General features: G+C 67.3%; 795 protein-coding genes, 1 tRNA gene, 25 pseudogenes and 3 riboswitches (1 of these 824 only partly in view). Of the genes and pseudogenes, 386 read left to right on the top strand and 435 right to left on the bottom strand.

The features are described 5' to 3' along the window. Positions 1 to 132: 132 nt before the first annotated feature. The 10 genes and pseudogenes from gmtX to LXE91_RS17815 all read right to left on the bottom strand — a co-directional run bounded on the left by gmtX (position 133) and on the right by LXE91_RS17815 (position 9699). A complete protein-coding gene (gene gmtX / locus LXE91_RS17770) occupies positions 133 to 690 on the bottom strand; it encodes a gamma-mobile-trio protein GmtX (RefSeq protein ID WP_278068150.1) in 558 nt (185 codons plus the stop codon). A 100-nt stretch (positions 691 to 790) separates the two neighbouring features. Then, positions 791 to 3397: a gamma-mobile-trio integrase GmtZ gene (gene gmtZ, locus LXE91_RS17775; RefSeq protein WP_278068151.1), complete on the bottom strand. Its 2607-nt coding sequence runs from the start codon at positions 3395 to 3397 to the stop codon at positions 791 to 793. Positions 3398 to 3425: 28 nt separating this feature from the next. Continuing rightward, entirely contained in the window at positions 3426 to 4808 is a 1383-nt protein-coding gene (gene gmtY / locus LXE91_RS17780; protein ID WP_012431291.1) for a gamma-mobile-trio recombinase GmtY, read from the bottom strand. 84 nt (positions 4809 to 4892) lie between these two features. Then, positions 4893 to 6155 carry an MFS transporter gene (locus LXE91_RS17785; protein ID WP_039346158.1) on the bottom strand — a complete coding sequence of 421 codons (1263 nt, stop codon included), beginning with the start codon at positions 6153 to 6155 and terminating at the stop codon, positions 4893 to 4895. Continuing rightward, complete coding sequence (gene arsH, locus LXE91_RS17790; protein ID WP_012431289.1) at positions 6106 to 6870, bottom strand: arsenical resistance protein ArsH; 765 nt, start codon at positions 6868 to 6870, stop codon at positions 6106 to 6108. The genes LXE91_RS17785 and arsH overlap by 50 nt, the downstream gene beginning before the upstream one ends. A gap of 21 nt (positions 6871 to 6891) precedes the next feature. Next, the gene (arsN2, locus tag LXE91_RS17795) at positions 6892 to 7338 is read right to left on the bottom strand and encodes an arsenic resistance N-acetyltransferase ArsN2 (protein WP_012431288.1); all 447 of its coding nucleotides are present in this window, start codon (positions 7336 to 7338) and stop codon (positions 6892 to 6894) included. Between the two features lie 9 nt (positions 7339 to 7347). Further along, complete coding sequence (gene arsB, locus LXE91_RS17800; RefSeq protein WP_012431287.1) at positions 7348 to 8409, bottom strand: ACR3 family arsenite efflux transporter; 1062 nt, start codon at positions 8407 to 8409, stop codon at positions 7348 to 7350. Beyond that, positions 8396 to 8916, bottom strand: a pseudogene (locus LXE91_RS17805) (arsenate reductase ArsC). Before LXE91_RS17805 ends, arsB begins: the two are co-directional and overlap by 14 nt. Continuing rightward, positions 8913 to 9370: pseudogene (locus tag LXE91_RS17810) on the bottom strand (ArsI/CadI family heavy metal resistance metalloenzyme). Before LXE91_RS17810 ends, LXE91_RS17805 begins: the two co-directional pseudogenes overlap by 4 nt. Next, positions 9367 to 9699: an ArsR/SmtB family transcription factor gene (locus LXE91_RS17815; protein WP_012431285.1), complete on the bottom strand. Its 333-nt coding sequence runs from the start codon at positions 9697 to 9699 to the stop codon at positions 9367 to 9369. The pseudogene LXE91_RS17810 and the gene LXE91_RS17815 overlap by 4 nt, the downstream one beginning before the upstream one ends. A 438-nt stretch (positions 9700 to 10137) precedes the next feature. On the opposite strand from LXE91_RS17815, the gene LXE91_RS17820 reads away from it, so the two are divergent. Further along, on the top strand, positions 10138 to 11544 hold the full coding sequence (locus tag LXE91_RS17820) for an APC family permease (RefSeq protein WP_039367266.1): 1407 nt from the start codon (positions 10138 to 10140) through the stop codon (positions 11542 to 11544). Positions 11545 to 11615: 71 nt separating this feature from the next. After that, on the top strand, positions 11616 to 12725 hold the full coding sequence (locus LXE91_RS17825; protein ID WP_039367269.1) for a DmpA family aminopeptidase: 1110 nt from the start codon (positions 11616 to 11618) through the stop codon (positions 12723 to 12725). Positions 12726 to 12854: 129 nt separating this feature from the next. On the opposite strand, the gene LXE91_RS17830 is transcribed toward LXE91_RS17825, so the two are convergent. Then, a complete protein-coding gene (locus LXE91_RS17830) occupies positions 12855 to 13067 on the bottom strand; it encodes a hypothetical protein (RefSeq protein WP_039367272.1) in 213 nt (70 codons plus the stop codon). Between the two features lie 137 nt (positions 13068 to 13204). Beyond that, complete coding sequence (locus LXE91_RS17835; RefSeq protein WP_039367275.1) at positions 13205 to 15388, bottom strand: FUSC family protein; 2184 nt, start codon at positions 15386 to 15388, stop codon at positions 13205 to 13207. 200 nt (positions 15389 to 15588) lie between these two features. Here LXE91_RS17835 and LXE91_RS17840 point away from each other — a divergent pair, with 200 nt between their 5' ends. Further along, a complete protein-coding gene (locus LXE91_RS17840; RefSeq protein ID WP_039367279.1) occupies positions 15589 to 16536 on the top strand; it encodes a LysR family transcriptional regulator in 948 nt (315 codons plus the stop codon). 156 nt (positions 16537 to 16692) lie between these two features. Here the strand turns inward: LXE91_RS17840 and LXE91_RS17845 are convergent, their stop codons facing one another. Both LXE91_RS17845 and LXE91_RS17850 read right to left on the bottom strand, forming a co-directional pair. Further along, positions 16693 to 16995 (bottom strand): DUF4148 domain-containing protein, encoded by a 303-nt coding sequence (locus LXE91_RS17845; protein ID WP_039367282.1) that lies wholly within the window; start codon positions 16993 to 16995, stop codon positions 16693 to 16695. Between the two features lie 216 nt (positions 16996 to 17211). Beyond that, complete coding sequence (locus tag LXE91_RS17850; protein WP_039367285.1) at positions 17212 to 18354, bottom strand: porin; 1143 nt, start codon at positions 18352 to 18354, stop codon at positions 17212 to 17214. 429 nt (positions 18355 to 18783) lie between these two features. Here LXE91_RS17850 and codA (LXE91_RS17855) point away from each other — a divergent pair, with 429 nt between their 5' ends. From codA (LXE91_RS17855) to LXE91_RS17875, 5 genes are all read left to right on the top strand, one after another. Beyond that, complete coding sequence (codA, locus tag LXE91_RS17855; protein ID WP_039367288.1) at positions 18784 to 20025, top strand: cytosine deaminase; 1242 nt, start codon at positions 18784 to 18786, stop codon at positions 20023 to 20025. 175 nt (positions 20026 to 20200) lie between these two features. Further along, positions 20201 to 21535: a chloride channel protein gene (locus LXE91_RS17860; RefSeq protein ID WP_039367485.1), complete on the top strand. Its 1335-nt coding sequence runs from the start codon at positions 20201 to 20203 to the stop codon at positions 21533 to 21535. 300 nt (positions 21536 to 21835) lie between these two features. Continuing rightward, positions 21836 to 22273 (top strand): STM2901 family protein, encoded by a 438-nt coding sequence (locus LXE91_RS17865; RefSeq protein WP_039367291.1) that lies wholly within the window; start codon positions 21836 to 21838, stop codon positions 22271 to 22273. After that, positions 22266 to 22613, top strand: coding sequence for a DUF1493 family protein (locus LXE91_RS17870; RefSeq protein WP_039367292.1), 348 nt, complete (start codon positions 22266 to 22268; stop codon positions 22611 to 22613). The genes LXE91_RS17865 and LXE91_RS17870 overlap by 8 nt, the downstream gene beginning before the upstream one ends. Positions 22614 to 22971: 358 nt before the next feature. After that, positions 22972 to 24294, top strand: coding sequence for a TIGR00366 family protein (locus LXE91_RS17875; RefSeq protein ID WP_039367294.1), 1323 nt, complete (start codon positions 22972 to 22974; stop codon positions 24292 to 24294). A gap of 65 nt (positions 24295 to 24359) precedes the next feature. Here the strand turns inward: LXE91_RS17875 and LXE91_RS17880 are convergent, their stop codons facing one another. From LXE91_RS17880 to LXE91_RS17895, 4 genes are all read right to left on the bottom strand, one after another. Continuing rightward, the gene (locus LXE91_RS17880) at positions 24360 to 25685 is read right to left on the bottom strand and encodes an MFS transporter (protein ID WP_039367296.1); all 1326 of its coding nucleotides are present in this window, start codon (positions 25683 to 25685) and stop codon (positions 24360 to 24362) included. Positions 25686 to 25907: 222 nt separating this feature from the next. Next, positions 25908 to 26840, bottom strand: coding sequence for a 3,5-dioxohexanoate:acetyl-CoA acetone transferase (gene kce, locus LXE91_RS17885; RefSeq protein WP_039367298.1), 933 nt, complete (start codon positions 26838 to 26840; stop codon positions 25908 to 25910). A 35-nt stretch (positions 26841 to 26875) separates the two neighbouring features. Next, entirely contained in the window at positions 26876 to 27688 is an 813-nt protein-coding gene (locus LXE91_RS17890) for an SDR family oxidoreductase (RefSeq protein ID WP_039367300.1), read from the bottom strand. Positions 27689 to 27760: 72 nt separating this feature from the next. Next, the gene (locus LXE91_RS17895) at positions 27761 to 28471 is read right to left on the bottom strand and encodes a GntR family transcriptional regulator (RefSeq protein ID WP_039367302.1); all 711 of its coding nucleotides are present in this window, start codon (positions 28469 to 28471) and stop codon (positions 27761 to 27763) included. Between the two features lie 276 nt (positions 28472 to 28747). Between LXE91_RS17895 and LXE91_RS17900 the strand changes: the two genes are divergently transcribed. Together LXE91_RS17900 and LXE91_RS17905 are read left to right on the top strand one after the other, a co-directional pair. After that, positions 28748 to 29248 (top strand): type VI secretion system amidase effector protein Tae4, encoded by a 501-nt coding sequence (locus LXE91_RS17900; protein WP_076841367.1) that lies wholly within the window; start codon positions 28748 to 28750, stop codon positions 29246 to 29248. Continuing rightward, on the top strand, positions 29245 to 29697 hold the full coding sequence (locus LXE91_RS17905; protein ID WP_039367306.1) for a type VI secretion system amidase immunity protein Tai4: 453 nt from the start codon (positions 29245 to 29247) through the stop codon (positions 29695 to 29697). Before LXE91_RS17900 ends, LXE91_RS17905 begins: the two co-directional genes overlap by 4 nt. A gap of 54 nt (positions 29698 to 29751) precedes the next feature. On the opposite strand, the gene LXE91_RS17910 is transcribed toward LXE91_RS17905, so the two are convergent. Continuing rightward, a complete protein-coding gene (locus LXE91_RS17910; protein WP_039367309.1) occupies positions 29752 to 30543 on the bottom strand; it encodes an IclR family transcriptional regulator in 792 nt (263 codons plus the stop codon). Between the two features lie 161 nt (positions 30544 to 30704). On the opposite strand from LXE91_RS17910, the gene LXE91_RS17915 reads away from it, so the two are divergent. The 5 genes from LXE91_RS17915 to LXE91_RS17935 all read left to right on the top strand — a co-directional run bounded on the left by LXE91_RS17915 (position 30705) and on the right by LXE91_RS17935 (position 35096). After that, positions 30705 to 31481: an ABC transporter substrate-binding protein gene (locus tag LXE91_RS17915; RefSeq protein WP_039367313.1), complete on the top strand. Its 777-nt coding sequence runs from the start codon at positions 30705 to 30707 to the stop codon at positions 31479 to 31481. 88 nt (positions 31482 to 31569) lie between these two features. Continuing rightward, positions 31570 to 32226, top strand: coding sequence for an amino acid ABC transporter permease (locus LXE91_RS17920; RefSeq protein WP_039367315.1), 657 nt, complete (start codon positions 31570 to 31572; stop codon positions 32224 to 32226). After that, positions 32223 to 32978: an amino acid ABC transporter ATP-binding protein gene (locus LXE91_RS17925; RefSeq protein WP_039367318.1), complete on the top strand. Its 756-nt coding sequence runs from the start codon at positions 32223 to 32225 to the stop codon at positions 32976 to 32978. The genes LXE91_RS17920 and LXE91_RS17925 overlap by 4 nt, the downstream gene beginning before the upstream one ends. After that, the gene (locus tag LXE91_RS17930; RefSeq protein WP_039367321.1) at positions 32975 to 34285 is read left to right on the top strand and encodes an NAD(P)/FAD-dependent oxidoreductase; all 1311 of its coding nucleotides are present in this window, start codon (positions 32975 to 32977) and stop codon (positions 34283 to 34285) included. The genes LXE91_RS17925 and LXE91_RS17930 overlap by 4 nt, the downstream gene beginning before the upstream one ends. A 79-nt stretch (positions 34286 to 34364) precedes the next feature. Beyond that, positions 34365 to 35096, top strand: coding sequence for a class I SAM-dependent methyltransferase (locus LXE91_RS17935; RefSeq protein WP_039367324.1), 732 nt, complete (start codon positions 34365 to 34367; stop codon positions 35094 to 35096). 34 nt (positions 35097 to 35130) lie between these two features. On the opposite strand, the gene LXE91_RS17940 is transcribed toward LXE91_RS17935, so the two are convergent. Continuing rightward, complete coding sequence (locus LXE91_RS17940; RefSeq protein ID WP_039367326.1) at positions 35131 to 36552, bottom strand: cytochrome-c peroxidase; 1422 nt, start codon at positions 36550 to 36552, stop codon at positions 35131 to 35133. 95 nt (positions 36553 to 36647) lie between these two features. After that, complete coding sequence (locus LXE91_RS17945; protein ID WP_039367329.1) at positions 36648 to 38321, bottom strand: phospholipase C; 1674 nt, start codon at positions 38319 to 38321, stop codon at positions 36648 to 36650. Positions 38322 to 38670: 349 nt separating this feature from the next. Here LXE91_RS17945 and LXE91_RS17950 point away from each other — a divergent pair, with 349 nt between their 5' ends. Next, positions 38671 to 39582, top strand: coding sequence for an EamA family transporter (locus LXE91_RS17950; RefSeq protein ID WP_046196513.1), 912 nt, complete (start codon positions 38671 to 38673; stop codon positions 39580 to 39582). A 30-nt stretch (positions 39583 to 39612) separates the two neighbouring features. On the opposite strand, the gene LXE91_RS17955 is transcribed toward LXE91_RS17950, so the two are convergent. Further along, a complete protein-coding gene (locus tag LXE91_RS17955; protein WP_039367332.1) occupies positions 39613 to 40086 on the bottom strand; it encodes an Lrp/AsnC family transcriptional regulator in 474 nt (157 codons plus the stop codon). Positions 40087 to 40405: 319 nt separating this feature from the next. Here LXE91_RS17955 and LXE91_RS17960 point away from each other — a divergent pair, with 319 nt between their 5' ends. From LXE91_RS17960 to LXE91_RS17985, 6 genes are all read left to right on the top strand, one after another. Then, positions 40406 to 41791, top strand: a complete 1386-nt coding sequence (locus tag LXE91_RS17960) for an amino acid permease (protein WP_046196514.1) — start codon at positions 40406 to 40408, stop codon at positions 41789 to 41791. Between the two features lie 46 nt (positions 41792 to 41837). Beyond that, complete coding sequence (locus LXE91_RS17965) at positions 41838 to 43040, top strand: amino acid aminotransferase (RefSeq protein ID WP_039367337.1); 1203 nt, start codon at positions 41838 to 41840, stop codon at positions 43038 to 43040. Between the two features lie 160 nt (positions 43041 to 43200). After that, positions 43201 to 43599 carry a DUF488 domain-containing protein gene (locus tag LXE91_RS17970; protein WP_278068152.1) on the top strand — a complete coding sequence of 133 codons (399 nt, stop codon included), beginning with the start codon at positions 43201 to 43203 and terminating at the stop codon, positions 43597 to 43599. 138 nt (positions 43600 to 43737) lie between these two features. Continuing rightward, a complete protein-coding gene (locus tag LXE91_RS17975) occupies positions 43738 to 44028 on the top strand; it encodes a DUF1488 family protein (RefSeq protein ID WP_039367343.1) in 291 nt (96 codons plus the stop codon). A gap of 16 nt (positions 44029 to 44044) precedes the next feature. Next, on the top strand, positions 44045 to 44284 hold the full coding sequence (locus LXE91_RS17980) for a hypothetical protein (protein ID WP_039367346.1): 240 nt from the start codon (positions 44045 to 44047) through the stop codon (positions 44282 to 44284). 155 nt (positions 44285 to 44439) lie between these two features. After that, positions 44440 to 44790 (top strand): hypothetical protein, encoded by a 351-nt coding sequence (locus tag LXE91_RS17985; RefSeq protein WP_039367349.1) that lies wholly within the window; start codon positions 44440 to 44442, stop codon positions 44788 to 44790. Between the two features lie 39 nt (positions 44791 to 44829). On the opposite strand, the gene LXE91_RS17990 is transcribed toward LXE91_RS17985, so the two are convergent. From LXE91_RS17990 to lhpI, 3 genes are all read right to left on the bottom strand, one after another. After that, positions 44830 to 45609, bottom strand: coding sequence for a helix-turn-helix domain-containing protein (locus LXE91_RS17990; protein ID WP_039367352.1), 780 nt, complete (start codon positions 45607 to 45609; stop codon positions 44830 to 44832). A 16-nt stretch (positions 45610 to 45625) separates the two neighbouring features. Continuing rightward, on the bottom strand, positions 45626 to 46030 hold the full coding sequence (locus LXE91_RS17995; protein ID WP_039367355.1) for a response regulator transcription factor: 405 nt from the start codon (positions 46028 to 46030) through the stop codon (positions 45626 to 45628). A 168-nt stretch (positions 46031 to 46198) separates the two neighbouring features. After that, complete coding sequence (gene lhpI, locus LXE91_RS18000) at positions 46199 to 47134, bottom strand: bifunctional Delta(1)-pyrroline-2-carboxylate/Delta(1)-piperideine-2-carboxylate reductase (RefSeq protein WP_039367358.1); 936 nt, start codon at positions 47132 to 47134, stop codon at positions 46199 to 46201. Positions 47135 to 47397: 263 nt separating this feature from the next. On the opposite strand from lhpI, the gene LXE91_RS18005 reads away from it, so the two are divergent. The 8 genes from LXE91_RS18005 (at position 47398) to LXE91_RS18040 (ending at position 56300) form a co-directional block, all read left to right on the top strand. Then, a complete protein-coding gene (locus LXE91_RS18005; RefSeq protein ID WP_039367361.1) occupies positions 47398 to 48135 on the top strand; it encodes a FadR/GntR family transcriptional regulator in 738 nt (245 codons plus the stop codon). Between the two features lie 121 nt (positions 48136 to 48256). Next, positions 48257 to 49378, top strand: a complete 1122-nt coding sequence (locus LXE91_RS18010; RefSeq protein ID WP_039367364.1) for a branched-chain amino acid ABC transporter substrate-binding protein — start codon at positions 48257 to 48259, stop codon at positions 49376 to 49378. Between the two features lie 64 nt (positions 49379 to 49442). Next, complete coding sequence (lhpH, locus tag LXE91_RS18015) at positions 49443 to 50450, top strand: trans-3-hydroxy-L-proline dehydratase (protein ID WP_039367367.1); 1008 nt, start codon at positions 49443 to 49445, stop codon at positions 50448 to 50450. A gap of 174 nt (positions 50451 to 50624) precedes the next feature. Continuing rightward, positions 50625 to 53213 carry a penicillin-binding protein 1A gene (locus LXE91_RS18020; protein ID WP_039367370.1) on the top strand — a complete coding sequence of 863 codons (2589 nt, stop codon included), beginning with the start codon at positions 50625 to 50627 and terminating at the stop codon, positions 53211 to 53213. Positions 53214 to 53292: 79 nt separating this feature from the next. After that, positions 53293 to 54174 carry a PilZ domain-containing protein gene (locus tag LXE91_RS18025; RefSeq protein ID WP_039367373.1) on the top strand — a complete coding sequence of 294 codons (882 nt, stop codon included), beginning with the start codon at positions 53293 to 53295 and terminating at the stop codon, positions 54172 to 54174. Between the two features lie 223 nt (positions 54175 to 54397). Next, complete coding sequence (locus LXE91_RS18030) at positions 54398 to 54727, top strand: DUF4148 domain-containing protein (protein ID WP_039367376.1); 330 nt, start codon at positions 54398 to 54400, stop codon at positions 54725 to 54727. Positions 54728 to 54739: 12 nt separating this feature from the next. Further along, a complete protein-coding gene (locus tag LXE91_RS18035) occupies positions 54740 to 55675 on the top strand; it encodes a hypothetical protein (protein ID WP_135370716.1) in 936 nt (311 codons plus the stop codon). Positions 55676 to 55895: 220 nt separating this feature from the next. After that, entirely contained in the window at positions 55896 to 56300 is a 405-nt protein-coding gene (locus LXE91_RS18040; RefSeq protein ID WP_039367382.1) for a lysozyme inhibitor LprI family protein, read from the top strand. A gap of 108 nt (positions 56301 to 56408) precedes the next feature. Here LXE91_RS18040 and LXE91_RS18045 read toward each other — a convergent pair whose 3' ends face one another. Together LXE91_RS18045 and LXE91_RS18050 are read right to left on the bottom strand one after the other, a co-directional pair. Further along, the gene (locus LXE91_RS18045) at positions 56409 to 57056 is read right to left on the bottom strand and encodes a response regulator (protein ID WP_039367385.1); all 648 of its coding nucleotides are present in this window, start codon (positions 57054 to 57056) and stop codon (positions 56409 to 56411) included. After that, positions 57053 to 59161 (bottom strand): PAS domain S-box protein, encoded by a 2109-nt coding sequence (locus tag LXE91_RS18050; RefSeq protein ID WP_039367388.1) that lies wholly within the window; start codon positions 59159 to 59161, stop codon positions 57053 to 57055. Before LXE91_RS18050 ends, LXE91_RS18045 begins: the two co-directional genes overlap by 4 nt. A 322-nt stretch (positions 59162 to 59483) precedes the next feature. On the opposite strand from LXE91_RS18050, the gene LXE91_RS18055 reads away from it, so the two are divergent. The 6 genes from LXE91_RS18055 to LXE91_RS18080 all read left to right on the top strand — a co-directional run bounded on the left by LXE91_RS18055 (position 59484) and on the right by LXE91_RS18080 (position 65457). Beyond that, positions 59484 to 59954, top strand: coding sequence for a universal stress protein (locus LXE91_RS18055; RefSeq protein WP_039367391.1), 471 nt, complete (start codon positions 59484 to 59486; stop codon positions 59952 to 59954). Positions 59955 to 60333: 379 nt separating this feature from the next. Next, on the top strand, positions 60334 to 60840 hold the full coding sequence (locus LXE91_RS18060) for a cupin domain-containing protein (RefSeq protein WP_039367393.1): 507 nt from the start codon (positions 60334 to 60336) through the stop codon (positions 60838 to 60840). 185 nt (positions 60841 to 61025) lie between these two features. Further along, positions 61026 to 62051 (top strand): DedA family protein/thiosulfate sulfurtransferase GlpE, encoded by a 1026-nt coding sequence (locus LXE91_RS18065; protein ID WP_039367395.1) that lies wholly within the window; start codon positions 61026 to 61028, stop codon positions 62049 to 62051. A 443-nt stretch (positions 62052 to 62494) separates the two neighbouring features. After that, the gene (locus LXE91_RS18070) at positions 62495 to 63877 is read left to right on the top strand and encodes an amino acid permease (RefSeq protein WP_039367398.1); all 1383 of its coding nucleotides are present in this window, start codon (positions 62495 to 62497) and stop codon (positions 63875 to 63877) included. A gap of 219 nt (positions 63878 to 64096) precedes the next feature. Next, positions 64097 to 65032: a universal stress protein gene (locus tag LXE91_RS18075; RefSeq protein WP_039367401.1), complete on the top strand. Its 936-nt coding sequence runs from the start codon at positions 64097 to 64099 to the stop codon at positions 65030 to 65032. Between the two features lie 275 nt (positions 65033 to 65307). After that, positions 65308 to 65457 (top strand): hypothetical protein, encoded by a 150-nt coding sequence (locus tag LXE91_RS18080; RefSeq protein WP_158077511.1) that lies wholly within the window; start codon positions 65308 to 65310, stop codon positions 65455 to 65457. A 117-nt stretch (positions 65458 to 65574) separates the two neighbouring features. On the opposite strand, the gene LXE91_RS18085 is transcribed toward LXE91_RS18080, so the two are convergent. Then, complete coding sequence (locus LXE91_RS18085) at positions 65575 to 66009, bottom strand: hypothetical protein (RefSeq protein WP_039367403.1); 435 nt, start codon at positions 66007 to 66009, stop codon at positions 65575 to 65577. 554 nt (positions 66010 to 66563) lie between these two features. Between LXE91_RS18085 and LXE91_RS18090 the strand changes: the two genes are divergently transcribed. Both LXE91_RS18090 and LXE91_RS18095 read left to right on the top strand, forming a co-directional pair. Beyond that, complete coding sequence (locus LXE91_RS18090; RefSeq protein WP_039367404.1) at positions 66564 to 66818, top strand: DUF3562 domain-containing protein; 255 nt, start codon at positions 66564 to 66566, stop codon at positions 66816 to 66818. A gap of 343 nt (positions 66819 to 67161) precedes the next feature. Beyond that, positions 67162 to 68961, top strand: coding sequence for a methyl-accepting chemotaxis protein (locus LXE91_RS18095; RefSeq protein WP_039367407.1), 1800 nt, complete (start codon positions 67162 to 67164; stop codon positions 68959 to 68961). Between the two features lie 30 nt (positions 68962 to 68991). On the opposite strand, the pseudogene LXE91_RS18100 reads toward LXE91_RS18095, so the two are convergent. Beyond that, positions 68992 to 70039 (bottom strand): annotated as a pseudogene (locus LXE91_RS18100) (sigma-54 interaction domain-containing protein). Between the two features lie 383 nt (positions 70040 to 70422). On the opposite strand from LXE91_RS18100, the gene LXE91_RS18105 reads away from it, so the two are divergent. Beyond that, entirely contained in the window at positions 70423 to 72405 is a 1983-nt protein-coding gene (locus LXE91_RS18105; protein ID WP_039367491.1) for a hybrid sensor histidine kinase/response regulator, read from the top strand. A gap of 113 nt (positions 72406 to 72518) precedes the next feature. After that, the gene (locus tag LXE91_RS18110) at positions 72519 to 73130 is read left to right on the top strand and encodes a DUF4142 domain-containing protein (RefSeq protein WP_039367411.1); all 612 of its coding nucleotides are present in this window, start codon (positions 72519 to 72521) and stop codon (positions 73128 to 73130) included. Positions 73131 to 73142: 12 nt separating this feature from the next. Here LXE91_RS18110 and LXE91_RS18115 read toward each other — a convergent pair whose 3' ends face one another. From LXE91_RS18115 to LXE91_RS18125, 3 genes are all read right to left on the bottom strand, one after another. Continuing rightward, positions 73143 to 73658, bottom strand: a complete 516-nt coding sequence (locus LXE91_RS18115; RefSeq protein WP_039367414.1) for a PRC-barrel domain-containing protein — start codon at positions 73656 to 73658, stop codon at positions 73143 to 73145. 59 nt (positions 73659 to 73717) lie between these two features. Beyond that, the gene (locus LXE91_RS18120) at positions 73718 to 74149 is read right to left on the bottom strand and encodes a CBS domain-containing protein (protein WP_039367417.1); all 432 of its coding nucleotides are present in this window, start codon (positions 74147 to 74149) and stop codon (positions 73718 to 73720) included. Positions 74150 to 74528: 379 nt separating this feature from the next. After that, positions 74529 to 74777, bottom strand: a complete 249-nt coding sequence (locus LXE91_RS18125) for a hypothetical protein (RefSeq protein ID WP_039367420.1) — start codon at positions 74775 to 74777, stop codon at positions 74529 to 74531. Positions 74778 to 74917: 140 nt separating this feature from the next. Between LXE91_RS18125 and LXE91_RS18130 the strand changes: the two genes are divergently transcribed. The 5 genes from LXE91_RS18130 (at position 74918) to LXE91_RS18150 (ending at position 81019) form a co-directional block, all read left to right on the top strand. Continuing rightward, on the top strand, positions 74918 to 75217 hold the full coding sequence (locus tag LXE91_RS18130) for a hypothetical protein (RefSeq protein ID WP_039367422.1): 300 nt from the start codon (positions 74918 to 74920) through the stop codon (positions 75215 to 75217). A gap of 321 nt (positions 75218 to 75538) precedes the next feature. After that, entirely contained in the window at positions 75539 to 75850 is a 312-nt protein-coding gene (locus LXE91_RS18135; RefSeq protein WP_039367425.1) for an ATP-binding protein, read from the top strand. Positions 75851 to 76053: 203 nt separating this feature from the next. Continuing rightward, on the top strand, positions 76054 to 76932 hold the full coding sequence (locus LXE91_RS18140) for a MipA/OmpV family protein (RefSeq protein WP_039367428.1): 879 nt from the start codon (positions 76054 to 76056) through the stop codon (positions 76930 to 76932). A 95-nt stretch (positions 76933 to 77027) separates the two neighbouring features. Beyond that, positions 77028 to 78722, top strand: a complete 1695-nt coding sequence (locus LXE91_RS18145) for a VRR-NUC domain-containing protein (protein WP_039367431.1) — start codon at positions 77028 to 77030, stop codon at positions 78720 to 78722. Next, entirely contained in the window at positions 78719 to 81019 is a 2301-nt protein-coding gene (locus LXE91_RS18150; protein WP_039367434.1) for an ATP-dependent DNA helicase, read from the top strand. The genes LXE91_RS18145 and LXE91_RS18150 overlap by 4 nt, the downstream gene beginning before the upstream one ends. Positions 81020 to 81067: 48 nt before the next feature. Here the strand turns inward: LXE91_RS18150 and LXE91_RS18155 are convergent, their stop codons facing one another. Beyond that, positions 81068 to 81838 (bottom strand): IclR family transcriptional regulator domain-containing protein, encoded by a 771-nt coding sequence (locus LXE91_RS18155; protein ID WP_039367494.1) that lies wholly within the window; start codon positions 81836 to 81838, stop codon positions 81068 to 81070. 285 nt (positions 81839 to 82123) lie between these two features. Between LXE91_RS18155 and LXE91_RS18160 the strand changes: the two genes are divergently transcribed. Beyond that, positions 82124 to 82735, top strand: a complete 612-nt coding sequence (locus LXE91_RS18160) for a hypothetical protein (RefSeq protein WP_039367437.1) — start codon at positions 82124 to 82126, stop codon at positions 82733 to 82735. 87 nt (positions 82736 to 82822) lie between these two features. On the opposite strand, the gene LXE91_RS18165 is transcribed toward LXE91_RS18160, so the two are convergent. Together LXE91_RS18165 and shiA are read right to left on the bottom strand one after the other, a co-directional pair. Then, positions 82823 to 84124, bottom strand: a complete 1302-nt coding sequence (locus tag LXE91_RS18165) for a UDP-N-acetylglucosamine 1-carboxyvinyltransferase (protein WP_039367440.1) — start codon at positions 84122 to 84124, stop codon at positions 82823 to 82825. Between the two features lie 217 nt (positions 84125 to 84341). Further along, on the bottom strand, positions 84342 to 85646 hold the full coding sequence (shiA, locus tag LXE91_RS18170; protein WP_039367443.1) for a shikimate transporter: 1305 nt from the start codon (positions 85644 to 85646) through the stop codon (positions 84342 to 84344). Between the two features lie 358 nt (positions 85647 to 86004). Between shiA and LXE91_RS18175 the strand changes: the two genes are divergently transcribed. Further along, positions 86005 to 87132, top strand: coding sequence for a 4-hydroxyphenylpyruvate dioxygenase family protein (locus tag LXE91_RS18175; protein ID WP_039367446.1), 1128 nt, complete (start codon positions 86005 to 86007; stop codon positions 87130 to 87132). A 60-nt stretch (positions 87133 to 87192) separates the two neighbouring features. Here the strand turns inward: LXE91_RS18175 and LXE91_RS18180 are convergent, their stop codons facing one another. After that, the gene (locus LXE91_RS18180) at positions 87193 to 88428 is read right to left on the bottom strand and encodes an NADH:flavin oxidoreductase (protein ID WP_039367449.1); all 1236 of its coding nucleotides are present in this window, start codon (positions 88426 to 88428) and stop codon (positions 87193 to 87195) included. A 218-nt stretch (positions 88429 to 88646) separates the two neighbouring features. Here LXE91_RS18180 and LXE91_RS18185 point away from each other — a divergent pair, with 218 nt between their 5' ends. Then, the gene (locus LXE91_RS18185) at positions 88647 to 89864 is read left to right on the top strand and encodes a DUF2252 family protein (protein ID WP_039367452.1); all 1218 of its coding nucleotides are present in this window, start codon (positions 88647 to 88649) and stop codon (positions 89862 to 89864) included. A 26-nt stretch (positions 89865 to 89890) separates the two neighbouring features. Here the strand turns inward: LXE91_RS18185 and LXE91_RS18190 are convergent. From LXE91_RS18190 to LXE91_RS18200, 3 genes and pseudogenes are all read right to left on the bottom strand, one after another. Then, positions 89891 to 90310 (bottom strand): annotated as a pseudogene (locus tag LXE91_RS18190) (HipA domain-containing protein); the annotation flags it as partial. 100 nt (positions 90311 to 90410) lie between these two features. Beyond that, positions 90411 to 91535 (bottom strand): bifunctional 3,4-dihydroxy-2-butanone-4-phosphate synthase/GTP cyclohydrolase II, encoded by a 1125-nt coding sequence (gene ribBA, locus LXE91_RS18195; protein WP_039367458.1) that lies wholly within the window; start codon positions 91533 to 91535, stop codon positions 90411 to 90413. Further along, positions 91532 to 92470, bottom strand: coding sequence for an alpha/beta hydrolase (locus tag LXE91_RS18200; protein ID WP_039367460.1), 939 nt, complete (start codon positions 92468 to 92470; stop codon positions 91532 to 91534). Before LXE91_RS18200 ends, ribBA begins: the two co-directional genes overlap by 4 nt. A gap of 281 nt (positions 92471 to 92751) precedes the next feature. Here LXE91_RS18200 and LXE91_RS18205 point away from each other — a divergent pair, with 281 nt between their 5' ends. Next, the gene (locus LXE91_RS18205; protein WP_039367462.1) at positions 92752 to 93942 is read left to right on the top strand and encodes a helix-turn-helix transcriptional regulator; all 1191 of its coding nucleotides are present in this window, start codon (positions 92752 to 92754) and stop codon (positions 93940 to 93942) included. Between the two features lie 195 nt (positions 93943 to 94137). On the opposite strand, the gene LXE91_RS18210 is transcribed toward LXE91_RS18205, so the two are convergent. Continuing rightward, positions 94138 to 94803, bottom strand: a complete 666-nt coding sequence (locus LXE91_RS18210) for a cation diffusion facilitator family transporter (RefSeq protein ID WP_039367465.1) — start codon at positions 94801 to 94803, stop codon at positions 94138 to 94140. A 253-nt stretch (positions 94804 to 95056) separates the two neighbouring features. Then, positions 95057 to 96241 carry a thiolase family protein gene (locus LXE91_RS18215; protein ID WP_039367467.1) on the bottom strand — a complete coding sequence of 395 codons (1185 nt, stop codon included), beginning with the start codon at positions 96239 to 96241 and terminating at the stop codon, positions 95057 to 95059. Positions 96242 to 96758: 517 nt separating this feature from the next. Here LXE91_RS18215 and LXE91_RS18220 point away from each other — a divergent pair. Next, positions 96759 to 97781, top strand: a complete 1023-nt coding sequence (locus LXE91_RS18220; RefSeq protein WP_039367471.1) for a DNA-binding protein — start codon at positions 96759 to 96761, stop codon at positions 97779 to 97781. Positions 97782 to 97897: 116 nt separating this feature from the next. Here the strand turns inward: LXE91_RS18220 and LXE91_RS18225 are convergent, their stop codons facing one another. Then, positions 97898 to 99469 carry a hypothetical protein gene (locus LXE91_RS18225; RefSeq protein ID WP_039367474.1) on the bottom strand — a complete coding sequence of 524 codons (1572 nt, stop codon included), beginning with the start codon at positions 99467 to 99469 and terminating at the stop codon, positions 97898 to 97900. Between the two features lie 308 nt (positions 99470 to 99777). Here LXE91_RS18225 and LXE91_RS18230 point away from each other — a divergent pair, with 308 nt between their 5' ends. From LXE91_RS18230 to LXE91_RS18265, 8 genes are all read left to right on the top strand, one after another. Then, a complete protein-coding gene (locus LXE91_RS18230) occupies positions 99778 to 100398 on the top strand; it encodes a TetR/AcrR family transcriptional regulator (protein ID WP_039367477.1) in 621 nt (206 codons plus the stop codon). A gap of 234 nt (positions 100399 to 100632) precedes the next feature. Further along, complete coding sequence (locus LXE91_RS18235; RefSeq protein WP_046196517.1) at positions 100633 to 101691, top strand: NADP-dependent oxidoreductase; 1059 nt, start codon at positions 100633 to 100635, stop codon at positions 101689 to 101691. Positions 101692 to 101791: 100 nt separating this feature from the next. After that, positions 101792 to 102091: a putative quinol monooxygenase gene (locus LXE91_RS18240; protein WP_039357777.1), complete on the top strand. Its 300-nt coding sequence runs from the start codon at positions 101792 to 101794 to the stop codon at positions 102089 to 102091. A 134-nt stretch (positions 102092 to 102225) separates the two neighbouring features. Continuing rightward, entirely contained in the window at positions 102226 to 102681 is a 456-nt protein-coding gene (locus LXE91_RS18245; protein WP_039357775.1) for a (2Fe-2S)-binding protein, read from the top strand. A gap of 1 nt (position 102682) precedes the next feature. Continuing rightward, positions 102683 to 104905 (top strand): xanthine dehydrogenase family protein molybdopterin-binding subunit, encoded by a 2223-nt coding sequence (locus LXE91_RS18250; protein ID WP_039357772.1) that lies wholly within the window; start codon positions 102683 to 102685, stop codon positions 104903 to 104905. A 15-nt stretch (positions 104906 to 104920) separates the two neighbouring features. Beyond that, complete coding sequence (locus LXE91_RS18255) at positions 104921 to 106219, top strand: c-type cytochrome (RefSeq protein ID WP_039357770.1); 1299 nt, start codon at positions 104921 to 104923, stop codon at positions 106217 to 106219. A gap of 152 nt (positions 106220 to 106371) precedes the next feature. Further along, positions 106372 to 107817, top strand: a complete 1446-nt coding sequence (locus LXE91_RS18260) for an NAD-dependent succinate-semialdehyde dehydrogenase (RefSeq protein ID WP_039357767.1) — start codon at positions 106372 to 106374, stop codon at positions 107815 to 107817. A gap of 373 nt (positions 107818 to 108190) precedes the next feature. Next, positions 108191 to 109669: a sensor domain-containing diguanylate cyclase gene (locus LXE91_RS18265; RefSeq protein ID WP_039357764.1), complete on the top strand. Its 1479-nt coding sequence runs from the start codon at positions 108191 to 108193 to the stop codon at positions 109667 to 109669. A gap of 54 nt (positions 109670 to 109723) precedes the next feature. On the opposite strand, the pseudogene LXE91_RS18270 reads toward LXE91_RS18265, so the two are convergent. Next, positions 109724 to 109867: pseudogene (locus tag LXE91_RS18270) on the bottom strand (type VI secretion system-associated FHA domain protein TagH); the annotation flags it as partial. A 108-nt stretch (positions 109868 to 109975) separates the two neighbouring features. Next, complete coding sequence (locus LXE91_RS18275) at positions 109976 to 110500, bottom strand: hypothetical protein (protein WP_046196518.1); 525 nt, start codon at positions 110498 to 110500, stop codon at positions 109976 to 109978. Between the two features lie 369 nt (positions 110501 to 110869). Here LXE91_RS18275 and LXE91_RS18280 point away from each other — a divergent pair, with 369 nt between their 5' ends. After that, positions 110870 to 111115, top strand: coding sequence for a hypothetical protein (locus LXE91_RS18280; RefSeq protein ID WP_223274298.1), 246 nt, complete (start codon positions 110870 to 110872; stop codon positions 111113 to 111115). A gap of 126 nt (positions 111116 to 111241) precedes the next feature. On the opposite strand, the gene LXE91_RS18285 is transcribed toward LXE91_RS18280, so the two are convergent. Continuing rightward, complete coding sequence (locus LXE91_RS18285; protein ID WP_039357758.1) at positions 111242 to 111835, bottom strand: plasmid pRiA4b ORF-3 family protein; 594 nt, start codon at positions 111833 to 111835, stop codon at positions 111242 to 111244. Between the two features lie 136 nt (positions 111836 to 111971). Between LXE91_RS18285 and LXE91_RS18290 the strand changes: the two genes are divergently transcribed. After that, positions 111972 to 112817 carry a response regulator transcription factor gene (locus tag LXE91_RS18290; RefSeq protein ID WP_223274299.1) on the top strand — a complete coding sequence of 282 codons (846 nt, stop codon included), beginning with the start codon at positions 111972 to 111974 and terminating at the stop codon, positions 112815 to 112817. Here LXE91_RS18290 and LXE91_RS18295 read toward each other — a convergent pair. From LXE91_RS18295 to LXE91_RS18335, 9 genes are all read right to left on the bottom strand, one after another. Beyond that, positions 112784 to 114826 (bottom strand): sensor histidine kinase, encoded by a 2043-nt coding sequence (locus LXE91_RS18295; protein ID WP_039357752.1) that lies wholly within the window; start codon positions 114824 to 114826, stop codon positions 112784 to 112786. The genes LXE91_RS18290 and LXE91_RS18295 overlap by 34 nt on opposite strands. Before the next feature lie 682 nt (positions 114827 to 115508). Next, a complete protein-coding gene (locus LXE91_RS18300) occupies positions 115509 to 116660 on the bottom strand; it encodes a GGDEF domain-containing protein (RefSeq protein WP_306453766.1) in 1152 nt (383 codons plus the stop codon). Between the two features lie 273 nt (positions 116661 to 116933). Then, positions 116934 to 117134 (bottom strand): hypothetical protein, encoded by a 201-nt coding sequence (locus tag LXE91_RS18305; protein WP_039357749.1) that lies wholly within the window; start codon positions 117132 to 117134, stop codon positions 116934 to 116936. 93 nt (positions 117135 to 117227) lie between these two features. Beyond that, entirely contained in the window at positions 117228 to 118136 is a 909-nt protein-coding gene (locus LXE91_RS18310; protein ID WP_039357746.1) for an ABC transporter ATP-binding protein, read from the bottom strand. A gap of 45 nt (positions 118137 to 118181) precedes the next feature. Further along, positions 118182 to 119156, bottom strand: a complete 975-nt coding sequence (locus LXE91_RS18315; protein ID WP_039357744.1) for an ABC transporter permease — start codon at positions 119154 to 119156, stop codon at positions 118182 to 118184. A gap of 64 nt (positions 119157 to 119220) precedes the next feature. After that, positions 119221 to 121137 carry an allophanate hydrolase gene (gene atzF, locus LXE91_RS18320; RefSeq protein ID WP_039357741.1) on the bottom strand — a complete coding sequence of 639 codons (1917 nt, stop codon included), beginning with the start codon at positions 121135 to 121137 and terminating at the stop codon, positions 119221 to 119223. Beyond that, positions 121134 to 124727: an urea carboxylase gene (gene uca, locus LXE91_RS18325; protein ID WP_039357738.1), complete on the bottom strand. Its 3594-nt coding sequence runs from the start codon at positions 124725 to 124727 to the stop codon at positions 121134 to 121136. Before uca ends, atzF begins: the two co-directional genes overlap by 4 nt. Positions 124728 to 124854: 127 nt before the next feature. Then, positions 124855 to 125511, bottom strand: a complete 657-nt coding sequence (locus tag LXE91_RS18330) for an urea amidolyase associated protein UAAP2 (protein WP_039357735.1) — start codon at positions 125509 to 125511, stop codon at positions 124855 to 124857. Between the two features lie 13 nt (positions 125512 to 125524). Continuing rightward, on the bottom strand, positions 125525 to 126280 hold the full coding sequence (locus tag LXE91_RS18335) for an urea amidolyase associated protein UAAP1 (protein WP_039357732.1): 756 nt from the start codon (positions 126278 to 126280) through the stop codon (positions 125525 to 125527). A 57-nt stretch (positions 126281 to 126337) separates the two neighbouring features. Further along, positions 126338 to 126471: riboswitch (guanidine-I (ykkC/yxkD leader) on the bottom strand. A 432-nt stretch (positions 126472 to 126903) separates the two neighbouring features. Then, positions 126904 to 127025, top strand: a riboswitch (guanidine-I (ykkC/yxkD leader). Positions 127026 to 127162: 137 nt separating this feature from the next. Here LXE91_RS18335 and LXE91_RS18340 point away from each other — a divergent pair. The 3 genes from LXE91_RS18340 (at position 127163) to pal (ending at position 130538) form a co-directional block, all read left to right on the top strand. Next, positions 127163 to 128185, top strand: coding sequence for an ABC transporter substrate-binding protein (locus tag LXE91_RS18340; RefSeq protein ID WP_039357783.1), 1023 nt, complete (start codon positions 127163 to 127165; stop codon positions 128183 to 128185). Positions 128186 to 128429: 244 nt separating this feature from the next. Beyond that, on the top strand, positions 128430 to 129641 hold the full coding sequence (locus LXE91_RS18345) for a porin (RefSeq protein ID WP_039357730.1): 1212 nt from the start codon (positions 128430 to 128432) through the stop codon (positions 129639 to 129641). A gap of 405 nt (positions 129642 to 130046) precedes the next feature. Continuing rightward, complete coding sequence (gene pal / locus LXE91_RS18350; RefSeq protein WP_039357728.1) at positions 130047 to 130538, top strand: peptidoglycan-associated lipoprotein Pal; 492 nt, start codon at positions 130047 to 130049, stop codon at positions 130536 to 130538. A gap of 147 nt (positions 130539 to 130685) precedes the next feature. Here pal and LXE91_RS18355 read toward each other — a convergent pair whose 3' ends face one another. Beyond that, complete coding sequence (locus LXE91_RS18355; protein WP_223274300.1) at positions 130686 to 131036, bottom strand: hypothetical protein; 351 nt, start codon at positions 131034 to 131036, stop codon at positions 130686 to 130688. 323 nt (positions 131037 to 131359) lie between these two features. Here LXE91_RS18355 and LXE91_RS18360 point away from each other — a divergent pair, with 323 nt between their 5' ends. Continuing rightward, complete coding sequence (locus LXE91_RS18360; protein WP_172625568.1) at positions 131360 to 131521, top strand: hypothetical protein; 162 nt, start codon at positions 131360 to 131362, stop codon at positions 131519 to 131521. Positions 131522 to 131609: 88 nt separating this feature from the next. Here the strand turns inward: LXE91_RS18360 and LXE91_RS18365 are convergent, their stop codons facing one another. The 3 genes from LXE91_RS18365 to LXE91_RS18375 are packed head-to-tail and all read right to left on the bottom strand — an operon-like array spanning position 131610 to position 136434. Continuing rightward, positions 131610 to 132869: a cytochrome c gene (locus LXE91_RS18365; protein WP_039357726.1), complete on the bottom strand. Its 1260-nt coding sequence runs from the start codon at positions 132867 to 132869 to the stop codon at positions 131610 to 131612. Continuing rightward, a complete protein-coding gene (locus LXE91_RS18370) occupies positions 132866 to 133561 on the bottom strand; it encodes a (2Fe-2S)-binding protein (protein ID WP_039357723.1) in 696 nt (231 codons plus the stop codon). Before LXE91_RS18370 ends, LXE91_RS18365 begins: the two co-directional genes overlap by 4 nt. Next, positions 133558 to 136434: a xanthine dehydrogenase family protein molybdopterin-binding subunit gene (locus LXE91_RS18375; RefSeq protein ID WP_039357720.1), complete on the bottom strand. Its 2877-nt coding sequence runs from the start codon at positions 136432 to 136434 to the stop codon at positions 133558 to 133560. Before LXE91_RS18375 ends, LXE91_RS18370 begins: the two co-directional genes overlap by 4 nt. A 523-nt stretch (positions 136435 to 136957) precedes the next feature. On the opposite strand from LXE91_RS18375, the gene LXE91_RS18380 reads away from it, so the two are divergent. The 11 genes from LXE91_RS18380 (at position 136958) to LXE91_RS18430 (ending at position 148300) form a co-directional block, all read left to right on the top strand. After that, complete coding sequence (locus tag LXE91_RS18380) at positions 136958 to 138508, top strand: sensor domain-containing diguanylate cyclase (protein ID WP_039357717.1); 1551 nt, start codon at positions 136958 to 136960, stop codon at positions 138506 to 138508. A gap of 241 nt (positions 138509 to 138749) precedes the next feature. Further along, the gene (locus LXE91_RS18385; RefSeq protein WP_039357714.1) at positions 138750 to 139034 is read left to right on the top strand and encodes a hypothetical protein; all 285 of its coding nucleotides are present in this window, start codon (positions 138750 to 138752) and stop codon (positions 139032 to 139034) included. A 251-nt stretch (positions 139035 to 139285) separates the two neighbouring features. After that, positions 139286 to 140329 carry a succinylglutamate desuccinylase/aspartoacylase family protein gene (locus LXE91_RS18390; protein ID WP_039357711.1) on the top strand — a complete coding sequence of 348 codons (1044 nt, stop codon included), beginning with the start codon at positions 139286 to 139288 and terminating at the stop codon, positions 140327 to 140329. 103 nt (positions 140330 to 140432) lie between these two features. After that, positions 140433 to 140729 (top strand): type II toxin-antitoxin system MqsR family toxin, encoded by a 297-nt coding sequence (locus LXE91_RS18395; protein WP_039357707.1) that lies wholly within the window; start codon positions 140433 to 140435, stop codon positions 140727 to 140729. A 2-nt stretch (positions 140730 to 140731) separates the two neighbouring features. Continuing rightward, positions 140732 to 141133, top strand: a complete 402-nt coding sequence (locus LXE91_RS18400) for a type II TA system antitoxin MqsA family protein (RefSeq protein WP_039357704.1) — start codon at positions 140732 to 140734, stop codon at positions 141131 to 141133. 318 nt (positions 141134 to 141451) lie between these two features. Next, on the top strand, positions 141452 to 142012 hold the full coding sequence (locus tag LXE91_RS18405) for a GNAT family N-acetyltransferase (RefSeq protein ID WP_039357701.1): 561 nt from the start codon (positions 141452 to 141454) through the stop codon (positions 142010 to 142012). A 56-nt stretch (positions 142013 to 142068) separates the two neighbouring features. After that, on the top strand, positions 142069 to 143016 hold the full coding sequence (locus LXE91_RS18410) for an ABC transporter substrate-binding protein (RefSeq protein WP_039357698.1): 948 nt from the start codon (positions 142069 to 142071) through the stop codon (positions 143014 to 143016). A gap of 52 nt (positions 143017 to 143068) precedes the next feature. Next, positions 143069 to 144118, top strand: coding sequence for an LLM class flavin-dependent oxidoreductase (locus LXE91_RS18415; RefSeq protein WP_039357696.1), 1050 nt, complete (start codon positions 143069 to 143071; stop codon positions 144116 to 144118). A gap of 7 nt (positions 144119 to 144125) precedes the next feature. Continuing rightward, positions 144126 to 145478: an LLM class flavin-dependent oxidoreductase gene (locus LXE91_RS18420; protein ID WP_039357693.1), complete on the top strand. Its 1353-nt coding sequence runs from the start codon at positions 144126 to 144128 to the stop codon at positions 145476 to 145478. A gap of 64 nt (positions 145479 to 145542) precedes the next feature. Further along, positions 145543 to 147333 (top strand): amino acid ABC transporter permease/ATP-binding protein, encoded by a 1791-nt coding sequence (locus LXE91_RS18425; protein ID WP_076841364.1) that lies wholly within the window; start codon positions 145543 to 145545, stop codon positions 147331 to 147333. A 34-nt stretch (positions 147334 to 147367) separates the two neighbouring features. Then, complete coding sequence (locus tag LXE91_RS18430; protein WP_039367657.1) at positions 147368 to 148300, top strand: ABC transporter substrate-binding protein; 933 nt, start codon at positions 147368 to 147370, stop codon at positions 148298 to 148300. A gap of 105 nt (positions 148301 to 148405) precedes the next feature. Here LXE91_RS18430 and LXE91_RS18435 read toward each other — a convergent pair whose 3' ends face one another. After that, positions 148406 to 149500, bottom strand: a complete 1095-nt coding sequence (locus LXE91_RS18435) for an LLM class flavin-dependent oxidoreductase (protein WP_039367654.1) — start codon at positions 149498 to 149500, stop codon at positions 148406 to 148408. 52 nt (positions 149501 to 149552) lie between these two features. Beyond that, the gene (locus LXE91_RS18440; protein WP_039367651.1) at positions 149553 to 150518 is read right to left on the bottom strand and encodes an ABC transporter substrate-binding protein; all 966 of its coding nucleotides are present in this window, start codon (positions 150516 to 150518) and stop codon (positions 149553 to 149555) included. Positions 150519 to 150818: 300 nt separating this feature from the next. Here LXE91_RS18440 and LXE91_RS18445 point away from each other — a divergent pair, with 300 nt between their 5' ends. The 4 genes from LXE91_RS18445 (at position 150819) to LXE91_RS18460 (ending at position 154067) form a co-directional block, all read left to right on the top strand. Then, positions 150819 to 151736 (top strand): alpha/beta hydrolase family protein, encoded by a 918-nt coding sequence (locus tag LXE91_RS18445; RefSeq protein ID WP_039367665.1) that lies wholly within the window; start codon positions 150819 to 150821, stop codon positions 151734 to 151736. After that, a complete protein-coding gene (locus LXE91_RS18450) occupies positions 151733 to 152164 on the top strand; it encodes a MarR family winged helix-turn-helix transcriptional regulator (protein WP_039367648.1) in 432 nt (143 codons plus the stop codon). The genes LXE91_RS18445 and LXE91_RS18450 overlap by 4 nt, the downstream gene beginning before the upstream one ends. After that, on the top strand, positions 152130 to 152441 hold the full coding sequence (locus tag LXE91_RS18455) for a hypothetical protein (protein ID WP_076841363.1): 312 nt from the start codon (positions 152130 to 152132) through the stop codon (positions 152439 to 152441). The genes LXE91_RS18450 and LXE91_RS18455 overlap by 35 nt, the downstream gene beginning before the upstream one ends. 180 nt (positions 152442 to 152621) lie before the next feature. Further along, the gene (locus LXE91_RS18460) at positions 152622 to 154067 is read left to right on the top strand and encodes a sialidase family protein (protein ID WP_039367645.1); all 1446 of its coding nucleotides are present in this window, start codon (positions 152622 to 152624) and stop codon (positions 154065 to 154067) included. A 69-nt stretch (positions 154068 to 154136) separates the two neighbouring features. Here LXE91_RS18460 and adhP read toward each other — a convergent pair whose 3' ends face one another. Further along, positions 154137 to 155165, bottom strand: coding sequence for an alcohol dehydrogenase AdhP (gene adhP / locus LXE91_RS18465; protein ID WP_039367642.1), 1029 nt, complete (start codon positions 155163 to 155165; stop codon positions 154137 to 154139). Positions 155166 to 155752: 587 nt separating this feature from the next. On the opposite strand from adhP, the gene LXE91_RS18470 reads away from it, so the two are divergent. The 3 genes from LXE91_RS18470 to otsA all read left to right on the top strand — a co-directional run bounded on the left by LXE91_RS18470 (position 155753) and on the right by otsA (position 161978). Next, complete coding sequence (locus tag LXE91_RS18470; protein ID WP_223274301.1) at positions 155753 to 157831, top strand: TonB-dependent receptor; 2079 nt, start codon at positions 155753 to 155755, stop codon at positions 157829 to 157831. A gap of 469 nt (positions 157832 to 158300) precedes the next feature. Then, a complete protein-coding gene (locus LXE91_RS18475; protein WP_082139501.1) occupies positions 158301 to 159920 on the top strand; it encodes a methyl-accepting chemotaxis protein in 1620 nt (539 codons plus the stop codon). A 651-nt stretch (positions 159921 to 160571) separates the two neighbouring features. Next, positions 160572 to 161978, top strand: a complete 1407-nt coding sequence (gene otsA, locus LXE91_RS18480) for an alpha,alpha-trehalose-phosphate synthase (UDP-forming) (RefSeq protein ID WP_039367631.1) — start codon at positions 160572 to 160574, stop codon at positions 161976 to 161978. A gap of 7 nt (positions 161979 to 161985) precedes the next feature. Here otsA and LXE91_RS18485 read toward each other — a convergent pair whose 3' ends face one another. After that, positions 161986 to 162453 carry an OsmC family protein gene (locus LXE91_RS18485; RefSeq protein ID WP_039367628.1) on the bottom strand — a complete coding sequence of 156 codons (468 nt, stop codon included), beginning with the start codon at positions 162451 to 162453 and terminating at the stop codon, positions 161986 to 161988. An 83-nt stretch (positions 162454 to 162536) separates the two neighbouring features. Then, positions 162537 to 164513 carry an ATP-dependent zinc metalloprotease FtsH gene (gene ftsH, locus LXE91_RS18490; RefSeq protein WP_039367625.1) on the bottom strand — a complete coding sequence of 659 codons (1977 nt, stop codon included), beginning with the start codon at positions 164511 to 164513 and terminating at the stop codon, positions 162537 to 162539. A gap of 481 nt (positions 164514 to 164994) precedes the next feature. Between ftsH and LXE91_RS18495 the strand changes: the two genes are divergently transcribed. Then, positions 164995 to 166659: an acid phosphatase gene (locus LXE91_RS18495; RefSeq protein WP_039367619.1), complete on the top strand. Its 1665-nt coding sequence runs from the start codon at positions 164995 to 164997 to the stop codon at positions 166657 to 166659. 101 nt (positions 166660 to 166760) lie between these two features. Here the strand turns inward: LXE91_RS18495 and LXE91_RS18500 are convergent, their stop codons facing one another. Together LXE91_RS18500 and LXE91_RS18505 are read right to left on the bottom strand one after the other, a co-directional pair. Next, entirely contained in the window at positions 166761 to 168257 is a 1497-nt protein-coding gene (locus LXE91_RS18500) for an FAD-dependent oxidoreductase (protein ID WP_039367616.1), read from the bottom strand. Positions 168258 to 168514: 257 nt separating this feature from the next. Next, the gene (locus LXE91_RS18505; RefSeq protein ID WP_046196543.1) at positions 168515 to 168724 is read right to left on the bottom strand and encodes a hypothetical protein; all 210 of its coding nucleotides are present in this window, start codon (positions 168722 to 168724) and stop codon (positions 168515 to 168517) included. 461 nt (positions 168725 to 169185) lie between these two features. Here LXE91_RS18505 and LXE91_RS18510 point away from each other — a divergent pair, with 461 nt between their 5' ends. The 5 genes from LXE91_RS18510 (at position 169186) to LXE91_RS18530 (ending at position 173114) form a co-directional block, all read left to right on the top strand. Beyond that, the gene (locus tag LXE91_RS18510; RefSeq protein ID WP_039367662.1) at positions 169186 to 169602 is read left to right on the top strand and encodes a nuclear transport factor 2 family protein; all 417 of its coding nucleotides are present in this window, start codon (positions 169186 to 169188) and stop codon (positions 169600 to 169602) included. A 3-nt stretch (positions 169603 to 169605) separates the two neighbouring features. Next, a complete protein-coding gene (locus tag LXE91_RS18515; RefSeq protein ID WP_039367611.1) occupies positions 169606 to 170463 on the top strand; it encodes an SDR family NAD(P)-dependent oxidoreductase in 858 nt (285 codons plus the stop codon). 40 nt (positions 170464 to 170503) lie between these two features. Next, a complete protein-coding gene (locus tag LXE91_RS18520) occupies positions 170504 to 171262 on the top strand; it encodes an SDR family oxidoreductase (RefSeq protein ID WP_039367607.1) in 759 nt (252 codons plus the stop codon). Between the two features lie 40 nt (positions 171263 to 171302). Further along, on the top strand, positions 171303 to 172136 hold the full coding sequence (locus LXE91_RS18525) for an SDR family NAD(P)-dependent oxidoreductase (RefSeq protein WP_198113701.1): 834 nt from the start codon (positions 171303 to 171305) through the stop codon (positions 172134 to 172136). Positions 172137 to 172205: 69 nt separating this feature from the next. Beyond that, complete coding sequence (locus tag LXE91_RS18530; RefSeq protein ID WP_039367603.1) at positions 172206 to 173114, top strand: NAD-dependent epimerase/dehydratase family protein; 909 nt, start codon at positions 172206 to 172208, stop codon at positions 173112 to 173114. A gap of 97 nt (positions 173115 to 173211) precedes the next feature. Here LXE91_RS18530 and LXE91_RS18535 read toward each other — a convergent pair whose 3' ends face one another. The 5 genes from LXE91_RS18535 to LXE91_RS18555 form a co-directional block, all read right to left on the bottom strand. Further along, complete coding sequence (locus LXE91_RS18535) at positions 173212 to 175077, bottom strand: phosphoenolpyruvate carboxykinase (GTP) (protein ID WP_039367600.1); 1866 nt, start codon at positions 175075 to 175077, stop codon at positions 173212 to 173214. Between the two features lie 524 nt (positions 175078 to 175601). Continuing rightward, complete coding sequence (locus tag LXE91_RS18540; protein ID WP_039367597.1) at positions 175602 to 176378, bottom strand: glucose 1-dehydrogenase; 777 nt, start codon at positions 176376 to 176378, stop codon at positions 175602 to 175604. Between the two features lie 110 nt (positions 176379 to 176488). Beyond that, positions 176489 to 177244, bottom strand: a complete 756-nt coding sequence (locus tag LXE91_RS18545) for an SDR family NAD(P)-dependent oxidoreductase (protein WP_039367593.1) — start codon at positions 177242 to 177244, stop codon at positions 176489 to 176491. A 9-nt stretch (positions 177245 to 177253) separates the two neighbouring features. Beyond that, positions 177254 to 178120: an SDR family NAD(P)-dependent oxidoreductase gene (locus LXE91_RS18550; RefSeq protein ID WP_039367591.1), complete on the bottom strand. Its 867-nt coding sequence runs from the start codon at positions 178118 to 178120 to the stop codon at positions 177254 to 177256. Positions 178121 to 178175: 55 nt separating this feature from the next. Continuing rightward, positions 178176 to 178676, bottom strand: coding sequence for a nuclear transport factor 2 family protein (locus LXE91_RS18555; protein ID WP_039367660.1), 501 nt, complete (start codon positions 178674 to 178676; stop codon positions 178176 to 178178). Between the two features lie 212 nt (positions 178677 to 178888). Here LXE91_RS18555 and LXE91_RS18560 point away from each other — a divergent pair, with 212 nt between their 5' ends. Next, complete coding sequence (locus tag LXE91_RS18560; protein WP_039367588.1) at positions 178889 to 179401, top strand: nuclear transport factor 2 family protein; 513 nt, start codon at positions 178889 to 178891, stop codon at positions 179399 to 179401. Positions 179402 to 179452: 51 nt separating this feature from the next. Continuing rightward, entirely contained in the window at positions 179453 to 180169 is a 717-nt protein-coding gene (locus tag LXE91_RS18565; RefSeq protein ID WP_039367584.1) for an EthD domain-containing protein, read from the top strand. A 211-nt stretch (positions 180170 to 180380) separates the two neighbouring features. Here LXE91_RS18565 and LXE91_RS18570 read toward each other — a convergent pair whose 3' ends face one another. Next, the gene (locus LXE91_RS18570) at positions 180381 to 180746 is read right to left on the bottom strand and encodes a hypothetical protein (RefSeq protein ID WP_039367582.1); all 366 of its coding nucleotides are present in this window, start codon (positions 180744 to 180746) and stop codon (positions 180381 to 180383) included. 233 nt (positions 180747 to 180979) lie between these two features. Between LXE91_RS18570 and LXE91_RS18575 the strand changes: the two genes are divergently transcribed. Then, positions 180980 to 181399: an NUDIX hydrolase gene (locus tag LXE91_RS18575; protein ID WP_039367579.1), complete on the top strand. Its 420-nt coding sequence runs from the start codon at positions 180980 to 180982 to the stop codon at positions 181397 to 181399. A 189-nt stretch (positions 181400 to 181588) separates the two neighbouring features. On the opposite strand, the gene LXE91_RS18580 is transcribed toward LXE91_RS18575, so the two are convergent. From LXE91_RS18580 to LXE91_RS18590, 3 genes are all read right to left on the bottom strand, one after another. Then, the gene (locus LXE91_RS18580) at positions 181589 to 182590 is read right to left on the bottom strand and encodes an alpha/beta hydrolase (protein ID WP_082139500.1); all 1002 of its coding nucleotides are present in this window, start codon (positions 182588 to 182590) and stop codon (positions 181589 to 181591) included. Next, entirely contained in the window at positions 182544 to 183419 is an 876-nt protein-coding gene (locus tag LXE91_RS18585; RefSeq protein WP_069585980.1) for a hypothetical protein, read from the bottom strand. Before LXE91_RS18585 ends, LXE91_RS18580 begins: the two co-directional genes overlap by 47 nt. Before the next feature lie 122 nt (positions 183420 to 183541). Further along, complete coding sequence (locus LXE91_RS18590; RefSeq protein WP_046196520.1) at positions 183542 to 184162, bottom strand: TetR/AcrR family transcriptional regulator; 621 nt, start codon at positions 184160 to 184162, stop codon at positions 183542 to 183544. 480 nt (positions 184163 to 184642) lie between these two features. On the opposite strand from LXE91_RS18590, the gene LXE91_RS18595 reads away from it, so the two are divergent. The 4 genes from LXE91_RS18595 (at position 184643) to LXE91_RS18610 (ending at position 187251) form a co-directional block, all read left to right on the top strand. Beyond that, positions 184643 to 185146 (top strand): YbaK/prolyl-tRNA synthetase associated domain-containing protein, encoded by a 504-nt coding sequence (locus tag LXE91_RS18595; RefSeq protein ID WP_039367566.1) that lies wholly within the window; start codon positions 184643 to 184645, stop codon positions 185144 to 185146. 62 nt (positions 185147 to 185208) lie between these two features. After that, positions 185209 to 185847 carry a helix-turn-helix transcriptional regulator gene (locus tag LXE91_RS18600; protein WP_039367563.1) on the top strand — a complete coding sequence of 213 codons (639 nt, stop codon included), beginning with the start codon at positions 185209 to 185211 and terminating at the stop codon, positions 185845 to 185847. 63 nt (positions 185848 to 185910) lie between these two features. After that, the gene (locus LXE91_RS18605; RefSeq protein ID WP_039367561.1) at positions 185911 to 186885 is read left to right on the top strand and encodes a threo-3-hydroxy-L-aspartate ammonia-lyase; all 975 of its coding nucleotides are present in this window, start codon (positions 185911 to 185913) and stop codon (positions 186883 to 186885) included. Positions 186886 to 187002: 117 nt separating this feature from the next. Next, positions 187003 to 187251, top strand: a complete 249-nt coding sequence (locus LXE91_RS18610) for a hypothetical protein (RefSeq protein WP_039367558.1) — start codon at positions 187003 to 187005, stop codon at positions 187249 to 187251. A gap of 35 nt (positions 187252 to 187286) precedes the next feature. Here the strand turns inward: LXE91_RS18610 and LXE91_RS18615 are convergent, their stop codons facing one another. From LXE91_RS18615 to LXE91_RS18635, 5 genes and pseudogenes are all read right to left on the bottom strand, one after another. Beyond that, positions 187287 to 188111, bottom strand: coding sequence for an SDR family NAD(P)-dependent oxidoreductase (locus LXE91_RS18615; RefSeq protein WP_039367555.1), 825 nt, complete (start codon positions 188109 to 188111; stop codon positions 187287 to 187289). A 5-nt stretch (positions 188112 to 188116) separates the two neighbouring features. After that, entirely contained in the window at positions 188117 to 188992 is an 876-nt protein-coding gene (locus tag LXE91_RS18620; RefSeq protein ID WP_039367553.1) for an SDR family NAD(P)-dependent oxidoreductase, read from the bottom strand. Positions 188993 to 189023: 31 nt separating this feature from the next. After that, positions 189024 to 190015, bottom strand: a pseudogene (locus LXE91_RS18625) (NADP-dependent oxidoreductase). A 49-nt stretch (positions 190016 to 190064) separates the two neighbouring features. Continuing rightward, positions 190065 to 190697, bottom strand: coding sequence for a Dabb family protein (locus LXE91_RS18630; protein WP_039367546.1), 633 nt, complete (start codon positions 190695 to 190697; stop codon positions 190065 to 190067). Then, complete coding sequence (locus LXE91_RS18635) at positions 190687 to 191031, bottom strand: hypothetical protein (RefSeq protein WP_039367542.1); 345 nt, start codon at positions 191029 to 191031, stop codon at positions 190687 to 190689. The genes LXE91_RS18630 and LXE91_RS18635 overlap by 11 nt, the downstream gene beginning before the upstream one ends. A gap of 166 nt (positions 191032 to 191197) precedes the next feature. Here LXE91_RS18635 and LXE91_RS18640 point away from each other — a divergent pair, with 166 nt between their 5' ends. From LXE91_RS18640 to LXE91_RS18665, 6 genes are all read left to right on the top strand, one after another. Then, the gene (locus tag LXE91_RS18640; protein WP_039367538.1) at positions 191198 to 192256 is read left to right on the top strand and encodes a helix-turn-helix domain-containing protein; all 1059 of its coding nucleotides are present in this window, start codon (positions 191198 to 191200) and stop codon (positions 192254 to 192256) included. A gap of 89 nt (positions 192257 to 192345) precedes the next feature. After that, a riboswitch (cobalamin riboswitch) is annotated at positions 192346 to 192538 on the top strand. A 341-nt stretch (positions 192539 to 192879) separates the two neighbouring features. Then, positions 192880 to 194808 (top strand): TonB-dependent receptor domain-containing protein, encoded by a 1929-nt coding sequence (locus LXE91_RS18645; RefSeq protein ID WP_039367535.1) that lies wholly within the window; start codon positions 192880 to 192882, stop codon positions 194806 to 194808. A 237-nt stretch (positions 194809 to 195045) separates the two neighbouring features. Beyond that, positions 195046 to 195615 (top strand): YdeI/OmpD-associated family protein, encoded by a 570-nt coding sequence (locus LXE91_RS18650; RefSeq protein ID WP_039367532.1) that lies wholly within the window; start codon positions 195046 to 195048, stop codon positions 195613 to 195615. A gap of 115 nt (positions 195616 to 195730) precedes the next feature. Next, the gene (locus tag LXE91_RS18655; protein ID WP_039367527.1) at positions 195731 to 196576 is read left to right on the top strand and encodes a GNAT family N-acetyltransferase; all 846 of its coding nucleotides are present in this window, start codon (positions 195731 to 195733) and stop codon (positions 196574 to 196576) included. After that, positions 196573 to 197244, top strand: coding sequence for a TetR/AcrR family transcriptional regulator (locus tag LXE91_RS18660; RefSeq protein WP_223274302.1), 672 nt, complete (start codon positions 196573 to 196575; stop codon positions 197242 to 197244). The genes LXE91_RS18655 and LXE91_RS18660 overlap by 4 nt, the downstream gene beginning before the upstream one ends. Before the next feature lie 29 nt (positions 197245 to 197273). Further along, the gene (locus tag LXE91_RS18665; protein WP_039367521.1) at positions 197274 to 198299 is read left to right on the top strand and encodes an alpha/beta hydrolase; all 1026 of its coding nucleotides are present in this window, start codon (positions 197274 to 197276) and stop codon (positions 198297 to 198299) included. Positions 198300 to 198329: 30 nt separating this feature from the next. Here the strand turns inward: LXE91_RS18665 and LXE91_RS18670 are convergent, their stop codons facing one another. Next, complete coding sequence (locus LXE91_RS18670) at positions 198330 to 198962, bottom strand: LysE family translocator (protein WP_039367518.1); 633 nt, start codon at positions 198960 to 198962, stop codon at positions 198330 to 198332. A gap of 116 nt (positions 198963 to 199078) precedes the next feature. Between LXE91_RS18670 and LXE91_RS18675 the strand changes: the two genes are divergently transcribed. Beyond that, complete coding sequence (locus LXE91_RS18675; protein WP_039367515.1) at positions 199079 to 199540, top strand: Lrp/AsnC family transcriptional regulator; 462 nt, start codon at positions 199079 to 199081, stop codon at positions 199538 to 199540. 121 nt (positions 199541 to 199661) lie between these two features. Here LXE91_RS18675 and LXE91_RS18680 read toward each other — a convergent pair whose 3' ends face one another. Beyond that, positions 199662 to 201044, bottom strand: coding sequence for a collagen-like triple helix repeat-containing protein (locus LXE91_RS18680; protein WP_039367512.1), 1383 nt, complete (start codon positions 201042 to 201044; stop codon positions 199662 to 199664). Positions 201045 to 201395: 351 nt separating this feature from the next. On the opposite strand from LXE91_RS18680, the gene LXE91_RS18685 reads away from it, so the two are divergent. Beyond that, positions 201396 to 201860, top strand: a complete 465-nt coding sequence (locus LXE91_RS18685) for a cupin domain-containing protein (RefSeq protein ID WP_039367509.1) — start codon at positions 201396 to 201398, stop codon at positions 201858 to 201860. 94 nt (positions 201861 to 201954) lie between these two features. On the opposite strand, the gene LXE91_RS18690 is transcribed toward LXE91_RS18685, so the two are convergent. From LXE91_RS18690 to LXE91_RS18730, 9 genes are all read right to left on the bottom strand, one after another. Further along, positions 201955 to 202746 (bottom strand): DUF2182 domain-containing protein, encoded by a 792-nt coding sequence (locus tag LXE91_RS18690; protein WP_046196521.1) that lies wholly within the window; start codon positions 202744 to 202746, stop codon positions 201955 to 201957. Beyond that, on the bottom strand, positions 202743 to 203387 hold the full coding sequence (locus tag LXE91_RS18695) for a DUF1326 domain-containing protein (RefSeq protein WP_039350752.1): 645 nt from the start codon (positions 203385 to 203387) through the stop codon (positions 202743 to 202745). The genes LXE91_RS18690 and LXE91_RS18695 overlap by 4 nt, the downstream gene beginning before the upstream one ends. A gap of 190 nt (positions 203388 to 203577) precedes the next feature. After that, the gene (locus tag LXE91_RS18700) at positions 203578 to 203877 is read right to left on the bottom strand and encodes a hypothetical protein (RefSeq protein WP_039350755.1); all 300 of its coding nucleotides are present in this window, start codon (positions 203875 to 203877) and stop codon (positions 203578 to 203580) included. Positions 203878 to 204149: 272 nt separating this feature from the next. Beyond that, the gene (locus LXE91_RS18705) at positions 204150 to 204398 is read right to left on the bottom strand and encodes a hypothetical protein (RefSeq protein ID WP_039350758.1); all 249 of its coding nucleotides are present in this window, start codon (positions 204396 to 204398) and stop codon (positions 204150 to 204152) included. 97 nt (positions 204399 to 204495) lie between these two features. Continuing rightward, complete coding sequence (locus LXE91_RS18710) at positions 204496 to 205023, bottom strand: acyltransferase (protein ID WP_039350761.1); 528 nt, start codon at positions 205021 to 205023, stop codon at positions 204496 to 204498. A 3-nt stretch (positions 205024 to 205026) separates the two neighbouring features. Then, positions 205027 to 205971, bottom strand: coding sequence for an electron transfer flavoprotein subunit alpha/FixB family protein (locus LXE91_RS18715; RefSeq protein WP_039350764.1), 945 nt, complete (start codon positions 205969 to 205971; stop codon positions 205027 to 205029). A 16-nt stretch (positions 205972 to 205987) separates the two neighbouring features. Then, complete coding sequence (locus LXE91_RS18720) at positions 205988 to 206737, bottom strand: electron transfer flavoprotein subunit beta/FixA family protein (RefSeq protein ID WP_039350767.1); 750 nt, start codon at positions 206735 to 206737, stop codon at positions 205988 to 205990. 38 nt (positions 206738 to 206775) lie between these two features. Continuing rightward, positions 206776 to 207564 carry an SDR family NAD(P)-dependent oxidoreductase gene (locus tag LXE91_RS18725; protein ID WP_039350771.1) on the bottom strand — a complete coding sequence of 263 codons (789 nt, stop codon included), beginning with the start codon at positions 207562 to 207564 and terminating at the stop codon, positions 206776 to 206778. Positions 207565 to 207630: 66 nt separating this feature from the next. Beyond that, positions 207631 to 208467 carry an alpha/beta fold hydrolase gene (locus LXE91_RS18730; protein WP_039350774.1) on the bottom strand — a complete coding sequence of 279 codons (837 nt, stop codon included), beginning with the start codon at positions 208465 to 208467 and terminating at the stop codon, positions 207631 to 207633. Positions 208468 to 208604: 137 nt separating this feature from the next. Between LXE91_RS18730 and LXE91_RS18735 the strand changes: the two genes are divergently transcribed. From LXE91_RS18735 to dmpG, 6 genes are all read left to right on the top strand, one after another. Further along, positions 208605 to 209384, top strand: a complete 780-nt coding sequence (locus LXE91_RS18735) for an SDR family oxidoreductase (protein WP_039351235.1) — start codon at positions 208605 to 208607, stop codon at positions 209382 to 209384. 157 nt (positions 209385 to 209541) lie between these two features. After that, the gene (locus LXE91_RS18740) at positions 209542 to 211107 is read left to right on the top strand and encodes a DUF1302 domain-containing protein (RefSeq protein ID WP_039350777.1); all 1566 of its coding nucleotides are present in this window, start codon (positions 209542 to 209544) and stop codon (positions 211105 to 211107) included. Between the two features lie 40 nt (positions 211108 to 211147). Further along, positions 211148 to 212530: a DUF1329 domain-containing protein gene (locus LXE91_RS18745; protein ID WP_039350780.1), complete on the top strand. Its 1383-nt coding sequence runs from the start codon at positions 211148 to 211150 to the stop codon at positions 212528 to 212530. Positions 212531 to 212616: 86 nt separating this feature from the next. Beyond that, on the top strand, positions 212617 to 213399 hold the full coding sequence (gene dmpE, locus LXE91_RS18750; RefSeq protein WP_039350783.1) for a 2-oxopent-4-enoate hydratase: 783 nt from the start codon (positions 212617 to 212619) through the stop codon (positions 213397 to 213399). Positions 213400 to 213412: 13 nt separating this feature from the next. Next, positions 213413 to 214312, top strand: a complete 900-nt coding sequence (locus LXE91_RS18755; protein WP_039350786.1) for an acetaldehyde dehydrogenase (acetylating) — start codon at positions 213413 to 213415, stop codon at positions 214310 to 214312. Between the two features lie 16 nt (positions 214313 to 214328). Further along, positions 214329 to 215360, top strand: coding sequence for a 4-hydroxy-2-oxovalerate aldolase (dmpG, locus tag LXE91_RS18760; protein ID WP_039350789.1), 1032 nt, complete (start codon positions 214329 to 214331; stop codon positions 215358 to 215360). Positions 215361 to 215477: 117 nt separating this feature from the next. On the opposite strand, the gene LXE91_RS18765 is transcribed toward dmpG, so the two are convergent. From LXE91_RS18765 to LXE91_RS18775, 3 genes are all read right to left on the bottom strand, one after another. Beyond that, positions 215478 to 215726 carry a hypothetical protein gene (locus LXE91_RS18765; RefSeq protein WP_039350791.1) on the bottom strand — a complete coding sequence of 83 codons (249 nt, stop codon included), beginning with the start codon at positions 215724 to 215726 and terminating at the stop codon, positions 215478 to 215480. Continuing rightward, positions 215723 to 216970: an alkaline phosphatase family protein gene (locus LXE91_RS18770; protein ID WP_039350794.1), complete on the bottom strand. Its 1248-nt coding sequence runs from the start codon at positions 216968 to 216970 to the stop codon at positions 215723 to 215725. Before LXE91_RS18770 ends, LXE91_RS18765 begins: the two co-directional genes overlap by 4 nt. Positions 216971 to 217139: 169 nt before the next feature. Next, on the bottom strand, positions 217140 to 218039 hold the full coding sequence (locus tag LXE91_RS18775; RefSeq protein ID WP_039350797.1) for an AraC family transcriptional regulator: 900 nt from the start codon (positions 218037 to 218039) through the stop codon (positions 217140 to 217142). A gap of 165 nt (positions 218040 to 218204) precedes the next feature. On the opposite strand from LXE91_RS18775, the gene LXE91_RS18780 reads away from it, so the two are divergent. Together LXE91_RS18780 and LXE91_RS18785 are read left to right on the top strand one after the other, a co-directional pair. Then, positions 218205 to 218984 carry an SDR family NAD(P)-dependent oxidoreductase gene (locus tag LXE91_RS18780; RefSeq protein ID WP_039351239.1) on the top strand — a complete coding sequence of 260 codons (780 nt, stop codon included), beginning with the start codon at positions 218205 to 218207 and terminating at the stop codon, positions 218982 to 218984. A gap of 114 nt (positions 218985 to 219098) precedes the next feature. After that, a complete protein-coding gene (locus LXE91_RS18785) occupies positions 219099 to 219896 on the top strand; it encodes an alpha/beta fold hydrolase (protein WP_039350800.1) in 798 nt (265 codons plus the stop codon). 175 nt (positions 219897 to 220071) lie between these two features. On the opposite strand, the gene infA is transcribed toward LXE91_RS18785, so the two are convergent. The 30 genes from infA to LXE91_RS18935 form a co-directional block, all read right to left on the bottom strand. Further along, on the bottom strand, positions 220072 to 220335 hold the full coding sequence (gene infA, locus LXE91_RS18790) for a translation initiation factor IF-1 (RefSeq protein WP_039350804.1): 264 nt from the start codon (positions 220333 to 220335) through the stop codon (positions 220072 to 220074). Positions 220336 to 220805: 470 nt separating this feature from the next. Beyond that, complete coding sequence (locus LXE91_RS18795) at positions 220806 to 221009, bottom strand: cold-shock protein (protein WP_006483056.1); 204 nt, start codon at positions 221007 to 221009, stop codon at positions 220806 to 220808. Between the two features lie 291 nt (positions 221010 to 221300). Further along, positions 221301 to 222380 carry a 3-ketosteroid-9-alpha-monooxygenase, oxygenase component gene (locus LXE91_RS18800; protein ID WP_039350830.1) on the bottom strand — a complete coding sequence of 360 codons (1080 nt, stop codon included), beginning with the start codon at positions 222378 to 222380 and terminating at the stop codon, positions 221301 to 221303. A gap of 67 nt (positions 222381 to 222447) precedes the next feature. Next, positions 222448 to 224910: an efflux RND transporter permease subunit gene (locus LXE91_RS18805; protein ID WP_039350832.1), complete on the bottom strand. Its 2463-nt coding sequence runs from the start codon at positions 224908 to 224910 to the stop codon at positions 222448 to 222450. A gap of 55 nt (positions 224911 to 224965) precedes the next feature. Beyond that, entirely contained in the window at positions 224966 to 225937 is a 972-nt protein-coding gene (locus LXE91_RS18810; RefSeq protein ID WP_039350834.1) for a WD40/YVTN/BNR-like repeat-containing protein, read from the bottom strand. A gap of 150 nt (positions 225938 to 226087) precedes the next feature. Continuing rightward, the gene (locus LXE91_RS18815) at positions 226088 to 227293 is read right to left on the bottom strand and encodes an acetyl-CoA C-acyltransferase (RefSeq protein ID WP_039350837.1); all 1206 of its coding nucleotides are present in this window, start codon (positions 227291 to 227293) and stop codon (positions 226088 to 226090) included. 17 nt (positions 227294 to 227310) lie between these two features. Continuing rightward, entirely contained in the window at positions 227311 to 227796 is a 486-nt protein-coding gene (locus LXE91_RS18820; RefSeq protein WP_039351242.1) for a MaoC family dehydratase, read from the bottom strand. Continuing rightward, positions 227796 to 228596, bottom strand: coding sequence for an SDR family oxidoreductase (locus LXE91_RS18825; RefSeq protein WP_039350841.1), 801 nt, complete (start codon positions 228594 to 228596; stop codon positions 227796 to 227798). Before LXE91_RS18825 ends, LXE91_RS18820 begins: the two co-directional genes overlap by 1 nt. Next, positions 228593 to 229795 carry an acyl-CoA dehydrogenase family protein gene (locus tag LXE91_RS18830; protein ID WP_039350844.1) on the bottom strand — a complete coding sequence of 401 codons (1203 nt, stop codon included), beginning with the start codon at positions 229793 to 229795 and terminating at the stop codon, positions 228593 to 228595. The genes LXE91_RS18825 and LXE91_RS18830 overlap by 4 nt, the downstream gene beginning before the upstream one ends. Further along, positions 229792 to 231030, bottom strand: coding sequence for an acyl-CoA dehydrogenase family protein (locus LXE91_RS18835; protein ID WP_039350848.1), 1239 nt, complete (start codon positions 231028 to 231030; stop codon positions 229792 to 229794). The genes LXE91_RS18830 and LXE91_RS18835 overlap by 4 nt, the downstream gene beginning before the upstream one ends. A gap of 3 nt (positions 231031 to 231033) precedes the next feature. After that, the gene (locus LXE91_RS18840) at positions 231034 to 231912 is read right to left on the bottom strand and encodes an SDR family oxidoreductase (protein ID WP_278068153.1); all 879 of its coding nucleotides are present in this window, start codon (positions 231910 to 231912) and stop codon (positions 231034 to 231036) included. A 34-nt stretch (positions 231913 to 231946) separates the two neighbouring features. Continuing rightward, positions 231947 to 233098 (bottom strand): acetyl-CoA C-acetyltransferase, encoded by a 1152-nt coding sequence (locus tag LXE91_RS18845; RefSeq protein ID WP_039350853.1) that lies wholly within the window; start codon positions 233096 to 233098, stop codon positions 231947 to 231949. Beyond that, on the bottom strand, positions 233098 to 234165 hold the full coding sequence (locus LXE91_RS18850) for an acyl-CoA dehydrogenase family protein (protein ID WP_039350855.1): 1068 nt from the start codon (positions 234163 to 234165) through the stop codon (positions 233098 to 233100). The genes LXE91_RS18845 and LXE91_RS18850 overlap by 1 nt, the downstream gene beginning before the upstream one ends. A 35-nt stretch (positions 234166 to 234200) precedes the next feature. After that, positions 234201 to 235370, bottom strand: a complete 1170-nt coding sequence (locus LXE91_RS18855) for an acyl-CoA dehydrogenase family protein (protein ID WP_039350858.1) — start codon at positions 235368 to 235370, stop codon at positions 234201 to 234203. After that, positions 235367 to 236176, bottom strand: a complete 810-nt coding sequence (locus LXE91_RS18860) for an enoyl-CoA hydratase family protein (protein ID WP_039350861.1) — start codon at positions 236174 to 236176, stop codon at positions 235367 to 235369. Before LXE91_RS18860 ends, LXE91_RS18855 begins: the two co-directional genes overlap by 4 nt. Positions 236177 to 236201: 25 nt before the next feature. Beyond that, positions 236202 to 237290 carry an NAD(P)H-dependent flavin oxidoreductase gene (locus LXE91_RS18865; protein WP_039350864.1) on the bottom strand — a complete coding sequence of 363 codons (1089 nt, stop codon included), beginning with the start codon at positions 237288 to 237290 and terminating at the stop codon, positions 236202 to 236204. After that, positions 237287 to 238219 carry an enoyl-CoA hydratase gene (locus LXE91_RS18870; RefSeq protein ID WP_039350867.1) on the bottom strand — a complete coding sequence of 311 codons (933 nt, stop codon included), beginning with the start codon at positions 238217 to 238219 and terminating at the stop codon, positions 237287 to 237289. The genes LXE91_RS18865 and LXE91_RS18870 overlap by 4 nt, the downstream gene beginning before the upstream one ends. Before the next feature lie 8 nt (positions 238220 to 238227). After that, the gene (locus tag LXE91_RS18875; protein WP_039350869.1) at positions 238228 to 239025 is read right to left on the bottom strand and encodes a CoA-transferase subunit beta; all 798 of its coding nucleotides are present in this window, start codon (positions 239023 to 239025) and stop codon (positions 238228 to 238230) included. Between the two features lie 10 nt (positions 239026 to 239035). Then, positions 239036 to 239929, bottom strand: coding sequence for a CoA transferase subunit A (locus LXE91_RS18880; protein WP_039350872.1), 894 nt, complete (start codon positions 239927 to 239929; stop codon positions 239036 to 239038). A gap of 9 nt (positions 239930 to 239938) precedes the next feature. After that, complete coding sequence (locus LXE91_RS18885) at positions 239939 to 240835, bottom strand: VOC family protein (RefSeq protein WP_039350875.1); 897 nt, start codon at positions 240833 to 240835, stop codon at positions 239939 to 239941. A 199-nt stretch (positions 240836 to 241034) separates the two neighbouring features. Beyond that, on the bottom strand, positions 241035 to 241451 hold the full coding sequence (locus LXE91_RS18890) for a type II toxin-antitoxin system VapC family toxin (RefSeq protein ID WP_223274309.1): 417 nt from the start codon (positions 241449 to 241451) through the stop codon (positions 241035 to 241037). Next, a complete protein-coding gene (locus LXE91_RS18895; RefSeq protein ID WP_039351245.1) occupies positions 241438 to 241674 on the bottom strand; it encodes a FitA-like ribbon-helix-helix domain-containing protein in 237 nt (78 codons plus the stop codon). The genes LXE91_RS18890 and LXE91_RS18895 overlap by 14 nt, the downstream gene beginning before the upstream one ends. Before the next feature lie 373 nt (positions 241675 to 242047). Beyond that, positions 242048 to 242707, bottom strand: a complete 660-nt coding sequence (locus LXE91_RS18900) for a hypothetical protein (protein WP_046196544.1) — start codon at positions 242705 to 242707, stop codon at positions 242048 to 242050. A 792-nt stretch (positions 242708 to 243499) separates the two neighbouring features. Beyond that, positions 243500 to 244273 (bottom strand): SDR family NAD(P)-dependent oxidoreductase, encoded by a 774-nt coding sequence (locus LXE91_RS18905; protein WP_039351252.1) that lies wholly within the window; start codon positions 244271 to 244273, stop codon positions 243500 to 243502. Between the two features lie 38 nt (positions 244274 to 244311). Further along, positions 244312 to 245892 carry a FadD3 family acyl-CoA ligase gene (locus LXE91_RS18910; protein ID WP_039350882.1) on the bottom strand — a complete coding sequence of 527 codons (1581 nt, stop codon included), beginning with the start codon at positions 245890 to 245892 and terminating at the stop codon, positions 244312 to 244314. A gap of 45 nt (positions 245893 to 245937) precedes the next feature. Then, positions 245938 to 246999 carry a ferredoxin--NADP reductase gene (locus LXE91_RS18915; RefSeq protein WP_039350887.1) on the bottom strand — a complete coding sequence of 354 codons (1062 nt, stop codon included), beginning with the start codon at positions 246997 to 246999 and terminating at the stop codon, positions 245938 to 245940. A gap of 15 nt (positions 247000 to 247014) precedes the next feature. After that, a complete protein-coding gene (locus LXE91_RS18920) occupies positions 247015 to 247533 on the bottom strand; it encodes a flavin reductase family protein (protein ID WP_081421049.1) in 519 nt (172 codons plus the stop codon). Further along, positions 247533 to 249290, bottom strand: coding sequence for an FAD-dependent oxidoreductase (locus tag LXE91_RS18925; RefSeq protein WP_039350892.1), 1758 nt, complete (start codon positions 249288 to 249290; stop codon positions 247533 to 247535). Before LXE91_RS18925 ends, LXE91_RS18920 begins: the two co-directional genes overlap by 1 nt. Positions 249291 to 249300: 10 nt before the next feature. Beyond that, positions 249301 to 250494, bottom strand: coding sequence for an acyl-CoA dehydrogenase family protein (locus LXE91_RS18930; RefSeq protein WP_039350896.1), 1194 nt, complete (start codon positions 250492 to 250494; stop codon positions 249301 to 249303). A gap of 168 nt (positions 250495 to 250662) precedes the next feature. Next, positions 250663 to 251802 carry an LLM class flavin-dependent oxidoreductase gene (locus LXE91_RS18935; protein WP_046543630.1) on the bottom strand — a complete coding sequence of 380 codons (1140 nt, stop codon included), beginning with the start codon at positions 251800 to 251802 and terminating at the stop codon, positions 250663 to 250665. A gap of 258 nt (positions 251803 to 252060) precedes the next feature. Between LXE91_RS18935 and LXE91_RS18940 the strand changes: the two genes are divergently transcribed. Next, entirely contained in the window at positions 252061 to 252411 is a 351-nt protein-coding gene (locus tag LXE91_RS18940; RefSeq protein WP_039350904.1) for a VOC family protein, read from the top strand. A 51-nt stretch (positions 252412 to 252462) separates the two neighbouring features. On the opposite strand, the gene LXE91_RS18945 is transcribed toward LXE91_RS18940, so the two are convergent. Continuing rightward, positions 252463 to 253323, bottom strand: coding sequence for a LysR family transcriptional regulator (locus LXE91_RS18945; protein WP_039350907.1), 861 nt, complete (start codon positions 253321 to 253323; stop codon positions 252463 to 252465). 158 nt (positions 253324 to 253481) lie between these two features. Between LXE91_RS18945 and LXE91_RS18950 the strand changes: the two genes are divergently transcribed. Then, positions 253482 to 254870 (top strand): DHA2 family efflux MFS transporter permease subunit, encoded by a 1389-nt coding sequence (locus tag LXE91_RS18950; protein ID WP_039350909.1) that lies wholly within the window; start codon positions 253482 to 253484, stop codon positions 254868 to 254870. A gap of 9 nt (positions 254871 to 254879) precedes the next feature. Here LXE91_RS18950 and LXE91_RS18955 read toward each other — a convergent pair whose 3' ends face one another. Continuing rightward, positions 254880 to 255260: a DUF4377 domain-containing protein gene (locus tag LXE91_RS18955; protein WP_039350912.1), complete on the bottom strand. Its 381-nt coding sequence runs from the start codon at positions 255258 to 255260 to the stop codon at positions 254880 to 254882. Between the two features lie 123 nt (positions 255261 to 255383). Between LXE91_RS18955 and LXE91_RS18960 the strand changes: the two genes are divergently transcribed. Together LXE91_RS18960 and LXE91_RS18965 are read left to right on the top strand one after the other, a co-directional pair. Next, positions 255384 to 255497 (top strand): SDR family oxidoreductase, encoded by a 114-nt coding sequence (locus LXE91_RS18960; protein ID WP_232352769.1) that lies wholly within the window; start codon positions 255384 to 255386, stop codon positions 255495 to 255497. A 61-nt stretch (positions 255498 to 255558) separates the two neighbouring features. Further along, the gene (locus tag LXE91_RS18965) at positions 255559 to 256752 is read left to right on the top strand and encodes a tyrosine-type recombinase/integrase (protein ID WP_039350915.1); all 1194 of its coding nucleotides are present in this window, start codon (positions 255559 to 255561) and stop codon (positions 256750 to 256752) included. Positions 256753 to 256798: 46 nt separating this feature from the next. On the opposite strand, the gene LXE91_RS18970 is transcribed toward LXE91_RS18965, so the two are convergent. The 5 genes and pseudogenes from LXE91_RS18970 to LXE91_RS18990 all read right to left on the bottom strand — a co-directional run bounded on the left by LXE91_RS18970 (position 256799) and on the right by LXE91_RS18990 (position 261134). Further along, positions 256799 to 257197 (bottom strand): lysozyme inhibitor LprI family protein, encoded by a 399-nt coding sequence (locus LXE91_RS18970; RefSeq protein WP_039350917.1) that lies wholly within the window; start codon positions 257195 to 257197, stop codon positions 256799 to 256801. 160 nt (positions 257198 to 257357) lie between these two features. Continuing rightward, positions 257358 to 257576 carry a YXWGXW repeat-containing protein gene (locus LXE91_RS18975; protein WP_039351253.1) on the bottom strand — a complete coding sequence of 73 codons (219 nt, stop codon included), beginning with the start codon at positions 257574 to 257576 and terminating at the stop codon, positions 257358 to 257360. Between the two features lie 62 nt (positions 257577 to 257638). Beyond that, positions 257639 to 258796 (bottom strand): DUF1501 domain-containing protein, encoded by a 1158-nt coding sequence (locus tag LXE91_RS18980; RefSeq protein ID WP_039350919.1) that lies wholly within the window; start codon positions 258794 to 258796, stop codon positions 257639 to 257641. A 2-nt stretch (positions 258797 to 258798) separates the two neighbouring features. Continuing rightward, a pseudogene (locus tag LXE91_RS18985) lies at positions 258799 to 260192 on the bottom strand (DUF1800 domain-containing protein). Between the two features lie 147 nt (positions 260193 to 260339). Beyond that, on the bottom strand, positions 260340 to 261134 hold the full coding sequence (locus LXE91_RS18990) for a hypothetical protein (RefSeq protein ID WP_135370714.1): 795 nt from the start codon (positions 261132 to 261134) through the stop codon (positions 260340 to 260342). Between the two features lie 304 nt (positions 261135 to 261438). Here LXE91_RS18990 and LXE91_RS18995 point away from each other — a divergent pair, with 304 nt between their 5' ends. Next, positions 261439 to 264405 carry a M48 family metallopeptidase gene (locus tag LXE91_RS18995; protein ID WP_052760086.1) on the top strand — a complete coding sequence of 989 codons (2967 nt, stop codon included), beginning with the start codon at positions 261439 to 261441 and terminating at the stop codon, positions 264403 to 264405. Between the two features lie 48 nt (positions 264406 to 264453). Here LXE91_RS18995 and LXE91_RS19000 read toward each other — a convergent pair whose 3' ends face one another. From LXE91_RS19000 to LXE91_RS19015, 4 genes and pseudogenes are all read right to left on the bottom strand, one after another. Then, positions 264454 to 264957, bottom strand: a complete 504-nt coding sequence (locus LXE91_RS19000; RefSeq protein WP_039350926.1) for a periplasmic heavy metal sensor — start codon at positions 264955 to 264957, stop codon at positions 264454 to 264456. Beyond that, positions 264954 to 265369, bottom strand: a pseudogene (locus tag LXE91_RS19005) (hypothetical protein). Before LXE91_RS19005 ends, LXE91_RS19000 begins: the two are co-directional and overlap by 4 nt. Beyond that, positions 265366 to 266130 carry an RNA polymerase sigma factor gene (locus tag LXE91_RS19010; protein ID WP_076841361.1) on the bottom strand — a complete coding sequence of 255 codons (765 nt, stop codon included), beginning with the start codon at positions 266128 to 266130 and terminating at the stop codon, positions 265366 to 265368. Before LXE91_RS19010 ends, LXE91_RS19005 begins: the two are co-directional and overlap by 4 nt. Positions 266131 to 266371: 241 nt before the next feature. Continuing rightward, complete coding sequence (locus tag LXE91_RS19015) at positions 266372 to 266671, bottom strand: YXWGXW repeat-containing protein (protein ID WP_039350935.1); 300 nt, start codon at positions 266669 to 266671, stop codon at positions 266372 to 266374. A 324-nt stretch (positions 266672 to 266995) separates the two neighbouring features. On the opposite strand from LXE91_RS19015, the gene LXE91_RS19020 reads away from it, so the two are divergent. The 3 genes from LXE91_RS19020 (at position 266996) to yddG (ending at position 270217) form a co-directional block, all read left to right on the top strand. Then, positions 266996 to 268681: a purple acid phosphatase family protein gene (locus LXE91_RS19020; RefSeq protein ID WP_039350936.1), complete on the top strand. Its 1686-nt coding sequence runs from the start codon at positions 266996 to 266998 to the stop codon at positions 268679 to 268681. 96 nt (positions 268682 to 268777) lie between these two features. Then, on the top strand, positions 268778 to 269065 hold the full coding sequence (locus LXE91_RS19025) for a hypothetical protein (protein WP_039350939.1): 288 nt from the start codon (positions 268778 to 268780) through the stop codon (positions 269063 to 269065). A gap of 207 nt (positions 269066 to 269272) precedes the next feature. Then, complete coding sequence (gene yddG / locus LXE91_RS19030) at positions 269273 to 270217, top strand: aromatic amino acid DMT transporter YddG (RefSeq protein WP_063779161.1); 945 nt, start codon at positions 269273 to 269275, stop codon at positions 270215 to 270217. Positions 270218 to 270287: 70 nt separating this feature from the next. Here yddG and LXE91_RS19035 read toward each other — a convergent pair whose 3' ends face one another. Then, on the bottom strand, positions 270288 to 270917 hold the full coding sequence (locus LXE91_RS19035; RefSeq protein WP_039351261.1) for a LysE family translocator: 630 nt from the start codon (positions 270915 to 270917) through the stop codon (positions 270288 to 270290). Positions 270918 to 271040: 123 nt separating this feature from the next. Further along, complete coding sequence (locus tag LXE91_RS19040; protein WP_039350946.1) at positions 271041 to 271937, bottom strand: LysR family transcriptional regulator; 897 nt, start codon at positions 271935 to 271937, stop codon at positions 271041 to 271043. Between the two features lie 114 nt (positions 271938 to 272051). Between LXE91_RS19040 and LXE91_RS19045 the strand changes: the two genes are divergently transcribed. Next, positions 272052 to 273161 carry a sulfite exporter TauE/SafE family protein gene (locus tag LXE91_RS19045; protein ID WP_321199836.1) on the top strand — a complete coding sequence of 370 codons (1110 nt, stop codon included), beginning with the start codon at positions 272052 to 272054 and terminating at the stop codon, positions 273159 to 273161. A 318-nt stretch (positions 273162 to 273479) separates the two neighbouring features. Here LXE91_RS19045 and LXE91_RS19050 read toward each other — a convergent pair whose 3' ends face one another. Then, positions 273480 to 274436: a LysR substrate-binding domain-containing protein gene (locus LXE91_RS19050; RefSeq protein WP_039350952.1), complete on the bottom strand. Its 957-nt coding sequence runs from the start codon at positions 274434 to 274436 to the stop codon at positions 273480 to 273482. A gap of 103 nt (positions 274437 to 274539) precedes the next feature. On the opposite strand from LXE91_RS19050, the gene LXE91_RS19055 reads away from it, so the two are divergent. The 3 genes from LXE91_RS19055 to LXE91_RS19065 all read left to right on the top strand — a co-directional run bounded on the left by LXE91_RS19055 (position 274540) and on the right by LXE91_RS19065 (position 276753). After that, complete coding sequence (locus LXE91_RS19055) at positions 274540 to 275865, top strand: D-serine ammonia-lyase (protein WP_039350954.1); 1326 nt, start codon at positions 274540 to 274542, stop codon at positions 275863 to 275865. A 52-nt stretch (positions 275866 to 275917) separates the two neighbouring features. Next, positions 275918 to 276172, top strand: a complete 255-nt coding sequence (locus LXE91_RS19060) for a hypothetical protein (RefSeq protein ID WP_027791787.1) — start codon at positions 275918 to 275920, stop codon at positions 276170 to 276172. Between the two features lie 281 nt (positions 276173 to 276453). Next, positions 276454 to 276753 carry a DUF4148 domain-containing protein gene (locus LXE91_RS19065; RefSeq protein WP_039350959.1) on the top strand — a complete coding sequence of 100 codons (300 nt, stop codon included), beginning with the start codon at positions 276454 to 276456 and terminating at the stop codon, positions 276751 to 276753. A gap of 102 nt (positions 276754 to 276855) precedes the next feature. Here the strand turns inward: LXE91_RS19065 and LXE91_RS19070 are convergent, their stop codons facing one another. Both LXE91_RS19070 and LXE91_RS19075 read right to left on the bottom strand, forming a co-directional pair. Beyond that, positions 276856 to 278646, bottom strand: a complete 1791-nt coding sequence (locus tag LXE91_RS19070) for a GGDEF domain-containing protein (protein WP_039350963.1) — start codon at positions 278644 to 278646, stop codon at positions 276856 to 276858. After that, positions 278643 to 279776 (bottom strand): ABC transporter substrate-binding protein, encoded by a 1134-nt coding sequence (locus tag LXE91_RS19075; RefSeq protein WP_039350967.1) that lies wholly within the window; start codon positions 279774 to 279776, stop codon positions 278643 to 278645. Before LXE91_RS19075 ends, LXE91_RS19070 begins: the two co-directional genes overlap by 4 nt. A gap of 274 nt (positions 279777 to 280050) precedes the next feature. Between LXE91_RS19075 and LXE91_RS19080 the strand changes: the two genes are divergently transcribed. The 4 genes from LXE91_RS19080 to LXE91_RS19095 all read left to right on the top strand — a co-directional run bounded on the left by LXE91_RS19080 (position 280051) and on the right by LXE91_RS19095 (position 284386). Further along, entirely contained in the window at positions 280051 to 281484 is a 1434-nt protein-coding gene (locus LXE91_RS19080; RefSeq protein WP_039350971.1) for an aminotransferase-like domain-containing protein, read from the top strand. Positions 281485 to 281576: 92 nt separating this feature from the next. Then, positions 281577 to 281972, top strand: coding sequence for a hypothetical protein (locus LXE91_RS19085; RefSeq protein ID WP_039350974.1), 396 nt, complete (start codon positions 281577 to 281579; stop codon positions 281970 to 281972). A gap of 27 nt (positions 281973 to 281999) precedes the next feature. After that, positions 282000 to 283958 carry a nitrite/sulfite reductase gene (locus LXE91_RS19090; protein WP_371295956.1) on the top strand — a complete coding sequence of 653 codons (1959 nt, stop codon included), beginning with the start codon at positions 282000 to 282002 and terminating at the stop codon, positions 283956 to 283958. Further along, the gene (locus LXE91_RS19095; RefSeq protein ID WP_039350979.1) at positions 283955 to 284386 is read left to right on the top strand and encodes a DUF934 domain-containing protein; all 432 of its coding nucleotides are present in this window, start codon (positions 283955 to 283957) and stop codon (positions 284384 to 284386) included. Before LXE91_RS19090 ends, LXE91_RS19095 begins: the two co-directional genes overlap by 4 nt. A 78-nt stretch (positions 284387 to 284464) precedes the next feature. On the opposite strand, the gene LXE91_RS19100 is transcribed toward LXE91_RS19095, so the two are convergent. From LXE91_RS19100 to LXE91_RS19115, 4 genes are all read right to left on the bottom strand, one after another. Beyond that, positions 284465 to 285745 (bottom strand): virulence factor family protein, encoded by a 1281-nt coding sequence (locus tag LXE91_RS19100; protein WP_039350982.1) that lies wholly within the window; start codon positions 285743 to 285745, stop codon positions 284465 to 284467. Continuing rightward, positions 285742 to 288336 carry a bifunctional lysylphosphatidylglycerol flippase/synthetase MprF gene (mprF, locus tag LXE91_RS19105; protein ID WP_039350985.1) on the bottom strand — a complete coding sequence of 865 codons (2595 nt, stop codon included), beginning with the start codon at positions 288334 to 288336 and terminating at the stop codon, positions 285742 to 285744. Before mprF ends, LXE91_RS19100 begins: the two co-directional genes overlap by 4 nt. Positions 288337 to 288736: 400 nt before the next feature. After that, positions 288737 to 289171, bottom strand: coding sequence for a hypothetical protein (locus LXE91_RS19110; protein WP_039350988.1), 435 nt, complete (start codon positions 289169 to 289171; stop codon positions 288737 to 288739). An 80-nt stretch (positions 289172 to 289251) separates the two neighbouring features. Further along, the gene (locus LXE91_RS19115) at positions 289252 to 290166 is read right to left on the bottom strand and encodes a LysR family transcriptional regulator (protein WP_039350991.1); all 915 of its coding nucleotides are present in this window, start codon (positions 290164 to 290166) and stop codon (positions 289252 to 289254) included. Positions 290167 to 290272: 106 nt separating this feature from the next. On the opposite strand from LXE91_RS19115, the gene LXE91_RS19120 reads away from it, so the two are divergent. Further along, positions 290273 to 290710, top strand: a complete 438-nt coding sequence (locus LXE91_RS19120; protein WP_039350993.1) for a GlcG/HbpS family heme-binding protein — start codon at positions 290273 to 290275, stop codon at positions 290708 to 290710. Between the two features lie 4 nt (positions 290711 to 290714). Next, the gene (locus tag LXE91_RS19125) at positions 290715 to 291491 is read left to right on the top strand and encodes an SDR family oxidoreductase (protein WP_039350996.1); all 777 of its coding nucleotides are present in this window, start codon (positions 290715 to 290717) and stop codon (positions 291489 to 291491) included. Between the two features lie 45 nt (positions 291492 to 291536). Here LXE91_RS19125 and LXE91_RS19130 read toward each other — a convergent pair whose 3' ends face one another. From LXE91_RS19130 to LXE91_RS19145, 4 genes are read right to left on the bottom strand one after another with little or no spacing between them, the layout of a single operon-like run. After that, the gene (locus tag LXE91_RS19130; protein ID WP_039350999.1) at positions 291537 to 295724 is read right to left on the bottom strand and encodes a bifunctional nitrate reductase/sulfite reductase flavoprotein subunit alpha; all 4188 of its coding nucleotides are present in this window, start codon (positions 295722 to 295724) and stop codon (positions 291537 to 291539) included. Positions 295725 to 295740: 16 nt separating this feature from the next. Continuing rightward, the gene (gene nirD / locus LXE91_RS19135; protein ID WP_039351002.1) at positions 295741 to 296088 is read right to left on the bottom strand and encodes a nitrite reductase small subunit NirD; all 348 of its coding nucleotides are present in this window, start codon (positions 296086 to 296088) and stop codon (positions 295741 to 295743) included. Positions 296089 to 296126: 38 nt separating this feature from the next. Then, positions 296127 to 298724: a nitrite reductase large subunit NirB gene (nirB, locus tag LXE91_RS19140; protein ID WP_039351006.1), complete on the bottom strand. Its 2598-nt coding sequence runs from the start codon at positions 298722 to 298724 to the stop codon at positions 296127 to 296129. Positions 298725 to 298745: 21 nt separating this feature from the next. Beyond that, positions 298746 to 300071 (bottom strand): MFS transporter, encoded by a 1326-nt coding sequence (locus tag LXE91_RS19145; RefSeq protein ID WP_039351009.1) that lies wholly within the window; start codon positions 300069 to 300071, stop codon positions 298746 to 298748. A gap of 665 nt (positions 300072 to 300736) precedes the next feature. On the opposite strand from LXE91_RS19145, the gene cobA reads away from it, so the two are divergent. From cobA to LXE91_RS19180, 7 genes are all read left to right on the top strand, one after another. Continuing rightward, the gene (gene cobA, locus LXE91_RS19150) at positions 300737 to 301507 is read left to right on the top strand and encodes a uroporphyrinogen-III C-methyltransferase (protein ID WP_039351012.1); all 771 of its coding nucleotides are present in this window, start codon (positions 300737 to 300739) and stop codon (positions 301505 to 301507) included. 159 nt (positions 301508 to 301666) lie between these two features. Beyond that, positions 301667 to 302263 carry an ANTAR domain-containing response regulator gene (locus LXE91_RS19155; protein WP_039351015.1) on the top strand — a complete coding sequence of 199 codons (597 nt, stop codon included), beginning with the start codon at positions 301667 to 301669 and terminating at the stop codon, positions 302261 to 302263. Between the two features lie 5 nt (positions 302264 to 302268). Next, positions 302269 to 303321, top strand: a complete 1053-nt coding sequence (locus LXE91_RS19160; protein WP_039351018.1) for a CmpA/NrtA family ABC transporter substrate-binding protein — start codon at positions 302269 to 302271, stop codon at positions 303319 to 303321. A 118-nt stretch (positions 303322 to 303439) separates the two neighbouring features. After that, positions 303440 to 304039: a uracil-DNA glycosylase family protein gene (locus tag LXE91_RS19165; protein WP_039351021.1), complete on the top strand. Its 600-nt coding sequence runs from the start codon at positions 303440 to 303442 to the stop codon at positions 304037 to 304039. Positions 304040 to 304099: 60 nt separating this feature from the next. After that, complete coding sequence (locus tag LXE91_RS19170) at positions 304100 to 304894, top strand: YkgJ family cysteine cluster protein (protein WP_039351024.1); 795 nt, start codon at positions 304100 to 304102, stop codon at positions 304892 to 304894. Positions 304895 to 305013: 119 nt separating this feature from the next. Beyond that, positions 305014 to 305955, top strand: coding sequence for a helix-turn-helix transcriptional regulator (locus LXE91_RS19175; protein ID WP_039351028.1), 942 nt, complete (start codon positions 305014 to 305016; stop codon positions 305953 to 305955). 125 nt (positions 305956 to 306080) lie between these two features. After that, positions 306081 to 306779 carry a fumarylacetoacetate hydrolase family protein gene (locus LXE91_RS19180; RefSeq protein WP_039351031.1) on the top strand — a complete coding sequence of 233 codons (699 nt, stop codon included), beginning with the start codon at positions 306081 to 306083 and terminating at the stop codon, positions 306777 to 306779. A gap of 70 nt (positions 306780 to 306849) precedes the next feature. On the opposite strand, the gene LXE91_RS19185 is transcribed toward LXE91_RS19180, so the two are convergent. The 4 genes and pseudogenes from LXE91_RS19185 to pdxR all read right to left on the bottom strand — a co-directional run bounded on the left by LXE91_RS19185 (position 306850) and on the right by pdxR (position 312469). Continuing rightward, positions 306850 to 307389, bottom strand: a complete 540-nt coding sequence (locus LXE91_RS19185) for a DUF4303 domain-containing protein (protein ID WP_039351264.1) — start codon at positions 307387 to 307389, stop codon at positions 306850 to 306852. A 161-nt stretch (positions 307390 to 307550) separates the two neighbouring features. After that, entirely contained in the window at positions 307551 to 308762 is a 1212-nt protein-coding gene (locus LXE91_RS19190; RefSeq protein ID WP_039351266.1) for an MFS transporter, read from the bottom strand. Positions 308763 to 308991: 229 nt separating this feature from the next. Continuing rightward, positions 308992 to 310583, bottom strand: a pseudogene (locus tag LXE91_RS19195) (trypsin-like peptidase domain-containing protein). Between the two features lie 414 nt (positions 310584 to 310997). Beyond that, positions 310998 to 312469: pseudogene (gene pdxR, locus LXE91_RS19200) on the bottom strand (MocR-like pyridoxine biosynthesis transcription factor PdxR). 216 nt (positions 312470 to 312685) lie between these two features. On the opposite strand from pdxR, the gene LXE91_RS19205 reads away from it, so the two are divergent. Beyond that, positions 312686 to 313888, top strand: a complete 1203-nt coding sequence (locus LXE91_RS19205) for a GNAT family N-acetyltransferase (RefSeq protein WP_039351040.1) — start codon at positions 312686 to 312688, stop codon at positions 313886 to 313888. 24 nt (positions 313889 to 313912) lie between these two features. On the opposite strand, the gene LXE91_RS19210 is transcribed toward LXE91_RS19205, so the two are convergent. Beyond that, positions 313913 to 314353, bottom strand: coding sequence for a DUF3331 domain-containing protein (locus LXE91_RS19210; protein ID WP_039351043.1), 441 nt, complete (start codon positions 314351 to 314353; stop codon positions 313913 to 313915). 214 nt (positions 314354 to 314567) lie between these two features. Here LXE91_RS19210 and LXE91_RS19215 point away from each other — a divergent pair, with 214 nt between their 5' ends. The 5 genes and pseudogenes from LXE91_RS19215 (at position 314568) to LXE91_RS19235 (ending at position 320851) form a co-directional block, all read left to right on the top strand. Beyond that, positions 314568 to 315308, top strand: coding sequence for a GNAT family N-acetyltransferase (locus LXE91_RS19215; RefSeq protein ID WP_039351045.1), 741 nt, complete (start codon positions 314568 to 314570; stop codon positions 315306 to 315308). 347 nt (positions 315309 to 315655) lie between these two features. Beyond that, positions 315656 to 316720, top strand: a complete 1065-nt coding sequence (locus LXE91_RS19220) for a 2,3-butanediol dehydrogenase (RefSeq protein WP_039351048.1) — start codon at positions 315656 to 315658, stop codon at positions 316718 to 316720. Positions 316721 to 317158: 438 nt separating this feature from the next. Next, the gene (locus tag LXE91_RS19225) at positions 317159 to 319096 is read left to right on the top strand and encodes a sensor histidine kinase (protein WP_039351051.1); all 1938 of its coding nucleotides are present in this window, start codon (positions 317159 to 317161) and stop codon (positions 319094 to 319096) included. A 159-nt stretch (positions 319097 to 319255) separates the two neighbouring features. After that, positions 319256 to 319912 (top strand): VC0807 family protein, encoded by a 657-nt coding sequence (locus LXE91_RS19230; protein ID WP_039351053.1) that lies wholly within the window; start codon positions 319256 to 319258, stop codon positions 319910 to 319912. 74 nt (positions 319913 to 319986) lie between these two features. Continuing rightward, positions 319987 to 320851 (top strand): annotated as a pseudogene (locus LXE91_RS19235) (CPBP family intramembrane glutamic endopeptidase). Between the two features lie 20 nt (positions 320852 to 320871). Here the strand turns inward: LXE91_RS19235 and LXE91_RS19240 are convergent. The 5 genes from LXE91_RS19240 to LXE91_RS19260 all read right to left on the bottom strand — a co-directional run bounded on the left by LXE91_RS19240 (position 320872) and on the right by LXE91_RS19260 (position 326663). Next, complete coding sequence (locus LXE91_RS19240) at positions 320872 to 321852, bottom strand: aldo/keto reductase (RefSeq protein ID WP_039351059.1); 981 nt, start codon at positions 321850 to 321852, stop codon at positions 320872 to 320874. A gap of 190 nt (positions 321853 to 322042) precedes the next feature. Next, the gene (locus tag LXE91_RS19245) at positions 322043 to 322714 is read right to left on the bottom strand and encodes a MarC family protein (RefSeq protein WP_039351062.1); all 672 of its coding nucleotides are present in this window, start codon (positions 322712 to 322714) and stop codon (positions 322043 to 322045) included. A gap of 171 nt (positions 322715 to 322885) precedes the next feature. After that, a complete protein-coding gene (locus tag LXE91_RS19250; RefSeq protein ID WP_039351070.1) occupies positions 322886 to 323686 on the bottom strand; it encodes an enoyl-CoA hydratase-related protein in 801 nt (266 codons plus the stop codon). A gap of 38 nt (positions 323687 to 323724) precedes the next feature. Further along, positions 323725 to 325047 (bottom strand): phenylacetate--CoA ligase PaaK, encoded by a 1323-nt coding sequence (gene paaK, locus LXE91_RS19255; protein WP_039351073.1) that lies wholly within the window; start codon positions 325045 to 325047, stop codon positions 323725 to 323727. Between the two features lie 59 nt (positions 325048 to 325106). After that, a complete protein-coding gene (locus tag LXE91_RS19260) occupies positions 325107 to 326663 on the bottom strand; it encodes a 3-hydroxyacyl-CoA dehydrogenase (protein WP_039351076.1) in 1557 nt (518 codons plus the stop codon). A gap of 549 nt (positions 326664 to 327212) precedes the next feature. Here LXE91_RS19260 and LXE91_RS19265 point away from each other — a divergent pair. Beyond that, positions 327213 to 328301, top strand: a complete 1089-nt coding sequence (locus LXE91_RS19265) for a calcium:cation antiporter (protein WP_039351079.1) — start codon at positions 327213 to 327215, stop codon at positions 328299 to 328301. Between the two features lie 94 nt (positions 328302 to 328395). Here LXE91_RS19265 and LXE91_RS19270 read toward each other — a convergent pair whose 3' ends face one another. The 4 genes from LXE91_RS19270 to LXE91_RS19285 all read right to left on the bottom strand — a co-directional run bounded on the left by LXE91_RS19270 (position 328396) and on the right by LXE91_RS19285 (position 332018). Further along, positions 328396 to 329529: a transporter substrate-binding and LysM peptidoglycan-binding domain-containing protein gene (locus tag LXE91_RS19270; RefSeq protein WP_039351081.1), complete on the bottom strand. Its 1134-nt coding sequence runs from the start codon at positions 329527 to 329529 to the stop codon at positions 328396 to 328398. Between the two features lie 20 nt (positions 329530 to 329549). After that, positions 329550 to 330323 carry a hypothetical protein gene (locus tag LXE91_RS19275; protein WP_039351083.1) on the bottom strand — a complete coding sequence of 258 codons (774 nt, stop codon included), beginning with the start codon at positions 330321 to 330323 and terminating at the stop codon, positions 329550 to 329552. Positions 330324 to 330994: 671 nt separating this feature from the next. Then, on the bottom strand, positions 330995 to 331897 hold the full coding sequence (locus LXE91_RS19280; RefSeq protein WP_039351088.1) for a LysR family transcriptional regulator: 903 nt from the start codon (positions 331895 to 331897) through the stop codon (positions 330995 to 330997). Further along, on the bottom strand, positions 331890 to 332018 hold the full coding sequence (locus LXE91_RS19285) for a hypothetical protein (protein WP_256093502.1): 129 nt from the start codon (positions 332016 to 332018) through the stop codon (positions 331890 to 331892). The genes LXE91_RS19280 and LXE91_RS19285 overlap by 8 nt, the downstream gene beginning before the upstream one ends. On the opposite strand from LXE91_RS19285, the gene LXE91_RS19290 reads away from it, so the two are divergent. Further along, a complete protein-coding gene (locus LXE91_RS19290; RefSeq protein WP_039351090.1) occupies positions 332011 to 332949 on the top strand; it encodes a 2-hydroxyacid dehydrogenase in 939 nt (312 codons plus the stop codon). The two genes, LXE91_RS19285 and LXE91_RS19290, sit on opposite strands and share 8 nt — an antisense overlap. A gap of 73 nt (positions 332950 to 333022) precedes the next feature. Then, positions 333023 to 334387 carry an MFS transporter gene (locus LXE91_RS19295; RefSeq protein ID WP_039351093.1) on the top strand — a complete coding sequence of 455 codons (1365 nt, stop codon included), beginning with the start codon at positions 333023 to 333025 and terminating at the stop codon, positions 334385 to 334387. A 49-nt stretch (positions 334388 to 334436) separates the two neighbouring features. Here LXE91_RS19295 and LXE91_RS19300 read toward each other — a convergent pair whose 3' ends face one another. After that, the gene (locus LXE91_RS19300; protein ID WP_039351095.1) at positions 334437 to 335405 is read right to left on the bottom strand and encodes a LysR family transcriptional regulator; all 969 of its coding nucleotides are present in this window, start codon (positions 335403 to 335405) and stop codon (positions 334437 to 334439) included. 363 nt (positions 335406 to 335768) lie between these two features. Between LXE91_RS19300 and LXE91_RS19305 the strand changes: the two genes are divergently transcribed. From LXE91_RS19305 to LXE91_RS19320, 4 genes are all read left to right on the top strand, one after another. Next, positions 335769 to 336944, top strand: coding sequence for an HPP family protein (locus tag LXE91_RS19305; RefSeq protein ID WP_039351098.1), 1176 nt, complete (start codon positions 335769 to 335771; stop codon positions 336942 to 336944). A gap of 131 nt (positions 336945 to 337075) precedes the next feature. Beyond that, positions 337076 to 337489: a MarR family winged helix-turn-helix transcriptional regulator gene (locus tag LXE91_RS19310; protein ID WP_039351101.1), complete on the top strand. Its 414-nt coding sequence runs from the start codon at positions 337076 to 337078 to the stop codon at positions 337487 to 337489. A 19-nt stretch (positions 337490 to 337508) separates the two neighbouring features. After that, positions 337509 to 339296, top strand: a complete 1788-nt coding sequence (locus LXE91_RS19315; protein ID WP_039351105.1) for a chloride channel protein — start codon at positions 337509 to 337511, stop codon at positions 339294 to 339296. A 487-nt stretch (positions 339297 to 339783) separates the two neighbouring features. After that, positions 339784 to 340119 (top strand): hypothetical protein, encoded by a 336-nt coding sequence (locus LXE91_RS19320; RefSeq protein WP_046196524.1) that lies wholly within the window; start codon positions 339784 to 339786, stop codon positions 340117 to 340119. Positions 340120 to 340209: 90 nt separating this feature from the next. Here the strand turns inward: LXE91_RS19320 and ppnP are convergent, their stop codons facing one another. Both ppnP and LXE91_RS19330 read right to left on the bottom strand, forming a co-directional pair. After that, positions 340210 to 340530, bottom strand: a complete 321-nt coding sequence (gene ppnP, locus LXE91_RS19325; RefSeq protein ID WP_006478890.1) for a pyrimidine/purine nucleoside phosphorylase — start codon at positions 340528 to 340530, stop codon at positions 340210 to 340212. A 209-nt stretch (positions 340531 to 340739) separates the two neighbouring features. After that, complete coding sequence (locus LXE91_RS19330; RefSeq protein ID WP_039351118.1) at positions 340740 to 341642, bottom strand: LysR substrate-binding domain-containing protein; 903 nt, start codon at positions 341640 to 341642, stop codon at positions 340740 to 340742. Positions 341643 to 341824: 182 nt separating this feature from the next. Here LXE91_RS19330 and LXE91_RS19335 point away from each other — a divergent pair, with 182 nt between their 5' ends. The 5 genes from LXE91_RS19335 (at position 341825) to tssF (ending at position 347599) form a co-directional block, all read left to right on the top strand. Next, on the top strand, positions 341825 to 343009 hold the full coding sequence (locus LXE91_RS19335) for a M20 aminoacylase family protein (protein WP_039351122.1): 1185 nt from the start codon (positions 341825 to 341827) through the stop codon (positions 343007 to 343009). A gap of 44 nt (positions 343010 to 343053) precedes the next feature. Next, positions 343054 to 344373: an MFS transporter gene (locus LXE91_RS19340; protein ID WP_039351126.1), complete on the top strand. Its 1320-nt coding sequence runs from the start codon at positions 343054 to 343056 to the stop codon at positions 344371 to 344373. A 229-nt stretch (positions 344374 to 344602) separates the two neighbouring features. Continuing rightward, a complete protein-coding gene (locus LXE91_RS19345; protein WP_039351129.1) occupies positions 344603 to 345145 on the top strand; it encodes a cysteine hydrolase family protein in 543 nt (180 codons plus the stop codon). Positions 345146 to 345239: 94 nt separating this feature from the next. Beyond that, entirely contained in the window at positions 345240 to 345617 is a 378-nt protein-coding gene (locus LXE91_RS19350; RefSeq protein ID WP_135370713.1) for a hypothetical protein, read from the top strand. Between the two features lie 185 nt (positions 345618 to 345802). Then, positions 345803 to 347599, top strand: a complete 1797-nt coding sequence (gene tssF / locus LXE91_RS19355; RefSeq protein ID WP_039351135.1) for a type VI secretion system baseplate subunit TssF — start codon at positions 345803 to 345805, stop codon at positions 347597 to 347599. Between the two features lie 2 nt (positions 347600 to 347601). Here tssF and LXE91_RS19360 read toward each other — a convergent pair whose 3' ends face one another. From LXE91_RS19360 to LXE91_RS19400, 9 genes are all read right to left on the bottom strand, one after another. Beyond that, complete coding sequence (locus LXE91_RS19360; RefSeq protein ID WP_039351271.1) at positions 347602 to 347850, bottom strand: PAAR domain-containing protein; 249 nt, start codon at positions 347848 to 347850, stop codon at positions 347602 to 347604. An 858-nt stretch (positions 347851 to 348708) separates the two neighbouring features. Continuing rightward, positions 348709 to 349632: a hypothetical protein gene (locus LXE91_RS19365; RefSeq protein ID WP_135370712.1), complete on the bottom strand. Its 924-nt coding sequence runs from the start codon at positions 349630 to 349632 to the stop codon at positions 348709 to 348711. Next, complete coding sequence (locus tag LXE91_RS19370; protein WP_039351139.1) at positions 349629 to 352586, bottom strand: calcium-binding protein; 2958 nt, start codon at positions 352584 to 352586, stop codon at positions 349629 to 349631. The genes LXE91_RS19365 and LXE91_RS19370 overlap by 4 nt, the downstream gene beginning before the upstream one ends. 61 nt (positions 352587 to 352647) lie before the next feature. Next, on the bottom strand, positions 352648 to 355152 hold the full coding sequence (locus LXE91_RS19375) for a type VI secretion system Vgr family protein (protein WP_039351141.1): 2505 nt from the start codon (positions 355150 to 355152) through the stop codon (positions 352648 to 352650). A gap of 605 nt (positions 355153 to 355757) precedes the next feature. Next, positions 355758 to 356864 (bottom strand): porin, encoded by a 1107-nt coding sequence (locus LXE91_RS19380; RefSeq protein ID WP_039351144.1) that lies wholly within the window; start codon positions 356862 to 356864, stop codon positions 355758 to 355760. 63 nt (positions 356865 to 356927) lie between these two features. Then, the gene (locus LXE91_RS19385; protein ID WP_039351153.1) at positions 356928 to 357347 is read right to left on the bottom strand and encodes a DoxX family protein; all 420 of its coding nucleotides are present in this window, start codon (positions 357345 to 357347) and stop codon (positions 356928 to 356930) included. Positions 357348 to 357532: 185 nt separating this feature from the next. Beyond that, positions 357533 to 358810: a cytochrome c gene (locus tag LXE91_RS19390; RefSeq protein ID WP_039351157.1), complete on the bottom strand. Its 1278-nt coding sequence runs from the start codon at positions 358808 to 358810 to the stop codon at positions 357533 to 357535. A gap of 2 nt (positions 358811 to 358812) precedes the next feature. Then, positions 358813 to 360432: a GMC family oxidoreductase gene (locus LXE91_RS19395; protein ID WP_039351161.1), complete on the bottom strand. Its 1620-nt coding sequence runs from the start codon at positions 360430 to 360432 to the stop codon at positions 358813 to 358815. Then, the gene (locus LXE91_RS19400) at positions 360432 to 360938 is read right to left on the bottom strand and encodes a sugar dehydrogenase complex small subunit (RefSeq protein WP_039351163.1); all 507 of its coding nucleotides are present in this window, start codon (positions 360936 to 360938) and stop codon (positions 360432 to 360434) included. The genes LXE91_RS19395 and LXE91_RS19400 overlap by 1 nt, the downstream gene beginning before the upstream one ends. Before the next feature lie 303 nt (positions 360939 to 361241). On the opposite strand from LXE91_RS19400, the gene LXE91_RS19405 reads away from it, so the two are divergent. The 3 genes from LXE91_RS19405 (at position 361242) to LXE91_RS19415 (ending at position 370455) form a co-directional block, all read left to right on the top strand. Next, on the top strand, positions 361242 to 367289 hold the full coding sequence (locus LXE91_RS19405) for an alpha-2-macroglobulin family protein (RefSeq protein WP_039351167.1): 6048 nt from the start codon (positions 361242 to 361244) through the stop codon (positions 367287 to 367289). Positions 367290 to 367299: 10 nt separating this feature from the next. Beyond that, on the top strand, positions 367300 to 369537 hold the full coding sequence (gene pbpC / locus LXE91_RS19410; protein WP_039351170.1) for a penicillin-binding protein 1C: 2238 nt from the start codon (positions 367300 to 367302) through the stop codon (positions 369535 to 369537). A 228-nt stretch (positions 369538 to 369765) separates the two neighbouring features. Continuing rightward, complete coding sequence (locus tag LXE91_RS19415; RefSeq protein ID WP_039351174.1) at positions 369766 to 370455, top strand: hypothetical protein; 690 nt, start codon at positions 369766 to 369768, stop codon at positions 370453 to 370455. Between the two features lie 39 nt (positions 370456 to 370494). Here the strand turns inward: LXE91_RS19415 and LXE91_RS19420 are convergent, their stop codons facing one another. Next, positions 370495 to 371016 carry a GNAT family N-acetyltransferase gene (locus LXE91_RS19420; protein ID WP_039351177.1) on the bottom strand — a complete coding sequence of 174 codons (522 nt, stop codon included), beginning with the start codon at positions 371014 to 371016 and terminating at the stop codon, positions 370495 to 370497. 20 nt (positions 371017 to 371036) lie between these two features. Beyond that, positions 371037 to 372290: a multidrug effflux MFS transporter gene (locus tag LXE91_RS19425; protein ID WP_039351180.1), complete on the bottom strand. Its 1254-nt coding sequence runs from the start codon at positions 372288 to 372290 to the stop codon at positions 371037 to 371039. A gap of 298 nt (positions 372291 to 372588) precedes the next feature. Here LXE91_RS19425 and LXE91_RS19430 point away from each other — a divergent pair, with 298 nt between their 5' ends. Beyond that, positions 372589 to 373125, top strand: a complete 537-nt coding sequence (locus LXE91_RS19430; protein ID WP_039351183.1) for a hypothetical protein — start codon at positions 372589 to 372591, stop codon at positions 373123 to 373125. 75 nt (positions 373126 to 373200) lie between these two features. Here the strand turns inward: LXE91_RS19430 and LXE91_RS19435 are convergent, their stop codons facing one another. Then, a complete protein-coding gene (locus LXE91_RS19435) occupies positions 373201 to 374097 on the bottom strand; it encodes a glutamate/aspartate ABC transporter substrate-binding protein (protein WP_046196525.1) in 897 nt (298 codons plus the stop codon). A gap of 421 nt (positions 374098 to 374518) precedes the next feature. Here LXE91_RS19435 and LXE91_RS19440 point away from each other — a divergent pair, with 421 nt between their 5' ends. The 3 genes from LXE91_RS19440 (at position 374519) to LXE91_RS19450 (ending at position 380480) form a co-directional block, all read left to right on the top strand. After that, on the top strand, positions 374519 to 376171 hold the full coding sequence (locus tag LXE91_RS19440; protein WP_039351186.1) for a S8 family peptidase: 1653 nt from the start codon (positions 374519 to 374521) through the stop codon (positions 376169 to 376171). Positions 376172 to 376893: 722 nt separating this feature from the next. Beyond that, complete coding sequence (gene mgtA, locus LXE91_RS19445; protein ID WP_076841355.1) at positions 376894 to 379659, top strand: magnesium-translocating P-type ATPase; 2766 nt, start codon at positions 376894 to 376896, stop codon at positions 379657 to 379659. Positions 379660 to 379736: 77 nt separating this feature from the next. Continuing rightward, the gene (locus LXE91_RS19450; protein WP_039351191.1) at positions 379737 to 380480 is read left to right on the top strand and encodes a transporter; all 744 of its coding nucleotides are present in this window, start codon (positions 379737 to 379739) and stop codon (positions 380478 to 380480) included. 70 nt (positions 380481 to 380550) lie between these two features. On the opposite strand, the gene LXE91_RS19455 is transcribed toward LXE91_RS19450, so the two are convergent. From LXE91_RS19455 to LXE91_RS43745, 3 genes are all read right to left on the bottom strand, one after another. Further along, the gene (locus tag LXE91_RS19455; RefSeq protein WP_039351195.1) at positions 380551 to 380835 is read right to left on the bottom strand and encodes a hypothetical protein; all 285 of its coding nucleotides are present in this window, start codon (positions 380833 to 380835) and stop codon (positions 380551 to 380553) included. A gap of 98 nt (positions 380836 to 380933) precedes the next feature. After that, complete coding sequence (locus LXE91_RS19460; RefSeq protein ID WP_039351198.1) at positions 380934 to 381809, bottom strand: LysR family transcriptional regulator; 876 nt, start codon at positions 381807 to 381809, stop codon at positions 380934 to 380936. Between the two features lie 77 nt (positions 381810 to 381886). Further along, entirely contained in the window at positions 381887 to 382288 is a 402-nt protein-coding gene (locus LXE91_RS43745; protein ID WP_174990628.1) for a hypothetical protein, read from the bottom strand. A gap of 114 nt (positions 382289 to 382402) precedes the next feature. Here LXE91_RS43745 and LXE91_RS19470 point away from each other — a divergent pair, with 114 nt between their 5' ends. The 5 genes from LXE91_RS19470 (at position 382403) to LXE91_RS19490 (ending at position 386386) form a co-directional block, all read left to right on the top strand. Next, positions 382403 to 383497 carry a serine hydrolase gene (locus tag LXE91_RS19470; RefSeq protein ID WP_039351204.1) on the top strand — a complete coding sequence of 365 codons (1095 nt, stop codon included), beginning with the start codon at positions 382403 to 382405 and terminating at the stop codon, positions 383495 to 383497. A 44-nt stretch (positions 383498 to 383541) separates the two neighbouring features. Further along, positions 383542 to 383775 (top strand): DUF7661 family protein, encoded by a 234-nt coding sequence (locus LXE91_RS19475; protein ID WP_039351207.1) that lies wholly within the window; start codon positions 383542 to 383544, stop codon positions 383773 to 383775. Between the two features lie 73 nt (positions 383776 to 383848). Further along, positions 383849 to 384304, top strand: coding sequence for a MarR family winged helix-turn-helix transcriptional regulator (locus tag LXE91_RS19480; protein WP_081421041.1), 456 nt, complete (start codon positions 383849 to 383851; stop codon positions 384302 to 384304). A gap of 67 nt (positions 384305 to 384371) precedes the next feature. Beyond that, positions 384372 to 384935 (top strand): isochorismatase family protein, encoded by a 564-nt coding sequence (locus LXE91_RS19485; RefSeq protein WP_039351210.1) that lies wholly within the window; start codon positions 384372 to 384374, stop codon positions 384933 to 384935. Further along, a complete protein-coding gene (locus LXE91_RS19490; RefSeq protein ID WP_039351215.1) occupies positions 384932 to 386386 on the top strand; it encodes a DHA2 family efflux MFS transporter permease subunit in 1455 nt (484 codons plus the stop codon). Before LXE91_RS19485 ends, LXE91_RS19490 begins: the two co-directional genes overlap by 4 nt. A gap of 130 nt (positions 386387 to 386516) precedes the next feature. Here the strand turns inward: LXE91_RS19490 and LXE91_RS19495 are convergent, their stop codons facing one another. Beyond that, positions 386517 to 388235, bottom strand: coding sequence for a SulP family inorganic anion transporter (locus LXE91_RS19495; RefSeq protein ID WP_039351218.1), 1719 nt, complete (start codon positions 388233 to 388235; stop codon positions 386517 to 386519). A 494-nt stretch (positions 388236 to 388729) separates the two neighbouring features. Between LXE91_RS19495 and LXE91_RS19500 the strand changes: the two genes are divergently transcribed. Continuing rightward, positions 388730 to 389980 carry a mechanosensitive ion channel family protein gene (locus LXE91_RS19500; RefSeq protein ID WP_039351224.1) on the top strand — a complete coding sequence of 417 codons (1251 nt, stop codon included), beginning with the start codon at positions 388730 to 388732 and terminating at the stop codon, positions 389978 to 389980. Positions 389981 to 390034: 54 nt separating this feature from the next. Here LXE91_RS19500 and LXE91_RS19505 read toward each other — a convergent pair whose 3' ends face one another. Continuing rightward, a complete protein-coding gene (locus tag LXE91_RS19505) occupies positions 390035 to 391459 on the bottom strand; it encodes an aminotransferase-like domain-containing protein (protein ID WP_039351226.1) in 1425 nt (474 codons plus the stop codon). Between the two features lie 155 nt (positions 391460 to 391614). Between LXE91_RS19505 and LXE91_RS19510 the strand changes: the two genes are divergently transcribed. Continuing rightward, a complete protein-coding gene (locus LXE91_RS19510) occupies positions 391615 to 393939 on the top strand; it encodes an FdhF/YdeP family oxidoreductase (RefSeq protein WP_039351275.1) in 2325 nt (774 codons plus the stop codon). A 12-nt stretch (positions 393940 to 393951) separates the two neighbouring features. Beyond that, positions 393952 to 394872: a bestrophin family protein gene (locus LXE91_RS19515; protein ID WP_039351229.1), complete on the top strand. Its 921-nt coding sequence runs from the start codon at positions 393952 to 393954 to the stop codon at positions 394870 to 394872. Between the two features lie 898 nt (positions 394873 to 395770). On the opposite strand, the gene LXE91_RS19520 is transcribed toward LXE91_RS19515, so the two are convergent. Together LXE91_RS19520 and LXE91_RS19525 are read right to left on the bottom strand one after the other, a co-directional pair. Then, positions 395771 to 396622, bottom strand: a complete 852-nt coding sequence (locus LXE91_RS19520) for a hypothetical protein (RefSeq protein WP_052760085.1) — start codon at positions 396620 to 396622, stop codon at positions 395771 to 395773. Between the two features lie 27 nt (positions 396623 to 396649). Next, positions 396650 to 397150 (bottom strand): asparaginase, encoded by a 501-nt coding sequence (locus tag LXE91_RS19525; protein WP_223821089.1) that lies wholly within the window; start codon positions 397148 to 397150, stop codon positions 396650 to 396652. A 702-nt stretch (positions 397151 to 397852) separates the two neighbouring features. Between LXE91_RS19525 and LXE91_RS19530 the strand changes: the two genes are divergently transcribed. Beyond that, positions 397853 to 399100 (top strand): MFS transporter, encoded by a 1248-nt coding sequence (locus LXE91_RS19530; RefSeq protein WP_157644941.1) that lies wholly within the window; start codon positions 397853 to 397855, stop codon positions 399098 to 399100. A gap of 146 nt (positions 399101 to 399246) precedes the next feature. Here the strand turns inward: LXE91_RS19530 and LXE91_RS19535 are convergent. Next, positions 399247 to 401276: pseudogene (locus tag LXE91_RS19535) on the bottom strand (FUSC family protein). 145 nt (positions 401277 to 401421) lie between these two features. On the opposite strand from LXE91_RS19535, the gene LXE91_RS19540 reads away from it, so the two are divergent. The 6 genes from LXE91_RS19540 to LXE91_RS19565 all read left to right on the top strand — a co-directional run bounded on the left by LXE91_RS19540 (position 401422) and on the right by LXE91_RS19565 (position 408788). Next, positions 401422 to 402324 (top strand): LysR family transcriptional regulator, encoded by a 903-nt coding sequence (locus LXE91_RS19540; RefSeq protein ID WP_039352940.1) that lies wholly within the window; start codon positions 401422 to 401424, stop codon positions 402322 to 402324. A 400-nt stretch (positions 402325 to 402724) separates the two neighbouring features. Further along, on the top strand, positions 402725 to 404284 hold the full coding sequence (locus tag LXE91_RS19545) for a DHA2 family efflux MFS transporter permease subunit (RefSeq protein WP_039352937.1): 1560 nt from the start codon (positions 402725 to 402727) through the stop codon (positions 404282 to 404284). 443 nt (positions 404285 to 404727) lie between these two features. Continuing rightward, on the top strand, positions 404728 to 405069 hold the full coding sequence (locus LXE91_RS19550) for a sugar ABC transporter ATPase (RefSeq protein ID WP_039352934.1): 342 nt from the start codon (positions 404728 to 404730) through the stop codon (positions 405067 to 405069). Positions 405070 to 405205: 136 nt separating this feature from the next. Further along, positions 405206 to 406795: an ABC transporter substrate-binding protein gene (locus LXE91_RS19555; RefSeq protein WP_039352931.1), complete on the top strand. Its 1590-nt coding sequence runs from the start codon at positions 405206 to 405208 to the stop codon at positions 406793 to 406795. A gap of 169 nt (positions 406796 to 406964) precedes the next feature. Then, on the top strand, positions 406965 to 407507 hold the full coding sequence (locus LXE91_RS19560) for a class I SAM-dependent methyltransferase (RefSeq protein WP_039352928.1): 543 nt from the start codon (positions 406965 to 406967) through the stop codon (positions 407505 to 407507). Positions 407508 to 407534: 27 nt separating this feature from the next. Beyond that, positions 407535 to 408788, top strand: coding sequence for a hypothetical protein (locus tag LXE91_RS19565; protein WP_039352925.1), 1254 nt, complete (start codon positions 407535 to 407537; stop codon positions 408786 to 408788). Positions 408789 to 408807: 19 nt separating this feature from the next. Here LXE91_RS19565 and LXE91_RS19570 read toward each other — a convergent pair whose 3' ends face one another. Further along, a complete protein-coding gene (locus LXE91_RS19570) occupies positions 408808 to 410115 on the bottom strand; it encodes an Nramp family divalent metal transporter (RefSeq protein ID WP_039352922.1) in 1308 nt (435 codons plus the stop codon). Between the two features lie 83 nt (positions 410116 to 410198). Beyond that, on the bottom strand, positions 410199 to 411455 hold the full coding sequence (locus LXE91_RS19575) for an oxalate decarboxylase family bicupin (protein WP_039352919.1): 1257 nt from the start codon (positions 411453 to 411455) through the stop codon (positions 410199 to 410201). Positions 411456 to 411840: 385 nt separating this feature from the next. Between LXE91_RS19575 and sapR the strand changes: the two genes are divergently transcribed. The 9 genes from sapR (at position 411841) to LXE91_RS19620 (ending at position 419807) form a co-directional block, all read left to right on the top strand. Next, on the top strand, positions 411841 to 412722 hold the full coding sequence (gene sapR, locus LXE91_RS19580) for a sap1 transcriptional regulator SapR (protein WP_039352917.1): 882 nt from the start codon (positions 411841 to 411843) through the stop codon (positions 412720 to 412722). A 24-nt stretch (positions 412723 to 412746) separates the two neighbouring features. Continuing rightward, positions 412747 to 413310 (top strand): D-alanyl-D-alanine dipeptidase, encoded by a 564-nt coding sequence (gene ddpX, locus LXE91_RS19585; protein ID WP_039352975.1) that lies wholly within the window; start codon positions 412747 to 412749, stop codon positions 413308 to 413310. A 46-nt stretch (positions 413311 to 413356) separates the two neighbouring features. Further along, the gene (locus LXE91_RS19590; RefSeq protein WP_039352914.1) at positions 413357 to 414958 is read left to right on the top strand and encodes an ABC transporter substrate-binding protein; all 1602 of its coding nucleotides are present in this window, start codon (positions 413357 to 413359) and stop codon (positions 414956 to 414958) included. 10 nt (positions 414959 to 414968) lie between these two features. Continuing rightward, a complete protein-coding gene (locus tag LXE91_RS19595; protein WP_039352911.1) occupies positions 414969 to 416039 on the top strand; it encodes an ABC transporter permease in 1071 nt (356 codons plus the stop codon). Between the two features lie 67 nt (positions 416040 to 416106). Then, the gene (nikC, locus tag LXE91_RS19600; protein WP_039352908.1) at positions 416107 to 417021 is read left to right on the top strand and encodes a nickel transporter permease; all 915 of its coding nucleotides are present in this window, start codon (positions 416107 to 416109) and stop codon (positions 417019 to 417021) included. Further along, positions 417011 to 417937 carry an ABC transporter ATP-binding protein gene (locus LXE91_RS19605; protein WP_371295955.1) on the top strand — a complete coding sequence of 309 codons (927 nt, stop codon included), beginning with the start codon at positions 417011 to 417013 and terminating at the stop codon, positions 417935 to 417937. The genes nikC and LXE91_RS19605 overlap by 11 nt, the downstream gene beginning before the upstream one ends. Beyond that, positions 417934 to 418710, top strand: coding sequence for an ABC transporter ATP-binding protein (locus tag LXE91_RS19610; RefSeq protein WP_039352903.1), 777 nt, complete (start codon positions 417934 to 417936; stop codon positions 418708 to 418710). Before LXE91_RS19605 ends, LXE91_RS19610 begins: the two co-directional genes overlap by 4 nt. A 128-nt stretch (positions 418711 to 418838) precedes the next feature. Beyond that, positions 418839 to 419093: a GlsB/YeaQ/YmgE family stress response membrane protein gene (locus LXE91_RS19615; RefSeq protein ID WP_039352901.1), complete on the top strand. Its 255-nt coding sequence runs from the start codon at positions 418839 to 418841 to the stop codon at positions 419091 to 419093. 378 nt (positions 419094 to 419471) lie between these two features. Further along, entirely contained in the window at positions 419472 to 419807 is a 336-nt protein-coding gene (locus LXE91_RS19620) for a type 1 fimbrial protein (RefSeq protein WP_039352899.1), read from the top strand. A 13-nt stretch (positions 419808 to 419820) separates the two neighbouring features. On the opposite strand, the gene LXE91_RS19625 is transcribed toward LXE91_RS19620, so the two are convergent. The 3 genes from LXE91_RS19625 to LXE91_RS19635 all read right to left on the bottom strand — a co-directional run bounded on the left by LXE91_RS19625 (position 419821) and on the right by LXE91_RS19635 (position 422770). Next, positions 419821 to 420693 (bottom strand): LysR substrate-binding domain-containing protein, encoded by an 873-nt coding sequence (locus tag LXE91_RS19625; RefSeq protein ID WP_039352972.1) that lies wholly within the window; start codon positions 420691 to 420693, stop codon positions 419821 to 419823. 106 nt (positions 420694 to 420799) lie between these two features. Beyond that, complete coding sequence (gene bla / locus LXE91_RS19630; RefSeq protein ID WP_039352898.1) at positions 420800 to 421699, bottom strand: class A beta-lactamase; 900 nt, start codon at positions 421697 to 421699, stop codon at positions 420800 to 420802. Between the two features lie 210 nt (positions 421700 to 421909). Next, the gene (locus LXE91_RS19635) at positions 421910 to 422770 is read right to left on the bottom strand and encodes a peptidoglycan DD-metalloendopeptidase family protein (protein ID WP_039352896.1); all 861 of its coding nucleotides are present in this window, start codon (positions 422768 to 422770) and stop codon (positions 421910 to 421912) included. A gap of 509 nt (positions 422771 to 423279) precedes the next feature. On the opposite strand from LXE91_RS19635, the gene LXE91_RS19640 reads away from it, so the two are divergent. From LXE91_RS19640 to LXE91_RS19650, 3 genes are all read left to right on the top strand, one after another. Continuing rightward, a complete protein-coding gene (locus LXE91_RS19640; RefSeq protein ID WP_039352893.1) occupies positions 423280 to 424176 on the top strand; it encodes a LysR family transcriptional regulator in 897 nt (298 codons plus the stop codon). A gap of 46 nt (positions 424177 to 424222) precedes the next feature. Next, on the top strand, positions 424223 to 424609 hold the full coding sequence (locus LXE91_RS19645; protein WP_039352891.1) for an ester cyclase: 387 nt from the start codon (positions 424223 to 424225) through the stop codon (positions 424607 to 424609). A gap of 495 nt (positions 424610 to 425104) precedes the next feature. Then, complete coding sequence (locus LXE91_RS19650; RefSeq protein WP_039352887.1) at positions 425105 to 427279, top strand: hypothetical protein; 2175 nt, start codon at positions 425105 to 425107, stop codon at positions 427277 to 427279. A 105-nt stretch (positions 427280 to 427384) separates the two neighbouring features. Here the strand turns inward: LXE91_RS19650 and LXE91_RS19655 are convergent, their stop codons facing one another. Together LXE91_RS19655 and LXE91_RS19660 are read right to left on the bottom strand one after the other, a co-directional pair. Beyond that, positions 427385 to 428125, bottom strand: coding sequence for a sulfite exporter TauE/SafE family protein (locus tag LXE91_RS19655; protein WP_039352884.1), 741 nt, complete (start codon positions 428123 to 428125; stop codon positions 427385 to 427387). A gap of 277 nt (positions 428126 to 428402) precedes the next feature. Then, positions 428403 to 429419, bottom strand: coding sequence for an aldo/keto reductase (locus LXE91_RS19660; RefSeq protein WP_039352881.1), 1017 nt, complete (start codon positions 429417 to 429419; stop codon positions 428403 to 428405). 140 nt (positions 429420 to 429559) lie between these two features. Here LXE91_RS19660 and LXE91_RS19665 point away from each other — a divergent pair, with 140 nt between their 5' ends. Then, positions 429560 to 430471, top strand: coding sequence for a LysR family transcriptional regulator (locus LXE91_RS19665; protein ID WP_039352877.1), 912 nt, complete (start codon positions 429560 to 429562; stop codon positions 430469 to 430471). 45 nt (positions 430472 to 430516) lie between these two features. Here the strand turns inward: LXE91_RS19665 and LXE91_RS19670 are convergent, their stop codons facing one another. Continuing rightward, entirely contained in the window at positions 430517 to 431671 is a 1155-nt protein-coding gene (locus LXE91_RS19670; RefSeq protein WP_039352874.1) for a porin, read from the bottom strand. 382 nt (positions 431672 to 432053) lie between these two features. On the opposite strand from LXE91_RS19670, the gene LXE91_RS19675 reads away from it, so the two are divergent. Beyond that, positions 432054 to 433151 carry an OpgC domain-containing protein gene (locus LXE91_RS19675; protein WP_039352968.1) on the top strand — a complete coding sequence of 366 codons (1098 nt, stop codon included), beginning with the start codon at positions 432054 to 432056 and terminating at the stop codon, positions 433149 to 433151. A gap of 61 nt (positions 433152 to 433212) precedes the next feature. After that, positions 433213 to 434147 (top strand): annotated as a pseudogene (locus LXE91_RS19680) (alpha/beta hydrolase). Positions 434148 to 434289: 142 nt separating this feature from the next. Here the strand turns inward: LXE91_RS19680 and LXE91_RS19685 are convergent. Continuing rightward, positions 434290 to 435504 carry an FAD-dependent monooxygenase gene (locus LXE91_RS19685; protein ID WP_039352868.1) on the bottom strand — a complete coding sequence of 405 codons (1215 nt, stop codon included), beginning with the start codon at positions 435502 to 435504 and terminating at the stop codon, positions 434290 to 434292. A 164-nt stretch (positions 435505 to 435668) separates the two neighbouring features. On the opposite strand from LXE91_RS19685, the gene LXE91_RS19690 reads away from it, so the two are divergent. Both LXE91_RS19690 and LXE91_RS19695 read left to right on the top strand, forming a co-directional pair. Then, positions 435669 to 436622, top strand: a complete 954-nt coding sequence (locus LXE91_RS19690) for a LysR family transcriptional regulator (RefSeq protein ID WP_039352865.1) — start codon at positions 435669 to 435671, stop codon at positions 436620 to 436622. 123 nt (positions 436623 to 436745) lie between these two features. Beyond that, positions 436746 to 437504 carry an SDR family oxidoreductase gene (locus LXE91_RS19695; protein WP_039352862.1) on the top strand — a complete coding sequence of 253 codons (759 nt, stop codon included), beginning with the start codon at positions 436746 to 436748 and terminating at the stop codon, positions 437502 to 437504. Positions 437505 to 437782: 278 nt separating this feature from the next. Here the strand turns inward: LXE91_RS19695 and LXE91_RS19700 are convergent, their stop codons facing one another. Beyond that, complete coding sequence (locus LXE91_RS19700; RefSeq protein WP_039352965.1) at positions 437783 to 438127, bottom strand: H-NS histone family protein; 345 nt, start codon at positions 438125 to 438127, stop codon at positions 437783 to 437785. Positions 438128 to 438449: 322 nt separating this feature from the next. Between LXE91_RS19700 and LXE91_RS19705 the strand changes: the two genes are divergently transcribed. Next, a complete protein-coding gene (locus tag LXE91_RS19705) occupies positions 438450 to 439076 on the top strand; it encodes a TetR/AcrR family transcriptional regulator (RefSeq protein WP_052760083.1) in 627 nt (208 codons plus the stop codon). 185 nt (positions 439077 to 439261) lie between these two features. On the opposite strand, the gene LXE91_RS19710 is transcribed toward LXE91_RS19705, so the two are convergent. Further along, positions 439262 to 440134 (bottom strand): NmrA family NAD(P)-binding protein, encoded by an 873-nt coding sequence (locus LXE91_RS19710; protein WP_039352959.1) that lies wholly within the window; start codon positions 440132 to 440134, stop codon positions 439262 to 439264. Positions 440135 to 440220: 86 nt separating this feature from the next. Here LXE91_RS19710 and LXE91_RS19715 point away from each other — a divergent pair, with 86 nt between their 5' ends. Next, a complete protein-coding gene (locus LXE91_RS19715; RefSeq protein ID WP_223274304.1) occupies positions 440221 to 441150 on the top strand; it encodes a LysR family transcriptional regulator in 930 nt (309 codons plus the stop codon). Between the two features lie 498 nt (positions 441151 to 441648). Here the strand turns inward: LXE91_RS19715 and LXE91_RS19720 are convergent, their stop codons facing one another. The 6 genes from LXE91_RS19720 to LXE91_RS19745 all read right to left on the bottom strand — a co-directional run bounded on the left by LXE91_RS19720 (position 441649) and on the right by LXE91_RS19745 (position 447168). Further along, positions 441649 to 442266 (bottom strand): M17 family peptidase N-terminal domain-containing protein, encoded by a 618-nt coding sequence (locus LXE91_RS19720; RefSeq protein WP_039352860.1) that lies wholly within the window; start codon positions 442264 to 442266, stop codon positions 441649 to 441651. Positions 442267 to 442439: 173 nt separating this feature from the next. Next, the gene (locus LXE91_RS19725; protein ID WP_223274305.1) at positions 442440 to 442844 is read right to left on the bottom strand and encodes a hypothetical protein; all 405 of its coding nucleotides are present in this window, start codon (positions 442842 to 442844) and stop codon (positions 442440 to 442442) included. Between the two features lie 114 nt (positions 442845 to 442958). Beyond that, positions 442959 to 444500: a GMC family oxidoreductase gene (locus LXE91_RS19730; protein ID WP_039352855.1), complete on the bottom strand. Its 1542-nt coding sequence runs from the start codon at positions 444498 to 444500 to the stop codon at positions 442959 to 442961. 32 nt (positions 444501 to 444532) lie between these two features. Further along, positions 444533 to 444946 carry a DoxX family protein gene (locus LXE91_RS19735; RefSeq protein ID WP_039352853.1) on the bottom strand — a complete coding sequence of 138 codons (414 nt, stop codon included), beginning with the start codon at positions 444944 to 444946 and terminating at the stop codon, positions 444533 to 444535. 62 nt (positions 444947 to 445008) lie between these two features. Continuing rightward, positions 445009 to 445734, bottom strand: a complete 726-nt coding sequence (locus LXE91_RS19740) for a pirin family protein (RefSeq protein ID WP_039352851.1) — start codon at positions 445732 to 445734, stop codon at positions 445009 to 445011. A gap of 519 nt (positions 445735 to 446253) precedes the next feature. Then, positions 446254 to 447168, bottom strand: a complete 915-nt coding sequence (locus LXE91_RS19745; RefSeq protein WP_039352848.1) for a LysR family transcriptional regulator — start codon at positions 447166 to 447168, stop codon at positions 446254 to 446256. A gap of 125 nt (positions 447169 to 447293) precedes the next feature. Between LXE91_RS19745 and LXE91_RS19750 the strand changes: the two genes are divergently transcribed. Together LXE91_RS19750 and LXE91_RS19755 are read left to right on the top strand one after the other, a co-directional pair. After that, positions 447294 to 449570, top strand: coding sequence for an FdhF/YdeP family oxidoreductase (locus LXE91_RS19750; protein ID WP_039352845.1), 2277 nt, complete (start codon positions 447294 to 447296; stop codon positions 449568 to 449570). 321 nt (positions 449571 to 449891) lie between these two features. Then, positions 449892 to 450815 (top strand): LysR family transcriptional regulator, encoded by a 924-nt coding sequence (locus tag LXE91_RS19755; protein WP_039352842.1) that lies wholly within the window; start codon positions 449892 to 449894, stop codon positions 450813 to 450815. Between the two features lie 111 nt (positions 450816 to 450926). On the opposite strand, the gene LXE91_RS19760 is transcribed toward LXE91_RS19755, so the two are convergent. Next, on the bottom strand, positions 450927 to 451859 hold the full coding sequence (locus LXE91_RS19760) for a LysR family transcriptional regulator (protein WP_039352952.1): 933 nt from the start codon (positions 451857 to 451859) through the stop codon (positions 450927 to 450929). Positions 451860 to 451999: 140 nt separating this feature from the next. Between LXE91_RS19760 and LXE91_RS19765 the strand changes: the two genes are divergently transcribed. Together LXE91_RS19765 and LXE91_RS19770 are read left to right on the top strand one after the other, a co-directional pair. Beyond that, positions 452000 to 453007: a zinc-binding alcohol dehydrogenase family protein gene (locus LXE91_RS19765; RefSeq protein WP_039352839.1), complete on the top strand. Its 1008-nt coding sequence runs from the start codon at positions 452000 to 452002 to the stop codon at positions 453005 to 453007. A gap of 71 nt (positions 453008 to 453078) precedes the next feature. Continuing rightward, positions 453079 to 454305, top strand: a complete 1227-nt coding sequence (locus LXE91_RS19770) for an L-dopachrome tautomerase-related protein (protein ID WP_039352836.1) — start codon at positions 453079 to 453081, stop codon at positions 454303 to 454305. Between the two features lie 243 nt (positions 454306 to 454548). Here the strand turns inward: LXE91_RS19770 and LXE91_RS19775 are convergent, their stop codons facing one another. The 6 genes from LXE91_RS19775 to LXE91_RS19800 all read right to left on the bottom strand — a co-directional run bounded on the left by LXE91_RS19775 (position 454549) and on the right by LXE91_RS19800 (position 460192). Then, positions 454549 to 455520 (bottom strand): amidohydrolase family protein, encoded by a 972-nt coding sequence (locus tag LXE91_RS19775; protein ID WP_046196528.1) that lies wholly within the window; start codon positions 455518 to 455520, stop codon positions 454549 to 454551. Positions 455521 to 455692: 172 nt separating this feature from the next. After that, the gene (locus tag LXE91_RS19780) at positions 455693 to 456631 is read right to left on the bottom strand and encodes an alpha/beta hydrolase (protein WP_052760082.1); all 939 of its coding nucleotides are present in this window, start codon (positions 456629 to 456631) and stop codon (positions 455693 to 455695) included. 215 nt (positions 456632 to 456846) lie between these two features. Then, on the bottom strand, positions 456847 to 457449 hold the full coding sequence (gene wrbA, locus LXE91_RS19785) for an NAD(P)H:quinone oxidoreductase (RefSeq protein WP_039352834.1): 603 nt from the start codon (positions 457447 to 457449) through the stop codon (positions 456847 to 456849). A gap of 178 nt (positions 457450 to 457627) precedes the next feature. After that, on the bottom strand, positions 457628 to 458392 hold the full coding sequence (locus LXE91_RS19790) for an SDR family NAD(P)-dependent oxidoreductase (protein WP_039352831.1): 765 nt from the start codon (positions 458390 to 458392) through the stop codon (positions 457628 to 457630). 87 nt (positions 458393 to 458479) lie between these two features. Then, a complete protein-coding gene (locus tag LXE91_RS19795; RefSeq protein ID WP_039352828.1) occupies positions 458480 to 459466 on the bottom strand; it encodes a zinc-binding dehydrogenase in 987 nt (328 codons plus the stop codon). Positions 459467 to 459850: 384 nt separating this feature from the next. Beyond that, positions 459851 to 460192, bottom strand: a complete 342-nt coding sequence (locus tag LXE91_RS19800; protein WP_039352825.1) for a hypothetical protein — start codon at positions 460190 to 460192, stop codon at positions 459851 to 459853. Here LXE91_RS19800 and LXE91_RS19805 point away from each other — a divergent pair. Continuing rightward, positions 460161 to 460841 (top strand): annotated as a pseudogene (locus tag LXE91_RS19805) (transposase); the annotation flags it as partial. The gene LXE91_RS19800 and the pseudogene LXE91_RS19805 overlap by 32 nt on opposite strands. A gap of 68 nt (positions 460842 to 460909) precedes the next feature. Here the strand turns inward: LXE91_RS19805 and LXE91_RS19810 are convergent. Both LXE91_RS19810 and LXE91_RS19815 read right to left on the bottom strand, forming a co-directional pair. Then, positions 460910 to 462004: a potassium channel family protein gene (locus LXE91_RS19810; protein WP_039352822.1), complete on the bottom strand. Its 1095-nt coding sequence runs from the start codon at positions 462002 to 462004 to the stop codon at positions 460910 to 460912. Positions 462005 to 462087: 83 nt separating this feature from the next. Then, positions 462088 to 463422: an NAD(P)/FAD-dependent oxidoreductase gene (locus tag LXE91_RS19815; protein WP_039352820.1), complete on the bottom strand. Its 1335-nt coding sequence runs from the start codon at positions 463420 to 463422 to the stop codon at positions 462088 to 462090. Between the two features lie 224 nt (positions 463423 to 463646). Here LXE91_RS19815 and LXE91_RS19820 point away from each other — a divergent pair, with 224 nt between their 5' ends. Both LXE91_RS19820 and LXE91_RS19825 read left to right on the top strand, forming a co-directional pair. Beyond that, positions 463647 to 464501 (top strand): helix-turn-helix domain-containing protein, encoded by an 855-nt coding sequence (locus LXE91_RS19820; RefSeq protein WP_006485970.1) that lies wholly within the window; start codon positions 463647 to 463649, stop codon positions 464499 to 464501. A 126-nt stretch (positions 464502 to 464627) separates the two neighbouring features. Beyond that, complete coding sequence (locus LXE91_RS19825; RefSeq protein ID WP_039352815.1) at positions 464628 to 466295, top strand: ATP-binding domain-containing protein; 1668 nt, start codon at positions 464628 to 464630, stop codon at positions 466293 to 466295. Positions 466296 to 466350: 55 nt separating this feature from the next. Here the strand turns inward: LXE91_RS19825 and LXE91_RS19830 are convergent, their stop codons facing one another. Continuing rightward, entirely contained in the window at positions 466351 to 467910 is a 1560-nt protein-coding gene (locus LXE91_RS19830) for a methyl-accepting chemotaxis protein (protein ID WP_039352812.1), read from the bottom strand. Positions 467911 to 468140: 230 nt separating this feature from the next. Here LXE91_RS19830 and LXE91_RS19835 point away from each other — a divergent pair, with 230 nt between their 5' ends. After that, complete coding sequence (locus LXE91_RS19835; RefSeq protein ID WP_039352808.1) at positions 468141 to 469655, top strand: MDR family MFS transporter; 1515 nt, start codon at positions 468141 to 468143, stop codon at positions 469653 to 469655. A gap of 64 nt (positions 469656 to 469719) precedes the next feature. Here LXE91_RS19835 and LXE91_RS19840 read toward each other — a convergent pair whose 3' ends face one another. Then, the gene (locus LXE91_RS19840) at positions 469720 to 470718 is read right to left on the bottom strand and encodes a quinone oxidoreductase family protein (RefSeq protein WP_039352806.1); all 999 of its coding nucleotides are present in this window, start codon (positions 470716 to 470718) and stop codon (positions 469720 to 469722) included. A gap of 132 nt (positions 470719 to 470850) precedes the next feature. Between LXE91_RS19840 and LXE91_RS19845 the strand changes: the two genes are divergently transcribed. The 6 genes from LXE91_RS19845 to LXE91_RS19870 all read left to right on the top strand — a co-directional run bounded on the left by LXE91_RS19845 (position 470851) and on the right by LXE91_RS19870 (position 475444). Next, entirely contained in the window at positions 470851 to 471723 is an 873-nt protein-coding gene (locus LXE91_RS19845) for a LysR family transcriptional regulator (protein WP_046196531.1), read from the top strand. Positions 471724 to 471809: 86 nt separating this feature from the next. After that, the gene (locus LXE91_RS19850; protein WP_039352800.1) at positions 471810 to 472352 is read left to right on the top strand and encodes a GNAT family N-acetyltransferase; all 543 of its coding nucleotides are present in this window, start codon (positions 471810 to 471812) and stop codon (positions 472350 to 472352) included. 27 nt (positions 472353 to 472379) lie between these two features. After that, a complete protein-coding gene (locus LXE91_RS19855) occupies positions 472380 to 473219 on the top strand; it encodes a MerR family transcriptional regulator (protein WP_039352797.1) in 840 nt (279 codons plus the stop codon). 126 nt (positions 473220 to 473345) lie between these two features. After that, positions 473346 to 474329, top strand: a complete 984-nt coding sequence (locus LXE91_RS19860) for a sulfonate ABC transporter substrate-binding protein (protein ID WP_039352794.1) — start codon at positions 473346 to 473348, stop codon at positions 474327 to 474329. Positions 474330 to 474739: 410 nt separating this feature from the next. Then, positions 474740 to 474943: a cold-shock protein gene (locus LXE91_RS19865; RefSeq protein ID WP_006485974.1), complete on the top strand. Its 204-nt coding sequence runs from the start codon at positions 474740 to 474742 to the stop codon at positions 474941 to 474943. Positions 474944 to 475219: 276 nt separating this feature from the next. Beyond that, positions 475220 to 475444, top strand: coding sequence for a hypothetical protein (locus LXE91_RS19870; RefSeq protein ID WP_039352774.1), 225 nt, complete (start codon positions 475220 to 475222; stop codon positions 475442 to 475444). Positions 475445 to 475499: 55 nt separating this feature from the next. On the opposite strand, the gene LXE91_RS19875 is transcribed toward LXE91_RS19870, so the two are convergent. Then, positions 475500 to 476933: a CoA transferase gene (locus LXE91_RS19875; protein WP_039352771.1), complete on the bottom strand. Its 1434-nt coding sequence runs from the start codon at positions 476931 to 476933 to the stop codon at positions 475500 to 475502. A gap of 103 nt (positions 476934 to 477036) precedes the next feature. Here LXE91_RS19875 and LXE91_RS19880 point away from each other — a divergent pair, with 103 nt between their 5' ends. Next, positions 477037 to 478326 (top strand): citrate synthase family protein, encoded by a 1290-nt coding sequence (locus tag LXE91_RS19880; protein ID WP_039352768.1) that lies wholly within the window; start codon positions 477037 to 477039, stop codon positions 478324 to 478326. Between the two features lie 232 nt (positions 478327 to 478558). On the opposite strand, the gene speB is transcribed toward LXE91_RS19880, so the two are convergent. Further along, positions 478559 to 479527 (bottom strand): agmatinase, encoded by a 969-nt coding sequence (gene speB, locus LXE91_RS19885; protein WP_039352765.1) that lies wholly within the window; start codon positions 479525 to 479527, stop codon positions 478559 to 478561. A 430-nt stretch (positions 479528 to 479957) separates the two neighbouring features. On the opposite strand from speB, the gene LXE91_RS19890 reads away from it, so the two are divergent. The 5 genes from LXE91_RS19890 (at position 479958) to LXE91_RS19910 (ending at position 485249) form a co-directional block, all read left to right on the top strand. Then, complete coding sequence (locus LXE91_RS19890; RefSeq protein WP_046196532.1) at positions 479958 to 480629, top strand: lysoplasmalogenase; 672 nt, start codon at positions 479958 to 479960, stop codon at positions 480627 to 480629. Between the two features lie 246 nt (positions 480630 to 480875). Then, positions 480876 to 482465, top strand: a complete 1590-nt coding sequence (locus tag LXE91_RS19895) for a flavin-containing monooxygenase (RefSeq protein ID WP_039344151.1) — start codon at positions 480876 to 480878, stop codon at positions 482463 to 482465. Between the two features lie 21 nt (positions 482466 to 482486). Then, positions 482487 to 483419, top strand: a complete 933-nt coding sequence (locus LXE91_RS19900) for an SDR family NAD(P)-dependent oxidoreductase (protein ID WP_039344149.1) — start codon at positions 482487 to 482489, stop codon at positions 483417 to 483419. Next, positions 483416 to 484321 (top strand): metal-dependent hydrolase, encoded by a 906-nt coding sequence (locus LXE91_RS19905; RefSeq protein WP_039344147.1) that lies wholly within the window; start codon positions 483416 to 483418, stop codon positions 484319 to 484321. Before LXE91_RS19900 ends, LXE91_RS19905 begins: the two co-directional genes overlap by 4 nt. A gap of 4 nt (positions 484322 to 484325) precedes the next feature. After that, positions 484326 to 485249: an alpha/beta fold hydrolase gene (locus LXE91_RS19910; RefSeq protein WP_039344145.1), complete on the top strand. Its 924-nt coding sequence runs from the start codon at positions 484326 to 484328 to the stop codon at positions 485247 to 485249. Here LXE91_RS19910 and LXE91_RS19915 read toward each other — a convergent pair. Next, the gene (locus tag LXE91_RS19915; RefSeq protein ID WP_039344144.1) at positions 485198 to 485764 is read right to left on the bottom strand and encodes a putative glycolipid-binding domain-containing protein; all 567 of its coding nucleotides are present in this window, start codon (positions 485762 to 485764) and stop codon (positions 485198 to 485200) included. The two genes, LXE91_RS19910 and LXE91_RS19915, sit on opposite strands and share 52 nt — an antisense overlap. 259 nt (positions 485765 to 486023) lie before the next feature. On the opposite strand from LXE91_RS19915, the gene LXE91_RS19920 reads away from it, so the two are divergent. The 4 genes from LXE91_RS19920 (at position 486024) to LXE91_RS19935 (ending at position 492942) form a co-directional block, all read left to right on the top strand. Continuing rightward, complete coding sequence (locus LXE91_RS19920; RefSeq protein WP_039344142.1) at positions 486024 to 486917, top strand: urea transporter; 894 nt, start codon at positions 486024 to 486026, stop codon at positions 486915 to 486917. Continuing rightward, entirely contained in the window at positions 486892 to 487668 is a 777-nt protein-coding gene (locus tag LXE91_RS19925; RefSeq protein WP_039344140.1) for a class II aldolase/adducin family protein, read from the top strand. Before LXE91_RS19920 ends, LXE91_RS19925 begins: the two co-directional genes overlap by 26 nt. Before the next feature lie 51 nt (positions 487669 to 487719). Continuing rightward, positions 487720 to 487908, top strand: coding sequence for a 4-oxalocrotonate tautomerase (locus tag LXE91_RS19930; protein ID WP_039344138.1), 189 nt, complete (start codon positions 487720 to 487722; stop codon positions 487906 to 487908). A 192-nt stretch (positions 487909 to 488100) separates the two neighbouring features. Continuing rightward, entirely contained in the window at positions 488101 to 492942 is a 4842-nt protein-coding gene (locus tag LXE91_RS19935; RefSeq protein ID WP_039344135.1) for an NAD-glutamate dehydrogenase, read from the top strand. Positions 492943 to 492982: 40 nt separating this feature from the next. On the opposite strand, the gene LXE91_RS19940 is transcribed toward LXE91_RS19935, so the two are convergent. From LXE91_RS19940 to LXE91_RS19955, 4 genes are read right to left on the bottom strand one after another with little or no spacing between them, the layout of a single operon-like run. Continuing rightward, the gene (locus tag LXE91_RS19940; protein WP_039344133.1) at positions 492983 to 493843 is read right to left on the bottom strand and encodes a class I SAM-dependent methyltransferase; all 861 of its coding nucleotides are present in this window, start codon (positions 493841 to 493843) and stop codon (positions 492983 to 492985) included. 7 nt (positions 493844 to 493850) lie between these two features. Continuing rightward, on the bottom strand, positions 493851 to 494201 hold the full coding sequence (locus LXE91_RS19945; RefSeq protein ID WP_039344132.1) for a VOC family protein: 351 nt from the start codon (positions 494199 to 494201) through the stop codon (positions 493851 to 493853). A 1-nt stretch (position 494202) separates the two neighbouring features. Beyond that, a complete protein-coding gene (locus tag LXE91_RS19950; RefSeq protein WP_046543628.1) occupies positions 494203 to 494412 on the bottom strand; it encodes a ribbon-helix-helix domain-containing protein in 210 nt (69 codons plus the stop codon). A gap of 45 nt (positions 494413 to 494457) precedes the next feature. Next, a complete protein-coding gene (locus LXE91_RS19955; RefSeq protein ID WP_007180429.1) occupies positions 494458 to 496149 on the bottom strand; it encodes a site-specific integrase in 1692 nt (563 codons plus the stop codon). Positions 496150 to 496292: 143 nt separating this feature from the next. On the opposite strand from LXE91_RS19955, the gene LXE91_RS19960 reads away from it, so the two are divergent. The 4 genes from LXE91_RS19960 (at position 496293) to LXE91_RS19975 (ending at position 500586) form a co-directional block, all read left to right on the top strand. Further along, a complete protein-coding gene (locus LXE91_RS19960; protein WP_278068154.1) occupies positions 496293 to 499319 on the top strand; it encodes a Tn3 family transposase in 3027 nt (1008 codons plus the stop codon). 22 nt (positions 499320 to 499341) lie between these two features. Beyond that, positions 499342 to 499677 (top strand): hypothetical protein, encoded by a 336-nt coding sequence (locus LXE91_RS19965; RefSeq protein WP_278068155.1) that lies wholly within the window; start codon positions 499342 to 499344, stop codon positions 499675 to 499677. Then, on the top strand, positions 499674 to 499937 hold the full coding sequence (locus tag LXE91_RS19970; RefSeq protein WP_007180432.1) for a hypothetical protein: 264 nt from the start codon (positions 499674 to 499676) through the stop codon (positions 499935 to 499937). The genes LXE91_RS19965 and LXE91_RS19970 overlap by 4 nt, the downstream gene beginning before the upstream one ends. Positions 499938 to 500013: 76 nt before the next feature. Continuing rightward, the gene (locus LXE91_RS19975) at positions 500014 to 500586 is read left to right on the top strand and encodes a hypothetical protein (RefSeq protein ID WP_007180433.1); all 573 of its coding nucleotides are present in this window, start codon (positions 500014 to 500016) and stop codon (positions 500584 to 500586) included. Positions 500587 to 500828: 242 nt separating this feature from the next. On the opposite strand, the gene LXE91_RS19980 is transcribed toward LXE91_RS19975, so the two are convergent. From LXE91_RS19980 to LXE91_RS19990, 3 genes are all read right to left on the bottom strand, one after another. Then, positions 500829 to 501659 (bottom strand): arylamine N-acetyltransferase family protein, encoded by an 831-nt coding sequence (locus LXE91_RS19980; RefSeq protein ID WP_039344128.1) that lies wholly within the window; start codon positions 501657 to 501659, stop codon positions 500829 to 500831. A gap of 120 nt (positions 501660 to 501779) precedes the next feature. Next, positions 501780 to 502466 carry a hypothetical protein gene (locus tag LXE91_RS19985; protein WP_039344199.1) on the bottom strand — a complete coding sequence of 229 codons (687 nt, stop codon included), beginning with the start codon at positions 502464 to 502466 and terminating at the stop codon, positions 501780 to 501782. 349 nt (positions 502467 to 502815) lie between these two features. After that, entirely contained in the window at positions 502816 to 504300 is a 1485-nt protein-coding gene (locus LXE91_RS19990) for an amidase (protein WP_039344126.1), read from the bottom strand. Between the two features lie 368 nt (positions 504301 to 504668). On the opposite strand from LXE91_RS19990, the gene LXE91_RS19995 reads away from it, so the two are divergent. The 4 genes from LXE91_RS19995 (at position 504669) to acnB (ending at position 509848) form a co-directional block, all read left to right on the top strand. Next, positions 504669 to 505103: a universal stress protein gene (locus tag LXE91_RS19995; protein WP_039344125.1), complete on the top strand. Its 435-nt coding sequence runs from the start codon at positions 504669 to 504671 to the stop codon at positions 505101 to 505103. A gap of 617 nt (positions 505104 to 505720) precedes the next feature. Beyond that, positions 505721 to 505969: a hypothetical protein gene (locus tag LXE91_RS20000; RefSeq protein WP_039344123.1), complete on the top strand. Its 249-nt coding sequence runs from the start codon at positions 505721 to 505723 to the stop codon at positions 505967 to 505969. 290 nt (positions 505970 to 506259) lie between these two features. Beyond that, complete coding sequence (locus LXE91_RS20005; protein ID WP_039344119.1) at positions 506260 to 506733, top strand: nuclear transport factor 2 family protein; 474 nt, start codon at positions 506260 to 506262, stop codon at positions 506731 to 506733. Positions 506734 to 507262: 529 nt separating this feature from the next. Next, the gene (gene acnB, locus LXE91_RS20010) at positions 507263 to 509848 is read left to right on the top strand and encodes a bifunctional aconitate hydratase 2/2-methylisocitrate dehydratase (protein WP_039344118.1); all 2586 of its coding nucleotides are present in this window, start codon (positions 507263 to 507265) and stop codon (positions 509846 to 509848) included. 87 nt (positions 509849 to 509935) lie between these two features. On the opposite strand, the gene LXE91_RS20015 is transcribed toward acnB, so the two are convergent. Beyond that, a complete protein-coding gene (locus tag LXE91_RS20015; protein ID WP_039344116.1) occupies positions 509936 to 510349 on the bottom strand; it encodes a PPC domain-containing DNA-binding protein in 414 nt (137 codons plus the stop codon). Between the two features lie 317 nt (positions 510350 to 510666). Between LXE91_RS20015 and LXE91_RS20020 the strand changes: the two genes are divergently transcribed. After that, positions 510667 to 511569: a hypothetical protein gene (locus LXE91_RS20020; RefSeq protein WP_039344114.1), complete on the top strand. Its 903-nt coding sequence runs from the start codon at positions 510667 to 510669 to the stop codon at positions 511567 to 511569. A 169-nt stretch (positions 511570 to 511738) separates the two neighbouring features. After that, positions 511739 to 512665: an ADP-ribosylglycohydrolase family protein gene (locus LXE91_RS20025; protein WP_082139571.1), complete on the top strand. Its 927-nt coding sequence runs from the start codon at positions 511739 to 511741 to the stop codon at positions 512663 to 512665. Positions 512666 to 512789: 124 nt separating this feature from the next. Here LXE91_RS20025 and LXE91_RS20030 read toward each other — a convergent pair whose 3' ends face one another. From LXE91_RS20030 to LXE91_RS20100, 15 genes are all read right to left on the bottom strand, one after another. Next, positions 512790 to 513338: a GNAT family N-acetyltransferase gene (locus LXE91_RS20030; protein ID WP_039344112.1), complete on the bottom strand. Its 549-nt coding sequence runs from the start codon at positions 513336 to 513338 to the stop codon at positions 512790 to 512792. Positions 513339 to 513517: 179 nt separating this feature from the next. Then, positions 513518 to 514918, bottom strand: coding sequence for an MFS transporter (locus LXE91_RS20035; RefSeq protein WP_039344110.1), 1401 nt, complete (start codon positions 514916 to 514918; stop codon positions 513518 to 513520). A 29-nt stretch (positions 514919 to 514947) separates the two neighbouring features. Beyond that, complete coding sequence (locus tag LXE91_RS20040) at positions 514948 to 516192, bottom strand: NAD(P)/FAD-dependent oxidoreductase (protein WP_039344108.1); 1245 nt, start codon at positions 516190 to 516192, stop codon at positions 514948 to 514950. Further along, positions 516189 to 517151, bottom strand: coding sequence for a VOC family protein (locus LXE91_RS20045; RefSeq protein ID WP_039344107.1), 963 nt, complete (start codon positions 517149 to 517151; stop codon positions 516189 to 516191). The genes LXE91_RS20040 and LXE91_RS20045 overlap by 4 nt, the downstream gene beginning before the upstream one ends. Before the next feature lie 18 nt (positions 517152 to 517169). Continuing rightward, positions 517170 to 518660 carry an aldehyde dehydrogenase gene (locus tag LXE91_RS20050; protein ID WP_039344105.1) on the bottom strand — a complete coding sequence of 497 codons (1491 nt, stop codon included), beginning with the start codon at positions 518658 to 518660 and terminating at the stop codon, positions 517170 to 517172. A 72-nt stretch (positions 518661 to 518732) separates the two neighbouring features. Continuing rightward, on the bottom strand, positions 518733 to 519560 hold the full coding sequence (locus LXE91_RS20055; RefSeq protein WP_039344103.1) for an aspartate dehydrogenase: 828 nt from the start codon (positions 519558 to 519560) through the stop codon (positions 518733 to 518735). Continuing rightward, the gene (locus LXE91_RS20060) at positions 519553 to 521220 is read right to left on the bottom strand and encodes a thiamine pyrophosphate-binding protein (protein ID WP_039344101.1); all 1668 of its coding nucleotides are present in this window, start codon (positions 521218 to 521220) and stop codon (positions 519553 to 519555) included. The genes LXE91_RS20055 and LXE91_RS20060 overlap by 8 nt, the downstream gene beginning before the upstream one ends. Continuing rightward, the gene (locus LXE91_RS20065) at positions 521213 to 522010 is read right to left on the bottom strand and encodes an SDR family oxidoreductase (protein WP_039344099.1); all 798 of its coding nucleotides are present in this window, start codon (positions 522008 to 522010) and stop codon (positions 521213 to 521215) included. The genes LXE91_RS20060 and LXE91_RS20065 overlap by 8 nt, the downstream gene beginning before the upstream one ends. Continuing rightward, a complete protein-coding gene (locus tag LXE91_RS20070) occupies positions 522007 to 522864 on the bottom strand; it encodes an IclR family transcriptional regulator (RefSeq protein WP_039344097.1) in 858 nt (285 codons plus the stop codon). The genes LXE91_RS20065 and LXE91_RS20070 overlap by 4 nt, the downstream gene beginning before the upstream one ends. Further along, a complete protein-coding gene (locus LXE91_RS20075) occupies positions 522861 to 523757 on the bottom strand; it encodes an alpha/beta fold hydrolase (protein ID WP_039344096.1) in 897 nt (298 codons plus the stop codon). The genes LXE91_RS20070 and LXE91_RS20075 overlap by 4 nt, the downstream gene beginning before the upstream one ends. An 18-nt stretch (positions 523758 to 523775) precedes the next feature. Further along, on the bottom strand, positions 523776 to 524303 hold the full coding sequence (locus LXE91_RS20080) for a cupin domain-containing protein (protein ID WP_039344094.1): 528 nt from the start codon (positions 524301 to 524303) through the stop codon (positions 523776 to 523778). 37 nt (positions 524304 to 524340) lie between these two features. After that, entirely contained in the window at positions 524341 to 525111 is a 771-nt protein-coding gene (locus LXE91_RS20085; protein ID WP_039344092.1) for an SDR family oxidoreductase, read from the bottom strand. Further along, positions 525104 to 526180, bottom strand: a complete 1077-nt coding sequence (locus LXE91_RS20090; protein ID WP_039344090.1) for an aromatic ring-hydroxylating dioxygenase subunit alpha — start codon at positions 526178 to 526180, stop codon at positions 525104 to 525106. The genes LXE91_RS20085 and LXE91_RS20090 overlap by 8 nt, the downstream gene beginning before the upstream one ends. Positions 526181 to 526232: 52 nt before the next feature. Next, positions 526233 to 526544 carry a recombinase-like helix-turn-helix domain-containing protein gene (locus LXE91_RS20095; RefSeq protein ID WP_039344088.1) on the bottom strand — a complete coding sequence of 104 codons (312 nt, stop codon included), beginning with the start codon at positions 526542 to 526544 and terminating at the stop codon, positions 526233 to 526235. 1 nt (position 526545) lies between these two features. Further along, positions 526546 to 526863, bottom strand: a complete 318-nt coding sequence (locus tag LXE91_RS20100; RefSeq protein ID WP_011354710.1) for a non-heme iron oxygenase ferredoxin subunit — start codon at positions 526861 to 526863, stop codon at positions 526546 to 526548. Between the two features lie 444 nt (positions 526864 to 527307). Between LXE91_RS20100 and LXE91_RS20105 the strand changes: the two genes are divergently transcribed. Further along, positions 527308 to 528387 (top strand): porin, encoded by a 1080-nt coding sequence (locus LXE91_RS20105; protein ID WP_039344086.1) that lies wholly within the window; start codon positions 527308 to 527310, stop codon positions 528385 to 528387. Positions 528388 to 528489: 102 nt separating this feature from the next. Here LXE91_RS20105 and LXE91_RS20110 read toward each other — a convergent pair whose 3' ends face one another. From LXE91_RS20110 to LXE91_RS20190, 17 genes are all read right to left on the bottom strand, one after another. After that, the gene (locus LXE91_RS20110) at positions 528490 to 529383 is read right to left on the bottom strand and encodes an IclR family transcriptional regulator (RefSeq protein WP_039344083.1); all 894 of its coding nucleotides are present in this window, start codon (positions 529381 to 529383) and stop codon (positions 528490 to 528492) included. A gap of 265 nt (positions 529384 to 529648) precedes the next feature. Next, a complete protein-coding gene (gene tecA, locus LXE91_RS20115; protein ID WP_039344081.1) occupies positions 529649 to 530128 on the bottom strand; it encodes a type 6 secretion system effector deamidase TecA in 480 nt (159 codons plus the stop codon). 100 nt (positions 530129 to 530228) lie between these two features. Beyond that, positions 530229 to 530711, bottom strand: coding sequence for a hypothetical protein (locus LXE91_RS20120; protein ID WP_039344079.1), 483 nt, complete (start codon positions 530709 to 530711; stop codon positions 530229 to 530231). 64 nt (positions 530712 to 530775) lie between these two features. Further along, entirely contained in the window at positions 530776 to 532221 is a 1446-nt protein-coding gene (locus LXE91_RS20125; protein ID WP_039344194.1) for a Do family serine endopeptidase, read from the bottom strand. 77 nt (positions 532222 to 532298) lie between these two features. Continuing rightward, entirely contained in the window at positions 532299 to 532682 is a 384-nt protein-coding gene (locus tag LXE91_RS20130) for a hypothetical protein (RefSeq protein ID WP_039344077.1), read from the bottom strand. A gap of 46 nt (positions 532683 to 532728) precedes the next feature. After that, positions 532729 to 533559: a hypothetical protein gene (locus tag LXE91_RS20135; protein ID WP_039344076.1), complete on the bottom strand. Its 831-nt coding sequence runs from the start codon at positions 533557 to 533559 to the stop codon at positions 532729 to 532731. Between the two features lie 8 nt (positions 533560 to 533567). After that, positions 533568 to 534458 (bottom strand): peptidylprolyl isomerase, encoded by an 891-nt coding sequence (locus LXE91_RS20140; RefSeq protein ID WP_039344074.1) that lies wholly within the window; start codon positions 534456 to 534458, stop codon positions 533568 to 533570. 44 nt (positions 534459 to 534502) lie between these two features. Then, entirely contained in the window at positions 534503 to 534793 is a 291-nt protein-coding gene (locus tag LXE91_RS20145; RefSeq protein WP_278068156.1) for a hypothetical protein, read from the bottom strand. Between the two features lie 118 nt (positions 534794 to 534911). Then, positions 534912 to 535505 (bottom strand): YbjN domain-containing protein, encoded by a 594-nt coding sequence (locus tag LXE91_RS20150; protein ID WP_039344070.1) that lies wholly within the window; start codon positions 535503 to 535505, stop codon positions 534912 to 534914. Positions 535506 to 535564: 59 nt separating this feature from the next. Further along, the gene (locus LXE91_RS20155; protein ID WP_039344068.1) at positions 535565 to 536254 is read right to left on the bottom strand and encodes a hypothetical protein; all 690 of its coding nucleotides are present in this window, start codon (positions 536252 to 536254) and stop codon (positions 535565 to 535567) included. 12 nt (positions 536255 to 536266) lie between these two features. Then, the gene (locus LXE91_RS20160; protein ID WP_039344066.1) at positions 536267 to 538078 is read right to left on the bottom strand and encodes a putative porin; all 1812 of its coding nucleotides are present in this window, start codon (positions 538076 to 538078) and stop codon (positions 536267 to 536269) included. A 92-nt stretch (positions 538079 to 538170) separates the two neighbouring features. Continuing rightward, on the bottom strand, positions 538171 to 538875 hold the full coding sequence (locus LXE91_RS20165; protein ID WP_052760192.1) for a TonB family protein: 705 nt from the start codon (positions 538873 to 538875) through the stop codon (positions 538171 to 538173). Between the two features lie 4 nt (positions 538876 to 538879). Further along, the gene (locus tag LXE91_RS20170; protein ID WP_021161942.1) at positions 538880 to 539290 is read right to left on the bottom strand and encodes an ExbD/TolR family protein; all 411 of its coding nucleotides are present in this window, start codon (positions 539288 to 539290) and stop codon (positions 538880 to 538882) included. Between the two features lie 18 nt (positions 539291 to 539308). After that, positions 539309 to 541105 (bottom strand): DUF2341 domain-containing protein, encoded by a 1797-nt coding sequence (locus LXE91_RS20175; RefSeq protein WP_039344191.1) that lies wholly within the window; start codon positions 541103 to 541105, stop codon positions 539309 to 539311. Positions 541106 to 541172: 67 nt separating this feature from the next. Beyond that, positions 541173 to 542825: a ShlB/FhaC/HecB family hemolysin secretion/activation protein gene (locus tag LXE91_RS20180; protein WP_052760193.1), complete on the bottom strand. Its 1653-nt coding sequence runs from the start codon at positions 542823 to 542825 to the stop codon at positions 541173 to 541175. 150 nt (positions 542826 to 542975) lie between these two features. Then, a complete protein-coding gene (gene cysC, locus LXE91_RS20185) occupies positions 542976 to 543626 on the bottom strand; it encodes an adenylyl-sulfate kinase (RefSeq protein WP_039344064.1) in 651 nt (216 codons plus the stop codon). Further along, entirely contained in the window at positions 543623 to 544795 is a 1173-nt protein-coding gene (locus tag LXE91_RS20190) for a TIGR03032 family protein (protein ID WP_039344062.1), read from the bottom strand. The genes cysC and LXE91_RS20190 overlap by 4 nt, the downstream gene beginning before the upstream one ends. Positions 544796 to 545427: 632 nt before the next feature. Between LXE91_RS20190 and LXE91_RS20195 the strand changes: the two genes are divergently transcribed. Together LXE91_RS20195 and gspK are read left to right on the top strand one after the other, a co-directional pair. Continuing rightward, the gene (locus LXE91_RS20195; RefSeq protein WP_039344060.1) at positions 545428 to 545991 is read left to right on the top strand and encodes a hypothetical protein; all 564 of its coding nucleotides are present in this window, start codon (positions 545428 to 545430) and stop codon (positions 545989 to 545991) included. Positions 545992 to 546027: 36 nt separating this feature from the next. Continuing rightward, entirely contained in the window at positions 546028 to 547023 is a 996-nt protein-coding gene (gene gspK, locus LXE91_RS20200; RefSeq protein WP_039344058.1) for a type II secretion system minor pseudopilin GspK, read from the top strand. Positions 547024 to 547044: 21 nt separating this feature from the next. Here gspK and LXE91_RS20205 read toward each other — a convergent pair whose 3' ends face one another. Together LXE91_RS20205 and LXE91_RS20210 are read right to left on the bottom strand one after the other, a co-directional pair. Beyond that, a complete protein-coding gene (locus LXE91_RS20205; RefSeq protein ID WP_278068157.1) occupies positions 547045 to 548157 on the bottom strand; it encodes a hypothetical protein in 1113 nt (370 codons plus the stop codon). Continuing rightward, positions 548154 to 548681, bottom strand: coding sequence for a hypothetical protein (locus LXE91_RS20210; protein ID WP_278068158.1), 528 nt, complete (start codon positions 548679 to 548681; stop codon positions 548154 to 548156). The genes LXE91_RS20205 and LXE91_RS20210 overlap by 4 nt, the downstream gene beginning before the upstream one ends. 182 nt (positions 548682 to 548863) lie before the next feature. Here LXE91_RS20210 and LXE91_RS20215 point away from each other — a divergent pair, with 182 nt between their 5' ends. After that, a complete protein-coding gene (locus tag LXE91_RS20215) occupies positions 548864 to 549688 on the top strand; it encodes a hypothetical protein (RefSeq protein ID WP_039344187.1) in 825 nt (274 codons plus the stop codon). Positions 549689 to 549959: 271 nt separating this feature from the next. Here the strand turns inward: LXE91_RS20215 and LXE91_RS20220 are convergent, their stop codons facing one another. The 6 genes from LXE91_RS20220 to gspG form a co-directional block, all read right to left on the bottom strand. Then, positions 549960 to 550211 carry a FecR/PupR family sigma factor regulator gene (locus LXE91_RS20220; RefSeq protein ID WP_223274306.1) on the bottom strand — a complete coding sequence of 84 codons (252 nt, stop codon included), beginning with the start codon at positions 550209 to 550211 and terminating at the stop codon, positions 549960 to 549962. Positions 550212 to 550468: 257 nt separating this feature from the next. Next, entirely contained in the window at positions 550469 to 551464 is a 996-nt protein-coding gene (locus tag LXE91_RS20225; protein WP_039344054.1) for a FecR family protein, read from the bottom strand. An 11-nt stretch (positions 551465 to 551475) separates the two neighbouring features. Beyond that, entirely contained in the window at positions 551476 to 552024 is a 549-nt protein-coding gene (locus LXE91_RS20230; RefSeq protein ID WP_039344052.1) for an RNA polymerase sigma factor, read from the bottom strand. A gap of 6 nt (positions 552025 to 552030) precedes the next feature. Next, on the bottom strand, positions 552031 to 552777 hold the full coding sequence (locus LXE91_RS20235; protein WP_039344050.1) for a TonB C-terminal domain-containing protein: 747 nt from the start codon (positions 552775 to 552777) through the stop codon (positions 552031 to 552033). A gap of 182 nt (positions 552778 to 552959) precedes the next feature. Beyond that, on the bottom strand, positions 552960 to 553466 hold the full coding sequence (locus LXE91_RS20240) for a GspH/FimT family pseudopilin (protein WP_046196534.1): 507 nt from the start codon (positions 553464 to 553466) through the stop codon (positions 552960 to 552962). A 7-nt stretch (positions 553467 to 553473) separates the two neighbouring features. After that, the gene (gspG, locus tag LXE91_RS20245) at positions 553474 to 553941 is read right to left on the bottom strand and encodes a type II secretion system major pseudopilin GspG (RefSeq protein ID WP_046196550.1); all 468 of its coding nucleotides are present in this window, start codon (positions 553939 to 553941) and stop codon (positions 553474 to 553476) included. Positions 553942 to 554005: 64 nt separating this feature from the next. On the opposite strand from gspG, the gene LXE91_RS20250 reads away from it, so the two are divergent. Beyond that, positions 554006 to 554452, top strand: a complete 447-nt coding sequence (locus LXE91_RS20250) for a general secretion pathway protein GspC (protein WP_039344048.1) — start codon at positions 554006 to 554008, stop codon at positions 554450 to 554452. Positions 554453 to 554460: 8 nt separating this feature from the next. Here LXE91_RS20250 and gspF read toward each other — a convergent pair whose 3' ends face one another. Further along, positions 554461 to 555678, bottom strand: coding sequence for a type II secretion system inner membrane protein GspF (gene gspF, locus LXE91_RS20255; protein WP_039344047.1), 1218 nt, complete (start codon positions 555676 to 555678; stop codon positions 554461 to 554463). A gap of 661 nt (positions 555679 to 556339) precedes the next feature. Here gspF and LXE91_RS20260 point away from each other — a divergent pair. Both LXE91_RS20260 and LXE91_RS20265 read left to right on the top strand, forming a co-directional pair. Then, the gene (locus tag LXE91_RS20260; protein WP_039344045.1) at positions 556340 to 557641 is read left to right on the top strand and encodes a substrate-binding domain-containing protein; all 1302 of its coding nucleotides are present in this window, start codon (positions 556340 to 556342) and stop codon (positions 557639 to 557641) included. A gap of 468 nt (positions 557642 to 558109) precedes the next feature. Next, complete coding sequence (locus LXE91_RS20265; RefSeq protein ID WP_306461303.1) at positions 558110 to 559093, top strand: substrate-binding domain-containing protein; 984 nt, start codon at positions 558110 to 558112, stop codon at positions 559091 to 559093. A gap of 163 nt (positions 559094 to 559256) precedes the next feature. On the opposite strand, the gene LXE91_RS20270 is transcribed toward LXE91_RS20265, so the two are convergent. From LXE91_RS20270 to LXE91_RS20305, 8 genes are all read right to left on the bottom strand, one after another. Further along, positions 559257 to 572027: a filamentous haemagglutinin family protein gene (locus LXE91_RS20270; RefSeq protein ID WP_082139572.1), complete on the bottom strand. Its 12771-nt coding sequence runs from the start codon at positions 572025 to 572027 to the stop codon at positions 559257 to 559259. Between the two features lie 185 nt (positions 572028 to 572212). After that, positions 572213 to 574474, bottom strand: a complete 2262-nt coding sequence (locus LXE91_RS20275) for a tetratricopeptide repeat protein (RefSeq protein ID WP_082139573.1) — start codon at positions 574472 to 574474, stop codon at positions 572213 to 572215. Next, the gene (locus LXE91_RS20280; RefSeq protein ID WP_039344043.1) at positions 574471 to 576714 is read right to left on the bottom strand and encodes a tetratricopeptide repeat protein; all 2244 of its coding nucleotides are present in this window, start codon (positions 576712 to 576714) and stop codon (positions 574471 to 574473) included. The genes LXE91_RS20275 and LXE91_RS20280 overlap by 4 nt, the downstream gene beginning before the upstream one ends. 42 nt (positions 576715 to 576756) lie before the next feature. Next, entirely contained in the window at positions 576757 to 578979 is a 2223-nt protein-coding gene (locus LXE91_RS20285; RefSeq protein ID WP_039344042.1) for a tetratricopeptide repeat protein, read from the bottom strand. Positions 578980 to 579156: 177 nt separating this feature from the next. After that, complete coding sequence (locus LXE91_RS20290; RefSeq protein WP_039344040.1) at positions 579157 to 579825, bottom strand: PulJ/GspJ family protein; 669 nt, start codon at positions 579823 to 579825, stop codon at positions 579157 to 579159. Next, positions 579809 to 580240, bottom strand: a complete 432-nt coding sequence (gspI, locus tag LXE91_RS20295) for a type II secretion system minor pseudopilin GspI (RefSeq protein WP_039344174.1) — start codon at positions 580238 to 580240, stop codon at positions 579809 to 579811. The genes LXE91_RS20290 and gspI overlap by 17 nt, the downstream gene beginning before the upstream one ends. A 306-nt stretch (positions 580241 to 580546) precedes the next feature. Then, complete coding sequence (locus tag LXE91_RS20300; protein ID WP_039344038.1) at positions 580547 to 580753, bottom strand: hypothetical protein; 207 nt, start codon at positions 580751 to 580753, stop codon at positions 580547 to 580549. 340 nt (positions 580754 to 581093) lie between these two features. Further along, positions 581094 to 581699, bottom strand: a complete 606-nt coding sequence (locus LXE91_RS20305; RefSeq protein WP_039344036.1) for an alpha-ketoglutarate-dependent dioxygenase AlkB family protein — start codon at positions 581697 to 581699, stop codon at positions 581094 to 581096. Positions 581700 to 581805: 106 nt separating this feature from the next. Here LXE91_RS20305 and LXE91_RS20310 point away from each other — a divergent pair. After that, positions 581806 to 581989 (top strand): annotated as a pseudogene (locus LXE91_RS20310) (malonic semialdehyde reductase); the annotation flags it as partial. 72 nt (positions 581990 to 582061) lie between these two features. Here LXE91_RS20310 and LXE91_RS20315 read toward each other — a convergent pair. Then, positions 582062 to 583210, bottom strand: a complete 1149-nt coding sequence (locus tag LXE91_RS20315) for a metallophosphoesterase (protein ID WP_039344032.1) — start codon at positions 583208 to 583210, stop codon at positions 582062 to 582064. A gap of 234 nt (positions 583211 to 583444) precedes the next feature. On the opposite strand from LXE91_RS20315, the gene LXE91_RS20320 reads away from it, so the two are divergent. The 6 genes from LXE91_RS20320 (at position 583445) to LXE91_RS20345 (ending at position 590205) form a co-directional block, all read left to right on the top strand. After that, a complete protein-coding gene (locus LXE91_RS20320) occupies positions 583445 to 583819 on the top strand; it encodes a type 2 periplasmic-binding domain-containing protein (RefSeq protein WP_135370710.1) in 375 nt (124 codons plus the stop codon). Positions 583820 to 584061: 242 nt separating this feature from the next. Beyond that, positions 584062 to 584355: a hypothetical protein gene (locus tag LXE91_RS20325; RefSeq protein WP_039344030.1), complete on the top strand. Its 294-nt coding sequence runs from the start codon at positions 584062 to 584064 to the stop codon at positions 584353 to 584355. Next, on the top strand, positions 584352 to 585401 hold the full coding sequence (gene mdtN / locus LXE91_RS20330) for a multidrug transporter subunit MdtN (protein ID WP_039344028.1): 1050 nt from the start codon (positions 584352 to 584354) through the stop codon (positions 585399 to 585401). Before LXE91_RS20325 ends, mdtN begins: the two co-directional genes overlap by 4 nt. Further along, positions 585382 to 587472, top strand: a complete 2091-nt coding sequence (locus LXE91_RS20335; protein WP_278068159.1) for an FUSC family protein — start codon at positions 585382 to 585384, stop codon at positions 587470 to 587472. The genes mdtN and LXE91_RS20335 overlap by 20 nt, the downstream gene beginning before the upstream one ends. Before the next feature lie 175 nt (positions 587473 to 587647). Continuing rightward, positions 587648 to 589192, top strand: a complete 1545-nt coding sequence (locus tag LXE91_RS20340) for a TolC family protein (protein WP_039344024.1) — start codon at positions 587648 to 587650, stop codon at positions 589190 to 589192. Positions 589193 to 589497: 305 nt separating this feature from the next. Beyond that, positions 589498 to 590205: an MgtC/SapB family protein gene (locus tag LXE91_RS20345; RefSeq protein ID WP_011354660.1), complete on the top strand. Its 708-nt coding sequence runs from the start codon at positions 589498 to 589500 to the stop codon at positions 590203 to 590205. Positions 590206 to 590251: 46 nt separating this feature from the next. Here the strand turns inward: LXE91_RS20345 and LXE91_RS20350 are convergent, their stop codons facing one another. Further along, positions 590252 to 590971, bottom strand: a complete 720-nt coding sequence (locus LXE91_RS20350) for an autoinducer binding domain-containing protein (RefSeq protein ID WP_039344021.1) — start codon at positions 590969 to 590971, stop codon at positions 590252 to 590254. Between the two features lie 73 nt (positions 590972 to 591044). Here LXE91_RS20350 and LXE91_RS20355 point away from each other — a divergent pair, with 73 nt between their 5' ends. The 3 genes from LXE91_RS20355 (at position 591045) to LXE91_RS20365 (ending at position 593126) form a co-directional block, all read left to right on the top strand. Further along, positions 591045 to 591488, top strand: coding sequence for a DUF4902 domain-containing protein (locus LXE91_RS20355; RefSeq protein ID WP_039344017.1), 444 nt, complete (start codon positions 591045 to 591047; stop codon positions 591486 to 591488). A gap of 213 nt (positions 591489 to 591701) precedes the next feature. Next, positions 591702 to 592310, top strand: a complete 609-nt coding sequence (locus tag LXE91_RS20360; RefSeq protein WP_039344015.1) for an acyl-homoserine-lactone synthase — start codon at positions 591702 to 591704, stop codon at positions 592308 to 592310. 51 nt (positions 592311 to 592361) lie between these two features. After that, on the top strand, positions 592362 to 593126 hold the full coding sequence (locus tag LXE91_RS20365) for a hypothetical protein (protein ID WP_039344012.1): 765 nt from the start codon (positions 592362 to 592364) through the stop codon (positions 593124 to 593126). 173 nt (positions 593127 to 593299) lie between these two features. Here LXE91_RS20365 and LXE91_RS20370 read toward each other — a convergent pair whose 3' ends face one another. After that, entirely contained in the window at positions 593300 to 593590 is a 291-nt protein-coding gene (locus LXE91_RS20370) for a hypothetical protein (protein WP_039344173.1), read from the bottom strand. 297 nt (positions 593591 to 593887) lie between these two features. Here LXE91_RS20370 and LXE91_RS20375 point away from each other — a divergent pair, with 297 nt between their 5' ends. Next, entirely contained in the window at positions 593888 to 594274 is a 387-nt protein-coding gene (locus LXE91_RS20375) for a VOC family protein (protein ID WP_039344010.1), read from the top strand. 21 nt (positions 594275 to 594295) lie between these two features. Here LXE91_RS20375 and LXE91_RS20380 read toward each other — a convergent pair whose 3' ends face one another. Then, positions 594296 to 594862, bottom strand: a complete 567-nt coding sequence (locus LXE91_RS20380; RefSeq protein WP_039344008.1) for a GNAT family N-acetyltransferase — start codon at positions 594860 to 594862, stop codon at positions 594296 to 594298. Between the two features lie 150 nt (positions 594863 to 595012). Continuing rightward, positions 595013 to 595663 (bottom strand): GTP cyclohydrolase II, encoded by a 651-nt coding sequence (gene ribA / locus LXE91_RS20385; protein ID WP_039344006.1) that lies wholly within the window; start codon positions 595661 to 595663, stop codon positions 595013 to 595015. Between the two features lie 178 nt (positions 595664 to 595841). Between ribA and LXE91_RS20390 the strand changes: the two genes are divergently transcribed. Then, positions 595842 to 596300, top strand: a complete 459-nt coding sequence (locus LXE91_RS20390; protein WP_039344004.1) for a CBS domain-containing protein — start codon at positions 595842 to 595844, stop codon at positions 596298 to 596300. Positions 596301 to 596457: 157 nt separating this feature from the next. On the opposite strand, the gene LXE91_RS20395 is transcribed toward LXE91_RS20390, so the two are convergent. Then, positions 596458 to 596787 carry a DUF4148 domain-containing protein gene (locus LXE91_RS20395; protein ID WP_039344002.1) on the bottom strand — a complete coding sequence of 110 codons (330 nt, stop codon included), beginning with the start codon at positions 596785 to 596787 and terminating at the stop codon, positions 596458 to 596460. Positions 596788 to 597299: 512 nt separating this feature from the next. On the opposite strand from LXE91_RS20395, the gene LXE91_RS20400 reads away from it, so the two are divergent. Further along, complete coding sequence (locus LXE91_RS20400; RefSeq protein ID WP_039343999.1) at positions 597300 to 597698, top strand: GreA/GreB family elongation factor; 399 nt, start codon at positions 597300 to 597302, stop codon at positions 597696 to 597698. A gap of 180 nt (positions 597699 to 597878) precedes the next feature. Here the strand turns inward: LXE91_RS20400 and LXE91_RS20405 are convergent, their stop codons facing one another. Beyond that, entirely contained in the window at positions 597879 to 599000 is a 1122-nt protein-coding gene (locus LXE91_RS20405; protein ID WP_039343997.1) for a porin, read from the bottom strand. 606 nt (positions 599001 to 599606) lie between these two features. Between LXE91_RS20405 and LXE91_RS20410 the strand changes: the two genes are divergently transcribed. After that, positions 599607 to 599981: a YXWGXW repeat-containing protein gene (locus LXE91_RS20410; protein WP_076841343.1), complete on the top strand. Its 375-nt coding sequence runs from the start codon at positions 599607 to 599609 to the stop codon at positions 599979 to 599981. A gap of 491 nt (positions 599982 to 600472) precedes the next feature. Here the strand turns inward: LXE91_RS20410 and LXE91_RS20415 are convergent, their stop codons facing one another. After that, positions 600473 to 600859: a winged helix-turn-helix transcriptional regulator gene (locus LXE91_RS20415; protein ID WP_039343995.1), complete on the bottom strand. Its 387-nt coding sequence runs from the start codon at positions 600857 to 600859 to the stop codon at positions 600473 to 600475. Positions 600860 to 601188: 329 nt separating this feature from the next. On the opposite strand from LXE91_RS20415, the gene LXE91_RS20420 reads away from it, so the two are divergent. The 3 genes from LXE91_RS20420 (at position 601189) to LXE91_RS20430 (ending at position 604756) form a co-directional block, all read left to right on the top strand. Continuing rightward, on the top strand, positions 601189 to 601665 hold the full coding sequence (locus LXE91_RS20420) for a nuclear transport factor 2 family protein (protein ID WP_039343993.1): 477 nt from the start codon (positions 601189 to 601191) through the stop codon (positions 601663 to 601665). Between the two features lie 230 nt (positions 601666 to 601895). Beyond that, entirely contained in the window at positions 601896 to 602711 is an 816-nt protein-coding gene (locus LXE91_RS20425; protein ID WP_220497409.1) for a helix-turn-helix transcriptional regulator, read from the top strand. Between the two features lie 419 nt (positions 602712 to 603130). Then, on the top strand, positions 603131 to 604756 hold the full coding sequence (locus LXE91_RS20430; RefSeq protein WP_039343989.1) for an amidohydrolase: 1626 nt from the start codon (positions 603131 to 603133) through the stop codon (positions 604754 to 604756). 20 nt (positions 604757 to 604776) lie between these two features. Here the strand turns inward: LXE91_RS20430 and LXE91_RS20435 are convergent, their stop codons facing one another. The 5 genes from LXE91_RS20435 to LXE91_RS20455 form a co-directional block, all read right to left on the bottom strand. Next, complete coding sequence (locus LXE91_RS20435; RefSeq protein WP_039343987.1) at positions 604777 to 605388, bottom strand: cysteine hydrolase family protein; 612 nt, start codon at positions 605386 to 605388, stop codon at positions 604777 to 604779. A 173-nt stretch (positions 605389 to 605561) separates the two neighbouring features. Then, positions 605562 to 606812, bottom strand: a complete 1251-nt coding sequence (locus LXE91_RS20440) for an MFS transporter (RefSeq protein WP_039343985.1) — start codon at positions 606810 to 606812, stop codon at positions 605562 to 605564. 204 nt (positions 606813 to 607016) lie between these two features. Continuing rightward, positions 607017 to 607841 carry a hypothetical protein gene (locus LXE91_RS20445; protein WP_039343983.1) on the bottom strand — a complete coding sequence of 275 codons (825 nt, stop codon included), beginning with the start codon at positions 607839 to 607841 and terminating at the stop codon, positions 607017 to 607019. Positions 607842 to 608173: 332 nt separating this feature from the next. Further along, on the bottom strand, positions 608174 to 609688 hold the full coding sequence (locus LXE91_RS20450) for a purine-cytosine permease family protein (RefSeq protein WP_039343981.1): 1515 nt from the start codon (positions 609686 to 609688) through the stop codon (positions 608174 to 608176). Positions 609689 to 609890: 202 nt separating this feature from the next. Continuing rightward, positions 609891 to 610538 carry a glutathione S-transferase family protein gene (locus LXE91_RS20455; RefSeq protein WP_039343979.1) on the bottom strand — a complete coding sequence of 216 codons (648 nt, stop codon included), beginning with the start codon at positions 610536 to 610538 and terminating at the stop codon, positions 609891 to 609893. A gap of 105 nt (positions 610539 to 610643) precedes the next feature. Here LXE91_RS20455 and LXE91_RS20460 point away from each other — a divergent pair, with 105 nt between their 5' ends. Next, positions 610644 to 611768: a transketolase-like TK C-terminal-containing protein gene (locus LXE91_RS20460; protein WP_039343975.1), complete on the top strand. Its 1125-nt coding sequence runs from the start codon at positions 610644 to 610646 to the stop codon at positions 611766 to 611768. An 18-nt stretch (positions 611769 to 611786) separates the two neighbouring features. Here LXE91_RS20460 and LXE91_RS20465 read toward each other — a convergent pair whose 3' ends face one another. Then, positions 611787 to 612242, bottom strand: coding sequence for a MarR family winged helix-turn-helix transcriptional regulator (locus LXE91_RS20465; protein WP_039343974.1), 456 nt, complete (start codon positions 612240 to 612242; stop codon positions 611787 to 611789). A 173-nt stretch (positions 612243 to 612415) separates the two neighbouring features. On the opposite strand from LXE91_RS20465, the gene aceE reads away from it, so the two are divergent. Beyond that, positions 612416 to 615100 (top strand): pyruvate dehydrogenase (acetyl-transferring), homodimeric type, encoded by a 2685-nt coding sequence (aceE, locus tag LXE91_RS20470; protein WP_039343972.1) that lies wholly within the window; start codon positions 612416 to 612418, stop codon positions 615098 to 615100. A gap of 59 nt (positions 615101 to 615159) precedes the next feature. Here the strand turns inward: aceE and LXE91_RS20475 are convergent, their stop codons facing one another. From LXE91_RS20475 to LXE91_RS20485, 3 genes are read right to left on the bottom strand one after another with little or no spacing between them, the layout of a single operon-like run. Continuing rightward, a complete protein-coding gene (locus LXE91_RS20475) occupies positions 615160 to 616689 on the bottom strand; it encodes an efflux transporter outer membrane subunit (protein WP_039343970.1) in 1530 nt (509 codons plus the stop codon). Continuing rightward, positions 616686 to 619859, bottom strand: coding sequence for an efflux RND transporter permease subunit (locus LXE91_RS20480; RefSeq protein WP_039343968.1), 3174 nt, complete (start codon positions 619857 to 619859; stop codon positions 616686 to 616688). The genes LXE91_RS20475 and LXE91_RS20480 overlap by 4 nt, the downstream gene beginning before the upstream one ends. A gap of 13 nt (positions 619860 to 619872) precedes the next feature. Continuing rightward, the gene (locus tag LXE91_RS20485; protein WP_039343966.1) at positions 619873 to 621102 is read right to left on the bottom strand and encodes an efflux RND transporter periplasmic adaptor subunit; all 1230 of its coding nucleotides are present in this window, start codon (positions 621100 to 621102) and stop codon (positions 619873 to 619875) included. 80 nt (positions 621103 to 621182) lie between these two features. Between LXE91_RS20485 and soxR the strand changes: the two genes are divergently transcribed. Both soxR and LXE91_RS20495 read left to right on the top strand, forming a co-directional pair. After that, complete coding sequence (gene soxR / locus LXE91_RS20490) at positions 621183 to 621662, top strand: redox-sensitive transcriptional activator SoxR (RefSeq protein WP_039343964.1); 480 nt, start codon at positions 621183 to 621185, stop codon at positions 621660 to 621662. A gap of 195 nt (positions 621663 to 621857) precedes the next feature. Continuing rightward, a pseudogene (locus LXE91_RS20495) lies at positions 621858 to 621986 on the top strand (helix-turn-helix domain-containing protein); the annotation flags it as partial. An 86-nt stretch (positions 621987 to 622072) separates the two neighbouring features. Here LXE91_RS20495 and LXE91_RS20500 read toward each other — a convergent pair. After that, positions 622073 to 622726, bottom strand: coding sequence for a TetR/AcrR family transcriptional regulator (locus LXE91_RS20500; protein ID WP_039343957.1), 654 nt, complete (start codon positions 622724 to 622726; stop codon positions 622073 to 622075). Between the two features lie 149 nt (positions 622727 to 622875). Between LXE91_RS20500 and LXE91_RS20505 the strand changes: the two genes are divergently transcribed. Together LXE91_RS20505 and LXE91_RS20510 are read left to right on the top strand one after the other, a co-directional pair. Further along, positions 622876 to 624168 (top strand): NAD(P)/FAD-dependent oxidoreductase, encoded by a 1293-nt coding sequence (locus LXE91_RS20505; protein WP_039343955.1) that lies wholly within the window; start codon positions 622876 to 622878, stop codon positions 624166 to 624168. A 44-nt stretch (positions 624169 to 624212) separates the two neighbouring features. Beyond that, positions 624213 to 624611 carry a DUF3331 domain-containing protein gene (locus tag LXE91_RS20510; RefSeq protein WP_039343953.1) on the top strand — a complete coding sequence of 133 codons (399 nt, stop codon included), beginning with the start codon at positions 624213 to 624215 and terminating at the stop codon, positions 624609 to 624611. A gap of 29 nt (positions 624612 to 624640) precedes the next feature. Here the strand turns inward: LXE91_RS20510 and LXE91_RS20515 are convergent, their stop codons facing one another. Then, complete coding sequence (locus tag LXE91_RS20515) at positions 624641 to 625969, bottom strand: dicarboxylate/amino acid:cation symporter (protein WP_046196555.1); 1329 nt, start codon at positions 625967 to 625969, stop codon at positions 624641 to 624643. A 229-nt stretch (positions 625970 to 626198) separates the two neighbouring features. Beyond that, positions 626199 to 627950 (bottom strand): gamma-glutamyltransferase, encoded by a 1752-nt coding sequence (ggt, locus tag LXE91_RS20520; protein ID WP_039343951.1) that lies wholly within the window; start codon positions 627948 to 627950, stop codon positions 626199 to 626201. Positions 627951 to 628314: 364 nt separating this feature from the next. Between ggt and LXE91_RS20525 the strand changes: the two genes are divergently transcribed. Beyond that, complete coding sequence (locus LXE91_RS20525) at positions 628315 to 629193, top strand: MurR/RpiR family transcriptional regulator (RefSeq protein ID WP_039343949.1); 879 nt, start codon at positions 628315 to 628317, stop codon at positions 629191 to 629193. Between the two features lie 27 nt (positions 629194 to 629220). Here the strand turns inward: LXE91_RS20525 and LXE91_RS20530 are convergent, their stop codons facing one another. The 3 genes from LXE91_RS20530 to LXE91_RS20540 all read right to left on the bottom strand — a co-directional run bounded on the left by LXE91_RS20530 (position 629221) and on the right by LXE91_RS20540 (position 634004). After that, positions 629221 to 630567, bottom strand: coding sequence for an ABC transporter ATP-binding protein (locus LXE91_RS20530; RefSeq protein ID WP_039343947.1), 1347 nt, complete (start codon positions 630565 to 630567; stop codon positions 629221 to 629223). 11 nt (positions 630568 to 630578) lie between these two features. Beyond that, complete coding sequence (locus tag LXE91_RS20535; RefSeq protein ID WP_039343945.1) at positions 630579 to 632333, bottom strand: ABC transporter permease; 1755 nt, start codon at positions 632331 to 632333, stop codon at positions 630579 to 630581. 81 nt (positions 632334 to 632414) lie between these two features. Then, a complete protein-coding gene (locus tag LXE91_RS20540) occupies positions 632415 to 634004 on the bottom strand; it encodes an inorganic phosphate transporter (protein WP_039343944.1) in 1590 nt (529 codons plus the stop codon). A gap of 255 nt (positions 634005 to 634259) precedes the next feature. Between LXE91_RS20540 and LXE91_RS20545 the strand changes: the two genes are divergently transcribed. The 3 genes from LXE91_RS20545 to LXE91_RS20555 all read left to right on the top strand — a co-directional run bounded on the left by LXE91_RS20545 (position 634260) and on the right by LXE91_RS20555 (position 636862). Beyond that, positions 634260 to 635204, top strand: coding sequence for a metallophosphoesterase family protein (locus tag LXE91_RS20545; RefSeq protein WP_039343942.1), 945 nt, complete (start codon positions 634260 to 634262; stop codon positions 635202 to 635204). 25 nt (positions 635205 to 635229) lie between these two features. Further along, entirely contained in the window at positions 635230 to 635562 is a 333-nt protein-coding gene (locus LXE91_RS20550; protein ID WP_039343940.1) for a cupredoxin domain-containing protein, read from the top strand. 160 nt (positions 635563 to 635722) lie between these two features. Then, the gene (locus LXE91_RS20555; protein WP_039343938.1) at positions 635723 to 636862 is read left to right on the top strand and encodes a patatin-like phospholipase family protein; all 1140 of its coding nucleotides are present in this window, start codon (positions 635723 to 635725) and stop codon (positions 636860 to 636862) included. Positions 636863 to 636946: 84 nt separating this feature from the next. Here the strand turns inward: LXE91_RS20555 and LXE91_RS20560 are convergent, their stop codons facing one another. The 4 genes from LXE91_RS20560 to LXE91_RS20575 all read right to left on the bottom strand — a co-directional run bounded on the left by LXE91_RS20560 (position 636947) and on the right by LXE91_RS20575 (position 640706). After that, on the bottom strand, positions 636947 to 638146 hold the full coding sequence (locus LXE91_RS20560; RefSeq protein WP_046196556.1) for an alpha/beta fold hydrolase: 1200 nt from the start codon (positions 638144 to 638146) through the stop codon (positions 636947 to 636949). An 85-nt stretch (positions 638147 to 638231) separates the two neighbouring features. Next, a complete protein-coding gene (locus LXE91_RS20565; protein WP_157644943.1) occupies positions 638232 to 639584 on the bottom strand; it encodes an MFS transporter in 1353 nt (450 codons plus the stop codon). Positions 639585 to 639618: 34 nt separating this feature from the next. After that, positions 639619 to 640311 (bottom strand): HAD family hydrolase, encoded by a 693-nt coding sequence (locus LXE91_RS20570; protein ID WP_039343936.1) that lies wholly within the window; start codon positions 640309 to 640311, stop codon positions 639619 to 639621. Positions 640312 to 640394: 83 nt separating this feature from the next. Further along, entirely contained in the window at positions 640395 to 640706 is a 312-nt protein-coding gene (locus LXE91_RS20575; protein ID WP_223274307.1) for a winged helix-turn-helix transcriptional regulator, read from the bottom strand. A gap of 182 nt (positions 640707 to 640888) precedes the next feature. On the opposite strand from LXE91_RS20575, the gene LXE91_RS20580 reads away from it, so the two are divergent. After that, positions 640889 to 641485 carry a carboxymuconolactone decarboxylase family protein gene (locus LXE91_RS20580; RefSeq protein WP_046196558.1) on the top strand — a complete coding sequence of 199 codons (597 nt, stop codon included), beginning with the start codon at positions 640889 to 640891 and terminating at the stop codon, positions 641483 to 641485. Positions 641486 to 641605: 120 nt separating this feature from the next. Here the strand turns inward: LXE91_RS20580 and LXE91_RS20585 are convergent, their stop codons facing one another. The 8 genes and pseudogenes from LXE91_RS20585 to LXE91_RS20620 all read right to left on the bottom strand — a co-directional run bounded on the left by LXE91_RS20585 (position 641606) and on the right by LXE91_RS20620 (position 649503). Further along, positions 641606 to 642676 carry a substrate-binding domain-containing protein gene (locus LXE91_RS20585; protein WP_039343934.1) on the bottom strand — a complete coding sequence of 357 codons (1071 nt, stop codon included), beginning with the start codon at positions 642674 to 642676 and terminating at the stop codon, positions 641606 to 641608. A 167-nt stretch (positions 642677 to 642843) separates the two neighbouring features. Continuing rightward, on the bottom strand, positions 642844 to 643902 hold the full coding sequence (locus LXE91_RS20590) for an ABC transporter permease (protein ID WP_039343932.1): 1059 nt from the start codon (positions 643900 to 643902) through the stop codon (positions 642844 to 642846). Next, a pseudogene (locus LXE91_RS20595) lies at positions 643899 to 645460 on the bottom strand (sugar ABC transporter ATP-binding protein). Before LXE91_RS20595 ends, LXE91_RS20590 begins: the two are co-directional and overlap by 4 nt. Positions 645461 to 645562: 102 nt before the next feature. Further along, a pseudogene (locus LXE91_RS20600) lies at positions 645563 to 646944 on the bottom strand (LLM class flavin-dependent oxidoreductase). A 25-nt stretch (positions 646945 to 646969) separates the two neighbouring features. Next, on the bottom strand, positions 646970 to 647737 hold the full coding sequence (locus LXE91_RS20605; RefSeq protein WP_039343927.1) for an ABC transporter permease: 768 nt from the start codon (positions 647735 to 647737) through the stop codon (positions 646970 to 646972). Further along, the gene (locus tag LXE91_RS20610) at positions 647734 to 648468 is read right to left on the bottom strand and encodes an ABC transporter permease (RefSeq protein ID WP_039343925.1); all 735 of its coding nucleotides are present in this window, start codon (positions 648466 to 648468) and stop codon (positions 647734 to 647736) included. Before LXE91_RS20610 ends, LXE91_RS20605 begins: the two co-directional genes overlap by 4 nt. A 4-nt stretch (positions 648469 to 648472) precedes the next feature. Further along, positions 648473 to 649276: a transporter substrate-binding domain-containing protein gene (locus LXE91_RS20615; RefSeq protein ID WP_052759328.1), complete on the bottom strand. Its 804-nt coding sequence runs from the start codon at positions 649274 to 649276 to the stop codon at positions 648473 to 648475. Then, the gene (locus tag LXE91_RS20620; RefSeq protein ID WP_039343920.1) at positions 649273 to 649503 is read right to left on the bottom strand and encodes a hypothetical protein; all 231 of its coding nucleotides are present in this window, start codon (positions 649501 to 649503) and stop codon (positions 649273 to 649275) included. Before LXE91_RS20620 ends, LXE91_RS20615 begins: the two co-directional genes overlap by 4 nt. A 189-nt stretch (positions 649504 to 649692) precedes the next feature. On the opposite strand from LXE91_RS20620, the gene LXE91_RS20625 reads away from it, so the two are divergent. Next, on the top strand, positions 649693 to 650001 hold the full coding sequence (locus LXE91_RS20625) for an ArsR/SmtB family transcription factor (protein WP_011354559.1): 309 nt from the start codon (positions 649693 to 649695) through the stop codon (positions 649999 to 650001). Between the two features lie 82 nt (positions 650002 to 650083). Beyond that, on the top strand, positions 650084 to 651145 hold the full coding sequence (locus tag LXE91_RS20630; protein WP_039343915.1) for an alkene reductase: 1062 nt from the start codon (positions 650084 to 650086) through the stop codon (positions 651143 to 651145). Positions 651146 to 651163: 18 nt separating this feature from the next. On the opposite strand, the gene LXE91_RS20635 is transcribed toward LXE91_RS20630, so the two are convergent. After that, positions 651164 to 651691, bottom strand: a complete 528-nt coding sequence (locus LXE91_RS20635) for a GNAT family N-acetyltransferase (protein ID WP_039343912.1) — start codon at positions 651689 to 651691, stop codon at positions 651164 to 651166. Positions 651692 to 651779: 88 nt separating this feature from the next. Here LXE91_RS20635 and LXE91_RS20640 point away from each other — a divergent pair, with 88 nt between their 5' ends. Beyond that, positions 651780 to 652391 (top strand): LysE family translocator, encoded by a 612-nt coding sequence (locus LXE91_RS20640; RefSeq protein ID WP_039343911.1) that lies wholly within the window; start codon positions 651780 to 651782, stop codon positions 652389 to 652391. Between the two features lie 57 nt (positions 652392 to 652448). Continuing rightward, positions 652449 to 653405 carry an alpha/beta hydrolase family protein gene (locus LXE91_RS20645; RefSeq protein ID WP_039343909.1) on the top strand — a complete coding sequence of 319 codons (957 nt, stop codon included), beginning with the start codon at positions 652449 to 652451 and terminating at the stop codon, positions 653403 to 653405. On the opposite strand, the gene LXE91_RS20650 is transcribed toward LXE91_RS20645, so the two are convergent. Continuing rightward, positions 653402 to 654322 carry a phosphatidylinositol-specific phospholipase C gene (locus LXE91_RS20650; protein ID WP_152269756.1) on the bottom strand — a complete coding sequence of 307 codons (921 nt, stop codon included), beginning with the start codon at positions 654320 to 654322 and terminating at the stop codon, positions 653402 to 653404. The two genes, LXE91_RS20645 and LXE91_RS20650, sit on opposite strands and share 4 nt — an antisense overlap. A 6-nt stretch (positions 654323 to 654328) precedes the next feature. On the opposite strand from LXE91_RS20650, the gene LXE91_RS20655 reads away from it, so the two are divergent. Continuing rightward, positions 654329 to 655351 carry a LacI family DNA-binding transcriptional regulator gene (locus tag LXE91_RS20655; protein ID WP_039343904.1) on the top strand — a complete coding sequence of 341 codons (1023 nt, stop codon included), beginning with the start codon at positions 654329 to 654331 and terminating at the stop codon, positions 655349 to 655351. A gap of 32 nt (positions 655352 to 655383) precedes the next feature. Here the strand turns inward: LXE91_RS20655 and LXE91_RS20660 are convergent, their stop codons facing one another. The 11 genes from LXE91_RS20660 to ypfJ form a co-directional block, all read right to left on the bottom strand. Further along, positions 655384 to 656271, bottom strand: a complete 888-nt coding sequence (locus tag LXE91_RS20660; protein WP_371295954.1) for a carbohydrate ABC transporter permease — start codon at positions 656269 to 656271, stop codon at positions 655384 to 655386. After that, the gene (locus LXE91_RS20665) at positions 656241 to 657110 is read right to left on the bottom strand and encodes a carbohydrate ABC transporter permease (RefSeq protein ID WP_039343902.1); all 870 of its coding nucleotides are present in this window, start codon (positions 657108 to 657110) and stop codon (positions 656241 to 656243) included. The genes LXE91_RS20660 and LXE91_RS20665 overlap by 31 nt, the downstream gene beginning before the upstream one ends. 34 nt (positions 657111 to 657144) lie before the next feature. After that, the gene (locus LXE91_RS20670) at positions 657145 to 658383 is read right to left on the bottom strand and encodes an ABC transporter substrate-binding protein (RefSeq protein ID WP_039343900.1); all 1239 of its coding nucleotides are present in this window, start codon (positions 658381 to 658383) and stop codon (positions 657145 to 657147) included. Between the two features lie 275 nt (positions 658384 to 658658). Continuing rightward, positions 658659 to 659867: a porin gene (locus LXE91_RS20675; protein WP_039343898.1), complete on the bottom strand. Its 1209-nt coding sequence runs from the start codon at positions 659865 to 659867 to the stop codon at positions 658659 to 658661. A 167-nt stretch (positions 659868 to 660034) separates the two neighbouring features. After that, positions 660035 to 660973 (bottom strand): helix-turn-helix domain-containing protein, encoded by a 939-nt coding sequence (locus LXE91_RS20680; RefSeq protein WP_039344159.1) that lies wholly within the window; start codon positions 660971 to 660973, stop codon positions 660035 to 660037. A 60-nt stretch (positions 660974 to 661033) separates the two neighbouring features. Beyond that, positions 661034 to 661621: a DUF3156 family protein gene (locus tag LXE91_RS20685; RefSeq protein WP_039343896.1), complete on the bottom strand. Its 588-nt coding sequence runs from the start codon at positions 661619 to 661621 to the stop codon at positions 661034 to 661036. After that, positions 661618 to 663120, bottom strand: a complete 1503-nt coding sequence (locus LXE91_RS20690) for an APC family permease (RefSeq protein WP_039343894.1) — start codon at positions 663118 to 663120, stop codon at positions 661618 to 661620. Before LXE91_RS20690 ends, LXE91_RS20685 begins: the two co-directional genes overlap by 4 nt. A 228-nt stretch (positions 663121 to 663348) precedes the next feature. Continuing rightward, positions 663349 to 664689, bottom strand: coding sequence for an aspartate aminotransferase family protein (locus LXE91_RS20695; protein WP_039343892.1), 1341 nt, complete (start codon positions 664687 to 664689; stop codon positions 663349 to 663351). Positions 664690 to 664731: 42 nt separating this feature from the next. Next, complete coding sequence (locus tag LXE91_RS20700) at positions 664732 to 666234, bottom strand: aldehyde dehydrogenase family protein (RefSeq protein WP_039343890.1); 1503 nt, start codon at positions 666232 to 666234, stop codon at positions 664732 to 664734. 280 nt (positions 666235 to 666514) lie between these two features. After that, positions 666515 to 667255, bottom strand: a complete 741-nt coding sequence (locus LXE91_RS20705) for a helix-turn-helix transcriptional regulator (RefSeq protein ID WP_039343888.1) — start codon at positions 667253 to 667255, stop codon at positions 666515 to 666517. 170 nt (positions 667256 to 667425) lie between these two features. Then, positions 667426 to 668307: a KPN_02809 family neutral zinc metallopeptidase gene (ypfJ, locus tag LXE91_RS20710; RefSeq protein ID WP_039343886.1), complete on the bottom strand. Its 882-nt coding sequence runs from the start codon at positions 668305 to 668307 to the stop codon at positions 667426 to 667428. A gap of 399 nt (positions 668308 to 668706) precedes the next feature. Here ypfJ and LXE91_RS20715 point away from each other — a divergent pair, with 399 nt between their 5' ends. The 5 genes from LXE91_RS20715 (at position 668707) to LXE91_RS20735 (ending at position 673671) form a co-directional block, all read left to right on the top strand. Then, positions 668707 to 669498: an SDR family NAD(P)-dependent oxidoreductase gene (locus LXE91_RS20715; protein ID WP_278068160.1), complete on the top strand. Its 792-nt coding sequence runs from the start codon at positions 668707 to 668709 to the stop codon at positions 669496 to 669498. 200 nt (positions 669499 to 669698) lie between these two features. Then, entirely contained in the window at positions 669699 to 670733 is a 1035-nt protein-coding gene (locus LXE91_RS20720) for a LysR family transcriptional regulator (protein WP_039343882.1), read from the top strand. Between the two features lie 100 nt (positions 670734 to 670833). After that, a complete protein-coding gene (locus LXE91_RS20725; RefSeq protein WP_039343880.1) occupies positions 670834 to 671517 on the top strand; it encodes a DUF4286 family protein in 684 nt (227 codons plus the stop codon). 79 nt (positions 671518 to 671596) lie between these two features. After that, positions 671597 to 672916, top strand: coding sequence for an MFS transporter (locus tag LXE91_RS20730; protein WP_039343878.1), 1320 nt, complete (start codon positions 671597 to 671599; stop codon positions 672914 to 672916). A gap of 53 nt (positions 672917 to 672969) precedes the next feature. Then, complete coding sequence (locus LXE91_RS20735; protein WP_039343876.1) at positions 672970 to 673671, top strand: DUF2848 domain-containing protein; 702 nt, start codon at positions 672970 to 672972, stop codon at positions 673669 to 673671. Between the two features lie 352 nt (positions 673672 to 674023). Here the strand turns inward: LXE91_RS20735 and LXE91_RS20740 are convergent, their stop codons facing one another. Next, positions 674024 to 675007 carry an NAD-dependent epimerase/dehydratase family protein gene (locus LXE91_RS20740; RefSeq protein ID WP_039343875.1) on the bottom strand — a complete coding sequence of 328 codons (984 nt, stop codon included), beginning with the start codon at positions 675005 to 675007 and terminating at the stop codon, positions 674024 to 674026. Positions 675008 to 675108: 101 nt separating this feature from the next. Between LXE91_RS20740 and LXE91_RS20745 the strand changes: the two genes are divergently transcribed. Further along, a complete protein-coding gene (locus LXE91_RS20745) occupies positions 675109 to 676011 on the top strand; it encodes a LysR family transcriptional regulator (RefSeq protein WP_039343873.1) in 903 nt (300 codons plus the stop codon). A gap of 51 nt (positions 676012 to 676062) precedes the next feature. On the opposite strand, the gene LXE91_RS20750 is transcribed toward LXE91_RS20745, so the two are convergent. Next, positions 676063 to 676383 (bottom strand): DUF7660 family protein, encoded by a 321-nt coding sequence (locus tag LXE91_RS20750; protein ID WP_039343871.1) that lies wholly within the window; start codon positions 676381 to 676383, stop codon positions 676063 to 676065. A gap of 57 nt (positions 676384 to 676440) precedes the next feature. Continuing rightward, the gene (locus tag LXE91_RS20755) at positions 676441 to 677313 is read right to left on the bottom strand and encodes a LysR family transcriptional regulator (protein WP_039344157.1); all 873 of its coding nucleotides are present in this window, start codon (positions 677311 to 677313) and stop codon (positions 676441 to 676443) included. Between the two features lie 170 nt (positions 677314 to 677483). On the opposite strand from LXE91_RS20755, the gene LXE91_RS20760 reads away from it, so the two are divergent. Then, a complete protein-coding gene (locus LXE91_RS20760) occupies positions 677484 to 678944 on the top strand; it encodes an MFS transporter (protein ID WP_039343869.1) in 1461 nt (486 codons plus the stop codon). A 68-nt stretch (positions 678945 to 679012) separates the two neighbouring features. On the opposite strand, the gene LXE91_RS20765 is transcribed toward LXE91_RS20760, so the two are convergent. Next, positions 679013 to 679210, bottom strand: coding sequence for an oxidoreductase-like domain-containing protein (locus LXE91_RS20765; protein WP_039343866.1), 198 nt, complete (start codon positions 679208 to 679210; stop codon positions 679013 to 679015). Positions 679211 to 679354: 144 nt separating this feature from the next. Between LXE91_RS20765 and LXE91_RS20770 the strand changes: the two genes are divergently transcribed. After that, positions 679355 to 679777 carry a RidA family protein gene (locus tag LXE91_RS20770; RefSeq protein WP_039343864.1) on the top strand — a complete coding sequence of 141 codons (423 nt, stop codon included), beginning with the start codon at positions 679355 to 679357 and terminating at the stop codon, positions 679775 to 679777. Positions 679778 to 679864: 87 nt separating this feature from the next. On the opposite strand, the gene creD is transcribed toward LXE91_RS20770, so the two are convergent. The 5 genes from creD to LXE91_RS20795 form a co-directional block, all read right to left on the bottom strand. Continuing rightward, entirely contained in the window at positions 679865 to 681256 is a 1392-nt protein-coding gene (gene creD, locus LXE91_RS20775) for a cell envelope integrity protein CreD (protein ID WP_039343862.1), read from the bottom strand. Between the two features lie 104 nt (positions 681257 to 681360). Further along, positions 681361 to 682812, bottom strand: a complete 1452-nt coding sequence (creC, locus tag LXE91_RS20780) for a two-component system sensor histidine kinase CreC (RefSeq protein ID WP_039343860.1) — start codon at positions 682810 to 682812, stop codon at positions 681361 to 681363. A gap of 15 nt (positions 682813 to 682827) precedes the next feature. Next, positions 682828 to 683532 carry a two-component system response regulator CreB gene (gene creB, locus LXE91_RS20785; RefSeq protein WP_039343857.1) on the bottom strand — a complete coding sequence of 235 codons (705 nt, stop codon included), beginning with the start codon at positions 683530 to 683532 and terminating at the stop codon, positions 682828 to 682830. A gap of 85 nt (positions 683533 to 683617) precedes the next feature. After that, positions 683618 to 684331, bottom strand: coding sequence for an SDR family NAD(P)-dependent oxidoreductase (locus LXE91_RS20790; protein WP_039343855.1), 714 nt, complete (start codon positions 684329 to 684331; stop codon positions 683618 to 683620). Positions 684332 to 684437: 106 nt separating this feature from the next. Continuing rightward, positions 684438 to 685346 carry a sterol desaturase family protein gene (locus LXE91_RS20795; protein ID WP_039343854.1) on the bottom strand — a complete coding sequence of 303 codons (909 nt, stop codon included), beginning with the start codon at positions 685344 to 685346 and terminating at the stop codon, positions 684438 to 684440. An 852-nt stretch (positions 685347 to 686198) separates the two neighbouring features. Here LXE91_RS20795 and LXE91_RS20800 point away from each other — a divergent pair. The 7 genes from LXE91_RS20800 to LXE91_RS20825 all read left to right on the top strand — a co-directional run bounded on the left by LXE91_RS20800 (position 686199) and on the right by LXE91_RS20825 (position 691937). Further along, entirely contained in the window at positions 686199 to 686936 is a 738-nt protein-coding gene (locus LXE91_RS20800) for a hypothetical protein (protein WP_481622970.1), read from the top strand. Positions 686937 to 687063: 127 nt separating this feature from the next. Continuing rightward, positions 687064 to 687282: a hypothetical protein gene (locus tag LXE91_RS43890; RefSeq protein ID WP_039361017.1), complete on the top strand. Its 219-nt coding sequence runs from the start codon at positions 687064 to 687066 to the stop codon at positions 687280 to 687282. 94 nt (positions 687283 to 687376) lie between these two features. Then, the gene (locus LXE91_RS20805; protein WP_095145910.1) at positions 687377 to 687682 is read left to right on the top strand and encodes an EF-hand domain-containing protein; all 306 of its coding nucleotides are present in this window, start codon (positions 687377 to 687379) and stop codon (positions 687680 to 687682) included. Positions 687683 to 687725: 43 nt separating this feature from the next. Then, complete coding sequence (locus tag LXE91_RS20810) at positions 687726 to 688439, top strand: response regulator (RefSeq protein WP_039361014.1); 714 nt, start codon at positions 687726 to 687728, stop codon at positions 688437 to 688439. Further along, a complete protein-coding gene (locus LXE91_RS20815) occupies positions 688439 to 689785 on the top strand; it encodes an ATP-binding protein (RefSeq protein WP_039361012.1) in 1347 nt (448 codons plus the stop codon). The genes LXE91_RS20810 and LXE91_RS20815 overlap by 1 nt, the downstream gene beginning before the upstream one ends. A gap of 531 nt (positions 689786 to 690316) precedes the next feature. Then, positions 690317 to 691084 (top strand): DUF4410 domain-containing protein, encoded by a 768-nt coding sequence (locus tag LXE91_RS20820; protein WP_039361009.1) that lies wholly within the window; start codon positions 690317 to 690319, stop codon positions 691082 to 691084. A 160-nt stretch (positions 691085 to 691244) separates the two neighbouring features. Then, entirely contained in the window at positions 691245 to 691937 is a 693-nt protein-coding gene (locus tag LXE91_RS20825; RefSeq protein ID WP_039361007.1) for a dihydrodipicolinate reductase, read from the top strand. A gap of 265 nt (positions 691938 to 692202) precedes the next feature. Here the strand turns inward: LXE91_RS20825 and LXE91_RS20830 are convergent, their stop codons facing one another. Next, complete coding sequence (locus tag LXE91_RS20830; protein ID WP_039361005.1) at positions 692203 to 693012, bottom strand: SDR family oxidoreductase; 810 nt, start codon at positions 693010 to 693012, stop codon at positions 692203 to 692205. Beyond that, positions 693009 to 693842 carry a molybdenum cofactor biosynthesis F family protein gene (locus LXE91_RS20835; protein WP_039361004.1) on the bottom strand — a complete coding sequence of 278 codons (834 nt, stop codon included), beginning with the start codon at positions 693840 to 693842 and terminating at the stop codon, positions 693009 to 693011. Before LXE91_RS20835 ends, LXE91_RS20830 begins: the two co-directional genes overlap by 4 nt. 170 nt (positions 693843 to 694012) lie before the next feature. On the opposite strand from LXE91_RS20835, the gene LXE91_RS20840 reads away from it, so the two are divergent. From LXE91_RS20840 to LXE91_RS20850, 3 genes are all read left to right on the top strand, one after another. After that, on the top strand, positions 694013 to 694807 hold the full coding sequence (locus tag LXE91_RS20840) for an AraC family transcriptional regulator (protein ID WP_039361001.1): 795 nt from the start codon (positions 694013 to 694015) through the stop codon (positions 694805 to 694807). Positions 694808 to 695006: 199 nt separating this feature from the next. Then, positions 695007 to 695969, top strand: coding sequence for a DMT family transporter (locus tag LXE91_RS20845; RefSeq protein ID WP_039360998.1), 963 nt, complete (start codon positions 695007 to 695009; stop codon positions 695967 to 695969). A gap of 208 nt (positions 695970 to 696177) precedes the next feature. Then, the gene (locus tag LXE91_RS20850; RefSeq protein WP_039360995.1) at positions 696178 to 696726 is read left to right on the top strand and encodes a permease; all 549 of its coding nucleotides are present in this window, start codon (positions 696178 to 696180) and stop codon (positions 696724 to 696726) included. 99 nt (positions 696727 to 696825) lie between these two features. Here LXE91_RS20850 and LXE91_RS20855 read toward each other — a convergent pair whose 3' ends face one another. Then, positions 696826 to 696960 (bottom strand): entericidin A/B family lipoprotein, encoded by a 135-nt coding sequence (locus tag LXE91_RS20855; RefSeq protein ID WP_006485835.1) that lies wholly within the window; start codon positions 696958 to 696960, stop codon positions 696826 to 696828. A 233-nt stretch (positions 696961 to 697193) separates the two neighbouring features. Here LXE91_RS20855 and LXE91_RS20860 point away from each other — a divergent pair, with 233 nt between their 5' ends. The 9 genes from LXE91_RS20860 to LXE91_RS20900 all read left to right on the top strand — a co-directional run bounded on the left by LXE91_RS20860 (position 697194) and on the right by LXE91_RS20900 (position 705087). After that, positions 697194 to 698489 (top strand): aspartate carbamoyltransferase, encoded by a 1296-nt coding sequence (locus tag LXE91_RS20860; RefSeq protein WP_039360985.1) that lies wholly within the window; start codon positions 697194 to 697196, stop codon positions 698487 to 698489. 282 nt (positions 698490 to 698771) lie between these two features. Then, complete coding sequence (locus tag LXE91_RS20865) at positions 698772 to 701015, top strand: TonB-dependent receptor (RefSeq protein WP_039360982.1); 2244 nt, start codon at positions 698772 to 698774, stop codon at positions 701013 to 701015. Positions 701016 to 701018: 3 nt separating this feature from the next. Further along, positions 701019 to 701798, top strand: coding sequence for a tetratricopeptide repeat protein (locus LXE91_RS20870; protein ID WP_039360979.1), 780 nt, complete (start codon positions 701019 to 701021; stop codon positions 701796 to 701798). Further along, positions 701795 to 702478 (top strand): Fe2+-dependent dioxygenase, encoded by a 684-nt coding sequence (locus LXE91_RS20875; RefSeq protein ID WP_039360976.1) that lies wholly within the window; start codon positions 701795 to 701797, stop codon positions 702476 to 702478. Before LXE91_RS20870 ends, LXE91_RS20875 begins: the two co-directional genes overlap by 4 nt. A 96-nt stretch (positions 702479 to 702574) precedes the next feature. Continuing rightward, positions 702575 to 702814, top strand: a complete 240-nt coding sequence (locus LXE91_RS20880) for a type II toxin-antitoxin system Phd/YefM family antitoxin (RefSeq protein ID WP_011659184.1) — start codon at positions 702575 to 702577, stop codon at positions 702812 to 702814. Continuing rightward, positions 702811 to 703206 (top strand): type II toxin-antitoxin system VapC family toxin, encoded by a 396-nt coding sequence (locus LXE91_RS20885; RefSeq protein WP_039361042.1) that lies wholly within the window; start codon positions 702811 to 702813, stop codon positions 703204 to 703206. The genes LXE91_RS20880 and LXE91_RS20885 overlap by 4 nt, the downstream gene beginning before the upstream one ends. Positions 703207 to 703374: 168 nt before the next feature. Next, positions 703375 to 704055, top strand: a complete 681-nt coding sequence (locus LXE91_RS20890; RefSeq protein ID WP_223274248.1) for a M15 family metallopeptidase — start codon at positions 703375 to 703377, stop codon at positions 704053 to 704055. A 103-nt stretch (positions 704056 to 704158) separates the two neighbouring features. Beyond that, complete coding sequence (locus LXE91_RS20895) at positions 704159 to 704743, top strand: nucleotidyltransferase family protein (protein ID WP_039360968.1); 585 nt, start codon at positions 704159 to 704161, stop codon at positions 704741 to 704743. A 203-nt stretch (positions 704744 to 704946) separates the two neighbouring features. Next, on the top strand, positions 704947 to 705087 hold the full coding sequence (locus LXE91_RS20900) for a hypothetical protein (protein ID WP_021158153.1): 141 nt from the start codon (positions 704947 to 704949) through the stop codon (positions 705085 to 705087). A 67-nt stretch (positions 705088 to 705154) separates the two neighbouring features. Here the strand turns inward: LXE91_RS20900 and LXE91_RS20905 are convergent, their stop codons facing one another. From LXE91_RS20905 to panE, 8 genes are all read right to left on the bottom strand, one after another. Then, on the bottom strand, positions 705155 to 705913 hold the full coding sequence (locus tag LXE91_RS20905) for an SDR family oxidoreductase (protein ID WP_278068161.1): 759 nt from the start codon (positions 705911 to 705913) through the stop codon (positions 705155 to 705157). Continuing rightward, positions 705910 to 707457, bottom strand: coding sequence for an FGGY-family carbohydrate kinase (locus tag LXE91_RS20910; protein WP_039360962.1), 1548 nt, complete (start codon positions 707455 to 707457; stop codon positions 705910 to 705912). The genes LXE91_RS20905 and LXE91_RS20910 overlap by 4 nt, the downstream gene beginning before the upstream one ends. A 29-nt stretch (positions 707458 to 707486) precedes the next feature. Beyond that, entirely contained in the window at positions 707487 to 708575 is a 1089-nt protein-coding gene (locus LXE91_RS20915; protein ID WP_039360959.1) for an alcohol dehydrogenase catalytic domain-containing protein, read from the bottom strand. A gap of 46 nt (positions 708576 to 708621) precedes the next feature. Further along, complete coding sequence (locus LXE91_RS20920) at positions 708622 to 709635, bottom strand: ABC transporter permease (protein WP_039360956.1); 1014 nt, start codon at positions 709633 to 709635, stop codon at positions 708622 to 708624. Then, positions 709622 to 711142 carry a sugar ABC transporter ATP-binding protein gene (locus LXE91_RS20925; protein ID WP_039361038.1) on the bottom strand — a complete coding sequence of 507 codons (1521 nt, stop codon included), beginning with the start codon at positions 711140 to 711142 and terminating at the stop codon, positions 709622 to 709624. Before LXE91_RS20925 ends, LXE91_RS20920 begins: the two co-directional genes overlap by 14 nt. A gap of 62 nt (positions 711143 to 711204) precedes the next feature. Continuing rightward, positions 711205 to 712149 (bottom strand): substrate-binding domain-containing protein, encoded by a 945-nt coding sequence (locus LXE91_RS20930; RefSeq protein WP_039360954.1) that lies wholly within the window; start codon positions 712147 to 712149, stop codon positions 711205 to 711207. A 121-nt stretch (positions 712150 to 712270) separates the two neighbouring features. Then, positions 712271 to 713230, bottom strand: coding sequence for an AraC family transcriptional regulator (locus tag LXE91_RS20935; RefSeq protein WP_039360951.1), 960 nt, complete (start codon positions 713228 to 713230; stop codon positions 712271 to 712273). A 232-nt stretch (positions 713231 to 713462) separates the two neighbouring features. Next, positions 713463 to 714410, bottom strand: coding sequence for a 2-dehydropantoate 2-reductase (gene panE / locus LXE91_RS20940; RefSeq protein WP_278068162.1), 948 nt, complete (start codon positions 714408 to 714410; stop codon positions 713463 to 713465). Between the two features lie 247 nt (positions 714411 to 714657). Here panE and LXE91_RS20945 point away from each other — a divergent pair, with 247 nt between their 5' ends. Further along, a complete protein-coding gene (locus LXE91_RS20945) occupies positions 714658 to 716211 on the top strand; it encodes a methyl-accepting chemotaxis protein (RefSeq protein ID WP_039360945.1) in 1554 nt (517 codons plus the stop codon). Between the two features lie 466 nt (positions 716212 to 716677). Here LXE91_RS20945 and LXE91_RS20950 read toward each other — a convergent pair whose 3' ends face one another. Both LXE91_RS20950 and LXE91_RS20955 read right to left on the bottom strand, forming a co-directional pair. Continuing rightward, positions 716678 to 717100 carry a hypothetical protein gene (locus tag LXE91_RS20950; protein WP_135370707.1) on the bottom strand — a complete coding sequence of 141 codons (423 nt, stop codon included), beginning with the start codon at positions 717098 to 717100 and terminating at the stop codon, positions 716678 to 716680. Continuing rightward, positions 717090 to 717761, bottom strand: a complete 672-nt coding sequence (locus LXE91_RS20955; protein WP_039361033.1) for a LuxR C-terminal-related transcriptional regulator — start codon at positions 717759 to 717761, stop codon at positions 717090 to 717092. The genes LXE91_RS20950 and LXE91_RS20955 overlap by 11 nt, the downstream gene beginning before the upstream one ends. Before the next feature lie 387 nt (positions 717762 to 718148). On the opposite strand from LXE91_RS20955, the gene LXE91_RS20960 reads away from it, so the two are divergent. Further along, positions 718149 to 718643 carry a hypothetical protein gene (locus LXE91_RS20960; protein WP_039360941.1) on the top strand — a complete coding sequence of 165 codons (495 nt, stop codon included), beginning with the start codon at positions 718149 to 718151 and terminating at the stop codon, positions 718641 to 718643. 27 nt (positions 718644 to 718670) lie between these two features. Here the strand turns inward: LXE91_RS20960 and LXE91_RS20965 are convergent, their stop codons facing one another. The 8 genes and pseudogenes from LXE91_RS20965 to LXE91_RS21000 form a co-directional block, all read right to left on the bottom strand. After that, a complete protein-coding gene (locus LXE91_RS20965; RefSeq protein ID WP_039360938.1) occupies positions 718671 to 719177 on the bottom strand; it encodes a hypothetical protein in 507 nt (168 codons plus the stop codon). A 133-nt stretch (positions 719178 to 719310) separates the two neighbouring features. Then, positions 719311 to 720732 (bottom strand): sigma-54 dependent transcriptional regulator, encoded by a 1422-nt coding sequence (locus tag LXE91_RS20970; RefSeq protein ID WP_039360934.1) that lies wholly within the window; start codon positions 720730 to 720732, stop codon positions 719311 to 719313. Between the two features lie 111 nt (positions 720733 to 720843). Next, positions 720844 to 721428, bottom strand: coding sequence for a hypothetical protein (locus tag LXE91_RS20975; RefSeq protein WP_039360931.1), 585 nt, complete (start codon positions 721426 to 721428; stop codon positions 720844 to 720846). A 156-nt stretch (positions 721429 to 721584) separates the two neighbouring features. Beyond that, positions 721585 to 723395: pseudogene (locus LXE91_RS20980) on the bottom strand (chemotaxis protein CheA). A gap of 44 nt (positions 723396 to 723439) precedes the next feature. Beyond that, positions 723440 to 723721: a hypothetical protein gene (locus tag LXE91_RS20985; RefSeq protein WP_039360925.1), complete on the bottom strand. Its 282-nt coding sequence runs from the start codon at positions 723719 to 723721 to the stop codon at positions 723440 to 723442. 75 nt (positions 723722 to 723796) lie between these two features. After that, entirely contained in the window at positions 723797 to 724387 is a 591-nt protein-coding gene (locus LXE91_RS20990; RefSeq protein ID WP_076841341.1) for a hypothetical protein, read from the bottom strand. 112 nt (positions 724388 to 724499) lie between these two features. Then, complete coding sequence (locus LXE91_RS20995; protein WP_039360922.1) at positions 724500 to 724823, bottom strand: hypothetical protein; 324 nt, start codon at positions 724821 to 724823, stop codon at positions 724500 to 724502. 887 nt (positions 724824 to 725710) lie between these two features. Beyond that, positions 725711 to 726322, bottom strand: a complete 612-nt coding sequence (locus LXE91_RS21000) for a hypothetical protein (RefSeq protein WP_135370706.1) — start codon at positions 726320 to 726322, stop codon at positions 725711 to 725713. A gap of 199 nt (positions 726323 to 726521) precedes the next feature. Between LXE91_RS21000 and LXE91_RS21005 the strand changes: the two genes are divergently transcribed. The 5 genes from LXE91_RS21005 to LXE91_RS21025 are packed head-to-tail and all read left to right on the top strand — an operon-like array spanning position 726522 to position 733047. Then, entirely contained in the window at positions 726522 to 726926 is a 405-nt protein-coding gene (locus tag LXE91_RS21005) for a hypothetical protein (RefSeq protein WP_223274249.1), read from the top strand. Next, positions 726919 to 727926, top strand: coding sequence for a UDP-glucuronic acid decarboxylase family protein (locus tag LXE91_RS21010; RefSeq protein WP_039360918.1), 1008 nt, complete (start codon positions 726919 to 726921; stop codon positions 727924 to 727926). Before LXE91_RS21005 ends, LXE91_RS21010 begins: the two co-directional genes overlap by 8 nt. Beyond that, positions 727923 to 728912, top strand: coding sequence for a UDP-glucose 4-epimerase GalE (galE, locus tag LXE91_RS21015; protein WP_039360916.1), 990 nt, complete (start codon positions 727923 to 727925; stop codon positions 728910 to 728912). The genes LXE91_RS21010 and galE overlap by 4 nt, the downstream gene beginning before the upstream one ends. A 35-nt stretch (positions 728913 to 728947) precedes the next feature. Then, positions 728948 to 730351 carry a UDP-glucose dehydrogenase family protein gene (locus LXE91_RS21020; RefSeq protein WP_039360912.1) on the top strand — a complete coding sequence of 468 codons (1404 nt, stop codon included), beginning with the start codon at positions 728948 to 728950 and terminating at the stop codon, positions 730349 to 730351. Positions 730352 to 730377: 26 nt separating this feature from the next. Then, on the top strand, positions 730378 to 733047 hold the full coding sequence (locus LXE91_RS21025; RefSeq protein WP_039360909.1) for a glycosyltransferase: 2670 nt from the start codon (positions 730378 to 730380) through the stop codon (positions 733045 to 733047). Positions 733048 to 733091: 44 nt separating this feature from the next. Here the strand turns inward: LXE91_RS21025 and LXE91_RS21030 are convergent, their stop codons facing one another. After that, complete coding sequence (locus LXE91_RS21030; RefSeq protein ID WP_039360906.1) at positions 733092 to 734015, bottom strand: AraC family transcriptional regulator; 924 nt, start codon at positions 734013 to 734015, stop codon at positions 733092 to 733094. Positions 734016 to 734196: 181 nt separating this feature from the next. Here LXE91_RS21030 and LXE91_RS21035 point away from each other — a divergent pair, with 181 nt between their 5' ends. The 7 genes and pseudogenes from LXE91_RS21035 (at position 734197) to LXE91_RS43895 (ending at position 754311) form a co-directional block, all read left to right on the top strand. Beyond that, positions 734197 to 734658 carry a (2Fe-2S)-binding protein gene (locus LXE91_RS21035; RefSeq protein ID WP_006480868.1) on the top strand — a complete coding sequence of 154 codons (462 nt, stop codon included), beginning with the start codon at positions 734197 to 734199 and terminating at the stop codon, positions 734656 to 734658. Between the two features lie 2 nt (positions 734659 to 734660). After that, positions 734661 to 736871: a xanthine dehydrogenase family protein molybdopterin-binding subunit gene (locus LXE91_RS21040; RefSeq protein ID WP_039360900.1), complete on the top strand. Its 2211-nt coding sequence runs from the start codon at positions 734661 to 734663 to the stop codon at positions 736869 to 736871. A 454-nt stretch (positions 736872 to 737325) separates the two neighbouring features. After that, entirely contained in the window at positions 737326 to 737724 is a 399-nt protein-coding gene (locus LXE91_RS21045) for a winged helix-turn-helix domain-containing protein (RefSeq protein WP_039360897.1), read from the top strand. A gap of 369 nt (positions 737725 to 738093) precedes the next feature. After that, positions 738094 to 739257, top strand: a complete 1164-nt coding sequence (gene sctQ / locus LXE91_RS21050) for a type III secretion system cytoplasmic ring protein SctQ (RefSeq protein ID WP_039360894.1) — start codon at positions 738094 to 738096, stop codon at positions 739255 to 739257. A gap of 3 nt (positions 739258 to 739260) precedes the next feature. After that, positions 739261 to 739935, top strand: coding sequence for a type III secretion system export apparatus subunit SctR (gene sctR / locus LXE91_RS21055; RefSeq protein WP_039360892.1), 675 nt, complete (start codon positions 739261 to 739263; stop codon positions 739933 to 739935). Beyond that, positions 739932 to 740720 (top strand): lytic transglycosylase domain-containing protein, encoded by a 789-nt coding sequence (locus LXE91_RS21060; protein ID WP_278068163.1) that lies wholly within the window; start codon positions 739932 to 739934, stop codon positions 740718 to 740720. Before sctR ends, LXE91_RS21060 begins: the two co-directional genes overlap by 4 nt. Before the next feature lie 205 nt (positions 740721 to 740925). Beyond that, a pseudogene (locus LXE91_RS43895) lies at positions 740926 to 754311 on the top strand (LWXIA domain-containing protein). A 55-nt stretch (positions 754312 to 754366) separates the two neighbouring features. On the opposite strand, the gene asnB reads toward LXE91_RS43895, so the two are convergent. From asnB to LXE91_RS21150, 15 genes are all read right to left on the bottom strand, one after another. Next, the gene (asnB, locus tag LXE91_RS21080; RefSeq protein WP_039360886.1) at positions 754367 to 756334 is read right to left on the bottom strand and encodes an asparagine synthase (glutamine-hydrolyzing); all 1968 of its coding nucleotides are present in this window, start codon (positions 756332 to 756334) and stop codon (positions 754367 to 754369) included. Between the two features lie 264 nt (positions 756335 to 756598). Next, a complete protein-coding gene (locus LXE91_RS21085; protein WP_039360884.1) occupies positions 756599 to 757630 on the bottom strand; it encodes an EscU/YscU/HrcU family type III secretion system export apparatus switch protein in 1032 nt (343 codons plus the stop codon). Between the two features lie 16 nt (positions 757631 to 757646). Beyond that, positions 757647 to 758456 carry a type III secretion system export apparatus subunit SctT gene (gene sctT / locus LXE91_RS21090; RefSeq protein ID WP_039360882.1) on the bottom strand — a complete coding sequence of 270 codons (810 nt, stop codon included), beginning with the start codon at positions 758454 to 758456 and terminating at the stop codon, positions 757647 to 757649. Next, entirely contained in the window at positions 758450 to 759148 is a 699-nt protein-coding gene (locus LXE91_RS21095) for a hypothetical protein (RefSeq protein WP_278068166.1), read from the bottom strand. Before LXE91_RS21095 ends, sctT begins: the two co-directional genes overlap by 7 nt. Beyond that, entirely contained in the window at positions 759141 to 760514 is a 1374-nt protein-coding gene (gene sctN, locus LXE91_RS21100) for a type III secretion system ATPase SctN (protein ID WP_039360877.1), read from the bottom strand. Before sctN ends, LXE91_RS21095 begins: the two co-directional genes overlap by 8 nt. After that, a complete protein-coding gene (gene sctL, locus LXE91_RS21105; RefSeq protein ID WP_039360873.1) occupies positions 760511 to 761140 on the bottom strand; it encodes a type III secretion system stator protein SctL in 630 nt (209 codons plus the stop codon). Before sctL ends, sctN begins: the two co-directional genes overlap by 4 nt. Further along, positions 761122 to 761871: a SctK family type III secretion system sorting platform protein gene (locus tag LXE91_RS21110; RefSeq protein ID WP_039360870.1), complete on the bottom strand. Its 750-nt coding sequence runs from the start codon at positions 761869 to 761871 to the stop codon at positions 761122 to 761124. Before LXE91_RS21110 ends, sctL begins: the two co-directional genes overlap by 19 nt. Next, entirely contained in the window at positions 761868 to 762737 is an 870-nt protein-coding gene (sctJ, locus tag LXE91_RS21115) for a type III secretion system inner membrane ring lipoprotein SctJ (protein WP_039360868.1), read from the bottom strand. Before sctJ ends, LXE91_RS21110 begins: the two co-directional genes overlap by 4 nt. Before the next feature lie 52 nt (positions 762738 to 762789). Then, the gene (locus LXE91_RS21120) at positions 762790 to 763266 is read right to left on the bottom strand and encodes a hypothetical protein (protein WP_039361030.1); all 477 of its coding nucleotides are present in this window, start codon (positions 763264 to 763266) and stop codon (positions 762790 to 762792) included. Positions 763267 to 763417: 151 nt separating this feature from the next. Continuing rightward, positions 763418 to 763630: a hypothetical protein gene (locus LXE91_RS21125; RefSeq protein WP_034180511.1), complete on the bottom strand. Its 213-nt coding sequence runs from the start codon at positions 763628 to 763630 to the stop codon at positions 763418 to 763420. Between the two features lie 140 nt (positions 763631 to 763770). Further along, positions 763771 to 765135: a type III secretion system inner membrane ring subunit SctD gene (gene sctD / locus LXE91_RS21130; RefSeq protein WP_039360866.1), complete on the bottom strand. Its 1365-nt coding sequence runs from the start codon at positions 765133 to 765135 to the stop codon at positions 763771 to 763773. Continuing rightward, positions 765116 to 767155: a type III secretion system outer membrane ring subunit SctC gene (gene sctC / locus LXE91_RS21135; RefSeq protein ID WP_039360865.1), complete on the bottom strand. Its 2040-nt coding sequence runs from the start codon at positions 767153 to 767155 to the stop codon at positions 765116 to 765118. Before sctC ends, sctD begins: the two co-directional genes overlap by 20 nt. Continuing rightward, entirely contained in the window at positions 767155 to 767433 is a 279-nt protein-coding gene (gene sctS, locus LXE91_RS21140) for a type III secretion system export apparatus subunit SctS (protein WP_006480854.1), read from the bottom strand. Before sctS ends, sctC begins: the two co-directional genes overlap by 1 nt. After that, positions 767430 to 769637, bottom strand: coding sequence for a type III secretion system export apparatus subunit SctV (gene sctV / locus LXE91_RS21145; protein ID WP_039360864.1), 2208 nt, complete (start codon positions 769635 to 769637; stop codon positions 767430 to 767432). The genes sctS and sctV overlap by 4 nt, the downstream gene beginning before the upstream one ends. A 234-nt stretch (positions 769638 to 769871) precedes the next feature. Further along, a complete protein-coding gene (locus LXE91_RS21150) occupies positions 769872 to 770720 on the bottom strand; it encodes a helix-turn-helix transcriptional regulator (protein ID WP_039360863.1) in 849 nt (282 codons plus the stop codon). A 283-nt stretch (positions 770721 to 771003) separates the two neighbouring features. On the opposite strand from LXE91_RS21150, the gene LXE91_RS21155 reads away from it, so the two are divergent. Beyond that, positions 771004 to 771909 (top strand): helix-turn-helix transcriptional regulator, encoded by a 906-nt coding sequence (locus LXE91_RS21155; RefSeq protein ID WP_039361024.1) that lies wholly within the window; start codon positions 771004 to 771006, stop codon positions 771907 to 771909. 127 nt (positions 771910 to 772036) lie between these two features. Here LXE91_RS21155 and LXE91_RS21160 read toward each other — a convergent pair whose 3' ends face one another. Both LXE91_RS21160 and LXE91_RS21165 read right to left on the bottom strand, forming a co-directional pair. Further along, the gene (locus LXE91_RS21160) at positions 772037 to 773683 is read right to left on the bottom strand and encodes an NRAMP family divalent metal transporter (protein WP_039360862.1); all 1647 of its coding nucleotides are present in this window, start codon (positions 773681 to 773683) and stop codon (positions 772037 to 772039) included. 119 nt (positions 773684 to 773802) lie between these two features. Next, a complete protein-coding gene (locus LXE91_RS21165) occupies positions 773803 to 773940 on the bottom strand; it encodes a hypothetical protein (protein WP_171026714.1) in 138 nt (45 codons plus the stop codon). A gap of 1068 nt (positions 773941 to 775008) precedes the next feature. On the opposite strand from LXE91_RS21165, the gene LXE91_RS21170 reads away from it, so the two are divergent. Both LXE91_RS21170 and LXE91_RS21175 read left to right on the top strand, forming a co-directional pair. Next, positions 775009 to 775278 (top strand): hypothetical protein, encoded by a 270-nt coding sequence (locus tag LXE91_RS21170; RefSeq protein ID WP_039360861.1) that lies wholly within the window; start codon positions 775009 to 775011, stop codon positions 775276 to 775278. Between the two features lie 117 nt (positions 775279 to 775395). Further along, positions 775396 to 776883, top strand: a complete 1488-nt coding sequence (locus tag LXE91_RS21175) for a carbohydrate porin (RefSeq protein WP_039360860.1) — start codon at positions 775396 to 775398, stop codon at positions 776881 to 776883. Between the two features lie 97 nt (positions 776884 to 776980). On the opposite strand, the gene treA is transcribed toward LXE91_RS21175, so the two are convergent. Then, positions 776981 to 778720 carry an alpha,alpha-trehalase TreA gene (gene treA, locus LXE91_RS21180; RefSeq protein WP_039360854.1) on the bottom strand — a complete coding sequence of 580 codons (1740 nt, stop codon included), beginning with the start codon at positions 778718 to 778720 and terminating at the stop codon, positions 776981 to 776983. A gap of 469 nt (positions 778721 to 779189) precedes the next feature. Here treA and LXE91_RS21185 point away from each other — a divergent pair, with 469 nt between their 5' ends. The 4 genes from LXE91_RS21185 (at position 779190) to LXE91_RS21200 (ending at position 784411) form a co-directional block, all read left to right on the top strand. Then, entirely contained in the window at positions 779190 to 780578 is a 1389-nt protein-coding gene (locus LXE91_RS21185; protein WP_046196566.1) for an MFS transporter, read from the top strand. Positions 780579 to 780968: 390 nt separating this feature from the next. Further along, positions 780969 to 781739, top strand: coding sequence for a polyprenyl diphosphate synthase (gene uppS, locus LXE91_RS21190; protein ID WP_039360849.1), 771 nt, complete (start codon positions 780969 to 780971; stop codon positions 781737 to 781739). A 53-nt stretch (positions 781740 to 781792) separates the two neighbouring features. Then, positions 781793 to 782863 (top strand): terpene synthase family protein, encoded by a 1071-nt coding sequence (locus LXE91_RS21195; RefSeq protein ID WP_039360848.1) that lies wholly within the window; start codon positions 781793 to 781795, stop codon positions 782861 to 782863. 333 nt (positions 782864 to 783196) lie between these two features. Beyond that, a complete protein-coding gene (locus LXE91_RS21200; RefSeq protein WP_039360847.1) occupies positions 783197 to 784411 on the top strand; it encodes a winged helix-turn-helix domain-containing protein in 1215 nt (404 codons plus the stop codon). Between the two features lie 51 nt (positions 784412 to 784462). On the opposite strand, the gene LXE91_RS21205 is transcribed toward LXE91_RS21200, so the two are convergent. Further along, positions 784463 to 784681, bottom strand: a complete 219-nt coding sequence (locus LXE91_RS21205) for a DUF1653 domain-containing protein (RefSeq protein WP_006480837.1) — start codon at positions 784679 to 784681, stop codon at positions 784463 to 784465. 57 nt (positions 784682 to 784738) lie between these two features. Next, positions 784739 to 785182 carry a GNAT family N-acetyltransferase gene (locus LXE91_RS21210; protein ID WP_039360818.1) on the bottom strand — a complete coding sequence of 148 codons (444 nt, stop codon included), beginning with the start codon at positions 785180 to 785182 and terminating at the stop codon, positions 784739 to 784741. Positions 785183 to 785385: 203 nt separating this feature from the next. Here LXE91_RS21210 and LXE91_RS21220 point away from each other — a divergent pair, with 203 nt between their 5' ends. Together LXE91_RS21220 and LXE91_RS21225 are read left to right on the top strand one after the other, a co-directional pair. After that, positions 785386 to 786009, top strand: a complete 624-nt coding sequence (locus LXE91_RS21220) for an HAD hydrolase-like protein (protein ID WP_039360815.1) — start codon at positions 785386 to 785388, stop codon at positions 786007 to 786009. 408 nt (positions 786010 to 786417) lie between these two features. Beyond that, positions 786418 to 786996 (top strand): DUF4142 domain-containing protein, encoded by a 579-nt coding sequence (locus LXE91_RS21225; protein WP_039360813.1) that lies wholly within the window; start codon positions 786418 to 786420, stop codon positions 786994 to 786996. 119 nt (positions 786997 to 787115) lie between these two features. On the opposite strand, the gene LXE91_RS21230 is transcribed toward LXE91_RS21225, so the two are convergent. Together LXE91_RS21230 and LXE91_RS21235 are read right to left on the bottom strand one after the other, a co-directional pair. Beyond that, entirely contained in the window at positions 787116 to 787715 is a 600-nt protein-coding gene (locus LXE91_RS21230) for a GNAT family N-acetyltransferase (protein ID WP_039360811.1), read from the bottom strand. 68 nt (positions 787716 to 787783) lie between these two features. Next, positions 787784 to 788698: a LysR family transcriptional regulator gene (locus LXE91_RS21235; RefSeq protein WP_039360809.1), complete on the bottom strand. Its 915-nt coding sequence runs from the start codon at positions 788696 to 788698 to the stop codon at positions 787784 to 787786. A gap of 109 nt (positions 788699 to 788807) precedes the next feature. On the opposite strand from LXE91_RS21235, the gene lysA reads away from it, so the two are divergent. After that, entirely contained in the window at positions 788808 to 790046 is a 1239-nt protein-coding gene (gene lysA, locus LXE91_RS21240; protein ID WP_039360808.1) for a diaminopimelate decarboxylase, read from the top strand. A gap of 25 nt (positions 790047 to 790071) precedes the next feature. After that, the gene (locus tag LXE91_RS21245) at positions 790072 to 790215 is read left to right on the top strand and encodes a VOC family protein (RefSeq protein ID WP_223274250.1); all 144 of its coding nucleotides are present in this window, start codon (positions 790072 to 790074) and stop codon (positions 790213 to 790215) included. 58 nt (positions 790216 to 790273) lie between these two features. Here the strand turns inward: LXE91_RS21245 and LXE91_RS21250 are convergent, their stop codons facing one another. Continuing rightward, positions 790274 to 791161 (bottom strand): DMT family transporter, encoded by an 888-nt coding sequence (locus LXE91_RS21250; protein ID WP_039360804.1) that lies wholly within the window; start codon positions 791159 to 791161, stop codon positions 790274 to 790276. A gap of 126 nt (positions 791162 to 791287) precedes the next feature. Here LXE91_RS21250 and LXE91_RS21255 point away from each other — a divergent pair, with 126 nt between their 5' ends. Next, positions 791288 to 792745 carry an aminotransferase-like domain-containing protein gene (locus LXE91_RS21255; RefSeq protein ID WP_039360802.1) on the top strand — a complete coding sequence of 486 codons (1458 nt, stop codon included), beginning with the start codon at positions 791288 to 791290 and terminating at the stop codon, positions 792743 to 792745. A 13-nt stretch (positions 792746 to 792758) separates the two neighbouring features. Here LXE91_RS21255 and LXE91_RS21260 read toward each other — a convergent pair whose 3' ends face one another. Then, entirely contained in the window at positions 792759 to 793667 is a 909-nt protein-coding gene (locus LXE91_RS21260) for a LysR family transcriptional regulator (RefSeq protein WP_039361022.1), read from the bottom strand. 154 nt (positions 793668 to 793821) lie between these two features. Between LXE91_RS21260 and LXE91_RS21265 the strand changes: the two genes are divergently transcribed. After that, positions 793822 to 794688: an NmrA family NAD(P)-binding protein gene (locus LXE91_RS21265; RefSeq protein WP_039360800.1), complete on the top strand. Its 867-nt coding sequence runs from the start codon at positions 793822 to 793824 to the stop codon at positions 794686 to 794688. Between the two features lie 36 nt (positions 794689 to 794724). Here LXE91_RS21265 and LXE91_RS21270 read toward each other — a convergent pair whose 3' ends face one another. Together LXE91_RS21270 and LXE91_RS21275 are read right to left on the bottom strand one after the other, a co-directional pair. Next, positions 794725 to 796158, bottom strand: coding sequence for a nicotinate phosphoribosyltransferase (locus LXE91_RS21270; protein ID WP_039360792.1), 1434 nt, complete (start codon positions 796156 to 796158; stop codon positions 794725 to 794727). Positions 796159 to 796231: 73 nt separating this feature from the next. Then, complete coding sequence (locus LXE91_RS21275) at positions 796232 to 797272, bottom strand: bifunctional nicotinamide-nucleotide adenylyltransferase/Nudix hydroxylase (protein WP_039360790.1); 1041 nt, start codon at positions 797270 to 797272, stop codon at positions 796232 to 796234. 189 nt (positions 797273 to 797461) lie between these two features. Between LXE91_RS21275 and LXE91_RS21280 the strand changes: the two genes are divergently transcribed. Further along, positions 797462 to 797914 (top strand): type II toxin-antitoxin system RatA family toxin, encoded by a 453-nt coding sequence (locus LXE91_RS21280; protein ID WP_039360788.1) that lies wholly within the window; start codon positions 797462 to 797464, stop codon positions 797912 to 797914. Positions 797915 to 798041: 127 nt separating this feature from the next. Here LXE91_RS21280 and LXE91_RS21285 read toward each other — a convergent pair whose 3' ends face one another. The 6 genes from LXE91_RS21285 to LXE91_RS21310 are packed head-to-tail and all read right to left on the bottom strand — an operon-like array spanning position 798042 to position 801974. Beyond that, a complete protein-coding gene (locus LXE91_RS21285; protein ID WP_039360786.1) occupies positions 798042 to 798428 on the bottom strand; it encodes a hypothetical protein in 387 nt (128 codons plus the stop codon). A gap of 5 nt (positions 798429 to 798433) precedes the next feature. Continuing rightward, complete coding sequence (speD, locus tag LXE91_RS21290) at positions 798434 to 798838, bottom strand: adenosylmethionine decarboxylase (protein WP_039360784.1); 405 nt, start codon at positions 798836 to 798838, stop codon at positions 798434 to 798436. Next, positions 798835 to 798984: a hypothetical protein gene (locus LXE91_RS21295; RefSeq protein WP_155291822.1), complete on the bottom strand. Its 150-nt coding sequence runs from the start codon at positions 798982 to 798984 to the stop codon at positions 798835 to 798837. The genes speD and LXE91_RS21295 overlap by 4 nt, the downstream gene beginning before the upstream one ends. Beyond that, positions 798981 to 800498, bottom strand: a complete 1518-nt coding sequence (locus LXE91_RS21300; protein ID WP_039360782.1) for a DUF4178 domain-containing protein — start codon at positions 800496 to 800498, stop codon at positions 798981 to 798983. The genes LXE91_RS21295 and LXE91_RS21300 overlap by 4 nt, the downstream gene beginning before the upstream one ends. A 9-nt stretch (positions 800499 to 800507) precedes the next feature. After that, positions 800508 to 801560 (bottom strand): SPFH domain-containing protein, encoded by a 1053-nt coding sequence (locus LXE91_RS21305; RefSeq protein WP_039360780.1) that lies wholly within the window; start codon positions 801558 to 801560, stop codon positions 800508 to 800510. 27 nt (positions 801561 to 801587) lie between these two features. Then, positions 801588 to 801974: a DUF350 domain-containing protein gene (locus tag LXE91_RS21310; RefSeq protein ID WP_039360778.1), complete on the bottom strand. Its 387-nt coding sequence runs from the start codon at positions 801972 to 801974 to the stop codon at positions 801588 to 801590. A gap of 136 nt (positions 801975 to 802110) precedes the next feature. Here LXE91_RS21310 and LXE91_RS21315 point away from each other — a divergent pair, with 136 nt between their 5' ends. From LXE91_RS21315 to LXE91_RS21340, 6 genes are all read left to right on the top strand, one after another. Then, entirely contained in the window at positions 802111 to 803625 is a 1515-nt protein-coding gene (locus LXE91_RS21315) for a polyamine aminopropyltransferase (RefSeq protein ID WP_039360775.1), read from the top strand. After that, positions 803625 to 805244, top strand: coding sequence for an FAD-dependent oxidoreductase (locus LXE91_RS21320; protein WP_039360774.1), 1620 nt, complete (start codon positions 803625 to 803627; stop codon positions 805242 to 805244). Before LXE91_RS21315 ends, LXE91_RS21320 begins: the two co-directional genes overlap by 1 nt. A gap of 119 nt (positions 805245 to 805363) precedes the next feature. Further along, positions 805364 to 806122: an N-acetylmuramoyl-L-alanine amidase family protein gene (locus LXE91_RS21325; protein WP_039360772.1), complete on the top strand. Its 759-nt coding sequence runs from the start codon at positions 805364 to 805366 to the stop codon at positions 806120 to 806122. A 54-nt stretch (positions 806123 to 806176) separates the two neighbouring features. Next, positions 806177 to 806566: a lysozyme inhibitor LprI family protein gene (locus LXE91_RS21330; RefSeq protein WP_039360770.1), complete on the top strand. Its 390-nt coding sequence runs from the start codon at positions 806177 to 806179 to the stop codon at positions 806564 to 806566. A 93-nt stretch (positions 806567 to 806659) separates the two neighbouring features. Next, positions 806660 to 807238: a hypothetical protein gene (locus LXE91_RS21335; RefSeq protein ID WP_039360769.1), complete on the top strand. Its 579-nt coding sequence runs from the start codon at positions 806660 to 806662 to the stop codon at positions 807236 to 807238. 50 nt (positions 807239 to 807288) lie between these two features. Further along, complete coding sequence (locus LXE91_RS21340; RefSeq protein WP_039360767.1) at positions 807289 to 807819, top strand: GNAT family N-acetyltransferase; 531 nt, start codon at positions 807289 to 807291, stop codon at positions 807817 to 807819. A 21-nt stretch (positions 807820 to 807840) separates the two neighbouring features. Here LXE91_RS21340 and LXE91_RS21345 read toward each other — a convergent pair whose 3' ends face one another. The 3 genes from LXE91_RS21345 to LXE91_RS21355 all read right to left on the bottom strand — a co-directional run bounded on the left by LXE91_RS21345 (position 807841) and on the right by LXE91_RS21355 (position 811204). Then, positions 807841 to 809187, bottom strand: coding sequence for a glutamine synthetase family protein (locus tag LXE91_RS21345; protein ID WP_039360765.1), 1347 nt, complete (start codon positions 809185 to 809187; stop codon positions 807841 to 807843). Positions 809188 to 809339: 152 nt separating this feature from the next. Next, positions 809340 to 809897, bottom strand: coding sequence for a helix-turn-helix domain-containing protein (locus tag LXE91_RS21350; RefSeq protein WP_039360762.1), 558 nt, complete (start codon positions 809895 to 809897; stop codon positions 809340 to 809342). 17 nt (positions 809898 to 809914) lie between these two features. After that, complete coding sequence (locus LXE91_RS21355) at positions 809915 to 811204, bottom strand: NAD(P)/FAD-dependent oxidoreductase (protein WP_039360759.1); 1290 nt, start codon at positions 811202 to 811204, stop codon at positions 809915 to 809917. Between the two features lie 283 nt (positions 811205 to 811487). Here LXE91_RS21355 and codB point away from each other — a divergent pair, with 283 nt between their 5' ends. From codB to LXE91_RS21370, 3 genes are read left to right on the top strand one after another with little or no spacing between them, the layout of a single operon-like run. Continuing rightward, entirely contained in the window at positions 811488 to 812783 is a 1296-nt protein-coding gene (gene codB, locus LXE91_RS21360) for a cytosine permease (protein ID WP_321199855.1), read from the top strand. Positions 812784 to 812826: 43 nt separating this feature from the next. Continuing rightward, entirely contained in the window at positions 812827 to 814080 is a 1254-nt protein-coding gene (gene codA / locus LXE91_RS21365) for a cytosine deaminase (RefSeq protein ID WP_039360753.1), read from the top strand. 40 nt (positions 814081 to 814120) lie between these two features. Then, positions 814121 to 814798, top strand: a complete 678-nt coding sequence (locus LXE91_RS21370; protein ID WP_039360750.1) for a TetR/AcrR family transcriptional regulator — start codon at positions 814121 to 814123, stop codon at positions 814796 to 814798. Positions 814799 to 814867: 69 nt separating this feature from the next. Here LXE91_RS21370 and LXE91_RS21375 read toward each other — a convergent pair. Beyond that, positions 814868 to 815292, bottom strand: a pseudogene (locus tag LXE91_RS21375) (hypothetical protein). 201 nt (positions 815293 to 815493) lie between these two features. On the opposite strand from LXE91_RS21375, the pseudogene LXE91_RS21380 reads away from it, so the two are divergent. Then, positions 815494 to 815658 (top strand): annotated as a pseudogene (locus LXE91_RS21380) (DUF488 domain-containing protein); the annotation flags it as partial. A 48-nt stretch (positions 815659 to 815706) separates the two neighbouring features. On the opposite strand, the gene LXE91_RS21385 reads toward LXE91_RS21380, so the two are convergent. Next, on the bottom strand, positions 815707 to 817002 hold the full coding sequence (locus LXE91_RS21385) for a right-handed parallel beta-helix repeat-containing protein (protein WP_039360743.1): 1296 nt from the start codon (positions 817000 to 817002) through the stop codon (positions 815707 to 815709). Positions 817003 to 817625: 623 nt separating this feature from the next. Here LXE91_RS21385 and LXE91_RS21390 point away from each other — a divergent pair. Together LXE91_RS21390 and LXE91_RS21395 are read left to right on the top strand one after the other, a co-directional pair. Further along, positions 817626 to 818363, top strand: coding sequence for a sulfite exporter TauE/SafE family protein (locus tag LXE91_RS21390; protein WP_039360740.1), 738 nt, complete (start codon positions 817626 to 817628; stop codon positions 818361 to 818363). Between the two features lie 298 nt (positions 818364 to 818661). Beyond that, positions 818662 to 820041: an amino acid permease gene (locus LXE91_RS21395; RefSeq protein ID WP_039360738.1), complete on the top strand. Its 1380-nt coding sequence runs from the start codon at positions 818662 to 818664 to the stop codon at positions 820039 to 820041. A gap of 83 nt (positions 820042 to 820124) precedes the next feature. Here the strand turns inward: LXE91_RS21395 and LXE91_RS21400 are convergent, their stop codons facing one another. From LXE91_RS21400 to LXE91_RS21420, 5 genes and pseudogenes are all read right to left on the bottom strand, one after another. Then, positions 820125 to 820703 carry an NnrU family protein gene (locus tag LXE91_RS21400; protein ID WP_039360734.1) on the bottom strand — a complete coding sequence of 193 codons (579 nt, stop codon included), beginning with the start codon at positions 820701 to 820703 and terminating at the stop codon, positions 820125 to 820127. Between the two features lie 308 nt (positions 820704 to 821011). Beyond that, entirely contained in the window at positions 821012 to 821548 is a 537-nt protein-coding gene (locus tag LXE91_RS21405; protein WP_039361019.1) for a TfoX/Sxy family protein, read from the bottom strand. Further along, a complete protein-coding gene (locus LXE91_RS21410) occupies positions 821545 to 822654 on the bottom strand; it encodes a malate/lactate/ureidoglycolate dehydrogenase (RefSeq protein WP_039360731.1) in 1110 nt (369 codons plus the stop codon). Before LXE91_RS21410 ends, LXE91_RS21405 begins: the two co-directional genes overlap by 4 nt. Before the next feature lie 55 nt (positions 822655 to 822709). Then, a complete protein-coding gene (locus LXE91_RS21415; protein WP_039360728.1) occupies positions 822710 to 824164 on the bottom strand; it encodes a M20 family metallopeptidase in 1455 nt (484 codons plus the stop codon). A gap of 80 nt (positions 824165 to 824244) precedes the next feature. Then, positions 824245 to 825314: pseudogene (locus tag LXE91_RS21420) on the bottom strand (NAD(P)H-dependent flavin oxidoreductase). 426 nt (positions 825315 to 825740) lie between these two features. On the opposite strand from LXE91_RS21420, the gene adiC reads away from it, so the two are divergent. Together adiC and LXE91_RS21430 are read left to right on the top strand one after the other, a co-directional pair. Continuing rightward, positions 825741 to 827273, top strand: a complete 1533-nt coding sequence (gene adiC / locus LXE91_RS21425) for an arginine/agmatine antiporter (RefSeq protein WP_039360722.1) — start codon at positions 825741 to 825743, stop codon at positions 827271 to 827273. Positions 827274 to 827276: 3 nt separating this feature from the next. Then, positions 827277 to 829616: an Orn/Lys/Arg family decarboxylase gene (locus tag LXE91_RS21430; protein ID WP_039360720.1), complete on the top strand. Its 2340-nt coding sequence runs from the start codon at positions 827277 to 827279 to the stop codon at positions 829614 to 829616. 164 nt (positions 829617 to 829780) lie between these two features. On the opposite strand, the gene ftrA is transcribed toward LXE91_RS21430, so the two are convergent. Next, positions 829781 to 830755, bottom strand: a complete 975-nt coding sequence (ftrA, locus tag LXE91_RS21435; protein ID WP_039360717.1) for a transcriptional regulator FtrA — start codon at positions 830753 to 830755, stop codon at positions 829781 to 829783. Between the two features lie 110 nt (positions 830756 to 830865). On the opposite strand from ftrA, the gene LXE91_RS21440 reads away from it, so the two are divergent. Both LXE91_RS21440 and LXE91_RS21445 read left to right on the top strand, forming a co-directional pair. After that, entirely contained in the window at positions 830866 to 831285 is a 420-nt protein-coding gene (locus tag LXE91_RS21440; RefSeq protein ID WP_039360714.1) for a rhodanese-like domain-containing protein, read from the top strand. Positions 831286 to 831386: 101 nt separating this feature from the next. Continuing rightward, on the top strand, positions 831387 to 831713 hold the full coding sequence (locus LXE91_RS21445) for a superinfection immunity protein (RefSeq protein WP_011354384.1): 327 nt from the start codon (positions 831387 to 831389) through the stop codon (positions 831711 to 831713). 15 nt (positions 831714 to 831728) lie between these two features. Here the strand turns inward: LXE91_RS21445 and LXE91_RS21450 are convergent, their stop codons facing one another. The 7 genes and pseudogenes from LXE91_RS21450 to LXE91_RS21480 form a co-directional block, all read right to left on the bottom strand. Continuing rightward, entirely contained in the window at positions 831729 to 832904 is a 1176-nt protein-coding gene (locus LXE91_RS21450; RefSeq protein WP_039360711.1) for a cytochrome P450, read from the bottom strand. A gap of 101 nt (positions 832905 to 833005) precedes the next feature. Beyond that, entirely contained in the window at positions 833006 to 833272 is a 267-nt protein-coding gene (locus tag LXE91_RS21455) for a YodC family protein (protein ID WP_011354382.1), read from the bottom strand. A 337-nt stretch (positions 833273 to 833609) separates the two neighbouring features. Beyond that, the gene (locus LXE91_RS21460) at positions 833610 to 834470 is read right to left on the bottom strand and encodes an isocitrate lyase/PEP mutase family protein (RefSeq protein WP_039366556.1); all 861 of its coding nucleotides are present in this window, start codon (positions 834468 to 834470) and stop codon (positions 833610 to 833612) included. Positions 834471 to 834656: 186 nt separating this feature from the next. Beyond that, positions 834657 to 836323, bottom strand: a pseudogene (locus LXE91_RS21465) (ankyrin repeat domain-containing protein). Positions 836324 to 836519: 196 nt separating this feature from the next. Beyond that, positions 836520 to 836948: a GNAT family N-acetyltransferase gene (locus LXE91_RS21470; RefSeq protein WP_039366553.1), complete on the bottom strand. Its 429-nt coding sequence runs from the start codon at positions 836946 to 836948 to the stop codon at positions 836520 to 836522. A 55-nt stretch (positions 836949 to 837003) separates the two neighbouring features. After that, positions 837004 to 837864 carry a MurR/RpiR family transcriptional regulator gene (locus tag LXE91_RS21475; RefSeq protein WP_039366551.1) on the bottom strand — a complete coding sequence of 287 codons (861 nt, stop codon included), beginning with the start codon at positions 837862 to 837864 and terminating at the stop codon, positions 837004 to 837006. A 55-nt stretch (positions 837865 to 837919) separates the two neighbouring features. Further along, positions 837920 to 838273, bottom strand: coding sequence for a YgiW/YdeI family stress tolerance OB fold protein (locus tag LXE91_RS21480; RefSeq protein ID WP_039366549.1), 354 nt, complete (start codon positions 838271 to 838273; stop codon positions 837920 to 837922). 232 nt (positions 838274 to 838505) lie between these two features. Between LXE91_RS21480 and LXE91_RS21485 the strand changes: the two genes are divergently transcribed. Both LXE91_RS21485 and LXE91_RS21490 read left to right on the top strand, forming a co-directional pair. Continuing rightward, positions 838506 to 839168, top strand: a complete 663-nt coding sequence (locus tag LXE91_RS21485; RefSeq protein WP_039366547.1) for a response regulator — start codon at positions 838506 to 838508, stop codon at positions 839166 to 839168. After that, positions 839165 to 840541, top strand: coding sequence for an ATP-binding protein (locus tag LXE91_RS21490; RefSeq protein ID WP_039366545.1), 1377 nt, complete (start codon positions 839165 to 839167; stop codon positions 840539 to 840541). Before LXE91_RS21485 ends, LXE91_RS21490 begins: the two co-directional genes overlap by 4 nt. Before the next feature lie 276 nt (positions 840542 to 840817). On the opposite strand, the gene LXE91_RS21495 is transcribed toward LXE91_RS21490, so the two are convergent. After that, a complete protein-coding gene (locus LXE91_RS21495; RefSeq protein WP_039366543.1) occupies positions 840818 to 841546 on the bottom strand; it encodes an NAD(P)-dependent oxidoreductase in 729 nt (242 codons plus the stop codon). Between the two features lie 192 nt (positions 841547 to 841738). Between LXE91_RS21495 and LXE91_RS21500 the strand changes: the two genes are divergently transcribed. Both LXE91_RS21500 and LXE91_RS21505 read left to right on the top strand, forming a co-directional pair. Next, positions 841739 to 842185 carry a MarR family winged helix-turn-helix transcriptional regulator gene (locus LXE91_RS21500; protein ID WP_039366541.1) on the top strand — a complete coding sequence of 149 codons (447 nt, stop codon included), beginning with the start codon at positions 841739 to 841741 and terminating at the stop codon, positions 842183 to 842185. A gap of 31 nt (positions 842186 to 842216) precedes the next feature. After that, positions 842217 to 842585: an antibiotic biosynthesis monooxygenase family protein gene (locus LXE91_RS21505; RefSeq protein WP_039366539.1), complete on the top strand. Its 369-nt coding sequence runs from the start codon at positions 842217 to 842219 to the stop codon at positions 842583 to 842585. A gap of 1250 nt (positions 842586 to 843835) precedes the next feature. Here the strand turns inward: LXE91_RS21505 and blaPEN-bcc are convergent. Next, a complete protein-coding gene (blaPEN-bcc, locus tag LXE91_RS21510) occupies positions 843836 to 844774 on the bottom strand; it encodes a PEN family class A beta-lactamase, Bcc-type (protein ID WP_039366537.1) in 939 nt (312 codons plus the stop codon). A gap of 128 nt (positions 844775 to 844902) precedes the next feature. On the opposite strand from blaPEN-bcc, the gene penR reads away from it, so the two are divergent. Continuing rightward, positions 844903 to 845793 (top strand): beta-lactamase transcriptional regulator PenR, encoded by an 891-nt coding sequence (penR, locus tag LXE91_RS21515; RefSeq protein ID WP_039366535.1) that lies wholly within the window; start codon positions 844903 to 844905, stop codon positions 845791 to 845793. 497 nt (positions 845794 to 846290) lie between these two features. Here penR and LXE91_RS21520 read toward each other — a convergent pair whose 3' ends face one another. From LXE91_RS21520 to mreB, 4 genes are all read right to left on the bottom strand, one after another. Then, positions 846291 to 846542, bottom strand: coding sequence for a hypothetical protein (locus LXE91_RS21520; protein ID WP_011354368.1), 252 nt, complete (start codon positions 846540 to 846542; stop codon positions 846291 to 846293). 96 nt (positions 846543 to 846638) lie between these two features. Beyond that, entirely contained in the window at positions 846639 to 848861 is a 2223-nt protein-coding gene (locus tag LXE91_RS21525; protein WP_039366530.1) for an amylo-alpha-1,6-glucosidase, read from the bottom strand. Positions 848862 to 849000: 139 nt separating this feature from the next. Beyond that, positions 849001 to 849660, bottom strand: coding sequence for a YdcF family protein (locus tag LXE91_RS21530; protein ID WP_039366527.1), 660 nt, complete (start codon positions 849658 to 849660; stop codon positions 849001 to 849003). 226 nt (positions 849661 to 849886) lie between these two features. Further along, entirely contained in the window at positions 849887 to 850927 is a 1041-nt protein-coding gene (mreB, locus tag LXE91_RS21535) for a rod shape-determining protein (RefSeq protein ID WP_039366525.1), read from the bottom strand. 269 nt (positions 850928 to 851196) lie between these two features. Between mreB and LXE91_RS21540 the strand changes: the two genes are divergently transcribed. Continuing rightward, positions 851197 to 853623: a patatin-like phospholipase family protein gene (locus LXE91_RS21540; protein WP_039366522.1), complete on the top strand. Its 2427-nt coding sequence runs from the start codon at positions 851197 to 851199 to the stop codon at positions 853621 to 853623. Between the two features lie 57 nt (positions 853624 to 853680). On the opposite strand, the gene LXE91_RS21545 is transcribed toward LXE91_RS21540, so the two are convergent. The 3 genes from LXE91_RS21545 to LXE91_RS21555 all read right to left on the bottom strand — a co-directional run bounded on the left by LXE91_RS21545 (position 853681) and on the right by LXE91_RS21555 (position 856520). Further along, on the bottom strand, positions 853681 to 854304 hold the full coding sequence (locus LXE91_RS21545) for an FMN-dependent NADH-azoreductase (protein ID WP_039366519.1): 624 nt from the start codon (positions 854302 to 854304) through the stop codon (positions 853681 to 853683). Between the two features lie 310 nt (positions 854305 to 854614). After that, positions 854615 to 855745: an ATP-binding protein gene (locus LXE91_RS21550; RefSeq protein WP_039366517.1), complete on the bottom strand. Its 1131-nt coding sequence runs from the start codon at positions 855743 to 855745 to the stop codon at positions 854615 to 854617. A gap of 64 nt (positions 855746 to 855809) precedes the next feature. Beyond that, positions 855810 to 856520: a response regulator gene (locus tag LXE91_RS21555; protein WP_039366515.1), complete on the bottom strand. Its 711-nt coding sequence runs from the start codon at positions 856518 to 856520 to the stop codon at positions 855810 to 855812. 219 nt (positions 856521 to 856739) lie between these two features. On the opposite strand from LXE91_RS21555, the gene LXE91_RS21560 reads away from it, so the two are divergent. Together LXE91_RS21560 and LXE91_RS21565 are read left to right on the top strand one after the other, a co-directional pair. Then, complete coding sequence (locus LXE91_RS21560) at positions 856740 to 857654, top strand: glutaminase (RefSeq protein ID WP_039366512.1); 915 nt, start codon at positions 856740 to 856742, stop codon at positions 857652 to 857654. Between the two features lie 137 nt (positions 857655 to 857791). Beyond that, positions 857792 to 858166 carry a cytochrome c gene (locus tag LXE91_RS21565; protein WP_076841335.1) on the top strand — a complete coding sequence of 125 codons (375 nt, stop codon included), beginning with the start codon at positions 857792 to 857794 and terminating at the stop codon, positions 858164 to 858166. Between the two features lie 172 nt (positions 858167 to 858338). Here the strand turns inward: LXE91_RS21565 and LXE91_RS21570 are convergent, their stop codons facing one another. Further along, positions 858339 to 859280, bottom strand: a complete 942-nt coding sequence (locus LXE91_RS21570) for a LysR family transcriptional regulator (protein ID WP_039366509.1) — start codon at positions 859278 to 859280, stop codon at positions 858339 to 858341. Positions 859281 to 859386: 106 nt separating this feature from the next. Here LXE91_RS21570 and LXE91_RS21575 point away from each other — a divergent pair, with 106 nt between their 5' ends. The 5 genes from LXE91_RS21575 (at position 859387) to LXE91_RS21595 (ending at position 863584) form a co-directional block, all read left to right on the top strand. Further along, positions 859387 to 860121, top strand: a complete 735-nt coding sequence (locus LXE91_RS21575; protein WP_039366506.1) for an SDR family NAD(P)-dependent oxidoreductase — start codon at positions 859387 to 859389, stop codon at positions 860119 to 860121. A 13-nt stretch (positions 860122 to 860134) separates the two neighbouring features. Next, a complete protein-coding gene (locus tag LXE91_RS21580) occupies positions 860135 to 860902 on the top strand; it encodes an SDR family NAD(P)-dependent oxidoreductase (protein WP_039366503.1) in 768 nt (255 codons plus the stop codon). Between the two features lie 27 nt (positions 860903 to 860929). Then, entirely contained in the window at positions 860930 to 861526 is a 597-nt protein-coding gene (locus tag LXE91_RS21585) for an NADPH-dependent F420 reductase (protein ID WP_039366500.1), read from the top strand. 226 nt (positions 861527 to 861752) lie between these two features. Next, positions 861753 to 862388 carry a cysteine hydrolase family protein gene (locus LXE91_RS21590; protein WP_039366497.1) on the top strand — a complete coding sequence of 212 codons (636 nt, stop codon included), beginning with the start codon at positions 861753 to 861755 and terminating at the stop codon, positions 862386 to 862388. Between the two features lie 251 nt (positions 862389 to 862639). Beyond that, positions 862640 to 863584, top strand: coding sequence for a fatty acid desaturase family protein (locus LXE91_RS21595; RefSeq protein ID WP_039366494.1), 945 nt, complete (start codon positions 862640 to 862642; stop codon positions 863582 to 863584). Between the two features lie 33 nt (positions 863585 to 863617). Here LXE91_RS21595 and LXE91_RS21600 read toward each other — a convergent pair whose 3' ends face one another. Genes LXE91_RS21600 through LXE91_RS21610 form a run of 3 tightly spaced genes read right to left on the bottom strand, consistent with a single transcriptional unit; the run spans position 863618 to position 867301 of the window. Then, positions 863618 to 864760: an aromatic ring-hydroxylating oxygenase subunit alpha gene (locus LXE91_RS21600; RefSeq protein WP_223274253.1), complete on the bottom strand. Its 1143-nt coding sequence runs from the start codon at positions 864758 to 864760 to the stop codon at positions 863618 to 863620. A gap of 4 nt (positions 864761 to 864764) precedes the next feature. Next, on the bottom strand, positions 864765 to 866363 hold the full coding sequence (locus tag LXE91_RS21605) for a GH3 family acyl-acid amido synthetase (protein WP_039366488.1): 1599 nt from the start codon (positions 866361 to 866363) through the stop codon (positions 864765 to 864767). Continuing rightward, positions 866363 to 867301 carry a fatty acid desaturase gene (locus LXE91_RS21610; RefSeq protein WP_039366486.1) on the bottom strand — a complete coding sequence of 313 codons (939 nt, stop codon included), beginning with the start codon at positions 867299 to 867301 and terminating at the stop codon, positions 866363 to 866365. Before LXE91_RS21610 ends, LXE91_RS21605 begins: the two co-directional genes overlap by 1 nt. A gap of 95 nt (positions 867302 to 867396) precedes the next feature. Between LXE91_RS21610 and LXE91_RS21615 the strand changes: the two genes are divergently transcribed. After that, positions 867397 to 868284 carry a metal-dependent hydrolase gene (locus LXE91_RS21615; protein WP_039366482.1) on the top strand — a complete coding sequence of 296 codons (888 nt, stop codon included), beginning with the start codon at positions 867397 to 867399 and terminating at the stop codon, positions 868282 to 868284. Next, a complete protein-coding gene (locus LXE91_RS21620; protein ID WP_039366479.1) occupies positions 868281 to 869180 on the top strand; it encodes a hypothetical protein in 900 nt (299 codons plus the stop codon). Before LXE91_RS21615 ends, LXE91_RS21620 begins: the two co-directional genes overlap by 4 nt. On the opposite strand, the gene LXE91_RS21625 is transcribed toward LXE91_RS21620, so the two are convergent. Together LXE91_RS21625 and LXE91_RS21630 are read right to left on the bottom strand one after the other, a co-directional pair. Beyond that, positions 869168 to 870283 (bottom strand): hypothetical protein, encoded by a 1116-nt coding sequence (locus tag LXE91_RS21625; protein ID WP_039366476.1) that lies wholly within the window; start codon positions 870281 to 870283, stop codon positions 869168 to 869170. The genes LXE91_RS21620 and LXE91_RS21625 overlap by 13 nt on opposite strands. Before the next feature lie 9 nt (positions 870284 to 870292). Then, a complete protein-coding gene (locus tag LXE91_RS21630; RefSeq protein WP_039366473.1) occupies positions 870293 to 871003 on the bottom strand; it encodes a hypothetical protein in 711 nt (236 codons plus the stop codon). A gap of 61 nt (positions 871004 to 871064) precedes the next feature. On the opposite strand from LXE91_RS21630, the gene LXE91_RS21635 reads away from it, so the two are divergent. Continuing rightward, complete coding sequence (locus tag LXE91_RS21635; RefSeq protein ID WP_046196567.1) at positions 871065 to 872525, top strand: fatty acid desaturase family protein; 1461 nt, start codon at positions 871065 to 871067, stop codon at positions 872523 to 872525. A gap of 46 nt (positions 872526 to 872571) precedes the next feature. Here LXE91_RS21635 and LXE91_RS21640 read toward each other — a convergent pair whose 3' ends face one another. The 3 genes from LXE91_RS21640 to LXE91_RS21650 all read right to left on the bottom strand — a co-directional run bounded on the left by LXE91_RS21640 (position 872572) and on the right by LXE91_RS21650 (position 875576). After that, a complete protein-coding gene (locus LXE91_RS21640) occupies positions 872572 to 873303 on the bottom strand; it encodes a ribonuclease T2 (protein WP_039366470.1) in 732 nt (243 codons plus the stop codon). Positions 873304 to 873498: 195 nt separating this feature from the next. Beyond that, positions 873499 to 874077: a hypothetical protein gene (locus LXE91_RS21645; RefSeq protein ID WP_039366467.1), complete on the bottom strand. Its 579-nt coding sequence runs from the start codon at positions 874075 to 874077 to the stop codon at positions 873499 to 873501. 95 nt (positions 874078 to 874172) lie between these two features. After that, positions 874173 to 875576, bottom strand: a complete 1404-nt coding sequence (locus LXE91_RS21650; RefSeq protein ID WP_039366464.1) for an HdeD family acid-resistance protein — start codon at positions 875574 to 875576, stop codon at positions 874173 to 874175. Positions 875577 to 875919: 343 nt separating this feature from the next. Here LXE91_RS21650 and LXE91_RS21655 point away from each other — a divergent pair, with 343 nt between their 5' ends. The 8 genes from LXE91_RS21655 (at position 875920) to LXE91_RS21690 (ending at position 883885) form a co-directional block, all read left to right on the top strand. Beyond that, positions 875920 to 876558 carry a hypothetical protein gene (locus tag LXE91_RS21655; protein ID WP_039366460.1) on the top strand — a complete coding sequence of 213 codons (639 nt, stop codon included), beginning with the start codon at positions 875920 to 875922 and terminating at the stop codon, positions 876556 to 876558. Positions 876559 to 876592: 34 nt separating this feature from the next. Continuing rightward, on the top strand, positions 876593 to 877159 hold the full coding sequence (locus LXE91_RS21660) for a helix-turn-helix domain-containing protein (protein WP_039366458.1): 567 nt from the start codon (positions 876593 to 876595) through the stop codon (positions 877157 to 877159). A 117-nt stretch (positions 877160 to 877276) separates the two neighbouring features. After that, positions 877277 to 877486 carry a hypothetical protein gene (locus LXE91_RS21665; protein ID WP_039366455.1) on the top strand — a complete coding sequence of 70 codons (210 nt, stop codon included), beginning with the start codon at positions 877277 to 877279 and terminating at the stop codon, positions 877484 to 877486. A 96-nt stretch (positions 877487 to 877582) separates the two neighbouring features. Then, positions 877583 to 878164 (top strand): HD domain-containing protein, encoded by a 582-nt coding sequence (locus tag LXE91_RS21670; RefSeq protein WP_039366451.1) that lies wholly within the window; start codon positions 877583 to 877585, stop codon positions 878162 to 878164. 55 nt (positions 878165 to 878219) lie between these two features. Then, positions 878220 to 878948 (top strand): class I SAM-dependent methyltransferase, encoded by a 729-nt coding sequence (locus LXE91_RS21675; protein ID WP_039366577.1) that lies wholly within the window; start codon positions 878220 to 878222, stop codon positions 878946 to 878948. Between the two features lie 296 nt (positions 878949 to 879244). After that, positions 879245 to 880426: a macrolide transporter subunit MacA gene (gene macA, locus LXE91_RS21680; protein WP_039366448.1), complete on the top strand. Its 1182-nt coding sequence runs from the start codon at positions 879245 to 879247 to the stop codon at positions 880424 to 880426. Positions 880427 to 880428: 2 nt separating this feature from the next. Then, positions 880429 to 882498, top strand: a complete 2070-nt coding sequence (locus LXE91_RS21685) for a MacB family efflux pump subunit (protein ID WP_039366445.1) — start codon at positions 880429 to 880431, stop codon at positions 882496 to 882498. Between the two features lie 13 nt (positions 882499 to 882511). Continuing rightward, positions 882512 to 883885: an efflux transporter outer membrane subunit gene (locus LXE91_RS21690; protein WP_039366440.1), complete on the top strand. Its 1374-nt coding sequence runs from the start codon at positions 882512 to 882514 to the stop codon at positions 883883 to 883885. A 42-nt stretch (positions 883886 to 883927) separates the two neighbouring features. Here the strand turns inward: LXE91_RS21690 and LXE91_RS21695 are convergent, their stop codons facing one another. After that, positions 883928 to 885466: an MFS transporter gene (locus tag LXE91_RS21695; RefSeq protein WP_039366438.1), complete on the bottom strand. Its 1539-nt coding sequence runs from the start codon at positions 885464 to 885466 to the stop codon at positions 883928 to 883930. A gap of 171 nt (positions 885467 to 885637) precedes the next feature. Here LXE91_RS21695 and LXE91_RS21700 point away from each other — a divergent pair, with 171 nt between their 5' ends. Continuing rightward, positions 885638 to 886558: a LysR family transcriptional regulator gene (locus LXE91_RS21700; RefSeq protein ID WP_039366435.1), complete on the top strand. Its 921-nt coding sequence runs from the start codon at positions 885638 to 885640 to the stop codon at positions 886556 to 886558. A 40-nt stretch (positions 886559 to 886598) separates the two neighbouring features. Here LXE91_RS21700 and LXE91_RS21705 read toward each other — a convergent pair whose 3' ends face one another. The 6 genes from LXE91_RS21705 to LXE91_RS21730 form a co-directional block, all read right to left on the bottom strand. Beyond that, positions 886599 to 887738 carry an enoyl-CoA hydratase/isomerase family protein gene (locus LXE91_RS21705; RefSeq protein WP_039366432.1) on the bottom strand — a complete coding sequence of 380 codons (1140 nt, stop codon included), beginning with the start codon at positions 887736 to 887738 and terminating at the stop codon, positions 886599 to 886601. Then, positions 887735 to 888526, bottom strand: coding sequence for an enoyl-CoA hydratase (locus tag LXE91_RS21710; protein ID WP_039366429.1), 792 nt, complete (start codon positions 888524 to 888526; stop codon positions 887735 to 887737). Before LXE91_RS21710 ends, LXE91_RS21705 begins: the two co-directional genes overlap by 4 nt. Beyond that, on the bottom strand, positions 888526 to 889425 hold the full coding sequence (mmsB, locus tag LXE91_RS21715) for a 3-hydroxyisobutyrate dehydrogenase (RefSeq protein ID WP_039366427.1): 900 nt from the start codon (positions 889423 to 889425) through the stop codon (positions 888526 to 888528). The genes LXE91_RS21710 and mmsB overlap by 1 nt, the downstream gene beginning before the upstream one ends. Positions 889426 to 889443: 18 nt before the next feature. Next, positions 889444 to 890958, bottom strand: a complete 1515-nt coding sequence (locus LXE91_RS21720) for a CoA-acylating methylmalonate-semialdehyde dehydrogenase (RefSeq protein WP_039366424.1) — start codon at positions 890956 to 890958, stop codon at positions 889444 to 889446. A gap of 110 nt (positions 890959 to 891068) precedes the next feature. Next, positions 891069 to 892775, bottom strand: coding sequence for an AMP-binding protein (locus LXE91_RS21725; RefSeq protein ID WP_039366422.1), 1707 nt, complete (start codon positions 892773 to 892775; stop codon positions 891069 to 891071). A gap of 205 nt (positions 892776 to 892980) precedes the next feature. Beyond that, complete coding sequence (locus LXE91_RS21730) at positions 892981 to 894114, bottom strand: acyl-CoA dehydrogenase family protein (protein ID WP_023477775.1); 1134 nt, start codon at positions 894112 to 894114, stop codon at positions 892981 to 892983. A 137-nt stretch (positions 894115 to 894251) separates the two neighbouring features. Between LXE91_RS21730 and LXE91_RS21735 the strand changes: the two genes are divergently transcribed. The 5 genes and pseudogenes from LXE91_RS21735 (at position 894252) to LXE91_RS21755 (ending at position 899185) form a co-directional block, all read left to right on the top strand. Beyond that, a complete protein-coding gene (locus tag LXE91_RS21735; RefSeq protein WP_039366419.1) occupies positions 894252 to 895286 on the top strand; it encodes an AraC family transcriptional regulator in 1035 nt (344 codons plus the stop codon). A 121-nt stretch (positions 895287 to 895407) separates the two neighbouring features. Next, positions 895408 to 896977 (top strand): annotated as a pseudogene (locus LXE91_RS21740) (NfeD family protein). Next, positions 896974 to 897747 (top strand): slipin family protein, encoded by a 774-nt coding sequence (locus LXE91_RS21745; RefSeq protein WP_039366413.1) that lies wholly within the window; start codon positions 896974 to 896976, stop codon positions 897745 to 897747. Before LXE91_RS21740 ends, LXE91_RS21745 begins: the two are co-directional and overlap by 4 nt. A gap of 156 nt (positions 897748 to 897903) precedes the next feature. Continuing rightward, a complete protein-coding gene (locus LXE91_RS21750; RefSeq protein WP_052760197.1) occupies positions 897904 to 898845 on the top strand; it encodes an Abi family protein in 942 nt (313 codons plus the stop codon). Between the two features lie 109 nt (positions 898846 to 898954). Beyond that, positions 898955 to 899185: a hypothetical protein gene (locus tag LXE91_RS21755; RefSeq protein WP_135370705.1), complete on the top strand. Its 231-nt coding sequence runs from the start codon at positions 898955 to 898957 to the stop codon at positions 899183 to 899185. A gap of 80 nt (positions 899186 to 899265) precedes the next feature. Here the strand turns inward: LXE91_RS21755 and LXE91_RS21760 are convergent, their stop codons facing one another. Continuing rightward, on the bottom strand, positions 899266 to 900543 hold the full coding sequence (locus LXE91_RS21760; protein ID WP_039366410.1) for an HAD family hydrolase: 1278 nt from the start codon (positions 900541 to 900543) through the stop codon (positions 899266 to 899268). A gap of 507 nt (positions 900544 to 901050) precedes the next feature. Between LXE91_RS21760 and LXE91_RS21765 the strand changes: the two genes are divergently transcribed. The 6 genes from LXE91_RS21765 to LXE91_RS21790 all read left to right on the top strand — a co-directional run bounded on the left by LXE91_RS21765 (position 901051) and on the right by LXE91_RS21790 (position 906415). Beyond that, positions 901051 to 901950, top strand: coding sequence for a M24 family metallopeptidase (locus LXE91_RS21765; protein WP_039366407.1), 900 nt, complete (start codon positions 901051 to 901053; stop codon positions 901948 to 901950). A 45-nt stretch (positions 901951 to 901995) separates the two neighbouring features. Further along, positions 901996 to 903783, top strand: a complete 1788-nt coding sequence (locus LXE91_RS21770) for an SDR family oxidoreductase (protein ID WP_039366404.1) — start codon at positions 901996 to 901998, stop codon at positions 903781 to 903783. A gap of 30 nt (positions 903784 to 903813) precedes the next feature. Further along, positions 903814 to 904719 carry a metal-dependent hydrolase gene (locus LXE91_RS21775; protein WP_039366400.1) on the top strand — a complete coding sequence of 302 codons (906 nt, stop codon included), beginning with the start codon at positions 903814 to 903816 and terminating at the stop codon, positions 904717 to 904719. Positions 904720 to 904797: 78 nt separating this feature from the next. Beyond that, positions 904798 to 905085 carry a hypothetical protein gene (locus LXE91_RS21780; protein ID WP_039366397.1) on the top strand — a complete coding sequence of 96 codons (288 nt, stop codon included), beginning with the start codon at positions 904798 to 904800 and terminating at the stop codon, positions 905083 to 905085. A 251-nt stretch (positions 905086 to 905336) separates the two neighbouring features. Continuing rightward, a complete protein-coding gene (locus tag LXE91_RS21785; protein WP_039366394.1) occupies positions 905337 to 905714 on the top strand; it encodes a DUF2917 domain-containing protein in 378 nt (125 codons plus the stop codon). A 326-nt stretch (positions 905715 to 906040) separates the two neighbouring features. Beyond that, a complete protein-coding gene (locus LXE91_RS21790) occupies positions 906041 to 906415 on the top strand; it encodes a DUF2917 domain-containing protein (RefSeq protein WP_039366392.1) in 375 nt (124 codons plus the stop codon). Positions 906416 to 906575: 160 nt separating this feature from the next. On the opposite strand, the gene LXE91_RS21795 is transcribed toward LXE91_RS21790, so the two are convergent. Then, positions 906576 to 906854, bottom strand: coding sequence for a hypothetical protein (locus tag LXE91_RS21795; protein WP_011354312.1), 279 nt, complete (start codon positions 906852 to 906854; stop codon positions 906576 to 906578). A 788-nt stretch (positions 906855 to 907642) separates the two neighbouring features. On the opposite strand from LXE91_RS21795, the gene LXE91_RS21800 reads away from it, so the two are divergent. Beyond that, positions 907643 to 908944 (top strand): NCS2 family permease, encoded by a 1302-nt coding sequence (locus tag LXE91_RS21800; RefSeq protein WP_039366387.1) that lies wholly within the window; start codon positions 907643 to 907645, stop codon positions 908942 to 908944. Between the two features lie 245 nt (positions 908945 to 909189). On the opposite strand, the gene LXE91_RS21805 is transcribed toward LXE91_RS21800, so the two are convergent. Together LXE91_RS21805 and LXE91_RS21810 are read right to left on the bottom strand one after the other, a co-directional pair. After that, a complete protein-coding gene (locus LXE91_RS21805; RefSeq protein ID WP_039366385.1) occupies positions 909190 to 909480 on the bottom strand; it encodes a DUF1488 family protein in 291 nt (96 codons plus the stop codon). A 239-nt stretch (positions 909481 to 909719) separates the two neighbouring features. Next, positions 909720 to 909995 (bottom strand): DUF2964 domain-containing protein, encoded by a 276-nt coding sequence (locus tag LXE91_RS21810; protein WP_232352775.1) that lies wholly within the window; start codon positions 909993 to 909995, stop codon positions 909720 to 909722. 287 nt (positions 909996 to 910282) lie between these two features. Between LXE91_RS21810 and LXE91_RS21815 the strand changes: the two genes are divergently transcribed. From LXE91_RS21815 to LXE91_RS21850, 8 genes are all read left to right on the top strand, one after another. Continuing rightward, positions 910283 to 912184 carry a sigma-54-dependent Fis family transcriptional regulator gene (locus tag LXE91_RS21815; protein ID WP_039366382.1) on the top strand — a complete coding sequence of 634 codons (1902 nt, stop codon included), beginning with the start codon at positions 910283 to 910285 and terminating at the stop codon, positions 912182 to 912184. Positions 912185 to 912272: 88 nt separating this feature from the next. Continuing rightward, entirely contained in the window at positions 912273 to 912575 is a 303-nt protein-coding gene (locus LXE91_RS21820; protein WP_039366379.1) for a 2Fe-2S iron-sulfur cluster-binding protein, read from the top strand. Positions 912576 to 912633: 58 nt separating this feature from the next. After that, positions 912634 to 913128, top strand: coding sequence for an SRPBCC family protein (locus LXE91_RS21825; protein WP_039366376.1), 495 nt, complete (start codon positions 912634 to 912636; stop codon positions 913126 to 913128). Positions 913129 to 913220: 92 nt separating this feature from the next. Next, positions 913221 to 913598 (top strand): DUF2946 domain-containing protein, encoded by a 378-nt coding sequence (locus LXE91_RS21830; protein WP_039366372.1) that lies wholly within the window; start codon positions 913221 to 913223, stop codon positions 913596 to 913598. 302 nt (positions 913599 to 913900) lie between these two features. Next, complete coding sequence (gene copC, locus LXE91_RS21835; protein WP_039366366.1) at positions 913901 to 914266, top strand: copper homeostasis periplasmic binding protein CopC; 366 nt, start codon at positions 913901 to 913903, stop codon at positions 914264 to 914266. Between the two features lie 80 nt (positions 914267 to 914346). Further along, positions 914347 to 914793, top strand: a complete 447-nt coding sequence (locus LXE91_RS21840; RefSeq protein ID WP_039366363.1) for a copper chaperone PCu(A)C — start codon at positions 914347 to 914349, stop codon at positions 914791 to 914793. A gap of 31 nt (positions 914794 to 914824) precedes the next feature. Then, positions 914825 to 914998 carry a hypothetical protein gene (locus tag LXE91_RS21845; RefSeq protein ID WP_171026713.1) on the top strand — a complete coding sequence of 58 codons (174 nt, stop codon included), beginning with the start codon at positions 914825 to 914827 and terminating at the stop codon, positions 914996 to 914998. A 99-nt stretch (positions 914999 to 915097) separates the two neighbouring features. Next, positions 915098 to 915727 (top strand): LysE family translocator, encoded by a 630-nt coding sequence (locus LXE91_RS21850; protein ID WP_039366360.1) that lies wholly within the window; start codon positions 915098 to 915100, stop codon positions 915725 to 915727. A 15-nt stretch (positions 915728 to 915742) separates the two neighbouring features. On the opposite strand, the gene LXE91_RS21855 is transcribed toward LXE91_RS21850, so the two are convergent. Next, on the bottom strand, positions 915743 to 917068 hold the full coding sequence (locus LXE91_RS21855) for a leucine-rich repeat-containing protein kinase family protein (protein WP_039366570.1): 1326 nt from the start codon (positions 917066 to 917068) through the stop codon (positions 915743 to 915745). Between the two features lie 141 nt (positions 917069 to 917209). Here LXE91_RS21855 and LXE91_RS21860 point away from each other — a divergent pair. Continuing rightward, a tRNA-Leu gene (locus tag LXE91_RS21860) sits at positions 917210 to 917294 on the top strand. Between the two features lie 192 nt (positions 917295 to 917486). Here LXE91_RS21860 and LXE91_RS21865 read toward each other — a convergent pair. The 4 genes in view from LXE91_RS21865 to LXE91_RS21880 are tightly spaced (at most 22 nt apart) and all read right to left on the bottom strand, a layout consistent with a single transcriptional unit that may run on beyond the window. Further along, positions 917487 to 918734 carry a RhtX/FptX family siderophore transporter gene (locus LXE91_RS21865; protein ID WP_039366568.1) on the bottom strand — a complete coding sequence of 416 codons (1248 nt, stop codon included), beginning with the start codon at positions 918732 to 918734 and terminating at the stop codon, positions 917487 to 917489. A gap of 22 nt (positions 918735 to 918756) precedes the next feature. After that, positions 918757 to 920268: a PepSY-associated TM helix domain-containing protein gene (locus LXE91_RS21870; protein ID WP_039366359.1), complete on the bottom strand. Its 1512-nt coding sequence runs from the start codon at positions 920266 to 920268 to the stop codon at positions 918757 to 918759. A 1-nt stretch (position 920269) separates the two neighbouring features. Beyond that, on the bottom strand, positions 920270 to 920533 hold the full coding sequence (locus LXE91_RS21875) for a hypothetical protein (RefSeq protein WP_039366356.1): 264 nt from the start codon (positions 920531 to 920533) through the stop codon (positions 920270 to 920272). After that, a protein-coding gene (locus tag LXE91_RS21880; protein WP_039366354.1) for a TonB-dependent siderophore receptor crosses the window boundary here: on the bottom strand, positions 920533 to 922746 show its 3' portion. The gene runs 18 nt beyond the window's last position; 2214 of the gene's 2232 nt are visible here — the last part of the coding sequence; its start codon lies beyond the right edge, outside the window — the gene reads right to left on this strand; the stop codon is at positions 920533 to 920535. Before LXE91_RS21880 ends, LXE91_RS21875 begins: the two co-directional genes overlap by 1 nt.

The following is a 922746-nucleotide window of genomic DNA, read 5'->3' on the forward strand; positions in this document are numbered from 1 at the left end:
CTTTGGACCTATACCCGTGGAGTACATAGTTTGAGGGCGAAAAGCGTGAAAGCGTTCTGCGGTGGGGTCGCCAAGGACTCTCCGTTTCGATGTATGCATACATCGAAATACATCGTTTCGGTTATCGGCTGTTCAGGCTCCGAGGATCTTTCGTATTGCACGCGCGAAGCCGACATCGAACACTGTCCGACCGTGTTCGTTCACGATCTCGCCATGGCTGCCTTCGTGTAAGCCATGTCTTTCGAGGTAGTCGGCAGAGACCGCCTTCCCCAGCGCTTCACGTTCTGAAGGAGTGAGCTGCGCGTTGTGGCCGTTTGTCGTTGTTGGCAACGCGATGGCGTCTCCTGACGCGCGCACACCGATTGGGCGTCGATCCACGACGACTTGCGCGTTGGATTTCAGAAGGTTGACCTCGGCCCGGAGCTTGTCTCGTTCCCCGATGATTGCTTGCATGATGGAGCGGATCGCGGGGTCGTGAATACGCATGAGGTATTCGTGGCTTGCCAGCGGTTTCGATGGTCGAAGTGTCGGTGGCCCGGCATACGTCGCCCAGGCCGAAATCAGCTCGCGGTAGTCTGCCGATTGCATGTTGTAGAGGACGCGTCCCTTTAGGACGCCTTCCGCCTCGGCCAGGCGACCAATGGTTGAGAGAGAAAATCGCGCGAGCCTGATTCCTGATGCCTGCGACAAATCTCGTGCAGCGCTTTTAGCCTAGCAAGCCGATGGGCACGACCACCCTTGGCGAGCAGCGTGCCGAGAAGCACGTTCGGGTGGTCGAATGTCGCGCTGTTCATGCTTGCGACTCGTCGATTCGTTGAGGCTTGCGCTTGAGCATGCCGGTGGCATTGCATTCCGGCAGAAACGTGGCGAAATCAATGCCAAATCGCTCGCTGAGACTCCGGCCGGCGTCCATCAGGTTGATGACCTGCCGCGTTCCCAGCACTGGATTAGCGGGGTTCATCTGCCGCGCGAGACGGCGCATGAATGCGTTGCCAACGCGGAGTTGTTCTTCTTCGCCCAGCGTCATGAAGACGGGCGCAAGGTGATCGCGATAAAGCACGGCATCGAGCAACTGACTACGACGGAATACTGCCTTGCCTGCATCGAGATCCGGATAGAGCTCGACATCGTCGCAAACTCCAGCGAGCTGAAGCAATTCCGATTCGGTCTCTTCGAACGCGATGTGCACATCGCTCGCGGTGCCCACCGCCACTAGTTGAGTAGAGTCTTCGACGGCCCGGTCGAGCGCAGCCTTGCAGCGCTCAATGAGCCGCCAACAAGCGGTGAGATCCTCCGCGAAGTCGTTAAATCGCTTCATCGATCCTTCCCACACGCGCTCAGCTTGCCGAAAGGCATCGAGATGAAGGAAGACCTCGCCAGCGTCTTCAGCGTCAGCCTTCTGCTTCTTTAGGTCAAGAAGCACGCGTTCATTCGCGAGGCAAGCATTGCGGGCCTCGTCGAAATGGTAGGCGATCGTGTTGAAGTGCGCGGCGAGCGATGGAAGGTAGTGAGGCTCCGTCACGAACCAGCGGCATCGAACGCAGTTGCGATTCCCTCCCGGAACGGGAGCGTGCTTTGCGTTGCCAACGGCAGTCCCCGGCAAAACCATCGGACCTCCGTTGTGGCATCCGCCAATCGAACGATTCTCCATCGAATCGCTGGCGTTTCCTCCAGCGAGGCAAAGGCCGTGGTGCATTGGCATCCAGCCCAACGCGTTTCTTGCCGCTGGATGCTCAGGGATTGCATCTGAAACACTGCTCACACTATTGCAGATCGCACTTCGGACAAGTTCGTCGTGTGCGGTATCGAGCAGAAAGTTCTGAATGCTCGCATTCTTATTTGCATCCAGGCGAGCCTTCGCATCGAGGAGGACGTCGCGAATATGGGTGGCTCCAGGCTTGGTGTAGTACAAGGTCATGACCAACCGGCTATGACCGACAAGCTTCTGCAGCACAGGGAACGGCACCTGTCCTTCCAAGGCCAGTGCAGTGACAAGGGAGACTCGCAAACTGTGAAGTGGGAACAACGTTCTCTTCTTGGACTGGGGCGGCAGCAGCCGAATCGGTGTTCCGTTGTGGTGAGTTTCGGAACGCCCGGCGAGCCGTGATTCGAATGCCTTCAGCAAATAGAACCAGCACGAATTGAGCGCCTGATCCTGAAGCGGAAAGTTACGCATTCGTGCCGTTGGATATTCTGGCAATCGGAAGAGAAAGCACGCGTCAGGATAGCGCGCCAACTGAAAATCAGTCTTGGCAATGATATGTCGACGATCAAGTTCTGCCCATGAGGTCCGACGCGAGATGGGGTTGTACTTCTCTTGCCAGTTGCGCAGCTTCTCGATCCAGTAGAAAACATTCTGGTGAAGCGCCCCGCCGTGCGTCCATGGCAGTAAATAGCCCTTCTCTGGCCCTGACTTAGAGACGTCGGCGGTCTTGTTCGTGTTGATATAGAGGATCGCCAGTGCGTTCTCGTTGTTGTTGCGATCATAGTCGCGCCGGAACACACCCTGCTGTAGCGGCCGAGATTCGCTTCCTTCTGCTATCTCGCTGCTGTTTCGCTCCCAACGTCCTGCCGCATAGCGCCAGGTGTCTGCCTCTCCGGAGTCAAGTACGCGGACCCGGCTAGTTCGTAAGGGCAAGATAAGCTTCACAAGCAGTGCAACCCATCGGACTGGACTCCACATCTGCAACACTTGACCACCGCGATAGTTTCGACTCAGCTTACGTATGCGCCAGACGCAATCCGGATCGTCGCGATCAATCTCGTCTTCAGTCACGTCGAGCCAATCAGGCGCGCTCGCACCCATATGGCCGATCTTGCTCCCGAGCGCACCATGTGCCCATTGCCAATCGCGAAAATGGGGTCCCGCCGCCAGCATCTGCCGAAGTTGGTCGATGTAGCCATAAGGCAGTGGTGAATAAACGCTCTCGCCGCGCTTCGGCAACCCCGCTTTCGACATACGACGTACCGGGTTGTGATAGCCCTGCATTAATACGGCGTTATCGTTTTTACCAATCTGACTGAAATGCCGAAGCAACACAAACTGCAGAAAAGCGTGGATAAGATTGTTCGCGCTGATGCCCCAAGGAGAGTCAGGACACGCCGTTCGGTGAAATTCTGGAACCTGTGTCGTTTGCGCCAGGAATACACTCGGGTCCAGCGGCAGGCTCTGCAGAATGAGGTAGCGCTCGAAGAAAGTCGATAGGGCCTGCAGCCTTTGGTGTAGACCATGCGTTTCCCCACCGAGCCACTCCAAGGCGAAGCCTCTCCAGGCTGCAAGTTCTGGATAGAACTCCACCACCCAGGTCAGGGTTGCATCCGAATCGCGTCGCATGCTGCGCTCGGTCCTTGCCGCCTTGCGACGCCCCTTGGGTTTAGTTGGAGAGGTCTTGTACATGTGTTTGCTCGGTCACGTGGAGATGTGGCTAGTCAGATGAACGGACCAAATCGGACAGAGGCGTCGTAAGAAGTCCATCCAGCCGGTGCGCCGCTTGCTGAAGTGCTTCTCGGGCTTCGCTAAAGCTTGCTTGTGTGTAGATCTCCTGGCTCTCGATCGATGCGTGATGCATGAAGCGGCGAATCATCGGCTTGTCGATTCCCGCGTGCTTCAAACGCTGGCCGTAGGCGTGTCGGTGCCCGTGCGGAGTTGTGCCAAGCGCCTTGCCAACTTCGAGGCCAATGCGTTTGCACGCGGCCGCGTGAGCCTTGTTGTACTGCGTGAGGGTGTATATCGCACCATAGGGTGCGCGCCGCAGGTTCACGAAAGCGAACGGATGATCCCGATCGAAATGCGCAAGCTGCTTCAGATAGCGATGCCAAAGTTCCAGAAACCACTCGCCGTACTCCGGCACGAACCAGTACGCCTGCTTGTAGTACGGACCGTCGTGCATGCCGCCTTTCCAGCCAGCATGCCGACGGTCCATCAAATCTGTACGCGGCACAAGGCCGAAGCGCTGGCCGAGGTATTCTGCTCGGTTCGATTTACGTGGTCGTCCTCGCTCGTCGCACCAGTCAGCAGGCGCGGCCCCGTAGTGCGGATGGTGGATGAGGACCTTGGCTTGACGCGGGTCCTGTGGATCTGGAAATACGTCCTGAACGTAAAGGTGAAAAGGCTCCGACTCTCGAAATCCCGCGCCATGGAGCAGTAGCGTGATCAAGATGCCACGATAGTCGTAACGATCGCCGTTGCGAAAGCCTTTGAAGAGCAACGCTTCAAAGTGACGTTCTGGAAAAGCTGGCGGCTCACCTCGCGCGACCTTCGGGATTCTCCGGTAGCGAAGCCAATATCCTGTGGCGCGCGCGGTGGCATTCGACGCCCACGTATGCCCAAGGAAGGCCTTGCTTCTACGATACTGGTAAGCGGCTTCATCGATCTGTCGATCGAACGTGCTGCCGACGTACCGAGGATTGACGCTGGCTGCTTCAGGACGAACTTCGCCCAACCAATTGAAGAAGTCGCTCAAATGGATGATGATGCGTGCCGCGTCGTGCGGCGAGCGAGGCGGCCAGCAAAGGCCCGTGGCGTCGATTCCTGTTTCGCGATTGAACGTTCCTGTATACAGGCGCTTCGCGAAATTCTGAAACAGTCGATGAGGGTCGCGTTCGGCGGGGTTGAGTTGGATGTACTCAAGAAAGAGCCGCACCGATCGCGTCACCTTGCGCATCCATTCCAGACTGCGATCGTGGCTTCTATGCAGGAAATAATCAATCAGCGGCTCGAGTATCCCCGTCGCGGCGAGCAGGGCGGGGATCTCAGTGTAGACGCCGGTTTCGTCCGTGAGGACCTTTGCTTTGATGCTGACGAACATCGCTCGACAGAAAAAGCAAACACTCTACGCACGCTTTAAGTCACCACGTTGACCGTTGTAAGTCATCGCTGCTCCCGAATCGACTCACCGATAAGAGGGACGTGCCGACGCGCACTTCGCTGCGATAAAAAAGCTGACGGCGGATAGCGCGGAGACAAGCAACACCGTCCATTCGACGGCGACATATCCATCCGTCAATCCCCAGATGCTGGCCGCTGCGATGGGCGCGATGCCCTTCGCAATGTTCGACGGAAACGACAGCATGCCGCTGATCGCGCCGTAGCCCTCCGTCCACAGAAACTGCTGGACGATCGTGCCGCGCAGGATCGTCATCATTCCGTTGGCGGCGCCATAGCAGAGCGCGAAGATCCACAAAAGCGCAGCGGATTTGCCAGCCACAATCAGGACGACCGTCGAGACGGGAAAGAGTGTCACCACGATGAAACCAACTGTCGTGATGGTGACCTTGCGATCGAATGCGAACCAGACCGCGCGGGCGATGACTTGCGCGGGTCCTATCAGCGCCATGGTGATGTCCAGGACCGTGTTGGTGACGCCGCGCTCGACCATCAACGGGACCAGATGAAATGTGAGCGCGGCGAAGGTCGCGTAGTAGGTTGTGAAGCACAGTGCGAGCGCCCAGAAGGTAGGCGTGCGCAGTGCACGTCGCGTTGCCGCAGCATCGACCGCCGTGCGCTCCGCGCTCGGCTGGGCAGCGTTCGGGTCGATTCGTGAGGAGCGGATTGCGAAGACATGAATCGGCAGGCAAATGATTAGATTGCACGCGGCAAGTGCGACGAGCGCGAGACGCCAACCGGCCAGATCCACGAGGAACTGCGTGACCGGAATGAAAACCGTGCTCGCGAATCCCGCAACGAGCGTCACCAGTGTGATCTTGGTCTTGTATCGCAGCGGATAGCGATGCGTGAGCACGGCGAAGAGCGGGTCATAGAAGGTCGCAGCCATCGACAGGCCCAAGCCGATCCACGCTACGAAGAGAATCGTGAGCGACGATGTGGCCGACCACATCAGAAGCATGGCGGCCGCGATCAGCGATCCAATGGCCATGATTCGACGTCCGAGCCCGTGGTCGATCCATTTGCCCACCGGATACGCCACGAAACCCGAGACCAGCAGTCCGAGCGAGAGGGCAGCATTCGTGGACGTGCGGCTCCAGCCCATGGTCTGCTCCATGGGTACGACCAGCAGCGAAAACGAATAGTAGACCGAGCCCCACGACACCAGTTGGGCGAGCGCGAGCGCCCAGGTGGCCAGCGATTCGGCGCGATCCGTCGAGTTACTCGACTTCACTGTCGTCGGTGTCGGCGTTCTGTGCGCTGTGCTCATGGCTCATGGCTGCATTGGCGAGGACGGAAACTGATGCCGGAGCCTTCTCTTTACGCTCACTGTACCGGTCGGTCAGGTAATCTGAGCGGTCGCGCACGAGTAGCGTGAACTTATACAGTTCCTCCATCACATCGACCACACGATCGTAGTACGACGAGGGCTTCATGCGACCGCTCTCATCGAACTCCTGGAACGCCTTGGCTACCGAACTCTGATTGGGAACGGTCACCATGCGCATCCAGCGGCCGAGCACGCGCAAAGCGTTCACCGCGTTGAAGGATTGCGAGCCGCCCGACACCTGCATGACCGCGAGTGTTCGCCCTTGCGTCGGCCGGATGCTTCCGGAGTCGAGCGGCAGCCAGTCGATCTGGTTCTTGAACACGCCGGTCAGCGCGCCATGTCGTTCCGGGCTGCACCAAACTTGGCCTTCGGACCAGATGGACGCTTCGCGCAATTCGAGGACCTTCGGATGGTCGGCGGGCACGCTGTCGGCGAGTGGCAGACCATGTGGATCAAACACTCTGGTCTCGGCGCCTAACTTGCGAAGGATGCGCTCAGCCTCGAGTGTCAGCAAGCGACTATAGGAGGTCGGACGGAGCGAACCGTAGAGCAGCAAGATGCGCGGCGGATGATCCGAGATCGTCCGGGGTTCGAGCTTTGTGAGATCGGGCGTGTCGAGATGAGAAAGACTGACGTTCGGAAGATCGGTGGACATCGTATGGAAGCGGCTAAAGAGCTACGGGGTGATGGGGCGTGAGAGCAAAATCGCTGTGGCCGGGCACAGTTCAACGGCCTGGCGCGTGGCGAGGATCGCGGCAGGCGCGGTCTCGCGGCTCACAAGGTTGAATCCGGTCTTCTCGAAGAAGGCTTGTGCGTCAGTCGTAAGGAGCCACGCAGTTCTGGCGTCCGCGTCGAAGGCCTGACGCAGCAGCACCGCAACGAGATTCCGGCCGATGCCCTTGCTTCGACAGCTTGGCTCGACTGTCACCGAGCGGATCAGCACATCGCGCCCGTATTGTTCGAAGCCGCCGTATCCGACGTGCGAACCGGCAAGCGTCGTGAACCCGAAAAAGCGGCGCTGCGGTTCGTTGAGGTCATCGACCGGGAGGCCGTCACGGACCAGGGCCTTGACCAGACCGACGTCACTTCCGACGGTCTCGTGTGCAATGATTATGGCGCTCACACTCGCTCCTCAGGCCGTCTCGTACCAGCGCTGCGAGCGATTCACGACGCCAACCACCAGCAGCATGACTGGCACTTCGATCAGTACGCCAACGACTGTCGCCAGCGCCGCGCCAGACTGGAACCCGAAAAAGCTGATGGCGGTAGCAACGGCCAGTTCGAAGAAGTTGCTCGCGCCGATCAGACTGGACGGACCCGCCACGCAGTGCGCGACCCCGAGCTTGCGGTTCAGCAGATAGGCCAACCCGGAGTTCAGAAACACCTGAATGAGAATAGGGACTGCGAGCATCGCAATGACCAGCGGCTCCCGGACGATTGCTTGCCCCTGAAACGCGAACAGCAGCAACAGCGTGGCGAGCAGCGCGCAAATCGAATAAGGCCCGAGGCGGGACACCGTGCGATTGAAGTGGGTCTCACCCTTCGCGAGCAGCACGCGACGCAATAACTGCGCGATGACGACTGGAATGATGATGTAGAGACCCACCGACGCGATCAGCGTATTCCAGGGAACGGTGATGGCGGACAGGCCAAGCAACAGTGCCACGATCGGCGCGAATGCGACAATCATGATCGCGTCGTTCAGCGCCACCTGCGACAAGGTGAAATAGGGATCGCCCTTGCAAAGCTGCGACCAGACGAACACCATCGCCGTGCAGGGGGCGGCAGCCAGCAGAATGAGGCCGGCAATGTAGCTGTCGAGTTGCGCTGCGGGCAACCAGGCGGCGAAGACGTGGCGCACGAATATCCAGCCCAGTAGCGCCATGGAGAAAGGTTTGACGAGCCAGTTCACGAACAGCGTAACGCCGATCCCGCGCCAGTGGCCCTTGACCTGCGCCATCGCGCCGAAGTCGATCTTGATGAGCATCGGAATGATCATCACCCAGATCAGCACGCCCACCGGCAGATTGACCTGCGCCAATTCCATGCGACCGATCGCCTGAAAAAGGGACGGCAACCACTGGCCCAGCGCGATGCCCGCGACGATGCACAGCGCAACCCACACCGTCAGGTATCGCTCGAAGAAGCCAATGACCGGACGGCTCGCGCGAGCGACCGAATCAGTGCTGCCCATTGGATTCCTCGGCGGGACGTTCGCCAATCGCGCGCACTTCATTCTGGGCGGCATTGCGATCGAGTACGTGCAACGGCAGGTTCACAAACTGGCTCACCCGCGTCAGAATCTGCCGATAGACCTTGGTGAAGACCGCGCGCTTCTCTTCGTCGCTGCCCACGAATGCGGCAGGGTCTTCAAAACCCCAGTGCGCGGTGATCGGCTTACCGGGCCATATCGGGCACACCTCGCCAGCCGCCTGGTCGCACACGGTGATCACGAAGTCCATTTGCGGCGCGTCGGGTGCACCGAACTCATCCCAGCTCTTACTGCGCAGCCCGGCCGTGTCGTAGTCCAGCGACTCGCAGCGCTCGATCGCAAACGGATTGACCGCGCCTGACGGGTGACTGCCTGCGCTGAACGCGTGGAATCGACCCTTGCCTAGCGTGTTAAAAGCGCCTCGGCCATGATGCTTCGGGCACTGTTGCCCGTGCAAAGGACCAGAATGTTGTAGGTCTTGTCGTTCACGTCTTGCTCCGATTGAGATCTGCGCCGGCGCAGCAGGCATTTGAAGAAACGCGGGCTTCGCGCGAACGATCGCGCGACTCTCCATAAACAGGGGCGTGCTCAAGCGTTTGAAACGTCTCCCATGCGACGCCCTGTGGGTCCACGGTCCAGGTCTTATCCGACTTTGCATAACAGCAGGTCGTCGCCGTCTGATTCGTGACAGGCAATTCAGCGCTCGCGAAACGCGCTCGCATCTCGGCAAGTTCCTCGTCCGATTCGACCTGAATGCAAGGTGATCAATGCCGGGCTTTACGCCACGCTGCGAAATAGCGAAGTTGACCTTCGGATCGCTCAACTCCCATTTGCGGTAGTGCGACTTCGATACCGTCGGTTTCGCGCCTCCAAACATGGCAACGTAGAACCGGGTGCTCGCATCAATATCTTCGACAGCAACGTGGATGTGCATGCGTTTCATGATTTAGCTCCTTGGCACTGCGACACAGCTTGAACGGAACAGTCAGCGCCCGCACAGCAGTTCTCGGTCAGAAACCCGAGCAGTGCGTTCATCGCATCGAAGTTGGCTGAATAGAAGATGAACCGTCCCTTCTGCTCGCTGTTGACGAGGCCCGCATGCGACAGGTCTTTAAGGTGGAACGACAAGCCAGACGGCGAGAGGCCAAGCTGCTGAGCAATCTCACCAGCCGGCATGCCTTCGGGGCCCGCGACAACCAGTGCGCGGAAGATCGCCAGGCGCGATTCATGAGCGAGCGCGCCGAGCGCGCGTACAACGAGGTTCGAGTCCATGGCGGCATCATAGACCTGTCGATTCAAAGATTCAAGTAATCTTGAAACGATGCGGCCACGGTGTTTGATGGTCAATTAGGGACGGTAGATAGCGAGTGGAGGGAAGAAAGTTGAACCCGCCCTCCAACCCTCAAACTCGAAATCTTGGGCTAGAATACCTGTATATTTATACAGTACTCCTGGAGCCAGATCGTGGGTCGGCCTGTCTTAGCCGCACAGCAGTTACGCACGCCCGAGGAACGGGCGCGCTCCCTCGATGCTGCGCTCGACAGAAATATGTATTCGGAGTCGGGGGGAATAACCACCGGAAGGGCGTAACACGAAGGGGGAATAGCGGTCCTGAAATTGGCTTCCTAGACTGCCACGCAATCAATCGGGCCCGAGTATGGGCGTTCAAAAATAAGTGGCAAAGGATTGACCCAAGCACAGGAGAACGAAATGGCGATGATGTCGGAATCGACGGGCACGCTGCAAGCGGCGCCTGCAACGGAAGACGCGCCGCGCGCGCTGTCGCAGACGCTCAGCGTGCGCGATGCGGTGATGATCACCGTATCGGGCGTGACGCCCGCGAGTTCGATCTTCGTGATCGCGCCGTTCGCGATCCAGCAGGCCGGTAGCGGCGCCGTGCTGTCGTTCCTGCTCGGCGGCGTACTCGCGCTGGCGTTCGCGCTCTGCTATGCGGAACTCAGCGCCGCGCACCGCAGCGCGGGCGGCGAATACGTGATGGCCAAGCGCGTGTTCGGCACGCTGCCCGGCTACCTGACCTTCATCACGGTGCTGTCCGTGAGCGTGTTCATCCCGGCGGTGCTCGCGAGCGGCGCCGCGCCGTACCTGAACAACGCGCTCGGCACGCATTTCGGCAACCAGTCGGTCGCGCTGACGATCGTGCTGCTCAGCTATCTGCTCGGCATGCTGAACATCAAGACCAACGCGTGGATCACGGGCGCGTTTCTCGTCGTCGAGATCGGCGTGCTGATGCTGATCGCGGGCCTCGGCTTCGGTTCGCCGCATCGTGGCGCCGACGCGCTGATCGCGCCCGTCGTCGCGAGCAGCAACGCGCTCGTGCCGGCGACCCTCGCCGCGATCGTCCCGGCGATCGGCACGGCGATCTTCTGCTACAACGGATTCGGCTCGGCTGCCTATCTCGCCGAAGACCTGCGCGGCGGCAACCGCAACGTCGCGAAGGCGGTGATCTACTCGCTGCTCGTGATCCTCGTCGTCGAACTGATTCCGCTCACCGCGATCGTGCTCGGCGCGCCGTCGCTCACCGAGCTGACGAAGAGCGCCGACCCGATCGGCTATGTGGTGCGTTCGCTGAGCAATCCGGCCGTGTCGCGCGTGGTCAGCGGCGGGATCTTCCTGTCGGTGTTCAACGCGATCATCGCGATCGTGATCACGATGGGCCGGCTGCTGTACAGCAGCGGCCGGCACGCGCTCTGGTCGCGCACCTGCAACCGCGCCTTCTCGACGATCCATCCGCGCTTCGAATCGCCGTGGCTCGCCACGATCGCGCTCGCGGTGCCGTCGGCCGGGCTCGTGTTCGTGTCGAGCCTCGACGAGCTGACCGCATTCACGGTCGACCTGCTGCTGCTGATCTATCTGGTCGTCGGGCTGGCCGCGCTCGCGAGCCGCTTCGTGCGCCGTGACGTCGAGCATCATTACCGGATGCCGTTGTGGCCCGTGACGCCGCTCGTCGCGGTAGCCGGCGCCGCGTATACGCTCTACACCACGCTCGCAACGGCAACGAAACCCACCGACCTGATCATCATCGCGGGGCTGCTGGTCGCGGCGCTCGTGATGTATGCGGTCTGGGCGCGCCACAGCGAAGCCTTCCGCACGCTGTGAGCGGCGGATCGAAACTTGCCGTATCGAAACACTGACACACCGAACCATTGAGAGACTGGAGGAATTGCATCATGCGCACGAGGGATCTCGGCATCCGCATCGGACTCGGCACGCCGGGCCGCTTCAACGCGATCACGGACGTTCCGGGCGTGCGGGTCGGACATTGCACGCTGAACGTCGAGAACGGCGATGCATCGATCCGCACCGGCGTCACCGTCATCGAGCCGCGCGCGGGCGCAGCGCACGATTCGCCGTGCTTCGCGGGCGTGCACGTGCTGAACGGCAACGGCGACGCAACGGGGCTCGAATGGATCCGCGAGGCCGGCCTGCTGACCACGCCGATCGCCTATACGAACACGCACAGCGTCGGCGCGGTGCGCGATGCGCTCGTCGCGAACGAGCGCGAAGCGGCGGCCGGCCGCGTGTACTGGTGCATGCCGGTCGTGATGGAAACCTACGACGGCTTGCTGAACGACATCTGGGGGCAGCACGTGAGCGCCGCGCACGTGCTGCGCGCGCTGGCCGCCGCGCAGTCGGGGCCGGTCGCCGAAGGCGGCGTGGGCGGCGGCACGGGGATGATCTGCCACGAGTTCAAGGGCGGCATCGGCACCGCGTCGCGCGTGCTCGCGGCCGATGCGGGCGGCTGGACCGTCGGCGCGCTCGTGCAGGCGAACTACGGCGTGCGCGAGATGCTGCGCGTGGCCGGCTACCCGGTCGGCGAAGTGCTGCGGCACGTGCCGTCGCCGTTCCGCGCGCCGGACGCGCAAGGCGAGGCAGGGATGGGGTCGATCGTCGTGACGATCGCGACCGACGCGCCGCTGCTGCCGCACCAGTGCACGCGTCTTGCACAGCGCGCGAGCGTCGGGCTGGCGCGGGCCGGCGGCGGTACGGAGGATTCGAGCGGCGACATCTTCCTGGCGTTCGCAACGGGCAACGACGGCCTGCCGGCGGCGAACTACGGCAGCAAGGGCGCACCGACCACCGGCGTGAAGATGGTCAACAACGACCATATTTCCGCGCTGTTCGTCGCAGCGGCGGAAGCGGTGGAGGAAGCGATCGTGAATGCGCTCGTCGCGGGCGGCGACGTCGAGTCGCGCGGGGCGCGGGTCGAAGGGCTGGGGCAGGCGCGCTTGCTGGATGCGTTGCGCGAGGTGGGCTGGCGGCCGGGGCGCGGCGCCTGAAACGGCATGCGCCGCTTCAATCGAAGCGGCGTGGGGTAGCGTGGCGATGCCGCGATCGGCCGGGCCGCCGCTCGCCCGCGCATGCAACGCGGGCGGCGCGGGCCTGGCCGTGACGACGCGGCGTCATGCTCAGCTGCCGAAGTAGATGTTGCAGAAGCTGACGGGGCCGACACATGCGTTCGGGTCTTCCTGCTTCGATTGCGAACGATCGACGCGGCCTGCGGCCTTCACGGCTTCAGCGCGGTTCGCCGGTTGCTGTGCGGCGTCTGCCGGCGCCGGCTGTGCGTGAGCAACGGCAGCGGTGAGCGACAGGGCAACGAGGGCGAGGTGCAGCGGCTTCATTTTGGTTTCTCCGGGGTGAGTGCCAGTCTCGCTGGCAGTGAGGAAACTATAGGCTCGCACTGCTTAAAGATTAATCACCGCGGCTGTAGAGCTTATTTCCATCCGGAACAAGGATCTCGTTGCGCGCGCACCGATCGTCAATGGCGGTGCCGGTTGAACGGTGCGTCCTTGTCCAGCAGCGCGCTGCGCATGAAGTGCAGGCAGCCGACGATCCGCTGCATCCGGTGCCGCTCGTCGGGCACCGCATACCACGCCTGCAGCGTGTGCTGCGCCGCGCGGATCGCCAGGTTCACCGATTTCAGCGTGCGCGCGTGGTGGCCGGGCGTCGGATCGTCGAAGAAGCGCGGCAGCTCGTGCAGCACCGCGTCGATCGAACCGGTCCAGCGCAGCGTTTGCGGCGGCTTCGATTCGCAGAACGCGTTCAGCTCGTCGCGCAGGTCGATCACCGCATGGCCGACCTCGAGCGTCGACAGCATCCAGCGCAGCGCGTCGCGATGCTGTCGCGTGCGCCGCACGAGCAGTGTGCGCAGTTGCGCCATCAGGTCGTGCGTGCTCGACTGGAAGCGCTGCGCGAGGCGCTCCGTCGGTCCTTCGCACGCCAGCGTGACCTGGCGGCGCAGGTCGTGCGCGATGCGGCCCGTGAGCCACGGCATGTGGGTGGGGAACACGACCGCGAACACGAGCGAGCACGCGAGCATCGCGATGACGATCGCCAGGCCGTTGTTGATCAGCACCTCGGGCGTATACGCGATCGCGTTGTCGGGCCCCGCGAGCAGGCAGAAGAACACCGCGAAGCCGATCCCGTAGCCGGACAAGCCCGGCCGCATCGCGAGAAACGCGCCGAGGCCGAGCACCGGCGCGAGCGCGGCACACAGCAGCGGGAAGCCCTCGATGTTCGGATACACGTAGCACAGGAACACGTAGCCGACCGCGGTCGCGAACGCCGCGCCGACGCTCATCTGTGCGACGAACTTCGGTGCGCGCGGCGACGTGGAGCTGAGCGCGCACGCGATCGCGGTGGCGATCACGGCGAGCGGGCCGCTCGGCCATTCGGACGCAATCCAGAACGCGCTCATCGCGCCGACGGCGACGATCGTGCGCAGGAACGCGAAGCCGACGAAGAACGAATTGGTCTTCACCGCGTAGTGCGTGACCGAGCGCTCGAACGCGTGATCGTCCTGGTCGAGCGACGCATAGGTGTCGGCGTAGCCGAGATATTCGCCGATGAAGCGGTACAGCAGCTCGATCGCGGTATCGAAGTCGAGCAGGCCGCCGGCCGCATGGGCTTCGATGTCGCGCCGCGATGCGCGCGCGGCTTTCGGCAACGCGCTGTGGAAGCGACGCAGCTCGAGCAGTGCGCCGGTGGCCGGTGAGACGCCGCGCTGCCGCTCGTCGCGCAGTGCGGCGAAGCGCTGCGCGAGCGCGTCGATGTGCGGCGCCAGTGCATCGAGGACCGCGTCCGAGCCATTGGCGCGCAGCCGCTTGACGAGCTGGTGCAGCGCATGCAGCCGCGTGCACGCGTTCATGAACTCGCTGTTCAACCGCGCGAGGCGGCGGCTGCGCGCGCGAATGTGCGGATCCTCGAACGACGCGAACGCGCGGTTGGCCTCGAAGCCAACGATGTCGTCGACGAAATCGGCGAAGCGCCGCTCGAAATCGCCGCGCGCGACGTCGCCCGCGAGCGCGCCGGCCGTGAACGCCGCGAACGTCGCATGGCGGGTGCCCAGCGAACGCATCAGCGCCTTCGCGGAGCTGAGCGGCAGGATCAGCGCGCTGACCGCGCCCGAGCACGCGATGCCGAGCGCGACTTCCGCGGCGCGCGTGAGCGCGGACTGGAACAGCGTCTGCGGGGTCATCACGGCCGGCAGGCCGATCAGCGCGGCCGTGTAGCCGGCGAGCACGAAGCCGTACCAGCGGAAGTGGCGGTTGCGCACCGCGAGCGCGATGCAGGTGCCGATCCACAGCGTGATGCCGGCCATGTACAGCTCGGGCTGCTGCGCGAACAGCCCGCCGAGCGCGAGCGCGGCGACGAGGCCGGCCGCCGTGCCGAGCACGCGGTAGAAACTCTTCGCGAACACCATCCCCGACAGCGGCTGCATCAGCACGAACACGGTCGTCATCGCCGTGCGCGGCTGCGACATCTCCAGGCGCATCGCGATGCCCATCGCGAGGAGCGCCGCGAACACGGTTTTCGCGAGGTGCAGCCAGATCAGCCCGTCGCTCGCGGCCCAGTCGCGCGCCGCGTCGCCGAGTGGATCGAGCCAGGTTCTCCATCGTGCCGGTTCGATGGAAGGAGGCTCGATCGCAGGTTGTGGCTTCATGAAAAGAGGGGACCGGTACGGGGCCAGGCACGGTGCGCGGCGCGTCCGAACGGGTCCGTTCGACTGTTGAGGCGCCGATTGTAGGAGGGCGGCGCCCGCGCATTAACGCAGCTGCGGGGAAACGATAGTTGCAGCCGGAGTAACAATCTGTCGCATCCCGTGGAGGAAAATAGCGGCTCCGCTACAGGTTGCTCACAGGAATGGATACGCTACAAAACATGCGGGTGTTTTCGCGCGTCGTCGAGACGGGCAGTTTCACCGCCGCCGCGCAATCGCTGAATTCGACGACGGGCGCGATGTCGCGCGCGGTGTCGGAACTCGAGGCGCGCCTGCGCACCCGTCTGATGAATCGTTCGACGCGCCGTCTCGCGCTCACGTCGGCCGGCGAAAGCTATCTGCGGCGCTGCCGCCAGATCCTCGCCGACGTCGACCGCGCGGAAGAAGAAGCGAGCTGCGCGCACGAACGGCCGGCCGGCGTACTGCGCATGCACAGCTTCGCGAGCGTCGGTCATCACTATGTGTTGCCCGCGCTGACGCGCTATCACGCGCAGTTTCCGGGCGTGTCGATCGAACTGTCGCTGTCGCAGCGCATGCCCGACCTGTTCGACGGCACGAGCGACATGGCCGTCGTGACCGCGTCGTCGCTGCCCGATTCGGAACTCGTGTCGCACCTGCTCGGCTCGACCTTCAGCATCCTCTGCGCGTCGCCCGACTATGTGAAACGCCACGGCGCACCGGTACGCCCGCAGGATCTCTCTGCGCACGCGTGCCTGACGCTGTGCACGCCGGCGTTTCCGACGCACGAATGGGTGCTCGAGGGGCCGGAGGGTGTCGAGCAGATCCACGTTGCGGGGCCGGTGCAGACCAATACGGCCGAATCGCTCGCGCTCGCAATCCGCGACGGCATCGGGATCGGCATGCTGCCGCTGTACTCGGCGATCGACGCGCTGCGCGACGGCACGCTCGTCCGCGTGCTGCCCGCGCATATCCTGCAGAAAATGAACGTGTACGCGCTGTATCCGTCGCGCCGCTTCGTCGATGCGAAGGTGCGGACCTGGGTCGAGATGCTGCGTGCCCAGGTGCCGGGGATGATCGCGCGCGACGTCGAGATGCTGAACGCGATCGATCGCGAACCGCAGGCCGCCTGAGCGGCAGGTTTGCACCGGCGCATGGCCGCACTGCCGGTGTCTTCTCTTCGAGCCAATCGAAGCCAATCGAAGCCAATCGAAGCCAATCGAAGCCAACGCAACCCGCGCCGCGCCTGCACGACATCGTTCATGCGGGCACGGCGCTGCGTCATGCGGTTACAGCGCGGGCTTGGCAGCCGCGCCCGATTCCGTCGTCGGTTCGCCGGCGTGGCCATAGGCGGCCTGCGCAGCCTTCCGTTGCGCGAGACGCTTTTCGTGGAGTCGTTCCTGCGCCGCCATGATGTCGTCCGGATAGTTGTTGACTTCGCCGCGCGCCGGGTTGTAGCCGACCGACTCGAGATCGATCAGCTCCTGCAGCACTTGCGCGCGCGTGACGGGCGACTGGGCCGACTGGGCGAAAGACAGCGCCGGTGCAGCGAGCAGGACGGCAGCGGCGGCGGTAACGACGAGCGATTTCACGAGGTTCTCCTGGGGGCGGGGTGGGCGGCCGGTTCGACGCGCGATGCGTGACCCCGACCTTTGCTGGCAGTCTACGCAGCGCCCGCGCGCGTAAAAACCCCGATTCCAGGCAGGCTGTCTTCCAGATGGAACAACATTGGGGCAGGCCGCCCGCGGCCGGCGAACCCGTGTGCGGACGCAGGTTCGTGGCCGTCGGGCGACGAGGCATCGCGCCGGTCAGAAGCGCGTGCGCATGCCGATCGTGCCGACGATCTGGTTCGCGGTGCTCGATGCGCCGCCCGAGCCGTTGATGAACGCCTGGTAGCCGCGACCCGCTGCGTGCTGGTACATCGCTTCCGCATAGACGTCCGTGCGGCGCGACAGCTTGTAGACGGCCTGCAGGTCGACCTGGTGCCACTTCGGATCGGTTCCGTGCTTGCTGTCGGGGTTCGACACGCTGGCGTCCGTGTACACGTAGGCCGCGCCGAGGCTGACGGCCGGCGTCACCGCATAGCGCACGTTCACGTCGTAGTTGTTGAACGCGACCTGGCCGGTCGAGCCGAACGAGCCCGTGTTGTCGTACTGCGAACGCGTATAGACGAAGCCGACGGTGGCCGGGCCGAACCCGTAGCTGATGCCGCCGCCGTACGAACGCATGCGGTCCGAGCCGATCGACCAGCCGCCCTGGTTCAGGCTCTTCGCTTCGACCGCATCGGTCGCGCCGGCGCTCGCGCTCGTCGAGCCCTTCGTGCCGTTCATCTGCAGGTACGCGCCGGCCAGCTTCAACGGGCCGTTCGTGTAGCTCGCCGCGACGCTGTACGCGCGGTTCGCGCCGAAGTTGGTCGCGTTCGAGAACGCATACATCGCGCCGACCTTGAAGCCCGCATAGGTCTCGCTCGTGTACTTGACCGCGTTGTTGATGCGCAGCGAGTGGTTCAGGTTGTCGTTGTCGAACGGATGCGCGAAGCTCGCGTCGCCGAAGTCGCCGGCCGTGGCCGACAGCGGCGCGACGAAGTCGACCATCGTGTCGTACTGGCGGCCGAGCGTCAGCGTGCCGTAGCCGTTCTGGCTCAGGCCGACGTACGCGTGGCGGCCGAACAGCTTGCCGTCCTGCCCGAGCCCGCCGTTGTTCACGTTGAAGCCGTTCTCGAGCACGAACAGCGCCTTGAGGCCGCCGCCGAGATCCTCGGTGCCGCGAAACCCGACGCGGCTGCCGTTGACGGTGCCGCTGTTCAGGCGCCACAGCGATGCACCGTTGGCGTTGTTGGTGTAGACGATGCCGGCGTCGATCAGGCCGTACAGCGTGACCGAGCTCTGTGCGTGAGCGAGCGGGGCGAACAGTGCGGCGGCGCATGCGCCTGCGATGAGGGTTTTTTTCAAGTGAAGGCTCCTGCGTGTGGGACTGGGAACGAAAGTTCGGCGCAAGTATAGGAACGCATCGCGCGCGCGAGGCCGCCGGGGCCGCGAGCGCACCTTTCCGGATCCGGCAAGAGTCCTTCACAAAACTGACACGATGTGCCGCGCGCGCCTGAGGCCGGCGGTTTTTGCTCGATCGCGCACGGATGGCATCTGCTCCTCGGTGACCGGCTGTCGCGTCGTTGCAACATGCGCGGGGCGAGGCACGGCGGTTGATCGGCTTGACCGGCGCGCGGAGAATGAGGCGTTCACGCCGACGACGGGTGTCACACGAATGAGAAGACGCGTGCGCATCACCGATCGCCGAGTCTCGTCGATACTCGTCAACTGGATCGCACGGCCGCCGGCGCAAAGCGCGTGGCCGTTTTCATGGATGCCACGGGGAGACTCCACATGAATCTGTTCAACGTACGCCTGCGCGGCCGCGACGGCCTGTTCACGATCGCCATCGACGGCGGCACGATCGCGCGGGTCGACGCCCAGCCTTCACCGGTCGCGCCCACGGGCATGGCGGACCTCGACGCGGGCGGCCGCCTGGCGATTGCGCCGCTCGTCGAGCCGCATATTCACCTCGACGCGGTGCTGACGGCCGGCGAGCCCGCGTGGAACATGAGCGGCACGCTGTTCGAGGGCATCGAGCGCTGGGCCGAACGCAAGGCGACGATCACGCACGAGGACACGAAGACGCGCGCGCATGCGGCGATCGGCATGCTGCGCGATCACGGGATCCAGCACGTGCGCACGCACGTCGACGTCACGGACCCGACGCTTGCCGCACTGAAGGCGATGCTGGAAGTGAAGGACGAGGCGCGCGGGCTGATCGACCTGCAGATCGTCGCGTTTCCGCAGGAAGGCATCGAATCGTTCGACGGCGGCCGCGCGCTGATGGAGCAGGCGATCGACCTGGGCGCGGACGTCGTCGGCGGGATTCCGCACTTCGAGAACACGCGCGAGCAGGGTGTCAGCTCGATCCGCTTCCTGATGGATCTCGCGGAGCGCACCGGCTGCCTCGTCGACGTGCATTGCGACGAAACGGACGATCCGCATTCGCGCTTCCTCGAAGTGCTCGCGGAAGAGACGCGCGTGCGCGGGATGGGGTCGCGCGTGACGGCGAGCCACACGACCGCGATGGGCTCGTACGACAATGCGTACTGCTCGAAGCTGTTCCGCTTGCTGAAGCGCGCGGGCCTGAACTTCATCTCGTGCCCGACCGAGAGCATCCACCTGCAAGGGCGCTTCGACACGTTTCCGAAGCGGCGCGGCGTCACGCGCGTCGCGGAGCTCGACCGCGCGGGCATCAACGTGTGCTTCGGGCAGGATTCGATCAAGGACCCGTGGTATCCGCTCGGCAACGGCAACATCCTGCGCGTGCTCGATGCGGGCCTCCATATCTGCCACATGATGGGCTACCAGGACCTGCAGCGCTGCCTCGACTTCGTGACCGACCACAGCGCGACGACCATGCATCTCGGCGACAACTACGGCATCGCAGTCGGGCGTCCGGCGAATCTCGTCGTGCTCGACGCGGACAGCGACTACGAAGCGGTGCGCCGGCAGGCCAAGGCGACGCTGTCGATCCGCCACGGGAAAGTGATCCTGCGGCGCGAACCGGAGCGCGTCACGTATCCGGATTGACGCGGACTTGATGCACGCGGCGGGCGATCCCGGCCCGTCCGGCGGCATGTATTCATGGAATGCATCAGTCGATTCGAAAAATACGTTTGTCTCATGATGGGTGCCGGCCTACGATGCGGTCCTGACGGCGGCGTGCGTGTTGCGCGCCGTCCTTTCGACTCCATTCGCCGACTCCATGCGCCCCGATCTCCCGTCCGCTCCCGCATCCTCCTCGCCGGCCGCCAGCCCGTTCGCGCGCGTGGCCGTCGTCACGATCCTGACCGGCGTCGGCGCGGGCCTCGGCGGCATGCTGCTCGCGCTGCTGTTGCATGCGATCCAGCACGTCGCGTACGGCTACAGCGTCGCGCACGTGATCGGCACCGAGAGCTTCCTGACCGGCGCGAGCGGCGCGGATCCGCTGCGCCGCCTCGCGGTGCTGATCGTCTGCGGGATCGTCGCCGGCGGCGGCTGGTGGGCGTTGTACCGGTATGGCCGGCCGCTCGTCAGTATCCGCCGCGCGGTGCGCGCGGCCGACCCGCGGATGCCGGTCGTCAGCACGACGGTTCACGCGCTGCTGCAGATCGTCACAGTCGCGCTCGGCTCGCCGCTCGGCCGCGAAGTCGCGCCGCGCGAGATCGGTTCGCTGCTTGCCGGGCGGCTGGCGCATGCGGCGGGGCTCACGCCCCACGACTGCCGGCTGATGGTTGCGTGCGGTGCGGGCGCAGGCCTCGCGGCCGTCTACAACGTGCCGCTCGGCGGCGCGATCTTCGTGCTCGAAGTGCTGCTCGGCACGTTCGAACTGCGTGCGCTTGTCATCGCGGTCGCGACGTCGGCGATCGCGGCGGCCGTTGCGTGGATCGGCCTCGGCAACGAACACCAGTACACGGTGCCGCCGTTCGTGCTGAGCACGCCGCTCGTGGTGTGGTCGATCGTCTGCGGGCCGCTGTTCGGTCTTGCCGCGTACGGCTTCGTGCGGCTCACGACCCAGGCCCGGGCGAACGCGCCGAAAGACTGGCGGCTGCCCGTGCTCGCGCTGGCCAACTTCGCGGTGATCGGCGTGCTCGCGATGCGGTTTCCGCAATTGCTCGGCAACGGCAAGGGCCCGGCGTCGCTGGGCTTTGACGGCACACTGACGATCGGTCTCGCCGCGGCGCTGCTCGTGCTGAAGGTGCTGATCGAGGCGGGCAGCCTGCGGGCGGGTGCGGAAGGCGGCCTGCTGACGCCGGGCCTCGCGAACGGCGCGCTGCTCGGCGTCGTGCTCGGCGGGCTGTGGAGCCTCGTGTGGCCGGGCGCGTCGATCGGCGGATGCGCACTGATCGGTGCGACCGCGTTTCTCGCCGCGTCGATGCAGATGCCGATCACGGCGGTCGTGCTGCTGCTCGAATTCACGCGCGCGGATCATGACAGCCTCGTGCCGATGCTGCTTGCGGTGGCCGGCTCGCTCGTCGCGTACCGGTTCGCGCAGCGGCTGGCGGAGCGGCGGGAAAGTGCGGTTGCAACGGTGCGCGAACACGCAGCGGCTATGCGCTGACGCGCATGAGTGGTCAGGAAGCAGGAAACGCACCACCATCAGAAACCGGCGAGCCACCAGAAAAATTGACGGTTTGTATCCGTTCTGGTGAATACCGTTGCCGCGACGCTCGTGCTGGACGACGAAGCCGTAACGATCGGAAGTTCAAGCCGAACATCGCTGAAGCGAACCGCGCGTAATCGATCTATTGCATCCCGACACGGTTCTGCAGCGGTCGCCGACCCGGCGGACGCGTTGTCCTCCCTGCGTTATTCACGATAGCTTTGCCAGTTCGCTCAAACTCAAACTGTCCGAGAGAAAATGGCAACTTCGTACAAGTACGGCATTCATGAGGGCCTGCGCCGTGAAGAATTGCTCTTGCTGATCTTCATCGAAGAAACCGGCAAGGCGTTGGGTGTAGATGATGCGGTTGGCATCGCGATGGTATTGCTGGGGCAGCGTTTCATTCCCACGCGCGGCAAGTTCGCGAACGCAGTCAAGGGCACCTCCATCGCGTCTGTCGTTGCGCGTCGTATGTTGCCGTACGAGCTAAAGCACCGGATATTGCCTACCGTTACCTCGTTCACTAGCCTTATCATGTTGCGCATCAAATTTACGCGGAATATCGGTGCGTTCGTCGGGCGTGCGATTCCCGGCGTCGGATGGGTAATGCTGGCAACCGATGTATCGCTGATCACTTATCACACGGTAAAGACCTACAACGGCATCGTGAAGCCCGAGGATCGTCTGTATGGCTGACACATGGAAGCGTCTCGAAGCATTTATCACGGGCGATATCGGCGCGCTTCCAGTCCGTCGAATCGAACTGAATCGGGACACGGATCTCTATCACGATCTCGACATGGAGCCGGACGCTATCGACACGCTTATCAAGCGATGGGGGGAGGCGTTCGGTGTCGACCTGTCCGCGTTCGACATTCACCATTACTACCCGTCCGCGAAGCTCGGCATGGGTTCGTTTCTCGCTGCGGTTGTCAAATCGCCGTTTAGCCTTGATGCGCGCGAGAAGTTGGGCGGCAGGTCGCTGACACTCGGAATGCTGAAAGAGGCGATGGAGCGCGGGCGCTGGGAATCGTAACCTTCTGAAGGTCGCAGGCTACTGGCCTGACACCTGTTCATGCGAACCACGCCGGATCGCTTCATGAAACGCAGAACGCCCGCCAGATTCATATCCAGGCGGGCGTTTTTGCGTTTGCACTTTCCGCCATCGATTCCGGTTTGCGCCCGCTATCGGCGGTGATTCACAGATGGGTGTTCCGACGCCCGAACTCCGTGACGCCCCTGTGACGGATTCGAGAACCTGAAATTGACCGGCGCAATGGCCACCAAAGGCATCAAGGCAGACTGCGCGGTTCTGTGCAAGAATCCGCGCGTTTCCGCGCCTCAACCAACAACGACACGCGCGGACGTCCCTATCAGGAAACGAGGAGCTCAAGTTGATTCAGCGCATTTCCCAATTCTTCACGCAGGTGGTCCACCGCGTGTTGCCCGACCCGTTGATTTTCGCGATCCTGCTGACGATCGTCACGTTCGCGCTCGCGTTCGGTCTCACGCCAAACACGCCCGTGCAGCTCACGACGATGTGGGGTTCGGGATTCTGGAACCTGCTCGCGTTCTCGATGCAGATGGTCATGATCCTCGTCACCGGTCACGCACTCGCGAGTTCGCCGCCCGTGAAGCGCATGCTCGTGGCGCTCGCGAGCACCGCGCGCACGCCCGGGCAGGGCGTGATGCTCGTCGCGTTCGTCGGCGCGCTCGCGTGCGCGATCAACTGGGGCTTCGGCCTCGTGCTCGGCGCGATGCTCGCGCGCGAAGTGGCGCGCCGTGTCGCCGGCAGCGATTACCGGCTGCTCGTTGCGTCCGCCTACATGGGCTTCCTGAGCTGGCACGGCGGCTTGTCGGGATCGGTCCCGCTCGTCGCGGCCACGAAGGGCAATCCGATGGAGAAAACCATCGGGCTGATTCCCGTGTCGGAGACGATCTTCACCGGCTACAACGCGTTCATCACGATCGGCCTGATCGTGATGTTGCCGTTCCTCGCGCGCATGATGATGCCGAAGCCGGGTGACGTTGTCAGTGTCGATCCGGCGCTGCTGGCCGAACCGCCGAGCGTCGAGCGCCAGCTCGGGCCCGATGCGACGTTCGCGGAACGGCTGGAGGAAAGCCGCTTGCTGTCGGTCTTCGTCGCGGCGCTGTGCGCGGCGTTCCTCGTGCTGAAGTTCGTGCAGAAGGGCTTCGCGCTCGACATCGATACCGTGAACCTCGCGTTCCTCGCGGCCGGCATCCTGCTGCACCGTACGCCGATGGCCTATGCGCGCGCGGTGGCCGGTGCGGCGCGCGGCGCATCGGGGATCATGATCCAGTTCCCGTTCTACGCGGGCATCCAGGCGCTGATGGATCACTCGGGGCTCGCGGGCGTGATCACGAAGTGGTTCGTCGATATCGCGAACGTGCACACGTTCCCGCTGCTCGCGTTCCTGAGCTCGGCCGTGATCAATTTCGCGGTGCCGTCCGGCGGCGGCCACTGGGTCGTGCAGGGCCCGTTCGTGATGCCGGCGGCCCAGGCGCTCGGCGCCGATCTCGGCAAGGCCGCGATGGCGATCGCGTACGGCGAGGCCTGGACCAACATGGCGCAGCCGTTCTGGGCGTTGCCCGCGCTGGCGATCGCCGGGCTCGGCGTGCGCGACATCATGGGCTATTGCGTGACGACGCTGCTGTTCTCGGGCGTCGTGTTCGTCGCAGGGATGTATCTGTTCTGACGGGGCGACGCGAGAGGCGGGCCGCGTATGCGTCCGCCTCTCGCGATCCCGAATCCGGCCTGCCGTCAGCCGGGCGACCGTGCGCCTGGCCGCTCGTGTCCGTGCCGCAACGCGAGGCTGGCGAACGCCGCGATGACGAGCGCGGCCGCCAGCAGTGTCAGCCCGTTCTTCGCGTTGCCGGTTGCCTGTTCGATCGCACCGACGACGGTCGGCCCGACGAAACCGCCGAGCAACCCGCACGTATTCACCAGCCCGAGTCCGCCTGCCAGTGCGTTACCGGCGAGCCGCGACGCGGGAAACGTGAAGACGATCGACTGAACGACGAAGAACATGAATGCGGCCACGCACACGCACAGGAGCCCCGCGGCAGGCGACGCATGCGCGGCGCCGACCATCCCGGCCGCCATCACGACCAGCCCCGCACACAGCATCCGGCGCGAATGCCGCGACTCGCGCGCAAAGCGCGGCAGCGTGGCGGCGCCGCACGCGGCGGCAAGCCAGGGCAGCGCGGTCAACAACCCGACCGCGAACGGCGAGAAGCGTCCCGATGCGCCGATGATGCCCGGCAGGAAGAAAATCACCGTGTAGATGGTCAACTGGTGGCAGAAGTACACGAAGATCGCGAGCCAGATCTGCGGATCGCGCAGCGCGGTGCCGAATGCATGGCCGCCGTGCGCGCCGGCCCCCGCATCCTGCTCGGCGGCCAGCGTGCGTTCGAGTGCACGCCCGGTTTCCGGGGCGAGCCACGGTGCGGTGCTCGGACGATCCGGCAGCCGTGTCCACACGACGAATGCGAGCAGGATCGCCGGAATGCCTTCGACGACGAACAGCCACTGCCAGCCGTGGAAGCCGAGCGTGCCGTCGAGCTCGATCAGTGCGCCGGCCAGCGGCCCGCCGACGATGTTCGCGATGCACACGCCAAGCAGGAAATACCCGGTTGCGCGCGCACGCTCCTCGCGGCCGAACCAGTACGTCAGGTACAGCATCACGCCGGGAAACAGGCCGGCTTCGGCGGCCCCGAGCAGCAGGCGCATCACGTAGAACGACGTCTCGCCGCTGACGAACGCCATGGCGACCGACAGTGCCCCCCACGTGATCATGATCCGCGTGATCCAGAAGCGCGCGCCGACGCGATGCATGATCAGGTTGCTCGGAATTTCGAAGAGTGCATAGGTCAGGAAGAAGAGCCCCGCGCCGAGTCCGTACGCGGCCGATGAAATGCCGAGATCGACCCCCATCGAATGTTTGGCGAACGCGATGTTGGTGCGGTCGAGGAAGCTGATCACATACGCGGCGATCAGCAGCGGCAGGAGTTTGCGGAACAGCAGCCGGTTCAGCGACGCGCTCGCGTCGCCGGCGGCGGACAGGGCCTGGGCGTGATGAGTGGACATGCGGACGACTCCGGTAAGGGCGAACCGGCGCGCACGGCAAGCACGGTGCGCCGCGTTCGGCAGATGCCGCTGCGATGCATGCAGCGGATGGGCAGACGACGGAGCCGCGCCGGCAGCGCTCGAACGGAGCGGGGCGATGATGGGCGTCCTGGCGCCGGTCGGCTCGGGCCGGCGCCTTGTCACTGCGCTTGCGGATTCTGGTGTTGGGGGGCTACCCGGCGATCAGAAATTCACCGCGTCGCCGCCCTTGAGTGCGAGCATCGCGCGCGCCTCGGCCGGTGTCGCGATCTCGAGCGACAGGCCTTCGAGCACCTGCCGCATTTTCAGGACCTGCGCGGCGCTCGATTCCGCGAGCTTGCCCGGCGCGATCCACAGCGAATCCTCGAGCCCGACGCGCACGTTCGCGCCTTGCGCCGCACCGATCGTCGCGAGCGGAATCTGGTTGCGGCCGGCGCCGAGGATCGACCACACGTAATCGCTGCCGAACAGGCGGTCGGCCGTGCGGCGCATGTGCATCAGGTCTTCCGGGTGCGCACCGATCCCGCCGAGCAGGCCGAACACGCTCTGCACGAAGAACGGCGGCTTCGCGAGCCCGCGGTCGACAAAATGCGCAAGGTTGTACAGGTGCGAGATGTCGTAGCACTCGAATTCGAAGCGCGTGCCGTTCGCCCCGCAGCGCGTGAGAATCGTTTCGATGTCGGCGAACGTGTTCTTGAACACGAGGTCGCGGCTCTTCTCGAGATGTTCGCGTTCCCACGGATGCTTCAGCTCGCGAAAACGCTCGAGCATCGGGTACAGCCCGAAGTTCATCGAGCCCATGTTCAGCGATGCGACTTCGGGCTGGAAATGCAGCGCGGGCTGGAGGCGTTCGTCGACCGTCATGTGCGGGCTGCCGCCCGACGTGAGGTTGATCACCGCATCGGTTTGCGCCTTGATGCGCGGCAGGAATTCGGCGAACACGGCCGGATCCTGGGTCGGCTTGCCGTCGGACGGATTGCGTGCGTGAAGGTGCAGGATCGCCGCGCCGGCCTCGGCGGCCGCGACGGCGGCCGTTTCGATCTCGTGCGGCGTGACAGGCAGGTACGGCGACATCGACGGCGTATGGATCGCGCCGGTCGGCGCACAGGTGATGATGACTTTGCGAGCGTTGGCCACGGATGGATTCCTTTCGGTGAACGATGCAGGGTGCGTCAGAGCACTTCGACGTTGCCGCAGACGGAGATGGCCTGCCCGGTGATTCCGTGCCCGCCCGGCGAGCACAGGAACAGCGCGGTCGCGGCGATCTCGGCCGGATCGGTCATGCGTCGCAGCGAAATCTTCTCGAGGTAGCGGGTCTCCATCTCGTCGTAACCGATGCCGAGCTGCTGTGCACGCGCCTGGATCACGCGGCGCATCCGCGGGCCGCGCACGATGCCGGGTTGAATGGCGTTCACGCGAATGCCGAGCGGCCCGAGTTCGATCGCGAGGCTTTTAACGAGGCCGACCACGGCCCATTTGGTGGCCGCATACGGTGTGCGGAACGCGTAACCGAGCCGGCCTGCGACCGACGACAGCGCGATGATCGCGCCGCCGTGTTTCGCGTCGCGCAGCAGCGGCACCGCGTGGCGCGCGAACTGGAATTGCGCGGTCAGGTTGATCGCGACCGTTTGTTCCCACTGCACGGGGTCGATTTCGTCGATGCCGCCGGTCGGACCGGCGATGCCGGCGTTGTTGACGAGCACGTCGAGGCCGCCGAGCGTGGCCGATACGTCGGCGAACACGCGTTCGACGGCGGCCGGATCGGATACGTCGGCCAGCGTCGCACTGATCGCGCCGGCTCCGGCTCCGGCGCGCGGCGGCCGGTCGGCGAGCGCTGAAATCGCGGCTTGCGACGCGTCGCATACATGCACGTGCGCGCCGCATTCGGCGAACGCGTCCGCGATTTCAAGACCGATACCCGATGCGCCGCCCGTCACGAGGACGCGCAGGCCGTCATAGGGTTTCAGCAGGTCGGAAGCTGTCATGCCGGGTTGTCTCCATCGTTGATGTAGTCGGATCGCGGACGCTCGCGACCGGGCGCCCGCGGCAGGCGGCCGCTACGGCTTCGCGTTCACGGTCCGCGGGGCCTGTTCCGCCCGCAGCGTCTCGGCGAGATCGTGTGCCGCGCCGCCGATGTCGAGCGCGATGCCTGCCCGCACGCCTGCGCCGTCGCGCCGTTCGAGCGCATCGACGATGGCGCGGTGCGCATCCATCGAGCGCCGCATGTGCGGGATATCGAGCGCGACCATGTTGAGGAAGGGGCCGACGCGCATCCACAGGTTCTCGACGATCGCGAGCGTGCTTTCGCTTGCGCCGTGCGCGTAGATCGCGCTGTGGAACGCGAAATTGCTTTGCAGGTAAGCGCGCGAGCGGCCTGCCTCGACGTGCGCCTGCATCGTCTCGCAGATCTTGCGCACGGCCGCGATCTGCGCGTCGCTCATGCGTCCGCACGCGCGTTCGGCGATGCAGCCCTCGAGGGCGATGCGCACGTCGCGCAATTCGTCGAGCATGTCGAGCGTCATCGGCGGCACGACGAGCGCGCGATTCGGGCCATCGACCAGCGCGCGCTCCGCGTGCAGTCGGGTGAGTGCGGCGCGCACGGGCATCGTCGACGAGCCGACCGCCTCGGCGACGCTGCGCAGGCTCAATGCCTGGCCGGGCGCGAAACGGCCGCTCATCAGCGCTTCGCGCAGTTGCTGGTAGACCTTGTCGGCCATCGTTTCCTGTTCAACGGCTTTCAGTGCGGGCGGGACGATGCGAGGCGCCAAGACGGGTTCTCCGAGGTTTGATCTGTGATGTGTGATCACACTTGCGATGTGCGAAGTGTTGACGATCGAAGGCATCGAGTCAAGTCGAACGGGATCGGGGAAAACGCGGGGGAGTAGAAAGAAATCGGTGTCCGGGAAATTCGAGTATTACGAAAAACTTTCAATTCGTGCACTCTGACGCCTTGATTCGATTTCGAAGGTATCCGGGACATGAGCAGTCGCGAGCCTTCGATGCATTTCCTCGAGTCGAATTCATCTCAACAATAAGGAGCCGAAATGAAACGACCATCGTTTGCCGTTGCATGGGCGGCATCTCAGCGAATCTACGATCCTGCAAATTCCGGTGCGCGCGTCGCGAAAGTGATAGGTGGATACGTCGAGAAGAACGTCAACAATCCGGATCCGACACAGCGTTGGAGCAATACTTGCGCGGTCAGGATGAGTTATATCCTCGGCGAAGCAGGGATGGTGATGCCGCGAATCCCCGGGCAAACGGTATCGGGCGGAGACGATCGGCAATACTTTTTTCGTGTCAGGGATTTGATTCGTTTGCTCGAACAACGGTGGGGGAAAGCCGAGCGCGTCGAATATCCACCATCAAACGGCGGGTCGCTCGCAGGGCGACAGGGTGTCATCCTGTTCGAGGTGTCGGGATGGAGCGACGCACAGGGCCACGCCACACTATTCAACGGGCGCACGTGTTACGACCATTGCTACTTCAACGAGCCGGGTGCGCGGTATCGTACCGATCGCGCAAATTTCTGGAGTCTGTCATGAGGGAAGCCTGGGTCGCTGCCGCGTTGGCCTGCTTCGTGTTTCAACCGGCGATAGCCGTGGCGAAGGACGCCGCACAAGCGTCGCCGGAGGCCGGTTCACGGACTTACATCCAGAATTTCAAGGACATGGTGCTCGCCAACTGCCTGACTACCGCTTACAAGCGCGAGCCCGGCGTGAGCAAGGACATCGGCAGCAGCACCAGCGCGTTGCGCGACTGGACCTACTACGACATGGAGCGTGCGCCGGACGTCATTCAGGCGCTGGTCTCGAAGTATCTGGCCCGCGATTATCGGAATCCGGTGGTTGAAGCGGAAGTCAGGGACGTGAAGTTCGATTTCCTGAAATGCATCGATCTGTATCACGGCAAGGAACTGGACGCCGCAGCGAAGAAGCTTGTATTGCGCCCGAACAGTACCTATCGAACCGAGCATTCGCCAAAGCCGCAGTAGCGATCGAACGCCGTTGCGCCATGCAACGGCGCGCGGTGTGCCATTTTGCCGACGCTATTCAAGCGTCCGGATCGAATTGCTGATCCCGCGCGCGCAGTCGATCACGGCCGGAGCGAGCTTGCGGCGCGCGTCGTCGAGTGTCCAGCGGCTCGTCGGCGCCACCACGTGCACGGCGGCCACCGGCTGCCCCTGGCTGCCGAGCACGGGCGCGGCAATCGACATGTCGCCGATGAACAGTTCCTCCTGGTTCGTGGCGTAGCCTTCGAGCCGCGCGCTGTCGAGCAGCGCGACGAGCTCGTCGAGCGCCGTGACCGTGCGCGGCGTATGCGGCGTGCGCGCCATGCCGTCGAGCCGCACACGCGCTTCTTCCGGCGGCAGCGCGCTCAGGAACGCGCGGCCGGAGCCGGTGCAGTACATCGGGATGCGGCTGCCGATCGGCATGTGAATCGGCACGAACTTCGTCGACACGAAACGCGCGACGTACACCATTTCATCCTCGTCCGGCTCGGTGAGGTTGGTGGTTTCGCCGGTCAGGTTCGTGAGTTCGGACAGGAACGGATTCGCGACGTCGATCAGCGTATCGGCCGCGAGATAGCTGAAGCCGATCCGCATCACGTGCGGCGTGAGCTGGTAGCGGCGCGTAACCGGATGCTTGCGGATGTAGCCGAGCTTCTCGAGCGTATAGACCATCCGCTGCGCCGAGCTTTTCGTCATGCCGGCCGCATCGGCCACTTCCGCCAGCGTCATCGTGCGCCGCTTCGCGCTGAACGCGCGCAACACGTTCAGCCCTTTCTCCAGCGACTGGTTGAACAACAGGTCGTTTGACTGGTCGGGCGACGTTTCCATGGGCAAGGGGCCGAATCGATTCGATATCGCATCATATCGTATCGCATATCGATACGTATAAATCTTTTGGCGATATTTTTGATTCGTTTTAAGATCGGGTCATCGTCGCAGTGTCGATCCGCGACCGGCCGGCGCACCGAAGTACCCGAGAAGGAGACACCATGGTTTCGTTCATCAAGCGGTTCGGCGCACTGGCCGCCGGTTTCGCCACCTGCATCGCTTTCTCCGCCGCATCGGCCGGCGCCGTCGCGGCCGAGCCCACGCTGAAGGTCGGCGCGACGGCCACCGGGGTGCCGTTCACGTTTCTCGACGTCAAGAGCAATTCGATCCAGGGGATGATGGTCGATGCGATCACCGCGGCCGGGAAGTCGGCCGGGTTTCGCGTCGACGTGCAGCAGACGGTATTTTCGGCGCTGATCCCGTCGCTCACCACGCAGAAGATCGACATCATCTCGGCCGCGATGCTGAAAACGCCGGCGCGCCAACAGGTCGTCGACTTCTCCGACACGGTCTATACGTTCGGCGAAGGCCTGATCGTGAAGGCGGACGACCCGGGCCGCTATACGTCGATGGACGATTTCAAGGGGCAGGTGGTCGGCGCGCAGGTCGGTACGGCGTTCGTCGACGCGCTGAACAAGAAGGGCATCTTCAAGGAAGTCCGGACCTACGATTCGATCGCCGACATCATGCGCGACGTCGCGCTCGGCCGCATCAAGGCCGGCTTCGCCGACCAGCCGATCGTCGCGTACCAGATCGAACACGGCGTCAGCCGCCAGGTGCGGCTCGTGCCCGAATACCAGAGCGTCGTGAAGGGGCAGGTCTGCTTCATCGTGCGCAAGGGCGACACGGCGACGCTCGAGCAGCTCAACGGCGCGATCCGGAAAATGAAGGGCGACGGCACGCTGCAGCAGATCCTGCAGAAGTGGCACATGAGCTGAGCGCGCGCCCGGGATTCCCGAGCGGTATCGCCCGCGCATCGCGGGCACCCACTGCGGCGTGCCGCCGGGCCGTCGCATAGGAGACCTCATGTTTTTTGAGAACGCGATCGATTTCCTGCCGATCCTGCTGAAGGGGGCGGTGGTCACGATCGAGATCACGGCATGCGCGTTCGTGCTCAGCTCGGTGCTCGGGCTGATCCTCGCGTTGCTGAAGGTGTCGCCCAACCGTGCCGTATCGACGGTCGGGAGCACGGTCGTCAACGTGATTCGCGGCCTGCCGATCATCGTGCAGCTGTTCTACATGTACTTCGTGTTGCCCGATCTCGGTATCCAGCTGTCGGCGTTCCAGGCCGGCGTGCTCGGTCTCGGCATCGCGTATTCGGCCTACCAGGCGGAAAATTTCCGCGCCGGCATCGAGGCGATCGACCGCGGCCAGATCGAAGCCGCGCACGCGATCGGCATGCGCGGGCCGATGATCATGCGGCGCGTCGTGCTGCCCCAGGCGTTCCGCATCGCGCTGCCGCCGTACGGCAACACGCTGGTGATGCTGCTGAAGGATTCATCGGTCGCGTCGACGATCACCGTCGCGGAGATCACGCGCGCCGGCCAGCTGATCGCGTCGTCGACATTTCAGAACATGAGCGTCTATACGCTCGTCGCGTTGCTGTATCTCGCGCTCGGCCTGCCGCTGATGTTTGGCGTGAACCGGCTCGGCAAGCGACTCTCGCTGAGGAGAAGCGCATGATCCGGATCGATGCGATACACAAGCGCTTTCAGCAACACGCCGTGCTGAAGGGCGTCAGCCTCGACGTGCAGCAGGGTGAGGTCGTGTGCCTGATCGGGCCGTCCGGCTCGGGCAAATCGACCGTGCTGCGCTGTATCAACGGCTTCGAGACTTACGACGAAGGGGCGATCACGATCGACGGCGTGAAGGTCGACGCGCATTCGAAACGGATTCACGAGCTCCGGATGCGGGTCGGCATGGTGTTCCAGCGCTTCAACCTGTTCTCGCATCGCACGGCGCTCGAGAACGTGATGGAAGGGCCGGTCCACGTGCGCCGCACGCCGGCCGCGCAAGCGCGCGAGCAGGCCCGCGCGTTGCTCGACAAGGTCGGGCTCGCGCACCGGATGAATGCGTATCCGTCCGAGCTGTCGGGCGGGCAGCAGCAGCGCGTCGCGATCGCACGCGCGCTGGCGATGGAGCCGCAGGCGATCCTGTTCGACGAACCGACGTCGGCGCTCGATCCCGAACTCGTCGGCGAAGTGCTCGGCGTGATGCGCGGACTCGCGCGCGACGGCATGACCATGGTCGTCGTCACGCACGAAATGGCATTCGCGCGCGAGGTGGCCGACCGCGTGTGTTTCCTGCACGACGGCACCATCTGCGAAAGCGGATCCGCACGCGACGTGCTCACGCAGCCGAAACATCCCCGCACGCAGGAATTCCTGCGTCGACTGCTGGCGTCGGACGACGCCGCCACCCCGGATCGAACATGAGTGCAAGCAACGCGGCACCCGGATGGCCCGACTCCCGGTGGCCGGACTCGCTGTGGGCGGCGACCGCCGCGCCGGCGCCCGATACTCCCGCGCTCGACGCGTCCGCGTCGTGCGACGTGGCGATCGTCGGTGCTGGCTTCACGGGCCTGTCGACCGCGCTTCACCTGGCCGAACGCGGCGTGAACGTGCGCGTGATCGACAGCGCGCAGCCGGGCTGGGGCGCGTCCGGCCGCAACGGCGGCCAGGTGATCCCCGGCCTGAAATACGACCCCGACGAACTGGTCCGCCGGTTCGGCGACGAAGCCGGCGAGCAGCTTGCCGCCGTGGTCGGCGGTGCGGCCGACACGGTATTCGACCTGATCGCGCGGTACGCGATCGACTGCGATGCGCGACGCCACGGCTGGATCCAGCCGGCGCCGACTGCCGCGATGCTCGACACGGTCGCCCGGCGTGCGCAGCAGTGGGCCGCGCGCGGCGCACCGGTCGAACTGCTCGGTCGCGACGACGTCGCGCGCCGGCTCGGCACGCATGCGTACGCGGGCGGCTGGATCGATCGCCGCGCGGGCAGCGTGCAGCCGCTCAGCTATACGCGCGGCCTCGTGCGCGCGGCGCAGGCGAGCGGGGCGGTCGTGCATGGGTTGACGCGCGCCGTCGGGCTGACGAGGGCGGACGGCCGCTGGCAGGTCGCGACGGCCGGCGGCGCGACGGTATCGGCGGAGTGCGTCGTGATCGCGACCAACGGGTACACGGACGGGCTGTGGCCCGGCTTGCGCCAGTCGGTGATCGCCGCGAACAGCTTCATCGTCGCGACGCAACCGCTCGCGCCGGAACTCGGTCGCGACATCCTCGCCGGCGGCGAGGTCGCATCGGATGCGCGGCGCCTGCTGCTGTACTTCCGGCGCGATGCCGCGGGACGCCTGCTGATGGGCGGCCGCGGCCCGTTCGCGGAGCCGCGTGCGACGAGCGACTGGCGCCATCTCGAGCGTGCGACGACGCTGCTGTATCCGCAACTGAAGGGGGTCCGCTTCGAGTACCGCTGGGCCGGGCGCGTCGCGATCACCGCGGATTTCATGCCGCACGTGCACGAGCCCGCGCCGGGCGTGACGATCGCGCTCGGCTACAACGGGCGCGGCATCGCGATGGCGACGACGCTCGGCAAGCATCTGGCCGCGCACCTGTCGGGCGACGCGCAACTGCCGCTGCCGTTGCGGCGCACGCCGATCCGGCCCATTCCGTTTCACGGGCTGCAGCGTTTCTATATCGCGGCCGGCGTGGCCTGGTATCGGCTGCTCGACAGCCTGTCGTGACACGGGCGGGACCCCGAGTCGCCATCCGGCATCCGATCGGGCAGAATCGGCACCTCCAGTTTCCGCCGACGGAGCCTGCATGACCGATCCGAACGAACCACCCGGCCGCCGGGCGTACGCGAGCTTCGCGCAACGCTATGCCGACATCGCGCCGACGAAGGCGCACAACGCGCTCTACGAGCGACCTGCGACGATGGCGCTGCTTGGCGACGTAGCTGGCCTGACGGTACTCGATGCCGGCTGCGGGCCCGGCATCTGCAGTGCGCACCTCGCACGCCAGGGCGCGACGGTGCATGCGTTCGACGTCACGCCGGAGATGGTCGCGCTCGCGAAAACGCGCTGCGCGGGCCTTCCCGTCGACATCGTGGAAGGCGATCTGGAGGGGTCGCTCGCATGGCTGCCCGACGCAGCATTCGACAAGGTCGTCTGTTCGCTCGCGTTCGACTACGTGCGCGATCTTCTGCCGACGCTGCGCGAATTCCGGCGCGTCGCACGGCCGGGCGCCACGCTCGTGTTTTCGATGGCGCATCCGATGCGCGACTGGATGGACGAACGCACGCGCGGCGAGGGCACCTATTTCGATACGTTCCGCTTCGGCTTTCACTGGTCGGGTTTCGGCGAACCGAAACCCTATGTCGAGGCGTGGCGACGGCCGCTCGCCGACATCCTGAACGCCGTGGCCGACAGCGGCTGGCGGCTCGACCGGTTCGTCGAGCCGAAGCCGCTGCCCGAGATGAAGGCCGCATCGGAGCGGCTTCATGCGGAGCTGTCGCTTGCCCCGGCCTTCCTCTGCATCCGCGCGCGCTGCTGACGCGACGCGCCCCGACGCGGCGGCCAACCGGCGCTCAGTGCCGCACCGGCTCGTCGTTCAGCGTGCCGAGGAACGCTTCGATATCCTTGATGTCCTGCGCCGTCATCGCGGGCTTGTCGCCCGGCTTGCGATCGAACGGCGCATCGGTCACGTCGACGTTCGCGCGATACTTCGGCGGGATGTCGTCGTACTCGTCGACCTTGCCGTCCGCGCCGCGCGAATAGAACTTCTGCGGCGAGATGCTGCGCTCGTTGTAGAACGCCATCACCTGGTCGAGCGTGTGGAACACGCCGTTGTGGAAGAACACGTGGCGCGTCGCCGAGTTGCGCAGCGTCGGCGTCAGGAACATCCCGCAATACTGCGTCTGGTCCTTCAGGTCGTCGCGGAACGGCCCGCACACGCCGAGATCGTAGAACGCCGGGTTGCGGTTCTGCGCGAGCGCCCGGTTGCGCGGCGCGCCGAGCGCCTCGTACTGGTAGTCGGTAAACATCGGCGGCAGCCCGTCCTTGCCGGGTTTCGACAGGTGGCAGCCCGCGCAATTCGCCTTCTCCGGATCGTTGAACAGGCGCAGCCCGCGCAGTTCGGCTTGCGTGAGGCGCGCGCGGCCTTCGAGCCAGCGGTCGTACTTGCTGTCGTACGGATGGAACGACGGATCCTCCACCTGGTAGCGCGCGATCGCGAACATGGCCTCCGACACCGCGAGCTGCGGCGTGGAGAACACGCGCGCGCCGAACAGCTGCTCGAATTGCGCGCGATGCGACGACTGCGCGAGCTTGCGCGCGACGTCGTCGACGCTCGCGTTCGCCATCTCAACCGGATTCAGCAGCGGGCCGAATGCCTGTTGCTGCAGCGTATCGGCGCGGCCGTCCCAGAACATCCCGCCCTGCGGGACGAGCTGCGGCGCGGCCGACGTGCCGGCCACCTTCTGCGCCTTGACGACGCCGGCCGCCGACGCGGCCTGCTGCGCGACGCTCGGCGCGGCGTCGTTTTCACCGGCATCGGGGCCGATGCTGAAGTTCGGCTGGCGGTACAGGTACATCAGCGACGGCGGCGGGCGATAGCCCTGCTGCGTCATCGCGAGGCCGCCCGGCTGCACGTCGAGCGCGTTCGGCGGGCCATACGCATGATCGGGGCTGTGGCACGACGCGCACGACTGCTTGCCCGACGCGGACAGCGACGGATCGGCGAACAGCGCGCGGCCGAGCTGCGCGACCGCCGACAGCGGTTGCGCGGCGGGCCGCTGCAGCACGACCGGATGCGGGTTCGCGCCCGTCCAGTCGGCGACCACGGTGCCGATCGCCGCCGGCACCCGCGCGGGAAACGCGATCGCGAATGCGCCATAGCCGATCACGGCCGCGCCGAGCACGAACGCCGCGCGGCGCACCAGGCGGGAAGGGGGGCGCGGCGCGGGCGTGCCGGCGGCATCGGGAGACGGAAACGCGGGGCGAGCTGTCATGCTGTCGGTCGAAAAACGGGCGTCGCACGAAGCGACGCGTTGAAATGGAAACGGCCGGCGCGTGATGCGCCGGCCATGCGGTCAGGCAATACCGGTCAGATCGCCGGCGCCGAGCTCAAAGCGGTGCCGAGCGTCGGGTCGAGATACAGCGGCGTCGTGTTCGGCTTCGACGTGAAGTCGAACAACGCGCGCAGGTCGCCTGCCGTCGCATCGAACGAGCCGCCGCCGATGCGCTGGCCGCCGAGCCAGTTGTCCTCGATGAAGCGCACGACTGACGCCTGGTCGAGCATCGTGTGGTCGACGTAGTTCTGCTTCGCGTACGGCGAGATCACGACGAGCGGAATGCGCACGCCCGGGCCGCAGCGGCCGTTCACGGTCGCGCCGTTCACGCCGGTGGTGCCGCCCGTGCCGCACTTGCCGCTGCCGTTGACCTGGTCGACCGCGTCCGACGATGCGTGCGTCGGCGCCGTGTACACGTGGTCGTACCAGCCGTCCGAGTCGTCATAGGTGACGATCACGGCCGTGTTCTGCCAGTCCGGCTGCTGCTGCAGGAAGTTGACGACCTTCGTCACGAACGCCTGCTCGTCGAGCGGATCCGAATAGCCCGCATGCCCGTCCTGCGCGGCCGGCGCCTTCAGGTAGCTGACCGACGGGAAGTTGCCGGCCTTCACGGCCGCGAAGAAGTCGTCCGTGTCGTACTGGTGGTTCGCGGGTTCGGCCGTCTTGCCGTCGGTCTGGAGGCTCGAACCGATCGCCGCGATCGAGCTCGGGCGCGTGTGCTGCGGGTTCGCAGTCGATGCGTAGTACTGGAACCAGTTGTGGTGCGGGATGTAGTCGGCCGTCGCGGCGTTCACGGCGGTGGCGACCGTGCTGCGCGCGCAGCCCGTGGTGCCGTTGCCGTTCGTCGTCGACAGGTTGAAGCCGCCCATGAAGCCGCCCCACGTGATCTTCGCGCTGTTCAGCAGGTCGCCGATGTTCTTGCCGGTCATCATCGCCTGGTCGGTCGTGCTCGAACACACGTCGAAGCCCGGGTCGACGTCGTTGATCATCGTGAAGCCGCCCTGGCCGTCGTTGATGTAGTACGAGGTCGCGGCGAGCGTCGACGGCTGCTTCGACGTCTTGACGATCTGCATCCCGTTGGTCTGGCCCGACACGACGTTCAGCGCGCCCGGCGTCGACGGGCCGTAGACCGTCGTGAACGTGTTGTCGCTCATTGCGAAGCGCTGCGCATAGTTCCACAGTGCCGTCACGGTGTTGCCGTCGAAGTAGCCCATCACCTGGCCCTTCGTGCCGAACGCGCCGGCGCCGCCGGACGAGCCCTTGCCGGTGTATTTCGGGAACAGGTCGGCGAGGCCGTTGTCCTCGGCCTGCTGCTCGGCCGTGTACGCGTGGTTCTGGTCGGCGGTCGCGGCCTGCGTGCGGTCGAGGCGGAACGGGTTCGCCGCGTCGGTGCCGTTGGCCGTGTTCGTGAAGTTCGGGTTCGCGGTGAGCAGCGTGCCCGTCAGCCCGTTGATCGTCGGCGTGCCGGACTTGGCGGCGAACGCCGGTTCGCCCGACGGGTTCGTCGCGTTCGGGTAGGTGCCGAAGTAGTGGTCGAACGAGATGTTTTCACCGTAGATCACGACGACGTGCTTGATCGGCGTGGCGGTCTGCAGCGCATCCTGCGACGACACGGCAGGCGTCGACGTGGGATCGTCGCTGCCGCCGCAGGCGAACAGCGCCAGCGCCGCGGCTGCGCAGGCGGTGACGAGCAAGGCTTGACGGAACATCGGGAAACTCCAGGTAAGGTCTTCGATGGTGGAGAGCGGCCCCGTCGCCGTGTCGGTTCGGCGCGAAGCTCTTGAGCGAGCACGCGCATTGGAACAGTCCCGTATGAAGATATGGGGACGGAGTGGTTTCGTCGCGATTGCGCCGCGGTATCGGTTTCATTACGGCGGAATGTGATGTGAAAGTGAACGGAAAGGGGCGGACCGCATGCCACCTTCGCGTCACATCCCGAGGCGCGCGGGCCGATTGCCGCGGATGCCGCGCGGGGCGGTGGACGCGGCGCCATCGACCGGTCGGAGCACGGTGCGGCGCAGTGCGCGTTTTTTGACAATCGGATGACGTATTTCTACGATGAATGCCCTGCGGCGACGAATTCGCGTGGCCGACCGTCAGCGAGAATTCATCGTGCCGATCCCCGTTCTGTTTGCCGTTCTGTGTGCGGCGTTCCTGCACGCATCATGGAATGCGCTCGTCCGCAGCAGCGGCGACCGGCTCCGGTCGGCCACGGTGCTGCAGATCGCGATCGGGCTGTTCGCGCTACTGTTCCTGCCGGCCGCGGCGCCGATCACGCCTGCGAGCTGGGCATGCGTCGTCGCGTCGGCCGTGCTGCACGTCGTCTATACGCTGCTGCTGGTGCGCGCGTACGAGCACGGCGACCTGAGCGTCGCGTATCCGGTCGCGCGCGGCACCGCGCCGCTGCTCGTCACGCTCGGTGCGGCGGCGTTTGCGGGCGAGCACCTGAATGTCGGCGCGCAATGCGGGCTCGTGCTGATCTGCGCGGGCATCCTGGCGATCGGCCTGGAGCGCGGGCGCGGCGCGAAGCACCGGATGATGCAGGTGCTGCCGACCGCGTTCGCGACCGGCGTGTCGATCGCGGCCTACAGCGTGGTCGACGGGATCGGCGTGCGGGAAAGCGGCAACACGGTCGGCTATACCGCGTGGATGTTCGTGCTGACGGGCGCGATGATAGCGGCCTACTACCGGCTGCGGGCGGGGCCGCTGCGGCTGACGCAGGAGGCCGGGGAAACGGCGAAGGCCGCGTGCGGCGGCGTGTTCGCGGCGCTCGCGTACGGCATCGTGATCTGGGCGATGGATCGCGCGCCGATGGGGCCGGTGTCGGCGCTGCGGGAAACGAGCGTGGTGTTCGCGGCGCTGATCGCGCGCGTGTATCTCGGCGAGCGGTTGACGCCGCGCCGCGCGGCCGGTTGCGCGGTGATCGCGGCGGGGGCGTTGCTGATCAGTGCATTCGAAGTGGCGAGATGACGGGGCCGGCCTGGCGCACGGCCCGCTACATCAGGCCTCGACCGGCATCGCACTGGTGCACTTGATCTCGTCGAGGCACACGCTCGAATGCACGCCGCTCACGCCGGGAATGCGCATCAGCGTCTCGAGCAGGAACCGCGACAAGCCTTTCAGGTCGTGCGCGACGACCTTCAACACATAGTCGATGTCGCCCGTCACCGAGAAGCATTCCTGGATCTGCGCGAGATCGGACACCAGTTTCTGGAACTTCGACAGGTCGCGGATATGCCCGCGCTCCATCGTCACGTGCACGAAAGCGGTCACGCCGAAACCGAGCGTGTCGGGGCACAGCCGGGTTTCGTAGCGACGGATCGCGCCGATCTCCTCCAGCCGCCGGTGGCGGCGCAGCGTCTGCGCGGGCGACAGGCCGACGGCCTTCGCCAGATCGAGGTTCGACGCGCGGCCGTTCTCCTGCAGGATCGCGAGCAAGTGGCGATCGAGGCGATCCAGAACCGGTTCATGCATTTTTGTTTCCTCATCTGTCTCCTGGATGCAATCTTATCTCATAATGTAGGGTTTGCATGAACGGGTTACGAAACCCGATTTCGCCGTCGCGACGCTAAACTGACGCCGGATTTTCGTGTGCGAACGCAGCAATGCGGGCGCGGCGACAGTCGGCGGCCGGTCTGGCGGGCACGCCGACGCGAATCGGGCGCCGCCACGCGAAGATTGCAGTCCCCAACCCGGCGGCTCCACGAACGGCCCCGGCACACCAAAACAGCGCCCGGCACACCGAGGCGCGCCGCACCCCGCTGCAGGCGGAGGCGGACAGAGTGGAGAAGACATGGTTTCTGGAAACGAGAGCGACGGCCTGAAGCGCGGGCTGAAGAACCGGCACATCCAGCTGATTGCGCTCGGCGGTGCGCTCGGCACGGGGCTGTTCCTCGGCATCGCGCAGACGATCAAGATGGCGGGCCCGTCCGTGCTGCTCGGCTACGCGGTGGCCGGCATCGTCGCGTTCTTCATCATGCGCCAGCTCGGCGAGATGGTCGTCGACGAGCCCGTCGCCGGCTCGTTCAGCTACTTCGCCAACAAGTACGTCGGCCACTTCACCGGCTTCCTGTCGGGCTGGAACTACTGGGTGCTGTACATCCTCGTCAGCATGGCCGAGCTGTCGGCCGTCGGGATCTACGTGCAGTACTGGTGGCCGGGCGTGCCGACCTGGGTGTCCGCGCTGGTGTTCTTCGTCGCGATCAACCTGCTCAACCTGGCGAGCGTGAAGTCGTACGGCGAGACGGAATTCTGGTTCTCGATCATCAAGGTTGCCGCGATCGTCGGGATGATCGGCTTCGGCGGCTGGCTGCTCGCGAGCGGCCATGCGGGGCCGGAGGCGAGTGTCCGGAACCTGTGGCAGCACGGCGGCTTCTTCCCGAACGGCGTGTCGGGGCTCGTGATGTCGATGGCCGCGATCATGTTCTCGTTCGGCGGGCTGGAGCTGATCGGCATCACCGCGGCCGAGGCCGACGATCCGAAGCGCAGCATTCCGCGCGCGACCAACCAGGTGATCTACCGCATCCTGATTTTCTACATCGGCGCGCTCGCGGTGCTGCTGTCGCTGTATCCGTGGGAAAAGGTCGTCACCGGCGGCAGCCCGTTCGTGCTGATCTTCCACGCGCTGAGCAGCAACGTGGTGGCCAACGTGCTGAACGTGGTCGTGCTGACGGCCGCGCTGTCGGTCTACAACAGCGGCGTGTACAGCAACAGCCGGATGCTGTTCGGCCTCGCGCAGCAGGGCAACGCACCGAAGGTGCTGTGCTCGGTGAACAAGCGCGGCATTCCGCTCGCCGCGCTCGGCGCGTCGGCGCTCGCGACCGGCCTGTGCGTGCTGGTCAACTACTTCATGCCGGGCAAGGCGTTCGAGGTGCTGATGGGCCTCGTCGTGTCGGCGCTGATCATCAACTGGGCGATGGTCACGCTGATCCACCTGAAGTTCCGCCAGGCCAAGCGTGCAGCCGGGGAGGAGACTTCCTTCCGCAGTCTGGGCTATCCTTTCACGAATTACCTGTGCCTGGCATTCATGGCCGGCATTCTCGTCGTGATGTACCTGACGCCGGATCTCCGCCTGTCGGTGTACCTGATCCCGGTATGGCTCGCGGTGCTCGCGGTCGGGTATCGCTTCCGTCAGAAGAATGCAGGCTATGCGGTGCACGACGGCGCATCCGCACGCTGACGCAGGCCACGACCGATCATTCTTCCAAACGAGACCGACTCAAGCCATGTTCGAACACATCGACGCGTACCCGGGCGATCCGATCCTGACGCTCAACGAGAACTTCCAGAAAGATCCGCGCGACCAGAAGGTCAACCTGAGCATCGGCATCTATTTCGACGCAGAAGGCCGGATTCCGGTGATGGGCGCCGTGCGCGAAGCCGAAACCACGCTGCAGCGCGACAGCAGCGCGAAGCCGTACCTGCCGATGGTCGGCCTGGCCGCGTATCGTGACGCCGTACAGGCGCTCGTGTTCGGCGCCGATCACCCGGCCCGCGCGGCCGGCCGCATCGCGACGCTGCAGACGCTCGGCGGCTCCGGCGCACTGAAGGTGGGCGCCGATTTCCTGAAGCGCTATTTCCCGGATTCGCAGGTGTGGCTCAGCGATCCGAGCTGGGAAAACCATCGCTTCATCTTCGAGCGCGCCGGCTTCACGGTGAACTCGTACCCGTACTACGACGAGGCGACGGGCGGCCTGAAGTTCGACGCGATGCTCGCGGCGATCGATGCGCTGCCGGCGCGCAGCATCGTGCTGCTGCACGCATGCTGCCACAACCCGACCGGCGTCGATCTCGACGAAGGCCAGTGGGAGAAGCTGATCGACGTGATCGAGGCGCGCGGGCTGCTGCCGTTCGTCGACATGGCGTACCAGGGCTTCGGCGCGGGCCTCGACGCGGACGCGTTCGCGGTGCGCGAGCTGGCCCGCCGCGGCGTGCCGGCGCTGGTCGCGAACTCGTTCTCGAAGAACTTCTCGCTGTACGGCGAGCGCGTGGGCGGCCTGAGCGTCGTCTGCGAGGATGCCGCCGCGGCCGATCGCGTGCTCGGCCAGCTGGCCGGCGCCGTGCGCTCGAACTACAGCAATCCGCAAACCTACGGCGCGAAGGTCGTGGCAACCGTGCTCGGCACGCCTGCGCTGCGCAAGCAGTGGGAAGAGGAACTGGCGGCGATGTGCCGCCGCATCGCACGGATGCGCCAGTCGATCCATGACGGCCTGCGCGACCACGTCAGCGGCGAGGCACTGACGCGCTACGTGAAGCAGCGCGGGATGTTCACGTACACGGGCCTGACCGAATCGCAGGTCGATGCGCTGCGCGAAGTGCATGGCGTGTACATCCTGCGTTCCGGCCGGATGTGCGTCGCGGGCCTGAACGACTCGAACGTCGCCATCGTCGCGGATGCCATCGGCAAGGTGCTGAAGAGCGGCGTCTGAGCGCGGCGCGCCCCGGCGCGCAACGCGGCTGGCCGAACCGGCTGTCTCCGCAAGGGGGCAGCCGGTTTTTCGTCGTACGGCCGAATGTGCGCCACCCGGCTGACGCGAAGGCGGCGCGGGCGTACGATCACGGCATCCAACGCGACTCGGAAGGAAGCACATGGGCATCCGGATCATCCAGCTCGGCACGCCGCGCGCGGCCGGCGAGGGCCTGCGGATCGGCACGGTGCGGCGGCCGCCGCGCGGCGTGCCGAAGGCGGAATTCGCGTCGCGCAACTACTATGATGTATGGCTGCCGACGTTGTCGCCGAGCCCGGAACTCGTCGCCCGGGCGCAGGCCGCCGAAACCGATGCCGAATGGAACGCGTTCCGGCGTCACTTCCGTGCGGAGATGGCGCAGGGCGATGCGCCGAAGGTGCTCGACCTGCTGGCCGCGCTGTCGGCGACCACAGCGTTTTCGATCGGCTGCTATTGCGACGACGAGCGCCGTTGCCACCGCGGCGTGCTGCGCGAACTGCTCGCGCAGCGCGGCGCGGCGATCGAGCCCGACGCGGGCTGAAAGCCGTTCGTGGCGGTGCCGCGCGGCCGCGCCGGCACGCTGCCGTGCCGTTATCGTGCGGCGCAGCGAACCGGTTGACGTGGGTCAAGCGTGCGGGCGCGCGCGCCACTATGCTCTCGTCATGGAGCGATTACGACGATGACAGGCGGACAGATGCAGATTGCCTTCCCGCCGGAACCACCCGAATATTGCGCACGCGATCTGGTCGTGGCGTTTTCGGCACTGGTCGACGGACGTTGCGTACAGTGCGCGGTCACGGCCGAGGCGCTGGAAGATCATTTCGGCGCGCCGTCGCTGCTCGAACGCGACTTGCTGGCTGCGTTCGACGCGCACCGGTCGGCGATCGAGGCGATGGCACGACGCATGCTTGAGGAAATCGGCGGCCGGCCGGTGCTGCTGCACAGCGGCCACTTCCGGCTCGGAGACTGATACCGCAGGAGGGCGCATGACACTGCAGGGCAACATCCACGAACGCGACTGGTCCGTCGAAGTCGAGACGCGCCCGTGCGAATCGGGCGAATTCCGCTGCCGCGTGTCGGTCGAGCACGGCACCGGCGCCGCGCGTTTTCATCACACGTTCGAGCACAGCCACGCGTATCCGACCGAGCGCGAGGCGATGATCGAAGGGTTGCGGGCCGGCATGACGTGGATCGAGATGAAGACGTCGCAAACTTTCAACGTATGAACGGACCCGCGCCGGCGACGGCGCGGGCAGACTATCGGCCGGGCAGCGATCGGAGAAATCGCGCCGTGCCACGGGCAACACGTGCCGCCGCCTTTCGATGCAGGCGGCACATGCAAGGCGGTCGACGAGCGGGCGGCCCCGTCAGGAGACACGACATGGGCGTGGGCATGCAGATCGCCTGCCTTGGATTCGCGGGGACCGCCGCGGTCGAAGCCGAAGCCGGCGCGCAGCTGGTGCGGCTCGAGCGGTTTCGCGCGCTGATCACCGGTTGCCATCTCACGATCGAATCGCTTGCCGCCGCCGATGGCGCACGCTGTTACGACGCGCGGCTCGACCTCGTGACGCACGACACGGCGCGCTGGCCGTTGCCGCCGTGCGTGGGCGACGACATGGACGACGTGCTGCGCCGTGTGTTCACGCAGGCCGAACAGGTGCTGATCGCGTGCCAGGCGGCCGGTGCAAGGGTGGGGCTGCGCAACGCGGCGGCCGGCGGCGCGGTGCGATGATGCATCGCGCGCTGCGCCGCCAGGTGTAACCCGGATCCGTCAGACCCGTGCGAGCGCTTGCGAGTCGATGATGCGCACGCGCTTGCCGCGCGTTTCGACCATCGCTTCGCGATGGAACCGCGAGAACATCCGGCTCACGGTTTCGAGCTTCATCCCGAGATAGCAGCCGATTTCCTCGCGCGTCATCCGCAGGTTGAATTCCGTCGCCGAATAGCCGCGCGCCTCGAAGCGCGACGACAGGTTCAGCAGGAAATGCGCGACGCGTTGTTCCGCCGACATCGTGCCGAGCAGCAGCATCTGGCTCGATTCGCGGACGATCTCGCTGCTCAGCATCTGGTAGAGGAAGTGCTGCATCGGCTTGATTTCGCGGCACGCCGCTTCGAGCGCACCGAACGGGATGATGCACACGACGCTGTCCTCGAGCGCGATCGCGTCGCAGCAATGCTGGCCGCCGCCGATGCCGTCCATACCGAGCGTTTCACCGGCAATCTGGAAGCCCGTCACATGCTCGCGGCCGTCGCGATGCATCATCACCGTCTTGAACGAACCCGCGCGCACTGCATAGATGCTATGGAACGCGTCGTCGGTGCGGAACAGCGCTTCGCCCTGGCGCACCTGCCGGGTCGTGCAGATGATCGAGTCGAGGCGGCCGTATTCGGCCGCGGTCAGGTGCGGCGGCAGGCACATCGAGCGCATCGCACATACCGAGCAGCGTGCGGCGGGATGTTTGGCGGCGTCGGCGCGCGTGACCGCGCGAAGCGGAATCGTCGGCCGAGGCGTGATGGATACGTCGGCGGCGCAGGGGGTGGCTGTTGACATGAGTCACTCCGGCTCGTCAGGGGCGATGCACGCGAGCGTGCACCAGGGATTCGATGACTTGGCATGCGGCGTCGAATTCGACGGTCTTGTCGAAGAAGTAGTCGGCTCCGGCCGATGCGCATGCCTCTCTGAATGCCGGCGCCGAATGATTCGTCAGCACGATCGTGACGATGCGCGGCGCGGCCTTCGACAGCGTCCCGATCAGGTCGAGGCCGCTGCCGTCCGCCAGCCGCAGGTCGACGATCACCACGTCCGCCTGGCTGCTGCGGATATGCGCCAACGCTTCCTGGCCGTCTTCCGCCTCGCCGACGACGGCGACACCGCGGATCGCGCCGACGAGCAGCGCGATCCGCTGCCGGACGGCGGCGGCATGATCGACGAGAAACACCCGGAGCGCGGCGGGTAACTGGCTGGCATTCATGCCGGCAGTATCGTGTTGCGCCGCCAAAAATGAAATCGGCCGAATTGGAAGTTGATGTAGGCCGCTGCGACGCGTTGTAGGGCGATTCCTACAACGCGTACGGGAAATCGCCGGAGCGGCCCCGAGGTGGCGACGCCGCGAGCGCGGCAGACGGGTAGCGCTGCCGGATCAGCCGGCCTGGCGCGCAGCCAGCGCATCGCGTGCCGTACGGCACGCGGCGAGATCCCACGCCGCACAGCCGACGCTCTTGAACAGCAACGGCCCGCTGCGGTCGAATGTGCCGCCCAGCACGTCGGCGAGCGACGCGACGTGCTGCCAGTCGACCTGCGCGACGATCAGGTCGCCGGCTTCGTGGCGCGCGCCGGCCGGATCGTCGACGACCAGCCGGCTGGCGCGCACCGTGTTCGCGTCGATCTCGGCCGCGTCCGCGGTAAACGCGCCGACGCCGACCACGAGCCGGCCTTCGCGCGCGGCTTCGCGATAGACGGGCGTGCGGCTCGTCGTCAGCGTGACGACGACGTCGATCGCATCGGGAATCGCGTCGCCGTCGAGCGGCACGAGACGCGGCGCCTGCGCGCGGTGCGCGGCACAGAATGCCGCTGCGCTGTCGGCGCTCGTGCCGCGCACGTGGAGGCGCGCTTCGGGAAAGATCGCGGCGAGCGCTTCCGCATGATTGGCCGCCTGTTTCCCGGTGCCGATCAGCAGGATGTCGCGCGGTGCGGCGCCGTGCAGCGCCTGGATGCCGAGCGCGGTGACGGCCGCCGTGCGGCGCCCGGTGACCGTCGGGCCGTCGAGCGCGAAGCGCATCTCGCCGGTGCTCGCGTCGTATGCGGTGACCTGGCCGAGGATCGTCGGCAGCCCGCGCGCGCCGTTGCCCGGGCATACGTTCACGAGCTTGTGGGTCGCGAGGTCGCGCGCGCTCGACGGCATCGACAGCATCACGCCGCCCGCCTGCAGCGGCACGACCAGGCGTTCGGGGCTGACGATCTCGCCCGCCGCATAGTCGGCGACGGCCTGCCCGAGCGTGGCGAGCAGCGCCGGATAGGCAAGCAGCGCGGCCGTGTCGGCCGCATCGAAAACGGGAATCGGGGAGAGAGCGGTCATCGTGTACGTCGCATGCGTCGGTGAGCGTGGACGGCGGGCGCATGCCGCACCCGCCACAGGGCTGCCGGATACCGTGACACAGGGCAGTGTGGATCGAATCTATACCACTTGATGGCCCGCTAGCAACCCAGAAAATAAAGCGCCCCGCCGGTTTTGGTTCTAATATCTGTCCAGAAGGGCCGCCATGGCCTCGATGCCGGCGCGCTCCGGTATAGTGCGAACCCATTCCAGATTCACGCCCGCGACCGGGCAGGAGCCAAACGATGATGTCCGCGCGTCCCGACACACTCGAAGGCGGTTTCAGGCCGCTGCAGATCTACGAGCAGGTGGCCGAGAAGATCCGCGACGAGATCCGCGCGGGGCGCTACGCCGCCGAGTCGCGGCTGCCGTCCGAGCGCGAGCTCGCGGTGCTGTTCCAGGTCGGCCGGCCGGCCGTGCGCGAGGCGCTCGGCGCACTGCAGAACGAAGGGCTCGTGTTCACGAAGCGCAATTCGGGCACTTACGTCGTCGCGTCGCCGCTCGACGTGCTCGCGGAGCGCGGCGATGCGCACCGGGCGTCCGAGCCCGATTTCAGCCCGACGTCGACGCTCGACGTGCGGCTGATCCTGGAGCCCGCGATCGCGCGCCTCGCGGCTGCGCACGGCCGCGCCGACCCCGGCGCCGAACGCTATCTGGCCCAGATGGAGACCATCACCGACGTCGACGATCCGCATCAGCGCGCGCTGTGGAACGAGAGCGACCGGCTGTTCCACCGCCAACTCGCGTTGATGACCGGCGACGCGCTGATCGTGAAGATCGCGGACGAAGTCGCGAAGACGATGGACCAGCCGCTGTGGAAGCGGCTGAAGGACGACGGCATCTACGATGCGGGCCGGATCCGGCTCTACGTGTCCGAACACCGGCTGATCTACGAGGCGATCGTGTCCGGCGACGCCGATGCGGCGGCGTTCTATGTCGAGCAGCACATCCGCCGCGTGCGGCGCGACATCACGCCGAAGTGACCGTGCCGGGCTCGTTCTGGTCTGAAAAATGACCAGAATAGAAGTTTTTATTTTGAAATTGCTTGCATGGTGACCACACGTATCCTACATTGGTTTCACACAAAACCAATCAGGAGACATCATGCGACACCTCGTTACCGCGCTCTCGGTGGCCATCGCCGCCGGCGCGCTGACTTCCGCGCACGCGCAGGAAGTCGTGATGATCGGCCATTCGGCGCCGCTCACGGGCCCGCAGGCCGCGAACGGCAAGGACAATGAAAACGGCGCGCGGCTGGCCGTCGACGAACTCAACAAGGCCGGCATCAAGGTCGCCGGCAAGACCGTCACGTTCAAACTGGTCTCCGACGACGACCAGGCCGACCCGAAGGCCGGCGTGCAGGTGGCGCAGAACCTCGTCGACAAGGGCGTGGTCGCGGTGCTCGGGCCGTACAACTCGGGCGTCGCGATTCCCGCATCGCGCGTGTACTCGACTGCCGGCGTGCCGATGCTGCCGGTCGCGTCGAACCCGGCGCTGACCAGGCAGGGCTTCAAGAACATCTTCCGGATCGGCGCGAGCGACGAGCAGCTCGGCGGCACGATGGCCACCTTCGCCGCGAAGACGCTGAACGCGAAAACCGCCGCCGTGATCGACGATCGCACCGCGTACGGGCAAGGCGTGGCGGAGCAGTTCATGAACGTCGCGAAGGCGAACGGGATCAGGATCGTCGACCAGGAATTCACGAACTCGTCGGCCACCGATTTCCTCGGCATTCTCACCAAGATCAAGGCCAGCAACCCCGACGTGATCTTCCTCGGCGGCTATGCGGCCCAGGGCGCGCCGATGGCCAAGCAGATGAAGCAGCGCGGGCTGCGCGCGAAGCTGCTCGGCGGCGACGGCATCTGCTCGGCCGACATGGGCAAGGTCGCGGGCGACGCGGCGTCGATCGTCTACTGCGCGCAGGGCGGCGTCGCGCTCGAGAAAACGGCGGCCGGCCGCGAATTCCTGAAGAAGTACCACGACACGTATCACACCGATACGCAGGTCTATGGCGTGAACTACTACGACGGGATGAAGCTGCTCGCCGATGCGATGGTCCAGGCCGGCACGACCTCCGACAAGGCGAAGCTGATCGCGCAGCTCGCGAAGTCGAACTACACGGGCGTCGCGGGCACCTATTCGTTCGACGCGAACGGCGACCTGAAGGGCGCGCCGACCACCGTGTACGTGATCCGCAACGGCCTGCCGGAACCGTACGCGAAGTAACGGCCAGCCAGCCATCGGACGGCGGCGCGGCCGCCGTCCTTCGTTTCAACGCTTTCGATTCCCCATGAAAATTTCCCGATCCCTTTCCACCGTCGAAGTCCACACCGGCGGCGAAGCGTTCCGCATCGTCACGAGCGGGCTGCCGCGCGCGCCCGGCGACACGATCGTCCAGCGCCGCGCGTGGCTCAAGGAAAACGCCGACGAGATCCGCCGCGCGCTGATGTTCGAACCGCGCGGCCACGCCGACATGTACGGCGGCTACCTGACCGAGCCCGTGTCGCCGAACGCGGATTTCGGCGTGATCTTCGTGCACAACGAAGGCTACAGCGACCATTGCGGGCACGGCGTGATCGCGCTGTCGACCGCGGCCGTCGAGCTCGGCTGGGTGCAGCGCACGGTACCGGAAACGCGGGTCGGCATCGATGCGCCGTGCGGCTTCATCGAAGCGTTCGTCAAGTGGGACGGCGAGCATGCGGGACCGGTGCGCTTCGTCAACGTGCCGTCGTTCATCTGGCAGCGCGACGTGTCGGTCGAGACGCCGTCGTTCGGCACCGTGACCGGCGACATCGCGTACGGCGGCGCGTTCTACTTCTACGTCGACGGTGCGCCGTTCGACCTGCCGGTGCGCGAAGCGGCGGTGGAAAAGCTGATCCGTTTCGGCGCGGAAGTGAAGGCCGCCGCGAACGCGAAGTACCCGGTCGTGCATCCGGAGATCCCGGAAATCAACCATATCTACGGCACGATCATCGCGAATGCGCCGCGCCACCCGGGCTCGACGCAGGCGAACTGCTGCGTGTTCGCGGATCGCGAGGTCGACCGCTCGCCGACCGGTTCCGGCACCGGCGGCCGGGTCGCGCAGCTCTACCAGCGCGGGCTGCTCGCGGCGGGCGACACGCTCGTCAACGAATCGATCGTCGGCACGGTCTTCAAGGGGCGCGTGCTGCGCGAAACGACGGTCGGCGACATCCCGGCCGTGATTCCGGAAGTGGAAGGCAGCGCGCATATCTGCGGGTTCGCGAACTGGATCGTCGACGAGCGCGATCCGCTGACCTACGGTTTTCTCGTGCGCTGAGTTGCCGCGCCGATCGGCTGCGCCCGGCGCGGCCGCCCGTTTGTCGTACCAGGCTTGGCGCGTCGTTCCCGTCACGGGGCGCGCGCCTTTTTTGCGTGTGAACGGCCGCTCGGCCGCCCGGTGTGTGCCGCCGCCACGCCATCGCCGTCCGGCGGCCCGCGCGAGTTTGGTACGATGCACCCTTTTCAGCCGAGCTCCACCCGCGTGAATCGCCGAAACGTGTCGTCAGTGCGTGCCTTCTGTGCCAGATGGGTCGCGCGCGCCCAACCCGTCGCGGCTGCCGCCGTCGCGCGGGTCAAGCCCCTCGCCGCCACCGCGTGGCAGCATGTCCGCCACCCGACGCGCCGCGGCGTCCTGCTCGCCGGCGCCGCCGTGCCGGCGCTGTTCGTGGTGTACGTGGTCGTGCTCATTCCGTTCACGCCGGGCATCGGCGACATCCGCAAGGCCCGCGTCGACCAGCCCGCGCAGGTGCTGTCCGCCGACGGCAAGCTGCTGGCCGAATTCAAGCCGTCGAACCGCGAATGGGTGCCGCTCAAGCAGATCTCGCCGCACATGGTCGACGCGCTGATCGCGACCGAGGATCACCGCTTCTACGAGCACCACGGCCTCGACTGGAAGCGCACGGCATCGGCCGCGCTCCATACGTTCTCGGGCAGCCGCCAGGGCGGCTCGACGATCACGCAGCAGCTCGCGCGCAACCTGTATCCGGACGAGATCGGCCGTGCGCCGACGCTCACGCGCAAGGTGAAGGAGGCGATCACCGCGCTGAAGATCGAGGCGGTCTACAGCAAGGACCAGATCCTCGAGACTTACCTCAACACGGTGCCGTTCCTGTACAACGCGTACGGCGTCGAGATGGCCGCGCGTACCTATTTCGACAAGTCGGCCGACGAGCTCGACGTGCTCGACAGCGCGACGCTGGTCGGGATGCTGAAGGGCAACAGTTACTACAACCCGGTGCTGAACCCCGAGCGTGCGCTGCAGCGGCGCAATACGGTGCTCGGCCAGATGGTGAAGTACGGCAAGCTGTCGCCCGCGCAGTTCGCGCAGTTGCAGCGCCGGCCGCTGCGGGTCGATTTCGAGCGCCAGAAGGAGCCGCCGGGGCCGGCGCCGCACTTCGCGCAGCAGTTGCGCAAATGGCTGATCGCGTGGGCCGACCGCAACGACTACAACATCTACTCGGACGGGCTGATCGTGCGCACGACGATCGACTCGCGCCTGCAGCAGATGGCGACGCAGGCGCTCACGCTGCAGGGCAACCAGTTGCAGGGCATCGCGAACAGCGCGTGGAGCGGCCGCGACGGCTGCGGCACCGACAATGAGGTGTTCCGCACCTTCATGCGCGAGTCGCCCGAGTACAAGGCCGCGCAGGATGCCGGCAAGGACGACGCGGCCGCGATGAAGCTGCTCGCGGCCGACCGCGGTTTCATGCGCGCACTGTGCAAGACGAAGACCGACGTGCAGGCCGGCTTCCTCGCGATCGATCCGCGCGACGGGCAGATCCGTGCGTGGGTCGGCAGCCGCGACTTCACCAACGAGCCGTTCGACCACGTCGCGCAGGCGCGGCGCCAGCCGGGCTCGACGTTCAAGCCGTTCGTCTATGGCGTCGCGTTCGCGAACGGGATGAAGCCGGACGACACCTTCATCGACCAGCCGGTCGAGATTCCGCTGAAGGGCGGCGAGATCTGGCGGCCGAACGACGACGTGCCGCCCACCGGCAAACCGATGACGCTGCGCGACGCGGTCGCGCTGTCGCGCAACCGGATCACCGCGCAGGTGATGGAGAAGGTCGGGCCGGCTGCCGTGGCCAGGCTCGCACGCGACATGGGCGTGCGCGAAAGCCCGCTCGAACGCGTGCCGTCGCTGGCGCTCGGCACGAGCCCGGTCACGCTGAAGGAGATGGTCGCGTCGTACGCGACGATCGCAAACGGCGGCCTGTACGTCGAGCCGCAGATGGTCACGCGCATCGAGAACCGCCAGGGCGACGTCCTCGCCGAATACGCGCCGGCACCGCCCGAGCGCGCGCTCGACGCCGAAACCGACAAGACGCTGCTCAGCGTGATGCGCGACGTCGTGACGCGCGGCACGGGCGGCAGCATCCGCACGCGCTTCGGGATCCGGGGTGACGTGGCCGGCAAGACGGGCACGACGCAGGACAACGCGGACGGCTGGTTCATCCTGATGCAGCCCGGCCTCGTCGCCGGTGCGTGGGTCGGGTTCGACGACGGCCGCGTGACGTTGCGCAGCGACTACTGGGGGCAGGGCGCGCACAGTGCGCTGCCGATCGTCGGCGATTTCTTCCAGCGTGCGCAGCGCGCCCGGATCGTCGACACGAAGGCGAAATTCGATACCGAGCCGTCGCCCGGCTGGTTCGCGTCGCTGCGCGAGCGCGTGACGGATCTGGTCGACACGTGGTTCCCGCCCGAGGCGAAGAAGGCCCCCGCACCGGTCAGGACGCAGCGGGTGGAGCGTGCGCCCGACGCTGATACGGGCGCGGCGTCGGCCGCATCAGCCGCATCGGCACCCGAAGCGGCATCGGGCGGCATCGTCGAGGAATGGGTGCCGGCGTCCGAAGTGGCCGCGTCGGCCGCCGCGCTGTCGGCGGGCGCATCGCAGTCGCAACCCGCGCAGCTGCCGGCGGGGGCGAGTGCGGCGGGCGGAAGCAGCACGGGCCTCGGCGCCGCACCGGCTGCCGCCCCTTCGGCTGCACCGCCCCCCGCGCCGGTGCAGGCCGCGCCCGACGCGCCCGGCGCTTCGCAGTAGCGGAGCCGTTCAGAATTCGCGCGATGCTGCCGTAATCATGTTGTCATGACAGCTCGCGCGGTCGCTCCGCGCCGCCCCGATGAGGCTATCTACCGACTACGTCCCGCTCGCGCGCGACGATCTCGCCGCCGGCGTCCCGCTCGGCTTCGATCTCTTCGATGCCGACGGCGCCGCACTGCTGCCGGCCGGCACGACGCTGCACGATGCCGCGCAGCATGCTTTCCTGTTCGACCATTTCCGTCCGGTACGACGGCGCGACGACGCCGAAGCCGCGGCCGAGCCGCGCGCGCCTGACGCGGTGCCTCACGCGCAGCGGATGGGACTGTCGCCGGGCGCTTCGATCGGCATCCGGCGTCGGGTCGGCACGACCCGCGGGCTGCAGCGCTGCCGGTTGATCGGCATCGCCGCATCGGGCGCGCTGTTCGTCGAGCCGCAGCCGGCGGCCGCGCTCGACTTCGCGCGTGGCGACGACATCGAGGCCGTGGCAATCGGCCGTGCCGCGGTGTCGCGTTTCGGCGCGACGGTCGAGTCGGTGCAGGAAGCGGGCGCCGCGCGGTTCTTGGTGCTGTCGCCGCCCGGCTTCGTAGACCGGCTGCGCACGCGCGCGGAACCGCGCGTGCCGGTGCGGATCGCCGCCTGCTGCGCGGGCGGGTCGGAGGGCGCGGAAGGCATCGGGATGGTGCACGACATCAGCGTGAGCGGCCTGTCGATTGCCGTCGACCGGCCGATCGCCGCCATCGGCGAAACCTTGCGCGTGCAGCTTCCGTACGCGGCGGGCGACCGGGTCGAGCTGCTGGCGCTCGACGGCACGGTGCGCGCCGTTCATGCCGATCCGGCCGCGCCCGCGCTGACGCTGCATCACGCGGCGTTCGGCGAAACAGGCGCCGACGACCTGATCCGCCTCAAGGCGCTGCTGTTCGACCGGTTGATGGCGTCGCCGGATACCGGCCGGCGGCGCTGATGCAGGGCTGCGCGCACCGGGTACCGCGCCACGGTATTCAATGCGTGAATGCCGCTAATCATCTGATGATTCGGCATATTCCGCAGCGATTGTCCTTTTTCCGTCAACAGTGAATTCGTGATTTAAGTATTTACCCTGATAGCGTGGCCTCCTAGACTTCTACTCATGCGCAACGACCCCGAGTCCGAAGCGCCTGACAAAACAATCCTGGAGGTAACGCATCATGAAATCGCTGATCAAGGCAGTTGCACTGGCCGCCCTGGTGGCCGCACCGGTCGTCTCGTTCGCCCAATCGAACCAGCAGCCGCTGACGCGCGCGCAAGTGCGCGCCGAGCTGGTCCAGCTCGAAAAGGCCGGCTACAACCCGAACGACTGGATCAATTACCCGGAAAACATCCAGGCCGCACAGGCCAAGATCGCCGCCGCGCAGAACACCGGTGCGCAAGCTGATGCAACGGGCTACGGTTCGAACCCTGCCGCAGCGTCGCAGTCGGGCCAGCGCGTGGTCGTGCCGGCCGCAACCGACCGTTCGTCGGTGTTCTTCGGCCACTGAGCACGTTGCCGGATGGCGGCCTTTGCCGCCGCTGGAAGCCTCGCATTGAAAAGAGCCCGCACCCGGTTGGAGTGCGGGCTCTTTGCATTGGAACGCGGCGGCGCAATGCTTTCAGCCGCGTGGAAAGCGCCGGACATGCGAAAACTGGCGATGGATCCATGCGATATCAACCCGTGCCAATCATCATGTCGCATGCAACGTACGCCGGATACGCTTCCGCGTTGCATCGTCAGAGTAAGATCGCCGGAGACAGGAATAACGGTTTCGATCTACGGAGAAGCGATGCGCCTGTATTTGGTCAGCGGAACAGTGTCAAATTTGCGCTTTTCGCGCGAGATGTATTCGCCATCAAAATTTCAACAAATCGGGGAAACGGCAGCAGAGTTCGCGCCTTTATTGCTTGAGGCCGTTGATAAAAATCGTATGGCGCCACAGAGCGATCCTGAACGGGGCCGCCCCAAACCACCCAAGGGTTACTGGATCGAGATAGAGGTGGCGGGGCGAACGCTCAAAGGCTGGTTCGGCTGTATCTCGATCGAGAATGGCGGGCATGTCGACGCCGTCTGTGACAAAAGCGGATTGTTGATGGCGCTTCACAACCCGGTTGCGAGGCTGATCGTATTCAAGCCGCCTTGCCCTGACGGCCTGAAGCCCGTTTTCAACACATCCTTGCTTTACGCCTACCTCGCTGTGACCGCGCTTTTATTCTTTGGCCAAGCCGTGATCTATGCGTTCGGGATATCCACACGGGGCCAATTTTTTGGCCTGATGCCGTTCATGCTGGCAATGACGATGTCTGTTGTGGCGCTCTTCGCGCTTTTGGCCTTTCGCCATGAATTGATCAATGGGCGTAAAACCAGAAAGATCCTCAAGTTGCTCGGTTTGTCCGATACGGCGAGCAGATTGACGGCGGAATACATCGGCACCGGCTATGCGTACCGCTACTGACGTTTTTTGCCCAGACGTCCAGCGGAGCGCGAGCCCGTTGCGCCATCCTTTCGTCACGCACACTCCCGGCTTTTGCGTTGAACCCGCTGACAACCGGAACCGCGTACGCTAGCATCGCGATCGGTGTCGCCACGAGACGGCGGCCGATGGGCGACAGCGCGGCAAGCTCGGCAAGCTCGGCACCGGGTTCCACGACTTCAACGAACAACAAGGAGCATCCATGCGTGTCTTGACTGGTCTGCTGTGCTCGCTCGCGCTCGCGGCGAACGTCGCCCATGCGCAGGCGAATTGTGCCGACGCGACGGATCAGGCGGCGATGACGGCGTGCGCCGATCGCGCGTACAAGAAATCCGACGGGGAACTGAACCGGACCTACCAGGCCGTCACCGCGCGCCTGCGCGATGCGCGGCCGCTCGCCGACAAACTCGTGAATGCGCAGCGTGCGTGGATCGCGTACCGCGATGCCGAATGCAACTTCTCCAGCGCGAACGCCGAGGGCGGCAGTGTGTATCCGATGGTCGTGTCGACCTGCCTCGACGATCTGACGAAAGCGCGCACCGACACGCTGAAGGGCTATCTGTCGTGCGAGGAAGGCGATCTCGCGTGCCCCGTGCCGGCCAAGTAAGCGGATAAACGGGTAAGCGGGGTGCGCCGCCCGGCCGGGCGCATGCCGGGCGGCCGGCGGCACCTGCCATCCAGCCGCTGCCGGGCGTCATCCGTTACACGACCTCCGTTACACGTCGTCCGTTTCGTCGAGCAGCTTGTGCCGCATCGCGTAACGCACCAGCGCCGCTTCGTGCGGCATCTGCATCTTTTCCAGGATGCGCGTCTTGTACGTGCTGACCGTCTTCGCGCTCACGCATAGCGCGTTGGCGATCTCGGTGAGCGTCTGGCCGGCGGCGATCCGCCGGAACACGTCGAATTCGCGGTCGGACAGCCGCTGGTGCGGCAGCGTCTCGGCCGGCTCGTTCAGGCTCTGCGCGAACTGCTCGGCCATCGCGAGACTCACGTAGACGCCGCCCGACGCCACCTTCGTGACCGCGCCGACCAGCTCGGCGCTCGCGCTTTCCTTCGTCAGGTAGCCCGACGCGCCGGCGCGGAACGCGCGCACCGCGTATTGCTGCTCCGCGTGCATGGTCAGCACGAGGACGCGCAGCGCGGGCTTCTCGTCCTTGATCTGCTTGATCAGTTCGACGCCGTTGCGGCCCGGCATCGACAGGTCGAGCACGAGCACCTGCGCGGGCGTGGCGCGTATGAGCGCGATCGTCGACGGGCCGTCGCAGGCTTCGCCGGCCACTTCGAATCCGGTGGCGTTCTGGAGGATGTGCCGCAGACCGTCGCGTACGAGCGTATGGTCGTCGGCGATGAGCACCTTGATCATGTGATGGGCGTTTCCTGTTGGACGGTACTGAGCGGGAACGCGACGGTGATCGAGAAACCGCGCGCGAGCGCGGTGTCGATCGTCACGGAGCCGCCCAGCATGTGGGCGCGTTCGCGAATGCCGATCAGGCCGAACGATTTGTCTTCATGGGCCGGGCCGCCGGGCGCCGAGCCGCGGCCGTTGTCCGCGACGCGCAGCACGCAGAAGCCTTCCTCGACGTCGAGCCGCAGCGCGACGCGCGTCGCATCCGCGTGGCGCGCGACGTTCGTCAGCGCTTCCTGGACGATCCGGAACAACGTGGTCGCACCCGCGCTCGTGAACGTGAGCCCGCCGGTTTCGATGTGCCGCTCGACATCGATCCCGTAGCGGTTCGTGAAATCGTTCGCGAGCCATTCGATCGCGGGCACGAGGCCGAGATCGTCGAGCATCACGGGCCGCAGGTCGGCCGCGATGCGCCGCACCGACGCGACCGTCGCGTCGATCAGCCGCCGCATGCCCTGCAGGTGCGTCTGCACGTCTTCGTCGGGCTGTGTGCGACCCGGCACGCGCAGCTGCTGTTCGACCACCGACAGATCCATCTTCAGCGCGGTGAGCTGCTGGCCGAGGTCGTCGTGCAGTTCGCGCGCGATGCGGGTCTTTTCCTCTTCGCGCACGTTCTGCAGGTTCGCCGACAGTTCGCGCAATTCTTCACGCGACTGCTTCAGCGCGTTATCGGCGCGCTGCCGCTCGGTGATGTCGCGCAGCATCACCGTATAGAGCTTGCCCGACGCGTCGCGGATCTGCGAAATCGACGCCTCGATCGGGAATTCCTCGCCGTTGGCGCGCAGCCCGAACAGCACCCGCTGGCGGCCCATCTGCCGCTCGGACACGCCCGTCACGCCGAACTGATCGACGTGCTTGGCGTGCGCGGCGCGGAACCGCTCGGGGATGAAGCGCGACAGCGGCGCGCCGATCGCCTCCATCGCGGACACGCCGAACACCTGCTCGGCCATCGGATTGAAGATGACGACGGTCTGCTTTTCGTCGATCGTGATGATCGCTTCCATCGACGAACGGATGATGCCCATCATCCGCGCCTCGTTGAGGATGCCGCGGCTGCTCGCGCCCGGATCGGCGGCGGAGCGGCCGCGCAGCAGCGCATGGATCAGCACCGCGAACGCGATCGACGCGATCAGGCCCGCGGCGAGCACGGTGCCGGCCGCGCGCTGCGCGCCGGTGGCGCTCGGGCGGCCGTCCGCGGAATATGCGAGCGTCAGCACGGTGCCGCCGAAATTCAGCTCGTCGGTGCGCCGCATCAGGTCGGGAGAAGCCGAGGCCTCGTCGGTCGTCGTTTCGACGCTGACGATCGCGCGCCGATCGCCGCCGGCGGTGATCCACACGTCGATCCCGCGTTCCGCGTCGAGCGCACGCTCGACCAGGCGCCGCGGGCTCAACGCCGCGAACAGCACGCCGTCGGCGCCGTTTTCGCGCGGGCCGGGCGGTGTGGCGGCCGCACGCGGCGACACGGCAACCGGCAGGAACAGCGTAAAGGTGCGGGCCTCGCGGGACGTGTCGTCGTCGGCCGGGTGGACGCCGAGCGCGACGTCGCCGGTCTGCAGCGCACGCGCGAGCGGCGCCGCGTCGAACGCGCCGAAGCGCACGACCGGTGAATTCGACGCCGGGGCACTGAGCGCGGCGGTCGCGAGCGTGCCGGCCGGCAGCGGCTTCGCGCCGGCGAGGGCGGTGCGCGTCGCGGGCGGCAGCGGGGCATAGCCGATCTGGCGGACCGGCGAGCGCCCGCTGTCGAGGTCGAGCATCTCCGCATACCGGCGCCATTGTTCGGGCGTCATGCCCGGGACGAGGTTGAACGCGCCGCGCGCGCCTTCGAGCACGGCCGCGCCGGATTGCAGCTCATGGCGGAGCATCGCCGTCACATGCGTCGTGCGGCGTTCGAAACGCGTATGGACGGCGCCTTGCCACTGCTCGCGCACGAGCAGGGCGACGCCGAGCGACAGCACGGCGCCGGCGCATAGTGCAACGACGCCGGCCGCGAGCGGCTGGCGTAACATGATCTGGAGGCGCGTAGGCCCTCGGGCGTCCCGCGTCGGGGTTCCACTTGCGGTCATTCGATGGCCATTCTGTTGTCGGGGGCCGCCCCGTGGCACGGGGGCAGCGCAGCAAAACCGGGCAAACTCGCACGGGCTGCACGCAACATCTATTTTCAAGATGAAATTGTGCGCGATTTACACGTTTTTTGTAATGGGGTCACTAGAAATAGCGGCAGCCAGGCGTGAAGCAGCGGACGCGCCGGCCGCGCTTGACGCGCATCAACGGGCGCGTCGGCACGTGGGGCAGACTGTTCGGCAGGCCACCCGGCACCGGGCCGGGTGGCGATAACGGGCCGCCGTCGCGCGACGCGCGATGCGTGCCCGGTCGGAGGGACGGACCATGTACAAGCGGATTTTCGTCGGGCTCGACGGCAGCCCGAGCGCGCGTCTCGCGCTGAACGAGGCGATCCGGATCGCGGCGGCGTCCGGCGGCGAAGTGACCTGCGCGTACGTCGTCGAGCACCGGCCGCAACTGGTCGACGTCGATGCGGGCTTCGCGGCCGCGCGCGACGGCGATGCGGCTGCGGCCGATGCGGCGACGCCGGTGCTCGACGACGCGAAGGCGGCGCTCGCGCACGAGCAGGTGCGAGGCACCGTGCGTGCGCTCGACGCCTACGGCGAGGACGTCGCCACGGTGCTGATGCGCACGGCGGCCGAAGCCGATGCCGACCTGATCGTGATGGGCACGAGCGGGCGGCACGGCCTGCGCCGGCTGCTGCTCGGCAGTGTCGCCGAATCGCTGCTGCGCGCGGCCGACCGGCCCGTGCTGCTGGTGCGGCACAGCGAGCCCGGCACGCCGGCGGCTGCGTGACGCGCGGGGTACGGCGCTGACGTGGACGCACGGGCGGTTGCGGGCGGCGACCGTCTCGCGCCGTCTCGCGCATTCGTCGGATGACGGCCGGATGAAACGGAAACGCGACGCGCGCGGCGTGTGAGCGGGGCTGTCGCTGCCGTCGCATCGACCGCGCGAGCGCGGCATGCCCGGTGTCCCTCGCGCGCACAATCGCGTGCCGGCGGTTGCATCCGGACACGCAGTTCTGGCAGCATCGACCGGTGTCCGCTTGTTCGCCGCGCGCATGGCCGCGGCGATCGACGCAGCAGCATCCGGCGACATGCGGCCGCGATCGCGATGAGCGAAGCGAGGCCGTACGCCGGCTGCCCGGTTCCTTACCTTACCGACGTCATCCGCCATGCCGATCTCCGCTACCGACCTGATTCGCCAGTTCGACCTGCAGCCGCATCCCGAAGGCGGCTATTTCCGCGAAACCTACCGTGCGACCGATTCGGTCGTGCGTCCGGCCGACGGCGCGCCACGCGCCGCGTCGACCGCGATCTACTACCTGTTGTGCGACGGCGCGTATTCGTCGTGGCACCGGATCCGTTCCGACGAAGTCTGGCATTTCTACGCGGGCGACCCGATCGAAGTGTGGGTGCTCGACGAGCGCGACGGGCTGACGATCCACCGGCTCGGCAACCCGCTCACGCATCCGGGCACCGTGTTCCAGGCGGTCGTGCGGGCCGGGAGCTGGTTCGGCGCGCGCTGCGCGTTGCCGGAGCATGTCGCGCTCGTCGGCTGCACGGTGGCGCCGGGCTTCGAGTTCGCGGAATTCGAACTGGCCGATGCGGCCGCGCTGGCCGCCGCGTTTCCCGATTACGCGGAACACGTCGGGCAGCTTGCCCAGCGCACCGACTTGTGACTGTCACGGCCGTGCCATCAAGGGTGCCAAGCCCGTGCCGGCGGTGCGTGTTCCGCGCGGTCGCGGCCAAACCCGTTTAGAATGCCGTGGTGCATCGGGTCGGCTGCGGGCGTGCCGCGGCGGCCGTTGCCCCGCCGTGCCGACGGCCCCCGTCGCGCCACTGCATGCCTTCCAGGAGCGCCGCCGTGTGGCACTTTCCCATCGCTATTCCATCGTCGCTCGGCCCATGGGCCGTGTTCGCGAGCGTGTTGATCACGCAGCTCGGCGTGCCGGTGCCGGCCGTGCCGATGCTGATTCTCGGCGGCACGATGGCGGCAATGGGGCAGGCGTCCTGGCTCAGCATGTTCGCGGCGGCGATCGGTGCGACGATGCTGGCCGATTCGCTGTGGTTCTTCATGGGCCGCACGCGCGGCCGGCGCCTGCTGAACGGCCTCGTGCGCTTCTCGCTGTCGCTCGACACGACGCTGCGGTTCGCACGTAACGTATTCGAAAGATACGGCGCGCCGTTGCTCGTATTGTCCAAATTCCTGCCTGGCCTCGGCCTCGTGTCGGCGCCGCTGCTCGGCACGACCGCGATCGGCGTCGGCGTGTTCCTGTTCTGGGATCTGGCCGGCGCATCGCTGTGGGCCGCGTTCTGGCTGATCGGCGGCGCGGCCATTCACGACCAGATCGTCCAGTTCGTGCTGTGGGTGCGCGCGAGCGGCGGCACGATCCTCGATGCATTCCTCGCGATCTTCATCACGTTCCTGCTGTACCGCTGGGTGCGTCGCGTGCAGTTCCGCCGCTATCTTGCGCAGGTGCGCATCTCGCCGCCGCAGCTCGTCGAGATGATGACGTCGGACGAGCCGCCGCTGATCTTCGACGCGCGGCCGAAAGCGATCCGCGAGCGCGAACCGTACCGGATCGCCGGCGCGGTGCCGGTCGATCTCGATTCGCCGGACCTGCTCGATCCCGAAATGCTGAAGCGGCCGATCGTCGTGTATTGCGTGTGCCCGAACGAGGCCACCGCGAAGCGCCTGATCGCGAAGATGCAGCGCAAGAAGATGATCCACAACATCCGCGCGCTGAAGGGCGGACTCGACGCGTGGGAGAAGCACGGCTATCCGGTCGAGCCGCTGCCGGCCGATCTGGATTCGTCGCGTTATTTCGTACGTCCCGAGCACGGAGCAATCGAAGGCGAATATACGGTGCGCGCGACGCTGTCGAAATAAATCCGCACGCGAGCGTCGCGCGCATTCGAATTCCATTACCGGTTTCAAACCCCGCGATTCTTCCGAAAATCGACTGGCGCGAAACCGCTGATCCTCCCTATAATCCCGCCTGCATATTGCGTGCGCCTGATCGCGCACATTCGACGCGCGTTCGTTCGCGCCGAAAGCGATTGATCCCGTCGTCGTCCGTCACGCGCACAGCCGCGTCGCACGGGCCGCACGGGCGTATTCCGTGAAAGGCCCGATCCGTTTTCCGGATTGTTCCGGAAAATACGGATAATTCGCGGCGATTCCCATCGGATTGACGCAGTATCCATGTCGTTTCTTATTTGGAAAACGACGGCGGAGATTATTTCGTTTTCGGCATGCCGGGATCGGCATGAACGGTCGCGCATTGATATCGACAATGACGGCGGCCCGTTCGCGGCTGCCAGGAGACGGACTTGAAACAACCAGAAGACCAGTTGCACCGCGGGCTGGAAGAGCGGCACATCAACCTGATGGCGCTCGGCGCGACGATCGGCGTCGGCCTGTTCCTCGGCTCGGCCACCGCGATCCGCGTCGCCGGCCCGGCCATCCTGCTGACCTACCTGCTGGGCGGCATCGCCATTTTCCTGATCATGCGCGCACTCGGCGAGATGGCGATCGCCAATCCCGTCGCCGGCGCGTTCAGCCGCTACGCGCGCGACTACCTCGGCCCGCTCGCCGGCTACCTGACCGGCTGGACCTACTGGTTCGTGTGGATCGTCACCTGCATGGCGGAAATCACCGCGGTCGGCGTCTACATGCACATGTGGTTCCCCGGCGTGCCGAACTGGATCTGGGCGCTCGCGGCGCTCATGGCGATGGGCTCGGTGAACTTCATCGCGGTCAAGCTGTACGGTGAATTCGAGTTCTGGTTCGCGTTGATCAAGATCGTCACGATCGTGCTGATGATCATCGGCGGCGGGCTGATGATCGCGTTCGGCATCGGCAACGGCGGTGTCGCGATCGGCCTGTCGAACCTGTGGGCGCACGGCGGCTTCATGCCGAACGGCATCAACGGTGTGGTCGCCGCGTTGCCGATCGTGATGTTCGCGTATCTCGGCGTGGAAATGCTCGGCCTCACCGCCGGCGAGGCGCGCAACCCGGAGAAGTCGCTGACGAAGGCCGTGAACTCGGTGTTCTGGCGCGTGCTGATTTTCTACATCGGTGCGCTGTTCGTGATCATGTCGCTGTATCCGTGGGACCAGATCGGCACGCAGGGCAGCCCGTTCGTGATGACGTTCTCGCGGCTCGGCATCCCGGCCGCCGCCGGCATCATCAACTTCGTCGTGCTGACCGCGGCGCTGTCGTCGTGCAACAGCGGCCTGTTCAGCACCGCGCGGATGCTCTACAACCTCGCGCAGCAGGGCCAGGCGCCGAGCACGCTCGGCAAGGTCAATCGCAACGGCGTGCCGGTGTACGGCGTGATCGTGTCGGTCACGCTGCTCCTGATCGGCGTGCTGCTCAACTATCTCGCGCCGCAGCACGTGTTCACGTGGCTCACGTCGGTGTCGACATTCGGCGCGATCTGGACGTGGTGCGTGATCCTGATCGCGCAGATGCGCTTTCGCCGCACGCTGTCGGCGGACAAGATCGCGCGCCTGCCGATCCGCGTGCCGTTCTATCCGCTCGGTTCGTTCGTCGCGCTCGGTTTTCTCGTGCTCGTCGTCGTGCTGATGGCGTTCACGCCCGATACGCGCGTCGCACTCGTGATCGGGCCGGTATGGATCGTGCTGCTCGGCATCACGTATGCGCTGTTCTACGCGAACCGTCCGGCGGCATCGGTGCCGACGAAGTCGTAGGCAGCATGGGCAGGGGCCCGCGCGACCCTTGATCGCAATCATGCACGCGCGGGCCGGACGATCTATGCTGGACGAATCGATTGTCCGCGCTTCGCGTGGCAACCCGCCGATTTCCGTGACCGCCCGCGACCGCGGCGGTTGTTCGGCTGCCGTGCGCCGCTTCCGCGCGAAGCTCCCGGCGTCGTTTCGCGACGACGCGCACGCACGGAGGCCTTCGCCATGCAGCCTGCCCAGCCCATCCCGACGCTTGCGCGGATCGCGCTGGCCGTCGACCCGACGCCCGAATCGCTGTCCGCCGCGCGCTATGCGCGCACGCTGCTGCGCCCCGGCATGCGATTGCGCATCATCTGCGCCATCGACAACCCGCGCCTCGTATTGCCCGACATCCCGCGCATCGACGCACTGCTGACGTCCGCGCGCGAGGACCTGATGCGCGAAGCGCAGGCCATCAACGAACGGATCGCGGCGTTGTTCGCCGGCAGCGGCATCGAAGTCGAGCAGGCCATCATCGATACGTCGGTGACGGGCGGTTCGGTAGCCGATGCGTTGGTGAGCGATACGTCGGCATGGCAAGCGGACGTGCTGGTGGTCGGTGCGAATCCGCATCACGGGCTGCTGCGGCTCGTGGAAGGCGCGATGTCGGACACGTTGACGACACGCGTGCGCTGCGCGCTGCTGATCGTGCCAGCCGCCTATGCGCGGCCGTCGGACGGCGGCCTGCAGCGGCTGATGTTCGCGGTCGACGGCAGCGAGCCGTCGCTGCAAGCGGTGCGCGTCGGGCTCGGCTTCGCGACGCCGACGACGTTGCTGTACGCGGCCTACGTGATCGATCGCGCGGTTCGTCTGACGGATATCGTGCCGGTGCGCGCGCTCGAGGATGCCTATCGCGCGGAGGGCGAGGATGCGCTCGCAAAGATCGGCCCGCTGTTCCATGCGACCGGAAACCCGAGCAAGCGCAGTGTCATTGAAACCCGCCCGACCAGCGACGACGTGGCCCATGCGCTGATGCGCGACGCCGTGCACTGGCGCGCCGAACTGCTGGTGGTCGGCACGCATGGCAGGCGCGGCATCGCCGCCTGGCTGATCGGCAGCGTTGCACGCCGCATTGCGCATCTCGCACAGGTGCCGGTGCTGCTCGTGCGCGGTACCGAATAATTCGCGCGGTGTCGCGATCGAAGCGCACTTGGCTTGACCTGCATCAGAAACCGCGCACTTCGCGCGTGAGACATTGACGGAACATCCGGCAACGCAGTGGGTCTGTCGTGCATGTACCGCGCAGCCACGCTGCAACACGCGCGCTGATGGCGGTGATCGGTGGAGCCGTTACATCGATTTCCGGAGCCGCAACGTGCGATGCACCGCGCGCCATCCGACCGAGAACTCTCTGGCACGAGGGTAGGCAGCTACGGTTGCCTTGGAGGACGGGCGGGGTGAAAGCCACCCCGTCCGCTTTCCTCGTTCGTGTTTTTGTTGGCCCCGTCTGGATTGCCTTCCCCGCAGGAATCGTCGTCATGGCGGCCGTGTCGAACGGCGCGTCACGATGCGTGATGGCGCGCGGTGGCGCCGATGCGGATCGGTGAGGGTCGCGGCATGCGTACCGCTGCCGCTCAGGCACGGCGTGCCGCATGCGCTGCTGACCTTGCGAGATGCGCAGCCGTTGCACGGCCCCCGTGCCGTACATCGGCATGCTTGCATGCTCAGGTGAAGCGAAGCATCGACCGGAGGTCGTGCCGTCGGCCAACACCGCGGCGCACCCGCGGACGCTGGCGCCCGACATGCAGCGGCGTACACGCGCTGCACATGCGGTTGCGCAGGCGGTTCGCGTGCGGCCAGCCGGGGCGCGCGTTGCGACGCGGCTCGGCATCGGCCGGCGCGTCGGGTGCGGCCCGCGCGCAGAGTGCCGCGGCGAACCGTTGCAACGCGAGCACCGAGCCCGCGACGCTCTGGTACTTTTCGCGGCCGATCTGCCCGTCGAGCGTGACGAGCAACCCGGCTTCGCGTGCAAGCGCAAGCAAGGTGTCGATATTGTCGGACGGAAGATTGCCGGCCGACACGGCCTGGGTGGGCTGGGCGCGCGCTTTGCCCGACGCGCGCCGCTGGCCGTCCCGGCCCGGTAAGTTGCGATGTGCCATGGTTGGTCTCCTGCGCCAGGCCCCGCGTGCCGGCTCGACGGCCGGCTGAGCGATGACCCGTATGAACGTATCGTCCATGTCACCAGTATCGTGTCGCGCCCGTGCGCTGCCAAGCGGCGCGCGCTGAAGTCGCTGTCAGGTATTGCGCGGCGCCTATCGGAATCCGCTGACACGCAGGGCGGCCGATCGGCTGTCGCGGCGACGCGCCGGCCCGTTCGTTCGGATGAATGGGCGGCGCGTGGAGGAGGTCGCTTGACGCATGATTTCGTCCGGTCTAACTTGGCCGGTGCATCGGCGTCGAGCAGCGTTGCATCGCTCATCCGTCGGCCGATGCCGCGCCCCGGGGTGGCGTGGCAGGGCTTCCAGTCTCGTTCGCGGGCAGTTTGCGCCGCGGACCTTGCGCGGCCGGTTCGGGACGAACCGGCACGGCGGCACGCAACGTGCCGTTGATCGCGCGCAAACACGCGCCGGCGCATCGCACGCCGCGCCGCCGTTCAGTCTTTAAGCTTCCGGTACCTTCTTCTTTTCGTTCCTCGACTGTCAGGAGTCCGTCGATGTCCAAGGACAATTTGCTCGATTCACTCAAGGAAGCCGCCAAACAGCGCGCGATCGGTTCGGATCAGCTGCGTGCGATGCTCGACGACGAAGTACGCATACTGTCGTCCGACGCGCGGGTGCACGACTACATCCACGTATTCGCGATCCGGCACCTGCGCGAACGGATGCGCCGGCAGGACGACCTCCACGACGACACGCGTGCCGACGGGCCGCCCGCGGACGCCGATCCGCGTCCGAGCCATCGCCTGTGACGGGCGAGCGCCGCGGCCGACGCCGCGGGCGTCACACGATCCGTCGCCGGGCCAGGGCCGGATCCTGATCGACATTCCTGCGTTGGTCGACAGCAAACCGGCCCGTTCCAAAGTCTTTTTTTGATCGCCGTGCCCGGGATCGACGGTGCTGCCGTCGCGTCCGGGGCGGTGCACGCACCGTGCCGCGCATCGCGGTCATCCTGACGATCTGCTGACAACCTGCCTTGCGTTTTGTCATACGTTTCACTGAATTGTCACAGCAGCCTCAAGTAAGTGGCGCGATTGCCGTTTACCCGGTCAATTCGTCCACCGGGCGTTCCCGCTCCCTTACCGAGTCGTTGCCATGCTCTCGTCCATCCGCGCTCGCATCCTTGCCGCGTGCGTCGCCATCGTCGTATTCGCGCTGGTCGCCACCACGCTCATCAACTATTTCATCGCGCGCTCGTACAACGAAGACGCGATCGACCGCAACCTGACCTCCGTCGCCAGCGGCCATGTGGTCGGGATCGCCGACTGGGTCGCCACCCGCAGCCGGATGATCGCGTCGCTGCAGGACGCCGCACTGACGCCCGATCCGCTGCCGGTGTTCAAGCAGATGGCCACGGCCGGCGGCTTCACCAACGTCTACGCGGGCTACGCCGACAAGGCGTTCCACTTCTCCGACCCGACCGGCATTCCGCCCGACTACGATCCGACCGGCCGCCCGTGGTACAAGCAGGCCGCGCAGGCCGGCAAGCCGGTCGTCACGCCGCCGTACGTCGACGCCGGCACGGGCAACCTCGTCGTCACGTTCGCGGTGCCGATCCTGCGTGACGGTGCGCTGAAGGGCGTCGTCGCAGCGGACGTCGCGATGGACACCGTGATCGCGAACGTGAAGTCGATTCACCCGACGCCCGCGAGCTTCGGGATGTTGATCGACAGCAACGGCCATGTGGTCGCGCACCCGGACCCGAAGCTCACGCTGAAGCCGGTCGCCGACGTGTCGCCCGAACTCGGCGCGACGAACGGCGCGACGATCGCGGCCGCGACCGCGCCCGTCGAGGTGACGGTCGGCGGCGACGCGAAGCTGGTGCGCGCGCGCCCCGTGCCGGGCACGGACTGGTACGCGCTGGTGCTGCTCGACAAGAGCGAAGCGACGGCCGGGATGCGCTCGCTGCTGACAGCTTCGCTGATCACGCTGCTCGTGATCGTCGGTGTGGCGTCGCTGATCATCGGCGCGATCACCGCGACCGCGTTCCGCCGCCTGTCGCAAGTGCGCCAGGCCATGGCCGCGATCGGCTCGGGCGCCGGCGACCTGACGCAGCGCCTGCCGGCCGACGGCCGCGACGAAGTGGCCGACATCGCCCGCTCGTTCAACAGCTTCGTCGACAAGCTGAACGACGTGATGCGCCAGATCCGCGATGCGAGCGAATCGGTGCGCACGGCCGCGAACGAGATCGCGGCGGGTAACCAGGACCTGTCGTCGCGCACAGAATCGGCGGCGGCGAGCCTCGAGGAAACGGCCGCGTCGATGGAAGAGATCACGGCGACGGTGGGTCAATCGGCAGCCGCCGCCGGCCAGGCCGACGAACGCGCGGCGGCCGCGTCGCGGATCGCGTCGCACGGCGGCGTGGTCGTGTCGGACGTCGTCGCGACGATGGAGAAGATCGAGGAAGCGTCGGGCCGGATCGGCGACATCATCGGCGTGATCGACGGGATCGCGTTCCAGACCAACATCCTCGCGCTGAACGCGGCCGTCGAAGCGGCGCGCGCGGGCGAGCAGGGCCGCGGCTTCGCGGTCGTCGCGCAGGAAGTGCGCAGCCTTGCGCAACGCAGCGCGCAGGCCGCGCGCGAAGTGAAGGTGCTGGTCGAATCGACGGTCGCGAGCGTGTCGGCCGGGTCCGGGCAGGTGCGTCAGGCGGGCGACACGATGCGCGAGATCGTGTCCAACGTGTCCAACGTGACGACGATCATCTCCGAGATCACGCACGCGGCGAACGAGCAGACGCGCGGCATCCAGGAGGTGAATCGCGCGGTCACGCAGCTCGACGAAATGGTGCAGCAGAACGCGGCGCTCGTCGAACAGTCGACTGCCGCCGCGACCGCGCTGCAGTCGCAGGCGAACGCGCTGGCGACCACGGTCGGGCGGTTCAAGGTCGCTTGACGCGGCTCGTGGAAAAATCGGCCGCGCCGCTCAGGCGCGGCCGTCGTCGCGCATCAGCGCGAGCCGGTTGTAAAGCGTTTTCAGGCTGATCCCGAGCGCTTTCGCGGCACGCGGCTTGTTGCCGTCGAAGTGGCGCAGCGTCGCCGCGATGAAGCGTTGCTGCGCATGGTGCAAGGTCGCGCCGAGCGGCAGCGCCATCGTGTTCTCCGACAGGCGTTCGGGCGCCATTGCCGGCTTCGGCAACGTGACGTCGATGCCGTCGTCCGCCAGGATGTAGGCGCGCTCGATCGTGTTGTGCAGCTCACGGACGTTGCCGGGCCACGAATACGCGTGCAGCGCCGCGATCGCGGCCTCGGTCAGCCGCTTGTGCGCATGGTGCCGCGCATTGAGCGCGTCGACGAATTCCAGTGCGATCGTCTCGATGTCGGTGTCGCGCTGGCGCAGCGGCGGCACGTATAGCGCAAACGCGGCGAGGCGATAGAACAGGTCCTCGCGCAGCCGGCCGTCGCGCACGGCTTCGGCCGGGTTGTGGCGCGTGGCCGACGCGATGCGCACGTCGAGCGGAATCGGCTCGGTGCCGCCCACCCGCACGATCACATTCGATTCGATCGCCCGCAGCAGCTTCACCTGCATCGGTGCGGGCATTTCCGCGATCTCGTCGAGCAGCAGCGTGCCGCCGCGCGCGGCTTCGAAGAAGCCTTCCCGCTGCGCAATTGCGCCGGTGAAGCTGCCTTTCTCGTGCCCGAACAATTGCGATTCCGCGATATCGGGCGGAATCGCGCCGCAGTTCACGGGGACGAACGGGCCGTCGCACCGGGCACTGAGATCGTGCAGCCGGCGCGCGACGATATCCTTGCCGACCCCGCTTTCGCCGGCAATCATCACACTGGCCCGGGTCGGGGCGATCTTTTCGATGCGGCCGAGCAGCGTGCGCATCGCGGTGGACCGGCCGGACAACCGGCGGCCGTCTGCACGCTGCTTCGACCGGTTTGCGGTTTCTCCCATTGGCATGGATCGGTATTGGCGGGACCGTTTTGAAAATCGGCACCACGCGCTCCGTTGATTGCAATATTTTCATCGACAGCAAAACGACCACGAAGGTGCCGCGAAATAGAAATTTCCAATGTACGCGGCGGGGACGGAAGAGACAGGCCATCGATTCCTGAGGCGAATGAGGGCGTCTCTGGCTATCCGGGGTCGTATCGGTGCTTTTTTACAGACTTTCGATGAAAAAACGGTCGTGACCATCGTGCGGTGATGCGGCGCGCGACACCGGCCGGCGCTCAACCGGTCACGGCACCCCGCACAGCCGGCGAGTCAGGCAGGCGGCCGTCCACGACCCGCGTCAGGCATGCCATATGCGGCGCCCATCAGGCTCGCCCGGCACGCTCGACGGCAGGCCGGATGGTCGACCTGCGGCATGACGCCGTGCGACCGGAGCCGGCGCGAGGCAAGGATGCAATGAGGCCCCTGACCCGTGAGTTGATACGGCAGGGTGCATGGATCGTGCTGGCCGTCGGGCTGGCGTCCGCGCTACAGGCGTGGGCGGTTCACGTCGTCGGCGGGCACGCGCCATTTGCGCCGCTGCCATTTTATGCAGGCGTTGCGGCTGCCGCGTGGCTGACGTCGTTCGGCGGTGGCCTGGTTGCGGTCGCGTTGAGCGTGGTCGTGATCGGCACGCTGTGGTGGCGTGATGCGCCGCTGGCCGCGCTGCTCACGCAGGGCGGCACGTTCGTCGCGATCAGCTTCGTCGAGTGCATGTCCGTGATGGCCGTGAAGCCGCTGCTCGCGAACGATCGTCTGCGCGCACCCGATGACGACGGCGACGCCGATGCCCGCGAGCCGCATCGCGAACCGACGCCGGCTGCACGCGTCCCCGTCCCTGACGACCGGCTGTTGCGCCGTGTGGTCGACGCTTCGCCCGACGCGATCGTCGCGGTTGATGTTGCGCGCCGGATCACGAGCTGGAATCCGGCCGCGCGGCGGATCTTCGGCATCGACGCGGCGCAAGCCGCCGGGCGCGACGTCGCCGCGATGATCGCGCCGCGCTGGTTGCGGCGACATCCGTTGCCCGCGTCGTTCGCGAACCTGCACGCGCCGGTCGGTCCGCTCGACGTGCTGTGTGTGCGACGCGACGGAGGCCGTTTTCGGGCGACTTTCGCGGCATCGCCGATGGTCGATGCGCAGGGCAACTGCATGGGCCTGTCGATCACGCTGCGCGACGCGCACGAACGGCGCCGCGGCGAGCGGCGCAACCTGCGCTCGCTGCGCGGCGCGCGCGACGCACGCGCACAGGCGGACACGTCGAACCGGCTGAAGGACGAACTGCTGGCCACGGTGTCGCACGAGCTGCGCACGCCGCTGAACGTGATCTACGGCTGGGTCGAGGTGCTGCGCAACATCGACGGCCAGGGGCTCGCGCAACAGGCCGTCGACGCGATCGATCGCAGCGCGCGGTCGCTGTCGCACATGGTTGCCGACCTGCTCGACGCGTCGTCGCTCGCGACCGGCCGGTTGCGCCTCGAGCGCGTGCCGGTCGATCTCGTGCGGGTCGTGCGCGATGCCACGCGTGAACTCGACGCGACGGCACGGGCGAGCGGGCTCGAGCTGTCGACCCGATACGCGATGCCGACCTGCGTGATTCCGGCGGACCGCGAGCGCGTGCGCCAGGTCCTGTCGAACCTGCTGTCGAACGCGATCAAGTTCACGCCGCCGGGCGGGCGCATCGTCGTGTCGCTGGCCCGGGCCGGCGAGCGCGTGCGGCTGTCGGTCGCCGATACGGGGCAGGGCATTGCGCCGGAATACCTGCCGCACCTGTTCGAGACGTTCAGCCGGCCGGAACGCGCATTCGCGTCGCCGGCGCGCGGTCTCGGGCTCGGCCTGTCGATCGTGCGCAACATCGCGCAACTGCACGGCGGCGATGTCGTCGCGACGAGCGCCGGTATCGGGCGCGGGACGACCGTCACGGTCACGCTGCCGGCTGGCTGGGACGTCGACGATCCGGCCGAAAACCTGCTGCACGCGGCGGGCACGCCGGAGCCGGTGACGCTCGACGGCCAGCGCGTGCTCGTCGTCGACGACGATCCGACATCGCGCGCGAGCCTCGCCGCGGCCCTCGAAACGATGGGCGCGCAGGTATCGACCGCGCAGTCGGGGCATGACGCGCTCGACGCGGTGGAAAGGCAGGCGCCGAACGTCGTGCTGTCGGATCTTGCGATGCCGGACGGCGATGGCTTCTGGCTGCTCGACCGCATCCGTCATTTGCCGGGCAGCAGCGGGCATCTGCCCGTCGTCGCGGTCACGGCCCACGCCGGCAACGCCGATCGGCACCGAGCGATGGCGGCCGGGTTCGACGCGTATCTGCGCAAGCCGGTGGACATGCCGACGCTGGCGAGCGTGATCGCCGATGTCGCACCGGACGCCGCGCACGATCGGAAAGGGTGAGGCCGGTAGTAGCCGGCGTGGCCGCTCGCCCGGTCATGACGAACGGAGTGCGCGATGGACGCAACGGCAACCCGCGCGGCCGGCCCGCTCCGTCGCGACCCACGGAGGTCCGGATGAAAACGAATCGAATCCATCGGCCGGCGGCGATCGTGCTGGCCGCGACCGTCGGCGCATCGATCGCCGTACTCGCTCATGCGCAGGCGTTGCCCGCTTCGTCGGCACAGGTCGCACCGGGTGTCATTCGCCCCGGCACGACGGCCGACGAGGCCGGCATGACGCAGCGGCCGACCGGTATCGATGTCGAATTCGTCGACAAGGCGGGCATGATCGGCAAGGTGGAGCGGCAGGCCAGCCAGCTCGCGCTCGACCGCTCGTCGAACCCGGACGTGAAGGCGTTCGCGCGGCGGATGGTCGACGATCACGGACGGATCGCCGGCGAATTGCGACAGCTTGGCGCGACCAAGGGCGTACCGGTCCAGTCGCGGATGCTCGTCGATCCGGCGGTGACCGCGTTGCGAAGCAAGGAAGGTCATGCGTTCGACGCGGCCTATGTCGCGCTGGCGGGCCCGCGCGCGCATGAAGCGGCGATCCGGATCTACGAGACAGAAGCGCGGGACGGCCGCGATCCGCAGCTTCGCGCGTTCGCGGCCAACACGTTGCCGACGCTGAAGGCGCACCTGGCCGCCGCCCGGCAACTCGCGCAGACGGTGGCGGCCGCGCACTGAGCGCCGATCGCGCTACCGCTTGCCGCCGTCAGGTTTTCCAGGGGCTTCGGGGCCGCCCGGCGACGCCTCGTACGGCGGGGAGTCGAGCGCCGTTTCGCCTTCCTCGATCAGCCAGTACGGAGACCTGCCGTAGTACGCATGCAGCGCCTCGGCCCACTCCGGATCGGCCATGGCGGGCCAGCGGTTCCTGTCGAAGCCGGGAGCTTCGCGCACGCGTTCGGTGGCGACGGGCAGCACGAGGCAGCGGCGCTCGATGTCGAGCACGAGCACGTTCCACGGCACCGCGAGCAGCTTGTCGCCGATCCCGGGCGGGCTGCCCGCCGACACGACCGCATACGCGATCCGGCCGGAGCGCACGTCGAGCATGATGTCGGCGATCTGGCCGATGTCGTCGCCGTCCATCGTCAGGACGCGATCGCCTTCGAGCGTGCGGGCGGCCATCACGTCCGGCCCCGGCCCGGCGCCCGTGCTGCGGCGGTTGCCGCCCACGATGCGCGTTTCGTCGCGCGACGGTCTGTCCGTTGTCATCGAACACCTCCTGGTCGAAGCGGCACCCGGATGGGTCACGCGGGTTCAACGCACGCCGGTCAGCGCCGGCGCGGCAGCGACACGTCCTCGAGCGTATTGGCCAGCTCGTCGCGCTCGGGGCCGCCCGCGCGCGTCGCGATGTCGCCGAGCGACACGATGCCGACCAGCCGCCGGTTGCGGTCGAGCACCGGCATACGATGCAGCTGCACGTCGGCCATCCGCTGCTGGACGTCGCCGACACCGTCGTCCTCGACGCACCACTGCACGGGTCTGGACGCGACCGCCTGCACCGGCGTATCGGACGAATGGCCGTGCGACAGCCCGCGCACCGCGAGGTCGCGGTCGGTCACGATCGCGACGAGCTCGGTGCCGTCGCAAACGGGCAGCACACCGATATCGAAGCGCCGCATCAATTCGGCCGCGTGGCGAATCGTGTCGGTCGGCGCGACGCACACCACGTCGCGCGACATGATCTCGGTAACGCGATACATGAACGCCTCCTTCGTGAGCAGGACTTTCCGGGAGCAGATGGCGTGCCGCGCGTGGGCCGCACACGCGGGGCCCGACGCCAGCGCAGGCCCGTTATCAGCGTGAACAGACCCTGGCCGGCGAGGCGACGGAGAAATTTGCCAGCCCGCTTGTACATCTTCCACGGCGGCAGCCGTGAACGGGCGAGGCACGACGTCAGTGGCCGACGCCCGTCATCGCGACGATCGCGAGCACCACTGCGCTTTCGATTGCCGCCAGCGCGGCGACGCCGGCGGCGCCGCTGATTTCATGCCATCTGCGTTCAAGGCGTTTCATCACATCAACTCCGGATTGCTCCGGCACGCCGCTGCGCCGCAGCGCCGCGGGGGCCGGTTGCCGCCGTCAGCCGTGGTCGCGGGGCGGTGAAGGGACGTGCGGCGAGCGACGTTCGTGCTCGCCGGACGGCTTGGCAGGATCGATACGGGTCGCGCCGCCCACGGCGGGCGGGTCGCTGGCCGGAAACGTCTCCTCGAGTCCCTCGTCGATGCGTTCCTCCGTCTTGTCCTTCGGCGGCGGGCGCGACGTGGCGAGCCAGAGCAGTCCGGCAGCCGGTGACACGGCGTCGTGGCGGCCGGGGGCGTGAACGGTCATGGTCGAACCTCCTTGGTCATGGATGCAGGCGCAAGCGCCATGCCTGCGCGGGCCGACGGCACGACGATTGCGCGTGGGCGAAACCGCACGGGGCGCGGCGCAGCCACGCGCGCCGCCGGCGTGGACAAGAGGACATCGTGATGAATGCATCCAGGGAAAGAATACGTTACGACGCGAACGTATGCGGCGGCGATTTCGCTCATGTGCGCGAGCGCTTCGCCACGTGGAAGCGCGAGTCGCTGGTCTATCGGCCCGAGCGGCGCATGTTCGACGGCAAGGACGAGGTACGCGAACTGAACGACACCGTCTACGACGGTCCCGAGCGCGCGCAGCGGGCGCTCGTCGCGGAATGCATGCCGTCCGACCGGTTCGCGCTCGCGGTACGACTGACCGCCGAGGGGCGCACGATGTGGCTGGTGATGGCGGCCTACGACGACTGAGTGCACGGCAGCGTCCGACCGGGCGGGCACCGGGCGCGCACGAGCGGGCATGGCGATTGCTCGCGATGCCGACGCCATCGAGATGCGCGCGCCGTCGCGCAGGAGAGACATGAAGACGCTATCCATGCTGCACCGCCCCGAGCCGACGACGCCCGATGTCGATCCGGACCCGCCGCCGCCCGGGCACGACGATCCCGTCGACCCGCCCGTGCCCGACGGGCTGCCGCAGGGCGATCCGCCGTCGCACCCGCCACCGATGCGGATGCCGGGAGGCGATGCATCACAACCATCCGCGCGAACACTGATAAAAGGAGGACCCTCATGGACATTCACGTGCAATCGCCAGACAAGCGCGCGATCGCTCAGGTGCTGGGCCGCTACTTCGAATCGCGCTCGTTGCGCTATCACATCGAGGAATTGCCGGGCGGCGTGCTGCAGATCGGCTTTCGCGCCAGCGGCCGCCCGGCCGCCGTCACCGTGTCGTTCGACGATGCCGCGTACGACGCCTTTACGCACTGGGATGCGAGCCAGAAGCAGCTCGCGCTCGGTCGGCTCGCCGACGGGTTCTCGCGGATGATGTCGACGCGCAGCCCGGCCGCGCTGGCCGGCGACTATCACGTCGAGCGATTCTGAATACCCCTAGCTCCACCGGACTGTCCCCGCGTACGGCAAAGTGCCCGCGCGCAGCGGGCGCTTTGCGTCCGCGCGTGTGTCGCGTAGGATGTCCGTTAATTCAGCGCACACTACGTTCGCGCCGCAGGCTGCCACCCGCTGCAGCCCAAGAGGCGCAATGCGCTTTTCTTCAGGTTCGTTTCGCGCAACCGACGGGGACCTTGATGACCGTTGCTCGCTTTTTGCTGTCACCCGGCGCACGCCGGTTCGTTTCCGGCGTATCGGCCTGCGCGGCGCTCACCGCGGCCGGCGTCCGCGACGCGTCGGCCCAGACCCCTTCGCCGCTCGGCGAGTGGCAATACTCGGCGGGCGTGCCGCTCCAAAAACTGTTCGAGCCGAACGTCTCCACCTGGGATATCAGCATGGGCGCCGCGATGACGCTGCAGCCGCGCTATGCGGGCTCCGATCGCTATCGTGTGATGGGCGGCCCGACTGTCGATATCCGCTATCGCGACCTGTTCTTCCTGTCGACCGGCGAGGGGCTCGGTGCAAACGTGCTGCGCGGGCCGAACTGGCGCGTGAGCCTGTCCGTCGGTTACGACCTCGGGCGCCGCTCGGCCGACGACATCCAGCACCTGAACGGCCTCGACAACATCAACGCGGCACCGGTGATGAAACTGGCGGCCGACTACGTGATCTCGAAGGATTTTCCGCTCGTGCTGCGCGCGGATATCCGGCGCAGCATCGGCGGCTCGAATGGCTGGGTCGGTGATTTCTCCGCGTACATGCCGCTGCCCGGCAGTAACGAGCATTTCTTCTGGTTCGCGGGGCCGACCGTGTCGTTCGCCGATTCGCGCTACATGAACAGCTGGTTCGGCGTGAACCAGGGCGCCGCCGCGCGTTCCGGGCTGCCCGCCTATTCGTCGGGGGCCGGGCTCAAGTCGGTCGGTGCGGGGGTGACGGTGGCCTGGTTCCTGAACAAGCACTGGTTCGTGACGATCGACGGCGCGATCGAGCAGCTCGTCGGCCGCGCCGCGCGTAGCCCGATCACGCAGCAGTCGACCAACGGCGTGTTCGACATGTCGGTGAATTACCAGTTCTGAGCAGGGCGGGCAGTTGATCGCCGACGGGGCGTGCGGCAGTTGGCGTCACATTTGATATGATTCCGACCTGTACAAATGTACAGTGATCAATCCCCGTGACGCCTGCATCGCCGACGCCCCCGGCGTTTTACTACCTGACCAATTTCGAACGCGCGCTGGCCTGGCTCGGCGCGCGTTACGACGACCTGTTCGACGAGCACGAGCACGCGTTCGTCCGGCAGTTCGCGACACTGCCGCAGGCGTCGCGCGCGCTGCTCGTGCGGATGCTGATGCGCAACGGGTCCGACTTCCGCGCCAGCAAGCTCGTCTACGACGAAATCGGCTGCGCGCTCGACGCGGCCGCGCCGCTCGTCGCACTCGGCTGGGTCGATCCGGCGCCCGCGCTGACGCTCGACGAGCTGTTCGCACTGTCGACCAAGGCCGATCTGCTGCGCATCTTCCCGGCACTCGCCGCGCATGCGGGCGAGCGCAAGCCCGACTGGCTCGAACGGCTGCGGCCCGCGCACGACGTCGCGCAGCCGCTCGACGCGTGGTGCCCGCAAGCCGGCGACCGCGTGCTGCGCGTGACCGTTGGCGCACTGTGCGACCGGCTGCGCCTGATGTTCTTCGGCAATCTGCATCAGGACTGGAGCGAGTTCGTGCTTGCCGATCTCGGCGTGTTCCAGTACGAAAGCGTGCCGATCGCGCCGTCGTCGCGTGCGTTCCAGCAGCGCGGCGACGTCGACGCGTATCTCGCGCTGCAGATGTGCCGCGAGGCCCTCGACGCGTGGCCCGACGATCTGCCGTTCGATGACCTGGTGCGCGCCATCGACGCGGTCGGCTGCGACCAGCCTTGGCTCGCGACGCGGCGCGCGAAGCTGCTGTTCGCGCTCGGGCAGACGTGCGAGCGCCGGGCCGACTGGGACGGCGCGCTCGACGCGTATGCGCGCAGCGCATGGCCCGGCAGCCGCCATCGCCGTATCCGCGTGCTCGAACGCTGCGGGCGTGACGACGATGCGCTCGCGCTGGCGCTCGATGCGCGCGGCGGCTTCGAGAGCGACGAGGAGCGCCAGCGTGTCGAGCGCATGCTGCCGCGCCTGCAGCGCCGGCTCGGCCAGCGCGTCGAACGTGCGTCCGCCGCGGCGGACGTGCCGCGCGAGACGCTCGTAATGGCGCGCCCCGAAGCGTTCGTCAGCGTCGAATTCGCGGTACGCGACCATCTTGCGCAGCCGGCTTCGCCGGTCCATTACGTCGAAAACACGCTGATCAATTCGCTGTTCGGGCTGTTGTGCTGGGAACCCGTGTTCGCCGCGGTGCCCGGTGCGTTCTTCCATCCGTTCCAGCGCGGCCCGGCCGATCTGCACGCACCCGATTTCGTCGCGCGCCGTGCGGACGCGTTTGCCGCGTGCTTCGCGCAACTCGATTCGGGCGCCTATCGCGACACGATCCGCCGGCATTTCGCGACGAAGGCGGGGCTGCAATCGCCGTTCGTCTTCTGGGGCGTGCTGACCGACGCGTTGCTCGACGAGGCGCTCGCGTGCCTGCCGCCCGAGCACCTGCGGCTGTGGTTCACGCGCCTGCTCGCGGATATCCGCGGCAACCGCTCGGGGTTGCCCGATCTCGTCCGCTTCTGGCCCGGCGAGCGCCGCTACGAGCTGATCGAGGTGAAAGGCCCCGGCGACCGTCTGCAGGACAACCAGACGCGCTGGCTCGCGTACTGCGTCGCGCACGGCATTCCGGTGCGCGTGATCGATGTCGAGTGGGCCGGTGAGGGCGTCGCGCACGCCGAAGCGGCGGGACTGTCCGCATGAGCTATGTCGTCGCGGTGCGGGCGATGTGCGAGTTCACCGCGCGACGCGGCGATCTCGACCTGCGCTTCACGCCCGCACCGACCGCGCTCGAAGGCATCGCCGGCCACGGTGCGGTCACGTCGAACCGCGGCGCGCGCTACGAAACCGAAATCGCGCTGACGGGCACCTGGGGCACGCTCACCGTGCGCGGCCGCGCGGACGGCTACGACCCGGTGGCAAACCGTCTCGAGGAAATCAAGACCTATCGCGGCAGCCTCGACGCAATGCCGGCCAATCACCGTGCGCTGCACTGGGCGCAAGCGAAGGTCTACGCGCACCTGATGTGCGACGCGCGCGGCTTCCAGGAAATCGAAGTCGCGCTCGTCTATTTCGACATCGTGTCCGAGCGCGAGACGGTGCTGACGCAAACGCTGGGGGCGGCCGAACTCGCGACGTTCTTCGCCGAGCAGTGCGCGTGTTTCGTCGGCTGGGCCGAGCGCGAGACGGCGCATCGCGCCGCGCGCGATGCGGCGCTGCGCGCGCTGGCGTTTCCGCACGGCCAGTTCCGCAGCGGGCAGCGCGAGCTGGCGGTGGCCGTCTATCGCGCGGCACGCGACGAGCGTTGCCTGATGGCGCAGGCGCCGACCGGCATCGGCAAGACACTCGGCACCGTGTTTCCGCTGTTGAAGGCCTGCGGCGAGGGTGAGCTCGATCACGTGTACTTCCTGACCGCGAAAACGCCCGGACGCGCGCTCGCGCTCGAAGCGGCGACGACGCTCGGCGCCGGCACGCCGGCGCTGCCGCTGCGCGTGCTGGAGCTCGTCGCGCGCGACAAGGCATGCGAGCATCCGGACAGCGCGTGCCACGGCGAATCGTGCCCGCTCGCGAAAGGTTTTTACGACCGCTTGCCGGCCGCGCGCGATGCGGCAATCGAGGCGGGGCTGCTCGATCGCGAGACCGTGCGCGCAGCCGCGCTCGCGCACGACGTCTGCCCGTATTACCTGTCGCAAGAGCTTGCGCGCTGGTCCGACATGGTGATCGGCGACTACAACTACTACTACGACGGCAGCGCGATGCTGCACACGCTCGCGCAGCAGAACCAGTGGCGTGTCGGCGTGCTCGTCGACGAGGCGCACAACCTGCTCGATCGCGCGAGGAGGATGTACAGCGCATCGCTCGATCCGTTCGCCTTCGCGGCGGCCCGCGAGGTCGCGCCCGCGGCGCTGCGCAAGGCGTTCGACCGGCTCGCCCGCGCCTGGGGGACGGTCAGTCGCGCGCAGGCCGAGCGCTATGCCGCGTATCCGGAGATTCCGGGCCCGATCGTGTCGGCCGTGCAGAACCTCGTCGCGGCAATCGGCGAACACCTGGCCGACGCGCCGCGCGCGAATGGCGATGCGCTGCTGCGGTTTCATTTCGAGGCGATCCAGTTCGGTGTGCTGGCCGAAGCGTTCGACAGCGCGTCGATCTTCGACGCGACGCTGCACGGCGAACCCATGCCGCGCCAGCCGGCGCTGGACGGCGTGGTGTCGGCCGGCCGCCGGCGCCGCGTCCAGTCGACGCTGTGCGTGCGCAACGTGATTCCGGCCGGCTTTCTCGCGCCGCGTTACGAAGCCGCGTGCGCGACCGTGCTGTTCTCGGGCACGCTGAGCCCGTTTCATTTCTATCGCGACACGCTCGGGTTGCCCGGCGACACGGGCTGGCTCGACGTCGACGGGCCGTTCCGCGCCGAACAACTGACGGTGCGCGTCGCGAGCCACGTGTCGACGCGCTGGCGCGACCGCGACCGTTCGCTCGAACCGATCGCCGACCTGATCGCCACGCAATACGCGACGCGGCCCGGCAACTACCTCGGGTTCCTGAGCAGCTTCGACTACCTGGGGCGCGTGGTCGCGCTGATGCAGACGCGGCACCCGGACGTGCCCGTCTGGGCGCAGGCGCCCGGCATGGCGGAAAGCGAGCGAGACGCCTTTCTCGCGCGCTTCGATGCAGGCGGGCGCGGCGTCGGCTTCGCGGTGCTGGGCGGGGCGTTCTCGGAAGGTGTGGATCTCGTTGGCGAGCGGCTGATCGGCGCATTCATCGCGACGCTCGGGCTGCCGCAGGTCAACGACGTCAACGAGCAGATGCGGCGTGCGATGGACGCGCGCTTCGGCAACGGCTACGACTACATGTACTTGTATCCGGGTTTGCAGAAGGTCGTGCAGGCGGCCGGGCGCGTGATCCGCACCGAGCACGACGAAGGCGTCGTGCACCTGATCGACGACCGTTACCGCCGGCGCGAAGTGCGCGATCTGCTGCCGCGTTGGTGGCGGATCGAGTGACGCTGCGCAGCCCGTTCAGGCGCGCGGCTTCCTCCTCTCCGCGCATCGCTACAGCACGTTGAGCATCGCGAGCGCGGCTTCCTGCAGGTGCGGCAGGACGCGCCGCACGGCCGCGTCGGTCGTCTCCGCGCCGATCGGCATGTTCGTGCTCAGCGCGGCGACCACTTCACCGTGACGGTTCTTCAACGGCACCGCGATCCCGCGCACGCCGACCTGCAATTGCTGTTCGATCGCCGCGAAACCGGCGTCGCGGGCCTGGTCGATCTGTTCGAGCAGGCGCGCCTTGTTGGTGATCGTGTGCGGCGTGAACGGCGGCAGTTCGGTGTCGTCGAGCCACGCGCGCACGGCTTCGCGATCCGGATGATGGGCGAGCAGCACGACGCCGGGCGACGTCAGCGGCGCCGGCACGCGCGCGCCGAGCACGAAGCCGGTCGTCATCACCCGCGACACGCCGTTGCGCGCAATGAACACGAGTTCCCAGCCGTCGAGCACGCTCACGTACGCCGACTCGTTCAGCGACGCGCTCAATTGCTGCAGATAGGGCTGGACCGTGCGCGGCAGGCGGGCCGAGTCGAAGTACGACCAACCGACCCGCAGCACGCGCGGCGTGAGGCCGTACAGCTTGCCGTCGGTGTACACGTAGCCGAGTGATTCGAGCGTCAGCAGGTAGCGCCGTGCGGCCGTGCGCGTGAGGCCGGTGCGCGCGGCGGCCTGGGTGGGCGTCATGCGCGCATGCTGGCTGTCGAACGCCTCGAGGATCGCCAGGCCTTTTTCGAGGCCGGCAATCCAGTCGCGTCGGTCGAGTTCGGGCTTTTTCATCATCGGGAGCAGGTGGCTGGATGCGCGGTAATCGCGCGTGAGTGGGCGATTATCGCGCAGATCGGATCTGCCGCGACTCGTATCATTCGATGGGTGGACGCGTGCCCCGAGCCCGGAACATGACCGTCGACGACAATCGGCAATACGCCGAACTACCGGGCCAGTCGGACGCGCGCAACCTATGCGGAAGACATGCCGAAGGCCTTGCTGCTGATCCGCAGCATCGCAGACACGAATACGCTGGCGACGCCGCGCTAGAATCGGCGCCTCGACTGGAACAGAACAATGAAAATTCGCGAATCCGTGTTGGCCGTGCTCGTCGCGGCCGTGCCGCTGCTTGCCGCGGCGAATCCTTCGTCCGGAACACCCGTCCCGAAGCCGACCGTCGACGTCCGCGCGTGGCCGCGCATGACGTCACCGACATTCGGCTGCTACGTCGAAACGACCTTCGGCTACCGTGACAAGCGCTTCAACTGCGCGCTGAAGAAGTACAGGAACACCGGCGACGCGTGCAGGAACACGAAGGCCTACTACGAGGGCCCGGCGTTCCCCGACCGGCTCGCGGCCAGCGTGCATCCGCTCGCGACGAAGGTCGAGCTCGACTGGGAGCAAGGCAGGCTGCAGATGGTCACCGTCACGCTCAAGGGGACGTGGAACGAAGCGGACGTGCGCAAGGCGTTCGGGCTGCCGCGCGCGGAAGGGAGCAAGCTGACCGAAGCGGAGTTGCGCTCGGAGCCGGGCAATCTGATGGACACGAGTGTCCAGTATCCGTCGTCAGCGCTCGACGAAAGCCTCGCGAAGCGCGCGAGCAACCCCGCGCGCGGCACGACGGCCGTGATGCTCTACGGGTTCGACCACATGGGCGGCGGCGATGTCGATTGCGGGGGCGGCGAGTAACGCGGGAAGACGCGGCCGGCGCAGGCGCCGGCCGGGTGTGGACGGTGGTACGGCTGTTCGCAGGGCGTGCGCCGTACCGTCAGGGCTTTACTCGCTGCTCGTCCACTCGACGTTCGCGCCGACCGAGCGCAGGTTCTCGACGAAGTGCGGGTGCGCGCGGCGGATCGGCAGCGCGTTCATGATTTCCGAGCGGCCTTCGATGCTCGCGGCCACCATCAGCAGCGCGATCGCGACGCGGATGATGTACGGGCTCTCGACGCGCGCCGGCGTCAGTTGCAGCCCGCCGAACGTGATCAGCCGGTGCGGGTCGGACAACAGCACGTGCGCGCCGAACTTCGACAGTTCGCCGGACCAGCCGAGCGCGCCGTCGTACACCTTGTTCCAGAACATCGCGCTGCCTTCCGCGCGCACGCCGAGCGCGATGAAGATCGGCAGCAGGTCGACCGGCAGGTACGGCCACGGTGCGGCTTCGACCTTGGTGAGGATGTTCTGCGTGAACGGCCGGCGCACGCGCAGCGGGCCGTCGCGTTCCGCGCGCGACCAGCCGTCGCGGTGCGTGACGTTGACGCCGAACTTCGCGAACGTGCGGTCGATCAGCGGGAAATGTTCGGGCGACGAATTGCGCACCGTGATGTCGCCGCCGGTAATCGCGCCGAGCGCGAGGAACGTCGCGATCTCGTGGAAATCCTCGGCGAAACGGAACTCGCCGCCGCCGAGTTTGTGGCCACCCGTCACGCACAGCCGCGACGTGCCGATGCCCTCGATCGCGACGCCGATCATCGCGAGGAACTGGCAGAACTCCTGCACGTGCGGCTCGGAGGCCGCGTTCATCAGCGTCGACGTGCCGTTCGCGGCCGTCGCGCACAGCGCGAAGTTCTCGGTGGTCGTCACCGACGCATAGTCGAGCCAGTGGTCGTTGGCCGTCAGCGGGCCGTCGGTGCGAACGATCAGCGAATCGGGCGTGCGTTCGATGTGCGCGCCGAAGCGCTCGAACACCTCGACGTGCGGGTCGATCTCGCGCACGCCGAGCGTGCAGCCTTTCACGTCGTTCTCGAGCCGCGCGACGCCGAAGCGCGCGAGCAGCGGCGGGATCAGCATGATCGACGAGCGCATCGCTTCCGGCAGCCGGTGGACGGCCGGATCGAATTTCGTGTTGCGATGGTGGAGTTCCAGCAGGCCCGTCGTGAAATCGACCGACACGTCGCTGCCGAGCGTGCGGAAGATGTCGAGGATCTTGCGCACGTCGGTGATGTCCGGCACGCCGATGAGGCGCAGCGGCTGATCGGTCAACAGGGTGGCGCACAGAATCGGCAGGACGGCGTTCTTGTTCGCGGACGGCTTGATGTCCCCGCGCAGCGGAGTGCCGCCGTGGACGATGAGATTCGACATGATATGGGGGCGTATCGGTGACTGACGTAGGCCCATATGATGCCATTGGTCGACGGGCGGCGTGGAATGTTCAGCGGGGAAAAGGGGGAATCGATGCGTGTAACTGACAGTGTTTGACGTCGTGCGCTCGAACGCGAGGCAATGGCGCCGCTGCAGGTCATCGTCGAGCAGCGCGGGATGGCCGGCCGCGCATCGGGCCGGCCATCGGGTCAGGGTATTAATGCGCCGCCCGCATCCGCGCGGCGACCACCAGCGAGATCAGGCAGCCCACCGCGAGATAACCGGCGACGAGGTGCCACGAGCCGCCGGCCACGCTGACGAGGCCGACCGCGATGAACGGCGTGAACCCGCCGCCGACCACGCTCGCGAACTGGTAGCCGACGCCCGCGCCGCTATAGCGGTACTCGGCGCCGAACAGCTCGGTGAACAGCGGCTGCTGAACGCTCACGACCATGTCGTGCGCGGCGTTCGCGAGCAGGATCGAGAAGATCACGATCCACGCGACCGACCGCGCTTCCAGCGCGACGAAGAACGGGACCGCGGACGCCAGGCCGATCAGCGCGCCGATCAGGTAGATGCGGCGCAGGCCGTAGCGGTCGGCCAGCCACGCGAAACACGGGATCGTCACGCAGCTCACCGCGCCCACCAGCAGGCCGATGTTCAGGAACAGGTCGCGCGACATGCCGAGGTTCGTCGTCGAATAGCTGAGCGCGAACGCGGTGACGATATACATCGTGAACAGTTCGGCGAGACGCAGCGCGATGATCAGCAGGAATGCCTTCGGATGACGCGTGAGCGCTTCGAGCACCGGCAGGCGCAGCTTGCGGTTGCCGTGCTCGACCTTCTCGACGAACTCCTGCGATTCGTCCATGTTCTTGCGCACCCACATCCCGATCAGCACGAGCACGATGCTGAACACGAACGGCAGGCGCCAGCCCCACGACTTGAATGCGGCCTCGCCGAGCGTGTGGCTCAGGATCGACACGATGCCCGTGGCCAGCACGAGGCCGACGCCGTAGCCGACCTGCACGCCGCTGCTGTAGAACGCCTTCTTCTGCTTCGGCGCGCTTTCGACGGCCATCAGTGCCGCGCCGCCCCATTCGCCGCCGACCGCGAAACCCTGGATCGCGCGCATCAGCACCAGCAGCACGGGCGCCCACCAGCCGATCGTCGAGAACGCCGGCAGCAGGCCGATCGCGACCGTCGACAGCCCCATCAGCATCACGGTCAGCACCAGCATCCGCTTGCGGCCGAGCCGGTCGCCGTAGTGGCCGAACACGATGCCGCCGAGCGGCCGGAACAGGAAGCCGACGCCGAAGGTGGCGAATGCCGCGAGCGTGCCCATCGTGGGGCTGACTTTCGGGAAGAACTCGGAATTGAATACCAGCGCGGCGACGATCCCGTACAGCAGGAAGTCGTACCAGTCGACGACGGCGCCGACGAAGCTGCCGATCGCGGCCTTGCGGGCCTGGCTGCGTATGCGGACACTGGCGGCGTCGAGGGTGTCGAAGGTTGGGGTCATGGCGATGTCTCCTGGCACGGCGCATCGTGGAATCGTGGCGGGGCCGCGTCCGATGCTGCATTGAAGTCGATGAGTGAACGGAGAATAGGGCGCGGGCCGCATGGCGGCAATTGGCCGATCGGTCAAAGTGCGCGATTATCGTTCAAGATCGTGCGATTATCGAACGCTTTCCGGGTTTGCACTAAGCGGCGTGACGATATCCCGTTTGGCCAGGGTGTGCCGGCGTGAACGAACTGGTTAAAATCGGCAGCATTGAAAACTCGCCCGTTTCGGGGCGGATCCGCGGTCGCCACCCCGGCCGCGCATGCCGCACGCGACGGGCGCCATCCCCATCGATCGCATGCCCCCGGAGACTGGAATGCCCGGCAATTCCCACCCCCTGTCCAGCGATACGCCGCCCGTTGCCGATCCGGCTGCCAATCCGCTCGGGATGGCCGGCCTCGAATTCGTCGAATTCGCGGCGCCCGTGCCGGAAGCGCTCGCGCAGCGCTTCGAGCAGCTCGGGTTCAAGGCGATCGCGCGGCACGTCAGCAAGAACGTCACGCTGTACCGGCAAGGGCAGATGCACTTCCTGATCAACGCCGAGCCCGATTCGTTCGCCGCCCGCTACGCGGAGGAATACGGGATGGGCGTGTGCGCGATCGGGCTGCGCGTGGCCAGCGCCCGGCGCGCGTTCGAGCGGGCGATCGAGCTCGGCGCGTGGGCGTTCGAGGGCGAGAAGGTTGGCGTCGGCGAGCTGAAGATTCCGGCGATCCAGGGCATCGGCGATTCGCACCTCTATTTCGTCGACCGCTGGCGCGGGCGAGACGGCCAGCGCGGCGGCGTCGGCGATATTTCGATCTTCGACATCGATTTCCGGCCGATCGACATCGCAACCGCGCATACCGATCTCGACTGCGTGGGCGTCGGGCTGCAGCAGGTCGATCATTTCACGCAGACCGTCGGCGCGGGGCGCATGCAGGAGTGGCTGGATTTCTACCACGACCTGCTGCATTTTCGCGAGATCCACGAAATCGACGCGCACTGGCATGTGTCCGAGGAATCGCGTGTGATGGTGTCGCCGTGCGGCGCGGTGCGGATTCCGGTCTATGAGGAAGGCACGCGGCGCACCCAGCTGATGCACGCGTATCTGCCCGACCATCCGGGCGAGGGCGTGCAGCACGTCGCGCTCTCCACCGACGACATCCTGTCCTGCGTCGATGCGCTGCGTGCGAACGGCGTTGAATTCATCGAGCCGCCGGCCCGCTATTACGACGACGTCGACGCACGCCTGCCGGGGCACGGTGTCGATCTGGATTCGCTGCGCCGGCGCGCGGTGCTGGTCGACGGCGAGATCGGCAGCGACGGCGTGCCGCGCCTGTTCTTCCAGACCTTCGTCAAGCGCCGGCCCGGTGAGATCTTCTTCGAAATCGTGCAGCGCAAGGGGCACCACGGGTTCGGCGAAGGGAATCTCGCGGCGCTCGCCCGCGCACGCGACGCCGGCTGACCGGTCGGGGCGCTCGCATCGGACATCGGGCGCTACCCGTCACGCGTGACACGTCAAGCGTCACGCGCCGGCGGCCGGCACGCGGTTCGGCGCGGGGTCGTTCGGCTCGCGCAGCACGCATGCGGTGCCGCCCGGCGTGTACATCGACACGACACAGCGGTTGCACGACGTGCAGCCCGACTGCACGAACCGGCCGTCGCGCAGCCCGTTGACGAAATCGGGCTCGAACACGAGCGCGCGTGCGAGCGCCACCGCGTCGAACCCTTCGCGCATCGCCAGTTCGACGTTCTCGCGTGAACGTACGCCGCCAAGGTAAGCGAGCGGCATCCTGACGGCCGCGCGCACCTTCTTCGAGTGCTCGAGGAAATACATCTCCCGAAACACGCCCATCTTCGGCTCGGTGAGCCTCTGCAGCGCCATTGCGGTGCGCACGATCGCGTTGTCGGCATTCGCGAGCGCGTCGCCGGGCAGCGGGCTGCCGAACAGCTGCCACACCGATTCGACGTTCATCCCGCCGCTGAGCACGAGCAGATGCGCGCCTTCGGCTTCGAGCCGCCGCGCGATTTCGCAAGCGTCGTCGGCGGTTCCGCCGCCGCGCACGCCTTCGGTCACGCCGATCTTGCAGACGACGGCGAGGTCGCGGCCCACTGCATCGAGCACGCGGCGCAGCACCTCGACCGGGAACGCGGCACGCCGCGCCGCGTCGCCGCCATACGCATCGCGGCGGCGGTTGTACAGCGGCGACAGGAACTGGCTGAGCAGATAGCCGTGCCCCATGTGGATCTCGACTGCATCGAAGCCGGCGTCGCGCGCATGGCGTGCGGCCTGCGCGAATTCATCGGCGACGGTCGACATCTGGTCGTGCGTCATCGCCTGCTTCAGGAAGCGGCCGCTCATCACGCCGACCTTGTTGAAGCCGCCCGACGCGCTCAATGGCCGTCGAGTCGACAGCGACGGCAGGAACGTGAAGCAGCCGCCGTGCGTGATCTGTGCGGATGCGGCGGCGCCGTGGCGATGGACGGCGTCGGTCAGCGCGCGGAACTGGCGGACCGTCGGCACGTCGAGCCGCGCCTGGTCGACGAACGTGCGGCCGTCGTCGCTGATCGCACAGTACGCGACGGTCGTCAGCGCGGCGCCGCCTTCGGCGATGCGTTCGTGAAAACGGACGAGCGCGCGCGACGGCACGCCGTTCGGCGTCATGCCCTCGTTGGTGGCGGACTTGATCAGTCGGTTGCGCAGCGTCAGCGGGCCGATCTGCAGCGGGCTGAACGCGGGGGACAGGTCGGTCGGTTCCATGTCGGGCGGAGGTCGGGAATGGGCTCGACGGTCATTGTGCGTACCCCGCACCGGCGCGCATCGTCCAGGTGGATGGCCCGATCCTGCCGAATGAAGCATGCGACGGCCGGCCGTGTCGTTCGGCCATTGGCAGCGCTGCCGGTTTGCACGAATGCATCGATCAATGGCATCGTGACGAAGCGGCACGCCGCACACGACAAGCACAACCGGAGAACCGCATGAGCAGCCAGTCACAGCCGAAGCACAAGCGCATGCCGAAACCCGCCGGGCGTCAGGCGATCCTGACCGAGCAGCGCCGCCGGAAGATGGCGCGTTCACCTCACGCGTACGTGCGCGGCAATACAGCCCGGTTCTACGAATGGCTCGTCGAAACCAACGGCAGCGCGCTGCCGCACGGCCCGTCGATCTGGATCTGCGGCGACTGCCATACCGGCAACCTCGGCCCGGTCGCGAACAGCGAAGGGAAGGTCGACGTGCAGATCCGGGATCTCGACCAGACGGTCATCGGCAATCCCGTTCACGACCTGATCCGCCTCGGGCTATCGCTTGCGACGGCCGCGCGCGGGTCCGCACTGGCGGGCCTGACGATCGTGCACATGATGGAGGCGATGACGGCTGGTTATGCGTCGGCATTCGGCAGCCGCAACGCGAAGCTGCCCGAACGACCGGAACCGGTGCACCTCGTGATGAAGCAGGCCATGCGCCGCTCGTGGCGGCAACTCGCGGTCGAACGGATCGAAGGGCTCGCGCCGACGATTCCGCTTGGTCGCCGCTTCTGGCCGCTGAGTGCGAAGGAATCCCGCGCGATCCGCAAGCTGTTCGGCGACGAAGCGATTGCGACGCTCGCCACGAGCCTCAAGGGCCGCAACGACGCGGGCAAGGTCGACGTGCTCGACGCGGCGTACTGGGTGAAGGGCTGCAGCTCGCTTGGACGGCTGCGCTACGCGGTGCTGCTCGACATCGACGGCGACGTCAGTGACGGCGACGACCTGTGCCTGATGGACGTCAAGGAGGGCGTGACGGCCGCCGCGCCGCGCGACGAAACGGCGACGATGCCGCGCGACAACGCCGAGCGCGTCGTGGAAGGCGCACGACATCTGTCGCCGGCCCTCGGCGAGCGGATGCGGGCCGCGCGCCTGCTCGATCGCGCGGTCGTGATCCGCGAACTGCTGCCACAGGATCTGAAGCTCGACATCGATCTGCTCGCCGAGGACGATGCGCGTGAAGTCGCGCGCTATCTGGGTGCGGTGGTCGGCGCCGCCCACGCGCGCCAGATGGACAAGCCGACACGCACGGCGTGGCGCACCGAACTCGGCCGCAACCGCGCGAAGACGATCGATGCGCCGATGTGGCTGTGGAACAGCATCGTCCAGCTCGTGAGCAGCCATGAAGCGGGGTATCTGGAGCATTGTCGGCGCTTCGCGGCAGGGGAGTAGCGTGTCGCCTCGAGCGACGGCCGAGGCTACCCGGCCGCGCCCAGCTTGCGGGCCTGCCGTCGCATGCCATCGAAGATCGCATCCGCCACGTCCGCCGGAAACTCCGCCGGGATCCGCGCTGCGGCCTCGGCGATCGCCGGTTCCGTGCGCGCGACGACGGCTGCCATCGCGGCGTGCACGTCATCTTCGGTCAGGCCGACACGCCGGCCCTGCGCGATCCAGTGGCGCGGCTGGATCTCGCCGATCACGTAGTGTCGGTTCTTCCCGCACACGGCCATCGCGAGGCGCGCGCGGCGCGGCGGAAGCTGGTTGCGGCGCGTGCCGATGATCGGATGCGCGGACAGCACGTCGTACAGCGGCGTGCTGCGGTAGGTGTTGCCGGGCAAATGCGCGATGCTGAAGTTCTTCGCGTGGCCGTCGATCGCCGCCAGCACCCAGAACACGATATGGCATGTATTGTCAAAATACAAATCATGGGCTGTATTCAATAAAAACAAACGATAGCCTGTCAAATGAAGGCCCCGCCGGCCATCCCGCGTCAACGCCTCACGCCGCTCGCAGCGGATTCGCGTGCACACTCCGCGCGCCTTCCGGATCGTCGTCGCCGAGCGGGATGAACGCCATGATCTCGAGGTCGTGCCCCGACAGCGCCGGCAGCCGGAACGGGCTCGACAGCACGTTCAGCCGCCGCACGCCGAGCTCGCGCAGGATCTGCGAGCCGATCCCCGTCACGCGTCCGTCGCGGCGCGCATGGCCGGCCGGCACCCGCATCGCGTCGCCGCGCATGTCGCAGTCGAGCAGCACCGCCACCCCGCAGCCGGCCGCGTCGATGCGTTGCAGCGCGGCGTGCAGCGGCCACGAATGCGCGGACGGCTCCGCATCGAGCAGGTCGAGCAGCGAATGGCATTCGTGCACGCGCGTCAGCACCGGTGTCGACGGATCGGGCTCGCCGCGCACGAGCGCGAGATGCGGCGCGCCGTGCACCGTGTCGCGATATTCGATCGCGCGGAATCGTCCCCAGGGCGTATGCAGCGGCCGCTCGCCGACGCGTTCGACGAGCGATTCGTGTTCGCGTCGGTAATGGATCAGGTCGGCGATCGTGCCGATCTTCAGCCCGTGATGCGCGGCGAACGCCTTCAGCTCGGGCAGCCGCGCCATCGTGCCGTCGTCGTTCATCACCTCGCAGATCACCGAGGCAGGCGTGAGCCCCGCGAGCGCCGCGAGATCGCAGCCGGCCTCGGTGTGTCCCGCACGCACGAGCACGCCGCCCGGGCGCGCGGCGATCGGGAACACGTGGCCGGGCTGCACGAGATCGTCCGGGCGGGCGTCGGCCCGCACCGCCGCACGGATCGTGTGTGCGCGATCGGCTGCCGAAATGCCGGTCGTCACGCCTTCGGCCGCCTCGATGCTGACGGTGAACGCGGTGCCGAACGGCGTGCCGTTGTGATCGGCCATCGGCGGCAGCTTCAACTGCTCGCAGCGCTCGGCGGTCAGCGTGAGGCAGATCAGCCCGCGCCCGAAGCGCGCCATGAAATTGATCGCGTCGGGCGTCACGTGATCGGCCGCGATCACGAGATCGCCTTCGTTCTCGCGATCCTCTTCGTCGACGAGCAGGACCATTCGGCCCGCCCGCAGTTCGTCGACGATCTCCAGCGTGCCGGCGAGCGTCATGAGGCCTCCGTCAAATCGAACGCGCGGCGCAGCGCGTCGGCGCCGAAGGTCAGCACGCGGTCGGCTGCATCGATCGCGCCGAGCATGCTCGCGAAACCGTGAAGCTGGCCCGGCCAGCGCACGAGCGTCACCGGGGTGCCGGCCTGTGCGAGACGCAGCGCATACGCTTCGGCCTCGTCGCGCAGCGGATCGAATTCGGCGCTGATGATCGTCGCCGGCGCGACGCCTGCGACGTCCGGCGCGGCGAGCGGGCTCGCGAGCGGCGACGCGCGATCGGCGCCTTCGTCGAAATAGTGCCGCTTGAACCAGCGCATCCAGTCCGCCGTCAGGAAATAGCCGTTGCCGAGCGTTTCGTACGACGGATGCTCGGTCGCGCAATCGACGACCGGATACAGCAGCAACTGGTGTGCGATCGCGATGCCCGAGCCGCGCAACTGCAGCGAGGCGACGGCCGCGAGATTGCCGCCGGCGCTGTCGCCGGCCACGGCGATCGCACCGGCGCGTGCGCCGAGATCGCGCGCACTGGCGGCGGCCCAGCGCACCGCGTCGCATGCGTCGTGCGCGGCCGCCGGGAAGCGCGCTTCGGGTGCAAGCCGGTAGTCGACCGACAGCACGAGCGTGCGCGCCCGGGCCGCGAGGCTGCGGCACAGGTTCGCGTGCGTATCGATCCCGCACGACACGAAGCCGCCGCCGTGGAAGAACACGGTCAGCGGCAACGGCCCGTCGGCGGCGGGCCGATACAGCCGTGCGGACAACTGACGGCCCGCCAGGGGAATCTGCCAGTCCGCTTCGGCGGCGACGGCATCGCCCGGAGCGAACGCGCCACCGGCGGCAAGGTTCGCGCGATACGCGGGAACGGTGAGCTGCGCGAAATCGATCGCGGGTGCCTGGGCAAACGCGGCGAGCAACGCCTGCGCCTGTGGGTCGAGCGGCATGGGGACTCCTGTCTGAATCGGATGCGTTTTGAATCAGGTAAACCCGTGTCGCGGTTTTCCCTGAGTCCGCGCCGGACGCTTGCCGGCACGGCCTGACGGGCATTCCAGCGTAGCGGGCAGGGCGCCACATCATCCGATCGGACGATGGTTCGTTCGCACGGATGGCCAATTCTCACCATTCAGTGAATCTCCCGATGACGCCGGAATTTAGACGCGTCTTAATCATGGCGGCGCGGTTGGGTCGCGCCGGAAACATGTCGTATGGAGGATGGAGCGTGCTGATGGAGACGAGATGGGCTCCGCAAGAGAGCCAGGCAACCAGTGACGAGGCCGACATCGGCGTCGCGGATTTCAGCGAACTGATGGCGCGCATCTACCAGGGGCCGCTGGAGACGCCGCCGTGGGCCGGCGCGCTCGAACTGGTCCGCCGCTGGCTGCAGGCAAACTACGTGACGCTGATCCTGCGCGCGGCCGCGAGCGACCGCCGCGCGCCGCTGTCCGTGCACGCGTCGGAATTCGGCCCGGTGGTGCCGGGCGACGGAGAGGCGTCGTACAACAATTACTACTATTCGCTCGACCCGTTCGTCGGCCTGCCGGCCGATCGCGTGGTCACGGTCGACGACGTGTTCGGCGACACGGGCTGGCTGTCGAGCGAGTTGTACAAGCAGTTCCTGAAGCCGCAGGACGTGCGTTATATCCTCGGCGCCGACCTGCGCACGGCGTCGGGCGTCGAGTGCCGCTTCCGCGTGTGCCGCAACCATGCGTCGAAGCAGTTCTCCGCGCGCGACAAGGCGATCTGCGCGCTGCTGCTGCCGCACCTGAAACGCGCGGTGGAATTGCATTCGCGGCTCGACACGGCCGAGGTCGAACGCTCGATCTATGCGAATGCGATCAACCGGATGCAGATCGGCACGATCACGCTCGACGAGAACGGCACGATCATCGACCTGAACAGCGTGGCCGACGAGATCCTCAAGCAGAACAACGGTCTGACGATTGCGCGCGGCACGATCGAGGCGACCGATGCGCAGGAGAACCGCACGCTGAAACGGCTGATCCGCCATGCGGTGATGGGGCATCACGGCACGGCCGCGGCGACCGTCGAGGCGATGCCGATCACACGCAGCTTCGACAAGCCGCGCCTCGGGCTGCTGGTGCGCACGGTGCTTCTGTCCGACTGGTCGGAGGACAACAAGCGGCGGCCGGCCGTCACGCTGTTCCTGCGCGATCCCGACCGCAAGCCGCAGGGCGCGCAGGAGATCATCCGCAAGCTGTTCGACCTGACACCTGCCGAGACGTCGCTCGCGCTGCTGCTGACGAACGGGCTGACGCTCGAGGAGGCAGCGGAGGAATCGGGGATCAGCAAGAACACGGCGCGCACGCATCTGCGCGCGATCTTCTCGAAGACGGGTGCCACGCGCCAGGCGACGCTCGTGCGGATTCTGCTCGGGAGTGTCGTGCCGCTCGGGTAAGCGGCAGCCTGGGCCGATCCATCGGAACCGGCCGCATTCGTCTGTCGATACATCGACAGGGGCAACGCGTCGCGTGTCGCACGATCGCGGCGACATCATGCAAAAGAGGCTCGCACGGTGCGAGCCTCTTCTTCATTCAGCGCCGCAGAGAGCGGCTAGCCTGCCGCCCATGATGCATGGCGCTGCCCGCCGCGTTCACGAGCCCCGCGTCGACCGATCAGCCCATGCCGCCAGCGCCGGCCACTGCGCGCAACCGCGCCGGATGAAACCGACACCGGTACGTATCACGAGTGCGCCGATCGCAAGCGCGGCGAGATCGTCGAGACGGCCGAAGCCGACCAGCGCCGCGCTCATCGCGAGCGCTGCCAGCAGCGACGACAGCGCATCGGTCCGCACATGCCAGCCGCTCGCCTCGAGCAGCGCGGAGCCGGTCTCGCGGGCCTTGCGCAGCATCCAGTGCGACAGCGTGGCCTTGCCGGCGAGCGTGACGGCGACGAGTGCGAGTGTCGTCGCGCCCGGCTGCACGACGGGAGGCGTCGCGAACCCGTTCGTCGCATGCCGGATCATCTGCGCGCCGGTTACGACGAGCAACGCGCCGAGGCCCGCGAGCGCGAGCGGTTCGTAGGTCGGGCGCCGCTCCGGCGGCAGGCGCGCGTCGAGCCGGCACGCGACGAGAATCAGCGCATCCGCGGCGAGATCGATCGCCGCGTGGGCGACGTCCGCGAGCAGTCCCGACGAATGCGCGGACCATGCCGCGACCGTCTCGACGGCGAGCAGCAGCAGGTTGATCGCGAGACTGACGGCGAGGGCGCGGGACGTGGCCGCATAAACGTGGGACGTGGCGCGCGACGTGCGCTGCATGGCGGATTCGTCTGTCGAAAGCGTGGGTCAGACCCGAACGCTACCGGTCGACAGTGGCAGATCGGTGACACGGGCTGAATCGCCGAATTCGTGCGGGATGCGCACGAAAGCCCCCGTGCCGCCCGCCGGCGTGGCGACGTGCCGCCGAGGCGGTGACTGGCTGCACCGTTGCGCGGGAAGCCTGCACCGCGGGCCGCATCGCCCGCGGCGCTTCCCGTCCTCCGAATCGTCGACGCGCCGCGTCAGCTTCGACTCAAAGCGTCTCGATCGCCAGCGCGATGCCCTGGCCGCCGCCTATGCACAGCGTGACGACGCCGCGCTTGATGCCGTCGCGCTGCATCGAATGGATCAGGCGAGTCGTCAGCACCGCGCCCGTCGCCCCGATCGCATGGCCGTGCGCAATCGCGCCGCCTTCGACGTTGACGATCTCCTCGGCGATGCCGAGCTGGGCCGCCACCGCGATCGGCACGACCGCGAACGCTTCGTTGATTTCGAAACGCTCGACATCGGCCAGCGTCCACCCGGCCCGCTCCAGCGCGATCCTGACGGCCGGCACGGGGCCGAGCCCGAACATGCCGGGTTCGACGGCGGCGACGCCGAATGCAACCAGCCGCGCACTCGGTGCAATCCCGTGCGCGTCGGCGAATGCGCGGTCCGCAACCAGCATCGCCGCCGCACCGCTGTTCAGGCCCGGCGCATTGCCCGCGGTAATCGTGCCGTCCGGACGGAACGCCGGCTTCAGCTTCGCGAGCGCTTCGAGCGTCGTGTCGGGACGCGGCGTCTCGTCGCGCGCAAACGCGACGCGCGCCTTGCGTTGCAGGACTTCGACCGGCACGAGTTCGGCGTCGAACTTGCCGTCCGCCAGCGCGGTGGAAAAACGCTGCTGCGAGCGGAGCGCCCAGCGATCCTGGCGATCGCGCGAGATGTCGAGCTGGCTCGCGAGATCCTCGGTATGCCAGCCCGAATGCTGGTCGGAAAACGCGTCGACGAGGCCGTCGCGCAGCATGCTGTCGCGAATCGGCGCGTCGCCCATCCGGTAACCCCAGCGTGCGCCGTCGAGCAGGTACGGCGCGCGCTCCATGCTTTCCATGCCGCCGGCAATCGCCGCATTCGCGTAGCCCAGCAGGATCTCCTGCGCGGCGTTGACGACCGCCTGCGCGCCGGAGCCGCAGACGCGGTTCACCGTGAGCGCCGGCACCTTGACCGGCAGGCCCGCGCCGATGGCGGCCTGCCGGGCCGGATTCATCTTGTTGCCGGCCTGGATCACGTTGCCCAGGACGACCGTGTCGATCGCCGCGCCGTCGAGGCCGCTGCGCCGCAAGGTTTCGCGGATGGCGATCGCCCCGAGCTCGGTGGCCGGGGTGTCCTTCAGGGACCCGTTGAACGTACCGATCGGTGTCCGGACTGGGTGGCAGATGACGACTTCACGTGTGCTCATGGTGCATTCCTGGATCGCGTTGCAAGCTGCGCGGACGAGTCGGTTGCGAACGGGGGGCGCGCCGCGCCATTCGCGTCGCCGGTTCGATTGCGCCGTGACGCCGGCAGGACCGTCGGCGCGGTGCAATGCGGCCGCCTCCGATGACCGGATCACGCACCGCCCTGTGAGGGAACGGTATCTATGCATATGCATACTGTCAACGGGGGCTTTGCGCGTGGGAATGAGGGGCAGGGCACGCCATCGGGGGCGGCGTCGCGCATGACGATGCACACGTCGCGGCCGGGGACGGCTTTCGATCTCGCAATGTCGGTCTTTTGCGCTGATTGCAGAGGCTTCTGGGCGTGCCGGCGGGCCGGGGGGGAATCGGGGTGATGCGTTGCGCTCGGCGATTCTGTACGCGATCCCGAATTCGAGAATCTCGACATTATAGAAATAATGTCAAATTAACTCGCCAGGATGATTGGATATATAACGGTTTACGTTATATTATTTACTAAATCACCAGCCAAACCCCGCCATGTCCGATCTCGCTGCCGACGAATCCCGCCTGACCGCCGAAATCGAGCGCCTCAAGGCCGACTTCCCGAAAACCCGCGAGCTGTATCGCGAAGCCTGCGCACTGCTGTTCTTCCGCTTCGGCATCACGCCCACCGCGAACCGCCTGTACCAGCTCGTCCGCAAGGGCAGCATGAGCACGCCGACGGCCGTCCTCGGCGAGTTCTGGGCCGAGTTGCGGGAAAAGAGTCGCGTGCGTATCGAGCATCCCGATCTGCCGGCCGATCTGCAGGCGGCCGCCGGTGAACTGGTCGCGGCGCTATGGAATCGGTCGAGTGCGGACGCGGCCGGTGCGCTCGATGCATTGCGCGCGGAGGTCGAAGCCGAGCGGGTGGCGGCGAAGGCGGAAGTCGCGGTGCTACAGGCCGATCTGGCCCGCACCGAAACCGCGCTTGAGCAACGCACGGCCGCGCTGCTGGCCGCGCAGGTGCGCATTCAGGAACTGGAGCAGGCGAGGGCGGCGGACGACGCATCGCGGCAAGCGCTGCAAGCGGAGATCGAGCGCCTCACGGCGGACAACGCGGAAGGCGATCGCGCACTTGCGCAGGCGCGTGCGGACTTCACCACGCAGCTCGACCGGTTGCGCGACGATGCCGGCCGGGCCGAGGAGCGCTTGCGCGCGTCGGAGAAGCGGGCGCTTCAGGAGATCGATCGCGAGCGGCTCGCGGCCGCACGGCTGCAGAAGGAACTCGACGCAGCGGCATTGCGCGCGGAGCAGCGCGATGCGCAGCAGCGGAAGGAGGTGGCTGCACTGCAGGCGCAGCTCGGCGACGCGCTGCATCGATGCGGTGTGCTTCAAGGGCAGCTTGACGGCGCGCAGGCGGCCGATGCGGCACGGGGCAAGGAGCTCGATGCGCTGCGGCGTGAAATGACGGCGTTCTCGCGCCGGCCGGCGCTGCGTGGCGCCAAGGCAGCGCCAGCCGCACAACGGGACGAGCGGAGGGGGCGCACACGAAAGCGCGCAGACGAAGCGCCGCCTCGTTGACGGCGAAACCACGAGCGTGCGTCAGCCGAAGGCGACGCACGCCGGAAGCCTGAAGCGGGCAGGCAAGCGACCGAGCCCCTTACACCCGCGATCGCCCACCCACTCGCAAACACCAATCAGCTCGACACATATCGCGACGGCAACGCCGGCGCATCCGCCGGAATCGTGACGAGCGACGTGTTGAGCCAACCCTGCGGCGAGCCGTTCGACTGCGCATAGGCGCCGACGTACGGCATCATCCGCGTCGTCTGATAGACCTGCGGCGTCCACCCGGCCGGCGCGAGGAAGATCGACGTCGCGCGCTTCTCGCTGTACGCGGACGCACCGTACGTCGAGATGTTCCACAGCGTCTGCTGATACGTCGCATAGTCGGCGTTGTGCCGCGATCCGCCAGCCTGCCAGCCTTCGAGCTGGATGAACGTGTTGTACGTACCGGCGCCCGCGAGCAGGTTGTTCACCGTGCGCCCGTACAGGAACGACAGGATCAGCCCGCAGTTCGCCGGCGCGAAATCGCTGCCGACGCTCAGGTAATAGCGGCCCGTCGTGTTCAGGACCGACGCGTAGTGCGAGTTGCCGATATCCGTCGACGTCGTCAGCCCGCTCGCACCCATGAAGCTGTCGAACGCCTGCATCGTGACGCCCGTCGGCAGGTCGCTGGTCGCGCTGATCGCGACGATATGCGAGCCGGCCGCCAGCAGCGTCAGGAACGCGGACAGCGTGCCCGTATTCCAGTTGCCCTGCGCATCGACGAACGGAAACGCGCGATAACCCGTCAGCGCGAACACCGCCGGATCGGAACCGGCCTGCCACGCGATCTGCGGCACCCACATCGTCAGCGGGCCGGCGTTCGACGCACCGGACACATACTGCTTCAGCGCGTCGATGAGTTGCGCATCGGCAACTGGCAGCACGCCGTAGGCCGCGCCGGTCTGCCAGCGCTGCACCCATTGCGCGACGAAGCCGGCAAGCTGGCCGCCGGTGAAGTCGGCGGGCGGCACGTAGCCGAGCGGCCCGGTGCTTTGGTAGGCCGACTGGATCGCCGCGGCCGTGCGCACGTTGCTGCCGAACATGCTGTTCGCGAAATCCTGGCAGTTGTTGGCCGGCGGCGTCGCGAGCTGCGCGAGCGGGACGACCCACGCGCCGTTCGCAGTCGCGACGCCGCGATACAGCGTGAGGTTCGCGACCGAATCGTGACCGGGGAACGTGGCGGCGTCGGCGCCCGACACGTAGCCGGCCGACGGCGTGACGCTGACGGTGGTCGGCTGCGACCCGAACGGATGGGTGTACGAAATGGCAAACGATGCGTCACCGCCGGCGAGGCCGAACGATCCGGTGCAGTCGCCCCAGCTGTTCGACGCGCTGACGGCGGTCGATTGCCCGGTTGCAACCTGCGCTTGCGACGCCTGCGGCAGCGAGCCGCTCTGGCTCGCCGCGTTACCGTACGCGAGCGTCGTCGACGGAATCGCGTTGACGACGTTGATCGTGATCGAGCGGTCGGCGATGCCGTAGCTGCGCGCGGATGCGTCCGCAGCGCCGGTGGCAGCGAACGACGACGCGGACGTCGGGTTGCCGTCGCCGCCGCAGGCAGCCAGCGTGCCGACGAGCGGCGACAGGGTCAGCGCGGCGCCGCGCTGGATGAAGCGCCGGCGGTTCGGCGCGGACGGGCGTTCGGGTTTCGAAGCGGTCATGGGCGTTCCTGGTCACGGGTTGGAGGGACGACAGAGGACGATCCGGCGCATTGCACACGTGTGCAATGCCGGTCGAATCAGGTCGATCGCCGGCACATGCGCCGCGCGTATTTATGCGGGAGCTCGATGAAACGCCCGCGACGAAACCGAGTCGTGCGTGTGACGCCGCGCGCTCGCCGGAGCGGGAAAGGAGGGAGGCATGCCGGCGCGACGTTTGGGCGCCCGGCGGGGATCGGGTAAAGTGCCGCTCAACATGCCGGTTCGACATTACTAGACGACCGGTCTAATCGTTGCTAACATACGCCATCATGAATGCATCTTCAGGCGCGGAAGTCCGCCAGCACATCCTGAATATCGCCAAGCCGATCATGCTCCACAAGGGGTTTTCGGCGGTCGGCCTGAACGAGATTCTCGCTGCGGCGGGTATCCCGAAGGGCTCGTTCTACCATTACTTCGGCTCGAAAGAGGCATTCGGCGAAGCTCTGCTCGAATCGTATTTCGACGGCTATCTCGCGCATCTCGACAACCTGTTCAAGCATCAGGCAGGCACGGGCGCCGAGCGCCTGATGACGTACTGGCGCAACTGGCTGCACACGCAATGCGCGGACGATCCGGAAGGCAAGTGCCTCGCGGTAAAGCTCGGCGCGGAAGTGTCGGACCTGTCGGAAGCGATGCGCACGGTGCTGCGGCACGGCACGAGCCAGATCATCGAGCGGCTCGCGGGCGGCATCGAGGCCGGGCTGGCCGACGGTTCGCTGAGCGGAGTCGCCGATCCGTCGCATACGGCCGCGATCCTGTACGAGCTGTGGCTGGGCGCGACGCTGCTGGAAAAGATTCACCGCAACCGCCAGCCGCTCGAACGGGCGATGGTCGAAACGCGGCGCATGCTCAACCTGCCGCCGCTCGAGCCGAGCGGCGCGCAGTCGTAACCCGGGCGCGCATCGGCGCGCCTTGTTTTTACCCTGACTCTAGACGACTGGTCTACTCAAACCTGATCAAACCCGCATGACGAACGTGCCACGCCTCGTTACGCTGCCCCGATTGACTCAACCGAATGCACGCAGCCGCAGCGGCCTGAGCGCCGATGCAGCCGTCTGCCGTTGGTCCATCCCTGATCCGATCGTGCCCACGAAGCACGTCCATTCCTGTTGAAGGAGACTCACATGCCGCAAAGCAAGACCACCAATCGCCAGATCGTCCTGAACTCGCGCCCGGTCGGCGCGCCGACGCCGGACAACTTCCGCACCGAATCCGCTGACGTGCCGACGCCCGGCGCCGGCCAGGTGCTGCTGCGCACGGTCTGGTTGTCGCTCGATCCGTACATGCGCGGCCGGATGAGCGACGCACCGTCCTATGCGCCGCCGGCCGAACTCGGCCGGCCGATGGTCGGCGGCACGGTCAGCCAGGTCGTGTCGTCGAACCTGCCGGCGTTCCGCGAAGGCGACCTGGTGGTGGCAGGCGCCGGCTGGCAGGACTATGCGTTGTCCGACGGCACCGGCCTGATTCCGCTCGGCCGCAACTTCGCGCATCCGTCGTACGCGCTCGGCGTGCTCGGCATGCCGGGCTTCACCGCCTATACCGGCCTGCTGAAGATCGGCGAGCCGAAGGCCGGCGAAACCGTGGTGGTCGCGGCGGCGAGCGGTGCGGTCGGCGCGGTGGTCGGCCAGATCGCCAAGCTGAAGGGCTGCCGCGTGGTCGGCGTCGCGGGTGGCGCCGACAAGTGTGCGTACGTGACCGACACGCTCGGCTTCGACGTGTGCGTCGACCATCGCGATCCGGCATTTGCCGCGAAGCTGAAGGAAGCGTGCCCGAACGGCGTCGACATCTATTTCGAGAATGTCGGCGGGGCCGTGTTCGACGCGGTGTGGCCGCTGTTCAACGACCATGCGCGCGTGCCCGTGTGCGGGATCATCGCGCACTACAACGACGCGGCCTACGACGACAAGGCCGTGTCGACCGGCCGCGACCGCGTGCCGGCACTGATGGGCACGATCCTGCGCAAGCGCATCCGGATGCAGGGTTTCATCATCATGGATCACTATGCAACCGGCTATGCGACGTTCATGAAGGAAATGAGCGAATGGGTCGCGCAGGGCAAGGTGAAGACGCTCGAGGACGTCGTCCCCGATCTCGCCGATGCGCCGGAAGCGCTGATCGGCCTGCTGGCCGGCAAGAACTTCGGCAAGGTCGTCGTGCGCGTGGGCCCCGACGAACTGGCCTGATGCATCGGCACAACGACACACGACGATTGCACGCCGGCGTCATGCGACGCCGGCTTGTGGCATGCTCGACCCCACCATCGACGACTAGGAGAGTGACAAGATGGCGCTCCACGTAATTGCTTCCCTGTTCCTGAAACCCGAACACGCGGCGGCCGCCGAGGCCGAACTGCGCAGCATGGTCGCGAAGACGCGCACCGAGCCGGGCAACCGGCGCTACGACCTGTTCCGTGAGCAGGACGGTTCGCCGAACCTCCACCTGTACGAGATCTACGACGACCAGGCCGCGTTCGACGCGCACCTGGCGAGCCCGTATTTCGGCGAATTCCGCGCGAAGTCGGCCGACTGGTTCACCGCGCCGCCGGTCATCAAGGTGCTGGCGGGCATCGACGTCGCCGAGTAACCACGCAGCACCCTCGTTGCGGCCCGCTCCCACCCGGGCCGCACGACACCCGCCGCACGGCACGCGGCGGCGATGACGACACCACGCGGCGCATCGTTCGCGCCGAATCCCCAATACACCGGCCCGGAGGCTGAATGATCACCCTCAACATCAACGGCGAAACCCGCTCGGTCGACGCCCCCGACGACATGCCCTTGCTCTGGGTGCTGCGCGACGTCGTCGGTCTCATCGGCACGAAGTTCGGCTGCGGGATCGCGCAGTGCGGCGCGTGCACTGTGCATCTCGACGGCGTCGCCGCGCGCTCGTGCGTGCTGCCGGTCGCGGCTGTCGCCGGCCGCAAGATCACGACGATCGAAGCCGTCGGCGCGACGCCGGCCGGCCACAAGGTCCAGCAGGCATGGCGCGAGCTCGACGTCGTCCAGTGCGGTTATTGCCAATCGGGGCAGGTGATGGCTGCCACCGCGCTGATCGCATCGAACCCGAACCCGAGCGACGCCGACATCGACGCGGCAATGGCCGGCAACATCTGCCGCTGCGGCACGTACAACCGGATTCGCGCGGCCGTGAAGCAAGCCGCCAAGGAGGCCTGACATGTCACGAGGACTGATCGAAGCCGGTCGGGCCGGCGCGGGCGTGTCGCGCCGTTCGTTCCTCAAGCTCGGCATGTCGCTGGGCGCGGCGGCCGGCGGCGGATTGCTGCTCGGCTTCAGCATGCCGGCCGCGGGCGACGATGCGCGCCGTTCGGTGATCGGCGGCGACGCCGCCGAACCGGCTCAACCCGGCGTGTTCGCACCGAACGCGTTCGTGCAGATCGACCGCGCCGGCAAGGTCACGCTGGTGATGCCGAAGGTCGAGATGGGGCAAGGTGTCTATACGGCGCTGCCGATGCTGATCGCGGAAGAACTCGAAGTGCCGCTGTCGAGCGTGACGCTCGACCATGCGCCGCCGAACGAGAAACTGTTCCTCGATCCGCTGCTCGGCGGCCAGCTCACCGGCGGTTCGACGTCGATACGCTACGCATGGGAACCGCTGCGCCGTGCGGGCGCGACCGCGCGCACGCTGCTGGTCGCGGCCGCCGCGAAGCAATGGAACGTCGATCCGGCAGCCTGCCGCGCCACGAACGGCGAAGTGCAGCATCCGCCGAGCGGCCGCCGCGCGTCGTACGGCCAGCTCGCCGATGCGGCGGCGAAGCTGCCGGTGCCGAAGGACGTCGCGCTGAAGCAGCCGGCGGATTTCAAGCTGATCGGCACGCCCGCGAAGCGGCTCGATTCACCGGAGAAGGTCGACGGCACCGCGCAGTTCGGGCTCGACGTGCGCCTGCCCGGCATGCTGTACGCGGTGATCGTGAACAGCCCGGTGTTCGGCGGCACGGTCGCGAGCGTCGACGACACGGCCGCGAAGAAGATCCCCGGCGTGCGCCAGGTCGTGCGTGTCGACAACGCGGTGGCGGTGGTCGGCGATCACACGTGGGCCGCGAAGCGCGGCGCGTCGGCGCTGGTCGTGAAGTGGAACGAGGGCGCGGGCGCGAAAGTCTCGACGAAGGATCTGTTCGCGGATCTCGCGCAGGCGGCGGCGAACGGCAAGGGCGCGGTCGCACGCAAGGACGGCGACGTCGACAAGGCATTCGCGAATGCGAAGACGCGCGTCGACGCCGTCTACGAACAGCCGTTGCTCGCGCACGCGACGATGGAACCGGTGAACTGCACGGTGCACGTGCGCGGCGACGGCTGCGAGATCTGGGTCGGCACGCAGGTGCCGACGCGGGCGCGCGATACCGTGCAGCAGCTCACGGGCCTCGCGCCCGACCGGATCGTCGTGCACAACCACCTGCTCGGCGGCGGCTTCGGCCGGCGGCTCGAGACGGACATGATCGGTCAGGCCGTGAAGGTCGGCAAACAGGTCAACGCGCCGGTGAAGGTGGTCTGGACGCGCGAGGAAGACGTGCAGCACGACATGTACCGGCCGTGCTACCACGACAGGATTTCGGCCGGCCTCGACGCGAACGGCAAGCCGGTCGCGTGGCAGCACCGGATCGTCGGCTCGTCGATCCTCGCGCGCTTCGCGCCGCCCGCGGTCAAGGACGGCGTCGATCCCGACGCGATCGAAGTCGCGGCCGAGCTGCCGTACGACCTGCCGAACCAGCTGGTCGACTACGTGCGTCAGGAGCCGCGCCACGTGCCGACCGCGTTCTGGCGCGGCGTCGGCCCGACGCGCGGCACGTTCGTGGTCGAGAGCTTCATCGACGAACTGGCCGCGCAGACCAAGACCGACCCGGTGCAATACCGCCGCGCGCTGCTCGGCAAGACGCCGCGCGCGCTCAACGTGCTCGACGTCGCGACGAAGGCGGCCGGCTGGGGCGGACCGGCGCTGCCGACGGGGCAAGGGCGCGGCGTCTCGGTGATGCACGCGTTCGGCAGCTTCTTCTCGATCGTCGTCGATGTCGCGGTGGATAACGGCGAAGTGCAGGTGAAGCGTGTCGTGTGCGCGGTCGATTGCGGCATGGTCGTCAACCCGAACACGATCGAGGCGCAGGTGCAGGGCGGCATCATCTTCGGGATCACCGGCGCGCTGTATGGCGAGATCACGATCGAGGAGGGCCGCGTCGTGCAGAGCAACTTCACCGACTACCGGATGCTGCGGATCAACGAGACGCCGCCGATCGAGGTGCATCTCGTTAAAAGCGGCGAGGCGCCGGGCGGGATCGGCGAGCCGGGTACGGCCGCGACCGCCGCGGCGGTGGCCAACGCGATCTTCGCGGCAACCGGCAAGCGGCTGCGCAAGCTGCCGGTCGGCGACCAGCTGAAGACGGCTTGAGGGGAGGCGACGACCATGAAAAACCTCACCCTGAAGACGCTCGGCACGTCGTTGCTTGCCGTGTCCGCACTGCTGGCCGGCACGGCCGCATATGCCGCGCAGGCGGCGCCGGCCGACAGCGCGCTCGTCGCGCGCGGCGCGTATCTCGCGAAAGCGGGCGACTGCGTCGCGTGCCACACCGCGCCGCGCGGCACGCCGTTCGCCGGCGGCCTGAAGATGGTCACGCCGATGGGCGCGATCTACACGACCAACATCACGCCCGATCCGGAGACGGGCATCGGCGGCTATACGGAAGCCGAGTTCGCCGGCGCGTTGCGCAAGGGCGTCGCGAAGGACGGTCACAACCTGTATCCGGCGATGCCGTACCCGTCGTACGCGAAGCTGAAGGACGACGACGTGAAGGCGCTGTATGCGTACTTCATGCATGGCGTCGAACCGGTGAAGCAGGCGAACCGTACGTCCGACATCCCGTGGCCGCTGAACATGCGCTGGCCGCTCGCGTTGTGGAACATGGTGTTCCTCGACACGACGCCTTACGCCGACAAACCGGCGAAGGATGCGATGTGGAACCGCGGCGCGTATCTCGTGCAGGGGCTCGGGCACTGCGGGTCGTGCCACACGCCGCGCGGCGTCGGCTTCCAGGAGAAGGCGCTCGACGAAGGCGGCGCGGCGTTCCTGTCGGGTGCGTCGATCGACAACTGGTTCGCGTCGAACCTGACAGGCGAGCCCAACACGGGGCTCGGCCGCTGGAACGAGGCCGAGGTCGCGCAGTTCCTGAAGACCGGCGCGAACCGCCATGCGACCGCGTTCGGCTCGATGGTCAGCGTGATCAACCACAGCACGCAGGCACTCTCCGACGACGACCTGACGGCGATTTCGCGTTACCTGAAATCGCTGCCGGCGGCGGGCGGCACGGGCGCGCCGCCGTACAGCTATGATCCGAAGGCGACGCAGGTCGTGCTGGGCCGGCCGGCGGCCGATCCGGGCGCGAAGGTGTATAACGCTTACTGCCTGCATTGCCACGGCGCGGACGGGCGCGGTTACGCGCCGCTGCTCGCGCCGCTCGCCGGCAATCCGAACGTGCTCGAAGCCGATGCCGCGTCGCTGATCAACGTGACGCTGAACGGCAGCGAGACGCTCGTGATCGATGGCGTGCCGTCCGCGTATCCGATGCCGGCGTTCTCGAATCAGCTGAACGACCGGCAGATCGCCGACGTGCTGACGTTCATGCGCGCCGGCTGGAACAACGGCGCGCCGGCCGTGCAGGCGGCGGACGTCGCGAAACTCCGCAAGGCGACGGCGGCCGCGCGCTGAGCGCGGCTCCATGCGGAACGAGGGCGGGCCGGCGTGCCCGCCGTCACCGCCGCCGGGTGCGTGCCTGCCCCGGCGGCCTGGCTTTTTCTGTCAACCGGCGCGCGGCCGTTCGCGGCAGCGCGCGTTTATCGACGCAATGTAGGGGTGTCTGGATGGCTAACGTGACTTATACGGATACGCAACTGCTGATCGACGGCGAGTGGGTCGACGCCGCGAGCGGCAAGACGATCGACGTCGTGAACCCGGCGACCGGCAAGCCGATCGGCAGGGTGGCCCATGCGGGCATCGCCGATCTCGACCGTGCGCTCGCCGCCGCGCAAAGCGGCTTCGAGGCATGGCGCAAGGTGCCCGCGCACGAGCGCGCGGCGACGATGCGCAAGGCGGCCGCGCTGGTGCGTGAACGCGCCGACGCGATCGCGCAGCTGATGACGCAGGAGCAGGGCAAGCCGCTCACCGAAGCGCGCGTCGAAGTGCTGTCGGCGGCGGACATCATCGAATGGTTCGCGGACGAAGGCCGCCGCGTGTACGGCCGGATCGTGCCGCCGCGCAACCTCGGCGCACAGCAGACGGTCGTGAAGGAGCCGGTCGGCCCGGTCGCCGCGTTCACGCCGTGGAATTTCCCGGTCAACCAGGTCGTGCGCAAGCTGAGCGCCGCGCTGGCAACCGGCTGTTCGTTCCTCGTGAAAGCGCCGGAAGAAACCCCCGCGTCGCCGGCCGCGCTGCTGCGCGCCTTCGTCGACGCAGGCGTGCCGGCCGGCGTGATCGGCCTCGTGTACGGCGATCCGGCCGAAATCTCGTCGTACCTGATCCCGCACCCGGTGATCCGCAAGGTCACGTTCACGGGTTCGACGCCGGTCGGCAAGCAGCTCGCCTCGCTGGCGGGCCTGCACATGAAGCGCGCGACGATGGAGCTGGGCGGGCACGCACCGGTGATCGTGGCCGAAGACGCCGACGTTGCGCTCGCGGTGAAAGCGGCCGGCGGCGCGAAGTTCCGCAACGCGGGGCAGGTCTGCATCTCGCCGACGCGCTTCCTCGTGCACAACAGCATCCGCGACGAATTCACGCGCGCGCTGGTCAAGCATGCCGAAGGGCTGAAGGTCGGCAACGGCCTCGAGGAAGGCACGACGCTCGGCGCGCTCGCGAACCCGCGCCGGCTGACCGCGATGGCGTCGGTCATCGACAACGCGCGCAAGGTCGGTGCGAGCATCGAAACCGGCGGCGAGCGGATCGGCTCGGAAGGCAACTTCTTCGCGCCGACCGTGATCGCGAACGTGCCGCTCGATGCGGACGTGTTCAACAACGAGCCGTTCGGCCCGGTCGCGGCGATTCGCGGTTTCGACAAGCTCGAAGAGGCGATCGCGGAAGCGAACCGTTTGCCGTTCGGTCTTGCCGGCTACGCGTTCACGCGTTCGTTCGCGAACGTGCACCTGCTCACGCAGCGCCTCGAAGTCGGGATGCTGTGGATCAACCAGCCGGCGACGCCGTGGCCGGAAATGCCGTTCGGCGGCGTGAAGGACTCGGGCTACGGTTCGGAAGGCGGCCCGGAAGCGCTCGAGCCGTACCTGGTCACGAAGTCGGTGACGGTGATGGCCGTCTGACGGTCGTCGTTCGATCGCGTGCGCGGCGCGTTTGGCGTCGCGCACGCGATCGGCGTGGGCCGGGCAGTGCGCCCGGTCTCTTGCCCGCTTCTCGCTCCAGCCGTGCATTCGAACGGCAACCCCCTCGGTATTTCAATGTGCGTGTCAGTGCGGGCGGATTGTTTCAATTCCGTCACCGACAACGACTCGCGCCGCATCCCCTCGTGAATTCAGGCCGGCGCCTTCCGCGCGGTACCGTTCAGCTCACGTGACCGGCACGCTGGCAAGTCCGGACTGCACCTCGTACCCGGGCGTCACACTTTTTGGTATAGCTTATTCACAAGAAACCATACCAACCGGTGCGTCAGCATCGACCCAACCTGAGAGGAAACGGATGCATTCGCGCTCGGCAGCGCCGTACTACGTTGTGCTGGCGGGGACCTTGATCGCGTGCGCGCTGATGGGCCTCTGCGTGTTGCAGCTGTTTCAGAGCCGTCACGATGCGCTCGACCGCGCACGCGAGACGTCGCGAAACCTGGCGCTCGTCGCGGAGCGCGACATCGAACGCAATATCGAGCTGTACAGCCTGTCCCTGGAAGCCGTGATCCAGGGCCTGCAGCGGCCGGACGTCATGGCGACCACACCGGCCCTGCGGCGCGGCGTCCTGTTCGACCACGCGATGACGGCGCAATTTCTCGGCTCGATGCTCGTGCTGGATGCGGCCGGCAACATCATCCTGGATTCGGCGAATGACACGCCGCGCCAGGGCAACTTCGGCGACCGCAAGTACTTTACGGTGCACCGGGACAATCCGAACGCCGGGCTTTACATCAGCGATCCCTATGCGTCCCGCCTGCGGGGCGGCTCGCTCAGCGTGGCACTGACGCGCCGCGTGTCGAATCCGGATGGCTCGTTCGGCGGCATCGTGATGATCGCGGTCAATCTCGAGTATTTCCACACGCTGTTCGCCGGCCTCGCGCTCGGCTCCCACGGCGCGATCTCGCTGGTCGGCCGGGACGGCATCATGTTCATGCGCCAGCCGTACGACGTGCGCACCATCGGCCGCGACATCAGCAAGGCGGCGACGTTTCGCCACTTCATGACGGCACCGGAGGGCTCGTTCGTCGAGACCTCGACGATCGACAACGTGCGCCGCCTGTACTACTTCAAGACGCTGCCGCACCTGCCGCTGATCATCATGGTCGCCGAGGCGGAGCAGGACATCTATGCAGCGTGGCGGCGCCGGGCGATCACGATCGGCGCGCTGGTGGCGACCTTCGGCGCGGCGTTCATCGTGCTGTCCTTTTTGCTGGGCACCCAACTGCGGCGCAGGATACGGGCCGAATCCGAGCTGGTGATGCTCGCGCGCACCGACGGCCTCACGGGGCTCAACAATCGCCGCTCGTTCGGGGAAGTGCTGGACCTCGAATGGCGCCGCGCACGCCGTGCCCGTTCGGTGTTTTCGCTGCTGTTCGTCGACGTCGACCGCTTCAAGGCCTTCAACGACACGTATGGTCACCAGGCCGGCGACGACGCGCTGGCAGCGGTTGCGCGATGCATCGGCGACAACATCCGGCGTCCCGCTGACACCGCCGCCCGCTATGGCGGCGAGGAATTCGTCGTGATCCTGCCCGATACGCCGGCCACGGGCGCGACCGAAATTGCCGAGCGGATTCGCGCGGCGATCGACGGGCTCGCGATCGAACATGCGGAAAGTGAATTCGGGCGCGTCACCGCGAGCATCGGCGTGGCAAGCTGGGCCCCCGGGCAGGAAGGGGAGGTCGAGTCGGTGATCAAGGCGGCCGACGAGGCGTTGTACCACGCGAAGGAAACGGGGCGAAACAAGGTCGCCTCGCATGAAGCGGGCACCTGACACCACCGCCGGTACGCACCGGCCGCCACCGGCGGCGGGCGCCCCGTTCGACGCTCAATGCCGGCCGCTGCCGCGATAGCTTTCCACTTCCGCGTCGTACGGCGCCAGGAACGCCTTGCCGAACACCGACGCGAAATCGTCCTCGATCGCGAACACCGTGTCGCGATGGGTCGCCGCGTAGCGATCAACGCGGCGCGCATGCAGATCCTGTCATGGGTATGGCGATCAGAGGAATCAACATCACATGCGGCAACTCACTCGATCGCCATACGAATCACATTGAATCAAGTTGATTCGGCGAACAAATCAACTTGCCTTCTTAAAGGTGGCAGTCCCGGTGATCGGCGGCTGCCCATTGAATGCCGTGTTTCCGCTTCCGGAAAGGATCCCGACTACGGTTCCGTCATTCGCGGAAAATTGAAGTGTCGTTGCGCCTACTCCAATGGTAAGCGTGAAGGCTACAGTTCCATATGACAACAGCTGCGTCGGCGTAAGGGTCTGGCCGCTCAGCGTCCGAAGAAAAGTAAGATCGGCTGAGGAGGTATACGCGCCGTACCCCGAAACTGTAAGCGTAATCGCAGTTTGGGTCGCATCGTAGGAAAGACCCGGACAATTCAAGGTGAGGAGTTGATACCCGCTGACCGCCCTGATCGTGAAAGGGCCGCCTGCATTAATGAAGTACAGGTCTTCGTGGGGAGACTTCTTGAAAATCTCGGGGTGATCTTTCGCAATAAGCTCGGCTACCTTATTGGCTTCCTCGATTGCCAGAGCGGCAACCACTCCGTATGCATTTTTTTGTTCATTGGTAAGCGATTGAACATTCTCGGACATTTTTTTCACCTGTTTTGTTTCAGTTCGAAGGATGCGCGCATGGCAAGATCGTCGCGTCGCGAAAATAATCGAGCACATTCACGCCTTGACTTGCAAATATTGAGTGATCTGCAATTCAAGCTATTCGCGATTTGCCTATGTCGGGGCTCGCTTGAATATGAAATTATGCGAACCGAATCTTGTGATCAATTACACATGATTACACGCGTACAAGATTGGGGCTGCCAAATGGATGCACCCCGGCTTGATGAATTTACGGGCAAGCCTCATGGAGGAGGCGGTGATCGAGTCGTGGCGCTGAGGCAATGATGTCGATCAACGACATTGCGGGCGCTGTCAGCTTTTCTGGCGGGGCTGCCGGAGCGTGAGTTGAGCGATACCGCCCGGGAGATCCGGCATCTGTACCGGATCATTCGTAACATCCGGCGCGAGATGCATGATGCGCGGCGACGCCGGGCGTATGACGCGATCGCGACACAAAGTACGCATGGCCCGGGCAGGCGTTTCGAAGGAGGCGATTTCAGGCTTGTTCCGCTGTCGCCGAGCGCGAGGTGCCGGGAACAGCCATGTCTCGATCGCCCGGATCATTGCGGCAATTCCTTGAATATTATTTGACATAACGTGAATTATCGACATACCCGGCGTAGATCCCAAGTTCAGATGTCGCGTTTCCGCTAAATAAAAACGTCGCGTCGGGCGGCCCGGTCTTCATGCCGATTGGAGTCTCGACTCAGTGTGTCATCAGTTGCCCCAGCGGTTGGAAGCCATGCGTAACAGCGCTGCATTGGCTGCACGCAGATCGAACAGCTCCGCATCGAAACCGGGGCCGATCCAGTTTCGGTAACGCGCTGCCTGTTCACTGTCCGGATCGTGGGACAACGTATCCAGGAACGCCTGATAGCCCCTTGGGCCGCCCACGTCTTCAGGCGGACAAGCACGAGCGCCGTCAATGACCTGGGCCTCGCCCCACGGTTCGCTATCGACCGCTTCCATCTTCTCGACGACGACGGTGTGATTCCACCCGTCTCCGAAGTCGTATCGGTAAACGAAGCGCGAACCTGGCTTCAGGACTGTCTGCAGACGAACCTTCCGGTCATCGGCAGTCGTGTCCGGATCGGCGAAGTCCGCCACGTCATCAACCTCGAACATCGCGTAGGTCATGCCGTCGATCAGGAAGTCGTGCAGATGGGTGTCCTCCCATCCGAAAGCTGCCTGCAGAATGTGATGCAGCTTGCGCAGAGATTCGGTTCCTTCGACTTCGATCCGACGCCAGATCGGCGGATCAATATGCTGAAGCGTCACATTGAGGGTGAAACGCTGGAACGATTTTGGCATTTGATCTCCGGAGAACGGGAATCTGCACGATTATCGACCTCGGTTGATTCCTCGGGATCCACTTGGAAGCGCGAATCGAAAATCGCTTCCGGTCAGCTTGGTAGGCGAATTCTCTTATGTCAATTCGGCATCACAGATGCTGACCGCCTGCAACCCAGCGTCTCGCCGCCACGGTCGGCTAAAATCCCGGCGCTTGCAGATCGCAGGCGAATGCGGGGCCAATGACGGCTGCGTCGCGCCATCCCGCGCGGCACGGCCGTCGATCGCGGCGGAAACAAAGGCAAGACGCCGCAACTACACAACGCGGATCGAAGGTAGCGGTATGGCAAAGGTGCTGTTGCTCGACGACGAGGTCGAGTTGCGCGAGGAAATCGCCGCATTCCTGGAAAAGCGCGGCTGGACGGTCGATCAGGCTGGCACGGTCGCGGAGTTCCAGGCACGGGCGTCGGATCTCGCATTTGCGATCATCGACGTGATGCTGCCGGACGGGAGCGGTTTCGACGCGGCCGTGTGGCTCAGGGCCCGGCATCGCGACTGCGGCATCGTCATGCTGACTGCCCGCGGCGAGACCCAGGACAAGATCGACGGCCTGATTGGCGGCGCCGATCACTATCTCGTCAAGCCGGTGAAGCTGCTCGAACTCGACGCCATTCTCCAGGCGCTCGGCCGCCGGGTAGCGCACGACTGGCGGCTCGACTGCCAGGCGCGCGTGCTGACCGCGCCGGCCGGCGGCCGGCTCGATCTGTCGGCCAGCGAGATCGCCCTGCTCTCTCTGTTGGCGCGCCATCCGTCCAAGGCCGTGAGCCGGCGGCAGATCGCGGAGGATTTCGGCTTCGACTGGGTCGACTACGACGAGCGCAGGCTCGAGACGATGGTCAGCCGACTGCGGCAGCGCTGGCGAAGCGAGGCCGGTTCGGAACTGCCGCTGAAGACCGTCCATCGCACCGGCTACACGTTCGCCGTGCCGCTGATGCTGGCCTGAGCGGCAACGGCCGCCCGGTTCGCGTCTGCAGGCAAAAAGACCGTCGCCCGGCAGCCGTGCCCTGCCTCACTGACGAGGTTCAATGTGCCGCCCTGCATCTCGACCATGCGGCGCGCCAACGGGAGGCCGAGGCCCGTTCCCGGCTTGCGGCCCACGTTGCGGCCGCGATAGAACCGCTCGAATACATACGGCAGATCCGCCGACGCGATGCCGGGGCCGTCGTCCTCGACTTCCAGCTCCACACCGCCCGGCACACGCCGCCCGCGCAACACGATCCGGGTGCCGCCAGGTGTGTATTTGACGGCATTGTCGGCGAGCGTGCGCAGCACGAGACGCGTGAGGCTGCCGTCGCACACGAAGATGTCCGGCAGGTTTTTCGCGTCGATTTCGAGGCGGTGGCCGTCGGACAGCGCGCCGGCAGCCGTGGCCGCATCGTCGAGCAGCGCCGCCAGCCGGGTGTCGCCGATGCGGGTTCCGCGTCGCAGCAGCTCGAACCCGTCCTCGTGCAGCGAGTCATTGATCAGCACCGTCAAACGCTGCGTCGCGCGCAGGATCTTCTGGTAGCGCGACGACGTCAACGGATCGGCGCGGGAGTCGTCGAGGTCGAGATTCTGGGCAGTGGCGTCGATGACGGCCAGCGGCGTCCGCAGCTCATGCGACACGGTTGCCAGAAGCTGGCGCTGCTCGTCTTGCGCACGCTTTTCCAGCGCGAGCGACGCTTCCACCTGCTCCATTGCCTTCCGCAGCGCCTGGGTGCGCAGCGCGACCTTGGCTTCGAGATCGCGCTCGGCCTGGCGCGCGACACGCAATGCATCGGCCTGCGCCGCTTCCATCGCATTGCGCATCGCGTTGTAGCGCGAGCTGATCGCCGAATTCATGACGAGCATGAACGCGAGCATCCCCAGGTATCCGGCGTTGTCGGCGAGCAGCCCCGGCGGGATCCAGCCGACGTTGCGCGCAACACGCAATGCGCTGCCGGCGAGCAACAGCAACAGCACGAGCACGACGATGCGTGCGTGCCGGTATCCTCGGGCGGTGAGCCAGAGCGCAACGCCCATCGTGACGAGAATGACCGCCATCTGCCAGAACAGGTAGAGCGGTCGCACCCACCAGACATTGATGATCAGCATCAGCGGCGCGACAGCCAGCGCCACGACGATCGTCAGTGCGGAAAAAGCGATCGTCGGACGCCGCCAGCGCCCGTTGAACAGGCCGAGGTAGTGCGCGGTGAACAGCGTGCCGACGGGCGTGCCGAGCAGCCAGCTGAGCAGGTAGATCGCATTGCTGGCGACCGGAAAGTCCGGCAGCAGGTATTGATAGATGTAGCCTTCGGCGCCGAGCGCGGTGAGCAGGTTCACGATGACGCTCAGCCCGTAGAGCCCGAACGACGCATCGCGCGTCACCCGGAACAGCCACAGGCTCGAGACGAGCAGCACGAGATGCGCGGCGTCCAGCAGGCCGAACAGCAAGGATTCCTTGCTCGTGGCGGAGATGAACGCGTCGGGCGACCACAGCGTCATCGAGAAACTCATGGTGCTGGTGCTGCGGATCCGGAGATAGAGCGTGACCGGCTGGCCCGCCGGAAGATCCAGGCGAAACACGGGGTTGCGGTACGCGATGTCGCGTTGCTCCACCGGCTTGCGATCCCCTGCGACGTGGCGCTGGTACTCGCCGCCGGGCTGCGGCACGTACAGCGTGACGTCGTTCAGCAGCGGCGATCGCAATTCCAGCAGCCACATCGGCGGTGCGCTCGCCGGCCGGGTCACGGTCAGGCGCAGCCATGCCGCGCCGTTGACATAGCCGAGCGCGGGCTCCGACGTCTGCCCGACGAACGCGCGTGCGACCTCGGGCTGCGACATGCGCTCGATCGTGAGCATGTTGCCCGGGTCGCGCAACAGATCCCAGCCGTTCCGGATGCTGACCTGCCCTCTGTCCGGCAGCGTAATCGGCGTTGCCGCGAAGGCCCCCGAGGCCCAGGTAATCAGGATGAGGAAGATGAGCCGGAACATCACGCGATTCGTACTCGTGTCTGCGATCGGGCGACACTATAACCGAACACGCGACGCCCGCCGGCACGCCGATGCCGTTCGCGCTCCGGATGTCAGAACTTGTCAGTTTTCGCTGCGCACGCTCATTTAAGATGCACGCCAATCAAGGAGGCCGGGCGCGGTTCGCCGACAGTGAATGCCCGACACCCTTGACCAGCAACGCTACCCTTGCCTACGCCCCGCACGACGACGGCGCATCGACGCCGACAACAACGATATGGCCGGGCTGGCGGCGGCATTCCGACGAGCATGGACAATAAATCAGGCACGAGGCGCTCGTTGGACAGCAATGCCGTCGCCATCGACCGAGGTCGGCAGGATTTGGCGGGCATTTGTGGTGTTGCGCGCGACGATGGCGGGCAGCGGTCCGCCCTTCTGCAGCCTCGCCTGGCCCAAGGAGGCCGGGCGAGGCCGGAAGCACCGCGGCGCACGACGCCTCGGTCGTGCGAATTCCGAAGAGGCCCACGCGTCACGCCAGATAGGCGGCATCGAGTGTCGACAGCGCATCGGGCTCGCGAATGCTCCCCCAGTTCGACGGCACGCCGCCCTGCAGCGCGCCCCGAGTTCCTGATCCGGATACATGTCGACCGCCCCGACGATGATCCGCGGGGCAAGCGACCGCTCGATCACCTCGCCCGCGTGTTCAAGACACCGGAGCCGGCTCCACGCCGCCTTGCGACGGCGAGACGTTTGCGCCCGGCGTCTCGCCGTGCACGCACACTCTGTTGCGGCCCGAGCGCTTCGCCTCGTACAGCGCGGCGTCCGCCTTCGTACTCAGGTGGTCCAGGTTTTCTCCAGGCCGCCAGCCGGCCACGCCGCCGCTGATGCTGTACGAGCACGGGCCGTTCGACGTGGTCACGGGCTGAGCCAGCACGGCGTTGCGCAGCCGCTCCGCAAGGCGCCGCGCGTCGTCCGGCTCCGTTGCAGGCAGCAGCACCGCGAATTCCTCGCCCCCCATGCGCCCGAGCACGTCGCCGCGCCTGAGTTGCGCCTGGGCCACGCGAACGAATTCGCGCAGCACCGTGTCGCCGCCAGCGTGACCAAGCGTATCGTTGATCGACTTGAAATGATCGAGGTCGGCGATCAGGAGGGAGACGGGGAAGCCGCGCCTGCCCGCGTCGGCCAGTTGGGCGCGCGCGACCGCTTCGAAACCCTTGCGCGAGAGCGCCCCGGTCAGGTAATCCCGGTTCGCCGCCTCGCGCGCATCGGCGAGCAGCACGTCGTGCACCATCATCATCGCGGACATCGACAGCGTGGGCATGATGGCCGCACTGGCGACCAGCAGCATCACGCTGCCCGTCGACGCGAACATCAGCGGGCTCGACACGCCGTCCAGCGTCATGAAATGGATCCCGCGCGCCAGTTGGCATCCCGCGAAGAGGAAGGCCATCGCCGCGGTCACCCGATAGGGATACGCGTGCCGGCCGGTCGGACGGTACCGTAGCACCAGGAGCGCGATCGCGACGCAGAATGCCGCGCTGAACAGGGTCGTGACGAGTACGCGAAGCGGAATGCTGTCGATCACGTAACGCCAGTAGACCAGCGCGACCCCGAGCGGCAGCAGTGAACCGGCCAGCGCGGGCCACCGGACGGGACGACCCAGAAAGCGCGCGCACCCCGCGTAGTACGTGACGGCGGCCAGTGCCATCAGCATGTTCGCGGCCACGACGGACAGGTAATCCGGAATCCAGCCGCGCATCAGGATCAGCGGCAATCCGACGGCCATCGCGGCATTGGCGACGAACCATTCGAGGACGCCGGCTATCCCCGATCGAAGCAGGGAGCCGAGCAGCACCAGCAATACCGTGCTCATGAGTGCGGATGTGGCGATTGCTACTGCAGGATCGAGCATGCGAATGTGACGGCCCCGGTGAAATCGACAGACCGGATGCGAACCCGACGGGTAGGTCGGGCGCCCTGCCTGTTGTTGCTTCGCGGCGAGCCGGAACAGCCCCGGCCGATTCATCACCATGAGGCAACATGTCATCGTTTGTGGACGAAATTGTCGACGATCCGGGTACCAATGTCGAATGCGTTCTTGACGGGACGCTCGACGGTCGGTCACGCGTCACGGCAAACGATGGCGCGCCGCATGGTACGCGCGCCAGTGCGACCCTTCAGGCCGCGCCGCCTTCTGCTCGAGGTAGCGGCGCAGCTTCGTGCGATCGTCGGCGTTGTCCTGGGCGACCGCGCCGGCGATGCAGTCGGCAAGGCGTTCGACCCGTTGCCGGCACGACAGTCCGTCGCATGTGACTGGCTGGTGTCGCAATGGAACGCCCGCCTGCCTTGCGGCAAACTGCACCGGCACTTTCGTACTGGCCGACACCGGCCTGCTGGACGGCCGGCTCGCGACGACCACCACTTACTCGACGTTGTCCGACACATCCGTCATGCGGATCATGTGCGGCCGCACGCCGTCGTCGATGGCCACTGCCTCCTTCGGATGGATCAGCGCCTCGAGCCGCGCCTTCGTCGCGACGAACTCGGGCGTATTGACCTGCGAATAGTCGCGCGGCCTTGGCACGGGCACCTCGATCAGTTCCTGCACCGCCCCCGGGTTCGCCTTCAGCACGAGAATGCGGTCCGCCAGAAAGATCGCCTCGTCGAGATCGTGCGTGATGAACAGGATCGTCACGTCGATGTTGCGCCAGATGTCGAGCAGGTGCGTCTGCATCCGCGCCCGAGTCTGCGCGTCGAGCGCGCCGAACGGCTCGTCCATCAGCAGGATGCGTGGACGGTTCGCGAGCGCGCGGGCAATCGCCACGCGCTGCTTCATCCCGCCCGACAACTGGTGCGGATAGACATCCGCGAAACGCGTCAGCCCGACCAGGTCGAGCCACTGCAGCGCTTCACGCTCGGCTTGGCCGCTGCTGCTGCCGTTCATCCGCAGGCCGAACATCACGTTCTTCTTCACGGTGAGCCATGGAAACAGCGTATAGCCCTGGAACACCATGCCGCGATCGGCGCCCGGCCCCTCCACGGGCTTGCCGTCGAGCAGCACCTCACCGCTCGTCTGCGCGTCGAGCCCGGCCAGGATGCGGATCAGGGTCGACTTGCCGCAGCCGGACGGACCAATCACGCACACGAACTCGCGCCGGTAGGTACGGAAACTGATGTCGTCGAGTGCGGTGCACTCGCCCTGCGGTGTCGCGAAACGCTTGCCGACATGACGCACGTCGAGTATCACGTCGCGTGTTTTCAGGCGCTCGAAGCGCTCGCGCACCGCGTCGGACTGCATCAGGTAATCGGGAACGGCTTGCGGGTTCTGCATGATGGCCTCTGCGGAATTCGGTCGATGGATGGGCGCCAACGGGCGTCACGCTTTCAGCGTGCGGTCCCACGGAAACAGCCGGCGGCCGAGCAGCCCGAGCACGATGTCGGTGCCGAGGCCGATGATCCCGATCATCAGGATCGCCGCATATACGTTGTCGAAATGCTGGTAGCGCGCCTGCTGGCTGATGTACCACGTGATGCCCGAGCTCGTGCCGACGAGTTCGGCGACGATCAGGTAGGTCCACGCCCAGCCGAGCAGGATGCGCTGGTCGCGATACAGGTCCGGCAGCACGCCGGGGATCACGACGTGCGTGAGCAGCTTCAGCTTCTTCGTGCCGAGTGTCATCGCGGCCTCGAACAGCCCGTATTCGAGCTTGCGCGTCGTGTTCGCGATGATCAGCACCTGCTGGAACAGCGTCCCGATCACGATGATCGCGACCTTCGGCGCATCGTAGATGCCGAGGATCGCGACCATCAGCGCGCCGAACGCCGGTGCGGGCAGGTAGCGGAAGAACTCCAGGAACGGCTCCTGGAGCCGCGCGAGCACGCTGAAGGTGCCGCAGACGATGCCGAGCGGCACACCGATCGCGGACGAGATCACGAAGCCCCAGAAGATGATCCGGATGCTGTGCCACAGGCTCTCGTGCAGCCAGACGCCGTCGCGGGATGCCGGCGGGGTCGTGAACGCGGTGTAGAACGCGCGCAGCACTTGATGCGGCGCTGGCAGGTAGACCGGGTTCGCACGCACGCCTTCGGGCACGGCCGCGCGGGTCGCTCGCGCATGGGCGAGTTCGTCGTCGAACACGTCGCGATCGATCTGCATGCCGGTCTGGAAGTAGTCGACGCTGCCCGGATTCGTGACGCGCATTTGCGGATGCCAGATGAACGGCACGTAACTGATCAGGCACCAGACGGCGAACGGCAGCAGGAAGGACGCCACGCCGAGCGTCCATTTTCCGCAGGTCGTCAGCTCGCGGCGCACGGCGAGCCATCCGGTCGTGTTGCGGGTCATTGGCATGTCAAACTCCGTATCGTTTCAGGTGCCGGTCGCGCGCATGCCGGGGCACCGCGCGACCGGGCGTTCATTGCAATGCGCGTGCGCCGCTCGTGCCGGTCGCGGCGCTCGCGCGGTAGGCACGCCAGCCGCCGAAGTGCGTGATGTCCTGCGCGCCGTCCAGCGCCGCGCTCTCGCACAGGAAACCCTGCACCCGGGCGCCGTCCTCGAGCGTCAGCGTGCCGATGCCGAGCGGGTCGGCAATGCCGGCGACGAAGCTGCCGTAAGCGTCCACGGGCATCTCCCAGATTTCGACCGCGATCGACGCGCCGCCGTCCGGCACACGCACGAGGCCCGGCTTGGCGACGCCGCCGGATGCCGCCGCGGATAGCGCGTAGAGACGATAGGCGGGCGCTGTCGTCGTCGCGGCGACGAAACGTCCGCCTCGCTGCGTGAGCTGCCAGTTGAGCGGCTCACCTCGCAGATGCGCGCCGACGACCGCCACGCGCACGACGCCGGATGTCGCGCCGGGCACCGGTGCTGTTGTTGCACCCGTGTCGCCTGTGACGTCCGTCGGCAGACCGCCACCCTCGCCGCTGCCTCGTTCCTCCGCGTCGGCCCACGCCTGCGCAAGATCGAGCAGCCGCGCGTCGTCGTGTGCACGCCCGACGAACGTGATGCCGAACGGCAACCCGGCATGCCGCCCGGTTTCGCAAATGCCGGCGGGCACCGCGATCGCCGACAGGTCGAGCAGGTTGACGAAGTTCGTGTAGTAACCAAAACGCGAATTGACGCCGATCGGGTCGCCTTCGAGTGCGTCGATGGTCGCCGTCGTCGCCGAAGTCGGCATGACGATCGCGTCCAGTCCGTTCCATGCACGGCCGGCCTCGACGCGCAGCGTCGCGAGCGTATCGAACGCGGCGAACGCATCGGCCGCGCTGAAGCGCGCCGCACCGCCGACGATTTCGCGGATCACCGGATGCAGCGCGTCGGGTTCCCGCGCGGCGAAGGCGCCGATCGCGGCGAGCCGTTCGGCGACCCACGGGCCTTCGTAAAGCAGCCGCGCGGCAGCGAGGAACGCGCTGAAATCGATCTCGACGATCTCCGCCCCGGTCGCACGCAGGCGCTCGAGCGCGGCGCGCCATGCCGCGCCATACGATTCGTCGCCGAAGAATTGCAGCTGATCGGCACGCGGCGTGGCGAAGCGCAACTGCCCGAGCGGTCGCGCCGGTTGTGCGCGAAGCCCGTCCGCGCCCAGCAGCGGCTGCCACGCGCGTCCGTACGGATCGCCATCGGTCACGCCGTGCGCGGCGGCGAACACCGTTCGCGCGTCAGCCGCCGAGGGCGCGAACACCGATACGCAATCGAGCGACCGGCAGGCCGGCACGACGCCGAGCGTACTGAGCACGCCCTTGGTCGGCTTGAGCCCGACGAGCCCGTGAAACGCGGCCGGCACGCGCCCGGAGCCCGCCGTGTCGGTACCCAGCGAGAACGACGCGACGCCGAGCGCGACGGCCACCGCCGATCCGGAGCTCGAGCCGCCCGATGCATAGCGCGGATCGAGCGCATTGCGGCACGCGCCATAAGGCGAGCGCTGGCCCGACAAGCCGGTCGCGAACTGGTCCAGGTTGGTCTTGCCGATCGGAATCGCGCCGGCCGCGATCAGCCGCTCGACGACGGGCGCGCTGTGCGCCGGCGTATACGCATAGGCCGGGCAGGCTGCCGTGGTCGGGATGCCGGCGAGGTCGATGTTGTCCTTGATCGCGAACGGCACGCCATACAGCGGCAATGACGCGATGTCGCGCCCGGCCAGCGCGTCGGCATAGGCCGTCATCTCGCCATGCGTCAGCGGCCGGATCCACGCATGATGCGGATCGCCCGCGGCGAAATGTGCGGCGATCTCGTCGACGAGCGCGTGCGGCGTCAAGTCGCCTTTCGCATAGCGCGCACGCAGCGCGGCGATCGAGCGTACGCCGGGCAAAATCGAATGTTCCGTCGTGCTCATGCGACCTCCTCGGCGGCGCCCGCCTTCATCACCATCAGCCGCTGGCCGGCCACCACCGCCGCGCCCGGCGCGCAATCGATCGTCTCGATCGTGCCGTCTTCCGTCGCCGTCACTGCAACCTCCATCTTCATCGACTCGACGATCGCGACGACCTGCCCTTCGGTCACGCGCTCACCCGCTTCGACCAGCACCTTCCACACGCTGCCCGACACGTCCGCGGCGATCGCGCGCTGCGTGTCGGCAAGCGCGCCCGCTTCCCGCGCGGCGTCCGCCTCGCCCTGCGCCGCGTCGCCGACGTATTCGGCATGGCCGGCCACCCGCCACCGTTCGCGCTCCGCTTCGAACGCCGTTTGCTGCGATGCCTTGAACGCGGCGATCGAATCCGCCTCGTCACGCAGGAAGCGGTTGTACGCGCCGAGATCGAACACCGATTCCTCGATCTTCAGCCCGGCGCGCCCCGCGATGAAATCCGCGCGCAGTTCCGCCAGCTCGGCCTCGCTGACTTCGTAGAAGCGAATCTCGTCGAAGAAGCGCAGCAGCCACGGCTTGCCGGCTTCGAACTCGCGCGTGGTGCGATGGCGGTTCCACATCTGCACGGTCCGGCCGACGAACTGATACCCGCCCGGCCCTTCCATCCCGTACACGCACAGATACGCACCGCCGATGCCGACCGCGTTCTCCGGCGTCCAGGTACGCGCGGGGTTGTACTTCGTGGTGACGAGCCGGTGGCGCGGATCGATAGGCGTCGCGACCGGCGCACCGAGGTACACGTCGCCGAGCCCCATCACGAGATAACGCGCGTCGAACACGATGCGCTTCACATCGTCGATGCCGGCCAGGCCGTTGATCCGCCGGATGAACTCGATATTGCTCGGGCACCACGGCGCATCGGGCCGCACCGACTGCATGTAGCGCTCGATCGCGACACGCGTCGACGGATCGTCCCACGACAGCGGCAGATGCACGATGCGGTTCGGCACGCGCATGTCGGCGACTTCCGGCAACGCGCGTTCGGCCGCCTGCAGATGCGCGATCAGCGTGTCGAGCGGCAGGGTCCGTGCGTCGAACTGCACCTGCAGCGAACGGATGCCCGGCGTCAGGTCGAGCATGCCGGGCAGACGGTGCGCGTCGAGCCAGCACATCAGCGCATGCACGCGAAAACGCAGGTTCAGGTCGAGTACGAGCGGCCCGTATTCCACCAGCACGTTGCGGTCGCCCGAGCGCCGGTAGACGACGCCGATGCCGCCGCCGGCCGACGGGTCGCGATGCAGCACGCATTCGTCCGCCGTGCCGGCGGGTGCCGGACGCGCAACCACCGTGTCGGCGGAGAGCGTGGTCGACACACGGGCGCGGACGAACTGCACCGTATCGCCCGGCCGCAGTTGCCCGAGCTTCCACAATTCGTCATGCACGACCGTCACCGGACACACGAAGCCGCCGAGGCTCGGGCCGTCCGGGCCCAGGATCACCGGCATGTCGCCGGTGAAATCGACCGCGCCGATCGCATACGCGTTGTCGTGGATGTTCGACGGATGCAGGCCGGCTTCGCCGCCGTCCGCGCGTGCCCACTGCGGCTTCGGGCCGATCAGCCGGATGCCGGTCCGGCTCGAGTTGTAATGGACCGTCCACTGCGTGCCGTACAGCATCGCGATGTCGTCCGGCGTGAAGAAATCCGGCGCGCCGTGCGGGCCGTCGAGCACGCCGAGCGTCCACGCGTGCGTCAGCGCGGGGATCTCCGCCGCGGCCAGCGTGGCGCCCGCGTCGCCGCGCCCGGCTTCCTCGTCCAGATGCAGTACGTCGCCCTTGCGCAGCGCACGCCCCGCATGGCCGCCGAACTGGCCGAGCGTGAAGGTTGCCTTGCTGCCGAGATAGTCGGGCACCTGCAGCCCGCCTTTCACGGCCAGGCAGGCGCGCACGCCGGCACCCGTCACGCCGCCCAGCTTCAGCACCGCGCCTGGCCGCGCACGCAGCACCTGCCAGAACGGTGCAGGTTCGCCATCGAGCGATGCCGCGAGCGGCGCGCCGCCGAGCACGAAGAGCGTCTCGGCGTTGAAGCGCAGCGTCGCGCCGACCATCGTGAATTCCAGCCCGGCCGCGTCGTGTGCGTTGCCGAGCAGCGCGTTCGCGAGCGCGAACGCGCGATCGTCCATCGGCCCGGACGGCGGCACGCCGACGTTCCAGTAGCCGACACGCCCGGGCGCCTGCTGCACGGTGGTCTGCACGCCGCCGTCGAGCACGTCGATCGTGTGCGGTGCGAACGCGAAGCGCGACAGGAACGCGGTGGTCGCTGCGCCGCGCGCGAACGTGTCCGAACCGGCAATCGCGCGCAGATAGTCGAGATTGGTTTCGATGCCGTACAGTTCCGTGCGCGCCAGTGCGCGCTGCAGCGCGGCCAGTGCGTCGCGGCGCGTCTCGCCATGCACGATCAGCTTCGCGAGCAGCGGATCGTAGTACGCGCTGATCTCGGTGCCCGCCTCGATCCATCCGTCGACGCGCACGTCGTCCGGAAACGCGACGTGCGTCAGCAGCCCCGCGCTCGGCAGGAATTGCTTGTGCGGATCCTCCGCATAGAGCCGCACCTGGATGCTCGCGCCGCGCGGTGCAACGGCGAGCGTGCCGAGCGGCGGCAGGTCGCCCTCCGCCTGCAGGATCATCCATTCCACGAGATCGATGCCCGTCACTTCCTCGGTCACGCAATGCTCGACCTGCAGCCGCGTGTTCACCTCGAGGAAATAGAACTGGCGCGTATGCGCGTCGAACACGAATTCGACCGTGCCGGCCGACGCATAGCCGACCGCGCGGGCAAGCCGCACCGCGCTCGCGTGCAACGCGGCGCGCTCTTCGTCGGTCAGGCCCGGCGCAGGCGTTTCCTCGATCACTTTCTGGTTGCGGCGCTGCACCGAGCAATCGCGTTCGCCGAGTGCGATTGCATCCCCGCGGCCGTCGCCGAAGATCTGCACTTCGATGTGCCGCGCGTGCTCGACGAATTTCTCGAGATACACGCCCGCATGCGCGAAGTTCGCGGCGCCGAGCCGCACGACGGAATCGAACGCCGCTTCGAGCTGCGCGGCGTCGCGGCACAGGGACATGCCGATCCCGCCGCCGCCGGCGGTGCTTTTCAGCATCACCGGGTAGCCGATCGCGTCGGCTTCGGCGAGCGCCGTCCGTGCATCGTCGAGCAGGCCCGTACCGGGCAGCAGCGCGACGCCCTGTGCAGCGGCGAGTTCGCGCGCGGTGTGCTTGAGCCCGAACGCGCGCATCTGGTCGCCGCGCGGCCCGATGAAGCGCAGGCCCGCCGCTTCGCATGCGTCGGCGAATCCCGCGTGCTCGGACAGGAAGCCGTAGCCGGGATGCACGGCTTGCGCGCCCGTCTCGCGTGCGGCGGCGAGGATCGCCGCGACGTTCAGGTAGCTGTCCGGCGCCGGCGCGGGGCCGACCCGCACGGCTTCGTCGGCGAGCGCCACGTGGCGCGCATCACGGTCGGCGTCGGAGTAGATCGCGACCGATGCGATTCCGAGCCGTTTCAGCGTGCGGATCACGCGGCACGCGATTTCGCCGCGGTTCGCGACGAGGACTTTCGTGAATTTCATGTTGCCTCCCGCCGGGCCGCCCCAAGGGAGGCAACCGCCCCCTTGGGGGGCAGCGAACATGTCGGTCCGGAGTAGCGCTTCAGCGCGTACTCCGGCCCCATGCAAAGCAAGTGAGCGTGGCGGTCGTTCATTCCGCCTCCCAGATCGTGAGGCGCACCGGCGTCGGGTTGTACCCGTTGCACGGATTGTTGAGCTGCGGGCAGTTCGAGATCAGCACCGTGACGTCCATCTCCGCGCGCATCTCGACATACTTGCCCGGTGCGGAAATGCCGTCCTCGAACGTCAGCCCGCCGAGCGGCGTGACGGGCACGTTCATGAAGAAGTTGACGTTGCCGACCAGGTCGCGCTTGGTGAGCCGCGCACCCGCGCCGCACGTGCAGTGCGTGATGGCGTTGAGGAAGCTGTCGCGGCAGTTGTGCATGTGCCGCTTGTCGAGCGCATAGCGCACGGTGTTGCTCTCGGCCGCGCACGCGCCGCCGAGCGTATCGTGACGGCCACAGGTATCGGCGACGATCGTCACCATCGGGTTGCCCCGGCTCGACAGCAGCACGCTGCCCGCGCTCAGGTACAGGTTGCGCTGCGCGCGGATGGTGTCCTGCGCGCTGTAGCGCTCCTCGGGGTCGTCGGACCGGTAGAACAGCGTGTCGACGGCCTGGTTGCCTTCGAGGTCGAGGATGCGGAAGACCTGCCCGCGCTTCAGGTCGTGCAGCCACGGTTCCCCCGCATTCAGCGTGGTGTCGTGAATGGCATCGCGCGGGTCGAGACGGCTTTCGATGATCGGCATGGCTCGGCTCTCCTTACGCAAACAGGCGATCGGTGTTGGCGAAGCCGCGCACGTTCTCGGCGCACGCGCGGCGGCACGGATCGTCTTCCGGCGCGGCACCGTCCGCCGGATACGCGCGGTACGCGATCAGCTTCACGGCCTTCGGCGCGTAGTCCGGGTGCGGATCGAGCGGATGCGGCGCGGTCGAGAACGCTGCCAGCGTGTTCATCTCGAAACGCAGGTCGAGGGCACTGCCGGCCGGCGAATGTCCGGCGACGAAATCGAGCGCGCCGTCGTCGCGGGTGTCGAGCTTGCTGAAGAAATTGACGTTCGCGACCAGGTCGCGCGCCGACAGCCCGTATTTCGCGAGTTCGAGCACGAGGCTGTCCCGGCCGTTGCGGATCATCGCGTTGCGATCGGCCTGGTACGACGTCGTGCCGTACTTGTGCGCGAACAGCCGCGCGTCGCCGACGCCGCCGAGCGGGTCGTGCCAGCCGAGCGTGTCGGCCGTGATCGACGCGATCACGCGCCCCATGTCGGTGTACAGCGCATGGCCGCGCGTGAGATGCGCGGTGTGCTGTGCCTTCAGCGTGTCGGCCATGTTGTAGCGTTCGAGCGGGTCTTCCTGGCGATGAAATACGGCGGACAGGTTCGCGCCGCCGTCGACATCGACGACGCGCAGCGCGAGGCCGCGGCGCAGGATGCCGGACCAGTGGGTTCCGGCGGGAATGAGCGTTTCCCACACGACGTGTGGCGGCGGGGCAAGGACGGCTTGGGGGCTCGGCGACATGGCGGCTCCGGGGTCGATTGGACAAAAGGCGTGAGAGGGCGACCGAACGACATCGCGACCTCCCGGGCTTTTATCCCTCCGTGGAGCCTCGCCGTTTCCTCGAAGCGAGGAGAAGACAAGACCGGATTGCTCTCGGACCAGCCATCGCGCGGCGCGAACGCCGCACGACCGGAACCCTAGCGATCCTGAAGATGATGCAAATTGCTTCGCACCTCTCGGGCACTGAATAAGCGAGTTGCGTGCCAGCGTGTGAGGAATCGCCGCGCCACGCGGCTTTCCGGCAAGCGCGCACTGACGGACACCGCACCGGATGCGGATGGCTGCCCTCACGGCGGGCGTGCCGCGCACCATGCGAACGCGCGCCCGCACCGGTGCAGTGCGCGCCGCGCCTGCCTGTACGACACGATCGGCAATGGCATGGGCATTGCTCGATGCATGCACCTTCACTCGATACGCGACACCTCATGAACAAGCTCGACCTGCTCCGGCGCGCGCTGAGCGCGCTCTTCTCCGCCCGCTTCATCGAACTGCAGCGCAGGTCGCGGCGCCACTGAGCCGCCCCGCCGCGCGCCGTTGGCACGCTTCTCGCTCGGCATGACGCCGAGAGGTGCGGCGGCATCGCATCTTAGGGGTGCTAGGGTTCCGGTTCATCGAACGTCTGGTCCGAGAGCAGCCCGGTGCGGGTTCGTCCGATCGCGAGACCGGACGCACACGCGCTACACGGCGGGACAAAAGCCCGGGAGATTGGCGATGGCAACGGCCGTCGCGCCTCTCCGTGGCCGCTTCATTCGTTCCGCATCCGCAGGAACCGGCCACGCGGCCGGACCGCGCACGAGCACGGTCCGTATCGACGATCCCGATCCCGGTCTCCTGGAGAAAACGATGACCCGCCCCGCCCTGGCGCCTGGCCGCCTGCTGTCCCGCCGTTCCGTCCGTCACGCATGGGGGGCCGCCGTTACGGCCGCCGCGCTACTCATGACACCCGCCGCGCACGCGGCAGCACCGCTCAAGATCGGCTACAGCGACTGGCCCGGCTGGGTCGCGTTCCAGGTCGCACTCGACAAGGGATGGTTCAAGGAAGCCGGTGTCGATGTCGATTTCGAATGGTTCGATTACTCGGCATCGCTCGACGCGTTCTCCGCGGGCAAGCTCGACGCGGTCGCGGCGACGAATGGCGACGCGCTCGTCACGGGCTCGGCCGGCGCGAAGAACGTGATGGTCCTGCTCACCGACTATTCCGCCGGCAACGACATGATCGTCGCCAAGCCGCCGCTGCGCACCGTCGAGGCGCTGAAGGGCAAGAAGGTCGGCGTCGAACTCGGCCTCGTCGATCACCTGCTGCTCGAAACCGCGCTGCAGAAGCACGGGCTGAAGGACGGCGACGTGACGCTCGTGAACGCGAAAACCAACGAGCTGCCGCAGGTGCTCGGCTCGTCGTCGGACATCGCCGCGGTGGCCGCCTGGCAGCCGAACGCGGGCGAGGCGTTGAAGCGCGCACCGGGCGCACGCGCGATCTTCACGTCGGCGGATGCGCCCGGGCTGATCTACGACGCGATCACGGTCGCGCCGGCCAGCCTTGCCGCGCGCCGCGCCGACTGGGCCAAGGTGATCAAGGTCTGGTACCGCTGCGTCGCCTACATCAACGATCCGAAGACGCAGGGTGACGCAGTCAAGATCATGTCCGCACGCGTCGGGCTTGCGCCGGAGCAGTACCTCCCGCTGCTGAAGGGCACGCACCTGCTCGACGAAGCCGCCGCAAAGCGCGCGTTCCGCAAGGGCGACGGACTCGATTCGATCTACGGCTCGACGCGCAACGCGAATGCGTTCAACGTGCGCAACGGCGTGTACAAGCAGTCGCAGGACATCGACGCGTATATCGATCCGCGCCTGGTGATGCCGCATTGACGGACGCGGGGCCGGGCTTCGCGCGCCGGCCCCGCGCGCGCACTTCCCCCCACACCGAGGTTGCGTCAATCCGCACCCGCCGCCTGACCGTCTTCCCGCCCCCACCTCGCCGCGACTCCACGCGATTCCACGCGATTTCGCAGAGGACCTTTCCTGTGCAGCGCCTTAATCGACTGCCACACGATCTCCAATAATGGCCGCTCGATCCGCCGGCCACCGGGCCGGAAAAACGATAAAAACTCCTATGCATTCCTACAAGATGAACCAGCACGCCGGGACTCGACTCGCGGGGACCGCCATTGCCACCTGCCTGACCGCCCTCGCGTCGGGCGGTGTCCACGCACAGAGCAGCGTCACGCTGTACGGACTGATCGACACGTCGATCACTTACGCGACCAACCAGCGCACGCACGGCGCCGGCTCGCCGGGCAGCGGCACCGTCGCGATGACGAGCGGCGCACTGAACGCGTCGCGCTGGGGGCTGCGCGGCCGCGAGGATCTGGGCGGCGGGACCGCGGCGGTCTTCACGCTCGAGAACGGCTTCTCGGGCACCACCGGCGCACTGTCGCAGAAAGGCGTCGACCTGTTCGGCCGCCAGGCATGGATCGGCCTGAGCTCGAAGACGGCCGGCACGCTCACGTTCGGCCGCCAGTACGACCTGATCCTCGATTTCGTGACGCCGCTCGGCGCGTCCGGCCCCGGCTGGGGCGGCAACCTCGCGGTGCATCCGTACGACAACGACGATTCGAACCGCAACCTTCGCATCAACCACGCGGTGAAGTACACGAGCCCGACGTACCGCGGGCTGACGTTCGGCGCGATGGTCGGGTTCTCGAACACGGCCGGCCAGTTCGCCAACAACGCGGCGTGGAGCGCGGGCGTGTCATATGCGAACGGACCGCTGAAGCTCGGCGCCGGTTACCTGAAGATCAGCCGTGACCGCAATGCGCCGAACCCGAATGGCGCGCTCAGCACGGTCGACGGCTCGGCGACGATCACCGGCGGCAACCAGCAGATCTGGGCCGCGGCCGGCCGCTATGCATTCGGTCCGCATTCGGTCGGCGCCGCGTGGTCGCACTCGACCACCGACGGCGTGACCGGCGTGCTCCAGGGCGGCGGCATCGCGCCGCTGAAGGGTGAATCGCTGGTGTTCGACAATTTCACGATCGACGGGCGCTACGCCGTCACGCGTGCGTTGAGCCTTTCTGCCGCCTACACGTACACGATGGGCCGCTTCGACACGCGCACCGGGCAAACGCGCCCGAAATGGAACCAGGTCGTGGCGCAAGCCGACTATGCGCTGTCGAAGCGCACCGATGCGTACCTCGAAGGCGTCTACCAGAGCGTGAGCGGCGGCAACGGCAATCCCGCGTTCAACGCGACCGTCTGGACGCTGACACCATCGGCGAACAGCAACCAGGTCGTCGTCGCGCTGGGGCTGCGGCACAAGTTCTGACGATGCAATACGGAGCGGCGCAGCGCAAAACTGTTGCGCCGACCGTGTCGGGCAGGCGTTTCCAGCCCCGCTCGATCGTCATGCCCCGAGCCGGAATGGCCGCGCCCGCGCACGGCCTTTTCGCTGTGTCGTCGCCCCGCGCGACGACAAAAATGCGCCCCGGTCTGTCGCATCGGCGCAAAAAAATGCGGAGAAACTGGTCACGCTGTGACATTTTTCCTAATCTGTCTCCAGCGACGCCGCGATTTGGCGTTCCGGTCGCGACACTCTTTCATATGGCGCACCACCGGCTTACGAACATGATTCACGTCGTAAGTGCCGGCCTTTCGCGCCATTCCGGCCGGATACGGGCGTGCCGGTCGCACGCCCCACGCGTTCAACGCAGTCAACCGCTGGAGACGAACGATGAGCAAAACGAACCGATTTGCGGTCCTCGCAACCTTCGTGCTGCTGGCCGGCTGCCACAATGCGGCGAAGACGCCCGAGAATGCCGGCACGGAGCCGACACCCTCGAGCGAAGCCGTCGCCACGGTGACGGCCGACGAGCTCAATGATCCGAACAGCCCGCTCGCGAAGCGCAGCGTCTACTTCGATTTCGACCAGTACTCCGTCAAGCCCGAATACCAGTCGCTGCTGCAGGCGCACGCCGACTACCTGCGCAGCCATCCGTCGCGGCACGTGCTGATCCAGGGCAACACCGACGAACGCGGCACGTCCGAATACAACCTCGCGCTCGGCCAACGCCGCTCGCAAGCCGTGATGAGCGGGCTCGAAACGCTCGGCGTGCAAGCCTCGCAACTCGAGGCGGTCAGCCTCGGCAAGGAAAAGCCGGTTGCGCTCGGCCACGACGAGGATTCGTGGGCGCAGAACCGCCGCGCCGATCTCGTCTATCGTTGATCGCGGGCCGCCGCGACGGCGGCGGCATCCGCTTCAGGAACGGCATGGCAGCCCGCAGGCCGCTGAAGCGGCCGCACGGTTCCGCCCGCGGCATGCTCGCGAGCAACGACACTGCGCCCGGACACTGCGCCCGATGACGCGCCGCGTTCAACGCCGGCGTGCGAGCCGCCGATGAAGCCAGTGCGACAGCACGGCCGACGTCACGATCGCATCGAGCGTGGCGATCGCGTTGATGTCGCCGACCTTGTCGGATTTCTGGAGGTAGGCCACGAGTTCGACGAAGCCGATCATCGCGCCTGCCCCGACGACCATCCCCAGCAGCACGAACCAGCGCCGCCGGATCCGCGTGCCGATTGCACCCATGATGCCGCCCGCCACGGCCGCGGGCACGAAATAGCCGAACAGGAACGACGCGAAGAAGATCAGCGGCACCATGCTGGCGCCGATCTTCAGTACCTCCCACGACGGACCGTCGATCAACGACCACGCGATCAGCATCACGGCCGGTCAGACGAGCGATGCGACCAGCGGGCCGCCGACGGCAAACGACATGTAGCCGAACATGACGGGATGGGACAGACGCAACGGCGGACGTTCTGCGGTAGCACTCATGTTCTTTGTAGTCGGAATCGGAATGGCGGCTGCCGGAGTGTATCAAGGCACGGCAAGATGCCTCCGGTCTGCCCTTTCGCGTTCGACGATTCGCAAAAAAGCATGGAATAAACCGCCCGCCCGAAACGTTTCGTATTTCGTCAGCGCGCAGACGCACGGTTCGAGCGAACCGGCCTTTCCAGCGTCCCGCGTGCGGCAAGGAGGCGGACATGAAATCGGCAAGGTTGGCCGCGGCGCTGATCGCCGCGCTGGTGCTCGCGCTGTCGGCGGGGTGTATGTCGTCGGGTAGTGGCCCGGCGCAGGGACCGGGCATGAGCCGGTATGGCGGCGGCTCGGGAGGCAGCGGAGGCGGTGGCGGCAGCGGCTACTGAAGGACCGCTGCAGAAAATCGGGCGACGCGTCGCGCGCGAGCACCGGAAACGGCTCGATCGCGCGCGACGCCCCGCCCTGCGGCACGACTTAACGCATCGCCTTCACGTCGGCCGGCGTGACGCTCGCGGGCTGGCCGCCCCACGTCGCACGCAGGTAGTTCGCGAGCTGCGCGAGTTCGTCGTCGGTCAGCGTTTTCGCGAAACCCGGCATCCGCTGCAGGTTTTCGAAACCGGCGAACTTCTGCTCGTCGATGCCGTCGAGCATCGCGACCAGCAGGTTGCGCGAGTCGGCCTGACGCACCGTCGAATTGCCGTTCATCGGCACCGCCACGTGCGGCTTGCCTTCGCCGTTGAAGCCGTGACAACCGGCGCACACCGCGAGATAAACAGAGCGCCCGGCCGCCAGTTGCGCGGCATCGGCCGACACCGGCTTCACCGGTTGCGGCGCGGGCGGCGTATCGCCGAGCAGGTACGTCGACAGGCCGCGCAGGTCGTCCTTCGTCAGATACTGCGTGCTCAAGTGCACGACCGGGTACATTTCGCCGAACGCCGAGCCTTGCGGCGCGATGCCGACGCCGAAGAACGTCTGCAGGTCGGCGCCCGTCCAGCCGCGCGCGGCGAGGCCGGCCGGCGTGATGTCGGGCGCGGCCACGCGGCCGAGCGCGGCGCCCGCGAACGGTTTCGCGCTGTCGAGCTGGCCCGTGAACGCGCGCGGCGTATGGCATTCCGCGCAGTGGCCGAGCGCACCCGCCAGATAGCGGCCGCGCTGCCAGTCGGCGGACTGGCCGGTCGACGCATCGGGCAGGCTGTCCTTCAGGAACACCATGTCCCAGAAGACCATCCCGAAACGCAGGTTGTACGGGAACTTCAGCTCGTGCTCGCGGTTTTCCTGCGCGACCGGCTTGACGGTCTTCAGGTACGCGTACATCGCGTCGGAATCGGCGCGCGTGAGCTGACGGTACGACGTGTACGGCATCGACGGATACAGGCGCTTGCCCGGCGCCTTCCCGTCATGCAGCGCGGCGTAGAAATCGTCCGCGCTCCAGCTGCCGATCCCGTGATCCTTGTCGGGCGTGATGTTCGAGCCGTAGAACGTGCCGAACGGCGATTCGAGGGGCGCGCCGCCGGCGAACGGCGCGCCGTCCTTCGCGGTGTGGCACGCCGCGCAGTCGGCGGCCTTGACGAGATAGCGGCCGCGCGCGACCGGGTCGGCACCCGGCGCGCCGGAAGCCGCGTTCGAGGCCGGTGCGTCATGGCCGCCGCATGCGGCGAGCAGCAGCGCGCAGGCGACCGCGAGCGCGGGCAGGCCCGCAGCCCGCGCGACACGATGAGCGAGTGTGCGTTTCATGCGGAGTCCTTCACGAGTCCCGGCGTCGTCAAAATCACGTCCTTCACGGCTGCGTAGTAACGGACATAGCCCGTGCAGCGGCAAAGGTGCGCATCGAGCGCCTCGGTGATCGTGCGTTCGACGTCGGCCTTCGCGACCGGCTCGCGCTTCAGGCGTTCGATCAGCACGGTGGCCGCGTTGACGAAGCCCGGCGTGCAGTAGCCGCACTGGAAGCTGAAATGCTCGAGGAACTTCTGCTGGATCGGCGACAGCTCGACCACTTCGCCCGCTTCGTTGCGCTTCGCGTGGCCTTCGATCGTGCGGATCGAACGGCCGTGGAAGAAGTGCGCGCCGGTGATGCAGGTGCGCATTTCCTCGCTCGTGCCGTCCGGCTTGTCGACGATCACGACGCACGCGTGGCAGATGCCCTGCCCGCAGCCGAGCCGCGAACCGGTGAGGCCTGCGTACTCGTGCAGGAACTCGATCATCATCAGCCCTTCCGGCACCTGCATCGGGCCGACGGACTTGCCGTTGATGTTCACCGACAACGGCTTCTGCTGGAACCGGACGAGCGGACGCTCGACGGCAGCCGGCGCCGATGCCTGCGCGGAAGGAACGGATGCCGGTGCGGCCGAAGCCGCGCTCGGCGCGGAAGCGCCGGTCGCAGCGGCGCTGGCGCTCGCGGCCGAAGCCGCGGTTTGGGCGGTCGTCATGCGAGCACCTCCTGAATCTTTTGCGGGGTCACCGGCAGGTCGGTGAAACGATGGCCGATCGCGTGCGCGATGCCGTTCACGATCGCGCCGACGACGGGGATCATCACCACTTCGGCGACGCCCTTCGGCGGATCGGTCTCGGACAGCGGCGGCAGCACGTCGCCCGTCTGCGTCCAGACAGCGACGTCGGACGCGCGCGGCAGCTGGTAACGGTTGAAGTTCCACGTGCCGTTGCCAGGGCCGTCTTCATACAGCGGCAGATACTCGTGCAGCGCGTGGCCGATACCCATCGCGAGACCGCCCTGCAACTGCCCCGACACGAGCTGCGGCGAAATCTGGTTGCCGCACTCCATGATCGAATGGTGCGTGAGCAGCTCGACCTTGCCGGTCGCTTCGTGCACGGCCAGCTCGACGAGCGTGCCGACTGCCGTGTAGTACGTGACGGCCGCGTTGTTGCGGCTCGTCGGCGGGATGAACACGCGCTTGCGGTCCAGCACGCGGTAGCCGTTCGCGGTCGGCGCCAGCGTGCCGCGCATCGCGGTGGCGCCGGCCGGTGCGGCCGTGCCGGGCACCGGGCCGTTGTCGCCCGTCTTCGGCGCGCCGACGCGCAGCGACAGCCCGTCGATCGGCAGGCGCTCGACCGTGCCGCCCACTTCGAACTCGGCGTCGGTCCACTGCCAGCGGTTGAACACGTGCACGACGGCGCCGGTCGGCAGGCCCAGCGCATGCGCCTGCTTCGCGAGCTGTTCGAAGCTCAGCGGCTCGAGGCCGTCGGCGGTCAGCTTGCCGTCGACCCAGCGCGCGTCCTCGATGCGGATCGCATACGGCGCGGCCTGGCCGCCGCCGAGGCCGCGCGTCCAGATCGACATCGCGGCCGGCCACAGGCCGTAGCGGAACACGGCGCGCGCGGCTTCGCGCGTGCTGTGCGTGAAGTAGTACGCGGAGTTCGTCGCGCTCGACGGCGACGCATAGCTCGGCGACCAGCGCGGGTTCGCGCTCAGGCGATCCTGGTCGGCCTGCGACATGACGTACGGATCGCCGCTGGTCTCGACCGGCAGGTCCGGCCATTCGGTCACGGCCACGCGCACGTCCGTTGCCGGACGACCCAGCCATTTCGCGACCGCGACCGCCTGCGACGTCGACATCCCGGTGCCGATCTCGGCCGCCGTGTGCTGCAGCGACACCTTGCCGTTCTCGTCGAATTCGACCTTCGCGAACGACGCTTCCGCGCCCGTGCCGAAGTCCTTCTGCACGCACGCGAAGCCGACGCCGTAGCGCTTGCCCGGGTTCGCGGCCTCGTATTCGGCCTTGCGCGCCGCGCGGCGCGTCCACAGGGGATGCTGCTTCGAGCGCTCGAGCACCTCGTCGACGCGCAGCGCGCCGGCGGGAATCGCCCCCTGCGTGTTCTTCATCCCCGAACGCAGTGCGTTGCGCAGGCGGAAATCGATCGGGTCGATGTTCAGCTGCGCGGCGATCTCGTCGACCGCCATCTCGGTCGCCGCCATGCTCTGCAGCGTGCCGTAGCCGCGCGCGGAACCGGCATCGATCGCGCGCGACGCGATCGCGACCGCGGCCAGGTCGCTCTTCGGGAAGTAGTAGATCGATTGCGCGGCCGTCGCCCCCACCATCGCCACCGACGGCGAGAAGTTCGAGCGCCCGCCGCCGTTCGCCTCGAAGTCACCCTTGAACGACTGCAGCAGGCCCGTGTTGCGGTCCACCGCGATCCGGTAGTGCATCTTGAACGCGTGACGCTTCAGCGACGTCTGGAACTGCTCGTAGCGGTCGTTCGCGAAACGCACCGGGCGGCCGTCCGCGTACAGCGCGCAGACGAGACCGTAGAACGGCACGTTGAAGTGATCCTTGGAGCCGTAGCCGACCGTGTAGCACGGATGCACGAACAGCTTCTTCACCGGGAAGCGGCACTTCGCGACCATCGCGGCCGCGTTCTCGGCCACTTCGAGCGGCGACTGGGTCGGCACGACGAGGTGCAGCGACTGCGTCGCGGCGTCGTACCAGCAGTTCGCGTTGTCCGGCTCGAGCGCGGACGTATCGACCGACTGCGTGTTGTACTCGCGGTCGAACACGAGCCAGTCTGCCGACGGATGGTCGAGCTCGCTGGCGATCTGCCCGGCGAGGAACATGCCCTGCTCGTCGAGCTTGCCGTGCTCCTTGCCGTCCGGCCACACCGGCAGGTGCTTGCGCATCATGCTCGGGAAGATCGGCGCGTCCTTCAGGCTCGAATAGACGTCGTCGTCATAGGCCGTCTTGCCGCCCACGCGCACGTAGCGGAAGGTGCCCCACGGATCGCGCTCGAGCGGGCCCGTGACCGCGCCGTAGCGGATCACGTCGTCGCGGAACTTGAGCGCGTTCTTCGCGAAGCGAAAGCGCGCGAAGTCGTGATAGATGAGGATCGCGACCGCATGGCCGAGATACGCGGGCGTCTTGCCGGCCGGCAGCAGCATGTCGTCGCCGTAGAACGTCGGGAACGCGACGCCGTCGCGCACGAGATCGTCGGCCGTGACCACGCGGTCCGGCTTCAGGTCGTCGCCGAGCAGCGACAGGTCGAAGCCCTCGTAGATCCGGTCGGCCTGCGTGACGCGCAGGATCAGCGCATGCGACTGCTGCTGCGGCCAGTGCGGCATGTCGGCGGCGCGCACGTCACGGGCGAACACTTTCGAGCCCGTGACCTTCGCGATGCCGTCGATGCGGAATTGGGGGATGCCGGTGACGCTATCCCATTTGACGGGGGTGAGGAGTTTTTCTTCGAAGAGCGCCGCGAATGCGCGGCTGCCCAGGGGCGCGACATACACCGCGACGCCCGCCAGCACGCTGGCTTTCAGAAAACCCCGCCGTGACAGGCCGTGGTTTTTCATTGGGGGGGAACCTCCTGATGCGGCTCGGACGGCGATCGGGTGTCGCGACGTTCGGAGCGGCGCGCATTCTGGCATTGTTTTTGATATATCGCCTATAGTATTTCTCGCATGAAATACTTATTGAATTTCTTATAACGGTATTCAGCCGGCCTGCGACAGCCGGTCGCGGGTGTCGCTTCGACCGCGTCGCGTGCCCGTCTGCAGCAGTTTCGATCGTGTCGACCGAGCCCGCTCTGTGCTCGGTGACCGGTCTTCCGCCGGCCCCCGAGCCGCATTCCGTTCGCGACGATGCTGCCCCAGGCGCCGGCGAATACGCAAGCCATTCGCGGGCGTGATTGACGACGAGCGGCCGGCGCGGCGAGCGCCGCCGCGGGCCCCTCCGGGCATCCACGCGGGCACCCCGCGCCGCCCGTGTTTCATGGTAATGTCGTGCGCATCCGGCGTGGCCGGGCTTCCGCCATGTGCCGTGCGGTCGCCGCCAGCCATCGCGACATCACGCGACATCGTGTCGAGGTCAAAAACCATGGCAGTCAGGGCATCTCTCCTGCACTCCGTTCTCGCCACTCCTCCCTCCGGCAACCACCGTGTGACGGCCGCGCTGCGCCCGTCGATGCTCGTTACGCTGTTCGAAGACGTCCGACCGATGGCGCTCTCCGGGCTCGCGAGCGGCTTCGTCGCGGCCGTCGCGCTGATCCGGCTGCAGCAGCTCTGGTGCCTCGCATGGCTGGTCGCCGACGTCGGCCTGCTCATCGCGCGGCTCTCGATCGCGCGTGCGTACACCGTTCAACGCAACGCCGGCGACGACCGTGCCGAATACTGGGCGATGCGCTACGCGCCCGTGTCGCTCGTCGCGTGCTTCGTGCTCGGTCTCGGCGTGATGGGCTGCGTGCAGGCCGTCGACGTGGAGCTCGGCACGCTGTCGGTGATGGTCGCGGGCGGCGTGTTCGGCGGAATCGCGTCGCGCAATTCGGCGCTGCCGCGGCTCGCGATGATGCAGGTCACGCTTGGCGTGCTGCCGATCGGCGTCGGTGCGCTGCTCGCCCACCGGTCGGGCGCGTGGCTGCTGCTGCCGCCGCTCGCGATCTATCTCGCCGCGATGCGCACGGTCGTCCAGCGTCACTATCGCGTGCTCGTCGCGCTGATCGCCGCACGCCAGCGCAACGCCGAACTCGTCGCGCGCTTCGACGCCGCGCTCACCTACATGCCGCACGGCCTGTGCATGATCGACGGCGAGCGCCGCGTGATCGTCGCGAACCGGCGCACCGCGCAACTGTTCGGCTCGCCGCGCGAAATCATGCTCGATACGCCGCTGCCTGCCGTCGTCGCGGCGCTCGGCGCGAACGACGCGACCGATCCCGGCGGCGCCATTCTGGCCACGCAGTGCGAGCTCTGGCTGACCTGCGACGAACCCGCGCCGCTCGACGTCGTGCTCGCCGACGGCCGCCAGCTCGAACTGACCCGCCATCGCGTGCCGGACGGCAACGCGGTGATCATCGTCGAGGACGTGACCGCGCGCCGCCAGACCGAGCAGCACATCCGGCATCTCGCGCGGCACGATGCGCTGACGGGCTTGCCGAATCGCCACGAGCTGCATGCCGAGCTCAAGCGAATGCTCGCGCGCCGGCCGCGCGCGCCGGGCCCGGCGCTCGCCGTGATGTATCTCGACCTCGACGGCTTCAAGGCGATCAACGACCGGTTCGGCCACCAGGCCGGCGACGACGTGCTCACCCAGGTCGCCGTGCGGCTGGGCAAGACGCTGCCGTCCGGCGAGCTGGCGGCCCGCATCGGCGGCGACGAGTTCGTGGTCGCGATCGACGACACGACGATGCACGCGTGCTCGCTCCTCGCCGCGCGCATCATCCGGCAGATCTCGGCGCCGTACACGCTGTCGATCGGCGAGACGGTGAGCCTCGGGATCAGCATCGGCATCGCACTCGACGACGGGCACGGCTCCCCCGACGAACTGATCCGGCAGGCCGACAGCGCGCTGTACGAAGCGAAGTCGGCCGGCAAGGGAATCTATCGCTTCTATTCGAGCGGCAGCAGCCGGGTCACGCCCGTCATCGCGAGCTGACGCGGCTGCGCCGCCCGTTTTCCCCGCCGCCGCTCCTTCCGACGATTCAATTCCGAAACGCTTTGCGTCGCCGCATGTGTCGTCGCGCGTTCGCGTGTCACGTGACGTGTTCCGTAACATCGCCGCTCGCCACCCGTCACGTTGGCTGCAGAAGCCTGCACGATCGAGGCATAGCCGGGCTTTTCGAACCTGGCACTCTTATTGCTCCCTGTCAGGAAAACAGGTGTCAGGGAGACCCAACATGAATACCGTCGAAGTCCTCAGCCGCAGCGAAACCATCGACGAACTGGATGTGATCGACGGCGCGTCGCTGATCCGCCGGCTCGTGTCCGAACGGCGCATGCCTGTGCCTGTGGCCGCGCGGGAAGCCCGATGCGTCGACAATCCGCCGCTCACGCTGTACGGCGCGTTTCGCCAGGGCATCGCCGATCACGGTGCGCGCCGCGAGAATCCGTATCGCGCCGGCAGCCGTTTCTGGGCACTGTGGGAAGAAGGCCGTCTCGAAGCTGAAACATCGGGCCGGTAAGCCGGTGGCGAGCGCCGGCCCCGTCGCGACAAGGGGCCGGCGCGAAACATCACGCCGGAATGCGGCCGGCGAGCCGCCATGCGTTCACCGCTGCAACATTGCACGGGGTTTCGCGTATCGGCTTTGCAACGCGCCCGTACGCATCCATGCGCGTGCCGCTTGACGGCGTTCGGCGTTGCGCACGCCCTGCGCGCCGCGCGGCAGTCGTTTCCCGATAAGATGGCGAATTCCGTTCATCGAACGATGCCGCCATGACCGCCTCTTCTTCCTCGCACCGCAATCCCATCCACTGCGAAATCGATCTCGACGCGCCAGGCAAGCACGCGGGCTACCTGCGGCTGCCGCATTCCGTGCACCGCTCGGCGTACGGCTGGCTGCCGATCCCGATCGCGTCGATCCGCAACGGCGACGGCCCGGTCGCGCTCGTGATGGCCGGCAATCACGGCGACGAGTACGAAGGCCAGATCATCGTGTCGCAACTGATGCGCGAGATCGAGCCCGAGATGGTCAGCGGGCAATTGATCCTGCTGCCGATGGCGAATTTCCCGGCGGCGGATGCAGGCCTGCGTGTGTCGCCACTCGACGGAGGCAACCTGAACCGCAGCTTCCCCGGCGATCCGACCGGCACGCCGACGCAGATGATCGCCCACTACATCGAGCACGCGCTGCTGTCGCGCGCAGAGTATCTGGTCGACCTGCACTCGGGCGGCAGCTCGCTGCTGTACCAGGGCGGCAACATGCTCGCGATCGATCCGCTCGACGCCGACGAAGCGGCGAAGCTCAACGGGCTGCTGGTCGCGTTCGGGCTGGACAATGCGCTGCTGCACGCGCCGAATCCCGTGCATTCGGCATCGGCCGCGCGCCGCCAGGGCGCGATCTCGATCGTGACCGAACTCGGCGGCGCGGGCATGGCCGATCCGTCGCTGATCCGGATGGGCCGCCAAGGGCTGCTGCACTACCTCGGCCATATCGGGCTGCTGCACGGCGCGCTCGTGCCCGATGCGCCGCCTACCGTCACGCGCTTCATGCGGGTCGACGGCGAGCGCCACTTCGTCTACGCGTACGAGCGCGGGCTGTACGAGCCGCTCGTCGAACTCGGCGACCAGGTGAAGGCCGGGCAGCCGGCCGCGTGGGTGCATTTCCCCGATACGCCGCTGCGCGAACCGGTGCTGCACCGCTTCAAGGGCGACGGCGAAGTGGTGTGCAAGCGCGTGCCCGCGCAGGTGCAGCGCGGCGATTGCCTGTTCCAGCTGGCGGAGTTGTCGGCGCCGCCGAGCATCGGCCAGACGGCCTAAATCCGGACCTCTCTCCTTTCCCTGCTGTCTGCCAGTCATGGCGGACGGCATGCGTTCGCCATTAACCAACTTGACAAATTAACTTACTTGGTTATGATCGCAGATGGAAAAGAGAACGCCTCATTGCAAGCTGCCTCGCGTCAAGGCACTCGTCGAAACCGGCCAGGTCCGGCTAACGGCGAGTGCGGTACTCGGCGCCCGGCTATTGGGTTTCACGGAACGGGAGGCGCTCGATGTCGTGCTGTCGCTGACCGATCTCGACTTCCACAAGAGCATGACGACGTACGCCGACCACACGATCTGGCAGGACGTCTACCGACCTTTCACGGTGCGTGGCGACGTGTACCTGAAACTGACGGTGATCGACGATGTGCTGATCGTGTCTTTCAAGGAGCGATGAACATGAAGTGCCCTGCATGCGGTGCCGCCAGGCTGGTCCGCGACACGCGAGACATCCCTTATACCTACAAGGGCCGGTCGACTGTCGTTCGCGACATCACCGGCGATTTCTGCCCGGCCTGCGGGGAATCGGTGCTGGATCTCGACGAGGCGACCCGTCTCGGCGAAGCGATCACCGAATTCAACAAGCAGGTGAACGCCACCATCGTCGACCCGAAGTACATCGCGAAGGTGCGCAAGAAGCTGAAGCTGGATCAGCGCGAGGCAGCCGAGCTCTTCGGCGGTGGAGTCAACGCGTTCTCCCGTTACGAAACGGGCAAGACGAATCCGCCGCTTGCCCTCGTGAAATTGCTGAAGCTCCTGGATCGTCACCCCGATCTGCTCGCCGAAGTTCGAGCGGCATAGCCGCTCGCCTGTCGACGTCGCGCATGCGTCAGGCACCGGCTTCGACGCGTGCACGCTCTTCCCGCCCCCTTCACCCCACCCCCGCTGCAAGCCTTCTGACGCTTGCCGCGAAATCCTTATCGAAATTGCTTCGTTCGCCTTTGCCGGCCGCGCCGCTAACGTGTTCAAAACGGCGGCGGCCCGCCATCTGCATTCCGGCAGGATGCGCACCGGCCGCCGCCATCACGACAACCGCGTCGCGATAACGGAACAGACCGGACGGGCCGCGTGCCCGCACCCCGCCAGGAACGTCCGCATCGCGCGCCCTTCGCGATGCCCATGGCCACGACCGACCGCATCATCGACACGACGCCGCTCGACGTCCGCGCGCAACCGCTGATCGACGCGCTGATCGACGAGTATTCGACCCGTTACAACGCGTATCGCCCCGACAGCCGCGCGTCCGCCCGCGAGGAACTCGCTCGCTACCCGGCCGAAGCGTTCGCGCCGCCCGAAGGCGCGTTCGTGCTGCTGCTGCGCGACGGCGTAACGATCGGCGGCGGCGCGTTCAAGCGCTACGACGCGCAGACCGCCGAGCTCAAACGCATCTGGACCCGCTCGGACCTGCGCCGCCAGGGCCTCGCCCGCCTCATCGTCGAGGCGCTCGAACTGCGCGCCGCGCAGCAGGGCTATCGCCGCATCTACCTGACCACCGGTTTCCGCCAGCCCGAAGCATGGGCGCTGTACGACCGCACCGGCTATACGCGGCTGTTCGATCCGTCGATCGCCCCCGAAGCGTATTTCCACCTGCGGTTCGGCAAGGATCTCGCCGATCCGTCGCGCACGTCGACGCTGGCCGACCTGTGGGCGCCCGTGCCCGAACCGGTGCTGTCGCGCTGACCGCGACCGCCTCCCTGCCTCCCCCCGATCTCCGCTTGCCCCCACAGGACGCCTACATGCAACGAGCCGTACCGCTTTCTTCCCGTGCCGCGCGCACGCTGGCCGCCGCACTGATCGGCCTGACCGCGTTCGCCGCAGCCGCGGCCGCCGCCACGTTCGACCTGAGCCCCGAGCAACGCGGCCGCCCGCGCAGCGTGGCCGATGCGGCCGTCGAGCGCGCCGTGCCCGCGTCGTTCAAGTTCGCCGAGCCCGGCACGCTGACGATCGGCGTTGCGCCGAGCCTGCCGCCGATCAGTTCGTATGCGACCGACGCGCGCACGGTGATCGGCTTCGATGCCGACGTCGGCCAGCTCGTGTCCGACAGCCTCGGCCGCAAGCTGAAGATCGTCGCGCTCGCGTGGGCCGACTGGCCGCTCGCCCTCGAATCCGGGAAAGTCGACGCGGTGATCTCCAACGTGACCGTCACCGAGGAGCGCAAGCAGAAGTTCGATTTCTCGACCTACCGCAAGGACCAGGTCGGCTTCTACGTGCGCAACGACAGCAAGATCCAGGCGATCCGCGAGCCGAAGGACGTCGCGGGCCTGCGCATCGTGACCGACGCCGGCACCAACCAGGAAAAAATCCTGCTCGCGTGGGATCGCGAGAACGTCGCGCACGGGCTGAAACCCGTGCAGATCCAGTACTACGACGACCAGGCGATGCGCATCGTCGCCGTGCAGTCGGGCCGCGCCGATGCAGTGTTCAGCGTGAACTCGGTGCTCGCGTACCAGAGCGCGCAGCAAGGCAAGACGCGGCTCGTCGGCGCGATCAGCGGCGGCTGGCCGCGCACCGCCGACATCGCGATCGCGACGCGCCGCGGCAGCGGGCTCGCCGATCCGCTCACCGTCGCGCTGAACGGGCTGATCAAGAACGGCCGCTACCAGCAGGTGCTCGACCGCTGGAACCTCGCCTCGGAAGCGATCGACCAGTCGCGCACGAATCCGCCGGGGCTGCCGAAGAGCTGAACGCCGCGCACGCTCACCGTCCATTCACGCTCACGCAGGAACGCCGCCCACCATGTCTTATTCGCTTTCGTTGCTGGACAAGAGTCCGATCGCCGACGGCGCGAACGCCGCCGACGCGCTGCGCTTCACCACGACGCTCGCGCAGCGCGCCGAACAGCTCGGCTACGAGCGCTTCTGGGTCGCCGAACATCACGGCACGCCGGCCTTTGCAAGCTCGGCGCCGGAGATCGTCGTCGCGCACCTCCTCGCGCACACGTCGCGCATCCGCGTCGGCTCGGGCGGCGTGATGTTGCAGCACTACAGCCCGTTCAAGGTCGCCGAAACCTTCAAGGTGCTGGCCGCGCTCGCGCCGGGCCGCGTCGATCTCGGTATCGGCAAGGCGCCCGGCGGGTTGCCGCTGACCACGCGCGCGCTGCAGTGGTTCCACGACAAGGCGCGCAAGCCGGACTTCGCGGGCCAGCTCGCGGAGCTCGACGCGTTTCTCGGCTGGGGCGTCGCCGAGGATCACCCGCTCGCCGGCGCCGTCGCGCTGCCCGTGCCGCCGCAGGCGCCCGAACGCATCCTGCTCGGCGGCTCGCCGGACAGCGGCGCGCTCGCCGCGCGCAACGGCTGGCGTTTCTGCTACGCCGGCCATTTCAACGGCGACGACGCGAACCTCGAACGCTCGCTGGACGCGTACCGCAGCGCGGGCGGCACGCGGCCGCTGGTCGCGCTGTACGCCGTGGCCGCGCCGACGCGCGACGCGGCCGAGCAGCTGATCGGGCCGCTGAAGATCTTCAAGCTGCAGTTCGCGGGCGGCCAGAGCTTCAATCTCGCCAGCGCGCAGGCGGCCGCCGAATTCGCGCGGCAGAGCGGCGCGTCCGACTACCGGATCGACGAGTTGCGCCCGACGGTGCTGGCCGATACGCCCGAGCGCATCCACCGCGCGCTCGATGCACTGAGCCGGCGGCTCGACGTCGATGCGTTCGTGATCGATTCGCCGGTGACCGACTACGCGGCCCGGCTCGCATCGGTCGAATGGCTCGGCGGCTCGCTGTCGGCCACGCCGTTGCAGGCGGCCCTCGCGGCCGACCGCTCCCTCTCTCCTGACCAGAACGCGTGACGCTCCCATGACCACCCGACGATCGATCCCCTTCGGCCTGATGCTGCAAGGCGCAGGCAGCCACATGAACGCATGGCGGCACCCGAGCAACCCGCCGGACGCGAGCATCAACCTCGACTTCGCGATCGGCATCGCGCGCAAGGCGGAAGCCGCCGGCATCGCGTTCGCGTTCGTCGCGGACGGCCTCTACATCAACGAGAAGTCGATCCCGCACTTCCTGAACCGCTTCGAACCGCTGACCGTGCTGTCGGCGCTCGCGGTCGCGACGAAGAAGATCGGGCTCGCCGGCACGATCTCGACGTCGTACAGCGAGCCGTTCACGGTCGCGCGCCAGCTCGCGTCGCTCGATGCGATCAGCGGCGGACGCGCGGGCTGGAACGTCGTGACGACGCCGCTCGAAGGCACCGCGAAGAATTTCGGCAAGGCGCATCCCGATCACGAACTGCGCTACGAGATCGCCGACGAATACCTCGAAGTCGTGCAAGGCCTGTGGGACAGCTGGGACGACGACGCCTTCGTGCGCGACCGCGCGACCGGCCGCTTCTTCGACCGCGACAAGCTCCACACGCTCGACCACCACGGCCGCTTTTTCCAGGTCGCGGGCCCGCTCAACATCCAGCGCTCGCCGCAGGGGCAGCCGGTGATCTTCCAGGCCGGTTCGTCGGACACCGGCATCGCGCTCGCGGGCAAGTATGCGGACGCGGTGTTCACGCATTCGCCGTCGCTCGACGAAACGGCCGCGTTCACGCGGCGCGTGAAGCAGAGCGCGATCGAGCACGGCCGGCAAGGCAGCGACGTGAAGATCTTCCCCGGCATCGGGCCGATCGTCGGCCGCACCGCGGCCGAGGCCGAGGACAAATACCAGGCGATCCGCAACCTGCTGACGATCGACGAGGCGCTCGCGTATCTCGGCCGCTATTTCGATCACCACGATTTCACGCAGTACGCGCTCGATGCGCCGTTCCCTGAACTCGGCGAGCTCGGCCGCAACAGCTTCCGCTCGACCACCGACCGGATCAAGGCCGACGCGAAACAGAAAGGGCTCTCACTGCGCGAGACGGCGCTCGCGGTCGCCACGCCGCGCCCGAACTTCATCGGCACGGCCGAGCATGTCGCCGACGAGCTGATCCGCTGGCACGACGCCGGTGCCGGCGACGGTTTCATCCTCGGCTTCGCGGTGCAGGCGCAGGGCGTCGAGGATTTCGTCGAACTCGTGATTCCGGAACTCGAGGCACGCGGGCGCTACAGCCGCGACCTGCCCGGTGCAACGCTGCGCGACCACCTCGGGCTGCCGCGCAAGGCCAGCCGCCACGCGGCGCCCGGCGCGTCGCACGAAACGGCGGCCGAAGCGCACGCCTGACACCCGCCGCCGCGCCGCCCGTGCGCGGCGCGCCCGTCCGACCGATTCGAGGATTTCCACCGACATGAGCGACACCACCCACCTCGGCGGCGCGCTGCCGCCGCTCTCTCCCCCCGGCGCACGCGACGCCGGCACGCGTTTCAGGATCGTGCCCGCGCGCCACCGGTCGCGCACGGCCGGCACCGTGCTGGCCGTCGCGCTGATCGCGATCGTCCTGCATTCGATTCTCGGCAACCCGCAATGGGGCTGGCCGGTGTTCGCCGAATGGTTCCTGTCGCCGCCGGTGCTGTCGGGGCTCGCGCGCACGCTGGTGCTGACGCTGCTCGGTGCGGTGTTCGGCTTCGTACTCGGCGCGTTCGTCGCGCTGGCCCGGCTGTCGCGCTCGCGGCTGCTGTCGGCGAGCGCGTGGACATTCGTGTGGCTGTTCCGCTCGATTCCGCTGATCGTGCTGCTGCTGATCCTGAACAACCTCGGCTACCTGTACGAGCACGTGCGGCTCGGCGTGCCGTTCACGGACATCGTGTGGTTCGACACGCCGACGACCGATCTCATCAGCCCGTTCCTCGCGGCCGTGCTCGGCCTCACGCTGAACCACGCGGCGTTTTCCGCGGAAGTGATTCGCGGCGGCATTCTCGCGGTCGACCAGGGCCAGCTCGAAGCCGCCGCCGCGCTCGGGCTGCCGCGCGGCCGCCAGACCACGCGGATCGTGCTGCCGCAGGCGATGCGCGCGATCCTGCCGACCGCGTTCAACGACCTGATCTCGCTCGCGAAAGGCACGTCGATGGTGTACGTGCTCGCGATGCCGGAGCTGTTCTATACGGTGCAGGTGATCTATCGCCGCAATCTCGAAGTGATTCCGCTGCTGATGGTCGCGACCGTCTGGTACCTGATCATCCTGACCGTGCTGTCGGCCATCCAGGTGCAGGTCGAGCGGCACTACGCGCGCGGCGCGCTGCGCAACCCGCCGCCGTCTGTCATCACGTTCGCGCTTGCGCGTATCGGCGCGCTGTGGCGCCGTGTCGCGTCCCGTCACGCGGCATCGGTCGCCCAGACTCACGATGATGGCGACGCGGCGAGCGCCGTCGCACCGCGCGCCGGCGGCGAAGTGGCCGTGCATGGCGTCTCGAAGCAGTTCGGCATGCAGCGCGTGCTCGACAACGTGTCGTTCGTCGCGCCGCGCGGCAGCGTGACCGCGATCGTCGGGCCGTCGGGCTCGGGCAAGTCGACGCTGCTGCGCACGATCAACCATCTCGAACGCGTCGACGACGGCTTCATCGACATCGACGGCGAACTGATCGGCTATCGCCGCGACGGCGACGTGCTCTACGAGCTGAAGGAGCGCGACGTGCTGACGCGGCGCACGGCCGTCGGGATGGTGTTCCAGAACTTCAACCTGTTCCCGCACCTGACCGTGCTCGAGAACCTGGTCGAAGCGCCGGTCGCCGTCGGCGGCATCACGCGCGATGCCGCCGAACGCATCGCCCGCACGCTGCTCGCGCGCGTCGGCCTCGCGGACAAGGCCGATGCGTATCCGCGCCAGTTGTCCGGCGGCCAGCAGCAGCGCGTCGCGATCGCGCGGGCGCTCGCGCTGCGCCCGAAGGTGCTGCTGTTCGACGAGCCGACGTCGGCGCTCGATCCCGAACTCGTCAACGAGGTGCTCGACGTGATCAAGGAGCTCGCGCGTTCGGGCACGACGCTCGTGATCGTCACGCACGAAATCGGCTTCGCGCGCGAAGTCGCGGACAACGTGCTGTTCATGGAGCGCGGGCGCATCGTCGAAGCCGGGCCGCCGGCCGTCGTGCTCGATGCGCCGTCGCATCCGCGTACGCGTGCGTTCCTGTCGCGGGTGCTGTGATGCGCGCCGCTCCCGACCTGCGAGGTACCGCACGATGACCGACCGACGCCAGTTCATGACCGCCGCGCTGGTCGCGGCAGCGGGCCTGCCGTGGCGCGCGGCGCACGCGGCCGCCGCGACGGCCGACCTCGATCCGCGCCAGGCCGGCCGGCCGCGCGCGCAACCCGACGACGCGGCGATCCGTGCGGCAGCCGGCTACCGCTGGGTACGCGACGGCGCGTTCACGGTCGCGATTTCACCGCATGCGCCGCCCGTGTCGACCTACGCGACCGACGCGCGCACCGTGGTGGGCGCCGATCCCGACTATGCGCAGCTCGTCGCCGACGCGCTCGGCCGCACGCTGGTGCTGCTGCCGATCGCATGGGCCGACTGGCCGCTCGGGCTGACGTCCGGCAAGTACGACGCAGTGATCTCGAACGTCGGCGTGACCGAGAAGCGCAAGGAAAAATACGATTTCACGACCTACCGGCTCGGGCTGCACGGCTTCTATGTGCGCACCGGCAGCCCGATCGCGAAGCTCGCCGAGCCGAGGGATATCGCGGGCCTGCGCATCATCACCGGCGCGGGGACGAGCCAGGAGCGCATCCTGCTCGAGTGGAACAAGCGCAACGTGGCGCAGGGGCTGAAGCCGGCAGAGCTGCTTTATTTCGACGACGATGCGGCGGCGCGCGTCGCGCTGCTGTCGGGTCGCGCGGATGCGGAGCTGAACCCAAATGCATCGCTCGCGTACGAGGCCGCGCGCACGGGCAAGATCCGCCGCGTCGGCGTCGTCAATGCGGGCTGGCCGGCCAACGCCGACGTGGCGATCGCGACGCGGCGCGGCAGCGGGCTCGCGCCCGCGCTGACGCTCGCGACGAACGCGCTGATCGGCAACGGCCGCTACGGGCAAGCGCTCGCGCGCTGGGGTTTGCAGAGCGAGGCGATCGCGCGTGCGGAGACCAATCCGCCGGGGTTGCCGTCGTTTTGACGGCGTTGAAACGTCGACGCCCCAAATGACATCGCCCCGGCATCCCGTAACGGAAATGCCGGGGCGAATCGCGGAAGTCTCGTACAACGTTGCGCCGCGATGCGTCTACGCCGTCACCGCCGCGTGATACCGGTCGAGTTCCGCAACGTGCGCATGAATCGCCGGAATCAGCTCGCGCCCGTAATCGAGCGCATCGTCCAGCGGATCGAACCCGCGAATCAGGAACGTCGACACACCGAGGCTGTAATACGCGCCGAGCGCCCGCGCGACCTGTTCGGGCGTGCCGACCAGCGCGGTCGAATTCCAGCGCGCGCCGGTCAGGTTCGCGACACCCATCCACAGCCGCTCGTCGAGCACGTCACCCTGCGCGGCGGCCGCCATCAGCCGTTGCGAGCCGGCATTCTGCGGCGCATGGCCGGCAATCGGCTGGCCGTTCGCGAGCCGCGCCGCGCGCACGCGCTCGCGGATCGCCTCGGCCTTCTCCCATGCGGCCGCCTCGGTGTCGGCGACGATCGGCCGGAACGACACGCTGATGCGCGGCGCACGCCCGAATGGCGCGGCGGCCGCCCGCACGCGCGCGATCTGCTCGCGCACCGACGCGAGCGGCTCGCCCCACGTCATGTAGACATCGGCATGCTCGCCCGCGACCGCCAGCGCGGCCGGCGACGATCCGCCGAAATAGATCGGCACGTGCGGCCGCTGTGCGCCCTTGACGAGCGGCGACGCACCGCGCAGCCGGTAGAACGCGCCGTCGTGGTCGACCGGCGCGTCGGCCTGCCAGATCCGCTTCAGCACGTCGAGGTATTCGCCGGTCCGACGATAGCGCGCATCGTGCGGCACGAAATCGCCGTCACGCTGCAGGTCCGCATCGTCGCCGCCCGACACGACGTTCAGCGCGAGCCGGCCGCCGCTGAACACGTCGAGCGTCGCGATCTGCCGCGCGGCGGCCGACGGCACGATCACGCCCGGCCGGTGCGCGAGCAGGATGCGGATGCGTTCGGTCGCGGCGGCCGCGAACGACGCGACGATGAAACCGTCCGCCGCGTTGCTGAAGTGGCCGACCAGGATCTGGTCGAAGCCGGCGGCCTCGTGCGCCTGCGCGAAGCGGCGCACGTAGTCGGGCTGGACGGCCGCGCCGCCCGGTACGTCGACCTCCGCGCCGGGTGTCGCGGTGATCATGCCGATGATGTCGACTGGCATGTCGGGGGGTCCTTCGGGTTATCGATCGGGAATCGTGGCCGGTATGGCCCGCTTACTGGGCGGCAGCCGTCTTCTGCGCAGGCGCCGCGAACGCACCCGCATACGAACGGTCGAGCAGCTTCGACGTGTCGTACGCCGCCGGAATCACGCCGGCCTTGTGCAGGAAGTCGGCCGTGTTCTGCGCGTCCTTCGCGGCCGTCTCGTCGACCGGGCCGACGCGCTGCTTCGCGTTGTTGAGCCAGCGGTATGCGACGTCGGGTTCGAGCTTCGCGCGCTTCGCCCACAGGTCCGCGTACTCGCGCGGATGGTTGTCGACCCACTGGCGCGCGGCAACGACGCGCCGCAGGAAATCGGTGATCTCGGCGCGCTTGCCGGAGGCGGCCTGCTCGTTCGCGGCAACGAAGCTCAGCGCCGGCATCAGCCCCTGCGCGGTCGCCACGGGCCGCGCACCCTGCCGCAACGCGAGCGTGCTGACGAACGGCTCCCACAGCGACACGGCGTCGACCGAACCGTTCGCGAGCGCGTTGGTCGCATCGATCGGCATCAGGTACGCGTACTTGACCGAATCCGCGCGCAAGCCCGCGTGTTCGAGCGCGCGCAGCACGAGCTGCTGGCTCCACGCACCGCGCCATACGGCGATGGTCTTGCCCTGCAGGTCGGCCACGGTGCGCACCGGCGAATCCTTCGGCACGAGGATCGCGACGCCGTCGAGGCTCTGGCGCGACACCGCGACCACCTTCACCGGCGCGCCGCGCGCGGCCAGCGTGAGCAGCGCCGAATCGCCGAGGAAGCCCACGTCGATCGCATTGCCGTTCAGCGATTCGGCAACGGGCGCGGCGGCCTGGAAATGCTTCCACTCGATCGTGTAAGGCAGGTCCTTCAGCACGCCGGACGCCTCCATCGACGCCTGGATGTTGAAGTAGTTCTGTTCACCGACGCGCAGCGTGACGGTGTCCTTGGCCATGCCCGGCTGCGCGGCAAGCGCCAGCAAGAGTGCCGTGACGATTCGACTCAACAACGTGATCTCCCGTAGGGTTGGCGGGCGGCCGCGCGAGGGCGGCGCCCCGTGGTCCGCCGTGCATGGTGGCCGACGGAGCGGATGGAACCGCTGAAGATACGTCGATCTTGATCATGAAACAAACGCAATATTCTTCTATATAAAGATGCAAATGTTTTATGACACGGCGGGCCTCGCCGGATGCCGCCGGTCGCGGTCGCGGGAACCCGGTTCGAACGAATCCTCGACAGATATTTCGCGCACGAAATAAATCCTGGACTATATTTCGCATACGAAATAACTGCCCGAGCGAGGATGGCCATGACCTCCCAACCCATCGAGTTTTCCGCCGCCGACGGCTACGCGCTGCACGGCACGCTGTGGTCGCCGGACGCGCCGCCGCGCGCGCTGGTGCTGATCCATCCGGCAACGGCCGTGCCGGAGCGGCTGTATGCGGGCTTCGCACGCTTCCTGACCGAACGCGGCTTCGCGGCGCTCACCTACAACTATCGCGGCATCGGCGCGTCTCGCCCCGCGCGCCTGCGTGCGTTGAAGGCCCGCATGCGCGACTGGATGGAACTCGACGTGGGCGCCGCGACCGCGTGGGCGCGGCAGGCCTACGACGGTTTGCCGCTGCTGGCGGTCGGGCATAGCGTCGGCGGCCATGCGATCGGGCTGTCCGCCGCGACGCCGCACCTGCGCGCGGCCGTGCTGATCGCCGCGCATGCGGGCAGCACGCGGCTGATCACGCAGGCGGCCGAACGCCTGAAGGTGCGGCTGATCCTGCGTGTGCTCGGTCCGCTGATGTCGGCACTGCTCGGCTACGTGCCCGGCAAGCGGCTCGGGCTCGGCGAGGACATGCCGGCCGGCGTGTTCCGCGAATGGAGCCGCTGGACCGCGCTGCCGAACTATTTCTTCGACGATCCGACGCTCGGCGCCGCCGAACGATACGCGAAGCAGCAGTTGCCGATCCTCGCGCTGGGCTTCGACGACGACCCGTGGGCGAACCCGACTGCGATCGGTCTGCTGGTAAGCTATCTGACCCGCGCGACGGTCGAACGCCGCCAGATCGATCCGCACGCGGCGGGCAGCGGCCCGGTCGGGCACATGGGCTTCTTCCGCAGCCGCCCCGGCACCGTGCTGTGGCCCGACGTGGCCGACTGGCTCGCGCAGGCACTGGACACGCCGCGCGCCGCACGCCGCCCCTCCCTTTCCATTGCAGCCGGGAACCTAGCTTGAGCGAAGACCGACGACTGTTTTTCATGTTGAACATCGGCCAGCGGCGCGTGCAGCGCTGGATCGACCGCAAGGCGGAGACCGAGACGCGCGCGAGCGCCGCGCAGGCCGGCGTATTGTTCTGTCTCGCGAAACAGGACGGCGCGCTGATCGGTGAAGTCGGCGCCGCGCTGCAGCTTGCGCCGTCCGCGATGACGGGGCTCGCCGACCGGATGGCGAAAGCCGGCCTGATCGCGCGCCACGCCGATTCGGACGATGGCCGCGCGACGCGGTTGTACCTCACCGATGAAGGGCACGCCGCGCTCAAGCGTGCGCGCGTGCTGCTGCGCGAACTCAACGGCAAGCTGTGCGACGGGTTCTCCGACGACGAACTCGATGTCGTCGCGCGATGGCTGCATGCGCTGCAGGAGCGGTTTCCGGCGGAGCGCTGAGCAGCACGATCCCGCATCGCCGCCGGCGCTCAACGGCCCCATCGAAAGCGATTCCGATTCGCATTTTCGATTCGATTTTCATGCCGTCTCGACGGCATTTTTTGCGCGTCCGCCGCCCTCTTCCGGCAACGCTTTCCGGCTACGCACTGTTACAAAAAACTGCCTGCCGGGCGGCATTCGAATCGCCTACATTGCAATCCACCTCGACACATTCGTCGCCTGCCCGGGCAAGGCTTCCCGTCCGGCCGACATCGCAGTCACGCCCGACAATCAATGAAAATGAAAAGGAGTCTTAACCGAAGTGCTGGCGGCGTCCAGCGCACGCGGATTGCGATGACCGAAGCGGCATCCTGAACGACACGTATCGGCCCGATGCGCGGCATACGACGCCGCGCGCCGGATCGCGCTGCCGCGTCGTGCCGCCCCATCGCACCCGCACGTCAACGAGGAGCAGTCCATGCGACGCATGATCGTGTCCCACTCGCTTGTCACCCGCCTGTCCGCCGCGATGGCGATGGCCGCCGCGGCCGCGGCGCACGCCGATCCCGTCGTCGTGTCCGGCCCGAGCCCGTTCGTCGCCTGCACCATCGGCGGCCCCGGCACCAACTACGTGAACGCCGAAGTCGAGCCGTGGCTATCGGTCAACCCTGCAAACCCGATGAACATGATCGGCGTGTGGCAGCAGGACCGCTGGTCGAACGGCGGCGCCCACGGGCTCGTCGCCGGCTACACGTTCGACGGCGGCGCGACCTGGGCACGCACGCCGCAGCCGTTCAGCGCATGCGCGCCGGGCGGGCTCAAGTACGAGCGCGCGTCCGATCCGTGGGTCTCGTTCGGGCCGGACGGCACCGCGTACTCGGTGTCGATCTCGTTCAACCAGTCGAACAACAGCAATGCGGTTGCCGCGTCGGTGTCGTCCGACGGCGGACAGACCTGGAGCAGCCCCGCGGTGCTGATCGCGAACGACGAGCCGACGACGCAGTTCTTCAACGACAAGGAATCGGTCACCGCGAACCCGGCGAAGGCCGGCACGGCCTACGCGGTATGGGACCGCCTCGAGCTGCCGAACGGCAACCCTTATGCGAACCTTCACACGAAGGCGTTCCGCGGCCCGACGCTGTTCTCGAAGACGACCGACGGCGGCAAGACGTGGAGCGCCCCGAAAGTGATCGTCAACGTGCCTTCACGCCAGCAGACGATCGGCAACCAGATCGTGGTCGATCCGAGGAACGGCACGCTCTACGATTTCTTCGACCTGATCCAGCCTCCGTTCAGCAAGGCGGCCGGCAAGGTGGCGTTCATCAAGTCGACCGACGACGGCGCAACATGGACGAAACCGCAGGTGATTGCCGGCCTGCAGACGGTCGGCGTCACGGATCCGGTGACCGGCGAACCGGTGCGTACCGGCGACATCATTCCGGAACCCGCGATCGACCCCGCGTCGGGGCAGCTGTACGTCGTGTGGCAGGACAGCCGCTTCAACGGCGGCACATACGACGAGATTGCGGTATCGACGTCGAAGGACGGCGGCGCGACCTGGAGCGCGCCACAACAGTTGAACACGCCGACCGGACGCCCCGCGTTCAATCCGTCGGTGCGCGTCGACAACACGGGGGCCGTGATGGTCACGTACTACGACTTCCGCGACCTGCAGGCCGGCAACACCACGACGCTGCCGACCGGCTTCTGGCGCAAGATCTCGCATGACGGCGGCACGACGTTCGCCGACGAGCGGCGTGTGGGCGGCCCGTTCGACATGAAGCTCGCGCCCAATGCCGAAGGTTTCTTCATCGGCGACTACCAGGGGCTCGACGTGCTTCCGTCGTCGTCGTTCCATCCGTTCTTCGTCCAGACCAACGCGGGCAACCTGACGAACCGCACCGACGTGTTCTTCGCACCATGACGCTTGCATGACCGCCACGCCGCCGCACGACGCGATGCTTCGCGCGGCGGCGCGTGCGTGTTTACGGCATCAATGCATGTCGGTCAGCACGATGCGCCCGTCGACCTTGCCTTCGCGCAGCTTTGCGAACACGTCGTTGATGTTGCCGAGCCGGTCGCGATGGATATGCGCGCGCACCAGGCCATCGGCCGCGAAGTCGAGCGATTCCTGCAGGTCGCGCCGCGTCCCGACGATCGACCCGCGCACGGTGATGCCGTTCAGCACCGTGGAGAAGATCGGCAACGGGAAATCGCCGGGCGGCAAGCCGTTGAGCGCCACCGTGCCGCCGCGCCGCACCATCCCGAGCGCCTGCGCGAACGCGCTGCGCGACACGGCCGTGACGAGCACGCCGTGCGCACCGCCGATCTCCTTCTGGATCACCTTGGCCGGATCGTCGGTCGACGCGTCGATCGTCAGTTCCGCGCCGAGCTGCCGCGCCAGCGCGAGCTTGTCGGGTGAAATGTCGATGGCCGCGACGTGCAGCCCCATTGCGCGCGCATACTGCACGGCCACGTGCCCGAGGCCGCCGATGCCGGAAATCGCGAGCCATTGGCCCGGGCGCGTATCGGTGACGCGAATGCCCTTGTAGACGGTGACACCCGCGCACAGGATCGGCGCGATCTCGTCGAACGCGACCTGCGCGGGCAAATGGCCGACGTAGTCGGGATCGGCCAGCACGTATTCCGCGTAGCTGCCGTTCACCGAATAACCGGTGTTCTGCTGGCCGTGGCACAGCGTTTCCCAGCCCGTGTGGCAGTACTCGCAATGGCCGCAGGCCGTGTAGAGCCAGGGCACGCCCACGCGGTCCCCCTCGCGCACGTGCGTGACGCCCGCACCGACCGCCGCGACGATGCCCACGCCTTCATGCCCCGGAATGAACGGCAACGTCGGCTTGACGGGCCAGTCGCCGTCGGCTGCGTGCAGGTCGGTATGGCATACGCCCGATGCCTTGATGTTGACGAGGATCTGGCCGGGCCCCGGCGTCGGCACGGGCACTTCCTCGATGCGCAGCGGTTCGCCGAATGCGTGCACGACGGCCGCTTTCATGGTTTGGGTCATAGGTCGCTCCTGCCTGGTCGATGAGCGACCCAGTATCCGGCTTCGGAATCGACCGACGTTGATACGTATCAACACGCGGGGCAATGCACGACGATGGCCATCGCTACAAGACGTCGCACCGTTGCGCGACGCTGAATCGCACTGGCCGCTGATTCAGGCGCGGATGTCCGCGTCCGGCGCATCGATCAGCGCAGGGCCGCTTCCGGCGGGCCGCTTCGACGGACACCGAACACCGAACGCGGGCAACACGCACGGGGCCGACGTATCGGCAACGCGTCGGCGCGCGCATCGCATCACCCGGTTCAGGCGATCGTTACGAACACCGCGCAGACAGTTTCCGCTCCCGCCGCCATTTCACCCTTCCGACAGAAACCCGACAGGATCCCGCCATCCGGCTTGGATTTTGAAATGATATAACATATCATTTCGCATGCTCGTCCGCCTGACGCCGTTCCACTTCGGGTGGCCGGGCCTCGCCGAGCCATGTTCCAACGGGTCACTGCGCGTCGCAGACGCAACAATATATCGTATCCAGCCGTGATCCGCATCGCTCGTTATCCGATCCGATTCCAACCGATTCACCGACCATGCGCGACCTCCCTCGTCTACCGCTTCGCCCGCTCTCGTCCCTTTCGCTGATGGTGTTCGCCGCCGTCGCGCACGCGCAGACCGAACCGCCCGCCGCGTCCGGCACGCCGCCGGCCACCACGCTCGCCCCGATCTTCGTGACCGCGAACCCGCTCGGCGACAACGAACTGATCGCGCCGACCGCCCAGCTTTCCGGCGACGCGCTGACGCGCCGCCAGGCCGATTCGCTCGGCGAAACGCTGAACGGGCTGCCCGGCGTGTCGACCACCACCTACGGGCCGATGGTCGGCCGCCCGATCATCCGCGGGATGGATGGCGACCGGATCCGGCTGCTGCAGAACGGCGTCGCGGCGTACGACGCGTCGTCGCTGTCATACGACCATGCGGTGCCGCAGGACCCGCTGTCGATCGAACGCGTCGAGATCGTGCGCGGCCCGGCTGCGCTGCTGTACGGCGGCAATGCGGTGGGCGGCGTCGTCAACACGATCGACAACCGGATTCCGCGCGAAGCGATCGAAGGCGTGACGGGCGCGCTCGACGCGCGCTACGGCGGCGCGAACTCGGTGCGCGCGGGCGCCGCGCAGGTCGAAGGCGGCAACGGTCGCTTCGCGTTCCACGTCGATGCGTTCGACCGCGAGACGAGCAAGCTGCGGATTCCCGGCTACGCGCGCAGCAGCGCACAACGCGCGATCGACGGCCCCGACACGCCGCAGCCGTACGGCAACGTGCCGAACAGCGACGGCCGCGTGCATGGCGGCGCGGTCGGTGCGTCGTACACGTGGGCGGACGGCTTCGCGGGCCTGTCCTACAGCGGCTACGAATCGAACTACGGCTCCGTCGCCGAAAGCGACGTGCGGCTGCGGATGCGCCAGGAGCGCCTCGCGCTCGCGTCCGAGGTGCGCAACCTGAGCGGGCCGTTCACGAAGCTGAAATTCGACTTCGCGTACACCGACTATCGCCACAAGGAAGTCAACAACGGCGAGACGGCGACCACCTTCCGCAACCGCGGCTACGAGGCGCGCATCGAGGCAACGCATCGCAAGATCGGCCCGTTCGAAGGGGCGATCGGCGTGCAGTTCGGCCAGAACACGTTCTCGGCGCTCGGCGACGAATTGCTCGTGCCGTCCACGCGCACGAACAGCGTCGCGCTGTTCGGCCTCGAGGAATGGCAGGTCGTCCCCGCGCTCAAGCTGAGCCTCGGCGGCCGCTTCGAACACGTGAAGGTCGATCCCGATCCGGCCGGCGTCGAGAAATTCGCGGGCGCGCAGCCGCGCGAATTCAACGCGGGCAGCCTGTCGGCCGGCGCCCTGTTCTCGCTGACGCCCGTGTGGTCGGTAGCGGCCAACGTCGCGTACACCGAACGCGCGCCAACCTTCTACGAGCTGTATTCGAACGGCCCGCACGATGCGACCGGCCAGTTCCTGATCGGCAACCCGAACGCGTCGAAGGAAAAGGCGGTGTCGACCGACCTGTCGCTGCGCTACGCGAGCGGCCCGAACCGCGGCAGCGTCGGCGTGTTCTACAACCGCTTCTCGAACTACCTGACCGAGTACAACACGGGCCGCGTGGTGAACGGAGACGACGAGCCGGTCGCGCCCGGTACCGACGGCTCGCTCAACGAGGCGATCTACCGCGGCGTGCGTGCCGAGTTTTACGGCATCGAGCTGGACGGCAAGTGGCGCGCGTTCGCGCGGCACGGCCACACGGTCGACCTGGAACTGACCGCCGACTACACGCATGCGCGCAACGTCGACACGGGCCAGCCGCTGCCGCGCATCGCGCCGCTGCGTGCGACGCTCGCGGCCGACTACGGCTACGGCCCGTTCGGCGCGCGTGCGCAAGTCACGCATGCGTGGTCGCAGCACCGCGTGCCCGACAATGATTTTTCGACGGACGGCTACACGTCGCTCGGCGTGATGCTCACCTACAAGTTCCGCGTCGGCCCGACGCACTGGCTCGCGTACCTGCGCGGCGACAACCTGACGAACCAGGAGATCCGCTACTCGACCTCGGTCGTGCGCGGCTTCGCGCCGCAAGGCGGCCGCAGCGTGATGGCCGGGTTGCGCACCACGTTCTGACCCTCTCATGGTCCGCGGCGCACGCCGCGGGCCTCGTTCCGGCGCGCTCCCCCTGCGCCGCGAATTTCCGTTGATCCGTCATTACCGCTCATTGCGCGGCATTCTCCCGCGACGCGCACCGGTTCCCGTCTCCAATCAAGTCGAAACAAAATCCGATATTCATCCATAAATCGAAACCGATTCATCAGACAATTATTAGCAAAACGACAGTTTCTGTTTCACCCAGCAAAACCGGTTTCGAATTCCACGTATAAACCTTTTAATCACGGGCACTCCGTCAATTCCTGATCAAAATCAGGCGCGCCCATCCGGCAACGATTCCAGCGCTAAAAAAACTAATATCAGGGTTTTCGAAGGGTAAAGAATCATCCCGTATACCCGTTAATGCCGGCACGAGCCCGTATCTGGTCGAACAATAAATCCGATTCGTCAACCACACGCACAGAGGCACACTGTGAAAATCGCCAGAATGAGCATCAGAACAAAACTCCTTGGCGGCTTCGGCCTGCTCGCCGCGATCGTCGTGATCGTGTCGGGCATGGCACTCAAGGCGCTATCCGATACGAACGCCGAGTTTTCCCGCTACATGAACGGCATCAATGCGCGGGCGACCGTTTCCGCGCAAATCCGTACCGCGGTCGACCGGCGCGCGATCGCCGCGCGCAACCTCGTGCTCGCGACCAAACCGTCCGACGTCGAGCTCGAACTGGCCGAGGTGAACCAGGCGCACAAGGACGTGCAGGATCGCCTCGCGAAGCTCAAGGACATGATGGCGAACGCGACGGACACCTCCGACCGCGCGCGCGAACTGGTGGCCGACATCGTGCGCATCGAAGCCAGCTACGGGCCCGTCGCGCTGCGCATCGTCGGGCTCGCGCAGGCCGGCAAGAAGGACGAGGCGATCGCCGACATCGACGACAACTGCCGCCCGCTGCTCGCGCAACTGGTGCGCGCAACCGATGCATATGCAACCTATACGCATGAGCGCGAACTCGCGATCGCGCAGCAATTCGCGGATCGCTATGCGATGGAGCGCAACCTGCTGGCCGGCATCTGCCTGATCGCGGTCGTGGTCGCGGCATGCGGCGGCCTGTGGCTGACGCGCAAGATCACGGCGCCGATCGGCTCGGCCGTGGACGTCGCGCGCACGGTCGCGAACGGCGATCTCGGCAGCCGCATCAACGTGAGCGGCAACGACGAGACGCGCGATCTGCTCGAAGCGTTGCGAACGATGAACGAGCGGCTGATCGGCATCGTCGGCCGCGTGCGCGATTCGTCGAACAGCATCGCGCATGCGGTCAGCGAGATCGCGTCGGGCAACCTCGACCTGAGCCAGCGCACCGAGGAACAGGCCGCGTCGCTGCAGGAAACCGCCGCGACGATGGAGGAATTCACGTCGACGGTGCGCCTGAACGCGGAGAACGCGCAACAGGCCAGCTCGCTCGCCGCGAACGCATCGGACGTCGCGCAGCGCGGCAGCTCGGTGGTCGGCCGCGTGGTCGACACGATGACGGAGATCGGCCACAGCTCGTCGAAGATCGCGGACATCACGGGCATCATCGAAGGCATCGCGTTCCAGACCAACATCCTCGCGCTGAACGCGGCCGTCGAAGCCGCGCGTGCGGGCGAACAGGGCCGCGGCTTCGCGGTGGTCGCGAGCGAAGTGCGCAGCCTCGCGCAACGTTCGTCGACAGCGGCGAAGGAGATCAAGGAACTGATTTCCGCGTCGGTGCAGACGATCCGCGACGGCTCCGAGCTCGCGGGCGAAGCCGGCAAGACGATGTCGGACGTCACGCAGGCCGTCGCGCGCGTGACGGACATCATGGGCGAGATCGCGGCCGCGTCGGCCGAGCAGAGCCGCGGCATCGACCAGGTGAACCTGACGATCACGCAGATGGACGAGACGACCCAGCAGAACGCGGCGCTCGTCGAGCAGGCCGCGGCCGCATCGAAGTCGCTCGAGGCGCAAGGCCGCGAGCTGTCCGAAACGGTTGCCGCGTTCCGGATGCCGTCCGGCACGCACGTGGCGTCGCCCGGCGCGTACACGCAAGCGCCCGCCGCGCATCACTGGCAGCCGGCCGCTGCGTAACCGCGTAACCGCGTAACCGATACCGCAAGGAGACGACGATGCGCCCGCTGTTGCGCCGGTCCGCCTGTGTCACGCTTGCGCGCACCGCGCGAAGCGCGGCCGCACGCGGCACGCGCAACCGCTGCGCATCGTCACCGTCCGGCGCGGCCGGTTCGCATCCGCGACGTCGCGCTTCGCCGATTCGCGCCGCGCGTTCGCGGCACGCGTGCGTGTAACGCGCACACCCGCGCAATCGCATCGCCGGCGCTCGTTTCGACCGACCGGCGCGGCATCGTGCGCGTGCCCGGCCATGCACGCCACAACGCACGATTGCGTGCGATACGCTCTCCTCCACATCGTAGGGCGCACGCTACGTTTGCAGCGGTGCGCAATTTTCGATCCCGCCCGCGGTTCGCACGTCGCCATACCGGCGACATGGAGATCACGCTGCATCCGCACGTGCGTCGCTCTCCGATGCAGACTTTTAAAACGACCGAATGACGAGTATGCTTAAAAAAGCACTCCCCGTTCGGACGGCGAATCGCGTGCCCTGACTCCCGTCCGATCGCATTGCGGCCTCATCGCTCTGCGCGTATCGCGCGTCGATGGCGGCGTCTGCTTCCCGCGCCACGGCCGCACGAACCTTTCCCTCAACAAACGTCAGGAGAGCTGGTGAGCCGACTCGTCGTCGTATCCAATCGCATTGCAGATCCCCGTAAAGCCGCGGCCGGCGGGCTCGCCGTCGCCGTGAAGGACAGCCTGCAGGAATCCGGCGGCGTCTGGTTCGGCTGGAGCGGGAGGCTACGCGGCGGCGACGACCAGCCTGCGCACGGCGACGAAGTGCAGATCCAGAACGTCGGCGGCATCCAGCTCGCGACGATCGATCTCGACCCGCAGGATTACGACGCGTACTACCTCGGTTATTCGAACAACGTGCTGTGGCCGGTGTTTCACTACCGGCTCGATCTCGCGCAGTTCGATCGCCGCTTCGCCGACGGCTACCGGCGCGTGAACCAGCTGTTCGCGCGCAAGCTGCGCACGCTGCTGCGGCCCGACGACACCATCTGGGTCCACGACTACCAGCTGATTCCGCTCGCCGCCGAGTTGCGCGCGATGGGCTGCAGGAATCCGATCGGCTTCTTCCTGCACATTCCGATGCCGCCGCCGCCGATCATGGCCGCGATTCCGGAGCACGAATGGCTGATGCGTTCGCTGTTCGCCTACGATCTCGTCGGCTTCCAGACCGAGTCGGACCTGCTTCACTTCGAGCATTACGTCGAAGCGGAAGCCGGCGCCGCGCGGCTGCCCGACGGCCGCCTGCGCGCGTTCGGCCGCACGCTGTCGGCCGGCGCATTCCCGATCGGCATCAACGTCGACGAGTTCGAATCGCTCGCGCGCGATCGCGACGGCCTCGACATGTTCGACCGGATGCGCGACGAGTACTCGCGCCGCCAGTTGCTGGTCGGCGTCGACCGGCTCGACTACACGAAGGGGCTGCCGCAGCGCGTCAATGCATTCCGCCAGTTGCTCGAGCAATATCCGGAGAACCGCAACCGCGCGACGCTGATCCAGATCGCCGCGCCGAGCCGCGAGGATCTCGGCGCGTACGACGACCTGCGGCGCGAGATGGACAGCCTGTGCGGCGCGATCAACGGCGACTACGGCGAACTCGAATGGATGCCGATGCGCTACATTCACCGCACCGTCGCGCGCAAGCGCTTGCCGGGCCTCTACCGCGCGAGCCGCGTCGCGCTCGTCACGCCACTGCGTGACGGGATGAACCTCGTCGCGAAGGAGTTTCTCGCCGCACAGGATGCCGCCGATCCGGGCGTGCTCGTGCTGTCGCGTTTCGCCGGAGCGGCCGAGCAGCTGAAGTCGGCACTGCTCGTCAATCCGTATGACACGCAAGGCACCGCACAGGCGATCCAGCGCGCGCTCGCGATGCCGCTCGAAGAACGCCGCCAGCGTCACGCGGCATTGATGGCGATCGTGCGCGCGACCGACGTGCACTGGTGGCGCACGCGCTTTCTCGACGCGCTCACCGAGGCGGCCGAAGTCGCAGCAGCGACCGAATCCTGACCTGCGCTCACGCGTTCGTCATCGCGTATTCGAACGCCGCACCGTTCACGTCGCACAGGTCCACCGAAACCGGAATGCCTTCGCGCAGGCTCTCCGTCAGTACGCAATACGCATCGAACTGATCGAGCACGCGCGTCGCGGCTGCGAGATCGGCCCATGTCTTGCCGATCGACAGCCGTACCGACATCGCGCCCACGCGCACCCTGCCCGCTTCGTTCTGCACCATGTCGACGTCGATATGCGCGGCGATCGGCTGCGGATCCACATGCTGCTTTTCCAGCGCGAACAGCAGGCTCGCCGCAAGACACGTCGCAACGGACGCGGCCAGTAACCGGATCGGGTTCGGCCCGCGTCCGTCGCCGAGCGGCGGCGGTTCGTCGGTAAGCACCGGCGCCAGCGTCGTGCCGGCAAATGCGACTTCGAAACAGAAACGCGCCTGCTGCGCGACATCGACCGATACGTGCGCCTCGCTCATGGCGACTCCGTGGAGATCAACGGGGAAAGGAATGCCGGCACGCAGTCGCTTCGACGCGCGCCGCTCGCAGGTTCGCGGCACCTTCAGCGCTCGGGTTCGCGTGGCGGCCCGTACGCGACGAAATCGCGCTCGACCGCGGACGCCTGCTCCGTCTCGACCGTGCCGTCGCGTGCGCCGGCTGCGTCGTCCGGCGCCATCGTGCTGGCGGATGGCGGTTCGACGCGCCCGTCGATCAGCGCCTGCAGCGCGTCGCGTTCGAGCACCTCGCATTGCAGCAGCCGGCGCGCGATGCGTTCGAGCACATCGCGGCGTTCGCCGAGCGTCGTCGCGACTCTTGCATGGGCGTCGGCCAGCAGCGTGCGCACCTCGTCGTCGATCATCCGCGCGGTGTGCTCGCTGCAGCGCCCGTCGCCCCCATGCCACGCGCCCGGCATGCCCTGGCGCGCATCGCCGTCGTCGAACGTCGCGAGCCCGATCTTCTCGCTCATCCCGTACTGCATGACCATGTGGCGCGCCATCGCGGTCGCGCGTTCGAGATCGTTCTGCGCGCCCGTCGACACGTCGCCGAACACGAGCTCCTCGGCAACGCGCCCGCCGAGCAGGGCATCGATCCGGTCGAGCAGTTCGCTTCGGCGCAGCACGTAGCGATCCTCGGTCGGTACCTGCTGCGTATAGCCGAGCGCCGCGACACCGCGCGGAATGATCGACACTTTCTTCACCGGATCGCAATGCGTGCGGCTTTCCGCGACGAGCGCATGGCCGGCCTCGTGATACGCGATGGTCAGCTTCTCCTGTGCGTTCATCACGCGGCTCTTGCGCTCGAGGCCCGTCAACGCGCGGTCGATCGCCTCGTCGAAATCGGCCATGCCGATTGCCGGCTTGCCGAGTTCGGCCGCATGCAGCGCCGCCTCGTTGACGACGTTCGCGAGATCCGCGCCGACGAAGCCCGGCGTGCGCGATGCAAGTTCGCCGAGATCGACGTCGGCCGCGAGTTTCACGCGCTTCACGTGCACGCCGAGGATCTGCCTTCGGCCATTCACGTCGGGGCGGTCGATCGCGATGTGACGGTCGAACCGTCCCGGCCGCATCAGCGCGGGATCGAGGATCTCGGGCCGGTTCGTCGCGGCCATGATGATCACGCCGGAGCCGGCCTGGAAGCCGTCCATCTCGACGAGCAACTGATTGAGCGTCTGCTCGCGTTCGTCGTTGCCCGACATCGGGCCGACGCCGCGCACCTTGCCGAGCGCATCGAGCTCGTCGACGAACACGATGCACGGCGCCTTCTGCTGCGCCTGCTCGAACAGGTCGCGCACGCGCGCCGCGCCCACGCCGACGAACATCTCGACGAACGCCGAGCCGCTGATCGAGAAGAACGGCACGGCCGCCTCGCCGGCCACCGCGCGCGCGAGCAGCGTCTTGCCCGTGCCCGGTGCGCCGACCACCAGCACGCCCTTCGGGATCTTGCCGCCGAGCCGCTGGTAGCGTTCCGGATTGCGCAGGAATGCGACGAGTTGCTGAAGTTCGGCCTTCGCTTCGTCGATGCCGGCGATATCGTCGAACGTGATGCCGGTTTCCTGCTGCACGTACACCCGCGCGCGGCTCTTGCCCATCCCGGTGAAATCCTGCAGCCCGCCGCGCCTGCGCAGCATCATGTTCCAGATGAACACGAACAGCACGAGCGGCAGCAGCCACGACGCAAGCGATGCGATCCAGCTCGTGTCGGGCGCACCGTGATAGCGGATGCCGGCGGCGGTCAGCGCGTCGGTCAGGTGCTCGTCGGCCACGCGACTGGTCGTGAAGCGCCACGGCGCACCGGCCTCCCGCACGGCCGCGGCTTCGGACGCCGGCAGCATCGTGCCCGCCTGCGGCATCTTCAACGTGCCCGAGATCGATACGGGGCCGACTTCGAGATCGTCGACGAGCCGTGCGGCGACGAGCTGGTGGAAATCGCTGTACGCAATCGGCGCCGACGTCGGATGCAGCATCAGCAACTGCGCGGCGAACAGCACGAAGAAGCCCGCCGCGATCAGCAATCCCGGGTAGTCGAATTTCCTGTCCATGGCATCGGGCCGGACGTGCGCGCTACGCTTGCGTTGCGCGACACGGCGGACGTGTGCGGGCACGCGCGCAGCCGGCGCGCACCATCGGCGGCCATGCGGAAGCGGCATTCATGCGTGCCATCGTCGCCTCGCTTCATCGCGTCGTTCGTCGCATCAACGGCACCGCGACGGCGCCGTGGGCCGGCGCCGCCGGGCAATCCTCGCCCGGGCGGCACGCTGCGACGCGCCGCCCCTGAATCCAGTCTAGCTCGCGCGCAGGCGTCGCGCATCGCCCGACGCGCAACACCAATCGTCCGACAAACACCTTTCATCCGCCCTCGGTGCCGCGTTATAGTCGCGTTCGTGACATTTTCGTGACAGATGCATCGCACCGGCCCATACGTGACACGGGCCGTTGCGTTCCATCGCGCGGCGCGGCAGCCTGTGCGACGCCGCCGCGCATCACGCCCCCGTCCACCCGCCCATTCGAGGAACCCACGACGTGAACGACACGCCCGATCGCCCCGACGACCTTCCCGCCGATCCCGACCGCCGCCGCATGCTCGGCGGCCTCGCCGCGCTCGGTGCGGGTGTCGCGCTCAGCGGCTGTGAAACCACGGCGGGCAGCGCACCGCGTTCGGCCGCCGACCTGCGCATCGACGAAGCGCTGCGCCAGCGCGTGCGGCACATCGTCGTGATCTATGCGGAAAACCGCAGCTTCGCGAACCTGTACGGCGATTTTCCGGGCGTGCGCCATCCGCTGAGCGAGGTGCGGCCCGAACATGCGCAGCAGCTCGATCGCGACGGCAAGACGCCGCTGCCCGTGCTGCCGAAGATCTGGGGCGGGCTCGTGCCGCAGGCGCAGGAAGTGGACGGCAAGCGCTACGCGATCGCCGAGCGCGACATCGACAAGCTGCCGAACGCGCCGTTCCTGATCAAGGACGCGCAGGGCAACCCGCTGCCGAACGGCGTGATCACGCGCGACCTGTGGCACCGCTTCTACCAGAACCAGATGCAGATCGCGGCCGGCCGCAACAACCAGTTCGCCGCGTGGGCCGATTCGGGCGGCCTCGTGATGGGCCACTACCGCAATTCGGCCGACACGCTGCGGCTGTGGAATCTCGCGCGGCAATACACGCTGTGCGACAACTTCTTCATGGCGGCCTTCGGCGGGTCGTGGATGAACCACATGTTCCTGATCTCCGCGCAGCCGCCGCTGTATCCGGATGCGCACAAGCATCCGCACGCGGCGAAACTGCTGTCGAAGGTCGAAGGCGACGATCCGGCCGGTACGCGCCTGAAGCTCGCCGACCATTCGCCCGCGTCCGCGCTCGACGGCCCGCCGAAGTTCGTGGCCGACGGCCCGCTCACCCCGGACGGCTACGGCGTGAACACGATGGCGCCGCCGTACCAGCCGAGCTACGTGCCGCCGCCCGATCCGGGCAACGCCGCATATGCGGATCCGGCCGACCATCGCGTGATGCCGCCGCAAGGCCATGCGACGATCGGCGACCGCCTGTCGGAAAAGAACGTCGACTGGGCGTGGTACAGCGGCGCATGGCAGTACGCGCTCGAGCACCGCGATACGGGCGCCGTGCCCGATTTCCAGTACCACCACCAGCCGTTCAACTATTTCGCGAACTACGCGCCGGGCACCGAGGCGCGCAGCAAGCACCTGCGCGACGCGGGGCTCGGCGACGAGCCGTCGACCAACCACTTCATCGCCGACATCGACGCGGGCCGCCTGCCGGCCGTCACGTTCTACAAGCCGCAGGGCAACCTGAACATGCACGCGGGCTACGCGGACATCGAATCGGGCGACCGTCACATCGCGACCGTGATCGACCATATCCGGCGCGGGCCGCAATGGGACAACACCGTGATCGTGATGACGCACGACGAGAACGGCGGCTGGTGGGATCACGTCGCGCCGCCGGAAGGCGACCGCTGGGGCCCCGGTTCGCGGATTCCCGCGCTCGTGATCTCGCCGTTCGCGAAGAAGGGGTTCGTCGATCACACGCTGTACGACACGAACTCGATCCTGCGCTTCATCAGCCGCGTGCACGGCCTCGCGCCGCTCGACGGCGTGGTCGCGCGCAACAAGGCGTTCGCCGCGCGCGGCGCGACGCCGCCGGGTGATCTGACGAATGCGCTCGATCTCGGCTAAGCGCCGACCGGCCTGACCGGTTGGCCGCCTGGCCGCTTGAAACGACGACGCCCCGGGCAATGCGGTTGCCCGGGGCGTCGTTCATTTCCGGCCTGAAAACGCTACGCGGCGCGGCGCACCGCATCGCCCCCCGCTTGCGCGGCGTGACGCCCGGCCTGCCGCCCGAAGAACGTCGCGTCGGCCAGCGACAGCCCCGAGCTGTACCCGGCGCCCCAGCGCGGCAACCCGCAGGTCGTGCGGCCCGCCGCATAGAGCCCCGGCACCGGCGCGCGTGATGCATCGACCACCTGCCCGGTCGGCAGCGTGTCGAGCCCGCCGAGCGTGAAGTGCGGATAGAACGCGTAGTCGATCCGGCAATCGAGCGCGACGAACGGCGGCTCGATCAGCGGCTGCAGCCACTTCCTCGCCTTGTGGAACAACGGATCGGTGCCTTCGGCCGCATGGCGGTTGTAGACGTCGACGGTCGCCGTCAGCGTGCCGGCCGGCATCTGCAGGTCGCGTTCGACTTCCTCCCACGTTTCGCCCGCCGCCGCGATGCCGATCCGCGCGATCGCAGGCGGCTCCTGGTAGGTGGCCTGGTCGACGAGCAGGTAGATCCGGTCGTCGGCCTGGTGAAACGCGTGATGGCCCGTGCGGCCGTGATAGCCGTCCTCGTTGATGAAGCGCTGGCCGCGTGCGTTCACGAAAATGCCCTTGATCAGCGATTCGGGCGCGTAGAACGGCAGGCTCACGAAGCCCTGATCCATGTGAATCGCCGCGCCCCCCGCGCTCTGGCCGAGCAGGATGCCCGAGCCGTCGTCGCCGGGGCTGCCGATCGGTTCGTCCGAGCGCAGGAACTGCGGCGCATGCCGGCGCACCATGTCGCGGTTCATCGCGAAGCCGCCCGCGCACAGGATCACCGCGCGACGCGCGCGGACGAACGCCGTCTCGCCATAGGCGCGCAGCACGACGCCGCGCACCGCGCCGCCGTCATCCACGACCAGCGCGAGCGCACGCGTGTCGTAGCGCGTCGCGACACCGAGCGCCGCCACGCGTTCGGCCAGCACGCGCATCAACATCTGTCCGCCGCCCCAGCCCGGCCATTGCGGGGTGTGCCCGCGCGGGCACGGCTTCGCGGCCTCGCTGAACGGCCAGGCTTCCTCGCTGCCCGACCAGATCAGGCAATCGTCGGTTTCCGGTTCGACGATCCGCTCGGCGACGAACGTGTTCTTGTACGTGAGGCCCTGCGCGACGAGCCAGTCGTGGTGCGCCAGGCTTTCGTTCGCGTAGAGGCGCACCTTCGACTCGTCGGCGTCGCGGCCGCCGGCCAGCATCAGGTAGCGGTACAGATCCTCGGTGTCGTCGGTGAAGCCGGCCTGCCGCTGGGCGGGCGTGCCGCCGCTGCCGCCGAGGTAGATCTCGCCGCCCGACAGCGCGCTCGTGCCGCCGTAGCTCGACGCGCGCTCGACGATCAGCGTGTCGGCGCCGGCGCTCGCGGCTTCGATCGCCGCGCACGCGCCGGCCGCACCGAAGCCGACGATCACGACGTCGTGTTCGGCATCCCAGCGATGCACGTCGCGGGTGTTCAGGGGATGAGTCAGGGAATGGTCGGATGACATGAGGAATGGGTCAGCGTTTGGGAATGCTGCGGTAAGCGGCGGACGTGGCGAAGGCCTGATGCGGCCGTCGCCGCGATGCCTCGTTGCCGAGACGGACGTGCAACGTGGCGCGTGCAAGACGCCCACCGTCTCATGTCCCCGAACCGCGTGAAGCGGGACCGGCGCGCGCCGATTCAGCCGTGGTCGTACGGGACGGCGTCCGTGCGCCAGCGCGCCGCCACGGCTTCCGCGCTGCGCGGCGCGCGGCCGCGCCGGCGTCACATGCCGCGCATCGCGGCGAAACCGAAGTGCGACGGATCGATCGGTACACAACCTGCCGGCAAACCGTTCGCGTCGACCGAGCGGCATTGCAGGATGCCGGCTGCATACGGCGGCGACGGGACCTGGTCGGCACCGTATCGCGCCATCGCCATGGCAGCGACCGTGCCTATCGCCAATACGCACAGCTTGCGAGTCGTCAGTCTCATGATCGTCGTCTCCTCCGGTTGTCCGCTGGTGCGGTTCGTGTCCGGCTGGCATCGCATGCGCCACCGGATGACTGCACGGTAGCCAGCGCCCGGCCGTCGGCCATCGTCCGTTTCGACTAGGGGCAAACGCTGAGCGGACGATGCGCGGCCTGCGGCATCGCAACATCGCGCGCCACGGCTTCGCCTGCATGAAGGAAACGCGGCACGTCGCGCGCCTGCCGCGGCCGGCCGCACGAATCGTCAGACACATGCCGCGCACCGGTCGCTGCGCCGCACCATCCACACACCCTGATGCCACTTGCGGCGGCCCGCCCCGGTGTTTTCCCCGACCCTCGCCCTGCTCCGTATGGACGATGAATCCCGGCCTGCCCGGTGCGAACCTGCGCGTCGACGTCGCATTGCCGCCGCGTCGGCCCGCGTTGCGCGGCCAACGCGTTCCGTTCTTCCACGGGAGCCCACGCATGACCGATTCCAATCCTCGCCACGCGCTGTACGAACTTGCGTGCCGCTACGCGCAAGCCGTCGACCGGCGCGACTGGCCACGACTCACCGCACTCTTCACCCGCGATGCCACCCTGGCCGGCCCCGGCTTTCGCTTCGACGACCGCGACGCGATCGTCGCCGGCATGCGCGTGATCGAGCGCTACGAAGCGACCCAGCATCACGTGCACAACCAGCTCGTCACGCTCGACGGCAGCGAGGCCGATGTCGAGACCTACGGCGTCGCCTGCCACGTCTACGTGCGTGACGCCGTGAAGCGCAAGCTCGACTGGGGGCTGCGCTATCGCGATCGCTGCGTGTTCGACGACGGCACGTGGCGCTTCGCCGCGCGCACGCTGCACGTCGACTGGGCGCAAGACCTGCCGCTGGAGGGCTGAGCGATGCACACCCCTGCTCCCCTCGCCGGCCGCACCGCGCTCGTGACAGGTGGCGCCGGCGGCATCGGCGCGGCCTGCGCGCATGCGCTGGTCGCAGACGGCGCGGCCGTCGTGCTAATGGGCCGCCGCCGCGATGCGCTCGAACGCACGCAGCAGCAACTGACCGACGCCGTGCCCGGCAGCCGCGTCGCGATCCATGCGGGCGACGCCTGCGACGAAGGCGACCTGCAGGCCGCGCTCGACTGCGCGTGGGCGATCGACCATCGCCTCGACATCGTCGTGCCGACGGTCGGCGGAGCGGGCTTCCGGCCGCTGCTGCTGCACGACGCCGACACCTTCCGCGCGGAAATCGACCTGAACCTGCACAGCGCGTTCGCCGCGATCCGTCATGCCGCGCCGCGGCTCGCTGAAAGCGGCGGCGGCGCGATCGTCTGCATTTCGTCGACGGCCGCGCAGATCAATTTCCGCTGGCTGTCCGCGTACTGCACCGCGAAGGCCGCGCTCGAAGCGCTCGTGCGCGGCGCGGCCGAGGAACTGGCCGGCGCGCAGATCCGCGTGAACGCAGTGCGCCCGGGCCTCACGCGCTCCGAAGCCACCGCGCCGATGTTCGACAACCGCGCGCTCGTCGCCGGCTTTCTCGAACAGATCCCGCTCGGCACGCTCGGCGAACCCGAAGCGATCGCGCATGCGGTGCGCTATCTCGCCGGCCCCGAGTCGGGCTGGGTGACCGGCCAGAGCTTCGCGGTCGATGGCGGCCATGAGCTGCGCGCCAACCCGCGCGTCGACGACACGATCGCGCAGATCTACGGCGCGGCCGCGCTCGATGCGATCAAGGCCGGCCGCGCGCCGGGCGCCGCATGAGCGCCGTCCTTCTTTCAACGTCAACGGAATCCGACCGACCATGAATCGAGTCGCAAACAAGGTCGCGCTGGTCACCGGCGCGGCAAGCGGCGTCGGCCGCGCGGATGCACTGCTGCTCGCCGCCGAAGGCGCACGTGTCGTACTGACCGACATCGACGAGGACGCGGGTCGTGCGCTCGCCCGCGAGATCGGCGACGCGGCGCTGTTCGTCCGTCACGACATCGCCGACGAAGCCGGTTGGCAGCACGCGATCGCATCGACGCTCGAGCGCTTCGGCCGTCTCGACGTGCTCGTCAACAACGCGGCGATCTGCCCGGTCGGCTCGATCGAGGACACGAGCCTCGACACGTGGCGGCGCGTGATGCGCACCAATGCCGACGGCTATTTCCTCGGCTGCAAGTACGCGATCGGCGCGATGAAGGGCAACGACACGCCGGGGTCGATCGTGATGATGTCGTCGGTCGCCGCGCTCGGCGGGCTGCCGATGATGTGCGCGTACACCGGGTCGAAAGGCGCGGTGACGGCGCTCGCGCGCAGCGTCGCCGTGCACTGCAAGCGCAGCGGCTACCGGATCCGCTGCAACTCGATCCATCCGGACGGCATCTGGACGCCGATGACGCAGGCGCTGATGCCCGATCTCGACCCGGCCGCGCTCGGCATCGGCAGCGATCCGATGGCGCGCATGTGCGACCCGCAGGACGTCGCGAATCTCGTGCTGTTTCTCGCGTCCGACGAATCGCGCTTCGTGAACGGTGCGGAGCTGCGGATCGACAACGCGCAACTGGTGTCGTCGCTGTGACGCGACTCACTGCTTTCCCGTTCAAAGGAGTCCATCGATGATTTCATTCACCGGCAAGACCGTGCTGGTCACCGGCGGCGGCGCGGGCATCGGCCGTGCGTGCGCGCAAGCGTTCGGCGCGGCCGGCGCGCGCGTCGCGGTGGCCGAGATCGATCCGGCCCGCGCGCAGGACGTGCGCCACGCACTCGAAGCGGCGGGCGTCGATGCGCTCGTCGGCACCGTGGACGTCACGCGCCGCGACGAGGTCGACGCATTCGCGCGAACCGTCGACGCACGCTTCGGCGGCCTCGACGTGCTCGTCAACAATGTGGGCGATTTCCTGCAGATCGCGAAACCGTTCGACGACTGCACCGACGACGACATCGCACGGCTGTTCGACGTGAACCTGCGCCAGGTGTTCATCGTCACGCGCGCGATGCTGCCGTTGCTGCGCAAGCGCGGCGCGGGCAGCAGCATCGTCGGCGTGTCGTCGATCGAAGGCTTTCGCGCGATTCCGAACTGCACCGTGTACGCGTCGTTCAAGGCCGCGCTGACCGGCTTCACGAAGAGCCTTTCCGTCGAACTCGGGCCGGCCGGCATTCGCGTGAACCAGATCGCCCCCGAAACCACCGAGACGCCGCAGGTGCCCGTCAGCGCGATGGTCGCGGCCGAGCATCACGGGCACATCCCGCGCTGGATCCCGCTCGGGCGCTTCGGCGTGGCCGGCGATATCGCGGGCGCCGCGCTGTTCCTCGCGAGCCCGCTCGCCGCGTGGATCACCGGCACGACGCTGCATGTCGACGGCGGCGCGCTCGCGGCGGCCGGCTGGTATCGCGACCCGAACGGCTTCTGGACCAACCTGCCCGTCGTCACGGGCAACGGCTTCAACTTCTGAGCGGCACCGCTCGCCTGTTCCTCGCCTGTACCTTTCACGCGGCGCGGTTGCGCCGCTAACGGAGACTTCATGAAGATCCTGATCGTCGGCGGCACCGGCCTCATCGGCGGCCATGTCGCGCTGCACCTGCACGCGCAGGGCAACCATGTCACGCTCGCCGCGCGCAAACCGCCCGCGCCCGGCAGCGCACTCGTCCGGTTCGACGTGCTGCTGCGCGACTACGTGGCCGGCAACTTCACGCGCGACGATCTCGCGCCGTTCGACGCGGTCGTGTTCGCAGCGGGCAACGACATCCGCCACCTGCCGCCCGGCACCGACGAAGGCGCGCACTGGGAACGCGCGAACGTCGACGCAGTGCCGCGCTTCTTCGCGCTTGCGCGCGACGCGGGCGTGAAGCGCGCGGTGCTGGTCGGCAGCTTCTATCCGCAGGTCGCGCCGGCGCTCGTCGACACGGTGCCGTACGTGCGCTCGCGCCATCTCGCCGACGAACGCGTGCGTGCGCTCGCGACGCCGTCGTTCGCCGTGTGCAGCGTCAACGCGCCGTTCGTCGTCGGATCGGTGCCGGGGCTGCGCAACGAGATGTTCGCGGCGTACACCAACTATGCGCAGGGCCGGTTCGCGGGGCTGCCCGTATTCGGGCCGGCCGGCGGCAGCAACTTCATCTCGACGCAATCGCTGTCGGAAGCGATCTGGGGCGCACTGCAGCGCGGCGAAGCGGGCAAGGCCTACCTCGTCGGCGACGAGAACCTCAGCTTCGCCGATTACTTCGCGGCCTTCTTCCGCGCGGCCGGCAATCCGCAGGACGTGCCGTCGCTCGACCAGGAGCATCCGCTGCTGCCCGACATGGCGATCTACACGGGGCGCGGCAACGTCGTGTCGTATGAACCCGATCCGGCCGACAGCGCGCTGCTGCGCTACCGGCGCGGCGACGTGCAGCGCGCGGTGGACGAAGTCGTCGCGCATTGCCGCGCGCAGTAAGCGAACGGCGCGTGTGCCGCGCCGATGCAGAAACGTCCCGCCGCCGGCGATGCATGCCGGCGGCGGGACGTCGGGTACGACGTGTCGATGCGGGCCGTCAGGCGCCGATGCGCTGCTCGATCTTCTTCATCGTGTCGGTCATTTCGGCCGGCAGCCGCAGCTTCAGCGTATCGAACAGCGCCGCGTGCAGCTTCAGTTCCTCGCGCCATTCATCGGCGTTCATCGCCGTCACAGCATCGAACTGCTCGCGCGTGAAATCGAGCCCGTCCCAGTGCAGGTCCTCATACGCGGGCGACACGCCGAACGCATGCTCGCCGCCACCGCCCGTGCCTTCGAGACGATCTAGCATCCACTTCAGCACGCGCATGTTCTCGCCGAAGCCCGGCCACACGAACTTGCCGTTCGCATCCTTGCGGAACCAGTTCACGCAGTAGATCTTCGGCAGTTTCGCGCCCGCGCCTTCGAGCTGCTTGCCGAGTGTCAGCCAGTGCGCGAAATAATCGCTGACGTTGTAGCCGCAGAACGGCAGCATCGCGAACGGATCGCGGCGCACGATGCCCTGCTGGCCGACTGCCGCAGCGGTGGTTTCCGAACCCATCGTCGCGGCCATGTACACGCCTTCGACCCAGTCGCGCGCCTCGGTCACGAGCGGCACGGTCGTCGAACGGCGGCCGCCGAAGATGAATGCGTCGATCGGCACGCCGGCCGGATTCTCCCAATCGTCGTCGATCGACGGGCACTGTGCGGCCGGCGCCGTGAAGCGCGAATTCGGATGCGCGGCCTTGCGGCCCGTTTCCTTGCCGATTTCCGGCGTCCACGGGTTGCCCTGCCAGTCGGTCAGCTTCGCGGGCGGCGTGTCGGTCAGACCTTCCCACCACACGTCGCCGTCTTCCGTCAGCGCGACGTTCGTGAAGATCACGTTTTCTGTGAGCGTCGAGATCGCGTTCGGGTTGGTCTTCACGCCGGTGCCCGGTGCAACGCCGAAGAAACCGGCTTCCGGATTGATCGCATAGAGTCGGCCATCGCGGCCCGGCTTCAGCCACGCGATGTCGTCGCCGATCGTCGTGACCTTCCAGCCTTTGAAGCCCTGCGGCGGAATCAGCATCGCGAAGTTGGTCTTGCCGCACGCGGACGGGAACGCCGCCGCGACGTGATATTTCTTGCCGGCCGGTGACGTCACGCCGAGGATCAGCATGTGTTCGGCGAGCCAGCCCTGGTCGCGGCCCATCGTCGACGCGATACGCAGCGCGAAACACTTCTTGCCGAGCAGCGCGTTGCCGCCGTAGCCCGAGCCGAAACTCCAGATTTCGCGCGTTTCGGGGAAATGCACGATGTACTTGACCGGGTTGCACGGCCACGGCACGTCCTGCTGGCCGGCTTCGAGCGGATGGCCGACGCTGTGCACGCACGGCACGAACTCGCCGTCCTCGCCGAGCACGTCGTACACCTCGCGGCCCATGCGCGTCATGATCCGCATGTTCACGACGACGTACGGGCTGTCGGACAGTTCGACGCCGACGTGCGCGATCGGCGAGCCGAGCGGGCCCATCGAAAACGGCACGACGTACAGCGTGCGGCCACGCATCGAGCCGCGGAACAGGCCGTTGAGCGTCTCGCGCATTTCGGCGGGCTCGATCCAGTTGTTGGTCGGGCCGACGTCGTCGCGCGAGGCCGCGCAGATGAACGTGCGATCCTCGACGCGCGCGACGTCCGACGGATCGGATTGCGCGAGATACGAATTCGGGCGCTTCGCCGGGTTCAGGCGCTTGAGCGTGCCCTGGTCGACCATCGCCTGGCACAGCGCGTCGTTTTCTTCCTGCGAACCGTCACACCACACGACGCGCTCGGGCTCCGTGAGCGCCGCGATGCGCGACACCCAGTCGATCAGCTTGCGATGTTTGACGAAAGCCGGCGGAGCGATCAGCGGGCCGTGTGTTACTTCGGCCAGATTGTTGTGCGACATGAGGTGTCTCCAGATTATTGGGCGAGGATGGGGGATGCGGGGCGAGCCCGCGAGATGGGGTATGCGATTGGAGCGCAGGGTGCGGCGGCGCGCAGGACGGGACGCGCGAGCGGAGCGCGTGTCGATGCCGCGATGCGAGCGAGAGAAGGTGATGTCTCTTTAGTAAGTGCGAACGCGAGTTTCGCCATACAAGCAACCTGCCGTACAACTCCATGACGGCCAGCATACCATCGCCGTTATTCGGCAAACGTTGCGTTGCAACAAGAAACAACTATGTCGGCGACCCGGCACGCCGGTTGCCTGCGCGTCCTTTTTACAGCGCCATTGCGCGCGCTTTGGGGACGAAACGGCCAGGACGGCCGTCCGGCAAGGGTTTCGCGGAAGCGGAAAATTTGGCGCACCGCTCGCGCGCGCGGCCCGCACGAGCGCGGGCCGCGCGAATTCACGTTTTCGCTACTCAGGCAAACCCTGAATTAGGTTGCGTACACAAACATCTGACGTGAGCGTGTCGCAAGCACCCCTGCTCAAAACGGCGCGCCGGGCAATCCGGGGTAATACGCGCCCGCTGCCATCCCGCCGTCGACGGCCAGCTCGGCGCCATTGCAGTACGACGCTTCGTCGCTCGCGAGGAACAGCGTCGCGCGCGCAATTTCGTCTGGCAGGCCGACGCGTTGCAGCGGCACGTTCGCGTAGTGCTGGTTGATTTCCTCGAGCGGCGCGCCGGTCGGGTTCGACATCGCGGTGTTCACGCCGCCCGGATGGATCGAATTCACGCGCACGCCCTGATGGCCGAGTTCGAGCGCCGCCACTTTCGTCAGCCCGCGCACGCCCCACTTGCTCGACACGTACGCGGCCAGCGCGTTCACGCCGCGCAGCCCGTCCACCGACGAGATGTTGACGATCGACCCGCTCTTGCGCGCGATCATGTGCGGCGCGATGGTCCGGATGCCGACGAAGGTCCCGACGAGGTTGATCGATACCGCACGCTCGAAATCGCGTTTCGACAGCTCCGTGATGCCGCCGAACGTCAGCACGGCTGCGTTGTTGACCAGCACGTCGATCCGGCCGAACTGCTCCATCGTCGCGTCGGTCGCGCGCACCCAGCTTGCTTCGTCGGCGACGTCGAGCCGCATGAAGCGCGCCGCGTCGCCGAGCTCGCGCGCGAGCGCTTCGCCTTCCACGTCGAGCACGTCGCCGATCACGACGCGCGCACCTTCCGCGACGAACAGCCGGCACGTCGCCGCGCCCATGCCACGCGCACCGCCCGTGACGATCGCTACCTTTCCTTCCAGTCGACCCATGTCGTCCTCTCTTCGATTCCGGTTTGCCGGCTGCCCGCTACGCCCCTGCGCGGGTTTGCCGTTCCATGATTCGCGCGCGGCCCCAGTGCCGCGCACCTTCGATCCCGCCTTCAGCCCCAGTAAGCCTGGCCGCCGTCGAGCGGCAGCGTCGCGCCCGTCAGGTAGGCCGCGTCGCGGCTCGCCAGGAACACGATCGCGCGACCGATGTCCTGCTCGCAGTCGCCGACGCGGCCGAGCGGAATCGTGCGAAAGAACGCGGCGGCTTCCTGCGGATTTGCGTCGACCCAGCCTTTCAGGCCCGGCGACAACGCATGCGGCGCGACCGCATTCACGCGGATGCCGTCCACGCCCCATTCACACGCGGCCGCGCGCGTCAGCGCACGGATCGCCTCCTTGGTCGCCGCGTACGCGCCGTAGCCGGATGCATCCCAGCGCACCGCGGCGGACGATGCAAAATTGACGATCACGCCGTCACCCTTCAGATGCGGATGGCACGCGCGCATCATGCGCAGCGTCGCGATCGGCCCCGATTCGAGCCCCGCCTGGAAACTCGCGTCGGTGACGTCGAGCAGGCGGCCGAGCGGCACGACCTGCGCGTTGTTGATCAGGATCTGCACGCCACCGAACCGCGCGACGACGTTGTCGACGCATTGCTCGATCTGCGACGCGTCCATCACGTCGCACACGAACGGCTCGGCCACGCCGTTGCGCGCGCGGATCGCCTCGCAGGTCGCGAGCAGCTTGTCGAGGGTGCGGCCGACCACCGCGACGTGCGCCCCTTCCGCCGCGAGCGCCTGCGCGACGCCCTGGCCGACGCCCTGCCCCGCGCCCGTCACGAGCGCGACCTTGCTTGTCAGGATGCCCATGCGTGCTCCTCAGGCGACGATCGCCGGATGCGCCTGTACAGGCCCACCCAGCAGTTCGCGGTACGACGGCGGCTGCTTGCCGTCGAGATCGGCGATGCCGTACCGCAGCGCGGCTTCCGCGCCGACGAGCACCTGGCCCGACAGCGTCATGCGCTGCGGATCGCCATGAATCGCGTGAATCACGCGGCCGGTGAACTCGGGGCTTTCCGCGACGAGCGAGAATTCCTTGTACAGATCCGGGTGTGCTTCCCACACGCGCGTCGTGCGCTCCGTGCGCAGCGGGCCCATCCAGATCGACACGGCCGCGACGTCGAACGGCTTCAGATCGACGGCCATGTCCTTCGCGAACTTGTCGACGCCGGACTTCTGCGCACCGTACGCCGCGCCGTGCATATAGCAGCTCGCGCCGAACGACGACGTAAATGCGATCAGCCCGCTGCGGCGCTGCGCCATCAGTCGCGCCGCGTGCCAGCTCGCGACATAGGCCGAGCGCAGCCCGACATCGAGGATGTTGACGAGATCGAGCGACTTCTCCCAGAACGGGCCCGGCAGGATCAGCTGATCGTGCAGGCAGGTCGCGTTGTTCACGAGAATGTCGAGCCGCCCGCTTTCGCGTTCGACACGCTCGAACAGCGCCTTCACCTGGGCGTCGTCCGCGTGGTCGCAGGCCACCGCGATCCCGCGGCCGCCGAGCGCATCGATCTCGCGTGCGGTCTCGTGGATCGTGCCGGGCAGCGGCGCATCGCCTTCGTTCTGCGAACGGCCCGTCACATAGACGGTCATGCCGGCCGCGCCGAGCGCGCGCGCGATGCCCTTGCCCGCGCCGCGCGAGGCGCCCGTCACGACGGCGACCGGCGCCTCGTGGTTCCGTGTCATGTTCGATGTCTCCTGTTGAATGTGCTGGGCGCCACGTGGATGGCGTTCGCTTGCGTCAGGCGGCCGGCGGCTGCACGCCGGCGAACAGCACGCCCGGCGCATCGCCTTCGTAGCGGGCCGACAGCGTCGACGTGACGACGCAGCGCGTGCCCGCGATCTTCCATTCGCCGTCGACCTTCCGGTATGCGTCGTCGTAGTACGCGCCGAGCTGCGTGAGCGTGCGCGCGTTCGTGTCGATCATCTGGTAGTGCAGGCCCCACGTGCCGCGTGCATGCGTCGCGTCGAGCACGTCGATCTCGGGATTCACGCCGTGGTGCATCTCGACGATGTGCGGATGGCAGCCGAGTTGCGCGAACACGTCGACGAGCGCGTCGCGCGTGTCGAATGTGCCGATCCGGCCGTAGTCGATATGCACGGGGCCGGGCGCGAAGCAGTCGCGCATCCCTTCCGGATCCTTGCGGTCGCAGCAGGTGAAGTAGCGCGCCTTCAGCCGGCGGATTGCGTCGGCGTCCTCGAGCCGGCGCACGCGCGCTTCCAGCGATTCGATGAGGGTCATCCTGTCTCCTTGTTCGGTGCCGGCGCGGTTCGAACGCCGCGTCGATGCCACGTTACCGCCGCGCGATGCGTCGGCCATCACCCGTTCGGATGAAACCGGCGATTCGACCCGGCGTCACGGGCCGCATGCGTGCGGCGCGTTCGTCCGAACAGACGATGTGGTGCGGGTGCCTTCGTTCCTACCATCGAACGACACCACCACGAGACCCGGCGATGGACGACACGACCCGCACGCTCCACGAGTACGAGCAGATCAGGCAGTTGAAGTACCGGTATTTCCGCGCGGTCGACACGCACGACTGGGCGCTGCTCGCGGATTGCCTGACAGAAGACTGCGAAGCGCGGCTGTATGGCGGCCGCTATGCGTACGACGGCCGCGACGCGTTCGTGACGAGCCTGCGCACGCTGATCGGCAAGCCGACCTTCCTGACGATGCATCATGGCCATCACCCGGAACTCACGCTGGTCTCGGCCGATCACGCGTGCGGTGTGTGGTTTCTCGAGGATCACGCGATCAATCTTGAGGATAACTACCTGCTGCACGGCACCGCGTTCTACGACGACCAGTACGTGAAACGCGATGGCGTGTGGCGCATTCACGCGACGCGCCACGAGCGGCTTTTCGAAACCGTCACGTCGCCGATCCCGCCGTCGTTCACGCTGACCGCGAACCGGTTCGCGCCGGACGCGCATCAGATGTCCGGATCGACCGAAGCCGCTTCCTGAATCCCGGCGGCAATGCCGCCGATCCTGTCATTCCCTTCTGGAGCCGGAGCAATGGAGAAAATCATGTATGTGTTGTGGCGCGATACGCAGGCCGCGCCCGATCAGTGGAGCCGCACGGTGCGCGCGCAGCTCGCCGACAAGCTGCTGTCGCTCGGCGCGCACGGCGTGCAGGTGAACGTCGCCGATGCGGATGTCGCGCCGGCCGCCGGCCTGAAACAGACCAACACGCACCCGGGCATCGACGGGATCGTCGCGGTGTGGGTCGACAGCGCGAATGCGATGTTCCGTCAGCCGTTCGACGACGCGGTGCGCGCCGTCGTCCCGCACATGGCGGCGTATCTCGTCACCGAGTCGCAGCCGATTCCGAATACGCGCTTTCCGGCGCGGCCGGGGGAGCGCACGACGGGGTTCTCGCAGCTCGCGTTCCTGAAGCGGCCGCCGCGGCTGACGCACGAAGCGTGGCTCGACGTGTGGCACGGGCATCACACGCGCGTCGCGATCGATACGCAGGACAATTTCCTGTACGTGCAGAACGTCGTCGTGCGCGCGCTCACGCATGCGGCGCCGGGGTACGACGCGATCGTCGAGGAGTGCTTCCCCGCTGCCGCGATGACCGATCCGCATGCGTTCTTCGATGCGCTCGGCGATGACGAGAAGTTTCAGCGGAACGTGGCGGAAATGATGGACAGCTGCGGGCGATTCATCGATTTCGACAAGATCGATGTGGTGCCGACGAGTCAGTATGTGGTGAAGGCGGTGCGGGGGTGAGTTTGGGCGATCGCGTGGAGCGATCGCCCACCTCTGGATTGATTACGGTTTTACGTTGCGGGCCGGTGGAGCGCTTGTGCGCATCACCGGCTTGATTTTTGCTGCTTTGCGAATTTCCGCGCTTGGCGTCGATCGACCTGGAACGGCCCCTGCTGGCCACGGGGAGCCGCCGTTCATCGTGGTTACACGAGCTTTCCCGGCCCTCGTCAACTCACTCGAACCTGCTGAAATCCACGTCTTCCTTGACGAACTTTCCCGTCGACAGGAGTGCGTTTTCGACGTCCGCGACGACGCGCGCGTTGTCGAGCGTCGCCGTGACGAACAATCCCCAGATATCGTCGTCTATTTCGTAGTTGCCGCGGGCATACGTCCAGTAGCTGAAGTAACGGTCCTGAGACAAGGCGACCTCGGGTTCATCAAGGCCATCCGGATGCGGAACCTGGACTGAATGCAGCGCGTCTTGCAGGATCGCCGCGACGTCTGGAAAATCCGCCGTGCGATGGTCGTCGAGTACCTCGACCAGCAGATCGCTGCCGTGAAATACCGGTCGAACGCGGAATCGAATCAGGTTTGTCATGGTTCATTTTTCTGTTGCCGTCCACCGATCGACACCCATTGGCCGCTTTTTATAGAAAGAGTCTTCATAACAGGCGGATTCATCGCTGGATGGTTTCAAGCTGCCGAGCGATAACAGCCGTAGCGCGCTCTGTCATCGTTGTCGTACCAGACGGATGCTTATATTAAATCGAGCGTACGCGTGGATGCCGAGAATCTACAATGACAACACCGCTTCCACGATATGGATCATGCATGGAATCGCTCGCCCCCTTCAGTGGTTCGAAAATCGCACTTTTCAAGGACCGGGAAATCCTCGTCTATCGACGCGACGACAAACCCGACATACCGTTTCCCGGTTTGTGGGACCTGCCGGGCGGAGGCCGGGAAGGGAACGAGACGCCCGAAGCTTGCGTGCTGCGTGAACTCCATGAGGAATTCGGAGTGACGATACCAGGCAGCCGGATCAGTTGGTCGCGGGTCTATCCGTCGAGTCGACCGGATCGCCTGCCACACTGGTTCTTCGCCAGTTGGTTGAGCGGAGCGGAAATCGCCGCGATCCGTTTCGGCAACGAAGGCCAGGAATGGACACTGATGGATGTCGATGCGTATCTGCGGCTCACCGACGCAATCCCGCACCTGCAGGCGCGCGTAATAGATTATCTGAGTCGCTGACGCGGCACGATTTCCGGCGATTTCGTTTGCCCGGCGAATGTCCCCTGCCGCCGACTCCCGCTCAATGCGTTCGGCCCGGGCCAGTCGATGCGGTCCCGCCCGCTTGCGGACGGCAGACGCTCGACGTCATCCAGCGCTTACTCGCCGTGGCACAAGCCGCCACGAAAGACGAACCAGCTTCGGCCGAGACTAGGCCCGATTCAATGACGATGCGTGCACGAACGCTGAAATAGCCTCCACGACACCGTCCGCCAGTGGCAGATCCGGGTTCGAATAAGCAGCGAGGTTTTCTTGCAGATCCGCCGTGCGGACGGCCTTGAGAACGTGATTGGCGTCGGCGATCAGCGCCATTTCGGCCTGCGGATTTGCTCGCTGTAACGGTTCCGCGTCCTGCACGGCAACCTGGAGATCCCGCGCGCCCTGCACGATGAGCACGGGTTTCGTGTAATCGGCCAGCAGCGCTGCCGGGTCGATGGTCAATTCGCTCATCAGGAAGCGCTGGTCTTGCGGCCTGAACGCCGGCATGAGTACTGGATCGATGCTGGCTGCATCTACCCGATCCCCGGCCTCCAGGGAATCGAGGATCGAAAGTGCATTGTCCAGGATCGGCGCATTTGCAGGGTTCGATTGCAGTTGCTGCCGCAATACGGGCCCGAGCGGACGCCCCGCCGCGGCAACCAGGATCAGGCCGGCAATGTCGGCCGATTGCCGCGCCGCCAGCAACGCCACCAAACCGCCCTCGCTGTGCCCCAACACCCATACGCTGGAAGCACCTGTCCGCGCGCGGATGGCGGCTACCCACGAATGGACGTCCGCCGCGTAGTCGTCGATCACGACATCATTAGCATCCGGTATCGCCGACGCGCTGCCATACATGCCGCGCTTGTCGATTCGAACCGACGCGATACCTTCTTCGCACAATCGTTCCGCGAGCAACCGGTACGTCGACGCCTGAAGCCAGCTCGGCGCGTTGCCATTTCTGTCGGTCGCGCCCGAGCCCGGCACGATCAGCACCACCGGCATATCGCCGGTGTCCGGGGACAAGAGCGTGCCCTTCAACGGACCGGGAGGGCCCGGCGCTTCGATTTCCGTCTGCGTGGTGTGCAAATGACTTCCTCGGAGATGGGCCACAAACAATCGATTTTCAGCGCCAGTCGCCGGCGAAGCGCCGCGGCTGATATGTCCGCTCATTCCAGGTAAATCGCACGGGCTTGCCCGATGCGGCCTTGCCCTTTGGTCGCACGAGGAGGTCGTAGTGGCCGTTGGTCATGTGAGGGCTGAACGACAGCACGTAATGAACCTCCGTCGTGTTTTCCGCGTCGCATGCTTCCTGTCGTGCGTCGCCCGGATCCCCGCCTTTTCCCGTCTTCTCAGCGACACATTCCGCTGCCGCATCCTTGTCATAGGTCGACCAGTCGGTAACCGCAGTGAAGATGGGCGTCACGCGCGCATCGGCATAGCGATACAGGCTCAGGATCTCGATCGAATCGCTATGCGCGGTCGATGTGTAGTTATTGTTGAAGCGAACGCCAAAGGCGGTTTCCTGCGCACTGATACGGTAGGGAATCACGTCCATGGTCAGGAATACATTCCACAACATCGGTGACGTATCGACGCGCTCGCTTCGATCACTGGCGAGCAGGCGGAACCCTTGCCCGTCGCGGGTCAGGACACCCGTCCACAACTCCGCATCGACGTTCTCGGTCGAGCGCTGGACCAAAGCGGACACGACCCATAGCGGCCCTGTAGACGATGCCCCGTGCGCCCATGGCGACAGCGCGATACCCTTGACACTCTCCGCCGGCGCAGGATCCTTGCCCATCAGCGCACGCAACGCAGCTTGCTGCTGGTCGTTGTCGCTCAGGTCGCTTGCGGCGAACGTGCAATTCGCAACAAACACCAGTATGAATGCCAGTACCGCTCGTACGTAAAAGTGGCGGCTCTTGCTCTTTCGAATCCTTGGATATCGCCGCCCCGAGGACGCATCCTCTCCGTCATTTTCCTGAGTGATGAACGACATTGCCCGTGTGCTCCTCATCGATCCACTTTCCAGCCGGTTGCAAGCAAGCCCCGTCGGGCAGAATTTTCCGTCTTCCCAAGCGACCCCAACCGGGCTGACGCCAAACCTCGCCGCAACCCAGCTCACGGCGCCTTGGCCAACGCCAGAATGGCCATCACCGCATCGTCCTCGATTCCCTTGATATCCGACGGAAACCGATTCCTTTGCGGTATCAGCACGATGAGCCCCTCGATCTGTGCCGTAACAAGCGCCGCGCGCCGGATGCGTACCGCTTGTGGCAGCGCCGGGTTCACGGCTTCGATGAGGCCGGCGATCACGCCGCGTTGAAATTCATACCCCTCTTCGAGCATTTTCCGCGCGAACTCTTGCGTCTGAGCCAGTGCCCAGAAGTTCACGAACAGGCTTTGGGTCCTAGGCTGCTTGCTGTCTTCGAGCAGCAGCCGGACCACTTTCTCCAGACGGCCCTCGGGTGTCAGCGACGTGTCCGCACGCACGCTGTCGTACGTGTTGGCGTACGCCTCCCTCGTCACGGTCAGGATGGCCTCGAAGATGTCCTCGCGCGTGGGAAAGTAGTGCTGCAGGTTCGACAGCGCCAATCCGGCTTTTGCCGCGACCTTCCTCATGGTCAGCCCGCCGTAGCCTTCGTCCACGAAGATCTCGATGGCACCGGCCATAATCTTGTTCACAGCGTGCTTGCCGCGCTCGGTCAAGACGCGTCCGTTATCGAGAGCCGCCCTCTTCAAGAATTCCTCCTGCTGCCCTGTGAGCGAATGCCCCGGGCGATGGTGCCGATGGCGCGTCAGCGCCGTTCATCCCCGGTCGCAGACCGACCGCGTCTTATCCGCTCCATCCACGAGGCGCGGTAATTTAGGTTGGTCGACCGGATTTTGAAAAACATCGATGCCTGACACGGGTCGTGTCGGTTCCACTGCAGGGGGCCGAAAGGCCGAACCTGACGGCGACATTCTACGCAGGATCGGTAATCCGGGGACAGGCGCCGAAGTCGATTGGCGAGCGGACCCGTGACTTGCTCGACACCCGTCAAAAATGGGTCGAGTGACACCTTTTCGTCGATGCGACCGAACACCGTTGACGCCCCCCCGGTCCCGTCCCTTTGCCACGCTCATGACAAAACGTCTATACTTGGACATTCCATCGACCGACTCGCCGACGCACTCGCCCCGGCGCGCCCCGATCCCCCGGCCCCACCTGCCCGGAGCGACATGAGCGACTATCCCGTTTTCGACACGCTTTGCGATCTGCTGAACACATCCGGTGCGCGGTTCCGTGTGCTGGAGCATCCGGCCGAAGGGAAATCCGACGCAATCGCCGCGCTGCGCGGCACGCGCCCCGAACAGGGCGCGAAGGCGATGCTCTGCACGTTCAAGGATGGCGGCGACACCACCGCGCTCGCGGTGATTCCCGGCCACCTGAAGATCGACTTCCGCAAGGTCGCCGATGCGGTCGGCCGCCGCAAGGCCACCCTCGCATCGCCCGACCTCGCGGCCACCGTCACGCGCTGCGTGATGGGCGCCGTGCCGCCGTTCGTGTTCGACCCGAGCGTGACGCTCGTCGTCGATCCGGCGCTGGTCGAACGCAACACCGAGATCGCCTTCAACGCCGGTCGCCTCGACCGCTCCGTCGTGCTCGATGCGGCCGACTACGTGCGGATCGCGCAGCCGCTGCTCGCCGACATCACGCGGCCGGAGGCGACGGGCGGCGAGTAACACGCCGGTTGCCCGTTTCCCCAAGCCGTCGCATCGATCCGAAACCTGACCGCGAAACCATCATGACCACCACCCGGAAACTCGTGCTGACCGAACAGGCATCGCTGATCGAACAGGTGCAGCGCATTGCCGAAGGGCTCGGCGCGATGTTCGCGCCGTTCACCGAAGTCGTGGTTCACGACCTGCGCACGCCGGAGCACGCGATCCTCGCGATCCACAACAACCTGTCGGGGCGCGCAGTCGGCGATCCCGCGACCGAACTCGGCCTCGCCCGCATCGCGGACGACGATTTCCCGCCCGTGCTCGCGAACTACCCGAACCGCTTCGCCGACGGCCGCACCGCGAAAAGCACGTCGATCGGCATCAAGGATTCGACCGGCCGCTACGTGGCCGCGCTGTGCCTGAATGCCGACGTCACGCTGTTCCGCGGCTTCCAGGGCATGCTGAACCAGTTCTGCAGCACGGACGGCGAAGCCGTCGCGGAAACGCTCGATCCGGCCGGCGCGGATGCGATCCGCCAACGCATCGACGCATTCGCGATGCGCCTCGCGACGACGCCGCGCGAACTGAAGACCGACCAGCGCCGCGAGTTGATGCAGACGTTGAAGGCCGACGGTTTCCTCGAAGTACGCCGCGCGATGGAGATCGTGTCGCAGCATCTCGGCGTCTCGCGCGCGACCGTCTACAACGATGCGAAATGACGCAAGCGCGCGGCACGCGCGCTGCTTTACTGCTGAACGATTTCAACGACCACCAGGCAATCCATGAACGCTCCGACTCTCCCCACATACGACGACGTCGCCGCCGCCGCGGCCCGGCTCGAAGGCCATGCGCACCGCACGCCGGTGATGACGTCGCGGACGATCGACGAAGCACTCGGCGCGCAAGTGTTCTTCAAGTGCGAGAACCTGCAGCGCATGGGCGCATTCAAGTTCCGCGGCGCGTTCAACGCGCTGTCGCGCTTCGACGCGGAGCAACGCCGCAACGGTGTCGTCGCGTTCTCGTCCGGCAACCATGCGCAGGCGATCGCGCTGTCGGCGCGCATGCTCGGCATTCCCGCGACGATCGTGATGCCGCAGGATGCGCCGGCCGCGAAGATGGCCGCGACGCGCGGCTACGGCGGCAAGGTCGTGACCTACGACCGCTATACCGAGGATCGCGAGCAGATCGGGCGCGAACTCGCCGCGCAGCACGGGCTCACACTGATCCCGCCCTACGACCACCCGGACGTGATCGCCGGCCAGGGCACGGCGGCCAAGGAACTGTTCGACGAAGTCGGCCCGCTCGATGCGGTATTCACGCCGCTCGGTGGCGGCGGGCTGCTGTCGGGCACCGCGCTCGCCACGCGCGCGCTGTCGCCGCACGCGACGCTTTACGGCGTCGAGCCGGAAGCCGGCAACGACGGCCAGCAATCGTTCCGCTCGGGCGCGATCGTGCATATCGACACGCCGCGCACGATCGCCGACGGCGCACAGACGCAGCACCTCGGCAACCTGACGTTCCCGATCATCCGCCGCGACGTCGACGACATCCTGACCGCGACGGACGCGGAACTGGTCGACTGCATGCGCTTCTTCGCCACGCGCATGAAGATGGTGGTCGAGCCGACCGGCTGCCTGTCGCTCGCCGCGGTGCGACGGATGAAGGACGCGCTGCAGGGCAAGCGCGTGGGCGTGGTGATCAGCGGCGGCAACGTCGATCTCGAGAACTTCTGCGCGCTGGTATCGGCGCCGGCATGACCGTCGCGGCGCGCATGAACATTCCGTCATCCGCGCCGCATCACTCCTTCACGTCGCGTTAAGTTTCGCGCCCTAGACTGATTACGTTGTCCCGCAGCCAGTCGTGAAGGAGCCACCATGAAATCGCACGCGATCGTCGCCGCCGCCCTGACGGCTGCTTCCCTTTCGGCGTTCGCTCAACCGGGCGTGACGTCATCCGGTTTCCCCGCCGCGTCGCCGCACGACGCCGTTGCGCAAGCGACGCACCGCTCGCCCGGCACGTTGCCGCACGCCGGCTTCGTGCTCGCGAAGATCGATCAGAACAATACGCCGCCCGATCGCGGCGGCGACCCGAGCGGCCGCTCGCATTCCGGCATGCGCATGTGACGGCACGCGCCGGGCGTGGCTGCCGCGCCCGGCCGTCAGAACGACGGCAGCGACGGATCGCGTGCAGCGAGGATGTCGTCTGTGCGCCGCTGCAGCGCGCCGTCGATCGTCTCCGGTTGCGGAATCAGCCAGTAGCGCCCTGCCCGGATACCGTCGAACACCCGCGCGGCGAACGCGTCGGGCGTGAGCCCGTGCGCGTTCAGCATCGAGCGCATCGTGTCGACGAAGCCGCGTACTTCGGGCCGGTCGTGCACCGCGCCGAACGGGTCGTTGAAGATGCCCGACTGCACCGGGCCCGGCGCGAGCAACGACACGCCGACCGGTGCGCCCAGCATCTTCAGTTCTCCATACAGCGATTCCGTCAGCGCGACCACCGCGAATTTCGTCGCCGAATAAGGCGACATCAGCGGGCTCGGCAGGAACCCGCCGACCGACGCGGTGTTCACGACGCGCGCCGGCACGTTGCGCTCGAGCATCCGCGGCACGAAGCTGCGGATGCCGTTCAACACGCCGTGCACGTTGATCGCGAAGCTGCGCTCGAAGCGTTCCGGCGTGATTTCCCAGCTGAAGCCGGTCGCCATCACACCGGCGTTGTTGAACAGCAGGTCGACGCCGCCGAAGCGCTGCCAGGCGGCCTTCGCCAACGCGTCGACGGCTTCCGGCCGGCTGACGTCGGTCGGCACGCACAGAACCTCGGTGTCGAGCGTCGCGGCGAATGCGTCGAGCTTCGCCGGGTCGAGATCGGCCAGCACGACGCGCATGCCGAGCCCGGCGGCGTGGCGTGCGAGCCCGCTGCCGATGCCGCTGGCCGCGCCGGTGATCACGGCGGTGCCGCCGTCGAAGCGAATCGAATTCGTCATGTCAATCAAAGTCCTGTCGGGTCGATGTGGGGATGCGCATACGCGGGAACCACCGGCGGCGGCAGCACCGTGCGGCCGTCGAGCGAGCGCACCGCGAGTTGCTGCGCGAGCGGGAAATGCAGGCTGTGCGTGACGAGGCCCGTGCGTTCGCGCGCCGGCAGGCGGCACAGCGCGAGCGCGGTTTCGGCGAGATACGCGACGTCCTCGGTCGGATAGCCTTCAGGGATGTAGCGCGCGGCGCCCGGCGTGCGGATCGCCGTGCTCGGCGCGACGAGATTCACCGCGATGCCGTCGGCTTCGAGTTCGGCCGCGAGCCCCTGCGTGAAGCGCGACAGCGCCGCTTTCACCGCCGCATAGACGGTCGCGCCGCCCGCACGCGAGAAATCGTCGAACGGCCGCAGCGGCGGCAGCGCCGTCACCGAGCCGACGTTGACGATCCAGCCTGCGCCACGGGCGCGCATCAGCGGGATCGCGGCCTGCGCCAGCGCGAACGGAATGCGCAGATAGTGTTCGATCGTCGTGTCGAACATCGTCATCGGCATCGCGTCGACGCACGCGTAGTCGGCCACGCCCGCGTTGTTGACGAGAATGTCGAGGCCGCCGGCGGCTTGCGCCGCGCGCCCGACGAGCGCATCGCGCTCGGCTGCGTTCGACAGGTCGGCCGCAAGCGCGATCGCGCGGCCGCCGGCCTGCTCGATCAGCGCAACTGTTTCGGCGAGCGTGCCGGCGGTCGTCGCCGATTGCATGAGGCTGCGCGCCGTCACGACGACGGTCGCGCCTTCGGACGCGAGGCGCTGCGCGATCGCACGGCCGATGCCGCGGCTTGCGCCCGTCACGAGCGCGCACTTGCCGGCCAGTACGCTGGTTCGGGAATCGGTCATCGTTGTCTCCTGTGATGTGCGTGCGGGCCGCTCAGCGGGCGATATCCGCAACATGAAGCACCAGCTTCGTTTTCGCCTCGCCCGTTTGAACGAGATCGAGTGCGCGGGCCGCCTGTTCGAGCGGAAACCGATCGAAACGCGGCACGCGCAGCACGCGCTTCTCCAGTTGCGCCGCGATCCGGCCGAGCGTGCCGCCGCTCGGCGTCCGGCTGTAGGTCATCGCGGTGCGCAGGCCGCGCCGTGCGGCAATGGCCGCCGTCGCGGCGAGCCGCTCCGCATCGCCGGCCGCGAGCGTCATGATGTTCACCAGCGTGCCGCCCGGCGCCAGCAGGTCGAGTGCATTGGCCAGCGTGCCGCCGCCGACCGCGTCGAGCACGACGTCGACACCGCCGGGCGCCGGGCGCGCAGCGCCTCGGCGATGTCCTGCGCGCGATAGTCGATGCTCGCCGCCGCGCCCAGCGCTTCGACCGTCTCGCGGTTGCGCGCCGAACACGTCGCCGCGACGCGCGCGCCGGCCTGCACCGCCAGCTGGATCGCGAACGTGCCGACCGCACCTGCGCCGCCGTGTACCAGCACGGTCTGGCCCGCCTGCAGCCCGCCGTCGTCGAACAGGCCGGCCCATGCGGCGAGCGCGGGCGTCGGCACCGTCGCGGCTTCCGCCAGGCTCACCGCGTCGGGCACGCGCACGACCGAGTCGTGACGCACGGCGACGTATTCCGCATACGCGCCCCAGCGCCCCGCGCCGACGTCGGTCTGCGCGAACACGCGCATGCCGGGTTCGAATCCGTCGACGCCCTCGCCGACCGCTTCCACCACACCCGCCGCGTCGAAACCGAGCACGAACGGAAACGTGTACTGCATGAATGCGCCGAGGTAGCCCTCGCGGCATTTCCAGTCGGCGGGATTGATGCCCGCGCAGGCCACGCGGATCAGCACGTCGCCGGGGCCCGGCGTCGGGGCCGGCACGTCGGCCATTCGCAAGGTGTCGGAATGACCGACGCGGTCGATCAACAGGGCTCGCATCTTCGTGTCTCCAGGGTTGGTTTGACGTCAGCTTGATGTGGGCTGCGCGTCAGGCCGCCGTATCCGCCAGCAGGCTCGACGCGAGCGGACAGAACGCATGCGAGATCGCATCGACCGTCCAGTCGGGGCTTTCGGCGTCGAACCGGCGGTCGACCCAGCCCCAGTGATACGGATGCATCAGGTATTCGCCGAGCAGATCGCCGACGTGCGCGAATTCCTGCTGCCACACGTGCGTCCATGCGCCGGGGGGCTCGATCCGGCTCAGGCGCCAGTTGCGGATGCCGGGCATGAACGCGGGCATCTGCAGCAGTTCGCGTTCGAGCGCGGCGATCCGCACTGTGCCGGCCTGCGGCGGCGTGCGCAGCATCAGCGTGCGCCACACGCCCTCGCGCAGCGCCGGTTCGCGCAGGCCGCCGCCGATCGCGCGGCATCGAGCGCCGTCGATGCGCTCGATGCCCGGCAATCGAGCCAATGCGCCGAAATCCACCGTACCGTCGGCCGCCGACTCGTCGCGCAATACGTCGAGCGTGTAGTCTCCCGCGCCCCAGCTGCCGTCCAGATTGCGTGCCAATGCCACGCGTTTCGTGCCGGCCCGCGCGTGCGCGGCTGCGTGCAATGCATGCTCGATCGCGCCCGCATCGCAATCCGCCGACACGAATACCTGTGCCGTGTCATGCCGCATGATCGACCTCCGTCAGCGCGGGAAGCGGCGCATCGGCGTCCGTCATCACATGGCGGCGGCGCACGTCGCACAGCGCGTCGACGGCCATCCAGAAACCGACCACGTCGGCATCCGTCAGCGCGCGCATCCGGTAGTAGGCCGGCGCGTCGGCCACGTGCCAGGTCAGCCACAGCGTGCTCCACTGCCCCGGCACCGCGACGGGCGGCGACACCCAGCGGCCGGTTGCCGTCAGCCCGCGCGCCGCGTGGCCCGGCAGGTAGCGGTCGCGCAGCAGTGCAAGCACATCGGGAATACGCTCGGGCGCGAGCGTGATTTCGTCTACGATCTGGATCATTCGCGTGTCGTCCGGGGTCGTTCGTTACAGGATGCGCAGCGTGCCTACGCCGTTTCGGTGAGGCCGAAGGCGGTCGGCGTGGATAGCATTCTTGCGTGGCGACGGTTGTCGGACCCCTACCACCGCGCTCACCGACCCCTGTCACAACGCTCAGATCGGGAGACTCATGAAACAGCGCGCCATGCCGGCCCGCGGCCGCATCTTGCCGGGCCTCGGTGCACGCCTGCTGAGCGAACTCACGCGCAGCGGCGCGCCGCCGGCCGACCGCGACGCGCAGCCGCCGCAACCGGCAGCGACGCCCGGCGATTTCGTCGCGCTGTACCGCGACGCGATCGAACGCCTCGAGGCGCAGGTCGCGCGTGGCGACGGCCACCCGCCGATGCGCAAGCGCGAAGTCGACCTGATGTGCCGCTGCCTGCTGAGCTGCGCGACGCTCGACGACGCGATCCGCTGCGCGCGCGAATTCGGCGAGATGCTGACGCCGCGCGCCGGCGCGCTGTCGCTCGCCGTGCGTGACGGGCGCGCGACGTTCCGGATGGATTCGCTGCGCCGCACACGCAGCCCGGCCGCGTGCCTCGTCGACCTGACAGGGCTGTTCTGCTATCTGCAGCTGTTCGGCTGGCTGATCGGGCAGCCGCTGCGGCCGACCGACGTGTGGCTCGGCCATCCGCGCCGCGACGACGCGATGCCTTTGCTGGGGCTGTTCAACGCGCCGGTCGAGGTGGGCCGCAAGAGCTACGGCTTCGCATTCGATGCGGGGCGGCTCGAGTGCCGCGTGATCCGGCAGCCGGCCGAGCTCGACGCGTTTCTCGTCGATTTTCCGTTTCGCCTGATCGATGCGGCGCCGGCCGTCGTGTCGTGGGCGCAGCAGGTGCGCGGCTTTCTCGATGCGGCGCTCGCGCACGAGCAGGCGTTGCCGGCACTCGCCGAGCTGGCCGGGTGGCTCGGCGTGAGCGAGGCGACGTTGCGGCGGCGGCTGGCGGCCGAAGACAGCGGTTATCACGTGCTGCGGGAGCAGTGTCTCGCCGAGGCTGCGCAACGCTGCCTGCGCGAGTCGGACTGGCCGGTCGCGCGGATCGCCGCGCATCTCGGGTTCGGCGGCGAGGAAGCCTTCCGCCGCGCGTTCGTCAGGTGGACAGGTGTCGCCCCGACCCGGTTCCGGCGCGATTGCATGGCAGCAAACCACGCCATTTCGTCAGACATGAAACGCGCCATCGACGCATGAAAGACAGGATTTCGAAAGTTTTTGCGCATCGATGACGTTTTTTCGCATCCGCGGGCTGCCCGACAATTGACGCGCCGGAGCGCACGCCATTACCCTTGCGCGCTGATGGTTCCCAGGGATGGGATCAAAAGGGAACGCAGGAGAGGCCGCGCCTCGAATCTGCGGCTGCCCCCGCAACTGTGAGCGGCGAATCCGTGCCACTGCATGCCACTGGGAAACCGGGAAGGCCGGCACGAATCAGGACCCGCGAGCCAGGAGACCTGCCATCGACCCGAGGTCCAAGCAGCCGCACCGGGCGGGGTGTCCCGGCGCGCCAGGCACCGCCATTGGCGGTCGCCCGTTGCATGGACGGCCCGACCTCAGGATCCGCCCGATGTCCACTGTTACCGCACCTGCTTCCTCACCGGAAGCGTCGCGCCGGCACACCGCCGGCATGCACGGCCCGCCAGCTCGCGCGCGCCGCTCCCTATCGATCGCGTCCGCCGGCATGTGCCGCGCCGACGCCCGCGACCGCGGCCCGCTCGACCCGGCCGCGCGATAGCCCGATCACGGATAACAAAACCGGTGCTGCCGCCGCGCGCTCACGATCGACGCATGCGCAGCCCGACCACAACGACAGCCTCATGAAGATTCGACACCTCCTTGCCACGTCCGCCGCGACCGCGCTTCTCTCGCCGCTCGCCCACGCCGCCGGCGACACCACGGTTGCGCAACCGGCCCCGGCCGCCGACGCCGCCGACCTGCCGACGATCAACGTCACCGACACACGCCGGCTGCCCGAGTCGTTCGACCAGCGCTATGCGACGACCCAGGTGCTCACGCGCACCGATCTCGACCGGCTGTCGCCGAGCGACCCGAGCATCACGCAGGCGCTCGCGACGCTGCCCGGCGTGACCGTCTCGCAGAACGGCGGCCCCGGTTCGTCCGCGTCGGTCAGCATCCGCGGCTCGTCGGCCAGCCAGGTCGCCGTGTTCATCGACGGCATCCGCATCGGCTCGCCGACCACCGGCATCGCGCCGTGGGCCGACCTGCCGACCGAAGCGTTCGAACGTGTGGAAGTGATCTCGGGGCCGGCCGCCGCGTCGTTCGGCGCCAATGCGATGGGCGGCGTCGTGCAGCTCTTCACGCGCCGCGCGGCCAACCAGCCGAACCAGACCACCGTGTCGTTCGGCGGCGGGTCGAACAAGGCGTTCGACACGCAACTGCGCACGTCGGGCACGGTGCCGTCGACCGGGCCGCTCGCCGCACTCGGCGGGCTCACCTACTCGCTGGGCCTGCACTCGTACAACACGGCCGGCATCGACGCGACGCGCCCCTTCGCATACGGGCACGAGGCGGGCCGCAACCCGTACCATGCGCAGGATCTCGATGCGCGCGTCGGCTACGCACGCGACAACTGGTCGATCTCGACGTTCGCGCTGTATCACCGGTCCGATCTGTCCTACGACAACAGCGGCTACGCGAACCGCCAGCTCGATCATCAACTGACGACCGGTATCGCGTTCCACCTCGACATCACGCCGGACACGCAGTTCGACCAGTCGTTCGGTTATGCGAACGATCGCGGGTTCATCTACGCGAGCGATCCGGCCATCCCGACCGACCAGATCAACTCGCAGCGCATCAGCACGTCGACGTCGTTGACGCACCAGGAGCGCGGATTCCATCTGTTCGGGCTGCCGCTGTCGGGCGAAACCAAGCTCGCATACGACTTCACGCGCGAGCAGGCATTCCTGCCTGTCGACATTCCGAACGGCGTGCCGACGCGCAACGATTCCGCGTTCTCGCTGCACCAGTCGGCGACGCTCGGCAGCGTGACGATGTTCCTCGCGGGGCGTCATGAAATCATCGCCGGGCAGTCGGTGAATACGGGTAACGCGGCGCTCGCGTGGGCGATCACGCCGGTATACACGGCGCGCGCGTCGTACGGCAATGCGTTCAAGCTGCCGTCGTTCAACGACCTGTACTACCCCGGCTACGGCAATCCGAACCTCAGCCCGGAACGCAACACGTCGGTCGAGGCAGCGATCGATGCGAACACGTCGTATGGCACGTTCACGGCCGCGATCTACGATACGCGCGTCACCAACCTGATCGCGTACAACCCGGCGACGTTCTCGCCGATGAACATCGGCCGCGCGCATATTCGCGGGATCGACCTGTCGTACAAGGGGACGATCGGCCGCTCGACGCCGGTAAGCCTGGCAGTCGGGATCCTGAATCCGCAGGACGAAACCAACGACTCGTGGCTCAACCGCCGGCCGCGCCAGACGGTCAGCCTCAACATCGATCACACGTGGGACGAACTGCACCTGCATGCGTTGAGCACGGGGGCGTCGCTGCTTTATGGCGGCACGACGTTCGACGATCCGGCGAATTCGACCTATCTGCCTTCGTACCTGACGGTGGGCCTGCGCGCGTCGTACCGGATCAATTCGCACCTGACGGTGTCGGCGACGGTGTCGAATCTGTTCGATCGGCAGTACATGACCGCGTATGGGTACAACACGCTCGGGCGGACGGCGTTCGGGAAGGTGAGTTATACGTTCTGACGGGAATGGGGAGGCGTTGGCCGGACAGGTGGCAAGGCCTCTCGTTTGACATGGTGCATCCGATGCCTGCGCCGCCGGGTTCGTGAAACGGGTGATGCCACCCCAAAACCGGGCGATGGACCGACGACTACCGAGCCGTCGGTCTTTCGTCGCACTGCGCACGTTGCTGTCCGTGTCAACGCTGTTAGACTGCGGACGCCTTCCCCGCACATGGACTCCACCATTCAGGACAGTGACATGACCGAATGCGCGCTGACATTGACCAGCCAGATCGAATGGGAAAACTGGTTGGAGCAAAACGGCAGCACGTCGGACGGAACATGGCTGCGTCTGGCGAAAAAAGGCACCGCGCAGCGAACCATCACCTACGAACAGGCGTTGGAAAGCGCCCTCTGCCATGGCTGGATCGATGGTCAAAAACGGGCTGAGAGCGAGCAATACTGGTTGCAACGCTTCACCCCGCGCTCCGCAAAAAGCATCTGGTCCAAACTCAACACGGACCGGGCTGAAGCGCTGATCGCCGCCGGCAGGATGCGCCCGCCCGGCTTGCGCGAAATCGAGAAAGCCAGAAAGGACGGCCGCTGGCAGGCTGCCTATACGTCGGCCAGCAACTCGATCGTGCCCGACGACCTGCAGGCGGCCCTGGACGCCAATCCGGAAGCCCGCACGTTTTTCGCAACACTGAACAGCCGTAACCGATATGCGATCCTGTTTCGGATACAGCATGCCAAAAAGCCGGAAACACGGGCGCGCAAAATCCGGGAATTCATCGACATGCTGAATCGCGGCGAAACCATCCATCCATAGATTTTTCGCTGACGAGAATGGGGCCAAACGGCGCATATCGCCCGTCATGGCTGCTTCGGCGCCGCAGCCGGTACCGCAACGCGCAATCAGTGAACGCAGCGACTGGAGGTGAACCATGGACCAAGGCGGAGACTTCATCGTGCGCACCATGTCGGCCGACGAGGTCGCCATGTCGATCGAATGGGCCGCGGCGGAAGGCTGGAACCCCGGCCTGCACGATCCTTCCTGTTTCAGGGCAGCTGACCCGGCCGGGTTCTTTATCGGCGTCTGGCGCGGCGAGCCGGTCGCGTGCCTTTCTGCTGTCGCCTATGACGAGCGCTTCGGCTTCATCGGCCTCTACATCGTAAAACCCGGGTTTCGCGGCAAAGGCTTCGGTATCCGAACCTGGCAGCACGGCATGCGTTACCTCGGAGACCGTAACATCGGGCTCGATGGCGTCGTCGCCCAGCAGGCGAACTACAGGAAGTCCGGATTCGAGCTTGCTTACCGCAACATCCGCTATGAGGGACGCGTGGACGGCATCGGGTGCGCGCACGTGGTAGCGGCGGCCGACGTGCCGTCCGAGCAGTTGCTGGCCTACGATCGCGCGTGCTTTCCCGCGGCGCGCGAGCGTTTCGTCTCCGCCTGGATCGCGCAGCCGGATGCCGTTGCGCTCGCGGCGATCAGCGGCGGCCGTGTCGCCGGCTACGGTGTCGTGCGCCGTTGCAGGACCGGCTGCAAGATCGGCCCGCTTTTCGCCGACGATGCGGGCGTCGCCACCGGGCTGTTTCGCGCGCTGGCAGCGCGCATGCCCGGCGAAATCATCGTGCTCGACGTGCCGGAAACGAACCCTGCGGCCGTCGCGCTGGCCGAACGGCACGGCATGACGAGCGTGTTCGAAACCGCACGGATGTACACGAAAGAAGCGCCGGAGATAGCGATCGATCGCGTGTTCGGGGTGACGTCGTTCGAGCTGGGGTGATCGTTGCCAACATGGCGGCGGCCGAATTCGGGAAATTGACGTCAACCCAAAACCTAATACAATTAGCCTTTTCGCTAATTCGAATAGTATTCGCCATGGCACGTGCCGGCATCACCCTGGACAAACTCGTCGAAGCCGGCGCGCAACTCGCCGATGAAACGGGCTTCGAGCACCTGACCGGCGCGGCGCTGGCGCGTCACTTCGACGTCAAACTGGCCAGCCTGTACTCCCACGTCCCGAGCTTCGACGACCTCAAGAGCCGCATCGCACTCTTCGCGCTGAAGGAACTCGCCGATCGCGCGACCGACGCGTTGGCCGGCCGCACCGCCAAGGACGCGCTCACCGCCCTCGCCAACGTCTATCGCGACTACGCCCGCGAGCACCCCGGTCGCTTCGCCGCAGCGCGCCACCCGGTAAGCGCCGAACGCGCCGCCGCAAGCGCGGGCGGCCAGCTCGTCAGGATGACCTCGGCCGTGCTGCGCAGCTACGCCATTCCGGAAGCCGAGCAAACGCATGCGATCCGCCTGCTCGGCGGCTTCTTCATGGGTTACGTCACGCTCGAAAGCGCGGGCGGTTTCGCGCACAGCGCACCGGCTTCCGACGCGTCGTGGTCGCGCAGTCTCGATGCACTGGACGTGATGCTGCGCCACTGGCCTGCTGCCGCATGACTCGCGCAACGTCCAACGGAACCGAACCGATGAAAGACAAACCTGACGGCGTCGTCCTGCCGAGCCGCGTCATCCCCTTCCCGACGTCGATCAGCGACGAAGCGCGCACCGCATTGCAACGACTGGTCGGCAGCGACGGCGTGCCGCTGAACGCGCTGCACGTGATGCCGTCCCCGGACGATTTCGATGCATGGATGCGCGTCAAGGCGGCCGCCGATGCGCACTACGCGGCGGCCATCGAGCAGCTCGGCGGCTCTCTGCGTTCGAGCGTGGAGACGATCCGGGCCGGCGCGGCGGACGTGCATGTCGCCACGCCCGAAGCAGCAGCGTCCAGCGAATGCGCATACATCGATCTGCATGGCGGTGCGCTGGTGCTCGGCGGCGGCGCCGCGTGTCGCGCCGGCGCGCAGATGCAGGCCGACCGGCTCGGCATTCGATGCTACGGCGTCGACTATCGCCTGCCGCCCGAGCATCCGTATCCGGCCGCGCTCGATGATTGCATCTCGACCTATGCCTATGTGCTGGAGCACTACGCGCCGGAAAACATCGTCATCGGCGGACGCTCGGCGGGCGGCAACCTCGCCGCGGCGATGGTGCTGCGCGCCCGCGACGAAGGCTTGCCGCTGCCGGCCGCGCTGGTGCTGCTGTCGCCGGAAGTCGACCTGACCGAATCCGGCGACAGCTTCGAAACCAACCGTCTCGTCGATGTCATGCTGCCCGCGTCGCTGATGCCGAACAACCTGCTATACGCGAACGGCGCGGATCTCGCGCATCCGTACCTGTCGCCGCTGTTCGGCGATTTCTCCGCCGGCTTTCCGCCGACCTTCATCCAGAGCGGCACGCGCGACCTGTTCCTGTCGAACGCGGTGCGCCTGCATCGCGCGTTGCGGCGCGCGCAGGTGCCGACGGAGCTTCACGTATTCGAAGGGATGCCGCATGGCGGGTTCATGGGCGCGCCCGAGGACAGGGAGCTGAGCCAGGAAATCGCGCGCTTCGTGCATGCGCATTTGCCGGCGTCGGACGTTGAATCGAAGCCGTCGAGCGCCGATCGATGAACGGCAACGCGATCCGCTCGACGCACTGCGCTAAATGACCCCGCGCACGCCCGCGACCACCTGAATCACGCCGAATACCGCGATCACCGCGGCCGACGCGCGCGACAGCCCGTGCATGAACGCGAACGACATCTTCGTGCGCAGCGCGGCGGTCGTACCGCTCAGGCATAGCCACCACGTCGCGGAACCGATGAACACACCGGCGACCATCAGCGCCACGGCCGGCCACACCGTCCCTTCCCGCGCCCCCGACAGCGGGCCGAGCGCCGCGAAAATCCCGACGAACGACAGGATCGTCATCGGGTTCGACAGCGTCAGGCCGAACGTCGTCACAAAATCGCGCAGGACGGACGTGCGCGGCAGGTCGCGCTGCGCCGTCGACGCGGGCGGCGCCTGGCGCGTGATGGTCCACGCCAGCCACACGAGAAACGCGCCGCCGCCGATTTTCAGGCCGACGGTCAGCATCGGGAACGCCGTGACGATACCCGCGATGCCGAGCGCGCCGAGCAGGCCGTAGATCGCATCGGCGCACGCGGCGCCGACGCCCGTCGCGAATCCCGCCTGAAAACCACGGCTGAGGCTGCGCTGGATGCACAGCATGCCGATCGGCCCGACCGGCACCGCGATCGACAGCCCCATGACGACGGACTTGATGAACAGCATTGCCTGCTCCTTGCGACATGTCACATGTTGAACAGGCATCGTAGGGAAAATCCCGTCATCGCTGAATGCGGTTTTTAAGGAAGAATGGCCACCCCGCCTTAAAAAATACCGCCGTGATGGACGATCTGGACTGGAAGATAGTGACGCTGCTGCAGGCCAACGGCCGCATCAGCTACACGGAGCTGGCGCGCCAGGTGCACCTGTCGGTGCCGGCGGTGACGGAACGCGTGAAGCGGCTTGAAGCGGCCGGCGTCATCGAGGGCTACACGGCCCGGATCAATCCTGCCGCGGCCGGCTATCCAGTCAGCGCGCTGATCGGCATCACGGTGCCGCAACCGGCAAAAGCAAAATTCCTCCGGTTGCTGGAGACCATTCCCGAAGTCGTCGAATGCCATCACGTGACGGGCGCGGACTCGTACATGATGCGGCTCGCCGCGATCAGCATGACCCATCTCGAACAACTGATCGAACGCATCAACCTGTACGGCGAAACCCGCACGTCGATCGTGATGTCGACACCGCTGCCCGCACGCGGGCTGGCGCGGCCGCCGTCGCCGCGCGACGTCGTTCGCCATTGACACATCGAGAGGCCCGTCCGATCCGCTTCCCGCAGGGGATCATCAAGCCATTCCGGTCGGCGGTAACCGGCGGCCGATCATCGTTCGGCCGGGTACCGCCGTGACGATCGACGTCGATCGACTACTTGCCGGCCAGACCGCCCAAGCCGCCCAGCAGGCCACCCACCAGCCCCGTCACGGGTGCCAGCGGATTGGAGAGACCACCCAGCGGTGAGCCGCCGCCCGTGCCGCCCGTGCCCGTCGTGGAACCGTTGTGGACGATCGCCGTATTCCCGCCGACCACGCTCGTCACCAGGCCCGCGACCGGCACCGCGCCGTTCGCACCGCCCGGGTTGACGAGGCCGCCCGCGTTGGTCACGGTGTTGCCGACCGCGCGCACGAGGTCGCCCACGCCGCCGACCAGCGGCTGGGGCGACGTGGACGTCACCTTCCATCCCGCCGACGTGATCGCGCCGCCGATCTGTCCGAGCAGGCCCGCGACGGGCTGCCCGAGGCCGGTCGCCGTGCCGACCTGCTGCGTGACCTGGCCGACGGTCGTGACGAGCGGCGTGATCGCCGTGCTGATCGCCTGCGTCGTCTGCTGGACCGGGCCCGACGACAGGGCCGCGCCGAGCATGGTGCCGCCCGTCTTGAGGCCGCCGGCGACGGTGTCGAGCAGGCCGCCGACCGGCGTCGTGAGCGGCGCCAGCGGCGACAGCGGGCCGGTGCCGAGCGCCTTCACCGTGTCGCTGAGGCCGGCGACCGGGTTGCTGGTCGAGCCGACGATGGAGCCCAGCCCGGCGACCGTCGTGCCGACCGGGTTCGCCGTGAAGCCGATCTGACCGATGCCGTTGCTCACGGCGTTCGACGTGTCGCGGATGATCGTGCCCGCGCCCGTGACCGTGTTGCCGAGGCCGGTGGTCACGCCCTTGCCCACTGGCGGGCTCAGGTCGCCGAGCGTGACGCCGGCGTCGATGACGACCGCGCCGACGGAGCTGACGATGCCGTTCGTGCCCGGGGTGCCGCTTGTGCCGCTCGTGCCACCGATTCCGCTGGTTCCACTCGTTCCGCTGGTTCCGCTGGTTCCGCTGGTTCCGCTGGTTCCGCTGGTTCCGCTGGTTCCGCTGGTTCCGCTGGTCCCGCTGGTCCCGCTGGTCCCGCTGGTCCCGCTCGTCCCGCTCGTCCCGCTCGTCCCGCTCGTCCCGCTCGTCCCGCTCGTACCGCTCGTACCGCTGGTCCCGCTCGTACCGCTGGTCCCGCTCGTACCGCTGGTCCCGCTCGTACCGCTGGTTCCACTCGTACTGCTGGTCCCGCTCGTACCGCTGGTTCCACTCGTACCGCTGGTTCCACTCGTACCGCTGGTTCCGCTCGTGCCACTAGTCCCACCCGTGCCACTCGTACTCGTTCCGATAGTGTTGCCACCCGACTTCGGCGCCGTCACATCGCTGCCGCCGCACGCAGCCAGTGCGCAAGCCGTCGCAATGGCGGCGAGCGCAACGTTCGTCTTGATGAAATGATTTTGCATGGAAGCCCCCGCTCTCTTTTTCAGCTCGATCATCCCGACAAGCATCTATCGTGCCAGTGAGATCGGCATCATCGACGACTGCCTCCAGCCTCGGACCGCCGCGTCCCGACGGCCGTCCGGCGTGCGACGCACGGCATACGGGCGTAACTTCACAAGCCGTGGTCAAGCGTTGCGTCCCGGGTAACGCGTGCGTAACGCGGGCCCTGCGTTACGTAGCATCGCGCGGCGAAAGACGCAGTCCTGCTCCTGTCTCTATCATTCGAGTCTGCGAAACGGCGCTGTCGCCGATACTCGCCTCATCATTCACACCCGCTGCACGAACGGCGCCCCGACTCCCGACAAGGACAGACGATGAACACCCTGCGTGAAGTGCTGAAAGCCGCCGACATCGCGGCGATGGAACCGGAGCGTTCCACCCACCCGCTGAACGAGAATGCCGTCCGCCTGAAGCGTTCGCTTGGCGACGCAACCGGGCTCACGCAACTCGGCGTTCATCTCATGACCTTGATGCCCGGGCACGAATCCACCGAATACCACCGGCATCTCTACGCGGAGGAATGCGTCTACGTCCTGTCGGGAACCGGCGAGGCAATCGTCGATGGCCGGACCCATGCAATCGGCCCGGGCGACTTCATGGGATTTCCGCGCGGCGGCAACGCGCACACGATGCTGAATACGGGCGATCAGCCGCTGGTCTATCTCGTGGTGGGCGACCGGCCGGAACACGACGTGTGCGACTATCCGAAACTCGGCAAGCGGCTGTACAAGGCGGGCGCCAACAAGGTCTTCGTGGATCTCGGCAACGGACCTGCGTGACACATGCATCGCCCGGCGCAGGACCGCCCGCGGCCCGCCCTCACCCGTACACGGCGATTCCGCGAGCCTGCGCCGGCTTGACCATGACAGCCCGTCACACGATCAACGTCACACCGGCCCACGCAATCAGCACGACGCCCAGCGCACGCCCGACACGTTCGCCGCCGGGCAGGATCTTCTCCGCAAACACGAAGAGCGACAGCGCGGCGATCCACACGACGTTCATCACGCCGCCGACGAACAGCAGCGCCATCAGCAACCAGCAGCAGCCTACGCAAACCATGCCGTGCCGCGCGCCGAGCAGGAAACTGCCGGCGACGCCCGGGCGCCAGTGCGCAACCAGGAACCCGGCCGGCGCCCGGCATTGCCGAAGGCACGCGCGTTTCAGCGGCGAGAATTGATAGAGCCCGGCGAGCGCCAGCACGATGGCGGAAAGGACGGCGCTCTTCGACCACAGCATCATCGCGGAGATCAGCCCGGCCGGCTGCAGCATCGCCTGAAGCAACGCCGCGCCGATCGAGAACGCGAGCCATGCGGCGAGGTAGCCGGCCAGCAGCGACAGCGACGTGAACGCCGAACCCGCCCCATCCGCGCCGCGCTGCCGCAGCACCCGCCGGTACAGCATCACGAGCGGCGCCGCGCTGGGCGTCATCATCGCGATCATCATCACCCACCACATCACGATCACCGTGGGCAGCGACGGATCCATGCTGCCCATGGCGCCCTTCAGGCGATGCGGAAAGAGCGTAACGGCGGTCATCTCGAGCGCCGACATGCCGGTTCCCGCGCCCGTCCAGAGATAGAACCAGCACAGACCGACGAGCGCGGCCATGCCGAGCAGCGTGACGACGCGCTCGCGCCCGAGCCAGTGGTCGACGGGAGTCATGCCGCGACGCGATGCCGAACCACCCCGTGGTTGTTCAGGTGCAGCCGCGCGAACTGCGCATAGCTGCCGTCGAGGGTCAGCGGAATGTGGCCCTGCGAGCGCGACGTGCCCGAGCCGATTTCGGCCAGCTCGTATTCGAAGCCGTGCGGCAGGTCGATCCTCGCGCGATGTTCGGCGCCCGTCACCGGATTGACGATGGGATCGCCCGCGAGGTCGAACACGCCGTCGACGTGAATCCGGCCACGCCGCGCATCGACATCGACGTCGAAATCGATCTTCGCGAAGATCGGATCGAACGCCTGCTCGAGCGTCGAAGCAAAGACCGAGAACATCGTCGCAAACGGATCGGTATCCTGACCAGTCATGATCTTCAGCACCGCCTCGCGCTGCGCCGGGCTGGCGCGCTCGTCGACGATCGGCTGGCACCGGCCCCGCCCCTCATGGATGGCCCCTGGCCATTCGAACACGACCGCGATCCTGACGCCGTCGAGCACCACGTCGCCGTAGTGGCCGCTGTCGATCGAAATCGCCCCCATCGCCGCGCAGTGGCCATGGGTCGGCGGCGCGTTGAACTGGCATGGGCAACCGTATGAGCAATTGCAATTGATCAATTCGGCACCCTGAATCTCCCACGGCGTCATGGCTCCACCTCGCGCTCGGCTACACAGGAATGATTCGAATCTAGTGCACCGCACAGGGGAAATCAAAGCCGCCGTGGCGGCCCGGATCGACGCATGAAAACCGCCGGTCAAGCGCGCGTGGAAGGCGCTGCGGCGCGCTCGTGCAAGTCCCCACCGGCGGACGTCGGCTCGTGCGAATCCCGCATGGATCTCACACGACCAGCGACGCGACGATCGCGCACCACAACGCACTTGCGCCGCACAGAAACACGCGCCGCGCGACGAGCATCCGCGATTCGTCGTCGGGAGTCTTCATCGGCGAGGTAGCAAGAAACGGCACGCTGACGAGGCACGCGAACCCGGCCAGCGCCGGCAGGATCACGACGTAGTCGCCGAACCGCCACGGCAGCGGCTCGTGCCAGCCCCAGTAGCCGAGAAACAGCATGCCCATCGAAAACATCGTCGCGGCGGCCGAACTGAGCGCGACCACCGATCCCGTCGGAAATTGCATGGGAGCCTCCCCTCGCGCAGCGTGCGCGACGCCGGGTCATTATCCCGGCACGCCGGGAAAAAGCACAACGACGGCCGATGGACGGCAACGCTCATCCCGACGTCGAAGCCGACCAGCACGTCGAAGGAGCGGAGCCCGATCCCGGTGGGGTGGCCGGCTGCGCCTGCGGCGCGGGGATGCGGCAGAGGCACTGACGATTGCGGCGATGCCGCATGAATGATCGTTGTCACGGATTGACAGCGATCGGCTTCAGGTGAAGGAAGCGCCCGCCTTCAGCCCGGCTTCTTCGCCGCCTGCACGACGGAAATCCAGCCCACCACCGCCGCGGCGACCCAGCAGCACGCGATCATCAGGTCGAGATCCATCCAGCCTTCGAAATTCGTGCTGTTTTCGAAGCTGCAGCGCTGATGGCCCCTGACCCAAACGCAGCCATTGATGAACTGCTGGATGTGCATATAAACGCTGTAGACGGCAAAAGCCGACGCAATGACTGTGAGCCGCAAACGGACGTGCTTTTTCATGTGGCGCGGATGCCGGTGGGAAAGCCAGTGCCGATCTTACGGCAACGGCAACCCGCCCGGCAATCCGTCGCATCCTGGGCGCCCGGATGCCCGCCGCTCACCCGTCGATCCGCCTGATCGTGCGCAGGCAGTCGGCCGCCAGTTGCTGATAGATGCGCGTACCGTTCGCCTTCGCGTCGATCTCCGAATCGCTCAGCCGCCGCACGACGCGCCCCGGCACGCCCGCGAGCAGCACGCCGCGCGGCACGTCGTAGCCGGCCTTCACGAACGCGCACGCGGCGACGATGGTCGTGGCGCCGATCGTCGCGCCGTCCATCACGACCGCGTTCATGCCGATCATCGTGTCGGGTTCGAGCGTCGCGCCATGCACGATCGCGCCGTGGCCGACGTGGCTGTTGACGCCGAGCCGGCACGTCTCGCCGATCCCGACGTGCAGCACGCAGCCGTCCTGCACGTTGCTGCCGTCTTCGACGACGATCGCGCCGAAGTCGCCGCGCAGGCTCGCATGCGGGCCGATGTAGCAGCGCGCGCCGATCGTCACGTCGCCGATCACGACCGCGCTCGGATCGACATACGCGGACGAATCGATGCGCGGCCGCATCCCATTGAATTCGAACAGCGGCATCGGTCAGAGCGCCGCGGCCGCTTCCGGCACGAGCGTGAACAGGTCGCCGACCACGCCGTAGTCGGCCACGCTGAAGATCGGCGCTTCCGGATCCTTGTTGATCGCGACGATCACCTTCGAATCCTTCATGCCGGCCAGGTGCTGGATCGCACCCGAGATGCCGACCGCGATGTACAGCTGCGGTGCGACGATCTTGCCGGTCTGGCCGACCTGGTAGTCGTTCGGCACGTAGCCGGCGTCGACCGCGGCGCGCGATGCGCCGAGCGCGGCTTGAAGCTTGTCCGCCAGCGGCTCCAGCACCTTCGTGTAGTTCTCGCCGCTGCCCAAGCCGCGGCCGCCCGACACGATGATGTTGGCGCTGGTGAGTTCCGGACGGTCCAGCTTCGTCACTTCACGGCTCACGAACCGCGATTTGCCGGCATCCGCTGCCACTTCGATCTTCTCGACCGTGGCGCCGCCGCCTTCCGATGCCACCGGATCAAACCCGGTCGCACGCACCGTGATCACCTTGACCGGATCGCCCGACTGCACCGTCGCGATCGCGTTGCCCGCGTAGATCGGCCGCTCGAACGTATCGGCCGATATCACCGCCGTGATCTCGGAGATCTGTGCGACATCCAGCTTCGCCGCAATGCGCGGCGCGATGTTCTTGCCATAGGCGGTGGCCGGCGCAACGATGTGCGCATAGCCATTCGCGACGTTCATCACCGTCGCTTCGACGTTCTCGGCCAGACCGTCGGCCAGTTGCGGCGCATCGGCCAGCAGCACCTTCGTCACACCGGCGATCTTCGCCGCTGCATCGGCTGCCGCTTGTGCGTCGTGTCCAGCGACGAGCACATGAACGTCGCCGCCGCCCACCGCGTTGAGCACCTGTGCGGCAGCGACGGCATTCAACGTCACGGCCTTGATCGACGCGTTGTCGTGATCCGCAATCACCAGAATCGTCATTTCCTTGCGTTCCCTCTTACAGCACCTTGGCTTCGGTCTTCAGCTTCTCGACCAGCGTCTTCACGTCCGGCACCTTCACACCGGCTGCGCGCTTCGGCGGCTCGACCACCTTGAGCACCTTCAGACGCGGCGTCACGTCCACGCCGAGGTCGCCGGGCGTCACGATGTCCAGCGGCTTCTTCTTCGCCTTCATGATGTTCGGCAGCGTCACGTAGCGCGGCTCGTTCAGGCGCAGATCCGTGGTGATGACGGCGGGCAGTTGAAGCGACAGCGTTTCCGCGCCGCCGTCGACTTCGCGTGCGACGGTCGCACGGCCGTCGGCGATCGTCACCTTCGATGCGAACGTCGCTTGCGGCAACCCCGCCTGCGCGGCCAGCATCTGGCCCGTCTGGTTCGAATCGTCGTCGATCGCCTGCTTGCCGAGGATCACCAGTTGCGGCAGCTCCTTGTCGACCAGCACCTTCAACACCTTCGCGACGCCGAGCGGCTCGACGCTGTCGTTCGATTCGACGAGGATCGCGCGATCCGCGCCGATCGCGAGCGCCGTGCGCAGCGTCTCCTGCGCCTGCGCGACGCCCATCGACACGACGACCACTTCGGTCACGACGCCGGCCTCCTTCAACCGCACGGCCTCTTCCACCGCGATCTCGTCGAACGGGTTCATCGACATCTTCACGTTCGCGATGTCCACACCCGTCCGGTCGGATTTCACGCCGACCTTCACGTTCGCGTCGACCACGCGTTTCACTGCCACGAGCACTTTCAACTGCCTGTCTCCTGTTTCGTTGCGTGCGCCGCGCCCTGTCAGCGCGCGGTAAAGCCGCCGTCGATCACGAGCTCCGCACCCGTCACGTAGCGGCCTGCCGGCGACACGAGATACAGGATGCCGGCCGCAATGTCGCGCGGGCTGCCGATCTTCGCCATCGGCACGTTCGTCTGCATGTACTCGAAGGCGCGATCGGGGTCCTGCCCCATCTGGCGGAACGCTTCCTCGAGCATCGGCGTGCGGATATAGCCGGGATGCACCGAGTTCGCACGAATGTTCTTCGCCGCGTACAGCATCGCGTCGACCTTCGCCATCATCCGTACCGCCGCCTTCGACGCGTGATACGCGGGCACGTCGGGCCCGCCGACGATCCCGTACATCGACGACAGGTTCACGATCGAGCCGCCGCCGGCCGCGTCGATATGCGGAATCGCCGCACGCGTGCACAGGAACACGCCGTTCACGTTCACGTCCTGCACGCGCTGCCACTGCGCAAGCGTGAGCTCGTGCGTCGGCACGTTGTGGCCTTCGATGCCCGCGTTGTTCACGAGCACGTCGAGGCGCCCGAAGCGCGCGACGATCTCGCCGAACACGCGCGCCACATCGGCCTCATGCGTGACGTCGAGCGACCAGAACGCGGCCTGGCCGCCCTGCGCGCGGATTTCCTCGACGAGCGCTTCGGCCGGTTGCGACAGCACGTCGAGAATCGCGACGCTCGCGCCGGCGGCAGCCAGCGTGCGTGCGGTTTCCGCACCGATGCCGCGCGCGCCGCCGGTGATCGCGGCCACCTTGCCGCGCAGGTCGAACAGGTCTTCGATGAGCTTCATGTCGTCTCCAGGTATTGGTTCGGACGGGCTGCCCACATCGGGGCCGGCCGTCAGGGGCATGCGGCGTTATCGCGTATTGCGCGTCGCAAGAAAATCGAGGCATTCGCGATTGAAATAGTCGGCGTGTTCCACCATCACCCAGTGGCCGCACCGGTTCATCAACACGAAGCGCGCATCGCGGCAGCGTTCGAGGAACTTCAGCGCGCCGCCGACCGGATTGAAGCGGTCGTCCGTGCCCCAGAAGCCGAGCACCGGCGCACGCAGGTCGCCGAGCGCGTCGGTCAGGTTCGGCACGCTCATCGTCGACAGCACTTCGGTCGGCTGTTCGACGCACACCTTCATCCGTTCGGCGACGAGCGCATCGGTGACGATCGCCGGATCGTGCACGAGCAGCGTCAGCAGCTCGCGCATCGTGTCGTCATTCATCTGGCGATTGGTGAACAGCTTCACCATCCGCTGGATGCCTTCCATCCGGAAATAGGTGTCGCGATCCTCGACGCCGCCCGGCGCCATCATGATCAGCCCGTCGACTTCGCCCGGATGGTCGAGCGCGTACTTCAGCGCGATCGCGCCGCCGAGCGAGTTGCCGAGCAGCACGGCCGGGCCGATGCCGAGCGCGGTCAGCTGCGCATGCAGCGCGCTGACGAAGAAATCGAGCGTATAGGCGACGTCGGCGGGCTTCGACGACTGCCCGTAACCGGGCAGGTCGACGACGATCGCGCGATAGCCGGCCGCCGCGAACGCGGGCACGTTGTGCTTGAAGTTGCTGAAACCGCTGGCGCCCGGGCCGCTGCCGTGGATGAACACCACGGGCCGCCCTTCGCCCGCCTCGTAGTGATGCAGGCGCAGGCCGCCCGGCACGTCGGTGAAGATGCCGGCGGGCGGCGTCGTGGGGATCGTCATCGCGGGTTGTCTCCTTCGTCGTTCGATGGATGTCTGCCACGATGATTGCGCCGCCGGCGTCGGCCGGCATCATCCTTTCAGACTACGAAGCCGCGCGTGCTTCTTCCTATCATCGGTCCACCGAAACGGAGGCAACGATGAACGGATTCGACTACAGCGGCAAGACGGTGCTCGTGACGGGCGGCACCAAGGGCATCGGGCGGCGCATCGCCGAACGGTTTCTCGCGGCAGGCGCGCGCGTGTTCGTGTGCGGACGCAGCGCGCCCGACACGCCGCCTTCTGCCGGCGGCCGCACGGCGGCGTTCGTCGCGGCCGACCTGCGCGACATCGAACAGGTCGACGCGATGCTCGCGACGATTCGCGCTGCGGCAGGCGGCCTCGACGTGCTCGTCAACAACGCCGGCGGCTCGCCGTTCGCGCTCGCGGCCGATGCGTCGCCGCGCTTCACCGAATCGATCGTGCGCCTGAACCTGATCGCGCCGCTGCAACTCGCGCAGCGCGTAAACGCGATCATGCAGCCGCAGCCCGAAGGCGGCGTGATGCTGTTCATCGCGAGCGTCAGCGCGTCACGGCCCTCGCCGGGCACGGCCGCATACGGCGCCGCGAAAGCGGGCCTCGTCAACGCGGTCACGTCGCTCGCCGTCGAGTGGGCGCCGCGCGTGCGCGTGTGCGCGATCAGCCCGAGCCTCGTGCAGACGGAATCGGCCACCGAAGGCCACTACGGCGACGCCGCCGCGCTCGACGCCATTCGCGCGACGATTCCCGCCGGACGGCTCGCGACGCCCGACGACGTCGCCGCCGCGTGCCTGTTCCTCGCATCGCCCGCAGCCTCGTACACGTCGGGCGCGAACCTGCGGCTCGACGGCGGCGGCGAACGGCCCGCGTTCCTGTCGGCCGCGCAGGCCGCCGCACGCTGATGCACGCATGGCCAACCGTACGGCGCGAATTGTTCGCCAGTCCTAGGGAAGTCATCTAGTTCATTTTGACGATTCCCTGCTACCGCGATCTCCCTACTCTGCCTCTCACGACAACACACACAGTCGACCGTCGTCGATACCCCCAAGAGGAGACACCATGCATCAACGGATTTCGCGCCGTACCGACAAGCGGGCAACCGCCACGCTGTCGACGCTGGCCGCCGCGCTGCTGGCATGTGCCGCGCCCGGCGCACATGCAGGCAGCACGATCGAGCTGGGCGCCGACACGACGCTGGACTACACGTTCACGCTCAGTTACGGCCTCGGCATGCGCACCCGCGCACCGAGCGGCAATCTCCTCACGCCGGCGAACATCAACGGCGACGACGGCGACCGCAACTTCGCGAAGAACAAGCTGATCGAGAACCAGGTCAGCCTCCTCGGCGAAGTGAACCTGAAGCACGACGACTGGGGCGTGTTCGTGCGCGCCGACACGTTCTACGACCAGGCGTATCGCCGCCCGAACTACAACGACGCGCCGGGTACCGTGAACCAGTCGGGCCAGTACAACAACTTCACGAGCGATGCGCGCTACTGGTCGGGCGGCCACACGACGCTGCTGGCCGCGTATGCGTACAACACGTTCAAGATCGGCTCGACGAGCCTGAACGTGAAGGTCGGCGACCAGGTCGTCGCGTGGGGCGAGAGCCTGTTCTTCCCGAACATCGCGGGTGCGCAAGGGCCTGCCGACGCGACCAAGTCGTACATGGCCGGCGCCGAAGTGAAGGACATCCTGCTGCCGGTGCCGCAGATCTCCACGCAATGGCAGATCACGCCGAACTTCAGCCTGCTCGGCTACTACCAGTTTTCTTACCAGCAGAACCGGCTGACCGCGCCCGGCACGTACTGGAGCTATTCCGACGTCACGGGCCCCGGCGCGCAGTTCATCATCGGCCCGGGCGGGATGATCATTCCGCGCGGCCCCGACGACAAGCCGAGCGCGCGCAACCAGTGGGGGATCGGCGCACGCTTCCGCGTGCTCGGCGACACCGAGCTCGGCCTGTACCACCTGCACTACAACGACATGAACCCGAGTGTCGTCACGACGTACTTCCCGACGCTCCAGTACCAGCAGACCTACTTCAGCAACATCAAGCTGACCGGCGCGAGCTTCTCGACGCAGGTCGGCCCGGTGAACGTCGCCGGCGAAGTGTCGTACCGCCAGGGGGCGGCCGTGCTCGTCAACACGCCGACCGGCCCGCAGTCGACCCGCGCGAACGTGCTGCAGACGAACCTGTCCGGCATCTACTCGATCGGGCCGAGCTTCCTCGCGAATTCGCAGACGCTGATCGGCGAACTCACGTACGTGCATGCCGGCAGCATCTCCGAGCTCGACGGCTCGACCACGCTCACGAATTCGCGCAACGCGCTCGCGATGGAGATCGCGTGGACGCTCAGCTACAAGAACGTGTTCAACGGCTGGGATCTCGACGTGCCGCTGACCTACACGCACGACCTGACGGGCACGTCGCCGCTCGCCGGCGCGCTCGGCTCGCTGACGGGCCAGGGCGACCACCGCGTGACGGCCGGCGTGACCTTCACGCGCCTGAGCAACCTGCAGCTGTCGCTCGTCTACGCGAAGTTCCTCGGCTCGCCGAACCCGGTCACGCGCCCGCTCGCGGATCGCGACTACGTGCTGGCCACGGCGACCTACCACTTCTGAGCGGCCCGGCCGCTCGTCATTCAGCACTATGAGGACCGATATGAAACGCATTCATCTCCCCCTCCTGCGCGCGTCGGTGATGGCCGCGTGCGCGGTCGTCGCGACGGCGTCGTTCCCGAAGGTCACGCCGGACGACCTGAAGGCGCTCGACGGCCCGCTGACGCCGATGGGCGCGGTGCGCGCCGCGAGCAAGGACAGCGGTGTGCCCGAGTGGTCGGGCAAGTGGCTCGGCACGCCGCCTGACGTGCAGTACAAGCGCGGCAGCCGCTACCCCGACCCGTTCGCGAACGACAAGCCGGTCGCGACGATCACCGCGGAAAACATGGCGCAGTACGCCGAGCACCTGACCGACGGCCAGAAGGCGATGTTCAAGCGCTACCCGGCCACGTTCAAGATCAACGTCTACCCGAGCCACCGCGACTTCCGCTACGCGGATTCCGTGTACAAGGACATCCGTGCATACGCGCCGGATTCGACGATGACGTCCGACGCGAACGGCCTCACGAACGCGCCGCCGACGGTGCCCTACCCGATCCCGAAAACGGCTGCCGAGCTGCTGTGGAACCAGCGCTTCTCGTCGGCGATCGGCGCCGAGCAGGCAACCTACGACCAGGCGGTCGTGTACTCGGACGGCAACGTTGCATGGGGCAAGGTGCGCTACGACATCTACTCGCCGCGCAACTCCGGCAAGTTCGACGTGAAGAGCGACCTGAACAACCGCACGTACTACCGCAACGCGACGGAGCTGCCGCTGTCCGACCGCGGCTCGCTGATCGTCGGCTTCACGAACTGGGACAAGGCCGGCGCGGACAACTCGTCGCGCACGTGGATGTACAACCCCGGCACGCGGCGCGTGCGGCAGGCGCCGGAATACGGCTACGACCAGCCGCAGGGCCCGGGCGGCTTCCGCACCGTCGACGACGACCGCCTGTACAACGGCCCCGGCGACCGCTACGACTGGAAGATCGTCGGCAAGCGCGAGATCTACGTGCCGTACGACAACTACAAGGCGATGGACAGCTCGGTGAAGTACGCCGACCTGCTGACCAAGGGCCACGAGAACCCGTCGTATATCCGCTACGAGCTGCATCGCGTGTGGGTGCTGCAGGCGACGCTGAAAAGCAATTACCGTCACCAGTATGCGAAGCGCGTGCTGTACATCGACGAGGATTCGTGGATGACGCTGCTCGCCGACAACTACGACGCACGCGGCCAGCTGTGGCGCACCAACGTGGCGACGACGCTGTATGCGTATGACGCGAAGGTGTTCTACCCGGGCGTCGTGTTCTATCACGACCTGATCTCCGGCGCGTACATGGCCGACCGCCTGACGAACGAAGGCCCGATGCCGAAGCTCGACAACAGCCCGCAGTTCAACGAGGCGTACTTCTCGCCGGACGCGATCCGAAGTTCGGGTAACTAAGCAACCCGCGCGCCGGAGCCTGTGCTCCGGCGCTCCAAGCCGCCCGCCACGGCGGCCTGTTCCATTCGAGATTCGAGGGCCCTTTCATGTCTTCCCGCCTGCATACGACGCTCGGCGACGAGCTGTACGCCGCGTGGCACGCGCGTGCGCCGGTCGCGCCGCTGTCGAGCCGCCCGCGCCGCCTGTCGCTCGATGACGCCTACCGCATCCAGCAGCGCTTCATCGAGCGCCGCATCGAGCACGGTGAGGCCGTGGTCGGCAAGAAGATCGGCGTGACGAGCCAGGCCGTGCAGGACATGCTGAACGTGCGCCAGCCCGATTTCGGCATCCTGCTGTCCGGCATGCACTACGCGGCCGGCGAAGCGATCGCCGCCGATACGCTGATCGCGCCGCGCGCCGAGGGCGAGATCGCGTTCATCCTCGCGCGCGACCTGCGCGGCCCCGGCATCGACCGCACCGACGTGATCGCCGCGACGGCCGCCGTCGCGCCCTGCTTCGAGATCGTCGATTCGCGCATCCGCGACTGGGCGATCCGCATCGAGGACACCGTCGCCGACAACGCGTCGTGCGGCGTGTACGTGCTCGGCGACGCGCGCGTCGATCCGCGCACGCTCGACCTCGCCGCGTGCGAGATGACGATCGACAAGAACGGCGAGCCCGTCGCACAAGGGCGCGGCGACGCGGCGCTCGGCCACCCCGCCGACGCGGTCGCGTGGCTCGCGAACACGCTCGCCGCGTACGACGTGCCGCTGCTCGCCGGCGAGATCGTGCTGTCCGGCTCGCTTGCCAAACTGATTCCGGTCACGGCCGGCGACGCGCTGTCGATGCACATCTCCGGCATCGGCAGTTGCGACGTCCGCTTTATCTAAAGGAAGAATCCTGATGAAGAAAATCAAATGCGCACTGATCGGGCCCGGCAACATCGGCACCGACCTGCTCTACAAGCTGCGCCGCTCACCGGTGCTCGAACCCGTGTGGATGGTCGGCGTCGATCCGGCGTCCGACGGCCTCGCGCGGGCGCGCGAGTTCGGCCTGAAGACCACCGACCGGGGTGTCGACGGGCTGCTGCCGCACGTGGCCGCCGACGACATCCGCATCGCGTTCGACGCGACCTCCGCCTACGTGCATCGCGACAACTCCGACAAGCTCACCGCGCTCGGCGTGAAGATGATCGACCTGACGCCCGCCGCGATCGGTCCGTACTGCGTGCCGCCGGTGAACCTCGACGCGCATCTCGACAGCGCGCAGGCGAACGTGAACATGGTGACCTGCGGCGGCCAGGCGACGATCCCGATGGTATATGCGGTATCGCGCGTGCAGCCGGTTGCGTACGGCGAGATCGTCGCGACCGTGTCGTCGCGCTCGGTCGGCCCCGGCACGCGCAAGAACATCGACGAATTCACGCGCACGACGTCCGGTGCGATCGAACAGGTCGGCGGCGCCCGCAAGGGCAAGGCGATCATCGTGATCAACCCGGCCGAGCCGCCGCTGATCATGCGCGACACGATCCACTGCCTGACCGACGGCCCGCCCGACGTCCACGCGATCACCGCGTCCGTGCATGCGATGGTCAAGGAAGTGCAGCGCTACGTGCCCGGCTATACGCTGAAGAACGGCCCGGTGTTCGACGGCAATCGCGTGTCCGTCTTCATGGAGGTCGAAGGGCTCGGCGATTACCTGCCGAAGTACGCGGGCAACCTCGACATCATGACCGCCGCCGCGGCCGCCACGTCCGAGCGTTTCGCCGAACAGATGCTGGCCGCGACGGCCGCCACCGCTTGAGTCGAGGAGTCACACGATGTCACTTGCAGGCAAGAAGATCGCCGTCCACGACATGTCGCTGCGCGACGGGATGCACCCGAAGCGCCACCAGATCACGCTCGACCAGATGCGCAACATCGCGCGCGGGCTCGACGCGGCCGGCGTGCCGCTGATCGAGGTCACGCACGGCGACGGGCTCGGCGGCGCGTCGGTCAACTACGGGTTCCCCGCGCATACCGATGAGGCGTACCTCGGCGCCGTGATTCCGGAGCTGAAGCAGGCAAAGGTGTCGGCGCTGCTGCTGCCCGGTATCGGCACCGTCGAGCATCTGCGCATGGCGCACGAACTCGGCGTCGGCACGATCCGCGTCGCGACGCACTGCACCGAGGCGGACGTGTCGGAGCAGCACATCGGCCTCGCGCGCACGCTCGGGCTCGATACGGTCGGCTTCCTGATGATGGCGCACATGTCGTCGCCGGAGCAGCTCGTCGTGCAGGCGAAGCTGATGGAGTCGTACGGCGCGAACTGCATCTACATCACCGATTCGGCCGGCCACATGCTGCCGGATGACGTGACCGCACGGATCGCCCGGGTGCGCGACGCGCTGAAGCCGGAGACCGAACTCGGTTTCCACGGCCATCACAACCTCGCGATGGGTGTCGCCAACTCGATCGCGGCGGTTGCCGCCGGCGCGAACCGGATCGACGCGGCCGCGGCCGGCCTCGGCGCCGGCGCGGGCAACACGCCGATGGAAGTGTTCGTCGCGGTGTGCGACCGGATGGGGATCGAAACGGGCGTCGACGTGTTCGCGATCTCGGACGTCGCCGAGGATCTCGTCGTGCCGATCATGGACGCGCCGATCCGCCTCGACCGCGACGCGCTGACGCTCGGCTATGCAGGCGTCTACTCGTCGTTCCTGCTGTTCGCGAAGCGCGCGGAAGCGAAGTACGGGATTCCGGCGCGCGACATCCTCGTCGAGCTGGGCCGGCAGCGGCTCGTGGGCGGGCAGGAGGACATGATCGAGGACGCGGCGCTGACGATGGTGCGGGCGCGGGCGGTGGCGGCCTGAACGTACGCGGCCGGCAATCGTCCGGACGCAGCGGCACAGCGGCAAACGGGGCGCAAGCCCCGTTTTCATTTCGGATGCGCGGATCGAGCGACGTCGGTCACGCATCGCCCGCCGGCTTCAGCGATGCTTCCCCCCGTGCCGCTTGCGCCGATGGGCTTCACGCGCCTGCAACAGCGACGGCATCAGTTCCTCGATGTATTGCCGCGCCTGCCCGCGCGTCACGATCTCGCTGAAGCGCTGATGGGCCTTGTCATGGCCAACCAGCGCCGCATGCGCTTTCTTCAGGATGTGCAGAAACGCGATCAGGCTCGTGCCGTCGCGCACGGGCAGCGCATCGCGCGGGTCGGCGGCCGGTGTCGTACTCATGATCCGATCCTTTGCGGGCAGTCGGTGCGGCACGTCGGGGTCACGAGTGCCAGCAGGTCGTTCGCGAGACGGTCGCGATCCGTCAGCGGCGCGAGGCCGAACAGCCGCTCGAGCGTCGCGGCGACCGATGCATGATCGTACGGCGTGTGGTCGACCTGCCCGGCCGCGACCCACGGCGAGATCACGATCGCCGGCACGCGCACGCCATACACGTCGAACCCGAAGCCGCTCGCGTTCAACGTCGCCGCCGCGCCATCGTTCGGCGGCGGCGCGGCGCCCGGCCTGACCGAATCGTAGAAACCGCCGTGCTCGTCGTAGCAGATCACGAGCAGGCTGCTGTTCCACACCGGCGAATTGCGGATCGCGTTGTACACCCGCGCGGCGAGCTGGTCGCCGCCGGCAAGGCCATCCATCGGGTGCTGCGAGCTGCCGTTCTGGTACGTGCCGTGCACGATGTCGCCGTATCCGGGCTCGATGAACGTGTAGCGCGCCGTATAGCCGGCCGCGAGATCGGCCTCGAAGTGCGCGAGGTCGTCGATGTCGAAGAAGCTGATGCCCTTCAGCGACGCGACCTGCGGCACGTGGCCGAGCGGGTCGCCGGTCTGGTCCTGGTAGATGCGCCAGTTGTCGTCGCCGAGCGCGGCGAAGATCGAACCCTTCGGATACGGAAAGCCGTTGAACGCATCCCATCCGGCCATTTCTTCCCTGGTCGGCGAATGGTCGAGCCCGGCCGACGATGCGCCGTGCAGGAAGAAGCGGTTCGGCCAGGTCGGCCCCGGCATCGACGCATGCCATGCGTCGCACAGCACGAACGCGTTCGCGAGCGCGTGCAGCGACGGCGCCTGCGTCGCGATATCGACGCCCTGCATGATCTTGCCCGCGTCGGCCGGCTGCGGCGGCGTGCCTTCGGAATGCGATGTCGCGTAGTTCGACACGAACCCGGTGTTGACGACCGGCGGATACGGCTGCCCTTTCACGAACGGCACGCCCGCGCCGCACAGCTGTTCGAGCACGTCGTTGAATTCGTGGCACGGATCGGTCGGCATCCGGTCGGGCGCGCCGCCGCCGAACGGATACACCGCGTCACCGTACGCATTGCTGTTACCCGGCGAAGCGGCAACGATATCGGGGTAGCCCGACAGCGCGAACAGATGATCGAAGGAACGGTTCTCGAGCATCAGCACGAACACGTGCTGGATGCGGTCCTGAACCGACGGGGATGCGGGGGCTGCGTCTGCACTCATGGCGCCTCCTGGCGTCGCGCGACGAAAGTCCTGCTGGCACGATCGTCGGCCCGATGAAAGCTGCTGAAGGAATTGAAAGCCGTGGCGCGGGCCGCGAATTGCCGATGAGTGTACGACCGCCCCGGCCCGCACGTAAAGCCGCACGCGAACCGCGTCGCGGCGGGCGCGTTCAACTGTCCGCCGACGCGGTTTTCAGCGTGACGACATCGCGCCGCGGCGGCGCACCGAACATCCGTGCGTATTCGCGGCTGAACTGCGACGCGCTTTCGTAGCCGACGCGATACGCGGCCGTTTCCGCGTTCGCCGCGCCCGTCACCATCAGGTGCCGCGCTTCCAGCAGGCGCAACTGCTTCTGGTACTGCAGCGGCGTCATCGACGTGAGCGCCTTGAATTGCCGGTGAAACGCCGACGGGCTCATCTGTGCGACAGCGGCGAGATCCTCGACGCGGATCGCCTCGGCGAACTGGCCGCGCAGCGCATGGATCGCCGCGACGACGCGCTGCGCATGGCCGTTGGCGAACACGACGCGCGCGACTTCGCCGCCGTGCGGCCCCGCGAGCAGCCAGTAGCAGATCTCCCGCTTCACGAGCGGCGCGACGACCGGAATCGCGGCCGGCGTATCGAGCAGCCGCATCATCCGCAGCACGCAATCGGCGAGCGGCCCGCCGAAATCGGTCACGCACACGCCATGGCCGATCGCGCCACGCGGTTGCGATGGCGGCGTATCGAGTCGTTCGAGTACTTCACGCATCATCGCGATATCGAATTCGAGCACCATGCCGAGGAACGGTTCGGTCTCGCTCGCCTTGACGATGCGGCTCGTCGCCGGCATCTCGACGCTGACGACGAGCGCGCGGCCGGGCCCGTAGTCGTACCGGCGCCCGCCGAACGTCGTCCACTTCGCGCCCTGCACGACGACGCACAGCGCCGGTTTCATGATCAGCGGCGCGGGCAGCTTCTCGCGATTGGAACGTAGCAGGATCAGCCCGTCGATCGCCGTCGCGAACGGGCTCTCTTCACCCGCCGCGCCCGTCAGGCGAGCGACACGTTCGACCAGTTCGTCCGACATACAGCCCCTCCGTATCCCGATGTCCGGATGGTACACGCGGCGCGACGCTTGCCGGGGCAGTCGGGCAGGATCAGGCAAGAACGCGGCCGGTTCCGGCATTCAGGCGCGGCAGCCGCCACCGTACGCTTGGCGCTGTTCGTCACCGACTTCGATCAGGAGCCCAGCATGACCGCAACGCAATCCCAACCTTCCACCCCGAAAATCGCCGTCGTCACCGGCGGTAGCCGCGGGCTTGGCCGCAATACGGTGCTGCATCTCGCGCAGCGCGGCGTGCGCGCGATCTTCACCTATCACTCGAATCGCACCGAGGCCGATCACGTCGTCGCGCTGGCCGCCGACGCCGGGCAGGCGGCGATCGCGCTGCCGCTCGATACGGGCGACAGCGCGACGTTCGACCGCTTCGCCGGGCAGCTCCGCGAAGCGCTGGCCAGTTGGGGCGCCGACCGGTTCGATTTCCTCGTCAACAATGCAGGCACGTCGCATCACGCGCCGATCGCCGAAACGACGGAAGCCGATCTCGATGCGCTCTATCGCGTGCACTTCAAGGGCGTGTTCTTCCTCACGCAAGCGCTGCTGCCGCTGATCCGCGACGGCGGCCGCATCGTGAACGTGTCGTCGGGCCTCACGCGCGTCGCCATGCCGGGCAGCGCGGCGTACGGGTCGATGAAGGGGGCGGTCGAGGTGTTGACGCGCTATCTGGCCCAGGAGCTCGGCCCGCGCCGCATCGCGGTGAACGTCGTCGCGCCGGGCGCGGTGGCAACCGACTTCAGCGGCGGGATGGTGCGCGACAACCCCGAAGTCAACCGGCGCGTCGCGGAATGGACGGCGCTCGGCCGCGCGGGCGAGCCCGACGACATCGGGCCGATGATCGCGTCGCTGCTGTCGGACGACAACCGCTGGGTCAATGCGCAGCGCATCGAGGTGTCGGGCGGGATGGCGCTCTGAGCGTTGACTTTCACCGAGCGGCCCGATACGATCGATGCACTTTCAAGACGCCCTCCCGGTCCGCCGGGAGGGCGTTTCGTTTTGGTTCCGCCAACCAAAAGGAAACCCCTTGAAATGAACCGTATCGACATCCTCGCCTCCGGCCCGAATGGCGGCCTCGGCTACCTGCAGCACGGCACCGGCCCCGAATGCGTGATGGTCCTGCACGACTGGCTCGGCGACCGCACGAACTACACGGTGCTGCTGCCGTATCTCGACGAAGCGGCGTTCACGTACGTGTTCGTCGACCTGCGCGGCTACGGCGAATCCATCCACCTGAGCGGTGCCTGTACCGTCGACGAAATCTCGGCCGACTGCCTGGCGCTCGCCGATCGTCTCGGCTGGCAGCGCTTTCACGTGATCGGCCATTCGATGACCGGCATGGCGACGCAACGGCTCGCCGCCGACGCGCCATCGCGCGTCACGAGCGCGATCGCCGTGTGCCCGGTGTCGGCGGCCGGCAATCGCCTGAACGACGACGCACGTGCCTTCTTCGCGAGCACGACCGTCGATGACGATGCGTTTCGCCGGCTCGTGCGATTCGTGACGGGGGGATTGTCGGCGCGCTGGGCCGACGTGAAACTGCGGCAGAACCGCGAGCGTGTGGCGCCGGAGTGCCGGCTCGCGTATCTCGACATGCTGACCGGCACGGATTTCGTCGACGACATCCGCGGGCTCGACACGCGTTTCCTGGTGATCGTCGGCGACAAGGATCCGGGGCTCGACGCAGCGGCGATGCAGGCGACGTTCCTCGCGTGGCATCCGAACGCGCGGCTCGTGACGATACCGAATTGCGGGCATTACCCGATGCAGGAATGTCCGCCGTATTTCGCGATGATCGTCGAGGATTTCCTGCGGGACGCGGCCGCCTGAGCGTTGTGCACGCGCGGCGGCCGGTGAAGGCGGTGTGGGCCGCCACGGCATGACGATGCCGGCGGCCGGCGGACGGCACGCGATGTGTCGTCCACCCGGCTCGTCCGGCCTCGTCGGCCGGACAGGATTCGATCGGCGAGGCAGTGCTGCATGCCCGCGCCGATCGTTGCCGCGCTTAACGGCGCGGTTGGCCGCTGCGCTGCGGACGCGGGGAATTCGCGTCCTTGTGACGGAAGTTGATGCGACCCTTGGTGAGGTCATAGACCGACAGTTCCAGCGTCACACGGTCACCCGCGAGAATGCGGATGTGGTTCTTGCGCATGCGGCCCGACGCGTACGCGCCGACCACGACGCCGTTTTCCAGCGTGACACGGTATTTGCTGTCCGGCAGCACTTCGTCGACGATTCCGTCCAGTTCCAGCAGTTCTTCTTTTGCCAAACCAATTCCTCCAGACAAGGTAATTGACCGCGGCCGCGGCGATCTGCCCGGCGCCGTGCCCCACAACGGGACGGCGGCCGGCAGGCTGCCGGGGATCGGTTCGTTCAGACAGGCCCAGGGCCTGTCTTGCGATCGGAGCCCGGCGCGTTACGGCGTTCAGGCGGTCGGTGGCGGCGGCGCATGGAGCGCCGCGCAAAGTCGGGACCGCGCCTGCTACGGCATGGCGGCGGTCTGCTCGGGTTGATGCGTTGAAGCGGTGATGCGCTCGCGAAACGGCAGGCGCTTCACGAAGGCGTTGCGTCGCACGCGGGTCACGCATGCGATGAGGGAGGCGTCACGACCGATGCATCGTGGATGTCGCGATGCATCGGTCGTGCGCATCGGAAACGCGCCGGCTGCCGCCAAAGCGGCGCCCTGCGCGCCAATCCAGCCGGCAGCGGCCACCAATTGGCGGCCGTTGCCGATGCGACTTACTGCGGCGTGATGTTCGACGCTTGCAGACCCTTCGGGCCGCGCTTCACTTCGAAGCTGACCTTCTGGCCTTCGGCCAGGGTCTTGAAGCCCGTGCCGCGAATTTCGGAGAAATGGGCGAACAGATCGTCGCCGCCGTTGTCAGGGGAGATGAAACCAAAGCCCTTGGTTTCGTTGAACCACTTGACGGTACCGGTATCCACAATTACTTCCTTAATACAAATGACGAATGATTGAACATGCGCCCGTGAAGGGCACAGAAAGAATCAAAAGAGGGAGAGACCAACGACCGCCGCACGGAGTGCGGCCAATGATGAGCAATCGAACTTCTTGAACACTTCGGTCATGGACACTACGCGCTAGTGGCCGCTTCGTCAAGTCTTTTTGATGCGATGCACAAGCATGCCCGCCGCGTGCGCCTTACGCGGCGGGCGTTGCCGGCCGACGGGAAGCATTTCGATACGCCCCCCTTTTTCGGCCGGGCCGCCGCGTTTTCACTGCGGCTCGAACACGTGATGCAGCGCCGGGGGCGCGTCACCTTCGCGAATCCGCATCTCGAACGCCTTGCGGGCGACGCTCGTCGGCCGCACGTCCGCCACGTCCAGGTAGAACTGCGAATACCAGTCGCGCATCTGGTACAGCGGCCCGTCGCCTTCGCACAGCAGCGGGTTGTCGATCCGCGTCTTGCTGTGCCAGATGTCGACGTCCTCGTAGAACGCGCGCTGCGCTTCCTTCACGTACGCGTTCGCGATCTCCATGTTCTGCGCGTCGGTCAGCCCGGGCACCTTCTTCACGATCACGCCGTAGCGCAGCTCGAAGCTGTTCATGTCGATCGGCACATGGCAGTTCAGCAGCACCGAGTGGATCGGCTGCCCGCCGCTCTGCCCCGTCATCTGCGTGATGTGCACGGCCGGCCCGAAATACGTCGACAGCGCGGTCAGGGCGTCGCCGCCGAGCTTTTCGCTGCGGCCGACCATCAGTTGCGTCGCCTTGTGATCCTCGAACAGGTTCGCGAAATAGTCGATCGGCGCGCGGTGCACGGTCGCGAAGTGCGCGACGTCCGAGATGTTGTCGACCAGCTCGCGGCAGTTGGCCTGGATCACCATCTTGTCGACGACCCAGTCCGACCATTCGTCGGAGAAGCACACGTCGAGGCGCGGAATCGCGACCTCCGGCGGCGGCGCGTTGCCTTCCGGGTCGTTCCACACGAACAGCAGGTTGTTTTCCTCGCAGGTCGGCCATGCGCCGATGCGCGCCTTCGGCGGGATCCGCTTGCAGTACGGGATCGATGCGCACTGCCCCTCGCCACTCCACGCCCAGCCGTGGAACGGGCACACGAGGTGGTCGCCCTGCACCGTGCCGAGGCTCAGGTCGGCGCCCATGTGCGGGCAATACGCGTCGACGATGTTGACCTTGCCGGTCGAATCGGCGAACGCGGCGAGCTTGCGGCCGAAGGCGTTCAGCGTGTGCGGCTTGCCGTCCTTGAAATCGCGGGCGAGCCCGAGGCAGTGCCAGCCGCGCGCATAGCGCTGCGCGAGCGGCTGGGCTTCGATCTTGTAAGGGCGTGCGGACATGTGGGTTGACTCCTCTTGTGGAGAGCGCGCGGCGGCCGGCCGCGCGCGGGGGGAATGGGCGCGCCGGTCAGCGCATCGGGTTGCCGGATTCGAGCGCGGGCGACGGCTCCAGCGGCGCCGGAGCCGCCGGCGACGGCTGCTGCTGGTGCGGCACACGGCGCTCGGCCTGCTCGACGCCGAGCCATGCGGCGAGCGCGGGCAGCAGGAACACCGCGCCGAACAGGTTCACGAGGAACATGAACGCGAGCAGCACGCCCATGTCGACCTGGAACTTCAACGCGGAGAACGCCCAGGTACCGACGCCGATGAACATCGTGACGGCCGTGAACAGCCCCGCCGTGCCGCGCTGGCGCATCGCGTCGGCGAAGGCATCCGGCAGCGTCGCGCCGTGGCGGATGTCGTGCTGCAGGCGCTCGTACAGGTAGATCCCGTAGTCGACACCCACGCCCACGCCGAGCGTGATCACCGGCAATGTCGCGACCTTCAGCCCGATGCCGAGGCGCGCCATCACCGCATTGCACAGGATCGACACGAGCGTGAGCGGCACGATGATGCACAGCACCGCGCGCCACGAGCGGAACGTGACCGCGCAGAGCAGCGCAATCGCGCCGAAGATCGACAGCAGCATCGCGATCTCCGCGTCGCCGACCGCCTCGTTGGTCGCGGCCATCACGCCGACGTTGCCGCCCGCGAGCCGGAACGCGACGTTCGGCGTCGGGTTCTCGGCCGCGAAGCGCTTGATCTCGTCGACGATGTGCGCGATGGTCGTGCCTTCGTGGTTCTTCGTGTAGATCAGCACCTGGATCGCCTTGCAGTTCGCGGTGTTCATCCCGTTGTCGGGGTCGAACGCGTTGGAACCCTGCGTGAGGCCGTCGCTGGAGCGCGGCAGCGCGGCCCAGCGCGGGTTGCCCTCGTTGAACGCGGCGATGAACACCTTGCCCTGCGACGACACGCTCGTCACCGACTGCACGCCGGCCACGCCGCGCATGTTCATCTCGAACTTCTCGATCGCGCTCATCACCGGGTAATGGAGGCACGCATCGTCGAAGCCGGTCGTCTCGACGATCACCGACAGCACGTCCACGCCGATGTTGTACTGGTGCGTGATCGCCGCGTTGTCGACGTTGTAGCGCGAGTTCGCGCGCAGTTCAGGCGCACCGGTGCCGATGTCGCCGATCTCCAGCTTGCGCGATTCGAGCGTGCCGTACGCGAGCAGCGCGAGCGCCACCGCGAACACGCCGAGCGCCGGCGCCGGCCGTGCGAACACCGCGAAGCGCGACCACATCGGGCTGCCGCCGGCCGCCGCGGTGCGCTGCGCACGCGCCAGCGTGCCGCGCTCGAGGCGCGTGTACGACAGCAGGATCGGCAGGAACACCTTGTTCGTCACGATCATCAGCAGCACGCCGAGGCACGCGGTGATGCCGAGCTCGCGCACGATGTCGATCCTGATCCGCATGATCACCATGAAGCCGAGCGCGTTGGTCAGCAGCGCGACCGTACCCGGCACGAACAGCTTGCGGAACGCGTCGCGCGCGGCATCGACCGACGACGCGCCGCGCACCAGCGCCTGCTTCCACGCGTTGGTCATCTGCACGGCGTGCGACACGCCGATCGAGAAAATCAGGAACGGCACGAGGATCGACATCGGGTCGATGCCGAGGCCAAGCAGCGGCAGCGCGCCGAGGAGCCACACGACCGGCAGCAGCGCGACGACGAGCGCCAGCACGGTGGTCTTCAACGAGCGTGTGTACGCAAACAGCAGCGCGGCCGTCACGAGGAACGCGAGCGCGAAGAACGCCATCACGCCCGCGATGCCGTTTTCGACGTCGCCCACCAGCTTCGCGAAGCCGATGATGTTCACGTCGATGCCCTGCTTCGCGTAGCGCGCGCGGATTTCCTCGAGCTGGCGCGCGACCGCGCTGTAGTCGAGCCGCTTGCCGGTGGCCGGGTCCGTCTCGCGCAGCTCCGCGCGGATCAGCGCCGACTTCAGGTCGTTGCCGACGAGGCGGCCGATCTGCCCGGAACGCGCGACGTTGCGGCGCACCTTCCCGAGATCGTCCGGGTTCGCGCTCGAGAACTGGCCCGGCACGACCACGTCGCCACGAAAGCCGGCCTCGGTCACTTCCGTGTAGTGGACGTTCGGCGTGAACAGCGAGAACACGCGCGAGCGGTTCACGCCGGGGATGAAGAACACGTCGTCGGTCGCATGGCGCAGCGCGTCCATGAACGTCTGGTTGTAGATATCGCCGTCGCCCTTCCAGCGCAGGCTCACGAGGATCGTGTTCGCGCCGGGGAACGCACCCGCATAGCGGTCGAACACCTGCATGTACGGGTGCTGCATCGGGATCATCTTGTTGAAGCCCGGATCGAGCTTCAGGCGCGTCGCGGACAGCCCGAGCGCGAGCGTCACCGCGACGCACAGCAGCATCAGCAGCTTGCGCCGGCGGATGATCGTGTCGGCGCAGCGCTCGACGAACGCGGCGAGGCGCGACGCGGGAACGGCTTCAGGGGAGCGTGACAGGTCGTTCATGGAATTCTCTTGTCGATGCGAAACGAACGGGAGCAGGCAGCAGGACGGCCGCGCGTCAGGACGGGCTTGACGCAACCGCGCCGGCGAGCGGCGCAACGCCGGCCTCGCCGCCGAGCAGCAGCGCGCCGTGGCCCATGTCGAGCACGGCCGCGAGGCTCTGCACGCCGCCGAGCTTGCGCACGTCGAAGGTCAGCCCGCCGTCGCGCGACGCGACGATCGCGCCGCCCTGGCCCACCAGCACGAGTTCGCCGTCGGCGAGCTGGGTCGCGCCGAAGTACGACACCGGCACGTGGCTGTCGACGTGCGTCCAGGTCGCGCCGCGATCGGTGCTGCGCACCACGTTGCCGCGCATCCCGTACGCGACCCAGTCGCCGTTCGCGAGCATCAGTGCGCCGAACAGCGAACCGGCGTACGGCGACGGCAGCTTGTCCCACGTCGCGCCGTTGTCGGTCGAGCGCAGCAGCGTGCCGCTCTCGCCCGCGACCAGCAGGGTGCCGTGGCCGTCGCCGACGATCGCGTTCAGGTGACGATCGCCGGCCGGCGTCTTCACGGTCTGCCAGTTCAGGCCCGCATCGTCCGAGCGCAGCAGCTGGCCGAAGCTGCCGGCCGCGAACAGCGGGCCGTCGGCCGTGCCCCATATGGACAGCAGCGGATCGGAATGGGCGTGGTCCGTGTGCACTTCGCGCCAGTGCAGGCCGGCGTCGTCGCTGCGCACGATCCTGCCGTCGTGGCCGACCGCGATGCCGAGCGTCGGCGTGATGAAGCGCACCTGCGTGAGCGTCGATGCCTGGCCGGGTGTGATCGCGGCCGGCCGCCAGTGGGCGCCCGCGTCGTCGCTGAGCAGGATCACGCCGCGTTCGCCGACCGCGGCGATGCGCGCGCCGGCCCGGGCGAGCCCGTTGACCTGCAGCCGGTCCGCATGGATCGCGGTGACCGGGAACGCCGGCAGCGGGCGCGGCGAAAACGCGAACAGCGCGGCGCCGAGCACGAGCGCCGACATCGCGAGTCCGGGCAAAGTTCGTTTCATCGCTTGTCTCCTGTGTCTGCGTTCGACGACGGTTCGCGCCATCGCACTTACCGTCGTCGCCTGCAAGGCTCCGGGCCTTCGGTCGTTGCCGCGGCCTCGAATGGTCCTGAATGGCGGGCAGCCTGAACACCGCGGCCCGTCCGCGTGCCGCTACGCGCCGACTTCGAACAGCGCGGCGGCACCCATCCCGCCGCCGATGCACATCGTCACGACCGCGTGCCGCACGCCGCGCCGCGCGCCTTCGAGCAGCGCGTGCATCGTCATCCGCGTACCCGACATCCCGAACGGATGGCCGAGCGCGATCGCTCCGCCATCGACGTTCAGCCGGTCGTCGGGAATGCCGAGCGTGTCGCGGCAGTACAGCGCCTGGCACGCGAATGCCTCGTTCAGCTCCCACAGCCCGATGTCGCCGACGGTCATCCCGAAGCGAGCCAGCAGCTTCGGAATCGCGAACACGGGGCCGATGCCCATCTCGTCCGGCTCGCAGCCGGCCACCGCGAGGCCGCGGAACGCACCGAGCGGCGTCAGCCCACGGCGCACCGCCTCGCTGCGCGACATCACGACCACGGCCGCTGCGCCGTCCGACAGCTGCGACGCATTGCCGGCCGTGACGAACGCGCCCTGCTCGACGACCTTGCCGCCGCTCCACGACGGTTTCAGCCCCGCGAGCCGCTCGGCCGTCGTGTCGGCGCGCACGCCTTCGTCGCGCGCGGCATTCACGTCCTCGTAACCGGCCGGGTTGCCTTCCTTGTCGAACAGCGCGCGCCGCACGTCGAGCGGCGCGATTTCCGCGTCGAAGCGGCCGGCCGCCTGGGCGTCGGCCGTGCGCTGGTGGCTCTGCAGCGCGAATTCGTCCTGTGCGGCGCGCGAGATCCCGTAGCGGCGCGACACGATCTCGGCCGTTTCCATCATCGCCATGTACGCAGCCGGCTGATGGTCGAGCACGGCCTGCGAGCGCGCGCGATACACGTTCTTGTGCTTGTTCTGCGTGAGCGAGATCGACTCGACGCCACCCGCGACGACGATCCGTGCGTCGCCCGCGCCGATGCTGCGCGCGGCGCTCGCGATCGACATCAGGCCCGACGAGCACATGCGGTCGATCGCCATGCCGGGCACCGACGCTGGCAGCCCGGCCGCCGCGGCCGACAGGCGGCCGATGTTGTAGCCCTGCGTGCCCTGCTGCGCGGCGCAGCCGATCAGCACGTCGTCGACGTCGGCTGGCGCGACGCCCGCGCGTTCGAGTGCGGTGCGCACGACGTGGCCGCCCAATGCGGGCGCCTCGGTATCGTTGAACATGCCGCGAAACGCCTTGCCGATCGGCGTGCGCGCAACGGAAACGATGACTGCGTCTTCCATGTGTCTGCTCTCTGAATCTAGAAGTAATAGCGGCTGATCGTGTCGGCCACGCAGCCGGGCTTCGCTTCGCCGTCGATCTCGACGGTCACGCGAATCCATGCCTGCACGCCGCCCTCGAGCGGCTCGACACGCAGCAGCTCGCCGACGCCGCGCACACGCGCACCGACCTTCACCGGCGCGGGGAAACGGATCTTGTCGCAGCCGTAGTTGACGCCGAGCCGCGCGCCGTCGATCCGCACGATCTGCGGCAGGAAGTAATTGACGAGCGACAACGTCAGGTACCCATGCGCGATACACGCGCCGAACGGACCGTCCTTCGCGCGCTCCGGGTCGACGTGCACCCATTGGTGGTCGCCCGTTGCGTCGGCGAAACCGTCGATGCGGATCTGTTCGATCGCGAGCCATGCGCTCGCGCCGAGCGTGTCGCCGACGGCCTCGGCCAGTTCGCCGGGATGCGCGAACACGCGGGGCGTCGCGAGCACGAGGTCGAGGGTCGTGCTCATCATGCGTGCTGGCTGCTGACCGACAGCACTTCGCCCGTCATGTACGACGCGTAATCGCTTGCAAGGAACACCATCACGTTCGCGACCTCCCAGACTTCGGCGGCGCGCCCGAAGGCTTCGCGCGACGCCAGTTGATTCAGCAAGTCGGCCGGGGCCGACTTCTTCAGAAAATCGTGCATCGCGATGCTCGGCGCGACCGCGTTGATGCGCACGCCGTATGGCGACGCCTCGAGCGCCGCGCAGCGCGTGAGCGCCATCACGCCCGCCTTCGCGGCCGCGTAGTGCGCCTGTTCCGCCTGTGCGCGCCAGCCGAGCACCGATGCGTTGTTGACGATCGCGCCGCGGCCTCGGGCCTGCATGTGCGGCAGCATCGCGCGCGTCATCCGGAACGTCCCGGTCAGGCTAATGTCGATCACGCGTGACCATTCGGCATCGTCCATATCGACGATGCGGGTCGAGCCGCCGAGCCCGGCGTTGTTGATCAGCACGTCGACGCCGTCGAGCTGGTCCTGCGCTTGCGCGACCAGCGCCTGCACGTCGGCCTCGACCGCGACGTTGCACAGCCGGCCGTAGACCTGTTGCAGCCCCGTTTCGGCACGCAGCGTCTCGACCGCCTGCTCGAGGCGCTTTTCGTGGATGTCGGAGATGAACAGCGCGCGGCAACCTTCTTCCGCGCAGCGGCGCGCGGCCGCGAAGCCGATGCCGGCACCGGCGGCGGCCGTGATCAGCACGGATTTGCCGGCGAGCAGCTGGTGGCCCGGCACGTAGGCCGGCGCTTTCTGGATCTGGGGTTCGGTCATGCGTTACCTCGCGGTTCTCTCGGCATGCCGAGCCCGCGCTCGGCCATGATGTTGAGCTGGATTTCGTTGGTGCCCGCGTAGATCGTGTCCGCGCGGGAGAACAGGAATACGCGCTGCAGATGGGTGAGTTTTTCGTCGGCCGGATCGATCACGTTCGCGCGGGCTCCCAGTGCATCCATCGCGAGCTGGCCGAGGTCGCGGTGCCAGTTCGACCAGAAATACTTGTAGATCAGCGCCTCGCGACGCAGCGGCGTGCCGGCGCCGGCATCGGTGTCATCCGCGCCGGACAGCATCCGCAGCGCGTTGTAGCGCATCACGCGAAGCCCGGCCCACGCGCGGCCGATCCGCTGGCGCAGCACCGGGTCGCGGTCCGCGCCCGATTCGCGCGCGGCGTCGATCACCCATTCGAGCTCGCGGACGAACTGCATCTGCTGGCCGAGCGTCGACATCCCGCGCTCGAAGCCGAGCAGCGTCATCGCGATCCCCCAGCCGTCGCCGGGTGCGCCGACGAGGTCGCGGGCTTGCGCTCGCGCGCCGTCGAAGAACACTTCGTTGAATTCGGCGCCGCCGTTGAGCTGTTTGATCGGCCGGATCTCGATGCCCGGCTGGTCGAGCGGCATCAGCAGGAACGACAATCCCTTGTTGCCCTTCGACGCCGGGTCGGTACGCGCGAGCACGAAGATCCAGTCGGAATCGTGTGCGAGCGACGTCCAGACCTTCTGGCCGGCCACGCGCCACGTGCCGTCCGCATCCTGTTCGGCACGCGTGCGCACGTTGGCCAGGTCCGAACCCGCGCCCGGTTCCGAATAGCCCTGGCACCAGAACTGCGTGCCCGCCAGGATGCCGGGCAGGAAGCGCGCGCGCTGGTCGTCGGTGCCGCATGCGACGAGCGTCGGCCCGAGCAGCCCTTCGCCGATGTGCCCCATCCGACCGGGGCCGCCTGCGCGTGCATATTCCTCGTGGAAGATCACCTGTTCGGCAACAGAGAAGCCGCGCCCGCCGGCGTCCGTCGGCCAGCCGAGCCCGGTCCAGCCGCCCTTCGCCAGTTCCTGCTCCCACGCCTTGCGCAGCTCGGGCCACGCTTCCTCGTCGCCTGGGCCGCCGCGGTATTTCAGGCATGCGAAGTCGCCGGTCAGGTGCGATTGCACCCAGTCGGCCACTTCGTGCCGCAATTGCTGTTCGCGCGTCTCGCTGTTCATTGCAGGGCTCCTGCGCGTGCGGCCGACGGACGAGATGCCGCCGCGGCGGGCGGTGCGAACGCTTCGACACGAGCCGATGCGCCGTCGTCGATCGCATGACACGCGATCCATTCGAGCAGTTGCGGCGTGCTGCCGAACTGCGCACCCGACGCCTGTGCGCGCTTGAAATAGAGATGCGGATCGTATTCCCACGTAAAGCCGACGCCGCCATGCAGCTGGATCGCTTCCTGTGCGCAGAACGCATACGCGTCGTTCGCGGCGGATTTCGCGGCGGCGATGTCGGCGCGCAATGCGTCGCTCGGTGTCGCGCCGCCGGCTTCCGCGTCCCACGCGTGTGCGGCTCCGAGCACGGCCGAGCGCGCGGACTCGATCAGCACCATCATCTGTGCGCAACGGTGCTTGACCGCCTGGAACGACGCGATCGCGCGGCCGAACTGCACGCGCTGGCTCGTATAGTCGAGCGTCAGGTCGAGGCATTGCTGGGCGCCGCCGAGTTGTTCGGCGGCCAGCGCAAGTGCTGCGAACCAGGCGGTGCGCTCCAGCACCTGTGCTGCCGCGTTGCCGCACGCGAACAGCCCGTCGCGGTTCACGCGGACTTCGTCGAGCACGATCCGCGCGATCGGCCGCGTGGCGTCGAGCGAGTCCAGCGGCGTGACGTCGAGCCCCGACGCCGTCGCGACATCGATCGCGAACAAGCCGATCGACTGCCCTTCGTTCGCGATCCGCGCGGGCACCAGCAGCAGGTCGGCATGCGCGCCGTCGATCACCTGTTCGACCGTGCCGGACAGCGCATAACCGCCAGCCGCTTCTTCCGCGACGACCGGCAGTTGCCGCGCACCGGCCGGCAGGTCGAACGGCAGCGCCAGCGTCGCGCTGCACGCACCTTCGGCAATCTTCGCGAGCCAGCCGTTTGCCTGCGGCGTATCGGCGCAGCCTGCGAGCGCGGTCGCCGCGAGGCACGCCGTCGAAAAATACGGCACGCACGCAATGCGTCGGCCGAGCTGTTCCATCAGCACCGTCTGCTCGACCGCACCGAGCCCCAGCCCGCCGGCCGCCTCGGGCAATGCGAGCGCATTCCAGCCGAGCTCGCCTGCCAGCGCGGCCCACAACGCATCGTCGCGGCCGGCCGACTGCTCGAGCGCGCGGCGCACGTCGGCGGACGCGCTGCGTTCGGCGAGCACGTCGGCCGCTGCGTCGCGGATCATCGCCTGTTCGTCGGTGAGCGCCAGATCCATTTCTCAGCTCCCGTACACGCGCTGCGCGGCGCGCGCAGCGGCGAGCAGCTGCGCGACCGCCGGGCCGACCTCGGCCGCCGCCCAGCGCGCGCCGCGATCGACGCTCGGGCCGGTGCGCCAGCCTTCGGCGACCGCGATCATCCCGCCCGCGACCTCGAACACCTGGCCCGTCACGTCGGCCGACAGCGCGCTGCCGAGCCACACGACCAGCGGCGCGACGTTGGCCGGATCGAAGTAGTCGAAGCCGCCGTCCTCGGGCTTCTTCATCATGTCGGCGAACACGCCTTCGGTCATCGACGTGCGCGCGGCCGGCGCGAGCGCGTTCACGCGCACGCCGTAGCGCTGCAGCTCGGCCGCCTGCATCAGCGTGAGCGCGGCGATGCCCGCCTTCGCCGCGCCGTAGTTCGACTGGCCGATCGAGCCTTGCAGCCCGGCGCCCGAACTCGTGTTGACGATCCGCGCGTCGACCGCATGGCCGGCTTTCGCCGCGTCGCGCCACACGCGCGCCAGCACGTTCGACAGGCAGAAGTGGCCGCGCAGGTGCACGCGCATCACGTCGTCCCAGTCGGTTTCCGTCATGCTCGTGAACATCTTGTCGCGGCAGATGCCCGCGTTGTTGACGAGCACGTGTATGTCGCCGAATGCTGCGTGTGCCGCGTCGACGATACGCTGCGCGGTGTCGACGCGCGTGATGTCGTCGGCATTGGCAAGCGCGCGACCGCCGCGCTGCGCGATCTCGTCGACGACCGCCTGTGCGGCGTCGTGCCGGATGTCGTTGACGACGACCGCCGCGCCTTCGGCCGCGAATGCCAGCGCGTATTCGCGCCCGAGCCCGCCACCCGCGCCGGTGATGATGACGGTGCGTCCGTTACAGATTCCCATGCTCATGCCTCGTGGATCGTGAAAGATGGCGCGCTCACAGGCGCTCGATGATCGTGACGTTCGCGAGGCCGCCGCCTTCGCACATCGTCTGCAGCCCGTAGCGGCCGCCCGTGCGTTCCAGCTCGTGCAGCAGCGTCGTCATCAGCCGTGCGCCGGTCGCGCCGAGCGGATGGCCGAGCGCGATGCCGCCGCCGTTCGGGTTGGTCCTTTCGTGCGGGAAACGCGTGTCGGCGAGCCATGCCTGCGCGACCGATGCGAAAGCCTCGTTCATCTCGACGACGTCGATCTGCGACCAGTCGAGGCCGCTCTTCTTCAGCGCGGCCTTCGTCGCCGGAATCGGCGCGGTGAGCATCCACAACGGATCGTCGCCGAGCACGCTCAGGTGATGGATGCGTGCGCGAGGCGTGAGGTCATAGCGCTTCAATGCATCCTCCGACACGATCAGCAGCGCGGCGGCCGCGTCGCAGGTCTGGCTCGCGACGGCGGCCGTCAGCGAGCCGCCCGGCATCAGCGGTTCGAGCGTCGCCATCTTTTCGAGCGACGTGTCCGGGCGCGGCGTCTCGTCGTGCATCACGCCTTCGAGCGGCACGATTTCCCGCCTGAAATGCCCGGCTTCGATCGCCGCCACCGCGCGACGATGGCTTTCGAGCGCATACCGCTCCATCTCGTCGCGTGACAGGTTCCAGTGATCGGCGATCCGCTGCGCGGCGACGAACTGCGACACCGGCGCATCGCCGAAGCGCGCGCGCCAGCCGGTGCTGCCCGAGAACGGGTCGTCGAAGCCGAGCGGCGCCGCGCTCGTCATCGCGGACGAGATCGGGATCTGCGTCATCGTCTGCACGCCGCCGGCCACCACCACGTCCTGCACCCCGCTCATCACCGCCTGCGCGGCAAAGTGCACGGCCTGCTGCGACGAGCCGCACTGGCGGTCGACCGTCACGCCCGGCACCTGCAGCGGCAGCCCGGCCGCGAGCCAGCAGGTGCGCGCGATGTTGCCCGCGAGCGGGCCGATCGTGTCGACGCAGCCGAACACCACGTCGTCGTATTCATCGGCGGGAATCGCGTTGCGCTCGACCAGCGTCTTCAGCACGAAGCCGCCGAGGTCGGCCGCATGCACGTGCGCGAGCCCGCCCTTGCGGCGGCCGGTCGGCGTGCGCAGCGCGTCGACGATATAGGCTTGTTTCATCAGTTCGTTTCCTCGAAGTCGAAGGTCTGCGCGGGGCCGATCGGCAATGCGTCGCCGAGAATCGCGTCGGCCACGCGGGCCTTGTGGAACGCGCTGTCGCCCCAGCTGCCGGAGAGCGCCCAGATGCGTTTCATGAAGATCTGCAGGTCGAGCTCCCACGTGTAGCCGATCGCACCGTGCACCTGCATCGAATGGCGCGCGGCCAGCTGCGCCGCCGACATCGCCGCGAGCTTCGCGTGCGACACGAATACCGCGCGCTGCGGGTGGTCGTCGGCGATCGCCTGTGCGGCGCGTGCCACCACCGGTCGGGCGAACTCGTAGCGGATCGCGACGTCCGCAAGCAGGTGCTTGAGCGCCTGGTACGACCCGATCGCCTTGCCGAACTGCTTGCGCTGCGCGCTGTAGTCGATCGCGACGTCGAGCACGCGCTGCGTGAGGCCCAGCAACTGCGCAGCGACCGCGAACGCGCCGTGGTCGAGCGCGCGATTCAGCAGCGGCGCGGCCGCGTCGGCGCTCGCGACGCGCGTGGCCGCCGACGGCTCCCAGTCGAGCGTGAACAACCGCCGCGACGGGTCGACGCTGTCGACCGCACGCCAGGCGCATTGCGCGGGGTCGACGCGGTGCAATTCGCCGCGGTGCTCGCACAGCAGCGTCTGCGCGACGTGGACATCGGCCGCATACGGGTTCACCGGATGCACCAGCGCGACGCGCGCGCGCCCTTCGGCGATGTCGCGCAGCAGCGCGTCGCGCCAGTCGCTCGCCGGCAGCCGCGCCAGTACGCCGGCCGACACGAGCGCCGTGTCGAGCAACGGTTCGGGGCTGCCGAAATAGCCGTAGGCCTGCGCGAGCAGCGCCCATTCCGCTTCGGTCAGGCCGAGGCCGCCGTACGCCTCGGGCACCGACACGGCCGTCAGCCCCTGCGACGCGAACAGCGCCCACAGGTCGTCCGAGCGCCCGGTTGGCGTGGCCCACAGCTCGCGGATCAGCTCAGGCGTCATCTCGGTCATCAGCAGGCGCTTCACGCTGTCCGCGAGCGCTTCCTGGTCTTCATCGAATACGAAATCCATACGATGTCCGTTCTGTAAAGGTGGCGCCGGCGCGCTTACGCGCGCGGCATGCCGAGCATCCGTTCGGCGACGATGTTGCGCTGGATCTCGTTGGTGCCCGCGTAGATCGTGCCGGCCTGGGCGAACAGGAAGCCGTCGAGCCAGTGGCCGAGCGTCGCGTGCTGCGCGGCCGTCTGCGGGACGACCTCGCCGTGCGCGCCGAGGATGTCGAGCGCGGTCTGGTGCATGCGCAAATCGAGTTCAGACCAGAACACCTTGTTGGTGCTCGACTCCGCGCCGATATGGCCGCCCTTCAGCAGCCGGCTCGCGGTCGCGTAGGTCGACAACGCGTATGCCTGCGCATCCATCCACGCCTGCACGACGCGCTCGCGCAGCGTCGGATCGCGGTCGGCGCTGTCACGGTGCGCGAGATACAGGTCGCGCAGCGCCTGCGCGGTGCGCTGGAACCGTGCCGGCGAACGCAGCATCAGCCCGCGCTCGAAGCCGGCCGTCGCCATCGCGACCTGCCAGCCCGCGCCTTCGGCCGCAAGCCGGTTCTCGGCCGGCACGCGCACGTCGTCGAAGAAGATTTCCGCGAAACCCGTCTGCCCGTTCAGCTGGCGGATCGGCCGCACCGTGATGCCCGGCGCGGACAGCGGCACCATCAGGAACGTGAGCCCGTGGTGGCGCGACGATTCGGGATCGCTGCGGAACAGGCCGAACAGCCAGTCGGCCCACACCGCACGCGTCGACCAGATCTTCTGGCCGTTCAGCACGTATTCGTCGCCGATGCGGGCAGCCGTCGTGCGGATCGCGGCCATGTCCGAGCCCGCGTTCGGCTCCGACCAGCCCTGCGCCCACACGTGTTCGCCGGCCGCCATCGCGGGCAGGAAGCGCGCCTTCTGCTCCGCCGTGCCGAAATCCATCAGCGTCGGGCCGAGCAGGAAGATGCCGTTCTGGTTCACGCGCATCGGCGCGTCGGCGCGCCAGTACTCTTCCTCGAAGATCAGCCACTCGATCAGGTCGCAGCCGCGCCCGCCGAGCTCGCGCGGCCACGTGACCATGCTCCAGCGGCCCGAGTGCAGCGTGCGCTCCCATGCGCGGTGCGCGGCGAAGCCTTCCTCGGTGTCGAAGCTCGGCAGCCGCTCGCGCGGCACGTGCGCGGCGAGCCATGCGCGGATCTCCGCGCGAAACGCCTGTTGCTGCGGCGTATAGGTCAGGTTCATGCGCGGGCCTCCTCGACGCTCGCCTGCGCGTCGAAACGCGCATCGCGCTTCTCGACGAACGCGGCGCGCGCTTCCGTCGAGTCGTTCGTCATGTACGCCTGCAGCGTGAAGCCCTGCTCCCAGCGGTACTTGCTCTCGAGATCGCCGTCTTCGACGCCGTTCAGCGCTTCCTTCGCGAGCCGCACCATCGCCGGGCTCTTCTCCGCGATCTTGCGGGCGATCGCGAGCGCCGCGTCGCGCAGCGTGTCGCGCGTCACGACCTGCTCGACCGCACCGAGGCGGTACGCTTCGGCCGCGTCGATCATGTCGCCGGTGAAGTACATCGCGCGCACCTTCTGCACGCCGAACAGACGCTGCAGATGCGCGCCGCCGCCCATTGCGCCGCGGTCGATCTCGGGCACGCCGAAACGCGCGCAGTCGGCTGCGACGACGATGTCAGCCGCGCCGCAAATGCCGATCCCGCCGCCGAGCACGAAGCCGTGCACGGCCGCGATCACCGGCTTCGGGTTGCGGTGCACCGCACGGAACGTCTCGTAGTTGCCCGCGTTGACGGCGACGATCCGCTCCGGATGCGCGGCGAGTTCCTTGATGTCGACGCCCGCGCAGAAGCCGCGCCCTTCGCCGCGCACGACGATCACGCGTACGTCGTCGTCCTCGCCGAGCGCGTCGAGCGCACGCGAGAGCGCGTGCCAGCCCTGCGCGTCGAGTGCGTTTACGGGCGGATGGGCGATCACCAGTTCGGCGATGCCGTCGGCGCGATCGATCCGGAACGGCGTCGCGCCGGCCGGTTGGTTGGATGCTGTCATCTCATCTGCCTCCCTGTGATGGTGTTCACGCGGCCTGTGCGGCCGCCGCGCCGCGCAATGCGGCCAGAGCGTCGAGCCGCTCGCCGGCTTCCGCGACGATCCGCGCGATCAATGCGTCGCAGGATTCGATCGCGCCGATCATCGCGGCCGCCTGGCCGCTCGGCAGCACGCCTTCATCCGGGCGGCCCTCGACGATCGCGCGCTGGATCAGGAACGGCGCGTTCGCGGCCATCAGCGTCTGGCTGGCGGTGTAGTCGTGCGAGCGCAGCGCCTTGATCGCGAGGCCGAGCATGTCGCCCGTGCTCAGGCCGTTCTGGCGCCGCCACGCTTCGGCGGTCTTCAGCGCGAACCACGTGCGGCGCAGCGGGCCGAAGCGTTCGAGCTTCAGCAGGTACGGGTTGTCGATCATTCGTTGCGGCAGCCCGTCGAGCGCGTCCGATACGCGAATGCGCGCCGGGTCGCCCACCGCGACGTAGCGCTCGAGCGTCTCGCGCGGCACCGGCGACTCGGCGCTCATCAGGAAGCGCGTGCCCATCGCGATGCCGGCCGCGCCGTAAGCGAGCGCGGCGGCCAGCCCGCGACCGTCGAAAAAGCCGCCGGCCGCAACCACCGGCACGCGCACCGCGTCGAGCACCTTCGGCAACAGCAGCGTGGTCGGCACCGATCCCGTGTGGCCGCCGCCTTCCGCGCCCTGCACGGTGACGATGTCCGCGCCGAGTTCGACCGCTTTCGCCGCATGCTTCGGCGCGCCGACGGTCGGCATGCAGACGATGCCGGCATCCTTGAAGCGGCGGATCGTCTTCGCATCGGGCCCGCGGCCGTAGCTCACCGCGCGCAGCTTGTGCTTGATCGCGAGCTCGACGACCTGCTGCGCGTTCTTCTGGAACATGTGGAAATTGATGCCGAACGGCTGGTCCGTCAGCGACTTCACCTTCAGGATCTCGGCCTCGACCTGCCCGGGCTCGAGCGTCGCGCCGGCCAGGAAGCCGAAGCCGCCCGCGTTGGCGGTCGCCGCGACGAGCCGCGCGTCGGCCACCCAGCCCATCGCGGTCTGCACGATCGGGTAGCGGCAACCGAGCAGGTCGCACAAAGGCGTGTGCAGCGTCGTGCTCATGCGGCGGCTCCGTTGACGGCAACCGGTGCCTGCGCCTGCGCCTGCGCGTCGCTGCGGTCCGCGCCGTTCGGCTGGCGCTGCGAGCTGGCCATGCTGCGTGCGTCGTAGCCGCCGAGACGGTCGCCGCTCACCAGTTCGTTGTGCGCATGCGCAAAGTGATGCCATGCAAACGCCGCATCCATCGCCGCGCGCTTGCCCTGCAGTTCCTCGACGTGGTTCAGCGCCTGCTTGGTCAGCGTGAGCCCGAGGCGCGGCATCGTCGCGATCTTCGCGGCGATCGCGTAGGTTGCGTCGTGCAGCCGCTCGCGCGGCACCACGCGGTTGACCATCCCCATCTGGTACGCACGCTCGGCCGGCATCCGCTCGCCGAGGAACAGGAATTCCTTCGCGATGCGCGGGTTCAGCTCGTACGCATGCGCGAAATACTCGACGCCCGGAATCCCCATCCGCACGACCGGATCGGCGAAGAACGCATCCTCCGACGCGACGATCAGGTCGCACACCCACGCGAGCATCAGGCCGCCCGCGATGCACGCGCCCTGCACCATCGCGATCGTCGGCTTCGGCAGGTCGCGCCAGCGCCGGCACATCCCGAGGTACACCTCCTGCTCGCGGGCATAGAGGAATTCGCCGCCTTCCTTGTCGACATGGTCGTACCACAGCGACGCGCGGTCGAACGACTCGTGGATGTCGCGGCCCGGCGTGCCGATGTCGTGGCCCGCCGAGAAATGCTTGCCCGCGCCCGCGAGCACGATCGCCTTCACCGCGTCGTCGTGCGCCGCGCGCCGGAACGCCGCGTCGAGCGCATACGTCATCTTCGAGTTCTGCGCGTTGTGATACTCGGGGCGGTTCATCGTGATCGTCGCGATGCCGTTCTCGACCGCGTAATCGACGACACCGTCGCCGAAGGTCACCTGGGTCGCTTCCATGTCTGACCTCATCCCCGGCGCGGCGCCGGATTGTTGCGCACGATCGTCGCGCGCAGGTTGTGCGGATCGAGCGCACGGACGATGCGCAGGTCTTCCGCGTTCGGCGGGGGCGTCGTGCCGAGGTCGGGTGCGGCGACCAGCGGGAAGCCCGTCGCGTCCTGCACCTCGTCGAAGCTCACGCCCGGATGCAGCGAACGCACGCGGATCGCATGGTCCGGCCCGCCGAAATCCATCACGCACAGGTCGGTGACGATGCTGCGCAGGTCGACGAAGGTCTTCATCCCGGGCAGCCGGCGCGCCGGGTTGTAGCCGACCGTGCACACCATGTCGACTTCGCGTTCGACGAACGTGCGCTTGCCGTGGCCGCTGACGAAGAACGAGTTCGCGTGGTTCGTCGTGTTGCCGGGGAAGCCGCGCGCGCCGAGCAGCTGGGTTTTCGGGCGCGCGTAGTCGTCGCCGAGCCACGAGATGTTCGCCTGGCCGAAGCGGTCGATCTGCGTCGGCATCACGAGCGCATGGCGGCGGCCGTGCCACAGGCAGTCGAACACGCGCTCGTAGGTCATCCAGCCGCTCGCCTTCACGCGATAGCCGTCGGGGCGGGGCCCGAGCGGCACCGGCTCCTCGACGAGATACGCTTCGCCGTCGGTCAGCATCAGCCCGTTGTTGTACGCGAGCCGCGCGAGGCCGGCCGCGAGCCGCGGGCCCGTGCCGATGCCGGTCGCCAGCACTTCGCCGTCGTCGCGCCAGAGCCGCGCGGACGCGACGATCATCAACTCCGCGAGGGAATGGTCGAGAGATTCGCTCACAGGCGCTCCTTTACAGAATCGGCAACGGCAGCGTCGTCACATGCGACAGGCCGCCGACGCCTTCGAGGTACCGGCGTTCGTCCTGGCCGACCACGTCGCGCAGGTACGCCGTCGTTTTCGCATCGTCGTCCGCGCTCGCGCAGTACGCGCGCAGGTGCGGCAGGTCCCAGCCGTAGGCGGGCCCGCACGACGTCGGGTGCGCGCCGCCCGGCGCATGCACGACGCCGGTGACGAGCGAGCGCTCGAACGGGTTACGTTTGGCGGCGTCGAGGTCCTCGCTCGCGAGCGACGCATCGACCGTTTCCGCCGACACGTAGCAGCGCTGTGCGGCCCGCGCCATCCACGCATCGAAGAACGGATCCGGGCCGTCGATGCGCGTGTTGCCCATCCGGTCGGCCGCGTTCACGTGCAGCAGCGCGACGTCGAGTTCGATCGCGGGCATCGCGAGCAGCGTTTCGCCGTCGTCGTACGGCGATTGCACGGTGCGCAGTTGCGGCGCGTGATCGAGCAGCGCGGTGCCGAGCCCGGCGCGCGTCGGCAGGAACGGCAAGCGTGCGGCGGCCGCACGCAGTCCGAGCTGCAGCATCCCTTCGTCGAGTTCGAGCACGTCGACGCGGCCCTGCTCGCGAGCGCGGCGGAAATGCGGTTCGAGCGTAATCACGTCGAGCGACACGAAGCCGAACACCACCTTGCGCACCTTGTTCGCGGCGCACAGCAGGCCGACATCGGCGCCGCCGTACGCGACGATCGTCAGGTCCTTCAGGTTCGAGCGCGCGATTTCGCGCACCAGCGCCATCGGCTTGCGCCGCGGCCCCCATCCGCCGATGCCGATCGTCATGCCGTCGGCGAGTTGCGCGACCACGTCGCGCGCGGACATCATCTTGTCGAGAGGTTTCATCGTCATCGTGCTGGCTTACCGGTATCCGATGCTGAAATCGTGGCCCCACTGGCTCACCTTCGTGGCCTCGAACACCGCGTGCTTCGACCAGTCGACCGTGAGGCCGCCGAAGCCGTATTCGAGATCGAAGCCGCCGGGGGTCTTCATGTAGAAAGAGATCATCTGGTCGTTGCAGTGACGGCCCAGCGTCGCGGACATCTTCACGTCGTGCGCGGCTACCCGGTCGAGCGCGCGGCCCACTTCGTCCATCGAGTCGACTTCGGCCATCACGTGCACGCAGCCCGACGGCACGGCCATCTCGAACAGCGCGAGGCTGTGATGGCGCGCGTTGCGGCAGTGCATGAAGTGAATGCGTTTCTCGGGTTCGGCCGGATCGGGCGTGAACTTCACGCGATAGATGTCGGACAGCTCGAAGCCGAGCACATCGCGCACGAATGCGTCGGTCGCGTCGAACTGCGGCGCGGGCAGCACCGCGTGGCCGAGCCCCATGTCGCCGGTGACGAAGCGCGCGACGCCTAGCGGCGACACGAAGCGGCGGAAGTCGCAGCGCGCGCCCCAGTACAGCTCGTGGCGGTTGCCGGATGGATCGGTGCACCACGCCATCGCCTGCACGCGGCGCAGCGCGGCTTCGTCGCGGGTGGCGCGCACCGGCTCGACGCCCGCGCGCTGCAGTGCCGCCAGCGCGGCATCGAATGCGGCGCCGTCGGGGAGCTCCCAGCCCGACGCGAAATAGCGGTCGGTCGAGCCGGGAACGATCACGTAGCGGAAATCGCGCTCGTCCATCTTCAGGTACAGCGCGCCGTCGGGCGCGTCGAGCGCCTGCATGCCCAGCACGTCTTCCGCATAGCGGCGCCACGCATCGACGCGCGTCGCCTCGACGACGACATAGCCAAGCGCACGGACATCGATCATGTCGGCCTCCTCCTGGTTCAGAATCCGTTGTTCGTGAAAGGATTCTGGCCGGTCGGGGGTGGTGTCACATCGTCTGTTGGGACGAGAGGCGGCGGGGAATTGGCGCGGCACATGTGCGCGCGCAAGCCCGGTGGGACGGGCTATGCATGCGGGAGGAGACGGGAAGCAGGTGCAGGTTGCCGCAGCGCGGCAACCCGGATCAGTCGAACGGGTTCAGCAGCTTGACGCCGGTGCGGGCGAAATCCTCGACGTTGCGCGTGACCACCGTGAGATCGTTGATCAGCGCGGTGGCCGCGATCAGCTTGTCGAGTTCGTGGGTCGGATCGGGCACGCGCAAATGCCCCCACATCTGGCTGATCTCGATGTCGACCGGCAGGATGTTCGGCGCATAGCCGGACAGGATCGTCGCCATCCAGGCCTCGAGCGCCGACGCCTGGGGATGATCGCCACGATGACGGATCAGATCGACGCCGCGGCGAAGTTCAGCAACCGTTACGACGGAAAGATAAAGCGGGCTTGCGTCCGCCGCGGCCTGCCTGAAAAACGCCCGCACGCCACGGTTGGTTCGCTTGCCCTTCCTGATTTCGCTGATGATATTCGTGTCAATCAAATACACGCCTGGCCTCGCCGGAATCCTGAACACGTTGAAAATCCGCGTCGTCGCCAACATCGGGCATGCTCATCAGCACTTGCGCAAATGTCTTCCGCTTCGGCCGGCCGAGCGCATCGGCCAGGATGGCCCGATGTTCGGCCTCGGCACTCCTGCCATTTGCCGCAGCCTGCTCGCGCAGGCTCTGAACGATACTGTCATCCACGTTACGCACCAGTAGATTTGCCATGAGTTCCTCCATCCGGGTTTGATATCAATGATAGCGCTACGAGGGCGAATTGCAATCATTGTTATCATCGCCGTTGACGGAAGGAGGACAGTGATTGGCGTCGGCGAACGGCAACGGGCCGCATGAATCCTCTCGGCATGCCCCGCTCGCCCGACGGGTCGAATTGCTGTCTGCAAGGTAAGCCGGAACGGAACGGTAGAAAAGCCGGCCGATCGGCTATTCGCCCCGTCTTGTGAAGGCGCACGCACACGCTGCAGCGACACGGCTGCATTCACCGCCTCCGCGCGCCGTACTCGCGTCGGTCGTCAAACGGCAGTCTTGCCAACCCTCGTTGCCACGCCCGTTTCGGCACACGCAACGACGTCTCTACCACTCAGAACCGATACGAGATCCCGATCTGCAAAACCGGGTACCACCGATAGCGCGACATCACCTGCCGCAGCGAATCCAGCCCGCTCGAGGCCAGGATCTGGCTCTTCGCCGGCCCGGCCGCAGCTGCCAGTTCAGGCGACAGCGTGTACGAACATTTCGGTATCCCGTACGCCACGCCGAGATCGGCAACGAACCCCAGCCCCTTGGAAGCCGGCCGGTGCCCGTAGCCGATCCCGAAGTACGGCATCACGGTCGGATAGCGCGCTTCCGCCACCGCGACCATCCCCGGCATCGCCGGATAGTGCTTGCCGCCGAACACGTAAGAGCCATTGGTCGGCACCGATACGCCACGGAGATCATCGTCGTTGAAGCGCAGACCGAGCGTCGCCCGGAAGCCGCTGCCGCGCCACGGAAAGATGTCCGCGTACAGGCCGCCCTGGCGCAGCTTCAGGTCGTCCTGATAGCGATTGCCGGCCACCGTGAAGTCATGCGACAGATCGATCGCATTGAAGTCCGCATGCGCGCCCAGCATCGAATTGAAGCTCACGGCCGCGCCGATGCCGACGCCCTGCGTGCCGCCCTGCAGGTAGATCTCCTGCGCGAATGCATGCATGCTCGCGGCGCACGTCACCGCGACCGCTGCCCATTGGTTCACCGTCATTTTCACGGGCGCCTCCCCCGACACGTGCCGGGCGCGCCTCGCCAACGCATGCGGCCTGCGCCGCCCTGCGTGATGCGAACCCCGGCACGACACCTTGCAAGCACGCTTGCTGTTCGACGGACCGGGAACGCGTTGCCCCGTGCGCATGACCGATACGACATGCGCGGCATGTACACCGCTCCAGGCGGCGCCCGCGCCCCGATCCGATTCCCCGTTTGTTTCGATGTCGTTGCGTGCCGCCGATGCGTTCATCGTGGTTGCGTGTTTCGTTTGCACCGGCGGCACCGGGTCAACCGCAAAGCGCGTGCCATGCCGCTCGAACCGAAGCGGAACAAGCGTCACGTCAAAACACGGGCGGTCACGCGGCGTGTAATCGGAGGAAATGTTTCAGGAACGCATCCTTATTCGGCAGACAAAGCCGGGACACGCGAGCCGAGATGTCCGCATCGATGCCGCAATGCGTGTTGAACGAGGCGGGACGGACTTCAGCGCGTGCGAGTCGTCGTTGCCGTCAAGTACACGCGGCGCAACGTGCGCAGGAAACGTTGCAAGGATGTGACCTCGTGCTGCTCGAGCGCGTGGCCGATGCGCGATTGCGCGTGGCGATGAGGGTGAATACCGATGCGTGCGCATGCATCTTGTCCGCGTCACGTACCGATGTGACAGGCGAGCCGAAACGAACGCCGATCGACGTTTCGGCCGGCGCCGTCGACGATCTGAAGAGGGGGCATGTCGACGCCGATGACGACCGACGCTCGAGCGCGGTCGCCCAGACAGGCGTGTTTGCCCCCGCTACAACCCATAACCTCCGGACACATTCAGTTGCTGCCCGGTAATGTAATTGGCCCGATCCGACGCCAGAAACACCGCCGCCCGTCCGACATCGTGCGCCTTCCCCCAGCGCTTGAGCGCGAGCATCTTCTGCGTCTCGTCGATCCACGCCTGGTCGAACTGCCCCTGTTCGAGCAGCACCGGAAACATCCCGGCCTCGATCACACCGACCAGGATCGAATTCGCGCGAATGTCGTAACGCCCCTCCTCGCGCGCCAGCCCTTTCACCAGCGCCTCGTTCGCCGCCTTCGGCGCGACCGACAGCCCGTCGCGATCTGGCCAGCGCAGGTGCCCGGCTGACCCGAGCGTCACGAACGATCCGCCGCCCGACGCACGGAAGTGCGGCAACGCAGCCTTCGCCGCCACGAAGAAGCCGACCGTCTCGACGTCGATCGCGCGGCGCCAGTCGTCGTGCGTCATGTCGCCGATATGACGCTGGTTCACGAACGGCCCGGCCGCCCAGACGACCGTATGCACGCGGCCATGCGCGTCGATCGCCGCCGCGAGCGCGCCATCGACCTGTGCGGGATCGGTCACGTCCGCGCAGTGCGTGGTGGCCGCGACGCCTTCGCCGCGAATGTCGCGCGCCACGCGCTCGGCCACGTCGGCCTTGCTCCGATAGCCCACCGCAACCGGCACGCCGGCACGCGCAAACTCGAGCGCGACACCCTGCCCGATCCCGCCGCTGCCGCCGAACACCAGCACCGCGCCCTGCGCAAACCCGTTGTCGTTCATGCGCTCATCCCGTTCGTGTGTCGCGGCGGCGCCCACGCTCATGCCGCCGCTTCGGTCCCCGCCCGCAGGCGGTACTTCAGCACCTTGCCGGCCGCGCTCGTCGGCAGTTGCTCGACGAACGTGAAATACCGCGGCACCTTGTAGTTCGCCATGTTGCGGCGGGCCCAGTCGTTCAGTTCGTCGGCGTCGGCGTGCACGCCCGGCCGCAGCACGACATACGCGTGCCCCACTTCGCCGAGCCGCGTATCGGGCACGCCGACCAGCGCAACCTGCGCGATCGCCGGATGCGCGGCGAGCAGCCGCTCGATCTCCGCCGGGTAACAGTTGAAGCCGCCGACGATGAACATGTCCTTGATGCGATCGGTGATCTTCAGGTTGCCGTTCGCATCGACGCAGCCGAGATCGCCCGTATGCAGCCAGCCGTCCGCATCGATGGCCTCGCGCGTCGCGTCCGGCTGGTTGAAGTAGCCGCGCATCACGTTGTAGCCGCGCACCCAGATCTCGCCGGTCTCGTCCGGCCCGAGCGGCGCGCCGCCCTGGCCCGCGATGCGCAACTCGACCTCCGGCATCGGGCGCCCCGACGTATGGGCAACGGTTTGCGCATCGTCGCCCTGGCGGCACAGCGTCGCGAAGCCGCACGATTCGGTCAGCCCGTAGCCGGTCAGCACCGTCTCGAAACCGAGTTCCGCGCGCATCCGCTCGATCAGGCTCGGCGCGATCGCCGCTGCGCCCGTCACCGCGATCCGCAGCGACGACAGGTCGCGCGTCGCGCGATCGGGCGCGTCGAGCAGCGCGTAGTACAGCGTCGGCGGGCCGGGCAGCACCGAGACGCGATCGTCGGCGACGCGCCGCAGCACGTCGGCCGGCTGGAACACGAGATGCGGCAGCACGGTCGCGCCGCTCGACAGCGCAGCGAGCCAGCCGGCCTTGTAGCCGAACGTGTGGAAGAACGGATTGACGATCAGGTAGCGGTCGTCGGCACGCACGCCGGCGATCGCCGCCCACGCCTGCGCGGCGCGCAGGTTCTGGCCGTGCGCGGTCATCACGCCTTTCGGGCGGCCCGTCGTGCCGGACGTGAACATCAGGTCCATCACGGTGTCGGGCGTGACCTGCGCCTCGCGTTCGCGCACCGCGGCCAGCGGCACCTCGGCGCCGCGCGCGAGGAATGCGTCCCAGGTCTCGTCGCGCGCGCCGGCCAGCGGCTCGCCGTCGAACACGACTACGCGCTCGAGCGTCGCGGGCCGGTGCGGCGCGAGCATCGCCGGATAGGATTCGCCGAGGAAGGTGCCGCAGCAGAACAGCAACCGTGCGCCGCCGTCGTGCAGGATGCCGCCCACCTCCATCCCCTTCATCCGCGTATTGACCGGCACGAGGATCGCGCCGACGGTGTGGATCGCCAGCGCCGCGACGATCCATTGCGGCAGGTTCGGCGCCCACACCGCGACGCGGTCGCCTGTCTCGATACCGCTCGCGAGCAGCGCGCGGGCCGCGGCGACGCGCGCCGCGTCGAGTTCCGCGTAGGTCAGCCGGCCATGCTCCGACTCGATCGCCGGATGCGCGCCGTGGCGCGCGGCTGCCCGGGCGATCAGCGCGGGCGTGGTCAGGATTTCGTTGTCCATCGTCTTAGATCAGGGTGGCCGTGCGCGCCGCCGGCGCGCGACGGCTCAGTCGGGAAACACCACGCGCAGCGCATCGCTCGCGGGCCGTGCACAACAGGCGAGCGTCCAGCCGGCCGCGATCTCGTCGTCGTCGAGCACGTGGTTGCTGTCGAGCGCGACTTCGCCACGCTCGATCCGGCACATGCACGCGCCGCACTGCCCCATCCGGCAGGAATTCGGCGCCGGCACGCCCGCGCGCAGCATCGCGTCGAGCAGCGTTTCGCCGGGGGCGCTGTCGAACGCGAACGCGTCGCCGTCGAGCACCGTCTCGATCGCCGCGCCGTCGCCGGATGCCGAGGCCGCCGCTGCAACGCTTGACGCCGTCGCATCCGCCGACGCCGCCCCCGGTGCCGGTGCATCGGGCAGCGATGCAAAACGCTCGACATGTACCCGCGAGCGCGGCAGCCCGAGGCCGAGCATCGCGGCCAGCGCGTTCTCCATGAACAGCGCGGGCCCGCAGATGAACGTCTCCTGCTGGCTGAACGGCCGGGCGAGTTCCTCGAGATGGCGCTGCTGCGGGATGCCCTGCACGCTGTCGAGCCAGTGGATCACGCGCACACGGCCCGGATGGCGCTGCGCGAGCTGCTGCAGCTCGGCGCGGAAAATCACCGATCGTTCGTCGCGGTTCGCGTAGATCAGCGTCAGCATCCCGCGTCCGTGCACGAGCGCCGATTTCAGGATCGACAGCACCGGCGTGATGCCGCTGCCGCCCGCGAACAGCAGCAGGTCGCCATCGAGCGTGCGGGGCGTGAATACGCCGGCCGGCGGCAGCACGTCGAGCGCGTCGCCCGCGCGAATGCGGTCGCACAGCCAGTTCGACGCGCGGCCGTCGCGCACGCGCTTGACGGTGATCTTCGGCGCGGCGTCGATGCCGGGCGCGCTCGACAGCGAGTAACAGCGTGCGACGGGCGCATCCGCGCACGGCACGTTCAGCGTCAGGAACTGACCGGGCCGGTACGCGAATGCGTCGCGCAAAGCGGCCGGCACGTCGAACACGAACGAGCACGCGTCGTCGCTTTCGGCAATCACGTCGGCCACGGTCAGCCGATGGAAGCGCGAATCGCTCATGGCCGGCTCCTCACGTCACGCGGCCGCACGGGCCACCGGCGCGCCGGGCGTCGTGTAGGCGCCGTCGAGATAGACGAGCGGATCGACGTCGCCGCTCATCAGCACCTCGCGGATGCGCCCGATGAACACCGTATGCGTGCCGTATTCGAAACGGCCGTCCTGCTCGCACACGAGGCTCGCCTGCGCGTCACGCAGGTACGGCACGCCGAGCGCCGACGTATGCCAGTCGCCGGTCGTGAAGCGCGCCTCGCCCTTCAGGCGGCCGCTGCAATCGATCGCGATGCCTTCGTGGGCCGCCGACAACACGTTCACGCAAAACCCGGCGCCCGCGTCGAGCGGCGGATACAGCGACGCGCTGCGGTTGATGCAGATCAGCAGCGAAGGCGGATCGGTCGACAGCGAATCGACCGCCGTCGCGGACATCGAGTAGCGCCGGCCGTCGTGCGCACTGCTGATGACCGTGACGGAGCGCGCGAGGCGGCGCATCGCGAGCAGCATGTCGGTGCGCAGCGGATGGGGGGTGAGATCGCTCATCATTGGACTCCGTCAAGTTCAGTCGTGGATGGCCGGGCGGGCCGGCCGCCGGCGTCGGCTGCGCGAGCAGCCAGGTGGTCGGCGGCGAGATACCCGAAGGTCATCGCCGGACCGAGCGTCGAGCCCGCGCCGGGGTAGCTCGCGCCCATCATCGATGCGCTGGTGTTGCCGATCGCATAGAGGCCGTCGATCGGCTCACCGTTGGCGCGCAGCACGCGGGCGTGCACGTCGGTGACGAGCCCGCCCTTCGTGCCGATGTCGCCCGCGTCGATCCGCACCGCGTAGAACGGCGCCTGGTCGACCGGCCCGAGGCACGGGTTCGGCTTGTTCCGCGGATCGCCGTAGTACGTGTCGAACAGGTTGTCGCCCTTGCCGAACGCTTCGTCGATCCCCGTGACCGCATAGCGCGCCATGTCGCGCAGCGTGTCGTGCAGGCCGGCGGCGTCGACGCCGATGCGCGCAGCCAGCGCGTCGATCGTGACGGCCTTCACGATCACGTCGCGGAACGCGGCCGGAATCCGTGAATCGGGCATCATCGACGCCGGCATGATCGGCCCGCACGGATACTTGCGGCGAAACCGCGCGTCGAACACCATCCACGCGGGTACGTTCGCGCCGGTACGCGCATGGTCGCGATACATCGCCGGCACGAATTCGGAATACGGCGCGGCTTCGTTGACGAAGCGCTTGCCGAGGCGGTTCACGATCACGCAGCCCGGCAGGTTGCGTTCGACGAACAGCGCGCGCTGCTTCTCCTCGCCCGCGACACCGACCGTCGGCGCGCCCCACACGTGCGCCATCAGCGCCAGCGCGCCGCCGAGCCGATGGCCTTCGGCGATCGCGTCGCCGGTGTTGGCCGGCGGCGTCGCGCTCCACTGCGCCTGCGTCGGCTGCGGCAGGTAGCGCTCGCGCATCGGCTGGTTGCGCTCGAAGCCGCCCGCGCCGAGGATCACGCCGCGGCGCGCCGCAATCGTCACCGGCTGCCCGAAGCGCTGCGCGCGCACGCCGATCACGCGGCCGTCGACGTCGAGCAGGTCGCGCATCGGCGTGTCGAGCCACACGGGTACGTTGCGATCGAGCAGCGCACGGCGCAGCCCGCCGATCAGCGCGTTGCCGAGCGTCAGGCGCCGGTCGCGCCGCGTGCGGCGGCGCATCCCGATATCGAGCCAGTAACGGCCGAACTGCGCGATCGCGAGCTTCATGAAGCCCGGCCCGCGCGAAAACAGCGTATGCGCCTCCTTCGACGTCACGGCCACGCGCCCGCCGATCAGCGTACCGGGCGACGCCGGCCGCAACCGGTCGAATTCGTCGCCCAGCAGCCCGCCGTCGAACGGCATCGGATCGAGCGCGCGGTAGCCCGGCATCGCGCCCGGCGCCTTCTGGAAATAGTCCGCGTATTTCGGCAGCGACTGGTAACGCACCGGCGTCTTCGATTCCAGGTAGCGCAGCATCTCCGGCGCACGGTCGAGATACGTGTCGATCTTCTCGGGCGTCGATTCGCCGGCCACGCACGCTTCGATGTAGCCGCGCGCGGCCTCGCGCGAATCGGTCGCGCCCAGCTCGGCGATGTGGTGGTTGCACGGCACCCAGATGCCGCCGCCCGACACGGCAGACGTGCCGCCGTACAGCGCCGTCTTCTCGATCACGACGACGGACAGGCCGCGGTCGGCCGCGCGGCACGCGGCGAGCAGCGCGCCAGCGCCCGAACCGACGACCACCACGTCGAACACGTATTGCTGTGCTTGCGGGTCGTTCATCTCGGCCTCGTCAGATGAAGAAGTCGGTGTTCTCGCGGCCCAGCATCACCGCGCCGAGGTTCTGGCCGAAACGGTCCACGTTGTTCGCGTAGTGCGCGCGGGCCGCATGCAGGTCGAGGAAGCGGCGCACCAGCGGATTGCGGTGATAGATGCCGTTGCCGCCCGCGTAGCGCAGCAGCGCGTTCGCGGCCTGCGCGCAGCGCTCGGCGACCTGTGCGGACTGGTAGCGGAAATGCACGCGGCGCTCGATCGACACGGCCGGGCCGCCGGTGACCGACGCCATCAGTTCCGCGAAATTGCGCTTGAGGAGCACCTGCATCTCGTCGATCGCGACGGCCGCGTTCGCGCACGCGTTCTGCGCGCCCGGATCGTCGGTCGTCTTCGCGCCGCTGTTGGCCGATACGCGCGTGGCCGCATAGCCGGTGAAATCGTCGAGTGCACCCTGCAGCGCGCCGATGCACGACGTGCACACCGCGCGCACGAAGATCTGCGCGAACGGCAGCCTGAACAGCGGCGCATCGTTGACGGCGAGACCCGGGCTCGTGCCCATCATCCCGTCGATCGCCTTGTGCGTGCGGTACGCGGGCACGAACACGTCGTCGACGACGATGTCGTGGCTGCCCGTCGCGCGCAGGCCGAGCACGTCCCAGTCCTGCTGGATCCGGTAGTCGGATTTCGGCAGCAGGAAAGTGCGGTATTCGGGCGGCTGGCCGGCAACGGCTGCCGGCACCAGCGCGCCGAGGAACACCCACTCGCACAGTTCGCTGCCGCTCGAGAACTTCCAGTGGCCCGACAGGCGGAAGCCGCCGTCGACCGGCGTCACGCGGCCCACCGGCATGTAGGTCGACGCGATCAGCGTCGCCGGGTCGTTGCCCCATACGTCCTGCTGCGCGCGCTCGTCGAACAGCGCGAGCTGCCAGTTGTGCACGCCGACGACGCCGTACACCCACGCGGTCGACATGCAGCCGCGCGCGAGCGCCATCTGGATGTCGAAGAAGGCCTGCGGATCGAGCTCGTAGCCGCCGTACCGCTTCGGCTGCAGCACCTTGAAGAAGCCGGCGGCCTGCATGTCGGCGATCGTCTCGGCCGGGATCCGGCCCTGCGCGTCCGCCTGCGCGGCGCGGCCGGCCAGCGTCGGCGCCAGTGCCTCGGCCCGGGCGATCAGCGTGGCGGCCAGTGCGTTCGAATCGTTGTCGCGATGCACGAATGTCTCCTGTGGAACGGGGGCCGCGCCGCGGCGCCTGCCCCGCTCTCGTTCAAAGTTGTTCGGCGCGGCCTGGCCGCGGGCGATGCTCGCCACCACCGATGGTCGGCTTCGCGCGACCGCGCCGCATCGTCCGACCGGACGGGACGACGGGCGCGGCCTCGAACATCACGCGCAAGCGCGCTCCTTCTCCTTGTTGAAGAACGGGATCACGTGCTCGCCGATGTTGCGGATCGTCTCCATCTGCGCGTCGTGCGGCACCGTGCCCATCTGGCACAGGAACAGCACTTCGTCGACGCCGGCTTCCTGCAGGCGGCCGACATAGCCGATGCAGTCGTCCACCGTGCCGTACGCATGGTTCGGGTTCATCATCGCGAGCGCCGGGTCGGCGAAGTTCACGACGACTTCCTCCGACGCGAAGCGCGAGCGGATCACCATCTCGCCGGTGTCGGCCTGCACGAGGTCGTCGCCCCACTTCGCCGGGTCCGGACGCTCGCCGCCCGTGTACCAGTACGCGAGCGATTCCATGAAGTAGCGCTGGCCGCGGATGCCGATCTTGCGGGCGGCCTGGCCGTCGGCCATCACGACCGTCGGGCACAGCGCGGCAAGGTGCTGGGTCGGGCGGAAGCCGACCTGGTCTTCCGGCTTGCGGTTCGCCCACGCTTCGCGATACACGGCGTTCTTCTTCGCGACTTCGTCGGGGCCGCCGAAACCGAGCACCAGCGCGCCCATCCCGCGCTGGCCGGCGCGCAGCAGCGCGTCGGTGTTGGTACACGCGAGGTACATCGGCGGATGCGGATCCTGGAACGGCTTCGGGTGGATCGGACGCTTCGGAACCTTGATGTACTTGCCGTCGTGCTCGATCTCGTCCTGCACGAACATCTTCGGCACGAGGTACATCGATTCGTCGATCATCGGCTGCAGTTCGTTGAGGTCGTAGCCGAACGCACCGGCTTCCTGCTGGCTGCCACCCTTGCCGACGCCGAAGTGCACGCGGCCGCCGGACAGGATGTCGAGCAGCGCGACGCGCTCCGCGACCTTGATCGGGTGGTTCATCGCCGGCGGCAGGCACACGACGCCGTGGCCGAGGCCGATGCGCGTCGTGCGGCCGGCCAGGTACGCAAGGAAGGTTTCCGGCGCGCTCATGTGCGCATAGTTGGTCAGCGACGTGTGCTCGACGCACCAGATCGTGTCGAAGCCGACCTGCTCGGCGAGCAGCGCCTGTTCGACCGTCTCCTTGAATACCCGGTGGTCGCCCTCGCGCGATGCGTCGGTGGTCTGGGCTTCGTAGATGAGGGAAAACTTCATTGCGTGCGTCTCCATGGTTGTTGGACGAGTCGGGTCGTGCAGCCCGCCCGCACGATACGGACGAAGCGCGACGGTCCACGAATGGGAGTGTCGGCGCGCGCACGGGCGCGGGCATCGTCTGTTCGGAGTACCGGCGCGCCCGCGGGGACAGAGGGGTTTCACCGTCATCCGATCGGACTGCGTGAGCGCGCGGACGGCGCGCTAGCATCGAACGGCGGGCGCGTGGCGCGCACCGACCAACGACAAGGGAGAGCGGGAATGAAGGTATCGATGCTGCTGTATCCGGTCGACGACATCGACAAGGCGCTGCCGCTGTTCGTCGACGGGCTGGGCCTGAACGTGAAGTTTCGCGACGGCGACCGTTATTGCGCGCTCGACGGCGGTCCGCTGACGATCGCGCTGGTGGCGGGCGACGAGCAGATCGTCGAGCGTGCGGCGCTCACGCTGCGCGTGGACGAGGACGACGACCTGTATGCGGCGATGGCGCGCGTGGTCAAGGCCGGCGCATCGGTGCGCGTGCCCGTGCAGGCCGGGCCGCACGAATACCGTGCGGTGCTGGAGGACAAGAACGGTGCGCTGCTCGTGATTTCGCAGAAACGGGCCGCATGACGGCACGCGGCGCGGGCGCCCGATGCGGGTGCCGCGCGTGTGGCAGGCCCGTTACGCGTCCGCGCCCGGCGTGCTCAGGTCGCTCGCTTCGAGCAATTCGAGCAGCGTGCGCGCCGGCTGGCTGAGCCGCTTCGCGGCCAGCGCGATGAACTCGATGTCGGGCAGCACGGGCAGCGCGTCGCCGTTGACCAGCGGCGCGAGCCCGCGCGTCGACAGATAGTGCGACGTCGCGGTCAGGCCGAGCCCCGCGCGGGCGGCCGCGATGCAGCCCGGCTGGCTGCTGCTCGAACACACGACTTCCCAGCCGATCCCCTTCTCCGCGAGCGCGTTCAGGACGATCGCGCGCGTCACGCTCGGCTCGGCGACCAGCACGAGCGGCAGCGGCCGCTCCGGATCGACGACGGTGCCAGGCCGCGCGACCCATTCGAGCCGCGTGCGCAAGAGCGGCGTGCCGCGCCGTTCGCCGAGCCGCCGCTTGCCGATCATCAGGTCGAGCGCGCCCGCGTCCAGCCCTTCGTAGAGCCGGCTCGTCATGCCGGTGGTGATCTCCAGCGCGACGTCCGGGTGCGCGGCGCGAAACCCGGCGAGCACGTCCGGCAACGCGACGAGCGCGAGGTCGTCCGGCGCGCCGAGGCGCACCCGCCCCTTGAGCCTCGGCTTGCGGAACTGCGATTCCGCGCGGTTCAGCGCCTGCAGGATCACGTTCGCATGCACGAGCAGCGCCTCGCCGTCGGCCGTCATCGCGATCGAATGCGTGTCGCGCACGAACAGCCGCCGGCCGACGCTCTCCTCGAGACGACGGATGTGTTCGCTGACGCTCGACTGGTTGAGCCCGAGCTGCCGGCCTGCTTCGGTGAAGCTGCGGCAGTTCGTGACGGTCGCGAACGTGTTGAGCCAGACGGGATTGAGCATGGCGCATTGTCATCGGCAATGCCGATGACAGTCAACGACTTAAGGCAGCTTCCCGATGACCATCGGAATCGGTACCATCGTGCGCTTGGAGACCGGCAGGCGCCGCGCAACCGCGTGTAGGCGCCACCCGCGCCGGCCTTTGCACCACCGATTTCGCCATGTCCCGGGAACCCACACACTCCGCGCTGCTCTGGATCGTCGCCGCTGCATTCTTCATGCAGTCGCTCGACACGACGATCGTCAATACCGCCCTGCCTTCGATCGCGCAAAGCCTGCATGCGTCGCCGCTCGCGATGCAGCCCGTCGTGGTCGTCTATACGCTGACGATGGCGATGCTCACGCCGGCGTCCGGCTGGCTTGCAGACCGGTTCGGCACGCGCCGCGTGTTCTCGCTCGCGATCCTCGTATTCGTGCTGGCGTCGATCGGCTGCGCGGCGTCGCATACGCTCGGTCAACTCGTCGCCGCGCGCGCGCTGCAGGGCATCGGCGGCTCGATGCTGCTGCCGATCGGCCGGCTCGCCGTGCTGCGCCGCGTGCCGGGCGAACAGTACGTCGCGGCGATCGCGTTCGTGTCGACCGCCGGCCAGCTCGGCCCGATCGTCGGGCCGACGCTCGGCGGCTGGCTCACGCAGGCGATTTCGTGGCACTGGGTGTTCATCGTCAACGTGCCGGTCGGCGTGGTCGGCTTCGTCGCCGTACAGCGCTACCTGCCGCACGACCAGGCGCACCAGCCGCCGCCGTTCGACTTCGTCGGCTGTGCGCTGCTGTCGCTCGCGATGATCGCGCTGTCGCTCGCGATCGACCCGCCGGTGCCCACGCATCGCGCCGCATGGGCAGCCGGGCTCGCCGTGCTCGGGCTGGCGAGCGCGCTTGCTTACCTGCCGCATGCACGGCGCCGCGCGCAGCCGCTGTTCCGGCTCGGGCTGTTCCGCGAGCCGAACTTCGGCTCGGGCCTGCTCGGCAACCTGCTGTGCCGGATCGGCACGAGCTCGGTGCCGTTCATGCTGCCGCTGCTGATGCAGGTACAGCTCGGCTATACGCCACTGCAGTCGGGGATGATGATGCTGCCGGCCGCGATCGCGGGCGTCATCGCAAAACGCTGGATCGCGCCGCTCGTGAAGCGCTTCGGCTATGCGGCGTTCCTGGTCGTGAACACGGGGATCGTCGGGTGCGCGATCGCGGGATTCGCGCTGGTGTCGGTGCGGCCCGCGCCGCTACTGGAAAGCGCGCTGCTGATCGTGTTCGGCACGGCGAACTCGATGCAGTTCGCGGCGATGAACGGCGTGACGTTGAAGGGGCTGTCGCATGCCGACGCCGGCAGCGGCAACAGCCTGTTCACGATGATGCAGATGCTGGCGATGGGGCTCGGGGTGTCGATCGGCGGCGGCCTCGTCAACCTGTTTGCCGCCTATTGGGGCTCCATGGCGCACGGGTTCATGCTGTCGTTCACGTGCATGGGCGTGGTGACGCTGCTGTCGTCCGTCGTGTTCCGGCGGATCGATACGGCCGCGCCGCCGGCGAGTGCGGCCGCGCGCCCGTCCGCGTGAGCGCGGCCGTCAGTTCGCCGGGCGGCGCTCGACGACACGCTTGAGCACCCAGCGGATCGACGAACCGTCGGCCGGCGGCTGCGCGACGCGGTACTCGTCGATTTCGAGCGTGTACAGGTAGCCGGGCTGGTACGCGAAGCCTTCGATGCCGGCGTACCACAGGCTCCACGGCTCGTTCGGGGCGTTGCGCACCTGCAGGCACTCCATCGGCGCGACGCCCGTGCAGCGCGCGGATTGCGGCGCGACATACACGGTCCTGGTCACCGGCTTGCTGTCGGCCGGGCGCACCGCGTTCGCCGACGTGGCGACGGCGTCGGTCTGGCATCCGGCGAGGAGCGTGCTGCCGGCAATGACGGCCGCGCCGAGCAGCGTTCTGGATGGGCGAATCATCGGGTGTTCCTCTGGAAGCGTTGGAGGGCCGATTAGAGGCCCTCACGACAAGAAAGTTCACAAACACCTTACGGCAATCATGCCCCCTTCATGCCCGGCGAACCGCGCGGCGTCGCGGAAGCGATGACGTGGCCGTGCTCGCCCGCCGCACGCTTCGTCACGGGTCAGGCGATCGCTGTCGACGGCGGATTCACCGTGTGCCGATCGTGTACCATCGGCGCTTCCCGACATGCCTGATCGCGTTGTGCTCGTCCGCCCTTTCACGTGCGTACGATCCGCGCAGCGCACCTCGCTTCACATGACCTCACCCGTTCCGTCCGACACCGCGTTGCGCCCGCTGCCGATCGATGCGCTGACCGTGCCGGCCGCGCTCGACGGACGCTCGGGCACCAACCGCTCGAGCAGCGCGCATCCGCAGATTGCCGCGACCAACGACCTCGACGCGGTGCGCGCGTGGCTCGCCCGCTTCGTCGATACACCGACCACGTTCCAGAACTACCGCAAGGAAGCCGAACGCCTGCTGCTGTGGGCCGTGATCGCGTGCGGCAAGCCGCTGTCGTCGCTCACGCACGAAGATCTGGTCGTCTACCGCCAGTTCCTGCTCGCACCCGCGCCGGCCGAGCTGTGGTGCGCGAACGGCGGACGCAAGCATCCGCGCGACGATCCGCGCTGGCGGCCGTTCTACGGGGCGCTGTCGGCGGCCAGCCAACGGCAGGCGCTGGTGATCCTGAACGTGATGTTCTCGTGGCTCGTGCAGGCCGGCTACCTCGCCGGCAATCCGCTCGCGTTGTCGCGCCAGCGGCAGCGCCGGCCCGCGCCGCGCGTCACGCGCCATCTCGGGCAGCCGCTGTGGCAATCGGTCAAGGATGCGATCGCCGCGATGCCGCGCGACGACGCGCGGGCGGGCTTCCATGCCGATCGCGCGCGCTGGCTGTTCACGCTGCTGTATCTCGGCGGGCTGCGCATCACCGAAGCGGCCGACACGACGATGGGCCAGTTCTTCTGCCGGCGCGATGCGGACGGGCGCGACCGCTGGTGGCTCGACGTGACGGGCAAAGGCGGCCGGCAGCGGCTCGTGCCGGCCACCGACGAGATGATGGCCGAGCTGTCGCGCTACCGGCGTGCGCACGGCCTGCCCGCGTTGCCGTCCGACGGCGAGGCCACGCCGCTCGTGCTGCCGGTCGGCCACGCGCACAAGCCGCTCACGCGCGCCGCGCTGCACCGGATCGTGAAGCAGGTGTTCCGGCACGCGGCCGACCGGCTGCGTGCGAACGGCGAAGCCGGCGAGCAGCAGGCGCGCGTGCTCGAACAGGCGTCCGCGCACTGGCTGCGCCACAGCGCGGGCTCGCACATGGCCGATGGCCGCGTCGACCTGCGGCTCGTGCGCGACAACCTCGGCCACGTGTCGCTCACGACGACCAGCCAGTACCTGCACGCGGACGACGACTGGCGGCATCGCGAGACGGAGGAGAAGCATCGGATCGGGTGGTAGGTGCACGCCGATCCGACGCGTCGCGGCTCGCGCGACGCGTCCGCGCTCAGCGAGCGAGTTCGAGCCCGCCCAGGCCGCCGTTGCCGCGGCATTTCGCGCGGTCGCTTTCGGCCGGCACGTCGATCTGCCCGCACAGCACGTCGATGCGCTTGCGGTAACTGTCGATCAGGCACTGCGTCGTCGTGCAGCGGTTGCGCGCCTTCAGCCACGCCTTTTGGCTGGCGATGAACGAGTGATATTCCGGCGGATCCTCGACCGGGTAGTTGGCGAAGTCGTCCACGACGTGCTGGTAATCGGCGTTGAGCGCATCGTCGAGACGCGACAACGTCGGATTGGTGCAGATTTCGCGTTCCACGAACGTGGATGCCTTCGCACAGTTGAACGACGCGGCGTGCGCGCCGGTCATGCCGGCCGCGACGGCCAGCACAACGAGCCATGCTTTCATGTGGATGCCGTAACGAGGAAAACGGTGGCCGCGGATCGGCTCGCCATGACGGGTGAACGGGCATGCCCGTCGCCGCGATCCGGAAGCTTAGGTCAACGCACGTCGCATTTCAATACGCTGCCCGGCACCTGAATCACGCGGCACGTCACGCCTCGCGCGATCAGTACACCCCCACCCAGTGCCCGGGCACCCATGCCCAGTGATTGCCGGCCCACCGGTAGTGCCCCCTCGCCCAGCGATAGCCCGGCGCAGGCATCGGCGGTGGCACCTCGACGACGGGCGCCGGCTGCGGCGGCCGCACGGGTTCGACCACGCATGCGGACATCAGCGCCGCACTGGCCGTCACCAGCATGGCGAGCGACACGGACCGGATCTTCATCATCTTGCATTCTCCCTTTTGTGTAGTGGATGGATTCATTGCCGAAGCGGCAACGCCGCGCGTCACGCGGCTCCGCGAATCAGCCCGCTCATCGGCCGCGTCACATCGCTTTGCGCAAACAGCGCGGACGCGGTACGGCGCGGATCGAGCCGCAGGCTCTCGGCGGCGGCGCCCGAAATCAGCGCGTCGAGCGACGCGGTCGGTTTCAGGTCGCGCCCTTCGTACAGGTCGCCCGGCCGCAAACCGGGCCAGTCGGCGATCACGCGGCCGCCCGCGACCGCGCCGCCCGTGAGCATCGCGACGGATGCCTGCCCGTGATCGGTGCCGCCCGTGCCGTTCGCGGCCGCCGTGCGGCCGAACTCGGTTGCGACCAGCACCGTGGTTTGCTGCCATGCGGGCCCGAGGCCATCGCGCAATGCGGCGATCATCGTGTCGAGCGCTTTGAGCTGATTCGCGAGCCGTGCGTTCTGTGCGCTGTGCGTGTCCCAGCCGCCCGTCTCGATCATCGCGATGCGCGGGCCGTCGTCGCGCGCGAGGAACGTCGCGGCGAGCTTGCCGACGCCCGCCGGATCCTGCCGCGCATGCGCATCTCCGGCGAGGCCGCGCGCGTCCATCGCCGACTGCCACAACGGGCCGAGCTGCGCATCGGCCTCGTAGAGCGCCGACACGCGTGCGAGCAGGTCGTCCGGCGCGGCCGGCAAACCGGACGGCGCGTACGACGCGGCCTGCACGGTGCCGCGCAACGCGAGCGGCACGGTCGGCGCGAACGCAATCGCGCTTTCACGCGTGGCCGGCAGCAGCGCGGCGAGCCGGTTCAGCCAGCCGTCCTTCACCTGGTACGGCTCGCGGCCGCCCGTCTCGAGCACGTTCTGCCCGTCGAAATGCGAGCGGTCGCGATACGGCGACGCAATCGCATGAACGAACAGCGCCTGCCCGTCGCGGTACAACTGCGCGGTCTGCACGAGCGACGGATGCAGCGCGAACGTGCCGTCGAGCCGCGTCGCGGCTGCCGTGTCGATCGCGAGCGGGCCGCGCAGCGACGCATACGCGGGCTCGGCATACGGAACGACGATATTCAGGCCGTCGGCGGCGCCGCGCTGGATCACGAACACGAAGCGCCGATCGGTCTCGACGTTCGCGAACACGATCCGCGGTGCGACGAGGATCGCGCCTGCGCCGGCGGCGGCCACGCTCAGGAATTGTCGGCGGGACAGTGCCATGGTCATCTCCGTTGGAAATCGGGTGAGACGAGCAACAGCGCGAGCGACGTGGTCGCGCTTTCGGCGCGCGACAGCGCGGTCGCCGTCGGCGCGCTCAACGAACCGGCGAGCAGCGTGTTGCCGAGCGTGCGCGGGTCGAGCCGGTCGCCCGTGCGCGCGGCGGGCGCTGCGCGAGCTCGACACGACGCACGAGCGCGTCGGGTGCGGCCCAGCTCGCGGCAATGTCGTCGTAACCGGCCGGCGAGCCGGGCCGCCACACCGGCTGGCCGAGCTGCGCGAGCAGCGGCGCGACCTTCAGGTCGCCCGCGTCGCGCCAGCCGAGCCCGCGCAGCGACGACACGGCCCACTCCCACGGCGTCTTGAACTTGCGGTTGACCGGCGACCACGCGTCAGGCGCTTCGACGAGCGCCCGGTAGACGGTCGGCAGATCGCCGCCGCTCGAATCGAACGCGCGGGCCAGCCGGTCGGTCAGCGCAGGTGGCGGATTGTCGGCGACGAAATGGCGGGCCAGCTGGAACGCGACATGCCGGCCGGTTGCCTCCGAATGCGCGAGGTCGTGCAGGATCGCGCGTGCCTGCGCTTCGCCCGGTTGATCGTAGGTGCGGCCCATCACCGTGCGCGTGCCCGGTTCGTGCAGGTTCGGGCGAAACACGAATGCACCGGGCACCGCATCGCCGGGCTGCGGCCCGCGCCCGCCGGCGATGCTCCAGCCGGTCAATGCTCGCGCGAATTCCGTCACGTCGGCCTGCGTGTAACCGGTGCGCACGCCGAGCGTATGCAGTTCCATGATTTCGCGCGCGAGGTTCTCGTTGAGCCCGCGTTTGGCCGACGGATTGCGGGCTTCGGCACGCAGCGCGGCCGGGCTGTCGGGGCCGACCGAGCGCGCCTGGTCGAGGAAGAGCTGCATCGCGGGATGCTGTTCGACGGCGACCAGCATGTCCTCGAAACGGCCGAGCACGTGCGGGCGGATCGCGTCGCGTTCGAACGCGCCCGCATAGGCCGCCACCGGCCCCTTGTCGACCGACACCGCGAAATGGTTCGCCCAGAAATGCACGAGACGCTCGACGAACGGTGCGGGCGTATTCAGCGCACTGTTCATCCGCGCGACGACAGCGCTGCGATACGCGTCGTTGCCGTCGCGCCGGATCGATTGCTCGGTCGCGCGCTTCGTTGCCGGATCGTTGGCCGTCATCGCATTGCGCGCGTTCGCGAAGCGCGTCGCGAGCGCGACCGCGTCCGGCTCGCCGGTCCATGCGGCCGGCCGCGCGTCGTAACGGTCGAATTGCGCGACGAGCGCTGCCTTCGGGTCCGCTGGCGGCGCTTCGTCGGCCCGCGCGCCGAGACCGAATCGGTTCAGCGCGATCGCGGCCGGCGTGATGTCGTTCGGGTGGTCCATGACGGGTTCTCTCGCGGTGCGTACCCACGTTCAACGCGGGAGCGCCCGGAAATCCGTCGCGGGACTGCGAAATATTTGTGCTTCGCGGCCGAAGAACGAGATGACTTGCTGCTTGCTTTCAATCGCCGTCAGGCGCGTACGGTTACCTCAGCGTGCAGTACCCGCATCGCCGAGCCCCGCGGCATGCTTGCCGGACAGGCTCGACAGCAACGCCTCGATCGGCAACTTGCGCGCCATCCGCGGCTGTGAAAGACCCAGTTCGCGAAACGCCGAATCGATTTCCTCCCGGGTCGGTTGCAATGGTGCGAGCGCAGATGCGAGGGGCGGGACAATCTGCTTGACCATGTAACGACGCCCCGTCGCCTTGATTTGCCTGACGACGATCAATATGCCAAGCGCGATGAAGAAATAGATGCCGTAGTTCGTCGCGTCCGGTGCGACCATGCCCACCGTCACGGACCCTACGATCGCGACGGCGAACGCGACGAAGATCGCAAGTATGTCGCGCCAATTGATGCGGCTCGATGCGAAATAACGCTCGGCCTTCGTCGATAGCACCACGAACGGATCGCGAATCAAAGCCTGTCGCTCGTCGGGCTGCAGAGACGGGAGCGCAGTGCGAACCCGCTCCTCGAGGACGAGCCGGTCTCTCCATGCCGATTCCAGATCGGGAAAGGTCCGCGCGGTCAGCTCGGGCAGCGGCGCGGGCTTCGGCGACACGCTTGCATAGGTGGACAGCTCGCTCTTGACCGGCGTTCGGCACGCCTGGCAAGTTCGCTGATATCCGACCAGCCGCCCTTCGCCAACCGAGATGTTGTAGACATGACCGGCAGAGCCGACCCGCTGCAATTCGAATGTACGCGGGGCTCTGCAAATCGGACAGAAGTCCGCTACATAGCCCTGCTTGCGATAGACTAACTTCCGCCCCCAGAAGACGAACATGGCATTCCCCCGAATTCCGGGGATATGCCCCGGCATGTTCAATTCATTGATTATTTGTTTTCCAGTCCGAAACGACACGGCGGTTTATTCTGCCTGAATATTTTTTCCCGCGGGTGGCGTTTTTGCCGGTCGGGGCGGTTTGAAAACGCAACGCGACGCGAATGCTTTCATCCGGTTTTCATTTCACCTTCGATGGCATCGCGACGCCAGGAAGCGATACGCCGGCACGATCGATCGGCTGTCACATTCCGATGTCCTGATCGCGCGACAGACGCGCTGCTTACGCTAATGGGTCGACAACACGATGGTCACCATTTACCCTGCCGGGCCGCGCGAAGTGCCGGCCGGACTCGCGCGTGCGAGCATCGCGTATCGCCGCAACGTGTGGCTGGCGGTTGCGAGCCTCGCGCTGTTCATCCTGCTGTATCTCGCGCTGACCGCGTGGTTCGCGTTCTCGGCAATCACCGGTGCATTGCGGCTCGCGCTGGATGGCGGGTCGGCCGGGTTGCCCGAATGGCTCGCGTGCGGCGGCAGCCTGTTCCTGGCGATATTCCTGGCCAAGGCGCTCTTTTTCGTCCGGAAGGACGTGAGTACGGACCGCATTGAATTGACGCGCGCGCAGCAGCCGCGGCTGTTCGCGTTCCTCGAACGTATCGCCGAAGACGCCGGCGCGCCGCGCCCGAACAAGGTGTTCGTCAGTGCGCGGGTCAATGCGGCCGTGTTCTACGACCTGTCGCTTCTGAACCTGGTTCGGCCTTCGCTCAAGCATCTGGAGATCGGGCTCGCGCTCGTCAACATGCTCAATCTCACCGAATTCAAGGCGGTGTGCGCGCACGAGTTCGGCCATTTCGCACAGCGGTCGATGGCGCTGGGCCGATGGGTTTACACGGCGCAGCAGATCGCCGTCCATATCGTCGCGCAGCGCGACCTGCTCGACCGCGTCCTGCACCGTCTGTCGAACCTGGACGTGCGCATCTCGTGGATCGGCTGGCTGCTCGGCCTCGCCGTCTGGGCTTTGCGTTCGATCATCGACATGGCGTTCCGCCTGGTTGTCGTCGCGCAACGGGCGCTGTCGCGTGAAATGGAAATGCAAGCCGACCTGGTCGCCGTGTCGTTGACCGGCAGCGATGCCATCGTGCATGCGTTGCACCGGTTGCAGATTGCAGACGACGCATGGGACCGCACACTGGGCCTGCTGCGCAGCGAAGTCGCCAACGGCCGGCCGCCGCGCGATGCATTCGTCGTGCAGCAGGCTTTTGCCGATCGCCTCGGTCGCATCTACAACGATCCGGCTTACGGCCGGCGCCCGCAGGTGCCGGCGGACGCAGCCGATGCGTTCCGCGTGTTCGACCGGGAAATCGCGCAGCCGCCGCGCATGTGGGCCACGCACCCGCAGAATCACGAACGGGAGGAAAACGCGAAACGCACGTATCTGGCCGCCCCCGTGGACGAGCGTAGCGCGTGGGTGCTGTTCGACGACGCGCACAGCCTGCGCGAGCACATGACGGCCGCGCTGACCGGCGACACCGGACACGCGCCGGTGGACGCCGACGTGTCGCTGCGGCAAATGGACGAACATTTCGCGCAGGAACATCTTGGGCCGCAATATCGCGGCATCTACATGGGTTTTCCGGCCACCCGGCACGCGCGATCCGCGCAGTCATTGACGGAGCCCGTCACGCGCGCCGGTCCGCTCGATACCGACACGCTGTACCCTGCCAGCATCGGCCACGACCTCGAGCGGCTGCGCAAGCTCGATCGCGAGCATGCACTGCTTTGCTCGCTGCGCGACGGGCGCTATCAAGCGATCGACGGGGTCATCCGCCACCGCGGCCGGGTACTTCGCCGCGCCGAGTTGCCCGGCGCGATCGACGCGGTCGATGCCGAGCGTTCCGCCGCCCGCGGCCGCCTCCACGCGGTGCTGAAGGCGGTACGCAGCGCCCACCTGGCCGCAGCCGACACCCTGTCGCCAGCATGGCGTGCATATCTCGAAGGCTTGCTGCGCTTGCTTCACTATGCGGAGCATGCCGAAGCGAATGTGCGCGACGCTTACGCGCATCTGTCGCTGCGGCGGCAGCGGGCCACGGCTGGCGGAACAATCACCGAGCACGGCATCGGCCATATCGTCCGTGCGGCCGAGCAGTTGCAGCGTGCATTGGCGCAAGTCTTCCACCACGCGGAGGATGTACGCCCGAGCGCGCCCGTGCTGGCCGCGCTCGGCATCGACGCCTGGCCGGACGCGCTGGGGCATTTCGCGCTGCGCGAGCCGGTGCGAAGCAACATCGACGACTGGCTGCGTGCTGTCGGCGGTTGGGTCCAGCATGCGGCCGGACAACTTTCCGCCTTGCGCCGCGCGACGCTCGACGAACTCCTGCGCGCCGAAGCGATCGTCGCCGCCGCCCATGCGGGTTCCCGCGCACCGGCGACGGACGCGCCACCGCCGGCGCCATCCGTTCCGACCGCGTACGACACGCTCGTCGCCGGCACCGAGCGCGTGCTGCACGTCGACCAGCCGACCTTTCGCGAGCGCTTCGGCACGGCCAGCGGCGTGCTTCCCGGTATTGCCCGCGCGGCCGTGGCACTCGGAATCGTGGGATCCGTGCTCGTGTTCGGCTGGATGCAAGGCCGCGTCACCGTCTCGGTGTACAACGGCCTCGCCCGCACCGTGTCCGCGACGATCGACGGACGGCGCGTCGAACTGCAACCGGGTGCGTCAGCCGACGTGACCGTTCACGGTGGCCGCGATATCCGTATTGTCAGCACGACTTCCGATGGCGAGCCGATCGAATCGTTCGATGCCCCGCTCGGTTTTCTGCATGCGCGGTTCGTCTACACCGTCGCCGCCGCCGCGCCGCTGCGCCTGTGGACGGCCGCCTACGGCAGCGCAGCCGCACCGCCGCCGCACTGGCTCGCGCCGCTGCGATGGCAGCCCGCTTCGGCCGAGTACGTCTTTTCCCGACCGCCGGCCAGCATTCGCACGAAGGACGGCGGCACGACGCGCACCGTGCTGGACGCAGGCAATGTCGTCGCACCCGAGACCCTGGTGCGCGCCGCCGGTGGCAACGCGGCGGCGGCGATGGTGCTGTCGCACGTGCGATTCGATGCGCCGGACTCTCCTTATCTGCGCAATTGGCTGGATCTCGCCAGAACGACACCCGGCTTCGATCGGGCGCTGGCGGCACGACTCACGCATGTTCCCGACGGCGCGTCCGCGGTGCGAATCGGCCAGGCGGCAACGGAGAGCCGCCACGACAACAGCGTCGGCAAGTAGGGCCGCGCATTCGGTGACACCCACCGCAATGCCGATTCGCGACGACGATTACTGACTCGCCGCGTCGCCCTGCTTCTTCTGCCACTTCGCCGGCAGCCGCCAGTTCCCGCTACGCCGCAACCCGTCGACGAACTTCGCGCGCTCGTCCGGCGTCAGCGTCGCCGCGAAATCGACGACGCGGCGCTCGACCTGCGCACGCAGCGCCGTATCGGCCGCACGCGTACGATCGAGCGCCGCGTCGATCGCCGTGCGATCGAGTTGCGGCGCGGCCAGCAGGTCCAGCACGGTGATCCGGTCGTCGCGCCCTTCCCGCGCGAAATCGCGGCCGTCCTTGCGCGCCGCCTTCAGCGCCGCAACGAATTCCTGCTGGCGCGCGTCCGGCAATTCGTCCGCGGCGAAACGCAATGCGGTGCGCGACGCCGGTGCGCCCGAGGCCCGCAGGTCGCGATGCGTCGAAAACCACTGATACGCACCGCCGCCGATCGCGCCGAGCATGAATACGTTCAGCACGACCGAACCGACGAGGACGAATTTCCAGCCACGCTCACTCATTCATCACTCCAGTCCACGCTCGGCCCACCGAACGTCGTAGTCAGATAGCCCGGCTCATGCGCAGGCGGCACGCTGCCGAGCATCAGCATCGACACGGCCACCGCGCCCGCTAGCGCGCCGGCCAGGCCCACGCCCGCGAATGCCGCGCCCGACCACCACACGGCCCCGCGCCGCCGCGCGCGCCGCGGGCGGGCGCCGTCGCGACGATGCGTGCGACGAGCGCCGGCGCGGGCGGTGCGACCGTATCGTTGGCGAGCCACGCGTCGAGTTCGGCGGCATCGTCCAGCGCCGCCAATGCATCGGCCGGATGCGCGTGCGCCCATGCCTCGGCGGCCGCGCGCTCGCCGTCCGGCCAGCGCCGCGCATCCGAGCCGTACGCGGCGACGATGGTACGAAATCGTTCGGGTGTCATCGGATGTCCTCGCTAGGTGAGTCGCCGGCCAGTTGCGCGCGCAAGTTTCGCCGCGCACGCGCGAGCAGGCTTTCCAGCGCGTCGACGGTAATGCCCATCAGGTTGGCCGCCTCCACGTTCGACATTTCCTGATAGTACTGGAGCACGAGCGCTTCGCGCTGCCGCACCGGCAACGCCGCGAGCGCCTGCCGCACGCGCGCGTCGCGCGAGCGGGTCTCCGCACGGGTGGCCGGCTCCGGTTGCGGATCGGGCACGTCGGGCAGCACGTCGACCGGTTCCTCGCGGCGGCCGCGCAAGCGGTCGTAGCACAGATTCAGCACGACGCGATGCAGCCACGTGTCGAACCGTGCCTCGCCTTCGCGCCAGCCCGGCGCCTGTTTCCAGATCCGCAAGAACGTCTCCTGTGCGACGTCCTCGGCTTCCGTGCGGTCGCCGAGCATGCGCGTCGCGAGCGCGAGCAGTCGCGGCAGCTTGCGCGCGACGAGCATGCGCACGGCCGACGCATCGCGCGCGCCGACCCGTGCGACCAGGGCCGCGTCCGGATCGCCGCCGCTCAACGCGGGGCGCTCCAGCGCATCGCGCGTCTGTGCCGCGGCGCGATCGTTGATGCGCCCGCCTGCAGACTGATGCTCATCGTCGTGCTCTCCTTGAATGCGCTGTGCCATTAACCGGCCCCGCCACACTGGCGGTCGGGGATCGCCACGCGCATCGCGCACGGCCTCGGCAAGGTCCGTTTCATCGGCATCCGTTTCAGGCTGCATGGCGATCGGGTCGATCGGGTGCCGGCCGCCCGTTTGCGCGAGCGGCGGCCGGCGTGCTCAATATACGACGACCGGCGCGGGCCGGTAATACACCGGACGGGCCGGAACCACGACGCAGCCGGCCAGCACGATGGCTGCGGCCGCCAAGATCACGATGGTTCGAAAAGGCATGGCTTCGACTCATGATGTTGCACGAAGTAGCTGCCGCGCCGGCACCGTGTGCCGTGCGGCGGCATGCGCATCAGGCCCAGTGGCCGGGCACCCAGCGCCAGGCCGGCCCGCGCGCGGCCCAATGGCCGGGCACCCAGTGGTAGCCGACGCGCACCACCTGCCAGTGGCCCGGAATCCACACGTAGCGACCTTGCCGCCAGTGCCAGTGCCCCTGGTCCCACACGTAGCCCGCGCGCGGCGCCGGCAGCACTTCGACGCGCGGCGGCGGCGGCGCGTAAGGCGCGACGATCACGGCCTGCGCGAAGGCCGCGGACGCAGCCAGTGCGGCCACGCATGCCACGGTGAATCGCAATGGATGCGAAAGCTTCATGTAAGACTCCGAAGTAGCGGGTATCGACCGGAAGCGGCCGTTCATGCGTTAAACGGCGCGGGCGAATGGAATCCGTCGCGGTGTCCGCAAATAAATTTCGGCCGAGCCTGACGCGCGTCGGCGCTGGCCGGATGCCGCGATCCACGCGTTCGTGGCCTGAGCCAACGCTTGCGCGGGGTTGCCCTGCTGTCACAACCCGGCAAAACTGCCCTTCGACAATGTCTCGCACCGGGATCCCGCTCGTTTCCGGCTCTCGCACTGGTCACGCTCGCGCACGGCCAGGCGGTTCCACATCTCGCGTCTCCACCCACGAAAACACCGACCATGTCGAACCAGGACAACTCCCCGATCCAGCCGAACGAGCCGGCCGCGTCCGTCTCGCGTCGCGGCTTCCTGAAACTCGCCGGCGTCTCCGGCCTCGCCACCGCCGCCGGTGGCCTCGCGGCAGCCAGGGCCGCCGCGTCGAACCCGGACGGCACGCCCGAACAGGTCCACCTGACGTGGGGCAACGATCCAACGTCGGAAGTCGTGATCTCGTGGGCCTCGCTCGCGTCGGCCGTCAATCCGCGCGCGCGCATCGTCGCCGACGGCGAGCCGGCACGCACCGTGCACGGCGTCCAGCGCCTGTACACCGATGGCCTGAACGGCGAAACGGTATTCGCGTACCACGCACGCGTGCACGGGCTGAAGCCGAATACGCGCTACCGCTACGAGATCACGGCCGACAACGACAGCAACGCCGCGCAGCCGTTCTCCGCGAATTTCTCGACCGCGCCGCGCGGCCGCGCGCCGTTCCGCTTCACGAGCTACGGCGATCTCGCGACGCCGAACGGCGCGTGGGTGCTGTCGTCGCCGCAGAGCCGCTTCGCGGTGCAGGCAGTCGAGCAGTTCCAGCCGCTGTTCCACCTGCTGAACGGCGACCTCTGCTATGCGAACCTGAACCCCGCGCACCAGCCCGAGGTATGGCGCGATTTCGGCAACAACAACCAGACGTCGGCCGCCAACCGTCCGTGGATGCCGTGCCCGGGCAATCACGAGATCGAGTTCAACAACGGCCCGCAGGGGCTCGACTCGTATCTTGCGCGCTATACGCTGCCGGAGAACGGCACGCGCTTTCAGGGCCGCTGGTACAGCTTCCGCGTGAGCTCGGTGCTGTTCGTCTCGCTCGACGCGGACGATGTCGTGTACCAGGACGCCGCCGCGTTCGTCGGCGGCCCCGCACCGCTCGTGCCGGCCGCGAGCACCGGCCACCCGCCGATCGAGCCCGGCACGTCGTTCTACGTGCGCGGCTACAGTAACGGCGAGCAGACGCGCTGGCTCGAACACACACTGCGCCACGCCGCGCATGACGACGATATCGACTGGATCGTCGTGCAGATGCACCAGGACGCGCTCAGCTCGTCGAAGACGGGCAACGGTTCCGACAAGGGCATTCGCGAAGCATGGCTGCCGCTGTTCGACCGCTACGGCGTCGACCTCGTGCTGTGCGGCCACGATCACGACTACGAGCGCAGCTACCCGGTGCGCGGCTGCAATCACCGCGCGGGCGTCGATGCGACGACCGGCGAAGTCGTCGAGACGCTGCAGCCGCGTCCGGTCGGCTCGAACGACCCGGACCGCACGAAGTTCGACACGAGCCACGGCACGATCCACCTGATCCTCGGCGGCGGCGGCACCAGCGCGCCGCTCGACGTGTACGGCGAGAACCCGGCGACCGGCTTTGCGCGCGCGAAGGTGTTCACGAAGCCGAACCGGCCGGTGCCGGGCACGGCGCCGAATACGTTCGTGCGCGCGCCGGCCGATGCGCTCGAGGATGCGATCTGGTCCGCGCGCCGCGATACGGGCACCGGTTACGGGATCGCGGTGTTCGACCACGACCCGGGCAAGCCGGGCGGTCACACGACGATCACGATGCGCTACTACCACGCGCCGGGCGCCGACCAGCACCCGACCGCCGACTACGAGCTGTTCGAGACGATCGAACTGAGCAAGAAGCGCAACGAACGGTGACCGTCAGGCGCCCGTTGCGACGGGCGCCTGACGTCGTGCCGTTGCGGGACGGTGCGCGATGCCACGCGTTAAACTGCACGCGTCGCCCACCGGCCCATGAAGATGAGTTTCGAATACCGCATCCACACGACGCCGTCGGCCGACGCATTCGATGCCATCGCGAATGCGTTGCGACACGCGCACGACGACATCGACATCGATCCCGACCACCGACGGCTCGAAGTCCGTGGCGACGCCGGCAGCTGGCCGCTGATCGGCCTGTCGACCGACGAAGACGGTTTCTTCCTGGTCACGACGCTCGGGCCGACGCGAGACGCGATGCTCGACTCGATCGGCAACGCGTTGTCGGCAATCGGCGCGGCTTGGCGCATCGACGACGCGTGACCGGTTGCCGCGTGATGCCCATACTCCCGGATCGGCCGCAAGCGCCGGGCCGATCACCGCCAGCGCCGCTGCCCGATCTCCGTTACCCCGTTAAACTACGCGTTTGCGTGGGCAATGGCCGTCACGCATGCCGAATGCGCGCGTGGCTCATGCCGGCAGACCCGAATCACCTGAAGTCGAATTTGAATGTTGAAACAGGCAGGAAGCATGAAGCGCAAGAATAAGGCGACGCTCGCCGGGCTCGGCGCGGTGTTGTTGTGGGCCTCCGTGGTCGCCCTCGTTCGTGGCGTGAGCGAAAGCCTCGGCGCGACCGGCGGCGCCGCGATGATCTATACGGTCGCATCCGCGCTTCTGCTGTTCACGATCGGCTTCCCCGATCTCAGCAAATTCCCGAAACAGTACCTGCTCTGGGGCGGGCTGCTGTTCGTCTCGTACGAGCTGTGCCTGTCGCTGTCGATCGGCTATGCCAGCAACGGCCAGCAGGCGATCGAAGTCGCGATGGTCAACTATCTGTGGCCGAGCTTCACGCTGGTGGCGGCGATCGTGTTCAACAAGCAGCGCGCCAACCTGCTGGTCGTGCCCGGCGTCCTGTTGTCGATGCTCGGGATCTGCCGGGTGCTCGGCGGCGACCGCGGCCTCGACCCGGCCGGCATGCTGCACAACGTCGCGGACAATCCGCTGAGCTACGGCCTCGCGTTCGTCGGCGCACTGATCTGGGCCGGCTATTGCACGGTGACGGCGCGCCTCGCCGACGGCAAGAACGGCGTCACGCCGTTCTTCATGCTGGTGGCGCTGGCGCTCTGGATCAAGTTCGCGATCGAAGGCGGCGGCGGCATGACGTTCAGCCTGCATGCGGTCATCTATGTCGTGCTGGCGGCATCCGCGCTGGGGTTCGGCTATGCGGCCTGGAACACCGGCATCATGCACGGCAACGTGACGATTATCGTCGGCGCGTCGTACTTCACCCCGGTGCTCGCCGCCCTGCTCGCCGCGACGCTGCTGCATGCGCCGCTGTCGATCGAATTCTGGCAAGGCGCATCGATGGTTTGCGGCGGATCGATCCTGTGCTGGCTCGCGACGCGCAGCCGGCGCCGTGAAAAAGCCGCGCCCGTCCGGGTCGGCAACGAAGCGCAGGGCAACTGCCAGGGCTGACGACGCCGGGCGCTTGCGTTGCGATACCGCTTGAAACCCCGGCGATCCTGCATGCCGTCAATCACTCGCGCTAGCGCGACTCCAGTGCGATACGCACGGCCAGCCCGGCCAGCACCGTGCCCATCAACCAGCGCTGAGCCGACGCCCAGACTGGCCGCCCCGCCAGAAAGCCCGCGATGCCGCCTGCCATGCAGGCAATCAGCGCATTCACGCTGACGCTCACCGCGATTTGCACGCAGCCGAGCGCCAGCGATTGCGCGAGCACGCTGCCGTGCCCCGGCGAAATGAACTGCGGCAGCAGCGACAGATACATCACCGCGATCTTCGGATTCGCGAGGTTCGTGACGAAGCCCATCGTGAACAGCCTGGCACGGCTGTCGTGCGGCAGTTGCCTGATCTGGAACGCCGAGCGGCCGCCCGGCTTCAGCGCCTGCCACGCCAGGTACGCCAGATAAAGCGCCCCGGCAAAGCGCAACGCATCGTACGCATACGGCACGGCCATCACCAGCGCGGTGATGCCCAGCGCCGCGCACACCATGTAGAACACGAACCCCAGCGCGACGCCGCCGAGCGACACCAGCCCGGCACGGCGGCCCTGACAGATCGAACGCGATACCAAATAGATCATGTTCGGCCCGGGTGTCAGCACCATGCCGAGCGACACGAGTCCGAAAGCAAGCAAGGTGGGCAAGGCCGGCACGGCAATCTCCTTCGGGACGAAGCGGTCAGGGGCGAGTTCGAACAATGTATTGCATCTCGACGGTCATCGGCTTGAATAAACTTCAAGTCGCCCATGAACGCTGTTCATCGCCGAAGCGGCTCGTTACCGGGCCTTTCTCGCGCGCGTGTTGACCGCCTTCGCCGCCTTCGCGCGTTGCGCGTCGACGAGCCGCACGAACGCGTCCGCGATCGCGTTGCCGGCCGTATTCCACGACAACCGCACCGAGCGATGCAGCCTCGGCGACAACTCCAGCACGCGGCCGCCGAACGGCGTGTACGTGAGCGTGATGCGCGGCACGATCGACACGCCCATGCCGGCCTCCGCCATCGACAGGATGGTGCGCATCTCGACCACGTTGAACGCGGCCCGCAGCGGCGCGCCGCCGCGCGCGAAGTAATCCGCGATCACCGGCCCGCACCCTGCCTTCGAGAAGATGAACGGCGCCGTGGACAACTGCTTCGCCGACACGCGCTTGCGGCCGGCGAACATGCCTTCGGCCGCCACCGCGACGAAATCCTCGTCGAGCAGCGGCAGATTGTGGGCGAACGTCTTCGTGCCGGCCACCACGCCGACATCGGCCGTACCGTCGTCGACCCACCCTTCAACTTCGCTGTCCGTGCCTTCGAGCAGCACCGCCGACACGCCCTCGTGCATGTCCTTCAACGCCTCGAGCGCGGGCACGACGAACGCCAGCGACACGCTCGGCAACGACGCGACCACCAGCTTCCCTTCGAGCTTGCCGCGCGACAGGCTGAACTGCTGGCGCAACAGCTGCGCTTCCCGCACCACGTTCTGGACGTACGGCCACAGGCGTTCGCCCGCCGCCGTCAGGACGACCGGCTGCCGGTCGCGCCAGAGCAGCTTGACCTCCGTGAGCGCTTCCAGCTCGGTCAATGCATGACTGATCGCGGATTGACTGCGGCTCAACCGGTCGGCCGCCGCCGTGAGCGAACCGAGTTCGACCACGGCCGCCAGGGCCTGCAACTGGGCAAGCGTCATCGACACCTCCTTGTTCAACGATATGAATCCGGCACATGAGACGACAAACCGTCATGAATTATATTGAACCGCGGAAATGATCACGTCGACGCGCCCCATGACGCGCCAAGGCTCGTGCCGAATGCCCTTCGCAACGCTCAGGTAAGATGCAGCGTCGAACCGCCTGTCGATTGCCTGCGCCCCCGGCCGCACCACGGCGCGGCGCCAAGCGGTCGACTTCCGCTTCAAGCCGATCCGGAACAAATGCGTGCAAGACACACGCTTCCGCCACGTGCGCCATCGACAGCGCTCGCTGCCGGATATGCCGCGACATGCCATTCCATGATGCATTTCAATCTGACTGAAGGGGTGCTGGTCTCCAGCCTGCAGGGGCTCAGCGCGTTCGATCTGGCCGGCATCGCCATTGCGCTGCTGCTCGGCGGCATGGCCAAGGGGATCACCGGCATCGGCGTGCCGCTGATCGCGATGCCGATACTCAGCCAGTTCCTGCCGATCCGGCATGCGGTGCTGCTGCTGTCGATGCCGATCATCCTCGGCAACATCCCGCAGGCGCTGGAGGGCGGCCAGCTGCTGGCGACGGCACGCAAGATCGCCGCGCCGATCGCGGGCACCGTGATCGGCAATATCGTCGGCGTGGCGATCCTGCTGTCGCTCAATCCGGGGCATGCGCAGGCGGCGTCCGGCGCGCTGCTGATCGTTGCCGCGGCGCTGATGCTCGCCGCGCCGAAACTCAGCCTGCCGGACGCCTGGCAGAAGCCCGTCGGCTTCGCGCTCGGCTTCGGCGCGGCGCTGATGGAAAGCATCGCGTCGGTTCCCGGCCCGCTGCTCGCCACCTACCTGATTTCGTCCGGCGCGACCGGGCGCGTCTTCACGAAGCAGATCGCGATCATCCTCGTGGTGTCGGTCGTCACGCTGATCACGACGTTCAGCGGCGCCGCGCACGCGAGCGGCGCCGACCTCGCGATCTCGGCGGCGGCGAGCCTGCCGGCCATTGCCGGCATGTGGCTCGTCCGCCCGCTGCGGGACAAGATGTCGCCCCGCCTCTTCAGGAGGGTCGTGCTGCTGGTCGTGCTCGTCGCGGCGTCGCAGATGATCTGGAAATCGGGTGTGTTCCGGCACGGCGGATCGCACGTGACCCGGATGAACAACGCGCACGCGGGAAATATCCAGCAGATGGCGCAAAGCCATCGATCGCGCATGCGTTCTGAAAGCTGCGAAGCGTAGTATTCGCGGACCCGGCGTATCGCCCCGCCCGACGGGCCGAACGATACGTCACCGACGTTGCTGCTCGCTCGCTGATGCCCGCATCGGCGCTGCCACGCTTTCAGAGGCATGACATGGAAACCTACGTATTGCTCGGCTGCGGATTAGGCCTCGGCCTGTTGATCGCCGTCTGGGGCATCTGGCAACTCAAGTAACGCTTGCACGCCCCGTCCACGCGCAAGCCATCCGTAGGGAGACGGACGGGAAAATGTAGTTTGCATCCGCGTTCGTCACCCGACTACTTCGCACTCCGATTCAGCTATCCAGCAGCAGCATCAGCTACCCGAGTCCGCTTCCATTCGAAAGCAAACGTGAACGCGCAGCATCGAAGCGCGTGCACTCGGCCTTGAGCCAATTCGAAAACGCCTCGGTACGCGGATCGTCGGGATGGCGTGACAACAGCACGTAGCGCGCCGGCGCACGCACGTGCGTGCCGAAGACATCCACGAGCCGCCCGCTCGCAATCTCGTCATGCACGAGCGCGGCACGCCCCATCGCGACACCCTGATGGTTCAGCGCGGCCGTGATCGCCAGGCTGGAGAAGTTGAACTGCGGGCCGTCAAGGTGCGCAGTCCACGCCGGACGGACTTCCTCGAGCCACGTGCGCCACTCCACGAACTCGGGCGCGCCGCCCCACGGCGCGGCGTCGTGCAGCAGGACGACGCCGTCCAGCGATTCGCCGCGGGCAAAAGCCGGATGCTGCGCCAGATACGCCGGCGTGGCGACCGGAAACAGGATTTCGTCGAGGATGGCCTCGGCATGCAGCCGATCGTATTGCACCGGGTCGTAGCGCACGGCCACATCGATGTCGTCGGCGTCCATGGCCTGACGATCCAGCACCTGGAACTCGGCCTTCACGCGAACCGGCACGTCCGGCTGTTGCCGGTGAAATTCGGACAGGCGCGGCATCAACCACTGCAGCGCGAGCGACGGCAGGCAGCTGACCTGCAGCGGTGCATCCGGCATGCCGAGCGCCTGAAGCGTGCGATTGATGTCGACGAACGCGCTCGACATCGTCCCGAGCAGGATCCCGCCCTTCTCGGTCAGCTTCAGCCCGCGCGCCTGGCGCACGAACAGCGGATAGCCGAGCCGGTCCTCCAGGTTCCTGATCTGCTGGCTCACGGCGCTTTGCGTCAGGTTGAACGCCTGTGCCGTCTTCGTGAAGCTCAGCAACCGGCCGGCCGTTTCAAAGCAGAGCAACGCACCCAGGATCGAACCGTCGAGTCGCATAGATATCAGTCAGGCTAATGGATTCATTAGAAATCGGCGCTTTCGCGCAGGCTTCCCGGATCGTAGCATTTCGGCCATATCTCTCGTTTATCCAGCGCAGGACCGATCCATGACCATCACGCTCCAACCCGCCGATCTATTAGCCAGACTGCAATCCCGTCACCCGCTGCTGTGGCTGAATCCCCATGCCGGCAGCCCGTTGCCGCACGACGCGCCGGGGCTCGGTGCCATTGCGATGGCCGAAGCGCGGCTGGCGCGCTGCGAACCGCTGATGGCCGAACTGTTTCCCGAACTCGCGGCGAGCGCGGGAAAAATCGAATCGCCGCTGATGCCGGCAGACACGCTGCAGCGCATGCTGTCGCGCCCGGCAGACGCACACGGCGCGTGGTTCATCAAGCGCGACGACGCGCTGCCGATCGCCGGTTCGATCAAGGCGCGCGGCGGCTTTCATGAGGTGCTCGCGCTCGCGGAGTCGATCGCGATCGAGCACGCGTTGCTCGACCCCGCGGGCGACCGGCGGATCCTCGCATCGGCCGCCGCGCGCGAGCTGTTTGCCGCGCATACCGCCATCGTCGGCAGCACCGGCAATCTCGGCCTGAGCATCGGCGTGATGGCCGCCGCGCTGGGGTTCGAATCGGTCGTGCACATGTCGACCGACGCGAAGCCGTGGAAGAAGGCGCGCCTGAGAAAGCGCGGCGTTCGCGTGATCGAGCATGACGGCGACTATGCGCAAGCCGTCGCGGCCGGGCGCGCGCAGGCACGCGATCAGCCGCGCAGCCACTTCGTCGACGACGAAGGCTCGCTGACGCTGTTCCTGGGCTACGCAGCCGGCGCCCGCCATCTCGCCGCGCAGCTCGCCGAGGCGGGCCGCCGCGTGGACGCGACGCATCCGCTCTTCGTTCATGTCCCGTGTGGCGTCGGCGGCGCACCGGGCGGCATCGCGTATGGCCTCAAGGCACTGTTCGGCGAGCACGTGCATTGCTTCTTTGCCGAGCCCGTCGCGTCGCCGTGCATGCTGGTCCAGCTGGCCGCCGGCCCCGGGAAGCCCGTGTCCGTCTACGACGTGGGGCTCGACAACCGGACCGAGGCCGACGGCCTCGCCGTCGCACAGGCATCGCACCTCGTCAGCCCGCTGATGGCGTCGCTGCTGTCGGGCGTGTTCACCGTCAGCGACACGCAGCTCTACGCCCAGTTGCTCGCGGTTCAGCGCGCGACGGGCGTGGAACTCGAACCGTCGGCCGCCGCTGCAATCGGCGGCCCCGGATGGCTGACGGCGTCCCCGGCCGGCCGCGACTACGTGCATCGCCACGCGATCGACCTGCGCCGGTCGACGCACGTCATCTGGGCGACCGGCGGCTCGCTCGTGCCGCCGGAAGAGCACCGACGCTTCCAGTCGCATGCGCAAGCGCTCGCCGGTGCCGCAGCCAGCACGTGACGCATCGGGGCAACGCTCAGCCCCGCTTCCGAAGACGCGTTAGACTGTCCCGATGGAACAATGCCGTTATTGCCAGAGAATCCGCGATGAATGGGATTGCCACGGTGACGAATGCCGCCGGGCAATCGCCAAGGCGCTGCGCCGGCAGCGCGCGGGCCTGCCCATGGTGCCCGATCGCATCCGCAACGAACTGCCGTCCGGCGCGCCGACCCAGCAGGTCATCGCCGTGCTGTCGCGCCAGCGCCTGCGCGCGCGCCGCGGCAACGAGGAACGCCGGGAGCGCAAGGAAATCGACGACGACGTCTGATCCGGCCGCGTCGCAGTTCGTCGACCGCCTCTCGCCCGCGCCGTCGCCGCCGCACGCCCGCGCGGGCGTGCCGTCCGCGCCATGCGCATCCGCCTCCTCTCCCTTGCAAATCCGGCAACGTCGATTAGGGACGGAAGGCATTTATCTCGATATTATTGTCCGGACCGCAACGATCTTTCGCCAAAACTCACGTTTACCCTAGGTCGACCGGCGCCTACGATGTAATCAACCGCTTACGACATGGTGTCGAACGCGGAAAGCCAAAAACATCGGAGGTCATCATGAAATCGCTCGTTTCCGCAGTCGTTGCCGCTGTCGCCCTGTCCGCCTCGTTCGGCGCCTTCGCCCAAAGCACCGTGACCCGCGCTCAAGTGCGCAATGAACTGGTCCAGCTCGAAAGCGCCGGCTACAAGCCGAGCCAGTCGAGCCCGTATTACCCGGCCGACATCCAGGCCGCGCAAGCTCGCGTGCAGGGTGCCGACAACAGCGGCTACGGTGCGCAACCGGCCGCGACCGTCCAGGGTGGCGCACCGGCCGTCAAGGTGCAAAACCCGCGCGACTCGGTCTACTTCGGCCACTAAGCAAGCCTGCCGCTGCGCGCTTTCGCGCGCAGTCCGCATCCGCCACGAGCCCGTCTTGCGACGGGCTCGTGGCGTTTGCAACGCACGGATCGGCGGCGGCCGTTACCGGCCGCCGCTCGACGCAACCCGGCCGGCCGCCTCGTCCGTCCCGCTGCCGGCGCCACTCCCGTTGCCGAGCAGTTCCTGATAGCGCACGAACGCACGCTGCGCGGACGCCTTCGCCGCGTACATCGCCGCATCGGCCTTGACGAGCAGTTCCTCGGCCGACGCGCCGTCAGCCGGAAACTCGCTGACGCCGATACTCGCACCGACCGCCACGCGCCGGTCGCCGAACTCCAGTTCCTCGTCCATCACGAGCTGGATGCGCGACGCGACCTCGCCGATCACCGCCGGTGAGCGCACGTCCGTCACCAGCACGATGAATTCGTCGCCACCGAGCCGCGCGACCATGTCGCCGCGACGCAGCACGAGGCTCAGCCGCTTGGCGACCGCGACGAGTGCGCGGTCGCCGGCCGAGTGTCCGTGCTGGTCGTTGATCTGCTTGAAGCGGTCGAGGTCGACGAACATCACGGCCAGCCCTTCGTGCATCGCGGCCGCACGCCGGATCGCGGCATCGAGACGCTCCATGAACAGCAGGCGATTCGGCAGCTCGGTCAGCGCATCGTGTCCGGCAAGGTGCGTGAGTTCCAGCTGCTTCGCTCGCAACATCGCGACCTGCGTGCGGATCTCGACACGCATGCTGTCGAAACAGCGCGCGAGCACGCCGATCTCGTCGGCACGCCCGACCGGCAACCGCTCGGTGGCCGGATCGTCGAACACGTGCGTCGCGGCGCGCGCGAGCGTCTGCAGCGGCCGCGTGATCGCTCGCGCGAACAGGATCGCGAGGATCACCGCCATCAAGCTCGACACGAGCACCATCCGGACGATCCGCTCGCCGAGCACGCCCGCCGGCGACAACACATCCGCCAGCGGGCGCCCCATTCCGAGCACGACGAAGCGATTGCCCTCGTCGTGTCCGAACGGCGTGCGCACGAACGCGAACATCTGCCCCGGTGCCGCGGCGGGGTCGGCCAGCCCATTGAGGGTAACGTTCGTGCGCGCGCTGTCGAACAGCGCACGCGTGACGGCGAAGCGGTCCTGCATCAATACACGCCGGCCGCGATCGAAGCCGAACGTCTGCGCCGGATCGGGATGCACGAGGAAATCGCCCCACTCGTTCGCGAGGTACACCGCGTAGTCGTCCGGCAGATCGCGTTCGAGCCGCTCGAACACGCGCGACAGCTCGACGTCGACAACGAGCGCCCCAACCGTCTGGCCCGACGCATCGACGACCGGCGTGCCCACTCGCAGGATCGGCAGCCCTTCGGCCGCGTGCGACCCCGTCTCGTGGTTGATCACGATCGGCGACAGGTAGATGTGGCCGGGCGCCGTCGCCAGCGTATCGAATACATAGGAAAACTGACCTTTCTCCTGGAACGCGCTGTCCGGCAGCACCACGATGCCATGCGCATCGCGATCGACGCGGATGCGTTCGAGCCCGAAATCCCCGCGCGCGATCAGGCGGATCTGCAGGTACTCCGGGTGATTTCTCATGAAGCTGTAGAACACCTGCTCGAGCCGCGCGCGTGGCGCGCCATCCCGGTTGTCGCCGCTCGAGACCCGTGCACACGACGGCAACTGCGCGAGCACGAGCGCATCGTCCGAGACGTCGGACAGCGCCGTGGTGAAGCGCTGCCCGAGCAGTTGCGTCGACATCAGCAGGCTGTGCTGCGCCTCCTGCACCAGCATCGTGCGATTCGCGCGATACGCGTAATAACCGGTCGTGCCGGACGCGATCACGCCGATGCAGGCGAACAGCACCGACAGTTTCGACGTGAGCCCGAGCCGGATCATTTTCCGAACCGCTCCGGCCGGTCGCCCGACACGATGCGGTTCCATAGCGATTCGCGCCGCGCGATGTCCTCGACGGGCTGGAGCCAGACGAGATGCTGGTGCCCGGTGCCGAGGCCCGGCGGTGGTACGAGCGTGTTCGCGAGGCCCTGGCGTTCGGTCAGCAGCGCACCGATCGCCGGTTCGAGCATGTAATTGATCCACGCGAACGCGAGCTCCGGATGTTGCGCACCGCGCGTGACGGCCCAGCAGTCGAGCCACGCGAGCGCGCCCTCATCCGGGATCACGTAGCCGACGTCCGCGCCGGCACGTCGCAGCAGCTCGATCTGTTGCGTGCCGTAGTTGCCGAACATCAGCGCCGCGCGATGCCGGACGAATAACGCGGTCGCCTCTTCGGGGAGCGTGTAGTACGTCAGCAGGTTGCGGCGCAGGTCGATCAGCTTGTGCGTGACGGCGAGCGTCTGCGCGGGCGACAGGTGGAACGGATCGGGATAGCCGAGCATCAGCGCCGTGAACGAAAAATTGTGCTGCGCGCTGTTGAAGTCGAGCACCTTGCCGCGGTAGCGCGGATTCCACAGCTCCCGCATCGAGCGCGGCGCGGCCGGCACCTGCTTGCGGTCGTAGATCAGCCCCATCGACGAATACGTGAACGGAATCGCATACGCGGCGCCCGCTTCGACGAGCCCGTCGATCGCCGCGAGTTGCTGGAAGTTCGGCAACTGCCGCCGCCGGTTCGGAATGCGCGACAGGTCGATCGGCGCAAGCAGGCGTTCGTGCGCATAGCGCTGGATCTCGGCCGTATTCGCGGCCAGTACGTCGTACGGCGGTGGCGCCGCGCTGCGCATGCGCGTCCACAGTGCTTCGTCGGAGTCGACGAACGTCACTTCGACGCGCGCGTGAAATTGCGCCTCGAACGCACTGACGACATCGTCGTCCGCATAGCCGGGCCATGCGAGCACACGCAGCACGTTGTCGTTGACGGTTTCGGGAGAAGCGGCGAACGCGGGGGGAAGCACCGAGGCAAGTAAGCCCGCCGTCAAAATGACAAGCAGCCGGCGCACGGCGATACGTACGCGTGTACGTGCGCCGATTCCCCTGATCAATTGGACCCCGTGTGAATCGCCCCGCTGCATTCGACTGTCCTTTTTCGAGTCGATGCGATATCCCGCAACGAGACCACAAAACCTGTGGTCGCGCAATCGGAAGAAGCCGTACAAGGGGGCGTGCGCGCCGGCCCTCACCGTCGTATGACGGTAGCGTTACGCCAGCTTGTTTCCTCTGACGGAACGCGCGTCAGCGCCGCGCCTGCGCTTTCCTTTTCGGGCCGCGCATCGGACAATGAGCCGCGCCCGCCAGCGCGGCGCCACTCCGGCCCGCGCGCGGCGACGGCGCGCGCCACCCTCGCCGATGAAACGCTACGAAACCCTCGCCCACACGATCGCCGACGACATCCGCAACGGCAACCTCGCCGTCGGCACGCGCCTGCCGTCGCTGCGGCAGATCATCGCGCAGCACGGCGTGAGCCAGTCGACGGTGTTTCGTGCGTACTACCTGCTCGAGCAGTGGGGGCTGATCCGCGCGCGCGAACGCTCGGGCTACTACGTCGCGCCGGGCGCCACGCCGGCGGCAAGCCCGGCCGCCAGGCGCCGGGCAAGCCGTGCCGGCGCGACGCGCAAGGTCGACATCAGCAGCCTCGTGTTCTCCGTCCTCGACGCGGCCACGCAACCCGGCATCGTGCCGCTCGGCTCCGCGTTCCCGTCGCCGCAACTGTTTCCGCTGCCGCGTCTCGCGAAATCGCTCGCGCAGGCCACGCGGCTCGTCAGCCCGTGGAGCACGGTCGTCGACCTGCCGCCCGGCAACGAGGCGCTGCGCCAGCAGATCGCGCGGCGCTATCTCGCGACGGGCATCTCGCAGCCGATCGACGAGATCGTCGTCACGAACGGCGCGCTCGAAGCGCTGAACCTGTGCCTGATGGCCGTCACGCGGCCCGGCGACGTCGTAGCCGTCGAAGCGCCCGGGTTCTATGCGGCGCTGCAGGCGATCGAGCGGCTCGACCTGCGCGCGGTCGAGATTCCCGTCGATCCGCGCACGGGCCTCGATCTCGACGCGCTCGCGAACGCGCTCGACCGGCACGACATCCGCGCGTGCTGGTTCATGACCAACTTCCAGAATCCGACCGGAGTCACGCTGTCCGCCGAGAAAAAGCGCGCGCTCGTCGAGTTGCTCGCCGCGCGCGACGTGCCGCTGATCGAGGACGACGTGTACGGCGAGCTGCACTTCGGCCCCGACTATCCGCTGCCCGCGCGTGCGTTCGATCGGCACGGCCTCGTGATGCATTGCAGCTCGTTCTCGAAGACGCTCGCGCCCGGCTACCGGATCGGCTGGGCCGCCGCCGGCCGGTTCGCGGAGAAGGTGCAGCGGCTCAAGCTGATGACGACGCTGTCGGCCAGCATTCCCGCGCAGGTCGGTATCGCGAACTATCTCGAGCACGGCGGTTACGATCGGCACCTGCGCAAGCTGCGCGGTGCGCTGCACACGCAGCTCGACCGGATGGACGACGCGCTGCGACGCTGGTTGCCGGCCGGCGTCGAGTGGGTGCGACCCGAAGGCGGCTACTTTCTGTGGCTCGCGTTTCCCGACGCGATCGACGCGATGGAGCTGCATCGCCAGGCAATCGCACGCGGGATCAGCTTCGCGCCGGGGCCGCTGTTTTCGGCCGCGCATGGCTTCGAACGTTGCGTGCGCGTGAACTTCGGCCATCCGTGGAGCCGCGACATCGAGCGCGCGATCCGCGTGCTCGGCGAGCTCGTCGCGCAGCCTGCCGTGCGCAAGGGCGGTTGAATCTCGCCCGGTGCGCACCGCCTGCGTCACGGTGATGCGCGCAATCCGCACGCGGGTTACAGTGCTGATCCCGCCGCCCTTCACGATTTCCGATGAGTCAACTGCCCTACCTCGAACACGACGCGCTGTTGAAACTGACCGCTGAAGCCGCGCACATCACGCAGTCGTGCATCTGCACGAAAACGCCGCTCGCCGGATGGACGACCCTGCCGCTGTCGCTGCAGGACGCGCAACTGACCGAAATCGCCACGCTCGCGCCGCCCGACGAGACGGAGCCGACCTACGCCGAATATCACCCGGCCGGCACACGCTACGCGTCGGACGACGCACCGATCGCACTGCGCCATTTCCCGTACAACCGCTGCACCGTCAACCGCTGCCGCTCCTGCGGCCGCCTGTTCCTGCGCTACCAGGAAGGTGGCGGCTACTTCATCGACCAGCGCATCCGCGCGCTCGATCCGGCGCTCGTCGTCGACGCGCCCGCATAAACGCCCGCCACGGGCATGCACGCACGCATGCCCGGCCCGCGCCGGCGTCACGCCGGCCATCTGCTGCGCCCTTTTCGTCCCCATCTGCTGCTTGCCCCGCCCCGTCGCGTTCCCTACGCTGTCTTCGGTTGCCTGACACCCGTCGCAACGTCTGTCCCGAGCCGCGCGCTCCGCGCCACGGTTCCTCTCGCGTATCACGTCATGTATCGATATACCGTTTTCGACCGGGCGCTCGTGCACAGCCGCGCCGCCCAGTTTCGCGACCAGCTCGAACGCTGGCAGCACGGCACGCTGAGCGAAGACGCGTTCCGGCCGCTGCGCCTGCAGAACGGCTGGTACGTGCAGCGCCACGCGCCGATGCTGCGCGTGGCCGTCCCGTACGGCGAACTGTCGAGTGCGCAGCTGCGCGTGCTCGCGCGGATCGCGCGCGACTACGACGTGCCCGACGAGGCCACCTACCGCGCCGCATCCGACGCGCAGGCCTTGCTCGGCACGCTGCGCCTGCCGACCCGCAGCGCGCACTTCACGACACGCACCAACGTGCAGTTCAACTGGATTCCGCTCGACAAGGCCGCCGACGTGATGGACCTGCTCGCGACCGTCGACATGCACGGCATCCAGACGAGCGGCAACTGCATCCGCAATATCTCGTGCGACGAGCGCGCCGGCGTCGCGCCGGACGAGATCGCCGATCCGCGCCCGTTCGCCGAAGTGATGCGCCAGTGGACCACGCTGCACCCCGAGTTCGCATTCCTGCCGCGCAAGTTCAAGATCGCGATCACCGGCGCGACCGAAGATCGTGCCGCGACCGACTGGCACGACGTCGGGCTCAAGCTCGTGCACAACGACGCCGGCGAACTCGGTTTTCGCGTGAGCGTCGGCGGCGGGATGGGCCGCACGCCGATGATCGCGACGCTGCTGCGTGCGTTCCTGCCGTGGCAGCACGTGATGAACTACATCGAGGCGATCGTCCGCGTGTACAACCGCTACGGGCGGCGCGACAACAAGTACAAGGCGCGCATCAAGATCCTCGTGAAGACCGAGGGGCAGCGCTACATCGACGACGTCGAGGAAGAGTTCCGCCAGATCGTCGATCACGACGGCGGGCTGCACACGATTGCCCAGGTCGAGTTCGACCGCGTCGCCGCATCGTTCGTCCCGCCACGGCTCGAGCCGCGCACGGTCAGCCTGCGCGACGCGAACCTGCGCGTGTCCGCCCAGGCGGCACGCCATCCGGCCTTCGCACGCTGGCTCGCACGCAATGTCGCCGACCACCGCGACCCGGCGCTGCGCATCGTCACGCTGTCGTTCAAGCGCCGCCTGCAGGCACCGGGCGACGCGTCGCCCGACCAGCTCGACGCGCTCGCCGATCTCGCCGACCAGTTCTCGGCCGGCGAGGCGCGCGTCACGCACACGCAGAACGTCGTGCTGCCATGGGTGCATGTCGACGACCTGTTCCCGCTGTGGGAAAACGCGCGTGCGATCGGCCTCGCCAGCGCGAACGTCGGACTCCTGACGGACATGATCGCGTGCCCAGGCGGCGACTTCTGCGCGCTCGCGAATGCACGCTCGATCCCGATCGCCGATGCGATCGCCGAGCGCTTCCAGGATCTCGACATGCTGCACGACGTCGGCGACATCGACCTGCACATCAGCGGCTGCATCAACTCGTGCGGCCATCATCACAGCGGCCACCTCGGCATCCTCGGCGTCGACAAGGACGGCGCCGAGTGGTATCAGGTCACGCTCGGCGGATCGGACGGCTCGACCGCGAGCGGCCCCACACGGCCGGGCAAGGTGATCGGCCCGTCGTTTTCGGCGGACGAGATCGTCGATGTCGTCGATGCGATCGTCAACGCGTATCTCGACGCGCGCATCGATGACGACGGCCGCAGCGAACGATTCATCGATACCGTCCGCCGCATCGGCACGGAACCGTTCAAGGCTGCCGCGAACGACGCGCGCCATCAGGTGGAGCAAGCATGAAGCACGCGCATCCGACCGCACGCATCCGGCTGCTGACGCCGGCCGAACACGCCGGCGACTCGCAGCGGCACAGCGACGCGACGCTGACGATCGGCAACGACGAGGAACTGCCGCCGCTCGCCGAACACATCGCGCGGGCTGCGCGCATCGACCTGGCGTTTCCGTCATTCACCGATGGGCGTGCGTACAGCCAGGCGTACCTGCTGCGCAAGCGCTACGACTTCGCCGGCGACCTGCGCGCGACCGGCGAGGTGCTGGTCGACCAGCTGCTGCTGATGGAGCGCACGGGGTTCTCGAGCGCGGTGCTCGGCGACGGCACCGATGTCGCGGCCGCGCGGCGCCAGCTCGACCGGTTTCCCGGCTTCTACCAGCACGATGCACGCACGGCGATGCGTCAGCCGAACGCGGCGACGCCCGCCGGAAAATGAAACGGGCGGCCCGCAGGCCGCCCGTACGATGAACCGGATGCTGCCGGCCGGCGCCCGCCGCAACGCGGGCGCCGGCGTTCAGCGCGCCGCGACCGGCTTGCCGAACGCGCCGAGGATCTTCTTCTCGAGCGCGATGTAGTCGCGGCCGAAGTGGTGATCGCCCTGCGTCTTGATCACGTCGGCGCCCGTGTTCACGAGTGCCGGACACATCGTGTCCTTCTCTTCCGCGCCATAGAAACACTGCACGAGCTGCGGCGGCACCTTCGCGATTTCCGGCGCGACCTTCAGCGCCTTGTCGCTTGCGGGCATGCCGAGCCAGCCCGTCACGCGGATCTGGAAATCGGCGGCCGGCGCGAAGCCGAGCAGCGACATCACGGCGACCTTGTCGCGCAAATCGGCCGGCAGCCGGTTGTACGCGAACGGCATCACGTCGGCACCGAACGAGTAGCCGACCAGCGCGACGCGATTCGCATGCCAGCGCGCCATGTAGGTGCGCATCACCCGCGCGAGATCGCGGCTCACCTGCGCCGGCGGCTTCTCGCTCCAGAAATAGCGCAGGCTGTCGATGCCGACCACCGATACGCCGTCGCGCTGCAGCGCCTCGGCGATCGTCTTGTCGAGATCGCGCCAGCCGCCGTCACCCGAGATCACGATCGCGAGCTGGCCGTTGCCGCCCTTGGCCGGCAGCTCGACGAGCGGCAGGTCCGACACGTCGAGTTCGTCGCCGCTGGTGGTGTCCCGCAGATGCGACGTGACGAGCGACACGAGCTTCGTGGAATCGCCCGTGGCCGCCGTTTCGACGAAGCCCGGCATCGCGCGGCGCACGATCGTCGGATCCGGCGGGCACGGCTTGAAGCGCGGATCGAGCTTGGCAGCCGGATCGACCGAGACGACACCAGCGATCGTGTTCTCCGGCGCCATCGACAGGATCTGCTTCGCGATCGCGCCGCCCTGGCCCACGCCCGCGACGATCGGCGTGAAATAGCGCGACGACTGTGCAAGGCGTTCGAGCTGGTGGCTGACCGCTTCGGCGTCGCCGTCGAGGTGGTGACAGGCCTCCTGCTTCGCGGCGAGATTCATCGCATAACGCTCCGAATCGACACCGACCGTCATCGCACCGGCCTTCGCGAGCGCGTCGGCGGCCTGCTGGTCGGCCGCATTCCAGCCGGCCTCGCGCGAGAACAGCACGACGAAGCCGCGCAGCGGCCCGCTGGGTTTGGTAACGGTCACGGGCCCGTAGCGGCCGCCCGATACGGTTTCGGCCTTCACTGCGACTGGTTGCGTGGCGCACGCGGCGCCGGCCAGCATCATTCCCGCGCAGGCGGCTGCCGCCCGCGCGATTCCCTTCTTCAACATCATGAACGCCGACCTCCAGCCAGCAATGACAGATCCGCCAGCGTGACGAACACGCCGACCGTGCCCGAGGCCGCGAGGTAACGCGGCTCCCAGTGCGGTTCGAACTTGCTCTTGAATGCGCGCAAGCCGCGGAAGTTGTAGAAGCGGCCGCCGAAGCGCCAGACCATCAGGCCGATCCGGTGCAACGGCGACGGCATCTTCGCCGCCCCCATCCCCGAGAACGGTGCGATACCCAGGCTCAGCTTGCGGAAGCCCGCTTCCTTCAGATGCAGCGCGAGCTGCGTAAACAGATATTCCATCGCGTACGGCGATGCCTCCGGCAGATGGCGCATCACACCGACCGTCGCCTCGGTGTTGAGGTCGGTCGTCATGAACGTGACGAACGCGATCGGCTTGTCGGCCTGCCGCACCAGCATCACCGACTGCGTCGCCAGATAGCCTTCGTGGAACGCGGCGACCGAGAAGCTCTTCTCGCGCGCGTCGCGGCTGTCGAGCCAGCCGTCCGAGATGTCGCGCAGCGCCGGCAGCGCGGCCGGCACGTCGCTCGGCGCGATCACTTCGACCGTCAGCGCGTCCTTGTCGCCGCGGCGCAGCGCGTAGCGCAGGTGCGACCGGTTCGAACCCTTCAGGTCGAAGCGGTCGAGCGCGATATGCGCTTCCTCGCCGAGCTTCATCAGCGTGAGCCCCGCGTCGAGATACAGCGGCAGCGCGTTCGCGCGCACCTGGTAGAACGCCGCACGGCCGCTATGCGCGTGCGCGAGCGCGATGAACTTGCTGATCAGCGCCGGCCACTCCTCGCGCGGCCCGACCGGGTCGTGCAGCGCGGCCCACGTGCGACCGTTCTTCGCATACATCAGGAAGGCCCGGCGGGACTCCGAGAACAGGAACGACTTGTCGCCCATCAGCGCGAGGCCCGCATCGCTGCATTCCTGCGCGCGGATGATCCGTTCGGCATCCGACAGATCCTGCTCCGCGGGCTTCACGAAACGGCCGGGTGCCGGGCGCAGCAGCTGCCAGAGCGCGAACAGCGCGACGAACACGCCAGCGGCGAGCGTCGCGCGCAGCGCCCGCGGCGCACGCGCGTCGAACGAGAAATGCGACCACAGCTCGCGCGTGTACGGCACGTCGCGGAACGCGAAGAACAGCACCCACACGGCCAGCATCAGCACCATCGCCACCGACACGAACCAGCTCACCGTGAAGCGCTCCGCCAGCAGCGACGAATGGCGGTTGAAGCGGCGACGGCTGACGAGCAGCAGCACCAGCAGCGTGCCGAGCACGCCGGCCTCGACGAACGCGAGGCCTTTCGCCAGCGACAGCGCGAGGCTGGCGAGCGTCAGCGCGAAGGTCATCCACCATGCACCGTCGAGGCGGCGCAGCAACCCGCGCGCGACGAACAGCAGCGCGACGCCAAGCACGCTGCAGATCACCTGCGAGCCTTCGAGCACCCACAGCGGCACGAGGTGGCGCAGGATCGCGATCCGGTGCCAGAACGCGGGCGTCGCGCTCGAGATCACCAGCATCCCGCCGACCGCGAACGTCACGAGGCTCAGGAACACCGGCGCGAGCTGCGATACGCGCACGGCCTGCCGCGTCACGAGCCGGCGCCGCAGCGCGCGGCCCTCGAAACCGGCCAGCAGGCCGGCCGACAGCACGAGCGGCACGCCGAAATAGATCGCGCGATATGCGATCAGCGCGGCCACCATCGCGTGCGGCGGCACTTCGCGGCCAAGCGTGAAGACCATCGCGGCTTCGAACACGCCGATCCCACCCGGCGTATGGCCGATCATCCCGAGCAGCAACGCGGCGGCGTAAACAGTAATGAAGGTCGGGAAGCCGACCGGCGCGGCCGGCAGCAGCACCCACAGCGTGAGGCCCGCCGCGACGACGTCGAGCACTGCATAGACCACCTGCGCGACGAGATCGCGCCGTGCCGGCACGTCGAACGACAGCCACTTGAAGCGCGTGACGACCGGGCGCGCGGTATTGCCGCACATCACGACCATCGCGGCCAGCACCACGAGCAGCGCGGCGCCGGTCCACGTGAGCACGCCGGGCGCGACATGCAGCATCGCGGCGAGCGCCTCCGGCACGCAGACCATGCCGATCGCCGTCATCCACACCATCGCGAGCGCCAGCGTGCCGCTCGTGAACACCGTCATCCGGCCGATCTGCGCGGGCGTGACGCCCGACACGCCGTACACGCGTGCGCGCACCGCGCCGCCCGTCAGCGCGCCGAAGCCGGTCGCGTTACCGAGCGCGGACCCGGCGATCGCGCCGATCCACAGCGCGACGCGCGGCACTCTCGCGGCGACATAGCGCAGGCCGACCGCGTCGCGGGCGACGAGCGCGAGATAGCTGAGGGCCGTCGCGGCCAGCGAAGCGCCCCACTCCCCGGCGGACATGTGACGCAGTTGGCGGATTACCGACCGGTAGTCGACGGATTCCGACAGGTGCTGGAAAACCACGATCAGCAGCAGGCCGATGCCGAGCGCAAGCAGCGGCGACAGCACGCGCTCGTTGCGGATCAGCGCCCGGGCACGGGCGATCACCGCCGCGGCACGACCAGGCGAACCAGAGTGGCGGGAAGACATAAGTTGTTCAGTGGTGGTGCATAGCGTGTCGCGGCGCGGGTTGGCCGGGCGGCGACGTATCTGTGGTTGTTCTGCGTGGGCGGCCGGCCGAAGACGGGCTCGGAGGCGCCTGGGTCAGAACTTACGAGTATACGGAATTTATATTACAGAATCTTTCACGTCGGCTTTGTGCGTATTTGTGGTATCTCGTCCATCAAAAACGCATAAAGAGACAAGGCGTCCTGCAACGCAAGGTGCGCATCATACCGGGAACCGGGATGGTTTTTTCATCTGATGAATGACTTCCGATGCATTTGGGAAAAAATCGCCGGGCGCGCCCGCGCGGACAGGGACAAATACGCAACGCCGCGCGGCTTTCCGGGACGGGAGGCGCCGATCTCAGGCAGGCACCCGCTTTCCGTCACTTCGCCCGCTCATGCTCCCCCAACCCGATCGCCTTGTAGTCGTACGTCGGATAGAACTCCGTCCGGTACGCGCCCCACGCCGTATCCTCGAGCACGCGATTGACCTCGCGCAGCCGCGACGCCGGCAGCCGCAGCACGACGATCTGCCCGATTCCCATCGTCACGGTCCAGCTCACGACTTCGACGCCCGGCGGCGGAAACGCCTTGTAGAACCCCTGCTTCGCGAGTTGCGCATTCAGCTCGGCGAGCGGGCGCGACTGGTCGTGCTTGAGGAAAACAGTCAGCAGCACCGCATTGTCGGGCGTCGCGGCAGCCGCGCCCGCCGGCACCGTCGACGTCTGGCCGACGGCCGGGGCGCTGCAGATCGCAGCACCGGCCAACACTGCAGCAATGGCAAAGGTTCGAATCGGGAAATCCGGGCGTGCCTTCATGACGCAACTCCATGGCTTCGTGGCTGGAGCCGCCATCATGCGCCGCCGGCCCCAATGCTGCAGCCGGCAGGCCGCTGCGCCTACGCGTCGCCCGCGCCTTCGCGCTCGCGCAGCACGTCGATGAACGCGCGCAGCTTGGCCGGCACGTGCTTGCGATTGACGTAGTACAGCCACATCGGCGGGAGCCTGCGACACGCGCCCGGCAGCACCTCGACGAGCGTGCCGTCGTGCAAGTCCTGCTCGATCCGCTCGCGCATGAACGCGAACGCGATGCCGACGCCCGCACGCGCCGCATCGATCACCCCGTCGGCATCGTTCGTCACGAACACGCCGTCCGGATCGAGATCGACGTCGCGCTGCCCGTCGCGCAACAGCCATTTGTGCAGGCGTCCGCTCTCCGAGAACCGGAATCGGATGCACGCATGCCGCTCGAGCTCGGCAATCGACGCCGGCGCGCCATACCGCGCCAGATAGCCGGGCGACGCCACCAGCGCGCACGTCAGCGCCGGCGCGATCCGCACGCCGATCATGCCCGGCTGCAACCGGTCGGCCAGGCGAATCCCCGCATCGAACCCGTCCTTCGCGATATCGACCAGCTCGTTTTCGTAGCGGATCTCGAGTCGGACTTTCGGATAGCGTTCGCGGAACGTCGCGAGCACCGGCGCGATCACGAGCGCTCGCGCCAGCGGCAGCGCGGTCACGCGCAACAACCCGTTCGGCTCGCTGCGCGCATCCTTCAGTTCGTCGCGAGCCTGCATGACCTGCCGGTACGCGGGCTCCGTCTGCCGCCAGTAGCGCTGGCCGGCTTCCGTGAGGCTCACGCCGCGCGTGCTGCGGTTGAACAGCTTCACGTTCAGCTCGCCTTCGAGCTGGCCGATCGCCAGGCTGACGGCGGCCGGCGTCAGGCCGAGGGCAGCCGCGGCGCGCGTGAAGTTGCCGGCCGTCGCGACGGTCATGAACACGTGCAGCCCGGCCATCGGATCGCGTCTGCTCATCGTCTGCCCATCATTAAAAAAACTTGAAACTCCTTCGAGCGGAATGCGGATTCTCCCATATACCGCCACCGCCTACACTGGCGCTGTCGTCCCACCGGAGCCTCGCATGAACCCGCTCACCGCCGCACTGCCGCTCGCCGTCGCCCGCCGCACGATCGACGCGGCGCTGGCGCATGCCGCATCGCTGCAGGTCGCCGGCATCGCCGTCGCAATCGTCGATGCCGGCGCGAACCTGCTCGCGTTCGCGCGCACCGACGACTGCTTTCTCGGTGCGATCGATCTCGCGCAACGCAAGGCGCTGACGGCGATCCGCTTCCGCGCCTCGACCGGCGCACTCGGTGCGATGTCGGGCGACGGTCCGCTGCGCGGCATCGAGCACAGCCACGGCGGGCTCGTCACGTTCGGCGGCGGCGAACCGCTCGTCGACGGCGACGGGCGATGCGTCGGCGCGATCGGCATCTCGGGCGGCAGTGTCGACGAAGACACCGCGATCGCGCAGCACTGCCGCGACCGCTTTCCGGCAACGTTCCACTCCACAAGGTAAGCACATGGCACAGAAACGCATCCTCATCACCGGCGCGGGCACCGGCTTCGGCCGCGAAGTCGCGTTGCGCCTCGCCGAACGCGGTCACGACGTGACGGCCGGCGTGCGCGTCATCGCCGAAATCGACGCACTGACGGCCGCCGCCAAGCAGCGCGGCACCGCGCTGCGCGCGATCAAGCTCGACGTGACGTCACCACATGACCGCGCCCGCGCGGCCGAACTCGGCATCGACGTGCTCGTGAACAACGCGGGCGTGGGCGAAGCCGGCGCGCTCGTCGACCTGCCGGTCGAGATCGTGCGCGAACTGTTCGACGTGAACGTGTTCGGGCCGCTCGAACTCACCCAGCAGATCGCGCGCGGCATGCTCGCGCGCGGGCACGGCAAGATCGTGTTCGTGTCGTCGATCGCGGGCCTGATCACGGGGCCGTTCACCGGCGCCTATTGCGCGTCGAAGCACGCGGTCGAATCAGTGGCCGAGGCGATGCACGCGGAACTCGCGCCGCACGGGATCAAGGTCGCGGTCGTCAACCCCGGCCCGTACAGCACGGGCTTCAACGACCGGATGATGGAAACGACGCGACGCTGGCGCGATCCGGCCGTGCATACCGTGACGCCCGAGCGGCTGACGTTCCCGCTCGAACAGCACGACCCGGAGGAAATGATCGCGAAGATGGTCGACGTGATCGACAGCGGCGGCGGCGCATTCCGCAATGTGCTGCCGGCATCGTCGGAAGCGTTCGTGCGCGCCGAACAGGCGCACGCGTGGGAGCGGCGGCAGTAACGAGCCGGGCGGCAGGCACCGGATGACGGGCCGCCGCCCGCGAGATCAGTACACGTCCCGCATATAGCGCCGCGCCTTCGAAAGCCGCGCGACGTAGTCGTTCGCGGCTTCGTCCGACATCCCGCCGTGCTCGGCAACGACCGCCTTCAGCGCCGCATCGACGTCCTTGGCCATCCGCGCGGCATCGCCGCACACGTAGAAGTGCGCGCCTTCCTCCAGCCATGCGAACAACTCGGCGCCTTGCTCGCGCATCCGGTCCTGCACGTAGATCTTGTCTGCCTGGTCGCGCGAGAACGCGAGATCGAGCCGCGTCAGGAAGCCGCTGTCGTGCATCGCGCGCAGCTCGTCGCCGTAGTAGAAGTCGGTCTGCGCATGCTGCTCGCCGAAGAACAGCCAGTTGCGCCCGCGCGCGCCGCGCGCCTGCCGCTCGTGCAGGAAGCCGCGGAACGGCGCGACGCCGGTACCCGGGCCGACCATCACGATCGGCACGTCGCCGCTCACCGGCGGCCGGAAATGCGCGGACTTCTGCACGAACACCGGCACGCGACCGTCATCCGCGCGATCGGCGAGGAACGTCGACGCCACCCCTTTGCGCGCACGCCGGCCGTTGTGATAGCGCACGGCCGACACGGTCAGGTGGATCTCGCCCGCATGCGCGCTCGGGCTCGACGCGATCGAATAGAGGCGCGGCTGCATGCGCTTGAGCATCCCGACCAGCTCCGTGCCCGACAGCTCGACCGGAAACTCGTGCAGCACGTCCGCGAGCTGCTGCCCCCACAGCCATTGCTTCAGGTCGCCCTTGCGGTCGTCGCCGAGCAGCGCCTTCAACGCGCCGTTCGCGCTGCGCGACGCGATGAACGCGAGCGTGTCCGGATGCGGGCGCGTGATGTCGAAGTGACGCGCGAGCGCGTCACCGAGGCGCACATCGCCGACACCCGCCACCGACACGGGGGCATCGGCCTTCAGCGCGGTGACGGACAGCAGTTCGTCGACCAGCTCCGGGCAGTTGGTCGGCCACACGCCGAGCGCGTCGCCGGTTTCGTATTCGAGGTTCGCGCCTTCGGTCGACAGCGACACATAGCGCGTCTCCTTCGCCGCACCCGGACGGTTCAGCCGCAGGTTCGCGACGAGCTTCGACGGCGCCGGATGCGCCTTCGTCGGCAGCAGCCCCGACGGGCTCATCCCGCCGGTCGGCACCGCGTGCAGCGCGGCGTCGGCCTCCTTGATCCGCGCGACGACGCGTTCGAGCCACTGGTCGGCGTCGCGCTGGAATTCGACGTCGCAATCGACGCGCGCGCAGAGACGCGCCGCGCCGAGTTCCGCGAGCCGAGCGTCGAGCCGGCGGCCGTGGCCGCAAAACTGGTCGTAGTTGCGATCGCCGAACGCGAGCACGGCGAAGTGCACGCCGTCGAGGCGCGCGGCGCTGCCGGCCTGCAGCGCGTCCCAGAATTCGCTGCCGTTGTCGGGCGCATCGCCGTCGCCGAACGTGCTCGTCATCAGCAGCACGTACTGCGCACCGGCGAGCGACGCCACCGGGTAGTCCGACATGCACGCGGTGCGGATGTCGAAGCCCGCGTTCATCAACTGAGTCGCGTAATCCTCGGTCAACGATTCTATGTTGCCGGTCTGCGATGCCCACAGCAGCACGACCTTCGGCCGCGCGCGCACGATCCGCACGCCGCCGGACGCGCCGGCATCGGCCGGCAGCGACGGCGCCGCACCGTCCTGTGCCCGAGCGGGCGCCGAACGGCTGAACAACCCCGCGAGCATCCCGTCGAGCCAGAAGCGAACCGGCAGCGTGAGCGGCGCGGCTGCCGGCACCACGGGCACGCCGCCCTCGCGCCGGCCCGCGCCCGCCTTCAGCCCGCTGACGAAGCCGGCCACGTACAGCCGCTCGGTGTCCGTCAACGGCGGCGGCGCGATATCGGCCACGCCGAGCGCCGCCGCGAAAGTGTCGATGTCTGCCATGTCGGATTCCTGTGAAGCAGTCGCCTGCACCAGCGCCGGCGCCGGCTGCGCGTCGTCGGCGCGGGCGTCGGGATGCGCGGCCGCTTCATCGGCGGACGCGAACGCATCGGTCTCGACGCGCCGCAGCGCGACCGCGCAGTATTTCAGTTCGGGTTGCTGCGATTCGGGGTCGATCGCGTCGTTCGTCACCGCGTTGATGCACAGCTCGTCGCCGTACACGTCGTTCCAGTGCATCGGCGCGAAGCAGTTGCCACGCTGCACGCGCTCGGTCACGACGGCCGGCAGCACCGCGCGGCCGCGCGCCGAACGGATCTCGACGCTGTCCTTCGCGGCGATGCCGAGCGCGCTCGCATCGTCCGGGTGCAGCTCGACGAACGGGCGCGGGTTGAGCTTGTTCAGCATCGCGACCTTGCCCGTCTTCGTCATCGTGTGCCATTGATGCTGCAGCCGCCCGGTGTTCAGCACGATCGGGAACGTGTCGCCGGGCAGCTCGGCCGGATCGACGTGCGGCCGCGCGAAGAAGCGCGCCTTGCCCGACGGCGTCGGGAACGCGACGCGCGGCGCGTCGTTGCCGTCGGCGGCCGGGCGCAGCGTCTGGCTCACGCCGTCGTTCAGGTAGCGGATCGGGTGGCGTTCGCGCGCGGTGCCCGGCGCGACCGGCCACTGCACGGGCCCGTCGCGCAGCGCCGCATGGCTCGCGCCGCGCAGGTCGTAGCCGGTCGCCGGATTCGAGAAGCGCACGATCTCGTCGAACACGTCGGCCGCCGACGCATAGTCGAACGCATCGCCGTAGCCCATCGCGCGCGCGACTTCCGCGACGATGCGCCAGTCGGGCAGCGCGTCGCCCGGCGGCGCGATTGCCGCGCGCATCAGCGTCATGTTGCGCTCGGAGTTGATCATCACGCCGTCGCCTTCCGCCCACAGCGCGCCGGGCAGCAGGATGTCCGCATAGCGGTTGGTCTCGGTGTCGAGGAATGCATCCTGCGCGATCACGAGCTCGGCGGCCTGCAACCCGGCGATCACGTTCTGCCGGTTCGGCACCGTGGCGACCGGGTTCGTGCAGATGATCCAGCAGGCCTTGATGTCGCCGGCCGCCATCCGCGAGAACATGTCCACCGTGCCTTGCCCGGTCTCCGTGCGCAGCGTGCCGGCCGGCACGCGCCACAGGTTCTCGACGAAACGGCGATCGTCGTCGGACGCCACCGAGCGCTGGCCCGGCAGCCCGGGGCCCATGTAGCCCATCTCGCGCCCGCCCATCGCATTCGGCTGGCCGGTCAGCGAGAACGGGCCGCTGCCGGGGCGGCAGATCTTGCCCGTCGCGAGATGCAGGTTGCAGATCGTATTGGTGTTCCACACGCCGTGCGTGCTCTGGTTGAGCCCCATCGTCCAGCAGCTCATCCACTCCTGCGCGTCGCCGATCCACTGCGCGGCCGTGCGGAGATCGGCTTCCGCGAGCCCGGTGATTTCCGCGACACGCTCGGGCGTGTAGTCGGCGAGGAACGCGGGCATCGCGTCCCAGCCTTCGGTGTACGCATCGATGAACGCGGCATCGGTGCGGCCGTTCGCATGCAGCAGGTGCAGCAGCCCGTTGGTCAGCGCGAGATCGGTGCCCGGCCGGATCTGCAGGAACAGGTCGGCCTTGTCCGCCGTGCCGGTGCGGCGCGGATCGACGACGATCAGCTTCGCGCCGGCCTTCACGCGATCCATCATCCGCAGGAACAGGATCGGATGACAGTCGGCCATGTTCGCGCCGATCACGAAGAACAGGTTCGCGCGATCGAAATCCTGGTACGACCCGGGCGGGCCGTCCGCGCCGAGCGACTGCTTGTAGCCGGTGCCCGCGCTCGCCATGCACAGGCGCGAGTTCGACTCGATATTGTGGGTGCCGACGAAGCCCTTCGCGAGCTTGTTGACGAGGTATTGCGCCTCGATCGACATCTGCCCCGATACGTAGAACGACAGCGCGTCGGGCCCGTGCGCGTCGAGCACCGCACGCAGGCGGCGCGCGGTGTCGGCGATCGCGTCGCGGGCCGGCAGCGGCACCAGGTCGTCCTCGCGCGCGCGGCGCACGAACGCGCGGTCGAGCCGCCCCGAGCGGCGCAGCGCGACGTGCGCCGACGAGCCCTTCGTGCACAGCCGCCCGAAGTTGGCCGGATGGTCGGCGTCGCCGGACACCTTGACGACTTCGCCTTCCTCGACGTGCAGCACCATCCCGCAGCCGACGCCGCAGTACGGGCACACGCTCTTGACGGGGGTGGCGGTCATGCGCGCTCCGGGGCGGTCAGGCCGCGATCCACACGAACCCGTCCTCGACCCGCGACGGATACGCGCTCACCGAATGCTCGGGCGCCTCGAGGCATTCGCCGGTGCGCAGGTCGAAATGCTGCTTGTACAGCGGCGACGCGACGACGACGCGCTCGCCGAGGCTGCCGATCAGCCCGCGCGACATCACGGCCGCCTGCGAGACCGGATCGACGTTGTCGATCGCGAACACGCCGCCGGCTTCCGCATGCGCGACGTGAAAAACCGCGACCTGCTCGCCGTTGACGAGCGCACACACGCCGGTGTTCGGCACGATGTCATCGAGCGGGCATACGCGGGTCCAGGACAGCGGAAGACGATCGTTCATGATGGGCTCCTTGGAAAAGACGCTGGCGTCGGTCACGGTCAAACGGTGGCGGGTTCGGTGGCGGCTTGCGCCGCGCCGACAGCCACGACGGGAATCGGCACCGGCTTGCCGCCCGTGCGTTCGCCCGGCGTCGCGGGCCGGATCTGGCCGCGCGTCTCGACGAATTCGATGGTCGAGTCGGGCGCGTCGCTGTTCACGAAGTGGCGGAAGCGCTTGCGCGTGTCGGGGTCGGTCACGGCCCTCTTCCATTCGCACTCGTAGGTGTCGACCACGTGCTGCATGTCGGCTTCGAGTTCGGCGCCGATCCCGAGCCGGTCGTGCACGACGACATCGACCAGGTAGTCGAGGCCGCCTTCGAGGTTGTCGCGCCACACGCTGGTGCGTTGCAGCCGGTCGGCAGTGCGTACGTAGAACATCAGGAGACGGTCGATGTAGCGGACCAGCGTCGGGCGGTCGAGATCGGACGCGAGCAGTTCCGCGTGGCGCGGCTTCATCCCGCCGTTGCCGCACACGTACAGGTTCCAGCCCTTCTCGGTCGCGATGATGCCGACGTCCTTGCCCTGTGCTTCCGCGCACTCGCGCGTGCAGCCGGACACACCGAACTTGATCTTGTGCGGTGCGCGCAGCCCCTTGTAGCGGTTTTCGAGGTCGATCGCGAGGCCGACCGAGTCGTCGACGCCGTAGCGGCACCACGTCGACCCGACGCACGATTTCACGGTGCGCAACGCCTTGCCGTATGCGTGGCCCGATTCGAAGCCGGCGGCGATCAGTTCTTCCCAGATCGACGGCAATTGCTCGACGCGCGCGCCGAACAGGTCGACGCGCTGGCCGCCGGTGATCTTCGTGTACAGGCCGTATTTTTTCGCGACCTGGCCGACCGCGATCAGCCCTTCCGGCGTGACTTCGCCGCCCGGCATGCGCGGCACGACCGAATACGTGCCGTCGCGCTGGATGTTCGCGAGGTAGTAGTCGTTCGAATCCTGCAGCCCGGCGTGCTCCTTCTTCAGCACGAACTCGTTGAAGCACGATGCAAGGATCCCCGCCACCGCCGGCTTGCACACGTCGCAGCCGAGGCCGTGGCCGTGCTTCGCGAGCAGTTCGTCGAAGGTCGTGATGCGCTCCACGCGGATCAGGTGGAACAGCTCCTGGCGCGAATACGGGAAGTGCTCGCACAGGTGGTTGTTGACCGCGAGGCCCTGCTTCTTCATCTCGGCCTTCATGATCTGCGTGACGAGCGGCACGCAGCCGCCGCACGACGTGCCGGCGCCCGTGCACGTCTTCAGCGCGCCGAGGCTCGTCGCGCCGTCGGCGACCGCCGTGCAGATCTGCGACTTCGACACGTTGTTGCACGAGCAGATCTGGGCGGCCGCCGGCAGCGCCTCGACGCCGATCGCCGGCTTCGCGACGCCGTCCGACGACGGCAGGATCAGGAATTCCGGCGACTCCGGCAGCTCGATGCGGTTCAGCATCATCTGCAGCAGCGTGCCGTATTCGGCAGCATCGCCGACCATCACCGCGCCGTGCAGGAACTTGCCGCAATCGGACACCACGAGCTTCTTGTAGACCTGGCGGCGCTCGTCCGCGTACTGGTAGGTGCGGCTGCCGGCCGTCGTGCCGTGCGCGTCGCCGATGCTCGCGACGTCCACGCCCATCAGCTTCAGCTTCGTGCTCATGTCGGCGCCGGCGAATGCGGCCCCGGCCGCACCGTTCGCATCGCCGCCGAGCTGCTTCGCGACCACGCGCGCCATGTCGTAGCCGGGGGCGACGAGGCCGTAGACCATGCCGTTCCAGGCCGCGCATTCGCCGATCGCGTAGATGTCGGCGTCGCTCGTGCGGCATGCGTCGTCGATCGCGACGCCGCCGCGCGGGCCGATTTCCAGCCCACATGCGCGGGCCAGTTCGTCGCGGGCGCGGATGCCGGCCGAGAACACGATCATGTCGGCGTCGAGGTGCGAGCCGTCGGCGAACGCCATCCGGTGCGTGCCTTCCTCGCCATCGACGATCTCGAGCGTGTTCTTGCCCGTATGCACGGTCACGCCGAGCGCCTCGATCTTCGCGCGCAGCATGCGGCCGCCACCGTCGTCGACCTGCACGGCCATCAGCCGCGGCGCGAATTCGACGACGTGCGTGTCGAGCCCCATGTCACGCAGCGCCTTCGCGCATTCGAGGCCGAGCAGCCCGCCGCCGATCACGACACCGCGCTTCGCATGCGTGCCGCACGCCTGCATCGCTTCGAGGTCCTCGATCGTCCGGTACACGAAGCAGCCGTCACGATCGTGGCCCGGCATCGGCGGCACGAACGGGCGCGAACCCGTCGCGAGCACCAGCTTGTCGTACGCGAGCGTTTCGCCGGATGCGAGCGTGACCGTATGCGCGGCGCGGTCGATCGACGCGACTGGTGCGTTCAGGCGCAGGTCGAACTGCGGATGACGCTCGAAGAAACCGGGTTCGACGAGCGACAGGTCGTCCGCCGACTTGCCCGCGAAGAATTCGGACAGGTGCACGCGGTCGTAGGCCGGGCGCGGTTCCTCGCCGAGCACCGTGACCTGCGGCGCGCCCGTGGCGCCCGCTTCCGCTGCGATGCATTCGAGGAACTTGTGGCCGACCATGCCGTGGCCGATGACGATGAGTTTCATGGTGACGTTTCCTTCGGTCGATCAGTTCGCGACGCCGCTGGCAGCCAGCGCGCGGTCGCGCAGCTCGGCTTCGCGCGCCTTGTGCTCTTCGCTGAAGCGCACGGCCATCGCGCACAGCGCGGTCGCGGTGACGGCCAGGCCGAGCAGGCTCAGCGTGTGCTGCACGTCGCCGATACCCTTCAGCAGGAAACTCGCGGCCACCGCGCCGACGTTGCCGCCCGCGCCGACGATCCCCGCCACGCCGCCGAGCGCCTTGCGGTCGATGAACGGCACCAGCGCGTAGGTCGCGCCGCAGGCCATGTGCGTGAACAGGCCGAACGTGAGCATCGCGACGAGTGCGATGCCGACGCTTTGCGCATGCGAGAACCAGATCAGCCCGAGCCCTTCGCCGACGATCAGTGCGCACAGCAGCATCGCGCGCACGTCGAGGCTGCGGCGCGCGGCAATCTTGTCGGACAGCCAGCCGCCGAGCGCGCGGGCGAACAGCGCGAGCAGCCCGAACAGGCCGACCGCGAAACCGGCGTCCTTCAACGACAGGCTGAAGTGATCGACGTAGTACAGCGCGGCGATGTTGTGGATGAACACCTCGACGCCGAAGCACGCGCCGTACGTGACGAACAGCATCCACACGCGATAGTTGCCGCAGGCCGTGAAAAAGCTCGCCCAGCCGCCCTTCTTGCCGCTGTCGACCGTCACGCCTTCCTTGCGCAGCGCGAGGATGTCGCCTTGCGGGCAGTCCTGCGTGAAGCGCCAGTACGCCCAGGCCATCACGAGCATCGCGGCGCCCGGCACGACCAGTGCGATGCGCCACGACGAATCCTCGCCGAAGCCGAGCATCAGGCCGGCGGCGACGAGCAGCGGCATCAGCGCCTGCGTCGCCCCTGCGCCGGCGTTGCCCCAGCCGGCCGTCGTCGCGTTCGCGGTGCCGACCACGTTCGGCGCGAACATCACCGACGTGTGGTACTGCGTGATCACGAAGCCCGCGCCGATCGCGCCGATGCCGAGCCGGCAGATCAGGAACGACAGGTAGTCGTGCGTGAACGACACCGCGAACACGGGGATCGCGCCGAGCAGCAACAGGCCGACGTACACGCGGCGCGGGCCGAAGCGGTCGCACAACGGGCCGACCAGCAGCCGCACGGCGATCGTCGCGGCCACCGCCGCGATATTGATGTTGGCGACCTGTGCGGCCGTCAGGTGAAATTCGCGTGCGATCAGCGGCATCAGCGGCGCGCACGCGAACCATGCGAAGAAGCACACGAAGAACGCCATCCACGTCAGGTGGAACGCGCGCATCGGCGCGGTGCGGAAGCTGAAGAGATCGATACGGGTAGCTTTGTCGGTCATGTCATCCGCCAAACGAAAAACGGCGTCCTGCGCACCCGGTCTCGTCGAGACCCGATGCGTAGGACGCCGTTGCCCATGAAGCCCGTTGCCGGGCGCGTCTGTAATCGGTACTGCCGGACGAATCGCCATTGATCCGCCCGAGCCCCCCTGACGCAAACGCCGTGCCATGTCGCTCGAATCGGGCCGACAGCCCCGTCACGCAACGCGCATCGGGCGTCATACGACGCGCGAGTCCACGCGACCCACGATGCGTCGTGATGCAGCGAGGCACAGATGTGGTGCGCTGCAGCACTGTCGCCGTGCGACATCGCAGTGCGCGCCGACGGTGCGCGATGCACGCCGATACGGCATTGCAGTTGCCCTCGCGCGGCGGCCGCATGCATGCACGAGGCCGGCGCGCGGCGCGGCGCGCACCGTTGCCGCCGCGCCGGCGCGACGTGTCATCCCGGTTGGCCCGGATATTGCTGAATCGGCTGCATGACACCGGCAACGGCGCCGGTGGGCAGTCCCCGCAAACCATGCCCGTCCTTCCGGCGGGCCGATCAGGACAACGGCGTCCCTCCGTGCGCGGCACGGCCGGATGCCGGTGCGTTTCGACCGCCCGCCGCCGCCGCGCAAGACAATGCGCTATCGACCGCCCTATGCGGGCGGTACAGGAACACGACATGACGACAGGCAAAGTCACGCTGCTGGGCGCCGGCCCCGGCGATCCCGATCTCCTCACGCTGAAGGCCGTCAAGGCGCTGGCCGCTGCCGACGTGCTGCTGCTCGACGATCTCGTCGCACCCGGCATCGTCGAACTCGCCCCGCAGGCACGCGTGATCCGCGTCGGCAAGCGCGGCGGCTGCCGCTCCACGCCGCAGGCATTCATCGAGAAGCTGATGCGCCGCTACGCGCTGCGCGGCGCGCACGTGGTGCGCGTGAAAGGCGGCGATGCGCTGCTGTTCGGGCGCGCCGGCGAAGAACTCGCGACGCTGCGCGCCGCCGCGATTCCGGTCGAGATCGTCAACGGCATCTCGTCGGGCTTCGCGGCCGCCGCGAGCCTCGGCATCTCGCTCACGCACCGCGCGCATTGCCACGGCGTCACGTTCGTCACCGCGCACCGTCAGGACCACGGCGAACCCGACTGGGCGCGCCTCGCGGCGACCGGCACCACGCTCGCGGTCTACATGGGCATGAGCCGCGTCGACAGCATTGCCGCCGGCCTGCTCGCCGTGCTGTCGCCCTCGACGCCGGCCGCGGCCGTGCAATGGGCCGGCACGCCCGATGAACGCCGCTGGATTGGCACGCTAGGCGATCTCGCGCGCGGCATCGACGAAGCGCGGCTCGGCAGCCCGGCGGTGATCCTCGTCGGCGGCGCGATCGGCGAAGCGGCCGTGCAGCACGCGCCGGACGCGGGCGCCGCGATCGAAACGGTCTTGTCCCGGGCCGCGTAACATGCGCGACACCACGCGGCACCGGCCGCCCACCACCGATCATGAAGACAGCCGCACCAGCCGCCGGGCCGCCGCGCGCGGCATCGACGCGCTGTGCGCCCGGCGCCGTTGCTCCCGTCCCGGCCATCGCGCCACGCTTTCGCCGCCGCCGTCCGCGTCATGAATACGCCTGCTTCTTCCTCACGCCTGCGCGTGCTGCTCGTCACCGACACCGACAAGCCGATCGGCGAGCTCGGCGACGCGCTCGCGCACCTCGGCTACGAGATGCTGAACGACGTCGCGACGCCCGCGCGCCTGCCGGCTGCCGTCGAGGAGCAGCATCCCGACGTCGTGATCATCGATACCGATTCGCCGTCGCGCGACACGCTCGAGCAGTTGGCCGTGATGCATGCCACAGCGCCGCGCCCCGTACTGATGTTCAGCCACGACGCCAACCAGTCGCTGATCCGCGCGGCGGTCGGCGCAGGCGTCAGCGCCTATCTCGTCGAAGGGCTGTCGGCCGAACGCCTGGCGCCGATTCTCGAAGTCGCGCTGGCCCGCTTCTCGCACGACGACGCGCTGCGCCGCCGGCTGGCCGACGTCGAGCGCGAGCTCGCAGAACGCAAACTGATCGACCGTGCGAAGCGCCTGCTGATGGATGAGCGCAAGCTGTCCGAACACGACGCCTACGCGGCGCTGCGCAAGCGCGCGATGAATCAGGGCCTGCGCATCGTCGACGTCGCGCGGCAACTGCTCGACGCGTCACCCCAGTCATGACTGCCATGGATACCTCTTCTGCCACCGCGCCGGAACGCGCACATCTTCGCCTCGGGTTCGTCGCGCTGAGCGACGCGGCCCCGCTGATCGTCGCGCAGCGCCTGAACCTCGGCGAACGGCACGGCCTCACGCTCGAACTCAGCCGCCAGCCGTCGTGGGCCGCCGTGCGCGACAAGCTGCTGAGCGGCGAGCTCGACGCCGCACATGCGCTGTACGGGCTCGTCTGCGGCCTGCAGCTCGGCATCGGCGGCCCGCAGGCCGACATGGCCGCGCTGGTGGTGCTGAACCGCAACGGCCAGGCGATCTCGTTGTCGCGCGGCCTCGCCGACGCGTATCGCGCCGGCGGCAGCGTGCGCGACGCGTTCGCGACGCTCGGCCGCAAGCCGCTCCTCGCGCAGACGTTCCCGACCGGCACGCACGCGATGTGGCTGAACCACTGGCTCGCGTCGCACGACGTCGATCCGCTGCGCGACGTGCGCAGCGTCGTGATCCCGCCGCCCGAGATGGTGGCCGCGCTCGCCGGCGGCGAACTCGACGGCTTCTGCGCCGGCGAGCCGTGGCATGCCGTGGCCGAGGCGTGCGGCGCGGGGCGGACCGTTGCCGTCACGAGCGAGATCTGGCCCGATCATCCGGAGAAGGTGCTCGCCGCCCGGCGCGATTTCGTCGCGCTGTACCCGGCCACGGCCCGCGCGCTGATCCGCACGCTCGTCGATGCCTGCGCGTGGCTCGACAGCGCCGCGCACCGTCGCGAGGCGGCCGACTGGCTGGCGTCGCCCGATGCGCTCGGCGTGCCCGCCCGGCTGATCGCGCCGCGCCTGCTCGGCGATTACGGCTCGGGCCCGTTCGCCGTGCCGCCGCTGCCGATCCGCTTCCACGACGGCGGCGCCGTGAACCGCCCCGATCCGCGCGAAGGCGAGTGGTTCCTGTCCCAATACCGGCGCTGGGGCATGCTCGACGGGGCGCACGACGACGCGGGGATCGCCCGGGCGATCGCGCAAACCGCGTTGTATGATGCTGCCGTCGCCGAAAGCGGCGCACCGGGCCTGTCGCAGGCGTGATGCGCGCCGCTTGATGCAGGCGGCGCGCGCGCCGCGCCACGCCTGTCCGGGCCGCCTGCCGGCGCCCGGCACGCGGCCCCGGGCGACGCCGCATGACCACCACTCCGTCCCCGATTCGATGCCGAAACCCACGCGCGCGCCGCTCGACGTGCTGCTCACCGAAATCCGCGCGTGCCGTGCCTGCGAAGCCGACCTGCCGCTCGGCCCGCGCCCCGTCGTGCGCGCCCATCGCGACGCGCGCATCCTGATCGTCGGGCAGGCGCCGGGCGCACGCGTCCACGCGAGCGGCATTCCGTGGGACGACGCGAGCGGCCAACGGCTGCGCGGCTGGCTCGACGTCGACCCCGACACGTTCTACGACGAGACGCGCTTCGCGATCGTGCCGATGGGCTTCTGCTACCCGGGCCGCGGCGCCAGCGGCGACAACCCGCCGCGCCCCGAATGCGCGCCGCTGTGGATCGACCGGTTGCTCGCCGAACTGCCGTCGATCCGGCTCACGCTGCTGATCGGCCAGTACGCGCAGCGGCATTTCCTGCGCGATACGCGCAAGGCCACGCTGACCGACACCGTGCACGCCTGGCGCGACTATGGCCCCGAGGTGCTACCGCTGCCGCATCCGTCGCCGCGCAACCAGGCGTGGTTCAAGCACCAGCCGTGGTTCGACGCGGAGGTCGTGCCCGAGCTGCGGCGCCGGGTCGCGCCTTTGCTCACTCGGTAAGCGAAACCGCTGCCCCGTCGCGATGCTTCACGACACCCCGTTACCCGTACCGAATCAAGCATGAACGACACCCCCACCGACCTCGACTTTGCCTGCAACGGCTGCGGCGGATGCTGCCACGACCTGCGCATTCCGCTGACGATCGACGAGGCTATCGCGTGGCTGCAGCGCGGCGGCCACGTGGAGCTGCTGTGCGATGCGATGCCGTGGCTCGTCGAGCCCGAGCCCGACAACGCGTTCGCCGCGTACAAGCGCGTGCGCTCGACCGCCGCGCTCAGCGGCTCGCTGCCCGTCCGCATCACGGTCATGCTCACCGCCACACATGCCGGGCCGTGCCCGAACCTGCGCGACGACCTGCGTTGCGCGATCTACGACGCGCGCCCGCTCGTGTGCCGCATCTATCCGGCCGAAGTGAATCCGTTCGTGCCGCTGGTGCCGGACGGCAAGCAATGCACGCCCGACGCATGGCAGCAGGCGCCGTTCGTCCGCGGCGGCACGATCGTCGACGCGGCCACCCGCGAGAACATCGCGCGCTCGCGTGCGGCGAGCGAAGCCGAGACGCCGCTGCGGGCACGGTTGTGTACGGTGCTGGGGATCGATACGGCTGCGGTGGCCAATGAAGGGTTCGCGGTCCATGCGCCGCCGGCCGCCACGCTGCTCGCCGCGCTGACGGCTTTGACGGCGCAGCGCGCGTCGGAGTCGGCCCCGGCCAATGCCGACGACACCATCGCTTGGACCTTGGTGTCGAACCGTACGTCGACGTTGAATGCACTCGTGTCGGTCGGCGCGGCAAGCCAGCCTGCCGGTCGCGCCAACCCGCACACCCGTTATCTCGGCTTCCATCCGGACGAATGATTGCTCCGCGGCACGCCGCGAGCGCCTCCGGGCGAAGCCATGCGGCCGCACGGATCGCCGCCGCGCCCGGTTCGCTGTACCATCGCGGCTCAACCGCGTCACGAACAGCAGAATCCTCCATGCCCTCCATCGCCCCGCCGCGCCTGTACGGGATGCCCGAACGCAGCGACCGGCTCGACTTCTACATCCGCGACCAGGCGTCGCGCCAGGCGATCACCGAACCGCACCGGCACGCGTATTTCCAGATCCAGTTCAATCTCGGCGGCGACACCGAACAGCGGATCGGCGGCGTCACGCGGCCGTTTCCGCGCGGCGCGCTCGCGTTCGTGCTGCCGCACCGCGAGCACCTGATCCCGCATCCGGAAGGCGCGCACTTCATCGTGATCAACTTCAGCCAGGCGTTCCTGCGCGCCGATCTCGACGTCGACCCGCTCGATCTCGAGGACGTGCCCGCGCACCGCTTTCCCGAGCTGACGCCGTTCCGCTTCCAGGAACACCTCGACTTCATCCTGACCGGCGACACCTACGAAGAAGCGCGCCGCCTCGCGCTGTGCATGCTCGACACCGATCGCGTGCGCACGTTCGGCTCGACCACGCTGCTGCGCGGCTACCTGCTGCAGCTGATCGGGCTCGTCTGCACGCAGTATGCGGGTGCGCTCGACAAGCTCGCGCAGCGCGGCGCCCAGCGCGCGGGCCGGCGCGACGCGCTCGCGCGCGTGCTGCGGCACGTGCGCGCCAACCTGACCCGCGAAGACCTGACGCTCGCCGCGACCGCCGAGGCCGCGTTCCTGTCGCCCAACTACCTCGCGCACCTGGTCCGCAAGGAAACCGGCAGTACGTTCACCGATCTCGTGACCGAGCGCCGGATCGCGCTCGCGCAGTCGCTGCTGGCGCATACCAGCCGGCGCATCGCGGATATCGCACGCTCGGTCGGCTTCCGCGACGAAGGGTATTTCGCGCGGCGCTTCCGTGCGCGGGTCGGCGTATCGCCGAAGGCATACCGCGACGCGAACGCCGCGCTACCGGACGGCGACGACACACCGTCGGCGGCCGACGCGTAGTTTTGTCCCGGTAAAACGCAGTTGCGTCGCATCCGGCCGCACGGCTGTCGGGTATCGTTGCACGCATGCCGGCCCGTGCGCCGCACGGGCGCGGCATCCGTCTTCCTATCGAACGAGGCCATCCGATGTCCGCCTATGTCATCGACGCTGCCGAGCGTCCTTCCGTCGAAGTCGACCAGTCGTCCGCGCGCTTTCCGGTGCGCCGTGTCTTCTGCGTCGGCCGCAACTACGCCGACCACGCACGCGAAATGGGCGCCGATCCCGACCGCGAACCGCCGTTCTTCTTCACGAAGCCGGCCGATGCGATCGTTCCGGCCAGCGGCACCGTCGCCTATCCGCCGCTGACGAACGACCTTCATCATGAAATCGAGCTGGTCGTCGCGATCGGCAAGGACGGCCGGTCGATCGCCCCGGCCGACGCGCTGTCGCACGTGTGGGGCTACGGCGTCGGCGTCGACCTCACGCGCCGCGACCTGCAGGCCGAAGCAAAGAAGCTGAGCCGTCCGTGGGACTGGGCGAAGGGTTTCGACGCATCGGGCCCCGTCACCGCGCTGCGCGCGGCATCGGCCACCGGCCACCCGGCAACGGGCCGCATCTGGCTCGCGGTCAACGGCGAAACACGCCAGCAAGGCGACCTGGCCGACATGATCTGGGCCGTTCCTGACGTCATCGCGTATGTGTCCCGTTCGGTCGAGCTGAAGGCCGGCGATTTGATCTTCACCGGCACGCCGGCGGGCGTCGGCGCGCTGCAGCCCGGCGATCGCGTCACGGGCGGTGTCGACGGCGTCGCGACGTTCGAATTCGTCGTGGGCGCGAAGCCGTAAGCCATAAGCCGTCACGCAGCACACACGGCGGCCGCCTGCACGGGGCCGCCGTGCGCAATCCCGATTTCGGTCAGTCGTAGCGGCGCAGGAATGCGTCGGCGACGGCCGGCGGATTCAGTGCTTTCGCCGATTCGTTTTCCAGCGCCTCGGCAGCATCGTCGTCGCTGATCGACACGAACAGCGTGATCGCCGCCCTTTCGTCGCCCGTGCCGAACAAGCCTTCGCGGTCGAGCAGGCGCAACGCCGCGATCATGTCCGCGTGCAGTTGCCGCGCAAATTCCGGGAATCTCGACCGGACGAACTGCGGACTGAGCACGTCGTCAGCGAGCTTGCCGCAGATCGCATTGAACGGCGACGCTTCCGCCGCCGCGTACGCCCATTCGGAAAAGCCCCACGCATACCACGGGTCGTCGTCCGGGACGGCGTGCTGCTCGCGGATCCGGCGCAGCCCCTCGACCGAATTGGCTGCCGGCACCACCGTCATCGCGCCGCTGTCGGTATACAGCGCGAACGCATAGAAATGCTCGTCCGGGTGTTGCGCCCGCAGCGCCCTGAATGTCGCTCTCGCGGCGTCGGCAATGTCTCGCTGGAAATCAGAAAAGTCGCTCATCGCATCCTCGTCCAGTCGCCCTTCTCGCGTCGGAGCATGCTCGGCGCGCGGCGGGGTCGTCGTCTCCCGATAATCGATCGATTGTCCGCCAATCGCCCACGGCACGGTAGCGGTGCCCGCCCGCATGCCCTGCTCCGGACGGCAATACCGCGCGTCTGCGTTCACCGCCCGGCGTCGCGCGCATCGAACACCCGCACGCAGGCGGCCGCCGCCAGCGCGAGCGCGGCCGACAGCAGCATCATCACGAGCGGCGCATAGCCCGCGTTGCCGGCCGTCAGCACCGCCCCCGTCAGCGACGAAAACGCGGCGCCCCCGGCGATCGTCATCGCGCCGGCCAGCCCCGATGCACTGCCCGCCAGTTCCGGGCACACCGACACCGCGCCGGCATGCGCCCCGGGATTGCTCAGCCCGTTGCCGATGCCGACCAGCACGCACGGCCCGAACCATGCGATCGCCTGCGTCGCTCCACCGAACATCAGCGCGAGGCCGATCAACGGCCCCGCGCACGCGACCACGCGCCCGAACAGGATCGTCGTGGCCAGCGCGTAGCGGCGCGCGTAACGCGCGGCCAGGAAGCTGCCGCACACGAAGCCGGCCGTGATGGTCCCCATGTAGAAGCCGATCGCCGCCGGCGCGATGCCGAACACCGTTTGCGCGGCAAGCGGCGCGCCGGCCAGGAACGCGTAGAACGCGCCGGTCGAAAACGCCATGCAGAGCGCATAGGCCCAGAAACGGCGCGCACGGAGCAGCGCCGGATACGCGCGAAGCTGCTGCACGAGGGTAGACGCCCGGTTCGCATGGGTTTCGACAAGGTCGAACGCGCACCAGACGAACAGCGCGATGCCCGCCGCGCCGAGCAGCCAGAAGCTCGCACGCCAACCCGACGTCTGGTCGAGCGCGCCGCCGAGCGTCGGGCCAAGCATCGGCGCGAACGCGGCCGCCATCGCCGCATAGCCGATCCGGCTCGCCGCGTACGTACCGCCGCCGGTGTCGCGGATCGTCGCCATCGACACCGGATAGACGGACGTGATCGCCGCCTGCATCAGCCGGCAGGCCAGGAACGCACGAATGTCGGTCGCCATCGCGCAGCCGAGCGAGCCGAGCGCAAACACGCCGACACTCACCATGACGACCGGTCGCCTCCCGAACCGGTCCGACAGCGGCCCCATCACGAACTCCAGCGACGCGGCCACCGCCGCGTAGCCGCCGAGCGACAACGCGACGAGGGCATAGTCGGCGCGCAGGTCGCGCGCGATGGCCGGCAGCGACGGCAGGAACAGGCTCAGCGGCAGCACCGAGAACGCGCACAGCAGGATCAGCGTCGCGAGTCTCGGCGACGCCCGTTCGGAAGCGACCGGCAGGTTCGATTGCAAGCGGATGCCCTCCATGCACGTGCCGCACACGGCCGTGCGCAATGCAAAAAAAAGCCCCCGAACGAGTCGGGGGCGCATGGGTGCCGGCGCGGTGCCGCTACCGGACCCTGCGCCTGTGGACTACTACGAAGAAGGTTGCTGCTTTCATGCCGGATGGCTCCTGATGACCTGGCTGACTGCGTGCGATATCGGACGATGGTAGGCGGACGATGCCGGGCGCGTCAACGCCCTACCGCGCATGCACCGACACGAACCTCCGGGCGTTGTTGCGCTGGATCAGCACGGCGATCACGCTGCCGTTCGCTTCGAGCGTCGGTATGTCATCGGGCGTCTCGAGCAGCGTGTCGTTGAGCTCCAGCACGACGTCTCCCGGCTGGATGCCGGCCTTGGCTGCCGGGCCGTGCACCGCGTCCACCATCATCCCGACCGCGAGGCCGGTCGAGCGGCGCTCGTCGTCGCTGAGCGCATGCATCGTCAGCCCGAGGCGATCGCCGCCGTCGGCAGCCGCTGCGCCCGCCCCCGGCCGCGCAGCCGCCTTCGGCGCGGCCATGCCGACGGTCGCGTCCGCGTTGCCGGCGGCCTCGCCGGCGCCCTCGCGGGCGCCCGTGATCGTCAGCATCACCGGCGCGCGGTTGCGGATCAACCGCAGCGGCGCTTTCTGGCCGGGCGGCAGCGCGGCGGCCAGTCGTTCAGCTCGGCCGAACGGCCGATCGTCTTGTCGCCCAGCTTCACGATCACGTCGCCGGGCCTCACGCCGGCCGCCGCGGCCGGCGAGCCGGGCGCGACGCCGTTGACGAGCGCGCCTGCCGGACGCGGCAGCCCGAAAGCCGCGGCCAATCCGATGCCGACATCCTGCACGTCGACGCCGAGCGCGTTGCCGGACGACGCATCCGGCGCCTGGGACTGCTGTGCCTGTGCCTGTGCCTGCATCTGCTTCTGCAGTTGCGCCCGCACCTTTGCGGCAAACGCGATCGGGATCGCGAACGTCGTGCTCGCGTAGCGGTCCGGGCCGGTATAGACCTGCACCGCGATGCCGATCACGTCGCCCGCGCGATTGAACACGGGGCCGCCAGAGTTGTCGGGGTTCGGCGCGATGTCGGTTTCGAAGAACGGAAACGCGCTGCCGTCCGGCAACCGGTGCGACGTCGCGCTGACGATGCCGGCCGTGACCGTGTTGCCCGATCCGTCCGGCGCGCCGATCGTCATCACCGGCTCGCCCGCGCGCACCTTCGACGAATCGCCGATGCGCACGAACGGCAGCTTCTTGCCGTCGATCCGCAGCACCGCGACGTCGCTTTGCGGGTCGACGGCCAGCACCGTCGCCTTGAATTCGCGGCGGTCGGTGAGCCGTACCGTCACGTCGCTCGCTTCGTCGACCACATGCGCCGACGTGAGGATCAGGCCGTCGGCGCTGACGATGAAACCCGAGCCGCTGCCCGATACCGCGCGCGGCAACATCTCGGGCGCCTGTACCTGTACCTGTGCCGGTGCGCCTTGTGCCGACGGCGGTGCGTCGTGCCTGAAGAACGCGGCGAGCGGATCGTCGGTATCGAGGATCGCGAACGACGGGCCGCTCGCCTGCTGGTCGGGAGCGGCGGTCATGATGGTCACGACCGCCGGGCCGTAGCGGTCGACGATCGCCGGAAAATCGACCGGCATCGCGTAAGGCGCGGTAGCCGGCCGTTGCTTCATGGTGTGCGGCGTGACGGGCGGCGAGAGGGTTGCGGCAAGGGCGGCCGGCGGGGCCGGCAAACAGCCGGCGAATACGCCCCCGATCAACGCGGTGCGAAGCACGGCGCGAGCAAGCGTCTGGCGAACCACGGTGCACCTCCCCCGGGGAGTCACGGCGCCGACATGCGCGAGACGCGCAGGCGCTCGACAAGGCCCGGTACACCCATCCATTTATAGTCCACGCGGCCTGTTCGAACATACGAATCGAAACCCGAATGCCGGGCGGCGCGGCGAGTGCGGAGCCGCGACGGCGTTCGTTTCGAACAAAGTGCGCGGTTCGTCAATCCGCACATGTCCGATTGTCATCGGTCGCACGAGAGCGCCCGGCTCCTGTCGCGAAAGCAGCCGGAGCAATGACGGTCGTCACCGATCCAGTTCGCATATTCATGAGTCGATTCTCCTGTCGGCATGCCGAGGCGAAAGCGAGATCGAACGCGAAAGCGATACGGTCGCGGAAATCACCGGCGACGGGTGACGTATCCCGCGCGCTCGGACGCCCCCACGTCACTCCCCACCCACCCGCTCCGCGATCGCCGACAACATTCGCAACATCGGCTCGAACGCGTCGGCCGACGTATTGCCGAAACCGAGCACGAGCCCGTTGCCCGCCGATCCCGCATCGATCGAAAAACCCGACAGCGGAAACGGCCCGATGCCATGCGCACGCGCGGCGTCGACGATCGCACGATCGCGGTAACGCGCCGGCAGCCGCAGCGCGAGATGCAGCCCGCACGGCCCGCCCTCGATCTGATGCGGCACGCTGAGGTTGCCGTCGAGCGCAGCCAGCAGCAAGCGCCGCCGGTCGCGATACAGCCGGCGCATGCGGCCGAGATGACGGCCGTACTCGCCCGTCTCGATGAAATCGGCCAGCGCAAGCTGCACGTGGCGCGTCCCGCCGCGCAGCATCTCGGGCAACACCGGCCGCACCGCGGCCAGCAGCGCGTCGGGCAGCACGAGAAAACCGATCCGCAGCGCCGGAAACATCGTCTTGCTGAACGAGCCGAGATAGACGACGGGCGAATCGGGCGCAAGGCCGTGCATTGCGCCGATCGGCTCGCCGGTGTGACGGAATTCGCTGTCGTAGTCGTCCTCGACGATCCACGCGCGATGCCGGCGTGCGGCATCGATCAGCGCGAGCCGGCGCGAGATCGACAGCACGGCGCCGGTCGGGAACTGGTTCGACGGCGTCGTGTAGACGAGGCGCGGCGTCCGCGCGCGCCAGTCATCCTCTTCCGTGCGCAGCCCTTCCGCGTCGACCGGCATCGGCACGACGTCGAGGTCGGCCGCCTGCATCGCGGTGCGCGCGCCGCGATAGCCGGGCTCCTCGACCCACACCGTATCGCCCGGGTTCGTCAGCAACTGCGCACACAGCGCGATCGCACCCTGTGCGCCTTCCGTGATCACGATCTGCTCGGGATCGCAGCGCACGCCGCGCGTCACGGCCGGTGGCGCGCGATCGATTCGCGCAGCGCGGGCTCGCCGAGCGGGTCGCCGTAGCCGAGCAGGTCGCGGCCCGCGCGGCGCAGCGCGCGGTCGATCGCGTGGCGCCATGCGTCCGCGGGGAAATGCGTCAGCGCCGGGACGCCCGGACGGAAGCCCTCCGATTCACCGGTACCGATGCGGCTCGGGCGAATCCGGCCGAGCCGCTGCGCGACGGCCGGCGGCGCGGCACGCCGGCGCGGCGGCGCCGGCCGCGACATCCCGACCACGCGCGTACCGCGGCGGTCGGACTGCAGGAAGCCTTCGGCGACGAGCTGCTCGTAGACGGCGGCCGTCGTGTTGCGCGACACGCCGAGTGTCTCGGCCAGCGCACGCGTGCCGGGCAAGCGCGTGCCGGCCGGCATCGCGCCGCCGAGAATCGCGTCGCGCACGCGGCGCAGCAACTGGCGCTGCAGCGAAGGCGCGCCCGGCGTGCGCGCCAGCGGCGCGTCGAGCGGCAGCAGCGGCGCGTCGCCGGAAGGAAGAACAGTCGTCATCGGAACATCGCAGCGTGAAAATGTCGGAACGTGGCGCACGGCTAGTGGCGCACGGCGAGGTGCGCACGGCCTGTGAAAGACGGCTCGCGATTCGCGCCCCTTCAATCGTGGCACCATAAATTTGCCGATCTCTGGCGCTTCTCATGGTACCTCGCCAATACTACGATCGTCTGCATGCCGGTATGTCGCCGGCCGCCAACCGAAGCGAGATCGACCTTGTCCACGCTCACCAATGCTTTCCAGCAACCCATCGGCCACCCCGTTCCCGACTGGTCCACGCGCCCGCGCCCGGAGCGCATCGTGCTCGAAGGCCGCTACTGCCGGCTCGAACCGCTCGACGCCGAGCGCCACGCGGCCGACCTGCACGCCGCCTACTCGCAGGCGCCGGACGGCAGCGACTGGACCTATCTCGCACACGGCCCGTACGCCGACGAAGCGAGCTACCGCGAGTACGCGCGCACCGCGCAGGCGAGCCCGGATCCGCTGCACTACACGGTGATCGACCGCGCCACCGGCCGCGCGGTCGGCACGCTCGCGCTGATGCGCATCGATCCGGCCAACGGCGTGATCGAAGTCGGCTCCGTCACGTTCTCCCCGCTGCTCAAGCGCACGCCCATTTCGACCGAAGCGCAGTTCCTGCTGATGAAGTACGCGTTCGACACGCTCGGCTACCGGCGCTACGAATGGAAGTGCGACGACCTGAACCTCCCGTCGCGCAAGGCCGCCGCACGCCTCGGCTTCCGCTACGAAGGCACGTTCCGGCAGGCGATCATCTACCGCGGCCGCAATCGCGACACCGCGTGGTTCTCGATCATCGACGGCGAATGGCCGGATGTGCGCGCCGCGTTCGAAGCGTGGCTCGCACCGGAGAACTTCGACGCCCACGGCAAGCAACGCCAGTCGCTCACCGCGATCCGCCATGCGCAGGCAAGCGCGCGCGATGCGGCCAGCCGCGCGAACGACGCGACACGCGTCACGGTGCGCCCGCTCGTCGCCGCCGACGAAGCCGCGTGGCGCCCGCTGTGGCAGGGTTATCAACAGTTCTACGACACCGCGCTGAGCGAGGCGGTGTTCGCCACGACGTGGGCACGCCTGATGGATCCCGCCGAGCCGATGTTCGTGCTCGGCGCATTCGACGCATCGGGTGCGCTGGTCGGAATCGTGCACGCGATCTACCACCGCTCGTGCTGGACCGAAGGGCCGTACTGCTACCTGCAGGACCTGTACACCGCACCCGACGCACGCGGGCAAGGCGCCGGCGGCGCGCTGATCGAGGCCGTGTACGAACATGCCCGCGAAGCCGGGGCGAGCCGTGTGTACTGGCTCACGCACGAAACCAACACGACGGCACGCGCGCTGTACGACAAGCTCGCGAACAACGCCGGGTTCATCCAGTACCGGCACGACGTGAAGAAGTAACGCGGCGGCGCAGCCGGCCGGCGTTCAACCGCAAACGTCGGCCGGCTCGCGCGCGTCGTCGCCCTCCGCGGCGGCGTCACGTGCCAGTCCGGCCGCTCCCGGCACCGACGCCGGGCAGATCATCTCGTCGCCATTCGCCGGCACCGGCCTTCGCACCGGCCGGAACACCGGCTCGCCCGCCTCGATCGGCTGCCCCGAGATCGCACAGTGGCCCGGCTGCAACGCGACGCGCAAGCGCCAGCGCTGCTCGCCGTAATGGCACCGGCCGCTCTCGACCCAGCGGATCAGCAGCGCATGCTCGTCGGCCTCCAGCACCGTGACGAACAATTGCGGGCGCAACGGCGCCGCTGCGGCCGCCGCATGCTCCGGAATCGGCGCTCGGCCGATCGTCAAGAGCGGATGCGCAACCACGCCGCCGCACGACGGCATCGCGACGGCATCGGCCGCGACAGGCGCTTCGGTCATCTTCACCTCCGTTGAAGCGCCCGCGTGCAACGGGATGTCTCACGCGAGCGCAATCGGGACTGGCGCACATGATACAAATTGAAGTTAACTTCAAGTAAAGGGGTGAGTGCCACGATCCGTATCGGCGATGGCGGCGACGGCGGCAATGGCCGGCACGGCACGCGACGGCATCCTGGTCTAAGCTGATGGCTTCGCCTCGACAACGCCGCCCCGCATGCCGACCGCCTCCCCCGCACCGGCCACGCTGTTCCCGCTCGACGAAGCGTGGTCCACCTTCTCGCGCCGCAAGGCGGCCGTGCGCACTTTCATCGCCGGGTACTGTGCCGCGCGCGACAGGCGCGATGCGCCGCTGCACAACGGCCCGGACGGCCATGTCGTGCAGTTCGACGACACGATGGGCCGGCCTTTCGAGCATTTCATGATCGAGGGTGCGCCGCTGGCCGGCACCGGCTCGTTTGCCGTCGGCGCGTGGATCACGCGCTACGGTGCGGCGCCGCTGCCGCCGGCACTGCACGGCAGGACGCGCCGGCTGACCGACGAGCACTTCATGGCCGCCGATATCGACGGGCTGTCCGGCGACGACGCGCTCGCGCAAGCGCTCGCCTGCGACACCGCGGATGCGATCGACGCGTTCAACGCCAGTGGCGCCTTCCCGCCGTTCCAGCCGAATCCGGCCGCGTTCCTGTTCGCTCACCGGCTCGACGGGCAGATCGCGGCCACCGCGCGCTATGGCTTCGCGTCGCCGCGCGATATCGTGGTCGACCGCGTCGGAACGGCCGACGCCTACCGGCGCCGCGGCCTCGCGACGCAACTGCTCGCCGCGATCGTCGCGCACGCGCGGCACCGCGGTGCGCGCCGCGTGTGGCTCATCTCGACCGAAGCCGGCCAGCCGCTGTACCGCGCCGCCGGATTCACGCCGCTCGCCGCGGTCGCCGTGGACGCAGTCGTCGCCTGAACGCTAAGCGAGCCGCGTCGCGCGTCACCGTTCGTCTCGAGATTCGTCTCATTGCGCTGAGACGAACGTCCCGGCGTCTCACGCCACCCACCGTTTCGCTGCCGCAGCAAATTCAACACTCTATTTCCACCCGACCCTTACCGGTCGGGAGAAAGCGAAATGGTGCACCGCACTCTCCGCACACGTCCGATCGCCACGCACCGCCCCGATTCACGCTGGCCCCGTTCCTGCATACCGGTCGATCGCGCAATCGCGCGACGGGCGCACCGGCAGCCACGCCTCGCGCCCGACGACAACCTGATGGAGACAGCAACGTGAGTACACCGGCATCGACCACCGCCCCCAGCATGAAAGCCGCCGTCTGGCACGGCCGCCACGACATCCGCGTCGAACAGGTTCCCGTTCCCGAGCGCCCGCCGGCAGGCTGGGTGACGATTCGCGTGCACTGGTGCGGAATCTGCGGCTCCGACCTGCACGAATACGTCGCGGGCCCCGTCTTCATCCCGGTCGATGCGCCGCATCCGCTGACGGGCCTGAAGGGCCAGTGCATCCTCGGCCACGAGTTCAGCGGCGAGATCGCCGCACTCGGCGCGGGCGTGACGGGCTACGCGGTCGGCGATCGCGTGACGGCCGACGCCTGCCAGCATTGCGGCACCTGCTGGTATTGCAAGCACGGGCTGTACAACATTTGCGAGAACCTCGCGTTCACCGGGCTGATGAACAACGGCGCATTCGCCGAATACGTAAACGTGCCGGCCGAGTTGCTGTACAAGCTGCCCGACGACTTCCCGACCGAGGCCGGCGCGCTGATCGAACCGCTCGCGGTCGGGCTGCATGCGGTGAAGAAGGCCGGCAACATCGTCGGGCAGACCGTCGTCGTGGTCGGCGCTGGCACGATCGGCCTGTCCACGATCATGTGCGCGAAGGCCGCGGGCGCCGGGCGCGTGATCGCGCTGGAGATGTCGGCCGCGCGCAAGCAGAAGGCGCTGGAAGTCGGCGCGAGCGTGGTCATCGATCCGAAGACGTCCGACGCGATCGCGGAAGTCAAGGCGCTGACCGGCGGCTACGGCGCCGACGTGTCGTTCGAGTGCATCGGGCACACCACCACCGCGAAGCTTGCGATCGACGTGATCCGCAAGGCCGGCAAGTCGGTGATGGTCGGGATCTTCGAGGAGCCGGCGCCGTTCAACTTCTTCGACATCGTGTCGACCGAGAAGGAAGTGATCGGCTCGCTCGCGTACAACGGCGAATTCGCGGACGTGATCCGCTTCATCGCGGACGGCCGCATCGACGTGCAGCCGCTCATCACCGGGCGCATCGCGCTCGGCGACATCGTCTCGCACGGCTTCGAGGAGCTGGTCAACCACAAGGACCGCAACGTGAAGATCATCGTGCAGCCCGCCGTCGCCTGACCGCACACGCGGCCGCGGCAGCGATTCGCGCCGCGGCACGCGTGCTGCGAGTGTCACCCTGAAGCGTCGTCCGTGCACGGGCGGCGCACCTGCCTGCCGTTCCCTTCCCCCTTCCCTGCCGCCGGCGTCCGTCGCGAACGTCGTGCCGCGCGCCGATCGAACACGACGATCTGAAACATTCGCAATCCAAACTATCCGTCGTAGTGAGCCACCGGCCCGATACGCGATCAGGGTTTCTCCGGATCAAGCGAAATTCGTCCGGTGTCGACAGGACACTGACGCAAGGTGATCCTGTGCAAGGCGCGACCCGGCCTCCCTGCCGCGATCGTGGCCGCCCCCTCGAAGGTGGCCCCGCCCCCCACAAAACCTTACGGTGTCACGGCGCCGACAGGCCGAGAATACGGGCCCACCCGGGATAGCTTGCAAACATGGTGTGTCATGAATCGTTCATTCTCGTTTAGCCGGGAACGCGCATATAACAATCGATCGCTGACGATCCAGCAGAAGACCCATATCGGCTTCGCACTCGTCACCACGCTGCTGGCCTTGCTGTGCGGCACGATCATCTGGGGGAGCTTCCGGCAATACCGGCAGGAGAACGCCGACCTGCAGAGCTTCGAATTCGTCCGTGGCGCGATGAGCGCCGCCAACGTCATCTCGGCCGAACGCGGCCCGACGAACGACCTGCTGGTGCGCCTGAAGGACGACGGCGCCGCCGAGGCCCGCAACCTGCTCGCCGCGCGCGTGCGTTCCGACCAGGCGCTCGAACGCTTTCGTGCCGGCATCGCGCAGGCGAGCGTGCTCGACGATCGCGAACGCAGCAACCTGCTGCATGCACTCGACTCGGTCCGGATCACGCTCGCCGATGCGCGTTCGGAAGTCGATGCACTCGGCATGCGGCCGCTCGCGACACGCAGCGTTCACGACATCCAGCACGCGCAGGCGCGCCTGTTCCGGATCGTCGACACGCTGTCGCTGCTGATCGACGGCGCAATGACCGATACCGCGATGCGCGACCCGCGCACGTCGGGTGCGATCCTGCTCGCGCGGCTTCTCGGCGAACTCCGCGAATACGCGGGCCGCACGGGCTCGCTGCTCATCGCGCCGATGTTCGCGCGACAGGCGCTCGACCGCACGCAGTTCGCGGACATCATGCGGATGCGCGGCCGCATCGAGCAATTGCGCGCGCTGATCGACGGCTCGATCGGCGCGCAGCTCGACGACCCCGACGTGGCACGCGAATACGCGCAGCTCAACGGGGCCTTCGACGCGCACATCCTGCCGCTCGTCGACGCGGCCGTCGCCGGCGGCAAGAACGGCGCCTATGCGATGAGTGCGGCCGCCTTTTCCCGCGCGATCGTGCCGCATTTCCGGCCGAGCGAGCTGTTGCGCGACCACGTGATCGACCTTGCCCGGCGTCGCGCGATCGGCGACCGGAACACCGCCCGGATCAAGGTCGCGGTGTCGGCGTTCGCCACGACACTGTGCATCGCGATCCTCGCCTCGCTCGCGCGCGGCGTGCAGCGGCTGCTGTCGAAGCCGCTCGATGCGCTCGGCCGCCGGATCGTCGCACTCAGCGTTGGCGATACGTCGCACGTCGCGATGCCGCGCGGCATCGGGCCGGAGATCACGCGGATCCATGACGCGCTCGAAACGTTGCGCCACGCGACCGTCCGCCGCGACATGCTCGAGCGCCAGCGCAACGACATGCTGACGCTGTTCTCGCACGACATGCGCGCCCCGCTGACCTCGCTGATCATCCTGATCGACACGCAGGCGCGACAGGCGGGCGATGCGCAGACGAAGCAGCAGTTCGCGAGAATCGGCAAGCTCGCGCGGCACACGCTGGCGATGGCCGACGGCTTCGCGCAGCTCTCGCGGGCGGAGGCCAGCGACTACGAACGCGTGCCGGTCAACCTCGCCGACCTGATGAACGAGGCCCGCGACGCGGTGTGGCCGCTCGCGCACCGGAAATCCATGTCGATCGACGACGTGCCGCGGCGCGACGACACGATCGTGCTGGGCGACCCGGCGCTGCTGTCGCGCGCGCTGATCAACCTGCTGGACAACGCCATCAAGTACAGCGCGTCGCTGACGAGCGTCGAATGCAGGGTCGAGCCGGGCGCCGACGGCAAGACCGTGCGCTGCACGATCCGCGACAACGGGTGCGGGATCAGCAGCGCGGACCAGATGCGGCTGTTCGAGCGCTACCGGCGCTTTCGCACCGCCGGCCAGCCGGAAACCAGCGGCGTCGGGCTCGGCATGGCGTTCGTCAAGGCCGTCGTGGAACGGCATGAAGGCAGCATCCACGTCGACAGCGCCGTGCTGCAGGGCACCACGGTCACGATCACGCTGCCGGCCGCGGCAACGCCTTGACGACGGGGCTGGTGGCGCTAGCGGCACAAGCCGCAAGCCGCGAGGTGATGCCGCAGCCGCGCCCGATTCTTCGATATACTGGACCGAACCCTTTTCGGGGCAACCGCGGGCCACCACGCCCTTTGCAGGTTCGCCCCAACCTGCGTGGAATTGCCCACCGTGAAACCGCGAGCCGGACTGATCCTCGAACTCTTCGTCAACCTGGTGCTGCCTTGGGTCGCCTACCGGGCCGCGCAGCCGTATTTCGGCGAAACCGGCGCGCTGTATGCGTCGGCAGTCCCGCCGATCATCTGGTCGATCGTCGAATTCATCCGCTCGCGCCGCGTCGATGCGGTGGCGGCCATCGTGCTGCTGGGCATCGCGCTGTCGATCCTCGGGATGGCGCTCGGCGGCAGCCCGCGCACGCTGCTGATGCGCGAATCGCTCGCGTCGGGCACGATCGGCGTCGTGTTCCTGCTGTCGCTGTTCCGCGAACGCCCGCTGATCTTCTACCTCGCCCGCGCCACGGTGGCCCGCGAGATGGATGGCGGCGCCGCGCATTTCGAAGCCGTCTGGAACGCACAGCCGGGGCTGCGGCAGATGCTCCGGCGGATGACCTTCGTGTGGGGCGCGTTCATGACGCTGGAAATGCTGCTGCGCCTCTGGATGGTCATGACCTGGCCAGTCGAACGCGTGCTGGTCGTGTCGCCGGTCATGGGCTACACGGTGTTCGGCTGTCTGCTGCTGTGGACCTTCTGGTACCGGCGGCGGATGCGCGAGCGCAACAGCGTCCACGTCCCGGGCCGCGACGGCGCCACCGAAACCGCCGGCCGCTGATCGCTCCCCACCGTCGTCGCAAGACGGCTGCTGTATGATGCGCGGCGTCTCGTCCGACGAATGCCGCTCCTGTCATGTCCCTTTCGCTCCTTCCGTCCGCCACGACCTGGCTCGCCCTGTTCGCGGCCGCCGCGTTCGCGTGGCATCGCCCGCAGCACGGCCTGAGCGTCGGCCTCGCCGCGCTCGGCTATGCGTGCGCGCTGGCGTTCGGCATGCTCGGGCCGCTCGCGCTGGCCCCGCTCGCGTTGCTGGCCGCGGCCGCCCGGGGCGTGATGCCCGAGCGCCCGCGCGCGGTGCGCATCGCTGCGCACGTCGTCTTTGCCGCCATCGCGATCGCGCTCAGCCTGCACCTGATTCCCGGCTTCCACAATCCGCGCGTGATCGGCCCGACGCGCTTCACGCCGGATGCCGCGCCGTTCACGATGTACCTGAATCTCGACAAGCCGCTCGTCGGCCTGTGGCTGGTGTGGGTGCTGCCGTGGGTCGCCCCGACATCCCGCTGTCGCGCGCGCTGCGCACCGGCGCGGTGGCGGCCGTCGCAACGGCGGCCGCGTGCCCGCCGGCGCGCTCGCGTTCGGGATGGTCGGGTGGGCGCCCAAGTGGCCGCCGTCGGGCTGGCTGTGGCTCGTGAACAACGTGCTGCTCGTGACGCTCGCCGAGGAAGCGCTGTTCCGCGGCTACGTACAGGGTGGGCTGACGCGCGCGCTGCACGCGTTCGCATGGGGGCCGTGGGCCGCGCTTGCGATCGGCGCGGTGCTGTTCGGCGCCGCGCATGCGGCCGGCGGCTGGCAATGGATCGTGCTCGGCACGGTGGCCGGCGTGGGCTACGGCCTCGCCTGGCGGCGCGGCGGGCTGCTCGCGTCCGCGCTCGCGCATGCGGGGCTGAACGTCATCCACTTCGGCCTGTTCACCTACCCGATGCTCGACGCCGCGCGCTGACGGCCGCGCGGCGCCGCCGCTCAGTTGATCCCGACGACCGCGTGCGGCACGTACGGGCGTTCGAGCGTGGCGATCTCGTCGTCGGTCAGTTTCAGTTCGAGCGCGGCCAGTGCGTCGTCCAGCTGCCGCGGCTTCGAAATGCCGACGATCGGCGCGGTGACCCCGCGCTTCTGCGCGACCCAGGCGAGTGCGACCTGCGCACGCGGCACGTTGCGCGCGGCCGCGATCGTCGCTACGGCATCGACGACCGCCTTGTCCGACTCCGCCGTCGCGTCGTAAAGCCGCTGGCCGACCGCGTCGCTCTGCTGCCGCTCGGTCGATTCGTCCCAGCTGCGCGTGAGGCGGCCGCGCGCGAGCGGGCTCCACGGAATCACCGCGATCCCTTCGTCTTCGCACAGCGGCAGCATTTCCCGCTCTTCTTCCCGATACAGCAGGTTCAGGTGGTTCTGCATGCTGACGAAGCGGGTCCAGCCGTGCAGCTTCGACGTGTGCAGCGCCTTCGCGAACTGCCACGCGAACATCGACGACGCGCCGATGTAGCGCGCCTTGCCGGCCTTCACGACGTCGTGCAGCGCCTCGAGCGTCTCCTCGAGCGGCGTGCCGTCGTCCCAGCGGTGAATCTGGTAGAGATCGACATAGTCGGTGCCGAGCCGCTTCAGGCTCTGGTCGATGTCGGTCATGATCGCCTTGCGCGACAGCCCGGCGCCGTTCGGCCCGGGCCGCATCCGGTAGAACACCTTGGTCGCGATCACGATGTCGTCGCGTTTTGCGAAATCGCGCAGCGCGCGGCCGACGATCTCCTCCGACGTGCCGTCGGAATACATGTTCGCGGTGTCGAAGAAGTTGATGCCGGCTTCGACCGCCCGCTGGATGATCGGACGGCTCTCCGCTTCCGGCAGCGTCCACGGGTGCGTGCCGCGTAACGGTTCGCCGAACGTCATGCAACCCAGCACCAGCTTCGACACTTCCAGCCCTGTCGATCCGAATTTCACGTATTCCATTGCGCGCCTCGCCATTGAAGTTGAGCTGACGGCCGGATGCGCGCCGCGCATCCGCCGAACCGTCGCATGGTATCCCGGGCGGCAGAAATGCGTGCGGCGTCGCCGCAAGGTGCGAAGGAGGTGCCCGCGAGCGCGAGGTCGTGCGGGGCGCCGGCCGCGCGGCACGTGCGCAGCGGCGCGAGGCGCCTGCTTACTTGGCCTGGTCGGCGATCGGCTGCAGGAACGCGGAAAAGCCGGTCAGCATGATCTGCACGCCGATGCACAGCAGCAGGAACGCCGACACGCGTTTCGCGACCTTGGTGCCTTCGCTGCCGAGGTAGCGCGACAGCAGCGCGGAGCGGCTGTAGACCTGCCAGATCACGATCGCAACCAGCACCGAGACGGCAATCGACACGATGCTCGACAGCGCGAACTCCGACAGCTTGTGCGTGCGGTTCGCGTTCAGCGCGATCGCGGTCGCGATCGAGCCGGGGCCGACCGTCAGCGGCATGGTCAGCGGGAAGAATGCGCGCGTCATGATCGCGTTCGCGTCGATCGGCTTGACCGGCGTGTCGCCGCCGCCGGGCCCGTCGGGCTCGTTCAGCATCTGCCAGCCGGCCACCGCAACCGCGAAGCCGCCGCCGATCCGCAGCGCTTCCATCGAGATGCCGAAGAAATGCAGCACCGGCGTGCCGGCGAAGAACGCGACCATCAGCACGACGAATGCGTTGAACGCGACCTTCCTCGCGAGCAGATCGCGTTCATGCTCGGTGAGCGCCTCGGTCCGTTCGAGAAACAGGAACGCGATGCCGATCGGGTTGATGATGCCGATCAGGCCGGTGAAGCCGAACAGGATCTCGGAGATAAGGCGGTTGACGATCATCGGATGAAGAATCGGTCGGGGCTGGGCCGGCAGCGCGCCGGGGGTCACGCATTGTAGAGCAAGCGCCCGCGCCCGAACCGCAAAATTCGGCCGGGCCCGCCGTGCCGACGATCGTCGGCGTTTCCCGTCGGTTTCCCGTCGGTTTCCCCGCGGTTTCCCCGCAGTTTCCCGTTACTCGGCGCCCGCCTCCCACGCCGGTGGCCGCTTCGCGAAGAACGCGGCGAAGCCTTCCTTCGCTTCCGGCGTCGCCCGCACACGGGAGATCGTCTGTGCGGTGAAGGCCGCACGCTCGTCCGACGGCGGATACTCGCCGATCGCATCGAAGAAGCGCTTGATCTCCATCAGCGCGCTCGGGCCGTTGCGGCCGAGTTCGGCGAGCGTCTTGTCGAGTGCTTCGTCGAGCGCATCGAGCGGCACGGCCTGGTGGATCAGGCCGATCGCGACCGCTTCGCCCGCGGCGATCTGGGTCGCCGTCAGCGCGAGGCGGCGCGCCTGGCGCTGGCCGACCGCCTCGACCAGATACGGGCCGATCACGGCCGGCAGGATCCCGAAGCGTGCCTCGCTGACCGAGAAGCGCGCGTGATCGCTCGCGATCACGATGTCGCACGCCGCGCACAGGCCGACGCCGCCGCCGAACGCATGGCCCTGCACGCGCGCCACCGTCGGTTTCGGGCATTGCCGGATCGCGCGCATCATCGCGGCGAACCGCTCCGCATCGCGCAGGTTCGCGGCCGCATCGTTCGCGCTCGCGCGCTGCATCCACTGCAGGTCGGCGCCCGCGCAGAATGCGCGGCCATCCGAACGCAGCACGATCGCGCGCACGTCGTCACGACGGCCGAGCGTGGTGAACGCGTCGGTCAGTTCGGCAATCATCGTCTCGTCGAATGCGTTGAGCACGTCGCCGCGCTGCAGCGCGACCGTTGCCATGCCGCGCGCATCGACAGTGACGGCCAGGGTCTTCAATCCATCCATCGAACAGGTTTCCTCGGGTAGAACGGCAAACATCGAAATCAGGCGGCCTGGCGGCGATCGATCACGCGCCGCGCCTTGCCGGTCGCGGTCGCGGGAATGCCGCCGGCGGCCAGCACCGTCACGCCGGACGACACGCCGACCATCGTCTTGATCCGGTGCTGCAGCTCGCGCGCGAGTGCCGCGCGATCGCTTTCGCTGACGGACGCGGCCGCTTCGGAGCGCAACTCGACCGCGAGGTCGAGGCGGTCCATGTGCCCGTCGCGCGACAGCGTGATCTGGAACTGGCCCGACAACTGCGGCAGCGCGACGACGATCTCCTCGATCTGGCTCGGGAACACGTTCACGCCGCGCACGATCAGCATGTCGTCGGAGCGGCCCGTGATCTTCGCGAGACGGCGCATCGCGCGCGCGGTCGGCGGCAGCAGCGCGGTGAGGTCGCGCGTGCGGTAGCGGATCACGGGCATCGCCTCCTTCGTCAGCGACGTGAACACGAGCTCGCCCTGGCTGCCGTCGGGCAGCACTTCGCCCGTGACCGGGTCGATGATCTCCGGATAGAAATGGTCTTCCCAGATCACCGGGCCATCCTTCGTCTCGACGCATTCGCACGCAACGCCCGGGCCCATCACTTCCGACAGCCCGTAGATGTCGAGTGCGTCGATGCCCACGCGCGTCTCGACTTCCTCGCGCAGCGCCTGCGTCCACGGCTCGGCGCCGAAGATGCCGATCTTCAGCGACGATTCGGCCGGGTCCATCCCCTGCCGCACCATCTCGTCGATCAGGTTCAGCATGTAAGACGGCGTGACGAGGATGATCTTCGGCTCGAAATCGCGGATCAGCTGCACCTGCTTCTCGGTCTGCCCGCCCGACATCGGCACGACCATGCAGCCGAGCCGTTCCGCGCCGTAGTGAATCCCGAGACCGCCGGTGAAGAGCCCGTAGCCGAATGCGTTGTGCAGCGTGTCGCCCGGGCGGCCGCCGGCCGCGCGGATCGAACGCGCGGTCACGTTCGCCCACGTGTCGATGTCACGCGCGGTGTAGCCGACCACCGTCGGCTTGCCCGTCGTGCCGCTCGACGCATGCACGCGCACGACCTGCTCGCGCGGCACCGCGAACAGCCCGAACGGATAGTTGTCGCGCAAGTCGCTCTTGGTCGAGAACGGGAATTTCGCGAGATCCGCCAGCGACTTCAGGTCGTCCGGATGCACGCCCGCCGCATCGAACGTGCGGCGATAGTGCGGGACGTTGTCGTACGCGTGGCGCAGCGACCACTTGAGGCGCTCGAGCTGCAGCGCCTGCAGTTCGTCGCGGCTGGCGGTCTCGATCGGCTCGAGGGCGGCGGCGGGATGCGTCGGGTGAGTCATCGGGGTGCTCCTCCAATGGAGTGATGTCGTTATCGTGTTCGAAGCAACGGGAGGCGAGGCTACGGCCGGAACGTGCGGCCGGCGGCATGCAGCGCGGCGATGCGCGGCGACACGCGATAGCGGTCCTCGCCGTAGCTCGCCGCCAGGTTCGACAGCACGCGATGCACGCGGCCGATGCCGATCGCATCGGCCCACGCGAGCGGGCCGCACGGGTAGTTCACGCCCTTCTCCATCGCGAGATCGAGATCGGCGGGCGAGCACACGCCCTGGTTCACCGTATCGGCCGCCTCGTTCGCGAGCATCGCGACGGTGCGCATCGCGACCATGCCCGGCACGTCCGCGACGCCGACGACGCGAAAACCCGCCTGCTGGAACAGGCCGACCGCATCCGCATAGGCCGCATCGCTGCACTGGAGCGCGCGCGTCAGTGCAACGAGCCCGGCCTGCGCGTAATCGCGCGCAAGATCGACCAGCACGAGATCGGCCACGCCCGTCTGCTCGGCGCGCACGGTCGCGGTACGGCCGTCGGTCAGCGCGATCGATGCACGGCCGGCCATCGCGAGCAGATCGTCGGCGTGCGCGCCGGCCTGCCGGGCGCCCGGAATCCGTTCGGCGAAGCGCGCATGCAGCGCGGCGGCCGGGCCGTCCTGCGCAAACAGCGCGACATCGGCCGGCGCGTCGCGCGGTGCCTCGAGATCGGGTGCGGGCGGCGTCGCGCCGTCCGCATACGAATAGAAGCCGCGGCCCGACTTGCGCCCGAGGAACCCCGCGTTCACGAGTTCCTGCTGGATCAGCGACGGCGTGTAGCGCGGATCGTTGAAGTACGCGCGGAACACCGATTCGGTCACCGCGAAGTTCACGTCGTGGCCGATCAGGTCCATCAGCTCGAACGGCCCCATCCGGAAGCCGCTGGCCTCGCGCATCACCGCGTCGATCGATGCCGGCGCGCCGCCTTGCTCGTTCAGCACGCGCAGCGCCTCCGCGTAATACGGCCGCGCGACGCGGTTCACGATGAAGCCCGGCGTCGATTTCGCCATCACGGGCTGCTTGCCCCACGCGGCGGCGGTCGCCACCAGCACCTGGGCGACCTCGGGTGCGGTCGCGAGCCCGCTGACCACCTCGACGAGCGCCATCAGCGGCGCCGGGTTGAAGAAATGCAGGCCGGCAACACGCTGCGGCACACGCAGCCCGGCCGCAATCGACGTGATCGAGATCGATGACGTATTGGTGGCCAGCAGGCACGCGTCGTCGACATGGCGCTCGAGCGTCGCAAAGATCTCGCGCTTCACGTCGAGCCGCTCGGCCGCCGCCTCGACGATCAGCGCGGCGCCCGCGAAGTCGGCCAGTTCACGCACCGCGCGAATCCGGCTGCCGGCCGCGTCGGCCTGCGCCGGTTCGAGCCGGCCCTTCTCCGCGAGCCGCGCAAACTGCGCGCGGATGCCGGCCAGCGCCTTGTCGCAAGCGGCTTCGTTCAGGTCGTACAGCAGCACCGCATGGCCGGCCGCCGCCGCGACCTGCGCGATGCCTGCGCCCATCGCGCCGGCGCCGATCACGCCGACGACGGCCGACGGCGCCAGCGCGCCCGGGTTCACCGAATGTGGAGAAGAAACAGCCATCGCTTGCGATCCGTCATGAAGTGGAAGTGCGAGCGATTATAAACCGACCGGTCGGTAGATTTATGTCAGGGCGAGCCCGAATTTGTCGTGCAAGAGACCGTTACGGAAACAGCAAAGGCAAAAATTTGAAAGGTCGGGGCACTTTTTATGAACAGAAAGGTCTATGAAAGGATTCGAATATGAGATAGTGACCCCCGAACGCCTGATAAAATTCGACAAACCGCCGGATTTCAGGGGGAAACCGCGTGTCACGCCGCCACCGCCGTCCATCATCGGCCGCCCTTTCGGGGTCGGAACCGAGCCCCCGGCCCATGCGTCGTCACACGTGCTCGCCTCGCCGTTCGCGGCCGGCTGCATCGAACCGTTTCATCCAGCGAGGGGCTTCGGCCCGCCCGCGCCCCTCGCCGCCACATGGCGGCGAACCCCGGGCAGCACCGTTGCGTGCCGCCCCCTTCGGTTTCATCATCCTCGTTCGGCGGATAGTACGGCCGGGCTTCGTCAATCCGTGACGGCGCGTCGCGCGCCGTCACTCGCATAAGGAAACCCTCCATGCCGCTCTCGTCCAACCAGCTCCCGCGCTGGACCCTCGTGGCCCCGCTTGCCGCGTGGCTGGTGCTCGCGCTGTCGCGCGTCGTGCCGGCCGAAGGCCTCGTCATCGCGGTGTTCGCCGCCGCGCTCGCCGGCGCCGTGTTCGCCGCCGTCCACCATGCCGAAGTCGTCGCGCACCGCGTCGGCGAACCGTTCGGCACGCTCGTGCTCGCGGTTGCCGTGACCGTCATCGAAGTCGCGCTGATCGTGTCGGTGATGCTCGGCGCGGGCCCCGAGAAATCAGGCCTCGCCCGCGACACCGTGTTCGCCGCCGTGATGATCATCTGCAACGGCATCGTCGGTATCTGCCTGCTGGTCGGCGCGTGGAAGCACGGTGAACAGGACTTCCAGGGGCGCGGCGCCAGCAAGGCGCTCGCGGTGCTGGCGTCGCTGTCGGTGCTGTCGCTCGTGATGCCGAACTACCTGAACGCCGCGCCGGGCCCGTTCTTCTCGAAATCGCAGCTCGCGTTCGCCGGCGTGTCGTCGCTCGTGCTGTACGGCGCGTTCGTGTTCGTGCAGACCGTGCGCCACCGCGACTACTTCCTCGCCGAGCACGACAGCGCGAACGAGGCCGTCCACGCGGCAGCGCCGAGCAACCGCACCGCCGTGATCAGCATGCTGCTGCTGTTCGCGAGCCTCGTCGCGGTCGTGCTGCTCGCGAAGCTGCTGTCGCCGGCCGTCGAGCACGCGGTGATGCGGCTCGGCGCACCCGAGGCCGCGGTCGGTATCGTGATCGCCGCGCTCGTGCTGCTGCCGGAAGGGCTCGCGGCCGTCACCGCCGCACGCGCGAACCGCCTGCAGACCAGCATGAACCTGGCGCTCGGTTCGGCGCTCGCGAGTATCGGGCTGACGATCCCGACCGTCGCGGCCGTGTTCATCTGGGTCGGCCAGCCGCTCACGCTCGGCATCGGCCCGATGGAAACCGTCCTGCTGGCGCTCACCCTGCTCGTCAGCACGCTGACGCTCAGCCAGGGGCGTACAACGGTGCTGCACGGCGTCGTGCACCTGTCGCTGTTCGCCGCATACCTGTTCCTGTCGATCACGCATTGACGCAGAAAGGCGCGCGGCCCGGCGGATAATCTCCGCCGGGCCGCGCGCCCTCCTTCACGTCCCTTCAGCTTCCTTCGTTCACGCCGCGCCGCCGTTACCGCACCGGAATCACCAGATGCTGGCCCGCCAGGATCAGGTTCGGGTTGGCGAGGTTGTTGCGGCGTTGAATCTCGCGATAGCGCTGGCCGCTGCCGAGCTTGCTCGCCGCGATCATGTTCAGCGTGTCGCCCGCCTTCACCACGTACGTATGCTCGCCCGACGCGGCCGCGGTCGTCACCGCCTGGTCGCTGACGAAGTACTTGCGCAGCAGGTCGAGATACTGGGGCGACTGCTTGAGCTTCGCGATCGCGGCATTCAGGTAGATCAGCAGATCCTGGTCGTCCGCGCGCACGCCGATCTTGTACGCGATGTTCGAGCCGTCGAGCTTGGTCACCGCGAACTTCAGGTCGGTGTCCTTGATCGAGCTGACCGCGAACGGATAGTCGTAGATGAACGCGTCGACCGTATGGCCGTCGATGCTCTTCGCAATGAAGGCCGGATCGGAATCGTCGACTTCGACGAACTTCACGTTCGGGTACTGGCGCGTGACGAACGCACGCACGTCCGGGTCACCCTTCAGGATGCCGACCGTCTTGCCCGCAAGATCGTCGGTCGAGCGTATCGCGGAGCCCTGCCGCACGATCAGCGAGTAGCCGAAATCGTCGACGTACGGCACCGAATAGACGACGCCCGACGGCGTGTTGTCCGGGAACGTCAGCCCGTCCATCGCCACGTCGACCACGTGGTTCCCCTTCGCATCCGTATCGAGCAGCTGCTTCGGCACGCCCGGGTATGTGTCGACCTCGTGACGCGTATCGACGACCACCGGCTTGCCGCCGTGCGAGAACGACGGATCCGCGAACAGCAGCCGCGCGAATTCGACGTTGAAGCCGTGCGGCGTGCCCTTGTCCTCGCCGAAGAACGGTTCGCTCGGGTTCTGCACGGAGATCCGCACGATGCCGTTTTCGGCAATCGATTTCAGCGCGCTGGCCTGCGGCGTGAAGCCGGCCGGCAGTACGTTGGCCGACGGGGAAGACTGAGCGGACTGGCCGGCGTCGCCATTTTGCGCGGACGTCGATGCCGGGGCCGCGTCATGCGCGGGAATCAACGTCGACAGGCCGCCCTGATGCACGATCCATACGCCGACGAGCACGACCAGAAATGCGATGGCGCCAAGAAGTTTTTTCATGGTTGCAAGCCTGCGGGAAGTTATTGTTGTTTCGACGGCAGTTGCGCGGGGGTCGTCGTGTCGAGCCCGGGCGCGTGCGGCGCGCTCATCGCCGCCTGCTGCTGTGCCTGCTTGACCTCGGGGTTGTCCATCAGCGACGTCTCCATTTCGGAGAACGCCTTGTTGACCGAGCGCATCACCGAATCGACGGCCACGTCGGTCTTGATCTGCTCGAACGTGTCGGACGCTTGCCGGCCCGCGAGCTTGTTCATCTGCTGCGCGGCCTGCGACATGTCCCACATCGCCTTCGCGCGGTCGATCGCCGATGCGAAGTTCTTCAGTTCGGCCTGCACCTGCTTGTAGCGGCCCTCGCGAAACGAGAGCAGCTGCTTCATCGTGTCGAGCTGCTGCCGGAAGCGCGGCGCATCGTCCGGATACTGCTTCTCGAACAGCTCCGTCTTGCTCTCGAAGTTCTTCACCTCGGTGCGAAACGCGGTGATGCTGTCCGCGAATTTCTGCGCCGCCTGGCGCTTTTCCGCGAGCTGGTTGATCAGCGTCTCGATCGGATTGGCCTGCGCCTCCTGGACGATCATCTTCACCTTCTGGTTCGCGAACTTCATCGCGACGACCGGCGCGAAATAGATCGCGCCGAGGCCGATCACGCCCGCCGTGACCAGTGCGATCACCCCCTTCAGGATGAACAACGCCGCCGGAGCCGCGATCGCGACACCGGCGATGATGATCGCCCACTTGATCAGCTTGACCTTGCCACTCCCCGAACTGCCGTTTGCTTCTTCATTCGAAAGCTGCGACATGAGTTTTTCTCCTTGAACCTCGAACCGAACTGCGTGCGTTTGCCTCTTCAAGCTCAATCGAAATGCTTCGGACTCCGGTGCCGCCGGGCAGTCAGGCAAGCCGGCGGCGCAATGCAAGGATGGGCGCGACGGACGTCACGAGACGCCGGTGTAGGCGCCGTTCGGGATGCGGTGGTGAGGAGCGGCAGACGACGCTGCGATGCGGCGCGCCGGACGGGCGCCGTTCATCGTCGCGGCTCGTGCGCGGACGGGAAAGTGTACCGATGCACGGTACGAAACGGGATGACGGATACGTGACGCGACAGGCGTCGGGTGAAGCGTTGTTCCGGCGGGCCGACAAACGCGGGGCCGGTATTCCGGTACGAGTGCGTAAAGGCTCATCGTTGTTCTTCTGCGTATCGCGGGTGCAGGAACCGCGCGGCCGGCGCGTCCCGCTCCAAATGCACGGACGTATCCTGCGCCGACCGGCATGCAGCGTCAAGCAGTTGTCGCAGTGCAGCGACGCACTGCGTTCCTCCGTTGGAACACCGGTTGCGAACCGGCTTTCAGCACGGTAAGGATTCGCAGGACTGCGACCTGTCGTGCTCGGTCAGGATTGCTTGCCATCGCTTGCGCAAGCTTCCGGATTGAAAGCTTGTCACATCGAACGGACGTATTCCGGGCGTACGCCGTTACGCACCGCCCTGCTCCTGCGAGAGGAACCGCTCGACCATCGCGTTGAACACCGGCAGCGCCGGATTGTCGTTGTCCGCGCGCCACGCGAGATACAGCTCGGCCGCCACGTCGGCGCCCGCCAGCGGCCGGAACACCACGCCGTCGACATGCAGTTCGCGCGCCGACGCCGGCACGAGCGCGGCGCCGAGCCCCGCGCGCACGAGGCCGAGGATCGTATGCGTCTGCCCGACGTAATGCAGGTAGTTCGGCAGCCGCCCCGCGTTCGCGAAGACGCCGGAAATCAGGTCGTGGAAGTACTTCCCCTCGTTCGGCGAATACGCGATGAACGGCTGCCGGTCGAGATCGTCGGGACCGATGCGCTCGCACGCGGCGAGCGGCGCGCCCTCCGCGACCGCTACCAGCATCGGCTCGCGCTGCACGAGCCGGTATTCGAGCGGCTGGCGCGCGGCGCGCTGGCGCACGAAGCCGGCGTCGAGCATCCGCGACGCCAGCGCATCGATCTGCACGGTCGACACCATCTCGCGCAATTCGATGTCGACGTCCGGCAGCGCGTGCGCGGCGTGCGCCAGCAGCATCGGGATCATCCGGTACGCGCTGACCGCCGTGAAGCCGAGCGTGATGCGGCCGGCGCCGCCGTGTGCGACGCGCTGCGCGGCCTGCTCGGCCCGTGCGGAGAATTCGAGGATGTGCCGCGCGTCGCGCAGAAAGCGCTCGCCGGCCGCGGTCAGGCTGACCTGCCGGCTGCTGCGTTCGAGCAGCGCGATGCCGAGCGCATGCTCGAGCAGCTGGATCTGCCGGCTGAGCGGCGGCTGGGTCATGAAGAGCCGTCGCGCCGCACGGCCGAAATGCAGTTCCTCGGCAACCGCGACGAAGCAGCGAAGCTGGTGCAGTTCAATCATCCAATTCTTGAATCAATCGATAGTCTTTTGATGTTAGACGGATATCGATGCGATTTCTATACTCGGTTGCACCTGATGCACGGCCCGCGCCGCGCAAGCCGACCGAGACCTTCATGACCATCGACATCCTCCTCACCCAGCCGCTCCCCGACGCCATCGACGCCGAACTGTCCGCCCGTTACGCGGTGCACCGGCTGTATGCGGCCGAGCAACCGGACGCGCTGCTCGATCGCGTCGCCGCCCGCATCCGCGGTGTCGTGACCGGCGGCGCGAACGGCCTCGCCGCCACGCTGATGGACCGGCTGCCCGCGCTCGAGATCGTCGCGATCAGCGGCATCGGCACCGACGCCGTCGATCTCGACCGCGCGCGGGCACGCGGCATCCACGTGACGACGACGCCCGACGTGCTGACCGACGACGTCGCCGACATGGCGATGGGGCTGATCCTCATGACGCTGCGCGACCTCGGCGCCGGCGAGCGCATCGTGCGCGCCGGCCGCTGGGGCAAGACGGTCCAGCCGCTCGCGACGCAGGTGACCGGCAAGCGTCTCGGCATCGTCGGGCTTGGTCGCGTCGGCCGTGCGATCGCACAGCGCGCGCAGGCGTTCCGGATGCCCGTGAGCTACTTCGGCCCGCGCGAGCATCGCGACAGCGACTATCGCTTCGTGCCCGACCTCGCCGCGCTCGCGCGCGACAGCGACGTGCTCGTGATCGCGGCATCGGCCGATCACGGCAACGTGCTCGTGACCGCCGACGTGCTCGCCGCGCTCGGCCCCAAAGGATTCCTGATCAATGTCGCACGCGGCAAGCTGGTCGACGAAGCCGCGCTGATTCGCGCACTCGCCGACGGCACAATCGCCGGCGCCGGCCTCGACGTATTCGCGAACGAGCCGCACGTACCGGCCGAGCTGCTCGAGCTCGACCGTGTCGTCGTGCAGCCGCACCGTGCGAGCGCGACCCACGAAACGCGCGAAGAGATGGGCCGGATCGTGCTGGCCAACCTCGCTGCATGCTTCGCGGGCCAGCGCCCGCCGACCAGCGTCACGCGCTGATCACGGCGCACCGCTGCGCGGCCCCTCGTTACAACACCGGATGCCTCCGCTCGACGGAGGCCAGGAGACACGCATGCCCAATCGATCCAGCGGCGCCGCCCTCGCCGCGTCGCCCGCCGCCTCGCGCACGATCGGACGCGTCCGCTATGCGGTCCTCGCGCTGATCTTCGCGGTCACCGTCATCAACTATGCGGACCGCGCGACGATGTCGATCGCCGGCACCGGCGTCGCGCATGACCTCGGGCTGACGCCCGTGCAGCTCGGCATCGTCTTTTCCGCGTTCGCGTGGGCCTATGCGATCGGCCAGATCCCGGGCGGCTGGCTGCTCGACCGCTTCGGCGCACGGCGCGTGTACGGCCTGAGCCTGCTGCTGTGGTCGGTCTTCACGATGCTGCAGGGCACGGTCGGCTGGCTCGCCGTGCAAGGCGCGTCCGCCACGCTCGCGCTGTTCGTGATGCGCTTCATGCTCGGCCTCGTCGAATCGCCGGCGTTCCCGGCCAACTCGAGAATCGTCGCGTGCTGGTTCCCGACCGCCGAACGCGGCACGGCATCTGCCCTGTTCAATTCGGCGCAGTACATGGCCGTCGTGCTGTTCACGCCCGCGATGGCGTGGCTCACGCATGCGCTCGGCTGGGAGCACGTGTTCCTGTGGATGGGGATGCTCGGCATCGCGCTCGCCGCGCTGTGGTTCGCGTGGTATCGCGAACCGCACGGCCACCCGCGCGTGAGCGACGCGGAGCGCGACTACCTGCGCGCGCACGGCGCGCTCGTCGATCTCGAAGCGAACCGCGTGCGCCATCGGCCGCGCGTGTCGTGGCACGACGTGTCGCAACTGTTCCGCCACCGCAACCTGTGGGCGATCTACGTCGGCCAGTACTGCATCACGGCACTCACCTACTTCTTCATCACGTGGTTCCCGATCTACCTGATCAAGGGGCGCGGGATGACGATCATGGAGGCCGGCTGGGTCGCCGCGCTGCCGGCGATCTGCGGGTTCACGGGCGGCGTGCTCGGCGGCGTGCTGTCGGACTGGCTGATCCGGCGCGGCATGCATCCGTCGAAGGCGCGCAAGACGCCGTTCGTCGTGGGGATGGCGATGGCGACGCTGCTCGTGCTTGCGAACGGCGCAACGTCGAATGCGGTCGTGATCGCGCTGATGACGATCGCGTTCTTCGGCAAGGGGCTCGCGGCGGTCGGCTGGGCCGTGCTCGCCGACACCGCGCCGGAAGGCATGGTCGGCCTGAGCGGCGGCGTGTTCAACGGCCTCGGCAACATCGCCGGGATCGTCACGCCGCTCGTGATCGGCTATTTCGTCGCCAGCACCGGCTCGTTCGCCGGCGCATTGTGGTTCGTCGCCGCGCACGGGTTGCTCGGCATTGCCGCCTACGGATGGCTCGCGGGGCGCTTCGAGCGGATTCGCATCGCGCCGCGCGCATGAACCACGCCGCGGCACCTGCGGTTCGCGCGGCGCACGCCCGCGCGGATCGTCACGCGCGCTTGCGGCCGCCCGGCATCTGTTCGGTCGTCAGCCGGTCGAGTTCACGCAGGTCGTTCTCCAGCGCGGGCGTGAGCGTCGTGCGCAGGTGATCGAGGAACGTGCGGATCTTCGCGTCGAGATAGCGGCGCGTCGCGTAGACGGCGTACACGCTCACCGTCTGCAGCCGGTACTCGGGCAGCACGCGGATCAGCCGCCCTTCGCGGATGTCGTCGAGCACCGTGTACAGCGCGACGCAAGCGATCCCGCGCCCGGCGCGCACCGCGACGCACAGCGCGTCCGGCACGTTGACCTGAAACGGCGCGGGCTGTAGCTCGTAGACAGCCTCCTCGCCATCGCTGCGCTCGAGCCGCCATTCGCCGGCCGGCGATGCGGGCGTATCGAGGCGCAGGCACACGTGGTTCGGCAATTCGTCGGGCGACTGCGGCGTGCCGTGGCGCGCCAGGTATTCGCGCGACGCGACGAGCACGCTGCAGCTCGTGCCGCAGGTCTGCGCGACATAGCCCGAATCGGGCAGTTGCGACGCCGTCACGATCGATACGTCATACCCCTCCTCGACGAGATTCGGCATCCGCTGCGCGAGCGTCAGCTCGACCGACACGTCCGGGTTGTCCTCCTGGTAACGGACGATCGACGACACGACATGACTCTGCCCGAGCCCCGTCATCGCATGAATGCGCATCTTGCCGCTCGGCCGCAGCAATGCGTTGCGCGCCTCCGCGTTCGCGTAGTCGATTTCCGCGAGGATCGATTTAGCGCGCTCGAAATAGCGTTCGCCGCTTTCGGTGAGGCCGAGGTGGCGCGTCGTGCGATGCAGCAGCCGCGTCTGTACGTGCGCTTCGAGGTTCGATACCGCGCGGGAAACCTGCGCGGTGGTCGCGTCGATTTCCTTCGCGACCGCAGTAAAACTGCCGGATTCGACAACGCGCACGAACAGGCGCATGTTTTCGAGCATGTCCATTGAATTGGCTTCGGGGGAGTCAGTGGGGAGGCGTCGGCAGCGCTCGCGTCAGGTGGGGAACGGAACGCAGCCGCGAACCACGTCGAATCGATCACCGTGCCGGGGGAAAGGCGGGAGAGCGGGCATCGCGTACGGGGTTCTGGCATGACGGGGGATTCAGTGGCCCGAATTGTACGCCGCTGCAGACAAATTTGCGCTGGTTTCCGGCCCGCAACCTCTCATCCGATGAAAGGTTCTTGCAAGCAATGCGCGTCGCGCACGTGCAACGGCTTGATGCAGCACGACAATTTGTATCACAACACGATATAATTCGCGGCTCGTCGCTGCGCGCATCCGCGCCGTCACCTTTATCGCTTACCGTCCATGTCGTCAGGCTCCCCTTCGTCGCGCCGCACGTTGCGGCAATGGCTGCACAGCTTCATTCCCCATCCGATGTCGCTGGGCTGGCGCGAGCGCCTGCGTTCGTGCACGGGCGCGCTCGTCGGCATCGCGACGGTCGGCGTGACGATGCGGCTGCTGCCCGGCGTGCCGGGCCTCATGCCGCTGCTCGTCGCGCCGATGGGCGCGTCGGCCGTGCTGCTGTTCGCGGTGCCGGCGAGCCCGCTTGCGCAACCGTGGTCGATCATCGGCGGCAATCTCGTCGCGGCGACCGTCGGTGTCGCGTGCGCACAGTGGATCGCCGATCCGATCACGGCCGCTGCGGTTGCAATCGCCTGTGCGATCGGCGGCATGTTCGTGCTGCGCTGCGTGCACCCGCCGTCGGGCGCCGTCGCGCTCACGGCCGTGGTCGGCGGCCCCGCGATTCATTCGCTCGGGTTCAGCTTCGTGCTGGAGCCGATCGCGCTGCAATCGGCCATCCTGCTGTCGGCCGCGCTCGCCTATCATGCGCTGACCGGGCACCGTTACCCGCATGGCGGCGTGCGCCCGGAAGCGAAACCGCAGGCAGGCGGCGCCGCACCGGCGCGCGGCGGCTTCACGCGCGGCGACCTCGATGCGGTGCTGAAGCGCCGCGGCGAATGGCTCGACGTCGATCCGGACGATCTCGAGGCGCTGCTGCGCGAAACCGAGATGCAGGCCTATGCGCGCACCTTCGGCCAGCTCTCGTGCGCCGACCTGATGACGAGGCATGCGATCGAAGTCGCACCGTCGACGTCGGTGACGGCCGCGCTCACGCTGCTCGACCGCCACCGCGTGAAGGCGCTGCCGGTCGTCGACGGCGAAGGTCGCCTGACCGGCATCGTCACGCGCGCCGACCTCACGCGGCAGTTGCGCCGCCCGGCCCCGCTGTGGCAGCGCCTGTCGGCACGGCTGCCGCAATCGCTCGGCGGCCAGGCGGCGAGCGTCGCCACCGTGATGACGCGCGATGTCGCGTGCGTGCCGGAAACGATGCCGATCACCGCGCTCGTTCCGCTGTTTACGCATTCGGGCCACCACCACATTCCGGTCGTCGATGCATCGCGCCGGCTCGTCGGGATCATTACCCAGACGGATCTCGTCACCGGCCTCTATCGCCAGGCACACATGCTCGAGGCCGCGTAGCGCATGCCGCGCACGTAACGCCACGCAGCAGCCAACGCGACACCGAATGCATTCATTTCGCCATAATTCGGCCATTTATATCATGTCGTGATATATTTATCGCTACCGAAACTGACTATCCGACCGCCCCGATGAACGATACCCGACGCGCGCTGGCGAAAAGCGATTTCCAGCAACTGTCCGAGTTCCGCTACCAGATGCGCCGCTTCGAGCGCTTCTCCGAACGCGCCGCGCAAAGCGAAGGCGTGACGCCGCTGCAATACCTGCTGCTGCTGCACATCAAGGGCTATCCGCATCGCGAATGGGCAACCATCGGCGAACTCGCGGAACGCCTGCAGGCGCAGCATCACGGCGTCGTTGCGCTGGTCACGCGCTGCGAATCGCTTGGCCTCGTGAAGCGCAAGACGAGCGAAGCGGATCGCCGGCAGGTCGAGGTCCACCTCGAGCCGGCCGGCGAGACGCTGCTCGCCCGTCTCGCGGCCATGCATCGCGCCGAGCTGAAGTCGCTCAAGGGCGCGTTCCAGGTTCCCCAGATCGATTACTGACCCTGCCCCTTCCACTCCGATGAACGCACCCCACAAACGCGATTTCGCGACCAACGACCGCCTGCCCAGGATCGCGTTGCTCGCCGCCGCGATCGGCCTGCTCAGCACGCTGGCCGCATTCGTGCTGTTGAGCCTGATCCACCTGTTCACGAACCTGTTCTTCTACCAGCAGTTCTCGTTCGCCGACCGCTCGCCGGCGAACCACACGCTGGGCGCATGGGTGATCGTCGTGCCGGTGATCGGCGGGCTGGTCGTGGGGTTGATGGCGCGCTTCGGTTCGGAAAAGATCCGCGGCCACGGCATTCCCGAAGCGATCGAGGCGATCCTGTTCGGCAAGAGCCGCATGTCGCCGAAGGTCGCGATCCTCAAGCCGCTGTCGTCCGGCGTCGTGATCGGCAGCGGCGGCCCGTTCGGCGCCGAAGGCCCGATCATCATGACGGGCGGCGCGCTCGGCTCGCTGATCGCGCAGTGCGTGCACGTCACCGCCGCCGAGCGCAAGACGCTGCTCGTCGCCGGCGCGGCCGCCGGCATGACGGCCGTGTTCGGCACGCCGGTCGCCGCCGTGCTGCTCGCGGTCGAACTGCTGCTGTTCGAATGGCGTCCGCGCAGTTTCCTGCCGGTCGCGCTCGCCTGCGCGGTGGCCGGTTTCGCCCGCGCCGTGTTCTTCGGCGTCGATCCGCTGTTTCCGCTGACCACCGCCGCGCCGACACCCGTCGCGCTGCTGTCATGCATCGTCGCGGGCCTGCTGGCGGGCATGCTCGCATGCGGCCTGTCGGCGGCGCTGTATCGTGTGGAGGACACCTTCGCAAAACTGCCGGTGCACTGGATGTGGTGGCCCGCGCTCGGCGCGATCGTGATCGGCATCGGCGGCTGGCTCGAGCCGCGCGCGCTCGGCGTCGGCTACGACGTGATCGGCGACCTGTTGCATCAGCACATCGCATTGAAGATCGCGCTCGCGCTGCTGCTCGTGAAGGCCATGATGTGGGTGATCGCGCTCGGCTCGGGCACGTCGGGCGGCGTGCTGGCGCCGCTGCTGATGCTCGGCGCCGGCCTCGGCACCGTGCTGTCGCCGATGCTGCCGGGCGGCGATCCGGCGCTGTGGCCGCTCGTATGCATGGCCGCGACGCTCGGGGCGACGCTCGGTGCCCCGCTGACCGCAATCGTGTTCGCGTTCGGCCTCACGCACGACACGAATGCACTGCTGCCGCTGCTCGCGGCGACGCTCGTCGCGCACGGCTTCGCGACCATCGTGATGAAGCGCTCGATCATGACGGAAAAGATCGCGCGCCGCGGTTATCACATCTATCGCGAATACGGCGTCGATCCGCTCGAGCGGCACGACATCGGCGAAGTGATGACGTCGGCCGACCTGCTCGTCGCGATCGACGGCGCAGCGACGCTCGATATCGTCGAGTCGCAGTACTTCGGCGCGAAGCAGACGCACCGTGCGTACCCGGTCGTGCAGAATGGCCGCCTGCTCGGTCTCGTCGATCGCGCGACGCTCGATGCGCAGCGCGCTCAGGCCGCGGCCGACACGCCGATCGCGGCCGCATTCGCCAACCATGCGCCTGCGGTCGCGCAGGCGCACGAAACGTGCCGCGTCGTCGCGTCGCGACTCGCGATGCTCGGCCTCGAACGCCTGCCCGTCGTCGCCGACGAGCAATCGATGCGTCTCACGGGCATCGTGTCACGCAGCGACCTGATCAAACCCGCACTCCAGCACTTCGACGACGAACAGAAGCGCGAACGCTTCCGCCCGATCGTCCCGGCCAACCTGCGCGACATCGGCACGCGCAAGGCCGGCTGACTCACCTGGCGGCGCGGCACTCTCACCGCGCACGACCCGCTCGCGTCACCTTCCGCCCGATGCGGCACGCCCCTCGTGTGCCGCATCGCATTCCGTCGCTTCCCGTGTTTAAAGTTGGTTAACAATCAGACGGGCGAAAGTTTGTCATCATGGTACTCATGCGACGGGGCCAACAAACAATCCAGCCATTCCACTTCGCAATCAAATAAAGAGTCACGGCACGGCATGCAGACGCATGCCGCTCGCCGCGACCGTCACGTCACCACACGACCGGGCAGCGCGCCGACCACGCAGCGCATGACGTCGTGCCGCACACGATACATGCCGCGCCGCAGCAAAGTGCACAGCATCGCAACCGCCCATTTGGCAAGCGCGTTAACAACTTGTTTCGGAATAGCCGGAACCGTGCTCTGCCAATGCAATCTCACTTGTACGCAGTCCTGTGCTGCGCATCCCACTCAATCAATCACGACTCGAGGGAGATAACGTGAACGCGAAATACTTACCGCTCATCGCATTGACCGTGGCATTTTCTGCTCATGCAGCCGATTCTGCCCTGCAGAACGTGGGACAAAGCCAGAAACCCGCCGACGAGGTCGCGCAGTGCATCGCGAAGACCTGGGCCGACAAGTCGCAGCAACAAGTGACGTCGCAGTATGAACTCGCGAACGGCCTCGCGATGGCCGTCTATGCGCCGGGCCAGCAGCCGCCGAACGGCGCTGCCGCCGTCGTGCGCCCGGCCAACGCCGCGAATGCGAAAACCTGGGTCGGTTTCCGCGGCGGCGATGCATCGTCGGCCGGCGACATCAACGCCTGCCTGTAACGAGAACAGGCGCTCCGGATGGCCATGGCGCCATCCGCTTGCTACAAGCCCCGCTTCGGCGGGGCTTTTCTTTTTCTGCGCGGCTGCGTGTTACAGGTAGCTGCAGACGTAATCGAGCGTCTCGAGCACTTCGATGTCGAAGCGGCTCTTGCCCGGCACCGAGAACGATTCGCCGGCGCCGTAGGTCTGCCATTCGCTGCTGCCGTCGAGCTTCACGCGGCACTTGCCGGCCTGCACTTCCATCAATTCGGGGGCGTCCGTGCCGAAGTTGAGCGCGCACGGCAGGATCACGCCGAGCGTCTTGCGCGTGCCGTCCGGGAAGAGCACGGTATGCGACACGCACTTGCCGTCGAAATAGACGTTCGCGCGCTTGACGACCGATACGTTGTCGAATTGGGTTGCACTGGTCATGAAATGCCTCTGATTGCTGGATGCCGGATGGCGATGTTGTTGGAGGCCGGCCGGAGCGGCGGGCCGGCCGCTATGATACCGGCTCGCGCGGCATGTGCCGGAATGGCGGGCCCGCCGCGCAAGCCGCGTGCCCGTTACACCATGGCAACGCCTCACGGATAATCGTCAGGATGACGATGCATTTAGGATCGTCAACCGCGGGCGCCGGTTCACCGCAGCCCCTTGCGCCGCGCGGAATCACGCAGGCAGTCGAGCAGCATCGCCGCCGCCGGGGTCAGCGGGCTGTCGCGGCGCGTGATGACCTGCACCGAGACGCCCGGCAGGCGCTCGCGGATCGGCAGCACCGCGAGCTGGTCGCGCGCCCACTCGGCCTGCAGCAATTGCTCGGGCATCGACGCGATCAGGTCGCATTCCATCATCAAGCTGCGCGCGAGCCCGAAGCTCGGGCATTCGACGACGCGCGCCGGCACCGGCAGCCCGTAGGCGACGAACGAATTGAACAGCACCTGCGTCGAGCTTTCCGGCGACGGGTTCATCAGCCAGTCGGCCTCGACGAGCTCGGCGAGCGACGTGGCCGACGCGAGCGGATGCCCCTTGCGGGCGACGATCAGCGACCGGCTGGCATAGAGCTCAGCGTGATCGAATTCGGCGGCCAGCAGTTCGGGCACGACGACGGCCACCGCGAAGTCGAGCGAGCCATCATGCAGGCGCGGCAGCGCGACGCCCGGAAACCCTTCGATCAGGTTGACGCGCGCCACCGGGAAGCGGCGCCGGAATGCGCGAAACGCGTCGGGCAGGATCGTCACCGCGGCGGCTGGCGTGATCGCCGCCGCGACGGAGCCCGTCATCGCGCCCTGCGCCTGCTCGATGTCGTCGCGGGCGCGCTGCATTTCGGCGACGATCAGCCGCGCGCGCACCTGCAATTGCTGGCCGAACGCGGTGAGCTGCACGCCGCGCGCGGTGCGCACGACGAGCGACACGCCGAGTGCGATCTCCAGTTCCTTGACCGCCTTCGTCAGCGCCGCCGGCGACACGTTCAGGCGCCGCGCGGCCGCGCGAATGCTGCCCTCTTCCGCGACGGTGACGAACGCTTTCAACTGATGGTATTTCATGGCGGCAACGCGTGACCCGTGGAAACCCTGTGCTGCGCGGCAGACGCCGGCTCAGGGTATTCCCGAGCGGCAACCGGTGGTGAGCACCAAAGCAATTTATCAGCTTCTGGTGCACAAAAGAAATTTATATGCTTGCTCGTCACAGGTGCGTCAAACGCCCCACCTGCCCCACAGGAGAGACCATGCTGCAAGCCGTGAACCCCGTCATCCCCGGTATCGCCGCGATCGCACCCGAGCTGGTCGAGGTGCGCCGCCGCATCCACGCTCACCCCGAACTCGCGTTCGAGGAAACGCTCACGAGCGATCTCGTCGCCGAACTGCTCACCGGCTGGGGTTATGACGTGCATCGCGGCATCGGCAAGACGGGAGTGGTCGGCGTGCTGCGCGAAGGGCAAGGCACGCGCACCGTCGGGCTGCGCGCCGACATGGATGCACTGCCGCTCGCGGAAACCACGGGCCTGCCGTACGCCAGCCGCCACGCGAACAAGATGCACGCATGCGGCCACGACGGCCACACCGCGATGCTGCTGTGCGCGGCGCGCCACCTCGCGGCCACGCGCCAGTTCTCCGGCACGCTGAACCTGATCTTCCAGCCGGCCGAGGAAAACTTCGGCGGCGCGAAGGCGATGATGGACGACGGCCTGTTCGACCGCTTCCCGTGCGACGCGATCTTCGCGATCCACAACATGCCGGGCCGCGCGGCCGGCGACATGGCCTTCCGCACCGGCGCCGCGATGGCGTCGGCCGACCGCGTGACGATCACGCTGCGCGGCGTCGGCGGCCACGGCGCGATGCCGCATTTCGCGCGCGATCCGATGTCGGCCGCGGGCAGCATCATGGTCGCGCTGCAGACGATCGTCGCACGTGAGGTCGATGCGCAGCATGCGGCCGTGATCACGGTCGGCAGCGTGCAGGCCGGCGAGACGTTCAACATCATTCCCGAAACCGTCACGATGAAGCTGTCGGTACGCGCGCTGAACGCCGACGTGCGCGCGCTGCTCGCGCGCCGCATCGAAGCGCTCGCGAAAGGCCAGGCGGAAAGCTTCGGCGTCACGGCGGAAGTCGACTACGACTACGGCTACCCGGTGCTCGTCAATCACGCGGAGCCGACCGCGTTCGCAGCCGACATCGCGCGCCGGATGCTCGGCGCCGAACGCGTCGAAACCGACACCGCGCCGTTGATGGGCAGCGAGGATTTCGCGTTCATGCTCGAAGCGCGCCCCGGCTGCTATGCGTTCATCGGCAACGGGATCGGCAGCAAGGGCGGCTGCATGGTGCACAACCCCGGCTACGACTTCAACGATGACATCCTCGCGATCGGCGCGAGCTACTGGGTTCGCATCGCCGAAGCCTGGCTCGCGGCCTGACGCCCCTTCACCCCATCGTTTCGCGCCCAACCGGGGAGCCCCACATGGAAACGTCCGCCCTTTCGTTCGCCAGCACGCCGGTCGATGCCCGCGCCGCCGCGAAGAAACGCCGGCTGATCGCGGCCGCCGCCGTCGGCAACGCGCTCGAGTTCTACGACTTCACGGTCTACAGCTTCTTCGCGATCCTGATCGGCAAGCTGTTCTTTCCCGTGCATTCGTCGTTCGGGCAATTGATGCTCGCGGTCGCGAGCTTCGGCGTCGGCTTCGTCACGCGCCCGCTCGGCGGGCTCGTGATCGGCATGTATGCCGACCGTGCCGGCCGCAAGAAGGCGATGATCCTCACGCTGCTGCTGATGGCGCTCGGCACCGCGACGATCGCGGTCGCGCCCACCTTCGCGCAGATCGGGCTCGCCGCACCGCTGCTGCTCGTGCTCGCGCGCCTGCTGCAGGGGTTCGCGTCGGGCGGCGAAGTCGGCGCGTCGACGACGCTGCTGCTCGAGCAGGCGCCGCAGCATCGTCGCGGCTTCTACGCATCGTTCCAGTTCTCGAGCCAGGGGCTCGCCGCGCTCGCCGGTGCGCTGACCGGCGTCGCGCTGACGTCGACGCTGAATGCCGCGCAACTCGAAAGCTGGGGCTGGCGCGTGCCGTTCATCATCGGCACGCTGTTCGTGCCGCTCGGCTACTGGCTGCGCCGCACCGTCGAGGAAGTGCCGGCCGCCGCGCCTGCCGCCGCGCGCGACGAGCCGGTTGCATCGCTGCCGCTCGCCGACGTGCTGCGCCATCACGGCAAGGCCGTATTCGCAGGCCTCGGCGTGACGATCGGCGGCACGTCGATCCACTACATCATCGTGTTCTACATGGCGATCTACGGCGTGCAGGTGCTGCACCTGCCGACCTGGCTGTCGATGACGGCCGGCTGCGTCGCGGGTGCAATCCTGATGCTCGTGACGCCGATCGGCGGCCACCTGTCCGACGTCTACGGGCGCAACCGGATCGTCTGGTGGACGCGTATCGTGCTGATGGCTGCGATCTATCCGGCGTTCGTCGCGCTGAACCGCTGGCCCGGCGCCGCATCGCTGCTGTCGATCATCGCCGCGCTGTCGATCGTGCATGCGATCAACATCGGTGCGACGGGCGCGATGCTCGGCGAACTGTTCCCGCGTGCGGTGCGCGCGACCGGCGGCGCGCTCGTGTACAGCATCGGCGTCGCGATCTTCGGCGGCTTCGCTCAATTCTTCGTCACGTGGCTGATCGCGGCGACCGGCAATCCGAACGCACCTGCGTGGTACGCGATCGGCTGCGGTGCGATGACGCTGCTTGCCGTGCGCTGCATGGATGAAAAGGCCGGGAAGGCACTTGACTGACCGGTGGCCGATGCGCGATGCGCGATTGACGTGGTGCGCGCGCATCGTGCATGATCGCTCCATGCGCCACATCACGACCACCACCTCGACCACGACGCGCACGACCGCCTTCGGCGGGCTCGTGCGGCGAGTGCGCGCAAGGTCGTAGCGCCATCCCTCACAGGCCCCGCCGGTTCCGGACGGGGTCTTGTCGTTTCTCCGTCCGTACCGGTCACTCAGGAGAAACGCAATGTCCGAAGTCTCTTCCCCGAAACGCGCACTGCTCGTCGTCGACATGCAGGTCGGCCTGTTTCACGGCCCCGAGCGTCCGTACGACGGCGAACGCGTGCTCGCGAACATCAACCGGTTGATCGGTCGCGCGCATGAAGCCCGTGCGCCGGTGTTCGCCGTGCGTCACACCGGGCCGGCCGGTTCACCGATCGCACCCGGAACGCCGCTGACCGCGCTGGTGCCGGCACTCGCGATCGATACGGCGCGCGACACCGTGTTCGACAAGACGCGGCCGAGCTGCTTCGCGGGTACGCGGCTCGCCGAATGGTTGCGCGAAGCCAGCATCGGCGAGATCGTCATCGCGGGAATGAAGACCCAGTACTGCGTCGACACGGCCTGCCGTGCGGCCGCCGATCACGGCTTTCGCGCGGTGCTCGTGACCGACGCGCACACCTGCATGGACACGCCGGAACTGCCGGCCGAGAGGATCGTCGCGCATCACAACGCGACGCTTGGCGGCCCGTTCGCGACGCTGACGACGACCGACGCGTGCGTGTTCTGACGCACGACGCGCCGATCGGATTGGGGCGCGCGAGAGAGCGCGTTGCGATAACGTCAGCACTGAGCATGCACATCATCGCGTGCCCCGACGGAGCGTGCGACGCATCGCTGCCGCCGAGATGCTCGACGTCTCTCAGCAATACGCCTCATTGGCTCCACCGGTTCCAGACGGGGTCTTTCCGCGTCTCCGTCCATACCGATCACTCTCGAGAACGCGATGGCCGATCCGCTATCTTCAACACGCACTGCCCATCAGCGACACGCATGCCGGGATGCTTTACGGCCTCGAACGTCCATACGAAGAGAAACGCGTGCTCGCCAACATCACCCTGCCGATCCCGTCCCGCGTCGGCGGCTACCGCCTCGACTTTATCTCGACGAGCCGCATCTTGAATTTCACAGTGCGAAACATATTCACGCCGAGATTGAAGGAACGACGGCTGACGCCAAAATCCGTCAATATCGGTTACTGAATATCAATCGCATGCGAATGTAAGCGGCTTTTTCCCGCCGTCGTGCAGTTACCGTAATCGCATCGGACTCATATTTTGGCGTCGGACTATCGGGCTGCGAGAACTCGGAGAATGAAGATTCGACTACGATGACCGTTGGATAATACGACGCACGTCGTGACCTGCAGGGCCTCACGACGTTGAATATGCACGACAAGCTGCGCGGCTACTATGAACAGGAACTGGCGAAGCTGGAAAATCAGTTCGCAACCTTCTCCAACGAATATCCACGAATTGCCGCCCGCCTGAGCTTTACAGGCGGACAGACGGACGACCCGCACATCCAGCGGATGATGCAGGCATTCGCGTTGATTGCAGCCGAAATCCGGGCCAACCTGGACGACGGCGCACCGAAGTTCACCGAAGCGCTGCTTCATGTCTTGCACCAGCACTACTTGCGACCGTTCCCCGCATGTTCGATCGCTCGCTTCGATCCGATCAAGGAATTACCGGGCAAGCCGGTCGTCTTGCCGCGTGGCATGGAGCTCACGTCGCGCGGCGGGGAAGTTCGCTTTCGAACCGCTTATGACGTAACGCTTGCGCCGATCCGCATCGCAAACGCTCAATTCTCCCGCAGCACCGTCGCACCGGCACAAGTCGCATTGCCGCCGAACACAACCAGCTTCATTTCTATCACGATTGAGCCGACGGTCGCCGCCTCGCCGCTCGGCGCCGTTTCGCCCGACACGCTGCGCGTCCATTTCGCTGGAGAACGCCAGACCGTCGTCGCGCTGCTGGATACGGTCCTGCTGCGCGTCCGGGGCGCATTTGTCGAAGCGGACGACAGTGGACGGTGGTTGCCAATTGCAGGGATACCGGTCACTCCGGTCGGGTTCGGCCCGAACGATATGCTGCTGCCGCCGTCGCAAAATTCGCCGCTGGTTCAATCGCTGCTGGAATACGTCGGATTTCCGGACAAGTTCGATTTTGTCGACATTCATTTACGCCGATGTCTTAAACCCGACCAAATGAATCGCGCGCGGCGATTAACTCTGCATCTGGCGATCGAAGGTATGCACGCCGATTCGCGGGTCGCGCAAGCGCTCACCCCGCTATCGGCGGACAACATGGGATTGTTCTGTACACCAATCGTGAACCTTTTTAAGCATATGGGAGTGAAGTCGTCGCGCGGCGAAATCGTCGCAGATTATCCCGTAGTGCCGAAACCGAGCCGACCAGACATACGCGGCATCTATTCGGTTGATGCGGTTCGCGATCTGTCAGACGGGATCGCTATTCCGCCGCTGAATGCATGGGGCATCGGGGCCTGCGAACGGTTCTGGATCACGCGCCACGATCCCTACGCGGCAATCCATCAACCCGGACGTGAAACGTCGCTCGTACTGCTACGAGCGGACGGGACAGCGGTGGCGAAAACACCGCTGCAATTGAGTGCAGACCTCACCTGCACGAATCGCGACTGGCCATCGCGGATGCGGATCGGCTCCCTCAAGGGCGATCTGAAAAACGAAAACGATCAAGTGCCTTGCAGGATTACGCTGCTGAAACAGCCGACGCCGACCTATAGCGCGTCCCGTGAGTCGGAAGCGCAGTGGCGCGTGCTCGCACTGACGACAGCCAACCTGACGCAGTTGACACGCGGGGGGTGGCCGGACTTCGTGAAACTTATGCGCCAACTTGCACCGAGCGACCGACGCGCCGAACACGTCGGGGCGATTTCGTTCGTCAAGCGAAACGTCGTCGAGAGACTACTGGCGATCAAGCCGCATTCGGCCCTAGTGAGAGGCTTCGAAATTGTGATGGCGGCAGATGAGAGGGCGTTCATTGAAAACAGCATGGGTACGCTGATCCTTCTGCTCGACCTATACCTGTCGCGGTACGCGCCAGCCAACAGCTTCACCCAGCTCGTCGTCCTGTCGAAGAACGACGGCTCCGTGATCGTTCGTTGCCCGATGCGGCCGGGCCTCGCGCCGCTGTTGTAGCGTTACACAAGACTCGAGATCAGGTGACAACCGCATGTCGCGCGATGGCCGTGTCGCGCTATCGGAATGCCGTTGTCCTTCATCGATTCATCGCCTTCCTCGATGATGTTCGGCGACACGTTGGGATGCTGCGGACACGACACGCGGTCGCCTTTGCGCGCGACGTAGCGGCCATCGAATTTCATGGTCGATGAGCCCGTTTCGACTTTGCCGCCGTGGTCCGTAGAATCGCCTACTCGAACAAAATTAATAGACACATCTTCACCCTATTCTTGAAATGCACCAAATTTCGACGCGATGCCCCCGATCGAAATTACCACTACGCTAAGTAATTTTACGACCACTCATCATCTCCAGTTAATGAAGATTTCCACTTTTACTTACATGGAGATTTCAATTCATTAACGGAATGTGCTTCCCCAAGCAACACGGCTTCGAAGCCCACGTCATTGTTCAAAAGGTGAGTTTACATATACCCTTTCTTGTCCTCGGGACACGAAGGGTGGCTTAACTTCGTAGAGTTCATGCACCAGCTTCACCGAACGACCGGTGCACCGGCCCCATCAAAGCGATTTCATTCGTCAACGGGAACACCGTCGAGCGATCAAGCCACATTCCGTCCTTGTGAGAGGTTTCGAAATTACGGCAGCGCGGACGAGAGCACACCCATTGAAACAGTATGGGCAGACTGCTCCCACTTCTCGACTGACACCTCTCACGCTGCCCGTCAGCCGACGGCTTTACGCAACTCGTCGCCTTACTAAAGAAAGACGGTTCCCATGATCGCACACTATCCGACGGAGCCAAGCCTCGCGCCGCTGGTGTAGCGTTACACGACGCTTGATATTGAGTGCCAGCCGCATGCCCCCAATGATCGTATCTCGCAATCGAAATGCTATTGTCCATCATCGATTCGCCTCCTTCCCTAGCGAGGTTATGTGACACGTCGGAACCCTGCCGACACGACATGCGATCACTCTTGCGAGCGACGTAGCGGCTACGCGATTTCAGGGCCGACGATCCGGAGCCCATCTTGCCGCCATGGTCGGTAGCATTTTAAGTTCAAACATCATCGGTCATTTAAATTTTAAATACGACATCCCATCAAATCAAATTCCATCCCTAACTGCGAAGAATGGGAATTTTCTCCCTTGCGGCTTGGCCACCCACAACCCAGAAAATACATTTCCCCGCCTAATCGCCGAAAACTCCCCGGTCATTTTTTTTAATGCACCATCAAGATATTCATTCATGAAAATACTCTCCCCATCCTGACGACCAGACAAATATAATTTATTCGATTTGTTTTGATATCGATACTCCCCACGAATCAATGAGTTTTCATTATCGATAGATAACTCCACCGGATATTTCCCAATACCTCCGCGCAGTTCTCCAGAAAAACGTATCTGACTCGTCGGGCAAGCCTCGAAGCAAACAAGACTCTCCGGGGTTACGTCAAGTTGAGCAGAGTAGACATATGCGCGACGTCCAATTATTTTTCCATTGATGTCATGAACAAATGATTCAATCGATCGAAAACCATCTTGTATTGTGATTTTTTGAGGAGATGCCGCTCCCGACTTAAAATTATCCCGCCACTGTGAGGCCAAGTCCCACGAGAACTCTGACAATCTCTGCGGAGTCGTCAGCGCAAGCTCGTCGGCCGACCATACATTGTACCCTCTCTGCGCAGAGGCCTGCATCGCAATCGAAAAATAAATCACTCGATTAAATAGGATTTGACCATCCAACTTCTCAATTCCGACAATCACGAATGACTTGTCATTTGAATCGCTTTCTTTTACGAGATAATATTGATTGCCTCGGAGCATAACATACACATCCTGCATGGACGGGCTGTTAATTTTCTCCCCATCCCGGCCCGCCTTTCCGTCGGGTCGGCGCATCAAATCCCATTGCTTATTGATGTAAAATTCACATTCAACGGATTTTGAACACTCTTCTGAAAACGAAAGTGCTGGAGCAAAGAGTAGCGACAAAATTAAAAAAATACTCGTATACAAGTTCATGATCTAGAATCCTTAAGCAACTCCTCGAACTGCTTAGCGTATTCGGCGAAGATTTTCGCCTTATCGACTCCATTAATTATTCTTCTAGCCGACAAATAGTCGACCTTCGATTTACTTATAAAATCAGACAACGAAAACCCAGTAAACACCCCGTCCCTCATCCCAATTACCATGATCTTTAGCGCCACATCCCATTCACACGCCAAATCTGGCTCACTGACCAAAGGCAACTTTAGAATGTCGGCGAATGTTTCGTATTTCTTCTTCCATGTAATCTGCACGAGCCCGCGGCCCCGATATTTATAGCCATCACCAACCTCAGCATTACCCATACTCCGCGCGTATTCGACTCGCCTACCTGTTGGGCCAACTCCATAGTCAATTTCAGCCTTTTCATAGCTAATTCCTTCTGTTCTAGGCCCAAAAAATACCGACCTATTCCAATCGTAACACTCGATTCTAGCTGTGGCCAGCATATACGCGATTTTTTGTATATCACACCCACCACCAGCCTCGATAAAATATTTTTTTATCCCTTCGAATAATTTTCTTAGATTGGCTTCCGACTCAGAGTTCAGCGGCCCAAGTTTTGTTTTGGGAGAGTTACTATTTTCATACCACCCGAAAACTTCAGAATGACGTGCCTTGTATCCCTCGATAAATTTGTCGATATTAATGCAATCCCCGCATTTGAAATTCCCGATTAAACCAATCGGATGAAAGTGCCAAGGCGAAAGATCCGTGGGGAAACCGTCAACTCCCTTGATTTCCTCCCACCACTGAAGCTTCGCGAGTCGGTCAAGTTCCGTCTTCCACATCTCCTTCTGCGTTTTCATGAGCGGGGAGAGATCTTCCCACTTTCCGAGGCCACCGCCCCACTCGGTTTCATTGCGCACTATAAGGTGCGAGACCGCTTCGGCCATCCAGCGCGTATCCAGTGCGTGCTTCAGTTCCTGCGCCGACACCTTCCCGTCGTGATTCGTATCGATCGCCTTTTCGATCTTCGTGATGAGTTCGCCAGCGTTGACCTTCGCCGCTTCCCCCATAAACTCCGTGCCGTCCTCGTCCGCCAAATATTGCTCAGTCGTATGGATGTGGCGCTTGTACATGTCGGCAGGGCCGACACTACCGTTGTCGACCAATTCGAAACCCGGCCATTCCCAAGGGCTCCGAAACTGTACGCGTGGGTGGTCCGTGTCGCACACCCAGCCTTTCAGTTCGGAGCCATCCTTCGAACCAATCGTGATGTTCCACCAATGATGGCCCTTGTCGTCGATTGCAACGTTACCCTCGCCAAGCTTGTCGAGTTCGGCACGACGAAGCACGTCCCGGAAGTCCGCTCCCGGCCCGCTTGCCTTGGAAACGTCCAGCGGAAAGTTCTGCCAGCCCGCAACATTCGCCGTGCTGATCGTATTCGCGAGGCTGCTTTCCACCCACATCGGATTCCCGACGTTTACTAAATTCTGCGTTGCCTTCTGCTTGCCCTTCGCGGGCACATTTGTCACGCTCTTGGGCTGCACCTTGACCCAGCGCGAACCCTTTGCATCGCCCAGCGGTACAAGCTTCAATCCCGCCTGCGTCAGTTTCTGATCGGGCGCGGGAATTTCGGTGACCAGCCTGGCCCCCGGCTCTATTTCCAGAAGCGGCTTGTTTTTATCGTTCAGTTCTTTGGCACGCGCGCGGCTTCGGTCCATGAAATCTTTGAAATCTGCGCCCGCGAATACTTCGAGATGCAACATCGGGTAGTTCGGCTTCGGCGGTATCGGACTCGCCTTCATGGGCCATTGATACTGGCCTACATGCGCAACGACTTCGCCTGCCTTGACGCGCTGCGGCTCCTTCAGGATCACGACCGTATCAAGCGGCTTCGGATCGACAACGGCATCCAGTTCTCCTTTGAACACGTAGCCCCAAGGCGCGTGAGGGGATACCGGCTTACCCACTTCGGCAGGCAAAATCGTGCCCGATTTGATGGTCTTGATCTTGAGCCAATCTGTGTGTGCGGGATCGCCTTCACCGGCAATCACTTCGGCCCCGGTCGGCAGTATCCCGAGAATCTTGCTCTTACCGTTCGGCAATTCCCGAATGCGCAACCCCGTCTGCGGAGCCGGCGGGGCGACATCTTGATCGCTATCGGTCGGCATCGGTTCGTTCGAGTTGGTGTTGTTGACGGGCAGATTGTCTGCCCCATCGGTACGCGTGGCGGGAGGCTGCACAGGCGCCTTCGGCACCGATTGTGGGTCCTTCGCCTTGTCGCCAACTCGATAATAGCGATCGCCTTCCCAGTACGACATCGGCGTGGGAAGCGCCGGATCGGGCTTCGGGTTCGCCTTGGCCTGCTCAATCGCCTTCTGATAGGTCGCCCAATCCATCGTGTGCATGTACAGGCTGAAAAACACGAGGGGTTTGTCGTTCGCCGGTTTGCTGCTCGGCGCAGGATTATCGGCCGGGGCGGGTGTTGGTGTGGCGGTAGTCGATGCGGGCGCGGGAGCCGATGCGGGGGCCGCCGGTTTCGCGGGTTCTTTCGGTGCCGGTTTCGGCGGTACGGGAGGCAATTTTAGTTCATGCCGAACCAGTACAAAACCGGTCGAGTAGTGCGCAAGACCAAGGTTGTTCGGATACGTCGTTTCCTCGTATTTCGTGTTCAGCCTGTACGCAACAATCTTGCCGTCCGCGATGGCACGCACGCCGCTGTCCTGCTTCAACATCTCCGCGCTGCCATCGGCGAAGTGCACGCCCCCATGCCACATTCCGCTGACGCCCATCGGATAAAAGCCGTTCTCACACTTCGCCAGCGCTTTGAAATACGTCATTGGGTCTGTTGCGTCGGCCTTACCTACCGGTGTGAACGGATACGCCCAGCTCAGCGTGGTATCGGCTGGTTCCGTTGGTTTCGGAGCCGGGTGCGGCGTGGTCGCTGGATGGTGCTTCTTTTTAGGGGTTGTCTTGCTCATGATTCCCGACTCGGATTCGGTTTCAGTATTTTTTGTGATTAGACTGTACCGGTCGCGCGGTTCAACCGGAGAACACGGTGAAACGCCCGCCCTCGGTCGATACCGGCGACGAATGCAGCGGATTTTGCAGTGCACCGCTTGCGGCACCGGCTTTCTCCCAATCCGCGCACTTTTCCACAATCTGCCCCGACGTTGCGTTCTCGATCATGTTCGCCGTCAGTTTGATATACGAACCGTTCGCGCCGATCCAGATTTCGTCGGCAGACAGATACATCTTCTTGCCCGCCGTGATCTTCACATCTTGCGAAGCGGCCAAACTCATCGAATCATTCTGCGCCTGCAGGTCTATCGGGCCGCTTGCCGCGTAGATCTTGACTCCGAGCTTTTCCGCAAACAGGCTGATTTGCTCCAACACACTGGCGAGCAACGCCCGTCCGGCCGCGAGGTTGATGTCCTCCCCGGCGACCACGTTGGTTTGCTTGTTCGCCGTGATATGCGCCGATCCTTGCGTTGAGGCGGCGATGCCTTCCGGACTCGACAGCAGCATGATCGGTTTCGCAAAACCGTTCGCACTGCCCGTACCGCCACCTGCCGTGCGACCGCCTTTGGACGTACCGGCCACGGGGTGCTGCGTTGCGTCCGTGAAAGTTTTCAGTGCATCGTGGCCGTCTTGCTGACTCTGCGCCCGATTCGACTGGCTCGCCTTCGACGTCGCTGCCAGCATTGCTTCAGCGCGGGTAAGCTGTTCGGACGCCGCCGTCGCACTCAGCGGTTGTGTAGTTGCAGGTTGCGTCGAAACGTAGAGCCCTTGTTCGGCCCGCACCGCACCGTAGCCCAATGACTTGAGATCAAAGCCCTGCCCGATGAACGCGCCGCGCGTGTTGCCCGAATGCTGGATCAGATAGCCCAGGTGCAGATGGGAGCTATAACTCGTCGAGTACAAATGCACGCGGTTCTGCCCACTGGCGTCGTCCATCATCAGTTGGTTATAACCTTCACCGCCGTACTCGCGCGACAGCAAGCCCGAAGTCAGCCCGTGCGTGTGCCATTCGGGCATGCTTTCGCCGCCGTGCATTCTGGACAGGATCACGGGACGATCGCAATCGCCGTTGATGAAGCCGATCAAGACTTCGTCGTTCTTGCGCAGTGGAAACATGCCGCCGCGCTTGTTGCCCGCATCGGGCATCGCCGCGCGTATCCATGCCGACACGTTCTGGTCGCCATCATTGAGCCGATTGGACGTCAACCGCACCTTCGCGCGCAGCATCGCATCCGTGTAAATCTCTTCGTCTTCCGGACCGCCGACGATACCGGTCTGAAGCTGCATGATCGGTTTCTTGTGCTCGAACGGACTACGAAACGCGACGCGGCGCCGTTGCGCTTCGATTTCGACGTGAAAGAATCCAACGCCGCCGTCGTCATGGCGCACGGACGAACCCGCACCGCTCGCGCGCGCTTGCTCGACTTCAGCGCGCAGGCTCCTGCGAAAACGCATCAGGTTCTCGAGTCCCGGCACGTTATTCTGGATGAGCCAGTTCACCGAGAGAATCGCCATTTCGCGATCCTGATCCGGTTGTGCGTCATGCACGGGGTGCCCGGTCAGCACCCCATAGCGGCCAGGCCATGCGCAACGCAATGCGCCCACGCCGTAGAAGCGTTGCGCGCGTGAGCGCCATTCCTCGGTGACAACGTTTGCCTGAGCCTCGCCCATGTCGCGATCGGACCACGTATGCGACCCGGTGTATTCGTACTGCTCACCCAGCCCCGGTACATCGTCAAGATCGAACGCAGGCATCGTGACGTGCTTCGAAAGATCCGGACGCTTGTAGTCGAACGTACCTGTGTCGAGTTCGGCCGACTGGATTTCCTGCGAATCGATCCACTCGCTAAGACCATCGAATTCTTCGTTCTGCACTGAGCGGCTAAACAAAATGGTCTTTTGCTTCAACTCGGGAACCGAGAAAAGATCGTCCATGATGACGACCTTGTGCGACTTGCCGTCCTGCGCGATATCGAAACGCGGAAAAAGGCCGAGTTCTTCAAATGTACGGTGGACGTAGTTCCAGTCGGATTCCCATTGCATCCGCTGCGAATACGAGCGCAATGCCTGACGCAGTTGCCACGTAAAGTTACCGGCCGCCTGCGGATACTTCCCAAGCACATCGGACATGGTTTGTTGCGCAGGAGTCTCGATCCAGTCGCGCCGGTCGCTGCCGAGCCGCAGCAGCGCGAGGAACGAATTGAATCGGAGCTGGTAATAGGTGTTGGCTCCGTCTCCGCCCAAGCGACTGAACGCAGTCACATAACCGTGAATCGGCATTTCGCTGCCGTCCGTCTGCCGAATCCACAGCGTCACGGATTGCCGGATCAGTGCCTTCGCCTGAATCGTTTCGAGTCGCGTCGACGTTGCGTCGATCGTGAATTCGAAGTCTCGCCCGAGGCAAGCACGCCCACGGACATAGAGCGGGACCAGCCAGTCTTCGCCAAGCGGCGTATCGAGGCGGACAATGCGTCCGTGTTGCACGTATTGCGTGCGCAGCGCCTTGTTCAGGAGATCGGAAACCATCAAACTACCCCGTACCGTGTAGTAACAAAAACGGCCGCCGAGCATCGCCGGGCGGCAGATTGGTATCTCTTCGCAATAGGAAACGGCCCAGAATTTTTTCTGGCCCCTACAGAGGCCTTCGGCATAGACACGATTCAAACCACATCTGGCCGAACCGGAATTCATCATATCAAAACGAACTCGGATGTGGCTTACGTCATGCTTTCGCGCAAGTCAATGCCGTCAGGCGGTACCGGCACGCAGCCCGTAGGCCACGGCATTCGCTAACAACAGCGCCCACCGTAGCTCGGGCCAGCCAGATAGCGATAAATCGAATAACCGCCGTTTACCTCGAAGCCTCCAGTCCATAAACGTCAGAAACCGTGAATCCATCGAGCGCGAACTCCCCGCAACGCAATGCTCGCGCAAGCCATGCGCCCTCTGCGGGCCAATGGATAGTCGAGCAACGTGCGGTTGGGTACGTGAGAACTGCCGCGGCCGATACGATGCCTCTGATTCCTCCGCCCGACATCGGCATGCTTGCCAGAACGCTTCGCAAGCGCTGTAAACGCAAAAGGCACGGGTTCAATCACCCGTGCCTTTTGCGTATCTGGCGTTGCCTACCTTCAGAACGTATGCATCATCCCGACATACGCCCCCGTCTGCGACTCGCCCGTGATCGGGCTCGTGCCCGACGTCGCATCGCGCGGCGTCGCGAGCAGCGAGAAGTTGGAGTTGCCGCCGTTGCGTACATACGCGACCGTCCCGTACAGGAAGGTGCGCTTCGACAGGTTGTACGTGGTGCCGAGCACGTACATCATCGCGTGGCCCGACGGATCGTGCGATGCATCGCCGCCGCCGTCGCCCACCTTCACGTAGTAACCGCCACCGGTCACGGCCCATTGCGGCGTCGCGGTATAAGTCGCGCCAAGCCAGTAGTGATCGGCACGATCGGCCACGCCGGCCGGGCTGTCCGGCGCCTGGTAGTGCGTATACGCACCCTGGATCTTGAACTTCGACACCTTCACGTTCGCGCCGACGAAGTACTCGCGAGACGCGGTGAAGATGTTGCTGAACTTGCCGTTGTTGTCGCGCAGTTCGTCGTAGATGCCGCGCACGTCGAGCAACGGCGAGTGGTACGAGATCATGATCCCGTCCGAGCGGCCGAAATCGTCGGCCGCGCCGTAGTTGAAGCCGCGCGATTGATTGCCGAACGCGTATTGCGCCTGCACGTCGAAGCCGCCGATCACCGGGCTGTGATATTCGATGTTGTTGCTGGTCTGCTGCCAGTTGCGGCCGCGCACGAGCGAGGCCGACGAAAACGCCTGCTGCACGAACGGGTCGAATTCCCACACGCCGTCGCTGTCGATGAACAGGTTGCGGCCGGCCTGCAGCTGGCCCCACGTGTTGCTCTTCAGCCCGACGTACGCGCGCCGCGACCACATGCGGCCGCCACCCGTCTGGCCGTTCATCACCTGGAACGCGGTTTCCAGGTTGAAGACCGTCGACAGCCCGCCGCCGAGATCCTCGATGCCCTTCAGCCCGAACATGCTGGTGCCCCAGTCGCCGCTTTCGGCGCTCCAGCGGGTCCCGCTGCCGCCATTCGGCTTCGCGATGTGGTTCAGGTATTCGATGCCGCCGTCGACGCGGCCGTACAGCGTCACGCTCGTCTGCGCAAAAGCGGCCGCCGGTGTGGCGGCCGCGATCAGCCATGCGAAATGTTTGAGTCGCAAAATGATGCCCCCTCGGAGTCTCGACCTTCCAGCGCGCGCCCCATGCGCGCGCCCCGGGTCCGTTTATCCGCGATCGATCGAAAAACGCCCGGGGCCCGCCGCGCAAAGCGCGAGCAGGCCGCCGGCGATCGCGATGTTCTTGTAGAAATGAATCATGTTGTTGATCTGCTCGCCGCCCGTCATCGTCCAGTAGTGGTGGCCGATGATGCCGGTGCCGATCGTATAGAGCGCCAGCAGCAGCGCGAGCGCCCGCGTCTGGAAGCCGACCAGGATCGCGACCCCGACGAACAGCTCCATCACGACGGAGATCGCGGCGGAGATGATCGGCGCGGGCGCGCCTTCGGAACCCATGAACGCGATGGTCCCGGGGAAGTCGACGATCTTCTTCCAGCCGAACATGATGAACAGGATCACGAGCAGGATCCGGGCAAGCAGCAGCAGCACATCGCGCTGGGACGCGAGAAACGGTTGATTCGGTGTCATGGTGTCGATCAACGAAAACGATGCGCGTAGCCCGAACAGCGCCGGCGCACCGGATTGCGAATGAACCAGGACGGGCGGCCGCCTGCGCCGCCCGCCCCGCTCTGCAACAACCGGCATCGGGCAGCGACCCGATGTGCTGTACTCCTCCTCTTGTCAGTTATCGCCCTGCTTCGTCACGCGCCGCATCAGCGCAGCTTCGCGACGTCCTGCTCGGTCACCTTCGCGGCCGGATTGCCGAACTGCCCGGTCAGGTAGTTCGTCAGCGCGGCGATCTGCGCATCCGACAGCTCGTGGCGGAACGCCGGCATCCCGACGTCCTCGCTGCCGGCCTTGCGCTGCACGCCGTTCAGGATCACCTGCACGAGGTTGGTCGGATTCGGTGCGCCGACCGTCGTGTTGTGGAACAGCGGCGGGTAATAGCCGTCAGGCGTGCCCTTGCCCTGCATCTGGTGACACGTTGCGCAGTTGCCGAGATAGAGCCGTGCCGGGTCGATGCCCGACGACGCGAGCGCGACGCCGCGCAGCGTCAGGCCATCTTCGGCCGGCTTGCCCCACGACGCGCGCGACTGCTTCGCATCGCCGCTGGCAACGGCCGGCACCGTGCGAATGTACGTCGAGATCGCGCCGATGTCGGCTTCGGTCATCTTCGAGAAGCTGTGCTCGATCGCCTCGGCCATCGGGCCGGCCGCCTGCGCGAGACCCGGCACGCTGCCGGTGCGCAGGTACTGGACGAGCTGCTGCTGCGTCCAGCCGCCGATCCCCGCGTTGGCGTCGGACGTGATGTTGTAGCCGTCCCAGCCCGCGAGCACCGAGCCCGACAGGAAGCTGCCGCCCGTCTCGTCAAGCGACTTCTCCTGCATCGCGATGCCGCGCGGCGTGTGGCACGTGCTGCAGTGCGCCAGGCCCTGGACCAGGTACGCGCCGCGGTTCCACTCGGCGCTCTGCGCCGGCTTCGGCTCGTACGCGCCGTCCTTCAGGAACAGCCAGTTCCAGATCTTCAGCGGCCAGCGCATGCTCAGCAGCGCGGGGATCTCGTTCTTCGGCGGCGCCTGCTTGACCGGCTCGACACCGTGCATGAAGTACGCGTACAGGGCCTTCACGTCGTCGTCGTTGATCTTCGCGTACGACACGTACGGCATGGCCGGATACAGGTTGTCGCCGTTCTTCGACACCCCGTGGCGCACCGCGCGCTCGAAGTCCTCGGCCGACCAGTTGCCGATGCCCGTGTCGGGATCGGGCGTGATGTTGCTCGTGTAGACCTTGCCGAGCATCGGGATCGGCATGCCGAGGCCGCCCGCGAACGGCTTGCCGCCCTTCGCGGTGTGGCACGCCATGCAGTCGCCCGCGACCGCGAGATATTCGCCGCGCTTGACGAGCGCCGGATCGGCCGCATCGGCCGCGCGTACGAGACCCGGCAGCGCGAGGCAGCCGGCGAGGAGGAAGGTGAGAGTAGATTTCCGCACGGTCAGACTTCCTTCTTCAGCGTGTCCGACATCCGCAGCGCAAGCGCCGCGATCGTCAGCGTCACGTTCACCGTACCGACGGTCGGCATCGTCGAGCTGCTCGAGATGAACAGGTTCGGATGGTCGAACGTGCGGCAGTCCTTGTCGACGACCGAGTCGCGTGCATCCGCGCCCATGATCGTCGCGCCCGTGATGTGGTTGTTCGGCGCGAACTCGTCGTTGAAGACGACTTCGGTGCCGCCCAGCACCTTCGCGGCCGTCGCGTAGACCTCGCGCGTGTGCACGGCGCCGCGCTTCACGTAGTCGTCGATCGCATACGTGATCTCGGGGCGCGGGATGCCGATCGCGTCGGTGGCCGTCTTGCTCGGCACGATGCGGTTCTCGGGTTGCGGCAGGATTTCGTGGAAGCAGTCGAACTGCACGTAGCGCGCGGAACGGTCGCGGATCTGCGCGTCGAGCTCCTCGGGCTTCATCAGCTTGCCGCCCTTGAAGATCTTCTGCGTTTCCTGGTTGATGCGCGACATGTTCGACAGGTGGATCTTCTTCGCGGCTTCGGTCGCGCGGAACGGGCCGTCGCGGAAACCGATCAGCGACGTCATCTCCTGCGGGCCGCGGCCCGGCCACAGCTTCTCGTTCGCGTAGAACGACACGCCGGTGCCCGGGTGATCCATCAGGTTGCGGCCGACCATGTCCGAGCTGTTCGCGACGCCATTCGGGAAATCGCGGTTCGCGGACATCAGCAGGATCTTCGGCGTCTCGATGCCGTTCGCCGCAATCACGAAGTACTTGCCTTCGACGCGATGGTCGGCGCCCGTCTTGTCCTTGTAGACCGCCGCGGTGATGCGCTTGTCCGGCCCGGTCTCGAGCTTGTAGACGACCGCGCTGTCGATCAGCTTCGCGCCGGCCAGCTCGGCCTTCTCGACGTGAACGATACCGTTGTACATCGCGCCGATCGGGCAGATCGGCATGCAGTTGTTGTTCCCGCAACAGGTCGGCCGGCCGTCGTACGGGCGGCTGTTGCGCGCGACCGGCTCGGTCACCACGTGGAACTTCGGGTCGTAGCCGTTGAGCGCGCTCTTGATCGTCTGCTCGTTGAACGACAACGGCAGCGGCGGCATCGGGTACGGCTCCTTGCGCGGCGAGTACAGGTCTTCCTCGGGGCCCGGGCCCCACACGCCGAGTTCCTCTTCGGCGCGCTGGTAGTAATGCTCGAGGTCGTCGTACTGGATCGGCCAGTCGCGGCCGACGCCGTACACGGTCTTCATCTTGAAGTCGTTCGGGATGAAGCGCCACGCCGATGCGGCCCAGTGCCACGTCGTGCCGCCCACCGCGCGGATGTACTGCGAGTTGAACTTGTGCTCGCCCTTCAGGACCAGGTAGTCGTTCGGCGGGCCGTATTCCGGATGCGGCGCCCATGCGCTCGACGGATACGGCGCCATGAAATCGGTCTTGTCGACCTGGTTGCGGAAGCGCTCGACGATTTCCCAGCGCGGCATGCGCGGGCCGGCTTCCAGCAGGATCACGGACTTGCCCGCCATCGCGAGCTGGTGTGCAACGATCGCGCCTGCGACACCCGATCCGACGACGACGACGTCGGCCTTTTGCGTATCGGTATCGGCCATCAGGCTTGCCTCTCGATCGGTTTTTCGGCCCAGAAGCCGGGTTTGTTGGGGCAATACGACGGGATCACGAGCGTATCGGATACGACGCTGAACATTAATGCTTCTTCGTAGGTAATCACGACGTTATCGACGATACCGAGATACCACGCTTCAAGAATCTTCAGCGCGAGCGCTTCCTGATCGGGATTCAGCGAACCGGACGCGAGTGCGCCGGCGAGTTGCGGCAGGCTGTCGGCCGTCTTGAACGAACCCTTCTGCAATGCCTGCAGGAAGCGCTGGCCGAGCACGCGGCTCAGCCCCTTCTTGCCTGTCACTGCTTCGGAGAGCGTCATGAACGTATCGAGCGGCGCGGTGCCGGGATCGTCGGCCAGGGCCCGCAACGCCAGCGAGCCGGTGAGGCCCGCCGCCGTCAGCGCCAGTGCGCCCTGCAGCCATTGACGTCGTGTGATGCCTGTTACGGCTGCGTCGCCTGTGCGACGCGAGTGGGGAGTGTTGTCGTTGTGCATGTTTCCTTCTCTCGAACACCGGATTCGGGAAAACCACGCTTGATATTTCTCAAACATTGGCGCGGACCTGAAATGTACGCGCACAAATCGGATCGAACAATCTTTTTATAGTCCATTAAATGTTCCGCAATCCGAGACAATCGACATTTCGCTGCATTTTTGTGTCGTTGACGCGACAAATCTGCGGCACGCACCCCAGTGTCGCACGCCGACGACACACCGTGCAGCGCGATGCGCGCGCAGGTCGGTCGGTTAGAATCGCGTGCAATCAAACAGAAAGCTTCCCTCCAAGGGCAACGAGCGATGAAGCAACGCGACAAACAGAACAAAGCAAAGCGAACCGACCACACCACCCGGCTGCTCTGGCGCATCGGCGCCGTCGCGGCGCTCGGCGGCGCCACGGCGCTGTCGCTGCATGCGGGCGCGGCGCGCACGGTGAGCGTGTCGCCGCAAGGCACCGTCACCGAGGTCCGGCAAACCGTCGTCAAGTTCGACGAACCGATGGTCGCGTTCGGGTCGGCCTCCGCGCCGAATCCCGCACGCGTCACCTGCAACGATTCCACGGCGGCGCGCGGCCAGGGACACTGGCTCGACGACAAGACCTGGGCTTACGATTTCGAAAACGACCTGCCGCCCGGCGTGCGCTGCTCGGTCGCGCTCAACGACACGCTGCGCTCGGTCGCCGGCAATGCGGCCAGCGGCCCGCGCCGCTTCACGTTCCAGACGGGCGGCCCGTTCCCGGTGAACGTCCGCCCCGGCTCGCGCGAGATCGAGGAACGGCAGATGTTCGTGCTGAAGCTGAACGGCCCGGCCGAACCGCGCTCGGCGCTCGCGAACATCTGGTGCGAAGCAGCCGGCATCGGCAACCGCATTCCCGTCACGGCCGCCGACGACGATGCGCGCAATGCACTTCTCGACCATTTCGGTCTGAAGAAGGATGCCGCGCGGGTGCTGACGCTGTCGTGCGCACAGGCGCTGCCGGCAAGCGCGAAGATGCAGCTCGTGTACGGCAAGGGCGTCACGAGCCCGAGCGGGATCCCGAACGAAACGGAACGCCGCTTCGATTTCACCGTGCGCGCCCCGTTCGCCGCGAGCTTCTCGTGCGAACGCGAAAACGCGAAGGCGCCCTGCACGCCGCTGCGCCCGCTCACGCTGTCGTTCAACGCGCCGATCTCGCGCAAGAATGCCGAGGCGATCAAGCTGCGCGGCCCGGACGGAACGCTCTCGCCGACCTTCGCGGCCGACGACAAGAGCGAGGAAGTCACCACCGTCACGTTCAACCCGCCGCTGCCCGAGCAGGCCGGCCTCACGATCGAGTTGCCGTCGGGCCTGCGCGACGTGACCGACCGCTCGCTGTCGAACGCCGACCTGTTCCCGCTCGCGACGCGCACCGCGCCGATGCCGCCGCTCGCGAAGTTCTCGTCGGGCACCTTCGGGATCGTCGAGCGCTTCGCCGAACCCGATTCGCCCGCGCTCGTGCCCGTCACGCTGCGCAACGTCGAGGCCGACCTGCATATCGACGGCCTCAACACTCAAGGTGCGCAATTCTCGAACCTGAAGGTCGACGACGACACCGCGATTCGCCAGTGGATGCGCACGGTCGACCGCTTCGACAACTGGTCGATGACGGCCGGCTCGATCGACAGCCAGATTCCCGGCCTGCTCGAACGCAAGGGCCAGCATCCCGTGTACGTGCCGCGTGAAGCCGGCGAGAAGGCGCCCGCGCCGAAGGATCGCCGCATCGACGTGCGCTCGCTGACGCTGCTCAAGGGCCAGCCCGGCGTGCAGGCGCTGACGCTGCCGAAGGCGGACCCGAAGGCGCTGCGCCCGTTCGAAGTCGTCGGCGTGCCGATCGAGAAGCCTGGCTTCTACGTGCTCGAGCTCGCGTCGCCGGCGCTCGGCCGCTCGCTGCTCGCGAAGCCGTCGAGCATGTACGTGCGCACCACGGTGCTCGTCACCAACCTCGGCGTGCACCTGAAACAGGGCCGCGAAAACAACCTCGTGTGGGTCACGACGCTCGACAAGGGCAAGCCCGTGCCGAACGCGCAGATCCGCGTATCGGACTGCAACGGCGACGAGATCGCGTCCGGCAAGACCGATGCGCAGGGCCTGCTGAAGATCGACGGCGCGTTCGAATCGAAGCGCGCCTGCAGCTCGTCCGATTCGGAGCAACGCTTCGACGACTACTTCGTGTCGGCCCGCGTGAACGATCCGAAGACGGGCCCCGACATGGCGTTCGTCAGCTCGGGCTGGAACCGCGGAATCGAATCGTGGCGCTTCAACGTGCCGACCGACACGGACAGCGCACGCACCGTGCGCGCGCATACGGTCTTCGACCGCACGCTGCTGCGCGCCGGCGAAACCGTGTCGATGAAGCACTTCATTCGTGCCGAAACGCTGCAGAGCCTTGCGTTCCCGGCGCAATACCCGACGCGCGTGACGATCCGCCATCTCGGCACGGGCCAGACCTACAAGCTGCCGCTCACGTGGGCAGCCGACCACAGCGCGGACACGCAGTTCACGCTGCCGGCCGCCGCGAAGCTCGGCGAATACAGCGTCGAGCTCGAAGGCGGCCCGGAAGACGCCCCGACCGCCACCTATTACAGCGGCAGCTTCCGCGTCGAGGCGTTCCGCCTGCCGGTGCTGAAGGGGTCGATCGGCGCGCGCGACGCGCAGAAGAGCCCGCTCGTCGCCGTGAAGGAAGCGCCGCTCGCGGTGCAGATCGACTACGTATCGGGCGGCGGCGCATCGAACCTGCCGGTGCAGGTGTCGGCGCTGATGAAGTGGGCGTCGCCGCCGTTCGCGGATCGCTTCGAGGACTTCAGCTTCACGCCGTATCGCGCCGACAAGAGCGACGGCAACGCCGACGACGATTCGCAGGACGGCGACAACGCATCGGCGTCAAACAACGATCCCGACGCAACGAAGCTGATCGCCGACAAGCTGCCGCTGACGCTCGACCGCAACGGCGCGGGCTCGGTCACGCTCAAGGGCCTGCCCGACGTCGACGCACCGAAGCGCATCGCGCTCGAAGCGACGTTCGCCGACCCGAACGGCGAAGTGCAGACGATTCGCGGCGACACGATCCTGTGGCCGGCCGCGGTGGTGGCCGGCATCAAGGCGGGCCGCTGGGTATCGGTCGGCCAGCGCGTGCCCGTGCAGGCACTGGCGGTCGACCTGCAAGGCAAGCCGCGCGCGTCGGTGCCGATCGAGATCAAGGGTGTCGCGCACATCACGACGTCGTCGCGCAAGCGGATGGTCGGCGGCTTCTATGCGTACGACAACAAGAGCGACACGCGCGACCTCGGCGTGCTGTGCTCGGGCAAGACCGACGACAAGGGCCGCATGGCCTGCGACGCGACGCTCGAACAGGCCGGCAACGTGCAGCTGATCGCGGTCGCCAAAGACGGCGACGGCCGCACGTCGAACGCATCGACGTCGGTGTGGGTCACGCGCGAGGACGAGCTCTGGTTCGGCGGCGACAACACCGACCGGATCGACGTGATCCCCGAGAAAACCGCGTACGAGCCGGGCGAAACCGCCCGCTTCCAGGTGCGCATGCCGTTCCGCTACGCAACCGCGCTGGTCGCGGTCGAACGCGGCGGCGTGATGGAAACGCACATCGTCGAGCTCAACGGCAAGAACCCGACGGTCGACCTGAAGGTCGACGAATCGTGGGGGCCGAACGTCTACGTGTCGGTGCTCGCGCTGCGTGGCCGGATTCGCGAGGTACCGTGGTACTCGTTCTTCACGTGGGGCTGGAAGGCACCGGTCGAATGGGCGCGCGCGTTCTGGCGCGAAGGCCGTCACTATGAAGCGCCGACCGCGTTCGTCGACCTGTCGAAGCCCGCGTTCCGCTATGGTCTCGGCGAAATCAAGGTCGGCACGGGCGTGCATCGTCTCGGCGTGACCGTGACGACGGATGCGACGCGCTACACGGTGCGCAGCAAGGCGCAGGCGCACGTGAAGGTCACGCTGCCCAACGGCCAGCCCGCACCGGCCGGCACGCAAATCGCGGTCGCGGCCGTCGACGAGGCGCTGCTCGAACTGATGCCGAACAACAGTTGGGACCTGCTCGACGCTATGCTGCGGCGACGCGCGTACGGCGTCGAGACATCCACGGCACAGATGGAAATCGTCGGCCGCCGCCACTTCGGCCGCAAGGCCGTGCCGGCGGGCGGCGGTGGCGGCAGCGCGCCGACGCGCGAGCTGTTCGACACGTTGCTGCTGTGGAATCCGCGCGTGACGCTGGATGCGAACGGCAGCGCGACCGTCGAGGTGCCGCTGAACGACGCGCTCACGCGCTTCCGGATCGTCGCGATCGCTGCGGTCGGCCCCGACCGCTTCGGCACCGGCAGCACGTCGATCCGCAGCACGCAGGACCTGCAGCTGATCTCCGGCCTGCCGCCGCTCGTGCGCGAAGGCGACGCGTTCCGTGCGCAGGTCACGCTGCGCAACACGACCGACCGTGCGATGCAGGTCGTCGTGACGCCGCGCGTGACGGGCCTCGACGTCGCGCCGCAAACCGTCTCGCTCGCGGCCAACACGGCCACCGAGGTCGCGTGGACGATCACCGTGCCCGAGCAGGCGCTCGACGCGGCCGGTGCGCTGAACTGGCGCATCGAGGCGGCCGAGCAAGGCGGCAAGCGCGCGGCCGACGCGCTGGCGGTCGCGCAGAAGGTCGTGCCCGCGCTGCCGGTCACGGTCCAGCAGGCGACGCTCGCACAAGTCGACGGCACGCTGACGGTGCCGGTCGCCTCCCCGGCCGGCGCCGCGAACAACGCGCAAGGCCTGCCGCGCGGCGGCATCGCCGTGTCGCTGCAGTCGAAGCTCGCCGACGGGCTGCCCGGCGTGAAACGCTGGTTCGAACGCTATCCGTACCGCTGCCTCGAACAGCAGACGTCGCGCGCGATCGGCCTGCGCGACCCCGCGCAATGGCAGGCGCTGATCGCACGCATGCCCGTCTATCTCGACAGCGACGGGCTCGCAAACTACTTCCCGCCGTCGTCCGACGATTCGCATGCCGGCAGCGCGACGCTTTCGTCGTACCTGCTCGTGGTGTCCGACGAGGCGAGCCGTCTCGACCCGCGCTTCGCACTGCCGGAAGACCTGCGTACGCAGCTCGAGGCCGGGCTCGTGCGCTTCGTCGACGGCCGCCTCGAGCGCAACGCGTGGGCGCCGCGCCAGGATCGCGACCTGCGCAAGCTGGCCGCGATCGAGGCGCTGTCGCGCTACGGCGCCGCGCAGGGCCGCATGCTCGGCTCGATCGAGATCGCGCCGAACCAGTGGCCGACTTCCGCGGTGATCGACTATCACGCGATCCTGACGCGCGTGAAGGACATCCCGCAACGCGACGAAAAACGCGCGCAGGTCGAACAGATCCTCCGGGCACGCCTCACGTATCAAGGCACGCAGCTCGTCTTCTCGACCGCACGCGACGACGACCTGTGGTGGCTGATGACCAGCAACGAGACCAACGCGGCACGTCTCGCGCTGGAATTCGCGGGCGACCCGGCGTGGAAGGACGAAATGCCGCGCGTGACGGCCGGCCTGCTGGCGCTGCAACGCCAGGGCGCGTGGCAGACCACGACGTCGAACGCGCTCGGCCTGCTCGCGATCGAGCGCTTCTCGCGCACCTACGAGAGCACGCCGGTCACCGGTGCGACGAAGGTCGCGCTCGGCGGCGACGCGCGTACGATCTCGTGGTCGCAAGGAGCGGCACCCGCGGCCGCCGACACGCCTGCGTCGGCAACCCCGGCCACCCGCGCCGCCGCGGCCCGCAGCGTGATGCTGCCGTGGCCGCGCGCGTCGCAGGCGCCGGCCACGCTGTCGGTCACGCAGGACGGCACGGGCCGCCCGTGGGCCACGATCGAAAGCCTCGCGGCTGTGCCGCTGCGTTCGCCGTTCGCGGCCGGCTACCGGATCACGAAGACCGTCACGCCCGTATCACCCGCGGTCAAGGGCGTGCTGACGCGCGGCGACGTCGTGCGCGTGCATCTCGACATCGATGCGCAGAGCGACATGACGTGGGTCGTCGTCAACGATCCGGTTCCGGCCGGTTCGACGATCCTCGGTTCGGGCCTCGGCCGCGACTCCGAAGCGGCGACGCAGGGCGAGAAGTCGCCGGACGGCGCGTGGCCGGCGTTCATCGAGCGCGATTTCGACGGCTACCGCGCGTACTACGACTATCTGCCGAAGGGCAAATTCTCGGTCGAGTACACGGTGCGGCTGAACAACGTCGGTACCTTCGGGCTGCCGCCGACGCGTGTCGAGGCGCTGTACGCGCCGTCCGTGTACGGCCTGTGGCCGAACCCGCCGATGACCGTGAAACCGGCCGAAGCGGGCAAGTAACGAGACCTTGATGATCGATCCGGTATTGCCGCGGCCGGCGCGTTTCGCCGGCCGCGTATTCGTCGCAATCGTGCTGGCCGCGCCGCTCGTCGCACACGCGCTGCCGAGCTACGACGAAGTGCGCCGCAACTGGCGCAGCTCCGACTGGGTGCTGCTCGCACGCGACGGCACGCCGCTGCAGCGCACGCGTGTCGACCTCACCGAACGGCGCGGCGACTGGGTGTCGCTCGCCGATGTGTCGCCCGCGTTTCGCGAGGCGATCGTCGTGTCCGAAGACAAGCGCTTTTATGAACACAGCGGCGTCGACTGGCGCGGCATCGCCGGTGCCGCATGGGGCAACCTGTGGAACGAGCGCACGCGCGGCGCATCGACCGTCACGATGCAGCTCGCCGGGCTGCTCAGCGATTCGCCGCGCCGCTCGGGCCAGCGCTCGCTGCCGCAGAAGGCGACGCAGGCGGTCAACGCGCTGCTGCTCGAACGCGGCTGGCGCAAGGATCAGGTGCTCGAGGCGTACCTGAACCTCGTGCCGTTCCGTGGCGAGACGATCGGCCTCGCCGCGCTGTCGCAGGTGCTGTTCGGCAAGGCGCCGTCGGGCCTCGATGCACGCGAAGCCGCGATCGCGGCCGCGCTCGTGCGCGCCCCCAACGCAACACCCGCAAAAGTCGCCGAGCGCGCGTGCCGGATCCTGCGCGACATGCATGCCGAGCAGGCCTGCGCGTCGCTCGACGGCTACGTACAGCTCGTCATCGCGCGCCCGGCCAGCGCCGCGCGCGACGACGGCGCCGCACTCGCCCCGCACTTCGCGCGACGCATCGCGGCCGAGGTCCGGCCAACGGCCGGCGCGCAGATCCGCACGACCCTCGATGCGCCGCTGCAGCGCTTCGCGCGCGACACGCTGGTGCGCGCGCTGACCGAGCTCAACGCGCCCGCGCACCGGCGCAACGTGCAGGACGGCGCAGTCGTCGTGATCGACAACGCGACCGGCGAGATTCGCGCGTGGGTCGGCTCGTCCGGCGCGCTGTCGGGCGCGCGCGACGTCGATGCCGTGCTCGCGCCGCGCCAGGCCGGCTCGACGCTCAAGCCGTTCCTGTATGCGCAGGCGATCGACGAGAAACGGCTGACGGCCGCGTCGCTGCTCGACGATGCGCCGATCAACCTTGCCGCCGGGGGCGGCCTGTACATTCCGCAGAACTACGACAAGGATTTCAAGGGCTGGGTGAGCGTGCGCAGCGCGCTCGGCGGCTCGCTGAACGTGCCGGCCGTGCGCACGCTCGTGCTCGTCACGCCGCACCGCTTCGCGCGCACGCTGACCGCGCTCGGCCTGCCGCTCGCGCAGGAAGGCGATTACTACGGATTCAGTCTCGCGCTCGGCAGTGCGGACGTCACGCTGCTGTCGCTGACCAACGCGTACCGCGCGCTTGCGAACGGTGGCGTGGCCCGCAAGGTCGTCGACCGGCCCGCGCCGGCGCCGGCATCCGGCGCGTCGGCCGCTGCGCCCGCGACCGACGGCACGCGCGTGTTCAGCGAGGCAGCCAGCTTCGTCGTGACCGACATCCTCTCCGACAACAACGCGCGCGTGCGCACGTTCGGCTTCGACAATCCGCTCGCGACGCGCTTCTTTTCGGCGGTCAAGACCGGCACCAGCAAGGACATGCGCGACAACTGGACCGTCGGCTTCACGTCGCGCTATACGGTCGGCGTGTGGGTCGGCAATGCGGACGGCTCGCCGATGTGGGACGTGTCGGGCGTCACGGGTGCGTCGCCCGTGTGGTCGGCCGTCGTGGGCTACCTGCACCGCGACCAGCCGAGCCGTGCGCCGCGCGCGCCGGCCGGCGTCGAGACGCGCCGCATCACGTTCGAACGCGATATCGAACCGTCGCGCAACGAGTGGTTCGTCGCGGGAACGGCCGTCGACACGATCCGGCTCGCCGCCCCCGTCACGCCGGGCAAGGACGGTGCGCGCGCGCCGCTGACGATCGGCATGCCGACCGACGGCACGATCTTCGCGATCGATCCGGACATTCCGCCGAAGAACCAGCGGATCTGGTTCGAGCGCTCGGCCGGGCGCGCCTCGAAATTCGCGTGGCGGCTCGACGACAAGGTGATCGGGCATGCCGATCGCATCGCGTGGATGCCGTGGCCGGGCCGGCACCGGCTCGAACTCGTCGATGCGCGCGGCAAGGTGGCCGATACGATCAGCTTCGAGGTGCGCGGCGCATTCGCGAAGGCGGCCGCGCGCAAGCCTTGAGCGGGTGAATGCGTGAGCCGGCGTTGCCTGTTGCTCGCCCAGGTGATGGCGCCGGCACGCTCACCGCACGACTGACGCCCCGCCGCCGGCGTAGCGGCACGGCGCACGACCCGCTCGACGGCAGCATGCCAAACGGCCGAGCAGCGCCCCGATTCGGGACCTAGAATAGGAACGGCGCCTCACTATCTGCGCCGACCGGTTGCCCCACTCTCGTCAAGGCCCGCGACCATGAACATTCACCCCAGGCGTTTCATCCGCCCCGCGCTGGGCACGCTCTGCCTCGCCACCCTCGCGACGCTTCAGGCGTGCAACGGCGATGCCTGCTTCGGCGTCGATGCCTGCTTCAACAACAACACGCAGACGGTCGCGCTTTCCGGCACGGCCGCGACGGGCGGTGCGCTCGCCAGCGCGCAGGTCACGGTCAGTTGCGTGGCAGGGTCGGCGACGACGCTGACGGATGGCGGCGGCAACTACCGCTTGACGGTCAATGCGGCGCTGCCGTGCGTGATCACCGTGACGTCGGGCGGCACGAGCCTGCATTCGCTCGCCTATGCGGGCGGCACGTTCAATACGACGCCCGAGACGGAGCTGATGCTCGTCTATCTCGCCGCCCAGCTCGGCACGAACACGGGCACATTGATCGGCAATTTCCAGGGGAATTCGCGCTATCAGCAGGCGATGAACAACGCGGACACCGTACAGGCCGCGCAATCGGCCGTGGTGACGAACCTGCAGCAGCGCTATTCGGTGGCGCTCACCGCGCCGGCGTTCCTGACCACATCGTTCACGGTCGGGCAACCGGGTGTCGACAGCGATCTCGCCGCACTCGCGAAAGCCGGTGCAATCGACTCGAACGGGATGCCGGATCCGGCTGCGGTATCGCTGCTGACGCAGGCCGGCGCGGCGCATCCGCTGTAAACGGCCTGTGGTGGAAAGAAATTCGCCCGGTAGCGGCCGTCAGGTGCGCGCTTCGGATTCGCCATCCGCCAGCAACGCCCACCGTTCGTGGTCGCGCCATTCGCCGCCGATGCGCAGATAGCGCGGCGAAAACCCCTCTTTCGCGAAACCGAGCCGCCGAACCAGCGCGATCGACGCGTGGTTGCCGGGCTGGATGTTCGCTTCGAGCCGATACAGCCCGAGTTCGCCGAACGCGACGCCGATCGCCGCGCGCCGGGCTTCGGTCATCGGCCCCGTACGGCTGAACGCCGCCATTCCGTAGTACCCGAGATACGCGCTCTGGAACACGCCGCCGACGATCTCGTTGAGGTTCACCACACCGACCACCGCCCCGGACGTGCGTTCGCGCGCGACGAGGCCGACGTTCGGCCCCGTCAGGCAGCGGCCGAACCACTGGTCGAATCCCGCCTGATCGGTGAACGAATCGACCCACGGGAGATGGTGGCTCCGGCTCGCGCGGTTGGCGGCGATCAGGTCGGCGGCGTCGGCACGGGCGACGCGGTTCAGCAGGATCGGGCTCATGGCTCGTCGACGGCGGGCACTTACGCGGCCTCCTCGCGCCCGCACGCGACGGGCGCGGCCTGCGCCTGCTGCTGCGACAGGTACCGCAACAGCTTGGTGACCATCCACACGACGATGCACGACAGCAGGACGAAGAACACCGCGAGCGGCGTCAGCACGTGAATCGACACGAAGCCGGCCAACCCCATCATCGCGGACGAGACCAGCAGCAGCGCGCACCCGAGGATCGCGCTCGTCAGGCCGGCGATATGCGGAAACAGCGAATTGCCCTTGGCCATCAGCGTCGGATACATCGCGCCCGCGCAGAAGCCCATCACGAGCACCGGCGTCGCGAGCGTCCAGACGCGCAGCCCGACGGTCAGCGCCAGCACCAGCATCGCGACCGACGCGCCCGCCATCACGCGCGCACCGATGCGCAGCCGTTGCTCGGCGCTCGGCAGCCCGGGCCGGTGAATCCGGTTCGACAGGCCGCCGAGGAAATACATCAGCCCGATTCCGAGCGCGAGATAGCCGAAGAAGGTCGGCGGCTTGTGCAGCGTGGTCTGCACCATGAACGGCCCGACGATGTTGAACACGAGCAGGATGCTGTAGCACAGCCCCTGTGCGAGGAAGCAGCTCTGGAACACCGGGCTCGCCAGCACCTTGCCCGCGTTCGTCATCAGCGTGCGCGGCTCGAGATGCACCGGTTTCGGCAAGGTTTCGCGGTAACGCCACAGCAGCGCCCACATCACCAGCGAGTACACGAGCAGGAACACGAGGCACGCGCGCCAGCCGAACCATTCCTGCAGGTGCGCGCCGATCACCGGTGCGACGATCGGCGCGAGCCCCCACGCGATCGACATGTATGTGAACGCGTGCATCAGCGCCTGGCCGGAGAACGAATCGGTGATGATCGCCTTCGCGAGCAGGTTGGTGGTCGCGATCCCGAAGCCCTGCAGGCAGCGCGCGAGCACGAACGTCTCCAGGTTCTGCGCGCCGAGCGACAGCAGGCAGCCGATCGTGTAGATCACGAGCCCGAACGCGAGCACACGCTTGCGCCCGTAGGCATCGGCGACCGGCCCGAAAATCAGCTGGCCGAGCGCGTAGGCCGCCATGTAGCCGGACACGCTCGACTGGATCGCCTGCGGAGTAGTGGCGAACGAACGGGCCATGTCGGGCAGCGCGGGCACGTAGATGTCGATCGCGAGCTGGCCGGCGGACGCGAACAGGCAGATGAGGAACAGCAGGAAACGCGGCGAATTCGACTCGCGCGCGGGAGTGAGCGTGGCGTTCATGACGACGGGGAAGGAGGTCGGGCAGCAGTGCCGCAGCGTCAATGTTCGAATGTCGAACACGCGTGCGTGTCGCGGCGAATTCCGTATTGTGCCTGTTGTTGCATCGGGCGACAGGATTCCCCTGGCACGGGCGAGGTTGAATGCCGATTGCGGCGCGTCCCGACATGCGCTAACCGGCGCCGGCCGGCGGCGGTTTTAATGTTGATTTAAGCCGACGGCGGCATTGTCTCGGATGGCTCACTCCGTGAGCCGCACGTCATTGTTGATTCGATCAATCTCGTTTGATGGAGATACGAAGATGCGATTCCGTTCGTATATGGCGGCGGGCGCGCTGGCGCTGGCGCCCGTGTTCGCCCTGGCCGGGCAGGCCGGCGCGGTTGCCGCCCAACCGATGTTCGTCAACATCGACGGGCAGGCCGTGCCCGTGAAAGCCGAAACGCGGGTCGTCCAGACGGCCGTCGGCCCGATGAAGGTCAGCACGTGGAGCTGGCATAGCCCGCAAGGCGGCGCGAGCTTCGAGATGCAGACGTCGTCGGGCGGCCTGCCGCCCGCGGCGGCGCTGCGGCAAATGCAGGCCGCGCAGTACCGGATGCAGGCGGCTCAGGCACAGATGGTCGCGATGCAGCAGCAGATGATGGCGCTCCAGCACATCGCGTTCGCCAATGCACTGGCGATGCCGATGCCGCAGCCCGTCGGCTTCGCGATGGCGCCGTGGGCCATGCCCGAGCCGGTGCTCGTCATCGTGCCGGCGCAGCCGTCGGTGCGTTCGACGGCCCCGGCAACGCCGGCCGCCCCTGCCGCCCCCGCCACGCGCGGCACGGAAATCAAGGCCTGACACGCGTCGCGCCGCTCGGCGCCACGCGCTCGAACCGCCGGCATACGCCGGCGGTTTTTCATTGCGACGGCCGAATCAATACTGCGCCTGATCCGTCGGATTCCTGAACAGCTGCTTCATCTCCGCCGACAGCGGATAGTCGAGGCTCACGCCCTTGGGCGGAATCGGCTGAGTGAACCACTGGTTGTAGAGCTTCTCGGCCGCGCCCGACGTCTGCATCTTCGCGATCACGCCGTCGACGACATGCTTGAACGCCGGATCGTCCCTGCGCATCATGCACGCGTAGTTTTCGTGGACGAGCGGTGTGCCCGTCACCGTGTACGCGCCCGGGTTGCGGTCCTTCGCGATCTCGCCGTACAGCAGCGGCTCGTCCATCACGAACGCCACCGCGCGCCCGGTCGTGACGTTCATGAACGCTTCGGCATGATCCTTCGCGCTGATGATCGTCATGTTCATCGCCTTCTCTTCGTTGAGCTTGCGCAGCAGGCGCTCGTCCGACGTGCCGGCCGTCGTCGCGACCGTCTTGCCGGCCAGGTCCGCGAAGTCCTTTACGCCGGAATCCTTGCGCGTGCTGAAGCGAATACCGTACAAAAAGATGCTGTTCGAGAACGCGGCCTGCTTCTGCCGTTCGAGCGTGTTCGTCGTCGAACCGCATTCGAAATCGATCGTCCCGTTCTGCAGTAGCGGAATCCGGTTCTGCGACGTGATCGGGATTTCCTTCACCGCGAGGTTCGGCGCGTTCAGTTCCGTCTTCAACTGGTCGATGATGCGCGACGCGATGTCCCGCGAATAGCCGATGTTCTTCTGCTGGTTGTCCGAATACGAGAACGGCACCGACGATTCGCGAATGCCCAGCGACACGACGCCCGTGTCCTTGATCTTCTTCAGCGTGCCGGTGAGGGCCTGCGCGTGCGCGGTGCCCGCCAGCGCACAGGACAGCGCAACGGCCAGCCAGCGTAAGCGGCGATCCATGCTTTTCTCCTGACGAAACGTTGATCGAATCGCGATCGTACGCCCGACAAAATTCGCGTCGCATCAGGGAAAGCGTAATCAACCTTCCACCGCGGCCGGGCCGTGAAAGATGTTTTCCGTACCGCGCAAACCGGCCCGCGCCGCACGTGTCGCCCGACCGGCCGCGCACGCACTCGCCCCACCTTCTGTGCCATGTGTTCCAAACGCGCGTTCATGCTGCAACGCACCAACGTAATCGTTTGCGCCCACCCCGGTTTTTCTCGTGAAACGCACTCAAGAAGCCGCCGCGCTGGCCGTTACCCAGTGCATGGCGCGTCGCAGCAACCTTGCTGCAACCGTCAGACAAAAAAGACAAGGTCCGGGTCAGCCGGACCAGCGCCACCGCCGGCACGACGGTTATCTACGAGGATCGAGTTTCAACATGAGAACCAAGCGTTTCAATTTTGCGCTGGCGCGCTCCGCACATGCGCGCATGCTCGCCGGCATGCTGTCCGCCGCCGCCCTCCTGCCCCTCGCCGGTTGCGGCGGTGGAGGCGGCGGCGACGGCAGCAACCCGTCTTCTTCCAACGCAGCGCCAGCCCCTGCCCCCACGCCGTCTCCCGCGCCCTCCAATCCCACGAGCCCGCCCGCGTCTTCCGGCAGCAATGCGTGCACGACGCAGCAGGCCGCCGTGCAGATGGCGGCGCAGACCGCGCCGACCGAACCGCCGATCGATCACCTGATCGTCAAGCTGAAGACGCTGACGGCCACGCGTGCGATGGCGGCCACCGACAACGGGACGCGGCTCGACGCGGTGATCCAGCGCTCGATGACGCGCTGGACCGCGCCGGTCACCGGCAGCGCACGTGCCTATGCGAGCACGGTCGGGCAAACGCCGGTGAACGTGCAGGTCGAACGGACGATCTCGAACGGCGCGACCGTGCTGTCGCTCGGCCAGCGCATGGCCGCCACCGACGCAGCCGCGCTCGCGCAGGCATTCGCAGCCGATTCGGATGTCGACTACGCGGAACCGGATCATCCGATGCAGATCCGTGACACGCCGAGCGACCCGCTCTACAGCCAGCAGTGGTACCTGTCGGACCCGACCGCCGGTATCAACCTGCCGCCCGCGTGGAGTGTGACCAAGGGTTCGCCGACCGTCGTCACGGCCGTGCTCGACACCGGCTACCGGCCGCACGCCGACCTCGTCGGCAACCTGCTGTCCGGGTACAGCTTCATCAGCAACGTCAACACCAGCAACAACGGCCTGACCCGCAGCTCCGACGCAACCGACCCGGGTGACTGGGTCACGCAGCAGGAACTCGACAACGCAAACGGCCCGTACTATCACTGCGCGAGCCAGCCGAGCGACAGCAGCTGGCACGGCACCCGCGTGATGGGCGTGATCGGCGCGACCGCCAACAACGGCACCGGCATCGCCGGCGTGTCGTGGCTCGGCCAGATCCTGCCGGTGCGCGTGCTCGGCAAGTGCGGCGGCACGACGAGCGACATCGCCGACGGGATGCGCTGGGCCGCCGGCATCGCGGTGAACGGCGTGCCGAACAACCCGCGCCCCGCGAAGGTCATCAACCTGAGCCTCGGCGGTGTCGGCGCGTGCAGCACGACGTTCCAGCAGGCCATCGACGACGTGACCGCGAAGGGCGTGACCGTCGTCGTCGCCGCCGGCAACGACGGCCTGTCGACCGGGCTCGACCAGCCCGCGAACTGCCGCGGCGTGATCAGCGTCGGCGCCACCGACGCGACCGGCCGCCGCGCGTCGTTCAGCAACTTCGGCCCCGATGTCTCGCTGAGCGCGCCGGGCGTCAACATCCTGTCGACGTCGAATACCGGCACGACGACCCCGGGCTCGGACACCTACGGCCTCGCGAACGGCACCAGCCTCGCCACGCCGCAAGTGACGGGGGTTGCCGCGCTGATGTTGTCGGTGAACGGCAACCTCACGCCCGCGCAGATCCAGCAGAAGCTGCAGGGCGGCACGCGCACGACCAAGCTCGCGGCCGGCACGTCGTGCACCGCGATGCCGGCAGGCTCGGGCATCCTCGACGCAGGGGCCGCCGTCGCATCGGCCAACTGATACGCCACCCTTCTGCCCCGCCCCGGCCGCGCGCATGCCGATATCGCATGCGCGCGGCCGTTTCATTGGCGTCGATCCGACGGCGCGCCGTGCACGCATCACCCCGATTACGTTTCTCGAAATAACGACTGACAAAAAGGTTGACGCTTCGCACAGCGACCCATTACCATCGCTCCCGTCTAATTACATGGAGTGTTCTGTGAACACCGATGCGAGTTGTAGTTGGTCCTTGACCAACTTGACTGCTGCCTGAGGAAAACGCGCAGAGCCTCGTCTTCTGCCGCATCCCGGGAAGCAGGATGCGGCGTCCTTCCGGCCTGACTTGACTGGCCAGATCTCCCGCCGAATTTTCATTGTTGTCGAATGCACGCGATGCGCCGTCGCGCGCGTGCGTTCGTGTTGCGCGCAGCGTCAGCCGCGCGCGCTTTCCGTTCGCGTGCCGTCCGGCCGCGCGCCTTCGTGCGTGCGTCGCTATCGATCGCCCGCGCCAATTACTCGCAACCGACAGGAGTGCAGATGAACTCAGACGACAGTAGTCGATTACCGCTCGCCGGTGCGACGCTGCGCACTGCCCCTCCGGCCGCACCGCACGCGCCGGCGAGCGTTCCCGCCTTCACCGATCCACAGCCGATCGCGCCTGACGCGACGCGGCGGGGAGCGTTCGTGCGTCGATAACGTCACGGCCGCTCCCCGCCCGCCGCCTCGTGCGCAAGGAGCGACTCATGACAACACGACACAACACATCGCAAAAGAAACAGCGCGGCTTCATCAAGGCCGGCGCCGGCCAGCAGAACGACCCGCGCATCATGCGCGCCGCGCAGGAAGCGGCCCGGCCGCTCGAAGACACGCTGAAGTCGCTGAACACCAGCACGCGCGGCCTCACCTACGACCAGGCCGCCGACCGCCTGCAGCACTACGGCCCGAACGAAATCGCGCACGACAAGCCGCCGCACTGGACCCGCCAGTTGCTGCTCTCGTTCCACAACCCGTTCGTCTACGTGCTGCTGGTGCTGGCCGCCATCAGCTTCTTCACCGACGTCTACTTCGCGGCGCCCGACGATCGCGACTACGTCGGCATGACGATCCTGCTGACGATGGTCACGATCAGCGCGCTGCTGCGCTTCGTGCAGGAATTCCGTTCGCTGCGCGCGGCCGAGAAGCTGAAGGCGATGGTCCGCACGACCGCCACCGTGCAGCGTGCCATGACCGACACGTCCGAACCGACACGCCGCGAAGTGCCGATGCGCGAAATCGTGGCGGGCGACATCGTGCACCTGTCGGCCGGTGACATGATCCCGGCGGACGTGCGCCTGCTCGCATCGCGCGACCTGTTCATCAGCCAGGCCGTGCTGACCGGCGAGGCGCTGCCCGTCGAGAAGTACGACACGCTCGGCGCGGTCGCCGGCAAATCCGCCAGCACGCGCGCAGCCGACTCCGCGACCGATACGTCGGCATCGCTGCTCGATCTCGAGAACGTCTGCTTCATGGGCACCAACGTCGTCAGCGGCACGGCGACGGCCGTCGTCGTCGCGACCGGCGAGGACACCTACTTCGGCTCGCTCGCGCGCAACGTCGTGAGCCACAAGCGCATCGAGACGAGCTTCGACCGCGGCGTCGCGAGCGTGAGCTGGCTGCTGATCAAGTTCATGTTCGTGATGGTGCCGATCGTGTTCATGATCAACGGGCTGACCAAGGGTGACTGGCTGAGCGCGCTCACGTTCGCCCTCGCGGTGGCCGTGGGCCTCACGCCCGAGATGCTGCCGATGATCGTCAGCGCGAACCTCGCGCGCGGCGCGGTTGCGATGGCGCGCCGCAAGGTCGTCGTCAAGCGGCTGAACTCGGTGCAGAACTTCGGCGCGATGGACGTACTGTGCACCGACAAGACCGGCACGCTCACGCAGGACAAGATCATCCTCGAGCATCACCTCGACCTGTCGGGCTACAAGGACGAGGAGATCCTGCGGCTCGGCTGGCTGAACAGCTTCCACCAGAGCGGCCAGAAGAACCTGATCGACATCGCGGTCGTCGCGCGTGCCGACGAGATCGGCGAGCGCGTGAAACCGCAAGGCTACAAGAAGATCGACGAACTGCCGTTCGACTTCGTGCGGCGCCGCCTGTCGGTCGTCGTCGAGGACACGCACGGCACGCACCTGCTGATCTGCAAGGGCGCGGTCGAGGAAATGCTGGCCGTCTCCACGCACGTGCAGGATGAGGACGGCGTGCGCCCGCTCGACTTCGTCGCGCGCAAGCGGCTGCTCGAACAGGCCAGCGCCTACAACGAGGACGGCTTCCGCGTGCTCGTGCTCGCGACGCGCACGATCCCGCGCGGCGACGAGCGCCAGCAATACCGCACCGCCGACGAACACGACCTCGTCGTGCGCGGCTTCCTGACTTTCCTCGATCCGCCGAAGGAATCGGCAGCGCCGGCACTCGCCGCGCTGCGCGAGAACGGCGTCGCGGTGAAGGTGCTGACGGGCGACAACCCGATCGTCACGATGAAGGTGTGCCGCCAGGTCGGCCTCGAACCCGGCAAGCCGATGCTCGGCACGGAAATCGAGGCGCTCGACGACGCGACGCTCGCGGAAGTCGTCGAACGCACGACCGTGTTCGCGAAGCTCACGCCGCTGCAGAAGGCGCGCATCGTGAAGGCGCTGCAGGCAAACGGCCACACGGTCGGCTTTCTCGGCGACGGCATCAACGATGCGCCCGCGCTGCGCGACGCCGACGTCGGCATCTCGGTCGACAGCGGCGCCGACATCGCGAAGGAAACCGCCGACATCATCCTGCTCGAAAAGAGCCTGATGGTGCTCGAGGAGGGTGTGATCAAGGGCCGCGAGACGTTCGGCAACATCCTGAAGTACCTGAACATGACCGCAAGCTCGAACTTCGGCAACGTGTTCTCGGTGCTCGTCGCCAGCGCATTCCTGCCGTGGGAGCCGATGCTCGCGACCCAGCTGCTCGTGCTGAACCTGATCTACGACACGTCGCAGATGCTGCTGCCGTGGGACAAGATGGATCCCGAGTTCCTGAAGAAGCCGCGCAAGTGGGAAGCCGGCAACATCAGCCGCTTCATGCTGTGGGTCGGGCCGACGTCGTCGGTGTTCGACATCACCACGTACATCCTGATGTGGACGGTGTTCGGCGCGGGTGCGATGTATCACCTGAACGGTGGCACCGGCGGCCAGATCGTGATGAACTCGGGCTGGTTCATCGAGAGCCTCGTGTCGCAGACGCTCGTCGTCCACCTGCTGCGCACGCAGAAGATCCCGTTCCTGCAGAGCACGGCCGCGCTGCCGGTGCTGCTGTCGACGTTCACCGCGATCGCGATCGGCTGCTGGCTGCCGTTCTCGCCGTTCGCGGAGTCCCTCGGCTTCATGCACCTGCCGGGCACCTTCTGGCTGTGGCTCGCCTCGACGATGGTCGGCTACATCCTGCTCGCGCAGATCGTCAAGACGATCTACGTGCGACGCTACAAGCAGTGGCTCTGAACGTCTTCGCCTGACGGCCTGCCGGCCCGCGCCCTCGGCGTGGGCCGGCAGGCTCGCCACGCACCACGGGTGACACGATGAAAAGAATGCTTCCGCTCGCAGCCGCGAGCGCCCTCCTCGCGCCGTTCGATGCCCTCGCCACCCATCCGCTCGTCAGCGACGACACGGGTACGCAGGGCAACGCGAACTGGCAGTTCGAATTCAACGCGGAGGAAACCTCGAAACAGGAAGAAAACGGCCGCCACCAGCTGTGGAACGCGACGCTCACGCGCGGGTTCGGCGAACATGCCGATCTCTACGTGAACGCGCCCTACACGCATCTGCAGACCCGCACCGACGAGAATGGCGCCGGGGTCGGCGATGTCGAGATCGGCATGAAATGGCGGTTCGTCGAACGCGGCCCGCTGTCGATCGCGCTGAAGCCGAAACTGACGGCGCCCACCGGCAACGACCGGCGCGGGCTCGGCACCGGCCGCGTGGGTGCCGGTGCAACGCTGCTCGCGCAGCTCGACGTTGCGCGATTTTCGTTTCTCGCGAACGCGGGCATGACCTACCAGCCGAATCGCCAGGGCGACCTGACGTCGATCTGGGCGGTGTCGGGCGCGGCGATTTACAAGGCGACCGACAAGCTGCAGATCGTGGCCGACATCGGCACGTCGCGCCACACGGCGAGCGGTGCCGGCGCGAATCCTGCATTCGCGATCGCAGGCGCGATCTATTCGCCGAAGCCGTGGCTCGATCTCGACATCGGCTACCGGCGAGGGCTGAACGACCAGACCTACGATCATTCGGTGATGGGCGGCGTGACGGTGCGGTGGTAATGCACCGGCAAGCCGCATCGAGCCGCATACTGAACCGCAAGACGACGGGCCGCTTTCAGCGGCCCGTTTTTCATTGTGCGTCGTTCGCGCCGAACAGTTGCGCGCACACCGCTCGACCTTCGTCGGTCAGCGCGGCGCTGCCGGTGCCGTCCTCGTTCAGCGTCGTCGCGCTCAGGCCCGCGGCGTCGAGCTGCGTCAGCACACGGCGCAGCGTGCTCATCGGCAGTTGCGTGCGTTTCGCGATCTTCGGCAACGACCAGGTCTTGCCGGCCGGATCGCTCGCGGCTTCGTTCAGCGTCGCGAGCGTCGCAACGAGTGCGGGGTCGAGCGGGGAGTCGTCGGATTCAGAAGTCATGGGTGGGGGTCGGTGAGCGAGACTGGGGCTTGCGTTCGGGTGTCCGGCACGCAATCGGGCGAGCGCCGCCGGCCGAGGAGACTATACCGCTTCGTCCATCATGCATTCTTGATCGCGGCACGCATGAACGACACGAAGCGTGTGGTGACTGGATCGTCGCGGTTCGACAGCCAAGCGAGCCCGACGCGCCACTTCGCGTCCTTGCCGTCGAGCGGCAATACCGTCGCGTCGCGCAGCAGATATTGCGCCCGCGACGGAATGAACGCGACGCCCGCGCCGGCCGCGACCGACGCGAGCACCGACTGCACGTCTTCGGCCTGCTGCGTCACGTGCGGCACGAAGCGGCGCTCGACGCACCACCGGTCGACCTGCGCGGCCAACCCTTGCCCGCGTGCACGCTGCAACGCGATGAAGCCGATCTCGTTGAGCGTATCGAGATCGGCCGGCACGCGCTTCAGGCCAAGATGCGGCGGCACCGCCAGCGCCAGCGCCTCGTCGATCACCTTGAACGACGACAGTCCTTCGTCCGACGGCAGGCGCAGGAATCCCGCATCGAGCTTGCCCGCGCGCAACCGGCGCGTCTGCTCCGCGGACGACAGGTCACTCAACGTGACGGCAATGCCGGGATTCCGGCTGCGAAACTCCGCGACGAGCTTCGGGACGAGCGTCAGAACCGACAGGCAGATGCCCAGCCGCAAATGACCGCGCTGCCCGCTCGACAGCTCACGCGCGCGGGTAAGAATCTCGTCCGCATCGCGCACCAGCGCCTGCGCATCGGGCAGGAAGCGCTCGCCGAACGCAGTGAGCTCCGCGCCGTGCCGGCCGCGCTCGAACAGCTTGCCGCCGAGGCTCGCCTCGAGCGCGCCGATCTGCTTGCTCAGTGCCGGCTGGCTCATGTGCAGCGCATCGGCCGCGCGGCTGAAATGACACAGCTCGGTGACCGTCAGGAAGGTTCGCAGCAGTTTCAATTCCATTCTTAAAAGGAATCTTAACGATCAAAACATTCATTTTACCGATCGAATGCGATGACGTTCAATACGGACATGCCCTTTCAGGAATCGACCGTCATGTCTGTTGATCTCGTCTGTGAATGTCCGCCCGACGACACTTCGTGCGCACCGGCCGCCATCGATGAGCGCGCCGCGACGGCCGATCCGTGCGCGCCAAAACGTCGCACCGAACGCACCGACGGCCGCGGCCGCCGCTTTCGCTTCGGCGATGCGGTGGACGCGATGAGCGCGCCGAACGACGCGCCGCCGCGCCCCGTGACCGGTTCGATCGCGATCAGTTTTGCGGTGGTGTCGCGGCGCAACTGGCCGCGTTGAGCATCGTCGCTATCGACCCACGGTCGCGCCGCGTATCGTTTCATATACAGAGCGACCGCAAGCGCGCAGCCCACTGCGCCCTCGTCAAGTCGCCGACCAGCACCACCAAAACTCACCGAATCGCGCATCTTTTCCCGCCTTCAATCGTCATCGCTCCGCGATCGACCGTATAATTTTCCGCATCCCGCTGACCGCCCACGCATTCCACGCAGCCTCACCGCGCGTGAAAAGGAGACTTTCGCTTGACCGGCCTCATCGCGCGCCTGCCTCTCGCCCGGACCACCCTGTTCGTCGCCCTGTCGATGCTGATGATCGCCTTCTCGCCGAATGCGTCGTCCACGCCACGCAACCCGCCGCCGCGTGCCGCGCACGCTCATGCGCCGGCGAAGGCCGTCAAGAAAACCGTCAAGAAGAAGCCGGCCCAGCGCAAACAGAAAGCCGTCAAGCACCGCCGCCCGCGCGTGAAGCACCAGGCGGTCAAGCGTCACGCGGCACCGGCCCCGCAGCAACGCCGCGCGAAACGTTCGAGCGCCGTGCGGCCGCGCCCGGCTGCCAAGCCGCGCCTGATGGCGAGCTGCGGCTACAGCCCGCGTGCGGTCAATTCCCTGCATTCACGCGCGGCCTACGTGCTCGACGTCGATTCCGGCACGCCGCTGCTGGCCCGCAACGCACGCACCGTGCGACCGATCGCGTCGATCTCGAAGCTGATGACGGCCGTCGTCGCGCGCGACGCCGACCGTCCGCTGAACGGCGTGCTGCGCGTCACCGCGCACGACCGCGACACGATCAAGTTCACCGGGTCGCGCCTGCAGGTCGGCTCGGAACTGTCGCGCCGCGAGATGTTCCATATCGCGCTGATGTCGTCGGAAAACCGCGCGGCCGCCGCGCTGAGCCGCGACTACCCGGGCGGGCGCGCCGCGTTCGTCAAGGCAATGAATCGCGAAGCACGCCGGCTCGGCATGCGCCATACGCACTTCCGCGAGCCGACCGGCCTGTCGCCGCACAACGTGTCGACGGCCGAGGATCTCGCGAAGCTCGTCGGCGCGGCGGCGCAGGATCCGCTGATCCGTTATTTCTCGACCGATACGTCAACCACCGTGCGCCCGGGCGACGGCGAGCTGCTGTACGTGAATTCCGACCCGCTCGTCCGCTACCGCCGCCTGCCGATCCGGCTGCAGAAGACCGGCTTCATCAACGAGTCGGGGCACGGCGTCGTGATGCGCATGCGGGTGAAGGGCCGCCGCGAAACGGTCGTGCTGCTCGGTGCGCCGACCCGCGCGGGCGTCTCGAGCGATGCCATCAAGATCCACCGCTGGCTGTCCTGCTCGATCCAGTAAGCGCGCACGGGCGGCCGACGCGTTCACCCAACGGGAGCGATGCCATGCAGGACGAATACCGCTTCAACGCATTCGGACGGCCGCTCGCCGTCGTGCGGACGAACGACGGCTGGGCCGTGTTCGATCTCGGCGCCGAAGGCAAGCGGCGCCCCGCCAATCTGCATGTTCCGCCCACGCTCGCGGCGGACGAACTCGCGCAATACCTCGGCGACCTGCTGCACGAAGCCGCGACCCCGCGATACAACGAAGTCGTCCCGATCCCGCCCCGCCGCGCGTAACTGCGCACCGGGCTGCATCTCGATCCGGCGAGCAATTCGACAGTTAAACTTGCAAGTTTGGCTGTCGTATTCTATGATCCGCCGCATGAACCCGCCACGCAAATCCGGCGTTTCCGCCGATATCGTCGCCGCCGACCTGACCCTCGCGGTCGGCCAGCTGATCCGCCGGCTCCGCTCCGAGATCGAATCCGGAGGGCTCGGCATGTCCCAGACGAGCGCGCTTGCGCGGCTCGAACGGCACGGGCCGATGACGACCGCCGATCTCGCGCGCGCCGAGGCAATGAAGCCGCAGTCGATGAAGGCGACGCTTGCCAGCCTCGAGGAAGACGGTCTCGTCGAACGCGAACCGCATCCGACCGACGGCCGCCAGATCCTGTTCCGGCTGACCGCAGCCGGCCTCGACGCGCGGCTCAAGCGCAACGCCGCGAAACACAAGTGGCTCGGCGCCGCGATCGAACAGCTCGATCCCGAAGACATCGCCACGCTCGCCGCCGCGATCCCGCTGATCCGCCGCATCGGCGAGCAATGAATCCGGCCCGCGCGCCCCACGACAACCGCGCGCACGGCTTTCTTCGCCTCTTTCACGGAGTTCCATCATGAGCGCAACCCGTCTCGACACGAACGCGGCCCTCGTCGTCATCGACCTGCAGAAAGGTATCGTCGCCCTCCCCACCGCGCATCCGGTCGAACCGGTGATCGCGCGCGCCCGCACACTGCTCGACGCGTTCCGCAGCCACGGCCTGCCGGTCGTGCTCGTCAACGTCGCGGGCGGCGCGCCGGGTCGCACCGAGCAACCGCCGCGCACGGCGCAATTCCCCGCCGACTGGACCGAGCTCGTGCCCGAACTGAACCGGCAGCCGGGCGACCACCTCGTGACGAAAAAGACCTGGGGGGCCTTCACCGGCACCGATCTCGACGCGCATCTGAAGGCGGCCGGCGTCACGCAGATCGTGCTGACCGGCGTCGCGACGAGCATCGGCGTCGAATCGACCGCACGGCAGGCGCATGAACTCGGCTACAACGTCACGCTCGCCGTCGATGCGATGACCGACCTCAACGCGGATGCGCATGTGAACAGCGTCGAGCGTCTGTTCCCGCGCCTCGGCGAGACGGGCACGACGCAGGAGATCGTCGCGCTGCTCGACCGGCGCGGCGCGTGAGCGATCCACGCACTCGGCCGGCGCGGGACCATGCGGCCGGCCGGCCCGATCCGTCGATCTGGAAGGTCAGCGCCGTCGCAACGCTCGGCTCGCTGCTGTCGCAGCTCGATGCGACGATCGTCAACGTATCGCTGTCGAGTCTCGCGACCGACCTGCACGCGCCCCTCGCGACGATCCAGTGGGTAACGAGCGGTTACCTGCTCGCGCTCACGCTGGTGCTGCCGCTGAACGGCTGGCTCGTCGACCGGATCGGCGCGAAGGCGCTGTACCTGTGGTGCTTCTCGGCGTTCACGCTCACGTCGGCGCTGTGCGGGCTCGCGTGGTCCGCGCCATCGCTGATCGCGTTCCGCGTGCTGCAAGGCGTGAGCGGCGGGCTGCTCGCGCCGATGGCGCAGATGATGATCGCGCGCGTCGCCGGCCAGCAGATGGCGCGCGTGATCGGCTATGCGGCCGTGCCGGTGCTGCTCGCGCCGATCCTCGGCCCGGTCGTCGCAGGCGCGATCCTGCAGCACGCGTCGTGGCGCTGGCTGTTTCTCGTGAACCTGCCCGTCGGCGTGCTGGCGCTCGCGCTTGCCGTACGGTTCCTGCCCGGCGACCGCGACGACACGCAGCCGCGCGAACTCGACTGGGTCGGCCTCGCACTGCTGTCGCCGGGGCTCGTGCTGTTCCTGTACGGCATCGAGCGGATCAACGAAGCGCTCGGCATCGCGGCGATCGTCGCGGCCGCGCTGTTGCTCGCGGCGTTCCTGCGGGTCGAAACGCGCAAGGGCGACCGCGCGCTGATCGACCTTGCACTGTTTCGCGGCAAGGTGTTCGGCGCGGCCGCGTCGACCCAGTTCCTGTCGAATGGCGCGCTGTTCGCGGGCCAGATGCTGATTCCGGTGTTCCTGATCCAGGCCTGCGGCCGCACGCCCGGCGAAATGGGCTGGCTGCTCGCGCCGATGGGACTCGGCATGCTGGTCACCTACCCGTCGATGGGCGCACTCACGAGCCGGTTCGGCGTGCGCCGGCTGGCCGCCGCCGGCGCATTGCTCGCACTGTTCGCGACGCTGCCGTTCGTGTTCCTCGCGCTGACCGGCTACGATCCGATCCTGCTCGTGCCCGCGCTGTTCCTGCGCGGCATGGGCCAGAGCGCGATCGGCGCGCCGTCGATTTCCGCCGCGTACGCGTCGGTCGAGCGCCGCAACCTGCCGATGGCCACGACCTCGCTCAATATCGTGCAGCGCCTCGGTGGGCCGACGTGCACAACGGTCTGCACGCTGTTCCTCGCGTGGCGGCTGCAGGCCGAATCGGCGGCGAGCGGCGGCACGCAGGCAAACGCGTATGCGTGGGCCTTCGCACTGCTTTGCGTGCTGCACGCGGCGAGCTTCGTCACGACACTGCGGCTGCCGTTGTGGTCGGCCGGTGCGGGCGGGAAACCTGCCGGCGCGGCGCGCGCCGGTTCGCGCTGAACGCGGACGCTGCGTCACGCTGCGCAGCGCCCCGCGCGCGACGTCGCTATGGCAGCCACATCGGCACGATCGACACCACCTGCGCAATGGCTTCGCGCGCGTGCGGGCGGCCGCCTGGCGCCGGCTCCCGCTACACCATGCCCGGCTCCTGCGGCGCCGGCGTCGTCCCAGCGGCCTCCAGTGCCTGGTGCAATGTCGGGAAAATGCACGACGCGCCGACGATCTCCGTGATCCGGTGACGATCCATGTCCGCGCGCAGGTAGCGATTGACGCGGCCGAACAGCACACCGATCCCGCGCGCCTGCAGCATCCTGACGAGGTCGGTCAGCGTCCGTGCAGCCGAATAGTCGATGTCGGTGATCGCGCCCGCATCGACGACGAACCAGCGCGTCGGCACCGGCGCCGCCTCGACGAGTTCGGTCACTTCGGCGGAGAACAGGTGATCGTTCGCGAAGAAGAGGTCGGAGCCGAACCGGTAGACGATCAGCCCGGGGGCCGTCATCGCACCGCGCCGCGTGGGTACCGGCTGCCACCGCCCGTTGCCTTCGACCGGTTCGAGCACCATCGTGTGCGGCTGGTAGCTGTGGCGCACGTGCCGCATCAGCGACAGCGCGACGGCCAGCAGGATGCCGTGCTCGACGCCGACCGTCACGACGGCCAGCGCCGTCACCAGCGCGAGCGTGAACTCGCCGGGGCTTTCCTTGCGGATCGCGGCGAGGCTGCGCACGTTGATCAGCCCGAGCGCGATCGTGAACACGATGCCGGCCAGCACCGCATGCGGCAGATATTGCAGAAACGTGCTGAAGAACAGCAGCACCACCGCCACCACGGCCGCGAACGCAAGATGCCCGATCTGGCTGCGCACGCCCGCGCCGTCGGCCATCGCCGTCTGCGTCGGGCTGCCGTTGACGACGAACGCGCCGCCCACCGCCGCCGCGACGTTCGCGGCCGCGAGACCGAGGATGTCGGCGTTGGTGTCGACCTCCTCGTCGTACTGCTGCGCGAACACGCGTGCGGCGGCCGCACTCTGCGCAATGATCATCACGAAGCAGGAAGCTGCGACCGGCACGAGATCGAGGCACTGCTGCCACGTGACGGACGGCCAGCGCAGCGGCGGCAGCCCGCCCGCGACCGGCCCGAGCACCGCGATGCCGTGCGCGGCGAATCCGAATGCGTAGCTTGCCGCGATGCTGCCCGCGACCGCGAGCATCGGCATCGGCACGCGCGGCAGGAACCGCTTGCACGCGAGAATCGCGACGACGACGAGCGCCGCGAGCGCGAACGTCGGCCGGTTCGTATGGACGAGATGCGTGACGACGTAGTCGAGCTGCGCCAGGCTGCGTGACGCCGGGTACGGCACGGCCAACCCGAGCATGTCGCCGAGCATCGCGATCGACACCTGCACGCCGACGCCGGCGAGAAAGCCGACCAGCACCGTGCGCGACAGGAAATCGGCGAGAAAACCGAGCTTGAAGATGCGCGCGAGCAGCAGCATCGCGGCGGTCAGCAGCGCGACCGTGCCGGCCAGCGCCACATACTCGGCGCTGCCGGCCGGCGCCATCGACGACAGCCGGCTCGCGAAGATCGTCGCGGTCGCGGAATCGGCGGCCACCACCAGATGCCGCGACGCACCGAAACACGCGAATGCGACGAGCGGCAGGAACACCGTATAGAGGCCCGTGACGGCCGGCATGCCGGCGATGCGCGCATAGCCGAGCACCTGCGGGATGTCCATCGACGCGAGCGAAATGCCCGCGAACACGTCGCGGATCGCCCCGCCCCGGCGGATCGGGAGGATGCCTTTCAGCAGCCGCACGCCTGACGGGCGGCTTTCGTTGGAATCTTGCATGCGTGGAATGCGTGAATACGAGGTGACGTGGTTCGCGAAGTCGTTCGCGCATCGTGCCCCGGGCAGGCACCACATGGCAAGTGCGCGAAGGTGGCGCGTGTCGCTCACCGTCGGCAACGAGCCGCACGCGAAAGCGAGCGCCACACGCGACGGCACGGGCAACGCCCGCATGATTGCATGGATCGCCGTTCACGCGCATCGAGGCGCGAAGGCCCGCCTGAGCGGCGTTGCGCCGCTCGCAGGCCGGCGTGCAACGCATCCGGCAACACGCGCGCGCCGCGGCTTGCGGTGACGCGCTTCCACTCCCCGCCTTCACCCGATTACAGAGGAGACCTGCGCAATGGTGAGGCAATTCGGGAGCCGCACATCCTGCATACACGACGACGTGCCTGGAACCCGATGGCACAATCACGGTCCCTTTCATGTGCCCTTCACCGGGCGCGCGCCGCACCGCGGCGCCGATTCAACGCACGAGAAGGCCCCTGTTTGCCCCTATGACCCTGAACGAATCCTGGTTTGCGCCGCTCGTCGGCATCCTTATCCTGCTCGCCGCCGCCGGCGCGATCACCGCCGTCGTCCATTTCCTGCTGTTCCGCGTGGTCGCGCGGCTCGCCCGTCTTTCCGCCACGCGCGTCGACGATGCGCTGTTCGAGTTCGGCGCATTCAAGTGGCTGAACCGCATCGTCCCCTTCGTCGTGGTCAAGCTCGGGCTCGGCGCGGTGCCCGGCATTCCCGAGACGGCCGTGCAGGCCGCCGACAAGGTACTGTTCGCGCTGATCGTGTTCCTCGTGACGATGACCGTCAGCGCGACGCTTTCAGCGCTCGAACACACGCATCGCACGTACCAGCGCGATCAGCGCGGCCAGCCGCACCTGTCGCTGAGAGGCGCGATGCAGCTCGTCAAGCTCGTGATGTTCATCACCGCCGCGCTCGTCGTGATCGGCGACGCGACCGGCAAGCAGATCGGCCTGCTGCTGTCGGGCATCGGCGCGATGTCGGCGGTGCTGATGCTGATCTTCAAGGACACGCTGCTCGGCCTCGTCGCGGGCGTGCAGCTGTCGTCGAACGACATGCTGCGGATCGGCGACTGGATCACGATGCCGTCGGCCGGCGCGGACGGCACCGTGATCGACATCACGCTGAACACGGTCAAGGTCGCTAACTTCGATCACACGATCATCACCGTACCCACGTGGAAGCTGATCACCGAGAGCTACCAGAACTGGCGCGGAATGACCGAAGCGGGCGGGCGCCGCATCAAGCGCGCGCTGTTCGTCGACGCGACGAGCGTGCGCTTTCTCTCCAACGACGAGATCGAACGGCTCGAACGCCTGACGCTGCTGAAGGATTATCTCGAGGACAAGGTCGACGCGATCGAGCAATGGAACGGCACGCTCGGCGCGGCCGGCGACTGCCCGGCGAACCGCCGCCAGTTGACGAATCTCGGCACGTTCCGCGCGTATGTCGCGAACTACCTGAAGGGCCATCCGCGCATCCGCCGCGACATGACCTGCATGGCGCGGCAGCTGCCGCTCACGGCCGAAGGCATCCCGCTCGAACTGTACTGCTTCACCGACACGACGACGTGGGTCGACTACGAGGCGATCCAGTCCGACCTGTTCGATCACCTGATCGCGGTGCTGCCGGAGTTCGGGCTGCGCGTGTACCAGCACCCGTCGGGCTTCGACATGCGGCAGATGGTCGGCGCCGCGCAAGCCGGGCTGCAGGCGCCGCACGCGGGGTGACGCATGCGGTGGCGGCCGATCGTCGGCCGCCGCCTGCCGCGCCGCCCCCTGCACTCAGCGCGCCGCCGCGCACTCCGACGCGAGCCGGCCGAGCATCTTCAGTGCATCCTCGATCTGCCGCGACCACGGATAGCTGTAGTTGAGCCGGATGAAATGCCGGTAATCGGTGCTCGCCGAGAACATGTGTCCGGGGCCGACCGTGATCCCTTGCGCGAGCGCGACCGTGTACAGCTTCATCGCATCGACCTGCCGCGGCAGCTCGACCCACAGCACGTACCCGCCCTGCGGCTGCGACAGCCGCGTGCCTTCCGGGAAGAAACGCCGCACCATCGCGCTCATCAGGCTCGCCTGCTGCGCGTACTGCTTGCGCATGCGCCGCAGATGAAAATCGTAGCCGTCGTATTTCAGGTACTCGGCTATCGCAAGCTGCTCGATCGCGGGCGTGGCCAGCGTATTCAGGAACTTGAGCTTCTCGACCTGGTCGCGGTAGCGGCCCGGCATCGCCCAGCCGATCCGGTAGCGCGGCGACAGGCTCTTCGTGAACGACGCGCAATGCAGCACGAGCCCGTCGCGGTCGAACGACTTCAGCGCGCTCGGCGTCGAGTCGCCGAAGTGCAGCTCGTGATAGACGTCGCTCTCGATCGCCGGCACACCGTGCTTCGACAGCAACTCGACGAGCGCGCGCTTGCGCGTGTCGGGCATCTGGAAACCGAGCGGATTCTGGAAGTTCGGCATCACCATGCACGCGGCGATGCGCTCGCGTTCGAGGACCCGTTCGAGCGCGTCGAGATCGATGCCGTCGACCGGGTGCGTCGCGACTTCCAGCGCGCGCATGCCCATCCGCTCGATCGCGTGCAGCATCGCGTAGAACGTCGGCGACTCCACGGCGATCGTGTCGCCCGGCTTCGCGACGGCCTGCAGGCACAGGTTGATCGCCTCGGTCGCGCCGATCGTCACCACGATCTCACCGGGCTCGACCACGATCCCGCGCTCCGCGTAGCGCCGCGCGATCTGACGGATCAACTCCTGGTTGCCGGGCGGCAGATCGTCGATCACGCCCCAGCGCGTGCGGCGGCGGCCGATCGTCTGCGCATAGCGCGCGAGACGCTGCACCGGAAACTGCGACGCATCGGGGTAAGGCGAGCCGAGCGGCACAGCGTCGTCGCGCGCGATCGAGCGCAGCGTCGACAGCACGAGCCGGCTCACGTCCACGGCCGACGGCTCGGCGGCCGGCGCCGACATGTGCAGTTCGGCCTCGGCCGGCGCCGACGCGCGCGCGCGGACGAAATAGCCCGATTGCGGCCGGCTCTCGATCAGGCCGCGGCTTTCCAGCACGAGGTACGCTCGCAGCACGGTCGTGACGCTGAGCTGCTGTTGCCGGCTCGCCTGCCGCACCGACGGAATCCGCTCGCCGGGCCGGTACACGCCACGCTCGATCTGCGCCTGGAGATCGTCGGCCAGTTGTTCGTAACGCTTCACGCGCCTCCCTTTCAACTTCCCTTCAACAATACAGTTGCGATCCGGACTGTCTGAATGGCCGCAACTGTACTCTTTTTTGGAGTGAACAGGTGTACACACAGCCGGACGGGGGCCACGCGTACTCTGCACCCATCGACCCCGACACCCGCTGCATCATGAAAAAGAAATCCGCCACCGCGCGCATCGAACCGTACACCCACCCGGCTGCCGGCTGGGGCGCGCTGAAAGCCGTCACGATCAACCTGATCAAGGAAAAGGTCGCCGGCGGCAACTACCGCACGCTGCTGCGCCAGAACCAGCCGGACGGCTTCGACTGCCCGGGCTGCGCGTGGCCCGATCGCCAGCACGCGTCGACGTTCGAATTCTGCGAAAACGGCGTGAAGGCCGTGGCCGCGGAAGCGACGAGCAAGCGCGTGACGCCCGAATTCTTCGCCGCGCACACGGTCACCGAGCTGCTCGAACAGTCGGATTTCGAACTCGAGCAGCACGGCCGGCTCACCGACCCGATGGTCTACGACGCGCAGACCGACCGCTACGTGCCGATCGCATGGGACGACGCGTTCGAGTTGATCGCGCGCCACCTGCGCGCGCTGCCCGACCCGAACCAGGCCGCGTTCTACACGTCGGGCCGCGCCAGCAACGAAGCGGCATTCCTGTACCAGCTGCTCGTGCGCCTGTACGGCACGAACAACTTCCCCGACTGCTCGAACATGTGCCACGAGGCGACGAGCCGCGGGCTGCCGGCGTCGGTCGGCGTCGGCAAGGGCACCGTCACGCTCGACGATTTCGAACACGCGGACATGCTGCTGATCTTCGGCCAGAACCCGGCCACCAACCACCCGCGGATGATGGGCGAACTGCGCGAGTGCGCGAAGCGCGGCGCGACGATCGTGTCGATCAACCCGCTGAAGGAGCGCGGCCTCGAACGCTTCGCCGATCCGCAAAGCCCGATCGAGATGCTGACGATGTCCGGCACGAAGATCGCGTCGACGTTCATCCAGCCGACGATCGGCGGCGATTTCGCGCTGATCAAGGGGATGGCGAAGCGCGTGCTCGAACTCGACGACGCCGCGCGCGCCGCCGGTGCACCGCGCGTGCTCGACACCGCGTTCATCGGCGAGCATACGGCCGGCTTCGACGCATTCGCCGACGACCTGCGCAACGAAAGCTGGTCCGCGCTGACGGCAGAAAGCGGCGTGCCGTACGAACAGATCGACAGCCTCGCGCAGCGCTATGCACGCAGCGAGCGCGTGATCGCGACGTGGGGCATGGGCATCACGCAGCACAAGCATTCGGTCGCGACCGTGCAGATGCTGACGAACCTGATGCTGATGCGCGGCAACATCGGCCGCCCCGGCGCGGGCCTGTGCCCGGTGCGCGGGCACTCGAACGTGCAGGGCAATCGCACGGTCGGCATCGAGGAAAAGCCGTCGCAGGCGTTCCTCGACCGGCTCGGCCACGTGTTCGACTTCGAGCCGCCGCGTCACCACGGCTACGACGTCGTCGAGACGATCGAAGGGATGCTCGAAGGCCACGTGAAGGTGCTGATCGGCCTCGGCGGCAACTTCGCGATGGCGACCCCCGACACGCCGCGCACGTGGGAAGGCATGCGCCGCTGCGACCTCTCCGTGCACATCACGACGAAACTGAACCGCAGCCACCTGATCCACGGCCGCGACGCGCTGATCCTGCCGACGCTCGGCCGCACCGAGATCGACCTGCAGGACAACGTCGCGCAAGGCGTGACGGTCGAGGATTCGATGAGCATGGTCCACGTGTCGTACGGGATGAACAAGCCGGCGTCGCCGAACCTGATGTCGGAGCCCGCGATCGTCGCGCACATGGGCCATGCGCTGTTCGGCAGCGGCAAGATCGACTGGCTCGCGTACAAGGACGACTACGCGAAGATCCGCGACGCGATCGAGGCGACGCTCGACGGCTTCTACGACTACAACACGCGCATCGCGCGGCCGGGCGGCTTCCACCTGCGCGTCGCGTCGCGTGACCGGGAATGGCTCACGCCGACGGGCAAGGCGAACTTCATCGCGCATGCGCTACCGGCCGACACGCCGATCCAGCGAGCCCGCGCGCTGCACGGCGAACGGCTGATGACGCTGATGACGACGCGCTCGCACGACCAGTACAACACGACCGTCTACGGGCTCGACGACCGCTATCGCGGCGTGTTCGGCCAGCGCCGCGTGGTGTTCGCCAACCGCGACGATCTCGCGATGTTGGGCCTTGCGGCCGGCGACTGGGTCGACATGGAAACCGTGTGGCACGACGGCATCGAGCGGCGCGCGGCGGGCTTCCTGCTCGTCGAATACGACATCCCCCGCGGCTGCATCGGCGCGTACTACCCGGAAACGAACCCGCTCGTGCCGCTCGACAGCGTGGGCGACGTGTGCAACACGCCGACGTCGAAGTCGATTCCGGTGCTGCTGCATCGCGCGGCAGCGCCGGCCTCGATCGCCGCCTGACGGAGCGCGGCGATGATCGTTCGTCCGCGCGAGCACTGGCTGCGGATGCTGCTCGTCTGGAACGGCTCGGTGCTGCCGACCATCCTGCCGCAACTCGTGCTGACGCTCGCGATCAGCCTCGTCGCGGTATGGGGCGGCGGTCGCGTGCTCGGCGAGAAGGTGCCGCTGAACCCGACGCCGTTCACGCTGATCGGCCTCACGCTCGCGATCTTCGCGGGGTTTCGCAACAACGCGAGCTACGAACGCTACCGCGAAGGCCGGCAACTGTGGGGCGGCGTGCTGACCGCCACGCGCACGCTGGTGTCGCAGGCGCTCTGCTATGGTGCGATCGACCGTGACGATGCGTCGCGACGCGCGTTCGTGCGCACGGTCGTCGCGTTCGTGTATGCGCTCAAGCATCAACTGCGCGGCACCGATCCGGCCGCCGACCTGCGCGGGCTGCTCGACGATGCGGCCTATGCGCGCATCGCCGCGTCGCGGTTCCGCCCGGTCGTCATCGTGCACGCGCTGCGCGAAGCGTTCGCCGCGCGCGCCGATGCGGGCCGCCTCTCCGACACGCGGCTGTGGATGCTCGACGCGCGCCTCGACGATCTCGTCGCGATGGTGAGCGGCTGCGAGCGGATTGCGTCCACGCCGATACCGTTTTCATACGACGTGCTGCTGCACCGGACCATCTACGCGTACTGTGTGCTACTGCCGTTCGGTCTCGTCGATTCGATCGGCGCGGCAACGCCGTTTGTCAGCGTGTTCGTCGCCTATACGCTGATCGCGCTCGACGCGATCGCGCATGCGATCGCCGAGCCGTTCGGCGACGGGCCGAATCATCTCGCCCTCGATGCAATGACGCGGCAGATCGAGCGCACGCTGCTCGAGCTGAACCGCGAGCCGCTACCGGCGGAAGTGACGCCGGGCAAGGCCTATCGGCTCAGTTGATCCGGCCGACTCAATTCGACGGAGGCGCCTGTGACGGGTTTCACACCGGCTGACCCACGGCCAGGTCCCGCGTAGCGCATGCTGATGATGCAGCAGTACCTGCGCCTTATCTGACAAGGCATAATGGACAAACCTATGCCAATACCTATGCTCAGCGTTTTCAGAATCTATCGTTAACTGCAAAAGACACGGAACGCATCATAATCATGCGTCGTCGCTAAAAACTAACTGGGCAACTCGTGAAGTCACTACTCATTCTGGTTGCGTTTACAGGCTTGTCGATCGTTTCGACAGCGCAGGCACAGAGCACTGCGACGCTCATCGGATTATCAAAGGACCTATCTAGACATGTAAATGGCCCGAGCGGCGAGTACGGGTTCATTCGTATCAGCGCACCTCGCTGCCGTCAGTTTGGACTGAGAGCCAGCGAGGATCTGCCACCTCCAAATCAATATCGTTTCGTAGAGTTTGGTCATAGGGAGAATTCGACCGTTGGTACGCGTGGCGCGACGTTTACTATGCCGTCGATACCTTTGCCCTGGTGCAAGCCGGGAGAGCGGGCGGACTGATCATCCACCGTCTGTCGAAGCACTAGCCTGGGGACACTAAGTCAACAGATGCCGCTCATCAATACCAGCACCTAGCCAAACGGCGAACTTCGCGCGTACACCGTGATGCCACTGGTAAACTCGGGCAGCCAAAGCAACTTTTCCCGGTCACATAAGCACGCCCCCCACCGCAGCACCTGCACCCGTCACTCCAATGATGCAGCAGTACCTGCGTCAGGCCTGACAAGACTACAGAGAAAAAGCTACGCCAAAGCGTACGCCGCCGAATTGACGGAGGCATCTTTCCCTCTCCATGCTTGCAAGGAGTCGGTAGGCCTTCGGTAACTGGATCAGAGGCGCTCGAGAAATTCGAGGAAGAGCAATACAACGATGAGGGCGCCAAGCCATCTCACCGTGACATTGAGGTTGGCAAGCTTGAGGCCCAGCGTAACCATGGAATCCGCGACGAGTTTCGTCGCATCATTGTCTTTCCGGTCTACGCCCTGCTCGGTGCCACGCAATGATGTTGTCGCAAAGTCGATCCGAAGGCCGGTGACATAGCCCGTTGCAATAGTCGGCCATTCGATCGTGTCGTCGCTGTCGTCGGGTTTGAGAAAAAGTCGGGACTGCCGTACGGGGGCAGCCGTCGGACGTTCGGCCAAATACAAATGCCGCATGGTCAATCCCAACTCTACCGCGCCAAGCTGGCCATCCGAGCTTGCCTTCGCGAGCACCTGCAGGCAGGCGTCGGGAATATGGCAGGCGAGCCACCATTGATCGGGCTCGTCGACTTCGTCGTCGGCACGATTGAAGCCTAGTCGGGCACTGCCGAGCGCGACGTCGGACAACGAGGTACCCAGTTCGTCTTCCAGCGCACGCAGACCCAGCCGGTCGGCCGTGGTGACGTCGCGCGCCTCGAAAGTCACCTGAAGCGTGCGCGTCGAACCTTGCGTGTCGCCCAAGATCGACAACTCCTGCCCCTCGATACTCGCCACGCCGTGTAGCGAGGTGGAAAGTGTCGGCTGGTTGCCCATGTCCAGCGGCTCGACGAGCTGTTGCACGATCTGAAGCTGCTCCAGCTTCAACCACATGGACGTCGCCGCGTAGTACGTCTGTTTCTGGTTGTCGGACCCGACATGTTCAACGATGTGAGCCCTCTGCCCAATGGGACTCGCCGCAACCCCTTTTTCCAGAAAATTCATGACATACCCCCGCTGCCGCCCAGCACATCAAACCCCTCGCCGGAGAAACAAGACGCGAGTGTTATCCGTCTGACCACGTGATTGGATCATCCGTGGTTTCATGTCGCTTCGCATTAGGGGAATACGTGGCATGTTGCTTCCCCCCGCCTTCGCCAACCGTGTACCGAATTGGCACGATTTCAATGTGAGCCCTCTCGAACGCATGGCGAGTGTCCAGCCGATGCGGGAGCAGTTCGGCGACGTCGGACGCTTTGTGGGGCGGTAGTCGGTGAGCATGTCTTTCAAAAAGCTGCCGATCGACGCCGCTTCCCGCGCCTCACCGTCACCTGACGATCGACTCAGGTGAACAATTGTTTCAAGCCGGCCCACCTCAATCCCACGGATATTGCGTAGTTTTGGATTGTCCCGACGAGTCAGACCTGGAGCGTTTTCATCATCGGCGAGCCCGACTTCCATTAAGACAGCGACAGCCATCGCGTAAAGCGCCGACAGGTCACCATCGGCAATCTCGATGGCGATACCTGACATACGCGAGTCGTTTCCTGACCGGCGGCAAACCGATTTATCCGGCACAGACCGACGCTCCTTCCCAGCCATTAGCGCCCCATAGAGCCTGAGCCTACGACACACCGAGTTCCTGCGTACAGGCCATCAGGACTTCGCGAAAGCCAGCGTTCTCGCAATAACAAAAGGGAAAACAGGACGCGTTCGACCGACGCAGACATTACACAACCCATTCGATACATTAAATTAACTTACAGAATTGGTGATCGCCTGGAAATCATCCTTCATAGCACCTAATACTTCACTTAATTCATAGAACGCACATTGATTTTAGTGCAAACACTCTAAACAAAGCGATTGACGATCAAAATTTTTTAACCAAGACTTAACTCGCGATATGAAAATGTCACTGTACCGTTTTAGCGCAATCCTTACTTCTCCATTCATTGAAGAGCAATTGAAAATGCAGATCAAAAACAAAATGGTACTGAAGCGGCACGACCATCTCGATTGCGCACATGGCTGCACTTAAATAATCGACCTCTCCCCGATCTTGTCGATAAAACAGTCCTGGAGCCGTTTTCACCTGTAGCACACATGCCTTCAACACCGCCGCCGCGCTTAAAGAAATAACTGACGACGCAGAAAGTAAAAATAGGGAGATATATGCGCCTCACGTCTTGGCAACAGATATGTCTCTATGTCGCAACGGACGCTGTGCTTAACGTGGCCTCCCGCACGCTTCAAATATATTGCACATGGTATTTTGTAAAACTGCTTTTTGACCAAAGTGCACTTGGGTCCATCCTACTTGCCACCTCGATTGCGAGCTTGGTGCTTCTCCCGTTTTGGGGTGTCATGGCGGAGCGAGTCAAGAAAAGCCATATCCTGACAATAGCGGCGCTGCTTTCAGTTTTGGCAAGCGTTATCAGCATATTGGCCGCACACATTTTCAAGTCCGCCAACGCAAACTATCACTTATTGATTTCATTGATGTTTAGCGGTGTCGTCTCGAGTTCAGCTACTGCGGCCCTTTATCCACTGGGCACACCATTACTTCCGGAGATAACAGATCAAGAAGCTGAGATTCACAAGGGAATGCGGCTAAAATCTTCAATGTTTTTCATTAATTTGCTACTCGGGCCAACATTAGCCGGACTAGCAATCGGGCGCGTCGGCGGAAACGCGGCACTTATTCTCAGCGCTGTGTCCGCAGTCATCGGACTATTTCTTTCCCTCGCGTTTCTTTCAGCGTTTTCCCCGCAAATGCTCCCGAAAGGTGATCGCTCCGGTAGATTTTCATTTTTCCTTGAGCTGCAATCTGGGGTCAAGCGCGTTTTCCTTATTAAGGCAGAAAGGGCCATCGCCATCGCATCCCTTTTTGCGAACATAATTTTTGTCCCGTTCTTTTCTCTGATCCTGCCGACGAAACTATTACGCAGTGGATTTTCAATGTTCGATCTGGCCATCATCGAACTTTCACTAGGAATTGGAGTTTTATTATCATCCAGCTTGATAATTTCCAGACTTCAGAAATTTTCTTCCGAACATGCACTCGCTTGCGGCAGCATTGCGTTGATAGGCCTGACCATATTAGCCTGTGGATTTTCGGAAAACTTCTGGGCGCTTTGCGTATTTAACATGATGCTTGGGATCGGACTGACTACATTTAATGTGACAGTGAACTCGAAGCGCGCGATTTCCATCCCTGCTGGTTATCGGTCGACGATGGAATCAACAATGCTTTTCCTGTGCACGGCCGCAGTCCCGCTCGGATTGTGGCTCGCCACACTTGGCCTCAATAGATACTCACCTGACGAAGTCATTATCAAAGGCAGCGAAACATTTATCATTGCCGTCGTTTGCATCATGTTTTCGCGTTCGCTCCGGCTGATGCTCAATGATGAAAATAGAAAGATTCCATACTACGTAGCGACTAATCGCGAACTATTTGAGCAAGGAGAGCATTGGTGAACTATAGCCCCCTCCCCTCCCAACAAGTAGCAAACGATCTTCGTCAATATTTTCGTCTCGACTTAAAGAAAGCTATGCGAGCCAACTTGGCCAATTGAGCGAATTCTTCCCGAGAATTTCCCCCGACTCACGCGTCGAACCCTCCGTCAATCCTGATGACCTCGCAGGAAGCCCTCGTGCGCGGCCGCCGTCTCCGCGATCGTCCTCAGCAACACCGCACCGCGCAGCAGCGCGCGGCCGTCGTCGCTGTCGACCTCCGTCACCCGACGCAACAGCACGCGGGCTGCCGCGTCGCTGGTCCGCACCAGCCGCGCGAAATCCGCGCGCCCGCCCCGCCCCCGCACCAACGCGACCGCCCGGCGCGCCGCCGGCTCTCGCTTTGCCAGTTCGGCCAACGCCAGCAGGCTGTCGCCGATCGTCCAGGCCGCGAGCAGATCGCGCAGGTCGCGCTCGATGAGCGTGGGTGACAAACGGCCAGCGAAACCGAGTTCGCGCCCGAGGCGGTCGGCCGTGCGGCTCAGCCATGCACTCGCCTGCCATGCGCGTGGATTGCGTGCGATGCGCACCAGGTCGTCGCGCACCGCGCGATGCAGGCGCCGCCGGCTCGTGCCGGGATCGCCGGGAAACACGAGCGCGAACACCAGCGCCCCGAACGCGATGCCGAGCAGCGTGGCGAGCGCCGAATTGAGAAAGGCCGCGTCGCCGATGCGCGCCGTATTGTCCGGCGACGTGAAATTCCAGAAGAAGATCGAGAAGCCGCTGCCGATGCCGGCGGTGCGCGGATTGCGCATCGCGATGCCCGTGCCGATCATGAACACACCGAGAATGGTCGCGAGCATCTCGAAGCCCGACACCGCCGGCAGCAGCACGAAATTGCACAGCGCACCCGCGACCGCCGCGCAGGCCGCGCCTTTCAGGAAGCCGACTGTGGCGCCCACCGAGTTCGGACGTGTCGAGAACAGCGCGCAGACCACGCCCGTGATCGCCACGAACCCCGCGCCCGACGGCCACGCGGTGAGAATCCAGAGCGCCGACGCGACCAGCACCGCGACGAACGCGCGAATCCCGTTGTGCCACGCGAGCACCGGATCGTGGTGGAACGCATAGCGCACGCGCGACGCCGGCGGATTCGGCCGGTCCAGCTGCACCTTGCCCGCAAAGGCAGCGTCGAACCCGGCAAGCAGCGCCGCCAGCCGGTCGAGCGTGAGCAGGCGCGCCGGGTCCGAGCCGGCCGGCTCCGCGACCTCGGCACGCACCGCGTCGTCCACGCGCGCACGCAATGCGATCAGCGCCGGGCCCGCTTCGCCCGTCGCGGCCATGCCGTCGAGCACCTGCGCGGCATCGGCGACCAGCGGGTCCGGCGTGCCGCCGCTGCGTGCCGCGTGCTCGTGCAGCGCCTGCCCCGCGGCTTGCGCGGAAAGCACGCCCAGCACCGCTGCGCGCAGATGCCCGATCGCGTTGCGCACCGGGGCGCACCGGCGGCCGCATACTCGGCCGCCGTATCGAGTTCGAGCGCATCGGCGAACAGCCGGTGCACGGCCGCGCCGTTCGGCTCGCGGCGCAGCGCGCCCGCGCCGACGGCCGCCGCGCGGTCGAGATAGCGAGCGAGCCGCGTGCGGACATCGGCCAGCGGCGAACCGGGCGCGAACACCGTCTCGAACGCGGCGCCGCACAGGATGCCGACCACCACGTACAGGAAGCGCGCGGTCGCGATATCGAATGCGTGCAGCGGCGCGGAGACGGCATCCATCGCGATGATCGCCGCCGTATAGCCCGCGAGCACCGCCGCATACGCGCGGAAATTGCGCAGGAAGGTCGCGACGCCCGCGCACAGGCCAATCCACGCGGCGAGCGCCGGCAGGAACAGTTCGGGCGTCTGCGCGAACGCCCCGGTCAGCACGAGCGCGACGGCCGCGCCGATCGCGGTGCCGAGAATCCGGTACTGGCTCTTCGACAAGCCCATCCCGCGGCTGCCCTGCGCGACGATCCACACCGTCGACGCAGCCCATTTCGGGTCGTCGAGATTCATCCGGAACGCGATGTAGAGCGCGAGGAGCGACGCGGCGGTGTTGCGCAACGCGAAGCCGAGGGCGCCGGGCGGCAGCGTGGGCCGGGCGTCGCGCAGCGCGGTGCGAACGGCTGCGAGCGGCGGCAGAGAGGGCAAGGCGAATTTCATGCGGCGAGCATACGGGGGCGCGCCGCCGCCACTAAGAGGCGCGGACAGGATGCGTTATTGCACCGGGCAGGATAATCGCCGCCGTACGAAGCGATTCGGCCGGCGCAGGTAAGATGCGCGCAGGTCGAACACTGAAGCACCTCGTATGGACTTCGAAAGCATCCGGATATTCCTGCGCGTGGTCGAGCGCGGCAACTTCACCGCCGCCGCCACGCATCTCGACATGCCGCTCAGCCGCGTGAGCCGCAAGGTCAAGCAGCTCGAGGACGATCTCGGCGTCCAGCTGCTGTACCGCACCACGCGCCGCGTCTCCGTCACCGAGGCCGGACGCGACTACTACGAGCGCTGCCTGCGCGCCGAGGACATCCTGCTCGACGCCGACCGTCAGGCCCGTGCGCTGCGCACGGCGCCGGAGGGCATGCTGCGCGTGCTGGTGCCCTATTCGATCGGCCTGTTCGAACTGGAGCCGGCGCTCGCGGAGTTTCGCCGGCGCTACCCGCTGGTCCAGCTCGTGCTGATCTACGACAACAACCCGCTCGATCTCGTCGAACACGGCTTCGACGTGGCGCTGCGCGCGGGCGTGCTGACCGACTCCAGCTACATCGCGCGCTCGCTGGGATGGTCGCAGGCAAAGCTCGCCGCGAGCCCCGCCTATCTCGACCGCGCCGGGCGGCCCGCCACACCGCAGGATCTCGCGCAGCACGACCTGCTGCTCGTCGGTCGCGATGCGCCCGGCCTGACGCTGCGGCTCACCAACGCGGCCGGCGAAGTGGCCGACGTACCGGTGCGGCCGGTGCTGATCACCAACGAATCGGTGACGGTACTGCGCCAGGCCGCGAGCGGCGGCGGCATCGCGCTGGTCTCGACGCACTACACGGCCCGGCGGCTCGAGCGGAACGAACTCGAAATCGTGCTGCCCGACTGGCACCGGACCGACGACGTCGAGCTGCACGTGCTGTATCCGCGGCGCGCGACGCTCGACAGCAAGGTACGCGCGTTCGTCGAATTCCTCGCGGAAGTGTTCGACGATTGGCGCACCGCTCCCTGACCCGCACGGTTCGCACACCGATTATTGCAGCAAGCGAAATCGATTAATGAGCCGGCCCGTGTTGATGGCGCCTCGCCACATCGTTAGCCTGTCGCGATGCAAAACCATTCCACACGCGACGGTAGCCGCCTGAGCGCTGCCCGCAGGCGCGTCACGCGCGTCCCGCCTTCCTGACCGCAGCATTCCGCCTCCCGAAGCCCGCCACGGCTTCGTACATTCGATCGAGCAGCACGTCGCACGCGTCGGCCCCCTCTGCCGGGCCGCGTCGCGCGCGCCGTGCTCCCTTCCGTTCAGCAGTCGCGCCGTCCGTGCGTCGCTTTCGCACGCGCGTACGCGGCCGCGTGCCCGCCGCAACGGGTCGCATCCGTTCCGCCCCTTACGCTCCTTACGCAGGAAACCCATGTCCTCTCCGTCATCTTCAGCCCCGTTATCGGGCGGCCGCCTCGCGATCGGCACGATCGCGGTATCGCTCGCGATGTTCATGAACGTGCTCGACTCGTCGATCGCGAACGTCGCCATTCCGACGATCTCGGGCGACCTCGGCGTGTCGGTCGACGAAGGCACGTGGGTGATCACGATCTTCGCGGCGGCGAACGCGGTGTCGATTCCGTTGACCGGCTGGCTCACGCAGCGCTTCGGCCAGGTGCGCCTGTTCGTCACGTCGATCCTGCTGTTCGTGTTCGCGTCGTGGCTGTGCGGGATCGCACCGAACCTGCCGACGCTGCTCGCCGCACGGATCCTGCAAGGCGCGGTCGCCGGGCCGCTCGCGCCACTGTCGCAGGCGCTGCTGCTCGGCGCGTGGCCGCGGCAAAAATCGTCGAGCGCGCTGGCGCTGTGGTCGATGACCGCGCTCGTCGGCCCGATCGCGGGGCCGTCGCTCGGCGGCTGGATCACGTACGACTACAACTGGTCGTGGATCTTCTACATCAACATCCCGGTCGGCTTCTTCGCGGCCGCCGTCACGTGGATCGTGTTCCGCGACCGCGAATCGGCCACGAAACGCATGCCGATCGATACGGTCGGCCTGTTGCTGCTCGTGCTGTGGGTCGCGTCGCTGCAGATCATGCTCGACAAGGGCAAGGATCTCGACTGGTTCAACTCGCCCGTCGTGGTCGCGCTCGGCGTCGTCGCGCTGATCGGCTTCGCGTTCTTCCTCGTGTGGGAGCTCTACGAAGCCAATCCGATCGTCGATCTGCGCCTGTTCACGCAGCGCAATTTCGCGGGCGGCACGATCGCGATCTCGGTCGCATACGGGATGTTCTTCGGCACGCTGGTGCTGCTGCCGCAGTGGATGCAGGGCTATCTCGGCTACCGCGCGGTCGATTCCGGGCTCGCCACCGCGCCGCTCGGCGTGTTCGCGATCCTGCTCACGCCGGTCATGGGGCGCCTGCTGCCGCGCACCGATCCGCGCTACATCGCGACGCTCGCGTTCGTCGGCTTCGCGGTCGTGTTCATGATGCGCACGACCTTCTACACCGACGTGTCGCGCTGGGATCTCGTACTGCCGACGCTGCTGCAGGGCATCCCGATGGCGATGTTCTTCGTGCCGCTGACGTCGATCATCCTGTCCGGGCTGCCGCCGGAGAAGATCCCGGCCGCCGCCGGCCTGTCGAATTTCGGCCGTACGTTCTGCGGCGCGGTGGGCACGTCGCTGATCAGCAACGCGTGGAACGACCGCACGATCCTGCATCACGTGCGGCTCACCGAACAGGCAAGCGTCACCAACCCGACTTTCGCGCAGCACGTCGACACGACGCGTTCGCTGCTGCACCTCGGCCCCGATTCGGCACTCGCGTTCTTCAACGCTTCGGTCGATTCGCAGGCGGCCGTGATGGGGTTGAACGACATCTTCTACGTGTCGGCGATCATCTTCGTCGCGATCATTCCGCTGATCTGGATCACGAAACCGGCGCGCTCGGGCGGCGGCGATGCCGATGCGGCGGCAGCCGGCGCGCATTGATCCGCATGTGCGACGGCCGGGGCCCATACCGCACGCGCCGCGGCCGCGCGCCTGCATCGTGACGACCGCAAGATCCGCCGGGAAGAGCGGGACATGGCTGCGCAGGATCACAGCCACATCACGAAGAGCGAAAAGCACGCGCTGAACCAGCAGGAAAATGCGGTCAGCCAGCAGATCGGCCAATAAGATCGACAACACCGGCAAGTGCCCATTCGCCGTCACCTGAAACGCCCGCTGCCGGGATGCGGCAGCGGGTGCTTGTTGTGTATCGAATCGTTTCAACGCCCCAGCGCCGTCAAACGCTGCGGGTATACTCCGTCGTCAGCCGCCTGTCGCATCGTCGTCCGTCAAAAACGGCCCGATTCCGGGCGGTTTCGTCGCGAAGCTTCGCGTTTCGCCTACCCCGCGCCCCAGCCTCGATACGAGACACCCGACGACCCATCATGAAACGATTCCTGCTGCTCCTTCCCGCCGCCCTGCTCGCCGCCTGCGGTTCCGCGCCCTCGTCCGACTCGGGCTCCGCGTCCGCCTCCGGCGCAGCGCCGATGATCTACGTGTCGTCGCAACGTCCGGCCTACGCGGTCGCCAACTGCCTCGACAGCCGCCTGTCGGGCACCGAGCAATCGCAGCACAACGGCGTGACCGACATCGCCATCGGCTCGAACTCGTACTTCGTCACGCTGACGCCGTCGGGCAACGGTTCGGTCATCAAGGTCGTGCGCGGCTCGGGCAACGAGCCGGCCGAGGAAGCGATGCGCTTCGCGATCGCGCGCTGCGCGATCTGATTCGAACCTGCCGATGCCGGGCGCCCGCCCGGCTCGCGGCTGCGCGCCACCCCGCCGGCGCGCACGCCGAATATTTTCATCCCGGCAGCCGTCGATGAGAGAATCGCACCCACGATTCCCTTTCAACGGAGCCCGCATGAAGCACCTGCTGTCCCGCCTGTTCGTCAGCGCCGCGCTCGTCGCGCTTGTTCCGGCATTGCCGGCGCAGGCGGCCACGCCGCCCGGCATCTTCGTCGTCGCCACGCAGCTCGGCGAATTCACGACCCTCGACCCGAGCGGGATCTACGAGCTGGTGCCGTCCGAATACGTCGCGAACACCTACGAACGCCTGGTGCGCGTCGACCTGAAGGACCCGACGCGCTTCGAAGGACAGATTGCGCAATCGTGGACGGTCGGCGCCGACGGCGTGACCTATACGTTCAAGCTGCGCCCCGGCCTCACGTTCCACTCCGGCAACCCGGTGACCGCCGACGACGTCGCGTGGTCGCTGCAGCGCACCATCCTGCTCGACAAGGGGCCGGCCGGCGTGCTCACCGATCTTGGCCTCACGAAAGCGAACGTGATGCAGAAGGTGCGCGTGGTCGATCCGCAGACCGTCGTGCTCGAAACCGACCGCAAGTACGCACCGAGCTTCGTGCTCAACGTGCTGAGCGCGTGCCCGGCATCGGTCTTCGACAAGAAGCTGCTGCTGTCGCATCAGCAAGGCAACGATTTCGGCAGCGGCTGGCTGCGGACCAACGACGCGGGCTCGGGCCCGTACCAGCTCGTCAAGTGGACGCCCAACGAGACCATCGTGCTGCAGCGCTTCGAGAAATACCGCACGCCGTACCCGATGAAGCGCGTCGTGCTGCGCCACGTGCCCGAAGCATCCGCGCAACGGCTGCTGCTGGAGAACGGCGACGCCGACGCCGCGCGCAACCTGAGCCCCGACAGCCTCGCCGCGCTGACGAAAGCCGGCAAGATCAAGGTCACGGCGTGGCCGGTGTCCGCGCTCCTGTACCTGAGCCTGAACACGAAGAATCCGAACCTCGCGAAACCCGAGGTGCAGCAGGCCATGAAATGGCTCGTCGACTACGACGGCATCCAGCGCAACATCGTCAGCACGACCTACAAGGTGCATGAAACCTTCCTGCCCGAGGGCTTCCTCGGCACGTCGAACGCGCGGCCGTACAAGCAGGACGTCGCGAAGGCGAAAGCGCTGCTCGCCAAGGCCGGCTTGCCGAACGGCTTCGATGTGACGATGGACATGCCGAACGACTATCCGTACCTCGAGATCGCGCAGGCGCTGCAGGCGAACTTCGCGCAGGGCGGCATCCGCGTGAAGCTGATTCCGGGCGATGCGAAGCAGGCGATCGGCAAGTATCGCGCGCGCCAGCACGACATCTTCGTCGGCGAGTGGTCGCCCGACTACATGGACCCGAACAGCAATGCGCGCGGCTTCGCGTGGAATCCGGACAACTCCGACCAGTCGCCGACGAAGATGCTCGCGTGGCGCAACAGCTGGGACATTCCGCAACTGACGAAGGACACCGACGCCGCACTCGTCGAGCCGTCGCCCGCGAAGCGCGCGCAGCGTTACGAAGCGCTGCAGAAGGCCGTGCTCGCGAATTCGCCGTTCATCATCATGTTCGAGAAGGTCGTGCAGGTCGCGACGCGCCCCGGCGTGACGGGGCCGGAAATCGGGCCGATCAACGACCTCGTGTCATACCGCACGCTCGCGAAGTAATCGGGGCTGCCCGCGCGAACGGCCCTGCCGGCGCGCGGGTAATCGCCGTGACCGACGCTCGGGCGCTATGCCGGGCGACGGCCGGCGATCTACAATGGCCGGCGCCGCGGGGGCCGGCGGGTCCCGGCGATGGCACCCACCACCGAAGTCGCTTCGCGAAGGAAACAGGATGCGCACGCTACAACAACTGAGACTGGAGTTCCTGCAGTACAAGATCGAACCGATCGGCTGGCTCGGCGACAGCCCTTCCCGCTTCGACTTCTATACGGAAACGGCGATCGGGTGCGACACCATCCTCGAGCTCGGCGTGTTTACCGGGCTCACCACGACGGCCTTCATGCTCGCGCAACCGAAGCGCCTCGTGTCGGTCGACATTTCCGACGAGCATTTCCGAATCCGGCACGAGCTGGAGCAGGCCGCGAAGGAACTGTCGGTCGACTTCGAATTCAGGATCGCCGACGATCTGGCGATGGAGCCGCTGGCATCCGACCTGCTGTTCATCGACACCACGCATACGTACGAGCAGACGCTCGCCGAACTGAACCGCTTCGGCCCGCTGGCACGCAAGAAGATCGTGCTGCACGACATGACCACGGCCGGCGTGTACCAGGCCGTGTTCCAGTGGCTGTGGGACAACAAGCAGTTTCATATTACGTATCACGACAGCCGCGGCTGCGGCGCGGTCGTCTGCGAGCGCCACGTCGGCTACTGAGTCGGGCACGCACACCGGGGAACGAACATGCATTCGAGCGAGCACGCGGTCTGCGTGGCGATCAACGACAACAACCGCGCCTGGTACGAAATGCTCGTGCCGTTCCTGCTGTCGCTGCGGCACACCGGCTACGACGGCCGGATCGCGGTGATCGGCTACGGCCTCTCCGAACGCAAGCGGCAGATCCTGACGAGCCAGTCGGTCGACGTGATCGAGGCATCGGGCACGTATGCGCTGCCGGTCGGGCGCTTCATCGAGGCCGCCGAGTATTGCGCCCGCAACCCGCAGATCCGCAAGCTCGCGCTGTACGACGCTGACATCTGGTTCTGCGCGCCGGGGTTCGACCTGTTCTCGCAGATCGGCGACGACCGGATCCACGCGTGCCCCGACCCTCTGTTCTGCACGTTCGTCGTCACGCCGCTGATCGGCGAGCGGCGCGACCATCACTGGCGTCTCGTCGTCGACGAAGTCTCCGCGCGCCACGGCGGCGCGTTGCAGGCCGGGCTCGTGGCCGGGACCGCCGATGCCTGGACCCGCTACGCCGGCCACCTGCGCGACTGCATCGCGCGCATCGGCACCGATTTCCAGGAATGCTTCGGAATCGATACGACCTTCCTGCACCTGTGGAGCGCACAGGGTGAAACGGCGCTGCTCGATCCGGTCCAGAACTTCGTCAGCAAGTACGGCATTCACGAAGCGTTCGACGCAAGCACCGGCACGACGACGCTCCGGTATCACGGCGAGCCGATCCGCGCGCTGCACATGACCGGCGATATCCGCTTCCTCGACCGGTGGCGCTACTACGCGAACCACACCGACGCCGCGCTGCGCGACGGCATCCCGTTCGCGCTGTCGGACGGTACGCCGGTGCAATCCGACGCGGTTGCCGCGCGCATCGCGACGACCGGCTACATGCGCTCGGCCGGGCTGACCGTCGCGGCTGCGGCGATCGAGGAAAGCACCGGCGCCTACCTGCAGGCGATCGACGAACCCGGCGGCACGATGCTGATCGGCAGCGGGAACCACGAAATCGTGCTCACCGCGACCCGCGACATCGCGCGGCTGAACGTCTACGTCACGCATCCATCCGGCTCGCCGTCGCCGCTGCTGTGCGAAGTGCTGGTCGACGGGCAGCCCCAGCGCAAGGGCACCGAACTGATGGCGCACTTCTGGTATCAGGTCGTGGCCGGCACTGTCATCACGCTGCGCTCGACGAGCCTCGGCGGCCAGCAGTGCAACGTGATCTGGCGGCTGCGCGAGGCGCCGGACATGCAGCAGTAGGCTGCCGGCCCGCGGCCGTTCAATTGAAGGCCGCCCACACCAGGTACGCATTCAACCCGACGATCACGACCGTCGCCGCACCGGCGACGATCCGCATCGGCATCCGCATCGCATAAGCGCCCATCACGTCCGCGCGCGCCGACAGCAACAGCAGCGCGATCATCGGCAGCGGCAGCACGAAACTCAGCACGACCTGGCTCACGACCATCGCGCGCGTGACGTCGCAGCCGAGCGCGACCACCGCGAATGCGGGCACGACCGTCACCGCGCGCCGCACCCAGACCGGCATGCGGCGGTGGGTGAAGCCCTGCATCACGACCTGCCCGGCCATCGTGCCCACCACCGAACTCGACACGCCCGACGTCAGCAGCGCGACGAGAAACAGCGCGCCGGCCGCCGGCCCGAGCACCGGGATCAGCGTGTGATACGCGTCGCCGATGTCGGTCATGCCCGGCGCGCTCGCGTGAAACGCCGACGACGCCATCATCACCATCGCGAGATTCACGAACCCGGCCAGCCCGAGCGCGACGACGACCTCGCGGTTCGAGAAACGCACGAGCCGCCGCCGCTCCGCGTCGTCGCGCGGCGCGTTGCGATCCTGCGTGAGACCCGAATGCAGATACAGCGTGTGCGGCATGATCGTCGCGCCGATGATCCCCACCGCGATCGTCAGCGCCGCATGATCCGGAATCTGCGGGACGACCAGGTGAAACGCGGCCGCATGCCAATCTTGCGGCGCGATCAGCAGCTCACCGAGATAGCACGCGCCGATCACGCCGACCAGCGCCGCGATCGCGGCTTCCAGCGGCCGGAAGCCGCGCTTTTCGAGCGCGAGGATCGCGCCGGTCGCGAGCGCCGTCGCGATCATCCCCGTGAACAGCGACAGGTGGCACAACAGCCCGAATGCGAGCGCGCCGCCGAGGAATTCGGCGAGGTCGGTCGCCATCGCGGCGATCTCGGACGCGACCCACATGCCCCACACGACCGGCGCGGGAAAGCGGTCGCGGCACAGCTCCGCGAGATTGCGGCCGGTCACGATGCCGAGCTTCGCCGACATCGCCTGGAACAGCATCGCGATCGCGTTCGCGGCCAGCACGACCCACAGCAGCCGGTAGCCGTACGCGGCGCCGGCCTGGATGTTGGTCGCGAAGTTGCCGGGATCCATGTAGCCGATCGACGCGATCACGGCCGGGCCGACGAACGGCAGCAGCGCGGCGACGCCGGTGCGGCGGCCTTCCAGCGCGGCGCGCGCCGCGCCGTCGGTGTGCCCGGTGGGCAGGTCCGGCAGCGCGAAGCCGCCGGCAGGTTTGCTCGTGACGGGAATCATGGTGAGGTTCCGTTCGAATGAGGAAGGCTTCCTGATGTTCGGCGTCGTGGCCGGCATGCCGCCTGCCGGCCATGGCGGCGGCGTTACAGCGGCACGACGTCGGGACGGTTGCGCGGAAACTGCGCGATCACGTCCGGCGCGACGTTCAGGTGTGCTTCGACGAGCTGCGGCGGCGTATGCGCGAGCCAGTCGGACAGCGACACTTCCGCATAGCGGTCGGTCTTGAAGATCTCGAGGAACACCAGGTCGGTGCTGCCGGTGTTCTGCACGTAGTGCCCGAGGCTCTTCTTCACGTAGCCGACGTCGCCCGCACGGAAGTCGGCCGTCTGCGCCTTCGGCCCCGTGTCGAACACGGTCATCCGTGCGTCGCCCTGCAGGTAGTACTGCCATTCGTCCGCGTTCGGATGCCAATGCAGCTCGCGCATGCCGCCCGGATGCACGGTGACGAGCGCCGCCGCGACCGTGGTCGACACGTTGAAGTTCGTGCTGTCCGCGATCCTCACTTCGCCGCCGCGGGTCTTCCTGACCGGCTTCATGTCGCCGAGCGAGAAGATGAACGGATGCGGCGGCGCCCCGGCCGACGATACCGATGCGCGCTGCGCCTCCGCGAGCGGGCCCGGTTCGTCGCCCTGGAAGATCCACAGGTTGTCGAGCGGAATGTTCCTGAACGCGTCGGCCGGTACGCCGAAGTTCAGTGCGAGCACGTCGGGCGGCGTGTGCGCGATCCAGTCGGTCAGCAGCAGCGTGTTGAATTCGGACGCGCGGCCGTTATCGAACGCGAGCAGGAATTCGGCGCCATCGGTGCCGATGCCCTGCAGCGAATGCGGCAGGCCGGGCGGGAAATACCAGAGATCGCCGGTCTTCACGTCCTGCACCGACGGCCGGCCGAGTTCGTCGAGCACCGTGATCCGGCAGCGGCCGTCGAGCATGATGGCCCACTCGGCCTGCTGGTGCCAGTGCATCTCGCGAATGCCGCCGCGGGTGAGGCGCATGTTGACGCCGGATATGGTTTCGGAAATCGCAAAATCGTCCTGCGTGACTTCACGTGCCCATCCGCCATTTTGAATACGTTTATGCGCATTATTGAATGACGCCCAGAATAATGGCATCCCGTTGATATCGGTAGCCGGCGGATCCTGAAAGGACGGAAATTGATTGGCAATTGCCGGATTTTTGGGCCCCGGGTCGGTCAGGCTCTGGCGGTTGCGCGCATTCACCGCGCCTTCCGGCGGGCGGTCCGGATTGCCGAACGAGGCAGCCTTGGCCGATACCGCGATACCCGCGGCAGCAATGGCGCCGGCCGTTCCCGCCAGCATCTTGCGTCGAGAAAGATTCGTCATGGTTTCCTCTTCATTCCTGAGATTGAGCGAATTTCCATTACGGAACACATGCCGTTTTTCGGATTATCGAAAATCGAACATCCCGTGACGCAAGTTAAATACAATTCACGTTAAAACTTAAATGAATTATTAACCTGAATTAATGAGTAAATCTGATCCGCTTTAATTTTGTAATGATTGCCAGCCCGCCAATTATTCCTGTCAGGCATATTTTGCGTTTATGCCTGACAGGAATAATTGCCCCGCCTGCCCCTCCCATCCGCCGATCACCCTTTCGACCCTATCACCCACCCTCACACCATAGTTTTTATCCGCTGGCGCGAATGATTTTGGCTTTGTTAGATGGATGACATTCCATCACCAGACGACAACGATCTAACAGCCGATGACCTGCGCGTTTGCCCGTACCGTCGAATCCCGCTATGCCGAGCTGACGCCGACCGCCAAGCGCATCGCGAGCTACATGCTCGCGAACCTCGACCGGCTCGGGCTCGAGACGGCCGACCAGATCGCGCAGCAGGCCGGCACCAGCGGCATCTCGGTGGGGCGATTCCTGCGCAGCGTCGGCTACCGCAACCTCGACGACCTGAAGCGCGAGCTGCGCGGCGGCGGCGACCGCCCGTGGATGATCACCGACCGGCTCGACGAATACCGTCGCATCTCCGGGACGCCATCGGCCGGAGCCGGCGGCAACGACAGTGCAGGCCCGCTCGCGTCGTCGCTCGAGCGCGAGCTGGATGCGATCCGCCACGTGTACCGGCTCGCCGAAGGCCCCGTGTTCGCGCAGGTGGCCGACCGGATCGCGCATGCGGACGCCGTGTTCATCCTCGGCATCCAGTCGACGCGCGGGATCAGCAACGCGTTCAGCAGCTACCTCGAGTACCTGCGCCCGCGCGTGTTCTATTCCGATGGCCAGTCGGGCTCGTACGTCGATTCGCTGAACTCGGAATTCGAGCGGCCGTACTGCATCGTCACCGATACGCGCGCGTATTCGCGCAGTGCGCGCCGCTATTGCCAGGCGGCCGCCGAGCGCGGGCAGCCGTTCGCGCTGGTCACCGATCTCTCGTGCCCGTGGGCGCGCGACTGGCCGGCCGACCTGTTGCAGGTGAAGACCGACGTCGGCCAGTTCTGGGATTCGCTCGCGCCGCTCACCTGCCTGTTCAACCTGCTGATCACGGCCGTGGTCGACCGTCTCGGCCCGGCAATCGACCGGCGCATCGCGCGCAACCGCGAACTGCAGCACACGTTCGATCAATTCGAATCCTGAATGCGAGTGCCTTCCGAACCGCCGATGAACGCTCACCGCCTCGTTGAAATCACGCCTGCCACGCATCGCGTCGACATCGATCTCGTCTACGCGACCGACCGCAACCTGACCGGCAAGCCGATCTACCGCCACGCGCACTGCCTGCTGCTGGCGCCGGCCGAAACCGCACTGCGCCGCGCGGTGGACATCGCGGCCCAAGCCGGCTTCACGCTGCGCATCTACGACGCATACCGGCCGCCGCAGGCGCAGCAGATGCTGTGGGATTTCCTGCCCGATCCGAATTTCATCGCCGATCTCGGCCGCGGCTCGAATCACAGCCGCGGCACCGCGCTCGACCTGACGCTCGTCGGCGCGGACGGCGAACCGCTCGACATGGGCACCGGTTTCGACGAGATGGTCGCCGCCTCCGGCCACTTCCACGCGGGGCTGCCGCAAGCCGTGCAGCGCAATCGCCTGCTGCTGCTCGGCGTGATGCACGCGGCCGGCTTCGCGCACATCGACAGCGAATGGTGGCACTACGAATTGCCGGGCTCACGCGCGCTGCCGCAGATCGACAATGCCGACAGCGGCCCGTGGCACCTGATGTGATGCACGTCCCCCTTCCCGTTCACGTTCGACAACCGATGGAGCGACCATGAATTTCCTGACATCCCGGCTCGTCGCGGCGCTGGCCGCCGCGTCCGTTCTCGCCGCCGTTCCGCTTTCCGCCGCGCGCGCGGAAACGCCGAAGGACATGTTCGTGATGGCCACGCTGCTCGACGAATTCACGACGCTGGACCCGGGCGAGATCTACGAACTGGTGCCGGAGGAGTACGTCGCGAACACGTATGACCGGCTCGTGCGCGTCGACCTGCGCGACCCGTCGAAATTCAACGGCGACGTCGCGCAGTCGTGGACGGTGAGCACCGACGGGCTGACCTACACGTTCAAGCTGCGCCCCGGCCTCAAGTTCCACTCGGGCAACCCGCTGACGGCCGACGACGTCGCCTGGTCGATCCAGCGTGCGGTGCTGCTCGACAAGGGCCCGGCCGCCGTGCTGACCGGCATCGGGCTCACGAAGGCGAACGTCGTCGCCAACGTGAAGAAGCTCGACGACCTGACGGTTTCGGTCACGACCGACCAGAAATACGCACCGACCTTCGTGCTGAACGTGCTCGGCTCGTGGCCCGCATCGGTGGTCGACAAGAAGCTGCTGCTGTCGCACCAGCAGGGCAACGATTTCGGCAACGCGTGGCTGAAGACCAACGAAGCCGGCTCCGGCGGCTACAAGCTCGTGAAATGGACGGCCGGCGACAGCGTCGTGCTGCAGCGCTTCGATGGCTACCGTCTGCCGCTCGCGATGAAGCGCATCGTGCTGCGCCACGTGCCCGAAGCCGCGAGCCAGCGCCTGCTGCTGGAAAACGGCGATGTCGACGCGGCGCGCGACCTGAGCCCCGACGATCTGGCGTCGGTCGTGAAATCCGGCAAGGCGAAGGTGTCGGCCTCGCCGCAGGCGACGCTGCTGTATCTCGGCCTGAACACGAAGAACCCGACGCTCGCGAAACCGGACGTGCAGGAAGCGCTGAAGTGGTTGGTCGACTATGCGGGCATCCAGGGCAACGTGGTGAAGACGACCTACAAGGTCCACCAGACGTTCCTGCCCGAAGGCTTCCTCGGCACGCTGAACGCGAACCCGTACAAGCTCGACGTCGCGAAGGCGAAGGCGCTGCTCGCGAAGGCCGGCGTGCCGAACGGCTTTTCGGTGACGATGGACGTGCGCAACGATTATCCGTACACCGAAATCGCGCAGGCCGTGCAGGCGAACTTCGCGCAAGCCGGCATCAAGGTGCAGCTGATCCCCGGCGACAACAAGCAGACGCTCGCGAAATACCGCGCGCGCCAGCACGACATCTACATCGGCGAATGGTCGGCCGACTACATCGATCCGCACAGCAACGCGCAGGGTTTTGCGTGGAATCCGGACAATTCCGACAAGTCGAGCTATAAAATGCTGGCCTGGCGCAACAGCTGGGACATCCCGCAACTGACGAAGGAAACCGACACGGCGCTCGCCGAACCGACCGCCGCGAAACGCGCGCAACGGTACCAGGCGATGCAGAAGGACATGCTCGCGCGCTCGCCGTTCGTGATCATGTTCGAGAAAGTCGCGCAGGTCGCGACGCGGCCCGGCGTGAGCGGGCTCGAAGTCGGGCCGATCAACGATCTCGTGTCGTACCGCAACCTGAAGAAGCAATAAGATTCGCCGCATGTCGACTCCCGCCTCCTCCCTCGAAGCACTGCGCACGCTGCCCGCGCGGCGCCCGGCCGTGCGCTGGGCCTTGCGCGTGCTGCGCTGGGCGCTCACGCTCGCCGTCACGTTCGCGGGGCTGCTCGCGCTGACGTTCGTGATCGGCCGCAAGGTGCCGATCGATCCCGTGCTCGCGATCCTCGGCGATCGCGCGTCGGCCGAGGCGTACGCGGCCGAACGCATCGCGCTCGGCCTCGACAAGCCGCTCGTCACGCAATTCCTGATCTATGCGCGCGACGTGCTGCACGGCAATCTCGGCATGTCGCTGCTGACCGCGAACCCCGTGCTCGACGACATCAAGCGCGTGTTCCCGGCCACGCTCGAACTGGCGACGATCGCGACGCTGATCGGCATCGCGATCGGCGTGCCGCTCGGCGTCGCGGCGGCCGTGAAGCACAACCGGCCGATCGACCACGTCGCGCGCTTCGTCGGGCTGATCGGCAATTCAGTGCCGGTGTTCTGGCTCGGCCTGATGGGGCTGCTGCTGTTCTACGCGCGGCTGCACTGGGTCGGTGGGCCCGGCCGGCTCGATCCCGTGTACGACGGGATGGTCGACCCGCGCACGGGCAGCCTGCTGATCGACGCGGCACTCGCGGGCGAGTGGGACGTGTTCCGCAACGCGGTGTCGCACATCGCGCTGCCGGCCGCGATCCTCGGCTACTACTCGGTCGCGTACCTGAGCCGGATGACGCGCTCGTTCATGCTCGACCAGCTGAGCCAGGAATACATCGTCACCGCGCGCGCGAAGGGCTTGTCTGAGCGCCGCGTGATCTGGCGGCATGCGTTCGGCAACATCATGGTGCCGCTGCTCACCGTGATCGCGCTCACGTACAGCAACCTGCTCGAAGGCTCGGTGCTGACCGAGATCGTGTTCGCGTGGCCCGGGCTCGGTTCGTACCTGACCGGCGCGCTGCTGAACGCCGACATGAACGCGGTGCTCGGCGCGACGCTCGTGATCGGCGCGATGTTCATCACCGTCAACCTGCTGACCGACGCGCTGTACCGCGTGTTCGATCCGCGTGCGCGCTGAGGCGCCGACTCGACATGACCGCTTCCACTCCGCTTCTTTCATCGCCCATGCCGAAGGTCCTCCGATCATGAACGCCGAGCGCCTCACGCTGCGCGCGTGGCTGCTGTCCGACGCGCCCGCATCGCGCTCGCAGGCCGCACTCGGCCTCGCGTACCGACGCTGGCGTCGTTTCGCCACCAACCCACTCAACCTGTTCGGGCTCGCGATCCTGGTCACACTGATCGTCGTCGCGATCGTCGGCCCGCTGATCATGCCGCACGATCCGCTGCGCCAGGTGCTGTCCGACCGGCTGCTGCCACCCGGCTCGCCGTCGCACTGGCTCGGCACCGACCAGCTCGGCCGCGACATCCTTTCGCGGTTGATCGCCGGTTCGCGCCTCACGCTCGGCATCGCCATCCTCGTCGTCGTGATCGTCGTGCCGATCGGCCTCCTGATCGGCACGACGGCCGGCTACTGCGGCGGCTTCGTCGACAGCGTGCTGATGCGCATCACCGACATCGCGCTCGCGTTCCCGAAGATCGTGCTCGCACTCGCGTTCGCCGCCGCCCTCGGGCCGGGCGTGATCAACGCGGTCGTCGCGATCTCGATCACCGCGTGGCCCGCCTATGCGCGGCTCGCGCGCGCGGAGACGATCCGCATCGCGCAGGCCGACTTCATCCACGCCGCGCGCCTGCAGGGCGCATCGGGCCCGCGCATCCTGCTGCGTTACATCGTGCCGCTGTGCATGTCGTCGGTGATCGTGCGCGCGACACTCGACATGGCCGGCATCATCCTGACCGTCGCGGGCCTCGGCTTCCTCGGCCTCGGCGCGCAGCCGCCGAGCCCCGAATGGGGCTTCATGGTCGCGTCGGGTCGCAACGTGCTGCTCGACGCGTGGTGGGTCGCGACGCTGCCCGGCTGCGCGATCCTGCTCGTGAGTCTCGCGTTCAACCTTCTCGGCGACGGGCTGCGCGACGTCTTCGATCCCCGCCATGGAGCGTGACATGCCGATGCATCCCGCCCCCTCGTCCGCGCCGCTCTGCGAGATCGACGGCCTGAAGATCGGCTTTCGCGGCCATGACGGCACCGTCACCGACGCCGTGCGCGACCTGTCGCTGACGCTCGCCCCCGGCGAACGGCTCGGCATCGTCGGCGAATCGGGCTCCGGCAAATCGCTGACGGGCCGCGCGCTGCTCGGCCTGCTGCCCGACGCCGCGCGCTGGTCGGCCCGCACGATGCGCTTCGCGGGCCACGACCTGCTCGCGATGCCGCCGGGCGAACGCCGGCGGCTGTGCGGCAGCCAGATGGGCATGATCCTGCAGGACCCGAAATATTCGCTGAACCCGGTGATGACGGTCGCGAAGCAGATGGGCGAGGCATTCCGGCTGCACGAGCCGGGCCTGCGCGGCCGCGCGCTGCGCGAACGGATCGTCGACGCGCTCGCGGCCGTGCAGATACGCGATCCCGCACGCGTCGCCGATGCGTATCCGCACGAGCTGTCGGGCGGCATGGGCCAGCGCGTGATGATCGCGATGATGGTGTCGACCGGCCCGCGCCTGCTGATCGCCGACGAACCGACTTCCGCGCTCGACGTCGCCGTGTCGATGCAGGTGCTCGCGGTGCTCGACGCGATGATCGCGCGGCATGGCACGGGCCTGATGTTCATCAGCCACGACCTGCCGCTCGTGATGTCGTTCTGCGATCGCGTCGCGGTGATGTATGCGGGCCGCGTGGTCGAAACCTGCGCCGCGCGCGACCTGCGCGACGCTTCCCATCCCTATACGCGCGGGCTGCTCGCAGCGAACCCGCCGCTCGCGAACCCGCCGGACGAACTGCCCGTGCTGCGGCGCGATCCGGCGTGGCTCGAACCCGCGTCGCATGCCGGCACGCCGGCCGATCGACAGGAGGCAGCAAGATGATCGACGTCGATCACGCATCGATCCGTTTCCCGACCCGCACGGGTCACGTCGACGCCGTGCGCGACGCGAGCTTCGCCGTGCGCGACGGCGAGGTGTTCGGGCTCGTCGGTGAATCGGGGTCCGGCAAGTCGACGCTGCTGCGCGCGCTGACGGGCCTCGTGCCGCTCGCGTCCGGCAGCCTGTCGATCGACGGCCGGCCGGTGGGCGGCACGCCCGATCGTGCCTTCCGCCGCCACGTGCAGATGGTGTTCCAGGATCCGTACGCATCGCTGCATCCGCGCTTCACGGTCGACCAGACGCTGCGCGAGCCGCTGTCGATCCACGGGATCGATGATGCCGATGCGCGCATCGCCCGCGCGCTGTCCGAGGTCGGGCTCGGCCCGGCGTTCCGCTTCCGCTACCCGCACCAGCTGTCGGGCGGCCAGCGGCAGCGTGTCGCGATTGCGCGTGCGCTGATCGTCGAGCCGCGCGTGCTGCTGCTCGACGAGCCGACGTCCGCGCTCGACGTGTCGGTGCAGGCCGAGATCCTGAACCTGCTGCGCCGCCTGCATCGCGAACGCAACCTGACGATGATCCTCGTCAGCCACAACCTCGCGGTGATCGGCTTCCTGTGCCAGCGCGTCGCGGTGATGCAGCATGGCGAAATCGTCGAGCAGCTCCGGATCGAGAACGTGCGCGCCGGGCAGGTGGCGCGCGACTACACGCGCACGCTGCTGCGCGCGACCGAGGGCTACCGCCGTCTCGACCCGGTGGCGGGCGCGCCGGCGACCTGACATCTGCGCGCCGTGGCGGCATGCGATACTCGGCACGCCACGCGCTGCCGTGCCGCGCATGGAACCCCGGTGCGCCGCACGGGTCAACTTCGATTCTTCAACAGCTCAACCGCAATAGGGAGGCGTTCATGCTGCAATTCATCGAAACCCTGGTCGTCGGGCTCATCGTCGGCCTCCTCGCCCGCGCGCTCAAGCCCGGCGACGACAAGATGGGCATCGTGATGACCACCGTGCTCGGCATCGTCGGCTCGCTGGTCGCCGGCTACGTCGGCCGCGCCGCCGGCTGGTACGCACCGGGCCAGGGCGCGGGCTGGATCGCGTCGATCATCGGCGCGATCGTGCTGCTCGTGGTCGTCGGCGCGGTACGCAAGCGCGCGGCCTGAACGGCACACCTTCGGCTCCAACGCAAAACGGCCGCTCGGAAACGAGCGGCCGTTTTGCATTGGAGCGTCGATATTCACCTGCGCATCATTTCCACGATCCGTAAACTCGTTGCCTTCACAACGACCTGCCGTGGCGGCCGGCATCGGGCGCCCCGCTTTCCTGTCGAGCGTACACCACCGGCATTACCCTGATTTGATATCTCGCAAATCCGGCATAGATTGAATTCAGCAATACGAAATCGTTTGCTCGTATCCCAAATTTGTAATTTTCCACTCAAGAGTTTCGATGATTTTGCCGTTTACGCATACAGCATCGCAGCGTTGACGGACTGCCACCCGAGCGGCCCCCTGCGACGCGCTTCCTCTCTGGAGCCTGTCATGAAGCACCGCCCTATCGCTGCCTCGTTCGTCCTGGCTGCCTCGCTTCTGGCCACTTCCTCGTCCTTTGCCGCCGGCGCGTCCGGCGTCATCTACTTCTCCGGCATGATCGTCGAGCCGCCCTGCTCGTTCGCGGTCGATACGGCCGATCTCGCCCGGCGTCAGGTCCGCCCTGACTGTCCGCGCCCGGCAACCGGCCAGATCGCATTCGTAGACGCAGCGAGCCAGCAGGCCATCAAGACCACGACCTTTACTCAGGCCTCGCGCGCAATCGTTTTACCGAACCGTCCGGGCAACAGCCAGGCGCCGATGATCGCCGTCGTGACGTACCAGTGAAGCCGTCCGCCGGTCAATCGCGATGGCGCGCGATCCAGTCGCTGAACGCACGGATTTTCTGCTGGTTGCCGATGTTCTCGGGATAGACGAAGAAGTAACGCGCGCCCGTCTCGAGCACGATATCGAATGGCCGTTCGAGCCGGCGCGCGCTGACGTCGTCGTCGACGAGCGTCACGTCGCCGATCGCAACGCCGAAGCCCTGCATCGCCGCGTTCGTCGCGAGATCAAGCGTGTCGAACGTCGGCCCGCGCGCAGGATCGACGCTGCGCTCGCCCGCGTGCTCGAGCCACGCGCGCCAGTCGCGATGGTCACGCGTCGGATGCAGCAGCGTATGGCGGGCAAGATCGCCGGTCGTATCGAGCGGTGACGTCTGCCGCAATTCGGGCGCGCAGACGGGTGTCAGCCGCTCGTCGAACAGCGGCAGCGCAAACACGCCGGCGCCCGGCGACGTGCCGTAGACGACAGCCGCATCGAACGGCTCGGTCGAGAAATCGACGACGTGCTGCCACGCGGTGGTGATCTGCACATGCAGATCGGGATGCTCGCCCTGGAAGCGCATGATGCGCGGCAGCATCCAGCGCATCACGCAGGTCGGCACCTTCAGCGCGAGGTCGGTGCGCTGCCGCGTGAGCCTCATCGAAATGTCCTCGATCCGCGCGAAGCTCTCGTTGACCACCGGCAGCAACTGCTCGCCCTCCGCCGTCAGCGTGAGACCCTTCGCATGCCGCTTGAACAACGGAAAACCGTAATGCGCCTCGAGCGTCTGGATCTGCCGGCTCACCGCGCCCTGCGTGATGCACAGCTGCTCGGCCGCACGCGTGAAGCTGCGGTGGCGAGCCACCGTCGAGAAGATCTGCAGCGCATGCAGGGGCGGAAGTCGGCGCATGAAGAAGGCAAACGGAAAAACGGCGCGGAAGGACCGCGCGCCGACCCCGGCGCGCACTGTCCGACACGATAAGCCAAACGCCGGCTTTGCGCGAGGCGCGGGACGCTCAGGCCGTCGCGGTGAGCGCGGCCGCCACGATGCGCGCCGCCGACGCAACGACGTCCGCGCGGGCCGCCGCGGCGGCCTGCGGCTGCGTGAACGACACGGCCATCACGATCGGCGCACGCGACGGCGGCCACAGCACCGCGACGTCGGTCGTCGTGCCGTAGCCGCCCGTGCCGGCCTTGTCCGCGATGCGCCACCCGGGCGGCACGCCCGCCGCGATACCGGTCGCGCCGCGCGCGCCGCCGACCATCCATTCCATCAGTTGCGTGCGCTGCGGCTCCTGCAGCGTGTTGCCGAGCAGCAGCCGCTGCAACGTGTCGACCATCTCGACCGGCGTCGACGTATCGCGTTCGTCGCCGGGCGCCGCGTTGTTCAGTTCGGGTTCCCAGTGATCGAGGCGGAACGACATGTCACCGCTCGCGCGGGCGAACGCCGTGACGGCCTGTGGGCCGCCGAGCACACCCATCAGCAGGTTGCCGGCGCCCTTGTCGCCCGACTGCAGCATCGCCACGCAAAGCTGCTCGATCGTCATGCCCGTGTCGACGTGGCTTTCCGTGATCGGTGAGCCCGCAACGATTTCGTAGCGGCGGTACAGGATGCGGCGCGGCAGCAGCGATGCGTCGAGCGAGCCGCGCGCGAGCATCGCTGCTGCCGCGGCGACCGCATACGTGCCGCACAGCGGAAAGCGCTCGCGCGCATGGTGAGCGATGCGCACGCCGTTCGACGTATCGAGCGCGGCGACGCCGAGCCGGCCATTCGAGGCCTTCTCGAGCGCGGTCAATTCAGCCTGGGCGGTATGGGCGTGCCCCTGGTCGGCGACCGGCGCGGACGTGCACGCGGCGACGAACGGCGCGGCAACGGCGGCAAGCAACAGCGAGCGGCGGGTCGGAGAATGTTCCATGAATGTCGTGAGTTCTGTCGGAATCGGTGGCACGAAGCAGTTCGGGCACGCGTTGGAGAAGCGTGCCCGTTCACGCCGGCGGCCGGCTCGCGACGGCATACGCCGCGCATCCCCGAAAGACGACCGTCGGCCCCGCGAAGCGCGGGACTCGCATGAACAGGCCCTAGCGTAGCAGCGACCGCCGCGACGTTCCAGCGAAACGGCCCTGCTTCACCCTTGCGACGAAGGCAGATACGGCATCGGATTGACCGGCTTGCCGTCGCGTCGCACTTCGAACAGCAGCGCGACACGCGAGTTGTCGAGGTCGCCCATCTCGGCGATCTCGTCGCCCTGGCGCACGATGTCGCCCGTCTTCACGAGCAGCTTGCGGTTGTGCGCATAGGCGGTCAGGAAATCCGCGTTGTGCTGGACGATGATCAGGCTGCCGTAATCGTTCAGGCCGGTGCCCGCGTACATCACGCGGCCGTCGGCCGCGGCGCGGACCGGGTCGCCCGGCCGGCCGGCAATCTGGATGCCGCGGTTCTGCCCCGGCCGGAAGCCGTCGACGATCTTGCCGCTCGCGGGCCACTTGAGCGTGACGCCGCCCGCATGCCGCTTCGTTTCCTTGACGACCTGACGGTCGCTCGCATTCGACGCAGTGGCCTGCGTGGCTGCCGGGTTGCTCCCTGCACCATTGCCCGACGCCGACGATGCAGCCACCTGCGTGCCGGCCGCGCCCGGCGCCGGCAACGGCTGCTGCTTGACGATGCGCAGCACCTGCCCCATGCGCAGCCTGCCGTTCGCGCCCAGCCTGTTCCAGGTGCGCAGGTCGGCCACGCTGCAGCCGTTTGCGGACGCGATGCCCGTCAGCGTGTCGCCGCGTTTCACGACGTACTTCTGCGCGACGAAAATCGGCGCCGGCGGCGGCGTGGCGGCCGACGGCGCAGCGGCGGGCTGGCTCGACGATGACGACTGCCCCGCCAGCGTGTCGCTCGGCGGAACGGACTGCGTGCTTGCACAACCGGCCATGACGAGCACGGCGACCAAGCCTGGCAGCCACGCCGCGTTGCGGTGAATCTCGCGCGTTTTCATGGACGATCCGACTCCGGTTTGACAATCTTTCAAGCATCTCAAAAACGGAACGGCCGACGTGTAACCGGATGCAAACAATGATGACAAACGATCACGAACCGGATGCCGGCCGGCATTCGCTACCGGTAATACGGTCCGATTCAGGAAAACTTGATGGTCTTTTTGCAGGAAAGCGGAAGAATTTTCGTCTCGAGGAACTATGACGGATTTGTTTCAATAGGCACGAAGCGGCGATCGCCGCGACGTTCAACGCAACCACGCGACGAGTTCGGCGCACGCCCACGCGATGCCGATGCACAGGAACAGCACGTGCAACGCGATCTTGAACGACACGCCCCACGACGGATCGATCTGCATGACAGGCTCCCCGGTTGATGTGCGGCCATGATCCGCGATCGATCGCGCCCCGAAAATGCGGAACCGGCGAATCGGGCCTCAAGCTGCGCCTGAGACCCCGGCCGCGGTTCCCTGCTAACTTATCGACCATTCCAATACGATCGTCCCCCATCATGCGCTTCGACCTGACCGACCTGCGGCTCTTCCTGAACATCTGCGAGGCCGGCACGATCACGAGCGGCGCCGAGCGCACCCACATCACGCTGCAGGCCGCGAGCGAGCGCATCCGCGGCATGGAGGACGAGCTCGGCGTGCCGCTGCTGCACCGGACCAAATCGGGCGCGCAGGCCACCGATGCGGGCCGCGCGCTCGAACACCACGCGCGCACGGTGCTGCAGCAGATCGACCACATGCGCGGCGAACTGCAGCAATACGGCCAGGGGCTGCGCGGGCATATCCGGCTGCTGTGCAACACGGCGTCGCTGAGCGAATACCTGCCCGACGCGCTGGCCGACTACCTGCCGCATCACCCGAAGCTGTCGATCAGCGTCGAGGAGCGCTCGAGCCAGGAGATCGTGCATGCGATCCGCAACAAGACGGCCGAGGTCGGCATCGTCGCCGATTCGGTCGGGCTCGGCGGGCTCGAACAGAAGCCGTTCCGCGAGGACTGGCTGATCGTCGTCGTGCCGGCCGCGCATCCGCTCGCATCGCAGGAGAAGGTCGCGTTCGACTCGATCGCCGATGCCGACTTCATCGGCCTCACCGACGGCAGCGCGCTGCAGGTGCATCTCGCCGACCAGGCACGCGCGCTCGGCAAGCGGATCCGCTATCGCGTGCAACTGAAGAGCTTCGATGCGATCTGCCGCGTGATCGCGAGCGGCGTGGGCATCGGCATCGTGTCGCGCCATGCGGCCGAGCGCGCGATGCAGACGATGGACGTGCGGCTCGTCGAGCTGTCCGATGCGTGGAGCCACCGTCGGCTGAAGCTGTGCGCGCGGTCGTTCGATGCGCTGCCGAAATACACGCGGGAGTTCGTCACGTTCCTGTCGGGCGAAACTGCGCAGCAGTGATGCGCGCCGCATCCGGCTCATCGCGTCGACACACGGAGGCACGGCCATGACCGACACCGATCTTGCAACCCGCTACCGCGCGTACATCGACTGCCTGAACCGGCAGGACTGGCCAGCGCTCGGCGAATATGTCGCCGACGACGTGATCCACAACGACCGGCCGCTCGGCCTGCCCGGTTACCGCGCGATGCTGGAACAGGACTTCCGCGACATTCCCGATCTCCGTTTCGACATCCGGCTGCTCGTGTGCGAGCCGCCGCGCATCGCATGCCGCCTTCGCTTCGCCTGCTCGCCGAGCGGGACGTTCATGGGGCTCGCCGTCGACGGCCGGAAGGTCACGTTCTGCGAGAACGTGTTCTACGAATTTCATGACGGCAAGATCCGCCAGGTCTGGTCGGTGATCGACAAGGCCGCGATCGAGGCACAGCTTTAGTCTCACCGGAACGGCGGGGTTGCCGGTCGCCGCCATGCCCCGATGTCCGCCGGGTTCACCTCGATCCTTATGGATAACGTTTTCTCTCACATCCCGGCGAGCACGCATCGCCGGATAGGCATTCTGCTCGCCCTATCCGCATCGATATCCTGCGCTTCATTTCGTCTCAACAAGAAGAAATCCCGGTAATTTCTGCAACGTTTCGTTTCCCCCCTTCACTCCCGTCTTCCCACCCTCCGGGTTTTTCCCGCCCCGTCCGACGTGAAAGTTCATTGACATCACGCCGCTCGATGCCTAAATTTGGAAAACGTTTTCCATCACCTCCGCGCGACGCCGGCCACGGCCCGTGCAGGGAGAACGCTTGCCCGCTCGACAGGTGATTCAGGCCGTCCGTCTTCAGGGATCAGGGTTGCAGACGGCGGCCGGGTACGGGCATCGAGCGCGGCAACGGCTACACCCGCCCGTCCTTCATCACTATTCAAAATTGGAGACACAATGCATCCGCGCAGCAGATTCGCGCTCGGCGCCGCGCTCAGCGCCCTTTCCGTCCTGTTCGTCAGCGCCTGCGGCGGCAACGACGTGACCGACACGCCGCCGTCTTCGTCATCTTCGCCGCCCCCGTCCTCGGCATCGACGCTCGCATCGAACTCGCTGCAGGCGCTCGTCTATGGCGCGCCCGACACCAGCGTGCCGGCCGGCACGAACATTCCGGTCACGATGATGGGCCAGATGCGCGCGTTGTTCGACCTGATCCGGAAATCGCCCGACTTCACGCAGGTCGTGATGGATCTCGGCGACGGCACGCCGGTCCACGTGCTCGACACGAACACCGGCGACAAATTCCTGCCGGGCAAGCTCGCGCTCGGCCTGTCGTACATCCTGATCGACATGAAGTCGAAGAACGATCCGCAATACGCCAGCTACCTCGCGACGTACCAGACGATCACGACCGCGATGATGGCGCAGTCGGGCAGCAACTACACGTATGCGAATACGTCCTGGGGCGAGTACTACTACCTCGTCACGCTGAACAACCTGAAGGCGCACGGGATGCTCAACGAAGTCTTCAGCGACACGATGCTCGCGACGCTGCAGCGGCGGCTCACCTTCTGCGACATGTTCGGCCCCGATGCGAGTGGCAAGACCGATACGTGCCCCGCCACCGGCACGCCGATCGACATCGCGTCGCTCAACACCGCGCAGAACTACTATGCGGTGTCCTACGGAATTGCCGGGCTGCGCCAGAAGCTCGGCTGGAGCAGCCCGTCGTTTGCATCGAAGACCGATCCGTCGGTCGCGACGATGGGCGCGCGCGACGCGCTGCTGTACACGCTCACGAACCATATCCGCAACGACTCGTCGGGCGGGTTCTCTGACGAAGCGTCGAACACGCATACGACCTACTACGACCAGGCGCGCTTCGACCGCTACAGCACGCTGCTGATCGGTGAAGTGACCGAGCGCACGTTCGAGATGGGCAACGAGGCGAACCTCACGCCGGAGCTGAAGGGCTATCTGCGCAAGTCGGTCGACCTGATCCTGCCGCAGCTGAACGCGAACGGCCAGGGATTCAACTACGGCCGCTCGATCGGCCCGTACGGCGATTCGGCGTTCATGGAAGTGCTGACGGCCGCGGCCAATGCCGGCGTGCTGACCGACCAGGAGAAGCAGGTTGCATACAGGTTCATCTACCAGGCCGCGCAGCGTTTCGACACGTACTGGTACGACCCGTCGCTGCCGACGCCGTCGGTGAACATGTGGGTCAAGGGCCGCGGCACGGACGCGTATCGCGGCAAGCCGCGCGTGATGGGCGAGAACTTCAGCCTGCTGCATCAGTACCTGTACGTGAACGCGTGGTGGAACAAGCTCGGCTTCGGCGGCAAGGCGCCGATGGCCGATACGGACTACAACGCGTGGCTCGACGCGCTGCCGCACTACACGCTCACCTGGTACAACCAGCCGGGCGACACCGCGCATCCGTACAGCGCCGCGCTCGTCACCGTGCGCGACGGCCGGCGCGTGATCAACCTGAACCTCAGCCAGGCGCCCGACTACAACTCGTACACGCCGTACTACCCGGTGCCGTTCTCCGACAAGCTGATCTACGGCACGACCGATCTCGGCTACGCGCTGCTGGTGCCGCAGGTGTCGTACAACGGGAAGACCTACATTCCCGTCACGTACTACAAGAACCTGAACGTCCAGCAAAGCAACGGGCAGGTGGTCGTGTCGTTCGATACCGCGAAGTTCCGGCTCGCCTCGAAGAATGCGGCGTACACGACGGATCTCGACCTGCAGGTGCATACGGTGCTGACGTTCGCGCACGGCTCGGTCGCCCGCAGCGATACGCTGAGCACGGGCTCGCTCACCGGCAACCTGTCGGTCGAGACCGACTTCACGTCGTTCGCGGATTTCGCGTCGACGCAGGCGAACGGCGACGGCGTGTCGGTAACCTACGCGAACAGCGCCGCGACCGGCTATGCGGCGTCCGGGTTCGACACCTGCGTGCTGTCGGCCTTCGACACGGCGAACGGCACGACGAATCCGCTGTCGACGACGCCGATCGGCCAGTTGCATTCGAACTTCGCCTGTACGACGAAGCCGTTTGCACTCGGCGCGGGCGCGACCCGCACGTTCGGTTGGACGCTGAAGTACGCCGATCCGGCCTGAGCGATGTCGCCCACGCCCGGTGAACGCGCCCGAAGCCCGCTGTTGTCGAAACCGGCTTTGGGCGCGTCACGGACAGCGGGCATCGCGCTCGTCAGCGATGCCCGCTTACAGCCACCCCGAAGCCGCCATGTACGCGCCGAGCGCGATGAGCCCGACGAAGAAGCAGCGCTTGAACGCCTGCTCGCTCATCACGCGGCGCGCATATTGCCCGCCAGCCATGCCCGCCAGCGCCGGCACGAGTGCGAGCGCCGACACGCCGAGATCGACCGTTTGCAACGCACCCGTCACGCGCAGTTGCAGGCCGAGCACGATCGTCGATGCGGTGAACGACAGCCCGAGCGCCTGGATCAGGTCGTCCTTCGACAGCCGCAGCGCCTGCAGATACGGCACGGCCGGCACGACGAACACACCGGTCGCGGCCGTCACGACGCCCGTCAGGTAGCCGACCACGGCCGACAGCCACTTTTCATGGCGGCCCGGCGCCGGCAGCCGCGCGGCGGCCAGCCCCCACAGCCCGTAGAGAATCAGCACCACGCCCAGCGCCGCATGCGTCCAGGTGCTGCCTGCCGCGAGCGCAGGCAGCCCGCCCGTCAGCGTGCCGATCGTCAGGCCGGCGAGCAGCGGCCACAGCCGGCGCAGCAGCGGCCCGAACGACGGGCCGAGCCACAACTGCCACACATTGGTGATGAACGACGGCACGAGCAGCAGGCTCGCGGCAGCCGACGGCGGCATCGCGAGCGTCAGCAGCCCCATCGCGATCGTCGGCAGCCCGAGCCCGATCATGCCCTTGACCGCGCCGGCCAGCAGGAAAACCACCGCGATGATCGTCAGCGTATGAACTTGCATGAAAGGCATTCCGTCCGGTCGAGTACGGCGCCGATGGTGAACCCCGAGCGCGCCGCTCGCCATCTGGTTTTGCCTGAGGCTGGCTCGGGTTTGCCGGATGGAGCGGCGGCGCGATCGCGCCGATGGGCTGGCGCGCCGCGGCGCCGACGAAAAACCAGCCGCCTCGCTCAACGCAGGCGGGGCCGGACCATGCATCCGGGTTGCAGAACCCCGCTTCGACTCCCGAATCCGAGCTGAATACCGGGCCGGCCCCTGAACGAGCACCAATCCGGCCCGATCAGCCCCCGTGAGATGCCCCCCGGCCCTGCTCGCTGTCGAGGTGCGCCATCTGTGCGGCCGGATAACGCTCACCGGCAGCCGCCCCGGCGGGAACCGCCGCTTCGATGCGAGCGATGTCATTGACCGTTAGTTGCATTTCAGTCGCTTGCAGTGCGTCCTGAAGCTGAAGGCGCTTGCGCGCGCCGATCAGCGGCACGATATCGCCGCCGCGCGACAGCACCCACGCGATCGCGACTTGCGCCGGATTGCTGCCCTTCTCGTCGGCGATCACGCGCAGCGCATCGACGAGCGCAAGGTTGTGCGCGAGGTTCTCGCCCTGGAATCGCGGGCTCGCCGCACGGAAATCGCGTTCGCCTTCCCGCGCCGTGCTCCAGCGCCCGCCGAGCAGCCCGCGCGACAGCACGCCGTAGGCCGTCACGCCGATCCCGAGTTCGCGGCACGCAGGCAGGATTCCGGCCTCGATGCCGCGCGACAGCAGCGAGTATTCGATCTGCAGGTCGGCGATCGGCGCGACGGCAGCGGCGCGGCGGATCGTGTCGACGCCGGCTTCCGACAGGCCGATATGGCGCACGTACCCGGCCTTCACGAGATCGGCGATCGCACCGATCGTCTCCTCGATCGGCACCGCCGGATCGACGCGCGCCGGCCGGTAGATGTCGATGTAGTCGGTGCCGAGCCGTTTCAGCGAGTACGCGACGAAGTTGCGGATCGCCGCCGGCCGCGCGTCGTAGCCGGCAAACCCGCCGGACGGATCGCGCAGCGCGCCGAATTTCACGCTGATCAGCACCTGGTCGCGGGCCCGGCCGCGCAACGCATCGCGGATCAGCATCTCGTTGTCGCCCATGCCGTAGAAATCGCCGGTGTCGAGCATCGTGATGCCGTGGTCGAGCGCCGCGTGCAGCGTCGCGATGCTTTCGTCGCGGTCGGCCGGGCCGTAGAAGTCCGACATCCCCATGCAGCCGAGCGCGAGTGCCGACACCCGCGGGCCGGTACGGCCCAGTTCACGCGTTTCCATGTCCGTTTCCTCGATTGATGAATGAACAGGCCGGATTCTGGGCGCATTGCGGCGCGCGATAAACGCGAAACACTCAACCAAACCGTTCGACGCTGATTAACAATGGAGCCTGCTCCCCTCTACCCACGCACCCGCCCCGCATGGATCACCTGCAAGCAATGCGCATCTTCGCGCGCGTCGCCCATCTCGGCAGCTTCACGAAAGCCGCCGAACAGCTGCAACTGCCGCGCCCGACGGTCAGCAACGCCGTCCAGTATCTGGAAAAACACCTGAAGGTCCGCCTGCTGCAGCGCACGACGCGGCGCGTCGCGCTGACGGCCGAAGGCGCGACCTATTACGAGCGCTGCACGCGGTTGCTGGCCGATCTGGACGACGCGGAAACGCTGTTCGAAGACGCCGGCACGACGCCGCGCGGCGCGATCCGCGTCGACCTGCCCGAACGCTTTGCGCTGAACCAGGTGATTCCGGCGCTACCGGGTTTCCACGCGCGCTACCCCGACCTGCGCGTCGTGATCGGCACGACCGACCGCTTCGTCGACCTCGTCGCCGACGGCATCGACTGCGCGGTGCGGGTTGGCGCGATGTCCGATACGTCGCTCGTCGCGCGGCGCATCGGCGAGCTGGCGCAGATCAATTGCGCGGCGCCCGCGTATCTCGAGCGGCACGGCACGCCGCGCTCGCCGGACGAGCTTCCGGACCACGTCGCGGTCGGCTATTTCTCGAGCCGCACGGGCCGCGAGCTGGACTGGGAATATGCGGATATGGATACGGGCGAGCTGCATGCGGTCAAGATGCGCAGCGTCGTGTCGGTCAACAGCTCGCAGGCGTATCTCGCGTGCTGTCTTGCGGGCCTCGGGCTGATCCAGGCGCCGCGCGAAGGGCTCGGGCCGCTGCTCGCCGACGGCTCGCTGGTCGAAGTGCTGCCGGAATGGAATGCCGAGCCGCTGCCCGTGTCGGTGGTGTTTCCGACCGGCCGGCATCTCGCACCGCGCGTGCGGATCTTCGTCGACTGGCTTGCGGAAACGCTCGGGGGCGTACCCCGGGCGGATTGACGGCAGGCGCCGGGGCACTCGCCCCGGCGCCGCCCGCCTGGAACGTCAGAACTTGTGACGGATCGCGGCGCGCACCGCGAACTGGTTCGACGACGCCGACGGGCCGTCCGTGCCGACCACGTAGCCGCCGTCGGCCGCCGTGCCGGTCTTGTCGCCGCCCACCTTCTGCCATGCGCCCTGCAGGTAGACGTCGGTGCGCTTCGACAGGCTGTAGTCGGCCATCAGCCCGACCGTGTGGTATTTCGGCTTGAACGTTCCGGCCGCGGCATCGTACTTGCCGTCCGTGTACACGTACTGCGCGCCGAGATAGAAATCGGGCGTGAGCTGGTACTTGCCGTTGATCTCGAAGTTCTGGAACTTCGTCGCGGTCAACCCGAGGCCGGCGAACGTCGACGCCGGCAGGTAGACGGTCGACACCGGGTTCTTCACGTCCGTCTTCGTGTAGACGAAGCCGAGCGTGGCCGGGCCGAACGTGTAGTTGACGCCGCCGCCGAAGATCCGCAGGCGGTCGGCGACGAAGTTCGCGTCATCCGCCGAGATCGCGCCCGCGCTGCCGATACCCGGGTTGTTCGCCTGCAGGTACGCAGCCGCAACCTGCAGCCCGGCCAGCGAGTACTGCGCGCCGAGGCTGTACTGACGGTTGTTCGCGAAGCCGGTGCTGTTGCTGAAGCTGTACGTGCCGCCGAACGTCAGGCCGTTCCAGTCGGCGCTCGCATACTTGACCGTGTTGTTGACGCGGAACGAATTGTCCGTGTTGTCGTTGTCGAACGGGTGCGAGAACAGCGTGCCGCCCCAGTTGCCGTTGGCGGTGAGCGGCGCGAGATAGTCGACGACGGAATCGTACTGACGGCCGAAGGTCAGCGTGCCGAAGCGCGGCGCGCTCAGCCCGACGAACGCCTGGCGGCCGAACATGCGGCCGCCCTGGCCGAGCCGGCCGTTGTTCACGTCAAAACCGTTTTCCAGCGTGAAGATCGCCTTCAGCCCGCCGCCGAGATCCTCGCTGCCCTTCAGGCCCCAGCGGCTGCCCTGCGCATAGCCGCTCGCAAGCTGGTAATTCGTTTTTCCGACCCCATTGACGTTCACGTTGTTCGTGTAATTGAAGCCTTCATCGATCACACCGTACAGCGTCACGCTGTTCTGGGCGAAGACCGGCGCGGCGAAAGCGGCCAGCGCGGCGGTAAAAATGATGTGCTTCTTCATGACGGTTCTCCGGAGCCGGGGGCCGGGCAGGGTCGAGTGCCCGGCGAATGTTTGGTCTGTTTTAGGTGTGGCCCGCAGGGCGGACGACGCGGTGTGCGGCCGCGTGAGGTCAAAATGGTGTCACGTCGCAAACCGTCCGTCCATCGGGGTAGATGAACCCTGCGCAAACCGTTGCGCTCGTCCAACTGCCCCGTTGCGTGGACTGCCTGACCCGGCTTATCGGCAGCAGCACGACAGCCGACCATTCGCGTAAACCCGAGGTGCACCGCATCGGTGGCACAATGCGCATCCGTTCGTCATTTCTTCACGAAGTCATGCTTCCCCCCGATTCATGCGCGGCGCGTGCCGGCCGCGCCCGCGGCCCGCGCCGGGAGGCGGTCCGATGACCGCACCGGCCCGGGCCGGCCGCTACGCCGAGCTCGATTTCTTCCGCGGCCTCGTGCTGCTCGTCATCGTCGTCGACCACATCGGCGGCAGCATCCTGTCGCGCGTGACGCTGCACGCTTACGCGCTGTGCGACGCGGCCGAGGTCTTCGTGTTCCTCGGCGGCTTCGCCACCGCGATCGCGTACAACTCGCTCGCCGAACGGCACGACGAAGCCGCCGCGCGCCAGCGCTTCATCCGGCGCGCGTTCGAGATCTATCGTGCGTTCCTCGTGACGGCCGGCCTGATGCTGCTGATCACGGCCGCGCTGAACGCGTTCGCGATCGACGGCCCGAACATGCCGACCAACGACCTCGACGGCCTGCTCCACAAGCCGCTCGCCGCGCTGCGCGACATCCTGCTGTTCCGCCGCCAGCCGTACCTCGCGTCGGTGCTGCCGATGTACGCGTTCTTCGCGCTGCTCGTGCCGCTCGCACTGCCGCTCGCGCGCACGCAGCCGTGGCTGCTGCTCGCGTTCAGCGGATCGCTGTGGTACGCGGCGCCGCACGTCGCGCGCTTCTTGCCGACCGTGGAAGGCGCGCCGTGGGACTTCAATCCGTTCGCATGGCAGTTCCTGTTCGTGCTCGGCGTGATCGCGCGCTGCCAGCCCGTCTACCAGACGCTCGCGCCGAAGCCGCAGGGCTGGCTGCTGACGGCCGCGGCGCTCGCGATCGTCGCGGCCGGCGCGTACTACCGGCTGCGCATCGAGCCGTTCCCGACCGATCCGTCAATCAAGCAGAACCTCGGCGCGCTGCGGCTCGCAAACTTCCTCGCGATCGCGTGGCTCGCGGCCAAGCTGGTTCACCTCGGCTGGATGAAGAAGGTCGCGCACGCGATGCCGTGGATCGGCACGATCGGCCGGCAGGGGCTGCTGTGCTTCGTCGCGGGCACCGCCATCTCGCTCGCGGTCGATTCGGTGCTCTACCAGGCGACCGAAGGCTATCTCGACGTGAAGCTCGGCCTGATTGCCGACGTCGTTGCAATGGGCCTGCTGTATCTCGTCGCCAAGCTCTACGGGCCGCTCGTCGCGCGGCTGCCGTTCCGTTCGCGGCGATGACGCGCCGCGCCGTCATGCGCCGCTGCTACGATAGCCGGCGCCTCTCCTGAAACAATTCGACATGCGCCGACTCGCCCTTGCGTTCGCCCCCGCCCTGATCGCCGGCTCCATCGCCACCGCCCGCGCCACGCCGCCCGCGCCGGTGGCAGCGCCCGCGCCGCCGCCACCGGCCGTCCAGACCGCGACGACCCCGTCGGCCGCCCGGAGAGCGCGCTCAATCCGGGCAGCAGCGTCGTGCTGCGCACGTTCCGCTCGGCGTCGCTGAAGCGCGACTGGTCGTACACGGTTTACCTGCCGCCCGGCTACAACCCGGAAGGCGCGCGCTACCCCGTGATGTACCTGCTGCACGGCAACGCCGGCAACGCGAACGACTGGGTCACGCAGGGCCGGCTACAGGCCACCGCCGACACGCTGATCGAGCGCCGCGAGATCCCGCCGGTCGTGATCGTGATGCCGCAGGGCGGCACCGACTGGTACGTCGACCGCAAGGAGAAGATGCAGAGCGCGTTCCTCAACGACCTGCTGCCCGAGGTCGAGGCGCACTTCGCGGTGTCGAACCAGCGCGCGGGCCGCGCGATCGGCGGCGTGTCGATGGGCGGCTTTGGCGCGCTGCGTTTCTCGCTGCTCGAACCCGGCCTGTTCTGCGGCGCGATGCTGCTGAGCCCCGCGATCTACGCGAACGAGCCGCCGCTCAATTCCGCCGCGCGCTACGTCGGCGTGTTCGGCGACCGCCAGTTCGACCCGCGCGTGTGGCACGAGCTCAATTACCCGGCGCTGATGCGCGGCTATTTCGCGCGCAGCTGGCGGATCCCGATGTTCATCGCGGCCGGCGACGACGACCTGACCATCCAGGCCGAATCGAGCGTGCTGTATACGCAACTGCGCCGCGCGCAGAACCCGGCCGAGCTGCGCATCGTCGACGGCGGGCATACGTGGGACGTCTGGCGCGGGCTGCTCGGGCAAGGATTGAAGTACGCGCTCGAATGCGTGAAGTGATGGCGGGCGGGCGCGGCCTCGCCCGTTTTCGTCAGGCTGGCCGGTGACCGGTAGTCTTTCGATCAGTCTCGTCTCCTGCGTCCGCCATCGCGGCGCACCGGTCGCGCCGGTCTCGCCTGATGGCGTGCTCACGATTGCGGGCTCACAGCCACGTGCCACCCTGCCGTTCGCTCGGCTCCCCGGCCAGCGCATCGAAATCGTGAATCCAGTCCAGGTGATGCAGCACGCTGTCGCGCGCGGCCAGACGCGCATTGCGCGCCTGCGCGGCCGGCCCGTCGGGCAGGTGCAGCACGTCGGCCACGGAAATCGACGCGTACTGCACCTTGCGCGTGCGGCCGCGACGCAGTCGCTCATACGCTTCCTGCGCTTCGCGCCAGTTGCCCGGCCCGGCCTGCGCCAGTTGCGCGGCGAGCACCACCGCATCCTCGATCGACTGGTTCGCGCCCTGCCCGTGATGCGGCACCAGCGCATGCGCGGCGTCGCCGATCAGCGTCACGCGGCCGCGGCTCCAGCGGCCGAGCGGCGGCCGGTGGAACAGCCCCCAGCGCTGGCTGATCGGCACGGCAGTGATCATCTGCACCACCGCCGGATGCCAATCCCCGAACACGCGCAGTTGCTCGCCCTCTTCCGACGGCATCACCCAGTCGCGCGACGGCCACGGTGACGGATGACGCTCGACCAGCAGGAAATTCTGGTCGCCGTCGTCGCCGATCGGATAGTGCAGCAGGTGCCCGTGCGGCCCGATCCAGTACTGCAGCGTTTCGGGATCGGGCAAAAGGCTCAGCCGCGCGGCCGGCACCACGCCGCGAAACCCCGAACACCCCGAATACAGCGCATCGTCGTAGCCGAGCATCCAGCGCCGCGTGAGCGAGCGAGCGCCGTCCGCGCCGATCACGAGATCGGCGTCGACGCGCGCCCCGTTGTCGAACGACAGCGTGACGCGATCGGGATGCTGCGCGAGATCGATCAGCCGATGGCCGAGATGAATGGCGTCGAGGCCGACCGCCTTCGACAGCACGGCCTGCAGATCCGCGCGATGCACGCCCCAGTACGCGCCGCCGAATTGCCGGCGATAGTCGGGGTCGCCGCGATGATGGCCGATCACCGCGCCGCTGCGGCCGTCGCGATAGACGAGCCCCGGGATGTCCGCGCACACCGCGTCGAAGGCCGCCCGCAATCCCATCCGTTCGTAGAAGCGCGTCGCATTGGCCGACAGCGCGACGGCCGCGCCGACTTCGCGCAACACCTCCGTCTGTTCGTAGAGCTGCGCGTCGATGCCGTGCTCGCGCAGGGCGAGCGCGAGCGTCAGGCCGCCGATCCCGGCGCCGACGATCGCAATCTTCAGGTTCGTCTGCATGATGAAGGTGTCTCCGATGTTCCGATGTGGGCTCTGCGGCGTGCGCAGCGGTCATGTCGATTGCATGGGCCGTATCGGCATTCTCGGGAGCGGACTTTCATCCCGCAATAAAATGACCGGAATCTGCTTCATCACTGAATGCAATGAACCGGCGAGGCCCAACCATGGAACTGAGCGATGTCGACCTCAACCTGCTGCTGCTATTCCAGCGGCTGATGCAGGAACGGCGCGTATCGAGCGTCGCCGAGCAGATGAACATGAGCCAGCCGGGCGTGAGCAATGCGCTCGCGAAGCTGCGCCGCCGGCTCGGCGATCCGCTGTTCGTGCGCGGGCCGGGCGGCGTGGTGCCGACACCGTTCGCACTGCGCCTCGCGGAACCCGTGTCGCACGCGCTCGCGACGCTGCACGCCGCGCTCAACCCCGAGACCGGTTTCGATCCGCTGCGCGCCACGCGCACGCTGACGATCGGCATGACCGATATCGGCGAAGTCGTGTTCCTGCCGGCGCTGCTCGAACACCTGTCGCAAGCAGCGCCGGGCATCGCACTCAATACGGTGCGCGACACGAGCGTCAACCTCGGCGACGCAATGGCAGACGGCCGCGTCGACCTCGCGATCGGCCTGCTGCCGCAGCTCAAGGGCGGCTTCTACCAGCGCCGGCTGTTCGATCAGCGCTACGTGTGCCTGTTCCGGCGCGGGCACCCGCTCGAAGACGCGCCGCTGACGGTCGACACGTGGCGCAATGCGGAGCACCTGGTCGTGGTGTCGGCCGGCACCGGTCACGGGCAGGTGGACGAATGGCTGAAGCGCCGCCGCGTGGCGCGCCAGGTGCGGCTCACGGTGCCGCACTTCATGAGCGTCGGCTACATCCTGCAGCGCACCGACCTGATCGCGACGGTGCCCGAGCATCTTGCGCAGCAGCTCGCCGCACCGTTTTCGCTGGGCTGGCGCGCGTTGCCCGTCACGCTGCCGGGCGCGCCGATTCACATGCTCTGGCATACGCGGGTCAATCAGGACGAAGGGAACAAATGGCTGCGCGACGTGGTGGTCGACCTGTTTGCGGAGTCAGGCACGCGGGCGCGGAAAGCCGTACCTGGCCGGAAGAAGTCGTCGACGTGATGGAGCGTGCCTTACGATGTTGGTCGAACATGCGTGCCGCGCATTTCGACTACATTGCCGAAACGGCAAGGTCATCGTTCATCCCCGGCCTCATCCGTCATTCAACTCGCAGGAAATCAAGCCATGTCTGTCTCGAAGAAATTCGCAGCCGTCACGGGCGCCGGCTCCGGCATCGGTCGCGCAGCGGCCATCGCGCTCGCCCAGGCGGGATTCACCGTCGCACTGCTCGGACGCACCGAAGCCTCGTTGCGCGAGACGCAGGATGCGATCCGCACCGCCGGGGGCGACGCACACGCGTTTCCGGCGGACGTCACCGACGAAGCATCGGTCGACCACGCGTTCGCGCAGATCGCGCAGCAGTTCGGCCGGCTCGACGTGCTGTTCAACAACGCCGGCCGCAACGCGCCGCCGGTTTCCCTCGACGAATACGAATTCGACGTGTGGAACAGCGTCGTCGCGACGAACCTGACCGGCGTCTTCCTGTGTGCGCGAGCCGCGTGGCGCCTGATGAAAGCGCAATCGCCGCAGGGCGGCAGGATCATCAACAACGGCTCGATCTCGGCCCATGCGCCGCGCCCCGATACGATCGCGTACACGGCCACCAAGCATGCGGTGACCGGGATCACCCGGTCGCTGGCCCTCGACGGCCGCCGGTACAACATCGCGTGCGGCCAGATCGACATCGGCAACGCGGCGACATCGCTCACGGAACGGATGACGCAAGGCGTCCCGCAGGCCGACGGCAGCCTCGCGCCCGAGGCGCGCATGGACGTCACGCATGTCGCGAACGCGATCGTCCAGATGGCGAACCTGCCGCTCGACACGAACATCCTGAACATGACGATCATGGCGACCGCGATGCCGTTCGTCGGCCGAGGCTGAACGAAGCGCTCGCGACGCCCGTCCAGGCCGGCCCGCAGCGGCAGGCATCACCCGCCGATGATTGCTGACGACGTCACGTACTGTCGGGCGAACTCGAGCTGCACTTCGAGCACGCCAAACCGATGAGATCAGCGCGCCGGTGACCGCGCGCTGATCTCGTCGCATCGGCCGCATGCGTGCGTGGCGCCGTTACCCGAAGGCGGGACGCTGCTCGTGGTGCTCACGCCGCCGGGTCAGGCACCGCCGAAGCTGCTGTCGCCGTAGCATGGTGCCGTGCGTCAGCCGGCCCGGGTTTTCTTGCCGGTGGACGGCGGCCTGGCGATGACGAACTGACGACGATCCTTGCCCCTGATCCAGAGCGGCGCATTGCCGCGCCCGCTCCACTCCTTTCCGCTCGCCGGGTCGCGATAGCGCGCCGGCAACACTTTCACGACGTACGAACCCCGGCTGCCGTTGCGGCCGACCAGGTCGCGATGCTTGATCGCATAGGTGTCCATCAACGAGTGAACCGCCGCGATCGCATCGACGCGTTCGCGCGCGCGTGCTCGCTCGATTTCCTCGTCCAGTTCGGCCAGCTCGACTACGAGCTGTGCATAGGTCTTGCTCGCGCTCATCTTCTTCATGCCCCGCATCCACATCTGCATGCGAACCGCCATGATTCGCATCACTAACTGACTGTTTCACGACGCCCCGTGACGACGGGATCCACACGATCGGCTCGCGGCTCGCGTCGGCGCATCGAAGCACGCGACACGCGGGCAACGACACACCGCCGCGCACCGGTTCACAGTGCGCGCCCCCGCGTCGCCCCGAACGTCCGCCCGGGGAATCCCCACTGCAGACGTCCGGCGACACAATCGCGCCCTGCGTTTCAAATATCAAGTGATATTTGAAACGCGATCGTAATGGTATCTATCTCAAATATCAACTGATATCCTGCCTGCCATGAACATGTCCTCCCTTCCCCCGCGGCTGAGCCGCGAAGAAAGCCGACAGCAGACCCGCGCCCATTTGCTCGCCGCGGCGAAACGGCTGTTCGTCGATCGCGGGTTCGCCGGCACGTCGCTCAGGGATATCGCGGCCGAGGCCGGTTATACGCAGGGCGCGTTCTATTCGAATTTCGCGAGCAAGGAGGAACTGTTCGTCGAACTGATGCGGGAGCGTTCGACGACGCAGGTGGCCGACATCGCGCGGGCGCTGAGCGACCCGTCCGCGTCCGGGGAGGACATCCTGAATGCGCTGGATGTCTGGTCGCGGACCGTCGATGCCGAGCCCGAGTGGTCGGTGCTGGGCGTCGAATTCAAGCTTCAGGGGCGGCGCAACCCCGCTTTCGCCATCGCGTCGCAGGCATTGCTGGACGCCCATCGCGATGGCCTCGCCTATTGCATCGAGCAGATTTTCGCGCGGCTGAAGAAAGTGCCGCCCGAACCGCCGGCCGTCCTGGCCATTTCGTTCATGGGGCTCTCGCAAGGCCTGGCGCTGCAGCAGTCGATCCTGTCCGAGGTGCCGATCGGGCACATGATCATGGTGTTCCTGCGTAGCCTCCTGGCCACGGCCGAGCCCGTGCGTTGACCGTAAAGGTCACTCGCGACCGGGAAGTGACAGGCTCCACGATGGAGCCGGATCGCGCGTGATGCCGTGCGGGCCATTGCGGCCGCTCGACGCACGCGAGGGCGCCGTATCCGGGCAGCGCCGCGGCACCGCCGCTCACGAACGCCGAGATGCCGCGGTGATGCGCCGCCTGCGGATGTACAGCATCAGGCCCGCAGGAGCTCCTCGGCGACCTGTTCGAACGGCACCCGCCCTTGTCGACGCTCGACGGCATCGTCACTCCCGAAATCGATGTGCCCGCTGTTCAGCCCGTGATTCAGTTCGATGAATCCGTTGATCGCCGCACTGGAGAACGGATTCATCGCGAGTACGCCAGCCCACTCCGAAGGCGCGAGCGCCATGGGCCTCACCGGTCGATCGAGCGCGCGCGCAAAGATCGCCGCGATGTCGGCAGGCGAATAGGCAGCCGGCCCTTCCAGGCCGATCTTGCGGATGCCTGTCCAGTCTTCACGCAGCAAATCCGCCGCGACCCGGCCGATGTCCTCGGTTGCGACCATCGGAATGGCGCGCTCCACCGGCACGAGCAGGCTCGGCAGGATGCCCTGCGTACGCACCGGCTCGACGACGCGCGCCCAGTTCTCCATGAAGTACGCCGCGCGCAGGAACACGACCGGAATGCCCAGCTCGGCCAGTCGTTGCTCGGCCGTGCGGTTGGTCGCGATCACGCCGGTGCCGCTCGGCCGGTCCGCACCGACCGACGACAGCAGCACGAGTTTCGGCAAGCCCGCCGCGCGTACCGCTTCGGCAACGGCGCGCGCCGTCACGTCCGCGTGTTCGAACAGGTTCTCCAGCGCATAGTTGGGCGGCTTGACCAGATACGTACCGCACGCACCGGCAAAGGCACGCGTCAATGCAGCGGAATCGGCCAGATCGGCAACGGCCACTTCCGCGCCCTGTTCAGCCCAGCGCGCCGCCTTCGCGCGATCGCGCACGACCACGCGCACCGCGACGCCCGCATCGATCAGGGCCTGGGCCGCAACGGCGCCCGTGCGGCCGGTGACACCCGTGACAACAAACATATTTTCCTCCGACAGCCGCCCCACCCGTTGGAGCGATGGCTTCGATGATGTACGCTGGCTTCACATAACTCAAATGCATACCAATCATGTCCAGCATGCACGAAGTGGATTTGCGCGCCGTCGATCTCAACCTGCTCAAGCTGCTCGACGCATTGCTCAAGGAACGCAGCGTCACGCGCGCCGGCGTGCGGCTCGGCCTGACGCAACCGGCGGCAAGCCGCGCGCTGGGCCGGCTGCGCACGCTGCTCGACGATCGTGTCGTCGTGCGCACGCCGAAGGGGCTGGAGTTCACGCCGCGCGCGGCGTCGCTCGCGCTGCGCGTGTCGCGCGTGCTGGCGGAAGCGGCCAGCATCGTCGCGCCTGCGGAATTCGATCCGGCCACCGCCCGCGGAGAGTTCTCGATCGCGAGCCTCGATCACATGGCACTGACGCTGATACCTGACGTGAATGCGCGGCTGGAGCAGCGCGCGCCAGGCATGGATCTCGTCGTGCCGCCGTCACGCGGCAACAACGTCGAACGCGTGGCGGACGGCACGGCCGGTATCGCGCTCGGCGCGTTCGACGACGATACGCTGCCCGCCGGCATCTATCGTCGCAAGCTCTACGACGACAGCCTGGTCTGCATCGTGCGCAACGGGCATCCGGTGTTGTCGTCGCGGCTGACGCCGAAGCGTTTCGCGGCGCTGTCGCACGTGCTGGTGACGATCGGCGGCCGCGGTGGCGAGCAGGTCGACGCGGCGCTCGCGCGGCAAGGGCTGCAGCGACGCATCGCGATGCGGTTGCCGCATTTTCTGGTAGCGCCGATGGTGGTCGCGAAAAGCGACATGACCGTGGTGCTGCCGCGCCGTCTCGCGCAACACGTCGCGCAGTCGATGCCGGTCACGCTCGCCGAACTGCCCGTCGACGTGCCGCCGTTTGCGTTGACGATGATCTGGCACGAGCGCACGCACGACGATCCGGCGTACGGGTGGCTGCGCGCGCAGATCGCGGAAATTGCGCAGGAGATGGCGCCGTAGCGCTCGACCGCTCCTGGCGTAGGGCAATCACCCAACCGATGCATGCCGCGCGTGCGCGAACACGCGGCGATTTCCGTGCACCGTCCTGCTGCGCGATCGCGAGCCTGCGGCCCGTCACGTCCGGTTTCCGCTGATCGCCCGCATCGCGTCTGCACGGCATGCGAAAGCACCTGACCCTGGCCGACGCGCTTTCACCCGATGAAGCCAACTGATCTCGGAAAAATGGCGACCAGCTCTATCGCCTATTCAACATTCCGGCGCGCATCTACGTAGTGCAGCATTGCCATACTATTGGCGCCGCCGTTCGCAAGCAGGCCGAGATTTGCACTCGCGCGCAGTTTTGTCGCCCCCAACCGGATCGTTTTCATGGATGGTTTCACTACACGTTACCGTCCGCGATCCGCTCAAGCAGGTAACGCAAAATTTACCGGTGTACATCGGCGGCGCGACGAGCCGGCCGATGACGCCGTGCTTTACGCACCCCAAATCGACCTTCCGTTACTTCGGGCGTTGGGACAGGGCGGTCGCAAGCGCGTTTCCGAAGTGTTCGACGGCCCCGTCGAAGCGCGACGCACCTACATCGAAAACCCAATGCCGCAGTGAAGGTAACGCAGCAAGCCCCAGTTCCGCGATCCGGTACCGTGTGGCTATCGTGGCCAGCACAGCCATCACCATGACTTCCGGCATCCCTTCGGTGGCTGCGGTCGCCAACCCGCCGTCGAGTACGCTCGGCGCGAAAGCTACACTCCGCGCACCCTGCTGCATCGCCGTTCGGGCCGCCGTGGCGGCGGCATTCGCGGTTACGGCAATCGTCCAGCTTGCGGGTTCACCAAGCCCGACCAGTAGCAGGCTACCCGCCTCGATGCCCGCGGGTGGGCGGCTGATCAACAGCGTTTCCATCGGCGCTGCCAGAAAGTAACCTTCGCGCCGCAACCCAGTGAGCGCCCCTGAAAGCGCGAGGTCGAGATGGCGTAGTCCGCCCGTCGGCCCCTCACCTGCCGCCTCGCGAGCAAACATGCAACCACATGAAAGATCGACCTGTGCACCCACGCCATCCCATGCAGCAACCTCGAAGGTCACATCACGCCAACTGCCGATGATCTGTCGAAGAACCATATCGTCTCTCCCGTGAGCTCAGGACGCGGCTGGGTCACCTTCGATCCTGATGATCAACAGTAACCCCCGTGCGTGCAATAGACCAACATTGGCGTGCGGTCCGGATCAGCGGTTTGTGCTGATCGGGATTTCCCCTAGAAGGCTTCCCGTTCACGCGAAGTCGAAGCGGCGACCTACGCAACGCTGCCGATGAGCTTCAACAACGCAGTGTGATCGACCGCGAGATCGGCCGAATTGTCGAAGTGACGCAGATAGCGCGTCGCAAATGCGTCCGTGGACGTGCGGTCCAGCTTGAGCAATTCCTGCGCTCTTGCCACGACCACCGTCGGCGTCAGATCCAGTTGCCCCTCTTGATCCAGCGCTTCGTCCAGCATGACGATGAGTCGGCTGAGCGGCTCCAGCCACTTCATCGAATCGTCGAAGGCGATCACTTGCAGAAAATCGCCGGCGGATTGGTACCCATGGACTTTCTCGTACTCTCGACGCTCAAGTTCGACCAGTGTTCGGTGCAAATCGAGAAGCGCGGTCCGGATGTGGGCGCAGTGTTCTGCCCGGTGGGAATGTGTTCCAGTATTCATATCGGTACACCTGTTCGAACAGCCATACATGACATTTCGCGTCGGGCGCTCGCGCCACCCGACGCTCTGACTCTCGCGATGACGGACACGGCCTTATGGCTTGGCGCAACGCAGTCAGCGCACCACACGCGAGGCCTTGATGCGATCCGCCACGACCTCCGCGACCGCCAGTACCGTCGGATTGGTTGCGACCGACGGCACACGAGGCATGATGGAAGCATCCCCGACATATAAGCCACTGACACCCCGAACCCGACCACCGTCGTCGACCACTGCCCGAGGATCATCCGCACTCCCCATCGGAGCGGTCGACGTCATGTGCAAGTACGTCTGCACGTGTTCGCGGAGAAATGCCCTGATGTCGTCACGGGTTTTCACGTTGGGCCCGGGCGAAATCTCGGCATCCAGATACTGCGAAAAGGGCTCCGTCGACGCGATGCGCCGCGCCGTTTCCACCGCATCCGCAAGCTTTTCAAGGTCCTTGCCGTTCGCGAGAATACCTGTCTCGATCCGAGGAGGCGTCTTGGGATCACGCGAGACCAGTGTGAGTCGCCCCCGGGAATCGTCCTCGGGCGTCGCGACCGCGAGGCTCATGGAAAAGACCATGCCGCCGCCGTCCGACGACATTGCCTCCAGCATCGTGATGTGACTCGGGATGATGTGCAGATCGGGAGCGCCTTCGGTTCGCCTCCCGCTTCGGGCGAACAGGAGCGCGGAGATCGGCGGCACGGTGGCGCCCATTTTCTTGGCTGTAGTGGAGAAAACTACGCCACTGGCCGGCTGTTGCATATAGCTTTGCCCTACCGGCAAATCGGCGACCGTGTCGATGCCAAGGGCGCCCAATTCGTCCGCCGGGCCGATTCCGGAACGCAACAGCACGGCGGCCGACCCGATCGTCCCGGCCGTCAAGACAACATTCTCGGCCGCGATCTCTTCCCCGTCTGCAAGCCTTACTCCTGTCGCGACTTGCCCCGAGAACGTAACGACATCGATCAGGACACCGCCACGAACGGTGAGATTCGGGCGCTTCCACACCTCGTCGGTCAGATACGCGAGTGCCGCACCGAACCGGATCCCTTCCCGGGTGATATTCATCGGGTAGCGGCCGACGCCGAAGTGTGCCTTACCGTTGAAGTCATCCACCTCCGGAAAGCCTTGGGCCTTCGCCGCCTCGATGAATGCCGCATGCGACGGGCTCAGTTCCTTCCCATCCCACCGTCGTACCGGAACCGGACCATTGCGCCCATGGAGGGATGCGTCGCCATGGTCGTCGGATTCGATCTTCCGGAAATAGGGCAGAACATCGTCATAGGACCAGTTCTCGAGTCCCCTGTCGACCCAGTGCTGGAGATCCGTGGGGAGGGCACGCACAAAGACGCCGGCGTTGATCGACGACCCGCCGCCGAGGACACGCGCGCGAATCTCGACCGGCTGCCCGTCGACATGCGATGCGCTGTCGTCCCAGAGGATCTCCGCGGTCCCGCCGACCGTGAATCCCTGGCTGACAGCAGCGGGAGCTGCGTCCGGGTGAAAAACGGAACCGGCTTCCAGCAGCAGAACCGATATCGACGGATCTTCACTGAGCCGTGCGGCCATGACGCAGCCCGCGGCCCCACCGCCGGCCACGATGAAGTCGAATTGCTTTTCTTCACGCATCTATAACACTCCTGACTGATGACACTTGTCGCTCAACGCCGGTCGACGGAGTACTTTCCCGCACCCGTCACGCACAGCAGTATCAACCCGCCCATGATGCTGATGTTCTTGTAGAAATGAATCATGTTGTCGTATTGCACGGCGCCAGTCATGTTCCAGTAGTGGTGACCGACAATCGCCGTACCCAATGTGTAGAGCGCGAGCAACAAGGCTAGCGGTCGCGTACGGAACCCAACCACCAGCGCGATGCCGACAACGAGCTCCATCACCACGGCGATGATCGTCGACAACTCGGGTGCGGGTACGCCACTCGATGTCATATATGCGACGGCGCCCGAAAACCCTGTCAGCTTCGACCAGCCGAACATCACGAAGAGCACCATCAACAGAATGCGAGCGACGAGAATCAACTCGTCCTTGCGGTTTTCAAACAGTGTGTCACGCACGATTTTTCTCGATAAAGTAAATGTCGCCTCACATGGCACCCGACGCTTCCTTACGGAGCCGGTCAGGACCACAACTTTGGCGTTTCAATGCCGCGCAAATCGAACACCAGTACTTCAGCACCGTGACCTCGCGTGAAGCGCAGTGTTCGTTCACCGCGGATCCGTGCGCCGTCACCTTCGCCAAGTTCAATGCCGTTCACGGCAATCGCACCGTGCGCCACGTGCACATACGCGTAACGATTGCCGGCAAGTTCGAGCTCGGCGCTTTCGTCGCCGTCGAATAGTCCGGCATAAACGCGGGTGTCCTGTTGCAGCGTCAGCGATTCGTTCGCACCGTCGGGTGACAGCACCAGGCGCAGCACGCCACGCTTCTGCTCCTCACCGAAGTGACGTTGCTGATAGCGTGGCGGCGTGCCTTTCATGGCCGTTGCGATCCACACCTGAAGGAGGTGTACGGGCACACTCGTCGAATGGTTGAATTCGCTATGGGCGATGCCCGTTCCGGCGCTCATCACCTGAATGTCACCGGGTACGATCACCGATCCGGTGCCCATCGTGTCCTTGTGCTCCAGCGAGCCCTCCAGCACGTACGTGAAAATCTCCATGTCACGGTGCGGGTGCTTGCCGAATCCTTGCGCTGGCATGATCCGGTCGTCGTTGATCACCAGCAGGTCGGAAAAGCCGCTTTGCTCCGGGTCGTAATAGCTCGCGAACGAAAACGTGTGACGCGTGCTGAGCCAGCCGTGCTCCGCTCGTCCGCGTTGATCTGCATGTCTAATCTCGAGCATCGTGTTCCTCCTTGCGTGGACGAGATGGCTCGATCACTATGCCCGTTCGGTTCATGCTGCGGAAGCAACAAATCTGATAACCGTCCTCTCAAATTCAAGAAGCAGGCATGGCGCTGGATTCGGGATCCACTCGATCAGTCAACGACCGACCGCATGAAGAATGAGCCCGCGCGCCCGAGGTCTTACGTCTGGTCGGGAAATTGCGGACATCGCGATGAACCTGGACGACTCGTCGCGTGTGCAGCCCGTCAAGGCGGACAGGAAATGAATTGCTATCTTGATCAGATCGATCGGTAAAGCCCGATATGCATTGCAATCGAGCAGCCTGCTCCAGGGCTTGCCATTGAGCACTCAATTGCTGTCGAAGGAAACGGAAGAATTGGAATCGATCTTATTCCGCACCGCGTATCCTGCTCAGGACCGACACCAAGGTCCGTCGGATCGCACCCGATTTCGATCTCGTATCTGCACGACGCAAGCTGCAGGATCGGTCCCGGAACGCTGGCCCGGTTAAGCGGGTCAAGCGTGCGAATCCGGTGCCCCGGCCCCGTTCACGACATCACTCAACTTCGTGTCCCAGTACGCCTGGCAAAAGTCGAGATACGCCCTGACGACCGACGACGGATGTCGGTGTGACGGAAACAGCAGGTTCAGCTCGACAGCAGGAAACGGATAGTCGTCCAGTACCGAAACGAGCCTGCCTTTACGCAGCTCGTCCCAGACAAGAAACGGCGGGAGTTCGCTCACGACATGCCCCTCGAGCACACGGTCGCGCAGATGTGAGTAATCGTTCGTCGACAGCACCGGGCGCGGATGGAATTTCGTGTCGCCGAGGTGCCAGACAGGTGGCGCATACGCACCGCGCCCCCAGGTCGCGCACGGCAAACGATGCAAGTCTTCCGGCGTCTCCGGCCGGCCGTAGCGCTCCAGCAACGCGGGGCTCGCGACGAGCCGATGCCGATAGGTTGTGATCTTGCGCGCGACCATCGACTCCTGTTCAATTGCTCCGACACGCAAGGCCACATCGATACCGTCGAGAATCAGGTCGACACGGCGCTCGGTCGTATGAACGAACAGGCGAATACCCGGATAACTCGCTTGAAACTCGCCGAGCAGATCCCACCAGACTTCGAACGTCGGCGGCAACGACAAGCGCAGGAACCCTTTCAACTCGTGCTGCGCGCCCACCACCGACTCCCGCGCCTCGGCCAGCGCTTCGATGCCGCGACTGGCGTGCTCGTAGAGCCGCACGCCGGCGTCCGTCAATCGCGTACCGCGCACTGAACGCTCGAGCAATTGCACGGCCAGTTCGCTTTCGAGGGCCCTGATCCGGCGACTCAGTGTCGGAAGCGGGATACCCGTACGTACCGCCGCTGCCGACAGGCTGCCGGCCTGCACGACGATCACGAACATCTCAACAGCATTCAGATCCATATCAGCCTTTCGAATTTGAGAGGGAGGTTATCAGATTTGTCGATTCCACATCGCGATTCGAACAGGCACAGTGACCAGTCAAACCGACCGGCATTCAAGCTGGCCGGGACAGCAACGGAGTTCACATGACTGCACGACGCGACGTACCCGGTATCCGGGCATACGACGGCCCGGCCGGCGGCTGGGGCGCCCTCCGGGCAACGGCGGAGGCGGTCCGCACGCAGATGGAATCGCTCAAGGCACCGATCACGCTGCTCAGGACCAATCAGCCTGACGGGTTCGACTGCCCCGGCTGCGCGTGGCCCGACAAGGAACACAAGTCGACGTTCCAGTTCTGCGAGAACGGCGCGAAGGCCGTCACGTGGGAAGCGACAACCAAGCGTGTGACGCCCGGGTTCTTCGCGGCGAACACCGTGTCATCGCTGCTGCGCATGTCGGACTACGAACTGGAGAACATGGGCCGGCTCACGCATCCGCTCGTCTACGATCGCGCGACCGACACGTTCCGCGCGATCGAATGGGACGACGCGTTCGCGCGCATCGGCGAAGTGCTGCGCGCGCTGCCGCCCGAGCAGGTCGAGTTCTATACGTCCGGCCGCGCGTCGAACGAGGCGGCGTATCTGTTCCAGCTGTTCGCCCGCGAATACGGGACGAACAACTTTCCCGACTGCTCGAACATGTGCCACGAGCCGACGAGCGTCGGCTTGCCCCAGTCGATCGGCATCGGCAAGGGAACGGTATCGCTGGAAGATTTCGACGTATGCGACCTGATCATCTCGATCGGCCACAACCCGGGAACCAACCATCCTCGCATGATGGGTACGTTGCACGAAGCCGCGCGCCGCAACGTACCCATCATCGTGTTCAATCCGCTTCGCGAGCGTGCGCTCGAACGCTTCGCCGATCCGCAGAATCCCGTCGAGATGGCCACCTATGGTTCTACGCGCATCGCGTCGACCTACTTTCAGGTCAAGGCCGGCGGCGACGCAGCCGCGCTCAAGGGCATCATGAAGGCGCTGCTGGCCCTGGACGCCGCACAAGGCGACGTGCTGGACCGTGCGTTCATCGCCGAGCACACCGAAGGCTTCGACGCGTTCGCCGCCGATCTCGTCGCGACCGGCTGGGACGCAATCGAGCGGGAAAGCGGGCTCGCTCGCGTGGCACTCGAACAGGTGGCGAACGCCTATGCAAAGGCGAATGCGACAATCGTCACCTACGGGATGGGCATCACCCAGCACAACACGGGCACGGCGAACGTACGCCTGATCGCCGACCTGCTGCTGTTGCGCGGCAATATCGGCAAGCCCGGCGCAGGCATCTGCCCGCTGCGCGGTCACTCGAACGTGCAGGGCAACCGGACGGTGGGCATCACAGAAAAGCCCTCGGCCGAATTCCTGAAGAACATCGAGGACGTGTTCGGTTTCGAGCCGCCGCGTGCGCACGGCCACGATGCCGTCAAGGGCATGCAGGCGATGATCGATGGCACGGCCAAAGCGCTGATCTGCCTCGGCGGCAATTTCGCGGTCGCGCTGCCTGACGCCGGGCAATGCTTTCCGGCGATGGGGAAGCTCGACCTGAGTGTCCACCTCGGCACCAAACTCAATCGCTCTCATCTGCTGGTCGCGAAAGAGACCTTCGTGCTGCCCTGCCTCGGGCGCACCGAGCTTGACGTGCAGGCAGGCGGCCCGCAATCGGTGACGGTCGAGGATTCGATGTCGATGGTCCATGCGTCGTCGGGCAAGCTCACGCCGGCGTCCGAACATTTGCGCTCGGAACCGGCGATCGTCGCCGGCATGGCGCACGCGACGCTGCCGAACAGCAAGGTCGCCTGGCTGAACCTGATCGCCGACTATGACGAGATCCGCACGTTGATCGAACGAACCGTACCGGGATTCGAGAACTTCAACGAACGGATCAGGGCTCCGGGAGGATTCCGGCTGCCGCTGCCGCCGACCGAACGCCAATGGCCGACGGCGACCGGCAAGGCGATGTTCTCGGTATTCAGCGGCGTCGAGGAAGATGCCCCCGTTCACGGCGACGACATCCTGCGCCTCGTGACGCTGCGCAGCCACGACCAGTACAACACCACGATCTACGGGCTCGACGACCGCTATCGCGGCGTGTTCGGCCGACGCGACGTGTTGTTCATGAACGAGGCCGACCTGGCCGCATGCGGGCTCGAACACGGCGACCTGGTCGACATCGAGACCGTCACACCCGGCGGCCGGCCGATGCGGCTCGAGAAGATCACCGCGATCGCGTACGACATCGCCGTGGGATCCGTCGGCGCGTATTACCCGGAAGCGAACGTACTCGTCCCGCTCGACTACATCGACAAGGAAAGCGGCACGCCGTCGTACAAGTCGGTCCCGGTTCGCGTAGTCCGGTCGCAAACGATATGAACCGGTGGCAGGCGCGCCGGCTAAATCAGTACGAAGCGCGGTCGGCCGCGGCTCGCTGAACCGCCGTGCCTACGCAGCCCGGCAGAATCCGCTCGGCCGGCCAGACTGTCCCGCCGCCATGATCGATTGACTCGCGAGCGCCCACGCAATGCCCTTACATTGCATGGCCGCACAGCTCGAGGATCGAGCGGGCGGCCCGCATCACATCGAACACGTTCCCGAGAGGCGCCTCCGGATCCCGCCTCGCGCCGCGTACATCGGATGAGGTTGCCCTCACTATCGACGTCAGCGCGCAACATTCATCGCCCCCCCCACTCCACGATGCGTCACCTTCCTGATCTCGAAGCCTGGGCGATCTTCGTACGTGTCGCCGAAACCGGTTCGTTCTCGAAAGCTGCGGCGCTGCTCGGTATGTCGCAACCGACCGTATCGAAAGCAATCGCCCGCCTCGAACAGCGACTCCGCACGACGCTACTGTACCGAACACCGCGTAAGCTTTCGCTCACGCCGACCGGCGAGGTGCTGCGCGACCGCACGATAAAACTGCTCGCGGACGCGGAATGCATCGAGTGCGACGCGTCCGCATACGCACTCGAGCCGCACGGCCTCGTCCGGATCAATGCACCCATGTCGTTCGGGGTCCACCATCTCGCGCCGGTGCTGCCCGCATTTCTCGAACGCTATCCGCACGTCGATATCGATCTCGTGCTGACCGATCGTCTAGTCGACATCGTGTCGGACGGCTTCGACATCGCCATCCGCATCGCCAAGCTGGACGATTCGACACTGCGCGCCCGCCCGCTGTGTCCGGTGCGCCGATCACTCGTTGCGTCACGCGCCTATCTCGACAAATACGGCAGCCCGGCACACCCGCGCGATCTGGGGCAGCACCTCATCCTTCTCTACACGAACCTGCCAACACCCGAATCCTGGCACTTTCGCAACACGAAGTCGGGCGAAGAATTCTTGGCGCCCGTGCGCGGGCGTATTCGCAGCAACAACGCTGAGGTGATCATGCCCGCATTGATCGGCGGGCATGGCCTCGCACTGCAACCCGAGTTCGTGATTTGGGAGACGTTGCAGCGAGGTGAACTGGAAATCGTGATGCAAGACTGGGCGATCTCCGACATCAACATCAACCTCGTCACGCCGCCTGGCATGCTGCGCCCGGCGCGTGTCACGTTGCTGCTCGACTTTCTCGCCGAGTGCTTCGCGCAAGCACCATGGACGTTCTCCGAGCTTTGATGTGTCGATACCGCGCTGGCAAGAAAGCCATCTACGATCCGTGCCGTTGCGATGCCTCGCCTTTACCTGGCCGGAATAGATCAGCGCCCGATCAAAACGCCTCGCGCGCCCTTATTTCTCTTGTAAGACGGTATGGTTTTTCATTTCAGCGGCCATGTTCGAGATTTGTTCTCGCAGCGCCGCGTGCAGATAACGCACGGTCGGCGAGAATTGCCGGCGGTGCGGACATACGAGGTTCAGCGGCGCAGGCTCGCCAGGCTGATCCGGAATCAACACCTCCAGCCGCCCGCTCGTGACGTCATCGCAGACGTCGAGCCATGACTTGTAGGCAACACCGAGCCCCTCCACCACCCAGCGACGCGCAACGTCCGCGTCGTCGCAAAGCAGTTCTCCGTTGACCGCCACCAGCCGGCGCACGCCGTTGACGGGAAATACCCATCGGTCGTACACGCGGCCGCCGAGCGCGAATAGCAGGCACTTGTGCATGGCAAGCTCGTCGAGCGAGGCCGGGCGACCATGGCGTGCCAGATAGGCCGGCGATGCGACCAGCACGCGCCGGTTGCTCTCCGCGAGCGGCAACGCCACATAGCTGGCGGTTTCTGCCACGCCATAGCGAATCGCGACGTCGACCGGATCGCGGAACACGTCCGCCACGTAATCCGACAGCGACAGCTTCAGAACCAGCTTCGGATGCGCGTCGCGAAACGCCGTCAGCCATGGCAGCAGCACGTTTCGCCCAAGATCCGACGGCGCGGAGATCTTCAGCACGCCCTGCAGTTCGTGGCGCTCCCCATGCAGGCGCTCCCGCCCCTCCCTGAGCGCCGACAGCACTTCCTGCGCATAGGGCAGGTATTGCTCGCCCTCCGACGTGAGCTTCAGGCTACGCGTCGACCGCGCAAACAGGCGAATGTCCAGCTCCCGCTCCAGCCGCTGAATCGCCGCACTGACCTGCCCCGGAAGCAGGTCGGCCTCACGGGCGGCGTTGGAGAAGCTGCCCAGCGCCGCCGTACGCACGAAGAGTCCAAGGTCGTCAATCCGGATCATTTTCATTCCAACAGTGAAAGTTCTACCCGATTTTCCTGGTTTTTCATCCGTGTTGCAGTGCCGAAAATACGATCCACTCGTCGACGGCGGCGATAGCCACCGGTTTCCGACCGCTCTCCACATTGACTGGAACATGCCGCATGAAAGCCATTGTCTATACGCAGCACGGCCTCCCGGCCACCCACCCCAACGCGCTCTACGAAGCGGAGTTGCCCCTGCCCGAGCCGGGGCCGAGGGACCTGCTCGTCAGGATCCGGGCAATCGCCGTGAACCCCGTCGACACCAAGGTCCGGAAGGGATCGCCGACCGACGAGCCGCGCGTGCTGGGCTGGGATGCGGTTGGCACGGTCGAGGCCGTGGGTCGCGACGTTTCGCTGTATCAGCCGGGCGACGATGTTTACTACGCCGGGTCGATCACGCGAGCCGGTGCCTATGCGGAGTACGGGCTGGTGGACGAACGAATTGCCGCGCGCAAGCCCGCCAGCCTGAGCGATGCTCATGCCGCCGCCCTCCCGCTGACATCGCTCACCGCATGGGAGTTGCTGTTCGACCGTCTCGGCGTGGCCGAGGAAAGCGGCGAAGGCGATGCCATCCTGATCGTCGGTGCGTCCGGCGGCGTCGGGTCGATCCTGACGCAGCTCGCGCGGCGCCTCACCCGGTTGCGCGTCATCGGCACGGCCTCGCGCCCGGAAACGCAGGCCTGGGTCCGGGAATTGGGTGCCCACGACGTCATCGATCATTCTCGATCCCTGGTCGACGGGCTGCGGGAAATCGGCGTACCCCACGTACGTTATGTTGCGAGTCTCACGCAGACGGATAGTCACTATGCGCAGATCGTCGAAGCGCTCGCCCCTCAGGGGCGGCTTGGTGTCATCGACGATCCGGCGACGCTCGATGCAGTGCCGCTCAAGCGCAAGGCCATCTCGCTGCACTGGGAGCTGATGTTCACTCGCTCGCTCTTCGAGACGCCGGACATGATCCGCCAGCACGACATCCTCGACCGCGTCGCCACCCTGATCGACGACGGCACGCTTCGTACGACGATGGGCGAGCACTTCGGGGTCGTCAATGCGGAAAACCTCCGCCGCGCGCACGCCCTGATCGAAAGCGGCCGCGCGCGCGGCAAGATCGTGCTCGAGGGGTTCTGAGCACGGCAACACCGCGTCGGCATTCGATGCCGCGCCGGCAGCCGGATTCCCTCAACGACAGGAAAATAACCATGCGCCATTCGCGCCGGCATTCCACGCCAATCCGCTACCACCTGACATCACTCACGCTTGCCAGTGCGCTCGCGTTGTGGAGCGTTGCGCCTTACGCCTCGAGCATCACCGCGACGCCTGCGGCAAAGGTCGCGCTGACACCGTCCGACACCCGGTCAACCCCGGGTACCCTGGATGCCGTTGCCACGTTCAACGATGCGATGCCGACCGGCGTCACGGTTTCCGAATCGGGCCGAATCTTCGTCAACTTTCCGCGCTGGGGGGACGACGTGCCGTTCACCGTCGGCGAACTGCGGCACGGCAAGGTCGCCCCGTATCCGGATGCCGAGGTCAATCGCGCGGACGACCGGAATCCGGCCGATCACTTCCTGAGCGTCCAGAGCGTGGTGGCGGACGGTCGCGGCCGCCTCTGGGTGCTCGATACGGCTGCGCCGAATTTTTCCAACCCGGTCGCGGGCGGCGCGAAGCTCGTCGCTATTGACCTGAAGCAAAATCGGATCGTGAAGACCATCGTCTTTCCCGGCAACGTCATGCGCGCACAAACTTATGTCAACGACGTGCGCTTCGACTTCCGCGTCGGCAAGGCGGGGGTCGCCTATGTGACGGACTCGTCGCTCACGGGTACTGGCGGCATCATCATCGTCGATCTCGACACCGGCAGCGCAATGCGACGCCTCACGGGTGACGTATCGACATCGGCCGATCCGCATTTCGTACCTGTCTTCGATGGCGAACGCATGATGACCCGCGATGCCGACGGCAACACCCGGCCTTTCTCGGTGGCTTCGGACGGCATTGCCCTGTCACCGGATGGGAAGACGCTGTATTACTGCCCGCTCTCCAGTCGTCGTCTCTACGCGGTATCGACGGCAATGCTGCGTGATGCCTCCGTCAGCGACACCCAGCTGTCGGCGGCCGTCCGGGATCTCGGCGAGAAAGGCGCATCCGACGGGCTCGCGGCAGACGCGAACGGCACCGTGTACGCCGGCGACTACGAGCACAATGCGATCCGCAAGCGCTCACCCGGTGGAGTGTGGACGACCGTCGTGCACGACTCCCGCATTCTGTGGCCCGACACGCTGGCCATCGGCCCTGACGGCTACCTGTACTTCACGGCCAATCAATTGCCGCGGCAGGCCGGATTCCATAGCGGTAAGGATCTGCGACAAAAGCCGTACAGGCTCTTTCGTACGCATATTGGTATCGCCCCCGCTCCGGCACATTGATCCTCCGGGGGCGAACACGACACATGTGATCCTGCGCCGAATACAGGTACATCAACGATGTTTGACAACCGAATTGCCGGGCGGATTCGTCCGGCGTGACGCCTCGATGATCGCCCATGCACGTTAAGAGACACGCGCCGTGTGCGCCGACTTTCGCACCGGCCATGCGCGTGCACCCTGTTTCCCAGGCCTGCTTGTTCGCTACCTGCCGGCGTGGCACGCCCGGGCTTGACGCGTCTACTTTCACGACGACTGCGGCCTCGTCTCGTCAATCAACGGACTCGCCTGGCACGTGGACGACAGTCGCGGAAACAGTTGCTCTGCGTTGCCACGATAAATGGCATGGCGTTGGTCGGGTGTCAGCGGGAATGCATGAAGCATCTCGGTAAACGCCAGCGAGCTACTTTTCGGTGCATAAGGCCAATCGCTGCCGAAGGTGATATGAGTCGGATCGGCAAACGCGAGAAGCGCGGGCATTGCATACGGACTGCTCGATAGCGCGGTGTCGAAGTAGAAGCGCCTGAGCCGTGCAAGCCCGCCGTCGCGGCTACCGTCTGGCGAAACGACGCGAGCGATGCGCTGGGCGGCGTAAGGAATGAATCCGCCGGCATGAGAAAGAATGATTCTTACGTTGGGGAATCGTTCGAGCCAACCTGACTTCGCGACGTTGATGGCGGCACGCGTCGTGTCGAGCAGAAAGTCGGCAGCATAAGGCGGTATTCCGGGCACGGGTTCGGCAGGCAAATCCCCCGGATGAACAAACACCACCGCATGCCGACGATTCAACTCGTCGAAGAGCGGTGCCCATGACTCGTCGCCAAGATATGTCCCTCGCACGCTGCTGATCAGCACGACACCATCCGCGTTGAGCTGGTCAAATGCATGCTTCGCTTCAGTAATGGCGCCCTCGACGTCAGGCAGTGTCAGTGTTGCAAAGAAGCCGAAGCGGCCCGGGTATCCGGCGACGATGTTCGCGGCGAACTCGTTGACCTCCCGCGCTTTCTCACGTGCTTCAACATCATCACCGAGATGAACTCCCGGAGTGGAAACGGAGAAGATGCCGGTTGCAATACCCGATGCGTCGATGAGGTCCAACGCCGCCTCTTCACTCCACGATGGAATCGCAAGCCCGCCGGCCGTGATGCCGCGCTGAGTCAGCCACGCTGCATAGGTCGGGGGCACGATGTGGTGATGCGTATCAATCTTTCCTGCCATATACCAAACCTCACAAATAATTTCGTCATGCAGATCATTACAATCAGACTGGTCGGTCTGGAATTTTTCGAAACAGATTGACCTGAGTGCTCCCCTGACACCACGCCTGATCAGTTGACGGCCTCCGAATGGCAAGTGATCCGACACTGACTCACTTGCCACCCGGCGTTCATTACAAAACGGATGTCAGATACTCACTCAGTCGCGCATTGAACTTTTTCGCTGTTTCACTGGAGATGAAGTTGAATCCGTGAACAGCGCCAGCCACCACCTCCATCGAAATCGGTACGCCAGCACAACTGAGCTTCTTGGCATACTCGAGACTTTCGTCGAGCAACAGATCGAGGCTGCCGACTGCAATGTAAGCGGGTGGCAGATTCTCGAAACTCGGCGCGTGCGACGGCGAGTAATATTGAATTTCAATATCCTCCACCTTTTTTTCGCCAAGAAGATATTTCCATCCGAAGTCGTTCACATCGTGGGTCCACACATACTCGCCGGCATATTTGTTTTTGACCTCGGCAGGATTGGCAGACGTCTTGTAGTCCAGCATCGGGAACAGCATGACCTGGTTCCTGGGGGTGATCTTTGTCTTGTCCCTCAAATAGTGACACAGCGAAGCAGTAAGACCGCCCCCTGCACTTTCTCCCATCACCGTTATTCTTTCCCGATCGATGCCAAGCTGTTCCGCGTTGTCATACACCCACGTGATGCCGGAAACACAGTCGTTCAGCGGTGTCGGGTACGGGTTTTCAGGAGCCAGCCGGTAATCCACCGCGACGACAACGCAGTGCAGCTTCGTGGCCGCCTCGTGGTGTTCGTTGTCATACAGGTCAGCGGACCCCGCTACATACCCACCGCCATGGATATAGAAGATCGCAGGCAACCGTTCATTTTCCGTGCCTTGCGAAGGACCGTATACGAGGACGCTCACATCTTCGTTTACCTGGACTTTTTTCCCGAAAAAAGTGTCGTCCACTTTCGAGCTGAACATGCGCACGGCAGCCCTCGTCGCCTCGACATCACTTTTTGTCCGCAATTTCAGGACAATCGGCGATTCAGTGACCGAACTTACCTGATCCTTCACAATGAGATGACTTGAATTGCTCATATATCTAAATCCTAAGTTCATATGAGATCGTCCGGCCGCTGCGTTCAAGGTCAACTGACGATGCAGTGATCCCACGCCGAACGCTAGCCCTGGACCGCTCTAACGACATCCTCTGCGTGTTTCACGCAGTGAAACTCATGGGGATAGTGCCGCCATCGCCCACCTGCACCAACGGTGACACACGCAAATCCAATGCGAAACAGGACACGCCGATGTCAGCGAGATAGTTTGGCCGCCAGTTCCGCTACGTGCTTACCCTGGTATCGCGCAATATCAAGTTCGTTGGCCGACGGCTGCCGTGTGCCGTCAGCACCCGCTAGCGTCGTTGCACCATAGGGTGTACCGCCCGTGATCTCGTCCATTTTCGTCAACCCTGCACAAGCATACGGGACACCGACGATCACCATTCCGTGATGCAACAGTGTGCTGTGAAAGGACGTAATGGTCGTCTCCTGACCACCGTGCTGCGTTCCGGTGGAAGCGAAGACACTGCCGATCTTGCCGACCAGCGCTCCCTTCACCCACAGCCCGCCGGTCTGATCGAGGAAGTTGCGCATCTGCGCAGCCATGTTGCCGAAACGGGTCGGCGTGCCGAAGATGATCGCATCGTAATCGGCGAGCTCGGCAGGCGTCGCGACGGCTGCGTCCTGATCGAGCTTCGCGCCGAAGGCGGCAGCCTGTTCAGCCGGAATCGTTTCCGGAACACGCTTGATGGTCACCTCCGAGCCGGAAACCGATTTCGCGCCGTCGGCCACCGCATTCGCCATCGTTTCGATATGGCCGTACATCGAGTAGTAGAGGACCAGAACTTTTGCCATGATTGCTCCCAAGGTAACGGGCGCTCCTCGTATCCCAAGCCGGATTCCGTCAGGGCGAGGAACTGCCTGGAGGGCGGCGGGGTTGTGTCTTCGTCCGCGACACCCCACCACCAATATTCGCGATCCTACGTATCGCGACGGCCTGCTTCGCACGCAATACGCGTGTGAGCGTCGTGCTTTAATGTGCAGTCATGCCGCCATCGGCAAGCCACACCGCACCGGTGACGAATGACGCTGCGGGAGAACACAGGAAAAGCACCACGCCGGCCATTTCCTCGGGTTCCGCCGCGCGCCCCATCGGGCTACTCGCCATCAGGGTTTGCGTCATCGCCGGATCGCTCAACCAGCGGTCCGTCATCGGCGTACGGATCAGACCTGGCGCCAGCGCATTCACACGGATTCTCTTGGTCGCGTAGTCGAGGGCCGCGGCCTTCGTCAAGCCGATCACCCCGTGTTTCGCCGCGGCATAAGGCGCCATTCCGGGATCTGCGATCACACCTGCGACCGAAGCCGTGTTCACGATCGCGCCGCCGCCCGTTTTGAGCATCGCTTCGATCTCGTGCTTGACGCACAGGAACACGCCCTTGAGGTCGACGGCGATCACCCGGTCAAAATCTTCTTCCGTCATGTCGGCGAAAGGCACCGTTCGCGGCAAGATCCCCGCATTGTTGAATGCGGCGTCGATCTTCCCGTAAGTCTGGACCGCCGTTGCCACGAGCGTGCGCACCGCGTCGGCATTGCTGACATCGGTCTTCACGAAGATCGCTTCGCCACCCAAGGCATGGATTTGCTCGACGGTTTCGTTGGCGCCCTGCCCCACATCGCCAATCACCAGCCGCGCACCGCGTTCGGCAAACGCGAACGCCGTGGCCCTGCCGATACCCGACGCCGCTCCCGTGATCAGGACTGTCTTGCCGGTGTAGTCGAATTGGTCATTACCCATTTTTCATCTCCTGCGTTAATGCAGCGCTCGTTGCCTATCGGAGCGAGCCGATGGTGACATCCTGTCTTCGGGATGTTCGCGCCTGGATCAGACCCGCACCACCAGCTTTCCATGTGCACGATTGCTGTCGATCCACTCGTGCGCTTCGCGTACTTCATCGAACGCGAACGTATGTTGAAGATGCGACGGCCAGCGATCCGCGGCGATGTCGTTGATGATCGAGTGCAGTGGCGAATGTGCCAGCGGGAGCGCACCTGAGCCAAGCAACTGCGCTGGAAAGAAGGCAAGCCGAACAGCCGGCGGCAGATCAGCCATCAGATTGAATTTTTCGAGAACCGGCGGGCCGCCAAGCATCCCGATCACTGTGACTGCGCCGAAGGGTTTCAATGTCCTTGCCGTATCACGCAGCGTTGACGCACCGACCACTTCCAATGCAGCATCAATCCCGTCGGGATGGAGCCGGAGCACCTCTCTGGAAATGGTCCCGCTGTCGACGATCACACTATCTGCGCCGGCGATGTGAAGCTGTTCGACGCGATCTTTCGAGCGTGTCGTCGCAATCACGTGCAGATCTTGGCCCTTCGCGTAGGTGACAGCCGCTAGCCCAATGGTCGATGTGGCGCCGCGCACGAGAATTGTCTGTCCCGACTTGATCTCCAGGCTTCGACTCAGCGCGCCCCAGATCGTCAAATAAGCGAGCGGCAATGCCGCGAGCTCCTCCCATGACAGTTCGGTACCGTCGAGGTCGATCACGTTGGTACGCAACACCGTCACTTCTTCGGCATAGGTACCGCGGCGACTAAACTGCAGTCCGCCCATTACGGTTGCAACGCGCTGGCCAACCCTGAACATACCGGACGGATCTTCGAGGATTTCCCCGACCGCCTCGACGCCGGGTACGCGCATGCCGTCGACAGGGCCCATCTTGCCCGCACGTAGGTAGGTCTCGACACGATTGAGGCCAAACGCACAGACCCGAACACGAACTTCATCTGCGTTAGGCGGAACGGGCGGGATGTCACGGAGTTGCAGGACTTCCGGTCCGCCGATACGGTCGATCACATGTGCTTTCAAGGCGCCTCCTTCGCAGTACCGTAGGCCTGACCGGTGCACCTGCACGATCGGTCAGGTCATTTGATTGAACATGGCCTCTGCCATAGCGCCCGGCCGCCGTTGATCTCCCGAACCTCCTGTTCTGGCAGAAGAGCGGGGGAACCGCCGTAGCAGCTCGGCCCGGCTCGTTGACCGCCTGATCGTAAAGCTTGCCACCGTGATTGCACGGACCGATCAAAGCCATTAATTAAAACGAGTCGGCGAAGCACGCCTTGCTCGCCGCTCATCCGGATGGTGTGACCACTATGCCCGTTCGGGCAATGATGTGGAATCTACAAATCTGGTAACCATCCTCTCAGATCCGAGAGGAAGACACCGATTCGAATGTTGCCGAGATCGTCTCGATCAAGATGCCTCGGGTACCGCTGCTGGTTTGGTAATCCGAGAGGGCGCGGTCTCATTCAGCGCTAGCGCGACGAGAAGCCCGACGACGAGTGCCCCCATTCCAAGATTCATGATGTACTCAATGCCGAAGCGCTTCGTGACATACGACGCAACCGAGGGCACAACGCCTCCGCCAAACACTTCTCCCACGCCAATGACGTGCCCCGACGCCGTGGTCATCAACTTCGCGGGAACCGCCTCTGACCCGAGATGTTTCATGTAGCCATCCGGCAAGTGAGTTTTCTTTTCTCCCAGAGACAAGGAGAACTCGATGAAGAAGCGATTTACCGACGAGCAGATCATCCGCATCTTGGCGAGGCCGAGAGCCGGGATGAACCGGTGAAGGATCTATGCAAGCGCTACAACATCTCGGAACAGACGTTCTATCGTTGGCGCAACAAATTCGGCGGCATGGATGTGGCCGACGCGCGTCGGCTCAAGGAATTGGAGTCGGAGAACGATCGGCTTAAGCGCCTGATCGCCGAGCAGATGCTGGTGATTGACGGCCTGAAGGAATTCAGTCGAAAAAATGAGCACCCCGACGGGCCGGCGCGAGGCACTGGAAGTCCTGACTCGGCGGGGGCTATCGCGACGCAAGGCATGTTGCTACGTGGGACTGAGTCGCCGCGTGGCGATCTATACGCTCAAGCAACCGGAGAAAGATCGGCGTCTGGGCGAGCAACTGATTGCGGCCGAGCAGGAGGCGCCGCGCTTCGGCTACCGGCGGATGTCGACTTGGCTGGCGCTGGGCGAATCTCGTGTGCGACGAATGTAGCGAGCCTTGCAGCTCAACATTCCGCGGCGGCGCCCTCGCCGACGTTGTTGTGCCAACGACATACGCTTGCCAGGCGCTACCCAGCCCAATTCGGTCTGGAGCTACGACTTTGTGCACGACCAGTTGGTGGATGGGCGGATTCCAGATGCCTACACGACGCCTACACAGTACACACAGGCAAGAATTTACCCAAAACGAAGCATCTCAGTTCATTGAATTTCTTGACTTTTTTATAGATAAAGCACTCAAACATCCGGATCCGGAATCCGCGCCGACTGAATCACGACCAGCGTGTCCCCCTTTTCGATCCGGCACGGCGGATCCTCGTAGAACGAAAAGATCTTCCCGCATCGATCGAGCCCGACGACGATCGCGCCCGGCACGACGTTCGTCATGCACCCGACCTCCTGCGGCATCGCCTCGCGCTCCAGCAGCGTCGCGCGGCCGCGCGTCGACAGCATGTCGTTCACGAACGGCACGATATAGCGGCTATGCACGGCATCCGCGAGCAGCAGCGCGCCGATCTTCGTCGACGACACGATCACGTCGGCGCCCGCCTGCCGCAGTTGACGCTGGTACAGGTTCTCCTGGATCCGCACGACGATCTTCGTATCGGGCGCGATGCTGCGCACCGACAACGTGAGCAGGATCGCGGTCGGATCGTCGGTCACCGAAATGATCACGGCCTTCGCTTCACGCACCTGTGCCTGCTGCAGCAGATCCTCGTGCGCGGGATCGCCGAGCAATCCCGCCACGCCGAGCGACGTCGCGGCCTCGATCGCCTGCTGCTGCGAATCGATCACGATGAGCGTCGCCGGATCGACGCCGCTCTCGAGCAGTTCGCGCACCGCGATCGAGCCGGACAGGCCATAGCCGCAGACGACGATGTGATCGGACAATTGTTTCTGCAGGCGTTTCATGCGGAATTCCTCGATGACGCGCTGGATCACGAACTGATACGCCGTGCCCAGGAAAATGAACCAGATGACGATGCGGATCGGCACGATGAAGAACGCATCGATCAGGCGCGCCCGCGCGGTGACGGGCACGATGTCGCCATAGCCGACCGTCGCGACCGTGACCATCGTGAAGTACACGAGATCGGAGACGGTCATCGGCGTGCTCTTGGTCGAATCGCGCAACCCGTCGCGATCGAGATACAGCACGAGGAACGCGAGCGTGCACAGCAGCACGACCGCGCCGATACGGAACAGCAGCGTGCGCCGCGGCGACGTCGCGGGACGCGTGAACAGCGTGCGCGCACGCGGCGCCTGCCACGGGTTGCGGGCGCGACGCAGGCGTGAGCGCAACGAGCGGCGCTGGGCGGAAGGCGAAGCCAACGGGGGAATCTCCTGAAGGATGCGGGCTCGATTCTACGATGGGTCGACCGCGGCCGGCCGACGTCAGCGCGCCGGCTCGTTCGTCACAGCATGCTGCGCGGCCGCACCATCGTGCCGTCGACGAAGCGCTGCGCGCGAAACGCCGACAGGTCGAGCGACGGTGCGCCGGTATCGATCCATTCGGCAAGCAGCCGCCCGACGATCGGCCCCATCGCGAAACCGTGGCCGCAGAACCCCGTCGCAATCGCCAGCCCGGACGGCGTGCCCGGCGCATCGATCACCGGAATGCCGTCGGGCAGCACGTCGATCAGGCCGGCCCAGGCCTCGACGATCTGCGCGTCCTTCAGCGCGGGAAAGATCGCCTTGAGCTTCGCGAGCGCGCGCGGCGCATGCGCGCGATTCGGCTGCGGTTGCGGATCGCGCGGCTCGATCGGCCCGGTCGCCCCGTTGATGCGGGCAAGCGCATCGCGCCATGCGGCCCCGTTCACGTGCAGCCGGAATTTGTCGCGCTGCGACCAGAACTGCGGCCAGAACAGGCTCAACCCGCGCAGGTGGCCGAGCGTCAGGTCGACGTCGACCTGCATGTCGTCGGCGAGATTGATCGCACCGTTCTTGCGCTGCCGGATGCCGAGGCCGTGGCCCCACACCGTCGACGCCGACACCGGGGGCACCACATTGGTGCGCATGCAGGTGCCGCGCACGACGTGTTGCGGGAGCCGGATGCCGACGCCGTCGAGCAGCCGGAAGCTGGTCGCGCCGGCCGCGCAGATCACGCGCCGCGTGCGGATCGTGCCGCGCTCGGTCACGACGCCGACCACCGCGCCGCCGGCCGTCTCGATCGCGGTCACGCCGCAGCCTTCGAAGAAACGTGCGCCCGCCTCCGCGGCGCGCGCGGCGAACGCGGCGGCCACGCGACGCGGCTCGGCCTGCCCGTCGGTCGCGGTGTACAGCCCGCCGAGCGTGCGTGCGTCCGGCGAAAGGCCGCTGACGCGCTCGTCGATCTGCGCGCGGGTCAGCGTACGCGTGTCGAGCCCGTGCTCGCGCGCGACGGCGAGCCACGCGTTGAACGACGCCCAGTCCGTTTCGTTGTCCGCAATATAAAGACAGCCGCCCTGCCGCCATTCGAGATCGAAACCGAGGGTTTCCTCTAACTCCTCCCAGATCTTCATGCCGGCCATCATCAGCGGCACCTCGACCGCTTCGCGACCCTGCTGCCGCACGAAGCCCCACGCACGGGTCGACTGCTGTCCGGCGATGCGCGACTTGTCGAGCACGACGGCCTTCAGGCCGCGCAGGCCCAGATAATATGCGGCTGCGCAGCCCATGATGCCGGCGCCGGCGATCACGACGTCGGCTTCAAGCGGGAATGGCGTGTCGGCGAGGGTCAGGGCATCATGCAGCGGATAGGTTGTCGTCATTGTTTCCTGTCAGGCGTTAATGCATTCGAATGTGGGCGGCGGTGGTAACGTCGTGACACACCTTTCACACAAACGCACCTTTCGCCACGCTGAATAACGACCATTTTGCGGTAAAGTTATCTCTTCTGCGCGTGGCCGGTCGGCTCGCCCCTGGACGTCATGAAGACTGTCCGTCGAGACTGCCGCAAGGCGTCGTTCTGAACGTCACGATCCGTTCCCGTAGCATGACCACTGAAGCAATCACCACGGATTCCCTCGCGGTTGCCGAGCGCGTGCGCGAGCTGATGACCCGCAACGGCATCGGCAAGCGCCAGCAGACCACCGAGCTGTGCCGCATCCTCGACCTGAGTTTCTCGCAAGGCCACCGCAAGCTGCGCGGCAGCAGCCCCTGGACGCTCGCGCAGATCAAGAAAGTCGCCGAAGCGTACGGCGAACCCGCCGCGCAGCTGTTCGGCGCGCAAACGCTCGACCCCGGCATGGTCGGCGCCTATTCCCAGGAAGCCGTCCTTTACGCGGGCGTCGCCGAGATTCCGTGCACCGCATGGATCGGCGCGCCGCTCGAAGCCGGCGCGCGCCCCGAATTCGTCGCGTACGAACAAAACGGCCGCTGGCGCGTGCTGCGCCACACCGGCGTGCTGTACCAGAACGCCTACGACGTGCACAAGATCGAGATCTATCCGCGCCGCGCGGAAAGCGACAAGCTCGTCGTCGCGGTGATCGACCCCGATCGCGTCAGCGCAACCGAGCTGTGCCGCTATCTCGAACGCCAGGGTTTCGCGACCGCCGCATTCGACGGCCTCGCGCCGTTCGTCGACGCGCTGCAGGGCCAGGCGTTCGACGCGGTCCTGACCGAATGGCTGTTCGACGACAGCACGGCCGCCACTGCGATCAAGGCCGTGCGCACGTCCGACAACCCGGGTGCGCCGATCTTCGTGCTGACCGGCGACCTGCTCACCGGCCGCGCGAGCGAAGCCGACATCAGCGAAGTGATTCGCGCGTTCGACGTCGTCTGCTACGAAAAGCCCGCGCGCATGGCAATCCTCAGCGCCGATCTCGCGAAACGGCTCGCCCGCGGATAACGCCCCCGGGCCGTTCCTCCTCCGGACGGCCGGCGTCCGCGCGGTACGGCGGTCGTGAACAGGTGCACAGCTCAGTACAATAGCCGCACCCGTTCACGCCCACGCCGGCATCCGCCGCCCGACGCCATGGCCCGCCTCATCCCCGACGACTGGAAAAGCCTCGCCGCGACCGGCGCGGCCGAACGCGAGCGCGAAACGCTCGCCGCGCTCGAACACGCGCTGCCCGACAGCTACACCGTGTATCACGGCGTGCACTGGACCCGCGCCGACCAGGCGTTCTCGGTATTCGGCGAGGCCGCGTTCGTCGTCGTGAGCCCGGCCGGCCGCGTGCTGCTGATCGAGCAGAAGGCCGGCTTCCTGCGCGAAACGCCGAAGGGGCTCGTGAAGGTCTATCTGCAGAAGGAACGCAACGTCCCGATCCAGCTCGCGCGCACGCAGGAAACCCTGCATCGGCGCCTGACGGCCGCGCTCGGCGCGGGCGTCTACGGCGTCGAGGCGCTGCTGTACTGCCCCGACTACTCGATCCGCGACGCATCGATCGCCGGCGTCGCGGCCGACCGCATCGTCGATGCGTCGCGCAAGGCGCAGCTCGCGCAGGTGATCCTGCGGATCCTGCCGGAAGACGACGAGCACTTCCCGAACGCGCCGAAACTCCACCATTTCCTCGCGGACGAGCTCGCGCTCACGCCCGACACGAGCGCGCTCGTCGGTCAGGCCGGCACGCTCGTCACGCGGCTGTCGGGCGGGCTCGCCGCGTGGGCGCGCCAGCTCGAATTCACGCCGTTCCGGCTGCGCGTCACCGGCACGGCCGGCTCGGGCAAGACGCAGCTCGCCGTACAGGCGATGCGCGATGCGGTCGCGGCCGGCAAGCGCGTGCTCTACGTGTGTTTCAACCGGCCGCTCGCTGACTACATCGCGCGCATCGCGCCGCCCGGCGCGAAGATCGCGAACTACCACCAGCTGTGCGACTGGGTCGCGCGCGACGGCGGCTATACGCCCGACTTCCAGGTGCCCGGCGAATTCGAGCGGCTCGAGGCGCGCTTCGCAGATACGCCGATTCCGGGGCACTGGCGCTTCGACGTGCTGGTCGTCGACGAAGGGCAGGATTTCCATGCGCCATGGGCGGCCGCCCTGGAGCGCTTGCTGGCGCCGGACGGCGCATGGTGGTGGCTGGAAGATCCGCTGCAGAACCTGTACATGCGCGAGCCCGTCGCGCTGCCGGGCTGGGTCACGCTGAAGGCGCTCACGAACTACCGCAGCCCGCGCGACCTGCTTGAATTCGTGCGCGACATCGTCGGCCGGGTCGAGCCGCTGGCGGCCGAGCTGCGCTCGGGCAGCCCGTTCGACGGTTCGGATCCGTCGGTGTCGTCGTACGGGGAAGAAGGCGCGTCGGGAGACGCACTGGCCGATGCCTGCATCGATGCGACCAAGCGGGCGATCACGCACGCGCTGTCGCTCGGCTTCCGCAAGCAGGACATCGCGGTGCTGTCGTATCGCGGCCGCGAAGGCTCGGTGCTCGCGCCGCTCGACCAGCTCGGCCCGCACCGGCTCAAGAGCTTTACCGGCAAGTACGACCTGTTCGGCAATCCGGAGTATCGCGAAGGCGACGTGCTGCTCGATTCGATCTACCGCTTCAAGGGCCAGTCGGCACCGTGCGTGATCCTTACCGAGGTCGACTTCGACACGCTCGACGCGCGTGCCGCGCGCAAGCTGTTCGTCGGCGCGACGCGGGCGACGATGAAGCTGCTGATCGTCGCGTCGTCGCGCGCGGCCGCCCAACTCGCGGCCGTCTGACGTAACGGGCGGCCGGCAGGCGGGCAAGCGCCCGCCCGTGGCCGCTCGCGGTCGATCAGGCGACGCGGAACGCGCCGACCGCGCGGCGCAGCCCGTCGGCCTGTTCTTCCAGCGATGCGGCCGCCGCCGCGGCCTGCTCGACGAGCGCAGCATTCTGCTGCGACACCTGGTCCATCTGCGACACCGCGCGGTTCACCTGCTCGATCCCGTCGCGCTGCTCGTTCGACGCAGCCGCGATCTCCGTCATGATGCCCGTCACGCGGCCGATCGCCTGCTGGATGTCCTGCATCGTCGCGCCAGCCGTGCCGACGAGCCGCGAGCCGGTCGCGACGCGCTCCACCGATTCGCCGATCAGCGTGCGGATTTCCTTCGCCGCCGACGCCGAGCGTTGCGCGAGCGTGCGCACCTCGCCCGCGACCACCGCGAAGCCGCGGCCCTGCTCGCCCGCGCGCGCGGCTTCGACCGCCGCGTTCAGCGCGAGGATGTTGGTCTGGAACGCGATGCCCTCGATCGTGCCGATGATGTCGGCGACCTTCTGCGAGCTCTGGTCGATCTCGTTCATCGTGCCGATCACTTCGCCAACCACCGTCGCGCCGCGCGTGGCGATCTCGCTCGCGGTATCCGCGCAGGCCTGCGCTTCCATCGCATTGTCCGCGTTCTGCTTCACGGTCGCGGTGAGTTGCTCCATGCTCGCGGCCGTCTGCTGCAGCGCGGACGCCTGTTCCTCGGTGCGCTGCGACAGGTCGGTGTTGCCTGCCGCGATCTGGTGCGTCGCCGTCGAGATCGCTTCGGAGCCCTGGCTGACCTGGCGGACCGTATCCGCGAGACTGCGCTGCATGCCGGTCACGCCCTTGACCAGCTCGGCCATCTCGTCGCGCGACGACCAGTGCACTTCAGACGTCAGGTCGCCGTCCGACAGACGGCGGAAATGCGACAGCAGGCGGTTCACCGGCTGCGTGATCGCATAGTGCAGGCCGATCGCGCAACCGAGGCACGCGGCCAGGCCGAATGCGATACCGGCGATCGCGCCCGCGCGCATCCAGCCGTAATAAGTTTGCGCGGTGTCGTACACGTCCTTGCCGCGTGCGACCTGGTACGCATCGAGCGCATCGGTCGCCTGCGTGAGCGCGACCGACAGCGGCGGCGCAACCGACATCAGCAGCCGGTCGGCCTCGTCGCGACGGCCGTCGCGAACCGCGTCGATCATCGGCTTCAGCGCCTGCCCGATCAGCGCCTGGCGCGCGGCGTCGAGGCGGCTCGCGAGCGGGCCTTCGTCGCCGTCGTGCGGCATCGACGCGTAGCCGCGCCAGGCGGTGTCGGCCTTCGCGAGATAGCTCTCGGCCTTCTTGACGAGATCGGGCACTTCCGGCGCTTCCGGATGCAGCATCGCGCGGTCGAGCGTCGTGCGCACGATCGTCAGGTTCAGGCTGGCCGCCGACAGCGCGGTCTTTGCAGCCAGTTGCTGCGTATAAGCCTCGTCGAGCGCACGGTTCGAGCTCTGCATGCCGGCGAGGCCGATCAGCCCCGACACGACGAGCAGCACGGCGACGAGGCCGAGCGTGGAGAAGATCCGCGTACGGATCGAGAAACGGGAAAACAGGGCGTTCAGGTTCATGACGGGACGTGAGCGGTGAAAAGTGCCGCGGCAATCGGTCCGCAGCACTCTGTATTACGGTTTGCCTGCAAAAAACTTGAGCCGGTCCCCGCTTTCCCCTGATCCCGGTCAATTTTCCGGGCCGGCAATCTCCTGTTACGGTTGCAACACATTGAGGCTGGGCAGAAATTGACCAGTCAACTATCCGCCGCTATAGTTCGACACAATTCCCTGCCATGGCAGATATCTCGATGACAACCGACACCCTCCTCCCTCCGCCGGCCGCCGAAACGGCCCGCCGCGACGCGCCGACCGGGCTGATCGTCGGCGCGCTGCTGCTCGTCATGCTGCTGTCCGCACTCGACCAGACGATCGTGTCGACCGCGCTGCCAACGATCGTCGGCGAGCTCGGCGGGCTCGACCAGTTGTCGTGGGTCGTCACCGCGTACCTGCTCTCCTCCACCGTCGTGCTGCCGCTGTACGGCAAGCTCGGCGACCTGTACGGCCGCAAGGTCGTGCTGCAGGCCGCGATCGTGCTGTTCCTGGCGGGGTCCGCACTATGCGGCGTCGCGCAGGACATGACGCAGCTGATCGTGCTGCGCGCGCTGCAGGGGCTGGGCGGCGGCGGCCTGATGGTCGTCACGATGGCCGCGATCGGCGATCTGGTGCCGCCCGATCGCCGTGCGCGCTACCAGGGGATGTTCGGCGGCGTGTACGGCCTCGCGACGATCATCGGCCCGCTGCTCGGCGGCTTCCTGGTCGAGCACCTGTCGTGGCGCTGGATCTTCACGATCAACCTGCCGCTCGGCTTTCTCGCGCTCGCGGTGATCGGCGTCGCGTTCCGGCCGCACACCGCGCACGTGAAGCACCGGATCGACTACATGGGCGCCGCATTCCTCGCCACCGCCCTCACCTGCGTGATCCTGTTCACGAGCGAAGGTGGCTCGCTGCTGCCGTGGACGTCGCCGCAACTGTGGATGACGCTCGTGCTCGGCGTCGTCGCGATCGGCGGCTTCATTTACGAAGAGCGGCTCGCGGCCGAGCCGATCATGCCGCTCGAACTGTTTCGCCATCGCACCTTCGTGCTGGTCAGCCTGATCGGCTTCGTCGTCGGTATCGCACTGTTCGGCTCGGTCACGTTCATCCCGCTCTACCTGCAGGTCGTGAAGGGCTCGACGCCGTCGCAGGCCGGGATGCAGTTGCTGCCGATGATGGGCGGGATGCTCGTGACGTCGATCGTCAGCGGCCGGCTGATCTCGCGGCTCGGCTCGTACCGGATGTTCCCGATCCTGGGCACGCTGACCGGCGGCATCGCGATGGCGCTGCTGTCGACGCTGACGCTCGATACGCCGCTGCACACGATGTACGCGTACATGGCGCTGCTCGGGATCGGCCTCGGCATGGTGATGCCCGTGCTGACGCTCGCCGTGCAGAACACAGTCGAATTCCGGCACATGGGCGTCGCGACGTCGGGCGCGACGCTGTTCCGCTCGATCGGCGGTTCGCTCGGTGTCGCGGCGTTCGGCGCGCTGTTCTCGCACGGGCTGCAGTCGCGGGTGACGGCTGCGCTGCCGGCCGGCACGGCGCTGCCGCCGGCACTCGGCCCGGCCGCCGTTCACCAGTTGCCGGAGGCCGTGCGCGACGCGTACCTGCATGCGTTCGCCGGTTCGCTGCATGTCGTGTACCTGTCCGCGGCGACGGTCATCGCGATCGCGTTCGTGCTCGCGTGGTTCGTCGAGGATGCGCCGCTGCGCAAGCACAACTGAGTCTCCCGTGGAGCGGATCGCAATGCGAGCGTCGAGCCGCATCGCGATCCCGATCCGCCTCCGGTCAAGGCACCAGCACGACTCCTCCCGTCGTCGCGCGCGACTCCAGCAACCGGTGCGCATCGGCCGCCTGGTCGAGCGGCAGCCGCGCGCCGATCTCCACATGCATTCCGTCCGCGAGCCGCTCGAGCGTCGCGCGCGCAGCCTCCCGATAGCCGTCGACGTCACGCGCGATGAAGCCGAGCACGCTCGGCCGCGCCAGCGCGATCGACCGTGCCGGCCCCAGTTCGTCGAGATCGAACGTCTGCCGCGCACCGATCGCGGCCACCTGCCCGATGCTCGCGACCATCCCGAACGGACGGACCGCGCCGAGCGTGCGCGTCAGCACATCGCCGCCGATCCCGTCGATCGCAAAATCAACTCCCGCGCCGCCGCCGAACGCGCGTGCCGCCGCGACGAAATCCTCCTCGCGGTAATCGACCACCGCGTCGGCGCCATGCTTGCGCGCGAGCACGGCTTTCGCGGCCGACCCGACCGTGCCGATCACCCGCGCGCCGAGCGCCCGCGCCCATTGCGTCGCCAGCAGCCCGACGCCGCCGGCCGCCGCATGCACGAGCACCGCGTCGCCGGCGACGACCGGCCGGACCCGATGCAGCAGCATGTAGACGGTGATTCCTTTCAGCAGCCCGGCGGCCACCGCGTCGTCGCCCAGGCCGTCGGGGACCGGCAACACACGCTCGGCCGGCATCGTGCGCAGGCTCGCATAGCTGCCGGTCGGCATGCCCGCATACGCGACGCGCTGCCCGGGGACGAGATCCGTCACGCCCGGGCCGACCGCGTCGATCACGCCGGCCGCCTCGACGCCGAGCGCATCCGGCAGCGCAGGCAATGCGTGCGCGCCCGTCCTGAAATAGATGTCGACGAAATTCACGCCGATCGCGGTCTGGCGAATCCGCACTTCGCCGGCACCGGGCGGCGCGACGGGCGCATCGACGCGGCGCAGCACGCCGGCGTCGCCGTAACAGTCGATCCCGATCCGGATGGCAGTGGCAGTCTGGGTCATGGCGTTTCTCACAATCGAATTGAAGTGACACGATCATCCCATCGTGCATAATCGAACGGAATTCACGCCAAGCGCCCATCTACTGTGCAAAATTCGACCGATCCGGACCCCGTTGCGGCGTCCGCGCTGCCAATGAGCTGGGACGACATCCGCTATTTCCTCGCGGTGATGCGCGGCGGCAGCCTGTCGGCCGCCGCGCGGGCGCTGCAGGTTCAGCATTCGACGGTCGCGCGGCGCATCGACGCGCTGGAGTCCGCGCTCGGCATCCGGCTGTTCGACCGGCTGCCGCGCGGCTGGCCGCCGACCGATGAAGGGCTGCACCTTGCCGAGCACGCGGCACGCATCGAAACCGACGCGCACGCGTTCGCGCGCGCCGCCCAGGGCGCGGCGGCGCTCGACGGCGTGGTGCGCGTATCGGCGTCACCGGTGTTTGCCAGCCACTTCCTCGCGCCGCGGCTCGCCCGCGCGCAGCACGCGTGGCCGGCGCTGCGCATCGACCTGCTGGGCGAGATGCACGCGGCGAACCTGTATGCGCGCGAAGCCGACCTCGCCGTGCGGCTGTCGCGGCCGACCGAGCCTGGGCTCGCCGCGCGCCGGCTCGGCACGATGCGCTTCGCGCTGTGCGCGTCGCCGGAATGGGCGGACGCGCCGCCCGACACCTGGCCGTTCGTCGGCTACGACGACGCGCTCGCGCAAACGCCTCAGCATCAGTGGCTCGCCCGCTTCGCGGCCGGCCGCCGTTTCGCGTTCGTCACCAATGACCTGGCTGCGCAGCATCGCGCATGCGCGGCTGGCGCCGGCGTCGCGCTGCTGCCGCGGTTTCTCGTCGACGATCCGGCTGCGCACGCCGGTGCGCCGCTCGTCGAACTGACGGCCGCGCCCCGTTGCGACATCGAGCGCGAGATCTGGCTCGTCGTCCACCCGGACGTGCGCCGGTCGCCGCGCGTGCAGCGCGTTGCCGATGCGATCGCCGAGGCGGTCCACGCGGCGAACGGACGACTGTAGGCGGCCGCCTCCGCACCGGCTTTGCGGCACGCTCCGGCGGCTGGCATAGTAGCGTCTTCCGTTCTGAATTCACCGGACCTGCCGCCATGCCCACCGCCCCCGCCTGCGTCGTTCGCGACGCAACCGACGCCGACCTCGATGCGATCCAGGCGATCTACGCGCACCACGTGCACCACAGCGTCGCATCGTTCGAGGAAACACCGCCCGACATCACCGAACTCCGCGCGCGCCGTGCCGCGGTGCTACGCGACGGGCTGCCGTATCTCGTCGCCGAATGCGACGGCCGCGTAGCCGGCTATGCGTACGCGACGCCGTACCGCACGCGCCGCGCGTACCGCTTCACGATCGAGGATTCGATCTACATCGACGATGCGCAGCGCGGGCGCGGAATCGGCCGCGCGCTGCTCGCCGCGCTGATCGAACGCTGCGAGGCCGGCCCGTGGCGGCAGATGATCGCGGTGATCGCCGACGGCGGCACCGGAGGCTCGACGTCGCTGCATCGCGCGTTCGGCTTCGAGCCGGCCGGCACGCTGAAGGCGGCCGGTTTCAAGCACGGCCGCTGGATCGATACGGCGCTGCTGCAGCGGCCGCTCGGCGACGGCGCCGACACGCTCCCCGTGTCGCCGTAGCCTCCCGCGTCGCGCTAGAATGGCCGCATGTCAAAACAGACTCATTCCACACCCGACGAGGCGGCGCCGGATTCCCGCAACGAGTACACGGTCGACGAACTCGCGCGCGTGTCCGACACGACCGTGCGCAATGTCCGCGCGTACCAGGATCGCGGTTTGCTCGCACCGCCGGAAAAGCGCGGCCGCGTCGGCATCTACGACGACACGCACGTCGCGCGCCTAAAGCTGATCAACCACCTGCTCGCGCGCGGCTATACGCTGTCGAACATCCAGGACCTGATCAAGGCGATCGACGAAGGCCACGACCTGCGTTCGATCCTCGGCCTCGAAAACGCGATCGGCGGCCGCTGGTCGCACGAACTGCCGAAGACCTATTCGCTCGCCGCGCTCGCGCAGATGTTCGGCCCGCAGGCCACCACGCAGCTGTCACGCGTGACCGAACTCGGCCTGCTCGAACGACGCGGCCTGTCGTTCGTCGCCAAGAGCCCCGCGCTGCTCGAAGCGGCAGCCGCGATGACGAAGGAAGGCATCCCGCCGCGCGAGCTGCTCGACGTGATCAGCCTCGCGCGGCCGCATTTCGACGCGATCGCGCGGCTGCTCGTCGACCTCGTCGTGAAGCGGCTCGACCGCTACGACGCGGGCACGCTGCCGCCCGCCACCGACGTGCCCGAGCTGGTCGACGCGATCTGGCGCCTGCGCCCGCTCGCGGCCGTGTTCGTCGAAGGCGAGACGAACCGCGCACTGGAAACCGCGGCAAGCGCCTATCTCGGCGGCCGCGTCGCGACGATCCTCGACAGGAAGCTCAGCGACGAGGCCGCGCGGCAGTCCGGCACACCTTCACCGGAAAACGGCAGCGACGAAGCATAGGCGCGCCGCCGTCATATTGATATCGGCAATGCTTCGTTTGCTGGCGTAATCGCCCATGCGACGATTCTTCCAACCAAGCGGCGCCACCGCCGCTCGCCCGAAGACGTTTTGCATGGAGTCCGTTCGATGATTCGTTTCACCCGCTGGATCGCCCGCACCGCCGCCGTCACCACGCTCGTCGCGCTGTCCGCGGCGTCAGCCTTCGCGCAAGGCGGCGCCGACAAGGTTGTGCGCATCGGCTACCAGAAGGCCGGCCTGCTGTCGGTCGTCAAGGCGCAAGGTTCGCTCGAAGCGCGGCTCAAGCCGCTCGGCTATGGCGTGCAGTGGTTCGAGTTCCCGGCCGGCCCGCAACTGCTCGAAGCGCTGAACGCGAACAGCATCGACTTCGGCTATACGGGCGCGCCGCCGCCCGTGTTCGCACAGGCGGCCGGCGTGCACTTCGTCTATGTCGGCGCGGAACCGCCGGCGCCGCACAACGAAGCCGTGGTCGTGAAGGCCGATTCGCCGATCCGCTCGGTCGCCGGCCTGCGCGGCAAGAAGGTCGCACTGCAGAAAGGTTCGAGCGCGAACTACTTGCTGCTCGAAGCGTTGAAGCAGGCCGGTGTGCGCTACGACGAAATCCGCCCCGTGTATCTTCCGCCAGCCGACGCGCGCGCCGCATTCGAGAGCGGTAACGTCGATGCGTGGGTCGTCTGGGATCCTTACTATGCAGCCGCGCAAAACGCACTGAAGGTGCGTACGCTGTCCGACTACACGGGCCTCACTGCAACCAACAACTTCTACGAAGCGACGCGGGACTTCGCGCAGCAGCACCCCGACGTGGTCGGCGCGATCCTGAAGCAGGCGCGCGAGACCGGCCAGTGGGTCAACTCGCATCCGGCCGACACGGCCGCACTGATCGCACCCAAGGTCGGCCTGCCGCAACCGCTCGTCGAGACGTGGCTCAAGCGTGTCCCGTTCGGCGCGGTGCCGCTCGACGAAAAGATCGTCGCGACCCAGCAAGGCGTTGCCGATGCGTTTTATGCGGCGAAGCTGATTCCGCAGAAGCTGAACGTGGCCGACAACGCATGGGTCGACAAAAACGTGCAGGGTGCGCTCGCGGCGAAGTAGCGGGAACGCAGCGCTCAACTTGTCGAAGGCCGCCGGGCACATGACTCGTCGGCCTTTCTTCTTGTCTGATTTTGGGGAAACGCGGGACGCACTGTCGGCGTTCGCGCCGGAGCACGAATCCCGCTTTCACGTTTGTCGTGGACGCCCCTGTACGCCATGCCGCGCAGCACGCGCGGCCAGACAGGGCCACATCGCTTCATCCGCAAAACGAGCCGCGTGGTGAAACAGTTACAAGTTAACGATTGACGCCACCGCTGCCCAGCGGTTAATGTCTCGTTCGAAGTTCAAGAAGTCCGATTGCTGTTCATCAATTGATCGCTCCTCAGCGGTATTCGTTGTCCTCTCCCTCCTTGACGCTTCACGCGCTCTTTTCAGAGCAAATTCTCATATTTTTTTCTCAAGGAATCTTCATGGATACCGGTATCGTCAAGTGGTTCAACGACAGCAAAGGCTTCGGCTTCATCACGCCCGACAACGGCGGCGACGACCTCTTCGCTCATTTCTCGGAAATTCGTGCCGACGGCTTCAAGACGCTGGCTGAAAATCAGAAAGTGAGCTTCGAAACGAAGCAAGGCCCGAAGGGTCTGCAAGCGGCCAACATCAAGCCGCTGTAAAGTTTGAAGGATCCGGCCGCCCGTAACGGGCGCCGGGTTGCAGCGACATCCTCGCGGAGCCTGGTCTCCCAAAGTTGGCGCGATTGCTCTTGGCTGCATCGGTTCATGCCGCAGCTCGCCGCGCGCCACACGCCTCGTTGCACTTCATTCCCCCTCAGGCTGCCAAGCCCTTTTTCGCTTTACGACTGCGTCGGATTCAGCTCGCAATGGCTTTGAATCGGCGTACCCGTGCACATCCGCACGGCACGCGCGCACTCGAACATTATTAAAATTAAAATGCACAACAAACAAACTCATCAGTACAACGGCTATGCCGTCCAGCCCTCGGCGCATCGTTTGCCCGACGGGAGCTTTTCATCCAACCTGCTGCTCGAACGCGCCGGCAGCGCACGCAGCGAAGGCCGCTACCAGTTCTATTCGCTCGATTACTTCGCGAGCGAGGAGCAGGCGTTGCAGCATTCGGCGCGCTGGGCACGCAACTGGGTCGACACGCGCGGTTAAAGGCAATCCCGCGACGCGCGCAACGCGCCGGCACCGGCCGATTCAGCGCACCGCTTCAAAGATCGTCGTTCGACGACGACCACCCGGGTTCAAACGAACCCAGTGCGCGCGCCGGATGAAACCATCGGAGCGGCGCATCGTCGATCTGCACGGGCGGAAGGAGCCGGGATGCCGGCCCCCACGACGTCGGTTCGACGTGCGCCGCACGATCACGCCGATCGTCAGCAACCAGTTCGACCACCTCGCTCATCGGCTCCGACCGCAACTGCAACTCGGCCGCCGTCCGCGCCAGCGAAGCGCGGGCCTCGGTACCGACGCCCTCCTTCATTCGCGTCGTCAGCCCGCGGATGGCGGCCGTCGCCATCAGGTAGCCCGTTGCATGGTCGATCGCCTGAACGGGCAAGTTCACCGGCTCGTCGCCACCCATCGCGCGCATGCCCGCCTCGGCGATTCCTGTGCTCATTTGAATGAGACTGTCGAAGCCGCGCCGGCCTCGCCATTCACCACTCCAGCCATAAGCGTCGAGCGACACGTCGACGAGCGCAGGATTCAGTTCGCGCCGATGCGCCGCATCGAGTCCGAGGCGCGCGAGCGCGTCCGACCGGTAACCGTGCACGACGATATCCGCGCCGCGCAGCAATTGCTCGAGCGTATCGAGATCCGCGGCATCTTTCAGGTTCAGCCGCGCACACCGCTTGCCCAGGACGACTTCGGGCACCGTGCCCGGTTCTTCCCAGCCGTACGGATCGATGCGCAGCACATCGGCGCCCAGGCCCGCAAGAAAGCGTGTCGCCACGGGGCCGGCGAGAATGCGCGTCAGGTCGAGCACGCGAATGCCGCGCAGCGGCCGGTCTTTCGAAGGCCGCCACGCACGCGCGACGCCATCGGTCGCGGCACGAACATGCAGCAACGGTTCGGTTGCGACCGCGTTGCCCTGCGGATGCCCGGCCCACTCCCGTGCCGAGTACATCGCCGCGGCACAACCGCCGCGCTCGACGATCGCGTCTTCGAGCGCGCCGGCATCCCAGCGACTCACCGCTTGCGCGACCGACTGCGCATCGGCGACGCAGTCCAGCACCGACAACGCGGCCAGCCGATGATGCGGCGCGTTCGTGTGCAACCGGATCCAGCGATCGCGCGCCCGATAGTTGCCGGCCACCGGATCCCATTGAGGCGGCATCGTCCAGCCTTGCGGACGCAGCGACGTGCCGAACCATAGCGACGCCATGCGCCGGTCGACCCACACCGACGGCAACGTTCCGGTCGACGCATGCAGCAATTCGGCGACGGACGTTCCTGCCGCGCCGATCGCCGCCGTCGCCATGTCGGTGACGCGAAATGCCGACACCAGTTCGCCCGCCCCGCTGAAACTGCACGACTCGAGGAACGCCTGGGACCCGCCCGCCGCGAGCCAGAACGCCCGTAGTTGACGCGACACACGATCCTCATCGGACGCGGCCCGTTCCGTCGACGTTTGATCAACTCGCATGTTCGCCTCGCATGATTTAGGTGAGGCAAAGATCGTCTCGCTCGCATTTGCTGTCAACGTTGATTATCCTGATCAACCTGTCGAACGATTCCCCCTGCGCACGATGTCGAACTACCTGAATTCGACCGACGCCGCGGCAAGGCTCGGTGTCTCGCGGCAAACCCTCTACGCGTACGTCAGCCGCGGCCTGCTTCGCGCGGAACCAGGCGGCAGTCACCGTGAAAGCCGCTACCTCGCGGCCGATGTCGACCGGCTCGCGGATCAACGTGCACGCGGCCGCAAGCCGAAGGAAGTGGCGAAGGCCGCGCTGAACTGGGGATCGCCCGTGCTCGAATCGAGCATCACGTTGATCGAGGGCGGCCGGCTCTTCTATCGCGGTGTGGATGCACTCGATCTCGCTGCCCGCGCGAGTCTCGAGGAAGTCGCGGCGCTGCTGTGGCAATGCGACGAGCAGACCGCGTTCGGCCGACGCGCCCCCACTACGCCGTCGGTACTGCGAACGCTCTTCAGGCACTACGCCGAACAACGCGCCGAACAGGCGCTGCTGCCGCTCTTCACCGTCGCGAGCGAGGACGCGCCGACGGCGATCTGGCATCAGTCGACCGATCGTCAGGCGCAGGGCTGCGGCGATCTCGTGCGGATTCTGGCGGCATGCCTGCTGCGCACCCGGATCGATACGGCACCCATCCACGAGCAATGCGCGCGGGCATGGGGCGTCGGGCCGGCAGGCGCCGAACTGATCAGGATGGCGCTCGTGCTGTGCGCGGACCACGAACTGAACGCGTCGAGCTTCACGGGGCGATGCATCGCGTCGACGAACGCAAGCTTGCGGGCCGTCGTGGTCGGCGGCCTGGCCGGCCTGTCGGGCGAGCGGCATGGCGCCACCACCGCGCGCGGCGAAGCACTGTGGGACGAGCTGGGCAACAAGGACGTCGAGCAGAAAATGGCCGCGCGTCTCGCCCGGGGAGACGGCTTGCCGGGCTTCGGACATGCGCTCTATCCCGATGGCGACGTGCGCGCGACGTATCTGTTGTCGCGGATCCTGCCGCGTCATCCTCAGTGGAAAAAGATGATCGATGCCGGGAGCGCGCTCGTTGGCCAGAAGCCCTCGCTGGATCTCGCGCTGGTAGCGTTACGCCGACATTTGCGGCTGCCCGTCGGCGCCGCATTCGGCCTGTTCGCGCTTGGCCGTTCGATCGGCTGGATCGCGCACGGGCTCGAGCAGCGCGAGCAATCCGATCTCATCAGGCCGCGTGCGGTTTATATGGGGACCTGGCCAGATGGCGCCGGGGCGGATCACCCTCGATCCCGCGGACGCTCGGGAAAGCGGCAAGCAACGCAACCGGCAGTGCCGAAAGACGACATGCTTGCCGCCTTTTTCAGGAGTCGATAGCGTTTTGCTTGATGCGATGACGCCGGCGCACGTCATCGATGACACGCCGGTGCTTCGTTGGCGAACGAAAGCAGCTACCCGCTGACGTTTCGCGGATTTCGCCGACGGGTCGGCAAGGCCCCCCCACGGAAATCCGCGAGGACTTCTTTCGCCGGCTCCGTGGCAGGCACACAGCACAAGGCACCTCGATCCGGCAATGCGCGCACCGCACCTGCGGCACGCGCATGCCGACTTACTTCAGCGCCCCCGCCACCTTCTTCTGCCGCCACAAACACAGCAAGTCACACGCGACATGCGCGGCCGCGATCGCCGTGATGTCCGCGTGGTCGTACGCGGGCGCGACCTCGACCACATCCGCGCCGACCAGGTTCACCGCGCCGAGCGCACGCACGATCGCTAGCGCCTGAGCAGACGAGAGCCCGCCCGCGACCGGCGTGCCGGTACCAGGCGCGAACGCCGGATCGAGACAATCGATATCGAACGTCAGGTACGCCGGCCGCGCGCCGACGATGTCGACGATCCGCTCGACCGCCGCGCGCGCGCCATGGTCATGCACCCACGCCGCATCGAGCCGCTCGATCCCCAGGAAGTCGTCGTTCCACGTGCGAATCCCGACCTGCACCGACGTCGCCGGATCGATCAACCCTTCCTTCACGGCCTTGTAGAACATCGTCCCGTGATTGAGGCTGTCCGGATCGTCGTCGGCCCACGTATCGCAGTGCGCGTCGAAATGGATCAGCGACAGCGGCCTGCCGTAGCGCTCCGCGTGCGCGACCAGCAGCGGATACGTGATGTAGTGGTCGCCGCCGAGCGTCAGCATCTTCGCGCCGGAACCGAGGATCGTGCGCGCATGCTCGACGATCGCGGGCTTGATCGACAGCGGGTTGTGCGCGTCGAACCAGCAATCGCCGTAGTCGACCGCCGCGAGATCGTCGAACGGGTTGAAGCCCCATGGATACGGATGAAGCTCCGCGAGCTGCACGCTCGCCGCGCGAATCGCCGCCGGGCCGAGCCGCGCGCCGGAGCGGTAGGTCGTCGCGAGGTCGAGCGGCACGCCGGAGATCGCGACGTCGACGCCGTCGAGCGCGCGCGAATAGTTGCGGCGCATGAACGACAGCACGCCCGCATAGGTGTTTTCGATCGACGAGCCGTACGGCGTCGTGCGACGGATCGCGCCGTCGCCGTGGAGAAGTTCGGTCATGGTCGGACCTGTTTTCGTGGGGAGGCCGCCCCGCTTCGCATCAGCGCACGGGTCGGGCACGGCCGGGATTCATCGGGCCCGCACCGGCTTGCGCATCCAGTCGCGCGGCCGGGCGGAAACAACGGCAACGACAGCAACAACCACATCGACAACGGCAATAACGCGGCGATCATAGCAAGCCGAATTGCAGTCGTTGCCCCGGTTCAACCGGGGCAACGCGCGGAGAAAATCCGGCGGCCGCGTCCAGGCATCGGAGCCCCGCATCGCCGGATTGCTGCGCCGGCGGGCGATCCTTGTGCATGGCGATCCCGGTCGTTTCCTAGAAGGAATCGCCGGTTTTCGCACGCCCGTTCTTCCGGATAATGGCCGACAGTCGCGCCCTCGACCGCGCGCCGTCCACCGCAGACAACAACAAACCGGAGACCCCGCCTTGATCGCCACGCTTCCCGCCACCTACCGCCGGCTCTGGCCGCTCGCCGTCGTCGCCGCGCTGCTATATGGACTGTCGCTCGCAGCGGCGCCCTATCCGGGCCAGGCCGCCGCGAAAGCCGCGATGGGCATCCTGCTGCTCGCGGCGGGCAGCACCTGCGCCGCACCGCGCGAACGCGCGTGGCTGTGCGCGGCGCTCGTGACGGCCGTGCTCGGCGACGTGCTGCTTGCGCTGCCCGCCTGGCCGCTGTCGTTCGTCCTCGGCCTCGGCGCATTCCTGCTCACGCACCTGTGCTACTGCGCGATCTTCATGCGCTGGCGCGCGCGGCCGCACGGCTGGCGCACCGTCGCGCTCGTCGGGCTGTGGATCGCCGCGCCCGCGTTCTACGTAGCGTTCTTCCCGCACCTCGGCGAGCTGATGGCGCCGGTCGCCGTCTACATGCTCGCGCTGTGCGCGATGGCGAGCTTCGCGCTCGCCGCCCGTACGCACGGCCCGCTGGTGGCCATCGGCAGCCTGATCTTCGTCGGCTCCGATACGCTGATCGGCGTCGGCCGCTTCCTCGGCGGTTTTCCGGGCATCGATTACCTGATCTGGGGCCTTTACGCGCTCGCGCAGGTCACGATCGTGGCCGGGGTTTTCCATGAGACGGCCGCCCGCTCGATCCGTCCCTGATACCGTTTCAAACAGGCCGCCGCACGCCGGCGGCCTGGTCCGCGCCCTCTCTCGCCCTGTCGACGGCCCTTTCCGCTTATCCCGCAGCGCGGAAGCCGGCCCGTTCCAAACCCCGCTCAGCCTTTTCCCGCCTGGCTTCCGGCCCTTAGAGCGCCCCTTCTAGCCTCTTGCGGTTTCCGGGTTCATTCACTATCGTTACATCAAACAATGTAACATTCGAAAATGAGCCAAATCGGAGACACCCGGATGAATGCTCGCACGTTGCCTTTCGGTCCACCCGGCCATGACGGCCAGGACGAAACCATCGACATCGCCATCATCGGCACCGGCTTCGCCGGCCTCGGGATGGCGATCCGCCTGCGTCAGACAGGCGTGACCGACTTCGTCGTCCTCGAGAAGGCCGCGTCGGTCGGCGGCACGTGGCGCGACAATCATTACCCCGGGTGTGCATGCGACGTGCAATCGCACGTCTATTCGTTCTCGTTCGCGCCGAACCCGCGCTGGACGCGCATGTTCGCGCCGCAGCCGGAAATCCGCGCCTATCTGGAAGACTGCGTGCAGCGCTTCGGGATCGGCTCGCACCTGCGCCTGAACCACGAACTGCAGCGCGCCGAGTACGACGAGGCCGCGCAACGCTGGCGCCTCACGTTCGCGAACGGCAAGCGGCTGTCCGCGCGCGTGCTTGTGTCGGGGATGGGCGGGCTGTCGCGCGCCGCGCTGCCGTCGATTCCCGGCGTCGAAACCTTCAAGGGCCGCGCGTTCCATTCGCAGCAGTGGGATCACGACTATGCGCTCGAAGGCAAGCGCGTCGCGGTGATCGGCACCGGCGCGAGCGCGATCCAGTTCGTACCGCAGATCGCACCGCGCGTGAAGGAACTCGCGCTGTTCCAGCGCACGCCGCCGTGGATCATGCCGAAACCCGACCGCAACCTGACCGGGCTCGAGAAATGGCTATTCCGCACGCTGCCGTTCACGCAGAAGATCGTGCGCAGCGGCATCTACTGGATGCTCGAATCGCGCGTGCTCGGCTTCGCGATCCACCCGTCGCTGATGAAGAACGTGCAGAAGCTCGCGCTGCGCCACATCCGCAAGCAGATTCCCGATCCGGAGCTGCGCAAGACCGTCACGCCGAATTACACGCTCGGCTGCAAGCGCGTGCTGATCTCGAACGACTACTACCCGGCGCTGTCGCGCAAGAACGTCGACGTGATCACGACCGGCATCGACCACATCGAAGCCGACGCGGTCGTGACGACCGACGGCAAGCGTCATGAAGTCGACTGCCTGATCTACGGCACCGGCTTCCAGGTGGCCGATCCGTATCCGCGCGGCGCGATCATCGGCCGCGGCGGGCTCGACATCGTCGACGCATGGCGCGACGGCGCGCATGCGTATCTCGGCTCGACGCTGCCCGGCTACCCGAACTTCTTCATGATCGTCGGCCCGAACACGGGCCTCGGCCACAACTCGATGGTATTCATGATCGAGTCGCAGATCGAGTACATCCTCGGCGCGCTGCAGGCGATGCGTCGCGAACGGGCGGACGCAATTGAGGTGCGCCCGCACGTCGAGGCGCAGTTCAACGACGACCTGCAAGGCAAGCTGAAGAAGGCGATCTGGTCGACGGGCGGCTGCAAGAGCTGGTACCTCGATCCGCGCACCGGCAAGAACACGACGCTGTGGCCGGGCTTCACGTGGCGTTTCCGCCAGGCGACCGCGCACTTCTCGATCGCCGACTACCACGCGTATCGCGCGCCGCAACACGACACGACCGCACGGCCCGCCGCCGCGCCCGCCGCTTCCGCTTCGACTTCCCCGTCCGCAGAAGCGGCCTGAGCCAGACAAGGAGCCACCGACATGAGAGATTTCGCCAACAAGGTCGCCGCGATCACGGGTGCCGGCTCGGGCATGGGCCGCTCGCTCGCGATCCAGCTCGCGCAGGCCGGCTGCCACGTATCGCTCGCCGACAAGAACGGCGTGGGCCTCGCCGAAACCGAACGGATCGTCCGCGCGATCGCGCCGAACGTGCGCGTGTCGACGCGCGTGCTCGATGTAGGCGACCGCGACGCGATGTTCGCGTGGGCCGACGACACCGCGAAGGAACACGGCAAGGTCAACCTGATCTTCAACAACGCGGGCGTCGCGCTGTCGAGCACGATCGAAGGGATGGAATACAGCGATCTCGAGTGGATCGTGAACATCAACTTCTGGGGCGTCGTGCACGGCACGAAGGCGTTCCTGCCGCACCTGAAGGCATCGGGCGAAGGCCACGTGATCAACACGTCGAGCATTTTCGGGATCTTCGCGCAGCCGGGCATGAGCGGCTACAACGCGACCAAGTTCGCCGTGCGCGGCTTCACCGAATCGCTGCGCCAGGAACTCGACATGATGAAGTGCGGCGTGTCGGCGACCTGCGTGCATCCGGGCGGCATCCGCACGAACATCGCGCAATCGAGCCGCGTCGCGAAGAACATGGTCGGCTTCATCGTCGAGAGCGAACAGCAAGGCAAGGACAGCTTCGAGAAGTTCTTCATCACGACCGCCGACGAGGCCGCGCGCACGATCCTCGCCGGCGTGCGCAAGAACAAGCGCCGCGTCCTGATCGGCCGCGACGCGAAGGGCGCGGACTGGATGGCGCGCATCCTGCCCGCCGCGTACCAGGCGCTCGTCGTGCTCGCGACGCGCCGCGAGGCCGCGAAGGCCCGCCGCGCCGCGCGCGGCACGCCGGCGGCCGCGCCGCTGCACGCCACCTACAACAATGCAGGCAACCAGGAAGGAGAACAATCATGACGACCCCGAACATGATGCCCGTGCGGCGCGACATCCGTTTCGCGCTGCCCCCCGAACGCGCGCGCGACTGGCACGTGCAGGGCGTACCGGTCACGCACTTCATGAACGCGCTGTCGCTGCTGTTCCCGGCCGGCGAACGCTTCTTCATGGATTCGGTGCGCAACTATCGCGACCAGATCGAGGATCCCGAACTGAAGAAACAGGTGCTCGGCTTCATCGGCCAGGAAGCGATGCACACGCGCGAGCACATCGAATACAACGACTTGCTGCAGGCGTCCGGCCTGCCCGCGCACAAGCTCGACAAGCGCCTGTGGACGATCCTCGGCTGGTTCAAGAAAGTGCTGCCGCATTCGATGCAGCTCGCGATCACGATCGCGCTCGAGCACTACACGGCGATCCTCGCGAACCAGTTGCTGTCCGGCCACGAGCACCGCATCGACGGCTCGGTCGAAGGCTACCAGCAGATGTGGATGTGGCACGCGATGGAGGAAACCGAGCACAAGGCGGTGTCCTACGACGTGTGGCGCACCGTGATGAAGCCGGGCCTCGGCAGCTACCTGCTGCGCACCGGCACGATGCTGACGACGACCGTGTTCTTCTGGGCCATCGTGTTCGACTTCCACGTGCGGCTGATGCGCGCGCACCGTCGCGAGCACGGCAAGTTCGGCGGCATGTGGCGCCTCGTGAAGTATCTGTACAGCCCGAAGCATGGCGTGTTCCCGAGCATCGCGCGCGAATGGCTCGACTACTTCCGCCCGGGCTTCCACCCGTGGGATCACGACAACCATCAGTACCTGCAGGAGCTCGACACGCTGCTCGAGAACATCGACGCGACCAACGCGCGCTATGCGGCGCAAGCCGCCCCGCGCCGCGTGCCGCTGCACTCGGTGGCGCAGGCATGACGCCATGGCACGCGCTCACGAGATGCTGACCGTCCAGTCCGGCGACGTGAAACTCGCCGTCTACGTCAGCGGGTCGCGTCGCGCGCCGCCGCTGATCCTCGTGCACGGCTACCCCGACTCGGCGGCCGTGTGGGCGCCGATCCGGGCGCGGCTCGCGAAGCGCTACCGCGTGATCGCGTACGACGTGCGCGGCGCCGGTGCGTCCGACGCGCCGCGCCGCCGTGCCGACTACACGCTCGAACGGCTCGCCGCCGACCTGAAGGCGGTGGCCGACGCAACCTGCGGCGGCCGGCCATTTCACCTCGTCGGCCACGACTGGGGCTCGATCCAGTGCTGGGAGGCCGTGACCGACCCCGCGTTCCGCGGCCGGATCGCGTCGTACACGTCGATCTCGGGCCCGTGCCTCGATCACGTGTTCCGCGCGAAGATGCGGCTCAAGCAAAGCCTGAAGTCGTGGTACATCGCGTTCTTCCACCTGCCGCTCGTGCCGTCGCTGGTATGGCGGCTCGGCGGCGCGGCATTGTGGCCGCGCTGGTTGCAGCTCACCGAGCGCGTGCGTGCGGAGCGCGATCCCGTGCAACTGAAGAACGCGCTGAACGGGCTGCAGCTGTACCGCGCGAACTTCATCGCACGGGCCCGCAAGCCGCGCGAGCGGTACGCGCAGGCGCCCGTGCAGATCCTGGTGCCGGTGCGCGACCGCTACGTGACGCCCGAGATGTCGGTCGACCTCGACCGCTGGCTCGGCGACCACGTGCGCGAGGAGATCGACGGCACGCACTGGATCGTGCTGCGCCACCCCGACATGATCGCGTCGCGGATCGACCGCTTCGCGTCCGCGCAGGAGCGGCCGCCGCTCACCCCGGTCGCCGCCAGGGTTCAGCGCACCGCGGGCGCCGGCGCCGGGAGGCGTCTGAACAGCGTTTCGTAATCGACGACGAGCCCGTCGTCGTCGATCTCCATCTCGGCCGTGAAGTCGCGGAAGATCCCTTCGTAACGGTAGCGCCGGCCCGGCTCGAGGCACGCGTAGGCCTGCTTGACCGGCGTGACCTTCAGGTCCGGCGTCGAGATGTACGCGACGTCGATCGGTTGCCGCTCGCCGCGCGCGAGCCCGAGGCGGCCGATCGGCAGCGAATTCGTGAACGGCGTCGCCGCGATGTCGATGTCGATGCAGCCGTCGAGTTCCGGCAGTGCGCGGCCCGAGCCGTCGTGCCAGTGGCCGGCGCCGTCGCCGCGCAATTCGAGCGTGCCGCCGCCCATCACCTTGAGCACCGCATGGGTCACGCGCCAGTGCGTATCGCACTCGACGCGATACGCGAGCCCGTACGCACGGCCGTACCGCTGGCCGACCACCGCGCTTTCGACGACGATCCCGCCGCCGCTCCGGTCGAACGTCAGATGTTCGACTCCGTCGCCTTCGAGCGACGCCCAACGCACTTCGCGCATCTCTGCCCCTCCCGGTATTCCGGACGATGCGAGGCATCGTCGCACAGATCGCTCGGCGAAGGTGCCGGCCATCACCAGGATTCGATTCCCGAACGGGGCACCCCGTCAAACGGGCCAACGGCGCGGCGTGCGGGCACGAATCGACGGCGGGATTCACCGTTTCGGGGCATCGACCACAAATCCCGACTATCCGGAATTCCCTATTCCGGTGCATGAGATTGTGTCCTATGCTCGCGGCTCGTCCTGTTCCGCCGCCACCATGCCTACCGCCCGCCCCGTTTCGCCGTCGATCGACCTGCGTATCCTGCTGCGCGGCATCGGGCAGATCGTGCTGCAGGCGAATGCGCTCACCGGCGCGCTGCTGCTCGCCGCGCTGGCGCTGACCGACTTGCGGCTCGCGAGCGCGGCGCTGGTCGGCTCGGCCGCCGCCAGCATGACGGCGGTGCTGACGGGCGCCGAGCGCCGCGACGTCGGGCAGGGGCTGCACGGCTTCAACGGCGCGCTCGCCGCGCTGATCGCCGTGCAGTTCGCGCCGCATCAGCTCGCCGCCTTCGTACTGGTGCCGCTGGTCTCGATCGGCGCGGCGCTCGTGCACCGCGCGATGCGCAAGCCTCTCGTACGCTGGCGCCAGTGCCCGTATTCGAGCCCGTGCCTCATCGTCACCGCGCTGTGGCTCCCGTTTGTCGCGCTGCAGCATGCGGGCGGCGCGATGGCCTCCCCGGCGCTGACGCTTGTTGCCGCCGCCGACGCCCTTCTGTCAGGCGTCGCGCAGACCACCTTCGCGCAAGGTGCATGGGCCGGCGTGCTGATCGTCGCCGGCCTCGCCGTTGCATCGCGCCGCGCGGCCGCGTTCGCGCTTGGCGGCGCGCTGGCATCGACCGTGCTGCTGGTCGCGCTCGGCGCGAGCGGCGCATCGTTCGCGGACGGCCTGCTCGGCTTCAACGGCGCGCTCGCCGCACTCGCGCTGATGCCGCAAGGCCCGCGCGCGGCGTTCGCGGCCGCCGCACTCGCCGCGCTGATCCAGTGGCTCGCGACGCGCGCCGGCATACCCGCGTTCACGGCGCCGTTCGCGCTCGCGTCGTGGGTCACGGTCATCGTCGCCCGCCGCTTCACCCTCGGAGAACCCGATGTCGTCATTCGCACACCGTCCTGATGCCGTGAAACCCGGCGGCCCGATCTCGGACGCCGAACGCCGGATGCGCGTCGACCTCGCCGCCGCGTACCGGCTCGTCGCACTGAACGGCTGGGACGACCTGATCTACACGCACCTTTCCGCGACCGTGCCCGGCGAGCCCGGCCACTTCCTGATCAACCCGTTCGGCCTCACGTTCGACGAAGTCCGCGCGTCGAATCTCGTGAAGATCGACCTGGCCGGCGACCGCATCGGCGACAGCGAGCATGCGGTCAACGTGACGGGCTTCGCGCTGCACGCGGCCGTGCATGCCGCGCGCGCCGACGCCGTGTGCGTGATGCATCTGCACGATACGGCCGGCATCGCCGTGTCGATCCAGCGCGACGGGCTGCTGCCCGCGTCGCAGCACGCGCTACGGTTTCACGGCGACCTCGGGTACCACGACTACGAGGCGCTCGCGTTCTCGCCGGCCGAGGGCGCGCGGCTGACCGCGAGCCTCGGCGCGAAATCCGCGATGCTGCTGCGCAACCACGGCACGCTGACGGTCGGCCGCACCGTGGCCGAAGCCTATGTGCTGATGGACACGCTGATCAAGGCGTGCGACATCCAGGTGCGCGCGCAGGCCGGCGGCGGGCCGCTCGTGCTGCCCGACCCGGCCGTCGCCGACCGAACCGCCGAACAGCTGCGCGACGGCGGCGCGATCGAGGGCGAACTGGAATGGCCGGCGCTGCTGCGCCGGCTCGACCGGATCGATCCGACGTATCGCGACTGACGACGCCGGCTTTCAACGCATCATTCACCCCAACCATCGGAGCACTCCATCATGCCGACTTTCAATATCCAGCTCTTCGAAGGCCGCACCGTCGACCAGAAGCGCGCATTCGTCGAAGCCATCACGCGCGTCACGTGCGAGACGCTCGGCTGCGAGCCGGGCTCGGTCGACATCATCCTCACCGACGTGAAGAAAGAGAACTGGGCGACGGCCGGCAAGCTGTGGAGCGACGAGCGCTGAGCGTCAAAGGCGGCGTCGCTTCGGCGCTGCCTGCGCTGCACTGATACACTCGCAGCAGCGACCGCGACGGGCGCTGCACGCGGCCTTCTCCGGCCGCCGCCCGTTGTGCGCCCGCACATCGCTTTGTCACGCAATCGGCGCATAATGCCGGACAGACGCAGCAGCCGATGGCCACCCGACGAGGAGACCGCCATGGAAGCGAAGAACGAGGAAGTCGTCGCACACCTGCTCTCCGACGTCGTCGAATTCGCGCGCGGGCGCCTGCCCGAAGCCACGTTCCGGATCGTCGAACCCTTCCTGCGTCATTACTACGATTTCGTCGATGCCGACGATCTGCAGAGCCGCAGCATCGCCGATCTCTACGGCGCCGCGATGGCGCACTGGCAGACCGCCCAGAAATTCGTGCCCGGCAGCGAACGGCTGCGCGTGTACAACCCGATCCTCGAACAGCACGGCTGGCATTCCGATCACACGGTCATCGAGATCGTCAACGACGACATGCCGTTCCTCGTCGATTCGGTGACGATGGCCGTCAACCGCCTCGGGCTCGCGCTGCATTCGGCACTGCACCCGGTATTCCGCATCTGGCGCGGCCGCGACGGCGGCATCGAGCGCGTCGACGCAGGCGGCGCGACGCCCGGCGACGGCCAGTCGCAACTCGCGTCGTTCATCCATTTCGAAGTCGACCGCTGCGGCGATGCCGCGCTGCTCGACACGTTGCGCAACGACATCGCCCACGTGCTCGGCGACGTGCGCGCGTCGGTGGAAGACTGGCCGAAGATCGTCGAGATCGCGCGCGCGACGATCAAGGAAATGAAGGCGCGCGAATCGACCGCGGAAGACATCGAAGCGCGCGCATTCCTCGAATGGATGGCCGCCGATCACTTCACGTTCCTCGGCCAGCGCGACTACGCGCTGGTGTCCGACGGCACGGGCTTCGGGCTGCGCGGCGTCGAGGGCACCGGCTTCGGCATCCTGCGCGAATCGCTGCGCACGTCGGGCACGCCCGACGTCACGCCGCTGCCGCCGGCCGCGGCCGACATCATCACCGGCGCGTGGCCGATCTTCCTGACCAAGGCGAATTCGCGCGCGACCGTGCACCGGCCCGGCTATCTCGACTACGTGGGCGTGAAACTCGTCGGGCCGGACGGCAAGGTCGCGGGCGAGCGCCGCTTCATCGGGCTTTATACGTCGACGGCCTATTTCGGCTCGTATGCGGATATCCCGATCGTGCGCCGCAAGTGCGCGAACATCGTGCGGCGCGCGGGCTTCCTGCCGAAGGGGCATCTCGGCAAGTCGCTCGTGACGGTGCTCGAAACCTATCCGCGCGACGAGCTGTTCCAGGCCGACGAAGACCAGCTCTACGACATCGCGCTCGGCATCCTGCGGCTGCAGGAACACCAGCGCACGCGCCTGTTCGTGCGCCGCGACCGCTTCGACCGCTTCGTGTCGTGCCTCGTGTTCGTGCCGCGCGACAAGTACAACACCGACCTGCGCCGGCGCATCGCGAAGCTGCTCATCGATGCGTACAACGGCGTGACCGTCGAATTCACGCCGCTGCTGTCGGAATCGGCGATCGCGCGCATTCATTTCGTCGTCCATGCGGAACCGGGCACGATGCCCGACGTCGACACGCGCGAGCTCGAAACGCGGCTCGTGCAGGTCACGCGCCGCTGGCAGGACGATCTCGCCGACGCGCTGCTCGACGCATTCGGCGAAGAGCAAGGCAACCGCCTGCTGCAGCGCTATGCCGATTCGTTCCCGGCCGGCTATCGCGACGACTATCCGGCGCGCACCGCCGTGCGCGACATCGAGCTGATCGAGCGCGTGAAGGATTCGGGGCAGCTCGCGATGAACCTGTACCGGCCGATCGAGGCCGAAGCGCGTGCGTTCCGCTTCAAGGTCTATCGCGCAGGCGACCCGATCGCGCTGTCGCGCAGCCTGCCGATGCTCGAGCATCTCGGCGTGCGCGTCGACGAGGAGCGGCCGTACCGGATCCAGACGCAGGACGCCGCGCATGCGTGGGTACACGACTTCGGCCTCGAGCTCGCCGACGACACCGAATTCGACATCGAGCGCGTGAAGGGCCTGTTCGAGGACGCGTTCGACCAGATCTGGAGCGGCCGGATCGAGAACGACGACTTCAACCGCCTCGTGCTGCGCGCCCATCTGAGCGCACGCGAAGTGACGATCCTGCGCGCGTATGCGAAGTACCTGCGGCAAGTCGGCTCGACCTTCAGCGACGCGTATATCGAGCGCGCGCTGACCGGCAACCCGGCGATCGCGCGGCAGCTCGTCGAGCTGTTCCTGCTGCGTTTCGACCCGGCCACCGGCGACACGCGCGACGTGCAGGCCGAGCGGCTTCTGACGGCAATCGAGGGCGCGCTCGACCAGGTGCCGAACCTCGACGAGGACCGCATCCTGCGCCAGTTCCTCGGCGTGATCAACGCGACCGAGCGCACCAACTACTTCCTGCTCGATGCGAACGGCGAACCGAAACCGTACCTGTCGTTCAAGTTCAATCCGGCGAAGGTGCCCGGGCTGCCCGAACCGAAACCGATGTTCGAAATCTGGGTGTATTCGCCGCGTGTCGAAGGCGTGCACCTGCGCGGCGGGCGCGTCGCGCGCGGCGGCCTGCGCTGGTCGGATCGCCGCGAGGATTTCCGCACCGAGGTGCTCGGGCTGATGAAGGCGCAGATGGTGAAGAACGTCGTGATCGTGCCGGTCGGCTCGAAAGGCGGCTTCGTCGTGAAGCACCCGCCGCCGCCGAGCGATCGCGAAGCGTGGATGCGCGAAGGCATCGCGTGCTACCAGACCTTCCTGCGCGGCCTGCTCGACCTGACCGACAACCTCGTGAGCAACGCGATCGTGCCGCCGCCCGACGTCGTGCGTCACGATCCGGACGACCCTTACCTGGTCGTCGCGGCCGACAAGGGCACGGCCACCTTCTCCGACTACGCGAACGCGATCTCGCACGAATACGGCTTCTGGCTCGACGACGCATTCGCGTCCGGCGGCTCGGTCGGCTACGACCACAAGAAGATGGCGATCACCGCGCGCGGCGCGTGGGAATCGGTGAAGCGGCACTTCCGCGAGATGGGCATCGACACGCAGACGACCGACTTCACGGTAGTCGGCGTCGGCGACATGTCGGGCGACGTGTTCGGTAACGGGATGCTGCTGTCGCCGCATATCCGGCTCGTCGCCGCATTCGATCACCGGCACGTGTTCCTCGACCCGAACCCCGATCCCGCGACGAGCTTCGCCGAGCGCGCGCGCGTGTTCGCGCTCGAACGCTCGAGCTGGGCCGACTACGATCCGGCCGCGATTTCGACGGGCGGCGGCGTCTATCCGCGCACCGCGAAGACGATCCCGCTGTCGCCGGCCGTGCAGGCCGCGCTCGGCATCGACGCGAATGCGCTGCCGCCGGCCGAGCTGATCCGCGCGATCCTCCAGGCGCCGGTCGACCTGCTGTACAACGGCGGCATCGGCACCTACGTGAAGGCGGCGCGCGAAACCCATCTTCAGGTGGGCGACCGCGCGAACGACGCGGTGCGCGTGAACGGCGCGGACCTGCGCTGCAAGGTGGTCGGCGAAGGCGGCAACCTCGGCTGCACGCAGTTCGGCCGGATCGAGTTCGCGCAACGCGGCGGGCGCATCAACACCGATGCGATCGACAATTCGGCCGGTGTCGATTGTTCGGATCACGAAGTCAACATCAAGATCCTGCTCGGGCTCGTCGTGTCCGACGGCGAGATGACCGAGAAGCAGCGCAACGCGCTGCTCGCGGAGATGACCGACGAAGTCGGGCTGCTCGTGCTGCGCGACAACTACTACCAGACGCAGGCGCTGTCGATCGCCGGCCGCTACGCGGTCGAGCTGCTCGATGCCGAAGCGCGCCTGATGCGCTGGCTCGAACGCGCGGGCCGCCTGAATCGCGTGATCGAATTCCTGCCGACCGACGATGAAGTCACCGAACGGCAGGCCGCGAAGCTCGGCCTCACGTCGCCGGAACGCGCGGTACTGCTCGCGTACAGCAAGATGTGGCTGTACGACGCGCTGCTCGAATCCGACGTGCCCGAGGATCCGCTGGTGGCCGCGATGCTCGTCGACTACTTCCCGAAGCCGCTGCAGCAGCGCTTCAGCGAGCCGATGCGCCGCCATCCGCTGCGCCGCGAGATCCTCGCGACGCACCTGACCAATGCGCTCGTCAACCGCGTCGGCTGCACGTTCGTGCACCGGCTGATGGAGGAAACCGACGCGAAGCCCGGCGACATCGTGCGGGCGTGCATCATGGCGCGCGACGTGTTCGACCTCGATGCGGTGTGGCGCGATATCGACGCACTCGACAACCGCGTCGCCGACGACGTGCAGGCGCGCATGTTCGTCGACGTCGCGCGGCTGCTGGAGCGCGCGGCGCTGTGGTTCCTGCGGCACCTGCAATCCGGCGCGGTGGCCGACGGAGGCGTCACCGAGCTGATCGCGCGCTGCCGCGACGCGGCGGAGCGGCTTGCGCCGCAACTGCCGTCGCTGCTGCCGGCCGGCGATCTCGACGCGCTGTCCGAACGGCAGCGCGTGCTGGTCGAAGCCGGTGTCGACAGTGCGCTCGCGGTGCGCGTCGCGAGCGGCGACATCTCGGCCGCGCTGCTCGATATCGCCGAAGTGGCCGCGACCGGCAACCGCAGCCTCGAACTCGTCGCGGGCGTCTATTTCTCGCTCGGCACGCTGCTCAATTACAGCTGGATCGGCGAACGCGCGGCGACGCTGCCGACGCCGACGCACTGGGACATGCTGGCGCGCGCGGCCGCGCTCGCGGAAGTCGCGCGCCTCAAGCGCACGCTCGCGACGAGCGCACTCGCGGAATCGCCGGATTCGACGACGCCGGAGACGATCGTCGGCGCGTGGCGCGCGCGCCGCGAAACCGCGCTCGCGCGCTACGAGCACCTGCTCGCGGACCTGCGCGCATCAGGCGGCGCGAGCCTCGCGGTGCTGCTCGTGGTCGTGCGGGAGATGGCCGTGCTCGAACGGGCGTGATGGTTGCCGTGGTTGCCGTGGTCGCTGTGGCCGGGCCCGCTCAGACCGTCGCGATCAGCAGCTCTTCCGCGTTGTCCGGCGGCCGCAGGCCGTCGGTGCGATCGGCGAAGTAACGGCGCGTCAGATCGGCGGCCGATACGTGCGCGGCTTGCGCGAAGCCGGCCTCCCGCGCGAGCGCCTGGATCTGCGCCGGCATGAAGAAGCTGATGAACGGCGTGCCGCTGGCGCGCGCGCCCTTCGCGGCCATTTCCAGCCCGGGGCGCACGTCCGGATCCGCATTCTCCAGCGGCAACAGGAACGTCATCGCGAGCGTCGAGCCCGGCGCGAGCGACGCGACTTCGCGCAACGCGGCCGCATTCGCCTCGTGCGTCAGGTACATGCTGACGCCGGTCGACACCACGACCGCCGGCTTGCCGGCATCAAAGCCCGCGCCGACCAGCGCAGCACGCCAGGACTGCTTCGCCTCGAAATCGACCGGCACGAAACGCAGCCAGTCGGGCACGCCGAAACCGAGCTCGACCAGGCGACGCTGCTTCCATGCCTGCGGCGCGGGCGGGTCGACTTCGAAGACAGTCACGCGCGACGCCATCTCCGGCCGGCGCTGCACGAAACTGTCGAGGCCCGCGCCGAGGATCACGTACTGGCTCACGCCGCGCGCGGCCTGTTCGACCACCCAATCCTCGATGAAGCGTGCCCGGGCGACGATCGACGCGCGGAACGGCCGCGTGAACTGCGGATCCATGTCGCCGCGCTGCTGCCAGCCGGGTTCCGGCGCGAGCAGTTGCAGCCCGACTTCGTCGGCGAGCACGTGCGGCGGCGCGTCGAGTTCGACGTGCAGCGCGCGCCACAGCGCGACGCGCGCCGCGGTGCTGTCGGGGGCGCTTTCGCGGGGTTCGGTCATGGCCGCCTCACGCGCCCTGCTTGCCCGGCGCCTGCAGGCGCCACACGCGACCGTCCGGATCGCGCACGGTCATGTCGCGCGTGCCCCAGTGGGTGTCCTCGAACGGCGTGACGACGTCGACGATCGGCTGCGGCCGCACTGCCTGCTCATCCGCCACCTTGAGCACGACCTGCATGTCCGGCGTCTCGCCCGGCGGCACTTCGGCGATGAACAGAAAGGGGCCGTCGCCGCTGCGCAGCTGGCCCGACTGGTGATCGGTTTCGAACTCCAGCGTGAAGCCCAGCGCCTGGAAGAACTTCGCCGACTTGCCCCAGTTGTGCGTCGTCAGGTACACGGCTTCGATTCGCTCGGATGACATGTCACTCCTCCTTGGTGGACGGCCCCGCGCCCGGCGGCGGCGCGGCCAGGTACGCGCGCAATGCGTCGGCCACCAGCGCGGACAGCGATTGCTCCGTTTCGATGGCGCGATGCTTGACCTGCCGGATCAGGCTGAGCGGCAGGTACACGTTGAACTGCTTCACTTCTTGGGGTTCTACGCCGGAACCCCAGAAAATTCCGTCATTCCACATTGTGAACGTCAATCGGTTTGTTGCCTGACGTGCCGAGCGAGTAACTCAGTCGGTAAATGCCTGCCCGAACTGCCGTGCCCGCTTTACATCGTCGGTATGCAAGTAAATCGACGTGGTCGAAATCGACGCGTGACGCAGGTTATCTCGTACGGCGCTCAGCTCAACCCCTCTGGCGATCGCGTGGGTCGCATGGGTGTGCCGCATCCAGTGCGGAGAGGCCCGATGCAGCTTTTCAGCCAGCACCGGATGGTCGTTCTTGATAATCTGCGCGACGAGCCGAAAAAACCGGCGCATGACTTCCCACAGCCGCAAGGGCTTGATGCCGGCATCGGCGTCGTCAAGGCTGCCAATCAGGGACGTGGTCGGATTCCAGTGAGCACGGCTGACAGGAAGCCCCCGCTCCTGCAGATATCGGTCCAGCGCTGTGCGCGCTAGGGGTGTCAGGGTAACGCGGGCTGGCTTGCCGCCCTTGCCGACCACGTGCAGCCAGTGATCACCGGCTGCGTCGACTTCGATGCTGCGCAGTGTGGCGTCAGCCAGTTCGCTGATCCGCAGTCCCGTTGCGTAGCCGAAATCCAGCATGAACCGCAACCGTTGCGCAGCGGGCGCCTGCCAGCCGTACGACCACTCGAGCCCGTTGGCGATGGTGCGCGTCAGCATCCATTCTCCTTCGGTGAAAGCGTGCGAGGTTTCAAGAGCCATGGCGCGCTTGCTGCCGCGTACCTTGATGCCGGAGAATGGGTTGGCCACGACGTAGCGCTGCTCGACCAGCCAGCGGAACATGGCGCTGAGCACGGCAAGCGCATGCGCAATCGAACGGGCCGAGAGGTTGTCGACAAACGGGCGCCAGTCCGTTGATGTGCGCGGCCGCGGTGGCCCGACCCAGCGTTCTCGCGGTGTAGGTCTGCGCAGAAACGCCCTGTAGTCGGTGGCATCCCGGGTGGTCAGCGAAGACAGCGCCTTGCCGCGAGCAACGATGCCCCAGAGAATCAGCCGTTCGGCTTCCTTGCGGTAGGCCCGCTGCGTGGCCGGGGATTCGTGCAACGCGAGCCATGCCTGGATAGCGTCGTAATCGTTGTCGACGCCGAGGATGCAGGCCGACACCGGTGCGCGGAAGGCGCCGGCGGATCCGTCGATCTCGTGCGGTAGCCGTAGTTGCTCCCAAGGCGTCACGACTGACTGCCGATCCGCGATGATCAGTGCGCGGGCCCGCTCCGTGAGCGCCGGGTACGCGGCAAAGAAGGCCTCGATCCTTCTTGCACTGGCCGGCCCGAGACCCGGAATGACGGTCCACCACTGCCGGCGACGCGGAATCCGTACCGTGAGATCGGCCAGGGTCCGGATGCCGGCCGCGTGCAGGGTGCGGGCAGCGCGATTCGGCAGCCAGTGCGCAATGTCGTCGCCGATCTGCGGAGCTGGCGCAGGCATGATGCGCAGTAGCTCGACAGCCTGCGTGGTGGCGCGCGCATGATGCATACGCTTTTGGGCCGGGCATTCGAACAGCGTGGCCAGATCTGCCCGCTGTCGGTTACGGGCATAAAGTGCCAGTTGCCGGCGGATCTGGCCGATGACGCCGCGGGCTGACTGGCTGTGGCTGAGCCGATCTTGCATGTACCGGTGTGCCGCCTCACGCGAGGATGCGCCCTCGTACCAGGCACGCAGCGCTGCCAGTGCATCAGCATCAGGAAAGTCGGTCGGGATGTCGGCGGCGGACGGGCTCGTGGGGCGCGTTTTCATGTCATCGAGTTTAATATGGAAACAATGCCACAGAGATAATAAAGCTTATCTCTGTAGAATGCGGGAGTTCAATATTTCTGTCGTACCCCATGTCGTGATATCACAAAATTGAAGGATCTGACGTTGCGTGGAGAGGATGGTCGATGATCAACAAGAATAAGCTGCTCAGCGTCTTTTCCGACGCCGAACAGGAAGCCCTGTATGGCCTGCCTGATTTCGACGATGCGCAGCGGCTGGAATACCTGGCATTGACCGAATCCGAACTGGCGCTCGCCAGTAGCCGGCCCTCCATACCCGCGCAGGTCTATTGCATCTTGCAGATTGGCTACTTCAAGTCCAAGCACGCCTTCTTCCGCTTCGATTGGGACGAGGTTGAGGACGATTACGATTTCGTGTTGAGCCGCTATTTCCACGGCGAGCCGTTCGAACGCAAGCCGATCACCCGGCACGAGTACTACGCCCAGCGCGAACAGATCGCTGAACTGTACGGCTATCGACCGTGGGTGGCCGCCTTCCTGCCGCAACTCATGCAGCAGGCCGCGCAGATCGTACGTCGCGACGTGACACCGGGATTCGTCGCCGCCGAGCTCATCGTGTGGCTCAATGAGCACAAGATGATCCGGCCCGGCTACACGACCTTGCAAGAGCTAGTCAGCGAAGCCCTGTCCGTCGAACGTCGGCGGCTGGGCGACCTGCTCACCGGCGTATTGGACGAATTGACCCAAACCGCGCTAGACCAACTTCTGGTGCGCGATGATACTCTGTCGAAACTGGCGGCGCTGAAACAGGATGCCAAGAATTTCGGCTGGCGTCAGATGGTCCGCGAACGCGAAAAGCGCGGCACGCTGCAGCCGTTGCACGAAATCGCCAGGACGCTGCTGCCCCGGCTGGATATCTCGCAGCAGAACGTGCTGTACTACGCAAGCCTGGCGAACTTCTATACCGTCCACGACCTGCGCAACCTGAAGGCGGATCAGGCGCAGCTCTACCTGCTGTGTTACGCCCGGGTGCGCTTCCGACAGCTCACCGACAACTCGGTCGATGCGATGGCCTTCCACATGAAGCAGCTCGAGGAAGAAAGCAGCGCGGGCGCGAAACAGTCACTCATCGCCGAGCAAGTAAAACGCCATCGGGAAACGCCGCAGATCGGCCGCCTGTTGTCGCTCTATGTGGACGACAGCGTAGCCGATCCGACGCCGTTCGGCGAGGTGCGTCAGCGCGCCTATAAAATCATGGCCAAAGATGTGCTACAAAACACGGCGCAACGCATGACGGTCAAGCCGCTGAGTCAACTGGCACTACACTGGTTGGCGGTGGACGGCCTAGCCAAACGTATTCGCCGTCACCTGCGCCCCTTGTACGTCGAGCTCGACTTCGTCGGCACCTCCCCAGACAACCCGTGGCTCGCGGCGCTGGCTTGGGTCAAGGGGGCCTTCGCCAAACAGCAGCGCCTGTCACAACGACCGCTCGCCGAATGTCCCGCGGCCACGCTGCCGAAGCGCCTGCGACCGTACCTGCTGATCTTCGGCGCTGATGGTCAGCCGACCGGTTTGCACGCCGATCGCTACGAATTCTGGTTGTACCGCCAGATCCGGAAGCGCTTCCAGTCGGGAGAGATCTATCTCGACGACAGTCTGCAACATCGTCACTTCTCCGACGAGCTTGTTTCGATGAACGAGAAGGCCGACGCGCTGGCGCAGATGGAGATCCCGTTCCTGCAGCAGCCAATCGATGCCCAACTCGATGCGTTAGCGGCCGAGTTGCATGCACAATGGCTGGCCTTCAACCGAGAGCTGAAACAGGGCAAGCTTACGCACCCGGAATACGACAAGGATACGCAGAAGCTGATTTGGCGCAAACCGAAAACCGAGAACCAGAAGGTGCGTGAGCAGGCATTCTACGAGCAACTGCCATTCTGCGATGTTGCCGACGTGTTCCGCTTCGTCAACGGCCAGTGCCAGTTCCTGTCGGCGCTGACGCCATTGCAGCCGCGCTACGCGAAGAAGGTAGCGGACGCCGATAGCCTGATGGCGGTTATCATCGCTCAGGCAATGAACCATGGCAACCATGTCATGGCGCGCACCAGCGACATTCCGTACCACGTTCTGGATAGCACCTACCAGCAGTATCTGCGTCAGGCGACGCTGCATGCGGCCAACGACTGCATCAGCAACGCCATCGCCGCGCTGCCGATCTTCCCGTACTACTCGTTCGATCTCGATGCGCTGTACAGCGCCGTCGATGGGCAGAAATTCGGCGTCGAGCGACCGACCGTGAAGGCGCGTTACTCGCGCAAATACTTCGGACGAGGCAAAGGCGTCGTCGCCTACACGCTGCTGTGCAATCATGTCCCGTTGAACGGCTACCTAATCGGCGCGCACGAGTACGAGGCGCATCACGTGTTCGACATCTGGTATCGCAACACGTCGGATATAGTGCCGACTGCGATCACCGGCGACATGCACAGCATCAACAAAGCCAACTTCGCTATCCTGTATTGGTTCGGGTTGCGCTTCGAGCCTCGCTTCACAAACCTCGATGACCAGTTGCAGGAATTGTATTGTATCGACGACCCGGCGCTGTACGAGAAATGCCTGATTCAGCCGATCGGACAAATCGATCGGCAGCTCATCACCAGTGAGAAGACAAATATCGATCAGATCGTCGCCACGCTGGGCCTCAAAGAGATCACGCAGGGCTCGCTGATCCGCAAACTATGTACGTACTCGCAGGAAAACCCGACACGTCGCGCGATTTTTGAGTTCGATAAGCTCATTCGTACCATCTACACGTTGCGTTACCTGCGCGACCCGCAGCTCGAGCGAAACGTGCATCGCTCCCAAAACCGCCTCGAGTCTTACCATCAGCTTCGTTCGACCATCGCCCAGGTCGGCGGCAAGAAGGAATTGACCGGCCGCACCGACATCGAAATCGAGATCAGCAACCAGTGCGCCCGGCTGATCGCCAACGTCATCATTTTTTACAACTCGGCGATTCTGTCGCATCTACTGACGAAATGGGAGGCCAGTGGCAACGCCAAGATGCTGGCGCGGCTTACGCAGATATCACCGGCAGCCCGGCGGCATATCCTTTTGAACGGGCACTACACTTTTCAAAGCGACAACAAAATCGACCTCGACGCGCTCATTGCAGGGCTCGAATTGGAGTGATCGAATTTTCGGCGGTTCTGGCTTGGAATCCCTTATTCCTGTTACGGTGGAATACGATGCCACAACCGGTAATCCTTTACCCCCAGCCGTGGTCAACACCTGGCGACTGAGCGTCGGCACGTCGCTGTTCGTGATCGATATCCTGGCCGACGGCAGCTGGCGACCGGCGTATATTGCGCCAAAGCGGCTGGGTGGCTGGACGATGGATGTGTTGCCGAACATGCCGCCGACGTTAGTCGATATCGCTCCCTCGGTACGCACCTGGGCGCGACAGTACGGCGCGAATGTAACGAACCGGCGCACGCCGGCGCGCCGGTTTCCCGCGCAAACCGCTTCTTCGAACAGGACGCCAGAATGAACATGCTGAAACGTCGTCTCGATGCGACAGACGAAAAGCTGCAGGAGCTGAAAACAGCCCGCAAAGCGGCAGCTAAGGCGCAGCGCCAGCAGGTCAAGCAAACGCGCGCGGATCGCGAGCGAAAGATCATGCTGGCCGGCGAGGCGTTGCTGCGGCGTGTCGATCGCGGCGAGTGGGATGAAGCCGATTTCCGCGCGATGATGGACGATTATCTGTCGCGGCCCGCCGATCGCGCGCTGTTCGAGCTCGACGATGTATAGCCTTTGATGTTCGACGTCGACGCACCGCACAGCCAGGTCGGCAAATGTTGATTTGATTCACGATGAAGGATGCCCGATGCTGCCAACGCTCCGCATGAACCGGAATTTTGTCGAGGCCTTGCTGGCCGAGCGCGCGCCCTGCTTTGCGATGGGACTCGTGGCCGAGGGCCAGACGCACTATGCTTGCCTGGCACTGCGGCCGGTGGATGACATTCCGAACGACGTAACACGCAGCGGTTTCAACTTTGGCCACTCGATACGCGGCACCGACGACTTCGAGGTCGTACACTTCGGCTTAGAGTTTTACGGCTACCGCATCTTCAATGCGCTGATCAATCCGAGCAACTTCATCGCCAGGACAATCCTGTCGCACATGGTCGACACGAAGGCGTTTTTCTTCTTCGCGGTCAACCCGTCAGGCGGTGTGACGGTGTTCAAGTCCGGCATCGGTGAATGCAGCCTGGACAGCATCGAGTCTAATCTCGAGCGGATACTGCGCTCGAGCACGTCCGATGCTCAGTACGACGCGGCGCTGACAACGTTCAGCGACCATCCAGATCCGGTCGGGCCGATGCTGCACTGGGTTTGCCGGGACTGCGAAGATTGTCTCGACCTGTCCCACAATGTAATCGAACTGGGCCCCGCGTAACGGTCCTGATGGTCCGTGTGACCGAGACCGTCATGTCACTCACCGGACGTCGCTCCAACATTCTTCGGCTGGAATAAGCCGATTAATGTTCACAATGTGGAACGACGGAATTTTCTGGGGTTCCGGCGTAGATCCCCTTCTTCGTCGGTCATGATTGCTAGTATGCTAGCAATCTAGCAAATGTCAACCGAGGGCACGGCCCGTGGAAGCGGGCCGCAGTCGTCTACCGATCGTGATCCGGGTTATGCGGCGGCGGGCGCCGCCAGTCGCGCAAACAGCGCGTCGAGATCGAATCCCGTCGTGTCGATGCCGATCGTGTCGCGCAGGCACGCGCCCCATGCGGCCGCATCGTCGAACGTGACGGTGCGCCCGACGCCCGCCGCGTCGCGGATCGTCAGCGTGGTGTTGCGCAGCGCGGCACGGCCGTCCGGCAGCACGCGGCAGGCGATCAGGTTATGCAGAAAGATCGATTCGGGGTACGTCGACGTGAACCAGTTCGCGGCGTCGTAATCGATCCACTCGACCCGCTTCGGCTGGAAGCGATAGGTGGTCTGCCAGCCGTCGGGCGTCTCGATCTGCATGTCGAATTCACCGTCGACCGGCGCGGCGACGACGCGAAACGCGCCGTGCGGCGTCAGTTGCCGCTCGTCCCGCACGAAACGCAGCGGCGCGGTGAGCGTCGCGCTGCCGAAGCCGATGTCCGCGAGCCAGGCCGCGCCGTCGAGATCGATGCGCAGCAGCATGTGCGTATGCGCGGTGGCGACTTCCGGCGGCTGCATCCAGCGCACGCGCGCGATCATCGGCGTCACGCGAAAACCGATCGCCGTGAGCGCGGCGTAGAACAGTTTGTTGAGTTCGAAGCAGTAGCCGCCACGGCGATGCGCGAGCACCTTGTCGGCGATCGACGGCAGGTCGAGCGCGACGCGCGCACCGGTCAGCGGATTGAGGTTTTCGAACGGAATCGCCTGCGGGTGCAGCAGATGCAGCCGGCGCAGCACGTCGAGCGTCGGCTCGACCGGGCCGTCGTAGCCGATGCGGGAGAAATAGCGCGAGAGGTCGAACGAGTCTGTCATGAACCTGCACCGAAAAAAGGGACACGCCACGATAGCATCGTGCGCCATCCCCATGTTGGGTGGGGTCATCTTCGTCGTCGCGCGATGCCGGCGCCGCATCGCGCGCGGCCCCGCGCAACGTTACGGCAGCAGCTTCAGCGCGGACGATGCGACCGACGGCACCGAAATGCCCTGGCTCGTCGCGAACTGCACGGCCTGGCTGAGCGTCGTCGCGAGCGACTGCAACTGGCCCGGCGCGCTTTGCGCGATATACGACGCAGCCTGCATGTTCTGCGGATTCAGGCCCGACTGCAACAGCGACGCCGCGCTCGTCGACCCGAGATTGCCGAGCCCCGACTGCAGTTGCGAATACCGCGTGAGCCCCTGCCCGAGCGACGCGAGGCCGTTGCTGAACGCCTGCTTGTCGATCGGGCCGTGCGTCGCACCGCCGCTCGCGAATGCCTGGCCGAGCGCCTGCGATACCGATTGCTGCGCGCCGCCCATCTGCGACAGCGCGGCCGGCGTCAGCGCATCGCCGCCGGTCAGCTGGCTCGCGGCCTGTTGCGCCTGCCCGGCCGCGCCGGTCAGGCCCATCGCCGACGCAAGCGACGACTGGCCGGTCAGCACCTGCTGGTTCGCGCCGACATAGGCCTGCAGCAATTGCGCGACGCCGCCCTGCGCGGGCGCCGCCTGCTGCTGCCCGCCGCCGAGCAGCGATGCGCCGATCGACTGCAGGTCGAGCTGCGCATGCGCGGCGCCGCTTGCCAGGAGGCCGAACGCAATGCCTGCCGAGGCCAGGTACCGGCCCGTCGCGCGAATCTGCTTCATGTGTTTCCCTCGTGCCTGAATCTTGTTGAGGCTGATATTGTCGAAGCGCGCCGCGCACGGCCGCAACGACTGAAACACATCGAAACGAAATCACGCTGCGCAGCGGCTTGCAATTCGGCGGCCGACGGGCCCCGTCGCGCAGATTCGCGTGCGTTTGCCGCGCGATGCCGCGCACGTATCGCGATTCTTTCTCCGGTTGCGTCAATGGATGGCGGTTCCGGCTTGCGCCGGTGTCGCGACGGAACGCATCCGCCGACGCGCTCCGCGTCGAGCGATGTAAAAGAAACGGGCAGCGTGTCGCTGCCCGTTTCGTCATCCAGCCGCGACCGGCTGCCTGCCGGCGACGCCGTTATGCAGCCATCCACGCCGGCACCCGCCCGCCGACCCGGTCAGCCGCCTTCTCGTAACCGCGCGCGAGCTGGAGCACGGCGAGATCGGCACGCGGACGCCCGATCAGCTGCATCCCCATCGGCAGCCCCGCGTCGTTGAAGCCGACCGGCACGCTGATCACCGGGCAGCCGGCCAGCGTCCACGGCACGACCGTCTCCATCCAGCGGTGATAGGTATCCATCGCACGGCCCGCGATCTCCTTCGGCCAGCGCTGGTCGACGTCGAACGGGAACACCTGCGCCGTCGGCGCCGCGATGAAGTCGTAGCGGTCGAAGAAGCTCAGCACGGCCTGATGCCACGCGGTGCGCTCGACGCTCGCGTCGAACACGGCCGCGCCCTGCATCGCGAGCAGCCCTTCGACCTCGTAGATCGCCTCGGGCTTGAGCAGCGCGCGCCGCGCCGGGTCGCGATAGAGGGCAAGCAGCCCGCCGCCGGACAGCAGGTGCCGGTGCGCGAGCCACAGGCGCCAGATCCGGTCGGGCGCGAACGCCGGCAGCGCGGCATCGACGTCGCAGCCGATCTCGCGCAGCGTCGCCAGCCCTTGTTCGCACAGCGCGAGCACGCCGGCCTCGGTCGCGAGATAGCCGTTCCAGTCGCCGACCCACGCGATGCGCTTGCCGCGCAGGTCGGCGTCGAGCGGCTGCGCGAACACGGCCGGATCGTCCGCGAGCGACAGCGGATCATTGCGGTCGTAGCCGGCCTGGATCGCGAGCAGTTGCGCGACGTCGCCGACGGTACGGCCCATCGGCCCTTCGATGCCGAGCTGCTGCACGAACACGTCGACGCCCGGCCAGCGCGGCACGCGGCCCTGCGACGGACGAAAGCCGTAGATGTTGCAGAACGCAGCCGGATTGCGCAGCGAACCGCCGAAATCGCTGCCGTCCGCCACCGGCAGCATCCGTGACGCGAGCGCCGCCGCCGTGCCGCCGCTGCTGCCGCCCGCGCTCTTCGTCAGGTCGTAAGGGTTGCGCGTCGCGCCGTAGACCTCGTTGAACGTGTGCGAGCCGAGGCCGAATTCGGGCGTATTGGTCTTGCCGATGAAGATCGCGCCGGCCGCGCGCATCCGCGCGACGCACACGGAATCGGCCTGCGGCACGTTCTCGCGGAAGATCGGCGAGCCGTAGGTCGTCCGCAGCCCCTTCGTCATCGCCAGATCCTTCGGCGCCTGCGGCATCCCGTGCATCCAGCCGTGGTACTCGCCGCGCGCCAGCGCGGCATCCTTTTCCGCGGCCTCGGCAAGCAGTACGTCGCGATCGCGCAGCGCGACGATCGCATTGACCGCGCCATTCACGCGCTCGACGTGATCGAGATACGCGCGCATCGTCTCGACGCACGACACGGCCTTGCCGCGGATCGCCGACGCGAGCTCGCCCGCCGACAGGCGCACGATCGGGTCGACGGGGATGGAAGCGGGGGCGAGAAGCTGCGGGGCGCCGTACGGCATGCGGAGTCTCCTGGAATCGGAATGGAATGGCGGGCCGCTTGGCGGCGGTCGCTCCCGAGCCAGCCGGGAGCGGCCGCGGCGCGGCCGATGCACTACTCTACGCGACGCCCGAGCAGCAACTTCGGATATTTTCCGCCGCGATTCATTGCGGTTCCGACTGAATCGGAGCGGCGCCCCCCGTTTCGCACGCGCCGCCCCGGCCGATGAAATCGTTTATGCGCATAAACTTAAATTTCTTATATTTCTATTAGGCGCAGCACGAGGCGTGCGCGCGTTAACGACATTTTTACGCGCTCGCCCGTTCTCTTTAGATCGTCCGGCCCGGCGGCGCGCTACGCTGGAATCATCTCGTTCCCTGGACAACATTCATGCTCAAGCTGCTGGTTCCGGTCGGCCACTCTCCCCGCTCGCTTCAGGCGGTTCGCCACGCGACATTCCTGTATCGCGAACGGTGCGCGTCGGAGATCGTGCTGATCAACGTTCAGGCACCGCTCGAATCGACGCGGCTCGAGGCCTACCATCCGCTGTCGCGGCTGCGTTCGATCGAGGAGAAATTCGCGTCCGACGATCTGGCCATGGCCGAGCGGATCCTGAAGGAAGCCGGCGTCAAGTACAGCGTCGTGATGAAGGTCGGCCCGGTGGCCGATACGATCGCGGCCGTGGCGGCGGAAACGGGCTGCGACGAGATCGTGGTCGTCGCGCCTCGGCACGACCCGTTGCATGCGCTGCTGTCGGTGTTCCGTCGCAGCGTGATGAGCCGGCTGGTGCGGATTTCGAATGTGCCGGTCACGGCCGTGCAATGACGGGGATGACGCGCGGCGGCGGCTCGTTCGGTGACGGGCCGATGAATTGCAATGAGCGGTATGACACGTGTGCGCGTTGCCGCCCACACGCGGATCGACCTGCCTGCAGCGCTTACTTGATGGCCTTGCGCCAGAACACGAAATAAGCGGCGGCCGTTGACGCAACGAGCAGGATGGCCCACATCGGGGCGAGGCTGATCAGAACGGAAGAGACGTTAAGCATTTGGATTCCTCACTATTTCGATAGCGATGTTCAACACGCACCTGCTTGCCGGAACCGATGCATTCCTTCGCGATCGCGTTCCGTCAAATCATGAATTCATGCTATCGCCTTGAACGGCTGCGCGACCGCCCCCTCCCGTCCGTATCCTGACATTCGTCAAACTCCCGTGAATCGCGCGCCTGTCGCACGGACGACCGTCGCGCGAATGCCTCACTGCCCGTCCGGTTTCGCCTGCCACGCGCACTGAAGCAACGCCTTCCCTCCTCCCGCACACCACGAAAAACGGGACGGGATCACTCGGCACGCCCCCATTTCAGCAGACGTTTACCGGGGGAACCCCCAAGTGCTTCGTCGAACGGGTCCGCGTTACGCTTGAGCCACGAGGAGACGAACCATGAGACGAGCCGTACATATCGCTGTTTTCGCGCTGCTGGCGTATCTCATTGGCGATCGCGCGATCCTGCATGCGCAGGGCCGCGACACCAGCCCGCTCGCGTGCGAACAGGGTGCCGCGCAGGTGAAGGTCGACGCGCTCGGCCGCGGCTTCGGCGAAGCAGCCGCCAGCAGCCAGAGCGAAGCCTTCATGTCGGGCTGCCTGGTGACGGGGCGCGGCAATCAGGACGTCGCGCTGGCGAACCGCTGACGGGTGCCAGGTGACGCCCCGGTCACGCTCAGGTCACGACGGCTGAACCGGAACCGCACGCGCCCGCATTCATTCCCGCTTTTTCGATCGATGTCGCGACACATGTCACGGCCTTGACGGTGGTCACGCCGTACGTCTGCATGTAACCTGCATCGCGGCGGGGAACACGCGTCGATATCGAGTCGATCGGCGCGTCCTTGCCGCATGGCACGCACCAGACGTTCAACTGGCATAATTTCCGGCCGCCGCGTCGAGACCCCGCTTCATCTCCAACGACAACACACCCCAAGATGAGCCACCCGCACACCGAATTGATCCAGCGCTTCTACACGGCGTTCCAGCAGCGCGACATCGACGCGATGCTCGACTGCTATGCCGATGACGTCGTCTTCAGCGATCCCGCATTCGGCGAGCTGCGCGGCGACCTCGCACGCGACATGTGGCGCATGCTGGTGGCGCGTGCGCAGGATTTTTCATTGACGTTCGGCGACGTCGCCGCGGATCAACAAGCCGGGCGCGCCGAGTGGATCGCCCAGTACCGCTTCACCGCGACCGGCCGGATGGTGGTCAACCGGATCGATGCACGGTTCCGGTTTCGCGACGGACGCATTGTCGAGCATCGCGACAGCTTCGACCTGTGGCGCTGGGCGCGTCAGGCGCTGGGGCTGAAAGGCGCCCTGCTCGGCTGGACGCCTTTCGTGCAACGCGCGATCCGTGCGCAGGCGCGGAAGAACCTCGACGCGTATCGCGCCAAGCGGAAATAGCGCACACCGTCATGGCTTCATCGGCATGTGCTCGATCGACCGGATTCAAGGGCTCGCGGCCCTCCACGCGGTTCCTTGACAGGCGAGCGGCACGCACCGACGCCCGCTCCGTCTTTTGAAATTCGATTGAAAGCGGCATGAAATAGAGCGTAGGCGCGCGAACGCGGCCCGTATGTGACGTTTCTTGCGTGCTTGTGCAGATATCTGCGCCACCGGCAACCGGGCTCCCAGGCTTCGTTACCGGTAGCGCACCGCGCCGCCCTCCGCACCTCCCGCAGTCCTCGCCAGAACCACCCGGAACACCTTGCTCGCATCCGCACCCAGGCGAGCCTCCGGAACACGCCGCCAAACACCGCCGCCTCCATGCCACCACGCTTCCCCGTGTCCCGACCGCCAAGTCTTATATAAGACATAAGACATTTGACGTTAAAGAGCATTGAGATTAGAATCCCGCTCAACGCAGTGCCTGGAACAGCCCCGGAGTGCCGGCAAGGCCTTCCCCTCAAACGCAATATCAGCAGGTCTCCCCATGCTTGAAAACTTTCGTGCTCACGTGGCCGCCCGCGCCGCGCTCGGTATTCCTCCCCTGCCGCTGACGGCTCAGCAGACCGCCGAACTGGTGGAACTGCTGACGAACCCGCCCGCCGGCGAAGAGCAGACGCTGCTCGACCTGATCACCCATCGCGTGCCTGCCGGCGTCGACGAAGCCGCCCGCGTGAAGGCCGGCTTCCTGGCCGCCGTGGCCAAGGGCGAGACCGCCTGCCCGCTGATCTCGCGCGAACGCGCGACCGAACTGCTCGGCACGATGCTGGGCGGCTACAACATCCAGCCGCTGATCGAGCTGCTGTCCGATGAAGCCGTGGCTGCCGTGGCTGCCAACGCACTGAAGAAAACCCTGCTGATGTTCGACCAGTTCCATGACGTCAAGGAACTCGCCGACAAGGGCAACGTGCACGCGAAGGCCGTGCTGCAGAGCTGGGCCGATGCCGAATGGTTCACGAGCCGCCCGGAAGTGCCGCAAAGCCTGACCATCACCGTGTTCAAGGTGACGGGCGAAACCAACACCGACGACCTGTCGCCGGCACCGGACGCCACCACCCGCCCGGACATCCCGATGCACGCACTGGCGATGCTGAAGAACGCACGCCCGGGCATCACGCCGGAAGAAGACGGCAAGCGCGGCCCGGTCAAGTTCATCGAATCGCTGAAGGAAAAGGGTCACCTGGTCGCCTACGTGGGCGACGTGGTCGGCACCGGCTCCTCGCGCAAGTCGGCCACCAACTCGGTGCTGTGGTTCACGGGCGAAGACATCCCGTTCGTGCCGAACAAGCGCTTCGGCGGCGTGTGCCTCGGCGGCAAGATCGCCCCGATCTTCTACAACACGATGGAAGACGCCGGCGCACTGCCGATCGAGCTCGACGTGTCGCAGATGGAAATGGGCGACGTGGTCGAACTGCGCCCGTACGAAGGCAAGGCGCTGAAGGACGGCAAGGTCATCGCCGAATTCCAGGTGAAGTCCGACGTGCTGTTCGACGAAGTGCGCGCCGGCGGCCGCATTCCGCTGATCATCGGCCGCGGCCTGACCGCGAAGGCACGTGAAGCGCTCGGCCTCGCGCCGTCGACGCTGTTCCGCCTGCCGCACCAGCCGGCCGACAGCGGCAAGGGCTTCTCGCTCGCACAGAAGATGGTCGGCCGCGCATGCGGTCTGCCCGAAGGCCAGGGCGTGCGCCCGGGCACGTACTGCGAACCGAAGATGACCTCGGTCGGCTCGCAGGACACCACGGGCCCGATGACCCGCGACGAACTGAAGGATCTCGCGTGCCTCGGCTTCTCGGCCGATCTCGTGATGCAGTCGTTCTGCCACACCGCCGCTTATCCGAAGCCGGTCGACGTGAAGACGCACCAGACGCTGCCGAACTTCATCAGCACGCGCGGCGGCATCGCGCTGCGCCCGGGCGACGGCGTGATCCACTCGTGGCTGAACCGCATGCTGCTGCCCGACACCGTCGGCACCGGCGGCGATTCGCACACGCGCTTCCCGATCGGCATCAGCTTCCCCGCAGGTTCGGGCCTGGTCGCGTTCGCGGCCGCCACCGGCACGATGCCGCTGGACATGCCGGAATCGGTGCTGGTCCGCTTCAAGGGCAAGATGCAGCCGGGCGTCACGCTGCGTGACCTCGTCAACGCGATTCCGCTGTACGCGATCAAGCAAGGCATGCTGACGGTCGCCAAGCAAGGCAAGAAGAACATCTTCTCGGGCCGCATCCTCGAAATCGAAGGCCTGCCCGACCTGAAGGTCGAGCAAGCGTTCGAGCTGTCGGATGCGTCGGCCGAGCGTTCGGCAGCCGGTTGCTCGGTCCACCTGAACAAGGAACCGATCATCGAGTACCTGAACAGCAACATCACGCTGTTGAAGTGGATGATCGCGCAGGGCTACCAGGATCCGCGCAGCCTGCAGCGCCGCATCCAGGCGATGGAACAGTGGCTGGCCGACCCGCAACTGCTCGCGCCGGACGCCGACGCCGAGTACGCGGCCGTCATCGAGATCGACCTCGCCGACATCCACGAGCCGATCGTCGCATGCCCGAACGACCCGGACGACGTGAAGACGCTGTCGGACGTCGCCGGTGCGAAGATCGACGAAGTGTTCATCGGCTCGTGCATGACCAACATCGGTCACTTCCGTGCGGCGTCGAAGCTGCTCGAAGGCAAGCGCGACATTCCGGTCAAGCTGTGGGTCGCGCCGCCGACCAAGATGGACCAGAAGCAACTGACCGAAGAAGGCCACTACGGCGTGTTCGGCACGGCCGGTGCGCGCACCGAAATGCCGGGCTGCTCGCTGTGCATGGGTAACCAGGCGCAGGTGCGCGAAGGCGCGACGGTCATGTCGACGTCGACCCGCAACTTCCCGAACCGTCTCGGCAAGAACACGAACGTGTATCTCGGCTCGGCGGAACTGGCGGCGATCTGCTCGCGTCTGGGCAAGATCCCGACCAAGGAAGAGTACATGGCCGACATGGGCGTGCTCAGCGCGAACGGCGACAAGATCTACAAGTACATGAACTTCGACCAGATCGAGGACTTCAAGGAAGTGGCCGACACCGTGCAGGTGTAAGCACGCAGTCGGGCTGCGGCGGGTGGTCGACGTCGCAGCGCCACCGCGAAAAGGCGCCGCGGGCTGAAAGGCCTGCGGCGCCTTTTTTCATTCGGTGTCGGCGTCCGGCTCGCGCCGGATCACCAGCTCGTTGAAGCCGGTGCCCGCGTCGAGCTCGCGCGAGAAGCGATGCGCGGGCAGCAGCGCGAGCAGGATCTCGGCCGTCGTGCGCACCACGCAACCACTCGCCACATGGCCGCCCGTCACGCGGCCGGCTGCATCCGAAATCGACATGTGCAGGTGCGCGCCGTCCGGCGACACCGTGCCGGCCAGCGTCAGGATTTCGAGGTCGCCGCGCAGCTCGGTCGGCTGGTCGACGCCGGCGAAGCGCAATTGCGCGACGCTCAGGCTGCCGATGCCCTGGATCACGAAGGCGGCGTGCGCTTCGTGTCGACGGAGTGCCGCTTCGATGGCGCCGCGCAGATCGTCGCCGGGGGAAAGACGCAAAGGATGGGCTTGCATGGTCGGGAGCCTGTGGGTCGATCGTGGTATCGACCAAGCGTACGTTCGCCCGGTGAATCCGGCAAGTCACCCGCTCGCGATGATCCCCGCGCGTCGGTGTCTTCCAGGCGTCGTTTCAATCGCTACCGTTCGACTCCGGGCCACCTGCGCATACGGGCCCGTGCGACATGGTTTCGCACCGGCCGCAGCGAATCGGCTTTGTTTTCCGTAGGGAACGCATATGCGTCCGCCTGAAAACCGCCCCTGACGTATGCAAGAATCAGTTCCTCGAGGAAATCCCTGCCTTATCGCCCCCTTTTCATCGAACGCCCCGACGAATGCCCAAATGCCAGAATACGTATGAGCGGTTCCACACGCCGAGCGACGAGATTGCCGCGCGGGAAATCGCGGCGATGAGCGATGAGGAGCGTGCGCGCGCCAAGTCGGCGGGGAGCGTGCATGTCCGAAACTGGCTCGCCATTCTGGCGTTGCCGGTCGTATTCGGGCCTGTGGTCCCGGTGCTCACGTATTTGCTGGGCATACTTGCATACCGCGGAATGGTCGATCCGGCCTTTGATCTGGATCGTGCAGTTGACGGAACAGTCGTCACCCTCATATGGGTCACGGCGCTCTTCATCGCAGCATGGATCGGCCTGAACTGGTGCGTCGCGACGTACGGTACCCGGCAGCGGTACTGGCGAGAAATGCCGTCCAACGGGCATGTCGAACTGGAGCGCCATACGCTATGTTCAGCCATCGTCGTGTGGTCGGACGACTACGATCCGGAGCCCCTCTACGTCGAGGAATGGATCGACGGCAAGCTCAGATCCAGCAAGGCCCGAATGAGACAGTGGATCCTGGCCCGAACGTCCGTCGGTCATTGGCTGGTGCTGGCTGATCTGATTGCGGCTGACAATTGGTACGGGCCGCCAACGTTCCCCTTGGAGACGAAATGGTTGATCCCGAGGCGAGAATTGGCAATCGCATTTGCGCCACGCACCCATATCCGCATCGGATTGAGATGGAGTGGACCGGCCGCGCCATTGACCGTGACGTCCTGTCTGCTGTCTCACGCCGAATGCGAACGCCTGACTGCGGCGGCTCACCTCTTTGCTTTTTTTCCGCCGGCCCAATATGGCGTCGTCGATCCCGCCGATGCAGACTGGGTCGGGGAACTCGCCGCCAGGGCGCTGGAGCGTGAAATGCCTGTCGACGTGCTGGCCGGGCGGGCGTTGACGTAATCGTCGTGGGTCGTTTCAACAGCGACTGCGGCCGCCACCGCGCGAAGGCGCCCGGCGAACAGCCGGAACAGTACGTCACTTGGCGGCGACTGCATAATGACGGGGTTCAGTTCGAGATCTTGTGCATTGTCTCCCCCCGCGCAAGCCGCCCCAACCCGAATTCCCTTTGATGACACCGATTCCGAACCGACGATCCCGCCTGCGCGGCGGCCTGCTTGGCCTGCTGATCGGCGACGCGCTCGGCGTGCCGTACGAATTCCACGGCGCCGCTTCGATTCCGCCGCCCGCCGGGATCGACATGATCCCGCCGCCGGGCTTCGCTCGCGCGCACGACGGCGTACCGCCCGGCACCTGGAGCGACGACGGTGCGCAGGCGCTCGCGCTGCTCGACGCACTGCTGCGCGAGCACGACCTGAATCTCGATACGTTCGCCGGCAACCTGCTGAACTGGTTCCATCGCGGCGCATTCACGCCGGACGGCCGCGTATTCGACGTCGGCCTGCAGACTCAACGCGCGTTCCATGCGCTGGCGGCCGGCGCCGCGCCCGCAGCGGCCGGGCCCCGCGACGAGCGCGACAACGGCAACGGCTCGCTGATGCGCTGCTTCCCCGTCGTGATGGTCGCCGCGTCACGCGACGACGCGATCCGGCTCGCGCACAAGCAGAGCATCGTCACGCATGGCCACGTGCGTTCGCAGCTTTGCTGCGCGCTCTATTGCCTGACGGCGCTGAGGATCGTCGACGGCCAGCCCGCGCCCGACGCGGTGCGCGCGGCAGAGGACGAACTGCTCGCGCACTACGAAGGCACGGCCGACGAAATCGAACTGAAGATCGTGCTCGACGGCCGCTTCGACGCGCCGCAAGGATCGGGTTATGTGGTCGACAGTTTCTGGTCGGCGATCCATTGCCTGCTGTCGACGGGCAGCTACGAGGACTGCGTGAAGCGCGCGATCGCGCTCGGCAACGACACGGATACGACCGCGGCCATCGCCGGCGGCCTCGCCGGCGCGCAGTACGGCGAACAGGCGTTGCCCGATCGATGGGTTGCAATGTTGCGCGGAAAAGAGATGGTCGAGGGCTGGCTCGCGAAGTTATGAATACGGCCTCATCGGCCAGCCGCCGAGTCGAACCTGGCGAGCCGAACCCGATTTCCCAGCGTCGTTGCATCAACGCGCGCGCGATCGTTCGTGCCGAGAAATGATGCGCTGCCGCCGCAGCGCATCAGCGCCGGTCGCTCGCCAGCAACCCATACAGCGCGCTGTCCGACACTTCGTCGCCGACGATCCAGCGTTCGCGCAGCAACCCTTCCCGCACGAAGCCCAGCCGTTCGAGCAGCCCCGCAGACGCGACGTTGCGCGGATCGATATCGGCTTCGAGCCGGTTCAGCCGCAGCGTGCCGAACGCGTGATCGATCATGGCCGATGCCGCCTCGCGCATGTATCCGCCACGCCAGTACTTCCGCCCCAGGCTGAAGCCGATCTCGGCGCGCCGGCATTGCTCGTTCGCATGGAACAGCACGCATTCGCCGAGCGCCTCGCCGGTTTCCCGCGATTCGAGCACGCAGATCAGGTCCTGCCCGCTCGCGGACGTCTTCACGTTGCGCGCGACGCGCTCGATCGCCTGGTCGATATGCGTCATCGGCGAGAACGAGAAATAGCGCATCGCTTCCGCATCCGACCAGATCTCGAAGAAGGCATGCGCATCCGCTTCGCATAGCGGCCGCAGGACGAGGCGGGAAGTATGCAGCGTGACGGGTTCGAACAGGGGCATGGCGACGGTCGGTCGAAAAACGGGATCGTGAATTAGAACATGCAAGCCGAAAGTCGGCTATGTCACGCATTCGAACGGTCCGTCGCGCCCCTCCGCAACAACCGGATCGCCGCCAAACAACAAGGCCCGGACATCGCCCGGGCCTCTCCACCTCATCCGATACCGCCGGCCGACCGCGCTTACGCTTCGAGCGCTTCGAGCACCTTCCCCTTCGTTTCGATGCCGACGAAGTGCACGGTCAGCGCCGCGATCAGCGGCACGATGCCGATCAGGTAAAACGCCGGCGCGAGATTGCCGCCGATGATCGCGTGCGGCACCACCATCGGTGCGACGAACGATGCGATCTTCAGCCATGCGCTGCCGAGGCCGCAGCCCGACGCGCGGATGCTCGTCGGATACTGCTCCGGCGTGTAGACGTACGCGGTAATGAACCCCGACGCCATCAACCCGAGCGACAGCGAGCAGAAGATCGACACGACATACACCGACGACGCGTGATAGAAGCCCGCGAACGCCAGCGACAGCGCGCACAGTACGAACGACCACACGATCACCGGCTTGCGGCCGAGCTTGTCGACGAGCAGCGCCGACGCCAGCGACCCGAGCACGCCCATCACCGAGCCGATCACCGCAAGGTTCAGCGCAAGCTGCAGCGGTGCGTGATAGAAGTTCTTGTAGATCGTCGGCAGCCACGTCGACAGCCCGTACTGGATGAACCCGCAGGTCGCCCACAACGTCGCCACCGCGAGCGTGCGCTTGCGATACGCGGCGCTGAACAGGTCGCTCATCTTGCGCTTCGGATGCTGGCGCACCATCTCGTCGAACGCGGCCGCCTGCGTCACGGGCGGCAGCTCGCCGCGCACCGACGCTTCGAACTCGCCGACCGCCCGCCCGGCTTCTGCCAGCCGCCCGCGTGACGCGAGCCAGCGCGGCGACTCCGGCACGAGGCGCGTGAGCACGAGCGACAGGATCAGCGGCAGGCCACCGACGAAGTACATGATCTCCCAGCCGAAGCGCGGCACGAGCCACGCACCGAGCGCCATCGACACGAGCAGGCCGATCGGGAACACGATCTCGTACAACAGCACGAAGCGGCCGCGGCCATGCGCGCGCGTGATCTCGTTGATGTACGTCGCGGCGACCGGCAACTCGCCGCCGAGACCCAGGCCCTGCAGGATCCGCAGCAGCACGAAGATCTCGAAGGTCGGCGCGAACCCGCACGCGACGCTCGTGATGCCGATCACGGCCGAGCTCCATGCGATCGCCTTCACGCGGCCGTGCTTCTCCGCCAGCGCGGGAAACAGGAAGGCGCCGATCAGCTGGCCGATCGCGCCGGACGCGATCAGCATGCCGATCTGCGTCGGCGACAGCCCCCATTTGTGAATCAGCAGCGGCAGCGTCGCCGCGATCGTGATCACGTCGAAGCCGTCGAAGAACGTCGCGGTGCCGATCAGCACGCGGGCGCGGATCTGCATCGCGTTGGCCGGAAGCCGCTCGAGCCGTGCGATGATCGCGCCGGGCGTGGAGGCGGCAGCTTCCATCGTGGCGCGTCCGGCCACGACGTTGTCGAAAGTGCTCATGCGGGGTGTCTCCTGTATCTCGTCGCCGGTCAGGCCAGTGTCTTGCTCGTGTCTGCCAGGGCTTCCGTATCCACTGCCCGGCCCTGGTTCATCCACTTGCGCGCGAGCTTCAGCTCACGTGCGTTGTTGACGGCGATGACACCTCTCACATGTCCTTCGCCCACGAAAAACAGCGTCGCGCGTCGCGCGGCAAGCTCGCCGCGCACGACGAGCTGCGCATCGGCCGGCAGATCGCCGAGGATCTGCAGGTTCACGTCGTACTGATCGGACCAGAACCACGGAATCTCCGCGTACGGGGCACGCACGCCGAGCACCGCCTTCGCGGCCGCGATCGCCTGGTTCTGCGCGTTGGCCCACGATTCGAGCCGCACGCGCCGCTTCAGCCAGCCGTTGTGATGGTTCGCGACGTCGCCGCACGCGAAGATCGCCGGGTCGCTCGTCGCACCGAATTCGTCGACGACGATGCCGTCGTCGATGGCCAGCCCCGCGTCGCTCGCGAGCGACGCGTTCAACGCGAGGCCGATGCCGGCCACCGCGAAATCGGCGTCGATCGTCGTGCCGTCGGCGAGCGTCGCGCGAACCTTCGACGCGTCGTCCGGCTGCGCGTCGAGCGATGCGAGCGCCGCGCCGAGGCGTACGTCGACACCGTTCGCGCGATGCAGGTCGAGCAGGAAATCCGACACGATCTGCGGCACCGAGCGGCCGCACAGCCGCGGCGCGCCTTCGACGACCACCGCGTCGACGCCGAGCTTGCGCGCGGTCGCCGCGACTTCGAGGCCGATCCAGCCGCCGCCGATCACGAGCACGCGCCGGCTCGCGCGCAGCTTCTCGCCGAGCGCGGCCGCTTCGTCGAGCGTGCGCAGGTAATGCAGGTTCGGGGTCCTCACGATCGAATCCGGCAAGCGGCGCGACGTGCCGCCGGTCGCGATCACGAGCCGGTCGTATGCGATCTCGCGGCCGCTTTCGGTTGTCACGACGCGACGCGCGCGGTCGATCGACGCGGCGCGTTCCGGCTGCCATGCTTCGACGTTCAGCGCGTCGAATTCGTCAGGACGCACGACACGCACGGTTTCGATGTCGGCGTCGCCGGCCAGCACGGCCTTCGACAGTGGCGGGCGCTCGTACGGCAGATGCGGTTCGTCGGCGATCATCACGAGGCGGCCCGCGAAGCCTTCCGCGCGCAGCGTCTTCAGCACCCAGCCGGCGGCCTGGCCGCCGCCGATCACGACGACCGTGCCCGGCGCGGGCTGCTCCTGTGCGTTCTCTTCGCTCACGATTTGCGCTCCGTCATGAACTTGCCTTCCGGCGCCTTCGCGTTCTTCTGCCGGCGCGTGTTGCCGTCGAGGCCGCCGTCGACGGCCCATTCGGCGAACACCGTCGGGCCCGGCTCGAATTCTCGCGGCTGCCATTCGGGCGTCAGCACGTCTTCGTCCGCGTAGTACTCGATCAGCGCGCCGGCCGGGTTCTGGAAATACCAGAAGTACGCGGACGACACCGGATGACGCCCCGGGCCGAGTTGCGTTTCCCAGCCGCAGCGGTCGATGTGCATGCCGCCGCCGAACACCTCGTGGATGTCGCGCACGGTGAACGCGACGTGGTTCAGGCCGCGTTTGCCGTTCGGCAGCGCGAGCAGGAACAGGTCGTGGTGGCCGCCGTGCGGTGCGCAGCGCATGAACGCGCCACGGCCGGGGTAACGGTCGGACGTCTCGAAGCCCAGCAGTTCGTGATAGAACTTTTCCTGCGCGTCGAGGCAGTTCGTGAAGAACACCACGTGCCCGACCTCGACCGGCTCCGCGCGTGCATAGATCGGGCTCGGCTGGTCGACGCGCAGCGTCTGGCCCCACACGTTCGACGGCGAGCCCGTGATGTCGAGTTCACGCTTGCGCGTGACTTCGACGCGGATCGCCATCCCGTTCGGGTCGATGCAGCCGAGCGCATCGTCCTGCGCGTAGTACCCGGGCTGGCCGGCGAGCTTCGTGCGCAGCGCGTCGAGTTCCTGCCGCGTCGCGACGCCCCACGTGACTTCCCGCAGCGTCGGCCCCGCTTCGAACGCGGGCGGCAGCGACGGGTCGTCGGCCTTGACGACCAGCACGGTGCAGCCGTTCAGCGTCTCGAAGCGTGCGCGCGTGTCGTCGTGCGAGACTTCCTTCATCCCCCAGTCGGCGAAAAAGCGCCGGCAGGTCGCGAGATCGTCGACGCCGTACGTGATCCGCTCGATTCCCAAAATGCTCATTGCGTCATTCCCCTTCGCTCAGTTCGCCCACGGCAGCGGCGCGTCGTTCAAGCCCCAGTAGAGGCTCTTCTGCTGCATGTACTCGCGGATGCCGAGACGCCCTTTCTCGCGCCCCATCCCGCTCTCCTTCCAGCCCGAGAACGGCGTGGAGATCGAGAACAGCTTGTACGTGTTGATCCAGACCGTGCCCGTCTCCAGCGCACGCGCGATACGCCAGGCGCGCTTGTAGTCGCGCGTCCAGATGCCGGCCGCCAGGCCGAACACGCTGTCGTTCGCCTGCGCGATCAGCGACGCTTCGTCGTCGAACGGCATCGCGACGAGCACCGGGCCGAAGATTTCTTCCTGGCAGATGCGCGCGCTGTTCGGCAAGCCTTCGAGGATCGTCGGCTGATAGAAGAAGCCGTTCTCGCGCCCGTCGCCCGACGGCCGCTCGCCGCCGCACAGCAGGCGGCCGCCTTCCTCGAGGCCGAGCGCCACGTAGCGCTCCACCGATTCGCGATGTTTCGCGGTGATCAGCGGCCCCATCTGCGTGTCTGCCCGCGTCGGGTCGCCCACGCGCAGCTTGCGTGCGCCGGCCACCAAACGCTTCATGAATTCGTCGTACACCGCGCGCTGCACGAACAGCCGCGAACCCGCGATGCACGCTTCGCCCGACGAACTGAAGATGCCGTACAGCACGCCGTTGACCGCATGATCGAGATCGGCGTCATCGCATACGATCGTCGGCGACTTGCCGCCGAGTTCGAGCGACACGGGCATCAGCTTCTCGGCCGCGATGCGCGCGATGCCGCGGCCCACTTCGGTGCCGCCGGTGAACGACACCTTCTTCACCAGCGGATGGCGCACGAGCACGTCGCCGATCACCGAGCCCTTGCCGGGCAGCACGCTCAGCACGCCCTTCGGCACGCCGGCTTCCTCGCAGATGCGTGCCAGCGCGAGCGACACGAGCGGCGTGACTTCGGCCGGCTTGAGCACCACCGCGTTGCCGCCGGCCAGCGCCGGTGCGAGCTTCTGCGCATCGGACGCGATCGGCGAATTCCACGGCGTGATCGCCGCGATCACGCCGATCGGCTCGTACACGCTCATCGTCAGGTAGTCGCCGCGCGACGGCGTCAGTTCCTCGTCGAGCGTTTCGAGACACGCGGCGAAATAGCGGAACGTGTTCGCGGCGCTCGCCACCAGCACGCGCGTCTCGCCGATCGGCTTGCCGTTGTCGCGGCGCTGCAGGTTCGCAAGCGCTTCGTGGCGCTGCATGATCAGATCGGCGATGCGGTACAGCACCTGCGCGCGCAGGTGCGGCTTCAGCCCGGCCCAGTCGGCGCGGCGCCATGCGGCATCGGCGGCCACGACGGCTTCGGCCGCGTCTTCCGCATTCGCGGTCGACACTTCCATGTTCAGCGACTGGTCGGCCGGATAGATGCTCGCGTAAGGCGCGCCACGGCCGCGCCGCCATTCGCCGCCGATCAGGATGTTGCCGTCGGGCACGAGGCTCGTATCGAAAGGAGTCATGTCACAAGTCCCACAAATCTGTCTCTGCACGTCCGCCCCCGCCGTGGCGCGGGCGGCCATTCAATGGCCCGGTCAGATCACGCAGCGGGCCGCGCGGTTGCGCAGCGCGCGGATCGCGCTGTACGCCGTCAGCGCGGACGTCTTCGGGTTGTCGGGCAGCGGTTTGCCGCTCATTTCCAGCGACATCTCGCCGAATGCGCCGCGCGCGGTGATGCGGTGCACGTTGCGCTCGACGGCCGGATCGGCGATCAGGCGCACGTGCGTCGCGTCGAGGCCGAGGCCCGCGAGCGCGACGGTGGCCGCGACGTTCGCGTTCTTCGGATACAGGCGCGCGGCGTCGCGCGCGCTGCCTTCGAAGATCACCTTTTCCGCGGTCATCGCGCGCAGGTCGCACAGTTCCTCGGCGGGCGTGCCGAGCCAGCCGAGCGGCGGCTTGCGGCCCACGTACAGCACTTCGTCGAGGCCGCCCTGCTTCGCGGACGCCAGCGCATCGATCCCGCCGATCGCGCCGGACAGCAGCGTCACCGTCGCGTCGCCTTCGTCGGCGGCCTGCGCCAGCACGTCCAGCAGCGCGAGATCGGACAGCGCGCCGATCGATGCGACCGCGCAGTCGGTGCCGGCCTTCAGCAGCGGCACGACGTGATCGACGAGCGCGCTGTGGCCTGCGCATTCGAGCGCGAACTCGGGGCGGCGGACCAGTGCGTCGACCGACGACACGACCTCCACCGCACCGCCCAGCACGCCCTGCACCGCCGCGCGCTGGTGTTCCGGCACGATCACGTGCGCGACGCGCAGCGACGCATCGTGCTCGACCGCGTGGTACACGGCCGCGCCGATCGCGCCGAAGCCGATCATCGCGACGTCGACGGGTGCGTGCGCCCGCTTTTGCCCGTTAAGCATATTGGCGCTCCGACGGCTCTTCCTTCTTGACCGGCGGCCCCGCGAAGTTCGATGCGAACGCGCCGACCGACAGCATGTCGACCTCGACCATCACCGGGCCGGCCTTCGCCATCCCTTCGCGCACGATCGCCTCGGCGTCGTCGAACGACGTGATCCGGTAGTGCGTGAGGCCGAAGCTCGCGCAGAACTGCGCGAAATCGGGTTGGTGCAGCTGCACGAAGCAGCGGCGGCCACCGTAGTGCGCGTCCTGGATGTTGCGGATCACGCCGTAGCACTGGTCGTTCATCAGCACGATCATCACGTTCGCGTTTTCCTGCACGGCCGTGACGAGCTCGCCGACGTTGACCATCAGGCCGCCGTCGCCGACGAGGCACACCGTCTTCGCGGCCGCATCCGCCAGCGCCGCGCCAATGCCCATCTGGATGCCCTGGCCGATGCCGCCGCCGAGCGCATGCACGCCGGAGCGCGGCTCGAAGATCTTCAGCAGGCGGTTGCCCCACGTGCTGTTCGAGATCGTCACGTCGCGCACCCAGTTGTAGTCGCGGCCGACGGCGCCCTGCAGCGTGTCGACGAGCTGCTTGTACGGCCCGAGGCCCTTCGACACGTCGGCCACCGCCTGCTCGCGGGCGGCCGCGAGATCGGCGGCGAACTGCGGATCGACCGACAGGCGGCCTTCGAGCCGGTCGGCCAGCTCGGCCAGCACGCGCTTCGAGTCGCCATGCACGAACAGCTCGTTGCGATAGCCGCGGTTGTCGGCGAGCGCGTCGGCATCGACGCGGAACAGCGGCTGCGGCAGCGCGAGCTTGTACTTCAGCGTTTCGTTGCCGCGCAGGCGCGAGCCGACGACGACGAGCGCATCGCAGGTCTTGTAGAACGCTTCGACGGATGCATGCACGTTGAACGCGCCGAGCGACGCCGGGTGATCTTCGGGCAGCACGCCGCGGCCCTGCACGCTCGTCACGACGCCGAAGCCGAGCTTCACGAGGCGCTCGACTTCCTCCCGTGCGTGGCGCGCGCCGCCGCCGAGCCACAGCAGCGGGCGGCGCTTGGCCGCGAGAGCATCGGCGAGCTTCGCGACGCGGGCGGTGTCGTGCTCGCGCACCGCGACGTGTGCCGGCGCGAGGTCTTCCGGCCATTCGATTTCAGCGGCCTGGATGTCGATCGGAATCTCGACCGACACCGGGCCCGTCGGCGCGGTCTGCGCGATGCGCACGGCTTCGCGGATCGTCGGCAGCACGGTTTCGACGGTGCGCACACGGAACGCGGCCTTCGAAATCGAATGCAGCATCGACAGCTGGTCCGGCGCTTCGTGGATGTACGCGAGATCCTGGTCGAGGTACGGCGTCTCGATCTGCCCCGTGACGTGCAGCAACGCGGTGCCGGCCGTCAGCGCCTCGACCATCGCGCCGGCCGCGTTGCCGGCCGCCGTGCCCGTGCTCGTGAACGCGACGCCGAGGCCGCCCGATACGCGCGCCAGGCCGTCGGCCATGTTCAGCGCACCGGCTTCGCCGCGTGCACCGACATACCGGATGTTGCCGCGCGAGTTGATCGCGTCGAGGATCGGCATGTTGTGGATCGAGATGACACCGAATGCGGTCTTCACGCCGCACTGCTCGAGAAAGGCGGCAATCAGCTCGCCAACCGTGGTTTTTTTAGACATGGCGTGCAAAGCCTCCAGAAACGTCGATATGGCTGCCCGTCGTGTAGGACGACAGATGCGTTGCGAGATAAAACAGTGCCCAGGCGGCCTCGTCAGGCTTGCCGAAGCGGTTCAGCGGAATGTTCTTCGTGCGTGCGAGCGCGCCCGTCCAGTCCTCCCAGCTTTCGCCGGACTGCGCCTGCATTTCGTAACGGCGGCGCCACTGGCCCGACTCGACGATGCCGATCAGGATCGAGTTCACGCGGATGCGCTGCGGCGCGAGTTCGGCCGCAAGCGACTTCACGAGACTCAGCACGCCCGCGCGCGCCGACGACGTCGCAACCATGTGCGGCTCCGGCTGCAGTGCGAGCAGCGAGTTCACGCAGGTGATCGTCGGTGCGGCCGCATCGCGCAGCAGCGGCAGGAATGCGCGTGTCGGGCGGATGATGCTGAAATACTTCAGTTCGAGTTCTTCGCGCCATGCGTCGTCGGTCGTGTCGGCGAAGGTCGACACGCGGCCCTGACCCGCGTTGTTGACCAGCATGTCGGCGCGGCCGAAACGCGTCGATACGGCGTGCGCGAACGCGGCCACATCCTGCTCGTCGAGCACGTTGCAGCGTGCGGCGAGCAGTTGTGCGCCCGGGTATTTTTCAACGAGCATCGCTTCGGCACGCGCGAGGCGTTCGTTGTCGCGGCCGCAGATTGCGACCGATGCGCCGGCCTGCAGGAACCGTTCGGCCGTCGCGAGGCCGATGCCGGACGAACCGCCCGTCACCACCGCTACTTGCCCGGTCAGATCGATTTCAATCATCGGAGTCCTAAAGCCTTCAAAAACGTGTGCTCGTCATCCGAGCGGTAATTGAGCCGCCGCGACAGTTCCGCCGCCGCGCGCTGTACCTTGTCGATCAGGCCGTCCGCGATCAGCGCCGCGTCGATTTCCGGCCTCGGCACCGTCACCGTGATGCACGCCACGATCCTCTGTGTCTCGTTACGCACCGGCGCGGTGACCACCGAGATGCCGCGCTCGAACGACGAATTGCTGACGCCGTAGCCGCGCAGCGCATCCTCGCGGATCACTTCGTACAGCGCATCGACCGTTTCCGGCGTCGCGTTCGTCATGCGGTTCAGCGTGCCTTCCGGATACAGCGCATGCAGTTCCTTCAACGACAGGTCGCCCATCAGCACGTGACCGTGCGTCGTCGCATGTGCGGGCAAGCGCGTCCCGACGTTCACGCGGATCGAGCTGAACACCGGCGCCTGGCTCTGCGCCTTCGCGACGAACACCACGTCGCGGCCGTCACGGATCACGATGTGCGTCGTGAAGCCGGTCGCATCGCGCAGGCTTTCGATCACGGGCAGGCCGAGATCGGTCAGCTCCAGCGAGCTCAGGTATTCGAAACCGAGCCGCAGCACGGCGATGCCGAGCTTGTAGTTGCGATCCTTGTCCGCGCGCTCGAGGAAGCCGAGCGATTCGAGCGTCTGCAGCAGACGGAACACCGTCGTGCGCGGAATGCCGAGCCGCTTCGACAATTCGGGCGCGCCGAGCACGGGCTCGCGCGGCGAGAATTCGGCGAGAATCCGCAGCCCGCGTTCGAGGCCGGGCACCACGTAGCTGGCTTCGGCCTTGCCGTTTTCGAGTTCGGGTCGTTGCAGCGGTTCGTTCATGCCAGCCCCCGCTGTTGGTCGCACTGACGGCAGAACGCGTCGATCAGTGCGGAATAGACGGCCGGTGCTTCCACGTAGCCGGCATGGCCCGCTTGTGGAATCACCTGCAGCCCGACGTGCGCGGCCGCGGCAATCCGCTCGCACGCGGCGGGCGGCGTGATCGCGTCGTTCGCGCCGACGGCCACGGCCGTGCGGCCGCGAAAGCCGGCGAGATCCGTTGCGAGATCGGCATTCGCGAGCAGTTGCGTGGCCTGCGCGTAGCCGGCCGGCACGATGCGCGCCATGTTCCAGCGCACCCACGCACGCGCATCCTCGTTCGCGAAACCGGACAGCATGTTGCCGCTGCGCTGCTCGGCGAGCCCGGCCGGGCCGAGTTCGGCGAGCATCGCGAGCCGCGCGTCGCGGCGCGCGTCGCGCGTTTCGGCCGGTGCGCTGCCGTAGCCGCCCGCGGGCGACACCAGCAGCAGGCCGGCGATCCGCGCGGGCATCACGCGGATGAGACCGCCCGCGATGATCGCGCCGAGCGAATGACCGACCAGCACGCAGCGTTCGATGCCGAGTGCCTCGAGCCACGCGTTCAGCGATGCCGCGTAATCGGTGGCGGCCGGCGACGCGCCGTGCACCGGCGTCGACACGCCGTAACCGGGCGCATCCCACGCGAGCACGCGCCGCGATGCGCCGAGCGTGTCGAGCTGGCGCACCCACGATGCGGCGCCCGAGCCGATGCCGTGCAGCAGCACGACGGGCAACGCACGGCCCGCATGGTGCGCGCCGGCCTCGCGATATCCGATCGTGCCCGCCGCGCCGGCCGCGCAACGCTGTTCGGGGAACTGCCCGAGCAGCGCGGCGAACGCCGCGGTGCGGTCGCGTTCACGTTTGTCGATGACACTCATTGCTTTACCCGCTCCGTCTCAGCGCTTGATCTTCGCGAGCGGCGAATCGGGCGGATACGTCGGCGTGACCGGCTTCGGCGAACCGAGCATCACGCACATCAGCGCATCTTCCTCGCCGATGTTGATTTCCGTGCGATACACGCCCGGCGGCACCGAGATCAGGTCGCGCTCGCCGAGGATCGCTTCCCACGTCTCGCCGTCACGCTCGCAGATCACCTTCATCTTCCCGCGCAGCACGAAGAAGATTTCCTCGACGTCCATGTGGATGTGGCTCGGGCCGATGTTGCCGGCCGGGATGACCATCGTCGAGAACGTGAAGCCGCCGGCCGGCACCGTGTTGACGTCCTTCGCGACGCCCGTGCCGCCCGTGCCGACGTAGCGCATCTGCGCCCGGCGGTACTTCGGGTCGTAGTCGGCCTGGAACTTCAGTGCGTCCCAGTCGTAGCGACGCGTCGCATAGCGCGCCACGCGCCCTTCCATCCAGTCGTTGAAGCTTGCGCCTTCCGGCTGGTCCCACGACTTGCGTTCGAGATCGGCGTCCGCCATCGTCCTCTCCTTCATCAGAGTGAAAACTTCAATTCAATCAATTCATCACGAAGCCGCCGTTTACCGGCAGCAGTTGACCCGTCACGAAGCGCGCGCCGTCCGACAGCAGGAACAGCACAGGGCCCGTCACGTCGTCGGGCACCTGCGCACGCGTCAGCGCGCGGCCCTGCATGTAGAACGCGTGGCGCTCGGCCGGCACGTAGGCCGTCGCCTCGACTTCGGTCAGCCCCGGCGCGATCGCATTGACCGTCACGCCGTGCGCGCCGAACTCGCGTGCCTGCGCATGGGTCATCGCGATCACCGCGCCCTTGCTCGCGACGTACGCGAGCAACTTCGGCGCGCCCCACAGCGCGGTGTCCGATGCGAGGTTCACGATCGCGCCGCGACCCGACTGCGCGAGATACGGCAGCGCCGCATTGCTGACGAGCCACAGGCCGCGCACGTTCACGTTCATCACGGCGTCCCAGGTCGACACGTCGAGCTCGGTCGACAGCTTGCCGCCCGAGTTCGTGATCGCCGCGTTGTTGATCAGTGCATCGATACCGCCGAGCGCCGCCGCGCCCTGCGCGACGAACGCGGTGACGCTCGCCGGATCGGCGAGGTCGAGTGCGAAGCAATGCGCGACATGGCCGGCTTCGGCGAGTTGCGCGGCAAGCGCGCGGCCTTCGTCGGCCAGCACGTCGCCGAACGCGACCTGCGCGCCCGCTTCGACGAGCGCCTTCACGAACGCCGCGCCGAGCCCGCGCGCGCCGCCCGTGACGAGCACGCGGCGCCCCGCGAGCGACACGACCGGAGCGCGCTCAGCCATTTGCCGGCTCCGATGCGGCCTGCGCCTGCGCCGCGCGATGCGCGTCGAGCGCGGAGAGATGCTCCTGCGCACGTGTGCGCAGCATCCGGCGCACGCGCGTCATGCCGACGTCGTGCTGGTACAGGTACTCGTGATCGCGCGCATTCGGCGCGAGGCTTTCGAGGACGTAGCGGTCCTGCTCGAGCACGTCCCAGTGCAGGCCCTCGAGGCGGTTGCGATACATGAAGCGCCACACGTCGCGCTGCCAGCCGCTGACCTTGCGGGTGCGCCAGAAGTAGACCTGGCAGTTGTCGCCGTCGACCGGCGTCGCGAAGCCGATGATCCCGAAGTTGCCGCCCGGGCCGAACTTCTGCTTGTACGGAATCGCGAGACGCATCCACAGGCAGCCCGTTTCGCCGAGCTCGACCCAGTCGAAGTTCACGTCGCGCTGGCCGATCTTCTCGAACATCAGGCCCGTTTCCGTCTTGCGCACGCGCATGTCGGCCTGCTTGTCGCCTTCGGCCATCGAGTGCGAGGTGGCATGCAGGTACGCGCCGTGCATCGGGTCCATCACGTTGTCGATCGCGTACTGGTAATTGCACTTCCAGTTCGACACGCACAGGAAATGGCCGTACGCGTCGTCGACCAGTTCCTCGGGCAGGTTCAGCGGCGCCGGCTCGCCGTGCGCTTCGTCGCCGAACCACAGGAAGATCGCGCCGGCCTTCTCCTCGACCGGATACGACTTCACGCACTTCGTGCCTTCGAGCGGACAGTTCGATACGGCCGGCACGCGATTGACCGTGCCGCCGCCGTCGACTTCGATGCCGTGATACCAGCAGGCAATGTTGCCGCCGAGGTTCCAGCCGAGCGACAGGCGCGCGCCGCGATGCGGGCAGCGATCCTCGAGCGCGTGGACCTTGCCGTCGTGATCGCGCCACAGCACGATCTGCTCGGACAGGCGCGTGAGGCCGACCGGTGCATTCGACACCTGCCAGCTCGGCGCGACGGGATACCAGTAGTTCTTGATGCCGCGGTCGAGGTACGCACGGACCGGGTCGTGTTGTGCTGCGTGTTGTTCGGGGGACGTCATCAGTGTGCTCCGGATGCGGTTGTCGTCGGGTCGGCGGTCGGCGCTTACGCGGTCATTCCGCGAGCGAGGCCATTTCGGCGCGAAAGCGCTCAGGTGTCCATACCGTGCCGTCCGGCGCGCGGAAGCCGATGCGGTTCAGGCCCGCGACGACCTCGTCCAGCTCGACCGCGCCGGCTTCGAACACGCGTTCGAGCGCATCGCCGAGGTCGTTTTCATACTGGGTCGGTGCGGCCTTGCGGTTCTGCCAGACCTGGTTCTCGACCTGGCCGGGGATCTCGATCTGCCCCTTGCCCGCGACGTTGTTCGGCTGCGGCGCCACCCACGGCTTCAGGAAGGGATTGAAATTCACGGTCGCTTCTTTCATGTCACTCCACCTTGATCTGGATTTCCTCGCCGGCGAGCCGCACCGCGTACTGCTTCAGTGCGCGTCCGCCCGGACCCTTCAGGCATTCGCCCGTCTTGATGTCGAACACGGCCTCGTGCAGCGGGCATTCGACCGTGCCTTCGTCGACGAACCCCTGCGTCAGCAGCGCGTACGCATGCGGGCACACGTTCTCGAGCGCATACACGTCGTCGCCGACACGGTAGATCCCGATTTCGACGCCGTCGGTCCGCTTGAACTCGATCGGCGTGTCTTCCGACAGCGCGCCGGCGTGCCCGGCGCAAACCCATTGTTCAGACATCTCACACCCTTCCTTCTGATCGACTCTCGGTTTGTTCCGATTTGTTCCATATCCGGAACAGCAGTTTATGGATGGTGATTATAGAAGTGACTTTCCACGAGTAGAACAAAAAGCTGCATGTCCTAGGGAAAACACTGACCGATGGGACGGCGATCGCGCACGCCTACCTCGTCAAATGAAATTATTTGTTATGGGACGGGTATTTACCGGGTTTACGCGGGCTTCGCGCACCGACGCGGGACATCGGCCCGACATCCATCCGTCCCGAAAAAATTATTTTTGATCCGGTGCTCGACGCCTCTATACTCCATTCCATCAGAGGCACATTGTTCCTTATATGGAACATACGAATGCCCATCCGATGGCGAAAATGCGCGACGTCCGGCCGTTCCCGCGCATGTCGCCACGGCACGTATTCATCAGGTTGGAGATTCAGGAGATCAAATGGTCAAGCATGCGGTAGCAGCAGCAGTGATCGGAGTGGGCGCCGTGTCGGGCGCGTGGGCGCAGAGCAGCGTGACGCTGTACGGCAGCATGGATGCGGGCGTCGCGTACGTGAACAACGTCGGCGGCCATGCGAAGTGGGCGATGATCCAGGGCAATACGCAGCCCGATCGGTGGGGCCTGAAAGGCAAGGAAGACCTCGGCGACGGCCTGTCGGCGATCTTCCAGCTCGAAAACGGCTTCTATACGAACAACGGCCAGTTCGCGACCGCGAACACGATCTGGAACCGCGCGGCCTTCGTCGGCCTCGGCTCGGAACGCTACGGCACGCTGACGCTCGGCCGCCAGACGCCGCTGTCGTTCGACTATCTGGATCCGCTCAGCACGGCCTACCTCGCGATGAGCTGGTACGCGTTCCACCCCGGCAACATCGACGGACTCGCCGCGACCGGCAACGTGCCGTACAACAATTCGGTCAAGTACCGCTCACCGACCTTCGCGGGCTTCTCGGCCGCGGCGACGATGGCGCTCGGCAACACGACGAACTTCTCGACCGGCAAGTCGGTCGGCGTCGCGCTGAACTATGCGAACGGGCCGTTCAAGGCGTCGGCCGTGTACTCGAACGAGCATGACCGCTCGATCCTGATCAGCACGACCGGCATCACGTCGTTCCAGGGGCAGAACACCGCGAACGGCTACACCGCGAGCAAGGTCGAGAACATCGGCGCGGGTGCGTCCTATCAGTTCGGCGACTTCCTCGTGCATGGCCTGTACACGCGCACGAAGATGCAGTCGAACGGCTTTTCGGACACGTTCCAGAGCTACGACGCGGGCGTGAATTACCGCAGCAGCGCGTTCAACACGATCGCGGGCGGCGCGGCGACCACGACGCTGGCCGGCCGCCGCTGGACGCAGGTCGAACTCGGCGACATCTATGCGTTGTCGAAGCGCACGCAGCTTTATGCGAACGTGTTGTACGAGCACGGTTCGGGCGGTGCGAAGGCCGCGTTCTTCACGGCGGGTGTGTCGAGCACCGCGAACCAGGTGATCGTGCTCACCGGGATCCACCACTCGTTCTGAACGACGTCGGGCGGGCGTCGCCCGAAACGACAAAAGCGGCCCGCGGGCCGCTTTTGTCTTGCGCGTTGCATTTGCACGGCCGCCGGCCGCGCATCGGCATACTCAGAACATCGCGACCTTGTGGCGCGCGTGCGCGAATGTCGGATCGCTTTCGAGCGGACGATAGTTCAGCCGCTGTGACAGGTCGACCGCCGCGCCGCACACGGCTTCGACGAGCCTCTCCTTCTCGCGGGCCTCGCCGATCTCCGAGCGCGGTACGGTCGCGGTGATGGCCGCGACGATCGAGCCCGAATGATCGCGTACGGGTGCGGTCACGGCCGAAATGCCGCTCTCGAACGCCGCCTCGCTGACCGCGTAGCCGAGCCGCGCATAGTGGCGCACGCGTTCGTACAGTTCGTCGACCGTGCCCGGCGTGCGCTCGGTGAACTGCTCGAGCCGCTTTTCCGGATACAGCTGGCGCAGTGCGTCGCGCGTCAGGTCGCCCATCAGCACGTGGCCATGCACGGTCGCATGCGCGGGCAGGCGCGTGCCGACGTGCACCTTCACCGAACCGAACATCGACGCGTTGCTTTGCGCCTTCGCGACGAACACGACGTCACGCTGGTCGCGGATCAGCAGATGCGTCGACAGCCCGGTCGCGTCGCGCAGCCGTTCGAGCACGGGCGTGCCGAGATCGGTCAGTTCGAGCGAATTCAGGTATTCGAAGCCGAGCCGCAGCACGCCGACGCCGAGCCGGAAATAACGGTCGCCGTTCACGCGCTCGAGGAAACCGAGCGCTTCGAGCGTCTGCAGCAGGCGGAACGTGGTCGTGCGCGGAATGCCGATGCGCTTCGACAGTTCGGGCGCGCCGAGGACCGGCTCGCGCGCGGAGAATTCGGCGAGGATCCGCAGCCCGCGTTCGAGCCCCGGCACCAGGTAGGACGACGCGCCGCCGGACGATTCGTCGTCGCCGGGCGCCGCGGCTTCAGGTGCGTCGCTCATCGTTGTCTTGACCATGTGGACATGGACGGTAGGAAATCAGTCACGAAACAGGTCACGGATCGTCGTGGATATTCAGTCATGCTACCTCAGCGCGCACGGGGTTCACACCCGCGTGCATCGCCGCACCGCAGCATGCGGATCGCGACGCCGTGGAGAGTCAATCACGGTCGAGAGGATAGCAGCGATGGACAGCGCCACGCCATGCCGGAATGGCCGGCATCGCGGCAAGGTGTGCAGGGCGAGCGGCCGGCGCGGCACGCTGCGCCGGGACGCCCGCAGGCTACAGGTGCGACAGGTGAACCCGGATGTTCGCGCGGTCGTACGTAAAGCCACCGGCCGCGTCCGGTTGGAGCACGCGCGCGAGGTCGACCGCAAACCGCCATCCGCTGCCGAGGAGCCCGCCGTTCACGGCCCGGATCGAGGTGCCGCCGACGGCGATCGCCGCATGAAAGACCGCGCCGCCACGCGAGAAGCCGACCGCGGTCCCGGCCGGAATGTTCGCGCGCCCGTCCCATTCGCCGCCGTTCTCGAAGTTGAACCGCGGCCGCCAATGCTGGCCGATCGTGTCGAGCAGCGTGTTGGGCGTGATCATCGCGTCAGCACGCATCAGGTATCGCACATAGGCCGCAGCGTCGTAGCAGACGCCGGCGGAGACATACGTATTGATGTCGGCCGTGCCGGACAGCAGCGCCTGCACGTGTCGCTGCCGCTCGGGGAAACCGAACTGGGCGACCTGCGCGCCCAACGGGGTCAATTGCATGGGGGCTCCTGTTGAAGAAGCGGGGCGTCATCGTCCCGCCAACGCAATAACCTCATATCTTATTACGATATCCGGACCGATCCGCGCACGCCTCCGGACGTCACGGGATGCGTGCCGCCGAAGCCGGTGCCGCGGCGGCCGCATCGGGATTCGGCGCGAGCCGCAGGCGCACGCGCAACGGCTGCAGCATGTCGGGCGGCGGCGGCTCCGCCAGCGGGCCGGCCGTGAGCAGTTGCCGCAGCGTCGCGTCCGCGTCGGGATTGCCGAGCGACGCGAACTCGACGCGCGTGACGGCGCCGTTCGTGCCGATCCATGCGCGCACGACGATCGCGGGAGGCGGCGCATCGGCGCTCGCGTTCAGCACACGCGCCTCGAGATAGCGGTGCAGGCGATCGGCCGCGTCGCCGTCGGCTTCGAGCCACGTCTGGAACTGCTGCCCGGCGAGCTGTCCGTAGCGGATCCACGATGGCGGCACGTCGGCCGCCTGCGCGACGGCCGAAGGCACGACGCCCACGGCAAGCGCCCATGCGACGACGATCGCCCGCCACCCTCCGGACACGCCCCACTGCTGCATTCGCTTCATTCCGCCTCCCGTTTCGACGATGCGCGATCGTGCTGCGTCGCGTCGTCCACTCGCCCTTCGATCCTCAACCGATCTCGATCGGCACATACAGACGCGCGCCGCCGCGCTGAATGAGCAGCGCGACGTTGCCGTGCGCGGCGTCGATCTCGGTCATCAACGCGCCGATGTTCGCAACCGGCGTGCCGTTGACCGACAGCACGACATCGCCGGGCTGCAACCCCGCGCGCGCGGCCTGGCCGCTCGCCTGCTCGACGACGAGTGCCTGGCCGACGCCGAGCCGCTGGCGCTCCTGCTCCGTCGCCGCGCGCAGCGCGAGCCCGAACCGCGCGGGCCCTTGCTCGCCGCTCGCCACCGCCGTGCCGCTGTCGAATGCGCCGACCGTCGCGCTCATGTGCATCGCCCGTCCCGCGCGCCACACGAGCAGGTCGGCTTGCCGGCCGGCCCGCATGCCCGCAACGGTGCCGAGCAGGTCCGCCGATTCGGCGACCGGCTTGCCGTCGACCGCGAGCACGACGTCGCCCGGCTGCAGGCCCGCGTGCGCGGCCGGGCCATCCGGCTCGACCATCGTGATCAGCGCGCCGTCGGGGCTCGCGAGGCCGAACGAACGCGCCAGCGCCTGGCTCACTTCCTGCAAGGCCACACCGAGCCGGCCGCGCGTGACCTTGCCGGTGCGCAGCAACTGGTCCTTCACGTCGAGCGCGATGTCGATCGGGATCGCGAACGCGAGCCCCTGATAGCCGCCCGTCTTCGAGAAGATCATCGAGTTGATCGCGATCACGCGGCCACTCAGGTCGAACAGCGGGCCGCCCGAATTGCCGGGGTTGATCGGCACGTCGGTCTGGATGAACGGAATCGCGCGCTCGCCGGGCAACGAACGCGACTTCGCGCTAACGATGCCCTGCGTGACCGTATTCGCGAACCCGTACGGCGAACCGATCGCCATCACCCAGTCACCCACTTCGGTGCGCGCCGGGTCGCCGGTCGCGACGACCGGCAGGTTGTGCGCGTCGATGCGGATCACCGCCACGTCCGACACCGGATCGCTGCCGATCACGCGCCCCTTGAACTGCCGCTTGTCGGTCAGCTTCACGTCGATCGCGACCGCATCGCCGACCACGTGCCGGTTGGTCAGGATCACGCCGTCCTCGCTGACGATGAAGCCGGAGCCGAGGCTCACTTCCTCGCGGTTGCCGATCACGCGCCGCGCAAGAAACGGTGCGAGCGGATGATCGGGCGCGATGCCCGGCGGCAACTGGATGCCCATCTGCGTGACTTCGCGCGTAACGCTGATGTTGACGACGGCCGGGCCGACGCGCCGGACCAGCGCGGCGAAGTTCGGTAGCGCGACGGTCGGCGTCGGGGTTGGCGTCGGCGATGCGGCACCCGGCTGCGCGGGCCGCTCGGCAGCCGTTGCCGTCGAACAGCCGCATGCGCACGCGCAGGCCAACGCCAGTCCGCCGGCCATCGCTCGCAGCGCCGCTGCCAGGTTCGTGTGCGTGCCCGCTTTCATGTCGCTGTTCCTCGTCGGTTCGCGCCGGAACGCCGCCGGCTCATCGATACCTGCCCCCATGCCCGGGGCCGCCTGCATTACTTCGGCGGCACCGCGACCGGCACATCGGGCCGCTGCGGCGTCGTCGACCTGCCCCAGTTCGAGCCGAAACGGTTCCGCTCGGTCGACAGGTTGAACGTGCCGAGACGGTTCGACGGCTGTTTCGACAACCGCTCCGAATCCGCTTGCGATGCGCCCGCCTGCGGGTCGGCCTTCGGCTTCAGTTGCTGGCTGAGACAGTCGTACGACAGCGCACGCTTGCCGTCGACTTCCGCATCGACGCACACCGGCTTCGTGGCCGAACCCGGGCTGGGCGCCGCAGGCGCGGCCGCACCCGCCGCCGCGCGGCCACCCTGCGCGTTTGCGCCGGTTGCCAGCAGCAGGCAGACGATCGTCGCGATGCCGCTTCGTCGCATCTTCATGCGCGCCTCCTTCAGAAATGGCGCCGTGGCACTCACGCCGCCGCCGTCACAGGTTCGCCGCCGGCGCCGACGTGCGCGCCAGGAAACGCGCGAACGCCGCGCGGTCAGATGCGTCGACGGACGGCTCGTGTTCATCGACCTGTCGTGCCCACGCGTCGCGCATGCCGTCGACCGGCTGCCACGCCTGCACCTGTGCGCCGGTCGGATACGGCGTGGAAAGCGGTTCGCGATAGTCGACGCGAAACAGCGGCGGCGCGCTGCCGCCCGCCGTCCACAGATCGCCGACGTCGCGCACGCTCGCGTCGAACCAGAATCGCACCCAGCGCGCCGTCGGCGCACGCGGGTCGGTGCCCGGCGCCTCGGTGCCCAACGCGTCCGGCACGCGCAGGAAGCCGGCGAGCACGAGCAGCACGGCCGGCAGATCGTCGTCGCGCAACATCCGGTACGACCAGAGATCCGCGACGTCGACACAGGAGATCACCGCGATGAAACGGGCAATCGTGAGCGCGGGCCACGCGCGCCGCATCAGCGTGTAATGGCGCGCCCAGTGCGCCACGAAGCGCTCGCGATGCAGGGCGGCGACCTGCACGTCGCGCGAGCCGCGAATCGTCAGTTCCTCCGGCTGATACTGGCGAGTCGTGAGCACGCACTGCGCGGAACACCGCGCGCTCCGGTGCCGCGCGTAGCCGCCCGCACCGGGCAACGGCTCCAGCGCGCCGAAGCACAGCGGGCAATGCGTGGGCCACTCGCCGGGCCGGCCTGGCCACGGGTTCGCTTTCGGCATGCGCGGGCGATCGGCGGCCGCGGCCGGGCGGCGTCGCCCCGGCGTGCGTGCTTCGGGTGCGTCGACGCGCGGCGTCGAACGGACGGTTGCCATGAGCGCGCCTACCGGGCAGACGCGAGCGCTTTCTTCAGCGCGTCTTCGTTGATCGGTGCGTTCCCGGCGAGCTTCGCGAGATAGGCCTGCGCGTTCTGCTGGGTGCGCTGCGCACGCAGCATCGCGCGCAGTTGCTCCTTCACGTCGTCCAGCGGACGCGGCGCGGCCGCGCGGATGTCGATCAGCTTCACGACATGGAAGCCCGTCGGCGTCTGGATCGGCGCCGAGACCTGGCCCGGCTTCAGTGCATCGGCCGCCTGACGGACCGCCGGCACCATCAATGGATCGGGCACGAAACCGAGATCGCCGCCGTTCGCGGCACTCGCCTTGTCCTGCGAATTCGCCTTCGCGAGCGCCGCAAAATCGCCGCCGCGCGCACGGTTCGCGAGATCGGCCGCCTGCTTGCGTGCCTTGTCGAGCGTCGCGGCATCCGCGTTCGGCGGCACCGCGATGTAGATCTGCGCGACGTGCAGCGCGCGCGGCGCGGTGAACGCCGCTCGGTTCTTGTCATAGGCGGACTGCAACTCCGCGTCCGACGGATAGTCGGCCGGCGGTGCATTCACCGACGCCAGATAGCTGCGCACGACGATATCGCGCCGCGCCTGTTCGACGGCGGCCTGCACCTGCGCCTGCTTGTCCCAGCCCTTCGCTTTCGCCTCGGCCAGCACGGCCTTCTGCGCGAGCGTCGAACGCACGACCTGGTCGAGCGCCGCGGGATCGGCCGCGAGACGTTCGCGTCCTTCCGGGCTCACCGCCTTCAGCAGCCCCGCGATATCGTCCTGCGTGACCGACGCCTGCGCGGCGTTCGCGATCACGTCGTCCTGTGCATGCGCCACGAACGGCGCGCCCAGCACGAGACTGCCTGCCACGATCGCCAGCCTCTTCATCTTCGTCATCATCGTTCGACTGCCCTCTCGATTGCTCTTGAAATGCGGACGCCGCATCAGCGCGCGTCCGTCAGCGTCATGCGCAGGACGAGCGGCTGCGCCATCCCGCGTGGCGGCGCCGCGCCGACCGCCCGGCCGACGAGCGCGGCGTGCAGAGCGGCGTCGAGCGCCGGTGGCCCGGCCGCGCCGCTGTCGACGCGCGTCACGTGCCCGTACCGGTCGAGCCACGCGCGCACCGGCAGTACGGGACCGTCGTCGCCGGCATCGGCCCGTTCGCCGGCCCAGTGCTCGATGCCGGCGCGCAGGTGGCACACCGCCGCGTCGTCGCCGTCGAGCGTCGCCTGCAACCACAGCGCGATGCGCCGGGCATACGCGCCCCATGCGGCGGGGCGTCGCCCGCGGCCATCGCATCCGCCTCGCGCCGCGCGCGGCCCGGCAGCAGCGCCCGCAGTGCGGTGCCGATCCTCACTTCGCGGCGGCCTCGACTGCGGCCGTGGCCGCACCGACCGACGATGCGCCTGCCTGGTCGCCGGCGGCCGCGCGTGCCGCCGCTTCCTGCTCGGCCATCGCGGGGCGGTTGCGCAGGTGCAGCAGGAATTCCTGGATCAGGCGATCCCACAGCTCGATCGTCGAGCGCAGGTAGCGCTCGGACACGCCGCCCGCGACGACCACGTCCATCTCCAGCGCGAGAAACTGTCCGTGGCTCGCCAGGCGCGCGAAGCGCTTGGTCCGGTTCCAGTCCGCGACGAGTTCGGCCGGCAATTCGCCCTGCACCTGCAGCACGCACGACAGCGTGTAGTCGATGAACAACTGCGCGGCAAGCTGCGCATCCGCGCCCTGCGGCGCGAGCGCGGCGGCCGGGTTGCCGAAGCGCACCGCGAAACCGATACCCTGGCTCGCGCTCATCAGCTGCACTGCGCCGTTCTGTTCGGCCGCCGTCACGCGGTAGCCCGCGCGGCGCAGCACGTCGGCGAGATGATCGGCGCTGATCGCTTCGATCGGCGCGTCGTGTGCCGCGCGTTCGTCGCCGGCGTTCGGTTGCTGTTGCTTGTCTTGCATGTCTGTCTTCCCCGTATTCAACGAATCGATCGGTTCATTCCCGGTTCGGGCCCGCACGCTCACTGCGCGTTCGCCGCGGCAGCCGGCGCCGATGCCGGCGCCGGCGTTGCCGCAACCGGCCGCGCGGCCGGGTCGTACTTGCCCGCATACAGCGCATCGCCGTAGCGTTGCGCGATGTCGTCGTACTTCACGCGCGCCGACTGCGCGAACGGCTGACGCGACGAGAACAGCGTGCCGAGCCCGACATGCTCGTACGCGTCGAGAATCTCGTGCCCCACGCGATACAGCTCCGCATTGTGTGCCTGGCAGGTTTTCAGTTGCGTGTCACGGGCGGCGACGTCCTTCTGCAGCTGCGTCTGCTGCGCGTCGCGGGCACGCGACACGGCGAGCAAGTCCTCGTAGGACGACTTGTATTTCGCCAGCGACTTCGCGTCCTGCTCGCGGCCCGCGCGCTCCTGCGCGAGCGCGCGCTTCGCGGCCGCCTCGGCGCCCGAATCGCCGCGCGCGGCCGCCAGTTGCCCCTGCATCGCCTTCAGTTGCGCGAGCGCGTCGTCGCGCTGCTTCTCGGCCGCCGCCTTGTCGCTCTGCAACTGCGCCTGGTTGTCCTGCAGCTGGCGCAGCTCCTGCACGGTCGAGCGCAACTGGCTGCGCAGCTTGTCCTCGATGCTCTGCGCGTGCGCGCCGCCGGTCGCGAGCAGCAGCGTGCCGGTCAAGGCGGCAGCGAGCATCGTGCGTGTGATCGTGTTCATCCGCGGCTCCGGTCAGAAGCGAGCATTGAGCTCGATCTGCAGCACGTCGATCGATACCGGCGGCCCGTACACTTCCTTCGAGCTCAGGTAACGGGCCGACACCCACGTATCGCGTGCGACCGCATACGCGGCGCCGAGCACATAGCCGCGCGCGTTGGTGCCGCCAAGGTGGAAGTCGGGATCGTTGAATGCATCGAGCACGGCGTCCGGCTGCAGGTACTTGTACGCGATCGAGAAGTTCCACTGGCCCTTCTCGCGCGGCTCCGGCTCGCCGAACGTCGCCTTCGCGAGGAAGCCGTTCGGGCCGCTGCGATAGTCGGCGCGCGTCGCGTTCACCGACGTCGAATCGTAGTTGTTGACCGGCAGCGACGCCGCCGCGAACGCCTTGTTGTCGTTGTACGCGAGGTTGCGCACATATTCGCCGTCGAGACGCAGCTTGAAGCGATCGGCCACCACCGTGTCCCACTGTGCCTTCAGGTCGAGCAGCCGGTAGTTGTAGGCCAGGCCGAACAGCTGCGGCTGCGGCGTCATGCCCGGCGCGAGGTTCGGGTTCTGCACGATGTTGCGCAGCGCGATCAGCGTGTTGCCGCCCTGCATGAACGCCGGCGCCTCGTTGTCGGTGCTGCAGCTCGTCGCGCCGAGATACAGCGCGCACGGCGACGACAGCGTGCCGCGCATGTTCTGGAAGTCGTAGTACGCGAGCGCGCCGCGCAGCCGGTTCTTCGCGTCGATCTTCCAGTCGGCGCCGAACTGCGCGCCGAACATCCACTTCGTATCGCTGCCGGCCTTCTCGGTGCTGTTCGACGGGAAGTTCTCGCTCGTGTACTGGATCGGGAACACGCCGAGCGTGCCGAACAGCGTGACGTCCGGATTCCACGGCAGCGCATGGCGCAGGTTCGCGGCGATCCCATCCATCATCAGGTCGTCGGAGAACACGAGATCCGACTTGAAGAACGGATTGTCGAAACGGCCGGCCGTCAGGTTCAGCCACGAGGTCGGCTTGTATGCGAAGAATGCCTTGTTCAGCCAGATGTTCTTCTTCGCGAAACCGCCGCCCGCGGTGGCCGTGGTCGATACGGGCCCGTTGTCGTTGCCGCTCGCGAGCTGGATGCCGGCGATCATCTCGTCGGACAGTGTGGCCGTCACGCCGAGCCGCGCGCGGTAGCGCAGCAGGTTGTTGCGGTTCTCCCGCGTGTTCTGCGTGGGGATCTGCGTGTTGTTCGTGTTCGAGTTGACGTCGAAGCCGCCGCCCTGGTTGATCGCCGCGAAGTTCGTCACGCCGTTCGTGTTGTTGCCGCCGTAGAAGTGATACTCGTCGCGCACGCGCAGGTCGCCGTCGAGCTTGATGCGCGACACCCAGTCGGGGAACGTGTTCGGCTGCGCCCAGTTCTCGGCCTTCGCCTGCGCGATCACTTCCTGCTTCACCTGGTCGCGGATCTGGTCGCGCACGAGTTGCGGCACGTACGGCACCGCGACGTCGCCCGGCTGCGTCGGCGGGTTGACCACGCCGGCCGCCACGACCGGCGCGCCCGATGCGCGGGCCGACCGCGCCTGCACGGCCTCGGTGCGCGCCTCGCTGATCAGCTCGTTCGCGTTCTGCTGCGTGAGCACGCCGCGCTTCACGAGCAGGTTGATCAGGTTGATCACCACGCTTTCCGTCGGCGCGGCTTTCCCCGACGCCGCCTGCGCCTCGAGCGACTGCCCGTGCGCGGCGGACGCGCAGGTCAGCCCGAGCGTCAGCACCGCCGCGCCGACGCGCGACAGGCGCGCGGGTAGCGCGCCGTTGCGAGGCACCCCACCCCGTCCGTTCAAATTCCGAATCATCGAAGCACTCCGAACAATTGTCGTTTCTTTTCCGGCAGCATCCGTACCTCGGCGCCGCCCCATGATTCTTTCGTCGTTTCGCGCGCGCATCGTCATGCCGGCTTGCGCCCCTGAAGCTTGACGAGCACCGGATACGAGGTCGCCGGCGGCGGCACCTCGTCGACCCGGCCGAGCGCTTCGACCGCCGCGACGACGGCCGCATCGATCTTCGCGTCGCCGGTGGACTGCGCGATCGTCACCTTCGTGATTCGCCCCGACGTATCCATCCACAGGTTCAGGCTGCCCGCGAACCGCGCGCCGCCGGCCTCCTGCACGCCCTTGTCCTGCTCGATCGCGCGCTGCAACACGTACACCATGTATTGCGCATAGCTCGCGTTGCCGAACTTGCCGCCCCCGCCGCTGCCGACCATCCCCGAGCCGTCGCCCGCGCCGATGCCGAAGTTGTCCGTGCCCGCCTGCGCATCGGCATTCATCGTCATCTGCTTCGGCTGGTTGTCCGACGGCTTCGGCGCCTCGGACGGCTTCGGCGCGATCGTCGGCCGCTCGACCGGCGTCTTGACCTCTTCCTTGATCTTCTCGGGCGGCGGCTTCTGTTTCGGCGGCGGCGGCGGGGGCGGCGGCGGCAATGGAATCACCGTCGTCACCTGCGGCGCGCTCACGCGCTTCACGCCCGCGGTATCGCCCGCGAAATGCCAGATCAGCGCGGCCACGCCCGCGAGCACCAGCGCGATCGCGACGGGCTTCACGTAGCGGCCGGGGCCCTTGTCCGGCGGGCCGCCGTTGTAGGTCATCTCCATCGCGTCAGCCGCCCTGCTTCGCCTTGCCGGTCACGAGACCGACCTGCGACAGGTCGAGGCGGCGCAGCAGGTCGAGCACGTCCATCACCTTCTGGTACTGCACGCCCGCGTCGCCCTTCAGCACGATCGGAAAATCCGGGCTGGTCGCCTTCTCGGTGCGCAGCCGGCTCTCGAGCTCGTCCATCGTCACCGGGTACGCGTCGAGGAACACCTGCCCCGAATCGGCGACCGTGATCGCCTTCGTCTTCGGTTTCGCGAGGCTCGCGGACGAGCTCGCCTTCGGCAGATCGACCTTGATGCCCTGCACCGACGCGGTCGTCATGATGATGAAGATGATCAGCAGCACGTACGCGAGGTCGAGCATCGGCGTGATGTTGATGTCGTCGTACGGCTTGTCGTCGTCCTGAACCTGCATGGTGGTCTCCTGCGTGCGTCAGTCGGCCAGCACCGCGTGATCGGGCGCGCGGTGGGCTTCGGCGAGGCGCGTGACGAATTCGTCGACGAACACCTGCATGTTCGCGGTCACGTTCTTGTTGCGGATCAGCAGGTAGTTGTAGCCAAACAGCGCGGGGATCGCGACGAACAGGCCCGTGACGGTGGCGAGCAGCGCGGCCGCGATACCCGGTGCGATCGCGTTCACGTTCACGTCGCCGGCCGCGGCGATCGCCGCGAACGTGATCATCACGCCCACCACCGTGCCCAGCAGCCCGAGAAACGGGCCGCCCGAGATCGCGATCGTCAGAAGCACCATCGACTTCGACAGCCGCTGGTTCTCGCGCACGAGCGTCGCGTCCATCGACGCGCGGATCGCCTCGATCGATTCCGACGTGATCACCGTGCGGCCGTTGCTGTCGACGCGGCTGTGGATTTCATGCACGCCGGCCTTGTACAGCCGGTACAGCGACGACTGGTACAGGCGGCGGCCGTCGGCGCTCGCTTCGTCGACATGCGCGAGACCGACCAGGTGGCGCCCGGCCACTTCGCGGAAGCGCTGCACGAAATACTGGTTCGCCTTGTCGACGGTGCCGACGTAGCGCGCCTTCGTCCACATCACGATCCACGACACGAGCGCCATGCCGAGCAGGATCGTGATCACGACCCACGCATCGACGGTCACCGACTGCACGATCACGCCGAAGTAGCCGAAGCCGAAGCCCGACTGCTTCTCGTCGGCGCCGTAGGCGACGAGCTTCGATTCCGAACCTTGTGCGAGCGCATCGACCGCGATCGTGGCCGGCGAGCGCGCGATCTTCGACAGGCGCAGTTCGTCGAGCGCGCCGGCGTAACCGGCGAAGCCCGCCGGTGCGCCGGTGGCATCCGCACCGACGGTTGCGGCGCTGTTCAGCGCGGGCAGCGTCGCCGCGACCTGCGCGGCCTGCTTGCCGTTCACGTAGACGGTGAGGTTCTTGCCGTCGGCCGTGACCGCGAGATACGTCCACTGGTTCGCGGCGACCGGCGATGCGGCCGGCGTGCGTACCGGTGCGGCACCACCCGCGACTTCCGCGAACGGCACGCCGTTGTCGAGGCCGATCAGCAGCGCGTTCGCGCCGTCGCGACGGCTGTACAGCAGCGTGTTCGGCGCGAGCGCCGACGGCTTCACCCATGCGCTGAAGGTGAAGCTGCCGCCGGCCGGCACATTCAGCGACGGGCTCGCCGGCAGCGTCAGCGACCCGCTGCCGTCGAACCGCGCGCCCTTGCCGACGATGCCATCCTCGACCGTCTTGAACGACGCGTTCTGCGCGTGGTTGCCATACGCGGTCAGGTCCTTCGGCGGCGCACCCGCCGCGCCGTTGAAGTGGTACACGAGCGTGTAGTCGGCATCGAACGTCTCGGCCGGCTTGCTGCCGTCCGGCGCCTTCTTGTTGCCGTAGTACATCCAGATCGACTCGGCGGCGCCGGCCGGCATCTTCGGAATGTCGACCCAGATCAGCGCGACGCCGAGTACCGGGTCGTATTGCTCGACGTGGTAGTTCAGCGGCGTCTTGTCGTCGGCGGCGACGAAGCGGATGTCCGCGCCGTTGTCGGCCAGCCCGTCGAACTGGAAGTTGCCCGAGTGCAGGCGAATCAGCAGCGGCACGCGGCCGGCCGATTCCGCGAGGTTCGCGCCTTTCGCGCTCGCGTCGATCGTGATCGCCTTCCGGTACGACCAGTCGTTCTGCCACCATGCGTTCGCGATGCCGGGCAGCACGCCGAGCATCACCGCCAACAGGAAAAACAAGACTCGCTTCACGATCCACTCCCCGAATGTGCGGGCGCCGCGCTCGTCGCATCGCCCCGGCACGATCAAAAAAAATCCGTCAGAACCCCAGCCTTACGTAGAAATCGAACCGCGGGCTGTACTGCCGCGTATAGACGCCCGCCTTCAACGGCCACCCGGCCTCGAAATCCGCGCTCGCGTACTTCATGATCTGCACCCGTGTGCCGACGCCGACACTCATCAGGTTGAAGCGCGACGTCTGCTCCGGCAGCGGGCTCAGCAGCCACAGGTGCGCCGCATCGAAGAACGCGTGGAAACGCCACTCGTTCACGCGGCTGCCGACCGCGCCGCCGAGCCACTTCGCGAGCGACGGGCTGCGCAGCTCGACCGACGCGATCACGCCGCTGTCGGCCGTGTCCTCGGCCTGCATGTAGCCGCGCACGCTGTTCATCCCGCCCGCGGCGAACTGCTCGCTCGACACGAGCGGCGAGTTCGAGATCTGCGCATTCACGTGCGCATTGGCCTGCATGTCGTTCGCGAAGCGCTGCGTGTGGTTGACGTCGAACTTGCCGTACACGAAATCGGGCGTCGCGTTGTAGCGCTTGTTGTCCCATGCGCCCCAGTCGCTGCCGAAGCCGCGGATGTTCGTCGTCAGCGATGCGGAGAACGACGTCTGCGAGTTCTTCAGGCTCAACTGGCCGTTGTACGACAGCGTCACCGGCACGTACGTGAGCGGCGCGGTCGAGCCGGTCTGGCCCGGTATCGACACGTTCTCGTCGAAGTGCTTGCGGTCGATCTCGACGCTGACCGAATGCGCGTAGGTTTCCGTCGCCGGCAACGCGTAGATCGCGGTGAAGCCGTACGTGGTGCCCTTGCCGAGCACGTTGGTGTTCGCGACCGACGCGACGTTGCTGTCCGAATGCACGACCGTCGCGAGGAAGCTCCAGTGCGAATCCTTGATCGGCGCGAGATACGAGAATGCGTAGACGCGCGCGTCGTTCGGATGCTGCGGCGCGAGCACGTAGGTACCGGAAATCACGTGGCCGAGCTGCCACAGATTCGAGTAGCTGAGGTTCGCGGTCGTGCGCAGCGTCGACGTGCCGGGGCTGTTGTCGTTGTTCAGTTCGAGCGAGCCGTGCAGCGGGCTGTGATCGTCGACCTTCAGGTCGACGTCGACCGTCTGCGGCAGCGCACCCGGCTTGAGGATCGGAATCACCTGCCGGTCCGCCGAGCGGTTCAGGTCGGTGAGCTGCTGCTGCGCCTGGTTGAAATCGGGCACCTGGCCCTCGGCCAGCGCGGGCACCGCGTCGCGAATGTTCTGCGGCGAGTTGTATTGCGCGCCGTCGACGCGCAAGCGCCCGACCTTCGCTTCCGTCACCTGCAGCAGGATCACGCCGTTCTTCACCTGCTGCTGCGGCAGCTCGACGACGACCGACTGGTAGCCGCGATCCTGGTACGCCTTCTGCAATGCGTCACGCGCCGCATTCACGTCGGCGAGCGTGCGGCCGGGCCCTTCGAACGGATACACGGCCTTCTCGATCTCGAGCGTCGGCAACGTCGTGTTGCCGCGCACCACGAAGGCATTCACGTCGAACGACTGCGGCGCGGCCGGCGCCGCCTTCGCGGCCGGCGCGGCTTCCTGCGCATGAATCCCCGGCGCGACGCCCAGCCCACCGGCCAGCACGACGCCCGCCAGGCATCGGCAGTTCAGCCGCCATCGTTCGCGTGACTTGCGGTCTACTCTCGGCGGCATGCGCCATTCCCCTTTGTTGTTCCGGATCGACGCAAAGCGCCCCGCGCCAGCCGTTCGCTCCGCTATCAAATGCCTGTTTCACTTTGATGACGATTTATTCGTCATCCTTAGCATGACCTGCGCAATGCTGTTCCGATCACCGCACCGACCTTATCCGTGATGCATCCGCGCCGCCCCCGCATCGACCGCACCGCCGAACTGCGCACACGCGAACTTCACCAGCGTATCGACGCACATCGCAAGCGAAGCACGACCCGCATCGATCTCGAGGTCGGCTGCCACCGGCGGTTCGTACGGTGCCGAAACACCCGTGAACTCCGGCAGCGCGCCACGCCGCGCCTTCGCATACAGCCCCTTCGGATCCCGCGCCTCGCAGCAGTCCAGCGCCGTGCTCACATACACCTCACGGAATCTCGGCCCCACGATCGCTTTCGCTTCGTCGCGCATCGCCGCAAGCGGTGAAATGACCGCGACGATCGCAAGCGCGCCGGATTCGCTCAACAGTGCCGCGACTTCGGCGATGCGCCGCACGTTCTCGAAACGATCCTGCACCGTAAAGCCGAGATCCCGATTCAGCCCCTTCCGCAACCGGTCGCCATCGAGCACCACCGGAAGCATCCATTGGTCGCCCAGTCGCGCGGCCACTGCGTCGGCCAGCGTCGTCTTGCCCGCGCCCGACAGCCCCGTGAGCCACAGCACCCCGCCGGCCCGCCGCGGCGAGGCATCCCACCCTGAGCGAGCCCCATCTATCGATAAGGACGAAACGACACCGGGAAACCCGCAACCAGCGATCTTCATCACGCGTTCTCCACCGTATTCGCGGGTTCGTCGTCCTCACGCGGACGCGTCTGCCAGAAGCCGCCCTGCATCGTCACGATCGACGGTGTCTCGGCCCATTGATGCGGGCTCAGGATTTCGGCGCGCCGCACGTTCGGAAGCACCTGCACGTCGAAGATCTCGTCGACGCCGTTGAAGAACTGAAGGATGCCGAGCACGTCGCCGGTGTTCGCGTCGAGCGCGGCCACCCCGGCGACCAGCACATCCGATTCGCTTTCGATCGGCAACCCCTGCGGGCCGCGTTTGTCACGCAGCTTCGACAGGCCGACGAACAACACGCCGCCGTACTCGGCGAGACCGTGCGTAAAGCCGGGCAGCTTCGCGAGCACACGCCGCGCACCGGACTGCGGATCGATCTGCAGCACGTGGCCGCGGCCGCCTTCGAGCACATGCAGCCGCCCGCCGATCACGCGCGGCGAATGCGGCATCGACAGCCCCGATGCGACGACCCGGCCCGACGGCACCTCCATCACGATGCCGCTGCCGGCCATCCCGCTGCGCCAGCCGAACGGCTCGTTGCTCATGCCGAGCGCGGTCACGAAGCGCACCTTGCCCTCGGCAAACGCCATGCCGTTCAGGTGGCACCGATCGTCCGGTGCGGTTTCCGTCACGAACGGCGGCTGCCAGATCGGCGTGAAGTTGAAATAGCCGTCGATCACGCTGATGCACGAATAGCGCGTGTTGACCGCGAGCAGGACGTGCTTGTCGAACGCCATGTCGTGCAGGTCGAGATCGCCGGTGTAGTAGGACATGCGCGGCACGAACATCGCGTCGTAATGATCGGGGCGAACCGGATAGCGCGGCGCAAGCGTCGACACGTTCGCGAACACCATCAGCTCGTGCATCGTCGCGACCGCGAGCCGGTTGCCGGACACGGCCATCCCCATCGAGCGCGGCAACAGGCACGCGGACAGCGTGGGAACGCCATCGTCAACACCGATCACGGCGACGCCGGACGGACGGCGGCTCACGGCCAGCGAACACTTGAGCGCCTCGAGCACCTGCAGGAAGCGCCCCGTGTCGCGCAGGTTGATGACCGGCGACAACGCTTCCGCCTGCCGTGCCGATGCGTCGTGCACCGGCGCGCCGCTATCGCCGGTCGCCCTGGTTTCCTCGAACTGTTCCACTGTCATGCACCTGTCGGCTTCATGCCGCCTGATGAGAAAAAATGCGCGTATCCGCGTGCCCCCGCGCGCCGGCACGGCGCATCGGGGCCGCTTGCGGCGCACCGAGTCGCAGCTCCCACCTACCTAGACGGAACGAAGCGCGCATTGCCGCAATGTTTTTTGCGTGACGTCGATCGATCCGCCTGCACCGGCAAACGATCGACGCACGCGGCCTGCAATGCGCGCGCAGCCACCCCTCGCGCAAGACTGGCGAGAAGCGGCGCATGACCTTGCGTGGCCCCCGTTTCGTGTACGTGTCGTCGCGTCGCCGGCGTGCGGCGCCCGGCGGTCCGCCGTTGCGCGCGGACGGCCGGCAAACGTGTCGCCGTCTGGCCGGCCGACGCGCAATAGCGCGACGTGCCGGCGAGCAGCCCGACAATCCTCGGGTTTCAACCGGGAAGTTTTTGTGACATTCCGCTGAAGATATTCACGAAATGCTCGCGAAACACGGCAAGCGATCGTCGAGACCGTTTACGCGGCGCCGCGCAATCGCGATGTGCGGCGCGGCAAACCGCCGGCATGCGCGAAATCCTGCGGCTTGCGGCTGCCCGCTTCGTCCTAGCTATTGAGACCAGAACACGTCATCGACAGGACCCTCCATGTCATTCGCCACGATGCTCGTACGGTGGCTCGCCGGGCGATTGTCCGGCGCCGCCGGAATGCCGGGCCGGCCGCTTCCGCCCGCCGCTCATGCCGCGCCGATTCCGCCGCTGCGCTGGCGCGCGCCGTGGCTCGCGTGGCAACTGCTGTCGTGGTTCGTCCTCACCTTGCTCGCGCCGCCGATCTGGATGATCGGCACGCTGCTGCTGATCAATCCGGCGAGCGACCAGCCGCTGTTCTGGGGACTCGCGATGGCGATCGTGCCCGTCGCAAACGGGGTCGCAATCGTCGCGACGAACCAGCGGCATCACCGCATGCCGTTCACGCGGCGCCCGGTCGTCGCGGCACACATGTTCGGCATCGCGATGGCCGTCGGCTGTGCGCTGTTCGTGCTGCTGCTGTGGCGCTCGCACGCAATCGCCAGCCTGGTCGGCCCGCTGGCAAACGACGGCATGCGTCCCGCGACGCTCGCGTGCTGGGTCGCGGGGCTCGCCGCGCTGTTCGGCGTCACGTCATCTGCGCATGCGAGCATCGCGCATGCGTGGCTGGCGTTCGAGGTGTGAGCGCACCGCGCGGACAGACACTGCGGAGGCACGCGGATGCATCGATACGGGACGGGAAGGACGGCGCGCGCGCGGCGCGAACGCGGTATCGCGATCGTGACGGTGCTGCTCGTCGTCGCGCTGGCGGCCACGCTGGCCGCCAGCGTGCTGTGGCGCCAGCAGGTCGCGACGCGCGACGTCGAGAACCAGCGGCTCGCCACGCAGACGATGTGGATCGAGCGCGCCGCGGTCGAATGGGCGCGCGCGACGCTGCGCGCGCAAAGCGCGACGTCGAACGTCACGTTCGTCGGCCAGCCGTGGTCCGCGCCGGTCGCCGACGTACAGCTCTCGGACCTGCTGCCGTCCGACGCGCTGGCGGTCAACGCCGAGCTGTCGCGCGCGTGGATCTCGGGCAGTGTCGAGGACGCGCAGGCGCGCTTCAACCTGACGAACCTCGTGTCGCGCGTGGCGCCCGGCAAGCCGTGGCAGTCCAGCGGCGAAGGCGTGCTGGCGTTCCGGCGCCTGCTCGGCCAGCTGTCGCTCGATCCCGCGCTCGCACAATCGACGGCCGACTACATGCTGCGCTCGCTGCGCGACGCGAACGGCCCTGACGGCTGGCCGCTGCAGCTCGTGTCCGTCGACGATCTCGCGCGCATTCCCGGCTACGACGCGCGCGTGATCGAAGCGATCGCGCCATTCGTGACGATCCTGCCCGACCTGACCGTCGTCAACGCGAACACCGCGGCCGAACCCGTGCTCATCGCCGCGATTCCGCGGCTGTCGCCGAGCCAGGCCAAGCGGCTCGTCGACCGGCGCGCGACTGCCTATTTCGTCAGTACCGGCGACATCGCCGAATACCTGCTGCCGGCGCAGGGCGGCAACCCGACGCTGCCGGACGGCTCGGCCGTCGGCGTGAACAGCGGCTATTTCCTCGTGCATTGCCGCGTGCACTCGGCGCGGATCAACACGCGCATCGACACGCTGATCGCGCGCTACGGCAGCGGCAATTTCGCGTGGACGTCGGTCATCTGGGTGCGACGGCTCACGAGTTGAAGCCGACGGGCCGGCGGCACGCTAGACCCGCGACAACTCGCCCAACCCGACCGCACGCACGCCCTGCGGCGTCACCGCCGCATCGAACGACAGCCGCGTGAAGCTCGTCTCGCGCACTTCGCCGAGCAGCCGGTTCCAGTCGTCGATCGACACGAGCAGCGCGATCGGCCGGTTGTACTTGGTCACCATCACGAGCGCCTCGCCCGCATGCCGCAGCGCCTTCGACGGGTTGCTGCTGAAGTCGCGCGTCGCCATCGCGATCGTGCGCAGGCTGAACACGTTGGCGGCCGGATCGTCGCCGTCGTCGTGCATCAGGCGCTCGAGCGTCGCCGCGCGCAGCAGCGCCTGCGACTTCGCGGACAGCCGGTTGTCGCGGCGCCGACGCCGCTCGCTGCGCGGGTCGACGTGCACGGCGAGCATCCGCACGATCTGGCCGAGCGTCGTCGCGGGCAGCTGGTCGTAACGCTGCCACCAGTCGGGCGGCAGCGCGATCATCATGCCCGCGTAGGTCGCCGTCACGCCGTCGGCGATCAGCGACGGCAAGCGGTCGACGTCACGCGCGTCGAGATCGAGCGCACCGCCGACGACGCGCGTCATCACGCTGAACGCGTTGTAGGCAAACGCGGCGATCCCGCTCGCCAGCAGCGCCGCGCGCGCGGGCACGGCGCCGAGCGGCGCGCCGCCCGTGACGGGCTCGAGCGCCAGCGGCAGCGCGTCGCGCCAGCGCCGGCAAGACAGCGCCACGACCTGCGGTGCGTCGAACCGCTCGGCCGGCAGATCGGTCAACAGCGTGACGACTTCGCCGGGCGCCTCCGCGCGGTGCCATTCGATGCGCCGAAACGCGCCCGACACGCCGCCTTCGCCGACCATCCCTACGGGTTGTTCGCGCAGCCGCCCGTCGCCGAACACGCCGCCCTCCTGCCAGTCGCCAAGCGGCCGGCACGCGGCCGAGCGGCCGTATTCACGCAGCACGAACGCGCCGCCGCGGCGCGGCCAGCCGGAAAGGAGCGCGTCCGTATCGAAGCGCCCATCGACGATCCACAGCTCGCCGGGCCGCACCGTTTCGAGCAGCGCGCCGACGAACGCACGCTCGTGCGTCCGGCCACGCTCGCAAGGCAGCAAGTCGACGATCATCCCGAGCTCCGGATCGTAGACCGGCAGGACGCGCGCACCGCCCGCCGCCGCATCACGCGCGGGTCGTCGCACGCGCGCCCGCAGTCGCATCCGCCGGCCTGGGGCGCGCAAGCCTCGCCGGTACCGTCCAGCACGCGCAGCCGCATCCCGTCGACTGCATGCGCGCCGTCGGCGTTGTGCGCCGACGCGACCGGCAGCAGCAGTTCGACACTGTCCTTTGCCAGCGCACGCCCCCAGCCGGCACGCCAGCGGCTCATGCAATCGTGCAGTGCCGTCACCGCCGCGCCGAACCCGGGCGTAGCGGCCACGCCGGCATCCGGCATCCGCTGCCACGCGGCAATCGACGCGATCGCGTCGACGGCGAGCGCAAACAGCGCCTCGCGGATCGACTCTCCGTCGGGCTCGTCGCCGGCGTCCGCCGCGGCGCCGATCCAGTCGTCGTGCAGCGCGCATTGCAGCACGAGCCGCGCCATGATCGTCATCGGGCTCTGCTCGACAAAGCGTTCCACGATCGTGCGCATCATCGGATTACCCCACACTGTCTGGTTGATCGCACGCGCCGCCGCAACGGCATGCGCACGCGTGCGTCGCGATACGTTCGCACTTGACGGGTTGCCCGCGACGCCGCAGCATCGTGGGCGACCGGACCCGCGCGACGGCGCGCCGCCGCGGCGGTCCGCCCGCAATCGATGCACGAGGCACCGGCATGTACGTAGATCCCCGCGTGGCCCATGGCCGCGCCCGGTTCGACCTGAGCGGCTCGCCGCGGCTCGTCGCCGACGAGCGCCGCTGGGAAATCAGCGACGTCGTCACGCGCGGCCTCGACGATTTCACCGGCGTTCGCAACCGCCGCAGCCTGATGCGCCTGCTCGAACGCCAGATCGCGCCGAAGCTCGCGCGCCTCGGGCTCGAGCCGTACGTCGGTGCGCTCGGTCATGCCGAAGGGTTGTTCGTCAACTTCTCGACGATGAGCGCCGAGCACGGCCTGCGCGAATTCCAGCTTCAGCTGACGGTGCCCGACCTCGTGCTGCGCAGCTTCGCGTCGAACGTGATCCGGCCGCACGCGGTCGCACGCTGCATGCAGCGCAACGGCGTGATGTCGCTCGCGGAAATCGAGCATGAAACGCGCATCGCGTTCGTCGCGGCGCGCGTGATGCGCTCGCTGGCCCTCGCGGAAGGCTGGCAGCAGATCGGCGTGCCGACGCCGCTCGGGCTGTTCGTCGGCGCGCTGACCGACGCGCACGACGTCGCGATGAACACCTATTTCCGGCCCGGCGACAACGACCGTCCGTCGCGCTGGAGCGGCTTCTCGGCCCTCTTCTCGTCGATGCCGGACTGGCGGCCGGAACAGGTCCGGCACGGCGGCGATCTGCTGCAATGGATGGTCAACCATATCGTGGCCCTGCAAGAATCCGCACCGTTCGTGGAACGCTTTCCCTTTCTGCGCGAGCCGCTGCGCGATGCCGGCGATCCGCTCGACGCCGCCTGGAACGGCGCACGCGCCGGCCTGCAGCCCGGGGCGCCATCCTGAATCCCGGGTCGTGAATCCGGGCCTGCATGACGCGGCCGGCACATCGGCGCCACACGCCCGCTGCCGTGCGTGCACGGTGATCCGGGGGCCCGTTCAGGCCCCCGTTCCCCGGTCTCCGCGCTACAGCCCCTCCGCACAGCCCCCTCGCTCTCTCATATACAAGGTCGAAGCGGGCCCGCATAACCCGCAGACTTTCTTGCAACGCCCGTGCGCCGCCGCGCGAACGCGAATGCGCACCATGGCAGTGCAGTGCGCGCGCAAAGCGGCCTCATCAATGCGTACGCGTCGACCCGCCCGGCTCCGGGCGGCCGACCGTCTCCAGCACGGCCCACATCCAGATCAGCTCGCGGACCGTGCGCGCATGCTCGTCGCTCTGCGCGCGCCAGCATGCAAAAGCGTCCAGTTCCTGTTGCGTCGTGTCGCCGGTGCGCAGCCACAGCAACCAGCGCACCGCGCCCTCGCGGATCGCATCGGCGCGCGTATTCGCGTCGCCGGGATCCTTGTCCCGTTGCGATTCGTTCATGATCACGCCACCGCCCGAAGCTCCATCGACACACATCCCCCGCGCCGCGCATCGCTGCACGGCCGGGGCGCTTGCCACCCACGCCTCGGGTCCGACGACGTCACACCGGGCCGCCATGACGGACGGCCCGGCGTTTGCCGGCCCTCATTGATCAAGTCGTATCGGACGGCCGTAACCCGCAGTGCGCGGACAGCCGCAAGCGCCGCGAACGCATCGCCGGCGGAAAGGAGAACGGGAAGTAAAGCGTGGGGAGCCGGTCAGCTCAGCAGCACGATGTTGCCCGGCAGGCGCGTGATGTGCGCGCCATACAGGCGGCCGACCATGTCGATCACGTCGTCGAGCCGCGTGATCGGGAACTGCGCCTGCATCCGGTTTTCGCCGAGCGACGCGCTGCGCAGGATGACCTTGCCGCGCCGGTAGCGGTTGATCTCGTCGACGACATCGGCGAGCGGCACGCCGTTGAACACCAGCATCCCGCGCCGCCATGCGCTGACCGCGCCCGGATCGATCCGCGACACGGGCTGCACGCCGCGATCGTCGTAGACGACCTGATCGTCAGCCGTCAGCGTGCGCGCACCGCGCGGATGCTCGAGCGCGACCGTGCCGGAGAGGCAGGTCACGCAGACCTGCGAACCGGTGCGCCGCACGTTGAAGCGCGCGACCGTCGCCTGCATGCGGCCGCCGCCGGCCACCACGGTGACGGGCTGGATCGGCGTCGCGCGATCGGCCGGCGGCGCGGCTGCGTCGATCTCCGCCTCTCCGGCGACGACTTCGACGCCGTGCGCGGCGTCGCTCGCGGCCAGCACGTCGAGACGCGTCTGCGTATTCAGCGCGACCGTCACGCGCGACGACAGCGCGACGCTGCGCTGCTCGCCGGTGCCCGTGTGGTAATCGGCCGCGAGATCGCCGAGCGAAGGCCACAGCTGCATCGGCGGCCGCACGGCAAGCCACGACGCGCCGGCCGCCACCGCGAAGCCGATGAACGCGCGCCGCCCGGTGCGCATCGTGCGCTCGCGCCTTGCCACGTTTGCCCAGGCAGCGGCCGCGCGTTCCTCGTGTGCGAGTTCGGTCGCCGCCGTGCGCAGCGCGCTCCAGGTATCACGCAGCAGATCGGCGGCTTGCGGACGATCGGCGCACCAGCGCTCGAACGCATCGGCTTCGGCCTGGCTCGCGTCTCCCGAGCGCAGACGCAGCAGCCACGCACTCGCTTCGTCGAGTTCGTCGTGGGCAGGTTCGGCCTGGGCTTTCGTCATCGTCCTGATGCTCAAAATTTACGCGGGCCGCCTCGCGTGCCCGAGTACGGATCGCCGTCTTCCTGCATGCGCTGCAGGCAGTACTTCATTGCCGCACTCAGCTCGCTTTCCACGAGCCGCAGCGAAATGCCGAATTGCTCGGCGATCTCGCGGTTCAGCAGGCCGTCCACACGGGCGGCCAGCAGGATCGCGCGGCGCCGCGGCGGCAGGCCGCGCAGCACGTCCTTCAACGTCTCGACCTTGCGGCGCGCCGCGACGATGCGCTCGGGATCGGCCAGTTCGTCGGGCATCTCGAGCAGCGTCTCGACATCGTCGTCGTGCAGATGCCGGCGTTCGCGGCGATGCTGGTCGATCGCGACATTGTTCGCCATCCCGAGTATATAGGCGTCCGCGTTCGTCACCTGCGTGGAGACGTTCGCGTTCTCGAGACGCAGCCACGTCTCGTGCAGCGCGTCGGCGGCGCCGTCCTTCGACCCGGTCACGCGCTCGAGGCGCCTGACGAGGTACGCGTAGCGCGTCGCCAGCAGATTCCGGAGCCCGGAGCGGTTGCTGTCGGACATGACGGCCTAGCCCCGGACGGCCGGCTGCGGCGCCGGACAGCGGAAATGCACGCCGTTGCCGGCCGGCCGCAGCAGGATCGTGACCGGCTGCGGCAGGTCCGCCGGCGGCGCGTCGTCCAGCTTCAATGCGCGCAGCGCGCGCATCACCGCCGCGTCGCGGGCGGCCGAACCGCTCGATGCCACCATGTTGACCGCCACCACCGCCCCCCTGTTGTCGATGCGCACCTGCGCGACGAGTCGATAGCTGCCCGGCACCGCTGCCGGCTGCGCACACAGCGCATCAATCAGATGCGCCTGCAGCAGGCCCGCGAACGCGCGCCGATCGCCGGAATCGCCGACCCCGTCGATCGGCAAGGCCGCATCCGCCGGCGTGTCGGCCGTCGCGGGCGCCTGCTCGGCGGCCGGCTGCGCGACGATGATCGCTTCGTCCGGGCGCGAGAATTCCGCACGCAACCCCGTTCCGGCCAGCATCCGCTCGAGCGCGGCGCGCGGCACGAATTCGCCCTGGACAGGCGCACTCGTGCGCCCGTCGAGCAGTGGCGCGGGCGCCAGCACGATCAGCTCGGTGAGCCGCGCGAAGTCCTGCAACGTCTTCGCGAGCGGCTGCGCGGGCAGATCGAAATGCACCACGCTACCCGGCTGGCGGACGATGGAACCGGTCTCCTGCGCGTGTATGCCGTGCATGCACGGCACGACGAACGCCAGCCACGCGACGAGCGCCAGGACACCGGTCGGCGCCCGTGAACGAGTCATGAATCCCTGGACGGAAGTGGAGTTGCACGTTGCCGGCGAAACGCGCCCCCCCGTGAGCGGTTCCGCAGCAAACGAACGTCAGATTGTGAGCGGGCACTATGACAGTCCGGTGAAGCGTGCAGCGATGCGATTCAATCGCGGCGTGTTCCCACATTGCGGGCATGCCAGGCGCCGAACGTCGCTCACGGCCGGCGCACGACGAAGTTGCCGATGCCCGTGCCGACCACGGCCATCCGCACGTCGCCGGACCACAGCGTGATCGTCACGGGCACGTCGATGCCTTCACTGCCGAGCACGACGCGCGACGGCACTTCGCCGCCGCCGGTGTACCGCACCGACACGCCCGTCACTTCCGCGCCCCAGCGGCGTGCGCGATACAGGTCGTCGGTCATCGGCGCCCACGTGCCGCTTTCGGTGCGCTGCACGAAGCGATAGCCGCCGCCCACCGTCTGCCACGCGATCGGAATCGACCGCACCTGCGCTTCGTCGCCGGCCGATTCGAGCAGGTTCGCCAGGCGCTGGGCCTCCTCCGCCAGATCGGTGCGTCGATTGCGCGACGGCGCGAGCGTCACGACCGCGACCAGCAATCCAACGATCACGAGCACGACGAGCATCTCCAGCAGCGTGAAACCCGCCGCCGTGCGATGCGCGGTGAGCGCGCGCCGTCCGCGACTGTTCAGGATGCGCATTATTTCGTCACTGCCACGAGCCGATGTCCGCATCGTTCCCCTCGCCACCCGGTTTGCCGTCCGCGCCGTAGCTGAACACGTCGATCGCGCCGTGCGCGCCCGGGTTCAGGTATTGATACGCGTTGCCCCACGGATCCTTCGGCAACCGCTCCAGATAGCCGCCGTCCTTCCAGTTGTTCGGCACCGGATCGGTTGCCGGCTTCTGGACCAGCGCGGTCAGCCCCTGCTCCTGCGACGGATAGCGGCCGTTGTCGAGGCGATACAGGTTCAACGACTGCATCATCGTGCCGATGTCCTGCTTCGCGGCGATGCGGCGCGCCTCGTCCGGGCGGCTCATGATCTTCGGCACGATCAGCGCCGCGAGAATCCCCAGGATCGCGACCACCACCATGATCTCGATCAGCGTGAAGCCGCGTTGCGTGTGTCCTCCCGCGTGGCCGGCGTATCGCGTTCGGGTTTCGTTGGGCCCCGTCATCATGCATTCACCCTCGCAACAAAGAATGGAAAACATCTTCTGTTCAGCGCACCGACCTGTCGCCATGAAACCGTTCGACCTGCTTCGCATCGCGCCGTCGCGCGCCGATCTCGTTCCACTCGCCGCGACGCTCGCTGCCGCGGCCGCACTCGTGACTGTGTCGCTGTGGGCCGTGCGCGTGCTGAGCGCTGCCGATGCGCCGGTCGCGACGCTTGCACCGCCGCCCGCGCCGATCGACGTTGCCGCCGGCACGCGGCTGTTCGGTGCAAAACCCGACGACGGCCGCGATGCCATCCAGCTGCTCGGCGTGCTCGCCTTCGATGCGCGCCGTGCGGCCGCGATCGTCAGCGTCGGCGGCGACGCGTCGCGCGTCGTGTCACTCGGCGCGGCAATCGGCGAAGCCGCGAAACTGGCCGAGGTTCGCGCACGCTCGATCGTCGTCGACCGCAACGGGCTGCATCGCGAGATCGCGCTGCCCGCCGCGGAGAAAACCAACGCATACGTGCGCTGAGCCCCGCATCACTGCACCATGTTGTTCAGCTCGATGATCGGCATCATCACCGCCAGCACGATCACGAGCACCACGCCGCCCATCGCGAGAATCAGCAGCGGTTCGAGCAGGCTCGTCAGGAACATCGTGCGGCGCTCCAGCTCGCGCGATTCGCCTTCGGATGCGCGATCGAGCATCGTCGTCACGTCGCCCGTCGCCTCGCCCGAACGGATCAGGTGCACGAGCACCGGCGGAAACGTCTTCGTATGCGCCAGCGCGCGTGACAGTGCCGAGCCCTCGCGCACGCGGACGATCGCATCGTCGACGTTCGCGCGCATCGCACGGTTCGACAACGTCTCGCCGGCCGCCTGCAGCGCGCGCAGGATCGGTACGCCGGCCGCCGTGAGGATGCCGAGCGTGCTCGCGAAACGCACCGTGTTGTAGCCGCGTACGAGCTTGCCGGCGAGCGGCGCGGTCAGCACCCACGTGTCGAACCTGAGCCGCGGCGCATCGCGCGACAGCACCTTGCGGATCGCATAGACGATCGCGACCATCGCCGCGAGCGACGCCCACCACCAGTGCCGCACGAAGTCAGACAGCGCGAGCATCACGACCGTCAGCGTCGGCAGCTGCTGCTTCGTGCTGGTGAACACGTTCGCGACCTGCGGCACGACGTAGCTCAGCAGGAACGTGACAATGCCGAACGCGATCAGCGTGACAATGCCCGGATACGTGAACGCGAGCAGGATCTTTTGTTTCAGCGCGTTGCTTTGTTCGATGTAGTCGGCCAGGCGCGACAGCACGATGCCGAGCTTGCCGGTGTGCTCGCCGGCCGCGACGAGCGCGCGGTAGATTTCCGGAAAATCGCGCGGATGCTGGCTCAGCGCGTTCGCGAACGAATGGCCGCCGACGACTTCCGCGCGGATCGACGCCATCAGCTCGCGCACGTAGTCGCGCTCGGCCTGCTCGCTCAGCACCGACAGCGATTCGTCAAGCGGCAGCCCCGCGACCAGCAGGCTCGCGAGCTGGCGCGTGATGATCGCCTGCTCGCGCTGCGACAGCTTGCGGCCGAGCGACAGGCGTTGATGACGTTCGCCGTGCAGGCGCTGCGCGGCCAGCTCGACGATCAGCGGCGTGAGACCTTGCGTGCGCAGATGGCTGCGGCCTGCGCGCGCGCTGTCGGCTTCGAGCACGCCTTTCAGCGTGCGGCCGGTGGGATCGATCGCTTCGTAGCGGAATGCCGACATGTCAGTGCCCTCGTGTCACGCGTGCGACTTTTTCGGCGACGGCGCGCAATGTGCCGGACGGAGTCGCCGGGGAAGACTACGGAGCGAACCAGCGCAGATTTGTGACGGATGTTGGGCTACCTTTTTGGGCGGGGTTTATTACGTCTCGTCGTTATTGTTATAACTTAAAAACGATTTCATTTTTATTCACCAAATCAATCGGCCGCAATTAAATACACACGATTTTCGCCAACCGCCCATTTGCTGACTCACCCGCCAAACGGAAGCAATACATCAAAGACACATGTATTCATCGGCGCGCGGAATGTTCCGTAACATCCGCCACAAAACCGTCTTGAAGTTGGGATAGCGCTGCGCATGGCTCAGATACGAAGCCAATGGTTCCAGCCACGCATGACGCAGGCTCCCGCGCATAATCCGTCGAACGCCCCCGGCTGCATCCCAATATCTGGACGTTCCGACTGGCGCGAATGTCGCTCCAATTCACGCTTTACCAATCCGAATAACGCAATGGCTCATTCGATAAAAATGTTACGTACCATTCGTTATGAAAAATTCACACGCGTCATTCGTATTTCCCCCTACATTTACCCGGCGGTCCACAAGCATTCCAACCGCAGTAGCAGGGGTTCCCGTTTATCTTCGTTCAAGGAAATTTCTCATGAAATCCAGCAAGCGCAAGATCTGTCAAGTCCTCGCTCTCGTTGTTTCCGGTCTGGGCGCCACGGCCGCAATGGCCGCGGACATCCACGGCGGCGGTTCGTCGCTCGTCGCCCCGACCATCGGCGCGATCGGCAATACCGCGACCGAAATCGGCCTGTTCGGCACCGCCGAAGGCTCGTTCACGTACTACTCGGTTGGCTCGGGCGCCGGCCAGAACGCATTCCTGAACAACCAGCCGACGTTCTTCGGCTCGACGGTTACGGGCACGGTCCACTTCGCGAACAGCGATGCGGCGCTGTCGACCGCCCAGCTCACGTCGTACAAGGCCGGCCTTGGCGCGACCAACGGCCCGCTGATCCAGATCCCGTACATCGTCACGCCGATCACGGTGCCGGTCGTCAACGGCCCGGCCGTCACGAGCACGACGACGCCGCAAACGACGCCGGGTCAAGCGCACAGCATCGCGCTGAACGACAACGACCTGTGCGGCATCTTCTCGGGCAAGCTGACCGACTGGAACCAGGTCATCAACCCGCAAACGGGCTCGGCGTACACGACGACCAGCTCGCCGATCAAGGTCGTCTACCGTTCGGACGGCAGCGGCACGACCGAACTGCTGACCCGCCACCTGGCAGCTGTCTGCTCGAGCGCCAATACGGCCACGGGTGTAACGTTCGTCGATTCGCTGACGTTCACGGCTTCTTTCCCGGGCGGCGTACCGGCAAACTTCACGCCCGCTTCGGGTAGCGGTGGCGTCCGTTCGCAACTGGTGAGCTATCAGTCGGCCGGTACGGCTGCTGTCGCTTACCTGAGCCCGGACTACACGAACACGTTCCTGGCTCCGCAAAGCACGGTCGTGACGCCGGCCAGCGCATTCCAGATCCCGGTTGCTAGCCTCGTGAACGCGACGAACGGCGTGTACTACGCACCGACGTATGCGAACGCAACGACGGCGCTCAGCACGGCTACCGTGCCGAGCAGCCAAGCTCGCGCCGCCAATCAGGCCAACTGGGTGCCGAACGTCGGCAATCCGGGTTCGGGCTATCCGGTTTCGGGCACCAGCCAGATCATCCTGAGCCAGTGCTATGCGGATTCGTCGGTCAAGACCGCCGTGCACGACTTCCTGAACGCTCACTTCACGAATGCCAGCTTTGCGTCGATCGTTCACGGCAACGGCTTCGATACCGTGTCGTCGAACTTCCAGAACGCGATTTCGGCCGACTTCCTGAGCAACACGAGCGGCTATAACCTCGACATCGGCAACACGGGCGTCTGCACGGGCTCGGTGACCGGTCGTTAAGCGGTTGGCGGACCGCAAGGTCCGTCGCCGACCAGACTGCGCCCCCGGGTAACCGCGGGCGCAGTTTTCTTTTGTATTCAGGACATGCCCGAAATGTCCGGCTCCTTGGCGTCTGGCTGCCTACGGACATCGTCGCCCTGCCCGCAGAGAGAATCTCATCATGCGGCTTTTTCAATGCAAACTTTGCCAAATCATCACCCTGGCGCTTTCCGGCGTTGGTGCCACAACCGCGATGGCCACACCGAATCTCCAAGGTGGTGGCTCGTCGCGCCGCTCATCGGTATGATTGGCAACGCTTCGTCTGAAATTGGACTGTTTGGTACTGCAGAAGGTACATTCACGTATTACTCGGCCGGTCCGGGTATTGGCGGGAACGCGTTTGTCGCCAACCAGCCGACCTACCTCGCCGCAAATCTCACGTGAACGGTTGATTTTGCGAATGTCGACATAACGCTACTCGACGCGGATATCAAAGCATATTCAACCGGACTCGGTGCGACCAACGGACCACTGATTCAGATTCCGTACGTCGTTGCCCCTATCACGATCCCGATAGTTAATGGACCAATCGTGACCAGCACGACGACGCCGCAAACAACGCCCAACCAAGCCCACAGCGTCGCGCTGAACGACGATGACCTCTGCGGTATTTTCTCGGGCAAACTCTCGAACTGGAATCAGGTGACCAATCCCGAAACAGGTTCGCCGTACACTCTCAATGCGCCTATCACGGTCGTCTATCTTCCGAGAGGGGACGAAGGCACGAACAAGATGTTGAGCCGCCATCTGGCATCTGTTTGTACACAGTCCAATACGGCCGTAGGTGTCACGTTCGTCGAGTCGATCATGTTCGCTGCTTCATTCCCGAACGCCCATGTCCCGAACAACTTCGTCAGTGCGGCGGGAAGCGGCGACCTACGCCGTGCTCTCTTGTCATCCCAAGGTGCCGCGATCGGTTACCTGAGTCCTGCCTATGCGAATACGTTCCTTGCTGCTTCTAGCTCGGTCGTAACTGAATCAGGCGCAGCGCAATTACCAGTGGCGAGCCTTCTGAATTCAATCGATGGAAAATACTACGCCCCGACCCATGCAAATGCGACGGTGGCGTTCGGTACGGCGGCAGCACCGGACAATAAAGTCACTGCAACCAATCCGGCAGCCTGGGTGCCCAACATCGGCAACCCGCCCGCCGGATATCCGCTTTCGTTCACGAGCCAGATCATTGTGAGTCAATGTTACTCAAATCCGACCGTTATATTAGCGATGCGCGATTTCCTGAGCATTCACTACACGAATGTCAATTTTGCGTCGCTTATTCAAGGTAATGGTTTCGGCACGATCCCGTCGAATTTTCAGTCGGCCATTTCGAACACATTCCTTAGTAACGTCAACGGCTATAACCTTGACATTGGTAATGCGAGTGTCTGTTCTGGCCAGGTGACCGGTCGCTAAGCTGTCTTCGGAAAACCTTTTGACGTTATGACTCGGTTCTTGGAACTCGACGCGTCGAACGCTTCGCCCCCCCGGTGATCCGCGTTAGCGTTACTCACCCCGTTTCCTGCCGATATGAAAACGAGCCATCAGCCCATCTGGCGGCTCGCTTCGTCTTCACTTGTCAAATCTTGCCCAACCGTGCACGCTCCTCGGCCGTGAGAACCGCCCTCTGCGACGGCCCCGCCTGACCAAACCCGAGAATCGACACCGAACTCGACGCGTCGTAGCCTACCTGCTGTTTGTGCTTCTTCCCGCCGTCCCCCCCCGCATCGCCGAACCCCTCGACCTGCACCGAGATCGTCCAGCGACGTGACGACACACCGGATGCGTTGTTCTTGGCCATATCCTGGGCGACCTGGGTCGCAGCCGATGCGGCTGCACTCGCAGCCGTGAGCGCGCCGGTATTCACCGCCTGCACGAGCGGAATGCCACTCGCCTTGCCGGTTACCTGGATATTGTCCGCGTTCACGACGCGCAGTGCCGCGACGTTCAGGTTGCCGGCACGAATACCCGCATCGCCCGCATCGACCGTACCGCGCGGTGCAATCAGGTTGATCGTGCCGAGCGGTACGCCCGGAACGCTCTGCAGTGTCGCGATACCCGCGCCGGTGACTTGCCCGCGTGCATCGACCGTGCAGTAGTGGTTCGCATCGCAAACATATTGCGGGGCCGGCGTATCGGCTGACGATTTCGCACCCTTGCCCGCGTTGATATCGCCGTTCGAGCTCCAGATCGTCATGTCTCCGCCCTGCTCGGTGAAGATCCGGCTCTGCGCGAGCAGCACGCTACGATCCGTGAAGATATCGATATCCCCCTGTTCGAGCGTGAGAATCCCCATCGTCCCGGGCCCGGCGATCACTTTGCCGCTGGCATCGATGATCTGCGGCGGCGCAGAAGTGCTGCCGATCAACGCCTGCCCACCAGGGCCGAGGATCGTGACGTTGCCGCCCTGCTGGGTCTGGATGGTCGTGCTGCGAATGTCCAGATCGCCCGTGTCGAGCATCTTGTTCGAACCGTTGCTGCCTCCGCCGAGATTGTTGGCCGTGTATCCCATCGAGGCGGGGAACATCGTATTGATGGCCTCGTATCCGCGCGCATATTTCTGATAGTAAGGACTGGCGGGATTGTTGTAGTCCTCGCCGACCGCAGTCAGCACCTTGAACAGCACCTGCTCGGCAAACAGTTGCTGGACATATTGCGGTAGCGCCCTGAATTTCGACCATGCTTCGTCCGCGCTCAACGGCTTGACCGCCGGCTGATCGTTGACCAGCCCCGAATCGACCGAGAGTCCGGCCTCGTATTGCTCCATGAACGTGATGAGCGCCGGCGTCGCACTGGAAACACCGGCGACCGACTTCGCCGGATCGACATACGTCGAGATGAACGACGCAGTGTCGATGCCCGGCCCCACACCGAACAACACATTGACGCTCGCGCTTTCATGCGGCAAATACGGATTGTTTGCGTTGCCGATTGCGTCGATGCCGGTTGGAAGCCCGGAGACATAACTCCCGCTGCCCAGGCTCAAATAAGCTTGAGCCTGACTCGTCAACGGTCCGATGTTCCTGCCGGCTTCGACATCGAACGTGCCCGGACCGCCGAGCACCAACGCGGGTATGACGGCGCTCGTCGAACGAATGAGCGGTGTATCGTAAATATCCCGCCCTGCCACGATGCGGGTCACGTCCGACTTGCGCAGGTTCTGCCCCATGAACGAGAGATTGACGATGTCACGGCCAGCCTGGATCAATGCGGCCTTGTCGATCGCGACGGGCACCAGACCGCTGTACAAGCCGGCATAGGCGCCGGTCGTCTGCAGCATGCCATCGACAATATCGCCGTTCAAACTGTAGATCCGTGCGGGTACGACATCGCCGCCGTGCAGGGCAACCGGATCATGCGCTGCCGCGGTTGCGAGCGCCGGATTCACGACGAAGACATTCGGCTCGACGGGTGAAGGCATCGCGGAAGGATCGACATCGAGCATACCGAACACCGGCCGCCCATCGGAAGCCAATCCATTGATGCTCGACAGATTGACCGACTGGTCCGCGATCAGACTCAGATTGCCCGACGCCGATGGATACAGCTCACCGCTCGCCGCTACCGTAATGCCACCGGTGAATGCGGTCAGATTCACCGAGGCTGGCAGAATGGACGACAGGTCGACCCTGCCGGGTGTCTGCGTTGCGGTTGCACCGCCGCCAATCAGGTCGACCGCCGCGAGCGTGCCGATCGCCACGTCACCTGTCGTCGACGAGATATTGACGGCCGACGTCGACGAATACCCCTGCATGTCGGCTTGCTGGCGGTATGCGGCAAGCAACGTGTTGTTCTGCACATATGACGGATCGAATACGCGCCCAATGCTGGCGCCTTGTCGCGCATTCACGTTGAGTACGCCGTCCTGCGTCGCCAGCAACGTATCCACCGTGACGGGCGGTTGACCGTCAAGTTGCGCGGGCGCGGTAACGTCCGATCCGATCTTCCCGCCGGCCGCAATGGTTCCGGTTCCTTTGGCGACGAAAAAGCCGCCGCTCAGAATGTCTCCGCCAGCCCGCACCGACAGGTTGCCGCCGCCAACCGTATTGACGGTCGGCGTGTCTGTCCGAGTTCCGGTCAGCCACCATGTGGTCGGCAACGACACCGACAGGTCCGAAATATTTCCTCCAGCCGATACGGACACATTCCCGCCCGCACTTAATACACCTTGATCGAATGCGCCGAAGTTGATCGACGTCTGGACGGTCTGCATTACGGGATTGGTGGCACCGACCAGCCCTGTCGGATTGCCGATCTGCATCCACTGCCACCAGAACTGACTGATATTGGCGCCCTTCTGACCGGTCACCGCGCCGTTTGTGTCGGTCAGGTATTCAGCGCCAGTGATGTCGCCCTGCGCGCGAATCGTGATGTCACCGGCTGAATCGGGGTTGACGGCCGGCGTAACGAGAATGTCCTGATAGCCGGTTCCGGCATGTACGATCGCCAACGTCGGCCCCCCCGAAGGCGCGGACGCCACCGGCGCCCCCGCCGTGTAAATCACGCCCGGCACGGTCACATCCGCATCGTTCGCTTGTGCCGCGGCAGCATTGAACAATGCAATGCCGTTACCCGCTGCCACGTCGATGGCTCCAGTACCGGTACGAAGCATCGTGGGCGCGAGCACGGCGAAACCGCTGCTGTCGACATACGTGGCGTGCCCATCGAAGACAACGCTCTTGCCGTCCGTCTTTCCGCCTGCCGGCAGAGCCTGAAGCGCGAGCGGATTCGTGCTGTTCAGATCCGCACCCGCCACTACCCGGAACGAACTGCTCGCGCCGCCCGCTAGCGATGCAGACTGCAGCGGAATTGGATTGATAGCAACGGGCGTAGGCGACGGTGAGTTGTCGGTCACCGCCGGAAGGCTGATCGTGGGTGTCGTGATGACGGAAACAGGCTGGACGGCCGGTGCCGCTAGCACGTCCACCAGAGGATTCTTGCCGCTCTGAATCTTGAATTGCACCGAGTCGGCGAGGTATTTCTGATACTGATTCAGATAAATCAGGTACGAGCCCGGATTCGCGGCCTGCTCGGCGGCCGATGGGGCAACCGGGCCCTTCGGCTGCCCTGTTACAACCGAACCGTTGCCGTTGATTCTCAACTTGTAGACGATACCGATATTGTTGTAATTCGGATCGTAGTTCAGTGCCGACGAAAGACTGGTCGCCTTCTGGTCGAGAAAGTTCGCGTACGCCATGTAGAGTGCGTAGTACTCAGCGACCTCGTCAGGCGTACCGCCTGCCGGCACTCCCGGGGCGAATGCGACATTCTTTGACGCGTAGTACCAGATTCCATAGCCGTAGACTGCGTTGTAACCCGACGGCAGCTTGAAGATGGCATCGGCTTCACCCGAGGTCGACAACGGCGGCACCGCAATCGTCCCCCCACCGCCCAGCGGGTTCGCGATCTGGAAGAACCCGTCCGACAGGCTCGCGTTCACCTTGACATTGTTCTCGGCGCGCAGCGTCACGACCGGCGCCTGCCCGTCGAAGCGGAACGCGAGATTCGTCGGCGATGCACCCGCGCCAAGGTTCCAGTTCGTCAGCACCTGGATGTCACCGCCATTGATTGCGGAACTCGGGTTGTCGAGCTCGATTCCGGGCACGATGCGCGTATTCGCAATGTTCTTGCCGGCAAACGGATCGACCAGCGTATCGAGTCCGTGCTGCACGAACCCCATCAGCGTACCCGGCGCCGCCGTCGAGGCATCGCCGTTCTGATATCCGTAGAAAGTCTGGTGATCCGTATTCGCACCGTTGCTCGCCGGTGCGAAATACATGTTGTTCAGTCCGCCGAACCCGATCGCGCTATTGCCCCCCTGAAGCTGCGCCTGCGTGACGGTCGCCGTTGCACCCGTCGCCTGGTTCGTCAGCGTGCCACCGCCTGAACCGTCCGGCGCGAACGAAAACGTCGCCGGCGTGCCGGACGTGCCCTGCGCGGTAAACGTGCCTGCCAGCAAATATCCGCTACGGTCATACCATCCAGCCGGATCGATAACGCCATCGAAGTGCTTCGCGCCCGTCGTCGCATCCGTCGTGCTCCATACGGCATATGCCTCGAGCGAAGTCGCACGCGAGCCGACAATTCCTTTGCCGTCGTTGAATGCTTCGGGTAGGTTGATCTTCACACCGCTGTCGATCAGCAGCGGCGCACGGAAATTCACCGTGCCACCCGACAAACCGCCGGCGGTCCCACCCGACACGTCGATCAGCGCATTCGCGCCGAGCGTAATCGTGCCGGCATTCGCGCGCAAAACATTCTCGTAGCCGTAAGTCGTGTTGTATGCGATCGAATCGCCATTTGCATCGACGATCGTCGGGTCGAATAGCGCTGCTGTGCCAATGTTGACTTTGCCGCCTCGCTGGTGCGGGTCCGAACCGCGCGCCAGCAACGCACCTTCGACATCCACGCCGTTGCGGCCATACAAATCGATCGCACCGCCTGCCTTGCCGGATGCGTCGATCGTCCCAAGCACATTCACGTTGCCGTTCGCCGTATCGGCCGAGCTACCCGATCCGCCGTCGGCCGTCAGCAGCACTGAATTCGCGCTCAGCGTGTTGCCCTGCGACAGCGTCAGGTTGCCCGTCTTCGTACGGATCGCGATCGACTGGTTCACGCCGCTAGAAGCGAGCGTCTTCGACAACGCGTCGAGGTCGGCCGCGCCACCGGTATTCAGCGAGAACGAGCCGCCCGCAATGCCGCTCGCCGCAGCGCCCTTGATCGTGCCGTTCAGGTTCACGACCTGCTGCGGCGCCGAGAGCGACAAGCTGCCTGCCGCGCCACCGCCGCTGGCCCCCGAGAAATCAAGCGTTGAGCCGGCCTGTACGTCAACGGTGCCGGCATCGGCCGTCAGCGTAATCGACCCGGCCGGCGCGTAACGCATCACGTCGAAGAACTGCTTCGATACGCCCGCCGAACTGACCGTCGATCCATTGCCGATCGTCAGGTTGCCGCTCGTCGCTTCGAGCGTCACGTTGCCCGCCGGCGCACTGATCGTCGCGCCGTTGTCGGCAACCGTGCCGCCGATGAAGATCAAAGCGCCGCCAACCGCGCCGCGCGTCAGCGGCGTACCCGACGCACCATTGAGCGTCAACGTGCCCGTCGTCTTCACCGCGGCAGCCGAGCTCGTATCCGCCAGGTAGACTGGCGCATTCAGCGTCACCGGCAGCGCACCGAAGTCGAATGTTCCGGTTCCTTGCCCGACTACGCCACCGGTCGCATTCATCGCCGCCGAGCCGAAACCGCTCGCCGTCTTCGTGCCGCTGCCAAAGTCGATCTCCTGCGCATTGACCGTCAGCGTGCCGCTCCCGACCGTCGTCGTGCCGGGCGTGGCACCCATCTCGTTCGTGAACGCGACCTTCTGCGCATTCAGCGTCACGTGCCCGCCATCGCTCGTGAACATGCCCGCGCTCAGATCGATGCTGTTGCCGAATGTCGCGTTCACGTCGCCGATGAAACCGATTGCGCCGTAGCTGCGCAGCGTCACCTGCTGAGCGTTCGCGAACTGGGCGAGACCGGCCGGATCGACCACGAAGCCCGGCAGGCCGGCCGCCGCGCTACCGCTCGCGTTCGTGAACGTAATTGCCGAGCCGTCGGCGGTAATCGCCTTGGCGGAGAGCGCCGCAGATGGATCGACCTTCAGGTTGCCGGACGAGTCGAGCAGCAACGCCTGGCCACCCGCGAGCGTCGCGCCCGCGCCAACCGTCAGCAGGCCCATGCCAGTGCCACCCGTGCGTGCGAGCGGTACCATCGCGCCGTTGGACACGCGCAGCAGCGCGCCATCGCCGGCGATCGTGATCGGCTGATCCTTGGCTGCCGGGTAATCGCCCTGCGCGGCAATCGATGCACCGGCGTCGACGCGCAATCCGTTCGCTGCGTTCGGATCGCCGTTGCTGGCGTCCGTCTTTGTGACCAGCAGAATCTCGGGACCCTTCAGCGGCGTGCTCCCGTCGTTCGACACGACGACGCTATTCGCGATCGGCGTGATCATGACACCGCTCGACGTCGCCGAACGCGTGCCGCCGATCAGCAGGCTGCCTGCGGTCAGCGAATCAAGCGCATCGCTACCGATCTGCAGATAACCTGGCAGCGCCGCAGCACCGTTGCCGGTGATCTGGATGTCCTGCGACGCGATGTCGACCTCGGCCGGCGCACCGCCCGCGCCGGCGGACGCATTCAGTGTCGCGCCGAGCGTCAGCGCCTTGGTTGCGGCCAGCACCAGTTGGCCACCGTCTACCGGCAACGGCGGTGTCACGTTGCCCTTGGTCGAAGCGAGTTTCGTGAAATACGCATTCGCGCCGGTCAGCGTGTACTGCGAATATTGCTGCCACACGCTGTTCGATTGCACGTTGAACAGCGTCGGTGTCGCGCTGCGGCTGCCCGTCAGCGCATCGGCAAAGTAGCCGGCCGTCACGACCGTGCCATCCGGCAACACCTGGCTCGCGCCCGGCGCGACATTGCCTGCGATGTTCGACACCGTGACGCGATACGCGCCCGGCACTGTCGCGTACTTTCCCGGCAGCAGCGTGTAATAGCCGGCCGGCAGCCCCGGTACGCCCGACAGATACACGGCCTTGCCGACCGCATCGTTCATACCGGCCTGGGCGACGCCGAGCGCCGCCGTGGCGGTCGTTGCCGTGCCGTTCGCATTGGTCGAAGGCTGCACCGTTTGCGCGAACGTCGGGTCATAAGCCGCGACCGGCGATTGCTTGCCCGGCAGAATCGCATAGACGTTGCCGGCTCCGGCATTGACCGGCACCGCCGTCCCGCCCTTGCCGCCCGCGTAGCTCACGTTGTATTGCGACAGCACATCACGCGTACCGCCCGTGCCCGGCACCCATTCGGCCGCCTGCAGGTCGCCCCCACCCGACAGGTCGATCGTCGCCCCCTTGTCGAGCGCGACGTTGCCGGCGTTCACCCCCACGTATTTCGCAGGCGGCGCGGTCAAGTCGGGCGTCGTGTTGCCGGCGACAGGATTGAACTGCCACTCGACCCCGTCGACCGTCGTGCCATACGGAATCACGTTGCCCTGGTTTGAGACCGACGTCACGCTCCCGCTTGCCAGCTTGACCGATTCCGTCGCAACGAGCGGCAGCCCGCCGAATTGCGCCTGCGTCGCCGCATTCGACGGATCGCCGACGCCGAACACGAGCGTGCCGGACGGCGCACGCACCGTGCCGCCTTGCACGATGTGCGTTGCGTCCACGAACAACGTCCCGCCCGCGGACAGCGGCGTGCCCGATGCGCCGTTCGACGAGAACGTAACCGTCGTGGGTGCGGGTTTGCCGTTTGCCGGATCGATCGGGCCAACTGCATCGACGACGAACGTACTGCCGGTCGACGGGTACAGATCGGCCGCCTTGAAGGTCAGGTCGCCCGGCGTATAAAGCATGCCGGGCGTCAGGCCCGGTGTCTGCGTCTGGCTGACGTTCGTCGAACTCAAGCGGATGTCGCCGCTGCTCGTGAAGTTCGCTCGGCCAAAATTGTTGAGCTGAACCTGATTCATCAGGTCGATGAACGACGCGTTCACGGTTAGCGTCGCATTCGACATCGCCGGGACCGGCGTGAATTTTGGCGCCGACGGCCGAATCATCGGCCCCGACAACGCGACGTACGGCGCGTTGATTTCCACTGCCGCGCCGAGCGGCGCTTGCGGCGCCTGTGCCAGCACGGTATTGACGACCGGCACGATCGTGCCGTCAGGCTTGCGCACCGGCGTCGACAGCAGCGTCGACAACTGTCCCATGTCGACGGCTGCAAGTCGCCCCGCATTCAAAGTCACCGACTCCGGAAGCGACAACGTCACGTTGCCCGCGAACAGGATCGGTGTCGGCGACACGCCGTTCAGATCAGGCGGCGTGGCCGTACCGAGCACCAGGTTCGCAATGCCGGACCCGGTCAACCTGTCCGCCGCAAACTGCAGCACACCGTTCGGCTGGCCGATCGGCAACCCGGTCGTCGGATCGATCGCCGACGTGAAATCCTGTCCGGGCGTCAACCCCGTGGGCACGAGTGTTCCGCCTTGCCGCACGACCAACGCCGTACCGCTCGCGCCGTCATTCTGATGCGGCAGTATCGTCAGCGTGCCGCCGCGCGCCTGGGTCGCGCCCGGACGCCCCACCAGCGTTGCGTCGGCAAACAATCCGTTCGCCGCCGAAAGTGTGATCGATCCCGCATCGCTCCATACCGGTTGCGACGCGTATCCCCCATTTGCCTGCAACTGGTCGAAATTCGCCGAGGTACCGGACACATCGATTTTCGAGCCTGCCTGCGCAACCACGTAGCCCGTATCGCTCGACATCGTCACCGAACCGCCTGGGAGCACCTTTCCCGCGTTCGGCACGACCGTCGTCCCACCCATCTTGACCGGCGCCGCGAGCGGATTGGCCAATGCCGTACCCGACACGTCCAGTGAAGCATCCGCGCCGAGCCACACCGATTGGCTCGAGCTTCTGAAACCACTGTTGAACTGGCCCGCCTGTGCATACGTGCCGTTCCCGTCCGCGCTCAGCGTGATCGACCCGCCCGGTGCAATGATCGAGCCGAGTACCGTGACCTGCGCCGGCGAGCCAAGGCCAACGCTTGCACCGGCGTCCGTGTGAATCGACGCTCCTTCCGACAGCGTGACCGCGCCGGTGACGCCCGGATAGGTGGGCGCCGCGCCGGCCGGGCTGCGCCACGACGTATCGTTGCCGGCCGTCAGGACAAGATTCGTTGCCTGCCTGTGATAGGCATCGAGCTGGCCAATCGTGGTCAGCCCCCCCGCCGACAGGTTCGCACCCGTGCCCGCCTGCTGAAGCGCGAGCATGTCTGGAATACGGTTCAATTGCGTGACGGCAACCGACGCGCCGGGTGCGACCGTCGTGTCGTAGAACGCATTCAGCACATACTTGCCAAAGCCCTGCCTCGCGAAGAAGGTTTCCGGGAGATAGATATCCCACGGCGACGCTGCGGCCTCTGCACCGCCGATCCGGAATCCGAGCGCCTGCAGCGTCAGCGTTCCTCCCCCCGAAAACCCTTCGCTCAGGATCGTGCCGCCCAGTGCGATCGTGCCGGCCGTCGGCTGTGCGGTCGGCAGGGTCGGCGCGCCGTCCGACGCGCCAAACTGCTTCAGAGGTGTCGCGGAATACGCCTGCAACGTCACGTTCCCGCCTCGTCCGGCAGGCACGCCGTTCTGCATCAGCATCTGCCCGTTCGACAGCAGGTCGCCGCCGCTTGACACGTCCAGTACGCTACCGGGCTGCAGCAGCACCGAACCCGAGGTATCGCCGAACAACCCGCCGCCGACGACGTTCGATCCAAGCAGCGCAGACAGCGTAATGCTGCCGCCGTTGATGAACTGGCTGTTTCCGGGTGTCGTGCCCGGTGCCGCTTGCACATCGTTGTTCACCCACTGCCCTGCCGCGCTGATCCCGCCCTGCGGGCCGACGATCACGTTGCCACCGCTCGTGATCGAGATCGATCCCGACGGCACGGACAACCGCCCGGCCACGTTGACGTCGGTACCCGGCACCGGGCTGTTCAAGGTAATGGACCCACCCGGTTGCAGGTTCAGCTGCGTGCCCTGCGGAACCACTACCCCCTTGCCGCCGACCTTGTCCTCGGTGACGTTCAGGTTCGCGAAACCGCCGTTATTCAGCGTCGCGACCGGTACCACGGTGGTCGTGAGCACGTTGCGCGGATCGTTCGCGGGCAGCGCCTGCAGTGCCGTCTTGTCGAGCGGCGTATCGATCGAGAATCCCGGCGCGATGTCGGCGAGCTTCGGCGCATTGTCCTGCAGCACAACCAGGCCCGCCGTGCCAGACGCGACGTCACTGTTGTTCGACGTCAGGTGCACCAGCGCGGCGCCGTCGAGCTTCGGATCGGCGCCGAGGTTGAACGTCCCGCCGCTCGGCAGGCTGTTGCCCTGCATCTGCTTCGCACCACCGAACGCGTGCGCGCTGATGTCGCCGTCGAGCACCGTGGACTGCAGCCCGTAGATATCGAGCGTGCCTGCGTTCCCGCCGACGATGTAGTCGCCCTGATAGCCGCCCATCGTCAGCAGCGGGTTGTACCACGTCTTCGTCACGCCCCAGCGCGGATGCGATTCGACGAACTGCCCCGCGATGCCGACGTACGTGTCGTACGGGCTCGCCTGTCCGATCGGCACGAGCGCGCCGTTGGCGCCGACGAGCCGCGTCGTGTTGACGATCCCGCCGTCGTAATGCACGTAGCCGCCGTTCAGGTTCATCGACGAACCGGTCGCGGTCATCACCTCGTTGCCCGACAGCGTGATCGAGCCGCCATTGGTCAACAACTGGTCGACCGTGCGCGGAATCAGGTTCACATAACCCGACAGATTCAGGATCGGGCTGCCGACCCATTGCACGCCGTCGCTGCGCGTGCCCGTCAGCGTGCTGTCGAACACGAGATTCTTGTACCCGAGCAGGAAGCCGTTGCGCAGCAGCGGCGAATCGGCGAGTTCGTTCTGGCCGATGCGGTCGACCGTCACGAGCGTCTGCCCGATCGGCACCTCGACGTTCGCGAGGCCCGACACGTCGATCGTCGCGCCGGTGTCGACATAAATCCGGCCTGGCACGGCGGTCTGGCCGGCCGGCGCTTGCGCGCCCGATGCCGAAGGCGTCAGCGCCGCAACAGATACTTTCGAACCGGGCGCCTCGATCAGCGAACCGCCCTGGAACCACACCGAGCCGGCCGTCATGCCGATGCTGCCCGGCGTGAAGGTCGCGCCGGGCGTCGACGGCGTCGTCTGGCCATTGCCGTCCGGCATTACCGTGGTCACCGAATCCGGGCCGAAGCTCAACAGGCCGGCGCGGTGCGTGTCGTTGGCGCCACCGGTACCGTCCGTCGTCTGAAGCGATTGACCGAGATAGGCCGCCCCGGTTGGATTGTTGGAAAAATATTCGTCGACCGTGGAAATCGTGATCGTGCCGGGCGAATTGACGCTCGTCGTCACGCCCACCACGCCATTCTGCGCGACGCGGCTGCCGAGCAGATTCACATTGCCGCGCGCGGCCTCGACGATGCCGGTATTGGTCAGCGTACCGGCCGGCGTGATGTCGGTCATCTGGCCATTCGGGCCGAGCAGCGTGATCTTTCCGCTCAGCTCCGGCAGCAGCACCTGCGGATTCGTCGTGGCGCCGCTGTTGGGCCGCAGGCTTACCCCGACGCCGGCCGCCAGCACCACCTGCCCGTCCGTCGCCTTGATATGCCCCGCGTTCGTCACGTTCGGTGCGGCGATCATCACGAAGCCGCCATCGCTCGCGTTGCCGTTCGCGTGCGTGGTAATCGACGCGCCCTGTTCGATCGTGACGTCACCCCACGGTTGATACTGGCTCGCGGAGGTAAGGTTGACCTGGTTGCCCAGACCGAGCACCTCGTTCGGAAGCCTGCTGTTGCCGTTCAACCCGCCCGAGCTGCCCGACTCCGGATACGCGAGCCCGCCCGTCGTCCCGGCCGGCAGGCTCAGGAACTGTTTGTTGCTCGCGACGATCCCCGCCGCATCCTGCGCGAGACTGTTGTCCGTCACAACCGGCACCCGGTTCTGCAGGGTCTGGTTGTAGTTGTTCATGTTCAGCACGTCGAGCGACGACGCCACCAGCGAATGCACGTTCACCTGCGACCCGGCGCCGAACAGCACGCCGTTCCGGTTGATCACATACACCGCCCCCTGCGCGGTGATGTTCCCCAGAATCTGACTCGGCCTGCCGCTCGGATCGTTGATCCGGTTCAGCACGGCCCAGTTGTTCGCGCCGTTCGTCTGCGTGCCGCCCGACTGATCGAAGTTCAGCGTCGTCTGCCGGCCGACGTTCATCGTCTCCCACGTCAGCACCGCGTTCTGCCCGGTCTGCTTGACGTCGACGTTCACGTGGCCGCTCGCGTCGACGTTCTGCGTCGGCGCGTTCGCATTGACCCACAGCACCGGATTGTTCGTATCGCCCGACGCGCCCGCCGCCACCTGCAGCCCGCCCGGCGCCAGCCCGTTCGGCACGGTCGACGGCAGCTTCGCCGCCGCGGCCGCCGCATTCTGCTGCGCCGCGATCTGCGCGGCGATCGCATGTGCCGCATTCCCGAGGTTGCGGATCGACGGCTGGCTCGCCTGCAGCGCCTGCTGCGGCGACACGCCGAGATTCGGCATCCCCGGCACGCCGCCGACACCGCCCGCGCCGCCGCCCGCGGGGCTCGCGGCCACGTGACCGAGGTTCATGATGCCCGCCGCATGCGCATGGGCGGACACGCCCGCCGCGAGCATCAGCACGACCGCCCGGTAAAGCGGGCTCAGCTCCGATTTCAGGACCGACCGCGAGGCCGTTGCGCGAAGTTGTCGTTCCGTACGTGCGCGTGCTGCCATTCTTGCCACCCCGATGCTAGGAATTTGCGTGCGGCGCCGGTCCGGCACCGTACATGTCGTTGCGCCTGAAGCAGGCCGCTGGAATCCGAAGACCATACGAAGCGCGCATGGCAGCGACATGGCGACTGTTACGGACCATTCCGGCCGCCGTGAAAAGGTCCGTAGCTTTTGTCATGGAAGGCCCGTCACGCCGCCACAGGGGGCGCACGGCGCACCGTGCCGAGCGCGTCGGCCACCCGACCGATCACGGCCGGCCAGTCGCCGGGCCGCGCTTGCCGGAACAGCCGCGCGGACGGATACCACGGACAGTCGTCGCGCCCGAGCAACCAGCGCCAGTCCGGTACGCGCGGCAGCAGCAGCCAGACGGGTCGCCCGAGCGCGCCGGCCAGGTGCGCAACCGACGTGTCGACACTGATCACGAGATCCAGCGTGCCGACCAGCGCAGCCGTTTCGGAGAAATCCGTGAGCGTGTCCGCAAACGACAACACGCCGCTCGCGGCAAACGCGTCGGCGTCGCGTGCGCGTATCTGCGGTTGCAGGCTCACGAACGTCGCGTCGTGCGCTGCAACGAGCGGCAGGAGCGCGGCAAACGGTATCGAACGGTTTTCGTCGTTCGCGTGGCGCGGGTTGCCCGACCAGACGAGCCCGATTCGCAACCGGCCGGGCGGCGACATCGCGTCGAGACGTTGTGCCCACGCGTCGCGCCGTCGCGCATCGGCCCGCAGGTACGGCACGTCGGCCGGCACCGTATCGAGCGTCGTGCGGAATGCATACGGCAGGCTCATCAGCGGACACTGCAGGTCGAACGCCGGCATGGGCTGCCCTTCGGTGACGACCCGGCTCACGCCGCGCAGCGTGCCGAGCAATTCGCCCAGCGCGGCCGGCGCCTCGACGATCACGGTCGCGCCGGCGTCGTGCGCGAGGTTCGCGTAACGGCAGAACTGCAGCGTGTCGCCGTATCCCTGCTCCGCATGCAGCAGCAGCGTGCGGCCGGCGAGCGGCTCGTCGCCGGTCCACAGCGGCCGGTCCGCATGACGCCGGTGCAGCATCACGTCGGCCGCATCCCAGCGCGCCTCGTGCAGCCGCCAGCCCGCGTCGAAATCGCCCGTCAGCAGCCGGCAGAACGCCTCCGAACGGCGCGCGGCGCCGTGGTTCGGCTCGCGCCGGCATGCATCGGCATAATCCGCCAGCGCCGCATCGTCGTTCCCGAGGTGCTGGCGCGCGACCGCACGCGTGAACAATGCCTGCGCGGTCTCCGCCGGCGCGGCCGCCGCTGCCGCATGGCTCGCGAGCGCCTCGTCGTAGCGGCCGAGCTGCTGCAGCGCGAGCGCGCGGTTGTAATGCAGCTCCGCATGCGGGCCCGTCAGCGCCAGCGCCGCGTCGTAATCGGCGAGCGCGTCGTCGAACCGGCCGAGCGCACGCAGTGCAGCCGCGCGGTTGCGGCGCGCGTCGATATCGTCGGGATTGCGCGCCAGCGCTTGCGCGTAGGCGTCCGCAGCGTCCGCGTGACGTTCGAGCCCGAGCAGAGCATTGCCGCGCCCCACCCACGCCGCGACGTTACCGCGATTCAGCGCAAGGAGCCGGTCGCAGCGCTTCAGCAATTCGTCGCGCGCGTGCAGCAGATCCAGCGCAACACAACTCGCGTACAGCAACTGTTCGTCTTTCGGGTGTCGTGCGAGGCCCTCGTCGAGACACGCGAGCGCGTCGGCCGGGCGGCCGAGTTCGGTCATCACGACGCCGCATGCGTAGACGAGCTCGGGCGCCTTGCCACGCACGACCATCGCGAGCTGATAGCTGTGCAACGCCTGCTCGCGATGACCGAGTGCACGCAACGCATGCCCACGTTCGATGTTCGCGGCCGCATCGCCCGGGTCGAGCCGCAACGCGCGCTCGACGCTGATCAGCGCATCGGCGGGCCGCTCGAGCCGGCGCAACGTTTCACCGCGCTTGCGCCACGCCGTTACGCGTGCCGGTTCCCGCACGAGCGCCCGATCGTAGGCGGCGAGCGCCGCGTCGTATTGCCCGAGCGCGAGCAGCGCATCGCCGCGCGCCGCATGCGACGGCGCATGGTCCGGGTCGGCCCCGAGTGCGCGATCGGCCAGCGCGAGCGCGTCGCGATGGCGGCCGACACCGGTCAGCGCCGCCGCGTGGTTCGCCAGATTCCACGGCTGGCTCAATCCGAACTTCATCGACCGCGCGATCAGCGGCTCGGCCCGCGCGGGATTGCCGAGCTCCAGGTGCACGAGGCCCAGCAGGTGCAGCGCCTCGACATGATCGGGCGCCATCGTCAGCACGCCTTCGTAGAGTCGCCCGGCCCCCGCGAAGTCGCGCTGTTCGAGACGCGCGCGCGCCTGGCGCAACGCATCGGCGAGCACCGCATGCAGCGGCATGGCCGCGGCGCCCGGTACGGCGCTCGCCATCGACGCGGCCTCGCGGCGCGCACTCATCGCGCGCCTCCGCCGACGAGCGTCGGCAACTCGGCCGCGATCCGCTCGACGACAGGTGCCCACTGCCCGCCCGCCGGCTGGCGGAACAGGCGCGCTGACGGATACCACGGGCTGTCGTCCCGTTCGAGCAACCAGCGGAAATCGGGCGTATGCGGGATCATCAGCGCGAGCGGGCGGCCGAGCGCGCCAGCGAGGTGCGCGACGGACGTATCGACGCTGACGATGCCGTCCATCAGCGCAGTCAGCGCCGCCGTATCGGCGAAGTCCGCAAGATCGTCGCCGACGAAGCGCACCGCGCTCGCGTCGAGCACCGGGCGATCCTCGTCGCGAACCACCTTCTGCAGGCTGATCCACTCGTAACGGTCGTCGAACAGCGGCAGCAGATCCGCGAGCGTCATCGAGCGGTTGCGGTCGTTCAGGTGCAGCGGGTTGCCGGACCACACGAGGCCGATGCGCGGCCGCGTGGCCGCGCCGAGCCGCTCGCGCCACTGCGCGACACGCTCGGGGTCGGCGGCGAGATACGGCACGCCGGCCGGAATCGATGCGAGATCCGTGCGGAATTCGAGCGGCAGGCTCAGCAGCGGGCAATGCAGGTCGAACGGCGGCAGCGGCTCGCCGCGCGCGACGAGCGTATCGACGCCGTCGAGCGTCGCGAACAGCGCCTTCAGTTCGACCGGCGCTTCGAGCACGACGCGTGCGCCGAGCGCTTTCACGAGGGGGACATAGCGGCAGAACTGCAGCGTGTCGCCGAGCCCCTGTTCCGGGTACAGCAGGATCGTCTTGCCGTCGAGCGGCATCCCGTGTGTCCAGCGCGGCTGCGCGAACGTGCGCCGGCTTGCATCGAGCTGCGTATCGCGCCAACGCCATTCATACTCGGCCCACCCCGCTTCGAAATCGCCGATCGACAGGCACAGGAACGCACGCATGCAGTGCGCGAGCACGTAATCGGGATCGATCTCGATCGCGTCCGCATAGGCCTGCCGCGCGGCGTCGTGCCGCCGCAGCGCACGCAGGGCGTTGGCTTTATGAAAATGCGCGAGCTTGTCGCGCGGCGTCGCGTCGATCACCCGCGCGAAATCGTCGAGCGCAGCCTCGTAGCGGTGCGTCTCGAGCTGCACGCGGCCGCGCGTGAACCACGCAGGCACGTAGCCCGCATCGAGCGCGAGCGCACGGTCGCACATGTCGCGCGCATCGTCGTGACGTTCGATGCGCATCAGCGCGCTCGCGTAGTTGCACAGCACACCGGTGCTGCGCGGCTCCGCGTCGAGCGCACGCGCATAGCTGTCGGCCGCGTCGCGATAGCGTTCCAGGTGGCTGGCCGCGTTGCCGCGGTTCGCCAGTGCCCGCGCATGGCGCGGATCGATCGCGAGCACGCGGTCGCAGCGCACGAGCGCTTCGTCGTGCCGGCCGAGCTGCTCGAGCGCGATCGAGCTGTTGAAGATCGCATCGATGAAAGTCGGGCTCGCCGCGATCGCCGCATTGAAATCCGCGAGCGCGCGCTCGGGGTCGTGCAGATCGAGATACGCGACACCGCGCAGGAACAGCACTTCGGCGCTGCCGGGCGTCTGCGCGAGCGCATGGCCATAGCTGTCGACCGCATCGCGGAAGCGGCCGAGTTCGCGCAACGCGAGGCCGCGCCCGCGCATCGCATCGAACGAACGCCCGGCCAGCGCGATCGATCGATCGCAATCGGCAAGCGCTTCGTCATGACGGCCGAGCGCGCGCAGCATGTCGCTGCGCTTCACATAGCCGTCGGCAAAACCGGGCGTCAGCTCGAGCAGCCGATCGTAGACCGCGCATGCGTCGTCGTACCGGGCGAGTTGCCCGAGCAGGCCCGCGCGCTGAAACAGCACGCGCTGATGAACGGGGTTGATCGCAAGTGCTTCGTCGAGACGCGCGAGCGCGTCGTGCTCCCGCCCGAGCCCGGTCAGCACCGCCGCGTAATTCGCGAGCGCGAGCGGCACCGGCCGGTGCTCGATCGAGCGCCGCATCAGCGGCTCGGCGTCGCCGAGCCGCCCTTGCTGAAAGCGCACCGCGCCGAGCAGGTGCAGCGCCTCCGGATGCTCGGGATCGAGCGTCAGCAATTCCGTATACGCGTGTTCCGCATGCAGCAGCGCGCCCTCGTGGTGCGCCTTGCGCGCGCGCAAGAGCAGCCGTTCGAGTTGCGCGGTATCGGGCGGACGGCGATCCGGCGCGACCGGCGCGCTCGCGAGTGTCGTCCCTTCCCCGTTCGGTGTCATCGTGTGGCCCCCACTTGTCGCTGTTGGTATCGCGTGTCGTGTCTAACGTGTCATCGGCTCGATCGCGGCACGCACCGCATCGATCGCGCCCGTCCAGTCACCCGGCGCCGCCTGCCGGAACAGCCGCGCGGACGGATACCACGGGCTGTCGCCGCGCGTGCGCATCCAGCGCCACTCCGCCGGATCGGGCAGCAGCACCCAGACCGCGTGGCCCAGCGCACCCGCCAGATGCGCGACGGCGGAATCGACTGCGATCACGAGATCCAGTGCGCCGATCAGCGCGGCCGTGTCCGAGAAGTCGCCGAGTTCGTCGTCGACGCGGCGCACCAGCGCGGCCGCGAGCAGCGCCGCGTCGCGTTCGCGCACGGGCTTTTGCAGGCTGATCCAGTCGACGTCGAGATCGAACAGCGGCGCGAGCCGCGAGAAATCGATCGACCGGTTGTGATCGTTCCGGTGCTCCGGATTGCCGGCCCAGGCAATCCCGATCCGTGGCCGCCGACGCGCGCCGAGCAGCGCGTCCCACTGGCGCGTGCGCTGCGGGTCGGCATGCAGATAGGCGCCCGGTTGCGGAATCGTCGCTTCTTCCGTGCGAAACGCATGCGGCAGGCTCAACAACGGCGTCTGGCAGTCGAACGCCGGCAACGGGTCGCCGCGCGCGATCACGTGGGCCGTGCCAGGCAGCGACGCCATCAGCGCGCGCAACTGCGGCTGCACCTCGAACACGACCCGCGCGCCACGTTCCGCCACCAGGGGCACATAGCGGCAGAACTGCAGCGTGTCGCCGAACCCCTGCTCCGCATGAATCAGCACGGTCCGGCCGTCGAGCGGCGTGTCGCCCTGCCACGCCGGCTGCGTGAACGGCCGGTAGTGCCGCGCAAGCTGCGCATCGCGCATCCGCCATTCGTACTCGGGCCAGCCGCGCACGAAATCGCCGTCGATCAGATACAGCGACGCGCGCGCGAAATGCGCTTCGGCGTAGTCGGGTTGCAGCGCGATCGCGCGGTCGTACGCGGCAAGCGCATCGTCCGTGCGCGCCGTTTCGAAATGGAGGTTGCCGCGGTTGAGCCAGTTCGTCGCGTGATCGGGGCGCAGCGCGATCGCGCGGTCGAGCGACGCCATCGCTTCGTCGTAGCGATGCAGGTCCTGCAGCACGCTGCTGCGGTTGGTCCACGCTTCGGCGAACCGCGCGTCGCGCGCAAGCGCGGCGTCGTAGCTGGCCAGCGCGTCGTCGTAACGCTTCAGGTAACGCAACGCGGTGCCGCGATTGCACAAGGTCTCCGCCGAGTGCGGATCGAGCGCCAGCGCACGCGCATAGGCAGCCAGCGCGTCGTCGTGGCGCTTGAGCTGCAGCAATGCGTTGCCGCGGCTCGCATGGGCGCGGACATGATCCGGATCGAAACCCAGCACGCGCTCGCAGCGGGCGAGCGCTTCGTCCGCGCGGCCGAGCCGCTCGAGCGCGACCGCGCTGTTGTACAGCACGTCGATCCGCCCGGGATCGGCCGCGATCGCTTCATTGAATGCGTCGAGTGCCTCGCCCGGCCGATCGAGATCGATCAGCGTGCGGCCGCGCTCGGCCATGATCGCGGCCATGCCGGGCCGGATCGCGCTGGCGCGCTCGAAGCACTGCAGCGCATCGGCCGGCCGCTGCATCTCGCGCAGTACGAGGCCGCGGTTGAACCACGATTCGAACGAACGCGGGTCGACCATCAGCGCGCGATCGTAGGTATCGAGCGCCTCGTCGAAGCGACGCAGCGCACGCAGCGCGCTGCCGCGATTGCACAGCGCATCGAGCACCAGCGGCGATACCGCGAGCGCGCGGTCGAACGACGCCAGCGCGTCGTCATGGCGGCGCAGCCCGAGCAGCGTGTTGCCGCGGCGCACGAGCGTCTGCACGTCGTCGGGCGTCGTTCGCAGCGCGGCCGCGAAATGCTCGAGCGCCTCGCCGATGCGGCCGCGCTCGCCGGCGATCGCGCCGAGATCCGACAGCACGCGCGTGCCGGGTGCGATCGCGATCGACTGGCGCAGCAACGCTTCGGCATCGTCCGCCGCACCGCGCTGGAACTGCAGGATGCCGTACAGGTGCAATGCCTGGGGATTGTCCGGCTCCTTCTCGAGCACCGCGAGATATTCGCGCGCGGCGTCGTCGAATCGCCCGGCGCTGTGCCAGTTTTGTGCGCGGCTCAGGATCGCCGCCGATTGCCGTTCTCCGCGCGCGTCGATTCCCGACACGCCCGCGTGTGCATCATGCCGGTGCTCGACCGTCACGTTCGCCCCCTTCCCGTTTGCCGATGCCGCCGCTGATCCGGTTCGATGGAACCGGTCGCGGCAGCCATGCTCGTCACGAGACTAACGGACGGCCAATAACAGACGTATGACGAAAGTTACGGACCATTTTGTCCGGGGGACGGAACACCCGCCGAGCCGGCGTCGCGCACGCCGCCGTCACTGGCCGATCGGAATCGTCCGCACGTATTCGACCGCCGGCGCGCCCATCGTCACCGAGAAGCGGACTCCGCGCGGCACCGGCACGCCGATCGACGTGAAGTTGCTGATGCCGTGCTGCGCGAGAAACTGCGCATAGGACTGTTCGATGTCGGCCTGGCTCGTCGTCCATCCGCCGGGCGGAATCCACACGGAAAGCTGCATCGAGCGCGCATCGTTGCTGACCACCACACGCGCGAACGCATCCATGTGATGCAGCGCGTCGTCCACCTCGGCCAGCGACGCGAGCGGCTGCGACGCGCTGCGCACGAGCTCGCGCCCCTTGAGCTGGTAGCGCACGACCTGCATCTGCGTCGGCCCGCCGCCGACGCCGAGATGGCGCACCATCACGAGCTCGCCCGGACGGATCCGCAGCGGCGGTCCGAACACTTCGTCGGGCGTGACGAGGTTCATCAGGTCGAACTGAAGTTGAGAGAAGTAGCGGCCCAGCAGACGCGTTTGCGCCAGATTCGACGCGATATCGTCGCGGCCGCGGATCGTCGCGTCGAGGCCGCGCCACGACAGCAGCGCGATCACGGCGAGCAGCGCGATCGCGACCAGCATCTCGATCAGCGTGAAGCCGCGGGCACGGGCACGCGCCGCCGCGCGCAGGTCAGTGGCGCGCTTCATTCTGGATCACCGTGACGACTTCGGCGAGCACGTTCCGGCTCGACGCGGACGGATACACGCTCACCGTCACGCGACGCACGAGCGGGCTCGGCAGCGCGGCCACCGACTGGCGGCACACGAACCGGTAGCGCCCCTGCGGGCAGGCAAACGTGTTGGTGCCGACGGACGGCCAGGTCGAGGCGATGCGGATCTCGCCGAGCGCGTTGTCGGCGCTCCATAACGCGAGCAGGCGCATGCGCGCCATGTCGGTATCCGACGCGAGCGCGCCGATCGCGCGCATCACGGCGCCCAGCGCCACAGCGACGATCGCCAGCGCGATCAGCACCTCGATCAGCGTGAATCCCCGTTCCGGCGCCCGCGCCGTGCGCGATCCACCGCGCGCATGGCGGTTGTAGTCGGTTCTGTCGTCGCACATGACCTGCATTCTTGTCGATGGGTCGGCGTCCGGCGTCCGGCATTCAAATCACGGCGCGAAGCCGCATCGCCGGCGCGACCGACGCCGTGCAACGACGTTAAGCGGGGCGTATGGCACACACGTGTCGAATGGTACGGACCATTTGGCGCGGCGAGCTCGGGCGGACGGGCGCGCAAGCGCGCCGCACGCACGGTCGCGCGAAGCGCGACAGGCGACGGAAAACTGAAAACGATCGGGAAGCTCCACCCGGCGGCGGGCGGCAAGCGATGAAGACGAACCTCGGGCGGCGGGATTGCCGCGACGGCGTCAGGCCGTCACGGCGGCGTCATACTCGGCGCGGGCAAGCTGGCCGGCGGCGTAGGCCTCGGATTCGCCGCGAAAGCCTTCCCGGCTGAACGCAACGACTTTCACGCCCACGCCGGTCGCCCGCTTCACCGTCAGCGCCCATTGCCATCCGCCGTCTTGTTCAAAGACGTGCAGCGAGGGTTCGAAGGAAGGGTCGAATACGGTCACGCGTTTTGCTCCTGCCCCCTTGCGCACCGCATCGGCAACGCTTGGGGCATGTCGAAAGGATCGCGCCGGGATGCGACGCGCTTCTGCCATTCGACAGTCTAGTCAAGGATTGTTGCGACGCACCATCAGAGGTTCCACTCATCTATCGGAACCGGTCGGTCGATCAAATTTTCCTGAAACCCATATGGCACGGGCCTCTGCGCCGTTTCAGCGCGCACGGCTCACCACTCGTGCGGCAACGTGCCGCACATGCGACCGCTTGCCCGTATCGATCGCGCATGAATCGCGAAAACGGGGCGCGAATCGCCCGGCGATCCGGGCACCTCGGCGACGCCGGTTGTTACCGGCCCATACCGACCGGCATCACGCGCCGAAACGTCAGGTTCACGCGCTCGCCCTGCACACCCGGCGCCTTCGGCACGCGATGCTGCCATTCGGCCTGCGTGCGGCCCCGCATCACGAGGAGGCTGCCATGCCCGAGGCGATACGCATGCGTGACACCGGTCTGGCGATGGCGAAGGTCGAACACGCGCATCGCGCCGAGGCTCACCGATGCGATCACCGGCGCATCGCCGAGTTCGGGTTCGTTGTCCGCATGCCAGCCGAGGCTGTCCTGCCCGTTGCGGTAGCGATTGAGCAACACGCTGTTGAAACGCGCGCCGGACGTCGCCTCGACCGCGCGCTTCAAGTCGAGCACGGCCGGCGTCCACGGCGCCGGCACGTTGCGGATCCCGGAATACACGTAGACGGCATCCGGCTCGCCCTGCCATGCGGTCAGCCGCGGCAACGGTATGCGCCCGCGCGGCGTGCGGATCGTGTCCTGCTGCCACGCGACTTCCCCGATCAACGCGGCCAGCACGCGATCGGCATCGGACGGCGCCAGCCAGTCCGGGTACCAGTCCACGTCGGGTGCGGGCGTGTCAGCGAAGAGATCGGGTGTCGACATGTCGGGAGCAACGGGCGATGAACGGAGCGAACGGAGGCATGCCTGCATACTAGCCAACGGCGTCGCACACTGCCATGCGCTGTCATTCGCGGATGGGAGGCAGCCGCGCGCACCCTGCCTCGACGCGGGCCCGATGTCCGGCTTCGACGGCGCGAAGGTCGACGCCGCATTCTTCGCCGGCACCGCGATCAAGAGCAACTTCCTCGTGAATCTCGGCCACGGCGATCCGGCCGGCCTGTTCCCGCGCAGCCCGCAGCTTCGATTTCGACGACATCGCCCGCATCGAGTGATGGCCGCGAGCCAGGGCCGGTGCCGCCAATGACGGGCCGGCGCCGGCCTTTCCCGAACGGGGGGAACGTGCGCTACCCGCCGCGCGTCAGCCGGATCAGCGTGATCTCGGACGGCACGCCGAAGCGGTTCGGCGGCCCCCAGTATCCGGTGCCGCGGCTCGTATAGAGCCACAGATTGCCGATGCGACTCAGCCCGCCGATCACGGGCTGCTGCAGCCGCACGAACGGTGGCCATGGCAGAAACTGGCCGCCGTGCGTGTGCCCCGACAACTGCACGGTAAAGCCGGCGCGGTTCGCCGCTTCCGCGCTGCGCGGCTGGTGCGCGAGCAGGATCTTCGTACCGACGTCGCGCGGCGCACCGGCCAGCGCCTGCTCGGGGTCGCTGCGATGGGCGGGATCGAACCCGCCCGCCGTGAAATCGGTGACACCCGCGAGCACCGCATGCGCACCGTCGTGTTCTATCAGCACGTGCTCGTTGAGCAGCACCGTGAGCCCGATGCGCCGGAACTCGTCGATCCACGCATGCGCGCCCGCGTAATACTCGTGGTTGCCCGTCACCAGGAAGCTGCCGTGCCGCGACTGCATGCGGCCGAGCGGCGCCGTGTGGTCGCGCAGGCGCTTGACCGAGCCGTCGACCACGTCGCCCGTCACGACGACGAGGTCGGCATCGAGCGCGTTGACCGCGCGCACGATCCGTTCGACGTACGGCCGCTTGATCGTCGGCCCGACGTGGATGTCGGACAGTTGCACGATCGTCAGCCCGTCGAGCCCGGCCGGCAGCTCCGCGACCGGGATCGACACGCGCTTGACCGCCGCCGTGCGGCGCGCACCGACGAACCCGATCACGGTGACGAACACCGCACCGGCCAGCACGCCGATCGCCGTGTCGGTCGCCGCGCCGGGCCACGCACCGCCGTGCCCGAGATGCCGCCATCCGGACACGCCGAGCAGCACGAATTCGCGGAGGAACGTCAGCAGGAGCAGCGACGAGAAGAAGCCCATCACGAGCGAGCCGGCCCAGCCGGCCAGCGTCGCGGCCCAGCCTTCGTCGAAACGGCGCGAGAACATGCCGACCGGGATCAGCACGACGAAGCTCGCCAGCACGAGCGCCGCGATCGTCCGCGCGACCGGCGACGTGAATGCATCGGGAATGATTCGAATCCCGACGTAAAGATGGAACAGCACGCCGATTGCAATGAACCGGACAAAGAAACTTCGCATGGAACACTCACCTTCGTTGCGATACCGATACCGCGTCCGCGTTGCGTGTTGCACGAGGCCGTGAGGCTCCGTGCCGCGCGTCGCACCGTACGTACGATGGTACACAGATCGCGGCTGTGACGACCGGTCGCCGGCCGGGCTTCGACGCCGCCCGGCGCGACGCTCTACCGCGGCTTCATCGACCTGTCCGACACGAGCGCCGTCGATGCTTTCCTGAAACGCCTCGTTCCCGACGTGAAGCGCACGCTGCGCTTGCACGTCCAGGTCAGCCACGTCGAGAACGGCGGCCGGATGATCGATGGGAACGTCCGCGTCTTGCCTGACGGCACCGTGCGTCGTCGCGCTCGCGGGCGAGCAAACGAGCAGACCGCTCAGGCCGAACGCCGGTGGTGGATCTGCGTCACCGATCGCGACACGCTGCCGCGCTTCACGCGCAATCCGGTCGGCCCACTCTTCAACATCGCCCCGCCGATCCGCCGGCCCCCGTATTCCTCAGCGTTCGCACGGCAATCGGCCGTTTCCGGCCCGATTCCGCGCTGTCGACAGGACAAATCGGCCGCCCTTCGTTCGTCTGACGATCCTTTACAGTCCGTTAGCAACCCTACTTGAGCTTGCGCTGGCAGAATCGCGACGGTCCGACCATCATTGCGGAATCGCGGTGCCGAACGTGCGGACACGCCCCCCCGACCGGCAATCCCCCCAAGGGGCATGGGGCGGGTGGCTGGCGGTCCGCATCGCGCTGATTTATTATCGGCTCCATATCCCGGAATCGTCGTCGCGGCCCGGCCGGTCGCGACGATCCGCATTGCGCCGCGCCCGGCATCCACCCCCAACGTCGAGCTCGTCACACCATGAGAACAACAACGCCGCGCGCGCCCTTGCGCGTCGCCGCCGTCCTGGTGCCAGCCCTGCCGCTCGCGGGCTGCGCATCGCGCGGCGCACCGTCGTACGTCCTGTTCGGCGCATATTTCCCGCTTTGGCTCGTCAGCGCGATCGTCGGCGTCGTCGGCGCGATCGTCGCGCACCGCGTATTCGTCGCGACCGGCTGGGCCGCGACGGTCCCTTACCAGTTGGCCGTCTGCACGGCGATCGGGCTCGTGGTCGCGGTGATCGTGTGGCTCACCGGCACGGGGCCGTTCGCATGAAGGCCGCCGGTATCGCCCGCCCCTCCATCAAAGGCCGCGTGATCGCACTGGCGATCGTCGCGCTCGGCATCGCGGCACTCGTGTACGCGTACTACCGCACGACGGCCTACCCGTCCACCGACGACGCGTCGATCGACGCGGACGTCGTGCACGTCGCGTCGCCGGTCGGCGGCCGCATCGTGCAGCTCGCGGTGCATGAAAACCAGCGCGTCGCGAAGGGCGACCTGCTGTACGTCATCGATCCCGTGCCGTACCGGCTGACGGTTGCGCAGGCGCAGGCCGACCTCGAACTCGCGCGCGCATCGCTCGACACGCGCCGCCGTTCGCTGATCGGCGAGCGCTCGAACGCGGCCGTGGCCGCCGAGCAGGTCAAGCGCGCGACGCAAAACGCCGACCTCGCGACCCGCGACGTGAACCGGCTCGCGCCGCTCGCCGCCCAGGGCTACGTCAGCGCGCAGCAGTTCGACCAGGCGAAGGTCCGCCAGCGCGACGCGGCCGTGTCGCTCACGCAGGCGCAGGAACAGCAGCGCGCGTCCTCACAGACGATCGGCGACGAAGCCGACGCGATCGCGACGCTGCATGCGCGCGAAGCCGCGCTGGCCCGCGCGCAGCACGCGCTCGAAGACACCGTCGTGCGCGCGCCGCACGACGGCCTCGTCACGGGCCTGAGCGTGCTCGCCGGCGAAACCCTTGCGCCGAACCAGTCGATCTTCACGCTGATCGACGCGAGCGAATGGTTCGCCGTCGGCAACTTCCGCGAGACGTCACTGAGCCGCATCGAGGTCGGCGACTGCGCGACCGTCTATTCGATGATCGACCGCAGCCGCCCGCTGACCGGCAAGGTCGTCGGCGTCGGTGCAGGCATCGCCGACAGCGCCCGCATCAACCTGCCGCGCACGCTCCCGATCGTGCAGAACTCGGTGAACTGGGTACACGTCGCGCAGCGCTTCCCGGTGCGCGTGAAGCTCGACGAACCCGACGGCAAGCTCGTGCGCGTCGGCGCCAGCGCGATCGTCGAGGTCCGGCATGGCACTGCCTGCCGCTGAGGTTCGCTCGCCGGGCCCGCGCGAAGTCCTGCGACTGCTCGCGCCGTTTCCGGGGCGCATGTCGATTGCCGTGCGGGTCGCACTGATCTGCGCGCTGACCGCGCTCGTGACGGCCGCCTACGGCACGCCCGAAGCCGCGCTGTCAGCGTACGTCGTGTTCTTCATGATCCGCGCCGACCGCGTGACGAGCGTCGTGCTCGCGGCCGCGCTGCTGGTGATCGTCACGATCGTGATCGGGCTCGTGCTCGGCATCGCGATCTTCAGCATCGACTATTCGATCCTGCGGGTCGCGTGCATGGCCGTGCTGTCGGTCGGCCTCCTCTATCTGACGTCGGCCAGCAAGCTGCGCCCGGTGGGCGCGATCCTCGCGATGATCGTCGGCTTCGGGCTCGACCAGCTCGGCCTCGCGCCGTTCGGCGAAGCTGCAACGCGCGCGCTGCTGTACATCTGGCTGACGATCGCGATCCCGGTCGGTGTCGCGATCGTCGTCAACCTGCTGATCGCGCCGTCGCCGCGCAAACTCGCGCACGCGCAACTCGCGAAGCGCTTGCGGCTCGCCGCGCAGCGGCTGCGCGGTGACGATGCGGCGCGCGACGCATTCAACGCCAGCCTGCACGAAGGCGACAAGCAGCTGCTCACGTGGCTCAAGCTGTCGAAACTCGAAGGCTCGTCGTCCGCCGCCGACTTCGCGGCGTTGCGGCAGGCCGTGGCTTCGAGCACCGCGCTGCTCGTCGGCGTCGCACTGGCCGATCGCGAACCAGGCGCACGGCTGCCCGACGCGTACACCACGCCGATCGCCGCGACACTCGACGAGATGGCAGACATCCTCGACCAGGGCGGCTACCCGGTCGACGTGACGCTCGCGCTCCCGCCGACCGACACGCTGCCGCCGCTCGCGCGCGTTGCTGCAACGGATCTCCAGGCGGCGATCACGCATTTCGCGGAACCAGCCGCAACGACCGATGTCGCTTCGACGGCTTCGACGGCTTCGACGGCTTCGACGGCTTCGACGGCTTCGACGGCTTCGACGGCTTCGACGGCTTCGACGGCTTCGACGGCTTCGTCGGCTTCGTCGGCTTCGTCGGTTTCGTCGGTTTCGTCGGCTTCGTCGGCTTCGTCGGCTTCGTCGGCTTCGTCGGCTTCGTCGGCTTCGTCGGCTTCGTCGGCTTCGTCGGCTTCGTCGGCTTCGTCGGCTTCGTCGGCTTCGTCGGCTTCGACGGCTTCGACGGCTTCGGCAACTACCCCCGACGCCCCCGCAGCCGCCCCGCGCGGCGGCTTCTTCCTGCCCGACGCGCGCACCAATCCCGACCACATCCGCTACGCGCTGAAGACGACCGCCGCGGCGATCTTCTGCTACCTGCTGTATTCGCAGCTCGACTGGTCGGGCATCCATACCTGCGTCGTCACCTGCTACATCGTGTCGCTCGGCTCGACGGCCGAGACGGTCGAGAAGCTCACGCTGCGGATCTTCGGCTGCATCGTCGGCGCGCTGCTCGGCACGGCGGCGCTGGTCTTCGTCGTGCCGTCGCTGTCGTCGGTCGGCCACCTGATGGCGCTGGTGTTCGCCGGCGGGTGGCTCGCCGCGTGGGTCGCGTTCGGCTCGCCGCGCATCGCGTATGCCGGCTTCCAGATCGCGTTCGCGTTTTTCCTGTGCGTGATCCAGGGCGCCGGCCCCGGCTTCGACCTGACGATCGCGCGCGATCGCACGATCGGCATCCTGCTCGGCAACGTCGTCGTGTATCTCGTGTTCACGCGCATCTGGCCCGTCAGCATCGGCAAGCAGATCGACGCGGGGCTCGCCGCGCTGATCGACCAGTGGCGGCGCCTCGTGCAGGTCGCGCAGCCGGCCGAGCGGCGCGCGCTCGCGGCTGACGCGTTTGCCCGCCACGGCGCGATCACGCAGGAGCTCGGGCTGGTGCACTACGAACCGTCGTGGGTCCGGCCGGCCGCTTCGTGGCTCGCCACGCGGCGGCGCGCGCTCGCGGAACTCGGCGCGCTCGAAGGCCGCTGTTCCTGCTCGCCGAACGCAAGCCCGGCGACGCGGCGATCGGCGCGCAGCTCGCCCGCGTGACCGAACCGCGCGACGACGACACCGCGCCCCATCGAGAACCCGCCGCGCCGCCGGCTACCCCGCCGCGCGCAGCCCCACCGACCCCGCACGCGACGCGCTGCTGAACCTGATCGACACGCGGCTCGCGCACATCGCCGATGCCGCCCGTCAAGCCACACCGAAGGAGCCTGCCCCCATGCGCGTACCTGAACCGCCGGCCGCCTCGATCGCCGCCGCCGCCCTCGCGACCGCCGTCGCGCTGGCCGGCTGCGCGACGTCGTCGATCGATCTGGCGCCGGAGGCGTCCGACCGCCCGTGGCAGCCGCAAACGTCCGCCGCAGGCGACATCGTGCCGGGGCCGCCGCGCGCGTCCGCGCAAGGTTCGCACGACTACACGCTGCCCGCGTCGCCGGCACTCGCGTCCGTCTCGCCGCCGGCCGCGCTCGATGCCGCGCACGCGTACACGCTGCCCGAGCTGATCGATCTCGCCGAATCGGCGAACCCGCTGACCCGTATCGCGTGGAACGACGCGCGTAACGCCGCGCTCGCGGTCGGCCTGGCCAAGACCGCCTACCTGCCGAAGCTGTCCGCGACGGCCATGGGCGGGTACCAGGCCAACCACGGGTCGACGTCGTCGTTCCTCGGCGACTCGTCGAGCAACTCCACCGTGCACGGCACCATCTCGGCGCTGTCGCTGCAATGGCTGCTGTTCGATTTCGGCGGCCGCGCGGCGCGCGTCGAAGCGGCCGAACAGGCGTCGATCGCGTCGAATGTCGCGTTCACGGCCGTACACCAGCAGGTGATCCACGACGTGACCGTCGCGTACTACCGCTACGAAGCCGCACGCTCGCGCGCACTCAGCGCCCGGCAGGGCCTCGCGAACGCGGACGCGATCCTCGCGGCCTCCCGCGCGCGGCTCAAGCACGGTGTCGGCACGGTCGTCGAACTCGCGCAGGCGACGCAGAACCGCGCGCAGGCCAACCTCGCGCTCGTGCAGGCGAACGGCACGGAGAGCGACGGCTACCTCGCCCTCGTCTCCGCGCTCGGCATCTCGCCGCTGTCGAAGCCGACCGTCGCCGCGCTGCCGAAGCGGCCGCTGCCGCCCTCGCTCGGCTCGTCGGTCGACGCGATCGTGTCGGATGCGATCGCGCGCCGCCCCGACCTGCAGGGCGCGTTCGCGCTCGAAAAGGCCAATCGCGCGAAGATCAAGGCCGCGGAAGCCGCGTTCATGCCGAAGATTTTCCTGTCCGCATCGACGTCGTACGCGAGCGGCGGCACGTCGATCTCCGCGCTGCCCGCGATCGGCGACCAGGCACCGACCGTCAACCTGAACGGCAGCCGCTACGGCGGCGGCGTGTTCCTCGGCGTGACGATTCCGCTGTACGACGGCGGCCTGCGCTCGGCCGTGCTGATGCAGGCGCGCAACGACGCGGAAAGCGCCTCCGCGCGCCTCACGCGGACCAAGGAGGAAGCGGTCCGCCAGATCGTCGCCGCGCAAAACGCGGTACAGACGAGCCTGGCGTCGCACGACGCCGCGAAGGCGCTCGTCGACGCCGCGCAGACGAGTTACGACGCGGCGCTGACCGCGTACCGGAACGGCGTCGGGTCGGTCACCGATGCGACGATCGCGCAAAGCCAGTTGCTCGCTGCCCGTAACGCGGAGGTCGACAGCTATGCGGGCGCGCTGTCGGCCGCCGCCGCGCTCGCGCTTGCGACCGGGACGATCGGCTCGGCGCAGTAGCGCAGCCGCCGCGAGGCGGTTGACGCATGCGCTCGCCGCCCACTAGAATGCCGCCCATTCTTCCTTCAGGAACCATCGTGGACAGTTGCAGCACTCCGTTGCGTGCGCCGCTTGCCGCCTGAACGCCTGTCCGACGCAGTTCTCCTGCCCGGCTCGCGTTCCGCGAGCCGCACGCCACCCGTTTCACACTGAATGACGCATTCGCGCGGTACAGTACCGCGCGATGACGGCTATCTTCGTGTCGCCTTCGGCCTTGCGCCGCAGCGACGCGAAACGGCACGCGCTCCTTGCACGGCAGGACACCCATGACTTTCGATTTCGCACTCCGTCTTTTCACCGCGTTCGCCTGCGGCGTCGCCATCGGCATCGAACGCCAGATGCGCCAGCGCACGGCCGGCCTGCGCACCATCACGCTCGTCGCGAGCGGCGCGTGCCTGTTCGTCACGCTCGGTGTCCTGACCGGCAACGGCGTCGCGGGCGTCACGCAGATCGCCGCCTACGTCGTGTCGGGCGTCGGCTTCCTAGGCGGCGGCGTGATCATGCGCGACAAGGGCTCGATCCAGGGCATCAACACCGCCGCGACGTTGTGGTGCTCGGCCGCCGTCGGCGTGCTGTCCGGTTCCGGTCATTACGTGCCGGCGCTCGCCGGCACCGGCGTCGTGCTGCTCACCAATACGCTGCTGCGCAGCGTCAGCCAGGCGATCAACGCGACGCCGGTATCGAACGCCGATCTCGTGCGCGAATACCAGATCACCGTGATCTGCCTGGCCTCCGACGAAGTGCACATCCGCACGCTGCTGTCGAACTCGATGTATGCGAAGCCGCTGTCGTTCCAGAGCCTCACGAGCGAGGACGTGCCCGACCAGCCGGACCGGCTGAAGGTCACCGCGACACTGAAGCTGCATCCGAAGGATCAGCAGAAGCTCGAGCAGATCGCGAGCCGGATGAGCATGGAGAAGAGCATTTCCAGCGTGAGCTGGACCGCGAAGGAAGCGGAGCCGATGATGGAGTGAGCGGCATGGCGGCAGCCGCATGTCGCGCTGCCGCCTTCACGCGCTGTCAGGGTGTCTCGATCAGCCCGGCCGAGATCGCCTTGACGACCGCCTGGACCTTGTTCGTCGCGCCCAGCTTCTCGAGGATGTTGTTGACGTGGAAGTTGACCGTCCGCTCCGAGATGCTGAGGATCTGGCCGATTTCGCACGCGGTCTTGCCCTCGGCCGTCCAGCACAGCACCTCGCGCTCGCGCGCGGTCAGCGTGACGCCGGCCGCCGGCGCCAGCTTCGGCACCATGAAGCGGCTCATCAGCGAATGCGACAGGTTCGCGAGCCAGTTGGTCTGCAACGTCAGCATGTTGATCTCGGCCGGCGTCAGCCGGTCTGCACGGCGGGCGATGCTCAGCAGGCCGAACGCGCCGCGGGGCGCCCAGCTCGACTGCGCGACGCCCACCGACAACCCGAAATCACGTGCGTCCTGCCACAGCGGGCACGGTTCGATCCGGTCGACGTCCGGCCAGACGATCATGTTGGTGCTGAGCGCGCCGTCGCGAACCGTCGAGTCGATCTCGATATAGTTCTGCGCCTGGTAGTGCGCCATCCAGCCGTCCGGATAGGTATCGAAGATCGCGACCGCGGGCTTCGATACGGGCAGCGGGACGCGAATGCCGTAACAGCAGTATTCGAATCCCAGCCGTTTGGAATAGGCGGCAATCCGCTGGAAGAGCTGCTGCTCGTCTTCCGCGGCGCTGAATTGTTGATAGGCATCCTGCCAGCGCAGTTCCATTCATTCTCCGACAACGTCACGCTGTCATACTTGTCAGGTTCCAGCACCCGTTCGAGGCTGATACATTCCGCGCATGACTTCACCTTTGCTGCACCCGGTCCCCGGCCCGTCCCCGGACGGCTACGTACGCCTGCCAGAAGGCGCACTGGCCGTGCTTGCGCTCGACCATGTCGCAAGCGGCCTCGACACATCGCTGCTCGAGGAATTGCGCGACAGCGCCATCGACGCACGCCTCGCCGGCTACACCGAATGGCATCGCCCGGCCAGTGCCGGCGTCCCTTACGTGACGATCGGCTGGGACTGGTACCTCGAACGCGCGACGGGCACGTTCGTGATCGCGGGCGGCGACGTCCGCAGCAACGTGATGGTCACCGACGCCACGGGTGCCGACATCGGCATGTTCCGCACCGCCGCCGCGCTCGCCGCACGGCTCGCGTACATCGACTGGGCCGCCGCGGTCGCGTCGGCCCTGCTCGGGCACAACGACGCCTATCATGCCGGTCCGACGCTCCAGTGACAACTGGCAGCGCCTCTATTCCTCTGACAATTTCATGATGCTGGCGCTCTTTATAAGCAAAAGCGCCACGGTTTTCAATCCCGTTGATCAAGAAACCGTTACCACGTCCTAAACGGCGTCTTTCCGGCGTCACCCTGTAAGAGTTACCAGTTACAGCCCCCTCGTGCTGCGCGATGTAATGCACGCATACAAAAGCACAGATCCGAGGACACCATGCGGACCTTCGTTCACGAGGAAGGGCGGTTGCCACACGAACTTGCGGCGGATCTCGGGCGCTATCGGCGCCGTGTGTTCGTCGAGCAGCTGGGCTGGGCACTCCCGTCGGCAAACGAAAGCTTCGAGCGCGACCAGTTCGATCGCGACGATACCGTGTACGTGTTCGCGCGGAACGCCGGCGGCGACATGTGCGGATGTGCGCGCCTGCTGCCGACGACGCGGCCGTATCTGCTGAAGTCGCTGTTCGCCGACCTGATCGCCGAAGACATGCCGCTGCCGCAATCGGCCGCCGTCTGGGAGTTGTCCCGGTTTGCGGCAACCGACGACGAAGGCGGCCCGGGCAATGCCGAATGGGCCGTGCGCCCGATGCTCGCAGCCGTCGTCGAATGCGCGGCGCAGCTTGGCGCGCGGCAGTTGATCGGCGTGACGTTCGCGAGCATGGAGCGGCTGTTCCGCCGGATCGGCATACACGCGCACCGCGCAGGCCCGCCGAAGCAGGTAGACGGACGTCTGGTGGTCGCGTGCTGGATCGACATCGATCCGCAAACGTTTGCAGCACTGGGAATCGAGCCGGGGCAAGCCGCCCAGCAAGCCATCGCCGCCTGAACCGGAACGCGCGTTTCTGTCCGGGCGGCATCGTAACGAAGGAGAATCAACGTGGACCAGTCTCAGGTCTTTCGCGCGATGATGCCCGGGTTGACGAGCGCCAACGGCGCCCGCATCGAGGTCGTCTACCCGTCGTTTCCCCGGCCGCTGCCGCTCGTGCGGCTCGACCGTCGCGGGCTCGTGTTCCGCGCGGCCGGCGCCGCGCCGCTCGTGTGCGGGCTGCCGCGCGCGGCGACGCTGCTGGTCGCGGACGAGCCGCTCTGCTCGCTGCGCCTCGTGATCCGCGACATCGCGCCGGCCGGCGAAGGCCGGCATGACCTGACGATGCAGCCTTCCGGCGCCGCCGGCGACGAATTGCTGTGGCATGCGTTGCGCGATCGCGAGCCCTACCGCCAGATTCAGCAGCCGCTCGCGCCCGTCGACGCGTCCATCGCCACCGACGGCGAACCGCGCGCGTCGGCCGGCGAAACCGGGCCGCGCCCGTCGCGCAGCGCGGCCTTCCGGTTGCCGTGCCACAGCGACGCGCTGTTCTTCGCCGACTGGCTCGAATATCACTTCGATGAATTGCGTGCACTGTCGCAACAGCATGGGCCGCGGCTGCAGCTCAACCAGCTCGAGCGGCAGGTGGCCGACGACGAGGTCGGCGTGCGCTTCGTCTACGACATCGATGGCCACGCTACGCGGCATGCGCTGACCGACTGCGCGCGCGAAGCCTGTGCATGGATCGAAACGGAGATGCGCGACAAGTACGCGTTACCGGTCGCGCAGGAGCGGTTCAGCGCATTTGCGGCGCACGCCCGGGCAGGCGGCATGTGAGTGCGGCGCAACAAAAAGTTGTATCGATACAACTAGGGCTTGCCATGCCTCGGGTTTTCCCTTAAATTTACGTCTGTCTCCTCCATGTCTCCAAACATGGATTCAGCCCGCTCAATGAAGCGGGCTTTTTCTTGCCCGCTCGAATTGCGGGGACACATCCCCCTCCGCCCCGCCTAACCTGCCGGGCGCGCGCCACGCAGCCACGGCCAGTAGTGGTGCACCGCAATAACCAGCACGATCAACGCGAACACGACCAGCAGCAGGGTCAACCAACCCTTTTTGGTCGTTGGCAGGTCCGCCAGCGCACCCACGTCGCCCGTCAGGGCCGCTAACGCGACCATGCCGAGTCCGACCAGAACCATCGTCCCCTTGGCCACCCATCCAAAGGTAACCTCGAGCACGCCTGCCCACCGCGACTGCCGATAAGGGCCGGTAACCGGCCGACGGAGATCGAGCTTACCCATTTGCGCGCCCTCGCCCGGCATCGGCACGTCGGCCCATCGATCGACAGACCGAGGCGAAAACAGGACGCCGAAGGTTGTCCTGACAGGCACCGGCTGCAATGGGGTGCACGCGTTTGATCGAGGGCGTCATGTTTTTCCTTTCACGAGACGAGGTTCGACGGTTCGATTCGTTTGGCCGGAAGGTGCCCATATCGTTCGATACGATGGGCCCGCGCCGACACGCGCTCCGTTCGTCACACGCAATCCGGATCGGCCGGCTTATCATTGACCAGCCCGCCACTCGCCTCCGAGGCCATCTTGCACGCCCATCTGCGCATTGCCCGCCCGGTCAGCAACCTCGCCCGTACCGAGCGCATGTATCGCGACGCCCTCGAGTTGTCCGTCCTCGCGCGCTTTGAAGATCACGACGGATTTTCCGGCGTGATGCTCGGGCGCGACGGCCTCGACTATCACTTCGAATTCACGCACTGCCCCGACCACCCGATCGCCCCGTCACCGACGCCCGAAGACCTGATCGTGTTCTACCTGCCCGATCGGCCAGAATGGGAAGCCGCCTGCGCGCGCGCCACGGAACATGGCTTCATGCCGGTGACGTCGTTCAATCCGTTCTGGGAAATATCCGGCCAGACTTTCGAGGACGCCGACGGCTACCGGATCGTGCTGCAGAACGGCACGTGGCGCTGACAGGCGATCACGCGTGAGCCGTTACGCGCCGGCCAGACCGGCGGCGCGAGCGGCATACACGACGTGCCGACGCAGCGGGTGTCCTTCAGGCAACGCAGGATGGTCGAAATCGCGCGCGGGCTGACGCTGCATGCCGAGCCGCTGCATCACGTGCCGTGATCGCAGGTTGGTGTCTGCCGTCCACGCAAAGATCTCGCCAAGCCCGATCCGGTCGAACCCGTCGGCCAGTGCGGCGGCAGCGGCTTCGACAGCGTAGCCGTGCCCCCAGGCGTGACGCGCCTGCCGCCATATGATCTCGACGCACGGCGCCATCGGATGCGTTGCACGCGCTTCGTGCGACAGGCCGCACACACCGATCAGCATCGCGTCGGCGCGGCGCTCGACGGCCCACGGGCCGAAACCGTGTGCGTGGAAATGCGCGTCGAAGCGCGCGATGGCGTCGCTCGCCTCGTCAACTGACATCGGGCCGCGCGCGAGCCATGCTGTCACGTCCGGATCCTCATGCATCGCCGACAACGCGCCCACATCCGCCGGTCGCCAGCGACGCAGCGTCAGGCGCTCGGTTTCGATCTTCGACGGAATGGACATAGGGGAGACGGATCGTTCGGGCCGCGTGACGCGAGTGCCGCCACAAACCTGAAAGCGGAACGGATGGAGGAGAGATGGAAATCGTCGCCTTTGCCGGCGACGATCCAGTGAACGAATGACGAGATACGGGCGCTGGTGCGCCCGCGGCGATTACTCGTTTTCTTCGAAGTAATGCCCGAACTTCGTCTGCTTCGTGCGGATATAACGCTCGTTTTCCTCGCGCACGGGCACGGCAAGCGCCACGCGTTCGCAGACGGGTATACCGTGCTTCGCGAGCGTATCGAACTTCGCCGGGTTGTTGCTCATCAGCCGCACCGACGTCACGCCGAGGATCCGCAGGATGGCGGCGGCCGAATCGTATTCGCGGGCGTCGTCGGGCAGGCCGAGGTCGAGGTTCGCCTCGACGGTGTCGCGCCCCTGCTCCTGCAGCGCGTAAGCGCGGATCTTGTTGCTCAGGCCGATCCCGCGCCCTTCATGGCCGCGCAGGTACAGCAGCACGCCGCGGTCTTCCGCCGCGATGTAGCGCAATGCGAGATCGAGCTGCTCGCCGCAGTCGCAGCGGTACGAGCCGAATACATCGCCGGTCAGGCATTCGGAATGAAGGCGCGTCAGCACGGACTGCTCGCCGGCGACGTCGCCCATCACGAGCGCGAGATGTTCGGCATCGCTGCCCGATACGCGAAACGCGTATGACTTGAACGTACCGTAGCGCGTAGGCAGCGACGCGGTGGCGACGAGGGTCACGCACTCGTCGGCCTGGTCATTGCCCTGCGTGGGCGATTGGGGACGCGAAGACATCATGAATTCAATCGAAACGTTCAGGAATGTAGGAGTTGTGTGGATAGTGCGTGACCGGAGTTTACCGCTAATCTGGAAACGTCACGCGACTGCCACTGGCTGCCCGGCTATACTGGGCTTATCGGGTGTCGCGCACCAACGCCCTGCCTTCCCTGTATCGACCTGCACACGGAGAAAGCGAATGAGCACGACTGTCGCGCAGATTCTCAAGGCCAAGCCGGATTCGGGCCGCACGATCTACACCGTCACGAAGACCGATCTCGTCTACGACGCCATCAAGCTGATGGCGGAAAAGGGGATCGGCGCGTTGCTGGTGGTGGACGGCGACGACATCGCGGGCATCGTCACCGAGCGCGATTATGCGCGCAAGGTCGTCCTGCAGGACCGCTCATCGAAAGCCACCCGCGTCGAGGAAATCATGACGGCGAAGGTGCGCTACGTCGAACCCTCGCAATCCACCGACGAGTGCATGGCGCTGATGACCGAACACCGCATGCGCCACCTGCCCGTCCTCGACGGCGGCAAGCTGGTCGGGCTCATCTCGATCGGCGACCTCGTGAAGAGCGTGATTGCCGATCAGCAGTTCACGATCAGCCAGCTCGAACACTACATTCACGGCACACCGGTCGCTTCCACCTGATCCGCCCCAGCGAAAAAGGCCCAAACGCGTCAGCGTCTGGGCGGAAAGCCGCCGGCATGCGGCGACGGAGGTTCTGCTCCTGCGGGCGAACGACGCGGGCACATGCCGCGCGTCTCGTCGATTGAATCCTGCGCTCGGGCAGACCGGGGACGTTCGATTAGTTGCCGAAGTAGACCGAGTTCACGGGGTTCGGCGCGTCATGCGTGATGCGGCGGCCTGCCTGGCCGGCACCCGTCGCCACTGCACCGTAGCCGCTCGTGTCGGCCTGCGCGAGCGTCGGCTGGTTCGGCTGGATCCGTTGTTCGGCTGCCTGGATGTCGTTCGGGTACTGCGAATCGCTCGCGAGCGGCTTGTAGCCGTTCTGTTCGAGTTGTACGAGTTCGGCCTTGACCTGGTCGCGCGTCAGCCCCTGTTCGGACTGTGCAAACGATGCGATCGGTGCGGCAAGGACGGATGCGGCGATAGCTGCGTAGATGATCGACTTCATGATTTACCTCCGGTGTATGTTCTCTTTTGGCGTCGCCTCGGCAGGACTGTCTGAAGCGATGGAATCCAGTTTAGTTCTCGTCCATCCAAGGGGAAACCCTTAGTTTGAACATACAGCGTTGCGATTTTGACAAAAATCGCCGGCACATCCGGCGTGACATCGTCGCAACTTGCTTCATCTGCACAACAATCGCTGACGAAATGCCGACAGCCAAATGACATATCCTGAAGGTTGTGTTGTAGAATCGTAAGGTTATATTCGTCAGTCGATATCCCATCCACCATGTACGCGCTCACGCCCTTTTCGGTTTCGCCGTCCGGCCCGTCCGGCGTGCGCGCGCGCGCCGGCCATCCGGCGCATCCCCTCGCTCGACGCACGGCCCAGGTGCCGCTCGCCCCTGCCCGGCGCCTGATCTGACGGCTCGGTCTCCTCCCGGAGCCAGGTCAGACAGGCTCCGGGCGATCCCCATAGGCACGCCACGCCTGCCCTTGCCGATCATTTGGAGAACTCCCATGAAACAACGCCTTTACCAGTTGACCGAACTCGACGTTGCTCGCCTCGAAAAGCACGCCGAACACAACCCGCGCTTCCAGACCATGCTCGACACGCTGCTGGAGCGTGCCGACATCGTCCAGCCCGATGCCATCAAGGCCAATGTCGTCACGATGAACTCGCAGATCACGCTGCTCGACGAGGCGACCCAGGAACAGGCCACCTGGACGATTGTTTATCCGGATGCCGCCAATCTCGAACTCGGCCGCCTGAACGTCTTCTCGCCCGTCGGCATGGCCCTGCTGGGCACCCAGCGTGGCCAGATGGTCAAGGTGATGCAGCCGAGCGGTGCCGAAAAGCTGATGAAGGTCTCCGCAATCGTGTTCCAGCCGGAAGCCAACGGCGAATACACGCGCTGACACCATCGGCAGCCGGCTGCCGAGTTCGACACCGGCGCAGAATGCAAAAAAGCGAGGCCAATGCCTCGCTTTTTTGCATTCCGGCGATCCGAATCGTCGCCATCACATCCCGCAGACGAAAAAAAGGCGCCCGAAGGCGCCTTTTTCGATGCTGCGATGCGGGTTACCCCGCCGTCACGCTTAGAAGCGGTGACGCAGACCAACCGTTGCTGCGGTTTGGTTGATCGACGAGCTCGGCAGGTTGTCGCTGAAGTTGTTGCCGTTGTAGATCGACGCGCCGATGCCGTTCTTCGCTGCACGCTGGTACACAGCTTGTGCGTAGACGTCCGTGCGCTTCGACAGTGCGTAGTCAGCTTGCAGGCCGAACTGGTTCCAGTGCGTGCTGCCGTTGTTGATCTTCGCGTTCGTGTACGTGTAAGCAGCACCCAGGCCGAGAGCCGGCGTCAGGTTGTACTTGGCGTTGACTTCGTAGTTGTCGGTGCGCAGCGTGCCCAGACCGACAGCATTGTTGTCGAGACGCGCTTGCGTCCATGCAGCGCCGACTTGTGCCGGGCCGAATGCGTAACCAGCAGCAGCGCCGTACGTGCGGACGCGGCCTTGGCTAGCGATGCCACCGATTGCCGACGACGTTGCGCCGTTTGCGTTCGTGCCGTCACCCAGGTTCGCTTGCGAGTATGCACCAGCCAGCTTCAGGCCTTGGAACTGGTATGCAACGCCTGCGCTGTATGCACGGTTGTTGCCGAAGTTCGTGTTGTTCGAGAACGAGTACGTGCCGCCGAATTGCAGGCCAGCGTAGTTCGCGCTCGTGAACTTGATCGTGTTGTTCTGAGCGACATCACCGTTCGTGCTCAGACGGTCGAGGTTCAGCGGGTGCGCGAAGTACGTGCCGCCCCACGAGCCCGTTGCCGTCAGCGGCGCCAGGTAGTCTTGCGTTGCGTCATACTGCTTACCCAGCGTGACCGTGCCGTACTGGCTCGACAGGCCGACGAAAGCTTGACGGTTGAACATGCCGCCGTTGCCGTTCGCGAACTTGCCGTTACCGATGTTGAAGCCGCTTTCCAACGTGAAGATTGCCTTCAGGCCGCCACCCAGGTCTTCCGAGCCACGCAGGCCGAAACGGCTCTGGTCAATGCCCGAACCCATCGCCCAACGCGACTTGCCAGCTTGGCCGAGTGCCGGCTGGACGTTGCTCGTGTAGGTGATGCCTGCGTCCAGCACGCCGTACAGCGTGACGCTGCTTTGCGCGTGAGCGACGGTAGCAAACGATGCTGCAGCTGCTGCAACGATCAGAGTCTTGTTCATTCGTGGAGCTCCCTTCTAAAAAGAGGCAGGTCTCGCGACCTTGTTCATAAACGGTCTGCAACCGCCCGGGAGCGCCATCGATTCTGCTGGCGGCGCCCGGATAGTTGCCCGTTTGGGAACCGTGAGTTTAGGGGTGTACCCTAGGGGAGCGATCCGCAAATAAAGAAATAAGCTTTTCCAGAACTAGAAATAATGAAAGTAGGGCCGAGTTATAAGTATTTGTTTTGATGTTTGTTTTTGACTTCTTGACGGGGGCTTTTTGGAGCCTTTCATCGCACCATTCTTTCATGTCATCGTCTTGACGGTTGCATAGAAACAACAAACGGATTCGGCGAGACACCCCGGAATCGGCAAATTTTACCCAATCCGATCTCGAATTTCAGGCTCGGACACCTAAAACGCATCCGTCGGCCAGTAAACAGCGCACGACATGCGTTCACCGGGGCACATCCATCCGTGGGCCATCCATACGGAAGGGCCGGCTTCGATCTGCCGGGGTTCGCCCACCTGCCGTGACACGCGGTAACAGCCTTAACCGCTCGCGTAACCCGGCCGGCCGACTGGCAGGCTAATGTAAGGCAGCCTCGAATACAGAACAGGACCGCCATGAATCGACGCTCGTTGTTACGCGCCATCGGATTGACCGCCGCCTTCATGGGCACCGGTGGCTGGCTCCGCGCCGCCTCGGCCCAGCCCGCTCCGCCCGTATACCGGCCGTCCGGCCCGAATCGCGTGCCCGGCGGGCCGCCCTATCCCGACCGCCCGGGCTTCGCACCGCCGGCCGCCCGGCACGATCGCCGCCCGCCGCCGCCACGGCCGCACGGCTATATATGGACGGACGGCTACTGGCGCTGGCAGCGTGGCCGCTATATATGGGTGCCGGGGCGCTGGGTCGCACGGCGCCCCGGGCGCCGATGGATACCCGGCTACTGGCGCCGCCAGGGACAGGTGTGGATCTACGTCGACGGCACCTGGCGATAGGCAGCCATCCGGCGCCCGCCCGGTGGCAGGCACGGGCCGGGCGGCGCGGGCAAATCCGTGCCGTTCAGCCCCGACAATCATGACGCCCGGCTGGCGCCCCGCGAATCCAGCCCCACCCCGCCCCAAAGCCGGTGCGCAAACCGGCGGCGACGCTTCCGGTCACGCAACCTCGGCCATCGACATGGCTCGCTGATCTACGGCGCACCATCCCGCCTCGAGCGGACCCTGCCGCACCCTTCGTCCGCCAGGCGGAGAAAGTCCGCTGTCGCGGTCGCCCCGTACCTGCCCTTGCAAGCGGGGCGCCGCCAGCGCATTGCCGCATCCGGGCCGAATGAAACACACCGGAGCATCAGCGCCCTCGCTCAACCCGACGAGACCATTCGGATAACGAAATCATGCAATGGCGATGCGCCGACAATCAAGCCACGCGTCGTCGCATCACAACCGATCCGCGGCACAACACGCAGCGACAAGACGGCGCACGCGCCCGCTCAGCGCCCGCCGCCCTCCAGCTCCCGTGCACGCCGTCGCGCAACGCAGATCGCGCGATGATGTTCGTCGGCCCACCGGATCATTGCCTGCATCGGCGTCAGGAACGAACGCCCGAGATCGGTCAGCGCATATTCGACACGCGGCGGCACTTCTGCGTACAACGTGCGACTGACGAAGCCGTCCTGCTCGAGCCGCTTGAGCGTGCGCGACAGCATCTGGTTCGACACATCGCCGATCGTACGGCCGAGTTCGTTGAAACGCATCGTCCCGCCGGACAGCGCTTCGAGTACGAGCAGGCTCCACTGGTCGCCGATGCGATCGAGCACATCGCGGATCGGGCACGGCTGATCGAGTTCGACGGGTTCATCGGCGGGCGGAAACGACATAACTGGATTCTCTTTCAAGGGCAATGCATGGTCAGCGCGGTGTGACCTGTTCACACCGCGCTGACTTCTTGTGACGGGTTCGCGGCAACTGTACCATTCGAGCGACCGACGGCCGCGCGGATTCGCCAGTTCAACGAAGCATGACGACGGCGCGCGGGCCTCGCCCAACCAGCATCGTGACGGTTCGCACCGGGCCGTGAATCCTTCGCGCCGACAAGGCTCGTGTATCCGCAACCATGCGCCGTCGCACGCCGATCGCCGCGGCAGGCTCGACCCGCCGTCGCGCATCGCGCACCGACCCACGCTTCGTCAGACGAGGAACCCGCAACATGTCATCGCTCCGCTCCTCCGTTCGCGCCGTTGCCGCGCTCGTCCTGCTGGCCGCGTCGACGGCCGCGCTGGCCGCCGGCCCGGCCACGCGCGACCTGGCCGCCGAGGAAGCCAACCGCCAGCTCGTGCTGACGTTCTACGACCGCTTCTTCAACAGGCACGAAGCCGTCGAAGCCGCCGCCGTCGTCGCGGACGACTACAAGCAGCACAACCCGCACGTGCCGGACGGCAAGAAGCCGTTCGTGTCGTACTTCGTCGGCGCGTTCCAGAAGAACCCGGCTTCGCGCGCCCGCATCGTGCGCAGCGCAACCGACGGCGACCTCGTCTACCTGCACGTGCATGCAACGGAGCGCCCGGGCGACCGCGGCGAAGCGGTCGTCGACATCTTCCGCGTAAAGGACGGCAAGATCGTCGAACACTGGGACGTGATCCAGCCGGTACCGGAAAAGTCCGCGAACGCGAACACGATGTTCTGACGCGCGCGGCCGGCGCTTGGTGCGCCACGATGCACACCATCCGTCGACGGACGACCGACCGTCTGGCAAGCGCGGATGCCCCGCGCCGGCGAAGTCCCCTACAATCGAGCTTCGCCGCCGCGCCGGCCTCCGTCCCGCATGACCGCACCGCCAGCCGCCGCGCCGCCGGCGTGCCGTCGCAAGCGAAGCACGGCCGGCACGGACGGCCGTTCGCGAAGACGGTGTCAACGATGAGCCCCGCCCATATTTCCCTCAGCAATGCCGGCGACCTGGTCGCCAGCCTCGGCAGTCCGCAGTTTCCCGCCCGGCTCTGGGCGTGGCTGCGCGAAACCGTCGATCCGCAGTCCCATTACAGCGTCGCGACACGCTACCGTCGCGATGCGCCGTCGCAGTCGATCGACAGCGTCGACGTGCTGTTCTTCGCGGGCGGCGACGATCCCGACGGCACGCGCCACGCGCTCGACCTGTACACCCAGGGCGACTGGCGCACCGACACGCTGCTCCCGCATATCGAGCGCGCCACCGATTCGCAGCTCGTGTTCTCGTGCAACGAGGACATCGATACGGCAACCGAATACGGCCGCCATTTCGCGCTCGGCGATCTCGGCGAAGACTGCACGCTGCTCGGCAGCGAGCGCGACTATGTCTATGCGTTCTCGCTGTTCCGCCGGCGCGGCCAGCCGTCCTATACGCTGGCCGAGCTGGCGCTGCTGCGGCAGCTCGGCGATTTCGTGCTGCCGCTCCTGATCCAGCATGCACGGCTCGCCCGCCTGACGCCGCGCTCGGACGACGGCGCGCTGCTGCAGCGCTTCGAGCAGCGCCTGTCGGCTAGCGGCGCGGCGCTGTCGCAGCGCGAGCGGCTCGTGTGCCGCGCGGTGCTGCAAGGCCGGCCCGTCCCGCAGATCGCAGAGACGCTCGCGCTCAAGCCGAGCAGCGTGCGCACCTATCTCGGGCGCGCGCTCGCGAAGCTCGGCGTGGCGAACCGGGCCGGGCTGTTCGCGTGGTGCGTGACCGAAGAGGAACCGCCGGAGGACCGCGGTCAATAGATGCCCCCTCCGCATCGCGTCAATCCGTCTCGCCCCCGCCGCCTTTGTCGCGCGTTGTCCTCAAAACGATGACAGACAGCCGGCCGCCCCGCTCCTAGTATCTGACTCACCCGACGACCGGAACGCGTCGGATATCACGGAGACACGGCATGCCGAATACCGGATGGACGCCGGCCCGCACGGCCGCGCGCGCGTCACCCATCGATCCTCCGATTCTGACCCGGTGGCGCGATCGGCGTGACGCTCGCGCCGGGGCCGGCCTTCACCACGACGCCTCGCCGCGCCTGCCGCGCACCACCGGCACCTAGCCGCCCCGCACCTCATTCAAACCCGACCGGGTTCACGCGACCGGACGTGCCGCACGGCCCGTCCGCCGCACACGTGCGCCCGTCGAACCTTCCCTCATCCGGAGGAGACACATGCAACACGCCGATGCCGTCTATCTGAACGGCCTGCTTTACACGGGCGATGCGCAACGCCGCTTCGCGCAGGCGCTCGCCACCAAAGAAGGCAAGATCGTTGCTGTCGGCCGCGACGACGACATCCGCGCGCTGGCCGGCCCCGCGACGCGCATCGTCGACCTGGCCGGCAGGCTGATGCTGCCGGGCCTCATCGACGGCCACGTGCATCCGCTCGAAGGCCACCAGATCCTCGGCGACTTCGACCTGTCCGGCATCAACGATCCCGACGCGATCCTGCAGCGCATTCGCGCATGCGCCGATGCGACGCCGAACGAACCGTGGGTCTATCTCGGCGGCGCCAACCTGGCCGCATTCGGCGCGTATCCGACCCGCGAGCTGCTCGACCGGATCGTGCCCGACAGGCCGCTGCTCGTGGTCGGCTTCGACGTGCACAGCGGCTGCCTCAACACGAAAGGGCTCGAAGCGGCCGGCATCCACGCCGATACGCCCGACCCGGCCGGTGGCGTGTACGAGCGCGACGCATCCGGCGCGCCGAATGGTGTCGTGCATGAAGCGGCGTTCTACCGCGTGTGCCCGATCATTCCGCAACTGAGCCCGGCCGGCTACCCGAAGTCGCTCGCGAAAGCGCACGCGATGGCGCACGGTTACGGCCTCACCGGCTGGTTCGACGCGCGCGTCGAGGAGGCCGAGCTCAACGCGTATGCCGACGCGCAGCGCGCGGGCACGCTGAAGGTATACATGAGCGCGGGCCTCTATGCGAACCCGCGCCGCGATCCGCGCGAACAGATCGAGCGCTTCGCCAGATGGCGTCGCGAGTACGAATGCGACAACCTGCGCCTGCATACGGTGAAGATCTTCGTCGACGGGGTGCCCGAATCGAAGACCGCCGCGCTGCTCGAGCCATACGCCGGCACCGACGATTGCGGCCTCGCGCTGTGGAGCCAGGACGCACTGAACGAGATCTGCCTGCTTGCCGATACGGCCGGCTTCGACCTGCACTTCCACACGCTCGCCGACCGTGCGGTACGCATGACGCTCGACGCGCTCGAATATGTCCAGATCCGCAACGGCATGCGCGACCGCCGCGCGCAGCTCGCGCACCTGCAGCTCGTCGATCCGGCCGACATGAGCCGCTTCAACCGGCTCGGCGCGATCGCCAGCGTGCAGACGCTGTGGACGGCCGCGCGCGAGGAGCAGCAGCAGCTCTACCGCGACCTGCTCGGCGCGGAACGCACCGCGCGCAACTATCCGTTCCGCAGCCTGCGCAACGCGGGCGCGATGCTCGCGGCCGGCTCCGACTGGTCGGTCAGCACGATGGACCCGATGCAGATCATCCAGACGGGCGTCACGCACCTGCTGATCGACCAGCCCGACAGCCCGCCGTGGAATCCGCACGAACGCCTCGACCTGCTCACGATGCTCGAGGCCTATACGGTGAACACCGCGTATGCGCTGCGCTTCGACGACTGCACGGGTTCGCTCGAAGCGGGCAAGGACGCGAGCTTCGCGATCCTCGACCGCAATCCGTTCGCGCACCCCGTCGAGACGTTCGCGCAAACCCGTGTGATCGAGACGTGCTTCCGCGGCGAAGTCGTATACGCCGCGCCGGGCCGGGCCGACTGAAGCACGCATCCATGCGGCCGTCAGGCGACGGCCAGCGCCAGCACCTGCTCGGTCGTCAGCACGTCGCCGAACGTGTCCGACAGCGCGGCCAGCGTCGCGCGATGGAGGTCGCGGTGCGATACCGTGCCGCCGTCCGCGATGTCGAGGTCGCGCGTCGCGCATGCGTCGTCGACGACGATCACCGCGTAGCCGAGCGGCACCGCGTCGCGTGCCGCGCCGGCGACGCATGCATGCGTCATCAGGCCCGTGACGATCAGCGTGTCGACACCGGCCGCCTTCAGGCGCGCGTCGATGTCCGTCGTCGGGAACACGCTCACCGACGTCTTCTTCACCACCGTGTGATGCGCCGCCGGCTGCAGGTCCGCGTGAAAGCGGAAGCCGTCGCTGCCGTCGGCGAAGATCGGACCGTCGGCCGCATCGACGTGCTGGACGTGAAACACCGGAATGCCCGCGCGATCGGCGAACGCGATCACGCGCTGCGCGTTACCCAGCGCGCGCGGCCCCTCCGGAATCGGCAGGCGGCCGCTGAAATATTCATTCTGGAAATCGATCACCAGCAGCGCGGTGCGGGCGGCGTCGATCGATGTCGGCGCGCTCGCGCCCGCCAGGGTACGGATGGTCGGATGTTGCATGGGTCGCCCTCTCTGTTGGCATGTCGAAGGAACGGCGCGCCGGGCCAGCCGGCGCCGCCGTACGCGGCCCGGATACTCCCGGGACGCGAGGCGCCAGTGTCGGGCCGCACGCCCCGGCGCGACAGCGGTGCGCGGGACAACGTCCGACAGGATCGGGCCAACGTGCAAGCCGCCTACGACAGCGCGGCCGTTCGCGCGCCCGGCTGCGTGCGGCCATACGCGACCATCATCGCGAAGCTGAGCAGGAAGCCCGCGCCGCCGACCAGCAGCAGGCCGATCTCGCCGAACACGGGCAGCAGGTTCGTGAGCGCGCCCGTGACGACCCACGCGACGGCCATCACCGAGCCCGCGACGCCGAGCGCCCAGCCTTGCCGATCCTCGCTGACCGCGTCGGAGAACGCCGTATACATCGTCGTGTACGCGACCATGTCGAAGCATCCGACGACCATCGCGAGCGCCCACAGCACCGGCTCGTGCGGGAACAGCGCGGACAGGACCTGGCCGACACCCGCGACGAGCAGGCCCGTCTTCGCGATATCGACCACGCGCCACACGCGCAGCATCCGCCGCACGACGAACAACAGCCCGAACACGAAGCAAAGGCCGATCACGCCGCTGAACAGCCCGAGCCGCGCACTGGTGTAGCCGAATTTCGCCTGCAGCAACAGCATGATGGTCTGCAGGTAGAGCCCGTAGCCGACCTGCATCAGGAAGAACACGACCGACAGGAACGCGACGTTGCGCTGGCGCGCGGCCTCCCCGATGATCCGCAGCGGCAGCAGCGGATCGATGCGCGTGTCGCCGCGCGGTGCGGCCGAATCGCGATACGACGCCAAGGTCCAGAACGCGCAGACCAGCGACAGCGCGGCGACCAGCACGAACGGCGTGCCGTAATCGAACAGCGGCGAAATCGTGCGATCGGACGTCACGCCGCCGAGCACGGGGCCGACGATCACGCCCGCACTGAACGCGAGCGACATGATGCTCATGTTGTACGCCTTGTTCTGCGGCGTGCTCAGGTCGGTGATCGCCGCCTGCGCAATACCCTGGCAGCCTGCCATGAGCCCGGTGAGCCCGCGGCCGGCCAGCAGCAGCGCGACGCTCGCGTGCCACGCGCCGGCCGCCATCATCGCATAGCCGGCCGCGAGGCCGAGCAAGCACAGCAGCAGGATCCTGCGGCGACCGTAGCGATCGGACAGGTCGCCCATCAGCGACGAGCCGAAGAACATGCACAACGGGTAGATCCCGTAGCCGAGGCCGAGGTAGAAATTGCGCGCATGCGCACCGGCGCCGGCCGGCAGGATGCCCGCATGCGGATCGCTGAAGATCGCGGACATCATCGGATAGACGAGCCCGAAGCCCATCGCGTCGATCGCGATCGCGAGCAGGCAGGGGCCGAGCAACTTGTAGTCGAGCCGGGACATGTCGACCTTCCGGACAGAGTGGATGATCGCCCAAGCGTAACGATGGGGCGGCGCCCGCGGTAGGCCGCCGCCCGCGATGCTAAGCATCGGTTCGCCCGATACCCGAACCGACTCGGCAACCGATCGATCGCCTCGACGCCCGGGGCCGGGCCGATCAGCCCCGTCGAGCTGCCGCGGAACCGGCCTGGAGACCCGCGTCGTTCTTCACGTCGACAGCCGGACGATCCCGTACGGATTGAACTTGAAGTCGTCCTCGTCGTGAGACCCGTCGTCGACCAGCAATGCCTCGCGTGCGTGTAACGTCGCATCGATCCCCTGTCGCACGATCTCGTCGGCCACGGCATCCATGATGGCCACGGAGTCGCGATCGGTTCCGCGCGAACGCGGCACCTGCACGTCCGGCAAGCCGACCAGATGAAAGCCCACGCTCTCGAAGTAACCGTCCGATCCCAGCGGGCGCCGAGCGAACGCCAGCCGGCACACCCGGTTCTGCGCAAGCGTGTCGTCGCGGTCGGTCGCGACCGCGCCCATCCGAATCAGCTCTCGCCATCGGTGCAGCCCGTGCGCCACGCCCGCGCTCTCGCCCTTGACCGCCACGGCGCCGGCATCGATCAGCCGATCGACCAGGAACAGCGCACCGATCGTCGCACGCACGGCATTGTCCCGCGTCATACGCGGGCCGAGCACGTACAGCACCGACTGATGTGCGCCGACGGCTTCGGCGTCCGCCCGCGTCCACGCATCCGGTTCGACGCGGTCGCGGCAAATCTCGAACGAACGGCTCATCCGCTCGTCCGGCGCGGCGGTGGAATAGGCGTCGTCGACGCCGAACCCCGTTGCGAATTCGGCAATCGCCGCGTTCGTCGCATCGCGCAGGCGCCGCAGTTCGCGTTCAGCGCCGAGAAAGCACAGCACGTGCCGCGGCTGCACCAGCGATTCACCCGACCAGGCTGCCCGCCGGTCCGTTTGCGGCACGGCGGCCTGTTGCGCCGCCCCGCCGTCGAGCAGCTTCTTCAACCTTGAAAACATCCGTCACCTCCCATGCCGACCTTACGTGCCGCCATGATAGCGACCTGCTAAGTCACGGAAGCGACGGCGCCGACGCGTTCGACCACGTCATCCGTATCGGGGGGGGGCCTGCCTGCGTGCCGGAATCGATCGGCGGCAGCCCGCGGGACAGCCGCATCCGTCGCTATTTGACGCCCAACGGCTCGCTCCGAAACTGCCGGCGCGCCGTCGTGCATGAACACGCCGTACAACCGCCCCCTCTGGCACCCACCCGCCCGAAAACGGCGATGCCGCCGGCGGCTCTCCCGCGCGGCGGCATCGTCATTTGCGGCGCCACGCGCCACGCGCCGCGCTTACCCCTTCGGCTGGATCGCCGGCGCGCCATTGCCGCGCGCCGCCTGCCCACTACCCCGCACGAAGCGTCGCCCGCGCGGACCGTACACGCCATCCGGTTCCGGATACAGCGTCAGCAGCACGAAATACAGCGCGCCGCCCACCGCCAGCGACACCGGCACGCTGAGATCGAGTCCGCCCGCGAGGTTGCCGAGCGGCCCGACGAACTGCCCCGGCAGGTTCACGAACGACAGCCCGACGATCGCGGCCGGCAGCCACGCCCCCATCGCGCGCACGTTCCATCCATGCGTGAACCAGTAGTGGCCGCCGCGCAGCCCGCGGTTGAACACCTGCAGGTCGTCGGCAAGGTAGTAGCCGCGCCGCGTCACGTAGCCGATCACCATGATCGCCATCCACGGGCAGCTGAACGTGTCGATCAGCGTCGAGAACGTCGCGACGCTTTCGACGAGGTTGAACCAGAAGCGGCCGACGAAGATGAACGCGATCGCTATCGTGCCGATCAGCAGCGTCGCACGCACGCGGTTCAGCAGGCGCGGGAACATGCTCGACACGTCGAGGCCGGTGCCGTACAGCGCCGTCGTGCCGGTCGACATCCCGCCGATGATCGCGATCAGGCACATCGGCAGCAGGAACCAGCGCGGCGAGATCGCAAGCAGCCCGCCGACGTAGTCGTTCGACGCGATGAACGCGGGCGCCTTCGTCGCGATGATCGTCGCGGTCGCGAGGCCGAAGAAGAACGGCACGAAGGTCGCGATCTGCGCGGCGAACACGGCGCCCATCACGCGATGCTTCGGCGTGTGCCGCGGGATGTAGCGCGCCCAGTCGCCGAGCGTCGACGCGAACGATACCGGGTTGCTCAGCGCCACCAGCACCGCGCCCACGAACGCGGCCCAGAAGCCCGCGCTGCCCTGCTGCACCGTGCCGGCGTAGCGCGTGTCGAACAGGCCGGCGAACGCGAACAGGCCCGCGACGAACAGTACGCTCGCCGCCCACACGGCGATCTTGTTGACCCACAGCATGAAGCGAAAGCCGTAGATGCAGACGATCAGCACGAGTACCGCGAACACCATGTACGCCGCGCCGAGCGTGAAGCCGTTGACCGGCACGCCGACCATGTCGTGCGCGCCGCCGACGAGCGCGTCGCCCGAGCTCCACACCGCGAGCGAGAAGAATGCGATCGACGTGAGCAGCGCGAGGAACGAGCCGACGATCCGGCCGTGGATGCCGAAATGCGCGCCGGACGACACGGGGTCGCTCGTGCCGTTGCGCGGGCCGAACAGGCTCATCGGCGCGAGGATGCAGGTGCCGGCGAGCACGCCGAGCACGATCGCGCAGACACCCGCCTTGAACGACAGCCCGACCAGCACGGGAAAACTGCCGAGCACCGATGTGGAAAAAGTATTGCAGCCGCCGAACAGCAACCTGAACAGATCGATCGGCCGCGCATAGCGCGATGCATCGGGAATGCGCTCGAAACCGAACGACTCGACCTGCGTAATCCTGCCTTCACTCATTTGTCTCCCACTCCTCTGGTGCGTCTGTACCGCCCGGGACTGCGGCGATACGACACATCGTCATCGATTCGCGGCCACTCTAAACCGGATCGCGCGGCGCAAATATCACGCATTCGAGACGTTTACGACGAAGGAGAACAATGTTTCCCGGCAGGCCAGCGGCCGGCGCCCGCGCCATCCGTACGGCGCGGGCGATGCGAGGTCAGTGCGCGCCCTCCGCCGCCGGCGCGCGGCATGCGACCAGGCCCCGCTGAACGGCTTGCCGCGCCTCGATGCCGGCGAGCCAGCGCTCGACGTGCGGGTAGTCGGCCAGATCGAGATCGAGTTCGGGCGCCGCGCGCAGCCATGGAAACGCGGCGATGTCGGCGATCGAATACCGCGGCGACGCGAGATACGCCGATTCCGCCAAACGGCCATTCACGACGCCATAGAGGCGCCGCGCCTCGTTCCGGTAACGCTCGAGCGCTTGCGCATTGACCGTCGTCGAGGCATGCAGGAACCACCAGAGCTGGCCGAGCATCGGCCCGATCCCGCCGATCTGGAAGTGCAGCCATTGCTGGACGGCCGTGTGCTCGGCCAGCGTGTCAGGCTGCAGAACGCCCGTCTTCGCGGCGAGATAGCTCAGGATCGCGCCGGATTCGAACACGGTCAGCCCGGTGTCGTGGTCGACGATGGCCGGGATCTTGCCGTTGGGGTTGATCGCGAGGAACGCCGGGCTGCGCTGTTCGCCGGCGGACAGATTCACGTGCACGCGGTCGTAGGCGAGCCCGGCCTCTTCCAGGTAAATGGCGATCTTGTGTCCGTTCGGCGTGTCGGCCGTATGGAACGTGAGGGGATGCGTCGAGGTCATGTCGGTCCTTGTCTTCCGGTTATCGTTGCAACTACAATCGTTGCAATTGCAATCCTATGCCGGAATCGACAGCCCCGGCGACATGCCAGTACTCGAAGGAGGGACATGCAGACTGCGCGATCCGGTCCGCCCGTGCGGACACCCGACACCCGCCGCGCCGCGGCGGCCTGCCTCGAAACGCTGCTGACGCAACGGCTCGCGCCGGGTGGCCGCGCGGTGTCGCCGCTCGGCGCGATGCGCACCGCCGCCGATTGCCTCGAGCGCGATGCCGCGACATCGGAACGCGTATGGATCGTGCGTGCCGATGCGCGGGAACCGTCTGCGGACACCGACGCACATCGCCGCATCAGCGCGTGGCCGCTGCGGTTTCTCGATGCGCGCAAGCGGTTCGAGAAACCACTGCTGTACCTGCTGCATGCGCGCGCGACCGACCGGCTGCGGCTGGCGTCGGCCGAAACCGTCGATCGCGGGATCTTCGTCAACGATGCCGAAACGGTCGCGTCATCCTGGCCGAAAGGCGTGACGCCCGACGTCCCCCACTGGCTGGCCGCGAACACCGCGTGCACGCCGTACGATCCGGCGTCGGGCCATGAGGCGATTGCGATCCTGCGCCACGCGCTGCGCGCGCTCTATGTCGCCGGCCAGCCGGGATTCTGTTACCTCGCGAGCCACGACGATCTCGTCCCCGATGCGAAACCGCTGTCGGCCACGGCGGCCCGCGACGCGTTCAGCGGCATGGTGCGGGCCGGCCGGCGCGCGGCGGCCGGCGCGGCTGCGCAGATCCGGCTGTGCGGCGCGGGCAGCACGCTCGCGGAAGTCATGAAAGCAGCCGATCTGCTGCGCGACGAATGGCGTATCGACTCGACGATCTGGAGTTGCCCGAGCTACACGCAGCTCGCCCGCGACGGTTACGCAGCCGACCGGTGGAACCTGCTGCACCCGTACGACGAACCGCGCATCGCGCATGTGCGCCGATGCATCGGTAACAGCCGCACGCCGGTGCTCGCGGTGACAGGCTATGCGCGGCACGTCGCCGCGCAGCTCGGCGCGTTCGTCCCGGCCCGCTTCGCGGCGCTCGGCGCGGACTCCGCCGGCCCGGGCGCCGGTGCCGGCACGCGCGCGCCGAATGCACACTGGATCGCCGCGGTCGCGCTTCGCCTGCTGGCCGACGATGGCTGGGTGCCGGCCGACTGGGCCGCGCGGGCGATGCGCCGTCATGCGAGCGGCTGACGTGCGGGCCGGCTACCGCTACTTCGCGTCGGCTCCGGCCTCGCGCGCGGCGGCGATCGCACGGTCGAGCGCGGCGGCCATCGCCGCCTGTTCCTTGCTGCCGAACTGATCGAGGAAGAGTTCCGCGACCGTCGACTGGTACACCTTCCACATCTTCTTGCGCAGCGTCCGCCCCTTGTCGGTGATGCTCGCAAACGCGGCGCGGCCGTCGTCCGCCGAACGGGCGCGCGTGACGAGCCCCTCCTGTTCGAGCCGGTCGATCAGCCGCGTGAGGTTGTAGCGCTCGATCGCGAGCACGTCGGCGAGTTCGTGCATGCGGCGCGTGCCGTCGGGCCCGCTTTCGAGCCCCCACAACGCGTCATACCACGCATAGGCCGGCAGGCCGGCCGCCGCGAGGCGGCGCTCGATCTCGCGAATCATCGTCCGGTGTGCGCGGACGAACGAGAACCACAGATCGGGTTCGGGTGCGCTCATGTCAGGTCGTTCCTCTCGTTGAATTGCAGTTGCAATTAAATTTTACCTCGATAACAATTGCCCCCATACGATTGCAATTGCAACCATCTGCCCGCCGATCGGCGGGCGTTCCGTCGCGCGTCGCGGCGCCACGATCGTCGCCCCGCGCAGCCTTATGCTTCTGGAGACATTGCATGACCGCACCTCTCACGCTACCCGACATCGACCCGCAGGAAACCCGCGAATGGCTCGATGCGCTCGAATCCGTGATCGCACTCGAAGGCCGTCCGCGCGCGCACTACCTGCTCGACCGGCTTTCCGACCTCGACGCGGCACGCCACGGCGACCTGCACGGCCGCGTGACGACCGCGTACGTGAACACGGTGCCGCGTGAACGGCAACCGGCCTATCCGGGCGATCTCGCGCTCGAGCGGCGCCTGAACGCGATGATCCGCTGGAACGCGATGGTGATGGTGCTGCGCGCCGGCCGGCTTTCGAACGTCGGCGGGCATATCGCGACCTACCAGTCGGCCGCGGTGTTGTATGACGTGGGCTTCGATCACTTCTTCCGCGGCCGCACCGACACGTTCGACGGCGACATGGTCTACATCCAGGGGCATTCGGCACCCGGCATCTATGGCCGCGCGTACCTGGAAGGCCGCATCACGGACGCGCAACTCGACAACTTCCGCCGCGAGGCCGGCCGCGAAGCGGGACGCGACGGGCTGTCGTCGTATCCGCATCCGCGGCTGATGCCGGATTTCTGGCAATTCCCCACCGTGTCGATGGGGCTCGGGCCGCTCACGGCCGCATATCAGGCACGCTTCATGCGCTACCTCGAATATCGCGGGCTGAAAGCGCATCAGGGCCGCAAGGTGTGGGCCTTTCTCGGCGACGGCGAAATGGACCAGCCCGAATCGCTCGCCGCGATCTCGCTCGCCGGGCGCGAACGGCTCGACAACCTGATCTTCGTCGTCAACTGCAACCTGCAGCGCCTTGACGGCCCGGTACGCGGCAACGGCAAGGTCATCCAGGAACTCGAAGGCACGTTCCGTGCGGCGGGCTGGAACGTCATCAAGGTGATCTGGGGCGCCGGCTGGGATCGCCTGCTCGAACGCGACACGACGGGCCTGCTGCGCCAGCGCATGATGGAATGCGTCGACGGCGACTACCAGACCTTCAAGTCGCAGAGCGGCGCGTACGTGCGCGAGCATTTCTTCGGCAAGTATCCCGAGTTGCTCGAACTCGTTGCGGACCTGTCCGACGACGACATCTGGAAACTGGCGCGCGGCGGCCACGACCCGGAAAAGGTGTATGCGGCCTATGCGCAGGCGATGCGCGCGGACGGACGGCCGACCGTCGTGCTCGCGAAAACGGTCAAGGGCTTCGGGATGGGCGAGGCCGGCGAAGGCCAGAACGTGAACCACCAGTTGAAGAAGATGAGCGCGGATGCCGTACGTGCGTTCCGCGACCGCTTCGTGCTGCCGGTCAGCGATGCGCAGCTCGACGAACTGCCCTACCTGAAGCCGGAACCGGGCAGCGCCGAGGCACGCTACTTCGCGGAACGCCGTGCCGCCCTCGGCGGCCACGTGCCGGCCCGCTTCAGCACCGTGGCGCCGCTGCCGGTGCCGCCGCTCGCCGCATTCGACGGGCAGCTCAAGGACAGCGGCGAGCGCGGGCTGTCGACGACGATGGCGTTCGTGCGCATCCTCGGCACGCTGCTGAAGGATCCGGCACTCGGCAAGCTCGTCGTGCCGATCGTGCCGGACGAATCGCGCACGTTCGGGATGGAGGGCCTGTTCCGCCAGATCGGCATCCACTCGCATCTCGGCCAGCTCTATACGCCGCAGGACGCCGGCCAGCTCAGCTACTACAAGGAAGCGAAGGACGGGCAGATCCTGCAGGAAGGCATCAACGAATCGGGCGCGATCGCGTCGTGGATCGCGGCCGGCACGGCGTACAGCAATCATGGATTGCCGACGATTCCGTTCTACATCTTCTACTCGATGTTCGGGCTGCAACGCGTCGGCGATCTCGCTTGGGCGGCCGGCGACGCACGTACGCGCGGCTTCCTGCTCGGCGCGACGTCGGGCCGCACGACGCTGATGGGCGAAGGGTTGCAGCACGACGACGGGCACAGCCACGTGCTGTCGTCGGTGATTCCGAACTGCGTGTCGTACGACCCGACCTATGCGTACGAGCTGGCCGTAATCGTGCGCGACGGCCTGCGGCGGATGTTCGCGGAACAGGAGGACGTCTACTACTACATCACGCTGCTCAACGAGAACTACCCGCATCCGGCGCTGCCGGACGGCGCGGAGGCCGGCATTCTCAAGGGGCTTTACCTGCTGCGCGAAGGTAGGTCACACACGGCCGATGCGCCGCATCTGCAGTTGATGGGCAGCGGCGCGATCCTGCGCGAAGTGATCGCCGCGAGCGACCTGCTCGCGCAGGACTTCGGCGTGTCGAGTGACGTGTGGAGCGCGACGAGCCTGAACGAACTGCGCCGCGACGGGCTCGCCGCGGAACGCTGGAACCTGCTGCATCCCGAGCAGGCGCCGCGCGTGCCGTATGTGCAGCAATGCCTCGACGGCCGCACGGGGCCGGTGGTGGTGGCGACCGACTACATGAAGATCGTCGGTGACCAGATCCGCGCGTTCGTCGACGGCCGGCGCTTCGTGTCGCTCGGGACCGACGGCTTCGGCCGCTCGGATACGCGCGACGCGCTGCGCACGTTCTTCGAGGTCGACCGGCACTTCATCGTGATCGCGGCGCTGAAGGCGCTCGCCGACGACGGCGCGATACCGCGCGCCAAGGTAGGCGAAGCGATCCGGCGCTACGGCATCGACATCGACAAGGTCGATCCGGCCAGCGTGTAACCAAGCGGCGTGCGGCAGGCGGGATTACTCCGGCCTGCCGCGCCGCCGCCCCGTCCGCGCTACTGTGCTGGCTGCCCCGCCTGCGCGAGCGGGCTTTGCTGCGGGCCCTGCCCCGTTCCCGACGGCCAGCCGCCCGCCAGCGCCTTGTACAACGCCACTGTCGCCGCCGCGCTGCGCATCTGCCCGTCGGCCGCCGCATCCTGCGCCTGCAGCAGCGTGCGTTGCGCGTCGAGCACTTCGTAGTAGTCGATCGCACCCGCCGAAAAACGCGCCTGCGCCAGTTGCGCGGCACGCGCGCTGTCGGTCGCGGCCTGCACGAGATGGCCCGTCTCGTCACGCGTGCGCGCAGCGCGCAGCAGCGCGTTCTCCGTTTCCTCCAGCGCCCCGAGCACGGTCTGCCGGTACTGCGCGAGCTGCCCGGCCGCTTCCGCATCGCTCGCGGCGATCCGCGCACGCACGCGGCCGACGTCGAGGAACGACCAGTCGATGCCGAGCGCGATCAGGTTCGTGTCGCTGCCCGCGCGGAAGAACCCGTAACTGCTCGTCGCGCTGCCGAGCAGCCCTGACAGCGTGAAACGCGGAAACAGGTCGGCCGTCGCGACGCCGACGCGTGCGGTCGCCGCGTGCAGCCGCGCCTCGGCGGCCGCGACGTCGGGCCGACGCCGCAGCAGGTCGCCTGGCGTGCCGGGATCGATGTCGGCGGCCAACGCCGGCAGCGGCACCGGTGTGCCCGCCGCCGCGGCAGCCTTCGGAAGATCGAAGCGGCCGATCAGCGCGTCCGGCGTCTGCCCGGTCAGCACCGCGAGCCGGTGCTCGTCGACGCCGATCGCCGCTTCATACACGGCAATCCGCGACGTCGTCGATTCGTACTGCGCGCGCGCCCGCGCCGCATCGAGGTCGGACCCTCTCCCCGCACCGACACGTGCATTGATCAGCGCGAGCGTCTGCTTCTGGTTGTCGGCATTCTCGCGCGCGATCCGCAGCCGCTCCTGCGAGCCGCGCAGATCGACGTACGTGCTCGCCACCTCGCCGGCGATCGCGACGCGCACCGCGCGCACGTCCGCCGCGCTGGCGGCCGTTTCCGCACGCTGCGACTCGATCGAACGACGCACGCGGCCGAACAGGTCGAGCTCCCACGCGGCATTGATCCCGACGCTGGACGTCGGATTATCGCGCTGGCTGCGCGGCGCACCGAACGCCTGGTCCTTGCTCATCAGCTGATGGCCCACCTGCCCGCTCGCGGTGATCGTCGGATAACGATCGAACGTGGCCTGCGACAGCAGCGCATTCGATGCGTCGTAGCGCGACACGGCGACCTGCAGGTCCTGGTTCGCCGCGAGCGCCGAGGCGATCAGATGCGTGAGCACCGGATCGCCGAAGCCGCGCCAGAATGCGGCATCGGCATCGGCCGACGCGTCGGGCGGCATATCCGGCGTCTCCGGCGTCGTACCGGACGGCGCCGCCGGATGCGCATCGCGTGCGAACCGCGCGGCCGCGGCCGTGTCGGGTCGCTTGAAATCGGGACCGACCGCGCACGCGGCGAGCGTCACCGACATCGCGAGCGCGGAAAGACGAAAAGCGGCGCTCATCGGTTTTCTCCTTCGAGGGTGCCGTGGTGTTCGCTCCACACGGCCGGCGTACCGCCCGCGAGCTTGCGGATCGCCACATAGAACACGGGCGTCAGGAACAGCCCGAACAGCGTCACGCCCAGCATCCCCGCGAACACGGTGATGCCGGTGGCCGCGCGCACTTCGCTGCCCGCGCCGCCGCCGATCAGGAGCGGCACCGAGCCCGCGATGAACGCGACCGACGTCATCACGATCGGGCGCAGCCGCAGCTTGCACGCTTCGAGCGCGGCTTCGATCACGCCCTTGCCCTGGATCTCGAGCTCGCGCGCGAACTCGACGATCAGGATCGCGTTCTTGCACGCCAGCCCCATCAGCACGACGAGGCCGACCTGCACGAACACGTTGTTGTCGCCGCCCGACAGCCACACGCCGAACAGCGCGGCGCAGATGCATACCGGCACGATCAGGATCACCGCGAGCGGCAGCGTCCAGCTCTCGTACAGCGACGCGAGCACGAGGAACACGAGCATCACCGCAAGCGGGAACACGACGATCGCCGCGTTGCTCTGCGTGACCTGCTGGTAGCTGAGGTCGGTCCATTCGAGCGTGATGCCCGGCGGCAACACGTCCTTCGCGATCTGCTGCAGCTTCCCGATCGCCTGCGACGACGACATCACCTTCGGATCGGCGTCGCCGATCAGGTTCGCGGCCGGATAGCCGTTGTAGCGAACGACCGGGTCGGGCCCGTACGCGGGCGCCACCGTCACCATCGAGCCGATCGGCACCATCTCGCCCTTCGCGTTGCGCGTGCGCAGGTTCGCGATGTCGGCGGCCGTCTGCCGGTGCCCGGCATCCGCCTGCACCATCACGCGGTACACGCGGCCGAACAGGTTGAAGTCGTTCACGTACATCGAGCCGAGATAGACCTGCAGCGTGCTGAACAGGTCGGTCAGCGCGACGCCCTGCGCCTTCGCCTTCAACCGGTCGACCTTCACCTCGAGCTGCGGGATGTTCGCCTGGTACGAGCTGACCGGGTAGCTCATCCCCGGCGTCCTGGCGACCGCGGCCTGGAACGCGGTGAGCGCGTTCTGCAACGCGCCGTAGCCGAGCCCGCCGCGATCCTCCAGGTACAGCGAGTAGCCCGAGCCGTTGCCGAGGCCCTGGATCGGCGGCGGCATCAGCGCATAGGTGATGCCGCCGCCGATGGCCGCGAAGCGCGCGTTCAGGTCCGCGTTGATCTGCGCGGCGCTGCGGTGGCGCTGGTCGAACGGCTTCAGGATCACGTACGAGTTCGTGATGTTCGGCGTGTTCACGCCCTGCAGCGCGTTCAGCCCGGCAAACGCCGGCACCATCTCGACACCGTCGGTGCCGAGCGCGATCTTCGTCATCTGCTCGGTCACCTCGCTGGTGCGCGCGAGCGACGCGCCTTCCGGCAGCTTCGCACCCGCGAACAGGTACAGCTTGTCCTGCACGGGGATGAAGCCGCCCGGCACCGCGTTGAGCAGCAGCGCGGTGGCCGCAAGCAGCACGGCATAGGCCGCGAACACCACGCCGCGCCGCTTCAGCGTGCGGCCGACGAAGCCGTGATAGCGGTCGGAACTGCGGTCGAAGAAGCGATTGAACGGACGGAACAGCCAGCCGAACGCGCGATCGAGCCCGCGTGTGAGCGCATCCTTCGGCGCGTCGTGCGGACGCAGCAGTTTCGCCGCGAGCGCGGGCGACAACGTCAGCGAGTTGATCGCGGAGATCACCGTCGAAATCGCGATCGTCACCGCGAACTGCCGGTAGAACTGGCCCGTGACGCCGGACATGAACGCCATCGGCACGAACACCGCGCACAGCACGAGCGCGATCGCGACGATCGGCCCCGACACCTCGCGCATCGCCTGATGCGCGGCATCACGCGGGCTCAGGCCCTGCGCGATGTTCCGCTCGACGTTCTCGACGACCACGATCGCATCGTCGACGACGATCCCGATCGCGAGCACGAGCCCGAACAGCGTCAATGTGTTGATCGAATAGCCGAGCAGATAGAGCCACGCGAACGTGCCGACCACCGAGACGGGCACCGCGACGAGCGGAATGATCGACGCGCGCCACGTCTGCAGGAACAGGATCACGACGAGCACGACCAGCACGACGGCCTCGATCAGCGTGTGCTGCACCGCACGGATCGATTCGCGCACGAACACCGTCGGATCCCACACGGGCCGGTACGCGACGCCGGGCGGGAAGCGCTTCGACAGCTCGTCGAACTTCGCATACACGGCCTTCGCGACCTCGAGCGCGTTCGCGCCCGGCGACAGGAAGATGCCGACCACGGCCGACGGCTTGTCGTTGAAGTACGAGCGCAGCGTGTAGTCGCCCGCGCCGAGCTCGACGCGCGCGACGTCGGACAGTTTCACTACCTGCCCGTCGTCGCCGGTGCGCAGCACGATGTCGCCGAACTCCTGCACCGTGCGCAGCCGGCCGCGCACGTTGATCGACAGCAGGAAGTCGTTTTTCTTCGGCGACGGCTCCGCGCCGAGCTGGCCGGCCGACACCTGCACGTTCTGCTCGCGCACGGCGGCGATTACGTCGCTCGCGGTCAGCCCGCGCGACGCGAGCCGGTTCGGGTCGAGCCACAGCCGCATCGCATAGTCGCCGGCCCCATACACGCCGACGTCGCCGATCCCGGTGAGCCGCGACAGCTCGTCCTTCACGTGCAGCGTCAGGTAGTTGCGCAGGTACAGCGAATCGCGGCTGTTGTCCGGCGAATAGAGGCTCACGTACATCAGCGGCGTGGGCGACTGCTTCTGCGTGGTCACGCCGTACTGGCGCACCTCGTCGGGCAGGCGCGACAGCGCCTGGCTCACGCGGTTCTGCACGCGCACGGCGGCCGTGTCGGGATCGACGCCCTGCAGGAACGTGACGACGACCTGCAGGCTGCCGTCCGAACCGGCAACCGACTTCATGTACATGATGCCTTCGACGCCGTTGATCGCTTCTTCCAGCGGTTCGGCGACCGATTCGGCGATTTCCTTCGGGTTCGCGCCCGGGTACGTCGCACGCACGACGACACTCGGCGGCACGACTTCCGGGTATTCGCCGGCGGGCAGCATCGGTATCGAGATCAGGCCGATCGCGAAGATGACGATCGACAGCACGACCGCGAAGATCGGCCGGTCGATGAAGAATCGGGAGAAATCCATTGGCTGTCTCCCGTTACTGCGCGGCCGGTGGCGCGCCGGCATCGGCGACGGCCTGCGTGCCGTTGCCCGGGCCGTTGCCCGCGCCATTGCCGGCACCGGTGTCGGCACGCGCAGGCAGCGCCTTCGGCTTCACCTGCGCGCCCGGATAGTAAATCCGCTGCATGCCGTCGACGACCACGCGGTCGCCCGCCTGGATCCCTTTCTCGATGATCCGCTCGCCCTCCACCCCGCGGCCGATCGTCACGTCGCGGCGCAGCGCCTTGTCGCCAGGCCCGATCACGTACACGTACTTGCGGTCCTGGTCGGTGAGCACGGCCTTGTCGTCGACGAGCAGCGCATCCTGGTCGCGGCCGCTGACGAGCTGCACGCGCGCATACAGCCCCGGCGTAAACGTATGGTCCGCATTCGGCAGCCGCACGCGCGCGCGGATCGTGCCGGTCTGCGGATCGAGCCGGTTGTCGAGGAAATCGACGGTGCCCGCATGCGGGAAACCCGTCTCGTTCGCGAGGCCCACGCGCACCGGATCGGCGCCGATCGCGCGATGTTTCGGATCGGCGCGCCGCGCGTTGTAGCGCAGGTAGCTCTGTTCGTCGCAGTCGAAATACACGTAGACGGGGTTCTGCGACACGACGGTCGTCAGCAGCGTGTCGTCCGCGCGCGCCAGGTTGCCGACGGTGGCGACCGCGCGGCCGACGCGGCCCGCGATCGGCGCGCGCACTTCGGTGAAGCCGAGATTGAGCTTCGCGTCGGCGACGGCCGCGTCGGCCGCCTGCAGGTCCGCACGCGCCTGCTCGGCCGTGGCGCGCGCGTTGTCGAGTTCTTCCTGCGACGTCGCATGCGCATCGATCAGCGTCTGCACGCGCTTGAGCTGCACGTTCGCGAGGCTCGCGGCCGCACGGGCCCGTTGCAGCTGCGCGTTCGCGCGATCGAGCGCGATCCGATACGGGCGCGGGTCGATCTCGAACAGCAGTGCGCCCTGCGCGACCAGGTCGCCTTCCTTGTAGGCGACGCGCTGCAGATAGCCGCTCACGCGCGGCCGCAGTTCGACCGCGTCGACCGCTTCGACGCGTCCGTTGAATTCGTCCGCGAGGCGGATCGTGCGCGGCGCGATGGTGGCGACGCCGACTTCCGGAAGGGATTGGGCCGACGATGCGCCTTTGCCGTCGTGACAGCCCGACAACGCCAGCAGGAGTGCACAGGCCGCGCCCAAAGGCGACGTCCTGCGTAGGGATAAGGAGAGCATGATGCCTCGCGACGGGTTAAACTGACGCGCAGCATAAAAGTTGAAGTTAACTTCAAGTCAAGTTTTCCCGGAGGGGCAACATGGGTATCCAGGAGACACCGCAATGGCCGCTGCTGTCGATTCGCGAAGTGGCCGCGCGCAGCGGCGTGCCGGCGTCGACACTTCGGTTCTACGAGACGCGCGGGCTGATCAAGTCGCATCGCAACGGCTCGAGCCACCGCCACTATTCGCGCGCGGTGCTGCGGCTGATCGCGTTCATCGTGTTCGCGCAGAAGATCGGCTATTCGCTCGACGAGATCGCCGAGCAGCTCGTCAGCCTGCCCGCCGACACCGCGCCGAGCAACAAGGACTGGCAACGGCTGTCGCGCGGCTGGAAGCAGCGTGTCGCGAGCCGGATCGAGGAGCTGCAGCGCCTTTACATCAACCTCGACGAATGCATCGGCTGCGGCTGCCTGTCGCTGAAGCGCTGCAAGCTGACGAACCCGGAAGACCGCGCGGGCCGCAACGGGCCCGGCGCACGGCGCTGGCTCGGCGACAAGCCGCCCACGGATATCGAATGACCGGCGGGCCGGGCGCGGCGCGCGACGATCGCCACGCGGTTCCCGTCTTCGATCGGCCGGCGCGCAGTCGCGAACCCGATGCTGCTAGATCCGCCCTCCCTAATGTTGACAATCGATGACATTGGAATTCTGGGCAGCGCAGTGCGATAGGTAAAACAAGAATTCAGTGATCCAGCGGTACGCGAAAGGCATCGCATGATCGATCTGCGCCGGTTCAGGCGGTTCATCGCGGTCGCCGACACGTTCAGCTTCCGGCGCGCGGCCGAGCGGCTGCACATGGCGCAGCCGCCGCTCAGCGCGGCGATGCGCAAGCTCGAGGACGAGCGGGCGTCGACGCGCTGCGCGACACCACGCGCCACGCGGTGCGCGAACGGGGGCTCGCGCTGGTGACGTGACCGCCCGCGCGGCGCTCAGCCGCCGAGGATGTTGAGCGCGACCGTGAGCACGGCCTGCTTGAATTCCTGCTGCCGCGTGGGCAGCGACGTGAACTCGCGAATCATGTGGCTGTACGACACGGCCGAGCCGACCGCGCTCGCGACCATGAAGAACAGCACGTCGGGATCCGCCGCGCGAATCTCGCCGGCTTCCACTGCCTCCGCCAGCAGCGGGAACATCACGTCGCGGTACGGGCGGACGAGCCGCTCCTGCAACCGGTCGAGCCGCACGCCCTCCTCGGTCGCCGCCGTCGAGAAAAACATGCCCAGGTCGGGCTCGTCGAACTCGTGCTCGACACACAGCTCGATCGCGCGCCGCACACGCTCGCGATGCGGCAGCGACGATGTGCGCAGCGCGCGCATCGCGTCGAACATCGGTTCGGCCAGCTCGACGATCTGCTCGACCACCGCCAGCCACAGCGTTTCCTTCGTCCCGAAATGGTGCGCGATCAGCGCCGCGTCGACCCCCAGTTCGCGCGCGACTTCGCGCACGCTCGTCGCGTCGTAGCCACGCTTCGCAAAGGTTCGGCGCGCCGCCCGCAATATCACGTCCGGCCCCACGGACGCCCCGGCCAGCGGCCGTCCTCGCATCCGGCGCTTGGCCGGCTCGCGCTCAGTGACTTCAGCCACGTCTTCCTGCTCTCCTTGAATGATTCGGATACCCCTGTTCCGGCCCCGCTCGAGCGGCATCGAACATCGGGTGACCTGCCCCGCTCCGTTGACACGCGAAGCCGGGAAGCGCTAGGATCATACCTTATTCATCACGTGATGATTTATACATGACAACCCCTACACGCATCGTCATCGTCGGTGGCGGCATCGCCGGCCTGCAGCTCGCCACCCGCCTGGGCGAGCGCCTCGGCCGGTCCGGGCGCGCCCAAGTGACCATCGTCGACCGCAGCCCCACCCACATCTGGAAGCCGATGCTGCATACGATCGCGGCCGGTACGCGCGACGTGCAGCAGCAACAGGTGATCTTCCTCGCCCATGCGCGTGATCACGGCTACGCGTACCAGCCCGGCGAACTGACGGGGCTCGATCGCGCGCGCCGCCGCGTACAGCTCGGCGAGATCCGCTCGCAGGACGGCGAACTCGTGCTCGAAGCACGCGAACTCGAATACGACGTGCTGATCCTCGCGCTCGGCAGCCAGGCCAACGATTTCGGCGTGCCGGGCGTGCGCGAGCACTGCTATTTCATCGACAGCCAGAAGCAGGCCGAGACCTTCAACGAAGCATTGCGGATGCGCGTATTTCGCAGCATCGCGCGCGACGAGCCGTTCCGCGTCGCGATCGTCGGCGCCGGCGCGACCGGCGTGGAACTCGCGGCGGAGCTGAGCCGCCTGCTGGAAGTAGCACAGGCGTATGGCGACGCGACGGTGCGCGAGCGGCTGCAGCTCACGCTGCTCGAGAGCGGCCCGCGCATCCTCGCCGCGTTTCCGCCGCGGATCTCCGCATCGGCGCAGCGGCGGCTCGAACAGATCGGCTTTCATGTGCTGACGTCCACTCGCGTCACATCCGCCGACGCGAACGGCTTTCACTACGGCGACGGTTCGTTTGCGGAAGCGGACCTGATGGTCTGGGCAGCCGGCGTGAAGGCGCCCGATTTCATGCAGGCGCTCGACGGGCTCGACACGAATCGCGCGAACCAGATCGTCGTCGGGCCAACGCTGCAGGCAACCGGCGACGAGCACGTGTTCGCGATCGGCGATTGCGCGAGCCTGCTGCCCGACGGGCACGAACGGCCGCTGCCGCCCACCGCGCAAGTCGCGACGCAGCAGGCCGAGCATCTTGCAAAGCACCTGCCCGCGTGGCTCGACGGCCAGCCGATTCCGCCGTTCGCATTCCACGATTTCGGCGCGCTCGTGTCGATCAGCGACTACGACGCGTTCGGCACGCTCGGGCAGTTCGGGTTCTTTCGCGGCGGCTTCATCCAGGGGCGCTTCGCGCAATTCAGCCACCTGATGCTCTACCGGCGGCACCAGCAGGCGCTGCACGGCTTCTCCAAGGCGACCCTGCTGTGGATCGCCGAACGGATCAACGGCTGCGTGCAGCCGCGCATCCGGCTCTTGTGATGCCGCGCGTGGCGGTGTTGCATAACGTTTCGAGGACAACCGACATGAACAACCGTTTAGCGCCCTGGCTCGTGACCGTCGCAGCGATCAGCAGCTTCGACATGCCGTCCGTCTCGTGGGGGGCGCCGCGGCGGCGCAGCGTCACGCGCGACCGGCTGCCGTCGTGGGACGCGACGAGCAAGCCGTCCATCAGCGTGCTCGAGCGGCCCACGGCCGACACCGTGATGATTTCCTGGCGCGACGCATGCACCGGGCATTACGGTTATCAGAAGTGGCGGCTGTTCACCACGCGCAAGCGCGGCGTGTGTGCGCTGTCGGGCCAGCCGATCGAGATCGGCGACAGCGTCTATGCGCCGCAATTGCTCGGCTCGACGCCGGGCAACGCCGCCGCGATGGTGCTGGCCGCGTGCCTCGACGCGGCCCGCTCCGCCGAGGCGGCCTGAAGGCCCGGGATTCGACCCGGGGCCCTGCTTCAGGCAGAGGTGACGCGATCCGTATCGCGAACCGCCTCGTTCATGCGCGCTTCGGCTTCCGCATCCAGCCGCGCCGCATTCGCTTCGGCTTCTGCTTCCGGCATCAGCTCGCCTTCCCATTTCGCGACCACCGCGCTGGCGATCGAGTTGCCCACCGCGTTCGTGGCCGAACGGCCCATGTCGAGGAACGTATCGACGCCGAGAATCAGCAACAGCCCGGCTTCCGGGATGTTGAACTGGTGCAGCGTCGCGGCGATCACGACGAGCGACGCGCGCGGCACGCCGGCCATGCCTTTCGACGTCAGCATCAGGATCAGCAGCATCGTGACCTGCGTGCCGAGCGACAGGTGAATGCCGTAGGCCTGCGCGATGAACAGCGACGCGAACGTGCAGTACATCATCGAGCCGTCGAGGTTGAACGAATAGCCCATCGGCATCACGAAGCTCGAGATCTTGCGGCGCACGCCGAAACGGTCGAGCGCATCGAGGATCTTCGGATACGCGGCTTCCGAGCTCGCGGTCGCGAACGACAGCATGAACGCTTCCTTGATCAGCACCAGCAGCCTGAACACGCGGCGGCCGAGGAACAGCAGGCCGGCCGCGACGAGCGTGCCCCACAGCAGGAACAGGCTCAGGTAGAAGTCGCCCATGAACACCGCGAACTTCAGCAGGATCGACAGCCCGTTGATCGCGACGGTCGACGCCATCGCCGCCAGCACCGCGAGCGGCGCGAGCTTCATCACGTAGCCGGTGATCTTCAGCATCACGTGCGCGAGCTGGTCGATCGCCGCGACGAGAATCTTGCCGCGTTCGCCGAGCGACGCGAGCGCCACGCCGAAGAACATCGAGAACACGACGATCTGCAGGATCTCGTTGTTCGCCATCGCTTCCGCGATCGACTTCGGCACCATGTGGCCGACGAAATCCTTCAGCGTGAACTTGGACGTCGCCAGATGCGCGGACGCGCCGATATCCGGCAGCGGCAGCCCGAGGTTATCGCCCGGACGCAGCAGGTTCGCCATCAGCAGGCCGAGCAGCAGCGAGATCAGCGACGCGGTGACGAACCAGCCGAGCGCCTTCACGAACACGCGCCCCACCGACGACGCGTCGCCCATGTGCGCGATGCCGACGACCAGCGTCGAGAACACCAGCGGGCCGATCACCATCTTGATCAGCCGCAGGAACACGTCGGACACCAGCGAGATGTAGCCGGCGATCTCCGCCGCCGACTGTTTGTCCGGCAGTTGCGTATAGATCATGTAGCCGATCAGGATGCCGGCCGCCATTGCGAGCAGGATCCAGCCTGCCGCGGACATTCGTTTGTTCATATCGGAATTCGACGCACGGGAAGAAGTTGACGGATGAAAGGCGCGCGTCCCATGCCGTGCCAGGGTGCGCGCGTGGCGAGCCGGTCGTGCCCGGTGTATCGGGCACGAGCGCCGGCGCCGGTCGGGCTCGCGGATCTCCGCGAACCGACGTGCCGCCGCCGCAATGGCATTCGCGCGAGAGCGAACGCCGTTGCGGGGCAGCGATTCAGCATGAAGCGATCAGGTCAGGTCAGTAACCGATTGCGGAGCCGGCCGGACGGCGCGGGTCGTTGTAGCCGTAGATGAAGCCGACCCGCACGTTCCCGGATACCGACGAATCGTTCCCGGAGCTCTGGCGGCTCGCCGCTTCGGTGCCCGGCAGGCCGACCATGATCAGTTCGGCGGCACCCCACGGTGTCTGCTCGACCATCTTGTAGCCCATGTTGCGCAGGATCGCGAGCGTGTCGGGCGACAGGCCGTAGGTTTCGTAATAGACCTCGTCGGGCAGCCACTGGTGGTGGATGCGCGGCGCGGTGACCGCGTCCTGCGGCGTCATCCCGTAGTCGATCACGTTCAGCACCGTCTGCAGCGTGATCGTGATGATGCGCGAGCCGCCCGGCGAACCGACCACCATGAACACCTTGCCGTCCTTCTTCACGATGGTCGGCGCCATCGACGACAACGGACGCTTGCCCGGCGCGATCGAGTTGCGCGTGCCCTGCACGAGGCCGAACAGGTTCTGCGCGCCGACCTTCACGGTGAAGTCGTCCATCTCGTCGTTCAGGAAGAAGCCCGTGCCCGGCGCGATGACCACGGCGCCGAAGCGGCCGTTGACCGTGTAGGTCGTCGACACCGCGTTGCCGTCCTTGTCGATGATCGAGTAGTGGGTCGTCTCCGGCTTCTCGTGCACGCCGACGCCCGGCTGCACGTCGACCGACGGCGTCGCCGTATCCGAATGGATGCTCTTGCGGATCTGCGCCGCGTATTCCTTGCTCGTCAGCTTCGCGACCGGGTTGTCGATGAAGTTCGGGTCGCCGAGCAGCGTGTTGCGATCTTCATACGCGTGGCGCGTCGCTTCGGTCATGTAGTGCACCGCCGCGGCCGAATGGTAGCCGAGCTTGCGCATGTCATACCCTTCGAGGATGTTCAGCGTCTCGCACATCGTCACGCCGCCCGAGCTCGGCGGCGGGGCCGACACGAGCTCGTAGCCGCGATACGTGCACGTCAGCGGCGCCATGTCCTGCGCGCGGTATGACGCGAAATCGGCCGCCGTGATCAGGCCGCCGCCCTTTTTGGCCGCCGCCTCGACGATCTTCGGGATCTCGCCGTGATAGAACGCGTCGGGCCCCTGCTCCGCGATGCGCTCGAGCGTGCGAGCCAGATCCTTCTGCACCAGGCGGTCGCCCGGCTGCAGCGGCGTGCCGTCCGGCCGCAGGAAGATGCGGGCCGCATCCGGGTCCTTCCTGAAGCGGTCGATCGTCGTGTCGAGGATGTCCGTATCGCCGCGCGTCAGCACGAAGCCGTCGCGCGCGAGCCGGATCGCCGGCTCCATCACCTGCTTGCGCGTCAGCTTGCCGTACTTGCGCTGCGCGAGATCGAGGCCGGCAACCGTGCCCGGCACGCCGACCGCGCGATAGCCGTACAGGCTGTCGTCGGGAATGACGTTGCCCTTCGCATCGAGATACATGTTCGCGGACGCCGCAGCCGGCGCGGTTTCGCGGAAATTGATGAAGCGGTCGCGGCCGTCGGCCAGGTGCACGGTCATGAAACCGCCGCCGCCGATGTTGCCGCAGCACGGATTGGTCACCGCTTGCGCGTAACCGACCGCCACCGCGGCGTCTACCGCGTTGCCGCCTGCCTTCAGGATGTCGACGCCGATTTGCGACGCGAAATGCTGCGACGAAACGACCATGCCGTTCTTCGCTTCGATCGCGGGGTCCGATGCCGCGAACGCGCACACGCTCATGGCCGACAACAGGGTGAGTACTACGAGCCGCCTCATGACGGGATCCTCCAGACAAATGAAACCGTGGCATGCCGGAACGCGACGCCGCATCGGGGTGTGCCGAAGCGTCAATCGACGCTTGTAATAAACAATACATTCCAGCGAGGCCGCGATCATAGCACTCGCTTTTTTGTGCCAAAACCTAGGGTTATCACTGAACATGGAACGAATATCCGCCGAATTGCTCATTTATAAATGTTTGTTTTATTACAATGAGGAGTGATCCGGTCCACCGAGCGATGCGTCCCTCTAATTTCGGAGCGTGCACGGCCTGCCTGACCTCGATCGGCTAACATGCGTGGAGTCGCCGGCAGACACCCGTCTGCCGTTTGTCATTCAGATACGAGAGTTGGAGTGCCCGATGGGGACGAGCATCAGGGCGTTGCTGTTATCCCAGATGGATAGCTTCACGCCGTCGGAACAGAAGGTCGCGCAGGCGTTGCTGGACCGCTACCCGAGCCTCGGGCTCGGGCCGATTGCGAGCTTTGCCAAACAGGCGGAAGTGAGCGATCCGACCGTGTTTCGCTTTGTCGTCCGGATCGGCTTTCCGAATTACTCGTCGTTCCAGCAAGCGCTGTACGGCGAGATCGACACGGCGATGAACTCGCCGCTCGCGCGGATGGATGCGTTCCATTCGTCTGCGGGCATGCGCGACAGTCATTCGGCAATTTTCCAGCGGCTGTCCGAGTCGCTGGCGACCACGATCGAAGGGCTCGATGCGACGGCATTCGACGCTGCGGTCGCGCTGCTGGCGAATCCGGATGTGCGTGTCTTCTGCGGTGGCGGGCGCTACACGGCGCCGCTCGCGTCGCTGTTTTCGTTCACCCTCGCCTATGCGCGGCCCCATGTTCAGTATGTCGAACCGAACGTGAACCTCGCGTCGGTCGCGCTGGCGGACATGGGGCCCGGCGACGTGCTCGTCATTTTCGATTTCCGTCGCTATCAACGGGACAGCATCCGGTTCGCGCAGGCCGCTCACCAACTCGGCACACGCGTGCTGCTGATCACGGACGAATGGCACTCGCCGATCGGCGAATTTGCCGAGATCGTGCTGCGGATCCGGGGGCAGCCGTTCGCGATGCTTCAGACGAACGTGCCGGCGCTCGCGCTCGCCGAAGCGCTCGTGATCGGTGTGACGAATCAACTGCCGGAGATGGCGCGGCAGCGGATGGAGAAGATCGAACATCTCAACACCGGCGGCATCGGGCAGGACACCAACCAGCGCGATTTGCCCGAATGACGATGGCTCGCCATTCGGGCGACGGCTTCAGCTCTCGACATCCTCGAGACTGAACACCTCGGTCTTGTCGTTGTACGAGAACACTTCCCCGTAACGCCCCCAGTCGATCACCGCATCGAGCGTCTCCTCAGCCGCTTCGTCCGACAGGAAATCCTCCAGCTCCTGCTCGAAGCGCACGCGCGGCGCACGATGGCCCGGACGCTCGTTCAGCACCTTCCGAATACGCGCAGCAAGCGGCACGTGCTTCAGCAAATGTTCCGCGAACATCAGCTTGCGCTCCTGCGTGCCGAATTCCGCGAACACGCGCGCAGGCGGCGTCAGGAACACGTCCCCTTCCCGCACGTCCGCGAAACCGAGGTACTGCAGCACTTCGGCGATCGGGAACAGTTCGTCGACTTCCAGATGCAGCGTGCGCGCGATTTCCGGCATGTCCGCGCGGCCGTGGTACGGCGCCATCGCGAGCGTCTCGATCAGGCCGGCCATCAGGTTGGTCGACACGCGCGGCATCCAGCTGCCGAGCTCCAGCCCCTTCTTCGTCGCCTCGTTGGTCTGACGCGCGGTCATCTTCGCGTAGATGTCGTCGACGAGCTTGCGGAAATCGGTGTCGAGCCGGTTGCGCGGATGCTTGAACGGCACCTTGATCTCGGCGATCACGCGGCCCGGGTTCGACGACAGCACGAGGATCCGGTCGCACATGAACACGGCTTCCTCGATGTTGTGCGTGACGATCAGCACCGACTTGATCGGCATCCGGCCTTGCGTCCACAGGTCGAGCAAGTCGGTACGCAGCGTCTCGGCCGTCAGCACGTCGAGCGCGGAGAACGGCTCGTCCATCAGCAGGATCGTCGGGTCGACGACGAGCGCACGTGCAAAGCCGACGCGCTGGCGCATGCCGCCCGACAGCTCGCGCGGGTACGCGTTCTCGAAGCCGTCGAGACCGATCAGGTCGATCGCGGCCAGCGCGCGCTCGCGCCGCTCGCGTGCGCCGACGCCGAGCGCTTCGAGGCCCGCTTCCACGTTCTGCAGCACGGTGAGCCACGGGAACAGCGCGAAGGTCTGGAACACCATCGCGACGCCTTCGGCCGGGCCGGTCAACGGCTTGCCGAGATAAGTCACTTCCCCGCCGGTCGGCTCGATCAGCCCGGCGATGATGCGCAGCAGCGTCGACTTGCCCGAGCCGGAACGGCCGAGCAGCCCGACGATCTCGCCTTCGCGCAGCGACAGGTTCGCATCGTCGAGCACGAGCAATTCGCCCTGCGACTTGTTGAAGCCGCGGTTCACGTGCTCGACGCGCAGGATTTCATCGCCCAGGCGCGGCGGCTGCAGCGGCTGGGACGGCTTGGCGGGGGCGTTGATAACGGTCGAATTTTGCATCGCGCTTACTCTCAATCGAGACGGAGCCGGGATTCCGCGTAGGCGTACATCGGACGCCACAGCAGACGGTTGAACAGGGTAACGAACAGGGACATCACGGCGATGCCCAGGATGATCTTCGGGAAATCGCCGGCGGCGGTGGTCTGCGCGATGTACGCGCCGAGGCCGTGCGCGACGACCTTCGTGTCGCCCCACTGCACGAACTCGGACACGATGCTCGCGTTCCACGCGCCGCCCGATGCGGTGATGGCACCCGTCACGTAGTACGGGAAGATGCCGGGCAGGATCGCCTGCCGCCACCACTGCCAGCCGCGGATGCGGAAATTCTTCGTCGCTTCCTTGTAGTCGTTCGGATAGGACATCGCACCGGCGATCACGTTGAAGAGGATGTACCACTGCGTGCCGAGCACGATCAGCGGCGACAGCCAGATGTCCGCGTTCAGGTGGAAGTGGACGATCACGATCACGAACACCGGGAACAGCAGGTTCGCCGGGAACGCGGCGAGGAACTGCGCGAGCGGCTGGATCTTCTCGGCCAGCGCCGGGCGCAAGCCGATCAGCACGCCGAGCGGCACCCAGATCACCGATGCGATCGCGATCAGCACCAGCACGCGCAGCAGCGTGATGAGCCCGAGCACGAGAACGTGCCCGACTTCGCCCATCGTCACGCCGGTCGCGACGAACGTGACGACGCGCCACACGACGTACAACGTCAACAGGATCACGAACGCGCCCCACACGATGTCGCCGATGCGCGACGTGCCGCGCGACGATGCACCGCGCGCACGCGTGCCTTTCAGCGACGGAAAGCGCAGCGGAATCCGCGCGGCCTGCGACAGCAGCCAGCCGGCCGGCACGAGCAGCTGATGGATCAGGTGCGTGCGGCGCATCATGTCGAGCAGCCAGGATTGCGGCGCATCGCCCGACGCGGTGTTCTCCATCCGGAACTTGTCGGCCCACGCGACGAGCGGACGGAACAGGAACTGGTCATAGGCGAGGATCACGACCGACATCGCGACGATCACCCAGCCCACCGCGCCGAGATTCTTGTCGGAGATCGCCTGCGCGAGATATGCGCCGATGCCCGGCAGCGTGATGGTCTGGTTGCCGACGGTGATCGCTTCCGATGCGACGACGAAGAACCAGCCGCCCGACATCGACATCATCATGTTCCAGATCAGGCCCGGCATCGAGAACGGCACCTCGAGCTTCCAGAAGCGTTGCCACGGCGTCAGGTGAAAACCGCGCGACACCTCGCTCAGGTCGCGCGGCACCGTGCGCAGCGACTGGTAGAAGCTGAACGTCATGTTCCACGCCTGGCTCGTGAAGATCGCGAAGATCGCGGCCAGCTCCGCACCGAGCACGCGGCCCGGAAACAGCGCGAGGAAGAACGTGACGGTAAACGAGATGTATCCGAGCACCGGCACCGACTGCAGGATGTCGAGGATCGGGATCAGCACCATGCCCGCGCGGCGGCTTTTCGCGGCGAGCGTGCCGTAGACGAGCGTGAACGTGAGCGATGCGACCATCGCGGCGAGCATCCGCAGCGTGGTGCGCAACGCGTATTCGGGCAGGTTCGACGGATCGAGCGTGATCTTCTGCGTCTGCAGCACGCCGATCGGCGCCATCGTCTGGTGGAAGCCGACGATCGCCATCGCGAGTATGCCGATGATCAACGGAAACGCGACCGCGTCCCAGCGATTGGGGAGCACGCGCCACGCGGATGCATTCGCGGTGCGATTCGGATCGAAGAAACTGATATCCATCGGTAGCGTCTTGTGTTGAATTGAAAATCGATGGGTCCGGCCGCGTGTCGCGCAGCCGGGCGTCGCGCCTCCCGGCGCGGATCAGAACAGCCCGTGCAGCGCCCAGTACAGGGCAGCCGACAGCGCGATCGAGGCAGGCAAGGTCAGCACCCACGCGAGCACGAGGTTGCGCACGGTATCCCAGCGCAGGCCCGCGCCGCTGGCCGTCATCGTCCCAGCCACGCCCGACGCGAGCACGTGCGTCGTCGATACCGGCAGCCCGTAGGCGTCGGCCATCCCGATCGTCAGCATCGCGACGGCCTCGGCCGACGCGCCCTGCCCATATGTCAGGTGCGACTTGCCGATCTTCTCGCCGACCGTCACGACGATCCGCTTCCAGCCGACCATCGTGCCGAGGCCGAGCGCGATCGCGACGGCGACCTTCACCCAGGTCGGGATGAATTTCGTCGCGCGGTCCATCTGCTTCTTGAACGCCTCGAGCGCGCTCGCGTCCTCGACCGAGAACGCCGGCGCCTTCGCCTTCTCCATCAGCCGGATCGCCTCGGACGCGACGTACATGTTGTTGCGTACGTTGTCGACGAGGTTCTGCGGCACGCTCGAGATGCCGCCGGCCTGCGCGACCTGGTCGGCGATGGTGTCGGTGAGCTTGCCCAGTGCGGGAATCGTCGCCGGCGTCAGCTTGTGCGTGCGCACGTATGCCTCGACGTCGGCGCGCGGGTCGGCCGTCCGGGCAGCCGGGTCCGCATACTTGACGAGCGTCGTCGATGCGTGGCGCGCCACCGCGACGAACGTGCTCGTCTGATCGGGCGTCACGGCCTTGTTCAGCGCATACGCGGTCGGCATCACGCCGATCAGGATCAGCATGATCAGCCCCATGCCCTTCTGCCCGTCGTTCGAGCCGTGCGCGAACGACACGCCCGTGCACGTTAGGATCAGCAGCAGGCGGATCCAGAACGGCGGCGGCTTGTTGCCCTTCGGCTCCTGGTACAGCGCCGGCACGCGCACGAGCGCCTTCAGCAGCAGCAGCACGAGCGCGGACAACACGAAGCCGATCAGCGGCGAGAACAGCAGCGCCTTGCCGACACCGAGCGCCTGGTTCCAGTCGACGCCGCTCGTGCCCGACGGGCCGCTGACGATCTGGTTCATCAGGCCGACGCCGATGATCGAACCGACGAGCGTGTGCGAACTCGACGACGGCAACCCGAAATACCAGGTCGCGAGATTCCACGTGACGGCCGCGATCAGCAGCGAGAACACCATCGCGAAGCCCGAGCCGCTGCCGACCTGCAGGATCAGCTCGACCGGCAGCAACTGCAGGATGCCGAACGCGACCGCGCCGCTCGACACGAGCACGCCGAACAGGTTCCAGAGGCCCGACCAGACAACCGCCAGGTGCGGGTCGAGCGAATGCGTATAGATGACGGTCGCGACCGCGTTCGCGGTGTCGTGGAAGCCGTTCACGAACTCGAAGCCTAGCGCGATCAGCAGCGCGACGATCAGCAGCAGGAACGGAAGGACCGAGCTCTCCTTGACGGGACTGAGATCGGCGCTCAGATGGATACCGACATAGACGATGCCGCAGGCAATGATCAGAAAAAACAGCGCGAGGCTGATGACGCGCGTGCGGCTGCTGACCGCACCGCTGGTTTCCGTTGCCGCGAGATTCGGCATGAAGGGGCTCCGGAGAGGTGACTCGGAGTGGCAGGCTATCGATCGGTCGTGACGCAAATGTGACGTGTCACTTACAAGACATTGACGAGACGTCCACCAGAACGCCTGCGCCGCCTGCCGACCCGCAAACACGGGTGTTCGACCTTGTAACTCTCGGGAATAAATCCGCCGCTGCGCCGGTATGGCACGCGAAGGCGCCGGCTTATTCCAGGACGATCCGGCCGTCCGGTTTCGTCATACGAATGCGAGGCTCACATGTCTTCATCGACCCCCACCAACCCGTCGCGCCGCAAGGCGCTGCAATGCATGGCCTTCGGCGGCCTCGGCACGCTGTTTACGCTGTCGGGCGGCATCCTGACGCCGTTCGACCTCGCGCTCGCGCAGACCGGGGACGCGCTCCCGGCCAACGCGGGCCGCCCGCTGTTCGTGCAGGTCAGCGACACGCACATCGGCTTCAACAAGGACGCGAACCCCGACGTATCGGCCACGCTGAAGCAGACGATCGACCTCGTCAACGGCATGCCGGCGATGCCCGCGCTGGCCATCCATACCGGCGACATCACGCACCTGTCCAAGCCCGAGGAGTTCGACCACGCGTCGCAACTGCTCTCCGCGCTGCGCGTGCCGGAACTGCATACGGTGCCCGGCGAGCACGACGTCACCGACGGTTCGGGCGCCGAATATTTCGGCCGGTTCGGCAAGGCGTCGGACAATCGCGGCTACTACAGCTTCGATCACGCGGGCGTGCACTTCATCGGCCTCGTCAACGTGATGCACTTCAAGCCGAACGGGCTCGGCAGCTTCGGCGACGACCAGCTCGCGTGGCTCGAGCAGGATCTCAAGGGCCGCTCGTCGAGCACGCCGATCGTCGTGTTCTCGCACATGCCGATGTGGACCATCTACGAGCCGTGGGGCTGGGGCACCGGCGACGCGCCGCAGACGATGGCGCTGCTGCGCCGCTTCGGCTCGGTCACCGTGTTGAACGGGCACATCCACCAGATCGTGTCGAAGGTCGAGGGCAACGTGACGTTCCACACGGCGCGCTCCACCGCGTTCCCGCAACCGACGGCCGGCAACGGCCCGGGCCCCGTGCCGCTCACCGTGCCGCGCGACCGGCTGCCGTCGATGCTCGGCGTGACGACCGTCGAATTCGCGGGCCATCCGGTCGCGTCGTCGCTGCACGATGCGACGCTGGCCTGACGCACCGAACCCCAGGGAGACCGACATGACCCGCTTCAAGCCATCCAGCCTCATCGCGGCGCTGCTCCTGTGCGCCACCGCCCCGCTCACCGCGTTCGCGCAGGGCCCCGACGGCACGCTCGTGACGATCCGCAATTTCATGTTTTCGCCGATGTCGACGACGATCAAGGCCGGCACGACGATCACGTGGAAGAACCTCGACGCGGAGCCGCACACCGTCGTCAACGACGCCGGCATCTTTCATTCGAAGGCGCTCGACCAGGACGAAACGTACGCGTTCCGCTTCGACAAGCCGGGCGTCTACAAGGTGTTCTGCGGGATTCACCCGTACATGAAGGAGACCATCACGGTCGAATGACGCGGCGCGTCACGACACGCGCTCGAGGGTCGGAAGGGTCTGGCGTCGAATCAAGCGGGGCCGCCCGTTGCACTGCGGGCGGCCCTGCGCCGCCGATCGCCTAAACTGGATCGAACCGTTCGGCGAACCCGACCCACCCTCACACGCAGCGAGGCCAGCCATGACCGCGAGCCAGCCGGCACGCATGGATCTTCCCGGGCAAGTGGTGCTCGTGCTCCAGGGCGGCGGCGCACTGGGCGCATTCCAGCTCGGCGTCTTTCAGGCGATGGACGAAGCCGGCATCCGGCCCGACTGGGTGGTCGGCACGTCGATCGGCGCGATCAACGCGGCGCTGATCGCCGGGAATCCGCCCGCGCAGCGTTACGAGAAGCTGTCGGCATTCTGGCGGCGCGTGACCGAACGGACCCGTTTCGACACGGCACCGCTGCTGCCCGGCTGGAACCGGACGCTGGCCGAGCTGATGATCATCGGCGGCGGCATCGCGGGATTCTTCCAGTCCAATCCGGCCTCGTGGCTCGGGCCGATGGTCCGACTCGGCGTCGATCGCGCGTCGTATTACCGGATCGCGCCGCTGCGCGACACCCTGGCGTCGCTGATCGATCCCGACCTGCTGAACGCGGGCCACCCGCGCCTGACCGTCAGCGCGGTCAATGCGTGCTCGGGCACGATGCGCTATTTCGATTCACGCGATACGCGACTGGCGCTCGAGCACATCATGAGCTCCGGCGCGCTGCCGCCCGCGTTCCCAGCGATCAGGATCGACGGCGAGCCGTACTGGGACGGCGGCGTGTATTCGAACACGCCGGTCGAGGTCGTGCTCGACGACAATCCGCGCCGCAGTTCGATCATCTTCTCGGTCCAGATGTGGAACCCGGCCGGCCCCGAGCCCGAGAGCATCTGGCAGGTGTCGGAGCGGCAGAAGGACATCCAGTACGCGAGCCGCACCGACAGCCACATCGCGCGGCAGCAGCAGATCCACCGGCTGCGCCACGTGATCCGCGAGCTGGCGCGGCACGTGCCGGAGGCCGAACGCGCGTCGCCGGCCGTGCGCCGGCTCGCCGCGTGGGGATGCGAAACCACGATGCATCTGATCAAGCTCGCGGCGCCGCGACTCGCCGACGACAATCAGTTCAAGGACATCGATTTCACGCCGGCCGGCATCGCGGCCCGCCGGCAGGCCGGCTACGAGGCCGCGCAACGGGCCATCGCGGCGCGTCCGTGGGAGACACCGACGGACCCGACGGAAGGCCTGACGGTATTCGACGCCAGCGGGCCGCCGATCACGGAGGGTCCGGCATGACGCGCGCCGCCCCGATCTCGCGCCGACGGCACCGGCGCGATCACACGCGCCCGGCGGCCTGAAGGCAGGCCTGGCCGGCCGCATTCACCTCGACCATCGCCACGCCGTTAAGCGCGGGGGGCCGGACGACGTAGCCGTGCGCATGTCCGGCGCCGTGCCGAAAACGACCGGACACGATTGCGGCAACGCCTGCCCGAACAGCACGGCCAGCCCGCAAGCGGACGTGAACATGCCGAGGCCGTCATGCCCGACGCCCGGCACTTCGACGACCTGCTGCGCGAGATCGTCAGGATGCCGCTTCTTCAGATAGTCGAAATACGCGAGCCCGCGTGCGAGCCGGTACGGGCCTTGCGCCATGGCCGCGCATGAGCGGTCGATGAAGTGGGTGTAAGGGTTCGTGTCGGCCTGGCCGAGCAGGTACACGACATGACGCGCGACATAGCGTGTTTCAAGATCGCGCACGTCCTGCGACGCAACGTAAGGCGGGGCCGACTTCAGCCCGTATTTCCACTGGGTCGCGCTCGGGCAGGTTCCGTCTGCGATCGCCTGGCCGTCCGGCCGTTCGTCGTCGAAATACAGGTAGCTCGACGGGTTCGCGACCACATAGCGCACCGCGATGCCGGCCCGCTCCAGCGCATCGCCTTCATGCCCGGCCACCGCGTAACGCTGCAGCAACTGCGCGCCGGCGGAATGGCCGATCACGACCACGGTCGACAACGCGGGATACAAGCCGCGGTCGGCGAAATGCGCGAGCAATGCATCGAGTGCGGTGAACGAACTGATCGGGGCCGGCTGCCGGGCCGGTTCGCCGCCCTTCCATCCTTCCTGGGTCCAGGCGAGCGTCGGCGCGGGCAGCGAGAACGCACGCGTATCGGCGCGCGTCAGGAATTGCGGCGCGACGACCATCGTGCCCCGGCCCGCCGCACCGGCCTTCCCGACGACCTTGAGCCCCGATGCGTAATAAGCGTCGGCATTGCGCAGCGTGCCGTGAATCACGATGAACACACGCGTGACGTCGGGTGCCGCCTTGTCGACGGGATGGTCGGCATAGACGGGCAAGATCGCGCTGCCCTGCGGCGTGTCGACGGTCAGGCGCTGGTCGGCGACCGCCTTCACCGGTGCTTCCAGACGTTCGCGCTGGGTGGGCGTGACGGCTTCGGCCGGACGCGCGCCGCCCAGCGCGCCGATGGCTGCCGCGACCGGAATCGCGAACGCCAGGGTCCGGGCGGCCGGCAACACACGTGAGCGCCGGATGCTTGCGAAGGCAACGGAAATGAGTGACATGGCGACGGATCGAGTGGCGGACATGACTTTAACGGCGATGGTCGCAGAATCCGTCGCGCGCGGCCGGCCCGTTGCGTCATCCGGCTCAGTCGGCCGGCTCGGAAACCCGCCCGGCGTCGGCGCGGGTTTCATGCGCATCGCCGCACGGCGTGTTCCGGCCCCCTGCCGTCGGTGGCCCGTTGCCCGCCGCCACGGCGAGCAACGGGCGCTCGGGATGGACGAACAGCCACAGCACCGCGCCGCAAGCGGCCGCGGCACCGATCACGAACATCCCGCTGCCCCAGCTGCCGGTGACCTTGACGACGAGCGCGAGCGCCATCGGGCCCGCGACGTTCGACAACGCGCCCCACACGTTGGTCCAGCCCGACATCACGCCGGCGAACGGCCGCCCGAGATCCTGCGCGGCCGACCAGACGACGACCTGCACGAACCCGACGGCCGCAAACGACAGGCACAGCAGCGCGATCACCGCCGCCATCGCCTGCGCGCGGGACGCGGCGACCAGCGCCAGCGCGCTCACGACGAATCCCGCCACCGCGACCGGCGTGCGTGCCCAGTAGATCGAACCCGTTTTCTTCAGCAACCGGTCGCTGACGGTGCCCGCGACGAATACCGCCACGAACACGGCAACCCACGGCAGCGATGCGACCATCCCCATCGCCTTCAGCGACAGTCCGCGCGCATGCATCAGGTAGGTCGGCAGCCACACCGTGTAGAAGCTCTGGATCAGCACGAGAAGGAAATACTGGACGCCGAAGATCCAGAAGCGTCCCAATCGCAGGCAGCGCATGAGCGAACCCGACACGACCGTGTCGCCGGGCGGCTGGCCGGCCGCGATGTAGTCCGCCTCGGCCTGCGTGATGAGCGGATGCGACGCCGGCGCATCGCGGTAGCCGAACCACCAGATGGCACCCAGCAGCAGGCCGAGCGCGCCGAATCCATAGAAGACGGCATGCCAGCCGAAATGGACGATCGTCCACGCTGTGAGCGGCGCCGACACGATCGGCCCCAGATACAGTCCCGCGAGCAGCGCCGCATTGCCTTTTGCGCGCTCGCCGGCCGGAAACCAGCGCTTGAGCGCGACGACGCTGCTCGACCAGTCGGCCGACTGCGCGCCGCCGAGCACCAGCCGGCAACCGAACAGCCAGGCAAACGCGCTGCCGAACGGCGTGACGATCATCATCAGCGACCACAGCGTGCTCGTGCCGAACAGCACGCCGCGCGAGCCGAAGCGTTCGGCCGCGCGCCCCGCCGGCATCTGGCCGATCGCATAGGCCCAGAAGTAAATCGTCAGGATCATCGACATCTCGACGATCGACAGGCCGAGTTCGCCCTGGATCGTCGGTGCGGCCACGGCCATCGCCGCACGATCGAGCGTCATCACGAAGGTCAGCGGCGCGAGCAGAAACGCGACGATCTTCCAGCGGAGATGGTTCACGTGGCGCGGCATCGTGCGGCTCCCGAATCCGGCGTCAGGCATCGTGCGGGCCGCACGCTTGGCCCGGATCGCGCTGCATGTGCTGCACGATCGCGGCCAGGTCGCCGATATGCGTCGCGACCGCCTGCTTGCCCGCACGCGCCCATTCGTCGAATGACGTCATCCCGCTTACCGCGCCGACGAACGCCACGCCGGCCCGCTCGGCCGCCTGTGCGTCCACTGCGTGGTCGCCGACATAGACCGCAGCGTGTGCCGGCAGATCGAGCCGCGCCAGTGCCTGCACGAGCCCTTCGGGATCCGGCTTGTGACGCTGCACGTCTTCCCCGCCGATCAGCACGTCGACGAGTGACTGCAACCCGTTACGCTCGAGAATCGCCTCGATCCGGTAGCGAAACTTCGACGACACGATCGCGACGGCGAGCCCTTGCGCCCGCAACCAGGCAAACAGCGGCGGCACCTCGGGATAAATGCGGGTGCCGGGCACCATGATCGCGTCGGCACGCGCCACGAAATGCCGCGCGAACGCGTCGGCCCGCGCCGGTTCGGTTTCGCCCGTCAACGCGCGGAACATCTGCGGCAGTGTCAGCCCGATCACCGCACCGATCTGCGCGGGTGTCGCGCCGGCTGCCCCAAGCTGATGCAACGCGTATTCCGTGCATTCGATGATCGCCGCGGACGAATCCGCCAGCGTCAGGTCGAAGTCGAATATGACGGCCCGCACACGCATGAAAGGACTCCTCAGGCAAACATGGACCATGCCCGACGCATGCCCCGGAATGACGTTGCGATGCGCGCCCGCGCATCGAGCGGTCAGCGTGACTGACCGGATTGCTCGCGATCGGCCGCGTCCAGCCCTTCCGGATCGCGCTTCGCCCATTGTCTTGCCCACCCCAGCAACGGCTGCAGCGCCGCTTCGAGCCGCCGGCCTTCGGCCGTCATGCAGTAGCCGCCCTCGCCATGCTCCACGAGGCCCGACGCCTTGAGCTCGGCCAGCCGCGTGTTGAGCAGGCGCGCATTCGTTTCGCAGGCTTCCTGCAGTGCGCGGAACGTCAGCGGCTCGCCGCGCAGTTCCCACAGGATGCGCAGCGCAGTGCGCCGCCCGAGCAGATCCAGCACGACCATGATGGGCCGTCCCGTCTTCGATCCGCGAACGCGTTGTCCGATTTTTGGTGTGGTCATGCTGTACTTTTTAAAGCAATCGACAGACGGCGTCAATTACTTGAATCGCACTTCTACTCTGCTTTACTTTTTAAAGCACCACGCCTACGCTTCCACGCATGCATCGTCTCAGGCACGAGGCTCACATGACTCAGCGCATTGCATCCGCATCACCACCGTTCGCTCCCCACATCGCAGCCGCGATCGAACGGATCATGCAGGGCCGACCACCGCTGCGACTCTTCACCACGGTCGCACGCGATCCGCGCCTGTTCACGAAATTCTTTGCCGCCGGCCTGCTGGACAAGGGCCATCTCGACATCCGGCAACGCGAGATCGTCATCGATCGCACCACCGCGCTTTGCGGGTCCGAATATGAATGGGGCGTGCATGTGGCCGTGTTCGCACGGGCGGCGAAGCTGACCGGCGAGCAGACCGGATCGTTGGCTCACGGTTCGGCCGACGATGCATGCTGGAACGATGACGACCGGTTGCTGATCCGGATGTGCGATGCGCTGCATCGGCACTGCGATATCGACGATGGCCTGTGGCACGCGCTGAGTCGGCGTTTCAGCGACGAGGCGCTGCTTGAGCTACTGATGCTTGCCGGCTTCTATCGGACGGTGAGCTATCTCGCGAATGCACTGCGCCTGCCGATGGAGGCGCATGCGGCGCGATTTCCGGCTCGTGCGTCGGGATGTGCGTTCGATTCCCCCGATTTGCCAACCGAGGATCGAACGTGATTACCGAAATCGTCTTCTTCAAGCTGCAACCCGGCATCGATGTCGCCACGCTGAAGGCGCGCTGCGAAAGCACTGCATCGAAGCGGGCGCAGAGTCCGGATTTGCTGCGTGCCGCAGCGATCAGTCGATCGCCGGAATCCACGCGGCCGTCGCCGCGTCGCTCGCACGAAACGCCGGAAACTTCGCGCCGAGTTCGGCCACGGTATGAATGTCGTTCTTCACGAGATCGTCGCGCGTGATCAGCGCCGGCTTGACCGCGATGCGCGCGCCCGGGTTTTGTCCTGCGACCAGCAGCGCCGCGGCCCGCACCGACACCGCACCGACGACCGCCGGATTGGTCGCGGCCGTCGCGACCCACGGGCTGTTCGGCGCGCGGATGGCCTCGATGTCGGCCGTCGACACGTCCGCGCTGTAGATACGGATTTTCGACGAGAGCCGGGCCTCGTCCGCCGCGAGCTTTGCGCCGCGCGCGAACTCGTCGTACGGCGCGAACACCACACGAATGTCGGGATTCGCGCGATACACGGCCGCCGCCTGGTTCGCGACCGATTGCGCGATCGGATTGTCGACGGTGCCCCAGCGCGCCTTTTCCTGCACCTTCGGATGCGCGCGCTTGAAGTCGCGCCACGCGGCATCGCGCCGGTCGAGCGGCGCGAATCCGGCCACGTACACGTACCCTGCCGCGAACGCGTCGCCGTTGTCCTTCACGGCCTGATCCAGCAGCAGGTTCGCGAGGTCGCGATCGTTCTGCTCGATCTGCGGCACCTTCGGATTGGCGAGATCGACGTCGAACGCGACCACCTTGATGCCCTTGTCCAGCGCGCGCTGCACGACGTCCTTCAGCGATTCCGGCAAGCCGTGATTGACGATGATCGCGGACACACCGATGCTGATCGCCTGCTGAATCTGCTCACGCTGCTCGGCCGCATCCTGCCGCCCTTCGTAGATGCGCAGATCGACGCCGAGCGCGCGTGCCTGCTTCTGCGCGCCGGCTTCGTAGGCCTGGAAGAAATCGCCGGTCGACAGGTAGTTGACGAGCGCGATCTTCACGCCGCCCTTGTCGAACGGCGCGGGCGCGCCCTTGAGCGGGCCGGCGTGTGCGGTGGGCATACCGAGCGCGAGTGCGGCGCCCAATACGAGTGCACCGAGTTTCGGTTCGAGGCGCGACTTTCGGCGAAGCAACGAGCGCATGGCGTGTCTGTCTCCGTACAGGACGATATCGGCTCAATCTATCAGCACGGCACGCGAACTCAAACCGACCGATTCGGCAATCGATATTACTTTGGATAACAAACGGTCCCGCCTGCGGATTCTCCGACCCCGTCCATGCCCGAACCGAGTCTCGGCGACCTCACGCATCACGCCCTGGCGTCCGCGCGGCGACCGATGCCGAACGTAAATGCGAGGGCCAGCACCAGCAGCACGCCCTTGATGAAGTCCTGCATATAGTAGGGAGCGTTCAGCATCGTCAGCCCGTTGAGCAGCACGCCGACGAACACCGCGCCGACGACCGTGCCGAACACGTTCGGCCGCTTCGCGCCCCACACCGCGTAACCGATCAGCGCGGCCGCCACCGCATCGAGCAGCAGCGAGTGGCCCGCGCTCACGTCGCCGCGGCCGACCCGCGCGGCGATCAGCACGCCGCCCAGCGAAGCGATCGCGCCCGACACGACATACGCGGCGACCCGGTAGCGCGCGGCCGGCGCGCCGGCCAGCCGCGCGGCCGTCTCGTTGCCGCCAATCGCGTAGATCACGCGGCCCCAGCGCGTCGCCTCCATCGTCACGCAGGCCAGCACCGTCACCGCCGCGAGTAGCAGGACCGGCAACGGGACGACGTCGAACACGCGCAGCCGGCCGAGCGCGAGAAAGGCGTCGGGGAAGACGCCCGTCGCGTCCGTGCCGTCGGGCAGCACGGAGCCGGTCGCGAGCGAACGGCCGCCGGTCGGGATCAACTGCAGGCCGGCCAGCAGGAACAGCGTGCCGAGCGTCGCGAGCTGGTCGGGCACGCGCAGCCACGTAATCAGCAAGCCGTTGAACACGCCGGCAGCCACGCCGAGCACGACGCAGGCGAGCACGGCCGCCCATGCACTGCCGTGCCAGACGACCAGCACGTAGCTCGCGGCCATCTGCGCGGTCGCGGCCACGCTGCCGACCGACAGGTCGAAACCGCCGGCCGCGAGCGTGACCGTCACGCCGATGCCGAGCAACGCGACGATCGACACCGCCTGCAGGATGCTGAACAGATTATCGACGTTCAGGAACGCGGGCTCCCTGAGCGCGAACACGACCACGAGGACGGCCAGCACGAGCAGGATGCCGGTTCGTTCGAGCGTATCGCGGAGACGGGCCGGCCAGGGGCGCGACGACCGTTCGACGGGAACGGCAGGACGCACTGCGGAGGAAGTCACGGGTTTCATGAGCAGGCACCCACGATGGAAGAAGTCGGAGGCAGGCAATCGAGCGTCGCGCGATCGAACCGCACGATACGATCGGCGATCTCGGCGGCTTCCTCGAGATCGCTGACGAACACGATCGTCGTGCGCTCATGCGCATGACGCCGCAACGTATCGACGATATCGGCGCGCGCCCCGGCATCGATGCCCTGGAACGGCTCGTCGAGCAGCAACAGCCGCGCCGGCTCGGCGTGCCAGCGCGCGAGCACGACCTTCTGCTGGTTGCCGCCGGACAGGTGGGCGACGCGGTCGTCGGGGCCTTCGCAGCGAATCCCGAACCGCGCGATCGCCGCCGCGGCGGCCGTGCGTTCGCGCGCTCGACGCACCGCGCCGCTCGCGAACCAGCGCGACAGGAACGGAAAGCCGATCGTGCCCGCGATCGATGCGAACGGGACGCTGTCGGGAAACAACGACGTGCGCCAGCGATCCTCGCCGGCGGGAATACGCCGGCGCGAATCGCGTCGGCGGGCGTTCGTGGCCGCCACGGCCGGCCGTCGAGCGTCATCTCGCCGGCCGCCGCCCGCACGGCGCCGAAGATCGTCCGCGCGAAGCGCGACTTGCCGCCGCCGACCGGGCCCGCGATCGCGACGATCTCGCCGCGCCGGACGTCGAGATCGAACGGCGTACTGGTCGGCGTCAGCCGGATCTGCCGCACGCTGAAGCCTGATCCGGGCCCGGATTCGGCCTGCGCGGCCTGCTCCGGCGCGAGGGCACGCGCTCGCGGCAGCGGCCGCCCGATCATCGTTTCCACCGCGGCGTCGAAATCGATCGGCGCGGCCAGGTCGGCGACGATCCGGCCGTCGCGGACGATCGCCGCGCGATCGGCAATGCGGCGCAAATCGCCGAGCCGATGCGACACCAGCAGGATCGCGACGCCGTCGCGACGCAACGCGTCCACCAGCACGAACAGCCGCTCGGCCTCCGCTGCGGACAGGCTGGCGGTCGGTTCGTCGAGAATCAGCAACGACGGCTGCCCGGCCAGCGCGCGCGCCAGGGTCACGCGCTGCTGGTCGGCCAGCGACAGCGAGGCCAGCGGCGCCGCCAGATCGACATCGAGCCCGACCCGTGCGGCGAGCGACAGCGCCGCGGCACGCCGCGCGGCCGGCGGTGCGCGCCACGGCGAGGCCGGGTCGCATAACCGGTCCAGCAGCAGGTTGTCGGCGATCGACAGCGTCGGCACGACGGCGTCGGCCACCGACTGGTGCACGGTCGCGACGCCGAGCCGCTTGGCCGCGTGCGGCGACGCCGGCCGATACGGGTCGCCGCGCAGCGTCAGCGTGCCGCCGTCTGCTTGCAGCGCGCCGCTCAGGATCTTGACGAAGGTCGACTTGCCGGCGCCGTTCGCGCCCATCAGCGCGACGACTTCACCCGCGCCGATCGACAGGTCGAGTGCCGCCAGCGCGACGGTCGCGTCGAAGCGTTTCGCGATGCCCGTGGCGCTCAGGACCGGCGACGACGCCGATCGATGGGGTCGATCTTCGCGCCGCGTCGCGTCCATGGTTTCGTTCGTCGCGCCGTTCATGCCGAAAGATTCCGGTCGGCACGACGCGGTTGCTGCAGGAACAGTACGTCATCGATCATGTCACGCCACTCCGATGAAAGTCGTCCGGCATTGATCGGCTGGTCAGCCCGCTTCAGCCACGGGAAACCGGAACGAAGCGCCATAGGCCGTGTCCGGCAGGCGGTCACGCCCGCTCAACCGCGAACGGAAGGTGCCGCTCGCCGGCGTCGTGCGGTACAGGCCGCGCTTCTTCAGTTCCGGCACGATCAGTTCGGCGAAATCGTCGAGCGTGCCCGGGCTGATCAGCGGATTGAGCATGTAGCCGCTCGTCGTCGACTGCTGTGCGTGCTCGGCGAGCTGGTCCGCGACTTCGTCCGGCGAGCCGACGAGGATCAGGTCGGTGCCGCGCGTGACGCTCGCGAACTTGCGCCGCACGTCGCCGGCGGTGAGCGGCTTGCCGCTGCCGTCCGGCCGCACCACGTAGGACGTCAGCCCTTCCGTCTGCGTCGTCAGCGGTTCGTCGTCCGCATAGCGGTCGATGTCGATGCCGGTGTCGCCCGCATAGCTGACGAGCTGCGCGCGCTGGTGATAGTGCTGCTGCAGCGTGTGATATTTCTCCTTCGCGTCGCTCGACGTGCGCGCCGTCACGATCCGCAGCACCGTCAGCGACTTCACGTCGTCCGCCGCCCGGCCGCGTTCGGCCGCGAGCCGCCGAATCTCGTCGAGGCCCGTGCGAATCTCGTGCGGATTCGACTTCGCGACGAACACCACCTCCGCGTGCTTCGCCGCGAACTCGCGCCCCGCCCCGACCAGCCGGCCTGGATCAGCACCGGCGAGCGCTGCGGCGACGGCGCGCAGACGTGCGGCCCCTGCACGCGATAATGCGTGCCGTCGTGCGCGATCGGTCGCACGCGGTCGCCGCGCGCATAGCGCGGCGCGTGCTTGTCGGCGACGACCGCGTCGTCCGCCCAGCTGCCTTCCCACAGTTTGTAGGCGACGTCGAGAAACTCCTCCGCGCGCGCATAGCGTTCATCGTGGCCGATCATTCGGTCGAGCCCGAAATTGCGCGCCGCGCTCGTCAGGTAGGACGTCACGATGTTCCAGCCGATCCGGCCGTTGCTCAGGTGATCGAGCGTGCTGAAACGGCGCGCGAGCGCGAACGGGTGCTCGTAGGTCGTGCTCGCGGTCACCCCGAACGCGAGCCGCTCGGTCTGCGCGACGAGCGCCGGAATCAGCATCATCGGATCGTTCGCGGGCGCCTCGACCGCCCACTGGACCGCCGCGTCGGCCGACCCACCATAGATGTCGTACAGGCCAAGCACGTCCGCGAAGAACAGCATGTCGAGATCGGCCTGCTCGGCCGTGCGCGCGAGGTTCGACCAGAACGCGAGCGTATTCGCGCGCAGCCGCTCGTCGGCGGGATGAGTCCACAGGCTCGGCGCGCCGCCGCAGCCGACACTGGCTTGTTCATACAGGGAAAACAGCAAGGGGCGAGGATCGGACATCGTCGAAATCGGTACCAGGCAGGAGTCAGTTGGGTGCCGCCCACGCGCCCGACGACGCACGGCGGCGCCGTACGGGCAGGCGGTCGTCGGTCGTGCGCGTCAGGTAGCGATTGACGTGCTTCTCGAGACGGGCGGCGGGAATGGTCAGCAGCGCGACCAGCACGACATAGACGATCGCCGCACCGGCCAGCGGTTCGTATACGCGCAACGTCTCGAAGCGCAATGTATTGGCCGTGCCCATCACGTCGAACACGGTCACGGTCGACGCGAGGACGGTCGATTTCAGCAGCAGGATCGCCTCGCCGGTGAGCGCGGGCAGCGCAAGCCGCCATGCGCGCGGGCCGACGATGCGGCGCAGCACCTGCACGCGCTTCATCCCGTAGGCATGGCCGGCCTCGATCTCGCCGGCCGGCACGCCGGCGATCGCGCCGCGCAGGATCGTCGCGACGTACGCGCTCTCGTTCACGCTCAACGCGACGATCGCGTACCAGAACGCGTCGCGCAGCAGAGGCGACGCCCAGCTGTCGCGCATCCATTCACGCGGGACGATCTGGCCGAATCCGTAGTAAAGCAGATAGAGCTGTACGAGCAGCGGCGTGCCGCGGATCAGCATGAGCCAGCTGCGCGCGGACCAGCGCAACGGCGTATGGCGCGCACCGGCGGCGAGCGCGAGCGGCACGCCCAGCAGCAGGCTGGCCGCACCCGACACAAGCGTCAGCGCGAGCGTGGTCGGCACCGCGGCGAGCAGCTTCGGCATCACCGTGTCGAGCAGGAAAGGCAGCGAGAAGATCATGTGGTCGCGCGCCTCGTGCCGCGATTCACATGCCGTTCGAGCGCCGCGAAGAGGCCGCTCGACGTAATGCTCAACAGCAGGAACAGTGCGGCCGTGACGAGGTAGAAGAATACGTAGTGCCGCGTCGCGCCGGCCGCGAGCTGGCTCGCCTTCAGCAGATCCGTAAACGAACCGAGCACGCTGATGAACGACGCGTCCTTGGTCGCGTTCAGCCACACGTTGCCGACGCCCGGCAACGCAAGCCGCGAGGCAGCCGGAAGCCGGATACGCGCGAACGTCTGCCATGGCGTCATCCCGTACGCGTGCGCGGCTTCGATCTGGCCGACCGGCACGTTGACGAGCGCCGCGCGGAAGATGTCGGTGAGATACGCGCCCTGGATGAAACCGAGCGACAGTGCGGCGACGACGAACGGGTCGAACGCGAAGTCCCCGGATACGAGGCCGCTGGTGCGCAGCGCGTTCTCGATGGCCGGTGCGACCGCGTAGAACGCGAGCAGCAGGCACAACAGTTCGGGCAGCGCGCGCACGAGCGTCGTATAGAGCCGCGCCGGCCACACGAGCGCTGCGTGGCGCGACAGCTTGCCGAGCGCGCCGGCGATACCGAGCAGCACGCCGGTGCAGAACGACGCCGCGGCGACGCCGAACGTCAGCGCGAACGCGCCCGCGAACACGCGGCCGTAGCCGCCGTCGCCGAATGCGAGCAGCGCGAGCAGCGAATCGTCCGCGGCCATGGGGTCAGCGGCCCTTCTCGATCGTGCCTTTCAGGTTCGGATAGCGGGCGGTGATCGCATCCCACGTGCCGTCCTGCTGCAGTTGCGCGATCGCGGTCGACAGCTTGCCGCGCAGCGCATCACCGTGCCGCACGCCCGCGCCAACGCCGAGGCCCAGCACCGGATCGTCCGCGCACGTGGCCTTGACCTCGAAGTCCTTGCCGTCGCGCGACGCGAGGAACGCCGTGAACAACCCTTTGCCTTCCTGCACGTAGTCGACGCGGCCGGACACCAGATCGGCGAGCGCATTGTCGAACTTGTCGAACGCCTTGATCTGCGCGTCCTGCTTGAAGCGGGCGTCGAGGAAGGCCGAGAAGTTGGTGCCGGCCTCGACGCCGATCACGCGGCCCTTGAAGGTCGCGGGAGCCGCGCAGTCGACACGGCGCCGGTCGCTTTTCGCGCCGACGAACACCGTCGGCGATTCGTAATACGCACGGCTGAAATCGATGGCTTTCTGCCGCTCGCCGGTGATCGTCATCGACGACCAGATCACGTCGATCTTGCGGTTCTGCAACGCCGGAATCAGGCCGTCCCACGCGATGTCGGTGAGTTCGCACCGCACGTTCAGCTTGCCGCACGCGGCATCGAGCACGTCGACTTCCCAGCCTTTCCACTTGCCGGAGGCATCCTTCGAAAAGAACGGGGGGTACGACTCGGCGTCGATGCCGACGCGCAACGTCGGCTGGGCCGCATGGGAAACCGGCACTAGGCCCAGCACGAACAGCGCGGCCGCGGCACGGCGGACCCTGGAACGCATCAAACGATTCATGTGGCGAATTTCTGGAATAACGTCGGAACGACCGGCGGTGCAGCCGGCAGGAGGCCAGACTGTAATGCCCGCCGATGCGTGTACCAAATGGTTATTTTCGCGATGGATATCTGATTGCGCGATATGCGCGGAACCGCGCAGCGTCTGGCGTCCACGCACGGGGCACCCCGCTCGGCCTGCTTCAACGCGCAGGCGATCTGTTCGTCGGTGAACTCGCTCTTCTTCATGGCATGACCTCGTTGTCTCGATGACAGCGTCATGCCGGCACTTTCCACTTTCCACCGGGACAGTTTTGTGGGCTGGGGTCAGCTATCAACCCCATTGCCAGCAGTGCTTTCAAACATATCGCAAAATTCCGATATAAGATTCGCCCATCGACGATACCTTGTTGCCCGACCGAAACGCCCCACCCCTCCATGCCGACCGAACTCGACATCGACGCGATCCTGAAAGCGCTCTCGAACCCCGTGCGCCGGGAAATCCTCAACTGGCTGAAAACGCCGGGCGAGCATTTCCCGAACCAGACGCTGCCGTATGAACACGGCGTCTGCGCGGGCCAGATCGACGCGCGCTGCGGGCTGTCGCAGTCGACGGTCTCCGCGCACCTCGCGACGCTCCAGCGCGCGGGGCTCGTGACGTCGACACGGATCGGCCAGTGGGCGTTCTTTCAGCGCAACGAGGCCGTCATCGACGCATTTCACGACGCCCTGCGCCGCGAACTCTAGTCAACACGGCCGAACCGGCCATGCGGAGCGCTGTCGCCCATGACGCGACGGTTTCCCGCCTTTCGTGAAGAGGTTATTTGCCATGCCCACCCTGTTCGATCCCGTCGCCCTCGGCGACCTGACCCTGCCGAACCGCATCGTGATGGCGCCGCTCACCCGCTCCCGTGCCGGTGCGACGCGCGTGCCGAACGCACTGATGGCCCGCTACTACGCCGAGCGCGCGACGGCCGGCCTGATCATCACCGAAGCAACGTCGGTCACGCCTCAGGGCGTCGGCTACGCGGATACCCCCGGCATCTGGTCCGACGAGCAGGTCGAGGGCTGGAAACAGGTGACGCAGGCCGTGCATGCGGCCGGTGGGCGCATCGTGCTGCAACTCTGGCACGTCGGCCGGATCTCCGACCCGGTGTTCCTGAACGGCGACCTGCCGGTCGCGCCGAGCGCGATCGCCGCGGGCGGCCACGTGAGCCTCGTGCGTCCGCAGCGCCCGTACGTGACGCCGCGCGCACTCGAGCTCGACGAAATCCCGGGCATCGTCGCCGCGTACCGCAAGGGCGCGGAGAACGCGAAAGCGGCCGGCTTCGACGGCGTCGAAATCCACGGTGCGAACGGCTACCTGCTCGACCAGTTCCTGCAGGACAGCACCAACCACCGCACCGATGCATACGGCGGCCCGATCGAGAATCGCGCACGCCTGCTGCTCGAAGTGGTCGATGCGGCGATCGACGTGTGGGGCGCCGGCCGCGTCGGCGTGCACCTTGCCCCGCGCGGCGACGCGCACACGATGGGCGATTCCGATCCGGCGGCAACGTTCGGTTATGTCGCGCGCGAACTCGGCCGTCGCAAGATCGCGTTCATCTTCACGCGTGAGTCGTATTCGGGCGATCACCTGAGCCCGCGCCTGAAGGAAGCGTTCGGCGGCCCGCTGATCGCGAACGAGCAGTTCACGTTCGACACCGCGCAGGCCGCGCTCGCAAGCGGCAACGCCGACGCGATCGCATGGGGCAAGCTGTTCATCGCGAACCCCGACCTGCCGCGCCGCCTCGAACTCGGCGCACCGCTCAACAAGCCGGTGCCGGAAACGTTCTACGCGGAAGGCGAAACGGGTTATACCGATTACCCGGCGCTGAGCGACGCGGCCTGACGGCCCGGCAGCGCGTGTTCAGCGGCGCACGTCCGCCCGCATGAACACGCGCTGCGTCTCGTCGAGCCCAAGGGCGACGTGGTGCGCGCGGATCTCGCGCAGCATGTCGTCGAGCGTGGCGTCGTCGACGATGCTGAAACCGAGGCGCGCGTAGTACGGCGCATTCCACGGCGCGTCGCGAAACGTCGACAGCACGATCTCCGCGATCCCCTCCTGCGCCGCGCGCGCCGTCACCTGTTCGATCAGGCGCGCGCCGATCCGCTGTCCGGCATGCGACGGCGCGACATCCAGTTCTTCCAGGTAAAGCCGCTGCGCATCGAGCAGCCGGTAGAACGCAAATCCAACGCACGCCCCCTGCTCATCGACCGCCACATACGCGCGACCGTCGTCGATACGCACGAGCACGGCCGCCGCATCGGTCGGCTCGCCTTCGGCGATGTGGGTCATGCCGATTGCGCGGAACCGCTGCGCGGCGGCGACTTCGACGGCGGCCATCGCGGCCGCGTCTTCCCGCGTGGCGGGACGGATCAGGATCGATGCAGTCATCACGGCAATTCAGGCAGGCAGTCTGGAACGGCCGTCACTATAATCGAAACCTCATACGTTTCGAACGCCCCCACCCAAGAGGTTCGTCATGGCTTTGTCCGCGCTCGCCGTCTTCGCCGTCACCCTGCTCGTCACCGCCGGCACGCCCGGGCCGAGCGTCGCCGCGCTGGTCGCGCGCGTGCTGACGAACGGCGTGCGGGACGTGTTGCCGTTCCTCGCGGCCATGTGGCTCGGCGAAGCGCTGTGGCTCACGCTCGCGGTCGCGGGGTTGTCCGCGTTCGCGCGCACGTTCGCGGCCGGGCTGATCGTGCTGAAGCTGCTCGGCGTCGCGTACCTGCTGTTCCTCGCGTGGAAGATGTGGACGGCACCGACCGCGACCGGCGACGACGACCTGCCGCGCGGCCAGTCGCCGTGGCGCATGTTCGTCGCGGGAATGCTCGTTACGCTCGGCAACCCGAAGATCATGGTGTTCTATCTCGCGCTGCTGCCGACGATCGTCGATCTCTCGCACGTCGGTGTCACTGCGTGGGCCGAGCTGGTCGGCACGATGCTCGCGGTCCTGATCCTTGCCGACTGCGTCTGGTCGCTGCTGGCGTCACGCGCACGAGCGTTCCTGACGTCGGCGCGAGCCAAGCGGTTCGCCAACCGCACGAGCGCGACCGCGATGGCCGGTGCGGCGGTGGCGATCGCGACGCGCTGAGCGCATCTGTCCGGCGCACGTCGCGCCGCGCCCCTCCAATTGCCCCGGGGAATCGACATGAAGACCTGGCTCTCGGCTGCCCTGCTCTGCCTGTCCGCCACGGTCGCGCATGCGGCCGGCCTCAAGTTCGTCACCATCCCTGCCGACGCGGCCGGCCCCGAGTTGCGCGCGGTCATCTGGACGCCGTGCGCGGCGCCCGCGCAGTCGCTCACGATCGGCCCGTTCCTGCTGAAAGGGCAACGCAACTGCCCGACCGTCGGCGACAAGCTGCCGCTCGTCGTGATTTCGCACGGCCACGCCGGCACGTACTTCGGGCATCACGACCTCGCCGAAACGCTCGCCGACGCGGGCTACGTCGTCGCGGCGATCAACCATCCCGGCGACACGCATACCGACATGAGCCGCGCGGCCGACCTGCGGGAGCTGGTCGAGCGGCCGGAGGACATCAAGCGCCTGGTCGACTACATGCTGGCCAACGGGCCCGACGCCGCGCATGTCGATCCCGCCCGGATCGGCTTCTTCGGCTTCTCGCGCGGCGGCTATACGGGCCTCGTGCTGGCCGGCGCCAATCCGGATTTCGTCCACGCGCACGTGGCCTGCCCGGACCCGACCTGGCTGATCTGCAAGCAGATCCGCGACCACGACCTGCCGCGCCAGCCGCTGACGCACGATCCGCGGATCAAGGCCTACGTGATCGCCGACCCGATGAACGAATTCCCGACCGCCGATACGCTGAAGGACGTGCACGCGCCGATCCAGCTGTGGGGATCCGAAGCGGGCGGCGACGGCGTGGAGCCGGAAACCGTCTCCGCGCTGGCCGGCATGCTGCCGAAACGGCCGGAATTCCACGTCGTGCCCCACTCCGCGCATTTCGCGTTTCTCGCGCCGTGCTCCGACCAACTGGCGCAGGTCTCGCCTGAAGTCTGTACCGATGCGAAGGGATTCGATCGCGCGGCCTTCCACGAAACGCTCGATGCGAAGGCGCTCGCGTTCTTCAGCGCGAATCTGCGCTAACAGCGAAACGTCTTGCGCCAGACGCCCGGCGCCGGCACATGGTCGTTGCACGCGATCAGCGCGCGCACCAGCGCCCAGTCGTCGTCGTCGCAGAAGTCGAGCAGCATCGTGCCATACGGGCCGGGCTGCTCGCGCAGCCGCTCGGCCAGCCGCGCATGAATGCCCCGCACCCTGCCGTCGCCGTGCGCGACCACCGACGGATTCGCGCCCATCCCGGTCCCGCTGCAGAAGTTGATCGCCCAGCGGCCGCTGTCCGGCGACGGCAGGTCCGTCAGCAGCGTGTCGATCGCACGCCACTTCCAGCCGATCGACGCGGCCACCGGCACGCGGTATTCGTCCTGGATCACGAATGCGCCGTCGGGATGATCGATCGTGAAGGTCGCGTTGTCGGGCCACGCGGTCAGGTCGATGCCGAGCGGCCGGCTGCTGCGAAAACGCCGCAGCAGCACGATCGCGCCGCGCACGTCGCCGAGCGTGGGCAGCGTGCCGCCGGCATGCCAGCGCAGCCGCGGATGCCGCGCACGATGCGCGTCGAACGTCGCATCGAAACTGCGCGTGCAAGCATGGGCCGGCCATTCATCCTTCACCGACATTACGATGCATTCGCGCGGATGCGCTTCGAGAAAACGCGCACAGGTTGCCAGCACGTCGTCGAACGTCATGCCGAGCGCGATGCCGCCGTGATGGATGTCGAACGCATCGCGCACGTGCCGGCAGCGGATGTCGAGCAGCCGCACGCCATGCGCGAGCTGGGCATCGAGCGGCGCACGCTGGGTGCGCACGAGCCCGTCGTCGACGGTATACGCACAGGTGTCATGGCTGCCCGGTAGGGTCAGCGTATGCAGCAGTCGCGCATCGTCGAGCGCCGACATCCAGTCGGCGGGCGGCATGCACGTATCGTGGCTCGAAGGGATCATGAATCGATGAATGACAAGGAAAGAAAGCCGTGGGTCACGGCATCGGATGTCGCGGCGCGCGCCGGCGTGTCGCGCTCCGCGGTGTCGCGTGCGTTCTCGCCGACAGCGAGTATCGCCCCGCAGACGCGTGAACGCGTGATGGTCGCCGCGCGCGCGCTCGGCTACCAGGTCAACCTGATCGCGCGCGACATGATCACGCAGCGCAGCAGCATGATCGGCGTCGTGACGGCCGGGTTCGAGAATCCGTTTCGCGCACGGCTGCTGTCGGACCTGATGGCCGCGCTCGGGCAGCGCGCGCTCACGCCGCTCGTGACCAATGCGGAAGATCCGCGCCAGGTCCGGCAATCGCTCGAACAGTTGCTCAGCTACCGGATCGCGGGCCTCGTGATGACGTCCGCGTCGCCGCCGCTGTCGGTGGCGCAGCAGTATCTCGAACACCGGATCCCGGTCGTGATGATCAACCGCGAGGCGAACCTGCCGGGCGCGGACATCGTCGTCAGCGACAACGCGGCGGGCGCCGCCCATGCGGCGCAGCGGCTCGTGCGGGCCGGCGCGCGCCGGCTCGCGTTCGTCGGGCCGCTCGGCGCGAGCTACAGCGCGCAGTCGCGTGCTACCGCGTTCGAGCATGCGATCGGGCGCGGCGATGCATTCGACTCGACACTCGCACACGTGCTCGACACGCCGTCCGACACCCATGCAAGCGGCGTCGAAGCCGCGCGGCAACTGTTCGCGAACGGCAAGCGGCCCGACGGCGTGTTCTGCTCGTCGGACCTGCTCGCGCTCGGCGTGATCGACGTGGCGCGCAGCGAATTCGGGCTGCGCGTGCCGGACGACGTGCGCGTGATCGGCTTCGACGACATCCCGGCCGCCGAATACGACGCGTATCGGCTCACGACGCTGCGACAGGACACGCGCGGCCTCGCGCACGCGGCGATCGACCTGCTCGCCGACCGGATGCAGACGTTCGACGGCCCGTCGCGCACGCGCATCGTGACGGTCACGCAGGTGGTGCGGGCCAGCTGCGCATAACCAGGGGAGATCGGGCGCGGCGGCGCCGCGCGTCACTTCAGCCCGCCCGCGAACCCGCGCAGCAGGTAGCGCTGCACATAGCCGGCCACGGCCAGCGTGGGCAGCGATGCCATCAGCCCCGCGCTCATCAGGTCGCCCCAGTCGATGCCGTTCTCCGTCACATAGCCGGCAATCGCGAGCGGCAGCGTGAAGCGGCTCGGCGTCGACACGAACAGCAGCGCGATCAGGAATTCGTTCCACGCGGCGATGAACACGAAGATCGCGGTCGCGATCAGCCCCGGCGCGCACAGCGGCAGCACGATCTGCACGAGGCGTCGAGCAAGCCCCGCGCCGTCGATGCAGGCGGCTTCCTCGTATTCGATCGGCACGTCGCGCACGAACGCGAGCAGCATCCAGATCGCCATCGGCAGCGCGTAGATCTGGTACGCGAGCATCAGGCCGAGCGTCGAATCGAGCAGGTGCAGCCGCTTCGCGAGCGCGAACAGCGGCACCGCGATCGTGATCGGCGGCATCAGCTTCAACGCGAGCACGAGCACCAGGAACAGCAGGTCCAGCCGCGCCGGAAAACGCAGCCGCACGAGCGCGTACGCGGCCGGAAACGCGAGCGCCAGCGCGAGCAGCGTCGTGCCGAAGCCGACCAGCAGCGAATTGAACAGCGGCGCGCCGATGCCGTTGGACCATACCGACGCGAAATGCTCGAAGGTCGGCGCGGCCGGCCAGATCCGCAACGGATGATCGAGCCGTTCGAGTGTCGGCATGAACGCCGCGCCGGCCATCCACAGGCACGGCAGCAGCAACAGCGCGAGCGCGGCGATGCGCAACGCCCACGGCATCGCGCGACCGAATGCGGCGCCCGTTCGCGCGCCCGTGATGCGAGCGGGTTGCGCCGTCATGCGCGCCGCTTGCGAACCGTCTGCCATACGTACCCCGAGACCAGCAGCGCGGACGCCGCGAGCATCAGCACCGACGCGGCGCTCGCCGGGCCGACGTTGAAGAAGCGGAAGCCCGTGTCGTAGATATAGGTCGACAAAGTCTGCGTCGCGTTGCCGGGGCCGCCGCCCGTCAGCGCATAGACCTTGTCGAACAGCTTGAACGTGTCGATCGAACGCAGCAGCAGCGCAAGGCCGATCTGCGGCGCCGCGAGCGGCAGCGTGATGTCGCGCAGGCATTGCCACTCGCTCGCGCCGTCGGTGCGCGCGGCTTCGTACAGCTCCTGCGGGATCGACTGCAGCCCGGCGAGCACGATCAGGAACGCCATCGGCGTCCACTGCCACACGTCGACGAGCGCGAGCGACCACAGCGCGAGATGCGGATCGGACAGCCAGCGCACGCCTTCGACGCCGAACGCCGCGAGCAGCGCATTCAGGAAGCCGTCGAAGTTGAGCCAGTTGCGCCAGATCGCCGAGCACACGAGCGTGGACAGCATCATCGGCAGGATCGCGAGCGGCAGCGCGATGCGTCGCCCCGGAAACGCACGCACGAACAGCAGCGCGAGGCCGAAGCCCAGCGCGACTTCGGCGAGCGACGCGACGATCGTGAAGCGCAGCGTGTTGCCGAAGCCGGCCGTGAACGCGTCGTCGCCGAGCACCGCGCGATAGTTCGCGAGCCCGGTAAACGCGCGCCGGCCGGCCGAGTAGTCGACCCGGCAGAACGAATCGATCAGCACCTGCGCGACCGGATACAGCGCGAGCGCGGCGAGCACCAGCAGCGCGGGCCCGAGCAGCGCGACGAACGGCAGGCTGCGGCCGAAGGCTTTCATGCGCTGTGTTCCGGCGAGGGTTGGAGACGCGCGGTCACTTGCCGGCCGCGGCCGTCGCCTGCGCGATCTTCTGCTGCGCCTGGCGCAGCGCGGCGTCGGGCGCGGCCTGCCCGGTCAGCGCGAGCTGCAGCTGGTCGCCGAGAATGCTCTCGACCTGCTGCCAGTCGTTCACGCGCGGCCGCGCACGGCCGGCTTCGAGCGCCTTCAGCTGATCCGGATACCAGCGGTACTGGCGCACCAGCGCCGGATCGTTGAACACGCTGCGGCGGGTCGGCGGAATGCCGATGCCGGCAAGGCGCGTCTGCGTGTCGCGTGCGGTCAGGTACGCGAGGAAATCCTGCGCGAGCTTCGCGTGCGGCGCGTCCTTCGGGATGCCCATCTGCCAGATGCCGAGCATCGGCGCCGGGCCCGCGGTCTGCCCGGGCGGCGGCTGCAGCGCGATCTGGCCGACCACGCGCGACTGCTTCGGATCGTCGAGCGCCGGCACCCACGCCGGCCACACCTCGATCGACTGCGCGGCCGTGCCGCGCTGCAGCGCGTCGCGTACTTCGGCCGCGCCATATACGTCGACGTCCTTCGGCGCGGATGCCTTCAGCGCGAGGAAGGTCTTCAGCGCCGCCTGCGCTTCGCGAGAATCGATCGTCACGTTGCCGGCACGGTCGAACACGTCACCGCCGTAGGCCCACAGGATCGGCAGGAAGCCCGTCACGACCGGGTTGCCCTTCGTGCCGCGGAACACGACGCCCGACACGCTCTTGTCCGCGCCGCCGACGGTCTGCGCGATCTTCAGCACGTCGTCCCAGTTGCGCGGCGGCTGCAGCTTGTACTTCGCGAGCAGGTCCTTGCGGTACGCGAACATTTCGACGTTGCCGACGATCGGCAGCGCGTACAGCGCACCGGCCGCGTTGCGGCCGAGCGCGACGGCGGACGGCACGAGATCGGCGTCGGCAAGCGACGCGGGCAGCGGCTTCAACCAGCCGTTGCCGATGAATTCGGGCGCCCACGTGTCATCCATCATCACGAGGTCGTATGCACCGGTGCCTTCGCGCATCGACAGCTTGAGCTTCTGGTACAGGTTCGCGTTCGGCAGCTTGAGCAGCTCGATCTCGGTGCCCGGGTGCAGCTTGTTGAAGCCGGCGACGGCGTCGGCCAGCCCCTTGCCGTAGATGTCGTCGCGGCCTGCGATGACGAGATCCGCGGCAACGGCGTGCGTGGCGGCGAAGGACAGCGCAAGGGCGGCGGACAGCGCGCGCAGGCGGCTCAGCAAGGTCATGAGGTCTCTCTCGTTCGGCGTGGTGGCGGGACGGCCAGGCGTTGCACACGTGTGCAACGCGGGAGATGCGTGTGGCCGCCTGTTGCGAACGCCATTGTTCACGCCGATCGTTAAGAATTTATGGCACACGGCGATCACCGGTGCGCGGCGCCTGCCGAGCGCTTGCCACAGCGAGCCGGGCGGCAACCCGGCCGCCCGCCACCCACCTGCTGCTCACCGCCCGTTGCGCGTCGCCGGCCGCCCGCGTTCCGCGCGCCGTGTCCCGTGCCCTGCGCTTAAAAGTTCACACGAATGCCGGCCATCACCGCCAGTTGCCGGCTCGAGTTGCTGTTCGCGAGCACCGGAATCTGCGCGTAGTTCACCGCGTTGCCGTCCGCGTCGGTGCCGAGCCCCTTCCCGCTCGCGATCTGGCCGATCGCGACCGCATACAGCGCCGTGCGCTTCGACAGGCTGTAGTTCGTGCCGACGTTCACCTGGTGGAACCGCGTCGTGCCGCGCCCGTCGGTATGCACGGCGTTGAAGATATAGGCGACGCCGCCCTGCAGCGCGGGCGTGAACATGTACGTGGCGTTCACCTCGCCGATATCGAACGTGAACGCCTGCGTGCGCGGCTGTGCGGCGGTCGAGAAATAGCGGCTGTCGCCGAGGCGCGTATGCGTATAGGTGAGCGCGATCGTCGCGTCGCCGAACGTGACCGACCCGCCCGCGCCGAACGCGCGCATCGAGCCGGCGTCCTGCAACAGGCAGACCATCGCGCCCGGGTTGCTGCACGCGAAATCGCCGATATAGCCGGTCGCGCCGCCGAGCGCCGCGTCGAGCGGCTGGTGCAGGTCGAGGTAGCCGATCGAGAATGCAACCGGCGCGCGCGTGTACGTCGCGGCGACCGCATAGCCGCGCTTTGCGGAGAAATCGCCGGCCTGCCCGCCGAAGCTGAACGTGCCGCCGAACGTGAGGCCGTTGAAATCGGCGCTGGTGAACTTCACCGCGTTGTTGAAGTTGAACGCGGCGTTCAGGTTGTCGACGTCGCCGAGGTGCGAGCCGTACGGCGTCGACCAGTTGTTGCTCGACACGTACGCACCGAGCATGTCGGTGTACGAGTCGTACTGGCGGCCGAGGCCGAGCGTGCCGATGCCGTCCTGGCGCAGCCCGACCCATGCCTGCCGGCTGAAGGCCGTGCCGCCCTGCAGCGCCTGCCCGTTCGCGGACAGAAACTGCTGCTCGAGCGTGAACACTGCATTGAGCCCGCCGCCAAGCGGCTCGGCACCCTGGAAGCCGAACCGCGACGGCACGAGGTTGCCGCCGCCCATCTGCCACGCATGGCCGCCGCCCGTGCTGCCGTCGGCGCGCGTGAACTGCTGGTTCGTCGAGTAGATGATGCCGGTATCCACGGTGCCGTACAGCGTCACGCTGCCCGAGGTCTGCGCATGTGCGTGCATGCAGCCCAGCGTCGCCGCAGCCGCGGCCAGTCGTCGTCCAATCTTCATGTCCCGCCCCTCTGTTGTCATCGATTCGCAGTGCAGATCGATGGAGTTGTCGATATGGGTGACAGGACTCTATCCAGCGAAAATTCAGGACCTCTATCGCAAATCGGCAAACAGTCGCATGTGTTGCCCGCGAGGTTGCCCGGCGGCGCCGTCGCGGCGCGCGCGTGTCATTCGGGGCGCGTCGTCTGCGACGGCAGCTCGCCGAACAGGTCGCGATACTCGCGCGCGAAATAGCCGAGGTGCGTGAACCCCCAGCTCGCGGCGGCCTCGCCGACGCCGAGCTGCTGCACGGGCGTCGTGCGCAGCAAGCGGCGCACCGCGTTCAGCCGGATCGTGCGCAGATAGCCGACCGGCGTGACGTCGGCCACGCGCTGGAAACTCGTTTGCAGCGTGCGGCGGCTGCAGCGCAGCGCGCGGCACAGTTCGAGCACGGTGACGGGTTCCTCGGGGCGGTCGCGCAGATGCTTCTCGCAACGGCTCACGATGTCGCTGTAGGTGGCGTGCGTGATGTCGCGGCGCTCGACGCCGATGCCCTGCTCGAGCGCATCGAGGAACATGCCGAGCATCGCGTCGCGGAACATCTTGCGGGTGGCCGCGTATTCGAGGTGGCCCGGGTTGCGCTGCGCATCGTCGATCAGCGACGACAGCCGCACGCCGAGCGCGACGCCCTGCTCGTCGGACAGCCGCGTCACGTGGCGCAGCTTGCGTGCGCCGGATGCGCCGAATTCGGCTTCGCACAGCTCGTCGACCATGTCGGACGCCGCGCTGATCCCGACGAGCCCCATCCCTTCCGGCGTGTGGAATTCGAAATCCTCGCCCGCGCGCAGCGCGAGCAGCGCGTAGCCGTCGACGGGCTGGCCCTGGAACGTGCCCGCGAGCGGCACGGACAGCGGCACCGCGAGCGACGTGCGCCCGGCCGGCGCGAGCCCGGTTTGCGCGACACGCCGGTTGGTCGTTTCGCGGAAGAAGTGGAAATCGTCGTACAGCACCTGCGTGACGGTGCCCTTGAAGCGGCCCGGCGTCATCTGGCGGTAGACCTGATGCCAGCCCGCGATCGCGAGCCCGTGATCGTGCACGTCTTCGTGTGAGCGTGACTGGAACAGCATCGGCATCTCCGGTAAAACCCCTAAACGCGGCCGCCGGTTCCCGGCGCGCAACGCCATAGCTTACCCGTGCAAAATCCTGCGTAGTGCGGTTTCGAACGCGAGACAGGCCGCCGACAGCGCGCCGGCCTGCTCGCCCGTCAGGCGAACGTAGCGGCGGAACGACGGCATCCGGTTCACGACCTCGCTGCCGCCGAACGGCACGATCGCGAGCGTCCAGCGGCCGTCGCGTGCATCGATCGTACAGTGGGTCAGGTGCAGCGGCCGCAGCGCGTCGGCCAGCGACGGTTCGGCGACCAGCGCGGCCACCGCATCGACGAATCCGGGGTCGCATCCCGGCACGGCCACCGCGTCGATACCCGTGCTGCGCAGCCAGCCGGTCTGGCGCACGCGCGCGCTGCCCCGCATGGCCGGGCCGCACGCGGTGGCCGCCACCTTCACGCTGACCGTATGCATCAGGAACTGGCGGTCGACCCGCTCGTCGATGGTCACGCGCACGCCGTTCGGCAGCCGGGCCGTCAGACCGGCAGCTCCGTCGGCCTCGCGCTCGGCGCGCAGGTCGGCCAGCACGCGCGCGGCGAGCGCGCCGGGCCGATGGCTGGGCGGCGGTGCATCGGGCGCTGCGCGCCAGCGGGCGAGCGCGAGCTTCACGATGCAACGTGCTCGTTGCGCAGCACTTCCTCGACCGGCACCGGCCTGAACGGATGCCGGCGCTGCACGACGAGCGTCCAGAACAGCGCGTACAGCGCGGTGAGCCCGAGCATCGCGCCGAACGGCACGTAGATGTCGCGCGCGTTCATGCCCGGCGGCGTGATGTACCAGATCGCCAGGATGATGCCGACGCTCGATACGATCTGCGGCAGCGGGAACAGCGGCGAACGGTACGGGCGCGGCAGGTCCGGGCGACGAATCCGCAGCATCACGACCGATGCGGTGACGAGCAGGTACGCGGTGCCCCACGCGCAGGTCGCGGCGAGCACGAGGTGCAGGATGCTGTCGAGGTTGCCGTTGATCAGCCACGCGTGGAAGATCGGCACGATCGCCGACGCGACGATGCCGACCACCGGCGTCTTGAAGCGCGGGTGCAGGTACGCGAAGCAGCGCGGCAGCGCGCCGTCGATCGCCATCCCGTACAGGATGCGCGGCAGCCCGGCCATCAGCGTGTTGATCGTCGCGGCGCCGGCGCACAGGAACGCGATGCCGAACCACACGCGGCCGAACGGGCCCAGCACCTGCAGCGCGAACGCGGGAATCGCGCCCGGCGTGTCGAGCAGGTGCGTGAGGCCGTCGGGGCTCACCGGCACGTTCGCGACCTGGCGGCGGATCGCCGCGCCGTACAGGAACATGCAGATCGCGACGCCGACGAGGCCCAGCGCCATCGCGCGCGGAATCGTCTTGCCCGGCGCCTTCATTTCCGGCGCGAGCGGCGTGACGAACTCGCAGCCGACGAACATGAACATCGCCATCCCGACCAGCGACAGCACGGCCGGCACCGACGTGCCGACTTCCGAGCCGCCGAACCAGCCGTCGAGATGCACGGCCGGCGCGGCCGCGAGCCCGAGGATCCCGAAGATCATCAGCGACAGCCACATGCCGGCGGTCAGCACGATCTCGAGCTTGCTGAACACCTTGATGCCGATGATGTTGGTGATCGCGAACGTGACGACGAGGCCGACGCCGACGAGCCACGAGCTGTTGTGCTTCTCGAATGCCGCATTCAGCGATTCGAAATTGACGAGCGCCATGATGCCGCTCAGGATCGTTTCCGCCGTGCCGGCGAACACGTGCACGAGGAAATACGCGGAGATCGTGCCGGTGATCGCCCAGAAGCGGCCGAGCCCGCACGACAGGTAATCGTAAACCGAGCCGGCCGTCGGCAGCATCGCGGCGGCTTCGGAGAAGGTCGTCGCCTGCGCCTGCATCATCACGAACGCGATGATCATCGCGATCGCGAACGCCCAGCCGCCCATCCCGAAGCCCGACGTCGCGGTGAGAATCACCGGGCTCGCCATGATGAGGCCGACGGCGCTCGCCAGCGCGGTCGGAAAGCCGACCGCACCCGCCTTCAGCGCCGTTCCGCCGCCTGCTTCAGCCGGCGTGCCGGCGGGCGTGTCGCCCGCTGCGCCGGTAACTCCTGACCATCCCGACATCCCTGTCTCCTTCAAGTGTCGAACCGGGCCGCCGCCCCGCCGGCGGCCCGGGTTCCCTGCCTTGCGGTCAGCCCGGGGCGGCGCTTCGGCGCTTCGTTACCCGGGCTCCTTGTCGATCAAACGTCGATCCGATGTCGAAAAAATACGCAGGCAAAATAATCCGGTCATAGCCCAAATCGGCAAACCGGCGGCAGCCGCGCTGCCCGCCGCCGGTGGGCCGTCGCGCGATCACGCGAACGGCACGGCCTCGAAGCCCGCCGCGAGCGCGTCGACGATCCGGTCGAGCTGCTCGCGCTGGATCACGAGCGGCGGCGACAGGATGATCTTCGTGCCGACCGGGCGCACCAGCACGCCATTCTCGCGCGCGACTTCCGCGACCGCGTTCGCATAGCCCGAAAGCGGGTCGATCGGCTCGCGCGTGTCCTTGTTCGCGACGAGGTCGAGCGCGAGCATCAGGCCCTTGCCGCGCACCTCGCCGACCGCCGCGAAGCGTTCCGCGAACGGCTTCAATGCTTCGAGCAGGTACGCGCCCTGCTTCGCCGCGTTGGCCGGCAGGTCTTCCTTCACGACGATGTCGAGGCTCGCGATCGCGGCCGCGCAGGCGACCGGATGGCCCGCATACGTGTAGCCGTGCATGATCGCGCCGCCGAAATCGGCGTTCGCGGCGAACGCGTCCTCGATCCGAGCGTTCACGACCGTCGCGCCGAGCGGCACGTAGCCCGACGAGATCCCCTTCGCGAGACACATGATGTCCGGACGCACGCCCCAGCCGCGGCTGCCGAACAGGCTGCCGCTGCGGCCGAAGCCCGTCACGACTTCGTCGGCGATCAGCAGGACGCCGTAGCGGTCGCACACCTCGCGCACGAGCGGCCAGTAGTTGGCCGGCGGCACGATCACGCCGCCCGCGCCCTGGATCGGCTCCGCGATGAACGCGGCCACCGTGTCGGGGCTCTGGAACTGGATCTCGCGTTCCAGCATCTCCGCGCAGATCCGGCCGAGTTCTTCGGGATCCTGCGTGAACGGGTTGCGATACAGCCACGGCGTCTCGACGTGGAAGCAACCCGGCAGGTTCGGCTCGTAGTTGCGGCGGAATACCGTGTTGCCGTTCACCGACGCACCGCCGAAGTGCGTACCGTGATAACCCTGCTTCAGCGAGATGAACTTCGTGCGGTCGGCCTGGCCGCGCACCTTCCAGTACTGGCGCGCGATCTTCAGCGCGGTCTCGATCGAGTCGGAGCCGCCCGAGCTGTACAGCACGCGGCGCATGCCCTCCGGTTCGAGCAGGTCGATCACCTTCTTCGACAGCTCCTCCGCGCGCGGATGCGAAATGCCGTCGAACAGCTGGAAGTATTCGAGTTCGTCGAGCTGGTGCACGATCGCGTCCTTCACTTCCTGGCGGTTGTGGCCGACGTTCACGTTCCACAGGCCCGCGACGCCGTCGACGAGCTTCCGCCCTTCTTCGTCGAACACGTAGCAGCCGTCGCCGCGCACGATGCGGATCGGCTTGCGCTGTTTCATCTCGTTCGGGTGCAGCATCGGGTGCCAGAATTTCGCTTCGTTGTAGCTCATTGCAGTCTCCACTGTGGGATCGTTCGAGGTTGATGCCGCGCGTCAGTGCGCGATGCAGACGGATTTGGTTTCGGTGAAGCCTTCGATCGCGTACTGGCCGAATTCACGGCCGATGCCCGATTGCTTGTAGCCGCCGAACGGCATCGACGGGTCGAGCGGGATATGGCAGTTCACCCATACGGTGCCGGCCTCGATCTGCGGCACGAGGTTCATCACGCGCTTCAGGTCGTTGCTCCAGATGCTGGCGGCGAGGCCGTACGGCGACGCGTTCGCGAGGCGCACCGCGTCGGCCGCGTCGTCGAACGGCACGACGACGATCACCGGGCCGAACACTTCGTCGCGCACGATCGCGCTGTCCGGATCCGGATCGGCGATCACGGCCGGCTTCACGTAGTAGCCGGGCAGGTCGTCGGCCGGCGTGCCGCCCGCGAGGAACGTCAGGCCCGCGCGGCGCGCACCCTCGATGTGCTGGACGACCTTGTCGCGGTGGTGCGCGGACACCAGCGGGTTGATCTGCGCGGTCGTGTCGAGGCCCGCGCCGAGCTTCATCGACTGCGCGACGCCCGCGAGGCCGTCGGCGAGCTGTGCGAACTTGCTGCGATGCACATAGATGCGCGAAGCGGCCGCGCACACCTGCCCCTGGTTGAAGAACGCGCCGGCCGCGACACCGTCGAGCGCCTGCGCGACGTCGATGTCGTCGAGCATCACGATCGGGTTCTTGCCGCCGAGCTCGAGCGAGAAGCGCGTCATGTTCTGCACGGCCGCCGCACCGACCAGCTTGCCGGTCGCGGTCGAGCCCGTGAACGAGATCTTCGCGATCGACGGGTGGCTCGCGAGCGCGGCACCACACACGCGGCCGCCGGTGACGACGTTGAACACGCCTGGCGGCACGCCGGCTTCGAGTGCGAGCTCGGCCAGACGCAATGCCGTGAGCGGCGTTTCCGGCGACGGCTTCAGCACGATCGTGCAGCCGGCCGCGAGCGCAGGGATCAGCTTCCACACCGCGATCATCAGCGGGAAATTCCACGGCACGATCGCGGCGACCACGCCGACCGGCTCCTTGCGCGTATAGGCCGTATAGCGCGCGCCGGGCGGGAACGGGATCGACACGTCGAGCGTCTGGCCGGTGATCTTGGTCGCCCAGCCGGCCATGTAGCGCACGTATTCGACGCTCGCGCCGACCTCGATCGCGCGCGACACGTGGATCGACTTGCCCTGGTTCAGCGTTTCGAGCTGCGCGAGCGTTTCGGCGTCGCGTTCGATCAGGTCGGCGAGTTTCAGCAGGATGCGTTCGCGGTCGGCCGGACGCAGGCCGCTCCACACGCGGGTGTCGAATGCGTGCTTCGCGCTGGCGACCGCGCGGTCGACGTCGCGTTCGTCGGCGTCCGCGACGGTCGCAAGCCGCTCGCCCGTCGCGGGGTCGTACACGTCGAGCCGCGCGGCCGTGTGCGCGGGCTGCATTTCACCGTCGATGAAGAGGCCGAAATCGCGCGCAACGAAGGTGCGCACGGTGTCGCTGACGGCGACGAAATTCGTGGTGCTCATGGGCGTCTCGAGGATTGTCGTGGCTGGACCGCATGCGCACGGGCACGCGGGCGTCGTTCCACTGTATCGACGAGGGATTGCGCGAGGTGAGCGCAAATTGGCAGCGCGTGGGCGCTGGGGGGCGGGTTCCAACCCTGCGGGGTGGCGGCGGTCGACGCGGAACGCCGGCTGCGGGAGCGGTGCCGGTCAGCCGCTGACGTTCAGCAACACGAGTAGTGCTTGATATTCATCAGTCGGCGATCACGCAGGTTCGAATTCCGGATCGCAATTATCCGATGAATTACAGGAACAACGCCCCGACCAGTTCCGTGCGGTTCGACACGCCGAGCTTGCGGTACATGCGCATCAGGTGCGTCTTGACGGTCGGCTGGCCCAGCGCGAGATCGCGGGCGATCTCCTTGTTCGAGCGGCCGTCGCGCACGAGGCGCGCGATCTGCTCCTCGCGGTACGTCAGCCGCTCCTCGCAGCCGATCCGGTGGATCCCGCGCCGCGCGCGCAGCAGCGGGCTCAGCGCGGCTTCGGCCACGGGCTGCAGCCGCGCGAGCGCGTCGATCTCGCCGGGCGCGAACCGCCCGCCCGTGCTGTTGCCGGCCGCGCCGCCGCGCGTGTCGGCCGCCCCGAAGCGCAGCAGCGAGAACGCGCCGACCGTGCGGCCGGCGTCGCGCAGCCAGATCTCGACGACGTCGGCCACGTCGTGCCGCCGCAGGAAACGGGTCCAGTACGCGGACGCGTCGCGTCTTTCGTCAGGCAATTGGGAAGCGAGCGTGACGACCGCGCGCTCGCCTGCCGCGCAGCGCGACGGATGCAGCGGATCGAGCATCCGGTAGCGCGCGACATAGGTGCGATGCATCGATTCCGGCATCCCGAACAGCTCGAAATCGGCCGGTTCGCCGCTCTGGTCGAGCCGGTAGAACACGATCGCGGACGGACTCGCGAACGCGTCGAACGCGTCCACGCAAGCACGCAGCGCGCGCAGCCAGTCGGCGGCGGCCGGGTCGGCGGGTTCGGATGGGGTCGGCATGGTGGAATCGGCTGGCGGGCGAACGTCACGAAGATCGAAGTTCGGGCCAGCCTACCGGCGCCGAAAAGCGCCGGTGAGCACAAATCGGCAAATCGTCCCGGTCCGGCCGGTACGGCGGGTTCACCCTCCTGCCGGGACGATGGAGGCGCGCGGCCGGGCACGCGCCCGATTCAGCGTGCGTTCGCGGCGAACGTGTCGCAGGCGCTCAGTTCGCCCGATTGCATCCCGCGCCGCAGCCAGTACACGCGTTGGTCGCTGGTGCCGTGCGTGAAGCTCTCCGGTACGACATAGCCCTGCCCTTGCTGCTGCAGCCGGTCGTCGCCGATCGCGGCGGCGGCCTTCAGCCCCTGCTCGAAATCGCCGGGTTCCATCAGCCGCTGGTTCGCGCGCTGCGCGTTGTTCGCCCACACGCCGGCAAAGCAGTCGGCCTGCAGTTCCATCCGCACCGACAGCGCATTCGAGTGCGCCTGGCTCGCCCGCCGGCGCGCCGCGTCGACCTTGTCGGAGATGCCGAGCAGGTTCTGCACGTGGTGGCCGACTTCGTGCGCGATCACATAAGCCTGCGCGAAATCGCCGCCCGCGCCGAAACGCGTGCGCAGTTCGTTGTAGAAACCGAGATCGATATACACCTTGCGGTCGCCCGGGCAGTAGAACGGCCCCATAGCAGTCTGGCCCGTGCCGCATGCGGTCGGCGTCGAGTTCGTGAACATCACGAGCGTCGGCGGCTGGTACTGCGCGTGCAGTTGAGTATTGAACACGCCCGTCCACGTACGCTCGATATTGCCGAGCACCTTGCGCGTGAACACCGCACCCGTGTCGTTCGCCTGCTCGCCCTGCCGCTGCGCGGGCGCGGGCTGCGCCTGCTGCTGGCGGCCCTGCAGCGCCGAGGCGCCTTCGAGTATCACGCGCGGGTCGATCCCGAAGAAATACGACGCGGCGAACGCAACCACGATCGTGCCGATGCCGATCGTCGCGCCGCGCCCGCCGCCGAACCCGCCTGCGCCGCGGCGATCCTCGACGTTCGTGCTTTCCGTTTCGTCGTCCAGCCTCATAGCCGGCCCCTCCCTGTTCTTGTCGATGGTCCGGCGCGCGAGCGCGCAACCGGGCGATAGGTTGTCGTGACACGATCCCCGGCCGATGCAGCGCGCGCGTCGGGTGCGCGCTCCTGCCGGGATCGCCGGCCTGCCGCTCCGCTCGCACGACGGAATCGGCCGGCCGATGCGCCGCGCGTCGATGCGCGGCCCGCCCGCGCTATTCTGCCGGGCTTTCGTGACTTATCGCAAAAATGTGGAGGATAGAGCGATTCGGCGCCGCACATCGTCAGCCTTTGCAAAATGGTCCGCTGCCGCGCCGGCCGCCCGGATACCGCCCGCGTTCATCCTTTTGGCGGATACCGGCGCTCGCAGGGGCCGCCTAAAGTGACCGGAAACGACCCCTTTCCGGAGCACGACATGACCCACCCGCAACCCCGCACGATCGTGATCACCGGCGCGGGCACCGGTATCGGCGCCGCGTGCGCGCGCCGCTTCGCCCGCCGCGGCGACCGCGTCGTGCTGATCGGGCGGCGCCGGGCGCCGCTCGACGCGCTGGCCGCCGAAACGGGCGGCCTCGCGCTGGCCGGCGATGCCGCGAGCACCGCCGACTGGGCCGGCTTCCTGCCGCGGATCGCCGAACGCTTCGGCCGCGTCGACGCGCTCGTCGCGTGCGCGGGCGGCCACGGCCTCGGCCGCGCGGACGAAACCGACGACGCGCAATGGCGCGACGCGATGCACGCGAACCTCGACACCGCGTTCGTCAGCGCGCGCGCGTGCCTGCCCGACCTGATCGCGCAGCGCGGCAGCATCGTGCTGGTCGCGTCGATCGCCGCGCTCGCGGCCGGCCCCAGCGTGTGCGGCTATACGGTCGGCAAGCATGCGCTGCTCGGGCTCGCGCGGTCGCTCGCACGCGACTACGGGCCGCACGGCGTGCGGGCGAACGCGGTATGCCCCGGCTGGGTCCGCACGCCGATGGCCGACGCGGAGATGGAGCCGCTGATGTCGGCACACGGCGACACGCTCGACGGTGCGTATGCGCGCGTCAGCGCCGACGTGCCGCTGCGGCGCGCGGCAGACCCGGACGAGATCGCGGCCGTGTGCGCGTTCCTCACGTCGCCGGACGCGTCTTTCGTGACCGGCGCGACGCTCGTCGCCGACGGCGGCGCGATGGTCGTCGACGTGCCGACGCTCGCGTTCGACAAGCTTTGATGTGCGCGGGGGGCGCCGCTCGCGTGACGTACGCGTCGCGGGCGGCGTTGCGTGAACGTGTGCCTGCCCCTTCACCGCCCGCCCACGTACCCACCGCCGCACACGCAACGCGTCTCCCGTTTATTTCCCGCCCCTGAAAATCCGCTACCATCGACCGATCCCGCCGCCCCGCCCGGCACCGCCTCACCGCTCGGACTTCGATGAACATCCGGTTTCTTGAAACCTTCGTCTGGCTCGCGAAGCTGGAAAACTTCCGGCTCACGGCCGAAAAACTGCACACCACACAGGCCGCCGTATCGAGCCGCATCGCGTCGCTCGAGGAGGCATTCGACGTACGCCTGTTCGACCGCAACACGCGCTCGGCCACGCTCACGCCCGCCGGGCGCCGCATGCTCGCGTACGCGGAGCGAATCGTGCGGCTCGACGGCGAAATGCGCCGCGACATCGATGCGGCGAGCGACGCGGGCCTGATCCGGATCGGCGTGATCGAATCGATCGTGCACAGCTGGTTCCCCGCGCTGATGGCGCAACTGCGCGAGCGCTATCCACGCCTAGACGTCGAGATCACGAGCGACACGACGCTGCACCTGATCCGCCTGCTGAGCACCGACGGCGTCGACCTGATCCTGCAGACAGACCCGGTGCCGGGCCCCGATTTCACGAACCTGCCGCTGTGCGAATTCCCGGTGCGCTGGGCGGCCAGCCCGCGCCTCGGGCTCGGCGGCCAGCCGCTCGACGTCGCGCGCCTGGCCGAATTCCCGATCATCAGCTTCTCGCGCCACTCGGGGCCGCACGCGACGATCGAGCGGCTGTTCGCGGCCGTCGAGCGGCCGGCCAGCATCAACTGCATCACGTCGGTCGCCGCGATGATCCGCCTCGTCGCCGACGGCTTCGGCGTGGCCGCGCTGCCGCCCGCGATCATCGGGCGCGAGCTGCACGAAGGCGCGCTCGAACTGCTCGACGTCGAACCCGAATTCCCCGCGCTGCCGCTCGTCGCGACGTACCGCAGCCAGGGCTTGCCGGTGGCCGCGCGCATCGCGGAACTGGCCAGCGAAGTCGCGCGTGCGATGTCGGCCGCCGCGAATCACGCAAAGACGGCCGCGCCCGATACCGTGGGCAAAGCACTCGCCCGTCCGGCGACGAAGGCAAATACCCGAGCGAAAGCACCCGCAAAAGCGAAGCGCACGACGCAATCCGCCCCGCCTCCCGCGCAACTCCGCCCGCGCCGCTCATAAGAAAACCTGTTCACCGCGAATTTGTTTTCTTGTTGGACGGGCGCGGCCCGTCTTCGGGAAACTGGGTTCCTGACATCCCCCCGTCACGAGGAACCCCGCGATGACCCGCCTTACCCTTCCGCACGGCCAGCTTTGCGTCTGGACGGATATCGACCCCGCGCACGAAGCCGATTTCAACGCGTGGTACGACCGCGAGCACATGCAGGAACGTGTCGCGATTCCCGGCTTCACGCATGCGCGGCGCTTTCGCGCGACCGATCGCGGCCCGCGCAAGTACCTCGCGCTGTACGTGACGAACGCGCTCGACGTGTTCCATGGCGACGCGTACCGACGCGCGTTCACTCAGCAGACCGCGTGGTCGCTCGCGAACTTCGAGCGCATGACGGGCACGCAGCGACGCGTCGGAGAACTGACGATCGAGGCCGGCGACGGCGAAGGCGCGCATCTCGCACTGTTCGTGCTGCCGCCGGATCGCATCGACGTGCCGCACCTGCGCAAGCGCTTCGACGACGTGCTGCACGAACCGGGGATCCACGCCGCGCGACTCTTTCGCACCGCGCCCGAACTGTCCGCGCCGATCGGCGCCGATGCGGCCGCCCGCCCGGCCGCCGATGCGCTCGTGCTGATCGAAGGCAGCGATGCGGCCGCGACGCGCCGCGTCGCCGCCACGCTCGCCGGCCACGACGACGTGCGCACCTTCGACCTGATGTGGCGCGCCGCCGCCCCGCTGCATGTAACGCGCAGCGACGTCGAAGCCGAGCCCGCAGCCGCGCTGCCCGCCTGATCGCCCGCGCCGGCCGCACCGCACGCACGCTGCCCGCCAGCGCAGCGGCCCGGCGCTTCATCCCGTTCCCCGTCACGACATGCCCGACACCATGAGCACTCTCGCCCAGCCCGCCGCCCACGCGCCCCGCCGCGTCCGCAACAGCCGACTCGCGACCGCGAGCATGATCGGCACGTCGCTCGAGTGGTACGACTTCACGATCTACAACACGCTCGCCGCGCTCGTCTTCAACCACCTGTTCTTTCCGTCGGTCGATCCGCTGGCCGGCACGATCCTCGCGTTCTCGACCTATGCGGTCGGCTACGTATCGCGCCCGCTCGGCGGTTTCGTGTTCGGCAATCTCGGCGACCGCATCGGCCGCCGTGCGGTGCTGATGCTCACACTGGTGCTGATGGGCGTGACGACCGCGTTGATGGGCGCGCTGCCGACCTACGCGCAGGCCGGCATCCTGAGCCCGATCCTGCTCGTCGCGCTGCGCTTCGTGCAGGGCGTCGCGCTCGGCGGCGAATGGGCCGGCGCGGTGCTGCTGTCGGTCGAGCACGGCGACCAGAAGCGACGCGGGCTGTCCGCATCGTGGACGCAGATCGGCCCGTCGTTCGGCACGCTGCTCGGCACCGGCTGCATCGCGCTCGTGACGCTGTCGACCACGTCCGGCGACTTCCTGTCGTGGGGCTGGCGCGTACCGTTCGCGGCCAGCGCACTGCTCGTCGTGTTCGGCTTCTGGCTGCGACGCGGCGTCGACGAAACGCCGCAGTTCGAGCAGCTCGCCGAATCGCACGCGACCGCCGAGGTGCCCGTCGCCGACGTGCTGAAGTACCACTGGAAGCGCCTGCTGATCGCGGGTGGCTCGCGGATCGGCTCGGACGTGCTGTATGCGCTGATCGTCGTGTTCACGCTCACCTACGTGACGACCGTGCTGCATCTGTCGCGCCCCGTCGCCTTGACGGCCGTGATGATCGGCACGGCCTGCAACGCGCTCGCGGTGCCGTTCTTCGGCGCGCTGTCGGACCGCTTCGGCCGCCGGCCTGTGTATCTCGCCGGCGCGCTCGCGGGCATCGTGTGGGCGTTCGTGTTCTTCACGCTGCTCGATTCGGCGCGCCCCGGTGCGATCGTCGCGGCCGTCGCGATCGGCCTCGTGATCCACGCGGTGATGTACGGCCCGCAGGGCGCGTTCGTGACCGAACAGTTCCCGACCCGCGTGCGCTATGCGGGCTCGTCGCTCGCGTACACGCTCGCCGGCATCGTCGGCGGCGGCTTCGCGCCGCTCGTGATTGCCGCGCTGTTCCGGCAGACGGGCACGACGACGGCCGTGTCGCTGTATGTCGTCGCCGCGCTCGTCGTCACGTCGATCGCGCTCGTCGTCGCACGCGAAACCGCGCACAAGCCGCTCGCGGATTGAACGTCGCCGCCAGCAAGCCGTTTCATTCTTTCGCACTTCAAACGGATACCCGCATGCCAACCCTGTTGTTCAACGTGATTTCCCGGCAACGCGCGCCGGCCACCGTCGACGTCGAAATCCAGCGCGTCGTGATCGCCGGCTGGGCCGGCCGCGATCCGGCCGCGATCCAGGCGCATATCGACGAACTCGCGGCGCTCGGCGTCGCGCCGCCGTCGACCACGCCCTGCTTCTATCGCGTGTCGGCCGCGCTGCTCACGCAGGCGCCCGCGATCGGCGTGCTCGGCGCACGCTCGGGCGGCGAGATCGAATGCGTGCTGGTCGACAGCGCGGCCGGCACGCTCGTGACCGTCGGCTCCGATCATACGGATCGTGAGGTCGAAGCCTACGGCGTCGCGGTGTCGAAGCAGGTGTGCGCGAAACCGCTCGGCCACGACGCGTGGCTTTACGCGGACGTCGCGGATCACTGGGATGCGATCGAGATGCGTTCGTGGCTGATTTCTCGCGATGGCGAGCGGACGGCATACCAGCATGGCGCGGTGAATGGCCTGCTTGCGCCCGAGGTGCTGTGGCAGCGCTTCGACGGTTGCCGGACGATGCCCGCGCGCGGCGCGATGTATGGCGGCACGGTTGCCGTGCATGGCCCGATCGCGGCGATGGGCGACGGGGATGCGTTCGAGATGGAACTGCACGATCCGGTGCTCGGGCGCAGCCTTCGGCACCGCTATGCAGTGGAGGTGTTGCCGATCGTCGCGTAGCGGACAATGAGCAAGTGCGCGGCACACGGGCGCGACAGCATTCCGCGGCCGCGCCAGCCGCCGCTATTACGGCTGAAAGCAGTGATAGTCCGGAAAATTGAACTGCGAGTTGTTGCAATACAGCACCCCGGCCAGGTCGGTGCACCCGCTCAAAGCGAACATCATTGCCCCCGCAACCGACACTTTCCATCCGAAATGCAACATTGCGCCCCCGTTTTCGCTTTCTCGACATGAGCCGACATGATGCGCATCGGACGTGCCCGGGTATGTGGAGAATTGTTGCCCCGCAGGTTTTGCGCTTCTCCATCGTGCCGGCCCGTGCCAGAGCACGGACTCCGGCACGGGCCGTTGCTCACTTGAGACACCCGAGCCCCGCCAGCGTCGCCTCCACCGCCGTGTCGAGCGGCGTCACGGGCTCCCGGCCGAGCACCGCGGTCACCCGCGTGTTGTCGAGCCGGACCGGCTCGCGCCACAGGTAGCGCATCTCGAGCAGTTCGCGCAGCGTCGTGACGAACGGCGCCGCGGCCCACACGAACCACCACGGGAACTTGCGCACCGTCGGGCGCAGCCCGTGCCGCTGCGCGATGCGGCGCACGGCCTCCGCCATCTGCGTGCCGTCCGCATCCCAATGCCCGCCCAGGTGAAAGCGCGCGAACGGCTCCAGCGTGTCGCGCCGCTCGATCAGTTCGACCATCGCGCGCGCGGCGTCCGGCACATACGACCATTGGTGTCCGATGCCGGCCCGCCCCGGCACGCTGATGGACGCAACCGGCTGACCGGCCTTGACGAACCCCGCCGCAAACCAGCTGTTGCCGGTGAGCTTCGGCCCGAAGAAATCGCCGGCGCGCACGATGATCGTGCGAACGCCCTGCCCGGCCGCATCCTGCAGCCGGCGCTCCAGTTCGACGCGGATCGCGCCCTTGCGCGTCGACGGATGCTGCGGCGCATCTTCGACCAGCACTGGAAACGCATCGGGCCCGTAGTTGTAGACGGTGCCCGGCAGCACGATGGTCGCCCGCTCCGCCTTCGCCGCCGCGATCGTGTTGTCGATCATCGGCAGCACCTGCCCGGCCCAGTTCCGGTAGCCCGGCGGATTCACCGCGTGCACGATCACGCTGCAGCCGCGCGCGGCCCGGACGACCGCGTCGCGGTCCATCGCGTCGCCGCGGATCCAGGTGATGCCGTCGCGCTCCGCGACTTCGGCGTCGAGCCCGCGCTTCAACCCGCGCACCAGCCAGCCCGCATCGCGCAACTGCCGCGCGACTTCGCCGCCAATTCCGCCGCTCGCGCCGAGCACGAGTGCCTGTCGTTGCGTCCCGCCTGCATGGGTCGTCATTGCCGCTCTCCTTGAGTGAATGTCCGTGATGACATGCATTCTGGCGCGGCTTCAGCTACCAAGGAATTGCCGAACCTGATGGATCAGCTATACATTTATGTATGGCCATCGATCTGAACTGGGAACGCTACCGCACCTTCCTCGCCGTACTGACGGAAGGCTCGTTGTCGGGCGCTGCGCGCGCCCTCGGCATCACGCAGCCAACCGCCGGCCGCCACGTCGCGGCGCTCGAGGCCGCATTCGGCCAGACGCTGTTCACGCGATCGCCGTCCGGCCTGCTGCCGACCGAGGCGGCGCTCGCGCTGCGCGGCCACGCGGAGGCGCTGCGCAGCGCGGCGGCCGCGTTCGAGCGCGCGGCCGCGAGCCACGGCGCCGGCGTGCGCGGCATCGTGCGGATCTCGGCCAGCGACGTGATCGCCGTCGAAGTGCTGCCGCCGGTTCTCGCGCAGTTGCGGCGCGACCATCCGGGGCTCGTCATCGAACTGGTGCCGACCGATCGCATCCAGGACGTCCTCAAGCGCGAGGCCGACATCGCGATCCGGATGGCGCCGCCCACGCAGGAGGCGCTCGTTGCGCGGCGCATCGGCGAAATCGACATCGGCCTGTATGCGCGCGACGACTACCTGGCGCGCAACGGTGCACCCACGACGATCGACGAACTCGCGCATCACGCGCTGATCGGCTTCGACACGGTCACGCCGTTCATCCGCTCCGCGGGCCGCGGCATGCCGCTGTGGAAGCGCGATGCGTTCTCGCTGCGCACCGACAGCAACCTCGCGCAGCTCGCGATGATCCGTGCCGGCTTCGGGATCGGCTTCTGCCAGAGCGGGCTCGCGAAACGCGACGCGCGGCTCGTACGCGTGCTGCCGGACAAGCTCGCGATGCAGCTGGAAACCTGGGTCGTGATGCACGAGGACCTGCGGTCGAGCCCGCGCTGCCGCGCGGTGTTCGACGCGCTGGCCGACGGGCTGCGTGCGTATGTGAACGGCGAAGCCATCGAATAGACGATTCGCGGCGACGGTCACGAACAAAGTGAACGAAGCGCCCGCGCGGCGCTATTCGTAGATTTTCCCGGCGAACAGGATGTCCGCCATGCGCCGCCACGGGTTGTCGGGCACGTCGTAGAAACGCAGCCCTTCCTCCGACGCCTCAGCCCAGTCGACCATCGCGTCCAGGTACGCGCCGATCGAGTGGTTTTCCCAGCCGAGCGCGGCGCGGGAGTACGGCGACGGCGGCACGTCGGCCTCGAGCTGGCGCTCCGTGTTCCAGTCGTGGCCGAGCACGCGCAGGAAGTGGATCAGCGAGCGTTCGTCGACCACGCGCTCCAGCGCATCCTGCAGCTTCGCGGCCATCTGGCGTTGCAGTTCGTCGTTCATTTTTTGTCCCCTGGCGCGCCTCTCACTACGCGCCGCCGCAAATCGTGCGGCCCGGTTCTACATCAGCAATTGCCGCGACAGCACCTCGCGCGCCTGCGTGACGGCTTCGCGTTCGCCGGACATCGGCGGCGTCAGCGAAAACACCGCGTCGGGCAGCGGCGGCAGCCGGTATTTCGCGCCGAGCCGCATCATGCCCTCGCCGATCGCCGACGCGCACAGGCAGCCCACGCCGAGCCCCGCCGCCAGCATCGACTGCAGCCCCGCGACCCCCGACGCGCTGTGCACGAGCCGGTACGGCATGTGCTGCTCGTCGAGCGAGCGCACCGCGACCTGATGCATCATGCAGTCGTCCGGCAGCAGCACGAGCGGCAGCGGCTCGGGCAACTGCTCGGCGAGGGCGGGCGATGCGACCCACGACAGCGGCTCGCGCCGCAGCACCCAGCGCGTATCGGCCGACGCCGGCCGGAACGGCCCGCTCGACAGGTTCATCACCACGCCGAGATCGACCTGCCCGCGCGCATGCGCCGCTTCGATATCCGCGCTCTTCATCGCGCTGACGTGCAGGCTCAATTGCGGGTAGCACTCCCGCAGCCGCGCGAGCAGCCCCGCGACTTCGTTGGTCCGGTAGTAATCGGTGATCGCGACGCGCAGCTCGCCCTTGATCGCCTGACCGCGCACTTCGTCGAACGCGGCCTCGTTCAGCGCGACGATGCGCCGCGCGTGCTGCAGCAGCCGCGAGCCGGCCGGAGTCGGCTCGACCCCGCGCTTGCTGCGCACGAACAGCGGCACGCCGGCGCGCGATTCGAGCTTGCGCACCTGCTCGCTGACCGTCGACTGCGACAGGTGCAGCAGCGGCGCGGCGGCCGTCAGGCTGCCGGCATCCGCGACCGCCGCGAAAGTACGCAACTGATCCAGGTCGAACCCACGCATCGCCATCCTCCATCCATCGAATAACCCGATGGATGCTACCACCAATTCCCGCTTTTCCGATTCATCGTCACCACCCAGAATGGGGGTCAATCGCCCGTCCATGGCCGAACCGGTGCTCCCGGCGTCGCGTCCGCCGTGAATGTGGCACTCATTCTTTCGGACTTGCTTCCATGACGAACGACACCCTTGCTCCCTGCGTGCCGGCCGGCACGGCCGCCGCGGCGACGCCGCGCAGCCATCACGGCTGGGCGCTGGTGGTCCTGCTGGTTGGCGCGATTTTGCCGCCGCTCGACTACTTCATTGTGAATCTCGCGCTGCCGGCCATCCGCGACGGCATCGGCGCGCGCCCGGCCGAGCTGCAGCTGGTCGTGTCCGCGTATGCGTGCGCGAACGCGGTCGTGCAGATCACCGGCGGCCGGCTCGGCGACCTGTACGGCCGCAAGCGGATGTTCATGATCGGGATGGCCGGCTTCGTCGTCGCGTCGACGCTGTGCGGGCTTGCCGGCAGCGGCGCGGTGCTGGTCGGCGGCCGTGTGCTGCAGGGCCTGTTCGCCGCGATCCTCGCGCCGCAGGTGCTCGCGACGATCCGCAGTGTGTTCAGCCCGCAGGAGCAGGTGCGCGTGATGGGCTTCTACGGTTTCGTGTTCGGTCTCGCAGCCGTGATCGGCCAGCTCGGCGGCGGCGCGTTGATCAGCCTGCATCCGTTCGGGCTCGGCTGGCGCGCGATCTTCCTCGTCAACCTGCCGATCGGCATCCTCGCGCTGATCGGCAGCTGGCGCTTCATCCCGGAAAGCCGGCCGCCGAAAGGCCAGCGCATCGACGTGCCGGGCATGGCGCTGCTGTCGCTGTTCCTGCTGATGCTCGTGTACCCGCTCACGCACGGTCGCGAGGCCGGCTGGCCGCTGTGGATGGTCGCGTGCCTCGTCGGCGCGCTGCCGATGCTCGGTGCGCTGCTGGCGGTCGAGGCGCGCCGCCTCGCGGGCGGCCACGATCCGCTGCTCGACGTGCGCCTGTTCAGCAACCCCGTCGTCGCGCTCGGGCTCGTGCTGGCGTTCCTGTTCTATACGCTGAGCGCGTTTTTCCTGAGTTACGGGATCTACCTGCAGGGCTGCCTGAACTGGTCGCCGCTCGCGTCGGGGCTCGCGATCCTGCCGCTCGGGCTCGGCTTCCTGTCGAGCCCGCTGCTGATGCCGCGACTCGTCGGCCGGTTCGGCGGCTATCGCGTGCTCACGCTGGGCTTCGCGATGCTCGCGGCCGGCGTCGCGACGGCCGCCGCGCTGGCGGGTGCAGCCACGCCGGGCGCCGGCTTTTACGTAGGGATCGCGGCGATCGGGATCGGCCAGGGCCTCGTGCTGCCGTCGGTCGTACGGATCGTGCTCGCGGAAGTCGAAACGGCCCGCGCGGGTGTGGCATCCGGCATGGTCACCGCGATGCTGCAGATCGGTGCGGCCGTCGGCGCCGCGACGATCGGCGGCGTGTTCTTCGCGCGGCTCGGCGTGCATCCGGCTGCGATCGACTACGTGCAGGGGTTCCGGACGTCGATGTTCACGCTGACGGTGGTGTTGCTGGTGTGCGTCGCATTGTCGACGGCGCTCGGGCCGCTGCATCGGCGGCTGCATGCCGGCGCGTAACCGGACAGGGATGGCCGCGGCGGCATGAGCCGGATCGTCGATGGCGCAGGCACGCGCCGGCGCCCGGTTCAATGATGCTGCTTGCGTTGCGCTTGCCGCGCCTCCCATTCGGCCAGTTCGATGCGATAGCGCGCAAGCGCTTCGTCGTATAAGTCGAAAACGCACGGCGAGCAGCCGCTGTTGCAGCAGTCTTCCTGCTCGGGTTGGACAGGCGGGGTCGGACGGGGATCGTCGACGGACGGATCGTCTGAAGCTTGGTTCGGCACGGCATGTTCCGGTGATATGGAACGCTCAGTATAGGGCGATCCAGGCCGCCGCCGCTGCCAGCCGGACGGACGGGGCAACGACGAACTCCGCCATAATGCCGCGATGGCCGGGTACCCCCGTACCCGCCCCACAGGAGCCGCACGATGGCCGAAGCAGTGAATCCGCCGGAAGTCTGGGCGCCGTTCGGCGCGTTCTCGATGGCCGTGATCCAGGGCGACGGCCGGATCGTGCATCTGAAGGGGCAGGTGGCGCTCGATCGCAACGGCCAGGTGGTCGGCCACGGCGACATGCGCACGCAGGTACGCCAGACGCTCGACAACATCCGCGCCGTGCTCGCCACGATGGGCGGACAGATGCAGGACGTGATCTCGCTCGTGCACTACGCGACCGACATCGATGCCTTCATGCAGGCCGGCGACGTCCGCAAGTCGTACTTCGCCGAGCCCTATCCCGTGACGACGACCGTCCAGGTCGAGCGTCTCTACCATCCCGACCTGCTGATCGAGATCACCGCTGTTGCCGAGATTCCGCTGGAGCGTTTTCGGCGGCCTGCATTGCGCGCGTGAAGCGGCGATGTGGCGATGTGGTACCGCGCCCTATGACGCGCCGGCCGTAGCCTTCCCGACCGGCGCGCCTGCCGACACCCCGCGTGCTTACTTCACCTGCGCGCCCGGCTTCGCTGCGCCCGCCCCCGCCTTGTCGGCCAGCGGCTGCCACGCGGCGCCGAGCGAATACCAGTCGACGCGGCGCGTGAGCGTCATGATGCCGGCGAGAATCGCGAACAGCAGCAGCGAACCGAGCATCAGCGCGTTGTCTTCCGACAGCAGCAGCCCGTAGAGCGCCGCGTACAGCACCGCGAGCAGCGCCGCGAACACCGCCCCGCGCTTCACGCTGTGCAGCACGAACGACAGGTAGAAGGCAAGCAACCCGATGCAGGCGCCGCTCGCCGCGAGATACGCATACGCGAACTTGATGTGTTCGGACAGGCTCAGCAGCAACAGGAAGAACAGTGCGAGCGACAGACCGACCAGCGTGTACTGGATCGGGTGAATGCGCAGCCGCTTCACGAGCTCGTACATGAAGAAGCTCGCGAACGTGAGCATCACGAACAGCGCGCCGTACTTTGTCGCACGCTCGGCCTGTAAATAGACATTCACGGGTTCGATCACCGACACCGACGCCATTTCGATCGCGCCCTCCCCGTCGCCGGAGGCGATCTGCCCACGCGCCTTCGTGTTGAACGACGTCACGCGCCAGTTGCCGGTGAAGCCGCGCGCATCGACCGTGCGGTTGTTCGGCAGGAATGCGCCGTCGAAACTCGGATGCGGCCACGTCGATTTCAGCGAGAAATCGTTCTGGTCGCCCACCGGCGCAAAGGCGACGGAATCCGCACCGCGCAACGGCAGGTCGACGCTGAACGGCACGACCGCCCCTGTGTTTGCGTCCGCCAGCGCCGCGAGATCGACGTTCGCGTGCACGCCCTGGCGCAGGCTGTCCAGCCGCGTGCCCTGCTCGACGTCGAAGCGCGCGCCGCCGATGCGCAGATCGGGTTGCGCGGTCAGCCCGCGGATGTCGCCGATGCCGATCGACACATAGGCTTCGTCGACCTTGAAGCTCACATGACCGTCGGCTTGCGGCAGTTTCTTCAGGTCCGGCAACGGCAGCGTGCCCGTCATCCGGCTTGCCAGCTCGTACACCAGCGCCTTGTGAATGCCGCGATAGCGGACGCTGGTCGTCAGTGTGCCGTCGACGTTCAGCGTCTTCGGAAACACGAGCAGGCGCTTCGTCTCGCTGCGCAGGCTCGTCTTCGTCGCGCCGCCGGCCGGCGAATCGTCGCGCACCCGCGTGACTTCCGTGTAATGCACGACGAGCACGGGGCCCGCCACCGTCTGCGGCCCCGCATAGCTCGACCAGATGCTCTGCAGCGCATCGCGTCGATACGCGGAGCGTTCCTGCACGATGCTTTGCACCATCTGCAGCGGGATCAGGATCAGCAGCGCGAGAACCGCGGTGATCGCGAATTTGAACAACAGGACTCGATTCATGGCCGACAAGTACCGGAGTAAAAGGGTACGGTCAGCATGAGCCGCGCCGGTGAAGCGCGATTGAAGCCGATGTGAAGCGAATGTGTGGCGAGCGTGAAGCGCGCTCAGGCCGCCGACGGCAGCGTGAGCGTCGCGCACGCGCCGCCTTCGTCGCGGTTCGCGAGCGAGACCTGGCCACGGTGCAGCATCGCGACCTCGCGGACGAAACACAGCCCGAGGCCCGTGCTGCGATCCTGGCCGTCGGGACGCGGCAGCGAATAGAAGCGCTCGAACACGCGCGCCAGTGCGTAGTCGGGCACGCCGGGGCCGTCGTCGGCCACGCGCACGATCGCGACCTGCGCCCGGCCCGCCGACTGCCGTTCGAGCGCGATGCGGATCGTGCTGCCCTGCGGCGCGAAATCCAGCGCGTTGTCGAGCAGGTTGCCGAGCGCCTGGCGCAGCAGGAACGGATCGCCTTCGACGACTGCCGGATCGGCCGCATCGTTCGCGTCGATCCGCAGGCTCACGCCGCGCTGCCGCGCGCGCGGCTCGATATCATCGACGAGCTGTTCGAGCACCGGCCGCAGCGCGACCGGTTCGCGCACCGACAGGCGCTGCTTCTGCTCGACTTCCGCGAGCGCGAGCAGCTTGCGGATCATCTGTTCGAGGCGGCCGGCCTGGCGACGGATGTTCTCGGTGAAGCGCTGCCGGTTCGCCACCGGCATGTCTTCCTGCAACAACTCGGCCGCGCCGCTGATTGCAGCCAGCGGGCTCTTCATCTCGTGCGTGAGCGTGTGGATGTAGGTCTCGACGTACTGCCGGTCCTCCAGCCGCTGATGCATGCTTTCCACCGCGCGCCCGAGTTCGGCCAGTTCGCTCGCGCCCTGCAGCGGCATGTCGGCCCGCTCGCCTGCCGCAATCGCGCGTGCATAGCGCTGCAGTCGCCGCAGCCCGACCACCAGCCACCACGTGCAGGCCACGCCGATCAGGATCGCGCCGCCCATCAGCAAGGCGCCATACAGCATGATCTTGCGCTGGCTGCGCGCGATGAACGGCGCGACCGTCTGGTTCGGCTTCGCGATCGTCAGCACGCCGATGATCGCGTTGCCGTGCCGGATCGGCGCCGCCACGTGCATCACGGTGCTGCTGTCGTCGTTCGGATCGCTGCGCGTGCTGCGCGCGCCGTACTCGCCGCGCAGCGTCCGGTACACGTCGTTCCAGCGCGAATAGTCCTGCCCGACCGCGCGGCCGGACGAGTCGTAGCGCACGATGCCGTGCGCGTCGGTGATGTAGAGACGGTAGCCGATCGCGTTCTTCTGCACGCCCCACACGTTCGCGCTGACCGGGTGTTCGTGCAGGTTCGAAAGCTGCCGCGCGAAAGCGCCGTCGGCGATGTGGCCGCTCGCCATGTCGTCGGCGGCCAGCGTCGCGAGCACTTGCGCGGTATCGACGAGCGTGTCCTCCATCGCCTCGCGCACGCCCGGCTTCACCTCCTGCACGAACACGCGCAGCGTGATCAGGGCAGCCAGGCCGACGATCAGGAAAAAGCCGAAGAAGATGCGCAGGCCGATATGCATGGACGGTGCCGGTCGTTACGGTTGCAGCGAATAGCCCATTCCGCGATGCGTGCGGATCGGGTCGCGTTCGGGGTCGATCGCGCGCAGCTTCGCGCGCAATGTCTTGATGTGCGTGTCGACCGTGCGGTCGGCCGAGTCGAATGCCTCGTGCCACACGAGGTCCATCAGTTGTTCGCGCGAGTAGATGCGCCCCGGATGCCGGACCAGCAGCGCCAGCAGCCCGAATTCGTAGCGCGTGAGGTCCAGTGCCTGGCCGAGCCACGATACGCGCGCGCCGTCGATGTCGAGCGTGAAGCCCGGTGCGATGGACGCAGCCGGCACGGGTACGGGTGCCGCTTCGGACGCGGCCGTCCGGTGGAAGCGCCGCAGGATCACGCGCACCCGCGCCGCCAGCTCACGCGGCGAAAACGGCTTGATCACGTAATCGTCGGCGCCGATCTCGAGCCCGACGATCCGGTCGATTTCATCGTGCCGCGCGGTGAGGAAGATCACCGGTATATCGGAGAACGTGCGCAGCCGCCGGCACACCTCGAAGCCGCTGAGATCCGGCAGGCCGACGTCGAGCACGACGAGATCGAAGCGCGTGTCGCGCAGGTGGTCGAGCGCCGCCTGGCCGAGCGTGCAGTGGACGGTCTGCATGCCGTCGGTACCGAGGGCGTAGATGATCGTGTCCGCAATCGCCACTTCATCTTCGACGATCAGGATAGTGGGCTGATGCATGGTCTCAGGCTGGGCTCGCGCAATCCGGTGCGACATTGTACGCACGGCCGGCCGCGGTGCGAGCCCCTGCCCTTGCCCCGCCGCGCTATGCCACGCGGCCGGTCACCGGAATCGACGCGCCGGTGATCGCCTGCGCATCGGCCGACAGCAGGAAGCCGATCGTCGCCGCGATCTGCTCAGGCCTCACCCAGCGCGTGAAATCCGCGTCCGGCATGTCTGCGCGGTTCGGCGGCGTATCGATGATGCTCGGCAGGATCGCGTTCACCGTCACGCCGCGGTCGAGCAGTTCGGCCGCCAGCGCCTCGGTGAGCCGCGCGACGCCGGCCTTTGCGGCCGCGTATGCGCCCATCCCCGCGCCGGCCTTGAACGCCGCGCCCGCGCCGATGTTGACGATGCGCCCGGCCGGGTTCGCCAGCAGGTGCGGCAGCGCGGCCTTCGATGCGTTCAGCGCGGTCTTCACGTTCAGTTCGTACATGCGGTCCCACGTGGAGGCGTCGCCGTCGGCGATCGTCTGCCATACGAACGCGCCCGCGATGTTCAGCAGCGCATCGACCCGGCCGAATTCACGTTGCACGGTATCGAGCGCCTGCGCGGCGGCCTGCGGATCGACGAGATCGATGCCGCCGACGCGCAGCGCGTCGGCCGGCACGCCGGGCAGCGCGTGCGCCGCCGGGGCCGCGCCGCGGCCGATCAGCGCGACGCGCGCGCCGCGCGCGCCGAGCCACGCGGCCGTCGCGACGCCCAGATGGCCGAATCCGCCGGTGATCGCGACTGCCTTGCCTTTGAGATCGTGTTCCATCGGTGTTTTCTCCTGGATCGAGGGTTGCTTGATGATGCGTGTTGCATGAGCGATGCCGGCCGCGGCAGGCGTGCCCGGCCGGCAATGTGCCACAGGTTAGCGCCGTTCACGCATCCGTGCGCACGGTGACGAGGCTGCGACGGCGCAGTTCTTCCGTCGTTTCGCCCTGGTTGTCAGGGCGCCAGCCCGGCGGCAGCAGCACGAAGCGGATCGCGGTCGACACGTCGCGGGCGGTTGCGACGTCGCGGGCAAGGCTCGCCCAGTGCTCGAGCTCGACGACGAACGGGTTGCGCGAGCGGGTCGGCGTGACGAGGCCGAAGCGGCACGGCTCATCGGCGCGCTCGGCGACATAGGTGCCGAACAGCCGGTCGAACACGATCAGTACGCCGCCGTAGTTCGCGTCGAGATAGTCGAGGTTCGACGCATGGTGCACGCGGTGCGCGGACGGCGTGTTGAACACGGTTTCGAGCCAGCCGAGCTTCGGCATCCACGTGTTGTGCAGCCAGAACTGGTACATCAGGTTGAACGACAGGATCGCGAGCACGGCTTCCGGACGCACGCCGAGCCAAACGAGCGGCGTGAAGAACATCGCGGCGCCGGCGATCTTGCCGGTCCAGCCGAGGCGAAACGCGGACGACAGCGTCAACTGGTTCGGCGAATGATGCACCGCATGGGTCGACCAGAAGAACCGCACGCGATGCGACGCGCGGTGATACCAGTAGTAGCAGAACTCCTGGCCGACGAACACGAGCAGCGCGAGCGCGACGCTGTGGAGCGGGATCGTGAAGAGCCGGTGCGCCCACGCGAGGTCGAACAGCGGCGTGGCGAGCGACAGCGGCACGAGTGCGAGCAGCTTGCGGCCCGCGAGATCGGCGAGCGACAGCCACACCTCGTTCCAGTCGAACGGTTCAGGCCCGCGAGCGCGGCGCCAGGTGAGCACGGCCGCCTCGACGAGCGAGACGGCGACGATGAAGAGCGTGACGTAGTACGCGAGCTTTCCTGTAGTGGTGAGCATGATGGGTCATTCCTCCGGTTGAGTCGGACGCGTCATCGGCTGCACGGGCTGCCAGCGCGTCGAATGGAACGCACTGTAGTGGGCGCGGAACGGAAAGACCACGCGGGAAATATGTCGCCGTATGTCGTGGGGGAAGGCATTCAGGTGAGGTGTGGCAGGCACGGGCGCTTGTGGGCTGGAGCGTGGCCGGTTTGACGCGGCGCGTTCGTGTGTCATGCGGGAAATGTGTCGCCGCATGTCGCGGTGAAATGCATTCGGACGATAAGCGGCGGTCGCGTGCGCTCATGGATTGAAAACCGACCCGCTTATGCGTGCGCGTTTGCATGCCCGGCGAGCCATGTATCGCCGCCTGTCGCACCAAACCCGATCGACGCTGCACACAACCTGCGTCGACGGATCCTGCTGCGCGACACATGAACACTACGGGCGCCGATCAGAAGCCGATTCTTCGGAACGCATGCGATTACGGCTTCAGGTCAAGAAGAGACCGGGGCCGGTCGCACGGCGCGCACTGCCCGCGTTCGGTTCGCGCGATTCGCCGCAATGCACGCATCAATAGGGCCGCAAATATGTCGCCGCATGTCGCCGCGACACATTTTCGCGCTGTGCACGACACGCTCCGCATCCGTGCCATCGCACCGGCCCTCACGCAACCGCATCGCCGGCAGCCTTGCCCGGCGCGGCATGCCCGCGGTCGGCGCGACCGGCGCGCGCATTCGTCATACCTCGGAACACCACGCCACGTGTAACACCGCGACATCTTTTATGACGCGACGGACGCGCGTCATCGCCCTAAAGTTCGTCCCGTCGCCACGCCACTGCGTGCACCGAAACGAACCGCAAGGACACCCGATGAAAACCCGCTTCCTCGTCACCGCCGCCGCCCTCACCTTCGCCTGCGCGCCGGCCTTCGCCGGCTGGGCCGGCCACGGCACCGCGTACACGCCGCGCGGCACCTACAACGGCGCACATGCCGGCTCGTGCGGCGGCGGCAGCTGCTCGCATGCAGGTGGCGTGATCGGCCCCGGCGGCGGTATCGCGACCAACACGGGCACCGTCACGCGCACCGCACCCGGCCAGTTCTCGAACAGCGGCACGGCCGTCGGCCCGAACGGGCGCTCGGTCGAGCACAGCGGCGACACGAGCTGCGCGGGCGGCACCTGCTCGCACACCGGTTCGCTGACGGGGTCGGACGGCCGCAGCGCCACGACGTCGGGCAGCGTGACGCGCAACGGCGCGGGCCAGTATTCGTCGAGCGGCACGATCACGGGCTCGAACGGCAACACGGCCAGCCACACGGCATCGACGAATTGCGCGGACTCGACCTGCTCGCGCTCGGGCACCGTGACGGGCACCGACGGCGGAACCGTCACGCATTCCGGCAGCGCGACGCGCGTGGCGCCGGGCGTCGTGACGACGTCGGGCGGCTCGACGATCGTGCACGGCGGCACGGTGTCGACCGGTGGCACGACCGTGATCCACGGCAGCACGACGGCGGGCGGCGCAGTCGTCGTGGCCGGCGGGGCGGTGCCGGTTCCTGTCCCGGTGCCGGTGCCCGTCGTGGCGCCCCGCCGGCCGCGGTGGTCGTGACGCCCCGCCGCCCGCCGCCACGGTCGCTGTCGCGGCACCGGCGCCTGCACCGGCACCTGCCGCCGTCGTAGTTACACCCCCGCCGCCGCCCGCCGTCATCGTTACACCGCCGCCCCCGCCGAAGGTCGTGCGTGTTGCGGCGCCGAAGGCCGTTGTCGTCACACCCGCGCCGCGCGTCGTCTACGTCGCCCCGCCGCCGCCGAAGGTCCTGTACCTCGCGCCGCCGCTGCCGCGCTCCGTGTACGTCGCCCCGCGCGCCGTGTATGTCGCTCACCCGCCGCGCGCCGTCATCTGGGTGCCCGCCCACTGGGCCGGCCGCGTGTGGGTGCCTGCGCACTGGGCATGACCCGGACCCGCTTCGTTTCGCTTCGTTTCCTTTTCCATCCGTTTCATCAACCACCCGGCCGGCGCAGACCGTCGGCCACGCAAGGAGAAACCCCATGAAGTCCATCAAGAAGATGATTGCCGTCGTCGTTTTGTGTATCGTCTCAGCAGCAGCGTCGGCCCAGCAGGTGCCGCCCGGCGCGACGAACGGCGGTGCACGCGTCGAACGTGCGCTGATGCAGTTGCAGACCCGCTTCGCCAGCGCGAACACGACGCACGACGGCAAGCTCACCCGCGAGCAGGCCGCCGCGGGCATGCCGATGGTCGCGCAGCATTTCGACGAAATCGACACGCAGCACAATGGCTACGTCACGCTCGAGCAGCTCGCCGGTTTCATGCGCCAGCGCATGGCAGCCCGTTGAGCCCGCACGACGATCCGGCCGCGCACGCACCGGGAGGCAAGCGATGGAACAGTCCTGCAGGATCGTCGTGCTCGACGATGAAGCCGAGTTGCGCAACATGCTGCAGCGCTTCCTGACCGGCCATGGCTTCCAGGTCCGCGCGGTGGCCGACGGCAAGCGGCTCGACCGCCTGCTGCAGCGTGAACCGTACGACCTGCTGGTGCTCGACCTGATGATGGAGCCCGAGGACGGCCTGAGCGTGTGCCGGCGCCTGCGCGCCGAAGGCCAGACGCTGCCGATCCTGATGCTCACCGCGAAAGGCGACGCCGCGGACAAGGTCGTCGGCCTCGAGACGGGCGCCGACGATTACCTGGCGAAGCCGTTTCTCCCGGACGAACTCGTGGCCCGCGTCCGCGCGCTGCTGCGGCGGCAGAAGATGGCGGCCGGCGAGCCGACGGTCACGTCGCAGCGGTTGCGTTTCGGCGCATTCACGTTCGACGTCGGCCAGCAGACGCTGATGCGCGACGGCACACCCGTGGAAATCCATTCGGCGCAGATGCTGCTGTTGCATGCGCTCGGCTCGTCGCCGAACCGCGCGGTGAGCCGCGAGAACCTGCTCGCCCGCGCACGCGGCCGCGACCATGACGCACTCGACCGCAGCGTCGACGTGCAGATCCTGCGGCTGCGGCAGATCGTCGAGGACGACCCCGGCAAGCCGCGCTTCATCAAGACCGTCTGGGGCATCGGCTACATGCTGGTGGCCGGCATCGAGTCGTGATGCGCATCCCGCTGCCGCGCTCGCTGCTCGCGCGCAACATCGCGCTGCTGGTGGCGCTCGTCGCGCTGTCGCTCGTCTGTTCGCTCACCGTGCTGCTGCACTACGTGCAGCGCCCGCGCATCGAGCGGGCCTCGATCGTCTTCTCCGACTACGTGCAGTTGCTCGACCGCACGCTTGCCGGCCTGCCGCCCGACGCCGGCCGCGCGGTCGTCGCGCAGTTCGGCGGCCAGGCTGCGCTGCCGCCTGCCACACCACCGCAAGCACCGAACCTGGCAGCCTTTTTCCGCACCTGGCAGCGCGACGTGTTCATGCAGGCACTCGAACGCCACCTGCCGCCCGACCTCCCCGCGCGCTGGCAATCGGGCAACGACGAGCGCCTGTGGATCCGCCTGCATGTGGCCGGCTCGCCCATGTGGGTGCCGCTGCCGATGGCCGCCGACGCGCAGGCGAGCGGCATCACGACGGCGCTCGTGCTGTCGGTCGGGCTGGCGCTGCTCGCGGCGCTGACCGGCTACCTGATCCAGCTTCACCTGAACCGGCCGCTCGACGCACTGGCGCGCGCGGCGCAGCGCGTGAGCGCGGGCGAGCGCCCGCCGCCGTTGCCCACCGACGGCCCGACCGAAATCGCCGACGTGAGCCGCGCGTTCAACCAGATGGCCGACGCGCTGCAACAGGCGGAAGCGACCCGCTCGTTGATGCTGGCCGGTGTGTCGCACGACATCCGCACGCCGCTCACCAAGCTGCGCCTGGCGATCGCGATGGCGCTGCCGCGCGGCACGCACGACGCGCTCACCACGTCGACCGAGCATTACCTGGACCAGATCGATACCATCCTGCAGCAATTCATGGACTACGCGGGCAGCGGCGAGCGCGAAACGCCGCAAACCGGCGACCTGAATGCGCTGATCGGCCAGCTCGTCGCGGATTTCGCGGGGCTCGGCCACGCATTCGACTTCGACGAGGGTGAGGTGCCCGCGTTCGCCTTCCGTCCGATCAGCCTGATGCGGCTGCTGATGAACCTGATGCAGAACGCGGTCGTCTACGGCCGGACGGGGCTCGGTGTGCGCACCTGGACCGAGCGCGGCATCGCATACGCGGTGGTCAGCGATCGCGGCAACGGTATCGGCGCGGCCGAACTCGAACGGCTCAAGGCGCCGTTCAGCCGGGGCGCGAACGCACGCAGCCATGCGGGGGGTACCGGCCTCGGCCTCGCGATCGTCGAGCGGATCGCCCGGCTGCACGGCGGCTCGCTGACGTTCCGCGACCGCGATGGCGGCGGGCTGGAGGCGGTCGTCGCGCTGCCGCTTGATTCGTCTGGGGCGGTGAAGCGGTCGCTGTCGGCCTGACGGGATGTTTGGCTCTTGGCTCTTGGCTCTTGGCTCTTGGCTTTGGGCTTTGGGCTTTGGGCTTTGGGCTTTGGGCTTTGGGCTTTGGGCTTTGGGCTTTGGGCTTTGGGCTTTGGGCTTTGGGCTTTGGGCTTTGGGCTTTGGGCTTTGGGCTTTTGCCGTCTGCCGTCTGCCGTCTGCCGTCTGCCGTCTGCCGTCTGCCGTCTGCCGTCTGCCGTCTGCCGTCTGCCGTCTGCCGTCTGCCGTATGGCGTATGGCGTATGGCGTATGGCGTGTGCCGCCTGGCCTTCTGCCCAGCTGCCCAGGCCTCACGGCCACACGACCTCGCGGATCCGCGCGCGGCAGCACGTGACATGCGCCGACATAATTCCCGCGTGGCGCATCACGTTCGACCTCCGCATACTTGCGCCTGCGTGTTGCGCAACGGCATGAAACCTCTCCCCAGCCAGCGATCACGCCCCGCTTCCGATCGTTCGCGTTCCTGAATGCCGCGACAGTATCGGCAACTTCATCCAGGCCACGGAGATCGACATGTTTTCTTCCCTTCACGCACTTGCTGCCCACGCCAAACGTCTGACCAGTGTCGCGCTGATCGCCGGCACCGTCGCGATGACCGGCTGCGCATCGACCGCGACCACGTCCATGACCGCCGCGCCTGCGGCCCGCGCGCAGCCGCAGGTTCGTGCGGACGTCGTCTATGTGTCCCCGTTCGATGTGGACACGACCGACGTCAAGGTCGACGGCGGGATGATCAGCAAGATCGCGACCCTCGCGAGCGGTTCGTCCGCTGACGTGCAGCGCCAGCAAAGCGCGCTGAAAACGCGTGAGCAGCTCGCCGACGCGCTCGTGCGCGAACTCCGGTCGCAAGGCATCCCCGCGCTGCGCGGCCCGGTGCCGGACGGACGCGACGCGCTGGTCGTCGAAGGCCGGTTCGAGTCGATCGACGCCGGCAACCGCCGCCGCCGCACGCTGATCGGGCTCGGCGCGGGCAAGAGCGAAGTGAAGGCATCGGTCACCGTGCTGTTCCAGCCGGCGCATGGCGCGCCGCAGCCGCTCGGCACATTCTCGTCCAGCGCGAACAGCGGCCGCCTGCCCGGCATGGTGGAGACCGCCGGGGTCGGCGCGGCGGCCGGCCGCCTCGCGACGTCGGCAGCAGTGGGCGCCGGCCTGCATGGCGTGTCGGAAGTGAAGCACGACACGGTGGCATCCGATACGGACCGCCTCGCGCGCTCGATCGCGAAACAACTCGCGACGCAGAACGCGGCAAATGCGTGGCTGCCGACGATATCGGCAAGCTGACGCACCGGGCCGCCGCCAGCGAGGCCCGACGGGCACGCAGACGGGCGGCCGGGCATAATATGCGAGGCCTGTCCGACGCCATGCGCCGCGACCGTGCCGGACCACCCGGCGGCCCGCATCATGTCCCGTCCCGAATCCTGAACTTCAATCCGTCAATTTCATGCAAGTACTCGTCGTAGGAACCGGCAAGCTGGCCAGCGAACTGCTCGACGCGCACCGGCTCGACCCGGCAACCTGCCGCGTGATCCCCTGGTCGGACACCGCGCGCAACGATGCGCAACGCAGCGACGCCCGAACGATCGTCGTGCACGCCGGTTCCGGCCGCGAACTCCCCGCCGTGATCGCGTTCTGCGAGGCCACCGGGTCGCCACTCGTCGAACTGTCGACCGGCTCCGAGCTCGAAACCGGCTCGCATGCTTTCCCGGTCGTGCTGTGTCCGAACACGAACATCCTGATGCTCAAGTTCATGAGCATGCTGGAAACCAGCGGCCACCTGTTTCACGACTGCCGGATCAGCCTGACGGAGTCGCACCAGGCCGGCAAGACGTCCGTCCCCGGCACGGCCGTCGGGATCGGCCAGTCGCTCGGCGTGCGGCCGGAAGACATCCGCTCCGTGCGCGACCCGGACGTGCAGCGCAGCGAATTCGCGGTCGCCGACGATCAGCTCGGCCGCCACGCGATTCACCGGATCCGCATCGACGACGGCGCGTGCAGCCTGCAGTTGGAATCGCGCGTGGTGGGTGCGACGCCTTACGCGGATGGTGTGTCGCGCATCGTCGACGCCGTTCGGCAGCACGATCTCGAGCACCGCCGCTATTCGATCGTCGAGTTCATTCGCAACGGCTGGCTGTAATCGCGGCGATACACGGCGGCCGGCACGCATGCGTGGCGTCGGAGACGTTCATTTGCGCAACGCCGGAAGTGGTTCGACGCTGATTTCCGACGATGTCGTCGATCGCCCGATCCGCGACATCCGGGCCGCCATGCTGGGTGGACTGGCCCGACAGGCCGCTCGGGGACCATGACGGGACGCCGGACTGACGCCTGCGCGGAAGCCTCCGAACGCGCAGCGGGCCGCCGGAACCGCCCTGTTCCGCCGGTCATTGCCCGCTCGACCGTCACTCAACCCCAAGCACCGCCCCGCTCTCGGGCAACGTCGCGCCGCCGTCGACGACGATCGTCTGCCCCGTGATGTAAGCGGCGTCCGCCGAGGCGAGAAACAGCATCGCGTTCGCGATATCTTCCGGCTCGCCCATCCGCGCGAGCGGAATGTCGCGCGCGATCTGCGCGGCGACCGACGCGTCGCCGAGATTGCCGGCCGCCGGCGTGCGGATCATGCCCGGCTCGACGCCGTTGACCGTCACGTTGCGGCGTGCGAGTTCCAGCGCCGCCGCGCGAATGAAGCCGTTCACGCCAGCCTTCGACGCCGCGTAGTGCGCGAGCCCCGGATACACGACGCGCGGCCCCGTCACCGACGACGTGACGAGCAGCCGCCCCGCTCCCGCGCGCTCGAATGCCGGCAGCGCAGCCTGCGCGAGCCAGAACAGCGCCGACAGGTTGACCGACAGCGTCCGGTCGAGCGTCGCCTCGTCGATCTGCGTGAACGGCGTCAGCGGAAAATAAGCGGCATTGTGGATGACGACATCGAGCCGGCCGCCGTCGCGCTCGACCGCCGCGACCAGCGCGCCCAGTTCATCGCGGCTCGCGGCATCCACCCGATAGACACGCGCGTCGCCGCCCGTGCTCGCGAGCGCGTCGGCCTGCGCGGCGGCCGCCTCGCCGTTCAGGTCGGCAAGCGCGACGAACGCATCGGATTCCGCGAATCGGCGTGCGATCGCCGCGCCGATCCCCTGCGCGGCGCCCGTGACGAGCACGACGCGCCCGCTGAAATCCGCCCGCAAGCGGCCGCTGCCCGGCACGGCATTCATCGCTGCGCCTCGCCGCCGAGCGGATGCACGGTTTCGTTCAGCACCTGCGCGTGCGCGCCGACGGGGAAGTTCGACAGCGTGCCGAAATCGCCGCCCTGGTAGCCGAAGATCTTGCCGTCGGTCTTGCGCTGCGCGAGGTCGATCAGGACGACGCCGAGCGTCGGCACCACCTTTTCGCGCCACACGAACAGATACAGTTCGTCCGCAATCCTGAAGTAATGACAGCGGTCGACATCGGCCAGCCCGCCCTCGACACCCTGCAGGCACTGCCACGCGTAGAAGTTCTCGTTCAGGTAGATGTGCTCGTAGCATTCGGTCGGGCTGTAGCGATACATCGTCCGCTTGCCGATCAGCTCGCGTGTGGCACCGTGCAACGGCCCCGGCTGCGTGTGGCCGCCGAGCGTGCCGTGCCGGAACTCGGCTTCGACGCCCGTCAACGGCAGCCCGCGCGCAACCCGTGTGAACGCGTCGATGCGCGTGTCGGCTTCGGTCGGCAGCGTGCCGACGACCGACGTCCATACGCCGTTGTCGAGATCGATCACGAGACTGACCGACGTCGCGCGGGCGGCCGAATCGATGTAGTCGACGAAGTACAGCCCGTCGCGCAGCCGCGTCACGCGGCACGGCTCGCGGCCGCCCGCGTCGGTCGCCGCATCGCGCCACTGCAGTGCGCCGGGCTCGAACGTATAGACGCGCCACGCACCCGATGCGTCGCCGAGCGCGAGTGCCCGCCCGGCGAGCGCGTCGACGGATGCGAGGATGTTCGCTTCCGGCGCGAAGCCGTCCGCGAGCGCGCCAACCTGAATGAATACCGGATCGTGTCGTTCCACCTGCCGTCTCCCGCGCAGCTTCAGGCCCGGCGGGCCGTGTACGCTGCTCATGTGCACATGGTGCGGGCTGCGCGCGCCGCGCGGTATCGGCCAAAAGGATGAAGGGCGCGTGGCGCCGGAACGCGCTAAAGTGCACGACATCCGCGCCGTGCCCGGCGCGAGGAGCGCACATGCACCGCGTCACCCATTACCGACGGACCGACGAAGGCATCGAGGCAATCAGCCTCGAATCCGATCGTGCGTTTCCACGCCACGCGCACGACGAATTCGGGGTCGGCGTGATCGTCAGCGGCGCGCACCGGTCGTGGAGCGGCCGCGGGCAGGTCGACGCCCTGGCCGGCGACGCGATCATGGTCAACCCGGGCGAGATGCACGACGGCTCGCCGATCGAGGCCGGCACGGGCCGGCGCTGGCGGATGCTGTACCTCGCACCCGCGCTGGTCGCGGGCGTCGCGGCGGAAGAAGGCCTCGGCGGCGTCGAACTGGCGCATCCGGCGGTGCGCGATGTGCGGCTCGCGGCTGCGGTCGGCCGGCTGCATGCGCGCATCGTCGCCGGGGAGTCCCAGCCACTCGCTCGCGACGAAGCGCTCGTGATGCTCGTCGCCGGGCTGCTTGCCCGGCACGCGAACCGCACGCTGCCGCCGGCGGGAGTCGCACCGGCGATCCGCCTCGCCCGGGAGCGGCTCGACGCGGCGCCGGCCGTGCCCGTTTCACTCGCCGAGCTGGCTAGCCTGAGCGGCATCAGCCGCTTCCAGTTGCTGCGCGGGTTTGCCCGCGAACTCGGCATCACGCCGCACGCGTACCTGATCCAGTCGCGTGCACGGCTGGCGCGCGCGCTGCTCGCCAGCGGCCTGCCGATCGCCGATGCCGCGGCCGAAGCCGGCTTCGCCGACCAGAGCCACCTGACGCGTGCATTCGCGCGCCAGTTCGGGATCACGCCCGGGCGGTTCACGCAGGCCGTTTGACGTCGCTGCGAACCCGCGGGGGCCGCCGCCAGGCACACCGACCTCGGAGGCGGTGGCCACATCGACGGCTTGTGGCGACTGTCGCCCGCCCCTGTCGCACAAGCATGCCGAGTCGCGCGCTCCGTATTCGACACGCCCGCGCCGCACGTTGCAATTTCGTTCAAGACGCGCGCGGCCGCCGTACGCGACGATGCAACGCATGAAGACACGACTGATCGGCTATCTCTATCTCGCCGCCGCAATGGCAGGCGTCGGCAGCACCGTCATCGCGAGCCGTCTCGCGGCCGGCGGCCTGCCGCCGTTCGCGGCCACGGCGCTGCGCTTCCTGATCGCGACACCGCTGCTGTTCGCGCTGATGCGTGCGCAGCGCATGCGCTGGCCACGCATCTCCACGCGCGACGCCGTGCTGCTCGTCATCCAGGCAGCGGCGGGCGGCGTCGGTTATACGGTGCTGCTGATCTGCGGCACGAAGCTGTCGTCGCCACTCGATGCGGGCGTGATGCTCGGCACGCTGCCCGCGATGTCGACGCTGATCGCGGCCATCGTGCTGCGCGAGCGGCAGACGCCGCGCGACTGGGTGGCCGCCGCGCTCGCAACGGCCGGCGTGCTGTTGGTCACGTTCGCGCCCGGCCAGGCCCTGCCGTCGCTCCGCACGCTCGCCGGCGATGCGCTGGTGCTGGCTGCCGTCGCCTGCGAAGCCGTATTCATCCTGCTCAACCGGCGACTGGCCGCGCCGTTGCCGCCGCTGGCGCTATCCACCGCGATGTCCGGCCTCGGCTTCGTGCTCGCCCTCGTGCCGGCCGCGTTCGAATGGCACGCGGTGGCAAGCGGCTGGACTGTCGGCGCGGTGTCGGCGATCGCCTACTACGCGCTGGTGCCGACCGTGCTCGGCTACCTGTGCTGGTATGCGGGCTCGGCACGCACGAGCGGCACCGAGGCCGCGCTGTTCACGGCGGTCGCGCCGGTCTCGGCCGTGCTGTTCGCGGTCGCGCTGTTCGGCGAAACGCTCAGCGGCACGCGTGTCGCAGGTATCGCGCTCGTCGTCGCCGGTATGGTCGTCGGCGCGACACGGCGACGCGAACCCGAAGCACGCAATACGCACCCGGCGAATCCGGATCGACCGTCCCGCCCCGCACCCACCGCGCAAACAGCCACCGACTGACTCGCGCTCACCGCGTCGTTGCGTCGTTGCGGAAACGACGGCGGCTCCGCCCCGCCGTATAACCTGTCGATCGCCGTGTTTCCCTCATGCAGCCGGCAGCTGTAGGAATGTGTCCGCGCACCGCAAAACCGTTGCGCACCACCCCGCAAGATGCAATATTCGCGTGGCCGGGACCTTTGACAACCATCGAACAACAATCCGCCACGCAATGAACAGGAAGGAAGCCAAAACAAGAATCGCGGTGCTGCTGTCCGCGGGAACGAGGAAGGCCGACGCATTGGCCGAACTGTCCGGGCAAGGACTCAAGGATCGCGTGCTCGCGCAGCTGATCGCGTCGCGCCCCGATCCCGAACGCTGCCGCAGGAACAAGCTGCACATCCGGATCCTGGTCGCGCTCGGCATCGCCCAGCTCGCGATCAGCCTCGTGCTCGCGTACTACTTCTTCGCCACCGGTGCCGGCAACGGCCTCGTGCTGGTATTCCTCGCGCTGACCGTGCCGCTGTCGCTGCTGTTCATCTGGGGCTTTGCGACCCATCGTGTCGGTGCGTACCACGCGTTCATCCTGCTGTCGCTGCTGCAGTTGCCGAAGACCATCGCCGAGCTCGGACGCGATCCGTCGAGCGCGCTGCCGAGCCTCGCGATCACGGTCCTGCTGGTGGGCTATGTCTGGTTCGTCCGCAACCGCCTGTTCCCCGACTACGGCTGGTTCACGCCGCGCAAGGTCGAAGGCCGTTACGCGTTCGTCGAGCACGCCTGACGTCACCGGCATCGAGCGCCGGCCGCAAGAAAAAAGGCGCCGGGCCGCCCCGCAATCGCGGGACGGCCCGGCGCCTTCTGCATTCCGGAACCGCTCGGCTTACTTGGCCTTTTCAGCCGAATCGCTGATCGCCTGGCCGCCCTTCGAAATGTCCTGCCCCACACCGGCAACCGTGTTGCAACCGGCAAGCGCGGCGGTCACCACCAGCAGCATTGCAGCAATCGTACGCGTCATTCTCATTCTCCTTGGAATCAACAAGCCCGACGGGCGAAGCGTTTGCGGCGTCGCGCCCGGCAACATGCCGGGCACGGGGCCTGACCTGATTATACGGAGACGGCCGCCGCACGCCAGTACGAATCCGCCGCCGGTCAGGCGGGCCACACAGCCGGTTCGCGCAGATTTTCCTTGACTTCAGCACGCCAGGAACTAATATACGCACCGCGTATATTTCTCGTCAGGAGCCGCCGATGACCGTTCCCCAGCAAGCCTTCCTCCGCGACGCCATGCGCCGCCTCAACATGACGCGCGAAGCGTTCGCCAGCCGCATCGGCGTCAGCCGGCGTGCGCTGGATACCTGGCTGCTGCCCGACGATTCGCAGGAATCGCGCGGGATGCCCGAGATCGTCGAACGCTTCGTGTCGGAAATCGTCGAGCGCTCGGTACCGGAGGGCGGAGGATATACGCAAAGCGTAGATAACCAGGGGCTCGCCAAGCAGTTCTTTTTCGAAGGCAAGCCGCAACTGCTGTCGGTCGACCAGTTCTCGCGGGAATCGGTCGAGGCGCTGTTTCGCGTAGCCGACGTGATGCAGCCGATCGCGCGCCGCCACAAGATTTCGCGCGTGCTGGAAGGCGCGGTGCTCGGCAACCTGTTCTTCGAGGCCAGCACGCGTACACGCGTGTCGTTCGGCGCCGCCTTCTGCCGGCTCGGCGGTTCGGTATGCGACACGACGGGCTTCACGTTCTCGTCGATGGCCAAGGGCGAATCGATCTACGACACGAGCCGCGTGATGGCCGGCTATGTCGACGCGCTCGTGATCCGCCATCCGGAGAAAGGCTCGGTGGCCGAGTTCGCGCGCGCGACCAACCTGCCCGTGATCAACGGCGGTGACGGCCCCGGCGAGCACCCGAGCCAGGCGCTGCTGGATCTCTATACGATCCAGCGCGAGTTCTCGCGGCTCGGCAAGATCGTGGACGGCGCGCACATCGCGCTGGTCGGCGACCTCAAGTACGGCCGCACGGTGCACTCGCTCGTCAAGCTGCTCGCGCTGTACCGCGGGCTCAAGTTCACGCTCGTGTCGCCGCCGACGCTCGAGATGCCGGCCTACATCGTCGACCAGATCGCGACGAACGGCCATGTGATCGAGCAGACGACCGATCTCGCGGCCGGGCTGCGCGGCGCGGACGTCGTCTATGCGACGCGGATCCAGAAGGAGCGCTTCACCGACGAGTCGTTCGAAGGCTACACGCCGGATTTCCAGATCAACCAGGCGCTCGTCGATTCGGTGTGCAAGCCGGACACGCTGATCATGCACCCGCTGCCGCGCGACAGCCGGCCCGGTGCGAACGACCTGTCGGTCGACCTGAACCGCGACCCGCGCCTCGCGATCTTCCGCCAGACCGACAACGGCATTCCGGTGCGGATGGCGATCTTCGCGGTGCTGCTCGGCGTCGAGAACCTCGTCCAGCATTCGATGCGCGACGCGACGTGGCGCCCGCCGGCGTATCTCGGGCCGGAGGATGCGGTGTTTCACGGGGTGGATTGAAACCGGAACGACCGAGGGCGCCCAAATCGGGCGCCGCCCGATTCAACAGGAAGCGCGCGGGGCTACCCGACGCGCTTCATTTTTTTCTCGCGCGGCGAACGGGCGATCGCCACCCCGCCACATTGATTAACACTTTCCCAATCAACGCTAACAAGAACGCTTCTCATTTACGTTGAAATTACATAGAATGCCGCCTGAAAACAAATCGTAATAATTCCCGGCGGCATGCACATTTCCGCAGCGCACCGCCCCCGGGGCCACACCGCGAGGTCGAAGCGCACCATGAAGTCACGTCCCGACGAGCTGAAGCTCGGTAAATTCACGACCCTGTGCAGCGTGCTCGCCGCAAGCCCGGCCTTCGCGGCGGACGGCACGCCGCCGCCCGCCCCGGCCGGCACCGAAGGCCATCTCGCGCCGATCGAAGTCCAGGGCAAGGCCGAGCACAGCTACAAGGCCGACTTCTCGGCTTCCGCGAAATTCACCGCGCCGCTCGTCGACACGCCGAAATCCGTCATCGTGATTCCGCAGGAACTGATCCAGAACAGCGGCGCGTCGACGCTGACCGAAGCGCTGCGCACCGTGCCCGGCATCACGTTCGGCGCCGGTGAAGGCGGCAACCCGCTCGGCGATCGCCCGTTCATCCGCGGCTACGACACGCAGGGCAGCATGTTCGTCGACGGCATGCGCGACACGGGCGCCACGACGCGCGAGATCTTCAACACCGAGCGCATCGAGATCACCAAGGGTTCCGACGGCGCGTACGGCGGCCGCGGCGGCGCGGGCGGCAGCATCAACCTGATCACGAAGGCCCCGCACCTCGGCACCACCGCCGCCGCGAGCGCGGGCCTCGGCACCGACCGCTATCGCCGCTTCACGGCCGACGGCAACTGGCAGTTCGCCGATCACGCCGCGTTCCGCCTGAACCTGATGAGCCACAACAACGACGTCGCCGGCCGCGACGCGGTGAACAACGAGCGCTGGGGCGTCGCGCCGTCGATCGCGTTCGGCCTCGGCACGTCGACGCGCGTCGTCGCGAGCTACTACCACCTGTCCACCGACGACCTGCCCGACGGCGGCATCCCGTACTACTACGGCTTCAACCTCCCCAAAGGCGTCGCCACCGATGGCCCGGCGCCAGTCGACCGCCACAACTTCTACGGCCTAACCAACCGCGATTTCCGCAAGACGACGTCGGACATCAGCACGCTGAAGATCGAGCACGACATCACGTCGTCGCTGACGATCCGCAATACCACGCGCTATACGGAATCGACGCAGGACTACATCTGGACGCAGCCCGACGACAGCCAGGGCAACGTGGTCAACGGCAAGGTCTGGCGGCGCGCGAACACCCGCAACAGCGCGATCAACAGCATCGCGAACCAGACCGAACTGTTCGGCGAATTCCGCACCGGCCCGTTCAAGCACAGCTTCACGACCGGCATCGAGCTGTCGCGCGAATGGGGCAAGCGCGACACGTACGACGTCGCCGCCGCGAACGGCAAGATCTGCCAGAACGGCATCGGCGCGGCGTCGGGCTACAACTGCACGAGCCTCTGGTCGCCGAACCCGAACGACCCGTGGGCCGGCTCGATCACGCGCAGCAACGACTATGCGCATGCGCGCACCGTGACGAAGTCGATCTACGGCTTCGACACGATCGAGATCACGCCGCGCTGGCAGGTCAACGGCGGCGTGCGCGTCGACGACTATTCGACCCGCTTCACCGACACCAAGGCCAACGGCGGCAAGACCACCACGCGTGACGACACGCTCGTGAACTGGCAGGCCGGCCTCGTGTTCAAGCCGGCGCAGAACGGCAGCATCTATGCGTCGTACGCGACGTCGTCGACCCCGGCCGGCATGCTGCTCGGCGAAGGCAGTGAAACGCAGTCGCTCACGCCGGGCCGCGGCGGCGTCGGCTCGAACGCCGATCAGCTGTCGCCGGAGAAGAACCGCAGCATCGAGCTCGGCACGAAGTGGAACGTGCTGAACGACAAGCTTGCGCTGACCGCCGCGCTGTTCCAGATCGACACGACGAATGCACGCGTGACGCTGCCGAACAACCAGTACGCGATGGTCGGCAACAAGCGCGTGCAGGGTCTCGAGCTCGGCGTCGCGGGCCAGATCACGAAGCAGTGGCAGCTGTTCGGCGGCTATACGTACATGAAGAGCGAGCTGCGCGACAACGGCAAGGACACGGCGAACAACGGCAACCGCTTCCCGAACACGCCGAAGCACAGCTTCACGATGTGGTCGAACTACGACGTGACGCCGAAGTTCACCGTCGGCGGCGGCGCCTTCTACATGTCGCAGGTGTTCGGCGATCCCGCGAACCAGCACGCCGTGCCGTCGTACTGGCGCTTCGATGCGATGGCGCAGTACCGCATCAACAAGAAGCTCGACCTGCAGCTGAACGTGAACAACCTGTTCAACCGCACCTACTTCGACCAGGCGTATCCGGCGCACTACGCGTCGATCGCACCGGGCCGCTCGGCGTTCGTCACGCTGAACGCGCGCTACTGATCGATGGAGGCCGTGTCGCTGAAGGCGCTCGCGTCGGTTTCGCCGCGCGAGTTCGCCGACATCCTGGCCGGGCCGCCCGAGCGCGCCGCCGCGTGGGTCGCGGCGGCGGCCGACAACGGCATCGTCGATGCGCAAGCCGTCTACGGGCAATACCTGCTCGACGGACATGGCGTCGCGCGCGATCCGGCGGCCGCGTTCAACTGGTTCCGGCACGCGGCGCGCGCCGGCCACGCGATGGCGATGAACATGCTCGGCCGCTGCTACGAGTTCGGCTGGGGCACGGCCGCGTGCGCGCCGGTCGCCGTGTACTGGTACCGGCTCGCCGCGCAGGCGGGGCTCGACTGGGGCATGTACAACTACGCGACGGCGCTCGCGCTCGGCAACGGCGTCGACGAGAATCGCGCCGATGCGCTCGACTGGTTCCGGCGCGTGGCCGCGCTCGGCCATGCGAAATCGATCAACCTGATCGGCGGCTTCTACGAGGACGGCTGGGTCGTACCGGTCGATCGCGACGCCGCGTTCGACCACTATCGACGCGCGGCCGAAGCCGGCGATTTTCGCGGCGAGTTCAACTATGCGCGCCTGCTCGCCGAGCGCGGGCGCACCGACGAAGCGCTCACCTGGCTTGCGCGCGTGCCGGCCACCGCTACTCCCGCGTTCGTCGCGAAAATGCGTGCGTATCTCGCGTCGTCGCCGATCGATGCGTTTCGTGCGGCGGCGCTGGATTTGCCAACGCCACCACGGCCGCAGCCTCAGCCGCACTGTATGGAATCCGTATCATGATGCTTCACATCCCCGGCGTACTGACGAAAGCGCAGGTCGCGCAATGTCGCGAACGGCTCGATGCGGCCGAGTGGGTCGACGGCAATGCGACATCCGGCACGCAGTCGGCGCTCGCGAAACGCAATCGCCAATTGCCGGAAGGCGCGCCGGCCGCACGCGCGGTGGGCGACGCGATCCAGGACGCGCTCGCACGTCATCCGCTGTTCTTCTCGGCGGCGCTGCCGCTCAAGGTGTTTCCGCCGCTGTTCAATCGCTACGAAGGTGGCGAGACGTTCGGCACGCACGTCGACAACGCGATCCGGCTGCTGCGCGGCACGGATTTTCGCGTGCGCAGCGACCTGTCGGCGACGTTGTTTCTCGAAGAACCCGATACGTACGAGGGCGGCGAGCTGTGTGTCGAGGATACGTACGGCACCCATCGCGCGAAGCTGCCGGCGGGCGACCTCGTGCTGTATCCGGCCTCGAGCCTGCATCACGTCACGCCCGTGACGCGCGGCGAGCGCGTCGCGTCGTTCTTCTGGATCCAGAGCATGGTGCGCGACGACGGCGACCGCACGCTGCTGTTCCAGCTCGATACGCAGATTCAGGCGCTTTCCGCGGAGAAAGGGCCGAAGGATCCGATGGTCATTTCGTTGACGGGGATTTATCACAACCTGTTGAGGAAGTGGGCGGATGCGTAGCGGGAACGGGTTGCGCTGCCAGGCCGTACCCCTGCGCTTGCGTCACGCCGGAATCCATGACTAAAATGACCATCGTCAAATGACCATGCTCATATCATGATGCCGCACGCTCCCGTTTCGAAATCCGAGTTCAAGGCCCGCGCACTCGAATACTTCCGGCTCGTCGAGGCGTCAGGCGAAAGCCTGATCGTCACCGATCACGGCAAGCCGACGCTCGAAATCCGGCCGTATCACGCACGCGAGGCTCAGCCGTTGGACATATTGCGCGGCTCGGTCATGCGCTACGACAATCCTCTCGATCCGATTGCGGAAGATGATTGGGAGGCGTCGCGGTGATCGTGCTGGATACACATGCGTTGGTGTGGTGGGTGGCGGGCGATCCGTCGCTCAGCAAGAAAGCGAGAAGCGCGATCGATCGCGCTCGGGGTGAAGGCGCGCTCGCCGCATCGGCAATCTCCGCGTGGGAGATTGCCATGCTGGTGCGCAACGACCGCCTCGCGCTGACGATGGATGTCGACGCGTGGCTGGCCACCGTCGCGCAGATCGACGGCATGCGCTTCGTGCCCGTCGATGCCGACATCGCCGCGAAATCCACCGACCTGCCCGGCACGTTCCACAAGGATCCGGCCGACCGCATGATCGTCGCGACAGCACGGCGGCTCGGCGCGCCGCTCGTCACCCGCGACGAAAAAATCCGCGCTTACGCGCACGTCAAGACGCTCTGGTAAGCGTCGGCCGCCCGCGGGTCGAACCGCGACACATCCTCCGCCGGACTCTGGCATATTGGCAATTCGTCCGACCAAATCAACCGCGAGCACCCGGCCCTGCGCAACAGCGCTTCCTGCTGCCAGCCGGACGTGGCCCGCAACCGTCATTGCGCCACTTCGTCCACTATCGTGATTTCGCTCTCCGATCCCGTTGTCCGGTCTATCGCCCTGCTGGAGTCGCACGAAGGGTTTGTCGATCTTGCTGGTTTCCATGCGCGCATTGCCGTCGATCTCGGCCGCCGCGACATCGCGAGCAGAAGCCCGCATTTCCTGAAAGTGCGTCGTGGCGTGGCGGACCGGCTGATCGCCGCCGCGCATGCGCTGCCCGACGGCCTGCGCCTGTACGTCAAGGAAGGCTATCGCCCGCTGGCCCTGCAGCGCGACTTCTTCTCCGCGCACCTCGCGCATCTGCGCCGCACGCTGAATCCGCTTCCGGACGAAGACGCGCTGATCGCACTGACGAGCCACCACGTCGCGCCGCCGGAAGTCGCCGCGCACCCAACGGGCGCAGCCGTCGACCTCACGCTGATCTCGGCCGAAGGCATCGAGCTCGACATGGGCTGCGTCATGAACGCCACCGACCAGGAATCATCCGGCGCGTGCTACACGCACAACCCGTTCATCAGTCGCGCAACCGCCCGCAACCGCGAGGTCCTGATCACCGCGCTGACGAGCGCCGGCCTCACCAATTACCCTGCGGAATGGTGGCACTGGTCGTTCGGCGACCGCTATTGGGCCGTGATGCACGATCAATCGCACGCCCTCTACGGCCCCGTCGAGGAAAACATGCTCGACGAAGCCGCGTGCTGACATTCTTTCCGACGAAACGCGCCCGCCTCGGTAACATCCTCACTTGTCGATCCCTGCCCGCTCCCGCACAATCGCAGCACCTGCAACACTCTCCCCCGCGCCGATGTCCTATGCGTCACTCGCCACCGGCGTCCTCCTCGCGGGCGGCCTCGGTCAGCGCTTCGACCCGAGCGGCCTGCACAGCAAGCTGCTCGCGCTGCTTCCCGACGGCACGCCGGTTGCGGTCGCGGCCGCCCGCCATCTCGCGGCGGCCACGGCCGACGTGATCGCCGTCGTGCGTCCCGGTGCCGAGAAACTCGCGATGCTGCTGAACGAAGCCGGCTGCCACGTCGTCTATGCGCCCGACGCGATGCGCGGCATGGGCGCGAGCCTCGCGGCCGGTGTGCGCGCGACGCCCGACGCGAACGGCTGGCTCGTCGCGCTCGGCGACATGCCGTGGATCGCCGCCTCCACCTACGAAACGGTCACGCGAGCGCTCGAAGCCGATAACGCATCGATCGTCGCGCCCGCGCACCGCGGCGTGCGCGGCCATCCGGTCGGCTTCGCCGCGCACCATTTCGATGCACTGGCCGCCCTCGACGGCGACACGGGCGCCCGCGCGCTGTTCGCCAGCGCGCCGGTGCAACTGCTCGACGTCGACGACCCCGGCATCGTGCGCGACGTCGATACACCGGCGGACTTGCGCTGACCGGGATCGCACCAGGCGCGCGGTGCAAAGCAGCGCAAGCGCCGCGCCCGGCAGGCTCCTGCTGAAACCCGCCCATCCGCGGCTTGCACCGACGACAGACCACCCGCCGCCACAATCGCGCTGCAAACGCACGCCCGATTGGCTATAACGGAGACGAGGCGCCCCTGCCGCGCCACCGCCGTCACGCACTGCGCGAGTTCTCCATGACCGATCACACGACCCCGACGCCCGAGCCACCGGCCGACCCGAACCGCGACCCGGAAGACGATCCGCTGTCGTCGCCGCCAGGCCATCACGACAACCCGCAGCAACCGGACGGACCGCCGAGCAAGGATCCGGTTTAGCGACAGGGCTGCAGGGCCGCGCAGTCACCGCGGGTAGCCGTCATGCGCCATCGACGCATGGCGCTGCCTAGCGCGCCGTATACCCGCCGTCGATCGGCAGCGACACGCCGCTGACCATCGACGCCGCATCGCTCAGCAGGAACAGGATCGGTTCGACGACCTCGTCCGGCTCCGCGAATCGCCCGAGCGGAATCGCGGCCAGCATCGGCGCCCGCTTTTCCGGTTCGCTCCACGCGAACTGCGCCATCGGCGTGAGCGTGACGGTCGGGTTCACACTGTTCACACGAATGCCGTGCGGCCCGAGTTCGATGCACAGCACGCGCGTGATCGCGTCCATCGCCGCCTTCGACGCGCAGTAACTCAGATGCGCGGGCAACCCGACGAGCGCGGCCTGGCTCGATACGTTGACGATGCTGCCCCGCGCCTGCGCGACACCGCGCGCGTCACGCGCGACCATCTTCCGTGCGACGGCCCGAGCAACGAGCGCCGCGCCGCGCGCATTGACGGCCATCACGCGATCGAAATGCGCGGCGCTCACCTCGAGCGCCGATTCGAGCGACGCGATCCCCGCGCAATTCACGAGGCCGTCGAACGCATCGTGCGCGGCGAGCGCCGCATCGATCGCATGCTCGTCGCCACCGACATCGAGTTGCATCGTCTCGCACGCGACCTCGCCGGCCAGCGCATCGAGCGCGGCCGAGTCGCGCCCGGCCGCGACGACCTGCGCGCCCGCCCGCGCCAGCGCGACCGCGCATGCGCGCCCGATCCCGCTCGACGCCCCCGTGACGAGCACCCGCGAACCGCCGAAATCGAATCGTGTCTTCATGATGGCGTGTGCAACCCGTGCATGATCGGTTTGAGCGCCGGATACAGCGCCGTATAAAGCGCAAAGCGCGCCGCATATGCTTTCGCGCGTTCGACATCGGGCCGTGCTCGCTCGACGAGCGTGACCCATCCGCCTTGCGCATCGTCGTGCGACACGAGCCCTGCCCCGACGCCCGCGAGCAAGGCCGCCCCCATCGCGGCTTCGACGTCCTGCTCGATCGTCCACACCGGGAAGCCCGTCACGTCCGCGATGATCTGCATCCATAGCGCCGAATGCGCGGCCCCGCCCACGACGATCAGCCGGTCGTCGAGCGCCGCCGCGCCTTGCCGGCCGGCCTCGATGTTGTGCCGCAACGCGAATGCGACGCCTTCGAGCACCGCGCGATACAGGTGCGCGCGCGTATGCGCGAGACTCAGCCCGACGAACGCGCCGCTCGCCTTCGCGTCCCACACGGGGCTGCGCTCGCCCATCAGGTACGGCAGGAACAGCACGCCGTCGGCGCCCGGCGGCACGCTTTCGGCCGCCTCCTCGAGCAGCACGTGCGGATCGCCGTGCGGCAGCAGGCGCGCCGCATCGACTTCCGCGTGACAGAACTGGTCGCGAAACCACGCGACCGACGCGCCGGCCGTGATCGCGCCGCCGAACACGTACAGGTCGCGCTGCCCGTTGAACACGTGCGGCATGCTGACGAGCCCGTGACGCGCATCGACGTGCCGGCTGACGTAACCCCAGCACATGCTGGTGCCGATCATCGCGACGTGCTGACCGGCGCGCGTCGCACCGGCCGCGAAGGTCGCGACGGCCGCATCGACGCCGCCCGCGACGACGGGCGTGCCGGCCGGCAGCCCGAGCTGCTCCGTCCATTGCGACAGCAGCCCGCCGACGATGTCCGTCGATTCGACGAGCCGCTCGGGCATCATCGTCGCCGGAATGCCGAGCATGTCGAGTGCATCGTCGGACCACTCGCGGCGCGCGACGTCGTATACGCCGCCGATATTGCCGGCCGAACTGTGATCGACCGCGACCTCGCCGGTCAGCAGGTAGATCACGTACGCGTTCGGCGGCAGGAAGTAGCGCACGTTCGCCCATACGTCCGGCCGCTGGTCGCGCAGCCACAGCATCTTCGTGAAGCCGTAATAGCTGTCGACGCCGTTGCCCGTGATCACGCGCAGCCGCTCGACGTTCACGTTCGCGTTGACCCAGTCGACTTCCGCGGTCGCGCGCCGGTCCATCCAGATCAGGCACGGATGGAGCGGCCGCATGTCGATGTCGACCGGAATGCCCGAGCCGCCGTACAGGCTGCCCACGCACACCGCGCGGATCGCATCGGACGGCACGCCCTGCGCGCGCGCATCGCTCACGCAGCCCGCGATGCACGCGAGCACGGCATCGAACCACACCTGCGGCCATTGCTCGGCCCACAGCGGGCGCGGCGTATCGGGCTGGTAGCCGGCCGAGCGCCGCGCGACGATCCTGCCGTGCCGGTCGACGAGCAGCGCCTTGGTGCTTTGCGTGCCGATGTCGACGCCTATGACGTATTCCATGATGTCTCCGTTGACGCGCACGCCGGCCGTCAGCGGGCCGGCTTCAGCAGCACCTTGATCGATTCGGGCGATTTCGCGACGCGGATCGCGTCGTCCCAGTCCTCGAGCGCGAAATCGTGCGTGACGATGCCTTTCGACGTGACGAGCCCGCGCGCGAGCAGGTCGATCGCGATCGGGTAGCAGTATGGCCCCAGGTGCGCGCCGCGCACGTCGAGCTCCTTGCGGTCGCCGATGATCGACCAGTCGACGGTCGCATCCTCGCCGAACACGCTGAATTCGACGAAGCGGCCGAGCTTGCGGATCAGGTCGAGCCCCTGGCTCACGCCGACCGGCGCGCCGGTCGTCTCGATGTAGACGTCGCAGCCGTAGCCGTCGGTGAGCGACCTGACGATCTCGCGCGCGTCGTCGCGCGTCGGGTTGATCGTCACGTCCGCACCGTACTCGCGTGCGAGTTCGAGCCGTTCGTCGATCAGGTCGATCACGACGAGCTTCTTCGGCGTCTTCAGGTGCGCGACCTGCGTCATCATCAGCCCGAGCGGGCCCGCGCCCGCGATCACCACCACGTCGTCGAGCTGGACATCGCCGCGGTTCACCGTATGGATCGCGCACGACAGCGGCTCGATGATCGCGGCATCCTCGAGCGATACGCCGAGCGGAATCCTGTGGACGATCGCGGTCGGCGGAATGCGCATGTATTCGGCCATCCCGCCGTCGGCCACCTCGCGCTGGAAGCCGAAGATGTTGTGCACTTCGCACATCCAGTACTGGCCCGACTTGCAATAGCGGCACTTGCCGCACGGCACGATCTGCTCGGCGATCACGCGGTCGCCCACCGCCACGCCGAAATGCTCGGCCGCGCCGTCGCCAAGCGCTTCGACATGGCCGAAGAATTCGTGGCCGGGAATCACGGGCGCCTTCACCCACGGGCTCGGGCCGCCCCAGAACATCTTCGCGCCCGTGTAGCACTTGCAGTCGCTCGCGCAGATCCCGCATGCGGCGATGCGGATCACGAGCTCGTTCGCGCCGGGGTGCGGCTTCGCGACCTGTTCGACGCGATAGTCCTCGGGGCCGTGGCAGACGACCGCGGTCATGCGCGGCTGGGCTTCGGGTGTCGTCATGGATAGTCTCTTTCGTGGATGATCTGGATGACTGATGAATGAATCGCTACCGCGACCGTTCGCGGCTGATGTAGATCGCGAGCAGGATGATTCCGCCCTTGATCACGTTCTGCACATACGGGTTCACGCCGATCATGTTCAGCCCGTTGTTGAGCACGCCGAGCAGCAGCGCGCCGACCAGCGTGCCGAGGATCGCGCCGCGCCCGCCGGAGATCGACGTGCCGCCCATCACGACAGCCGCGATCGCATCGAGCTCGAAGCCCACACCCGCATTCGGCTGCCCGCTCATCAGGCGCCCGGTCAGCACGATCGCGGCGAGCGCCGACGTGAGCCCGGCCAGCGTGTAGACGATCAGCTTCACGCGCGCGACGCGCACGCCGGTGAGCCGAGTCGCCTGCTCGTTACCGCCGATCGCATACACGTAGCGGCCGAACGGCATCCGGTCGAGCAGCAGCCACGCGATCGCATAGACCACCAGCATGATCAGCACCGGCGCCTGGATGCCGAACACCTTGCCGCTGCCGAAGAACGCGACCCAGTCGGGCAAGCCGTCGATCGGATAGCCGCCCGTGTAGATCAGTGCGAGGCCGCGCGCGATGCCCATCGTCGCGAGCGTGACGATGATGGGCGGCATCCCCGCGAACGCGACGAACACGCCGTTCAGGAAGCCGAAACCGAGGCCGACCGCGATGCCGATCGCGAGCGCGGCGACCGCGTTCACACCCGCGACCATCAGCCCGGCCGCGAGCGTGCCCGACAGCGCCATCACCGAACCGACCGACAGGTCGATCCCGCCGGTCAGGATCACGCAGGTCATGCCGACCGCGATGATCGCGTTGATCGACACCTGGCGCAGCACGTTCTCCAGGTTCGCGGCGGACAGGAAGCTCGGGCTCGCGATCATCATCGCGATGCACACGACGATCAGGCCGACGAGCGGATAGAACAGCGTCGAGCGCCGCAGTTGCGCCCACATCGCGCGTGGCGGCGGTGCGTCGCCGTTTCCGGCGGTGGCCGTGAGCGTCGTGGAACGCGTGGAAGAAGAATCAGGCAGGTTCATGGGTGGCTCCTCGCGTGCCGGCCGTGGCATAGGTCATGACCGTATCGGGATCGATCTCGTCGCCTGCGAGCGTCGCCTCGATGCGGCCCTGCCGGAACACGGCGACGCGATCGCACATGCCGACGATTTCCGGCAGCTCGGACGAGATCATGATGATGGCGTAGCCGCGCGCGGTGAGTTCGCGCATCAGCCCGTAGATTTCGGCTTTCGCGCCGACGTCGATGCCGCGCGTCGGCTCGTCGAAGATCAGCACCGACGTGTGATGGTTGAGCCAGCGCGCGATCACGACTTTCTGCTGGTTGCCGCCGGACAGCGTCGCGACCTCGGTGTGGATCGACGGCGCCTTCACGCCGACGCGCCGCATCACGTCATGCGTCGTGCGCGCCTCGCCGCGCCGGTCGATCAGCCAGCGCATCGACCGGTACTTGCCGAGGTTGTTCAGCGAGATGTTGTCGCGGATCGAGAACGACGTGACGAGCCCTTCCGTCTTGCGGCTTTCCGGCAGGATGCCGATGCCCGCGCGCAACGCGTCGGCCGGATCGGCGAGCTTGGCGGCCGCGCCGCGCACGCGCACGTCCTTGCGATGTGCCCGCGTCGCGCCGATCACCGCGAGCGCGGTTTCCGTGCGCCCCGAGCCGACCAGCCCGGCGAAGCCGAGGATCTCGCCGGCATGCAGCGTGAAGCGGTTCACCGGGCCACCGCGTTCGATCTGCAGTTCGTTGACCTCCAGCACCCGCGGTGCATCGGCCGCGCACGCCGGCTTCGGCGGAAAGCTGCTTTCGATCCGGCGGCCGACCATCATCCGCACGAGCTGTTCGACGTCCGTGCGCGCGACGTCGGTCGTCGCCACGTACTGGCCGTCGCGCAGCACCGTGATGCGGTCGCACACCGCGAAAATCTCGTCGAGATGATGCGAGATGAAGATCATCGCGACGCCCTGCCGCTTCAGCTCGCGCATGATCGCGAACAGGTGCTCGGCCTCGGCCGGCGTGAGCGTGGCGGTGGGTTCGTCGAGGATCAGGATGCGCGCGTCGAGCGACAGCGCCTTGCCGATTTCGACGAACTGTTGCTGCGCGACCGACAGCGCGCGGATCGGCGCATCGAGATCGATCGCGACGCCGAGCCGCGCGAAGATCGCGGCCGCCGCGTGGCGCATCCGCTTGCGGTCGCGTGCGCCCCAGCGATTGCGCAGCTCGCGGCCGAGGAACAGGTTGTCGACGGCATCGAGGTGAGGAATCAGGCTGAATTCCTGGAACACGATGCCGACGCCTGCCGCGACCGCGTCGTGATAGTCCGCGAAATGGCGGGCGGTGCCGTCGATCTCGATCGTGCCGGCGTCCGGCTGATGAATGCCGCACAGGATCTTCATCAGCGTCGACTTGCCCGCGCCGTTCTCGCCGAGCAGTGCGTGGATCTCGCCGCGCGCAATTTCCAGATCGATGTCGGACAGCGCCTTCACGCCCGGAAAGCTTTTCGTGATGTGGCTGAGCCTGAGTATCGTGTCCATCGGCTTCTCCGTGCGAAGAGCGCCGGCCGTGCCGCCGCCCTTCGCGTCGCACCGCTCGTCGTTCACCAGCTGAAGCCCTTCGCGTTGCCGCGATCGACCACCTTCACGTCGACGGGAATCGCCTTCGGCACCGTCGCGCCCCACTTGCGCGCGATCGCGATGCCGAGCGCGATGCGCACCTGGTCGGCCGGGAACTGCGCGGTCGTCTCGATGAACTTCGAATTCGGCTTCTGGATCGCGGCGATCGCCTCGGGCGCGCCGTCGACGCTCGTCAGCTTGATGTCCTTGCCCGAACTCTCGATCGCGGCAAGCGAGCCCATCGCGCCGCCGTCGTTCACGCTGAAGATACCCTTCAGGTTCGGATGCGCGGAGATCATGTTTTCCGTGACCGACAGCGCGGTGGCGCGCTCCTGCTTGCCGTTCTGCGTATCCACCAGCTTCACGTTCGGGTATTTCGCGAGCCCGGCCTTGCAGCCGCGCACGCGTTCGAGAATCGGCACGACCGGGATGCCGTCGAGAATGGCGACTTCGCCGCTGCCGCCGATCGCTTTCGCGAGGTAGTCGCACGACATCACGCCCGCGTCGTAGTTCTTCGAGCCGACGAACGAGTCGACCGGGCCGTTCGCGTTCGCATCGACGGCCACCACCACCGCGCCGGCCTTCTTCGCCTGCGTGATCGCCGACTGGATGCCGGTCGAATCGGTCGGGTTCACGAGCAGGATGTCGATCTTCTTCTGCAGCATGTCCTCGACGTCGCTCACCTGCTTGCTGACGTCGTGATGTGCGTCGGTGACGACGACCTGCGCGCCGATCGACGCGGCCGCGTCGTTCAGCGCTTTCTGCATCGTCACGAAATACGGGTTGTTCAGCTCCTGGAACGTCATGCCGATGCGCAACGGCGCGGCCTGCACGGCGGCAGCGGGCAGCCAGGCCGCGGCGGCGAGCGCGGCAATCGCCGCCATGCGGGCGGCGCGGCGGGGGGATGAAGCGGGCGATGCATGCGTCATGACGGTGTCTCCGGTTATGTGTGCGGCTTTTTCGTGGGTGAACGCGCCCCTCGCGACGTGGGCGACGCGATTGCGCTGGGTGAAACGGTGTGGAAAATTCAGGCGGGCCGCGGCCCCGCGATCATCCGGGCTGCGGTGCGAGCGCCGGGATGCCCGGTGTGACGACACGCGGCGGCAGCGGATTGCCGGTGGGCGCCGCGTGCAACGCGAGTTCGCGGCTGCGCGCGTTCAGGCGCTGCAGCGCGCGGAATTCGGACGGCGCCATCCCCTTCACCGCGCGGAACTGGCGGTTGAAGTTCGACACGTTGTTGAAGCCGGCCTGGAAACAGATATCGGTGATGCTCGCGTCGTCGGCGAGCAGCATCTGGCACGCGGACTCAATCCGTAGACGATTCACGTACTGCACGAACGGCATGCCCGTCTGGCGGTGGAACGCACGCGAGAACGCGCTGACGCTCTGCCCGGTCAGTTGCGCGAGATCGGATTCGCGCAGCTCGGATGCGAGGTTCTTGCCGATATACGACAGCGCATGGCTGAGCCGCGTGGGCGTGACGTCGGCCTGGTCGTACGCGGGGCTCGCGAGCAGCGTGCGTTCGGCCGCTCCGCACAGCCGTTCGAGGATCGTCATGAACAGCGCGATGCGGCGCATGCCGCGCGCGGCCAGCAGTTCGTCGAACAGCGGCGCGATCGCGGCGCTGGTCGCCGCGTCGAAGCCGACCCCGCGCCGCGCCTCGTCAAGCAGCGCCTGCGCGTCGCGGCATTCGGGAAACGCGTCCATGCAACGGCGCACGAACGCCGGGTCGAACTGGATCACGAGATTGCGGCGCTCGACGGTTTCGCCTTCGGCCATGTCGCTGACCCAGTTGTGCGGCAGGTTCGGGCCGAGCAGCACGAGATGACCGGGGCCGAACGAACCGATGTGGTCGCCGACGAAATACTTGCCGCGCGTCGCGACGATCAGGTGCAGTTCGAATTCGGGATGGAAGTGCCAGCGGATCGTGCGATACGGATAGCCGTGCGACCAGACCTTGAACGACTCGTCGCGTCGCACGTCGACCACTTCCAGATCGGGGTGCATCATGTTGGCGTCTCCATTCCCATGTCTCGCTGGCCGGTTCGTGGCGCGCGTGCGCCGCGTATTTCACACGGCGACGCGCCCGGTCGCATGGGAAGCAATGTAGGTCGATCGAGCGCCCGGCTCCACCAACTTTACGCCTGATTTCCGATACTTTTTTGCGCATCCCGACCACATCCGGCGCCGGACGGCAAATTTGTGCAGCGCGGAACGGCCGGACGGCCGCCCGCTCCGGTGCTTACGCGGCCGCGTGCTCGCGCGCCGTCCGCACTTCGTATGCCTTCAGGTGGTTGTACGCGATCCGCAGCAGCGACAAGGCATCGGCCGCCTGCGGGTCGCGGCGCACGAGCAGATCACCGATCACGTGATCGGCTTCGACGCGCGCATGGTTCTCGACGTCGCGCAGCATCGACGCGGTCAGCGGCGACGGCGTCAGCACCATCCGCTGCATCCGCTCGATGGCGGCCGGCTCGGGCCGGTGGCCGTTGTGCTCGGCAATCGCGCTGCATTCGGCGAGCATCGTCTCCAGCAGGCGACGGCCGTCCGGCGCGGCGAGAATGTCGCCCACCGAGCCGCGGAACAGCGACGTGCTCGCGGCGAGCGTCGCGAGGAACACCCATTTTTCCCACATCCGCGCGACCACGTTGTCGCTGAGCGTCGCATCGAATCCCGCGCCGCCGAGCACATCGGCCACCGCGCGCACGCGCGGCGATTCGCCGCCCGCGAGTTCGCCGAAGGTGACCCCGTGCGTGTCGTTGAGGTGCACGATGCGCTGCTCACGATCGAGCGTCGCCGCGATCACGCACAGCCCGCCGAGCACCTGGGCGGCGCCGAACCGGTCGCGCAGCACGTCGAGATGGCGCATCCCGTTGAGCATCGGCAGGATCAGCGTCTGCGGGCCGACGAACGGGGCAAACGACTGAATCGCGTCGTCGAGGCTGTACGCCTTGCAGCTCAGCAGCACGAGGTCGAACGGCGCGACGCCGGCACCCGCATCGCCCGCGCGCACGGTCTGCACGTTCGCGAGCGTCAGGTCGCCGCGCGGGCTGCGGATCAGCAGCCCGTCGCGCGCCAGCGCGGCCGCGCGGCCGTCGCGCACCGAGAACGTCACGTCGCGCCCCGCCGCAGCCAGCCGGCCGCCGAAATATCCGCCGACCGCGCCGGCCCCTACTACCAGAATTCGCATCGTTGCCTCCTTTCGGTTTCATTCGCCGCCGCGCCGCCGAGCCGGACGCGCGGCGCGCACGCCATCGCCCCGAGAGTATAGCGATACCCGTTATGCATATGCATAGATACCCTTGTCGGCATGAGAGGCATGCACCCACGGTACCGGTTCCTAGGGATAACCCGTCTACGGTAATGCCCGCCGGGCGCCGTCAAGACACTTATCCCGTCACGCCGCTCCGGTGAGCTTCCACGACCGACCACACACCATGCGCAACCTTTCCCTGAATCAGAAACTCGCCTCGATGATCGTCATCCTCTGGCTCGGCCTGCTCGTGATCGCCGGGCTCGGCGCATGGCAGACGCGCGCATCGATGATCACGGATCGCCGCGAACAGCTCGCGTCGCTGGTCGCGCAGGCCGCGAGCGTGACCGACCATTTCTACAAGCTGTCGCAACAGAACGCGCTGCCGGAAGCCGAAGCGAAGCAGAAGGCGCTCGAGGCGATCGCCGCGATGCGCCATGGCGCCGACGGCTACATCTCGATCAACGACTCGAAGCCGGTGATCGTGATGCATCCGATCAAGTCCGAGCTCAACGGCAAGGACGTGTCGAATTTCACCGATCCGAACGGCAAGCACCTGTTCGTCGAGATCGTGAAGGCCGGCAACCAGGAAGGCGGCAAGGGCTTCGTCGAGTATCTGTGGCCGAAGCCGGGCGCCGACAAGCCGCAGGACAAGACCAGCGCGGTGCAGCGCTTCGCGCCGTGGGACTGGTATCTCGTGACCGGCATGTACATGAACGACGTACGCTCGGCAGTGCTGGAGAGCGTGGGCCGCTGGCTCGCGATGACGGCCGTGCTCGGCGGGATCGCGACCGCCGTGATGGTGCTCGTGCTGAAGAGCGTGCGCGCGAACCTCGGCGGCGAGCTGGAAGTGGCGCTCGACGCCGCGCAACGCATCGCGCAGGGCGACCTGACCGCGCGCGTCACCGTGAAGCAGGACGATCGCGGCAGCCTGCTGCATGCGCTGCACACGATGCAGGGCGGCCTGATCGACATGGTGTCGCGCGTGCGGATGGGCACCGAGAACATCAACGTCGGCGCGAGCGAGATCGCGTCGGGCAACACGGATCTGTCGCAGCGCACCGAGGAACAGGCGGCCGCGCTCGTACAGACCGCGTCGAGCATGGACCAGATGACCGCGAACGTGAAGCAGAACGCGGACAGCGCCGCGCAGGCCGCGTCGCTCGCCGGCCAGGCCGCGCAGGTCGCGACGCGCGGCAGCGCGGTGGTCGACGACGTCGTGCGCACGATGAACGAGATCACCGACCGCTCGCACAAGATCGGCGACATCATCGGCGTGATCGACGGGATCGCGTTCCAGACCAACATCCTCGCGCTGAATGCGGCGGTCGAAGCGGCGCGTGCCGGCGAACAGGGCCGTGGCTTCGCGGTGGTCGCCGCCGAGGTGCGCTCGCTTGCGCAACGCTCGGCGACGGCCGCGAAGGAGATCAAGTCGCTGATCGTGACGTCGAACGAAACCGTCGAGCACGGCGCGGCGCTCGTCACGCACGCGGGCGAGACGATGGCCGAGATCGTGCAGTCGGTGCGGCGCGTGAACGAGATCCTCGACGAGATCAGCCATGCGTCGCGCGAACAGAGCGCCGGGATCGAGCAGGTCAATCGCGCGGTGGGCGAGATGGACCAGGTGACGCAGCAGAACGCGGCGCTGGTCGAGGAGGCGGCGGCCGCCGCGCATTCGCTGCGCGATCAGGCCGAGGCGCTGCGGGATGCGGTGACGCGGTTTGCGTTGCCGGCGTAGGCTTTGTTTGGCCCTCTCGGTAACGATGTTCGGTACGGGGTTCAGGTTCGGGCAGCAGTGATTCGGGCATCCCGGACTCACGTTGACCTCGACGCGTCGCCCGGATTGCCCAAACTCGTCCGGCCTGAAGATCTTGCCGGCCAAGGCGCGATTCTCGCCATGGATCGAATATTGATCCAGGACCGACATCACGCTTTCGGCTCGTCGCATCGCAAGCTGTTGCGCGTCATGTTCGGTTCGTTCGGCCAATCCGTTCAACCACACGGTGTCGATGATCGGAAAGCGCTTGTGCATGTCGATCGACCATTCGGACAACCGAGATAGCTCGGCCGGAGAAATGGCGCTCGAATCGGTATCGAACACGATATCGATGTAATGGCCTGGCATATTCGATGCGCCGTCACATGCGGCGGATGCGGCGGATGCGTGTACCCAGCTCAACGCGAGAGCGGCGGCAACTGCGAATTTAGTCATCGTCATCGACAACGTACCCTGCAATAACGACCCATTCGCCGGATTCGGGATCGTGGATCGCGTATTGATCGACTTCGGCCCCGGTGATTGCAATCGTCGGTGGCTTGCATGTCAGTGCTTCGGCCTCGGCGTCGGCTATCTGCTCAGCCGTCCACTTGCGCATCGCGTCGAGCGTTGCACCGTACCCGGATAACCCGGCGTGCTGATCGAGCGGCACGTCGAAGAAAGAGGCAAAGTAGACCATCAGGGGGTGTCTGGCATCGGACACAACCAGACGCCCCCCGGTCGCCGCATAGCCATAGTTCACGGCGACTGACAATCGGCCTTGCTGCTCGATGAAATCACGGTATAGGACATGTACGATATTTATTCGCACTCCGACTCGATATGTCATCACGTGACGTTCAGCAAGCATCCCTCGACATGCCTGACGCCCCACCAAGCCCCAACCCCGCCGCCCGCTGGATCAGCTCGACGTCGTTGCTCACACCAAGCTTCTTCATCGCACTGATCTTCTGTGCGCTGACCGTCTGCTTGCCCTTGCTCAGACGCTGCGCGATCGTCTTGATCGGCACCCCTGACAAGTACAGGCGAATGACCTCGATCTCGCGCGCCGACAGCTTCACGGGCGCCTCGGCGCGCTCGCCGAATGCATCGACCGCGCGCCTGACGAGCGGCGACAGATAGCGCCCGCCGCTGTAGCTCGAATGAATGGCCGTGACGATATGGCCGACCTCGTCGAACTTGCTGACGACGCTCACGCCGTCGATCGCGAGGATCGACCCGAAGATCAGCGGGTTCTCGTTCGCGACCAGCGCGACGATCCCGACGTTCGGACGCGTGCGCCGCAGCCAGTCGAACAGCGCAAGGCCGTCCATCTGCCCGTCTGCCCGGATCGCATAGTCGACCAGCACGACATCGCAGTCGACACCGCCGAGCGACGCGACCAGTTCGGCCACGCTCCGGTACACCGCGACGAGCTCGACCGCACAGCCGCTGCCCGCGACCTGCTCGATGCCGGCCAGCGTCAACGGCCAGTCGTACGCGAAAACGACGCGAACATTGAATTTCCTCATGCGCAGTTCCAGGTGGTTCATCGGCCGCGCGACACGGAACGCGCACGGCCGGTTCGGCGTTGAAAGAAAGTTCAGGCTATTTTTAGCCTGACCATCGATTCTACGAAGCCGTGCTCAGGCGGGATATCGGACGGCATCGGGATCGACCGTCAGGGACGTCATACGAGTTTGAAATTTGTGCCGGTTCGAATGCCCGACACATCGGAGCCAGCCTCTGCGGACATCGGCCAAATGGCCGGCGTGGCGGCCAATGCGGGCCAAGCGACCGGCCAGCAGGTAAAATCGACGCCTTTGCATCCCGCGCCGGGCCACCGGCGGCGAGCGACGCGCCGATGCCGGCCGCGCGCCACCGCCCGTTTGCCGGTTGCCCGCACCCCCGCTTTCCTCATGACCGAATCCGACCTGCAACCCGACGACACCACCATCCACGAAGACGGCCTCTGGCGCGACAACGGCTGGACGGCCCGCATCATCAAGAACGAAGACGACGACGGCTGGGCCGTCGAGATGATCAAGGACGGCGAGTCCGAGCCCGCGCTCGTCGGGCCGTGGACCATGGGCCGCGACAAGAAGAACCCGAAGCCGATGGACGCGAACGCGTTCCGCACGCTCGTGAAGACCGCGACCGAAGTGCTGATGCGGCACGAGCAGCAGCGGCGCGCGATGCTGCACAAGGAAGTGACGGTTCAGGGCGAGGACGACCAGGATGTGTCGGTGACGCTCGACATCGTGCCGGACGAATTCGAGCCGTACGCGCAGCTCAAGGCATTCGATCCGTATGGCGAGCTGCTGGCCGAAGCGAAGGTGTCGGCCGGGTTCAAGCTCAACAAGGCCAGCGCCGAGCGCTGGGTCGCATCGGGCTTCGAGCGGCCGGCCGCCTGATCGCGCGCGGCGCGCCGGGCCGCGCGCTCAGGCGCCGGCGCCCTGCCGTGCGCGCCGCAGCCTGCGCGCCGCCAGCTTGCGCCGCACGAGCTCTTCGAACTGCTGCGTCGCGACCGCCGGGTCGCGCGCGGCCAGCCCGAGCGCATTGCGCACGAGCTGGATCGGCGTCAGCACGAGGCCCCAAGGCACCCCCCACCAGCCGAACGCGGCAGAAGCCAGCAGCGCGACCGCCTGCTTCCTGCGGCCGCAACGCCGGCAGCACACATGGCGTCGCGTCGCCCAGCGCGTGACGAACAGCAGCGACACGACGCGATGCGACGCATGGACATCGACCGGCTGGTCGTCGCGACCGCAGATCGGGCATGGCCCGTAACGCCAGTCGTGCACGTACTCCCAGACTTTCGCGTCGGGCACCCGCTCCGCCTCGACGACGATCGGATGCGCTTGCGCGCATGCCGGACGGCAATAGCGGCGGCCGTCGATCGACCGCCCGCCGACCAGGAACGTCCTGCCGCAGTGACTGCACTCTGCCACGGTAACCTCGGATAAGCGTGATGCGCCGCGTGCCGGCCGCGCGCGACATGGCTGCAGCGGCGGTCCGGACGGGCCGTTTCCTGTCTTAACGGCCGGCATCGCGCGGTCTTGAGCGGCGGTTTGCCGCAGCGCGTCAACTGTGCAGCCCGTGCGCGGTCATCAGCCGATACAGCGTCGCGCGCGAGATGCCCAGCTCGGCCGCCACGTCCGCATGCTGGTGGCGGTGGCGCATCAGCGTTTCCTCGATCGCGTGCCGCTCGGCCTGCCGGCGCGCTTCCGCGAGCGTCGGCGGCCGCCGCGACGTGTACGCGTTCAGTTCGAGATCCGCGGCCGAGATCATCGGGCCGTTCGTCATCACGACCGCGAACCGGATCCGGTTGATCAGCTCGCGCACGTTGCCGGGCCATGGGTAGTTGTGGATCGCTTCGATCGCGCACGGCGTGAAGCCGCGAATCCGGTGCGAACAGTCGCCGCGATAGCGCCGCAGCACGTAGTCGGCAAGCAGCATGATGTCGCGGCCGCGCACGCGCAGCGGCGGCTCGTCGATGCGCAGCACGCACAGGCGGTAGTACAGGTCGGCGCGGAACCGCCCCGCCTGCATCGCGGCCTCGAGATCGACATGGGTCGCCGACACGATCCGCACATCCACCGGAATCGACGCGTGCCCGCCGAGCCGCTCGATCGTGCCTTCCTGCAGGAAGCGCAGCAGGCTCGCCTGGCTCTCGAACGGCATGTCGCCGATTTCGTCGAGAAACAGCGTGCCGCCGTGCGCGGCCTCGATCCGGCCGATCTTGCGCTGATGCGCGCCCGTGAACGCACCGCGCTCGTGGCCGAACAGTTCGGCCTGCAGCAGCGTCGGCGGAATGGCCGCGCAGTTCACCGCGACGAAGGGCGCGTCGGCGCGCAACGACTGCTGGTGGATCGCCGCCGCCGTCAGCTCCTTGCCGGTGCCGGACTCGCCGGCGACGAAGACGGTGGCGTCCGTGTTCGCGACCTTGCGGATCGTCGCGAACAACCGGCGCATTGCGTCGCACGAGCCGATCATCGTGCCGCCAGGAGGCGCCGCATCGGCGTCCGGGCTGCCGTCCGCGAGCTTCAGCATTCCGTATGCATGCCCGACCAGATAGCCGATCGTCGTATAGGCGTTCGGATTGCGCACGTAGTCGAAGCAGCAGTGGCGAATCAGGCGCGCGACGGTGAGGTTCCGCAGCCGCTCGTGGTCGGCGAGTGCGACCCAGCCGACGCGCGGATCGCGCAGCAGCGTCTCGAACGCCATGACGTCGGGCGACGCGAAGCCGCCGAAATCGACGATGCCCGCATGCGGACGGTTCACCCTGACGAGATTCAGTGCGTCCGCAACGGTTTTCGCGCGCCACACGTCCCAGCCGCGTAGCGCGAGGCAGTCGACGAGCGCGGCATCGTGCTGCTGCGACAGGTAGACGAGCGGCCGCGACGGTACGACATGGTTGCGCCGGACGGCGACGAACGGCGCCGTACCCGCATCGCGTTCGAGATCCTGCGGGCCCGACACCCTGATCTGGCAGCAATAGTTCACGATGGCCTCGTCGCTTGGATGAGTTGTCGAGACGGCCGTCGCCGGATCGCGCGTGGCGGGACATCGTGGTCCCGCGGCGCAGCGCCGGGCCGTCCTCGGATTGATGTTTCGTTATCGGCAGAACACGACGCGCTGCAAGTAGATCTGCGGCTCGACGACCGGCTTCGCTGAACGGTTGAGGTCGTCACGATAGGCGCGGTAGGTCTTGCCGTTCACCGTCACCTCCGTCGCAGGGGCCGTCTCGATCGAGCCGAGCCCGTTGCGCTGCCACCCGCTCACCCGATCCGCCGCCGTCACGTTCGACTCGCCGGCGATCTTCTGCGTGATCGCGCTGCCGTCGCTCCATGGCTGCGTCTGCATGTCCTCGGCATGCTGCATCGCGCCGACCGTCTTGCCGGTCGACGTCGGCCCCTTCTGCGCTTCGAACGGCGCGCCACGGCCGTACACCGGCGATTGCCACGACGGGGCATGACCTTCCTCCGGCATCATGTAGACCATCTGCGGATCGCCGATCATCATCATCGGCGCGCATGCCGTGTTGTCGGCGCGACCGAGCGTCGACAGCGCCTGCTGGACGCTCACGGCGTTCGCGGCAGTCTGCTCGCCCAGGATCACGAAGACCGCCGGGTTCTGAAATACCGACTGCGCCGCGGCTTGTGCGCTGTACAACAACAGAGCGACCAAAAAGATCCTCATGATTGAGGCCTCCTTGCATCCTCGTCAGGCAAAAAGAGGTGTTGACCTCGGGGATGGGATCAACACCCGTCAAACAGGAAACGACCGTCGGGCATCGGGTTCGAACGTCTCCCGTGCGACCGGTGTTCCGGTCACACGGGAAACCGACCCGCGTGCTTACGACGACGTGCTCGTCGAGATGACCGCCGGAGCCGGCACGGCCGGTGCCGCCGGTGCGGCCTGCTGGTCGATCGAAGCCGGCGGCAATGCTTGCGCCGGATCGGACAACGCGGGCATGTCGGCGGGCTGCGCAGCCGCTGCTTCCGGCGCCTTCGCGTCGGCAGGCGCCGCGGCTACGGCAGGCTGTGCGGCTTCCGGTGCGGGCGCTTCCGCGGCGACCGGTGCCGGCTCGGCGGCCTTCGCATCGGCCGCCGGGGCAGGCATCGCGGCTTCCGCTGCGGGCGCCGCGACGACGGCAGCGGCCGGCGTCGTGTCCGCAGCCGGTGCCGCAGCGGCCTGCGCGGCGTTGTCGGTCGCGGCGGGCATCGGTTCCGGCGCCTTGTCGGCGACGGGTTGCACGGGCTCGGGTGCCTTGTCGGCGACTGCCGGTGCGGGTTCCGGTGCCTTGTCAGCGACTGCCGGTGCAGGTTCCGGGGCCTTGTCGGCAACCGCCGGTGCAGGTTCCGGTGCCTTGTCGGCGACCGCCGGTGCGGGTTCCGGTGCCTTGTCGGCGACTGCGGGTGCAGGTTCCGGTGCCTTGTCGGCAACCACCGGTGCAGGTTCGGGCGTCTTCTCGGCAACCACCGGTGCGGGTTCCGGTGCCTTGTCGGCCACGGGCTGCACGGGTTCGGATGCCTTCGTGTCGGCGACCGGTGCGGCAGGCGCTTGCGACGCCTTGTCCGCGACTGCCGGTGCGGCGATCACGGCGGCAGCGGGCACGGCAGCAATCGCAGCCGCCGGGACGACCGACGCTGCAGGTGCGGCAGCGGCCGCAGGTGCTGCGGCTACGACCGGTGCCGCGGCTGCAACGGCGGGGCTGCGACGGCCGGTGCGGCCGCGACGGCAGGCGCTGCCACTGCCGGGGCGGCGGCCGCGACAGCCGGCGCTGCGACAGCCGGAGCGGCGGCAACCGGCGCCATCGACGGCACGGGCACCGGTACCGGCACCGACACGGGTGCTGCCTGCACAAAATTCGTCGCCACCGGACGGGGCTTCGCCGGTGTCGGCGCGGCAGCGCCGAGCGGCGGCAAGCCCATGCGGTCACGCACGATCGGGTCGCGATACTTCTCGTCGTCGGCGACCGTCGCTTCCGCGCTCGGCGCCACGTTCGAACGGGCAAGCGGCGCGGTCGTGCCCGGGCACAGGTGCCCGGTTGCTTCCACCGCACGCCGGTTCGCATCGCTCTGGCAGAGCAGCGCGAGCGCCACGTCGGTCAGGCCCATCGCACGGAATTCACGCGCATCGAGACGGCGCACGCAGGCCTGGTCGACCAGCGTCGTGCCGCCCGTCGCGCCGAACCCCGGGAACGACACGCCGACGCTCACCGAGCCCATGCAGGTATCGGACAGCGTGGTCGTCAGGCCCGGCGCCTGGATCGCGGGGTTGGTCTTGATCGTCTGCGTGCCGGAGTAATTGACGTTTTCCGAGGTCTGGGTGTTGTACGGGTTGGTGCCGGGTGCGCCTGACGACTGGAGCGAACTCACGCTCTGCGGCGTCACGTTCGAACCGCCACTCGTGCCGGACGGCATCGTCACGTTCACGTTCACGCTCGAATTGCCGCTGCCGCGAACCCCGCTGGAGCTGGTGGCATTGCCGCCGCGCGAGCTCGTGGTGTTCGTGTTCATGCTCGAGCCACCGCCCTGGCTGACGGCCGTCGACGATGTCGACGACTGCGAGCTCGAAGTCGAGTCGGCAGTTTGCGCCTGGGCGCCGATCGTGGTCATCGCGAACATCGCAGCGCATGCCACCTTGATCCTGTTGCTGTTCATTTCACTCTCCGGACGAGGTTTGACCTCCCACCCAGGCAACCGTACTAGTTCCCCTGATTCCCTTCAGCTTTACCTGCTTCCCCGAACTGTTTCCAGCCGTTGCCCAGTTGGGACCATGAGCCTGCCGACATGCCCTGCCACTGCTGGGCGTCGGGTCCGCCGATGGCACTGCCCGAAGAAAGCGTTTGTTGTTCTGACGGTTTGGTTGTCTGGTCAGGTTTGTTTGACGTCTGCAAATTCGATTGCACGTCGTCGGCAATACGGTCAGCGCCATACGCCGTCAGAGACGCGAGCATCAGAGCGGCGGCAATCAGTTTCTGCTTCATGCCAACTCCTTACGTGACAACAATGTGGGGGAAAAGAGACCAGCGTCGCTGGGAAACTGGTCCCCCCACACCTGACTAATGACTGCTTCCGGTCGCACTTGAACTGCCCTGGCTTCCGCCCGACGCGGACGGCGAGCCGGCCGGACCCGTACTCCACACGGTCGACGAGTTGTAGTGATTCGAACCCGCGATCGCGCCCGAACCGCCACTGCCCGTCAGGCCAGCGGCACCCGCGTTGGCAACGCCCTGGTCGTTTCCGCCCGCAGCCGTGTAGTGGTTCGCGCCGAGTACGATCGTGGCGGTTACCCCTCCCGATAGCGCATTCGCGTTCTCGCTCGTGTTGCTGTTTCCACCGTACGAGCCTGCGGCACCGATACCGCCGCCTGCCGCAAATGCGCCTCCGTTCGTGCCCGAACCACTGGCCGTCGAAGTCGAGTTGTGGAAAGCGGATGCCGTGCCGGCGGAACCAGCGGGTGTGACGGTACTGCCTGCATTCGCGCCCGCCGTCGAAGTCGAATTGCTGGTATAGCTGCCGGAACCGACCAGCACCGACCCTGAAACACCGGCCGCAACGGATTGCGTCTGGTTGGTCGTGGACGAACCCGCTGCCAATGCAGCCGACGATAAGACGGTGAGCGCTGTCGCTAATATGACGTTGGCTTTCATAGCAATCCCTTGCTGTGATGAAGTTCGGCGGTGGCGGAGCCGGGCCTGCCCCCCATCGGACGAAACCCGGCATCCGAACCGCCAGCCAATGACGAACGCTACGCGTCGCGGCTTAGTGGTGATACGTCCAGCCGATCGAACCGGCATTCGCACCGCTGGTGCCACCTGCCTGTGCGCCGCCGAAGCCGAAGCCGCCCACTTGCGAAGTGTTGGTGTGGTCCGTGTACGAGATCGAGCTGCTGCTGCCATGGCCGGCCGTTGCACCAGCTGCACCGAGCGCTGCACCGGAATCGGTCGCGCCGAAAACGCCGAACCCGACAACCGCGGCCCCCGTCGAACCACCGCTCGACGAGTTGCTGCTCGACACCGTGCCGCTGCCAGCGAACGCTGCACCCGAAACCGCCAGAACTGCTGCTGCAATCAGAAGCTTCTTCATGGTCGACTCCAAAACGGCGTGGACGGAGTGAATCAGGAAGATCGCACGCCATCAATCTTCCTGACTTGAGCAATCCTCAAAATTAAGGATCACTATCTAATCAATAAAATCTCATTGCCTTTTCAATCACGTTTTTTGCAATTTTGGCCAGACGAAGCTTAGCTTCGAGATTTTTGGTTATCCAAATTTTTTTGGTAGGTGTTTTCTATTATTTTTATGAACATTGACCTTTAACAGAAAACACCATTTCTTTATCTACCGGAACGATATACACATCTTTCCGGCTTGCGATATTCGATACCCCGCAGGACGGCATACCGACATGCGGCATCCCATTCCGGAATCGAAAACTCGCTAACACATTAACCACCGAACAATGCAGCGTCGTTGAAAATACGCCCTTTACCGGAGCGACGACGGGCCTGCATTGCAGCCAGATGGCATGGCTTCTCCCTGAGCTGACGATGAAAAAACTTCCGGATATTCCGGCCGAAGGGTGCTCGATCTACTGCGGCCGGCGCCCGCATGGGCCAGGCGCGATCGAGGTGACCCTGCCTGGCCGAACACGAATCGGCATCACGCTGTCCGGCACGAACAGCCTGATCCATCCGGGTGAACTGAATGAGAGCGAGTATCGCTGTCGCCTGACTGCCGTGCGGCGCGACAACCGCGACAACCGCGCCAGCACGCGAAGCGCGCGGCGGGCAAGAATCCGGGACAGCGCGACTCGCGAAGCTGGCACAGCGTCGCGAGCGTCACCCCGGCCTTTCCGACTACCCCTGTGACGCGCAAAGTACGCGCCGATCGATCTACAGCTTCTGGTCTTCATCGCCGTTCCCCGACTGCTTACTGACGAGTTGGCCGCCCCACCTGTTTGTTACATCGTTTCAGCCGCCCGTCGATGCGTCGAGTATCGCAAGCAGCGTGCCACGCGATATTCCACCGCAGCTTGCGCGCGGCAAACGGCCGCCACGGCGGCCGGCAGCGCCGCGAACGACATTTTTTGTTTCAGGAATGTATCGCAATAACAGTCTGACACCCGCTCCGATCACTGAGCGCCGCGACGCAATCGCCGGATTAGACGGATGAATCCGGCCCGCGGGCCCGCACCGGGCGGCCTGATGAACGCGTGTTTCAAACTTGAGAACCAGGCCGCCGCGCAAGGCAGGCGGCGCGGGCATTTCCGCCGGCAAACCGCGGGCCGCGGCGTGTGCGGCCCCCTCCCGTGCCATCACAAACGAGAATCGATTCGCCCGACACCGGGCACCGAACACCCGGCCCGGCAACCGCCGGCGCGTCTTCGACACGCGTTTCCCCCCATGACCGGAACGGATTTGATTCATCCTTGAAAATACCGACAGGATCACGCGCCGCTCGAGTGCCGAAATAGAACGTAAAAAAGAAAGCTTTCGTGCCGGCGTAATAATCAAAACCAATGAAAAATCGTACCCCGTGACGCCACGCACCATTTTTTCACTTTCATTCGCTCCACCTTTCACGCACCGAAGCGTCCGATTCGCGTCACATTCGTGAAGCGTTTTGAATCACTCGCGATGCATTTCTCATCGATGAAACATTCGAACTCGACACCGGTTTGATAACACTACTCCCGAAAAAGCCTGATTTCGCACGCGTTGCGTCGTATCGAATCGCATCGATCCGGCAATTGACCCGCCCGCTTTTCTGTCCCCACGATACATGCATGAAACAGAAGCGCGCATATCGCGCGGCAATCGCGCCGCCGCTCCCGTGCGCATCCCGACGGCATCGTTCATGGCATGCCGATTGCCTGATTTCCGGCTCTCACCGAGCGGCACGCCGAAGCACAAGACCAGGGACGGCGGCCTGCTCGTCTATCAGCGTATCGGGGAAAGGGCGATGAAGATCACCACGGAGCGATCGACGTGCGCGTCGTTCAAGCATCAACGGGGTAGTCAGCGAAACCGGAGCGCCTGTCGCGACGCTTCGTCGACCTCGGCCCATGCGAGCCGGCGCTTGCCGAAACGCTGCCCGTGCAGCGGGATGGAACGCGTGCGCACCGCCGTCGAGCAAATCGACGTGGGGTTCCTCGATCTGCTCGACGAAGAAGAAAGCCATGAATGACAGGGTCTCGCTCGAGACGCGCGCCGGTCAGCGCGTCCTGGTGACGGGCGGTGCCGGCTTTCTCGGCAGCTACGTATGCGAGCGCCTGGTCATGGAAGGCGCGTCCGTCACGTGCATCGACAGCCTGCTGACGGGGCGCAAACTCAACGTCGCCGACCTGAAGGCGTCCGGCCGTTTCGAGTTCGTGAAGGGCGACGTCTCGCTCGGCCTGCCGCAACTGCAGGTGGACGAGATCTGGAATCTCGCGTGCGCGGCATCGCCGCCCACCTACCAGATCGATCCAGTCCATACGATGATGACCAACGTGCTCGGCATGAACCACTGCCTCATGCTCGCGCGCAAGACGGGCGCCCGCGTGTTCCAGGCGTCGACCAGCGAGATCTACGGCGACCCGGACGTGCATCCGCAGACGGAAACCTATCGCGGCAACGTGAACACGATCGGCCCGCGCGCGTGCTACGACGAAGGCAAGCGCGCGGCCGAGGCGCTGTGCTACGACTACTACCGCACGCACGGCGTCGACGTGCGTGTCGCGCGCATCTTCAACACCTACGGCCCGCGGATGTCGCCGCGCGACGGCCGCGTCGTGTCGAACTTCATCGTCGGCGCACTCAACGGCGCGCCGCTCGAGATCTACGGCGACGGCAGGCAGACGCGCTCGTTCTGCTTCGCGAGCGACCTGATCGACGGCTTCTTCTGCCTGATGAACGCCGAGCGCAACGTCGGCACGCCGGTCAACATCGGCAATCCCGGCGAATTCACGATGATCGAGCTCGCGGAGAAAGTGCTCGCGATGACGGGCTCGACATCGGAGATCGTGTTCCGGCCGCTGCCGATCGACGATCCGCACCAGCGCAAGCCCGACATCTCGGTCGCGTCGGCCGAGCTCGGGTGGCGGCCGGCCGTCGATCTCGACGAAGGCCTGCGCCGCACCGTCGACTATTTCAGCCGTGAACTGTGGCTCGAGCCGGTGCTGCGCGTGACCGGGGCCACGACATGAAAGTGCTCGTGACAGGCGGAGCGGGCTATATCGGCAGCCACACCTGCAAGGCGCTCGCGGCAGCGGGACACGAACCGGTCGCCTACGACAACCTGTCGACCGGCCATCGCGACGCGGTTCGCTGGGGGCCGCTCGTCGCGGCCGACATTCTCGACCGCGACGCGCTGTCGAAGGCGTTCGCCGCACATCGGCCCGACGTCGTGATCCATTTCGCCGCACTCGCGTACGTCGGCGATTCGGTGCTCGCACCCGAGCGCTATTACACGGTCAACGTCGCCGGCACCTGCACGCTGCTGAGCGCGATGCACGCGGCGGGCGTCGGCCGGATCGTGATGTCGTCGTCGTGCGCGACCTACGGCATTCCGGACGCGCTGCCGATCTCGGAGCGCACGCCGCAGCAGCCGATCAATCCGTACGGCTTCACGAAGTACGCGATGGAACGGATGGCCGCCGATTTCGAGCGCGCATACGGGCTGAAGTGGGTCGCGCTGCGCTACTTCAACGCGGCCGGCGCGGACCCCGACGGCGAGATCGGCGAATGCCACGAACCGGAAACGCACGCGCTGCCGCTTGCGATCCGCGCGGCACTCGGCACGGGGCACGCGTTCCAGGTGATGGGCACCGACTACCCGACGCCCGACGGCTCGGCGATTCGCGACTACGTGCACGTGAGCGACCTCGCCGACGCGCACCTGAAAGCGACCGCCTATCTGTGCGGCGGCGGCCACAGCGTCGCACTGAATCTCGGCACCGGCAAAGGAACGTCGGTGCTCGACGCACTGCGCGCCGTCGAAGCCGTGACGGGCCGCCGCGTGCCGACGGTAACGGCCTCGCGCCGCCCGGGCGACCCGCCCGAGCTGTACGCCGACGCCACGAAAGCCGCGCTCGTGCTCGGCTGGCGGCCGCGTTTCACCGAGATCGAGCCGATGGTCGAACACGCCGCGGCGTGGTTTCAGAAAGCACTGCAGTTCGAATCCGGCAAGTGAGCCAGTTTCCTTGAATGCCACGCAGGGGAATCACCATGAATGTACGGATCGCCATCGTCGGCACGGGCTACGTCGGGCTGGTCAGCGGCGCGTGCTTTGCCGATCTCGGGCATGACGTCGTCTGCATCGACAACAATCGCGGCAAGATCGACGCACTGAACGAAGGCTGCATGCCGATCTACGAACCGGGCCTCGACGCCGTCGTCGCCCGCAATGTCGAACGCGGCACGCTGCGCTTCAGCAGCGACCTCGCGGCGAGCGTGCGCGATCGCGACGCGGTATTCATCGCGGTCGGCACGCCGACGCTGCCGGGCACCGACCAGGCGGACCTGCGGTATGTCGAGGCGGCCGCGCGCGAGATCGCGTCGAACCTGACCGGCTTCGCGGTCGTCGTCACGAAGTCGACGGTGCCGGTGGGCACCAACCGGATCGTCAAGCAGATCGTCGAACGCTGCGCGCCGGACGGCATCGACGCGGCGATCGCATCGAATCCGGAGTTCCTGCGCGAAGGCTCGGCGATCGACGATTTCATGCACCCGGACCGCGTCGTGTTCGGCGCGGAGCATCCGCGTGCGATCGAGATCATGAAGGCCATCTATGCGCCGCTGGAGGCGATGGGCCATCTCGTGCTCGCGACCGAAATCGAAACGGCCGAACTCGTGAAATACGCGGCGAATGCGTTCCTCGCGGTGAAGATCAGCTACATCAACGAGATCTCGGACCTGTGCGAAGCCGTCGGCGCCGATGTCGAACTGGTCGCAAACGGGATGGGCCTCGACCGCCGCATCGGCGCATCGTTCCTCAAGGCCGGCCCCGGCTGGGGCGGCTCGTGCTTCCCGAAGGACACGCGCGCGCTGAAGGCGACGGCTTCCGAGCATGCGGTGCCGCTGCGCATCGTCAGCGCGGCGATCGAATCGAATGCGCTGCGCAAGGAGCAGATCCTGCGCCGCATCGAGAAGGCGTGCGGCGGCTCGATCAAGGACAAGCGCATCGCAGTGCTCGGCCTCACGTTCAAAGGCCAGACCGACGACGTGCGCGAAAGCCCGAGCATCGACGTGATCCAGCTGCTCGTCGGCGCGGGCGCGCATATCCGTGCGTACGACCCGGCGCGTCCGCATGAGGCATCGCGGCTGCTGCCGCAGGTATTCATGGAAGGTAGCGCGATCGACGCGGTGCGCAGCGCGGACGCCGTCGTCGTGATGACCGAATGGAAAGCGTTCGAGGCACTCGATCTCGCCGACCTCGCGGATCACATGGCCGATCCCGTGATGCTCGACATGCGCAACCTGTTCAACGAACGGCTCGCCGTCGACAGCGGCTTTCGCCGCTATGAACGCCTGGGCCGCTCGTGCGGCGAACGCACGCCGGCCGACCCGGCACCGGAACAACCGCATGCCAGCGAGGACACCCGGCCGCCACGCGGCCTGCTTCAGGACTGATGATCTGACCTTGACGGGAGAACACCATGAAGAAGCTGGTTGCGTCGCTTGCGGGCGGCCTCGCGCCGGATACCGCCGATACCACCGATACCGCCGACACCACCGACGCCGACGCGGATCGCACCGCCTCGATGAACGCGGACGCTCCGCTCGTCGTTCCGTTGATGGACAGCGGGACCAGCATCGTCTTCCACATCCTCGCGCTGGGCTGGTTCGTCGCGCTGGGCATCTTCTGGCGCTGGTGGTTACGCGACGAGCACTATGTGGATGCCTTCCGCTTCGGCGTCAACTGCTTCGTGCTGTTCTGGACCACCTTCATTCCCGGCTACTTCATCTTCATCATCCGCTCGGCGGTCGTGCCGAACCCCGCGCTGCCGGTGCCGCGCGACTGGCGCGTCGCGATGGTCGCCACCAAGGCGCCGTCCGAACCGTTCGACATCGTCCGCACGACGCTGCTCGCGATGCTCGACCAGACCTACCCGCACGATACGTGGCTCGCCGACGAAGACCCGTCGCCCGAGACGCTCGACTGGTGCCGCGAGCACGGCGTGTTCGTGTCGACGCGGCGCGGCATCGCCGCGTACCACCGGGCGAGCTGGCCGCGCCGGACCAAGTGCAAGGAAGGCAATCTCGCGTACTTCTACGACATGGTCGGCTACGACAACTACGATTTCGTGTCGCAGCTCGATGCCGACCACGTGCCGACCCGCACCTATCTCGAGGAGATGCTGCGGCCGTTCGTCGATCCGGCGGTCGGCTACGTGTCGGCGCCGAGCATCTGCGACAGCAATGCGGCCACGAGCTGGAGCGCACGCGGGCGCGTGAACGTCGAAGGGCCGCTGCACGGCACGATGCAGGCCGGCTATGCGGGCGGCCTCGCGCCGCTGTGCATCGGCTCGCACTATGCGGTGCGCTGCCGTGCGCTGCGCGAGATCGGCGGGCTCGGGCCCGAGCTCGCCGAGGATCACTCGACCACGATGATCTTCAATTCGAAGGGCTGGCGCGGCATGCATGCGCTGAACGCGATCGCGAACGGCGAAGGGCCGCGCACGTTCGGCGACCTGGCCACGCAGGAATTCCAGTGGTCCAAGAGCGTGATGATCATCATGCTGCGCTACACGCGCCGCTATTTCATGGGGCTGCCGCTGAAGCTGAAGGCGCAGTTCCTGTTCTGCCAGCTGTGGTATCCGCTGTGCGCGCTCGCGATGGCCGGCGGCGTCGTGATTCCGGTCGTCGCGCTGCTCACCGGCCGCGTGTGGGCGCACGTCGACTACCTCACGTACCTCACCTACGCACTGCCGCTGGCCGTGCTGCTGCTGTGCGTCGTGACCTGGGCCACGCATTCGACGCGCTCGTGCCGCCCGCTGAATACGAAACTGCTGTCGTGGGAAGGCCTGTCGTTCGTGTTCGCACGCTGGCCGTGGGTCGTGCTCGGCTGCGCGTCGGCGCTGTTCGACTGCGCGCGCGGCAAGGAATTTTCGTTCAAGGTCACGCCGAAAGGCGGCACGATCGAACAGGACGCGCCGCTGCGCGTGGTCGCCCCGTATCTGCTGATCTCGCTGTTCTGCAGCCTGCCCGTCGTCACGGTCGAGAATCCGCGCAACGCCGCGGGCTTCTATCTGTTCTCGACACTGACGAGCATCCTGTATCTGGTGATCGCGGCCGTCGTCGCGGTAAATCACGGCCGCGAGCAAGGGCTCGAGTGGTCGGCGCTCAGGCAGATGTTCTTCAGCCGCCTGCCCGTGCGCAACGCGCTGTTCGTGATCGCGCTCGCGATGCTGCTGTCGGGCATCGGGCTGCGCGCGCCAAGAGGCTGGCAGGCGATGATGTGGCGCTCGGGTTTGCCGGCCGTGGTCGCGCCCGTGCCGGGCGAACCGGTGAAGCAGCCCGAACTCGGCGCCTACGATCCCGGGAACACGCTCGCAGGCGAGCGGAATCTCGCGTTCGACCATGTATTCGTGTCGTGGAACGCGCCCGACATCCGTGCGGAAATCGACGATGCGTACCGGAGCGCGCAAGCGCGCAACCGCGCGCTGATGCTGACCGTCGAGCCCTGGGCGGCCAACGACACGCGACCAGGCGCGCTGCTCGACGATATCGCGCACGGGCGCTACGACGCGCGGATCGCGGCCACCTGCTCGGCAATCGCCGCGTTGAAAAGCCCCGTGTTCGTGCGCTGGGGCCACGAGATGGAGGCCGACACCGGGCGCTATCCGTGGGCCATCGGCGACGCGTCGGCTTACGTGCAGGCGTACCGGCGGGTCGTAACCGCCTGCCGCGCGATGACCGACCAGATCCGCTTCGTGTGGTCGCCGGCCGGCAACCGGAACCTCGACGACTATTTCCCGGGCCGCGGCTATGTGGACGACATCGGCCTGTCCGTGTTCGACTGCCCGCGCTGCGCGGTCTGGCCGGCCGGCGGCCACGCGTCCGCCGCGAGCATCCTGCGAACCAAGTACGAACGGGTGGCCGACTACGGGCTGCCGGTGATGGTCACGGAGCTCGGCGTCGACGGGTCGAGTTCGCGCAAGCGCGAGGCGCTCGACGAATTCCAGCGGTCGCTGTGGCGCTATCCGCTGCTGAAGGCCGTGGTGTATTTCAACGCGGTCGATACGCCCGGCGCGTGGCCGGCGCATTACGTGCCCGACTGGCGGATCGCGCCGGCTTTCCTGCAGACGACGGTGGTCGCCCGGTGACAGGCGCGGCGATCGGCGACGCGCGGGCTTTCAGCGATCTGCCGTCAGCCGAGCAGTTCCTTCCTGCGCAACTGCACGACGTCGCGCATCGGCGGCGCGCCGAACAGCCGGCTGTATTCGCGGCTGAACTGTGACGCGCTCTCGTAGCCGACGACGGCGGCCACCGACCCGACGTCGCCGCCCTGCCGCAGCAGCAGCCGCCGCGCCTCGTGCAGCCGCAACTGCTTCTGGTACTGCAGCGGGCTCAGCGTCGTCACGTGCTTGAAATGATGGTGCAGCGACGACACGCTCATGTTGACCGCCTGCGCGAGCGACTCGACGCGCATCGGCTCGGCGAAGTGATCGCGGATCCATTCGATCGCGCGGGCGATCCGGTGCGTCTGGCTGCCCGCGATCGCCATGTGCCGCAGCCGCGTGCCCTGCCCGCTCGTCATCAGCCGGTACAGCAGTTCCTTTTCGATCAGCGGCGCGACGACCGCAATGTCGGCCGGCGTATCGAGCAGTCGCATCAGCCGCAGCGCGGCATCGAGCAGCGGCGGCGTCAGCTCGGCGAGCGCGATCCCCTCGCCTTCGGGGCCCGCGTCCGGCTCGGGCAGCCGCATCTCGGCCGCGAGCTCGACGATGCGCTGCGGATCGAGCGTCAGCGACAGGCACAGGTACGGCGCGTCCGGCGACGCGCGCGTCACGCGCGACAGGATCGGCAAGTCGATGGAGGTAATCAGGCAATTCTGCGCGTCGTACTCGTAGGCCTGGCCGGCCACGATCACGCGCTTCGAGCCCTGCGCGGCGATCACGAGCGCGGCGCGCGACACGCCGCAGCCGAGATCGACCGGCCGCGTGTGCCGGTGCAGCATCAAACCCGGCACGGCCGTTGAATGCGAGCCGTCCGCGGGCGCGAAACGGCTGATCAGCGTCGCCAGCTCGCGCTGCCCGGATTCGCGCGACGCCACGATATCGGTCATGTCCATGACGCTTCCTCGATAGATTTCCTCATGTCGCGGGAGCATAGCGAAACCGCCCGCGACCTGCCGGGGATTTGCAGGATTGTTCAATAAATTTGCAGGATTGGGTAGACGCAAAAACCGATGCCTCGCGCACACTGCCCGCTGACCGGGCGCATGCCGGGTTTTCCCCACGGAGACAATCACAATGCCTACCTCGTTTGTCCTCAACGGCAAGAACGTCACGCTCGACGCCGATCCGTCGATGCCCGTCCTCTGGGCGATTCGCGAACACGCGGGACTGACCGGCACGAAGTTCGGCTGCGGCATGGCGCAGTGCGGCGCGTGCACCGTGCATCTCGAAGGCCAGGCCGTCCGCTCGTGCGTGCTGCCGCTCGCCGGCATCGCGGGCAAGCACGTCACGACGATCGAAGGCCTGCAGAGCAAGCCCGCGCAGGCCGTGCAGGCCGCCTGGGTCAAGCTGCAGGTGCCGCAGTGCGGCTACTGCCAGTCCGGCCAGATCATGTCGGCCACCGCGCTGCTCGAACAGAACCCGAAGCCGACCGACGCGGACATCGACGCCGCGATGAACGGCAACCTGTGCCGCTGTGCGACCTACGCCCGCATCCGGGCGGCGATCCACGACGCGGCCGCGACGCTGGGAGCCTGACCATGACGATCGAACTCGACAACACCGGGTCGGTGCGTCCGTCGCGCCGCACGTTCCTGAAGGCCGCGGGCGCCGCGGCCGCAGTCGGCCTGACCATCGGCTTCGACTTCAGCGGCTTCGGCCGCCGCGCGCTCGCCGCAACCGCGCCCGCCGCCGGTTTCGCGCCGAACGCATTCCTGCGCATCACGCCCGACGGCACCGTCACGGTCATCGCGAAGCACGTCGAAATGGGCCAGGGCGCGTATACGGGCATCGCGACGATCGTCGCCGAGGAGCTCGACGCCGACTGGTCGCACGTGCGCGTCGAAAGCGCGCCCGCCGATGCGAAACGCTACGCGAACCTCGCGTTCGGCACGATGCAGGGCACGGGCGGCAGCTCGGCCATGTCGAACTCGTGGCAGCAACTGCGCGAAGCCGGCGGCAAGGCCCGCGCGATGCTGGTATCGGCCGCGGCGGCCCGCTGGAAGGTGCCCGCGAGCGAGCTCACGACCGCGAATGGCGTCGTCACGCATGCGAAGAGCGGCAAGACGGCCGCGTACGGCACGCTCGTCGCCGATGCGTCGAAGCTGCCGGTGCCGGACACGGTCACGCTGAAGCAGCCGGCCGATTTCAAGCTGATCGGTCACCCCATTCCGCGCGTCGACGCGTCGGCCAAATCGAACGGCACCGCGCATTTCACGCTCGACACGACCGTCCCCGGCATGCGCGTCGCGCTGCTGCAGCGCCCGCCGCGCTTCGGCGCGAAGGTGAAGTCGTTCGACGCGACGGCGGCCAAGACCGTGCCGGGCGTCGTGTCGGTGGTGCAGGTGCCGGGCGGCGTCGCCGTCGTCGGCACCGGCTTCTGGGCCGCGAAGCAGGGCCGCGACGCGCTGAAGATCGAATGGGACGAAACGAACGCCGAGAAGCGCGGCTCGGACGAGATCATGCGCGAATACCGGCAGCTCGCCGACCAGCCGGGCACGTCGGCGCGCAAGGACGGCGATGCCGATGCGGCAATCACGGGCGCCGCGCGCAAGATCAGCGCGACGTACGAATTCCCGTATCTCGCGCACGCGCCGATGGAGCCGCTCGACGCCGTCGTCAAACTGACGGCGAACAGCTGCGAGATCTGGGCGGGCGACCAGTTCCAGACGGTCGACCAGGCCAACGCGGCCCGGACGGCCGGCCTGAAGCCCGAGCAGGTGCAGATCCACACGCTGTACGCGGGCGGCAGCTTCGGCCGGCGCGCGAACGCGTGGTCGGACTACGTGGTCGAGGCCGTGTCGATCGCCAAGGCGCTCGGCGCGGACGGCAAGCCCGTCAAGCTGCAGTGGACGCGCGAAGACGACATCCAGGGCGGCTTCTACCGGCCGATGTACTTCCACAAGCTCGACGCGGGGCTGACCGCGGACGGCAAGCTGGTCGGCTGGCGCCACCGGATCGTCGGCCAGTCGATCCTCGCCGGCACGCCGTTCGAGGCGTTCATGGTGAAGAACGGCATCGACGCCACCTCGGTCGAGGGCGCGGCGAACCTGCCGTACGCGGTGCCGAACGTGTCGGTCGAGCTCACCACCACCAAGGTCGGCCTGCCCGTGCTGTGGTGGCGCGTGGTCGGCAGCTCGCACACGGCCTATGCGGTCGAGGCGTTCATCGACGAAGCCGCGCACACCGCCGGCAAGGATCCGTACGCGTTCCGCCGCGACCTGCTCGAGAAGGAGCCGCGCATGCGCGCGGTGCTGGACCTCGCCGCGCAGAAGGCCGGCTGGGATCCGGACAAGCCGCTGCCGAAGGGCCGCGGGCGCGGGATTGCGGTCGCCGAGGCATTCAAGAGCTATGTCGCGCAGGTGGCCGAGGTGTCGGTGGACGCGGACGGCAAGGTGAAGGTCGAGCGCGTGGTGTGCGCGGTCGATTGCGGGATCGCGATCAATCCCGACATCGTCGCCGCGCAGATGGAGGGCGGCATCGGCTTCGGGCTCGGCGCGGCGATGCACAGCGCGATCACGCTGAAGGACGGCCAGGTCGAGCAGCGCAACTTCGACGGCTACCACGTGCTGCGGATGGCCGAGATGCCGAAGGTCGAAGTGCATATCGTGCCGTCGGCCGAAGCCCCGACCGGGGTCGGCGAGCCGGGCGTCGCGCCGATCGGGCCGGCGGTCGCGAACGCGATCTTCGCGGCGACGGGCAAGCGGCATTACGTGCTGCCGTTCGATTCTGCGGATAGCGCGAAGGCTTGAGGATGGGCCGGAACGCCGGCCGCGGGGCGGAAACGGCCCGCGGCCGGTGCTTTTTGTTCAGGAGGCTGGCAATGTAGGGTTCCATGTCGGCAAAAATCTTTCATAACCAATTGATTCATATAGACAATCAATTGATCCATGTAGGGTTCTATGTCGGGTTCGCCATTCGGCCACAGCGACACTCCTCCGGCCTCGCTTCCCCACCTCGCCCAGCACGTTACGTCGGACGTAACGCCCGTAACGTCGCCCGTCAATGCTACGTAACAATCCTTCACCATTATCCTGTCCCTTTTTTCGTCCGCTGCGCACGCCCCGTAAAAACTCGTTTAAATTCAAGGCCATCTCACCGCCCGCGCCGGTGCGATCGGCTGTCGATACCTGACGATCCGCCCCTGGCCCGGAAGTTGCAGCACAGGACTCGCAAACACTCCTTTACGGACATGCGAGGGCCACCATGGATTGCAAATACCTGTACATCGACAACATAAAAATCAACTTCGTGCGCCGCACGATCGAAATCGACAACAAGATCATTGATGTCACGCCGCGTGAATTCGACGTCGTCGAATTCCTGCTCGACAACATGAACAAGATCGTGCCGCGGCAGGCAATCCAGGAAGCCGTGTGGGGCCGTGAACTCGGCGTGTCGTCGCGCACGCTCGATACCCACATCTCGCGTATCCGTTCGAAGCTGCAGCTCGATCACGACAAGAACCTGCGGATCATCCCGATCTACGCGGTCGGCTATCGCCTCGTGCTGTTCGGTGCGGCGATGACGCACGTCGAGCGCCACGAAGCCGCGCCGATCCTGCGCGCTACACCGCAGCCCGCGATGGTCGCCGACTACGCGTAATGCTTCGCCCGCGCGCCGCGCGTTCGCGGCAAGCGGGCAACGTGTCCCCCCAACGCGCTGCGGCGAGCCGCAGCGCCTCGCGGCCCGCCCGTCGGACGCAGCCTGCACGCCGCCCGGCCCGCCAGCCAGTCGCGACCCGACCGCCGCCTCCGGGCGGCGGTTGCCTTTGCGGGCTCCGCTTCGCGGCCGCTCATCGCACTTCGTAGCGCCCCGCTCACGCCGCCTGCCGGCGATCGCGGCGACTACGGATTCCGGCGCGGCACGCGGCCATCGCCGTCCCTACAATCGACGCAGCAGCCGCGCGCCCGTCGGCGCCGCCGGCCCCAGAACAACCCGTCGAATCAACGCCGAATTCGCCCCGATCCCGCCGTGCCTGCGCTGTTCCAGACGAATGCCGACGCCGGCGACGCCGTGCACCGGGCCATGCCCGCCGCGGCTGCACCGCCCGCCGCCGCGCCGGCCGCGGTCCCGCTCGACGCGTCGCCCCATCTGCCGCGCCTGTCCGCCGCCGCCGCGCGCGGACTGTCGCACGCGTACTGCGCAACCGGCGCCGTCGCGATCACGCTCGGCGAACACGCATACGAAGTGCGCTGGCGCGTCGACGCCGAGCCGGCCGCCGATGCGCACGCGTACCGCTTCGTCGTCGGCCCGGCGGCCGGCACGCTGTGGATCGATCCGCTCGCGGAAACCGAATGGCTCGGCGAAGCGGCCGATCCGGCCGTGCCGGCCGTGATTCGCGCGGCACTGCTCGCCGATCTGGGTGCGCCGCTCGCCGCCGTGCTGCAGACGGCGACGCGGCAGCGCGTGGAACTGCTGCCGCCGCCCGACAGCGTGCCGGCGTGGCGCGCCGCGCCGGCCGCGCTGCGCTTCGAGTTGCGGCGCGCCGACGCCGCATGGCGCTGCCACGGCGCGCTGCTGTTCGACGCGCCGGATGCGCTGGCCGTGTTCTTCGCGGGCCGGCCGGCCGCACCGGCCGCCCCCGCCGACGCGCGCGCGGCCTACGCGAACCTGCCCGTGCCGCTCGTGTTCGAGATCGGCCGGACCGAGCTGACTACGGCCGAGCTGGCCGACGTCGTCGGCGGCGACATCATCGCGATCGAGCGCTGGCAGGCCCACGAGCAGAACCTGCTGTGCGTCGCGCGGCTGCCTGCCGCGCCGGCATGGGAAATTACCGGACGGCCGTCGGGCAACCGGCTGACCGTCGAACGAATCAGGGAGATGCCTTTGGAACCGACCCGCACCGATGCCGCGCCGCCGACGACGCACGACGCGCCCGCCGCCGACGCACCGCGCCCGCTCGACGGCCTCGCGGTCGACCTGCGCTTCGAGCTGCCGCCCACGTCGATGCCGCTCGGCGAGCTGAGCGCACTGCAACCCGGCGCCGTGATCGAGCTGCAGCAAGGGATCAACCAGAGCGTGATCCATCTCGTCGCGAACGGGATGCTGATCGGCACGGGGCACCTGATCGCGGTGGGCCAGAAGCTCGGCGTACGGGTCGTCACGCTGACCCAACCCGCGCCGCGCGAGCGCTGAACGATGGGCAATCTGCCGAATCCGGTCGCGCTGATCGCGGTGATCGCCGCGCTCGGCATCGCGCCGTTCGCGGCGCTGATGGTCACGAGCTACACGAAGCTCGTGGTCGTGCTCGGCCTGTTGCGCTCCGCGCTCGGCATCCAGCAGGTGCCGCCGAACCTCGTGCTGAACGGCATCGCGCTGATCCTGTCGCTGTTCATCATGGCGCCCGTCGGGATGTCGATCCGCGACGCGCTGCAGGCGCGCCACTTCGATGCGTCGGGGCAGTTGTCGACGGCCGACGTCGGCGCGCTCGCCGATGCCGCGCTGCCGCCGATCAAGGATTTCCTCGTGTCGCACACGCGGCAGCGCGATCGCGAATTCTTCGTGCGCACCGCCACCTCGGTGTGGCCGAAGAACCGCGCGGACGGCATCAAGGACGACGACCTGCTGGTGCTGGTGCCGAGCTTCACGCTCGCCGAGCTGACGAAGGCGTTCCAGATCGGTTTCGTGATCTATATCGTGTTCATCGTCGTCGACCTGCTGGTCGCGAACATCCTGCTCGCGCTCGGCATGCAGATGATCTCGCCGACCACGATCTCGGTGCCGTTCAAGCTGCTGCTGTTCGTCGCGCTCGACGGCTGGTCGCTGCTCGTGCACGGCCTCGTGATGTCGTACCGGGTGGCGGGCGCGGGATGAGCGCGCGCCGCCTGCGAACCGCCGCCGCCTGCCTGTGCGCGCTGGCTGCGCTCGCCTTCGCGTGCCTGCCGCTGCGCGGCGCGCAGGCCGCAGGCGCCGGTACCGGCTTCGCGCCGCTCGCGCGTGCGTGCGCGCCGAACGTCGATCCCGATACCCTCGCCGCGCTGGTGCGTACCGAATCGGGCTTCAATCCGTATGCGATCGGCGTGGTCGGCGGCCATCTGGCGCGCCAGCCCGCGTCGCTCGACGAAGCACGCGCAACCGCGCGCGAGCTCGCGGCGCGCGGCTTCAGCTACAGCGTCGGCCTTGCGCAGGTGAACGAGCGCAATTTTGCGAAATACGGGCTCGATGAAGCGACGATGTTCGAACCGTGCCGCAACCTGCGGGCCGGCGGCGCGATCCTGACCGAATGCTTCGCGCGCTCGTCGGGCACCGGTCGCGCCACGCAGGCCGCGTTGCGCGCGGCGCTGTCGTGCTACTACAGCGGCAACTTCACGACCGGCTTCTCGAGCGGCTACGTGAGCCGCGTCGTCGCCAGCGCGCAGCGCAACGCGCGCGAAGGCGGCGTCGGACCGATTCCCGTCGTGACCGATACGCCGCCGCCCGCGCGCCAGCGTCGCATGGACGCGGCCGCGACCACGCCGCCCGAGCGCGCGCGCCGGCTGCCGTCGCCTGCCGCGTCCGCCGATGCGCCGTCGTGCCACGCCCGCCCGGTCGTGATGATGTGCCGCGGGCTCGCAGCCAGCCGAGCGAAGCGGCTGTGCGTGAAGTGTCTCGACGAGTAGCGGTGCGCGCCCCGATTACAGGGGCGCGAACGTCGCCGGCGCGGCACCGCCGTCGGGCTGCACGCGTCTCGTAGCGTGCGGTGCGCTCGCGCGGCGGCCGCGCCGCCGTGCTACGAAACAGCGGCGATCCGGCCGCAACGCGCGTCCCTACACTCGTCGGATCGCGTCGCGGCGCGCATGGCGCCGCGCCTTCAGGGAGACGAGCATGCTGTTGATCGACGGATTGGGACTGGGCGTCAACTGGCAGCGCTTCCTGTCGGAAACGCTGAACCCGGTCGTCGCACCGCCGCCCCCGCCGCCGCCTCCGCCGAAGAAGGACGATTCGTCGGCCGGCCCCGCGAACCCGGTTGCGACGCCGCCGATTCCGGTCACCGCGACGCCGTCCACCGATCCGTCGAAGCCGACCAACCCCGAAATTGCATCCGCGACCGCGCTGGTCCAGAGCATGGCCGCGCAGTACACGGTGCCGCCGCCCGACATCACGGTCGAGAACGACAGGACGCGCGCGGTGCAGACGGCGATCCAGGACGCGCAGACGCAATACGACAACGCATCGCAATCGCTGCAGGGCGCGCAGAACGTGCTGCGCCTCGTGAACCGCGATCCCGAATCGACGCCCGACGACCGCAAGGCCGCTCAGGACGCCTACGCGAAGGCGCGCACCGCCGCCGACAGCGCGCAGCGCGACCTGAACGTGACGACCGACGCGGGCTACATGATCCTGTACGGCGAACAGGCGAACGCCGACATGCCGGCCGGGATGAAGATCGACGACTCCGGCAAGGTGACCGATCCGGGCGACGCGCAACATGCCGCCGACCAGCAGTTCAAGACGCTGCTGGCCGCGTTTCCCGAGCACGCGAACGATCCGAACTGGGTACCGCAGCAGAGCGACTGCAAGAACCCGCTGCAGATCCGGCTCTTCGACAACTGGCAGACCGCCAGCGCAACGGCCGCCGTCGGTGCGTCGAAGTACTACGCGGACGTCGCGAATTCGAACCTCGCCTATACGCAGTTCCAGTCGTATCTCGCCGATCCGGACTACAAGGACGCGCTCGACTCGGGCGTGAGCCGCCTCAACGATGCGCTTCAGCAGCAGGGATTGCAGGTCACGATGCCCGACGCGCCGGCGTCGCAGGACGCCGCGCAGCAGGCCGTCACGGCGGCGGCGAAGGACGCGAACTATGCCAATGCCGCGGCCGGCGCCGCGAAGGACAGCCTGGCGCTCACGAACGCGCAGCAAACGTACGACTCGGTCAGCGGCAAGGAAGGACCGACGGTGGTCGTGGCGAATGCGGTGTCGGATGCGAAGACCGCGCTCGCCCGCGCGCAGACGGCCGCGAATACGAGCGGCAGCTATCTGCAGATGCTGTCCGCGCAACATCAGGTCGACACGCTGCAGGCCGACTACACGAAGAAGCAGCAGGCCGCCGACGCCTGGCACAAGGCCAACCCGGGCTCGATGCTGAAGGATCCGCAGGTCGACCTCGATGTCGGCGACGCATACGCGAAGCTGTCGCAGGCGCAACAGCAGGCCGGTATCGCGCACGACGGTTTCGTCGCGACCTACGGCGCGACGCTCGCGCAGCAGTACGACGACCAGGCGTCGCAGATCCAGGCGCAGGTCAACGCGCGCTCGATCTTCACGAAGCCGACGACCCAGCCGCCGCTGCTCGCGCCGTCGCTGTCGACCGCAAGCGGCCTGTCTTCCCTGCCCGCATCGTCGCTGTCGACCGCTGCGAGCGCCGCCCCCACCGGCACGCCGACGCTGCCGACGTCGTCACCGTTGCCCGCGCCATCGCTGTCGACCGCGAATGGCGGACTGCCACCGTCGCTCACCGACTCGTCCCCGTTCGTGCTGCCGCAGTCGCCGGCCACGCAGGCCGCGCCGGCGGGCCCGACGCTGCTCGATGCAAAGCGCCTGCAGGTCGTCGCAGGCGCGATCCGCGCGGCCGACAGCCGGCTCGCGAATTCGGTCAACGAGCGCGCAACCCAGGCCGCGCTGTCGCAGGCACGCATCCAGCAGACACAGGCAAAGAGCACGCTCGCATCGGTGCAGAAACAGTACGACGACTGGGCGGCCGCGAATCCGCCGCCCGTGCGCTTCCGCTACGTCGCGGGCGACGACATGATCCCGGCGCCGTCGGCACCTCGGCCGAACCTGTACCAGGACCAGCTCGACAAGGCGAAGGCTGCCGTCACGCAAGCCGACAACACGGTACAGCGCCTGCAGCTGCTGAGCGAGACGTCGCACCAGCAGGTGTTGATGGACCAGTTCGACGCGGGACTCGACGAGCGGCTGCGCTACGCGGCGCCCGATTCGGATGCCGGCAACGACTACAAGAAGGCGCTGCACGACTTCTACGAGGCGCATCGGGGCGAACTGTCGAACTCGCTGCTCGACGCGGCGAGCGCGAGCACGCAGAACGGCAATACGATCGCGTTCGGCAAGCTGACCGACAACGAACAGCGCAACCTGATCGGCGTCGCGCTCGGGATGCAGCCCGACGTGCAGAACACGGCCTCGTCGAGCGATGGTTCGGATCCCGTATCGCCGACGAACGACGACGTCGCGCGCTTCACCGACAAGGACAAGCTGTCGACGATCAACAGCGTGCGCGACACGCTGCTGAAGGTCGGCGGCGGCGCGACCACGCAGGTCAGCGTGCTGCCGATGGTGTATGCGGCGAAGGACGCCGGCATGACGACCAGCGCGATCTTCAAGGTCACCGGCAAGGACGGCACGCAATACGTCGACGAGACGGCGAGCACCTACAACGACATCAACGACTACATCGACAACAACCAGCTGTCGAAGGACGGCACCGTCGACATCGCGACCGGCCACAACGCGGACGGCTCGCTGCAGCTCGTGTCGAAGGCCGCGCATCATGAAAGCGGCTTCGACAGCTTCCTGAACACGCTGACCAGCACCGGCCTGAACATCGGCATGATGGTCGGCGGCATGGCGCTGGAAGGTATCGGCGGGCTGCTCGACGGCACCGGAATCGGCGCGATCGTCGGCGTGCCGCTGAACATCCTCGGTGCGGGGATGATGTACACCGCGATCGGCGCGTCGATGACCAGCGCGGGGCTCGACATCGCGACGCGCATGGAACACGGCCGCAGCATCAATCCGTTCACCGACGCGGGCGCGCGCGCCGACTTCATCAATCTCGTGCCGATGGGCGCCGCCGGCACCGCCAAGCTCGCCGGCAGCAAGCTGTTCACGCGCGCGGTGACGGCGCTCACGCGCACGCCGAAAGTCGCGTCGCTGCTTTCCACCGGCGCGAAGGCCACCGCGATCGTGACCGGCGTCGGCGGCGCGGTCGAGGCGTTCGGCGAGGCCGGCGTCGACTATCTCGCAGGCGACAAGAAAGCCGCCGGCGAGCAGCTCAAGTCCGGGCTCACCAACGTCGCGCTGATGGCCGCGGGCGGCCTCAAGGAACGCGCGGTCACGTCGGCGCGAACCCGCACCGGCCGGCCGGTGCCGATCCGCACGACCGACGGCGAGACCGTCACGGTCGACAGCAGGATGCTCGGCCAGATCCTGAACAAGGGCGACGTGTCGTCGCTCGCCTACGGCCGCACGCGCGCGACGCTCGACGGCGAAGCCGTGAAGGTGTCGCCCGAAGGCATGCTGATGGTCGGCGACAAGATCCTGACCTACGATAACCAGCCGATCCGCGTGCTCGACAAGACATCGAGCAAGCAGATGCCGCCCGGCAAATCGGTGGTGCTCGGCGAAGACGGCACGCTGTCCGTCGTGTCGGCGTCGCCCAAGGAATGGACCAACGGCACGCGCGTCGACGACGTGAAGGGAACCGGCGAGCGCCTGTCGTTCGGCCCGGACGGCGAGATGACCACGACGCCGAACGTCGTCCCGAAGACCCGGCTCGAGCTCCTCGATCACGCCATTGCGCAGACGAGCGAAGCGATCCGGCAGGCGAACGGCGCCGACGCGCAGGCGCCGCGCAGCCTCGCGCAGACGGCCGCCGAAAGCGAAACGGCCAGCACCGCGAGCAACGCCCGCAGCACGCAGCGCGCGAGCCAGGAGGCGCGCGCGTCGACCAGCAGCACGACGAAACCGAGGTCGACCGCACGGCGGCCGCGCGCAGCGACCGGCGCAGCCAGGATGCGCAGGCGCTGCGCACGCGGGCCGCCGAGCTCGACGAACCGGCCGGCGCCGGCACGCGAACGAAGACGGATGGCGCACCGCCGCGCGTCGACGTGAAGGTCGTCGACCTGACGGACGAAGCGCCGGCCGCGCGGCCGGCCACGCGCGATCCGGCCGGCATCGCGGTACCGCGCGGGCCGAGCGCCGAACCGCTGGAGGTCGGCGACCGCACCGTCTATGTCGTGCGCGACCGCACGGCGCAGGACGCGCCCGGTGCACGGCCGTCCCCGTTGCGCCCGCAGGATCTCGACGAACCCGTGATCGTCGTCGCCGGCGAGCATGACGCAGCACTGGCGCCCGAACTCGCGAACCGCTGGCAGAAGCCCGTCTACGCGGCCGCGCCCGACGCGTTCGGCGCCGACGGCCAGCTTCGCGCGGACGCGCGCGTGCTGCGCTTCGATCCCGCGCCGGAAACCGCGGCAGCCGAAACCGGCTTGCCGGGCGCAGGCGCAGCCGACGAAGCGCCACCGGCGTCGCCCCGCCCCGCGGCCGGCGACGACACGGTGATCGTGCTGGCCGGCAAGCGCGGCCCGAACGAACCGGCGATGCCGCGCGCGCCGCGGCGGCCGAAGCCGTCAGCGCGCTCGACGGCATCTTCAGCGCACCGAATCGCGTGCTCGTGCTCGTCAAGCCGGAGCGCCCCGCCACCGTCGAGCGCACGGCGGAACGCGAGACGGACACCGGCAAAACCACCGGCAAGGCGGCCGCCGACACCGCCGACCGGACGGCCGCCCGCGCGAACGCGACCGACGCGCGCCCGGCTGCCGCGAACGACGAGACCGGGCTCGCCGCCGCGCATCCGGAAACGACCGAAACGCCGCCGCCCGACCCTGCCGCGTCGAACCCCGGCTGGATCACGCGGATGCAGATGCGTTTCGGCGGCGCGGCGCTGCCCGAAGCCGCGCAGGCACTCGCGATGCAATCAGGCACGCTCGCGACGCAGTTGCGCATGCTTCAGGACGCCGGCTGGCGCGTGACGCTCGGCAAGCGCGGCGGCGGCAGCCGCATCGATCCGCGCAAGCGCCGCGTGACGATCGACGGCGGCCTCCGGCATCCGGGCAGCATCGCGTACACGCTCGCGCACGAAGCGCGGCATGCAGTCGAGGCGATGGCGGGCGTGCTCAATCTCGACTACGGCAACCGCAGCCGCTTCACGCGCAAGGCGCTCGAAGCCGAAGCGCGCGCGCAGATCAATGCGTTCGAGGCCCGCTACGAGATCCAGCTCGCGGGCGGCGGCGACATCGCCGCGCACGTGCGGCTGCCCGATGCGATCGAGCACGAAGGCGACGCATGGCGCGCGCCGTCGCACGACTACGCAGGCACGGTCGGCCGGCTCGTCGACGCATTCGCCGACGCACCCGTATCGGGCCGCGACGGCGAGACTTACCGCGACTTCTATCACGACGTATGGGCGCGCCAGAAACGCCGCGGCGGCATTCCGCGCCGGATGCCCGCGCCGCAGACGCGCGAATCCGGCGACACGCCGCGCGGCGTGCGCAGCTTCGACGAACGCGTCGCGTGGAGCCGCGCGCATGCCGAGTACGCGTCGCCGTTCGGTGCGCGGTCGGCGCCCACGGTGTCCGAACTGCAGGCGGCCCGCAGCCGCCATTTCACGGTGCTGGAGGACGCCGGCGTGATGATGCTGCACGCCGACACGCTGCCGGACGGCACGCTGCTGACGGGCGGCCGGCCGACCGGCGTGCACGAATACGCGCTCGACCAGGCGCCCGCGTTCATGATCCAGGACGGCTATTCGATCGTGCTGTCCGCGCAGCAGGGTGGCGAAGCCGCCGCCGCGCAGCTCGCGAACCTGTGGCAACGGCCGGTGTACGCACCGCCCGCGCACGCGGTCGGCGCGCATGCCGCACTGCTCGACACCGGCGTGTTCCGCCGCTTCGACCCGGCGCCCGCGGCACCGCACGACCTCGGCCCGCTGACGGCCGACGCCGAAGGCGTGCACGTCGAAGGCCGGCCGGGAGAACGGATCGACGTCGAACGCCACGTCGGCGAGCTGCTCGGCTTCGGCGGCGAGAAAACCGTGTTCGCGCTCGGCGACGACGCCGCGCTCGCGGTATACGACAAGGGGCCCCATACATCGGAAGCCCACCAGCTCGACGCGGCGATCGACGAAAGCATCGCGCTCGACGATCTCGCGTCGTACGGCCTGAAAACCGTGACGATGAGCGGCCCGTTCTCCGCACTCAACCGCGTCGCGGTGCTGTACCGGCCGCTCGGCGTATTCCACAGCTTCAGCTTCGAGACGGGCGCGCTGCCGCACGTGGTGTCGCGCGCGGCGCTCGAACATATCCGGCAGATCCGTGCCGTCGTCGAAAGCACGGGTATCGGCTTCGACCTGCAGGGCCTGTTCACGCGCAACGGCGATTTCCTGCTGAGCGACCCCGGTTCGATCGGCATGGAGGCGGGCGAGCACTTCACGGCAATGCAGCGCCTCGCGCTGATCGAGCGCGCGCTGACGAGCGGCCTCGAACGCGGCAAGATCGAGCTCGCGCATCCGCAACTCGCGGAAACGCCGGCGCCCGGCGCGTTCGTGCAGAAGCCTTCGATCATCACACGCGTGCGGATGCGCTTCGGCGGCGCGCCGCTGCCGAAGGAAGCCTATCGCCTGATCGATGCATCGGGCCTGCTGTCGCAGCAGATGCGGCTCGTTCGCGACGCGGGCTGGAAAGTCGTGCGCGGCACCCCGGGCGAAGGCAGCAAGATCGACACGCAGCGACGCCGCATCACGATCGACGGCAACCTGCGCTCGACCGGCTCGATGGTCTACGTGCTCGCGCACGAAGCCGGTCATGCCGCCGAAGCCGTGACCGGCACGCTCGGGTTGGACTACGGGTCGACGCAGCGCTACGTGCGCTCCGCGCTGCTGGCGGAAGCCCGCGCGCAGGCGAACGCGTTCGCGATCCGCGACGAGATTCGCACGAACGCCGGCGTCGACATCGGCCGCTACGTCGCGCTGCCCGATGCGATCGCCAACGAATACGGCCGCGCGCGGCCCGGCGATGCCGAGTCGATCGCACGCCTCGCCGACGCGTTCGAACACGCGCCGACCTCGCTCGGCGGCATCAGCTACGGCGAGTTGTACCGCCGGCAGGCGCAGGCCGCGCAATCGGGCCGGGCGACGCTGGCCGCACCCGAGCACGACGCGGCCGCCGCGCTCGCGGCCGAAACGGCGTGGTCGCGTGCGCGTCCCGTCAAGGCCTCGCCGTTCGACGGGCGCGGCGTGACCGGCGTGGACGACCTGCGCCTGCTGCATTCGGACGGGCTGTCGTACGACCGCGAAGCCGGCATCGTGATCGTGCGCGGCACGACCGACGCGCAGGGCCGCCTCGTCGACGCCGACGGCCGCCCGTGGTCGCCGGTCGAGTTCACGCTCGCGCACCGCTCCGTGTTCGGCTTTCCCGGCGCGGCGATCATCCTCGCCGCGCGCAACGGCCGCGACGCGGGCGCATGGCTCGCGAACGTGTGGCAGCGGCCCGTGCACGTGCCGCCGACGATTGCCGTCGGCTTCGGCGCCGAAGCCGCGCTGAGCCCCACGCGCGCGTGGCTGCGATTCGACCCGGCGCCGCACACGCGCCCCGATCTCGGCCCGCTCGCGGTGGACGGCAACGGCGTCCACGCGAGCGGCGACCCCACCGCACGTCTGCCCGTCGAGCGCGTCATGGGCGCGGCGACCGGCGCCGGCATCGAAAAGACCGTGTTCGAACTCGGCCGCCGCAATGCGATCGGGATCTACCTCGGCACCGACAACCGCGCGATCCTCAACCATATCGACGCGATCCGGCACGAGCAGGAAGGCCTCGCCGCACTGCGTGCGTACGGGCTGAAGACGCTCACGCTCGGCGGCCCGTTCGCCGCCTTCGACCGCGTGGCCGTGATGTACGAGCCGTTCGCGTCGCTCAGCAGCCACGACGTGACCGCCGGCGTGCTGCCGGAGCGCGTCACGCACGACGCATTCGCGCAGCTCGATCGCGCGAGCGAGATCACCGAGCGGCACGGCCTCTATTACGATTTCGAAGGCGTGTTCGACGCCCAGGGCGACTTCTACCTGAGCGACCCGTCGTCGCTCGACGTCGGTGCGCCGCGGCTGAACGTCGACGGCATCGTGCGCGACATCCGCGCGCTGCGCGTCGTGCTCGAGGACGGCATCGCGCGCGGGGCGATCGAGCTCGCGCATCCGGAAATCACCGAACATCTGCCGCCCGATGCGTTCGCGCAAAAGCCGTCCGTCATCACGCGGATCCGGATGCGCTTCGGCGGCGCGCCGCTGCCGAAGGAAGCCTACGCACTCGTCGACCGCTCGACCCTGCTCAGCGGGCAGGTCGCGCAAGCGCACGCGGCCGGCTGGAAAGTCGTGCTCGGCCGCCCCGGACGCGGCAGCCGCATCGACACCGCGAAACAACGGATCGTGCTCGACGGGCGGTTGCGCGGCACCGGCACGCTCGTCTATGCGCTCGCGCATGAAGCGCAGCATGCGGTCGAGGCGATCACCGGCCAGTTGGCGCTCGACCACACGTCGCCGGAAGCGTGGACCGACAGCGCGCTGATGGCCGAGGCGCGCGCGCAGGCGAACGCGTTCGCGGTGCGCCGCGAACTTGCCGGCGACACGGGCATCGATATCGCGAAGGACGCCCACCTGCCCGACGCGATCGCGCGCGAGGCCGATCACGTGATGCCCGGTGACGCGGCCGGGCTGCGCCGGCTTGCGGCCGCGTTCGGCGACGCCGCGCCGTCGGTGCCCGGCCATGCCACCTATCGGGACTACTACACGAGCCAGGCGGCCCGCATGCGGGCCGGCGGCGTGCCGCGCGAGATGCCCGCCCCCGCCCCGCTGTCGCGGCGGCGCGCAACCGCGCCCGCGCATGCGTCGGGACCGGCCGTCAAGCGCGGGCAGCGTGCGCTCGACCAGCTCGCCACGCACGGCAAGCGCGACCTCGTCCGCATCGACGGCGACCAGCTCGCCAGTGTCGACGACATGAAGGCGGCGTTCGGCAACGACGCCCATGTGCTGATCGCACCGCACATCGACCGGCCGGCCGACCGGGTCGACGCACGACATCCGCAGCCCGAGTTCATCGCGAGCCTGCGCACGAGCGCCAACGGCAAGTTCATCGACAAGAAGCCGGCATCGGACGAGATCGATCCGAAGGTCGCGCAGGATGCGTTCCTGCCGCTCAAGTCGAAAGGCGACGCCAGCCGCAAGAACTACGACTACTACCTGTCGCCCGTCCCGCTCGACGCGTTGCTGTCGTTTGGCGGCGCCGCGCGCATCGAGGCGTACTTCGGCGAGCTGCGCCAGTGGGACGTCGAACCGTCGGCCACGGGCGCCGCCGACAACGTCGTCGCCACCGTGAAGCAGCTCGACGATGCGCCCCGCTTCCAGCGGCCGAAGCAGGCGGAAAAATACGCGCGCAAGCATCCCGGCGCGCAAACGACGCTCTACGCGATCGATCGCAAGTCCGGCAAGGTGCTCGGGTACGCGACACTCGATGCCGAGCAGAAATGGACGTACGTGGAAACCACGTCGCTGGGCGACGCGACGATCGCCGAGCGCGAGCTCGCCGACGCGTTCCGGCGACGCTCGCGCCTGTTGCCCGACGGGCGCCGAGGCGTGCGCTTCGTCGTGGCTGACGTCGCGCACGACGTCGTCGACAGTTACGGCGGCTTCGCACCGGCCAAAATGCGCCGCGCGCTCGACGACCGGAAGACCCCGCTGTCGAAGCCCGATGCCTACGTCCAGCGCGTGCTCGGGCGGGTGCGCCCGTCGCTGCGCCAAAAGAACCTGGAAGCGGCCGATGCCGGCACGCCGAACCTGCTGCCGCCAACGCCGGACACCGCGCTCGACTTCAACGCGCAGCACGCGCCGCAGCTGTTGCGCGCGATCGAGATGGGCGAGATACCCGAGGGCCACTTCGTGTACGTGTTCGACCACGAAGGGAGCGTCACCGACGCGCTGCGCGGCACGCTCACCGGCCTCATCGCAGTGGAGGACGGCACGATCCGCTGGTATGACACCCTCGCCGAGTACCGCGACGGCAACAACGAAGGCCTGCCGCTGGATCGGGCGACGATCGGCCGCGGGCCGTTCGGCGGCAACCAGCATTTCCTGCTGTCCTCGCTCGCCCCCGATGCGTTCGTGCCGCGCGCCGCCGCGCTGAAGGAGGCCGCGCTGCAGGCCGAGGAGGCAGCGCGGCAAGCCGCGGCGGCCGTGCCGCGCCCGCCGCACCGCCCGCCGCGGGCAAACGCAACGCGGGCGGCCGGCCCGGCAAACCCGGCCGCAAGGCCGCGCGCGGCAAACCGCAAGCGAAGCAACCGGCCGTTCAGCCGGCAAAGCCGCCGGCCGTACCCGCCGCGAAGCCGATCGCGCTCGAACCGTACCAGCCGGCCTTCGTGTCGAGCACGATCGTCGAATCGGTCACGCGCTACGGCAAGGCGAAGGTCGCCGATTTCGCGTCGACGCTCGAACGCGTCAAGGAATGGGGCAAGCGCGACCAGGGCAAGCATGACGGCAACGGCTTGACGCTCAGCGACGAGCCGCGGGCCATCATGGCCGACGCCACGCTGTGGAAGAAGATCTTCAAGACGCTGGACATGTGGCGCGAGGCTTCGAGCCTGCATCCGCACGGCGCCGTCGCCAATCCGGGCGGCGGCCGCAACAGGCTGGTGCGCCGTTCGCAGCAGTTCGTGATCGACCACGGCGCCGCGCGAACCGCCGACCGGAAGCTGATCGACGCGTACGCCGAACTGCCGCCCGACATCCGCGACCGGCTCGTCCCGATGTCGCGCTCGTTCTCGCTGCGCGACGATCCCGAGGCGATGCGGCAGTACCTCGAGCAGTACGGCGGCGTGCTCCCGGCCGTCGCGCTCCAGGTCGATCCGTATTCGCAGGCTGCCGCCGTCGGCGGCAAGCAGGACCCGGGGCTGATCCAGCGCGCCAGGAAGTTCGGCGACCCGACGGGCGCCCGCTACGACGACGATACGGCGACGATCACGCGCACGGATCCCGACGGCACGCAGCACACGCTCGAACTCGACGACCTCGCCCACCTGCACAAGTGGCTCACGGCGGCATCGAAATACGGCTTCCTGCTGCGGCTCGAGGCCGCGCCGTCGCGGCCGCTCGTGTCGCGCGAAGACGGTCACGCGATGGCCGGCACGAACAACGGGTACGCCGAAATCCGGCGCATCGCCGAATCGCTGGAAACGTGGGCGAAGCAGCACGAGGGCGAGAAGGCGCCGCTCGTGATGCTGACCTTCCACGGCGCCGATGCCGTGCTCGAGCCGGTGCCGGGCGAAGGCCACGTGCAGTTGCTGGACGCCATCCTCAGCCGGAAACAGCTCGACTGGGTTCATGTCGGCCTGTCCTGGGGCACGCACGGCGACGACTTCATCGCGAATGCGGATCTGACGCGCGCGCTGGCGGCGAAGCTCGTCGACTACAAGCTGAACGCAGCCGGAAAGTTCGCGAGACTGCACGGCGGCGATGCACTGACGCGCGTCTACGAACCGGTCAGCGCCGAAGACTTCGCGAATCAGCAGCGCATCCTGTTCACGGAGGTCGAGCGCATCGCGAAAACGCAAGGCATGACGGACGGCGAGATCGCCGCATTGCGCGACGAACTGTACGAGCACAACACTTCGACGCTGCTGAACCAGGCACGCCGCGCAACGAACGAGTACGGCCAGAGCATGTGGCGGCGCATCGGCGACGACGACGTCGGCAAACTCGAAAAGAAGGCGCGCGAGATCGGCCGCGACTGGCTCAAACGCCATCGCGCCGCCACGCCCGCGCGGCCGAAGCTGGCGCCGCAGCCGGCCTCCGACAGCCGCCTGCACTGGAAGAAGGTCACCGGCCGGCCGGCGCTGCAACACGACGGCTCGCATCCGATCGGCGCCAACCGCAAGGCCATCGCCCAGCCCGATGCGCCCGCCGCCGCCAACGCGACGATGGACGAGGCGGCCGCGCACCTCAATGCGCTGCGCGTGCACCGGCCGTCGAAAGAACCGTCCGACCGGTGGAAGACGGGCATCACGAGCGGGATCGTCCTCGGCGCGTCGAGCCTGATCGGCCTCGACGCCGCGTTCCACTGGATCAAGCCGACCGTCATGAGCAATATGTCGTCGTCGTTCCTGCTCGCGTCGCGTCTCGGGCGCGTGTTCCAGGTGATGCACCAGGGCGCCATCCGCAGCCTGCAGTCGGGCGACCCGAAAGCCGCGGTCGCGGCACTCTCGCATCTCGAGACGACGCTCGTGCGGCAATTCGGCTCCCAGACGCACGAATACGGCGAACACCGGACGATCCAGCTCGACGCCGCGGTACGCGATGCGCAGGCGATGGCGAGGCAATACGTCCGGCAATACCGGCGCGGGACGATGAGCTTCGAGGACGCCAAGGCCAACATCACCGCGCTCGCCGACGACGTGCTCACGCAGATGCAGGGGTTCGTCGGCGGCACGTCGTTGCAGCAGCTTCACGCGGGCAATCCGCGCAGCCTGCTGGGCATCGCCGGACGCGCGGGCACGGCCGTCGCGTCGGTCGCCACCGTCACGAGCGGCATCGGCAAGATCGCTGGCGCACACGACTGGTTCGGCCTGGCGCTGGGCACGACCGGTGTCGCCAGCGGCGCGCTCGGCGCCGCATACGCGGGCGCGTCGTTCCTGATCGTGTCGCGGCGCGTGAACGCGGACAAGCGCAGCCGCGTCGTGCGCGTGCTCGATTCGGCGGGCGACTTCGCGTCGGTCGCGCTCGGCGGGCTGTCCACCGCGTCGCAATGGAACCAGGGGGAATACGATCTCGCGGTCGCGACCGCGACGTCGACCGCACTGCTGCTCGCCGGCCGGCTCAATACGCACTTCCCGAACGCCACGCCGTTCGTCAAGAAGATCCCGACCGCGGTCGTCATGATTCCGGTCGCCGCGTTCGGCTACAAGTTCATCATCGGCGTCGCGCCGATGATCGGCGGCCTGTTCAACTGGATCTTCGGCGGCGGCTCGCCGTCTCAGTCGAATCTCGCGCCAGGCGCGTTGCCGGGTGCCACGCCATCTGCGTCGCCGAGCGCCACACCATCCGCCACACCATCCGCCACATCGTCCGCCACACCGTCGCCCACGACGAGCACGACGGCGCCGCAACCGTCGCAAGGCACGCCGTCGAGCCAGCCGGCGCCATCGAACTCGCCGCAGCCGTACATCGTCGTCGCCGGCGATTCGCTGTGGGTGATCGCGGACCAGCATCGCCAGTCGCTGCTCGACGCCGCACAGGTATCGCGCGCCGACCAGCAGACGATGACGCGCGGCGAGCAGGACGCGCGCGCGCTGAACGAGATCCTGCAGCTCAATCCGTCGGCCGCGCGCGATCCGGGCCGTCTCGCGATCGGCACGCCGCTGAACGTCGGCTGACGGCCGGGTCCGACCGCGGATGGCCGGAACGCCGGCCGTCCGCCGCGGCGCCGCGTCACCCCGCGCGCTGATGTTCCAGCCATGCCTGGAACATCAGCACCGTCCACAGCTGGTGCTGCCAGTTCATCCGGCCGGTCTGGTGCTGCCGCCACAGGCGGTCGACCGCCGCCGCGTCGAAAAAGCCCTCCTCGCGCAGCCGCGACGGCCGCAGCAGCGCCTCCGCCCAGTCGCGCAGCGCGCCGCGCAGCCAGTGATCGACGGGCGCGCAGAAGCCCTGCTTCGGCCGGTCGATCAGCGCGGACGGCACGTACCGGTCGAGCAGCCGGCGCAGCAGCACCTTCGACTGCCCTTCCGGCAAGCGCACCGCTGCCGGCACGCGCCACGCGAATTCGACGACGTGATGATCGAGGAACGGCATGCGCGTTTCGAGGCTGACGGCCATCGCCGCCCGATCGACCTTCGCGAGGATGTCGGTCGGCAGGTAGGTGAGCGTATCGATCGCCATCGCCTGCTCGGCGAAGCTCAGATGCTCGGGCCACGCGGAGACCGTGTCGAGCGGCGTCGGCGGCTCATGCCCCGACAGCGCGAGCCGTTCCGGATGATGCACCGACGACATCAGCAGCCGGTACAGCCCGATGCGGCTCTCGGCCGTCATCACGTGGCCGAGCTTGTGCAGGCGGTCGCCGATGCGCGTCGCCGATTCGCGCGCCTCCACGCTGCCCCACGCCCCCTGTGCGACGGCCGCGAGCTGGTCGGCGTGATCGGGCCGCAACGCATGCAGCGCGGCGGCGATCCGCGCGCGCACCGCCGCCGGCACGCGATGCAGCTTGCGCCACAGGCGCGGGGTCAGGAAGTAGCGCGTATAGCCGCCGAACAGCTCGTCGCCGCCGTCGCCGGACAGGCTCACCTTCACGTGCCGGCGCGTCAGCTCCGACACGAGGAAGGTCGGAATCTGCGAGGCGTCGGAGAACGGCTCGTCATAGATCGACGGCAGCTTCGGCACGACGCCGAGCGCATGGTCGGCCGTCACGTAGAGTTCGGTATGGCGCGTGCCGAGATGCCGCGCGACCGCCTTCGCGTAACCGGCTTCGTCGTAGCCGGCTTCATGGAAGCCGATCGTAAACGTGTCGACCGGCGTGGCCGATTGCGCCTGCATCAGCGCGACGATCGTCGACGAATCGATGCCGCCCGACAGGAAGGCGCCGAGCGGCACGTCGGCTTCCATCTGCCGCGCAACGGCCTGGCGCAGGATCGTGTCGAGCTGGCCGACCGCTTCGTCGGCGCTGCCCTCGAACGGCTCCGCGCGGCCCGCCTCGATGGCCTGCTCGAGCGTCCAGTACGCACGCAGGCGCGGCGTATCGCGCGCATGCTCGAACTGGATGAAGGTGCCCGGCGGCAGCTTGTGGATGCCGCGATAGATCGTGTACGGCGCGGGCACGCTCGACTGGCGCAGGTACAGGCACAGCGCGTCGCGATCGATCGTGCCGTCGAAGCCCGGATAGCCGCGCAGCGCCTTGAGTTCGGACGCGAATACCAGCGCGTCGCCGATCCGGCCGTAATAGAGCGGCTTCTCGCCGATCCGGTCGCGCGCGAGCGTCAGCACCCGCGACGCGCGGTTCCACAGCGCGAACGCGAACATGCCGGTCGCGCGCCGCAGCGTCGCCTCGACACCCCACGCGACGATCGCCGCGATCAGCACCTCGCTGTCGGAGTGGCCACGCCACGCCGGGGCGCGCCCTGCACGCTCGAGTTCCGCGCGCAGTTCGCGATGGTTGTAGATTTCGCCGTTGAAGACCAAGACGTAGCGACCGCACGCGGATGCCATCGGCTGTCGGCCGTGCACCGACAGGTCGACGATCGCGAGCCGCCGGTGGCCGAGCGCGATGCCGGCCTCCGGGTCGACCCAGATCCCCTGCCCATCCGGCCCGCGATGCGCGAGGCTTGCCGTCATCCGCGCGAGCGTGCCGCGCGCTGTCTCCTCATCGAAGGCGACGCTATTCAGAAAGCCGTCGATTCCGCACATTTGATTTGTCCGCCCCTGTTGACCATTTTCATCACGCGTGGCGCAACCTCGCGGCCCGCCGCCCGCCGTGACGGTCGAGCCATATTACGAAGAAATAAATCAGCAATAATTCACTGGTGAACTTCTCCACCAGCCGGAAAAAAATAACGTCAAGCACTGCGCATGCATGACCATTCACGGGGCCATATCGAATCGGAACGCATGGCCACGCACGTGCGCGGAACGAAAAAAGGGGTCATACGGAAGCGGCGGCCGTCGCATGCGTCATCCCGCACCGGTCGCCCATTTCAGCAACTGCGCGACCTCGCGGAAATGTTGCGGCTGGATCGTGCCGTTCTCGGGCGTCGTCTCGTACAGCGCCTGCGCGAGGCCGACGTTCGCGAGCGTCGGGCGCAGTTCGTCGCGCGCGGCACGCACGATCCGCTCGGCCGCGTCGCCCTCGCCGCGCGCGAGCACCCAAGGCAGCGTGCCGATCCCGCCGTAATACAGCGCGACCGCGACGCGCGGCGAGTAGACGACCACCGACGCGTAGCCGATCCGGTCGGACAGCGACGCGAACTGCACTTCGCGCGCGAGCTGCCGGCGCTTCGCCTCGATGTGCGGATCGCCTTCGTCTTCCTTGTGCTCGCGCCGCACTTCGTCGATCGACATTTTCATCTTCTGATTGAATTCGTGCCGCTGGTGCATGATGTCGATCAATGCCATCACGATGTAGATCAGCGCGGCCCAGCCGAACAGCAGCATCAGCAGCTTCACGATCAGCGCGAGGATCGAGATCGGCCGCGTGAAGCCCGACTGCACGGACGGGTCGAGCGACTCGACGATCAGCCAGCCGAGCGTCGCGACGAGCAGCGCCGTCTTCAGCAGCATCTTCGCGAGATTGACGAGGTTGCGCAGCGACCACAGGTTCTTCATCCCCTCGGCCGGGTTGAGCCTCGACAGCTGCGGCACGAGGCGGCTCCACGCCATCACGCCGCCAACCTGCACGAAGCCCGCCAGCAAGCCCGCGAGCAGCCCGGCCGCGACGATCTGCGCGGACAGCGTCGCCCACTCGCGCGCGGCGCCGTCGATCAGCACCGCGATCCGCGCGGACGGGTCGGCCGCGCCGACCGCATCGAACACGAGCCGGAACAGCGCCTGCAGCCGCGCGAACAGTGCGCCGATGCCCACCGCGAGCGCGACGCACACGCCGACGAAGAACGCGGACGAAATCGTCTCCGCGCTCTTCGGCACATCGCCTTTCTCGCGTGCCTCGCGCAAGCGCTTCGCGGTCGGCTTCTGGTCCTTTTCGGCCATCGCGGCTCCGTTGCGCTCACGCGCCGCCGTGCGCGGCGAACAGCGCGCGCAGCAACGCCATCAGCCCGCTGTCGGGGCTCAGCAGCGCATGCAGCGACGCGTACACCACCGGCAGGAACAGCACCATCATCAGCAGCGCGAGCGCGCTCTTCAGCGGCTGCGAGAACACGAAGATGTTGAGCTGCGGCACCGCGCGCCCGACCAGGCCGATACCGAGCTCGACGAGCACCAGCACGATCGTCACCGGCGCGGCGAGCTTCACCATCCATTCGAAGATCGTGTCGGTCTGGCGCACGACGAAGGTCTGCAGCATCGACGAGAAATCGGGGCCGAGCGAGCCGATCGGCCACCACGCATACGACTGCGCGAACAGCTGCACGAGCACCTGCAGCCCGCCCGCGGTGACGAACAGCGCGATCGCGACGAAATTCAGGAATCCCGACGTCGGGCCGCCCTCATGCCCGCCCATCGGATCGAAGAACGCGGCGCTGCCGCTGCCGGTCTGGAAATCGATCAGGTAGCCGACGCCCTGGATCGCGAACAGCACCGCGCTGAACGCGCCCGCGAGCAACATGCCGACCATCGCCTCCTTTGCAACGAGCAGGCACCACATCAGGAACGGCAGCGCGGCCACCTGCGCGGCGTCGATCGCCGGCGCGACGAACGCGGCGATCACGACGGCGACGCCGTTGCGCACGAGCCCCGTGACGATCTGCTCGTTGAATACCGGCACGACGAACATGATCGGCAGCAGGCGCGGCATCACGTAGAGCAGCGGCCGCAGCATGCCCGCGACGTCGTTGAAGCCCGAGGCCGGGTCTAGCATCGGCGCTCCACGGCGGCGGGCAATGCGGCGTCGTGGGGCTCGTCGCCATCGGCGGCGGCCGCTTCGTCCTGGTCGGCCGCATCAGCCTGCCCATCGGCCTGCGCATCTGCCGGCGCCGCGGTCATCGCCGCGTCGAATGCGGCGGCGGCTTCGGGCGGCACCTGTCCGTGGCCGGCAACGTCGGCGGCCGCAGCCGCCCGGGCGCCCGCCGTCGCGAAGCGCCGCACCGCATAGCCGTCCGCGACTTCGTCGGCATCGCGCTCGACCCGCGCGGCGCGCGCATGCAGCGCCTTCTCGCCGGCCTTCCCGAGCTTGTCCTCGGCGGCCTGCGCCTTGCGCGCGGCGCGCTGCAGGTCGGCCAGCGTCGCCTCGTGGCCGCGATGCACGTGCGCGGCCTCGTTCACCGATGCGTTCGCGGTGCCGATATGCCGGTCGAAGGTGCGCGTGTCGGCTGCTGCGTTCTGCAACGCGCGCGCCTCGCGCACGTCGTCGGCGAGGCGCGTCTGGATCGCCGCCTTTGCCGCGACCTGCTGCGCGAGCTGCGCCTGCGCGGCCGCCAGCGCGCGGCGGCTCTGCGCGGCGATGCCCTGCTGGCGCGCGGCCGCGACGCGTGCGATCTGGCTGCGCATCTCGCGCACGCGCTTCAGGCGCGCGAGCGTCGCGAGCACGAGGCGATCGTCGGCTTCAGACATGATCGTTCGCCAGCTTCGTCAGCTTCGCGAGCAGCGTGTCGAAGCGCACGTCCTCGTCCGACGCCTGCGCGCAGAACGCACCGATCGCGTCGCGCGCGCGCAGCGCGAGATCGCCGAGCCGGTCGCTGCCTTCGCGATATTCGCCGATCTGCACGAGCAACTCGATCTCCTGGTACTTCGCAATCAGCTCGCGCACGCGCGCGGCCGCCTGCTGGTGTGCGCGACTCGCGACGAGCGGCATCACGCGCGACAGGCTCGCGAGCACGTCGATCGCCGGATAGCGGTTCGCGAGCGCGATCTTGCGCGACAGCACGATATGGCCGTCGAGGATCGAGCGCACTTCCTCGGCGATCGGGTCCGATTCCTCGTCGCCTTCGACGAGCACCGTGTAGAGCGCGGTGATCGATCCGCGTGCGCCCTGCCCCGCGCGCTCGAGCAGGCGCGGCAGCACCGCGAACGTCGACGGCGGGAAGCTGCGCCGCGTCGGCGGCTCGCCGCTCGCGAGGCCGACCTCGCGCTGCGCGCGGGCGAAGCGCGTGAGCGAATCGACCAGCAGCAGCACGCGCTTGCCCGCATCGCGGAAATGTTCGGCGATCGCGGTGGCGACCAGCGCGGATTTCACGCGCTCCATCGCCGGGCGATCGGATGTCGACACGACGACGATCGAACGCGCGCGCACCTCCGGCGACAGGCTGTGCTCGATGAATTCGCGCACCTCGCGGCCGCGTTCGCCGACCAGCGCGATCACGTTCACGTCGGCCTGCGCGCCGCGCGCGATCATGCCGAGCAGCGTACTCTTGCCGACGCCGGACGGCGCAAAGATGCCGACGCGCTGCCCGATGCCGAGCGTCATCAGGCCGTCGATCATGCGCACGCCGGTCGGAAACGGTGTGTCGATCATCTTGCGCGCGAGCGGATTCGGCGGGTCCTGCTGCGTCGACACCCACGCGGCGCCCGTCACCGGCCCGCGATCGTCGAGCGGCCGGCCGAGCCCGTCGAGCACGCGGCCGAACAGCCCCTCTCCCACCGGAAACACATGCTCGCGCCCGGACGGCACGACGGTCGTCTCGGGCGACAGGCCCGCCACGTCGCCGAGCGGCGTGAGCAACGTCGTCTGCCGCGAGAAGCCGACCACCTCGGCAAGCAGCGTCGGCTGGTTCGGCGTGCGCAGCTCGCAGATTTCGCCGAGCCGCGCGCGGATGCCGGTCGCATTCAGGATCTGCCCGACCGCGTGATTGACGCGGCCCTGCACCGACACCGGCGAGAAGAACGCGAGGCCCGCATCGAGTTCGCCGACGAGGCGGCCGCGATCGAACGGCGCGGCATCGTCGCCGAACGGCTGCGGATCGTCGAGCGGCGCGCTCATCGCGCGGCCCCTTTAAGCGCATCGCGGCGGATCGCCTGGCGCAATGCGTCGATCTGCAGGTCGAGGCTCGCGTCGATGCGCCCGGACGGCGTCTCGACCGTGCACGCGTGGCGTTCGAGCTGCGCGTCCTCGACGATGCGGATCTTCTGCCGGTTCGACTGTCCGGCGAATGCGCCGTCGAGCGCATCGCGCATTTCGTCCTTGCGGCCGGGCGCGATCCGCACGATCAGGAACGCCTCGTCGCGCACGAGCGGCGCGATCCGCGCGAGCGCGGCCTCGTACAGCGTCTTCGTGCTCATCTCGCCGACGATCGCGCGCACGGCCTTCACGACGATATCGGCCATCGCATCCTTCATCGTCTCCATCGTGCGCGCGGCGGCGAGCGCCTGCGTATAGGCCTGCGCGGCCTGCTCGCGCTGCGCGCGGCGCATCCCTTCGTCGTAGCCGGCCGCCTGGCGCTTGTCGAATTCGCGCTGCGCGTCGGCGACGATGCGCGCCGCCTCGTCGCGCGCGGTGGCGATCACCGCGGACGCATCGAGCAGCGCGGCGTATTCGCGCTCCTTGAGCACTTTGCGCTCCGACAGGAGTTGCAGGTTGTCGCTCGTGATCAGAAAAGCCAGTCCCATGACGCAAGCCTCTCGGGAATCAGAAACAGGAACATCAGCTCACCGAACTGGTCGCGCTGCGCGCGGTTCAGCCAGTACGGCGCTTCGTCGTCGATCGCGCGATGAAATTTCAGGCGCGTGCGCCGCGCGACCGCGTCACCCGCCACGCCGATGAAATCCGCCAGCAGCCGCCCGCCGCGCGCGCGAATCACGGCAGGCAACGCGGCGGGATCGGCGCGCCACGGCTCCAGCGTATCGGCGAGCGCGCCGAATTCCGGCGCGCGTTCGAGTGCGAGTTCGAGTGCGTCGGCGCCGAGCTTCGCCGCCACTTCGGCGCGGATGCGCCGCGCGGCCAGCGCGTCGCGCAGCCACGCGCGATGCAGCAGCAGCCCCGCATACGCGGCCAGTTGCTCGAGCGCCGCGCCCGGCAGCAGCGCGAGCCGCGCGCACGGGTTCGCCACGTCGAAGTCGTGCCGGTCGGCCACGCCGTTCAACGCGAGCAGGTGCCGCGCGAGCAGCTTGCGGCCGGCCGCGCCGAACGCATCCGGCGAACGGTAGCGCGCGGGCCAGTCGGCCGGCACGCGCGTCACGTGCAGATAGCGGTCGGGCCGCAGGTTGAAGTCGCAGACGAGCGCATGAAACGCGGCGCGGCGTGCCGCGGGCGGCGGCCCGAGCGGCTGCAGCCACGGCAGCAGCGCCGCATCGGATGCGGCAGGCCCGTCGCCCGGCGGCAGCGCATGCGGCTCGCTCATGCGCCGTCGCGCGCGCCGTCCGGCGTGCGCAGGCCGCCGGCCCCGGTCGCCGCGTGCCCCGCGCGCGGTGCGCCGAGCAGGCCCGCGAGCCGTGCGCCGAACATCCCGCGCCGCGCCGCCGACAGCGCGATCACCGCGCAGGTCAGCAGGATCAACGCGAACACGAGCCAGCCGAGCGGCGAGCGCAGGCGCACGATGTCGGTCATCGCGCTGCCGATGCCGTCCACCCGCGCCGCGCGCGCGGCGGCCGGCTGCAGGAACAGCGACACGTTGTCGTACTGCAGCCCTTCGATGCTGTGCGCGACCAGATCCTTGACCATCGGCGCCATCGCGCGCAGGTCGACGCCGGGCCGGTAGCGGATATACACGGCCGCGGACGACGGCTTGATCTTGTCCGCAAGCGGATCGTTCTCCGGAATCACGACCTGCACGCGTGCGACGACCACGCCCTCGATGTCCTGCAGCGTGCGCGACAGGTCCTGCGACACGCCGTACAGGTAGCGCACGCGTTCCTCGGCCGGCGTCGACACGAGGCCCTGCTTCTGGAACAGCTCGCCGAGGCTCGCGTAGCTCGGCTTCGGCAGCCCGTTCGCCTGCAGCACCGTGAGCGCCGACTGCATGTCGCCGTCCGCGACGCTGACGAGCCACGCGTTGCGGTCCGACGTGTCGCGCGCGTCGTTGTCCTTCGACGCGCTGATGCCCGCGTCGCCGAGCACCGCGACCATCTGGTTCGCATCGCGCTCCGACAGGCCCGAGTACAGCTCCTTCTGGCACCCGGCCAGCAGCACGAGCAGCCCCGCGAGCAGCGCGCGCGCCGCCCGGCTGCGCCACGCATGTGCGCGCGGCGTCGAATCGATCGTCGTCATCGTTGTTCCGCTTCCGTGTGAGCGCGGCCTTGTGCGGCACGCGCGCACGCCATCACTCCTGCGTCTTCAGCACCGTGTGCGTGAAGCCGTTCGCCGCCTGCGCGACCGACAGGCTCAACTGGTATTCCGAAATCGTGGTGGTCGCCGTCCACTGAAAATCCATCGCCTTCACCATCGTCATCATCGGATCGCTGCGGCTGTCGGCCATCGACGTCAGCATCTCGCTGCGATGCTTGTCGATGTTCGCGTACCGCGCGTCGAGATCGTTGCCGTAGGTGCGCAACCGCTCGACGAGCGACGACTGGTTCGCCTGCGCCGGTGTCATCTGCACGGCCGGCGCCGCATCCGCCGGTGCGCGCGACATCGCGACGCCCGACGAAGACGGCGGCGCGGCCGGCGATGCGCCCGGCTGCATCAGCGCATCGAACTGGCGCACCTGCGCCGGATCGGACGTCGAGCCCGTCTGCTGCGCGGCTCCCGCGAGCGCGGCCGCGCCCGGCGGCGCCGCGCCTACGCCTGTCACTGACATGTTCATGCCCTCCTCGAGAAGCGGACGCCGGGCCGGATGATCGGTCGGGCCGGCCCGGAACGGGCCGGCCGGCACGCGCATGGCCGCCGCCGGACGCCATTCGCGGGCGGGCCCGGCACGCGACGTCGCGCGGCGCGGCCGGCGGCCGGCGTCATGCGCGGCCGGCCGAGCTCAGGTGTTGCGCGACCTGGGCGTTCGCCGTCCCCTCCTGCGCGGTCACGGCGTTGCTGGTTTCGAACGTCGCGGTCGACTGCTGGACCTGGAAGTTGATCTTCGTCAGTTCGAGCTGCGTCTTGGTCAGGTCGTCCGCCTGTTGCTGGACCTGGTTCGTGTTGGTTGCACCACCTGCTGCCTGCGTACCCATGTTGCGCTCCTTTACGTGAACTGCATCCACCGGCGACGAGAGCCCCATGCTCCGCCGTCGACGTGAGGCGCCGCAAGTTCGCGACGCCCCGCGTACTGCGCGCACCGCGCGCCGCGCGATGCGCATGACCTGTCGCGGCGCTAGTGCGCCGCGTCCTTCGATGCGCGTGCCGCCGCGGCATCGGCCGCCGCGGCACCGGCCGCCGAACCATCCGTCAACTGCGTCGGCACCGGCTGCGCGATCCCGGCCGCCGCACCGCTCGCGAGCGGCGCCACGGGCGGTGCCGGCACCGGCTCGGGCGCCTTCGCCTGCGGCCCGCCGAGCGGCATCGTGATGTGCTGGCCGTTGCGCTCGAACACGACTTCGTCCGGGCCGATCGACACGACCGTCGCGCCTTCCTTCAGCCGCGCACCTTCGAAATAGCGGCTGCCGTCGGCCGTCTCGATGTAGCGCTGGTCGCCGTCTCCGGCAAACACGGTCGTGATCTCCGGAATCCCGGCCGTCCCGCCCAGCGTCGTCGCCGTGCGCGGTGCGGCCGGATCGGCATCGCGCACGTGATCGACCACTTCGAGCGCCGGTCGCGCGTCCTTCATGTAGTTGCGGATGCGCGGCTCGATCTGCGCGCGCGCGGCCGTGCCGGTCACCTCGATCCGGCCGCGGCCGAGATACGCGACCGTCAGTGCCGTGTCGCTGAAATAGGTCTGCGCGGTCGCGACCAGGTCGCTGACCACATAGATATTGCCGAGCGCCGCGTTGTCGACGCCCGCGACGATCTGCGCGACGCGTTCGCGCGCGGCCGGATCGCTCACGTAGCCCGACACGATCACGCCGTCGTCGCGTGGCGCGACGGCCAGCTCCGGGTACGCGCGCAGCAGTTGCTGCAGCCGGTGCGTGCGCGCGAGCACCGATTCGTGCTGCCACGGCAGGCGCCCCGACCACGTGACGAAGCCGTAGCCGAGCGCGCCGAGCAGCACGCCGAGCCACAGCGCGACCAGCGCGATCACGAGCCGCCGGCCGCCGAGGCGGCGCAGCCCGCCCGCGAGCCAGCCGAGCCACGCGGCCTCGCGCGCGGTGTCCGGCGCGCCGGCTTCATCCGGCAGCGCGACGCTCGCCTGCGCATGCCGCGCGATACCGAGCCGGATCGAGCCGACCGTCACGACGTCCTGCGGCGTCAGCGAGCGGCGGCCCGCGCCGAGCGGCTCGTCGTTGAACAGCACCGGCGCGCCGGCGTCGCCGCCGTGGTTCTGCACGGTCACCGCGAGCGCCCCGACCTGCAGGCACACCTGCTTCGCGCCGATCTCGCGATCGGGCAGGATCACCTCGCAGTCGGCCGCGGTGCCGACCCAGTTCGCGCCGCGCGCGAGCGACATCGTGCGGCCGTACATCGGCCCGCTCAGGAAGCACAGGTTCCACGGCGATGCGGGCGCGGCCGAACCGGTCCCCGCGCCTCCCGCGCCGCCGGGCAATGCGCCGTCGCCGTGCGGATCAATGATGCTCGTCAACATGCGTGGTGGCTCCTGCGGTCGTCGCCGCCGGCCGCGCCGCCGAATCGGACGGCGGCGGCAACGCGGGCGGCCCGAACTTCGTGCCGGGCAGCGGCTTCGGCGTCAGCGGCACCGCGACGTCGTTGTCCGGCGGGCGGTACATCGACATCCCTTCCGGGTTGGCCGGCCCGTCGGCGCCCGGGTTCACGGGCGAGCCGTCGGGCGCATACATCGACGCGGTCGTCACCACGCGCGGCGTCAACAGGTAGAACCGCTCCATGTGGTTGCCCGACTTGTCGGTGTACTTGAACAGGTTGCCGATCAGCGGAATGTCGGACAGCCAGGGCACGCCGCTCTTGTTCAGCCTGACCTCGTCGTCGTTGAAACCCGCGATCAGCAGGCTCTTGCCTTCGTCGATCATCGTCTTGGTGACGATGTTGCGCTGCTGGATCACCGGCACGTTCGACACGGCCTGCCCCGGCACGATGTTGCCGTCCTGGATGTCGATCGACATCATCACGCTCTGCGGGTTGCCGGACACGGCCGCCGCGTTGCGGATCGCCTCGTCGACGATCATCGGCGTCACCTTGATGCTGGTGCCGGTCGTCACGCTGTACAGCGACGAATCCTGGTAGCCGGGCACCTGCACGTAGAACTGCGTGAGGTTCTCGAGGATCGCCTCGGTGTTGTCGAGCGCGAGCACCTTCGGCTTCGATCGCAGTTGCGCCTGCCCTTTCTGCGCGAGCGCGTTCACGCGCGTGAGCAGGTAGTTGCGCAGCGACCCGCCGATCGACGCGGTCAGCGCGATGCCGGTCGGCATGAAGGTGCCCGTCTGCCCGGTTTCCGACGTGCCGATCCCGAACGTCAGCGGCGGATTGCCGGTGCCGTTGTACTGCGTGTTGCCGTTCAGCGGGTTCTGGCCGTTGCCGATCTGCACGTCGCCGTGCGTCGTGTGCAGGCGCCAGTCGATCCCGAGGCTGTCGAGCGAATCCTCGTTGATGTCGATGATCGTCACGTTGATCTCGACGATGCGCGGCCGCTCGTCGAGCTGGTTGATCAGCGACTGGTAGCGGTACATGTTCTCCGGCAGGTCGCGCACGATCACCGCGTTGATCGCCGGGTCGGCGACGATCTGCGGCAGCGTGTCGCCGCCGCTGTTCGAGAACGGCGAGAACCCGCTGCCCGTGCTGCCGTCCGCACCGCCATAGCCGCCCTGGCGCGGGCCGCCGGAGATATCGGGGAAGTCGAGCCGCGGCACCGCGATCGTCAGCCCGGAGCCGAGCTTCACCTGGCGCGCCGCCTGCCCGAGCGACGGGTTCGACGGCGCCGCGGTCGTGTCGCCCACCTTGCCGAACAGCCGCCGCAGGATCGTCGCCACGCCCGGCACCGTCACTTCCTTGCCCGAGCGGTTGATCGTGAAATCCGACGCCCAGCCGTACTTGAGCCGGAACGCGCGGATATCCGCATGCGCGCCGTTCGCCGACGGATCGCCCACCGAGCCCACCGCCTGCCGCACGAGTTCGACATAGCGGCGCGGGCCGGCCACGTACACGCTGTTCGCGCGGTCGTTGATCACCAGCGTGTAGCGCTTGTCGGGGATCTGCATCGCCTGCAGCGCGCGGCCGATTTCACCGGAGGCATTCGGCGGAATCGGGATCATCTGCGTCTGCGACTGGTCGGCCGGATCGACGTACAGGAACGAACCGTCGTAGTACCAGGTCAGGCCGTAGGTCGAGCAGATCGTGTCGAGCGTCTGCTGCGGCGTACCCGAGAAGCGGCCGCTGATCACGCCGTCGACCTTCGGGTCGACCACCGCCGTCACGCCCTGCGACGACGCGAGCTCGCGGATGAAGTCGCCGATCTTCTTGCCGTTCGCGACGATCGTGAACGGCTTGTTGCGCCAGCGCAGGTCCGCGGCGCGCGCAGGCTGCGCGGGCGCCATGCACAGCGAGGCCGCGAGCAGCGCGGTCGCGCACACGGCAAGCGCGGCCCGTTGCAGGCTGCGCGGTTGAAACCGGATCGAGGCGACGCGTCGACGCATCAAAGGACTCCTGTGGAAGAAACGAACATGCGTTCCAGCGCCTGCTGCGCGAAGCGCAGCACTTCGCCGCCGAGCCAGCCCGACAGCAGCACGAGCGCGACCATCACGGCGATCAGCCGCACCGCGATGCCGATATTGGCGTCCTGCACCTGCGTGACGGCCTGCAGGATCGCGACGACGAGGCCGGTCACGGTGGCGATCAGCACGATCGGCAGCGACAGCAGCAGCACGAGCATCAGCGCCTGGCGCGTCAGGTCGAGGATCGTCGAACTCGTCATTGCACGGCTCCCGGCACGCGCACGTCGGCGCCCGCGCCGACCGTCCCGTCGTCCGGCGGGTTCTTGACCCAGCCGACCGTGTGCAACTGCACGTCCTCCTCGACTTCCTGGTACGACAGCACCGCGAGGTCGGGCAGCACCGGTTGCAGGATCGTCTTCACGTAGCGGCGCGCGCCGAGCGCGACCATCACCGCGAGCCGCGCGGCGCCCTGCGCCGTGCCGTGGCCGCCGGGGCCGGCCGCCTGCGCGGCCTGCACGATCGCGCGCACCTGCTCGCCGATGTCCTGCTTGACCGCGCTCGACAGCGCGAGGAAATTGCCCTGCTTCGTGCGCATCACCGCACGCTCGATCCGCTCCTGCAGGTTCTGCTCGAACAGCACGACCCGCAGCTGGCGCGTCGTGCCCGCGTGGCGGTCGGTGATCATCCGGCGCAGGTCGACACGCACGAGCTCGACCAGGGCGATCACGTCGTCGGGTTCGTTCGGCGCCCAGGTGATCAGGCTCTCGAAGATCACGCGCAGATTGCGGATCGGCACCTGTTCCGCCAGCAGCCGGCGCAACACTTCGGTCACGCGCTGCAGCGGCACGAGCCGCGTCAGTTCGCCGACGAGCTCCGGATGGTCGCGGCGCACCAGGTGCACGAGCGCCTGCGTCTCCTGGATGCCGAGCAATTCGTCCGCGTGCTGGCGCACGATCTGCTCGACGTGTGCGGCGAGCGCGCTTTCGCTCGACAGCCACTTGCCGTCGGGCGCAGCGCCGTCGGGCTTGATCCACAGCGCGGTCGCGAACGGGCCGAACGCTTCGGCCGGCTGGCGCTCCGCGCGCTCGGGCAGCGGCGCGACGCCGTCCCACAGCAGCCAGCCCGGCTTCAGCGCGCCTTGCGCGGCGAGCACGTCCTGCAGGTAGATCCGGTACGTGCCGGCCGCCGCGCCTTCGTCGTCGTTCAGCGTGATGCGCGGGAACACCGTGCCGATGTCCGCGTCCACGCGCGCCTTCGCGCTCGACAGAGCAGCCTGCAGGTGCGCGAGGTTCAGGTTCGTGCGCAGGTCGTCGGACAGCGACACCGCGATCAGCGACGTGACGCCGGCCGCATGCGACACCTTCGCGGGCTGGCCGTCGTCGGCCGCGCCGGCGCGCCCCGCGACATGGATCAGGTTGAAGCTCGGCGCGGCCGTCTTGCGCCTGAGCTGCGAGAACGCGAACGCGCCGAGGCCGAGCGCGATCAGCGCGAACGACCATTTCGGGAAACCGGGCACGACGAGGAAGCCGCTCAGCACGAACGCCGCGATCAGCAATGCGCGCGGATGCGCGCCCAGCTGCTCGCCGAGCTGTTCGCCGAGCTGGCGCTGCCGCGCATCGCGCGTCGCGACGCGCGTCGTGACGATGCCGGCCGCGATCGACACGAGCAGCGACGGGATCTGCGACGCCATCCCGTCGCCGACCGTCAGGATCGCGTAACGTTGCAGCGCCTCGCCGATATCCATCCCGTGCATCAGCGTGCCGACCGCGATCCCCGCGACGATGTTGATGAAGGCGATCACGAGGCCCGCGATCGCGTCGCCCTTCACGAACTTCATCGCACCGTCCATCGCGCCGTGCATCTGCGATTCCTGCTCGAGCTTCTCGCGGCGTTCGCGCGCTTCGTCGGCGCTGATGATGCCCGCGCGCAGGTCCGCGTCGATGCTCATCTGCTTGCCCGGCATCGCATCGAGCGAGAAGCGCGCGCCGACCTCGGCCACGCGCTCCGACCCTTTCGCGATCACGATGAACTGCACGACGGCGATCACGAGGAACACCACGCCGCCCACCACGACGTTGTTGCCGACCACGAGCCGCCCGAACGCGTCGATCACGTGACCCGCGTTCGCGTGCAGCAGGATCAGCTTGCACGAAGCGATGTTCAGCGCGAGCCGGAACAGCGTCGTAAACAGCAGCAACGCGGGAAACGACGAGAAGCTGACCGCCGACGGCACATAGGTCGACACCGTCAGCAACACGACGCTCGCGGCGAGATTCAGCGAGATCATGCCGTCGAGCGCGGCCTGCGGCAGCGGCAGGATGAACAGCGCGACGACGGCAACGATGAACGTCGCGAGGAACAGGTCGGCGCGCGGCGACGCGCCCCCGAGGCGCCGTCCGGACACGCCGCGGCTAGCGGAAAACAACCGCTGCCAGTCGCGGGGGAGCGCCTTCGGTTCTGCCATCGTGCCGTCGTCCTGTCGTTCTTGCCGGCTCGCACGGGCCACCCTGCCCCATGTCGCACGGACCGTTGAATGGGACGAGTGTAGCGACGGGGAACGACGGAAAAAGGGAGGCGCCTCGTAGCGTGAAAGCGCGTTTTCCGGCGGCGATCGAATCGGACTACGAAACCCGGCGGCGCGTGTCGGCACGCGCCGCCGGAACCGCTTCCATCGCGCGCCGGGCCGCCGGCGCGCGCGTCACGCGGACGTCAGATCGGACGGCAGGCGCCGCGCGGCGAGGTACGCGAGCTGCGCGCGGTTCTGCACGTTGAAGAGCTTTTCGAGCGAGCGGATGTGGTGACCGACCTTGTGCAGCGACGTGCGCAGCGCGCTCGCGATCTCCTGGTCGGACAGCCCGTGCACGAGCCGGTCGAGCACCTGCTGCTGCTCGTCGCCGAGCGCGAAGCCGCGCATGCGCGCGATGCGCGCCTCGAGGAACGGCAGCGCGACGCGATGCACGGCGAGGCTCACCGACAGCGCGCCGCCGATCACGCGATCGTCGATCCAGTCGGTGCCGTGCGTCTCCGACGTCACGTTCACCGCGACACGCAGGTCGAGGCGCGGCGCCGACAGGCCGAAGATCACGCCGCTGTTCATCGCGTGCGCGCGCAGATGGCCAGCAAGCGCCAGCACCTTGCGGTCGCCGCTGCCCTGCGCGGCCGCCTCGATCTCGTCGAGCCGCCACGCGACCGGAAAGCCGCTCTGCCGCACCTGCGCGAACCGCGGGTCGCTTTCGTAGAGCATGCCTTCGATGAACGGCTGCATGAACGTCGCGGGAGCGAGATCGCGCAACAGGTGCGCGCACAGGATGCGCCGCCCGATCATTTCATACGCACCGTAACCGAGCGTGCTGAATCCGATTTGCCGCAATCGCGCATGGCATTGCGCGAAATCGACCGGTGCGAAGTCGGATTTACCGGGCGCAATTGAGATGCCGGTAAAAAAGTCGCGTTCGATTGCCTGATATTCGCTCGAATAAGCGGCAGCCGCCGTTATATCGGCTTGTGAGAACCATTCGACGCGTGGTGCGCCGTCAGCATGTGTCATGAGGAGCCCGCCCTTTCCCAATATGTGAAACTGCGCCCCGTCACGATCTGGTCTTTTCTTTATGATTTTCTGGTCGTCGTTATATGCGTGCGAGTATGGATCTTTCGCCGCCATTCGTATTACGGCATATTACGCAGATACGAGCATTTTTGTACAATGCCCCCGCGTTTCGTCAGGGATGACGATCGGCGCATATCAAAACGATGCTCGATCGCACCGCCGTGAATGCCGTACACGATACGGCCGCCGCCAGGCGATGCGCGTCGATTCCGAGGGATGGCTCATGTCCGATATTGCATTGCATGAAGAAGCGGTCGCCTCCACCATGTCCCGCCCGTCGCGTGGGTTGAACGCATGCGCGGATGCGCTGCGGGAGCGCGCCGTGCAGGTCGTCTGGTGCGACGACGTGAAACGCGGCGACGTCGCGCAGCCGCACGCGCCGAAGCTCGGCGTCGCCGATACGCTCGCGCACGCGCAAAGCACGGCCGAGCGCAACCGGATCGTCACGAGCCTGCTGCATCTGACGGGCTTCTCGACGTTCGCGTACTTCGCGCTCGAATTCGCGCGCGAGCGGGTCGAAAGCCTGTACCTGCACGAAGCGTTCACACCGGCCACCTATCGCGGCGACTACGTGCGGCACCACCACCACGACATCGATCCGCGCACGCTCGGCGCACGCGTCTGCAACATGCCGATCGTGTGGGACCTGCAGCAGTTGCGTCGCGAACACCGCGAGCGCGACGACGGCCCGCGCGTGACGCCGGCCGCGCTCGACGGCTTCCTGCAGACGATGCAGGACGACGGGATGTGCAGCGGCATCATGTATTCGATGGCCGTGCCCGGCACGCGGCTGCATGCGTTCATGAGCTTCACCGCGCCGCGCCGCACGCGCGAATGGATCACGCCGGCGACGATCGAGCAGGCACTGTCGATCGGGCTGTCGGTGCACAAGTTCGCGTCGCCGCAACTGATCTCCACGTCGCGCGAGCGCGCTGTGAACGGGCTCACGCCGTTCGAGCAGGAACTGCTGCTCGGCATCGCCGAAGGCGCCTCCGACAAGGAGATCGGCCGGCGCCTCGACACGAGCGCACACAACGTCGACTATCACCTGCGCAAGCTGCGCAAGCGCTTCGGCGTCGCGAACCGGATCCAGCTCACGTACCTGACGTCGAAGCTCGAGCTGATCTGACGGCCGCGCAACGCGTGCGGCGTGCCGCAAGCCGACGCGTAAACGCACATGCCGGCCACGGAGGCCGGCATGTGCGGGTTGCGGCGCGGTGCCGGGTCCGGCGCCGCTTCCTGGAAGACGGCCTGCGTTACTTCAGCAGCGTCATCTGCACGACCTTGACGATCACCAGACCGACCGCGATCACGAGATAGCCGCGCAGCACGGCCATCCACACGCGCGTCGTCAGCGTCATCTTCTGCGGCTCGAGCGTCTCGAGCGGCGGCATGCGCCACGTGTCGCGTTGCGAACGGTCGACGCCCGGTTCGACGACGCGCTTGTTGCGGCGGATCAGCACCGTCGCGAGATAGCCGACGATCGCCAACACGCTGCCGCCCACCAGCACGTCGAGGATCGCTTCACCGCTGATGTCCGGGTACATCACCGATGCGGTCAGGATGATCGACAGCATCACGAGCACCCAGATCACCGCGCCCGTGAACACGTTGAGCTTCGTCGAGTTGATCCACGGGCCGAGCACCTGCTTGTCGTTGCAGAGCAGCAGCAGGAACACGGTCGCGCTCGGCAGCAGCACGCCGGCGAGCGTCTGCACGGCTTCCGTCAGCAGGCCCAGCGGGCTGCCCGGGATCAGCACCAGCGCCGCGGCGGCCGCGACGATGCCGAAGTAGACGAGATAGAAGCCCTTCGCGTCCGACACGTTGCGGTGCAGCGAGTGACGGATCTTGAACACGTCGCCGATCGCATAGGCGGTCGACAGCGATACGGCCGCCGCGCCGATGATGCACGCGTCGAGCAGCGCCACCGCGAACAGCGTTGCGCTCGTGCGGCCCGAATACTTCTCGAGGCCCGCGATCACGCCGCCGGCATCGGTGAAGTTGCCGAACTCCGGATGGCCCGAGAACAGCTGGGCCGAGAACGCGATCATCGCGACCGCACCCACCAGCACGAAGGCGATGCCGATCCACAGATCCGCCTTTTCATACTTCATGAAGCGCGGCGTGATGCGCTTGTCGATCACGTAGCTCTGCTGGAAGAACAGCTGCCACGGCGCAACGGTCGTACCGACGATGCCGATCACGAGCAGCATCACGTCCGACAGTTTCGAATGCGCGGGCCAGTTCGGAATGAAGAAATCGCGCGTGACCTGCGCCACCGGCGGATGGATCGCCACGAGCACCGGCACGAGCAGCAGGCTCAGCAGGCACAACCCGATCGCAAACCGCTCGAAGCGCCTGAAGTCGCCGGTACTCACCGCGGCCATGGTCAGCGCCGCGGCCACGCACACGCCGGCCACCTTCGGCAGCCCGAAGAAATCGAGAACGAACGTGATGCCGATGAACTCGGTGACGATCGTGAGCGCATTGAGCAGGAACAGGTCGATCACGCTGAACGCGCCCCAGAACTTGCCGAAGCGTTCGAAGATCAGGCGTGCGTGGCCGACGCCCGTGACCGCGCCGAGGCGCAGCACCATTTCCTGGTTCACGTACAGCACGGGCACGAGCAGCAGCAGCGTCCACAGCAGCGTCGTGCCGTAGTTCTGGCCGGCCTGCGTGTAGGTGCCGAATGCGCCGGCGTCGTTGTCGCCGACCATCACGATGAGGCCCGGGCCGATGATGGCGAGCAGCGTGCGCAGACGCGCCCACCAGGTGCTGCGTGCACCGGTATCGTGACGCGCGATCGTGCCGAGCGCGCCGCGGATGTCGCCCAGGTGGGCTTCGTCGAGCACGGCGCTGCGTTCGGCGGCGATCGGTGGAGAAACGTTGGATGGCGTGGACATGATTTATTCCGTACGGCTAAGGGTTATCTGAAGAGCGTGTGACCTTGGAATGCGCGCGGAGCAGCCGCTCGATGGCGGCCGCGCGTGCGCATGCCGAGGCGCGCTCGGTGCTTCCTGCTTCAGTGGATCAACGATTTCAGCTGGTTCAACAGGCGGGTGAACACGCGCGGACGGGCGTCGAGGTTCAGCATCGCGTCGTAGTGGTTACGCGATTCCGTGACGTGCGGGAGATTCGACAGCAGAAGGCCGAAGTTCATGGTCTGGCTCCGTGCGGCGACGGCAGGCGTGCCGGCCGCGTTTGGGTGCGGGGCCAGTCCGGGGCCTGAACGACGTGTCAGGCTAATGCGCCGGATTGTCCCTGCGACCCGGGTTCAAAAGGGTCTGTGTATGCAACGGGCATAAGGGACAACTGTCACTGTCGTTCATGGCGGCTCCTGTGCGGTGTTCCGGAGAACACGGTTGACCGCCGTCAGGCCTGCGGGCCGGGATTCGCGACGCAGGAAAAAGCGTGCGCGAACGCGGCCGCCTGCCAGGCGGCGGTGAAACCGGCGGGCGCATGCGAAAACGCATCACGCTAACCGGCGCGATTCAGGGTGCACGTAGGGAGTTACTGCGGAATACTGCTGCGCGCACCGTTTGCCTGGGAGACAAACGGCGGCTTCGATGAGGCGCGGACGTCGGTCGCTCAGGCGGAAATTTCGTTCGAAGATCGACTACTGCAGGCGTCCAAGGCGGCGGCCCCAAGAGTGAAGATGGCGGATTCTATGGACGGCCCGAAAGTGAAGTCAACCCCTCGAAACCCCATTTCTCGAAATAATTTTCGCGTGTCGCGGCACTGAAAGAATTGCCCTTGAAAACAAGCGGCGCAACCTTTCAGGGCGCGCCGTGGGGGCGACGGTCGATGCGTATGAACAACGGGGCGGCGCCTCCCCTCGTGTGCATTCGTTGCCCGTCCCACTCGGTCACGAGCCGCCGAGGCGTCCGCGCAACGTGCGCCATTTTTATGCGTTTTTTACTTGCGCCGCAGCAAACGACGCGAATACAATCCGCCGCAATTCATCAAGGGAGTCCCTCCGTGGACACATGCTCTAGTTGCAGTTCGATGCCGGTCCAGGCCGGCCAAGCCATCGCGAGATAGCAGCCAGACGCATGTCTTTCGCCGCTAACTCGCATTCGTCGGGTTAGCGCGCTTCCTCCCGGGCCGGTCATCGCCGGTTCGTCCGTTGCACGCTCCGTTACGTTCCACCCTCCGATCGCAGGCCGCGTCATGCGCCCGCGCTCGACCACGTCGTCCGGCCCGAGCCGGACACGACGGAGGCAGCGTCATGTTTTTTCAATCGTTCGCGGTCAGACTCAAGCGCATCGTGCATGTCGCATGCGACCGCTCATTCGTCTCCGGCCTGTCGCCGCTCGCCCACGCGTTCAGCAACTGGCGCGGCACGGCGCTCGCCCATGTGCCGGCGGCGCCCCGCCCGCTCGACTGCCTGCTGGTCGCCGTGATGGCCGCCGCGGTCGCCCTCGTCGCGCTGCTGTGCTCGGCCGCGCCGCGCCTCGGCTTCGCACAGGTGGGGCGCGTCGGCGGCTGGCTGCCGTAAGCCCCCGTCGCGCGGCAGTGCCACGCGCCGGTGCCGCCGCGCGACCGTCTCGCCACATTTCCCACATCACGTTTTCGTTTCGTCAGCTTAACTAATCAAACCGTCAACGGAACCCACATGAAGAACTACCTCGAACCCGTCCCGCGCAAGCTCCGCCTCAACGCGCTCGCCGCGCTCATGCTGTCGCTCGCCGCCGCGCCCGCGTTCGCGCAAGCGTCGTCGCCGGCCGCGGCCGAACCGGCGGCCGGCGCCAGCGACGCCGCCGCTCCCGCACAACAGGCCGCCGATGCTGCCGCGCCCGCTCCCACCGGCTTCTGGGAGCGCTCGAACCTGCTCGGCAACATGGGCGGCCTGCGCGACGTGCTCGGCGATCACGGCATCACGCTGAGCCTGCAGGAAACCAGCGAGTACCTGTACAACACGTCGGGCGGCACGAATCGCGGCGGCGCGTACCAGGGGCTCACGCAATTCGGTTTCAACGTCGACACGGGCAAGGCGGTCGGGCTGCCGGGCGGCACGTTCAACGTGTCGGCGCTGCAGATTCACGGCACCAACCTCACGCAGCGCAATCTGCAGACGCTGCAGACCGCGACCGGCATCGAGGCGAATTCGACCACGCGCCTGTGGGAGCTCTGGTACCAGCAGTCGCTGCTCGACGGCAAGGTCGACGTGAAGGTCGGCCAGCAAAGCGTCGACCAGGAATTCATGGTGAGCCAGAACGCGGCGACGTTCATGAACGCCACGTTTGGCTGGCCCGTGCTGCCGTCGACCGACCTGCCCGCTGGCGGCCCCGCGTATCCGCTGTCGTCGCTCGGCGTGCGGCTGCGCGTGAAGCCGGCCGATGCGTGGACCGCGATGGTCGGCGTGTTCGACGGCAATCCGGCCGGCCGCACCGACGGCGATGCGCAGGTGCTGAACGCGCACGGCACCAACTTCAACCTGCGCAGCGGCGCATACGTGATCGGCGAAGTGCAGTACGCGCTGAACGCGCCGCCCGCCGATCCGAAGGCGCCGCAGCCGGTTGGCCTGCCGGGCACGTACAAGCTCGGCTTCTGGTATCAGTCGCAGCATGCGAACGATCCGCGCTACGGCACCGACGGCCTGTCGCTCGCGAATCCGGAAAGCAACGGCATTGCCGCCACCCATCGCGGCAACTACGGGTTCTACGCAGTCGCGGACCAGATGGTGTGGCGGCCGTCGGCCGACAGCCCGCGCTCGGTCAACGTGTTCGCGCGCGTGATGGGCGCGCCGGGCGATCGCAACATCGTCGATTTCGCGGCCAATGCCGGCGTGACGCTGAAGGCGCCGTTCAAGGGGCGCGACAACGACGTCGCGGGCATCGCGGTCGGCTACGCGAAAGTCGGCTCGCACGCGCGCGGCCTCGACGGCGACACCGGCGTCTACACGACGCCCGGCTACCCGGTGCGCCGCGCGGAGACGGTCGTCGAAGCGACCTACCAGTACCAGGTCACGCCGTGGTGGCAACTGCAGGCCGACCTGCAGCACTTCTTCCGCCCGGGCGGCGGCATCCCGAACCCGAACGCGGCCGGTGCGCGCATCGGCGACGAAACGGTGGTCGGCGTGCGCACGACGATCACGTTCTGAAGCACGGCCTGAAGCAAACACGGGCCGGACGGCCGCTTGCGCGACCGGCCGGCCCGTGGGTTCTCTTGCAACACCAGCGCGCGGCCCGCGCCGCGCGTCACTCGCCGTACAGCCCGAGCAGTTTCAGCGTGACGCCGTTGGTCCAGCCGAAGCCGTCCTGCAACGGATACTCGCCTCCCCCGCCGCCGCCCGTGCCGGCGCCTTCGACCACGTACTTCTCGACGAGCTTGCCTTCGGTCGCATACACGTGCTTCACGTCGGACAGGAAACGCGTGCCGATGTCCTTCGCGAGCGCCGGTTCGCCATAGCGGCGCAGCCCGTCGATTGCGATCCACTGCAACGGCGCCCAGCCGTTCGGCGCATCCCACTGCTGCCCGGTGTTCTCGGTGGTCGTCGCGAGGCCACCCGGCTGCAGCAGCGTCTTGCGCACCTCGCGCGCGGTCGCCTTCGCGCGCTCGGGCCACGCCACGCCCGCGAACAGCGGATACAGCGCAGCGGCCGTCACGGCGTCGCGCGGCTTGCGCAGTTGCCAGTCGTAGTCGCCGTAGTAGCCTTTTCGATTCCACAGATAGCGGTTGATCGCGGCCGCGCGCCGCGCCGCGCGCGCGGAAAAATCGGTCACGCACGCAACGTCGCGCGTGACCGCACAGCCCTTCACGATCGTCGTCTCGAGATGGAACATCAGGCTGTTCAGGTCGACCGGCACGATCGACGTCGTGCGGATCGTCGCGAGCGTCTTGCCGTCGCCGAACCAGCGCGAACTGTAGTCCCAGCCGCTTTCGGCGCCCGCACGCAGGTCGCGATAGACCTCGTTCGCCGGACGCCCCGGCACCGACTTCGCGGTCGTCACGTCCTCGAGATACGACTCGTCGCGCGGCGTATCGCTCGCGTCCCAGTAGCGGTTCAGCACCGCGCCGTCGGGCATCGCGACTACATTGCGCGTGGCCTGCCCGCGCGGCGTCGTGGCTTCGCCCTGCATCCAGTACGCATGCTCCTTGCGCAGCTCCGGCAGGTATTTCTGGTAGACCTTGTCGCCTTCGGCCTGCGCGGCGAGCGTGACCATGTACGCGAAGAACGGCGGCTGCGAGCGGCTCGCGTAGTACGTGCGGTTGCCGTTCGGGATGTGCCCGATCGTATCGATCAGGTGGGCGAAGTTGTCGAGCATGTCGTCGACGAGATCCTCGCGGCCCGACACCTGCAACCCGAGCATCGTGAAATAGGTATCCCAGTAGTAGCCTTCGCGGAAACGGCCGCCGGGCACGACATACGGTTTCGGCAGCGGGATCAGCGAGCTGTACGGCGGCACCGTCGTGCTCGTGCGCGTGAGCTGCGGCCACAGCCAGTCGATGTGCTGGCGCAGCGTCTGGTTCGGCGGGGGCGTCACGCCGCCTTCCGGCGGCGGCGTGAAATGCTGCGCGACGAACGCCTTCAGCGAGAAGCCCGGCTGCGATTTCTGTTGCTGATACAACTGCACGATCGTCGCGGGATCGCTATCGGGCGTCGCGTCGACGAAGGTCTTCTGGTCGGGATAGATCTGCGCGGTCTGCACCGCGACGAACAGGTCGCCGTAGAGCTGGCTCGGCGGCGGCAGCAGCGTGCCCGATGCGGCGGTGGCAATTGCAGCTGTTGCCGGCGGTGGCGACTGGGCAGCGGCCTGGTTCGCGTTGTCGGCCTGCGCGGCGCAGCCGGCAACGGCGAGATAGGCGACGGCCAGTGCGGCGGCCCAGCGAAGCCGCGGCGTGGGCGGCGCGGGTGGCGGTGCGAGTCGGGCTGCGGAACGACTTGAGAAGCGACTCGAGATGCGCGATGCGATCGATGCGACACGACGTGACGTCATGACGTGTCCCCTCCTTTCGATGGTGAGTGGGTCGGCACGAGGTCTCGTTCGCGCGCGCGCTCGTCTCGATGGCCTTCGATCGATGCGCGTCGTTTTGTGGTGCGAGTGGGCCCGACTTTCGCACGAAACGTGCACATCAAGCAAGTTTCGATTCGGGCGCCTCGCGCAGAAAACCGCGCCTGACTCGCCACGCGTGCGTAGCGGGCGCATCCGCATCGGTCTCGCCGGACGCCCCGCTGCATCGACGCACCCTTTCACGATCGCGAGCAGAGCATGCGCGACGACGTCGGGCGCGGCGCATCGCACGGCCCGAGCCCGACCCTGAACCCGTGCAGCAGCGACGCGCAGTCGTTCTTTCCACGCCGCCGCCAGGCAGGACGACTGTTGCAACATGCGGAACAACTGTTGTCGTACGTGACTCAACGGTCACATTGTGGGCATAATGGCGTCTTTACCGCGCGCCCAGCCCATGTCGCCCGTCTTTCTAGCACCGCTCATCGTTGCCTGTGCGTTGTTCATGGAAAGCGTCGACGCGAACATCATCGTCACCGCCCTCCCCGCGATGGCGAGGGACTTCGGGCACAACCCCGTCACATTGAACATTGCGATCACGGCCTACGTGGTCGGGCTCGGCGTGTTCATCCCGATCTGCGGCTGGCTGGCCGACCGCTTCAGCGCACGCTCCGTATTCCGCACCGCGATCGGCATCTTCGTCGTCGGCTCGCTGATGTGCGCGGCATCCAATTCCCTCGGCGTGCTCACGTTCGCGCGCTTCATCCAGGGCGTGGGCGGCGCGATGATGGTGCCCGTCGGCCGCATCATCATCTTCCGCGCCGTGCCGCGCTCGGATCTCGTGCGCGCGATGAACTACCTCGCGATTCCCGCGCTGTTCGGGCCCACGGTCGGGCCGCTCGTCGGCGGCTTCATCACGACCTACCTGCACTGGCGGATGATCTTCTTCATCAACGTGCCGATCGGCATCTACGGGATCTACCTCGCGAGCAAGCACATCGCGAACACGCGCGAGCCCGATCCCGGCCCGCTCGACTGGTTCGGATTCCTGCTGTCGGCCAGCGGCGCCGCGCTGCTGCTGATGGGCCTCACGCTGATCGACGGCTCGCTCACGTCACGCTCGAACGCGCTCGTCATGTGCGTGGCCGGCACCGTCCTGCTCGCGCTGTACGTACCGTACGCGCGCCGCAAGGAGCGCCCGGTGCTCGACCTCAGCTTCCTCAAGATCCCGACGTATCACGCGAGCGTCGTCGGCGGGTCGCTGTTCCGTATCGGCCTCGGCGCGGTGCCGTTCCTGCTGCCGCTCGCGCTGCAGGAAGGGCTCGGCATGAGCGCGTTCCATTCGGGGCTCATCACGTGCGCGTCCGCGTTCGGCGGCGCGATGAGCCGCTCGACGGCCACCCACACGCTGCGCCGCTTCGGCTTCCGCACGGTGCTGATCTACAACGCGGCCTTCGCGGGGCTCGCGATCGCCGCGTACGGTGTGTTCCATCCCGGCATGGCGACCTGGGCGATCTGGCTGATCGTGCTCGTCGGCGGCATCTTCCCCGCACTGCAGTTCACGAGCCTGAACTCGATGATCTACGCGGACATCTCGCCGCGCGACGCCGGCCGCGCGACGAGCCTCGGCAGCGTCGTGCAGCAGATGTCGCTCGGTCTCGGCGTGACGGTCGCCGGCCTCGTGCTGCACATTTCGCACTGGCTGCAGGGCCATCAGAAGATGATGTGGTCGGATTTCTGGCCCGCGTTCCTCGTGGTCGGGCTGTGCTCGTTCGCGTCGATTCCGATCACGCGGCGGCTGCCGCCCGGCGCCGGCGACGAAGTCGCGCGCGGCAAGCGGCAATAAGCGGCGGGCACCGCGAAATCATTTTCGCCGCCATCGCGCTGCCGGCAAATTGCATCGCTTTTTATTTTCGAACGTCGGATTTATTCAAAAAACAGAAACGCCGAAAACGCAGGCCGAAAGCGCAATCTGAAAACGGCATCGATCTGAAAACCCGGCTGTCCGGAATCCCCCCGGGTCTCGCATTGTCCGGCGCAACGCCTGCCCGGCCGTGCGTTCGGCGCGCCGCGGCATCGCACACGCGGATCACTTGAAAATCCGGAATAAATGGCCCAATAATGAGCGGGCACATCGGCGCAAACATTATCCCCACGCCGACATTCGAGTAGCCGGCATAACAATCCCATCCGCTGCTTCACGTTTCGATCGCTTCCTCGCCTCGAAGGAGTCTCCATGACTCAAGAGCTGATTTTGCGCGCGCCGGAACCACTCGCCGCCAACTCGCCCGTCGCGCCGGGCGTTGTACCGCATCCGTTACCCACGCATCTCGCCGTCATTCTCGATGGCAACCGGCGCTGGGCAGACCGGCTCGGCGTGCCGGCCGCCGAGGGCTACCGGGCCGGCGGTCGCAACGTGCATGCGCTGCTGTCGTGGTGCGAGGAAGCCGGCATCCCATTCGTCACGCTGTGGCCGCTGTCCACCGAGAACCTCGGTCGCGACGCAGGGGAACTGCGCGACCTGCTCGCGGTGATCGCCGACGTCTTCGATGAACTCGCCGCCAGCGGCCGCTGGCGCCTGCATGTGATCGGCGACCTGACGAAGCTCCCGCGCGCCACGGCCGAGCGCATCGGCGCCGCGCAACGACGCACGGCCCACACGCGCGGGCTCGACGTGAACATCGCGGTCGCGTACAGCGGCCGCCTCGACGTGCTGCACGCGATCCGCTCGCTGATCGAGGAACACGTCGCGGCCGGCACCGTCGACCAGTTGCTCGCGCAGCTCAGCCCCGAGCTGATCGAGAGCCGGCTCTATACGGCCGGCCAGCCGGAGCCCGATCTCGTGATCCGCACATCGGGCGAGCAGCGCCTGTCGAATTTCATGCTCTGGCAAACCGCTTTCTCGGAGTTCTATTTCACGCCGACGTGCTGGCCGGATTTCGGACGCGACGATTTCGAACAGGCCATCGCTGCCTACGGCACACGCGCGCGCCGGTTCGGCAAGTAGGCCGCGCCGCCCTTCACGACATCCGTCGTCACCCGCCATCCGCGAGATACATCATGCCCCCCGTCGAAACCGTTGCCGCCGCGCCCGCGCTGACGCTGCCGCACCTGTTCCATCCGTTCGAAACGCCCGTGCATCCCGATGCCGACCGTGCTGAAGCCGACCTGCATGCGTGGATGAACGGCCACGGTCTGCTCGACGATCCGCGCTGGGCCAGCGGCATCCGCCACGGCAAGGTCGGCGAATACTGCGCGCGCGTCTATCCCCATTCGACCTTCGACGGCCTGTGCACGACGACCCGCGCATACGGCTGGATCTTCTCGATCGACGACGGCCTGTGCAGCCTGCACGGCGCCGCGCGCTCCCCTGGCGACCTCGGCGCGCTCTACCTGTGGCTGTACGAGATGATCGCCGATCCGGCCGGCCATGATCCGGTGCCGCTGCGTACCGCGCTGGCGGCACGGCTGCCGCACATGGCCGCGTTCCTGCCTGCATTGCAACGGGCAACGCAGGACATCTGCACGCGTATCGCGGCCACGTCCACGCGCGCGCAATACGCACGCTGGACGGCCGGCATGATGACGTTCCTGTTCTCGACGCTGTGGGAAGCCGGCCGGTACGCGACGGACGTCGTGCCGAGCGAAGCCGAATACCTTTCCGGACGCACGTACAACGGATGCGGTGAAGGTGCGTTTGCGCTGATCGACATCGCCGCGGGCTACGAAGCGCCTGCCGCGTTCTATGCCGACGAAGAGGTTCAGCGCCTGCGCAAGCTGTCCGGCCTGATCCTGTGCCTGTGCAACGACATCTTTTCATATCCGAAGGAAGCCGGCGAATCGAGCAGCAATCTCGTCTGCGTCCTGATGCACGAAAGAGGGCTCGCACCGCAAGCCGCGCTCGACGAGGCGGCCCGGATCCACAACGGATATCTGGCTGAGTATCTGGATCTGGAAACACGGGTGCGGCCGCGCACCGGCGACCGGACGTCGCTACGCCTGCTTGACGATGCCCGCGCGTACATTCGCGGCAACTACGACTGGCATTTCGGCTCGCCGCGTTACGGCGCGGCTCGGCACTACGACCTGTCGCGCGCGCTGCGGCCCGGGGAAACGAGTGTCGCGATCTGACGGGTCGCAACAGCGGGGAAAACCGGAAAATACAAAAAAATCAGCGGACATCCACACGGGGCCGGTGCACAGCCGCATGGATGTCCGCTCAGGGCTCCGGGTCTCCCGATGGGGGTTGAGAATCCCGGATTCGCTTCCTGCGTGCCATGGACATATGTGCGTCGGAAGCAAAATCGTTGCGCGTATTTATCGTCGCGCCATGAAGTGCACTATAGGGAAACTTGCAAAACGCGTCTGTCAAGCATTGTCAGACGCCGTGCATCGGCACGTCGCACGCGCGCGCCGCTTTCGCGCTAAAGTGGTTCCCGACCATCACTCCCGGCCGCCCTTCCGATGCTTACGCTCTCGACCGCCGCCGCCCGCGCGCTGCATCTCGCCGCGCAAGGCCTGCTGACGCCGCCCCGCCGCAAGGCAACCAAATCCGACGTGCTCGACGCGATCCGCCGGATGGCGCAGTTGCAGATCGACACCATTCACGTCGTCGCGCGCAGCCCGTATCTCGTGCTGTTCAGCCGTCTCGGCGATTTCTCGCCGCAGTGGCTCGACGAACATCTCGCCGAGGCACGCCTGTTCGAATACTGGTCGCACGAAGCGTGCTTCCTGCCGGTCGAGCAGTTCGGCCTGATGCGCTACAAGATGCTCGATCCGTCGGGAATGGGCTGGAAGTACGCGGCCGAGTGGCATGAGCAGAATCGTCCCGACATCGAGCGGCTGCTCGAGCGGATTCGCGCCGAGGGCCCGGTACGGTCGGCCGATTTCGCTCGCGAGGATGGCGTGAAAGGCAACGGCTGGTGGGATCGCAAGCCCGAGAAGCGGCACCTGGAAGTGCTGTTCACGACGGGCGACCTGATGGTGTCGGAACGCCGCAATTTCCAGCGCGTGTACGACGTGCGCGAGCGCGTGCTGCCCGACTGGGACGATACGCGCGACCTGCCGCCGCGCAGCGCCGTGCTGCCCGCGCTGCTCGACTACACGTGCCGGGCGCTCGGCGTCGTGCGTGCGGACTGGGTGGCCGACTACTATCGGCTGCCGCGCCGCTCCTACCGCGCCGAACTCGAGCAGCTCGCCAGCGCGGGCGACCTGATCCCGGTGGCGATCGACGACTGGAAGGAGCCGGCCTACGTGCATCGCTCGCTCGAAGCGCTGCTGCCGGCCGCGGAGGCCGACACGCTGCGCTCGACGGTCACGACGCTGCTGTCGCCGTTCGATCCGGTGGTATGGGACCGGCGGCGTGCGTCGACCCTGTTCGGTTTCGACTACACGATCGAATGCTATACGCCCGGGCACAAGCGGCGTTACGGCTATTTCTGCCTGCCGGTGCTGCATCGCGGGCGGCTGGTCGGGCGCATCGACGCGAAGGCGCATCGCACGCTCGGCACGTTCGAACTGAAGGCCGTGCATGTCGAGCCGGGCGTGCGGGTCGGCACGGGGCTCGCAGCCGATGTCGCGAAGGCAGTGAAGAAGCTCGCGGCGTGGCACGGCACGCCGGAAGTCACGGTCGGGCATCAGGCCCCGCCGGAACTGGTGAAGGCGCTGGCCGGCGCGTAGACGTCTGCGCGCCCGGCTGACCCGGCGGCGGCGTGCGCCGCCGGCCGTCAATCAGTCGCGCAGCTTGCGGAAACGCGGCGTGCCGTCTTCGAGGTTCCCGTTGAACATCGCTTCCGGACGGACCCACAGCCCGCGCGCATGCGGCCACAGGTGTTCGTACACGACCACCGATTCCTCGGTTTCGGAATGGCGGGCAACGCCGATGTAGCGATACAGCCCGCCCTTGTAATGGCGATGCGTCGCGAGCTGTTCGGCTTCCTGTTCGGTCATGATGGGCTTCTCTTCGGCAAAAACGGAAAGCGCGTATTGTATGCGCTGCGCCGCGCGTCAGCGTTTCGCGTAGATGTCCGGGCGGCGGATCTCCATCACGCGCTCCGGATTCGCGCACGGCTCGAAGCCGACCGGCCGGTACAGCGCGTGCGCATCGGACGTCACGAGCATGATACGGCGCAGCCCCTGCACCCACTCCTGCGCGAACACGTGGTCGATCAGCGCGCGGCCGTAGCCGTTGCCGCGTTCGGCCGGCAGCACGAACACGTCGCACAGGTACGCGAACGTCGCGTGATCGGTCACGAGCCGCGCGAAGCCGACGAGCCGGTCGCCCACGTAGGCGCCGAAACACAGCGAGCCCTCGATCGCCCGCTCGACCACGTCGCGCGGAATGCCCTGCGACCAGTACGCGTCGCGATGCAGGAAGTCGAAGATCGCGTCGACGTCGAGTTCGCGCTTGTCGGTGGAAAATCTCAGCGTGGCAGGGGTGGCAGCGGGCACGTCGGTCTCCGGTCGGGATGGCGGAAGGCGAGACGCTGACGATACCGCGCGGCGCGGCGGGGTACAAGCGGCGCCGACCATCCTGACGAAGCGAAGAAGCTGCTCAACTACCTCGCGTCGCCGCAGGCGCAACCGACCATGCAGGCGACGAGCATGGATTCGGTGACAATATCGCCTGCCCCATAAACCCGCCACGCCGCTTCATGCCCTATCGCCTCATCGCATTCGACTTCGACGGCACGCTCGCCGATTCGCTCGACAGCTTTCTCGCGGCGCTGTCGGAAGCGTCGCGCATGCACGGTTTTCGCGACGCCACGCCCGAGCTGCGCCCGGCGCTGCGCGGCATGTCGGCGCGCGACATCATTCGCGCGCTCGACGTGCCGATGTGGAAAGTGCCGCGCGTGACGATCGACATGCGCCGCCTGATGCAGCCGCGCGTCGCCCAAGTGGCGCTGTTCCCCGGCGTCGCCGAAACGTTCGACGCGCTCGCCGCGCGCGGTATCCGCATCGCGATCGCCACGTCGAATACCGAGGCGATCGTGCGCGACCGGCTCGGCCCGCACGCCAGCAGCCGCGTCGAGCATTTCGCGTGCGGCATTCCGCTGTTCGGCAAGGCACGCCGCCTGCGCGCACTCGTTCATGAGGCCGGCGTGCGCAGCGACGAAGTGCTGTACGTCGGCGACGAAATCCGTGATGCCGAAGCGGCTCGACGCGCGCGCATTGCATTCCAGGGCGTCGCGTGGGGATACACCGCGCCGGACGCGCTGCAGGCGCATTGCGCGACACCGTTGCTGCCGCGTCTCGACGCATTGCTCGATCGCGTGTGACGCATTCGTGCGCTGCGCACGTCCAGCGCCCGGCGCCCGGTTGGATCCATCGTTCGATTCATGCGACATCGCGCGGCCCGGCACCACAACGATGAAAAGCCGATGACACACACGTGCATCCCGCACGCCCGATACGCGCAAAAATTGCCGCCGCGGCGCACGCGACAGGTACGCAATACCTGTCGCCACGCTGGCTCATCGATTCGTCTTACCAACCGTTACACAAACCACAGCGCGGTTGCACCTGCCACCGGAACGCTCTCCTAGAATCGGTCGGGCCGGGAAACGCTTCGACCGACGCCGCGGCAGAGCGGCGGTCGAATCCGGCCCGGGCGCGCCCGGTCTCTCGCACAGCGACGGATCTCGTGATCCGTTTTTCAACCAGAGCCCCGATCGAAAGGAGGTCCCATGAACCGCTTTCCCCCCATCTCGCGCCTTGCTTTGTCTGCCGCTGGCCTGCTTCTCGTCGCCGTGACGGCGACCGCGCAAACCGCACAACCGGCACCGGCCGCACCGAACGCACCGGCCGCCGCCGCGACGCGCATCCACGAAGCCGACCAGGCCTTCATCACCGACGGCACGAAGACCGTGTCGACGCAGCACGACGCGGCACGCATCGCCGATTCGCGCACGTCGGACAGCCAGGTCAAGGCGTTCGCGCAACGCGTGTCGACCGACGATGAAAAGATCATCCAGGCGATGCGCGCAGCCAGCCCGCGCGGCGTCGACGTGCCGGCCAACGACCCCGACACGGCCGTGCTGAGCAGCATCAAGAACCTGCGCGGCGCCGAGTTCGACAAGGCGTATATCGAGCAGGTCGCGCTCGCCGGCCAGCAGAAGGCCATCTCGGCATTCCAGGCCGAAATCGCGTCGGGCCGCGACACGAAGCTGAAGGAAGTCGCACGCCAGTCGCTGCCGATCCTGCAGAAGCACTACGCCGACGCGCAGAAGCTCGCGGAGCGCCATCACCTCGCATCGGCGCAGTAAGTAACGCGCCGCAGCGCCGCACATCACGCGCGGCGCACGGCTTCCCCTGTCGTCGCGTCGCCGCCCCCCCCTTCCGGCGGCGCGACGCATGTCAAACGTCGCGCTTCACGCGTTACGCGTCACGTAGCGAGCTTCGCCAACAGCCGCGCACGTACTTCCGGCCATTCATCGTCGATGATGCTGAAGCGCACCGAATTGCGCTTGCGGCCATCCGGCATGATCCGTTCGTGCCGCACGATACCTTCCTGCTTCGCGCCGAGCCGCAGGATCGCCGCGCGCGATTTCTCGTTCAGCTCGTCGGTCGTGAACTGCACGCGCACGCATTGCAGCACGTCGAACGCATAGCCCAGCAACAACCATTTCGCTTCGGTATTCGCGCGCGTGCGCTGCGCCGATTCGCTCAGCCACGTGTGGCCAATCTCGAGCTTGCGGTTCTTGCGATCGATCTTCCAGAAACGCGTGCTGCCGATCACGCGGCCCGACGCGCGATCGACGATCGCAAACGGCATCACGGTGCCGGCCGAGCGCCCCTGCAATGCGGTGTCGATATACGCGTCGATCGTCTGGGGGCCCGGCACGACCGTGACCTTCAGGTTCCACAACTGGCCATCCGCGGCAGCGTCCAGCAGCGCCTGCCGGTCGGATGAATCGAGCGGCCTCAGTTCGACGCGTTCGCCGGTGAGGATCGGTGGTTCGAGGGAAGCAGAAACGTCGGTCATGAAGGGTTCCGATGAAAGGTTCCGGAAAGAGGCGGCGATGGCGGCGAAACACCGATGATACGGCCGCGTCAGCCGAGGAGCGCTGCCAACCGGCGGCGAATCGCCTTCGCCTCGCTGCGCAGTGCGTCGGCAAACGCATCGACGAGCAGGCTCTTGGGCCGGTGCTCGGGCACGATCACGCTGACGCGGTACGGAAACGATCGCGTGAGCGGCCGCACGTGCAGGTCGCGCCCGACGAAATCGAGCGCGGTCAGCGGATTGACGATAGCGGCACCGAGCCCCTGCCGCACGAACGCGCACACCGACACGGCCGACGGGGTTTCGACGACCGAGCGCGGCGCCACGCCGAGCTGCGCGAACGCCTCGTCGATCAGGATGCGGTATGGATCGTTCAGCGACAGGCTCACGAACGGGCGATCCGCGAGATCCGGCAGATCGATCGCGTCCTGCGCGAGGAGCGGATGGCCGTCGGGCAGCACGCACACTTCATCGAATTCGAGCAGCGGCGTGAGCACCGTGCCGGCCGGCGCGACGTCGCGCTCGGTCAGCCCGAGGTCGTAACGCTGCGCGGTCAGCCACTCTTCGATCACCGGCGATTCCTGCGTCGCCACCGACACGCTGACGCCCGCGTGCTTCTCGCTAAAACGCCGGCACGCACCGGGCAGGATCGCGTGCGAGAACGCCGGCAGCGCGATCACCGACAACTGCCCGTCGCGAAACTCGCGCAGGCGCGTGGCGGTTGCCGCGACGCGTTCAAGCCCCACATACGCAAGCCGCACGTCGTCGAACAGCGTGAGCGCGGCCATCGTCGGCCGCAGCCGGCCGTGCGCGCGCTCGAACAGCGCGAAGCCGACGACCTGCTCCATGCGCGCGAGCTCGCGGCTGATCGTCGGTTGCGACGTATAGAGCATCTCGGCCGCGCGCGTCGTGCTGCCGGTGACCATCAGCGCGCGAAAGACTTCGATGTGGCGGTGCGTGAGCATGATCGTCTATATCAGATATGAATCGAATGTCGATATTCAGGCATTTTACTGTATAGCCGATCAGGTGCATCATTCCCGTTATCCGTTCATTCGACCCGATTCATCCGCCATGTCCCTCGATTCCCGCCAGCTCGCGACGCTCGCGCAGCAATACGGCACCCCGCTGTGGGTGTACGACGCCGACGTCATCCGCGACCGCATCGCCCAACTGCGCCAGTTCGACTTGATCCGCTACGCGCAGAAGGCGAATTCGAACGTCCATATCCTTAAGCTGATGCGCGAGGAAGGCGCGTGCGTCGACGCGGTATCGCTCGGCGAGATCGAGCGCAGCCTCGCCGCCGGGTTCAGCCCCGCCGGCGAGCCGGAAGGCGTCGTGTTCACGGCCGACCTGATCGACCGACCGACGCTCGCGGCCGTGCTGAAGCACGGCGTGACCGTGAACGCCGGTTCGCTCGACATGCTCGCGCGCATCGGCGAGCACGCGCCGGGCCACCGCGTGTGGCTGCGCGTCAACCCCGGTTTCGGCCACGGCCACAGCAACAAGACCAACACCGGCGGCCCGCAGAGCAAGCACGGCATCTGGATCGACGACGTGCCGCGCGCGATCGAGATCGTGCGCCAGTACGGGCTGAAGCTCGTCGGCATCCACATGCACATCGGTTCGGGCGTCGACTACGGCCACCTGTCGCAGGTGTGCGATGCGATGGTCGATCTCGTCACGTCGCTCGGCCATGACATCGACGCGATCTCGGCCGGCGGCGGCCTGTCGATCCCGTATCGCGACGGCGAGCCGCGCGTCGACGTCGGTCATTACTTCAGCCAGTGGGACGCCGCGCGCAAGCGGATCGAGCGTCATCTCGGCCACCCGGTGCGCATCGAAATCGAGCCGGGCCGCTTCCTCGTGGCCGAAGCCGGCACGCTCGTCACCGAAGTGCAGGCCGTCAACCGCCGGCCGAAGCACGACTTCGTGCTGATCGACGCGGGCTTCAACGACCTGATGCGCCCGTCGATGTACGGCAGCTACCACGCGGTGTCGGTGCACACGCACGATGGCGCGCTGCCTGCCGGACGGCCGCTCGTCGATCTCGCGATCGCGGGGCCGCTGTGCGAATCGGGCGACGTGTTCACGCAGGACGCGGGCGGCGTGGTCACGCACCGCAAGCTGGCGCAGCCGCAAATCGGCGACCTGCTGTTCCTGCACGATGCGGGAGCGTACGGCGCGTCGATGTCATCGAACTACAACAGCCGGCCGCTCGCGCCGGAAGTGCTCGTCGATCGCGGCGCGCCGCGGCTGATCCGCCGCCGGCAGACGATCGACGAATTGCTCGCGCTCGAAACGTTCGAGTAACGCGCGCATCGCGGAACAGAACGGGGTGCGCGGCCTGCGCCTGTATGAAGCGTGGAAAGCGCTCGGCGTGCCGTTCGAGCAGGAGCCGATGACGGCCGTGTTCGGCCTGACGTTCGTCGCGCTCGATCCGGACGGCCACCGCTTGCGCGTGTGCACGCCGGACAATTGAGGGCGCGCAGGCGCGACCTTCGACCGGCCGCGCCCGCGCATCGGTTCAGGCTTGTACGTCAGCCCACGCGCCGCACCGGCGCCATTTTCGAGAAGTATTTCGCGCCCGCCACGCAGCCGACCACGACGACCGTCACCACCACCATCGACGACGGCACTGCCTCGTGCAGGAGCCCGGCCGCCAGCAGCAGGCCGAAGAACGGCTGCAGCAGCTGCAGCTGGCCGACGCCTGCGATCCCGCCGAGCGCGAGCCCGCGATACCAGAACACGAAACCGATCAGCATGCTGAACAGCGACACGTACGCGAGCCCCCACAGCGAGGCAGAATCGACGCCGTCGAACGACGCGGGCCGGGTGAGCCACGTGAGCGGCAGCATCAGCGGCAGCGACAGCACGAGCGCCCACGAGATCACCTGCCAGCCGCCAAGCTCGCGCGACAGGCGTGCGCCCTCCGCGTAACCCAGCCCGCATGCGACGATCGCAGCCAGCATCAGCGCATCACCGACCACCGATGCCTGGCCACCGTTGCGCAGCGCAAATGCGGCCACCGCGCCGCTGCCGATGATCGAGAAGATCCAGAACGGCAGCCGCGGCCGTTCGCCGCCGCGCCACACGCCGAACAGCGCGGTCGCGAGCGGCAGCAACCCGACGAACACGATCGCGTGTGCCGATGTCACGTGCTTCAGCGCAAGCGCCGTCAGCAGCGGAAAACCGATCACGACCCCGAGCGCGACGATGGCCAGCGACACGGCCTCGGCACGCGTCGGCCGCCGCTGCTTCAGCACGACGAGCAGCAAGAGGCCGAGCGCGCCGGCGATCGTCGCGCGCGCAAAGGTGAGGAACAGCGGGTCGAGCCCCTGCACCGCGATACGCGTCGCGGGCAGCGAGCCACTGAAGATGATCACGCCCAGCAGGCCGCTGAGCCATCCGTCGGTCGTCTTTTGCACGGGAAATCCTGAACGGGGAAGGTGGATGACCGATGATCCGCCGCCCGCGAAAAGCGCGTAAGCTACAGCCCAATACAATCCCGACAAACTGTACTGGACAACCGGCCGTACAGTTCGATCTTCACCATGAGCCAGGCCGCCCCGCTTCCCGTTCCGCCCACCCCGTCGCGCACGCGCGTGGAAACCGTGATGGATACGTTGCGCGCACGAATCGCGAGCCGCGCGCTGGTGCCCGGCGCGCGCGTGCCGTCGATCCGGATGATGGCGGACGCACTCGGCGTGTCGAAATCGACCGTCGTCGATGCGTACGAGCGGCTCGCGAGCGAAGGCGTGCTCGTCGCGCGGCGCGGCTCGGGGTTCTACGTGTCGGGACACGCGCCGCCGCTCGCGCTCGCCGATCTCGGCCCGCAGCTCGATCGCGGGCTCGATCCGCTGTGGCTGTCGCGCCAGTCGCTCGAAGCGGCGCCCACGTCGGTCAAGCCCGGTTGCGGATGGCTGCCGCCGTCGTGGCTGCCGGACGAGAGCCTGCGCCGCGCACTGCGCGCCGCGTCGCGCGACGAAGCCGACGCGCTGACCGACTATGCGACGCCGCTCGGCCTGCCCGCGATGCGCCAGCAGCTCGCCTGGCGGCTCGCGCAGCACGGCGTCCAGGCCGAACCCACGCAGATCATGCTGACCGACGGCGGCTCGCACGCGCTCGATCTCGTTTGCCGGCTGCTGCTGGAGCCGGGCGACACGGTCGTGCTCGACGATCCGTGCTACTTCAACTTCCAGGCGCTGCTGCGCGCGCACCGCGCGCGGATCGTCAGCGTCCCGTACACGCCGAACGGCCCCGATCTCGCGCGCTTCGAGCAGGTGCTCGCCGAGCACCGGCCGCGCCTGTACATCACCAACTCGGCACTGCACAACCCGACCGGCGCGACGCTCTCGGCGCCCATTGCCCACCGGCTGCTGACGCTCGCGGCCGAGCACGGCCTGCTGATCGTCGAAGACGACATCTTCGCGGATTTCGAAAGCACGCCCGCGCCGCGTCTCGCGGCCTTCGACGGGCTGTCGCGGGTCGTGTCGATCGGCAGCTTCTCGAAGACGCTGTCGGCCGCGATCCGCTGCGGCTACGTCGCCGCGCGCCCGGAATGGATCGAGGCGCTCGTCGACCTGAAGCTCGCGACGTCGTTCGGCCATGCGCAGATCGGTGCGAACGTCGTCCACCGGTTGCTCGTCGACGGCACGTACCGGCGCCACGTCGACAGCCTGCGTGCGCGCCTCGCGGACGCGATGGGCGAAACGCTCCGGCGCATCACGCGCGCCGGGTTGCGGATCTGGACGGAGCCGCGCGGCGGCTCGTTCGTGTGGGCGAAGTTGCCGGACGGGCTCGACGCCGCGCGCGTCGCGCGCCATGCGCTGGATCACGATGTAGTGCTTGCGCCCGGCAACGTATTCAGCCCGTCGCACGGCGCGACCTCGTACCTGCGCTTCAACGTGTCGCGCTGCAAGGGGCCGGTGGTGTTCGATGCGCTGGCGCGGGCGATGGAGGCGGTGCGGGCGGCGGACACGACCGGGCCCATGCTCGCCCGCGAATCGTGACGGCGGCCGCGCGCTAGCTGCCGAGCGCCACGATCTCCGCGACGAAATCGACGAACGCCCGCACCTTCGCGGGCGGCAAATGGCGCGACGGGTAGTACGCGAACAGCGGGAACGCCTCGCCGCGCCAATCCGCAAGCAGCTCGACGAGCCGCCCCTGTTCGATCAGCCCCGCCACCCCGCTCGCCTTGAAGCGTGCAATGCCGACGCCGGCCAGGCATGCGCCGAGCATCGTGCCGGCGTCGTTGACGAGCAGCCTGCCCGTCGTCTTCACCGGCACGCGCTTGCGGCCGAGCTGATAGACCCATTCGAGCGGCTGGCCGGTCAGCGTGTTGCGCATCTGGATGCACGCATGGCCGACGAGGTCGGCTGGCGCCTCGGGACGCCCGTATCGTTTCACGTACGCGGGTGCGGCGACGGTCACCGCTCGCGTCTCCAGCAGCTTGCGCGCCACCAGCGACGACGAAGGCGGTTCGCCGAACCGCACCGCGACGTCGAATCCTTCTGCAACCAGATCGCCGAGTTGCTCGCGCGCCGCCAGTTCAAGCGACAGATCGGGATGGCGCGCCAGGAACGCGGGGAGATGCGGGGCCAGCACCCGCCGGGAAAAATACGCGTCGACATTCACGCGCAGCCTGCCGCGCACGGCCGCGGCCGAACCGGCGGCCAGCGTAACCGCGTCGCCGATGCCGGCGAGCAGCGGGCCGATGTCCTCGTACAGGCGACGCCCCTCGTCCGTCAGCGTGACCGAGCGCGTCGTGCGGTCGAGCAGCCGCACACCGACCCGCGCCTCCAGCCGGCCCACGGCCCGGCTGACACCCGACGGCGACAGGCCGAGCGCATCTGCCGCACGCGCGAAGCTGCCGCTTTCGACGATCGCGGCGAGCACGCCCACGTTCGCCAGGATCCGCCCGTCGATGCTCATGATTTCACTCATGACAAAAGATCACCAATCAAATGACATGGATTCGATTCCATCAGGAATCACCGATCCCTATCATGCAACCCGATGCATCGCGACGGCAAGCCCGATCGTTCCGGCATCCGTCTTCTCCACTTCTCGATGAGGATTTCGAATCATGTACGCCATTACCGGCATCACCGGACAGGTCGGCGGCGCGCTCGCCCGGGCATTGCTCACCGCGGGCCAGCCCGTACGGGCCGTCGCGCGCGACGCCAATCGCGCCGCGCCGTGGACCGCGCGCGGCTGCGACGTCGCACTCGCCGACATGACCGACACCGCCGCGCTGACAACGGCCTGCTCGAACACGGCCGGCGTATTCATGCTGCTGCCGCCCTGCTTCGATCCGTCGCCCGGATTCCCTGAAACGCGCGCGGTCATCGACGCCGTCGGCGCGGCGTTGCGCGCCGCTCGGCCGCGCAAGGTCGTTTGCCTGTCGACGATCGGCGCGCAGGCGACGCAGGTGAACCTGCTGACGCAGTTGACGATGATCGAGCAAGCGTTCGGCGACCTGCCGATGCCCGTCGCGTTCCTGCGCCCCGCATGGTTCCTCGAAAACGCCGCATGGGACGTCCCGACCGCGCGCGACGCCGGCGTGATCCGCAGCTTTCTCCAGCCGCTCGACCGCCCAGTGCCGATGGTTGCCACCGAAGACGTCGGCCGCACGGCGGCGGCCCTGCTGCAGGACGAATGGACGGGCACGCGCATCGTCGAACTCGAAGGGCCGCGGCGCGTCAGCCCGAACGACCTGGCCGCCGCGTTCGCCCGCGTGCTCGGGCGCCCCGTACAAGCCGAGGCCGTCCCGCGTGACACGTGGGCCGGCCTGTTCGATGCGCAGCGGATGCGCTATCCCGAACCGCGCATGCGCATGCTCGACGGCTTCAATGAAGGCTGGATCGACTTCGCGTCGGCGCCTGCGGATGTCCTGAAAGGGGACCTCGACGCAGACGCCGTGCTGCGCACGCTCGTCGCGCGCGCCGACTGATCGGCAACGAGGCGGCGGGATACACCGCCGCCTGCTTCACATCTCCCCCGCGTGCGCCCTCGCCCGCACTTGCGCAAACGACGTATCGACGAGCAGGCGCCCGGTATCGAACACCGTTTCCAGCGCGTCCTCCCAGTCGCCCTCCAGCATCCGGTCGTCCCACGCGGCGGGCAGCGTTGTCGTCCGATACTCACCGGTGCGGAAATGGCGCAGCAACGTGAGCCGCCCCTTCTTCGAGCGCTTGCCGTGATCGGTGACCGGATCCTTGCAGACGTCATGCCATACGTCGCCACGCCGGATCGCCGAGCACTTCATCGCGAAGCGCTGCGTATCGCGGTTCACCTGCTGCAGCAGCCCGCCGCCCATGCCGAACACGACGTTGCCGGCCGCATAGCCTGCGTCGTCGAGCGCGGACAGAATCGCTTCGATCGACAGTTCGTCGACGCCATCGCCCTGGATCACGCGCACGCGATTCAGCACGCGCCGCCCCTTGCCGTTCACGGTCGAGCCGAACGATGCGTCGAGCGCGCGCACGGTCTGCAGCACGATCGCCACCGGGTCGCCCGAATCGGGCCGCACGACCAGCGTCGCACCGGAATCGAGCACGGCCTGCCGAAGCTCGCCGCCCCACAGATCGAGCGCCGCGAAAAGATCGTAGGAGTCCGACACGACCGACACGATCGCGCCGGGCAGGCCGAAGCGGCGAATCATGTTCCGGTACGCATCGGCTTCGTGTTCGCGGCCCCACGATGTAATCGTGCTGTGCTCGGCCGCCGGCACCGAGTACGCGGCCATCGGCTCCCGATAGAAGCGGTTCGCGGCCAGCACGCCGAGCACCGTATCCGAACCCATGAAGTTCACGAGATGCGCCGCACCGCCGATCGCGGCCGACTCCGCGCTCGATACACCGCGCGCGCCGAAGTCGTGCAGCTTGAACGGCAGTTGCGCGAGATCGTCGTCGGTCTTTTCGAGGAAGCGGCGGATCGTCTGCCTCAAGTGCCAGCTGCGCGTCGCGACCGTCACCGGATACCACACGCGCAGCAGCATCGTCTCGAGATACGACGCGAGCCAGAACACCTGCGGGTCGTCGCATTCGACCGTCATCAGCACGTTGTGCACCGGCACGACCGAGCCCTCGGGCACCGCGCGGATCTTCACCGGCAGGCAGCCGTCGTAGCGTTCGACGATATAGCGCCACCCTGCTTCGTTGAACGGCTCGCCATGCACCGTGAAGAAATCGCGCGCTTCGTCGATCATCGCGTGCGTGATCGGCTTGCACAGATATTCCTTCAGCAGCATCTGCAGGCCGAAGAACACCGTGCGGTCGTAGCGGCCGCCGCGCGATTCGACGTACGAGAACATCGCCGACGCGTCGGGCGGATATTGCAGGAAGTGGGAAGCCTTGTACGAATCCGTGTTGAGGATCGGATTGGCGAGAACCGCGGCAAAGCCGCCGAGATCGTTTTGCATGGCTAGAGCTCCTCTAGGCCGTTGAAGTGCCGCCGCGTCTGTCGCGGCGGACGGAACGTGGGGAATCAGCGGATCACAGCTTCCCCAGGAAGTGATACGCGATGTCGAAGTGATCCTCGAACATCACGCTGCGCATCTGCGCGAATTCGTTGAGCGGCACCCAGCGCGCCTTGTCGGCATCGTCGCTGCCCTTCACGCGCGGCAGCTCGCCGGTCGGGAAGTTGAACAGGCACGCATGCGTGATCGTGCGGCCGCGCAGCGAACGCGTCGGGTGATCGAACACCTGGCGATCCTTGATCGAGCCGCGCAGCACGGGCTCCGGCAGCTTCAGGCCGGTTTCTTCGCGCAGCTCGCGAATACAGGCCGCATCGAGCCGCTCGTCCTGGTTCACGAACCCGCCGGGCAGCGCCCACAGGCCGCGGCCCGGCTCGCTGCGGCGGCGCACGAGCAGGATATGGCCCGAGTGCACGACCACCGCGTCGACCGTCACGAACGTGACCGGATACGGGGCGGCCGCCCACGCCTTGCGATACCTGGCGATGAATTCGGCTTCCGACTTCAGCTGCGCGAATTCCGGCTGCGTGCGGAAACGTTCGAGCCAGCCGAACACGGGTTCCGGCACGGCCCACTGCACGAAGCTGTTGGTGCGTTCGGCGAAATACTGGTCGCGGATCTCGGTGGCGGAAATGTCTTCCGTCGCGTCGACGTCGACGAGCTCCCATTGCGGGAACATCCGCAGGTAATACGACGTTGCGTCCTTCTCGTGGCCGATCAGCCCGACCTTGCGCTGCGCGATGTCGCCGAGCGCGGACGCGACGGCGTCCTGCACCCAGCGCACCCAGTCGCCGTCGTTGTAGGTCGAATCCTGCAACGGCGCGACGGTGACGCGGTCGCGCTCGGACGCGTCGAGCAGCGAAGCCAGCATCTGGCGGCGCTCGTCGAACGAGAACGGATCCTTGATGGTGCGGGGCTTGTCGGTCGATCCGATCAGCACGCACACTCGCTCGGCCCGGCTCAGTGCCGACTTCAGCACGTTCAGGTGACCACGATGCGGAGGCTGGAAACGACCAATGAAAACGAGCGCGTCGAAGCGCCGGTTCTGTTGCGTACTCATGAGGCTCCCTCAAGAGATTGAAACGCTTCGGGTCTTTCCCGAAGGATGGACAAATCCTAGGGGAAATCCCGGGGTGCGTCAATCGGGCTTGTTCGAGCACACGCTCGACTTGACGAAGTCTGACGAAACACGGGTTATTGGCGCGGTACACTCGATTTCATCCCACTCCGCGCGAGGGCGCCCGCCATCATGAGGATCTCAGTCAGCCGCACCGTCGGCGTCGATCGCAGACGCCTCTTCACGTGGTCGCAGGATTACGCGCGGCGGCTCGTGTGGGACAGCTTCCTCTCCGACGCCTACCTGCTCGACGGCATGACGGCCGACGTCGGCGTCGACGCGTTCTGCCGCAGCCAGTCGGGCGCGACGATGGTGTCGCGCTACATCTCGTACCGTCCGCCGCAGGTCGCCGCCATCGAAATGGTCGACGGGCCGAAAGTGCTCGAACGCTTCAGCGGCAGCTGGAACTTCACCGAGCACACGCCCGGCACGACCGAAGTGAAATTCACGTACCACTTCCGCGCCCAGCCGGCCTGGCTGCGCTGGCTGCTCGAACCGCTGATCGGCGCGTTCTACCTCGTGCAGACGCGACGGCGTCTCGATTCGTTCAAACGCTGGGCCGAAGCCGAAGCACTGCCGCACTGACAGGCGACGCGGGTCGCACGGCCCGGCTCGGCAGCCTGTCGCCAACATCCGCAAGCGTCAAAGCACACTGCACGGCCCGATCCGCAACGGCCGCTCCTCCGGCCGCGCCGTTCGAACCGCATCCGCGCTAACGTGTGCCGCCCCCGCGCAACGGGAACGTTTCCGCCCCCGCATCGCGGCGCAACGTGACCTCCGTACCGGTCAGCCATCCTGACGATTGAAGGATCGGGCGCGCGATCGCGTACAGGCGGTCGGCGCTCGCACCATAGAAGTACAGATAACCGTCGTTGCCGTCTCGATGCAATTCGGTCTCGCCCAGCTCGCCGGCGCCTGCCTGCTTCACCGCACGATCCAGCCGTTGCTCCAGCGCGTGAAGGCGCGTCTTGTCCTTCTCGTAGTAATCGAAGTGCACCATCACGACCGGCCCGGGCGGCTTCGGCGGCACATCGGCGGCAGCGTTGGCGGCAAGCAATGCCCAGCCGAGCAACGCGACAATTCGGATTCCGTTACGCATATCGGTCAAGGACTTGAATGGCCCGCCGACGTCGGCGCACCGCCGCGCGCAACCTGCTGCCGGACTTGGGCTTGCGTGCCGAGCGCCGCGGCGATCGCATCGACCGCGTCGGCCGCACGCGCCGCGCCGCACATGAACGCGTCGACGGCCGCGAAGCGATGCTCGGGCCACGTATGGATCGTGATGTGCGATTCGGCGAGCAGCACGACGCCCGTCACGCCATGGTCACCGCCGAAATGATGGAAATGCGCACCGATCACGCGCGCGCCCGCCTGCTGCGCCGCTTCGGTGAGGATCGACTCGAGCCGAGCGGCGTCGCGCAGCAGCACCGCGTCGATGCCGGCCAGGTCGGCCAGCACGTGCGAGCCGAACGTCGCGCGCGGTGGCGCGATCCCGTCGCGCGCGGTCATTTGTGCGACCCGTACGACGAGTAGCCGCTGCGGGCCGACGAACTGCCCCAGCCGCTGCCGCCCGACCCGCTGCCGCCGATCGATGCGCAGCTGAACAGCGTGACGACGATCAGGCCGTAGATGCCGTAGAGGATGTACCGGATCACGCGTTGCCCCCGTCCGACGCGAAGCTCTTCCACAGCCACTCAGGCAGCCACAGCACGAGCAGGCCGACCAGCACGTAGACGGAGCGGCCGCTGAACGAGAACAGCGAGCCCATGTTCAGGATGACGAGCAACGCGCTGAACACGAGCGGCAGCGGCGCGAAACTGTGCGGGCCCTTCCGGCCGAACAGGCCCGTCGACGCGGTGGCGCCCGTTGCCGCCGCAGCCGCGGCGGTCGCGAGCGCCGGCGTGCCGAAGCGTTCGGCAAGCGTGCTGCCCGACAGCGGCCGCGCACGCGACCAGACGATCTCCGCGTCGCTGCGCTCGCGCGTCAGCTTGTCCTTCTGCCAGCCGTAGTCGATGATCGACGTGCGATCGCCGACCTGCACGCGCCAGTTGAACGCACCGACCACGTAGACGACCTCCGAGTCATATTCCTCGCGCAGGCGGTAGGTCTTGTCGCCGTCGGTCACGTCGGCATCGCTGCCGATCGTCGGCCATTGGTCGAGCACCTGCACGCGCTCCCAGCGCCCTTCGCTGTGCACGAGCCACAGGAACCCGCGCTTCGGGTTCAGCAGCAGGTACTCGTCCCACGTCTCTTCGTCGCCCGGCACGCGGCAACGCATCATCCCGATCACCGTGTACTTCACGCCGTCGAACGTGCCGATCGCGCCGAGCTCCAGCGCACCCTTCACCGCTTCGAGCTTGCGCTGCGCCGCGAACACGGTCTGCTGCTCGGCCGTGCACTGCACGCCCGCATGGCAACTGCCGCACACCACGTAGTCGGCGACGTTCGGCGCATACGACAGCGGTGCGCCGCAGCTCGGGCACGCGAACGGTACCATCTCCGCACCGCGCTTCTCGCGCGTGTCGTGGTCGGTATCGCGCAACCCGGTGAATGCGAGTGCATCGAATTCGAGCGCTTCGCCCGTATAGACGGCCGGGCTCCCGCCGTTCGAATCGGCGTCGGAATAGTCGTAGGTCGCGAATGCGTTGCCGGTGCGCAGGTCGACGACGCGCGCCTCCCAGCCGGCATCGACGCGGAACGGCAACTCGCCGTCGCCGCCCGTGCAGCGCGCGGTGCGCACGTCCGACACGAGAAACGCGCGGCCGCCATGGTCGATCCGCATGCCCGGTTCCAGCGTGCCGAACGCAGGCCACGCGCCGCCGGACGCATCGTCGGGCTCGCGCACCGTGATCGCATACTGGCCCGACGCATCCGACAGCCAGCCGAACGTGCCGTCGTCGAACACGACGTACCACTCGCTCCACGCGCCGGCGTCGTAGGTCATCTGGATGCGCCCGAGCACCGTGAACGCACGCTTGCCGTAGCGACCGGCCGTGCCGATCTGGATCGGCGACGCATCGTCGAGCACCGTGGCCAGTTCGCCGATGCGTTCGACGTCGGTGCCGTGCTTGAGCAGCGTGCTGCGGCAGAACGCGCAGACGGCCATCACCGCCGCCGCCGAGCGAAACTCGACCGGCGCGCCGCACTGGGGGCACGAGGTACTGAACATGCGCGACGCTTACCGGGTGAGCTTCGCGAGGATCTCGGCCTTCGCGCGCGAATATTCGTCGTCGGTCACGAGGCCCTTGTCGAACAGCGCCTTCAACTGTTCGAGCCGCTGCACGTAATCGGTGCCTTCCGCCGGCGCGGCAGTCGGTGCGGCGGCCACCGGTGCCGCGGCGGGCGCAGGCGGCGCGGCCGGCGCCGGTTGCACGGCGCCCGCCATCTGGCCTGCCATCGCCTGCCCGATCGCCGCACCCGCGGCGAGCCCCGCGCCGATTCCGGCTATGCCGCCCGGGTTCTGCGCGGCGAGCGGAATCGCCTGCGCGGTCTGGTATTGCGTGGCGCGCGCGAGATCGCCGGCCATCCCCGCGCCGATCCGCAGGTCGAGCGCCTTCTGCAGTTCGGCCGGCAGCGACACGCTTTCAACCGCGAACGCATCGAGCGCGAGGCCGTAGCGCGTGAACACCGGCACCAATGCCTCGGCGACACGCTGCGACAACAGCGACTGGTTCGCGGCCATGTCGACGAACGGTACGTCGGCCGAGCCGAACGTCGTGCTCATCGCGGTGACGACCAGGTTGCGCAGTTGCTGTTCGAGATCGTCGACCGTGTACTGCGCGCGCGTGCCGCTCACTTCCCGATGGAACGCGCCCGCGTCGACGATCCGGTACGAGTAGATGCCGAACGCGCGCACCTGCACGAAGCCGAATTCGCGATCGCGGATCGTCACCGGCTGCGCGGTGCCCCAGCGGCGGCCGAGCTGCAGCCGCGTGCTGAAGAAATAGACGTCCGACTTGAAAGGCGACTGAAAGAATTTGTCCCAGTTCTTCAGGTACGTGAGCACCGGGAGCGTGTTCGTTTCCAGCGTGTACAGCCCCGGCTGGAACACGTCGGCGACCTTGCCTTCGTTCACGAAGATCGCGACCTGCGTTTCGCGCACGGTCAGCTTGCCGCCGTACTGGATTTCCTGGTCTTCCATCGGATAGCGCCAGGCCAGCACGCCGTCGGTGTCTTCCGTCCATTGCAGGACGTCGACGAACTGCTTGCGGATAAACGATCCCAGACTCATGTCGGTCTCCTCGAAACGCGTGGCGCGTCAGGTCAGGCAGGCGGCATTGATGATGCCGACGACGAGCGACGCGGTGCCCATCAGGCCGCCCATTGCGACGTTGCGATCCTCGATCGCATGATTCATGCCGGGCATCAGGCGCGTGAGCGCCGCATAGGTGATCAGTTGCACGATCATCGCGCCGACGGCCCAGATCACGACTTCGCCGAGCGTGGAATTGTGCGCGATGCTGGAGGCGAGCGTCAGGCAGAAGCCGATCAGCGCACCGCCGAACGACAGCGTCGCGGCGGCGTTGCCTTCGCGGATCAGCGCCAGTTCGTCGAACGGGGTGACCTTCAGGTACACTGCCGCGAACACGAGAAGCAGCACGAACGCCGACAGTAAATGAACCGCATAGAGATAGGCACTATTCATTCTTTCCCTCGGATTTCGTGCTCGGTTCGCCGCCCCGTCGCCGGCCGGCCCATGCAGGGCCAGCGGACGGATGGCCGCCCCTCGAAAATCCGCGCCAGTATATCCACATTGCCGAGCGCTGCACAACGGACGCACCATGCTGCATAGGCGCGCGCTCGTCCTGTCGATTCTCGTGCTCGCGTCGTGCGGGCTCGGCTACGAACTGATCAGCAGCGCGCTGTCCAGCTACCTGCTCGGCGATTCGATCCTGCAGTTCTCGTCGGTGATCGGCTGCTACCTGTTTGCGATGGGGATCGGCTCGTGGCTCGCGAAGTTCGTCGAGGACGACGACGTGCTCGACCGCTTCGTCGACATCGAGTTGCTCGTCGGCCTGCTCGGCGGCGTGTCGGCCGCGCTGCTGTTCGTGGTGTTCGCGTGGCTGGCCGCGCCGTTCCGCGCGGCGCTCTACGCGTTGGTGCTGGCGCTCGGCCTGCTGATCGGGATGGAAATCCCGCTCGTGATGCGCGCGTTCCAGCAGCGGCGCCAGGCGTTTCGCCATACCGTCAGCGAAGTGCTGACCTTCGACTATCTCGGCTCGCTTGCCGTGTCGCTGATCTTCCCGCTGGTACTCGCGCCGCGTCTCGGCCTGCTGCGCACCAGCTTCCTGTTCGGGCTCCTGAATGCATGCGTCGCGCTGTGGACGACGCACCTGTTCCGCGACGAGATCCGCAACGTACGCGGCAAGCTGATGCGCGCGTCGCTCGTGATCGGGCTGCTCGTCGCCGGGTTCGCACTGTCGGACCGCATCACGCACTGGGCCGAACACGGCGTGTACGGCGACGAGACGATCTATTCGGAAACGACGCCGTACCAGCGCATCGTGCTCACGCAGTGGCACGACGACATGCGGCTGTACCTGAACGGCAACCTGCAGTTCTCGTCGCGCGACGAGCATCGCTATCACGAGGCGCTGATCCACCCGACGATCGAGGCGCTGCCGTGGGCGAAGCGCGTGCTCGTGCTCGGCGGCGGCGACGGCCTCGCGGTGCGCGAGCTGCTGAAGCACCGCAACCTCGAACAGATCACGCTCGTCGATCTCGATCCCGCGATGACGAAGCTGTTCTCCACGTCCGCTCCGCTCGTCAAGCTGAACCAGGGTTCGCTGAAGGACCCGCGCGTGCACGTGATCAACGACGACGCGGTGCGCTGGCTCGAATCGAATGCCGACGTGTACGACGCGATCGTCGTCGACTTCCCCGATCCGACCAACTTCGGGCTCGGCCGGCTGTATTCCGTGCCCGTGTTCCGGCTGCTTGCACGCCACCTGTCGGAGAACGGCTACGCGGTGATCCAGTCGACGTCGCCGTATTTCGCGCCGCACGCGTACTGGACCATCATCGCGACGCTGCACGAAGCCGGGCTCAACACGTGGCCGTACCACTGCTACGTGCCGTCGTTCGGCGACTGGGGCTTCGTGATCGCCGGCAAGCGCCGCGACTTCACGGTGCCGACGCACTACTCGGTGCCCACGCGCTGGCTCGACGCGCAGACGGCCGCCGAGATGTTCCACTTCCCGGCCGACATGCCGGCGCTGCCGATGTCGCCGAACGAACTCAACGACCAGCCGCTCGTGCGCCGTTTCGACGACGACTGGAAACACGTGCTGCGCTGATGGACCGCCGCACGTTCCTCGTCGCGTCGGCGGCCGCGTCGCTCGCCGCCTGCGGGCGCACCGGCTGGATCGAGACGACGCCGCATGTCGGCTACCCCGGCATGCGCGAAGGCCACGCGCTGCGCGACCATGCGACGCTGCCGCCGCCGTCCGGCACGATCGAGACCGACGTCGCGATCCTCGGCGCGGGCGCGGCCGGGCTGTCGTGCGCGTGGCAGCTCGCACGCGCGGGGCACAAGCGCTTCGCGGTGCTCGCCGGGCCCGAATTCGGCGGCAACGCGGCAGGCGGCCGCTTCGGCGAGCTCGGCTATCCGAAAGGCGCGCACTACCTGCCGCTGCCGTCGCTCGAATCCGCGCATCTGCGCGACATGCTCGCCGATCTCGGCGTGATCGAGGCGTCGCCGTTTTCCGCGCGCCCGGTGTACGACGAGCGCGTGCTCGTCCATGCACCCGACGAACGGCTCTTCATCGCCGGGCGGTGGCAGGACGGCATCGTGCCGACGGCCGGCCTCGGCGCCGACGAGCTCGCGCAGCAGGCACGCTTCTTCGCGTACACGGACGGGCTGCGCACCGCGCGCGGCGCCGATGGCCGCAAGGTGTTCTGCATCCCGATCGCGGAATCGTCGCGCGACCCGCGCTGGCGCGCGCTGGACCGGCGCTCGTTCCGCCAGTGGCTGCTCGACGAGGGCTACACCGCGAAGGCGCTGCACTGGTACCTGAATTACTGCTGCCGCGACGACTATGGCGCAGGTTACGAGCATGTTTCGGCATGGGCCGGCCTGCACTATTTCTCGTCGCGCGGCGGCCACGCGGGCGATGCCAGCGACGGCGCGGTGCTGACCTGGCCCGACGGGCTGCACACGATGGTGACGAAGCTCGCCGATTCGATCACCGCACGCACCGGCTCGCATGCGTGGTCGCGCGACGGCTTCGCGGTGCGCGCGACCGAACGCGCAGGCGGTGTCGACGTACTGTGCGCGCGCGTCGGCAACGACGGCGCGCTGTCGACGTTCACGCTGAAGGCACGGCGCGTCGTCAGCGCGATGCCGCTGTTCGTCGCGGCGCGCGTGTTTCCGCAGCTTGCCGCGTACGGCTTCGATCCGGAGCGCGACCTGCCGCCGCGCGCGCCGTGGCTCGTGTCCAACTTCCTGCTCGACGGCATGCCGGCCGAGGAAGCGGGCGTGCCGCTCGCGTGGGACAACGTCGTCTACGACGGTGCGGGCCTCGGCTATGTCGTGTCGACGCACCAGCTGATCCGCATGTCGCCGCCGACGCGCTCGGTGTTCTCCGCGTACCAGGCATTGAGCGCGCAAGCTCCGGACGACACGCGCCGCTGGCTCGCGCAGGCCAGCCCCGACGCGTTGCGCGAACAGGCGGCGATCGACCTGCAGGCCGTCTACGGGCGCAATCTGTGGAAACACGCGACGGCGCTCGAGATCACCGTGCGCGGTCACGCGATGGCAACGCCCGATGTCGGCTTCCTGAGCCGCCCGGGGCTGCTCGCGTTGCGCGATGCCGACGGCCCCGTCGTGTTCGCGCATGCCGATCTGTCCGGGCTGTCGCTGTTCGAGGAAGCGTCGTACTGGGGCGTGCTCGCCGCCCGGCGCGTGCTGGCCTGACGGTCGTCATCCGTCATTGCGGCGCCACCGCCACCCGCTATAATCGCCCGACATTCCGACTGCATTGAGCAGGCCGACGGTGCCGCGCCGCGCGCCGTATGCCCTCCTCGACAACAACAATGACGAACCGAACCATCCGACGCCTTCGCCCGCTCGTGTGCGCCGCCGCGCGCGTGCTCGCCTGCGCCCCGCTGCTCGCCGCACCGCTGGCGCTGCATGCGGCCGACACCTCGGGCGCCACCGGCACCGCCTCCGGGCGCTACATCGTCGTCGACACCGGCCATACGCCGGCGCACCCGGGCTCCACCGGTGCGAGCGGCCGCGTCGAATACCAGTACAACCTCGACCTGTCCGCGGCGGTCGCCGAGAAACTCGCCACGCATGGCGACCGCGTGCTGCGCACGTCGGCCGATGGCCGCGAGATCGCGCTCGACCAGCGTTCGACGCAGGCACCCGACGCGAACCTGTTCGTATCGATCCATCACGACTCGATGCAGCAGCAGTTCATTGACGCGGGCCGGCAGCGCGAATTCCGCGGCTTCTCGGTGTTCGTGTCGGAACGCAATCCGCACTACGCGGAAAGCCTGCGTTGCGCGAAGGCGATAGCCGAGCGGCTGGTCGCGTCCGGCGAGCGGCCGTCGCTGTATCACGCGCAGCCGATCCGCGGCGAGAATCGCCCGCTGATCGATCCGCAACTCGGCATCCACCGCTTCGACGATCTCGTCGTGCTGCGCACCGCGCCGATTCCGGCCGTGCTCGTCGAAGCCGGCGTGATCGTCAATCCGGACGAGGAAGCACGGCTTGCGCGACGCGAGACGATCCAGAAGCTGTCCACGGCGATCGCCGGCGGGATCGACGCGTGCACGGCACCGCTATAAACAACGATAACGCCCGTCGGGCCCAACGGTTTTCACCCAGTCAGGAGCCTCACCATGAAAATGAAAAATCTGCTCGCATCCTGCGCGCTGTTCGCGCTTGCCGTTCCGTTCGCCGCACATGCCGCCGGCTGCGGGAAGCCGCGCAGTGCGTTCGACCAGGTGTACTGCAGCAGCACGCAGTTCTCACAAACGGACCGTGACCTCAACGACGAGTACGGCCGCCTGCGCAAGCAACTGAGCAGCGACCAGCAGGCGACGCTGAAGGCCGGCCAGCTCGCGTGGCTGAAGCAACGCGACGCCCAGTGCAGCGAGACGCGCAACAACGGCTACCTCGTGGATCTCCAGTGCGCGACCGACATGACGCAGTCGCGCCTGTCGTTCCTGCGCGAACGTGAGCGCGAATGCTCGAGCACGGGCTGCGTGACGTCGAAGCTCGGCGAGTAAGGGCGTCGCGCGTGCCGCGCCGCGAAACGTTTCGCGACGCGGCGCTTCATGCCCTTGCGAACTCGGCGCATCGGCACCGCGAAAGGAGCAGCGATGCGACAGGAATTCTCCGAAGTCCTCAACGATCTGGTCGACTATTTTCTCGTCGGCGATCTCCTGCTGCTGAAACGCTTCAAGGAACGGCACGGGCTGCCGGATGACGTCGCGACGGCGTTCACCACGAGCGACAGCGGCGACCGCGCCGTGCTGGAAGGCGTCGTCATTCCGCTGGCCGGCATCGAGAACCATCCGTACACGATCATCTTCACGCTGGACGACGCGACACCCGAATTGCTGAAGACGGGAAGCCGCCTGCAGCATCGGCGCGGCGGGTACGTGCTGCGCGTCGAACACCGCTTGGTCATGCTCTACACGTGGCGGATTCTCGAACGCTTCAACGACACAACGGTCGATGCGCTGCTCGCGCGTTACCGCGAACCGGGCAGGCCCGCGATTGAAATCGACAACGGCTGGTATGACGTCGAGGTCCTCGGCGGCGAAGTGCCGCGCAGCGGCTGGTTCGAGCCTGCGTTCGAATTCGTGCTGAAGAGAACCGACGTGCCGGGCGATGCGTCGCAGGTGGATATCAACTACCGCTTTGCGATAGAGGGCACTCTGGATCCGGCGAATTGAATCCCGCGCGCGACGGCGCGGCACACGGCAACCGATCAGACGGCGCACACATGACACCGAACACGACGAACATCGACATCCGCCCTGCCACGCCCGCCGATGCCCCCGCTATCGCCGCCATCCACGTCGCATCGTGGCAGGCCACCTACCCGGGCATCATGCCGGCCGCGTTCCTCGCCGGCCTGTCAGTCGAAAAACGCACCGCTTCCTGGCGCCATGCGCTCGACGCAGGACGGCCGCGCGTCGCGCTCGCGTTCGCGGAAGGCGGGCCCGCGGGCTGGATCGCCTATGGCCCGACCCGCGACATCGACAAGGATCGCACCTGGGGTGAAATCGAAGCGATCTACCTGCATCCCGCGCATTGCGGGAAAGGCGTCGGCGCGGCGCTCGTCGACCATGCATGCCGTGCGCTGCATGACATGGGCCACGAATGGGTGTCGCTCTGGGTGCTGTTCAAAAACCATCGTGCGCGGGCGTTCTATGAGCGCGAGGGGTTCGTCGCCGAAGACGACATCAAGACGTTCGAGATCGAACATACGCCGATCGAGGAAGTGCGCTACTGGCGCGCACTTCCCTGGTGATCCGCCTCGGCTCGCGGACGATCACAGAAACCACCGATACTCCCGCGCCCCGATCTCATTGCGAAAATCCAGCTCCTCCTGCCGCTTGTTCTCGCAATAGACCATCACGAACTCGCTGCCGAGCCCTTCGCGCACGGCCGCATGATCCTGCATCGCCGCGACCGCCGACAGCATCTCCTTCGGAAAATCGATCCCGCTGCCGCGATCCTCGTTGAGCGGCGCAATTGGCTCGCGCTTCGCGTCGAGCCCGTGCTCCATCCCGGTGAGGATCGCCGCGAGCACGAGGTACGGGTTCGCGTCCGCACTCGCGAGCCGGTGCTCGATCCGCAGGTTGCGCGCATCCGACTCGGGAATCCGGATGCACGCATCGCGATCCTCGAAGCCCCAGCTCGCACGGCTCGCCGCATTCACCATCGATCCGTATCGCCGGAACGCATTGTGGTTCGGCGCGAACACGGGCATGCAGTGCGGCAGCAGCGCGAGGCATCCGGCCACCGCGTGCCGCAGCGGCCGCCGCCCGTCCTCCGCGAGCAGGTTGCGCCCCGCATCGTCGTACAGGCTCACGTGCACGTGCATCCCGCTGCCCGGCGCATGCAGGTACGGCTTGCCCATGAAGCTCGCGCGATAGCCGTGCTGCAATGCGACGCCGCGCGTGCTGCGGCAGAACATCGCCGACCAGTCGGCCGCGCGCAGCCCGTCGTCGCAATGGCCGAAGTTGATCTCGAACTGGCCCGGCCCGAGCTCCGCGGTGATCACGGTCGCGTCGATTCCCTGCATGCACGCGACGTCGACCATCTCGTGCAGCACGTCGGAGAAGCGCGACAGGCGCTCGATATGCATGTTCGGCTGATCGTCGCGATCGTCGGACAGGCGGTCGCGCGGATACTTCGGCATCCCATCTTCGAGCTGCGCGGCAAACAGGTAGAACTCGAGCTCGAACGCCACGACCGGCCGGATGCCGCGCCGCGCGAGCCGCGTCAGCACGCGCGCGAGCACCTCGCGCGGCTCGAACTCGACCGGCGCGTCGGTGCCGTCCGTCGTGATCAGCATCTGCCCGAGCGGCTGCTTCTCCCAGGTCACCGGCTTCAGCGTGCCGGGGATCAGCCGGCGCACGGCGTCCGGGTCGCCATCGTTGAAACAGTAGTCGCCGATCTTGTAGAGGCCGCCCTGCGTGCCGAGCAGGATGCAGTTCTGCGGCAGCTTCAGCAGCGAGCCGGCCGCCACCTTCTCGAGTGCGTCGATCGGGTAGCGCTTGCCGTAGAAATGCCCGGGCAGGTCGAGGCAGATCAGGTCGACATAACGGATCTCGGGGTGCGCCTGCCGGAATGCGCGGACTTCAGCGACCAGCGCGGGAACGACGTCAGCCATGTCTCATCCTTTCCATGTCTTGTATGGCGGTGCCGCGATGCGGCGAACCGGATTCATGCGGCATGCACGACGTCGCACGCCCCTTTCAGATCAGGACTGCAAACAAGCATGCCGGCGCGGCTTCTCCCCCGACCGCATGCCGCGCCGACGAATCACGTGAATACCCAGATCACGCGCGTCGGCGCATCGGTCAGATTGGCATAACGAAAGCGCTTGTGCGCGGGAAGCTGGAATGCGTCGTTCGGGCCGAGCGTGACGGGCGTATCGTCGCCGTCGACCCAGATCGTCAGTTCTCCTTCGAGCACGAAGCCGCCCTGCTCGTCGCTGTCGTCGACGGGCCGCTCGCCGCTGCTCGCGCCCGGCGCGAGATGGCTTTCGAGAATCGAGAAGCGCGCGCGCATGTTCGGCGACACGAGGATGTCGGTAATGCCGGCCGCGTAATACACGGTGCGCCGCTCGTCGGGCCGCGTCACCCACGGCACGCTGCGCGGCTTGCTCAGGCTGTAGAAATAGGTGGTCGGCACGCCGAGCGCCTCGCCGATCGCGGTGAGATCCGCCACCGTCGGGCGCGACAGCCCGCGCTCGACCTGCGACAGAAAGCCGACCGAGCGGCCGATCCGTTCCGCGAGATCGTTGAGCGTGACCTTGCGATGCTTGCGCAGGTCGCGGATCAGGATCGCCAGGCTTTCTATCTCTTCCTGTTCATTCATGGTGGGTTCCGGTGCAGTCAGACGGTATCGCGCAGACGGTACCAGGCCTTGCCGATCGCTTCCAGCGGCGCGGCGAGCCGGTCGCCGCCGGGGAAGCGCGGATTGCGGATGCGCTGGTACTGCGCGAGCAGGCGTGCGTCGCCGAGCACCGCGTCGGCCACCGCGCGCGCACCGGCGAGCGTCGGCAGCACGCCGTGCCCCGAGAACCCTTGCAGCCAGAAACGCTGCCCGTGGCGGCCGATGTCCGGCGTGCGGCGCATGCTGATGTCGATATGGCCGCCCCACGCGTAATCGAGCGGCACGCCGGTCAGTTGCGGGAACACGCGTTCGAGGTGTGGGCGCGTGACCGCGGCAATATCGGCCGGAATACCGCCGAGATACGTGCAGCCGCCGCCGAACAGCAGCCGGTTGTCGGGGCTCAGGCGGAAATAGTCGGGTACGAACTGGTTGTCGATCACGCAACTGTTCTGCGGCAGCAGCGAACGGGCGACGTCGGGTGCAAGCGGCGCGGTGGCGACCTGGTACGTGCCGACCGGCAGCAGCCGGCGCGCGAGATCGCGATCGAGCCGGTCGACGTAGGCGTTGCAGGCCAGCACGAGCACGTCCGCACGCACTTCGCCGCGCGCCGTGCGGGCGACGTGGCCGCCGGCCGTCTCGCGGCAGTCGAGCACGCGGCTCTGCTCGAAGATGCGGCCGCCCGTGCGCTCGATCGTCTGCGCGAGGCCGAGCGCGAGTTTCAGCGGATTCAGGTGGCCGGCCTCGGGATCGTGCAGCGCCGCAAGGTAACGCGTGCCGCCGATCCATTCGCGCATCTCGTCACGGCCGATCACGCGCAGCCGATCGTAGCCCCAGCGCTCGGCCGCCTCGTCGCGCGCCTGCTCGAGCATCGCGACGCGCCGCGGCCGCACGGCGGCCCACAGGCTGCCGGGCCGGTAGTCGATGTCGAAACCGTGCCGCACGGGCAATTCGCGCACCTCGGCCGCGGCCCAGCGCATGCTGTCCCACAGCAGGCGCGCGCCGTCGCGGCCGAGCGAATCCTCGAGCGGCTGCATGTCGCACGACCAGCCGAGCAGCGCCTGCCCGCCGTTGCGGCCCGACGCGGCCCACGCGACGCGGCTCGCTTCGAGCACGACGACCCGCTTGCCGGCCAGCGCCAGGCGCAGCGCCGTATGCAGCCCGCTGAAGCCCGCGCCGACGACGAGCACGTCGGCGTCGATGCGTTCGTCCAGCTCCGGACGATGCGGGATCGGCGCCGGGTAGGTGCCGGCGTAGTAGCTTGCGACGTGACGGTCGGACTGCACGAACATGCGGACTCCCGTGAAAATTACGCCGATGAATTTCATGAAAAATTAGCACGGCAATTTCACGGAGGCAAGCGGGCAAAAACACGCGGGATCGGCCGATACACGAAACGCGTTGCGCGTGAACCGGACAGGCCCATGAACGTGCCTGCCGTCCACTCGGACAGAATTTTTACCGTTGTAAAAATTTTGGACTGCGAGAATGAAGCGCTGAAACAGCGCGTCACCCATCCAAGCACGGCCCCCGTAACCCCTTTCAGACCCAACCCAGTCGCTGACGGGAGACAAGATGCCCACGAACCGGGATGCAAGCCCGATGGACGAATCGGATCACGGAGAATTCTCGCTGAGCGAAGTCCCGCTCGAGAAACGCACCGGATTTCTGTCCATCACGATGGTGTTGTTGAGTTTCACGTTCTTCACGGGAACGATGTTTGCCGGCGGCAAGATCGGTGTCGCCTTCGACGTCGTCAGCATGATCCAGATCGCGGTAATCGGAAACCTGTTGCTCGCCGCCTATGCGGCATCGCTTGCGCTGATTGCCGCTCGCAGCGGCCTGAATGCGGTACTGATGGGGCGATTCTGCTTCGGGGAAGTGGGCAGCAAGCTGTCCGACTTCCTGCTCGGCTTCGCCGAACTCGGCTGGTACGCATGGGGAACCGCGACGGTGGCGATCGTCTTGGTCAAGCTGCTGGGATGGCCGCCCTCCGTTACCACGCCGTTGATGATCCTCTTCGGCTTCGGATTTTCGATCACGGCCATCATCGGCTATCGCGGCATGGATGTGCTGTCGCGCGTCTCCGTGCCGTTGATGTTCGTGCTGCTGATGACGTCGATGTGGATCGCCACCCGCGATATCGGCGGATGGGCCGGCCTCACGCATGTCGCACCGTCGCATCCGATGCCGTTCTCGGCCGCCGTGACCATGGTCATCGGCACCTTTGCCAGCGGCGCGACCCAGGCAACCAACTGGACCCGCCTCGCCCGCAGCGCGCGCAGCGCCGTCTCGGCCAGCATGATCGGATTCTTCGCGGGCAACGGCCTGATGATCATCGCGGGCGCATACTGCGCGATCGTCTATCAGCAAGCCGACATCGTCGAGGTGATGATGCTGCAGGGCCTGTCGATCGCGGCGGTCGTGATGCTGTGCCTCAATCTCTGGACCATCCAGGGGCCGACGATGTACAACGTGGCGGCCGCCGGATGCCATCTGCTGCGCACCGAACGGCGCCGCACGCTCGTACTCGTGGGCGCGGCGATCGGCATCGTGCTCGCGGTCGGCGGGATGTACGAGTTGCTGATTCCGTTCCTGGTGCTGCTCGGCTCGATCATTCCGCCGGTCGGCGGCGTGATCATGGCGGACTACTGGTACCGCCATCGCGGGCAATACCCGTCGCTTGCCGCCGCCCGCCTTCCGCGCTTCAACCTGGTCGGCCTGGCCGCGTATGCGATCGGCGCCGCACTCGCCTATACCTCGCCGTGGATCGCGCCGATCGTCGGCATCGGGGCGTCCGCCGGCGCCTACATCGTGCTGCTGCAGATTGCCCGCGCGTTCGCGCGCGAGCCGTCCGTTCAGGGTGAATGATTCCACTGCGCCCTCTCCCGCTCTCAAAACTACAGGAATCCTCATGAAAATCATCAACGCCAGATTGCGCGGCCGTAGCGGCCTCTTCACGATCGACATCGATGCGGGCACGATTCGCGGCATCGGCCTCCAGCCGTCGCCGCTGACGTCTCAAGAGGACGACGTCATCGACGCGGGCAGCAATCTCGTCATCCCGCCGCTGGTCGAGCCGCATATCCACCTGGATGCGACGCTGACCGCGGGGGAACCCGAGTGGAACATGAGCGGCACGCTGTTCGAAGGTATCGAGCGGTGGGGCCAGCGCAAGGCCACCATTACCCATGAGGATACGAAAGCCCGCGCCCACACCACGATCGGGATGTTGCGCGACAACGGCATCCAGCACGTGCGCACGCACGTGGACGTCACCGATCACACGCTTGCCGCGTTGAAAGCGATGCTCGAGGTCAGGGACGAAGCACGCGATCTCATCGATCTGCAGATCGTCGCCTTCCCGCAGGAAGGCATCGAGTCGTTCGAGAACGGACGTGCACTGATGGAGCGCGCGATCGATATGGGGGCCGACGTCGTGGGCGGCATTCCGCATTTCGAGAACACGCGCGACCAGGGTGTGAGTTCCATCAAGTTCCTGATGGATCTCGCGGAGCGCAAGGACTGCCTGGTCGACGTTCATTGCGACGAAACCGACGATCCGCACTCGCGCTTCCTGGAAGTGCTTGCCGAGGAAGCACGGGTTCGCGGGATGGGCACGCGCGTCACCGCCAGCCACACGACCGCGATGGGTTCCTACGACAACGCCTACTGCTCGAAGCTTTTCCGGTTGCTGAAGCGCTCGGAAATCCATTTCGTTTCGTGTCCGACCGAAAGCATCCACCTGCAGGGGCGTTTCGACACGTTCCCGAAACGACGCGGCATCACGCGTGTCGCGGAACTCGATCGCGCCGGCATCAACGTGTGCTTCGGACAGGATTCGATCAAGGACCCGTGGTATCCGATCGGCAACGGCAACATCCTGCGCATCCTCGACGTCGGCTTGCACGTGTGCCACATGCTCGGCTACGAAGACCTGCAGCGATGCCTCGATTTCGTGACGGAGCACAGCGCCCATGCGATGTCCCTCGGCGATCGCTATGGCATCGCTGTCGGGCGGCCGGCCAATCTGCTGATCCTCGACGCGGATTCCGACTATGAAGTGGTTCGCACACAGGCCAGGGTGCGATTGTCGCTCCGCGCCGGGAAGGTCATCATGCAGCGCGCGCCCGAACGCATCACCTATCCTGAAGCAGGCACGCGTTGAGCGGGCAACGCCGCTGGTCCGACATGCCGGAGGAAGCATCGTGAGGCACCCGTCCGAGCCGACTGCGGGAACACCCGGCCGGCCTCACGGCCGGCGTGAAGCGCTGCGCGACACGCTCGAGGCGACCATTCTCGCCGCTGCCGAGGAATCGTTTTCCATGTACGGATTCGAGGGCAGTTCCGTTGCGACGATCGCAGCGGCCGCCGGCCTGTCGAAGCAGAACCTGATGTACTACTTCCCCACGAAGCTGGCGCTCTACCAACGCGTGCTGGACGACGTATTGCGGGACTGGCTCGGCAGGATGCGGGAATTTGCGGCGCCCGATCGCGAGCCCGCGGAAGCCATGTCGGCCTATATCCGGGCCAAACTCGAATTCTCCAGAAATCGCCCGCATGGATCGCGGGTATTTGCGCTGGAGATCATCGGCGGGGCCAAGACCTACGGAAAGGAAATCCGCAAACAACTGATTCCGGTGTTGCGCGACGACATCCGGGTGCTCGAACGCTGGATCGAGGAAGGCAAGGTCAGGCAGGTCGATGCCGAGCACCTGTTCTTCCTGATCTGGGCAGCCACGCAGGCCTATGCGGATTTCGCCCCCCAGATGCTGCTGGTGCTCGGCAAGCGTGCGCTGGGAAACGACGATTTCGACGCGGCTTACCGCACGATCTCGGCGCTCGTGCTCAACGCGCTGATTACCGGCGACGGAAAGACGGATTGACCGCTTGAGCCCCTCCGTCGCCATTCATGCACGCCCCCGGCGCGTTGACATTCGCCGGGGAACCGCCGGTCAATCGTGCTTGTAGCGCTTCTTGTGCTTGTTGCCGCGGTGATGATCGTCGGAACGCGAGTTGTTGCGCGACACGTGGCCGCCCAGCGCCGCGCCCGCGCCGCCGCCCACGGCGGCGCCGACAGCCCGCCGGCCGTACCGCCCATCGCGTTGCCCGCAGCGGTGCCTGCGCCGCCGCCCAGTGCGCCGCCGACAATCGCGCCCGTGCGTTCGCGTTTGTTCGACGTCACCGCACCGCCCGCACCACCACCCACTGCCCCGCCGATCACGGCGCCGGTGCCGCCGCCCACCGCGTTGCCGACCGCCGCGCCGGCGACGCCACCCAGCGCGCCGCCCAGTGCGTTGTTCGTGTCACCTGCCACGGCCGGCAGCGACGCCGCCGCCGCACCGACCATCACGGCCATCCCTGCCCATTTCTTCAGCATCTGTCTGCCCTCTCCGCCTTTCGAGATATCGATGCGCAAATCTAGCACCTTTCCGGAAAGCCGACCGTAATGAAGCGTCAAATCGGGCGGGGGCCGGGCCGGAGCGCGCGTTTCAGCGGGCGGTGGCTTTTTCCGCGAACGGTCGCGGCCGATCATGGACGCGCCATTCCTCCCGGCATGACGACGCATGACGCTCCCGTAACAGTGCTGCACATCATGGGCTCCCACCGCGTGGAACCCGCGCACCTGACGGCCGGCGCGGTGATCCGGCCTGACGGCACGATCGTCCACCCAGACGCCGGGGACGCCGGGGACGCCGGGGACGACGCCACGGCGCCGGGGGCAACCGCGCCCCCGAACGCATAGCACGGCGCCCCGTTCGATCGCACGGCCGGCAGCGCATCGCGAACATCGTCAGTGCCGCGCCGACGCGAGCGCGCCATTCGCCTGCATCAGGCTCGTGCGCACCGCCGGCATCCCCGACGTCACCGCGCCGCCGGCCGGAATCGTCCCGGACGGGGAAGCGCCGACCGGCGGCGCCAGCGCCACGCCGCCCAGCGAATTGCCGTACGCGACGATATCGGCGGCCGGGCAGTTGTTCGTCAGCAACCACACCGGTATGCCGGCGATCGATGCAAGCGTCGTGTCCGCCACCGAGAAATGGCAGACGTTCCCCAACGCGCGGAAGCCGGCATAGCCCGATCCCGACACGCGGTTGCCCTTCACGACGACGTACGACACCGTCCCCGACCAGGTATCGAGCTCGATCGCGGCCTGCTGGGTAGGCTGCAAGCCGTTGTTCGCATTCGTGCCGTCCTGGATCGCGCCGACGACGTTGTTCTCGATCACCACGTCCGACACGCCGTAGGTCTTCCAGCTATCCTCCTGCGCGACCAGGATGCCGGCCGCCTTCTGAACACCGTGGACCGAGTTGTTCGAAATCGTCACGCTCCGCCCGCCGACCACGGAGATGCCGCGCCCCCAGTAGTTGCCCGATACCGTATTCCCGTCGATCAGCACGTTGGCACTGAGACTGCCGTCGGCCTGATAGCTGACGACGGCGATCAGGTCGTCGCCGGTGTCCTTCACCGTGTTGCCGCGCACCAGCACGTTGGTCGAGCCGTGGGTGGTATGGATGCCGTCGGCCAACGTCGCCTGCACGGTATTGCCCACGATCGCCACGTTGCGGCCGCCGTAGACGAAGATCCCGGCGCTGGCGCCCCCCTGGATCGTCACGCCGAGCACCTGGACACCGGCGCCCGTCACCTCGACCTTCGTCGATTCGACCGTCGTCAGCCGCGTGGTGCCGGTGCCGACCAGCGTGACGCCGACGAGCGTCGAACCGCTGCCGCTCATCACGATGGTCTGATCGGCCGGGTTGGTCGCAACCAGCGTCGCGCCATAGCCCGAGATCACGACGTCCGCTTTGGAAACCGTCAGCGACCGGCTGACGGCGTAGCGTCCCGGCGCGAGCACGAGGCGCTGGCCCGGCTGCAATGCATCGAACGCGGCCTGCAGCGCGTCGGCCTGGTCGCCGCCGTTCGCCGTCGGCTGGACGGTCACGGCCGGAAGCGCCGGCGCGCTGCGCAACGGATGCGCATGCCGCGTGCCGCCCGGTGTATAGGCGGCCGCCGGCGATGCGGCGAAACATGCGGTACAGATCAGGCAGACGGCCGTACTCGGGCCGACCCCGCGAAACGACTTTCTCATGGTTGTTCTCTCACGCCCGTTCGCCCGTGACGACCGGCCAACGGCCGACGGTCGCGACGCGTTCGAGCAACGGCGATCGTACGGCGCGTGGCACACGCGCCGAACCATCCCGACTGCGACATTCATTTGCTCCGCCGATGCGGCGGAGCAACGGCAACGAAGCGCCGTCGCGTGGCCGCGATCGACACCCGGTCGCCTGTTCGCCCGCCGGCGCGCATGCGTGTCCCCCGAGAAAAGGCGGCCCGATTCCGGCGCGCCGGCACCGCGTGGCCGGAATCGAACCCGTCAACAGGAACTGCGTTCCCGAGCGCACCGGGTGCCGGCTGACCCCCAACCCCGCCGGTTCTTTCCCGCCGCTCATCAACCAGTCTATTTCGCGCGCACCGTTCGACAATCCGACATTGGCCGCGCGACGTCGTAAGACCGCCCGTGCGCCCGCCCGGGCCATCCTCGACCTTGGTCGCGGGCGCTGCGGCAGCGTCGCTTGCGCCGGCCGGGAAGGCTCGCGACGACACTGCGATCGCAGCAGTTCACGCCGCCTCCCGTCCTGCATTACCATCGTGCGTTCGCCACGCCTGCCCGCCGCCGGCAGGCGAGCCCCGTCACCTTCCGCTCCCGCTCCGATGCTCGCTCTCGTCATCCTCGCCGGCCTCTGGGCCGGACTGCAGAACACCCTGGCCGGCGGCGGCTCGTTCGTCACGCTGCCCGCGCTGATCGTGTCGGGCATGTCGCCGCTCGCGGCGAACATCACGTCGACGGTCGCGCTGTTTCCCGCGCAGGTCACGACCGGCTGGGCGAGCCGCAAGATGGTGCGCGGCGTGGGCAGGCTGTCGTTTCGCGCGATGTTCTTCATCAGCGTGGTCGGCGGTGCGCTCGGCGGGCTGCTGTTGCTGAAGACCCCTTCGTCGATCTTCTCGCGCCTCGTGCCGTGGCTCGTGCTGTTCGCGACGATCGTGTTCGCGTGGGGCAGCTTTTTCCGCAAGCCGGGCGAAGGCACGGCGCACCTCGGCACCGTCCCCGCCGCGCTCTCGCAGTTCATGATCGCGATCTACGGCGGCTACTTCGGCGGCGGGCTCGGGTTCCTGATGATGGCCGTGCTGACGATGGCCGGCCTGTCGCCGCGCCACGCGATGTCGACGAAAAACGCGCTCGCGGGCGTGATGAACGCGTCGGCCGTCGTGCTGTTCCTGACGTCGCCGCACCTGCACTGGGGCAACGCGCTCGCGCTCGGCGGCGGCGCGATCGTCGGCGGGCTGCTCGGCACGTGGGCGCTGCATCGCGTGAACGAACGCGTGCTGCGGATCGGGATCGTCTGCATCGGCGCGATGCTGACGGTCGGGTTGTTCGTCAAGCCGATCTGACGCGCACGCACACCTGCCGCCGTCGCGGCAATTGATGAGCAAACCGCAAGACGTCTTTCGCATATCTCGTTTGCCGTGACGGCGGCGTCCGCCCACAATCCGGGGGTCGTCGTCATCGCCCTCTCGCGGGCACCGACCGGCACTTCGCGGCCGCCATTCCGATTCACCGCCGGCGGCCCGGCACATCGCGTCACTCACGCTCCCTCGACATCGGCGCCCCATGCGGCGGCAGAACGCTTGCCGCGGCGCGGCCCGATGCATTCCCGGCCAGCGGGCCAACAATAACTAGAGGTAGGAGATGCAGGACAACTCATTGAGGCAAAGCCTCAAGCAACGGCACATCACGATGATCGCGCTTGGCGGCGTGATCGGCGCGGGCCTGTTCGTCGGCTCCGGCGCCATCATCGCGACCGCCGGCCCCGCGGCGATCCTGTCGTACCTGATCGGCGGCGTGATCGTCACGCTGGTCATGTTCATGCTCGGCGAAATGGCGTCCCGCAACCCCGACAGCGGATCGTTCTCCACCTACGCAAGCAGCTATCTCGGCGAATGGGCCGGCTTCGCGGTCGGCTGGCTGTACTGGTTCAAGTCGATGATGACGATCACCGTCGAGGCGATCCTGCTCGGTGCGATCCTCCACGATTTCCTGCCGTGGCTGCCCGTGTGGGGCGGAGCGCTGTTCATGCTCGTCACGCTGATCGCGAGCAACGCGTACTCGGTGCGCTCGTTCGGCGAAGCCGAATACTGGCTGTCGTTCGCGAAGGTGACGACGATCATCGTCTTCATGGCGCTCGGCGCCTCGATCCTGCTCGGCTTCCAGCCGCGCATTCCCGCGCCGGGGCTCGTGAACCTCACGGGTCACGGCGGCTTCATGCCGAACGGCATCTCGCCCGTGCTCGCGGGCGTGATGGTCGTGATCTTCTCGCTCGGCGGCAGCGAAATCGCGGCCGTTGCGGCGGGCGAATCCGAGAACCCGGGCAAGAACGTGATCCGTGCAATCAAGAGCGTGATCGTGCGCGTGATGGTGTTCTACGTCGGCTCGGTGTCGATCCTGATCCTGTGCATGCCGTGGACCGACAAGGCCAACCTGAAATCGCCGTACGTGTCGCTGTTCGGCATGGCAGGCTTCACGAGCGCGGCCGTCGCGATGAAGATCGTGCTGTTCGTGTCGTTCATGTCGGTGATGAACTCGTTCCTGTTCTCGAACTCGCGCATGCTGTTCTCGCTCAGCCAGCGCGGCCACGCGCCGGCGATGTTCGGCCGGACCAACGCGAAGGGCGTGCCGATGAACGCGCTCGTGCTGTGCCTCGCGATCTGCGTGTCGATCCTCGGCGTTCACTTCGTGAGCGGCGGCGACCTGTTCCTGATGCTCGCGAAGAGCAGCGGCGCGTTCGTGATGATCGTGTGGATCTTCATCATCGTCGCGCACTTCTCGATGCGGCGGCAGGAGAAGCACGCGCCTCGCGATCCGCAGGCGTTCCGCGCGTGGTTTTATCCGGTGTCGAACTGGATCGCACTGCTGGCGCTGGTGGCCGTGCTCGGCTCGCAGGCGTTCAACCCGGATTCGCGCTTCCAGTTCTGGTTCACGGTATTGACGGCGCTTGCGATCGTCGCGGCGTATTTCCTGCGTCGCAAGCCGGTGCCACTCGGCGATACGGCCGGCGCGAAGGCGCGCTGACCGTTGCCCCGGGCAGGCGAGCGGCGCGCCGGTCGGCCGCCGCTCAGCTGTTCGACTTCTCAGTCTCTCGACGTGCCGGCCGCTCAGCCGAACGGACGCACGCCGATCAGCCAGCCGTGCAGGAACAGCGCGAAGACGGCCCACACGACGAGCCCGGCCACGATCGCCACGACGTCGCCTGACAGCCTGCCCGCCGGATAGCGCACGCCATCGCGGCGGTCGCGCGCACGCCACACGACGAAATCGACCAGCGCCCACACGAAGAAGGCACCGAACAGCACGACTGCGTGCAGCGTGCCGTTCGCGAGCAGGTGCGCGATCGCCCACACCGCCACGCCGGCCACCATCGGATGGCCGACGAGCGTCTTGATGCGGTTGCCCGGCACGTAGGAGGCGGCGATCAGCACGAAGGCGATCGCGGTCAGCATGCCGGTGAGGTGGCGCACGCCGACGGGCGACACCCACAGCAGCGTCGCGCCCTGGCGCGCGATGCCGTACCCCCAGATGATCAGCACGAAGCCGATGATCGACGCGATCGCATAGGGGCCCTTCCAGCGCTTCTCGCCGATCCGCTCGATCGTCGCTGAGCGCCAGCCGTCCGCGACGATCCGGATCGAGTGCATACCGAGGAAGATCGCTAAACCGAGAATCAGGACGAGCATCGGCTGTCTCCGTCTGGAATGATGAGTGGGGAAGCGTTCCGCACGGCGTACGATGCGCCGTTCGCAGGGCCGGCGGCGAGGCCGGCGCGGGTCGCGCTGGGCACGGGTGCAACCCGCGCCGATCATAAACGCCGAGGCCGCCGTTGTGAAGCATGGGGGATGTGCGGTGCGGCACGAGCTTGATGCATTCGTGACTGTGCGCCCCTGCCGCCCTTGTGCCAGCCGGCGCATGTCGCGTGAATCACCGGGCGACGGCCGGGTCGACAATAGAGGAAAAGTCGCGCGGCTTTCGCTTCGCGCGACCAGCACTATGTTTGCTTGCGCTTCGCCGGGGACTTCGCTGCCGGTTTCGACGCCGGTTTGGTGGTTCGCTTCGATGCCGGCTTGACTTCCCGTACAGAAGCAGGCTTCGGCGACGCTTTCGATGCCGGTTTGGCGACCCGCTTCGACACCGGCGTCGCTTCCGGCGCCGCCGCTTTCGGCACCGCCCTCGCCTTGCGCTTCGGCGGCCCCGCCAGCAGCGCCGCGCGATACGCGCTGCGGCACCAGTCGAACAGCGCGCCCGCATCCTCGAGCACGTCGGCCGGCGTTTCGTAATAGCCGTCGAGCGAAACCGTACGCGTGGGCCGCTCGTACGAGAATGGCCCCATCCCCGCCGCGACGAACGCCGGACGGTTCACGTCATCCACACGCAGGAACAGCGACCCGCGCGACATGAAGCCGAACATCACGCCGTCGAGCCGCATCGCCGCACCGCTGAAGAAGCGCACGACCGTGACGTTGCCGAGCGGCGCGAGCTGATACGCGATCTCCTCGCCGTGCGCCTTTTCCGATTGCCAGCTCATACGGATGCCGTGCAGCGCTGCGTCCACGCGTCGAGTTCGGCTTCATCGAAGCCGACCACCGCCGCGCTCTCGCGAATCTGCCGCCACGTCGCGCGATCGACCGGTATCCCGCCGGCACCGCGCGCCGCGCGGCTGGCCTCTTCCGGCTCGCCCGGCACCTGCACCGGCGCATCGGCGGCCTGCGGCGACGCCTTCGCCCACGCGACGAATGCATCGGCTTCGCGCTGCGCCTCGGCCGCATCGAATGCGTCCGGATCGATCAGCACCGACAGCATCCCGTTGACGATCGCGCTCGTCTTCTGCAGCGTGTCGCCGTAGGTCGTATGCCCGCCGACGAGCGCGCCGCCGAAAATCTCGCACATCGCCGCCAGCGCGTAGCCCTTGTGCAGCCCGAACGGCAGCAGCGCACCGAACGGCTGCTCGTGCATCACGGCCGGATCGTCGGTCGGCTGGCCGCGGGCGTCGATCAGCGACCCCGCCGGCACACGCTTGCCCTGGTTGTACGCGACGCGCGTCTTGCCGTACGCGATCGCGCTCGTCGCGAAATCGAGCAGCAGCGGCGGCTGGCCCGCACGCGGATACGCGGCGCAGAACGGGTTCGTGCCGAAGCGCGGATCGGCGCCGTGCAGCGGCGCGACCAGCAGGTCGCCCGGCACGTTGACGAAATGGAACGACACGAGCCCCGAACGCGCGCACTGCTCGGCCCAGTGACCGATGCGGCCGAGATGATGCACGTCGCGCAGCCCGATCGCGCAGATGCCCATGCGTCGCGCACGTTCGATTCCTTCGACCATCGCCTCGAACGCGATCACCTGGCCGAAGCCGCGACCGCCGTCGATCGACAGCACCGCGCCGCCGTCGCGCGCGATCGACGCATGCCCGTTCAACTGCAACTGCCCTTCGCGCCACGACGCGACGTAGTTCGGGATCATCCCGATCCCGTGCGAATCGTGGCCCGCGAGGTTCGCGCCGACCAGGTGATCGGCGACGAGCCTTGCCTCGCGCTCGCTGCTGCCCGCCCGTTCCCAGAGTGCCGCGACGAATGCATGCAGCGGTTCGGCGCGCATGCGCAGCGGTTCGGTGTCGGGCGTCGGCAGGGCGGTCATCGGCAAGGTTCCGTGAGAGTGGGTCGGACAGTTGTCACTGCCGGGCGTCAAGCGCTCAGCGCGCGGTCGCGATCACGTCCGCAACCGCGGCCGTCAGCTTCTTCGCATACGGCACGTGCAGGAATTCGTTCGGGCCGTGCGCGTTCGACTTCGGCCCGAGCACGCCGCACACCATGAACTGCGCGGACGGGAACCCTTCCTGCAGCACGTTCATCAGCGGGATCGTGCCGCCGAGGCCCATGTACGCGCAATCGGCGCCGAAGTGGCGGCGCGACGCGGCGTCGAGCGACGACGCGAGCCACGGCGCGAGATCCGGTGCGCTCCAGCCCGTCGCGGCACCGGCATCCGGCTTGAACGTGACCTTCGCGTTGTACGGCGGATCGAGTTCGAGCAGTTCCTTCAGTTGCTGCACGGCCTGCGCGGCATCGACGAGCGGCGGCAGGCGCAGCGACAGCTTGAACGCGGTGCGCGGACGCAGCACGTTGCCCGCATCGGCGAGCGCCGGCAGGCCGGCCGCGCCGGTGACCGACAGCGACGGACGCCACGTCGAATTCAGCAGCGCCTCGCGCGGATCGGTCGTGGTCGGCAGCACCGGCTTGCCGTCCGCGCCGCAGGCCCACGGCAGCCCCTTCCACACGGCGTCGCCGAGAATCGACGCAGCGGCCTCGGCTTCGCGCACGCGGCTGTCGGGAATCTCGCAATGGAACACGCCGGGCAGCAGATTGCCGTTCTTCGCGTCTTCGAGGCGCTCGAACAGCTGGCGCATCACGCGGAAGCTCGACGGCGCGATGCCGCCGAACACGCCCGAGTGCACGCCTTCCTCGAGCACTTCGACCTGCAGGTCGCCGGACACGAGCCCGCGCAGCGACGTGGTGAGCCACATCTGGTCGTAGTTGCCGGCGCCCGAATCGAGACACACGACGAGCGACACCTGGCCGAGCCGGTCGCGCAATGCGTCGACGTACGGCAGCAGGTCGTAGCTGCCCGACTCCTCGCAGGTCTCGATCAGGCCGACGCAGCGCGGCCGTTCGACGCCCTGCTCGTCGAGCGCGCCGAGCGCCGCGAGGCTCGCGTAGATCGCATAGCCGTCGTCGGCGCCGCCGCGGCCGTAGAGCTTGCCGTTCTCGTACTTCGGCGTCCACGGGCCGAGATCCGCGCGCCAGCCGTCGAATTCGGGTTGCTTGTCGAGGTGGCCGTACAGCAGGATCGTGTCGGTGCTGCCCGAACGCGTGGCGGGCGATTCGAAGAAGATCACCGGCGTGCGGCCCGGCAAGCGCACGATTTCGAGCTTCAGGCCCTTCACGGGCTGCCGCTCGGCCCACTGCGCGGCGTCGGTGACGACCCGCTCGAGATAGCCGCGCTTCGCCCAGTCGGGGTCGAATGCGGGGCTCTTCGCGGGGATCGCGATGTAGTCGGTCAGGGCATGGAGGATTTCATCGTTCCACTTGCGCTCGATGAAGGTAACGAGCTTGTCATGGTCGAGGACGGGGGTAGTGTCGACGGAGGTCATGGTGGGGGTGCCTGGATCGGGCTGACGAAAACCCAGATGATACGCCGATGCTCCCGCGCCGGCGCCCCCTTCCCGGTCGCTCAGGCCGCCTGCGGGAACGCGTCGCGCAGCCCCGCCGCGCACGCCAGCGCATCGCGCCACAGGCGTTGCGTCAGTTCGCCCGCATCCGCTTCACACGCGAGCGCCGCGGCCTCGCCCGACCACAGCAGCGAGAAGTCGTCGCGGCCCTGCCGCTCGAACGCGCTACGCAGCGGTTCGACCGCGGCCGTCGCGAGCGGGAACGCCGGCGCGAGCGCGCTCATCGGCCCTGCTCGCGCATGAAGCGCGTCAGCAGCCCGCGCGCGGGTCGGCCCGTGTACAGGTTGGTCATGCGCGTGCCGTCGTCGCGCGCGGCGCGCACCGCCGCGCGATGCTGCGCCGAGCGGCCGGCTTGCGGCGTCAGCAGGTAGCCCGTGCCGATCTGCACCGCGCACGCGCCGAGCGCGAACGCCGCCGCGATGCCGCGCCCGTCGGCGATCGCGCCGGCCGCGATCACCGGCACGCGCACCGCGTCGACGATCTGCGGCAGCAGCGCGAACAGGCCCGGTTGCGCATGGATGTCGTCAGTCAGGAACATCCCGCGATGGCCACCGGCCTCCGCGCCTTGCGCGACGATCGCGTCGACGCCGCGCGCATCGAGCCAGCGCGCTTCCTCGACGGTCGTCGCGGACGACACCACCCACGCCCCCGTACGCCGCACGCGCTCGAGCAGCGCATCGTCCGGCAACCCGAAATGGAAGCTCACGACGGCCGGACGCAACGCTTCGACGACCGCGCACATCGCATCGTCGAACGGCGCGCGGCCGGGGCCGCCCTTCACGTCGGCCGGATCGAGCCCGGCTTCCGCGTAATAACCGGCGAGCGCCGCGCGCCAGCGTGCATCGACCTCGGCGTCGGGCGCAGGCGGCGTGTGGCAGAAGAAGTTCACGTTGAACGGTGCGGGCGTGTGCGCGCGAATCGCCGCGATCTCGTCGCGCAGTTGCTGCGGGCCGAGCGCCGCGCATGCGAGCGAGCCAAGCCCGCCGGCTTTGCACACCGCGATCGCGAGCGGGCTCGACGAACCCACCATCGGGGCCTGGATCAGCGGCAAACGGGAAGGCAGCGTCGTCATCGGAATCGTCCTCGGGGAAGGTGGTCGCGCGCGCCGGCAGCGCGCGTTTAATGCGCTCGATATTAACCGACGAACCTGAATCCTGATTGCGGTGCCATTTGCGTCACGAATCGATTTAACCGATTCGGGAAAAACGATTATTCGCCGAAGTTTCGGCTGCGTGACTTCGCCGCCCGGGATCGGAATCAAAAGATGCCCGTCAGCCTTGCCGTACGGCCCGCCCACACCCGCATTCAAGCACCGATTCACCAACTTCAATGACATTCATCAATATTCAAATTATTAAATACCGGCGTTTACCCTTATTAAAAACCACCAAGGCGATAACATGAAAACGTTAAATAAAGCGGCGATTCATGCCGGAATCGTCGACCGGCGCCACACCGCGCCACCTCAATCGCAACACGTCTCGTCAAGGAGCGTCGCATGTCCGATGCCAGCTCGTCCTCGTCCCGCGCCGCCGCCCCATCGGCCGCGGCTTCCGCGCCGAAAATCGGCGTCATTCCCGCCACGCTGATGGTCGCGGGCAACATGATGGGCTCCGGCGTCTTCATGCTGCCCGCGAACCTCGCCGCCACCGGCGGCATCGCGATCTTCGGCTGGCTGATCACCGTCGTCGGCGCAGTGTCGCTCGCGCTCGTGTTCGCGAAGCTCGCGGCGATCGACCCGGCCGCCGGCGGCCCGTATGCGTATGCGCGCAAGTCGTTCGGCCCGTACATGGGCTACCAGACCAACCTGATCTACTGGCTCGCGAACGTGCTCGGCAACGTCGGCCTCGCGGTCGCCGGCCTCGGCTACCTCACGCATTTCTTCCCGGTCCTGAAGGACCCGCTCGTGTTCGCGCTCGCGCAGATCTTCGTGATCTGGCTGTTCACGTACGCGAACATCCTCGGGCCGAACGTCGTCGGCCGCGTGCAGTCGGTCACGACGGTCTTCGCGCTCGTGCCGATCCTCGGGATGGCCGTGTTCGGCTGGTTCTGGTTCAGCAAGGACGTGTACTTCGCCGGCTGGAACGTGTCGGGCACCAACAGCTTCAGCGCGATCGGCGCGACGCTGAACTTCACGCTGTGGGCGTTCATCGGCGTCGAGAGCGCATCGGTATCGGCCGGTGTCGTCGAGAACCCGTCGCGCAACGTGCCGATCGCGACCGTCGGCGGCGTCGTGCTCGCGGCCGTCTGCTACGTGCTCAGCTCGACCGTGATCATGGGGATGATCCCGAACAAGGCGCTGCTCGCCTCGAGCGCGCCGTTCGCGGATGCCGCGCGCCTCGCGCTCGGCGATACGGCCGCGAACGCGGTCGCGCTCTGCGCGGCGCTCGGCTGCCTCGGCTCGCTCGCCGGCTGGACGCTGCTGGTCGGCCAGACCGCGAAGGCGGCCGCCGACGACGGCCTGTTCGCCGGCGTGTTCGCCCGCGTGAACTCGAAGAACGTGCCGTCGGCCGGCCTCGCGATCGTCGCGCTGATCATGACCGTGCAGGTGCTCGCGACGATGTCGCCGAGCGCCAGCGAACAGTTCGGCAAGATCGCGTCGATCGCCGTGATCATGACGCTGCTGCCGTACATCTACTCGTGCATCGCGATCAAGGTGCTCGGCTACGGCAAGATGCCGTCGCACCAGTTCACGTTCTACACGATCGTCGGCCTGATCGGCGCCGTCTACGCGCTGTGGGCGATGGTCGGCTCCGATGGCCAGCAAACGCGCTGGTCGCTGATCTTCGTCGTCGCGACGATCGTCTTCTACGAGCTGTCGATCAACCGCCAGCGCGAGATCGAGGAAACCCACATCCATCCGGGCGGCCGCTCGCCGCGCTGGGTGCGCTATCTCGCGCTCGGCGTGACCATCGCCGCGCTCGCCGCCACGTTCTGGATTTCCGTCGGCCGTCACCAGGCCGACACCCTTCACGCGCGCTCGCCGGCCGTTGCCGCGAGCGTCCAGGCAACCCAGCAAACGGGGGATTGATACATGACCGCTTCCTTGACCCAACCGGCCTTCCGCCGCCTCGGCATGAAGGCGCTGCTCGTGCAGCACGACATCGATGAACGCACGGCCACCGGGCGCGCCGCGACGGCGCTTGCCGAGGAACTGCGCACGCGACTCGTCGACGTCGTGATCGCGACGTCCGCCGACGATGCCTGCGCGGTGGTCGCCGCCGATCCGGCAATCCAGTGCCTGCTGCTCAACTGGGAACTCGGCAACGACGCCGGCCATGCGCCCGCGCAAGCCGTGCTCGACGCAATGCGCGCACGCAACGCGACCGTGCCCGTGTTCCTGCTCGCGAGCCGCGCGAGTGCGTCCGCGATTCCGGTCGACGCGATGCGCAAGGCCGACGACTTCATCTGGCTGCTGGAGGACACCACCGCGTTCATCGGCGGGCGCATCGTCGCCGCGATCGAACGCTATCGCGAGACCGTGCTGCCGCCGATGTTTCGCGCACTCGCGAAATTCTCGCGCGTGTACGAATACTCGTGGCATACGCCCGGCCACACGGGCGGCACCGCGTTCCTGAAATCGCCGGTCGGCCGCGCGTATTTCGAATTCTTCGGCGAATCGCTGTTCCGCTCCGACCTGTCGATCTCGGTCGGCGAACTCGGCTCGCTGCTCGATCACTCGGGCCCGATCGGCGAAAGCGAACGCTATGCGGCGCGCGTGTTCGGCGCGCATCGCACGTACCACGTGACGAACGGCTCGTCGATGTCGAACCGCGTGATCCTGATGGCGAGCGTCACGCGCAACCAGGTCGCGCTGTGCGACCGCAACTGCCACAAGTCGGCCGAGCACGCGATGACGATGTCCGGCGCGATTCCGACCTACCTGATTCCGTCGCGCAACCACTACGGGATCATCGGGCCGATCATGCCCGAGCGGCTGACGGCCGCCGCCGTGCGGCTCGCAATCGACGCGAACCCGCTCGTGCGCGGCCGCGACGGCATCGATCCGACGCCCGTCCATGCGCTGATCACGAACTCGACGTACGACGGCCTCTGCTACAACGTCGCGCGTGTCGAGGCACTGCTCGGCCAGAGCGTCGATCGATTGCACTTCGACGAGGCATGGTACGGCTACGCGCGCTTCAACCCGATCTACCGCGACCGTTACGCGATGCACGGCGATCCGTCGCAGCACGACGCCAGCAAGCCGACCGTGTTCGCCACGCAATCGACGCACAAGCTGCTCGCCGCGCTGTCGCAGGCATCGTTCATTCACGTTCGCGACGGCCGCAACCCGATCGAGCACGCACGCTTCAACGAGGCGTACATGATGCATGCGTCGACGTCGCCGAACTACGCGATCATCGCGTCGAACGACGTGAGCGCCGCGATGATGGATGGCCCCGGCGGCGAGGCGCTGACGACCGACGCGATCCGCGAGGCCGTCGCGTTCCGCCAGATGCTGGCGCGCCTGCATACGGAATGCGCGGAGAACAACGACTGGTTCTTCAACGGCTGGCAGCCCGACAGCGTCGTCGATCGCAAGACGGGCCGGCGCGTGCGCTTCCACGAAGCGGACGAGACGCTGCTCGCCACCGATCCGTCGTGCTGGGTGCTGCATCCGGGCGACACGTGGCACGGCTTCGGCGATATCGAGGACGACTACTGCATGCTCGACCCGATCAAGGTGTCTATCGTCACGCCGGGCGTCGCATCGCACGGCGGGCTGATGCCGGTCGGCATTCCGGCGTCGGTCGTCACCGCGTATCTCGACCGGCACGGGATCGTCGTCGAGAAGACGACCGACTTCACGATCCTGTTCCTGTTCTCGCTCGGCGTGACGAAGGGCAAGTGGGGCACGCTCGTCAACACGCTGCTCGACTTCAAGCGCGACTACGATGCGAATGCACCGCTCGAACAGGCGCTGCCCGAGCTCGTCGCGCGCTATCCGGAACGCTACGGCAAGCTCGGCCTGCGCGACCTGTGCGACCTGATGTTCAGCGCGATGAGCGACCTGAAGACGACCGAGATGATGTCGCGCGGCTTCTCGACGCTGCCGAAGCCCGATTACAGCCCGGCCGAGGCGTTCGAGCATCTGGTGCACAACGACATCGAAATGCTGGAGCTCGCGGAGATGGAAGGCCGCACCGTCGCGACGGGCGTCGTGCCCTATCCGCCCGGCATTCCGCTGCTGATGCCCGGCGAGAACGCGGGGCCGGCCGACGGCCCGCTGCTCGGCTACCTGAAAGCGCTCGAGCAGTACGACCTGCGCTTCCCGGGCTTCACGCACGACACGCACGGCGTCGAAGTCGAGGATGGCGTGTATCGCATCGCGTGCATCAGGCAGAAGGCGCGCGATACCGACACGCGCTGAGTGCGCGACGCGACGCCTGCCGCCGCCTGGCGGCGGGCGTCGCCGCTTGCAGCCGCTTGCAGCCGGCGTCGGCCGCTCACACGGCCGGCCGCTCTCAGGGATGCGCGATCGTGGGCCGCCGCTGTGCCGTCAGAGGAAAACGTCGACGGGAATCGGTACGGTACTCAGGCGTCCCGTGCGCTTTCGCCGCGACTCATCCCGCGCCGGTACGCGGCCGGGCTCGTCGCCGCGACGCGCCGGAAATGCCGGCGCAGCGATTCCTCGGAACCGAACCCCGCACGCGCCGCGACCTGCGCGAGCGATAGCGCGGGATGCGCTTCGAGCATGTCCTTCGCGACGTTCACGCGCTCGCGGATCAGCCACGCGAGCGGCGACATCCCCGTTGCATCCGCGAACTGACGCTGCAGCGTGCGCGTGCTCATCGCAGCCTGCGCGGCGAGCGACGCGAGCGTATGCGGCTCGGCCGCGTGCGCGCGCATCCAGTCGATCAGCTTCGCGAGCCGGTCGGTGCCGCCCGGCGCGACCGGACGCGGCACGAACTGCGCCTGCCCGCCGTCACGATGCGGCGGCAGCACGAGGCGCTGCGCAACCCGGTTCGCGATCGCGCCGCCGTGATCGCGGCGCACGAGATGCAGCAGCATGTCGAGCCCCGCCGCCGATCCGGCCGATGTGATCACCTGCCCTTCGTCGACGTACAGCGCGTCGGGATTCACGCGCAGCGCCGGATAGCGCGCCTGCAGTTTCTCCGCATAGCGCCAGTGGGTCGTCACCGTGAGGCCGTCGAGCACGCCGGCCGCGGCCAGCACGAACACGCCCGAACAGATCGAGCAGAGCCGCGCGCCGCGACGATGCGCGGCCCGCAGTTTCTTCAGCAACGGCTCCGGCGGCCGTTCGTCCGGATCGCGCCAGCCGGGAATCACGATGGTGTCGGCGCGATCGAGCGTCGCGAGCCGATAGGGCGCGGCGACCGTGATGCCGCCCGCGGCGCGCACGGGCCCCGGCTCGCTCGCGCAGACCGCGAAGCGATACCAGTCGACCCCGAGTTCGGGGCGTTCGAGGGCGAACAGTTCGACCACGCAGCCGAATTCGAACGTGCAGAGGCGATCGTAGGCAAGCGCGACGACGAGATGATTGTGCATGGCGCGATGTTACCGGAACTTGTCGATCGCGCCACTGCCGCGAAACGCGCCGAACCGCGATACTGCCCTTCATTCCACCGCGTTCCGCGCAATCTTCAGGAGAACCTGCCATGTCCTACGTCACCGACGCACCCGCCGCCGACAGCCCCGCCGCCCTCGCGCATTTCGAGGCCTCGCTGCGCTTCGAGACCGACTGCTGGGACGTGCACGACGCGCTCGCGTCGGGCACGCCCGATTTCGTGCTGCTCGACGTGCGCGGCCCCGATCAGTTCGCCGCCGGCCACGTGCCCGGCGCGCGCAACCTGCCGCGCCGCAAGATCATCGAGAGCAAGCTCGCCGGCTATCCGGCCGGCACGCTGTTCGTCGTCTACTGCGCGGGCCCCCACTGCAACGGCGCCGCGCGTGCGGCGATCCAGCTCGCGCGCCTCGGCCGGCCGGTCAAGCTGATGATCGGCGGCGTGACGGGCTGGCTCGACGAAGGTTTCGCGTTGAGCAACGAAGTGCCACCGGCAGGCACCGAAGCCGGCTGATCGTCATTAAAAACGCAACAATCAATTGCTTGGCCACGGCCTGCACGCAAACGGAAAAAGCGCGATACTCGGTTCCATTGCAGTTCGGATGGAGCAGCAACATGCAGAACGCAGTCCTGATTCAAGTGGCCGGTTCGGTAGCCGCGATCGCGATCTATTTCCTGCCGGCGGTCATCGCCGACCGGCGTGGCCGGCACGACAAGCTGACGGTCGCGATGTTCAACGCGCTGTTCGGGTGGACCGGCATCGGCTGGCTGATGACGCTGTACTGGGCCTGCCAGCCGAACCCGCGCACCGATGTCGCGCAGACGATCCTCGCAAAGCGCCGCGGCATCAGCATGCGGACCTTCTCGACCGGTCTCGTTGAACGCGTGCAGCGCCGCGTGGCCGCCCAGGAGCAATGGGCGGAGAAACAAGGCTGCCGTTAAGTCCCTCTTTCCCCTTCACCGTGCCGCGTCGAACTTCGGCATCCTGACGTTGGTCGACGCGCGGTAGTCCCACGCCAGCCCGTCGCGCGGCGGTACGCCGCCCGCCCGCAGCCACGCCCCGAACGCCCCCGCCGTCACCGCCCGCGCGATCCGCTCGCCCGGGCAACCATGCGGCCCCGTGCCGAAGCCGAAATTCGGCCCGGCCGCGCGGCCGGGCATGAACCTCTGCGGATCGCGATGCACGGCCGGGTCGCGGTTCGCGGCGGCGAGCACGACGAGAATCGCATCGCCGGCTTCGACGGTCACGCCTTCGATCGTCGAGCGCGATGCAACGAAGCGGCGCGTGTTCTGCACCGGTGAGTCGAAGCGCCCGACTTCGCCGACGAATGCGTCGAGCGCGGCATCGTCCGGCGTGACGCGCGCGGCATTCGCCCCCGCTTCCCCGTGCCACGCCACCAGCGTATTGCCGAGCCATGCGGCGGTCGCCTCGCAGGTCTGCGACAGCAGCCCGACGAGATTCGCGACCAGCGCGCCGCTTGCCTGCCAGCCCGACGCGCGGGCCGCCTGCTGGACGGCGGCAACGAGCGTGCCGTCGTGCGCATGCGTCCGCGCGACGCGCTCCGTCATCCGGTCGAGCAGCGCTCGCGCCGCGTCGCTCGCGCGGGCCAGTGCCGCGGCATCCGACAACGGCGACAGCGCGGCGACGAAATCGACGACCTGCGCCGCGATACCGTCGAGCTGCGTCTCGTCGAAGCCGAGCAGATCGGCAACCGCGCAAACGGGCACCGTCATGCACCACGCGTTCAGCGCGCCGGCATCGCCCGGCGCCGGCAAGCGCCGCGCGGCAACCTGCGCGGCACGGTCGCGCAGCGCCGCCGGGTCGATCGGCGCGAACGCCGTGCGCAGCGCCTGCTTCGGCACGTCGTGCCGCAACACACCATCGTTCATGCGCACCAGCTCGCCGAACAGCGCGCCGGCCGTCGTACCGCGCAATGCGGGCGGCACGGGGGCGTCCAGCGGGCGAACCCGGCAGGCCGGATGACCGAGCACGGCCGTCACGGCGGCCGCGCGGCTCGCGACCCACAGGCCGAGCGTGGCGTCGAACGCGAGCGGCGGCCCGTCGACGAGCGCCGCATAGTAGGGATAGGGATCGCGGTGCGTGACCGCTGCGATGGGATCGGTCGGGTTCATGCAGACAGTATCGGGGCAGCGCACTGCCGCATGTTTCGGGCTGACGTGAAATGTCGCGGCGCGGGTACCGGGCATGGCGGCATCGCGACGAAAGCCGATCGTCAGGCCGCCGACCGGTAGCGATGCGACTGCATCCGCATGCGGACGCGCCCGGCCGAAATCGCGCGCGGCTCGGGCACCACCGTGTCGTGGGGGAACATTTCCTGCCGGAATTCGCCGTTTTCGTCGAACCACTGGCAGATCAGCCAGTCGCCGTCGTCGAATACGACCGGCCCGGCATAGGTGACGGTCATGCGCGGGCCGCCCGTCTTCAGCGTCACGACATCGCCGACGCGAAACCTGACGCGTTGATTTTCTCGGTTCGTCATCGCTCTCTCAGCATATTTATATATCGATATTCCCGGGGGCTTGCCAACCGTTCATTCGAACGTGCCGCAGATTATCAATCAAAAAATCAGCCGGCAACTCCCGCGTTCAAAAACATACTGAACGGGAAAATGCAACAATGCGCGGCATCGACGCGCGCGGCGCTCACCCGATCGCCCGATCCGGCGCGGCTTGTGCGCCGGCGCCGGTCGAACGGGCGGGAATGCGGAGAATAGACGATGTATTTTGCGTCGTCACCGACGTTTAATTCGAACGCGAAATCGGTTGATTATTGTCAATCAACATTTGATTGGAAACGATCCCACGCTTTATCGACGCTCATTCCCCGAACAAAACCGGCGAATTATCGGGTGACGCAAACCAGCGGTTGATATCGCGCCCGGGCACGGCAGCTTGCGTAAATGTAAACGTGCCGTCCTGCGCCATCTCCTTCGCCGCGCGCAGAAAGGCGCCGAGCGCGGCCCGCGCCAGCGCGCCGCCGACGCTCACGCGCTTCACGCCGAGCGCCGCCAGCGCGTCGAGGCTCAGCAAGCCGCCCTGCAGCCCCATCACGACGTTCACGGGCGCACCGACCGCCTGCGTCACCGCCGCGATATCGTCCGCATCGGTGATGCCCGGCGCGTACAGCACGTCGGCGCCCGCGTCGCGATAGGCGACGAGCCGGGCGATCGTGTCGGCGAGGTCGTGGCGGCCATGCAGGTAGTTTTCGCAGCGCGCGGTCAGCGTGAACGGAAACGGCAGCGCGCGTGCCGCGTCGACGGCCGCCGCGATGCGCTCGATCGCCGCTTCGCGCGCGTAGATCGGCGCGTCGGCGCGGCCCGTCGCGTCCTCGATCGAGCCGCCCACCGCGCCGGCCTCGGCCGCGAGCCGGATCGTTTCGGCCACCGTGGCGGGCGCGTCGCCGAAGCCGTTCTCCAGATCGGCGCTGACGGGCAAACCGCCCGCGGAAACGATCTCGGCGATGTGATCGAGCATCGCGTCGCGGTCGATCGCGTTGTCGGGCTGCCCTTTCGAGAACGCATAGCCGGCACTCGTGGTCGCGAGCGCCTCGAAGCCGGCCATCGCGAGCAGGCGCGCGGTGCCGGCGTCCCACGGGTTCGGGATGATGAACGCGCCGGGGCGCGCATGCAGGGCGCGGAAGGCTTCGGCTTGGCGGGCTTGCAGGTCGGAACGGGTCATCGCGGACTCCGGAAGGAAGTTGACGACCGAGCTTACGCCGGTCGTGCACGCGACGTTTCAGCGTTCGCCGAAATGTCGGCGCGCGACTGGAAAAACCTGGCGCGTCGACTGTACGCCAGCAGCCGGCGACGAGCGGGCCGGCGCCGCCACCGGCGCGTTAGCGGCTCATTAGCGGCCCACGATCGTTCAGATCGATGCGGTCGGCCCGCCGTCGATGCCGAGCAACACGTCGGTGACGGCCTCGGAGAAGCGCATCTTGCGGCCGTCGATCAGCACGTCGTCCGGGTTCGACGGGTCACGCGTGGCGTGCGGCACGCCGTGCGCGAGCAGCACCCGCGCGCAAGCCTCCCAGTCGGCGGCGCCGACATGCTCCGGTTCGTTGACGGATGCCCAGGACAACGTGCCGAGCGCGTCGCTCCCGAACCCGTGCATGTCGCGCCAGTTCGCGCCGTGCGCGAGCAGGAACGCCAGCAAGCCCGCGTCGCCGCGGAACACCGCGTGATTCAGCGCGCTCGCGTCCCAGTCGCCGCCCCGCGCGGCGATCGGCCAGCCCAGTTCGACCATGACCTTCACCGCGTCGCCCGAGCCCCATGCGGCGGCGTCCGGCAACAACCGCAGCTGTTCATCCGGCAGCGCGCCGGGCAGTTCGGGATGGCGCGCTCGGATACGCCGCGCGTCGCCGGCGTCGGCGCGCGCGCAGGCCGCCACGAACGCGTCCGCCGCGTCGAGCGTCTCCTCCGCGCCGGCCGCACGCAACAACGCCGCGACGTCGGACAGCCCGGCCTGCATCGCCAGCCGGTACGCACTGACGCCGGTCGGGGTTCGCGCGCCGGGATCGGCGCCGGCCGCCAGCAGCGCGGCGACATGGCGCGCGGAGCAGCGCACGCCGATCGCCCGCAACAACGGCGCCCCCAGGTCTGCGCCAGCCCCGGTCCGGGCGGCTCGTTCGGGTCGCCGCCATGCGCGAGCAGCAGTTCGAGCGCATCCGCGTCGTGCATGTCGAACGTGCGCCGCAACGCATTCGTCCCGCCCACCCGCGCGCCGTGTTCGAGCAGCACGCGCGTGCAGGCCGGATTCTCCACCGAGTGATACAGCGATTCGCCGTCGTTCGGATCGGCGCCGGCTTCGAGCAGCATCGCGGTGAGCACCGGATCGCGATTGACGCCCGCTGCACCGTACAGCGCCGACAGCGGCCCCGCTTCGTCGGGTTCGGCGAGCGAAGCCGGCGGAAAGCGGTTGCCGATTCGCTGGTTCGGGTCGGCCCCGGCATCGAGCAGAAGACGCGCGCAGGCGCGCAGCCTGGCGGCAAATTCGGGAAGCTGCCCGAGCCGCGAATGCGTGACGGCGACCAACGGCGGCAGCTTCAGCGCGCCGCCTGCACGCGCGACCCAGCCCGGATCGGCGGCCAGCGCCGCCTTCACGGCGTCGAGATCGCCGGCCGCGCAAGCAACGGTTGGATCGCCGGCAACGAGATCCGGATGGTCGAGCAGCAATTGCGCGGCGACGCGCGGCCGGGGCGCGTCGAAGCCGCCGGTCACGTCGCCGCCGTACGCCAGGTCGAGCCAGCGCCGGATCAACTGCGCGCGCTGTTGCCCCGCCAGCGCATGCGTTTCGACGAACGCGCCGAGATCGGCCCATGACGCGAAACCGTACTCGCGTGCAATGCAGGACTGCGCGTCATGCAGCCGAAGCCCGAGCGCGAGCGCTTCGTCGTGCGTGCGGTTCGCGGCGGAAGGGAGAAACCGGACAAAGCGCGCGACGGCATCGGCGTCACCTTGCCGGTACAGGCGCAACAATGCCTTGGCCTGCTTTTTCAGATGATCGGGATGGGCCCCGGGAGGCAGCTTTTTCATGCGAATCCTCGTGCAGTGAATGGCCGAAGGTCCGCAATACCGCCAGCACAAAGGACAGGGGGAAAGCTGAATTTGCTGCGACAGGTGGGTTCAACCCTTTCCGCGGACCCGGAAGCGACCTGCATCGCTGCCCGGTATCCTAGGCGACGGCCGGCGACGCCGTCAACCGCGCCGCACGTTGCAGCGGCGATGGCACTCAGCCTGCAGCGAGCTTCTTCGTCAGGAAAATACGCGAGTGTCCGACCGGATAATCCGGCAGCTCGCCGAAGCGGACATAGCCGCGTTTCTCGTAGAACGGCCGCGCCTGGAAGTCGAACGTATCGAGCCACGCGCTGTGGCAGCCGCGCGCGACGGCTTCCGCCTCGGCCAGATCCATGATGCGCGTGCCCGCGCCCTGGCCGCGCGCGGCCTCGGGCACCACGAGCAGGTCGACGTGCAGCCAGCCGTACGCCGTGCTGCCCCACAAGCCCCCCACCACCGCGCCCTCGCCATCGGTCACGACCACGGCCAGCGCACGGGCGTCGTTCGGACCGGCCCGGCTTTCGTTGAACCGGACGAGCGGCGCGACGATCTGCTTGCGAACGTTCGCATCGCCCGCGTCCGTCACCTCGTATGTGAACGTCATCGGTTGAATCCGCTTGAATCGAAAAGAAGGCAGGGTTGAAGCCGCACGAACCGCGTCAAACGACGTAAGCGCCCTTCGCGTGCAGTTCCGCTTCCGTGCGCTCGAGCGCGGCGATCGCATCGCTGCCTTCGAGCGCCAGCAACTGCGCGACCAGCGCTTCGGCCATCGCATGCGCGGCCACCAGCGACGGGAAGAACGACGGGCTGTCGTGCGTGAAGATCAGTTGCGCATCCGCGTGCAGTGCGATCGGCGACACCGCGCTATCGGTGATCGCGACGATCCGGCTGCCCTGCGCCTTCGCGGCCTGCGCGACGCGGGTCGCTTCCTGCGAATACGGCGCGAAGCTGACGACGACGGTCACGCTCTGCTTCGCGATCGTGCGCAGCTCCATTTCGAGCGAACCGGCGACGCCATTGAGCAGCGACACGCTCGGACGGAACAGCCGGTAGCCGTACACGAAGCCGAACGCGACCGGATAACACGACCGAAACCCCGCGACATGCACGTGCGACGCCTTGCGGATCAGTTTCGCGGCATCCACGAGCGTGTGCTCGTTCTGCGCGGCGGTGGCCGACAGGTTGTGTTGTTGCGCGGCCAGCAGGTCGTGCGCGAGCGACGCCTTCGCGTCGGGCCGCACGAGCGAACGCGCCCGTTGCGTGAGCGGCTCGGGGCGCGTGCGCACGCGCGCGACGCACAGGTCGCGCAGCTCGTTCCAGCCGGGGAAGCCGAATTGCTGCGCGAGCCGCACGAGCGACGCAGGCTGCACCTGCGCGCGCTGGGCGACCTTGCGCATCGACGAGGTGGCGACTTCGTCGGGATGATCGAGCAGGAAGGCGGCGCCCGCCTGGAATTGCGGGCTCAGCTCGGAAAATTGCGCCCGGATCCGGGACGCGAGTTCGTCGAAATTGGCGGCCATCTTGGTGGGTACGGGAACCGGTCGTCCATGGTATCACCGGCCCCGCGCGCACCGGTCAGCGCAGCACTTCGACGTGATCGGCGTCGACCTTCACGCTGCCCGACCATTTGCGCTCGAATTCGCCGGTCACCTTCACTTCGTTCTTGTCGCTGACGGGCTGGCCGGCCGCCCACAGCTTGTGGTCGATCTCGACGCGGATCGTGCCGGTCGCATCGGCGAATTCGTAATCCTCGCCGCCGACATGCTTGACGATGCGGCCCTGCAACTGCACGTGCTGGTCGTCCTTGCCGTTTGCGAGCAGCTCCTTCACGGTGGTCGTGGTCAGTGCGGACGGCCCCGTGTATTGCGCGTAGACGGCGGCAGGCAGCGTGGCGAGCGCAACCGTCAGGATTCTGGCCAGGTGTTTCATGATGTCGGTCCTCTTCTTCGATGTGACGCCGCGCCCCGTTGAGCACGACGGCGCCAGATTACGGACCGTAAGATTAAGCAAACCTGAAGGGTGTGCCGAAGCGACACGGTGCCGCATTGGACGAGTACGAAGGCGCGCCGCGTGCCGCCCGCATTTAAGGTCCGCCTAAGTCACGGGCGCTTATCATGGGAACCCCGGGCGCCACGACGCCCCGTTGAAGAGACACCCATTCATGCGCGTATTGCTCGTCGAGGATGATCCGCTGATCGGCAGCGGGCTCGAACAAGGCCTCAAACAGGAAGGCTTCGCGGTCGACTGGGTCAAGGACGGCGACGCCGCGTCGCTCGCGCTGCGCGCGACCGGCTACGGCCTGCTGCTGCTCGATCTCGGGCTGCCGAACCGCGACGGCCTGTCGGTACTCGCCGCGCTGCGCCGCCGCGACGAAACCCTCCCCGCGATCATCATCACCGCGCGCGACGGCGTGCCCGACCGCATCGCGGGCCTCGACAGCGGCGCGGACGACTATCTCGTCAAGCCGTTCGAGCTCGATGAATTGCTCGCCCGTATCCGCGCGGTGACCCGCCGCCATGCGGGCCGCGCGCAGACGACGCTCGTGATCGGCCCGCTGCGGCTCGACCCCGTCAAGCACCTCGTCTGGCTCAACGACGACGAAGTGCCGCTGTCGCCGAAGGAGTTCGTGCTGCTGCACGAGCTGATGCGCGACCCGGGCGCGGTGATTTCGCGCGAGCAGTTCGAGGAACGGCTGTACAGCTGGGGCGAGGAAATCGAGAGCAACGCCGTGCAGGTGCATATCCACAACCTGCGCAAGAAGCTCGGCCACGACACGATCCGCACGGTGCGCGGCGTCGGCTACCGGATCGGTGACGGCGCATGACGCGCATCCAACGCGCGATCGCGCGATGGCGCAACGCGTCGCTGCGGCGGCGCCTGCTGACGTGGCTGATGCCGGCCGCCTGCGTGATCGGCCTCGTCGCGAGCGCGGGCACCTACTGGGGCGCGCTGCGCGAACTCGACGACCTGCTCGACGACCAGATGCGCAGCATGTCGAAGCAGATCGTCGTCGGCCCGAACGGCGAGCTGTCGTTCAGCAACCACGCGAACGGCAAGCACGGCTTCGAAGCGAGCGACCCCGACGCGGTGCTGCTGCAGGTCTGGCGCAACGGCACGCTCGTGTATTCGACCGACCGCGATTCGAAACTGCCGCCGCCCGAGCAGAAAGGCATCGCGAGCGTCGATGTCGACGGCCAGCCGTGGCGCACCTATGTGACCGAGCGAGGCGGCACGACGATCCGGCTCGCGCAGGCACGGCACGCCCGATGGGAAGCGATCGCCGGCATCGCCGTGCACCTGCTGTGGCCCGTGTTCTCGATGCTGCCGCTGCTCGCGATCGGCCTGTGGTTCGGCATCGGTGCGGGGTTGCGGCCGCTGCGCACGATTGCATCCGGCCTCAAACGCAGGAATGCGAACAATCTCGAGCCGGTCGACGTCGGCTCGATGCCGAACGAAGTCCGGCCGCTCGCCGAAGCGATCAACGACCTGCTCGCGCGCCTCGACCGCTCGTTCACGCTGCAGCGCCACTTCATCGCCGATGCTGCGCACGAACTGCGCACGCCGATCATGGGGCTGTCGATCCAGTCGCAATTGCTGCGGCGCGCGGCGACCGCCGAAGAGCGCGAGCACATCCTCGCGCAGATCCATGCGGGCACCACGCGCCTCGGCCACCTCGCCGAGCAGTTGCTGACGCTCGCGCGCCTCGAGCCCGACGCGCAGGCTGCCGCCTCCGCGTCGGCCCCGGTCGATCTCGCCGCGCTGTGCCGATCGGTGGTATCAGATCGCACGCGCGTCGCCGACGCGCACCGGATCGATCTCGGCGCGATCGTGTCGACGCCGGTGATGACGTCGGGCAATGCGGACACGTTGCGCGTGCTGCTGAACAACCTCGTCGACAACGCGATCCGCTACGCGGGCGACGGTGCGCGCGTCGATGTGTCCGCGCGGATCGACGGCACGACGCCCGTGCTCGAAGTCGCCGACGACGGCCCCGGGATCCCGGAAGCCGAACGCACCGACGTATGGGAGCGCTTCTATCGCGGCGAAGGCGCGCAGGCCGTCACGTCGTCGGGCAGCGGGCTCGGGCTGTCGATCGTCAAGCGGATCGCCGAACAGCACCGCGCGACGGTCGCGCTCAGCACGACGCACGGCGGACGCGGGCTGACCGTCACGGTGCGCTTTTCCGCACCGGCGTAGCGCACGCATCGCACGGCTTGTCCACAGATTGTGTTGGCAAGCCTGTGGACAACCTGCGGCCAGCAACACCAAGTCGTTGATGGAAAAAGACTTGTCGGTCGTGCACCGGCAATGCGCGTTGCCGCGCCGGACGGATGCATCTCCCGGCCCGGCGCGCGCCGGATGCGCACACGTTCGAGGCAGTCCGGCGGGCACACGGCTGCCCTGCGCGCCCCGCCCGACGGGTGGCCCGCCATCGTCGCCGCGGCGCGCTGCAACGGTCACGCCGTGCCATGCCTAACGACCCGGCGGCACGCGCGGCTCCGACATCGCCTGTTCGACCGCCGCGCGGGCCGCCAACGCGGAGCGCGTGCGGCGCCCGCAGATCGCCGGTGCGCGGCGGATCAGCGTATCGTCGGTCAGCGCCGCGACCATGAACAGCGCAAAGTCGATCCGGCGCGTGCGGTTGCTCGCGAGGATCGCATCGCCGACGTGCTCGCTCCACACCGGCAACCCGTCGCTCCCCCCTTCCTCCAGGTTGCTGCCTCGAACCACAGTCCAGCGCGCGTCGCTCGCGAACACGCGCCGGCAGGCCTCCACCTGATCGTCGATCTCGCCGACCCGCAACAGCCGCAGCAGCCAGCCGCCGATCGCCACCGCCGCGCGGATCGACATCGGATAGACATCCTTGCCATCCCGCGTGATGTGCCAGCCGCACGAGAACACGAGCCGCGCGTGCGCCGGCGCGAAATCCAGCACGGCTTGCGCGGTTCCGGATGCGTAGCGCTGCATGCCCCACGGCACGAGCACGGTCAGCACGCCGTCGCAGCCGGCCACGGCCTGCTCGATCACCCGGCGATCGTCGGTCGCGCCGGGCACGATCGTGATGCGATCCCCGAAACCGGCGAGCTTCGCCACGCTTGCCGCACGACACACGGCGACAACTTCGTAGCCGCGCTCCAGCGCATGCCGAACCATGTAGCGCCCGAGCTTGCCCGACGCGCCGACGATGCAGATTTTCTTCATGTTCTTCCGTCACCTCAAAAAATCCGGGCAGGATGGTGCCCGGTCGTCCCCGGACCGGCATTGTGCACGCGCCGCCGGCGGGGCGGCAATGCCGGCGGCGGTCACGCCCGGCACGCATACGGCGACAATTGACAACCAGTTGTCAATTTAGCAGAATGGTCATCGATCGATACTCGACGACCCGCTTCGACCATGACGAAATCCGCGAAATTGACCGCCGTCGCACTGTCTGTATTCCGGCTGAACGGCCTGCTGATCGAATGGGGCAATACCTTTTCCGAGCCGCACGGCCTGACCAGCGCGCGCTGGCAGGTGCTGGGCGCCATTGCGATGGCGACGGAGGCCCCGAGCATCCCGCAGATCGCCGACGCGATGGGCATCACGCGGCAGGCGGTGCTGAAACAGATCAACGTGCTGACCGGCGACGGGCTGGTCGATGCGCTGCCCAATCCGGCGCACAAGCGCTCCCCGTTGTATGCGCTGACGCCTCGCGGCGAGGCGGCCTATCAGGCCGTGGTCGGGCAGTGGCAACAGCATGTCCGCGAGATCGCGGGCAACTTCAGTTCGGCCGACCTGGACGCGGCCATTCGTGTGTTATCGGCGATGTCCAGCGCTCACGGTGCCGATGCGCCGGCGTGATCGCCCATTCCCCTTACCCACGGGAGTTTCCATGCTGCAATTCAAGCCGATGGATCCGGCGTTTCCGATCCAGCAACAGATTGGCGTCGACGCGGAGCCGGTCGTCCTCGTCAACGTGTTCACCCTGGCCCCCGAGGACGAAACGGCGTTTCTCGCGGTATGGCAGGACGATGCGGAATTCATGAAGCGACAGCCGGGATTCATCTCGACCCAGCTCCATCGCGCGCTCGGCGATAGCCCGACCTACCTGAACTACGCGATCTGGGAATCGACGGCGGCGTTTCGCGCGGCGTTCAAGCATCCCGAGTTCGCGTCGAAACTCTCCACCTATCCGTCGTCCGCCGTGGCCAGCCCGCACCTGTTCCGGAAAGTCGGCGTGGCCGGTATCTGCACGGCGTGAGCGCACGCGCGCGTCGGGGCAACGTGTGGCATCCGCCCGTGTCCGGCGTCCCGATGGCGCGCCCCGACTTCTCCACAGAAAATGTTGGCAAGCTTGTGGATATCCTGCGCACCGCGACGCTAAACCCTTGATCCGATGGACTTTGGCATGCGTGATGCAGACGAGACCCCGGCGATGGCCAGCGCATACCCCGCTTCGCCGCACTTGGCATCACGACGCCACGACGATGCACGCCGCAGCCGGTTCACACGCGCTCGACACGCGTGGCGCCACTTACCCACAGAATTTGTTGGCAAGCTTGTGGATATCCTGCGCAAGCCTGCGCTAACCCATTGATCGGGCTACGGTTCATGCTCGGCGTCACGGTTGCGGCACCCTGCGGCCCGGAGCTGCACGCAAGCGCACGATCCCGCGCAGCAGCAGCGCATCACCGTCGCCTTGACGCTCGCGCCCGCCACGCGTCAAGATCACGCGAGCCGCGCGCGGCCGCGCATCATCGGCTTTGCACGACGGCTCAACGGGCCGGCCATTCCGCCGGCGCCGCACCACGACACCTCACTCCGAGGAAGACCATGGAACACTTCACCGCGTGGCAGTTGGTCGTCTCACTCGTGCTGGTCGCCGTCGTCATCTATCCGTACGTCCGCATCGTTCGGCGCACCGGGCATTCGGGCTGGTGATCCTGACGATGTTCGTCCCGGTCCTGAACTTCATCATGTTGTGGGTGTTCGCGTTCGCGCGCTGGCCCACCGTCGACGATCGGCAGCCCTGATCGTCGCCCTCGCGGCCGCCAGGCTTGTCCACAGATTTTGTTGGCAAGCATGTGGATAGCCTGCGCATACCGCGACCAAGCGCTTGATCCGTAAGACTTTGTCCGCGCCGCTTCAAATGCGGCACGCGGCCGGGAAAGTGCCGCTCGCACGCCCATTCACCACGTGGGGGGCGCCTGCCGCGCGAGCGAACCGGCTTGTCCACAGATTGTGTTGGCAAGCGTGTGGACAGCCTGCGCATACCAGGGCCAAGCGCTTGATCCGTAAGACTTTGTCCGCGCTGCTTCAAACGCGGCACGGCGGCCCGCGCCACGCCCGATGCGGCCGCGCGCGGGCTTGTCCACAATTTTTGTTGGCAAGCATGTGGATATCCTGAGCATGCGTGACCTAAGTCGTTGATCGCACAACGTTTGATCACGCGGGTCACGGTTGCGGCACGGCATGCACGCGGATCGCGTCATGCACGTCGTGCCGCCCGCTTCAACCGAATGCCCGGACCACGATGCGTGCGACCGACGCAATCACGTCGTCCTTCGCGCGCGCATCGGCACGCGTCTGCGTGTAGTACACGACCAGCGCGATCGGCGCACCCGACGGCGACCACATGACACCCGCGTCGTTGGTCGTCCCGTAGTCGCCGGTGCCCGTCTTGTCGCCGACCGTCCACCCGGCCGGCACGCCCGCACGGAGCCGCTTGTCGCCGACCTTGTTGCCGCGCATCCAGGTAACGAGCTGCGCACGCTGCGCGGCCGGCAACGCATCGCCGAGCATCAGCGCGCGCATGCTCGCGGCCATCGCGGCCGGCGTCGTCGTGTCGCGCGGGTCGCCCGGCAGCGCGGTATTCAGTTCGGTCTCCCATCGATCGAGCCGGAACGCGTCGTCGCCGATCGAGCGCGCGTAGGCCGTCACCGCCGACGGGCCGCCGAGCAGCTTCATCAGCAGGTTCGCGGCCGAGTTGTCGCTGTACTGGATCGCGGCCTCGCACAGCGCGGCGACCGTCATGCCGTCGTCGACATGCTTCCCCGACACCGGCGAATAGTTGACGAGGTCAGCCTTGGTGTACGTCACACGCTGTTGCAGCAACGCCGGTCGATCGACGCTCTGCGCGAGCACCGCCGCGCTCAGCATCGCCTTGAACGTGCTGCAGAACGGGAAGCGCTCGTCCGCGCGATGTTCCGCGCGCCGCCCGGTCGCGATGTCGATCGCGCATACGCCGAGGCGGCCGCCCGCGCTGCGTTCGAGCTCGGCCAGCACCTGCCCGGCGGCAGCGGGCGTCACGGCCGCAGCCGCGGCTGCGGCGGCGGCAGTTGCGTCGTCCGGCGCCGCGGCCTGCCGCGACGCGCACGCGGCAACGCTCAACGCAAGCGGCGCCGTCGCAGCGGCCAGCAACAGGGTTCGACGTTTCGATGAGTAGGTCATGTCGGTTGTCTCGTGGTGGAATGTGAGCGAAAAGGTGTTGAACACGCCCGGCCGGCGAGACAGCACTATCGGGACTTTACGGTTGCCTGACAAGCAACGATAATTGAGCGCTGACAAAAGAAATTCTTATGACAAAGCTCCGCCCTCATCTTCCACTCAATGCGCTGCGCGCGTTCGAATCGTCGGCGCGCCACCTGAACTTCACACGCGCCGGCCTCGAGCTGAGCGTGACCCAGGCCGCGGTCAGCCAGCAGGTGCGCTCGCTCGAGGAGCGGCTCGGCTGCACGCTGTTCACGCGGCTGCCGCGCGGCCTCGGGCTCACCGACGAGGGGCGCGCGCTGCTGCCGGCGCTCAGCGACGCGTTCAGCCGCATCGAGACCGTGCTCAAGCAGTTCGACGGCGGGCGCTTCCACGAGGTGCTGACGCTCGGCGTCGTCGGCACCTTTGCCCTAGGCTGGCTAATGCCGCGCTTGAAGCAGTTCGGCGATACCCATCCGTTCGTCGAGCTGCGGATGCGGACCAACAACAACGTCGTCGACCTGGCCGCCGAGGGCCTCGACTTCGCGATCCGCTTCGGGGAGGGCAACTGGCCGACCACGCGCAACGAGCGTCTGCTCGACGCGCCGCTCACCGCGCTGTGCGCGCCGGACATCGCGCGGCGCCTCGCGCAACCGGCCGATCTCGCGAACGAAACGCTGCTGCGCTCGTACCGCACCGACGAATGGCACGGCTGGTTCGACGCCGCGCGGCTCGCGCCGTGGGCGGTCAACGGGCCCGTGTTCGATTCGTCGCGGCTGATGGTCGAGGCTGCGATGCAGGGTGCGGGCGTCGCGCTCGCGCCGGCGTGCATGTTCGCGCGCGAACTGCAGCTCGGCCTCCTCGCGCGGCCGCTCGACATCGACGTGCGCGCCGGCGGCTACTGGCTCACCTCGTTGAAGTCGAAACCGCTCACGCCGGCGATGACGCTCTTTCGCGACTGGATCGTGGCCGAGGCGGCCGCCACGGCGCAGGCCGGGTGACACGGCCCGGCTTGTCCACAGAAAGTGTTGGCAAGGATGTGGATATCCTGGGTACCCGGGGCCTAAGCCCTTGATCGTGCACGAATTAGCGTGCCGACGCAGAGATCGGGCAGCCTCTGTTCACGGGCTTCGCGAGCCGGCCCCGGGCGGGCCGATCCGCAACTGTCGCGACGCAATCGATTGCAAGTTGTCCACAGAATATGTTGGCAAGCCTGTGGATATCCTTCCAGCGCGGCGCGTAACACCCTGATACAAAAGGGGATTCGATTCACGGACCTTGCGAGGTCAACCCTGTGGCAGCGCCGGCGCTTTCGCACGGCCCGGGCCGCACCCGGCTCTCGGGGCCGGACAGTTCTCCACAGATTGTGTTGGCAAGCTTGTGGATATCCTGCGCACCGGCCACCTAACTCATTGAGCGCACGGGGTTTTGTGCTTCGTCTACAGAAACGGGCAGCCCCGGCCCAGCCCGTGCGGCAAGGGCCGGGGCCATCCGGGCATCAATGCCGGTCGAGCCCGCCGCGCAATTCGCTCGCCTTGTCGCGCAGCGCCTCGTAACCCGAGCGCGCATGCTCGGGCAGGTCGGGATCGCCGATCAGCGCGCCGAGCGTTTCGATCAGGCTGAACAGGATGCCCTTCGCCGCGCCGACCGCGATGCTCTGCGATTCGATCGACTTGTGCAGGTGGTCGACCGCCGCTTCCAGATTCTCGAGCTTGTGCTCGCTGTCGTCGGGCCGGTTGTCGGTCGTCATCGTCTACCTCCGCCATCGTTCAAGGGTCATGTCACGATTCTATGCCGCTGCACGCGAACGTGGCGCGACATCGCGCAACGTTCGCGCGGCGCCGCGCTACAGCACCGCGACCACCTTCACGCGGCCCGGCTGCTCCGCCGCCGCGACGACCTGCCCGTCGACACGGCGGAACGTGAGCGACACGGTTTCGTCACCGACGCGCAGCGCATCGATCCGCAGCCAGTCGACGCCTTCCGGCAGCGTCGGGCGCTCGACGCGCACCTCGTGGCGCGATGCGTCGATGCTCACGCCGAGGCACGCCTGCAGCATCATGAACGGCGCACCGGCCGCCCACGCCTGCGGCAGGCAGGCCACCGGATACGCGGTCGGCGGTTCGCCGCGCCGGCGCGGGAACCCGCAGAACAGCTCGGGCAGGCGCATCTCGAAGCTCACCGCCGCCTCGAACAGCGCGCGCAGCAGGTTCACCGCGGCTGTCTTGTCGCCGTAGCGCGCCAGTCCGCGCGCGATCAGCGCATTGTCGTGCGGCCACACCGAGCCGTTGTGATACGCCATCGGGTTGAAGCGCGGCTGGCCGGCCGCAAGCGTGCGGATGCCCCAACCCGTCTGGAACAGCGTCGAGCCGAGCACGCCGGCGACCGCCGCGCCGCGCTCGGCGTCGGGCAGCCCGAACGCGAGCAGGTGCCCCGCATTCGACGCGAACACGCGGCACAGGTCGCCATGACCATCGAGCGCGATGCCGTAGAAATCGCCTTCCGGCATCCAGAACAGCGCGTCGACCTGCTCGCGCAGCGTCTTCGCGCGCAGTGCGTAGCGCGTGGCGTCAATCGCGTGGCCGCGCCGGTGCGAGCACATCGACATCGCATCGAGCGCCGCGCACGCATACGCCTGCACTTCGACGAGCGCGATCGGGCCGTCCGGGAAGCGACCGTCCGCGTGGAACACCGAATCGTGGCTGTCCTTCCAGCCCTGGTTCGCGAGGCCGCGCTCCGACGTGCGTTGATAATCGAGCAGTCCGTAAGGATTGCGGTCGCACTTGTCGATCACCCATTGCGCGGCGCGCTCGAGCGCGGGCCACAGCTCGTCGATCAGCGCATCGTCGCCGGTGCGTTCGACGTACGCGCCCGCGAGCACGATGAACAGCGGCGTCGTATCGACCCCGCCGTAGTACAGCGCGAACGGCACCTCGCCCGTCGCGGCCATCTCGCTGCGGCGGAACTCGTGCATGATCTTGCCGGGCTCCGCGTCGCGAAATGCGGAAGTCTCGCGCGCCTGGTGCTCGGCCAGGAACCGCAGCACGCCGCGCGCGAGCGACGGCTGCAGCCACAGCATCTGCAGCGACGTGATCACCGCGTCGCGACCGAACGGCGTCGAGAACCACGGAATGCCCGCATACGGGTACGGCCCCGTGTCGAGCTGCGTCGTGAGCAGCCCGAGATCCGCGAGCGAGCGGTCGAGCCACGCGTCGAACAGCGGATTGCCGGTGTTCACGCGCGCCATCGATTCGCGCCGCGCGCGCATCTCGCGATGCACGCCGACGAGCGCGGTGCGCAGCGCGACGCGGCCGCATCCCGGCCCTTCCGCATGCGCGGGGCCGAGCGTCGCGTCGACGGTCAGGTAGATCGACACGCAGGCCTGCGCGGCGATCGTCAGCGTGTAGTCGGCACGATCGACCGACAGCGCATCGGGCGCTGGCGAGAAATGCACGGTCACGTTGCGCTCGACGCCGTCGAGGCCGTCATAGCGCAGCCGCACCGCGCCCGCGTCGACGCGCGGCGCCACCACGGTGCCGCGCTTCGGGCGCTGCGTGCCGCGCACCTCGAACATGTCCTTGAAATCGGCCGCGAACGACAGCGACAGCGGCACCTCGGCTTCGCTCGCGCCGTAGTTCGTCAGCGTCAGCGCTTCGTAAAGCACGTCGCCCGCGAGCACGCGCGTCCGCTCGATGTGGATCACGCCCTCGGGCGTTTCGTGGCCGCCGAGCGGCGGCAGCGGACGGTTCGTCAGGTGGGCGGTGAACGACGCGTTGTCGGCGCTCGTCGCGCCCGACAGCAGCGACGGCGCGCGGCCGCCGAAGGTCAGGCGCCACTTCGACAGCACGCGCATGTCGTCGACGAACAGGCCATCGTCGTGACCGCCGATGTCGCCGAGCGCGTCGCTGACCACGAACGCATCGCCGGATTTCAGCACGTACTGGTTGTTGCGCGCGAGAGCCTGCGGATCGGCTTCGGGCGCGATGAAGGCAGGGCCGGACGCGGGGGTCGGGGCAACAGGCGCGACTTGCGGCGCCTGGGTCGTCGTGGCTTCAGCGTGATTCGGCATCGATGCTCCTGTGTCGGGTCGCAACGCGCGGCGCGTCGCGTGTTTCGCACAGGATAGGACAGAACGGGGAACGTGCGCAGCGAGGAAAAAGACGCGATGCCATGCGACGTGGCCGTCGCGGAAAGCTCCCGCGCCCGCGTTACGAAAACAGGCTCATCAGATAAAGCATCGGCCGGAACGAGACGGGCCGCGCATCGGGGTTCACCCACAGCCGCACCGCATACACCGCGTACGCCGGCACTTCGCGCCAGCTCGAATAGACGTCGCGCAACTGGAAGCGGCGCGGATACGCGGCGGAGATGTCCGCCCGCGCGATGCCGACGCGCTCGAACGCGAGGCGCGCCCGCGCGAGGTGGTAATACTGGCTGACGATCACCACGCGCGACACACGATGCGCCTGCAGATAGGCGAGCGTGTGCTGCGCGGTCGCGAGCGTGTTGTCGCCCTGGTCGTCGACCGCGATCCGGTCGGCCGGCACGCCGCGCGCCACGAGATAGTCGCGCATCGCGGTCGCCTCGTTCAGCCCCGGGCCGTCGATCGCGCCGCTGACGAGGAACGCCGGGCACTGCCCCCTGCGGTAGCAGCGCACGCCCACGTCGAGCCTGGCGGCGAGCACGGGCTTCGGCGCGCCGGCCTCGTCGAGCGCGTTGCCGAAGATCACGGCGACGTCGGCCGGCTCGCTCGGCATCCGCATCCCGTACGCGACGAGTGCAACGGCCGCGACGATCCAGAGGCAGGCGACGACGGCCAGCAGGCGGCCCAGGCGGGCAAACGCGCCCCGTTTGGTGTGGTTTTTCAAGGTTTTCGGTCTCTCAGGTCGTCGGGCGTAGCGGCTTGCCCGGCCCTGGACGGGCGCGTAACGCTAGCATGGTGCGCGTTCGGGTGTCCACGCAACGGACCGATGCCGGACAGCCTTCCTGAAAGTCGACTGGAGACACGTACCTGCGACGCGGGTACGCGATACGGAGATCGAAAGCGTGTCAATGCGCGCGCCGCTCGGCGGCGCCTGGCCGGCACGACCCGAATCAGTCGGCCTGACACATCGTGAGCCGCCCCATCGCCTCGCCTGCGCCGCGCACCGCGCAGGTGGCCGGCTCGTCGGCGATCCGGGCGACGAGCCCCGTCTCGTCGTACAGCAGGCGCTCGAAATCCGCGAGCAGCGCGCCGCCGCCCGTCAGCACCACGCCGCGATTCGCGATGTCGGTCACGAGTTCGGCCGGCGCGTTCTCCAGCACCGACTTCACCGCGCCGATCACCTGTTTGAGCGGCGCGGCCAGCGCGTCCGCCACGTCGTGGTTGGACAGTTCGATCGAGCGCGGCAGCCCGTCGCCGACACCCCGCCCGACCGCGCGCGTCGACCGGCGCGGCACCGCGCTGGTGGCCGAGCCGATCGTCTGCTTCACGTGTTCGGCCGTCTGTTCGCCGAGCAGCACGCCATACAGGTTGCGCACATGGTTGACGATCGCCGCGTCGAACTGGTTGCCGCCCACGCGAATCGCCTCGCGGTAGACGATGCCGCCGAGCGAGATCACCGCGACTTCGGTGGTCCCGCCGCCGATGTCGACGACCATCGAGCCGACCGGCTCGGTCACCGGCAAGCCCGCGCCGAGCCCGGCCGCGAGCGATTCCTCGATCAGTTCGACCTCCGATACACCCGCGGCGAAGGCGGCCTCGCGGAGCGCGCGGCGCTCGACGGCCGTCGCGTCGGACGGTACGCACAACGTGACTTCGACGCGGCGGCCGAAGCGCGAACGCGTGCGCGACATGTCGATGAAGCTGCGGATCATCTGCTCGGCCGCGTGCGCGTCGGCGATCACGCCGTGCCGCATCGGCCGTACGGCTTCGAGATGCCCCGGTTCGCGGCCCAGCAGCGCCTTCGCGAGCTCGCCGACGGCCTCGAGCGTCGGCCGGGCGTCGGTCGCACCGGCACCGGCCTTGCGGAAGCAGACGACCGACGGCTGGTTCAGCACCACGCCGCGTTCGTGCGTATAAATCCGCGTACTCGCCGTTCCAGGGTCGATCGCAACGGGTTGCGCAAACAACTTTCCGAACAGCGGTGTCGACATATCAAACCTTTGTAATCGAACGGACCAGGGCAGCCGCGCTGCATTTTGCCACGCGTCCATGCCGCCCCATCACGAACTTAGCGGCAAATCGTTCCGATACTTTAGGCAATTCCGATGATTTTTTCGCGACTGAATTGTCAAAAATGCCGTTCCGGACGCATCCGGCTACGCGACAGCCTCTCGCATTGCGCCTGTAAAACACGGTAATCTCTCGGTCTTGCCTGCTCCCGGCAGGCCTCAGACGCCCGATCACGCCAGGTATTTCCTCCATGACAGCGACCGTTTCCTTCCGCTGGGCGCGGGTGCGCCCGCTTTGCACGACGCTCGTCGCCTTCTGGTGCTGCACGGTCGCCGCGCAACCGCTGCCGGCCGCCGACTCCGCCGCCGCGGCCGCGGTCACCGCCGCCGCCCCGATCGCCGCGCCGGTCGCTGCCGCCAGCGCGCCGGCTGCCGCGCCCGCCGCATCCGGGCACACCTGCGAAGCCGACGGCGGCCCGGCCGGCCGCCCGTCGGTCGGCCTCGTGCTGTCCGGCGGCGGCGCGCGCGGCTACGCACATCTCGGGGTCCTGAAGGTACTGGAAGACAACCGCATCCCGATCGACTGCATCGCCGGCACCAGCATGGGCGCCGTGGTCGGCGGCCTGTACGCGAGCGGCATGGCCGCCGGCGAGATGCAGAAGCGGCTGTCGGAGGTCAACCTCGCCGACATCGCGTTCGACGTGACGGAGCGCGCGGACCTGCCGCAAACCAGCCGGGAGGAAGAGCGCCTGTACATCAACGGGCTCACGCTCGGCTTCGGCAAGAAAGGCGTGAAAGTGCCGGTCGGCCTCGTGCAGGGCAACCGGCTGCAGGCGCTGCTCGCGAGCTGGACGGCCGCCGTGCCGACCAACCAGCCGTTCGACCGCCTGCCGATCCCGTACCGCGCGGTCGCGACCGACCTGCAGACGGGCCAGATGGTGGTGCTCGACCACGGCTCGCTGCCGCTCGCGATCCGTGCGAGCATGGCGATGCCGGGCCTGTTCGCGCCGGCCGAAATCAACGGGCGCGCGCTCGTGGACGGCGGGCTCGTCAGCAACCTGCCCGTCGACACCGCGCGGCAGATGGGCGCGAACGTCGTGATCGCGGTCGACATCGGCTCGCAACTGCGCCCGCTCGACGCGCTCGCGTCGCCCGCCGACGTGATGCAGCAGATGGTCGGCATCCTGATCCGCCAGAACGTGACCGCACAGCGCAAGCAACTCGACGCGCAGGACGTGCTGCTCACGCCGGACCTCGGCTCGCTCGCGTTCACCGATTTCCAGAATGCGAAGCAGGCGATCGCCGCAGGCGCTGCCGCCGCGACCGCGGCCCTGCCGAAGCTGAAGCGCTTCGCGCTCACGCCGGAACAGTACGCGGCCTACCGGTCTGCGCACGCGCAGCCGCTGCCGCCGCCGATCCGCATCACGCGCATCGACATCAAGACCACCGGCGGCGTACCGAAGCGGGTCGTCAGCAACGCGCTGCACGTGAAACCCGGCGACACCTACGATCCGGACACAGTCAGCAAGGATCTGCTCGGGCTCACGACGGGCGGCAACTTCGAGAGCGTCACGCAGCAGATCGTGAGCCGCGGCGACGAAAACGTGCTCGAGATCGATGCGCGCGAGAAATACTGGGGGCCGAACTTCCTGCTGTTCGGGCTCGGCATGTCGAGCAGTTCGACCGACGAGGGCGGCTTCCGCCTGCACGTCGGCTACCGGCGGCCATGGCTCACCGAATCCGGGCTCGAATTCCGCGCGGACACGACGATCGGCAGCGACCTGCAATCGGCGCGCATCGAGTTCCGCCAGCCGCTGTCGATGGCCTACGGCGTCTATCTGTCGCCGTACGCGGAATACCAGCGCCGCTACGCGAACCTGTACGACGACACCGGCGACGTGAAGATCACGCAGTACCTGATGCAGACCGCACGCGCCGGGCTCGATTTCGGGCTGCCGATCGGGCGACTCGGCGATTTCCGGATCGGCCTCGGTTACGTGACCGGGCACGGCTCGCCGACCTACAACCTGCCGTTCGACGACGGCAGCGGCCAGTCGCTGCTGTGGCCGAGCTTCACGTCGCAGGCGCTGACCGCGCGCGCGCGGCTCGTCATCGACCAGCTCGACGATCCGCTGTTCCCGCGCAAGGGCTATTTCACCGAGCTGCGCGTCGAACGCTCGCTGGTGTCGCGCAACGGGGGCTCGGCGTCCGAGTTCGACGACAGCATCAACAACGCGCCCTACACGGAGATCTACGGCAAGGCGATGGTCGCGCAGCAGTTCGGCCGGCACAGCGTCAGCGCGACGATCGAAGGCGGCAAGAGCATCGGCGGCACCAACCTGATCAACGCATTCAACTTCACGCTCGGCGGCTTCCAGCATCTGTCCGCGTATGCGGCCGACCAGCTGAACGGCAACGAGCTCGCGTATGCGCAGGTGACCTACATGAACCAGCTGATGACGTTCAACGCGTCGCCGGTCAAGGCGCTGTCGGTGGGCGCCAGCGCGGAAGTCGGCAACGTCTGGTCGAGCGGCCAGAAGGTCGGCGGCGGCACGCTGAAGCAAAGCTATACGTTCTTCACCAGCCTGTCGACCGCGTTCGGGCCCGTGTACATCGGCGTCGCGCTCGCGCCCGGCGGCCGCCGCAACTTCTACCTGCAGCTCGGCCGCACGTACTGAGCGTGCGCGGATGCCGCTTCGGCCGCATCCGCGTCTCCATCGCGCCGCCCGCCCGGATCAGAACGCCGCGGCCATCGCGACCGCGCGGGCTTGTGCCCGTTCGATGCTGTCGCTGGCCCGCGCGCCCCACGTGTGTTCGACGGTCAGGCTCCTGACTTCGCTCACGCCGATGAACCTCAACCAGAATTCGATGTAGTCGGCCTGATGCCGGAATCCGGGATTGTCGGCGCCCGCACCGGGCTCCCGGCTTTGCCCGCGAACATGGATCACCAGCGCGCGCGGAATCTCCAGCAACGGCGCGTACGCGCTGCCGTCGAACGTAAACAGCATGTTCCGCTGGCTGACGAGATCGATCAGCTGCTTGAGCTTGTACGGATAGCCGAAATTCCACATCGGCACGCCCACGACGATCCGGTCCGCCTCCTGAAAGCGCTTCACGAGCGACTGGATGCGCCGCCAGATCGACTGCTCCGCCTCATCCATCGGCGCGTTTGCGACGCCCTTGTACTTGGCGCCGATCGCATCGCTGTCGAAGTCCGGCAAGTCCGCCTCCCAGACATTCAACGTATCGACGTCGATCGTGGCGCCCGTCTGCCGGTACGCATCGACAAAGGCATTGGCGACCGCGATCGAAGCCGACCTGGCGCCGCGGGGAGAAGACACGATATTCAAAAGCCGCATGATGTGTGACCCGGACAGGAATGCATGAACAAGGGGGTAGCCATCATGGCGGCCCCGGCTTCACTGCTGCGTGGCGGGCCACTCGCCTGCACCGTCGTGGATCGGCCCGCCGATATAGTTGCAATTGCAATCGTAATGCAAAGCGCGTGCGCGTGCCAAACGAATCGTCACGCGACGATTGCGGTGCGGGAACGCATTGATACCTGGAAGGTACGGCGGGAAAGGCCGGCGGCGCGTTCGAATCCGCCGCGCGGCTGGGTGCGGTCGTGCCGTTGTTACTGACGGGGCTCGGCGCCCGGGCGGCGTATCGTTAGACCGGCCAGCTGATCTCGAAGCGCGCGCCGCCGAGTTCGACGGGATCGACGACCGCGATCCGGCCGTTGTGCGCATGGAGCACCTGGCGCGTGATCGACAGGCCGAGGCCATAGCCGCCGGTGCGGCGGTCGAGGCGCACGAATGCGTCGAAGATTCGTTCGCGTTCGCTCTCCGGCACGCCGGGGCCGTCATCCTCGACGAAGATTCCGATGTTGCCGTGCACGAGCGCGATCCCGACGACGATCCGCGATTTCGCGTACTTGCTCGCGTTGCGCAACAGGTTGCGCATCGCATACGACATCAGCCGCCGGTCCATCTTCACGCGCAGGTCCGACGCGATCGCGATGCGCGACTCGATCGCGCGCTCCGGATACAGCAGTTGCGCATCGCTGACCTGATGCTCGAACCACGCGACGGGGGCCGTCAACTCGAGATTCGACTGCAGCGAGCTGTATTCGAGCCGTGCATACGTGAGGCTCATGTCGATCAGCTCTTCGAGCTCGGTCACGTCCTGCGCGATGCTCTCGAGCGCGCCCTGGTATTCGGCCGCGGAACCCGGTTCGCGCAGCATTTCGAGCGCGAACCGCACACGCGCGAGCGGCGTGCGCAGCTCGTGCGAGATGCCGTTCGTCAGATCGCGCTGCGCGGCGATCAGCCGTTCCATGCGCATCGCGAGCGCATTCAGCGTCCGCGCGAGCGGGCCGATGATCACGCTGTGCGATTCGCGCGCACGCGTGTTGAAGCGTCCACCCGTGAAGTCGATCGCGCGCTCGCGCACCATCACGAGATCCGACCACACGGGCCGCATCCACCGGTACGCCGCGAGTGCCGGTGCGGCGAACACGAAGACGAGCACGATCCAGATGTCGCCGGGCAGCGAGTCGAACGCATGCCACACGACCTGCGGCGACAGCTCGACGCACAGCGCGAGCGCCGGCACGAGCGCGGTCAGCAGCACGAGGCCCAGCAGATGGAGGTAGGTCCGCACGTAAAGGCGCGACCAGCTCGGGATGCGATCGGCGCGCGTGTCGGTCCACGCGCGGCGGAAATGCAGCCAGCGCCACTTGACGTAGCGCAGCGTCGGCAACGGCGGTGCATCGGGGTGCGAACGGGTTCGTCGGATCATCTCGGCTCCCGGCCGGCGGGTGGAAGACCCGCGTGGAACGTGACGGCGTCGTGCGAACGCCGCGTCATTCCCACGCGTGCTTGCTGAATTGATAGCCCTTGCTGCGGATCGTCTTGATCCGCTGCGGGTTGCTCGCGTCGTCGCGCAGCTTGCGGCGCAGCTTCGAGATGCGCCCGTCGATCGTGCGGTCGAGGCCGTCGAACTCGACGCCGCGCAACTGCAGCATCAGGTCGTCGCGGCTGACGACTTCGCCCGCATGGCAGACGAGCGCCCACAACAAGTCGAATTCCGCCGACGTCAGGTCGGGCGTGCTGCCGTCGGGCAGCACGACGGAGCGGTCGGTGCGGTCGATCGAGAACTTGCCGAACGCGTAACGCTCGGGCTGCGGCGCGGTGCTCTCGGTCACGCGCGCGGGCGCGCGGCGCAGCTGGGCCTTGATCCGCGCGAGCAGGATGCGCGGCTCGACCGGCTTGTGCACGTAGTCGTCCGCGCCGAACTCGAGGCCGAGCAGTTCGTCGAACGGCTCGTCACGCGCCGTCACCATGATGATCACGCCGTCGTACTGCTTGCGTGCCTCGCGGCAGATTTCGAAGCCGTCCTTGCCCGGCAGGTTCACGTCGAGAATGACGAGATCGGGACGAATGGACAGGATCGCCGGCACCGCGGCGTCACCATGCAGCACAGTGTCGACTTCATAGTCGTTCTTGCGCAGGTAGCCGGCGATCAGCGTGGACAGGCGGGTGTCGTCTTCGACGAGCAGGATGCGAAAAGACATGGGCAGCGGTCGGGTCATCGAGGAAGCCACGGCGGCGCCGGCCGGTGCCGGACGCCGGCCATCGGCCGAAACGTACCGCATGATACTGCGCCCGCCGATTGCCTGTTTAGACGTCTTGAAAATAAGGGCGCGATATCGCGCCGCGCTTGACGAATCGGCGCCGGGACGGTTCCATACGGGCTCGCCAGAATCCGGGCCATGCCCTGCCCCCCTGACTTGATGAATTACCAGACGATCCTCGAACGCATCCACGCCGACCTCGCCCCCTGGATTGGCCAGGGCCGGGTTGCCGATTACATTCCCGAGCTCGCGAAAGTGCCCGCCGACAAGTTCGGGATGGCCGTCGTCACGCTGGACGGAAACGTTTGCACGGTTGGCGATGCGTACGAGCGCTTCTCGATCCAGAGCATCTCGAAGCTGTTCGCGTGCACGCTGGCGTTCCAGCTGCTGGGCGACGAACTGTGGGAACGGGTCGGCCGCGAGCCGTCCGGCAACGCGTTCAACTCGCTGGTGCAGCTCGAGAGCGAGCGCGGCAAGCCGCGCAATCCGTTCATCAACGCCGGTGCGCTGGTCGTCACCGACGTGCTGTGCCGCCGCTTCGTGAAGGCCGAGACGGCGCTCGTCGAATTCGTGCGGCGGCTGATCGGCGCGAACGACATCGACTACGATTCGCGCGTCGCGCAATCGGAGCTGCAGCACGCGGAGCGCAACCGTGCGATGGCGCACTTCATGGCGAGCTTCGGCAACATGCAGATGCCGCCCGACATCGTGATCGATGCGTATTGCCGCCAGTGCGCGATCACGATGAACTGCGTCGAGCTTGCGCGCGCGGCGCTGTTCCTGGCTAACGGCGGTGTCGCGCCGGTCACCGGCGAGCGGATCGTCGATTCGAGTTCCGCGAAGCGGCTGTCGGCGCTGATGCTGACCTGCGGCACCTACGATGCGGCGGGGGATTTCGTATATCGCGTCGGGCTGCCCGCGAAAAGCGGGGTCGGCGGCGGGATCGTCGCGGTGCTGCCGGGCGAGATGGCCGTGTGCGTGTGGGCGCCGGGGCTCGATGCGAACGGGAACTCGTTGGCGGGGACGCTGGCGCTGGAGTGGTTGACGACTTATTCGGGAAGGTCGATTTTTTGAGGTGACGGGGTTTGGGCGCACCTCACCTGGCGCCAGGCTGGCAGGTGAATATCGGCGCACCCAATGGAGAACTCGCCATTCGGCCGCAATCGCTCCCACAGAGACAGGCAGCAGTTCACACAATAAAACCACGAAAAATGAAAATACTCCTCGTCGCTTCACTGGGAATAGTATTGCTGGCTCAAACATCACCCGCCTTCGCGGATAGCGATAACGGGAAAAAGATCTTCCTGGCGAGATGTTCGATGTGCCACGGAGCAGATGCCCGAGGCACCGGGCCACTGGCCAATAAAAGCAACCCGCCCACGCCCGACCTCACGACGCCCGCCTTCAAAAAACGACTCAACGATTATCCGGGCGTGATTGTCTCGTCGGTCATCCTTCGCCCCAATGGGGACCTGATTCCGAAAACGTTGCGAGAGAACGGCGTGAAACTCCCGCCCCACTCCTGGACAGTCCAGGATTTCCGCGATTTGAATCAATACATGAGTGGCTTGATTTTAAAGAATTAAATATTTTGACGCGGGTTTATATTGCCGGCGTACCGGCCCGCTGGCGCTGGAGTGGTTGACGCCTTATTCGGGAAGGTCGATTTTTCGACGTGGAGCAGTCGAACATGCCTCTTCAAAGGCCGATTCGGCCGGCGCTCACGTCACGGTTCGCACGACACCCCCGGCAAACCCGTCAGCGACCGCGCTTCACGCGGGCCGCGGCCTTCCCGTCCTTCGAGACGGGATGACGATTGCCCAGGAGTTCGACCAGACGTGTCTCGCATTCGGAAAAGGCGTATCCGCGCCGCTGGGAGATCATGAACGTGAGCGAGCGCATGTGCCACGCGCGCCGTCGGAGTTCGACCAGCGCCCCCTTCGCGAGGTCTTCCTCGACCAGATGGCGCGGCATGTGCCCCCAGCACAAGCCTCCCCTGAGCAGATCGTGCTTCGCGCCGAGATCGTTCACCCACCACTGGCGTTCGCTGGCGACCCCTTGCTGGCTCTTTCCCGCATCGGGCTGATTGTCCGTTACGACGAGCTGGATATGCCGGCCGAATTCCTCCCGCGGGATCGGCCCCGCAAGTGCGGCCAGCGGATGCGATGGCGCACAGACGGTCACCATTTGCGCTTCGCATAAATGCTGCCGTTCGATGGTGCCCTGGCTCAACTCGGGCACGTCCATGATCGTGACCGCCAATGCGCACGTGCCGTCGAAAACCAGACGCTCGCCACCCTGCATGGTCGTCATGCGCAGATTGATTGCAGCGGTTGGAAAGTCCGCCTGCAGGATGCGCAGGCATTCAATCAGGTGCGCACGCGGAAAATAGGTATCCACGGCAATCGAGACCTGGGGCACCCCGGCTTCGGCAATGGCAACCGCGCGCATCTTCATTTCCTCGGTGCGCGAGATCACCCCCCGCGCATCCGGCAGAAGGCTGCGGCCTGCCGCCGTGAGCGTCGCCTTGCGCGTGTTGCGCTCGAACAGCACCACGTCGAAGGCACTCTCGAGCGCGCCGATCGCGTGACTGATTGCCGACTGTGCACGCCTCAGCTGCCGTGCAGCCCCGGAGAAGCTTCCCTGATCGCATACCGCGACAAAAGCCCGAAGTTGGTTGATGGTGACGTTGTCCAGCATATCTATCTAGAAAGTAGATGGTATCTATAGATATTCAGTCAATTGGATTCATGAATCAAGCGGTCCAGAATCATGTTCGTCACTTTCGTTTCCGAGGATGCAGGGCATGAACAGACTGAATGGAAAGACCGCAGTGATCACCGGCGGCGCTACCGGAATCGGCCGCGCCGCCGCAAGACGCTTCATCGACGAAGGCGCCTTCGTCTTCATCTTCGGCCGGCGGCAGGCAGCGCTCGACGCCGCCGTAGCCGACCTCGGGCCCCATGCCCGCGCGGTGCAGGGTTCGGTTTCCGATCCGGCAGATCTCGAGCGGCTCTACGCTGCGGTGAAGGCGGAGCGCGGAACCATCGACATCGTGTTCGCCAATGCCGGCGCAGGAAGCCCGCTTCCGCTCGGCAAGATCACCGCCGAACACATCGACGAAATCTTCGACACCAACGTGAAGGGTTCGATTTTCACGGTCCAGGCGGCGCTGCCGCTGATGGGCCAGGGCGGTTCAATCATCCTGACGGGATCGAGCGCCGGCACCACTGGAGCCGCGGGATTCACGGCATACAGCGCGAGCAAGGCAGCGGTGCGCAACCTCGCCCGGACCTGGGCGGAGGACCTGAAGGGCACCGGCATCCGCGTCAACGTGCTGTCGCCGGGGGCGACGGCGACCGAACTGGCCAAGGAGGCGCTGGGCGAGGAAGGCCAGAAGGCCTATGGGGCGATGACGCCGCTCCAGCGTATGGCCGATCCGGCGGAGATCGGGGCGGTGGCCGCCTTTCTTGCGTCGTCGGACAGCAGCTTCATGACCGCCAGCGAGGTTGCCGTTGATGGTGGCCTGGCACAACTCTGAGGAGAAAGATCACATGACGCACTCGTTGAAGGGCAAAACTGCGCTCGTGACCGGCGCCTCAAGGGGCATCGGCCGCGCCATCGCCGAACGTCTCGCCAAGGACGGTGCGACAGTCGCACTCACCTACAACGCCAGTCAATCCGGCGTGGACGCGGCGATCGCAGCCATCGAGAAAGCGGGAGGCACTGCGTTCGCGATCCACGCGGATCTCGTTGATCCGGCGGCCGTCCCGGCTTTGTTCGAGAGACTCGACGACGAACTCACCCGGCGGAACGGAACCAAAGCCCTCGACATTCTGGTCAACAACGCCGGCAATTCCGGCTGGGTCGGCTTCAAGGACGCGACGCCGGAGAGTTGGGACACCCTGATGGCGGTCTACGCCCGCGCGCCCTTCTTCATCATTCAGGCCGCTCTGGATCGTCTCGCCGATGGTGCCCGCATCATCAACATTTCTTCCGCCGCCGCCACGAAGCCCGTGACGGCAGCGCCCGTCTACTCAATGGCGAAAGCAGCCATCAATACCCTGACCCATACGCTCGCCATCGAGCTCGGGCCGCGCGGCATCACCGCAAACGCCGTCGCGCCGGGCTTCACGCGAACGGATGCCAACGCCGCCGTTCGGGAGAATCCGGAACTCGTCAAGGCGGCCGAGGCCCAGATCGCGTTGGGCCGCTTCGGCGAGCCGTCGGAAATCGCCGCCGTCGTGGCGTTCCTGGCCTCCGATGATGGCTATTGGGTGACCGGCCAGACGATCGAAGCGAGCGGTGGTTACAAGCTCTGAGCGCGCACGGAAACGAAGGAGAAACATATGCGTTACGCAATCATCGGCTTCGGCAAGATCGGCCACGCACTTGCCAAGGCGTTCGCCCGCAACGGCATCGAAGTGGCCGTTGCAACCACGCGCGACCCGGAAAGCTTCGCGGCCGACGCGGCCGCGATCGGCCCCACTATCATTCCCCAAACCCTGGCGGAAGCCGTCAAGGCGGACACCCTCTTTCTGGCTGTCCGTTTCGAGTCGCACCCGGAGGTCGCGAAAGCACTGCCCGACTGGAGGGGGAAGACGGTTATCGACGTGATGAACACGCAGGCCCCGCTCGAGGAACTGGGCGGTCTGCCCTCCTCCGTTTTCGTCGCGAACGCGTTCACCGGAGCCAGGCTGGTGAAAGGCTTCAATCATCTGGTTGCCGCCGTCCTCGGCCAGGACCCGGCGATACATGGCGGCAGGAGAGTCGTGTTCCTGGCGAGCGACGATGACGCCGCAGCAGCGGAGATCGGCGCGCTTGCCGAGAAACTCGGTTTTGCGCCAATCAAACTGGGCGGGCTTTCGGATGGCGGGCTCCTTGTGCATGCGCGCGGAAATCAGTGGGGACAATTGATCTTCAAGGACTTGATCACATTCGACTGACGACCAACCGCTTCCGGATATTTCCCTGAGTCGAATGACCGAATGCCGAGCACGACCGGCGGCCGAACGTCGGAGTGGCCGTGCAGAGACGTGGCGCCGGTTTGGCGGTGGCGGCCGCACAGCGCGGCAACTCGCCCCTACGAAAATCGCTTCGGCGGCCGCCCCGATTTTCCGGTACAAATCGAGGACGCTCACATTCCCCGCGGGCTATTGGAGACTCTCGTTCATGACTCGGCAACACGCACCGGATATCGCAACGACAACCCGCACGAACCCCGGCGACAGCCGGTCCGTGCCGATTCCCGCCATCGTGCCGTCGAGCACCGCGCTGCTCGTCATGCATTACCAGACCGACATCCTCGGGCTCTTTCCGTCCGTCGCGCCCGAATTGCTCGCCAATACGCGCCGGCTCTGCGATGCGGCGCGGGCCGGCGGCATCGGCGTCTGGTTCGCGAACCTCCGGTTCAGCCCCGGTTATCCGGAAGTCAGCCCGCGCAACAAGAACGGCCAGGGCATCAAGCAGCTCGGCCTCTTCATCGACGACGGCCCGTGCCCGGAGCTCGGCCGGCAGCCCGACGAGCCGCTGATCATCGCGCACCGCGCCAGTGTGTTCTTCGGCACCGATCTGCAGGCGCGGCTCGTCGAGCAAGGTGTCGATTCGCTGATCATGGTCGGCATCGCGTCGACGGGCGTGATGCTGTCGTCGATCGCCCACGCGAGCGATGCGGACTTTCGTCTGTATACGGTCAAGGACTGCTGCTACGACCCGGACCCGGTGGTCCATGAGCACCTGTTCTCCACCGCCTTCGAATCGCGCACGACGGTGCTGTCGCTCGCGGACGCGTTGCGGCTGCTCGAGTAAACAAGCGGTCGCGCGAGCGATGCGAAAGACCGGCAGGGACTGCGTGCGGTGCTCGCACGACCCGACGGTGTCGTCGCGAGGGCCAGTGACGATGCATCGAACGTCGACGAAGCCACGCACGCGGCTGCGATGGTTCGGCACACCCTGCGCCAGGCGTTGAACGCTACCGCTCGTCGCATGAGGAATCAGGTGTATATTCCCGACCGATACACCTGCATGCGCGCCATCGACGGCGCACCCGACCTCATCGAATGCTCACGCCATCCGCCCTGCCGACACCTGCCGAACTGAACCGCACGCTGCCGTTCGCCGCCGGCGCGCGGCCATGGCGGCTCGTCCGCTATGCGTGCATCGACTGGCTCGGCATCCTGCTGTGCTGGGCGGCGATCCGCTTCGTGCCGAATCCGGTCGTCTATGTCGCGGCCGTGTTGCTGATCGCCGGCCGGCTGCAGGCATTCGGCGTGATCCTGCACGATGCCTGCCATCTTCCGATGCGGCGCATGACACTGCCGCTCGCGCTCGTCGAGGCGCTCGCCGGCTGGACGATCGGTTCGTCGATCGCCGCGATGCGCTATCACCACCTGCGCCATCACCGTGCGGTCGGCACCGCCGAGGATCCGTACCTGCACCGGCTGGCCGCGCGCGGCGGCTGGGTGCAGCGCGTGATGATGCTGCGCGGCGCGCTGCTGCCGGTCTGGTGGCCGCTGCGCGCGCTGATGGCGCCGCTTGCGCTCGCATGGCCGGCGTTCCGGCCGTGGTATGCGCGCGGCTTCATGCAGGACCGCTCGCGCCAGGACCTGCGCCGTCACCCTGAAGTCATTGCCTGCGCGCGCGCCGACCTGCCGCATTGCGCGGGCTATCTGCTCGCGATCGCGGCCGTCGTACACTGGGATCTGCCGTTCTTCACGTACTACGGGCTGCCGTGGATCGTCGGCGGCATCATGAACGCGAACCGCGTGCTGCTCGAACATCAGCACGTCGAGATCGACGAACGCGCGCCGGAATCGATCTGGCGCATGACGCGCACGATGACGTTCGGCTGGATCGGCAAGCTCGTACTGTATCCGCGCAACATCGGCTATCACCAGGTGCATCATGCGTATCCGGCGCTCGCGCTCGAGCATCTGCCGGCCGTGCACCGCTACCTGACGGACGGCACCGCATTCGCGCCGGGTCAGGCCGGCTCCACCCGCTAGACGCCCCGCCCCACGCGGCCCTGCGTGCCGCGCCTACAGCTCGAAGCGCATCACCTTCTCGCCGCACTGCGCGGCCGGCAGCGGCTCGCCGCGTTTCACCGCATCGAGCAGCCGGTCGATCGCGACGTGAACGATGTCGGCGCGCACGTTGTGCGGACGGAAGCCCGGCGCGTTGTCGAGGCCCTGCCGGTGCGCCCGCATGATCCGCACGTCCTGCTGAATCACGAGATGCGTGTACAGGTTCAGCAGCGGCCGCAGCGCGCGCAACACCCAGCGCGGCAGCCGGAAGCGATACGCGATGTACGTATAGACGCGCGAGCGACGTGCATCGATCGGCGTGATCTGGCTGACGATCAGGAAACCGGAACGTTCGCCCCACAGATAGTCGCAGCGCGTCACGTTCGGCGCGATGAAGCGGTCGACGTGCGCGAGCGGCACGCTGTCGGGGTTCGTGAGCCAGTCGAGACAGAAGCCGATCTTGTCGTCGCCGTCGTGATACGTGACGGCGACGCTGTCCGGCGTCGTCGCGACCGTCGCTTCCATAGCCTGGCCGCGGCTGCTGCGGAAGATCCCGTCGTGCACGAATACCGTATGCGGCACGTCCATGAAGTTCTGCGCAAGCATCGCGATGTCACCGTCGAACGTGTTGACCATGAAGTACGACTGCCACGGCGCGACGTCGCAAAACGGCATCCGGAAGATCGCGCGCGCCGACGGGTCGCCCGTACCGAGATACACCCATACGAGCCCGTCGAGCAACTGCACGGGCAGCGTACGCTGCCGGAACGGATAGCGGCCAGGCGCACCCGTTGGCTGCGTGCCGTCGATGCTCGGCACGTGGACGACCTGCCCTTCGCCGTCGTAGCGCCAGCCGTGATAAGGGCACACGAGCGTGTCGCGGTCGACCTTGCCGGCCGACAGACGCGTGCCGCGATGCACGCACTGGTCGATCAGCGCGGCGATCCGGCCGTCGCGCTGCCGGAACAGCACGATGCCGGTATCGAGAATCCGCACGCCGAGCGGCTTGTCGCGCGGGAGTTCGCGTTCGGTGCACGCGACGAACCATTGCTCGCGCAGGCCGTCCGGCGACGGCGCATGCTCGTGCGCGTGCGCCCCCGCCGCATCGCGCGACGGGCAGTCGTGCCCGCATCCGCGTGGTTCGATCATGTCGTTCATTGCGTCATTCATTCGTCATCACAAGCAGCGCGTCGGCCACCGGCAACCGCGTCACGAGTGCGCACGGCTTCACGTCGCCCGCGCGGATGCCGGCCCGTTCGGCCGCCAGTTGCAGCAGGTCACCGAGCCGTTCCGGCGATCGGCCCAGGCGGCGCACGCGCAGCGGGCCGAGCTGGCCGACGCGGCGTGCGTGCGCGTAGTGGAACGCGTGCGCCAGTTCGGCTTCGACGGCTGCGCACATCGCGTCTGCTGCATCGGTGCCGATGTCGCCGGCAACGCACAGCACGTAATGCGGCAGCCCTTCTTTCGCCAGGCACGGCACGATGCATGCGCCGACTTCGCGGTGTTGCCCATGTGCGCGGTTCAGCGCGTCGGCAGCAATCTGTTCGTCGACCTTCTCGCCGACGAGATCGACGCTCGCCGCCGCGCGCCCGACGAACGCGATGCGCGGCGTGCGCGCGGTCATGCCGACCACGCGCACGCGATCACCGAGTGCATAGCGATACAGCCCGCCGCCCGTGGTCAGCAGCACCTGTGCTTCGTCGCCGGGGCGCAGCCCATCGACGTCGCACACGCTGCCGTCGTCGCGCACGAATTCGAGGTAGTGGCTGCCGATCGCGAGCGGGCTACCTTCACCGGCACTGAACGGGACGCTCGCGACACCTTCCGTCGCGAACAGCCCCTTCGGCAGCCATTGCACCTGCGGAAACCGCACGCGCAACGCGTCGGCGTAGTGCTTGCTCGGGCCGTCCAGCCAGCAGCTCACGGCGGCCAGGCGCGGCCACAGCGCACGGCAATCGCCCTCCTCGATCGCGCGGCGCAGCGCCGCGCGACGCTCGGCCGGCAGCGACGCGTCGACCCATGCGAGATCGCGCGCGCCGTCGGCATCATCGCGATCGAACAGCGGGCGCAGCACGCTCGTCAGGAAGGTCGGGCTCCATACGCTGATGAACGCGAGCGCTTTGTCCGCGACGAGCGCATGCAGCGTCTCGCGCCGCCACGTCGCTGCGTCACCGGTCAGCGGCGGCACGAGCAGCGTCGATGCGAGCGCGGCCGCGCTGCTGTCGCCGAGGTAGTCGAGATCGCTCGCCGAGCCGACCGGAATCCCGTTGGGCGCGACACCGGGCGCCTGCAGCGGCGGCGACATCGACCAGTACGCGCGCCCTTCGCCGAGCGCCGGACAGGCGCGATGCATGTCGGCCAGCCATACGATCATCGCGGCCTGCAGTTCGCGCAGGAACGCGGGCGTATAGGGAATCAGCTTCTGGTGCGCGGTGCTGCCGCTCGTCCGTTCGAGGAACACCGGGCGCTCGGCAGTCAGCACCGGTTCCGTTTCGTGCGACACGCGGTCGAGCCACGGCAGGAAATCGACGGCCGCATGCACGGGCACGCGCTCGCGGAACTGCGTGGGACTGTCGATCCGGTCGAAGCCGAACCGGCGGCCGAACGCCGTATCGCGGTTCGCGGCCAGCAGCGCCGTCAGCCGCCGTGCCTGCGTGTCGCCCGGTGCTTCGAGGCCGGCCTGCCAGCGATCGACGTCCGGCTGTGCGGCGCGCGCGAACGTGCGCCACGCGTCGGGCAGGCTGCGGGCGGAGGCATCCATCAGAAATAGGTCTTGTCGAGTTGCGCGAGATCGTCGGGCAACCGGCGCGGCGGCGTGAAGATCGTGAGCCAGCCGTACCACAACGGCCGCGTCTCGCGCAGGTCCGACACCGCGTGCATGTCCTGCCAGCGCAGCGCGGGGCGACGATGATGCGTGAGGTTGTAGTTGAAGTTCAGCAGCAGCCAGCGCACCGGCGTCGGCGCGCGCATGTTGTACGTGCCTTCGACGACGTCGAGCGGCGTGCGCATGTGGTACACCCATTGCAGCGACGACCACGAGAAGGCGAATGCGACATATGCGACCAGCACCGCCGACACCGACCAGTCGAGCAGCCAGCCGGCCAGCAGCCATGCGCCGACGGCAGCGAGCGTTTCGTAGCGGATCCGGCGGAAGTCGGCCGTCGTGAATTCCTTGAAGGCGGCTGCGTACGTGTTGTCGTCGCCGCGCGCGGCGAGCCGCTGCATCGTGCGGCCGGGCACCAGCGCGAGCACGAAGCTGCCGACGAAACTGCCGAGCCAGATGCCGCCGAGAATCGCCGCGTAGTATTCGATGCGCTTGCGCAGCAGCGATTCGTCCGCCGTCGCGAAATCCGCGCGCTCGGCGCGCGTGCGGTTGCGCACGTGATGGCCAAGATGGTTCACGTGGATGAGCGTCGCGGCCGCGCCGAACATCGTGGACGCCCACCACATCATCATATAATTCGCGATCGGCCGGCGATGCCCGAACCCGTGGAAGGTCTCGTGCATCATCGAGAACACGCCCTGCATCACGAGGCAGAACGGCACGAGCACGAGCCACTTGATCGCGCCGGCGCCGGTATGCGACAGCCAGGTGAGCGTGCCGGCCCACGCCGCGCTCTGCAGCGCGAGCACGAGCAGGTTCGCCCGATCGTAACGTCGGGTCTGCGCGGCAGCGGCTTGCGCGCTCGGTCGGTTCATGGCTCGGAATGGCGGTTGTTTGCACGGGAGGATACAACAGATGCGTCAGCCGCCGGAAACGGCCCGCGCTCCGTCACTGGCGGGGCGGAACTAGCATGCGGCCGTTTCGCCGCCCGAGCGCCGACAGCCCCGCGTCGCGCATGCCGACCCGCGACGTGCGCTTCGCGATCGACGAGCGCATTCCGCGCTTCTGGTATCGCGGCACGTGCCATGTCACGCGCTTCTTCGACGCGTTTTCCGTGATGTTCCCGCTCGGCGAGCGCTTCTTCATCGACAGCGTGCGGCCGTTTCGCGACCAGGTTGGCGGCGATGCATCGCTCACGGCCGAAGTCGATGCGTTCGTGCGGCAGGAAGCGTCGCATATCCGCGTGCACCGGCTCTACAACGCGCGCCTCGCGTCGCAGCAGGTGCCGGTCGACGCGCTCGAAGCGCTGCTCGAAAAGCGCCAGCGCAATGCCGCGCGGCAGGTATCGCCGGTCACGCGGCTTGCGCTGACCGCGTGCCTCGAGCACTACACGACGATCCTCGCGCACCGCCTGCTGAGCGACCCAGCGGTCCTCGACGGCGCCGATCCGACGATGGCGGCCGTGTGGCGCTGGCATGCGATCGAGGAAACCGAGCACAAGACGGTCGCGTTCGACGTGTTCGCGGCGGCCATGCCGAATGCGGTGCGGCGCTATGTCGTGCGCTGCGCGGCCATGCTCGGGATCTCCGTCTACTTCGTGATCGACCTGATCTATTTCGTGCACCGCCTCGTCGCCGTCGACGGGCAGACCTGGAACGTGCGCGGCTGGCTGCAACTGCTGCGCTGGCTGTTCGTCGCGCCGGGCATCTTCACGCGCGTGATGCCGATGTGGCTGTTCTGGTTCTCGCCGCGCTTCCATCCCGATCGCCTCGACAGCGATGCGGCATTGCGCGCGGCACGCGCCGCGCTCGAACCGTATCTGGCCACTGCCGAACCCGAACCGGAGTCGCACGCATGACGCACGCGCCGTGGACGCCCGACGGGTTCGACGACTGGCGGCGCCACTATCCGGCGACGCCGTTCGCGCGTGCCGCGGCGAACCTCGACCGGACCGACGCGTTCATCGAAGGCTGGACGCGGCGCACTGCCCGCCTGCCGCTGACGACGACGCTCGTGCTCGTCGCCGGGCTGTATTCGGAATGGCTGCCCGGCTGCAATCGCGGCGCGCGCCAGACGCTCGGCGCGGCAGGCTATCGCGTGCTGACGGTGCCGGTGCGTTCCGCGCGCGGCGTGTTCGATCAGGGCGCACATATCGGCGCGTTCCTGCGCAAGCATCTGCCGGCCGGCGGCGACTTCGTCGCACTCGCGCACAGCAAGGGCGGCATCGACACGCTCGCCGCGCTCGTCGGCGACCCGACGCTGGCGGTGCGTTGCGCGGGCCTCGCGCTGATGCAGCCGCCGTGCGGCCCGTCCGCGATCGTCGATACGATCTTCCGCCACGGCATGCCGCCGCACGTGGCCGCACCCTGGCCCGACCGCCTCGCACGCCGCATGCTGCGCACGCGCTGGGCCGATGCCGGCACGCGCGACATCAGCAGCCGGCGCGATCCACGGGTCAGCGACATGCTTGCCGCACTGCCACGCGACCTGCATCTCGTGCACGGCGTGAGCTGGTCCGTCGAGGCATCCACGCGCTTCGATTCGCACCACGGGAGGCTGAACGGGCATCGTCCCGGCTGCGCGCACGACGGACAGTTCTATCTCGAGCACCAGGTGATGGCCGGCATCCCGCAGATCTGCCTGCCACGGCTCGACCACGGCCAGCCCGTGCTCGGCGGGCTCGGCTTCGACGCCGGCCGCTTCTGGCTCGCGCTCGCCGACCTGCTGCACGTCACGCGCGCTCAGACCAGGTAGATCTCGAAGCCCGGCACGCGCCCGGCCAGCTGGCTGCCGATCGGTGCGCCCGGCTCACCGGTCGACAGCGTGTAGAGATCCATCGGCGTACGCGCCGTGTAGTAGCGCGCGAGCGCCGGCCCCAGCGGATCGCCGTCGTACAGGCACAACTGCATCAGCGCATGACTGTCGCGCACGCGCAGCCACGCGGCATCGAGCAGCGCCGCGAACACGGACGGATCGCGGTCGCGCACCTGCAGGTGCGTCAGGTAGACGTCGCGCAACGGCTCGCCGGGCGCCGCGATACGCGGACGGCGCAATGCGGGCGCGAGCGCGTTGAAGGCGACACGGACCGCCTGCAGCGGCAACGGCAATCGTTCGAGCACGATCCGCTTGATATCGCCGGCGTCCCACGGCGCGACGCAGCCGAGCAGGTTGTCGTGCGCGTCGAGCGCCAGCAGGAACGCGCCGATGCCGAACGACGGCCACGTGTCGAGCCGCCGCGTGAATTCGTCCGCGGAGAACACGCCGCCAAACGGCTGGCGGCGCGATTCGGCATCGAGAAACGCGCGCAACGCGTCTGCGTGACGCGGCTGCGCTTCGACGATCCGCACGCCCGGCACGCAACGCGGCACCGACGACAGCCCGCGCTGCGCGTAGATCGACACGTTCTCGTAGCCGTGCCAGTGCGTGAAACGCAGCCTGTTCTCGCGCCGCGATCGTGCCAGCGACTGCACCGCGAGCCGGTTGTCGCGGATCATGCAGCAATACGCATGCTGCACGCCGGTGTCGGCACGCAGCATCGCGAAACGTGCGCGCACCGAGTCGGTCCACTCGCGCGACAGACGCCGGTCAGGCATCAGCCGCAGATCGCCGAGATAGGCGACCGGCTGCGCGCGTTCGCCGAGATAGCCGTCGCGCACGACGAGGCTCGCGAGCCCCTTCAGCGCCGCGCGCTCGTCCTCCGCGAGCCAGACCTCATGATGCGGCGCGTGGCAGCGATGCAGCGCGAAGTAGTCGGGCGCACGATCGAAGCGCAGCGGCAGGCTGCCCTGCATCGCATGGCGGGACTGGAAATCGAGAATGCGCGCGTTGTCGGCCGGTTGCGCGAGACGGATCCGCATGTGCCCCGCTCACACACCGTCGAACAGCCGGCGCGCGAGCGGCCGCAGGTTCGACGCCGACAGTTCGCACAGGCACACGAGTTCGTCGCCCTGTGCGTAGCCGGGATTGCGCGCGAGGAAGTAGTCGACGTCGGCCAGCCGCCGGTGCGCGGCCGGTACCTCCGCAAGCGCGGGCGTGAGCCGGCCCTGCGGGGTGTCGAACGACAGCAGGCCGGTGGCGGAGTCGTACGCGTGCCCGTAGCGGCTCGCGGCCAGGTAATCCATCAGGTCCTGCGTGGCCGGTGCGGTCAGGTTGTCGGCACGCGGCGCATAGTCGCGCGCGAACGCGCGCAGGTAGCGATAGGTGCGATGCCCCTTGCAGATCAGAAACCAGTACAGCGGCACGGCGGGCGCCTGCCGCCACACGTCGCCCGCGTGGCGGATCCACGCAAACGCGAGATGCTGCGTGCCCCAATGCGCGGGATCGATGATCGTATCGCCGGAAAAGATCACGCGGATCGACGCGTCGCGCCAGCGTGTCTCGTACTGCTTGAGCGTCGAGAAGCCCTGGATCGCGCCGCCGCCGTCACGCAGCAGGATGCAGTGCGTCTTGTCGCCGAGATCGCGGTCGAACTGCGCGCGGACCGTGTCGCAATAGGACGCCGCATACAACGAGAACATCCGGTCGATGTCGTCCGGGCCCAGGGCCGCACGTTCGACGGCGGTGGCACGCAACTCCATCGGCTACTCCTGCAAGACTGAACAGCTTGCTATGATAGCCCGTTACCCGCCCGCTCCCGCCATGTCCAACGCCGTTTCCCGCCAGGATGCGAACAACGCGCCGATCGCCCGGCCATGGTTGCTGCTCGCCACCTATCTCGTCGTGACGGGTGTGTTCTACACGTTCGTCACGCACCTGCCGCTCGCGCCGGTCACGGTCATTCCGGCGGGCGCACTCGATCGCGCGATTCCGCTGCTGCCCGGCACCGTGCCGCTTTATCTCAGCTACCTGTTCGCGATGCCCACGCTCGTCTGGCTCGGGCGCGGCCGCGCCTGGCTGCTGCCGGCGTTCTTCGCCGGCGCGCTCGCGGCCGGCGTTTGCCTCGTGTGTCATCTGCTGCATCCGACCGCCGTCGTGTGGCCGACCGCTCATGACGACTGGATCGCGTGGCTTCAGCGGATCGATACGCCGCTTGCCGCATCGCCGAGCGGCCACGTCGCGCTTCCGGTTGCAATCGCGATCGTACTGCTGGCGCTGCGGCAACGGTCGGCCGTGCTGTTCGCCGCGTGGAGCGCGCTGCTGATGGTCACGACACTGACCACCGGCCAGCATCGTGCCGCCGATGTCGCATGGGGCGGTGCGATCGGCATCGCGGCCGGCGCGTTTACGCTCACGCTGCTGCGCGCCCAAGTCGACCTGCGCACGGTGGCGGCCGCGCTGCTCGAATGGGCGTGCATCGTCGTGGCGATCAGCGTGGCCATCGCGCTCGGCGGGTGGTACCTGTATGCGCCAGCGGTGCTCGTCGTCGCAACGCGGCAGCATGCGCTGTTCATCCTGTATCACGACGCGACCCACTATCACCTCACGCGCCGTCGCGGTTTCAACGACTTCCTGATCAACGTCGCGATCGGCGTGCCGGGGCTCGTGCCCGTCGAGTTCTACCGGCCGCTGCATCTCGCGCATCACCGGCATCTCGGCACCGCGCAGGACCCGGAGCGCCAGTTCCTCTATCACGACCAGCCGTGGCGGTTCCGGCCGCTCGATGCGTGGCCGCTCGCGCGGCAATTCCTTGGCGACCTGTTCGTGCTGAACATGGTGCGCAACATGGCGGCGTTCCGGCGTGCGGGCGGACAGGCCACGCACCTCGGCCTGCCGTTCCAGGCAGCCGCGGCCGTGTGGGTAATCATCGTCGCACTGCTCGTATGGGCCTGTTCCGCACGAACGATCCTGCTGGTCGCGGCGCTATGGTTCGTGCCGCTGCTCACGCTGTCGGTACTGTTGCAGAAGATCCGCAGCATGGCCGAGCACAGCGGTGGCCCGCATGCGACGCCCGGCTGGGCCGATTGGTCGTATTCATGGCGCACGGGCTGGATCGGCCGCGTGCTCGTGTGGCCGTATCACATCAACCTTCACCTGCAGCATCACCGGAATCCGGCGGTGCCGTGGCATGCGCTGCCCGACGCGATCGATGAACACGAGCCGCAGCTCGACGCACCGGAGCTGGCCCGGCTGCTGTGGTCGGGCATCCCGCCGAAACCGTGACCGGCGACGGCATGCGTGATACCGCACGCCGTCGCCCCCTTCCCCGTTACTTCGCGATAAACACGCCCGACGTCGGGCACGTGCCCTGCGTATTGCCGTCCGTCACGAGCGATGCGGCGCTCGGGAACTGCGTGGTCGCATTGGTCTTCACCGCGATCCACGCTTCGGTGAAGTAGCTGACGCCATTCGTCTTCGTGCACTTCAGCGACACCGCGCTGCGCGTATTGCTGCCGAATGCGCCTTCGAACGCCGACAGCAACTGGTTGCGCGTGACCGTCTTGCCCGCGTTCGCCTGCAGGAACGCGTTGAACGACGTGTTGCCGAGCCGGCTGATCATGCCGGAAGCCTGGTTCCAGTACGCATCGGGCGATGCCGAATTCGAGCAGGTGCCGTGCTTGAACCACTCGTGCTTGTCGAGGCACGACGCGACGCCCGGCATGTACGTCGACAGCGTGTTACGGGTCGCGCTGCTGATCGGGTACGCGTCCATGCTGCACCACTGGTGCGCGTTGTCGAGGTCGATGTCGTTCTGCGGCACGCCGCAGTAGAACGGCTGGTTGCCGTCGTAGTTGTTCGGCCACAGGCCATGCAGCGACAGGCTCGTCGCTGCGTAAGTGCCGGCGAGGTTCGTGCATTCGGGCGTGTCGTGCGACGCGCAGAAGCCGGGCTCCCACGACGCGGCGAGCAACAGGTAGTCGTAGCTGGTCTGCGCGGTGGCGTGCAGTGAAGCGGAAGCGACGGCGAGTGCGGCAGCGGCGCGGGCGAGCGTCTTGAGCATGGCGTTTCCTCGGTAAAGGCTTGCGGTCGCAGGATGCGCCGCAAGGTTGTCGAATGTCTGTCCGCGATTGTTGCCGACGCAACGTGGCACGAATGTGAAGGTGGACGAAAGATATCCGGAGACACGAGCACAAGTGCAGGCATGCGCCGCTTCACATGTCTGAAGCGCGCCGCCGACGCGGCGGCACACCGTCGCTCACGACCCGGCACCCAGTTGCGTGCACGCGCGTGTGATCGATTCGGGGCCTTCAAGCGCGAGGATCTGCCACACGCCGATGCTGACGCGCTGGCGCGCCGCCGTCGACGCATCGGCCAGCAACGCCTCGACGCGCGGTGCGGCAGCCGGCGCCTGCTGCTTCAGCGCCGCGTGATGCCGCGCGCGCGACGCCGGTTCGGATTCGTACACGTCGCACAGACGCACCATGCCGGCAAGACCGGCGAGGTCGTCGTCCTTGTCGATCGCGCCCGGCTCGACCGGCGCGAGCCCCTTGCGCTCCGCCGCCGGCAGCTTGTTGCGCGCACCTTCGTCGATCGACGTGGCGGATGCCGGCGGCAGGCCGCCGATCGCCGCGACGATCCGGCTGCCCGCGGCGATCATGTCGCCCTGGCACTCGATTTTCTCGGCGGCCGCGACGTTCGAGCAGAACGACACCGACGTGCGGTACACGTCGTTGCTCATGCGCGGCACCTCGTCCGCGCTCGCCTGCACGAAGCCGGCGCTCGTCAGCGCCAGGGCGGCGGGAATCAGGATGCGGAAAGCTCTCGTCTTGTTCATTGTTGTTGGCGTAGGGAGTTCTCGGGGCGAGCAACATCGCGCAGCCGCGCGGCGGCGGCCGCAGTGACGCCGGGCCCGCGTCCGGCGGCACGCGATCACTTCATCGACGCTGCCTCCGCTCCGCCGGGCGACAGCGCCGCGTTGTCCTGCTCGCGCCACGTGCGACGCGACGTCATGATCGCCTTCACGGCCGAGCGCGCGACCTTCCACCACGCGAACGGCCGCGGATCGGCGAGCATGCTGAGCGCGCGTGCATAGTCGAGCGTGAGCCCGGGCGTCCATGCCATCGTCACCGCACGCTTGCGGATCTGCGCGGCAACCCACAGCTCGGGCGTGAGCAGCAGCCGCACGAAAGCGCCCCACCCGGCCCGCGCGCCCTTCAGCCGCCACACCGCGCCGTCGAGCGCGGCTTCGAGCGCGTTCGACACCGTGCTCGAGCAATTGCGGTGCGTGAGGTTGTACGTCACGTTCTGCCGGTACGACGTCCAGAACGCATCCAGCTTCGACGGATCGTAGTTGCGGATCCGCACGCGCACGGTCGACGGGCACCACGCCTTCGACTCGGTCGCGTAGTCGGGCTGGAACAGGCCCGGCACGTCGTTTTCGCGGGTCGCGCGCAGGATGCGCGTGAATTCGTCCGGAGAACGATCGATTTCGACGCCCGGATAGAGGCTGATATAGATGCCCTCGGGCGACTCCAGCGCCGCGTGCCCGGTCGAGATCACGCCATTGACGTCCACGGCCGCGATATAGCGGTCGATCACCGGATAGCGCTGCGCTTCGGCTTTCGACGTGCCGGTGGGCGTCCACACGTGCACGGTGAGCGCATGCTCGCCGTCGGCCGGCGGGCCGTCCCACTCGGATTGCGCGAACTGCGGGAGGTCGCGCGCATCGTCGAGATCCGGCGCGAGCGCCGGCGCCGGCGACGACGCGAACGCCGGATTGCGCGTCAGCCGCCGCACGCGCGCAGCGAGGCTCAGCATGTGCATCCCGCCGAACATCAGCAGCAGCCCGAGGCAGTACGGCACGGTGCCCACATAGTGCGTCGGGTACGGCTGATAGAAGAAGACGGCCAGCAGGATCTCGACGACGCCCCACGCGAAGGCGACGTTCCAGCGGCGATAGCGCACCATCCACGCGGCGGTGCACTGCAGCAACCCGTCGACGAGGAACAGCGTGCCGAAGATCATCGACAGCAGGAAATGGCCGTGGTGATGACCCGCGAACACGAGCCCGGCGGCGACCACGACCACGATCCCCTTCACGTAGCGCAGGGTGCGCTGCCCGCCGACGCCGCTGCCGGCCACCGCGAGCGTCGCGAGCCCTTCGATCAGGAACAGCCACGCAAAGATCTGGATCGGGAAGTGCAGCGCGCCGTCGAGCGCGTCGACGAAGATCACGACGCCCGCGACGACCCACACCCAGCCGAGCACGGTCAGCCCGCGCCAGCGGGTACGCAAGTATTCGATGCCCAGCAGCAGCAAGACCAGTCGTACCATCGCGCCCTCTCGTCATTTTTTCGGGATACGCGCTGGTCACGCGTTTCCTGTCGTTTCGACCGCGCATCGTGCGACGCGTCAGCCGAAAGGCGGTAATTCATACCGGCGCGTCATGCCTCGACATGACCGTTGGCGGCCGATATACCTCCGCACTGGCCGAATAATAAGATATGGCGGAGACGGTTGAAAGCGGCGACGGAAACGTTGTCGGCATGGCGCTGGCAGGGGCCGCCGACCGCTGCCAAGGCAGATTTCCCGTTCGACAATCTGCGTCGGATACGCGAGAATCCGGCTTCCGAGGGCGAAAGCCACTGAACCGAACCGCACAGACGGGACAACAACAATGAACGTATCGATCACGCGCCGGCGCCTGCTGGCCGCCGGCGTGGCCGCCAGCAGCCTCGCGCTGTCGGGCTGCTTCACGCCGAAGCTGTACAAGGACGACGGATACAGCGAACAAGTGTCCGGATTCATGATGACCGAGGACGGCAAGAAACTCGTCGTCCTGGGCACGGACTACCATTACATCTTCGATCTGCCGGCGCAGTTGCGGCCGGTACTGATGTCCGGTTACCGGAAGTCGCTGCGCACGACGTTCGCCGCCTTTCATGCGAGCGGCGGCAGCATCACGGGCCAATACCGGATCGTGCTGCCGAAGGACGCGTCGGACGACGATCGACAGGCGGCCGCCGCCGACGGCTTCACCGCCGCGCAGGCCGGCCTCGTGCTCGAAGGCGACATCAGCGGCAAGCGCTATTCGACGGAAGGATTCGCCGAAAAGTACAAGACGAGCACGCAGCCGTTCAACCGGCCGTACTCGGTCTACATCAGGCAATCGCCTTCCGCGCTCGGCATGGGGCTGCGGATTCTCGCCACGCCGGTCACGGTTGCCGCCGACGGCGTGCTCGTACTGGGCGGCATCGTGCTCTTGCCGTTCGCGGCAATTGCGATCCAGGCGAACGGCGGCCTCCGGATCATGTAAAGGCGTGCGGTACGAGCGCAACTGGAGCACCACCATGACCGCCTCACCGCTTCACGTCCCGCCGCTCGGCCCGCAACTCAAGCGCTGGCGCGCGCTGCACCGCGTCAAGCAAAGCCACGCGGCCGAGCTGTTCGGCGTCGCGCAATCGACGATCTCGCGCTGGGAAGCCGGCCGCCAGCAGATGTCGCCCGACGAGCGCGCGACCGCCGAGCGGTTGCTCGCCGCGCGCCTCGATTCAGCCGGCGATCACGCGCTCGCGCGGCTCGTCGCGGGCAGCGCGGGCCGCATGCACCTCGTGTGCGACCTCACGCACCGCCTGCTCGCTTCTTCGCCGGCGCGCGCGGCCGAATTCTCGCAACCGCTGTCGATGCTGCTCGACACGTCGCTGTGGCGCTACGCGACGCCGGAGATCGTTCGCATGGAAACCGCGCTCGACTCGCTCGGCTGGCACGATCACGCCGGGCCACCGAGCGTCGAATTCGACACCGGTGCGAATGCGTCGCGCGTCGTGCCGATCCGCGGCAGCATGTGCCGGTGGACGCGAATGACGCTGTCGGACGGCTCGGCCGTGCGGCTCGTGGAGACGCTCCAGGATGCATAAGCGCTGGATCGCGACGAAGAACCGCATGCAGGCAACGGCGCGGCGACCTTCGACGCATCCGGCATGCCACGCCAACAAAAGCAACGTGAATGGCAGCACGCCAAGGGGACATGCCACATGTCGACGCTTGTCATGCGAGAACTCGTGATCGTCGCGTTCATTCTCTATACGGGCGCGGCCGTGCTGGTCGCGCTTCGCTCGGGTGTGGCCAACGCCGGCGGACGGCGCGTGGCGCGCCGCAGCAGCCCCTGGCTGTTCACCCTGATCGTCGGTGTTCAAACGGGCTTCTTCGCGCTGTTCTGCTGGGCCGGACTTTTCGTGAAGTAGCGGCGCGGTCAAGCGCCACCGCCACGCATATTTCATGCGTGGACGACCCGCGCCCATCCGCATTACGCTAGGCAGTTCATCGCAAGGACGCCGACCATGACCCCCGATACGATCCACGCGCGGCTCGCTTTCCTGCGCGAAGCCGAACGCCTGAAGGATGTGCTGCGCAGCGGCCATACGTCGTCCGGGCGCGCGGAAAGCACGGCCGAGCACAGCTGGCGGCTGTGCCTGATGGCGCTCGTGTTCGCCGACGCGCTGCCCGGCATCGACACGCTGAAGCTGCTGAAGCTGTGCGTCGTCCACGATCTCGGCGAGGCGCTGCACGGCGACATTCCCGCGATCGATCAGGCCACGCACCCCGACAAAAGCGCGCAAGAACGCGACGACCTGCTGACGCTGACCGCACCGCTCGACCCCGCGCAACGCGACGAAATCGTCGCGCTGTGGGATGAATACGAGGCGGCGGCTACGCCGGAAGCGCGCGCGGCGAAGGCGCTCGACAAGCTCGAGACGATCCTGCAGCACAACCAGGGCAGCAACCCGCCCGATTTCGACTACGCGTTCAATCTCGGCTACGGCCGCCGCTACACCGACGCCGCGCCGCTGTTCACCGCGATCCGCGACATCGTCGATGCCGACACGCAGCGCCGGATCGACGCGCGCGGGCAGCGCGCGTAAGCTCGCGGGATCGGGCACGCGGCACCGCGCGCGCAGCCCGCACGAGGCCCAACGCATGACGCAGAATATCTACGACGACCCGGCCTTCTTCGAAGGCTACAGCCGCCTGAATCGCTCGATTCACGGCCTCGACGGCGCCCCCGAATGGCCCGCGCTGCGCGCGCTGCTGCCCGAGCTGCGCGGCCGCAACGTGCTCGACCTCGGCTGCGGCTACGGCTGGTTCAGCCGCTGGGCGGCCGGTCAGGGCGCGGCAAGCGTGCTCGGCATCGATGTCTCTGCGCGCATGCTCGAACGCGCGGCCTCGACCGCCGCGCACCCGGCGATCGCGTACCGCCGCGCCGATCTCGAAACGCTCACGCTGCCGGATGCCGCGTTCGATCTCGCGTACAGTTCGCTCGCCTTCCACTACGTCGCGCAACTCGACACGCTGCTGCGAACGATCCATCGCGCGCTCGTGCCGGGCGGGCGGCTCGTGTTCTCGATCGAGCATCCCGTTTATACGGCGCCGCGCCGGCCCGGCTTCGTCGTCGATGCGCAGGGCAACCGCTCCTGGCCGCTCGACGGCTACCAGCGCGAAGGCGAGCGCGTGACCGACTGGCTCGCGCCGGGCGTCGTCAAGCAGCACCGTACGCTCGGCACGCTCGTGAACCTGCTGATCGGCAGCGGCTTCACGCTCACGCACCTGAACGAATGGGCGCCGACGCAGGCGCAGGTCGATGCGCTGCCCGCGCTCGACGAAGAACGCGACCGGCCGATGATGGCGCTCGTCGCCGCGCAGCGCTAACGCACGTCAGCGCACGCCGCGACACCCGCACGAACCTTCGCCTGCCGTTGTCACGGTCCGCAACAATGACGCCGCACGGCCTCCGTTGCCGTGCGGCGTTCGCACAATTCAGCACAATTTCCACACGGTTTGGCGTGAAGTCCTCGCTTACCATGAGCGGCTGATTCGACTCGGCACGCCCGCGCGATGCGTACGCGGATGCCGTCGCGGGCACCCTGCCCGACATGCGACGCCGACCGGATCGTCCCGCCCGGCCGCACGCATCGCCGGCACCGCCTGATCCTCGCCGCACGCTCATGACTCAGAAGACCCATCGCCGCCGGCGCATCGTGCTGGCTACCCTTGCCATCGTGGCGATCGCCGCCGGCGTCACGCTGAAGGCGTGCGCGCCCGACAAGCATCCGCAATACCTGTCCGCGCCCGTCTCGCGCGGCGATCTCGAAAACGCGGTGCTGGCAACCGGCGCGCTTCAGGCATTCAAGCAGGTCGACGTCGGCGCGCAGGTGTCCGGGCAGCTGAAATCGTTGAAGGTCAGGCTCGGCGACAAGGTCACGAAGGGCCAGTGGCTCGCCGAGATCGATCCCGTGATTTCGGAAAACGCACTGCGCCAGGCGCGCGCCAGCGAAGAAAGCCTGCGCGCGCAGCAGCAATCGACCGCCGCGCAACTCACGCAGGCCGAGCTCGCATTCAAGCGCCAGCAGGCGATGCTGCCCGACGATGCGACCTCGCGCGAATCGTTCGAGGCCGCGCGTGCGACGCTCGACGTGCAGCGCGCGACCCTCGCGTCGCTCGCCGCGCAGATCCGCTCGGCCCGCATCCAGATCGAAACCGCGCAGGCCAACCTCGGCTACACGCGCATCGTCGCGCCGATCGACGGCGAGGTCGTCGCGGTCGTCACGCAGGAAGGCCAGACCGTGATCGCGCAACAGCAGGCGCCGGTGATCCTGAAGCTCGCCGATCTCGACACGATGACCGTGAAGGCGCAGGTGTCGGAAGCCGACGTGATCCGCGTGCGCGCCGGCCAGCCCGCGTATTTCACGATCCTCGGCGAACCGGACAAGCGTCACTACGGCAAGCTGCGCGCGATCGAGCCGGCGCCGCAGAACTATGCCGAAGCGCAGAGCCCGCTCGGCGGCGGCTCGAAGCCGAACTCGGCCGTGTTCTACAACGCGCTGTTCGAAGTCCCGAATCCCGAGCATCGGCTGCGCATTTCGATGACCGCGCAAGTCAGCATCGTGCTCAGCAACGCACGCAACGCGCTCAGCATTCCGGCCGCCGCGCTCGGCGAAAAACGCAAGGACGGCACCTACGCGGTGCGCGTGCTGCGCGCCGACGGCAGCACGGAAACGCGCAACGTCCGCATCGGCATCAACAACAACGTGCGCGTCGAAGTGCTGGCCGGCCTGAAGGACGGCGAACGCGTCGTGATCGGCGACGCAGCCGGTGACGACCACGCGCCGCTCGCGGACGTGGTGTGACGATGAGCCAGCCCCTGCTGAAACTCGCTGCCGTTACGCGACGCTTTCCGGCCGGCGACAAGGATGTCGTTGTCCTGAGCAACGTCAACCTGTCGATCCACGCGGGCGAGATCGTCGCGATCGTCGGCGCGTCGGGCTCCGGCAAGTCGACGCTGATGAACATCCTCGGCTGCCTCGACCACCCGAGCGAAGGCACCTACACGGTCGGCGGCCGCGACACGCACATGCTCGACAGCGACGAGCTCGCGCAACTGCGCCGCGAACATTTCGGCTTCGTGTTCCAGCGCTATCACCTGCTGCCGCACGTCGACGCGGTCGCGAACCTCGAAATGCCCGCGATCTACGCCGGCACGCCGCGCGCCGAGCGGCACGCACGCGCACGCGAACTGCTCGCGCGCCTCGGGCTCGCGGATCGGGCGCACCATCGCCCCGGGCAGCTTTCCGGCGGCCAGCAGCAGCGTGTGAGCATCGCGCGTGCGCTGATGAACGGCGGCCAGGTGATCCTCGCCGACGAACCGACGGGCGCGCTCGACACGAAAAGCGGCCAGGACGTGATCCGCATCCTGCACGAGCTGAACGCGCTCGGCCATACGATCGTCATCGTCACGCACGACCAGGCCGTCGCGCGCCATGCGAAGCGCATCATCGAGATCAGCGACGGCGAGATCGTTGCCGACCGGCCGAATCGGCACTATGCGGAAGCCCTCGCGGAAGTGAGCGTGGGCGCAGCAGAAGCGGCGGAGTCGATCGAAGCGGAAGCCGGCGCGCTACCCGCCGACGATCGCCACGACACGCCATCGCCGCCCGCACCGGTCGACACCGATGCGCATCCCGATACCGATACCGGCACCCGCACGCGACGCTTCGCGGCCGGCTCCGGCCGCTTCGCCGAGGCGTGCCGGATGGCGTGGATCGCGCTCGTGTCGCACCGGCTGCGCACGCTGCTGACGATGCTCGGCATCATCATCGGCATCACGTCGGTCGTGTCGATCGTCGCGATCGGCGAAGGCGCGAAGCGCTACATGCTCGACGAGATCGGCAGCATCGGCACGAACACGATCAACCTCTATCCGGGCACCGACTGGGGCGACAGCCGCGCCGACGCGATCCAGACGCTCGTGCCCGCCGACGTCGCCGCGCTCGCCGAACAGCCGTACGTCGACAGCGCGACGCCCGAAACGTCGCGCACGCTGCTGCTGCGCTACCGCAACGTCGACGTGAACGCGCTCGTGAGCGGCGTCGGCGACCGCTTCTTCCAGGCCCGCGGGATGCGCTTCGCGCAGGGTGTCGCATTCGACGAGGACGCGGTGCGCCGCCAGGTGCAGGTGGCAGTGATCGACCAGAACACGCGCCGCAAGCTGTTCGGCGCGACGCGCAACCCGATCGGCGAAGTGATCCTGGTGGACAACGTGCCGTGCGTCGTGATCGGCGTGACCGCCGACAAGAAGAGCGCGTTCGGCAGCGTGAAGAGCCTGAACGTGTGGGTGCCGTACACCACCGCGAGCGGGCGCCTGTTCGGGCAGCGCCATCTCGACAGCATCACCGTGCGCGTGCGCGACGGGCAGCCGAGCGCCGCCGCCGAGAAAAGCCTCGAAAAGCTGATGACGCAGCGCCACGGCCGCAAGGACTTCTTCACGTACAACATGGACAGCGTGGTGAAGACCGTCGAGAAGACCGGCCAGTCGCTCACCTTGCTGCTGTCGCTGATCGCGGTGATCTCGCTCGTCGTCGGCGGGATCGGCGTGATGAACATCATGCTGGTGTCGGTCACCGAGCGCACCCGCGAAATCGGCATCCGGATGGCGGTCGGCGCGCGCCAGTCAGACATCCTGCAGCAGTTTCTCGTCGAGGCCGTGCTCGTCTGCCTGCTCGGCGGCACGATCGGCATCGCGCTGTCGTTCGGGCTCGGTGCGCTGTTCTCGATGTTCGTCGCGCAATGGAAGATGGTGTTCTCGGCCGGCGCGATCGTGACCGCGTTCGTCTGCTCGACGCTCACCGGTGTGATTTTCGGCTTCATGCCCGCGCGCAATGCATCGCGGCTCGATCCGATCGATGCGCTCGCGCGCGACTGACGCAAGGCCCGCCATGACGCATTCCTCACCGCTTCACCGCCTCGGCGCATTCGCGTGCGCGGCCGCGCTGCTCGCCGGCTGCGCCGGCGCGCGCCACGAACCGCTGCCCGCCGTCGCGATGCCCGCGAACTGGGAAGCACCGGTTTCCGCCGATGCACCGGCCACGACGCGCGACTGGTGGCGCAGCTTCGGCGATCCGCAACTCGATGCGCTGATCGACGACGCACTGCGTGCCAACAACGACCTCGCGATCGCGGCGATCCGCGTGTACCGCGCGCAGCTGCAGGCCGGGCTCGCGGATACGAACCTGACGCCCACCGTGTCACTGGGCGCGAACGGCACTGTGTCGCGCACGCTCGATACGCACCAGATGAGCCGGACGAGCGGCGTGACCGGTTCGCTCAGCTATGAAATCGACCTGTGGGGCCGCCTGGCCGCGCTGCGCGACGCCGCGCGCTGGGAAGCCGACGCGACGGCCGCCGATCTCGAAGCCGCAAGGCTGTCGCTGATCGGCACGACGGCGTCGCTGTACTGGCAGATCGGTTATCTGAACCGGCAGATCGCGCTCGGTGACGCGAACATCGCATATGCGGTCCGCACGCTCGCGGTCGTCCGGTCGCGGCATACGGCCGGCGCCGTGTCGGGGCTCGACCTTGCGCAGGCCGAACAGAGCCTCGCCGCGCAACGCGCCGCACAGACGCAACTGATCCAGCAGCGCACCGAGAATCGCCACGCGCTCGCGATCCTGTTCGACCGGCCGCCGCAGCAACTCGCAGCGGAACCGTCGGCGCTACCCGTCGCGGCGCCGCCGGAAGTCGCGGCCGGCCTGCCCGCGAGCCTGCTCGGCCGGCGCCCCGACCTGCGCGCGGCGGAATTCCGGCTGCGCGAGTCGCTCGCGCAAGTCGATGCGACGCGCACGAGCTTCTATCCGACCTTCACGCTGACCGGCCAGGCCGGCACGTCGAGCACGAGCCTCGAGCGCGTGCTGATGAATCCGGTCGGCACGCTCGGGCTCGGCCTCGCGCTGCCGTTCATCCAGTGGAACACGATGCAGTTGCAGATCAAGGTGTCGAAATCGCAGTACGAGGAAGCCGTGGTCGGGTTCCGCCAGAAGCTCTACACGGCGCTCGCGGAAGTCGAGAATGCGCTGTCGGCGCGCGTGCAGCTCGAACGCGAAGCCGAGCAGCGCGCGCTGTCGCTGGCCCAAGCGCAGCGCGCCGAACAGCTGGCCGCCGCGCGCTTCGCGGCCGGCGCGACCGCCGTGCAGCCGTGGCTCGACCAGCAGCAGCGGCTGCGCGACGCGCAAAGCGCGGACGAGCTGACGCGCCTGAACCGGCTCAACAACCAGATGACGCTGTACCGCGCGCTCGGCGGCGGGATGTCCTGACCGGCGCGTGCACCGCGCCGGCCGCGCCGATCACTCGCGGCGTCATTCACACACGGGCGCCCCACGCCGCGCCGGTGCGAACGCCACCGCGCTCGCCGTCGCGAGCAGTGCCACGCCCGCCGCGCCATACACCATCACCCAGCCGAACCCGTGCACGAGCGCCGCGTGCAGCGCCGCGCCGGTCGGGTCGGCCTGCGCGAGCGCCGGTGCGATCTCGTGCAGCCCGTCGGTCCGGCCGGACGCAATCTCCTGCGCGAGCCGGCGCAGCGCAGCGTCGCCGATCGTGCCCGCGACACCGGCCTTCAGGTTCGCGACGATCCCCGCGACCAGCACGAAGCCCATCGCCGCGATGTTCAGCGCGAGCGAGATCATCCGCGCGCTCATGTCGATGCCCGACGCCATCCCGGCCCGCGAACTCGGCACCGCGCCCGTCGTCGTGTTGGTCACGGGCGTGTTCGTGAGCCCGAGCCCGATGCCGGCGATCACGCAGCCGGGCAGCATCGTGATCCAGCTTGCATGGTCGGCCGCGCTGCCGATCCGCATCAACGCGAACCCCGCGGCGATCGTGAACAGGCCGCCCGGGATCACGACACCCGGCCCGTAGCGCAGCGCGAGTCGTTCGCCGAACGGCGGCGCGACCAGCGTCGGCAACGTGTACGCGAGCAACGCGAGGCCGGCCGTCACGCTGTCGTAGCCGAGCGCGACCTGGAACCAGATCGGCAGGTAGATCATGAACGGCCAGAAGCTGAAGTTCATCCCCATCGAACCGAAGATCGCGCCGGTGAACGCGCGAATCCGGAACACCGAGAAATCGAACATCGGCCGCGCACTGGCGCGTTCCGCGATGAAGAAGCCGGCCAGCGCCAGCACGGTCGCGCCGAGCACGCCGAGGCCGGCCGCGCTGGTCAGCCCGAGCGCCGCGCTTTGCGTGATATAGAACGCCAGGCCGAGCACCGCGAGCGACAGCGTGACGATGCCCGCGACGTCGAGCCTGCCCGCGTGCGGATCGCGCGACTCCTGCACCGCGCCGCCGATCAGCACGAGCGCAATGGCCGCGAGCGGCGCATGGACGAGGAACACCCACGGCCAGCTCGCCAGCGCGACGATCGCGCCGCCGACGATCGGCCCGAACCCGAGGCCGATGCCGAACACGATCCCCCAGATCCCGAACGCGCGCCCACGCTCGCGGCCCTCGCGGAACTGATGCGACAGCACCGCAATCTGGCAGATCAGCATCGCGCCGCCGCTGGCGCCCTGCAGCAGCCGGCCCGCGACGAGCACCGGCACGTTCGGCGCGAGCCCGCACAGCAGTGACGTCAAACCGAACAGCACGGTGCCGATCACGTACACGCGCTTGCGGCCGAACCGGTCGGCGAGCGTGCCGGCTGCCATCAGCACGGTCGTGCACGCGATCGTGTACGCATTCATGATCCACTGCATGCCGTTGAAATCGCCATGCAGCACGTGTTCGAGCGTCGGCAGGATCACCGGCACGCTCGAGATTTCGAGGCCGAACATCAGCGACGTGAGACAGACGGCCGCGAGTGCGACCGCATTCCTGCGGGAGTCGGATTGCGTCATGCGTATTGCGCCGCGGCCCGGCAACGGGCCGCGCGCCTCCAGGTGAGAAAGATTCGCCGCGTGCGGCCAGTCACGCACGCAGGACGGGAATCGGTACTATAGTGAGAATTCTCATCCCCATTGACGCACGCATTTCTCCAGACTGGGGAACTGCAGGACTCAATTTCCCCCATGACCGACAGACTTGACGGCGTGACGACCTTCGTCCAGGTAGTGGAATCGGGCAGCTTCGCGCTCGCCGCGGAACGGCTGGACATGACGCGCTCGGCGGTCGGCAAGGCCGTCGCACGGCTCGAGAAGCGACTCGGCGCGCGGCTGCTGCAGCGCACGACACGCAGCCAGAGCCTGACCGACGACGGCCAGGCGTACTACGACCGCTGCGTGCGCGCGCTCGCGGAACTGGAAGCGGCGGAAGCCGACCTCGACTGCGGCCGCAACGAGCCGCGCGGCAAGCTGCGCCTGAGCGTGCCGCTCGCGTTCGGGCACCACTGCGTGACGCCCATCGTGCTCGATCTCGCGCGCACGTATCCGCATTTGCGGATCGACGTGTCGATCACCGACCGTTTCGTCGATCTCGTCGAGGAAGGCATCGACCTCGCAGTGCGGATCGGCACGCTCGCGGACAGCACGAGCCTCGCGGTGCGGCGGCTCGGCACGCAATACGGCAGCCTCGGCGCGGCGCCGTCGTATCTCGCCCGCTACGGGATGCCGAAGACGCTCGACGACCTGAAAGGCCACCGGACGATCGCGTATTCACGCTCGGGCGTGATTCAACCGTGGGACTTGCGCGCGCTGGACGGCTCGACGGTGCGGGTCGACATGCCGCACCAGCTCAGTTTCGACGACGTGCAGGCGATCGCGGCGGCCGGTGCGTCGGGGTTCGGAATTGCGTGGGTGCCGAGCTGGCTGCTCGACCAGTACGTGAAGCGCGGCGAGATGGTGGTCGTGCTGGATCGCTGCTTCGTCTGCGAAGGCGACATCCACGCGATCTGGCCGAAGACGCGCTACCTGCCGCGCAAGACGCGCTGTGTGATCGACGCGCTCGCGCAGGCGGTGCCGCCGATGATCGAGCGCGCGGACGCAGCGCGCTGAAACGGGTTGAAGCCGACGCGCCGTGCGGCGCGTCGGGGTATCACGCCGCGCCGAGATCGGCCAGCGGATGCGCGAACAGCTTCCACGGCGACGTGAGGAAATGCCGCACGCGTTCGGCGCGCAGCTCGACGAGCGACGCGGGCGCCCAGCGCGGCTTGCGATCCTTGTCGACGAGATGCGCACGCACGCCCTCGCAGAAGTCGCCTTCCTCGATCGCCCGCGCGACGATGCCGAGCTCCATCCGGAACGATTCGGCCAGCGTCATCTGGCGGCCACGCAGCAGCGCTTCGCGCGTCACGCACAGCATCGTCGGCGAATGGCCGGTGAGCGCATCGAGCGTCGCCTGCAGCCATTGACGGTGCTCGCGCGACAGCTCCTCGCGCGCAAGATCCTGCGTCAGCGTCGCGACGATCCGCTCGACGGTCGAGCGCTTGTCGAAGTGACGCACGATCCACGGCATCTGGCTGTCGAGCGCCGCATGCGGCACGACGTTGCACGGCGGCTCGAACACCTTGCGCAACAACGGCAGCGCATCGCCTTCCCACTTGACGCTTTCGATCCGCGTCTCGAATGTGTCGAGCCAGGCGGACGGCACGCAGAGATCCGCGAGCTTCGCCGTGAGCGCATCGGCGCCCGACAGCATCGCGCCGGTCAGCCCGACGTACAGCTCGAGTTCGGCCGGCATGCGCGACAGGAAATGCGTCGCGCCGACGTCGGGCACGAGGCCGATGCGCGTCTCCGGCATCGCGATCTTGCTGCGCTCGGTCGCGACACGCAGCGCCGCGCCCTGCGCGAGGCCCATGCCGCCGCCCATCGTCACGCCGTCCATCAGCGCGACCACCGGCTTCGGGAACGTATGGATCGCGTAGTCGAGCCGGTATTCGTCGACGAAGAACGGCAGCCAGGTCTCGCGCTGCGCGACCATCCTGTACAGCGCGCGCACGTCGCCGCCCGCGCAGAAGCCCTTCTCGCCGGCGCCGCGCAGCACGACCGCGACGATCTGGTCGTCGTCACGGCAGCGCTCGAGGAGCGCGGCCAGCTCGCCGATCATCGGATACGACAGCGCATTGAGCGCGGCCGGCCGGTTCAGCGTGATCAGCGCCACGCGGTTCACCACGCGGAACAGCACCTCCGGTGCATGCTCCGCGAACGCGTCGTGATTCGTCACCGGCGTACTCATCGTTGCGGCTCTCCATCGTTGTGCCACTGCGGTGCGCGCTTGCCGAGGAACGCGGCAACGCCTTCGCGCGGATCGTTCGTCTCGAACAGGTCGACGAAGCGTTCGCGCTCGACCGCGAGCGCCGCGCTGCGCGGCACGCCTCGCCGCGCGAGGCCGATCAGCTCCTTGCTGTACGCAACCGCATGCGGGCTCTGCCGCGCGACGTTGCGCGCGAGCGCGAGCGCCGCATCGCGCGACGCGCCCGACTCCACGACGTCCTCGACGAGGCCGATCCTGAGCGCCGTGGCCGCATCGACACGCGCGCCGGTCAGGATGATCTTCTTCGCCCAGCCTTCTCCGACGAGCCAGGGCAGCGTCTGCGTGCCGAGGCCGCACGGCAGCAGGCCGACCGACGGCTCGGGCAGCGCCATCTGCGCATGCGTCTCCGCGATCCGCAGGTCGCACGCGAGCGCGCATTCGAGCCCGCCGCCCATCGCATAGCCGTTGATCGCCGCGATCGTCACGACGCGCGCGTCGTGCAGCGCCTCGAACGCCGCGCCGAAGCGCGACGCCATCGCACGCGCGATAGCGCGATCGCCTTCGGCGAACGTGTTGAGGTCGGCACCCGCGCTGAAGAACTTCGGGCCGTCGCCGGTGATCACCAGCGCGCGCACGCGCGGGTTCGCATTCAGTTCGGCGACGGTTTCCTGCAGTTGCCGCAGCCCGTCGGCGGTAAAAGCGTTCGCAGGCGGACGCTTGAGCGTCGCGCACGCGATCGCGCCGTCGTCGACGTAGTCCAGTTCGATCATCACGCGTCCTTCTTCATGGCCGGTTGGTACAGGCGGATCACCGCCGAGAAATCGAGCTGGCCGTCGCCGCGGCTGCTCATCGTCTGGTACAGCTGCTGCGCGAGCGCGCCGAGATAGACGGGCTGGCGTGCCTGCTTCGCGGCATCGTTCGCGAGGCCGAGATCCTTCAGCATCAGGTCGGTGCCGAAGCCGCCCGAGTAGCCGCGCGACGACGGCGCGGTGTCGATCACGCCCGGATACGGGTTGTAGGTGTCCGAGCTCCAGCAGCGGCCCGTCGACGTGTTGACGATGCCGGCCAGCACCTTCGGATCGATGCCGAGCGCGACGCCGAGCGACATCGCCTCCGACACCGCCGCCATCGAGATGCCGAGCACGAGGTTGTTGCAGACCTTTGCGACCTGCCCCATCCCCGTCGCACCGCAGTGGACGATGTTCTTGCCCATGCCCGCGAGCACCGGCTTCACGCGCTCGAAATCCGCATCGCTGCCGCCGACCATGAAGGTCAGCGTACCGGCCGCCGCACCGCCGGTGCCGCCCGACACCGGCGCATCGACGAACGCGCCGCCGTGCTCGCGCACCAGCGCGCCGAACGCCTGCGCGCTCGCCGGGTCGATCGTGCTCGAATCGATCACGGTCGCGCCCGCGCCGAGGCCGGCGAGCACGCCGTTCTCGCCGGTGAGCACCGAGCGCACGTGCGGTGCGGCCGGCAGCATCGTGATGACGAACGTCGCGCCCGAGGCCGCATCGCGCGGCGACGCGGCCACCTGCGCGCCGGCATCCTGCAGTGCGCGCAATGCATCGGCGCTCAGGTCGAACGCGTGCACTTCATGGCCGGCTTTCAGCAGGTTCAGCGCCATCGGCGCGCCCATGTGGCCGAGGCCGATAAATCCGATTTTCATGTTGGGTTCCTCCGCCGCTCAGTGCAGCCGGATCGTGGTGTTCACCGGGCCGGCCGTCGTGTCGTCGTCGAACCAGCGCGCGGTGACCGTCTTGGTCTGCGTGTAGAACTGCACGACCTGCTTGCCGTACGGGCCGAGATCGCCGAGCTTCGAGCCGCGCGAACCCGTGAAGCTGAAGAACGGCACCGGCACCGGAATCGGGATGTTGATGCCGACCTGGCCGACGTCGATCTCGCTCTGGAACTTGCGCGCGGCCGCGCCGCTCTGCGTGAACAGGCCGACGCCATTGCCGAACGGGTTCGCGTTGACGAGCGCGATCGCGTCGTCGAGCGTGTCGGCTTCCATCACGACCAGCACGGGGCCGAAGATTTCATGCGTGTAGACCGACATGTTCGTCTTCACGCCCGAGAAGATCGTCGGGCCGACGAAATTGCCCTGCTCGTAGCCGGCCACCTTCACGTCGCGGCCGTCGAGTTCGAGCTTCGCGCCTTCCTTCACGCCCGCGTCGATCAGCGACAGGATGCGTTCCTTCGCGGCCTTCGACACGACCGGCCCGACGTCCGTGCCGGCTTCCGCGCCCGCATTGACCTTCAGCGCCTTCGCCTTCGCGACGATGTCCGGCAGCCAGTCGCGCGCGTTGCCGACGAGCACCGCGACCGACGTCGCCATGCAGCGCTGGCCGGCCGCGCCGAAGCCCGCGCCGACGAGCGCGTTGATCGCCTGCTCGCGGTTCGCATCGGGCAGCACGACCGCGTGGTTCTTCGCGCCCATCATCGACTGCACGCGCTTGCCGTGCGCGCTGCCGAGGTTGTACACGTGCGTGCCGACCGCCGTCGAACCGACGAACGAGATGGCCTTCACGAGCGGATGGGTGCAGATCGCGTCGACCACTTCCTTGCCGCCATGCACGACGTTCAGTACCCCTTTCGGTACGCCGGCCTCGATCGCGAGCTCGACGAGCTGCATCGTCGACAGCGGATCCTGTTCCGACGGCTTCAGCACGAACGTATTGCCGCAGACGATCGCCATCGGGAACATCCATAGCGGAATCATCGCGGGGAAGTTGAACGGCGTGATGCCCGCGCACACGCCGAGCGGCTGGCGCAGCGTGTAGGTATCCACCCCGCCCGCGACGTTCTCCGCGAATTCGCCGAGCTGCAGCGAACCGATCGAGCACGCATGCTCGACCACTTCGAGGCCGCGGAAAATGTCACCTTCGGCATCGGGAATCGTCTTGCCCTGCTCGGCCGTCAGCGTCTTCGCGATGCGCTGCTGGTTCGTGCGCACGAGATCCTGGAACTTCAGCATGATGCGCATGCGCGCGGCGATCGGCGTGTTCTTCCACGTCGCGAAGGCGGTGTGCGCGGCCTGCACGGCTGCGTCGACTTCCGCGACGGTCGCGAACGGCACGCGTGCGAGCACCTGCTGCGTCGCCGGGTTGACGATGTCGCGCCACTCGTTCGTGGCGGACTCGACGAAGGCGCCGTCGATCAGCAGCTTGACCGTCGGCACGTCTTTCGAATTCGCGTTCATCGATCTTTTCTCCTGGCAGAGGGCCGCGAAGCGCGATATCGCCGCGCGGCCGGTTCAATTCGGCTGCGGGCGGCGGCCGCGAGTGGCGGCGCGCGCGGCCCGCGGTCACGTCACTTCAATTCGGCGGCGAAATCTTCTTCCCAGAATTCGCCGGGCATCCGTTCACTTGCATCGTCGCCACGCTCGATCTCGCGGCGGCGCAATTCGACGCGGCGGATCTTCCCCGAGATCGTCTTCGGCAGCTCCGCGAACTGCAGGCGGCGAATGCGCTTGTACGGCGCGAGCTTCTCGCGCGAGAAACGGAAGATTTCCAGCGCGAGTGCGGGGCTTTCCTCGTAACCCTGGCGCAGCGTGATGAAGGTCTTCGGCACCGACAGCCGCACGGGGTCGGGGCTCGGCACGACGGCTGCCTCGGCGATGGCCGGATGCTCGATCAGCACGCTTTCGAGTTCGAACGGGCTCAGCCGGTAGTCGGACGACTTGAACACGTCGTCCGCGCGGCCGATGTACACGTAGTAACCGTCGTCGCGGCGCATCGCGATGTCCGACGTGCGGTAGTGGCCGTCGCGCATCGCGTAGGCCGTCGCGTCGGGGTTGTTCGCATAGCCTTTCATCAGCCCGACCGGGCGCGTGACGCCGGCGCCGATCGGCAGCGCGACCTCGCCTTCGGTCACGGGCGCGCCGTCGGGGTCGAGCAGCGCAATGCGGTAGCCGGGCAGCGGCCGCCCCATCGAACCCGCGACGACCGGCTGGCCCGGCGAGTTGCCGATCAGGCAGGTCGTTTCGGTCTGGCCGTAGCCGTCGCGGATCGCGATGCCCCACGCCTTCTTCACGCGCTCGATGATCTCCGGATTCAGCGGCTCGCCCGCGCCGACGATCTCGCGCAGCTTCACGTCGAACGACGCGAGCGGCTGCTGCACGAGCATGCGCCACACGGTCGGCGGCGCGCACAGCGTCGTCACCTGGTATTTGACGAGCGCATCGAGCACCACCTTCGGCTCGAAGCGCGCGTAGTTGAACGCGAACACGCATGCCTGCGCATTCCACGGCGCGAAGAAACAGCTCCACGCGTGCTTCGCCCAGCCCGGCGAGCTGATGTTCCAGTGGATGTCGCCCGGTTGCAGGCCGACCCAGTACATCGTCGACAGATGGCCGACCGGATAGGTGCGGTGCGTGTGCTCGACGAGCTTCGGCTTCGACGTCGTGCCCGACGTGAAGTACAGCAGCATCGGATCGTTCGCGTGCGTGATGGCGTCCGGCTCGAATACGGCGCTCGCCGCATAGCCGTCGTTCATCGCGAGCCAGCCCGCGCGCGGCGCGCCGGCGACGATCTTCCGCGCGAGGCCGAGATCCGGCTGCTCGAACTTGGCGGTTTCGTTCTCGTCGACGATCGCGTATTTCGCGCCGCCGATCTGCACGCGGTCACGTACGTCGTCGGGCGACAGTTGCGTGGTGGCAGGCAGCACGATCGCGCCGAGCTTCATCGCGGCGAGCATCGCGTCCCACAGTTCGACACGGTTCGGCAGCATCAGCAGGATCCGGTCGCCGCGCCCGACGCCGATCGAGCGCAGCCAGTTCGCGATCCGCGACGAACGCTCGGACATCTGCGCGAACGAATACGGATCGCCCGTACCGGTCGCCGCATCGACGATCCATAGCGCGGGCTGGTCGTTGCCGCGCGCCATCGGGTCGAAGTAGTCGAGCGCCCAGTTGAATGCGTCGAGCACCGGCCACTCGAACTCGCGGTACGCGGTGTCGTAGTCGGTGCGGTGGCGCAGCAGAAAGTCGCGTGCGTTCAGGAATGCCTGTACCGTCATCATTGTCTCCTGTCGACGAGAGTTAGCGCTTTAGCGCTTACTCTCGTCCCATGCCCTGGCAAGTCTCCATGCGTCGAACCGGGCATGTGCTGCAGCGCATGCCCGGTTGCCTCTGTTGCGGCGCACGGTCACGTCGTTGCATGCCGCGTTCGCCGCGCTGCCCTCGTGCCCTGCGTGATGTCGTCGCCGGGGCAATCGTCGCGGCTCAAAGCTGCCGCGCGATCACCATCCGCTGCACTTCGCTGGTGCCTTCGTAAATCTGCGTGATGCGCGCGTCGCGATAGTGACGCTCGACTTCGTAATCGACCAGGTAGCCGTAGCCGCCGTGGATCTGGATCGCGTCCGAGCACACGCGCTCGGCCATCTCCGATGCGAACAGCTTTGCCTGCGACGCTTCCGACAGGCACGGCAGCCCGGCCGTGCGCAGCTTCGCCGCGTGATGCACGAGCAGGCGCGCGGCGTTGATCTGCACGGCCATGTCGGCGAGCTTCTGCTGGATCGCCTGGTGCTCGGCGATCGGCTTGCCGAACTGCACGCGCTCGCCCGCATAGCGGCGCGCCTTGTCGAATGCGGCGCGCGCGATGCCGAGCGCCTGCGCGGCGATGCCGATGCGGCCGCCTTCGAGGTTCGACAGCGCGATCTTCAGCCCTTCACCGCGATTGCCGAGCAGGTTTTCTTCCGGAATCGCGCAGTTCTCGAACGTGATCGGGCACGTATCCGACGCGCGGATGCCCATCTTCTTCTCGGGTTTGCCGACGATGAAGCCCGGCGTGTCGGTCGGCACCAGGAACGCGGAAATGCCGCGCTTGCCGGCTTCCGGGTCGGTCATGGCAAAAACGATCGCAACGCCGGCGCGCTGGCCGTTGGTCACGAACTGCTTCGCGCCGTTCAGCACCCATTTGCCGTCGCGCAGTTCCGCACGCGTGCGCAGGTTGTTCGCCTCGGAGCCGGCGTGCGGCTCGGTCAGGCAGAACGCGCCGATCACGCGGCCCGCGGCCATGTCGGCCAGCCAGCGATCCTTCTGCGCCGGCGTGCCGAAACCGAGGATCGGCCCGCAGCCGACCGAGTTGTGCACGCTCATCATCGTCGCGCACGCGGCGTCGCCGGCGGCGACCTCTTCCATCGCCAGCGCGTAGGCCACGTAGTCCGTATACGAGCCGCCCAGTTCCTGCGGCACGATCATCCCGAGCAGGCCGAGTTCGCCCAGCTGCGCGACGATCGCGTCGGGCAGGTGCGCATCGTGGTCCCACTGCGCCGCGTTCGGCGCCAGCATCTCGGTGGCGAACGCGCGCGCGGCGTCGCGGATCATCCGCTGGTCTTCGGTGTAAAGCTCGTCCATGGTGCTGCTGTCTCCCGCGGCCGCCGGGCGCGACCGTCCTTGCGTTTCGATGCAACAAGTGTAGGCAAGCAGGCGCGACTGTTCGATGCTCGCGTCGCTCATTTACACTGAGCGTTTTTGCCACACCGGCGGCACGGATGAAGCAGGAAGACAAGGGAACCGTCGCGATCAGCCTCGTCGCTTACAGCGTCGCGCTGGCCACGCGGCGCGGCGTCGCGGCCGAACCGTTGCTCGCGCAGGCCGGCATCGCGCCCGCGCTGCTCGGGCAGCCGCGCGCACGGGTGTCCGCGCAACAATACGGCGCGCTGTGGAACGCGATCGCGCGCACGCTCGACGACGAGTTTTTCGGGCAGGATCGCCACCCGATGCGCAGCGGCAGCTTCATCGCGATGAGCCAGTCGGCGCTGTCCGCGCGCGACGGGCTGCACGCGATGGCGCGCGCGGTGAATTTCATGCACTGCGTGCTCGACGACCTGCATGCGGAACTCGACGCGAATCCGCAGCGCGTGCGGCTGCGCTTCGTGCACCGCAACAACGGTGCGACGCCCGCGATGTTCACGTACGCGACCTATTTCATCATCGTCTACGGGCTCACCTGCTGGCTGATCGGGCGGCGCATCCCGCTGCTGCATGCGAGCTTCCGCTGCGACACACCGCCCGCCGACCACGAATATCCGTCGATGTTCTGTGACGACATGCGCTTCAACGAGCCGGATTCGTATGTCGATTTCGATCCCGAATTCGCGACGCTGCCGGTCGTGCAGAACGCGAAGACGCTGAAGACGTTCCTGCGCAACGCGCCAGCGAGCTTCATCGTCAAGTACCGCAACCCGAACGCGCTCGCGCAGCGCGTGCGGGCGGTGCTGCGCGGAATGCCGCCGGCGGCCTGGCCGGGTGCCGGCGGGATGGCCGCGCGGCTGCACGTGGCCGAGGCCACGCTGCGCCGCAAGCTGCACCAGGAAGGCCAGGCCTACCAGTCGATCAAGGACACGCTGCGGCGCGATCTTGCGTTCGAGGCGCTGGCCGACCCCGCGCGCACGATCGCCGATGTTGCTGCGGCGACCGGTTTCGCGGAGCCCAGCGCGTTCTACCGCGCGTTCCGCAAATGGAGCGGGCGCAGCCCGGCCGACTATCGCGACGAAGTGCTCGCGCGCGGCGGCGGCGCGGTCTGAATCCGGCCGGCACGGCCGCGGTTTCGCGCTTTCCGCAGAAACCGCCTAATCTTTAAGCATCGGGCCCACGCCCTTTCCGCGAGCCGGACGGCGCGCGGCCGCGCGCCGCCTGGACGCCCCGATGCTCTTTCACCGTCATGAGCCGCCGCCGGCGCCTGCCGCGCCCGACGGCCGCCCCGTCATCCGCTCTCCGCGCGGGTCGCGCGCGCCGCGCTGTTCGCGGCGCTGCTCGTCGTGTGCGCCGCGGTCGCCGCGCCGCCGCCCGCCGACGCACCCGCCGCGCGGCCGGTCATCGTGATCCCCGTCAACGGCGCGATCGGCCCGGCCAGCGCCGACTTCATCGTGCGCTCGCTCGATCGCGCCGCCCGCGAGCACGCGCCGCTCGCGATCCTGCAACTCGATACGCCCGGCGGTCTCGACACGTCGATGCGGCAAATCATCAAGGCGATCCTCGGCTCGCCGGTGCCGGTCGCCGCGTTCGTCGCGCCGGGGGCGCGCGGGCCGCGAGCGCGGGCACCTACATCGTCTATGCGAGCCACTTCGCGGCGATGGCGCCCGGCACCAATCTCGGCGCGGCGTCGCCCGTGCAGTTCGGCATCGGCGGCGCGGCGCCGCCGGGCGGGAACCCCGCGGCACCGCACGCGCCGGCCGGCACCTCGGGCGCGTCAGGGGCGTCCGATGCGGCTACGGCGGCCGCCCTGCCGACCGATACCCAATCGACCGAGATCCGCAAGGCGATGCAGGACGCCTCCGCGTATATCCGCGGCCTCGCGCAGTTGCGCGGGCGCAATGCCGAATGGGCCGAGCGCGCGGTACGCGAGGCCGTGAGCCTGTCGGCGAACGAGGCGCGTGCGCAGCACGTGGTCGACCTGATCGCGCAGGATCCCGCCGACCTCGCTCGCCAGCTCGACGGCCACACGGTGACGACCACCGCCGGCACGGTGCGGCTCGCGACCGCGCATGCGCCGCTCGTCGTGGTCGAGCCCGACTGGCGCAGCCGTTTCCTGGCGATCATTGCCGACCCGAACGTCGCGCTGATCCTGCTGACGATCGGCATCTACGGCCTCTTTTTCGAATTCGCGAACCCCGGTTTCGTGCTGCCGGGCGTCGCCGGCACGATCTGCCTGCTCGTCGGGCTGTTCGCGATGCAGTTGCTGCCGATCAGCTATGCGGGCCTCGGCCTCGTGCTGCTCGGTCTCGGCTGCCTGGTCGCCGAGGCGTTCCTGCCGACCTTCGGCGTGCTCGGCTTCGGCGGGATCGTGTCGTTCACGATCGGCGCGCTGATGCTGATCGACACCGAAGTGCCCGGCTACGGAATCCCGTGGCCCGTGATCGCGAGCCTCGCGCTCGGCGGCGGGCTGCTGGTCGCGGGTGTATCGGGCGTCGCGCTGCGCGCGCGCCGCCGCCCGGTCGTGACGGGCGCCGAGGCGATGGTCGGCAGCATCGGCGAAGTGCTCGACGACGGGCTGCAGGCCGACCAGCCGCATGGCGCGGCCGGCACTGCGCCGTCCGCCGCCGGCTGGGCACGCGTGCGCGGCGAGCGCTGGCGCGTGGCAAGCAGCGCGCCGCTTGCCGCCGGTTGCCGCGTGCGCGTCACCGGCCGCCACGGGCTGCTGCTCACGGTCGCCCCGCTCTACGACGTGCCGGGGCAGGAACCACATCGAGAACAACACCAGGGAGAACCTTCATGATCGGTTTCACGTTCGGCTTCAGCAGCATCCTGATCGTCTTCGTCGTGGTGCTCGTCGCGTCGTCGATCCGCATCTTCCGCGAGTACGAGCGCGGTGTCGTGTTCATGCTCGGCCGGTTCTGGAAAGTGAAGGGGCCGGGACTCGTGCTGATCATCCCGATCGTCCAGCAGGTCGTGCGGATCGACCTGCGCACCGTCGTGTTCGACGTGCCCGCGCAGGACGTGATCACGCGCGACAACGTGTCGGTGAAGGTCAATGCGGTCGTGTATTTCCGCGTGGTCGACCCGGAGAAGGCCGTGATCCAGGTGGCGCGCTTCTTCGAGGCGACGAGCCAGCTCGCGCAGACGACGCTGCGCGCGGTGCTCGGCAAGCACGAACTCGACGCGCTGCTCGCCGAGCGCGAGCAGTTGAACGCCGACATCCAGAAAACGCTCGACGCGCAGACGGATGCATGGGGGATCAAGGTGTCGACGGTCGAGATCAAGCACGTCGACCTGAACGAGACGATGATCCGCGCGATCGCGCGGCAGGCCGAGGCCGAGCGCGAGCGGCGCGCGAAGGTGATTCATGCGGAAGGCGAATTGCAGGCGTCGGAGAAACTGCTGCAGGCCGCGCAACGGCTCGCGCTGCAGCCGCAGGCGATGCAGCTGCGCTACCTGCAGACGCTGACGACGATCGCCGCGGACAAGAACTCGACGATCGTGTTTCCGCTGCCGGTCGATCTGCTGGGGGCGTTGCTGGAGCGGTTGGGGGGGAAGCGGGAGGGGTAAGGCAGGCATTCGGATACGCCAGGGCCCGCCGGGCGAGGGACTACAGGCGCGATAGCGACCGGCGCAACCTCATCGGCCAAATGGTATGGAAGATGGCAGGCCACGCTCCGTTGGCGTATACAACGAGATCCGCATGCATGGCAGTACGGATCGACGATGGGCAAGACTCGAACAAGGAAGACAGTATCGGCGACGCCGACCAGGGCTTACGGCAAGGTGGCCCTCAGTGCCGAGGAAACACTGCATCGACTGTGGCATCGCGGCCTGCGCATCGACGACCGTCCCGCGAATCTGCGAATGCTTCGGTCGATCGGCCACTTCCGGCTGCTGGTCTACATGCGACGGTTTCAGAACCCCGCCACCAAGCGGTTCTGGCCTCGAACCCGATTCTCCGACATCGTTGAACTCTACGCATTCGATCGACGTCTGCGCTCGGTCACGATGGACGCGGTCGAGCGCATCGAAGTTGCATTGCGCGCTGCGCTGAGCAATCCCCTCGCCGTCGACTACGGCAGCCACTGGTATGTCGAGCGGGACCGTTTCGTCGACCTGCGCCACTACGCGCGCGTCCTGGATCAAATTGCACGGGAATGCGAAACGCGGAAAGGCTCGGCACTGACTCACTACTACCGAACCTACGCCAGTCCCGACCTGCCGCCAATCTGGCTGGTCTGCGAGCGGTTGAGCCTCGGCGCGTTGTCCCGCATCTTCAGTGCACTCTCGACTCGCGACCGCAAGGTCGCCGGGCGCCACGTGTGGCCGGACATCCCTGATACGGTGCTCACCAGCTGGCTGCAATCGCTCACCGACTTACGCAATGCATGTGCACATCACGCGAGGCTCTGGGGAATGAAGCTGACGGTATCGCCTCCCGCCAAGCCGGCCGGGCGAAATCTTGTCCGTTATGCCCCGGAAATGACCCGGCCGGAGACGTTCTACGCCCGTGCGACGATGATGAAGGCCCTGCTCGACCCGCTCGGTCATGGCGGCGAATGGCGCGACACCTTGCGAGCGACGTTGACGGGGTGTGAGCACGTGGACCCGGCGACGCATCTCGGCTTCACGCCCGATTGGCATTCGACGCCGGCGTGGCAGTGAATTCAGGGCGGAGGCAACGAGCTGCGCCGTTTTCGGCACGAGGCCTTTTGACAACCCGTCGATACTTCGCTAGCATCGTCGATGAAAACGCTGGGGACGCCTCTCGACGATGCGCAACACGCCAGACGGCAAAAGGACGCGCAAGCGTCCTTTTTTATTACCGGGCCTCGTTCCTGTTCCATCCATCCCCGGATTCAGCGCCCCGCCCACCCGCGATCAACCGTCCGTGCACGCCGCGCCGATCCCTGCCTCTCATGCGGAAGGCGAACTGCCGTTTCCGCTGCCGGTCGATCTGCTGGGGGCGTTGCTGGAGCGGTCGGGCTCGCCGCGCGAGCGCTGAGACGCCCGTTTCCGGCCCGCGCGGCGCGGCTGTCGATTCCGATAGGCGCCGGGCCGCAACGGCGCAGCGCCCGGCGCGCGTCAAGCCAGCAGCTTGCGCTCGGTCTTGCCGTACTTGATCGACTTCTCGTCCGGGATCATCAGGCCCGTGTGCTCGTCGCGGCCCTGCAGCAGGAAGCGCGCGTCCGACTTCCCGATCTGTTCGGCCGCGAGTTTGCTGTCCGCGCCGATCTCGCCCTTCTTCATCCGGTTGACGATCACACCGGCCGCGGTGTCCTTGAAGTCGCGCAGCATCCACGCGTCGCCGTCGCTGTCGCCGAACACCAGCAGCGGGCCATAACCCTTCTTCGACTCGAGGACGTTGCGGATGCCCACCGTCTTGCCGGGCCCCCAGTTGAAATGCCAGCCGGCCGGATACGTGCTCGTGTACTTGCCGTCCCGCATGTCGAGACGCAAGCCGATCACGTTCGCGGGCGGCACGCCGTAGCCATAGTTCGGATTGCCGGCGAACACACGCACGACGTCGTCGAGCGATGCCGTGCTGACGTACACGTCGATGCCGTTCGCCCGCAGCGTGTGCATCACCGCGCGGATTTCCTCATGAATGCGAATGCCGTGGAAATGCGTGTCGGCCACCACGCCTGCCTTGCCGGGCAGCGTCTTCGGGCTTTCGTAGCGGACCTTGCGCAGTGCGTCGCCGATGCCGTAGTTGTTCGACGCTTCCGCCATCGCCTGCAGCTCGGCGGTCGTCATGTTCTTGTAGAAATAGATGATCCACTTGTAACCGATCTCGAGCGGATGCGTATCGCAGATCGCGTCGTACATGAAGTACAGCTTCGCGCGGAAATCCTTGAACTGATCGGTCTCGCGAATCTCGTCGAGGCTCTTGTCGCCGCCGAATCCCTGGTAGTTCGCGTAGAGCCAGCGATAGTCGGATTCGATGTCCGCCGCGAGGTCTTCCATCGTCACCGGCTTGCCGTCCACCGTCGCATAGTCCTTCATGAAGGCGCCCTTCGGCACGTCCTTCCACATCACGTCGACGAATTCGGCCGGCGTCAGCTTGTACTGCAGATGGTTGATCTGGTACATCAGCAGCGCCTCTTCGCAGTCGTTCATGATGCACGTGTTGTCCCAGTCGAACACCGCGTACGGGCGGCGCTTTTCGTCGTAGCGCGCGCTCGCGACGCCGTGCTGGTCGAGCACCGCCTGCAGGCGCGCGGCGTTGAACGGCGACCAGCGGCCCGGGTCCAGCGCATCCGGCACGGCTGTGCTCTTCGCGCCGGCCGTGCCGGCCTTGAGCATCAGCGACGTCGCGGCGGTCGCCGCGGCAAGGGTATTCATGAAACGGCGGCGCTGCATGGTCTCTCTCCCTGGAAATGTCGAATCGGTTTCAGTCGCTATCCCGCACGGCTCACCGCGCACCGGCCGCTGATCGGCGCGGCGAAATCGGGACAGCTCCGAACCGGGGGCGAATGATGTGACGAAATTATTTCGGCAATTTGACAGCGTCACGTCGTGACGCGACGGGGAGTTGATCCGGCGCGACATGTCGGGCAGTCGCACGGCGGCCTCACGCGCGGCCCTCTGGGCCGGCGCCGGCAGACCGCTCGCGGCGATCCCCGGCCGGCATCCCCGATTCAGACGAGTGCGCTGAGGGCCCTTCGGCGCAACTTCCGGAAATCTAGAGTTTCCGCTCCATTTCGGCCCTTCATTAGGACAAATCCTCACCTCCGGGGGCTGGCGCGCCATGCCGAACCGTCTATGATCGTTACATTACTCAATGACACATTAAATGCTGACCGAATAATCCGCGACGGTGACGCCGGCGGGCGCTTTCCGGATCAGCCCCCCAAACGGAGACGCATCATGGCCGACCACCACCCGCTGCCGGAAATCCACCTCGACGAGTTGCCGCAATTCCGTGCGGTCCAGCAGCTGGCATACCGCTGCGTCGAAACCGTCGGCGCGATGCTCTACCCCGGCATCACCGAAAAGGAAGCGGCGCGCCTGCTGACCGAATGGCTGCAGGACAACGGCGTGCACGACTGGCTGCACAAGCCGTTCGCGTGGTTCGGCGACCGCACCGCATTCGAGGGCTTCTCGGGCCTCAAGCACATGGGCGGCTTCAATCTCGCGTTCTTCCCGAGCAACCGCCAGCTCGAGACCGACATGCCGGTGATCCTCGACGTCGCGCCGGTGCTCGACGGCATCGTCGCCGATGTCGGCTACGCGCACTGCCTCGGCCACAACCCGATCCTCGAACAGTTGCAGGACGACCTGATGGACCACCGCGACATGATCGTGCGGCTCGTGAAGGCGCGCCGGCCGATGGCCGAGGTCGCGCAGGAGGTCGACGCGCTGTGCCGCCGCCAGGGTGTCGAGCCGCGCCACAAGGCGTATCCGTTCAAGGTGCTCGCGCATCGCGTCGCGAAGATCCACAAGCTGTCGAAACCGCGCTTCGTCGCGCGCTTCGGGCTGAACGCGACGCGCAACCTGCTGCTCGACCAGGGCCGCGCGGCGAAACAGCAAGGCTGGTCGCCGCTGTGGTCGATCGACCGCCGCTCCGAGCACGCGCCAGTGCCGGGCCTGTGGGCCGTCGAGCCGCATCTCGGCTTCGCCGGCGTCGGCGCGAAATTCGAAGAGCTGCTCGTCATCACCGAAGACGACGCGTACTGGCTCGACGAGGACCTGCCGCACGTGCGCCGCTGGCAGCGCCGCCAGGCCGCGCGGAAGCAGGCCGTCGCGACCGTGCCGGCCGCCGCCTGACCCGAACGCGCCCTTCCTCCCGACTCCCTGAACGACGGACTCACGATGCAGCCTCTTTCCGACGAAGCGCCGCTGGCCCTGTTCGAATCGGTTCATAGCGAAACGGCGGTCGCCTCCGGCGACCTGACGCTCGCGGTCAAGACCTGGGGCGACCCGGCCCGCTCGCCGGTCGTGCTCGTGCACGGCTACCCCGACGACAGCAGCGTCTGGCAGCACGTCGCGCCGCTGCTCGCGCGCAAGCACTACGTGATCGCGTACGACGTGCGCGGCGCGGGCCTGTCCGGCGTGCCGAAGCGCACGGCCGACTACCACCTCGCGAAGCTGACCGACGACTTCGTCGCGGTCATCGACGCGCTCTGCCCCGGCCGCGCCGTGCACCTGATCGCGCACGACTGGGGCTCGATCCAGGGCTGGGAATTCGTCACCGATTCGCGCCTCGCCGGCCGGATCGCGTCGTACACGTCGTGCTCGGGGCCGTGCCTCGACCACGTCGGCTTCTGGCTGCGCGAACGCGTGCTGCGCCCGACACCCGGGTCGCTCGGCAAGCTCGGCGGCCAGCTCGTGCGGTCGTGGTACGTGTACCTGTTCCACCTGCCGTTCATCCCCGAGCTCGGCTGGCGGTTGTGGCTCGGCCGCGCGTGGCCGCGCCTGCTGCGCCGGCTCGAGAAAACGCCCGCCACGCCGCGCCCGACGCAGGCCGACGACGGCGCGCGCGGCGTGCGCCTCTATCGCGCGAACTTCATCCGCTGCCTGTTCGCGCCGCGCGAACGCTACGCGCATGCGCCGGTGCAGACCATCGTGCCGCTCGGCGACAAATACGTGAGCCCGGCGCTGTCCGAGAACCTGTCGCGCTGGGTGCCGCAGTACTACCGCCGTGAAGTCGCGGCCGGCCACTGGCTGCCGCTCGCCGATCCGACGCGCTTCGCGGAGCTCGCCGGGCAACTGATCGACGCGGTCGAATCGGGCAACGAACCGCCCGCGCTCGCGAATGCGCGCCGCCGCGCCACGAGCGGCCGCTTCAGCGGCAAGGTCGCGGTGGTGACGGGCGCGGGCAGCGGCATCGGCCGCTGCGCGGCGCTCGCGTTCGCCCGCGAAGGCGCGACGATCGTCGCGTGCGACATCGATCTCGCGAGCGCCGAACGCACCACGCTGCTGATCGGGCTCACCGGTGCGCAAGCGCACGCGAAGCGGGTCGACGTCGGGTCCGCCGACGAAATGGAAGCGCTCGCGACGTGGGTCGGCAGCGAACTCGGCGGCGCGGACGTCGTGATCAACAACGCGGGCATCGGCATGGCCGGCGGCATCCTCGACACGAGCACGCGGCACTGGGAGCGCATCCTGCACGTGAACCTGTGGGGTGTGATCCACGGCTCGCGGCTGTTCGCGCAGCAGATGGCCGCGCGCGGCACCGGCGGGCACATCGTCAACACCGCCTCGGCCGCCGCGTTCGGGCCGTCGCGCGACCTGCCCGCGTATGCGACGACGAAGGCCGCCGTGCTGATGCTCAGCGAATGCATGCGCGCGGAACTCGCGGAAAAAGGCATTGGCGTGACGGCCGTATGCCCCGGCTTCGCGGAAACGGGAATCATGGCGTCGACGCAATACGCGGGCGCCAACGCACAGGACGAAGCGCGGCTGCGCAAGCGCGCGACGAAGCTGTACCAGATGCGCGGCCTGAAACCCGAAACCGTCGCGCAGGCGATGGTCGACGGCGTGCTGCGCAACCGCCCCGTCGTCGCGGTCGGCGGCGAGGCGCACGCGATGCGCTTCGTCGGCCGCTTCACGCCGTGGCTCGGCCGGATGATCGCCCGCGTCAGCATGGCATCGCATTGACGGCGCACGACGCCGCACAGGGAGACACAGATGACCGATACCGCCGACTATCACAAGATCAAGGCCCGGCACGTGAAGTTCGACTTCAGCGACACGCCGATTACCTGGGTGCCGAACGACCCGGGCAGCACGCACATCATCAACACGCTGAACCTGCTGTTCCCGGAAGGCGAGCTGTGGTTCTGCCGCGTGTACAACAAGGCGTTGCCGCTGATCACCGATGCGCGCCTGCGCGACGAGGCCGAAGGCTTCCTGCGCCAGGAAGCCGTGCATTCGCGTTCGCACGGCGGCGTGCTCAAGCACTACTACGACCGGCACGGGATCGACACGAAGCCGTTCACGCAGAAGCTCAATCGCCTCTTCACACGTGTGCTCGGCGAACAGCCGCTCGGGCTGAAGATCGGCCACACGCGTTTCTGGCTGCGCCAGCAGCTCGCGGTAATCGCGTCGCTCGAGCATTTCTTCGGCTATCTCGGCAACTGGGTGCTCAACGCGCACGGGCTCGACGAAGGAAAAGCCGACCCGACGATGGTCGATCTGCTGCGCTGGCACGGCGCCGAGGAAGTCGAGCACCGCACGGTCGCGTTCGACATCTACCGGCACCTGGGCGGCACCTATCCGGAACGCTGCGTGCACATGGCGTTCGTGATCCTGCTGCTGCTCCACTACATCACGACGGGCGCGAAGTTCATGTACCGGCGCGACCCGGCCGCCGGCCGCTACCCGGGTTTCATACTCGCGTGGTGGCAAGGCTCGCGGCGCGGGCACCTGCCGTCGTTCTGGAAGGTGATCGGCGCGGCGCTGCGCTATTTCAAGCCGGGCTATACGCCGCACCACGAAGGCTCGACCGAACAGGCGCTCGCCTATCTCGCCCGCTCGCCGGCCGCGCAGGCGGCCGCGCACGGCGGCAACTGGGGCACGACGAAGGGTGCCTGAACGGGTTTCCGGCCGGCTCGGCGGGCGGCGCCCGCCGAAATGCGTACAATCGCGGCTTCATTTCCCGGAGGTGCCGCGATGGCCATGAAGAAAACCGATCTCGAAAAGAACAAGGCGCTCAAGCTGACGCACGCGATGAAGCAGTCCAGCTCCGCGCGTTTCGGCAAGGGTGCCGACGACGCAGCCAAGCTCGACCGCCGCGCGCAGCGCAAGCTCGACCAGGAACAGGGCCTCGTGCCGTTCGCCTGCAAGCTCAACGCCGAACTCGTCGAACAGCTCAAGGCCCGCGCGGCCACGCACCCGGAAGGGATGACGGGCCTGCTGTCGGAACTGCTCGTGAACGGGCTCGCGCAACGCGACGCGTGATCGCCACGTATCTCGAAATTTCCGTTGACATGGCTGCGCCGCCACGACACACTCGTTCGCATGCCTATGCTCAAGCCCGCCGCCATCGCGCATAAAAACCGAGTGAACGCCCATGCGTGGCGATCACCGGAGGCGCTTGTGCGTTAGCATCGAGATTCAGTTGCGCATGTCACAAGGCCTCGCCGGAAACGGATGAGGCCTTTTTGTTTTGGTGCGCGTCATCCCGCCCGGCTCAACGGATGGAGATGACGATGGACCAAGCAAGCCGGCTGGTTGTCTGCCCCGATCGGTGTCGCACCGATACGATCGCATTGCCGCGGGTCGTGATGCAATTCACGGTCGCGCCGCGCAAGACGCTGACATGGTGCGCGAAAAACGACGCCGAGATCCGCGTGCACGACGCGATGCTGTGGGTCACGCGGCTCGGCAGCGTCGACGATTACTGGATACGAACCGGCGACGTGCTGCGCGTGCGGCGCGGCGATCGCATCTGGATGAGCACCGACGGCGACCGCCCGGCCGAAGCATCGATCACGACCGCCTACGCGATGAGTCGCGGCGCGTGGCTGGAGCGTGCGCTCGCGCGCATGCGCAGCTTGTTGCGCGAGCGATGTCGAAGTCGGCCATGACGAAAGTGCCGCTGCGCACTCGATACGGGTATGCGGCGGCGTCACGTCATGGCGGGCGAGCACGTCGACGCATCACCCTCGCCTATCCCGAAAATTATCGTTGACAACGTCGTTCCACGCAGACAAACTCGTTCGCATGCCTACGTACCCGCTCATCGCCGCCGCGATTCATCACTCGATGAACATTCGAAAGAATGGTTCACGGGAGGCGCGTGTGCGTTAGCAGTCGAGCAGTACCGCATGTCACACAAGGCCTCACCGGAAACGGATGAGGCCTTTTTGTTCTGGTGCGCGTCATTCGTCCGGCTCACTGAATGGAGAAGACGATGGACCAGGCAAGCCCGCTGTTTGACCGCCCCGATCGGTGCCGCGCCGGCACGATCGCATTACCGACTGTCGTGATCCGTTTCCCGGTCGCACCGCGTACGACGTTGACGTGGCGCGCGCCGCAGGACGCGGAACTCCGCGCGCATGGCGCGGCGCTGTGGGTCACGCGCCCACCGTGCGTCGACGACTACTGGGTGCAGCCCGGCGACGTGCTGCGCATCGCACGTGGCGAGCGCATCTGGCTCGGCACCGATGCCGACCGGTCGGCCGAAGCAACGCTCACGACTGCATACGTGCGTCGCGGCGAGCGCTTCAGGCGCATGCTCGCGCACGTGCAACGTTTGCTCTTCGGGGCAGGGAGAACGAGTGGATGAGTGACGCGCCGTCAGGCACGCGAGACGCGGAACGGCCGCGACCGAAAACGGACGCACCCGCGGCGTAACGTGCCGCGGGTGCGCATCGAATGACGCGGCACGCCGGTGCGTGCCGCGAGCGATCGCGCGCCGTGCGCAGCGACCGGATGCAGCAGGTGCATCAGGTGCTGGCGGCGAGACGCGGGCCCGTGCTTCGGGGAGTGGACTCGAGGTCGGGACGTTGCGCTGCCTGCGAGGTCACCCACGGATCGATACCCTGCTTCTGCACCTCTTCCAGGAATGACACACGTGTGCGCCAGTAATCCGCTTGTAATTTCGCGTCGATGACGCGCTGTTCGGCAGCGAACAGTTCCATGCGCGCCGTCACGAGCATCGACGCAGCGGTTTTTTCCGGCGTGGGGGCGTGTCGCATCGCCCAACGGCTGATCCAGTTCAACATGCTGACCTCCGTGATTACGGACGAACCCGCATCGGGCAATCGCAACCGGCCGTGCCTGCCCGAACGTGCAACGGCCTTGACCGCACTTCACCGCCAGGCCTGCACGGACTGCGACTCCCCCGCGTCGGCAATTTCCGGCCGGCGTGTGCATGCGCGGTGTATCTATCCTAGAAAGACTTGCCGGTTTACGCGATGGGGTCTTGCAATCTTTTACACAGAAACCACAGTCGCCCCCGCATCACGAAATGACAGTTGCGGGCGGGACGGCTTCGGCGCACGATAGCCCGATGTCTGCACCCGCCTGGACTGACGAATGGCCGCTGCACGCCGCTGCCGGGCATCCGCACCGGCCACGCACGTGCGTTCGCGCGCATGCGCTGCCTGCCCCGCGTTCGTGCAGCGTGCGGGCGCTCCGTTTCAGTCGGATGTCATCATCCCGTACCCACGCCGCGTGATACGCCGCGTGTGCCGTCCTGCACGCCGTTGCGCATGCATCGTTCGGTATCGTTCGCGCAACTCCTCCCGTTTCAGCCAATTGTTCCGGCTCGTTCCGCCCGAACCGGTAAAATGCGCGCCTTCGTCGCGCGGCCGGGCTGCCAGACCGTTCGCGCGCAGGCAGCCGATCGATCTTTCGATCGTGCCCTCCAACTATATCGTCCGAGCTATCCGCGCTATTACAATCCGCCGATAGCCGGGCAATAGTGGCTGGTTACAGTAAGCCGGCCGCGCTGCCTTTACAACAATTCGGCACAACAAGCAACACGACAACCGACCGGAGAAACGCCTTCATGGAATCCATCAAGCGGTATTTCGGCTTCGCTGAAGCCGGCACCGACTTCCGCACCGAAATACTCGCGGGCGTCACCACGTTCCTGACGATGGCCTACATCATCTTCGTCAACCCCGCGATCCTCGGCGACGCCGGCATGCCGAAGGAATCCGTGTTCGTCGCGACCTGCCTCGTCGCGGCGCTGGCGTCGCTCATCATGGGGCTGTACGCGAACTACCCGATCGCGTGCGCGCCCGGCATGGGCCTGAACGCGTATTTCGCGTACACGGTCGTCAAGGGGATGGGCTTCACGTGGCAGGCCGCGCTCGGCGCGGTGTTCATCTCCGGCTGCCTGTTCCTGCTCGTCACGCTGTTCCGCGTACGCGAGGCGATCGTCAACGGCATTCCGAAATCGCTGCGGATCTCGATCACCGCGGGCATCGGCCTGTTCCTCGGCATCATCTCGCTGAAGACGTCGGGCGTGATCGTCGGCAACCCGGCCACGCTCGTCACGCTGGGCGACCTGCACAAGCACGACACGATCCTCGCGATCGTCGGCTTCTTCACGATCGTCACGCTCGACCACCTGCGCGTGCGCGGTGCGATCCTGATCGGCATCATCGGCGTCACGGTCCTGTCGTTCTTCTTCGGTGACAACCAGTTCCACGGCGTGTTCTCCGCGCCGCCGTCGATCGACGCGACGCTGTTCAAGCTCGACATCCGCGCCGCGCTGTCGACCGGCATCATCAACGTGATCCTCGTGTTCTTCCTCGTCGAGCTGTTCGACGCGACGGGCACGCTGATGGGCGTCGCGAACCGCGCGGGCCTGCTCGTCGAAGGCAAGATGAACCGCCTGAACAAGGCACTGCTCGCCGACAGCACGGCGATCGTCGCGGGCTCGGTGCTCGGCACGTCGTCGACCACCGCGTATATCGAAAGCGCGTCCGGCGTGCAGGCCGGCGGCCGCACGGGCGTGACGGCCATCACCGTCGCGGTGCTGTTCCTCGCGTGCCTGTTCATCGCGCCGCTCGCCGGCGTCGTGCCGGCCTACGCGACGGCGCCGGCACTGCTGTACGTGTCGTGCCTGATGCTGCGCGAGATGGTCGAGGTGCCGTGGGACGACGCTACGGAAGCCGTGCCGGCCGCGCTGACCGCACTGCTGATGCCGTTCACGTACTCGATCGCGAACGGCGTGGCATTCGGCTTCATCGCTTACGGCGGCCTCAAGCTGCTGACGGGCCAGGGCCGCTCGGTCAAGCCGATCGTGTGGCTCATCGCAGCCGTGTTCCTGTTCCGCTTCTTCTACCTCGGCAGCGAGTGACGGCGGCGCTTCGGCGCGATACAGGAAGCACGATGAAAGAACGCCACCTTCGGGTGGCGTTTCCGTTTTTGCATGATTCTTCTGCGATCCTGACGAACCGGCACGCACGAACACACCGACGCTCGGGCCACCCGGTACGGCCCGCATACGAAAATGCCGCCCGGCCCCGCCGAACGGCATCGCATGAAGGCAACGTCTTCGCGTGCGCAGCGCTCAGCGACGCGCGACGCAAGACGAACGTCGTGTCATCCGCGCCAGTTGGCCTCGTAGAAGCGGACGTAGCCACTGCGCAGCGTCACGCACTGCGCGCGTGTCTCCGACAGCAGGCGCCGTGCAGCCGCCTCGATACGGTCGCGGTGCTGGTCGAATGCGCCGACCATGTCCTCGAAGCGCGGCGACGCCGCGCCGAAGTGATCTTCCAGCGCCTCGGCGGTGATCTGACATTGGACGCGCTCGCCATTGACCAACGCCGTGAACGCAAGCATCAGGTCGCGCCCCGAATACTCGGGCTTCTCGTTCGTGAAATGGATCTGCATGGGAGCCGCCTCGACCGGTAGAAAACGAATGACCGCGTCCGTCGTCCGCTACCGGCCGGACGAAGTGTACGCGGGCTCGCCGGCGGAGGCACCGCCCGCGGGGATAGGCGCGGACAACGCATGCCGGTTGATTTCCACTTTAGACGGTTTCGCGCAGGAGACAAATTTTCCGGCGTGCGTCGTTCCGACGCGCATTCGTCTGATCAGCGCGGCATCCGGCACCGTTTCCAAAACCGGCGTCAGTGAGGGTCGTTCGGCCAGACGTTGAGCGCGATGGCAGCCGTCGTGGCACCCACCGCAATCGCGGCCGCCCCGTATCGCACCGCATCGGTCAGATCGAACAGCAGCCCGTGGATCGCCACGGCGATGCCGCCCAGCATGATGAATGTGGCGATGGCCGCCAGCACGACTCTCAGTTCCGTCCGAACCATGATGCGTCTCCCGAACGGATGCATGTCGCGTCGCATGCATGTTGCATTGCGGAACACGGCGCGTGCGTGCTCCATTTCCATCATTGCAGGCGGGCATTTAAAAGCAAGGGGATTTTGTTCGCGGTCGCGCTTCGTACGCGGCGCTTGTATGATGATGCGTACCCGGATGGTTGCCGGTCGCACACCGATGGTGCGCCGCACGCGAAGGCGGGAATCCGTAGAGGATTTCAGTGCGTTTGTGTGTACCGGACCGGCCGATTTCGAGGAGCATGGGACATCAGTAAGCGCTAAAGCGCTAACTGGGACCGACCGCGAAGCATGGGGTCCCAGTAAGCGCTAAAGCGCTAACTGGGACCGACAGGAGACAAGTCATGCCGCAACCCTTCGTGCTGCCCGCCACCACGGGTCGCACCGACCTGCTCGCGCAGGCGCATGCGCGTTCGACCGCGGTCGGCCTGCGTGCGCACGAACGCCCGGATTTCTCGCCGCTGTCGCGCGTCGCGCTGCGCGAACTGCTCGACACGAATCACGCCCTGTTCTCGCACGCGCGCCCGGTGATGGAGAACCTCCACGCGCAGATCGCCGACACGCAAAGCCTCGTGCTGCTGACCGACGCCGACGGCGTGATCCTGCACAGCATCGGCGACCCGGACTTCATCGAGAAAGCCAACCGCGTCGCGCTGTGTACCGGCGTGTCGTGGGCGGAAGGCGCACGCGGCACCAACGCAATCGGCACCGCGCTCGCATCGGGCCAGGCCGTCGCCGTGCATGGGTCCGAACACTTCCTGCGCGCCAATCACATCCTCACCTGCTCGTGCGCACCGATCTTCGACCCGTTCGGCCGCACGCTCGGCACGCTCGACGTCAGCGGCGATCCGCGCGGCTCGAGCCCGCATACGCTCGCGCTCGTGCGGATGTCCGCGCAACTGATCGAGAACCACCTGTTCGCCAACCAGTGCGCGGAAGCGTTGCGGCTGCGCTTTCATGCACACGACGAATGCGTCGATTCGCTGTTCGCCGGGCTCGTCGCCTTCGGCGCCGACGGCGGGCTGATCGCCGCGAACCGCAGCGCACAATTCCAGCTCGGCGCCTCGTTCGACGCACTGCAGCATCAGGCCAGCGACGCGCTGTTCGGCATGCGCTTCGGCCAGCTCGCGCAGCAGGCGGCACGCGCGCCCGGTGCGCTGTTCCGCCTCACGCTGTCGACCGGCGTACGCGTGCTGGCGCGCTGCGAATTCGCGGAAGCACACAAGACCACCGTCGCCGTCACGCCGCCCGCGCCCGCCGCACGGGTGCGCACGCCGGACCCCGACACGATCACGTTCGCGACGCTCGACACGGGCGACGCACGCATGGCCGCCGTGCTCGAGCGCGTCGCGAAGATCCGCGGGCGCGACCTGCCGCTGCTGATCCTCGGCCAGACCGGCACCGGCAAGGAATGGCTCGCCCGCGCCCTGCACCAGGCATCGCCGCGCGCGGACGGCCCGTTCGTCGCGGTCAACTGCGCGGCGCTGCCCGATTCGCTGATCGAGGCCGAACTGTTCGGCTACGAAGACGGCGCATTCACCGGCGCACGCAAGCGCGGCAGCCCCGGCAAGATCGTGCAGGCCGACGGCGGCACGCTGTTTCTCGACGAAATCGGCGACATGCCGCTCGCGCAGCAAGTCAGGCTGATGCGCGTGCTGCAGGAGCGCGCGGTGATGCCGCTCGGCGGCGCACGCGCGGTGCCGGTCGACGTGCGTGTAGTCTGCGCGACCCATCGCGACCTGCGCGCGATGATCGCGGAAGGCACGTTCCGCGAAGACCTCTTCTACCGGATCAACGGGCTCGCGGTCACGCTGCCGGCGCTCGCCGCACGCACCGACCTGCCCGCACTCGTCGAGCGGATTCTCGCGCGGCTCGCGCGCAGCGAACCGATGCCGCGCCGCATCGCGGCCGACGTGCTCGACGCATTCACGCGCCACCGCTGGCCCGGCAACCTGCGCCAGATGACCAACGTGCTGCGCACGGCCGGCATGCTCGCCGAAGACGAAGCGGAAATCACGCTCGCCCATTTGCCCGACGATTTCTGGCTCGATTGCGACGAAGCACCGGCGGCGGCCACCGCAATGCCGGCCGCACCGGCCGGCACGCGCGAAGGAACGACGTTGCAAAGCCATCAGGCCGCGGTGATCGATGCCGCGCTCGCACGGCACGGCGGCAACGTGTCGGCGGCCGCACGCGAGCTCGGTCTCGCCCGCAATACCGTGTATCGGCACCTGCGCCGGCATTGACGCCAGCGGCCGGCCGGCGCCGGCCGCCAGCACGTTCGGGTATGCTTGGCGCGTTGCCGCCGAACCGCCGCCAGCCTCTGCCTCCGCCATGACCGATCCGGAACACCCTCCCCTCGTGCGCATCGAGCCGCTCGGCGCGACCTTCGATGCGCCAGATTCGCTGACGCTGCTCGAAGCCGCCGCGTTCGCGCACGTGTCGCTGCCGCGCTCGTGCCGCAACGGCACGTGCCGAAGCTGCCTTTGCCGGATCGTCAGCGGACGCGTACGCTACACGATCGAATGGCCGGGGCTGAGCCGCGAGGAAAAGGCCGACGGCTATACGCTGCCGTGCGTGGCCGTCGCGACGTCGGACCTCGTGCTCGACGTGCCCGACGCGGTCATGCTCGACTAGACGCGGTGCGCGCACGCGCATGCCGTCCAGCAAAGGTTGATCCTGAGTGGAGAACGTCATGACCCAGCAAACCGATCGCATCGAAAAACAGGCCCAACTCAACGCATCGCCCGACCGCGTGTGGGAAGCCGTCAGCAATTCCGGCGAATTCGGCCAGTGGTTCGGCGTCACGTTCGACGGGCCGTTCGCGGCCGGCCAGCCGCTGTTCGGCCGCATCACGCCGACACGCGTCGACGACGACGTCGCCAAGGCACAGGAGCCCTACGCGGGCACTGTGTTCGAAATCGTCGTCGACCGCGTCGAGCCGAAGCAACTGTTCTCGTTTCGCTGGCATCCGTTCGCGATCGATCCGAATGTCGATTACTCGACCGAGCCGATGACGCTCGTCACGTTCACGCTCGCCGCACAGGCCGGCGGCACGCTGCTCACGGTCACCGAAACCGGCTTCGACCAGTTGATCGAAGCGCGCCGCGCGAAGGCGCGCGAGATGAACGACCACGGCTGGGCCGCGCAGATGACGTTGATCACCAAATACCTGGCAAAGCACGCGTAGCGCGCCGACACGCCGCACGTCCGTGCCGACATGCACACCGACGTGCGTGGCATAATCCGCTCCATCGTCGCCTGTACGTCGCCGCACATCGCATGCTGAGTCGTCGCCTCCGGAAAATCGGCAGTCTGATCGGGATGCTCGCCATCCTGATGACGGCGCTCGCGCCGACGATCTCGCAGGCACTGACGACGCAGCAGCGCGTCGATACGCTGCTGGCCGGCTACTGTACGGCCGCGCCGACCACCGGTGAGCGCTCCACCGATCCGTCGCAGAAGAGCCTGACGGCCCACCTTCAGGCATGCGGCTACTGCAGCCTGCTTGCTCACACACCGGCACTGCCCGCGCCGGAACTGACGTTCGCGGCCAACGTGCACGTCATTCAGCACCGCGAAGCGACCCGCTTCGAAAGCCTGCGCCGCGCGCTGCCGCTCTCGGCCGCGCAGCCGCGCGCCCCGCCGATCGCGTCCTGATGCGTCGTCAATGCCCGTGATGCCATAAAGCATCGCGCGGTCCGCGCACGCCGCCGGCGTGCGCGACATGTCACGATTCGAAGGACGATCATGTGTCACCGTCATGCGCGCGGCGTCGTGCCGTGCATGCGGTTGGCTGCTTCCGGTTCGTACGGTCGCGCCGACATTCGCTCGCGGGCGAACGTCCGGCCGCGCACGTTCGCGCCGACGCCAGCCGCCAGCGGTGCTGCTGCGAGGATACGCGTGCATCCGTCCGTCGAATCCGTGTTGTTCCATCCGATTCGCCACCCGCACACTCGACCATGAATACGCACTCTTTCATTCGCGGCGCGCTCGCCGCGCTCGGCTTCGTCGTCCTTCAGGCCGCCCACGCCCACGCGGTCCCGAAAACGCAGGAACCCGCCGCCAACGCCACGCTTTCGGTCGCGCCGCACGCGGTCACGATCGGCTTCAGCGAAGCGCTCGAGCCCGCTTTCAGTTCGATCGCCGTCAACGACAGCCACGGGCAATCGGTCGTCGACGGGAAATCGTCCGTCGATGCAGGCAACCGGAAGCGCATGCAGGTCGCACTGACCAATCTGACGGCCGGCACGTACTCGGTCGCGTGGATCGCGGTGGCCAGCGACGGTCATCGCACCCAAGGCCGCTACGCGTTCACGCTGAAATGATGTTCGCGACGCGCATCGGCGTTCCGCGCCGGCCGTGTCGCCCCCTTACCCGCCGCATCTACCCATAAGGAAAACCAACCATGAAGCGCTCGATTCCGACCGGCCTGCTGTTCGCACTGCTGGCGCTGCAAGCCCCCGCCACGTTCGCCGCACCGGCCGTGCAGGCTGAAAACTGCTGGATCCGCGCGATGCCGGCAACCGTGCCGTCGTCCGGCTACTTCACGCTGAAGAACGACGGCGACGCGCCCGTCACGCTGACGGGCCTCGACTCGCCCGCATACGGGATGGCGATGCTGCATGAAACGCAAACGAGCGGCAGCACCGCGAAGATGGTTCACGTCGATGCCGTCGAAGTGCCCGCGCACGGTACCGTGACCTTCAAGCCGAAGAGCTATCACGTGATGCTGGAGCAGCCGTGCCAGGCCGTCGCGCCCGGCGCGAAGGTGCCGTTCCGGCTGCATTTCGCGGACGGTTCGACAGTGTCCGTGACCTGCGACGCCAAGGCGCCGACCTACGCCGGCCAGTAACGTCCACCGCCCCCGATCGAAGGAGATGCACATGAAACATCGCCTGCCGCTGGCCGACCTGATCGTCCGCTACCGGACGCCGCTGAACGTCGCCGTGATGATCGCCTGCGGGTTATGGGCCGGGTGGATCGCGTGGATGACGCGGCCCGCCGCGATCGATACGCCGCCGTCGATCCCGGCGTACTGCATGCGCGACGCAAGCTGACGCGCCGCGATGGCGCGGTTCCGGCGCGAGCCTGCGCCCATTATTGGCGTGGCACCATCGCTTCATCCCGACCGCCGGAACCGCCTCTCGGAGCGCCGCATGTCCATTCAGACCTGGATGCTGTTTGCCGCAGCCTATCTCGCCACGACGTTGTCGCCGGGGCCCAACGTGCTGCTCGTCATCCGCAACACGGTGCGCTACGGCACGCGCGGCACCGCTGCGACAATTGCGGGCAACCTCGTCGCGCAGGGTGTGGTCGTCGTACTCGTCGCGCTCGGCGTCGGCGCGGTGCTGGCCGCGATGCCGCCGCTGTTCGTCGCGATGAAGGTGGTCGGCGCCGCGTACCTGATGTTCGTCGGTGTCCGGCAACTGCGTGGCGACCGCAAGGCCACCGCTTCGACCGGGGAAGCGGAAATCGCCGCGCCCGACCGCGGGAAACTGTTCCGCGAAGCGCTGTTCGTATCGGGCAGCAATCCGAAGACGATGATCTTCCTGTCGGCGTTCATGCCGCAGTTCATCGTGCACGACCGCCCGCTCGCGCTGCAGTTCGTCGTGATGTACGCGACGATCGCGTGCACGGTGGTGATCGTTCACAGCGTCTATTCGGCCGGCGTGCGCCGGTTCCATCGCGGCTTCGGCATGAGCCGCGCAGTGCGTGCGCTCAAGCGCGCCAGCGGGCTGCTGTTCGTCGGGCTGGGGATCAGGCTGCTGACTGCGCGTCAGGCGTAAGCCGACGCGCGCCCGTCAGCGCGTGTGTGCGGCCAGCCCGGCCGCGATCTCGCCGAACGACGGCCGCGCATCGATTGCTTCGTCCAGGCACGCCACCGCGAGCGCATCGAGCGCGTTTCGGCCGGCCCACGTGCGCGGCTCGCATCGCTCGAGCAGCTCGCCGAGCAGATGGCCGAACGCCCGCACCTCGAGTCGTTCGAACGCGGCGGCACGCGCGCGATCGTTCGCATCGTAGAGCGACGCCGCGCCGAAATCCCCGAGCAGCGCACCGCCTTCGCCATCGTGCAGGATGTTGTGCGCGTACAGGTCGCCATGCATGATGCCGCGAGCGTGCAGATGGCCCGCGACCGACGCAATGCCATGCGCGATCCGCATCGCCTTCACCGGCGCGAATTTCGCGTCGGCCGCATACACGTCACGCGTGCAGGTCGCGAAGCTCGGCGGCCCGGCTAGGTTCGTGAGCGCGGGATCGACCAGTTCCATCACGAGGCCGTGCGTGCCGTCCGGATGCCCGCTCACCCTGCCGATCACCGGGATCATGTTCGGGTGTCGGCCGGCGTGCAGGCACGCGGCCATTTCGCAATCGGGCAGGCCGTCGCTCGTCACCGCGCCCTTGAACAGCTTGACCGCGACCGCGCGCGGCGGATGACCGTCCGCGCACCACTGCGCGCGGTAAATGACGCCCGATGCGCCCTCGCCCAGCCTCTGCTCGCAGGCCAGCGATGCCCAGTCGACGTCGGCGACCTCAGGCCCGGCCGATGCTGCGGCTTCCGGCGCGGCGCCGAACGGGTTGCCCGCGGCGGCGAGCCACGCGAGGCGCGGCAGGCTCAGCAGCCAGTCGGGCAGTGCGTCCAGTTGGTTCGCGGACAGGCGCACCAGTTCGAGCGCGCGGCATGCGGCCATTTCCGCAGGCAGCGCGCGCAGCCGGTTGCCCGCGAGCATCAGCTTCTGCAGCCGCGAGCAATCGCCGATGTCGGCCGGCAGTTCGTCGATTGCGTTGTCGGTGAGGATCAGCCAGCGCAGCGCGCGCGGCAGCGATCCGCTCGCCACCGTTTGAATCCGGTTCGCCTTGAAGCCGATCATGTCGAGCTGCCCGCACGCGCCGAGCACGCCGGGGAACGCGGTGAAGCGGTTGCCGGACGCGAACAGGATGCGCAGGCGGTGCAGCCGCGGCAGGTCGTCCGGCAGCGCGGAGAGCGCATTGCCGGTCAGGTCGAGCACTTCGAGCGTGTCGGCAAGATCGAAGATCTCGCGCGGGAATTCCGTCAACCCGCATGCGAGCTTGAGTTGCCGGGCGCCGGCGAGCTGCCCGGCCTGCAGTTGTTCGAGGGTGTGTGTCACGCGGAGAAAGCGGGTGGCGGTTGCGACGATCGTCGGGTCGATCGCCCGAATTCTACCGGGATCGCCCGCGTGCATCCCTTCAATGTGTCACACCCCCTTCACAAACGCGCAACGTCGCGCTAGAATTGCGCCCCTTGCAGTGCCGACGTGGTGAAATTGGTAGACACGCTATCTTGAGGGGGTAGTGGCGAAAGCTGTGCGAGTTCGAGTCTCGCCGTCGGCACCAGGATTTCTTCTCTCATCGTTGCGCGACATGCGACATCCGCATTCCGGCAACGATCGACGATCATCCCGCGCAATCGCGCACCACTGTTTCCGATTCCCACATCAAGCCGCAACCGGGCACCGCCATGCTGCGAATTCGCACGCGCTCCCGACTGCCGCCTGGACAGCCGGAATCGTACGCACGCCACGTCACTCACGACGCCAGCACATCCTCCCCCTTCACCGCATACGCGGCCTCCCTCCGCCGCAACCGCATCGCGATCAACGCGGCCAGCACCGCCAGCGCCACACCGGCGAGAAACCCGCCCGTATAACCCACCTTCGCGGTAAGCGACAAGATCGTCGACGACGCGATCAGCTCGCCGAGATCGCGCGTGCTCTGCACGGCCGTCACGTCGGTGCCGGCCTGATCGCTGCCGCCCGCGAAGCGCATGCCGGCCGTCATGATCGACACCGACGTGATCCCGGTCGCGAGCGAACCGAGCACCGTGCACAGCCATGCCCACGACGACGACACCGGCAGCCATCCGCTCGCCTGCGCAAACCACAGCAGCGCGGCCGCGCCCGCACAGCTCACGCCGGCCGTAAATGCAGGCCACAACCCGAGCCGCCGGACCAGCCACGCGCCGCCGCCGCAACCGAGCACGACCGTCACGACGCCGCCGGCCATCCCGAGCTTCCCGATCGCGTCGAGCGTCCAGCCCGCGTCGTTGAGAAACAGTTTCGACAGACCGAAGCCCGATACGGCCGTCATCGCCGACAGCAGCGCGAGCGACAGCAGCGACCACGAACGCGGCCGCTTTGCGAAGCGCACGAGGCTCGCGTTGTGCTCGGCTTGCACACGTGCGCGATCCGCATCGCGCGGCAGCACCCACAGCACGCACGCGAGGCTCGCGAGTGGCACGGCGGCCAGCGCGAGAAACGCGGCGCGCTGGCCGAACAGGCCGATCAGCGTCAACGTGCCGGCGCCGCCGCCGAAGAAGCCGATCATCACGCCCGCGATCTGGATCGCGTTGATCTTCGCGAGCGTGTCGCCGCTGAAGTGCTCGGCGGCCATTCCGTCGTTCGCGATGTCCTGCGTCGCGCTCGCCAGCGACGCGACGGCCAGCAGGCCGACCGCCCACCCGGCCGTCGCGACCGTCATGCCGATCTGCGCTAGGCTGCCGAGGCACAGCACGACGAGCGCCTGCATCGGCAGCATCCAGCTGCGCCGCCGGCCGATGCGCGGCGACCAGCGGTTGTCGACGACGGGCGCCCACAGGAATTTCACGACCCACGGCAAACCGACGAGCGGCAGGAACGCCAGTGCGTGAAGCGGCGCGCCGTCGTGGCGCAGCAGGGTCGGCATCGCGTCCATCGCAATGCCGATCGGGATTCCCTGTGACAGGTAAAGCAGCGTGATCGTGATGACCAGGCGCCGATGTTCGAGCAGATCGCGCATCGAAGTCTCCAGTTGCATGAAATCAAAAAGGTTCGGCGCCGGCCGGCACGCGCGCGGGCCGCATTGCATCCCGGCGCGGACGGCGCGCGGCACGCAGCAGCAACGCGCCGAATGCGACGAGTGCCGCGTCGATCGGCCAGTACACGGGTTCGCCCGCACCGAGCAGCGCCATCGCGCAGTGCGTCACGCCGGCCAGCCCGTACGCGGCGCCGGCCGCACGCATCAGCCTGCGCAGCCAGGCCGGGCGATCGGTCACACAGGCCGCCAGCGCGACCGCGCCGCTCCACACGGCCCAGAACAGCATCGCGAGCAGATGGTCGACGTGCACGCCATCGGGTAACGCACGCCCGGCGAGAAGCAGTACGCCGCCCGCGAGCACGAGCCCGCCGCATGTGCCGACGGCGACCGCGGCCAGCACGTTCGCGGAGCGATCCTGCTGCGCCCGCCGCCGCTCGATCCACAGATGCAGCCCCGTCGCGCACAGCGCGCACGCAGCGAGCCCCATCAGGAAATGCACGACGCGCAGCACACCGCCCATCGCCCCCACCCAGCCGTATTGCGCGAAGTGCAGCGGCTGCACCGCGATGAATGTGCGCAGCCAGAAGCCGCGGCCGCGCGAGGTGGCGTCCGCGAGCCATTGGCCGTTCGCCGCGCGATACAGGTGACGCTCGAACACCGCCGTACTCGGCAGGCCGGCAGTCGTGCCGGCAATCTCGACGCGCGCGTTCGCATCGCCCCAGCCGTGCAGCACGAGCGCTTCGGGCCGGAAATCCGGCGTGCGCGCCGCGTCGCGCCGCAGCAGCGCGTCGAGATCGGGCGCGCGATGCCACGCGCCGCCGGCTGTTGCAGGCGGCGGCCCGCCGAGCAGTTCGGCGAACGCGCGCTGCGGCTGCCCCGGATACGCGACGCCCGCGAGCGACACCGTGCCGAGCGCGCCGAGCCCCGACAATGCGCCGGTGAACGCGAACAGCACGAGCCACGGCGAGCCCCACAGGCCGATCCACGCGTGCAGGTCGAACAGCGCGGCACGCATTCCTTTGCCGCGCCGGATACGCGCCGCGTCGGGCCAGCGCCGGTGATGCACGATCAACCCCGCGACGATGAGCACGAGCAGCACGATCCCCCACAGGCTCACGAAGATCCGCCCGGGAAAGCCCGCGAACAGCGTCTTGTGCAACGTGACGAGCAACGCCGCGCGTCCGCCGGCGGCCAGCCGCTCGCCCGTCGCCGGGTCGAGCGCGAGCGTGCATGCCTGACGTGCGTCGCAGAAACGCATCGCCGGATCGTCCGGTTGCGGCAGCACGATGCGCGCATCGCGCAACGGCACGCCGAGCGCCGCCGCGCGTGCGACGAGTTCATTCAGCGGCAGCGATGGCCGCGCGACGGCGACCGGCGATGGACGCCACCAGCCCTGCATCGAATCGGTCGCGAGGCTCCAGGTACCGCTGAACAGCACGACGAACAGCACCACGCCGAACAGCGCGCCGGCGCCGCGATGCAGCGCGCGCCAGCGCGAACGCAATGAGGCGTCCATGTCAGCGCCCTCCCCAGAACAGCGCGCACGGCACGAGCACCGCGAGCCATGCACCCGCACGCCACGCGGCCTGCCGACGCCCCGGCGCGACGAGCACCCACAGCAACGCGGCGACGCCCGCGGCGAGCGACAGCAGCACGGCCGCGTAGAGCCGGTTCAGGCCGTCGGCCGGGTAATGTCGGACCAGCGTGACCGCCAGTGCGACCGCGCCCGGCAGCACGCCGCCGATCGCGAGCGCCGCCCGCGTCCCCCAGCCGCCCGCCATCAGAACTGCCCGCGCACGGTCAGCATCACGTTGCGCGGTTCCCCGTAACGGTTGTTCCAGCCCGGGTTGCTCAGGCTCAGGTAGTACTTGCGGTCGAACAGGTTGTTGACGTTGACCGCCGCGCTCCAGCGCTTGTCGTAGCGGTAGCCGAGCCGCAGGCTCGCGAGCGCGTAGCCGCCCTGGCTCATCGTGACGCCGTTCGCCTGCGCCGAGTAATTGCTCTGCACCTGCACGCCGCCGCCGATGCTCCAGCGCCGCTCCTGCCACGGCAGGTCGTAGTTCGTCCACAATCGGAACAGGTGGCGCGGGTTCAGCAACGGCGCGAACGAAGAGCCCGCGTTCGCGAGGTTGTCCGCGTAGCTCATCGTGTCGTACGTGTAGCTCGCCCACACGCTCCACCACGGCGTGATGCGGCCGTTCGCCTCGAATTCGAAGCCCTGGCTGCGCACGCTGCCGCCGTTCACGTAGTAGCAGTTCGGCCCCGCGCACGGATGCGCGAGATCGACCTGCGGGTTGTTGTCGAGATCGATGCGGAACGCCGCGAGCGACACGTTCAGCTTGCCGCCCGCCAGTTCGCCTTTCACGCCCGTCTCGTACGTGCGCCCCTTCACCGGCGTCAGGATGCCGCCGCCCCACATCGACTTGGATTGCGGCTGGAACACTTCCGCGTAGCTCGCGTACCACGACCAGTCGCGCGCGAAATCCCAGATCAGCCCGCCGTACGGCGTGAACTGGTGGCCGGTGTTGTAGTGCGCGCCGAGGCTGTCCTGGTTCCACCAGCTCAGCCGTCCGCCGAGCACGAGCGTGACGGGTTCCGCGAGCTTGATGCGGCCGAGCCCGTACACGCCCTTCTGCGAAATGTCGTTCTGCTGCGACTGCTGGTACGGGCCGACGTCCGGCTCGGGCACGCTGCCCGGGTTCCAGCGGTACACGTTCACCGGCGTGCCGACCACGTTGCCCTGCAACTGCGCCGACATCTGCCCGCTGCTGCTGTTCGCGTAGGTCACGCCGAACAGCAGGTCGTGCGTGAGCCCGAACGCATGCACCGGGCCCTGCACGTTCGCATCGAGGCTGCGGCTGTAGCTGCTGAACTGGTATGCGCCGCCCGTGAGCGCGCCGCCCGCGCCGGTCGCCGGGTCGATCGCGCCGAACGAGCCCGCGTACTTCAGGTCCGAGCGCACGCTCTGGTATTCGCCGCTGACCTTCGCCTTCCAGCCGGCGCCGAGCTTCTGCTCGACCGACGCGAATGCGCGCGTCGTGTCCCAGTCGAAGTGACCCCACGCGGTGTCGAGGAACATCGAGCGCGACAGGCCGAGGCTCGACCCGTCGCGGGCCATCGGCACGCCGGACATGTCGGGTATCGATCGCGTCGTCTGGTACTGCGCGCCGAACGTGAGCAGCGTGTCGCGCGTCACGTCGACTTCCGTGATCCCGTAGATCGAGCGCGTATCCTGCTTCGCGTGGTCGTAGAAGAAATGACGATCCTCGTACGCGGCGACGAGCCGGCTGCGCACGGTGCCGGCCGCGTTGAGCGGGCCGCCGATGTCGGCTTCCGCGCGATAGCGGTCCCAGCTGCCGACGCTCACGCTCGCGTTCGCGGAAAACTGGTACTGCGGTCGCTTGCGCACGAGGTTGACCGTCGCGGCCGGGTTGCCCGAGCCGTGCAGCAAGCCGTTCGCGCCGCGCAGGATTTCCACGCGCTCGTACACGGAGATGTCCTGCGGCGCGCTCGCCATGTCGCCGATCACCACCGGCACGCCGTCGAATTCGAACGAATCGACCTTGAAGCCGCGCACGAAATACGCGGTGGTGAGCAGCACGTACGGCTGCACGGTCACGCCCGCCGATTGCTGCATCACTTCGTCGAGCGAGAACAGGTTCTGCTGGTCGATCCGCTCGCGCGTCGTCACGCTGACCGACTGCGGAATCTCCCTCAAGGCCAGCGGCATCTTGCCGACCGTCGCCACCGACGGATCGTCGGTCACGCCGCGCGACGCAGTCACCGAAATCGCCTTCAGCTCGCCCGCGGCGGGCTTCGCGACACTCTTCTCGTCCTTCCGGACTTCCGCGCCGGCCGCCGGCGCCGGCGTCGTATCGGCAAATGCCGCCGCCGGATGCGCGGCAATCAGCAAGCCCAGATACAGCGACGGACGCCAGCGCCCTCGCTCCGAACGGGCGACGCGCGCGCCCTTCGTCCGTGATCTCCCAGGTTC

Source organism: Burkholderia contaminans (assembly GCF_029633825.1).
Classification (GTDB): Bacteria; Pseudomonadota; Gammaproteobacteria; order Burkholderiales; family Burkholderiaceae; genus Burkholderia; species Burkholderia contaminans.

Excerpts from the sequence above, each read along its gene's own strand:
- gmtZ (WP_278068151.1), bottom strand. The coding sequence starts at position 3,397 with ATGTACAAGACCTCTCCAACTAAACCCAAGGGGCGTCGCAAGGCGGCA.
- gmtY (WP_012431291.1), bottom strand. The coding sequence starts at position 4,808 with ATGTTCGTCAGCATCAAAGCAAAGGTCCTCACGGACGAAACCGGCGTC.
- LXE91_RS17785 (WP_039346158.1), bottom strand. The coding sequence starts at position 6,155 with ATGAGCACAGCGCACAGAACGCCGACACCGACGACAGTGAAGTCGAGT.
- arsH (WP_012431289.1), bottom strand. The coding sequence starts at position 6,870 with ATGTCCACCGATCTTCCGAACGTCAGTCTTTCTCATCTCGACACGCCC.
- arsB (WP_012431287.1), bottom strand. The coding sequence starts at position 8,409 with ATGGGCAGCACTGATTCGGTCGCTCGCGCGAGCCGTCCGGTCATTGGC.
- LXE91_RS17815 (WP_012431285.1), bottom strand. The coding sequence starts at position 9,699 with ATGGACTCGAACCTCGTTGTACGCGCGCTCGGCGCGCTCGCTCATGAA.
- LXE91_RS17820 (WP_039367266.1), top strand. The coding sequence starts at position 10,138 with ATGGCGATGATGTCGGAATCGACGGGCACGCTGCAAGCGGCGCCTGCA.
- LXE91_RS17825 (WP_039367269.1), top strand. The coding sequence starts at position 11,616 with ATGCGCACGAGGGATCTCGGCATCCGCATCGGACTCGGCACGCCGGGC.
- LXE91_RS17830 (WP_039367272.1), bottom strand. The coding sequence starts at position 13,067 with ATGAAGCCGCTGCACCTCGCCCTCGTTGCCCTGTCGCTCACCGCTGCC.
- LXE91_RS17835 (WP_039367275.1), bottom strand. The coding sequence starts at position 15,388 with ATGAAGCCACAACCTGCGATCGAGCCTCCTTCCATCGAACCGGCACGA.
- LXE91_RS17840 (WP_039367279.1), top strand. The coding sequence starts at position 15,589 with ATGGATACGCTACAAAACATGCGGGTGTTTTCGCGCGTCGTCGAGACG.
- codA (WP_039367288.1), top strand. The coding sequence starts at position 18,784 with ATGAATCTGTTCAACGTACGCCTGCGCGGCCGCGACGGCCTGTTCACG.
- LXE91_RS17860 (WP_039367485.1), top strand. The coding sequence starts at position 20,201 with ATGCGCCCCGATCTCCCGTCCGCTCCCGCATCCTCCTCGCCGGCCGCC.
- LXE91_RS17865 (WP_039367291.1), top strand. The coding sequence starts at position 21,836 with ATGGCAACTTCGTACAAGTACGGCATTCATGAGGGCCTGCGCCGTGAA.
- LXE91_RS17870 (WP_039367292.1), top strand. The coding sequence starts at position 22,266 with ATGGCTGACACATGGAAGCGTCTCGAAGCATTTATCACGGGCGATATC.
- LXE91_RS17880 (WP_039367296.1), bottom strand. The coding sequence starts at position 25,685 with ATGTCCACTCATCACGCCCAGGCCCTGTCCGCCGCCGGCGACGCGAGC.
- LXE91_RS17890 (WP_039367300.1), bottom strand. The coding sequence starts at position 27,688 with ATGACAGCTTCCGACCTGCTGAAACCCTATGACGGCCTGCGCGTCCTC.
- LXE91_RS17900 (WP_076841367.1), top strand. The coding sequence starts at position 28,748 with ATGAAACGACCATCGTTTGCCGTTGCATGGGCGGCATCTCAGCGAATC.
- LXE91_RS17905 (WP_039367306.1), top strand. The coding sequence starts at position 29,245 with ATGAGGGAAGCCTGGGTCGCTGCCGCGTTGGCCTGCTTCGTGTTTCAA.
- LXE91_RS17910 (WP_039367309.1), bottom strand. The coding sequence starts at position 30,543 with ATGGAAACGTCGCCCGACCAGTCAAACGACCTGTTGTTCAACCAGTCG.
- LXE91_RS17915 (WP_039367313.1), top strand. The coding sequence starts at position 30,705 with ATGGTTTCGTTCATCAAGCGGTTCGGCGCACTGGCCGCCGGTTTCGCC.
- LXE91_RS17920 (WP_039367315.1), top strand. The coding sequence starts at position 31,570 with ATGTTTTTTGAGAACGCGATCGATTTCCTGCCGATCCTGCTGAAGGGG.
- LXE91_RS17925 (WP_039367318.1), top strand. The coding sequence starts at position 32,223 with ATGATCCGGATCGATGCGATACACAAGCGCTTTCAGCAACACGCCGTG.
- LXE91_RS17930 (WP_039367321.1), top strand. The coding sequence starts at position 32,975 with ATGAGTGCAAGCAACGCGGCACCCGGATGGCCCGACTCCCGGTGGCCG.
- LXE91_RS17935 (WP_039367324.1), top strand. The coding sequence starts at position 34,365 with ATGACCGATCCGAACGAACCACCCGGCCGCCGGGCGTACGCGAGCTTC.
- LXE91_RS17940 (WP_039367326.1), bottom strand. The coding sequence starts at position 36,552 with ATGACAGCTCGCCCCGCGTTTCCGTCTCCCGATGCCGCCGGCACGCCC.
- LXE91_RS17945 (WP_039367329.1), bottom strand. The coding sequence starts at position 38,321 with ATGTTCCGTCAAGCCTTGCTCGTCACCGCCTGCGCAGCCGCGGCGCTG.
- LXE91_RS17950 (WP_046196513.1), top strand. The coding sequence starts at position 38,671 with ATGAATGCCCTGCGGCGACGAATTCGCGTGGCCGACCGTCAGCGAGAA.
- LXE91_RS17955 (WP_039367332.1), bottom strand. The coding sequence starts at position 40,086 with ATGCATGAACCGGTTCTGGATCGCCTCGATCGCCACTTGCTCGCGATC.
- LXE91_RS17960 (WP_046196514.1), top strand. The coding sequence starts at position 40,406 with ATGGTTTCTGGAAACGAGAGCGACGGCCTGAAGCGCGGGCTGAAGAAC.
- LXE91_RS17965 (WP_039367337.1), top strand. The coding sequence starts at position 41,838 with ATGTTCGAACACATCGACGCGTACCCGGGCGATCCGATCCTGACGCTC.
- LXE91_RS17970 (WP_278068152.1), top strand. The coding sequence starts at position 43,201 with ATGGGCATCCGGATCATCCAGCTCGGCACGCCGCGCGCGGCCGGCGAG.
- LXE91_RS17975 (WP_039367343.1), top strand. The coding sequence starts at position 43,738 with ATGACAGGCGGACAGATGCAGATTGCCTTCCCGCCGGAACCACCCGAA.
- LXE91_RS17980 (WP_039367346.1), top strand. The coding sequence starts at position 44,045 with ATGACACTGCAGGGCAACATCCACGAACGCGACTGGTCCGTCGAAGTC.
- LXE91_RS17985 (WP_039367349.1), top strand. The coding sequence starts at position 44,440 with ATGGGCGTGGGCATGCAGATCGCCTGCCTTGGATTCGCGGGGACCGCC.
- LXE91_RS17990 (WP_039367352.1), bottom strand. The coding sequence starts at position 45,609 with ATGTCAACAGCCACCCCCTGCGCCGCCGACGTATCCATCACGCCTCGG.
- LXE91_RS17995 (WP_039367355.1), bottom strand. The coding sequence starts at position 46,030 with ATGAATGCCAGCCAGTTACCCGCCGCGCTCCGGGTGTTTCTCGTCGAT.
- lhpI (WP_039367358.1), bottom strand. The coding sequence starts at position 47,134 with ATGACCGCTCTCTCCCCGATTCCCGTTTTCGATGCGGCCGACACGGCC.
- LXE91_RS18005 (WP_039367361.1), top strand. The coding sequence starts at position 47,398 with ATGATGTCCGCGCGTCCCGACACACTCGAAGGCGGTTTCAGGCCGCTG.
- LXE91_RS18010 (WP_039367364.1), top strand. The coding sequence starts at position 48,257 with ATGCGACACCTCGTTACCGCGCTCTCGGTGGCCATCGCCGCCGGCGCG.
- lhpH (WP_039367367.1), top strand. The coding sequence starts at position 49,443 with ATGAAAATTTCCCGATCCCTTTCCACCGTCGAAGTCCACACCGGCGGC.
- LXE91_RS18020 (WP_039367370.1), top strand. The coding sequence starts at position 50,625 with ATGCACCCTTTTCAGCCGAGCTCCACCCGCGTGAATCGCCGAAACGTG.
- LXE91_RS18025 (WP_039367373.1), top strand. The coding sequence starts at position 53,293 with ATGAGGCTATCTACCGACTACGTCCCGCTCGCGCGCGACGATCTCGCC.
- LXE91_RS18030 (WP_039367376.1), top strand. The coding sequence starts at position 54,398 with ATGAAATCGCTGATCAAGGCAGTTGCACTGGCCGCCCTGGTGGCCGCA.
- LXE91_RS18035 (WP_135370716.1), top strand. The coding sequence starts at position 54,740 with ATGGCGGCCTTTGCCGCCGCTGGAAGCCTCGCATTGAAAAGAGCCCGC.
- LXE91_RS18040 (WP_039367382.1), top strand. The coding sequence starts at position 55,896 with ATGCGTGTCTTGACTGGTCTGCTGTGCTCGCTCGCGCTCGCGGCGAAC.
- LXE91_RS18045 (WP_039367385.1), bottom strand. The coding sequence starts at position 57,056 with ATGATCAAGGTGCTCATCGCCGACGACCATACGCTCGTACGCGACGGT.
- LXE91_RS18050 (WP_039367388.1), bottom strand. The coding sequence starts at position 59,161 with ATGACCGCAAGTGGAACCCCGACGCGGGACGCCCGAGGGCCTACGCGC.
- LXE91_RS18055 (WP_039367391.1), top strand. The coding sequence starts at position 59,484 with ATGTACAAGCGGATTTTCGTCGGGCTCGACGGCAGCCCGAGCGCGCGT.
- LXE91_RS18060 (WP_039367393.1), top strand. The coding sequence starts at position 60,334 with ATGCCGATCTCCGCTACCGACCTGATTCGCCAGTTCGACCTGCAGCCG.
- LXE91_RS18075 (WP_039367401.1), top strand. The coding sequence starts at position 64,097 with ATGCAGCCTGCCCAGCCCATCCCGACGCTTGCGCGGATCGCGCTGGCC.
- LXE91_RS18085 (WP_039367403.1), bottom strand. The coding sequence starts at position 66,009 with ATGGCACATCGCAACTTACCGGGCCGGGACGGCCAGCGGCGCGCGTCG.
- LXE91_RS18090 (WP_039367404.1), top strand. The coding sequence starts at position 66,564 with ATGTCCAAGGACAATTTGCTCGATTCACTCAAGGAAGCCGCCAAACAG.
- LXE91_RS18095 (WP_039367407.1), top strand. The coding sequence starts at position 67,162 with ATGCTCTCGTCCATCCGCGCTCGCATCCTTGCCGCGTGCGTCGCCATC.
- LXE91_RS18105 (WP_039367491.1), top strand. The coding sequence starts at position 70,423 with ATGAGGCCCCTGACCCGTGAGTTGATACGGCAGGGTGCATGGATCGTG.
- LXE91_RS18110 (WP_039367411.1), top strand. The coding sequence starts at position 72,519 with ATGAAAACGAATCGAATCCATCGGCCGGCGGCGATCGTGCTGGCCGCG.
- LXE91_RS18115 (WP_039367414.1), bottom strand. The coding sequence starts at position 73,658 with ATGACAACGGACAGACCGTCGCGCGACGAAACGCGCATCGTGGGCGGC.
- LXE91_RS18120 (WP_039367417.1), bottom strand. The coding sequence starts at position 74,149 with ATGTATCGCGTTACCGAGATCATGTCGCGCGACGTGGTGTGCGTCGCG.
- LXE91_RS18125 (WP_039367420.1), bottom strand. The coding sequence starts at position 74,777 with ATGACCGTTCACGCCCCCGGCCGCCACGACGCCGTGTCACCGGCTGCC.
- LXE91_RS18130 (WP_039367422.1), top strand. The coding sequence starts at position 74,918 with ATGAATGCATCCAGGGAAAGAATACGTTACGACGCGAACGTATGCGGC.
- LXE91_RS18135 (WP_039367425.1), top strand. The coding sequence starts at position 75,539 with ATGGACATTCACGTGCAATCGCCAGACAAGCGCGCGATCGCTCAGGTG.
- LXE91_RS18140 (WP_039367428.1), top strand. The coding sequence starts at position 76,054 with ATGACCGTTGCTCGCTTTTTGCTGTCACCCGGCGCACGCCGGTTCGTT.
- LXE91_RS18150 (WP_039367434.1), top strand. The coding sequence starts at position 78,719 with ATGAGCTATGTCGTCGCGGTGCGGGCGATGTGCGAGTTCACCGCGCGA.
- LXE91_RS18155 (WP_039367494.1), bottom strand. The coding sequence starts at position 81,838 with ATGAAAAAGCCCGAACTCGACCGACGCGACTGGATTGCCGGCCTCGAA.
- LXE91_RS18160 (WP_039367437.1), top strand. The coding sequence starts at position 82,124 with ATGAAAATTCGCGAATCCGTGTTGGCCGTGCTCGTCGCGGCCGTGCCG.
- LXE91_RS18165 (WP_039367440.1), bottom strand. The coding sequence starts at position 84,124 with ATGTCGAATCTCATCGTCCACGGCGGCACTCCGCTGCGCGGGGACATC.
- shiA (WP_039367443.1), bottom strand. The coding sequence starts at position 85,646 with ATGACCCCAACCTTCGACACCCTCGACGCCGCCAGTGTCCGCATACGC.
- LXE91_RS18175 (WP_039367446.1), top strand. The coding sequence starts at position 86,005 with ATGCCCGGCAATTCCCACCCCCTGTCCAGCGATACGCCGCCCGTTGCC.
- LXE91_RS18180 (WP_039367449.1), bottom strand. The coding sequence starts at position 88,428 with ATGGAACCGACCGACCTGTCCCCCGCGTTCAGCCCGCTGCAGATCGGC.
- LXE91_RS18185 (WP_039367452.1), top strand. The coding sequence starts at position 88,647 with ATGAGCAGCCAGTCACAGCCGAAGCACAAGCGCATGCCGAAACCCGCC.
- ribBA (WP_039367458.1), bottom strand. The coding sequence starts at position 91,535 with ATGACGCTCGCCGGCACGCTGGAGATCGTCGACGAACTGCGGGCGGGC.
- LXE91_RS18200 (WP_039367460.1), bottom strand. The coding sequence starts at position 92,470 with ATGCCGCTCGACCCACAGGCGCAGGCGTTGCTCGCCGCGTTTGCCCAG.
- LXE91_RS18205 (WP_039367462.1), top strand. The coding sequence starts at position 92,752 with ATGGAGACGAGATGGGCTCCGCAAGAGAGCCAGGCAACCAGTGACGAG.
- LXE91_RS18210 (WP_039367465.1), bottom strand. The coding sequence starts at position 94,803 with ATGCAGCGCACGTCGCGCGCCACGTCCCACGTTTATGCGGCCACGTCC.
- LXE91_RS18215 (WP_039367467.1), bottom strand. The coding sequence starts at position 96,241 with ATGAGCACACGTGAAGTCGTCATCTGCCACCCAGTCCGGACACCGATC.
- LXE91_RS18220 (WP_039367471.1), top strand. The coding sequence starts at position 96,759 with ATGTCCGATCTCGCTGCCGACGAATCCCGCCTGACCGCCGAAATCGAG.
- LXE91_RS18225 (WP_039367474.1), bottom strand. The coding sequence starts at position 99,469 with ATGACCGCTTCGAAACCCGAACGCCCGTCCGCGCCGAACCGCCGGCGC.
- LXE91_RS18230 (WP_039367477.1), top strand. The coding sequence starts at position 99,778 with ATGAATGCATCTTCAGGCGCGGAAGTCCGCCAGCACATCCTGAATATC.
- LXE91_RS18235 (WP_046196517.1), top strand. The coding sequence starts at position 100,633 with ATGCCGCAAAGCAAGACCACCAATCGCCAGATCGTCCTGAACTCGCGC.
- LXE91_RS18240 (WP_039357777.1), top strand. The coding sequence starts at position 101,792 with ATGGCGCTCCACGTAATTGCTTCCCTGTTCCTGAAACCCGAACACGCG.
- LXE91_RS18245 (WP_039357775.1), top strand. The coding sequence starts at position 102,226 with ATGATCACCCTCAACATCAACGGCGAAACCCGCTCGGTCGACGCCCCC.
- LXE91_RS18250 (WP_039357772.1), top strand. The coding sequence starts at position 102,683 with ATGTCACGAGGACTGATCGAAGCCGGTCGGGCCGGCGCGGGCGTGTCG.
- LXE91_RS18255 (WP_039357770.1), top strand. The coding sequence starts at position 104,921 with ATGAAAAACCTCACCCTGAAGACGCTCGGCACGTCGTTGCTTGCCGTG.
- LXE91_RS18260 (WP_039357767.1), top strand. The coding sequence starts at position 106,372 with ATGGCTAACGTGACTTATACGGATACGCAACTGCTGATCGACGGCGAG.
- LXE91_RS18265 (WP_039357764.1), top strand. The coding sequence starts at position 108,191 with ATGCATTCGCGCTCGGCAGCGCCGTACTACGTTGTGCTGGCGGGGACC.
- LXE91_RS18275 (WP_046196518.1), bottom strand. The coding sequence starts at position 110,500 with ATGTCCGAGAATGTTCAATCGCTTACCAATGAACAAAAAAATGCATAC.
- LXE91_RS18285 (WP_039357758.1), bottom strand. The coding sequence starts at position 111,835 with ATGCCAAAATCGTTCCAGCGTTTCACCCTCAATGTGACGCTTCAGCAT.
- LXE91_RS18290 (WP_223274299.1), top strand. The coding sequence starts at position 111,972 with ATGCTGACCGCCTGCAACCCAGCGTCTCGCCGCCACGGTCGGCTAAAA.
- LXE91_RS18295 (WP_039357752.1), bottom strand. The coding sequence starts at position 114,826 with ATGTTCCGGCTCATCTTCCTCATCCTGATTACCTGGGCCTCGGGGGCC.
- LXE91_RS18310 (WP_039357746.1), bottom strand. The coding sequence starts at position 118,136 with ATGCAGAACCCGCAAGCCGTTCCCGATTACCTGATGCAGTCCGACGCG.
- LXE91_RS18315 (WP_039357744.1), bottom strand. The coding sequence starts at position 119,156 with ATGCCAATGACCCGCAACACGACCGGATGGCTCGCCGTGCGCCGCGAG.
- atzF (WP_039357741.1), bottom strand. The coding sequence starts at position 121,137 with ATGAGCACGACGGAACATTCGATTTTGCCCGGCGTACGCTCGATCGCC.
- uca (WP_039357738.1), bottom strand. The coding sequence starts at position 124,727 with ATGAAATTCACGAAAGTCCTCGTCGCGAACCGCGGCGAAATCGCGTGC.
- LXE91_RS18330 (WP_039357735.1), bottom strand. The coding sequence starts at position 125,511 with ATGCCGATCATCGAAAGCCGTCTCGACCCGCGCGATGCCATTCACGAC.
- LXE91_RS18335 (WP_039357732.1), bottom strand. The coding sequence starts at position 126,280 with ATGTCGCCGAGCCCCCAAGCCGTCCTTGCCCCGCCGCCACACGTCGTG.
- LXE91_RS18340 (WP_039357783.1), top strand. The coding sequence starts at position 127,163 with ATGACCCGCCCCGCCCTGGCGCCTGGCCGCCTGCTGTCCCGCCGTTCC.
- LXE91_RS18345 (WP_039357730.1), top strand. The coding sequence starts at position 128,430 with ATGCATTCCTACAAGATGAACCAGCACGCCGGGACTCGACTCGCGGGG.
- pal (WP_039357728.1), top strand. The coding sequence starts at position 130,047 with ATGAGCAAAACGAACCGATTTGCGGTCCTCGCAACCTTCGTGCTGCTG.
- LXE91_RS18355 (WP_223274300.1), bottom strand. The coding sequence starts at position 131,036 with ATGCTGATCGCGTGGTCGTTGATCGACGGTCCGTCGTGGGAGGTACTG.
- LXE91_RS18360 (WP_172625568.1), top strand. The coding sequence starts at position 131,360 with ATGAAATCGGCAAGGTTGGCCGCGGCGCTGATCGCCGCGCTGGTGCTC.
- LXE91_RS18365 (WP_039357726.1), bottom strand. The coding sequence starts at position 132,869 with ATGAAACGCACACTCGCTCATCGTGTCGCGCGGGCTGCGGGCCTGCCC.
- LXE91_RS18370 (WP_039357723.1), bottom strand. The coding sequence starts at position 133,561 with ATGACGACCGCCCAAACCGCGGCTTCGGCCGCGAGCGCCAGCGCCGCT.
- LXE91_RS18375 (WP_039357720.1), bottom strand. The coding sequence starts at position 136,434 with ATGAAAAACCACGGCCTGTCACGGCGGGGTTTTCTGAAAGCCAGCGTG.
- LXE91_RS18380 (WP_039357717.1), top strand. The coding sequence starts at position 136,958 with ATGGCAGTCAGGGCATCTCTCCTGCACTCCGTTCTCGCCACTCCTCCC.
- LXE91_RS18385 (WP_039357714.1), top strand. The coding sequence starts at position 138,750 with ATGAATACCGTCGAAGTCCTCAGCCGCAGCGAAACCATCGACGAACTG.
- LXE91_RS18390 (WP_039357711.1), top strand. The coding sequence starts at position 139,286 with ATGACCGCCTCTTCTTCCTCGCACCGCAATCCCATCCACTGCGAAATC.
- LXE91_RS18395 (WP_039357707.1), top strand. The coding sequence starts at position 140,433 with ATGGAAAAGAGAACGCCTCATTGCAAGCTGCCTCGCGTCAAGGCACTC.
- LXE91_RS18400 (WP_039357704.1), top strand. The coding sequence starts at position 140,732 with ATGAAGTGCCCTGCATGCGGTGCCGCCAGGCTGGTCCGCGACACGCGA.
- LXE91_RS18405 (WP_039357701.1), top strand. The coding sequence starts at position 141,452 with ATGGCCACGACCGACCGCATCATCGACACGACGCCGCTCGACGTCCGC.
- LXE91_RS18410 (WP_039357698.1), top strand. The coding sequence starts at position 142,069 with ATGCAACGAGCCGTACCGCTTTCTTCCCGTGCCGCGCGCACGCTGGCC.
- LXE91_RS18415 (WP_039357696.1), top strand. The coding sequence starts at position 143,069 with ATGTCTTATTCGCTTTCGTTGCTGGACAAGAGTCCGATCGCCGACGGC.
- LXE91_RS18420 (WP_039357693.1), top strand. The coding sequence starts at position 144,126 with ATGACCACCCGACGATCGATCCCCTTCGGCCTGATGCTGCAAGGCGCA.
- LXE91_RS18425 (WP_076841364.1), top strand. The coding sequence starts at position 145,543 with ATGAGCGACACCACCCACCTCGGCGGCGCGCTGCCGCCGCTCTCTCCC.
- LXE91_RS18430 (WP_039367657.1), top strand. The coding sequence starts at position 147,368 with ATGACCGACCGACGCCAGTTCATGACCGCCGCGCTGGTCGCGGCAGCG.
- LXE91_RS18435 (WP_039367654.1), bottom strand. The coding sequence starts at position 149,500 with ATGCCAGTCGACATCATCGGCATGATCACCGCGACACCCGGCGCGGAG.
- LXE91_RS18445 (WP_039367665.1), top strand. The coding sequence starts at position 150,819 with ATGACCTCCCAACCCATCGAGTTTTCCGCCGCCGACGGCTACGCGCTG.
- LXE91_RS18455 (WP_076841363.1), top strand. The coding sequence starts at position 152,130 with ATGCGCTGCAGGAGCGGTTTCCGGCGGAGCGCTGAGCAGCACGATCCC.
- LXE91_RS18460 (WP_039367645.1), top strand. The coding sequence starts at position 152,622 with ATGCGACGCATGATCGTGTCCCACTCGCTTGTCACCCGCCTGTCCGCC.
- adhP (WP_039367642.1), bottom strand. The coding sequence starts at position 155,165 with ATGACCCAAACCATGAAAGCGGCCGTCGTGCACGCATTCGGCGAACCG.
- LXE91_RS18470 (WP_223274301.1), top strand. The coding sequence starts at position 155,753 with ATGCGCGACCTCCCTCGTCTACCGCTTCGCCCGCTCTCGTCCCTTTCG.
- LXE91_RS18475 (WP_082139501.1), top strand. The coding sequence starts at position 158,301 with ATGAGCATCAGAACAAAACTCCTTGGCGGCTTCGGCCTGCTCGCCGCG.
- LXE91_RS18485 (WP_039367628.1), bottom strand. The coding sequence starts at position 162,453 with ATGAGCGAGGCGCACGTATCGGTCGATGTCGCGCAGCAGGCGCGTTTC.
- ftsH (WP_039367625.1), bottom strand. The coding sequence starts at position 164,513 with ATGGACAGGAAATTCGACTACCCGGGATTGCTGATCGCGGCGGGCTTC.
- LXE91_RS18500 (WP_039367616.1), bottom strand. The coding sequence starts at position 168,257 with ATGTCATCCGACCATTCCCTGACTCATCCCCTGAACACCCGCGACGTG.
- LXE91_RS18505 (WP_046196543.1), bottom strand. The coding sequence starts at position 168,724 with ATGAGACTGACGACTCGCAAGCTGTGCGTATTGGCGATAGGCACGGTC.
- LXE91_RS18510 (WP_039367662.1), top strand. The coding sequence starts at position 169,186 with ATGACCGATTCCAATCCTCGCCACGCGCTGTACGAACTTGCGTGCCGC.
- LXE91_RS18515 (WP_039367611.1), top strand. The coding sequence starts at position 169,606 with ATGCACACCCCTGCTCCCCTCGCCGGCCGCACCGCGCTCGTGACAGGT.
- LXE91_RS18520 (WP_039367607.1), top strand. The coding sequence starts at position 170,504 with ATGAATCGAGTCGCAAACAAGGTCGCGCTGGTCACCGGCGCGGCAAGC.
- LXE91_RS18530 (WP_039367603.1), top strand. The coding sequence starts at position 172,206 with ATGAAGATCCTGATCGTCGGCGGCACCGGCCTCATCGGCGGCCATGTC.
- LXE91_RS18535 (WP_039367600.1), bottom strand. The coding sequence starts at position 175,077 with ATGTCGCACAACAATCTGGCCGAAGTAACACACGGCCCGCTGATCGCT.
- LXE91_RS18540 (WP_039367597.1), bottom strand. The coding sequence starts at position 176,378 with ATGGGTCGACTGGAAGGAAAGGTAGCGATCGTCACGGGCGGTGCGCGT.
- LXE91_RS18545 (WP_039367593.1), bottom strand. The coding sequence starts at position 177,244 with ATGGGCATCCTGACAAGCAAGGTCGCGCTCGTGACGGGCGCGGGGCAG.
- LXE91_RS18550 (WP_039367591.1), bottom strand. The coding sequence starts at position 178,120 with ATGACACGGAACCACGAGGCGCCGGTCGCCGTCGTGACGGGCGCCTCG.
- LXE91_RS18555 (WP_039367660.1), bottom strand. The coding sequence starts at position 178,676 with ATGACCCTCATCGAATCGCTGGAAGCGCGCGTGCGCCGGCTCGAGGAC.
- LXE91_RS18560 (WP_039367588.1), top strand. The coding sequence starts at position 178,889 with ATGGACGACACGACCCGCACGCTCCACGAGTACGAGCAGATCAGGCAG.
- LXE91_RS18565 (WP_039367584.1), top strand. The coding sequence starts at position 179,453 with ATGGAGAAAATCATGTATGTGTTGTGGCGCGATACGCAGGCCGCGCCC.
- LXE91_RS18570 (WP_039367582.1), bottom strand. The coding sequence starts at position 180,746 with ATGACAAACCTGATTCGATTCCGCGTTCGACCGGTATTTCACGGCAGC.
- LXE91_RS18575 (WP_039367579.1), top strand. The coding sequence starts at position 180,980 with ATGGAATCGCTCGCCCCCTTCAGTGGTTCGAAAATCGCACTTTTCAAG.
- LXE91_RS18580 (WP_082139500.1), bottom strand. The coding sequence starts at position 182,590 with ATGAGCGGACATATCAGCCGCGGCGCTTCGCCGGCGACTGGCGCTGAA.
- LXE91_RS18585 (WP_069585980.1), bottom strand. The coding sequence starts at position 183,419 with ATGTCGTTCATCACTCAGGAAAATGACGGAGAGGATGCGTCCTCGGGG.
- LXE91_RS18595 (WP_039367566.1), top strand. The coding sequence starts at position 184,643 with ATGAGCGACTATCCCGTTTTCGACACGCTTTGCGATCTGCTGAACACA.
- LXE91_RS18600 (WP_039367563.1), top strand. The coding sequence starts at position 185,209 with ATGACCACCACCCGGAAACTCGTGCTGACCGAACAGGCATCGCTGATC.
- LXE91_RS18605 (WP_039367561.1), top strand. The coding sequence starts at position 185,911 with ATGAACGCTCCGACTCTCCCCACATACGACGACGTCGCCGCCGCCGCG.
- LXE91_RS18610 (WP_039367558.1), top strand. The coding sequence starts at position 187,003 with ATGAAATCGCACGCGATCGTCGCCGCCGCCCTGACGGCTGCTTCCCTT.
- LXE91_RS18615 (WP_039367555.1), bottom strand. The coding sequence starts at position 188,111 with ATGACGAATTCGATTCGCTTCGACGGCGGCACCGCCGTGATCACCGGC.
- LXE91_RS18620 (WP_039367553.1), bottom strand. The coding sequence starts at position 188,992 with ATGACCGATTCCCGAACCAGCGTACTGGCCGGCAAGTGCGCGCTCGTG.
- LXE91_RS18630 (WP_039367546.1), bottom strand. The coding sequence starts at position 190,697 with ATGCGGCATGACACGGCACAGGTATTCGTGTCGGCGGATTGCGATGCG.
- LXE91_RS18635 (WP_039367542.1), bottom strand. The coding sequence starts at position 191,031 with ATGATCCAGATCGTAGACGAAATCACGCTCGCGCCCGAGCGTATTCCC.
- LXE91_RS18640 (WP_039367538.1), top strand. The coding sequence starts at position 191,198 with ATGAAACAGCGCGCCATGCCGGCCCGCGGCCGCATCTTGCCGGGCCTC.
- LXE91_RS18645 (WP_039367535.1), top strand. The coding sequence starts at position 192,880 with ATGAAGATTCGACACCTCCTTGCCACGTCCGCCGCGACCGCGCTTCTC.
- LXE91_RS18650 (WP_039367532.1), top strand. The coding sequence starts at position 195,046 with ATGACCGAATGCGCGCTGACATTGACCAGCCAGATCGAATGGGAAAAC.
- LXE91_RS18655 (WP_039367527.1), top strand. The coding sequence starts at position 195,731 with ATGGACCAAGGCGGAGACTTCATCGTGCGCACCATGTCGGCCGACGAG.
- LXE91_RS18665 (WP_039367521.1), top strand. The coding sequence starts at position 197,274 with ATGAAAGACAAACCTGACGGCGTCGTCCTGCCGAGCCGCGTCATCCCC.
- LXE91_RS18670 (WP_039367518.1), bottom strand. The coding sequence starts at position 198,962 with ATGCTGTTCATCAAGTCCGTCGTCATGGGGCTGTCGATCGCGGTGCCG.
- LXE91_RS18675 (WP_039367515.1), top strand. The coding sequence starts at position 199,079 with ATGGACGATCTGGACTGGAAGATAGTGACGCTGCTGCAGGCCAACGGC.
- LXE91_RS18680 (WP_039367512.1), bottom strand. The coding sequence starts at position 201,044 with ATGCAAAATCATTTCATCAAGACGAACGTTGCGCTCGCCGCCATTGCG.
- LXE91_RS18685 (WP_039367509.1), top strand. The coding sequence starts at position 201,396 with ATGAACACCCTGCGTGAAGTGCTGAAAGCCGCCGACATCGCGGCGATG.
- LXE91_RS18690 (WP_046196521.1), bottom strand. The coding sequence starts at position 202,746 with ATGACTCCCGTCGACCACTGGCTCGGGCGCGAGCGCGTCGTCACGCTG.
- LXE91_RS18695 (WP_039350752.1), bottom strand. The coding sequence starts at position 203,387 with ATGACGCCGTGGGAGATTCAGGGTGCCGAATTGATCAATTGCAATTGC.
- LXE91_RS18700 (WP_039350755.1), bottom strand. The coding sequence starts at position 203,877 with ATGCAATTTCCGACGGGATCGGTGGTCGCGCTCAGTTCGGCCGCCGCG.
- LXE91_RS18705 (WP_039350758.1), bottom strand. The coding sequence starts at position 204,398 with ATGAAAAAGCACGTCCGTTTGCGGCTCACAGTCATTGCGTCGGCTTTT.
- LXE91_RS18710 (WP_039350761.1), bottom strand. The coding sequence starts at position 205,023 with ATGCCGCTGTTCGAATTCAATGGGATGCGGCCGCGCATCGATTCGTCC.
- LXE91_RS18715 (WP_039350764.1), bottom strand. The coding sequence starts at position 205,971 with ATGACGATTCTGGTGATTGCGGATCACGACAACGCGTCGATCAAGGCC.
- LXE91_RS18725 (WP_039350771.1), bottom strand. The coding sequence starts at position 207,564 with ATGAAGCTCATCGAAGACCTGTTCGACCTGCGCGGCAAGGTGGCCGCG.
- LXE91_RS18730 (WP_039350774.1), bottom strand. The coding sequence starts at position 208,467 with ATGACGATCCCCACGACGCCGCCCGCCGGCATCTTCACCGACGTGCCG.
- LXE91_RS18735 (WP_039351235.1), top strand. The coding sequence starts at position 208,605 with ATGAACGGATTCGACTACAGCGGCAAGACGGTGCTCGTGACGGGCGGC.
- LXE91_RS18740 (WP_039350777.1), top strand. The coding sequence starts at position 209,542 with ATGCATCAACGGATTTCGCGCCGTACCGACAAGCGGGCAACCGCCACG.
- LXE91_RS18745 (WP_039350780.1), top strand. The coding sequence starts at position 211,148 with ATGAAACGCATTCATCTCCCCCTCCTGCGCGCGTCGGTGATGGCCGCG.
- dmpE (WP_039350783.1), top strand. The coding sequence starts at position 212,617 with ATGTCTTCCCGCCTGCATACGACGCTCGGCGACGAGCTGTACGCCGCG.
- LXE91_RS18755 (WP_039350786.1), top strand. The coding sequence starts at position 213,413 with ATGAAGAAAATCAAATGCGCACTGATCGGGCCCGGCAACATCGGCACC.
- dmpG (WP_039350789.1), top strand. The coding sequence starts at position 214,329 with ATGTCACTTGCAGGCAAGAAGATCGCCGTCCACGACATGTCGCTGCGC.
- LXE91_RS18765 (WP_039350791.1), bottom strand. The coding sequence starts at position 215,726 with ATGAGTACGACACCGGCCGCCGACCCGCGCGATGCGCTGCCCGTGCGC.
- LXE91_RS18770 (WP_039350794.1), bottom strand. The coding sequence starts at position 216,970 with ATGAGTGCAGACGCAGCCCCCGCATCCCCGTCGGTTCAGGACCGCATC.
- LXE91_RS18775 (WP_039350797.1), bottom strand. The coding sequence starts at position 218,039 with ATGTCGGACGAACTGGTCGAACGTGTCGCTCGCCTGACGGGCGCGGCG.
- LXE91_RS18780 (WP_039351239.1), top strand. The coding sequence starts at position 218,205 with ATGACCGCAACGCAATCCCAACCTTCCACCCCGAAAATCGCCGTCGTC.
- LXE91_RS18785 (WP_039350800.1), top strand. The coding sequence starts at position 219,099 with ATGAACCGTATCGACATCCTCGCCTCCGGCCCGAATGGCGGCCTCGGC.
- LXE91_RS18800 (WP_039350830.1), bottom strand. The coding sequence starts at position 222,380 with ATGTCCGCACGCCCTTACAAGATCGAAGCCCAGCCGCTCGCGCAGCGC.
- LXE91_RS18805 (WP_039350832.1), bottom strand. The coding sequence starts at position 224,910 with ATGAACGACCTGTCACGCTCCCCTGAAGCCGTTCCCGCGTCGCGCCTC.
- LXE91_RS18810 (WP_039350834.1), bottom strand. The coding sequence starts at position 225,937 with ATGAAACGAACTTTGCCCGGACTCGCGATGTCGGCGCTCGTGCTCGGC.
- LXE91_RS18815 (WP_039350837.1), bottom strand. The coding sequence starts at position 227,293 with ATGGAAGACGCAGTCATCGTTTCCGTTGCGCGCACGCCGATCGGCAAG.
- LXE91_RS18820 (WP_039351242.1), bottom strand. The coding sequence starts at position 227,796 with ATGAGCACGACCCTCGACCTCGTGCTCGCGACGCCCCGCGTGTTCGCG.
- LXE91_RS18825 (WP_039350841.1), bottom strand. The coding sequence starts at position 228,596 with ATGACCGAACCCCAGATCCAGAAAGCGCCGGCCTACGTGCCGGGCCAC.
- LXE91_RS18830 (WP_039350844.1), bottom strand. The coding sequence starts at position 229,795 with ATGAACAGCGAGACGCGCGAACAGCAATTGCGGCACGAAGTGGCCGAC.
- LXE91_RS18835 (WP_039350848.1), bottom strand. The coding sequence starts at position 231,030 with ATGGATCTGGCGCTCACCGACGAACAGGCGATGATCCGCGACGCAGCG.
- LXE91_RS18840 (WP_278068153.1), bottom strand. The coding sequence starts at position 231,912 with ATGGGAATCTGTAACGGACGCACCGTCATCATCACCGGCGCGGGTGGC.
- LXE91_RS18845 (WP_039350853.1), bottom strand. The coding sequence starts at position 233,098 with ATGAAACAAGCCTATATCGTCGACGCGCTGCGCACGCCGACCGGCCGC.
- LXE91_RS18850 (WP_039350855.1), bottom strand. The coding sequence starts at position 234,165 with ATGGATTTCGTATTCGATGAAGACCAGGAAGCGCTCGCGGACAGCGTG.
- LXE91_RS18855 (WP_039350858.1), bottom strand. The coding sequence starts at position 235,370 with ATGAACCTGACCTATACGCCGCAGCAACAGGCGTTTCGCGCGGAGATC.
- LXE91_RS18860 (WP_039350861.1), bottom strand. The coding sequence starts at position 236,176 with ATGACAGCATCCAACCAACCGGCCGGCGCGACGCCGTTCCGGATCGAT.
- LXE91_RS18865 (WP_039350864.1), bottom strand. The coding sequence starts at position 237,290 with ATGAGCACGACGCTGCACACGCCTTTGTGCGACCTGCTCGGTTGCCGC.
- LXE91_RS18870 (WP_039350867.1), bottom strand. The coding sequence starts at position 238,219 with ATGGAAGCGACCCAGGTGACCTTCGGCGACGGTGTCGTCGATTACGCG.
- LXE91_RS18880 (WP_039350872.1), bottom strand. The coding sequence starts at position 239,929 with ATGACGATGAAACCTCTCGACAAGATGATGTCCGCGCGCGACGTGGTC.
- LXE91_RS18885 (WP_039350875.1), bottom strand. The coding sequence starts at position 240,835 with ATGATCGATGTCCGTGCGCTTGGCTATGTCGTCGTCGAGGCGACGCGC.
- LXE91_RS18895 (WP_039351245.1), bottom strand. The coding sequence starts at position 241,674 with ATGGCAAATCTACTGGTGCGTAACGTGGATGACAGTATCGTTCAGAGC.
- LXE91_RS18900 (WP_046196544.1), bottom strand. The coding sequence starts at position 242,707 with ATGACGGTGAACCAATGGGCAGCGGTCGCGGTGACGTGCGCCGCGAGC.
- LXE91_RS18905 (WP_039351252.1), bottom strand. The coding sequence starts at position 244,273 with ATGAACGACAACGGGTTTGCGCAGGGCGCGGTGCTGGTGTTCGGCGGC.
- LXE91_RS18910 (WP_039350882.1), bottom strand. The coding sequence starts at position 245,892 with ATGGACAACGAAATCCTGACCACGCCCGCGCTGATCGCCCGGGCAGCC.
- LXE91_RS18915 (WP_039350887.1), bottom strand. The coding sequence starts at position 246,999 with ATGAGCGATTCGCGCTTCCATCGGCTGACCGTGGCCGACGTGATTGCC.
- LXE91_RS18920 (WP_081421049.1), bottom strand. The coding sequence starts at position 247,533 with ATGAGCGATCTCACCCCCCATCCGCTGCGCACCGACATGCTGCTCGCG.
- LXE91_RS18925 (WP_039350892.1), bottom strand. The coding sequence starts at position 249,290 with ATGAACGACCCGCAAGCACAGCAATACGTGTTCGACGTGGTGGTCGTC.
- LXE91_RS18935 (WP_046543630.1), bottom strand. The coding sequence starts at position 251,802 with ATGAAGTTTTCCCTCATCTACGAAGCCCAGACCACCGACGCATCGCGC.
- LXE91_RS18940 (WP_039350904.1), top strand. The coding sequence starts at position 252,061 with ATGAAGGTATCGATGCTGCTGTATCCGGTCGACGACATCGACAAGGCG.
- LXE91_RS18945 (WP_039350907.1), bottom strand. The coding sequence starts at position 253,323 with ATGCTCAATCCCGTCTGGCTCAACACGTTCGCGACCGTCACGAACTGC.
- LXE91_RS18950 (WP_039350909.1), top strand. The coding sequence starts at position 253,482 with ATGTCCCGGGAACCCACACACTCCGCGCTGCTCTGGATCGTCGCCGCT.
- LXE91_RS18955 (WP_039350912.1), bottom strand. The coding sequence starts at position 255,260 with ATGATTCGCCCATCCAGAACGCTGCTCGGCGCGGCCGTCATTGCCGGC.
- LXE91_RS18960 (WP_232352769.1), top strand. The coding sequence starts at position 255,384 with ATGACGTGGCCGTGCTCGCCCGCCGCACGCTTCGTCACGGGTCAGGCG.
- LXE91_RS18965 (WP_039350915.1), top strand. The coding sequence starts at position 255,559 with ATGACCTCACCCGTTCCGTCCGACACCGCGTTGCGCCCGCTGCCGATC.
- LXE91_RS18970 (WP_039350917.1), bottom strand. The coding sequence starts at position 257,197 with ATGAAAGCATGGCTCGTTGTGCTGGCCGTCGCGGCCGGCATGACCGGC.
- LXE91_RS18975 (WP_039351253.1), bottom strand. The coding sequence starts at position 257,576 with ATGAAGATCCGGTCCGTGTCGCTCGCCATGCTGGTGACGGCCAGTGCG.
- LXE91_RS18980 (WP_039350919.1), bottom strand. The coding sequence starts at position 258,796 with ATGGCACTGTCCCGCCGACAATTCCTGAGCGTGGCCGCCGCCGGCGCA.
- LXE91_RS18990 (WP_135370714.1), bottom strand. The coding sequence starts at position 261,134 with ATGTTCGTCTTCTGGGGGCGGAAGTTAGTCTATCGCAAGCAGGGCTAT.
- LXE91_RS18995 (WP_052760086.1), top strand. The coding sequence starts at position 261,439 with ATGGTCACCATTTACCCTGCCGGGCCGCGCGAAGTGCCGGCCGGACTC.
- LXE91_RS19000 (WP_039350926.1), bottom strand. The coding sequence starts at position 264,957 with ATGAGTGAGCGTGGCTGGAAATTCGTCCTCGTCGGTTCGGTCGTGCTG.
- LXE91_RS19010 (WP_076841361.1), bottom strand. The coding sequence starts at position 266,130 with ATGCAGCCTGAAACGGATGCCGATGAAACGGACCTTGCCGAGGCCGTG.
- LXE91_RS19015 (WP_039350935.1), bottom strand. The coding sequence starts at position 266,671 with ATGAAGCTTTCGCATCCATTGCGATTCACCGTGGCATGCGTGGCCGCA.
- LXE91_RS19020 (WP_039350936.1), top strand. The coding sequence starts at position 266,996 with ATGTCGAACCAGGACAACTCCCCGATCCAGCCGAACGAGCCGGCCGCG.
- LXE91_RS19025 (WP_039350939.1), top strand. The coding sequence starts at position 268,778 with ATGAAGATGAGTTTCGAATACCGCATCCACACGACGCCGTCGGCCGAC.
- yddG (WP_063779161.1), top strand. The coding sequence starts at position 269,273 with ATGAAGCGCAAGAATAAGGCGACGCTCGCCGGGCTCGGCGCGGTGTTG.
- LXE91_RS19040 (WP_039350946.1), bottom strand. The coding sequence starts at position 271,937 with ATGACGCTTGCCCAGTTGCAGGCCCTGGCGGCCGTGGTCGAACTCGGT.
- LXE91_RS19055 (WP_039350954.1), top strand. The coding sequence starts at position 274,540 with ATGACCATCACGCTCCAACCCGCCGATCTATTAGCCAGACTGCAATCC.
- LXE91_RS19060 (WP_027791787.1), top strand. The coding sequence starts at position 275,918 with ATGGAACAATGCCGTTATTGCCAGAGAATCCGCGATGAATGGGATTGC.
- LXE91_RS19065 (WP_039350959.1), top strand. The coding sequence starts at position 276,454 with ATGAAATCGCTCGTTTCCGCAGTCGTTGCCGCTGTCGCCCTGTCCGCC.
- LXE91_RS19070 (WP_039350963.1), bottom strand. The coding sequence starts at position 278,646 with ATGATCCGGCTCGGGCTCACGTCGAAACTGTCGGTGCTGTTCGCCTGC.
- LXE91_RS19075 (WP_039350967.1), bottom strand. The coding sequence starts at position 279,776 with ATGCAGCGGGGCGATTCACACGGGGTCCAATTGATCAGGGGAATCGGC.
- LXE91_RS19080 (WP_039350971.1), top strand. The coding sequence starts at position 280,051 with ATGAAACGCTACGAAACCCTCGCCCACACGATCGCCGACGACATCCGC.
- LXE91_RS19085 (WP_039350974.1), top strand. The coding sequence starts at position 281,577 with ATGAGTCAACTGCCCTACCTCGAACACGACGCGCTGTTGAAACTGACC.
- LXE91_RS19090 (WP_371295956.1), top strand. The coding sequence starts at position 282,000 with ATGCCCGGCCCGCGCCGGCGTCACGCCGGCCATCTGCTGCGCCCTTTT.
- LXE91_RS19095 (WP_039350979.1), top strand. The coding sequence starts at position 283,955 with ATGAAGCACGCGCATCCGACCGCACGCATCCGGCTGCTGACGCCGGCC.
- LXE91_RS19100 (WP_039350982.1), bottom strand. The coding sequence starts at position 285,745 with ATGATGTTGAAGAAGGGAATCGCGCGGGCGGCAGCCGCCTGCGCGGGA.
- mprF (WP_039350985.1), bottom strand. The coding sequence starts at position 288,336 with ATGTCTTCCCGCCACTCTGGTTCGCCTGGTCGTGCCGCGGCGGTGATC.
- LXE91_RS19110 (WP_039350988.1), bottom strand. The coding sequence starts at position 289,171 with ATGAAGGCACGCCCGGATTTCCCGATTCGAACCTTTGCCATTGCTGCA.
- LXE91_RS19115 (WP_039350991.1), bottom strand. The coding sequence starts at position 290,166 with ATGAGCAGACGCGATCCGATGGCCGGGCTGCACGTGTTCATGACCGTC.
- LXE91_RS19120 (WP_039350993.1), top strand. The coding sequence starts at position 290,273 with ATGAACCCGCTCACCGCCGCACTGCCGCTCGCCGTCGCCCGCCGCACG.
- LXE91_RS19125 (WP_039350996.1), top strand. The coding sequence starts at position 290,715 with ATGGCACAGAAACGCATCCTCATCACCGGCGCGGGCACCGGCTTCGGC.
- LXE91_RS19130 (WP_039350999.1), bottom strand. The coding sequence starts at position 295,724 with ATGACCGCCACCCCCGTCAAGAGCGTGTGCCCGTACTGCGGCGTCGGC.
- nirD (WP_039351002.1), bottom strand. The coding sequence starts at position 296,088 with ATGAACGATCGTCTTCCGCTGTCCTGGACCCGCGTATGCCCGCTCGAT.
- nirB (WP_039351006.1), bottom strand. The coding sequence starts at position 298,724 with ATGAAACTCATCGTCATCGGCCACGGCATGGTCGGCCACAAGTTCCTC.
- LXE91_RS19145 (WP_039351009.1), bottom strand. The coding sequence starts at position 300,071 with ATGACCGACAAAGCTACCCGTATCGATCTCTTCAGCTTCCGCACCGCG.
- cobA (WP_039351012.1), top strand. The coding sequence starts at position 300,737 with ATGACGACAGGCAAAGTCACGCTGCTGGGCGCCGGCCCCGGCGATCCC.
- LXE91_RS19155 (WP_039351015.1), top strand. The coding sequence starts at position 301,667 with ATGAATACGCCTGCTTCTTCCTCACGCCTGCGCGTGCTGCTCGTCACC.
- LXE91_RS19160 (WP_039351018.1), top strand. The coding sequence starts at position 302,269 with ATGGATACCTCTTCTGCCACCGCGCCGGAACGCGCACATCTTCGCCTC.
- LXE91_RS19165 (WP_039351021.1), top strand. The coding sequence starts at position 303,440 with ATGCCGAAACCCACGCGCGCGCCGCTCGACGTGCTGCTCACCGAAATC.
- LXE91_RS19170 (WP_039351024.1), top strand. The coding sequence starts at position 304,100 with ATGAACGACACCCCCACCGACCTCGACTTTGCCTGCAACGGCTGCGGC.
- LXE91_RS19175 (WP_039351028.1), top strand. The coding sequence starts at position 305,014 with ATGCCCTCCATCGCCCCGCCGCGCCTGTACGGGATGCCCGAACGCAGC.
- LXE91_RS19180 (WP_039351031.1), top strand. The coding sequence starts at position 306,081 with ATGTCCGCCTATGTCATCGACGCTGCCGAGCGTCCTTCCGTCGAAGTC.
- LXE91_RS19185 (WP_039351264.1), bottom strand. The coding sequence starts at position 307,389 with ATGAGCGACTTTTCTGATTTCCAGCGAGACATTGCCGACGCCGCGAGA.
- LXE91_RS19210 (WP_039351043.1), bottom strand. The coding sequence starts at position 314,353 with ATGACCGAAGCGCCTGTCGCGGCCGATGCCGTCGCGATGCCGTCGTGC.
- LXE91_RS19215 (WP_039351045.1), top strand. The coding sequence starts at position 314,568 with ATGCCGACCGCCTCCCCCGCACCGGCCACGCTGTTCCCGCTCGACGAA.
- LXE91_RS19220 (WP_039351048.1), top strand. The coding sequence starts at position 315,656 with ATGAAAGCCGCCGTCTGGCACGGCCGCCACGACATCCGCGTCGAACAG.
- LXE91_RS19225 (WP_039351051.1), top strand. The coding sequence starts at position 317,159 with ATGAATCGTTCATTCTCGTTTAGCCGGGAACGCGCATATAACAATCGA.
- LXE91_RS19240 (WP_039351059.1), bottom strand. The coding sequence starts at position 321,852 with ATGGAATACGTGAAATTCGGATCGACAGGGCTGGAAGTGTCGAAGCTG.
- LXE91_RS19245 (WP_039351062.1), bottom strand. The coding sequence starts at position 322,714 with ATGATCGTCAACCGCCTTATCTCCGAGATCCTGTTCGGCTTCACCGGC.
- LXE91_RS19250 (WP_039351070.1), bottom strand. The coding sequence starts at position 323,686 with ATGGATGGATTGAAGACCCTGGCCGTCACTGTCGATGCGCGCGGCATG.
- paaK (WP_039351073.1), bottom strand. The coding sequence starts at position 325,047 with ATGACTCACCCGACGCATCCCGCCGCCGCCCTCGAGCCGATCGAGACC.
- LXE91_RS19260 (WP_039351076.1), bottom strand. The coding sequence starts at position 326,663 with ATGGCTGTTTCTTCTCCACATTCGGTGAACCCGGGCGCGCTGGCGCCG.
- LXE91_RS19265 (WP_039351079.1), top strand. The coding sequence starts at position 327,213 with ATGCCGCTCTCGTCCAACCAGCTCCCGCGCTGGACCCTCGTGGCCCCG.
- LXE91_RS19270 (WP_039351081.1), bottom strand. The coding sequence starts at position 329,529 with ATGAAAAAACTTCTTGGCGCCATCGCATTTCTGGTCGTGCTCGTCGGC.
- LXE91_RS19275 (WP_039351083.1), bottom strand. The coding sequence starts at position 330,323 with ATGTCGCAGCTTTCGAATGAAGAAGCAAACGGCAGTTCGGGGAGTGGC.
- LXE91_RS19280 (WP_039351088.1), bottom strand. The coding sequence starts at position 331,897 with ATGATTGAACTGCACCAGCTTCGCTGCTTCGTCGCGGTTGCCGAGGAA.
- LXE91_RS19290 (WP_039351090.1), top strand. The coding sequence starts at position 332,011 with ATGACCATCGACATCCTCCTCACCCAGCCGCTCCCCGACGCCATCGAC.
- LXE91_RS19285 (WP_256093502.1), bottom strand. The coding sequence starts at position 332,018 with ATGGTCATGAAGGTCTCGGTCGGCTTGCGCGGCGCGGGCCGTGCATCA.
- LXE91_RS19295 (WP_039351093.1), top strand. The coding sequence starts at position 333,023 with ATGCCCAATCGATCCAGCGGCGCCGCCCTCGCCGCGTCGCCCGCCGCC.
- LXE91_RS19300 (WP_039351095.1), bottom strand. The coding sequence starts at position 335,405 with ATGGACATGCTCGAAAACATGCGCCTGTTCGTGCGCGTTGTCGAATCC.
- LXE91_RS19305 (WP_039351098.1), top strand. The coding sequence starts at position 335,769 with ATGTCGTCAGGCTCCCCTTCGTCGCGCCGCACGTTGCGGCAATGGCTG.
- LXE91_RS19310 (WP_039351101.1), top strand. The coding sequence starts at position 337,076 with ATGAACGATACCCGACGCGCGCTGGCGAAAAGCGATTTCCAGCAACTG.
- LXE91_RS19315 (WP_039351105.1), top strand. The coding sequence starts at position 337,509 with ATGAACGCACCCCACAAACGCGATTTCGCGACCAACGACCGCCTGCCC.
- ppnP (WP_006478890.1), bottom strand. The coding sequence starts at position 340,530 with ATGACCAGTGCAACCCAATTCGACAACGTATCGGTCGTCAAGCGCGCG.
- LXE91_RS19330 (WP_039351118.1), bottom strand. The coding sequence starts at position 341,642 with ATGAAATACCATCAGTTGAAAGCGTTCGTCACCGTCGCGGAAGAGGGC.
- LXE91_RS19335 (WP_039351122.1), top strand. The coding sequence starts at position 341,825 with ATGCTGCAAGCCGTGAACCCCGTCATCCCCGGTATCGCCGCGATCGCA.
- LXE91_RS19340 (WP_039351126.1), top strand. The coding sequence starts at position 343,054 with ATGGAAACGTCCGCCCTTTCGTTCGCCAGCACGCCGGTCGATGCCCGC.
- LXE91_RS19345 (WP_039351129.1), top strand. The coding sequence starts at position 344,603 with ATGTCCGAAGTCTCTTCCCCGAAACGCGCACTGCTCGTCGTCGACATG.
- tssF (WP_039351135.1), top strand. The coding sequence starts at position 345,803 with ATGCACGACAAGCTGCGCGGCTACTATGAACAGGAACTGGCGAAGCTG.
- LXE91_RS19365 (WP_135370712.1), bottom strand. The coding sequence starts at position 349,632 with ATGAACTTGTATACGAGTATTTTTTTAATTTTGTCGCTACTCTTTGCT.
- LXE91_RS19370 (WP_039351139.1), bottom strand. The coding sequence starts at position 352,586 with ATGAGCAAGACAACCCCTAAAAAGAAGCACCATCCAGCGACCACGCCG.
- LXE91_RS19375 (WP_039351141.1), bottom strand. The coding sequence starts at position 355,152 with ATGGTTTCCGATCTCCTGAACAAGGCGCTGCGCACGCAATACGTGCAA.
- LXE91_RS19385 (WP_039351153.1), bottom strand. The coding sequence starts at position 357,347 with ATGACACCGAATCAACCGTTTCTCGCGTCCCAGCGCGATGTGCTGCTG.
- LXE91_RS19395 (WP_039351161.1), bottom strand. The coding sequence starts at position 360,432 with ATGGCCGATACCGATACGCAAAAGGCCGACGTCGTCGTCGTCGGATCG.
- LXE91_RS19400 (WP_039351163.1), bottom strand. The coding sequence starts at position 360,938 with ATGCACAACGACAACACTCCCCACTCGCGTCGCACAGGCGACGCAGCC.
- LXE91_RS19405 (WP_039351167.1), top strand. The coding sequence starts at position 361,242 with ATGAAGCAACGCGACAAACAGAACAAAGCAAAGCGAACCGACCACACC.
- pbpC (WP_039351170.1), top strand. The coding sequence starts at position 367,300 with ATGATCGATCCGGTATTGCCGCGGCCGGCGCGTTTCGCCGGCCGCGTA.
- LXE91_RS19415 (WP_039351174.1), top strand. The coding sequence starts at position 369,766 with ATGAACATTCACCCCAGGCGTTTCATCCGCCCCGCGCTGGGCACGCTC.
- LXE91_RS19420 (WP_039351177.1), bottom strand. The coding sequence starts at position 371,016 with ATGAGCCCGATCCTGCTGAACCGCGTCGCCCGTGCCGACGCCGCCGAC.
- LXE91_RS19425 (WP_039351180.1), bottom strand. The coding sequence starts at position 372,290 with ATGAACGCCACGCTCACTCCCGCGCGCGAGTCGAATTCGCCGCGTTTC.
- LXE91_RS19430 (WP_039351183.1), top strand. The coding sequence starts at position 372,589 with ATGCGATTCCGTTCGTATATGGCGGCGGGCGCGCTGGCGCTGGCGCCC.
- LXE91_RS19435 (WP_046196525.1), bottom strand. The coding sequence starts at position 374,097 with ATGGATCGCCGCTTACGCTGGCTGGCCGTTGCGCTGTCCTGTGCGCTG.
- LXE91_RS19440 (WP_039351186.1), top strand. The coding sequence starts at position 374,519 with ATGAGAACCAAGCGTTTCAATTTTGCGCTGGCGCGCTCCGCACATGCG.
- mgtA (WP_076841355.1), top strand. The coding sequence starts at position 376,894 with ATGACAACACGACACAACACATCGCAAAAGAAACAGCGCGGCTTCATC.
- LXE91_RS19450 (WP_039351191.1), top strand. The coding sequence starts at position 379,737 with ATGAAAAGAATGCTTCCGCTCGCAGCCGCGAGCGCCCTCCTCGCGCCG.
- LXE91_RS19455 (WP_039351195.1), bottom strand. The coding sequence starts at position 380,835 with ATGACTTCTGAATCCGACGACTCCCCGCTCGACCCCGCACTCGTTGCG.
- LXE91_RS19460 (WP_039351198.1), bottom strand. The coding sequence starts at position 381,809 with ATGGAATTGAAACTGCTGCGAACCTTCCTGACGGTCACCGAGCTGTGT.
- LXE91_RS43745 (WP_174990628.1), bottom strand. The coding sequence starts at position 382,288 with ATGCGCGATTCGGTGAGTTTTGGTGGTGCTGGTCGGCGACTTGACGAG.
- LXE91_RS19475 (WP_039351207.1), top strand. The coding sequence starts at position 383,542 with ATGCAGGACGAATACCGCTTCAACGCATTCGGACGGCCGCTCGCCGTC.
- LXE91_RS19480 (WP_081421041.1), top strand. The coding sequence starts at position 383,849 with ATGATCCGCCGCATGAACCCGCCACGCAAATCCGGCGTTTCCGCCGAT.
- LXE91_RS19485 (WP_039351210.1), top strand. The coding sequence starts at position 384,372 with ATGAGCGCAACCCGTCTCGACACGAACGCGGCCCTCGTCGTCATCGAC.
- LXE91_RS19495 (WP_039351218.1), bottom strand. The coding sequence starts at position 388,235 with ATGCAAGATTCCAACGAAAGCCGCCCGTCAGGCGTGCGGCTGCTGAAA.
- LXE91_RS19500 (WP_039351224.1), top strand. The coding sequence starts at position 388,730 with ATGACCCTGAACGAATCCTGGTTTGCGCCGCTCGTCGGCATCCTTATC.
- LXE91_RS19510 (WP_039351275.1), top strand. The coding sequence starts at position 391,615 with ATGAAAAAGAAATCCGCCACCGCGCGCATCGAACCGTACACCCACCCG.
- LXE91_RS19515 (WP_039351229.1), top strand. The coding sequence starts at position 393,952 with ATGATCGTTCGTCCGCGCGAGCACTGGCTGCGGATGCTGCTCGTCTGG.
- LXE91_RS19520 (WP_052760085.1), bottom strand. The coding sequence starts at position 396,622 with ATGAATTTTCTGGAAAAAGGGGTTGCGGCGAGTCCCATTGGGCAGAGG.
- LXE91_RS19525 (WP_223821089.1), bottom strand. The coding sequence starts at position 397,150 with ATGTCAGGTATCGCCATCGAGATTGCCGATGGTGACCTGTCGGCGCTT.
- LXE91_RS19540 (WP_039352940.1), top strand. The coding sequence starts at position 401,422 with ATGGACTTCGAAAGCATCCGGATATTCCTGCGCGTGGTCGAGCGCGGC.
- LXE91_RS19545 (WP_039352937.1), top strand. The coding sequence starts at position 402,725 with ATGTCCTCTCCGTCATCTTCAGCCCCGTTATCGGGCGGCCGCCTCGCG.
- LXE91_RS19550 (WP_039352934.1), top strand. The coding sequence starts at position 404,728 with ATGAAACGATTCCTGCTGCTCCTTCCCGCCGCCCTGCTCGCCGCCTGC.
- LXE91_RS19555 (WP_039352931.1), top strand. The coding sequence starts at position 405,206 with ATGAAGCACCTGCTGTCCCGCCTGTTCGTCAGCGCCGCGCTCGTCGCG.
- LXE91_RS19560 (WP_039352928.1), top strand. The coding sequence starts at position 406,965 with ATGCGCACGCTACAACAACTGAGACTGGAGTTCCTGCAGTACAAGATC.
- LXE91_RS19565 (WP_039352925.1), top strand. The coding sequence starts at position 407,535 with ATGCATTCGAGCGAGCACGCGGTCTGCGTGGCGATCAACGACAACAAC.
- LXE91_RS19570 (WP_039352922.1), bottom strand. The coding sequence starts at position 410,115 with ATGATTCCCGTCACGAGCAAACCTGCCGGCGGCTTCGCGCTGCCGGAC.
- LXE91_RS19575 (WP_039352919.1), bottom strand. The coding sequence starts at position 411,455 with ATGACGAATCTTTCTCGACGCAAGATGCTGGCGGGAACGGCCGGCGCC.
- sapR (WP_039352917.1), top strand. The coding sequence starts at position 411,841 with ATGACCTGCGCGTTTGCCCGTACCGTCGAATCCCGCTATGCCGAGCTG.
- ddpX (WP_039352975.1), top strand. The coding sequence starts at position 412,747 with ATGAACGCTCACCGCCTCGTTGAAATCACGCCTGCCACGCATCGCGTC.
- LXE91_RS19590 (WP_039352914.1), top strand. The coding sequence starts at position 413,357 with ATGAATTTCCTGACATCCCGGCTCGTCGCGGCGCTGGCCGCCGCGTCC.
- LXE91_RS19595 (WP_039352911.1), top strand. The coding sequence starts at position 414,969 with ATGTCGACTCCCGCCTCCTCCCTCGAAGCACTGCGCACGCTGCCCGCG.
- nikC (WP_039352908.1), top strand. The coding sequence starts at position 416,107 with ATGAACGCCGAGCGCCTCACGCTGCGCGCGTGGCTGCTGTCCGACGCG.
- LXE91_RS19605 (WP_371295955.1), top strand. The coding sequence starts at position 417,011 with ATGGAGCGTGACATGCCGATGCATCCCGCCCCCTCGTCCGCGCCGCTC.
- LXE91_RS19610 (WP_039352903.1), top strand. The coding sequence starts at position 417,934 with ATGATCGACGTCGATCACGCATCGATCCGTTTCCCGACCCGCACGGGT.
- LXE91_RS19615 (WP_039352901.1), top strand. The coding sequence starts at position 418,839 with ATGCTGCAATTCATCGAAACCCTGGTCGTCGGGCTCATCGTCGGCCTC.
- LXE91_RS19620 (WP_039352899.1), top strand. The coding sequence starts at position 419,472 with ATGAAGCACCGCCCTATCGCTGCCTCGTTCGTCCTGGCTGCCTCGCTT.
- LXE91_RS19625 (WP_039352972.1), bottom strand. The coding sequence starts at position 420,693 with ATGCGCCGACTTCCGCCCCTGCATGCGCTGCAGATCTTCTCGACGGTG.
- bla (WP_039352898.1), bottom strand. The coding sequence starts at position 421,699 with ATGGAACATTCTCCGACCCGCCGCTCGCTGTTGCTTGCCGCCGTTGCC.
- LXE91_RS19635 (WP_039352896.1), bottom strand. The coding sequence starts at position 422,770 with ATGAAAACGCGCGAGATTCACCGCAACGCGGCGTGGCTGCCAGGCTTG.
- LXE91_RS19640 (WP_039352893.1), top strand. The coding sequence starts at position 423,280 with ATGCGCTTCGACCTGACCGACCTGCGGCTCTTCCTGAACATCTGCGAG.
- LXE91_RS19645 (WP_039352891.1), top strand. The coding sequence starts at position 424,223 with ATGACCGACACCGATCTTGCAACCCGCTACCGCGCGTACATCGACTGC.
- LXE91_RS19650 (WP_039352887.1), top strand. The coding sequence starts at position 425,105 with ATGCATCCGCGCAGCAGATTCGCGCTCGGCGCCGCGCTCAGCGCCCTT.
- LXE91_RS19655 (WP_039352884.1), bottom strand. The coding sequence starts at position 428,125 with ATGCAAGTTCATACGCTGACGATCATCGCGGTGGTTTTCCTGCTGGCC.
- LXE91_RS19660 (WP_039352881.1), bottom strand. The coding sequence starts at position 429,419 with ATGGAAACGCGTGAACTGGGCCGTACCGGCCCGCGGGTGTCGGCACTC.
- LXE91_RS19665 (WP_039352877.1), top strand. The coding sequence starts at position 429,560 with ATGGATCACCTGCAAGCAATGCGCATCTTCGCGCGCGTCGCCCATCTC.
- LXE91_RS19670 (WP_039352874.1), bottom strand. The coding sequence starts at position 431,671 with ATGAAGAAGCACATCATTTTTACCGCCGCGCTGGCCGCTTTCGCCGCG.
- LXE91_RS19675 (WP_039352968.1), top strand. The coding sequence starts at position 432,054 with ATGACCGCACCGGCCCGGGCCGGCCGCTACGCCGAGCTCGATTTCTTC.
- LXE91_RS19685 (WP_039352868.1), bottom strand. The coding sequence starts at position 435,504 with ATGCAGACGAACCTGAAGATTGCGATCGTCGGCGCCGGGATCGGCGGC.
- LXE91_RS19690 (WP_039352865.1), top strand. The coding sequence starts at position 435,669 with ATGGAACTGAGCGATGTCGACCTCAACCTGCTGCTGCTATTCCAGCGG.
- LXE91_RS19695 (WP_039352862.1), top strand. The coding sequence starts at position 436,746 with ATGTCTGTCTCGAAGAAATTCGCAGCCGTCACGGGCGCCGGCTCCGGC.
- LXE91_RS19700 (WP_039352965.1), bottom strand. The coding sequence starts at position 438,127 with ATGAAGAAGATGAGCGCGAGCAAGACCTATGCACAGCTCGTAGTCGAG.
- LXE91_RS19705 (WP_052760083.1), top strand. The coding sequence starts at position 438,450 with ATGAACATGTCCTCCCTTCCCCCGCGGCTGAGCCGCGAAGAAAGCCGA.
- LXE91_RS19710 (WP_039352959.1), bottom strand. The coding sequence starts at position 440,134 with ATGTTTGTTGTCACGGGTGTCACCGGCCGCACGGGCGCCGTTGCGGCC.
- LXE91_RS19715 (WP_223274304.1), top strand. The coding sequence starts at position 440,221 with ATGTCCAGCATGCACGAAGTGGATTTGCGCGCCGTCGATCTCAACCTG.
- LXE91_RS19720 (WP_039352860.1), bottom strand. The coding sequence starts at position 442,266 with ATGGTTCTTCGACAGATCATCGGCAGTTGGCGTGATGTGACCTTCGAG.
- LXE91_RS19725 (WP_223274305.1), bottom strand. The coding sequence starts at position 442,844 with ATGAATACTGGAACACATTCCCACCGGGCAGAACACTGCGCCCACATC.
- LXE91_RS19730 (WP_039352855.1), bottom strand. The coding sequence starts at position 444,500 with ATGCGTGAAGAAAAGCAATTCGACTTCATCGTGGCCGGCGGTGGGGCC.
- LXE91_RS19740 (WP_039352851.1), bottom strand. The coding sequence starts at position 445,734 with ATGCTCGAGATTAGACATGCAGATCAACGCGGACGAGCGGAGCACGGC.
- LXE91_RS19745 (WP_039352848.1), bottom strand. The coding sequence starts at position 447,168 with ATGGATCTGAATGCTGTTGAGATGTTCGTGATCGTCGTGCAGGCCGGC.
- LXE91_RS19750 (WP_039352845.1), top strand. The coding sequence starts at position 447,294 with ATGACTGCACGACGCGACGTACCCGGTATCCGGGCATACGACGGCCCG.
- LXE91_RS19755 (WP_039352842.1), top strand. The coding sequence starts at position 449,892 with ATGCGTCACCTTCCTGATCTCGAAGCCTGGGCGATCTTCGTACGTGTC.
- LXE91_RS19760 (WP_039352952.1), bottom strand. The coding sequence starts at position 451,859 with ATGATCCGGATTGACGACCTTGGACTCTTCGTGCGTACGGCGGCGCTG.
- LXE91_RS19765 (WP_039352839.1), top strand. The coding sequence starts at position 452,000 with ATGAAAGCCATTGTCTATACGCAGCACGGCCTCCCGGCCACCCACCCC.
- LXE91_RS19770 (WP_039352836.1), top strand. The coding sequence starts at position 453,079 with ATGCGCCATTCGCGCCGGCATTCCACGCCAATCCGCTACCACCTGACA.
- LXE91_RS19775 (WP_046196528.1), bottom strand. The coding sequence starts at position 455,520 with ATGGCAGGAAAGATTGATACGCATCACCACATCGTGCCCCCGACCTAT.
- LXE91_RS19780 (WP_052760082.1), bottom strand. The coding sequence starts at position 456,631 with ATGAGCAATTCAAGTCATCTCATTGTGAAGGATCAGGTAAGTTCGGTC.
- wrbA (WP_039352834.1), bottom strand. The coding sequence starts at position 457,449 with ATGGCAAAAGTTCTGGTCCTCTACTACTCGATGTACGGCCATATCGAA.
- LXE91_RS19790 (WP_039352831.1), bottom strand. The coding sequence starts at position 458,392 with ATGGGTAATGACCAATTCGACTACACCGGCAAGACAGTCCTGATCACG.
- LXE91_RS19800 (WP_039352825.1), bottom strand. The coding sequence starts at position 460,192 with ATGATCTGCTCGTCGGTAAATCGCTTCTTCATCGAGTTCTCCTTGTCT.
- LXE91_RS19815 (WP_039352820.1), bottom strand. The coding sequence starts at position 463,422 with ATGACGACAACCTATCCGCTGCATGATGCCCTGACCCTCGCCGACACG.
- LXE91_RS19820 (WP_006485970.1), top strand. The coding sequence starts at position 463,647 with ATGACCACTGAAGCAATCACCACGGATTCCCTCGCGGTTGCCGAGCGC.
- LXE91_RS19825 (WP_039352815.1), top strand. The coding sequence starts at position 464,628 with ATGGCCCGCCTCATCCCCGACGACTGGAAAAGCCTCGCCGCGACCGGC.
- LXE91_RS19830 (WP_039352812.1), bottom strand. The coding sequence starts at position 467,910 with ATGAACCTGAACGCCCTGTTTTCCCGTTTCTCGATCCGTACGCGGATC.
- LXE91_RS19835 (WP_039352808.1), top strand. The coding sequence starts at position 468,141 with ATGACAACCGACACCCTCCTCCCTCCGCCGGCCGCCGAAACGGCCCGC.
- LXE91_RS19840 (WP_039352806.1), bottom strand. The coding sequence starts at position 470,718 with ATGACCCAGACTGCCACTGCCATCCGGATCGGGATCGACTGTTACGGC.
- LXE91_RS19845 (WP_046196531.1), top strand. The coding sequence starts at position 470,851 with ATGAGCTGGGACGACATCCGCTATTTCCTCGCGGTGATGCGCGGCGGC.
- LXE91_RS19850 (WP_039352800.1), top strand. The coding sequence starts at position 471,810 with ATGCCCACCGCCCCCGCCTGCGTCGTTCGCGACGCAACCGACGCCGAC.
- LXE91_RS19855 (WP_039352797.1), top strand. The coding sequence starts at position 472,380 with ATGTCAAAACAGACTCATTCCACACCCGACGAGGCGGCGCCGGATTCC.
- LXE91_RS19860 (WP_039352794.1), top strand. The coding sequence starts at position 473,346 with ATGATTCGTTTCACCCGCTGGATCGCCCGCACCGCCGCCGTCACCACG.
- LXE91_RS19865 (WP_006485974.1), top strand. The coding sequence starts at position 474,740 with ATGGATACCGGTATCGTCAAGTGGTTCAACGACAGCAAAGGCTTCGGC.
- LXE91_RS19870 (WP_039352774.1), top strand. The coding sequence starts at position 475,220 with ATGCACAACAAACAAACTCATCAGTACAACGGCTATGCCGTCCAGCCC.
- LXE91_RS19875 (WP_039352771.1), bottom strand. The coding sequence starts at position 476,933 with ATGCGAGTTGATCAAACGTCGACGGAACGGGCCGCGTCCGATGAGGAT.
- LXE91_RS19880 (WP_039352768.1), top strand. The coding sequence starts at position 477,037 with ATGTCGAACTACCTGAATTCGACCGACGCCGCGGCAAGGCTCGGTGTC.
- speB (WP_039352765.1), bottom strand. The coding sequence starts at position 479,527 with ATGACCGAACTTCTCCACGGCGACGGCGCGATCCGTCGCACGACGCCG.
- LXE91_RS19895 (WP_039344151.1), top strand. The coding sequence starts at position 480,876 with ATGAATGCTCGCACGTTGCCTTTCGGTCCACCCGGCCATGACGGCCAG.
- LXE91_RS19900 (WP_039344149.1), top strand. The coding sequence starts at position 482,487 with ATGAGAGATTTCGCCAACAAGGTCGCCGCGATCACGGGTGCCGGCTCG.
- LXE91_RS19905 (WP_039344147.1), top strand. The coding sequence starts at position 483,416 with ATGACGACCCCGAACATGATGCCCGTGCGGCGCGACATCCGTTTCGCG.
- LXE91_RS19910 (WP_039344145.1), top strand. The coding sequence starts at position 484,326 with ATGGCACGCGCTCACGAGATGCTGACCGTCCAGTCCGGCGACGTGAAA.
- LXE91_RS19915 (WP_039344144.1), bottom strand. The coding sequence starts at position 485,764 with ATGCGCGAAGTGCGTTGGGCGTCGCTCGAAGGCGACGGAGTCGAACAT.
- LXE91_RS19920 (WP_039344142.1), top strand. The coding sequence starts at position 486,024 with ATGCCTACCGCCCGCCCCGTTTCGCCGTCGATCGACCTGCGTATCCTG.
- LXE91_RS19925 (WP_039344140.1), top strand. The coding sequence starts at position 486,892 with ATGTCGTCATTCGCACACCGTCCTGATGCCGTGAAACCCGGCGGCCCG.
- LXE91_RS19930 (WP_039344138.1), top strand. The coding sequence starts at position 487,720 with ATGCCGACTTTCAATATCCAGCTCTTCGAAGGCCGCACCGTCGACCAG.
- LXE91_RS19935 (WP_039344135.1), top strand. The coding sequence starts at position 488,101 with ATGGAAGCGAAGAACGAGGAAGTCGTCGCACACCTGCTCTCCGACGTC.
- LXE91_RS19940 (WP_039344133.1), bottom strand. The coding sequence starts at position 493,843 with ATGACCGAACCCCGCGAAAGCGCCCCCGACAGCACCGCGGCGCGCGTC.
- LXE91_RS19945 (WP_039344132.1), bottom strand. The coding sequence starts at position 494,201 with ATGTCATCCGAGCGAATCGAAGCCGTGTACCTGACGACGCACAACTGG.
- LXE91_RS19950 (WP_046543628.1), bottom strand. The coding sequence starts at position 494,412 with ATGTGGAATGACGGAATTTTCTGGGGTTCCGGCGTAGAACCCCAAGAA.
- LXE91_RS19955 (WP_007180429.1), bottom strand. The coding sequence starts at position 496,149 with ATGAAAACGCGCCCCACGAGCCCGTCCGCCGCCGACATCCCGACCGAC.
- LXE91_RS19960 (WP_278068154.1), top strand. The coding sequence starts at position 496,293 with ATGATCAACAAGAATAAGCTGCTCAGCGTCTTTTCCGACGCCGAACAG.
- LXE91_RS19970 (WP_007180432.1), top strand. The coding sequence starts at position 499,674 with ATGAACATGCTGAAACGTCGTCTCGATGCGACAGACGAAAAGCTGCAG.
- LXE91_RS19975 (WP_007180433.1), top strand. The coding sequence starts at position 500,014 with ATGCTGCCAACGCTCCGCATGAACCGGAATTTTGTCGAGGCCTTGCTG.
- LXE91_RS19980 (WP_039344128.1), bottom strand. The coding sequence starts at position 501,659 with ATGACAGACTCGTTCGACCTCTCGCGCTATTTCTCCCGCATCGGCTAC.
- LXE91_RS19985 (WP_039344199.1), bottom strand. The coding sequence starts at position 502,466 with ATGAAGCAGATTCGCGCGACGGGCCGGTACCTGGCCTCGGCAGGCATT.
- LXE91_RS19990 (WP_039344126.1), bottom strand. The coding sequence starts at position 504,300 with ATGCCGTACGGCGCCCCGCAGCTTCTCGCCCCCGCTTCCATCCCCGTC.
- LXE91_RS19995 (WP_039344125.1), top strand. The coding sequence starts at position 504,669 with ATGCTCAAGCTGCTGGTTCCGGTCGGCCACTCTCCCCGCTCGCTTCAG.
- LXE91_RS20000 (WP_039344123.1), top strand. The coding sequence starts at position 505,721 with ATGAGACGAGCCGTACATATCGCTGTTTTCGCGCTGCTGGCGTATCTC.
- LXE91_RS20005 (WP_039344119.1), top strand. The coding sequence starts at position 506,260 with ATGAGCCACCCGCACACCGAATTGATCCAGCGCTTCTACACGGCGTTC.
- acnB (WP_039344118.1), top strand. The coding sequence starts at position 507,263 with ATGCTTGAAAACTTTCGTGCTCACGTGGCCGCCCGCGCCGCGCTCGGT.
- LXE91_RS20015 (WP_039344116.1), bottom strand. The coding sequence starts at position 510,349 with ATGCAAGCCCATCCTTTGCGTCTTTCCCCCGGCGACGATCTGCGCGGC.
- LXE91_RS20020 (WP_039344114.1), top strand. The coding sequence starts at position 510,667 with ATGCCCAAATGCCAGAATACGTATGAGCGGTTCCACACGCCGAGCGAC.
- LXE91_RS20025 (WP_082139571.1), top strand. The coding sequence starts at position 511,739 with ATGACACCGATTCCGAACCGACGATCCCGCCTGCGCGGCGGCCTGCTT.
- LXE91_RS20030 (WP_039344112.1), bottom strand. The coding sequence starts at position 513,338 with ATGCCCCTGTTCGAACCCGTCACGCTGCATACTTCCCGCCTCGTCCTG.
- LXE91_RS20035 (WP_039344110.1), bottom strand. The coding sequence starts at position 514,918 with ATGAGCACTTTCGACAACGTCGTGGCCGGACGCGCCACGATGGAAGCT.
- LXE91_RS20045 (WP_039344107.1), bottom strand. The coding sequence starts at position 517,151 with ATGAGCATTTTGGGAATCGAGCGGATCACGTACGGCGTCGACGATCTC.
- LXE91_RS20050 (WP_039344105.1), bottom strand. The coding sequence starts at position 518,660 with ATGACTCCTTTCGATACGAGCCTCGTGCCCGACGGCAACATCCTGATC.
- LXE91_RS20055 (WP_039344103.1), bottom strand. The coding sequence starts at position 519,560 with ATGCTTAACGGGCAAAAGCGGGCGCACGCACCCGTCGACGTCGCGATG.
- LXE91_RS20060 (WP_039344101.1), bottom strand. The coding sequence starts at position 521,220 with ATGTCTAAAAAAACCACGGTTGGCGAGCTGATTGCCGCCTTTCTCGAG.
- LXE91_RS20065 (WP_039344099.1), bottom strand. The coding sequence starts at position 522,010 with ATGATTGAAATCGATCTGACCGGGCAAGTAGCGGTGGTGACGGGCGGT.
- LXE91_RS20070 (WP_039344097.1), bottom strand. The coding sequence starts at position 522,864 with ATGAACGAACCGCTGCAACGACCCGAACTCGAAAACGGCAAGGCCGAA.
- LXE91_RS20075 (WP_039344096.1), bottom strand. The coding sequence starts at position 523,757 with ATGAGTGTCATCGACAAACGTGAACGCGACCGCACCGCGGCGTTCGCC.
- LXE91_RS20080 (WP_039344094.1), bottom strand. The coding sequence starts at position 524,303 with ATGGCGGACGCCGATCTCGAACGCAAGTCGTGGGACCAGCCGGAAGGC.
- LXE91_RS20085 (WP_039344092.1), bottom strand. The coding sequence starts at position 525,111 with ATGGCTGAGCGCGCTCCGGTCGTGTCGCTCGCGGGGCGCCGCGTGCTC.
- LXE91_RS20090 (WP_039344090.1), bottom strand. The coding sequence starts at position 526,180 with ATGACGTCCCCCGAACAACACGCAGCACAACACGACCCGGTCCGTGCG.
- LXE91_RS20095 (WP_039344088.1), bottom strand. The coding sequence starts at position 526,544 with ATGAAAGAAGCGACCGTGAATTTCAATCCCTTCCTGAAGCCGTGGGTG.
- LXE91_RS20100 (WP_011354710.1), bottom strand. The coding sequence starts at position 526,863 with ATGTCTGAACAATGGGTTTGCGCCGGGCACGCCGGCGCGCTGTCGGAA.
- LXE91_RS20105 (WP_039344086.1), top strand. The coding sequence starts at position 527,308 with ATGGTCAAGCATGCGGTAGCAGCAGCAGTGATCGGAGTGGGCGCCGTG.
- LXE91_RS20110 (WP_039344083.1), bottom strand. The coding sequence starts at position 529,383 with ATGGTCAAGACAACGATGAGCGACGCACCTGAAGCCGCGGCGCCCGGC.
- tecA (WP_039344081.1), bottom strand. The coding sequence starts at position 530,128 with ATGCAATTGACCCCGTTGGGCGCGCAGGTCGCCCAGTTCGGTTTCCCC.
- LXE91_RS20120 (WP_039344079.1), bottom strand. The coding sequence starts at position 530,711 with ATGAAGCGAATGCAGCAGTGGGGCGTGTCCGGAGGGTGGCGGGCGATC.
- LXE91_RS20125 (WP_039344194.1), bottom strand. The coding sequence starts at position 532,221 with ATGAAAGCGGGCACGCACACGAACCTGGCAGCGGCGCTGCGAGCGATG.
- LXE91_RS20130 (WP_039344077.1), bottom strand. The coding sequence starts at position 532,682 with ATGAAGATGCGACGAAGCGGCATCGCGACGATCGTCTGCCTGCTGCTG.
- LXE91_RS20135 (WP_039344076.1), bottom strand. The coding sequence starts at position 533,559 with ATGGCAACCGTCCGTTCGACGCCGCGCGTCGACGCACCCGAAGCACGC.
- LXE91_RS20140 (WP_039344074.1), bottom strand. The coding sequence starts at position 534,458 with ATGATGACGAAGATGAAGAGGCTGGCGATCGTGGCAGGCAGTCTCGTG.
- LXE91_RS20150 (WP_039344070.1), bottom strand. The coding sequence starts at position 535,505 with ATGCAAGACAAGCAACAGCAACCGAACGCCGGCGACGAACGCGCGGCA.
- LXE91_RS20155 (WP_039344068.1), bottom strand. The coding sequence starts at position 536,254 with ATGAACACGATCACACGCACGATGCTCGCTGCCGCCTTGACCGGCACG.
- LXE91_RS20160 (WP_039344066.1), bottom strand. The coding sequence starts at position 538,078 with ATGATTCGGAATTTGAACGGACGGGGTGGGGTGCCTCGCAACGGCGCG.
- LXE91_RS20165 (WP_052760192.1), bottom strand. The coding sequence starts at position 538,875 with ATGGAGATGACCTACAACGGCGGCCCGCCGGACAAGGGCCCCGGCCGC.
- LXE91_RS20170 (WP_021161942.1), bottom strand. The coding sequence starts at position 539,290 with ATGCAGGTTCAGGACGACGACAAGCCGTACGACGACATCAACATCACG.
- LXE91_RS20180 (WP_052760193.1), bottom strand. The coding sequence starts at position 542,825 with ATGCCGCCGAGAGTAGACCGCAAGTCACGCGAACGATGGCGGCTGAAC.
- LXE91_RS20190 (WP_039344062.1), bottom strand. The coding sequence starts at position 544,795 with ATGACAGTGGAACAGTTCGAGGAAACCAGGGCGACCGGCGATAGCGGC.
- LXE91_RS20195 (WP_039344060.1), top strand. The coding sequence starts at position 545,428 with ATGTCATTCGCCACGATGCTCGTACGGTGGCTCGCCGGGCGATTGTCC.
- gspK (WP_039344058.1), top strand. The coding sequence starts at position 546,028 with ATGCATCGATACGGGACGGGAAGGACGGCGCGCGCGCGGCGCGAACGC.
- LXE91_RS20205 (WP_278068157.1), bottom strand. The coding sequence starts at position 548,157 with ATGATCGTCGACTTGCTGCCTTGCGAGCGTGGCCGGACGCACGAGCGT.
- LXE91_RS20210 (WP_278068158.1), bottom strand. The coding sequence starts at position 548,681 with ATGATGCGCACGATCGTGGAACGCTTTGTCGAGCAGAGCCCGATGACG.
- LXE91_RS20215 (WP_039344187.1), top strand. The coding sequence starts at position 548,864 with ATGTACGTAGATCCCCGCGTGGCCCATGGCCGCGCCCGGTTCGACCTG.
- LXE91_RS20220 (WP_223274306.1), bottom strand. The coding sequence starts at position 550,211 with ATGAACGAATCGCAACGGGACAAGGATCCCGGCGACGCGAATACGCGC.
- LXE91_RS20225 (WP_039344054.1), bottom strand. The coding sequence starts at position 551,464 with ATGACGAAAGCCCAGGCCGAACCTGCCCACGACGAACTCGACGAAGCG.
- LXE91_RS20230 (WP_039344052.1), bottom strand. The coding sequence starts at position 552,024 with ATGTCCGACAGCAACCGCTCCGGGCTCCGGAATCTGCTGGCGACGCGC.
- LXE91_RS20235 (WP_039344050.1), bottom strand. The coding sequence starts at position 552,777 with ATGACTCGTTCACGGGCGCCGACCGGTGTCCTGGCGCTCGTCGCGTGG.
- LXE91_RS20240 (WP_046196534.1), bottom strand. The coding sequence starts at position 553,466 with ATGCGCATCCTGAACAGTCGCGGACGGCGCGCGCTCACCGCGCATCGC.
- gspG (WP_046196550.1), bottom strand. The coding sequence starts at position 553,941 with ATGACGGGGCCCAACGAAACCCGAACGCGATACGCCGGCCACGCGGGA.
- LXE91_RS20250 (WP_039344048.1), top strand. The coding sequence starts at position 554,006 with ATGAAACCGTTCGACCTGCTTCGCATCGCGCCGTCGCGCGCCGATCTC.
- gspF (WP_039344047.1), bottom strand. The coding sequence starts at position 555,678 with ATGTCGGCATTCCGCTACGAAGCGATCGATCCCACCGGCCGCACGCTG.
- LXE91_RS20260 (WP_039344045.1), top strand. The coding sequence starts at position 556,340 with ATGAAATCCAGCAAGCGCAAGATCTGTCAAGTCCTCGCTCTCGTTGTT.
- LXE91_RS20270 (WP_082139572.1), bottom strand. The coding sequence starts at position 572,027 with ATGGCAGCACGCGCACGTACGGAACGACAACTTCGCGCAACGGCCTCG.
- LXE91_RS20275 (WP_082139573.1), bottom strand. The coding sequence starts at position 574,474 with ATGAGTGCGCGCCGCGAGGCCGCGTCGATGGCGAGCGCCGTACCGGGC.
- LXE91_RS20280 (WP_039344043.1), bottom strand. The coding sequence starts at position 576,714 with ATGACACCGAACGGGGAAGGGACGACACTCGCGAGCGCGCCGGTCGCG.
- LXE91_RS20290 (WP_039344040.1), bottom strand. The coding sequence starts at position 579,825 with ATGAAGCGCGCCACTGACCTGCGCGCGGCGGCGCGTGCCCGTGCCCGC.
- gspI (WP_039344174.1), bottom strand. The coding sequence starts at position 580,240 with ATGTGCGACGACAGAACCGACTACAACCGCCATGCGCGCGGTGGATCG.
- LXE91_RS20305 (WP_039344036.1), bottom strand. The coding sequence starts at position 581,699 with ATGTCGACACCCGATCTCTTCGCTGACACGCCCGCACCCGACGTGGAC.
- LXE91_RS20315 (WP_039344032.1), bottom strand. The coding sequence starts at position 583,210 with ATGCGAAGTTTCTTTGTCCGGTTCATTGCAATCGGCGTGCTGTTCCAT.
- LXE91_RS20325 (WP_039344030.1), top strand. The coding sequence starts at position 584,062 with ATGAGAACAACAACGCCGCGCGCGCCCTTGCGCGTCGCCGCCGTCCTG.
- mdtN (WP_039344028.1), top strand. The coding sequence starts at position 584,352 with ATGAAGGCCGCCGGTATCGCCCGCCCCTCCATCAAAGGCCGCGTGATC.
- LXE91_RS20335 (WP_278068159.1), top strand. The coding sequence starts at position 585,382 with ATGGCACTGCCTGCCGCTGAGGTTCGCTCGCCGGGCCCGCGCGAAGTC.
- LXE91_RS20340 (WP_039344024.1), top strand. The coding sequence starts at position 587,648 with ATGCGCGTACCTGAACCGCCGGCCGCCTCGATCGCCGCCGCCGCCCTC.
- LXE91_RS20345 (WP_011354660.1), top strand. The coding sequence starts at position 589,498 with ATGACTTTCGATTTCGCACTCCGTCTTTTCACCGCGTTCGCCTGCGGC.
- LXE91_RS20350 (WP_039344021.1), bottom strand. The coding sequence starts at position 590,971 with ATGGAACTGCGCTGGCAGGATGCCTATCAACAATTCAGCGCCGCGGAA.
- LXE91_RS20355 (WP_039344017.1), top strand. The coding sequence starts at position 591,045 with ATGACTTCACCTTTGCTGCACCCGGTCCCCGGCCCGTCCCCGGACGGC.
- LXE91_RS20360 (WP_039344015.1), top strand. The coding sequence starts at position 591,702 with ATGCGGACCTTCGTTCACGAGGAAGGGCGGTTGCCACACGAACTTGCG.
- LXE91_RS20370 (WP_039344173.1), bottom strand. The coding sequence starts at position 593,590 with ATGGGTAAGCTCGATCTCCGTCGGCCGGTTACCGGCCCTTATCGGCAG.
- LXE91_RS20380 (WP_039344008.1), bottom strand. The coding sequence starts at position 594,862 with ATGTCCATTCCGTCGAAGATCGAAACCGAGCGCCTGACGCTGCGTCGC.
- ribA (WP_039344006.1), bottom strand. The coding sequence starts at position 595,663 with ATGATGTCTTCGCGTCCCCAATCGCCCACGCAGGGCAATGACCAGGCC.
- LXE91_RS20390 (WP_039344004.1), top strand. The coding sequence starts at position 595,842 with ATGAGCACGACTGTCGCGCAGATTCTCAAGGCCAAGCCGGATTCGGGC.
- LXE91_RS20395 (WP_039344002.1), bottom strand. The coding sequence starts at position 596,787 with ATGAAGTCGATCATCTACGCAGCTATCGCCGCATCCGTCCTTGCCGCA.
- LXE91_RS20400 (WP_039343999.1), top strand. The coding sequence starts at position 597,300 with ATGAAACAACGCCTTTACCAGTTGACCGAACTCGACGTTGCTCGCCTC.
- LXE91_RS20405 (WP_039343997.1), bottom strand. The coding sequence starts at position 599,000 with ATGAACAAGACTCTGATCGTTGCAGCAGCTGCAGCATCGTTTGCTACC.
- LXE91_RS20410 (WP_076841343.1), top strand. The coding sequence starts at position 599,607 with ATGAATCGACGCTCGTTGTTACGCGCCATCGGATTGACCGCCGCCTTC.
- LXE91_RS20415 (WP_039343995.1), bottom strand. The coding sequence starts at position 600,859 with ATGTCGTTTCCGCCCGCCGATGAACCCGTCGAACTCGATCAGCCGTGC.
- LXE91_RS20420 (WP_039343993.1), top strand. The coding sequence starts at position 601,189 with ATGTCATCGCTCCGCTCCTCCGTTCGCGCCGTTGCCGCGCTCGTCCTG.
- LXE91_RS20425 (WP_220497409.1), top strand. The coding sequence starts at position 601,896 with ATGAGCCCCGCCCATATTTCCCTCAGCAATGCCGGCGACCTGGTCGCC.
- LXE91_RS20430 (WP_039343989.1), top strand. The coding sequence starts at position 603,131 with ATGCAACACGCCGATGCCGTCTATCTGAACGGCCTGCTTTACACGGGC.
- LXE91_RS20435 (WP_039343987.1), bottom strand. The coding sequence starts at position 605,388 with ATGCAACATCCGACCATCCGTACCCTGGCGGGCGCGAGCGCGCCGACA.
- LXE91_RS20440 (WP_039343985.1), bottom strand. The coding sequence starts at position 606,812 with ATGTCCCGGCTCGACTACAAGTTGCTCGGCCCCTGCCTGCTCGCGATC.
- LXE91_RS20445 (WP_039343983.1), bottom strand. The coding sequence starts at position 607,841 with ATGTTTTCAAGGTTGAAGAAGCTGCTCGACGGCGGGGCGGCGCAACAG.
- LXE91_RS20450 (WP_039343981.1), bottom strand. The coding sequence starts at position 609,688 with ATGAGTGAAGGCAGGATTACGCAGGTCGAGTCGTTCGGTTTCGAGCGC.
- LXE91_RS20455 (WP_039343979.1), bottom strand. The coding sequence starts at position 610,538 with ATGACCTCGACGCATCCCCTCACGTTCCATACGGCCGACACGCCGAAC.
- LXE91_RS20460 (WP_039343975.1), top strand. The coding sequence starts at position 610,644 with ATGCAGACTGCGCGATCCGGTCCGCCCGTGCGGACACCCGACACCCGC.
- LXE91_RS20465 (WP_039343974.1), bottom strand. The coding sequence starts at position 612,242 with ATGAGCGCACCCGAACCCGATCTGTGGTTCTCGTTCGTCCGCGCACAC.
- aceE (WP_039343972.1), top strand. The coding sequence starts at position 612,416 with ATGACCGCACCTCTCACGCTACCCGACATCGACCCGCAGGAAACCCGC.
- LXE91_RS20475 (WP_039343970.1), bottom strand. The coding sequence starts at position 616,689 with ATGAGCGCCGCTTTTCGTCTTTCCGCGCTCGCGATGTCGGTGACGCTC.
- LXE91_RS20480 (WP_039343968.1), bottom strand. The coding sequence starts at position 619,859 with ATGGATTTCTCCCGATTCTTCATCGACCGGCCGATCTTCGCGGTCGTG.
- LXE91_RS20485 (WP_039343966.1), bottom strand. The coding sequence starts at position 621,102 with ATGCTCTCCTTATCCCTACGCAGGACGTCGCCTTTGGGCGCGGCCTGT.
- soxR (WP_039343964.1), top strand. The coding sequence starts at position 621,183 with ATGGGTATCCAGGAGACACCGCAATGGCCGCTGCTGTCGATTCGCGAA.
- LXE91_RS20505 (WP_039343955.1), top strand. The coding sequence starts at position 622,876 with ATGACAACCCCTACACGCATCGTCATCGTCGGTGGCGGCATCGCCGGC.
- LXE91_RS20510 (WP_039343953.1), top strand. The coding sequence starts at position 624,213 with ATGAACAACCGTTTAGCGCCCTGGCTCGTGACCGTCGCAGCGATCAGC.
- LXE91_RS20515 (WP_046196555.1), bottom strand. The coding sequence starts at position 625,969 with ATGAACAAACGAATGTCCGCGGCAGGCTGGATCCTGCTCGCAATGGCG.
- ggt (WP_039343951.1), bottom strand. The coding sequence starts at position 627,950 with ATGAGGCGGCTCGTAGTACTCACCCTGTTGTCGGCCATGAGCGTGTGC.
- LXE91_RS20525 (WP_039343949.1), top strand. The coding sequence starts at position 628,315 with ATGGGGACGAGCATCAGGGCGTTGCTGTTATCCCAGATGGATAGCTTC.
- LXE91_RS20530 (WP_039343947.1), bottom strand. The coding sequence starts at position 630,567 with ATGCAAAATTCGACCGTTATCAACGCCCCCGCCAAGCCGTCCCAGCCG.
- LXE91_RS20535 (WP_039343945.1), bottom strand. The coding sequence starts at position 632,333 with ATGGATATCAGTTTCTTCGATCCGAATCGCACCGCGAATGCATCCGCG.
- LXE91_RS20540 (WP_039343944.1), bottom strand. The coding sequence starts at position 634,004 with ATGCCGAATCTCGCGGCAACGGAAACCAGCGGTGCGGTCAGCAGCCGC.
- LXE91_RS20545 (WP_039343942.1), top strand. The coding sequence starts at position 634,260 with ATGTCTTCATCGACCCCCACCAACCCGTCGCGCCGCAAGGCGCTGCAA.
- LXE91_RS20550 (WP_039343940.1), top strand. The coding sequence starts at position 635,230 with ATGACCCGCTTCAAGCCATCCAGCCTCATCGCGGCGCTGCTCCTGTGC.
- LXE91_RS20555 (WP_039343938.1), top strand. The coding sequence starts at position 635,723 with ATGACCGCGAGCCAGCCGGCACGCATGGATCTTCCCGGGCAAGTGGTG.
- LXE91_RS20560 (WP_046196556.1), bottom strand. The coding sequence starts at position 638,146 with ATGTCACTCATTTCCGTTGCCTTCGCAAGCATCCGGCGCTCACGTGTG.
- LXE91_RS20570 (WP_039343936.1), bottom strand. The coding sequence starts at position 640,311 with ATGCGTGTGCGGGCCGTCATATTCGACTTCGACCTGACGCTGGCGGAT.
- LXE91_RS20575 (WP_223274307.1), bottom strand. The coding sequence starts at position 640,706 with ATGGTCGTGCTGGATCTGCTCGGGCGGCGCACTGCGCTGCGCATCCTG.
- LXE91_RS20580 (WP_046196558.1), top strand. The coding sequence starts at position 640,889 with ATGACTCAGCGCATTGCATCCGCATCACCACCGTTCGCTCCCCACATC.
- LXE91_RS20585 (WP_039343934.1), bottom strand. The coding sequence starts at position 642,676 with ATGCGCTCGTTGCTTCGCCGAAAGTCGCGCCTCGAACCGAAACTCGGT.
- LXE91_RS20590 (WP_039343932.1), bottom strand. The coding sequence starts at position 643,902 with ATGAAACCCGTGACTTCCTCCGCAGTGCGTCCTGCCGTTCCCGTCGAA.
- LXE91_RS20605 (WP_039343927.1), bottom strand. The coding sequence starts at position 647,737 with ATGATCTTCTCGCTGCCTTTCCTGCTCGACACGGTGATGCCGAAGCTG.
- LXE91_RS20610 (WP_039343925.1), bottom strand. The coding sequence starts at position 648,468 with ATGGCCGCGGACGATTCGCTGCTCGCGCTGCTCGCATTCGGCGACGGC.
- LXE91_RS20615 (WP_052759328.1), bottom strand. The coding sequence starts at position 649,276 with ATGAATCGTTTGATGCGTTCCAGGGTCCGCCGTGCCGCGGCCGCGCTG.
- LXE91_RS20620 (WP_039343920.1), bottom strand. The coding sequence starts at position 649,503 with ATGAAGAAGAGCGAGTTCACCGACGAACAGATCGCCTGCGCGTTGAAG.
- LXE91_RS20625 (WP_011354559.1), top strand. The coding sequence starts at position 649,693 with ATGCCGACCGAACTCGACATCGACGCGATCCTGAAAGCGCTCTCGAAC.
- LXE91_RS20630 (WP_039343915.1), top strand. The coding sequence starts at position 650,084 with ATGCCCACCCTGTTCGATCCCGTCGCCCTCGGCGACCTGACCCTGCCG.
- LXE91_RS20635 (WP_039343912.1), bottom strand. The coding sequence starts at position 651,691 with ATGACTGCATCGATCCTGATCCGTCCCGCCACGCGGGAAGACGCGGCC.
- LXE91_RS20640 (WP_039343911.1), top strand. The coding sequence starts at position 651,780 with ATGGCTTTGTCCGCGCTCGCCGTCTTCGCCGTCACCCTGCTCGTCACC.
- LXE91_RS20645 (WP_039343909.1), top strand. The coding sequence starts at position 652,449 with ATGAAGACCTGGCTCTCGGCTGCCCTGCTCTGCCTGTCCGCCACGGTC.
- LXE91_RS20650 (WP_152269756.1), bottom strand. The coding sequence starts at position 654,322 with ATGATCCCTTCGAGCCACGATACGTGCATGCCGCCCGCCGACTGGATG.
- LXE91_RS20655 (WP_039343904.1), top strand. The coding sequence starts at position 654,329 with ATGAATGACAAGGAAAGAAAGCCGTGGGTCACGGCATCGGATGTCGCG.
- LXE91_RS20660 (WP_371295954.1), bottom strand. The coding sequence starts at position 656,271 with ATGGCAGACGGTTCGCAAGCGGCGCGCATGACGGCGCAACCCGCTCGC.
- LXE91_RS20665 (WP_039343902.1), bottom strand. The coding sequence starts at position 657,110 with ATGAAAGCCTTCGGCCGCAGCCTGCCGTTCGTCGCGCTGCTCGGGCCC.
- LXE91_RS20670 (WP_039343900.1), bottom strand. The coding sequence starts at position 658,383 with ATGACCTTGCTGAGCCGCCTGCGCGCGCTGTCCGCCGCCCTTGCGCTG.
- LXE91_RS20675 (WP_039343898.1), bottom strand. The coding sequence starts at position 659,867 with ATGAAGATTGGACGACGACTGGCCGCGGCTGCGGCGACGCTGGGCTGC.
- LXE91_RS20680 (WP_039344159.1), bottom strand. The coding sequence starts at position 660,973 with ATGCTGTTCCAGTCACGCTCACACGAAGACGTGCACGATCACGGGCTC.
- LXE91_RS20690 (WP_039343894.1), bottom strand. The coding sequence starts at position 663,120 with ATGTCGGGATGGTCAGGAGTTACCGGCGCAGCGGGCGACACGCCCGCC.
- LXE91_RS20695 (WP_039343892.1), bottom strand. The coding sequence starts at position 664,689 with ATGAGCTACAACGAAGCGAAATTCTGGCACCCGATGCTGCACCCGAAC.
- LXE91_RS20700 (WP_039343890.1), bottom strand. The coding sequence starts at position 666,234 with ATGAGCACCACGAATTTCGTCGCCGTCAGCGACACCGTGCGCACCTTC.
- LXE91_RS20705 (WP_039343888.1), bottom strand. The coding sequence starts at position 667,255 with ATGCCGACCCCATCCGAACCCGCCGACCCGGCCGCCGCCGACTGGCTG.
- ypfJ (WP_039343886.1), bottom strand. The coding sequence starts at position 668,307 with ATGAGGCTGGACGACGAAACGGAAAGCACGAACGTCGAGGATCGCCGC.
- LXE91_RS20715 (WP_278068160.1), top strand. The coding sequence starts at position 668,707 with ATGACCCACCCGCAACCCCGCACGATCGTGATCACCGGCGCGGGCACC.
- LXE91_RS20720 (WP_039343882.1), top strand. The coding sequence starts at position 669,699 with ATGAACATCCGGTTTCTTGAAACCTTCGTCTGGCTCGCGAAGCTGGAA.
- LXE91_RS20725 (WP_039343880.1), top strand. The coding sequence starts at position 670,834 with ATGACCCGCCTTACCCTTCCGCACGGCCAGCTTTGCGTCTGGACGGAT.
- LXE91_RS20730 (WP_039343878.1), top strand. The coding sequence starts at position 671,597 with ATGCCCGACACCATGAGCACTCTCGCCCAGCCCGCCGCCCACGCGCCC.
- LXE91_RS20735 (WP_039343876.1), top strand. The coding sequence starts at position 672,970 with ATGCCAACCCTGTTGTTCAACGTGATTTCCCGGCAACGCGCGCCGGCC.
- LXE91_RS20740 (WP_039343875.1), bottom strand. The coding sequence starts at position 675,007 with ATGACGACCCATGCAGGCGGGACGCAACGACAGGCACTCGTGCTCGGC.
- LXE91_RS20745 (WP_039343873.1), top strand. The coding sequence starts at position 675,109 with ATGGCCATCGATCTGAACTGGGAACGCTACCGCACCTTCCTCGCCGTA.
- LXE91_RS20750 (WP_039343871.1), bottom strand. The coding sequence starts at position 676,383 with ATGAACGACGAACTGCAACGCCAGATGGCCGCGAAGCTGCAGGATGCG.
- LXE91_RS20755 (WP_039344157.1), bottom strand. The coding sequence starts at position 677,313 with ATGCGTGGGTTCGACCTGGATCAGTTGCGTACTTTCGCGGCGGTCGCG.
- LXE91_RS20760 (WP_039343869.1), top strand. The coding sequence starts at position 677,484 with ATGACGAACGACACCCTTGCTCCCTGCGTGCCGGCCGGCACGGCCGCC.
- LXE91_RS20770 (WP_039343864.1), top strand. The coding sequence starts at position 679,355 with ATGGCCGAAGCAGTGAATCCGCCGGAAGTCTGGGCGCCGTTCGGCGCG.
- creD (WP_039343862.1), bottom strand. The coding sequence starts at position 681,256 with ATGAATCGAGTCCTGTTGTTCAAATTCGCGATCACCGCGGTTCTCGCG.
- creC (WP_039343860.1), bottom strand. The coding sequence starts at position 682,812 with ATGCATATCGGCCTGCGCATCTTCTTCGGCTTTTTCCTGATCGTCGGC.
- creB (WP_039343857.1), bottom strand. The coding sequence starts at position 683,532 with ATGCATCAGCCCACTATCCTGATCGTCGAAGATGAAGTGGCGATTGCG.
- LXE91_RS20790 (WP_039343855.1), bottom strand. The coding sequence starts at position 684,331 with ATGGAACACGATCTCAAAGGCAAGGCAGTCGCGATCACCGGCGGATTC.
- LXE91_RS20795 (WP_039343854.1), bottom strand. The coding sequence starts at position 685,346 with ATGCTCACCACTACAGGAAAGCTCGCGTACTACGTCACGCTCTTCATC.
- LXE91_RS20800 (WP_481622970.1), top strand. The coding sequence starts at position 686,199 with ATGAAAACCCGCTTCCTCGTCACCGCCGCCGCCCTCACCTTCGCCTGC.
- LXE91_RS20805 (WP_095145910.1), top strand. The coding sequence starts at position 687,377 with ATGAAGTCCATCAAGAAGATGATTGCCGTCGTCGTTTTGTGTATCGTC.
- LXE91_RS20810 (WP_039361014.1), top strand. The coding sequence starts at position 687,726 with ATGGAACAGTCCTGCAGGATCGTCGTGCTCGACGATGAAGCCGAGTTG.
- LXE91_RS20815 (WP_039361012.1), top strand. The coding sequence starts at position 688,439 with ATGCGCATCCCGCTGCCGCGCTCGCTGCTCGCGCGCAACATCGCGCTG.
- LXE91_RS20820 (WP_039361009.1), top strand. The coding sequence starts at position 690,317 with ATGTTTTCTTCCCTTCACGCACTTGCTGCCCACGCCAAACGTCTGACC.
- LXE91_RS20825 (WP_039361007.1), top strand. The coding sequence starts at position 691,245 with ATGCAAGTACTCGTCGTAGGAACCGGCAAGCTGGCCAGCGAACTGCTC.
- LXE91_RS20830 (WP_039361005.1), bottom strand. The coding sequence starts at position 693,012 with ATGAATGCCGTGCCGGGCAGCGGCCGCTTGCGGGCGGATTTCAGCGGG.
- LXE91_RS20840 (WP_039361001.1), top strand. The coding sequence starts at position 694,013 with ATGCACCGCGTCACCCATTACCGACGGACCGACGAAGGCATCGAGGCA.
- LXE91_RS20845 (WP_039360998.1), top strand. The coding sequence starts at position 695,007 with ATGAAGACACGACTGATCGGCTATCTCTATCTCGCCGCCGCAATGGCA.
- LXE91_RS20850 (WP_039360995.1), top strand. The coding sequence starts at position 696,178 with ATGAACAGGAAGGAAGCCAAAACAAGAATCGCGGTGCTGCTGTCCGCG.
- LXE91_RS20855 (WP_006485835.1), bottom strand. The coding sequence starts at position 696,960 with ATGACGCGTACGATTGCTGCAATGCTGCTGGTGGTGACCGCCGCGCTT.
- LXE91_RS20860 (WP_039360985.1), top strand. The coding sequence starts at position 697,194 with ATGACCGTTCCCCAGCAAGCCTTCCTCCGCGACGCCATGCGCCGCCTC.
- LXE91_RS20865 (WP_039360982.1), top strand. The coding sequence starts at position 698,772 with ATGAAGTCACGTCCCGACGAGCTGAAGCTCGGTAAATTCACGACCCTG.
- LXE91_RS20870 (WP_039360979.1), top strand. The coding sequence starts at position 701,019 with ATGGAGGCCGTGTCGCTGAAGGCGCTCGCGTCGGTTTCGCCGCGCGAG.
- LXE91_RS20875 (WP_039360976.1), top strand. The coding sequence starts at position 701,795 with ATGATGCTTCACATCCCCGGCGTACTGACGAAAGCGCAGGTCGCGCAA.
- LXE91_RS20880 (WP_011659184.1), top strand. The coding sequence starts at position 702,575 with ATGATGCCGCACGCTCCCGTTTCGAAATCCGAGTTCAAGGCCCGCGCA.
- LXE91_RS20895 (WP_039360968.1), top strand. The coding sequence starts at position 704,159 with ATGTCCTATGCGTCACTCGCCACCGGCGTCCTCCTCGCGGGCGGCCTC.
- LXE91_RS20900 (WP_021158153.1), top strand. The coding sequence starts at position 704,947 with ATGACCGATCACACGACCCCGACGCCCGAGCCACCGGCCGACCCGAAC.
- LXE91_RS20905 (WP_278068161.1), bottom strand. The coding sequence starts at position 705,913 with ATGAAGACACGATTCGATTTCGGCGGTTCGCGGGTGCTCGTCACGGGG.
- LXE91_RS20910 (WP_039360962.1), bottom strand. The coding sequence starts at position 707,457 with ATGGAATACGTCATAGGCGTCGACATCGGCACGCAAAGCACCAAGGCG.
- LXE91_RS20915 (WP_039360959.1), bottom strand. The coding sequence starts at position 708,575 with ATGACGACACCCGAAGCCCAGCCGCGCATGACCGCGGTCGTCTGCCAC.
- LXE91_RS20920 (WP_039360956.1), bottom strand. The coding sequence starts at position 709,635 with ATGAACCTGCCTGATTCTTCTTCCACGCGTTCCACGACGCTCACGGCC.
- LXE91_RS20925 (WP_039361038.1), bottom strand. The coding sequence starts at position 711,142 with ATGGACACGATACTCAGGCTCAGCCACATCACGAAAAGCTTTCCGGGC.
- LXE91_RS20930 (WP_039360954.1), bottom strand. The coding sequence starts at position 712,149 with ATGACGCATGCATCGCCCGCTTCATCCCCCCGCCGCGCCGCCCGCATG.
- LXE91_RS20935 (WP_039360951.1), bottom strand. The coding sequence starts at position 713,230 with ATGATGCACCCCGATCTGGAAGTGGTCGACGTGCGACGCGACGAGTCG.
- panE (WP_278068162.1), bottom strand. The coding sequence starts at position 714,410 with ATGCGAATTCTGGTAGTAGGGGCCGGCGCGGTCGGCGGATATTTCGGC.
- LXE91_RS20945 (WP_039360945.1), top strand. The coding sequence starts at position 714,658 with ATGCGCAACCTTTCCCTGAATCAGAAACTCGCCTCGATGATCGTCATC.
- LXE91_RS20950 (WP_135370707.1), bottom strand. The coding sequence starts at position 717,100 with ATGCTTGCTGAACGTCACGTGATGACATATCGAGTCGGAGTGCGAATA.
- LXE91_RS20955 (WP_039361033.1), bottom strand. The coding sequence starts at position 717,761 with ATGAGGAAATTCAATGTTCGCGTCGTTTTCGCGTACGACTGGCCGTTG.
- LXE91_RS20960 (WP_039360941.1), top strand. The coding sequence starts at position 718,149 with ATGACCGAATCCGACCTGCAACCCGACGACACCACCATCCACGAAGAC.
- LXE91_RS20975 (WP_039360931.1), bottom strand. The coding sequence starts at position 721,428 with ATGAGGATCTTTTTGGTCGCTCTGTTGTTGTACAGCGCACAAGCCGCG.
- LXE91_RS20985 (WP_039360925.1), bottom strand. The coding sequence starts at position 723,721 with ATGAAGCAGAAACTGATTGCCGCCGCTCTGATGCTCGCGTCTCTGACG.
- LXE91_RS20990 (WP_076841341.1), bottom strand. The coding sequence starts at position 724,387 with ATGAAAGCCAACGTCATATTAGCGACAGCGCTCACCGTCTTATCGTCG.
- LXE91_RS20995 (WP_039360922.1), bottom strand. The coding sequence starts at position 724,823 with ATGAAGAAGCTTCTGATTGCAGCAGCAGTTCTGGCGGTTTCGGGTGCA.
- LXE91_RS21005 (WP_223274249.1), top strand. The coding sequence starts at position 726,522 with ATGCATGAAACAGAAGCGCGCATATCGCGCGGCAATCGCGCCGCCGCT.
- LXE91_RS21010 (WP_039360918.1), top strand. The coding sequence starts at position 726,919 with ATGAATGACAGGGTCTCGCTCGAGACGCGCGCCGGTCAGCGCGTCCTG.
- galE (WP_039360916.1), top strand. The coding sequence starts at position 727,923 with ATGAAAGTGCTCGTGACAGGCGGAGCGGGCTATATCGGCAGCCACACC.
- LXE91_RS21020 (WP_039360912.1), top strand. The coding sequence starts at position 728,948 with ATGAATGTACGGATCGCCATCGTCGGCACGGGCTACGTCGGGCTGGTC.
- LXE91_RS21025 (WP_039360909.1), top strand. The coding sequence starts at position 730,378 with ATGAAGAAGCTGGTTGCGTCGCTTGCGGGCGGCCTCGCGCCGGATACC.
- LXE91_RS21030 (WP_039360906.1), bottom strand. The coding sequence starts at position 734,015 with ATGGACATGACCGATATCGTGGCGTCGCGCGAATCCGGGCAGCGCGAG.
- LXE91_RS21035 (WP_006480868.1), top strand. The coding sequence starts at position 734,197 with ATGCCTACCTCGTTTGTCCTCAACGGCAAGAACGTCACGCTCGACGCC.
- LXE91_RS21040 (WP_039360900.1), top strand. The coding sequence starts at position 734,661 with ATGACGATCGAACTCGACAACACCGGGTCGGTGCGTCCGTCGCGCCGC.
- LXE91_RS21045 (WP_039360897.1), top strand. The coding sequence starts at position 737,326 with ATGGATTGCAAATACCTGTACATCGACAACATAAAAATCAACTTCGTG.
- sctR (WP_039360892.1), top strand. The coding sequence starts at position 739,261 with ATGGGCAATCTGCCGAATCCGGTCGCGCTGATCGCGGTGATCGCCGCG.
- LXE91_RS21060 (WP_278068163.1), top strand. The coding sequence starts at position 739,932 with ATGAGCGCGCGCCGCCTGCGAACCGCCGCCGCCTGCCTGTGCGCGCTG.
- asnB (WP_039360886.1), bottom strand. The coding sequence starts at position 756,334 with ATGTGCGGAATCGACGGCTTTCTGAATAGCGTCGCCTTCGATGAGGAG.
- LXE91_RS21085 (WP_039360884.1), bottom strand. The coding sequence starts at position 757,630 with ATGGCCGAAAAGGACCAGAAGCCGACCGCGAAGCGCTTGCGCGAGGCA.
- sctT (WP_039360882.1), bottom strand. The coding sequence starts at position 758,456 with ATGCTAGACCCGGCCTCGGGCTTCAACGACGTCGCGGGCATGCTGCGG.
- LXE91_RS21095 (WP_278068166.1), bottom strand. The coding sequence starts at position 759,148 with ATGTCTGAAGCCGACGATCGCCTCGTGCTCGCGACGCTCGCGCGCCTG.
- sctN (WP_039360877.1), bottom strand. The coding sequence starts at position 760,514 with ATGAGCGCGCCGCTCGACGATCCGCAGCCGTTCGGCGACGATGCCGCG.
- sctL (WP_039360873.1), bottom strand. The coding sequence starts at position 761,140 with ATGGGACTGGCTTTTCTGATCACGAGCGACAACCTGCAACTCCTGTCG.
- LXE91_RS21110 (WP_039360870.1), bottom strand. The coding sequence starts at position 761,871 with ATGAGCGAGCCGCATGCGCTGCCGCCGGGCGACGGGCCTGCCGCATCC.
- sctJ (WP_039360868.1), bottom strand. The coding sequence starts at position 762,737 with ATGACGACGATCGATTCGACGCCGCGCGCACATGCGTGGCGCAGCCGG.
- LXE91_RS21120 (WP_039361030.1), bottom strand. The coding sequence starts at position 763,266 with ATGTCAGTGACAGGCGTAGGCGCGGCGCCGCCGGGCGCGGCCGCGCTC.
- LXE91_RS21125 (WP_034180511.1), bottom strand. The coding sequence starts at position 763,630 with ATGGGTACGCAGGCAGCAGGTGGTGCAACCAACACGAACCAGGTCCAG.
- sctD (WP_039360866.1), bottom strand. The coding sequence starts at position 765,135 with ATGTTGACGAGCATCATTGATCCGCACGGCGACGGCGCATTGCCCGGC.
- sctC (WP_039360865.1), bottom strand. The coding sequence starts at position 767,155 with ATGCGTCGACGCGTCGCCTCGATCCGGTTTCAACCGCGCAGCCTGCAA.
- sctS (WP_006480854.1), bottom strand. The coding sequence starts at position 767,433 with ATGACGAGTTCGACGATCCTCGACCTGACGCGCCAGGCGCTGATGCTC.
- sctV (WP_039360864.1), bottom strand. The coding sequence starts at position 769,637 with ATGGCAGAACCGAAGGCGCTCCCCCGCGACTGGCAGCGGTTGTTTTCC.
- LXE91_RS21150 (WP_039360863.1), bottom strand. The coding sequence starts at position 770,720 with ATGACACATGCTGACGGCGCACCACGCGTCGAATGGTTCTCACAAGCC.
- LXE91_RS21155 (WP_039361024.1), top strand. The coding sequence starts at position 771,004 with ATGTCCGATATTGCATTGCATGAAGAAGCGGTCGCCTCCACCATGTCC.
- LXE91_RS21160 (WP_039360862.1), bottom strand. The coding sequence starts at position 773,683 with ATGTCCACGCCATCCAACGTTTCTCCACCGATCGCCGCCGAACGCAGC.
- LXE91_RS21165 (WP_171026714.1), bottom strand. The coding sequence starts at position 773,940 with ATGAACTTCGGCCTTCTGCTGTCGAATCTCCCGCACGTCACGGAATCG.
- LXE91_RS21170 (WP_039360861.1), top strand. The coding sequence starts at position 775,009 with ATGTTTTTTCAATCGTTCGCGGTCAGACTCAAGCGCATCGTGCATGTC.
- LXE91_RS21175 (WP_039360860.1), top strand. The coding sequence starts at position 775,396 with ATGAAGAACTACCTCGAACCCGTCCCGCGCAAGCTCCGCCTCAACGCG.
- treA (WP_039360854.1), bottom strand. The coding sequence starts at position 778,720 with ATGACGTCACGTCGTGTCGCATCGATCGCATCGCGCATCTCGAGTCGC.
- LXE91_RS21185 (WP_046196566.1), top strand. The coding sequence starts at position 779,190 with ATGTCGCCCGTCTTTCTAGCACCGCTCATCGTTGCCTGTGCGTTGTTC.
- uppS (WP_039360849.1), top strand. The coding sequence starts at position 780,969 with ATGACTCAAGAGCTGATTTTGCGCGCGCCGGAACCACTCGCCGCCAAC.
- LXE91_RS21195 (WP_039360848.1), top strand. The coding sequence starts at position 781,793 with ATGCCCCCCGTCGAAACCGTTGCCGCCGCGCCCGCGCTGACGCTGCCG.
- LXE91_RS21200 (WP_039360847.1), top strand. The coding sequence starts at position 783,197 with ATGCTTACGCTCTCGACCGCCGCCGCCCGCGCGCTGCATCTCGCCGCG.
- LXE91_RS21205 (WP_006480837.1), bottom strand. The coding sequence starts at position 784,681 with ATGACCGAACAGGAAGCCGAACAGCTCGCGACGCATCGCCATTACAAG.
- LXE91_RS21220 (WP_039360815.1), top strand. The coding sequence starts at position 785,386 with ATGCCCTATCGCCTCATCGCATTCGACTTCGACGGCACGCTCGCCGAT.
- LXE91_RS21225 (WP_039360813.1), top strand. The coding sequence starts at position 786,418 with ATGAACCGCTTTCCCCCCATCTCGCGCCTTGCTTTGTCTGCCGCTGGC.
- LXE91_RS21230 (WP_039360811.1), bottom strand. The coding sequence starts at position 787,715 with ATGACCGACGTTTCTGCTTCCCTCGAACCACCGATCCTCACCGGCGAA.
- LXE91_RS21235 (WP_039360809.1), bottom strand. The coding sequence starts at position 788,698 with ATGCTCACGCACCGCCACATCGAAGTCTTTCGCGCGCTGATGGTCACC.
- lysA (WP_039360808.1), top strand. The coding sequence starts at position 788,808 with ATGTCCCTCGATTCCCGCCAGCTCGCGACGCTCGCGCAGCAATACGGC.
- LXE91_RS21255 (WP_039360802.1), top strand. The coding sequence starts at position 791,288 with ATGAGCCAGGCCGCCCCGCTTCCCGTTCCGCCCACCCCGTCGCGCACG.
- LXE91_RS21260 (WP_039361022.1), bottom strand. The coding sequence starts at position 793,667 with ATGAGCATCGACGGGCGGATCCTGGCGAACGTGGGCGTGCTCGCCGCG.
- LXE91_RS21265 (WP_039360800.1), top strand. The coding sequence starts at position 793,822 with ATGTACGCCATTACCGGCATCACCGGACAGGTCGGCGGCGCGCTCGCC.
- LXE91_RS21270 (WP_039360792.1), bottom strand. The coding sequence starts at position 796,158 with ATGCAAAACGATCTCGGCGGCTTTGCCGCGGTTCTCGCCAATCCGATC.
- LXE91_RS21275 (WP_039360790.1), bottom strand. The coding sequence starts at position 797,272 with ATGAGTACGCAACAGAACCGGCGCTTCGACGCGCTCGTTTTCATTGGT.
- LXE91_RS21280 (WP_039360788.1), top strand. The coding sequence starts at position 797,462 with ATGAGGATCTCAGTCAGCCGCACCGTCGGCGTCGATCGCAGACGCCTC.
- LXE91_RS21285 (WP_039360786.1), bottom strand. The coding sequence starts at position 798,428 with ATGCGTAACGGAATCCGAATTGTCGCGTTGCTCGGCTGGGCATTGCTT.
- speD (WP_039360784.1), bottom strand. The coding sequence starts at position 798,838 with ATGACCGCGCGCGACGGGATCGCGCCACCGCGCGCGACGTTCGGCTCG.
- LXE91_RS21300 (WP_039360782.1), bottom strand. The coding sequence starts at position 800,498 with ATGTTCAGTACCTCGTGCCCCCAGTGCGGCGCGCCGGTCGAGTTTCGC.
- LXE91_RS21305 (WP_039360780.1), bottom strand. The coding sequence starts at position 801,560 with ATGAGTCTGGGATCGTTTATCCGCAAGCAGTTCGTCGACGTCCTGCAA.
- LXE91_RS21310 (WP_039360778.1), bottom strand. The coding sequence starts at position 801,974 with ATGAATAGTGCCTATCTCTATGCGGTTCATTTACTGTCGGCGTTCGTG.
- LXE91_RS21315 (WP_039360775.1), top strand. The coding sequence starts at position 802,111 with ATGCTGCATAGGCGCGCGCTCGTCCTGTCGATTCTCGTGCTCGCGTCG.
- LXE91_RS21320 (WP_039360774.1), top strand. The coding sequence starts at position 803,625 with ATGGACCGCCGCACGTTCCTCGTCGCGTCGGCGGCCGCGTCGCTCGCC.
- LXE91_RS21325 (WP_039360772.1), top strand. The coding sequence starts at position 805,364 with ATGACGAACCGAACCATCCGACGCCTTCGCCCGCTCGTGTGCGCCGCC.
- LXE91_RS21330 (WP_039360770.1), top strand. The coding sequence starts at position 806,177 with ATGAAAATGAAAAATCTGCTCGCATCCTGCGCGCTGTTCGCGCTTGCC.
- LXE91_RS21335 (WP_039360769.1), top strand. The coding sequence starts at position 806,660 with ATGCGACAGGAATTCTCCGAAGTCCTCAACGATCTGGTCGACTATTTT.
- LXE91_RS21340 (WP_039360767.1), top strand. The coding sequence starts at position 807,289 with ATGACACCGAACACGACGAACATCGACATCCGCCCTGCCACGCCCGCC.
- LXE91_RS21345 (WP_039360765.1), bottom strand. The coding sequence starts at position 809,187 with ATGGCTGACGTCGTTCCCGCGCTGGTCGCTGAAGTCCGCGCATTCCGG.
- LXE91_RS21350 (WP_039360762.1), bottom strand. The coding sequence starts at position 809,897 with ATGAATGAACAGGAAGAGATAGAAAGCCTGGCGATCCTGATCCGCGAC.
- LXE91_RS21355 (WP_039360759.1), bottom strand. The coding sequence starts at position 811,204 with ATGTTCGTGCAGTCCGACCGTCACGTCGCAAGCTACTACGCCGGCACC.
- codB (WP_321199855.1), top strand. The coding sequence starts at position 811,488 with ATGCCCACGAACCGGGATGCAAGCCCGATGGACGAATCGGATCACGGA.
- codA (WP_039360753.1), top strand. The coding sequence starts at position 812,827 with ATGAAAATCATCAACGCCAGATTGCGCGGCCGTAGCGGCCTCTTCACG.
- LXE91_RS21385 (WP_039360743.1), bottom strand. The coding sequence starts at position 817,002 with ATGAGAAAGTCGTTTCGCGGGGTCGGCCCGAGTACGGCCGTCTGCCTG.
- LXE91_RS21390 (WP_039360740.1), top strand. The coding sequence starts at position 817,626 with ATGCTCGCTCTCGTCATCCTCGCCGGCCTCTGGGCCGGACTGCAGAAC.
- LXE91_RS21395 (WP_039360738.1), top strand. The coding sequence starts at position 818,662 with ATGCAGGACAACTCATTGAGGCAAAGCCTCAAGCAACGGCACATCACG.
- LXE91_RS21400 (WP_039360734.1), bottom strand. The coding sequence starts at position 820,703 with ATGCTCGTCCTGATTCTCGGTTTAGCGATCTTCCTCGGTATGCACTCG.
- LXE91_RS21405 (WP_039361019.1), bottom strand. The coding sequence starts at position 821,548 with ATGAGCTGGCAATCGGAAAAGGCGCACGGCGAGGAGATCGCGTATCAG.
- LXE91_RS21410 (WP_039360731.1), bottom strand. The coding sequence starts at position 822,654 with ATGACCGCCCTGCCGACGCCCGACACCGAACCGCTGCGCATGCGCGCC.
- LXE91_RS21415 (WP_039360728.1), bottom strand. The coding sequence starts at position 824,164 with ATGACCTCCGTCGACACTACCCCCGTCCTCGACCATGACAAGCTCGTT.
- adiC (WP_039360722.1), top strand. The coding sequence starts at position 825,741 with ATGTCCGATGCCAGCTCGTCCTCGTCCCGCGCCGCCGCCCCATCGGCC.
- LXE91_RS21430 (WP_039360720.1), top strand. The coding sequence starts at position 827,277 with ATGACCGCTTCCTTGACCCAACCGGCCTTCCGCCGCCTCGGCATGAAG.
- ftrA (WP_039360717.1), bottom strand. The coding sequence starts at position 830,755 with ATGCACAATCATCTCGTCGTCGCGCTTGCCTACGATCGCCTCTGCACG.
- LXE91_RS21440 (WP_039360714.1), top strand. The coding sequence starts at position 830,866 with ATGTCCTACGTCACCGACGCACCCGCCGCCGACAGCCCCGCCGCCCTC.
- LXE91_RS21445 (WP_011354384.1), top strand. The coding sequence starts at position 831,387 with ATGCAGAACGCAGTCCTGATTCAAGTGGCCGGTTCGGTAGCCGCGATC.
- LXE91_RS21450 (WP_039360711.1), bottom strand. The coding sequence starts at position 832,904 with ATGAACCCGACCGATCCCATCGCAGCGGTCACGCACCGCGATCCCTAT.
- LXE91_RS21455 (WP_011354382.1), bottom strand. The coding sequence starts at position 833,272 with ATGACGAACCGAGAAAATCAACGCGTCAGGTTTCGCGTCGGCGATGTC.
- LXE91_RS21460 (WP_039366556.1), bottom strand. The coding sequence starts at position 834,470 with ATGACCCGTTCCGACCTGCAAGCCCGCCAAGCCGAAGCCTTCCGCGCC.
- LXE91_RS21470 (WP_039366553.1), bottom strand. The coding sequence starts at position 836,948 with ATGACGTTCACATACGAGGTGACGGACGCGGGCGATGCGAACGTTCGC.
- LXE91_RS21475 (WP_039366551.1), bottom strand. The coding sequence starts at position 837,864 with ATGGCCGCCAATTTCGACGAACTCGCGTCCCGGATCCGGGCGCAATTT.
- LXE91_RS21480 (WP_039366549.1), bottom strand. The coding sequence starts at position 838,273 with ATGAAACACCTGGCCAGAATCCTGACGGTTGCGCTCGCCACGCTGCCT.
- LXE91_RS21485 (WP_039366547.1), top strand. The coding sequence starts at position 838,506 with ATGCGCGTATTGCTCGTCGAGGATGATCCGCTGATCGGCAGCGGGCTC.
- LXE91_RS21490 (WP_039366545.1), top strand. The coding sequence starts at position 839,165 with ATGACGCGCATCCAACGCGCGATCGCGCGATGGCGCAACGCGTCGCTG.
- LXE91_RS21495 (WP_039366543.1), bottom strand. The coding sequence starts at position 841,546 with ATGAAGAAAATCTGCATCGTCGGCGCGTCGGGCAAGCTCGGGCGCTAC.
- LXE91_RS21500 (WP_039366541.1), top strand. The coding sequence starts at position 841,739 with ATGACGAAATCCGCGAAATTGACCGCCGTCGCACTGTCTGTATTCCGG.
- LXE91_RS21505 (WP_039366539.1), top strand. The coding sequence starts at position 842,217 with ATGCTGCAATTCAAGCCGATGGATCCGGCGTTTCCGATCCAGCAACAG.
- blaPEN-bcc (WP_039366537.1), bottom strand. The coding sequence starts at position 844,774 with ATGACCTACTCATCGAAACGTCGAACCCTGTTGCTGGCCGCTGCGACG.
- penR (WP_039366535.1), top strand. The coding sequence starts at position 844,903 with ATGACAAAGCTCCGCCCTCATCTTCCACTCAATGCGCTGCGCGCGTTC.
- LXE91_RS21520 (WP_011354368.1), bottom strand. The coding sequence starts at position 846,542 with ATGACGACCGACAACCGGCCCGACGACAGCGAGCACAAGCTCGAGAAT.
- LXE91_RS21525 (WP_039366530.1), bottom strand. The coding sequence starts at position 848,861 with ATGCCGAATCACGCTGAAGCCACGACGACCCAGGCGCCGCAAGTCGCG.
- mreB (WP_039366525.1), bottom strand. The coding sequence starts at position 850,927 with ATGTCGACACCGCTGTTCGGAAAGTTGTTTGCGCAACCCGTTGCGATC.
- LXE91_RS21540 (WP_039366522.1), top strand. The coding sequence starts at position 851,197 with ATGACAGCGACCGTTTCCTTCCGCTGGGCGCGGGTGCGCCCGCTTTGC.
- LXE91_RS21545 (WP_039366519.1), bottom strand. The coding sequence starts at position 854,304 with ATGCGGCTTTTGAATATCGTGTCTTCTCCCCGCGGCGCCAGGTCGGCT.
- LXE91_RS21550 (WP_039366517.1), bottom strand. The coding sequence starts at position 855,745 with ATGATCCGACGAACCCGTTCGCACCCCGATGCACCGCCGTTGCCGACG.
- LXE91_RS21555 (WP_039366515.1), bottom strand. The coding sequence starts at position 856,520 with ATGTCTTTTCGCATCCTGCTCGTCGAAGACGACACCCGCCTGTCCACG.
- LXE91_RS21560 (WP_039366512.1), top strand. The coding sequence starts at position 856,740 with ATGAATTACCAGACGATCCTCGAACGCATCCACGCCGACCTCGCCCCC.
- LXE91_RS21565 (WP_076841335.1), top strand. The coding sequence starts at position 857,792 with ATGAAAATACTCCTCGTCGCTTCACTGGGAATAGTATTGCTGGCTCAA.
- LXE91_RS21570 (WP_039366509.1), bottom strand. The coding sequence starts at position 859,280 with ATGCTGGACAACGTCACCATCAACCAACTTCGGGCTTTTGTCGCGGTA.
- LXE91_RS21575 (WP_039366506.1), top strand. The coding sequence starts at position 859,387 with ATGAACAGACTGAATGGAAAGACCGCAGTGATCACCGGCGGCGCTACC.
- LXE91_RS21580 (WP_039366503.1), top strand. The coding sequence starts at position 860,135 with ATGACGCACTCGTTGAAGGGCAAAACTGCGCTCGTGACCGGCGCCTCA.
- LXE91_RS21585 (WP_039366500.1), top strand. The coding sequence starts at position 860,930 with ATGCGTTACGCAATCATCGGCTTCGGCAAGATCGGCCACGCACTTGCC.
- LXE91_RS21590 (WP_039366497.1), top strand. The coding sequence starts at position 861,753 with ATGACTCGGCAACACGCACCGGATATCGCAACGACAACCCGCACGAAC.
- LXE91_RS21595 (WP_039366494.1), top strand. The coding sequence starts at position 862,640 with ATGCTCACGCCATCCGCCCTGCCGACACCTGCCGAACTGAACCGCACG.
- LXE91_RS21600 (WP_223274253.1), bottom strand. The coding sequence starts at position 864,760 with ATGAACGACATGATCGAACCACGCGGATGCGGGCACGACTGCCCGTCG.
- LXE91_RS21605 (WP_039366488.1), bottom strand. The coding sequence starts at position 866,363 with ATGGATGCCTCCGCCCGCAGCCTGCCCGACGCGTGGCGCACGTTCGCG.
- LXE91_RS21610 (WP_039366486.1), bottom strand. The coding sequence starts at position 867,301 with ATGAACCGACCGAGCGCGCAAGCCGCTGCCGCGCAGACCCGACGTTAC.
- LXE91_RS21615 (WP_039366482.1), top strand. The coding sequence starts at position 867,397 with ATGCGGCCGTTTCGCCGCCCGAGCGCCGACAGCCCCGCGTCGCGCATG.
- LXE91_RS21620 (WP_039366479.1), top strand. The coding sequence starts at position 868,281 with ATGACGCACGCGCCGTGGACGCCCGACGGGTTCGACGACTGGCGGCGC.
- LXE91_RS21625 (WP_039366476.1), bottom strand. The coding sequence starts at position 870,283 with ATGCGGATCCGTCTCGCGCAACCGGCCGACAACGCGCGCATTCTCGAT.
- LXE91_RS21630 (WP_039366473.1), bottom strand. The coding sequence starts at position 871,003 with ATGGAGTTGCGTGCCACCGCCGTCGAACGTGCGGCCCTGGGCCCGGAC.
- LXE91_RS21635 (WP_046196567.1), top strand. The coding sequence starts at position 871,065 with ATGTCCAACGCCGTTTCCCGCCAGGATGCGAACAACGCGCCGATCGCC.
- LXE91_RS21640 (WP_039366470.1), bottom strand. The coding sequence starts at position 873,303 with ATGCTCAAGACGCTCGCCCGCGCCGCTGCCGCACTCGCCGTCGCTTCC.
- LXE91_RS21645 (WP_039366467.1), bottom strand. The coding sequence starts at position 874,077 with ATGAACAAGACGAGAGCTTTCCGCATCCTGATTCCCGCCGCCCTGGCG.
- LXE91_RS21650 (WP_039366464.1), bottom strand. The coding sequence starts at position 875,576 with ATGGTACGACTGGTCTTGCTGCTGCTGGGCATCGAATACTTGCGTACC.
- LXE91_RS21655 (WP_039366460.1), top strand. The coding sequence starts at position 875,920 with ATGAACGTATCGATCACGCGCCGGCGCCTGCTGGCCGCCGGCGTGGCC.
- LXE91_RS21660 (WP_039366458.1), top strand. The coding sequence starts at position 876,593 with ATGACCGCCTCACCGCTTCACGTCCCGCCGCTCGGCCCGCAACTCAAG.
- LXE91_RS21665 (WP_039366455.1), top strand. The coding sequence starts at position 877,277 with ATGTCGACGCTTGTCATGCGAGAACTCGTGATCGTCGCGTTCATTCTC.
- LXE91_RS21670 (WP_039366451.1), top strand. The coding sequence starts at position 877,583 with ATGACCCCCGATACGATCCACGCGCGGCTCGCTTTCCTGCGCGAAGCC.
- LXE91_RS21675 (WP_039366577.1), top strand. The coding sequence starts at position 878,220 with ATGACGCAGAATATCTACGACGACCCGGCCTTCTTCGAAGGCTACAGC.
- macA (WP_039366448.1), top strand. The coding sequence starts at position 879,245 with ATGACTCAGAAGACCCATCGCCGCCGGCGCATCGTGCTGGCTACCCTT.
- LXE91_RS21685 (WP_039366445.1), top strand. The coding sequence starts at position 880,429 with ATGAGCCAGCCCCTGCTGAAACTCGCTGCCGTTACGCGACGCTTTCCG.
- LXE91_RS21690 (WP_039366440.1), top strand. The coding sequence starts at position 882,512 with ATGACGCATTCCTCACCGCTTCACCGCCTCGGCGCATTCGCGTGCGCG.
- LXE91_RS21695 (WP_039366438.1), bottom strand. The coding sequence starts at position 885,466 with ATGACGCAATCCGACTCCCGCAGGAATGCGGTCGCACTCGCGGCCGTC.
- LXE91_RS21700 (WP_039366435.1), top strand. The coding sequence starts at position 885,638 with ATGACCGACAGACTTGACGGCGTGACGACCTTCGTCCAGGTAGTGGAA.
- LXE91_RS21705 (WP_039366432.1), bottom strand. The coding sequence starts at position 887,738 with ATGAGTACGCCGGTGACGAATCACGACGCGTTCGCGGAGCATGCACCG.
- LXE91_RS21710 (WP_039366429.1), bottom strand. The coding sequence starts at position 888,526 with ATGATCGAACTGGACTACGTCGACGACGGCGCGATCGCGTGCGCGACG.
- mmsB (WP_039366427.1), bottom strand. The coding sequence starts at position 889,425 with ATGAAAATCGGATTTATCGGCCTCGGCCACATGGGCGCGCCGATGGCG.
- LXE91_RS21720 (WP_039366424.1), bottom strand. The coding sequence starts at position 890,958 with ATGAACGCGAATTCGAAAGACGTGCCGACGGTCAAGCTGCTGATCGAC.
- LXE91_RS21725 (WP_039366422.1), bottom strand. The coding sequence starts at position 892,775 with ATGACGGTACAGGCATTCCTGAACGCACGCGACTTTCTGCTGCGCCAC.
- LXE91_RS21730 (WP_023477775.1), bottom strand. The coding sequence starts at position 894,114 with ATGGACGAGCTTTACACCGAAGACCAGCGGATGATCCGCGACGCCGCG.
- LXE91_RS21735 (WP_039366419.1), top strand. The coding sequence starts at position 894,252 with ATGAAGCAGGAAGACAAGGGAACCGTCGCGATCAGCCTCGTCGCTTAC.
- LXE91_RS21745 (WP_039366413.1), top strand. The coding sequence starts at position 896,974 with ATGATCGGTTTCACGTTCGGCTTCAGCAGCATCCTGATCGTCTTCGTC.
- LXE91_RS21750 (WP_052760197.1), top strand. The coding sequence starts at position 897,904 with ATGGGCAAGACTCGAACAAGGAAGACAGTATCGGCGACGCCGACCAGG.
- LXE91_RS21755 (WP_135370705.1), top strand. The coding sequence starts at position 898,955 with ATGCGCAACACGCCAGACGGCAAAAGGACGCGCAAGCGTCCTTTTTTA.
- LXE91_RS21760 (WP_039366410.1), bottom strand. The coding sequence starts at position 900,543 with ATGCAGCGCCGCCGTTTCATGAATACCCTTGCCGCGGCGACCGCCGCG.
- LXE91_RS21765 (WP_039366407.1), top strand. The coding sequence starts at position 901,051 with ATGGCCGACCACCACCCGCTGCCGGAAATCCACCTCGACGAGTTGCCG.
- LXE91_RS21770 (WP_039366404.1), top strand. The coding sequence starts at position 901,996 with ATGCAGCCTCTTTCCGACGAAGCGCCGCTGGCCCTGTTCGAATCGGTT.
- LXE91_RS21775 (WP_039366400.1), top strand. The coding sequence starts at position 903,814 with ATGACCGATACCGCCGACTATCACAAGATCAAGGCCCGGCACGTGAAG.
- LXE91_RS21780 (WP_039366397.1), top strand. The coding sequence starts at position 904,798 with ATGGCCATGAAGAAAACCGATCTCGAAAAGAACAAGGCGCTCAAGCTG.
- LXE91_RS21785 (WP_039366394.1), top strand. The coding sequence starts at position 905,337 with ATGGACCAAGCAAGCCGGCTGGTTGTCTGCCCCGATCGGTGTCGCACC.
- LXE91_RS21790 (WP_039366392.1), top strand. The coding sequence starts at position 906,041 with ATGGACCAGGCAAGCCCGCTGTTTGACCGCCCCGATCGGTGCCGCGCC.
- LXE91_RS21795 (WP_011354312.1), bottom strand. The coding sequence starts at position 906,854 with ATGTTGAACTGGATCAGCCGTTGGGCGATGCGACACGCCCCCACGCCG.
- LXE91_RS21800 (WP_039366387.1), top strand. The coding sequence starts at position 907,643 with ATGGAATCCATCAAGCGGTATTTCGGCTTCGCTGAAGCCGGCACCGAC.
- LXE91_RS21805 (WP_039366385.1), bottom strand. The coding sequence starts at position 909,480 with ATGCAGATCCATTTCACGAACGAGAAGCCCGAGTATTCGGGGCGCGAC.
- LXE91_RS21810 (WP_232352775.1), bottom strand. The coding sequence starts at position 909,995 with ATGATGGAAATGGAGCACGCACGCGCCGTGTTCCGCAATGCAACATGC.
- LXE91_RS21815 (WP_039366382.1), top strand. The coding sequence starts at position 910,283 with ATGCCGCAACCCTTCGTGCTGCCCGCCACCACGGGTCGCACCGACCTG.
- LXE91_RS21820 (WP_039366379.1), top strand. The coding sequence starts at position 912,273 with ATGACCGATCCGGAACACCCTCCCCTCGTGCGCATCGAGCCGCTCGGC.
- LXE91_RS21825 (WP_039366376.1), top strand. The coding sequence starts at position 912,634 with ATGACCCAGCAAACCGATCGCATCGAAAAACAGGCCCAACTCAACGCA.
- LXE91_RS21830 (WP_039366372.1), top strand. The coding sequence starts at position 913,221 with ATGCTGAGTCGTCGCCTCCGGAAAATCGGCAGTCTGATCGGGATGCTC.
- copC (WP_039366366.1), top strand. The coding sequence starts at position 913,901 with ATGAATACGCACTCTTTCATTCGCGGCGCGCTCGCCGCGCTCGGCTTC.
- LXE91_RS21840 (WP_039366363.1), top strand. The coding sequence starts at position 914,347 with ATGAAGCGCTCGATTCCGACCGGCCTGCTGTTCGCACTGCTGGCGCTG.
- LXE91_RS21845 (WP_171026713.1), top strand. The coding sequence starts at position 914,825 with ATGAAACATCGCCTGCCGCTGGCCGACCTGATCGTCCGCTACCGGACG.
- LXE91_RS21850 (WP_039366360.1), top strand. The coding sequence starts at position 915,098 with ATGTCCATTCAGACCTGGATGCTGTTTGCCGCAGCCTATCTCGCCACG.
- LXE91_RS21865 (WP_039366568.1), bottom strand. The coding sequence starts at position 918,734 with ATGCGCGATCTGCTCGAACATCGGCGCCTGGTCATCACGATCACGCTG.
- LXE91_RS21870 (WP_039366359.1), bottom strand. The coding sequence starts at position 920,268 with ATGGACGCCTCATTGCGTTCGCGCTGGCGCGCGCTGCATCGCGGCGCC.
- LXE91_RS21875 (WP_039366356.1), bottom strand. The coding sequence starts at position 920,533 with ATGGCGGGCGGCTGGGGGACGCGGGCGGCGCTCGCGATCGGCGGCGTG.